The 800,979-nt window shown below is 63.5% G+C and carries 710 protein-coding genes, 1 tRNA gene, 4 pseudogenes and 4 riboswitches; of the genes and pseudogenes, 344 read left to right on the top strand and 371 right to left on the bottom strand.

The window, feature by feature from the left end:
• Positions 1-575: 575 nt before the first annotated feature.
• The 4 genes from mmsB to IB263_RS16445 form a co-directional block, all read right to left on the bottom strand.
• The gene (gene mmsB, locus IB263_RS16460) at positions 576-1,472 is read right to left on the bottom strand and encodes a 3-hydroxyisobutyrate dehydrogenase (protein WP_029742747.1); all 897 of its coding nucleotides are present in this window, start codon (positions 1,470-1,472) and stop codon (positions 576-578) included.
• A 58-nt stretch (positions 1,473-1,530) separates the two neighbouring features.
• The gene (locus IB263_RS16455) at positions 1,531-2,589 is read right to left on the bottom strand and encodes an enoyl-CoA hydratase/isomerase family protein (protein ID WP_029742746.1); all 1,059 of its coding nucleotides are present in this window, start codon (positions 2,587-2,589) and stop codon (positions 1,531-1,533) included.
• A 23-nt stretch (positions 2,590-2,612) separates the two neighbouring features.
• Complete coding sequence (locus IB263_RS16450; protein ID WP_029742745.1) at positions 2,613-3,755, bottom strand: isobutyryl-CoA dehydrogenase; 1,143 nt, start codon at positions 3,753-3,755, stop codon at positions 2,613-2,615.
• A 117-nt stretch (positions 3,756-3,872) separates the two neighbouring features.
• Entirely contained in the window at positions 3,873-5,291 is a 1,419-nt protein-coding gene (locus IB263_RS16445; RefSeq protein WP_029742744.1) for a short-chain fatty acyl-CoA regulator family protein, read from the bottom strand.
• 157 nt (positions 5,292-5,448) lie between these two features.
• Between IB263_RS16445 and IB263_RS16440 the strand changes: the two genes are divergently transcribed.
• The 5 genes from IB263_RS16440 to IB263_RS16420 all read left to right on the top strand — a co-directional run bounded on the left by IB263_RS16440 (position 5,449) and on the right by IB263_RS16420 (position 12,840).
• Positions 5,449-6,981 carry an acyl-CoA carboxylase subunit beta gene (locus tag IB263_RS16440; protein ID WP_029742743.1) on the top strand — a complete coding sequence of 511 codons (1,533 nt, stop codon included), beginning with the start codon at positions 5,449-5,451 and terminating at the stop codon, positions 6,979-6,981.
• 35 nt (positions 6,982-7,016) lie between these two features.
• Positions 7,017-7,283, top strand: coding sequence for a hypothetical protein (locus tag IB263_RS16435; RefSeq protein WP_034800118.1), 267 nt, complete (start codon positions 7,017-7,019; stop codon positions 7,281-7,283).
• Positions 7,284-7,313: 30 nt separating this feature from the next.
• Positions 7,314-9,317 carry an acetyl/propionyl/methylcrotonyl-CoA carboxylase subunit alpha gene (locus tag IB263_RS16430; RefSeq protein ID WP_029742741.1) on the top strand — a complete coding sequence of 668 codons (2,004 nt, stop codon included), beginning with the start codon at positions 7,314-7,316 and terminating at the stop codon, positions 9,315-9,317.
• Between the two features lie 40 nt (positions 9,318-9,357).
• Entirely contained in the window at positions 9,358-11,496 is a 2,139-nt protein-coding gene (scpA, locus tag IB263_RS16425) for a methylmalonyl-CoA mutase (RefSeq protein ID WP_060520529.1), read from the top strand.
• 81 nt (positions 11,497-11,577) lie between these two features.
• Positions 11,578-12,840, top strand: a complete 1,263-nt coding sequence (locus IB263_RS16420) for a hypothetical protein (protein WP_060520528.1) — start codon at positions 11,578-11,580, stop codon at positions 12,838-12,840.
• Here IB263_RS16420 and IB263_RS16415 read toward each other — a convergent pair.
• The 3 genes from IB263_RS16415 to IB263_RS16405 are packed head-to-tail and all read right to left on the bottom strand — an operon-like array spanning position 12,761 to position 14,561.
• Complete coding sequence (locus IB263_RS16415; protein WP_192371966.1) at positions 12,761-13,360, bottom strand: hypothetical protein; 600 nt, start codon at positions 13,358-13,360, stop codon at positions 12,761-12,763. The genes IB263_RS16420 and IB263_RS16415 overlap by 80 nt on opposite strands.
• An 11-nt stretch (positions 13,361-13,371) precedes the next feature.
• Entirely contained in the window at positions 13,372-13,965 is a 594-nt protein-coding gene (locus IB263_RS16410; RefSeq protein WP_192371967.1) for a hypothetical protein, read from the bottom strand.
• Complete coding sequence (locus IB263_RS16405; RefSeq protein WP_192371968.1) at positions 13,962-14,561, bottom strand: hypothetical protein; 600 nt, start codon at positions 14,559-14,561, stop codon at positions 13,962-13,964. Before IB263_RS16405 ends, IB263_RS16410 begins: the two co-directional genes overlap by 4 nt.
• 287 nt (positions 14,562-14,848) lie before the next feature.
• On the opposite strand from IB263_RS16405, the gene IB263_RS16400 reads away from it, so the two are divergent.
• Complete coding sequence (locus IB263_RS16400; RefSeq protein ID WP_192438699.1) at positions 14,849-15,439, top strand: VOC family protein; 591 nt, start codon at positions 14,849-14,851, stop codon at positions 15,437-15,439.
• 91 nt (positions 15,440-15,530) lie between these two features.
• Positions 15,531-16,223 (top strand): glutathione S-transferase family protein, encoded by a 693-nt coding sequence (locus IB263_RS16395; RefSeq protein ID WP_192438698.1) that lies wholly within the window; start codon positions 15,531-15,533, stop codon positions 16,221-16,223.
• Between the two features lie 20 nt (positions 16,224-16,243).
• On the opposite strand, the gene IB263_RS16390 is transcribed toward IB263_RS16395, so the two are convergent.
• The 3 genes from IB263_RS16390 to phnF form a co-directional block, all read right to left on the bottom strand.
• Positions 16,244-16,870: a hypothetical protein gene (locus IB263_RS16390; protein WP_029742731.1), complete on the bottom strand. Its 627-nt coding sequence runs from the start codon at positions 16,868-16,870 to the stop codon at positions 16,244-16,246.
• Positions 16,871-16,903: 33 nt separating this feature from the next.
• A complete protein-coding gene (locus tag IB263_RS16385) occupies positions 16,904-18,298 on the bottom strand; it encodes a selenium-binding family protein (RefSeq protein ID WP_192438697.1) in 1,395 nt (464 codons plus the stop codon).
• Between the two features lie 169 nt (positions 18,299-18,467).
• Positions 18,468-19,217, bottom strand: a complete 750-nt coding sequence (gene phnF, locus IB263_RS16380; protein WP_029742729.1) for a phosphonate metabolism transcriptional regulator PhnF — start codon at positions 19,215-19,217, stop codon at positions 18,468-18,470.
• A 90-nt stretch (positions 19,218-19,307) separates the two neighbouring features.
• On the opposite strand from phnF, the gene phnG reads away from it, so the two are divergent.
• From phnG to IB263_RS16365, 3 genes are read left to right on the top strand one after another with little or no spacing between them, the layout of a single operon-like run.
• On the top strand, positions 19,308-19,775 hold the full coding sequence (phnG, locus tag IB263_RS16375) for a phosphonate C-P lyase system protein PhnG (protein WP_090301696.1): 468 nt from the start codon (positions 19,308-19,310) through the stop codon (positions 19,773-19,775).
• Positions 19,775-20,383, top strand: a complete 609-nt coding sequence (phnH, locus tag IB263_RS16370) for a phosphonate C-P lyase system protein PhnH (RefSeq protein ID WP_060529561.1) — start codon at positions 19,775-19,777, stop codon at positions 20,381-20,383. Before phnG ends, phnH begins: the two co-directional genes overlap by 1 nt.
• Before the next feature lie 3 nt (positions 20,384-20,386).
• Entirely contained in the window at positions 20,387-21,496 is a 1,110-nt protein-coding gene (locus tag IB263_RS16365; protein WP_192438696.1) for a carbon-phosphorus lyase complex subunit PhnI, read from the top strand.
• A 26-nt stretch (positions 21,497-21,522) separates the two neighbouring features.
• Here the strand turns inward: IB263_RS16365 and IB263_RS16360 are convergent, their stop codons facing one another.
• Positions 21,523-21,717 (bottom strand): hypothetical protein, encoded by a 195-nt coding sequence (locus IB263_RS16360; RefSeq protein WP_112985978.1) that lies wholly within the window; start codon positions 21,715-21,717, stop codon positions 21,523-21,525.
• A gap of 44 nt (positions 21,718-21,761) precedes the next feature.
• Between IB263_RS16360 and IB263_RS16355 the strand changes: the two genes are divergently transcribed.
• From IB263_RS16355 to IB263_RS16340, 4 genes are read left to right on the top strand one after another with little or no spacing between them, the layout of a single operon-like run.
• Positions 21,762-22,640 carry an alpha-D-ribose 1-methylphosphonate 5-phosphate C-P-lyase PhnJ gene (locus tag IB263_RS16355; RefSeq protein ID WP_034800089.1) on the top strand — a complete coding sequence of 293 codons (879 nt, stop codon included), beginning with the start codon at positions 21,762-21,764 and terminating at the stop codon, positions 22,638-22,640.
• Entirely contained in the window at positions 22,637-23,413 is a 777-nt protein-coding gene (phnK, locus tag IB263_RS16350) for a phosphonate C-P lyase system protein PhnK (protein ID WP_043623284.1), read from the top strand. Before IB263_RS16355 ends, phnK begins: the two co-directional genes overlap by 4 nt.
• A 3-nt stretch (positions 23,414-23,416) precedes the next feature.
• On the top strand, positions 23,417-24,124 hold the full coding sequence (gene phnL / locus IB263_RS16345) for a phosphonate C-P lyase system protein PhnL (protein WP_192438695.1): 708 nt from the start codon (positions 23,417-23,419) through the stop codon (positions 24,122-24,124).
• Positions 24,121-24,735, top strand: coding sequence for a DapH/DapD/GlmU-related protein (locus IB263_RS16340; protein WP_034800086.1), 615 nt, complete (start codon positions 24,121-24,123; stop codon positions 24,733-24,735). Before phnL ends, IB263_RS16340 begins: the two co-directional genes overlap by 4 nt.
• 54 nt (positions 24,736-24,789) lie before the next feature.
• On the opposite strand, the gene IB263_RS16335 is transcribed toward IB263_RS16340, so the two are convergent.
• From IB263_RS16335 to IB263_RS16300, 8 genes are all read right to left on the bottom strand, one after another.
• Entirely contained in the window at positions 24,790-25,434 is a 645-nt protein-coding gene (locus IB263_RS16335) for a DUF922 domain-containing Zn-dependent protease (RefSeq protein WP_090428670.1), read from the bottom strand.
• A gap of 140 nt (positions 25,435-25,574) precedes the next feature.
• Complete coding sequence (locus IB263_RS16330; protein WP_034800084.1) at positions 25,575-26,099, bottom strand: DUF992 domain-containing protein; 525 nt, start codon at positions 26,097-26,099, stop codon at positions 25,575-25,577.
• 341 nt (positions 26,100-26,440) lie between these two features.
• On the bottom strand, positions 26,441-28,159 hold the full coding sequence (locus IB263_RS16325; protein WP_113294597.1) for a dihydroxyacetone kinase family protein: 1,719 nt from the start codon (positions 28,157-28,159) through the stop codon (positions 26,441-26,443).
• A 13-nt stretch (positions 28,160-28,172) separates the two neighbouring features.
• Positions 28,173-29,111: a sugar phosphate isomerase/epimerase gene (locus tag IB263_RS16320; RefSeq protein WP_034800082.1), complete on the bottom strand. Its 939-nt coding sequence runs from the start codon at positions 29,109-29,111 to the stop codon at positions 28,173-28,175.
• Positions 29,112-29,199: 88 nt separating this feature from the next.
• The gene (locus IB263_RS16315; protein ID WP_034800081.1) at positions 29,200-30,738 is read right to left on the bottom strand and encodes a tripartite tricarboxylate transporter permease; all 1,539 of its coding nucleotides are present in this window, start codon (positions 30,736-30,738) and stop codon (positions 29,200-29,202) included.
• A gap of 139 nt (positions 30,739-30,877) precedes the next feature.
• Entirely contained in the window at positions 30,878-31,378 is a 501-nt protein-coding gene (locus IB263_RS16310; RefSeq protein WP_113294598.1) for a tripartite tricarboxylate transporter TctB family protein, read from the bottom strand.
• Between the two features lie 61 nt (positions 31,379-31,439).
• Positions 31,440-32,426, bottom strand: coding sequence for a tripartite tricarboxylate transporter substrate binding protein (locus tag IB263_RS16305; RefSeq protein ID WP_034800079.1), 987 nt, complete (start codon positions 32,424-32,426; stop codon positions 31,440-31,442).
• Between the two features lie 75 nt (positions 32,427-32,501).
• Entirely contained in the window at positions 32,502-33,545 is a 1,044-nt protein-coding gene (locus IB263_RS16300; RefSeq protein ID WP_192438694.1) for a 4-hydroxythreonine-4-phosphate dehydrogenase PdxA, read from the bottom strand.
• 204 nt (positions 33,546-33,749) lie between these two features.
• Here IB263_RS16300 and IB263_RS16295 point away from each other — a divergent pair, with 204 nt between their 5' ends.
• The 3 genes from IB263_RS16295 to IB263_RS16285 all read left to right on the top strand — a co-directional run bounded on the left by IB263_RS16295 (position 33,750) and on the right by IB263_RS16285 (position 40,569).
• Complete coding sequence (locus tag IB263_RS16295) at positions 33,750-34,436, top strand: GntR family transcriptional regulator (RefSeq protein ID WP_034800075.1); 687 nt, start codon at positions 33,750-33,752, stop codon at positions 34,434-34,436.
• A 470-nt stretch (positions 34,437-34,906) separates the two neighbouring features.
• Positions 34,907-38,563 (top strand): FecR domain-containing protein, encoded by a 3,657-nt coding sequence (locus IB263_RS16290; RefSeq protein WP_192438693.1) that lies wholly within the window; start codon positions 34,907-34,909, stop codon positions 38,561-38,563.
• Entirely contained in the window at positions 38,563-40,569 is a 2,007-nt protein-coding gene (locus IB263_RS16285; RefSeq protein WP_192438692.1) for a CHASE2 domain-containing protein, read from the top strand. Before IB263_RS16290 ends, IB263_RS16285 begins: the two co-directional genes overlap by 1 nt.
• 22 nt (positions 40,570-40,591) lie before the next feature.
• Here IB263_RS16285 and IB263_RS16280 read toward each other — a convergent pair whose 3' ends face one another.
• The 6 genes from IB263_RS16280 to IB263_RS16255 form a co-directional block, all read right to left on the bottom strand.
• Positions 40,592-41,308 (bottom strand): ABC transporter ATP-binding protein, encoded by a 717-nt coding sequence (locus tag IB263_RS16280; protein ID WP_060583617.1) that lies wholly within the window; start codon positions 41,306-41,308, stop codon positions 40,592-40,594.
• Positions 41,289-42,053 carry an ABC transporter ATP-binding protein gene (locus IB263_RS16275; protein WP_060583619.1) on the bottom strand — a complete coding sequence of 255 codons (765 nt, stop codon included), beginning with the start codon at positions 42,051-42,053 and terminating at the stop codon, positions 41,289-41,291. Before IB263_RS16275 ends, IB263_RS16280 begins: the two co-directional genes overlap by 20 nt.
• Entirely contained in the window at positions 42,053-43,057 is a 1,005-nt protein-coding gene (locus IB263_RS16270) for a branched-chain amino acid ABC transporter permease (protein ID WP_089046005.1), read from the bottom strand. Before IB263_RS16270 ends, IB263_RS16275 begins: the two co-directional genes overlap by 1 nt.
• Positions 43,054-43,920 carry a branched-chain amino acid ABC transporter permease gene (locus tag IB263_RS16265; protein ID WP_034800070.1) on the bottom strand — a complete coding sequence of 289 codons (867 nt, stop codon included), beginning with the start codon at positions 43,918-43,920 and terminating at the stop codon, positions 43,054-43,056. Before IB263_RS16265 ends, IB263_RS16270 begins: the two co-directional genes overlap by 4 nt.
• A gap of 175 nt (positions 43,921-44,095) precedes the next feature.
• On the bottom strand, positions 44,096-45,268 hold the full coding sequence (locus IB263_RS16260) for an ABC transporter substrate-binding protein (RefSeq protein WP_034800069.1): 1,173 nt from the start codon (positions 45,266-45,268) through the stop codon (positions 44,096-44,098).
• A 305-nt stretch (positions 45,269-45,573) separates the two neighbouring features.
• Positions 45,574-47,418, bottom strand: coding sequence for a phospholipase D-like domain-containing protein (locus IB263_RS16255; RefSeq protein WP_112985971.1), 1,845 nt, complete (start codon positions 47,416-47,418; stop codon positions 45,574-45,576).
• Between the two features lie 245 nt (positions 47,419-47,663).
• Here IB263_RS16255 and IB263_RS16250 point away from each other — a divergent pair, with 245 nt between their 5' ends.
• From IB263_RS16250 to IB263_RS16230, 5 genes are all read left to right on the top strand, one after another.
• Positions 47,664-48,467 carry a DUF899 domain-containing protein gene (locus IB263_RS16250; protein ID WP_034800067.1) on the top strand — a complete coding sequence of 268 codons (804 nt, stop codon included), beginning with the start codon at positions 47,664-47,666 and terminating at the stop codon, positions 48,465-48,467.
• The gene (locus IB263_RS16245; protein WP_034800066.1) at positions 48,464-48,727 is read left to right on the top strand and encodes a hypothetical protein; all 264 of its coding nucleotides are present in this window, start codon (positions 48,464-48,466) and stop codon (positions 48,725-48,727) included. Before IB263_RS16250 ends, IB263_RS16245 begins: the two co-directional genes overlap by 4 nt.
• Positions 48,728-49,033: 306 nt before the next feature.
• A complete protein-coding gene (locus IB263_RS16240) occupies positions 49,034-49,390 on the top strand; it encodes a hypothetical protein (RefSeq protein ID WP_127890830.1) in 357 nt (118 codons plus the stop codon).
• Between the two features lie 155 nt (positions 49,391-49,545).
• The gene (locus tag IB263_RS16235; protein WP_051659531.1) at positions 49,546-49,866 is read left to right on the top strand and encodes a FliM/FliN family flagellar motor switch protein; all 321 of its coding nucleotides are present in this window, start codon (positions 49,546-49,548) and stop codon (positions 49,864-49,866) included.
• A gap of 104 nt (positions 49,867-49,970) precedes the next feature.
• Complete coding sequence (locus tag IB263_RS16230) at positions 49,971-50,738, top strand: 3-hydroxyacyl-CoA dehydrogenase (RefSeq protein WP_034800064.1); 768 nt, start codon at positions 49,971-49,973, stop codon at positions 50,736-50,738.
• Between the two features lie 61 nt (positions 50,739-50,799).
• Here the strand turns inward: IB263_RS16230 and IB263_RS16225 are convergent, their stop codons facing one another.
• Complete coding sequence (locus tag IB263_RS16225) at positions 50,800-51,411, bottom strand: metalloregulator ArsR/SmtB family transcription factor (RefSeq protein ID WP_210338267.1); 612 nt, start codon at positions 51,409-51,411, stop codon at positions 50,800-50,802.
• Between the two features lie 164 nt (positions 51,412-51,575).
• Between IB263_RS16225 and IB263_RS16220 the strand changes: the two genes are divergently transcribed.
• The 3 genes from IB263_RS16220 to IB263_RS16210 all read left to right on the top strand — a co-directional run bounded on the left by IB263_RS16220 (position 51,576) and on the right by IB263_RS16210 (position 53,286).
• Complete coding sequence (locus IB263_RS16220) at positions 51,576-52,184, top strand: superoxide dismutase (RefSeq protein WP_089046008.1); 609 nt, start codon at positions 51,576-51,578, stop codon at positions 52,182-52,184.
• A 150-nt stretch (positions 52,185-52,334) separates the two neighbouring features.
• On the top strand, positions 52,335-52,928 hold the full coding sequence (locus IB263_RS16215; RefSeq protein WP_113135993.1) for a flavin reductase family protein: 594 nt from the start codon (positions 52,335-52,337) through the stop codon (positions 52,926-52,928).
• A gap of 25 nt (positions 52,929-52,953) precedes the next feature.
• Positions 52,954-53,286 (top strand): tetratricopeptide repeat protein, encoded by a 333-nt coding sequence (locus IB263_RS16210; protein ID WP_034800062.1) that lies wholly within the window; start codon positions 52,954-52,956, stop codon positions 53,284-53,286.
• A 63-nt stretch (positions 53,287-53,349) separates the two neighbouring features.
• Here the strand turns inward: IB263_RS16210 and IB263_RS16205 are convergent, their stop codons facing one another.
• The 6 genes from IB263_RS16205 to kdgD form a co-directional block, all read right to left on the bottom strand.
• A complete protein-coding gene (locus IB263_RS16205; RefSeq protein ID WP_034800061.1) occupies positions 53,350-54,630 on the bottom strand; it encodes a TRAP transporter large permease in 1,281 nt (426 codons plus the stop codon).
• Entirely contained in the window at positions 54,631-55,152 is a 522-nt protein-coding gene (locus tag IB263_RS16200; protein ID WP_060520510.1) for a TRAP transporter small permease, read from the bottom strand. It lies immediately after the preceding gene.
• 79 nt (positions 55,153-55,231) lie between these two features.
• Positions 55,232-56,209, bottom strand: coding sequence for a TRAP transporter substrate-binding protein (locus tag IB263_RS16195; RefSeq protein ID WP_060520509.1), 978 nt, complete (start codon positions 56,207-56,209; stop codon positions 55,232-55,234).
• A 121-nt stretch (positions 56,210-56,330) separates the two neighbouring features.
• Positions 56,331-57,203 carry an amidohydrolase family protein gene (locus tag IB263_RS16190; RefSeq protein WP_246811024.1) on the bottom strand — a complete coding sequence of 291 codons (873 nt, stop codon included), beginning with the start codon at positions 57,201-57,203 and terminating at the stop codon, positions 56,331-56,333.
• Complete coding sequence (locus IB263_RS16185) at positions 57,200-58,342, bottom strand: mandelate racemase/muconate lactonizing enzyme family protein (protein WP_192438690.1); 1,143 nt, start codon at positions 58,340-58,342, stop codon at positions 57,200-57,202. Before IB263_RS16185 ends, IB263_RS16190 begins: the two co-directional genes overlap by 4 nt.
• A gap of 20 nt (positions 58,343-58,362) precedes the next feature.
• The gene (gene kdgD, locus IB263_RS16180) at positions 58,363-59,274 is read right to left on the bottom strand and encodes a 5-dehydro-4-deoxyglucarate dehydratase (RefSeq protein WP_113554898.1); all 912 of its coding nucleotides are present in this window, start codon (positions 59,272-59,274) and stop codon (positions 58,363-58,365) included.
• Between the two features lie 299 nt (positions 59,275-59,573).
• Between kdgD and IB263_RS16175 the strand changes: the two genes are divergently transcribed.
• Together IB263_RS16175 and IB263_RS16170 are read left to right on the top strand one after the other, a co-directional pair.
• Complete coding sequence (locus tag IB263_RS16175) at positions 59,574-60,362, top strand: NAD(P)-dependent oxidoreductase (protein WP_113136430.1); 789 nt, start codon at positions 59,574-59,576, stop codon at positions 60,360-60,362.
• Between the two features lie 108 nt (positions 60,363-60,470).
• Positions 60,471-61,208 carry a FadR/GntR family transcriptional regulator gene (locus IB263_RS16170; protein WP_060529792.1) on the top strand — a complete coding sequence of 246 codons (738 nt, stop codon included), beginning with the start codon at positions 60,471-60,473 and terminating at the stop codon, positions 61,206-61,208.
• 21 nt (positions 61,209-61,229) lie between these two features.
• Here the strand turns inward: IB263_RS16170 and IB263_RS16165 are convergent, their stop codons facing one another.
• The 5 genes from IB263_RS16165 to pcaD (IB263_RS16145) all read right to left on the bottom strand — a co-directional run bounded on the left by IB263_RS16165 (position 61,230) and on the right by pcaD (IB263_RS16145) (position 64,976).
• A complete protein-coding gene (locus IB263_RS16165; RefSeq protein WP_060520905.1) occupies positions 61,230-62,285 on the bottom strand; it encodes a 3-carboxy-cis,cis-muconate cycloisomerase in 1,056 nt (351 codons plus the stop codon).
• Between the two features lie 105 nt (positions 62,286-62,390).
• Positions 62,391-63,005, bottom strand: coding sequence for a protocatechuate 3,4-dioxygenase subunit alpha (pcaG, locus tag IB263_RS16160; protein WP_060609939.1), 615 nt, complete (start codon positions 63,003-63,005; stop codon positions 62,391-62,393).
• Complete coding sequence (pcaH, locus tag IB263_RS16155) at positions 63,005-63,754, bottom strand: protocatechuate 3,4-dioxygenase subunit beta (RefSeq protein ID WP_060609941.1); 750 nt, start codon at positions 63,752-63,754, stop codon at positions 63,005-63,007. Before pcaH ends, pcaG begins: the two co-directional genes overlap by 1 nt.
• A gap of 12 nt (positions 63,755-63,766) precedes the next feature.
• Positions 63,767-64,171, bottom strand: coding sequence for a 4-carboxymuconolactone decarboxylase (pcaC, locus tag IB263_RS16150; protein WP_060609944.1), 405 nt, complete (start codon positions 64,169-64,171; stop codon positions 63,767-63,769).
• On the bottom strand, positions 64,164-64,976 hold the full coding sequence (gene pcaD / locus IB263_RS16145) for a 3-oxoadipate enol-lactonase (RefSeq protein WP_060529790.1): 813 nt from the start codon (positions 64,974-64,976) through the stop codon (positions 64,164-64,166). The genes pcaC and pcaD (IB263_RS16145) overlap by 8 nt, the downstream gene beginning before the upstream one ends.
• A gap of 93 nt (positions 64,977-65,069) precedes the next feature.
• Between pcaD (IB263_RS16145) and pcaQ the strand changes: the two genes are divergently transcribed.
• Complete coding sequence (gene pcaQ, locus IB263_RS16140; RefSeq protein ID WP_034801846.1) at positions 65,070-65,996, top strand: pca operon transcription factor PcaQ; 927 nt, start codon at positions 65,070-65,072, stop codon at positions 65,994-65,996.
• A 32-nt stretch (positions 65,997-66,028) separates the two neighbouring features.
• Here pcaQ and IB263_RS16135 read toward each other — a convergent pair whose 3' ends face one another.
• The 6 genes from IB263_RS16135 to IB263_RS16110 all read right to left on the bottom strand — a co-directional run bounded on the left by IB263_RS16135 (position 66,029) and on the right by IB263_RS16110 (position 73,332).
• Positions 66,029-67,714, bottom strand: a complete 1,686-nt coding sequence (locus IB263_RS16135) for a Na/Pi cotransporter family protein (RefSeq protein WP_060529789.1) — start codon at positions 67,712-67,714, stop codon at positions 66,029-66,031.
• 22 nt (positions 67,715-67,736) lie between these two features.
• Positions 67,737-68,342 carry a histidine phosphatase family protein gene (locus IB263_RS16130; protein WP_034801808.1) on the bottom strand — a complete coding sequence of 202 codons (606 nt, stop codon included), beginning with the start codon at positions 68,340-68,342 and terminating at the stop codon, positions 67,737-67,739.
• Positions 68,339-69,439 (bottom strand): ABC transporter ATP-binding protein, encoded by a 1,101-nt coding sequence (locus IB263_RS16125; RefSeq protein ID WP_034801810.1) that lies wholly within the window; start codon positions 69,437-69,439, stop codon positions 68,339-68,341. The genes IB263_RS16130 and IB263_RS16125 overlap by 4 nt, the downstream gene beginning before the upstream one ends.
• Positions 69,436-71,181 (bottom strand): iron ABC transporter permease, encoded by a 1,746-nt coding sequence (locus tag IB263_RS16120; RefSeq protein WP_060529787.1) that lies wholly within the window; start codon positions 71,179-71,181, stop codon positions 69,436-69,438. Before IB263_RS16120 ends, IB263_RS16125 begins: the two co-directional genes overlap by 4 nt.
• Positions 71,182-71,243: 62 nt before the next feature.
• The gene (locus IB263_RS16115; RefSeq protein WP_060529786.1) at positions 71,244-72,365 is read right to left on the bottom strand and encodes an ABC transporter substrate-binding protein; all 1,122 of its coding nucleotides are present in this window, start codon (positions 72,363-72,365) and stop codon (positions 71,244-71,246) included.
• Between the two features lie 130 nt (positions 72,366-72,495).
• Entirely contained in the window at positions 72,496-73,332 is an 837-nt protein-coding gene (locus IB263_RS16110; RefSeq protein WP_063891251.1) for a MurR/RpiR family transcriptional regulator, read from the bottom strand.
• A gap of 506 nt (positions 73,333-73,838) precedes the next feature.
• Between IB263_RS16110 and IB263_RS16105 the strand changes: the two genes are divergently transcribed.
• The 3 genes from IB263_RS16105 (at position 73,839) to IB263_RS16095 (ending at position 75,593) form a co-directional block, all read left to right on the top strand.
• On the top strand, positions 73,839-74,885 hold the full coding sequence (locus IB263_RS16105; RefSeq protein WP_063894980.1) for an ATP-binding protein: 1,047 nt from the start codon (positions 73,839-73,841) through the stop codon (positions 74,883-74,885).
• A 97-nt stretch (positions 74,886-74,982) separates the two neighbouring features.
• A complete protein-coding gene (locus tag IB263_RS16100; RefSeq protein ID WP_060609958.1) occupies positions 74,983-75,399 on the top strand; it encodes a hypothetical protein in 417 nt (138 codons plus the stop codon).
• On the top strand, positions 75,339-75,593 hold the full coding sequence (locus IB263_RS16095; protein WP_370689631.1) for an outer membrane protein: 255 nt from the start codon (positions 75,339-75,341) through the stop codon (positions 75,591-75,593). The genes IB263_RS16100 and IB263_RS16095 overlap by 61 nt, the downstream gene beginning before the upstream one ends.
• Before the next feature lie 361 nt (positions 75,594-75,954).
• Here the strand turns inward: IB263_RS16095 and IB263_RS16090 are convergent, their stop codons facing one another.
• From IB263_RS16090 to IB263_RS16050, 9 genes are all read right to left on the bottom strand, one after another.
• Positions 75,955-77,574 (bottom strand): ABC transporter substrate-binding protein, encoded by a 1,620-nt coding sequence (locus IB263_RS16090; protein WP_082566483.1) that lies wholly within the window; start codon positions 77,572-77,574, stop codon positions 75,955-75,957.
• A 57-nt stretch (positions 77,575-77,631) separates the two neighbouring features.
• Positions 77,632-78,456 (bottom strand): creatininase family protein, encoded by an 825-nt coding sequence (locus IB263_RS16085; RefSeq protein ID WP_060584563.1) that lies wholly within the window; start codon positions 78,454-78,456, stop codon positions 77,632-77,634.
• Positions 78,457-78,845: 389 nt separating this feature from the next.
• Positions 78,846-79,838 (bottom strand): oligopeptide/dipeptide ABC transporter ATP-binding protein, encoded by a 993-nt coding sequence (locus IB263_RS16080; protein ID WP_060644737.1) that lies wholly within the window; start codon positions 79,836-79,838, stop codon positions 78,846-78,848.
• Positions 79,835-80,860 (bottom strand): ABC transporter ATP-binding protein, encoded by a 1,026-nt coding sequence (locus IB263_RS16075; protein WP_082584699.1) that lies wholly within the window; start codon positions 80,858-80,860, stop codon positions 79,835-79,837. Before IB263_RS16075 ends, IB263_RS16080 begins: the two co-directional genes overlap by 4 nt.
• A complete protein-coding gene (ddpC, locus tag IB263_RS16070; protein WP_060520890.1) occupies positions 80,857-81,765 on the bottom strand; it encodes a D,D-dipeptide ABC transporter permease in 909 nt (302 codons plus the stop codon). Before ddpC ends, IB263_RS16075 begins: the two co-directional genes overlap by 4 nt.
• Positions 81,766-81,767: 2 nt before the next feature.
• Positions 81,768-82,781, bottom strand: a complete 1,014-nt coding sequence (locus tag IB263_RS16065; protein WP_060609964.1) for an ABC transporter permease — start codon at positions 82,779-82,781, stop codon at positions 81,768-81,770.
• A 131-nt stretch (positions 82,782-82,912) separates the two neighbouring features.
• A complete protein-coding gene (locus IB263_RS16060) occupies positions 82,913-84,454 on the bottom strand; it encodes an ABC transporter substrate-binding protein (protein WP_034801826.1) in 1,542 nt (513 codons plus the stop codon).
• Positions 84,455-84,577: 123 nt separating this feature from the next.
• A complete protein-coding gene (locus tag IB263_RS16055) occupies positions 84,578-85,210 on the bottom strand; it encodes a helix-turn-helix domain-containing protein (protein WP_034801861.1) in 633 nt (210 codons plus the stop codon).
• Between the two features lie 176 nt (positions 85,211-85,386).
• Positions 85,387-86,844, bottom strand: coding sequence for a M81 family metallopeptidase (locus IB263_RS16050; protein WP_192438689.1), 1,458 nt, complete (start codon positions 86,842-86,844; stop codon positions 85,387-85,389).
• Positions 86,845-86,955: 111 nt separating this feature from the next.
• On the opposite strand from IB263_RS16050, the gene IB263_RS16045 reads away from it, so the two are divergent.
• Both IB263_RS16045 and IB263_RS16040 read left to right on the top strand, forming a co-directional pair.
• The gene (locus tag IB263_RS16045) at positions 86,956-87,780 is read left to right on the top strand and encodes a M55 family metallopeptidase (protein ID WP_060609969.1); all 825 of its coding nucleotides are present in this window, start codon (positions 86,956-86,958) and stop codon (positions 87,778-87,780) included.
• Between the two features lie 24 nt (positions 87,781-87,804).
• Positions 87,805-89,043: an FAD-binding oxidoreductase gene (locus IB263_RS16040; protein ID WP_060529780.1), complete on the top strand. Its 1,239-nt coding sequence runs from the start codon at positions 87,805-87,807 to the stop codon at positions 89,041-89,043.
• 18 nt (positions 89,044-89,061) lie between these two features.
• On the opposite strand, the gene IB263_RS16035 is transcribed toward IB263_RS16040, so the two are convergent.
• From IB263_RS16035 to IB263_RS15960, 16 genes are all read right to left on the bottom strand, one after another.
• Positions 89,062-90,408, bottom strand: a complete 1,347-nt coding sequence (locus IB263_RS16035; RefSeq protein ID WP_371814121.1) for an MATE family efflux transporter — start codon at positions 90,406-90,408, stop codon at positions 89,062-89,064.
• Complete coding sequence (locus tag IB263_RS16030; RefSeq protein ID WP_060609974.1) at positions 90,409-90,987, bottom strand: peroxidase-related enzyme; 579 nt, start codon at positions 90,985-90,987, stop codon at positions 90,409-90,411.
• A 1-nt stretch (position 90,988) separates the two neighbouring features.
• Positions 90,989-91,489, bottom strand: a complete 501-nt coding sequence (locus IB263_RS16025; protein ID WP_060520885.1) for a CMD domain-containing protein — start codon at positions 91,487-91,489, stop codon at positions 90,989-90,991.
• Between the two features lie 31 nt (positions 91,490-91,520).
• A complete protein-coding gene (locus tag IB263_RS16020; RefSeq protein WP_113554967.1) occupies positions 91,521-92,990 on the bottom strand; it encodes an NAD(P)-binding domain-containing protein in 1,470 nt (489 codons plus the stop codon).
• A 13-nt stretch (positions 92,991-93,003) separates the two neighbouring features.
• Entirely contained in the window at positions 93,004-94,074 is a 1,071-nt protein-coding gene (locus tag IB263_RS16015) for an ABC transporter ATP-binding protein (RefSeq protein WP_034801840.1), read from the bottom strand.
• Between the two features lie 5 nt (positions 94,075-94,079).
• On the bottom strand, positions 94,080-94,871 hold the full coding sequence (locus IB263_RS16010) for an ABC transporter permease (RefSeq protein WP_060584577.1): 792 nt from the start codon (positions 94,869-94,871) through the stop codon (positions 94,080-94,082).
• Positions 94,872-94,880: 9 nt separating this feature from the next.
• A complete protein-coding gene (locus tag IB263_RS16005) occupies positions 94,881-95,861 on the bottom strand; it encodes an ABC transporter permease (protein ID WP_060529775.1) in 981 nt (326 codons plus the stop codon).
• Between the two features lie 78 nt (positions 95,862-95,939).
• Positions 95,940-97,040 (bottom strand): extracellular solute-binding protein, encoded by a 1,101-nt coding sequence (locus tag IB263_RS16000; protein ID WP_060609983.1) that lies wholly within the window; start codon positions 97,038-97,040, stop codon positions 95,940-95,942.
• A gap of 62 nt (positions 97,041-97,102) precedes the next feature.
• Entirely contained in the window at positions 97,103-98,098 is a 996-nt protein-coding gene (locus tag IB263_RS15995) for a LysR family transcriptional regulator (protein WP_060609986.1), read from the bottom strand.
• Between the two features lie 128 nt (positions 98,099-98,226).
• The gene (gene tdh, locus IB263_RS15990; RefSeq protein WP_060611193.1) at positions 98,227-99,261 is read right to left on the bottom strand and encodes an L-threonine 3-dehydrogenase; all 1,035 of its coding nucleotides are present in this window, start codon (positions 99,259-99,261) and stop codon (positions 98,227-98,229) included.
• An 11-nt stretch (positions 99,262-99,272) separates the two neighbouring features.
• Positions 99,273-100,460, bottom strand: coding sequence for a glycine C-acetyltransferase (locus IB263_RS15985; RefSeq protein WP_192438688.1), 1,188 nt, complete (start codon positions 100,458-100,460; stop codon positions 99,273-99,275).
• The gene (locus IB263_RS15980; protein WP_192438687.1) at positions 100,461-101,570 is read right to left on the bottom strand and encodes an NAD/NADP-dependent octopine/nopaline dehydrogenase family protein; all 1,110 of its coding nucleotides are present in this window, start codon (positions 101,568-101,570) and stop codon (positions 100,461-100,463) included.
• Between the two features lie 69 nt (positions 101,571-101,639).
• On the bottom strand, positions 101,640-102,722 hold the full coding sequence (locus tag IB263_RS15975; protein WP_060580985.1) for an ABC transporter ATP-binding protein: 1,083 nt from the start codon (positions 102,720-102,722) through the stop codon (positions 101,640-101,642).
• The gene (locus IB263_RS15970) at positions 102,722-103,516 is read right to left on the bottom strand and encodes an ABC transporter permease (protein ID WP_034805885.1); all 795 of its coding nucleotides are present in this window, start codon (positions 103,514-103,516) and stop codon (positions 102,722-102,724) included. Before IB263_RS15970 ends, IB263_RS15975 begins: the two co-directional genes overlap by 1 nt.
• Entirely contained in the window at positions 103,516-104,502 is a 987-nt protein-coding gene (locus IB263_RS15965; RefSeq protein ID WP_113554957.1) for an ABC transporter permease, read from the bottom strand. The genes IB263_RS15970 and IB263_RS15965 overlap by 1 nt, the downstream gene beginning before the upstream one ends.
• A 113-nt stretch (positions 104,503-104,615) precedes the next feature.
• Positions 104,616-105,722, bottom strand: a complete 1,107-nt coding sequence (locus IB263_RS15960; protein ID WP_034805879.1) for an extracellular solute-binding protein — start codon at positions 105,720-105,722, stop codon at positions 104,616-104,618.
• 300 nt (positions 105,723-106,022) lie between these two features.
• Between IB263_RS15960 and IB263_RS15955 the strand changes: the two genes are divergently transcribed.
• Positions 106,023-106,937 (top strand): LysR substrate-binding domain-containing protein, encoded by a 915-nt coding sequence (locus IB263_RS15955; protein WP_034805874.1) that lies wholly within the window; start codon positions 106,023-106,025, stop codon positions 106,935-106,937.
• 85 nt (positions 106,938-107,022) lie between these two features.
• Complete coding sequence (locus IB263_RS15950; RefSeq protein WP_113554956.1) at positions 107,023-107,565, top strand: GNAT family N-acetyltransferase; 543 nt, start codon at positions 107,023-107,025, stop codon at positions 107,563-107,565.
• Here the strand turns inward: IB263_RS15950 and pobA are convergent.
• Complete coding sequence (pobA, locus tag IB263_RS15945) at positions 107,559-108,731, bottom strand: 4-hydroxybenzoate 3-monooxygenase (RefSeq protein WP_060522056.1); 1,173 nt, start codon at positions 108,729-108,731, stop codon at positions 107,559-107,561. The genes IB263_RS15950 and pobA overlap by 7 nt on opposite strands.
• 128 nt (positions 108,732-108,859) lie before the next feature.
• On the opposite strand from pobA, the gene IB263_RS15940 reads away from it, so the two are divergent.
• Together IB263_RS15940 and IB263_RS15935 are read left to right on the top strand one after the other, a co-directional pair.
• A complete protein-coding gene (locus IB263_RS15940) occupies positions 108,860-109,747 on the top strand; it encodes a helix-turn-helix domain-containing protein (protein ID WP_113554955.1) in 888 nt (295 codons plus the stop codon).
• A 145-nt stretch (positions 109,748-109,892) separates the two neighbouring features.
• A complete protein-coding gene (locus IB263_RS15935) occupies positions 109,893-111,341 on the top strand; it encodes an NCS1 family nucleobase:cation symporter-1 (RefSeq protein ID WP_060522054.1) in 1,449 nt (482 codons plus the stop codon).
• A gap of 47 nt (positions 111,342-111,388) precedes the next feature.
• Here the strand turns inward: IB263_RS15935 and IB263_RS15930 are convergent, their stop codons facing one another.
• From IB263_RS15930 to IB263_RS15910, 5 genes are read right to left on the bottom strand one after another with little or no spacing between them, the layout of a single operon-like run.
• Positions 111,389-112,171: an ABC transporter ATP-binding protein gene (locus IB263_RS15930; RefSeq protein ID WP_113554959.1), complete on the bottom strand. Its 783-nt coding sequence runs from the start codon at positions 112,169-112,171 to the stop codon at positions 111,389-111,391.
• Between the two features lie 7 nt (positions 112,172-112,178).
• Positions 112,179-113,207 (bottom strand): iron ABC transporter permease, encoded by a 1,029-nt coding sequence (locus IB263_RS15925; protein ID WP_113554954.1) that lies wholly within the window; start codon positions 113,205-113,207, stop codon positions 112,179-112,181.
• Positions 113,204-114,214, bottom strand: coding sequence for an iron ABC transporter permease (locus tag IB263_RS15920; RefSeq protein WP_113554953.1), 1,011 nt, complete (start codon positions 114,212-114,214; stop codon positions 113,204-113,206). The genes IB263_RS15925 and IB263_RS15920 overlap by 4 nt, the downstream gene beginning before the upstream one ends.
• Positions 114,211-115,575, bottom strand: a complete 1,365-nt coding sequence (locus IB263_RS15915) for an MATE family efflux transporter (RefSeq protein ID WP_063891326.1) — start codon at positions 115,573-115,575, stop codon at positions 114,211-114,213. The genes IB263_RS15920 and IB263_RS15915 overlap by 4 nt, the downstream gene beginning before the upstream one ends.
• Positions 115,576-115,617: 42 nt before the next feature.
• Positions 115,618-116,613 (bottom strand): ABC transporter substrate-binding protein, encoded by a 996-nt coding sequence (locus tag IB263_RS15910; RefSeq protein WP_083523547.1) that lies wholly within the window; start codon positions 116,611-116,613, stop codon positions 115,618-115,620.
• 272 nt (positions 116,614-116,885) lie between these two features.
• Between IB263_RS15910 and IB263_RS15905 the strand changes: the two genes are divergently transcribed.
• Complete coding sequence (locus tag IB263_RS15905; protein WP_110818777.1) at positions 116,886-117,773, top strand: LysR substrate-binding domain-containing protein; 888 nt, start codon at positions 116,886-116,888, stop codon at positions 117,771-117,773.
• Between the two features lie 29 nt (positions 117,774-117,802).
• On the opposite strand, the gene IB263_RS15900 is transcribed toward IB263_RS15905, so the two are convergent.
• Complete coding sequence (locus tag IB263_RS15900) at positions 117,803-118,744, bottom strand: sterol desaturase family protein (RefSeq protein WP_060601635.1); 942 nt, start codon at positions 118,742-118,744, stop codon at positions 117,803-117,805.
• Positions 118,744-119,187: a hypothetical protein gene (locus IB263_RS15895; protein ID WP_143556290.1), complete on the bottom strand. Its 444-nt coding sequence runs from the start codon at positions 119,185-119,187 to the stop codon at positions 118,744-118,746. The genes IB263_RS15900 and IB263_RS15895 overlap by 1 nt, the downstream gene beginning before the upstream one ends.
• A 31-nt stretch (positions 119,188-119,218) precedes the next feature.
• On the opposite strand from IB263_RS15895, the gene IB263_RS15890 reads away from it, so the two are divergent.
• Positions 119,219-120,688 carry an amidase gene (locus IB263_RS15890; protein ID WP_110818779.1) on the top strand — a complete coding sequence of 490 codons (1,470 nt, stop codon included), beginning with the start codon at positions 119,219-119,221 and terminating at the stop codon, positions 120,686-120,688.
• A complete protein-coding gene (locus IB263_RS15885; RefSeq protein WP_060580992.1) occupies positions 120,673-121,338 on the top strand; it encodes a TetR/AcrR family transcriptional regulator in 666 nt (221 codons plus the stop codon). Before IB263_RS15890 ends, IB263_RS15885 begins: the two co-directional genes overlap by 16 nt.
• Here IB263_RS15885 and IB263_RS15880 read toward each other — a convergent pair.
• From IB263_RS15880 to IB263_RS15865, 4 genes are all read right to left on the bottom strand, one after another.
• Positions 121,323-121,985 carry a sulfite oxidase-like oxidoreductase gene (locus IB263_RS15880; RefSeq protein WP_060580993.1) on the bottom strand — a complete coding sequence of 221 codons (663 nt, stop codon included), beginning with the start codon at positions 121,983-121,985 and terminating at the stop codon, positions 121,323-121,325. The two genes, IB263_RS15885 and IB263_RS15880, sit on opposite strands and share 16 nt — an antisense overlap.
• A 314-nt stretch (positions 121,986-122,299) precedes the next feature.
• Positions 122,300-127,285, bottom strand: coding sequence for an autotransporter domain-containing protein (locus tag IB263_RS15875; protein ID WP_192438686.1), 4,986 nt, complete (start codon positions 127,283-127,285; stop codon positions 122,300-122,302).
• Between the two features lie 253 nt (positions 127,286-127,538).
• Entirely contained in the window at positions 127,539-128,522 is a 984-nt protein-coding gene (locus IB263_RS15870) for a GAF domain-containing DNA-binding protein (protein ID WP_060580995.1), read from the bottom strand.
• A gap of 548 nt (positions 128,523-129,070) precedes the next feature.
• Positions 129,071-129,826 (bottom strand): IclR family transcriptional regulator, encoded by a 756-nt coding sequence (locus tag IB263_RS15865; RefSeq protein WP_060580996.1) that lies wholly within the window; start codon positions 129,824-129,826, stop codon positions 129,071-129,073.
• Between the two features lie 180 nt (positions 129,827-130,006).
• On the opposite strand from IB263_RS15865, the gene IB263_RS15860 reads away from it, so the two are divergent.
• Genes IB263_RS15860 through pcaF form a run of 3 tightly spaced genes read left to right on the top strand, consistent with a single transcriptional unit; the run spans position 130,007 to position 132,866 of the window.
• Entirely contained in the window at positions 130,007-130,867 is an 861-nt protein-coding gene (locus IB263_RS15860) for a CoA transferase subunit A (RefSeq protein ID WP_060580997.1), read from the top strand.
• Between the two features lie 11 nt (positions 130,868-130,878).
• A complete protein-coding gene (locus IB263_RS15855) occupies positions 130,879-131,661 on the top strand; it encodes a CoA-transferase subunit beta (protein WP_060522042.1) in 783 nt (260 codons plus the stop codon).
• The gene (gene pcaF, locus IB263_RS15850; RefSeq protein ID WP_113554501.1) at positions 131,661-132,866 is read left to right on the top strand and encodes a 3-oxoadipyl-CoA thiolase; all 1,206 of its coding nucleotides are present in this window, start codon (positions 131,661-131,663) and stop codon (positions 132,864-132,866) included. Before IB263_RS15855 ends, pcaF begins: the two co-directional genes overlap by 1 nt.
• A 105-nt stretch (positions 132,867-132,971) precedes the next feature.
• Here pcaF and IB263_RS15845 read toward each other — a convergent pair whose 3' ends face one another.
• The 13 genes from IB263_RS15845 to IB263_RS15785 form a co-directional block, all read right to left on the bottom strand.
• Entirely contained in the window at positions 132,972-134,984 is a 2,013-nt protein-coding gene (locus IB263_RS15845; RefSeq protein ID WP_060601640.1) for a beta-galactosidase, read from the bottom strand.
• Between the two features lie 127 nt (positions 134,985-135,111).
• The gene (locus IB263_RS15840) at positions 135,112-136,146 is read right to left on the bottom strand and encodes a LacI family DNA-binding transcriptional regulator (RefSeq protein WP_034805837.1); all 1,035 of its coding nucleotides are present in this window, start codon (positions 136,144-136,146) and stop codon (positions 135,112-135,114) included.
• A gap of 14 nt (positions 136,147-136,160) precedes the next feature.
• Positions 136,161-137,864, bottom strand: a complete 1,704-nt coding sequence (locus tag IB263_RS15835; protein WP_113187100.1) for an amylo-alpha-1,6-glucosidase — start codon at positions 137,862-137,864, stop codon at positions 136,161-136,163.
• A gap of 4 nt (positions 137,865-137,868) precedes the next feature.
• Positions 137,869-138,681 (bottom strand): carbohydrate ABC transporter permease, encoded by an 813-nt coding sequence (locus IB263_RS15830; RefSeq protein ID WP_034805833.1) that lies wholly within the window; start codon positions 138,679-138,681, stop codon positions 137,869-137,871.
• A complete protein-coding gene (locus IB263_RS15825; RefSeq protein ID WP_234798784.1) occupies positions 138,674-139,627 on the bottom strand; it encodes a carbohydrate ABC transporter permease in 954 nt (317 codons plus the stop codon). Before IB263_RS15825 ends, IB263_RS15830 begins: the two co-directional genes overlap by 8 nt.
• Before the next feature lie 25 nt (positions 139,628-139,652).
• The gene (locus IB263_RS15820; RefSeq protein ID WP_089042821.1) at positions 139,653-140,882 is read right to left on the bottom strand and encodes a sugar ABC transporter substrate-binding protein; all 1,230 of its coding nucleotides are present in this window, start codon (positions 140,880-140,882) and stop codon (positions 139,653-139,655) included.
• A 20-nt stretch (positions 140,883-140,902) separates the two neighbouring features.
• Positions 140,903-142,051 carry an ABC transporter ATP-binding protein gene (locus tag IB263_RS15815; protein ID WP_060522036.1) on the bottom strand — a complete coding sequence of 383 codons (1,149 nt, stop codon included), beginning with the start codon at positions 142,049-142,051 and terminating at the stop codon, positions 140,903-140,905.
• 194 nt (positions 142,052-142,245) lie between these two features.
• Positions 142,246-145,278 (bottom strand): aminotransferase class III-fold pyridoxal phosphate-dependent enzyme, encoded by a 3,033-nt coding sequence (locus IB263_RS15810; protein ID WP_060601646.1) that lies wholly within the window; start codon positions 145,276-145,278, stop codon positions 142,246-142,248.
• Between the two features lie 12 nt (positions 145,279-145,290).
• Positions 145,291-145,953: an SDR family oxidoreductase gene (locus IB263_RS15805; RefSeq protein WP_060522034.1), complete on the bottom strand. Its 663-nt coding sequence runs from the start codon at positions 145,951-145,953 to the stop codon at positions 145,291-145,293.
• 10 nt (positions 145,954-145,963) lie between these two features.
• A complete protein-coding gene (locus IB263_RS15800; protein ID WP_060530453.1) occupies positions 145,964-147,619 on the bottom strand; it encodes an amino acid ABC transporter permease in 1,656 nt (551 codons plus the stop codon).
• Between the two features lie 74 nt (positions 147,620-147,693).
• The gene (locus tag IB263_RS15795; protein ID WP_060522032.1) at positions 147,694-148,440 is read right to left on the bottom strand and encodes a transporter substrate-binding domain-containing protein; all 747 of its coding nucleotides are present in this window, start codon (positions 148,438-148,440) and stop codon (positions 147,694-147,696) included.
• Positions 148,441-148,459: 19 nt separating this feature from the next.
• Complete coding sequence (locus IB263_RS15790; RefSeq protein WP_060530452.1) at positions 148,460-149,533, bottom strand: LacI family DNA-binding transcriptional regulator; 1,074 nt, start codon at positions 149,531-149,533, stop codon at positions 148,460-148,462.
• 180 nt (positions 149,534-149,713) lie between these two features.
• Positions 149,714-150,469 (bottom strand): SDR family NAD(P)-dependent oxidoreductase, encoded by a 756-nt coding sequence (locus tag IB263_RS15785; protein WP_090296915.1) that lies wholly within the window; start codon positions 150,467-150,469, stop codon positions 149,714-149,716.
• Between the two features lie 336 nt (positions 150,470-150,805).
• Here IB263_RS15785 and IB263_RS15780 point away from each other — a divergent pair, with 336 nt between their 5' ends.
• The 6 genes from IB263_RS15780 to IB263_RS15755 all read left to right on the top strand — a co-directional run bounded on the left by IB263_RS15780 (position 150,806) and on the right by IB263_RS15755 (position 154,876).
• Positions 150,806-151,393, top strand: a complete 588-nt coding sequence (locus IB263_RS15780; RefSeq protein ID WP_060522029.1) for a L,D-transpeptidase — start codon at positions 150,806-150,808, stop codon at positions 151,391-151,393.
• Between the two features lie 189 nt (positions 151,394-151,582).
• Entirely contained in the window at positions 151,583-151,714 is a 132-nt protein-coding gene (locus tag IB263_RS15775; protein ID WP_077963089.1) for an ABC transporter, read from the top strand.
• 144 nt (positions 151,715-151,858) lie between these two features.
• Positions 151,859-152,431, top strand: coding sequence for a hypothetical protein (locus tag IB263_RS15770; protein WP_060601659.1), 573 nt, complete (start codon positions 151,859-151,861; stop codon positions 152,429-152,431).
• Positions 152,432-152,620: 189 nt separating this feature from the next.
• On the top strand, positions 152,621-153,208 hold the full coding sequence (locus IB263_RS15765; RefSeq protein ID WP_060601697.1) for a protein-S-isoprenylcysteine O-methyltransferase: 588 nt from the start codon (positions 152,621-152,623) through the stop codon (positions 153,206-153,208).
• 10 nt (positions 153,209-153,218) lie between these two features.
• Positions 153,219-154,001 (top strand): hypothetical protein, encoded by a 783-nt coding sequence (locus IB263_RS15760; protein ID WP_060601663.1) that lies wholly within the window; start codon positions 153,219-153,221, stop codon positions 153,999-154,001.
• Positions 153,998-154,876: an SDR family NAD(P)-dependent oxidoreductase gene (locus IB263_RS15755; RefSeq protein WP_060601665.1), complete on the top strand. Its 879-nt coding sequence runs from the start codon at positions 153,998-154,000 to the stop codon at positions 154,874-154,876. Before IB263_RS15760 ends, IB263_RS15755 begins: the two co-directional genes overlap by 4 nt.
• Before the next feature lie 76 nt (positions 154,877-154,952).
• Here the strand turns inward: IB263_RS15755 and IB263_RS34725 are convergent, their stop codons facing one another.
• The 14 genes from IB263_RS34725 to IB263_RS15685 all read right to left on the bottom strand — a co-directional run bounded on the left by IB263_RS34725 (position 154,953) and on the right by IB263_RS15685 (position 172,384).
• Entirely contained in the window at positions 154,953-155,636 is a 684-nt protein-coding gene (locus tag IB263_RS34725; RefSeq protein ID WP_226020774.1) for a DUF930 domain-containing protein, read from the bottom strand.
• 152 nt (positions 155,637-155,788) lie between these two features.
• Entirely contained in the window at positions 155,789-158,656 is a 2,868-nt protein-coding gene (locus IB263_RS15745) for a DNA translocase FtsK (RefSeq protein WP_060601668.1), read from the bottom strand.
• Positions 158,657-158,997: 341 nt separating this feature from the next.
• Positions 158,998-160,074, bottom strand: a complete 1,077-nt coding sequence (gene repB, locus IB263_RS15740) for a plasmid partitioning protein RepB (protein ID WP_034805797.1) — start codon at positions 160,072-160,074, stop codon at positions 158,998-159,000.
• A 5-nt stretch (positions 160,075-160,079) separates the two neighbouring features.
• On the bottom strand, positions 160,080-161,339 hold the full coding sequence (repA, locus tag IB263_RS15735; RefSeq protein ID WP_034805794.1) for a plasmid partitioning protein RepA: 1,260 nt from the start codon (positions 161,337-161,339) through the stop codon (positions 160,080-160,082).
• Positions 161,340-161,589: 250 nt separating this feature from the next.
• Positions 161,590-163,029 (bottom strand): M20 family metallopeptidase, encoded by a 1,440-nt coding sequence (locus IB263_RS15730; RefSeq protein ID WP_060601676.1) that lies wholly within the window; start codon positions 163,027-163,029, stop codon positions 161,590-161,592.
• A gap of 113 nt (positions 163,030-163,142) precedes the next feature.
• Positions 163,143-164,687: an ABC transporter substrate-binding protein gene (locus IB263_RS15725; RefSeq protein ID WP_192438685.1), complete on the bottom strand. Its 1,545-nt coding sequence runs from the start codon at positions 164,685-164,687 to the stop codon at positions 163,143-163,145.
• Between the two features lie 37 nt (positions 164,688-164,724).
• Positions 164,725-165,582 (bottom strand): serine hydrolase, encoded by an 858-nt coding sequence (locus IB263_RS15720; RefSeq protein ID WP_034805783.1) that lies wholly within the window; start codon positions 165,580-165,582, stop codon positions 164,725-164,727.
• Position 165,583: 1 nt separating this feature from the next.
• Positions 165,584-167,212 carry an ABC transporter ATP-binding protein gene (locus tag IB263_RS15715; RefSeq protein ID WP_192438684.1) on the bottom strand — a complete coding sequence of 543 codons (1,629 nt, stop codon included), beginning with the start codon at positions 167,210-167,212 and terminating at the stop codon, positions 165,584-165,586.
• Complete coding sequence (locus tag IB263_RS15710; RefSeq protein WP_034805777.1) at positions 167,209-168,027, bottom strand: ABC transporter permease; 819 nt, start codon at positions 168,025-168,027, stop codon at positions 167,209-167,211. The genes IB263_RS15715 and IB263_RS15710 overlap by 4 nt, the downstream gene beginning before the upstream one ends.
• The gene (locus tag IB263_RS15705; RefSeq protein WP_034805773.1) at positions 168,024-168,968 is read right to left on the bottom strand and encodes an ABC transporter permease; all 945 of its coding nucleotides are present in this window, start codon (positions 168,966-168,968) and stop codon (positions 168,024-168,026) included. Before IB263_RS15705 ends, IB263_RS15710 begins: the two co-directional genes overlap by 4 nt.
• 215 nt (positions 168,969-169,183) lie before the next feature.
• The gene (locus IB263_RS15700; protein ID WP_051659710.1) at positions 169,184-170,302 is read right to left on the bottom strand and encodes an NAD(P)-binding domain-containing protein; all 1,119 of its coding nucleotides are present in this window, start codon (positions 170,300-170,302) and stop codon (positions 169,184-169,186) included.
• Positions 170,303-170,359: 57 nt separating this feature from the next.
• Positions 170,360-170,848 carry a GAF domain-containing protein gene (locus tag IB263_RS15695; RefSeq protein ID WP_034805770.1) on the bottom strand — a complete coding sequence of 163 codons (489 nt, stop codon included), beginning with the start codon at positions 170,846-170,848 and terminating at the stop codon, positions 170,360-170,362.
• 89 nt (positions 170,849-170,937) lie between these two features.
• Complete coding sequence (locus IB263_RS15690) at positions 170,938-171,840, bottom strand: LysR family transcriptional regulator (RefSeq protein WP_034805970.1); 903 nt, start codon at positions 171,838-171,840, stop codon at positions 170,938-170,940.
• Positions 171,841-171,997: 157 nt separating this feature from the next.
• A complete protein-coding gene (locus IB263_RS15685) occupies positions 171,998-172,384 on the bottom strand; it encodes a hypothetical protein (RefSeq protein WP_034805768.1) in 387 nt (128 codons plus the stop codon).
• 396 nt (positions 172,385-172,780) lie between these two features.
• On the opposite strand from IB263_RS15685, the gene IB263_RS15680 reads away from it, so the two are divergent.
• On the top strand, positions 172,781-173,998 hold the full coding sequence (locus IB263_RS15680) for an SfnB family sulfur acquisition oxidoreductase (RefSeq protein ID WP_034805765.1): 1,218 nt from the start codon (positions 172,781-172,783) through the stop codon (positions 173,996-173,998).
• Between the two features lie 79 nt (positions 173,999-174,077).
• Positions 174,078-175,475, top strand: a complete 1,398-nt coding sequence (locus IB263_RS15675; protein ID WP_034805763.1) for an LLM class flavin-dependent oxidoreductase — start codon at positions 174,078-174,080, stop codon at positions 175,473-175,475.
• 79 nt (positions 175,476-175,554) lie between these two features.
• Here the strand turns inward: IB263_RS15675 and IB263_RS15670 are convergent, their stop codons facing one another.
• From IB263_RS15670 to IB263_RS15660, 3 genes are all read right to left on the bottom strand, one after another.
• Entirely contained in the window at positions 175,555-176,781 is a 1,227-nt protein-coding gene (locus IB263_RS15670; RefSeq protein ID WP_051659709.1) for an acyl-CoA dehydrogenase family protein, read from the bottom strand.
• A 145-nt stretch (positions 176,782-176,926) separates the two neighbouring features.
• Complete coding sequence (locus tag IB263_RS15665; protein WP_034805750.1) at positions 176,927-177,502, bottom strand: class I SAM-dependent methyltransferase; 576 nt, start codon at positions 177,500-177,502, stop codon at positions 176,927-176,929.
• A 57-nt stretch (positions 177,503-177,559) separates the two neighbouring features.
• On the bottom strand, positions 177,560-178,186 hold the full coding sequence (locus IB263_RS15660) for a Crp/Fnr family transcriptional regulator (protein ID WP_051659708.1): 627 nt from the start codon (positions 178,184-178,186) through the stop codon (positions 177,560-177,562).
• 51 nt (positions 178,187-178,237) lie between these two features.
• Between IB263_RS15660 and IB263_RS15655 the strand changes: the two genes are divergently transcribed.
• Entirely contained in the window at positions 178,238-178,951 is a 714-nt protein-coding gene (locus IB263_RS15655) for an SDR family NAD(P)-dependent oxidoreductase (RefSeq protein ID WP_192438683.1), read from the top strand.
• A 62-nt stretch (positions 178,952-179,013) separates the two neighbouring features.
• Here the strand turns inward: IB263_RS15655 and IB263_RS15650 are convergent, their stop codons facing one another.
• The 6 genes from IB263_RS15650 to urtA all read right to left on the bottom strand — a co-directional run bounded on the left by IB263_RS15650 (position 179,014) and on the right by urtA (position 185,516).
• Positions 179,014-179,472, bottom strand: a complete 459-nt coding sequence (locus IB263_RS15650) for an Rrf2 family transcriptional regulator (protein WP_029742909.1) — start codon at positions 179,470-179,472, stop codon at positions 179,014-179,016.
• Between the two features lie 306 nt (positions 179,473-179,778).
• The gene (gene urtE, locus IB263_RS15645) at positions 179,779-180,474 is read right to left on the bottom strand and encodes an urea ABC transporter ATP-binding subunit UrtE (protein WP_029742910.1); all 696 of its coding nucleotides are present in this window, start codon (positions 180,472-180,474) and stop codon (positions 179,779-179,781) included.
• Positions 180,475-180,509: 35 nt separating this feature from the next.
• Positions 180,510-181,274 carry an urea ABC transporter ATP-binding protein UrtD gene (gene urtD / locus IB263_RS15640; protein WP_029742911.1) on the bottom strand — a complete coding sequence of 255 codons (765 nt, stop codon included), beginning with the start codon at positions 181,272-181,274 and terminating at the stop codon, positions 180,510-180,512.
• Between the two features lie 4 nt (positions 181,275-181,278).
• The gene (gene urtC, locus IB263_RS15635) at positions 181,279-182,439 is read right to left on the bottom strand and encodes an urea ABC transporter permease subunit UrtC (protein WP_034805744.1); all 1,161 of its coding nucleotides are present in this window, start codon (positions 182,437-182,439) and stop codon (positions 181,279-181,281) included.
• On the bottom strand, positions 182,436-184,052 hold the full coding sequence (urtB, locus tag IB263_RS15630; RefSeq protein ID WP_112985496.1) for an urea ABC transporter permease subunit UrtB: 1,617 nt from the start codon (positions 184,050-184,052) through the stop codon (positions 182,436-182,438). The genes urtC and urtB overlap by 4 nt, the downstream gene beginning before the upstream one ends.
• 171 nt (positions 184,053-184,223) lie before the next feature.
• Positions 184,224-185,516 carry an urea ABC transporter substrate-binding protein gene (urtA, locus tag IB263_RS15625; RefSeq protein ID WP_029742795.1) on the bottom strand — a complete coding sequence of 431 codons (1,293 nt, stop codon included), beginning with the start codon at positions 185,514-185,516 and terminating at the stop codon, positions 184,224-184,226.
• 326 nt (positions 185,517-185,842) lie between these two features.
• On the opposite strand from urtA, the gene IB263_RS15620 reads away from it, so the two are divergent.
• Complete coding sequence (locus tag IB263_RS15620; RefSeq protein ID WP_049810994.1) at positions 185,843-187,153, top strand: adenylate/guanylate cyclase domain-containing protein; 1,311 nt, start codon at positions 185,843-185,845, stop codon at positions 187,151-187,153.
• On the opposite strand, the gene IB263_RS15615 is transcribed toward IB263_RS15620, so the two are convergent.
• Together IB263_RS15615 and IB263_RS15610 are read right to left on the bottom strand one after the other, a co-directional pair.
• Positions 187,140-189,074 (bottom strand): DUF5054 domain-containing protein, encoded by a 1,935-nt coding sequence (locus IB263_RS15615; protein WP_029742797.1) that lies wholly within the window; start codon positions 189,072-189,074, stop codon positions 187,140-187,142. The genes IB263_RS15620 and IB263_RS15615 overlap by 14 nt on opposite strands.
• Positions 189,075-189,085: 11 nt before the next feature.
• Complete coding sequence (locus IB263_RS15610) at positions 189,086-190,126, bottom strand: LacI family DNA-binding transcriptional regulator (protein WP_029742798.1); 1,041 nt, start codon at positions 190,124-190,126, stop codon at positions 189,086-189,088.
• A gap of 232 nt (positions 190,127-190,358) precedes the next feature.
• Between IB263_RS15610 and IB263_RS15605 the strand changes: the two genes are divergently transcribed.
• From IB263_RS15605 to IB263_RS15575, 7 genes are all read left to right on the top strand, one after another.
• Positions 190,359-191,720, top strand: a complete 1,362-nt coding sequence (locus IB263_RS15605; protein ID WP_029742799.1) for an extracellular solute-binding protein — start codon at positions 190,359-190,361, stop codon at positions 191,718-191,720.
• 116 nt (positions 191,721-191,836) lie between these two features.
• Positions 191,837-192,745 carry a carbohydrate ABC transporter permease gene (locus IB263_RS15600; RefSeq protein WP_029742800.1) on the top strand — a complete coding sequence of 303 codons (909 nt, stop codon included), beginning with the start codon at positions 191,837-191,839 and terminating at the stop codon, positions 192,743-192,745.
• Positions 192,745-193,575, top strand: coding sequence for a carbohydrate ABC transporter permease (locus IB263_RS15595; RefSeq protein WP_029742802.1), 831 nt, complete (start codon positions 192,745-192,747; stop codon positions 193,573-193,575). The genes IB263_RS15600 and IB263_RS15595 overlap by 1 nt, the downstream gene beginning before the upstream one ends.
• Before the next feature lie 13 nt (positions 193,576-193,588).
• Positions 193,589-194,692: an ABC transporter ATP-binding protein gene (locus IB263_RS15590; protein WP_029742803.1), complete on the top strand. Its 1,104-nt coding sequence runs from the start codon at positions 193,589-193,591 to the stop codon at positions 194,690-194,692.
• Positions 194,693-194,699: 7 nt separating this feature from the next.
• Positions 194,700-196,103, top strand: coding sequence for a CehA/McbA family metallohydrolase (locus IB263_RS15585; protein ID WP_029742804.1), 1,404 nt, complete (start codon positions 194,700-194,702; stop codon positions 196,101-196,103).
• 172 nt (positions 196,104-196,275) lie between these two features.
• Positions 196,276-199,662: an ATP-binding protein gene (locus IB263_RS15580; protein WP_034805730.1), complete on the top strand. Its 3,387-nt coding sequence runs from the start codon at positions 196,276-196,278 to the stop codon at positions 199,660-199,662.
• On the top strand, positions 199,655-200,578 hold the full coding sequence (locus tag IB263_RS15575; protein WP_034805728.1) for a response regulator transcription factor: 924 nt from the start codon (positions 199,655-199,657) through the stop codon (positions 200,576-200,578). Before IB263_RS15580 ends, IB263_RS15575 begins: the two co-directional genes overlap by 8 nt.
• A gap of 141 nt (positions 200,579-200,719) precedes the next feature.
• Here the strand turns inward: IB263_RS15575 and IB263_RS15570 are convergent, their stop codons facing one another.
• On the bottom strand, positions 200,720-201,580 hold the full coding sequence (locus IB263_RS15570; RefSeq protein ID WP_112985498.1) for a hypothetical protein: 861 nt from the start codon (positions 201,578-201,580) through the stop codon (positions 200,720-200,722).
• A gap of 545 nt (positions 201,581-202,125) precedes the next feature.
• Between IB263_RS15570 and IB263_RS15565 the strand changes: the two genes are divergently transcribed.
• Positions 202,126-202,626 (top strand): hypothetical protein, encoded by a 501-nt coding sequence (locus IB263_RS15565; protein WP_034805724.1) that lies wholly within the window; start codon positions 202,126-202,128, stop codon positions 202,624-202,626.
• A 63-nt stretch (positions 202,627-202,689) separates the two neighbouring features.
• Here IB263_RS15565 and IB263_RS15560 read toward each other — a convergent pair whose 3' ends face one another.
• Positions 202,690-203,301 carry a glutathione S-transferase family protein gene (locus tag IB263_RS15560; protein WP_060644662.1) on the bottom strand — a complete coding sequence of 204 codons (612 nt, stop codon included), beginning with the start codon at positions 203,299-203,301 and terminating at the stop codon, positions 202,690-202,692.
• Between the two features lie 92 nt (positions 203,302-203,393).
• Between IB263_RS15560 and IB263_RS15555 the strand changes: the two genes are divergently transcribed.
• Positions 203,394-204,113 (top strand): YafY family protein, encoded by a 720-nt coding sequence (locus IB263_RS15555; RefSeq protein WP_060644660.1) that lies wholly within the window; start codon positions 203,394-203,396, stop codon positions 204,111-204,113.
• A gap of 79 nt (positions 204,114-204,192) precedes the next feature.
• Here the strand turns inward: IB263_RS15555 and IB263_RS15550 are convergent, their stop codons facing one another.
• Positions 204,193-205,518 (bottom strand): dicarboxylate/amino acid:cation symporter, encoded by a 1,326-nt coding sequence (locus IB263_RS15550; protein WP_034805703.1) that lies wholly within the window; start codon positions 205,516-205,518, stop codon positions 204,193-204,195.
• Positions 205,519-205,746: 228 nt separating this feature from the next.
• Here IB263_RS15550 and IB263_RS15545 point away from each other — a divergent pair, with 228 nt between their 5' ends.
• The 4 genes from IB263_RS15545 to IB263_RS34475 all read left to right on the top strand — a co-directional run bounded on the left by IB263_RS15545 (position 205,747) and on the right by IB263_RS34475 (position 212,112).
• The gene (locus tag IB263_RS15545) at positions 205,747-207,615 is read left to right on the top strand and encodes an ATP-binding protein (RefSeq protein ID WP_034805700.1); all 1,869 of its coding nucleotides are present in this window, start codon (positions 205,747-205,749) and stop codon (positions 207,613-207,615) included.
• 3 nt (positions 207,616-207,618) lie between these two features.
• Complete coding sequence (locus tag IB263_RS15540; protein WP_034805697.1) at positions 207,619-208,983, top strand: sigma-54 dependent transcriptional regulator; 1,365 nt, start codon at positions 207,619-207,621, stop codon at positions 208,981-208,983.
• 97 nt (positions 208,984-209,080) lie between these two features.
• Positions 209,081-209,209: riboswitch (TPP riboswitch) on the top strand.
• A 90-nt stretch (positions 209,210-209,299) separates the two neighbouring features.
• Positions 209,300-211,123, top strand: a complete 1,824-nt coding sequence (gene thiC, locus IB263_RS15535; protein ID WP_034805694.1) for a phosphomethylpyrimidine synthase ThiC — start codon at positions 209,300-209,302, stop codon at positions 211,121-211,123.
• A 470-nt stretch (positions 211,124-211,593) separates the two neighbouring features.
• Positions 211,594-212,112, top strand: coding sequence for a hypothetical protein (locus IB263_RS34475; RefSeq protein ID WP_156553071.1), 519 nt, complete (start codon positions 211,594-211,596; stop codon positions 212,110-212,112).
• Between the two features lie 172 nt (positions 212,113-212,284).
• Here the strand turns inward: IB263_RS34475 and IB263_RS15525 are convergent, their stop codons facing one another.
• Genes IB263_RS15525 through IB263_RS15515 form a run of 3 tightly spaced genes read right to left on the bottom strand, consistent with a single transcriptional unit; the run spans position 212,285 to position 215,936 of the window.
• The gene (locus tag IB263_RS15525) at positions 212,285-213,523 is read right to left on the bottom strand and encodes a Zn-dependent hydrolase (RefSeq protein WP_034805688.1); all 1,239 of its coding nucleotides are present in this window, start codon (positions 213,521-213,523) and stop codon (positions 212,285-212,287) included.
• 29 nt (positions 213,524-213,552) lie between these two features.
• The gene (locus IB263_RS15520; protein ID WP_090425852.1) at positions 213,553-214,728 is read right to left on the bottom strand and encodes a M20 aminoacylase family protein; all 1,176 of its coding nucleotides are present in this window, start codon (positions 214,726-214,728) and stop codon (positions 213,553-213,555) included.
• 2 nt (positions 214,729-214,730) lie between these two features.
• A complete protein-coding gene (locus IB263_RS15515; RefSeq protein WP_060581035.1) occupies positions 214,731-215,936 on the bottom strand; it encodes a diaminopropionate ammonia-lyase in 1,206 nt (401 codons plus the stop codon).
• A gap of 155 nt (positions 215,937-216,091) precedes the next feature.
• Here IB263_RS15515 and IB263_RS15510 point away from each other — a divergent pair, with 155 nt between their 5' ends.
• Positions 216,092-216,574 carry an Lrp/AsnC family transcriptional regulator gene (locus IB263_RS15510; RefSeq protein WP_034805679.1) on the top strand — a complete coding sequence of 161 codons (483 nt, stop codon included), beginning with the start codon at positions 216,092-216,094 and terminating at the stop codon, positions 216,572-216,574.
• A gap of 49 nt (positions 216,575-216,623) precedes the next feature.
• Here the strand turns inward: IB263_RS15510 and IB263_RS15505 are convergent, their stop codons facing one another.
• The gene (locus IB263_RS15505; RefSeq protein WP_034805676.1) at positions 216,624-217,436 is read right to left on the bottom strand and encodes an anti-sigma factor; all 813 of its coding nucleotides are present in this window, start codon (positions 217,434-217,436) and stop codon (positions 216,624-216,626) included.
• Positions 217,433-217,975, bottom strand: a complete 543-nt coding sequence (locus IB263_RS15500; protein WP_034805673.1) for an RNA polymerase sigma factor — start codon at positions 217,973-217,975, stop codon at positions 217,433-217,435. Before IB263_RS15500 ends, IB263_RS15505 begins: the two co-directional genes overlap by 4 nt.
• 133 nt (positions 217,976-218,108) lie before the next feature.
• On the opposite strand from IB263_RS15500, the gene IB263_RS15495 reads away from it, so the two are divergent.
• Positions 218,109-219,515 carry a S8 family serine peptidase gene (locus tag IB263_RS15495; RefSeq protein ID WP_192438682.1) on the top strand — a complete coding sequence of 469 codons (1,407 nt, stop codon included), beginning with the start codon at positions 218,109-218,111 and terminating at the stop codon, positions 219,513-219,515.
• A 24-nt stretch (positions 219,516-219,539) separates the two neighbouring features.
• On the opposite strand, the gene IB263_RS15490 is transcribed toward IB263_RS15495, so the two are convergent.
• The 3 genes from IB263_RS15490 to IB263_RS15480 all read right to left on the bottom strand — a co-directional run bounded on the left by IB263_RS15490 (position 219,540) and on the right by IB263_RS15480 (position 223,208).
• Positions 219,540-220,247: a class I SAM-dependent methyltransferase gene (locus IB263_RS15490; RefSeq protein WP_034805671.1), complete on the bottom strand. Its 708-nt coding sequence runs from the start codon at positions 220,245-220,247 to the stop codon at positions 219,540-219,542.
• A 137-nt stretch (positions 220,248-220,384) separates the two neighbouring features.
• Positions 220,385-221,557: a glycerate kinase gene (locus tag IB263_RS15485; RefSeq protein ID WP_034805670.1), complete on the bottom strand. Its 1,173-nt coding sequence runs from the start codon at positions 221,555-221,557 to the stop codon at positions 220,385-220,387.
• 172 nt (positions 221,558-221,729) lie between these two features.
• Positions 221,730-223,208, bottom strand: a complete 1,479-nt coding sequence (locus IB263_RS15480) for an SLC13 family permease (protein WP_234798788.1) — start codon at positions 223,206-223,208, stop codon at positions 221,730-221,732.
• Positions 223,209-223,436: 228 nt separating this feature from the next.
• Between IB263_RS15480 and IB263_RS15475 the strand changes: the two genes are divergently transcribed.
• Complete coding sequence (locus tag IB263_RS15475; RefSeq protein ID WP_034805669.1) at positions 223,437-223,886, top strand: pyridoxamine 5'-phosphate oxidase family protein; 450 nt, start codon at positions 223,437-223,439, stop codon at positions 223,884-223,886.
• Between the two features lie 46 nt (positions 223,887-223,932).
• Here the strand turns inward: IB263_RS15475 and IB263_RS15470 are convergent, their stop codons facing one another.
• From IB263_RS15470 to IB263_RS15440, 7 genes are all read right to left on the bottom strand, one after another.
• Positions 223,933-224,769: a universal stress protein gene (locus tag IB263_RS15470; protein WP_034805667.1), complete on the bottom strand. Its 837-nt coding sequence runs from the start codon at positions 224,767-224,769 to the stop codon at positions 223,933-223,935.
• 249 nt (positions 224,770-225,018) lie between these two features.
• Positions 225,019-226,263: a Gfo/Idh/MocA family protein gene (locus IB263_RS15465; RefSeq protein WP_034805665.1), complete on the bottom strand. Its 1,245-nt coding sequence runs from the start codon at positions 226,261-226,263 to the stop codon at positions 225,019-225,021.
• Positions 226,264-226,344: 81 nt separating this feature from the next.
• Entirely contained in the window at positions 226,345-227,364 is a 1,020-nt protein-coding gene (locus tag IB263_RS15460; RefSeq protein WP_034805663.1) for a LacI family DNA-binding transcriptional regulator, read from the bottom strand.
• Positions 227,361-228,317 (bottom strand): ABC transporter permease, encoded by a 957-nt coding sequence (locus tag IB263_RS15455; RefSeq protein ID WP_034805661.1) that lies wholly within the window; start codon positions 228,315-228,317, stop codon positions 227,361-227,363. The genes IB263_RS15460 and IB263_RS15455 overlap by 4 nt, the downstream gene beginning before the upstream one ends.
• On the bottom strand, positions 228,314-229,306 hold the full coding sequence (locus tag IB263_RS15450) for an ABC transporter permease (protein WP_034805955.1): 993 nt from the start codon (positions 229,304-229,306) through the stop codon (positions 228,314-228,316). The genes IB263_RS15455 and IB263_RS15450 overlap by 4 nt, the downstream gene beginning before the upstream one ends.
• Positions 229,306-230,811 (bottom strand): sugar ABC transporter ATP-binding protein, encoded by a 1,506-nt coding sequence (locus IB263_RS15445; RefSeq protein ID WP_034805659.1) that lies wholly within the window; start codon positions 230,809-230,811, stop codon positions 229,306-229,308. Before IB263_RS15445 ends, IB263_RS15450 begins: the two co-directional genes overlap by 1 nt.
• Positions 230,812-230,975: 164 nt before the next feature.
• Positions 230,976-232,001: an ABC transporter substrate-binding protein gene (locus tag IB263_RS15440; RefSeq protein ID WP_034805952.1), complete on the bottom strand. Its 1,026-nt coding sequence runs from the start codon at positions 231,999-232,001 to the stop codon at positions 230,976-230,978.
• A gap of 450 nt (positions 232,002-232,451) precedes the next feature.
• On the opposite strand from IB263_RS15440, the gene IB263_RS15435 reads away from it, so the two are divergent.
• The 6 genes from IB263_RS15435 to IB263_RS15410 all read left to right on the top strand — a co-directional run bounded on the left by IB263_RS15435 (position 232,452) and on the right by IB263_RS15410 (position 238,626).
• Positions 232,452-233,270 carry a DUF3100 domain-containing protein gene (locus IB263_RS15435; protein ID WP_034805657.1) on the top strand — a complete coding sequence of 273 codons (819 nt, stop codon included), beginning with the start codon at positions 232,452-232,454 and terminating at the stop codon, positions 233,268-233,270.
• A gap of 15 nt (positions 233,271-233,285) precedes the next feature.
• Positions 233,286-233,798 (top strand): hypothetical protein, encoded by a 513-nt coding sequence (locus IB263_RS15430; RefSeq protein ID WP_034805654.1) that lies wholly within the window; start codon positions 233,286-233,288, stop codon positions 233,796-233,798.
• A gap of 105 nt (positions 233,799-233,903) precedes the next feature.
• Positions 233,904-235,061, top strand: coding sequence for a M20 aminoacylase family protein (locus IB263_RS15425; RefSeq protein WP_034805651.1), 1,158 nt, complete (start codon positions 233,904-233,906; stop codon positions 235,059-235,061).
• A 24-nt stretch (positions 235,062-235,085) separates the two neighbouring features.
• On the top strand, positions 235,086-236,003 hold the full coding sequence (locus tag IB263_RS15420) for a LysR family transcriptional regulator (protein ID WP_234798789.1): 918 nt from the start codon (positions 235,086-235,088) through the stop codon (positions 236,001-236,003).
• Positions 236,004-236,181: 178 nt separating this feature from the next.
• Positions 236,182-237,066 carry an NAD(P)-dependent oxidoreductase gene (locus IB263_RS15415; protein ID WP_034805645.1) on the top strand — a complete coding sequence of 295 codons (885 nt, stop codon included), beginning with the start codon at positions 236,182-236,184 and terminating at the stop codon, positions 237,064-237,066.
• 18 nt (positions 237,067-237,084) lie between these two features.
• Positions 237,085-238,626, top strand: coding sequence for an aldehyde dehydrogenase family protein (locus IB263_RS15410; RefSeq protein WP_034805642.1), 1,542 nt, complete (start codon positions 237,085-237,087; stop codon positions 238,624-238,626).
• A gap of 75 nt (positions 238,627-238,701) precedes the next feature.
• Here IB263_RS15410 and IB263_RS15405 read toward each other — a convergent pair whose 3' ends face one another.
• The 4 genes from IB263_RS15405 to IB263_RS15390 all read right to left on the bottom strand — a co-directional run bounded on the left by IB263_RS15405 (position 238,702) and on the right by IB263_RS15390 (position 248,682).
• Entirely contained in the window at positions 238,702-240,984 is a 2,283-nt protein-coding gene (locus tag IB263_RS15405; RefSeq protein WP_371814115.1) for a TonB-dependent receptor, read from the bottom strand.
• Between the two features lie 671 nt (positions 240,985-241,655).
• Positions 241,656-242,615 carry a 3'-5' exonuclease gene (locus IB263_RS15400; RefSeq protein ID WP_034805639.1) on the bottom strand — a complete coding sequence of 320 codons (960 nt, stop codon included), beginning with the start codon at positions 242,613-242,615 and terminating at the stop codon, positions 241,656-241,658.
• Between the two features lie 252 nt (positions 242,616-242,867).
• Positions 242,868-244,769 (bottom strand): methyl-accepting chemotaxis protein, encoded by a 1,902-nt coding sequence (locus IB263_RS15395; RefSeq protein ID WP_371814114.1) that lies wholly within the window; start codon positions 244,767-244,769, stop codon positions 242,868-242,870.
• A 292-nt stretch (positions 244,770-245,061) separates the two neighbouring features.
• Positions 245,062-248,682, bottom strand: coding sequence for a hydantoinase B/oxoprolinase family protein (locus tag IB263_RS15390; protein WP_192371998.1), 3,621 nt, complete (start codon positions 248,680-248,682; stop codon positions 245,062-245,064).
• A 121-nt stretch (positions 248,683-248,803) separates the two neighbouring features.
• Between IB263_RS15390 and IB263_RS15385 the strand changes: the two genes are divergently transcribed.
• From IB263_RS15385 to IB263_RS15345, 9 genes are all read left to right on the top strand, one after another.
• Complete coding sequence (locus tag IB263_RS15385) at positions 248,804-249,388, top strand: winged helix DNA-binding protein (RefSeq protein WP_043622645.1); 585 nt, start codon at positions 248,804-248,806, stop codon at positions 249,386-249,388.
• A gap of 13 nt (positions 249,389-249,401) precedes the next feature.
• Positions 249,402-251,234, top strand: a complete 1,833-nt coding sequence (locus tag IB263_RS15380; protein WP_244546762.1) for a dipeptide ABC transporter ATP-binding protein — start codon at positions 249,402-249,404, stop codon at positions 251,232-251,234.
• A 90-nt stretch (positions 251,235-251,324) separates the two neighbouring features.
• Positions 251,325-252,812: an ABC transporter substrate-binding protein gene (locus IB263_RS15375; protein WP_370689612.1), complete on the top strand. Its 1,488-nt coding sequence runs from the start codon at positions 251,325-251,327 to the stop codon at positions 252,810-252,812.
• Between the two features lie 63 nt (positions 252,813-252,875).
• Positions 252,876-253,799, top strand: coding sequence for an ABC transporter permease (locus IB263_RS15370; RefSeq protein WP_034805623.1), 924 nt, complete (start codon positions 252,876-252,878; stop codon positions 253,797-253,799).
• 4 nt (positions 253,800-253,803) lie between these two features.
• Entirely contained in the window at positions 253,804-254,658 is an 855-nt protein-coding gene (locus IB263_RS15365; RefSeq protein ID WP_192438681.1) for an ABC transporter permease, read from the top strand.
• Positions 254,655-256,394, top strand: coding sequence for a M14 family metallopeptidase (locus IB263_RS15360; RefSeq protein WP_060530410.1), 1,740 nt, complete (start codon positions 254,655-254,657; stop codon positions 256,392-256,394). The genes IB263_RS15365 and IB263_RS15360 overlap by 4 nt, the downstream gene beginning before the upstream one ends.
• 326 nt (positions 256,395-256,720) lie before the next feature.
• Positions 256,721-257,395, top strand: a complete 675-nt coding sequence (locus IB263_RS15355; RefSeq protein ID WP_034805614.1) for a response regulator transcription factor — start codon at positions 256,721-256,723, stop codon at positions 257,393-257,395.
• Positions 257,392-258,729, top strand: a complete 1,338-nt coding sequence (locus tag IB263_RS15350) for a HAMP domain-containing sensor histidine kinase (RefSeq protein ID WP_060521967.1) — start codon at positions 257,392-257,394, stop codon at positions 258,727-258,729. The genes IB263_RS15355 and IB263_RS15350 overlap by 4 nt, the downstream gene beginning before the upstream one ends.
• 202 nt (positions 258,730-258,931) lie before the next feature.
• Complete coding sequence (locus IB263_RS15345) at positions 258,932-259,558, top strand: outer membrane protein (protein ID WP_051659706.1); 627 nt, start codon at positions 258,932-258,934, stop codon at positions 259,556-259,558.
• A 75-nt stretch (positions 259,559-259,633) separates the two neighbouring features.
• On the opposite strand, the gene IB263_RS15340 is transcribed toward IB263_RS15345, so the two are convergent.
• From IB263_RS15340 to IB263_RS15305, 8 genes are all read right to left on the bottom strand, one after another.
• Positions 259,634-261,163 (bottom strand): FGGY-family carbohydrate kinase, encoded by a 1,530-nt coding sequence (locus IB263_RS15340; RefSeq protein ID WP_192438680.1) that lies wholly within the window; start codon positions 261,161-261,163, stop codon positions 259,634-259,636.
• A 119-nt stretch (positions 261,164-261,282) separates the two neighbouring features.
• Positions 261,283-262,101, bottom strand: a complete 819-nt coding sequence (locus IB263_RS15335; RefSeq protein ID WP_180316482.1) for a class I fructose-bisphosphate aldolase — start codon at positions 262,099-262,101, stop codon at positions 261,283-261,285.
• On the bottom strand, positions 262,098-263,846 hold the full coding sequence (locus IB263_RS15330; RefSeq protein ID WP_192438679.1) for a glycerol-3-phosphate dehydrogenase/oxidase: 1,749 nt from the start codon (positions 263,844-263,846) through the stop codon (positions 262,098-262,100). The genes IB263_RS15335 and IB263_RS15330 overlap by 4 nt, the downstream gene beginning before the upstream one ends.
• Positions 263,847-263,858: 12 nt before the next feature.
• On the bottom strand, positions 263,859-264,854 hold the full coding sequence (locus tag IB263_RS15325; protein WP_060601744.1) for an aldo/keto reductase: 996 nt from the start codon (positions 264,852-264,854) through the stop codon (positions 263,859-263,861).
• Entirely contained in the window at positions 264,851-265,861 is a 1,011-nt protein-coding gene (locus IB263_RS15320) for a sugar-binding transcriptional regulator (protein ID WP_034805596.1), read from the bottom strand. The genes IB263_RS15325 and IB263_RS15320 overlap by 4 nt, the downstream gene beginning before the upstream one ends.
• Positions 265,862-265,863: 2 nt before the next feature.
• On the bottom strand, positions 265,864-266,853 hold the full coding sequence (locus IB263_RS15315) for an ABC transporter permease (RefSeq protein ID WP_192438678.1): 990 nt from the start codon (positions 266,851-266,853) through the stop codon (positions 265,864-265,866).
• 28 nt (positions 266,854-266,881) lie between these two features.
• Positions 266,882-268,423, bottom strand: coding sequence for a sugar ABC transporter ATP-binding protein (locus tag IB263_RS15310; protein ID WP_060601747.1), 1,542 nt, complete (start codon positions 268,421-268,423; stop codon positions 266,882-266,884).
• A gap of 59 nt (positions 268,424-268,482) precedes the next feature.
• Positions 268,483-269,511 (bottom strand): substrate-binding domain-containing protein, encoded by a 1,029-nt coding sequence (locus tag IB263_RS15305; protein ID WP_192438677.1) that lies wholly within the window; start codon positions 269,509-269,511, stop codon positions 268,483-268,485.
• A 235-nt stretch (positions 269,512-269,746) separates the two neighbouring features.
• Between IB263_RS15305 and IB263_RS15300 the strand changes: the two genes are divergently transcribed.
• A complete protein-coding gene (locus IB263_RS15300) occupies positions 269,747-270,733 on the top strand; it encodes a LacI family DNA-binding transcriptional regulator (protein ID WP_060581048.1) in 987 nt (328 codons plus the stop codon).
• 64 nt (positions 270,734-270,797) lie between these two features.
• Here the strand turns inward: IB263_RS15300 and IB263_RS15295 are convergent, their stop codons facing one another.
• The 6 genes from IB263_RS15295 to IB263_RS15270 all read right to left on the bottom strand — a co-directional run bounded on the left by IB263_RS15295 (position 270,798) and on the right by IB263_RS15270 (position 277,111).
• Positions 270,798-272,063, bottom strand: coding sequence for an ABC transporter substrate-binding protein (locus IB263_RS15295; protein WP_060581049.1), 1,266 nt, complete (start codon positions 272,061-272,063; stop codon positions 270,798-270,800).
• A 24-nt stretch (positions 272,064-272,087) separates the two neighbouring features.
• Positions 272,088-272,921: a carbohydrate ABC transporter permease gene (locus IB263_RS15290; RefSeq protein ID WP_060521957.1), complete on the bottom strand. Its 834-nt coding sequence runs from the start codon at positions 272,919-272,921 to the stop codon at positions 272,088-272,090.
• Positions 272,918-273,880, bottom strand: coding sequence for a carbohydrate ABC transporter permease (locus IB263_RS15285; RefSeq protein ID WP_082566582.1), 963 nt, complete (start codon positions 273,878-273,880; stop codon positions 272,918-272,920). The genes IB263_RS15290 and IB263_RS15285 overlap by 4 nt, the downstream gene beginning before the upstream one ends.
• 106 nt (positions 273,881-273,986) lie before the next feature.
• Positions 273,987-275,153: an ABC transporter ATP-binding protein gene (locus IB263_RS15280; protein ID WP_110818802.1), complete on the bottom strand. Its 1,167-nt coding sequence runs from the start codon at positions 275,151-275,153 to the stop codon at positions 273,987-273,989.
• Positions 275,150-275,992 carry a metallophosphoesterase gene (locus IB263_RS15275; protein WP_110818803.1) on the bottom strand — a complete coding sequence of 281 codons (843 nt, stop codon included), beginning with the start codon at positions 275,990-275,992 and terminating at the stop codon, positions 275,150-275,152. Before IB263_RS15275 ends, IB263_RS15280 begins: the two co-directional genes overlap by 4 nt.
• 192 nt (positions 275,993-276,184) lie before the next feature.
• Positions 276,185-277,111, bottom strand: a complete 927-nt coding sequence (locus tag IB263_RS15270; protein ID WP_162728840.1) for a LysR substrate-binding domain-containing protein — start codon at positions 277,109-277,111, stop codon at positions 276,185-276,187.
• 131 nt (positions 277,112-277,242) lie between these two features.
• On the opposite strand from IB263_RS15270, the gene IB263_RS33955 reads away from it, so the two are divergent.
• The 7 genes from IB263_RS33955 to nrdF all read left to right on the top strand — a co-directional run bounded on the left by IB263_RS33955 (position 277,243) and on the right by nrdF (position 285,685).
• Positions 277,243-277,554 (top strand): hypothetical protein, encoded by a 312-nt coding sequence (locus IB263_RS33955; protein WP_110818805.1) that lies wholly within the window; start codon positions 277,243-277,245, stop codon positions 277,552-277,554.
• 18 nt (positions 277,555-277,572) lie between these two features.
• Positions 277,573-277,792: riboswitch (cobalamin riboswitch) on the top strand.
• A 99-nt stretch (positions 277,793-277,891) separates the two neighbouring features.
• A complete protein-coding gene (metE, locus tag IB263_RS15265) occupies positions 277,892-280,246 on the top strand; it encodes a 5-methyltetrahydropteroyltriglutamate--homocysteine S-methyltransferase (protein WP_110818806.1) in 2,355 nt (784 codons plus the stop codon).
• Positions 280,243-281,043, top strand: coding sequence for an acyl-CoA thioesterase (locus IB263_RS15260; protein ID WP_110818807.1), 801 nt, complete (start codon positions 280,243-280,245; stop codon positions 281,041-281,043). Before metE ends, IB263_RS15260 begins: the two co-directional genes overlap by 4 nt.
• A gap of 150 nt (positions 281,044-281,193) precedes the next feature.
• A riboswitch (cobalamin riboswitch) is annotated at positions 281,194-281,420 on the top strand.
• 387 nt (positions 281,421-281,807) lie between these two features.
• The gene (nrdH, locus tag IB263_RS15255; RefSeq protein WP_034805557.1) at positions 281,808-282,029 is read left to right on the top strand and encodes a glutaredoxin-like protein NrdH; all 222 of its coding nucleotides are present in this window, start codon (positions 281,808-281,810) and stop codon (positions 282,027-282,029) included.
• Positions 282,030-282,041: 12 nt separating this feature from the next.
• Positions 282,042-282,458 (top strand): class Ib ribonucleoside-diphosphate reductase assembly flavoprotein NrdI, encoded by a 417-nt coding sequence (gene nrdI, locus IB263_RS15250; protein WP_110818808.1) that lies wholly within the window; start codon positions 282,042-282,044, stop codon positions 282,456-282,458.
• On the top strand, positions 282,428-284,581 hold the full coding sequence (nrdE, locus tag IB263_RS15245; RefSeq protein WP_192438676.1) for a class 1b ribonucleoside-diphosphate reductase subunit alpha: 2,154 nt from the start codon (positions 282,428-282,430) through the stop codon (positions 284,579-284,581). Before nrdI ends, nrdE begins: the two co-directional genes overlap by 31 nt.
• A 129-nt stretch (positions 284,582-284,710) precedes the next feature.
• Positions 284,711-285,685, top strand: coding sequence for a class 1b ribonucleoside-diphosphate reductase subunit beta (gene nrdF / locus IB263_RS15240; protein WP_110818810.1), 975 nt, complete (start codon positions 284,711-284,713; stop codon positions 285,683-285,685).
• Between the two features lie 79 nt (positions 285,686-285,764).
• Here the strand turns inward: nrdF and IB263_RS15235 are convergent, their stop codons facing one another.
• Positions 285,765-286,961: a multidrug effflux MFS transporter gene (locus IB263_RS15235; protein WP_060521947.1), complete on the bottom strand. Its 1,197-nt coding sequence runs from the start codon at positions 286,959-286,961 to the stop codon at positions 285,765-285,767.
• Positions 286,962-287,150: 189 nt separating this feature from the next.
• Between IB263_RS15235 and IB263_RS15230 the strand changes: the two genes are divergently transcribed.
• Positions 287,151-287,819 carry a TetR/AcrR family transcriptional regulator gene (locus IB263_RS15230; protein WP_192438675.1) on the top strand — a complete coding sequence of 223 codons (669 nt, stop codon included), beginning with the start codon at positions 287,151-287,153 and terminating at the stop codon, positions 287,817-287,819.
• A gap of 30 nt (positions 287,820-287,849) precedes the next feature.
• Here IB263_RS15230 and IB263_RS15225 read toward each other — a convergent pair whose 3' ends face one another.
• Positions 287,850-288,134 carry an acylphosphatase gene (locus tag IB263_RS15225; RefSeq protein WP_060530400.1) on the bottom strand — a complete coding sequence of 95 codons (285 nt, stop codon included), beginning with the start codon at positions 288,132-288,134 and terminating at the stop codon, positions 287,850-287,852.
• Between the two features lie 259 nt (positions 288,135-288,393).
• Between IB263_RS15225 and IB263_RS15220 the strand changes: the two genes are divergently transcribed.
• The 6 genes from IB263_RS15220 (at position 288,394) to IB263_RS15195 (ending at position 295,254) form a co-directional block, all read left to right on the top strand.
• Positions 288,394-289,284: a substrate-binding domain-containing protein gene (locus tag IB263_RS15220; protein ID WP_192438674.1), complete on the top strand. Its 891-nt coding sequence runs from the start codon at positions 288,394-288,396 to the stop codon at positions 289,282-289,284.
• Positions 289,285-289,395: 111 nt separating this feature from the next.
• Entirely contained in the window at positions 289,396-290,907 is a 1,512-nt protein-coding gene (locus IB263_RS15215; protein ID WP_192438673.1) for a sugar ABC transporter ATP-binding protein, read from the top strand.
• A complete protein-coding gene (locus IB263_RS15210) occupies positions 290,904-291,866 on the top strand; it encodes an ABC transporter permease (RefSeq protein WP_060601762.1) in 963 nt (320 codons plus the stop codon). Before IB263_RS15215 ends, IB263_RS15210 begins: the two co-directional genes overlap by 4 nt.
• A gap of 22 nt (positions 291,867-291,888) precedes the next feature.
• On the top strand, positions 291,889-292,830 hold the full coding sequence (locus IB263_RS15205; RefSeq protein WP_060601765.1) for a sugar kinase: 942 nt from the start codon (positions 291,889-291,891) through the stop codon (positions 292,828-292,830).
• A gap of 5 nt (positions 292,831-292,835) precedes the next feature.
• Positions 292,836-294,116 (top strand): D-tagatose-bisphosphate aldolase, class II, non-catalytic subunit, encoded by a 1,281-nt coding sequence (locus IB263_RS15200; RefSeq protein ID WP_192438672.1) that lies wholly within the window; start codon positions 292,836-292,838, stop codon positions 294,114-294,116.
• Between the two features lie 121 nt (positions 294,117-294,237).
• Positions 294,238-295,254 carry a LacI family DNA-binding transcriptional regulator gene (locus tag IB263_RS15195; protein ID WP_034805926.1) on the top strand — a complete coding sequence of 339 codons (1,017 nt, stop codon included), beginning with the start codon at positions 294,238-294,240 and terminating at the stop codon, positions 295,252-295,254.
• Between the two features lie 79 nt (positions 295,255-295,333).
• Here IB263_RS15195 and IB263_RS15190 read toward each other — a convergent pair whose 3' ends face one another.
• Entirely contained in the window at positions 295,334-295,951 is a 618-nt protein-coding gene (locus IB263_RS15190) for an isochorismatase family protein (protein ID WP_192438671.1), read from the bottom strand.
• A 125-nt stretch (positions 295,952-296,076) separates the two neighbouring features.
• On the opposite strand from IB263_RS15190, the gene IB263_RS15185 reads away from it, so the two are divergent.
• Complete coding sequence (locus IB263_RS15185; RefSeq protein ID WP_192438670.1) at positions 296,077-297,048, top strand: GlxA family transcriptional regulator; 972 nt, start codon at positions 296,077-296,079, stop codon at positions 297,046-297,048.
• 21 nt (positions 297,049-297,069) lie between these two features.
• On the opposite strand, the gene IB263_RS15180 is transcribed toward IB263_RS15185, so the two are convergent.
• The 5 genes from IB263_RS15180 to IB263_RS15160 all read right to left on the bottom strand — a co-directional run bounded on the left by IB263_RS15180 (position 297,070) and on the right by IB263_RS15160 (position 303,586).
• Positions 297,070-298,332, bottom strand: a complete 1,263-nt coding sequence (locus IB263_RS15180) for an MFS transporter (protein WP_060581062.1) — start codon at positions 298,330-298,332, stop codon at positions 297,070-297,072.
• A complete protein-coding gene (locus IB263_RS15175) occupies positions 298,332-300,689 on the bottom strand; it encodes a TonB-dependent siderophore receptor (RefSeq protein WP_246811021.1) in 2,358 nt (785 codons plus the stop codon). Before IB263_RS15175 ends, IB263_RS15180 begins: the two co-directional genes overlap by 1 nt.
• Before the next feature lie 211 nt (positions 300,690-300,900).
• The gene (locus IB263_RS15170) at positions 300,901-301,851 is read right to left on the bottom strand and encodes a FecR family protein (protein ID WP_110818815.1); all 951 of its coding nucleotides are present in this window, start codon (positions 301,849-301,851) and stop codon (positions 300,901-300,903) included.
• A gap of 97 nt (positions 301,852-301,948) precedes the next feature.
• Positions 301,949-302,455 carry a sigma-70 family RNA polymerase sigma factor gene (locus IB263_RS15165; protein WP_089042863.1) on the bottom strand — a complete coding sequence of 169 codons (507 nt, stop codon included), beginning with the start codon at positions 302,453-302,455 and terminating at the stop codon, positions 301,949-301,951.
• A gap of 213 nt (positions 302,456-302,668) precedes the next feature.
• Complete coding sequence (locus IB263_RS15160; protein WP_192438668.1) at positions 302,669-303,586, bottom strand: LysR family transcriptional regulator; 918 nt, start codon at positions 303,584-303,586, stop codon at positions 302,669-302,671.
• 91 nt (positions 303,587-303,677) lie between these two features.
• On the opposite strand from IB263_RS15160, the gene IB263_RS15155 reads away from it, so the two are divergent.
• The 5 genes from IB263_RS15155 (at position 303,678) to IB263_RS15135 (ending at position 308,115) form a co-directional block, all read left to right on the top strand.
• Positions 303,678-304,085 (top strand): glyoxalase, encoded by a 408-nt coding sequence (locus IB263_RS15155; protein ID WP_060581066.1) that lies wholly within the window; start codon positions 303,678-303,680, stop codon positions 304,083-304,085.
• On the top strand, positions 304,072-304,743 hold the full coding sequence (locus IB263_RS15150; RefSeq protein ID WP_192438667.1) for an SDR family oxidoreductase: 672 nt from the start codon (positions 304,072-304,074) through the stop codon (positions 304,741-304,743). Before IB263_RS15155 ends, IB263_RS15150 begins: the two co-directional genes overlap by 14 nt.
• A 59-nt stretch (positions 304,744-304,802) precedes the next feature.
• On the top strand, positions 304,803-305,903 hold the full coding sequence (locus IB263_RS15145; RefSeq protein WP_192438666.1) for an alkene reductase: 1,101 nt from the start codon (positions 304,803-304,805) through the stop codon (positions 305,901-305,903).
• A 41-nt stretch (positions 305,904-305,944) separates the two neighbouring features.
• Complete coding sequence (locus tag IB263_RS15140) at positions 305,945-306,961, top strand: zinc-binding alcohol dehydrogenase family protein (protein WP_192438665.1); 1,017 nt, start codon at positions 305,945-305,947, stop codon at positions 306,959-306,961.
• Between the two features lie 347 nt (positions 306,962-307,308).
• Positions 307,309-308,115 carry an arginase family protein gene (locus IB263_RS15135; protein ID WP_371814113.1) on the top strand — a complete coding sequence of 269 codons (807 nt, stop codon included), beginning with the start codon at positions 307,309-307,311 and terminating at the stop codon, positions 308,113-308,115.
• A gap of 28 nt (positions 308,116-308,143) precedes the next feature.
• Here IB263_RS15135 and IB263_RS15130 read toward each other — a convergent pair whose 3' ends face one another.
• Positions 308,144-309,193, bottom strand: a complete 1,050-nt coding sequence (locus IB263_RS15130) for a serine hydrolase (RefSeq protein ID WP_192438663.1) — start codon at positions 309,191-309,193, stop codon at positions 308,144-308,146.
• Positions 309,194-309,290: 97 nt separating this feature from the next.
• The gene (locus tag IB263_RS15125; protein WP_110818821.1) at positions 309,291-309,863 is read right to left on the bottom strand and encodes a TetR/AcrR family transcriptional regulator; all 573 of its coding nucleotides are present in this window, start codon (positions 309,861-309,863) and stop codon (positions 309,291-309,293) included.
• 89 nt (positions 309,864-309,952) lie between these two features.
• Between IB263_RS15125 and IB263_RS15120 the strand changes: the two genes are divergently transcribed.
• The 4 genes from IB263_RS15120 (at position 309,953) to IB263_RS15105 (ending at position 313,491) form a co-directional block, all read left to right on the top strand.
• Positions 309,953-310,861, top strand: a complete 909-nt coding sequence (locus IB263_RS15120) for an SDR family oxidoreductase (protein WP_192438662.1) — start codon at positions 309,953-309,955, stop codon at positions 310,859-310,861.
• A 129-nt stretch (positions 310,862-310,990) separates the two neighbouring features.
• A complete protein-coding gene (locus tag IB263_RS15115) occupies positions 310,991-311,245 on the top strand; it encodes a hypothetical protein (protein WP_034805462.1) in 255 nt (84 codons plus the stop codon).
• Between the two features lie 333 nt (positions 311,246-311,578).
• Entirely contained in the window at positions 311,579-312,568 is a 990-nt protein-coding gene (locus IB263_RS15110) for a murein L,D-transpeptidase family protein (RefSeq protein ID WP_110818853.1), read from the top strand.
• A gap of 83 nt (positions 312,569-312,651) precedes the next feature.
• Complete coding sequence (locus IB263_RS15105; protein ID WP_082566580.1) at positions 312,652-313,491, top strand: L,D-transpeptidase; 840 nt, start codon at positions 312,652-312,654, stop codon at positions 313,489-313,491.
• 48 nt (positions 313,492-313,539) lie between these two features.
• Here IB263_RS15105 and IB263_RS15100 read toward each other — a convergent pair whose 3' ends face one another.
• Positions 313,540-314,256 carry a L,D-transpeptidase gene (locus tag IB263_RS15100; RefSeq protein WP_060581073.1) on the bottom strand — a complete coding sequence of 239 codons (717 nt, stop codon included), beginning with the start codon at positions 314,254-314,256 and terminating at the stop codon, positions 313,540-313,542.
• A 184-nt stretch (positions 314,257-314,440) separates the two neighbouring features.
• Positions 314,441-315,199: a L,D-transpeptidase gene (locus IB263_RS15095; RefSeq protein WP_113079263.1), complete on the bottom strand. Its 759-nt coding sequence runs from the start codon at positions 315,197-315,199 to the stop codon at positions 314,441-314,443.
• A 115-nt stretch (positions 315,200-315,314) separates the two neighbouring features.
• Between IB263_RS15095 and IB263_RS15090 the strand changes: the two genes are divergently transcribed.
• Both IB263_RS15090 and IB263_RS15085 read left to right on the top strand, forming a co-directional pair.
• Positions 315,315-315,977 (top strand): response regulator transcription factor, encoded by a 663-nt coding sequence (locus IB263_RS15090; RefSeq protein WP_034805456.1) that lies wholly within the window; start codon positions 315,315-315,317, stop codon positions 315,975-315,977.
• Positions 315,977-317,350 (top strand): ATP-binding protein, encoded by a 1,374-nt coding sequence (locus IB263_RS15085; protein ID WP_110818823.1) that lies wholly within the window; start codon positions 315,977-315,979, stop codon positions 317,348-317,350. Before IB263_RS15090 ends, IB263_RS15085 begins: the two co-directional genes overlap by 1 nt.
• Positions 317,351-317,416: 66 nt before the next feature.
• Here the strand turns inward: IB263_RS15085 and IB263_RS15080 are convergent, their stop codons facing one another.
• The 10 genes from IB263_RS15080 to IB263_RS15035 all read right to left on the bottom strand — a co-directional run bounded on the left by IB263_RS15080 (position 317,417) and on the right by IB263_RS15035 (position 329,575).
• Positions 317,417-319,087: an ABC transporter ATP-binding protein gene (locus tag IB263_RS15080; RefSeq protein WP_110818824.1), complete on the bottom strand. Its 1,671-nt coding sequence runs from the start codon at positions 319,085-319,087 to the stop codon at positions 317,417-317,419.
• A complete protein-coding gene (locus IB263_RS15075; protein ID WP_034805446.1) occupies positions 319,084-320,028 on the bottom strand; it encodes an acetamidase/formamidase family protein in 945 nt (314 codons plus the stop codon). The genes IB263_RS15080 and IB263_RS15075 overlap by 4 nt, the downstream gene beginning before the upstream one ends.
• Positions 320,029-320,088: 60 nt before the next feature.
• Positions 320,089-321,708: an ABC transporter substrate-binding protein gene (locus IB263_RS15070; RefSeq protein ID WP_060601785.1), complete on the bottom strand. Its 1,620-nt coding sequence runs from the start codon at positions 321,706-321,708 to the stop codon at positions 320,089-320,091.
• 29 nt (positions 321,709-321,737) lie between these two features.
• Positions 321,738-322,658: an ABC transporter permease gene (locus IB263_RS15065; RefSeq protein WP_110818825.1), complete on the bottom strand. Its 921-nt coding sequence runs from the start codon at positions 322,656-322,658 to the stop codon at positions 321,738-321,740.
• A gap of 1 nt (position 322,659) precedes the next feature.
• A complete protein-coding gene (locus IB263_RS15060; RefSeq protein ID WP_060530383.1) occupies positions 322,660-323,508 on the bottom strand; it encodes an ABC transporter permease in 849 nt (282 codons plus the stop codon).
• Positions 323,508-324,089, bottom strand: a complete 582-nt coding sequence (locus IB263_RS15055; RefSeq protein WP_060521917.1) for an ANTAR domain-containing response regulator — start codon at positions 324,087-324,089, stop codon at positions 323,508-323,510. Before IB263_RS15055 ends, IB263_RS15060 begins: the two co-directional genes overlap by 1 nt.
• Entirely contained in the window at positions 324,086-325,222 is a 1,137-nt protein-coding gene (locus tag IB263_RS15050) for a transporter substrate-binding protein (RefSeq protein ID WP_060521916.1), read from the bottom strand. Before IB263_RS15050 ends, IB263_RS15055 begins: the two co-directional genes overlap by 4 nt.
• A 304-nt stretch (positions 325,223-325,526) precedes the next feature.
• Entirely contained in the window at positions 325,527-328,019 is a 2,493-nt protein-coding gene (locus tag IB263_RS15045; protein WP_192438661.1) for a TonB-dependent receptor, read from the bottom strand.
• A 93-nt stretch (positions 328,020-328,112) separates the two neighbouring features.
• Complete coding sequence (locus tag IB263_RS15040; protein ID WP_127889785.1) at positions 328,113-329,054, bottom strand: FecR family protein; 942 nt, start codon at positions 329,052-329,054, stop codon at positions 328,113-328,115.
• Positions 329,051-329,575: an RNA polymerase sigma factor gene (locus tag IB263_RS15035; RefSeq protein WP_034805426.1), complete on the bottom strand. Its 525-nt coding sequence runs from the start codon at positions 329,573-329,575 to the stop codon at positions 329,051-329,053. Before IB263_RS15035 ends, IB263_RS15040 begins: the two co-directional genes overlap by 4 nt.
• 280 nt (positions 329,576-329,855) lie before the next feature.
• Between IB263_RS15035 and IB263_RS15030 the strand changes: the two genes are divergently transcribed.
• Positions 329,856-330,290, top strand: a complete 435-nt coding sequence (locus tag IB263_RS15030) for a GFA family protein (protein WP_034798487.1) — start codon at positions 329,856-329,858, stop codon at positions 330,288-330,290.
• Between the two features lie 59 nt (positions 330,291-330,349).
• Here the strand turns inward: IB263_RS15030 and IB263_RS15025 are convergent, their stop codons facing one another.
• On the bottom strand, positions 330,350-332,020 hold the full coding sequence (locus IB263_RS15025) for a SulP family inorganic anion transporter (RefSeq protein ID WP_034798485.1): 1,671 nt from the start codon (positions 332,018-332,020) through the stop codon (positions 330,350-330,352).
• Positions 332,021-332,327: 307 nt separating this feature from the next.
• On the opposite strand from IB263_RS15025, the gene IB263_RS15020 reads away from it, so the two are divergent.
• The gene (locus IB263_RS15020; RefSeq protein ID WP_034798484.1) at positions 332,328-332,645 is read left to right on the top strand and encodes a potassium channel family protein; all 318 of its coding nucleotides are present in this window, start codon (positions 332,328-332,330) and stop codon (positions 332,643-332,645) included.
• A 43-nt stretch (positions 332,646-332,688) separates the two neighbouring features.
• On the opposite strand, the gene IB263_RS15015 is transcribed toward IB263_RS15020, so the two are convergent.
• The 3 genes from IB263_RS15015 to IB263_RS15005 all read right to left on the bottom strand — a co-directional run bounded on the left by IB263_RS15015 (position 332,689) and on the right by IB263_RS15005 (position 333,977).
• Positions 332,689-333,291: a nitroreductase family protein gene (locus IB263_RS15015; protein WP_060583919.1), complete on the bottom strand. Its 603-nt coding sequence runs from the start codon at positions 333,289-333,291 to the stop codon at positions 332,689-332,691.
• A gap of 62 nt (positions 333,292-333,353) precedes the next feature.
• Positions 333,354-333,569 carry a hypothetical protein gene (locus IB263_RS15010; protein WP_371814112.1) on the bottom strand — a complete coding sequence of 72 codons (216 nt, stop codon included), beginning with the start codon at positions 333,567-333,569 and terminating at the stop codon, positions 333,354-333,356.
• Positions 333,570-333,782: 213 nt separating this feature from the next.
• Positions 333,783-333,977, bottom strand: a complete 195-nt coding sequence (locus IB263_RS15005) for a hypothetical protein (RefSeq protein ID WP_060583963.1) — start codon at positions 333,975-333,977, stop codon at positions 333,783-333,785.
• 106 nt (positions 333,978-334,083) lie between these two features.
• On the opposite strand from IB263_RS15005, the gene IB263_RS15000 reads away from it, so the two are divergent.
• The 4 genes from IB263_RS15000 (at position 334,084) to IB263_RS14985 (ending at position 338,872) form a co-directional block, all read left to right on the top strand.
• Positions 334,084-334,983, top strand: a complete 900-nt coding sequence (locus IB263_RS15000) for a LysR substrate-binding domain-containing protein (protein WP_060521913.1) — start codon at positions 334,084-334,086, stop codon at positions 334,981-334,983.
• Positions 334,984-335,112: 129 nt separating this feature from the next.
• Positions 335,113-335,937 (top strand): N-formylglutamate amidohydrolase, encoded by an 825-nt coding sequence (locus IB263_RS14995; protein ID WP_113135650.1) that lies wholly within the window; start codon positions 335,113-335,115, stop codon positions 335,935-335,937.
• Complete coding sequence (locus IB263_RS14990) at positions 335,934-337,817, top strand: flavohemoglobin expression-modulating QEGLA motif protein (RefSeq protein WP_192438660.1); 1,884 nt, start codon at positions 335,934-335,936, stop codon at positions 337,815-337,817. The genes IB263_RS14995 and IB263_RS14990 overlap by 4 nt, the downstream gene beginning before the upstream one ends.
• A gap of 8 nt (positions 337,818-337,825) precedes the next feature.
• Positions 337,826-338,872, top strand: coding sequence for a glutathione synthetase (locus IB263_RS14985; RefSeq protein WP_060529375.1), 1,047 nt, complete (start codon positions 337,826-337,828; stop codon positions 338,870-338,872).
• Between the two features lie 18 nt (positions 338,873-338,890).
• Here IB263_RS14985 and IB263_RS14980 read toward each other — a convergent pair whose 3' ends face one another.
• The 4 genes from IB263_RS14980 to IB263_RS14965 form a co-directional block, all read right to left on the bottom strand.
• On the bottom strand, positions 338,891-339,367 hold the full coding sequence (locus IB263_RS14980; protein ID WP_060529374.1) for an RbsD/FucU family protein: 477 nt from the start codon (positions 339,365-339,367) through the stop codon (positions 338,891-338,893).
• 145 nt (positions 339,368-339,512) lie between these two features.
• Entirely contained in the window at positions 339,513-340,526 is a 1,014-nt protein-coding gene (locus IB263_RS14975; protein ID WP_060521908.1) for an ABC transporter permease, read from the bottom strand.
• A gap of 1 nt (position 340,527) precedes the next feature.
• A complete protein-coding gene (locus IB263_RS14970; protein WP_192438704.1) occupies positions 340,528-342,090 on the bottom strand; it encodes a sugar ABC transporter ATP-binding protein in 1,563 nt (520 codons plus the stop codon).
• A gap of 117 nt (positions 342,091-342,207) precedes the next feature.
• Complete coding sequence (locus IB263_RS14965; protein WP_034798471.1) at positions 342,208-343,140, bottom strand: sugar ABC transporter substrate-binding protein; 933 nt, start codon at positions 343,138-343,140, stop codon at positions 342,208-342,210.
• A 297-nt stretch (positions 343,141-343,437) separates the two neighbouring features.
• Between IB263_RS14965 and IB263_RS14960 the strand changes: the two genes are divergently transcribed.
• Complete coding sequence (locus IB263_RS14960; RefSeq protein ID WP_060521906.1) at positions 343,438-344,439, top strand: LacI family DNA-binding transcriptional regulator; 1,002 nt, start codon at positions 343,438-343,440, stop codon at positions 344,437-344,439.
• A 51-nt stretch (positions 344,440-344,490) separates the two neighbouring features.
• Here the strand turns inward: IB263_RS14960 and IB263_RS14955 are convergent, their stop codons facing one another.
• Genes IB263_RS14955 through bioB form a run of 5 tightly spaced genes read right to left on the bottom strand, consistent with a single transcriptional unit; the run spans position 344,491 to position 349,535 of the window.
• Entirely contained in the window at positions 344,491-345,480 is a 990-nt protein-coding gene (locus IB263_RS14955) for a beta-ketoacyl-ACP synthase III (RefSeq protein ID WP_192438659.1), read from the bottom strand.
• Positions 345,477-346,745 (bottom strand): adenosylmethionine--8-amino-7-oxononanoate transaminase, encoded by a 1,269-nt coding sequence (locus IB263_RS14950; RefSeq protein WP_192438658.1) that lies wholly within the window; start codon positions 346,743-346,745, stop codon positions 345,477-345,479. The genes IB263_RS14955 and IB263_RS14950 overlap by 4 nt, the downstream gene beginning before the upstream one ends.
• Positions 346,742-347,380: a dethiobiotin synthase gene (gene bioD / locus IB263_RS14945; RefSeq protein WP_192438657.1), complete on the bottom strand. Its 639-nt coding sequence runs from the start codon at positions 347,378-347,380 to the stop codon at positions 346,742-346,744. Before bioD ends, IB263_RS14950 begins: the two co-directional genes overlap by 4 nt.
• Positions 347,377-348,522: an 8-amino-7-oxononanoate synthase gene (locus IB263_RS14940; protein WP_192438656.1), complete on the bottom strand. Its 1,146-nt coding sequence runs from the start codon at positions 348,520-348,522 to the stop codon at positions 347,377-347,379. Before IB263_RS14940 ends, bioD begins: the two co-directional genes overlap by 4 nt.
• A complete protein-coding gene (gene bioB / locus IB263_RS14935; RefSeq protein ID WP_060521901.1) occupies positions 348,519-349,535 on the bottom strand; it encodes a biotin synthase BioB in 1,017 nt (338 codons plus the stop codon). Before bioB ends, IB263_RS14940 begins: the two co-directional genes overlap by 4 nt.
• A 425-nt stretch (positions 349,536-349,960) precedes the next feature.
• A riboswitch (TPP riboswitch) is annotated at positions 349,961-350,081 on the top strand.
• A gap of 161 nt (positions 350,082-350,242) precedes the next feature.
• Here bioB and thiO point away from each other — a divergent pair.
• The 4 genes from thiO to IB263_RS14915 are packed head-to-tail and all read left to right on the top strand — an operon-like array spanning position 350,243 to position 352,787.
• Positions 350,243-351,214: a glycine oxidase ThiO gene (thiO, locus tag IB263_RS14930; protein WP_192438655.1), complete on the top strand. Its 972-nt coding sequence runs from the start codon at positions 350,243-350,245 to the stop codon at positions 351,212-351,214.
• On the top strand, positions 351,211-351,408 hold the full coding sequence (gene thiS / locus IB263_RS14925) for a sulfur carrier protein ThiS (protein WP_060583946.1): 198 nt from the start codon (positions 351,211-351,213) through the stop codon (positions 351,406-351,408). The genes thiO and thiS overlap by 4 nt, the downstream gene beginning before the upstream one ends.
• A gap of 3 nt (positions 351,409-351,411) precedes the next feature.
• Positions 351,412-352,185, top strand: coding sequence for a thiazole synthase (locus IB263_RS14920; protein ID WP_034798452.1), 774 nt, complete (start codon positions 351,412-351,414; stop codon positions 352,183-352,185).
• Positions 352,182-352,787, top strand: coding sequence for a thiamine phosphate synthase (locus IB263_RS14915; protein WP_060529364.1), 606 nt, complete (start codon positions 352,182-352,184; stop codon positions 352,785-352,787). Before IB263_RS14920 ends, IB263_RS14915 begins: the two co-directional genes overlap by 4 nt.
• Positions 352,788-352,820: 33 nt before the next feature.
• On the opposite strand, the gene IB263_RS14910 is transcribed toward IB263_RS14915, so the two are convergent.
• Positions 352,821-354,551, bottom strand: a complete 1,731-nt coding sequence (locus tag IB263_RS14910) for an amidohydrolase family protein (RefSeq protein WP_090296652.1) — start codon at positions 354,549-354,551, stop codon at positions 352,821-352,823.
• Positions 354,552-354,677: 126 nt separating this feature from the next.
• Here IB263_RS14910 and IB263_RS14905 point away from each other — a divergent pair, with 126 nt between their 5' ends.
• The 3 genes from IB263_RS14905 to IB263_RS14895 all read left to right on the top strand — a co-directional run bounded on the left by IB263_RS14905 (position 354,678) and on the right by IB263_RS14895 (position 361,580).
• Positions 354,678-358,793, top strand: a complete 4,116-nt coding sequence (locus IB263_RS14905) for an adenylate/guanylate cyclase domain-containing protein (RefSeq protein WP_192438654.1) — start codon at positions 354,678-354,680, stop codon at positions 358,791-358,793.
• Positions 358,790-360,349: a radical SAM protein gene (locus IB263_RS14900; RefSeq protein ID WP_192438653.1), complete on the top strand. Its 1,560-nt coding sequence runs from the start codon at positions 358,790-358,792 to the stop codon at positions 360,347-360,349. Before IB263_RS14905 ends, IB263_RS14900 begins: the two co-directional genes overlap by 4 nt.
• Positions 360,350-360,518: 169 nt before the next feature.
• Positions 360,519-361,580 carry a GH25 family lysozyme gene (locus tag IB263_RS14895; protein ID WP_034798446.1) on the top strand — a complete coding sequence of 354 codons (1,062 nt, stop codon included), beginning with the start codon at positions 360,519-360,521 and terminating at the stop codon, positions 361,578-361,580.
• 43 nt (positions 361,581-361,623) lie between these two features.
• Here IB263_RS14895 and IB263_RS14890 read toward each other — a convergent pair whose 3' ends face one another.
• On the bottom strand, positions 361,624-363,102 hold the full coding sequence (locus tag IB263_RS14890; protein ID WP_192438652.1) for a patatin-like phospholipase family protein: 1,479 nt from the start codon (positions 363,100-363,102) through the stop codon (positions 361,624-361,626).
• 225 nt (positions 363,103-363,327) lie between these two features.
• Between IB263_RS14890 and IB263_RS14885 the strand changes: the two genes are divergently transcribed.
• Positions 363,328-364,002, top strand: coding sequence for a response regulator transcription factor (locus tag IB263_RS14885; RefSeq protein ID WP_192438651.1), 675 nt, complete (start codon positions 363,328-363,330; stop codon positions 364,000-364,002).
• Positions 363,999-365,369: a HAMP domain-containing sensor histidine kinase gene (locus tag IB263_RS14880; RefSeq protein WP_192438650.1), complete on the top strand. Its 1,371-nt coding sequence runs from the start codon at positions 363,999-364,001 to the stop codon at positions 365,367-365,369. Before IB263_RS14885 ends, IB263_RS14880 begins: the two co-directional genes overlap by 4 nt.
• 114 nt (positions 365,370-365,483) lie before the next feature.
• Here the strand turns inward: IB263_RS14880 and IB263_RS14875 are convergent, their stop codons facing one another.
• From IB263_RS14875 to IB263_RS14850, 6 genes are all read right to left on the bottom strand, one after another.
• Complete coding sequence (locus IB263_RS14875; protein ID WP_192438649.1) at positions 365,484-366,857, bottom strand: alpha-glucosidase/alpha-galactosidase; 1,374 nt, start codon at positions 366,855-366,857, stop codon at positions 365,484-365,486.
• A gap of 23 nt (positions 366,858-366,880) precedes the next feature.
• Positions 366,881-368,554, bottom strand: a complete 1,674-nt coding sequence (locus tag IB263_RS14870) for an ABC transporter ATP-binding protein (protein ID WP_192438648.1) — start codon at positions 368,552-368,554, stop codon at positions 366,881-366,883.
• 12 nt (positions 368,555-368,566) lie between these two features.
• Entirely contained in the window at positions 368,567-369,694 is a 1,128-nt protein-coding gene (locus tag IB263_RS14865; RefSeq protein ID WP_192438647.1) for an ABC transporter permease, read from the bottom strand.
• On the bottom strand, positions 369,691-370,701 hold the full coding sequence (locus tag IB263_RS14860) for an ABC transporter permease (protein ID WP_060521888.1): 1,011 nt from the start codon (positions 370,699-370,701) through the stop codon (positions 369,691-369,693). Before IB263_RS14860 ends, IB263_RS14865 begins: the two co-directional genes overlap by 4 nt.
• Before the next feature lie 69 nt (positions 370,702-370,770).
• Entirely contained in the window at positions 370,771-372,855 is a 2,085-nt protein-coding gene (locus IB263_RS14855) for an ABC transporter substrate-binding protein (RefSeq protein WP_192438646.1), read from the bottom strand.
• An 82-nt stretch (positions 372,856-372,937) separates the two neighbouring features.
• The gene (locus IB263_RS14850; RefSeq protein ID WP_090425966.1) at positions 372,938-374,401 is read right to left on the bottom strand and encodes an alpha-glucosidase/alpha-galactosidase; all 1,464 of its coding nucleotides are present in this window, start codon (positions 374,399-374,401) and stop codon (positions 372,938-372,940) included.
• A 188-nt stretch (positions 374,402-374,589) separates the two neighbouring features.
• On the opposite strand from IB263_RS14850, the gene IB263_RS14845 reads away from it, so the two are divergent.
• A complete protein-coding gene (locus tag IB263_RS14845) occupies positions 374,590-375,531 on the top strand; it encodes an AraC family transcriptional regulator (protein ID WP_034798432.1) in 942 nt (313 codons plus the stop codon).
• Between the two features lie 12 nt (positions 375,532-375,543).
• Here the strand turns inward: IB263_RS14845 and IB263_RS14840 are convergent, their stop codons facing one another.
• The 3 genes from IB263_RS14840 to IB263_RS14830 form a co-directional block, all read right to left on the bottom strand.
• A complete protein-coding gene (locus IB263_RS14840; RefSeq protein WP_159415747.1) occupies positions 375,544-376,041 on the bottom strand; it encodes an EVE domain-containing protein in 498 nt (165 codons plus the stop codon).
• Positions 376,042-376,167: 126 nt separating this feature from the next.
• Positions 376,168-376,887, bottom strand: a complete 720-nt coding sequence (locus IB263_RS14835) for a GNAT family N-acetyltransferase (protein WP_192438645.1) — start codon at positions 376,885-376,887, stop codon at positions 376,168-376,170.
• Between the two features lie 188 nt (positions 376,888-377,075).
• The gene (locus IB263_RS14830) at positions 377,076-377,222 is read right to left on the bottom strand and encodes a DUF1127 domain-containing protein (protein ID WP_064817045.1); all 147 of its coding nucleotides are present in this window, start codon (positions 377,220-377,222) and stop codon (positions 377,076-377,078) included.
• 260 nt (positions 377,223-377,482) lie between these two features.
• Here IB263_RS14830 and IB263_RS14825 point away from each other — a divergent pair, with 260 nt between their 5' ends.
• Both IB263_RS14825 and IB263_RS14820 read left to right on the top strand, forming a co-directional pair.
• Positions 377,483-378,193 carry a GntR family transcriptional regulator gene (locus IB263_RS14825; protein ID WP_090426227.1) on the top strand — a complete coding sequence of 237 codons (711 nt, stop codon included), beginning with the start codon at positions 377,483-377,485 and terminating at the stop codon, positions 378,191-378,193.
• A 113-nt stretch (positions 378,194-378,306) separates the two neighbouring features.
• A complete protein-coding gene (locus tag IB263_RS14820) occupies positions 378,307-379,269 on the top strand; it encodes a dihydrodipicolinate synthase family protein (protein WP_034798428.1) in 963 nt (320 codons plus the stop codon).
• A 102-nt stretch (positions 379,270-379,371) separates the two neighbouring features.
• Here IB263_RS14820 and IB263_RS14815 read toward each other — a convergent pair whose 3' ends face one another.
• Positions 379,372-380,409 (bottom strand): Ldh family oxidoreductase, encoded by a 1,038-nt coding sequence (locus tag IB263_RS14815; protein WP_060529351.1) that lies wholly within the window; start codon positions 380,407-380,409, stop codon positions 379,372-379,374.
• A gap of 156 nt (positions 380,410-380,565) precedes the next feature.
• On the opposite strand from IB263_RS14815, the gene IB263_RS14810 reads away from it, so the two are divergent.
• The 11 genes from IB263_RS14810 to IB263_RS14760 all read left to right on the top strand — a co-directional run bounded on the left by IB263_RS14810 (position 380,566) and on the right by IB263_RS14760 (position 394,597).
• The gene (locus IB263_RS14810; protein WP_192438644.1) at positions 380,566-382,083 is read left to right on the top strand and encodes an aldehyde dehydrogenase (NADP(+)); all 1,518 of its coding nucleotides are present in this window, start codon (positions 380,566-380,568) and stop codon (positions 382,081-382,083) included.
• Between the two features lie 223 nt (positions 382,084-382,306).
• Entirely contained in the window at positions 382,307-383,113 is an 807-nt protein-coding gene (locus IB263_RS14805) for a transporter substrate-binding domain-containing protein (protein WP_034798420.1), read from the top strand.
• A 71-nt stretch (positions 383,114-383,184) separates the two neighbouring features.
• Positions 383,185-383,850, top strand: a complete 666-nt coding sequence (locus IB263_RS14800; protein WP_034798417.1) for an amino acid ABC transporter permease — start codon at positions 383,185-383,187, stop codon at positions 383,848-383,850.
• A gap of 13 nt (positions 383,851-383,863) precedes the next feature.
• Positions 383,864-384,514 carry an amino acid ABC transporter permease gene (locus IB263_RS14795; protein ID WP_034798414.1) on the top strand — a complete coding sequence of 217 codons (651 nt, stop codon included), beginning with the start codon at positions 383,864-383,866 and terminating at the stop codon, positions 384,512-384,514.
• Complete coding sequence (locus IB263_RS14790; RefSeq protein ID WP_034798411.1) at positions 384,507-385,229, top strand: amino acid ABC transporter ATP-binding protein; 723 nt, start codon at positions 384,507-384,509, stop codon at positions 385,227-385,229. Before IB263_RS14795 ends, IB263_RS14790 begins: the two co-directional genes overlap by 8 nt.
• Before the next feature lie 7 nt (positions 385,230-385,236).
• A complete protein-coding gene (locus IB263_RS14785) occupies positions 385,237-386,484 on the top strand; it encodes an FAD-binding oxidoreductase (protein WP_192438643.1) in 1,248 nt (415 codons plus the stop codon).
• Positions 386,485-386,497: 13 nt separating this feature from the next.
• Positions 386,498-387,499 carry a 4-hydroxyproline epimerase gene (locus IB263_RS14780; RefSeq protein WP_060521880.1) on the top strand — a complete coding sequence of 334 codons (1,002 nt, stop codon included), beginning with the start codon at positions 386,498-386,500 and terminating at the stop codon, positions 387,497-387,499.
• On the top strand, positions 387,496-389,187 hold the full coding sequence (locus IB263_RS14775; RefSeq protein ID WP_192438642.1) for an aconitase X: 1,692 nt from the start codon (positions 387,496-387,498) through the stop codon (positions 389,185-389,187). The genes IB263_RS14780 and IB263_RS14775 overlap by 4 nt, the downstream gene beginning before the upstream one ends.
• 555 nt (positions 389,188-389,742) lie before the next feature.
• Entirely contained in the window at positions 389,743-391,692 is a 1,950-nt protein-coding gene (locus IB263_RS14770; RefSeq protein WP_034798403.1) for a PrkA family serine protein kinase, read from the top strand.
• Positions 391,693-391,717: 25 nt separating this feature from the next.
• On the top strand, positions 391,718-393,037 hold the full coding sequence (locus IB263_RS14765; RefSeq protein ID WP_060521878.1) for a YeaH/YhbH family protein: 1,320 nt from the start codon (positions 391,718-391,720) through the stop codon (positions 393,035-393,037).
• A gap of 12 nt (positions 393,038-393,049) precedes the next feature.
• Positions 393,050-394,597, top strand: a complete 1,548-nt coding sequence (locus IB263_RS14760) for a SpoVR family protein (RefSeq protein WP_034798401.1) — start codon at positions 393,050-393,052, stop codon at positions 394,595-394,597.
• A gap of 132 nt (positions 394,598-394,729) precedes the next feature.
• On the opposite strand, the gene IB263_RS14755 is transcribed toward IB263_RS14760, so the two are convergent.
• Positions 394,730-395,647: a LysR family transcriptional regulator gene (locus tag IB263_RS14755; protein ID WP_051659435.1), complete on the bottom strand. Its 918-nt coding sequence runs from the start codon at positions 395,645-395,647 to the stop codon at positions 394,730-394,732.
• A gap of 322 nt (positions 395,648-395,969) precedes the next feature.
• On the opposite strand from IB263_RS14755, the gene IB263_RS14750 reads away from it, so the two are divergent.
• Both IB263_RS14750 and IB263_RS14745 read left to right on the top strand, forming a co-directional pair.
• On the top strand, positions 395,970-398,426 hold the full coding sequence (locus tag IB263_RS14750; RefSeq protein ID WP_192438641.1) for a penicillin-binding protein 1A: 2,457 nt from the start codon (positions 395,970-395,972) through the stop codon (positions 398,424-398,426).
• Position 398,427: 1 nt separating this feature from the next.
• A complete protein-coding gene (locus IB263_RS14745) occupies positions 398,428-400,164 on the top strand; it encodes a penicillin-binding protein 2 (RefSeq protein ID WP_192438640.1) in 1,737 nt (578 codons plus the stop codon).
• 52 nt (positions 400,165-400,216) lie between these two features.
• On the opposite strand, the gene IB263_RS14740 is transcribed toward IB263_RS14745, so the two are convergent.
• Entirely contained in the window at positions 400,217-400,903 is a 687-nt protein-coding gene (locus IB263_RS14740) for a TetR/AcrR family transcriptional regulator (protein ID WP_034798399.1), read from the bottom strand.
• Between the two features lie 144 nt (positions 400,904-401,047).
• Between IB263_RS14740 and IB263_RS14735 the strand changes: the two genes are divergently transcribed.
• The 3 genes from IB263_RS14735 to IB263_RS14725 are packed head-to-tail and all read left to right on the top strand — an operon-like array spanning position 401,048 to position 404,026.
• Positions 401,048-402,058 (top strand): efflux RND transporter periplasmic adaptor subunit, encoded by a 1,011-nt coding sequence (locus tag IB263_RS14735; RefSeq protein ID WP_034798492.1) that lies wholly within the window; start codon positions 401,048-401,050, stop codon positions 402,056-402,058.
• A 7-nt stretch (positions 402,059-402,065) separates the two neighbouring features.
• Positions 402,066-403,307 carry an ABC transporter permease gene (locus tag IB263_RS14730; RefSeq protein ID WP_192438639.1) on the top strand — a complete coding sequence of 414 codons (1,242 nt, stop codon included), beginning with the start codon at positions 402,066-402,068 and terminating at the stop codon, positions 403,305-403,307.
• Positions 403,304-404,026 carry an ABC transporter ATP-binding protein gene (locus IB263_RS14725; RefSeq protein WP_060521876.1) on the top strand — a complete coding sequence of 241 codons (723 nt, stop codon included), beginning with the start codon at positions 403,304-403,306 and terminating at the stop codon, positions 404,024-404,026. The genes IB263_RS14730 and IB263_RS14725 overlap by 4 nt, the downstream gene beginning before the upstream one ends.
• Before the next feature lie 11 nt (positions 404,027-404,037).
• On the opposite strand, the gene IB263_RS14720 is transcribed toward IB263_RS14725, so the two are convergent.
• From IB263_RS14720 to IB263_RS14700, 5 genes are all read right to left on the bottom strand, one after another.
• The gene (locus IB263_RS14720) at positions 404,038-406,086 is read right to left on the bottom strand and encodes a calcium-binding protein (protein WP_192438638.1); all 2,049 of its coding nucleotides are present in this window, start codon (positions 406,084-406,086) and stop codon (positions 404,038-404,040) included.
• A gap of 311 nt (positions 406,087-406,397) precedes the next feature.
• Positions 406,398-406,793: a cupin domain-containing protein gene (locus tag IB263_RS14715; protein ID WP_060584805.1), complete on the bottom strand. Its 396-nt coding sequence runs from the start codon at positions 406,791-406,793 to the stop codon at positions 406,398-406,400.
• A gap of 187 nt (positions 406,794-406,980) precedes the next feature.
• Positions 406,981-407,385 (bottom strand): DUF1236 domain-containing protein, encoded by a 405-nt coding sequence (locus IB263_RS14710; protein WP_060521874.1) that lies wholly within the window; start codon positions 407,383-407,385, stop codon positions 406,981-406,983.
• 607 nt (positions 407,386-407,992) lie between these two features.
• On the bottom strand, positions 407,993-408,178 hold the full coding sequence (locus tag IB263_RS14705; RefSeq protein WP_034798488.1) for a hypothetical protein: 186 nt from the start codon (positions 408,176-408,178) through the stop codon (positions 407,993-407,995).
• A gap of 77 nt (positions 408,179-408,255) precedes the next feature.
• Positions 408,256-408,426 (bottom strand): hypothetical protein, encoded by a 171-nt coding sequence (locus IB263_RS14700; protein WP_192438637.1) that lies wholly within the window; start codon positions 408,424-408,426, stop codon positions 408,256-408,258.
• Between the two features lie 80 nt (positions 408,427-408,506).
• On the opposite strand from IB263_RS14700, the gene minC reads away from it, so the two are divergent.
• The 3 genes from minC (at position 408,507) to minE (ending at position 410,447) form a co-directional block, all read left to right on the top strand.
• Positions 408,507-409,259 carry a septum site-determining protein MinC gene (minC, locus tag IB263_RS14695; protein ID WP_060521873.1) on the top strand — a complete coding sequence of 251 codons (753 nt, stop codon included), beginning with the start codon at positions 408,507-408,509 and terminating at the stop codon, positions 409,257-409,259.
• Between the two features lie 115 nt (positions 409,260-409,374).
• The gene (gene minD / locus IB263_RS14690; protein WP_034798389.1) at positions 409,375-410,190 is read left to right on the top strand and encodes a septum site-determining protein MinD; all 816 of its coding nucleotides are present in this window, start codon (positions 409,375-409,377) and stop codon (positions 410,188-410,190) included.
• Positions 410,187-410,447 carry a cell division topological specificity factor MinE gene (gene minE, locus IB263_RS14685; RefSeq protein WP_034798387.1) on the top strand — a complete coding sequence of 87 codons (261 nt, stop codon included), beginning with the start codon at positions 410,187-410,189 and terminating at the stop codon, positions 410,445-410,447. The genes minD and minE overlap by 4 nt, the downstream gene beginning before the upstream one ends.
• Positions 410,448-410,547: 100 nt before the next feature.
• Here the strand turns inward: minE and IB263_RS14680 are convergent, their stop codons facing one another.
• The 10 genes from IB263_RS14680 to IB263_RS14635 all read right to left on the bottom strand — a co-directional run bounded on the left by IB263_RS14680 (position 410,548) and on the right by IB263_RS14635 (position 419,934).
• The gene (locus IB263_RS14680; protein ID WP_060521872.1) at positions 410,548-411,399 is read right to left on the bottom strand and encodes a cupin domain-containing protein; all 852 of its coding nucleotides are present in this window, start codon (positions 411,397-411,399) and stop codon (positions 410,548-410,550) included.
• Between the two features lie 68 nt (positions 411,400-411,467).
• Positions 411,468-412,034, bottom strand: a complete 567-nt coding sequence (locus tag IB263_RS14675; RefSeq protein ID WP_043618747.1) for a TetR/AcrR family transcriptional regulator — start codon at positions 412,032-412,034, stop codon at positions 411,468-411,470.
• A 34-nt stretch (positions 412,035-412,068) separates the two neighbouring features.
• The gene (locus IB263_RS14670) at positions 412,069-413,154 is read right to left on the bottom strand and encodes a Gfo/Idh/MocA family protein (protein WP_060521871.1); all 1,086 of its coding nucleotides are present in this window, start codon (positions 413,152-413,154) and stop codon (positions 412,069-412,071) included.
• A 34-nt stretch (positions 413,155-413,188) separates the two neighbouring features.
• Positions 413,189-414,028: a carbohydrate ABC transporter permease gene (locus IB263_RS14665; protein WP_060521870.1), complete on the bottom strand. Its 840-nt coding sequence runs from the start codon at positions 414,026-414,028 to the stop codon at positions 413,189-413,191.
• A 1-nt stretch (position 414,029) separates the two neighbouring features.
• Positions 414,030-414,935 (bottom strand): carbohydrate ABC transporter permease, encoded by a 906-nt coding sequence (locus IB263_RS14660; RefSeq protein ID WP_089043033.1) that lies wholly within the window; start codon positions 414,933-414,935, stop codon positions 414,030-414,032.
• A gap of 7 nt (positions 414,936-414,942) precedes the next feature.
• Positions 414,943-416,016 carry an ABC transporter ATP-binding protein gene (locus IB263_RS14655; RefSeq protein WP_060521868.1) on the bottom strand — a complete coding sequence of 358 codons (1,074 nt, stop codon included), beginning with the start codon at positions 416,014-416,016 and terminating at the stop codon, positions 414,943-414,945.
• A complete protein-coding gene (locus tag IB263_RS14650; RefSeq protein WP_060521867.1) occupies positions 416,013-416,939 on the bottom strand; it encodes an ROK family protein in 927 nt (308 codons plus the stop codon). The genes IB263_RS14655 and IB263_RS14650 overlap by 4 nt, the downstream gene beginning before the upstream one ends.
• Positions 416,939-417,736, bottom strand: a complete 798-nt coding sequence (locus tag IB263_RS14645) for a 6-phosphogluconolactonase (RefSeq protein WP_060521866.1) — start codon at positions 417,734-417,736, stop codon at positions 416,939-416,941. The genes IB263_RS14650 and IB263_RS14645 overlap by 1 nt, the downstream gene beginning before the upstream one ends.
• Complete coding sequence (locus IB263_RS14640) at positions 417,733-418,608, bottom strand: sugar phosphate isomerase/epimerase (RefSeq protein WP_162741116.1); 876 nt, start codon at positions 418,606-418,608, stop codon at positions 417,733-417,735. The genes IB263_RS14645 and IB263_RS14640 overlap by 4 nt, the downstream gene beginning before the upstream one ends.
• 66 nt (positions 418,609-418,674) lie before the next feature.
• Entirely contained in the window at positions 418,675-419,934 is a 1,260-nt protein-coding gene (locus IB263_RS14635; RefSeq protein WP_060522064.1) for an ABC transporter substrate-binding protein, read from the bottom strand.
• Between the two features lie 194 nt (positions 419,935-420,128).
• Between IB263_RS14635 and IB263_RS14630 the strand changes: the two genes are divergently transcribed.
• Positions 420,129-420,464 (top strand): MurR/RpiR family transcriptional regulator, encoded by a 336-nt coding sequence (locus IB263_RS14630; RefSeq protein ID WP_226020779.1) that lies wholly within the window; start codon positions 420,129-420,131, stop codon positions 420,462-420,464.
• A 5-nt stretch (positions 420,465-420,469) separates the two neighbouring features.
• Here the strand turns inward: IB263_RS14630 and IB263_RS14625 are convergent, their stop codons facing one another.
• Complete coding sequence (locus IB263_RS14625) at positions 420,470-421,561, bottom strand: citrate synthase/methylcitrate synthase (RefSeq protein WP_060522061.1); 1,092 nt, start codon at positions 421,559-421,561, stop codon at positions 420,470-420,472.
• Positions 421,562-421,636: 75 nt separating this feature from the next.
• Here IB263_RS14625 and IB263_RS14620 point away from each other — a divergent pair, with 75 nt between their 5' ends.
• The 3 genes and pseudogenes from IB263_RS14620 to IB263_RS14610 form a co-directional block, all read left to right on the top strand.
• Entirely contained in the window at positions 421,637-422,767 is a 1,131-nt protein-coding gene (locus IB263_RS14620) for a citrate synthase (RefSeq protein ID WP_060522062.1), read from the top strand.
• 327 nt (positions 422,768-423,094) lie between these two features.
• On the top strand, positions 423,095-423,541 hold the full coding sequence (locus tag IB263_RS14615; protein WP_060521864.1) for a hypothetical protein: 447 nt from the start codon (positions 423,095-423,097) through the stop codon (positions 423,539-423,541).
• A 195-nt stretch (positions 423,542-423,736) separates the two neighbouring features.
• Positions 423,737-424,915, top strand: a pseudogene (locus IB263_RS14610) (Do family serine endopeptidase); the annotation flags it as partial.
• 81 nt (positions 424,916-424,996) lie between these two features.
• Here the strand turns inward: IB263_RS14610 and IB263_RS14605 are convergent.
• Positions 424,997-426,028 carry an AraC family transcriptional regulator gene (locus tag IB263_RS14605; RefSeq protein WP_192438636.1) on the bottom strand — a complete coding sequence of 344 codons (1,032 nt, stop codon included), beginning with the start codon at positions 426,026-426,028 and terminating at the stop codon, positions 424,997-424,999.
• Between the two features lie 182 nt (positions 426,029-426,210).
• Here IB263_RS14605 and IB263_RS14600 point away from each other — a divergent pair, with 182 nt between their 5' ends.
• Positions 426,211-427,272 (top strand): alpha/beta fold hydrolase, encoded by a 1,062-nt coding sequence (locus tag IB263_RS14600; protein WP_089042894.1) that lies wholly within the window; start codon positions 426,211-426,213, stop codon positions 427,270-427,272.
• Positions 427,273-427,398: 126 nt separating this feature from the next.
• Here IB263_RS14600 and IB263_RS14595 read toward each other — a convergent pair whose 3' ends face one another.
• The gene (locus IB263_RS14595) at positions 427,399-428,040 is read right to left on the bottom strand and encodes a dihydrofolate reductase family protein (RefSeq protein WP_089042895.1); all 642 of its coding nucleotides are present in this window, start codon (positions 428,038-428,040) and stop codon (positions 427,399-427,401) included.
• A gap of 107 nt (positions 428,041-428,147) precedes the next feature.
• Here IB263_RS14595 and IB263_RS14590 point away from each other — a divergent pair, with 107 nt between their 5' ends.
• Together IB263_RS14590 and IB263_RS14585 are read left to right on the top strand one after the other, a co-directional pair.
• Positions 428,148-428,471 carry a helix-turn-helix transcriptional regulator gene (locus IB263_RS14590; protein ID WP_060521861.1) on the top strand — a complete coding sequence of 108 codons (324 nt, stop codon included), beginning with the start codon at positions 428,148-428,150 and terminating at the stop codon, positions 428,469-428,471.
• Positions 428,472-428,480: 9 nt separating this feature from the next.
• Complete coding sequence (locus tag IB263_RS14585; RefSeq protein WP_089042896.1) at positions 428,481-428,960, top strand: SRPBCC family protein; 480 nt, start codon at positions 428,481-428,483, stop codon at positions 428,958-428,960.
• A 141-nt stretch (positions 428,961-429,101) separates the two neighbouring features.
• On the opposite strand, the gene pcaD (IB263_RS14580) is transcribed toward IB263_RS14585, so the two are convergent.
• The 9 genes from pcaD (IB263_RS14580) to IB263_RS14540 all read right to left on the bottom strand — a co-directional run bounded on the left by pcaD (IB263_RS14580) (position 429,102) and on the right by IB263_RS14540 (position 437,712).
• Positions 429,102-429,887: a 3-oxoadipate enol-lactonase gene (gene pcaD / locus IB263_RS14580; RefSeq protein WP_060584584.1), complete on the bottom strand. Its 786-nt coding sequence runs from the start codon at positions 429,885-429,887 to the stop codon at positions 429,102-429,104.
• Positions 429,888-430,052: 165 nt separating this feature from the next.
• Positions 430,053-431,387, bottom strand: a complete 1,335-nt coding sequence (locus tag IB263_RS14575; RefSeq protein WP_082566574.1) for an MFS transporter — start codon at positions 431,385-431,387, stop codon at positions 430,053-430,055.
• A gap of 36 nt (positions 431,388-431,423) precedes the next feature.
• Positions 431,424-432,212 carry a benzoate diol dehydrogenase BenD gene (benD, locus tag IB263_RS14570; protein WP_192438635.1) on the bottom strand — a complete coding sequence of 263 codons (789 nt, stop codon included), beginning with the start codon at positions 432,210-432,212 and terminating at the stop codon, positions 431,424-431,426.
• Positions 432,209-433,237, bottom strand: coding sequence for a benzoate 1,2-dioxygenase electron transfer component BenC (gene benC / locus IB263_RS14565; protein WP_034801720.1), 1,029 nt, complete (start codon positions 433,235-433,237; stop codon positions 432,209-432,211). Before benC ends, benD begins: the two co-directional genes overlap by 4 nt.
• A 34-nt stretch (positions 433,238-433,271) precedes the next feature.
• Positions 433,272-433,760, bottom strand: a complete 489-nt coding sequence (gene benB / locus IB263_RS14560) for a benzoate 1,2-dioxygenase small subunit (RefSeq protein WP_034801721.1) — start codon at positions 433,758-433,760, stop codon at positions 433,272-433,274.
• The gene (locus IB263_RS14555) at positions 433,757-435,115 is read right to left on the bottom strand and encodes a Rieske 2Fe-2S domain-containing protein (protein WP_060529334.1); all 1,359 of its coding nucleotides are present in this window, start codon (positions 435,113-435,115) and stop codon (positions 433,757-433,759) included. The genes benB and IB263_RS14555 overlap by 4 nt, the downstream gene beginning before the upstream one ends.
• 100 nt (positions 435,116-435,215) lie before the next feature.
• The gene (gene catA, locus IB263_RS14550; RefSeq protein WP_034801723.1) at positions 435,216-436,154 is read right to left on the bottom strand and encodes a catechol 1,2-dioxygenase; all 939 of its coding nucleotides are present in this window, start codon (positions 436,152-436,154) and stop codon (positions 435,216-435,218) included.
• A gap of 75 nt (positions 436,155-436,229) precedes the next feature.
• Complete coding sequence (gene catC, locus IB263_RS14545; RefSeq protein WP_034801725.1) at positions 436,230-436,520, bottom strand: muconolactone Delta-isomerase; 291 nt, start codon at positions 436,518-436,520, stop codon at positions 436,230-436,232.
• A 10-nt stretch (positions 436,521-436,530) separates the two neighbouring features.
• Positions 436,531-437,712 carry a muconate/chloromuconate family cycloisomerase gene (locus IB263_RS14540; RefSeq protein WP_060584588.1) on the bottom strand — a complete coding sequence of 394 codons (1,182 nt, stop codon included), beginning with the start codon at positions 437,710-437,712 and terminating at the stop codon, positions 436,531-436,533.
• 152 nt (positions 437,713-437,864) lie between these two features.
• Here IB263_RS14540 and IB263_RS14535 point away from each other — a divergent pair, with 152 nt between their 5' ends.
• Positions 437,865-438,806 (top strand): LysR family transcriptional regulator, encoded by a 942-nt coding sequence (locus IB263_RS14535; protein ID WP_034801727.1) that lies wholly within the window; start codon positions 437,865-437,867, stop codon positions 438,804-438,806.
• On the opposite strand, the gene IB263_RS14530 is transcribed toward IB263_RS14535, so the two are convergent.
• From IB263_RS14530 to IB263_RS14505, 6 genes are all read right to left on the bottom strand, one after another.
• Positions 438,799-439,680 carry a xylose isomerase gene (locus IB263_RS14530; RefSeq protein WP_089042900.1) on the bottom strand — a complete coding sequence of 294 codons (882 nt, stop codon included), beginning with the start codon at positions 439,678-439,680 and terminating at the stop codon, positions 438,799-438,801. The two genes, IB263_RS14535 and IB263_RS14530, sit on opposite strands and share 8 nt — an antisense overlap.
• Positions 439,680-440,885, bottom strand: a complete 1,206-nt coding sequence (locus IB263_RS14525; RefSeq protein ID WP_034801729.1) for an NAD(P)/FAD-dependent oxidoreductase — start codon at positions 440,883-440,885, stop codon at positions 439,680-439,682. Before IB263_RS14525 ends, IB263_RS14530 begins: the two co-directional genes overlap by 1 nt.
• 222 nt (positions 440,886-441,107) lie before the next feature.
• Positions 441,108-442,052, bottom strand: coding sequence for a substrate-binding domain-containing protein (locus IB263_RS14520; RefSeq protein ID WP_060529331.1), 945 nt, complete (start codon positions 442,050-442,052; stop codon positions 441,108-441,110).
• A gap of 79 nt (positions 442,053-442,131) precedes the next feature.
• The gene (locus IB263_RS14515; protein WP_034801776.1) at positions 442,132-442,443 is read right to left on the bottom strand and encodes a MocE family 2Fe-2S type ferredoxin; all 312 of its coding nucleotides are present in this window, start codon (positions 442,441-442,443) and stop codon (positions 442,132-442,134) included.
• Between the two features lie 8 nt (positions 442,444-442,451).
• Complete coding sequence (locus IB263_RS14510) at positions 442,452-443,486, bottom strand: sterol desaturase family protein (protein ID WP_060584590.1); 1,035 nt, start codon at positions 443,484-443,486, stop codon at positions 442,452-442,454.
• A gap of 146 nt (positions 443,487-443,632) precedes the next feature.
• Entirely contained in the window at positions 443,633-444,634 is a 1,002-nt protein-coding gene (locus IB263_RS14505; RefSeq protein WP_192438634.1) for a LacI family DNA-binding transcriptional regulator, read from the bottom strand.
• Between the two features lie 150 nt (positions 444,635-444,784).
• Between IB263_RS14505 and IB263_RS14500 the strand changes: the two genes are divergently transcribed.
• On the top strand, positions 444,785-445,510 hold the full coding sequence (locus IB263_RS14500; RefSeq protein ID WP_192438633.1) for a glutathione S-transferase: 726 nt from the start codon (positions 444,785-444,787) through the stop codon (positions 445,508-445,510).
• A gap of 12 nt (positions 445,511-445,522) precedes the next feature.
• Here IB263_RS14500 and IB263_RS14495 read toward each other — a convergent pair whose 3' ends face one another.
• Both IB263_RS14495 and IB263_RS14490 read right to left on the bottom strand, forming a co-directional pair.
• Positions 445,523-445,765 carry a hypothetical protein gene (locus tag IB263_RS14495; protein ID WP_060521852.1) on the bottom strand — a complete coding sequence of 81 codons (243 nt, stop codon included), beginning with the start codon at positions 445,763-445,765 and terminating at the stop codon, positions 445,523-445,525.
• 150 nt (positions 445,766-445,915) lie between these two features.
• On the bottom strand, positions 445,916-446,875 hold the full coding sequence (locus IB263_RS14490; RefSeq protein WP_060521851.1) for an MBL fold metallo-hydrolase: 960 nt from the start codon (positions 446,873-446,875) through the stop codon (positions 445,916-445,918).
• Positions 446,876-446,966: 91 nt separating this feature from the next.
• Here IB263_RS14490 and IB263_RS14485 point away from each other — a divergent pair, with 91 nt between their 5' ends.
• The gene (locus IB263_RS14485) at positions 446,967-447,878 is read left to right on the top strand and encodes a LysR family transcriptional regulator (RefSeq protein WP_060529329.1); all 912 of its coding nucleotides are present in this window, start codon (positions 446,967-446,969) and stop codon (positions 447,876-447,878) included.
• Between the two features lie 61 nt (positions 447,879-447,939).
• Here IB263_RS14485 and IB263_RS14480 read toward each other — a convergent pair whose 3' ends face one another.
• Positions 447,940-448,320, bottom strand: a complete 381-nt coding sequence (locus tag IB263_RS14480; protein WP_060521849.1) for a DUF427 domain-containing protein — start codon at positions 448,318-448,320, stop codon at positions 447,940-447,942.
• 78 nt (positions 448,321-448,398) lie between these two features.
• The gene (locus IB263_RS14475; RefSeq protein WP_082566573.1) at positions 448,399-449,151 is read right to left on the bottom strand and encodes a DUF599 domain-containing protein; all 753 of its coding nucleotides are present in this window, start codon (positions 449,149-449,151) and stop codon (positions 448,399-448,401) included.
• Positions 449,152-449,351: 200 nt separating this feature from the next.
• Between IB263_RS14475 and IB263_RS14470 the strand changes: the two genes are divergently transcribed.
• From IB263_RS14470 to leuB, 11 genes are all read left to right on the top strand, one after another.
• On the top strand, positions 449,352-450,035 hold the full coding sequence (locus IB263_RS14470) for a GntR family transcriptional regulator (protein ID WP_034801749.1): 684 nt from the start codon (positions 449,352-449,354) through the stop codon (positions 450,033-450,035).
• On the top strand, positions 450,032-451,477 hold the full coding sequence (locus IB263_RS14465; protein ID WP_060529327.1) for an aldehyde dehydrogenase family protein: 1,446 nt from the start codon (positions 450,032-450,034) through the stop codon (positions 451,475-451,477). The genes IB263_RS14470 and IB263_RS14465 overlap by 4 nt, the downstream gene beginning before the upstream one ends.
• An 80-nt stretch (positions 451,478-451,557) precedes the next feature.
• Complete coding sequence (locus IB263_RS14460) at positions 451,558-452,304, top strand: glucose 1-dehydrogenase (protein WP_060584596.1); 747 nt, start codon at positions 451,558-451,560, stop codon at positions 452,302-452,304.
• 56 nt (positions 452,305-452,360) lie between these two features.
• The gene (locus IB263_RS14455; protein WP_113080353.1) at positions 452,361-453,836 is read left to right on the top strand and encodes an ABC transporter substrate-binding protein; all 1,476 of its coding nucleotides are present in this window, start codon (positions 452,361-452,363) and stop codon (positions 453,834-453,836) included.
• A gap of 137 nt (positions 453,837-453,973) precedes the next feature.
• Entirely contained in the window at positions 453,974-454,924 is a 951-nt protein-coding gene (locus tag IB263_RS14450; RefSeq protein WP_034801757.1) for an ABC transporter permease, read from the top strand.
• Positions 454,924-455,784, top strand: coding sequence for an ABC transporter permease (locus tag IB263_RS14445; RefSeq protein ID WP_060584597.1), 861 nt, complete (start codon positions 454,924-454,926; stop codon positions 455,782-455,784). The genes IB263_RS14450 and IB263_RS14445 overlap by 1 nt, the downstream gene beginning before the upstream one ends.
• Entirely contained in the window at positions 455,781-456,797 is a 1,017-nt protein-coding gene (locus tag IB263_RS14440) for an ABC transporter ATP-binding protein (protein WP_113080354.1), read from the top strand. Before IB263_RS14445 ends, IB263_RS14440 begins: the two co-directional genes overlap by 4 nt.
• Positions 456,794-457,768 (top strand): ABC transporter ATP-binding protein, encoded by a 975-nt coding sequence (locus tag IB263_RS14435; RefSeq protein ID WP_082566572.1) that lies wholly within the window; start codon positions 456,794-456,796, stop codon positions 457,766-457,768. Before IB263_RS14440 ends, IB263_RS14435 begins: the two co-directional genes overlap by 4 nt.
• A gap of 10 nt (positions 457,769-457,778) precedes the next feature.
• A complete protein-coding gene (locus IB263_RS14430) occupies positions 457,779-459,167 on the top strand; it encodes an amidase (RefSeq protein ID WP_060521842.1) in 1,389 nt (462 codons plus the stop codon).
• Positions 459,168-459,178: 11 nt separating this feature from the next.
• The gene (locus IB263_RS14425; protein WP_134886311.1) at positions 459,179-459,394 is read left to right on the top strand and encodes a hypothetical protein; all 216 of its coding nucleotides are present in this window, start codon (positions 459,179-459,181) and stop codon (positions 459,392-459,394) included.
• A gap of 64 nt (positions 459,395-459,458) precedes the next feature.
• Entirely contained in the window at positions 459,459-460,568 is a 1,110-nt protein-coding gene (leuB, locus tag IB263_RS14420; RefSeq protein WP_192438632.1) for a 3-isopropylmalate dehydrogenase, read from the top strand.
• A gap of 116 nt (positions 460,569-460,684) precedes the next feature.
• On the opposite strand, the gene IB263_RS14415 is transcribed toward leuB, so the two are convergent.
• The 10 genes from IB263_RS14415 to IB263_RS14370 all read right to left on the bottom strand — a co-directional run bounded on the left by IB263_RS14415 (position 460,685) and on the right by IB263_RS14370 (position 470,710).
• The gene (locus IB263_RS14415) at positions 460,685-461,434 is read right to left on the bottom strand and encodes an SDR family oxidoreductase (protein ID WP_060517845.1); all 750 of its coding nucleotides are present in this window, start codon (positions 461,432-461,434) and stop codon (positions 460,685-460,687) included.
• Between the two features lie 20 nt (positions 461,435-461,454).
• Complete coding sequence (locus IB263_RS14410; protein WP_060517844.1) at positions 461,455-462,297, bottom strand: fumarylacetoacetate hydrolase family protein; 843 nt, start codon at positions 462,295-462,297, stop codon at positions 461,455-461,457.
• Positions 462,298-462,339: 42 nt separating this feature from the next.
• A complete protein-coding gene (locus IB263_RS14405) occupies positions 462,340-463,362 on the bottom strand; it encodes a hypothetical protein (RefSeq protein ID WP_034787909.1) in 1,023 nt (340 codons plus the stop codon).
• Positions 463,359-464,252 carry an SMP-30/gluconolactonase/LRE family protein gene (locus IB263_RS14400; RefSeq protein ID WP_060517842.1) on the bottom strand — a complete coding sequence of 298 codons (894 nt, stop codon included), beginning with the start codon at positions 464,250-464,252 and terminating at the stop codon, positions 463,359-463,361. Before IB263_RS14400 ends, IB263_RS14405 begins: the two co-directional genes overlap by 4 nt.
• Before the next feature lie 9 nt (positions 464,253-464,261).
• Positions 464,262-465,374 carry a mannonate dehydratase gene (locus tag IB263_RS14395; protein WP_034787903.1) on the bottom strand — a complete coding sequence of 371 codons (1,113 nt, stop codon included), beginning with the start codon at positions 465,372-465,374 and terminating at the stop codon, positions 464,262-464,264.
• Positions 465,375-465,393: 19 nt separating this feature from the next.
• Entirely contained in the window at positions 465,394-466,179 is a 786-nt protein-coding gene (locus tag IB263_RS14390; protein ID WP_034787900.1) for an SDR family NAD(P)-dependent oxidoreductase, read from the bottom strand.
• A 108-nt stretch (positions 466,180-466,287) separates the two neighbouring features.
• Entirely contained in the window at positions 466,288-467,280 is a 993-nt protein-coding gene (locus IB263_RS14385; RefSeq protein ID WP_034787896.1) for an ABC transporter permease, read from the bottom strand.
• Positions 467,277-468,821, bottom strand: coding sequence for a sugar ABC transporter ATP-binding protein (locus IB263_RS14380; RefSeq protein WP_082566297.1), 1,545 nt, complete (start codon positions 468,819-468,821; stop codon positions 467,277-467,279). The genes IB263_RS14385 and IB263_RS14380 overlap by 4 nt, the downstream gene beginning before the upstream one ends.
• Positions 468,822-468,895: 74 nt before the next feature.
• Complete coding sequence (locus tag IB263_RS14375; protein ID WP_051659114.1) at positions 468,896-469,855, bottom strand: substrate-binding domain-containing protein; 960 nt, start codon at positions 469,853-469,855, stop codon at positions 468,896-468,898.
• A gap of 111 nt (positions 469,856-469,966) precedes the next feature.
• Positions 469,967-470,710 carry a FadR/GntR family transcriptional regulator gene (locus IB263_RS14370; RefSeq protein ID WP_051659113.1) on the bottom strand — a complete coding sequence of 248 codons (744 nt, stop codon included), beginning with the start codon at positions 470,708-470,710 and terminating at the stop codon, positions 469,967-469,969.
• Positions 470,711-470,911: 201 nt separating this feature from the next.
• Here IB263_RS14370 and uxuA point away from each other — a divergent pair, with 201 nt between their 5' ends.
• Positions 470,912-472,102, top strand: a complete 1,191-nt coding sequence (gene uxuA / locus IB263_RS14365) for a mannonate dehydratase (RefSeq protein ID WP_034787871.1) — start codon at positions 470,912-470,914, stop codon at positions 472,100-472,102.
• 8 nt (positions 472,103-472,110) lie between these two features.
• Positions 472,111-472,803 carry an RraA family protein gene (locus IB263_RS14360; RefSeq protein ID WP_034787868.1) on the top strand — a complete coding sequence of 231 codons (693 nt, stop codon included), beginning with the start codon at positions 472,111-472,113 and terminating at the stop codon, positions 472,801-472,803.
• A gap of 33 nt (positions 472,804-472,836) precedes the next feature.
• Here IB263_RS14360 and IB263_RS14355 read toward each other — a convergent pair whose 3' ends face one another.
• On the bottom strand, positions 472,837-473,319 hold the full coding sequence (locus IB263_RS14355; RefSeq protein WP_034787865.1) for an Lrp/AsnC family transcriptional regulator: 483 nt from the start codon (positions 473,317-473,319) through the stop codon (positions 472,837-472,839).
• Between the two features lie 100 nt (positions 473,320-473,419).
• Here IB263_RS14355 and IB263_RS14350 point away from each other — a divergent pair, with 100 nt between their 5' ends.
• The 6 genes from IB263_RS14350 to IB263_RS14325 all read left to right on the top strand — a co-directional run bounded on the left by IB263_RS14350 (position 473,420) and on the right by IB263_RS14325 (position 480,030).
• Positions 473,420-474,916, top strand: a complete 1,497-nt coding sequence (locus IB263_RS14350) for an aminotransferase class V-fold PLP-dependent enzyme (RefSeq protein WP_082566296.1) — start codon at positions 473,420-473,422, stop codon at positions 474,914-474,916.
• The gene (locus IB263_RS14345; RefSeq protein ID WP_060517836.1) at positions 474,909-475,784 is read left to right on the top strand and encodes an MBL fold metallo-hydrolase; all 876 of its coding nucleotides are present in this window, start codon (positions 474,909-474,911) and stop codon (positions 475,782-475,784) included. The genes IB263_RS14350 and IB263_RS14345 overlap by 8 nt, the downstream gene beginning before the upstream one ends.
• A gap of 28 nt (positions 475,785-475,812) precedes the next feature.
• A complete protein-coding gene (locus IB263_RS14340) occupies positions 475,813-476,574 on the top strand; it encodes a sulfite exporter TauE/SafE family protein (protein ID WP_034787855.1) in 762 nt (253 codons plus the stop codon).
• Positions 476,575-476,731: 157 nt separating this feature from the next.
• Positions 476,732-477,727, top strand: a complete 996-nt coding sequence (locus tag IB263_RS14335; RefSeq protein ID WP_034787853.1) for an SLAC1 anion channel family protein — start codon at positions 476,732-476,734, stop codon at positions 477,725-477,727.
• Entirely contained in the window at positions 477,727-478,686 is a 960-nt protein-coding gene (locus IB263_RS14330) for a GlxA family transcriptional regulator (protein ID WP_034787850.1), read from the top strand. Before IB263_RS14335 ends, IB263_RS14330 begins: the two co-directional genes overlap by 1 nt.
• A gap of 45 nt (positions 478,687-478,731) precedes the next feature.
• Entirely contained in the window at positions 478,732-480,030 is a 1,299-nt protein-coding gene (locus tag IB263_RS14325) for an amidohydrolase family protein (RefSeq protein WP_192438631.1), read from the top strand.
• A gap of 17 nt (positions 480,031-480,047) precedes the next feature.
• Here IB263_RS14325 and IB263_RS14320 read toward each other — a convergent pair whose 3' ends face one another.
• A complete protein-coding gene (locus IB263_RS14320) occupies positions 480,048-480,905 on the bottom strand; it encodes a MurR/RpiR family transcriptional regulator (RefSeq protein ID WP_034787843.1) in 858 nt (285 codons plus the stop codon).
• A gap of 76 nt (positions 480,906-480,981) precedes the next feature.
• The gene (locus IB263_RS14315) at positions 480,982-482,061 is read right to left on the bottom strand and encodes a spermidine/putrescine ABC transporter substrate-binding protein (RefSeq protein ID WP_246811019.1); all 1,080 of its coding nucleotides are present in this window, start codon (positions 482,059-482,061) and stop codon (positions 480,982-480,984) included.
• A 162-nt stretch (positions 482,062-482,223) separates the two neighbouring features.
• Here IB263_RS14315 and IB263_RS14310 point away from each other — a divergent pair, with 162 nt between their 5' ends.
• From IB263_RS14310 to IB263_RS14295, 4 genes are read left to right on the top strand one after another with little or no spacing between them, the layout of a single operon-like run.
• Entirely contained in the window at positions 482,224-483,315 is a 1,092-nt protein-coding gene (locus IB263_RS14310; protein ID WP_060582282.1) for an ABC transporter ATP-binding protein, read from the top strand.
• A gap of 1 nt (position 483,316) precedes the next feature.
• Positions 483,317-484,216 carry an ABC transporter permease gene (locus IB263_RS14305; protein ID WP_060604371.1) on the top strand — a complete coding sequence of 300 codons (900 nt, stop codon included), beginning with the start codon at positions 483,317-483,319 and terminating at the stop codon, positions 484,214-484,216.
• Positions 484,167-485,054, top strand: coding sequence for an ABC transporter permease (locus IB263_RS14300; RefSeq protein ID WP_234824461.1), 888 nt, complete (start codon positions 484,167-484,169; stop codon positions 485,052-485,054). Before IB263_RS14305 ends, IB263_RS14300 begins: the two co-directional genes overlap by 50 nt.
• A 2-nt stretch (positions 485,055-485,056) precedes the next feature.
• Positions 485,057-486,181: a P1 family peptidase gene (locus IB263_RS14295; protein ID WP_113189144.1), complete on the top strand. Its 1,125-nt coding sequence runs from the start codon at positions 485,057-485,059 to the stop codon at positions 486,179-486,181.
• Positions 486,182-486,217: 36 nt separating this feature from the next.
• Here the strand turns inward: IB263_RS14295 and IB263_RS14290 are convergent, their stop codons facing one another.
• On the bottom strand, positions 486,218-487,096 hold the full coding sequence (locus IB263_RS14290) for a helix-turn-helix domain-containing protein (protein ID WP_060517825.1): 879 nt from the start codon (positions 487,094-487,096) through the stop codon (positions 486,218-486,220).
• Positions 487,097-487,190: 94 nt separating this feature from the next.
• Between IB263_RS14290 and IB263_RS14285 the strand changes: the two genes are divergently transcribed.
• From IB263_RS14285 to IB263_RS14275, 3 genes are all read left to right on the top strand, one after another.
• On the top strand, positions 487,191-488,753 hold the full coding sequence (locus IB263_RS14285) for a 4-hydroxyphenylacetate 3-hydroxylase N-terminal domain-containing protein (RefSeq protein WP_192438630.1): 1,563 nt from the start codon (positions 487,191-487,193) through the stop codon (positions 488,751-488,753).
• An 8-nt stretch (positions 488,754-488,761) separates the two neighbouring features.
• Positions 488,762-489,274 carry a flavin reductase gene (locus IB263_RS14280; protein WP_034787824.1) on the top strand — a complete coding sequence of 171 codons (513 nt, stop codon included), beginning with the start codon at positions 488,762-488,764 and terminating at the stop codon, positions 489,272-489,274.
• 148 nt (positions 489,275-489,422) lie between these two features.
• On the top strand, positions 489,423-490,676 hold the full coding sequence (locus tag IB263_RS14275; RefSeq protein WP_192438629.1) for a sensor domain-containing diguanylate cyclase: 1,254 nt from the start codon (positions 489,423-489,425) through the stop codon (positions 490,674-490,676).
• Between the two features lie 84 nt (positions 490,677-490,760).
• Here the strand turns inward: IB263_RS14275 and IB263_RS14270 are convergent, their stop codons facing one another.
• Positions 490,761-491,468, bottom strand: a complete 708-nt coding sequence (locus tag IB263_RS14270; RefSeq protein WP_034787819.1) for a YitT family protein — start codon at positions 491,466-491,468, stop codon at positions 490,761-490,763.
• 165 nt (positions 491,469-491,633) lie between these two features.
• Positions 491,634-493,361, bottom strand: coding sequence for an amidohydrolase family protein (locus IB263_RS34720; RefSeq protein WP_210187446.1), 1,728 nt, complete (start codon positions 493,359-493,361; stop codon positions 491,634-491,636).
• 177 nt (positions 493,362-493,538) lie between these two features.
• Between IB263_RS34720 and IB263_RS14260 the strand changes: the two genes are divergently transcribed.
• Positions 493,539-494,441 carry a LysR family transcriptional regulator gene (locus tag IB263_RS14260; RefSeq protein WP_060582286.1) on the top strand — a complete coding sequence of 301 codons (903 nt, stop codon included), beginning with the start codon at positions 493,539-493,541 and terminating at the stop codon, positions 494,439-494,441.
• 45 nt (positions 494,442-494,486) lie between these two features.
• Here the strand turns inward: IB263_RS14260 and IB263_RS14255 are convergent, their stop codons facing one another.
• Complete coding sequence (locus IB263_RS14255) at positions 494,487-495,965, bottom strand: aldehyde dehydrogenase (protein ID WP_192438628.1); 1,479 nt, start codon at positions 495,963-495,965, stop codon at positions 494,487-494,489.
• 71 nt (positions 495,966-496,036) lie between these two features.
• Positions 496,037-497,488, bottom strand: coding sequence for an APC family permease (locus IB263_RS14250; RefSeq protein ID WP_090296560.1), 1,452 nt, complete (start codon positions 497,486-497,488; stop codon positions 496,037-496,039).
• A 297-nt stretch (positions 497,489-497,785) separates the two neighbouring features.
• On the opposite strand from IB263_RS14250, the gene IB263_RS14245 reads away from it, so the two are divergent.
• From IB263_RS14245 to IB263_RS14220, 6 genes are read left to right on the top strand one after another with little or no spacing between them, the layout of a single operon-like run.
• Entirely contained in the window at positions 497,786-498,568 is a 783-nt protein-coding gene (locus IB263_RS14245) for an IclR family transcriptional regulator (RefSeq protein ID WP_060517815.1), read from the top strand.
• Entirely contained in the window at positions 498,568-499,821 is a 1,254-nt protein-coding gene (locus tag IB263_RS14240) for a Tm-1-like ATP-binding domain-containing protein (protein ID WP_060517813.1), read from the top strand. Before IB263_RS14245 ends, IB263_RS14240 begins: the two co-directional genes overlap by 1 nt.
• The gene (locus tag IB263_RS14235) at positions 499,818-500,492 is read left to right on the top strand and encodes an HAD family hydrolase (RefSeq protein WP_371814105.1); all 675 of its coding nucleotides are present in this window, start codon (positions 499,818-499,820) and stop codon (positions 500,490-500,492) included. The genes IB263_RS14240 and IB263_RS14235 overlap by 4 nt, the downstream gene beginning before the upstream one ends.
• 2 nt (positions 500,493-500,494) lie before the next feature.
• Positions 500,495-501,850 (top strand): aspartate aminotransferase family protein, encoded by a 1,356-nt coding sequence (locus IB263_RS14230; RefSeq protein ID WP_192438627.1) that lies wholly within the window; start codon positions 500,495-500,497, stop codon positions 501,848-501,850.
• Positions 501,851-501,853: 3 nt separating this feature from the next.
• Positions 501,854-503,137 carry an aspartate aminotransferase family protein gene (locus IB263_RS14225; protein ID WP_113189122.1) on the top strand — a complete coding sequence of 428 codons (1,284 nt, stop codon included), beginning with the start codon at positions 501,854-501,856 and terminating at the stop codon, positions 503,135-503,137.
• Between the two features lie 7 nt (positions 503,138-503,144).
• Positions 503,145-504,155, top strand: coding sequence for a phosphotransferase enzyme family protein (locus tag IB263_RS14220; RefSeq protein WP_371814104.1), 1,011 nt, complete (start codon positions 503,145-503,147; stop codon positions 504,153-504,155).
• A 20-nt stretch (positions 504,156-504,175) separates the two neighbouring features.
• Here IB263_RS14220 and hpaR read toward each other — a convergent pair whose 3' ends face one another.
• Positions 504,176-504,664: a homoprotocatechuate degradation operon regulator HpaR gene (gene hpaR / locus IB263_RS14215; RefSeq protein WP_034787802.1), complete on the bottom strand. Its 489-nt coding sequence runs from the start codon at positions 504,662-504,664 to the stop codon at positions 504,176-504,178.
• Between the two features lie 108 nt (positions 504,665-504,772).
• On the opposite strand from hpaR, the gene IB263_RS14210 reads away from it, so the two are divergent.
• The 14 genes from IB263_RS14210 to IB263_RS14145 all read left to right on the top strand — a co-directional run bounded on the left by IB263_RS14210 (position 504,773) and on the right by IB263_RS14145 (position 519,574).
• On the top strand, positions 504,773-505,165 hold the full coding sequence (locus IB263_RS14210) for a 5-carboxymethyl-2-hydroxymuconate Delta-isomerase (RefSeq protein ID WP_034787798.1): 393 nt from the start codon (positions 504,773-504,775) through the stop codon (positions 505,163-505,165).
• Positions 505,166-505,229: 64 nt separating this feature from the next.
• Positions 505,230-506,747, top strand: coding sequence for a 5-carboxymethyl-2-hydroxymuconate semialdehyde dehydrogenase (gene hpaE, locus IB263_RS14205; RefSeq protein ID WP_192438625.1), 1,518 nt, complete (start codon positions 505,230-505,232; stop codon positions 506,745-506,747).
• 33 nt (positions 506,748-506,780) lie between these two features.
• On the top strand, positions 506,781-507,761 hold the full coding sequence (gene hpaD, locus IB263_RS14200; RefSeq protein ID WP_192438624.1) for a 3,4-dihydroxyphenylacetate 2,3-dioxygenase: 981 nt from the start codon (positions 506,781-506,783) through the stop codon (positions 507,759-507,761).
• A gap of 50 nt (positions 507,762-507,811) precedes the next feature.
• A complete protein-coding gene (locus tag IB263_RS14195) occupies positions 507,812-509,248 on the top strand; it encodes a pyridoxal-dependent decarboxylase (RefSeq protein WP_192438623.1) in 1,437 nt (478 codons plus the stop codon).
• The gene (locus tag IB263_RS14190) at positions 509,245-510,114 is read left to right on the top strand and encodes a fumarylacetoacetate hydrolase family protein (RefSeq protein WP_192438622.1); all 870 of its coding nucleotides are present in this window, start codon (positions 509,245-509,247) and stop codon (positions 510,112-510,114) included. Before IB263_RS14195 ends, IB263_RS14190 begins: the two co-directional genes overlap by 4 nt.
• A 3-nt stretch (positions 510,115-510,117) precedes the next feature.
• Positions 510,118-510,921, top strand: a complete 804-nt coding sequence (hpaH, locus tag IB263_RS14185; RefSeq protein ID WP_060517797.1) for a 2-oxo-hept-4-ene-1,7-dioate hydratase — start codon at positions 510,118-510,120, stop codon at positions 510,919-510,921.
• A gap of 8 nt (positions 510,922-510,929) precedes the next feature.
• Positions 510,930-511,736, top strand: coding sequence for a 4-hydroxy-2-oxoheptanedioate aldolase (gene hpaI, locus IB263_RS14180; RefSeq protein ID WP_113293368.1), 807 nt, complete (start codon positions 510,930-510,932; stop codon positions 511,734-511,736).
• Between the two features lie 134 nt (positions 511,737-511,870).
• Positions 511,871-513,103: a peptidase T gene (pepT, locus tag IB263_RS14175; protein ID WP_113079967.1), complete on the top strand. Its 1,233-nt coding sequence runs from the start codon at positions 511,871-511,873 to the stop codon at positions 513,101-513,103.
• A gap of 96 nt (positions 513,104-513,199) precedes the next feature.
• Positions 513,200-514,132 carry an AraC family transcriptional regulator gene (locus IB263_RS14170; RefSeq protein WP_192438621.1) on the top strand — a complete coding sequence of 311 codons (933 nt, stop codon included), beginning with the start codon at positions 513,200-513,202 and terminating at the stop codon, positions 514,130-514,132.
• Positions 514,133-514,359: 227 nt separating this feature from the next.
• Positions 514,360-515,637 (top strand): sugar ABC transporter substrate-binding protein, encoded by a 1,278-nt coding sequence (locus tag IB263_RS14165; RefSeq protein ID WP_192438620.1) that lies wholly within the window; start codon positions 514,360-514,362, stop codon positions 515,635-515,637.
• A 90-nt stretch (positions 515,638-515,727) separates the two neighbouring features.
• On the top strand, positions 515,728-516,588 hold the full coding sequence (locus tag IB263_RS14160) for a carbohydrate ABC transporter permease (RefSeq protein ID WP_192438619.1): 861 nt from the start codon (positions 515,728-515,730) through the stop codon (positions 516,586-516,588).
• A complete protein-coding gene (locus tag IB263_RS14155) occupies positions 516,588-517,409 on the top strand; it encodes a carbohydrate ABC transporter permease (protein WP_060517787.1) in 822 nt (273 codons plus the stop codon). Before IB263_RS14160 ends, IB263_RS14155 begins: the two co-directional genes overlap by 1 nt.
• 32 nt (positions 517,410-517,441) lie before the next feature.
• Positions 517,442-518,488 carry an NAD(P)-dependent alcohol dehydrogenase gene (locus IB263_RS14150; RefSeq protein ID WP_060529311.1) on the top strand — a complete coding sequence of 349 codons (1,047 nt, stop codon included), beginning with the start codon at positions 517,442-517,444 and terminating at the stop codon, positions 518,486-518,488.
• Positions 518,489-518,491: 3 nt separating this feature from the next.
• Positions 518,492-519,574 carry an ABC transporter ATP-binding protein gene (locus IB263_RS14145; RefSeq protein WP_034787772.1) on the top strand — a complete coding sequence of 361 codons (1,083 nt, stop codon included), beginning with the start codon at positions 518,492-518,494 and terminating at the stop codon, positions 519,572-519,574.
• 40 nt (positions 519,575-519,614) lie between these two features.
• Here the strand turns inward: IB263_RS14145 and IB263_RS14140 are convergent, their stop codons facing one another.
• Positions 519,615-520,922, bottom strand: a complete 1,308-nt coding sequence (locus tag IB263_RS14140) for a hypothetical protein (RefSeq protein WP_226020780.1) — start codon at positions 520,920-520,922, stop codon at positions 519,615-519,617.
• A 276-nt stretch (positions 520,923-521,198) separates the two neighbouring features.
• Here IB263_RS14140 and IB263_RS14135 point away from each other — a divergent pair, with 276 nt between their 5' ends.
• Positions 521,199-521,657: a hypothetical protein gene (locus tag IB263_RS14135; protein WP_034787769.1), complete on the top strand. Its 459-nt coding sequence runs from the start codon at positions 521,199-521,201 to the stop codon at positions 521,655-521,657.
• 53 nt (positions 521,658-521,710) lie between these two features.
• Here IB263_RS14135 and IB263_RS14130 read toward each other — a convergent pair whose 3' ends face one another.
• Entirely contained in the window at positions 521,711-522,352 is a 642-nt protein-coding gene (locus tag IB263_RS14130) for a response regulator transcription factor (protein WP_034787767.1), read from the bottom strand.
• A 5-nt stretch (positions 522,353-522,357) separates the two neighbouring features.
• Positions 522,358-523,743, bottom strand: coding sequence for a sensor histidine kinase (locus tag IB263_RS14125; RefSeq protein ID WP_034787765.1), 1,386 nt, complete (start codon positions 523,741-523,743; stop codon positions 522,358-522,360).
• Positions 523,744-524,021: 278 nt separating this feature from the next.
• Between IB263_RS14125 and IB263_RS14120 the strand changes: the two genes are divergently transcribed.
• The 7 genes from IB263_RS14120 to IB263_RS14090 all read left to right on the top strand — a co-directional run bounded on the left by IB263_RS14120 (position 524,022) and on the right by IB263_RS14090 (position 530,510).
• The gene (locus tag IB263_RS14120; RefSeq protein ID WP_192438618.1) at positions 524,022-524,774 is read left to right on the top strand and encodes a hypothetical protein; all 753 of its coding nucleotides are present in this window, start codon (positions 524,022-524,024) and stop codon (positions 524,772-524,774) included.
• Between the two features lie 90 nt (positions 524,775-524,864).
• Positions 524,865-525,617, top strand: a complete 753-nt coding sequence (locus IB263_RS14115) for an EAL domain-containing protein (RefSeq protein WP_234852728.1) — start codon at positions 524,865-524,867, stop codon at positions 525,615-525,617.
• A 355-nt stretch (positions 525,618-525,972) separates the two neighbouring features.
• On the top strand, positions 525,973-526,281 hold the full coding sequence (locus IB263_RS14110) for a hypothetical protein (protein WP_051659110.1): 309 nt from the start codon (positions 525,973-525,975) through the stop codon (positions 526,279-526,281).
• Positions 526,282-526,525: 244 nt separating this feature from the next.
• The gene (locus tag IB263_RS14105; RefSeq protein WP_060517777.1) at positions 526,526-526,906 is read left to right on the top strand and encodes a hypothetical protein; all 381 of its coding nucleotides are present in this window, start codon (positions 526,526-526,528) and stop codon (positions 526,904-526,906) included.
• A 66-nt stretch (positions 526,907-526,972) separates the two neighbouring features.
• Positions 526,973-527,647, top strand: coding sequence for a response regulator transcription factor (locus IB263_RS14100; RefSeq protein WP_034787757.1), 675 nt, complete (start codon positions 526,973-526,975; stop codon positions 527,645-527,647).
• A complete protein-coding gene (locus tag IB263_RS14095; protein WP_090296593.1) occupies positions 527,644-529,113 on the top strand; it encodes a HAMP domain-containing sensor histidine kinase in 1,470 nt (489 codons plus the stop codon). The genes IB263_RS14100 and IB263_RS14095 overlap by 4 nt, the downstream gene beginning before the upstream one ends.
• A 143-nt stretch (positions 529,114-529,256) precedes the next feature.
• Complete coding sequence (locus IB263_RS14090) at positions 529,257-530,510, top strand: adenylate/guanylate cyclase domain-containing protein (protein WP_089042934.1); 1,254 nt, start codon at positions 529,257-529,259, stop codon at positions 530,508-530,510.
• 64 nt (positions 530,511-530,574) lie between these two features.
• On the opposite strand, the gene hutC is transcribed toward IB263_RS14090, so the two are convergent.
• Positions 530,575-531,354: a histidine utilization repressor gene (gene hutC, locus IB263_RS14085; RefSeq protein WP_089043037.1), complete on the bottom strand. Its 780-nt coding sequence runs from the start codon at positions 531,352-531,354 to the stop codon at positions 530,575-530,577.
• Positions 531,355-531,494: 140 nt separating this feature from the next.
• On the bottom strand, positions 531,495-531,686 hold the full coding sequence (locus tag IB263_RS14080) for a hypothetical protein (protein ID WP_087510694.1): 192 nt from the start codon (positions 531,684-531,686) through the stop codon (positions 531,495-531,497).
• Between the two features lie 287 nt (positions 531,687-531,973).
• Here IB263_RS14080 and repA (IB263_RS14075) point away from each other — a divergent pair, with 287 nt between their 5' ends.
• The 3 genes from repA (IB263_RS14075) to repC all read left to right on the top strand — a co-directional run bounded on the left by repA (IB263_RS14075) (position 531,974) and on the right by repC (position 535,599).
• Positions 531,974-533,170 (top strand): plasmid partitioning protein RepA, encoded by a 1,197-nt coding sequence (gene repA / locus IB263_RS14075; protein ID WP_034787965.1) that lies wholly within the window; start codon positions 531,974-531,976, stop codon positions 533,168-533,170.
• A 3-nt stretch (positions 533,171-533,173) separates the two neighbouring features.
• Positions 533,174-534,175 carry a plasmid partitioning protein RepB gene (repB, locus tag IB263_RS14070; protein ID WP_034787738.1) on the top strand — a complete coding sequence of 334 codons (1,002 nt, stop codon included), beginning with the start codon at positions 533,174-533,176 and terminating at the stop codon, positions 534,173-534,175.
• 155 nt (positions 534,176-534,330) lie between these two features.
• Positions 534,331-535,599, top strand: a complete 1,269-nt coding sequence (repC, locus tag IB263_RS14065; RefSeq protein WP_112975276.1) for a plasmid replication protein RepC — start codon at positions 534,331-534,333, stop codon at positions 535,597-535,599.
• A 496-nt stretch (positions 535,600-536,095) separates the two neighbouring features.
• Here the strand turns inward: repC and IB263_RS14060 are convergent, their stop codons facing one another.
• A complete protein-coding gene (locus tag IB263_RS14060) occupies positions 536,096-536,296 on the bottom strand; it encodes a hypothetical protein (RefSeq protein WP_143556295.1) in 201 nt (66 codons plus the stop codon).
• A gap of 38 nt (positions 536,297-536,334) precedes the next feature.
• On the opposite strand from IB263_RS14060, the gene IB263_RS14055 reads away from it, so the two are divergent.
• The gene (locus IB263_RS14055) at positions 536,335-537,501 is read left to right on the top strand and encodes an RHE_PE00001 family protein (protein WP_060582304.1); all 1,167 of its coding nucleotides are present in this window, start codon (positions 536,335-536,337) and stop codon (positions 537,499-537,501) included.
• 43 nt (positions 537,502-537,544) lie between these two features.
• On the opposite strand, the gene IB263_RS14050 is transcribed toward IB263_RS14055, so the two are convergent.
• The 9 genes from IB263_RS14050 to IB263_RS14010 all read right to left on the bottom strand — a co-directional run bounded on the left by IB263_RS14050 (position 537,545) and on the right by IB263_RS14010 (position 546,824).
• Positions 537,545-537,760 (bottom strand): hypothetical protein, encoded by a 216-nt coding sequence (locus tag IB263_RS14050; protein ID WP_034787730.1) that lies wholly within the window; start codon positions 537,758-537,760, stop codon positions 537,545-537,547.
• Between the two features lie 55 nt (positions 537,761-537,815).
• The gene (locus tag IB263_RS14045) at positions 537,816-538,514 is read right to left on the bottom strand and encodes a helix-turn-helix domain-containing protein (RefSeq protein ID WP_162727332.1); all 699 of its coding nucleotides are present in this window, start codon (positions 538,512-538,514) and stop codon (positions 537,816-537,818) included.
• A gap of 89 nt (positions 538,515-538,603) precedes the next feature.
• Entirely contained in the window at positions 538,604-538,999 is a 396-nt protein-coding gene (locus IB263_RS14040; RefSeq protein WP_112975274.1) for a hypothetical protein, read from the bottom strand.
• Between the two features lie 180 nt (positions 539,000-539,179).
• Positions 539,180-540,685 carry a tripartite tricarboxylate transporter permease gene (locus tag IB263_RS14035; RefSeq protein ID WP_089042940.1) on the bottom strand — a complete coding sequence of 502 codons (1,506 nt, stop codon included), beginning with the start codon at positions 540,683-540,685 and terminating at the stop codon, positions 539,180-539,182.
• A gap of 10 nt (positions 540,686-540,695) precedes the next feature.
• On the bottom strand, positions 540,696-541,157 hold the full coding sequence (locus IB263_RS14030; protein WP_034787711.1) for a tripartite tricarboxylate transporter TctB family protein: 462 nt from the start codon (positions 541,155-541,157) through the stop codon (positions 540,696-540,698).
• Positions 541,158-541,376: 219 nt separating this feature from the next.
• Complete coding sequence (locus tag IB263_RS14025) at positions 541,377-542,354, bottom strand: tripartite tricarboxylate transporter substrate-binding protein (RefSeq protein ID WP_034787709.1); 978 nt, start codon at positions 542,352-542,354, stop codon at positions 541,377-541,379.
• A gap of 228 nt (positions 542,355-542,582) precedes the next feature.
• Entirely contained in the window at positions 542,583-543,368 is a 786-nt protein-coding gene (locus tag IB263_RS14020; protein WP_192438617.1) for a pseudouridine synthase, read from the bottom strand.
• Positions 543,369-543,445: 77 nt separating this feature from the next.
• The gene (locus IB263_RS14015; protein WP_192438616.1) at positions 543,446-545,008 is read right to left on the bottom strand and encodes a D-aminopeptidase; all 1,563 of its coding nucleotides are present in this window, start codon (positions 545,006-545,008) and stop codon (positions 543,446-543,448) included.
• Between the two features lie 97 nt (positions 545,009-545,105).
• A complete protein-coding gene (locus IB263_RS14010; RefSeq protein ID WP_060517758.1) occupies positions 545,106-546,824 on the bottom strand; it encodes an ABC transporter ATP-binding protein in 1,719 nt (572 codons plus the stop codon).
• A gap of 335 nt (positions 546,825-547,159) precedes the next feature.
• Between IB263_RS14010 and IB263_RS14005 the strand changes: the two genes are divergently transcribed.
• Complete coding sequence (locus IB263_RS14005; RefSeq protein WP_034787698.1) at positions 547,160-547,453, top strand: DUF6074 family protein; 294 nt, start codon at positions 547,160-547,162, stop codon at positions 547,451-547,453.
• A 10-nt stretch (positions 547,454-547,463) separates the two neighbouring features.
• Here IB263_RS14005 and IB263_RS14000 read toward each other — a convergent pair whose 3' ends face one another.
• The 3 genes from IB263_RS14000 to IB263_RS13990 all read right to left on the bottom strand — a co-directional run bounded on the left by IB263_RS14000 (position 547,464) and on the right by IB263_RS13990 (position 551,490).
• Positions 547,464-548,684, bottom strand: a complete 1,221-nt coding sequence (locus IB263_RS14000) for an adenylate/guanylate cyclase domain-containing protein (RefSeq protein WP_112984996.1) — start codon at positions 548,682-548,684, stop codon at positions 547,464-547,466.
• Between the two features lie 68 nt (positions 548,685-548,752).
• The gene (locus IB263_RS13995) at positions 548,753-550,819 is read right to left on the bottom strand and encodes a pyridoxamine 5'-phosphate oxidase family protein (protein ID WP_110818752.1); all 2,067 of its coding nucleotides are present in this window, start codon (positions 550,817-550,819) and stop codon (positions 548,753-548,755) included.
• A gap of 59 nt (positions 550,820-550,878) precedes the next feature.
• Positions 550,879-551,490, bottom strand: a complete 612-nt coding sequence (locus IB263_RS13990; protein ID WP_034787691.1) for a glutathione S-transferase family protein — start codon at positions 551,488-551,490, stop codon at positions 550,879-550,881.
• A 147-nt stretch (positions 551,491-551,637) separates the two neighbouring features.
• Here IB263_RS13990 and IB263_RS13985 point away from each other — a divergent pair, with 147 nt between their 5' ends.
• Complete coding sequence (locus IB263_RS13985) at positions 551,638-552,531, top strand: LysR family transcriptional regulator (protein WP_034787688.1); 894 nt, start codon at positions 551,638-551,640, stop codon at positions 552,529-552,531.
• A gap of 10 nt (positions 552,532-552,541) precedes the next feature.
• On the opposite strand, the gene IB263_RS13980 is transcribed toward IB263_RS13985, so the two are convergent.
• The 3 genes from IB263_RS13980 to IB263_RS13970 all read right to left on the bottom strand — a co-directional run bounded on the left by IB263_RS13980 (position 552,542) and on the right by IB263_RS13970 (position 555,644).
• Positions 552,542-553,345 carry a LytTR family DNA-binding domain-containing protein gene (locus IB263_RS13980; RefSeq protein WP_060604437.1) on the bottom strand — a complete coding sequence of 268 codons (804 nt, stop codon included), beginning with the start codon at positions 553,343-553,345 and terminating at the stop codon, positions 552,542-552,544.
• Positions 553,342-554,436: a sensor histidine kinase gene (locus tag IB263_RS13975; RefSeq protein ID WP_210187447.1), complete on the bottom strand. Its 1,095-nt coding sequence runs from the start codon at positions 554,434-554,436 to the stop codon at positions 553,342-553,344. The genes IB263_RS13980 and IB263_RS13975 overlap by 4 nt, the downstream gene beginning before the upstream one ends.
• Positions 554,437-554,549: 113 nt before the next feature.
• Positions 554,550-555,644, bottom strand: coding sequence for a sensor histidine kinase (locus IB263_RS13970; RefSeq protein ID WP_210338263.1), 1,095 nt, complete (start codon positions 555,642-555,644; stop codon positions 554,550-554,552).
• A 256-nt stretch (positions 555,645-555,900) separates the two neighbouring features.
• On the opposite strand from IB263_RS13970, the gene IB263_RS13965 reads away from it, so the two are divergent.
• On the top strand, positions 555,901-558,927 hold the full coding sequence (locus IB263_RS13965; protein ID WP_162733031.1) for an autotransporter domain-containing protein: 3,027 nt from the start codon (positions 555,901-555,903) through the stop codon (positions 558,925-558,927).
• Positions 558,927-559,463 (top strand): invasion associated locus B family protein, encoded by a 537-nt coding sequence (locus IB263_RS13960; RefSeq protein ID WP_034787678.1) that lies wholly within the window; start codon positions 558,927-558,929, stop codon positions 559,461-559,463. Before IB263_RS13965 ends, IB263_RS13960 begins: the two co-directional genes overlap by 1 nt.
• A 168-nt stretch (positions 559,464-559,631) precedes the next feature.
• On the opposite strand, the gene IB263_RS13955 is transcribed toward IB263_RS13960, so the two are convergent.
• On the bottom strand, positions 559,632-560,210 hold the full coding sequence (locus IB263_RS13955) for a flavin reductase family protein (RefSeq protein ID WP_034787676.1): 579 nt from the start codon (positions 560,208-560,210) through the stop codon (positions 559,632-559,634).
• A gap of 217 nt (positions 560,211-560,427) precedes the next feature.
• Between IB263_RS13955 and IB263_RS13950 the strand changes: the two genes are divergently transcribed.
• Genes IB263_RS13950 through IB263_RS13940 form a run of 3 tightly spaced genes read left to right on the top strand, consistent with a single transcriptional unit; the run spans position 560,428 to position 561,416 of the window.
• On the top strand, positions 560,428-560,751 hold the full coding sequence (locus IB263_RS13950) for a helix-turn-helix transcriptional regulator (RefSeq protein ID WP_034787670.1): 324 nt from the start codon (positions 560,428-560,430) through the stop codon (positions 560,749-560,751).
• On the top strand, positions 560,748-561,158 hold the full coding sequence (locus tag IB263_RS13945; RefSeq protein WP_192438615.1) for an SRPBCC domain-containing protein: 411 nt from the start codon (positions 560,748-560,750) through the stop codon (positions 561,156-561,158). The genes IB263_RS13950 and IB263_RS13945 overlap by 4 nt, the downstream gene beginning before the upstream one ends.
• A gap of 42 nt (positions 561,159-561,200) precedes the next feature.
• On the top strand, positions 561,201-561,416 hold the full coding sequence (locus IB263_RS13940; protein ID WP_034787664.1) for a hypothetical protein: 216 nt from the start codon (positions 561,201-561,203) through the stop codon (positions 561,414-561,416).
• A 19-nt stretch (positions 561,417-561,435) separates the two neighbouring features.
• On the opposite strand, the gene IB263_RS34715 is transcribed toward IB263_RS13940, so the two are convergent.
• Both IB263_RS34715 and IB263_RS13930 read right to left on the bottom strand, forming a co-directional pair.
• Positions 561,436-561,717 carry a helix-turn-helix domain-containing protein gene (locus IB263_RS34715; protein ID WP_060604453.1) on the bottom strand — a complete coding sequence of 94 codons (282 nt, stop codon included), beginning with the start codon at positions 561,715-561,717 and terminating at the stop codon, positions 561,436-561,438.
• 65 nt (positions 561,718-561,782) lie between these two features.
• Positions 561,783-562,676 (bottom strand): LysR family transcriptional regulator, encoded by an 894-nt coding sequence (locus IB263_RS13930; protein WP_060604456.1) that lies wholly within the window; start codon positions 562,674-562,676, stop codon positions 561,783-561,785.
• Positions 562,677-562,798: 122 nt separating this feature from the next.
• On the opposite strand from IB263_RS13930, the gene IB263_RS13925 reads away from it, so the two are divergent.
• Positions 562,799-563,494 carry a type 1 glutamine amidotransferase domain-containing protein gene (locus tag IB263_RS13925; protein ID WP_192438614.1) on the top strand — a complete coding sequence of 232 codons (696 nt, stop codon included), beginning with the start codon at positions 562,799-562,801 and terminating at the stop codon, positions 563,492-563,494.
• Between the two features lie 241 nt (positions 563,495-563,735).
• Here IB263_RS13925 and IB263_RS13920 read toward each other — a convergent pair whose 3' ends face one another.
• Entirely contained in the window at positions 563,736-564,209 is a 474-nt protein-coding gene (locus IB263_RS13920; protein WP_060517743.1) for a VOC family protein, read from the bottom strand.
• Between the two features lie 254 nt (positions 564,210-564,463).
• Here IB263_RS13920 and IB263_RS13915 point away from each other — a divergent pair, with 254 nt between their 5' ends.
• The gene (locus IB263_RS13915; RefSeq protein ID WP_034787952.1) at positions 564,464-565,228 is read left to right on the top strand and encodes an SDR family oxidoreductase; all 765 of its coding nucleotides are present in this window, start codon (positions 564,464-564,466) and stop codon (positions 565,226-565,228) included.
• 196 nt (positions 565,229-565,424) lie between these two features.
• Entirely contained in the window at positions 565,425-566,162 is a 738-nt protein-coding gene (locus IB263_RS13910; RefSeq protein ID WP_060582312.1) for a glutathione S-transferase family protein, read from the top strand.
• 75 nt (positions 566,163-566,237) lie between these two features.
• Here the strand turns inward: IB263_RS13910 and IB263_RS13905 are convergent, their stop codons facing one another.
• From IB263_RS13905 to IB263_RS13895, 3 genes are all read right to left on the bottom strand, one after another.
• Positions 566,238-566,615, bottom strand: a complete 378-nt coding sequence (locus IB263_RS13905) for a hypothetical protein (protein ID WP_034787648.1) — start codon at positions 566,613-566,615, stop codon at positions 566,238-566,240.
• Positions 566,616-566,625: 10 nt separating this feature from the next.
• Complete coding sequence (yghU, locus tag IB263_RS13900; protein WP_034787644.1) at positions 566,626-567,540, bottom strand: glutathione-dependent disulfide-bond oxidoreductase; 915 nt, start codon at positions 567,538-567,540, stop codon at positions 566,626-566,628.
• 128 nt (positions 567,541-567,668) lie between these two features.
• Positions 567,669-568,088 carry a GNAT family N-acetyltransferase gene (locus tag IB263_RS13895; protein WP_034787642.1) on the bottom strand — a complete coding sequence of 140 codons (420 nt, stop codon included), beginning with the start codon at positions 568,086-568,088 and terminating at the stop codon, positions 567,669-567,671.
• 239 nt (positions 568,089-568,327) lie between these two features.
• Here IB263_RS13895 and IB263_RS13890 point away from each other — a divergent pair, with 239 nt between their 5' ends.
• Positions 568,328-569,296 carry a TerC family protein gene (locus tag IB263_RS13890; RefSeq protein ID WP_210333184.1) on the top strand — a complete coding sequence of 323 codons (969 nt, stop codon included), beginning with the start codon at positions 568,328-568,330 and terminating at the stop codon, positions 569,294-569,296.
• Between the two features lie 136 nt (positions 569,297-569,432).
• Here IB263_RS13890 and IB263_RS13885 read toward each other — a convergent pair whose 3' ends face one another.
• Positions 569,433-570,848, bottom strand: a complete 1,416-nt coding sequence (locus tag IB263_RS13885) for an aldehyde dehydrogenase family protein (RefSeq protein ID WP_060517859.1) — start codon at positions 570,846-570,848, stop codon at positions 569,433-569,435.
• 96 nt (positions 570,849-570,944) lie between these two features.
• Between IB263_RS13885 and IB263_RS13880 the strand changes: the two genes are divergently transcribed.
• The 10 genes from IB263_RS13880 to IB263_RS13835 all read left to right on the top strand — a co-directional run bounded on the left by IB263_RS13880 (position 570,945) and on the right by IB263_RS13835 (position 583,568).
• A complete protein-coding gene (locus IB263_RS13880) occupies positions 570,945-571,886 on the top strand; it encodes a LysR family transcriptional regulator (RefSeq protein ID WP_051659106.1) in 942 nt (313 codons plus the stop codon).
• A gap of 117 nt (positions 571,887-572,003) precedes the next feature.
• Positions 572,004-572,546: an RNA polymerase sigma factor gene (locus IB263_RS13875; protein WP_034787638.1), complete on the top strand. Its 543-nt coding sequence runs from the start codon at positions 572,004-572,006 to the stop codon at positions 572,544-572,546.
• 165 nt (positions 572,547-572,711) lie between these two features.
• Entirely contained in the window at positions 572,712-573,710 is a 999-nt protein-coding gene (locus IB263_RS13870) for a FecR family protein (protein ID WP_051659105.1), read from the top strand.
• A gap of 117 nt (positions 573,711-573,827) precedes the next feature.
• The gene (locus tag IB263_RS13865) at positions 573,828-576,134 is read left to right on the top strand and encodes a TonB-dependent receptor (protein ID WP_192438613.1); all 2,307 of its coding nucleotides are present in this window, start codon (positions 573,828-573,830) and stop codon (positions 576,132-576,134) included.
• A gap of 110 nt (positions 576,135-576,244) precedes the next feature.
• The gene (locus tag IB263_RS13860) at positions 576,245-576,535 is read left to right on the top strand and encodes a DUF2218 domain-containing protein (protein ID WP_034787636.1); all 291 of its coding nucleotides are present in this window, start codon (positions 576,245-576,247) and stop codon (positions 576,533-576,535) included.
• Positions 576,536-576,637: 102 nt separating this feature from the next.
• Entirely contained in the window at positions 576,638-578,422 is a 1,785-nt protein-coding gene (locus tag IB263_RS13855; RefSeq protein ID WP_060582313.1) for an IucA/IucC family siderophore biosynthesis protein, read from the top strand.
• Entirely contained in the window at positions 578,406-580,142 is a 1,737-nt protein-coding gene (locus tag IB263_RS13850) for an IucA/IucC family siderophore biosynthesis protein (RefSeq protein ID WP_192438612.1), read from the top strand. The genes IB263_RS13855 and IB263_RS13850 overlap by 17 nt, the downstream gene beginning before the upstream one ends.
• Complete coding sequence (locus tag IB263_RS13845) at positions 580,139-581,419, top strand: AMP-binding protein (protein WP_192438611.1); 1,281 nt, start codon at positions 580,139-580,141, stop codon at positions 581,417-581,419. Before IB263_RS13850 ends, IB263_RS13845 begins: the two co-directional genes overlap by 4 nt.
• The gene (locus IB263_RS13840) at positions 581,416-582,726 is read left to right on the top strand and encodes a DUF6005 family protein (protein WP_060585547.1); all 1,311 of its coding nucleotides are present in this window, start codon (positions 581,416-581,418) and stop codon (positions 582,724-582,726) included. The genes IB263_RS13845 and IB263_RS13840 overlap by 4 nt, the downstream gene beginning before the upstream one ends.
• Positions 582,723-583,568 carry a sugar phosphate isomerase/epimerase gene (locus IB263_RS13835; protein WP_060529013.1) on the top strand — a complete coding sequence of 282 codons (846 nt, stop codon included), beginning with the start codon at positions 582,723-582,725 and terminating at the stop codon, positions 583,566-583,568. The genes IB263_RS13840 and IB263_RS13835 overlap by 4 nt, the downstream gene beginning before the upstream one ends.
• A gap of 57 nt (positions 583,569-583,625) precedes the next feature.
• Here the strand turns inward: IB263_RS13835 and IB263_RS34710 are convergent, their stop codons facing one another.
• The 5 genes from IB263_RS34710 to IB263_RS13810 form a co-directional block, all read right to left on the bottom strand.
• A complete protein-coding gene (locus IB263_RS34710; protein ID WP_159415697.1) occupies positions 583,626-585,449 on the bottom strand; it encodes an adenylate/guanylate cyclase domain-containing protein in 1,824 nt (607 codons plus the stop codon).
• 117 nt (positions 585,450-585,566) lie between these two features.
• The gene (locus IB263_RS13825; protein WP_034787610.1) at positions 585,567-586,751 is read right to left on the bottom strand and encodes a glycoside hydrolase family 5 protein; all 1,185 of its coding nucleotides are present in this window, start codon (positions 586,749-586,751) and stop codon (positions 585,567-585,569) included.
• Positions 586,752-586,983: 232 nt separating this feature from the next.
• Positions 586,984-587,739, bottom strand: coding sequence for an alpha/beta fold hydrolase (locus tag IB263_RS13820; protein ID WP_060517720.1), 756 nt, complete (start codon positions 587,737-587,739; stop codon positions 586,984-586,986).
• Positions 587,740-587,900: 161 nt separating this feature from the next.
• A complete protein-coding gene (locus tag IB263_RS13815) occupies positions 587,901-590,288 on the bottom strand; it encodes a 1-deoxy-D-xylulose-5-phosphate synthase N-terminal domain-containing protein (RefSeq protein ID WP_060585551.1) in 2,388 nt (795 codons plus the stop codon).
• A 50-nt stretch (positions 590,289-590,338) separates the two neighbouring features.
• On the bottom strand, positions 590,339-591,358 hold the full coding sequence (locus tag IB263_RS13810; protein ID WP_034787590.1) for a 1-aminocyclopropane-1-carboxylate deaminase: 1,020 nt from the start codon (positions 591,356-591,358) through the stop codon (positions 590,339-590,341).
• Between the two features lie 142 nt (positions 591,359-591,500).
• On the opposite strand from IB263_RS13810, the gene IB263_RS13805 reads away from it, so the two are divergent.
• Complete coding sequence (locus IB263_RS13805) at positions 591,501-591,977, top strand: Lrp/AsnC family transcriptional regulator (protein ID WP_034787587.1); 477 nt, start codon at positions 591,501-591,503, stop codon at positions 591,975-591,977.
• A gap of 93 nt (positions 591,978-592,070) precedes the next feature.
• Here IB263_RS13805 and IB263_RS13800 read toward each other — a convergent pair whose 3' ends face one another.
• Entirely contained in the window at positions 592,071-593,906 is a 1,836-nt protein-coding gene (locus IB263_RS13800; protein ID WP_060517716.1) for an ABC transporter ATP-binding protein, read from the bottom strand.
• 47 nt (positions 593,907-593,953) lie between these two features.
• Complete coding sequence (locus IB263_RS13795; RefSeq protein WP_034787581.1) at positions 593,954-595,153, bottom strand: aminotransferase class V-fold PLP-dependent enzyme; 1,200 nt, start codon at positions 595,151-595,153, stop codon at positions 593,954-593,956.
• A gap of 202 nt (positions 595,154-595,355) precedes the next feature.
• Here IB263_RS13795 and IB263_RS13790 point away from each other — a divergent pair, with 202 nt between their 5' ends.
• Complete coding sequence (locus tag IB263_RS13790) at positions 595,356-596,162, top strand: IclR family transcriptional regulator (protein WP_034787939.1); 807 nt, start codon at positions 595,356-595,358, stop codon at positions 596,160-596,162.
• A gap of 15 nt (positions 596,163-596,177) precedes the next feature.
• On the opposite strand, the gene IB263_RS13785 is transcribed toward IB263_RS13790, so the two are convergent.
• The 5 genes from IB263_RS13785 to IB263_RS13765 all read right to left on the bottom strand — a co-directional run bounded on the left by IB263_RS13785 (position 596,178) and on the right by IB263_RS13765 (position 601,386).
• Positions 596,178-596,693 carry a RidA family protein gene (locus IB263_RS13785; protein ID WP_051659103.1) on the bottom strand — a complete coding sequence of 172 codons (516 nt, stop codon included), beginning with the start codon at positions 596,691-596,693 and terminating at the stop codon, positions 596,178-596,180.
• A gap of 22 nt (positions 596,694-596,715) precedes the next feature.
• Positions 596,716-597,927, bottom strand: coding sequence for an amidohydrolase/deacetylase family metallohydrolase (locus IB263_RS13780; RefSeq protein ID WP_034787575.1), 1,212 nt, complete (start codon positions 597,925-597,927; stop codon positions 596,716-596,718).
• Positions 597,928-597,930: 3 nt separating this feature from the next.
• The gene (locus IB263_RS13775; RefSeq protein WP_034787571.1) at positions 597,931-598,800 is read right to left on the bottom strand and encodes an ABC transporter permease; all 870 of its coding nucleotides are present in this window, start codon (positions 598,798-598,800) and stop codon (positions 597,931-597,933) included.
• On the bottom strand, positions 598,800-599,741 hold the full coding sequence (locus IB263_RS13770; RefSeq protein ID WP_034787569.1) for an ABC transporter permease: 942 nt from the start codon (positions 599,739-599,741) through the stop codon (positions 598,800-598,802). The genes IB263_RS13775 and IB263_RS13770 overlap by 1 nt, the downstream gene beginning before the upstream one ends.
• Before the next feature lie 115 nt (positions 599,742-599,856).
• On the bottom strand, positions 599,857-601,386 hold the full coding sequence (locus tag IB263_RS13765) for an ABC transporter substrate-binding protein (protein ID WP_060585555.1): 1,530 nt from the start codon (positions 601,384-601,386) through the stop codon (positions 599,857-599,859).
• 222 nt (positions 601,387-601,608) lie between these two features.
• On the opposite strand from IB263_RS13765, the gene IB263_RS13760 reads away from it, so the two are divergent.
• Positions 601,609-602,307, top strand: a complete 699-nt coding sequence (locus IB263_RS13760; RefSeq protein WP_060517713.1) for an aspartate/glutamate racemase family protein — start codon at positions 601,609-601,611, stop codon at positions 602,305-602,307.
• 36 nt (positions 602,308-602,343) lie between these two features.
• Here IB263_RS13760 and IB263_RS13755 read toward each other — a convergent pair whose 3' ends face one another.
• Complete coding sequence (locus IB263_RS13755) at positions 602,344-602,637, bottom strand: hypothetical protein (protein WP_034787562.1); 294 nt, start codon at positions 602,635-602,637, stop codon at positions 602,344-602,346.
• A gap of 233 nt (positions 602,638-602,870) precedes the next feature.
• Complete coding sequence (locus tag IB263_RS13750; protein ID WP_034787561.1) at positions 602,871-603,818, bottom strand: LysR substrate-binding domain-containing protein; 948 nt, start codon at positions 603,816-603,818, stop codon at positions 602,871-602,873.
• A gap of 140 nt (positions 603,819-603,958) precedes the next feature.
• Between IB263_RS13750 and ycaC the strand changes: the two genes are divergently transcribed.
• Complete coding sequence (gene ycaC / locus IB263_RS13745; protein ID WP_034787558.1) at positions 603,959-604,585, top strand: isochorismate family cysteine hydrolase YcaC; 627 nt, start codon at positions 603,959-603,961, stop codon at positions 604,583-604,585.
• Between the two features lie 77 nt (positions 604,586-604,662).
• Here the strand turns inward: ycaC and IB263_RS13740 are convergent, their stop codons facing one another.
• Both IB263_RS13740 and IB263_RS13735 read right to left on the bottom strand, forming a co-directional pair.
• On the bottom strand, positions 604,663-605,844 hold the full coding sequence (locus IB263_RS13740; protein ID WP_060585557.1) for an MFS transporter: 1,182 nt from the start codon (positions 605,842-605,844) through the stop codon (positions 604,663-604,665).
• A gap of 310 nt (positions 605,845-606,154) precedes the next feature.
• Entirely contained in the window at positions 606,155-606,571 is a 417-nt protein-coding gene (locus tag IB263_RS13735) for a DUF2000 domain-containing protein (protein WP_252160749.1), read from the bottom strand.
• A 142-nt stretch (positions 606,572-606,713) separates the two neighbouring features.
• Between IB263_RS13735 and IB263_RS13730 the strand changes: the two genes are divergently transcribed.
• Entirely contained in the window at positions 606,714-607,199 is a 486-nt protein-coding gene (locus IB263_RS13730; RefSeq protein WP_034787553.1) for an Lrp/AsnC family transcriptional regulator, read from the top strand.
• Between the two features lie 12 nt (positions 607,200-607,211).
• On the opposite strand, the pseudogene IB263_RS13725 reads toward IB263_RS13730, so the two are convergent.
• Together IB263_RS13725 and IB263_RS34705 are read right to left on the bottom strand one after the other, a co-directional pair.
• Positions 607,212-607,727: pseudogene (locus IB263_RS13725) on the bottom strand (substrate binding domain-containing protein); the annotation flags it as partial.
• Between the two features lie 13 nt (positions 607,728-607,740).
• Positions 607,741-607,821: pseudogene (locus IB263_RS34705) on the bottom strand (LysR family transcriptional regulator); the annotation flags it as partial.
• 130 nt (positions 607,822-607,951) lie between these two features.
• Between IB263_RS34705 and IB263_RS13720 the strand changes: the two are divergent.
• The 4 genes and pseudogenes from IB263_RS13720 (at position 607,952) to IB263_RS13705 (ending at position 610,000) form a co-directional block, all read left to right on the top strand.
• Positions 607,952-608,431, top strand: a complete 480-nt coding sequence (locus tag IB263_RS13720) for a carboxymuconolactone decarboxylase family protein (RefSeq protein ID WP_060585561.1) — start codon at positions 607,952-607,954, stop codon at positions 608,429-608,431.
• A 10-nt stretch (positions 608,432-608,441) separates the two neighbouring features.
• Positions 608,442-608,735 (top strand): annotated as a pseudogene (locus tag IB263_RS13715) (LysR family transcriptional regulator); the annotation flags it as partial.
• Between the two features lie 50 nt (positions 608,736-608,785).
• Positions 608,786-609,538, top strand: a complete 753-nt coding sequence (locus IB263_RS13710) for an SDR family oxidoreductase (RefSeq protein WP_060517706.1) — start codon at positions 608,786-608,788, stop codon at positions 609,536-609,538.
• 54 nt (positions 609,539-609,592) lie between these two features.
• Positions 609,593-610,000 carry a cupin domain-containing protein gene (locus IB263_RS13705; RefSeq protein WP_060517704.1) on the top strand — a complete coding sequence of 136 codons (408 nt, stop codon included), beginning with the start codon at positions 609,593-609,595 and terminating at the stop codon, positions 609,998-610,000.
• A 135-nt stretch (positions 610,001-610,135) separates the two neighbouring features.
• Here the strand turns inward: IB263_RS13705 and IB263_RS13700 are convergent, their stop codons facing one another.
• Complete coding sequence (locus IB263_RS13700) at positions 610,136-610,624, bottom strand: Rrf2 family transcriptional regulator (protein WP_034787539.1); 489 nt, start codon at positions 610,622-610,624, stop codon at positions 610,136-610,138.
• 115 nt (positions 610,625-610,739) lie between these two features.
• On the opposite strand from IB263_RS13700, the gene IB263_RS13695 reads away from it, so the two are divergent.
• Together IB263_RS13695 and IB263_RS13690 are read left to right on the top strand one after the other, a co-directional pair.
• Complete coding sequence (locus IB263_RS13695; RefSeq protein WP_089042959.1) at positions 610,740-611,642, top strand: M23 family metallopeptidase; 903 nt, start codon at positions 610,740-610,742, stop codon at positions 611,640-611,642.
• 85 nt (positions 611,643-611,727) lie between these two features.
• Positions 611,728-612,372 (top strand): LysE family translocator, encoded by a 645-nt coding sequence (locus IB263_RS13690; RefSeq protein WP_060517700.1) that lies wholly within the window; start codon positions 611,728-611,730, stop codon positions 612,370-612,372.
• Positions 612,373-612,431: 59 nt separating this feature from the next.
• Here the strand turns inward: IB263_RS13690 and IB263_RS13685 are convergent, their stop codons facing one another.
• The gene (locus IB263_RS13685) at positions 612,432-613,706 is read right to left on the bottom strand and encodes a GGDEF domain-containing protein (protein WP_210338261.1); all 1,275 of its coding nucleotides are present in this window, start codon (positions 613,704-613,706) and stop codon (positions 612,432-612,434) included.
• Positions 613,707-613,905: 199 nt separating this feature from the next.
• Here IB263_RS13685 and IB263_RS13680 point away from each other — a divergent pair, with 199 nt between their 5' ends.
• Positions 613,906-614,463 carry a methylated-DNA--[protein]-cysteine S-methyltransferase gene (locus tag IB263_RS13680; protein WP_371813661.1) on the top strand — a complete coding sequence of 186 codons (558 nt, stop codon included), beginning with the start codon at positions 613,906-613,908 and terminating at the stop codon, positions 614,461-614,463.
• Between the two features lie 130 nt (positions 614,464-614,593).
• On the opposite strand, the gene IB263_RS13675 is transcribed toward IB263_RS13680, so the two are convergent.
• The 4 genes from IB263_RS13675 to IB263_RS13660 all read right to left on the bottom strand — a co-directional run bounded on the left by IB263_RS13675 (position 614,594) and on the right by IB263_RS13660 (position 620,726).
• On the bottom strand, positions 614,594-615,859 hold the full coding sequence (locus IB263_RS13675; protein WP_192438607.1) for an alkyl sulfatase dimerization domain-containing protein: 1,266 nt from the start codon (positions 615,857-615,859) through the stop codon (positions 614,594-614,596).
• A 122-nt stretch (positions 615,860-615,981) separates the two neighbouring features.
• Positions 615,982-619,038, bottom strand: a complete 3,057-nt coding sequence (locus IB263_RS13670) for an AsmA family protein (RefSeq protein ID WP_192438606.1) — start codon at positions 619,036-619,038, stop codon at positions 615,982-615,984.
• A gap of 99 nt (positions 619,039-619,137) precedes the next feature.
• Positions 619,138-620,082, bottom strand: coding sequence for a DUF817 domain-containing protein (locus IB263_RS13665; RefSeq protein ID WP_090297114.1), 945 nt, complete (start codon positions 620,080-620,082; stop codon positions 619,138-619,140).
• Between the two features lie 161 nt (positions 620,083-620,243).
• Positions 620,244-620,726 (bottom strand): hypothetical protein, encoded by a 483-nt coding sequence (locus IB263_RS13660; RefSeq protein ID WP_051659098.1) that lies wholly within the window; start codon positions 620,724-620,726, stop codon positions 620,244-620,246.
• Between the two features lie 541 nt (positions 620,727-621,267).
• Between IB263_RS13660 and IB263_RS13655 the strand changes: the two genes are divergently transcribed.
• From IB263_RS13655 to IB263_RS13620, 8 genes are all read left to right on the top strand, one after another.
• Complete coding sequence (locus IB263_RS13655; protein WP_192438605.1) at positions 621,268-623,010, top strand: hypothetical protein; 1,743 nt, start codon at positions 621,268-621,270, stop codon at positions 623,008-623,010.
• 129 nt (positions 623,011-623,139) lie between these two features.
• Positions 623,140-625,176, top strand: coding sequence for a type I secretion protein (locus tag IB263_RS13650; protein ID WP_244496837.1), 2,037 nt, complete (start codon positions 623,140-623,142; stop codon positions 625,174-625,176).
• A gap of 21 nt (positions 625,177-625,197) precedes the next feature.
• Positions 625,198-627,663: a type I secretion system permease/ATPase gene (locus IB263_RS13645; RefSeq protein WP_060517687.1), complete on the top strand. Its 2,466-nt coding sequence runs from the start codon at positions 625,198-625,200 to the stop codon at positions 627,661-627,663.
• A 6-nt stretch (positions 627,664-627,669) separates the two neighbouring features.
• On the top strand, positions 627,670-629,010 hold the full coding sequence (locus tag IB263_RS13640) for an HlyD family type I secretion periplasmic adaptor subunit (protein WP_192438604.1): 1,341 nt from the start codon (positions 627,670-627,672) through the stop codon (positions 629,008-629,010).
• A 522-nt stretch (positions 629,011-629,532) separates the two neighbouring features.
• Positions 629,533-629,943: a hypothetical protein gene (locus tag IB263_RS13635; protein WP_090297111.1), complete on the top strand. Its 411-nt coding sequence runs from the start codon at positions 629,533-629,535 to the stop codon at positions 629,941-629,943.
• Positions 629,944-630,061: 118 nt separating this feature from the next.
• Positions 630,062-631,033: an aldo/keto reductase gene (locus IB263_RS13630; protein ID WP_060604505.1), complete on the top strand. Its 972-nt coding sequence runs from the start codon at positions 630,062-630,064 to the stop codon at positions 631,031-631,033.
• Positions 631,034-631,212: 179 nt separating this feature from the next.
• Positions 631,213-632,886, top strand: coding sequence for an adenylate/guanylate cyclase domain-containing protein (locus IB263_RS13625; RefSeq protein WP_246811017.1), 1,674 nt, complete (start codon positions 631,213-631,215; stop codon positions 632,884-632,886).
• 58 nt (positions 632,887-632,944) lie between these two features.
• A complete protein-coding gene (locus tag IB263_RS13620) occupies positions 632,945-633,325 on the top strand; it encodes a VOC family protein (protein ID WP_089042968.1) in 381 nt (126 codons plus the stop codon).
• A gap of 66 nt (positions 633,326-633,391) precedes the next feature.
• On the opposite strand, the gene IB263_RS13615 is transcribed toward IB263_RS13620, so the two are convergent.
• Positions 633,392-633,817, bottom strand: coding sequence for an OsmC family protein (locus IB263_RS13615; protein WP_060604512.1), 426 nt, complete (start codon positions 633,815-633,817; stop codon positions 633,392-633,394).
• Positions 633,818-633,990: 173 nt separating this feature from the next.
• Between IB263_RS13615 and IB263_RS13610 the strand changes: the two genes are divergently transcribed.
• Positions 633,991-634,473, top strand: a complete 483-nt coding sequence (locus tag IB263_RS13610) for an isoprenylcysteine carboxylmethyltransferase family protein (protein ID WP_089042969.1) — start codon at positions 633,991-633,993, stop codon at positions 634,471-634,473.
• Between the two features lie 211 nt (positions 634,474-634,684).
• On the opposite strand, the gene IB263_RS13605 is transcribed toward IB263_RS13610, so the two are convergent.
• On the bottom strand, positions 634,685-634,831 hold the full coding sequence (locus IB263_RS13605) for a hypothetical protein (RefSeq protein WP_156400696.1): 147 nt from the start codon (positions 634,829-634,831) through the stop codon (positions 634,685-634,687).
• A gap of 282 nt (positions 634,832-635,113) precedes the next feature.
• Here IB263_RS13605 and IB263_RS13600 point away from each other — a divergent pair, with 282 nt between their 5' ends.
• Both IB263_RS13600 and IB263_RS13595 read left to right on the top strand, forming a co-directional pair.
• Complete coding sequence (locus IB263_RS13600) at positions 635,114-636,490, top strand: GntP family permease (RefSeq protein ID WP_034787501.1); 1,377 nt, start codon at positions 635,114-635,116, stop codon at positions 636,488-636,490.
• A complete protein-coding gene (locus IB263_RS13595) occupies positions 636,487-636,996 on the top strand; it encodes a gluconokinase (protein WP_034787499.1) in 510 nt (169 codons plus the stop codon). The genes IB263_RS13600 and IB263_RS13595 overlap by 4 nt, the downstream gene beginning before the upstream one ends.
• 136 nt (positions 636,997-637,132) lie before the next feature.
• Here the strand turns inward: IB263_RS13595 and IB263_RS13590 are convergent.
• The 7 genes from IB263_RS13590 to fdnG form a co-directional block, all read right to left on the bottom strand.
• Positions 637,133-637,228: transfer RNA gene (locus tag IB263_RS13590), tRNA-Sec, on the bottom strand.
• Positions 637,229-639,133: a selenocysteine-specific translation elongation factor gene (selB, locus tag IB263_RS13585; protein ID WP_192438602.1), complete on the bottom strand. Its 1,905-nt coding sequence runs from the start codon at positions 639,131-639,133 to the stop codon at positions 637,229-637,231.
• A complete protein-coding gene (gene selA / locus IB263_RS13580) occupies positions 639,130-640,506 on the bottom strand; it encodes an L-seryl-tRNA(Sec) selenium transferase (protein WP_089042971.1) in 1,377 nt (458 codons plus the stop codon). The genes selB and selA overlap by 4 nt, the downstream gene beginning before the upstream one ends.
• Positions 640,506-641,417: a formate dehydrogenase accessory protein FdhE gene (gene fdhE, locus IB263_RS13575; protein WP_192438601.1), complete on the bottom strand. Its 912-nt coding sequence runs from the start codon at positions 641,415-641,417 to the stop codon at positions 640,506-640,508. Before fdhE ends, selA begins: the two co-directional genes overlap by 1 nt.
• 102 nt (positions 641,418-641,519) lie before the next feature.
• Positions 641,520-642,209 carry a formate dehydrogenase subunit gamma gene (locus IB263_RS13570; RefSeq protein ID WP_134886684.1) on the bottom strand — a complete coding sequence of 230 codons (690 nt, stop codon included), beginning with the start codon at positions 642,207-642,209 and terminating at the stop codon, positions 641,520-641,522.
• On the bottom strand, positions 642,209-643,195 hold the full coding sequence (fdxH, locus tag IB263_RS13565) for a formate dehydrogenase subunit beta (RefSeq protein ID WP_134886683.1): 987 nt from the start codon (positions 643,193-643,195) through the stop codon (positions 642,209-642,211). The genes IB263_RS13570 and fdxH overlap by 1 nt, the downstream gene beginning before the upstream one ends.
• Positions 643,192-646,278 carry a formate dehydrogenase-N subunit alpha gene (gene fdnG, locus IB263_RS13560; RefSeq protein WP_083523635.1) on the bottom strand — a complete coding sequence of 1,029 codons (3,087 nt, stop codon included), beginning with the start codon at positions 646,276-646,278 and terminating at the stop codon, positions 643,192-643,194. The genes fdxH and fdnG overlap by 4 nt, the downstream gene beginning before the upstream one ends.
• Positions 646,279-646,472: 194 nt before the next feature.
• Here fdnG and selD point away from each other — a divergent pair, with 194 nt between their 5' ends.
• Positions 646,473-647,519, top strand: coding sequence for a selenide, water dikinase SelD (gene selD / locus IB263_RS13555; protein WP_244496840.1), 1,047 nt, complete (start codon positions 646,473-646,475; stop codon positions 647,517-647,519).
• A gap of 212 nt (positions 647,520-647,731) precedes the next feature.
• Here selD and IB263_RS13550 read toward each other — a convergent pair whose 3' ends face one another.
• Positions 647,732-649,426, bottom strand: a complete 1,695-nt coding sequence (locus IB263_RS13550) for an amidohydrolase (protein WP_210338260.1) — start codon at positions 649,424-649,426, stop codon at positions 647,732-647,734.
• 420 nt (positions 649,427-649,846) lie between these two features.
• Here IB263_RS13550 and IB263_RS13545 point away from each other — a divergent pair, with 420 nt between their 5' ends.
• The 7 genes from IB263_RS13545 (at position 649,847) to IB263_RS13515 (ending at position 659,166) form a co-directional block, all read left to right on the top strand.
• Positions 649,847-651,091 (top strand): acyl-CoA dehydrogenase family protein, encoded by a 1,245-nt coding sequence (locus IB263_RS13545; protein ID WP_060604527.1) that lies wholly within the window; start codon positions 649,847-649,849, stop codon positions 651,089-651,091.
• A gap of 39 nt (positions 651,092-651,130) precedes the next feature.
• Positions 651,131-651,883, top strand: coding sequence for an electron transfer flavoprotein subunit beta/FixA family protein (locus IB263_RS13540; protein ID WP_060604530.1), 753 nt, complete (start codon positions 651,131-651,133; stop codon positions 651,881-651,883).
• Positions 651,880-652,821, top strand: a complete 942-nt coding sequence (locus IB263_RS13535; protein ID WP_192438600.1) for an electron transfer flavoprotein subunit alpha/FixB family protein — start codon at positions 651,880-651,882, stop codon at positions 652,819-652,821. Before IB263_RS13540 ends, IB263_RS13535 begins: the two co-directional genes overlap by 4 nt.
• A gap of 39 nt (positions 652,822-652,860) precedes the next feature.
• The gene (locus IB263_RS13530; protein WP_060604535.1) at positions 652,861-653,856 is read left to right on the top strand and encodes a helix-turn-helix domain-containing protein; all 996 of its coding nucleotides are present in this window, start codon (positions 652,861-652,863) and stop codon (positions 653,854-653,856) included.
• A 129-nt stretch (positions 653,857-653,985) separates the two neighbouring features.
• Complete coding sequence (locus IB263_RS13525; RefSeq protein WP_082572813.1) at positions 653,986-655,488, top strand: aldehyde dehydrogenase; 1,503 nt, start codon at positions 653,986-653,988, stop codon at positions 655,486-655,488.
• A 156-nt stretch (positions 655,489-655,644) separates the two neighbouring features.
• Entirely contained in the window at positions 655,645-657,297 is a 1,653-nt protein-coding gene (locus IB263_RS13520; RefSeq protein ID WP_192438599.1) for an electron transfer flavoprotein-ubiquinone oxidoreductase, read from the top strand.
• Positions 657,298-657,354: 57 nt separating this feature from the next.
• The gene (locus IB263_RS13515; protein WP_089042976.1) at positions 657,355-659,166 is read left to right on the top strand and encodes a phosphoenolpyruvate carboxykinase (GTP); all 1,812 of its coding nucleotides are present in this window, start codon (positions 657,355-657,357) and stop codon (positions 659,164-659,166) included.
• 76 nt (positions 659,167-659,242) lie between these two features.
• Here the strand turns inward: IB263_RS13515 and IB263_RS13510 are convergent, their stop codons facing one another.
• From IB263_RS13510 to IB263_RS13500, 3 genes are all read right to left on the bottom strand, one after another.
• Complete coding sequence (locus IB263_RS13510) at positions 659,243-659,521, bottom strand: GNAT family N-acetyltransferase (RefSeq protein ID WP_060606140.1); 279 nt, start codon at positions 659,519-659,521, stop codon at positions 659,243-659,245.
• Between the two features lie 113 nt (positions 659,522-659,634).
• The gene (locus tag IB263_RS13505) at positions 659,635-660,399 is read right to left on the bottom strand and encodes an SDR family NAD(P)-dependent oxidoreductase (protein WP_060606136.1); all 765 of its coding nucleotides are present in this window, start codon (positions 660,397-660,399) and stop codon (positions 659,635-659,637) included.
• Positions 660,400-660,623: 224 nt separating this feature from the next.
• Positions 660,624-661,664 (bottom strand): LacI family DNA-binding transcriptional regulator, encoded by a 1,041-nt coding sequence (locus IB263_RS13500; RefSeq protein WP_060606132.1) that lies wholly within the window; start codon positions 661,662-661,664, stop codon positions 660,624-660,626.
• A gap of 251 nt (positions 661,665-661,915) precedes the next feature.
• On the opposite strand from IB263_RS13500, the gene IB263_RS13495 reads away from it, so the two are divergent.
• The 12 genes from IB263_RS13495 (at position 661,916) to IB263_RS13440 (ending at position 672,430) form a co-directional block, all read left to right on the top strand.
• Entirely contained in the window at positions 661,916-663,199 is a 1,284-nt protein-coding gene (locus IB263_RS13495; RefSeq protein ID WP_060606129.1) for an amino acid ABC transporter substrate-binding protein, read from the top strand.
• A 96-nt stretch (positions 663,200-663,295) separates the two neighbouring features.
• A complete protein-coding gene (locus IB263_RS13490) occupies positions 663,296-664,042 on the top strand; it encodes an ABC transporter ATP-binding protein (RefSeq protein ID WP_034789824.1) in 747 nt (248 codons plus the stop codon).
• Positions 664,042-664,770, top strand: a complete 729-nt coding sequence (locus IB263_RS13485) for an ABC transporter ATP-binding protein (RefSeq protein WP_034789822.1) — start codon at positions 664,042-664,044, stop codon at positions 664,768-664,770. Before IB263_RS13490 ends, IB263_RS13485 begins: the two co-directional genes overlap by 1 nt.
• Positions 664,771-664,781: 11 nt before the next feature.
• Positions 664,782-665,660, top strand: a complete 879-nt coding sequence (locus tag IB263_RS13480; protein WP_034789820.1) for a branched-chain amino acid ABC transporter permease — start codon at positions 664,782-664,784, stop codon at positions 665,658-665,660.
• The gene (locus IB263_RS13475; protein WP_192438598.1) at positions 665,660-666,703 is read left to right on the top strand and encodes a branched-chain amino acid ABC transporter permease; all 1,044 of its coding nucleotides are present in this window, start codon (positions 665,660-665,662) and stop codon (positions 666,701-666,703) included. Before IB263_RS13480 ends, IB263_RS13475 begins: the two co-directional genes overlap by 1 nt.
• Before the next feature lie 9 nt (positions 666,704-666,712).
• Positions 666,713-667,498 carry a glutathione S-transferase family protein gene (locus tag IB263_RS13470; RefSeq protein WP_060606124.1) on the top strand — a complete coding sequence of 262 codons (786 nt, stop codon included), beginning with the start codon at positions 666,713-666,715 and terminating at the stop codon, positions 667,496-667,498.
• A 19-nt stretch (positions 667,499-667,517) separates the two neighbouring features.
• Positions 667,518-668,459 (top strand): dioxygenase, encoded by a 942-nt coding sequence (locus IB263_RS13465; RefSeq protein WP_083523680.1) that lies wholly within the window; start codon positions 667,518-667,520, stop codon positions 668,457-668,459.
• A 39-nt stretch (positions 668,460-668,498) separates the two neighbouring features.
• A complete protein-coding gene (locus IB263_RS13460; protein ID WP_060528989.1) occupies positions 668,499-669,377 on the top strand; it encodes a 3-keto-5-aminohexanoate cleavage protein in 879 nt (292 codons plus the stop codon).
• Positions 669,378-669,404: 27 nt separating this feature from the next.
• Positions 669,405-670,409: a zinc-binding alcohol dehydrogenase family protein gene (locus IB263_RS13455; RefSeq protein WP_051659175.1), complete on the top strand. Its 1,005-nt coding sequence runs from the start codon at positions 669,405-669,407 to the stop codon at positions 670,407-670,409.
• A 13-nt stretch (positions 670,410-670,422) separates the two neighbouring features.
• On the top strand, positions 670,423-670,755 hold the full coding sequence (locus IB263_RS13450) for a cupin domain-containing protein (protein ID WP_060519216.1): 333 nt from the start codon (positions 670,423-670,425) through the stop codon (positions 670,753-670,755).
• Between the two features lie 27 nt (positions 670,756-670,782).
• A complete protein-coding gene (locus IB263_RS13445; protein ID WP_063894936.1) occupies positions 670,783-671,391 on the top strand; it encodes a gamma carbonic anhydrase family protein in 609 nt (202 codons plus the stop codon).
• A complete protein-coding gene (locus tag IB263_RS13440) occupies positions 671,378-672,430 on the top strand; it encodes a S9 family peptidase (protein WP_060606117.1) in 1,053 nt (350 codons plus the stop codon). The genes IB263_RS13445 and IB263_RS13440 overlap by 14 nt, the downstream gene beginning before the upstream one ends.
• Before the next feature lie 52 nt (positions 672,431-672,482).
• Here the strand turns inward: IB263_RS13440 and IB263_RS13435 are convergent, their stop codons facing one another.
• Entirely contained in the window at positions 672,483-673,541 is a 1,059-nt protein-coding gene (locus IB263_RS13435) for an adenylate/guanylate cyclase domain-containing protein (RefSeq protein WP_060606113.1), read from the bottom strand.
• Positions 673,542-673,710: 169 nt separating this feature from the next.
• Between IB263_RS13435 and IB263_RS13430 the strand changes: the two genes are divergently transcribed.
• Both IB263_RS13430 and IB263_RS13425 read left to right on the top strand, forming a co-directional pair.
• Entirely contained in the window at positions 673,711-674,151 is a 441-nt protein-coding gene (locus IB263_RS13430; RefSeq protein WP_192438597.1) for an SRPBCC domain-containing protein, read from the top strand.
• A 196-nt stretch (positions 674,152-674,347) separates the two neighbouring features.
• Positions 674,348-674,515 carry a hypothetical protein gene (locus tag IB263_RS13425; RefSeq protein ID WP_089042981.1) on the top strand — a complete coding sequence of 56 codons (168 nt, stop codon included), beginning with the start codon at positions 674,348-674,350 and terminating at the stop codon, positions 674,513-674,515.
• A gap of 98 nt (positions 674,516-674,613) precedes the next feature.
• On the opposite strand, the gene IB263_RS13420 is transcribed toward IB263_RS13425, so the two are convergent.
• A complete protein-coding gene (locus tag IB263_RS13420; protein WP_060606110.1) occupies positions 674,614-676,683 on the bottom strand; it encodes an ATP-dependent helicase in 2,070 nt (689 codons plus the stop codon).
• Between the two features lie 375 nt (positions 676,684-677,058).
• Between IB263_RS13420 and IB263_RS13415 the strand changes: the two genes are divergently transcribed.
• The gene (locus IB263_RS13415) at positions 677,059-677,238 is read left to right on the top strand and encodes a hypothetical protein (RefSeq protein WP_034789801.1); all 180 of its coding nucleotides are present in this window, start codon (positions 677,059-677,061) and stop codon (positions 677,236-677,238) included.
• Between the two features lie 206 nt (positions 677,239-677,444).
• Here IB263_RS13415 and IB263_RS13410 read toward each other — a convergent pair whose 3' ends face one another.
• From IB263_RS13410 to hmpA, 9 genes are all read right to left on the bottom strand, one after another.
• Positions 677,445-677,759: a hypothetical protein gene (locus IB263_RS13410; RefSeq protein WP_034789799.1), complete on the bottom strand. Its 315-nt coding sequence runs from the start codon at positions 677,757-677,759 to the stop codon at positions 677,445-677,447.
• The gene (cysG, locus tag IB263_RS13405; protein WP_060606107.1) at positions 677,753-679,225 is read right to left on the bottom strand and encodes a siroheme synthase CysG; all 1,473 of its coding nucleotides are present in this window, start codon (positions 679,223-679,225) and stop codon (positions 677,753-677,755) included. The genes IB263_RS13410 and cysG overlap by 7 nt, the downstream gene beginning before the upstream one ends.
• Positions 679,197-681,854, bottom strand: coding sequence for a nitrate reductase (locus tag IB263_RS13400; protein WP_060606104.1), 2,658 nt, complete (start codon positions 681,852-681,854; stop codon positions 679,197-679,199). The genes cysG and IB263_RS13400 overlap by 29 nt, the downstream gene beginning before the upstream one ends.
• A 2-nt stretch (positions 681,855-681,856) precedes the next feature.
• Positions 681,857-682,192, bottom strand: coding sequence for a nitrite reductase (NAD(P)H) small subunit (gene nirD / locus IB263_RS13395; RefSeq protein ID WP_370689609.1), 336 nt, complete (start codon positions 682,190-682,192; stop codon positions 681,857-681,859).
• Between the two features lie 4 nt (positions 682,193-682,196).
• Entirely contained in the window at positions 682,197-684,647 is a 2,451-nt protein-coding gene (gene nirB, locus IB263_RS13390; protein WP_060585597.1) for a nitrite reductase large subunit NirB, read from the bottom strand.
• 17 nt (positions 684,648-684,664) lie between these two features.
• The gene (locus IB263_RS13385) at positions 684,665-685,921 is read right to left on the bottom strand and encodes a nitrate/nitrite transporter (protein WP_034789792.1); all 1,257 of its coding nucleotides are present in this window, start codon (positions 685,919-685,921) and stop codon (positions 684,665-684,667) included.
• Positions 685,922-686,246: 325 nt separating this feature from the next.
• Positions 686,247-687,461, bottom strand: a complete 1,215-nt coding sequence (locus IB263_RS13380) for a CmpA/NrtA family ABC transporter substrate-binding protein (protein WP_060606096.1) — start codon at positions 687,459-687,461, stop codon at positions 686,247-686,249.
• The gene (locus IB263_RS13375) at positions 687,458-688,060 is read right to left on the bottom strand and encodes an ANTAR domain-containing response regulator (protein WP_034789780.1); all 603 of its coding nucleotides are present in this window, start codon (positions 688,058-688,060) and stop codon (positions 687,458-687,460) included. The genes IB263_RS13380 and IB263_RS13375 overlap by 4 nt, the downstream gene beginning before the upstream one ends.
• Before the next feature lie 224 nt (positions 688,061-688,284).
• The gene (gene hmpA / locus IB263_RS13370; RefSeq protein WP_034789777.1) at positions 688,285-689,499 is read right to left on the bottom strand and encodes an NO-inducible flavohemoprotein; all 1,215 of its coding nucleotides are present in this window, start codon (positions 689,497-689,499) and stop codon (positions 688,285-688,287) included.
• Positions 689,500-689,818: 319 nt separating this feature from the next.
• On the opposite strand from hmpA, the gene IB263_RS13365 reads away from it, so the two are divergent.
• Positions 689,819-690,268: an Rrf2 family transcriptional regulator gene (locus IB263_RS13365; protein WP_060606090.1), complete on the top strand. Its 450-nt coding sequence runs from the start codon at positions 689,819-689,821 to the stop codon at positions 690,266-690,268.
• Positions 690,269-690,429: 161 nt separating this feature from the next.
• On the opposite strand, the gene IB263_RS13360 is transcribed toward IB263_RS13365, so the two are convergent.
• Positions 690,430-690,903, bottom strand: coding sequence for an Lrp/AsnC family transcriptional regulator (locus IB263_RS13360; RefSeq protein ID WP_034789774.1), 474 nt, complete (start codon positions 690,901-690,903; stop codon positions 690,430-690,432).
• Between the two features lie 133 nt (positions 690,904-691,036).
• Between IB263_RS13360 and IB263_RS13355 the strand changes: the two genes are divergently transcribed.
• Complete coding sequence (locus IB263_RS13355; RefSeq protein WP_226020735.1) at positions 691,037-691,933, top strand: DMT family transporter; 897 nt, start codon at positions 691,037-691,039, stop codon at positions 691,931-691,933.
• A gap of 18 nt (positions 691,934-691,951) precedes the next feature.
• On the opposite strand, the gene IB263_RS13350 is transcribed toward IB263_RS13355, so the two are convergent.
• On the bottom strand, positions 691,952-693,103 hold the full coding sequence (locus IB263_RS13350; RefSeq protein ID WP_060606087.1) for an efflux RND transporter periplasmic adaptor subunit: 1,152 nt from the start codon (positions 693,101-693,103) through the stop codon (positions 691,952-691,954).
• A 15-nt stretch (positions 693,104-693,118) separates the two neighbouring features.
• Positions 693,119-696,262 carry an efflux RND transporter permease subunit gene (locus IB263_RS13345; protein ID WP_060519252.1) on the bottom strand — a complete coding sequence of 1,048 codons (3,144 nt, stop codon included), beginning with the start codon at positions 696,260-696,262 and terminating at the stop codon, positions 693,119-693,121.
• A gap of 457 nt (positions 696,263-696,719) precedes the next feature.
• Here IB263_RS13345 and IB263_RS13340 point away from each other — a divergent pair, with 457 nt between their 5' ends.
• A complete protein-coding gene (locus IB263_RS13340) occupies positions 696,720-697,322 on the top strand; it encodes a TetR/AcrR family transcriptional regulator (RefSeq protein ID WP_034789764.1) in 603 nt (200 codons plus the stop codon).
• A 10-nt stretch (positions 697,323-697,332) separates the two neighbouring features.
• Here IB263_RS13340 and IB263_RS13335 read toward each other — a convergent pair whose 3' ends face one another.
• From IB263_RS13335 to IB263_RS13320, 4 genes are all read right to left on the bottom strand, one after another.
• Positions 697,333-698,655 carry an MFS transporter gene (locus IB263_RS13335; RefSeq protein ID WP_034789762.1) on the bottom strand — a complete coding sequence of 441 codons (1,323 nt, stop codon included), beginning with the start codon at positions 698,653-698,655 and terminating at the stop codon, positions 697,333-697,335.
• 48 nt (positions 698,656-698,703) lie between these two features.
• The gene (locus IB263_RS13330) at positions 698,704-698,979 is read right to left on the bottom strand and encodes a metal-sensing transcriptional repressor (protein ID WP_089042985.1); all 276 of its coding nucleotides are present in this window, start codon (positions 698,977-698,979) and stop codon (positions 698,704-698,706) included.
• Between the two features lie 225 nt (positions 698,980-699,204).
• The gene (locus IB263_RS13325) at positions 699,205-699,654 is read right to left on the bottom strand and encodes an SRPBCC family protein (protein ID WP_060606085.1); all 450 of its coding nucleotides are present in this window, start codon (positions 699,652-699,654) and stop codon (positions 699,205-699,207) included.
• 81 nt (positions 699,655-699,735) lie between these two features.
• Positions 699,736-701,097, bottom strand: coding sequence for a dicarboxylate/amino acid:cation symporter (locus tag IB263_RS13320; protein ID WP_034789738.1), 1,362 nt, complete (start codon positions 701,095-701,097; stop codon positions 699,736-699,738).
• Positions 701,098-701,494: 397 nt separating this feature from the next.
• Here IB263_RS13320 and IB263_RS13315 point away from each other — a divergent pair, with 397 nt between their 5' ends.
• The 5 genes from IB263_RS13315 (at position 701,495) to IB263_RS13295 (ending at position 706,040) form a co-directional block, all read left to right on the top strand.
• Positions 701,495-702,847, top strand: coding sequence for an LLM class flavin-dependent oxidoreductase (locus tag IB263_RS13315; RefSeq protein ID WP_034789736.1), 1,353 nt, complete (start codon positions 701,495-701,497; stop codon positions 702,845-702,847).
• Positions 702,848-702,856: 9 nt separating this feature from the next.
• Complete coding sequence (locus IB263_RS13310) at positions 702,857-703,741, top strand: ABC transporter permease (RefSeq protein ID WP_034789734.1); 885 nt, start codon at positions 702,857-702,859, stop codon at positions 703,739-703,741.
• Positions 703,742-703,776: 35 nt separating this feature from the next.
• Positions 703,777-704,760, top strand: coding sequence for an ABC transporter substrate-binding protein (locus tag IB263_RS13305; RefSeq protein WP_034789726.1), 984 nt, complete (start codon positions 703,777-703,779; stop codon positions 704,758-704,760).
• A 9-nt stretch (positions 704,761-704,769) separates the two neighbouring features.
• Entirely contained in the window at positions 704,770-705,540 is a 771-nt protein-coding gene (locus IB263_RS13300) for an ABC transporter ATP-binding protein (RefSeq protein ID WP_034789724.1), read from the top strand.
• 113 nt (positions 705,541-705,653) lie between these two features.
• Entirely contained in the window at positions 705,654-706,040 is a 387-nt protein-coding gene (locus tag IB263_RS13295) for a hypothetical protein (RefSeq protein WP_034789721.1), read from the top strand.
• A gap of 112 nt (positions 706,041-706,152) precedes the next feature.
• Here IB263_RS13295 and IB263_RS13290 read toward each other — a convergent pair whose 3' ends face one another.
• From IB263_RS13290 to IB263_RS13275, 4 genes are all read right to left on the bottom strand, one after another.
• On the bottom strand, positions 706,153-707,175 hold the full coding sequence (locus tag IB263_RS13290; RefSeq protein ID WP_034789718.1) for an LLM class flavin-dependent oxidoreductase: 1,023 nt from the start codon (positions 707,173-707,175) through the stop codon (positions 706,153-706,155).
• A 133-nt stretch (positions 707,176-707,308) separates the two neighbouring features.
• Positions 707,309-707,620 (bottom strand): cupredoxin family copper-binding protein, encoded by a 312-nt coding sequence (locus IB263_RS13285; RefSeq protein WP_034789875.1) that lies wholly within the window; start codon positions 707,618-707,620, stop codon positions 707,309-707,311.
• Positions 707,621-707,631: 11 nt separating this feature from the next.
• Positions 707,632-708,153, bottom strand: coding sequence for a DUF4142 domain-containing protein (locus IB263_RS13280; RefSeq protein WP_060519274.1), 522 nt, complete (start codon positions 708,151-708,153; stop codon positions 707,632-707,634).
• Positions 708,154-708,242: 89 nt separating this feature from the next.
• Complete coding sequence (locus IB263_RS13275; protein ID WP_082584561.1) at positions 708,243-708,944, bottom strand: RNA polymerase sigma factor; 702 nt, start codon at positions 708,942-708,944, stop codon at positions 708,243-708,245.
• A 312-nt stretch (positions 708,945-709,256) separates the two neighbouring features.
• Here IB263_RS13275 and IB263_RS13270 point away from each other — a divergent pair, with 312 nt between their 5' ends.
• The 3 genes from IB263_RS13270 (at position 709,257) to IB263_RS13260 (ending at position 712,841) form a co-directional block, all read left to right on the top strand.
• A complete protein-coding gene (locus IB263_RS13270) occupies positions 709,257-709,667 on the top strand; it encodes a hypothetical protein (RefSeq protein WP_034789708.1) in 411 nt (136 codons plus the stop codon).
• Positions 709,668-709,992: 325 nt separating this feature from the next.
• Positions 709,993-711,696: an amidohydrolase gene (locus tag IB263_RS13265; protein ID WP_192438596.1), complete on the top strand. Its 1,704-nt coding sequence runs from the start codon at positions 709,993-709,995 to the stop codon at positions 711,694-711,696.
• Positions 711,697-711,902: 206 nt separating this feature from the next.
• A complete protein-coding gene (locus IB263_RS13260) occupies positions 711,903-712,841 on the top strand; it encodes a LysR family transcriptional regulator (RefSeq protein WP_060643603.1) in 939 nt (312 codons plus the stop codon).
• A 57-nt stretch (positions 712,842-712,898) separates the two neighbouring features.
• On the opposite strand, the gene IB263_RS13255 is transcribed toward IB263_RS13260, so the two are convergent.
• The 3 genes from IB263_RS13255 to IB263_RS13245 are packed head-to-tail and all read right to left on the bottom strand — an operon-like array spanning position 712,899 to position 715,370.
• Positions 712,899-714,731, bottom strand: coding sequence for a carbamoyltransferase (locus tag IB263_RS13255; protein WP_034789695.1), 1,833 nt, complete (start codon positions 714,729-714,731; stop codon positions 712,899-712,901).
• Positions 714,732-714,742: 11 nt separating this feature from the next.
• Positions 714,743-714,892, bottom strand: coding sequence for a DUF5989 family protein (locus IB263_RS13250; RefSeq protein ID WP_089043047.1), 150 nt, complete (start codon positions 714,890-714,892; stop codon positions 714,743-714,745).
• A 46-nt stretch (positions 714,893-714,938) separates the two neighbouring features.
• The gene (locus tag IB263_RS13245) at positions 714,939-715,370 is read right to left on the bottom strand and encodes an SxtJ family membrane protein (RefSeq protein WP_034789693.1); all 432 of its coding nucleotides are present in this window, start codon (positions 715,368-715,370) and stop codon (positions 714,939-714,941) included.
• 317 nt (positions 715,371-715,687) lie between these two features.
• Here IB263_RS13245 and IB263_RS13240 point away from each other — a divergent pair, with 317 nt between their 5' ends.
• From IB263_RS13240 to IB263_RS13215, 6 genes are all read left to right on the top strand, one after another.
• Positions 715,688-715,855, top strand: a complete 168-nt coding sequence (locus IB263_RS13240) for a hypothetical protein (protein ID WP_156400694.1) — start codon at positions 715,688-715,690, stop codon at positions 715,853-715,855.
• Positions 715,852-717,660, top strand: a complete 1,809-nt coding sequence (locus IB263_RS13235) for a sensor histidine kinase (protein ID WP_082566252.1) — start codon at positions 715,852-715,854, stop codon at positions 717,658-717,660. The genes IB263_RS13240 and IB263_RS13235 overlap by 4 nt, the downstream gene beginning before the upstream one ends.
• The gene (locus IB263_RS13230) at positions 717,621-718,304 is read left to right on the top strand and encodes a response regulator transcription factor (protein ID WP_034789687.1); all 684 of its coding nucleotides are present in this window, start codon (positions 717,621-717,623) and stop codon (positions 718,302-718,304) included. The genes IB263_RS13235 and IB263_RS13230 overlap by 40 nt, the downstream gene beginning before the upstream one ends.
• A 382-nt stretch (positions 718,305-718,686) precedes the next feature.
• The gene (locus IB263_RS13225) at positions 718,687-719,100 is read left to right on the top strand and encodes a hypothetical protein (RefSeq protein WP_060519282.1); all 414 of its coding nucleotides are present in this window, start codon (positions 718,687-718,689) and stop codon (positions 719,098-719,100) included.
• Positions 719,101-719,166: 66 nt separating this feature from the next.
• The gene (locus tag IB263_RS13220) at positions 719,167-720,414 is read left to right on the top strand and encodes an SGNH/GDSL hydrolase family protein (protein WP_034789684.1); all 1,248 of its coding nucleotides are present in this window, start codon (positions 719,167-719,169) and stop codon (positions 720,412-720,414) included.
• A 25-nt stretch (positions 720,415-720,439) separates the two neighbouring features.
• On the top strand, positions 720,440-721,522 hold the full coding sequence (locus IB263_RS13215) for an SGNH/GDSL hydrolase family protein (RefSeq protein WP_060519284.1): 1,083 nt from the start codon (positions 720,440-720,442) through the stop codon (positions 721,520-721,522).
• A 46-nt stretch (positions 721,523-721,568) separates the two neighbouring features.
• Here IB263_RS13215 and IB263_RS13210 read toward each other — a convergent pair whose 3' ends face one another.
• From IB263_RS13210 to IB263_RS13200, 3 genes are all read right to left on the bottom strand, one after another.
• A complete protein-coding gene (locus IB263_RS13210; RefSeq protein WP_060606080.1) occupies positions 721,569-724,553 on the bottom strand; it encodes an autotransporter domain-containing protein in 2,985 nt (994 codons plus the stop codon).
• Positions 724,554-724,739: 186 nt separating this feature from the next.
• Positions 724,740-726,134: an FAD-binding oxidoreductase gene (locus IB263_RS13205; protein ID WP_060606077.1), complete on the bottom strand. Its 1,395-nt coding sequence runs from the start codon at positions 726,132-726,134 to the stop codon at positions 724,740-724,742.
• 14 nt (positions 726,135-726,148) lie between these two features.
• Positions 726,149-726,526 (bottom strand): cupin domain-containing protein, encoded by a 378-nt coding sequence (locus tag IB263_RS13200; RefSeq protein ID WP_051659170.1) that lies wholly within the window; start codon positions 726,524-726,526, stop codon positions 726,149-726,151.
• 385 nt (positions 726,527-726,911) lie between these two features.
• On the opposite strand from IB263_RS13200, the gene IB263_RS13195 reads away from it, so the two are divergent.
• Positions 726,912-727,796, top strand: coding sequence for a LuxR C-terminal-related transcriptional regulator (locus IB263_RS13195; RefSeq protein ID WP_051659169.1), 885 nt, complete (start codon positions 726,912-726,914; stop codon positions 727,794-727,796).
• Between the two features lie 52 nt (positions 727,797-727,848).
• On the opposite strand, the gene IB263_RS13190 is transcribed toward IB263_RS13195, so the two are convergent.
• Genes IB263_RS13190 through IB263_RS13175 form a run of 4 tightly spaced genes read right to left on the bottom strand, consistent with a single transcriptional unit; the run spans position 727,849 to position 731,789 of the window.
• The gene (locus tag IB263_RS13190; RefSeq protein ID WP_060519288.1) at positions 727,849-728,646 is read right to left on the bottom strand and encodes an ABC transporter permease; all 798 of its coding nucleotides are present in this window, start codon (positions 728,644-728,646) and stop codon (positions 727,849-727,851) included.
• Between the two features lie 10 nt (positions 728,647-728,656).
• Positions 728,657-729,574, bottom strand: coding sequence for an ABC transporter permease subunit (locus tag IB263_RS13185; RefSeq protein ID WP_082566251.1), 918 nt, complete (start codon positions 729,572-729,574; stop codon positions 728,657-728,659).
• An 11-nt stretch (positions 729,575-729,585) separates the two neighbouring features.
• Positions 729,586-730,653, bottom strand: coding sequence for an ABC transporter ATP-binding protein (locus tag IB263_RS13180; RefSeq protein ID WP_234798796.1), 1,068 nt, complete (start codon positions 730,651-730,653; stop codon positions 729,586-729,588).
• 29 nt (positions 730,654-730,682) lie between these two features.
• Positions 730,683-731,789: an extracellular solute-binding protein gene (locus tag IB263_RS13175; RefSeq protein WP_034789666.1), complete on the bottom strand. Its 1,107-nt coding sequence runs from the start codon at positions 731,787-731,789 to the stop codon at positions 730,683-730,685.
• A 239-nt stretch (positions 731,790-732,028) separates the two neighbouring features.
• Here IB263_RS13175 and speB point away from each other — a divergent pair, with 239 nt between their 5' ends.
• Complete coding sequence (gene speB, locus IB263_RS13170; protein ID WP_034789665.1) at positions 732,029-732,982, top strand: agmatinase; 954 nt, start codon at positions 732,029-732,031, stop codon at positions 732,980-732,982.
• Between the two features lie 75 nt (positions 732,983-733,057).
• On the opposite strand, the gene IB263_RS13165 is transcribed toward speB, so the two are convergent.
• Positions 733,058-734,026 carry a DUF808 domain-containing protein gene (locus IB263_RS13165; protein WP_060519290.1) on the bottom strand — a complete coding sequence of 323 codons (969 nt, stop codon included), beginning with the start codon at positions 734,024-734,026 and terminating at the stop codon, positions 733,058-733,060.
• A 265-nt stretch (positions 734,027-734,291) separates the two neighbouring features.
• Between IB263_RS13165 and IB263_RS13160 the strand changes: the two genes are divergently transcribed.
• The 3 genes from IB263_RS13160 to IB263_RS13150 are packed head-to-tail and all read left to right on the top strand — an operon-like array spanning position 734,292 to position 739,290.
• The gene (locus IB263_RS13160) at positions 734,292-734,900 is read left to right on the top strand and encodes a TetR family transcriptional regulator (RefSeq protein ID WP_034789660.1); all 609 of its coding nucleotides are present in this window, start codon (positions 734,292-734,294) and stop codon (positions 734,898-734,900) included.
• Between the two features lie 56 nt (positions 734,901-734,956).
• Entirely contained in the window at positions 734,957-736,108 is a 1,152-nt protein-coding gene (locus IB263_RS13155) for an efflux RND transporter periplasmic adaptor subunit (RefSeq protein WP_082572805.1), read from the top strand.
• 26 nt (positions 736,109-736,134) lie between these two features.
• The gene (locus IB263_RS13150) at positions 736,135-739,290 is read left to right on the top strand and encodes an efflux RND transporter permease subunit (RefSeq protein ID WP_060606074.1); all 3,156 of its coding nucleotides are present in this window, start codon (positions 736,135-736,137) and stop codon (positions 739,288-739,290) included.
• Positions 739,291-739,344: 54 nt separating this feature from the next.
• On the opposite strand, the gene IB263_RS13145 is transcribed toward IB263_RS13150, so the two are convergent.
• The gene (locus IB263_RS13145; protein ID WP_060606071.1) at positions 739,345-740,142 is read right to left on the bottom strand and encodes a C1 family peptidase; all 798 of its coding nucleotides are present in this window, start codon (positions 740,140-740,142) and stop codon (positions 739,345-739,347) included.
• 340 nt (positions 740,143-740,482) lie between these two features.
• On the opposite strand from IB263_RS13145, the gene IB263_RS13140 reads away from it, so the two are divergent.
• The 20 genes from IB263_RS13140 (at position 740,483) to IB263_RS13045 (ending at position 763,923) form a co-directional block, all read left to right on the top strand.
• Positions 740,483-741,412, top strand: a complete 930-nt coding sequence (locus tag IB263_RS13140; RefSeq protein WP_060606068.1) for a sugar ABC transporter substrate-binding protein — start codon at positions 740,483-740,485, stop codon at positions 741,410-741,412.
• Between the two features lie 111 nt (positions 741,413-741,523).
• Positions 741,524-742,417, top strand: coding sequence for a DMT family transporter (locus tag IB263_RS13135; RefSeq protein ID WP_060606065.1), 894 nt, complete (start codon positions 741,524-741,526; stop codon positions 742,415-742,417).
• A 282-nt stretch (positions 742,418-742,699) separates the two neighbouring features.
• Complete coding sequence (locus IB263_RS13130; protein WP_246802242.1) at positions 742,700-744,313, top strand: ABC transporter substrate-binding protein; 1,614 nt, start codon at positions 742,700-742,702, stop codon at positions 744,311-744,313.
• Positions 744,314-744,332: 19 nt separating this feature from the next.
• Positions 744,333-745,316 carry an ABC transporter permease gene (locus IB263_RS13125; RefSeq protein ID WP_034789647.1) on the top strand — a complete coding sequence of 328 codons (984 nt, stop codon included), beginning with the start codon at positions 744,333-744,335 and terminating at the stop codon, positions 745,314-745,316.
• Complete coding sequence (locus IB263_RS13120; protein WP_060606064.1) at positions 745,313-746,215, top strand: ABC transporter permease; 903 nt, start codon at positions 745,313-745,315, stop codon at positions 746,213-746,215. Before IB263_RS13125 ends, IB263_RS13120 begins: the two co-directional genes overlap by 4 nt.
• The gene (locus IB263_RS13115; protein ID WP_060519302.1) at positions 746,212-747,027 is read left to right on the top strand and encodes an ABC transporter ATP-binding protein; all 816 of its coding nucleotides are present in this window, start codon (positions 746,212-746,214) and stop codon (positions 747,025-747,027) included. The genes IB263_RS13120 and IB263_RS13115 overlap by 4 nt, the downstream gene beginning before the upstream one ends.
• Entirely contained in the window at positions 747,024-747,965 is a 942-nt protein-coding gene (locus IB263_RS13110; RefSeq protein ID WP_060606060.1) for an ABC transporter ATP-binding protein, read from the top strand. Before IB263_RS13115 ends, IB263_RS13110 begins: the two co-directional genes overlap by 4 nt.
• 87 nt (positions 747,966-748,052) lie before the next feature.
• Positions 748,053-750,077, top strand: coding sequence for a beta-N-acetylhexosaminidase (locus IB263_RS13105; protein ID WP_060606057.1), 2,025 nt, complete (start codon positions 748,053-748,055; stop codon positions 750,075-750,077).
• A gap of 256 nt (positions 750,078-750,333) precedes the next feature.
• Positions 750,334-751,212: a LysR substrate-binding domain-containing protein gene (locus IB263_RS13100; RefSeq protein WP_089043002.1), complete on the top strand. Its 879-nt coding sequence runs from the start codon at positions 750,334-750,336 to the stop codon at positions 751,210-751,212.
• A gap of 195 nt (positions 751,213-751,407) precedes the next feature.
• Positions 751,408-752,832: an aldehyde dehydrogenase gene (gene aldA / locus IB263_RS13095; RefSeq protein WP_060606052.1), complete on the top strand. Its 1,425-nt coding sequence runs from the start codon at positions 751,408-751,410 to the stop codon at positions 752,830-752,832.
• Between the two features lie 107 nt (positions 752,833-752,939).
• Positions 752,940-754,217: a nitrate/nitrite transporter gene (locus IB263_RS13090; RefSeq protein ID WP_210207570.1), complete on the top strand. Its 1,278-nt coding sequence runs from the start codon at positions 752,940-752,942 to the stop codon at positions 754,215-754,217.
• Positions 754,218-754,222: 5 nt separating this feature from the next.
• The gene (locus IB263_RS13085) at positions 754,223-755,440 is read left to right on the top strand and encodes a mandelate racemase/muconate lactonizing enzyme family protein (RefSeq protein WP_060606046.1); all 1,218 of its coding nucleotides are present in this window, start codon (positions 754,223-754,225) and stop codon (positions 755,438-755,440) included.
• Positions 755,441-755,461: 21 nt separating this feature from the next.
• Positions 755,462-757,075: a GMC family oxidoreductase gene (locus tag IB263_RS13080; protein ID WP_034789849.1), complete on the top strand. Its 1,614-nt coding sequence runs from the start codon at positions 755,462-755,464 to the stop codon at positions 757,073-757,075.
• Between the two features lie 242 nt (positions 757,076-757,317).
• Complete coding sequence (gene ggt / locus IB263_RS13075) at positions 757,318-759,057, top strand: gamma-glutamyltransferase (protein ID WP_034789631.1); 1,740 nt, start codon at positions 757,318-757,320, stop codon at positions 759,055-759,057.
• A gap of 207 nt (positions 759,058-759,264) precedes the next feature.
• Positions 759,265-759,621 carry an SPW repeat protein gene (locus IB263_RS13070; protein ID WP_060585674.1) on the top strand — a complete coding sequence of 119 codons (357 nt, stop codon included), beginning with the start codon at positions 759,265-759,267 and terminating at the stop codon, positions 759,619-759,621.
• 679 nt (positions 759,622-760,300) lie between these two features.
• Positions 760,301-761,434, top strand: coding sequence for a YdcF family protein (locus IB263_RS13065; RefSeq protein ID WP_083523679.1), 1,134 nt, complete (start codon positions 760,301-760,303; stop codon positions 761,432-761,434).
• 235 nt (positions 761,435-761,669) lie between these two features.
• Positions 761,670-762,380, top strand: coding sequence for a 7-cyano-7-deazaguanine synthase QueC (queC, locus tag IB263_RS13060; protein WP_034789627.1), 711 nt, complete (start codon positions 761,670-761,672; stop codon positions 762,378-762,380).
• On the top strand, positions 762,380-762,736 hold the full coding sequence (gene queD, locus IB263_RS13055) for a 6-carboxytetrahydropterin synthase QueD (RefSeq protein ID WP_060519321.1): 357 nt from the start codon (positions 762,380-762,382) through the stop codon (positions 762,734-762,736). The genes queC and queD overlap by 1 nt, the downstream gene beginning before the upstream one ends.
• Positions 762,733-763,470, top strand: coding sequence for a 7-carboxy-7-deazaguanine synthase QueE (gene queE, locus IB263_RS13050; RefSeq protein WP_060585676.1), 738 nt, complete (start codon positions 762,733-762,735; stop codon positions 763,468-763,470). The genes queD and queE overlap by 4 nt, the downstream gene beginning before the upstream one ends.
• Before the next feature lie 102 nt (positions 763,471-763,572).
• The gene (locus IB263_RS13045) at positions 763,573-763,923 is read left to right on the top strand and encodes a DUF488 domain-containing protein (protein WP_060585677.1); all 351 of its coding nucleotides are present in this window, start codon (positions 763,573-763,575) and stop codon (positions 763,921-763,923) included.
• Positions 763,924-763,942: 19 nt separating this feature from the next.
• Here the strand turns inward: IB263_RS13045 and IB263_RS13040 are convergent, their stop codons facing one another.
• Both IB263_RS13040 and IB263_RS13035 read right to left on the bottom strand, forming a co-directional pair.
• Positions 763,943-764,788: an arylamine N-acetyltransferase gene (locus tag IB263_RS13040; RefSeq protein WP_090297029.1), complete on the bottom strand. Its 846-nt coding sequence runs from the start codon at positions 764,786-764,788 to the stop codon at positions 763,943-763,945.
• A gap of 2 nt (positions 764,789-764,790) precedes the next feature.
• Positions 764,791-765,957 (bottom strand): serine hydrolase, encoded by a 1,167-nt coding sequence (locus tag IB263_RS13035; RefSeq protein ID WP_090297026.1) that lies wholly within the window; start codon positions 765,955-765,957, stop codon positions 764,791-764,793.
• Between the two features lie 198 nt (positions 765,958-766,155).
• Between IB263_RS13035 and IB263_RS13030 the strand changes: the two genes are divergently transcribed.
• From IB263_RS13030 to IB263_RS13020, 3 genes are all read left to right on the top strand, one after another.
• A complete protein-coding gene (locus IB263_RS13030; protein WP_090297024.1) occupies positions 766,156-766,971 on the top strand; it encodes an SDR family NAD(P)-dependent oxidoreductase in 816 nt (271 codons plus the stop codon).
• 1 nt (position 766,972) lies between these two features.
• Complete coding sequence (locus IB263_RS13025; protein ID WP_082584559.1) at positions 766,973-767,872, top strand: LysR family transcriptional regulator; 900 nt, start codon at positions 766,973-766,975, stop codon at positions 767,870-767,872.
• Between the two features lie 149 nt (positions 767,873-768,021).
• Complete coding sequence (locus IB263_RS13020) at positions 768,022-768,873, top strand: alpha/beta fold hydrolase (protein WP_034789610.1); 852 nt, start codon at positions 768,022-768,024, stop codon at positions 768,871-768,873.
• Between the two features lie 57 nt (positions 768,874-768,930).
• Here IB263_RS13020 and IB263_RS13015 read toward each other — a convergent pair whose 3' ends face one another.
• The 7 genes from IB263_RS13015 to IB263_RS12985 all read right to left on the bottom strand — a co-directional run bounded on the left by IB263_RS13015 (position 768,931) and on the right by IB263_RS12985 (position 777,522).
• Entirely contained in the window at positions 768,931-770,007 is a 1,077-nt protein-coding gene (locus tag IB263_RS13015; protein ID WP_034789608.1) for an ABC transporter ATP-binding protein, read from the bottom strand.
• Positions 770,004-772,268: a glycoside hydrolase family 2 TIM barrel-domain containing protein gene (locus IB263_RS13010; RefSeq protein WP_090297148.1), complete on the bottom strand. Its 2,265-nt coding sequence runs from the start codon at positions 772,266-772,268 to the stop codon at positions 770,004-770,006. The genes IB263_RS13015 and IB263_RS13010 overlap by 4 nt, the downstream gene beginning before the upstream one ends.
• Positions 772,269-772,276: 8 nt before the next feature.
• Positions 772,277-773,098 carry a carbohydrate ABC transporter permease gene (locus IB263_RS13005; RefSeq protein WP_051659165.1) on the bottom strand — a complete coding sequence of 274 codons (822 nt, stop codon included), beginning with the start codon at positions 773,096-773,098 and terminating at the stop codon, positions 772,277-772,279.
• On the bottom strand, positions 773,095-773,994 hold the full coding sequence (locus IB263_RS13000; protein WP_060519380.1) for a carbohydrate ABC transporter permease: 900 nt from the start codon (positions 773,992-773,994) through the stop codon (positions 773,095-773,097). The genes IB263_RS13005 and IB263_RS13000 overlap by 4 nt, the downstream gene beginning before the upstream one ends.
• Positions 773,995-774,076: 82 nt before the next feature.
• Entirely contained in the window at positions 774,077-775,345 is a 1,269-nt protein-coding gene (locus IB263_RS12995; protein WP_060585687.1) for an ABC transporter substrate-binding protein, read from the bottom strand.
• Between the two features lie 126 nt (positions 775,346-775,471).
• A complete protein-coding gene (locus IB263_RS12990) occupies positions 775,472-776,500 on the bottom strand; it encodes a LacI family DNA-binding transcriptional regulator (protein ID WP_034789603.1) in 1,029 nt (342 codons plus the stop codon).
• Positions 776,501-776,634: 134 nt separating this feature from the next.
• Positions 776,635-777,522: a LysR family transcriptional regulator gene (locus IB263_RS12985; protein ID WP_060585689.1), complete on the bottom strand. Its 888-nt coding sequence runs from the start codon at positions 777,520-777,522 to the stop codon at positions 776,635-776,637.
• 91 nt (positions 777,523-777,613) lie between these two features.
• Between IB263_RS12985 and IB263_RS12980 the strand changes: the two genes are divergently transcribed.
• The 7 genes from IB263_RS12980 to IB263_RS12950 all read left to right on the top strand — a co-directional run bounded on the left by IB263_RS12980 (position 777,614) and on the right by IB263_RS12950 (position 785,732).
• The gene (locus IB263_RS12980; protein ID WP_060585691.1) at positions 777,614-778,513 is read left to right on the top strand and encodes a DMT family transporter; all 900 of its coding nucleotides are present in this window, start codon (positions 777,614-777,616) and stop codon (positions 778,511-778,513) included.
• Between the two features lie 202 nt (positions 778,514-778,715).
• Positions 778,716-779,678: a galactofuranose ABC transporter, galactofuranose-binding protein YtfQ gene (gene ytfQ, locus IB263_RS12975; protein ID WP_034789595.1), complete on the top strand. Its 963-nt coding sequence runs from the start codon at positions 778,716-778,718 to the stop codon at positions 779,676-779,678.
• 133 nt (positions 779,679-779,811) lie between these two features.
• Positions 779,812-781,326, top strand: coding sequence for a galactofuranose ABC transporter, ATP-binding protein YtfR (ytfR, locus tag IB263_RS12970; protein ID WP_034789593.1), 1,515 nt, complete (start codon positions 779,812-779,814; stop codon positions 781,324-781,326).
• Positions 781,323-782,348, top strand: a complete 1,026-nt coding sequence (locus tag IB263_RS12965; RefSeq protein WP_060519347.1) for an ABC transporter permease — start codon at positions 781,323-781,325, stop codon at positions 782,346-782,348. Before ytfR ends, IB263_RS12965 begins: the two co-directional genes overlap by 4 nt.
• Positions 782,345-783,313, top strand: a complete 969-nt coding sequence (yjfF, locus tag IB263_RS12960; protein WP_034789588.1) for a galactofuranose ABC transporter, permease protein YjfF — start codon at positions 782,345-782,347, stop codon at positions 783,311-783,313. Before IB263_RS12965 ends, yjfF begins: the two co-directional genes overlap by 4 nt.
• A gap of 15 nt (positions 783,314-783,328) precedes the next feature.
• Complete coding sequence (locus IB263_RS12955) at positions 783,329-784,057, top strand: FadR/GntR family transcriptional regulator (protein WP_060528942.1); 729 nt, start codon at positions 783,329-783,331, stop codon at positions 784,055-784,057.
• A gap of 151 nt (positions 784,058-784,208) precedes the next feature.
• On the top strand, positions 784,209-785,732 hold the full coding sequence (locus IB263_RS12950; protein WP_110818737.1) for an FAD-dependent monooxygenase: 1,524 nt from the start codon (positions 784,209-784,211) through the stop codon (positions 785,730-785,732).
• Between the two features lie 105 nt (positions 785,733-785,837).
• Here the strand turns inward: IB263_RS12950 and IB263_RS12945 are convergent, their stop codons facing one another.
• The 3 genes from IB263_RS12945 to katG form a co-directional block, all read right to left on the bottom strand.
• A complete protein-coding gene (locus tag IB263_RS12945; RefSeq protein ID WP_110818736.1) occupies positions 785,838-789,026 on the bottom strand; it encodes an efflux RND transporter permease subunit in 3,189 nt (1,062 codons plus the stop codon).
• A gap of 3 nt (positions 789,027-789,029) precedes the next feature.
• Positions 789,030-790,142, bottom strand: a complete 1,113-nt coding sequence (locus IB263_RS12940) for an efflux RND transporter periplasmic adaptor subunit (protein ID WP_110818735.1) — start codon at positions 790,140-790,142, stop codon at positions 789,030-789,032.
• Positions 790,143-790,547: 405 nt separating this feature from the next.
• Positions 790,548-792,755, bottom strand: a complete 2,208-nt coding sequence (katG, locus tag IB263_RS12935; RefSeq protein WP_113505524.1) for a catalase/peroxidase HPI — start codon at positions 792,753-792,755, stop codon at positions 790,548-790,550.
• 439 nt (positions 792,756-793,194) lie between these two features.
• On the opposite strand from katG, the gene IB263_RS12930 reads away from it, so the two are divergent.
• The 7 genes from IB263_RS12930 to IB263_RS12900 all read left to right on the top strand — a co-directional run.
• The gene (locus tag IB263_RS12930; RefSeq protein ID WP_060606003.1) at positions 793,195-795,483 is read left to right on the top strand and encodes a hypothetical protein; all 2,289 of its coding nucleotides are present in this window, start codon (positions 793,195-793,197) and stop codon (positions 795,481-795,483) included.
• Positions 795,484-796,222: 739 nt separating this feature from the next.
• Complete coding sequence (locus tag IB263_RS12925) at positions 796,223-797,116, top strand: AraC family transcriptional regulator (protein ID WP_110818733.1); 894 nt, start codon at positions 796,223-796,225, stop codon at positions 797,114-797,116.
• 133 nt (positions 797,117-797,249) lie between these two features.
• Complete coding sequence (locus IB263_RS12920; RefSeq protein ID WP_060605999.1) at positions 797,250-798,158, top strand: AraC family transcriptional regulator; 909 nt, start codon at positions 797,250-797,252, stop codon at positions 798,156-798,158.
• Between the two features lie 227 nt (positions 798,159-798,385).
• Positions 798,386-799,294 carry an AraC family transcriptional regulator gene (locus tag IB263_RS12915; protein WP_060605996.1) on the top strand — a complete coding sequence of 303 codons (909 nt, stop codon included), beginning with the start codon at positions 798,386-798,388 and terminating at the stop codon, positions 799,292-799,294.
• 146 nt (positions 799,295-799,440) lie between these two features.
• Entirely contained in the window at positions 799,441-800,091 is a 651-nt protein-coding gene (locus tag IB263_RS12910; RefSeq protein ID WP_110818732.1) for a hydrolase, read from the top strand.
• A gap of 84 nt (positions 800,092-800,175) precedes the next feature.
• Positions 800,176-800,463 carry a XapX domain-containing protein gene (locus tag IB263_RS12905; protein WP_034789552.1) on the top strand — a complete coding sequence of 96 codons (288 nt, stop codon included), beginning with the start codon at positions 800,176-800,178 and terminating at the stop codon, positions 800,461-800,463.
• A 2-nt stretch (positions 800,464-800,465) separates the two neighbouring features.
• Positions 800,466-800,979, top strand: a 514-nt coding sequence (locus tag IB263_RS12900; protein WP_192438595.1) for an amidohydrolase family protein, incomplete at its 3' end; no start/stop codon positions are given.

Raw genomic sequence — 800,979 nt, 5'->3', positions numbered from 1 at the left:
GCATGTGTTAAGCCTGCCGCCAGCGTTCGTTCTGAGCCAGGATCAAACTCTCAAGTTGAGAATTCAATCATTGGCATTACGTCACGTTCTGAATCGACGAGAACTCACACCTTGTCTTCAATCAACAACAATCCAAAGATTGCCACCGAGAAAACAGGTGTAGTCTCTTGTTAAAACGTGACCGCCAAAGTCTCTTTCCGAAAGAACCCCTAAAGGTTCCTAACGAGCTCCGCCGCCCACGTTTCTCTTTCTCTATATTCAATTGTCAAAAAACCGACGAACTCACCGTCCGTCAAACCGTTCCCACAAAGCCCAGAACTCTCGTCCCGAACCCCTCAATCAGCACCAAGCCAACCAGGAAACTCTAGAGCGAAGGTCGTCGTCGCCAGCAGCGCCGCCGCCCTCGTCAGTGATCGGGCTTATAGACCCCCATCCTCACAGACGTCAACAGGGATTTTCATGGGCCCGACATAAATCTCACAACACATTGAAATTAAACGGTATTTCTATCCACAGACAGCAGCAGCCAATTTCCGCCCGGTTAAACGGGCGGAAATCGATCGGCACGGGATGAATTAACCGGCCTTGGCCTCGTCGTTCCCGCGCAACAGACGGATCAGCGCCGAAAAATCCTCGCCGCCGTGGCCGAGTTGCTCGAACATCGAATAGAGCTGTGCGGCCTGCGCGCCCATCGGCGTCGTCGCACCAGCGGCACTCGCTGCCTGCTGCGATAGCTTCAGGTCCTTCAGCATCAGGCTTGCGGCAAAGCCCGGCTTATACTCGTTGTTGGCGGGCGAGGTCGGAACCGGGCCCGGCACCGGGCAATAGGTCGTCAGCGACCAGCACTGGCCGGACGACGTAGAAGCCACGTCAAACAGTGCCTGGTGCGACAGGCCGAGACGCTCGGCCAGCACGAAAGCTTCGCAGACACCGGCCATGGAAATGCCGAGGATCATGTTGTTGCAGATCTTCGCCGCCTGACCGGCGCCCCCACCTCCGCAATGGACGATTTTCTTGCCCATGGCGTCGAGCAGCGGCTTGCCGCGCGAAAAAGCCTCGTCGCTGCCGCCGACCATGAAGGTCAAGGTGCCAGCCGCAGCACCACCGGTGCCACCGGAAACCGGTGCGTCGAGCGAGGGGCAGCCGATCTTTTCGGCGAGCATATGAGCTTTCCGGGCGCTATCGACGTCTATCGTCGAACTGTCGATCAGGAGCGTGCCCGGATCGACGAAGCCGAGAAGTTCATCCCAGACGTAGAGGACATGGGCGCCGGCCGGCAGCATGGTGATGACGCATTCAGCACCGCGCACCGCATGTGCTATCGAGCCGGCGACGGAAACGCCGGTCTTGGCCGCGGCGTTGCGCGAAGCCTCAGACAGGTCGAAGCCTGTGACCGCGTGTCCCGCCTTCACCAGATTGGCGGCCATCGGACCGCCCATATTGCCGAGCCCGATAAAAGCGATCTTCGTCATGTCATTCCTCCTCGCATTGAAACTCGGCCAAAGCCGAACTGCGCCCCATCCTCAGGCGCTAGAACAGTGGCGGGTGATCTTTGCGCGCAAATCGCGCGAGCCTATCGGGCGTCACGTCGGCAAGTCCAACCGACCATTTCGGATTGCGGTCCTTGTCGATCACAGCGGCACGCACGCCCTCGTAGAAATCGGGATTGGCGAGCATGCCGAGCGTCGCGGAGTATTCGCGCTCAAGGCATTCGTTCAGCGAAGCACTGCGGCGGCCGGCGCGCAGCAGAGCGAGCGTCAGCTTCATGCTGAGCGCGGAACGGGAGTTCAAGAGCGCGAGTGTCTCCCTGGCAAAATCGGAACCATCGGCTTCGAGCGCCGCGAGGATCTCTTCGATCGTATCGAAGGCAAAGCAACGGTCAATCAGGGCAAGATGGCCTTGAAGCGGCGTTGCCGGAGCTTCCGAGGTATGCTTGGCAATCACGACGCCGACATCCGCGCTGCCCGCGCTCGGCGCAAGTGCGGCGAGATCAGCGATCAAGGCTTCCAGCTTGTCCGCAGCGACAAAACTGTCCGCGAGCCGCGCAAGGATCGCGTCTGCAGCAACGATGTCCCGGCCGGTGAGACCGAGATAGGTGCCGAATTCACCGGGCGCCTTCGGCAAAAGCCAGGTGGCCCCGACATCCGGGAAGTAACCGATGCCGGTTTCGGGCATTGCAAGCCTGGTGCGCTCGGTAACGATCCTATGGCTGCCGTGGGCGGAGATTCCGACGCCACCGCCCATGACGATGCCGTCCATGATGGCGATATAGGGCTTGCGGTAGCCGGAGATGCGGCTGTTGACGACGAACTCCTCGCGCCAGAACTGGGCGCCCTCCTCCGGGCGCTCGCGGCCGCTCTCATAGATCATTCGGATATCACCGCCGGCGCAAAGCCCGCGCTCGCCCTCGCCGGTGACAAGCACGGCAGCGACCGCCGGATCGTTCTCGAATTCGGTCAGGGCCGCCGCGATTAACCGGATCATCGGCACGTTGAGGCTGTTCAGCGCGCGCGTGCGGTTCAAACGGATCCGGCCGACCGCGCCCTGGCGCTCGACGATCACTTCCGGTGCTGGCGTCTGCATTTCCATGAGCGGTCTTTCCCGTTTCTGGCCTATTTCCGGCCGATAAGCGAACGCGCCACGATGAGGCGCATGATCTCGTTGGTGCCTTCCAGGATCTGGTGCACCCGAAGGTCCCTGACAATCTTCTCGACGCCATAATCGGCGAGATAGCCATAGCCGCCATGAAGCTGCAGCGCGTCGTTGGCGACGGCGAAGCAGCGGTCGGTGACGAAGCGCTTGGCCATGGCGCAGAGCTTCGTCGCTTCCGGGTCGCCCGCATCGAGCGCCGAAGCGGCACGCCAAAGGAAAGTGCGGGCGATTTCGAGATCGGTCGCCATGTCGGCGAGACGGAACTGTAGCGCCTGGAATTCGCCGATCGCCTTGCCAAAGGCGCGCCGCTCCTGAACGTAGGCCAGCGCCCTTTCGAAGGCCGATTGAGCACCGCCGAGCGACGCGGCGGCGATGTTCAAGCGACCGCCATCGAGCCCGCCCATGGCGATCTTGAAGCCGTCGCCTTCGCCGCCGAGGCGATTTTCAGCGGGTACGCGCACGCCGTCGAGCATGACGGCGCGGGTCGGCTGCACGTGCCAGCCCATCTTCTTCTCGTTGGCGCCGAAGGTCAGGCCCGGCGCATCCTTCTCGACGATGAAGGTCGAGATCCCCTTGGGGCCGTCTTCGCCGGTGCGCGCCATGATCACATAGAGGCCGGATTCACCGGCGCCGGAGATGAACTGTTTCTGGCCGGTCAGCACATAGCTGTCGCCTTCCTTGACCGCCTTTGTCTTCAGCGCCGCCGCATCCGAACCGGAACCGGGCTCGGTCAGGCAGTAGCTCGCGAGCACGTCCATAGTCAAAAGCTTGGGCAGCAGCCGCTGGCGCTGCTCGTCGGTGCCATAACGGTCGATCATGCCGGCGCACATATTGTGGATCGACATGAAGGAGGCGACGGCGGGGCAGCCGGTCGCCAACGCCTCGATGATGATCGCAGCGTCTAGCCGGGTCAGGCCCGTGCCGCCGACATCGTCACGGACGTAGATGCCGGCCATGCCGAGTGCGGCGGCGCCGCGCAACGTGTCGACCGGAAAATGCTTCTGCTGATCCCAGTCGATCGCGTGAGGGGCAATCTCGTCGCGGGCGAAATCGAGCGCCATCTGACGAATGGCCTCCTGTTCCTCCGACAGGCGAAAATCCATATGCATGTCCTCCCTGACCGCATAGTCGAGCAATTAGGGCCTAGTTACACCAAACCTCCGGCAGGCCCATATGCAACTTCTCACAGGGTCTGTTCAAAAATGAACAGACAAGCCCAATCAGTTCTCACTTAGACGATACGGCAGAGCGCCGCGTAAGTCATGATCCACAATCAGGCGACGCTTCAATGGCGGTACGGCGCGGCTGGCGCATTTCGTGCGCTCGCAGATGCGACAGGAAATGCCGATCGGATCGAAGGCGGCGCGGTTGCCGAGATCCATGTCGTCGGCATAGACGAAAGCATCGGCGTAGGAGATCTCGCAGCCGAGTGCCAGCGCATAACGCGGCTGCGCGGCGCGGAAACCGCCTCCACCCTTGGTGATCTGGGTGGCGAGACACAGGTAGCGCACGCCGTCAGGCGTTTCGGCGAGTTGCCGGATGATCCTGCCCGGAGTCTCGAAGGCCTGGTGCACGTTCCAGAGGGGACAGGCGGCACCGAAGCGGGCGAATTGCAGCTTCGCGGCGCTGTGGCGCTTGGTGATGTTGCCGGCACGGTCGATGCGGGCAAAGAAGATCGGAATGCCCTTCTGTCCCGGCCGTTGCAAGGTCGAAAGACGATGACAGACCTGCTCCAGCGAGGCGCCGAAACGGGCGGCGAGCAGCTCGATATCGTGCCGCAAGTCGCGGGCGGCCTTTGAGAACGCCTGATAGGGCAAGATGAGCGCACCGGCGAAATAGTTCTGCAGGCCGATGCGGCAGATCTCATAGGCCTCTTCGGTGCGGAAACCGGCGCTGCCGGCCACCCGGTCGATCTCCTCGCGGGCATGAAGCTGGGCGATCTGCAGGGCGATCTGAAAGTCGCGCGTCGCCGGCGGCGCGTAAGGATTGAGCGTCAGGATACGGGCACGCGGATCGAAGCGACGGATCGCCTCGTCGCCGGCAGCACCGCGCACAACACGGACGCCATGTCGTTGCTCCAGATAGCTTGCAAGCGCTGCATGATTGTCGCCTTCGCCGAGCCCGAGTTCGCTCGCCAGCCGCTCCGCGAGTATATCAATCTCGTGGATGTAGTTGTCGACGAAATGGAAGAAGTCGCGCACTTCCTCATAGGGCGTCGTTTCGACGAAGGGGCCGCCGCGGCCGATGGTGTCGTCGATGCTCGCAAGCTGTTCGCTGTTGCGGCGGTAGGCCTGGTGGCAGGTGATCAGTGCATGCGCCAGGCCTGGCGCGTTCTGGGCAACGAGCTTCAGCTCCTGCAGGCTCGCCGAATAGGTCTCGAACAGGGGGTCGCTGAGCGCTTCGGAGAGCGCCGAAAGCAGGCGATCGCCCTCCCCGGTCGAAAGCTCGGAGATGTCGATCTGGAATTTTTCGGCGAGCGCCAAAAGCACCGCCGCCGAAACCGGCCGCTGGTTGTTTTCGATCTGGTTGAGATAGCTGGTGGAAATACCGATGCGTTCAGCGAACTGACCTTGCGTCGCCTTGTTCGCTTCCCGCAATTCCCTGACCTTGCGGCCGATGTAGAGCTTGCCGATCGCCATGTTTGCAACTTTGCAATTTACGTTTCACAAAATACTCTATTTCACATTTGCACATGAAGAGACGTTTTTCCATGCCGTCTTCGACGCTATTGCGAAGCTCGAAGCGCCTCTGCACAATCGTTGAAAAAGCCGGGCATCAAAAAATCGGGAGGGCACCATGCGCGCCATACTAGAACAGGTCGAAGCCCGCAGGGCGGAAGCAAGAGCCGGCGGCGGCCAGCGGCGGATCGATGCCCAGCACGGCAAAGGCAAGCTGACGGCGCGCGAACGCATCGAGGTGCTGCTCGATGAAGGCTCCTTCGAAGAATACGACATGTACGTCACGCACCGCTGCGTCGACTTCGGGATGGAAGGCCAGAAGGTCGCGGGCGACGGCGTCGTCACCGGCTGGGGCACAATCAATGGCCGACAGGTCTATGTCTTCTCCCAGGACTTTACGGTGCTCGGCGGTTCGCTGTCGGAAACGCATGCGCAGAAGATCTGCAAGATCATGGATATGGCTGTTCGCAACGGCGCGCCGGTCATCGGCCTCAACGACTCGGGCGGCGCCCGCATCCAGGAAGGCGTGGCTTCCCTTGCCGGCTATGCCGAGGTCTTCCGCCGCAATGCCGAAGCCTCGGGCGTCATCCCGCAGATTTCGGTCATCATGGGGCCCTGCGCCGGCGGCGCCGTCTATTCGCCGGCCATGACCGACTTCATCTTCATGGTGCGTGACTCGTCCTACATGTTCGTGACCGGGCCCGACGTCGTAAAGACCGTGACCAACGAGATCGTCACGGCCGAAGAACTCGGCGGTGCGGGCACGCACACGAAAAAGTCCTCCGTCGCCGACGCAGCCTACGAGAACGACATCGAAACGCTTGAGCACGTGCGCCTGCTCTTCGATTTCCTGCCGCTCAACAACCGAGAGAAACCGCCGGTCCGTCCCTTCCACGACGACCCGGCGCGGCTCGAAATGCGTTTGGACAGCCTGATCCCCGATAGCGCCACCAAGCCCTACGACATGAAGGAACTGATCCTTGCGCTCGCCGACGAAGGTGATTTCTTCGAGCTGCAGCAGAGCTTTGCCCGCAACATCATCACCGGCTTCATCCGCATGGAGGGCCAGACAGTCGGCGTCGTCGCCAACCAGCCGATGGTGCTTGCCGGCTGCCTCGATATCGACAGCTCGCGCAAGGCCGCGCGTTTCGTACGCTTCTGCGACGCCTTCTCAATCCCGCTCCTGACGTTGGTCGACGTGCCCGGCTTCCTGCCTGGCACCGCGCAGGAGTATGGCGGCGTCATCAAGCACGGCGCCAAGCTGCTCTTCGCCTATAGCCAAGCGACCGTGCCAATGGTGACGCTGATCACCCGTAAGGCCTATGGGGGCGCCTACGACGTCATGGCCTCCAAGCACATCGGCGCCGACGTCAACTATGCCTGGCCGACCGCCGAGATCGCCGTGATGGGCGCCAAGGGCGCAACCGAGATCCTCTACCGCTCGGAACTCGGCGATGCCGAGAAGATTGCCGCGCGCACCAAAGAATACGAGGAGCGCTTCGCCAATCCGTTCGTCGCCGCCGAGCGTGGCTTCATCGACGAAGTGATCATGCCGCATTCGTCGCGTCGCCGCATCGCTCGTGCCTTCGCATCCTTGCGCAACAAGCAGGTCGATGTCCGCTGGCGCAAGCACGACACGATCCCGCTCTGATGGAGGCGACGATGGAACGGGAGCCGGAACGCGTAATGACACCGGAAGAGGCCCGACGCGACCACTGGCAGATGCTGCGCTACATGACCGTCAACGCGCTGATCGGCGTTGCGATCGGGGCCATAACGGCCGGCGTGCTGATCTGGCTCAATATCGGCGCGGTCGGCACGCACATCATCCGCTCGACGAGCCCGGTGCTCGCAACCCTCATGGTCGTCGTGCCTTTCGCGTTGCTCTTTGGAGGTGCTGCTGCAGCATCCTCGATCGCGCTTCTGCCCTATCGCCGCAAGTTCAAACGCTGACGCGCAGTCTGGATTTGAAAGAGAAACAAGATGTTCAAGAAAATCCTCATCGCCAACCGTGGTGAAATCGCCTGCCGCGTCATCAAGACTGCGAAGAAGCTCGGCATCGCGACGGTCGCGGTCTATTCCGACGCCGATCGCGACGCGATGCATGTGCGCATGGCGGATGAGGCGGTGCATATCGGCCCCTCGCCCTCGGCGCAGTCCTATATCGTCATCGACAAAATTATCGATGCGATCCGCAAGACCGGCGCCGATGCCGTTCATCCGGGCTATGGCTTCCTTTCGGAAAATGCCGCCTTTGCGCAAGCCCTGGAAAAGGAAGGCGTTGCCTTCATCGGCCCTCCGGTTGGAGCCATCCAGGCGATGGGCGACAAGATCACCTCGAAGAAGCTCGCGGCCGAAGCGGGTGTCTCCACGGTTCCGGGCCATATGGGTCTGATCGAGGATGCCGACGAGGCGGTTCGGATCGCCGGTTCGATCGGCTATCCCGTCATGATCAAGGCTTCGGCCGGTGGCGGCGGCAAGGGCATGCGCATCGCCTGGAACGACCAGGAGGCACGCGAAGGCTTCCAGTCGTCGAAGAACGAAGCGAAGAACGCCTTTGGCGATGACCGCATCTTCATTGAGAAATTCGTGACCGAGCCACGCCATATCGAAATCCAGGTGCTCGGTGACAAGCACGGCAATACGCTTTACCTGGGCGAACGCGAATGCTCGATCCAGCGACGCAACCAGAAGGTCATCGAAGAAGCCCCCTCGCCCTTCCTTGATGCCGAGACCCGCAAGGCCATGGGCGAACAGGCGGTCGCGCTCTCCAAGGCCGTCGGCTATCATTCGGCCGGTACCGTCGAGTTCATCGTCGACGGCAAGCGCAATTTCTACTTCCTCGAAATGAACACCCGCCTGCAGGTGGAGCATCCGGTGACCGAGCTCATCACCGGGCTCGATCTCGTCGAGCAGATGATCCGTGTTGCGAGCGGCGAAAAACTCGCCTTCGGCCAGGACGACGTAAAGCTCAATGGCTGGGCGATCGAAAGCCGGCTCTATGCGGAAGACCCCTACCGCAATTTCCTGCCGTCGATCGGTCGGCTGACGCGCTATCGTCCCCCGGTCGAGGGCAGACGCGAAGATGGCACGGTGACACGCAACGATACCGGCGTCTTCGAGGGCGGCGAGATCTCGATGTATTACGACCCGATGATCGCCAAGCTCTGCACCTGGGGGCCGGATCGCAAGACGGCAGTCGATGCCATGGCCGATGCGCTCGATCAGTTCGAGGTGGAAGGCATCGGTCACAACCTGCCGTTCCTTGCAGCCGTCATGCAGCAGCAGCGGTTCCGAGAGGGCCGGCTGACCACGGCCTATATCGCCGAGGAATTCGCCGACGGCTTCCACGGCGTTGCGGCCGACGAGCAGTCGCTTCGCAAGATCGCAGCCGTCGCCGTATCGATCAATCAGGTGCTGCAGGAGCGCGCCAGCCAGATCTCCGGCACGATCGGCAATCACCGTCGCATCGTCGGTCACGACTGGGTGGTCAGCCTCGGCGATCACAACTTCGCAGTCACCGCCGGCGCGTCTGCCGATGGTGCCTATGTCCGATTTGCCGACGGCGCCTCGGTTACGATCGCCGGTGACTGGGCTCCCGGCCGCACCCTTGCCACCTTCAACATCGACAATGAGCCCTTGAGCGTCAAAGTCGATCGGGTTGGAACCGCCATCCGGCTCCGCTGGCGCGGCATCGACACCATTGCCCACGTCAGAAGCCCGCGGGTTGCGGAGCTGGCGCGGCTGATGCCGAAAAAGCTGCCACCGGACACGTCGCGCATGCTGCTCTGCCCGATGCCGGGTGTCATCACCTCGGTCACGGTCAAGGCCGGCGACACCGTCGAGGCCGGGCAGGCTCTTGCCGTGGTCGAAGCGATGAAGATGGAAAACATTCTGCGCGCCGAAAAGAAGGCCGTGGTCAAGCGCGTGGCGGTCGCCGCCGGCGCCAGCCTCGCGGTCGACGAACTGATCATGGAATTCGAATGATGGCGACGGCTGTCGACGCCATCATCCAGGAGAACATCCGATGACCGAAAAGACCACCAAGGACTGGGAAACGCTCGCCGAGCGTGAACTGAAGGCAGCGCCGGAAAGCCTCACCTGGCAGACGCCCGAGGGCATTGCGGTGAAGCCGCTTTATACGGCCGGCGACCTCGACGGCATCGATCATTTGGATTCGCTGCCGGGCTTCGAGCCTTTCGTGCGTGGTCCGCGCGCGACCATGTATGCCGGGCGTCCCTGGACGATCCGCCAATATGCCGGATTCTCCACGGCCGAAGCTTCGAACGCCTTCTATCGGAAGAATCTCGCGGCCGGACAAAAGGGTCTTTCCGTCGCCTTCGACCTTGCGACCCATCGCGGCTACGACAGCGATCATCCGCGCGTCGAAGGCGATGTCGGCAAGGCAGGGGTTGCGATCGACTCGGTCGAGGACATGAAGATCCTGTTCGACGGCATTCCGCTCGACGAGATGTCGGTCTCGATGACCATGAACGGCGCGGTCATTCCGATCCTCGCCTCCTTCATCGTCGCCGGCGAGGAACAGGGCGTTTCGCGCGACAAGCTCTCGGGGACCATCCAGAACGATATCCTCAAGGAGTTCATGGTCCGCAACACCTACATCTACCCGCCGGAACCCTCGATGCGCATCGTCGCGGATATCATCGAGTATACGGCGAAGGAGATGCCGAAGTTCAATTCGATCTCGATCTCCGGCTACCACATGCAGGAAGCCGGCGCGACGCTGGTGCAGGAGCTTGCCTTCACGCTCGCCGACGGGCGCGAATATGTGCGGGCTGCCCTTGCCAAAGGGCTGAACGTCGACGAGTTCGCCGGGAGGCTTTCGTTCTTCTTCGCCATTGGCATGAATTTCTTTATGGAAGCGGCGAAGCTTCGGGCGGCGCGGCTGCTCTGGACCCGGATCATGAAGGAGTTCGAGCCGAAGAAGCCGTCTTCGCTGATGCTGCGTACCCATTGCCAGACCTCGGGCGTCTCGCTGCAGGAGCAGGATCCCTATAACAACATCATCCGCACCGCTTTCGAGGCGATGTCGGCCGCCCTTGGCGGCACGCAATCGCTGCACACCAACTCCTTCGACGAGGCGATCGCGCTGCCGACGGAGTTTTCAGCGCGCATCGCTCGCAACACGCAACTGATCCTGCAGCACGAGACCGGTGTCACCAAGGTCGTCGATCCGCTTGCCGGTTCCTACTATGTCGAGAGCCTGACCAATGAACTTGCAGAAAAGGCCTGGGCGCTGATCGAAGAGGTCGAGGCGATGGGCGGCATGACCCGTGCGGTCAACGCCGGCCTGCCGAAGCGACTGATCGAAGAGGCCGCGACGCGCCGCCAGGCCTCGGTCGACAAGGGCGAGGAAATCATCGTCGGCGTCAACAAGTACCGGCTCGACAACGAGGAGCCGATCGACATCCTGGAAATCGACAACAGCGCCGTGCGCGCCGCGCAGATCCGTCGCATCGAGGAGACGAAGCGGCGGCGCGACAGCGCAAAGGTGAAAGAGACCCTGGCCGCGGTTTCAAAGGTCGCCTCGACCGGCGAAGGCAACCTCTTGGCGGCCGCCGTCGAAGCGGCGCGGGCGCGTGCGACCGTCGGCGAAATCTCCGATGCGATGCGCGGCGCCTTTGGTGACCATGCCGCAACGCCCAAGGTCGTCAGCAAGATCTATGGCAAGGCCTATGAGGGCGAGCCTGAACTCGAGGTGCTCTCCGGCCGCCTCGACGAGGTTTCGGCAAAACTCGGCCGCAAGCCGAAAATCATGGTCGCCAAGCTCGGCCAGGACGGCCACGACCGCGGCGCCAAGGTGATCGCGTCGGCCTTTGGCGACATCGGCTTCGACGTGCTTGCCGGCCCGTTGTTCCAGACACCGGAGGAGGCGGCCGACATGGCGCTTGCGAGCAAGGTCAATGTCATTGGCGTCTCTTCGCTCGCAGCCGGCCACAAGACGCTGATGCCGCAATTGGCCGAAGCGCTGAAAAAGCGTGGCGGCGAGGATGTCATCGTCATCTGTGGGGGTGTCATCCCTCGCCAGGACTATGACTACCTGATGGAGAACGGCGTGTCGGCGGTCTTCGGCCCTGGCACCAACGTGCTCGATGCGGCACGCGCGGTGCTCGACCTGATCGAGGGCAAGCGCCGCAACATCTGACGCCGGGCGACGCGGAGGACATCCTCTCTCCGTTCGCCCCGAGCGGTTGTCGTAACCGGCCGACGCAACTATGGTGTCGGCATGACGTCGATCGCCGAAGTGTTCGGACCCTTTGCCCTGATGGCGCGCCTTCTCGCCCGCTTCTGGCCGCAGCTCCTGCTGCTCGGTGCCTGCGGCGCCATCGTGCACGATCTCCTGATGCGGGCAGCCGTCTGGATCGGGATGCAGCATCCGCTCGGCGGCATGGTCACGCTCTCCCTCGTCGTGCTGGCGAAGCTCGTCGTCATCGTGCTGATGTTCATGGTCCTTCGCCCGGGCTTGCCGGCGCTCGAAGCGCTCCGGCAGCAGCCGGCAGCGGCGCCTGTCGAGACCAAGGTGCCGAAGGCCGACCGCAGGCTGCTCGCCGTCACCGCCGCCGCCCTCCTGCCGTTCTTTGCCTACTACGCCGCCTGGGGGCTTCTCGGCGATACCGTGCGCGAATATTCGCGGTCAGCACTTGCTGCCGTCGCTTTCGGCGAAAAAGCCAACTTCTTCGATATTCTGGGGTCGCGCGGCGTTCTCGTGTCGATCGCGCTCTGCTGGCTTGTACGCTGGGGCGCAAAACGCATGAGCAAGCTGAGCGAAGCGCCCGTCTGGCGACTGCTGATCGTCGCTGCAGATGCAAGCTGGATCTTCATCGGTCTCTACGGCCTGTCGGTCTGGAAGGACCAGGTGATCACCTGGCTTGGCGCCGGCAAGCTTCTGAGCATGAACGGCTTCGCCTTCGCCGGCATTGCGCATGCCGCCGAGACCTTCGTGCCGGTGGAATTGAGAAAACCTGACTGGGATAGCCAGGCCACAGGCCTGTTCTTCTATGCGCTCCTTCCGGTCGTCTGGCTGGTCATGGCGGCCATCATCAACGGCTACGAGCTTTCGAGCGCAACACCGCGCACCCGGCCGGCATCGCCAAAGCCGCGCCGCGCCCGCACGCTGCGCAAATGGGTCGCCGATTTTCTCGACCACTTCATCGGCGATTATCGCTCCCGCTATGCGCCGATCTGGACCTGCCTGAAGCTGACGCTCGGTTCGGGGCTGGCGGCACTTTTCGCCTTTATCATCGCCTACAATGCCATTGCCTGGCTCGGCGCCTGGACGTGGTACGCGGCAACACGGACGCTGGACGTGGGAGATCTTGCGAGCTGGCGGCTCGTTTTCGATGCCGTGAGCCTTTTCATCGGCAGCCCCAGCGATCTCAACGGCGGCATCGTGCTCGATGCACTGCGCATCACCCTGCTGGCGGCGATGCTCGAACACGCCGTTTCCCGTCAGGCCGATAAGGCCGAGATAAACTACGCGTCCACTTGAACACCAGCGTCTCGTCACTGGCGCCGGGAAATTCGATCCGCAGCGAAAGGTCCCGCGCCTCCGCCGGAACGATGAAGCTCTCGGCCATGCGGACGGGGCTGCCGGCCTTGGCATCCGTAAAGGCCAGGACACTGCAGCGCTGACGCTCGGCCACCTCCGGATACATCTCTCGCACGATCGGCTCGGTCAGGGTGACCGGTTCGAAGCGGCGCCCTTTGTCGTCGATCAGTCGAACGCGGCAGGCGCCCTTCGACAAAGCGGCGAGATCGGTCGGCGATGCCTCGAATTCGGTAAGAATGACGCGTGCGTCGTCGGTGCGCGGCAGGCGTCGCATATCCATAAGCTTCCATTGCCCGCCGGCGAAGGCCTGCGCCGCTCCATCCGCAACGACGATTTCCGGGCTACCGCCGGCGAGCCATTGGCTCTCACCAAGGCTTTCCCATGCGCGGGCAACGAAGGCGAGCGGCAGCGCGACGATCAACGCGAGCAGGCAGGTCCAGAAGGTGCGTTTCTCGCTCATGACTACCTCCCTCAGTGCGCGGCCAGTGTCCAGGGCGCGCCGCTGCCGCTGCGCGCAATGGTGACGGACGGCTTGATCTCAGCCGGCTTCTTGTCGCCGAGCGCAATCGACAGTTCCTCGGCGAGCGGCGACACACGACTGCGTGCGACGAGCAGCGTGCCCTGGTCAACGGCCGCCTCGGGAAGCTCGAAGGCAAGAAGCACCGGCCGTGGCAGGCCGGGTTCGAGCCGCTCCGTCGGCAGATAGCCCGGCACGGTCGAGAACCGCTGGCTCAACGCGTAGCGCAAACCATTGCTCGCCAGCCATTCCGCAGACATCAACGTCATCGTTTCCGTCTTGGAAACGGCCGCGCCCTCGATGACTAGCCAGATGCCGGATGTGGAGAAGTCCTTGACCCGGCCAAAACTTTCGACCTTGAGCTGTCGTGCCAGATGCACATTGGCTGCGCCGAAAGCGAAGTCGCGTGTCTCCACCCGCTCGCCGACAGCACCGCGAATGGCGATCGGCGCGGTGATGTCGCCGTAGCCGGGGGTACTGTTTCGCATCCCATAGAGCGCCACGATTGCAAGGCCGCAAAGCAGCAGCGTACGGAAAGCCGACATCATTGCTCCGTCGTCTCCACAGCTTGCGTCACCGGCAACTCGACGACCGCGGCCTCGCCGTCATCGAACCAATTCGGCGCGCCGTAGAGATCGTCACGTGGCTTGTAGATCTGTTTGCCGATCGCCAGCGAAAGCGTTTGCGGTTCCGGGCGGTTCGCCGGCCACTCCCAGGCCGCGACCAGTTTTTCCGGCATGTTCGGATTGATCGCACTGGCGATCCACTTGTCTCTCGCCAGGTAATAGGTGGGCTTGGGCTGCAGCGGAGCGACGTCATCCTTGATCGTGATCAGGTTCATGAAGACGTTGCTGCTGGCCACGGACCGGTTGTCGAGTTCGAGATCCACAAGGAGGAACCTCTTCGGCTCGAACGGTTTGGTGCCGGTTGGCGGCAGAGACGACATATAAGCGCCATTGATGGTCACCCGCCAACGGCCCGTGTCGACGACCTGGTCTTTACCTATGACCGGAACAGGAACCGGATTGGCTGCATCGTAAACCGCCGAAGTAAAGGAAATCGCAGCCGCCGCCATGCCGCCGATACCGGTGACAAGCATGATCAGCAGGCGCTGCCTGATCTTCGACCGCCGCATGACCGGCATCTGTCCTCCATCCACCCTGCGGATACTGCAACCGGAAGATAGGAAAGTTTGCCGGGGAAATCAAAACACGCGTGTCGGAAACGGTTTCTTCGGCAGACACAACCTCAGAACGAAGGTCGGGTGGGCTAAAAGCTGTGCATTGCCCAGCCACAACGCGTTTGCCGCCCACCGATCCACCCGTGATTGGCGCTTGCCTTCTGCCCGCGACGGGCGACAATTGCATGCGGTGGAAAGCGGTGCCAGGAGCCATTCGGCCCACATTCTCCGCCGAACCCGGGAGGCCGGCTATGCGCAAACTGCAATCGCAAGGCGTTCACCACATCACGCTTGTCGGGGCGGACCGTCAGACGTCGATCGATTTCTGGGAGGGGCTGCTCGGCATGCCCTTCATTTTCGAGCAACCGAACCTCGACCGGGCGAGCGAAAGCCACCTCTATTTCGATCCGGGCGACGGCCGCCTGATCACCGTCTTCACCGACGAGAACCGCACGCCGGATCCCGAGCGCACCCCGACCGACATGGGCTGTGTGCATCACATCGCCTTTGCTGTTTCGCGCGCGACATTCAACCAGGCGGTGGAGCGGCTCGACGAGCGAAAGATCCGCCACAGTGGCGTCAAGGATCGCGGCTTCATGGATTCGATCTACTTCGAAGATCCGCTTGGGCTGCTGGTTGAACTTGCCTCCTATCGCTTCGAGCCGCCGGCCAGTCACAGCCATGCCGAAGTCCTGATGGAAGCGCATAGGATCAGGACTGAACGCGGCGACTATAACATCGCCGAGGTCCATCTCGCCGATGCGATCGAAGCCCTGACCGAACGCTCTCGGCCGACGCTGTCGCTCGATCGCCAACCGAAGAACCCATACGGACCGCGATAGGGTCGCGCTTGGTGAGATCTGTAGCCAAATGGCGGTGTCCGCCGCGAGCGAGCCGCCGCCAGTTCAACGACGATCAACCGGGAGGAATGCCATGTCCGCAGTCCAGCTCAACGTGATCAAGCCCAGCGTCAACAACATGACCGCGCGCGTGTTCCTGCGCGCAGCCAAGCTCGATTTTAGTGAAAACGATGTCTACGGCCAGACGCGCTCGCCCGAATATCTGGCACGAGCGCCGTCGCATCTGACACCGATGATCGAGACAGCGGACCTGCCCAGGGGCGCGCTTTGGGAAAGCTGCGCGATCATGCAGTACCTTTGCAACAAACATGGGCTTGATGACTTCTACCCGAGGGAACCCGAGGCACGCGCGATGATCGACAGCGCCATGTTCTACCTGATCGGCACCTTCTATCCCTACCTTGCCCGCGCAACCTATCCGGCGCTGAACTTTCCGCTCTACGCGGGCGAAGTCGGCTGCAGCGATGCCGATGCGGCGACGAAGGAGATCGCCCGGAAGGCAGCGGTTGCAGCCCTTGCCGAACCGCTCGACGTATTCCGCGCTTTCTACATTGGCGACAAGCCGTTCATCGGTGGCGCCAAGCCCTCGATCGCCGATATCCGGCTCGCAGCAACGCTCGAGTTCCTGGCCGCGATCGACTATGACCTGCCGGACTGGGCAAAGACCTACATGGCAAGCATCGAAAGAACGCTCGGGGCCGCCTATGCGGAGCCCGCCGCCGATGTCCGCGGCTATATCGCTTATGTAAAATCGCAGCGGCAATAGCCTGGCGGCTGCGATGCGGATCATTGAATGAGGAGTGCGACGCCGGTTGCCCCGAGTGCGAGCGTCCAGAGGCGGTCGAAATTGATCCAGGCGGAACGCAGGACCGCAAGGTCGAACCAGGTGAAGACGGCGAGCGCCAGCACCGCGGTCACCGTCAGCATTGCGATGCTATGCACTGCAACGGCGGCGAGCGAGACCGGCAGCGAACTTGCCATCGCCAGTTCGCCGGCGTGACCTGCAAGACAGAGACTGAGCACCGCCGGCACCAGCATCAGGCCGGCCCCATGGCTCGTCGCCATCAGGAATGACCAGACCGCAAGTCCCGCCATGCCGGTCCGCATTCCGATCCGGACGCGGTGGCGATGGCCATGAATGGCGGTGTAGCCGGCGGCCCCCAGAATGAGCACGGCGGCCGCGATCCTGAATGTGTTCGGATCCAGCACCGAGCCGAATGCTGCGACCACCGCCAGCACGGTCGCGACCGAGATCGCGTGACCAACCGCAATGGGTGCGAGGGACAGCCAGACGACCCGGCTGCTCTGGCGATGAAGTCCGAGCGCAACCGCAAACAACCAGCCCATTGCCGGGTTGAGGCCGTGAAAGGCACCGAGGCCGGCGAGCGAGAGCCATGGCCAGACCGTCGTCATTCGCCGTGACCCGGCTGCACCGCGGCTCCCTCCTCACGGATAACAATAGGAATCGGACGAGCAGTCGCCGCCTTCGAGGCGAACCTGATGCGGTCGATGACCCTTTGGCCAGTCGACGAAGAAGTTTTCGTCGAAGGCGATCCCGCCACCATCGGCGACATCGAGCTTGACCATCCAACCGTCGATGCCTTCGGGATAGAACTGCGGGTCGATGGCGCCATAGAGCGAGTTGGTGAAATAGACCCGCTTGCCGTCGCGGCTGATTTCCACCATCTGCGGCCCACCGTTGAGCGCACCGTTCTTCGCCTTCGGATGGCTCGCACGCGAAACGATGCCGCCGATCCTGACCCGCCCCGTTTCCTTCGGTGCGAAGGGGTCGGACACGTCGTACTGGATCATGTCGCCGGTGCCCCAGCAGGAAACGTAAAGGAAGCGATCGTCCATCGACAGGTCGATGTCGGTGACGAGCGGCGCGACCGCACTGAAGCCTTTCAGCACCGGTGGCAACAGATCCGGATCGGCCGGTTCTGCCGGGATCTCGATCACCTTCTTCACGGCCCATCGGTCGCCGTCGCGATACCAGGTCCAGATCGACGCCGAGAGGTCCTTGAGGCTGATGACGCAGCCGACGAAACCGTAGGCCTTGGTCGGATCGTGGGCCGGGCGCAGTTCGAAAACGAGCTGGTGTTCCTCGCCGAAGTCGATCTCCTGCAAGTGCTTGCGTTTGTGCAGGTCCCAGAAATGCAGGCGGCGGCCGTATTTCGAGCCAAGCAGCACCTCCGGCACCAGCCCGTTCTCGAAAGTATCGGGCGTGCCCCATTCGCTGGTGATCATCGTGTCGTGGCCGAGGTGCCACCAGAAATCATAGGCGAGCTTCTGCGGCCCACGGTCCATTTCCCACTGTCCGAGCACATCGAAGCTCTGATGGTCGAGCAGGAAAATGCCGCCAGGCGCCTTGCCGTCTCGATCCGCAAGCGCGTTGACGTAAATGCCTTCAGGTCCGCAATGGGTTGTGTGCAACCGCGAATAATTCGCCTTCTCGGCGATTTCCGCGGGCTCGATCACCCGCACGATCTTCGGATTGCGGGGGTCCGGCTTGGTGTCGATGATATGGAGACGGGAGGAGCGCAGGCCCGGCACCACCAGGTAGCGACGCTCGACATGTGGATGCGGTGCGTTGGGACACAGGCACGAGGAGCACGCGTTCCAGCCGAAATGGTGCAACTCGTCCCCGACATTCGGCATCTCGACCTGCCCGACGATCTGCGAATAGCTTTGCGACGCCGGATCCACATCGACGACGGCGATCGCGTCCGGCCTTCTTCGGTCCGGATCGAAAGCCGCCACGTAGGCGAGCGTCTCCTTTGGAGCCTTGGCCGCCATGCGCGGTGATGGATAGAAGGAAGGATCGGGTCGCCACGTCGCCATTGCCATTCTCCCCCTTAGAGAATTCCCGAATGCGCGGTCCTGATGCAGGCTCCGGTCATGCGGCAAAAACGCGTCGGAAATACGGCCCTTGCCTTATTTCCTGACAGGGATCGGAACGCTTCTGGTTGAGCGAGACGTCATCGCGACCGGCAGAGGCGGCCTCATGGCCTCAAGTCTCGATCCGCAGCTTCATCCGGTCAGCGGCAAAGCGGCTACGGGAATATTCGATCGGCTTGCCGTCGAGATCGGCGTTGATCGACTGGGCTTCGAGCACGATTGCGCCCGGCGAGAGCTTCAGCATCGCAAGCTCGTCGGCGTCAGCGTGCCGGGCGACGATCTCCGTTGAGGCGCGTACATAATCATCCAGACCGTGGGCTGCGAAGGCCTTGGTGACGGAGTGCAGCTGTTCGAATTCTTCGGCCATGCGCGGGAAGCGATGCGCCGGATAGTAGCTCGAGGATACCGAGAGCGGTCGACCATCGCCGCTGCTGACGGTTCTGAGTTCGATCACCGGATCACCGGGCCTGATGGCAAGCGCGCTCGCCACTTCGCCCCTTGCCGGCAATTCCGTGTGGCCGAGCAGCCGCGAGCCAATTTCCTTCACCTGGTGGCCAAGACCTTGCGAGAAGCGCGTGCGCTTTGAAATCGGATAACTCACCCGCTCCTTGCGCTCGATCATCGTGCCGCGCCCCTGGACGGGACGCACCAGCCCTTCTTCGGCCAGCGCCGCCAGCGCGCTTCTGACCGTGTGCCGGTTGACGCCGAACTCGCCCGCAAGCACCGTTTCCGGCGGCACCATGCCGGTCGCGTCATAGTCGCCATTGCTGATCGCCAGGCGGATCCGGTCGGCAATCTGCCGCCAGAGAGCGACGCCGGTCTGGCGCTCCACCACTTTTCGCGCTGCCGTGTCTTTTCGCATTGGCATGTCACAAGCCTGTCATTTGCCGACGTTATGAAAAAGTATAAGATGTATAGTTATCTAGATCAATAGACATTTGAGGTGAAAATGATGGACGCGAAAGTGAAGCAGGAAAGCCCGCCGGACCCGGCGCGCAAGGAGGCCATGCGGTTGCTCGCCCAGGCAACACTCGCCGAACTCAAGGACGCCTGGAAAGCGCTCGCAGACCAGCCCGAGGTTCACCCGGTCCGGGGCCCCGAGACCGGCCTCGTCATGGTGCGCGGCCGCATCGGCGGCGGCGGCGATCCCTTCAATCTCGGCGAGGCTACGGTGTCGCGCGCCACCGTCCGCCTTTCGACCGGCGAAATCGGCCACGGGCAGTTGCTCGGAACCGACAAGGAACGCGCCCGGCTTGCCGCCATCTTCGACGCCCTTGCCCAGCGTGACGGCGACAGGGCTAAGGTCGAGGCCCTGCTTGGCCGCGTGGCCGACCGGCTTGCCCAGGAAGAACGCCGCAAGGCGGAAGAAACCGCGGCCACCCGCGTGGACTTTTTCACCATGGTTCGGGGAGACGACTGATGGCCAGCCAATCGCAGATTTACGCCGGCGCCTTTGCCGATCCAGTCTTTGCCGCTCAGTCCGTCTTCCGCGATCTGATGGACGGCTTTGCCCGCCCGGGTACGATCAAGCGCCTCGAAGCGACGAGCACGCCTCCGGCTCCGCTCGCTACGGCCGCAGGCGCCGTAGCGCTGACTTTGTGCGACCATGACACGCCCGTCTGGCTGACGCCGGCACTTTCCAAATCGGCCGTTCCGCAGTGGATCGCCTTCCACACCGGTGCTCCGCTCACCACCAGCAAGACTGACGCGCGCTTCGCCTTCATCGAAAAGGGCGCCGCCTTCCCCGGCTTCGACCAGTTCTCGCTTGGCACGCAGGAATATCCGGATCGCTCGACGACACTCGTCATCGAAGTCGAAGCGCTGAGCGGCGGCCCTGCGCTGACCGCCAAAGGCCCCGGCATCAAGGACGTGACGGAGATTGCGGTGAAGGGGCTGCCGGACGTCTTCCTCGAATTCTGGACCGCCAATCGCGCGATCTTTCCGCGCGGCGTCGATCTCGTGCTGACGGCCGGCGACAAGCTCGTCTGCCTGCCGCGCACCACCCGTCTTTCGCTCAAGGAGGCGTGAGCCATGTATGTAGCCGTCAAGGGCGGGGAAGCCGCCATTGCCAATGCCCACCGCCTTCTCGCCGATCGCCGCCGTGGCGACCGTAGCCTTCCCTCCATCACTATCGACCAGGTAGTCGAGCAGCTCGGCCTTGCGGTCGATAGAGTGATGGCGGAAGCCTCGCTTTATGACCGTGCGCTCGCAGCCCTTGCCGTCCGCCAGGGGCGCGGCGACATGATCGAGGCGATCTTCATCCTGCGCGCCTATCGCACGACGTTGCCGCGCTTCGGCTACTCCGAGCCGGTCGATACCGCCAACATGAAGGTCGAGCGCCGCGTGTCGGCGACCTACAAGGATCTGCCCGGTGGACAGCTTCTGGGCCCGACCTTCGATTACACCCACCGCCTGCTCGACCCATCACTGATCGCCGACGAAGCGGTCGAAGAACCGGCAGTCAAGGAGCCCGGTGAGCATGTGATGCGCGTCTCCGACATTCTCGACGGCGAAGGCCTGATCGAGGGTGATGGCCAGATGCCCGAGGGCCATGTCATGGGCGACCTTACCCGCGAGCCGATGGAGTTTCCGATGGCCCGGGACCTGCGACTGCAGGCGCTTGCCCGCGGCGACGAAGGCTTCCTCTTGGCGCTCGCCTACTCCACCCAGCGCGGCTACGGCCGCACCCACCCATTCGTCGGCGAAGTCCGCATCGGAGAAGTGGAAGTCGAACTCGATCTGCCGGAACTCGGCTTTGCCGTCTCACTCGGCGCGATCCGCGTCACTGAATGCCAGATGGTCAACCAGTTCATGGGCTCGGCCAAGCAGCCGCCGCAATTCACCCGCGGCTACGGCCTCGTCTTTGGCCAGAGTGAACGCAAAGCGATGTCGATGTCGCTGGTCGACCGGGCACTGCGCACTGACGAGTTCAGCGAGGACATCGTCGCACCCGCCCAGGATCAGGAATTTGTCATCTCGCATGCAGATAACGTTCAGGCTACCGGCTTCGTCGAGCACCTGAAGCTGCCGCACTATGTCGACTTCCAGGCCGAACTCGATCTCGTGCGCCGCATGCGCCGCGATTACGAGGCCGCGAATTCAGGTGAAGCACCGAAGGTACAACGGGAGGCGGCCGAATGATCGGGCATACCGCCAGCCCTAGCGGTTCAATCGCCGCCGCCATCCCCGCCACCACAATCGCCGCCGTCACCGGCATAGACACCACCGGCGTCGCCACCTCCGTCGTTCTTGCGCGCCCTGCTCTCCGGCTCGCGCTGCGGCCGGCGGGCAATGCCGAACAGGCCGGCAACCGCCGAACACAGCACGAAGATCCCAATCACCCAGACGAAAATCTCGCTCAAATCCTGGCCTCATCAGCGGTCGACACACTCAAGGGTAATCAGCGATGAACGACCTTGCTACCTATAATTTCGCCTATCTGGACGAACAAACCAAGCGCATGATCCGCCGCGCGATCCTGAAGGCGATCGCCATTCCCGGCTACCAGGTTCCATTTGCGTCGCGCGAAATGCCGATGCCCTACGGCTGGGGCACCGGCGGCGTGCAGGTCACCGCCTCGATCCTCGGTCCGCAGGACGTCTTGAAGGTCATCGACCAGGGCGCCGACGACACAACCAACGCGGTTTCCATCCGCGCCTTTTTCCAGAAGGTCGCCGACGTTGCCGTCACCACCCGGACGAAAGACGCGACGATCATCCAGACGCGCCACCGCATTCCGGAGGAAAAACTCTCGGAGGGACAGACGCTCGTCTACCAGGTGCCGATCCCGGAACCCTTGCGCTTCCTCGAGCCGCGCGAGACCGAGACGCGGAAGATGCATGCGCTCGAGGAATACGGGCTGATGCATGTGAAGCTCTACGAGGACATCGCGCGCAACGGCCATATCGCCACGACCTACGCCTATCCGGTCAAGGTCGAGGGACGTTACGTGATGGACCCGTCGCCGACGCCTAAGTTCGACAATCCGAAGATGCATATGTCGGAAGCGCTGCAGCTCTTCGGCGCCGGTCGCGAAAAGCGGATCTACGCTGTCCCGCCCTATACCGAAGTCGTCAGCCTCGATTTCGACGACCATCCCTTCGAGATCCAGAGCTTCGACAAGCCCTGCGCGCTCTGCGGCGCCGAGGACGTCTATCTCGACGAGGTGATCCTCGACGACAAGGGCGGACGCATGTTCGTCTGCTCCGATACCGATCATTGCGAAGACCGCCGCGCCTGCGGCCATGCAGGTCACATGCTTGCCCGAAAGGAAGCCGCAGAATGAGTACGCTCCCGCTTCTGAAAGTGAACGACGTCTCGAAGTTCTACGGAAGCCGCATCGGCTGCCGCAACGTTTCCTTCGAGCTCTATGCGGGCGAAGTGCTCGCCATCGTCGGCGAATCCGGCTCGGGCAAGACGACACTTCTGTCGTGCCTCTCGACCCGTCTGATGCCGACCTCCGGTATCGTCGAGTACCACATGCGCGACGGTCAGTACCGTGACCTCGCCCGCATGGGCGAAGCCGAGCGCCGCTTCCTGATGCGTACCGACTGGGGCTTCGTGCACCAGAACCCGGCCGACGGCCTGCGCATGACCGTGTCTGCCGGCGCCAATGTCGGCGAGCGGTTGATGGCCGTCGGCGATCGCCACTACGGCAACATCCGCGCCACCGCCAGCGACTGGCTGGAGCGGGTGGAAATCGGCATCGACCGCATCGACGACCAGCCGCGCGCCTTTTCGGGCGGCATGCGTCAGCGCCTCCAGATCGCCCGCAACCTCGTCACCTCCCCGCGCCTCGTCTTCATGGACGAGCCGACCGGCGGCCTCGACGTCTCGGTTCAGGCGCGCCTGCTCGATCTCGTACGCGGCCTCGTGCATGACCTCGGGCTTGCCGCCATCATCGTCACCCACGATCTCGCCGTCGCCCGCCTTCTTTCACACCGCATGATGGTGATGAAGGATGGAGCGGTCATCGAACAGGGGCTGACCGACCGCGTGCTCGACGATCCGCGCGAGCCCTATACCCAGCTCCTCGTCTCCTCGATCCTGCAGGTGTAAACCATGGCCACGCCCCTTGTTGTTTCCGAAGTCGCAAAAAGCTTCACCATGCATCTGCGTGACGGTATCCGCCGGCCGGTCGTCGCCAACGTCTCCTTCTCGGTGAAGGCCGGCGAATGCGTCGTTCTCGGCGGCCCCTCCGGCGTCGGCAAGAGCTCGATCCTGAAAATGCTCTACGGCAATTACGGCGTCGACGAAGGCCAGATCCTGATGGATCACGACGGCAAGCTGGTCAATCTGGCAACGGCCGAGCCGCGCACGGTGCTCGAAGTCCGGCGCACGACGCTCGGCTATGTCAGCCAGTTCCTGCGGGTGGTGCCGCGCATCTCCTCCCTCGACATCGTCGCCGAGCCGCTGCAGGCCCGCGGCATGCCGCTCGAAGAGGCCCGCACCCATGCGGCCGAACTGTTGAACAAGCTGAACCTGCCGCGCGAACTCTGGAGCCTGCCACCGGCGACCTTCTCCGGCGGCGAACAGCAGCGCGTCAACATCGCCCGCGGTTTCATCACCGACCACAAGATCCTTCTGCTCGACGAGCCGACCGCGTCGCTCGACGCGAAGAACCGGGCGGTCGTTGTCGAACTGATTGCCGAGAAGAAGGCCAAGGGCACCGCGCTGATCGGCATTTTCCACGACGAGGAAGTGCGCGACGCCGTTGCCGATCGCATTCTCGACGTCTCGGCCTTCTCGCCGCGAAAGGCTGCCGCATGAGCCAGAAGCTCGGGCTCGAGCCCTTTATCCACCCAACGGCGAGCGTCAACAATTCGACGCTCGGCCGCTACACCGAAGTGCAGGAGCGCTCAAGGCTCGACGAGGTCGAGTTCGGCGACTACTCCTACATCATGCAGGACGGCTCGATCTGGTGCGCAACGATCGGCAAGTTCGTCAACATCGCAGCCGCCGTGCGCATCAACGCCACCAACCACCCGACCTGGCGGGCGACGCTGCATCACTTCACCTATCGCGCGCCGAACTATTGGGACGATACCCAACTCGACCACGACCTTTTCGCCTGGCGGCGCTCGAACCGGGTAACGATCGGCCATGATGTGTGGATCGGCCACGGCGCCACCATCCTGCCGGGCGTCACTGTCGGCAACGGTGCTGTTATCGGCGCCGGCGCAGTCGTCTCGAAGGACGTCGAGCCCTACACCATCGTCGGCGGCGTGCCCGCCAAGCTCATCCGCGCCCGTTTCAACGAGGGCGTCGGCGAGCGGATGGACGCGCTCTCGTGGTGGGACTGGGACCACCAGCGCCTGCGCCGCGCGCTCGACGATTTCCGCGAGCTGACGGCCGAAGAGTTTTTGGTGCGTTATGCGTGAGTGATACGGCGCCGGGCAGAGGTTCGGCGCCTTTCCGAGCTGAGAACGAGCCGGTTACGGCCCGTTGACCAACTTCAGAATCAACTGGTGAATATTGCCGCCATCGGTCAACTCGACCTGGTCGAAGTCGCGGCTGCGCTGGCGCTGCGTCTGCGAGAGCGCGCCGAGGCGCTCGGTCATGACGGTCCTGATCTTGCGGCACTTCGGATCGTCGGGAACAGTGAGGCCCAGCGTCGCCTGCTCGATCGCGCGGACCATCTCCTTGATGAAATCGCCGTGCACGAGTTCGTGCTTGCGCACGCCGTCGATGAAGATGTCCCAGTTTTCGCGCGTGCCTGAAGGCAGCGGCCTTGCCGGTTTCGGCAGGGTGTAGGTGATGATCAGTTTCGGCTTTGCCACCGCCAGCACGCAGGCACCGCCTTGCTCTTCATATTTTCGCGTCCAGGTCAGCTTGAAGTTGGTGTGTGCGATCGCCCTGCCGATTCCGGCTTTCGGACCCCGTTCGCCGATCGAGGCGTAGAGCTCGGCACCCGTCTGCCCGGTGATTGTGTAGAGCGCTTCCTTTTCGACCGGCTGCCATTCGGCAGAGGCGAACCGCGGCCCAGACGCAAGGCAAAGGGCAACGACGCCCAGGCAAAGGCTTTTGTTCAATCCAACCCCTCGAAGTTCGCGCTGTCGGCGCACGATTCCTGGCCGCATTCCTTAAACGCGAATCGGCCAATGGCAACAGGCCAAAAAACAAAGGCACCGCGCGCCGTCTCCAGCGTGCGGTGCCTTTGCGTCTTACCCGGTCTTTTGACGCCCCGTTGTGGGAGGTGCAACGGGCCGCCCAAACGACGTTAGTTGACGGCCGTCAGCGTCATCGACGTGCCGGTGGCCGCGAGGTTCAGGCCGATCTGGCCGGTCACGCTGATCGTCTGCAGGTGGATCGAACCGGAGGTGCCGCCGACGAGGATGTTGGCACCGATACCGGCGCCGACGGTCGCTTCCGCCGTTGCACCCTGGTAGAGACCGCCGAGCGAACCGCGGTGGTAGCCGGCGGTCGGTGCGAACACGGCCCAAATCAGGCGGCTCTGCGTCGTGAAGCCGACATCGACGCCCATCTTGCGGATGGCGCCGGAATAGTGGTCGGAGGCTTCAGCACCCATGGTCGAGCGGAAGACGCAATCGACTTCCTTGGCCGAGCCGAGCACATAGCCGACACCGCCAGCGATGTTGCAATCGAGGTAACCAATCTTGACGCCGTTGCTTGTGTCGGGCTCGGGCTGCGGTTGAACTGTCGCGAGATCGGCTGCGTTTGCGGCGATCGCGCCCGCGAGAACCAGAGACGCTGCGGACACCTTTACGGCAAAACTCTTTTTCATTCTTGTCTCCTTCTCGGAACGTCAGAAATGATTGTCATTTGACCGGCGGCACACGAACTCAAGCACATAGCGCACGCTGCAGGAAACCAAAGCCATAGCCCGCGATCGGGCAATTCCGTGGCAAGCTTTTAGCAGACGATAAAATTGGTCGGGTTTCCCCAACAATGACTGCAGATTGTGTTGAAAAAGCCACGGAAAGGCCGGGGCCGGGCATTCCGCGGAGCTGATTTGCGCGGCAGCGTGTGACGGCGGCGCCGATTGGCGCGGGGCAATGCAGCGGTTACACGGGGGGAGGTTCCGATCGGGCGACGGCGCCGCCCGATCGGAGGAGATATCGTTTCTTAGGCCTTTGCGGCCTGCGCCAGGACACCGGCGGCAACGCGTGCCGTCAGCGCCAGAGAAACGGCGCCGGCGTCCGGATGACCGATGCTCTTTTCCGCAAGCGGCCGTGCCCGGCCGAGCTTCGGCGTCAGGCTCGAAGTGGCTTCGGCCGCTTCGGTCGCAGCCTTTGCCGCCGCCTGCCATGCCTCGATCAACGGCTTTCCGGCGGCAAACTCGCGCTCCACGGTCTCGACGAAAGGCACCAATGCATCGACAAGGGTCTTGTCGCCGACACGGGCGCGGCCGAGGCGGGTCACGCCATCGAGTGCACGGCGGGCACCGTCGACAATCGCGGCATCGGTCGGGGCTGCATCATCGTTGAAGGCATTGCTCCAGGCGCGCAACAGCAGGCCCCAGATCGCGCCCGACGTGCCGCCGGCCCGGTCCGCCCAGGCATCGCCCGCCACCGCCAGAACGCTGGCGGCGCCTGCACCCGCTGCAACCGCCGCCTTCGCGGCATCGTTGGCCGCGGCCGAACCGCGGCGCATGCCCTGTCCGTGGTCGCCGTCGCCGGCAAAGGCGTCGATGCGACCGAGTTCGTCTTCCGCCTGCTTCAGCGCCTCGGCCATTTCGCCGATCAGCCGCGCAATGCACGCGCCGCTCTGACGGGAGGTCTCGGAAGCCGCTGCGAAGGAAATGGCGTCCTCGTCATCCTTGAGCGTGTCCGTCGCGGGCTCGGTGGCGATGATCGCTCCCTTGCGCAGGGCCGGCGCATCGCAAGTCGCGCGCCAGTAGGTCTCGAGCTCGTCGTTCAGCCACATCAGCGTCAGCGAGCAGCCCTGCATGTCGAGGCTGGTGACGAATTCGCCGCATTCCGGATCGACGATCTCCAGGCCAGCCGCCTTCAGTTCCTTTTCGATCGCAACCCAAAGCACGAAGAGTTCTTCATACTTGGTCGAGCCGAGGCCGTTCAGAAGCGGTGCGACCTTGCGCACATCCGCCGGCCGCTCGGCGAGCAGTTTGCCGACGAGCAGCTTCGCGAACTCAGTTGCCGAAACCATCTTTTCTTCGCGGATACCCGGCTCGCCGTGGATGCCGAGACCAAGGGCCATCTCGCCCTTTGGAACGGTGAAGAGCGGACCCTTGGCGCCCGGAAGCGTGCAGCCGCCGAAAGCCACACCGAAGGAGACGGTGCGGTCGTTGGCAAGACGGGTGACGCGCTCAACTTCGTCGAGATTGAGGCCCGCTTCCGCAGCGGCTCCAGCAACCTTGAAGACCACGAGGTCGCCGGCGATGCCGCGGCGCTTGGCCGGGGTTTCGGCAGAGGCGCTCGCCACGTCGTCCGTCACCGGCACGATCCGCACGTCGATGCCTTCGGCGCGCAGCCGCTCGGCGGCAACGCCGAAGTTCAAGACGTCGCCGGCATAGTTGCCGAAGCCAAGCAGCACGCCGCCTCCCTGGTCAGCCACCCGGCAGACGCGGGCAACTGCCGCAGTCGAAGGTGAGGCGAAGACGTCACCGGCCACGGCCGCATCCGCCATGCCCGGGCCAACATAGCCGGCAAAGGCCGGGTAGTGGCCGGAGCCGCCGCCGACGACGACGGCGACCTTGCCCTTCGGCACTTTGGTCGAGCGCACGACGCCGCCCTTCACGAGACGGACGTTGCGCGCGTAGATCGAGCTGAATCCGGCAAGCGCGGTCGTCGCAAATTCTTCCGGTGCGTCAAAGATTGTGGTCATCGCGTCTCTTCCCTTAGTCGCGAGGCAGAATGCGCCTCAGATAGTCCCGGTTGGCGGCGCTGACGGAGAGCCCGTCGCCACCGTAATGCTCGCAGAGAAACGGGCTGTCGAAGCCATGCGCCAAGGCCATACGGATCGCCGCCCGATAGTTGATAACGCCGAATTCCAGCGGCGCCGGATGGGTGACCACCAGCCCCGAGGTCTCATCCTCGGTGCGGTAGTAATTCTTGACGTGCCAGTATTTGGCGAAGGGTGCAACCTTGGCCATCATCGGCTGCCAGTGCTCGACCGGGCGGTGAAGGCGCACGAGATTGCCGAGATCGGCATTGATGCCGACGTTCGGCAGGCCGACATCGGTAACGAAGCGCACGGCGCTGTCGGCCGAGCCGATATAGGTGTCCTCGTACATCTCGAGCGCCAGCTCGATGCCGAGTTCCTCGGCATGGCGACCAAGTTCGCGGATGCGCTGAACCGCTTGTCTCCAGACCGCGGGGTCTTCCGGGTTCTTGACGCCGTCGACGGTCCAGAACCAGAGCGCTTTCTTCTGCGCGTCGGTCAAAGGCCCGAAGAAGCCGAAGGAAACGGAGCCGGCGCCGATGGCCGCAGCCGTGTCGATGACCCGATGTCCGTAGGCGAGATATTCGTCGCCATGCTCCGGATCAATGACGCTACGCCGCGAAGTCGAGATCGCCGGCATGGAAAGGCCAAGGTCACGCGTCAGCTTGACGAAGTCATCGCGCCGCGCGGCCGGGAGGTCGGCCAGCCGGATCCAGCTGTCGGTCGGGTCGAGCTCGGTGAAGCCGGCGTCGACGACATCGGCGAGTGTCTCGGCCCATTGCTCGACCGACTGATCCTGCACGGAGCTGCCGTCTGCTAGCACGTTCGGATACTGGATCATCGCGGCCGCGATCGGCCAGGTTTCACGGGTCCATTTGCGCGATGGGTTCGCCATGGTTTTCCTCACTTATTTTGCGACGCAGTCTATAAGCAGACCGCGTCGCGCTTTTCCGATGCGCTTGTTTTGAGGTGCGGCGACTCCGTCAAGCCGCCGCGCTGCCGTCGCCATGCGGCGTGGCCGCATCTTGCTTGCGCTTGCGGACCAGGCCGACCAGCCCGAAGACAAGCGGCGACAGCAGAAGGGCAAGAGCAAGCGCCATCAGAGAGGAAACCAGCGGGTTTGACCAGAAGATGTTCAGGGTACCGCCGGAAAGAAGCATCGACTGGCGGAAGGCGTCCTCAGCCTTGTCGCCGAGCACCATGGCCAGAACCAGCGGCGCAAGCGGGTAGTCGAGCTTCTTGAAGACGTAGCCGAGTACGCCAAAGCCGATGACCATGAAGATGTCGGAGACCGAGTTTGCCACCTGATAGGCGCCGGAGAAGATGACGGCGACGATGATCGGGCCGATGATCGCAAAAGGCACGCGCAGGATCGAGGCGTAGAGCGGCACGGTGGCGATCACCAGGAAGACGGCGACGACGTTGCCGAGATACATGGACGCGATCAGGCCCCAGACGAAGTCCGGCCGCTCGGTAAAAAGCATCGGGCCGGGGGTCAGGCCCCAGATCATCAGGCCGCCCATCATGACGGCCGCCGTTGCCGAGCCGGGAACGCCGAGCGCCAGCATCGGCAGCAGCGCCGAGGTGCCGGCCGAGTGGTCGGCGGTCTCGGGTGCGACGACACCGCGCGGGTCACCCTTGCCGAACTTCGACTTGTCGCGGGCAGAGCGACGGGCAACGCCGTAGCTCATGAAGGAGGCCGCGGTCGGGCCAGCGGGCGTGATGCCCATCCAGATGCCGATGATCGTCGAGCGCAGGATCGTGAACCAGTAGCGCGGGATCTCGACCAGCGTGCGACCGATCTCGACGAGCTTGACGCGCGCCTTAATGCCTTCGAAGCGCAGGCCCTCTTCCGTCGTCAGCAGCAGTTCACCGATGCCGAAGAGCCCCATGACCGCGATCAGGAAGCTGACGCCCTTGATCAGCGTCGGGATATCGAAGGTCAGGCGCAGGTCGCCGGAGATCGTGTCCATGCCGACGGAAGCAAGCGCGAAGCCGAGCATCATCGAGACGAGCGTCTTGAAGGGCGATTGCGCGCCCATCGAGATGAAACTTGCAAACGCAAGGAAGTAGACCGCGAAGTATTCCGGCGACGAGAAACGCAGTGCGAAGTTCGCGACCCAGCCGGAAAGCAGTGTGATCATCACGACGCCGGCCAGCGCGCCGATGCCGGCGGATACGAAGGCGAGCGTCAGCGCTCGGCTCGCCTGCCCGGCTTTCGCCATCGGATAGCCGTCGAACGTGGTCGCCACCGACGAGGGTTCGCCGGGAATGTTGAACAGGATCGATGTGGTCGATCCGCCGAAGAGCGCCCCCCAGTACATGCAGGAGAGCAGGATGATGGCGGAGATCGGGTCCATCGAGAAAGTCAGCGGCAAGAGCAGCGAAACGCCGTTCGGCGCGCCAAGGCCGGGCAGCACCCCGACCAGAATGCCGAGCGTGACGCCGATCATCATCAGCAGGATATGGTTCCAGCTGAGGATGTGGCCGAAGCCATCGATCAGAAGACCGATATTTTCCATGTCATTCCTCCCGGGGCTTAAAGCACGTCACGATCCTTGAGGCTCGCTCCCCGCGCTTTAAGTCTTTGACTTTTTTTTGCTTGTCGTTAGCGCAAGACCGCTGTGCGCGCTTACGCGACATGCCCTTGAGCGGTCGGAATCAATAGATCCCGAACCAGGCCTCGATCGGTCCCTTGAGCAGGGGAACCTTGAAACCGAACTCGAATACGATGAAGAAAAACAGCGAAACGGCGATGCCCGACGGCAGCGCGATCCACCATTTGTAGCGCCCCTGGAAGAGCATGGTTCCGGCGATATAGAGCGCCGTCCCGACATAAAGGCCGAGCCAGGCGGATACGCCGGCAAAGACAACCAGCGGCAGCAGGAACGATGCCACCACCTTGGCGCGGTGACCGTCGATGGAGATCTCACCGGACCCGCGATGTTTCACGAAGGCGTGGATCGCATTGGCGACGCTTCCGAGAAGGATCAGAAGCCCGACATAGAAGGGAAAATAGCCGGCTTCGGGACCGAATTCCGTCCAGCCCGCGCCGATATCGAGAGATCCGTAGCAGACCGCAGCACCGAAGGCGCCGGTCAGTGCGGCAACACCAAGCTCAACCGCGAAGCGGGAGACCCCATTCGCACCGTTCTCGCTCATGATCGTGACCTTTCAAAGCGAATGACGGGCGCCGGATGGCACCCGTCCCGATCGTCGCCTGTTAGTTGGCGAGCCAACCTTCGCGCTTCAGCACTTCGCCGACAGCAGCGCCATCCATTTCGATGGCGGCCTTGAAGTCGTCGCCGGCGATGTAGGCGGGCGACTGCGACGTGTCGGCCAGGTACTTCGCCCATTCCGGCGTTTCCGAAACCTTGCGCATCAGGTCCGCATAGAACTTGACCACATCCTGGTCAACGCCAGCCGGCAGCCAGACGGTGCGCGGCATGGAGTAGTTGTCGATGGCGATGCCCGAATCCTTGCAAGTGGGGATGTCGCTCCAGGCCTTGTCGCCGGCAACCTTGGTTTCGTTCGAAAGCTTGACGCTCTTGAAGACGCAAAGCGGCTTGACCATGCCGGCCTGCCACTGGCCGAGGTTTTCGCTCGGGTTGTTGACGTTGGCATCGAGGTGCTCGCCGGCGAGCTGAACGGCCGCTTCGCCGCCGCTCTTGAACGGGATGTAGTTGATCGTCGAGCCGGTCGTCTCGTTGATCATCGAGGTCAGGATCTGGTCGACGTCCTTCGACTGGCTGCCGCCGATCTTCAGGCCGCCTTCCTTCGCCTTGGCGGCAAAGTCGGCAGCGGTGTTGTAGGAGGCCTTGCCGTTGACCCAGAGAACGAACTCGTCGGAAGCAAGCGCCGCAACCGGCGTCAGGTCTTCAGCCTTGTAGGGAACCTTGGCGCGGACCGGCAGCAGGTAGGCGTTGTTGGTGCCGAATGCCAGCTTGTAGGCGTCGCCCTTGTTGGTCGCCGTGTAGACGAAGCCTTCGGCGCCGCCGGCGCTGCCCTTGTTGGTGACGACGACCGGAGCCTTCATCAGCTCGTACTTGCCGATGATCGCCTGGATCGTGCGGGCGAAGATGTCGGTGCCGCCGCCGGGGCCGGCGGTGACGACGAATTCAACCGGACGATCGGGCTCGAAAGCGGCGGCCGGAGCAGCAACGCCGAAAACGGCTGCCATGATGCATGCGATGGAGACGGTATTCTTCATGCGGGTCCTCCCGTTTTTGTGGTTCTGCGGCGCAAGACCTCCTCCTGCGCCGTTATTGCTTGAAAGCGTGCGAAATCAGGCAGCAGCCTTGAGAGCCGCCTTTTTCTTCGCCATGCGCACTGCCAGAAGCAGCGCCTCGCGGCTGGCGCCGACGTCGGCAATCCCCTTGCCGGCGATGTCGTAGGCCGTGCCGTGGGCCGGCGTGCAGAGCGGGAACGGCAGGCCGCCCATCATCGTCACGCCCTTGTCGAAGCCGATCAGCTTCATCGCGATCTGGCCCTGGTCGTGGTACATGGTCATGACGGCGTTGTAGCCTTCCTTCAGGGCGCGGCCGAAGACTGTGTCCGCCGGGAACGGGCCGTCGACGTTGAAGCCGCGCGCCTTGGCCTTTTCGACGGCCGGCTCGATGATGTCGATCTCTTCCATGCCGAAGCTGCCGCCGTCTCCGGCGTGCGGGTTGAGCCCGGCAACAGCAATCTTCGCCTCGCTGTAACCGGCTTCCTTGAGGCAGCTCTGGGTCAGCTCGAGCTCGGCAAGGATCGCCTCGACCGACAGGTTGTCGGCCACTTCCTTGATCGGAATGTGCGAGGTGACGCGGGCGTTCCAGACCTTCTCGAGAACGTTGAATTCCCGGACCTTGCCCGTGAAGTTGAGAACGTCGGAGACGAAACGGATCTCGTCGTCGTAGCCCGGATAGGCAAAGCGCATCGCCTTCTTGTTGAAGGGCGTGAAGCAGACTGCTTCCGCCTTGCCGGCATGCGCCAGCTCGAGCGCTACGCGAAAGTTGCGGGTCGCAAAGGTGCCGCCCGCAAGCGTCGCCTCGCCGCGAACGACGTCGGCCGGATCGAGATGGCCAAGGTCGACGAACACGTGGCGCTCGGTCCTGACAGCGTCGAGGTCCTCCAGGGTCGAGGATGCAAGGTCGAGCGTGACGCCGGCAATGCGGGCGCCTTCATCGAGGATGCGACGATCGCCGATCGTGATGATGTGGGCAGCCTCACGAATATCGGAAAGCGCCAGCAGCTTTGCCGTGAGCTCCGGGCTGATGCCGGCCGGATCGCCCATAGCGAGCGCGATGACAGGACGCGCGCCGTTAGCGGCTACACCGTTGGTCGTCATGAGAGATGTCCTCCACTTCATTCTTTCGAGAGCCGTCATACGTTATTCAAAATTCTGCATCAAGTCTTTTGTATTCTGTATGCAGCATTTTCTGTTGACGATATCGGGGGCCGTCTCCATGCTTTAATGAGACAGCGCTGATTCAATTGGCGCGAACGGGAACAGACGGCCGACACTTCAGTCGCCAGATGCAGAAGCGAAACGATGAACGAAATTACCTCTCTGGAGAAACGCCCCGAGGGCGGCCCCGGCCCGATCCGACGCACTGCGCTGCACGACACGCTGGTCACGCATCTGCGCGACATGATCATCGAGGGTGATCTCTCGCCCGGCACGCGTCTGCATGAAGGTCAACTCGGCGAGCAGCTCGGCGTCTCGCGCACGCCGCTGCGCGAAGCCATCAAGTATCTGGCGAGCGAAGGACTGGTGGAGCTCGTTCCGAGCCGCGGCGCCGTCGTCAAGCGTTTCAGCGCCAAGGACGTGCGTGACATGCTGACGGTCTTGCAGACGCTGGAAGAGCTTGCCGGCAAGCTCGCCTGTGAAGCCGCCAGCGACGCCGGCATCGCCGAAGTGCGCGCGCTCCACGACGAAATGGTCTCGCGCTACAAGGCCGGTGACCGGCTGCAGTATTACAAGCTCAACCAGCAGATCCATTCGGCCATCGCGCAACTGGCGGCAAACGCCGCCTTGGCGGATATGCATGCGATCTTGCAGACGCGGCTGAAGCGCATTCGCTTCATCGGCCACGAGGGGCCTGAAAAATGGGCAGCGGCCGTTGCCGAGCATGAGGAAATGATCGTCGCGCTCGAAGCCCGCGACAAGGCAAGGCTTTCCGAAGTTCTCGGTCGGCACCTCATGAATGCCTGGGAACGGGTGCGCGCCGCGGTGTAGGCGGCGCTCCAGCTTCGGCGCAAGTGAGCCCCGGCGGGCGCGCACCTTCTGTCAGAACTTCGAACAGGCGTTCGCAACGGCCTCGGCATCTCCCGCGGCCACCTGCTTTTTCCCCGCGCGAATTGCGTCGCGCGGCACCGGGGTTTGCGGTCAGCGCCTTTCCCGAGACAGCCAGGCTCGAGAGCTTGGAGAGCAAGCCCTGCGTCCCCAGCAGACGCGCCAGCCACCGAGGGAAGCCGACGGCAGTTCGACGGCAGGTTCAGGGACGACACACTCGCGTGCAACAGTGAAGAATCCGTCCGCCACCAAGCAACGGCAGGCGATGGCAGCGTCGCTGTCCGCCTGGTGTTACAGATTTGCCTCCCGAACAATCTGCATTGCTTGGAAAGCAATTAAGGATATTCGAATTCAATTGACTTTAACCTGATCGAAATTCACTGAATCTACGTGGGGCGGAGACAGGAACGAAGATGGGGCGGCAACGGCTTCGGGGACTGCTTGCGACAGTGGCAATCCTCTGTCCAGGCGCAAGCATGGCAGAGCCGGTTCAAAGAACACCGCCCGTCGCCGGATCGGTGATTGCCCGCAAATCCGGTGAGGAAGTGCGCTTCGTCGACGTTTCGAGCTGGCGTTTCGTCGATCTCGCACAGGACCTTTTGTCCGGCGATATCCTGCGCACTAATGCGACCGGGGCGCTGGCGGTGCTTTTCTCCGACCACACCCAGATCCGGCTCGGCCGCAACACGGCGTTGCGCGTCAAACGCATGGGCACAGGCAGCGATACCAATCTCGAACTGCAGTCAGGCACGATCTGGGCACGGGCGGAGCGTGGCGGCCAGGGCCTGACGATCGACACGCCGGCGGCAACGGCTGCCATTCGTGGCACCGACTGGACACTGACGGTCGCCGGCGACACGACCTCGCTGACCGTGCTTGAAGGCGTGGTCGAACTCAGCAACGAACTTGGCAGCGTCACCGTGAAACAGGGCGAAGGCGCCGTTGCCGCCATCGGGAAAGCGCCGACCAAGATCGTGATCGTGACGCCGAAGGACCGCGAACAGATGCTCTTCCATCTGTCTTTACGCGACGCCTTCGCGCTCATGCCGTCAACCCCGCTTAAGGTGCGCGACATGCGCAATGAGCGCGAACGGATCGAAGCCCAGCCGGAAGCGTCGCGCTCGGCCGAAGACTGGCTGACACTCGCCGAAATCCAACTGCGGTTCGACGGGCGAGCCCAGGCCACAGCCGCCCTTCAACAGGCCCGACGCCTCGGCCTCAATCGATCTCAAGCCGCGCGCGCCTATCTCGTCGAAGCGCTGATTGCCGGTTCTGAAAACCGCTACGGCGATGCGGCACAGCTGTTCGAAAAGGCAGTCCCCGGGCTCGACGCCGACCGCCGCTCCGTCGCGGCCTTCGGCGGCTATTTCGCACGCGCTCTCGCCGACCCGGACCGGATCGAGCAGCCGCCATCTCAGGCGACAGGTGCCTATGGTGCCTTCGCTGCGGCCTGGACCGCGGGCTTTCGCACCGATATCCGCGCAGCGATCGAAACGATCAAGAAGGCGGAAAGGCGATATCCGGACGATCCGTTCCTTCCAGCCGCCCGCGCGCAATTTGCAATGCTGCTCGACGATCGAGTCGAAACGCGCGCCGGTATCGAAAAGGCGCTTGCGAACGATCCCGACGACCCGACCGCGCTGGAATCGCGCGCCAAGTACCGCTTGCTTATTGAAAACGATCGAATAGGCGCGCTGGCGGATCTCGAGCGCGCCTTGGAAATCACGCCGGGCGACCCGTCGCTGTGGAACTGGGTGGGCCTGGCAAAAAGCGAGCGGGGCGACAATCGCGGCGCCGAGAGAGCATTCCAGAAGGCCGTGGAACTCGATCCGGCCGATCCGCTTTACCACGCCAACCTGGCCTATCAGTACCTCGATGAAATGCGGCTTGCGGAAGCAAAGCGCGAGATCGATACGGCACTCGCGATCGATCCTTCCTTCGACCTCGTGCTCGTCGCCCGCGGTCGGTACCATTTGCAGAACGGCAACCTGGACAAGGCGATCGACGACCTCTTGGCCGGTTCGACGGCCAACCCCGCCTATTCCAACGCGCAATTGCTGCTCTCGGCGGCGCATTATGAAAAGGGAGACCGCCTTCCGGCGGCACAGGCCCTCGACAATGCCGACCGGCTCGACCCGAACGACCCCGTCGTCGCGACCGTGCGGACCGCGATTGCGATAGACGAATACGATTCCGATGCGGCGATCCGCTACGCGCAGGAACTGATGCGGCGGACGCGGGCGCGCGGCGGCGAAAGTGCTCCGCTCGGCGCCAACCAGGATGCCGGATCGACGCTCAACGACGCCTTCCGCCTGCAAGGCCTGAACGCCTGGGGGCAATATTACGGCGATGTGGTCTTCGATCCGTTCACGGGATCGAGCTATGTCGACCAGGCGATCCGCGGCAGCGTCAATCCGCTGTTCAACACCTATGATTTCGATGGCAGCCCCGTCGTCAACACCGCCAATCCGCAGAGCTTCTCCGCCTTCTTCCAGGGGCTGCTGATCGAGCCGCACATGCTGGCAAGCCGCGAGCGCACGGCCAATCTCGTCCAACGGCCGTTCTTCGAGGCCGCGGTCGCAGGCGGCATCATCGCCGACAGCGACCATGAGGGCGGGATCGGCGAGGCGGAACTGCGCGGGCTGACGTTCTCGCCCTTCCCGATCAGCGTCTACGGCAATCTGCATTGGGAGAAGCCGCGCGATACGATCGATATCGGCAATGGCCTGGCGATCGAGCGTGAAGCACGCCTGCTTGGCGGCAATGGCTATGTGACAGCCTCCCCGACGCCGGATGACAGGGTCGTGGCCTATGCCAACTACGGCGATCTTGATGATAAACGCAGTATTTTCGATATCCCGGATCCCCGCGCGGCCCCTCTGAAGCTCGACGGGCTGAGCGACGACGATTCCTCGCGGCTACTCTCGGGCGTGGCGTGGAGCCATACCTTCGGATACCGCAACATCGCCAATGCCGCGTTCTTCTTCTCCGATCAGAATACCACGGAAAACGAGCGGATCCGGCTCACGGACCCGCGCTTTCCGGACCTTGCCACCAGCCGGAGCGAGGACAAGCAAAGAACCTATATCGCCGCCATCAATCACCTTTACGGTGACGGCGATTTCACCTGGCGCTACGGCGTCGAAGGCGGCGTGGTAAAGTCATCGAGCGCGTTCGACATTTTTGACCCGCTGGGCGTCAGCACCGGCAGCAGCAATGCGCCCGTCATCGCGTCCGGTTCGACGTCCGCCACACAGACGGTCGCCAAGGCTTACATCGACACGATCTACGAAATCACGCCGGACCTGAAGACGGAAGGCGCCCTCTTTGCCCGCTATATCGAAGGCGTCAACGACGGCGATGTCAGGCTCGAACCGAAAATCGGCATCGCCTGGGCGCCGGCCGAAGGGCATTGGCTGCGGGCGGCAGCCATGCGCGATGGCCTCAACTTCGACGTCGCCACCCTTGCGCCGATCGGCATCGTCGGGCTGCAGCCGAACCAGCTGCGCTTCGGCGCCGAAGGCTATGCCGATACGCTGGCACTGCGTTGGGACGCGGAGTGGAACAGCTGGTTCTTCACCGCGCTCGACTACCAGCACCAGGAGGTGCGGCAACTCGCGCTCGACATTCCGCTTTCGACCACCAGCCTTGCGTATGCCAAGGTCGGGCTCGACCGGGTTGCGGCAACGGCGAACTTTGCCATCGGCCACGGCTTCGGCCTCTCCCTGACAGCGGCCCACACGGAAGCCGACGTTAAGGAACACACCGGCAGCCAGCCCGGCGAACTGCTGTTCGTGCCGGAAAACACCGGCCAAGCGGCGCTGACTTGGGTCAGCACGGCGAACGTCAAGACGACCGTTGCGGCCAACTATGTCGGTTCACGACCCGGCGGGTTAAAGACGCTCGACGACTTCTGGACGCTCGACGCCGCCTTGCAATGGGAACCGTTCGACAAGCAGATCGAGGTGGATCTGGCAGCCTTCAATCTGCTCGATGAAGATTTCGAGCTGGGCAATGGCCTGCCGGGTTGGGGACGAACGTTCAAAGGCACGATCAAAGTGCGGTTCTGATGGAGGAGCGCGTCGCCGTGCAGGCATCGAGCGGTCGGTCCGGACGATGGGACAACCCCCGCTTCCTGCAACGGCGGTTGAAACTTCTCGCGCTTGCGGTTTTCGTCGCCATCGCGCTGTCGCTGGCGACCTTGACCAATGCCTGGCGGCTGAACGAGTTGCGCAGCTTCGACTACCTGTCGACCGTCGACGGCCCGCCGCTTCCTGAGGACAGCCCGATCATCGTCGCGATCGACGAACCGTCGATGGCCGAAATCGGGCGCCAATGGCCCTGGCCGCGCGCCCTGCATGCGCGCCTCATCGAGGCGCTGCGCAGGGCCGGCGCACGCGCCATCGGCATCGACGTGATTTTCGCTGAACCTTCGGCCGATGCCGCCAACGACGAGGCGCTGGAAAAGGCGCTCGGCGCGGACGTGGTTCTTGCCGGAGACCAGACGCTGGTGGAGGCGCCCCAGGCCGACCAGTTCGTGCGCACCGAGCCGTTGGCCCGCTTCATCGCAAAGGGCGCCTGGACCGGGATCGCCTCTGTCAGCCTCAGCGGCGACGGAACGTTGCGCGCCGTTCCCGACTATCCGGACGGATTTGCCGCCGTGCTCGCGGCAATCGCCGGCGCAAAATCGCACGCACCGCCAAAGGACGCGCTGATCCAGGTCTTCGGACCGGCGCGGACCTATCCCACCGTCTCCTATTACCAGGCGCTCGATCCCGACAATTTCCTGCCAGAAGGCATGTTCGAGGACCGCGTCGTGCTCGTCGGCCTCAGCCTGCAAAATGCGCCATCGATCGCCGATGGCGGGGCCGATGCCTTCACGACATCGGATACCGTACATTCGAACAAGCTCGTTTCCGGCGTTGAGATGCAGGCTACCATCTACGACAATCTGGCCCATGAGCTTTTCGTAAAGCGCGCTGCAAGACCGTATGTGGTTGCCGCCATTGCGCTGGCCGCGATGCTTGCGGCCTTTTCGGTGCTGCGGACGACCGGCTGGCGCACGCTTGCCTATGGCGCCGTCGCCATCGGCCTGATCATCGCCGCCAGCTATGCCGCGATGCGGCTTGGCCACGTCTTTCTGTCGCCGCTTGGGCCTGGGCTTGCGTTCCTTGCCGTGACTGCCGGCCAGGCCGGGCTCGACTATGCGGAGGAACGCAAGAAGCGCCGCGAAATCACCCGCGCCTTCCAGCAGTACCTCTCCCCTGCCCTTGTCGAGCGCCTGGCGAAAGACCCGTCACACCTGAGGCTCGGCGGTGAGCGGCGCACGCTGTCGATCCTCTTTTGCGACATCCGGGGCTTTACCACCATCGCGGAGGAAATGAAGGAGGACCCGGAGCGTTTGACGGCACTGGTCAACCGGCTGCTGACGCCGCTTTCGGAAGCCGTTCTCGAACAGGGCGGTACCATCGACAAATATATCGGCGACTGCCTGATGGCCTTCTGGAACGCGCCGCTCGACGACCCCGAGCATGCCGTGCATGCAGTCGGGGCGGCGCTCGACATGCTTGCGCGGCTTGAACGGGTGAACCGGGAACTCGAAAGCGAGGCGAAACGGGAACGCCGACCGGCCCAAACCTTGAGGATCGGCATCGGCATCAACACCGGCGAATGCGTCGTCGGCAACATGGGCTCGCACCAGCGGTTCGACTATTCGGCCCTTGGCGACGCCGTCAATCTGGCCTCGCGCCTCGAAGGCGCATCGAAGGACTACGGCATCTCCCTGCTCCTCGGCGAGGAGACCGCGCGTCTCGTCGAAAAGACCTTCCCGATCGCCGAACTCGATCGCATCACCGTCAAGGGCCGCACCGCCGTGTCGCCGGTCTTCACCGTCGCCGTCGGCGCCGGGAAGGACGCGATCGAACGCCACCAGGCCTTCGTACAGGCCAAATATGACGGCACGCTTCGAGCTCATGACGCGGTGTTCGACCAGTTGAAGAGCGCCCTGCCGCCACTCGCGCGCTACTACGAAAGGGAGCGTTCCCGTCTCGATACGTCGCGACGGGAACCGAAGTGAGCAGCCACAACCGACCGCGTGGTCAGTGGAGCCCGCCGACGCCGAGCAGCCGCTCGACGGCATCGTGATCTCCCGCCAGCGCTTCCGGCGTTCCGGTCCAGGCGATCCGGCCGCGTTCGAGCACGATCACCCGGTCGGCAAAGTCGAGCGCGCTCTGAATGCGCTGTTCGACCAAGACGATCGTCATGTCGCCGGTCTTTGCCAGTTCGGCAAACGCCTTCATCAGCTCTTCGCAGATAACGGGCGCCAGGCCCTCCAGCGGTTCGTCGAGCAACAGGATCGACGGACGGCCGAGGATGGAGCGTGCCGTCGACAGCATCTGCTGTTCGCCGCCTGAGAGCTGGCTGCCGAGATTGCGCCGACGCTCGAAGAGACGCGGGAACATGTCGTAGGCTTCCTGGATCGCGCTTTTCGGGCGGTTCTTGAGGCCGACGAACAGGTTTTCCTCCACGGTCAGCGTCGGGAAGACGCAGCGCGCCTGCGGCACGAAGCCGAGCCCCTGCATGGCGCGGGCAGCGCTCGGCAACACGGTCACGTCCGTCCCGCCCATGCGGATGCGACCGTCGTAACGTCGCGTCTGGCCGGCAAGCGTTGCAAGCAGCGTCGTCTTGCCCATGCCGTTGCGACCGAGCACTGCAAGCCGGGCACCTGCCGGAACGGCAAAGGACACGCCTTCGAGCACCCGCGTCGGCCCATAGCCGGCGGACAGGTTTTCCACCTCAAGCGGCGTGGCTGGCATTGGCATAGCTCCCCAGATAGGCTTCCCGCACGCGCGGATCCTTCGTCACGTCAGACGGCGAACCGTCGAAGATGATCGCGCCGGCGGCCAGCACGACGACGCGCTTGGCAAAGCGGAAGACGAGATCCATGTCGTGCTCAATCATCAAGACGGCGAGATCGGCTGGCAGGTCGGCCAGTGCCTGCTCGATCCGGCGGGTGTCGCTCTGCGGCACGCCGGCGGCGGGCTCGTCGAGCAGCAGCACCCGCGGCTTCAGCGCCAGCGCAACGGCGATTTCCAGCAAGCGTTGCTGACCGTAGGCGATCTCGCTCACCTTACGGTGCATCAGTTCCCGAAGCCCGAGCTTGCCGAGAAGGTCTGCCACCTCGGCCATGACGTCCGGCATGCCCAGAAAATTGCCGAACAGACGACCGGCGCGGCCAGTGCGTTGCAAGACAGCGAGCGCAACATGTTCGGAAGGTGTCATATCGGCAAAGAGCCGCGTCACCTGAAACGAGCGAACGAGCCCCCTTCGCACCCGACCGATGGCGTCGATACCGGTCACCACCTCGCCACCGATACGCACCTCGCCGGAATCCGGCTTGAGATTGCCGGTCACGAGATTGACGAACGTCGTCTTGCCGGCGCCGTTCGGCCCAATCAGCGCGACCCGGTCGCCCGGCGCCATGCTGAGGCTGACGTCATTGGTGACCGCGAGCCCGCCGAAGGCGCGCTTCAAGTTGCGGACTTCGAAGATCGGCTGCATCACTGTGCCTCCTTGCGGCGGGCAAAGAACGCAGCCGCGGTGCCATAGATGCCCTTCGGCGCGAAGAGCACGACGGCGATCAACAGCGCGCCCACCATCGTCAGCCAATGGAAGGGATTGGCCGCCGAGACCACGTCCTCGAAAAACATGAAGACGACAGTGCCAGTCAGCGCGCCGAAGAGAGAGCCGGTACCCCCGAGCACCAGCATGACAAGGCTTTCCGCCGACATCGTAAAGGAGAGGCTGTCGAGCCCGACGACCTGGGTGGAGATCGCATTCAGCGCGCCGCCGACGCCGGCAACGGCACCGGAGATGACATACATTTTCGTGAGCGCGAACTTCGGCGACGCCCCCATCGAGCGGATGCGGACAGGGTCTTCCTTGATGCCGCGGCACAACATGCCGAAGGGCGAGCGCACGATCAGTCGCAGCACGACGAAGACGATGGCAAGCAGCGCCACGCCGAAGACATAGGCCGTGCGGCCCCAGAGATCGAACTCGTAGAGTCCGAGAAGTGCCGTCGGCGCAATGCCGGAGAGCCCGTCGCTGCCACCGGTCCAGGAGGAGGCCTTGTTGGCGAACTCGTGGAAGAGATGGATGAGCGCGATCGACAGCACCAGTTGCGGCAGCCCGTGCGCACGCAGGATGACGACCCCGCAGATAAGTCCCGCCACCGCCCCGGCAACAATGCCGAAGGCCAGCATCGCCAGCGGATCGTTGATGCCGTAATGCGCCGAGGCGATGCCCGCGGCATAGGCGCCGGCGCCGAAGAGGGCCGCGTGCCCGAGCGTCGCGACACCGCAATAGCCGGTGACGAGATCGAGCGACAGCACCAACAGAGCGGCTGCGATGATCCGGGTCAGAAGAGCCAGATTGTTGGGAAAGAGGAAGTAGCCGACCACCGCGACCAGCAGGATAACGGCCAGACCTATGAGGTCCCCACCGCCAAACCGTCGGCGCACCGGAGCGGTCGCGATCAAGTCGTTCGTCGTCGTCATGGTCATCCCTTGGCCCTCCCGGCGAGCCCGCGCGGGAACACGCAGATGATCGCAATCACGGCCAGATAGAAGAAGAATTCACCGAATTCCGGCATGAGATAACGGCCGGTCGTATCGATCGCGCCGAGCAGCAGGCAGGCAACGAGCGCGCCCGGGATAGACCCGGCGCCGCCGACGGAGACGACGACCAGGAACGTCACCATGTAACGCAACGCGTAATAGGGTTCGACCGGAAGAAGTTCCGCCCCCACCACGCCGCCGAAGGCGGCAAGTCCGACGGCAACCGCAAAGCTCACCGCATAGACGATTTCCGTGCGCACACCGAGGGCGGCCGCCATTGCCGCGTTGTCAACCGAGGCCCGCAGCTTGACGCCGAAGGCGGTCTTTTCGATCGCGTACCAGAGACCGGCTGCAACCACGAGGCCGCAGACGATCGCAAAGATGCGATGGGTGGCGATTGCCCGGAAGCCGAGGTCGACGGATCCCTGCAATTCGCCAGGCAGCGGCACCGTCTTCAGCGTCGGGCCGAAGACATAGTTGGCGATGCCGATGATGCAGAATGTGATACCAATGGTCATCAGCACCTGGGTCAGTTCCGGTGCGCCGTAGATCCGCCTATAGAGCAGCCGCTCGATCGGCACGGCGATGATGATGGTGCCGAAGACCGCGAGCAGCACGGCAAAGCCGTAGGCAAGACCCAAATCGCGCGCTGCATAGGAGGCGATGTAACCGCCGATCATGGCAAAGGCGCCATGCGCCAGGTTGACCACGCGCATCAGGCCCATGGTGACCGAAAGGCCGATGGAGATGACGAAGAGCACCATGCCATAGGCAAGGGCGTCGATCGCAATGCTGAGGACGGTTTGCATGGGGCTATCCGTTGCCCTTTCTTCCAAATTTGGCTGCGCCGGATTCGGTGCGCACTATGCGCGGAGCGGCAGTCAGGCGCCAGCATTCGCGGCGCCGCAGGCGCGCCGGTCGCTCAAAAGCAACCGGTCAACGCATCATCAGTGTCGGTGGGCGCTCAGCACCCGCCCAAGTCGACTACTTCAGCGCAGCGAGACCGGGGTCGCCCTGCTTCTCGAAGGTCTGGATTTCCTTGTTGTAATAGGTGCCGTCATCGGCCTTGGCGACCTCGCGCAGATAGATGTTCTGGGTGATGTGACGCGATTCCGGATCGATCGTCACCGGACCACGCGGGCTGACCCAAGAGAGGCCTTTCACGGCTTCCACGGCCTTGGCCGCATCCTGCTCGCCGCCGGTCGCCTCGATCATCTTGTAAATCACATGCATGCCGTCATAGGCTCCGACCGAGGGGAACGAGAGTTCGGCCGGGTTGCCGATCGCCTTGCTCGCCGCTTCGACAAAGGCCTTGTTCTCCGGCGAGTCGTGCGAGACGGCGTAGTGGAAGGTCGTCTGAATGCCGAGCGCCGCCTCACCGAGAGCAGGCAAATCGGATTCCTGCGTGAGGTCGCCGGGCGCAAAGAACTTGATGCCGCCGTCCTTCAGGCCGTTTTCCTTGAAGGCCTTGACGAAGCCGAGCGTCGTCGGGCCGGACGGCAGGAAGGCGAAGACGCCTTCCGCGCCCGAATCCTTGATGCGCTGCATGATTGGGGAAAAGTCGTTGGTCGCAAGCGGCATGCGGATCGCTTCGACCACCTGGCCGCCGGCCGCTTCGAAGCCCGTCTTGAAGGCGTTCTCGGCGTCCACGCCCGGGCCGTAGTCGCTGACGACGGAGATCACCTTGGAAACACCCGCGTCCTTGGCAACCTTGGCGATCGGCGTCGAGGTCTGCCAGGTGGTGAACGAGGTGCGCACGACGAGCGGGCTTTTGGTGACGATCGCCGAGGTCGCCGCGTTCATGATGACGAGCGGCACATTCGCCTGGGTGAGCAGCGGCGTGACCGCCATGGCATCCGGGGTGAAGTAGAAGCCGGCGAGGTACTGCACGCCTTCCTTGACCACCAGTTCCTGGGCCAGCGCCTTTGACTGGGCGGGATCGGCCTGCGGCACGTCGCGGTAGATGATCTCGATATCGTCGTCGCCGACCTTGCTGCCGTTCAGCGCCATATAGGCGTCGATGCCAGCCTTGAAGTTCTTGCCCTGCAGCGCGAAGGGGCCGGAGAACGGTCCGACGACACCGATCTTGATCGTGTCGGCATAGGCAGCACTGCTCATTGCCAAAGCCGCAACCGCAGCCAGAATCATCCGCTTCATATTTCCTCCCTGAGATGCCGGCCACTCCCGAGCCCGCATCCTCGTCGCAAACGACTGTCGATTTGATGGTTGTCAGCTTGCCATGCCAAACGGTGATGTAAAAATGAAATATGGGGTGCCAATCATAATTTAGGGGTTATGTTTTGACACAGGCAGCGCGCCTCGGCCAGCCGAGTGCACCGAAATCCCCAGCCCATGACACGCACCTTCCGGTGCCCGCGCCAGCCCACTGCGATCAACAGGGGAGCAGCAAACGACACGGTGGCGGCGCAATCGCAGGTTCGGGGCGTATCGCCGCCGCAGACCTAGATCGGCGGCAGATTTTCCGGCTGCGCCATGTCGATGAAGACCTGAACGCGTTTGGCTCGCAGCTTGCCGGGCTTGTACTTCTTCAGCCACTCGCCAGTTTCATCGAGGAACAGACTGGCCGCGGCTCCCTCGGATGTCCCCACGCGCGCCGCCTTGTCCCGGTCGGACTTCTTCTTTGCTGTCGCCTCCCGGACAGAGCGGAAATAATAGTGGTTGAACAGCCGATTGAACTCCGTGAAGTAGATGTCGGCCGCGCGCCGATCGCCACGGATGAGCAGCATGTTCTCGTCGTTGTCGTTGGTCGACGCGTCCGAGAAGTTCGCCGAACCGGTGACGACCATTGGATCCGCGCCAAGGGGATCGGCGAGCAGAAACTTGGAATGCACATAGGCGACGTGATTGTTGAGCCCGAGCGCCCGCGCATTGGTTTCCCGCGCCCACTGATAGACCGGATCGCGCAGATAGGATCCCCAGGCCTGATAGACGTTCTGTCGCGCCGTCAGCGGAATGAACGGCTTCTTCGCCTTGGCCTTAGGCTGGTCGCGCTTTTCCAGGAGGAGGAAGAGCACCGGATGCACGCCGGACTGGGCACTATTGTCGAGAAACGCCTGCTTGAAGCGATCGTTGATCCCGAAGGCGAGTGTCACGCCGCCATAGGACCGCGCCTCGTCCAGCGCCCTCACATACATATCCAGAACGGCGCTTCCGGCACGCGGACTGAAGATCGAGGTCACGCCGCTTGAAACATCCGCGGGCGCATGCGGCACCTCGGCAAGGTCAGAGACCGCCTTGCGAAAGGCTTTTCGCTTTGACCTGCTCGCGGCAGGATTGTCGGTTTTTGCCGCACCAGGGTCGCCGGCAAGCAGTGTCCAGTATGTTTCAAATGCCTTGGCGAGATCGGCGTCGCGGACCCAATGCCCGACATTGGTCTGGCCATGCACGCCGCCCATCGACAGGTTCGTCGAGCCTGTCCAAACCTGCGCCTTTCGGCCCGGATCCTTGGGGAGCAGCACCATGAACTTGTTGTGCTGTATGTCGGCGGGATTGTTCTCCCGCCACCGCGCGATCGCCGCCTTCGGAAGCCCTACGGTGCGGACGATTTCCTTGTTCTCCTCGCGCGGAAAGCTCTCGTGGAACTTGCCCTTCTTGTCGGTATAGGCATTTTCCTTCGCGTCGAGCACGAGCCTCACGACGACGCCGCGCTCGAAGGCGGCCTTCAGCCTTTCCACGACGGGGCGATATCTGAATTCATAGAAGCAGCCGAGCAGCGTGTCCCCCGCTTCCGCCTGGTCGATGAAACGCAGCAGTGCTTCGTCAAGGTCCCGGCTCAGCCACTGCAGCGCCTCGAGCGTCTTTTCCGGCGTTTCCAGCTTGTCCGGCGGCTTGTTTCCGAAACGGCGTCGGTAGGCCTGGCTGCTCGCGACACCGCGGTTGAAGAAAACGTCGTGCGTCTCCTCACTGAAGAGCGGTTCGGTTTTGATACCGATTCTGATGGCAGGTGCTGACCGGTCGATGTTCTTCGCCATACCCGTCAGCGGATGGAAGTAATAGTCGTAACGCCGACCGGGCTTGGCCGTGAAGTCATCCCAGACGAAACTCTGAACGGGATGGTCGTAGGTCAGAACGACGGTATCCTCATTGGGATGGGAGATCACCGTTTCGAAGACCTTGAAGCCGTACATGTAGTACCGCTCGCCTTCCGTTGGATCATGCCGCTCGACCGCAAAACCGAGAAGCCCCGCGGTGTCGGCGTTGCGATAGTCTATCGCGAACGAAACCGTATTGACCCCCGACACGGCGAAGACCTTGTACCCGCCAACCGCATCCGAAACGAAATGCATGCCGTCCTCCCGCGCGTGGTTGCGACAAGCATACTCGCTCAACTTCGAGGAATTACAACAGCGACAACTACAAAGGAGCTTGATCGGCAAACTCCCGCGCCGCTGCGCAGTGGCAGCGGCTCCGGCTCGAAAACACCGCCACACTTGTTACTCCCGCCGATCCTCTTGCGGTGTCAAGCTGCTCAGGACTGCAAGGCATCGGCCTTGCGTTGAGAAGTTTTGCTGAAACGAGGAGACACAGCACCATGACCCAGACGATCGAGAAACGCGAGAACGGACGCGCGGACGCCCAGTCGACGATGCAGAAGCCGCCGGTGGTTTCGGCACAGGCATGGGAAGCGGCCCGGCAGGAAATGCTGGTAAAGGAAAAGGCGCACACCCGCGCCCGCGATGCGTTGGCCGCCGAGCGTCGGCGGATGCCCTGGACGGCCGTGACCAAGAACTACGTGTTCGAGGGCTCCGACGGCAAGGCGAGCCTGCTTGACCTCTTTGCCGGCCGGCGCCAGTTGATCGTCTACCGCGCCTTCTACGAACCGGGCGTGCATGGCTGGCCCGATCACGGCTGCCGGGGCTGCTCGATGGTCGCCGATCAGGTTGCGCATCTGTCGCACCTTAACGCCCGTGACACGACCCTGGTCTTTGCCTCGCGCGCCCCGCAGGCGGATATTGCCAGGCTGAAGGCACGGATGGGCTGGACCATGCCCTGGTACACCATCACCGACAGCTTCGATGCTGATTTCGACGTGGGCGAGTGGCACGGCCACAATGTCTTCTTCCGCGACGGCGAAGAGCTGTTTCGCACCTACCTCGTCAACAGCCGCGGCGACGAACAGATGGGTAGCACCTGGAACTATCTCGACATCACCCCGCTCGGCCGACAGGAAGTGTGGGAGGATTCGCCGGCCGGATATCCGCAGACCCCGACCTACAAGTGGTGGAACTGGAACGACAGCTACGTTGAAGGCGCTGCCCCCGACAAAAGATGGGTCGAAGTATCGGATGCCGGCGAGGCCGCGATGCGCGCCTCCGACACGAGCGCGAAGCCATGAGCATCGGCGCCCGCTCCGGTGAGCGCGACGGGCGGGCGCCCTCCCTCGCCCGTTTGGTAGCTGCGGGGTTGGCGCTTGCCGCCGCCCCCACCTTCGCCCTGATGGCGGTTCTTTCCAACATGGGAACCGCCGGGGCCGATCCGATGCTGTGTAGCGGCGCCGGACAAACTGTGATCGGCGGGATGACCGCCATGTATCTGCTGATGGGCGCCTTTCACCTTCAGCCCTGGCTGAAACTGATCGACATCAGAAAGGGCTGAGGGATCGGCCTCGCCCCCGGCGCCTGTCAGTTGCGGGCGTCGGGAGCTGAAAAATCATCCGTCGACATGCTATTGTCGCACGGCACGCAAAAGATGTGGAAACGCCGATGGGCATATGTCCCTGAAATCGGCGAGTGGGCATGCTGTCGAGTCGGAGAAGCAAGTGACTTCTCAGCTTGAAGTACGGAACGGTTCCACTAGGTAGATTTGGCAAGATCTCCGGCCCTTGTATCGGCAGGAGAAATCAGTCGCTTTCCACCTGTGGCCGGATCCGTTCGGAAAATACAGCGAATCAGGAAGTTGACCTTGAGTGTTGCCGCCTCTCAACCGAACCCGACACGTTTCAAGAGCCGCCCGTTGCCTTTGGCGGGCGCCCTGCTGCTTTTCGTTATAGCCGCTGCGGCATCGCTCTACTATTTGAGTGGAGCGAAAGAGCCTTCGTCGGAGATCGCAGCGATTGCCCCGGCTGTGACCGGCGCTGAAGTCGACGCCGCGATGATGCAGTCGCCGAATTTCCAGATCCTGTTCAGTGACGGCGATCGCGGGCTGATGGTCTACGAGGGTTACGTCTATGTCGTGCGACTCGGCGACAAATTGCCGAATGGCCGCCGCATGATCGGATTCCAAAAACGGGACGGAAACTGGGCTGCGGTGACGCTTTGACAGCTTTCACCGCCTCCGAATTGTGGATGTTAACGCTTTGTTAACGCTCGCTTGCAAGGCACGGGGAACCCCCATTTAGCCACGGTTGCTACCCAGGGCGAACTGGCGCAACTCTTTGTTAAAGAGTCGTGAATCAGTGCTTTGGATGGTGCAGAATGATTAACAAGAAGCTACAGGATGAGCTGGTCGAGCTCGACGAAAGCCCTGCGTTCGAAGGCCGTTCTGTCATGAGCGAGCGCGCAGTCCAGGGAATTCCTCTCGCGATCGAAGCGGTGATCGGGCGCGCCAAGCTGACGGTGTCGCAGATCTCGAAACTCCATCAGGACGACACGATCCATCTCGATCGCAACTTCGGCGAACCGGTGGAACTCAAGGTCAACGGCATGGTGATCGGCCGCGGCGAAATCGTGTTCGACGAAGCCACCAACGCCATCGGCATCAAGATCATCGAAATCTCCCCGATCGGCGCCCAATAGGCTCCGACGCGTAAGGCCGCCGTCGTCAGCGGAACTTGGCTTCCACAGCCAGCAAGGCTATGTCGATAGTTCAACGACACGATCCGGTACGGGAGGAGCCTCATATGCTGATCGATGGAAAAGTCTTTATCGTTACCGGTGGCGGTTCGGGTCTGGGTGCGGCCGTCGCGCGGCAGCTGCATGGCGAGGGTGCCCGCGTGGTTCTCGCCGACGTCAACGCCGCAGCCGGCCAGCAGATGGCCGAGGAGCTTGGCGGCAACGCGCTCTTCCAGAAGACGGATGTCACCAGTGAGGCCGATGGCGCCGCCGCAGTGGCAGCGGCTCTCGATCGCTTCGGACATCTGCACGGCCTGGTGAACTGCGCCGGCATCGCGCCGGGGGAAAAGGTGCTCGGGCGCGACGGTCCGCACCGGCTTGAAAGCTTTTCGCGCGCGGTCGCGATCAACCTCATCGGCACCTTCAACATGCTGCGGCTCGCCTCAGAGGCGATCCAGCGGGAAGAGCCCGGCGAGGATGGTGAGCGCGGGGTGATCGTCAATACCGCATCGGTCGCCGCCTTCGATGGCCAGATCGGCCAGGCGGCCTATGCCGCTTCCAAGGGCGGCGTCGTCTCGATGACCCTACCGATTGCGCGCGAACTCGCGCGCCACGGCATTCGCGTCGTCGCCATTGCGCCGGGCATCTTCGAAACACCGATGATGGCCGGCATGCCGCAGGAAGTGCAGGATTCGCTCGGCAAGAGCGTGCCCTTCCCGCAGCGCCTTGGCAAACCGGACGAATTCGCGGCACTCGTGCAGCACATCTGCGAAAACCGCATGCTGAACGGCGAAGTCATCCGCCTCGACGGCGCCCTGCGCATGGGCGCGCGCTGACACGATCGGAGCTGGTGGCGCCCGACGACCGGGCGCGTGCCAGAGCGTTCCTTTGGCACGATCAGGCGGCCCGGTCGGCCGACTTGACCACATAGGCACAACGTCGCGCGCCGGCCAGAATGTGCTCGGCGCGCTCGACCTCGACACCGGGGCCGAGCACCGCCCGAAACACGCTCAATTCTGCCCTGCAGAAGCCCTGGCAGTTGGTCGCGGCGGCACAGATCGGACAATGGTTCTCGACGAACAGCAGCGTGCCGTCGCCCGGATCCTCGCAGGCGGCCATATAGCCTTCCTGTGACCGCAATCGAACGAGCACGTCCACCCGTTCGCGCAGGCTCTCTTTCTCCACCATCGCCGCACGATAGTTCTGGCGCGTCTCGTCCTCACGCGCGGCGATCAGCCGGTCGATCGCGTCCACGCCAAGCGTCTGCCGGATGGTGCGCAACAACTGGACGGTCAGCTCTGCATGCGTATCGGGAAACTCCGCGTGGCCGGCAGCCGTCAGCCCCCAGAACTGCGACGGACGACCGACGCCTTTTGCCTCGGACCACGACGTGGCCAGCCCCTCCTCGGCGAGACGCACCAACTGCTGGCGCACGGCCTCGCCGGTGATCGCCAGACGTTTGCCGAGCGCTGTCGCAGTCTGCGGTCCGTGTAGCTTGAGTGCAAGCATGATGCGCTCGCCCGGGGTGCGGCCGGCGCTTTGCTCTGGATTTAACAAGGGATCGCTTGACATATTCCCGCGCACAGATTTACAAAGAATTGTCTTGCTAAATACACTCTCCTCCGTTCGCAGACAAGTGATCCGAGAGTGCCCCGCCCGCAAAGGATTTGACCATGGCCTTCGAACTTCCCGCCCTTCCCTACGCCGCCGCAGCACTTGCCGAAAACGGCATGAGCGCCGAGACGATCGAGTTTCACCACGGCAAGCATCACCAGGCCTATGTCACGGCGCTCAACGGCTTCGTCGAGAAGGACGCCTCGCTTGCAGGCCTGTCGCTGGAAGAGATCATTCGCCTCAGCCACGGCAAGGCGGAACTCGCCCCGGTCTTCAACAATGCCGGCCAGCACTGGAACCACATCCTTTTCTGGAACAACCTTTCGCCGAAGGGCGGTCAGATCCCCGGCGCGCTCGATAAGAAGATCACCGAAGATTTCGGCAGCGTCGCTGCCTTCAAGGATGCCTTCAAGGCGGCCGCCACCGGCCAGTTCGGTTCGGGCTGGGCCTGGCTGGTGCTCGGCCAGGACGGCAAGCTGAAGGTGACGAAGACCGCCAATGGCTCCAACCCGGTTGCCACCAATGAAGGCAAGGCGCTGCTCGGCCTCGATGTCTGGGAGCACGCCTATTACATCGACTACCGCAATCGTCGCCCGGACTACGCGTCGAACTTCCTCGACAAGCTCGCCAACTACGAGTTTGCCGAAGCGGAACTCAAGTCCGCCTGACCGACTGAAGGCGGTGCGGGCTGGAAAGAGTTCGCGAGCCGATCGGTCGAAGAGTTGCAGCAGCCGCTCGCCCCCGCCTGAGCTCAGGCTTCTGCAAATCCCGTGGCGTCTCCCCGCCGCCACGGGCTATTTCATCTCGGAACGAGCCCCATGCGCCAGACACCTCCGCCCTCCCTTGCCATCGACGCCCATGCCGACCTGGCCGTGTCGAAACCGGAGTTCGCCGACACCCTGTCGCATCTCGCCGCCACCGTCTGCGTGGCGAGCGCCGGCAATGGCCCCGACAGTCTCGGCCGGACGGTGACGGCGACCTTCTCGCTCTCTGCCAACCCGCCGTCGATCGTCATTTCGATCAAGGCGGACAGTCCGCTTGCCGCGCTGATCGCCGCCGAGCGAGGGTTTTCGCTCGCCATGCTGGCTGAGGGCCAGGAGCTGATCGCAGATGCCTTTGCCGGCAAGATCGAAGCGTCGAAGCGTTATCTCGTCGGCATATGGGCTGAGTGGCCGAGCGGACGGCCAAGGCTGCTCGGCGCGGCTGCCACGCTCGACTGCCTGCTCAGCGCTTCGATCGAGGTGGGCGACCATATGCTGTTCGTGGGAACAATTGTCGCAACCGAGACGTCTGCTCATGCTGACCCCTTGATCTGGGGCCGCCGCCAGTATCAGTCTCTCGACAGGACGAGATCGCTGACGCTGGCGAGCAATGGGCATACGCCCCTTACCCCAAGCAAGCCTGCGGCCTGAACCGGCGATCGCGGAGGAGGAAGCCATGCGGCAAGTGCTCGAAAAGCTCTTACAGGACGGCAAGGACGACGCCCTCTTGCGGTTCACGCTCGGCAGCATCTGCCTGCAGGAGGCGGACTTCGATACCGCCTTGGCCCATGTGGAGCGGGCGATCGCCTTTGACCCGGACTATTCGGCAGCATGGAAACTGCGTGGCGCGATCCTCCTCAAGCTGGGCCGCCACCAGGAGGCAATTCAGGTCTGGCGCGAAGGCCGTACGGTCGCCGAGCGGAAGGGCGATCTGCAGGCAGCAAAGGAAATCGGCGTCTTCCTGAAACGCCTGGAGCGGCAGTGTCTCGCCGCCAACGGGAACGAGTAGCCATCCTGAAAAAGGCCGGGCCCGGTGGATATGCCGAGCCCGGAGGTATCGCGAACGGTCAGTTCACTTGAAGACCGAAGGCAGCCACAGCGACAGCGCCGGTATGTAGGTGACCGCCATCAGCACTGCGATGCTGGCGCCGAAGAACGGCCAGATCGTGCGCATCGCCTCGCGGATGGATATCCCGCCGACGGCGCAGCCGACGAAGAGTACTGTTCCGACCGGCGGCGTGTTGAGGCCGATGCCGGCATTGAGGATCATCACCACACCGAAATGCACCGGATCGATGCCGAAGGCCTTGACCACGGGCAACAGCACTGGCGTGCAGATGATCACCATCGGCGCCATGTCCATGAAGGTGCCGAGGATCAAAAGGATGATGTTGATGACGAGCAGCACGATGATCGGGTTTTCCGAGATCGCGCCGATCGCACTGATCATCAATGCCTGCACCTGCAGGAACGCCATCAGCCAGCCGAAGGACGCCGCCATGCCGATGACGAGCAGCACCATGGCCGTCGTGCGCACCGCCCCCATCACCGCCTCGACGAAGCCCGTCCAATCCAGCTCGCGATAAACAAGCATGGCGACGAGGAAGGCATAGAGCACGGCAATGCACGAGCTTTCCGTGGCGGTGAAGACGCCGGAGCGCACGCCGCCGAAGATGATGCCGATCAGCACGATGCCGGGGAACGAGGCGAGCAGGTAGTAGAAGACCTTGGCAAAGCCCGGAAACGGTTCGGACGGATAGCCCCGGCGCCTGGCAACGACATAGGCCGTCACCATCAGCGCAAGCGCGAGCAAGAGCCCCGGGATGATGCCGGCGGTAAAGAGATCGGCAACCGAAACATTACCGCCGGCGGCGATCGAATAGAGGATCATGTTGTGCGACGGCGGAACCATCAGCGCGATAATCGCCGCATTGACGGTGACGTTGACGGCATAATCGCGGTCGTAGCCGCGCTTGGCCATCTGCGGGATCATCAGACCGCCGACCGCCGAGGCGTCAGCCACCGCCGAGCCGGAGATGCCTCCGAAGAGCGTCGAGGCGACGATATTGACCTGCCCGAGGCCGCCGCGCAGGTGGCCGACGAGGCCGGCCGCAAACTGGATCAGCCGGTTGGCGATGCCGCCGCGCACCATCAGGTCACCGGCAAAGATGAAGAACGGGATCGCCATCATGGCAAAGACGTTCATGCCCGAGTTCAGCTGCTGAAACACCACCACCGGCGGCAGGCCGAGATAGAGCACGGTCGCGAACGAAGCGATGCCGAGGCAGAAGGCGATCGGCGTGCCGATGAGCATCAGGAGGGTGAAGACCCCAAAGAGGATAGTGTAAGCCATTCAGGCCATCTCCTGCACGACGACATCGGCTGCGAGTTCGACGCCGAGAAACTGGTCGATAAAGCGCTCCGCGGCAAAAAGGGCGATCATGGCGCCACCGACGATCAGCGGGAAAAAGTCGACGCCGCCGGGCCATCCGAGAACCGGAATGGTCGCCGTCCAGGTGCCGGCCGAAAGGAGCAGGCCGTAATAGGCCATCGCTAACCCGAACACGACGATCAGCCCGAGGCTCGCCAGATCCATGGCAAGCTGCACCGACGGCTTCATCACGTGTCGGACGACATCGAGGCCGAGATGCACGCTTTCGCGTACGCCGACGGCGGCGCCGAGCATGATGAACCAGGCCATGAGATGAAGAGCCAAGGGCTCCGACCAGCTCGGAGAGTCGTTGAGCACATAGCGGGCAAAGACCTGCCAGCCGACGATCAGGGTCATGGCGACCATGCCGATGCCGGCGATGTAGAGCGAAGCGCGGCTCAGCGCGCCTAGAAGCGGACGTATCGTCCGCATGAAACGACGCATGTTTCTTCCTCCTCCGCAAAGGCGATCCGGTAAACAGTTGAAAAGGCCGGCCCCGATCCCGGAGCCGGCCTCACCGCTGTCACTTGACCGCCTTTACCCTTTCGAGAAGGTCCTTCAGCTTCGGGTCGCTGACGAACTGGTCGTAGACCGGCCCCATCGCGGCTGCGAACTCCTCCTTGTTGACCTTGATCACGTTGGCACCGGCAGCGCGGACCTTCTCCTCGGAAGCCTTTTCGCGCGCGCTCCAAAGCTCGCGCATCTTGCCGACGCTGTCCTTGGCCGCTTGGCGAAGCAGCGTCTGATCCTCAGGCGAGAGCTTGTCCCAGCTCGTCTTGGAAATGACGAGGATTTCCGGATTGAGCGAATGTTCGGTCAAAGAATAGTTCTTGGCCACCTCGAAATGGCGGGCAGATTCGTAGGACGGCCAGTTGTTCTCGGCACCATCGACGACGCCCGTCTCGAGCGAGGAGTAGACCTCGCCCATCGGCATCGGCGTCGGGTTGGCGCCGAAGGCCTGCATCATCGCGATCCAGAGATCGGATTGCTGCACGCGGATCTTCAGGCCTTTCAGGTCAGCCAGTTTCTCGATCGGCTTCTTGGTCGTGTAGAAGGAGCGCGCGCCGCTATCGTAGAAGGCAAGACCGATCAAGCCATGCGGTTCGAAGGCTGCGAGGATTTCGTCGCCGATCGGGCCGTCGACCGTGTTGTGCATATGTTCCGTCGAGCGGAACAGGAAAGGCATGCCGAGGACCATCGTCTCCTTGACGAGGTTGTTGAAGGGTGCTGCGTTGACGCGGTTCATGTCGATGACGCCGAAGCGGGTCTGTTCGATCGTGTCCTTCTCGCCGCCGAGAACGCCGTTGTTCATGACCTCGATCTTGATGCGACCGTTGGTGCGCTCGGAGAGCAATTGCCCCATGTATTTGACCGCATCGACGGTCGGGTAGCCATCCGGATGGATGTCGGCCGAACGCAGGGTGATTTCCTGCGCCTGCGCCGCTGTGCCGGCAAACGCCAGCCCCATGGCGACGCAAAGCATGCTTGCAATTTTCTTCATGTTTTCCTCCTCCTATAGTCGTGCTTCGGCCTCTCCCAAGACCGGGTTGCTGCCCATCCGGGCCGGCATGCGAAATCTCCATGTTGTGGGTTCCACGGGCGCCTCCCAGCACCCGCGGCAACTACACCGCGGCGAAGGCAGGCAGCTTGAACAGGCGTTCCGGGTTCACGACGAGAGCCAGATGTCTGGCCCGTTCGTCCGAAAGCCAGCCGAGCACGAGGTCTGCCAGCCGTGCATCGTCGGGATAGTCTTCTGTCTTGCGGATCATGTTGTGCGGCCAGTTCGAGCCCCATACGATGCGCTCTGGCGCATGCGCGGCGATCTTCCTGGAGACGGCTGCGACATCCCCATAGGGCCACCCGTCGCGCGAACTCTCGTAGACGCCGGCGAACTTGAACCAGACATTGTCGCGATCGATCATCTTCAAGAGAGCCGCGATCTCCGGTCCATCCGGATCGACGCCGGCAAAGAACTTGCCGTGGTGATCGAGCACCCAGCGTGACCGGATGCGCGCCAGCCGCGGCAGATGGTCGAGCAGCCGGTTGCCGTCGAACTGCACGGCTATCATCCAATCTGCCGCATGTGCCCGCGCATCGACCGCTTCCAACGCATCGAGCCCCACCGCCCCTCCAGGCAGATCCATGATACGGGCACCGACAACGCCCGCGTCGCTGAGCGCGCCGATGTCCGCATCGGACGTGGTTTCGTCGATGACGGCGACGCCGCGCGCGACATCGCCCATCTCGGCCAGGCAGGCGAGCAGATTGGCGTTATCCTTCTGATGGGCGTTGCCCTGGGTGATGATCACCCGGTCGATGCCGAGCCAGTCCATGACCTGGCGGTAGGCGGCAGCATCCGGCAACGGCTCAACCGGCAAAGGCGGGCCGCCGGGAAGCGATGGATAACCCGGCAGATACATGTGCATCTGCGCGTCGACCGTGCCCGTCGGCAAGCGCGGTTCAGGCGGGCGGCCGGTGAGGGTTCGCTCGATCATTGCGCGCTCTCGGGCATCTTGAACCTGGCGAGCGCGTCACGATCGATCTCGATGCCAAGGCCGGGCGCATCGGGGATGGCAACGACACCGTTGACCGCCTCGATCGGCGCCTTCAGCACCGCCTGCCGGAACGGATTTTCCGTCCGGTCGAACTCCAGGATCGGTTCGATCGGGTTGACCCGCACCGGATCCGGCGTCATCGCCGCCATGAACTGCAGCGCGGCAGCGATATGCACGCCCGTGCCCCAGACATGCGGCACGATGCGAACGCCGTGCAGCGTCGCAAGGCTCGTGATCTTCGCCATCTCGGAAAAACCGCCGCAGCCGCAGAGATCCGGCTGCAGGATGTCGACGGCACGGCTTTCGATCGCCGGCCACATGCCATAGCGGCCATGCCAGGTCTCGCCGCCGGCAACCGGGATCGGCTGGCCGGCCCTGACCGCCCGATAGGCGGAAAGCTGTTCCGGCACGACCGGCTCCTCGAACCAGTCGATGTCGTAGTCGGCCGCCGCCTTGCCAAGCCGGATCGCCTCGGTGACGGTGTAGCCGTGGTTGGCGTCGATCATCAGCCGCATCTCGTCGCCGATCGCCTCGCGCACGGCACGAATGACACGCAGGTCTTCGTCGATGCCGAAGCCGATCTTGATCTTGCAGGCATGGAAGCCTTGCGCCCGGCGCTCGGCCATCTCCAGCGCATTGTCGAAGACCCGGTCGACGCCATCGCGCTTGAAGCTGCCGGTGGCATAGGCGCGCACGCTCTCGCGCCAGCGCCCGCCAAGCAGCATGGAAACTGAGGCACGATAGTGTTTGCCCTTGATATCCCAGAGCGCGATATCGATGCCGGAAAGGGCGGTGACCGCAAGCCCGCGCTGCCCCTGATCGCGCAGCGCGTTGTAGAGGATAGCCCAGAGCTTTTCCGTCTGGCGCGGATCCTGGCCGATCAGCCAGGGCGTGTACGCCGCAACCACCGCCGCGTTCGGCCGCGCCGGGCCGAGGCACTCGCCCCAGCCGATCGTGCCGTCGTCGCATTCGATCTCGACCAGCACATGGGCGCGACGGTCAAAACGCATGGAGGCGCTTTCGAACGGCACGGCCAGCCGATGTTCGAGAAGGTGGGTGCGGACGGCGACGATCTTCATGGGCTATCCTCGCAAAACGCTCATTTCTGACGCTTGTTCGCACCGATGAGCGCGTCGAGCATGGCGACTTCCTCCTCGGTCAAGTCTTTCAGCGGCGCACGCACCGGACCGGCATCAAAACCCTGCAGCCGCACGCCGGCCTTGATCGCCGACACCGCATAGCCCTTGGCGCGGTTGCGGATGGCCATGAACGGATAGAAGAAGTCGTTGAGGATGCGCTCGCAGGTGGCGCGCTCGCCGGCGCGAAGGGCGGCATAGAACTCATTGGCAAGGCCCGGCACGAAGTTGAAGACAGCCGAGGAATAGGTGGTGAAGCCGGCACCGAGATAGGCCTCGGCAAACAGTTCCGCCGTCGGCATGCCACCGAGATACATCAGCCGGTCGCCCATCTTGGCGGTGACCTGGCGCACCAGCCCGATGTCGCCGGTGCCATCCTTGAAGCCGATCAGGTTCGGGCATTCGTCGCACAGCCTTGCGAGCGTATCGGCCTGCAGCACCGCGTTGTCGCGGTTATAGACCATGACGCCGATGCCGACCGACTGGCAGATCTTCTTCACATGGGCATAAAGCCCTTCCTGCGGCGCATCGATCAGATAGTGCGGCAGAAGCAGGATGCCGTCGGCACCGACGCGCTCGACCGAACGGGCGATGTCGACCGCCATCTCCGTGCCATAGCCGCAGCCCGATACGATCGCCGTGTCGCCGGAAACGTCCTTGGCCGCCCTGACGATGCCGGGGATCTCGTCCGGCTTCAGCGAAAAGAACTCGCCGGTGCCACCGGCCGCAAACAGAACCGGGGCCTTGTAGCCGGCCAGCCACTCGACATGCGCCCGATAGCTGTCCGGCGCAAACCGACCCTCCGCATCGAAATGCGTCACCGGAAACGAAAGCAGGCCCGATCCAAGCGCGGCCTTGATCTGCTCAGGGTTCATTTCGTGCGGGTCCTCCCTAAAACTCGACGCGCCTACTAAGCAAGTCATCACACACATGTCAATATGTCGTAATACAAGTCATCATATAAGATCTGTGGGTCGCCTTTTTTACTTCGAAAGCGACGTGACGCCATAAGGCCGAAATTCGACGCCAAACGCCGCCAAGAGATCGCTCCTTAACAAAATCGCCTCATCGCGAAAGCATTGCAATAGAGATGTATTATATGTTAGCGGATATCATATGATATGTGGGCGCATCGATCGCGGTGAGCGCCTGCACCGGCTTGGGGGGACAGGCGATGGAACGACTTCTGATCACCGGCGCGGCGGGGCAATTGGGCCGCGTCATGCGCGAAAGGCTGGCGCCATTGGCAAGGACGATCCGTCTAGCAGATCGCGCGCCGCTCGATCCGCCGTGTGAAAACGAGGAATGCGTTCAGTGCGACCTGGCCGACCGGGGCGCCGTCAACGAGCTTGTCGTCGGATGCGATGCGATCGTGCATCTGGGCGGCATTTCGGTCGAACGTCCGTTCTCGGAAATCCTCGACGGCAATATTCTCGGCCTCTACAATCTCTATGAGGCGGCGCGCGCCAACAACAAGCCACGCATCCTCTTTGCCAGCACCAACCACACGATCGGCTACTATCCGCAAGGCGAACGGCTCGGCCCGAACGCGCCCTACCGGCCCGACGGGCTCTACGGCGTGTCGAAGTGCTTCGGCGAAGCGCTGGCGCGCATGTATTTCGAGAAGTTCGGCCAGGAGACCGCCCTGGTCCGCATCGGCTCCTGCCTGCCCGAGCCCGTCAACTATCGCATGCTCTCCACCTGGTTTTCCCATGACGACTTCGTATCCTTGACGGAGGCCGTCTTCCGTGTGCCGGTTCTCGGTTGCCCGGTCATCTGGGGCGCCTCGGCCAACGACGCCGGCTGGTGGGACAATTCGCATGTTTCCTGGCTCGGCTGGCGCCCGAAGGACAATGCCGAAGTTTTCCGTCAGAAAGTCGCCGAAAACACCCCCACGCCGCAGCCGGGCGACTCTCTCGTGCGCTATCAGGGCGGCGCCTTCGTCGATGATCCGATTTATTGAGACATCACCCTTGGTTCCCGCGCATTGCAGCCAGCCATGGATTGCGCCCTTGATCGGCAATGGCGTATCCAGACACAAAGCACCCAAGTCGCAGAAACGGCCATTCCCATGAGCAACGTCACCGCCTCCGACCCCCCCGCCTCTCAAGGCAAGACGCTGGTGGCCAAGGTAACGGACGCCCTCAGCGGCCAGATCGGCGCCGGGCATTACAAGCCTGGCGACCGCCTGCCTTCGGAAGCGCAGCTGACGCAGGAATTCGGCGTGAGCCGCACGGTCGTGCGCGAAGCGATCGCGGCGCTGCGCTCCGGCGGGCTTGTCGAGGCGCGGCACGGTATCGGTGTCTTCGTGCTGGAGCCTGCGCCTTCGACCCCGCTGCCGTTCCACGGCATCGATCTTGCGCGCGTCTCTTCGCTGATCGAAATGCTGGAACTGAGGACCGCCGTCGAAGGCGATGCCGCAGCGCTTGCCGCCCTTCGCCGTTCGCCGGCCCAGGAAGAAAAGATCGCCGAAGCGTTCGACAGTTTCTGCGAGAGCGCCGCGCAGGGGCGGCCGACGGCGGAGGCCGACTTCAACTTCCATCTGGCGATCGCCCAGGCGACCAACAACCCGCGCTTCAGCGAGTTCCTGCAGATGCTCGGCACGGCGCTCATTCCCCGCCGAGCGGTTTCGGAGAGCGGCGAGGAAACCGTGCTGGCGTCTGCGGAGCTGTCGCGATTGATCGCCGAGCACGAGGCGATCCTCATCGCCATCCAGGATGGAGACGAGGAGCAGGCGCGCAGCGCCATGCGCCAGCACCTCAAGAACAGCCAGGTGCGCTACCGCTCGATGTTGCGCGCGGCCCGCTGAGGGATCGCGTCACCAGCCCGCTCAGGCGCGGCCAAGCCGGCGTATGTTGCCCACGAGTTCGCCAGCCAGACGAAGCGCTGCCGCCGTCGCACCAGCCATCTGCGGCATGATCAGCCATTCCAGCGTCCAGGCGGCGCCGGAACGCTCCTGTTCGTGGATCAGCGCATGGTGCATGCCGGAAAGCTGGGTCGCGTTGAACCGCGCGAGCGCCACCAGAACTTCGGCTGCCACCGGGTTCTGCTTGTGCGGCATTGCCGAGGATCCGCCGCCACCCGCAAGCTCGATCTCGTCGCCCTGCTGCGCCATCAAGGCGATGTCCTGGCCGAACTTGCCGAGGCTGCCCGTGACCAGCGACAGGGCATTGGCAAAGTCCGCCACCTCCGAGCGCTGGCTGTGCCATTGCGGAAAGTCGGCGAGATCGAGTTCTTCGGCAAGCGTCGCGCGCACGTCGTCCGCCCGGTCACCGAGCTTCTCCAGCGTCCCGGCGGCGCCGCCGAACTGGACGGCGAAGAGATCGCGATCCATGGCTTCCAGCCGGTCCTTGTGATCGAGCAGCGGCTCGATCCAGCTGCGCAGCCGGTCCGACACGGTGATCGGGATCGCCGCCTGCATACGGGTGCGCCCCATCAGTCCGCGCTCGCCCCATTCGTTGTCGCACTCCTCGAGCACCGTGACGATGTTGCCGAGCCGGACGGCGAAAAGCTCGGCCACCGCCTTCATCCTGAGCATCAGGCTGGTGTCGATGACATCCTGGCTGGTGGCGCCGTAATGCACATAGTCTGCCGCCTCGCCGCCGACGATCAATCGCAACTGTCGCACGAGTTCCGGAACAACCACCCCGTCGGCCGCCACGGCCCGCCTCAGCGCGCTGACGTCGGGCGAAAAGGCGCGGCACGCCTCGGTGATCCGGTCGGCAGCCTTGGCCGGAATGATGCCGTGCACGGCCTCGGCCCGCGCAAGCGCCGCCTCGAAGGCGAGCATCGCATGGATATCGGCGGAAGCCGAGAACTCGGCGGCAACCGCCTCATCCCCCAGCAACCCGGAAAGATAAGGGTGGTCGAAGGCGGAATAGGTCATGATTTCCCCGTTTCTGGTCGCGGATGCGGCTCGCCGAACGAAATGCCACCTGCTGCCCTGAATGCCGCCCATGCGGCACTCCATGTCCAGGCGTGACATTCCTGTTCAGATGTCGAGGAAGACCGTTTCCTTCTCACCCTGCAGGTGAATGTCGAAGACATAATTAGGCGCCGTTCCGGTCGCGACAAGCGTCGCGACGCGATGGCGATGTTCGATGCGCGCAAGCAGCGGATCGGCAGCGTTGGCTGCCGCCTCGTCCGGGAAATACATGCGGGTGTGAAGCCCTATGTTGATGCCCCGCGCGACGATCCAGAAGGTGATGTGCGGCGCCATTCTCCGGTCGTGGCTGTAGGGAACCTGCCCCGGCTTGATGGTCTCGAAGGAAAAGACCCCGTCTTCGGCGCCCGTTGCACAGCGCCCCCAGCCGGTGAAGTTTGCGTCCGCAGCACCGCGTATCTCGGTCGGCGAATTGTAGAACCCGGCGGCATCCGCCTGCCAGATCTCGACGAGTGCGTCTTTCAACGGCGCGCCGGCGCCGTCGATCACCCGTCCGGTGATAGTAATGCGCTCGCCACGCGTCTCAGCGTTCACCATCCGCGATCCGAGGTCAGCCTCGTAGACGCCGGTGATGCCGCAGAAGTTCGGGGTGAGGCCGATATGCACGTAGGGCCCGGCCGTTTGCGAGGGCGTCTCCTTGAGGTAGCCGAGTTGCTGAACCATCAGTTGCCCTCCAGCCGGTTCTCGAACAGTGTCGAGCGGCGTCCCCGCAGCACGATATCGAACTTGTAGGCCCGTGCGTCGAAGGGAATGGTGTTTGCCCAGTCGAGCGGGGCGATCAATTGTTCTACCGCCTGGCGGTCCGGGATGGTGTTGACGATCGGACACTTCCAGATCATCGGGTCGCCCTCGAAATACATCTGGGTGATCAGCCGCTGCGCGAAACCATGGCCGAAGACCGAGAAATGGATATGCGCCGGGCGCCAGTCATTGACGCCGTTCGGCCAGGGATAGGGGCCGGGCTTGATCGTCCGGAAAGCGTAGCCCCCTTCCGCGTCGGTTATCGTGCGGCCGCAGCCGCCGAAGTTCGGATCGAGCGGCGCGAGATAGCTTTCCTTCTTGTGGCGGTAGCGGCCGCCGGCATTGGCCTGCCAGAATTCGAGCAGCGCCCCAGGCACGGCGCGACCGCGCTCGTCGAGCACGCGGCCATGCACGATGATGCGTTCGCCAATGGCGCTCTCACCGGGCTTGGCGAAATTGTGGATGAGGTCGTTGTCGAGTTCGCCGACGACCGAATGCCCGAAGACCGGGCCGGTAATTTCCGAAATCGTGCCGTCGAACGAAAGCAGCGCCTTTTGAGGCGAGCGCAGCACCGAGGTCTTGTAGCCCGGCGTCAGCGCCGGCGCATGCCATCCACGGTCGCGTGGGAAAAAGGCGCCCGTCTCCGGCTTTCCATTGGTTCTGTCGGACATCGCTTCCTCCCGTCAGGCCGCCGTGCCGGCATCGATCTCGGCAAAGACCTGCTTGGCGATCTTGATCGCGTGGTTGGCCGCTGGCACGCCGGCATAGATCGCCACGTGCAGCAGCGCCTCGCAGATATCCTCGCGGGTCGCACCGGTGTTGGCGGTCGCCCGCACATGCATAGCAACCTCGTCGTCCTGGCCGAGGGCTGCGAGCAACGCGATCGTCACGATCGAGCGCTCACGCGTCGTCCAGGTCGGCCGCGACCAGACATGGCCCCACGCCGCTTCGGTGATCAGCTCCTGGAAGGGGCGGTCGAATTCGGTAGAAACCGACTGCGTCCGATCCACGTGATTGTCGCCGAGCACCGCACGGCGCGTGGCCATGCCCTGGCGATAGCGATCGGAGGGCGCAGAAGCGTCACTCATGGGTCCTGTCTCCATGCATTGCAATTTCGAAGAAGGCGCGAAGCACCGCGGTCAAGGCTTCCGGGTTTTCGACGCAGGGAATGTGACCGGCATCGCGGATGACTTCGTAGCGCGCACCGGGAATGAGGCGGGCGGTGGCAAGCACGACATCCGGCGGCGTCGAGCCGTCCTGATCGCCGACGACGCAAAGCGTCGGCACGGCGATGCGGGCTGCCGCCTCGGTATAGTCGGCGTCGCGGATGGCGGCGCAGGTGGCGACGTATCCGGTTACAGGCTGACGGACGAGCATGTTGCGATAGCCGGCATAGGCGATGTTTTCCGGGCGGCGAAACGCCGGCGTGAACCAGCGCTCGAGCACGCTATCGGCAATCGCCTCGATGCCGTGTTCCTCTACCGCCGCGATGCGTGCGGCCCAGGTCTCGGCCGTGCCGATCTTGTGCGCCGTGTCGCAAAGGACGAGCGCCCGAACCAGATCGGGCCGTCGCTGGTAGAGCGACTGCGCAATCAGGCCGCCGACCGAGAGGCCGCAGATGATCGCCTGCTTGACCGAGAGCATGTCGAGCAGGCCGGCAAGGTCGTTCGCATGGTCCTCGATCGCATAGGGTGTGGGCCCGATATCCGAGAGGCCATGGCCGCGTTTGTCGTAGAGGACGATGGCAAAATCGCCGGCAAGACGGACGATGACATCGCGCCAGATGCGAAAATCCGTGCCGAGCGAATTGGCGAAAACCAGCACCGGCCGGTCGCCGGTGGCGCCGATCACCTGATAGTGGATCGTAATGTCGTTGATACGGGCAAACTGCACGGGCTCTCTCCTCCGCCACCAAATTGGATATTTAATCTGGTTAGGTAAAATGATATTTCATGGCATTTCATTAACTTGAGGGTTATGAATTCCATGATCGACGCCCGGGTCAAGTTTCGCCATCTACAGACATTTGTCGAGGTCTCCCGGCAGAAGAGCGTGATGAAGGCGGCCGAGCTGCTGCATGTCAGCCAGCCGGCCGTGACCAAGACGATCCGCGAACTCGAAGAGGTGCTTGGCGTCGCGGTCTTCGAGCGCGACGGGCGCGGCATCAAGATAACACGCTATGGCGAGGTGTTCCTGCGCCACGCCGGTGCGGCGCTGACGGCGCTTCGGCAAGGGCTCGATTCGGTCTCGCAGGAACGGTCCGGCGACGGCGTTCCGGTCCGCATCGGAGCGCTGCCGACCGTCTCGACACGCATCATGCCGCACGCCATGACGCTGTTTCTCAAGGAGGAGACCGGCGCCCGCATCAAGATCGTCACCGGCGAGAATGCAGTCCTCCTCGAACAGCTGCGCGTCGGCGATCTCGATCTGGTCGTCGGGCGGCTTGCGGCACCGGAAAAGATGACCGGCTTTTCCTTCGAGCATCTCTACTCGGAACAGGTGGTCTTTGCCGTCAGGGCTGGACATCCGCTGCTTGCCGGCGCCCATTCCACCTTTGCGCGGCTCGCCGACTTCCCGGTCCTGATGCCGACACGCGCCTCGATCATCCGCCCCTTCGTCGAGCGCTTCCTGATCACAAATGGTATTGCCAGTCTGCCGAACCAGATCGAGACAGTGTCCGACGCCTTCGGCCGGGCCTTCGTGCGGGCGAGCGATGCGATCTGGATCATCTCCGCCGGTGTCGTCGCCGCCGATGTCGACGATGGCACGATCGCAATCCTGCCGATCGACACAAGCGAAACGAAAGGTCCTGTTGGCCTGACCATGCGCGCCGACGCGGTGCCGCCGCTCGCCCTTTCTCTGCTGATGCAGACTATCCGAGAGGCGGCGACAGCGGTCTCAGCCAAGCTCTAGCAGCGCCTGGCCGATCGACATCGCCTCTGCGATCATCTCGCACCGGCAACCGCTCCGACGTTGAGAATTCGGCTGCTGCTCAACAGGCCTGCGGCCTGCACCAGCGGATAACCGGCGGCTGCGATATCGGAATTGATCCGGTGGAGGTCGCGCACGAGGTCGATGAAGAGGGCATTGTCTCTCGCACCGGCCGCCGTCTCCACATGCTCGCCGCCGAGATGCCGGCGCACGATTTCATCTTCGAGTTCACGGAAGCGGTCCTTTTGGGCCGCGAGCCGCGATGCGGCCGCGACGTCGCGGGAGGAGAGGGCCGCAGGCAACAATCGCAACGAGGCCACGATCACCTCCGAGAGCGCCTCGATCGCCGCACGCTGGCTGACGGTGAACTGAATGTTCTGCTTGATTTTCGCCCTGATGCGATCGGCAAGGCTTAGCTTGATGACGTCGCCCGCATGTTCGAGATTGCTCGCAAACAACATGATCTCATGGGCTCTGCTCGTCTCTCCGGCCGGCAACCCGTCCTGTGTCAATTGTCCGAGATAGGCGTGCACCGACGCCATGTAATTGCCGAGCCGTGCATCCACGGGCAGCAGTTCCTTCAGATTTTCGAGCCTGCCGGCCTGTAACGACGTCAGCGCCATCCGGAACATGCGCTCCAGCAATTCGCTCATGCGGATCGTTTCGGTCGTTGCATTGCTGAGCGCGATTGCCGGCGTCTCCAGCGACATGCTGTCGAGATAGCGCGGAGACGTCAAGGGATCGCCAACGACCGGCGCTGGCGGGACAAGCCGTTCCACAAGGTTCACGACGAACGACGACAGCGGCAGGAACACGGCCGCAACGACCAGGTTGAAGGTGACGTGAAGACCGACCGCGACATGCAACGGATCGGTGGGTAGACGGCCGGCAATATCGACGATCTGCCGCGCGAAGGGCAGCAGCGACACGGCCAGAAGCCCGCGGCAGAAGAGATTGGCGACCGGCAGCTTGCGGGCAGATGGCGGCTGGTCGAGCGTGGCGCTGACCGCCGGAAGTCCGCCGCCGAAATTGATTCCGAGGATAAGCGGGACGGCGCCGGCGACTTCGAGGCTGCCGTTCATCAGGAGCGAGGCGACGAGCAGGATGACGGCAAGCGTCGAGTGGAACAGCCATGCAAGCATTGCACCGACGAGGAAGCCAAGCACGGGCTCCGTCGCGACCGCCTGCAGGACATCGTGGAAAAGCGTGGCTTCGCGCAGTGGCGCGGTCGCCGACACGATCACCTTCAAGGCCATCAGCATCAGCCCGAGGCCCATCAGGATGCGGCCGGCGTTACGCGGTCGGAATTCGCCGGATACGCTGAATGCGATGTATCCGGTCAGGAGAAACAGCGGAGCGAGCACGCCGGCAAGCGACGAGCCGGAGGCAAAGAGGCCGGAGACGAGCGCGGAGCCGATATCCGCCCCGAGCAGGACGGCGAGCCCGGTCTGGGCCGAAATCGCACCGGCGCCTGCAAGCCCGGCAACGATCAGCGCCATGGCCGTGGCGCTGCCGAGCACGGCGGTCGCAAGGACCCCGCCACCGAAGGCGGTAAGCCGGTTCGACAGGCGTTCTTCGACAAAGCGCTGCAGCCGGTCGCCCCAGCCGCGCATGACGCCAGTGCGCACCATGCGAACGCCCCACAGAAGCAGCGCCACGCCACCCAGAAGTTCCAGGATAACGAATGTTCCGGAGTTCATCTCATGCCCCTCGCCGCAAGTATCAGTCGGCGACGAAGTCGTCGGGTGCGACAGATCCGATGTTGTAGCCCTCCAGCTGCGCGGTCATGCTGCCGCGCCGCGGGAAATGCAGGATGGTCGCCGTCCCCGGCGTGACGGGGACGACGCGCGACGGGGGAAGATCGAGGAATTCGTGGCAGGCGGCGCGCACCACGCCGCCATGGGCAACCACGAGCAGGTCCCCTTCGGTGCGCGACATCCAGTCATGCACACCTTCGGCCACGCGGCCGCGAAAGGCGCCCCAGGTTTCGCCGTTGGCCGGCGTGAACGTACCGGCGCGCCATGCGGCATATTCTTCCGGCCGCTCGGCGATGAGATCCGGCTTGCGCCGTCCCGTCCATTCGCCCATGTCCAATTCACGGAAGCGCTCGTCGGTCGGCGCGTCCGGGTGACCGATGAGGGCGACCGTCTGCCGGGTGCGGCCGAGATCGGAGGCGATAATGCGAACCGGCTTCAATGCCTTGGCGTAGGGGCGGAACCGCCTCACCTGCGCGACCCCGCGCTCGGACAGGAGCGAGTTGTCCTGTCCCTGGAGGCGTTGTTCGGCGTTCCACTGGGTTTCGCCGTGGCGCATGAGGATGAGCCTCATTGTTGGATCCTTTCTCCGGTGGCGGCGAAAACCGCATCGGGGGTGCGAATGAAGGAAAGGGGGATCGGCTCCCCCGGTGTGGCGGTGAAGTAGCTGTCGGCCATGGCCGTAACGCGCAGGTCGCCGACCATGGCGGTCACCATGGTTCGGCCCGCGATCGGTGCTGCTTCGGCAAAGCGGGCCATAAGCGACGGTGCTCCGGCGACCGCGCCGACGCTGACGTCTTCGGCACGGAAGAGCAGTTGCGCATCGTCGCGGCCGGCCGCCACGGAAGCCGGCGCTAGCACCATATCGCCGAAGACGAGGCCGTCGCCGGCGCGGTGCACCGGTATCAGGTTTGCCGGCGGCGTGCCGAGGAAGGTCGCGACGAAGGTGGTCTGCGGATTGCGCAGGAGATCGATCGGCTTGCCAAACTGTTCGACGCGGCCGTTGTTGAGCACGGCGACATGGGTCGCCATGGTCATCGCCTCGACCTGGTCGTGCGTGACGTAGACCGATGTCGCCCCCGTCGCCCGGTGGATGCGCATCAGCTCGCTGCGCATCTCGATGCGCAGCTTGGCATCGAGGTTCGACAGCGGCTCGTCGAACAAAAGAATGCTCGGCTGTGGCGCGATCGTGCGGGCGATCGCCACGCGCTGCTGCTGGCCGCCGGAGATCTCGGCCGGATACCGTTCGGCAAGCGTGTCGATGCCGAGAAGCGAAAGCACTTCCCGCACACGCTGCTCGCGCTTGTCGCGCGGCCATCTGGCGACCTTCAGCGGCCAGGCGATGTTGCCGGCGACCGTCATGTGCGGCCAGAGCGCATAGCTCTGGAACACGAGCCCGGCGTTGCGCTTGCCGGCGTCGGCAATGACGCCGCCCGCGCCGCTCGATACGGTCTGCCCGACGAAGGCGATTTCGCCTTCGCTCGGGCTTTCAAGCCCGGCCAGCATGCGCAGAAGGGTCGACTTGCCGCAGCCCGAGGGGCCGACGAGCACGAGAAAGGATCCCGCCGGTACCGAGATGTTGACGTCCTTGACGGCGGTAAAGGCGCCAAAGCGTTTGACGAGGCTGCGGATCTTGATGGCGTCCGCAGTGCCGGTTGCTAAAGCATTCATGGTGCTTTCCATTTCTGGACACGGTTCTGCAGGCTGTGGGCCACGAAGGAGGCAGCCAGGCAGACGACGAGGATGACGAGGGTGATGGCATTGGCGAACTGCAGGAAGCCTTCCGCAGCATAGCGATAGGCGACCATGCTCAAGACCGGCGAGGTGGCGGTGAACAGCAGCACGACCAGCGAGAGATCCCGCACCATCTTGACGAAGACGAGGATCGCGCCGGCAAAGAGGCCCCGGATCGCGAGGGGAAAGATGATCGCGAACAGGCGACGGATCAGTCCCGCACCCGTCAGCCGGGCGCTTTCCTCGATGTCGGCGGAGATCTGGCCCAGCACCGACCGCCCCGACTGCACGGCAAAGGGCAGATTGTGCGCCGATGCCGCGATGACCAGCAGGGCGAAGGTGCCGTAGAGCGAAGGCAGCGGCCCGATCGGCGCGCCGAAGAGCGCGATATAGGCCGCGGCAAAGGCGATGCTCGGCACCAGAAGCGGCAGGAAAGCAAGCTGGCTCAGCAGCGTCGCGAGCAGGCTGCCGCGGCGCTGGACGATGGTATAGGCCAGCCCAAGACCGAGCAGCATCGTGGTGAAGGCGACGACCAGCCCGAGACGGATCGTGTTCCAGATCGCGTCGATCAGCACCGGATTGCGGAAGATACCCGCCTGCCCCTGCGCCATCTCGCCGCCACCTTCGCCGATCCAGAAGTGCAGCGTCCAGTTGGAAAACAGCGCGCCGCTCTGCGGTGCCAGGCTCGACGCGGCCAGCACGAGGACCGGCAGCACCGTGGTCAGAAACCCGATGATGACGGCGATGGCAAAGAGTGGCCAGCGCCAGGCGCCAAGCGGGAAGCGTTTGGTCCGCCCGCCTTTGCCGGTCACCGTGATGAAGGCCTTGCGACCGGAGACGATACGATCGGAGAGCCACAGGAACAGTGCCGACACTGCAATGAGCAGCAGCGCAAGCACGAAGCCGCGTTCGTTCTGCCCGGTCTCGATCATGCCGAAGAGACGGGTAGAAAGCGTCTGCATCCGCACCGGCAGGCCGAGCAAAGCGGGTGCCGCGAAATTGGCGACGGCACCGGCGAAGGTCAGCGATGCCGCGGCAATCAGCGCCGGCGTGACCACCGGCAGGATGATGCCGAAGAAGATGCGCGGGCGCTTGGCGCCGGCCATCTGGCCTGCCTCGACGAGATCGGCGCCGACCGAACTCAAGGCCGCGGCGATGATCGTATAGGCGAGCGAATAATAGTGCGCGATCAGCACGATCGCCGTCGGGATGAGCCCCCAGGCGAGCCAGTCGGGAATGGCAAGGCCGCTGGTCTCGAAGAAGCCGGCCGAACCGCCGAGACGCGAGTTGCGAAACAGCGTGCCCCAGGCAAGGGCTGCGGCAAAGCTCGGGATCATGTAGGGCAGCGACGCCATCAGGCCGAGGAAGCGGCGGCCCGGCACGTCCGTCAGCACCACAAGCCAGGCAAGGAAGCCGCCGATGAGCAGGCAGCCGGCGCCGACGCTGAAGCCGAGGATCATGGTATTGAGGAGCGGCCGCCACCAGAGGTTGGCCGAGAGCGGGCTGGCGAGCACGGCCTTCCAGGCCGCGATGCCCTCAGGCGTCAGCGTCGTGAAGAGGATGCGCAAGAGCGGAGCGACGACCAGGATCGCGACGATGGCGACGAGAATTGCCGGCAAGAGGAAGCCCGATCGGAGCAGCCGGCTGCCCGATGGTGCGGATATTGATAGGGATGTCATGTCAGAGCCTCGGCGTCTGTCGGCACGCGTTTTTGGAAAAGCGTGCCGACAGACGGTTTCCGTTACTGGAGCGTGATGATCAGGTCGGCAATGCGCCCGCGCGCGGCGGCCGTCTTTGCCGGGTCGATCGTCCAGGCCTTTAAGTCATCGAGCTTCACCGAGTCCGGATGGTGGGCGATGGTCTTGCGGGTCGCGTAGTCGCCGGGAACGTTGAAGGGCTCGAAGCCCGCCCCGCCGGTCGGCGTATCGTCGCCGAACATGAAGTCGATCAGCAACCGAGCGGCCGCCGGATGCGGCGCCTTGTCGGCGACCGTCAGTACCGCCGGAAACAGGATGCCGTTGGCCGGCTCGACATTGTTGGCGATCTGCAGCGCCCAGCCCTCCTTCTCGTTGTCACGACGGTCGGAATAGGTGCCGAAACCGACCGGCGGGCTCTTGGCGTTGACGTCACCCACTGACTTGTTGAGCACGTCGCTGTTGGGAACCAGGATCAGGTCGTTGGCGAAGAGGTCCTTGATGAACTGCTCACCGGCGCCCTGAAGATCACCTTCAACTTCGATATCCTTGCCGAAATGCGCCTTGTAGGCGGCGGCCATTTCGTCCGGATGCAGCGCGATCTCGGTCAGGAGATCGAGCAGTTCGCCACGCTGGCTCGGGTCGACCATCAGCACCCGCCCCTGCCATTCCGGTTGGGTGAGCTGCCAGAGATTGCTGACGGGCGAACCATCAGGAAAAGCCTTCTCGTTGTACATCAGCACCTTGGTGGAGAGGCGCTGGGTCAGGAGCGGCGCCTTGTAGCGATCCTCCAGTTCGTTCGCGACCCGCGGCGGCACATAGTTCACGATCCGCTTCCCCTCCAGAAGCTTGGTGAACACGACAGGTGTGTCTGCAATATAGAGCACGTCGACAGCATGCACGCCGGCCTGTTGCTCCGCTTCGACACGCGCGATCTGCTTGGTCGAACTCATGTCGAGGCCGATGAGGTCGATGCCCGGATAGGTCTCTTCGAAGGCCTTCTCGATCTTGGCTATGCGGCTCGACAACGAGAAGACTGTAACGCTTCCCTCCTTCTGTGCGAGCGGCAGCAGTTGCTGCGGCGTCAGCCCGTCGAGATCGGACGCCATCGTCAAGGATGGCAGTGCGAAGCATGCGGCAAGTGCGGCACTGGTCAGTTTTTTCAGCATTTCGTTCTCCTCCCTTTATAGTTCCCCGCTAGAGCATCCTGCCTTCAAGTGGGATCACTTGCGGGCGGAAAGATGCTCTAGAATCAAAGTATTAGAACGTCCTTTGTGCGTTCCTGTGAACGCAGGCGCTCTAGTCGAAGTCGTTGAACAACTCCGACAGCTTCTCCAGCCTGCCGATCACCTGCCCCTGGTGGCGGCCGGCGATCGTCAGCACGATGGCGTTGACGATCGCAAACGGGATCGTCGGTGTCTGAAATTCGCTGCCCGAGCGTCCCCTCGGCGCTGCAAGCATCAGATCGGCAGCGGGCTCCATCAGCGGCCCGACCAGATCGGAAACGAGGATCGAGGGCGCACCGACCCGTGTCGCATGCCGCATCAGCGGGGCGTAGCTTTGCGGCTGTTTGCGAAAGGCAAGCGCCACGATGAGGTCGCCTGCCTCCATGCTGACCAAGCGCTCGGCGATGTCCCGGCCGCGCCCCGTCAGCTGGATCGTGGTCATGCCGAAGCGATCGAGGCGACGCTGCAGGAAGCCGGCCACGGATTGCGCATGCCCCTGCCCGAAGATGAAGACGCGACGTGCGGAAAAAATCATGTCCGCGGCCCTGTCGATATCCGTCTGCTCGACGGACCGGGCGAGCGTTTCGAGCGCGCTGATCTCGGCCGCAATCAGATCGGTCAGGTAGTCGCCATGCTCGACCTTCGAGACCGAGCGGCGCATGCGGTTGGCCGCGTCCTGATCGTCCAGCACCTCGCGCTGCAGCTGCGCGCGAAGGTCCGGAAAGCCCTTGTAGCCGAGCTTCTGCGCCAGCCGGGTGGCGGTGGCCTCATGAACGGAAGCGCGCTGGGAAAGCTGCGGGCCCGACAGGAACGCGGCCTCCGCCCGGTTTTCCAGCATGGTGGTGATCAGCTTCTGATCCGCATCGGTAAGCCGCCTGGAATGCGTCTTAATGCGATCGAGTATCGTCATGACGTCCCCGCAAGTTCATTTGCAGGATCCATCGTTCCTGCAATTTTCCGTGCCGTCAATAATGGCAATGCAAGAATCTTTGCAAGGGTCTGCAATGGGTGATGCCTCCTGTCTGTAGATGGGGTCCCGGCCCTGCAGGTTACCGGCTAGACGCCCCAACAAACCTACCTGCGCGTGCTCCATGCAGGACAACCTGCAACCTGTGCATTTGCCCAACAGATTCTTTGCAAAGCACCGCAAACCGATGCCGCCGGCCGTGATTGCGCCGGACAAGCTAAGTCCCTCGAACGATTGCTCCTCCGATTTCGGCGCTCTCTCCACGCAACCCACACACGGCCTCAACGAATCCTGTGCCTGCCGGTTGCACCGCTGATTGCAGAGAAACTCCGAGAACCACCATGAGCGATCCCCAAACGACAGACCTTACCTTCGGCCCAACCCCGGGCAGCCGTCCCAGGAAACGGGAATGGGCGATCGGAGGCTTCAGCTGGCTTCTGACGAAACACATGTTTCTGGCGGTGACGGCCACCATTGGGGTGCTGACGTCGGGATCGTTCATTTACATGTACGTCCTCTATCTGACGCACCCCGACGCGGTCCTCGAGCCGGTCACCCTGGTCGAGCTCCTGGTTATGGCCGCAGTGCTCACCGTCAGCCTCATCATCGCTGCGATCATCGGCGGTCGCCTCAGCCACCGGATCGTGAACGCACTGGTGCTCATCCGCGATGCCGCAAAGGCGATCGCGATGGGAAATTTCTCCACCCGCGTGCCCGTTCGATCAAGACGACTGGGGGAGGTCGACGATGTGATCGACCATTTCAACCGGATGGCTGAACTGCTGGAGAACGCAGAGAAGGAGTTGCAGTACCAGAACAACGCCATTGCCCATGAGCTGCGAACGCCGCTGACGGTGCTGCGGGGCCGCCTGCAGGGAATGCGCGACGGCGTCTTCAAGCCAACCACCGAGCTTTACGATGGCTTGATCGGTCAGATCGATCACCTGACCGGCATCGTCGAGGATCTCCGCATCCTGGCGCTCTCGAATGTAGGGCGGCTGGAGCTCCGGTTGGAGCCAGGCGACATGGGCGAAGAGGTCGAGACCGCCGTAGCCGCGATGCTCGGCGAGTTCGACAAGGCCGGGATGCCGGTATCGCTCAACCTCAGTCGGGCGCCGATGATGCTTGATCGCGGCAAAGTGCGACAGGCCTTGCTTGCGATCATGCACAATGCCACCCGCTATGCGTCCGGAAGCCGGCTCTCCATCGTGGCGAAGATGAGAGGTTCGGAGGCAATCTTCCAATGCCAGGATTCCGGCCCTGGTATGTCCGACGTCGACATCGAGCACGCGTTTGATCGGTTCTGGCGCGCGGATGACTCCCGATCCCGGGCGAGCGGCGGCAGCGGTCTCGGCCTGTCGGTGGTTCGCGCGATCGCCGAGGCCCATGGAGGTTCGGCCAGCGCGAAGCGAAACGAGTTCGGCGGCATGACCTTCGAAATCGCCTTGCCGACAGACTGCGGGAGCAGAGGCTCGCAAAGCGTACTCTCTCCATGAAAACCGGATGAACTCTGCGCGAAACCTGCAAGCAGATGAGGCAAACCGATAGCATTGAACGGGCCGGGCCGGCCCGCGACAATAAAGGAAACGATCGATGACACTCAACTTCAAGACGGCCGCGCTTGCTCTGACCGTTGCCGCAACCGCTTCGACCGCACAGGCCGCTGATTTCAACAATTCGGGCGTCGACTTTGCCAATGTGGATCGTTGGACGGGGGCCTATGCGGGCGGCCACATCGGCACCGGCTCCTCGAACCAGAAGGGCAGCAAGAACAAGATCAACGGCGGCGTCCAGGTCGGCTACAATCAACAGTTCGGCGATTTCGTGGTCGGTGGTGAGATCGAGGCGGCGCGCGCCGGCGGCTTACAGTACCAGGTTGGCAAAGGCGGCGCCTTGCAGCAGACCTGGAGCGGTACGCCAGGGCCAAGGCGGGCTACGCACTCGACAACGTGTTGCTTTACGGCACGGTGGGCGTCACCACCGCCCGCTTCGAGGGCAAGGGCACCGTAACCTCACGCGATCGCTGGCACACGGGCTGGACCTATGGTGCGGGCGCAGAAATGGGATTTACCGAAAACATCTCCGGCAAGGTCGAATATACCCAGACCCGCTTCAACGGCGTGGACTCCACGATCGGTGGCGTGAAGGGCTCGAACAATCTGGTCAATCACGCGATCAAGACGGGCCTGAACTTCCGCTTCTGATCTCGACACGCCCGGTTCTACTGTCCCCCTAGCACCGGTCGGGCGAGCAGCAACACTTCACCAACCGGCGGCGCCTCGGCAGGCGCAGACTTCCTCGCTTCGGGTATTCCGCGGTTCCGTACAGGGCGCACGGCTCTTTATCCGCTGCGCTCCACACTGGGGAGTTGCAAGATGTAGTCACTGGAACAGGCCGATCAACGCCCTGCCGTTGGCCGCCGCCAGCCGGGCATTGTCGCGGTCGTTCACCCGCCCCCGGGGACCACTGGAGAGTGAAATCTCCAGCGCCTCGGGCGGGACGGGACGAACGCCCGCCTAAGTCACGCGAGAAAATCGAGCTCGCGCCCAGCCCGGATCGGGTGAGTTACTCCTCGATGTCGACCTTGTCGAAGCGATGCGAGCCCAGAGGCTCCATCACGTAGTTCTTCACCTTTTTCGACATCGGCAGCACGACGGTGGAATGTGCGATCGGAACCCAGGGCGCCTGATCGCTGATGATCGCCTGGGCCTCTTCGTAGAGCTTCGTCCGCTCGCCCTGGTCCGAGCTGGCGCGGGCCTTCTGGAAGATCTCATCCAGCGGCTTGTAGCACCAGTTGGCATTGTTGCTGCCACCGACGCCTGAGCAGCTGAAGAAGTAGCTGAGCAGGTTGTCGGGGTCGCCATTGTCGCTCGTGCCGCCGAGGATGATGGCGCCGTCGCGCGCCTTGTCCCGCGACTTCTTGAGGTATTCGCCCCATTCGTAGGAGACGATCTCGACACCGATGCCGACCTTGGCAAGATCCGCCTGCATCAGTTCCGCGGCGCGGCGGGCATTCGGCATATAGGGGCGGCTGACGGGCATTGCCCAGATCTTCATCTTCAGATCCTTGACGCCGGCCTCGTCGAGAACCTTCTTGGCCGCTTCGGGATCGTAGCCATAGCCCTCGATCCCGCCGTTATAGCCCCACATCGTCGGCGGCAGGACGCTCTTGGCCATCTGGCCCATGCCCTGATAGACGGACTCGACGATCGCCTTGCGGTCGATCGCCATGTTGATGGCGCGGCGCACCTCCAGCTTGTCGAATGGCGCCACCAGGGTGTTCATCGCCAGATAGGAAACGTTGAGGCCCGGTTGCTCCATGACGTTGAGGTCCGGATTTGCCTTTAGCTTGGCGATATCGGCCGGTGCCGGATACGGAGCGATATGGCACTCGCCCGCCTGAAGCTTCTGCATGCGAGTGGTCGGGTCGGTGGTGATCGCGAAGATGAGATTGTCGATCTTCGGCGCGCCATCCCAATAGTCGGCGTTGGCGGCAAAGCGGATCGCCGCGTCCTGCTGGTAGTCGACAAAGCGGAACGGTCCGGTGCCGACCGGCTTGCGGTCGAGGTCCTCGCGCCGCCCGTCTGCCGCCAGCTTGTCGGCATATTCCTTCGACACGATCGAGCCGAAGTTCAGCGCGAGCTTCGACGGCAGCGACGCATCCGGCTGGTTCAGTACGAACTTGACGGTCCTGTCATCGACCTTGACGATCTCCTTGATTGCCGCCGGCATCTCCATCGCGTTGAACATTTCCCAGTTCGCGCCGGCGAAATAGCTATGCCACGGATCGTCCTTGTCCATCTGCCGGTTGAAGGTGAAGAGCACGTCGTCTGCATTGAAATCACGCGTCGGCGTGAAATCGTCCGTCGTCTGGAACTTCACGCCCGCGCGCAGTTTCAACGTGTATTCGAGATTGTCGGCGGAAATGGTCCAGCTTTCGGCAAGGCCCGGGACGACATTGGTGGTGCCGGGCTCGAATTCTGTGAGGCGGTCATAGACCGTCTCGGCCGACGCGTCCCAGGTGCTGTTAGCCGAGTACAGTGCCGCGTCGAAGCCTTCCGGCGCGCCTTCCGAGCAATAGACGAGCGTCTTTGCCATGGCCGGCGTCAGCGCGGCGCCTGAAAGCATGGTGGCAGCGAAGAGCGTTACAAGGGTGTTGCGCGTCCGCGCGAATTTCACGTTCATTGGTCTGTCCTCCCTAAAGGAATGGAATGCGAGTGCCGGCCGATGGCGCCGGAAGGATCATTCGGCCCTGCCGGCCGTGGTGCCGAGCCCGCGGCCGGGGGTCCAGACCGAATCCGGCGTGGTCCAGAGCACGTCGTTGCGGATCAGCTTCACCAGTTCGCTCGCCTGAAGATCGAGGAAACGCTCGCCCTTTGCAGCCGTTGCGCTGCGCGGATCGCCCCAGGTACCGGTAACCGGCGCGCGCTCGGAGAAGGAATAGAAGCGCGACACGTCCGCCGGGACGTCGACAGGGTGCTGCTGGTTACCGAAAGCCTGACCGAACATCTCGGTCTTTACCGCGTCCGGCACGATCGCCAGCATGACAGAGGCCTCACCTTCGCAGGCATGGTGGGCGCCGGTGTCGACTTCGAAGATTTTTGATGCCTCCTCCGTCGCCAGCATCCACGGCGTCGTCGCGACGATCGGCATGGCGAACTCGACCGCCAGTTCGCGCACGGCGACCGCCAGCGGATCCATGTTGCCGCCGTGACCATTGACAATGAACAGGCGCTGGAAGCCGAGCGTCTTCAGCGAGCGGACGATGCAGCGGAGGACGCGGCTCAGCGTATCGTAATCGAGCGTGATCGTGCCGCCGAAGGGCAGGTGATGTTCGCTCATGCCAGTCCACAAGCCCGGAAGGACGGCGACCGGAATGTCGTCGGCCACCAGCCGGGCAGCGCGGATCGCGGCTGCCGATGCGCTCGCGGTGTCGGTGATGACGGGCAGGTGCGGGCCGTGCTGCTCCAGCGAGCCGATCGGCAGGATTGCAAGCGCCCCCGGCTTGCCGGCAATTTCGCGCAGGCTCGGCGCGGTCATGCGCGCCCATTCAACTTCCTTGGTCATGTCAGGCCTCTTTCATGTCATCAAAGCAAATTCTGTTCGCCGCCTCGCCGGCGACACGCGCCGTCTGGCGTCCGCGGGCATCGACCCGCAGGGTCACCGCGCGCCCATCCGATTGCCGCAGGCTGACGAAAGGCGTCGAGCAGCGTTGGGTCAGTCAATCTCATCTCCGGCAAGCGGCGGGGTCGCGAAAAGGCGGTCCCGATTGGCAAGCGCCGCCCGATGGCGGCGGCTACAAATTTGCACAGTCGGAAATATCAATCAAATTATTTTTCCTATAAGAAAATTATATTTCTCAAACTATCGAAATTGCGCATCAAATGGCACAGGCCGCACCGCGCCGTTCCGGCGGCTGGGCCGGCGGGCGCGGATCTGGCGCGTCGTCTGCGCTTTCACGTCTGCGCCAGGTGACACCTGACATGGCGGGCGCTCTCGCTCAGGCGCCGCAGCACCTGGCCCGCCTCGCAGCCGCCGCCAATCCGGTCGCACCTCTGCTTGTAGAAGCAGCCGTCCGGCAGATGGCGGTTGTTGGGAAGCTCGCCCGCACGCACCTGGGCAATATCCGGCAGCGGGCTCTCGAAGCTCGGCGCAGCCGCCAGAAGCGTCTGCGTGTAGGGATGGCGGGGATTGCGCAACACTTCGTCGGCCGGGCCGGATTCGACGATCTGGCCGAGATACATCACCGCGACGTCGTCGCAGAAATGGCGCACCAGCGCGACGTCGTGCGAAATCAGGAGATAGGTGAGCCCGCGCTCTCGCTGCAGCTTCAAGAGCAGATTGATGATCTGCGCCTGTACCGAGACGTCGAGCGCCGATGTCGGCTCGTCCAGCACCAGCAGCTCCGGGTCCGTGCTGATCGCGCGGGCAATGGCGATGCGCTGGCGCTGGCCGCCTGAAAACTCGTGCGGCAGGCGATCGAGGTGTTCCGGCCTCAGCCCGACGGCGACGGCCAGTTCCTCGGCCTTCTCATGCAGTTCGGCCCTGCTGTGCCCACCGCGAATGTGCAGCGGCTCGCTGATCAGCCGCCAGACCGGCAGGCGCCGGTCGAGCGAGGATTGCGGATCCTGAAAGACGATCTGCATCTTCTGCCGCAAGGCGCGCTTTTGTTTGCCCTGAGCCTTCTGAAAATCCTCGCCGTCGATCGCCACCCTGCCCTGTTCAAAAGGCGCAAGCCCGATGATCGCCTGGGCAAGCGTGCTCTTGCCGCAGCCTGACTCGCCGACGATGCCGAGGCTCTTGCCGGCGCCGACCTCAAGGGTCACGCCATTGACCGCATGCACATAAGACGTGGGCCGCCCCAACCAGTTGCGGGAGGCCGGGAAGCGGACATGAAGGTCGGAAACCTCGAGCACCGGCCGCGCTATCGTACCAACGCCTTCGGTCATTGCCGGCCTCCCTGCTCTACGAGTTCGGTCGCCGCACCGCGACGCCAGCAGGCGACCTGCTGGCCGCTGGCCCCCACCAGTTGCGGAGACTGGGTTCGACATTGTTCGACTGCTTCCTTGCATCGCGGCTGGAAGTAGCAACCCGCCGGTGGGTGGAGAAGGTTCGGCACAGCACCAGGGATCGCTTCGAGTTCCTGCTTCGGCGCGACCCGCTCCGGCAGGCAGCGCAACAGCGCCTGGGTATAGGGATGCTGCGGCGTTTCAAGGACCGTCCGCGTCGCGCCGTGCTCGACGATCCGCCCGGCATACATCACGTAGAGCCGATCGCAGAGCTGCGAGACGACGGCGACATTGTGCGAGATGAAGATGACTGACGTGCCTGTCCGGCGCGCCCGGTTCTGGATCAACCGCAGGATCACCGCCTGCACGGTAACATCGAGTGCAGTCGTCGGTTCGTCGGCGATGATCAGGCCGGGGTTGCAGGAAAACGCCATGGCGATCAGCACCCGCTGCCGCATGCCGCCGGAGAGTTCGAACGGATAGAGGTTCATGACCCGCTCTGGTTCGCCGATCAGCATGTCGGCAAGAATGTCCCGCGCCACGCGCCTTGCCTCGGCGAGACCTATTTCCTCGTGGCGCATGATGACGTCGGTCAGCTGCTTGCCGATACGGATCGTCGGGTTCAGCGCGTTCATCGGTTCCTGGAAGATGGTCGAGACCACCTTGCCGCGCAGGTCCTGCAACTGATTGTCGTCCATGGAAAGCGTGCTGTGGCCAAAGAGCCTGACGGTGCCACCGGTGATGCGGTAGCGTCCCTTGGGCAGGAGCCCCGTTGCCGCCATCGTCGTCACCGACTTGCCGCAGCCGGATTCGCCGACAATACCGACAATCTCGGCCTTGCCGACGCTGATCGTGACATCGTCGAGCGCTTTGACGGCGCCGCTGAAGGTTGGAAACTCCAGCGAGAGATTGTTGATGGCCAGCGCCTGGCCGCGTGGTTCTGCCGTTCCCATCGTCATCATCTGCCCCTCAAGCGCGGGTCGAGCATATCGCGTATGCCGTCGCCGACGAGATTGCACCCCATGGCCGTGATCAGGATCGCCAGGCCCGGGAAGGTCGCGTACCACCATTGGTCGAGCATGTAGCTGCGGCCGCTGCTGACGAGCGCGCCCCATTCGGCGGTCGGCGGCTGCGCGCCGAGGCCGATGAAGCTGAGGGCGGCTGCAATCAGCACGACGCCGCCGAGATCGAGGGTCGCCTGGACGATGATCGGCGACATGGCGTTTGGCAGGATATGCCAGCGCAGGATGTAGAACGGCGAGGCGCCAAAGGTGCGCGACGCCTTGACGAAGACCTGCTCGCGCAGCGACAGCGTCTGGCCGCGGGCGAGGCGCACATAGGCGGGGATGCGTACGATCGCGACCGCCAGCATCGAATTGAACAGGCTTGGGCCAAGAGCCGCGGCCAGCGCCATGGCGAGCACCAGCGCCGGCAGGGCGAGCACGACATCCATCAGCCGCATGATGGCGGTATCGACCCGACCGCCGACGACGCCCGAGAAGCAGCCGATCAGCACCCCGACCGACATCGAGATCAGGACGATCATGAAGGCGGCGCCGCAGGAAGCCCTTGCCCCAAAGATCACGCGCGAGAACAGGTCGCGGCCGACCTCGTCGGTGCCGAACCAGTGCGCCGCACTCGGTGGCAACAGGCGCGCCGTCAGCGACACCTTGTCCGGATTGTAGGGCGCGATCACGGGTGCGGCGACGATCATCACGAGGACAAGCAGGATGATCGCGACGCCGACCAGCGTCAGCGGGCTGCGGCGGCTGAGGTACCAGAAATAGCGCAGCCGCTCGGAAAAGGACTTGGTCCTGCGCATTGCTGCATTCGACGCGGCAGGCTCTGTCGGCATGACGGCGGACATGATCAGACCTCCCTGATCTGCGGGTCGGCGAGCATGTAGGCGAGATCGACCAGGAGGTTGATCAGCACGTAGCCGATGGATGCGACGATGGTGAAACCCATGATGGCGGGGAAATCGAGGGTCTGGATCGAGGTCACAACATAGGTGCCCATGCCCGGCCAGGCGAAGATCGTCTCCGTCAGCACCGCGCCATAGAGCAGATCGCCGAGCGCCAGCCCGAGCAGCGTGATCGACGGGATGAGCGCGTTTCTGAGCGCATAGTTGAAGATGATCATGCCCTTGCGCAGGCCACTGGCGCGTGCTGTCCGGATGTAATCTTCCTGCAGCACGTCGAGCATCGAGGCGCGGATCTGGCGCGTGATCACGCCCATATTGGCAAAGGCGAGCACGAAGCCCGGCAGGATGATGTGGTAAAGGGCGCTGCGGAATGCGTCGAAACGGCCCTGCAGCAGCGAGTCGATCAGCAGGAAGCCTGTGATGCGCTCGGGTGTCGCAATACCCATGGCCAGGCGCCCGCTGCCGGGCAGGATCTGGAATTTCGCATAGAAGACGTAGATCAGGATCAGGCCGAACCAGAAGACTGGCATCGAGATGCCGCAGACCGAGACCGTTCGTGCCACCTGATCAATTGGACCGTCCTTGTAGACGGCCGAGAGCACACCGAGCGGCACGCCGAGACAGATCGCGATGAAAAGCGCGACCAGGCCGAGCTCCAGCGTCGCCGGCAGGAAGGTGCGGATATCGGCCGCGACGGGGCGATTGGTCCTGAGCGACGTGCCGAGATCGCCCTGAAGCAGATTGCCGATATAGATGGTGAATTGTTCGACGACCGGCCGGTCGAGACCGAGATTGCGCCTGACATTTTCAAGCGTCTCGGCGCTTGCCCTGTCGCCCGCGATCATGCGCGCCGGATCACCGGGAATGAGATGCGAGATCGTGAAGGTGATGACCGCGACCCCCAGCACGACGAAAAGCAAGAGGATCAGACGCGGAAGAATGATGCGGGTGATTGCCATGGACGTCAGCCCTTCCGGCAGGGGAACCCCGGCCTAGCTTGGGAAACGAAGAACCCTGCCGCCACGGCCAGGGGCCGGCGGCAGGCGTTCCGTGGAATGCGGTCGGCCAAGCGAAGCTTGACCGTTCCTCCTCACTCCGTCTTCGACATCGTTCCGAAGTTGTAGACCTGGATCAGCATCGGATTGTAGACATAGCCCTTCACCGCGGCGCGGCGGGCGAAGATGTCGTTCTTCTCCATGATGTAGAGATACGGCGCGTCGTCAGTCGAAAGCTTCTGCGCCTCGATGTAGAGAGCCTTGCGCTTTGCTTCGTCGACGATCGAAGCTGCCTCTTGGACGAGACCCGTCACCTTGCTGTTGTTGTAGAAGGAACGGTTGCCCGGGCCGCCCATCTTACCGGCGTCGAACCAGTAGTTCATGAACATGTAGGGGTCGGCGAAATCAGGCGTCCAGGCGCCGGGCGCCATGTCGAACTTGCCGTTGGCGACCAACTCGCGCTTCGTCGTGTCGGCGACCGCCTGCAGATCGAGCTTGACGCCGATTTCTGCGAGAGAGGCTTGCAGCGCCAGACCAACCGGTTCCCAGGCAGGATCGGCCTGCGAGAAGGTATAGGTCAAATGGATGTCGCCCTTGCCGGATTCGGCAAGCAACGCCTTGGCCTTCTCGATGTCGTAGCTGTACTGGAAACCCTGGGGATCATGCCCCCACATGCCGCTCGGCACCGCGCCGCGCATCTGCTTGGCCTGACCGAGCATGATGCCGTCGATGATGCCCTGGTAGTCGACCGCATAGGAGATCGCCTGACGCACCTTGGCGTCGTCGAGCGGCGGCTGGCGATTGTTCATGTAGATGTAGTTCACATACATGCTCGGATTGCTCTCGACGACGACGGAGGCATCCTTCTGCAGCGCTTCGGCCTGATCGAGCGGGATCTGTTCGATGATGTCGGCATCGCCGTTGGTCAGTTGAAGGCGACGCGCCGACACGTCGCCGACAATGCGGAGCACGACCTGTTTCAGCGCCGGCTTGGCGCCTGCATAATGTTCGTTGCTGTCGAGCACGATGCTCTGGTTGCGCTCCCAGGAAGCGATGCGATAGGGACCGCTGCCGGCCGTATGCTCGGCGAGCCAGGCCTTCGCCATGTCGCCGTCCTTCTCATGCTCCATCACCTTTGGATTGATGATCGCAGCGCCGGAGACGGCAAGCGTTGAAATGAACGGCGCAAACGGCGCGGTCAGGTGAAACTTTACGGTTTGCGGGTCGACGACCTCGACCTCCTTCAAGACCGGGAACGCGTCGGAGGGGCCAGCCTTCAGCTTCATCAGCCGGTCGAAGCTGAACTTGACGGCCGCGGCATCGACCGGCGAGCCGTCATCAAACTTGTGGCCGGCCGCAATCTTGAAGGTCCAGACGAGGCCGGCATCGTCGGCAGTCCAGCTTTCGGCCAGTTCCGGCCCGACTTCCGTCGAGGCGCCCTTGTAGGCGACGAGCCTTTCATAGGCGGCATAAGTGAGCGTGTAGCCGCTGTTGCTGATCTCAATGCCTGGATCGGCTGTCGGCGGATCTTCCGCGCGCGCCAGCACCAGCACGTCCTGCGCAGCAATCGCGCCGGAAAGCGGCGTCGATGCCAGAAGCAATGCAATGCCGATCGATTTCCACTTGGAACCGTTCATCTCGTCGTCCTCCCCAGAACTGCGGCGTGCGATGCCCTCCCGGCACCCACCGCGGTCCTAGACTAGGAAACGATTTTCCTAAGTGCAATATTTTTTCTTATCGTATTTGTTTTTTAGTTTCGATCAGCTTTTGAGCTTGATCGTCTGCGCATTTGCCAGCGTGGAGACCAATTCGGTTTCCGGGGTCGAGCAAACGCATAAGATCTGCGCCGGCTCCTCGCTGACGCTCAAATAGGCGTGTCCCATCATGGCGTCGAAGTAGCAGGAATCACCCTTCTTCAGCCGAAGGGGCGCGTAGATCTCGGTGTGAAGTTCCAATTCGCCGTCGAGGACGTAGAAAAACTCCTCGCCCTTGTGGCGGATGAGCGGCCCGAATTCCTCGAGCGTGCGCGCCCGTGCCATCGCCAGGATCGGGACCATCGATTTCTTGGAAATCTCCGTGCAAACATAGAGATAGTCGTAGTTCTGCGTGACGATCTCCCGCCCGTCGCCGGATTTGGTATAGGTGCGCCGCCCCATCATGTTGGGGACGTCTTCCGCGCCCGTCATGGTCCCGAAAAGCTCGACGATGTCGACCTTCAGGCCCTGGGCAAGCTGGATCAAGCGGTCGTAGGTGAGCTGCATCTGGTTGTTCTCGACCTTGGAAAGGGTCGAGACCGCAAGCCCGGTCATGGAGCTGACTTCGGCCAAGGTCCAGCGGTTGCGGTTGCGAATATCCTTGAGGATCTCGCCGAGGCTGGATTTCGCGTCGGTCATCGTTGGCGTCTCCATTTGCCTGCCGCCATCGAAGTGCTCGCCGGTTCTCGCCCGCCCGCAACACAGAATCCGATTGGCATGATAGGAAAACCATTTCCTATAATACGTGGCCGAAAGCAACATCGTGTTGACGGCAATCCCTGCCCCACAACCACTTGCAGCGTTTCGAAGCCCGCCTACTCCGCAAACGGGTTGGCGACCCTTGGCCAATAGGGGCGCTTCAGCTTGGTGAAAGCCAGATCCTCGAATGTCGGCTGCAAGGCGCCTGGCGCACTGACGTAATGAATGTCACGCGCGATCGGTTCGAAGCCGGCACGGAAGTGGTTGCTGGATTTCACCACGACGATCTTCTTTTGCGCGGGGTCGAGGCCAAGCGCTGTCATGCATTCCGGATGGAAGGTCTGCGTGCGCACTGTGTTGATCACGATGTCGATGCTGCCGGAGGACACCCACACGGCATCGCCGATGGCAAGCGGCGTCGGCCCGAAGCGCTGGGTGATGCCGGACGCGACGCGCCTGACCGTCACCGTCAGGTCAAGCGGGTCGCCGGATGCAGGCCCGACCTTGCCGCCGATCCTCAGTGCCAAAGTGGCCCCTTCCCCCGCCTCGCGGCACATCCGAACCGCAATCGGATCCCAATAGAGGCAGGAGGCCACGTCTTCGATGCCGCGCTCGATGATACGACGCAGGATGAAGGTCGAGTCTCCAGGCGCGCCTCCGCCGGCATTGTCCGAAACATCGGCAAGCACGATCGGACCGCTTGTCGCGGCAACGGCCCGGTCCAGGGCCGCGTCGATCCCGAGATAGTCTCCCCGCATCTGTTCGCGCGCCTCGAATATCTCGCGAGCGAAGGAGCGGGCGATACGCGCGGCTTTTTCCGGATCGTTGTCGGTCACAACAAGCATCTTGGCACCGACATCCTCGACATCGCCCCACGGGAAGCCGTGACCGAAGGAGACCGAGAGCACACCGTCCTGCCCTTCCATCGCCTTCATGCGGTCAACGATGCCACGCAAGGGCGCGCGATGCGGGTGGAAGGTGTTGATCATGCGGCAGTCATGCATGCCCATGGCTGGCTTCACTTCGCCCGCAAGTGTGCGCTCCATCAGCCGGAACAGTTGCTCCGCAACCTCCTCGATGTCGGTGTGCGGATATTCCTTGTAGGTGGAGATCATGGTCGCATTGGCCAGCATGCGTTCGGTGATATGGCAGTGCAGGTCGAGTTCGGCTGCGACCGGCACATCCGGTCCGATCACCTGCCGGACATGCGCGAGCAGATCGCCTTCGACATCGTCGTAGCCGTCGGCCACACAGGCGCCGTGCAGCGCGAGCATGACGGCGTCAACCGGCATCGCGGCCTTGAGATCGTCGAGAATGGTGGCGCGGAAACTCTCATAGACCGCTCGCGTGGTCCTGCCGCCGGGCTCGGCCACGGCGCACAGGCTCTCCACCACATCCCAGCCTTTTTCTTGAGCGGCATTGCGCCAGACGAACATTTGCGAAGAGCAGCAGTTGAGCGGCTTGCCGGTGGCATCGCCATAGGCGATCAGGTTCTCGCGGAAGGCCTCGATGCCGGTCTGCATGGGCGAAAAGGTGTTGGTCTCCGTATCCAGCCCCGCGATGAAAAGTTTCATTTTCGCCTCTCGCCTATCAAGAAAGATATTTTCTAATCATAAAACTATGTTTATCGTCGGAAAGTCAAATGCATTATCCGCGCCCTTGCGCGGCTGACCGGGGAGGCAGGAATGCGCATCTATATTTCCGCTGACATCGAAGGGATCGTCGGGGTCGTGAGCCGCGACCAGTTGATGCCCGAAGGTTTCGAGTACGAGAACGCCCGGCGCTGGATGACGGACACCGTGGTTCACGCCTGCGAAGCTGCGCACGAGGAAGGCGTCGAGGAGGTCATCCTCAGCGATTCCCATGGAAATGGCGAGAGCATCCTGATCGACCGCCTGCCCGACTACGTACAGGTCGTGCGCAGCTGGCCGCGGCCGCTGATGATGATGCAGGGCGTCGAACTCGGTTCCTTCGTCGGCGCGATGCTTCTCGGCTACCATGCCGGCGCAAGCCACAAGGGCGGCGTGCTGTCGCACACGATCGGCGGCACCGCCTTTGCCGAAGTGCGCATCAACGGCACCGTCATGCCGGAGGCCGGGATCAACGCCGCCATTGCCGGACATTTTGGCGTACCGGTGCTGCTTGCTTCCGGCGACAACGTCGCCCTGGAGGAGATCAGGGAGCGTATCGGCGATATCGTGACGGTGCCGGTCAAGCAAGTCTACAGCACGCAATCGGCGATCACATTGACGCCCGCCGTCGCCCATCGCCGCATCCGCGAGGGCGTCAAGAAGGCATTGTCGAGGGCCGGTTCGGCAAAGCCGTTCAAGTTGGAGACCCCCGTCCTTGAGATCGTCTTCCGCAACCGCCTTCCGGCCGAATATCTTTCCTATCTCAAGGGCGTCGAACGCACCGACGGGTACACGATCCGCTACCAGGGCGACGACATGGTCGACGTCTCGCGTTTCATCCAATTCGTGGTCGGCTACAATTCCCGCCTCACCTTCTGACGAGCATTTCCGCGGAACCAATCCATGACCACCTCTATCGTCCTCGGCGCCGGCATGGTCGGCGTCTCCACAGCGCTCGCTTTGCAGGAAACCGGGCACCAGGTGGTGCTTATCGACCGCAAGGCACCGGGCCGGGAAACCAGCTACGGCAATGCCGGCATCATCCAGACCGAGGCCGTCGAACCCTATGCTTTTCCTCGCTCGCTTGCCGAGATCGTCAGGGTCGGATTGAAGCGCGGCAACGATACGGACTGGCGGCTCGGCGACATGCCGCGGCTGGCCGGACCGCTCTGGCGCTATTTCACGCAATCGGCGCCGGCGACTTATGCGAGAACCGTCGCGGCCTACTCGAAGCTGGCGCTGCGGGCGAGCGACGATCATGCGCGCTTCATCGAACCCGCCAATGCCGGCGACCTGATCGTTCGCGAGGGCTGGCGCGCGGTCTACCGTTCGCCAGGAAAGCTCGATGCGGCTGTCGCGACCGCCGAGCGTCTGAAACGGGAATACGGCGTGCCGTCGGACGTGCTTACCTCCGACGAGCTTGCGGCAAGCGAGCCGGCGCTCAAAAGCCGGCTGGCGGGCGCAGTCCATTGGACCTCACCCTGGACCTGCCGTGATCCGGGCGACCTGGTCTCGCGCTACGCCGCGCTCTTCGTCGCCCGCGGCGGCAAGGTCGCCCAGGGCGATGCCATGTCCCTGCAGCAGACCGGCGCGGGCTGGCGGGTCCTGTCGGAGGGTGGCAATCTCACGGCTGAAAACGCGGTCGTCGCCCTGGGGCCGTGGTCGCCGATGCTTTTGGCGCGGTTTGGCTATCGTGTCCCCATGGTGTTCAAGCGCGGCTACCACTGGCACTTTGGCGGCAAGGAAGGCCCACGCATTTCGATGCTGGACATCGACAGCTCCGCCTTGATCGCCCCGATGAACGCGGGGTGGCGGGTTTTGACCGGCGCGCACCTGGCGCCGCTGGGCACCGCCCCGGCATCCCGACAGATACGACACGCTGTCAGCGCCGCACGAACGCTCTTTGCACTCCGCGACCCCATCGAAGCAGCGCCATGGTCGGGTACCCGTCCCTGCATGCCCGATATGCTTCCCGTCGTCGGGCCCAGTCGTCACAAGGGCCTGTGGTTCCATTTCGGCCATGGGCACCAGGGCTTCACCCTGGGGCCGACGACAGCACTTCTCCTGGCCGAGCAGGTTGCCGGGAATCGCAACAATCCGCTGGCCCTGCCCCTGTTGCCGTCGACCCGAGACTGGGCATAGCCGAACGTCAGGGCCCGGTCATTGGCGCACGGTCGAAAATGTGCGGTCGGCCAGCCGCGGCAGCATGAGCCGGAAGGCGACGCTGCGGGCGCTTTGGAACAGGATCAGCGCGATCCACAGTCCGTCATTGCCGAAGACCGGCTGCAGGATCGCCCAGGCGGCAAAGTAGATCACCAGCGAGGCGACCATCAGATTTCGCATCTGCCGCGACCAGGTGGCGCCGATATAGACGCCATCCATCTGGAAGGCGACGATACCGAAGATCGGAAGGGCGGCGACATAGGGCAGGTACGCGTGTGCGAGTGCTGACACGCTTTCCGACGGGGCGGTGATGCCGATCACCCAGTCGCCGGCCACAAAGAGACAGAGCGCGACGAGCCCGGCAAAGACGAAGCCCCATACCGTGGTCAAACCAACAGCACGGTCGAACGCCGGCCGGTAGCGCGCGCCGACGGCTCGTCCGGCCAGTTGCTCCGCCGCCGTTGCCACCCCGTCGAGAAAGGCGACGCCGAAGAAATAGAAGCGCAGCAGGATCGTATTGGCCGCAAGGACTTCGATGCCGAGCATGCCGCTTTGGCGGGTGAAGAAGGAAAGCCCGATCAGAAGCGCGAAGGAGCGGATCATCATGTCGCCATTGACCGAAAAGGCGCGACGGAACGCCGTCAGATCCGGCAGGTTCCACGCGCTCCGGTCGGTCTTTGCCCAGATGAGGTAGAGCCCCGCCAGTGCCGTGACGGCCTCGGCAACGAGAGAGGCGGCAGCAACGCCCGCCACACCCCAGCCGAGACCGAGGACCCAGTGCACGCTCAAGCCGGCGTTCAGCGCACTGAGCAAGGTTTGCAGGATCATGCCCCAGAGCGCATCGCCACGCCCGATGATCCAGCCGAAAACCACGAAATTGAAGAGGACGAAGGGCGCCGACCAGACCCGCCAGGCGAAATAGGTGGCGGCCGCTTCGGCGACCTTGCCTTCCGCGCCCATGGCGGCAAGGCCAAGCGCGCCGATCGGCTTTTGAAGCAAAAGCAGTGCCAGCCCCGCCACGATCGCGATGATGAGGCCGCTTGCGAGCATGCGCTGCTCTTCACGCCGGTCACCGGCGCCGAGCGCCTGGGCCGTAAAGCCCGTGGTCGCCCCGCGCAGGAAGTTGAAGGTGACGAAGATGACGTCGAAGATGACGGTCGAAAGCGCCACGCCGCCGATCAGGGTCTCGTCGCGCAACTGGCCGATGACGCCGGTTGCGACGAGCCCGACAAGCGGGCTCGACAGATAGGCGATCATCATCGGCAACGCGATGCGAAGCACGTCGCGATGCGCGATGTCGAAGGGACGGACCGTGACCGCAGCGTGATCGGAAGCGTGTTTCACTCAATCCAGCCGGTGTGGTTCGCCGAGCGTATGCATCAGCCGATTGGCCCAGCCGAAGATTGCAACCGCGTGGATAAGGTCGAGGATCTGCAGGTCGTCGAGGCCGATCTCGCGCAGGTGGTAGAACTGGTAGGCGCCGACATTGTCGGGATGCGCCGTCAGGTCGACGCCGAAATTGAACAGCGCCTGCTCGAATTCCGGCAGGTTCGCGTCAAGGCCGCTGCCATAGATCTCGTCGACCACCTCCGGCCGCTTTTCGAGCTGGATGTAGCGCGCCGCATGAACCGAGGCGCAATAGATGCAGCGGTTGACGAAGGATGCGGCAAGCGCGCCGATCTCCCGGCCACCGCGCGACAGCCCGCCCTCGCTATACATGATGTCGTTGAAGAGCGGCGTGCGCTCCTTCAGGGTTTCCGGCTCGTTGGCGAGAACCAGCACATAGTCCGAAATCTTCCTGTTGGACGGCGTGATCTTCAGCGCGTCGAGCTGTTCGGGTGTGGCGGTCTCGACATCGACCGGCTTGACATAGGGCTTCCAGTCGAGCGCTTCGACGGTGAATTCGTGCACGGCTTGCGACATCTCAGTTGTCCCTCAGCATCTTGAGGCCGGCCGTAACCAGCACCTGATAGTTCACGAAGGCGATCAGGCCGGCGAGCGTGACGATGTCCCGGTCGTCGAGACCTGCGGCGGCGAGCTTTTCGATGTTGGTGCGCGTCGCCTCCTTCGGCGAAAGCGTGACGAGATCGACATGGGCGAGGATCGCCTGAAGGCGGGGGTCTTCGATGCCGTTGCCAGGATCGGCAATCGACGCCAACGCGGAGCCCTCGTCCTCGCGTTCGAGCAGCGCCCGGAAATGCGCGGAGAGCTCCTGCGACTTCCAGAGTGCCGCCATGCGCGCAGCAAGGGCTGCTCGGAGCGCATAGGAGAAGTTGCGCGGATCGGCAGGGCGAAGGGCAGCCTGATAGCTCGTCTGGCTCAACTGCTTCAGCTTCGCCCGCTGTTCGCGCAGCGCCTGCAGGTCGGGAAAGCGATCGAGCCCGAGCACCGTGTCAATTACGTCAGTTGTCGATGGAGAGGTCATTGGTTTTCCTGTCATCTGAAACGCGGGAGGGTCAGGCCGTCTTCTGCGCCGGCGTCGGCGCGTCGGCATCCAACCATTCGGTCCCGTCGAGCTCCGGCTTTTCGTAGGCGATTAGCGCTTCCCAATGGTAGTCGACGTCCCGAATGAAGAGCGAGGCCGCGACCCCGCGCGCCAACCAGAGCGCACCCTCGCTGATGGCCGGAATGTCGCCGCTGACCTTGCCGACGCTGACGGAGGCGCCGTAGTTGAAGCAGTGGATGTCCTTCAGCCAGGGGGCTGTTCCCGGCTCCTTCTCGGTGAAGGAGAAGTCTCCGTTCAGCCAGGGGAAGCGCCCGAGCCCGGGGTTCTCTTCGCCCGGTGGCGGCGCGTAGCGGTCATCCCAGCAGGCGATCTGGTCCTGATAGGGGGCAAGCTCGCTGCGGCTCAGCGGATCGATCGAGAACCCAGTGCCGAGGATGACGAAGTCGGTGCGGAAGATGCGGCCGTTCGTCGTGGTGATAACGACCTCGCTGCCCTCTTCCCTCATCGACCGGATGCCGCAGTCGAAATGGAAGTAGGCGTTCGGGTGCCGGCTGACGCGCAGCGTCGAATTGTGTGGTGCCGGCGTCTGCTGCTTGGCCGCATAGTCCATCAGCCGCCAACGCCATTCCGGCGAGATCTCGGCAAAGCCTGCGGTCACACCATAAGAGCCGATGCCCATCAGCTTGTTGACCGTCGGCATTTCCTTGCGGCGGGCGAGAAGCCGCACCTCCCCTGCCCCTTGCTCCAACGCCTCGGCGGCATTGTCGACCGCCGAAGCACCGACACCGATGACGACGACGCGCTTGCCCTTCAGGCGATCGAAGTCGATCTCGTCGGCCGAGTGCGCCCAGGACTTGTGCCGCTCCATGCCCTTGACGAAATCCGGAATGGTCGGCTCGCCGAGCCCATCGCGGCCCGTCGCCATCACCAGCTTGCGGGTGATGATCGCAGGTTTTGCGCCGCCGGCGATTTCAAGTTCCAGCAGTCCGTCGGGGCGCGGCACGACGCGGGTGACGTGGGTGTCGTTTTCGACCGGAATGTCCATGACATCGCGATACCAGCGCAGGTAATCCATCCACATCGGCCGCGGGATGCGAAACAGCTCCTCCCATTCCGCTTCACCATGAAGCGCCGTGAACCAGGCGCGGAAGCTGAGTGACGCAACGCCCAGTGCCGGGCCGAGAAGGATCTTCGGCGAGCGCAGCGTCTCCATGCGCGCATAGGTGACCCAAGGGCCCTCGAAACCCTTCGGCGCGCGGTCGACGATGCGCAGATTGGCAATACCGGCACGCGTCAAGGCATGCCAGGCAACGAGCCCGCACATGCCGCCGCCGATCACGACCACATCGCTGACGTCATCGCCCGCCGCAGTCGTCACCGGCTTCGACCAGTTGGCCGGCGGATAGTTGAGGTAGCTCAGGTCCTGCCTTACCCGCGCATTGAGCGCGGCCAGCCGTTGCTGCTTTTGATTGTCGGTCATCCCCGATCTCCCTTCACTTCGCCAAAAGGACGGCATCGCGGTCGCGCCACCCCACCCAGACGTCGTCCCCTTCGATATGCGAAAGCGCCACCGGATCGATCTGCGCCTCGAGCGTGCTACCGTTGTCGAGCTTGACGGTCAGCGACGTGTGAGCCCCCTTGAAGACGCGCTGATCGATGCGCCCTTTGAGCGACGGCCGGTCTTCCGGCTTGCGCGACAGGCAGAAAACCGCCTCCGGTCGCAGCGCCACGGTGGCATGGTCTCCCGGTATCGGCGAGGTGCCGTTCACATCCGCATGCACGATGTTGCCGCGCCACTCGACGGCAGCGATCTCGCCGGAGACCGAAGCAACCGTGCCTTCGAGGAAATTGCTCTGGCCGATGAAGTTCGCAACGAAGCGGCTGCGTGGCCGGGCGTAGAGCTCGTCCGGTCCTCCCATCTGCTCGATCCTGCCCTTGTTCATCACGACGATGACGTCGGACATGGTGAGCGCTTCCTCCTGGTCGTGGGTGACGAAGATGAAGGTCTTGCCGGTCTTCTTTTGGATCGACTTCAGCTCGATCTGCATCTGCTGGCGCAGCTTCGCGTCGAGCGCCGACAGCGGCTCGTCGAGCAGAAGCACGTTCGGATCCGGAGCCAGCGCCCGCATCAGCGCCACGCGCTGGCGCTGTCCGCCGGAAAGCTGTGCCGGCATGCGTTCGGCGTGATCCTGAAGGGAGACGAGGGCGAGGAGATCGCTGACCCGTCTGTGGATCGCGGCGCTCTCCATGCCCTTCAATTCCAGGCCGAAGGCGATGTTGCGGCCGACCGTCAAATGCGGAAAGAGCGCGTAGTCCTGGAAGACGATGTTGACGTTGCGCTTGTTCGGCGGCAGGTGCGAGATCGGCTTGCCCTCGAGGTAGATTTCCCCCGACGTCGGGCTGTCGAAGCCACCGAGCATGCGCAGCGTCGTCGACTTGCCGCAGCCGGATGGGCCAAGCAGCGTGACGAACTGGCCGGGCGCGATCGCAAGATCGAGATCATCGACGGCGGTCAGCGCCCCATAGGACTTGTTGACGTTCTTGAAATGGACGACAGGCTGCATTTGCGTCAGCTCCTCGATCGGCGGGTGAAATGCTCGGCATAAAGGCCGATGGCGGTGGTGACGACGAGCACGATGGTCGCCATGGCGTTGATTTCCGGCGACATACCACCTTGCACCTTGGCGAAGATCAGCATGGGCAGGGTCGGCTGGTAGCCGCCGAGGAAGAAGGTGCGGACGAAGTCGTCGATGCTGGTCAACACGCAGAAGATCATGCCGCCGAAGAGCGCCGGCATCAGATAGGGGATGGTGACGCGCAGGAAGGCGATGAAGGGATCGGCGCCGAGATCGCGCGCCGCATCCACCAGATTGGCCGGCATCGACCGCAGCCGGGTCAGAACCATGATGACGACGAAGGGCACGGCATGAACCGTATGCGCAAGGATGATCGCGAAGGTTCCGGTCGGAATGTCGACGGCGCGGATGAAGATGCGCATCGAGATCGCGTTGATCAGCCCCGGCACCACGGCCGGAAGACAGGCGAGCGCGAAGATCACTGCCTTGCCCCAGATGTTTTCCGCCGAAACGAGAAGTGCGATCCAGACGCCGATGATCGTCGCCGAAACGGTGGTGGCGAGCGCAATGCCGATCGAATAGAGCGAGGCTTCGAGGAACTGCTTGTCCTGGATCACCTTGCCGTACCAGGACAGCGTCCAGTTGCCGATCGGGAAGGCGATGAAGTTCGCATCCTTGAAGCTCATCGCCGTCATCAGCGCCAGCGGCAGGACCAGATAGACGGCAAAGATCCAGTAGGAAGCACCGAGCGCGGTTTTCGGGAGGTCGTTGAAATAGGTTCGCATCATTCGCCCTCACATCAGCCGGACGGAGCGACCGCCGACGACCCGCATGAAGAGCCCGACGGTCGTCAAGGACACGACAAGCATGATCATCGAGAAGGCAGCACCTTCCGGCCATTTGTCGTTTGAGCCGTGAAACAGCGTCGCGATAACTTCAGGGAAAATCACTGAATTCGGGCCGCCAAGCAGCAGCGGCGCAGCGAAGACGCCGACAGCCGTCAGGTAGACGAGGCTGCAGCCCGAGACGATGCCGTCCTTCGATAGCGGCAGGATGACCCGGCGAAACCGCTGCCACGGCCCAGCCCCAAGATCGGCTGCCGCCTGGATCAGCGGCGTCGGGATCTTCTCGATCGCCGAATAGAGCGGCAGGAGCATGTAGAGCGCGAGCAGGTAGATGACGCCGAAGCTTAGCGAGAAGAAGGTGTAGAGCATCGGGATCGGCCGGTCGATGAAACCGAACTCGCGCAAGAGCACGTTCAACGCCCCGCGGTTAGCGAGCAGCATGATGACCGAGAAGGTGCGGATCAGCTCACCGGCCCAGAAGGGTATGAGCAGCAGCAACAGGGCCCGCATCCGGTTCTTCGGCTGCACAATCTTTGCGACGTAGTAGGCCACGGGATAGACGATCACCAGCGTCGAGATCGTGACCACGGCGGCAAAGATCAGGCTGCGGACAAAGGGCAGGAAATAGAGCCGATCGGAGAAGAACAGCGCGTAGTTGGCCAGCGTGTATTCGCTGCTCTTGTCCGGCTGCGGCGGATAGTTGGCAAGAAGGCTGATATTGGCCATCTGCAGGATCGGCCCGATATGCAACATAGCGATCCAGAAAAGCGGCACGCCTGCCAGCACGGCGAGACGCACGCGCCGGCTTTCGACGAGCAGGCCGATCGTATGGCGATAAAGCCCCGAACGTGCCGCCTTGCCGATCCATCCGGCATAGCGCGGCACCGTCGACAAACCGACGGATGGCGGTTGTGTTGTCGTATCCAGCATTGTCTTTGTTCCCGGCTCTGGAAGAGTCCATTTTATGACGGGCGACCGGCCTCAGCCGATCGCCCGGATTTTGATAGGTCAGGCCGACTTGATCTCGGCCGTTGCCTTGTCGATCATCTCGTTCTTCATGTCGCGGTTGACGGAGCTGAAGAACTGGATGCGTTCGACCTGCTCGGGCGGCAGCGACAGCGCGGCACGCTCCTTCTCGTCCAGCACCTTGTCGACGCCGTCGAAGGCCGACGAGAAGCCGGACTGGCGGGTCATCGCAGCACCAATCTCCGGCGACGACAGGATGGCGTCGAGGAAGGTGTAGGCCGCGTCCGCATTCGGCGCGTTGTTGACGATGTTGAACGAATAGAGGAAGCCGAAGGTCCCTTCCTTCGGCACCGAGATCTCGATCGGATGGCCGTCCATGATGAGCTTGGCGGCCGGACCGGACCAGGCCTGCGCCAGGTAGATGTCCTCGTTGACCAACATCTGCTGCAGCTCGGAGCCGGCATCGTAGTACTTGCGCACCTTGTCCTTGTGCTGGATGAGGAAATCGCGGGCCTGGTTCGTTGCGGCCTGTGCGACATCGGGCTTGTCGCCGTAGGTCACATAGTCGCCGTCGTTGCCCTGGTAGCGCATGACGATCGAGAGGAAGTCGCTGACGATGTAGGACGTCAGGTTCTTGTTCTCGTCATCGAACATGATCGCCCAGCTGTCGGAAGCCTTGGCGTATTCGGTGTTGCGCACCAGGCCCTCGAAGCCGGCAAGCAGCGGCACGCCGAAGGTCTTGCCGTCGACGGTCAGTTGCGGCGCGCCCTTGTAGGCGGCGGCGAGCTTGCCCCAGTTCTTCAGGCGCGCGGTGTCGAGCGACGAGAGCAGATTCGATTTCATGAACTGCGACAGGCGGTGGCCGGTCACGGTGACAATGTCGGTGGAAGGTGCAGCCCCTTCGGCGGTCAAAAGGTTGTACTGCTTTCCCTGGTCGTCGGTCAGCCGGATTCGCACCTCGATGCCAGTATCCTTCTGGAACTGATCGATAAAGGACTGCGGTACGAACTTGTCATAGGTCGTGATGTTGACGACCTTGCTCTGGGCGAAGGCCGGGCGGATGATCGAAGGCGCTGCGAGCACGCCGGCCCCGGCTGCCAACAGCTTCATTGCCGATCGGCGGGTGACGTCAAAATTGTTCATCTCGTTCTCCTCATTTTGGCAGGCTCAATTCTCGTGTGGGCGTTTAGAGCTTTTGCTCCCCTTTATTTCGCCGCCGGGTTGTCCGGCGGCGCACCATTGCCGGCGTTCCTGCCGGCAAAGCTCCTTTCGGCGATACGCGCCATCTGCTTGGGATCGTGCACTGTCAGATCCGGCATCCGCTCCGAAGCGATCCGCGCTATCCGTTGAATGAGGTCCCGGACGCCGGCCGAGAGCGGGCGCGAGCCAGCCGATAGGATCGCCCACAGAAAGGGGATCTGGACATCGAGCGGCCGAACGACGATGGGTGCCGATTGCAGACCGTAGGCGGTCGCCGGCTCGATGATCGCCACGCCAAGGCCGAGCGATGCGACCTGCACGGCGTTGTTGGCCGCGTTGGTCGCGATGATGCGATTGGGCCGCACGCCGGCCGCGTTGAGCACTTCATCAACGCTATGGCGCAGCCGAAACGGATTGGACATGGTGACCAGCGTGCGCCCGGCCAGATCGGCGATCGCGATCACGTCTTTCGCCGCCAGCGGATCGTGCGGCGCAACCGCGGCGACGCAGCGCCCTTCGAAAAAACCCTGAACGTCCAGGCCGGGCTGATCGGCCGGCAGTGACGTCACGCAGAAATCCGCCGTGCGCGCAAACACCGACTGCACGGCGGCCTCGGCTGGCATGCTGCGCAAATTGATCGTGTGGGGCAGCAGATGCTCCGGCAGCGCGGCAAGTGCGATCGGGATGATGCCGCTGGCAAAGGCCGGCGTTGCGGCGATCTCGATCGGCTCGGGTTCCTTGCCGGCGATTGCCTTGGCGCGATTGCGCAGGTGCCCGATGCCGCTGACGAAACGCTCTGCATCCTCATGGAAGGCAATGCCCTTGTCGGTCGGCGCGATCCGCGGACCATTCCGCTCGAACAGCGCAAAGCCGAGCGACGTCTCCAGGTCCTGGATCAGGCGCGTCACCTGCGACTGCGAGCGGTCGAGCAGGCGGGCGGCACCGGTGATGCTGCCCGTCGACATAACGGCGAGAAAGGCCTCGAGATCGCGTACTTCCATCGGCTATCATGCGCTCCCTGCATGGTGGACGATCAATAGTGCATAAAACGCATTCTTAGTTCTAGTGACAAAAGACAATTTTTCTCGGATGGGGTCGACCGGGCCGGATCGGGCCGGCCCTTGCGGCCTTACCAGTCCATGACGACCTTTCCGGAATTGCCGGAGCGCATGGCCTGAAAGCCGTCGCGGAACTCGTCGATCTTGATGCGGTGGGTGATGACGGGGGCAAGGTCGAGGCCGCCCTGCACGAAGGCGATCATCTTGTACCAGGTCTCGAACATCTCGCGGCCATAGATGCCCTTGAGGTTGAGCATCTTGAAGATCACCTTGTTCCAGTCGATCTCGAAGCCGGCCGGCGCGATGCCGAGGATGGCGATCTTGCCGCCATTGTTCATCTTGTCGATCATGTCGCGGAAGGCAGGGGCCGCTCCCGACATTTCCAGCCCGACGTCAAAACCTTCGGTCATGCCGATCGCCTTCATCACGTCGGCAAGGTTTTCCTTCGAGGCATCGACGACATGGTCGATGCCGACGCTTTTCGCGAGCGCCAGCCGCGTCGGGTTGATGTCGGTGATCACCACCTTGCGCGCGCCCGAACGCTTGGCGACCAGCGCCCCCATGATGCCGATCGGCCCGGCGCCGGTCACCAGCACGTCCTCGCCGACGAGATCGAAGGAGAGTGCTGTGTGCACCGCATTGCCGAACGGATCGAAGATCGCCGCGATCTCGTCGGGCACATCCTCCGGGATCGGCACGACGTTATACTCCGGCAGGCAGACGAACTCGCCGAACGAACCTGGCCGGTTGACGCCGACGCCGAGCGTGTTGCGGCACAGATGCCCGCGGCCGGCCCGGCAGTTGCGGCACTTGCCGCAGACGATGTGGCCCTCGCCCGAGACCCGCTCGCCGACATGGTACTTGGTGACGGCCGAGCCGACCTCGGCGATCTCGCCCATGAACTCGTGACCAACGACCATCGGCACCGGAATGGTCTTTTGCGCCCACTGGTCCCAGTTCCAGATGTGCACGTCGGTGCCGCAGATCGCCGATTTCTTCACCTTGATCAGCACGTCGTTCGGGCCGATCTCCGGCACCGGCACGCGCTCCATCCAGAGGCCCTCTTCCGGCTTCGACTTCACCAGCGCCTTCATCATGTTCGTCATCAGTCTCTCCCTCAGATCACGCCGAGGTCGCGGCCGACCTCTTCGAAGGCGGCGATTGCCCGGCGGACATCCGCTTCACTATGCGCTGCCGACATCTGCGTGCGGATGCGCGCCTGGCCCTTCGGCACCACCGGGAAGGAGAAGCCGATGACATAGACGCCCTTCTTCAGCATGCGCGCCGCCATCTCCTGGGCGAGTGCGGCATCACCGAGCATCACCGGGATGATCGGGTGGCCCTCGCCGGCCAGCGTGAAGCCGAGCTTCGACATCTCGGTGCGAAACAGGCTCGCATTGGCATAGAGCCGTTCGCGCAAGGCATCGCCGTTGTCGATCAGGTCGAACACCTTCAGCGAGGCGGCGGCAATCACCGGCGCCAGGGTGTTGGAAAACAGGTAAGGGCGCGAGCGCTGCCTGAGCCAGTCGACCACTTCGGCCTTGGCCGCGGTGTAGCCGCCCGAGGCACCGCCGAGCGCCTTGCCGAGCGTGCCGGTGATGATGTCGATCCGGCCCTCGACGCCACAATGTTCGGCCGAGCCACGGCCATTCTTCCCGACGAAACCGACCGCATGGCTGTCGTCGACCATGACCATGGCGCCATATTTGTCGGCGAGATCGCAGACGCCCTTAAGATTGGCGATGATGCCGTCCATCGAGAAGACGCCGTCCGTGGCGATCAGCTTGAAGCGGCTGCCCTCGGCCTTCTTCAGCTCCTCCTCCAGCGCCGCCATGTCGTTGTTGGCGTAGCGGAAGCGCCTGGCCTTCGACAGCCGCACGCCGTCGATGATCGAGGCGTGGTTGAGCGCATCGGAGATGATCGCATCCTCTTCGCCGAGCAGCGTTTCGAACAGGCCGCCATTGGCATCGAAACAGGAGGAATAGAGGATCGTGTCTTCCAGGCCGAGGAAGGACGAAATGCGTGCCTCCAGCTGTTTATGCTCCTCCTGCGTGCCGCAGATGAAGCGCACCGAGGCCATGCCGTAGCCGTAGCGGTCGAGCGCCTGTTTGCCGGCCTCGGCCAGCTCCGTGTTATCGGCAAGGCCGAGATAGTTGTTGGCGCAGAAGTTGAGCACCCGCTCGCCCGAGGCGACCTTGATCTCACCCGCCTGCTTCGAGGTGATCACACGCTCCGACTTGTACAACCCGGCCGTCTTCAGGCCCTCGAGTTCTGAACGGAGATGGGTGAGGAAGCGATCACTCATTCAGACACGTCCCTCGGCTCGATCGACAGCGACGACAGGCGGGAAGCCGGTGCGGCACAGGGCATCGAGACCTTCGAGATCCAGCCGCTCGAGGCCCAGTTCCGGAAGGAGGTCGTTCTCGCCTTCGAAGTCTCGGCCGTACATGGCCGAGAAGATGCGGATACCGGCCTCGTGCAGGTCAGCCGGGCATCCGGCAAGGCGCGCGAGCTGCGCAGTGACGACCAGACCGAAGGGAACATCCTCCGTCACGTAGCGGCTGTCGGCCGTCGCAGGACCCGTGCCGTTATGTCCGGCCTCATGCATTTCCTGGTTCATCTGCGAGATCGTGCTGACCGGCACATGGAACGACAGGTGGAAATGCTGAAAAATGTCGCGCACTTTCAGCTGCAGCTTCTCGGCGACAGCCAGGCGTTCGAGGTCGAGTGTCTCCAGGAGACGACCGATATTGGGGGTGACGTTCTGGGCCTGAACCCAGGTCTCGCCGCGCTCCATGCGCGACATGTTGCCGAGCGCGATCCCGAGGTGGTTTTGCGGATTGAGGTTTGAAAGCGCGATCGCCAGCAGGCTGCCGCGATCGACAAAATGTTCGCCGAAAAGCGCCGTGCAAACCGCATGGCCGCGCGCACTTTCCGATGCCGGAACGGTCGCGAGATCGACCTGCTTGCGGATGGTGTTCACCTGCACCAGCGCAGGGCCGAGCTTCCGGCCGCTGACGATCGTCGTGCCCCAGGCAACGATCGGCAAGGTGATGCCGCGTGCTGCCAGAAGCGACGAGAGATAAAGCGCTCCGAACGAGGTATGCGAGCTGAAGATCACCACTTGACCGGCAGTCAGATGCGGCGCGATTGCGTCCAGCACGAAGCGGTGACCATAGGCCGGCAGCGCGATGAGGATCGCATCGGTATCGTGGACGAGATCTTCCGCACGCTTGGCAACGGCCGGAAGGAAGGTGCCTTCGATGGCGCCCTCGGCCGTGAGGCGCCCTCCCTCTGCGAGTGCCACAGTGCCGGTGCCGGACGGCGACCAGAGCGTTGCCTTGTGTCCCAGTTTTTCAAGAAGTGCAGCGGTGCCAAAGGCAATAGAGCCAGCACCTGCGATACCTACGCGCATGTCGTTTTCCACTTTCATTGATATCGGGTGACGGGCGCAGCCGGGGCGCCCGCTGTCGAGGTGTTGCGGCTAAGCCGCGTTTCGGGCGGGGATGAGCGTGGTCGCTTCGGACGACCAGCCGACCCAGATGTCGTCGCGGCTTAGGCCTTCCACCTCGCTCGGATGAACGAGCGCGTTGAGCAGATGCCCCTCGCCGATCTCGACCTTGAGCGATGTGTGGTTGCCCTTGAAAACCCGCTGGCGGATCCGTCCACGGATCCGGTTGGCGACACCCGGTTCCTGCGCCGAGCATTGGATCGCTTCCGGCCGCAGGACGACGTAGATCGCGTCGCCGGCCTTGGGCGAGAGCGCGCCGGCGGACGCCTTGATCGTCATGCCGTTCCACCGCACCGCCGCTTCGCCGGCGTCAGTACCGACGACGTCGGAATGCAACAGATTGGTTTCGCCGAGGAAGGTCGCCACGAAGGCGGAGCCGGGGCGCTTGTAGAGGGTCGCCGGATCGCCCATCTGCTCGATACGGCCATTGTTCATGACCACGATCGTATCCGACATGGTGAGCGCCTCTTCCTGGTCGTGGGTCACGAACATGAAGGTCTTGCCGGTCTGTTCCTGGATCGCCTTGAGCTCGATCTGCATCGTCTGGCGAAGCTTGGCGTCGAGGGCGGAAAGCGGCTCGTCCAGAAGCAGAACGTCCGGATCGGGCGCCAAGGCGCGCATCAGCGCGACACGCTGACGCTGGCCGCCCGACAGCTCGGACGGAAGGCGGCCGGCAAAATCCTGCAGCTGCACGAGTTCCAGAAGCTCCGATACGCGCCGCTGGATCTGGCGGTTGTCGACACCCTTCAGCTCCAGGCCGAAGGCGATGTTCTTCGCGACCGACATGTGCGGGAACAGCGCGTAGTCCTGGAACACGATGTTGACGTTGCGCCGGTTCGGCGGAACCATTGTCACGTCGCGGCCGGAGAGCAAGATGCGGCCCTCGGTCGGCGTTTCAAACCCGCCCAGCATGCGCAGCGTTGTCGACTTGCCGCAGCCGGAGGGGCCGAGCAGGGTGACGAACTTGCCGCGCTCGATGTTGAGATTGAGATTATCGACGGCGACAAAGCTGCCGAAACTCTTGCGGATATTTTCGAACTGAACAACCGGTTGCATCAGCGGATCCTCGAACGACGTGTGAGATATTCTGCGTAGAGCCCGACCACGGCGGTCACGACCAGGACGAGCGTCGCCATGACGTTGATCTCCGGAGACATGCCGGACTGCACCCGGGCGAAGATCAGCATCGGCAGCGTCGGGCGATAGCCGCCGAGGAAGAAGGTGCGGACGAAGTCGTCGCTCGACAGCAGCAGGCAGAAGATCATGCCGCCGAAGATGGCCGGTCCCAGATAGGGAAGCGTGACGCGGAAGAAGGTTACGATACTGTCGGCACCGAGATCGCGCGCGGCATCGACCAGATTGCCCGGCATCGAGCGCAGCCGCGTCAGCACCATGACCACCACGAAAGGCACGGCGTGGACGACGTGGCCGAGGATGATGGCGACCGTGCCCGTCGGCAGATCGATGGTGGTGATGAAGATGCGCAGCGAAATCGCCGAGATCATGCCCGGCACCACGGCCGGCAGGCAGGCCACCGCAAAGGCCACGTATTGAGCGGCCCCGCGCAGCGACCCGATCAGCATCGCGATCCAGACACCGATCACCGTTGCAATGGCCGTCGTCGCCGCGGCGATCATGATGGTGTAGAGGCAGGCGTCCAGGAACTGCTTGTCCTTTATGACCTTGGCGTACCAGTCGATCGTCAGGTTTCCGAGCGGAAACGAAATGAAGCTCGCGTCCTTGAAGCTGACCGCCACCATCAGCGACAACGGCAGAAACAGGTACAGGACAAACAGCCAGTAGAAGGACTTGAGGGCCAGCCCGGGCCAATCGTGAAACAGGGCGCGCATCAGAATGTCCTTTGCTTCGAGCCGCCGACGACCCGCATGAACAGACCGACGGTGACGAGGGATGCGGCAAGCATGATCATCGCGAAGGCGGCACCGGCCGGCCAACGGCTGCTGGCGCCGTGGAAGAAACTGCTGATCGTCTCGGAGAACATGCTGGTGGTCGGCCCGCCGAGCAGAATGGGAGCGGCAAACACGCCCATGCAGGTGAGGAAGACCAGCGAGCATCCGGACACGATGCCGTCGCGCGAAAGCGGCAGGATGATGCGGCGGAAGCGCGTGAACGGCCCTGCCCCGAGATCGGCTGAGGCATCGAGCAGCGACTTCGGGATCTTCTCGATCGCCGAATAGAGCGGCAGCAGCATGTAAAGGCAGACCATGTAGACGAGGCCGAAGCTGATCGAAAACGAGGTGTAGAGCATCTGGATCGGACGCTCGGTCAGCCCGATTTCCCTGAGCAGCACGTTAACGGCACCGCGATTGGCGAGAAGCATGATGACCGAGAAGATACGGATGATTTCACCGGCCCAGAACGGGGCCAAGAGCAGGAGCAGCGCCCGTGACCTGTTGCCGGTCGCAACCACCTTCGCCACGTAATAGGCAACCGGATAGACCACGACCAGGGTGACGGCGGTTGCGATGGAGGCATAGATGAAGCTGCGCAGCAGCGGCATCCAGTAGAGCTTTTCACTGAAGAAGAGCGCGTAGTTGTCGAACGTGAATTCGGCCTCGACGCCCGGCTGCGGCGGATAGCTGGACAGGAGGCTGATGCGCAGCATCTCGTAGATGGGGCCGATATGCATCATCAGCATCCAGACGACCGGCACGCCGGCCAAAAGCAGGATGCGTCCGTATCGCCACTCGGCAACGGCGCCCAAGGTGTAGCGATAGAGCGGTGAGTTGATCACCCTTGCGACCCCGGTCGAGTATTTCATGTGCGCAGCACGGACGGGGAGACCGCCACCTGCCGTATGTGTTCCCACGGCCATTGAATTATCCCAAAGCTTGTCCGCGACCCGACGGGCGTTGGCAGAACATGCGTCACCGTTCTGACCCCGCCGCTACGGCGAGGTCAGTCAGTCAGTCATCGCAATGCGATTGCTTAGGCCGCTTTCAGTTCGGCGACGGCGCGATCGATGATCTCGTTCTTCATCGAGCGGTTGAGCGAGCTGAAGAAGGTGACGCGCTCGAGCTCGTCCTGCGGCAGGGTCGATGCCAGCCGCTCCCTCTCGTCGAGCAGCTTGTCGACACCCGATATCGTCGAGCTGAAGCCGGAGGTGCGCGTCATCGCCGCCCCGACCTCGGGGTTCGCCAGGATCGCGTCGAACAGCTTGTAGGCGTTCTCGGCGTTCGGCGCGTTGTTGACGATGTTCAGCGTGTAGCAGAAGCCGTAGGTGCCTTCCTTCGGCACGGAGAGCTTGACCGGCACGCCGTCCATGATCAGCTTGGCAGCCGGGCCCGACCAGGCCTGCGCCAGATGGATGTCCTCGTTGATGAACATCTGCTGCACTTCGCTGGCCGCATCGTAGTATTTGCGAACCATGTGCTTGTGCTTGATCAGGTGGTCGCGCGCTTGGCTGGCGGCCTTCTGGGCCTCCTCGACCTTGTCGGTGTAGGTGACGAAGTCGCCGTCATGGCCCAGATACTTCATGGTGATCGACATGAAGTCGCCCGCCATATAGGCGGTCAGGCCTTCGTACTTCTCGTCGAACATGATGCCCCAGCTGTCGGCCTCCGACACGTAGTCGGTGTTGCGCACGAGGCCTTCGTAGCCGGCAAGGATCGGCAATCCCCAAAGGTTGCCCTCGAAGCGCGCCCAGGCGGCGTCCTGATAGGCGGGGTTGAGGTTCGCCCAATTACGCAGCTTTGCCGTATCCAGCGCCTGCACCAGCTTGGAGCCGATGAACTGGCCGTAGCGGTGGCCGGCGACCGTCACGATGTCCGTGGTCGGGTTTGCGCCTTCCGCCGTCAAGAGATTGTACTGCTTGCCCTGGTCGTCGGTCAGGCGGATGCGAACCTCGATGCCTGTGTCCTTCTGGAACTGCTCGATGAAATCCTGCGGCAGGAACTTGTCATAGGTGGTGATGTTGAGAACCGAGCTCTCAGCACGCGCCGACCGGATGAGGTAAGGCGCGGTGAGCACCGTTGCACCGCCTGCCCCCAACAGCTTGAGCGCGTTCCTGCGATTGATCTTCTGCCCGATAATCATTTGTTTCTCCTCTCGCCTCCCAGCGTGACTTGATGGCGCCAGAGCGCGCATACGCGCTTCTGATCCCGTCGCCGATCGCGCAGCCGGATCGATCCAGTTGCAGCCTGCATAAAGATTGGCGCAGCAAATTTGGTCCGTCTAATTGTTTTTGAGCCTGCATCCATTCCAAAAGGTTATAGCCCAGAATTTAAGCCGGCACGGCAAACGGCGATATTTTGCGGGGGTCTTGGTCGGCCGGATTGTCAACCTCCGCGCGCAAAGCTAGGGTATGGGCAAGTTTGCCCCGAATGAAGTTATGAAATGAAGCGCGCACCGAACCTGCGACAAATCGAGGCTCTTAAAGCCGTGATCGAATGCGGCACGGTCAGCCGTGCCGCGGAAGTGCTGCATATCTCGCAACCCGCCGTGAGCAAGCTCCTGGCGCATCTGGAAGAAGATACGGAGCTTGAACTCTTCGACCGCATCAAGGGGCGGCTCATTCCTTCGGAGCATGGCATGCGGCTCTACAAGGAGATCGATCGTGTCTTCGCCGGCATCAAGCAGATCGAGCGCGCCGTCGACCTGATCCGGCGCGAGGAACTGGGGCAGATCTCGGTCGGTGTGATGCCGGCGCTTTCCGGCCTCTTCATCAGCGACACCAACAAGCGCTTTCTTGCGGGGCATGGCGACGCCTACATCTCGGTGGTGATCCGCAGTTCGCAGTTCATCGTCGAATGGCTGCTATCCAAGCAGGTCGATATCGGCCTCATCAACCGCAATACGGACAACCCCTATATCGAGTGCGTTCCCTTGCGCGGCGGAGACCTCGTCTGCATTGCGCCGCGCGACCATCGCTTCGCTGCGAAACAGGAGATCGTGCCCGCCGATATCCACGGCGAGCCCTATATCGGCTTTGCAGCGGACAACCGCATCCGGCAAAAGATCGAAAGCACGCTCGATGTCTATGGCACGCGGTTGAACTACATCATGGATGCGACCCTTGCGCCGGCGGTATGCGAAATGGTCGCCAACGGACTGGGGATCGCCATCGTCGATCCGGTGTTCGCCTTTGGCCAGCGCGACCGGCTGACAATCAAGCCGTTTCTCCCCAGCATTGCGTCGGATCTCAGCCTCTGCTGGCTCCGCGAAACGAGAAACCGCCACCTGGTCGACGCCTATGTCGAGGCGACCCGCGCCACGGTGCAGGATATGCGGCTGGCGATGGAAGCGAACTGAGGCCCTTTCGGCGGTGTGTCGGAATTCGCGGCTTTACAAGCCCCGCTCCACAGCCAAGATTGCGGGCCCGACAAAATGGTGAACCATGCCGACCGCTCCCCTCCTTGTTGACGCATTTTCCGAAGCGCATATCCCCGAGATGCTCGACTGGTTTTCAAGCCTGGAGGCGCTGGTGCTATGGGGCGGCCCCGGCCTCTCCTTTCCGCTGCAAGCGGCACAGCTCGAAGCGATGCTCGCCGGAACCAAGGGTGCCGAACCTGAGCGCTTGATGTTTGCAGGCGTCGCCGACGGCAAGCTCGCCGGCCATGCGCAGGTAGCGCTCGACTGGGCAAACGGCGTCGGCCGCCTCGCCCGGGTTGCCATCAATCCACGCATGCGCGGCCAGGGCCTCGCCCAGCCTTTCCTCAGCGAAGTCACCCGCCGCTTTTTCGCCGACCCCGCCTTCGAGCGGCTGGAGCTCAACGTCTACACGTTCAACGAGGCGGCGATCCGCACCTACCGAAGCCTCGGCTTTTACGAGGAAGGCGTCAGACGCTCCTCCGCCAAGGTCGGAGATGCCAGGTGGGACACAGCGATCTATGGCATGCTTAGAGGCGAATGGGCCGACCGCACCGCCGCCGCTCAGTAAGGCAAGCCGACATAGTTCTCCGCCAGCGCCGTTTCTGCCGCCACCGAATGGGTGAGGTAGTCGAGTTCGGCTTCCTGGATGCGCTGGTCGAAATCGCCGGTATCCGGAAAACGGTGCAGCATCGTCGTCATCCACCAGGAGAAGCGCACGGCCTTCCACACGCGCGCCAGCGCCCGCGCCGAATAGGCGTCGATGCCGGCATTCGAGCGATCCTGGTAGTGTTCGAGCAGCCCCTCGAAGAGATAATGCACGTCGCTGGCGGCAAGGTTCAGACCCTTCGCGCCGGTTGGCGGCACGATATGGGCGGCATCGCCGACCAGGAACAGCCGGCCGAAACGCATCGGCTCGGCAACGAAAGAGCGCAGCGGCGCGATTGATTTTTCAAAGGACGGTCCCGTTACCATTGCTTCGGCATGATGAGACGGCAGCCGCCGGCGAAGTTCGTCCCAGAAGCGCGTGTCGGACCAATCCTCGATCTTTTCGCTCACCGCGCACTGGATGTAGTAGCGGCTGCGCGTCGTCGAACGCATCGAGCAAAGCGCGAAACCGCGCGGATGGTTGGCATAGATCAGTTCGTGGTCGACCGGCGGCACGTCGGCGAGAATGCCCAGCCAGCCGAAGGGATAGACCTTCTCGAAGGTCTTGAGCGCCTTTTCCGGTACCGACTTGCGGCTGATCCCGTGAAAGCCGTCGCAGCCGGCGATGAAGTCGCAGTCGATGCGCTGCGCCGTGCCATCCTTCTCGAAGGTCACATAGGGCAGATGACCGTCGAAATCATGCGGTTGGACATTGGCCGCCTCGTAGATCGTGACAGCCCCTGAGCGCTCGCGATGCTCCATCAAGTCGCGCGTCAGCTCCGTCTGGCCATAAACCATGACGCGCTTGCCCCCGGTCAGTTGCCTGAGATCGATGCGGTGATCGCGGCCATCGAAGGCGAGCGAGAAGCCGTCATGCGGCAGGCCCTCCTGATGCATGCGCGCCCCGGCTTGAGCGCGATCCATCAGGCCGACCGTGCCTTCCTCCAGCACGCCGGCGCGCACGCGCCCGAGGATGTAGTCCTTGCTGACACGGTCGACAATGACATTGTCGATGCCCGCTTCCGTCAGCAATTGCCCGAGCAAAAGCCCTGACGGGCCCGACCCGATGATGACCACCTTGGTGCGCATGCTCTCCTCCGGAATTGCCTTTTGTCAGAATTGTCTTTTGGCAAAATCTGCGCCGGGCCGGCTTCGCTCTCAATGGACAAATCCGCCATGAAATTGCACAAATCGAACATGGCTTCAGGATGTGCTGCATGAGGAAGACGGTTCCGACCTACGAACTCTACGGCGAAAAGACCGGAGAACGGCCGGATTTCTGGCTGCATTGCGAGACTATTCCGTCAAGAAGCAGCCTCTACCACTGGGAGATCGGGCTGCACCGGCACGAGAGCTTCTTTCAGATCTTGTACATTGCTGGCGGCTCCGGCGATGCGGTCTTTGGCAACGCAGTCAACATGATCGAACCGCCGATGGTCATTACCGTTCCGCCGGCGCTCAGCCACGGTTTCCGCTTCTCGCGCGACATCGACGGCTTCGTCTTCACCATCCTCGCTTCGCACTTGAAGACAGCGCCCGGCGAGCGCAGCCGCCTTGGCGCCTGGCTCGCCATCCCGCACCTGATCCGGCTCGACGGCGGCGAAGATGCTGCCTACATCGCAGCAACCCTCACACGTCTTGCCAGGGAATGGGAAACCAGCCGTGGCAACCGCGCCGATCTTCTGGACGCCTACCTGACCGCCGCGCTGACGCTGACGGTCCGTCTCGACGAGACGAGCGACGACCGGGATGACAGCAGCCAGAGTGAAAACGAGCGGCGGGTCCAGCGCTTCCAAGCGCTTTTGCAGCAGCACCTCCGCTCGCATTGGCCGGCCGCCGCCTATGCCCGCGAACTTGGCCTGTCGCAAACCCATCTCAACCGGATCACGCGCGCCGTCGCCGGCCTCAGCGCCCACGAAATGATCTCGCGAAAGCTCGTCGGTGAAGCAAAGCGCGAACTCGTTTTCACCCGCGCCAGCGTCCAGGAAATCAGCTTCCGCCTCGGCTTCGCCGACCCCGCCTATTTCTCCCGCTTTTTCCTGCGCCAGACAGGCGTGACGCCCCGCGCCTGGCGGCTGGCAGAGCGCGAACGGCTTGGTGCATAAAGCGCCAGCGCAGCTTTCGGCGGCTGGCCATGCACGCCAGGGTGAGATTGTATACAATCCGAAAAAAGCTTTTTGCAACGACTCAAAACGGGAGCAGAATCAAGCTCGGGTCCGAGGGGGGCCCGGAGGAAATACGGAGGAAGACATGGCAGTACGCGATCCGTCGCCCTCGTTGTACAACGAGGATCTGGCACCGGCCGAGGAGCGCCGGTGGGGCGCTTTCAGCATCTTCAATGTGTGGACATCCGACGTGCATAGCCTGTGGGGATACTACCTCGCAGCAAGCCTGTTCCTGCTCTGCGGCAGCTTCATAAACTTCGTCATCGCGATCGGCATCGGCTCGCTGGTGATCTTCTTCCTGATGAGCCTCGTCGGCAATGCGGGCGTACGCACCGGCGTGCCCTTCCCCGTTCTCGCCCGCGCCTCCTTCGGCACCTTCGGCGCCAACGTTCCGGCGCTGGTGCGCGCCGTCGTCGCCTGTTTCTGGTACGGCGCGCAGACGGCAGCAGCGTCCGGCGCGATCGTGGCGCTTCTCATTCGCAACGAAAGCATGCTGGCCTTCCATCAAAACAGCCACATGCTCGGCCACTCGACGCTTGAGGTCATCTGCTACGTCGTCGTCTGGTCGCTGCAACTGCTTATCATCCAGCGCGGCATGGAGACCGTTCGCAAGTTCCAGGATTGGGCAGGCCCGGCCGTCTGGATCATGATGCTGATCCTCGCAGTCTATCTGATCGTCAAATCAGGGACGTTCTCCTTCGGTTCGGAAATCCCGCGCGACGTGCTCATCGAAAAGACCAAGGACGCAGGCGTTCCTTGGGAGCCCGGCAGCTTCCCGGCGCTGGCCGCGGTCGCCGCCACCTGGATCACCTACTTCGCAGCGCTCTATCTGAACTTCTGCGACTTCTCGCGCTATGCGACCGACGTGAAGACGCTACGCAAGGGCAATCTCTGGGGCCTGCCGATCAACCTGCTCGCCTTCTGCCTGGTCGCCGGCGTGACGACGACCGCCGCCTTTGCCGTCTATGGCGAAGTGCTGCTGCATCCGGACCAGATTTCGGCGAAATTCGACAGCTGGTTCCTGGCGCTGCTCGCCGCACTTACCTTCGCCGTCGCGACGCTCGGCATCAACGTGGTGGCGAACTTCGTGTCGCCGGCCTTCGACTTTGCCAACGTCTTTCCGCGGCAGATCAACTTCAAGCGCGGCGGCTACATTGCGGCGCTGATTGCGCTCATCCTCTATCCGTTCGCCCCTTGGGAAACGGGGGCTGCGCATTTCGTCAACTTTATCGGCTCGACGATGGGGCCGATCTTCGGGGTGATGATGGTAGATTATTATTTGATCCGCCGCGGCCAGCTGAATGTCGAAGCGCTCTATCACGAGGACGGCGAGTTCCGCTTCCAGGGCGGCTGGCACGGCAGCGCGTTTATCGCCTTTGCCATCGGCGCACTGTTCTCCTCGATCCTGCCGACCTTCACCACCATCCTGCCCGCCTGGTGGGGAATCTATGGCTGGTTCTTCGGCGTCGCCATCGGCGGGGCGATCTACTACGTCTTGAGGATCGGCGCACGCAAGCCGGCCTTTGCGGCCTGACAACTTCACAATTCGCCCGGGCCTAAGTGCACCGGGCGCATTGCCGCTCACGTGGCGATGTGGGCGTTGAAATAGACAGCGCCCGCCTGATCGCGCGGGCGCTCGAACGCGCCGCTGACCGAAAACGTCGTCTCGACGAGCCCGCTGTCGGCGAGCGTATCGGCCGTGCCGCAAAACAGGGTCCGACCTTTCGCCAGCAGCACGATGCGGTCGGCAATCGCCATGGCCTGGTTGAGGTCATGGATGGCGACCACGACCGTTACCTGCCGCTCGCGGCGCAGGCGGCAAAGCAGTTCCAGCACTTCCACTTGATGACCGATGTCGAGAAACGAGGTCGGCTCGTCGAGCAACAGGATCTCGGTTTCCTGCGCAAGCGCCGCCGCAATCCAGGCCCGCTGCCGCTCACCACCCGACAAGGCTCTCAGATCCCGATGCGCGATATCGTGCAGATCGGCGCTGTCGAGCGCCCAATCGACCGCCTGGCGGTCTGCGGCGGAAAAGCCGCCGAAGGCGCCGATATGGGCAAAGCGTCCATGCCGGACCAGCTGCTCGACCGTCATGCCCTCGGGCGAGAGCGGCGCCTGCGGCAGGAAGGAAAGCCGGCGCGCGAGCTGGCGACGCTTCCATGAGCGCACCGACCGGCCATCGAGCGTCACGTCGCCGGCCTCCGGCACCGTCAATCCTGCAAGCGCATGGAGTGCGGTGCTCTTGCCCGACCCGTTGGGGCCGATCAGCGCAACGATTTCGCCGCGGCCGAGCGCAAGGGCGAAGGTCGCGAGTGCGCAATGCCCGGCATAGCGAATGGTGACGTCGGCGGCTTTGAGATGCATCACGGCCTCATCGGTAGCGGCGAAGTAGAACGAGCAGGAACGGCGCGCCTGCAAAGGCGGTGACGACACCGATCGGAATTTCCTCGGCGCCGCCGGCAAGCCGTCCGGCGAGATCGGCCGCCACGACCAGTGTCGCGCCGATGAGGGCCGTCAGCGGCAGGACCGCCGCGAAATGGCGACCGGCCAGGAACCTTGCAAGATGCGGCACCACGAGCCCGATGAAAATCAACGGACCGACGACGCCGACGGCACTGGCGGCAAGGACGCAGGCAACGGCGAGAACCAGGGTGAAATGCAGGCGATAATTCAGCCCGAAGGAGCGTGAGACGTCCTCTTCGAAGCGCAAGATCGCCAGCGAACGGTGGAGGAACGGAAGCACAGCGAGCGCGGCGAGCGTGAACGGCAGGAGAAAGACCACATGCTCCCAGCCACGCGCATAAAGGCTGCCAGCAAGCCATTGCATGACGATCTCGAACCGGGCGCTGCCCCAACCGACGATGATGCCCATGGCAAGTGCATGCAGAAAGGCGCCGATCGCGATGCCGCACAGCGTTACGCGCAGAGCGCTCAATCCCCTGCGGACGGCAAGGCCATAAATCAGCGCCCCGGCCGCAAGCCCGCCGATGGCGCCGACCAGCGGCAGCCAGGCAACCGGCAGGGCGTAAAGCGTGTTGGCATCGGAGGCGACGCCATAGACCGCGACGAAGAGGAACAGGGTCACCGCCAGCGTCGCCCCTTGAGAAATGCCCATGATGGTCGGGTCGGCCAGCGGGTTGCGCGTAACCGTCTGCAGCAGGGCACCGGCGACCGCAAAATGCATACCGGCGAGCATGCCGGTCAGGATGCGCGGGATCCGGATGGTCTCGATGATCAGCTGCGCATTGTCCGATCCGCGTCCGATGAGGACGGCGGCGACGTCAGACAGAGGCAGGTCGGCGACCCCGAGCAGGATCGCCACCAGCAGGAGGCCGGGAAATAGGGCGACCAGCAGCACGGTATGTCGCAGCGCCGGTGTTTCGGTCGTGGTCCTCGTCATCGACGCCCGCCTCCAGCACCGGGCCGCGGGCCGCGTTGGGTCAGATAGACGAACACCGGGCCGCCGATCAGCGCGGTGAAGATACTGACCGGAATTTCCCGTGGCGCGGCGACCGAGCGGGCGAGTGCGTCCGCCGTCATCAACAGGCATCCGCCAAGCGCGATATTGAGGAGAAGCGCCCAGAGCGCCGAGCCCGGCCGCAGCAGCCGGACAAGATGCGGGGCGGCCAACCCGACAAAGGCAACAGGCCCGGCAACCGGCGTTACGCCGGCAACGAGGCAAATGGCTGCGGCAAGCAGCACGAGCTTCAACAGAACGGGATTGGCGCCCATGCCGGCGGCGGCCCCGTCGCCGAGCGACAGGAGCGCGATGATGCGGTGGCAGCAAAGAGCGATGCCGAGCCCAACGACGATCCACGGCAGCATGAAGCCGACCTGCGCCCAGGATCTCCCTTGAAAGCCGCCGGAAAGCCAGAACAGCACCGAGGGCGATTGTGGCCCGCCTCGGACGAGCAGGTAAGTGGTGACCGCATTTAAGAACAGGGCGACCGTGATCCCGCCCAGCGCCAGGTGCAGCGGCGACGCCCGCCCGCCCCTTGCCGTCCACAGCGTCAGCGCGGCCGCCGCCAATCCGCCGACCATCCCGATTGCCGGAAAGAGCGTGGAAGATACGGCAGGGAAAAGGACGAAGCTCGCGACGATGAACGCCACGGCGCCGGCGGTGACGCCGGTGAGGTCGGGTGCGGCCAGCGGATTGCGCGTGATCGATTGCAGCAGGTAGCCCGAGACGGCGAGAGCTGCGCCTGCGAAGTAGGCGGCGATGCTTCTCGGCATGCGCAGTGTCCAGACGATGATCGAATCAGTACCGCCAGCCGGCGATGATAGTGCCGCCAGCGCCTGGGAAAGCGTCATCGGCTTTGCGCCGAAGATCAGCGCCGACACGCTGACAATCAGCGCTACCGCCAGCAACATCGCAAACCACAGCGGTGCGCGCGTCTGGTCGCTCATGGCCGTTGCTCCGAGACGTTCCCTACAGCGGTCATATCGGTCGTCGCGCGATGGAAGGCCCAGAAAAGACCGGTCGCGGCGGCAGCGAACCCAAGCCCCATGCCGAGCCAGACACCGACGGCGCCGGGAGCGAGGTGGAAACCGATGAGCCAGGCGGCCGGCGCACCGATCAGCCAATAGCTTGCAAGCGTGATCCAGAAGCCGCTCGCGGCACGGCCGACGCCGCGAAGCGCGCCGATACCGATGTTCTGCGCGAAATCGGGCAGCTGGGCGAGCGCCGCGACAGACACCAGCGCGGACGCGGCCAGATAGGTTGCGCCCTCGGATCCGGCCGGCGACAGGGAAAACAGAGCCAGGATCGGCGCCGGCAGCAACAGGATAATCAGAGCGAAGACGGAGGCGACTGAAATGCCGAGCAGCAGCCCCGTTCCGCCGACCCGCCGCGCGCGTTCGCTGTCGCCGGCCGCAAAGGCTTCGCTGACCCCGACCGAGGTCGCGTGCGAAAGCCCGACCGACAGCATGAAGACGACATAGACGACCTGATTGACCGCCGCCTGCGCGGCGAGCGCGGCGGCACCCCAGGCCCCGACCATAAGCGTGACCAGCGCGGTGAAGCCGGCCTCGGATGCGTAGGATCCGGCTGTCGGAATGCCGATCGCAAGCAGCCGCCGGATGGCTGCGACGACCTCCCCCATCGACACGAGGCGCGAGAACGACAGCCGCCGGTGCGTTATCCAGGCAATGGCAGCGAATTGTGCCAGGAAGGCGAGCGTGCTTGCGGCTGCGACGCCCGAAGCGCCGAGCTTCGGCAGGCCGAACGTGCCGAACAGCAGGCCATAGTCGAGCAGGGCATTGACCAGAATGGTCGCGAGCGTGATCGTAAGCAGGAAATTCGCCTGACGCCGGCCGACGACGACGCCACGATAGGCGTAAAAGCAGAAGAGCGGGATGATGCCGGGCGCCAGAAACATCAGATACTCGCGCGCAAGCTCGACGACGCCGGCATCCTGTCCGAGCCAGCGCAGGCCGCTGCCGCCGATCATCATCAACGCTGCCGAAATCAGCCCGGCAACGGCAGCGATGCTCAGCGAACCCAGCAAATGAGACGGCGCCACCTTTTCGCCGGATGCCTCGGCAACGAGATTCGACGTGCCGACGATCAGACCGAAGCCAATCGTGCGCAGCAGATTGAACACGGCGAGCCCGAGTGCGGCAGCCGAAAGCGCCTCGCCACCGACCCAGCCGAGCATCAGCAGGTCGGTGGTCGAGATTGCGACCTGCGCCAGCTGTACCAGCGCCAGCGGCGTTGCCAGCCCGACGATGCGGCGCGCTTCAGAAACTGTAGGACGGTTACGGGGCATGAGAATTTGCCGGCCCCGCAAGTGCAAGGGCCGGTTCACCTGTTACTGGATTGAGGCGGGGATGAACTTGCGGGCTTCCGCCTTCACGTCGATGGCTGGAAAGGCATCGGGATAGAGCAGATGCGCTGCCTCGCGCAGTACCATCTGGCGGGCGATCGGCCCGTGCGCCTCAACCCAATGGTCGCCGACATAGTGCACGCGTGCGTTCTTCACCGCCGAGAGCTGCTGCCAGATCGGATTGTTTTCCTGAGGGCGGTCCGGGCCGTAGTCATAGACGAAGATGACTTCCGGATCCTGCTCCAGCAGGGTTTCGAGGCTCATTTCCATGCCCCAGTTCCCGGGAACGGACGGCGTCGGGTTCTGACCGGCGATGTTGTCGCCACCAAGCGCCACCAGGATGGCGGCAGTCATGTTTTCCGATCGAAAGACCCAGGGAATGTCCCCGCCCCACATCACCACGAAACGCGGGTGCTTGTCCTTCGGCGCCTTCGCTGCAAAGGCCTCGAGGTCGCTCTTGAAGGCGGCGTTGATCTCCTGCCCGCGTTTCGGCTGGCCAAGGATCGTCGCCAGTTGCGCAATGGTGCGGTCGCTGTCGGCGTAGAGTTCAAGGTCGTAGGCGAGATAGGGCGCGACCTTCTCGTATTGGGCAGCATTGCCTTCGGTGTAGCGGCGGATCGCGACCGTGAGGTCCGGTTTTGCCTCCGCGAGCAGCTCGATGTTCGGGGTGGCGCGCTGGCCGATCTGCTTGACGCCATCGAGGTAGCCGCCGAGGAAATCGGGATGACGGCCTTCCACCATGTAGGTCGTCGCAACCGGCGTCAGGCCCAGGGCGAGCGCGACATCCGCGGCGAAATAGGAAACGGAGGCGACCTTCTGTGCCTTCGCCGGAATGGTGACCGCCACACCGCGATCGTCGATCACGTTGAAGGTAACGGCGTCTTCGGCACCGGCACCGGTCGCCTGGCCGAGCACGCAGCCTGCAAGAACGACGGCGCCGATCAGCTGCGAGCGTGCGGCTGTGAAAAGGGGGCTGGGCATGCGGGCTCCTTGTACCATTGCGGTGTCAACCTTGCTGAAGGCCGAAAGCCGGTAGCCACGGCCGTCACCGCACGGCTCGCCGCTTGCGGTAGACACATGCCGAAAATCGCCGGCAGCGTCTGCGCGCCGCTGCGGCCCGCCGAACCTCAGACGAAGAAAACGCGCGATCGCCATCAACAAACCTCCCGACATCAGGCTTCCTGCCTTCCAATATGGAGGATTGTTGATATTTATGGTCAAGTTATTTGCAAGCGAAAGGTTCTCACGCCGGCATGAAAAAATCGCAAGCCAAACGCTTCAAGCTTCCGCCGCTCAGTGTGCTGCCGGCCTTCTCGGCGACGGCGCGCACGGGCAGCCTGACGCTCGCAGCCGCGGAGATGCACCTGACGCCGGGCGCGGTCAGCCGCCAGATCAAGGCACTTGAAGACGCACTGGGCACGCCGCTTTTTCACCGCAGCCACAATGCGATCGCGCTGACGGCCGCCGGGCGACAGTTCCTCACCCACGTGAACGGGGCGCTCGCCACACTTGAGACGGGCGCGCGCGCGGTCAGCCCCGAACGCTCGCGCCTGGTGATCCAGGCGCCGATCACCATTGCCCGCCGTTGGCTGATCCCCCGGATCGGTTCCTACCGGCAGGCGCATCCGAGCGAAGATCTCGTCATCCAGTCCCTGGCGCTGGGTGCTGCCGAACCGGCGGATATCACGATCACCTATCGCCGCTGCGGCGACAGCGACGATCACGCGCTGGCCTTTCTGGTGGACCGCACGCTTGCGGTGTGCTCACCGCAGTTCTTTGCGCGATCGGAACGCGAACTCGACGCCCGCGACGTGCTCGGCCTGCCGATCCTTCTCGATACGGCCGACGCCTGGTCCTGGCGGCGCTGGTGCGATGCGGCTGCGATCCCTTTCGAGCCGAAGGGCGGCAGCATCGGCTTCGACACGGACGAGGCCGCAATCGACGCCTGCATTTCCGGCCTAGGAATTGCTCAGGTCAGCCCGGCCTTCATCGAGAAGGAGCTGCGAAGCGGCCAGCTGATCGCGCTTTGCCCATCGATCTCGCCGATCGTCGGCGCCTATGAGATCGCGAGGCGCGCGCCGTCAGGCACGCCGGACAGCTTTTCCACATGGCTTTCCCAATGGGGCCACGCGGAAATCTAGCCGGGAACGCTACTCCGCACGCGACGCCGTCATGAGCTTTTCTTCGGGAGGCCGAGGATTTCGCGTACGCCGTTCTTGGTGAAGGGCTGCGCCAGTTGTGCCAGGAAGCCTCGGGCGATCTGGCCCTTGATGCCGATGTTAGTGGAGGACGGACGGTCAGGGTTGTAGTATGTGCCGAACAAAAGGTCCCAGACCACGACGTTCTCGCCGTAGTTCATGTTGCCCTCGCGAAGGTCCTTCGAGTGATGCCAGCGGTGCAGCCGCGGCGTGCTGAAGAGATAGTCGAAGGGGCCGGTGCGCATATCGACGTTGCAATGGGTAAGAATGCCCATGAAGGCCGTGACCGCGCCGAGCCACCAGAAAACGTGCAACGGAGCGCCCAGGCAATAGAGCGGGATCTGGCTCATGGCGATCTTGAACAGCGAATCGGCCACGTGGAAGCGGCCGGTATTGATGACCCAGAGCCGAACGACGCTGTGATGCAGCGCGTGAAACCGCCAGAAGAACAGCTTTTCGTGGGCGATCCGATGCGACCAATAGAGGCCGAATTCGGCAACGACCACGGCGATAGCCACCTGAAACACCATCGGCCAATCCGATGGCCAGAGACCAAACTTGAGCGCTGCGAGCGGCTGCAGGATGTTGGCGGCATACATGGGAAAGACGGCGGCGATCAGGCCAGCCGCCTGCAGCAGGCCCTTCGTCGCCAGCGTGTGGCCGATATCGTTCACCGTTTCGCCATCCGATTGCAGCCAGCCCCGCTCGTAGGGAATGTAGCGTTCGAGAAGAAACAGGATGAAGACGGCAGCCGCATAGACCGCCACGAATCCGACCATCGGTCTCGCGCTCGCGAACGCGTAGTAGGCGCCGAGCAGTCCACCGAAAAACACCAGCGGCCAGGACAGATACCCAAGCACTAATCTGAAAACCTGTCCGAGCCTCGACACGGTGGCTCTGCGCTCTGCCTTCATCAACGATGCTCCATCCATTCAAGCAGTTCCCGGCATGTGCGCGGCCGGCCGTCGCTGACGCGTCCGTTGCTGCATGCATCCAGGCGATGGTCCTGCTCGGACCAGCCGCCTCGTCCATGCCGGTACATGCGTCTGATCTCGGCGCAGGTTCGCGGCGTTCCATCACTTAGCCGACCATCACGACAGGGATCGTACAAAGGCTGCACGGTCCGATACGGATTGTCCGCAATCCACATTCCCTTTTCTTCGGCATGGCTCGGGCTCGCGCTGAAGAGGATCATCCACATCGGTAAAATGGCCAGGCGCATCGACAACGTCCTTTGTTGAAACGTTGCACGAGCTTTGCGGGGGGTGGGTTGCACCAGCATTGCAGGAGACGGGAAGATGCAATCAGTTGCTGGAGGATGCAACCGCCCATTGACGATGAAAAAAGAATCTATCATTCTCTTTTCATCGTCAATGGAATCTGGACAGATGCGCGCGCCCAATCTCGAATTTTCGCAACAGGAAACGGACGACTTTTCCGCGCTGGACGCAACGGAACAGGCGCGTCTCGTCTCGACGGGCCAAGCCTCGCCGCTCGAACTCGTCGATGCCGCCATCCGGCGCATCAAGCGGATCGAGCCGCACGTCAACGCCCTTGCATCCACGGATTTCGACCAAGCGCGCAAGTGCGCCGGAGCTCTTCGGCCGCACGCGGACATGCCGTTCCCGGGCGTACCGACCCTGCTCAAGGATCTGCTTGCCTACCCCGGCCATCCGGCCGGCTTCGGCTCTCGCCTCTTCAAGGGACAGCCCGCCCAAGGCGGATCGGATTACACGGACGCAATCGACAAGGCCGGTCTGATCGTTCTTGGAAAGACGACCACATCGGAGTTCGGCCTGCTCGGCACCACCGAAACCCTCGCCCATGGAGCGACGCGCAACCCCTGGAATTTTGCCCTTTCGACCGGCGGCTCGTCCGGCGGCGCGGTGGCGGCCGTTGCCTCCAACATGGTGCCTATCGCCCACGCGTCCGACGGCGGCGGCTCGATCCGTGGCCCCTCCTCCTTCTGCGGGCTATTCGGTTTCAAGCCGAGCCGGGACCGCACGGTGAATGCCGGCCTGCCGCCGGCGATGCCGACGGCGCGGCTGATCAGCGACCATTGCGTCAGCCGTTCCGTGCGCGACAGCGCCGCGTGGCTGGCGGCGACCGAGCGGCAGGACCTGGCGCGGCCAATGCCTGCGATCGACGATATGCGCCGCGGCCCGCAGAAGCGGCTGCGCATTGGCGTCTATCGCCATGATGTTTTCGGGCACGGCGTGTCTGAAGCGGTCGAGGACGCGCTCAACGCGGCGATCACGTTGTGCACGGTTTTGGGGCACGAGGTCGTCGAATGCGCGGGGCCTGACGTCAACGCGCAGGAAACCAGCCGCGCCTTTTTCAATCTGACCGGGATCGTTCTGTCCGGCCTGTTCGACCAGGTCGCGGCCACAATGGGCGGCGCCTTCGACGAGACCTTGTTCGAGCCCTACACGGTCGAGCTCGTCCGCCGCGCGAGGCGGCTGCCGGAGGCGGCAATCATGGAGGCGATCGGCGCGACGAAGAGGGCCGAGGCGAGCGCAAATCAGACGATCTCCGGCTATGACGTGCTGCTTTCGCCCACCGTCCCCTTCACGGCCTTTCCGCTGGGGACGCAAGGACCGACCGAGGATGCAGACCAACTCATCGCGTTTACGGAACGCCTCGCCGGCTTCACCAATGTGGCGTCCTTTGCCGGATGGCCCGCCATGTCGGTGCCGCTTTGCTGGTCGCGCGAGGGGCTGCCGGTCGGCTGCCATTTCGCTGCAGCAACGGGCGAGGACGCGCTGCTCTTCTCACTCGCCTTCCAGCTGGAAGAAGCTGCCCCCTGGCAACCAAGGCTCACCGAGCTTGCAGAAAGGCTCGCATGCCCCAGCGCCTGAAGCAGGAAGTGCGCGAGCGTCTGCTTGCGGCAGCGGCAGCGGTGTTTGCCGAGCAAGGGTTCGAAAAGGCCCGGCTGGCCGATGTGGCGGAACGGGCGGGTACGAGTTCGAGCAACATCTACAAGTACGTCGCCGACAAGGAAGCGCTGTTTTATGAGATCGTGACACCGGCGCTCGCCGGGCGATTGTTGCGCCTGCTGCGCGCCCGTGTACGAGAACTGCGATCGATCGGCGATTGGCTGCAGGCCGATGCTTCCGGATCCGAACGTGCCCGGGCGCTGCTGTCCTTCTGGATCGACCAGCGGCTCGTGGTGCTGATCCTGCTTCGCGGGGCCGATGGGACGCGCTACGCCCATGTCCGCAAGCTGATGATCCGGGAGATGGTGCGGCTGGCTTCCGGCTACCTGACCGACAATGGCGGCGAGCAAGCCCTGACGCCTTTGATGGGTTTCATGCTCGAGCGAACCTTCACTCGAACGCTGGACACCATTGCCGATACGCTCAGCGAATACAGCGACGCCCCGTCTATCCAGTCGGCCATTTCGCTCTTCTGGCGCTACCAGCTTGCGGGGCTGCAATCGCTTCTGGACCCGGACGCGTTGGGCGGTGATCGTCAAGCCTTCACAGGCCCCGATCAGTCGTCCGAATAGCGCTCCTCGCGCCACGGGTCGCCGCGCATGTGGTAGCCGTTCCGCTCCCAGAAGCCGGGCATGTCGCCTTCGCGAAAATCGATACGCGTCAGCCACTTGGCACTCTTCCACAGATAAAGATGTGGAACGACGAGCCGCATCGGTCCGCCATGGGTGCGGCCGATCGGTTGGCCCTCCCAGTCGGTCGCAAGGATCGCGTCTTCGGAGGCGAAATCCGCAAGCGGCATGTTCGTGGTGTAGCCGTCATAACTCGTCAGCATGACATGGCTCGCCTCGGCCTTCGGCATCACCTGGTCGAGCAGATCACGTGTGGTCACGCCTTGCCAGCGGTTGTCGTAGCGCGACCACGTCGTCACGCAATGCATGTCGGAAAGACGGTCGCTCTGCGGCAAAGCCTTGAAGGCGGCCCAGTCGAGCGACAGGGGATGCTCGACGTGACCGGTGATATCGAGCCGCCAGCTTTCCGTCCGGATGATCGGCTGCTGGCCGAGGTCGAGCACCGGCCAGTCCTTGACCAGATGTTGCCCGGGCGGAAGGCGCTCGTCCTCGGGGCGCACGATCCGCCCCGTCAGGAACTTGCCATCGGCGGCCCAGCGCCGCTTCGTCGTCGTGAGCTTGGTTTCCGGCGGCTGCGTATCGTCAGTCATAGTGGTCCACTCCCAGCCCGAATTCACACCCCAGGCGAGATAGAAAGCGTGTCGGGGCGTGGCGTCAAGCGCAAGGATGCGGCCGGCGCTATCTCAGTACGCCGCGCAAGGCTGCTTGTATCTCCTTGAGCAGCGGCAGATAACGCCAGACCATCCCCGTCGCGGCGACGTGCGGAGCGGGTGAAGCGTGGACGCATGGCCGCTGGCGTGCCGCATCCATACGCACATCAAGCCAGCCTTGAAAAGCCAAACGGGCCCCCTGCCAAGGTCACCCATGACCCGGACAGGCGGCCGCTTGGGTCGACTGCGTCCAATCAGAACTTGACGCTCAGATTTGCCTTGACGCTCTGGTCGCTGACGCCGCCGCCGAATTGGCCTGTGTAGGTCAAGCCGAGGGTCGCCTCCGGTGCGACGGCGAAATCGAGGCCGGCTTCAAGCACCGCTGTGTTTTCGGCGATCGGGACGCCGGCGATGACAAACGTGCTCGCCGGCGAGAACCCGTTCGACGACAGCGGCAAGGTGTCGCCGAAGGCATGTCTCCAGCCGATGGTGCCACGAGCCGTCGCCAGCACGCCGCCAAGGTCGAAGCTGGACGCCGCGCGAAGACCAAGGGTCGTAAACGTCGTGTCCTGCGACGCGTCCTTGCCGAAGAGCGCCGCGGCTCCACCCCGCTCGGCAAAGCCGTCGCGATTGAGATGCACATAGGCCAGGTTGGCAAACGGCTCCAGATCGACCGAGCCGGCCGTGAACGCATAGGCGAACTCGCCGAAGACCTGGCCCGTCCCGGCGCTGTAGTCGGCATCGAGGCTGTCCGTGAAGCCCGGGAACGAAACGGTGCGGTTCGCTTCGATATCGTGCCAGCTATAGGCGGCGCCGGTTCTAAGCGACGCATCGCCCCAACGTCCGCCGGCATAGATGCCCAGATGATAGTTGTCGGAGGTTGCCGAGGAGAACCGCGCGTCGATGTCCATCGAGGAACGCGAGTAGCCGGCAAGCGCGCCTACGGTCCATTCGTCCACCTGCGTATCCGCACCGACGAAGAAGCCGCCGATGGAGCGATCCGCCTTGGCGGCATTGCCGTCACCGTCGATCCGTCCCCAGGAACCGAAGCCCTGGCTCCACAGAGCAAGTTCGCCGCTGTCGATAGCGCCGGTGATCTCGCTCGATTGCTTCGCCGCCACGGTGCCGAGCACGGTGCGCAGACGATCGTTCGCGGCATCACGCAGGAACCGGCTGTCCTCGATCAGGATCGACTGGAACGAGCTGTGCACTTCGCCGGAAAGCAGATCGAAGGCCGTGCGCGCCGCCTCGGGCGTTGCGGCAAAGGCAACCGCGTTGAAGATGGGATTGCCCATGCCCAGACGATCGATCGCTCCACTGGTGGCGATCTGGTTGCGGCTCTGACCGACGCTGGCAAAGCTGATATCGTTGCGGGTCAGCTTGAGCGAAAGGTCGTTGCCGTCGCCGCCGCTGTAGTCGACGGTCGGATCGAGGAACACCAGGTTGTCGACGATCGACGCAAAGGTGCCGGTGATCGTGCCGGAACTCGTCTTGTCGATGAGGATGAACGGGCCATTGACCGGGTTCCAGCTCGACGCCGTGTTGGGCGAAAGCAGGAGATCAAGGGTCGCACCGGAGATGTCGACGCTGCCCGAAACGACCAGCTTATCGGTGGCGGTGGGCGAGCCTTCGATCTGCAGAACCCCGTTGTTGGTGTAATTGCCGGCGATCGTCTGCGTGCCGATCGAGTTGCCCGGAGCGTGGACGCCGCCAGCCTGGATGGTCGTGTTGCCAAGCGTGCCGGTGCCGCCAAGACGCGCTCCGCGCCGGATCGTGGTCAGGCTGGAGTTCGCGAGCGAACCGTTGACGATCAGCTCGCCCGAGGTGATGTCGGTCGCGCCGGTAAAGGTGTTTGCGCCTGTCAGGGTCAGCTTGCCCGTACCCGCCTGGGTCAGCGTGCCGTTGCCCGAGACCGCGCCGGCATAGGTCACGTCGTTCGAGCGGTTGTAGATCAGCGCGCCGTCGTTGGTGATCGAGCCGACGAATTTGCCGGTTCCGCCGATCCAGCCGGTCGTGCCGCCGTTGCCGAGTTGCAGCGTGCTGCCGGTGCCGATCGTCACCGCACCCGATGTGCTGTTGTTGGCCGTGAGCGTCAGCGTACCCGCGCCGATCTGCGAGAACGAGCCGGGGCCGGTGATCGAGCCGGCATAGGTCGAATTGGCCGAGCTGTTGAAGACGAGGGCACCGTAGTTGGTGACATTGGATGCGAGGGAACCACCCGCGCCACCATCGCCGATCTGCAGCGTCGCCCCCTGGGAAATGCCGGCGCCGCCGGTAAAGCCGTTGGTGCCACTCAAGACCTGCGTGCCGGCACCGATCGAGATGCCACCGGTACCGTTGATCGTGCCCGAGAACGTGCCGGTCGCGTTATTGATGATCAGCGTTTTGCTACCGAGCACAACCTGCCCACTGCCGGCAAGCGACTTGACCTGTGCGGAAGCCGCCGCCGAGACGTCAAAGGTGCCATCGGCCGTCAGACCGCTCGAGGCGTTGATCCGACCCTGACCCGAAAGCGCGAGCGTGCCGCCAGCTGCGATGCTCGTCGCACCGGTATAGGTGTTCATGCCCGTCAGCGTCAGCGTGCCGTTGCCGACCTTGTTGAGGCCGCTGCCGGTCGCGCCATCCTGCAGCACCGAGCCGATCGTGGTTGCGACGCCATTGCCGACATTGATCGTCGCCGCCGTGCCGCTTGCCGGGTTGAAGGTGAGCACCCCGCCATTGATGGCGTAGCCGCTGCCGTCGTTCGTCGCGGAGAACTGCAGCGTATCGAAGCTCTGCGTACCGACGACATTGACGGTGCCGCCGGTGGCGCCGGCAAAGACGCCGACAGAGCCGCCGAAGCTGCCGTTGATGTTGGCGCGCCCCGGAGCGCCGGTCCAGTTGGTGCCACCAGACGTCCAGGTGCCGGTACCGCCGTTGACGGTGCCGTTGCCCGTCGTGTCGCCGCCATCCCAGAAGTGCATCGTCTGGCCGGCGCCGAGCACCGACAAATTGACCTGCTTGGCAATGCCGGTCTGGACCTGTTGGCTGGCGACCGTGAAGCTAGGAGCCGTCGACGTCGCGGTCGTCGTCGCAAAACTGCCCGACAGCGCGCCGTCATATTCGAACAGCCGGTAGTAACCGGCCGATGCCACCTGCGCGTTCAGTGCACCGCCGAGCGTCAGGTTGCCGCCGACCTTCACCAGATCATTGCTGCCGACGCTGCCGACGAGCCCGGGCGTATTGAGCTCGAAAACCGAGTTAGAGCCGGCATTGAGCGTCAGATCGCCACCGATCGTGATTGTGCCCGGGCTGTTGCCGGCCGAGAGCGTGCCATCGACGACGACGCTGCCGCCGATCCTGCCCGATCCCCCGAGCGTACCGCCGGTGCCGACATTGACGTTGCCGCCAAGCTGGCCGTTGACATAGGTCGTGCCCGACGTGACCGACGTTGCTCCAGCGAACAGCGAACTATCTCCCGTCAGCGTCAGCTTGCCCGTTCCCGCCTGCGAAATCGTGCCGGTGCCCGAGACCTTGCCGGCATAGCTGACATTGTTCGAGCGGTTGTAGACCAGCGCGCCATTGTTGGTGATCGAGCCGACAAAGTTCCCCGTGCCGCCGATCCAGCCTGTGGTGCCACCATTGCCGAGCTGCAGCGTGCTGCCTGTGCCGATCGTCACCGCTCCGCGCGTGCTGCTGGTCGCCGTCAGTGTCAGCGTGCCGCTGCCGATCTGCGAGAATGTGCCGTTGCCGGTGATCTCGCCGCCATAGGTCACGTCATCGGAGCGGTTAAAGATCACCGAGCCGCCGTTGGTAATGTTCGACACGAGCGAGCCACCCGTGCCGCCATTGCCGATCTGCAACGTCGCGCCAGTATTCGTACCTGCGCCACCGGCAAAGGTATTGGTACCCGTCAGGACCTGCGTGCCGGCCATGACATTGATGCCACCGGTGCCGTTGATCGCGCCCGAGAACGTACCCGTGGCGTTGTGGATGATCAGATATTGACTTCCAAGCGTGACCTGTCCGCTGCCGGCCAGCGACCTGACCTGTGCAGAAGCGGCGGCGGAAACGTCGAAGGTGCCGTTCACCGTCAATCCGCTGGAGGCATTGATGCGTCCCTGGCCCGATAGCGCCAGCGTACCGCCCGCCCCGATGCTCGTCGCCCCGGTATAGGTGTTCATGCCCGTCAGCGTCAGCGTGCCGCTGCCGGATTTGATGAGCGAGCCGTCGCCCGTAATCGTATTGTTGATCCTGCCGTTGCTGTTCTGGTCGATCGTCAGGCTGGCGGTATTGTTGATCGCGATGTTGCCGGAAAGACCCGGGTTCGCCGCAGAGAACCGGAACGTGTTGGCGCCGCCATCGAAGGTCATGGCGTTGGCGGTCCCGCCATTGCCGCCGATGATCGAACCGGATGCGCCGAGAGTCACGTCCAGGTTTCGACCGAAGATCCCAGCTCCGTGCACGCCGCCGGTCCCGCCGGTTCCAACCACACCGCCCGTCACGCTGCCGCTGTTGATGATCACCGTGCCGCCGTTCAGCGCGCTGATGCCGTGACCGCCGTCGCCATTGAACTTTTCGAGAATGTGACCGCCGGCGCCGGCATTGCCGCCGTTGCCGGCCGTGACGTTCGTGTTCACCGTCAATGTGCCGCCACCGACGAGCGCCGCGCCGTCGCCACCGTCGCCGCCGCTGCCACCGATACCGATAGCCCCCGACGCTGCCCCGCCAGCACCGCCGTGTCCGCCCCGCCCACCGGAAACTGCCGGTCCGGTTATGCTCTCCGTTCCCCCGGCGGCAACAATCCGGCCGTATCCGCCGGCCCCGCCGCCACCGCCGTCCCCGTTCGGAGACGTGCCTCCATCGCCACCGCGGCCAGCGACATTGCCGGCGCTGCCGTGCGCACCGCCGCCGCCACCCGCACCGCCGCCAAAGTCGCTGCCGTTGCCGATGCCGCTTCCGCCGGTTCCTCCGTTCGGGCTGCCGCTGGTGCCGCCGGCACCACCAGTGCCGCCAACCCCGGCGCCGCTCTGGCTTCCCGCGCCACCGGCCGCACCCGGCCCGCCGCCGCCGCCGCCGTTTCCGCTATCGATGGCATCGCCGCCGGGCGTTCCCTGCAGGTTGCCGTCGACGCTGCCGCCGGCGCCGCCCCAACTCCCGCCGGTGCCGCCCTTGCCTGCCGCATGCGCGACCGGAACGGACGCGACCATGCCGAGAGCAAGGCCGGTGGCTGCGAACAACCACAGAGCGGTGCTGTTCATCAGCAAGCGCCGGCTACTGATTACCGAACGACGCGTCGTCCGCCGCCGATCGTTGCGCGCTTCGCTCTCACGTCCGCTTCCCAAGCCCTGATTCTGACAATTGATCTTTTTCAAAGGCTTGCCCCCGCCATCGTTCAAAAATGTCCCAGGAAGCTCGCTTGCATAGCAACCCTACAGCGGCAACGCCTTATCGACGAAACAACCTACGGGTTCGACGAAGCGACAAACCCCGATATCAGCCTCTGTGGAAAATTCAGATGCCGAGACGACTGCGCAATTCCTGCCTGTAGGGGCGGGACACGGTCCAGGATTCGTCTGTTCTGCGCAGACGCACGACCCAGGCCTGTTTCGTCGGACCGGAATGACGGTCCAGCTCGGTCACGTGCGACAGGTTGACCACCGCGGTCCGATGGATGCGCAGGAAGTTCGCCTTGGGCAAAAGGCCGATCCAGAATGAAAGCGGACGAAGATCCAGCACCGCGGCTTCGTCCTTCAGCCAGACCTGGGTGTAGTCCTTGGCAGAGCGAAGCCCGACGATCGCAGACAGCGGCACGCCGCGGGTGCGTCCCGGCATATGCAGATGGACGAGCGCGCCTATCTCTGCCGACGTCGTTGCGCCAGCATCGTCCCGGTCGCCATATGTCCGCGTGCGCCCGTAGCGCGCGATCCCGATCAGCTTTGCACAGCGGACGAGCTGGTGGATTTCTTCGACCGGCCACCGACGCACCGCCCGCGTCGCATCGAAACCGATGCAGCCACGCAACGTGCCCTCGTGAAAAACCGGGACGCAGAGAACGCTCTTGTCATTCTGGCGAAGCATTTCCGCCTGAAGCGCCCGCGCCGGACGCGGTAGCCTTGCGACATCGTTGATCATGACCGCCTTGCCCGCCACCAGCCACTGATGGAGCCAGCCGATCATCGTCACCGGCGTCTGCTGCAGGTCCCCGACATGTGACGACACCTCGCCTCGCACCCATTCGTCAGTGTTGCGGAAGCGCAGAAGATCGTCGGTGTATTCGAACATCCACGCCCGGTCGGCGCCGGCAAGCTTGCCGGTTTCCTCCAGGATCGCGGCGATCGCCGCGTTGGCCGGAGAACCGATGAGGTGGGTGGCGGCCAGATAGGCCCAGTCTCGTGTGGGCTGCGCCACGGCGGGGCAAGGCGGCTCGTTCGTCGCGATCAGTTCGTAGGGCGGCAGGCCTATGGAATGATCGGACCGGTGCAATTGCTCATTCATGACGCTCGATATGGAAAGGCGAAAAGGGATCGCTCAGCAAAAATTCGGGTTTCCCGGCGGTCCGGGTCGCAACAATGACAGCAACGCCCAGACATCGCCGAGAGCGGCGCTGGACAAAATTCGACAAATACCTGGCTCTTGCGGCGCGATGGCCCCCTCCATCGTCCTGTGCCGGCGTTTCTCACCGCCAGCACCACCCGCGTGGACCACTAAAATTTGTAGGTTAAATAAATGCAAGCGTAAACTGCATCGCCCGGTGGCTCATTTTTGGGTATTCCGGCCGTTCGGTCGCTACCCAAATCTGTGCTTGCCGATGGAATGAGCTGCAGACCAAGCGGTCCGGAGCAGATGAACGGCATTGGCGCCAATGGAACGGCCTGACACGAGACGACGTGCACAGACCCAAGGGTGCCCATACTCAAATCCCCCATGCTCGTTGCCAGCCGTTCCGATCACCATCAATCGGCGCCAGCAAGGACCAGGTCCTGCGGTGCTGGCGTGCTTCCAACGCGCGACAGCAAAACATCAAGCGCCGACGCAGGGAGCTGTTATCTCAGCACCAGCCGGAGCGCCCCTTGCGTTTCCTTGAGCAGCGGCAGGTAACGCTCAACCATCTCCGCTGCGGCCACGTGGGCTGCCGGCGCGCCGATGTTTAGCGCCGCAACGATCCGGCCGCGGTCGTTTTCGAGCGGCACTGCGATCGAACAGAGACCGAGTTCGAGTTCCTGATCAATCAACGCATAGCCCTGGTCGCGCACACGGCGAAACTCGGCGATCAGGTCCTCCGGATCGGTCTTCGTATAGGGCGTGTTTGCCTTGAGGTTCGATCGGGCAAGGATCTCTCGTGCCTCATGCTCCGGCAGTGCCGCGAGCCATACCCGCCCCATGGAGGCGCAATAGGCCGGCAGGCGCGACCCCGTCGTCAGGTTGATCGACATCACCCGCTTTTGCGAGGCGCGGGCGATGTAGACGATCTCGGTTCCATCCAAGACCGAGGCCGAGGCGCTCTGCCCGGCGCGGTCGGACAATTGGTCGAGATAAGGTTGGATGATCGTCGGCAGCGGCGTTGCCGAGAGATAGGCATGGCCAAGGCGCAGGATCTTCGGCGTCAGCGCGAAGAACTTGCCGTCATAGTCTGCATAGCCGAGCTCGGAGAGGGTCAGCAGCGACCGGCGCACCGTCGCCCGGTCAAGCCCGGTAATCCTTGACGCCTCGGCAATCGACAGTTTCGGCCGGGTTTCATCGAAGGCTTCGATCACTGCCAACCCGCGCGCAAAGCCGCTGACGAAGTCCGTTTCCCGCATCCTTGCCTCCCAAATCATCGCCAACGATTTTGTGCGATATACGAACAAAAGTCAAATATCGCACAAAATAATTGACCGAGCGTTTCGATCGGCGCTTATTGGCATCCGGAAGAGGAAGGCGCCGGCTGCCCGTGGGGCGACGAAGGCCACGAACAGATCACTGAGACCAAGAGAGGAAACATGGCGAAGATCGTTTCGCTCGCCGAGGCTGTCGGCGACAATGTCAGGGATGGCGACACCGTCGCCATGGAAGGCTTCACCCATCTGATCCCCTATGCCGCGGGGCATGAGGTGATCCGCCAGGGTCGCAAGGACCTCTATCTGGTGCGTATGACGCCGGACATTCTCTATGACCAGCTGATCGGCGTGGGTGCGGCGCGTGGCATGAAGTTTTCCTGGGGCGGCAATCCCGGCGTCGGCTCGCTGCATCGCTTCCGCGACGCCGTCGAAAACCAATGGCCGCGGCCGCTGGAGATCGAGGAGCATTCCCACGCGGCGATGGCCAACGCCTATGAGGCGGGTGCCGCCAACCTGCCGTTTGCGACGCTGCGTGGTTACATCGGCGCCGACCTGCCGAAGGTAAACCCCAACATCAAGTCGGTCACCTGCCCGTTTACCGGCGAAGTGCTTGCGGCCGTACCGGCGATCCGCCCTGACGTCACGATCATTCATGCGCAACGCGCAGACAGGAAGGGCAACGTGCTGATCGAAGGCATCGTCGGCGTGCAGAAGGAGGCGGTTCTTGCCGCCAAGCGCTCGATCGTCACGGTGGAGGAGATCGTCGACGAGCTCAACCCACCGTCGCCCAACTCCCTCGTGCTGCCCCGCTGGGCCGTCACATCGGTTGCTCACGTTCCGGGCGGCGCCTTCCCGTCCTATGCGCACGGTTACTACCCGCGCTCCAACGCCTTCTACATCGGCTGGGACGAGATCGCCCGCGACCGCGATAGCTTCACCGCCTGGATCAAGGAAAACGTGCTCGACGCCAGGCCGGAAGATTTCGCCAAGCATGCCGGCAACAAACCGGCAAAAGCGGCCTGAGGGAGGATAGAATGAGCGACTTCACCCCTACCGAAATGATGACCATCGCCGCTTCCCGGGCGCTTTCCAACGACGACGTCTGCTTCGTTGGCATCGGCGCGCCCTCGGCCGCCTGCAACGTCGCGCGGCTGACGCATGCACCCGATATCACGCTGATCTACGAGAGCGGCACGGTCGGCACCAAGCCGGATGTGCTGCCGCTTTCGATCGGCGACGGCGAACTCTGCGACACGGCCCTTTTCACCGTGTCGGTGCCGGAGATGTTCCGCTACTGGCTGCAGGGCGGGCGTATCACGACAGGCTTCCTCGGTGGCGCCCAGATCGACAAGTTCGCGAACCTCAACACCACGGTCGTCGGCCCCTATGACCACCCGAAGGTGCGTCTGCCCGGTGGTGGCGGCGCTCCGGAGATTGCCTCCAATTGCGGCCGCATCTTCATCACCATGGCGCTCTCCAGGCGCGGCTTCGTCGAGAAGCTGCCCTTCATTACCTCCATGGGCCACGGCGACGGCGGCGACCACCGCGAACGGTTGGGCATGAAGACCAAGGGACCGACGCGCGTCATCACCGACCTCTGCATCCTGGAGCCGCATCCGCAAACCAAGGAACTGACCGTCGTTTCGATCCATCCCGGCGTCACGCGCGAGCAGATCGTCGAGAATTGCGGCTGGGCGATCAGGTTCGCCGAGGAAGTGATCGAGACGCCGGCCCCGTCCGAACTCGAACTCAAGACCCTTCGTGACATCAACGCTCGCACCAAGAAGGCGCATCAGGGCGACAAGGAGGCTGCGTGATGGCCGAGGCTTTCATCTGCGACTACATCCGCACCCCGATCGGCCGGTTCGGCGGCTCACTCTCATCGGTGCGGGCCGACGATCTCGGCGCAATTCCGCTGAAGGCACTGATGGAGCGTAATGCCGATGTCGACTGGGACGCCGTCGACGACGTGATCTTCGGCTGCGCCAACCAGGCGGGCGAGGACAACCGCAACGTCGCGCGCATGTCGCTGCTCCTGGCCGGCCTGCCGGTCGGCGTCACCGGGACGACGATCAACCGGCTTTGCGGCTCCGGCATGGATGCGGTCATCACGGCAGCCCGCGCCATCAAATCGGGCGAAACCGAGCTGATGATCGCCGGTGGCGTCGAGAGCATGTCACGCGCGCCCTTCGTGATGCCGAAGGCCGATGCCGCCTTCTCCCGCAACGCCGAAATCTACGACACGACCATCGGCTGGCGCTTCATCAATCCCCTGATGAAGAAGCAATATGGCGTCGATTCGATGCCAGAGACGGGCGAGAACGTCGCGGCTGACTTTCACGTCAGCCGCGAAGACCAGGATGCGTTTGCTGTGCGCAGCCAGGCAAAGGCAGCGGCCGCGCAGGCCAATGGCCGGCTGGCGAAAGAGATCGTTTCGGTGACGATCCCGCAGCGCAAGGGCGAGCCCGTTATCGTCGATCGCGACGAGCACCCGCGCGCGACGACGATGGAGGCGCTTGCCAAGCTCGGCACGCCCTTCAGACAAGAAGGCGGCACGGTGACCGCCGGCAACGCCTCCGGCGTCAACGATGGCGCAACGGCCCTGATCATCGCCTCGGAAGCGGCAGCGAAGAAATACGGCCTCAGACCGATCGCCCGCATCCTCGGTGGGGCTACCGCCGGCGTACCGCCGCGCATCATGGGCTTCGGCCCGGCTCCGGCATCGAAGAAGCTGATGGCCCGCCTCGGTCTCACGCAGGCGCAATTCGACGTGATCGAACTCAACGAGGCCTTCGCCTCGCAGGGGCTCGCCACGCTTCGCGACCTCGGCATTGCCGACGACGATCCGCGCGTTAACCGCAACGGCGGCGCGATCGCGCTCGGCCACCCCCTCGGCATGTCCGGCGCCCGCATCACCGGCACGGCGGCACTCGAACTGCACGAGACCGGCGGGCGCTATTCGCTGTCGACCATGTGCATTGGCGTCGGCCAGGGCATCGCCGTGGCGCTGGAACGCGCCTGACCACGGAAAAAGTACGAAACGCAAAGAGCCCGGCCTGTTTCCAAAGCCGGGCTCTTTGCTTTTAGGTGCTACCGGTCGGTCGGCGGGCGATAACCCGCCTTCCGATCACTCCGTCCAGATCGCGACGTCGACCGGGCCGAGCTTGCGGCCGCCGACATGGAAGGTTGCGCCCGCAGACGCCGGCACGTCCACGGCCGTCTTGCCGTAGTTGAAGGCGAAAGTGAGCTTGCCGCGGCGGGTGATGCGCAGATCGCCAAGATCGGCGAGCGCCTCGACCGAAGCCCAGCCGAGCGCATCGCCAATCACCTTGTCCAGGAGCTCGCCGCGTGCACCCGTTGCCATGTAGCGTGCCTTGTCGTTGCCGACGAGCGCCGGAGCGCCATTGCGATAGTCGCCCTCGAAGGTCGCAAGCACGGTTTCGTTGGTGCGAACCGTCTCGCGCCAGACGCCGGCCGGATAGGTCTCGTTGCCGTAAAGCACACTCTCGCCGTGGAATTCCGGCAGCGACTCGACACGCGCGACGCTGACGTCGATCAGCGCGGCGAGCGGACCCGGCGGCAGGCCCTCCGGAATATGCATGTCCTCGGTCTTGCTGCCACTGCGCGGTCCGAAAAGCACCTTGGCACCCGACGCCGCAAGCTTTTCGACAAAGGCCTGTTCGGGGATCACGAGGTCGGGTGCCAGCACCAGCTGGTAGCCTTCGAGGTCCGAGTGCTGGCCGATGATGTCGACATCGACGCCGAGGCGGGCGACGGTCGAATACCAGTCGAGCGCGATCTGCGAAGCCAGATAGGTGCGGCCCTGCGGCAGCGCCCGGGTCGCCCAGCGCGAATTGTAGTCGAGCAGGATCGCGACTTTCGCCTTCTCGCGGCGCTCACCCTTCGGCAGACGCTTCATTTCCTCGGCAACCTGCGCGACTTCGAGATAGCCCTGGTCAGCCTCGCTGTTCGGAAGCAGCAGACCCGCATGGAACTGTTCCTGCGCAAACGGCACCTGGCGCCAGCGGAAATAGGAGACCATGTCGACGCCGTGGGCATAGGCGAGCCAGGTCCAGAGCCGCACCATGCCGTCGGCCGGCGACTGATTGTGCGAGGCCCAGTTTACCGGGCCCGGCTGCTGCTCCATCACCCAGACGCGGCCGTTGCCGACGGCGCGGTAGAGATCGTGGTTGAAGGCCGGTTGGTCGGGATCGCCGACGCGCAGATACCGGCCCTTGTCTTCCGACGAGAGACGACCATTGAGCAGGCCACCCATCGGATAGACGTCCCACGACGCGATATCGATGTCCTCGCCGACCTTGTAATGGTCGAAGTCGGTGTTCTGCGACATGAAGTTGTGCGTCACCGGACGGCCCGGCGAGTGCTTGCGGATGATGTCGACCTGCGCCTTGTTGAAGCTCTTCACCTGGTCGGAGGAGAAGCGGATGTAGTCGACGATATGGGTCGGGCTCGGCTCTTCGACGAGGTTGTTCGGAAGCTCGACCTCGTCGAAGCTCAGATAGTTCATCGCCCAGAAGGCCGTACCCCAGGCGCGGTTCAGTTCCTCAACCGTGCCATAGCGGGCCTCAAGCCATTCGCGGAAGGCGCGCAGCGCCTCTTCGGAATAGCTGTAGATCGTGTCGTGGTCGCCATACTCGTTATCCGTCTGCCAGGCATGCACGAAAGTGTTCTTGCCATAGCGCTCGGCCATGGCTTCGGAAATCCGCGCCGCCTCGATGCGGTAGCGGCGGCTGGAGAAGCAGTAGTGGCGGCGGGCGCCGAACTTGCGCACCACACCCTTGACGTCGACGGGCAGGATGTCCGGGTAGCGGTCGATCAGCCACTTCGGCGGTGCGGCGGTCGGTGTTCCCAGGATCACCTTAAGACCGGCCTTGCCGAGCACCTCGATCGCGTCGTCCAGCCACTCCCAGTGGAATTCGCCCGAGCGGGGCTCGATCTTCGCCCAGGCGAATTCGCCGATGCGCACCCAGGCAAGGCCGAGCTCGACCATGCGGCGGGCATCCTCTTCCCATTTTTCGCGCGGCCACTGCTCCGGATAGTAGCAGACGCCGAGTTCCAGCATGTCCGTCTGCTGTTCTTTGGCGTTGAAGCGGTTCGATCTCGTCAGGGGCATGTGCACGGGTTCCGGTCCTTCGTCATGTCTTACGGCCGGTTGGGTCCGACCTCGGGTTTTGTCTGTGCGCCCTCGAATATAAACGTTTATATTCAAGGGCATGAATGAGCGCCCTGAGCGGGCGTGAAATTCGTCAACGGTTCGGGTTCAAGCGGTCGTCGCAACGCTCGATCAGGTTCGGCATGAGCAGCGTCTGCAGCGCTTCCGGCGGCTCACCCTCCATGCGCCTGAGGATATAGGCGCCGAGCAGGCTGCTCGGCTCGCTGATCGGCAGGTAATAGGTGGTGATCGGCGGCGCGAAATACTGGCTGACGTTGAGATCGTCGGTGGCGTTGATCACCGCATCGCGGCCATGCACCAGCCCGCGCTCGTGGAAGCCCGAGAAGGCGCCGAGCGCGGAGGCTTCATTGGCGCAGATATAGGCGGTCGGCGGGTTGCCTAGCTCCGACATGGTCAGCACGTTCTCGCGGCCGAAAGCCGGCGTCAGACGGCCATGGGCGACGAGCGCCGGATCATAGGGAAGCCCCGCGACATCAAGCGCATGCCTGTAGGCTTCGTGCCGGGTGATGCCGTAGCTTAAGTCCGAGAGCGGGTTGAGCAGCGCGATGCGGCGATGACCGCGCTCGGTGAGCCGCGCCATCGACACCCGGATCATCTGCTCGTTGTCGGCATCGACATAGGCATGCGGCGCATTGTGAATGCTGGTGCCATAGGTGACGAAGGGGAAATCGGCCGCCTGCATCGTGCGGATGCGGGGATCGTCGGCGCGGGTGCCCGAGATGATGATGCCGTCGGCCTTCTTCAGCGAAACGATCTGCTTGATGACCGCCTGGCTCTCCTCGAAATTGCGGACCGCATAGAGCGAGACGCGATAGGGACTGTCTTCCAGCGCCCAGGAAATGCCGCTCAGGAGCTGGGCGTATTCGACGCCTTCCCATTCGTTCTGCTTCGGACCCGGCGCGGTCATGATGGCTGCGACCTGATAGGTCTTGCCGGTGCGTAACTGCACGCCATGCATGTTCAGTTCGTAGCCGACGCGTTCCGCCGCTTCGATCACGATCGCGCGCGTCTCCGGACGAACCTGAGGCGAATGCTTCAGGGCCTTGGAAACGGTGGCGATGGAAAGCCCCGTCTCCTGCGCAATGGTCTTGATCGTCGGTCTCTGCATGGCGGTTCTGCTCGTCACGGGTTGTCAGCGCTGAGCGATGCTGCCAGCACAAGATAGACTGCGGATGTCCAGGCGAATGCGCGATCGCGAAGGCCCCTCCCCGAGCGCGCGTCGAAGTTTTCGGCCATACCGCTTTTGCTCGCAAGTGAACAGAACTTTTCCGCGACTTCGCGCGCGAGCTCAATCTTCCCTTGCCGGCGCAGTCCATCCCAGAGAAGCAGTGTGGTCGGCGCCCAAATCGGCCCGCGCCAGTAACCGTCGTCTTCGTAGAAGGAACTCTTCGGGCTTTCCGTCGCCGGGCCCCATTCGGTGATGAAACCGCCGGCGACGAGCCGCGCGACAAGCTTCTCGCGCATGTCGGGCGTCAGCCGCGAACCAAGCAGCAGGGGCATGAACTGGATGAGGTTTTCGCCCGGCAAGATCCGCTCCGGATCCGCAGCGAGCCGGGCGCCAAAGGTCTCGCCGGTCCAGAGGCGGTCGAACAGCAGCGCCTGCAGCTCGTCTGCCTTCTGCCGCCACATCGCCCGGCGTTCTCGATCGTCTTCAAGAAGCTCGGCCAATGCCTCGCAGGCAAGGATCAGGAAAACCGGCAGATCCGGCGAGATCACCGGGCCGCCTTCGGCAAAGAAGGTGGCGTTGTCCCAGCCGCTGTCGTTGCCGTGGAAATAGGACGGCAGGCTCGTGGCATCTTTGCGTCCATGGGTCAGCCAGTAATCGACCTGTCGGCCGATGGCGTCGCGCAGGTAGGACTTGCGCTCCGCTGTCAGGAAGCCCGGATTGGCAGCTGCGATCAGCGACACCGCCCAACCGTGCACCGGCGGCTTGGTGAAGGCAAAGAGCACGTCGCGGTCGTTGATGTAATCCGGCAGAAGGCCGGAGGCGTCCTGGTGGTCGAAGATTGCTGCGAACTGATCGAAGGCGAGATCCTGATCGAAGGCCGCAACGCCCAGCGCCGAAAAGGCGTTGTCCCAGCTCCAGATGTTGATCATGTGGTTCTTGGACATGTAGATCGCCGGCCGCGTCAACGCGCCACCGGCCGGCACGCCGTTCGCCCAGAGCAGATAGCTTGCCAGCCGATGCGCCTCGCCCTGGCCGTCAACACCTCCGGGAACGCGCGCGTGCCACACAGAGAATTCTGCCTTCGCATCCGAAAGCGCCTCGGCGAACCGACCGGGCCGATCAGCCGGCGGCACGGTGCGGAAGAAGTCGACATTGCCCTCGAAGGCACCGGTCCCCGAAAAGGCGAAGGACACGTCTTCGGAATGATCGCGCTGCCAGGCGCCGGTGACCTTCAGGTCGCCGGTGATCGCCCGCGGGATGAACTTGACGTTTTCGACCGCAGCGACGAGGCAATCCTCTCCGTTCGGCGTGCGGTAGACATAATCGTAACGCGAGCCTTCGAGATGAAAGCGTACGCCGGCTTGTCTGCCGGATATGTGCAGCCGCTCCCCTTCGCCGATGACGAAGGTGACTTCGCCGTCACCGACGCGTGCGTCGAGTCGTTCGGGTGAAAGCACGAGCACCGGGGCCACGGCCCTGCCATCCGCATCGAGAAATTCCACGCGGCAGAGGCGACCGAGCGATGGCCGCTCGTCGCCGCCTGCCACGTGGCGGAGATAAAGTGCCCGCTCGCCGTCGCGGCCCGGCACGCGCATCATCGAGAGCGTCAGGAACCGGCCCCTGCGGCTGAAGGGCACGGTATCGATGTCGAACAGCATGCCGTTATCCCTTCACCGACGAGCCGACTGCGCCATCCATGATGTAGCGCTGGGCGACGAAGAAGAGGGCGAGCGGCGGCAGGCAGAGGATGACCGTGATCGCGGCGATCGAGGTCACGTCCACCTCGTGCAGGCCCTTGAACATGGAGAGGCCGAGCGTGAGGGTGTATTTCGACTGGTCGTTGAGGAAGATCAACGGGCCGAGATAGTCGTTCCAGGCATTCATGAAGTGGAAGGTGCCGACCAGCACCAGGGCCGGCATCATCAGCGGCAGATGGATGCGCCAGTAGATGTCGAAAGCGTTGGCGCCATCCATGCGGGCCGCCTCGTCGATCTCCATGGGCACAGTCATGATGTACTGGCGCAAAAGGAAGACGAAGAAAGCATCGGCGAAATAGGCGGGCACGATCAAGGGCTTCAGCGTGTTGATCCAGCCGAGCAGGTTGAACTCCATGTAGAGCGGGATCATCTTCACGTCCCACGGGATCATCATGGTGGCGAGCAGCAGGATGAACAGCGGGTCGCGGCCGGGGAAGCGGAAGCGGGCAAAGCCATAGGCAACCAGCGACGACGAGATCAGCTGGCCGATCGTCGACAGCACCACGACGATCACCGAATTGGTGAGGTAGGTGCCGAAGGGCTGCTTGTTCCAGGCGGCGGCAAAGTTCTCCCAGTGCCATTCCGACGGCCAGAAGACTGGCGGGAACTGGTAGAGCTCGGCGGAGCTTTTGATCGCCGTCATGAAGGTCCAGTAGAACGGCGCGATGAACAGCGCCGAGAGCAGGATGAGCGCGGAATAGAGCAGCGTCTTACGCATTGTGCTCTCCATCGTTCTGGCGGACTTCGCCTTCGTAATAGACCCAGGCAGCCGACCAGCGCATGACGCCGAGGCTGAGCAGGAGCACGATGATGAACATCACCCAGGAGCCGGCGGCGGCATAGCCCATGTCGAAATACTTGAAGGCGTTGTCGTAGATGTACATGGCGAAGAAATAGGTGGAGCCGAGCGGTCCGCCCTTGGTCAGAAGCAGCGCGATCGTCAGCTGCTGGAAGGCCGAGATGATCGAGGTGATGAAGGTGAAGAGCAGCATCGGCCCGAGCATCGGCAGGGTGATGAAGACCATCTGCGCCCAGCCGGGAACGCCCGAAACGGTTGCGGCCTCGTAGAGCTCCTTCGGGATGGCTTTCAGGCCCGTCAAGAGGATCAGCATCGTGCCGCCGAGCCCCCAGAGGCTGGCGATGATGATGGCGACGATCGCGAGGTTGGGATCGCCGAGCCAGTTCGGCCCGTCGATGCCGACGAAGGAGAGCATGAAGTTCAAAAGCCCGTATTCCCGGCTGTAGATCCAGCTCCAGATCGTCACCAGCGCGACGCCGGAAATGACGCTCGGCAGGTAGAAGGCGGTGCGGAAGAAGCCGCTGGCGAAGGTAATGTTATGCAACATCAGCGCCAGCAGGAACGACATGACGATGTTGAACGGCACATAGATTGCCGCAAACTTGACCGTAATCCAGAGGCTTTCCCAGAACTGCGGATCCTCGAACAGCATGGAACGATAGTTTTCGAGCCCGACGAACGTGCGTTCACCGACGACGGGCCAGTCGTAGAAGCTCATTGTCAACGAGAAGACGAGCGGGCCAAGCGTGAAGAACAGAAACCCGAGGATCCACGGGGAAATGAACAGATAGGCCGCGATGTGGCGGGCGAAGGCCGAGCGCTTGCGCTTGGCCGCGGCCGGCACTGCGGCTGTTGCATAGGTCATGTCCATCTCCCCGGGCTCCCTTGTCTTACTTGATCAGCCGCTTCGAGCGGGCAACCGCCTCGTCGAGATGCTGCTTGGCATTGCCCTGGTCGATCATCGTCGCCTCGATGGCGCGAGCGAGATTGTCCTGGACCTTGCCCCAGTTGGCGTTCTTCAGGAACGCATGGGTTTCGGTGTTGGAGGTCGCGAGAATGTCGAAGAACGGCTTGTAGATCGGGTCCTTGGTCATGCCCTTTTCTTCCGCAACGCTGGTGCGCACCGGCAGGTCGTTGATGCGCATGGCAACCGCTTCCGGCGAGGAGAAGAACTTGACGAATTCCCAGGCGAGGTCCGGATGGGCCGCATCCTTGGCGATCGAGATCGCCGAAACGCCGAGCGCCGAGTGGGCGGTCTTGTCGCCGAACTTCGGCAGTGGTGCTACGCCATACTTGATGCCGGATGCATCGATGCCGGACTTCGACCACATGGCGCTCTGGAACATCGCGATCTTGCCGCCCTTGAACAGCGTGCTGCCCGACGTGTCGTCGCCGAGGTTCAGCGTGATCGCTTCCTGCTTCTTGGCCATGTCGCCGAACATGTCGAGGACTTGGGCGGCGGCGTCGCTGTTCATGTAGCCGTCGATCTTTTTGCCATCGTCGGAAATGTACTTGGTGCCGTTCGACCAGAGGAACTGCTCGAAATCATAAGGGTCGGGCTTGGCGTCGACGGCAAAGCCATAGACCTTGTTTGGCTCGTCGCGGAACTTGGCAGCCTTGGCGCGCAGGTCGTCCCAGGTCCAGCCGTCCTTCGGTTCCTCGACGCCGGCCCTGGCGAACATGTCCTTGTTGTAGAACACCACCTGGGTGGTGAAGCCCGACGGCATGCCGTAGGTCTTGCCTTCGACACGAACCGTGTTCATCAGGCCCTTCGGGAAATCGTCCGGCTTGATCTCGGCCGCGTCCTTGGCGATCAGATCGTCGAGCGCCTTCAGCGACGTGTAATATTGCGGGAAGTTCCACATATACATGACGTCAGGCGGGTTGCCGGCACCGAAGGCGGCGATCAGCTTCTGATCGTAGCCATCGGCGTAGGGTTCGACCTGAACCTTCACGCCCGGGTGCTTTTCCTCGAACTTCTTGGCGATTTCCTGCTGGATCGCCAGGCTTTCGTCCGTATCCCAGGTCGCAAAACGCAAGGTCTCTTCTGCGCGAGCCGTGGCGGTTCCGGCGATCGCCAGAACCATCAGCGAGCCGATGATCGACTTCCTGTTGAGCATGTTTCTCCTCCTCCTTCGGGTTACGCGACCCGCTTTGCCTTTTCCTGATTGATGAGCGCCTGCGTCTCGCCATCGAGACGTCGGGCAACCGCCTGGCCATCGCCGTCGAACAGATGGCAATGCTCGGCCGGCAGACGCAGATGCACGCGCTCGCGGGCGGAAACCGGATGCGTGCCGCGCACGACCGCGGTCATGTCGCCACCATTCTGAAGGCTGATATGGACGTGGCTTTCCGTGCCGAGCCGCTCGACGAGGCGCACGTCGCCGACGAGGTGACCCTCCTCAGCCGAAACAAGCTCGATCTTGTCCGGGCGAATGCCGAGCGTCACCGACTTGGGCTTGGCGACCGGTGCGGCCGAGAGCATTTCGAGCGTGAGCGGATGGGCGAGACCACCGCCGTTGAGCGTCACCGCCGTATCGACCTGCGACGTCACTTCGGTGGTCACGAAGTTCATGCGCGGCGAGCCGATGAAGCCGGCGACGAACAGGTTGGCCGGCTGATAGAAGAGTTCGAGCGGCGTACCGAACTGGCTGACCTTGCCCTTGTCGAGCACAACGACACGATCGGACAGCGTCATCGCTTCCACCTGGTCGTGGGTCACATAGATCATCGTCACGCCGAGACGTTCATGCAGCGCCGCAAGTTCGACGCGCATGGTGACGCGCAGGCCCGCGTCGAGGTTCGACAGCGGCTCGTCGAGCAGGAAGAGCTTTGGCTCACGCACGATCGCGCGGCCGATCGCCACCCGCTGGCGCTGGCCGCCGGAAAGCTGGCGCGGCTTGCGGGCCAGCAGTTCCTTGATGCGCAGGATGTCGGCAGCGCTCTCGACGCGGCGGTCGATCTCGTCGCGTTTCATGCCGTTCAGCGCCAGACCGAAGGACAGGTTCTTGCGCACGTTCATGTGCGGATAAAGCGCGTAGTTCTGGAAGACCATGGCGATGTCGCGCTTGGCCGAAGCGACGTCGGTGATATCGCGATCGCCGAGATGGATCGAGCCGCCGTCGAGATCCTCGAGGCCGGCGATCGAGCGCAGCAGCGTGCTCTTGCCGCAGCCGGACGGACCGAGGAAGCAGACGAACTCGCCGTCGGCGATATCGAGGTTGATACCCTTCAAGACTTCGAGCGAACCAAAGCCTTTGCGCAAATTGTCGATGCGGATCGCTGCCAACGGGCCCTCCCTGCCGGCGGAGCACTGCTGCGGCCAACGGCCGAGTTGCAGCGCCAAGTTAAACGTTTATATGCACGATAAAAACGTTTAACTTTCTTGTAAAGCGGAAAATCGCATCGATCCGATTTTGCTGTTGAGAGCAGAGAGCAATGACAAAACGGCCGCCCGGAGGCGGCCGTTTTTGGTCTTTTGTCTCAGACGCTTAGACGCTGAAGCGTATCGTCCAGCGCATCGAGGAAGCGGTCGCAATCCTCGGCGCTGAAGGGCGCCGGCGGCTTCACCTTCAGCACATTGTGGTGCGGTCCCTCGCTGCTCAAGAGAATGCGGTGCTTGCGCTTCATCTCGGCAATGACGAAATCAAGCTCGCGCGCTGCCGGCTCCAGCGTCTCGCGGTTGCGCACCAGTTCGATGCCGTTGAAGAGGCCGTGGCCTCTGACATCACCGATGATCGCGTGTTTGCCGGCGAGCGTCCGCGCCCCGTCCATCAGCCTGTCACCGACGACGCGGCAATGGTTCATTAGCCGCTCGTCGCGGATGACATCGAGCACGGCAAGGCCGATCTCGGCCGAGACCGGATTGCCGCCGAAGGTGTTGAAATACTCCATGCCGTTGGCAAAGGAGGCCGCGATCGCTTCGGTCGTGACGACGGCCGCCATCGGGTGGCCGTTGCCTATCGGCTTGCCCATGGTGACGATGTCAGGCACGACGCCCTGGAGTTCATGCGCCCACATGTGGCTGCCCACGCGGCCGAAGCCCACCTGCACCTCGTCGGCGAGGCAGAGGCCGCCGGCGGCGCGCACATGCGCATAGGCTTCGCGCAGATACCTTTCCGGAAGCGACAATTGCCCACCGGTCCCAAGAATGCCTTCGCTGAAAAAAAGCGCCGGGCGGCGACCATCGGCAGCAAGAGCCGCAACCTGGTTGCGCACATCCTCGGCATATTTCCGGCCCGCATCCGCGTCACCATAGCGATAGCGCCCGCGATAGAGGTCCGGCATCTCGGCGACCCTCACATGCAACGCCTGCCCCTCCCCGCCCTTGCCGGCGAACTTGTAGGGGCTGACGTCGATCAGGCTCGACAGGTGGCCGTGATAGGCGTGGTCGACGGTGATGATGTCGCGATTGCCGGTATAGGCACGCGCCAGCCGGATCGCGAGGTCGTTCGCCTCGCTGCCGGAATTGACGAAGAAGCAGACGTTGAGCGGATCGGGAAACTGCGCGGCGAGCCTGCGGGAATATTCGACCAGCGAATCGTGCAGGTAGCGCGAATTGGTGTTCAGCCGCTGCATCTGCGCCTGTGCGGCCTTGACGACGCGCGGGTGGCAATGGCCGACGTGGCAGACATTGTTGACCATGTCGAGCCAGCGCGTGCCGTCCTCGTCGATCAGATGCGCGCCCTCGCCACCGACGATCTTCAAGGGTGTCGCGCTATAGGCGATGCTCAGCGACCGACCAATGCGACGATGGCGTTCACGCACAAGAAAGGCCTTGTCGCGCGGGACGATCACAGAGACCGGCACCGAAAGGCCAAGCACGACGCTCGGGTCCGGGCTCACTTCGCGCCAGACCTGCCATTGATCGCGCACGCCGACGCCATGCATCTGTCCGGCGAGACCGAGATGATCGGTGACGATCTGGAAATGCAGATGCGGCGCCCAGTTGCCGTTTTCGTCAGCGGAACCGAAGGCGGCAAAAACCTCGCCCTTGGCGATCGCCTGCCCCTTGGCGAGCTTGGCAACGCTGTTGCGCGAAAGATGACCGTAGAGCGTCCAGAAGCGCAGACCGCCTTCGACCTCGTGCTCGAGAAGTACGGTCGGACCGAAACCAAAGGCAACCGCGTCGTCGTGTATGTAGGCGACCTTGCCGGCGAAGGGTGCCGAGACCGGCTCGCCCGCCGGCGCGAAGATGTCGACGCCGAGATGCACCGAGCGCCGCGCGCCTTCGATCGCGGTCTCATAGGCGTCGCCCTGGTAGATCCCGCGATCCTCGCCGTAGAGGCCGATGCCGAAGGCGGCGCCTTCGCTGCCGATCTGGGCCATGATGCGGGCTTCAGCTTCCGCCGCATCGAGGCTTGACCATCGCGCGGCCTCCGGGCCGGCGGCGGAGAAATCGAACACCGTCACCTTCGGTTTTTTGACCGAGGGCCGAACGATCGGCGCGAAGTCATGCGCGTTCTTTTCGAGCCAGCGAACCACGGCAGCGGCATGCGGGATCGGCGCAAAGCCGCAGGCATCGCGGATGCGCGCGATGGCGATTGCGCGGTTTTCGCCCTGCAGACGATTGAGCTCGCGCCAGACATCCTCCTGGCTGACGAGCAGATAGGTATTCTCAGGATTGTCCCGGATCTGCTTTGCCGCCATGCACATGCTGACGGCATAGCGGGTCTTGACCAGATCGAAGACCAGGTCGACTTCCGCCTCGCTTAACGGATTGACCTGATGGTAGGCGCCGGCAAGGGCTGCAACCGTGCCGACCGGATTGGGAGACCCGATCAGCGCATAGGCAGAGGCGACGGCGATCTCGATCACGCGCCAGGTCTCGACCATATCACCGAAGTCGAGCAAGCCGCTGACAACGCCATCTTTGTCGAGCAGCACGTTGTAGTCGTTGGCGTCGTTGTGAATGACCTGCTTCGGGCAGGAGGCAAGACGCGGAAGGACCGTCGAAGAAAAGTGCTCGAGGATCGCCTGAACCGCTTCCCGCTTGTCGGCGCCGTCGATCAGTTCCACATGGCAAGCGTGCATGTCGGCGCGGCCGATGTCCCAGGCATAGAGCCGCTTGGCGCCCGCATGGGAGAAATCTTCGAGGCCGCGGTCAAGACCGGCGAGCAGGCGCCCGAGGCTTTCGGCGCTCGCCATGTGGCGAAGCGGCGCCTTCGCCCAGATATCGCCGGGCAGCCAGGCGAGCAGCCGTGCGGTGCGCGAGCCTCGAAGTTCGATCTTGCTGGTGACGCCACCCGAGCGATCGCGAAACGTCCGTGAGATCGGCAGCCCCGAATCCTTGGCGGCGATGTGTTCGAGCACCGCAATCTGCATCTCGAGTTCGTCCGCATCGCCGGCAGCGTGCAGCTTCAACAGATACTCCTGGCCATCGGCAGCCGAGACACGATAGTTGAGATCGTGCTCGCCCTGCAGCGGCGAGAGGCTTGCCTCGATGCCGTAGGTCTCAATGAGCCAGATCCGGATCGTTGCCAATTCCTGCTCGGTTCTCAAATCTCTGTCTGCCATTTCACTGTCCTGTCACCACGAAACCCGGCGCCCGTCATAGGCGCGGAAACTGCCGCTATCGGCCAAACCTGTGCCGTCGATGATCGCCTTCAGCCCGGCAGCACTTGTCGCCACCGAAACGACGGCTTCGCTGCCGCCCATATCCGTCTGCACCCAACCAGGATGCAGCGAGACGACGGAAATCCCGTCGCCCTTCAGATCCTGCGCCAGCTTGACCGTCGCCATGTTCAGGGCCGCCTTGGAGCAGCGATAGGCATAGTCGCCGTCATCATCGTCGAGCGTGCCTTCGGCAAGGGAGCCGGCGCGGCTGCTGATATTGGCGACGACGCGATGTTCGCCGGCGCGCAGGTTCGCAAGGAGCGCCCGCGTCACCAGCAGCGGCGCCAGCGCATTGACGCGCATAACATCGAGAAACTCGCCCGGTTCAAGCGTCGCGAGGCCGCCGGTATCGCCGCGCACGGCCGCATTGTTGATCAGCAGATCGATCGCGACGCCTTGCAGCGACTGACCGAGAGCCTCGATCGATGCGGGATCGGCAACGTCCAGCACCAACCGATCCGCCGAACCTTCGCTCGCGACCGGTCCCCGCTGGCAGGCGATCACCCGCCAGCCGTCTTCGGCGTAAAGCCGCGCGAGTTCCGAGCCGAGGCCGCGGGAGGTACCTGATATCAGCACCGTGCGAGATTTAGCGGTGCTTGATGTCATATTTCCGCTCGATCATGTTGACGAGGCTGGCCGCCGCCAACGTCAGGAAGATGTAGAAGATCGCCGCCGAGTTATAGGGCGCGAACGGCAGGAAGCTTGCCGACTGGAACTCCCGCATGCGCTGGGTGATGTCGCGGATCGACAGGATCGACAGCAGCGACGTGTCCTTGAGGATCGCGATCAGTTCGTTGCCAAGCGGCGGGATGATGATGCGGAAAGCCTGCGGCAGCACGACGAGACGCGCCGTCTGCCAACGGTTGAGGCCGATGCTGCGCGCCGCTTCGACCTGGCCGACCGGGATCGCATTGATGCCCGAGCGGAAGATTTCGGCGAGATAGGCCGAATAGGCGAGTGCCATCGCGACGATGCCGCGCATCAGGTTTGGCGGGTCGAGCACCCCTTGCGTCGCGTCCTTCAACGCCCCGCTCAAGGGCAGGCCGACATAAAGCACGATCACCAGCATCGGAATGCCGCGGATCGTATCGACGATGAACTCCGAGCCGATCGCCAGAGGATGGCGCTGGTGCAGATAGCCGCCGAAAGTGAGAAGGCCAAGGATGATCGCAAGCACGGCGACGGTGACACCGGCGGCACGGTCGCGGTCGTTGAGCGCCTCGGTCTTCCACAGGACCGGCATGTCTGCCGGAGCGGAGGCAGCCGGCAGCAAGGCCCCGGAAACGCCCTCGCCCTTGGCGATCGACGCCAGCGCCTCGGTCGGGCCGACGAAGGTGCGGACCGGCGTTTCCGTCTGCGGCGCGCCGTCATACTGACCGAAACGCACGGCGCTGATGAGCCCCGCCGGCGTATTGGTGATGATGCCGACCTTGCCGTCCAGCGTGCCGGCGAGCACGTAGGTGTCGCGCGGCTGCATGAGGAACCAGCCGGCCGCAACCGCCAGCACCAGGGTGGCGATCGCAAAATAGAGGCTGGTCCTCACCGTCGAGTGCAGTTGCAACAGCCCAACCCAGACAAGGCCCATGAGCGCCGCCAGGATATAAGCTGCGATCGCCGCGCGGATGGTGGTCGCCACACCGGCCGCAAAGGCGATATGGGCGAAGAAGAAGATGAAGACGAGACCCGCACCGTTGACGAGGCCGATGATCCAGCGCGCGATGCGGCGCGACCTTCCGTCAGGAGGAGCATCGGGACGTCTGCTCCAGAAATGAAGACCAAGACCAATCAGCGTGACCCCCAGATAGGCGGGAAACAGCCAGGCCTCGACGCCCTGCACCATGAGATCCGCAGCCTCGGTCAATTGCCGCGGCGTCACGCCCTTTGCGATCAATGTCGACTTGAACGGATCGACGCCATTGGCGACGACGGACGCGATGAAGGGATGGATACTGTGGCCGATAACGAGAACGGCGGCGGCAGCGAGATTGAGCAGCGCCGCCACATTGGCGAGGCGCGGACGCGGCGCCTTGGCGCGCGAGAATACGAGCACCGCGATGCCCGAAGTAAATGCGATCGCCAGCGCCAGAAAGCCAGGCACGAAGGCCGACGAACCGTTTTCGACACCGAGGATCGCCCGCAGCGAGCGCTGATAGTCGCCGGAGGAAATAAACAGATAGATGATGAAGGGCAGCGCGGTCAGGATGATCAGATTGCTCGGACGCACGCTTCTCAGGAACGACATTCATTCCTCCGGGGGCATAGATTAGACAGACGGAGGACCCGGAGCATGCTCCGGGCCCGATCGGCACTCTGGGCTTACTTAAGGCCCCAGTATTTGCTGATCAGCTGGTCGAGCGTGCCGTCGTCCTTGATCATCTTCAGGCCTTCGTTGAAAGCCGCAACATTCTCGTCGCCCTTGCGGAAGACGAGGCCGAGCGGATCGGATTCGAGGTCCTTGATTGCAACGACGAGCTCGCCGGCGAACTCGCGCTCGTAGGCAGCCGCATTGGCGCCGTTGATGACGACGCCGTCGACATCCTTGTTTTTCAACGCGATGATGGCGGCACTGAACGTGTCGTAAGCGGCGACGTTCTCTTTGCCGACGACGCTTTCGGCGACCTGGGCGTCCGTCGTGTTTGCCTGGGCGGAGAGCTTTCTGCCGGCGTCCTTGAAGGCGTCGAGTGTGATGCCCTGGTCGTCAGCGCGCATCAGCACAGCCTGGCTGTTGACGATGTACGGATCGGAGAAGTCCATCGCCTTCTTGCGTTCCTCGGTGATCGAGACGCCGGAGGCGACGAGGTCGAAGCTGCCCTGGTCGAGGGCTGCGAAGATGCCGTCCCAGCCGGTCGTGATGAATTCGGCCTGGCAGTTGATCTTGGCGCAGACGGCATTGACCACGTCGACATCGAAACCGACCACCTGTCCGGTTGCCGGATCGATGCTCTCCATCGGCGGCGAGGTCGTGTCGGATCCGACCTTCAGCAGTTTGCCGCCGAGATCGGCGGCGTGGGACACGCTCGAAGCAAGGGCTGCTACAGCCAGGGCAATCATCAGTTTCTTCATGGTTCTCCTCCTTGGATGATTAACTTTGGATCAGGCGGCCACCGAGATTATCGGGCTGGCGCGCGATCAGTGTCGGCCTGAAGACCTGCCGCAACACCCCAGGGTCCTCCCCCTCCATACGGCGCAGCAGGAATTGCCCGAGCGTGCGACCGAGCACCTCGATCGGTTGATAGAAAGTCGTGATCGGCGGCGTGAAGTAGGCGCTGACGTTGATGTCGTCATAGGCGATGACGTCAACATCGACGCCGACCTGGCGTCCGAGGCTGCCGAGCCCCGAGAGCACGCCGAGCGTGGTGGATTCGTTGATGCAGACGAAGGCGGTCGGAGCGTCGTCGAGCTGCAGGAAATCGATCACCGTCTGCCGGCCGAAATGGGTCGAGAGGTCGCCTTCGGCAATCAGATCCATCGGGGCTTCCAGGCCGGCCTCGCGAAACGCCCGGACGAAACCGTCGATCCTGTCGAGCGCGTAGGAAAGCCGCCGCTCCGGATTGACGAGCGCGATCCGCCGGTGGCCGCCGGCGATCAGCCGCGCGGTCGCCGCATGCGCTGCCCATTCGTTGTCGATGTCGACATGGGCATAGTCGAGATCCCCGCGGCAACGCCCCATCGAGACGAAGGGGAAATCCTCAGCGACGAGCAGGTCGATGCGCGGGTCATCGGCGAGAATACCGGAGAAGATCAGGCCATCGGCTAGCCCCTGATCGACGATGCGGCGCGCCGCGTCCGCGCCATCGGCCGCGTCGCGGATCACGTGCACCGACATGCGGTAGTCGGTGCCATCGAGTGCCTGGCTGATGCCACTCAGGGTCTGGGTGTATTCGACGCCGTCCCATTCATAGTCGCGTGCCGCGGTCACCGGCATCAGTACGGCGGCCTGAAAGCTCTTGCCGGTGCGAAGCGCCATGCCGCGGGCGTTGGCCTGATAGCCGACCTCACGGGCTGCCTTGTAGATGATGTCTCTGGTCGCCGGCGCGACCACGGGAGATTCGCGCAAGGCCTTCGAGATCGTTGCGATGGAATAGCCCGTCATCTCGGCCAGGGTCTTGATCGTCGGCGTCGGCGCGCGCCGCGCCCTGTGCATCTCAGTCGCCATGCACCCTCCCAGGCGTCGACCTCTCCTGAACATAGAGGTAGCAGCCAATAAAAACGTTTTCAAGAAAAATAAAAACGTTTTTATTTCTTCTTTTGCGGCAAGCCTTGCGCGAAGCCGGCCGCGCGCATCTACGTGCCCAGAACCATGGGGAGATGATTGGAAGGGTGAATACGGCGGCTGCTAGTGAGCAGTGTAGGCGCCATCAACGAGGTGAACGCTTCCCGTGATGAAGCTTGCCTGTTCCGACAACAGGAAACAGATCAGAGCCGCGACTTCCTGCGGGGTGCCGCGACGTCCCATCGGCTGCAGCGACATCATGCGCCTGCTGCTCGCCACGTCGGCATTTTCGGTCGATAGCGGCGTGTCGATCCAGCCGGGCGCAACGGCATTGATGCGAATACCGCTGCGGGCGTACTCGATCGCAGCGGCCTTCGTCAGCCCGACCACTGCGTGCTTGGCCGCCGTGTAAGCGGCGGCTGTCGGCAGAGCGACGGAACCGAGAATGGACGTCGTGTTTACGATCGCCCCTCCACCCTGCGCCGCCATGGCCGCGATCTCATACTTCATACAATAGAAAACGCCGTGAAGGTTGACGTCCATCAGCGCGTGCCAGTTGTCGATTGGATAGTCGGCAGTCGCCTTGCGCACGCCGTCGATCCCGGCATTGTTGACTGCGAGATGGAGGCCGCCACAAGTCTGAACGGCGAACGCCACCAGCCTTTCAACGGCGCCTGAATCCGCAACGTCCAACGCGGCGTGATGAGCCTTGCCTCCATTCGTGCAAATGTCTTCGACGACAAGACGCACTGCGTCAGCATCAACATCGGTAGCAATGACTTCCGCGCCCTCGGCTGCGAGTTGTCGACATACGGCCGCGCCGATTCCTGAACCGGCGCCTGTCACCAGAGCGACTTTGCCAGTGAAGCCTAAATTCATACCGTCATTTCCAATTGTCACGCTCGACCAATCGAGCGTGCACGACATCGCAAATCATTTCATGCATTTGACGCGCGGCACAGATTTATCGATCAACCGTCCACAGAAAGTCGCGAAAATCGCCAGCAATTTTAACGAAGTTCCGATGCACCATTCAGATTCGTCCTCACAAATACATAATTCTTCCGCGGACTTTCCCGCGGAGCGTGCATAAATATCTCCTGTTCCGGTCGCGTACGATGACGCATGGTTTAGTTTGACTGATCGGAACTTTGTCGGCAAATATTGTAATGCTAAAAGCGAGTCGGGGTGTACCATTTTTCTCAGCAGGTAAAGATGGACAATCAGCGCATTACTCGGAGGGCCCTGGTTATCAGCAGCCTTGGCTTGCTGGCCGGGTGCAGTTCAAGCTGGCAGGGCATTTCATTCCCATCGCTGTACGGTGGTACACCGGGCGTGGATCCACGCTACCGAAAGAGACACGTCCGGTATGACGGCAAGGAACCGGCCGGAACGATTCTCGTCGATACATCGCAACGCTATCTCTATTCGATCGAAAATGGCGGGTGGGCGATGCGTTATGGGATCGGCGTCGGAGAGGAAGGGCTTACACTCAAAGGGCGAGCCGTCGTCGGCAGAAAGGCCGAGTGGCCGTCATGGACGCCGACCGCAAGCATGATCCGGCGCAAACCGGAATTGGCGCAATACGCCGGTGGCGTTACAGGCGGCCCTCACAACCCGCTAGGGGCGTCGGCTCTATACCTTTATCGCAACGGACAGGACACCAAGTTCCGGCTCCACGGCACAAATGCACCCTGGACTATAGGCCAGGCAGTTTCCAACGGCTGCATCCGACTCACCAACGATGACGTCGTCGATCTTTACGCCCGCACGCCAATTGGAACTCCGGTATTGATCATTTGAAGCCCTACTCTATCTGAGTTTCACATTGGAGTAGGGTCAGCACGCTTTGATGGATTATTTAACCTTCGGTAACGATAAACCGACCGACGAGCGTGTTATTTCTGCACTAGGACGAATCTCGAATTGCCGGTAATACTGTGAATGTTGCCTTCGAATAACCATTCCGACAACAGAGGAAAGGAAATATTGATGAGCAGAATTCTAATCGTGACAGTTGCGTTGCTTTCCGTTGCCAGCCTCGCCGCTTGTGGAACAATCGGTAAAGGCAAAGGCAAGGCGCCACCACCGGTGGCTGAAGAGCCAGCGCCCGTTTACAAATAACTACCGACCTTAGTTCGGGGAGGACCTCACGGTCCTTCCCGCCCTGTCTGACCGTGGCCGGCTGGCCACATTTCGCGACGCGGATCGAAAGCCACCAGTGGCGCATTCGCAGCCTGATCAGAATTTGGGAGAGATGGCGCAGAAATGACTCGTTCACGAGGTCGTATTTCGTTCGCCGTCCTAGCCGCAATCGCGGTTACGGCGTGTCAATCGCAGGACAAGGGCCCTCAGCCGCGATTCGTCTCAAGCTATGCGGGCACCACGTCACAACAGCGCGATCAGGGCTATTTCATTGAATTCCGCTCTCGTTATGCGCTCAGTTACGGTCACTCCTACGTAATTTTTGGCCGGCTCAGCAAGTCTGGAGCGATGATCAGTCCAGAAGTTGCAGGGCTTGCACCCGCGACAAGCGACACTGCTCCCTATGTTATTGGCCACCTTTTGCCGGTTCCGGCCGAAACTGGCGCCAGCGACGGTGATCTGGAGGAACAATACAGGTCCGCGAGCTGGCGCGTCATGTTGACGGAGACGCAATATCGCGACGTCGTTGCCAAGATCCGAAAGCTCAAGTCCGAAGCCCGCTTCTGGCAGGCGTCAATCTACAACTGCAACGCTTTCGTCGCCGACATCGCGCGTTCCATGGGGTACAAGACACCTGGCATCTGGCTGAGGCCGCAGCAGTTCATCACGAGGCTACGTGAGATGAACGGCGGCTAGGCGGACGAGCGCACCACGCCACACCTGATCAGGCGCCAGAGAAACACTTCCATCGGCCGCCAACCGCCTTCTCGACCGCTGCAGTTTTATTGCCTTGTCAGGTCCGAGCGACGCATGGCAGTCTCGTGCGTGATTGCCGTTTTGCGGACCAGCAGCCGCACAGAAAAGCTTGGGTGAGCCAACGTGAACATATCTGCCGCTTCCATCGGCGAAATCGTCTGGGTCGTGGGCATAATTGCCTGGTATGTGGTGCGTTACCCGTTCGAACGCCGTGCAAAGCGTGTGCGGGTGATGAGCAACCGACGATCGACGACCGATACGATTGGCCTTGCTGCTGCTTCGCTGGGCCTTGCGATTGTGCCCGCGCTTTATGTTGCGACAGGAATCCCGCGATTTGCCGACTATGGCGCCCATCTATGGCTGGTCGGACTTGGGGCGCTTGTCTTCGCCGCAGCGCTCTGGACCTTCCGTCGAACGCACAAGGAACTCGGCCGCAACTGGTCCATCTCGCTGGAAATCCGCGAAAAACACAAGCTGATTAGTACAGGCCCTTACGCCGCCGTCCGGCACCCGATGTATACGAGCTTCCTGCTTATGGGGATCGGTCAGATGCTGTTGCTGTCGAACTGGGTGGTTGGACTTGCAGGGCTTCTTGGATTCGCTGTTCTTTTCTTCCTGCGTGTGGGCAAGGAGGAGCGCCTGATGCTGGAATTCTTCGGGCCCGAATATCGCGCTTACATGGACAGGACGAAGCGAATTATCCCCTTTATCTATTAGAGGTGGCACTATGCGGGGCCGACCGATCAAGCTTTCCGCCGCACGACGCCTCGTCGGCGATCTGATGCGATTTTCCATCGGCGTGCCGCGGGTCACGGTGCAGCGGCAGATGGATATCCGCGCGTTGCACAAAGCCCGTGCAAGCCGATCCGACCGGCCATCGTGGATGGTGTTGTTTCTCAAGGGTTACGGGTTACTCTCGATGGAGACACCCGAGTTTCGCCGGGCTTATGTCAAGCTTCCGAGACCGCAACTCTATGAGTATCCCGGAAGCATCGCGTCCGTGGCGCACGAGCGCGAGCACGAAGGCGAACGGGTCGTCCTTCTCAGCACGATCAAGCAACCCGAGAGGCGGTCCCTTGCCGAATTGAGCGCCCTGCTCCAGGAGGCCCGGTCCCGCCCCGTGCTCGAGATCAGGGAATTCCGGCGGGCGTTGAAGATTGCACGCCTGCCCGCGCCGTTGCGGCGGCTGCTGATGTGGCTCAGCCTGAACATGGGGCGCCAGCGCGGCCACCGCTTCGGCACCTTCCAATTGTCGGTCTATTCCGGCCTGGGTGCGGAGTCGCTCAATCCGCTGACGCCTTTGACGACCATCTTCAACTATGGGCCGATCGGTGACGACGGATCGGTCACGGTCAGGATCCACTATGACCACCGTGTCATGGACGGCGCCAATGTCGCGCGAGCCCTGGCTCGTTTCGAGGAAATATTGAACGGCGAAATCGCCGACGAGGTGGCAGAGCTTTCCGAACTCGACCAGCCGCCAATCGCTACGCCGGAGCCATCGGCATGACATCGCAGCAGTCACCACGACCCGCCATTGTCGTTGTCGGAGCGTCCCGGGGCATAGGCAGGGCAATTGCAGAGCTTGCCGCACGAGACGGCGCGCCGGTCGTTCTGGTCGCGCGATCCATCGAAAGCTTGCACGTCGTGCAAGCCGCGATCGAACAGGCGGGCGGCGAGGCATTCTCCCAGCCGGTCGATCTTGCCGCGCCCGATGCCACGCGCATTCTCGACGAATTTCTTTCGCGCGAAGGCCTCGTCTGCGACGTTCTTGTCAACAGTGCCGGCTATGGCCTGCGGGGCGCGGCGACCGCTTTGCCGATTGCCGACCAGATTGGTATGATCGACGTCAATGTGCGTGCGCTTGCGGCCCTGACTTTGCACCTGTTGCCGGGCATGGTCGCGCGCGGCCGCGGCGGCGTCATCAATCTAGCCTCGGTCGCGAGTTTTACGCCCGGCCCGTACATGGCAATGTATTATGCGAGCAAAGCCTTCGTTCGTTCGTTCTCCGAGGCGCTATACCAGGAGACGCGAAGGACGGGCGTAACCGTGACCTGCGTTGCGCCGGGACCGGTATCGACCGAGTTCCTCGAAAAATCCGGCGCCAACAGGGCTGCCTTGTTCAAAGCGCTCCCGAAAGCCACTCCGGAATACGTGGCAAGAAGTGCCTGGCACGGCTTCAAGGCCCGGCGGCGGCTGGTCATTCCCGGCATTTCCGCCAGGCTGGCAATCCTGATGGCGGGCCTCCTTCCCTCCGCAACGCTCTTGCCGCTTGTTGGTCGTCTGCAACTGCGCGGCAACGACCCCTGCCCCTGCGGATCTGGCAAGCAACTGAAGCACTGCTGCCGCGCAGGCCACGCCAAAGGCGGAACGGCCCCGGCGTGATCCGGCTCCGCAGCCTGCTTCTCGTCACGTCCTTCGCCAAAGGGCGCAGGGAACGGACTTCGATCGATGGCCACGATCAGTGGGCTGCGGCGCCAGCGGAGAGGAAATTTGCCTCCCACTCACTTTCCGGAATTTCGTCACCAACCTGAAACTCAAATGCGGCGACGCTTTTGATATCCGGCGCCACGGCGCAGCCAAACTTGATATTGAACCAGCGACCCTTGCTGCGAAAGGCGGCGCCATCCGCACGGAGGTTCCGCCCAGCCAAAACGATATCCGACGTGGCGTAGGCGACGAGCAGGTCGGGGGTAAAGTCAACGCGCCAGCGATGAACCTGCTCCATCGCCTCGAGATTGCAGAGCTGGACAATCTGTTCATCGGCGGCGAGCTGTGACAGCCCTTCCAGCGCCTGTCTGCTGCGTGGATCAGCCAGTATCGCCGCCGAGAAGAACCGCTTCGCTTGCACCATCGGCTGGGCAGCTGGCGGCAGCGTGGCTGTTTCCGCGGCAGGCGCCGTCTCCGGGACGGAATGCGCGACGGGCGGCGCATCTTGCGGTCCGAGCACGGGCTGCACCACCTCAGGGCGTGGGAGCGGCAATTCCAGTATCTGAACGGCGATCCCCTCGTCCGGGCTCGGAACAGGTGGCCGCGGTGACGGGAGGAGGAAAAGCGCCAACACGACGAGCGCATGAAGGATGAGAGCAAGCGTCAGGCTTGGCCAGATCGGTGTCTCATTGCGACGATGCTTTACTGCTTGCACCGATCAGATCATCCCATGCGCGACATTAGGGCCGGAAGGGTCACGACCGCTCCTGGTGCAGGCGACACTACCAGCAACTTGAAGATAGAAAAGCCGCCGCCAACAACCTGTCAGCGACGGCTCGAAATCCTGGCCTGGGGCTACGCCCGGTATCAATCCATGTCGTCGTTGTCGGGCGAGCTCATATGGTCGCGGTTGCCGTAGATGATCTCGCGCTTGCCGACGTGGTTCGCCGACCCGACGAGGCCTTCCTTTTCCATGCGCTCGACCAGCGAGGCCGCACGGTTGTAGCCGACGCCAAGGCGGCGCTGGATGTAGGAGGTCGAGCACTTCTTGTCGCGCAGGACCACCTTGACGGCCTGGTCGTAGAGTTCGTTGCCGTCTTCCGACGCAAGCGCGCTCTTGTCGAAGACCGGGGTCTCTTCCTGCGGCTCTTCTTCCTCTTCTTCCGCCGTGACGGTGTCGAGATATTCCGGGCGTCCCTGCGTCTTCAGATGTGCGACGACGTGTTCAACCTCAAGATCCGAAACGAACGGGCCATGGACACGGGCGATACGTCCGCCGCCCTGCATGTGCAGCATGTCGCCCTGGCCGAGCAGCTGCTCGGCCCCCTGCTCGCCAAGGATCGTGCGGCTGTCGATCTTCGACGTCACCTGGAACGAGATGCGGGTCGGGAAGTTCGCCTTGATCGTGCCGGTGATGACATCGACCGAAGGACGCTGCGTCGCCATGATCAGGTGGATACCGGCAGCACGCGCCATCTGCGCCAGCCGCTGGATCGCGCCTTCGATTTCCTTGCCGGCGACCATCATCAGGTCGGCCATCTCGTCGACGATGACGACGATGTAAGGCATCGGCGCCAGGTCCATTTCCTGCTGTTCGAACAGCGGCTCGCCGGTGCCCTTTTCGAAACCGGTCTGCACCGTGCACATCACCGGTTCGCCCTTTTCACGGGCAGCGGCGGCGCGCTGGTTGTAGCCGTCGATATTGCGCACACCGAGCCGCGACATCTTGCGGTAGCGGTCTTCCATCTCGCGAACGGCCCACTTCAGCGCCATGACCGCCTTCTTGGGGTCGGTAACGACGGGGGTGAGCAGATGCGGGATGCCGTCATAGACGGAGAGTTCGAGCATCTTCGGATCGACCATGATCAGGCGGCACTGATCCGGGCTCAACCGATAGAGCAGCGACAGGATCATGGTGTTGATCGCGACCGACTTGCCCGAGCCGGTGGTGCCGGCGACGAGCAGATGCGGCATCTTCGCAAGCTCTGCGATGACAGGCTCGCCGCCGATCGTCTTGCCCAGGCAAAGCGCCAGCTTGTAGCCGGTCTTGCGGAAATCGACAGATTCGATCAGCTCGCGGAAATAGACGGTCTCGCGGGTGGCATTCGGCAGTTCGATACCGATGACGTTGCGGCCGGGCACGACCGCGACGCGGGCCGAAAGCGCCGACATGGAGCGGGCGATATCGTCGGCAAGGTTGATGACGCGCGACGATTTCACACCGGGCGCCGGCTCGAATTCATAGAGCGTGACGACCGGGCCGGGGCGAACATGGATGATTTCACCCTTGACGCCGAAATCTTCGAGCACGCTTTCAAGCAGGCCGGCATTCTGTTCCAGCTGCTCCTGCGTCATGAAGAAGCCCTGACCGACGGGCGCTTCCTGCAGCAGTTCCTCGGATGGGAACTCGTAGCCGTCGGCGCTCGGCGCGCGGTCGGTCGAGCCGATCGCCGGCATGTTGCTGGGCGCGCGGGTGACCTGCGCCGGCATGGTGATGGCCGCCTTCGTGGCAACCGGCGCCGGCTGTTCGATTTCGACCGGTTCGGCGTCAATGATTTCAGCGGCGGCTACAGTCACCGGTTCTTCAGCCGCGGCAACGGGTGCCGGCGCAGCGTCGGCAACGGCCTCAGCGGCGGCGGGCGGTTGCTGGGCTGGCACATCCTCCGGCTTTGCGCCGCGGACATCGACAACACGGAACAGCGAAGTGATCGCCGTCGGCGGCATACGGCGGATTTCAACCGGGCGCACGGGCGCTGGCGGCGTGACCGCAATAGGCGCAACGGCGACGGGAGCGATGGCGGGCGTCATCGCAACCGGGGCTGGCGTCTCGACAAAGGGCTTCGGATGGGTGGCTTCCGTGCCGGCAACCTCAGCATCGTCGGCCGGGCCGAATTCGAAGAAGGCGAAATCCGACAGGAAGACAGAATGCGCAGCGCCCTGATCGACGGAAGCGTCGCCTGCCTGAGCGGGCGCGGGTTGGACTTCGGCGACCGGCGCGGAAACGGCGATCTGCGTCGTCAGAACGGGCGCAAGGGCTACGCCCTCGTCGGCCGGAGCTTCGACACGCGCGAGCATGGCCGGCTCGATCGTGTTTTGCGCGGCGGTCCAAGTGGGCAACTGGTTGGTCAGCATGCGCAACAGTTCGGACGGGCTGTAGGACGGCAGCGCGACCTCGGCCAACGGCGCCTCGTCAGCAGCAACGGCCGAAGCTTCCGTCTGTACCGGCTCGACCGTGGCCGTCGCGACGGGCTCAACGGTTTCCACCAAGACCGGAGCAGGCTCCGCCGCCACCGCGACGATCGCCTCTTCGACTTCGGTTGCCGTTTCGCCTTCTTCGACCTGCGGCGCGCGTCGCTTCATGAATTCGCGCTCGGGCGTGCGGGTGAAGCGCACGTTCGGCGCCAGGAAGAAATGGCTCTCCCAGGTGGAATCGCCGTAGTGGCCGGCAATCTCCGAAAGGGTCGGCAAGGGTTCGCTCATCGTCGACGTCACCTGTGCAGGAGCGTAGGCGGAACCCTGCCCATAGAGGCGGGTCGCACGGCTCGTGGTTTCAGCCTGCTGGTTCGCCGGCCGGCGAGGCGCCGCCGGCGCCTCGTACAACTGATAGGGGTCGGCGGGTTCCGCCTCATGGGTGGGCATACCGCTCAACGCATCATCCTGCGGACCATCGAAATAATCCGCCTGGTTTGCATCATGCAAAGCAGCCTGTGAGAAGTTTGTCCTGGGAATACGCATGGGTCCTGGAAGAGCTAGAGACATCGCCGCGGGGCCTTCTAAGCGATAGGAAATGAAGGTTAACAAGTCCCTTCCAACGCCCCGTTTCGAACCGGGATCCGTGGTCGATTGCTGCCTTTCTGTGGGCTCCATGCAACGGCAATGCCCGACGCCCCAAGGCCGCCGCGACATCCCGTCGCCGGCCTCACACGGCCGAAAATATTTCTTGGATGGGGGCGACAGCGGCGATCGCACGGGGATGCTCGCGGCGGCCTACCATCGGCTCCGCCGGGAAAACGAATCGGGCCTGCGTGAGAGCGTCACGCAGGCCCGATTGGAACTTTCAGAAGGGCAGACTTCGTTCAGCCTTCGCGGCCCGCCGCGAACACCGCATGCTGCTTGGCAAGCAGTTCGACGACCTCGTCGATGAAGGCTGGATCGACATCGACTGAGAACTCGATGCGGGCATTCTTGCCGTCGCGCTTCAGCTTGGCAAAGGCGCGTCCGCCGGCGTCGACCAGCGTCTCCGGCTTGGCCGCTGCGTCCGGCTTCGGTTTGCGCGACAGGCGCGCGAAGACGATCTGGAACCGCTGGTCGCTTTCGGCTTCGAGGAAGCGGCGCGAGCGGCACTCCTCCTGCGCCAGTTCGACGGTCACCATGTCCTCAAGCAGCGCGCCGAAGGCCATCCAGCGTTCGCGGCCGACCTTCGGTGCCGGGCCGATCGCGCGGGCAATCGCCGGCGGCACGCCTTCGGCCACCTGCAGGAGGCGCGACAGCTCGCTCTTCTGCACGGCGAGCGCCTCGCCGATCACCTTCCGGTCGAAGCCGCGGTCGGCGAGCGCCGACGCAAACATGGCACGCTCGATGAAGGACAGGTTGCGCCGCTCGGCGTTTTCCTTGCCCTGCGCCAGCACCAGCTCGTCGTCAGTCAGCGGCCGGACGATGGCCTTGACCTTGGTGCCGAGGCTGCGCACGGCATTGAGACGACGATGGCCGTAGGCGGTCTGGTAGCGGCCTTGCTTCTGCGGGTGCGGGCGCACGAGGATCGGCGACTGCTGGCCGCTGTCGCGGATACTGTCGGCGAGCGCCAGGAATTCCGGATCGTCGGTCTCGCCGTCGGTCAGGCGGTCGCCGACGAAAGACGCATCGATCAGCTCCGGATCAAGCTCGACGACGCGCTCGCCCTGATGCAGGGCCTCGCGCAGCGCGCGGGCCTCTTCCGCCTCGCGGGTGATACTCCCAAGCGAAAGCCCCATGGCCTTGATCGCGCCGGAGGCGGCCCGCGGCACGTCGGCCTGGGCGGCGGGGACCACGACTGGCTTTGCCGGCTGCACGCTTGGTGCGGCGGGCGCCTTGTCATCGGCTTCCGCGGCAGGCGCCGCCGGGGCGACATTGCCGGAAAAGAGTGCGCGCAGTTCGTTCTTGCGGTTGCCAGCCATGTCGGTCAGCGCCCCCAGGCCGCGTGAATGAGCGTTTCGATCTCGCCGTTGACGGCGTTCAGCGATTCGATCGCGCGGTCATAGGTGGCGCGGGTAAAATTCTCGCGTCCGACCTCGTAGAGCGTCTGCTTCGTCAGGCCGGCATCGGAAACCGCGGTGGACTTCACCATGGCCGAGGTCAACACCCGGTCGCCGAAGAGCGAACGCATGAAGCCGACAATCTGGGCCTGCGGCCCGTCGTTCGGCTCGAAGCGGGTGACGAGGTAGCGCAGGAAGTCGAAGTTGAGTTCGCCACCGGCCTCGCGCACGACGCTCAGGAGGTCCGACGTCATGTAGAGAAACTGGTTCATCGAGGCGACGTCGAGCATCTGCGGATGCACGGTGACGACGACGGACGTCGAGGCGCAGAGCGCTGACAGCGTCAGATAGCCGAGCTGCGGCGGGCAGTCGATGATGACGACGTCATAGTCGTCGGCGACGCTCGCAAGGGCGGCCTGCACGCGGGCGAAGAACAGCGGGCCAGCGTCCGTGCCATTGTGACGGGCGCTCAGTGCCTGCGGCGTCGTGTGCTCGAACTCCTGCAGTTCGAGATTTCCCGGCACGAGATCGAGGCCGTCGAAATAGGTCTTGCGGATGATGTCCTTCAACGGCCGCGCCTCGGCGTCGTAGCGGATCGCGCCATAGAGCGTGTCGTTGCCGGTAAGGTCGAGTTCCGGCTGGTAACCGAAGAGTGCGGACAGCGAGGCCTGCGGGTCGAGGTCGACGGCGAGCACGCGGTGGCCGGTCAACGCCAGATATTGCGCGATATGCACCGACGATGTGGTCTTGCCGGAGCCGCCCTTGAAGTTGGTGACCGAGATCACCTGCAGGTGTTCGCCTGCTTCCGCATCGCGCCACTTGAGATAGCTGCGCGCCTTGGCGGCGTTGCCCTTGGCAAGCGCCTGTTCGGCCAAGTGCCGGCGAAGCGCATTGATGTCGGAGAGTGAATAGGAGCGGCGGCCGCCAAGCCCGGTATCGGGCTGCGGGCCTTCACCGGCAAGCGAGAGCTGGCGCAGATAGCCGTCAGAAACGCCGATCAGCTTCGCCGCCTCGCCCGAGGTGAAGCTGCGCAATGTCTTCATCGCCGTCGGCGCGAACAGGCGCTCGCGCATCGCCTTCAACTGTTCGGAAAGCGCGCGGGCATCGGCCGCGATCGCTTCGTCGGCCGGACGGCGTGCCTGGGAGTGACCCGCGTCCTGTCTTGCCTGGGTTGCCGTCATATTCATTCTGCCATACTCCTTGCGCGTGTCAGCGGCCCAACGGCGCCACATCACGCTAACAGAGATTCAATTCAAATACGGCCAATCGGCACTTATTCGGAAAACTCCGTAACAGAGATGCCGGAGCCTGCGATTCGCGTCAAGAGTCTGGCGCCATTCAAAGGCGCGTGCACTCGCCGGGCAGACGTTCCGGACGCCGACAAAACGAAACGCCCGCGGGGTGGCGCGGGCGTTTGCAGGCATCGAAAAAATGATTTCAGAGTTTCGGACCGATATGATCCGGGATCGGGCATTGGTAGGGCTTGCCCTCGGTCTTTTCACGCCACTCGGCCTTTGCCCGTGCCAAAAGATCGGCATCGAGGATCAGGTCGAGGCCGGTCGTGGCCAGTGATTTTGCCGCGTGGGCGAAAGCCTTGTGGGCGGCCGGGCTCTTGCCCTGCGCCACCACCTGCCAGGTGTGCGGCGCCGTGCCGATCGCCCAGGCGGGCGCCCAGCATTGCGCGGTCGGCGTGATCCAGCTGACGTCGCCGACATCGGTCGAGCCGGCGCGGAAATGCGACTGGCCCTCGAAATCGCGAAGGCCGAGATGCAGACCGGTCGAACCGTCCATGCGGCTGTTCGCAAAAACATCGCCCTTGATTTGGTAAAGCCGGATGCTGCTCGAGATTGCTTCCTGCGTCAGCGTCTTCTGGATGTCCTTGGCAAAGGCGATATCGGCCTCGTCGAAGGGAACCGGCCCGAGCGCCACCATGTTGTCGTGGATCGCCGTTTCCAGCGCGATGTTGGGCAGCAGGTTGGTCGCCGCCCGGTCAAAGACGATCTCGACCTCGGTTTCGGTCATCATCGCCGCCCCCTTGGCGATCTTGTCGATGCGGGCAGCGAGCGCTAAGGCCTCCGGCATCTGCGGCGCCCGCACGAGATAGAGCGCCTCGGCGCGGGCCTGGACGACGTTTGCCGCCTTGCCGCCGGCATCGGTGATCGCATAGTGCACGCGGCAATCCTGCGGCATATGCTCCCTCAGGAAGTTGACGCCGACATTCATCAGTTCCAGCGCGTCGAGCGCGCTGCGGCCGAGATGGGCACCGTTCGATGCGTGCGCGGCGACGCCCTTGAAGCGGTAATAGATTTCAAGAACGGCGAGATTGTTGGTCGAGCGTACGCCGTTGAAGGGTGCCGGGTGCCAGGTCAGCGCCGTATCGACATCCGCGAAGATGCCGGCGCGTGCCATGAAGGTCTTGCCGGAACCGCCCTCCTCGCCGGGGCAGCCGTAATAGCGCACCGTACCCGGCAAGTCGTTTTCCTTGAGGTAGCGGGCAAGCGCGACGGCAGCGAGCAGCGAACCCGTGCCGAGCAGATTGTGACCGCAACCATGGCCCGTACCGCCCTCAGTGAGCGCTTTCGCCTCGGCGACGCCGGCCACCTGGCTCAGACCCGCAAGCGCGTCGAACTCACCAAGAAAGGCGATCACCGGCAGGCCCTGCCCGCTCTCGCCGACGAAGGCGGTATCGATGTCCGCCAGTCCGCGCGACACGCGAAACCCATGCTTCTCCAGCATGGCGATCTGCGTCGCTACCGACTTTTCCTCATGAAAACTCAGTTCCGCATGGTCCCAGATCGCGTCGCTCATTTCGGCGAATTCGGGCTTCAGCGCTTCGATCGTGTCGACAAGGGCGGTCCGGGCGGCTGGATTTGGCATCAATCATCCTTTTGCGACGGCGCGGGGCGCGGTCGCATCAGCAGTTTTGTTTAAGGAGGTGCGGAGGGCGACAAACGGCCGCCATCCGCTGGAGAGAAAGGACTACGCCCGCATCAGTCGTCGAGCGTCACTTCCCAGAGGCGGGTGTTGGACTGCCAGACCGGCTGGCCGTGCAGCTTCTTGGTGGCGCCCCAGATGTCGACCATGTCGTACATGAAGATGCCGGGGACCTCGTCGAGCATCAGCCGGTGGAACTCGTCGAAGATCGCCTGGCGCTTGGCCTGGTCGGCCTCGACATAGGCTGCCTTCATCAGTTCAACCGCCTTCGGGTTGTCCCACATCAGCGAGGCGTTCTTGTCCTTGTTGCCGACATAGAAGCTGTACATCAGCGCCGGATCGAGACGCGGCGACACCGACTGCGAGATCACCTGATAGTTGCCGGAGCGGCGGCGATCGACCTGGGTCGCATAGTCGAGCACTTCGATCTGCACGTTGAGGCCCACCTGCTGCATCATCGCCTGGGCGACGACGGCAGCGGGGAAGCTCGGCACGTTGCCGCGCTTGTTGGCGATGATGGTGATCGGCTCGCCGTTGTAGCCGGCATCAGCCAGGTTCTTCTTCGCTTTTTCGAGATCCATCGGGATCTTCTTCTTCTGGACGTCGGAGTAGAAGATCGAGTCGGCCGAGACCATCGATGCGTTGGCTTCGCCGGTGCCGTTGGAAACAGCGGCGACGAGCTGGTCGAGGTCGAGCGCTTCGGCCATCGCGCGACGAACCGCAACGTTGCTCAGGATCTTGTCGCGGGTCTGGAAGTAAAGCAGGTTCTTGCCGTTGTTGCGCTTGACGATGAGTTGCATCGTGTCGCTGTCCTTGAACTCGGCAATGAGATCGGCCGAGACTTCGGCGGTGTCGAGCGCGCCCGAAAGCAGGCCGGTCTTCACGGTCGAGGCGTCCGGGATCACCATGAACTTGATGCCGTCGACGAGCGGCCGCTTCGAGCCGACCATGCCATCGGGCTTGCCGTCATTGGCGGGTGAGACGTAGTCGGCGTTCTTTTCGAGCCGGACATATTCGCCCTTCTTCCATTCCGCCCACTTGAACGGGCCGGTGCCGATGGGCGCAGTGTAAGCGCCGTCTGCGCCGACGGAATCTTGGGAGACGATGCCGGTGTAGCCGCATTCCGGCCGGGCCATCAGGCCGAGAAAGACGGCCGAAGGCTTCTCGATACTCATGGTGACGGTGGAGGCGTCGGCTGCGGCGACGCTCGTCACCTTGATCGACTTGCTGCCGTCGAAGTCGCCGGCGCAGGTCCACTTGGTCTCCGGCTTCATGTAGCGGTTCCAGTTCCAGACCACGTCTTCCGCGGTCAGCGCCTTACCGTTGTGGAACTTCACGTCGTCTCGCAGCTTGAACGTATAGGTCAGGCCATCGGGCGAAACCTCGAAGCTTTTCGCGAGCAGCGGCTTCACTTCGCCGTTCTCGGCGTAGCCGACCAGACCTTCGACGATGTGGAAGATCACCGAGTCGGTGTTGCCGTCGCGGTTGACGCCGGGCTCGTTGCTGCGGATGTCCGAGCTCTGGGCGACCGTCAGGTCACGCGCATGGCCGAGCGCGATCGCGCTCATCAGCATGGTTCCGGCAAGAAGTATGGTTTTCATGGTTCCTCTCTCTTTTCTGATTGTTGGTGTTGTCGGTTCAAAAGGCGCGCCAGCAGACCTGTGACAGCTTGCCGATGGTTTCGAGCGCGATGGTGTAGCCGGGCGTGCCGTCGGGCATCAGCGCGGGTACGCCGTCGGTGAAGGCGGCGATCGCATAGAGCGGCTTGCCGTCGCGATAGACGACGCCGGCATCCATGCGGCCGCGTTTGCCGCGACCCCCCTTGCAGGCGACGACCGTATCGAAGGGCAGCCGCGAGCGGATGCCATAGCGCAAAACCTGGTTCTTCAGCGTCTGCACAGCGAAGGCGGCGAGCTCGACCGTGATGCCAAGCCTGGCGGCGGCAGCGGCATCGTGCTCGGCGGCGAGGATCAGTTCCAGCAGCATCACCTGGTCGGCAGCCGTCGTCGTCGTGACGTCGGCCAGCGAATGATCGGGTTTGAGCGCCAGCGGCGGAATGAGGAAGCGATGGTGCGTGCCCACCATGCCGAGCGCCTTGCAATAGCCGTCGACCTCTTCAAGCGTCAGCCGCTCGAACACCATCTTGGTGCAGACATTGTCGCTCAGAACCATCATGCCGACGATCGCGTCGCGCAGCGAAATGACGATTCCAGGCGTCAGGTAGCGGAACATGCCGCTCGCCACTTCCTGGGCGAGCCGTGCTTCGTAGGTGATGCGCTCGTCAAGATGAAGCCGGCCTTCTGCCACCGCCTTCAGCGCCGCCATCATGATCGAGGTTTTGCGGGTGCTGGCAGATGGTGTTTCCTCACCCTCGCCACGGCCGATGGTTTCACCGGTCTGGAGATTGCGCACGAGGAAGCGGGTGACGAAGGGCTCCGCGTCGGCGATCGCGTGGAGTTCGGCCGCGATCGCACCGGTCTTGATTTCCGTGCTCATCTCAGGCCTCCAGCCGCCATTTGAGGGTGACGCCACCGGTCTGGTTGAGATCGAGCGCCGGGATCGCCGAAAGCAGCTTGCGGGTATAGGCATCCTTCGGCGCATCGAAGATCCGGTCGCGGTCGCCTTCTTCGATGATGCGCCCGTCCTGCATGACGATGACGCGGTCGGCGACCTGCTCGACGACGCCGAGGTCGTGGCTGATGAACAGGCACGAGAAGCCGTAGCGCTTCTGCAGGTTCGAGAAGAGTTCCAGCACCTGAGAGCGAACGGTTACGTCGAGCGCCGACACCGGCTCGTCGGCGATCAGGAATTTTGGCCGCCGTGCGATGGCGCGGGCGATAGCCACACGCTGGCGCTGGCCGCCCGAGAGCTCATGCGGATAGCGATTGGCGAAATCGGCGCTGAGCCCGACTTCCTCAAGCGTTTCGAGCGCACGGCGACGCTTGGCCGGCGTATCGAGGTCCGGCACCAGCCGCAGCGCTTCCTCGACGAGCGCCTGAATGGTCATGCGCGGATCGAGCGACGAATAGGGATCCTGGAAGACCATCTGGCAGTTCAGCCTATAATCGCGCCAGTCGGCGCTGCGCTCGCGGCCCTGGAACAGGATGTCGCCTTCGGCCTGCTGGACGAGGCCTGCGATGGTGCGGCCGAGCGTCGTCTTGCCAGAGCCGGAACCGCCGACCAGTGCCACGACCTCGCCGACATGGATATCGACGCTGACGCCGTGCAGCGCGCGCTTCGGCTCGTGCCTGCGGAAGAGACCCTTGCGGCCGGGATACTCGACGACAATATTGCGCGCCGAAACCATCGGCGTGCGGGACATGTCGAGCTCACGCGCAGCACCACGGAACGGCAGCGACGAAAGCAGCTTGCGGGTATAGGGATGCTGCGGCGCCTGTAGTATCTCTTCGGTCAGCCCTTGCTCGACGACGACGCCCTTTTCCATCACCACGAAACGGTTGGTGTAGCGGGCGACCATCGGCAGGTCGTGGCTGATGAGCAGCACTGCAGTGCCCTCGGCCTGGGTCAACTCGACCATCAGCTCCATGACGTCGCGCTGGACGACGGCATCGAGCGCGGTCGTAGGCTCGTCTGCGATCAGCAAGGCTGGCTTCAACAGCATCACCGAGGCGAGCATGATGCGCTGGCGCATGCCGCCGGAGAACTCGTGCGGATAGGCGGTCAACGCCCGCTCCGGCTCGCGTATGCCGACACGCTGCAGCATTGAAAGGATCGCCGTGCGGCGCTCCTCGACCGACATCTTTGTGTGCAGGATCAGCCCTTCCTCGAGCTGCCGGCCGATGGTCATCGACGGGTTGAGCGAGGTCATCGGCTCCTGGAAGACGACGCCGACCTCCCCGCCGCGAAGCTGGCGGAGATCCCGGTCCTTCATGCCGAGCACATCCTTACCCCGGTAGAGGATCGTGCCGCCGATACGGCGGACGGCCGGCGGAATGAGCCCGATGATCGCGCGTGTCGCCAGTGTCTTGCCGGAGCCGCTTTCGCCGACGATGCCGACGATTTCGCCGGGCGCGACGTCAAAGCTGACGTTCTTCACTACCTGGTTGCCGGAGTGAGTGACGGCAAGCGAAAGGCGCTGGACACTGAGAAGAGGATTGCCGGTCATTTCAGGCCTCGCATGCGGGGGTCGAGACGGTCGCGTAGCGCGTCGCCCAGAAGGTTGATGCCGAGCAAAGTGAGAGCGATGCAGAGACCAGGGAAGAAACCGAGCCAGACGGCCTGTTCTATGAAGGGGCGGCCGGCGGCGAGCATGTTTCCCCAGGTGGGTGCCGGTGGCGGCACGCCGAGACCGAGGAAGGAAAGCGCGCTTTCCGAGAGGATCGCCCAGCCGAACATCGAGGTGGCAAGCACCGTGATCGGCGCGACGCAGTTCGGCAGGATATGGCGCAGCATCGTATATATCTCGCCATTGCCCATCACCCGCGACGCCTCGATGAACTCGCGTTCGCGCAGCGACAGCACCGCTCCGCGCACCACGCGGGCCATTGACGGCGTATAGGCGATGCCGAGCGCGAAGATGATGCCGTACTGGTTGGCGCCGAAGACGGCGAGCAGGCCGAGCGCCAGCAGGATGCCGGGGAAGGCCAGGAGCGCGTTGTTGATCGCCATGATCACGCCATCGACCCAGCCGCGCGCATAGCCGCTGACGATGCCGATGAAGGTGCCGAAGACGACGGCGAAGGTGACGGTCAGGAAGCCGATCCAGACGCTGGCACGGGCGCCGACCATCAGGCGGCTGGCGACATCGCGGCCGAACTCGTCGGTGCCGAGCCAGTGCGCTGCACCGGGTGCGGCAAGCCGCGCGGTGAAGCCGAGCGCCATCGGATCATAAGGCGTCCAGAAAAGGCCGATGAGGGCGGTGATGACCAGCAGGCCGATCAGGCCGCCGCCGATGGCGCCGTTGAAAGTGAGCTTTCTCATTCTGCCACCACCCGCGGATCGAAGAGAGGATAGAGGAGGTCGACCACCAGATTGACGACGACATAGGAGAAGGCGACGAGCAGCAGGCAGCCCTGGATCACCGGATAGTCGCGCTGGAAGATCGCATCGACCATTAGACGGCCAAGACCCGGAATGGTGAACACCGTCTCGATGACGGCGATGCCGCCGAGCAGGTTGCCGAGGATCAGGCCAATCATCGTCCAGGTCGGGCCGAAGGCGTTCTTGAAGGCGTGGCGCCAGAGAACGGCACTTTCCGAAAGCCCCTTGGCACGGGCATGGGTGATGTAATCGAGCCGCAGCACTTCGAGCGTAGAGGCGCGGGCCATGCGGATGATCACGCCCATCTCGTGGATGACAAGCGTCATGACCGGCAGCACCAGATAGAGAAGGCCGGCCTTCCAGTTCTCCGAGATCGGCACGTAGCCAAGCACCGGCAGCCAGCCGAGCTTCAGGCCGAAGGCGAGCAGCAAGAGAAGACCGAGCCAGAAGGTTGGGATCGACAGAAGCACGGTCGCCGAACCGACAAGCGCCAGGTCGGTCAGGCTGTTCTGCCGCCAGGCGGCGATGACGCCGGCCGGAACCGCGATCAGGCTCGCGAGAAGCACGGCGATGACGACGATTTCGGCGCTGACGAAGAAGCGGCTGACGACCAGATGCAGCACCGGCTCGCCGGTGACGATCGAGGTGCCGAAATCGCCGGAGAGGATGTTGCCGGCCCAGATGACGAATTGCTCCGGGATGCTGCGGTCGAGACCGAGCTCCGCGCGCAACGCGGCAATCTGCTGCGGTTCGGCCATATCGCCGAGCATCAGCGCTGCCGGATCACCGGGAATGAGGCGGATAAGCGTGAAGACGGCAACCGAGACGATCACGATCGTCGGTATCGCCATCACGAGACGATTGAGAATGAATTTGATCATGGGTTCCCCGTACTGAGGCAGGCCGCACGCGTTACCGCGATTCTCCTGCCCGTCGGCTCTCTTGTTGCAGGGACTATGATCGATTGGAAAAAATCGCGCAATATTATGAGTAAATGTCATACATCTATGAAAAGGGCATGCAACTTCATCGCGACCGGGTGGGCGCTGCCCGGCTGCTCGCTGGCGAGGAAGCCGGCGCGATCGCGCCGGCTTCCTCAGGTCAGATGAAGAAAATCGGCCAGTTCGCGGGCGGCAGCGCCTCCTGCCCGGTTCGCACCGATGGTGGAAGCCGACGGTCCGTAGCCGACGAGATGGATGCGCGGGTCTTTTGCCACCTGAGTCGCCAGCCGACCGGTCATCAGGATACCGCCGTCAGCATTGCGCAGTTGCAGCGGCGCCAGGTGATCGAGCGCGCTTCTGAAGCCGGTGCTCCAGAGGATGACGTCGACGGCCAGTTCGCGCCCGTCGGACCAGCGCACGCCGTTTTCGGTCATTTCGGCAAACATCGGCTGGCGCTCGAGCGCGCCGCGTGCACGTGCGGCCATGATCGCAGGTGTCACCGGAATGCCCGTCACCGAGACGACCGAGCCCGGCGGCAGGCCGCGGCGAACCCGGTCCTCGACCATGGCTACGGCGGCGCGTCCAACCTCTGGCGTAAACGGTTCGTCGCGGAAGGCCGGCTCCTCCCGCGTTACCCACGTGGTCGATGTCACCTGCGATATTTCATCGAGCAGCTGGATGGCGGAGATGCCGCCGCCGACGACCAGCACATGCTGCCCCGCGAATTGCGCTGCCGACTGATAATCCTTCGTGTGCAGCTGGTGCCCCTTGAAGCGCTCCGCTCCCGGATAGGGCGGGATATAGGGGGCCTCCCAGGTGCCGGTCGCGTTGATGATGCCGCGGGCAGCATAAGCCCCGTCGTCCGTCTCGACCCTGAAGCGCTCGCCCCGGTCACACACGACCTTGACGGCCACCGCCCGGCGGACCGGCAGACCGAATGCCTTCTCATAGGCGCCGTAATACTGCGGCACGGCGACGGCCGCGTGAACCTCGCCCTTGCTGGTATCGACCGCTTCGGAAAATCTCATGCCGGGAAGATCGTGAATTCCGTTGACCGTATTCAAGGTCAGCGACGGCCAGCGAAACTGCCAGGCCCCGCCCGGCTGCGGCGACCGGTCGATGACGACATATTGCCTGTGAGGCGCCAGCCCGAGCCGGCCCAGGTGATAGGCCGAAGACAATCCCGCCTGCCCGGCGCCGATGACGACGATGTCGATCTTGCGGGCCACGCGCGCATGCGTTTCGACATCGACAGGCTGAGCCGCATCCGTCATGGTGCGGCCCGAAGCAAAAGCCTGTCAGTCCTTGCCAGATCATCCACGGCGGCGGCCCTATGCAATTGCCGCTGCGAAGATCGCCGCAAGTTTTTCGATGCCGATCTGGTCGTCGCGGTCGAAGCGTGCAGGCTCCGGGCTGTCGAGATCGATGACGCCGATCACCCGGCCGTCACGCCGCACCGGAACCACGAGTTCCGAGCGCGAGGCCGCATCGCAGGCGATGTGCCCCGGAAAGGCATGGACGTCTTCCACAAGGATCGAGCGGTCTTCCTTGACGGCCGTTCCGCAGACCCCGCGGCCGACGGCGATGCGCACACAGGCAGGCTTGCCCTGGAACGGTCCCAGCACGAGTTCGTCGTCGGTTTCGAGGAAATAAAACCCCGCCCAATTGAGGCTCGGCATGGTCTGGAACATCAGCGCCGACGTATTGGCCGCGTTGGCGATCAGGTTCGGCTCGCCATGAAGCAGCGATTCGAGCTGCTGGGCCAACTCCGCATAGAAAGCGCGCTTGTCGCCTGTGTCGATGGTGGCTGCCTGAAACATGATCTTATCCGCTCTAATGTTCGTATCGGCCGGCAATGTAGTGTCGCGCCCGTCCCATTGCCAATGGCCGCAACCTTGAGGCCATTGTCTCACGGCTGCTGCGAAGCGGCGACCTGCCTTTTGAGGCAGTCAATCATGGCTTGGGCTGCAAGCGACAGCGGTACGCCAGCCGCCGTCGCGACGCCGAAATCCTGGGTGAGGTGCGGCGAAAACGGACGGATCTCGATCGGTAGGTGCCGGTGCAGATTGGCAAAGAAGCTGCTGATGATCGCGACCCCAAGGCCGTAGGCCGCGTAGGCGCAGGCCGAGCTGTTGCTGTGGGTCTCGATCTTGACCTTTTGCGGCACGCCGGCCTTGCGGAAGATCTCGTCGAGCATGACCCGCGTCGGCCGGCGGCGGCCGATCAGGATCAAGGGCACGCCGCGCAGTTCCTTCGGCGTCACGGTTTCGTGCTGCGAAAGCGTGTGCCCCTTTTCCATGACGCAGACGCTGAGGCCGGTTGCGACCGGCTGCATTTCGAGACCGGCGCTCAGCTGCCCCTCATAACGCAGGAAGCCGAAATCGATGATGCGCTGCTCGACGAGGCGGGCGATCGCAACGGTCGTGTCGAAGAAGGTTTCGACGCGCACGCCGGGAAAATCCTTGGCATAGTCGGCGAGCATCGCCGGGGCGAAGGTCTCGGACATGCTGTTCGGCAGGCCGATGCGCACGACCTCTGGGCCGACTGCGCCGCTGCGCAGGTCCTGCGCCAGATTGGTGAACCGGTCGATGCCGAGCAAGATATGCTCCGCATCCTCGGCGAGCTTCATCGCCTCGGGCGTCGCAATCAGCCGGCCCTTGTCACGGGCAAAAAGCGTCAGCGACAGCTCTTCCTCGAGCTGCTGCAACAGCCGGCTGACGCCGGACTGGCTGAGCCCCATCGTCTTGGCGGCCGCAATCGTCGATCCGGTCGCCAACAGCGTGCGCAGCACTTCCAATTGTCGAAAATTCACGCCGCCCCCGGTCCGCTCGAACATCCGCTTGCTCTCCCCTCGTGTTTACGGGAAGGCGATGCTTCAAGGAAGGGGTCGGCAAGGTGCGGGGAAATCCGTGACGGATACCCGCCGGGAACGAGGAGCGCGCACGCGCGCTCCTCTGAGGTCACCGGTCTCACGCGCTGGCGTGGACCGGATGGTTGAAGCGGTCGGCGAAGATCTCGATCGAGCCGCGACCGAAGCTGCGCAGCTGCCGCCGCGTCAGCACCGACATGACACGCGCGGCCGTCGAGACGGTCATGGCGTCGAGCGGCCCTTCACCGCTCCACGGCTTGTTCAGTCGGTCGGTTACGATGCCGATGAGGTTTGCCGGCATGATGTCGCTGCAAGGTTTCATCCAGTCGAAGACCTCGCTGATGGGAATGCGCTTGCCTTCGAACGCAACGATGGGCTCGGGCATGTTGGCGCCCCAGTCATCATAGGCCTCCAGAGCATCACGAAACAGGTTCTGCAGCGTGATGGAGGCGTGCCCTTCATGGAGAGCAGGCAGGAAATTCGTCATTTGTGTCTCCTTCAGTGGTTAAGGCCGGGAAACGCGAATGGCCAATTCTGTCAGCATATGTTTGTGTTCGTGCCGGGTGGCCGATACTCTGGGGCCACACGACGGGTCAAACTGCAGGCGATGAGGCAAATGCACAAATCGGGCGATGGTTCCCTGAGCCGCAGTCAATTTTGGCGGGAAATCGGTGAGCATACACGCCGCCGAGCATCACCAGGGTCCTCTTCCCTGGCCTTCCCCCGAATCGATCTTACCCATCCCGACCCGAAGGTAAACACCAAGTCGCCATCAAGGCCGAAACGAAATACTCAAATCGATAATTTCTATAGAATATACTATCTTACCCGATCAGGCCAGATAATTCACTGATATGCACCTCAATCGACAGGGAGCAGTCACATGGGAACGATCTCGCGGCTTTCCGAGAAAACTAGAGCCCCGGCGCACCGGATCGAAAGCGAAGAGGAAGCGCTGTCGATCGCGCGTGAGCTGGCGGCGGAATTTGCAGGGAGTGCCAACGAGCGGGACACGGATCGCATTCTGCCCTTCGACGAGCTCGATGCGCTCGCCCAATCCGGCCTGCTGGCGATCACCGTGCCGCCGGAGTATGACGGCATAGACGTCTCCAATGCCGTTCTTGCCGAAGTCACCGCCATCCTTTCGGAAGCGGATTCCTCGATCGGCCAGATCCCGCAGAACCATTTCTACATTCTCGAGGCGCTGCGCACCGATGGCACCGAGGAGCAAAAGGCCTTTTTCTTCGGCCGGGCGCTTGCCGGCGACCGTTTCGGCAACGCCCTTTCGGAGCGTGGCACGAAAACCGTCGGCGACTATGAGACCCGGCTTTCCTCCGACGGCCCCGGCTTCCGTCTGAACGGGCGCAAATATTATTCGACCGGCGTGTTGTTTGCCGAATGGATCGTCATCTTCGCCCTTGATCCGAACGACAAGCTGACCATGGCCTTCGTGCCGCGCGGCGCGGAGGGCTTGCAGATCATCGACGACTGGGACGGCTTCGGCCAGCGCACGACCGGCAGCGGCACGACCGTGCTGCAGAACGTCTATGTGGCCGCCGATGCGGTGGTGCGCCATCACCGCGGCTTCGAAAGGCCGACGACGATCGGTAGCGTCGGCCAGATCATCCATGCCGGCATCGATCTCGGCATTGCCCGGGCAGCCTTTGCCGAAACCCTCGACTTTGTCCGCAATCATGCGCGCCCCTGGATGGACAGTGGCGCCGAACGGGCGGCCGACGATCCGTTGACGATCGCCCGCATCGGCCAGCTTGCCATCCGCCTGGAGGCGGCAACGGCCACGCTGGAGCGTGCCGGCAAAAAGGTCGACGTCGCCCAGATCAACGGTACCGAGGAAAGCGTGATCGAAGCGACGCTTGCCGTTGCCGCGGCAAAGGTCCTGACGACCGAAATCGCCTTGGAAGCGAGCAACACGCTCTTCGAACTCGCCGGCACCGCATCGACGAAGATCGGCCTCAACCTCGACCGCCATTGGCGAAACGCCCGCACCCACACGCTGCACGACCCGGTGCGCTGGAAGCATCACGTTGTCGGCAACTACCACCTGAACGGCATCAAGCCGCCGAAGAACGGCGCACTCTGAGCCCATCGACCGCGCGCGATCGTCCCGAGGCGTGACCGGCGCTTTGGGCAACGCCCAACCTTGCCCGAAGGAGAGCCCCATGAGCCGCGAAATCCGGCTGAATGCCTTTGACATGAACTGCGTCGGCCACCAGTCGCCAGGGCTCTGGACCCATCCGCGCGACCAGTCCTGGCGCTACAAGGATCTCGATTACTGGGTGCATCTGGCAAAAACGCTCGAGCGCGGCAAGTTCGACGGCCTGTTCATCGCCGACGTGCTGGGCGTCTATGACGTGCTGAACGGCAATGCGGATGCAGCCCTTCGGCATTCGGCCCAGGTCCCGGTCAACGACCCGCTGCAACTGGTGCCGACCATGGCCTACGAGACCGAGCATCTCGGCTTCGGGCTGACGGCGTCGCTCTCCTTCGAGCATCCCTATACCTTCGCCCGCCGCATCTCGACGCTCGACCATCTGACCCGGGGGCGTGTCGGCTGGAACATCGTCACCTCCTACCTCAACAGCGGCGCGCTCAACATCGGCCAGGCGCAGCAGGCGCGCCACGACGACCGCTATGATCTCGCCGAGGAATATCTGGAGGTCTGCTACAAGCTCTGGGAAGGAAGCTGGGAGGACGGCGCCGTCGTGCGCGATCGGGCAAGCGGTATCTTCACCCATCCGGAAAAGGTGCATCCGATCAACCATCACGGCCGCCACTTCACGGTTCCCGGCATTCACCTGAGCGAACCGTCGCCGCAGCGCACGCCCGTGCTCTACCAGGCCGGCTCTTCGAGCCGCGGCAAGGACTTTGCCGGGGCGCACGCCGAATGCATCTTCGTCGCCGCGCCATCCAAAACCGTATTGAAGCGCTATGTCGCCAATGTCCGCGAGGCAGCCGCGCGCGCCGGCCGCAACCCACGCGAAATCCTCGCCTTCAATCTGCAGACGGTGATCCTCGGCGAAACCGACGCGGAGGCGAAGAAGAAGTTCGACGAATACCGCAGCCACGTGTCCTACGAGGGTGCCCTGGCGCTGATCTCCGGCTGGACAGGCATCGATTTCGGCCAGTTCGCCCCGGACGAGCCGCTTCGCCACCGTTACACCAACGCGGTGCAATCGGCCGTCGAGACCTTTACGACCATCGACCCGGATCGGGTGTGGACCGTGCGCGAAATGGCCGACTGGGTGGGTATCGGCGGCTTCGGCCCCGTCTTCGTCGGCTCGCCCTCGACGGTCGCCGATCTCCTGCAGGAATGGGTCGAGGACACCGATGTCGACGGCTTCAACCTTGCCTATGCCATCACGCCCGGGACCTTCGAAGACGCCGTCGACCTGCTGGTGCCGGAACTGCAAAGACGCGGCGTCTACAAGACCGGCTACCGCGAAGGCACGCTCCGCGAAAAGCTCTTCGGCGCCGGTCCGAGGCTTGCAGCGCCGCATCCGGGCGCCGGCTATCGCGACCTCGCCGGCCAGCGGCAGACGATCGCGGCCTCCGCTTAAGCGAAGACATCAAAGAAACGCCGCCGGAACCTTTGTTCAGGCGGCGTTTTTCCACGCACAGTCACCCTGTGCGTCAGGTTCAGCTGTAAAGGCTTATCGGCGGGATCCGACCGTTGAGCGCAAAGTCGCCGACCTCGCGCGCCTTGTAGGCGACCGGGTCATGCAGCGTGTGGGTGCGGACATTGCGCCAGTAGCGGTCGAAGCGATAGTGCCCAGCCGTGGCGCGCGCGCCCATCAATTCGAACACCCTTGCCGTCACGTCGAGCGCCACGTGGGTGGAATGCACCTTGGCCGCATAGGCCTCGATCGCCGCCGCGCCCCGCGCCTCGGCCGTTACCGAGCTGCCCTCGGACAAGGCCGCTTCGACCGCTGCCGCAGCCGCATCAGCCAGCGCGACCGACGCCTTCAGGTTCGTCTGGAGCTCGCCGATCGCCTCAAGGATATAGGGGTCGTCGCCGGCACGCTCGACGCCGGACGTCACCCAGGGACGCGTTGTGCTGCGGACGTAGTCGAGCGCTGCTGCCAGCGCCCCCTGCGCCGTGCCGAGATAGAAATTGACGAAGACGAGCTGGATCAGCGGCGTGTTGAAGGTCGCTTGCACCGGTGGCGGATCTAAGGGTTCGGCAAGCGCCTGGATGAAGTCTCGCCCATAAACCGGAAAGTCGCGGAACTCGACGCTGCCGCTGTCCGACAGGCGCTGGCCGATATTGTCCCAGTCGTCGTTCGCGATATAGCCGGGACGGTCGGTGGGCACGACGAAATTGGCGATCTTGCCGTCGAGCGTGGCATTGACGTTGATGCGGTCGGAGACATGCGCGCCGGTCGAAAACGTCTTGCGGCCGTTCAAGACGTAGTGCGCGCCGCGCCGCTCGAGCGTCAGGCCGGGGTCGCGCGGGTTGACGGCTGCACCCCAGTAGAGCTGCCGCTCGACCGTTTCGGCGCCCAGCACCCAGGCTTGCCGGGGATCGGCGGCGGCCCAATAGACGTATTGGCTGTTGACGTAGTGGTAGCCCAGCAATTGCCCGATCGAGCTTTCGCCGCGCGCGACGATGCGCACCAGCCGCAGCCCGTCGATCCAGCTCAAGCCGGCCCCACCGATCTCCGGCGAATGCAACGCCGTCAACAGACCAGCCTGGCGGAGCGCCTCGATCTCCTCGCGCGGCGGCGCGCCCACCCGGTCGAGTTCGGCGCCCCGACGGGCAAGATCGGTTGACAGCGCCTCGGCACGGGCAAAAAGCTCCCGTCGCCTTTCGTCATGTTCGGCGTTCACCGGCGCCGGTTCTCTGAGGAAGTGTACGTTGCTCATCCGCCTCTCCTTGGTTGAGGCGTAATAATGAACTTATTCTATAGACAATGACAGCAAATGGATTTTGACTTGGGCGGAAGCCCGAGAAAGTCTTACCTGTCACCCGGTGCCGCCCACGCGCCGGCGGGAAACGGGGCCATCGCGCTCAGGCACTATTCCGGGAAATGCGATAGACGCTGGCAGGCGGCAGGTTGAGCGGCACCCAGCGCCGAAAGGAGGCCTTGAGCCCAAGCTCGCGCAGAACCTGGAGCGAGATCGGGCATCGCGGTCCATAGGTGAACTGGAACAGGCTTCCATCCTCGGCAAGGTGATGAAAGACCGAGGCGAGGATCGCCCGCACGGTCTGCGCCGGCATGGACAGAAGTGGCAGGCCGCTGATCGCCGCCCCGACGGACTTCACCGCCGGCAGGGCCAGGTGCTGGGCGTCGCCCTCGATCAGCGTCGCGCTCGGGAACCGCTCCCGCAACAGCATGGCGAAAGCCGGATTGCGCTCCACCAGGATGAGATTGTCCTCGTAAACGCCGTTGCGAAGCAGTGCCCGCGTGAAGGCTCCGGTGCCAGGCCCAAGTTCGAGCACATTGCCGGAGAGCGGTCCGATCTCGGTGGTCATGGCGACCGCCAGCCGTCTGCTCGAAGGCGCGATCGCCGCGACCTCCAGCGGTCTCGCCGCCCAGGATCTGAGGAAGAGCAGGAAATCCGATGCCGTTTTCTGTTTGGTCAAGTCGCGCCTCCGTTGTTGCAACGGTGCCTGGTATCGCTCCTTGTCGGATGCCGCGCATTAACCCGGGTTAAGCCTGGTGTCGGCCTCCGCCCGCACTCGCTTGGCGATGCGGCTGAGGCCGACCGGGGTGATGCCGAGATAGCCGGCGAGGTCCTTCTGCGGCACCCGTGCGACCACCTCCGGTTCCTCGACGAGCAGTGCGCGATAGCGCTCCTCGGGATCAAGCGTCAGGAACTGGCGTTCACGGCGCTCCTTGCGCTCGGCAAGCATCATCAGCGCACTTCGGATCATCCGCGACCAGCCAAGGTCGGTGTCGGCCAGCGCCTGCAGCGTCACGAACGGAATTCTCTCGAGGCGGCTCTCCTCGACCGCAATTGCCGAAAAGCTCGCCCGCCCGGCGGGCACCAGCGCCGAGAGGCTCGCAAAGAACCGCCCTTCGATGGCGAAGGACTTGATCCACTCCTCGCCATTGGCACGCAGATAGGTGAGCTTCACCAGGCCGCGCTCGATCACATAGACATAGGGATGCGGCTCATCCTGATGGAAGACCGTTTCGCCAGCCCTCACGCTGCGCACCTGCATCGCCTCGGCCAGGCGCTCCGCCTGCGCCAGCGGATGCCGGGCGATGCGCTCGAACAGCGAAATCGCAGCGCCCTCTGCGCGCTTAACTTCGGTTAATGCCATCCCCGTCCTCCCGTTGCAGATTCGACTGCGCAACAACGGGAAATAGATCACATGGCACGCTACGTCGTCACCGGGGCAAGCTCGGGAATCGGCAGGGAGATCGCACTGCAACTGGCCGCGAGAGGGCACGATGTCTTAGCACTTGGCCGCGACCGGGAGCGACTGGAGGACTTGACGCTGCGAAACCGGAGGATCGAAACGCGGGTGCTCGATCTCTGCGATCGGGCCGCAACCATCGCCTGCGGAGCCAAGATGGCGGGCGATCCGATCGACGGTCTCATCAACAACGCGGCCATCCAGCACAATGTCCGGTTCGACGACCCGCATTACGACGCCGGACAAATCGCGGACGAAGTCGATACCAATCTCGTCGCGCCGATGCTGTTGTCGCGGCTGCTTCTGCCGAAGACGCCCGGGCGCCCCTTCGTCATCGTCAATGTCGGCTCAGCACTCGCCCGTTATCCGAAAACGACGGCGGCGGTCTACAGCGCCACCAAGGCGGGGCTGCGCATGTTTTCGGAAGCACTTTCCGTCCAGCACCAGGCAGGCGCAGTCAAAGTGGTTGATGTGGTGCTGCCGCTCGTCGATACCCCGATGACATCAGGGCGGGGAAAGGACAAGGTCAGCGCGGCCTATGCGGCGAAGGAAATCCTGCGTGCGCTCGAGCCGGGCGCAACCCGCATCCATGTCGGCAAGGCGCGATTGCTGCGCCTGCTCGAAATCATAGCGCCGCCTGCAGCCGCCGCGATCATCAGAAAGCTGTGACGCTGCAGTTCTCAAGCGGCATCTTGCGATCGCAGGCCCCACAGCGGGCCTTTGCGTGAAGGTTAGCCAGCCTCCGCGTCCCTCAAGGCGACGATCTCGGACGCGTTGTCGTTGGCGGCGAACTGCTCCAACGTCATGTTGTCGAGGATCGAGGCGATCGCGTCGCGAACGTTGCTCATCGACTTGCGCACATGACAGTTGACCGGATCGGCACAGTCGTCGCAGGCCTCGAACGCGGTGCGGCTGGCGCAGCGGATCGGTGCCAGGGGACCGTCGAGCGTGCGGATGACCTGGCCGATGCGGATGTCGGAGGCTGGCCGGGAGAGCGAATAGCCGCCGCCCGGGCCCTTCTTCGAGCGCAGGATGCCGGCATTGCGCAGTTCGAGCAGGATCGCGTCCAGGAACTTTTTCGGAATATTGTTCCGCGTGGCGATCTCGGTGATGAAGGCGGTCTCTCCGGGCTCCAGTTGAGCCAGGTCGACAAGGGCCTTGAGCCCGTATTTTCCTTTTTTGGTCAACATGTCACTTCACTTTCCTGAACAAGGAAAGCCGCCACAACGCCCCTTCCCGCGGCATTTACCGGGGGTAACGGGTTGTGACGGCCGCACTCTTTCGCTTAGGATGTCCTACACCCAAACTGCACCATTCTCAATAAAATACGTCAGTTACTGCATAGATTTAGTGATTTTAGAAGGCGCTTTTATGGCAGGGGGAGAACTTCCGCTCCCTTGAGAAGGTGGCTTTGCCTCAAGAGCCAGCAGTCGCTTGCCTCGGACGCCGCGAAACCCGACGCCGGAGCACCGCAGGTGTAACTGTTCAGGATGCGATCACACCGTCAGATGGCGGCGCGCCTCTGATGTGTCCAGCGTTTCGGCTGCGCCCTCGTGGACCACAGCGCCCCGATCGAGGATGTAGACGTGGTCGGCGAGTTCGCGACAGAAATCGAGATACTGCTCGACCAAGAGGATCGCCATGCCGGTCGAATCCCTGAGATAGCGGATAGCCCGGCCGATATCCTTGATGATCGAGGGCTGGATGCCTTCGGTCGGCTCGTCGAGCACAAGGATCTTCGGTCGCGTCACCAGCGCTCGGCCGATCGCCAGTTGCTGCTGCTGACCGCCGGAGAGGTCGCCGCCACGGCGACCAAGCATCGAGCGCAACACCGGAAAGAGGTTGAAGACGTCCTCGGGTATCGAGCGGTCGCCGCGCTTCAGGGGCGCATAGCCGGTCTCCAGGTTCTCCTTGACCGTCAGCAGCGGGAAGATTTCACGCCCCTGGGGGACGTAGCCGATGCCTTCTTTTGCCCGCCGATAGGGCGCCATGCCGGCGAGTGCTGCGCCGTTGAAGTCGATCGCGCCGGCGCTGACCGGATGCTGACCGGTGATCGCCCGAAGCAGGCTCGACTTGCCGACGCCATTGCGCCCGAGCACGCAGGTGATCTTGCCCATCTCGGCCGTGATCGACACGTTTCGCAGCGCCTGCGCGGCGCCGTAGTGAAGATTGACGTTTTCGACGCTGAGCATGGCGCGCCCTCCTTTTGGATTTTCGGTGTGGGTCATCACCGGCCAAGGTAGTTCTCGATCACCTTCGGATCGCTGCTGACAAAGTCGATCGAGCCTTCCGCCAGCACCGCCCCTTCAGCAAGGCAGGTGACCTTGACGCCGAGTTCACGGATGAAGCCCATGTCGTGCTCGACAACCACGACCGATCGGGTCTTGGCGATCTCCTTCAGCAGGATGGCTGTCTCGGCAGTTTCCGCGTCGGTCATGCCGGCGACCGGTTCGTCGACCAGCAGCAGTTCCGGCTCCTGGGCAAGCAGCATGCCGATCTCCAGCCATTGCTTCTGCCCGTGCGAAAGGTTGGCGGCGAGATCGCTGCTGCGCGACGACATGCGGATGGTCGCAAGGATCTCCTCGATCCGAGCCTTGTCCTCTGCCGTCAGTCGGTAAAAGAGTGTCGGAAACACGCCGCGCTTGCGGTTGAGCGCCAGCTCGAGATTGTCCCAGACCGTGTGGCTTTCAAACACCGTCGGCTTCTGGAATTTGCGGCCGATGCCGAGCGAAGCGATCTCCGCCTCGTCCTTCTTCGTGAGATCGATCTCGCCCTTGAAGAACACCTGCCCCTCGTCCGGCCGCGTCTTGCCGGTGATGATGTCCATCATCGTCGTCTTGCCGGCGCCGTTCGGGCCGATGATCGCTCGTAGCTCGCCGGGTTCGATGACGAAGGAGAGCGCATTCAACGCCTTGAAGCCGTCGAAGGAGACGGAGACGCCGTCGAGATAGAGAAGGCTGGTCGGCTTGGTCTGCCCGATTGTCTGGTTCATGTCGTTACTCCGCCGCCATGGGTTCAACGGCCAGATTGTCCGGTGTTTCAGCCGCCCGCGTCTGACGCTCCGCACGCCGGCGGGCGAAGTACGCGCCAGCCGTTCCGACGACGCCCTTCGGCAGGAACAGGGTGACGAGCACGAAGAGGCCGCCAAGCGCAAAGAGCCAGAATTCCGGGAACGCTGCGGTGAAGATGCTCTTGCCGCCATTGACGAGAATGGCGCCGACGATCGGGCCAATCAGCGTGCCGCGCCCGCCGACCGCCGTCCAGATCACCACTTCGATCGAATTGCCGGGCTCGAACTCGCCGGGATTGATGATGCCGACCTGGGGCACATAGAGCGCGCCGGCAATGCCGGCCATCATCGCCGATAGGGTGAAGGCAAAGAGCTTGATGTGCTCGACGCGGTAGCCGAGGAAGCGCGTCCGGCTTTCCGCGTCGCGGACTGCCACGAGCACCTTGCCGTACTTGGAACGTACGATCGCCGACGTCAGGATCAGGCAGAGCGCCAGCATCAGCGCCGAGGCAGCGAACAAGGCGGCGCGCGTGCCGTTAGCCTGGATGTTGAAGCCGAGGATGTCCTTGAAGTCGGTGAGGCCGTTGTTGCCGCCGAAGCCCATGTCGTTGCGGAAGAACGCAAGCAGCAGTGCGTAGGTCATCGCCTGAGTGATGATCGAGAGATAGACGCCGTTGACCCGCGAGCGGAAGGCGAACCAGCCGAAGACGAAGGCGAGCAGCCCCGGGACAAGGACCACCATGAGCGCGGCAAACCAGAACATGTCGAAGCCATGCCAGAACCACGGCAGCTCCTTCCAGTTGAGGAACACCATGAAATCCGGCAGCAGCGGGTTGCCGTAGGAGCCGCGCGCCCCGATCTGGCGCATCAGGTACATGCCCATGGCGTAACCGCCGAGCGCGAAGAAAGCCGCATGCCCGAGAGAAAGGATGCCGCAGAAACCCCAGACGAGATCGAGCGCCAGCGCCAGCAGCGCATAGGTCAGGTACTTGCCGAACAGCGACACAAGATAGGTCGGCACGTGCAGTGGATGATCGGGCGCGGTCAAAAGGTTGAGCGCCGGGACAAGCATCGCGAGGCCGACAAGGATCGCAACGGCGATCAGAATGCTGCGGTCGAACGACCGCATCAGAAATGACGTGATCATGCTTCCACCGCCCTTCCCTTGAGTGCGAAGAGGCCGCGCGGTTTCTTCTGGATGAAGAGGATGATCAGCACCAGCACGAGGATTTTGCCGAGCACCGCGCCGGCATAGGGTTCCAGGAACTTGTTGAGGATGCCGAGCGAGAAGGCGCCGACGAGCGTCCCCCAGAGATTGCCGACGCCGCCGAAGACGACGACCATGAAGCTGTCGATGATGTAGCCCTGGCCGAGATTGGGCGAGACGTTGTCGATCTGCGAGAGCGCCACGCCCGCCATGCCGGCGATGCCGGAGCCGAGCGCGAAGGTGAGCGCGTCCACCCAGGGGGTGCGGATGCCCATCGACGACGCCATGCGCCGGTTCTGGGTTACGGCCCGCATCTTAAGGCCCATCGACGTCCTCTTGAGCAGGAACAGCAGCGCCGCAAATACCGCCAGCGCGAAAACGATGATCCACAGGCGGTTCCAGGTGATGGTCAGCCCGCCAAACTCGAAGGCGCCGGACATCCACGAGGGATTGCCGACCTCTCGATTGGTCGGCCCGAAGATCGAGCGCACCGCCTGCTGCAGGATCAGCGAGATGCCCCAGGTGGCAAGCAGCGTTTCGAGCGGTCGCCCGTAGAGAAAGCGGATGACGCCGCGCTCGATTGCAAGGCCAACCGCGCCGGTCACGAGAAAGGCGAGCGGCAGCGCGATCGCCAGCGACCAGTCGAAGAGGTCAGGATAGGAATTGCGCACCACCTCCTGCACCAGGAAGGTCGTGTAGGCGCCGAGCATGACCATCTCGCCATGGGCCATGTTGATGATGCCCATGACGCCGAAGGTGATGGCAAGGCCGATCGCCGCCAGCAAGAGGACCGAGCCGAGCGACAGGCCGTACCAAATGTTCTGGCCGGCGCTCCAGAAGGCCTGTGTCTGCTCGATCCGGGCGATCGCCGCCTCGATATCGGGTTTAAGGGAAGCATCGGCTGTGGCCAGAGCGGAGGTCAGAACGGCAAGGCCGTTTCGCCCGTTACCTTCGGCAAGCAGCGCGATCGCCTGACGCTTCTGATCGTCCGGGCGATCCGAGACGAGCAGCGTCACCGCGCGGGCCTCATCGAGAACCTTGCGCACGGTCCCGTCTTTCTCGGCCGCGATCGCCGTTTCGATCGCCTCGAGCGCATCGGCATTCGGCGTCTGCAGCATGGATTGCGCCGCCTTTATGCGCGCACTGGTATCGTCGCTGAAGAGCGTGAGACCTCCGAGCGCGCTGCGAACCGCGCGACGCACCGCATTGTTGACCTTGACCTTCTGCATCGCCGCCTTCGGTGCCGCTCCGGCGTCAGCCCCGGTCACGGGATCGACGAGCAGCAGGTCTGCGCCCTGCGCCTTGACCAGAAAGACCCTGCCGTCGGACTTGCGCTGATAAAGTTCCCCCTCGCCCAGCGCCTCAAGCACCGGAACGACCTTCGCGTCGCCGGTCTCGGCCAGCGCCGTTATGTGGTCGTCCATGTCGGAAAGCTTAGCGCTGCCCAGCTGATCGATCAGCGGGCCGAGGTCTTCGGCTGCGCGAGAACCGACCACATGGGCCGATATCACCAGACACAGCGCAACGAACAGGATCTGCAGAATTCGGTACATGGCCCCCTCATGCGGGTCCTGTCATGCGGCGCATGCACAAACCCGTCATAGCCCAAGCAAGCTCCCTTCGCTCGTGCGCGCCGCCGAACGAAGGGCATGCTTGCCTCAAGTTTTCGTCATGCAATCACTGTCCGGGTGGCACGCCGCCCGGTCTATGACTAGGTGATGAAATCAGGAGCCCTTGCCGCCGCACTTGCCGGTGGCGACGTTGAAGTTGCCGCAGGACATCGGCGCGCGCCAATCGGAGATCAGGTCTTTGGAGTCCGGCAGATAATCGGACCATTCGTCGCCGACGACGAGGCCGGGTGTTTCCCAGACGGTCTCGAACTGGCCGTCGCCCTGGATCTCGCCGATCAGCACCGGCTTGGTAATGTGGTGGTTCGGCATCATCGTCGAGTAGCCGCCCGAAAGATTGGGGACGGAGACGCCGATCATCGCGTCGAGAACGGCGTCCGTATCGGTCGTGCCGGCCTTTTCGACCGCCTTCAGCCACATGTTGAAGCCGATGTAATGCGCTTCCATCGGATCGTTTGTCACGCGCTTGTCGTTCTTGGTATAGGCCTTCCAGGTCTTGATGAACTCGGCATTGGCGGGTGTGTCGACCGACTGGAAATAGTTCCAGGCTGCCAGATGCCCCACGAGCGGCGTGGTATCGAGCCCGGCGAGTTCCTCTTCGCCGACCGAGAAGGCGACGACCGGAATATCCTCCGCCTTGACGCCCTGGTTCGCCAGTTCCTTGTAGAACGGCACGTTGGCGTCGCCATTGATGGTCGAGACCACGGCGGTCTTCTTGCCGGCCGAGCCGAACTTCTTGATGTCAGAAACGATGGTCTGCCAATCGGAATGACCGAAGGGCGTGTAGTTGATCATGATGTCCTCGGGCTTCACGCCCTTGGAGATCAGATAAGCTTCGAGGATCTTGTTGGTCGTGCGCGGATAGACATAGTCGGTGCCCGCGAGCACCCAACGCTCGACGCTCTCGTTTTCCATCAGATAGTCGACGGCCGGGATCGCCTGCTGGTTCGGCGCCGCCCCGGTGTAGAAGACGTTGCGCTGGCTTTCCTCGCCCTCATACTGGACGGGATAGAAAAGGATCGAGTTCAACTCCTCGAACACCGGCAGAACCGACTTGCGCGATACCGAGGTCCAGCAGCCGAAGACCGCCGAGACCTTGTCGACCGAGACCAGTTCGCGCGCCTTTTCAGCAAAGAGCGGCCAGTCGGACGCGGGATCGACGACGACGGCCTCGAGCTTCTTGCCGAGCAGGCCGCCCTTCTTGTTCTGCTCGTCGATCAGCATCAGCATGGCGTCCTTCAGCGTCGTCTCGGAGATCGCCATGGTGCCGGAAAGCGAATGCAGGATGCCGACCTTGATCGTGTCGTCAGCGGCGAAAGCGCTGCTGAAAGCCGTCGTCGACAGGATGGCGGCCAGGAATGCGCCGGTCACGCTTGTCTTGATAGTCATCTGATGGAACCCCTCTCGTTCTGGAGCAACTGGCCCTTCGGTGCTTCTAGCCGCTGCTTAAGGGGATCATCGGACAGCCACGCTGCACTGCACATACGTCATTCTACGTAGGCGCCGGGGGCAAAGAGGAACGCGATTGATAACCTGGTCGCGGGCGGCTGCAGCGCAGCGATGGTATCTTTCTTGACCTTCCCATCGTTGGAAGCCCTAGAACCTAATCTGGCCGCAGGTCAGCGGGCTTGCGGCCACGCCACATATTCGACGCGAATCGACTGGTAGCAGAGCGGCTATCGCCGGCCGTCGACGCAGGGGGAATGCCGAAAGACATGACATCCTCACTTCATCCGCATTGGGATACGGCCCGGGAGAAGCGTTCGCTCACCCTGCGCTTCGTTGCTTTCGCAATCCTGCTGGCAAGTCTGCTGCTCGGCGGCAACGCGGGCGCGGAACGCATGCACGCGGTCGTCGTCGTCAGCTATCTCGCCATCAGCGTGGCGTCGGTGGCAACGGCGCGCTATCTGCCCGGCCGCTCCTGGCTGACGACCCTCTTCGTCGTTCTCGATGCGCTCTTGGTCGCGCTGCTGCTCTACGCCCATATTCTGGCCGGCCCGGTGACAGCGAACCACAATCTGACGACGACCAGCCTCGTCGTCGCCTTCATCCTGCTCGTCCATGTCGGACTCAAGCTGGAGCGACGCCTGGTCCTCCTCTTTTCCGCCATCGTGCTCATAGCCTGGGTGACGATGCTGGCGATGACGGCTGCAAGGCACGATGCCTCCGGACCGCTTTCGCTGCTCGGGGCATTCTTCAACCAGGATCTCGGCCTGACCGTGAGCTTCGGCTTCACCGCCTTTGCCATCTATCTTCTTGCGCGCGACCACGACCGGACGCGCAAGGAAGCCTTGAAGGCCGACCAGCGGCGACAAAATCTCTCGCGCTTCTTCTCGCCGCTAGTCGTTTCCGCCCTGCAGGAGAAAGGCGATGTGCTCGGGCTGGAGCGACGCAGCGCCGCGATCATGTTCGTGGACCTGCGTGATTTCACCCGTTTTGCCGAGGCGGCACCGGCGCCTGAGCTCGCCTTCGTGCTCGCCGAATATCGCCAACTCGTCTCGCAGACGATCTTCGAACACGGCGGCACCGTCGACAAATTCATCGGCGATGGGGTGATGGCGGTCTTCGGCCAGCCGAGACCGAAGGAAGACGACGCCGACAGGGCACTTGCCTGCGCGCTCGATCTCGTCGACATCCTCACGGATTGGAAGAACCACAACGCGTGCAACAACCACCCGGCCCTCGATGCCGGCATCGGCCTGCACTATGGCACGGTCGTCGGCGGCGTTCTCGACAGCGGCTGCCACAGCGAGTTCACCGTCATCGGCGACGCCGTCAACGTGGCCCAGCGCCTGGAATCCATGACCAAGACGCTGCAGGTGCCGCTCGTCGTCTCCGCTTCGTTGATGTGCCGGCTCCAAGCACCAGCACCGGAAGCCGCATGGGTATCGCACGAGGCGGTCGTGCTGCCAGGTCGTCGCCTTCCGGTCGACATCTGGTGTCTTCACCGGGAGACCGGCTCAGCCCACCCGAACGAGGATGAGCCTTCCGTCGCTCCGCAGTCGCTGACGATCACCGACCGCTGAAGCTAAGCTTGAAGCGCGTGGTGAAATCACCGCCCCACCACATGGGGAAGTTGGTGCCCCATTTGTTGTTGTGGATGTTGAAGCGGACACCGGCGGAATAGTCAGGCAGGTCCTTGCAGAAGGCCATGAACGGCCAGGACTGCGGCGCCACCAGCGGCGTGTCGAGGTTTTCGACCATCAGCTCGACGCCCGGTTCCGAGCGCCCCCTCACCGCCGTGACCGCCTGCAGCTGTGCACCGCCCGCGCGGGCGAAATTGTCGGTGGCGTGCCAGTGCCCCATCTTGCACACATCCCAGGCGGAACGTCCCTCGGGCGTGAACGACAGAAAGCTCGCTTCCGGCATACGGTTGGCGTTCTTGCCATAGAGGGACAGCCGGACATCGAGCCCGTCCTTGCCGGCGGAAAATTCGATGGCGATTTCGGCAGGCGCGCCCAATTGCTCCACCGCTTCTGCCGGCATGACTGCAAGGACGGATGTTGCGGTCGTGCCGCAACGCTTGGGCGCGTAGGCCTGCGAGCGCGCTTCCGCAACCTTCGCAAGCCCGGGCTTGTCGTGGTCGAGCACCGCCCAGTCCATCCAATGGGTAAGGTACGTATCCATGTGGCGGCGAACGTCGCCGGCGTCATAGCTTTCGTAGCGATAGGCGATCAGCGAACCGTTGGCGCCACGGACCGTCCGGCCGTCGGGCGCAGTCAGCGCGGAAACGTCGCCGGTTACCGGATCAAGCTCGATGATCCAGCCGCCGACATCGAGCCGCGTAGCAGCCTCGGTCGCCTCGGGCCGTGATGGAACGGCAATCTCGGCAAGGGCCGCCTCGGCGCGGACCGCATCCTCGCCGTCCAGCTCTGCAACCGCCTGGTCGAGATAGGCCCGCTGCTCCGCCCAGGACGCTTCGGTATAGTGGAAGCGAGGATCAGTCTTTCGCGCCGCCTCGAAGGCGGGGCGTGCCCAGGCCTTCTCGTCGCGCAGGAAGGATTTGATGTCGACGCCGCAGGTGTGTTCGGCGACCAGCGCCAGCTTGCGGCCGAAGGCCTGGCGGCTTGTGGTCATCCGCTCGCCGGCAAATTGGTCGTAAAGCCGCTGCAGCGCCAGATAGCGGGCGATCTTTTCCGGATCGGTGCCGCTGCCGTGGATCCAGCTGTCGCCGAGTTCCTTTTCCACCACCGGGAAACGCTCGCGCGCCTCCCAAATAAGCTTGCCGTAGTCCTCCAGTGTCGCCGCGCGCACGGCGGCACCTGGCTCGTGTTTCAGGATCTCGCGATAGGCTTCGGCCGTCTGCGACACGCTCTGCGGGCCGATGTTGTCGCTGGTATGGGCGAAGCTCAAGCCGTCGGAGAGACCCTCGGGGAAATAGGTCTCGCCATAGGAGCGCTGGTACATGACGACGATTTCCTCGCCGCCCGCCGCTCGCCAGCGAAAAATATCCGGGATTTCCGGCGGCGGCGAAGCGGAGTTCACGCCGATATGCAGGAAGCGCACGCCGGCTTCGGCCAGCAGCGGCACCATGCCGAGCGTATGGCCGGGCACATCGGTCATCTTGGCGGCGATCGTCTTCAGACCGAAGCGATGGTCCAGCTCCTGCGCATAGGAAAGCCCCGCCTTGAAAAGATCCGGCGACATCAGCTCCGTATGGGTGGTGAAGGGCAGCGCGTGCCAGCGGATCAGGCCGCGCTCGATCGCCTGCTCAAGGCGGGCGACCTCTTCCTTCGAGCGAGAATTCAGGTGATCCCAGATCAGCCAGGCGCCCGTCGTCCAGACGAACAGCGGCTCGTGCGGGTTCTCGTTGTAGAAGTGCGCGCCGGTCTCGATCGCCTGCGGGATGAAGCGCTCGTGATACTGCTTTCGGATCTTCTCGGCGTGATCGGTAAAGCCGATGTCGAGATGGGTCTTGAAGACGACGTGGATGCGTTTTTCGGTCATGTTCGCTACCTTCAGCCGACGGTGCCCCGCACGATCAGGCGGGTGTTGAGTGTCTCGGTAAACGGCTCGGCATCGGGCGCACGAAGCCGCATCAGGATGAGGCGGACGAGCGCACGCACGCGCTCTTCGAGGTCGATGCGCACGGTGGTGAGGTTGTAGCTCTTCCAGTGCGCCTGCGGGATGTCGTCGAAACCGACGACCTTGACGTCCTCAGGCACGGAAAGCCCGAGCTCGTGGCGCAGCGCGTCGATCGCGCCGAAGGCGCCGACGTCATTGGCCGCAAAGATCGCATCGGCACCTTCGCCGATGCGGAACAGATCGAGCGTCGCCTGGTAGGCGGTGTCGTAGGTGTAATCGCCGGCAAGCACGATCGGCGCATCCATGCCGCGCTCCGCGAGCGTCTCCTTCAGTGTGCGCTCGCGCTCGGCATTGGCGAGCGACTGCGCCTTGCCGCCGAGATAGGCGATGCGGCGCGCGCCATAGCCCTGAAGCAGGGCCACCGCCTGCTCGATGCCGTTTTTCTGCCGGACGAGCAGGCGGTCATAGAGCGTACCGGATGCGGCGCCTGCAAACTGCTTCACGTCGTCGTAGATCACGTAGATCGGCACCGCGCGGTCGAGAAAGCCGCAGAGCACATCGGGCAGGATGTTCTCGGTAAACGCGATCACGGAATCCGGATTGAAGCCGCGCATGTAGGTGAGCAGGCGCGGATCCATGCTGAAATCAGCCTTGGCCTTGAAGAGCAGCGTCGCGAAGCCCTCCGCCTGCAGCGCCGTCGTCAACGCGTCGATCTCCTGGCTCTCCCAGGGGCTGCAGACGTCGGGCACGATCATGCCGACGAGATGCGAGCGACCGGTCACCAGCGAGCGTGCCGCCATGTCGGGCGTGTAGTTCAGCTCCCGCGCCACCTGCAGGATGCGGTCGCGCTTTTCCGGCTTCAGCGACGCATTCGGATTGAAGGCCCGCGAGACCGCCACACGGGAAACATTGGCCTCGCGCGCCACCTGGTCTGCGGTGGCTCGGGCAGCTTTCTTGTCGGCGCGCTCGTTCATCTATCCGTCACAAAATGAAAACGTGTTCATTCACAAAAGAGAGCAACGCGACGATTTCGTCAAGCGGAATAGGTATTCCGCCGATTTTTACCAACGGAACACATGATCCATGTTGACAAAGATGAAAGCGTGTTCATTCTTGACCGTCGTCGGGACGCCGGACCTGGAGGAGGGACGGACTGTCGCAGCCAGACACATAGGTCCTTGAGTGGATCGACCGGGAGGAGAAAACATGCGTACCAGGTTTCATTCCCTATTGCTCGGCGCAGCCGCGGCCATCGCCTTTGCAGCACCAGTGAGCGCCACCGAACTCAACATCACCTGCCGCTGCATCATCGGCGGCGTAAACAGCGGCATGGCCGAGTGGATCGAAAAGAAGGTCATTCCGGCCTTTACCGAGAAGATGAAGGCCGAAGGCAAGGACGTCACCGTCAAGCTCACCCAGTTTGGCGGCGAGGACGAGCAGCTGACGCAGCAGCTCGCGCTCGATTTCTCCACCGGCGCCGGCCCTGATGTCTCCGGCTTCGACGGCTTCCTGATCCCGAGCTTCGTCCAGGGCAATCTCCTGAAGTCGCTCGAGGAAGTGGCCGGCCCAGACGTTCCGAAGTGGGAGGGCTGGCAGCATATCTCCGACGGCACCAAGGCGCTGATGAGCTACCAGGGCAAGCCCTATGGCATCGCGCTCGGCACCGACGCCCGCATGATCTTCGTGCGCAAGGACCTCTTCAAATCGGCTGGGCTCGATGCCGACAGCTGGCAGCCGAAGTCCTGGGATGAGTTGCTCGACGCCGCCCGCAAGATCAAGGCGGCCGCCCCCGACAGCTTCCCGTTGCAGCTCAACGCCGGCGTCTCCATGGGCGAGGCGACCACGATGCAGGGCTACTGGATGGCGCTGCTCGGCACCGGCGAACAGGTCACCGACGACAGCGGCAAATATATCGTTTCGAGCCAGGGCATCCTCGACACGCTGAAGCTCTACAAGACCATCTATGTCGACGACAAGCTCGGCGACCAGCGCGCGCAGCTGCTTGCCGACGGCCGCAACCGCACCTTCGCCAATTTCCGCGATGGCAAGACGGCGATGCTCGTCGAGGGCGACTGGTTCTATCGCTCGGTCACAGCGCCCGGCGCCGAATTCGCCGTCGCCGATCGCGACAACACCATGACCTGGAAGAAGATGCCCGCCGCAGCACCCGGAAAGGGCTTACGCGGCCAGGATTTCGTCACGATGTCCGGCGGCACCGGCTTCGTCATCAATCCGCATACGGACGCGCCTGCCGAATCCTGGGCGCTGCTCTCGTTCATGAACAGCAAGGAGCAGCTCGACGCGTTCCAGGAAATCCAGCCCGCCATCCGCATCCGCGACGACGTGGCGATCCCGAACTCGCCGTTCCTGACGGAAACGGCAACGACGCTGCTGCCGATCACCACGGCCCGTCCGAACGACGCCAATTACAACAAGGTCTCGACCGAGATCCAGCGCATGACCGAAAGCGTCGTTTCCGGCGAGCTCTCGCCTGAGGACGCGATGGCCCAGTACAAGGCGGCCGTCATCGCCATCGTCGGCGAAGAAAACACCGTCAGCACGCTCTAAAGCCAATGCGGGATGTGGCCGCAACGGTGCCCTCATCCCGCTTCGATCCAACGACAGAGCGCCCGGCTGCCATCCGTGGCCGGGCTCCCGATCCAGGATATGGGCATGAAACGCGCATGAAGAAATTCTCCCTGCTTTCGACGCGCGCCGGCGCGCTTTTTCTGGCACCGGCCACGGCCCTCGTCGGGGTCTTCGTCATCGTTCCCTTCTTCTGGGTGATTTTCGTTTCCTTCACCAACCGCACACTGCTCGGCCGCACGGCCGTCGACCCCGATTTCGTCGGCCTGCAGAACTATTTCGCGCTCTTCAATCCGGCGACCTTCTTTACCCGCGGCCAGTTCGGGTTTTCGCTGATCCTGACGATCCAGTTCGTGCTGCTCTCGGCGCTGATCGGCCAGGCGCTGCTCGGGCTGCTGCTCGCCTGGCTCAGCCAGACGGTCACGCCGACGCTCAAATCCTTCCTGCAGACCGCGGTCATCGCCGCCTGGATCCTGCCGGAGGTGGTGATCGGCTTTGCCTGGTTCGCCTTCCTCGACTATGACAACGGCACGCTCAACATGATCCTGCGCGGCCTCGGTCTGCCGCCGGGCGACTGGCTGCTGCAACAACCGTTCTGGGTGATCGTGTCTTTCAACACCTGGCGGGGCGCCGCCTTCTCGATGATGCTGTTCAACTCGGCCTTCCAGTCGATCCCGCCGAGTTACTTCCAGGCAGCCGATGTCGCCGGCGCCACCTCGTGGCAGAAGCTGCGCGACATCGCGCTGCCGCTGATCCGCGGCCATGTCGTCACCGACCTCATCCTCATCACCATGTGGACCTTCAACGTCTTCACGCCGTTCCTGCTCACCCATGGCGGGCCGTCCTATCGCACCGAGATCCTGTCGATTTACACCTACCGCATCGCGTTCAAGGATTTCGAGTTCGGCAAGGGCGCTGCCGTCGGCGTGGTCATCATGCTGATCAATCTCGCCTTCGCGCTCGTCTATCTTCGCCTTGCCCACAAGAAGCCGGTGGAGGCGGAATGATGCAGAAGACTCAGAACATCTTCGTGCGGCGCGCGATCTTTGCCGCCGCCGCCACCTTCCTCGGCACGATCTTCGCACTGCCGCTCGTCTGGTTCATCTTTGCGCCCTTCAATGCCCGTGCCGAACTCGGCCTTGCCATCCCCTCACCCTTCACGCTTTCTAATTTTGCCACCGTCTTCCAGAACACCTTCGCGATGCAGGCGCTGCTGAACAGCCTCATCCAGGCGGCGGGCGGCGTGGTGCTGGTCGGCGCGGCGGCGACGCTTGCGGCCTATGCCCTCTCGCGCTCGCCGATCCCGGGCAAAGGCGCCGTCACCTATATCCTGCTGCTCTTCTCGTCGGTCGTTTCAGGCTCGGCGGCGATGGTGCCGATTTTCCTCATCATCTCCGCGGCAGGCCTGATCGACACCCATCTTGCCGTCATTCTCGTCTTTGCCGGCGGGCTGTTGCCGACGGCGATGTTCATTCTTCGTGATTTCATCGACGCCATCCCGCGCTCCTATGAGGAGAGCGCGATGGTCGCCGGCGCCTCTCCGCTCCAGGCGTTCTTCGATGTGGCGCTGCCGGTCATCCGGCCGGGCATCGTCGTGGTTGTCGTCTGGGCCTTCGTCAACATCTGGGGCAGCTTCCTCATCCCCTTCATCCTGTTGCGCAGCGACAAGCTGATGCCGGCATCCGTCGCCATCTACTCCTTCTACTCGGAAGCCGGCACGCCGATCGTCACGCTGCTGGCCGCCTATTCGCTGATCTATTCGCTGCCGGTCATCGCCCTCTATCTCTTCGTGAATTGGAAATTCGGTTTCCGGTTCTTTGGTGGCATCAAGTCGTAATCGGAAACCCGTCATGGCCTCTGTCGAATTCCAGAACATCTCCAAGACCTTCGGCGCCTTCGTCGCCGTGCCCGACATCAGCTTCCAGATCGCCGACGGCGAGTTCATCTGCCTGCTCGGCCCGTCGGGCTGCGGCAAGACGACGAGCCTGCGCATGATCGCAGGTCTCGAAACGCCAACCTCTGGCCGGGTGATGATCGGCGGCCGCGACGTCACCTACCTGCATCCGAAGGACCGCGGCATCTCCATGGTCTTTCAGGACTATGCGCTCTACCCGCACATGAACATCGCCGACAACATCGCCTATCCCTTGAAGGTGCGCGGCGAGCAGGAGACCAAGCGCCACGCCCGCGCCAAGGAAGTGGCCGACGTCCTCAAGATCGGCGACCTGATGAAGCGGCTGCCGAGCCAGATCTCCGGCGGCCAGCAGCAGCGCACGTCGCTGGCACGTGCGCTCGTCTATCCGAGCGAGGTCTATCTTTTCGACGAACCGCTTTCGAACCTCGATGCCAAGCTGCGGCTCGAAGCGCGCGGCTTCCTCAACCACCTGCAGCGCGACATGGGCATGACCGCCGTCTATGTCACGCACGACCAGGCCGAAGCCATGGCGCTCGCAACCCGCATCGCCGTCATGGACAAGGGCCGGATCGTGCAGTTCGCGCCGCCGATCGAGATTTACCGCCGGCCCGCAACGACCTTCGTCGCCAACTTCGTCGGCAATCCGCCGATGAACCTCGTCCCCGTCGAAGCATCCATCGGCGATGGCGCCCTGCACCTGCGCGCCGATGGCCTGAAGCTCGCACCGATCGCGCTCACCGACGCCATCGCCAAGGCGGCGAAATCAGCCAGGATGACACTCGGTGTCCGCCCCGAACATTTGCGTATCGCGGCCGCAGGCGACCTGAACGTGGTTTCCGGCGAACTCTTCGCCAACGAGAACATGGGGCCGGAGAGCCTCGTCACGTTGGAGCGCGGCGACAACGGTCGCGTCACCGCGCGCATCTTCACCGACGACGAGATCAAGGTCGGAACCTCAGTCCATCTCGCCTTCGACGCCAGGCACATCACCCTCTTCGATGACAGCAGCGCCCGCATTCCCGCGGCAGACGAACGCTGAGGCCGCCATGCAGGAATTTGCCGTGCGCATCACCCGTAAGCATCAGGCGGCCGATCCCTATTTCTATCTGCCCTTCGAGGTGCCCGAAGGTGTAACGCGCATCGACGCGACGCTCAGCTATCCGAAGTCAGAGGCATGCATCATCGATCTCGGCGCGCTTGATCCGCGGGCGACCGAGTATCCGACCGCCCAGGGTTTTCGCGGCTGGAGCGGTGGCGCGCGTGACCGTTTCTTCATCGCTACCGACGACGCCACGCCCGGCTACATTCACGGCGAGATGCCGCCCGGCCAGTGGAAGGTGATGCTCGGCCTCTACAAGATCCCCGAAGAAGGCGCCGAGGTCAGCGTGACGGTCGATTTCGACAGAAGCCCGCGCTCCATCGTGCCGCAGCCGGAAAGAACGTTCCCCGTGCGCAAACAGTCCGGATGGTATCGCGGCGATCTGCACTGCCACACCTTCCACTCGGATGCGGCTGGCTCGCCCGAACTGCTGCACGCCGCCGCCAAACAGGCGGGTCTCGATTTTCTTGCGGTCGCCGACCACAACACCATCACCCAGCGGCGCTACTTCCATCCGCATTCCTCCGCCGACCTCATCTTCATCCGCGCCATGGAAATCACCACCGCCGTCGGCCACGCCAATGTCTTCGGCGTCGACGATTGGGTCGATTTTCGCATGACGAAGCCGGAGCATGCCCGCACGCTCGCGAGCATGGTGCATGAGCGCGGCGGCCTGCTCTCGGTCAACCACGACAAGCCGACCATCCCCTGGGACTACGAACTGCCTGAGATCGACTGCATGGAGGTCTGGCAATCCCATTGGCTCGCCTGGAACTGGGTGTCGCTCGAGCGCTACCAGCAGCGCCTCGCCTCGGGCCTGAAGATCTCCGCCATCGGCGGCAGCGACTTCCACCAACCGGCGCGGCTATTGCCGGAGGGACCGCTGGTGCTCGCCCGCCCGACGACGGTGCTCTGGCTCAATGAACTCTCCGAAGACGCCGTGCTCGCCACGATGAGATCGGGCCACGGCTACGTGACGGAAAGCCCCACCGGCCCGCATCTCGAACTGATCGCCAACGGCCAACCGATGGGATCGACCGTGGTTGGCCCAGTGACCGCAGAGGCCTTGGCTCGCGGCGCCCAGGGCGACCGGCTGCTGTGGCTAGACGCTTCCGGCATCGTCGGTGAAGAGACCATCGAAGCTGACGACTGGACCGCCCACTATGCCGGTTCGCCCGATCGGTTCCTGCGGACCGAAATCGCCGCGGCCGCCAACCGGAGCGCGATCGTCGAGACATTCCGGGAGGCCCTCCACGGCAAAAATTTGCCCTGGGCGCTCTCGGAGGACGATCTCTCGAAACAGACGATCCGCCGGGCCATCAGCAATCCGATCTATTGCCGGCCCAACTGACGGCCGCTGCACTCCGCAACTGATCTCATTCTCAAAGTATGGGGCATCCGATTTTGGCACGCTCATATTTTCCGCTTTACCGACACATTTTACGATTGCAGCAATTTTAAGCAGAAAATTTCCGTGCTAAGAAAAAAGGCAGAGACTACCGCGACAGCACGTTAGGACCCCCATGGCGGCACGCCAGCGCATCATTCCCGTCCGGCGGGAATACAATCGTTGGGTCGCCAACCAGACGCTTGAAGACTATGCGCTGCGCTTCACCGCCAAGAGCGCCCGGCGCTTCTCTTCCGAACGCATTTCCCAGACCGCCATCGGCGCGATCTCCTTTCTGGCGCTGGAAGCGATCGGTGGCGCCATCACCATGTCCTATGGCACCACCAATGCGATCGTTGCGATCGTCGTCGCCAGCCTGATGATCCTGACCGTGGGCCTGCCGATCAGCCGCTATGCGATCCGCCACGGTGTCGACATCGATCTGCTCACCCGCGGCGCCAGCTTCGGCTATATCGGCTCGACGGTGACCTCGCTGATTTATGCCAGCTTCACCTTCATCCTCTTTGCGATCGAGGCCTCGATCATGTCGGGCGCACTCGAACTGGCGCTCGGCATACCGCTCTGGATCGGCTACATCCTGAGCGCCGTCGTCGTGATCCCGCTCGTCACCCATGGCGTGCGGCTGATCAGCAAGTTCCAGTTGATCACGCAGCCGTTCTGGATCGTGCTCAACGTCCTGCCCTTCGTCTTCATCGCCTTTGCCGATTGGGAGAAGGTCGGCGCCTGGCTCGCCTATGCGGGCATGCATCACGCCTCGGGTCCTCCGGGTACCTTCGCGCCTTTTGACCTCGTCGAATTCGGTGCGGCCTCTGCCGTCATCTTCGCGCTGATGGCGCAGATCGGCGAACAGGTCGACTTCCTGCGCTTCCTGCCGCCGGACGGACAGCGCAAGCTGCACCACCGCATCGCCGTCTTTCTCGCCGGTTCCGGCTGGGTGATCGTCGGCGCGCCCAAACTGCTCGCCGGCTCGTTCCTGGTGGTGCTGGCGCTTTCTGCCGGTGTGCCTTCGACCAAAGCCGCCGATCCGGCGCAGATGTACTACACCGCCTTCGGCTACATGATCCCCTCCGATACGGCAGCACTTCTCCTGATGGTCGCCTTCGTCGTCGTGTCGCAGTTGAAGATCAACGTCATGAACGCCTATGCCGGGTCGCTCGCCTGGTCGAACTTCTTTTCACGATTGACCCACAGCCACCCGGGCCGCGTCGTCTGGCTGGTCTTCAATGTAGCGATCGCGCTCCTTTTGATGGAGCTCGGCATCTATCGGCTGCTTGAAGAAACGCTTGGCGTCTTCTCCATTATCGCCATGGCCTGGCTTTGCACGATTTCGGCCGATCTTTTCGTCAACAAGCCGCTCGGCCTGTCGCCTCCCGGCATCGAGTTCAAGCGCGCCCATCTCTACGACATCAACCCTGTGGGTCTCGGCGCGATGGCGATCTCGGCGACCGTGGCGCTGACAGCGCATTTCGGTGCCTTCGGCGAGATTGCCGCCTCGCTCGCGCCATACATCGCGCTGGTCGTCGCCTTCATCGCCTCGCCGCTGATTGCCTGGGGCACCGACGGCAAGTTCTATCTCGCGCGCAAGCCGCGCAGGAGCTGGGCCAACCGGATGGACATCACCTGCTCGATCTGCGAGCATCCGTTCGAGCCGGAGGACATGGCCTGGTGCCCCGCCTATGCAGCGCCGATCTGCTCGCTCTGCTGCTCGCTCGACAGCCGCTGCCACGACATGTGCAAGCCGAAGGCCCGCTTCAACGCCCAGGTCGCGACCGTCGCGACCACGTTGCTTCCACGCACCGTCACGGAAAAGCTCGCGACGCGGCTCGGCCGCTACGCGATCTCTGCGGTGCTGTCGATCGCCGGCATCGGCCTCATCCTCGCGATGATCGCCCACCAGACCGCCGGCACATCTCCCGAGATCGCTGCGGTCGTCGAGCGCACGGTCGCCGTCGTCTTCTTCGTCTTTGCCGTGCTCGCTGGTATCGTCTCCTGGTTCTACGTGCTCGCCCATGACAGCCGCGTCGTCGCCGAAGAAGAATCCTCGCGCCAGAACACCCTGCTTCTGAAGGAAATCGCCGCCCACAAGAAGACCGACGCCGCACTCCAGCAGGCAAAGGAAACAGCGGAAGCAGCCAACCGCGCCAAGAGCCGCTATGTCGTCGGCCTCAGCCATGAGCTTCGCACGCCTCTCAACGCCGTGCTCGGCTACGCCCAGGTTCTGGAGCGCGACGAGACGATCCCCCCGGCGCGTCAGGGCGCGATCAAGGTGATCAAGCGCAGCGCCGACCATCTTTCCGGCCTGATTGACGGCCTCTTGGATATCTCGAAGATCGAGGCCGGCAAGCTGCAGGTCTATTCCAATGAGATCAACATTCACGATTTCCTCGACCAGATCGTCGAAATGTTTCGGCCGCAGGCATTGGCCAAGGGCATCAGCTTCGAGCACGAGCGCGCTAGCGGCCTGCCACGCCATGTGAAGACCGACGAAAAGCGCCTGCGGCAGATCCTCGTCAATCTCCTATCCAACGCATTGAAGTTCACCGAGCGTGGCGGCATCCGCCTGGATGTCGCCTATCGCAGCCAGGTGGCGACCTTCACGATTGCCGACAGCGGCCGCGGCATTGCCGACAAGGATTTGCCGCGCATCTTCGATCCGTTCCAGCGCGGCGAGGCCGAACATCTCGGTAGTATGCCGGGCCTCGGCCTCGGCCTGACGATCACGCGGCTCCTGACGCAGACGCTCGGCGGCGAAATCGCAGTCACCAGCACGCCTGGGCAAGGCACCACCTTCCGCGTCCGGCTGATGCTGTCGGCGGTAGATCGTCCGCTACCTCCCGCAGCCCCGCGCCGTATCACCTCCTATCTCGGCCCGCGCCGCACCATCGTCATCGTCGACGACAATGCCGACCATCGCGACCTCATGCGCGAGATCCTCGTGCCGATGGACTTCACGGTGCTGACGGCCGCGTCCGGAGCCGATTGTCTGGCGCTGCTTCAAGACCTCGGCGCCGACCTCTTCCTGATCGATATCTCGATGCCGGGCATGAGCGGCTGGGAGCTTGTCGAGCGGCTGCGCCAGGGCGGGCAGATCGCGCCGATCATCATGCTTTCGGCCAATATCGGCGATGGCTCGGCGACCGGAGCATTCCGCGGCCACAACGACACGCTCGCCAAGCCCTTCCCCGTCGGGCAACTCGCCGACAAGCTCGCCGTGCACCTTGGCCTCACTTGGGTTCACGAGGGAGAGGAGAAGCAAGCACACCCGTCGCCGGCGGCCGAACCGTTGACGCGCCCCGACGCCTATCACGTGGAAGAGCTGATCCGCCTTGGAGAGATCGGCTATGTCAGGGGCATCGAAGCCAAACTGACGGAGATTGCCCTGCAGCCCGAACACCAGCCCTTCGCTGAGGCCGCCCGCGCCTATGTGCAGGCCTTCGACCTCTCGGGCTACGACGCCTTCCTCAAGAACAACGCAGCCAACGGAGACGATGCCCATGGCTGAGACCAACGACCGCCGCGACATCGTGCTTCTCGTCGACGATTCCCCGGAGGCGCTCGGTTTCTTGACGGAAGCGCTGGAGCAATCCGGCTTTTCCGTGCTGATCGCGACCTCCGGCAGCGCCGCCCTTTCGATCGCCGAGCGCATCACGCCCGACGTCATTCTGCTCGATGCCGTCATGCCCGGGATCGATGGCTTCGAGACCTGCCGACGCCTCAAGGGCAACGCCGCCGTCGGCCAGACGCCGGTGCTGTTCATGACCGGGCTGACCGAGACCGAACATGTGGTGCGTGCGCTCGAGGCCGGCGGCGTCGACTATCTGACCAAGCCGATCAACATCGATGAGCTGAGGGCGCGCATTCGCGTCCATCTCTCGAACGCGCGTTCGGCCCAGAGCGCACGGGTCGCACTTGACGCGGCCGGCCGCCATCTGCTCGCGGTGCGCAGCGACGGAAGCGTCTGCTGGTCGACGCCGCAGGCGACGCGTCTCGTCAACGCCGCAACCGGCCGCGACGATGGCATGGCGATCGTCACCCGGCGCATCGCGGGCTGGATGGCAAACCGCCTGCGCACCGGAGCGCCCGACGACGGCACCTTCACGCTCGACCAGCCCGAGCAGTCGTCCCTGCAGATATCCTTCCTCGGCTCGATCGGCCCGAATGAACATCTCTTCCGCCTCACCGCCGAAAACCGCCGCTCCGACGATGCGGTGTTGCGCCAGCACTTCGCATTGACCCCAAGGGAATCGGAGGTGCTGCTGTGGATCGCCAAGGGCAAGGCGAACCGCGACATCGGCGAGATCCTCGGCTTGAGCGCGCGCACGGTCACCAAGCATCTGGAGCAGATCTATGTGAAGCTCGGCGTCGAGAACCGGGCGTCTGCCGCGGTGAAGGCGACGCAGGTTCTGCACAGTCTGTAGGCAGGCTGCGGTCCGATTTCCGTCCCGCTTCTTGCTGCCGCACGTCCAGCGTCATGGGCGGGTCAGCACCTGCTGAAAGCGACAGCCGACCGGCACGCGTCGCAAGCAGCAATCTGCACGCGCTCAGGCCGCGCCCGCCGTTCACCTTGCCTGCAACGCTGCCCAGGCGAAGGCTTCATCGAGTGCGGCAAACTTGACCGCTTGCCAATGGCGGTAATCGTCGACCAGGTCACGCGAAATCCAGAGCGGACCGCGGCTGCCGGAACTCTCCCAGCCGAGAACGCCGAGATCACCGGCACGCGCGAAAACCCTCTGCGCATGGGTGCGCGAGATGATGTAGCGGCTGGAGATCTCACCTGGCTTCAGGGGCCCGATCCAAATCCGCTGATCGGGCAGGACGCCCGTCGGCAGCCGCGCCACCAGGTCGTGCAGGATGTTGCTGCCTGACTCCGTCGAGACGAAAGCGGCGATGCTTTCGGGTGGCTCGCACCAGGCGCGATCCGCGATGAGCCGCCGCATCGCACGCGGGAGCGCATGATGCATCAAGGTCGGCTCGGTTTGCGACTGCGCCAGCCTTGTCCCCTCGTCGAGCCTGTCGAGCGACGAAAGGTGCCCCTCGAACCACTGCCGGATCAGGCCCTCGGCGACATCGGAAAGGATCAGGGGCCTGATCCGCTTGTCACCGCCCTGTTCCGCATCGAGAAGCAGTCGATAGTTGCGCATCTCGGCCAGGTGCGCCGCTGCCGTGTTCTTGCTGGCTACGTTGTTGCCGGCGATAAAGTCGATCAGCCTTGCCGCCGTCAGTTCGGGGCGGGATGGGTCGGTCAGACGCTCGAAATGCAGCGTCAGGATGGCCTGGGTGAGCAGCCATTTTCTCAGGCTGGCGGTGTAGCGCACGATGCGCGGAGCGGCGTCATGGATCGCAACCATATGAAGGGCCGCCTGACGCAACGCCTCCCCAAAGAGCGGATCGCCGACGAGCCGCGCAGGCGTGAACGGCATTTCGCCGTCCGGGGATCGGACACATTCGGATCGCGCCGTCACGGGCAGTCTCCAGACAGCGTAACCGCTGTTCGTTGCTTGCGACCGCGTGAAATGAACCGGTGGCTGGCGGGTGCCTTTAGGCGGACCCGGGCACCCGGATCGGTTGAAAAAGGCAAAAAGCGCGTAGCACCGAACATAAACCAGTCCCCCTCCCGCCCCGGTGGCCAATAACTAAATCGGACAGACAGCGCAGATCGAGGTCTATACTTACAAGGTAACGAAGTCTTTACCCGTTTTTACGGATGGGGACGACGAGACGCTGTTTCAGAGATCAACGTTAATACGGGAAATTGAAAACAGCAGCGCACGTGCAGGCAAATCTGATAAAACAGCGCCAGCGATCACATTTTGATGGCTACCCGGATGCGTGCCCGATTGTTGATCGATCGTAAGATCCGGCCAGATAATGAAGCCAATGAGGAACTTCGCCGCCACATGTTGCGTTGACGCTCATGTGCGGCAACGGGGTGTTGCAGCATCCACGCAAATGGGAGGTGCAAGGCATGTGGCGATGGCTCCTGATGGCCGCACTCATCTTGCCGTCCACGAGTGCCTCACGGGCAGACGAGGGCGCGTTCTTGAAGACCCTCGGCGGCAACTGGGCAGGCACCGGAACGGTGCGCATCCGTGCCCACATGTCTCCGATGAACATTTCCTGCAACTTCAGTTCCAAGGCGAGCGACGCCGCTCTATCGATGGAGGGCGTCTGCCGCGGCATGCTGCTGATCTCGCGATCCATCGACGCGAAGCTGCGCTTTACCGGGTCCACCTATAGCGGCTCCTATCTCGGCCCCCGCGGCGGCCGCGCCGGGCTCAACGGCACACGACGCGGCGATGCGATCAACCTCACCATTCGATGGGCGAAGGAAGTCAATGGCGACCGCAGTGCCGACCTGACCTTACGCAAGGTCGGCACCAACGGGATGCAGTTGAAGACGATCGACGTCGATCCCGCTTCCGGCAAGCGGATCGTCACGAGCGAGATCAATCTCAAGCGAAAATAGCCTTGGGCCACCATGCCCCCTTCGGACCGGAACCGGGGCGGAGTTGGCGCGTTGCCGGCGCCGTCAGGCTACCGCTGCCACCCGGGCATCGAAATCCGCGGTCCATTGTAGCGACGGCCGCGCGCCACAGCGCTCGACCCAGTCCTTGATGACGGCGCTATCCGGCGTTGCCGCGGGATACCAGGCGAAGGGCGAATGCAAGAGCAGGTCGGCCGCCGAGTAGTGCTCGCCCATCAGATACGGACTGTCCTTCAACGCGTCTTCCAGGCGTGCCGCCATCTCTGTCGGGCCGCGGAAGGTGGCGTCGAAATAGGGATGCGAAACCCCCGCGGCTTGCGCGATCAGCACCGGCTCGACCACACCGGCATACCAGGCAAGCCAGCTGAGATAACGGCCACGCTGCGGATCGCCAGCATGCGGCGCCATCCCCTTTTCCGGGAAGAGGTCGGTCAGGTATTGGATGATCGCAATGGTTTCCCAGAGCACCACACCGTCATGAACGAGCAGCGGCACCTTACCCTCCGGGTGCGGGTTCGCCGGATCCTTTCGACCGCTGCCGTCACCGCGAGTGATGTCGACGATCTCGACTTCCACCTTGTCGAGAGCATCGAGTTCGCGAAGCAGGGTGATGATGCGCGACGAGCGCGAGCGCGGGGCGTGAAAGAGTGTCAGCATAGTCTGGATCCTCGGTTGCGTTTGGCGATGCGGATCTTATACAGTCGGCCAACTGCCAGTTTTCGTCAGTAGGGTTCGTCTATCTTTCAGCCATGGCCCGTAGTGATCGTCTGTTCCGCCTGCTCCAGGCGCTGCGCACACTCCCCTCCCCGGTAACGGCGGCCCGCCTTGCCGAGGAAACCGGCGTGTCGTTGCGCTCGCTCTATCGGGACATCGACAGCCTGCGCGCCGCCGGCGCCGTCATCGATGGCGAGCGCGGCTTCGGCTACCGGCTGACGGAGGATATCGCCTTGCCGCCGCAAACCTTTACCCGCCTGGAGATCGAGGCGCTGGTGCTCGGCCTTGCCGAGGTGCAGCACATGGGCGAGCCGGATCTTGCCGCGGCGGCACGCGCCGTCCTTTCCAAGATAACGGCGACACTGCCCGATCGGTTGCAACGCCAGGCGCTTCATGCAGTCTCGCAGGTCTATCGCTTCGACAGGAGAGGGCCGCCAACCGTCGATGTCTCCCTGCTGCGCGAAGCCTCCTGGCAGGAACGCGCCGTCATCATCGGCTATGTGGATGCCTTGGGGCAGCGGACCGACCGGCAGGTTTTGCCGCTTGCCATCGTCTATCTGGAACGGGTTCTGGTGCTTCTCGCCTGGTGCTGCCTTCGAGAAGGTTACCGCAAGTTCCGCGTCGACCGCATCGTCGATATCAGCACGACGGAGGAGAGCTTCCGTCCGCGTCGGGTGCCGATGCTCCGGGAGTTCATCGGCTTCTTGAACGCTGGCGCGCCGGACACATCGAAGATGACGCTGAGCGGCCAATAGCCGCAAACGACGACGCGGCCCGTGTTGCCACGGACCGCGTTCGGACTGCTTTTTTGCAGTCATGCCTTGGGAGGCAAACTCATTCCGCCGGCTGCAAGGCCGGCTGCGGCAGCGCCTCCGGCGCACGGCCGCCAAGGACCGCGGCCATCTGCGCTTCATCCAGTTCGCCTTCCCACTTCGCAACGACGATCGTGGCGACCGCATTGCCGACGAAGTTGGTGAGCGCGCGGCATTCCGACATGAAGCGGTCGATGCCGAGGATCAGCGCCATGCCGGCGACCGGCACCGCCGGGACGACCGAAAGCGTCGCAGCCAGCGTGATGAAACCGGCGCCGGTGATGCCGGCAGCACCCTTGGAGCTCAACATCGCGACGAGAAGCAGCAGCACCTGATCGCCGAGCGACAGCGGGATATCCATCGCCTGGGCGATGAAGAGCGCGGCCAGCGTCATGTAGATGTTGGTGCCGTCGAGGTTGAAGGAATAGCCGGTCGGGATGACCAGACCAACGACCGAGCGCTTGCAGCCGGCCTTTTCCATCTTGCTCATCAGACCCGGAAGAGCGGCTTCCGACGAGGACGTGCCGAGCACCAGGAGCAGTTCTTCCTTGATGTAACGGATCAGCGCAACGATCGAGAAGCCATTGTAGCGGGCGACCGCGCCAAGAACGACGAACACGAAGAGGAAGGACGTGATGTAGAAGGTGCCGATCAGCATCGCCAGGTTGGCGATCGAGCCGACGCCGTATTTGCCGATGGTAAACGCCATCGCGCCAAAGGCGCCGATCGGGGCGGCCTTCATCAGGATGCCGACGAGCTTGAAGACCGGCAGCGTCAGCGCGTGCAGGAAGTCGACGACGGGCTCTGCCTTCTTGCCGACCATGGCAAGCGACAGACCGAAGAGCACGGAGATGAACAACACCTGCAGGATGTCGCCATCGGCAAAGGCGCCGACGAGCGTCGTCGGGATGATGCCCATCAGGAAGCCGGTGATCGTCTGCTCATGCGCCTTTTCGGCATAGGTGGTCACCGCCTTGACGTCGAGCGAGGCCGGATCGATGTGCATGCCGGCGCCCGGCTGGACGACATTGGCGACGATCAGGCCGATGATCAGCGCGAGCGTCGAGAAGGTCAGGAAATAGATCATCGCCTTGCCGGCGACGCGGCCGACCTTGGCAAGATCGGTCATGCCGGCGATGCCGGTCGCGACTGTCAGGAAGATGACCGGCGCGATGATCATCTTGACGAGACGGATGAAGGCGTCGCCGAGCGGCTTCAGCTCGGTGCCGAGCGACGGATAGAAATGGCCGAGCAGGATGCCTGCGGCGATCGCCACCAGAACCTGGACATAGAGATGGCGATAGAAAGGTGTCTTGCCGCGCGGTTCCGCGGATTGTTCGATAATCATGAGATCCTCCACTGGACCCAGTCCGGCGTCATGCCGGGCCTCCCGGGTCAATTTCCGATGCGCGACAGCGCGGGCTGTCATGAGGATGTCATTTGCAACGGTCGTGCCAGTTGGCCGCGGCAGGAACCAAGCCTTTGAATTGATGAGGATGTTTTGTGCAGGCGGCTCGGTGCGCACAAAGAGTTGAGCGGATTTCCGCACAAGCCATCTGGAAGACTGAGCGAAAAAATGCACAATTGGGCCATGTTCAACGCCCTGTCCGCCCCCCTCAATCTGGCAGATCTCGACCAGTCGATGCGCCGCACCTGGCTGGTCTTTGCCGGCCTTGCCGTCGCGCTGCTTGTCGCCGCGCTCCTGCTTGCCGGCGAGTACGGCCGAAGCCAGGCGCTCGAAACTGTCGATGCCCAAAGCCGGATCGATGCCAATCTGAAGGCCTCGCTGCTGCGCGCCGTACTCGAACGCCAACGCTCGACGCCGCTGGTGCTGGCCGACGATGTCGAGGTGATGGCAGCCCTTTCGACCCGCGGCACAGAGGCGCTGCAACGGCTGAACGAGAAGCTGCAGGCGCTGGCGACCAACACGGACGCCGCTGTCATCTACGTGATCGGCCCCGATGGCGTCGCCGTCGCTGCCAGCAACTGGCGCGAGCCGACGAGTTTCGTTGGCAACGACTATGCCTTCCGCGAATATTTCCGCATGGCGATGCGCGACGGCAAGGCCGAGCATTTCGCCATGGGCAACGTCAGCAAGCGGCCGGGCCTCTACATTTCGCGTCGGGTCCAGGGTCCTGACGGCCCGATCGGCGTCGTCGTCGCCAAGCTCGAATTCGACGATGTGGAAGCCGAATGGCTCGCCTCCGGCAAGCCGGTCTACGTCACCGACCGGCGCGGCATCGTGCTGATCACCAGCTTCCCCTCCTGGCGCTTCATGACGACCAGAACAATTCCACGCGACCGCGTCGCCGCCATCCGCGACAGCCTGCAATTTGGCGATGCCTCGCTGCTGCCGCTGCCCTTCCGCGACATCGAGCCGACCAGCGATGGCTCCAGCGAGTTGCGCGCACTGTTGCCGGGCGAAAGCGAACGTCGGTTCCTCCGGGTCGAAACCATGGTTCCGACCACCAGCTGGCGGCTGGAGCAGCTAGCACCGCTCGATGGCGCGATCTCGGCGGCAACCCGCGAGGCCCGGCTGATTGCCCTGGCCCTCCTCGCACCGCTGCTCGCTTTTACCGCGGTCCTCCTGCGCCGCCGCCAGACGCTGGCACTGGTGTCTGCGCGCGATCGCGCCGCGCGCGACGAGCTGGAGACCCGCGTGGCGGAGCGCACACATGACCTCAGCCTTGCCCGCGATCATCTCGAAACGGAGATCGCCGACCACCGGCGTACTGGCGAGAAGCTGCAGGCGGTGCAGCAGGAACTGGTTCAGGCGAACCGGCTGGCGATCCTTGGCCAGGTGGCGGCCGGCGTCGCCCACGAGATCAACCAGCCGGTCGCGACCATCCGCGCCTATGCCGACAACGCCCGCACCTTCCTCGAACGCGGCCAGCAGCAGACCGCGGTCGAGAACCTTGTCAGCATCGCCGAACTGACCGATCGGGTCGGCACCATCACCGACGAACTCAGAAGCTTCGCTCGCAAGGGCCGCTTCGTCGCCGAGCCGACGCCCATGCGCGACGTGATCGAGGGGGCGATGATGTTGCTGCGCAGCCGCTTTGCCGGCCGCATGGATGCGATCGTCATCGACCTGCCGGAAAATGGCCTCAGCGTCCTCGGCAGCCGCATCCGGCTCGAGCAGGTGCTGATCAACCTTTTGCAAAATGCCCTGGAAGCGCTCGGCACGCGCAGCGGCGCCGAGATCCGCGTGCGCTGCGAGGACGGTCCCTCCGGGACGGTTTTGCTCGTCGTTGCCGATAACGGCCCAGGCATTCCCCTGCACATCCACGAGGATCTGTTCACGCCGTTCAACACCTCGAAGGATGAAGGGCTCGGCCTCGGCCTTGCCATCTCCAAGGAGATCGTCGCCGACTATGGCGGCGATATCACCGTCGAAACCAGCGACAGGGGCACCGTCTTCACGGTTCGCCTGAAGAGGGCCTGAGCGATGCAGCCGACCGTCTATCTCGTCGACGACGACAACCATCTGCGCAAGGCGATGACGCAGACGCTGGAACTCGCCGGCCTCGCCGTTACCCCTTTTGCCAGCGCTGCCGAAGCGTTGAAGACGCTGGATGCGAATTTCGACGGCGTCGTCGTCAGCGATATCCGCATGCCGGGCATCGACGGCCTCGCCTTCTTCCGCCGCATCGAAGCTTTCGACGCGGATCTGCCGGTGATCCTGGTGACCGGCCATGGCGATATCCCGATGGCAGTGCAGGCGCTGCAGGATGGCGTCTACGACTTCATCCCCAAACCCTTTGCCGCCGACCGGCTGGTGCAGAGCGTGCATCGCGCGCTGGAAAAACGCCGGCTCGTGATGGAAAACCGCGCGCTGAAACGGGCCGCCGAGACGGCCGGCGACAACCTGCCGCTGATCGGCCAGACGCCGGTCATGGAACGTTTGCGCCAGACGATCCGGCACATTGCCGATACCGATGTCGACGTGCTCGTCGCCGGCGAGACGGGCAGCGGCAAGGAGGTGGTGGCGACGCTGCTCCACAATTGGAGCCGACGCCGCAACGGCAACTTCGTGGCGCTGAATTGCGGGGCGCTGCCCGAAACGGTGATCGAAAGCGAACTCTTCGGCCACGAACAGGGCGCCTTCACCGGCGCCTTGAAGAAGCGCATCGGCCGGATCGAGCATGCGAGCGGCGGCACGCTGTTCCTCGACGAGATCGAGGCGATGCCACCGGCGACTCAGGTGAAGATGCTGCGCGTTCTGGAAGCGCGCGAAATCACGCCGCTTGGCACCAACCAGGTTCGTCCGGTCGATATCCGCGTCATCGCGGCTGCCAAAATCGATCTTGGCGACCCGGCGCAGCGCGGCGATTTCCGGGAAGACCTCTACTTTAGATTGAATGTCGTAACGCTGTCGATCCCGCCGCTGCGCGAACGCCGAGACGATATCCCGCTGCTCTTCTCGCACTTCCTGACCCGGGCGGCCGAGCGCTTCAAGCGCGACGCGCCTGTGGTCACATCGGCCGTGCAGAGACATCTGATGACGCATGCCTGGCCGGGCAATGTGCGCGAGCTCTCGCACTTTGCAGAACGCGTGGCGCTTGGTGTCGAAGGTCCGCTGGGACAGCCGATTGCGCCCGCCGAACAGTCTGGATTTGCGCTCCCGGAACGGCTCGAACGCTACGAGGCGGAGATCCTGAAAGAGGTGTTGCGGGCTCAGCGCGGCGACGTCAAGGCGACGATCGAGGCGCTCGGCATTCCGCGCAAGACCTTCTACGATAAGCTCCAGCGCCACGGCATCAACCGTGCCGATTACGCCGAGCGGGCCGCACCGGAAAAGGCCGGCCGCTAGCGTCAAATCCGAATCCGCAAACACATGCAATAGGTGCATCTTTGTCGGCAGGCGAATTCACGCTTGACGACCCGGGCCGATCGATGGCTATGATCTAGGCATTCACCAGGGGGGTCCCGCAAGGGGCTGAGATTCTGCTGGATGGCCGGATTGCCGGCTGTGGCGCAGTGACCCGTTGAACCTGATCCAGTTCATACTGGCGTAGGGACGGTGCAGATATCGAAGCCAGGATTCCGTGCGTCCAGCATCTGGCGGAGCGTCTTTCATCCTTCCGGCATCAGAACTGGGTCTCCAATTGCAAACTTGGAGCCTTGTCATGAATATTGCCACCAAACCCGCAGCCCTCACGGTCACGCAAGGACCGCTTCCCGCCTCCCGCAAGATCCACAAGCCGGGCGTGCTTCATCCGGATATCCGCGTGCCGATGCGCGAGATTGCGCTCCACCCGACGTCGGGCGAGCAACCGGTTACGGTCTATGATTCCTCCGGCGCCTACACCGCCGACGACGCCGAGATCCGCATCGAGGACGGCCTGCCGCGGCTGCGCCGCAACTGGATCGTCGACCGCGGCGATGTCGAAACCTATGAGGGACGCGTGGTCCGCCCCGAGGACAACGGCTTTGTGAGCGGCGACAGGCTGACACCGACCTTCCCGTTCCAGCATGCGCCGCTGAAGGCCACGGGCGGCCGCGCGGTGACCCAGCTTGCCTATGCCCGCGCCGGCATCATCACGCCGGAAATGGAGTTCGTGGCGATCCGCGAAAATCTCGGCCGCGACGCGGCGCGTGCGAAGGTCCGGGACGGCGAAAGCTTCGGCGCCCACATCCCCGATCACGTGACACCCGAATTCGTGCGCCAGGAAATCGCCAGCGGCCGGGCGATCCTGCCTGCCAACATCAACCACCCGGAATCCGAGCCGATGATCATCGGCCGGAACTTTCTGGTGAAGATCAACGCCAATATCGGCAACTCCGCCGTCACCTCGTCGATGGCGGAAGAGGTCGAAAAGATGGTCTGGGCGACGCGCTGGGGCGCCGACACCGTCATGGACCTTTCGACCGGCCGCAACATCCACAACATCCGCGAATGGATCATCCGCAACTCACCGGTTCCGATCGGCACCGTGCCGCTTTACCAGGCGCTGGAAAAGGTCAACGGCATTGCCGAGGACCTCACCTGGGAAGTCTATCGCGACACGCTGATCGAGCAGGCTGAACAGGGCGTCGACTATTTCACCATCCATGCCGGCGTCCGGCTGCACTACATCCCGCTCACCGTCGATCGCGTCACCGGCATCGTTTCGCGCGGCGGCTCGATCATGGCCAAGTGGTGTCTGCATCACCATCGCGAGAGCTTCCTTTACGAGCATTTCGAGGAAATCTGCGACATCTGCCGCGCCTATGACGTCTCCTTCTCGCTCGGCGACGGCCTGCGCCCCGGCTCGATCGCCGATGCCAACGACGCGGCACAATTCGCCGAACTCGAAACGCTCGGCGAGCTCACCAAGATCGCCTGGGCCAAGGATTGTCAGGTGATGATCGAAGGCCCCGGCCACGTGCCGATGCACAAGATCAAGGAGAACATGGACAAGCAACTCGCCGTCTGCGGCGAGGCGCCGTTCTACACACTCGGACCGCTGACGACGGACATTGCGCCCGGCTACGACCACATCACGTCGGGCATCGGCGCGGCGATGATCGGCTGGTTCGGCACCGCCATGCTCTGCTACGTCACGCCGAAGGAGCATCTCGGTCTTCCCGATCGCAACGACGTCAAGGTCGGCGTCATCACCTACAAGATCGCCGCCCATGCCGCCGATCTCGCCAAGGGCCATCCGGCCGCCCAGGTGCGCGACGACGCGCTATCGCGCGCGCGCTTCGAATTCCGCTGGGAGGACCAGTTCAACCTCTCGCTCGACCCGGAGACGGCCCGTAACTTCCACGACGAGACACTGCCGAAGGAAGCGCACAAGGTCGCGCATTTCTGCTCCATGTGCGGCCCGAAATTCTGCTCGATGCGGATCTCGCACGACATCCGCGCAGAAGCGCAGAAGGAAGGCCTGGAGGCAATGGCCGCGAAATACCGCGAGGGCGGCGACCTCTATATGCCGGTGGAAGGGGCGGCTGGCGCGGCCGAGTAGACGACAGAGACTCGTTGAAGGGGCCAGTCACGGCCCCTTCAGTTCACTCAGGGCTCCGCCTCCCGCCTCGGAAGCGGAAGCGGCGATCGCCAAGGCTCTCCTCCTCCGTCATGCTTGGGCTTGAGCCGAGCATGACGGAGGGTGGGAGGCGCGCCAACGACCCCGTTCAATCAACAAACATGCAACGTCCTCTGTCCCTCTCGCGACGCCTCAGCGATGAGGGCGATCATCTGTATGTCGTGGCCGCCGCCAGAGGCCCGCACCTTGCGCTCCGTGTCGCCCGTCCCCCCAATTGCTTGTCCCCACATCGATTGAACGATATGCAAGGCGCACGCAAAAGTCGCTGTCGGCGAAATTCATTCGCGGCGGGCAGCCGAACTGTACCCGCGCAAAAGTCCTGCAGGACGACGCAAGAACGCCGTTTGCACAAGGAGAATGACTTGAGGACATGCCTGTTGAGACTGACGGCCTTGTCCATAGGAGCCCTTGCAGCATTCGGCGGAGATCTGCCGCGCCTCAACGGTGACCGGGGCTTTGCCGGGGGCCTTTCCTGGATTTCCGCTGCCCATGCGGACGACGCCGATGCCGGCGGCACGAATGGTGAAGGTGCCGCGGGCGGCAGCGACCAAGGTAGCGAAAACGTCGGGAGCGGCGGAAGCAACGGCACAGAGGGTGGCGGCGATTGGGGCTCCGGCGATGGTAGCGGCGTGGGCGGCGAGCCCGGCGGGACCGGGGCTGGCGGTGGAGGCGGCGTCATCGACGGAAGCGGCCTGAGCGGCGGAGACAGCGAGCGCCACTCATCCTCTTCGCGCGACGGGCGGGATTACGGACCAACCGGCAGCGTATGGTACGGCGGCAGCAGTTTCCTCAATCTTTTTCGCCGGACACCGGAAGAGCCTCCCGAGGGGAGCGGGCCAGAGTCTTCCACCCGGCAGAAGAGCGATGCGGGATCCCGCAAAAGCGCGGGTCACACCAGAACAGAGCCCTGAAGAGATGTCTGCTTCGTCGCGCCGAAGGATGCCGTGTGCTGTTTATCGCGGACATAGAAGCGTCTGCGCCTGGATGCTTGGGCCAAGCCCTGGCATAACGGAGCAGCGGGAGGCGCGCTATCGATCCCGTTCGATCAACGAACGCGCAACGTCCCTATAGCCCTATAGCCCTCTAGCGACCACTCACCATCCGCTCGACCACATCGAGCAGCACGTTGGCGCCGGCGACCAGATCATCCGGCTCCGTGTGTTCGCGCGGATTATGGCTGATGCCGTCGCGGCTCGGAACGAAGATCATCGCCGTCGGCGCGATGCGGGCGATCATCTGGGCGTCATGACCGGCGCCCGAAGTCATGCGCCGGCTCTTGAGGCCTCGCGCCTTCGCCGAAGCCTCGACCGCTGCGACGATGCCCTGATCGAAGGCGACCGGCTGGAAGCGTGCCAGCCGCTCGACCGAGATCGTTACCCCCTCTTCCGCGCCGATGCGCACCAGAAAGTCCGCAAGCGCCGCTTCGAGCGCCTGCAGCCGATCCTCGTCCGGATCGCGCAGATCGACGGTGAAGGCGGCACGCGATGGGATGACGTTGATCGCGTCGGGCTCGAAACGCATGGTGCCAATGGTCGCGACACTCGGCGCGTTCGACCGGGCAATATGCTCGCGCAGGAAGAGGCCGACACGCGCGGCCGCGAGACCGGCGTCGGAACGCATTGCCATCGGCGTGGTGCCGGCATGGTTGGCGACGCCATCGATCGTCACGCGCTGCCAGGAAATGCCCTGCAGGTTCTCGACGGCACCGATCGAAAAGCCCTCGCGCTGCAGCACCGGCCCCTGCTCGATATGAAGCTCGACATAGGCGTGGGGCTTGAGGAACCCCGGCTCGATGTTGCCGGCATAGCCAATCCGCTCGAGTTCCTCGCCCAGCGACGAGCCATCCGTGCCGATGGTCGCGAGCGCTGCGTCCAGCGGCAGGCCGCCGGCATAGACGAGCGAGCCGAGCATGTCGGGCGCAAAACGCACGCCCTCCTCATTGGTAAAGGCGGCAACGACGATCGGTCGGGCCGGCGTCACGCCACGGTCCTTCAGCGTCTCGATTACTTCGAGCGCGGCGAGTACGCCGTAACATCCGTCATAGATGCCGGCATTGATGACCGTATCGATGTGCGAGCCGAGCATGATCGGCGCTTCGCCGCTGTTTTCCTCGCTGCGCCAGATGCCGAAGATGTTACCAATCTGATCCACGGCCACATCGAGGCCCGCCGCCTCGATCCAGGCGACGAGGCGGTTGCGGCCGGCCTTGTCGTTGTCGGAGCCGGCCAGCCGGGTCAGTCGCCCTTCTGCATCGCGACCGATTTCGCCAAGCTCGCGGATGCGCCCGATGAGGCGCGCGGCGTCGATGGAAGGAAATGACATGTTATTCCTGCTTTCATGCGGATTTTGGTTCATGGCCGGCTATCAGCCAACGCCAGTCTCTGCCGGATAATCTCGGCGTGATAACGCGCGCCGAAGATCAGGGCGTCGTCGTTGAAGTCGTAACGCGGATTGTGCAGCGGCGCCGATGTCTCGCCATTGCCGATGAAGACGAAGCAGCCCGGAACGTGCTCAAGGAAGCGTGCGAAATCCTCCGAGCCGGTCATCGGCTCGGCGGCCGTTGCGACATTCCCGGTCCCGAACACCGTTTCTGCTGCGGCAAAGGCGTGGCCGGTCAAGGCCGGGTCATTGATCAGTGGCACGAACTCGCGCGTGTAGTTGACCTCGACCTCGCAGCCATAGGCATCCGCCGTACCCTTGGCGATCACCCGCATCTCCGCTTCGATCCTGGTGCTGACCTCCGGGCGGAAGCTGCGGGCATCGCCGAGGATGCGGGCGAGACCGGGCAGCGCGTTGCGCGTGCCGTCGGTCAAAAGCTCGGTGACCGAAACGACACCGATATCCGTCGGCGAGAGGCGGCGCGACACGATCGTCTGCAGATTGACGACGGTGGCGCAGGCGGCGACCAGCGTCTCGTTACCCCAGTGCGGCCGCGCCGCGTGCCCGCCGACGCCTTTGAGCACGATCTCGAAATTGTCCTCCGCCGACATGATGGCGCCGACGCGGGTTTCGAAACGGCCGACCGGCAGCCCCGGCATGTTGTGCAGGCCGTAGATTTCGTCGAAGGGAAAACGTTCCATCAGTCCGTCGTCGAGCATCGCCAGCGCGCCCTTGCCCCACTCCTCGGCCGGCTGGAAGATAAAGCATGCGGTACCATCGAAGCCGCCGTCTTCGGCGAGCATCTTGGCGGCGCCAAGCAGCATGGCCGTGTGACCGTCATGGCCGCAGGCATGCATGGTGCCGGGCTTCGTCGAGCGATAGGGAAGCTCTCCCTGTTCCGGTATCCGCAGCGCATCCATGTCGGCCCGAAGCGCTATGGCGCGGTTGCCGCTGCCGCGTTTCAGCCGACCGACGACGCCGGTACCACCGACACCTTCCACCACCTCGTCGAGCCCGAATTCCCTGAGCTTTGCCGCAACGAAGGATGAGGTGCGTTGTTCCTCGAAACCGAATTCCGGGTGCGCGTGCAGGTCGCGGCGCCAGGCGGTCATGTCCTTCACAAGCCGGTCAAAATCCATTCCCGCCATGGTCATCCTCTTTCGTTCGATGTGTTGGCGACGGTCTCGGGCGACAGGCCGACCAAGGCAGCGTAACGCTCTGGGTCCGTCGCACCCTCGGTATTGATGACGAAGACGCGCGACTGCGCGGTCAGTCCGAGCGTTTCCCGCAGCGCTGGATCGCGGGCAACCGAAAGCAGCCCGGCCAGGCCGACGCCGCCGCTTTCGCCGGACACGATCGCCGGGTCAGAGCCTGTCGGCCGCGCAAGCCGGTTCATCACCGAAACGGCATCCTCCTCGTCGACGGTCATGAAGGCATCGGCGACGCGGGACAGGATACGCCAGGCGACAAGCGACGGCTCGTAGCATTCGAGCATCGCCATGATCGTCGGCTCGCCATGCGCCACCTTGACCGGATGTCCGGCTCTGGCGCTTTCGTAGAGGCAGGCGGCGCGCGCCGGATCGACGACGACGAAACGTGGACGCTCCGCGCCATAACGTAGCGCCATATGCCCCGCGGTCGCCGCCGCAATGCCGCCAACGCCCGCCTGCACGAACACATGCGTCGGAGGCTCTTCCATCTGCCGCAGCGCCTCGCTCAGCAGCGCCGTGTAGCCCTGCATCACCAGGCCGGGAATGTATTCGTAGCCCGGCCAGGTGGTGTCCGAGACGACGGTCCAGCCATTTTCGTCACAGACCCGCGCGGCCTCCCGGACGGAATCGTCGTAGGTCCCGGCAACGCGGACGATCTCCGCGCCATAGGCCGCGATCGCCTCGATGCGCGTTTCGCTGACGCCTCCGTGCACGAAGATCACCGCTTTCGCGCCGACAAGCCGGGCGCCCATGGCAACCGAGCGGCCGTGATTGCCATCGGTGGCGCAGCCGAAGGTCTGGGCGGCGGCAATTGCCCGAACCTCTGGCCGGTCGAGATCGTCGAGATCGATGCTGCGACCGAGACGCCGTTCCGCCTCCTCGACCACCAGCCGGATCACCGCATAGGAACCGCCAAGCGCCTTGAAACTGCCGAGACCCAGGCGATGGCCTTCGTCCTTGACGAAGACGCCCGCAATACCGAGTTCGTCCGCCAATGCGGGCAAGGCATGAAGCGGCGTCGGCCGATGGTCGGGGCGGCGCGCAAGCTGCTGCTCGACACGGGCGGCGGCGGCAAGCGACAGCATGTCGGCATCCGCGGGCAGTAGCGAGTGGCCGAAATCGGCATGGGAATTGGCGAGAAACATGGTGCAATCTCCGTAGACCACGAAAATCTATTTCATCGTTGCCGAGAAATGCGCTCTAAATGGCCGTCGAGAATGCAAGTTTGTAAAGTTAATGGGGTGCCGTGGCGTGGGGTTCCACCTTCAGGGCCCGGAGAGCAGGAACCGAAAGGCACTGGATGGCACCGTCGAAAAAGCCACAGGTCGAACTGGATCGCTTCGATCTTGCGATTCTCGCCATCCTGCAGAAGGACAATACGACGCCGCAGCGCCAGATCGGCGAGGCGGTCAATCTGTCGGCGCCCGCCGTCCAGCGGCGGATCAAGCGCATGGAAGAAACCGGCGTCATCCGCGCCAATGTCGCGCTGATCGATCCGGTCAGCGTCAATCAGGCGCTGACGATCCTGGTGGAGGTGGAGGTCGAAAGCGAGCAGATCGCCCTGCTCGATGCGGCCAAGGCGGCATTCACGGCGGCACCCGAAGTGCAGCAATGCTACTATGTCACCGGTGACGTCGACTTCATGCTCGTCGTCATCGTGCCGACCATGGCCGACTACGAGGCCTTCACCCGGCGCATGTTCTTCGGCAATGCGAACATCAAGCGCTTCCGCACCTTCGTGACGATGGATCCGGTGAAGGTCGGACTTTCGGTCCCGCTCTAGGACAAGTCCGGAAGCGGCGCAGCGATTGCCCGACGTTGGAATTCACGGTCTATTTCGTGCCGGAGAGCGCCTTCTTCTCGGCGTCCGCATCGAGCGGCTGCCCGGCGCCGATCGACGTCAGAAAAGCATCGACGGTCTCAAGCGAAGAGGCGGGCGCATAGCCGTCTCCGCCTTCCGGCCTAGTGACGGCGAGCCGCGTCTGCCAGGTCGACGCCTTGCGGCAGGCGACCGACACCAGACCGGGCTCACCGGGCTGGGCGAGTTCGTATTCGCGGCAGAGCTGCCCCGAGCCGAGCTCGAAGGCCGATACCAGCCGGACCGTCCCCTGCCCTTCTCCAACGGCGACTTCGTCTCCCGAAGCCGCCTTGTCAAGGATGGCGGAGAGCGCCGGGCCGACAGTGCCGGCCACCTGCATCGCGCCCGGCACCCCGCCTGGATCCGCCAGCCCACCGCCGCGAAGCAGGTAGCCGCCAGCGCCGCCGACGACCACCAGCAGCGACGCTGCCAGCGCCATCAGAAACCGCGAGGGGCTACCGTTCGGCGACGCCGGCTGATCCGCAGGGCGCCGGAAGGCCACGACATTATCGCCGGCTGCAGCCGGTGCGTCCGCCGCGCGCGCTGCGTCGCCCGCGGCCGCCGCCATGGCCCGCACCTTAGCGACCAGTTCGTCCGGCACCGGCTCGTCGAGCACCGGCTTCAGCGCCTCGCTTGCGGCGGCGCGCGTTTCCATGAACATCGCCACGCGCGCCATCAATTCGTCGTCCGTTTCCAGCGCCGCCTCGACACGGCGCATTGTCGCCTCGTCGAGTTCGCCGTCGGCGAACGCCATCAAGATCTCATCGCTGAATTCCGTGTCGCTCATCTTGTCCCGCCTCTCATGTCCTGTGAACGCGCGACCGGCGGTTCTATTCCCGTTGCCTCCGCAAGATTTTTACGCGCCCGGGCGAGCCTGCTCATGACGGTTCCGATCGGAATGCCGAGAACTTCGGCTGCCTCCTTGTAGGAAAGCTCCTCGACGCAGGTGAGGATCAGTACCTCGCGCTGTTCGAGCACCAGGCCGTCGATCGCAGCCGCCACGCTCTTCAGCGCCATGCGCGCCTCGCTCCCGGCCTCGCCCGAAGGAACGGCGAGTTCGGCCTGCGCCTCGATCTCCTCCGTCGGGCCGGCGGTCTTCTGCCGGCGCAGCTGGTCGATCCAGAGGTTGCGCAGGATGCGGAACATCCAGGCGTCAAAGCGCGTGCCTTCCTCGAAGCGGTCCGAACCGGCTAGCGCCTTTTCGCAGGCCGCCTGCACCAGATCGTCGGCCACGTCGCGCGACCGGCAAAGCGAAATGGCAAAGCGGCGCAGGTTCGGCAGAAACGCGACCAGGCGCTCGCCGAAGACGATGGTCGGATCCGTCATCGGGCGTTCCTTTTGGCGCTACCCTTCGTCACCGGTGGAATAATTTGTCCATTCATCCGTTGAGCGTTATGGGAACTACACCCGAAAGTCACCACTTATGGTCCGTCCGTTCACGGTAAGCTTTCGTTTTCGGATGCCGCTACACAAGGAGAAAACCTTGAAAAAACGCCTGTTTCGACTGACCGTCCTGTCGTTGTGCGGCCTGGCAACCGGTGCTGGGGATCTCTCCTTTGGCGGTAGTAACGATGGCAATTCAACCGTTCGCTTTGCCTCAATCAGTCAGGCCCAGGCGGACGACGACGATGACGATGGTGGCGGTGGCGGTTCGTCCCGCGGCTCAGGCGATCGCGACTCAAGCAACACCTGGCGGGGAGGCGGCAATCTGCTCGATCTCTTCCGCGGGACGTCGGAGCGCCGCGTCGTGCGCCAGCGTCCGGCAGCGCGCCGGGCAACGCATGTTCCCGGTGAAATCATCGCGCTCGGTCTCAACGATGCCGCTATCCAGCGCCTTGCGGAAAGCGGCTTCACAGTGCGTGCACGAGAGCCGCTCGGGCTTTCGACGACAGAGATCGTCAAGCTCGGCGCCCCCCGCGGCATGACGCTCGAGGATGCCCGCCGGCAGGTCGCGGATGCGACGCCCGGAGCAATCGCCGATCTCAACCACTATTTCGAGCCGAACGAAGGCACCGCCTCACCGGCTCCCTGTGCCGACGGCGGTTGCGCGCTCGTTCGCACCGCCATCGGCTGGCCCGACGCCGGCGCCGCGTGCCCGGCTGCCGGTCCGATCGGGCTGATCGACACGGCGATCAACCCCGCCCATCCCTCACTGAAAGACGTCAGGCTCGACATCGTCAGGCTGGCGGAGGAAGAGGCACCGGAATCCGGCCGCCAGCACGGAACCGCAGTCGCAGCTCTCATTGCCGGGCCGAAGGACAGTCGCGCGCCGGGCCTGCTCGGCAATGCCCACCTGATCGCCGTCGACGCCTTCCAGCGTAAGGGCGGCGAGAGCGATATCGCCGAGACCTACGATCTGGTACGCGCCATCGATCTCCTGGCCTCGCGCAAGGTCGCGGTCATCAACATGAGCCTCTCCGGGCCACACAATCTGCTGCTCGAAAAGACCGTCGCGCTCGTAGCCGAGCGAAACATCATCCAGGTGGCGGCGGCAGGCAATGACGGCCCGCGGGCTAAACCCGTCTATCCCGCCGCCTATCCGGCGATGATCGCGGTCACCGCGGTCGACCGCAACTTCAAGCCCTATCGCCGCGCCGGGCGCGGCGACCATATCGATGTCGCAGCACTCGGCACGAGTGTCTGGACGGCAGCCTCGATCGAGGGGGCAGCGCCCAAGACCGGCACATCCTTTGCCGCCCCCTTCGTCACGGCTGCCTCCGCCATTCTCAGGGCCTCGCATCCGTCGCTGTCGGCCCAGGAAGTTGCAAAACTCGTCACGGAGACGGCGCAGGACCTCGGCGCGCCGGGCAAGGATCCCGTGTTCGGCTGGGGCGTTCTCAATGCCCGCGAGCTCTGCCGCTCGTAGCAGCGTCGAGCGGGCAGCACTGAACTACGGCTTTTGCCAATCCATGACCAGGAACGAGGGGACCCTTCTAAAGAGGTCCCTTTGTTCCGGTTCGCCGCCACGCGGCAATGGTTCGTCGAAATAGCGCAACTGCAGGCCCGCTCCCAGCAACAGCGACATGTAGGTGCTGAGCGGCCGGTGCCAGTTCATGACCCGAAGATCGCCCCAGCCGATCCAATCGGACCGTTCATCCATGTAGTGGTCGATCATGAAACTGCGCTTGCCATCGCCGCCATCGCGCCAGCCGGTCGGGTTGCTGGCGCTGTAAAAGCTGGTCAGGTTCGCGATCAGCAGATGACCGCCCGGGCGGAGAACCCGGTTCATCTCGCCAACCGCCGCATCCAGATCGGCGATGTCGATGAGGCTGAGATAGGCAACGACCAGATCGAAAGTCTTCTCCGCGAAAGGCAGTCCTTCGGCCTGTGCGATGCGATAGTCACCATCGGGATGCAGACGCCTCGCCTGACTAACGAGCGACCCGGCGGGATCGATGCCGACGGTGCTCAGCCCCTCCGCCGTAAGCAGCCGGCAGAACCGCCCCTCGCCGCACCCGACATCGAGGACAGCCCTTGCCCCGCTTTGCCGCGCCCTTTCGAGCATGGGCGCATCGAGGACGAAGCGCCGCGCAAAATCCCCCTCGGCGCCCAGCCCGGAAATCCAGGCAGCCGCCGACTCCTCCCATCCATTTGACATTTTGCGTTTGGTCCTCGTGATCCGTCCTGCGTTTACGAAGACTGCGAGGACAACCTTGGCGATTGCATGACGTAGCCGCCGCGCGGCTCCGGCGGGAGACGGCAGCGCCGCCGTCCCGCCAGAGTGTGGCCGTTTTGTCAGGCAGCCAGTCCGCGTTCGTTGAGCAGCATTCCGACGCGCACCATGCGCACGGCATCTTCAGCCGCACGAACGAGCAGTTTCGGCGCGGCGTTGATGGCATCGTCGAGGGTGCAGGGCGCCTTCAGGATCGAGGCGAAAGCGTCGATGCCGTGCTCGAAATTGAGGGTCACGCCCTTGCCAATCGTACCGGCGAGAGCGATCACGGGGCGGCCCGCCTCCTTCGCCCTGTGCCCGACCTCGGCCGGCACCTTGCCGAACGGCGTCTGCCCGTCGAGGCTGCCTTCGGCGGTGATCACCAGATCGGCCCTGGCGATCATGCTGTCGAGATCGAGATAGCGCATCACGATGTCGTAGCGCGGATGCAGCGCGCCGCCGAGCAGCCCCATGACCGCCGCCCCGAGACCACCGGACGCGCCCGCTCCCGCTACGTCGCCGACCGCGATACCGGTTGCCGTCTCGATGGCTGCGGCATAGGTCTCCATCGCAGCCGCGAGCAGTTCCACCTGCTCCGGCGTTGCGCCCTTCTGCGGCCCGAAGACACGGGCAACGCCGCGTGCGCCGAGCAGCACATTGTGCCAGTTGACGGCCGCGTCGATGCGAACCTCGGCGAGGCGCGGATCGCGGCCCGAAATGTCGATGCGCGCCAGCGACGCCAGTGCCGCACCGCCGGGCGCAAGCGGTTTGCCCTTCCGGTCGAGCAGCTTCACGCCCAAGGCTGCGGCCATGCCGGCGCCGCCATCGTTGATGCCGCTGTCGCCGCAGCCAAGCAGGATACGGCGGGCGCCGGCGTCGAGGGCCGCCCGGATCAGCTCACCGACGCCGTAGCTGGTGGTGAGGCAGGGGTTGCGCCGATCGCGCGGGACCAGTCGCAAACCGGCGGCCGCGGCCATTTCGATGACGGCCGTGCGTTCGGACTGCCCGCCGAGGAAACCGAAATGCGAGGCGACGGGTTCGCCGAGCGGGCCGGTCACGGTCAGTTCGTGCAGGCTGCCGCCGGTGATAGCGACGAGCGCCTTGGTGAAGCCTTCACCGCCGTCGACCATGGGCACCTTGAGGACCTCGGCGCTCGGGCAGGCGCGCAGCACGCCCTTCTCGATGCAGTTGGCAGCTTCTTCCGCCGACAGGCTTTCCTTGAAACCGGATGGTGCAACCAGAATGGTAAGTGACATGTGACAATCTCCTTGCACTTTTGTGACAATGCGGATGCAGGGGAGAAACGGCAGCTCGCCACGTTTATTCCGGCCGAAATGCAGAATTCTTTCTTTTACGAAAAGAAAAAGAAAAGAGCCGAAGCGACAGACGCTTCGGCTCTTAAAATGACATTATATCAGATGCTTATCGTCATGTTTCCAACCCGACTGCAGGCCAGATCACAAGCGCGAACAGGGCAAGCAACGCGATGAACGGGAGCGCCAGCATCAAGGCCAAGCGCAGGAGATCGGAAGGGCTGAAAGCGGGTGGTTCCATACCTCCGAACAGCGCTACGGGCTTCGCCGAAACCATCAGCGTCTGGCAAAAGCCACTACCTATGGCTGTGACCATGATGAGGCTGGCGGGGCTGACCCCGAAGCCCGCCAGTGGCAGCGCAACGGCCGGAATGAGCACTGTCGCGCGAGCCGTTCGCGAGGCAAGGACGATATGGGCAAAGGTCGCGACCGCAATGGCGAGAAGCACGACCAGCCACGCCGGCGGCTTGCCGATCTGGCCGAAGGCACCGATCAGGCGATCGGCAAGTTCCGTCGCCGTGCCGGTCGACAGCAGCGCTTCGCCGATGACGAGCGTGCCGGCAAGAAACAGAAGCAGGTTCCACTCGACACCCTTCAGCGCCTTGCGAAACGGCATGCCGGAGATCTTTTCCGACGCAAGGACAAGAGCGCCGACGAGTGCCACCACCGGCAGCGCGATGCCGTGCAGGTCCGAGGTCGCGAGTGCTGCGACGATCGCAGCGGTCACGGCAAGGATTGCCTTGTCGCGCGCCGAAAACGGAGGTTTCTCCGTAGGCGCGGCCGGCAGGTCGAAGCGCGAGTTCCGGTCGGCATCGTCGAGGAAGAAGCGCAGGATCAGGCCGCAGGCAAGGAGGCTCGTCAGCAGCGCGAAGGGCGCGGCAAGCAAGGCCCAGCCGAGAAAACCCGGCGCCTCACCGCCGCTGCGGCGAATGAAATCGACGGCAACGAGATGGGCGCCAGCGCCGGTCAGCGAGGCGGCCGCCGAAAGCAGGATCACCGACGGGAACAGGAGGGCCAGCGCGCGGGTGACGCCAGGGCGGCCGATGGTCGAGGCAAGCCCCAGGAAGACCGGCATGAAGATCGCCGCCCGCGCCGAGGTCGAGGGGATGACGAAGGCAGTCACGAAGATCGTCAGCGTCACCACCCAGAACAGCCGGCTGACATCGCGGAAACGGGCAAGCAGCCGGAAGGCGAGCCGCTCAACGAGACCAGATGCCTGCAGCACCGCCGCGATCACCGATGCCGCCATCATCAGCCAGACGATGTCGTTGCCAAGCGCGGCATAAACCGCCTCTTCGCCGACGGCGCCGGTCACGGCCAAAGCCGCCGCCCCGGCAAGCGCCACCGGCGTTTCCGGCAGGTCGAAGATCGTCCAGCAGATCAGCGTCGTCGCAAACACCATCAGCGAAAGGCGCATCGGCAGCACCAGGCCGTCGGCCGCGAGAAAGATCAGGACGGCGGCAAAGGCGACGAGCATTGCGCCGACGAGCAGGCGCACCTGACTCACCGGCATATGGCCGTCAATGCGTTCGGCTACCGCCGCGTTCAGGGTGACGAGGTCTTTTTCCGAAGCGATCACCGGGCTGATGGTCATAGCTACGCTCCCTTTTTGCTGGCCCAGGCTCGCGCGGCAACCGCGCCGCACGAAAGCCACCGGGCTGATTTCGTGGGAGGGCAAACGGGGTGTCGGGCGGTTTATTCCGCTCGTGCCCGACAATTTTCGGCGCTGGAGGCCCGAAAGCCCGAATTGAGCGAGATCAATGCCTGTTCTCCTGACAGGCAGAGACTGGTGCCAGATGACCTCTTTCAAAAGGAGAGTTTCATGTTGATCAGGGAAATGTCGCGGCAGGAATGCATCGACCTCGTCGCCGAGAACCACATCGCCCGCCTCGGGTGCGTCCGGGATGGCCAGCCCTATGTCGTGCCCATCCAATATGCTTTTGCCGCCAACAGGCTCTACGGCTTTTCGATGCCCGGGCAGAAGATCGACTGGATGCGGGCCACTCCCCGCGTCTGCATTCAAATGGACACGGCAACGGACCGGAAGGACTGGCGAAGCGTCGTCATCTACGGCCGCTATCAGGAACTGCCGGATACGAAACAATGGCATCGCGAGCGCATGAACGCCTGGTCGCTTCTCGAACAGCGCGTGAACTGGTGGGAACCGGGCGGTCTGAAGCCCGGCGATCAGGCAATTACCGGCGCCTCGCCGCATCTCTTCTTCGAAATCGAGATCGATGAGGTGACCGGGCGGGCAGCCACTGTGGGTTGATGACCGTCGGCGCGCAGTCAGATGGCTGCGCGCTCGGCCGTGCCTGTCAATGGGCCATCAGCACGGGTACCACTGCGTTTTCGAGCATCGAGCGGGTGACGCCGCCGAAGACGCGTTCACGCATTCTGGAGTGGCCATAGGCGCCCATGACGATCAGATCGGCGGCCACGTCGGAAGCGAAGCGATTGATCACGTCATCGACCCGATGCCCGCCGCTCGGCAGCCGCTCGACGGAAACCGAAACGCCATGCCGGGCAAGGTAGCCGGCGATATCGGCACCGGGTTCCTCGCCGTTCTTGCCGTAGGCGGAACGCGGGTCGACCATCGTCACGTGGACGATCTTGGCGCCCTTCAGCAGGTCGAGCGCTTCGCGTACCGCACGGGCCGCTTCCAGCCGGGAGTTCCAGGCAAGCACCACCGTCCTCGGATCAAGCCGCGCGGGCTTGCCCTTGGGGAGGACGAGGACCGGTCGCGCGGAGTTGAACAGCGTCCCGTCGATGGTGCGCGACCGTAGCTCCGGGTCCAGCATCAGGCCGTCGCCCACGAGCGTCAGGTCGGCATAGCGTGCGCGCTCGCCGATCTCGTCATCGGCCCAGGCAGCCTCGGTGTATTTCGTTTCGACGCTGAACGAGATGCCTTCCCGGGTGAGAACGTCGGTTGCGCTTGCCACGCAGGATTCGAGCTTGTCGACCTCGCGCTGACGTTCGTTCAGCCAGTCAATCGAGATGGCGGCGGCAAAATCGCCGATCGGCGGAGAAGCGGCGAGCTTGACGATCAACAGGGAGAGGTGAGCGTTTGCCGAAGCGCAGACCTGTGCCGCGGCACGCAGATCGTCTGCGGAATGATCGACGCCGACCACGGCGAGAATTGTCTTGTATGTCATCGCGTTTCCTCCTCGCGACCGGACTTAAGAACTGAGTCAGCCTAGGCAAATGCGCACCCGGCGACATTGATCCCCGTCAACCGGGATCATGGAGGAAAGCGTATAATTATGGGGGGCTCTACGCGCAGGCGTCTACGCCGACCGCCCTCGTTGCGGGCGGGCCGGCGAAGACGGTCATTGCCTCCGCCGCCCAATTGCTCCGCAAACTCGGCCTCACGGCCTCGACCGCGCGGGCCTGAACTTCAGTCGTCAGGCACCCCGGCGCGCGACGACCGGCACGTAATGTTCGAGCTCCGGCGCCGGGAAGTTGAGCGTCGCGTTGATTTCTGCCGACCGGTAAAGCCCCATCAGCATCTCGACGACAGCAAGGCCGTCCTCGAAGGTTTCGAGCGGCTTTTCGCCCTTGCGGAAGCACTCGACCATGTGGCGGTTTTCGTCGGTATAGCCGTAGACGCCGGCCTCGTCCTCGAGCACCGGCATCAGGCCCTGCTCGGCATTCTGCTTTTCGACGAGATCCTCGCCCTCCGAGCCCTTGACCTCGCGCGACATGAAGATCTTCAGGCCGGTAGAGAGCGAATTGTATTCGAGCGCATATTCCGGTCCGAGCAATTCGAGCTGGATGCGCAAGCCGGCGCCGACATAGGCCCAGGAGGTGGTCGCCTCGATCATCAGCTCGTTGCCGTCCTGGTCTTCGAGCGTCACCGTGGCGCGGGCAAAATCCTCGGACGGCCGGTTGCGATAATCGACCTCGTTGCCGAAGCGATTGCGCAGTTGTTCGGCATAGTGGGGACGCGTCCATTTGAGGTTGGCGACGGTGCCGTTTACCGCCTTGATCTTCAGCGAATTGCGCGGCGCACCGGGCGCCGTCAGCAGGTAGCGCGCGACCTCGACGCTGTGGCACATCATGTCCGAAAGCACGCCGCCGCCCTGCTTGTCGCCCTGCCAGAACCAGGGTTCGTGCGGGCCGGAATGTTCCTCGGCCGCGCGCGCCAGATAGGGGCGCCCGGTGGTCGTCGCCGCGCGCCGCCAGATGATTTCCTTGCCACGCAGCACCGGCGTGCAGAAAACCTGGTTTTCCAGATAACCGTGGTTGAGGCCGGCATCCTCGGCCAGCGACAGCATCTCGCGGGCTTCGGCAACCGTGCGGGCAAGCGGCTTTTCGCAGGCAACGGCGAAGACCTTGCTGCGGCCGTCTTTGACGGCCTTGTGCAGCGAACGCATGACGTCGATGCGGGTGTAGTTGGGCGAAAGGATCCAGACCGCGTCGACGTCATCGGCGGTCAGCAGCGCTTCCAGGCTTTCATGCGTGCGGCAGCTGCCGAGACCAAGCGCCTCGACCTCATTTGCAAATTTCTCGCGGTTCTCGGCCTTGCGGCTGAAGACGCCGGTGACCTCGACATTACGCACGCCGATCATCGATTTCAGATGGAAATGGGCGATGAAGCCCGATCCGACGAAACCCACGCGCAGCGTCTGCTTCGGTAGCTGTGTCATTCTCTTCTCCCATTGATCGATTTTGGTAACGGCGGGGTGCGGGCGGAAAACCGCACGCGGCTTTCCTCGTCCCACCTCCGGCTATTTACGTGGCGGCGCGGTGCTGCCACGGATGTTGAGCGTGGTCGGCAGGACGATGGCCGGCTCTGCGGCGACGTCACCATCCGAGAGGACGTTGAGAAGCTGCGACATCGCCGTGCGACCGATGTCGGCGCGCGGCTGGCTGACGGTCGTCAGCGGCGGATAGAAGGCCTTGCTGAGATAGAGATCGTCGAAGCCGACGACCGAGACGTCGCCGGGCACCTCGCGGCCAAGCCGCCGTAGCGCATGGATTGCGCCGTAGGCCATCTCGTCGTTGGCGGCGAAAATCGCGGTCGGCGGCTCCGGCAGGGCGAAAAGGTCCGAGGCGCAGGCCTCGCCGCTTTCGAGCAGGTAGTCGCCGCGCACCTCGTACCCCTCGGGGACCGCAAGGCCGGCCGCTTTCATGGCGGCCCGGTAGCCGTCGCGGCGGTGGAGCGCCATGACCTCCGGCAGGGGACCAGCGATATGGGCGATGCGGCGATGGCCGAGCGCGATCAGATGGTCGACCGCAGCCTCAGCGGCGGCGACGTTGTCGATTTGCACATGCGGGAAGCCGGACCCCTCGATCATTTCGAGCGCGATAACGACAGGCAGATGCGAGAGATCGGCGCTTTCGCCCGGCTCAGGCGGCGGCAGCTTGCCGGTCATCAGGATCATGCCGTCGGCATGGCCGTCGCGCAGCATGTTGAAATACTCGACCTCGCGGTCCGGGTCGTTCTCGGTGTTGCCCATGAGGACGGCGTAACCGGCCTCGCGCGCCGTCGCCTCCACGCCCTTCAGGATCTCGAGGTAGAAGGGGTTGCCGACGTCGCGCACGACAAGCAGTACCGACATCGACCGGCGCGTTCGCAAGTTGCGGGCGCTGACATTCGGGCGGTAGTTGAGCTCGCGCGCCAGCGCGTTGATGCGCTGGCGTGTCTCGTCCGTCACCAGCGACGAGCCGCTCAGTGCCCGCGAAACGGTCGCAACCGAGACACCGGCGCGTTCTGCGATATCCTTGATCTTCGGCCGCTCGCTCATGCGCGCATCGCCCTCCCGCGGCCGTAGAACAGCATGAGCAGCAGCAGCGTCGCGCCGAACACCATCTGACGGCCGGACTCGTCGATGTTCACCGTCGTCAGGATGCCCTGGAGGATGACAAGCAGCAGCGCGCCGGCCATGGTCCCGGTGTAACCGCCCTTGCCACCGGCAAGCGACGTGCCGCCAAAGACGACCGCGATGATCGACGACAGCATGTATTGCTCGCCGACATTGGCGAAAGACGATCCGGAATAACCGAGCAGGCAGAGCCCGGCGATCGCGGCGAACATGCCCGAGATCATGAAGAGACCGATGCGCATGAGCCGAACCGGCACGCCGGCCATATAGGCCGCGTGCTCGTTGGAGCCGATCGCGTAGATCCGATGACCGAAGACGGTGCGGTTCAGCATGAAGGCCATGAACAGGCCGATCACGATCCAGAGCCAGATGATGCCGGGAATGCCGAGCGCCAGCGGCTGGGTCACGAAGGCGGAGAGGCCGGGCGCGGCGCGACCCGAGGGAATGCCCTGGCGGATGACCACCAGCAGGCCCTGCAGCACGCCCAGCATGCCGAGTGTCATCACCAGCGGCGGGATGCGCAGAAGCGTGACGCCGAGGCCGTTCAAAAGGCCGAAGAAGGCGCCGGCCGCCAGGCAGGCGAGCACCGCCGGCAGGATGCCGCCATCGGCACCGTTCATGACATTGCCGGCGATGATCGCCGAGAGCGACACGACGCCGCCGACGGAGAGGTCGATGCCCTCGCGGCCGCCGAGAATGACGACGTTCTGGCCGGCGGCGACGATGCCGAGCAGCGAGGCGACGATCAAGAGCCGGAGGATCTGATCGGCCGAGGCAAACCCCGGCGACAGGCTTTGGCCAAGATAGAGCAGCGCGACGATGAGGATGAGCGCCACGACCAGCGGCTGTTTGAAGAACGACGTAACCGAGCTCATGCGCGTGCCCTCCGACCGGCGAGCACGCCGGCCATCAAGACGATCAGAATGGCGAGGCCCTGGACGAAGTTCTGCCATTCCGACGGCGTGCCCATGAAGAAGACCAGGGAATTGACGAGGCCGATCGTCAGGGCGCCGAGCAGAGAGCCGACCACCGTCGTCCAGCCGCCGGCAAGCGCACTGCCGCCAAGCACGACGGCGGCGACGCTGTAGAGCGTCATCTTGCCGCCGACCAGCGGATCGCCGCTCGCTGTATCACCCGTGAGGCAGAAAGCGGCAAGCGCCGAGAACAGCCCGCACAGAAGGTAGCCCTTGATGCGGACGGCGACGACCGGAAGCCCGGTCTGATAGGCGGCCTGCTGGTCGTCACCGACGGCCAGCAGTTCGGTGACGATGCGCGTGCGCGACAGGAAGTAAAGCAGGACAGCCAGCGCCGCGAGCACGTAGAAGACGAAGGGCAGGCCCAAGAGGCGGCCGCCATAGGTGCGCCAGAACAGTGCCGGCGCCGGCGTACCGGCAACGGGCATGACATAGAGCGCCAGCCCGGTGAAGAAGATGCTGGTCGCAAAGGTGGCGACGATCGCCTGCAGCCGAAGTGCTGCGACGACCAGTCCGTTGACCAGCCCGCAGGCAAGTCCGATGAGGACGCCGAGCGCAAGTGCGAGCAGCACGGCACCGGCGCCGCCGCCCCAGCGCTCCATCAGGACGACGATCGCGACATTGACCAGCGACAGCGTCGCGCCGGCGGAAAGATCGATATCGCCGGCGGAGACGACATAGGTCTGCGCGATCGCCAGCATGATCAGCGCCATATAGGTGCTGAGCAGACCCGTCAGCGAGCGGTAGCTCAGGCTGTTGGGCGAAAAGAGGCCGTTCAGCGCCAGCAGCACGATGAGGATGACCAGTGCCGGCAGGAAGGGGTAGCGCTCGAGCCAGGAGCGCAGCCCACCGCTCCTTGGAGAGGAAATGTCTGTCGCGGTCGATGTCATCATGCGGCCTCGTATGCAGCCTGGTAGAGATTGTAGCGGGTGCGATCGTCACCGATCAGCTCGCGTGTCACCGAGCCGCCGTTGAAGACGAGGATACGGTTGGCGTTGCCGAGCAGCTCGGCGTCCTCGGACGAATAGAGCAGGATGCCGAGGCCTTCGGCCGCAAGCTGGCGAATGAGCGCAAAGAGATCGGCCTTGGCCTGGAGGTCGATGCCCTTGGTTGGGTCGTCGAGCAGCAGCACGTCGGGCCGATCGATCAGCCATCGGGCGATGATCACTTTCTGCTGGTTGCCGCCGGAAAGCGAATTGATCGGATGGAAGAGGCTCGCAAACTTGGTGTGCATCGCTTCGAGCGCCGGCATCGCCTTGTTTTTGAGGCTCGAGGGCCGCGCGAGCATCAGCCGGTCGCGAAGATAATGGATCGGCGTGACGTTCTCTATGATCGGACGGCCGCTGATGACGCCGTCGCGACCGCGGTCGCCGGAGACATAGGCGCAGCCACGGCGAATGGCGTCGCGCGGGCTTTTGGCATCATAGCGTTCGCCGCCGATCGTCACCTCGCCGGATGAAACGGTGCTTGCGCCGAAGATGGCCCGCAGCAGCGCCGATTGCCCCTGCCCGTGCAGCCCGCCGAGCCCGAGGATCTCGCCCTTTGCCACCTCGAAGCTGACATCGCGAAAGCCCTTGCCCGAGAGGCTACGTACGGAGATCGCCGTCTGCGCGCCAGTTTCCACCACCGCTGGTGCCGATGACCTTGCAGCCGGCATGTCGCTGGCGCCGCCGACCATCAGCCGGATGACCGTTGCCGGGTCGGTCTCGGAGAGTTTCAACGTCTCGATGGTCTCGCCGTCGCGGATGATCGTCACGCGATCGCCGATCGCGGTGATTTCGTCCATGCGGTGCGAGATGAAGATGATGCCGCGACCCTGGCCTTTGAGATCGCGCAGGATCTCGAAGAAGCGATCGACCTGGGCGCGGTCAAGTGCGGAGGTCGGCTCGTCGAAGATCAGGATCGGCGCTTCGCTGGCGAGCGCCTTCATGATCTCCACCAGTTGCCGCTGGTCCGCCCGGAGATTGCCGACCAGGGCCTCCGCGTGGAAACCTTCGCCGGAGACCTCCGAGAACAAGGCGATGTAGCGCGCCGCGCGCGCCTTCATTGCCGCCCGGTCGATGAAGAGGCCGGCCTTCACCGGCAGGGCGGAAAGGCAGATGTTTTCCTCGACCGACCGGTGGCTGGCGAGGCTGAGTTCCTGGTAGAAAATGCCGATGCCGGCGGCGCGTGCGGCTTGCGGCCCGGAGATCGTCACGCGCTTGTCGTTGATCAGGATCTGGCCGCCATCCGGCCGCACGCTGCCGGCGATGATCTTGCACAGTGTGCTCTTGCCGGAGCCGTTGGAGCCCATCAGCACATGCACTTCGCCGGCAGCGATCTCAAGGTCGCCGCGGCGTAGCGCCAGCGTTGCGCCGTAAGCCTTGCTCACGCCGTTCAGTCTCAGTTTCGACATCGGCTGTCGTCCATTTGGTTGCTTGCCGCATCTTCAGGGATGCTCGCGCTCGGCACCGGCTCCACTGCAGCAATCTTTCACGCCCGATCGGCCTTGGTCGGTGGCCATCGGCGGCATCGGTCGCCGGGCGGCTCAAGACAAGAGTCGCCCGGCGAAACCCGAACTTACTTGAACAACGCCGTGGCGTCGTCGATCGAAAGCGCGTTGGTGTAGGAGTAGTAGCCCGGCTTGCCGTCGAGCTGCTTGGCGGCGTCGCCGAGGTTCTTGCTGTCGATGAACGGGATCGGCAGATACATGGCGTTCTTGTACTGGCCAGCCGTTGCCGGCTCCTTCAGTTCCTTGCCCTGCAGCATCAGCACCGCGACGTTGAGCGCGCTTGCCATGACGCCCGGCGGGTTGACGGTCGCGCCGGAATTCAGCTTGTCCTTGACCCAGAGATCGATGAAATCCTTGCGGATTTCGCCGGTTGCGGCGATCTGGCTGGTCTTGCCCGCATCCATGATCGACTTCCAGGCGCCAGCCGCCATGCCGTCCTGCACGACGACGCCGTTGATATCAGGATAGGTCGCAAGAATGTTCTGCATCGCTTGCTGGCCCTGGGCCTGATCCCAGTTGGCGTTGACCTCGTTGACCACCTGCAGATCTGGATAATCCTTGAAGACGCTCTTGTAGCCGGCAACGCGCATTTCGTTGGCCGGATGGCCGGCGACGCCGTTGATGGCGACCACCTTGCCCTTGCCGCCGAGCGTGTCAGCCAGCCACTTGGCGCCGGCGGCGCCCCAGGCCGTCTGGTCGATGCCGACATAGGTCGCATCCGGCGAGGAAACCTCAGCGTCCGTCGCGATCACCAGGATGCCGGCTTCCTTCGCCTGGGCGAAGATCGGATCGAAGGCCGTCGGGCTGTTGGGGTTGATGATGATGGCGTTAACGCCTTCGGCGATGAAGTTGCGCACATGCGCGATCTGCCCGGGTACGTCGACATTGGCACTCTGGACGGAGACTTCGACGTCGACGCCCTTCTCCTTCCACTTCGCCGCGGCCTCCTTGGCCTCGTCGATCATCTGCGTGCGCCATTCGCTGCCGACCCAGCCGTTGGACAGGCCGATCTTGAAGGTCTCGGCATTGGCGAAAGAAGCGGAAATGGCAATGGTTGCGACAGCGCCTAGCGCTGCGGCGATAAATTTCTTCATCAGATCCTCCCAAATCTTGCGAAAACCATGAAGCCAGAAAATGTAATCGATTTCAATGGGCATTTTCGGGAATTTTGTGCGGTTTCGTTTTCCGCCGCCGGGAGGATCAAGGAGATAACGGAAAGCGTCGGGCGCGGGCAGAATAGACTTCGGAAAGTGTCTCACCGAGAGAAGCCAATAGTGCTTGGTTCCCCCTCCCCGCTGTGCGACAGCAAGGGCAGAGGCGGTGACGATTCGTCGTTGCGCCAACTGGAATGAACTGCAGGAATGACGCCATGACATGAAGGCGCTGCGGGATTGATCCCAATGGCCGCCCGAACAGCGGCCCGCCCGTTGCTCAAATCGCAACACTTCGTTGCTTGCCGGCCGGCTAGCCGCAATTTGCCCTCACCGCCTACTCTGAACGCTGGGCAAAGAACAACAACTGGCTCCCAACCAGAGGAGAACATCATGACCGGGAAAACCGGAGCCGCCTCGGGCGCGCTCTATCTGCATATCTTTGTGCTGGCGATCGTCATCGCCTCCGAGCTGATCGGCATTCAGCGTCTGCCGATCGGTATCGGCACCGTCATCTTCCTGCCGATCCTTTACGCCTTCGCGCTTGGCATCGCCTTCAATCCGGCCATTTTCAAGGCGACCGGCAAGTTCCTGTCGCGCGATGCGGTCAAGCTTTCCGGCGCGATGATCACCGTTGCCATCATGCCGTTCATCGCCAAGTTCGGAACGACGGTCGGCCCGCAGATTTCGCAGATCATCGAGGCCGGCCCGGCGCTGGTTCTGCAGGAACTCGGCAATCTCGGAACGATCATCGTCGCCTTCCCGGTCGCAGTGTTCCTTCTCAAGATGGGCCGTGAAGCCGTCGGCGCCACCTATTCGATCGACCGCGAGCCGAACATCGCGCTGATCGCCGACAAATATGGCCTCAACTCGCCGGAAGGTGCCGGCGCCATGGGCGTTTATGCGACCGGCACGCTGATCGGCACCTTCGTCTTCGCCATCATGCCGCCGATCGTTCACGGCCTCGGCATCTTCGACGTGCGTGCGCTCGCCATGTCCTGCGGCGTCGGCTCCGGCTCGATGCTGGCGGCCTGCACCGGCGGTCTCGTCGCGGCGGTGCCGGACCAGAAGGACATCATTCTCGCGCTCGCCGCCGCCAGCAACATCCTGACCTATGCCACCGGCCTCTATGTCGGCATGTTCGTGGCGCTGCCGTTGACGGAGTGGCTCTACAACAAGGCGCGCCCATCCGAGCGTCGCACCGCAGCCTGATCGGGAGAGAGAACCATGACCAACCAGAACACCTCCGCCAACTACGCCGACGATCTCCCGCTGAACCCCGAGGACGAACGCAAGCTCGATGTGATCGGCCATGCCGGCCTGCTGATCATCGCCTGTGCGATCGGCCTTGTCGCCAACTGGGTCGGCACCGGAACGTCGCCGCTCACCGCATTGCCGGGCATGGCGACGCTATATGCCGCCTGTATCGTCGGCCTGGCGCTCGCCCGCTTCGTGCCCTTCTACCTGCCAAGCGTCGCCTGGGTTTCGCTGATCGCGATCCTCATCACCATCCCGGGCGTTCCGGGTGCAGCCTGGGTCAGCGAACAGGTCGAGCACCTCAACTTCCTCGCATTGGCGACCCCGGCGCTTGCCTATGGCGGCCTTGCCTTGACGGCGAACGAGTTCGCGATCGCCCGCCGCTCGGGCTGGAAGATCGTCATCGTCGCGATCTGCGTGATGGTCGGCACCTATATGGGCTCGGTCGTCGTCGCCGATCTCTTCCTGCGTCTCGGCCAGTAACGCGGCACGCAATTCCAGGAAGCGGTTTTCCGTCCGGAATTGTGTAAGAGAAACAGGTCGGCCGCTCTGCGGCCGGCCATCCCCTCAAACGACAGGACGCACGCCATGACACGCCACGACATCAGCCCCGAGCGCATCGAGGAAACGATCCGCTGGCGTCATCACCTGCATGCCCATCCCGAGCTTGCCTTCGAGGAACGCCAGACCGCGGCCTTCATCGCCGGCCGGCTTGCCGAATGGGGCATTGCCGTGAAGGACGGTTATGGCGGCACCGGGCTTGTCGGCACGCTCAGGCGTGGCACATCGAACCGATCGATCGCCATTCGCGCCGACATGGACGCGCTGCCGATCATCGAGACGAGCGGCGCTGCCTACGCCTCGAAGACGACGGGCAAGATGCACGCCTGCGGCCACGACGGCCACGTCGCCATGCTGCTGGCCGCCGCCCGGCAGGCGAGCGAGATGGACTTCGACGGCACCGTGCATTTCATCTTCCAGCCGGCCGAAGAGGCCGAGGGCGGTGCCCGCGTCATGGTCGCCGATGGCCTCTTCCGTGATTTCCCGGCCGATGCCGTCTATGCGCTGCACAACTGGCCGGCGCTCGACGTCGGCTCGGTGGTGGCCCGCGACGACGCGATGATGGCCGCCTTCGGGGTCTTCGAAATCACCATCACCGGTCGCGGCGCCCATGGGGCGATGCCGCATGAGGGTGCTGACCCGCTCGTCGCTAGCGCCCAGATCGTCACGGCCTTGCAGACGATTGCCAGCCGTAACGTCTCGCCACTCGAAGCGGCCGTCGTCTCCGTCACACAGATCCACGGCGGCGACGCCTGGAACGTGATCCCGGAAAAAGCCGTGATCCGCGGCACCACGCGCTGGTTCGACAAGGCGGTCGGTGACACGCTCGAAAACCGGATGCGCACGCTCGTTTCGGCCCTTGCCGAAGGGCTCGGCTGCACGGCCGAGCTCGATTATCAGCGCCGCTATCCGGCGACGATCAACGATCCCGCAGCCGCCGCGCTCGCACGCTCGGTCGCCGCGGCAGACCCGGCCTTGACGGTCATCGACGCGCCACCAAGCATGGCGGCCGAGGACTTCGCCTTCATGCTCGACGAACGTCCCGGCTGCTATCTCTGGCTCGGCGCAAGACGCGAGGGCGTTAACCCCGGCCTGCACTCGCCGCACTACGATTTCAACGACGCGATCATCGGCCAGGGCGTAAACCTCTGGACACGCCTGATCGCGACCTCGCTTGGTCGTTGACCCCAAGGGGATTCCGTCGCATCCATGACCACCATGGACGTACTCGACGCGAAAGCGCTCAGGATCTTTATGGCGGTTGCGCGCATCGGTTCGATCCGGGGCGCTGCGGAGCATATGGGGCTGGCGCCATCGGTCGTCAGCCGCCAGATCGCCGACACTGAACGCGACATCGGCCTGTCCCTCTTCGAGCGCACCGCCCGCGGCACGGTCCTGACCGACGCCGGTGAACTGGTGCTCGAACACGGCAAACGCGTGCTCGAGGACAACGGGCTGCTTGCCGAGCAGCTCGACCAGATCCGCGGCGTGCAGCAGACCCGCATCCGCATTCGCTGCGGCGAAGGTTTCATGGCCGACCTGGTGGAGCACGGGCTCTCGTCGTTCTCAAAGGCACACTCCTATGTGCGCTACATCGTCGAACTCGGCAGCACCGAAGACGTCGTCGACGCCATCGCCAACAGCGACGCCGACATCGGCATCGCCTACAATCCCCTGACCGAACCGCGCATCCGGGCGCTGGCGATTGCGCGCCAGCCGCTCTGCGTCATCGTGCCGGCGGGCCATCCCCTGTCCGAGCGCAGCGACCTGAAACTTGCCGATTGCCTCGCCTTCCCGTGCGCGCTGCTCGGCAAGGGCAATGGCGTGACACAACTGGTGGCGCGGGTGGCGGCCGATGCGGGGCTGGCGCTGGCGCCGTTGCTCGAAACCCATTCGATCGAGGTGCTCCGCCGCTTCGTTGCAGCAAGCCTTGGCGTCACCTTCCTGCCGCGCACGTCCGTAACCGTGGAAATCGCGCGCGGGTCCATGCAGGCGATCGACCTCTCCGATCCGCTGCTGAGCGAGGCGAGCGCGCATTTGATGGTGCGGGCCCACCGCCGCCTGCCGCTGTCGGTCGAAAAACTCGGCCAGCATCTCGCGCGCGAGATGCAATCCTTCCAGACTTAGAAGACCGTCCTAGCTCGATGAAACCCGCGCGGCGCTAACGCTCGCCTTTCCCATCACCGGCGGTCGAGCAGACGTTGCCACGCCAGCAACGCATTGTACCAGGCGCGCCGTCTACCCGCTCGCCAGCCCGCATGCCACCTTCGCCGGATCATTCTGATCATACGAGGGTAAGCGGATCATGACGGCGGAACGAACGACAGTTGGCGTGGTGGGTTTGGGCGCCATGGGTCTCGGCATGGCGACGACGCTCGCCGGCAAAGGTTTTGCCGTCAAGGGCTTCGACCTCTCCGAGGCCCGGCGCACGCTTGCCGCCGAAGGCGGGGTGACCCCGGTCGAGGCTCTGACTGACGTCTTCTTCGACACCAACTTCATCGTCTTCTCGCTGCCGACCGCCAAGGACGTGGCAGCCGTCGTCGAGGCCAATCTCGAAGCGCTGAAGGCGGCCGGCCGCCGCGTCGTCATCATCGACACCTCGACCTCCGAGCCGGATGTCTCGCGTGATCTCGCCGCAGCCCTTGCCGGCCTCGGCCACGGCTTCATCGACGCGCCGGTCTCCGGCGGTCCGGCAGGTGCCGCAAGCGGCAAGCTGACGATGATGATCGGTGGCAGTGATGCGGACGTCGCCCTTGCCGGCCCGGTGATCGACGCGATGTCGGCCAAGGCCCTGCATGTCGGCCCGAGCGGCGCCGGCAACGTTGCCAAGCTCGTCAACAACCTGCTCGCCGCCGCCCATATGGTGACGACGGGCGAAGGGCTGAAGCTGGCGCTTGCCGCCGGGCTCGATGCGGACGAGGCGCTGAAGGTGCTCAACGCCGCGTCCGGCAAATCGATGATCAGCGAAGTGCATTTCCCGACCTGGGTGATGAACGGCCGCTTCGACAGCGGCTTCACCATGGGCCTGATGCGCAAGGACGTGCGGCTTGCCAGCGAGCTTGCGGCCCGCACCGGCGCCGATCTGCCGCTCTCGGGCGCGGTCGCCAAGCTCTGGGCCGAGAGCCCGCTCGAAAACGCCGAGGACTTCACCCGCATGGGCGCCTTCCGCCCGGTGGCCAACGACAACTGAGACTTGAAGGGAACGACGATGAACGACATGACCATGCCCGCCAAGGCCGAGCGCATCCGGGCGCTGTTCCACGGCATCATTCCCGGCACCGAGATCGGCAGCTATGTCGACGGCACGCTGGTGCCCGGTTCCGGCGACGAGCAGGCGCTCACCGATCCGGCGACCGGCGAAGTCTTCGCCACCTTCAAGGACGCCGGCGCTGATATCGTCGACGCCGCCATGCAGGCGGCAGCGCGCGCCCAGCGCGAATGGATCTCGATGACCGCTTCGGCGCGCGGCCGGGTGATGAACGAGATCGCCCGCAAGATCCGCGAGCGCGCCGGCGAGATTGCCGAGCTCGAAAGCCGCTCGGCCGGCCGGCCGATCCGCGACATCCGTGGCGAGGCTGTCCGGGTCGCCGAGATGTTCGAATATTATGCCGGCTGGTGCGACAAGCTGCACGGCGAGGTCATCCCGGTCCCGACCTCGCATCTGAACTATACCCGCAACGAGCCGGTTGGCGTCGTCGCCCAGATCACCCCTTGGAACGCGCCGCTCTTTACCGGCGGATGGCAGATTGCGCCTGCGATCTGCGCCGGCAACGGCGTCGTCATCAAGCCGTCGGAACTGACGCCGCTCAGCACGCTCGTGCTCGGTGCGCTCTGCGAGGCGGGCGGCGCGCCCCGTGGCCTCGTCAACGTCATCGCCGGCCAGGGCGTAACGGCGGGCCAGGCGATGGTCGCCCATCCGAAAACGGCACTCGTCGTCTTCGTCGGCTCGGCGCTTGCCGGTTCGGCCATTGCGGCAGCGGCTGCGAAGAACGTCGTGCCCTGTATCCTCGAACTCGGCGGCAAGTCCGGCAACATCGTCTTTGCCGATGCCGATATCGACCGCGCCATCGTCGGCGCCCAATCGGCGATCTTCTCTGGCGCCGGCCAGAGCTGCGTTGCCGGCTCACGCCTGCTCGTGCATCGCTCGGTGCACCAGCAGTTCGTCGAGCGTTATGCCGAGGCTGCCGCGCGCATCCCCGTCGGCGATCCCTATCTCGACAGCACGCAGATCGGCCCGATCAACAATGCACGACAATGGGCGAAGATCGCGGAAATGGTGCGCCAGGGCGTTGCCGAAGGTGCAACGCTTGCAACCGGCGGCGCCAAGCCGGCTTCTCTTCAAGCCTCCGGCGGCTTCTATTTCGCGCCGACCATTCTCGACAACGTCAAGCCGGACATGACGATCGCCCGCGAAGAGGTCTTCGGCCCGGTCGTCGGCGTCACCGTCTTCGACGACGAGGACGAGGCGGTCACCCTCGCCAACGACAACCCGTACGGCCTGGCAGGCGCCGTTTGGACCCGTGATGTCGGCCGCGCACACCGGGTCGCTTCAAGGGTGCGGGCCGGGACCTTCTGGATCAACGGCTACAAGACGATCAGTGTCATGTCGCCCTTCGGCGGCTTCGGCCGCTCCGGCTATGGCCGCTCCTCCGGCCGTGATGCACTGATGGCCTATACACAGACGAAGAGCGTCTGGGTCGAGACCGCGGAAAACCCGGCCGTCGTCTTCGGTTATTCGCCGGAAGCCTGATCGGCACGCCCCCCGAAACGAGAAACGGCCGGCAGAATGCCGGCCGTTTCTTTTTGTGACTGAAGCTCCTCTGGCTCAGAATTCAAACGCAGTCGACACCATGAAGGTGCGCGGCGCGCCGGCGGCAAGGAAGCCACGGGCGGACGAGGCCCAGTAGTTCTCGTCGAACACGTTCTGGACGGTCGCCCGGATTTCCACCGGCTTAGCGTTTTCACGCTCGAAGGAGTAACGCGCACCGAGATCGACCCGCGTCCAGTCCGAGACCTTCTGCGTGTTCCTCTGGTCGTAGTAGGTGCTGCCGGTATAAACGAGGCGACCGGTGAGCGTCAGGTCCTCGACCCAGGGTGTGTCGTATTCACCATAGAGGCTGATCGCGGTCGTCGGGACGCCGGGCACACGGTTGCCATCGAACCGCTCTCCTGTTCTCGAGTTCTCTGCCTTATCGAGCTTGGCGTCCATGAAGGTGATGCCACCAAGCAAGCGAACGCCGTCAACCGGTTCGCCATAGGCTGAAAGCTCGATGCCACGGTTCACCTGCAGGCCGTCGACGGCGAAGACGCCGCCGGTTGTCAAACCGTTTGGCTGCCTGATCTCGAACAGCGCTGCGCCGAGCATTACTTCGCCGAGGTCGTATTTGAAGCCGATTTCCTTCTGCTTGCTGACAACAGGAGGGAAAATCTGGTCGCTGTTCAGAGCGTTGGACGGCGCTGACGGCCCTTCGGTCAGAGCTTCCACGTAGTTGCCGTAGACAGAGAAGCTGTCGGTGACGTTTACGAGTGCCGCGACGGCAGGGCTGAACCGGCCTTCCTCGTAATAGTAGGTCTGTTGACCGAGCGGCACGGCGCCGGGACGCGTATTGTACCCTCGTACACGCATTTCCTGATAGCGCCCGCCGACCGTCAGCTGGAAACGGTCTTCGGCAAAGGAAAGCGTATCGGAGATCGCGACGCTGGTCGCGAGCAGGTCCGAAAACGCATGCAGGTCGTTCGAGCGCGGAAGCCCGCCCGTATTGACCCAATCGCTCGGCACATAGATCGGATTGTAGATGTTGGTCATGTAGCTTCTGAAGCCGAGCCTGCCCGGATGGAAGTAGCCGCGGTTATTCTCGTTGAGCGCTCGGCTCACAGAAACGCTGAGCTGATGACCGACGGGTCCGGTATCGAACTCCGAGCGGAGACCAACCTCACCCGAGACCCCCTGGATCTCCTGCGGATTGTAGCCGAACTCGGCCAGCGCATCGCCATTGGGATTTTGAATGGTGTAGGACGTGCTCAGGAAGTCCTCGCGGTAGCGGCTGATGCCGCCGGCGGCGTAAACAGTGGTGTTCTCCAGCACGTCGAACTCGACGCGGCCAGCGACCATATTGTGTTCGCTGTCATGGTATTCGAACGGGTTGGACGTGTTGATCCGGCCGTCCGGCGCTTCCGGGATCTTGATGCCCGGCGCTGCCGCGTTGAACAGAGAGGCCGGCGCATTGATGTTCTGCTTGGAATGATTGAGGTCGAGCGAGGCACGCACCCGATCGCCGCGATAGTCGAGCCCGAGCGACAGCACGCCGATCTCGTTTTCGTTGTGGTCAAGCGCCGTGTCGCCGCCACGATAGGAACCGTTGAAACGGACGCCCCATTCGCCCTCGGGCCCGAAACGGCGACCGACATCGAGGTGCGACCACAATTGCGAGTCCGACATATAGGTGGTCGTCAGTCGCGTCAGCGGCTCGTCGGTGGCGCGCTTGGGCACCAGATTGATAGTCCCACCGACGCGGCCGACGCCGCCGTTGACCAGCGCGCTCGGGCCTTTCAGGACCTCGACGCGCTCGATACCCTCAAGGGGGCTGCGGCGCGGGTTGGTGATGTAGAAGAGGCCGTCATAGGCCGTATCCAGATTGGTGACCGAGAAGCCGCGAATGAAGAACGAATCACGCTCGCTGAACGCCGGCGCATCCATGCGTACCGAGGGATCGTTGAGGGTGACATCGGCGACCGTTCGCGCCTGCTGATCGCGGATCAGCTTATCCGTGTAGCTGGTGACGCTGAACGGGGTTTCCTTGACAGGACGGTTGCCGAGCGCGCCAAGCCGCGCACCGGTCGCCATCTGACCGCCCGCATAGGGAGCTGACGGCTGGCCGATGGTGCCGGTCTCAGGCGGCTGACCGCCCGCTTGCCCGACGGCCACGATGGGGGCCAGCTGCGTCGCGCCGCCCGAACTGCGTTCAGCCTGGGCCAGGCTTTCGACCCGGTTGGTCTTGCGTGCCTCCTGGGCCGACGCCGCCACGGCGGACATTGCCAGCAGCGACACGCCCGCCAGCACGACTTTGGCTCGCCGACGCGAAACCGAATTGAACCTGCCCCTTGCCATTCTCTTACCCCTGTAACTTCGATTAAGGTGAATTCCGTATCCGCCACTGTCGCCGGCCGAACCCAGCCGCTCAGAACGCGACGCACGCGCCTTGCCCGTTGAACAACGGTGCAGGGCGAGCCCCGGACATTGCGTTCAGTTGCGGCTATTTCGACCGACAGACGGGTCTCGTGCGCAGCAGCTCGCTTCGGCAAAGCGGGTGCGTAACCGGCCCTTCGGTCACGGCGCGTTCGGTTGCGCCCATGCAGACTGGCTGCCAGACAAAGTGTCGGCGATCGCGGGTCATCCCACGCTTGGGAGCACTCTCAAAACTGGACGAGATTGCGAACATCGACATTGAAACATCAACTATAACAATAGCATAAAACTTGAATTTCTAAGTCAAGTCTGCGCACGTATAGTCGGATTCGGTCGGGCGTCCACGCTTTTTGTGCGTGAATTCAGCGGTTAACGGTAAACCGGGCGTTGTTTGCCAGATGTGGAAAGACAGGCAAATCGGGGCGTAGCGGGCCGTCAGCCCGCGTCCGGCGCAGGACAGCCTCAGCCTGGCGCCTGCGCTACGATCGGTGGGCCGCGTCATGCAAAGATCGGCGGGAAAAGGATGTTTTAATCGAGCGACGCCCGCGTCACCGAAGGGCTTGCCCTGTCGGCCGCAGCGGCTCGTTCGCGTGTCAGGCCCGGAAGCGGTCGAAAGCGGTCAAGCGCTTGATCGGCGGATCGGCTTCCTTCCAGCGATAGATCTCCGAGCGGAGGTAGCCGAGTTCGTCTTCAAGTGCGGTTTCGGCGACTTCGACCCACCAGGATTTCGGACGGCCGTCACTTCCGTCAGACCAGCGGTAGCCGCGAGCTTTCAGATGATCCTTCATGTCGAAGGGGCTGTTTTCCGCAAAAATGCGGACGCGTGATCGCTGGCTCGCCTCGTAGAGTTCGGCAAAGGGCGTGCTGCCGGAGCCGCCATCCTTGGCAAGGACTTCGAGCAAAGCGAAACAGTCGTCGACCGCCCGGTGGCCGTCGTGGAAGTAACCGGCCTGCCCGATCAGGTAACCGAGCTTGGTGCCTTCGAAGCCGCGGGAAGACCAATCGATCTCGGAGACGGAACAGGCCCATGCCTTTCCTGCAAAAACGGGCGAGAAGGCCTCGCAGAAGGGACGGTCGAAGCCGGCATTGTGGGCGATGACAAGGTCGGCCTTTTCCATCAGCGCCCGCACTTCGTCGAGGTCGATCGTCTTTCCCGCGACCATCTCGTTGGTGATGCCGGTAAGACGAGTGATTTCCGCAGGGATCGGATTGGACGGCTGGCGCAAGCCGCCGAAAACGCCAGTCACGTCTCCCAGGTTTCCCTTCTCATCGAAGGTAAAGGCGATCAGGCCGATCTCGATGATCTCATCCTTGCGATGGTTGAGCCCTGTGGTTTCGGTATCGAGAATGACGCCATGCAGGGGGAAGCCGGGACGCGCAACAGGCACCACAGCGCGCGGCACAAGCCGCTGCAACAGGCGATAGCGACCCGTCGCCTGAAGGTGACGGACCATATCGTCCTCGGTCAGCGATGCCCGCTTGACCGCCGGTCCACCGCCCGCCTTTTTGGAAGTTGCCTCGTCCGAAACAAAGAGGTCGAACTGCTGCGTCATTCGGTTGTCCCGCAAATTAACGACTCACACGTCTGCGTTCCAGAATAGCGGCTAACAGGCATGCTTCCCAGCAAATCGGGAAGAAGGCGCAGGAGCGCCTGGATTTTCAGGCGCAAAAGATGGGGAAACGGTCTCGCGCTTCAATATGCTCGGCGGCACTGTTGTCCCCGTCCCCGTCAACACGGGGTGCAGAAACGACAGTGCCGCCGCAGCAAGAACTTCACTTGAAGTCGTGGCGATTACGCCGCTCGATCAGGCGGCGCGGCTCCAGCCTTCGCGGGCTGCAGGACCTTCCAGCTTGAACTTCGCCAGCATCGTGCGCAACTGACGGCTCTCTTCGGCGAGCGTGCCGCTGGCGGCTGTCGTCTCTTCCACCATCGCCGCGTTCTGCTGGGTCATCTGGTCCATGTGGTTGACGGAGGTGTTGATCTCCTGCAGTGCGGTCGCCTGCTCGCGCGCCGCCGTCGCGATCGTGTTGACGTGGCCGCTGACATTGTTGACCAGTGTCTCGATCTCCAGCAGCGCCTCGCCGGTCGAGCGCACCAGCGCCACGCCGTTTTCGACTTCCGACGCCGAGCTGTGGATCAGCGTCTTGATTTCCTTGGCCGCGTTGGCCGAGCGTTGCGCCAGCTCGCGCACTTCCTGGGCGACGACGGCAAAACCGCGGCCGGCTTCGCCCGCGCGTGCCGCTTCGACGCCGGCATTGAGCGCCAGCAGGTTCGTCTGGAAGGCGATTTCGTCGATGACCGAGATGATCTGGTTGATGCGGTTGGACGAACCCTCGATGCGGCCCATGGCATCGACGGCGCTGCGCACGATCGCGCCGGAACGGCCGGCGCTTTCCTTGGTGGCGCGCACCATCTCATGCGCCTCATTCGCCCGCTCCGAGGCGGTGCGCACGGTCGAGGTGATTTCGTCGAGCGCCGCTGCGGTTTCCTCAAGCGCTGCCGCCTGCTGTTCCGTGCGCTTCGACAGATCATTGGCAGCCGAGCTCAGTTCGGCGGAGTTGTCGTTGATGGTGCTGGCCGCGGTGCGCACGTTCTGCATGGTCGACCGCAGCGTCACCATCGTCTGGTTGACGTTCGTCTGCAGCTCGGCGAAGGCACCGTGGAATTCGCCGCGCATGTTCTGCGTCAGGTCGGCGTCGGCAAGCGCCGCAATCACGCGGCGGACTTCGGTGACGGTCTGGTCGACGCTGGAGACGAGCTCGTTGACGCTCCATGCGAAGCGGTTGAGGTCGTCGTTTTCATAGTCCTTGTTGATGCGGCCGGTGAAATCGCCGGCAACGGCAGAGGCGACGACGACGCTGATGTTGGACTGCAGGTCGCTGCTGCGCGCATGGAGGGCCGCTTCCTGCGCCTTCATCGCGCGCATGGCGATGCCGTTCTTGCGGAAGACTTCGACGGCACGGGCCATCTCGCCGATCTCGTCCTGGCGGGAAACGTCCGTCGCATCTCCATCCAGTTTTCCGTCGGCAAGTTCGCTCATGGTCGAGGTCAGGTCACGGACCGGCATGACGATGCCGCGGCGGGCAACGACGAGGCTGACGCCGACGCCGAAGAGCACGCAGGCCGCAGCGGCCGCGGCGAGGATTGTCATGGCGACGGACGAGGAATTCAGCGCCTCTTCACGAGCGGCGGAAAGCGCTTCGCCGGAATAGGTGCTGTAGGTCTTGACTGTTGCCGTCACGGTCTTTTGCGCTTCGAGCGCCTTGTCGAGTGCGGCCTTGACGGCACCGGCATCTCCGCCCTTCTCGGCGGCGACGGCGACCATGGCGCGGATCTCGTCGAAGTAGCTGTTGAGCGTCAGGCGGATGTCATTCAGCAGCTTGTCTTCGGCATCGTCGGCGACCGCCTCGATCTTGGTCAGGCGGCCGAGCATTTCGGTCGCACGCTTTTCGGTTTCCGCGCCGAAGTCGGCGGCGTTCTCCGGGGCGGCGGCGAGCTGATAGGTCATGCGGCTGATGGCGATGATGTCGACGCGCAGGTCCATTGCCTCGCGCGCTGCTTCCTCACGCGCGCCGACATCGACGATCGTCGCACCGAGCGAGGAAAGACCACGCGCACCGGCAAGCGCGATCAGAATGGAGGATATGCCCATGACCACGACCACAAGGCCGACCTTGGTCAAAATCGAAAGGTTCTTGAACGTCACTGCCGTGACTCCTGTGATGTCGCAATCGCGCTGATGGGAGGGGACATGGTCAGCCAAACCGGCGGGAGGAGGACCGGATGTTTGCGGCCCCGCAAGGGGAGGAACTGGGGCGCGCACTGACCAATAAGTACTTAGTAATTTCGAATTTAAATTCGGGTTAAAAAAGCGATCGCGTCTTTTCGCATATGCAGCAATAGTTGTTGTGCATATGCCGGAACGAAAAACGGGCGGACGATCGCTCGCCCGCCCGCAGACCACCGCAGCAGTCTTGGGAGATTTCAGTCTTTCCGGCCTATGACCGGCCGTATCCACCGCCGGTCGGCGTCACGACGGTAAAGGCTTCGCCAGCTTCGAGAACCGTATGGGCGCAGCCCGACAGTTCCTCCGTCCGGCCGTCATTGCGGCGCACGAGGTTGCGGCCGAGTTCACCCGGGCTGCCGCCCTTGATGCCGAAGGGTGCGACGCGGCGATGGCCGGAGAGGATCGCGAAGTCGAGCGTTTCCCGCGCCCGGATCGTGCGCTTCGTGCCGTTTCCGGCGTGCCACTGGCCGCGGCCACCGGAACCGACGCGAATGTGGAAGTCTTCGAGCACCACCGGGAAGCGGGTTTCGAGGATTTCCGGATCGGTGAGCCGCGAGTTGGTCATGTGCGTATGAACCGCATCGGCACCGTTGTAGCCGGGACCCGCCGGCGCGCCGGAGCAGATCGTCTCGTAATACTGATAATTGTCGTTGCCGAAGGTCAGGTTGTTCATCGTCCCTTGCGCGCCGGCCTGGCTCTGGACCGCGCCGAACAGGCAGTTCGTCACGGCCTGGCTGACCTCGACGTTGCCGGCAACGACGGCCGCCGGATAGCGCGGCGTCAGCATCGTACCCTCGGGGATGACGATGTGGATCGGCCGCAGGCACCCGGCATTCATCGGAATGTCGGCCTCGACCAGCACGCGGAAGACATAGAGTACGGCGGCGCGGGTGACAGGCGCCGGCGCATTGAAGTTGTCGCCGCGCTGCTCCGACGTGCCGGTGAAATCGACGGTCGCCTCGCGCTTGTCGCGGTCGACCGTGATCTTGACGACGATGCTGCAGCCCTGGTCCATCTCGTAGGAGAATTCGCCGTCTGGCAACTGGTCAAGCACACGGCGCACGCTCTCAGCAGCATTGTCCTGGACGTGGCCCATATAGGCCTCGACCACGTCTTCGCCGAACTGGGCGATCATCTTCTTGAGTTCGGCGACGCCCTTTTCGTTGGCCGCCACTTGAGCCTTCAGGTCGTTGACGTTCTGAAGGATGTTGCGCACCGGATAGCGCGCGCCATTCAGAAGCGCTTCAAGCTCGGCCTCGCAGAAGCGACCTGCATCGATGAGCTTGAAGTTGTCGATGTAGACGCCCTCCTCCTCGATGTTGGTGGCAAGCGGTGACATCGAGCCCGGCGAAATGCCGCCGATATCCGCATGGTGGCCGCGGCTGGCGACCCAGAAGCGGATCTCTTGTCCGGCATCGTCGAAGACGGGCGTGCAGACGGTGAGGTCAGGCAGGTGCGTGCCGCCGTTATAGGGCGCGTTGATCAGGAACACGTCGCCGGGCTTGATCACCGGGTTCTCGCGGATCGCGGTTGCGACCGAGGCGTCCATGGAACCCAGATGCACCGGCATGTGCGGCGCATTGGCGACGAGGTTGCCGCGGTTGTCGAAGACGGCGCAGGAGAAGTCGAGCCGCTCCTTGATGTTGACCGAATAGGCGGTGTTCTGCAGCGTCACGCCCATCTGCTCGGCGATCGACATGAAGAGATTGTTGAAGATCTCCAGCATGACCGGATCGGCATGGGTACCGATCGCGCTCTGCTGCTGCAGCGCCTTCACGCGGCGCAGCACGATATGGTCTTTCGCCGTCAGTTCCGCCTGCCAGCCGTCCTCGACGACGACGGTCTGGTTCGGTTCGATGATGATCGCCGGACCGTCGAGCCGCTGGCCGGGGCTGAGTTCGGCGCGCAGCAGGACCGGCGCATCGTGGAACTGGCCTTGCGAATAGAACTGAGTGCGGCGTGAAACGTCGGGCGTGCCCGAGGTGACGGATGCGCCTTCGCGCTCCATCTGGGCAGCACCGCCGCCGACCGTCTCGACTTCGACGGCGTCGATCACCAGCGCCTTGTTGTCGGCGACGAAGCCGAAGCGGCGCTTGTGCAGCTCTTCGAACTCGGCGCGCAGGCGGGCGATGTCGTCATGCGCCGGGAAGGTCGCGTCGACCGCAAGCACCGTGTCGGTGCCGGCATAGCGGATATGGGCGCGCAGATGGGTGCGAATCTCGTCGCGGGCAATTCCTTGTGCTTCCAGTTCGCCGAGGCAATCGACTTCCAGCTCGGCGCCCAGCGTGCTGAGGGCTGCCGGCGCCTTGTCGTCGAGCGCGACGCCGAGCGCCTTCTGGCGAGTCGAGCGGATATCGGCAAGTCCCATGCCATAGGCCGAAAGCAGGCCGGACATCGGATGCACGAGAATGCTCTTCATGCCGAGCTGGTCGGCAACGAGGCACGCGTGCTGGCCGCCGGCGCCGCCGAAGCAGCTCAGCGCATAGCGCGTCACGTCATAACCGCGCTGCACGGAAATCTTCTTGATCGCCTCGACCATGTTGGCAACGGCGATGCGGATGAAGCCGTCGGCCACATCCTCGGGGCTGCGGCCATCGCCGATCTCGGTCGCCATGGCAACAAAACGGCCGCGCACGGTCTCGACGTCGAGACGTTCGTCCTGGTTCGGACCGAACAGCGCCGGGAAGAAATCCGGCATCAGCTTGCCGAGCATGACATTCGCATCGGTGACAGCAAGCGGACCGCCATTGCGGTAGCAGGCGGGGCCCGGGTTGGCGCCGGCCGAATCCGGGCCGACGCGGAAACGTTCGCCGTCGAAGTGCAGGATCGATCCGCCGCCGGCGGCAACCGTGTGGATCAGCATCATCGGTGCACGCACGCGCACGCCTGCAACTTCGGTCTCGAACGCCCGCTCATATTCACCATCGAAATGGGCGACGTCGGTCGAGGTACCACCCATGTCAAAGCCGATGACGCGATCGAAGCCCGCGGCTTCGCCGGTCTTGGCGAGGCCGACGACACCGCCGGCCGGGCCGGAGAGGATCGCATCCTTGCCCTGGAACATTTCAGCCGCCGTCAGGCCGCCGGAGGACATCATGAACATGACGCGTGCGCCGGTACGGGCAATATCGAGTTCGCCGGAGACCTGGGCGACGTAGCGGCGCAGAACCGGGGAGAGATAGGCGTCGATGACGGTGGTATCGCCGCGGCCGACATATTTGATCAGCGGCGAGACTTCGTGGCTGACGGAGACCTGCTCGAAGCCGAGTTCGCGGGCGATGCGGGCAACGGCCGCCTCGTGCTCCGGATATTTGTAGGCATGCATGAAGACGATGGCGACGGCCTTGTAGCCCTTGCCCTTCAGGTCTTCGAGGGCCGCGCGCGCCTTCGCCTCGTCGAGCGGCTGCTCGACAATACCGTCAGCCAGCACGCGCTCGTCGAGTTCGACGATATCCTGGTAGAGCGCTTCCGGCTTGATGATTTCGGTCGCGAAGATCTTCTTGCGTTCCTGGTAGCCGATCTTCAGCGCATCGCGAAAGCCCTTGGTCGTCACGAGAGCCAGGGGCTCGCCCTTGCGCTCGAGCAGCGCGTTGGTGGCGACCGTCGTGCCCATGCGCACTTCGCCGATGAGGCCGGTCGGGATCGGTGCACCGGTCGCAAGGCCGAGATGCAGGCGGATGCCTTGCACAGCGGCGTCGCGGTAGGCTTCCGGATTTTCGGACAGCACCTTGCGGGCATGCAGGTTCCCGTGCGGGTCGCGGCCGATGACATCGGTGAAGGTGCCGCCACGGTCGATCCAGAAGTCCCAGCTGCCGGTTTCGCGTGCGCTCATTGTCCATCCCTCTCATTCGCGAGCCGCTTCATTGTGCAAGCCCGGAAATTCATCAAAGCAGTTCGTTGACAAAATGTCGATAAAATGATGACATAAAATCGTCAAGATGAGGAAGAGCTGAATGACGAAGAAGTCAGAGGATAGCTTCGAAGGACGGGAATGGGCCGAAAATGCCCTGCCCGAACATCTAAAGCCGGTCGCGGCCATCGGCCCGATCGTTTCCTCCGCGCACCTTGCTGAAGGCGGCTCTCCCGGCCTCTCCGAGGTCGAATACGGGTTGATCCTCGCGTCGCATGCCTTTCATCGCTGGATGATGCGCTGCATGGCGGCCGCCGGCGTACCCGGTCTTTCCCCGATCGAGATCCTGATCCTGCACACGATCCGCCACCGCGATCGCGGCAAGAAGCTCGCCGACATCTGTCTCGTGCTCGACATCGAGGACACCCATGTCGCGACCTATGCCATCCGCAAGCTCGAAGCCGCAGGCCTCGTGACGACGGGCAAGGAAGGCAAGGAAAAGACCATCCTCATCACCGACAAGGGGTCGGACGCCTGCACGCGCTACGCAAAAATTCGCGAGCGGCTGCTGGTCTCCTCCACCGCCAAAGCGCGTCCTTCCGAGGAGACGCTTTCCGAGATCGCCGCCGTCCTGCGTTTCATGTCGGGCGCCTATGAACAGTCCGCGCGCGCCGCGACCACATTGTAACAAGGAAGACCGCGTGACCGTCGATACGCCTGCGCCCCTGCTCGCCGTTGAGAAGCTTTCCGTCGCCTTCAACGGCAATCCTGTCGTCGAAGACCTGAGCTTCACGGTGACGCCCGGCCGGACGCTCGCAATCGTCGGCGAATCCGGCTCCGGCAAATCGGTGACGTCGCTGTCGATCATGCGGCTCTCGGACATGATGGGCGGCCAGTTTCCGACCGGCCGCATCCTGTTTCGCGGCAAGGACGGCGAAATCGATCTGACGAGCGCCCCGCAGAAGACCATGCGCGCGATCCGCGGCAAGGAGATCGCCATGATCTTCCAGGAGCCGATGACGTCCTTGAACCCGGTCTTTACCATCGGCGACCAGGTCGCCGAAGTGTTGATGCTGCACGAGAAGATGACCAAGGCCGAAGCGCTCGTCGAGACGCGCCGCCTGCTCGACATGGTGCGCCTTCCTGATTCTGCAGAACTGATCGGCCGCTATCCGCACCAGCTTTCCGGCGGCATGCGCCAGCGCGTCATGATCGCCATGGCGCTTGCCTGCCGGCCAAAACTGCTGATCGCTGACGAGCCGACGACGGCCCTCGACGTGACGATCCAGGCGCAGATCCTGACGATCATCCGCGACCTCCAGAAAGAACTCGGCATGGCGGTGATCTTCATCACCCATGACATGGGTGTCGTCGCCGAAATGGCCGACGACGTCGTCGTCATGTGGAAGGGCCGCAAGGTCGAGGAAGGTCCGGTCGGAGAGATCTTCGCAAGCCCCAAGCACCCCTATACCCAGACGCTGCTTTCCGCAGTGCCGAAACTCGGCAGCATGACCGGCGAGGAATTCCCGAAGCGCCTGCCGCTGACCATGATGGTCGACGGCGAACCGAAGCGCGTCGGCGAAACCCATATCCAGCGCACCGCCCGCTACGACGCGGCACCGATCCTTTCGGTGCGTGATCTCGTCACCCGCTTCGACGTGCGCAAGAACCTTTTCGGCAAGGCGACGCACCGCGTGCACGCCATCGAAAACGTCAGCTTCGACATTTTCCCGGGTGAAACGCTGGCGCTGGTCGGCGAGAGCGGCTCGGGCAAGTCGACGATCGGTCGCACGATCCAGCAACTGCAGAACGCAACCTCGGGCGAGATCCTCTTTGGCGGTCGCCCGGTCTCGGCCATGAGCTATGCCGAGCGGCAGCGGCTGAAGCAGGAAATCCAGTACATCTTCCAGGATCCCTTCGCCTCGCTCGACCCGCGCAAGACCGTGGGCTTCTCGATCGCCGAACCTATCCGCACCCACGGCCTGATCCTCGGTGAAAAGGACATCGAAAAGCGCGTGCATGAATTGCTGGAGCGCGTCGGACTGACGCCAGCTCACGCCAAGCGCTATCCGCACGAATTCTCCGGCGGCCAGCGCCAGCGCGTCTGCATTGCGCGCGCGCTTGCCTCCCGTCCCAAGCTGATCATCGCCGACGAGGCGCTGTCGGCTCTCGACGTCTCGATCCAGGCGCAGATCATCAACCTGTTCATGGAGCTGCAGGAACAGGAGGGCCTCGCCTATCTCTTCATCAGCCATGACATGGCGGTGGTCGAACGCATGAGCCACCGCGTCGCCGTGCTCTATCTCGGCCAGGTCATGGAGTTCGGCAGCCGCCAGCAGGTCTTCGAGACGCCGTCCCATCCCTATACTCGCCGGCTGCTTTCCGCGGTGCCCGTCGCCGAGCCCGGCAAGGGTCGCGAGCGCGCCATGCTGGAGGGCGAGATCCCGAGCCCGATCCGCCGCGTCGGCGACGAACCCGCGGTGCTGCCGCGCAAAGAAATCGCCCCTGGCCATTACGTGGCCAAGGGTGCGTGAGCCGCTTTCTCTTCTCAGGAAGGCTGTCGAAACAGGAGTGAGTAAATGATCAACAAAAAGGGGATCCACGCCGCTTTCATCGCCCTTGCGATGGCGGGTAGTTTCATGACCGCAGCCCCGGCCTTTGCCGCCGGCACGCTGACGGTATCTTCGCCGCAGGATCCGGGAAGCTGGGACCCGGTCGACACCTTCCTCGTCAACTGGGCGTCGGTTGCCACCAATATCTATGACGGCCTGACCTATCGCGGTCCGGATCTGAAGCTCGTGCCCGGCCTTGCTACTGCTTGGGAAGAGCTCGACGGCGGCAAACGCCTGCGCTTCACGCTGCGCGAGGGCGTCAAGTTCCACAACGGTGAGCCCTTCAATGCAGAAGCGGTGAAGTTCACCTTCGACCGCCTGCTCGGCGAAGAAGGCTCCAAGGGTCCGCAGAAGTCCAACTATGCCGTGATCGAAAAGGTCGAGATCGTCGACGAAAAGACGGTCGACCTCGTCCTGAAGACGCCGGATCCGGTGCTTCTCACCAAGCTCGCCGGCTATGGCGCGATGATCGTGCCGCCGAAGTACATCCAGGAAAAGGGTGAGGACTACTTCAACGCCCATCCTGTTGGCACCGGCCCGTTCAAGTTCGTCTCCTACGAGCCGAAGGTCGGCATCAAGCTCGAAGCCTTCGCAGATCATTGGGGCGGCGCGCCGAAGCTTTCCAATCTCAACTACCGCTTCATTTCGGAGCCGGCGACCGCCGTTGCCGAGCTGCAGGCCGGCCGCGTCGATCTCGTCATCCCGCCGACCATTCCGATCGGCATGATCCCGACGATCCAGGGCGACAGCAATCTGGAGATCGTCTCCAGCGCCGGCCCGACGGTCTACGCGCTGCGATTCAACACGCGCGACGGCATCACCAAGGATCCGAAGGTCCGCAAGGCGCTGATCCTCGGCGTCGACCGCGACACCATCATCCAGTCGATCCTCGCCGGCCAGGCGGATCCGATCGCCAGTTTCCAGGGCAAGCTCTCCTTCGGCTTCGACCCGGCGATGAAGCCGCTGCCCTACGATCCGGAACAGGCAAAGGCGCTTCTGAAGGAAGCCGGCGTTGCGCCGGGCGCTTCCGTGCAGATCGACGTTCGCGGTAACGACGCGACCTTCAACGAGGTCGTGCAGGCTATCGCAAGCTACCTGCAGCTGATCGGCATCAACGCGACGATCAAGCCCTATGAAACCAACGTTCTCTTGAACGACATCATCCCGGCCGGCAAGACCGGCGCGCTGTTCCAGCAGTCCTGGGGCGGCTGGACGCTCGACTACGACAACACCGCCTACTCGATGTACCACTCGGGCGAAAAGTGGAACCCGTACGACAAGGACGCGGAACTCGACAAGCTGCTCGAGTCGCAGCGTTCGATCACCGACCAGGCAAAGCGCGAGGAGATCCTCAAGCAGATCGCCAACTACGCCGCAGACCGTTCGCTCGAAATGCCGCTCTATAACCTCAACGCCATCTTCGGCGTGAGCAAGCGCGTCAAGAACTTCACGCCGGTGCCGGATAGCCGCCTGCGGCTGACGGACGTGACGGTCGAGTAATACAGGCCGGTCCGCCGCCTCACGCTTGAGGCGGCGGACCATTTTTCCAAAAGGGCGGGTCACTTGGCCGGATTTCTGATCAAACGTTTTCTGCAGGCGGTCTTCGTCGTGTTCGTCGTGACACTGACCGTCTCCTATGCCATCCGGTTCACCGGTGACCCCGCGCTAATGCTGGCGCAGGGCGCTGGCAGCGTCACCGAGGCCGACCTCGTGCGCATCCGCGAGGGGCTCGGCCTTAACCAGCCTTTCCTGGCGCAATATGCCGATTTCATCACGGGCATGTTCAGGCTCGATTTCGGCCGCTCCTTCATGGGCGGTACGCCTGTTTCGCAGCTGATCGCCTCTGCGCTGCCGGCGACCATGCTGCTCGCCTTCGCCTCGCTGATCGTCTCGATCGCGATTTCCATTCCGCTCGGCATCCGCGCCGCCGTCGCCCGCGGCAAGTGGGCCGACCAGACAATCCGCATTCTGTCGCTCGTTGGGCTTTCCTTCCCGAACTTCTGGCTTGCGATCATGCTGGTCCTGTTGTTCTCGATCGTCCTCAAATGGCTGCCGCCAAGCGGCATGGACGGTTTTGCAAGCTTCATCATGCCGGCGCTGACCATGGGCATCATCCTGACGGCGACCAATGTGCGCCTGGTGCGCACCGCGATGCTGGAAACCTTGCAGTCGCAATACATCATGGTCGCGCGCGCCAAGGGCCTCAGCGAAAGCAAGGTGCTCTACAAGCACGCACTTCGTAACTGCGCGATCCCGCTGATCACCTATTTCGGCCTGCAGTTCGGCGGCCTGCTCGGCGGCATCGTCGTCGTCGAGCTGGTGTTCAACTGGCCGGGCATGGGCACGCTCGCCTTCGACGCGGTCGCGTCGCGCGATTACCCCGTGCTTCAGGCGGTCATAACCGTGCTTTCGCTAATGATCGTGTTCGTCAATCTTCTGGTCGACATCGCCTATGGCCTCGTCGATCCGCGCATCCGGACGGAGTGAGCCGATGTCGTCAAAGGCTTCCAGCACCCGCTTCGCCCGCTTCCGCAACCTCGAATTCATCCTCGGAGCGCTGCTCACCGGCGGCATCTGCCTCGCCGTTCTCTTCTCTGGCGTGCTCTTTCCCGGCGGCGTCGACAAGATCGACCTGATGGCGCGGCTGACGCCGCCCTTTGTCAATTGGGCCCATCCGCTCGGCACCGACCCGCTTGGCCGCGACGTGCTGGCTCGCGTGGTTGCCGGCGGCAAGATCTCGCTGCTCGTCGGCCTGACGTCGGTTGCCGGCGCCGTCGTCGTCGGCGTGGTCATGGGGCTTGTCTCCGGCTACTATCGCGGCTTCTGGGACATGCTCGTCATGCGCTTTGCCGATGTGCAGCTGGCGCTCCCCTTCATCCTGCTGGCGATCACCTTCATCGCCATCGTCGGCGGTGGGCTTGGCAACACCATCACCCTGCTGATCGTCTCGCAGTGGGTGCAATATGCCCGGCTCGTGCGCGGCTCGGTCCTGTCGCTGCGCGAGCGCGAGTTCATCCAGTCGGCCCGCGCCATCGGCGTTCGCGACTACAAGATCCTGTTCCAGCACCTGTTGCCGAACCTGATCGGCCCGGTGATCGTGCTGATGACGCTCAACGTCGCCAACAACATCCTGCTCGAAAGCAGCCTCACCTTCCTCGGCCTCGGCGTCGATCCGCTGATCCCGAGCTGGGGCGGCATGCTGGCCGACGGCCGCACCTACCTGCAGAACGCCTGGTGGGTCAGCGTCTTCCCGGGCCTTGCGATCCTGCTCACCGTTCTCGGCCTCAATCTTCTCGGCGACTGGCTGCGTGACAGCCTCGACCCAACCGGTAGAACTTCACGATGACGACGATTTTCGAAGGCGCCTTCGAGCGCACCCTCGACACGCTTCTGACCACCTACGGCAAGGAGGCCGCCCGCGGAACCAAGCTCGAAGCCTGGTTGTTCGACGATGCTGCCAGCCGCAAGGCTGCCGAACAGAAGCTTGCAAGCTTCGGCGTCAAGGCGGCGCTCAGGAGCGCCTACAAGCCGCTGTTGCATTTCTTCCTGGAAGAAGTGGATCGCGCAGCCCTCGCAAGCGTCGTCGTCCGCTATCCCCAGCATGAGGGCGCGCCTCAGAACCGTTTCCTGCTCGAAGCCTATCCGCTCGCAGCCCTCGTCGGCGATGCCGAGATCCGCTTCGAGGCAGGCAGCGCCAAGGCATTCATCTATGACGTCACGCTTACCTTCCGTGACGGGCGCCAGGAAAACCACGCCGTATTCGCACCGAACCGCATCCACACCGATTTCATCGGCGAGACGCTTTTGTCGCCGACCGGCTGGATCCGCCTCGACGAGGGCTGCGACAAGCATCGCGAATGCCACCTCGATACCGACTATGAGCGGCTTTTTGCCGGCACGATGCAGGCGATCTCCGATCATGCCTGGGGTGACAGCGAGCCCTATTTCGAAGAGCTCAACATCCGCGTGACCCTGCCGATCACCGACTTCCGCCTGCCCGTCGGCGAGGAAGTCATCAGCCTTCGCGAAGCGCTGCACGAGGACTTCTATTTCTCGCTGCTCGAAGTCTTCCAGAAGAAGTCCGGTCGCCCGCTCGGCGACCGCGGCCTGAAGCCCGGCCAGATCGTGCCGGAGATCGTCTTCGGCGTCGGCAAGCCCACCGTCGTCGTCAAGGCGCGGCCGCTGCAGGCGACGGATGTCGAAGGCGAAACCCTGCCGCTCGACACCGCCGAGGCACCGCTGGCGGTGGCGCAGATCCATGCCGAACTCGCCGCGATCGACGGCCAGCCCTTCGAGGCCAGGTCGCGTGCCGGCCGGCCGGTGAAGGCCCGCTATCACAAGGGAAGCGATGCGCCGGTCATGATCAGCGGCGGACAGCATCCGAACGAGACGACCGGCATCGTCGGCGTGCTTCGCGCCGCCCAGGCGCTCGCCGCCCGCACCGGTAGCCACTTCACCATCTCGCCGCTCGAAAACCCCGACGGCTATGCCGTGCACCAGCGGCTGCGCATCGACAACCCGCTGCACATGCACCATGCCGCCCGCTACACCGCCCTTGGCGACGATCTCGAATACCGCACCGGTGCAGCACTCAACGAGCGCGAGATCCGTAAGGAGGCGGAGCGGCTGACCGGCGCGCAGCTGCACGTCAACCTGCACGGCTATCCCTCGCATGAGTGGACGCGGCCGCTTTCGGGCTACGTGCCGCGCGGTTTTGCCATGTGGACCCTGCCCAAGGGCTTCTTCCTGATCATGCGCCACCACGCCGAATGGGAAGCGCGCGCCGAACAGCTGATCGCGGAAGTCACCGAGCGGCTTGCGGCCGTTCCGGGCCTGCTCGCCTACAACGACGCCCAGATCGCGCTTTACGAGACGCATGCCGGTGAAACCGGTTTCCGCATCATCAACGGCTTCCCCTGCATGATCTCCGTCGACGACCGCCACACGGCACCGCTGACGCTGATCACCGAGTATCCCGACGAGACCATCTACGGCGATGCCTTCATTGCCGGCCATGAGGCTCAGAAGGAAACGGTGCTTGCGGCCTATGATGCGTTCCAGCGGATCATGGCCGTCGCCTGACCTCCGTCATCGGCCGGCCCATGGCCGGTCCTGTGCCGCTGCGTACCCTTGCGCAGCGACACATCGTTTGACGGTCTGCGCCTTGCGCGGCAGCGCCCGCCCGGCGCTGCCGCGCAAGGCGATTTTTGAGGGCTCTTTTCCGATCGCTCGCCCCGCAAATGCGCGGCTATTCTCTCCGTCCCATCCGAATGCGGTAAGCCCCGGCCGCTCTGCATTGCCGGGCGCCCGTTCTCGCCGCTAGAAAGGCAGCGAAAGGCCGCAACGTTGTTGCAATCCTCGTCCACCAGACGTGAACGAGATACGCCTATCGGATTCGGAGATATTCAATGCGCCTGCTCCTTGTCGAGGATGAGCTGGAAATGGCGGCAGCACTCAGTGCCGCACTCAGCCGCTATGACATGATCCTCGACCATGCACCGTCGATCGACCATGCGATGGCAGCGCTGGCCAGCCAGGTTCACGACGGCATCATCCTCGACCGGCAACTGCCCGACGGCGATGGCCTGTCGCTGATCCCGCGGGTGCGTGCGTTACGATCGGGAATCCCGGTAATCGTGCTGACGGCGCGCAGCGCCATCGACGAACGGGTCAGGGGGCTCGACATGGGCGCCGACGACTATCTCGCCAAGCCGTTCGCCGTGGAGGAATTGCTGGCGCGCATCCGTGCCCTGATGCGACGTTCACCTGATATTGCGCCGATCACCGCCCGCATCGGCCAGCTGATCTTCGATTTCGAGGGCAGGCAGGCTCGTGTCGACGGCCGGGTGCTGGACCTGCCGCGGCGGGAGCTGCTGGTGCTGGAGGCTTTGGCGCGCCGGCAGGGGCGCACGGTGCAGCGTTCGACTCTGGAGGAATCCGTCTATGGCTATGACGACGAGATCCAGTCCAATTCTCTCGACGCGCATGTTTCGCGGTTGCGCCGCAAGCTCTCGGAAACCGGTGCCGGCGTTGAAATTCACAGCATCCGCGGCGTTGGCTACCTTCTGAGACCCTCTCCATGACGAACGCTTCCACCAACTCGCTGAAGAAGCGTCTGATCTGGCAGATCCTGACCTTTCAGGTGCTGCTGTTGATGGCGGTCATCGCCGGCTTCATGGCCTTGCTGACGCGCGCCGATCTCGGCGGCAAGTTCCTCGACGCCGACGCCGCGTCGATCGCGGCCGGGGCAATCCGGCCGGATCCCGCCGGTGGACTGACGCTGGTTGAGACGCCGCAACTGCTTGCCATGCGGGCCGAGTCCGCCGATTTCTGGTTCGTCGCACGCAACGAACGCGGCGACATGATCCGCAGCGGACCGGTGCCGGACGCCTATCGCAGCATTGGCGAGCACCTCGACCGCATCGCCTTTGGCGATATGCGTGACAGCATCGAGCCCTATACTCTCTCGTCGATCGTGCGCTCGGTAACCACGGACAACGGCACCTATACGGTGCTTGCCGGTGGAGGGCGGCTCTGGAGCGCGTCCTTCGCGGTGTTCATCCTGGCAAACCTTCTGCTTTTGCCGATCGTCTTGATCGTGGTGCTGATCCCGGCCTTCGCGATCCCGATCATCGTAAGGCGCGCCTTTGCCGGTCTTGCCGAAGTGGTCGACCAGGCAAAGACGATCGATGTCGAGCGCCGCGGTGCCCGGCTGCCCGATCATCGCATCCCCGGCGAAGTGCGACCGCTCGTTGAGGCGTTCAACGGCGCACTGCAGCGGCTCGATGAGGGGTACGAGCGCCGCCAGCGCTTTATCCTCGACGCGGCACACGAGCTTCGAACCCCGGTTGCGATCCTGCACACGCGCCTGGAAAGCATGGAGGCCGGCCCGCTCAGGAACCGCCTGCTGATCGATTCCAATCGCATTGCCGGGCTTGCCGAACAGTTGCTCGACCTCGAACGCATCGATCGCGACGGCACGGATTTCGGGCAGCTCGACCTGGTTTCGCTCTGCCGCGACGTGACGGCCGACCTCGCCCCGCTTGCGCTTTCGGCCGGCTGCGACCTTTCCTTCGCTCCGGGCACGGAGCGCGTCGTCGTGCGCGGCGATACCGGCGCCATCGAGCGGGCGGTCACCAACCTCGTGCGCAACGCCATCGAACACGCCGGCGGCCTGATCACGATCCGGGTGGAGCGCGGCGGCGTGATCGAGGTTACCGACGAAGGTCCCGGCATTCCGGAACGGGAACGGGCCCGGATCTTCGAGCCCTTCCATCGCCTGCAGCCGCGGGACCATGGCGCCGGCCTCGGCTTGCATCTGGTCAGCGAGATCATCGGCCGCCACAAGGGTCACATCTCGGTGGTCGATGATCCCAAGGGCGGCGCCTGCTTCCGCATCACCTTGCCTGCCGGCTAGGATTTTCCTCAGTCGGCGTATGGTTAACAGTTAACTAACAACAAAATCAGCAACTTAGATAAGTTGCGCAATGTTGATGCAATCCGTGGGGCCGACAAAGGCCGTGTACCGTCCAAACATCGCCATCCCACCCCAAAGGTGAAGCGCGCATGGGAGGACGCAAGCGCCATCAAGGCGCGTTTCCTATGCACGGAGCAAGAAAATGCGGCAGTCCAGCAAGTTTTCCATCTGGTCGGGTCTTACCCTTCTCGCCCTCTGCGGCGCACAGCCGTCCCAGGCGGCTGATTTCTCGGCCCCCACCTATCAGGACCCGCCGGCCTTCAGCTGGAGCGGCGCCTATGTCGGTGCCCATGGCGGCCTTGGCTTTACCGGCAGCCCCAACCCGTTCGCCGACCGCAATGGCGTCGCGCTCGGCGTCCAGGCCGGCTACAACATGCAGGCCGGCCCCGGCATCGTCGGGGCGGAAATCGAAGGCTCCTATCTCGGCGACACCGAGCACAAGGTCAACGGCGGCAAGCTCAAGGAGAAATGGCGCGGCGCCATCAAGGCGAAGGCGGGTCTCACCTTCGACCAGACGCTCGTCTACGGCACGGCCGGTTACGCCATGACCAGCTACAAGAAGGGCGGCGACGTGCGTAACGACGTCGGCTTCAAGGGCGGCTACCTGCTCGGCGCCGGCGTGGAACAGGCCTTTGCCGGCGGCCTCTCCGCCAAGCTCGAATACAACTACATCACGACGCCCGATGTCCGCACCCACACGAGCTCAGGCTCCAGCGAGAAAGACATCAACAGCCACGTCATCAAGGCCGGCATCAACATGCGTTTCTGACGGGTCCGACGGTTTGCGGCGGCGCTGCAACGTTCCTCCCAGCAGCGCCCCGACAGACCGATGCCCCTGCCCTGATCACTCCGCCGCTTCCCGCGCCGATCGCTCGGGCGTTGCAAGCCGGCGCCAGATCGGCGCCATGGCAGCGGCGATCTCGCCGTAAAGCGCAAAGCGCCTGTCATAATGCGCGGCAAGTGCAGGGTTTGGACGGTAGTGGCGCTCGGTCTTGACCATCGCCGCAGCACCGGCGGAGATATCGGCGAAAAGGCCGATGCCGGCGCCAGCCGTAATCGCGGCGCCGAGTGCGCCGGTCTCGCGTGAACGGGCGACCGTCACCGGCACGTCAAGCACGTCGGCGAAGATCTGCGGCCAGATCAGGCTGCGCGATCCGCCACCCGAAAGCACCGCCTCCTCGAAGCGAGCCCCAGCCGCGCGCAACGCCGCGATATGCTGGCGATGGCCGAAGGCGACGCCTTCAAGCACGGCGCGGACCAGATGACCCTTGCCGTGCCAGCCGGCGACGCCGTAGAAGCCAGCGCGCGCGTTGCCGTCCTGCTGAGCGCCATAGAGAAACGGATGGTAGAGCGGGTCATCAGAGGCCGGCGTGACCTCGGCTGCCAGCTGGCAGCAGAGATCGAAGGGCGACCGGCCATCCTTGCCGTCGTGCGGAAAGAGCTCGCGCACCAGCCATTCCAGATTGGCCGCCGACGTGGCACTCGCCTCGATCGCCATGTAGCGCTTGCGATCGAAGGTCGAGGACATGAAGAGCGGACGTGAGAGATCAGGCTGGTCGATGATCACCTGGTTGGTGCTCCAGGTGCCGGCGATGATCGAGGCAGCACCGGTGCGGGTGACGCCCGAGCCGATTGCCGAAGCGACCACGTCGAAGAGCCCACCGACAACGGGTGTGCCGGCAGCCAGACCCGTCTGCGCCGCCGCTTCCTCGGTAACGCGTCCGACGATATCGGCGCTTTCGGCGAGATCGGGCAGCAGGTCCATGTCTTCGCCGAGGCCATAGGCCTTCATTAATGCCGCATCGTAACGCCTACCGGCGACATCGAGCAGGCCCGCGCCGCTCATGTCCGAGACGTCGCTGACGCGCGCGCCGGTCAGGCGATTGATGACGAAGTCCTTGCAGAGAAACACCGTGCCGATTTTTTCAAACTGGTCAGGCCGATGGCGCTTCAGCCAGGCAAGCAGGGTCGGCGTTTGTGATGGCCAGGGCTTCTGCCCGGCGATCGGATAGGTTCGCTCGCCGACGCCTGCGGCCTGCCACTCCTCGACGAGGCCGGCGGCGCGAGTGTCGAGCGACTGTATGCCGACAAGCGGTTCTCCGTCTCGATCGAGCGCGTAGAGACCGTTGCCGTGCCCGGCGCAACCGATCGCCGCGATCTCGCTGGCATCGATGCCGGCGCGCTCGATGCAGGCGCGGATCACCACCTTGGCATGGCCCCACAGTTCGCCAAGCCCACGCTCGACATGGCCGGGCATCGGCACATGGCTGTGCCCTTCTTCCGCGGCCATCGCGATCTCGTTGCCGTCACGATCGAAAAGTACCGTCTTGATCACGGTGTTCCCGGCGTCGATCCCGAGCAGATACTTACCCATTGCCGAACCCCTCCCCAAGGTCCTTAATCCATTTGCCGGAACGCCGCCGGTGTCCTCACAGCGGCAGCGTTCCTCTTGCGCCGGAGCATCGCTGGTGAAGCGGTTCCGGCTGAGCGATTTCAACCGCGCTGGTAGAGCGCGTAGGCTTCTTCGCCGCTTACATCCTCATGGATGATCGCCATCAGGCCGCGCACAACGGCGCTCGGATTGGCGTGCTGGTAGATGTTGCGCCCATAGACCATGCCCATTGCGCCCTGACGCATCAAGGCCGCCGACTTGTCGAAGACGTTGCGCAAGTCCTCCTTGCCGCCGCCACGCACGAGAACCGGGCAGCGCGCAGCCTCGACGACCCGGTGGAAATCCTCGGCATTGGTGGTCGGGTCCGCCTTGACGATGTCAGCGCCCATCTCGCGCGCAAGCCGGGTCAGCGTCACGATCTTCTCGGCATCGCCATCGACCATGTAGCCGCCATGCTCGGTCACCGGCTGCATCACCAAGGGCTCGATCATCAACGGCATGCCGTACTTGTCGCAATCGGCCCGCACGCGCGAGATGTTGGCGACGCATTGGCGGAAGAGATCGGGCTCGTCCGGCAGCATGAAGAGGTTGACGACGACGCAGGCCGCGTCCATCGCCAGCGCGCCGATCAACGGTTCGGCCTCGTTCTGCAACACGGCCCACATGTGCCGGTGGCGGATGCGGTTATAGGGGTTGCCCATGTCGAGACGCATGACCAACGCCGGCTTGTCCTTGCCCGGCACCTCCTGCAACAGATCCGCCTGGCCAAAATTCATCTGGATCGCATCCGGTGCGGCCGCGACCAGCGCCTTGACCACGGCTGACATGTCTTCAAGACCATTGAGGAAGGAGGGTTCGTTGCAGACGCCATGATCGATCGCGACGTCGAGGCAACGTCCACCGCCGAACAGACGGTTCATCCGGACCTTGCTGTTGTTTCGCATAATGCACTCCTTTGTTCGTTCCGTACGGATAGGGTTTCCTCGTCGACGCCATGGCGCTCGACGAGAAGGGCAAGAAATCGCTTACGCTCGACCGCGACACGCGGCGGCAACCATTGCTTTTCGACGGCAAGCAAGGCGAGCACCGCATCCACCATGTCGAGCGAGAGCTCGCCGGTGATTGCAAGCGTCGTGCGGCGCAGCAGCAGGTCCTCGAGATGTTCGACGGCTTCGCTGCGGATCAGGTATTGCAGCTCGCGCGCGGAGTAATCCGGATGCGGCAAGGCATGGTCAACGCCGGCGGCGATGAGATCGGCAACGTCTCGCGCGCCCGTTCCATAGCGGACGAAAAGCACTTGCATGCGCTCCCGCGAAAGCCCGGTGGCTGCCGCAACATCATCGACCCATCGGTCGCGATCGGAGGGATAGTCTTGCCCGCCACCGATGGCACGTTCTCCGGTGCTGACATGGCGCTGTTTTGCGAGCCGTTCCAGGGTGAGGTCGGCCGCCATTTCGCCGAAGGAGCGGAACGTCGTCCATTTGCCGCCGATCATGCAGAGCACCGGCGGACCGCCCTCAACACCCTCCACGAAGGTGCAGAAATGGTCGCGCGGGATGCGACCGGTGAAGCTGTCCTGGCTCGCCGGCAGCGGCCGTACGCCCGAGAACTGGAACACCACCTCTTCCGGCCGGACGCGGATGTCTGGCAGGACGAAGGCGAGCGACTGCAGGATGTAGTCACGCTCGTCGGCTTCGCAGCGCACGGTTTCGGGATCATCGACACGAATGTCCGTCGAGCCCACCAGCACCTTGCCGAGATATGGAAAGAGGATGCAGATGCGGCCATCCTCGTTCTCGTAATAGATCATGTGGCCGTTAAGCGCTTCCATGAGTTGGGCATTGTCGATGATCAGATGCGAGCCCTTGGTGCCGCCCATCAACGAGGCCGGCTTCGACGTTGCGGGAAACAGTGCGCCGTTGGCGATATCGATCCAGCCGCCGGTGGCGTTGATGATGAGGCCGGGCTCGATCGCAGCGACCGCGCCGGTGACATCGTCCTTCAGTTCGTAGCGTCCGGGTGCGGCCAGCGTCAGTTCGGCGTAGTTCAGCGCCTGCACGTGAGAACCGGCGGCAAGCCCGTCCTTCAACAGCTCGATGCCGAGACGTTCCGGCTGGCTGACCCAGGCGTCGTAATAGGTCGCGGAACTCTTGATGTCGGGATTGAGCGCCGGCCAGCGTGCAAGCGTCGTGCGCCGCCCGCGGAAGGCATGCTTCGGCATCAGCGCCCGCTTGCGCGTCAGGAAATCATAGATGCCAAGGCCCATCTTGACGGCGACGGCGCCACGGCGGCTTGGCCGCCGCGTCAATCCCAGGAAGCGAACCGCGCCATTGGCAAGGCCCGAGAAGATGTCGAAGATCGGCACGGTCGTGGGCAGCGGCGCCACATAATGCGGCGCGTTCTTCAGCAGCCGATCGCGTTCGACCAGCGATTCCCTGACCAGGCTGAACTCGCCATTTTCGAGATAGCGAAGACCGCCATGCACCATGCGTGACAGCGCCGCACTCGCGCCCGAACAGTAGTCGTGCTTTTCGACGAGCAGCACGTTCACCCCCTGCAGCGCCAGTTCACGAAAGACGCTGAGGCCGTTGATGCCGCCGCCGAGGACGCACACGTCCACCTTCGGGCTCTTGGCGAGCCCGTTGAAAATCTCTTCCCGGTTCATGATGGCAGTCCGTTAGCTGTCCATGTTGACGAGCGTCGCCGCGATGGCCGCGTCGATCCCCGCGAGATCATCGTGATCGAGCCGGATCGTCCCGGCCCTTGCATTGTCGAGCGCTTGCGCCGGATTGCGTGCGCCGCAGAGCGCGAAAGTCACGCCCTCCTGGCAGAGCGTCCAGGCAATGACGATCTGGGCGATTGTCGCGCCATGCTTTTCTGCGACCGGCTGGATGGCCTTGGCAAAGGCCGCGACCTTTTCGCGGTTGCCGACCGAGAAGCGCGGATTGTCGCGCCGCTGGTCGTCGCCTGAAAACACCCGTTCCGGGCCGATGCCGCCGGAGAGAAGCCCGAGCGCCAACGACGAGTAGCTGAGCGTGGCGACGCCGTTGCGCCGCGTCAGCGGCAAAAGCTCCGCCTCGATCTCGCGATCGATCATGCTGAAGCGTTCCTGGATCGCGTCGAGCCCGCCGATCGCGATGTACTGTTCAAGGTCGCTACGGCCGACATTGCTGGCGCCGATCGCCCGGATCTTGCCCGCCTGGCGCAGCTCTTCGAGCGCGGCCATGGTCTCCTCGATCGGCGTCGTCGGGTCCTGCCAATGGGTGATGTAGAGGTCGATGTAATCGGTGTCGAGCCGCTTCAGGCTCTGCTCGACCTCGTGATGGGTCGCATCTCGGCCGAGGTAGCGGTGCACCGGCTTGCCGTCCTGGTCGAAGAAGTGCTTGCCCTTGTCCGTATGCCAGACGAGCCCGCACTTGGTGGTGATGATTGCCTTGTCGCGGCGGCCGGCCAAAGCCTTGCCGACGATCTCTTCCGAGCGGCCGAGGCCATAGGCCGGCGCCGTATCGATCAGCGTCACACCGGCGTCGAGCGAGGCCTGGATCGCCGCGATCGATTCCCGCTCGTCCGTGCCGCCCCACATCCAGCCGCCGATCGCCCAGGTGCCGAGCCCGACGGCCGAAGCCTTCACGCCCGATCGGCCGATCTCCCGCATCAATTGATCCCCGCTCATGCCAGAAGTCCCTTTTCGCTTGCCATGGCGAGCACGCGCTCGCCGGTCGCCTCGTCCGTCACCAGCGTGTCGAGGTGGTGTCCCCGCATGACGCTGAGGATCGGTCCGGCCTTGTTCGGTCCACTTGCCACGCCGATCTTCGTCGGGATCGAGGCGAACTCCTCGAGCGTCAGTGACACCAGCGAACGGTTGAGGCTGTAGTCACAGACACGTCCCTCATCATCGAGCAGATGGGCGAGAAGTTCGCAGCTTGCGCCAGAGCGCTCGATTGCCGCTCGGTCGGTGCTCGAAGACGGATGCAGGTCGTAGTAGCTCGAATCGTCCGAAAGGATCGAACCGATGCCGACCACCGCCACCTTCGCTTCGCGCGCCCTCCCGAAGACATCCGCCACCGAGCGCATGTTGATCAGCATCGCCCGCTCGGCGGCACTGTCGGCAAAGAGCGGCGCGTGGATCTGGAAAGACCGCCCGCCGAGCCTGTCGGCCATCATCGTCGAGACGTGGTTCACATCCGTATAGTGCTTGCCCTGGACGCAGCCGGTGCCGGGGATAACCTCGACATCGAAGCGGCGCGGCGCCTGCAGCCCCGCGACGACGGCACTGACGCCCTTGCCGCCGGTGATGCAGATCGTGTCGCCATCGCCGATCTCTTCGAGCAGCAGCCGGGCTGCCGCCTCGCCGACCGCCTGGAGTGCGGTCTGCTGATTGTCGGAAACGGTCGGCACGACGATCGCCCGGCGGATGCCGCCGATCGCAAGCAACTGCTCTTCCATGTCGACCAAGGGCTCGATCGGCGACTTGATCTTGATCTCGACCAGGCCAAGCTGACGGCCGCGCTTGATCAGCCGGTTAACGGTCGGCTGCGAGATGCCGAGCCGATCGGCGATCTGCGACTGGGTCAGTCCTTCGAGGAAATGCAGGACGAGCGCCTGATGCATCTGCCGCGCGACGACGAGTTCTTCTCGCGCACTTGAGGCCTGGGACAAAATGGGTTTGGCAATCGGCATGGTCAGGCTGCCTTCCGCTTGTGCAGCAGGTGGTCGATGGAAACGGCAGCCAAGAGAATGCACCCCTTGATCATGTCCTGCCAATAGACGGAGACGTCGAGCAGGATCAACGAGCTGGTGACGACCGAGAGAAGAGCGATACCGAGGATGGCGCCGAGGATGGTGCCCGGGCCGCCGTTGAGCGAGGCGCCGCCGATGACCGCCGCAGCGATGATGTTGAGCTCCATACCGACCCCGAAGGTGGGCGTCGCGGCGCCGAAGCGCGACATGTAGATGACGCCGGCGACACCTGCGAGCGTCGAGCAAAGCACCGTAACCCAGAATTTCACCTGCTTGGTCTTGATGCCCGAATAGAGCGCCGCCTTCTCGTTGCTGCCGGTATAGAAGACCTTGCGGAAGGCGGTCGCCCGGCGCAGCAGGAAGTCGAAGAGCACGACGACGGCGACGAAGATCAGGATGACATAAGGCACGCCGTGGAACGTGCCCTGCCCGACCGCCTTGAACGACGCCGGCAGCGTGAAGAGCGACAGCGGCGTGCCCTTGGTGATGACGAGGCAGAGGCCGCGCACGATCACCATCGCCGCCAGCGACGTGATGAAATGATTGAGCCCGACGACGGTGACGAAGAAGCCCATGATCATGCCGATCATGCTGCTGGCGAGGATGCCGACCAGCGAGGCCGTCCAGGGATCGACACCGGCGAGAAACAGCGAACCGGCCAGCACCATGGCAAAGCAGACGACCGAGCCGACGGCGAGGTCGATGCCGCCGACAATGAGCAGGATCGTCATGCCGACGACGACGATGCCTTCGACCGAAAAGCTCATCAGCATGGCGCGCATGTTGCCGAAGGTGAGAAAATGCGGCGAGGCAAAGCTCATGATGATACCGAGCGCCAGGATGATCGCGATCAGCCCCGCCTCACGCATCGTGCCGATGCGTTTCCAGGCGGGCGCCTGCGCATGCGTTGCAACCATCGTATCAACAGCCATTTCCGCCTCCCCGGCTCTATCAGTTCTTTCAGGCGACATGATCCACCATCCGGCCAGCGTCGGCCGTTTGCGTCACCCCTGAGGCCAGGCGGATCACCGCCTCCTCGCTCATTTCTCTGTCGTCAAGCTCGCCGGCGATCGCGCCTTCGCGCACGACCAGAACCCGGTCGCAAAGCCCGAGCAGCTCCGGCAGTTCCGACGAGATCACGACAATGCCGATGCCGGTTTCTGCAAGCTCGCGCAGCAGCCGGTGGATTTCGGATTTGGCGCCGACATCGATGCCGCGCGTCGGCTCGTCCATCAGGATCACTTGCGGGCGAACGGCGAGCTGCTTGGCAATCGCCACCTTCTGCTGGTTGCCGCCCGAGAGCGACGAGACCGGCATATCGATGCCGCCCATGCGCACGCCGAGCCGGCGGACGAAATCGCGGGCGAGATCGGCCTCGGCCCTGGAATTCAGCAATCCGAGCGACCCGGTCAGCGTCTTCAGATCAAGCACCGAAATATTCTGCGCGATCGACAGGTCGACGAAGACGCCGGAGCCCTTGCGATCCTCCGAGAGATAGACGATGCCGGCATCGACCGCGTCGCGGTAGTTGCCGATGCGCTGCGGCTTTCCGCGCAGCGTAATGTCGCCCTTCGACTTGGCCCTCAGACCGCAGACCGCTTCGGCGATCTCGGTACGACCGGAGCCGATCAGACCGCCGATGCCAAGAATTTCGCCCCGCTTCAGATCGAAGGAAACGGTGTCGATGCGGTCGCCATCGCTCAAGCCACGCACAGAGAGAATGGTCTCGTCCGTCCGCGCCTCCGGCGCCTGCTTTTGCGGATAGAGCTGGCTGATCTCGCGGCCGACCATGCGGCGTACGACATCATCAGCAGTCACGTCGGCGATCTTCTCGGTGACCACATGGCGGCCATCACGAAACACGGTGACGCGGTCGCAGAGCGAAAAAATCTCGGCCATGCGGTGGCTGATATAGATGATCGATATGCCCGCGGCCTTCAGGTCGCGGATGATGGCGAACAGCGCCTGCGCTTCGGCTTCCGTCAGCGCCGCGGTCGGCTCATCGAGGATCAGTACGCGGCAGTCGAGCGTCAGCGCCTTGGCAATCTCGACCAGCTGCTGGCTGGAAATGGCGAGGTCGGCGACCTTGCGGCGGACGTCGATCGGCGCCAGCCGGTTCATCACTACCTGGGCTTCGCGTTCGAGCGCGCCGTAATTCATCAGCGGCGAGCGCCGGCGGTTGGTGGCCGCCATGAACATGTTTTCCGCCACCGTCGCATCCGGGCAGAGCGCGATTTCCTGGTGGACGAGGCCGATGCCGAGCGTCTGGGCGGTCGCCGGCGAGGCGATTTTCACGGACGCTCCATCCACCAGCACCTCGCCGTCATTCGGCTGCAGCACACCGGCAATGATGTTCATCAGCGTGGATTTGCCTGCGCCGTTTTCGCCGCAGAGTGCGTGGATCTCTCCCCGCTCGAGGCGAAAATCGACCTCCGTCAGCGCCTTCACCGCACCGAAATGCTTGGTGACGCGCCGGACCTCCAGAACCGGTTGTGCTGTCATGCTGTCCTCCACCCGCAGTCCTGGCTGCCCGGAAACGACCGGGCAGCCAATTCACAATCTTACTCGTCGATGCCCTTGGTGCCACGACGCTTCAGGTACTTGTCCCAGTAGAAGTCATCGGCATTTTCGGCGGTAACGATCGAAAGGCCGTTGTCGACGAAGGGGATGCTCATCGGGTTGAAGCCGGAACGCTTGGCGTCGTTCATCGGGTCGATCAGTTCCGGGTGCTTGGCCATCCACAGGAGCATGAAGCCCATATAGCCCTGCATGCCCTGGTTCGGGTTGATCGAACCGAAGACTTCGCCGGCCTTGATCATGTCGAGGATGTTGGCGTTGACGTCGGCGCACATGACGAGGACCTTGCCGCCGCTTTCCTTGCTGGCCTGGGCCGCACCGATCGCGGAGTTGGCTTCCGGCATGAACACGGCGCCGAGGTTCGGATTGGCCTGGATGAGGCTCATCAGACCCTGATAGGCCTTGTTCGGATCCTGGTTCGAGGCGGCGCGACCGACGAGTTTCATGTCGGGCCACTTCTCGGCCATGCGATTGACGAAGGCGGTAATGCGCTTGTCGTGGTTGTCCTGGCCGGGGTTTTCAAGAACGGCATATTCGCCCTTGCCGCCCATCTTCTCGGCGATCGCGTCGGCGGCATAGATGCCTTCGCGGGTGTTGTCCGAGGTGATGAAGGAGACGCGCTTCGACAGCGGCGAGTCCGCAGCGAAGGTGACGACTGCCGTGCCCTGTTCGATCGCCCGGTTGATCGGCTCGATGAACGGATCGGAGTTCATCGGGTGCACCAGGATGCCGGCCGGGTTCTGGGCAAGCGCCTGGTCGAAAGTGGCGATCTGCTTGTTGACGTCATATTCCGGCGTGCCGGTATATTCGGTCTCGCAGCCGAACTGCTGGCCGGCCTGTTTGAACATTTCATAGACCGGGAACCAGTATTCGACGCCGGATACCATGACGTTCATGACGTATTTTTCGCCGGGCTGGCAGCGAAACGGGTTCGCCGTTTCGGCGCTTGCCGAACCTGCCCAAAACGAAGCTGCAATGACCGCCAGAGCGGTCGTGCTGAGAAATTTGCGCACGCGTCCTCCTCGAGGCCGAAGCCCCTCCCAAAAACCGATAGGGCCGTTTGTTTGCGGCCGCTGAATGTATGAGTTCGCCGGAACTCCTCCTCGACTTCCGACGATTGCGATTTAAGCCGCGGACTCAGCTTCTGTCAATATAATTCACAGCATGAATAATAATTCACGTGCGGCGTGGAAAACCTCGGGGCCGGTCCTTCAATCAGCTGTCACGCAGACCCGTTAGAGCGCGATCATGGTTACCCTGCAACAGATCGCCTTTCATGCCGGCTGCTCGCTGGCAACCGTATCGCGGGCGCTGAAGGGCGAAGGTCCCGTCAGCGACGAGATGGTGCGTCGCGTGCGCCGGGCGGCGGCCGAACTCGGCTACCGGCCGTCGCCGGCCACGGGACGCGCCACCAACCGCAGCCAGCCCGTCGTCGGCGTGCTGGTGCCAAGCGTCACCAACCCGGTGTTTGCCGCCTCGCTCGGCGGCATCCAGCACCGTTTGCAGGCGGCGAACCATGGCGTGCTGATCGCCCAATCCAATTATGATCCCGCACTCGAGGCGCGCGCCGTGCGCTCGCTGCTCGAACAGCGGCCGACCGGTCTGATCCTGACGCTCTGCGACGCCAAGACCAGCGAGGCGCTTTCGGCGGCGCTGCCGCCGACGGTGCTTCTCAACAACCGGCCGGTCGCACGCTTCGCTGCCGCCGTCACCGTCGACAATTACCGGGCCGGTTTCGATCTCACCCGCCACATCCTCGACCATGGTCACCGCCGCATCCTCGTCGTCTCCGGCCACTTCCGTTCATCCGACCGGGCGCGCCTGCGCTATGACGGCTATTTGGCCGCTATGCAGGAAGCCGGCGCCCGGCCGATGGAGGCGGTCGAGATCCCCTTCGTCGACGGCTATGAAAACCTCGACCTCGCGACGGTTCTTGCGCAGCACCGCCCGACCGCAATCATCGCTTCCAACGATCTGCTGGCGCTCGGCGTGATAGCAGCGCTGCGGCGTGAAGGCCTTTCCGTGCCTGACGATGTCTCCGTCGCCGGCTTCGACGGCATCGCGCTTGGCCGGCTGATGACGCCAACACTCACCACCATCTCGATGCCCGACGGCGACATGGGGCTCGCAGCGGCGGCGCTGTTGCTCGATATGGCCGAGAATGCGTCGGGCTGCCGCCATCTCAATCTCGACTGCCGACTCTACGCAGGCGGGACTGTTCGCCAGCTCGCGTGAGCAAACACGAAAACACCGCCTCGAAGTTTCCTTCGGGGCGGCGTCGATCGATTTGGTTACAGGATCAGCTGCGCGGCAGCAGGCTTTCGACTTCGGCCGCGGCCTCGTCCAGCGCCTCCTTCGGCGAGGCCTGCTGCTCGACGATGCGCGACAGGTTCTCGACGATCGTCTGCGTCACCTTCACCCCGTTGCTACCGGGGAAGGCATACCAGGGGCGCATCAGCGCCATCTGCTCGAGACCCGCGCGGAACAGCGGGTTTTCCTTGTAGAAGTTGGCGAGATACTCAGGCGACTTGGCGGCCAGCTCGTTGTTCGGCACATAGCCGGTGCCGGGAACGACAACCGAGGCGCCATAGGGGCCGGCTGCGAACTTCGCGAACTTCCAGGCGGCTTCCTGCTTTTCGACGTCGCGCGTCAGGATAACGACGGCGTTGCCGCCGGTCGGCAGCTTGCCCTTTGCCGGGTCGATGAGCGGGATATGGGCAGTGCGCAGGTCGAACTTGTCGCCGACATTCTTGATGGTGTTGCGCAGCGCGCCCGTCGTCTGGAAGGCGAAACCGACCTTGCCGGCAACGAAGGCCTGCTCGCCGGCCTGCTTGGTCAAAACCGGCAGACCGCCTTCCTTGACCATGCGGTCCAGCACTTCGACGGCCTTCTCACCTTCGGGACCGTTGAAGGCAACCTTGCTTTCGTCTTCGCTCAGCATCTCGCCGCCGGCGCCGAAGAGCAGCGCGGAGAACATCCAGTCATCGCCCTGCCAGCGGAAATCGATGCCCTCGTTGCCGTCGCCAAGCGCCTTGATCTTGCCCCCAAGCGCAATGACCTCGTCCCAGGTCTTCGGCGGGTTTTCCGGGTCGCCGCCGGCTTTGCGCACGAGATCGGCGTTGTAATACATGATCGGGTTGGAGGTGGCGAAGGCAAGGCCCACCTGCTTGCCGCCCACCTGGGCGAGCTTCAGGATGTTTTCGGAAAAGCCCTGCTCGGCCATGTTGCCGTCCTTGGCGATGAACGGGCCGAGATCAACGGGGACGTCGCGCTCGTTGACCATGCGCAGGCGGTTGAGGCCGATGAAGGTGAGATCGGGCATCTCGGCCGTTCCGGCCTGACGCATGATCGTCTGGATGCCTTCCTCATAAGTCGCCGACGGATTGGCGAAGGTGATCTTGATATCCGGGTTTTCGTCCATGAACTTCTTCGAGATCGTATCCATCACGTCCTTGAAGAAGCCGGGCATCGGATAATGCACCGTCAGCTGGGTCTCGGCGTTGGCGGGGACTGCGAGGATCAGCGATGCGGCAGCCGCGGTGAAAAGCTGTCTCAGATGTGTCATGGGTTGCGCTCCAGGTTGGACCGTTCAGCCTTTGAGACCGGTCATGGTGATGCCCTCGACAAAGCGCTTCTGCGCCAGCAGAAACGCGGTCACGAGGGGAAGGGTGATGATGAGGGTCGCGGCCATCAGCGCGCCGTAGTCGTCGCCGGCTTCCGCGGCGCGGAAGTAGAGAAGGCCGAGTGGCGGGGTCGCATAGTCCTGGTTGGTGACGACGATCAGCGGCCAGAAGAGATCGTTCCAGTGGGCGACGACCGAGAAGATTGCAAAGGCGGTGATCGCCGGCCAGGCGTTTGGCACGATGACGCGCGCGACGATGCCGGCTTCAGACATACCGTCGAGGCGTGCCGCATGGATCAGATCGTCGGGCATGGCGCGGAAAAACTGCAGGAACAGGAAGATCGCGAACACCGAGATCGAGAACGGCGCCACTAGCGCTGCGTAGCTGTTCAGCACCGACAACCTGTCGAAGGCCACGTAAATGGGCAGCGCGGTTGCGTGGATCGGCACCAGGAGGCCGAGCATGACCAGCACCATCATGGTGCGGGCCGCCCGAAACTTCAGCTTCGCCATGGCATAGGCGCAAGGGATGGCGACGACGATCTGGATGACGAAGATCAGCGCGCAGACGACAACGCCGTTGAAGAGCAGGGTCGTCATCGAGACGCGCGACAGCGCCTTGGAAAAGTTCTCGATATAGGACCACTGCTCAGGGATCAGCGACAGCGACGAGGAGAAGATCTCGCTCTGAGCCTTGCCGGCGGTCGAGACCATGAAGATGTAGGGCGCGAGGAAGATGAGCGCGCCAAACGAGAGAACGGCGAGGCGAATGAGGCGGGTGACGGAGATGGTGTTGGTCATGCGTAGTGAACCTTCCGGTCGAGCACGCGGTACTGCAGGAACATCAGGACGACGAGGATGGCGAGGAAGACGACGGTCATGGCCGAGGCATAGCCGACGCGCAGATAGACGAAGCCCTCCTGGTAGATGGTGAAGAGCAGCACCTCCGACGCCTTGTTCGGACCGCCCTCGGTCAGCGTCTTCACCGTCTCGAACACCTTCACTGAGTTGATGATGCTGATGGTGGTGACGAACAGCGTCGTCGGCCCGAGCATCGGCCAGGTCACCAGCCGGAAACGATCGAACCAGGTCTTGGCGCCGTCGACTTCCGCTGCGGCATAGAGCTCGCGCGGGATGGCGGTGAGACCGGCAAGGAACAGCACCATGTTGAAGCCGACCGACTGCCAGATGCCGATGATCGACAGACCATAGAGCACCGTGCCGGAGGCCCCAAGCCAGTTGGGGCCGGCAATGCCGAAAACGGCCAAGAAGGTGTTGATCGGGCCGATGGTCGGGTGAAACAGGAACTGCCAGACCGTCGCCATGGCGACGAGCAGCGAGGCCACCGGCAGGAAATAGACCGTGCGGAAGAACGCCCGGCCCTTGGTTTCCGCCTCGATCAGCATGGCGATTGCCAGCGCCAGCACGATCGAAACCGGTGTGACGATCGCGGTGTAGATGGTGGTGTTCCAGAGCGAGCGGCGGAAGGTGCGGTCGCTGAAGAGTTCGGCATAGTTCTCGAAGCCGACAAAGCGGAAGCTGCCGTAGCCGAGCTCGAAATCGGTGAAACCGAGAACGATCACCGCCGCGGTCGGTAAAAGGATGAAGAGGACGAGCAGCGTGATGGCCGGCAGCGCTAGCAGCCAGGCAATGCGGGCCTCGCGGCGATCGGGATCGGTGGTCGCGGCACCGATCGCCGTCTGGGTCCGCAGCCGCTGCGCCGGCTGGGCGCCGTCTCGCAGAGATGAATGCTGAGGCATTGCCTCCAGCCGATCTCCCCCCTTGTGGGGGAGATGCCCGGCAGGGCAGAGGGCGGTATCCACGAAATCCGCCGCCCCTGCCGCCGTATCCCGATTGGAACCCGCCTTAGCCATGGATCTTCTCCAGCGTCGCGGCGATAGCGACCCGCTCGGCTGGCAGCCGGGTGCCCTCGCCGTCGAACAGCATCGCCCGTTCCGGCATGAACTCGACGTCAACGGGCTGACCGATCGCGAGCGCCGCGGCCTCGGCAGGTGCTGACTTGGCAGTGACCACCTCGCCGATCGCATCGAGGCGGGCGTGAACGATTACCTCAGAGCCGAGGAACTCCATACGCTCGACCCGCGCGCTCAACCGGCCGGCGCTTGCCGCATGGAAGCGCACGAATTCCGGGCGGATTGCGAGCTTCACTGAAGCATCCGGCGCCTGTCCGCGGCTTGCCAGAAGCACCAGATCGCCGAAGCGCACGATGCTCGCCGTATCCGTGCGGGTCTCCAGCACGTTGATCTTCGGCTGGCCGAGGAAGCGTGCGACCTCGATATGGGAGGGGTTGTCGTAGATCTCCTTCGGGGTCGCCAGTTGCAAGAGATTGCCGCCGATCATCACCGCCACTCGATCCGCCATCGACAGCGCTTCCGACTGGTCGTGGGTGACATAGAGCGTCGGCACGCCGGCGCGGCGGTGGAGATCGACGATCTCGCCGCGGGCATGGACGCGCAGGTTGGCATCGAGATTGGAGAGCGGCTCGTCCATCAGGAAGACGGCCGGTCGACGCACCATGGCGCGGGCGAGCGCCACGCGCTGGCGCTGGCCGCCGGACATCTGGCCGGGCTTGCGGTCGAGCAGGTGATCGATCTTCAGCGCCAGCGCCATTTCCTTGACCTGGCGCTGGATATCGCTGCGGATCTGCTTCTGCCCCGGCATCAGATTGCCGATCACAGGCAGGCGCTGCGCCGCCGTCAGCCGCCGCATCGCAAGCGGCACGGCGATGTTCTCGCCCGTCGTCAGGTGCGGATAGAGGGCATAGGACTGGAAGACCATCGCGACATTGCGATCGGCCGCCGCCATGCGCGCGACACTGCGGCCGCCGATGACGATCTCGCCGCCGTCGCCATGATCGAGACCAGCGACGATGCGCAACAGCGTGCTCTTGCCGCAGCCGGAAGGACCAACGAGCGCGATGAACTCACCCGCCTCCGCCTGCAGGCTAACCCCCTTCAGGATCGCGTTGCCGCCATAGGACTTGGTGATACCCTCTAGCGAAAGCACGCTCATTGCGCCGCCTCCACACGGACCGTCTTCTTGGCCGCCAGCGGGTAGACCTCTTCGACGATCGGATCGAGCAGGTGGCTGGTCAGTCCCGGCACCGCGATGATCTCGCTTTTGACGTTGACGTCGCTAAACTCGTGTACGACGGCGCCGACCAGCCGCTCGCCCGGCATCGGCCGTTCCAGCGTATCAATGATGAAGGAGGTCGGCGGCGCCCAGACGAGAGACGTCCCGGCGTGCTTGCCCGACCAGGCCCAGTGCAGGTGGCCGCTTGCATGGAGCGCCACCTCGGCTTCGGCGAAAAGATCAAACAGGCGTTGGCGCTGGCGCGGACGGATGCCCCAGTAGCCGGTGTCGCCTTCCTGCGGATCGTCAACGAAAAGCGGCTTGTGGGCAAAGACGGCCACCCGGCGGCCGTCGCGGCTGAGCAACTGTTCCTCCAGCCAGGCAAACTGCCTGTCTTCTTCTTCGTCCTCGAAGCCGATCAGCAGGCTGTTGAGGCCGAGCAGCCGCCAGTCGCCATGGTCGCGGCCCCAGTAGTCCGGACCGGCGAGCCGGCGCCAGCGGGCAAGCCGAACTGGATCCACCGGCTGGTGCGAACCCGGCAGATGGCCGACATCGTGATTGCCGGGAACGATCAGCACCGGCATCGAGAGCTGGCCGATCAGATCGAGCGAGAAGGTGATGTCGTCCTCGTGGTCGGCACCATCGATGGTGACGTCGCCGGTGTGGATGACGAGATCGGGTTTTACCGCCTCGATCCAGGCGCGAACCGGTTCCCAATTGCCATTGAAGTGGCTTTTGGCGGGGCTGAGATGGGTGTCGCTGATCTGGACGATTTTCAAGGAAACGGGCCTCCGACGATGGCGTGCGGTATCCGCGTCGGAGGGCTGATACTTCCCTTCTCTGCGGTTGGCCGCAGTCTTTAGGGAGCCGCCATGTCAGTTTGGTAACAGCCGTTCTCAGCTGATTTTCAGTTTCTCCATGAAAGCGTCATCTTCAGAAGACCGACGGGCCGAGTGGGCCCCGTTGTGTCTCTACATTGCGCCGTGGTCGGTCCGACGCGACGCCGGACAGGATTGCTCCATCACGGTCGAAAGCATGGCGTTCGACGCATCGGCCTCGGCGACGACCCAGTCGCGAAAGGCCTGGATCTTCTTCTGCCGCCTGGTGCTTTGCGGATAGACGAGCCAATAGGCGCGACCGTCGCGCACCACATGCTCGAACGGCCGGATGAGCCTGCCGCTCTTCAGTTCATCCATCAGGAAGGTCGAGACGGCAATCGCAATGCCGTGATCCGCAAGGATTGTGGCGACATCCATCGCCTGGACATCGAAGATCAATTCGGTGCCATTGCTTGCCGGCGGTTCGACGCCGGTTTCGATCATCCACCGCCGCCACCAGCTGGCGTTGCCGAAACGCCGGACTCTCAGAACGTCCGCGGGCTCCTTGAGCTGGTGCTTTTCCAGGAAGGACGGCGTGCAGACAGGCACGTAATCGAGCGGAAACAAGGGAAAGACATCGTTGCCCGGCCAGTCGCCGGCGCCGCTGCGCACCGCGAGATCGATGGCGTCACGTTTGAAATCGACCAACTCGGTCGACATGTGCACCCTGATGCTGATGTTGGGATGCGCGGTCTGAAACGACGCGAGGCGCTGACCGAGCCAGCTCGACACGACGGTTGGCAGCACCGAGATGTGCAGGTGATGTTCGGTCTTGTCGGCGATCTCCGAGAAGGCCGCCCCTAAGAGATCGATCGCTTCGGTCACCTTCGGCGCTAGCTGCCGCCCGGCGCCGGTCAATCGCACCTCGCGCGGAAGCCGGACGAACAGCGGCGCGCCGATGCGATCTTCCAACAGCCGGATCTGATAACTGACGGCCGCCTGCGTCATGCCGAGCTCTTCGGCGGCGCGGGTGAAACTCAGGTGCCTAGCGGCGGCCTCAAAGGCGCGCACCGCACTCATGGGAGGAATCTTGCTCATGGAACTGAGATAAGCATTCTTTATGCCAGCATGCGAGAAATCGCTTTGCGCGAAACGGCAAAAACCCTCACTTTTTTCGCGAACACACGCCCTTGAGAGAAGTGAGGATAGCAATGCTTAGCGCAGTGCGATCAACGATTTACCATGTCCTGAACTGGGCCGATAAAACCCTCGGCCCTCCGGTTGCCATCGACACGTTCAACGAGTTCCAACTCCGGGATATCGGCCTGACGCGAGATCAAGAGCATATCCGCGCGCGCGTCGGCGACGCGGCGGATCCGTGGCAGTGGCCGGAGGAGGACGCTTGGACCAAACCGCAACCGTCCCGTGAGCGGAAAGCAATGGAAAGACCTCGTCCTGCCACTGTCTCGCCGCGGGCGGCGGCGGGAGAGAATAAAGACATAAGCATTTCTTTATGCGATTGACGAAGAGCTCGGGACAGGGCATTGTCGCCCCATCGTGGTTCTTCGCCCGCCTTTGGAGGGACGGAGCTAAGAGGGAATTCGGTGCGGCGCCAGACAAGCGCCCATGCCGGAGCTGCCCCCGCAACTGTAAGCGGAGAGCGGCCGTTCGAAGATGTCACTGAGGGAGACGCCTCGGGAAGACGGAACGGTCCGTGACGACCCGCAAGCCAGGAGACCTGCCGCGATGAACAACGTCCACGGGCGGGGTGTCCGATGAGGCGCGTTGAGGACGCGGGATCGCTCTCGCGCCGCGGCTGCGTCGCATTCAAGCCTTGCCCATAACCTTCGGGGTAAGGAAATGACCATCAAGACTGCCAATCTCGGTTTCCCGCGCATCGGCCGCCGTCGCGAATTGAAATTCGCGCTCGAACGCTATTGGGCCGGAAAGGCCAGCCGCGGCGAACTTCTCGATACCGGAGCCAAGCTCCGCGCTGAAAACTGGGCCGCGCAGAAAACGCGCGGCATCGACATCATCCCCTCCAACGACTTCTCCTTCTACGACCACGTGCTCGATACCGCCGTGCTTGTCGGCGCAATCCCGCCGGCCTATGGCTGGACGGGCGGCCCGGTCGATCTCGACACCTATTTTGCCATGGCGCGCGGCTCGGCCGGAACGCCCTGCGCCGCCGGCTGCACCCATTCGGGAAGCAGCAGCGGCACTCCCGCGCTCGAAATGACAAAGTGGTTCGACACCAACTATCACTACATGGTGCCCGAGTTCGACAGGGATCAGCGCTTCGAGCTCACCCACAATCGGCCGCTGGAAGCCTTCCAGGAAGCTCAGGCCCTCGGCTATCGCACACGCCCGGTGCTCATCGGCCCGGTGACACTGCTGAAGCTCGGCAAATCGAAGGGCGGCGACTTCGATCCGGTCGATCTGATCGAACGGCTCCTGCCCGTTTACGTGAGGGTCCTGGCGGAGCTTGCTGACGCCGGCGCCGATTGGGTCCAGATCGACGAGCCTTGCCTGGCGCTCGATCTCGCGGACAAGGATCGTCGCGCTCTCGACCTCGCCTATCGCACGTTCGACACCGACGTGCCCGGACTCAAGATCATGCTGGCGACCTATTTCGGCTCGATCGGCGACAACACGGCAACGGCGTTGGCGCTGCCGGTCGATGGACTGCATGTCGATCTCGTGCGCGCGCCGCAGCAGATCGACACGCTCATCCAATCGGCTCCGGCGGACCGGGTCCTATCGCTCGGGGTCATCGACGGCCGCAACATCTGGCGGACCGATCTGGCCGGCCTGTTCCGCCGGCTGCAGCCTCTGACTTCGGCCCACGGCCGCGACCGCATCGAACTCGCACCTTCATGCTCACTCCTGCACGTGCCTATCGATCTCGAGCTGGAGCGTGCGCTTGATCCGGAACTTTCCTCCTGGCTCGCCTTCGGTACGCAGAAACTCGACGAACTCAGCCTGCTTGCCAGCGCCTTCGAGCCGGGGCTTGCCATTTCCGAGCACGTTTTCGCCGCCTCGATCGCGTCCGCCCAGGCGAGGCTCACCTCACTCAGGATCCATGATCCTCTGGTCGCCGGGCGCTTGAAAGCGCTGACGGATGCGGACAGCAAGCGGCAATCCCCGTTCGCGGGCCGCCGGGCACTGCAGGCGAAGAAGCTGTCATTGCCGCTCTTCCCGACAACGACGATCGGATCCTTCCCGCAGACATCGGAGGTTCGGCAGGCCCGTTCACTGCATGCGAAGGGCGAACTCAGCTATGTCGACTACACCGCCTATCTTCGCCGAGAGACCGAAGTGGCGGTGCGCTGGCAGGAAGAGGTCGGCATCGACGTAGTCGTTCACGGCGAGTTCGAGCGCAACGACATGGTGCAGTATTTTGGCGAGCAGCTCTCGGGCTACGCCTTCACCCAGAGCGGCTGGGTGCAGAGCTACGGATCGCGCTGCGTGCGTCCGCCTGTTATCTTCGGCGACGTTTCGCGACCAAACCCGATGACGGTCGAGTGGGCGACCTTCGCGCAGTCGCTGACCGATCGCCCGGTCAAGGGCATGCTGACGGGTCCGGTCACCATGCTGCTATGGTCCTTCGTTCGTGACGACCTGCCACGTTCCGTGGTGTGCCGGCAGATCGCGCTAGCACTGCGCGATGAAGTGTCGGATCTCGAGGCGGCCGGCATCGCCATCATCCAGATCGACGAACCGGCACTGCGCGAAGGCCTGCCGCTGCGAAATGCCGATCGCAAGACCTATCTCGACTGGGCGGTGGAGTGCTTCCGTCTCAGTGCAGCCGGGGTGGGCGATGCGACCCAGATCCACACCCATATGTGCTACTCCGAGTTCAACGACATCATGGCCGCAATCGCGGCGATGGACGCCGACGTCATGTCGATCGAGACGTCGCGATCGAAAATGGAACTGCTCGGCGCCTTCGCCGACAAGGCCTATCCGAACGAGATCGGCCCGGGCGTCTACGACATCCATTCGCCACGCGTGCCCAGCGTCGAGGAAATGGTGCATCTCATCGAAAAAGCGACCGAGGGCCTCACGCCGGACCAGATCTGGGTCAATCCCGATTGCGGACTGAAGACCAGGCGCTGGGAAGAGACGCGGCCGGCGCTCGTCAACATGGTCGCCGCCGCCCGCTCGCTTCGAGCGGCTTTTGCCGCCGATACGCGCGAAGCCGTCAAAGCATGACGGGGCAGCACGAAGTCACGACGGCGCCGGGGGAAACCCCGGCGCCACAAACCCTGATCGACATCGTTTTTCCAGGCGATACCAATCACCATGGCACGCTCTTTGGTGGCGCCGCCCTCGCGTCGATGGACCGGATCGCTTTCATCGTCGCCACCCGTCACGGGCGCGTTCCCTTCGTCACCGCATCCTGCGACCGCATCGATTTTCGTGCGCCTGCGCGCATCGGTCAGATCGTCTGCTTCAGCGGCCGTCCGGTTCGTGTCGGGCGCCGCTCGGTGGTGGTCGAGGTCGAGATGATCGCGGAAGATATCGCCACCGGCAGCCGCGCCCTTTGCAGCAGGGGCACCTTCACCATGGTCGCGATGCCCTGTGCCGATGAAACGGATTGGATGCTGCCGCCGCTCGATGTGGCAACGGACACGCCCGAAGAGGCGGGCACCCTACGCATGGTCGACATCGTCTTTCCCGGCCAGGCCAACAGCTTCGGCGCCATATGCGGTGGCAACGCCCTCGCGCATATGACGAAGGCCGCATTCGTCGTCGCGACGCGCCGGAGCCGCCGGGCGACCGTCCTTGCCTCCTGCACCGGTATGGACTTCAAGCACCGGATCATGATCGGTTCGATCATCGAACCCATCGCCCGCATTGTGCGGACGGGTCGCAGTTCAGCCACCGTCGAGGTCGAACTCTGGTCGGAAGAGCTCCTCACCGGTCTGCGACAGCGGACTGTTACCGGAACGTTCGCTATGGTCGCCGTCGACGATGACAACCGGCCCGTGGCCGCTTTCGCTGCTTGATGGAATGGGGCGTCCGCACCAGGGGCGCCCTATCCACAACCTTGGTGCCAACCGGCTGTTTACTCCCCGTTATCCACACTGCAAAAGAAACCACCCTCCTACCCCCGCCTTCCACATACGGAACCTATTGACGCAGATTTGCGATGAACTACTATATCTAGTGTTCGAGGTTCTTCCGATTCGCAAGGATTGGGAGCTAAGACGGGAATACGGTGCGCCGGCGGGTTTCCGCTGAGGCTATGCCGTAGCTGCCCCCGCAACTGTAGACGGCGAGCGACTGTCCGGATTTGGACCACTGAGGCATGAGGCCTCGGGAAGGTCGGGATGGAAGCTTTGACCCGTAAGCCAGGAGACCTGCCTCGATCACCAAACGTCCACGGGCGGGGTGTCCGGAGGGGTTGAGTGCGTGGCAGGATGAGCCTGCCCGATCGTCTCGACGTCTCCCCGGCAGCCCGTCGAAAGCTTCGGGGTGAAGTCATGCCAGTTTCTTCCAGTTCAGATCCACCTTCTGCGGACGGGTGCGCGTTGTTGCGCGCCTGATTGAAAGGCCGCGCCTTGAAAACCCGCATCCGCGGAATTCCTGAGCGCCCGACCAAAACGAGCCGGCCCGGTTGCGTAACCGACCTTGGGCCAGCTTGACGACGTCAACTCCGGTCGAGGCGACCGGGGAGCGATGTTTCGTGTCCAATCGCCAACACCACGGTTCGCGTTCGCGCGATCCGACGACTTTTTGCGCCCATTTGCCAGACCCCCACGAGGAACCCATGTCGATCACCGTCTACAGCAAACCAGCCTGCGTCCAATGCACCGCCACAACCCGTGCGCTCGACCGCCAAGGCATCGATTATCGCATCGTCGATATCTCCGAGGATTCCGATGCATTCGCGCTGGTGCAGGGTCTTGGCTATCGGCAGGTCCCGGTCGTCGTCGCCGGCGAGCGGCATTGGGCGGGTTTCCGCCCGGACATGATCAGCGCGCTTTCCTGAAGGACGCTGGCGATGGGCCTGATCGTCTATTTTTCCAGCCGCTCGGAAAACACCCATCGCTTCGTCGAAAAGCTCGGCCTTCGCGCCGCCCGCATACCGCTCAGGGAAGGTAAGGACGCACTTACGGTCGCAGAGCCCTACGTGCTGATCGTGCCGACCTATTGCGGCGACGATGGCCGCGGGGCGGTGCCGAAGCAGGTCATCCGCTTCTTGAACGACGCGGGCAACCGCTCTCACATCCGCGGCGTGATCGCAGCGGGCAACAGCAATTTCGGCGCGACCTACGGGATCGCCGGCGACGTGATTTCGGCCAAGTGCCGGGTACCCTATCTCTACCGGTTCGAGCTGCTCGGGACCGACGAGGACGTCGCCAATGTCAAAAACGGGATGGAACGATTTTGGACGTCACGACACTCGAACGCCCCTTGAAGGCGACGGAAGCAGCGCTCGACTATCATGCGCTGAACGCAATGCTGAACCTCTATGACGAAGAGGGACGGATCCAGCTCGACAAGGACCGGCAGGCGGCGAAACAGTACTTCCTCCAGCACGTCAACCAGAACACGGTGTTCTTCCATAACCTCCGGGAAAAACTCGATTATCTGGTGACCGAGGGCTATTACGAGCAGGAAGTGCTGGACCAGTATTCCTTCAACTTCGTGCGCGATCTCTACGATCATGCCTATTCAAAGAAGTTCCGCTTTCCGACCTTCCTCGGGGCGTTCAAATACTACACGTCCTATACGCTGAAGACCTTCGACGGAAAGCGCTACCTGGAACGCTACGAAGACCGTGTCTGCATGGTGGCGATGGCCTTGGCGCGCGGCAACGAGGGGCTTGCCCGCGATCTCGTCGACGAGATCATCTCCGGCCGCTTCCAGCCGGCAACGCCGACTTTCCTCAACGCCGGCAAGAAGAGCCGCGGCGAGCTCGTCTCCTGCTTTCTGCTCCGGATCGAGGACAACATGGAGAGTATCGGCCGCGCCATCAATTCGGCGCTGCAGCTTTCCAAGCGCGGTGGCGGCGTGGCGCTGTCGCTCACCAACATCCGCGAGATGGGCGCGCCGATCAAGCAGATCGAGAACCAGTCATCCGGCGTCATCCCGGTCATGAAGCTGCTCGAAGACAGTTTCTCTTACGCCAACCAACTCGGCGCGCGCCAGGGAGCCGGTGCTGTCTACCTGCACGCCCACCACCCCGACATCATGCGCTTCCTCGATACCAAGCGCGAAAACGCCGACGAGAAGATCCGCATCAAGACGCTGTCGCTCGGCGTCGTCATCCCCGACATCACCTTCGAGCTCGCCCGCAACAACGAGGACATGTATCTGTTCTCACCCTATGACGTGGAGCAGGTCTATGGCGTGCCCCTCACCGAGATTTCGGTGACCGAGAAGTACCGCGAGATGGTCGAGGATGCCCGCATCCGCAAGCGCAAGATCAAGGCGCGCGACTTCTTCCAGATCATCGCCGAGATCCAGTTCGAAAGCGGTTATCCCTACATCATGTTCGAGGACACGGTGAACCGGGCAAACCCGATCGCCGGGCGCATCACCATGAGCAATCTCTGCTCGGAAATCCTGCAGGTGAGCGAAGCGAGCGCGTTCAACGACGACCTCTCCTACAAGCACATGGGCAAGGACATCTCCTGCAATCTCGGTTCGCTGAACATTGCGGCTGCGATGGACAGCCCGGATTTCGGCCAGACGATCGAGACCTCGATCCGCGCCCTCACCGCCGTCTCCGAAATGAGCCACATCTCGTCCGTGCCCTCGATCGAAAAGGGCAACGACGACAGCCACGCGATCGGCCTCGGGCAGATGAACCTGCACGGCTATCTCGCCCGCGAGCGCATCTACTACGGCTCCGAGGAAGGCATCGATTTCACCAACATCTATTTCTACACGGTGACCTATCACGCCATCCGCGCGTCGAACCGGCTGGCGGTCGAAAAGGGCAAGAGCTTCGCCGGCTTCGAAAACTCGAAATACGCGTCGGGTGACTATTTCGACAAATACACCGAGACCGAATGGCTGCCGGCGACCGAAAAGGTGAAGGGCCTGTTCGAGGAAGCCGGCATCTCGATCCCGACTCAGGAGGATTGGCGGGAGCTGAAACGGGCAGTGATAGAAGGTGGCCTTTACAACCAGAACCTCCAGGCCGTGCCGCCGACCGGTTCGATCTCCTACATCAACCACTCCACTTCCTCGATCCACCCGATCGTCTCGAAGATCGAGATCCGCAAGGAAGGCAAGATCGGCCGCGTCTACTATCCGGCCGCCTTCATGACCAACGACAATCTCGAATATTACCAGGACGCCTACGAGATCGGGCCGGAGAAGATCATCGACACCTATGCGGCCGCCACCCAGCACGTCGACCAGGGCCTGTCGCTGACCCTGTTCTTTCGCGACACGGCAACGACCCGCGACATCAACCGTGCTCAGATCCATGCCTGGAAGAGGGGCATCAAGACCATCTACTACATCCGCCTTCGGCAGATGGCGCTCGAGGGTACGCAGGTCCAGGGCTGCGTTTCCTGCGCGCTGTAACCTCGCATTCCAGTAACGGCCCCTCACCCTAGCCCTCTCCCCGCAAGCGGGGAGAAGGTCCCGGCAGGCGGATGAGGGGCACCCCCTCACCGCGCGATGAGGCATACACGATCACAAAGGTTCAACGACATGAACATGCACACCAAACCCGCAAGCCGCATCCGCGCCATCAACTGGAACCGCATCGAAGACGACAAGGACCTGGAGGTCTGGAACCGTCTGACCGGCAATTTCTGGCTGCCGGAGAAGGTGCCGCTTTCCAACGACATTCCCTCCTGGGCAACGCTGAAGCCGGAGGAGCAGACACTCACCATCCGCGTCTTCACCGGCCTCACCTTGCTCGACACGATCCAGAACGGCGTCGGCGCCGTCCGACTGATGGAAGATGCGGCCACCCCACATGAGGAGGCGGTGCTTTCCAACATCTCCTTCATGGAGGCGGTGCATGCCCGCTCCTATTCCTCGATCTTCTCGACGCTCTGCCTGACACCCGATGTCGATGACGCCTATCGCTGGTCGGAAGAGAACGAGTTCCTGCAGAAGAAGTCAGCGCTGATCATGGCGGAGTATGCCTCCGGCGATCCCCTGAAGAAGAAGGTCGCGAGCGTCTTTCTCGAAAGCTTCCTGTTCTATTCCGGCTTCTATCTGCCGATGTACTGGTCGAGCCGCGCCAAGCTCACCAACACCGCCGACATGATCCGGCTGATCATTCGCGACGAGGCGGTGCACGGCTATTACATCGGCTACAAGTTCCAGCGCGCGCTGGAGCGCTTGAGCGAGGAACGCCGCCAGGAGATCAAGGATTTCGCCTTCGACTTGCTGCTCGACCTCTACGACAACGAAGCGAAATACACCGAGGCGCTCTATGACGGCGTCGGCCTGACCGAAGACGTGAAGAAGTTCCTGCACTACAACGCCAACAAGGCACTGATGAACCTCGGCTACGAGGCGCTGTTTCCGGCGGAAGCCTGCAAGGTCAACCCGGCCATTCTCTCGGCGCTTTCGCCGAATGCCGACGAGAACCACGACTTCTTCTCCGGTTCCGGTTCGTCCTACGTTATCGGCAAGGCTGTGGCGACCGAGGACGAGGACTGGAATTTTTAAGGACGGTCCATTCGGTCATACCTGACAACAAAGGCCGGCGAGGACGCCCTCGCCGGCCTTTGTTCAGCAATAGCAGCGCCTACTCTGCCGCGACCACCCGGCTGCGGCCGATCGTTGCTTGCGTCAGCAGGAAGGCGGCAAGGGCGCAAGCGGCGATCGCGCCGGCCATCGGCAGGGCCGTTCCGTCGAAGAAGATAGTCGCAACCACCATGGCGACGGCGGCGGTGACGAAGTGTAGCGTACCCATCAGTGCCGAGGCCGTGCCGGCGATCTCGCCGTGGTCTTCAAGCGCCAGCACCGCCGAGGTCGGGATAACCAGGCCGAGCACGCCATAGCCGACGAAGAGGAACGCGGCCATGACAGGCAACTGGTTGAAGCCGAGGCTCATGACGATAAACATCGTGACCATGGTCAGCGCGAACGCGCCGACGGCAAGATGCATGACCCGCACCAGACCGAAGCGCTCGCCGAGCCAGCCGGTCGCCTGCGACACAGCGAAGAACGACACGGCATTGATCGAAAAGGCGATGCTGTACTCAGTCGGCGTCAGCCCATAATGGTCGATCAGCACGAAGGGCGAATTGGCGAGATAGACCAGGAACCCGGAAATGCCGAGGCCGCCGATGAAGGTGAGCGTCAGGAAATTGCGGTCGGAGAGAAGCAGGCGATAGGCGGCAAGCGCACTTGCGATACTGCTGTCGGCGCGATCCTTCTTCGGCCGGGTTTCCTGCAATTGCGTCGACAGCAGGATCAGGCCGATGAAGGCGGCGATGGTCACCGCATAGAACACGCCGCGCCAACCGTAGAAGCCGATGACGGCGCTGCCGGCAAGCGGCGCCAGGATCGGCGAAATGCTGAAGACCAGCATCAGCATCGACATCAGCCGCGCAGCCTGGACGCCCGTGTGCATGTCGCGCACCACGGCGCGCGGAATGACCATGCCGGCGGCACCGCCGATCCCTTGCAGGAAGCGGAAGGCGATCAGGGTTTCGATGTCGGTCGAAAGCGCGCAGCCGATGCTGGCGACGGTGAAGAGGCCGATGCCGAGATAGAGCGGAGCCTTGCGGCCCCAAATATCGGAGAGGGGGCCATAGACAAGCTGCGAGATGGCAAAGGAGATGAAGAACGCCAGCAGGCTGAACTGCACCACGCCGTTTTCGGCCGTCAGGTCCTTGCCGATCGACGGCAAGGCCGGCAGATACATGTCGATTGCAAAGGGGCCGATCGCCGAGATCAGGCCGAGCACGATCGCCGTGCGGAGGAAGGACGTTGTCATGGCAATGAACTTTCAGAAATCGCGGCGCCGAAATCGCTGCCGCCCGGATTGAAACTCAAAGACATCGTCGTGCCAGGATCGAACGTTGGGGATACGCATCCTGCGCTGACTATTCCGTCCATTAATTTGGACATACGTGTCAAATTAGACAGCATTGTCTAAATCGTCAATGGCGCCTATCTTCGGTCCATGAAGAAATTTGATTTGGCCTCGTCTGACGCTCGCCCCCAGAAAGGGCAATTCGCGAAACGCCTCTCGATCCTGGAGGCCGCGGCCGATGTTTTCTGTCGGGAAGGCTTTTCCGGCGCCAGCATCGACGAGATCGCCGTCGCGGCGGGTGTCTCGCGTCAGACCATCTACAATCACTACCGCGAGAAAGAGACGCTGTTCATGGCGGTGATCCAGGACATCATGGATCGCGTGAACGGCGTGCTTTTCTCCATCCTCGCGACCTTTCCTGAAAACGGCGATAACCTCGAGGAAGACCTGGCCGAATTTGCCGTGCGCCTCAACAAGAACTGCAATTGCAACCAGGACGCCAAGTTCATCCAGAAGCTGATCTCGACCGAGGGCAACCGCTATCCGCATCTCTTCCAGTTCTGGCGGGAGCAGGGACCGGGCAAGACCGATCGGGCGCTGGCGGCGCTGTTTGCGCGCCTTGCCCACATCGCACCGCTCGACATCGACGATTTCGACCTCGCGGCGCGCCAGTTCATCGCACTGATCAAGGCCGACCTGCAGATGGGTGGGCTCTTCGGTGAAACGCCGAGCGAAGCAGAGCTGGAGATCAGCGCCCGCAGGGCGGTGAAGACGTTCCTGCGCGCCTATGGCCGGCCGTCAACGGTTTCGGAAGCCTAACGCCAACCGGCGCTAAAAACCAATCCCGGCCTATTTGGTGATGCGAAAGTCACCGATGTGCCCGGGCGGCTCGACAAATTCGGCAACGACCTTCGAAACCCATGCCGCCGGCGGCCCGTCATGCAGGCGCTCGAGCATGAGGGTGACCGCGTCCTCCGGGCCGCTGATCAAGGCGGCCACCGACCCGTCCGCCTCGTTTCGAACCCATCCCACCAGACCGAGCTTGCGCGCCTCGTCACGCGTCCAGACCCTGAAGCTGACGCCTTGCACCCGCCCAAGAATGCGGACCAACGCCGTCTTGCCGGTCTCAGCCATGGCTCGTCTCCTTTGCCGTTTGTCATGAAATCTGGCGCAAGGCTCCGGAAAGACAAGCCACCCGCAAAAGGACTGAAAGGACGACCGCTGCAACGTAGAAATTTCCACACTGCGCTCCAAATATTTTGTTCGTGTATTTTTAAAAGTTGACGCGCGAAAACTTTTATGATTTTTACGGCCTCACCAAGACGGCGGCGGGAGGGCCTCGCCAGCTTGGCTGAGACACAAGAAGGCCCGCGCCGTTTCCAGGGAGGAAACCATGAACATGTCCCGCATTCTGAAATCTCTCGTCGCCGGCACGGCGCTGTCGCTCCTTGCCTCCTCGGCTTTTGCCGACGGCATCGGCGCGTCGCTTCTGACCCAGCAGCACCCGTTCTACATCGAGCTCGCCGACGCGATGAAAGCCGAGGCTGAAGCCAAGAACGTCAAGCTCGAGGTCTCGATCGCCAACCAGGATCTGAACAAGCAGCTCGCCGATGTCGAAGACTTCATCGTCAAGGGCGTCGACGTCATCGTCATCTCGCCGGTCGACAGCCAGGGCGTGCGCGCTGCGATCGAAAAAGCCGAGAAGGCCGGCATCAAGGTGATCACCGTCGACGTTCCGGCAAATGGCGCGACCGTCACCTCGCATATCGGCACCGACAACTTCACCGGCGGCGTCAAGGCCGGCGAGCTGATGGCCAAGGTTCTCGACAACAAGGGCAAGGTCGCCGTCATCGACTATCCGACGGTCCAGTCGGTGGTAAACCGTGTCAACGGCTTCAAGGAAGCGATCGCCAAGCATCCGGACATGGAAATCGTCGCGATCCAGACCGGCATCACCCGCGCCGAAGCATTGGCCGCCGCCCAGAACATGCTGCAGGCCAATCCTGATATCACCGGCATCTTCGGCTTCGGCGACAATGCCGCCCTTGCCGCTGCCGTTGCGGTCAAGGCTGCGGGTCTCGAATCCCAGGTCAAGGTCATCGGCTTCGACGGCATGAAGGAAGCGCGCGACGCCGTCGACACGAACCCTGTCATGGTCGGCGTCATCCAACAGTTCCCGGACCAGATGGGCAAGCAGGCGGTCGACACCGCCGTCAAGGTTGCCGCCGGCGAGACCGTGCCGGCCGAACAGCCGATCGTCCCCGGCGTCTACACCGCGAAGTAAGTCCTCCCAGGACAGCCGCCGCCTCACCTCAGGGGCGGCGGCAACCCATCAGGGTCCGTTTCCGTCCTCTGGCCGGAGGCGCTGCTCTCGGCTGACCTGAAGGAGGCCGCCATGTTTGGTTCGACCAGCGATACCATTCTCGAAATCGACGACGTCACCAAATCCTTCGGCCAGGTCGCGGCGCTGAAGGGCATGCGCCTCAAGGTTCGGCGCGGCCGGGTGCACACGCTGCTCGGCGAAAACGGCGCCGGCAAATCGACGCTGATGAAGATCCTCGCAGGGGTTCACGAGGCGACCTCGGGGGAAATCGCCCTCGATGGGCGCCCCTACCAGCCGCGCAACCCGCAGGATGCCGCCGCCCTCGGTCTTGCCATCGTCTTCCAGGAACTCAGCCTCTGCAGCAATCTGACGGTGGCCGAAAACATTCTCGCCTCCCGCGAGCCACGCCGCTTCGGCTTCATCAACGACAAGGAACTGGTCGCCAGGGCCCGCGCGATCGTCGCCGATCTCGGCCTGCCGATCGATGTCAGCGAGAAGGTCGGCAATCTCTCGATCGCCCAGCGCCAGCTGGTCGAGATCGCCAAGGGCTTAAGCCACGAGGCCAAAGTCGTCATTCTCGACGAGCCGACGTCGTCGCTCAGCGACAGCGAAGCCGAGATCCTCTTCGACATCATCGCGCGGCTGAAGAGCCGTGGCGTCGCGGTCATCTACATCTCGCACCGCATGGAAGAGATCATGCGGCTCAGCGACGACATCACGGTCATCCGCGACGGTGAATATGTCTCCACCCATGATCGCGACGACGTCACCATCGAGGCGCTGATCGCGCTGATGGTCGGCCGCCGCATGGACGAAATTTATCCGCCAGCGGCACACGAGCAGAAGCCGGATGCCACGCCGGTTCTCTCCGTCGACGACCTCACCCGCGACGGCGAGTTCGAGAACATCTCCTTTGACATCCGGCCCGGTGAAATCCTCGGCTTCTTCGGCCTCGTCGGCTCCGGCCGCTCCGAGGTGATGAACGCGCTCTTTGGCATGAAGGCTGCGACCGGAACTGTGCACTTCGAGGGGAAACCGGTCCGCTTCCGCTCGCCGGCAGAGGCAATCGCCCGCGGCATCGGCTTCGTCACCGAAAACCGCAAGGAAGAGGGCCTGGTCCTCAGCCACAGCGTCGGCTGGAACATCTCGATGGCGGCGCTCTCCGATTTCACCGGCCCGCTCGGCTTCACCCGCAGCCGCGCCGAACGCACGGCGGCAGCCCAGGAAGTCGGCCGGCTGGCGATCAAGACCCATTCGCTCGACACGCCCTCGGGTTCGCTCAGCGGCGGCAACCAGCAGAAGATCGTGCTCGCCAAGTGGCTGCTGACCCGGCCCAAGGTGCTGATCCTCGACGAGCCCACTCGCGGCGTCGATGTCGGCGCCAAGTTCGAAATCTACAAGATCATCCGCCAGCTGGCGGCCGAGGGAACGGCGATCCTGCTGATCTCCTCCGAGCTGCCGGAAGTGCTGGGAATGAGCGACCGCGTCGTCGTCATGCACGAGGGCGTCATCGGCGCAACGCTTTCCGGCGCCGAACTCAACCCGGAAACGATCATGGCGCACGCAACGGGATTTAAATCATGACGCAGCAATCCGAACTCCAGGCCGCCTTCCTGCGCGCCCTGAAACAGTATGGCGGCATCCTTTTGTCGTTGGTGATGCTCTGCGTCATCTTCTCCTTCCTCAACCCGCGCTTCATGTCGGTCGTCAACTTCATGAACATCCTGCAGCAGGTGGCCGTGGTGGCGATCGCCGCCTTCGGCATGACCTGGGTGATCCTGCTCGGCGAGATCGACCTTTCGGTCGGCTCGATCATCGCGGTTGCGGGCATGGTCGGGGCGCAATGTTTCGCCTTCGGTCTCGGCTTCGCGCCGGCGCTCGTCGTCACGCTTCTTGCCGGCGCCCTGATGGGCATGCTGAACGGCGTGCTGACGGCAAAACTGCTGCTTCCCTCCTTCATCGTCACCGTCGCGACCATGGGCATCTACCGCGGCATGGTCAGCCTGCCGACCAACGGCGCGCCGGCGATGATCGAGAACTCGACCTGGACCGCCATCGGTACCGAAAGCTTCCTCGGCCTGCCGATCATCATCTGGGTCGTCGCCGTGCTCTTCCTCGTCAACCACATCCTTTTGAGCAAGACGAGCTTCGGCCGCCGCGCCTATCTGACGGGCGGCAATCGCGAGGCAGCGGTCTATTCCGGCATCAAGGTCGACCGGCTGAAGATCACCATCTTCATGATCTCGGGCGTGATGGCGGCGATCAGCGGCGTGCTTCTCTCCTCCCGCCTGTTCTCCGCCCAGACCAATGCCGGCATGAGCTACGAGCTCGACGCGATCGCGGCGGCAGTCCTCGGCGGCACCTCGCTCGCCGGCGGCGTCGGCACCATGGTCGGCACGCTGATCGGCGCGCTCATCATCGGCGTCATGAACAACGGCATGAACATGCTGTCGGTCCCCTACTTCTACCAGCTCATCGTCAAGGGCCTGGTGATCCTGATCGCCGTCTGGCTCGACGTACGCGCCAAGCAGGCAAAGCGCTGATCTTTCCGAAGAGAACATACCCATGCACAAGATACTGACGATCGGCGAAATTCTCGTGGAGATCATCGCCACGGAAAAGGGCGACGGCTTTCGCCAGGCGACCCCTTTGATCGGCCCCTACCCCTCGGGTGCGCCGGCGATCTTCATTGACCAGGTCGGCAAGCTCGGCCAGGCAGCGGCAATGATCTCGCGCGTCGGCAACGACGATTTCGGCCACGTCAACCTTGATCGGCTCAAGGCCGATGGCGTCGACATCTCGGGTATCGCGGTCGATCCGCTCGGCACCACCGGCAGCGCCTTCGTGCGCTACCGCGCCGACGGCAGCCGCGCCTTCGTCTTCAACATCCGCCACAGTGCCTGCGGCACGATCCGGCTCGACGAGGCGACCCGGGCGCTGGTCGGAACTTGCAGCCACCTGCACGTGATGGGCTCGTCGCTCTACGCTCCAAGCGTGGTCGAGAGCATCATCGCCGCGATCGAGATCATCAAATCAGCCGGCGGCACCGTCTCCTTCGACCCGAACCTGCGGCCGGAAATCCTCGACAGTCCCGGCATGCGCGAGGCGCTGCAGGCGGTGCTCGCCAAGACCGACGTCTTCCTGCCGAGCGGACAGGAACTCTTCCTGTTCACGCAGGCAAAGACCGAAGCGGAAGCCATTGCCGAGCTGCTCGCCACCGGCATCAAGGTGGTCGTCGTCAAGCGCGGCGCCGAAGGCGCCAGCTATTTCGATCGTGAAACGACGCTCTCGCATCCGGGTTTTGCGGTCGAGGAAATCGACCCGACCGGCGCCGGCGACTGCTTCGGCGCGACCTTCGTCACCTTCTGGCTGAACGGAGCCAAGCCCGCTGAAGCACTGGAATTCGCCAATGCCTCGGGCGCGCGCGCCGTCATGATTTCCGGCCCGATGGAAGGCGCATCGACGCGCGCCGATCTCGAAACCTTCATCACCGCGAAAAAGGGCTGACCGCCATGCAACAGAACCTTCTGATCGACATCGCCCGCTGGTCCGAACGCCCCGGCCCCCGCGGCATACCCTCCGTCTGCTCGGCCCACCCGCTGGTGATCGAAGCCGCCATGCTTCGGGCGCTGAAGGAAGATGCCGCGCTTTTGATCGAGGCGACCTGCAACCAGGTCAACCAGGACGGCGGCTATACCGGCATGACGCCCGCCGATTTCACCCGCTTCGTCGCCGGGATCGCCGATCGTGTCGCCTTCCCGAAGGACAAGATCATTCTTGGCGGCGACCATCTCGGCCCCAACCCGTGGAAACACCTTGCGGCCGAAGAGGCCATGGCCAAGGCCGAGACGATGATCGAAGCCTATGCCAAGGCCGGCTTCACCAAGCTGCATCTCGATACCAGCATGGGCTGCGCCGGCGAGCCGGTGGCTCTGCCCGATGCGGTGACGGCGGAGCGCGCCGCGCGGCTGGCGGCTGCCGCCGAAGCCGCTATTCGCGGCGAAAACCACGCCGCTCCCGTCTACATCATCGGCACCGAAGTGCCGGTTCCGGGCGGGGCACTGGAAGAGCTCGACACGCTGGAAGTCACCGCACCCGAGGCGGCGGTCGAGACCGTCTCCATTCATCGCCAGGCGTTTGAAAAGGCCGGCGCTGCCGACGCCTTCGGACGTGTCGTGGGCGCGGTGGTCCAGCCGGGCGTCGAGTTCGGCAACGAGAACGTGATCGCCTATGACCGGGCGAAAGCGGCGAAGCTTAGCGCCACCCTGAAACAGCTCGACGGCGTCGTCTTCGAAGCGCATTCGACCGACTACCAGACACCAGAGGCGCTGCGCGATCTCGTTTCCGACGGCTTTGCCATTCTCAAGGTCGGCCCGGGCCTGACCTTCGCTTTGCGCGAGGCACTCTACGGCCTCGACCAGATCGCCGCCTTCCTTTTCCCCGAGGCGCGCAAGCAGACGCTGGCGGCCGTCACCGAGGAAGTGATGCGCGAGGAGCCGGCCAACTGGGGCAAGTATTACCACGGCTCGGCGGAGGCCCAGCGGCTGCAGCGGCACTTCTCCTATAGCGACCGCATCCGCTATTACTGGCCGCATCCGAAGGTCGCGGCAGCCGTCGAAGAACTTCTGGCACTGCTTGACGGCGTCGTCATCGCGGAAACGCTGATCAGCCAGTATCTCCCCGGCAATTACGAGCGCGTGCGCGACGGTGAAGTCGCGGCTCAAGCAAAACCGCTGGCACTTGCTGCCGTCGATCGGGTTCTCGAGGATTACTTCAGTGCCTGCCGCGCTTAGCGCCCGGCCCTCTGTTCGGTGAATATTTGCGAGCCGGTACTGCCTATCCCCTCGAAATGAACCTATAAACGAAATCAAAACAATATGGGGCACAGCGACCGTGGACAGACAGATCAAGACCATGGAGGATTTTTCGGAGTTCGTCGGCTTGTCGCGCCCGACGGTCTCGAAATACTTCAATGATCCAGGCTCGGTCCGCAAGAAGACCCGCGATGCCATCGAGGCTGCGATCAAGCAGTCGGGTTTTCGCCCGAACATCTTCGCCGTCAACCTGAACCGCCGCCGCACCAATATCCTCGGCGTCATCGTCCCGAACTCGACCGATCCCTTTTACATGGCGCTGACGCGCCGGATCGAACACATCGCCAACCAGGCAGGGTTCCTTGCCTTCGTGCTCTCCTCCGACGGGCGGCCGGAAATGGAAGAGCGGGCGATCGAGACCTTCAAGTCGATGAACGTCGCCGGCGCCATCATCGCGCCGCTCGGCGTGCAGTCGCATCACCGGACGCTGACGGCGCTCGGCGCCAGCATTCCGCTGATCTATGTGGACTCGCCACTCGACGACAGCTCGTCCTTCGTCGGCACCGACAACCGCCAGAGCTTCCGTCTGATGGTCGACTATCTTTGCCGCTCCGGCAGCCCGCCCTGCTACTTCGGCATGCCGCCGGTCAACAACAACGCGATGGCCCGGCGCGACGCCTATCTGGAAGCGATGCAGCAGCTGAAGATGGAGCCGGCACTGGTCGAAACCACGCCGAATGCCGCCTGGGATTTCGAAAAATTCGGCTTCGACGAGACGCTGCGCATCCTCGGCTCCGGCGGCTTTCCAACCAGGACGGTGCTTTGCGCCAACGACCGCGTCGCCTTCGGCGTCATTGCCGCCGCCTTCCAGTCGGGCCTCAAGGTCGGACGCGATGCCGATGCGGATCTGCGCGTCGCCGGCCACGACGACCATCCGCTGTCGCGCTACACCTGCCCGCCGCTGACGACGGTGGCGCAGAACTACAACGAGATTGGCCGGCTGGCGATCGAGCTCCTGCTGTTCAAGCTCGGAGAAACCACCGACGACGGCGGCGCCTTCCCCGAGGACGAGCGCATTCTCTTGAGCGCCGAGATCATGCTGCGCGGTTCCGCCTAGCAAGGTCGGGCGAACCGTTCTGTCCGGATGCGACCTCTCAGAAAAGCTCGCTCCAGACAGGCCCGGTTGCGCCGATCAATCAGGACCGGCGCGCCAGCGCCAGCACCTGATCGGTCGTCAGGATGTCGCCGAAGGTGTCATCGATCGTCGCCAGCGACACACGGTGCAGCAGCGCATGCGGAACAACGTCACCTTCCCCCGTATCGAGATCGCGTGTGGCGCAGGCATCCGAAGCGACGATGACGTTGAAGCCGAGCGGCACGGCATCACGCGCTGCACCGGCAACGCAGGCATGGGTCATCAGCCCTGACATGACGAGCGTATCGACGCCAGCCTGCCTCAACTGGGTGCCGAGATCCGTGCTGGCAAAGACGCTGACGGAGGATTTGCGCACCACCGAATGGTTGGCGGCGGGCTGAATGTCCCGGTGAAACGCCGAAGTCTCGCTGTCCTCGGCAAACACCGGGCTGCCAGCCGGCGTGACATGCTTGACGTGATAGACCTTCATCCCATCGGAATCGGCGCGTTGGATCAACCGCTTGGCATTGGCGAGCGCCTTCTCGCCATCGGGGATCGGCATGCGGCCGGCAAAATATTCGTTCTGGAAGTCGATCGCCAGCAGCGCCGTCTTCCTGGGATCGAGGCTGGTGGGGGCAGCGGCACCGGCGATCGTACGGATGGTCGGGTGTTGTGTCATGGGAGGTTCCTTTCGCGTTTCGACGCCCGCGAAGATCGTCAAAGCGGCCTCATCACGAAAGTGGCCTGAATGACAATATGTGATAGGTTCCGGCCAACATCATTTGCTTGAGTATCGGCCAGCACATGCACACCGTCGCCATCGTCGCCTTCGAGGGCATCAGCCCCTTTCACCTCTCGGTGCCCTGCATCGTGTTCGGCGACGACCTGTTGAAGCTCGGCGCGCCACGTTACCGGCTTGTGATTGCCGGAGAAAAGACCGGTACCGTTCGCACCATGTCCGGTTTCAGCATCGAGGTGGAGCACGATCTCGCAAGCCTGACGGAAGCGGACACGATCATCGTGCCGGCCTGGAACGATGCGGGCAACCGTCCGTCGGAAAGCCTGCTTGAGGCGCTGCGCGACGCCCACGCCCGTGGCGCCCGGCTCGTCGGCCTCTGCCTCGGCACCTTCGTGCTCGCCGAAGCCGGGCTGCTCGACGGCCGGGCGGCCTCGACGCACTGGGCCTGGGCGGACGAATTCGAGCGCGCCTACCCGCAGGTCGCGCTGAACCGGAACGCGCTCTATCTCGACGAGGGCGATATCCTGACGTCCGCCGGAACGGCCGCGGCGATCGACTGCTGCCTGCACATCGTGCGCAGCGACCACGGCGCCGAGATCGCCAACCGCATCGCCCGCCGGCTGGTCGTCGCACCTCATCGTCACGGCGACCAGGCGCAATATATCGAAGCGCCGCTCCCTGCCCCCGGCAGCGGCGACCCGCTCTCAGCGACGATTACCTGGGCGATCGAACATCTCGACGAGCCACTGTCGCTCGAACGGCTGGCCGATCACGCCGGCATGAGTCTCCGCAGCTTCACCCGACATTTCCGCAAGAAGACGGGAACGACGTTCACGCAATGGGTTCTGGCGCAGCGGTTGGCGGTGGCGCAGCGCCTGCTGGAGACCGGCTCCTGTTCGGTCGATCACGTAGCGCAGATGGCGGGTTTTGGCTCCACCGTCTCATTCCGCCAGCATTTCACCCGCGCCCTCTCCATCTCGCCAGCCAGCTATCGCCGACAGTTCCGCAACCGGCCAGCACGTGCATCCGCGCCCTGACCGGTCCCTTGCCCGTGTACATCAGGGAGCGCCGGCGTCAGGGCAAGGCGCGCTGCGCGTCGGCCGCATCGGCGGCCGCACGAGGAACGCCAGCAACGGCACCGCAACCGTTGAAACCCCTGCCGCGCAAATAAAGAAGGCGGAATAGCCGAACCGTTCGGCGATCCAGCCGGCGCCCAAGCCCCCGGCCATGCTGACAAGGCTGTCCATGCATTGGAACAGAGTGAAATCGACGCCCGCCTGGCGCGGATCGGCCCAGCCCATGAACTGTGCATAGAGCGCGACGAAGCCGATCGCCATGACGCCGGAGGAACTGGCGACCGCAAGCGTCATCACCAGCGGTCGCGAGACATCGCCGGAGGCGCCGACATAGGCGAACGCGACCAGCATCGTCACCTGCAGGAGCAGCGCGCCGATCAGCACGGCACCGGCACCGCACAGGCGCACGAGCAGACCGCCGAACAAGGCGCCACCGAAGCCGACGAGCATGCTGCCGACACCATTGAGCATACCGACAGAGGCGAGGTCGAACCCGTAGTCGATCAGGAAAGGGCCGAGCATGGCAAGGCCCCATTTCTGCGCGGACACATAGATCGCTGCGAGCAGAAGGCCTTTGCGCACCTCCGGCCGGGCGAGCGCAGCCTTGAGCGACGGAGTGTGGCTGCGCGCCTCGTTCGTCGGGCGCGAACCGGGCCCGAGCAGGAAAGGCAGACCGAGCCCCAGCACGACGGCGGCCATGATCCACACCGCCGGGGCCCAGCCGAGCCGATCGACGAGCACGAGGAACAGGCCGGCACCGATCGCCGAGCCGACATAGGAGCCGCCGACCTGGGCGGCATTGCCCCAACCGTGATGCTCTTCGGCGAGCGTCTCGACCGCAAAACCGTCGCAGGCGATGTCGACGGTCGAGGTGAAGAGCGCGATGAACACGAGGCAGGCGAGAACGGGGAAGAGCCGCTCCGGGCCGATGAACCCGAGAACCGTAAGCATCAGCGCCGACAGCGTGCCGCCGACGACAATGATGACCGCCGAGCGGTTGCGACCGACCACCGGCAGGCGGAAACGCTCCACCTGCGGCGACCAGAGGAACTTCAGCGCCCAGGGCAGCACCGTCAGATAGACGAGGCCGATCTGGTCGAGCGGGAGGCCCTGCGTCCGCAAGACCGCCGGCAGGCCGAGCATCGTCAGCCCGCCGATCACGCTCTGCGCGACATAGAGCCCACCGACCGCGAAGAAGATCGCGGCGGGCGACGGCCTTGGCTGGACTGCCTTTTCCGACGCCATCAGAAGCGGTAACGCAGGCTGGCGACCGCCTTGCGGCCTTCGTCGAAGTAGCAGAAGCCCGTTGTGCAAAGCTGCTCGACTTCGTCGAAGAGGTTGGTCGCATTGAGCTGAAGCCGCACGCCCTCGAAGTTCGGATTGGCAGCGCCAAGATCGTAGCGCACCGAAGCATCGACAAATGTGCGCGCCTGGTTGTTGAGGACCGGCGTGTGGACGTTGTCGCCGAAGCTCGAGCCGACATAGCGCACGCCTGCGCCGACGCCGAGCCCTTCGAGCGGTCCGGACTGCACCTCGTAGTCCGCCCACAGCGAGAACATGTGGTAGGGCGAGGAGTTCAGCTGGTTACCGAGCGTTTCCGACGTCAGCTTGGTGATTTCGACGTCGTTGTAGGAGTAGGACGCGATGAAGTTCCAGCCGTTGTCGAGCGAGGCCGTGCCCTCGAGCTCGAAGCCGCGTGACTTCAGATCGAGCTGGCGCAGGAGGTTGAGACCCGATGACGTCTCGTAGACGGTGGCGTTTTCCTGGTCGATGTTGAAGATCGCGGCCGTAATCGTCGCGTTCTGGCCGGGGATCTCGTACTTGACGCCCGCCTCCCATTGCTTGCCGAGCGTCGGCATCGCCGGCGTATCGGTGCCGCCGAGATTGAGGATCACGCCCGGGTTGGAAACGAAGGCCGTCCCGTAGCTGACATAGGGCATCATGCCGTTCGGCAGCACGTAGCCAAGGGCAGCGCGCGCGGTCGTCTCGCTGTCGTCGCGGTTGAAGCGCCTTCCGTCGACGGAATATTTGTTGTCCACCCAGTCGTGGCGCAGGCCCGCCGTCAGGCGCCAGGCCTCATACTCGATCTGGTCCTGGATGTAGATGCCGATGCCGCTTTGCGACTGCTTCTGGGTCGAAGTCAGCTTCGGCACATAGGTGAAGTCGTCGGTGAAGAGATCCGGCCCGCTGCCCTGCTGCGATGTATACTTCATGTAGCTGTAGTCGATGCCGGCGATCAGCTGGTGCGCGGCGGCACCCGTGTCGAAGTCGAACTTCAGATAGGTGTCGCTGGCAAGGCCGCTGTTGTCCTCGACGGTCAGGCCCGGATACTTGGCGAACACCCATTCCTGCCGCGTCGAAATGTCGGAGTAGCGCAGCTTGTGGAAGAGCGTGACGCTGTCTGTGAGCTCATGCTCCAGCTCGTAGCCGATGCGCGCCTGCTTCTGGGTGAAATCGTTGAAGCGGGCGTCGCCGCCATAGGTCGGGATCGCGCCGATCGACTTGCCGTCCGGCCCGTAGCGGTTGAGGTAGCCCCAGGTGCCGCCGGTGGTCGAATCCATGTACTCGCCAAGCAGCGTGAACTTGGTGCCCTCGTCCGGCTGCCAGGTGAAAGCGGGCGCGATGAACAGGCGGTCGTCCTTCACCGCCTCGATCTCGGTGCGGCCGTCGCGCGCAAGACCGGTCATGCGGTAGAGCATGGTGCCTTCGTCGTCGAGCGGTCCGGAAACGTCAAAGGCGCCCTGCACGCGACCGAAGGAACCGTATTGCACCTCGACCTCGCGCAGCGGGTCGCTGGTCGGGCGTTTCGAGACGATATCGACGATACCGCCAGACGAGCTGGCGCCGTAGATGGAGGCGGCCGGGCCGCGCAACGTGGCGATTGCCTCGACGCCATAGGGCTCCAGCCGGAACAGGCCGTTGGGGCTTGCGATCTGGCGCATGCCGTCGCGGAAGATGCCGGTCAGCGTCAGGTCGATGCCGCGTACCTTGAAGGCGTCGAAGCGCGGCTCGGCGCCGTACTGGCCGACGCGGGCGCCGGGCGTATAATTCAGCGCCTCCATCAGGTTCTGGGGCTTCAGGTCCTGCAACTGTTTCTGGCTGATCACCGACATCGACTGCGGCGTCTGCATGACCGGCGTATCGGTCTTGGTGGCGATCCTAGCGGATTTCGCCACGTAGCCGTCGGTCTCGACGATGCCTTCGGCGCCGGTCCGCTCGCCGGTCGCGGTGATCTTTTCCAGTTGCGTTGCGCCATCCCTGACGACGGCGCCGGTGGTGATCGTCGCGTCCGCCGGATCGAAGATCTGCACGGTCGTTGCGCTGACGATGCGGAAGCGAAGCCCGGTCCCGTCGAGCAGTTGCACAACCGCCGCCTCGGTCGCGAGCCTGCCTTCAACGCCCTTGGTCACCTTGCCGCTGGTGAGCGCGCTCGGATAGAGCAGGCGCAGGTCGGCCTGCCGGCCGAGCTTGAGAATGCCCGTTTCAAGGGAGCCCGCGGGAACGGAGATCGCTTTGGACGCCGTGATCGCGGACGGTGCCGCCGTCGCCTGCGCCTGCACTGCGCTCGCGCAGGCGATGAAAGAAACACTGGCGAGCGCCAAGCATGCAAAAGACCGGCGTCGCGATCCACGACCCTGCAAAATTCTCATCCGAGATCCCCTACTCCAACTCCGGGCGGGCCACCTCGAACCAGGTGCAGCGCCGCCACTGCTGACTAAGAGTGTGGGGAGCGCGTTCTCCTGACGTCACCGGACGATTTTTGTCAGAAAAGATTCTTGTAAGGCGCGAAACCGCCTTGCCGCCGGCGTCAACCTAACGCGACTGGACGAGGACCATGAGGCCCGAGAGCCGCAAGACACGGAGCGGCAGACTGGCTTCGAGAACGCTCAGTGCGTCGTCGGTATCGTGCAGATCGAAGATGCCCGACACTTCGAGCGCGCCGGCCTTCTCGTCGATGAGCAGGATCCGGCCGCGGCGGTAGCGCTCGAGCGTCGAAAGGACCTCACGGAGCGGCCGACGGGAGAAGACAAGCTTTCCGTCGCGCCAGGCCGTCCCGGCGGCAACATCCGTCTTCGTCAAGGACAGGCGACCCTGCCGGTCGATCGTTGCCGCTTCGCCGGCGCCGAGGATGGCTTTCTGCCCGGCCGCCTCGACTTCGACACGGCCCTCCTCCACTTTAACGTCGGCCGCTCGGTCCGCCCCCGTCGCGCCAACCGAGTAGCGGGTTCCGAGCGCCGTCGCGCTGATCGAGCCGTCTTCGACCACGAAGGGCCTCTGCGGATTTTTTGCGACGGCAAAGAACGCCTCGCCGCGCAGCAGCCGCACCTTTCTTTGCCCCTGATCATATCGGACGACGAGCGCCGTGTCGGTGTTGAGGTCCACCTGCGTCCCGTCCTCCAGCGCGATGCGCCTGACCTCGCCGACACCGGTGTAGTAGTCGGCGCGCCAACGGTCGCCATAGGGCGTCGCCAGCGACAGGATCGCGACGCCTGCGGCAAGACAGAGCCCGACAAAGCCACCGACGCGGCGGCGGCGCTGTGCGCGCAACTGCCCGAGCCGCCCTTCGGGGATCGGTACCTCGCCGAGATCGCTCCACAATGCCCGCAGTTCTTCGTAGGCCGCCCGATGATCCGGATGCTCGTCGAGCCAGCGCTCGAATGCCTGGCGGTCGATAATGGTCGCATCCTCGGACTGCATTCGCGCAACCCAGCCGGCAGCCGCTTGCAGAACGCTGTCATCGATTGTCTGGCGATCGCCACTCATTCCTGTCTTCCGGTCGAACTGAAAATGCCTTCGGGCGGTCCCAAAGAATCGCTCCCATCATCTTAGAGTTGAATGGATGGTTTTGCCTGATGTCGGCTCAGAAAATAATTTCGGCGCGCATTTTCCGGCATTCGAGCAGCGCCCGGATGATGTGCTTTTCGACCATGTTTCTCGATATGCCGAGCTGCTCGGCAATCGCGCCGTTGCTGAGGCCGTGCAGGCGGCTGAGGATGAAGACCTGCTGGCAACGGTTCGGAAGCCCCTCGATGGTGCGCGCCATGATCAAAAGGCACTGGCGGGCATTGACGATGCGATCCTGGATCGGCCTGTCTTCGGCATGCTCCATGCCGTCCTCGTCGGCAACGAACAGCGCCTGCTCGCGCGCGGTGCGCTCGGCAGCGACCCGCGCGACGGAGCGCGCGACCTGGAACAGATAGGCTTGCGGGTTCTCGATCAGCGTCGAGCGCGATGCCTCCAGCATGCGCATGAACGTTTCCTGCGTGGCGTCGACGGCATCCTCGCGACTTCTGAGGCGGCGGCTGAAGAAACGGCGTATCCTGCCCTCTTCCCGTTCGTGGAGCCCCTGCACCATCGCATCGGTCATCAATCTGCCTCTCCATCGCGGGAGCCGCGCGGCCGCCGCCGGAACCAGCGGTGGCGCCGTGCGCCACCGATTATGTTGAATGTGTTACTCATGTTTTATAAGTGAAGCCGCGCGCGACCGCAATGCGCTGGCATGCCGCATTGGAAAACGGGGGGCGGTACTGTTGCACGACGGCCACGTCGGCAGCGGCCACGGGCGGACGTGTCGCCGGCCCTATGCGTCTCCAATGCGCGTCAGGACAGTCTCGATCGAACCGAGTTCCGAAGCGATCCGCTCGATCAACAGCCGCACCCGGCGTGGCTGGACGTTCGCCGGCGGATAGACGATCTGCAACCCGGTTTCGCCGACTGCAAAATCCTTGAGAAGCTCGACCAGCGCGCCGGAGGCCAGGTCCTCGGCGATGTCCCACACCGACTTCAGGGCGATGCCGTGCCCCGCCCTGCACCACGCCCCCACCAGTCCGCCGTCATTGGCGACGCGACGCCCGCGCACCATGACCTTGTGCGGCTTGCCATCCACCTGAAAGGCCCATTCGCGGTCGAGATTGGCGCCGAAGCGCATGACGATGCAGTCGTGGCGGGAGAGATCGTCGGGATGCTCCGGCCGACCCATAGCTTCGAGATAGGACGGCGCCGCACAGACGACGCGCCGGTTCTCCCCGAGCGACCGAGACCTCAGCGTGCTGTCGGCCAGCACGCCGTGCCGGATCGCGAAATCCATGCCCTGGCCGACCAGGTCGAGGTAACCGTCGGTGAGATTGAGATCCACCGTCACATCGGGGTGCTCCGCGAGAAAGCGATCGAGGATCGGTACGATGTAGCGCCGCCCCATATCCTCAGGCGCGCTCAGCCGGATCGGCCCCGAGATCGTGCGCGTGCCCGACCGGATGCCGCTCTCCAGTTCGTCGGCCTCCGCCAGCAGCCGGCGGGCGCCGTCCACCAGCAGGCGGCCCTCCTCCGTCAGGCTGATCGCCCGCGTCGTGCGTTTCAGAAGTGCGGCGCCATAGTGGGCCTCGAGTGCTGCCAGCCGCTCGGAGACGGAGGCTGGCGACAACCCCTTCTCGCGGCCGGCGGCGGAAAGCCCGCCCTTTTCGACGATCAGAAGGAACAGAGCCAGATTGTCCAGCAGCATCTTTCGCTTTCTCCGAAATATAATTTTGGAAATAAGCCAATTATCCGGATGCGCCGCAAGCGCTAAATTTGCTGGCGAAAGGAGACGCGTGATGCACATCGACCACGTCACCATCCGCACCACCGATATCGACGCCACACGCGCGTTCTTCGAGACGGTCTTCGACCTGACCGTCGGCGAGCGTCCGGCAGCTATCCGCCGAATCCCCGGCTGCTGGCTCTATGCCGGAGGCAAGCCGATCGTCCACCTCATCGGCAGCCGTGGCGTGGGCTTCGAGCGTGCGGCCGAAGCGATCGATCATGTCGGCTTCCGGTTCGAAGGCTACGCCGCCTTCCGCGCCAAGCTCGACCGGCTCGCCATTCCCTATTCGACCATGGACCTTGCCGACATCGGCGAGCGGCGGTTGTTCCTGCGCGCGCCTGGCGGACCGCTGCTCGAAGCCGTCTTTTCCGAACCCTTTCCCACTCTTCCTCCGGAGAATGACCATGACTTTCACTGACACCACCGTCTCCGTCGTCATCGGCGGCACCAGCGGTATCGGCGCCGCCGTCGCCAAGGCGCTTGCCGAGCGCCCGGGCCGGGTAGAGATCGCCAGCCGCGCCACCGGTCTCGATCTTGCCGATGCCGCGGCAGTGGCCGCCTATTTCCAACAGCTCGGTCCGTTCGATCACCTGATCGTCACGGCTGGCTCCTCGGCGCCGGGCGGCACCGTCGTCGATATCGACCTCGAAGCAGCCAAGGCCGCCTTCGACGTCAAGTACTGGGGCTCGATCCTGCTTGCCCGCGAGGCGGCCAAGAGCATTCGGCCCGGCGGTACGATCACCTTCACCTCGGGTTTTCTCGCCCGCCGAACGGTGCCGGGCACCTTCGTCAAGACGGCGATGAACGCGGCACTCGAAGCAACCGCCAAGGTGCTGGCCAAGGAATTGGCACCGCTGCGGGTGAATGTCGTCAGCCCCGGCCTGACGCGAACGGAAGCCTATGCCGGCATGGCCGGCGAGGCGCGCGACGCGATGTTCGATCGCGCCGCTGCAACACTGCCTGCCGGCCGCGCCGGGCAACCGGAAGATATCGCCAGCGGCTATCTCTTCGCCATCGACAATCCCTTCGTCACCGGCTCGGTCATCGACATCGAAGGCGGCGCACTGATCAACTGACGTGCTTCCCCGTGCTTGGCCCTGCCGCTATGCGACTGCCCCTCACAAAGGATCTCACCATGCCATCGCTCTTTTCTCCGATCCCGCTCGGGTCCTTGACCCTACCCAACCGTATCGCGCTTGCGCCGATGACGCGGGCGCGAAGCAGCCAGCCGGGCAATGTGCCCAACGCCCTGATGGCCGAGTACTATGCCCAGCGCGCCTCGGCCGGCCTCATCGTCACCGAGGCCACCCAGATCTCGGCGCAGGGCCAGGGCTACTCGTTTACACCCGGCATCCACTCTCCCGCGCAGATCGCCGGCTGGCGGCTCGTCACAGAAGCCGTACACCGGGCCGGAGGCCGCATCATGCTGCAACTCTGGCATGTCGGCCGCATGAGCCATGAGAGTTTCCACGACGGCGGACGCCCGGTCGCACCGTCTGCGATTTCGCCGGACGCAAAGGTCTGGGTGGCCGATCCAGAAACCGGCATCGGCGCGATGGTCGACAGCCCCTTGCCGCGCGCCTTGGAGCTGAGCGAGATCGCCGGCATCGTCGAAGATTTCCGCCAGGCGGCGGCCAACGCCATCGAAGCCGGCTTTGACGGCGTCGAGATCCATGGCGCCAACGGCTACCTGATCGACCAGTTCCTGCGCCGCTCGTCCAACCGGCGCGACGACCGCTATGGCGGCCCGGCCGAAAACCGCATCCGCTTCCTGGTCGAGGTCGCCGAGGCGGTCGCCGGCGAGATCGGCGCCTCCCGGGTCGGCATCCGGCTGTCGCCCTATATCACCCAGCGCAACATGAAGGACGACGAGATCATCCCGACGATCCTGAAGGCCGCGGACGAAATCGACCGCATCGGTCTTGCCTATATCCATCTGGTGGAAGCCGACTGGGACGATGCGCCCGTCATCCCCGACGACTTCCGCCGCGAGCTACGCGCCACCTATTCCGGCCGCATCATCGTCGCCGGCCGCTATGATCGTGAGAAGGCCGAGGCGATCCTTGCCGCCGGTCTTGCCGACATCGTCGCCTTCGGCCGCCCGTTCATCGCCAATCCGGACTTGCCACGCCGACTGAAAGACGGGCTGCCGCTCGCAAGCTTCGACGGGGCCACGCTTTTCGGCGGCAGCGCCGAAGGCTACTCTAGCTATCCGGCACTCGAGCGCGTGGCATGACCGCGGCAATCACACCTCTTCACCCCACAAAGGAGCAACTCATGAAAGCTGTCGCCCTCACCCGCTATCTCCCGGTTTCCGACCCGGAGAGTTTCCTCGACGTCGAGCTCCCGAAGCCGGAGCCCAAAGGGCATGATATCCTGGTCGCGGTCCGCGCCGTCGCGGTCAATCCCGTCGACGTGAAAATGCGCGCGCCGAAGGACAAGGTCGAGGAAACGCCGCGCGTGCTCGGCTGGGACGCAAGCGGCGTGGTCGAGGCCGTCGGTGCTGATGTGACGCTGTTCCAGCCGGGCGACGCCGTCTACTACGCCGGCGACCTGACTCGATCGGGATCCAACCAGCAATATCAACTGGTCAATGAGCGCATCGTCGGGCGCAAGCCGAAGAGCCTGTCCTTTGCGGAAGCGGCCGCCCTGCCGCTGACGACGATCACCGCCTATGAGGCCTTCTTCGACCGGCTCGGCATCGACCGGGACGGCGCCGACCACGGCCAGTCGATCCTCATCGTCGGTGGCGCCGGCGGCGTCGGCTCGATCGGTATCCAGCTGGCAAAGCGCGCCGGCCTCACCGTCATCGCCACCGCCTCGCGGCCGGAAACCATCGCCTGGGTCAAGGAACTTGGCGCCGACCACGTGGTCAGCCACCGTGAACCGCTGGTCGCGCAGGTCCGCGCGCTCGGCTTTCCCCATGTCGACCACATCGCCATCTTCAACGACATGCGCCACTGGGACGACGCTGTCGAGCTGATCCGGCCGCAAGGCGGCATCGTTTCGATCGACAACACCGACGTGCCGATGCCGATGGCCGGCATGAAGACCAAGGCGGCGAGCCTGCATTGGGAGTTCATGTTCGCCCGCCCGATGCACCAGACGCCCGACATGATCGAACAGCATCGTCTGCTGAGCTTCGTCGCCGACGAGATCGATGCCGGACGGCTGAAGACGACGCTTGCCGAGGTGCTGTCGCCGATCAACGCGGCGAACCTGCGCGAAGCGCATCGCCGCATCGAAACCGGCGCTGCCAAGGGCAAGATCGTCATTGAAGGCTTTGCCGGCTAAGTGCACCAGCTGCCGATTTAAACGAAATCGCTTGCCGCGACATAGATTGCGGCAAGCACCTGTCACCTCTGAAATTTCCGCGGCACCCGCGCCGCGCCAAACGGCCGAGCGACATTGGCGGTCGCCGCGACCCGCGTCGCCCTGTGCACGGCAATCGCATCAACGCTCGCCCCGATGAAATTGCGATCGCGGCGCGATATCGATATATCCACGTAGATATATCGAATCTTCGAGGCTTCCCTTCAAACCAATCCCACAGATCCCCTCGAAAACGCTGAAACAGGCGGGCTTTGCAGGTGCGCCCAATACCGGCGTTAACGCCCACCGAAAATGCAAGGAGAATGCCCGTGCCTTATGAACTCGTCGTCTCCCAGGGACGCATCGCCGACAGAACGTCCGGCGCTATCCCCGGGGCGGCCCTGACGGCCGAAGCGCTGAGCAAGCGCACCGGGCTGCAGCCGACCGTTATCGGCAGCCCGTCACCGGCAAAGGAAGACGACTGGTCGGCAAGCCTGCCTGAGGCCGGGGAGACCCTGGCCGCTTTGCAGGCGGCGATTGCCGCAACACTTGCGCGTGGCAACAAACCACTTTTCATCGCCAATACCTGCTCCGCCAGCCTTGCGACACTGCCGGTCGTCGCGCGGGAACGCGCCGACGCGGTCTTGCTCTGGATCGATGCCCATGGCGATTTCAACACGCCGCAGACCACCGAAAGCGGCTATCTCGGCGGCATGGTGCTGGCTGCCGCCTGCGGGCTCTGGGATCGCGGCCACGGCAGCGGGCTGCACCCGGCAAAGGTCGTCATCGTCGGCGCGCGCGACATCGACCCCGCAGAGATGGATTTGCTGCGGCAGGCAGGCGTGTGCATCCTTTCGCCGACAGAAGCGACGCCGGAAGTCATTCTTTCGTTGATCGGCGATGCGCCGGTCTGGATCCATGTCGATTGGGACGTGCTCGAGCCGAAGCATGTGCCGGCCGCCTATGCGATCGGCGGAGGCCTCTATCCGCAGACCTTGCGCGCCATCTTCGCGGCAATCCCGAAAGAGCAGATTGCCGGCATCGAGCTCGCGGAATTCGAGGCGTCTGAGGCGGCGCTGAAGAATGAAGCTGCGATCGAATACCTGCTTGGCGTCGTGGAACCGTTGCTGGCTTGACGCGGAGCGGCGTCGAGCCGGCGCCCTGTCACCCGTCCGTTTCCGGATCGGCCTTTACATTCGTGATGATCTCGCCGAGCACCAGATGCAGCGCGTCGCGGTAGCCGTTGCGGGCCGACTGCCCGCTTTCGGCCGATGTCATCACCACCGTCAGATCCAGGTTCGGCACGATGTAGAGCATCTGGCCGCCATAACCCCAGGCGAAATGCACTTCTTCACCGGCGATCTGGCGCTCGAACCAGCCATAACCGTACTCGTCGCCGGAGAAGCGCGAATTGGTTCGATGCTGCCAGGAGGCCGCGACCCACCCTTCCGACACCAGTTGCTGGCCTGACGCCGTGCGGCCGCCATTGCGATAGAGTTCGCCGAAGGCAAGCAGGGAGCGCGGGCTCATCGCCATCTGGTTGCCGCCAAGGTAGATGCCTTGCGGATCGCGATCCCAGGCCCCGATGCGGAAGCCCTCGAGCGGCCCCAGCCACGCGCGCGCGAGCGCCAGGGTCGACTTGCCGCTGACCTTCGTCAGGATCGCCGAAAGCAGATGGGTCGAGGCGGTGGAATAGAGCATCTCACCACCCGGATCGTCGTCGAAGGGCTGGGCAAGCGCCGTGCGCACCCAGTTCCGGCTGGCGACCCATCGCCCATAGTTCGGCCCCGAGAGACGGCCGAGCCCGGCCTGCATCGAAAGCAAATGACCTATGGTGATGTCGTTGATGCGCGGATCAGGCGAGGCCGGCAGGTCCGCCTTCAGGATCGGCGCGATCTTCTGCTCCGGACCTTCGAGCAGCCGCTTGTCGATGGCGATGCCGACCAGCGCCGAGATGATCGATTTCGACGCCGACTTGATGTTTGTCGAGTCCGTCACGCGGTTGCGGCCGTAACCACGCTCAGCGACGATCTTGCCGTCGCGGGCGACGATCACGGTCTTCAGGGGATCAAGCTCTGACCGTGAGGCCAGTTCGTCCAGCAAGGCCGAAATCGGCGATGGCGTCTGAGCCGCGACCGGCAAGGCGACAAGCGTCGAGACGACGAGTGCCAAAGTGGCGATGCGGGCAACGAGGACTGCGACAAATCTGATCATGGATCAGCATCTAAGACCAGCTTGCGCCGCCGTCATCCACCGCACGGCCATCTCACGGCGATTTGACAGACCGGTGAGCACGCCACTGCCACAGTTGTCAGCCTGCCGGCCGTCTCGCAAAAGCTTCGACGAAGCGCGTCAGGCTCTGCTCGACAAAGGCCGTGACCGGCACCTGCGGGTCGAAGCTCCACCAGAGCAAGGATCCCTGCCATTGCGACGCCATCAGCAGACCGAGCCCCGGGCTCGCAGCGGGAAGGCCGGCGAGGCATTCGTCGAGCACGCCTGCGAGCACGTCGCGCCACTTTGCGCCGCGGGCACGGAGCAACGGATCGCGCAGGTCTTCCCGCAGAATCCTGAGGTCGTCGGCATAACTGTCGATACCGCCATAATCGCCCGAGAGGCCGACGAGCAGCGCGATGGCGCCCTCCGGCGTCCGCGGTACGCTCGCCATCAGCTCCGCCGTCTGCCCGTCCAGCCCGTCCCAGGCCTGGCTGAGCGCCCGCTGGATCAGCTTCGCCTTGTTCTCGAAGCGCTGCACCAGCGTGGCGCCGGAAAGGCCCGTACGTGCAGCCAGCGCCGCGAAGGTCAGGCGATCTGGACCATCGGCCCGCATCAATGCGAAGGCGGCGGCCAGCAGCTCTTCGTCAGGCATGGTTTTTGGGCGAGGCATCTTGACTCTCATTTATAACCGAACAATCATTTATATATCACACGAGCAGGAAAACGCCAGTCGGCAAGCGGCCGCGAAGGAGAAGAATCATGACACTCGAAGGACAAGTCGCCCTCGTTGCTGGCGCGACGCGCGGCGGCGGGCGCGGCATCGCGACCGAACTTGGCGCCGCCGGCGCTACCGTTTACGTAACCGGCCGCACCACGCGGCAACAGCAATCCGATTACGGGCGTCCCGAAACGATCGAGGAAACCGCCGAGATCGTCACCAGCCTCGGCGGCAAGGGCATTCCCGCCCAGGTCGACCATCTGCAGCCGGCGCAGGTACAGGCGCTTGTCGAGCGCATCCGCAGCGAACAGGGACGGCTCGACATCCTCATCAACGACGTCTGGGGCGGCGAGTTGCTGTTCGAGTGGAACAAGCCGGTCTGGGAGCACAATCTCGAAAACGGGTTGAAGCTCCTGCATCTCGGCGTCGATACGCACCTGATCACCGCCCACTATGCCCTGCCGCTGATGATCGAGAAGCCCGGCGGCCTCTTGGTCGAGGTGACCGACGGCACCGCCGAGTACAATGCCGAGAACTACCGGCTGTCGCCGTTCTACGACCTTGCCAAGGTTTCAGCGAACCGTATGGCCTGGGCCCACGCCAAGGACCTTTCGCCGCACGGCGCAACCGCGGTTTCGATCACGCCCGGCTGGATGCGGTCGGAGATGATGCTCGAACATTTCGAGGTCGGTGAAGACAACTGGCAGGACGCCACAAAGAACCAACCGCACTTCGTCATTTCGGAAACGCCACGTTTCGTCGGCCGCGCCATCGCGGCGCTCGCGGCCGATCCGGACAAGGCCCGCTGGAACGGCCAGTCGCTGTCGAGCGGCGGGCTGGCGCAGGTCTACGGGTTTTCCGATCTCGACGGCTCGCGGCCCGATTGCTGGCGCTACATGCGCGAGGTGATGGAGGCGAGCAAGCCGGCCGACGCAACCGGCTATCGTTAGGCGTTGCCGCCAAAACCCGTCACCGGCAAACTTGAAACGACGGGCGGCCTCCTATAGTTCGGTGTTTCGGGCAACCAAGCGCCGCCGCCCGCCATCCGGATGTGGCAGCGCTATCGAGTGTGATTGAACATGGCATCGCGGGATCGGTATTCGAGAAAGCTGGAATGCGCCAAATGCGGAGCCGCCGGCTTCGCCGAAGCGTCGGAAAACGACAAAGGCAAGGGCAGCAATCGCGGCTTCACCATCGACGTGATGCCCAAGGGCTTCTCGACTGAACGCACCTCTCCCGACCCCGCCAAGCACATGGTGCGCTGCCGCTGCGGCAACGTCTTTGCCTTCAAGCAGAAGACCGTCTATGCGCCCGGCAGTGAGCCGCGGGACTGACGCATCGGGACTTTTCCGGCGCCCGCGTTGAGAAAAAATTCACCATCTTGTCTCAACATCGACCCAATCGGCGGTCAGCTATGGCAGCGCGCGTTCAAGAACTTTTGATCGCGAGCGCCAGGGACAAAGGCTTGCAGCCAGGGCTGTCACCGCTTAATCGCTGAACTTGAGGCTGAACCGAACTGCGTCGAACGCAACCGGCCGGCACACACGCCACACGAAGGACGCTTGGTGGCGGAAGCATTTCCAGGAGCCCGCATGCGGCGCGAGACGATCAAGAGCCCTTCTTCCGAGACACCTCAGGCCGGCAGGATATTCGCGCAGGTGCGACGGATGCGGCATGCCTTGGCGATCGGCGCGATGGCCCTGGCGCTGTCCGGCTGCATGGCGCTCGACGCCGACGACGTGCGCGAGCCACCGCCGATCCCGGCCAAGCTGATCGCCGCCATGGCCAAGAACGGCAGCAAGCCGGAAAGCCCGGTGTTGATCCGCATCTTCAAGCAGGAAAGCGAACTCGAGGTCTGGAAGCAAAACAAACAGGGCCAGTACGCCCTGTTGAAGAGCTATCCCATGTGCCGCTGGTCCGGAAAGCTCGGCCCGAAGACGAAGGCCGGCGATCGCCAGGCGCCGGAAGGTTTCTACCACGTCTCCGCCGGCATGCTGAACCCGAAATCGCAATATTTCCTGTCGTTTAACCTCGGATACCCGAACCGGCTGGAATCGGCGCTCGGCTACACCGGTGAAGCGCTGATGGTGCACGGCGCCTGCTCGTCGTCCGGCTGCTACGCCATGACCGACCAGGGTGTCGGCGAAATCTATTCCGTGGTGCAACGCGCGCTCGCCGGCGGCCAGGGCACATTCCAGGTTCAGGCCTATCCCTTCCGCATGACGGCGGAGAACATGGCCAAGCACCGCGGCGACCCGAATTTCGACTTCTGGAAGAACATCAAGCAGGGTTACGACATCTTCGAGGCGACGAAGCGCCAGCCGAAGGTTTCGGCCTGCGGCCGCCGCTACGTCTTCAACACCGATTTCGCCGATGGCGAACCGTCCGACCCGCTTGCCGCCTGCCCGGCGGCGATCTCCACGCCCGATGCCGGACTGGTGGCACGACTGCAATCGGAGGACGCGAAGCTCGCCGGCATGATGACCAACCAGACGTCGGCGCCGCTGAACGCCTATGTCGATGGCGGCATGCATCCGAGCTTCCGGGCGCTTCTTGAGAAAAACGGTGCTGAAAAGCTGGCCGCGAAGATCTCGGGAACTAAGTATCCTATCAGCCGACCCGAAGCGGCGCTGGCGGACCCCTACGCCGGCCTGTGATCGTTCCGTCGGCTGGCGACGCACAATTGACTTAAAAGGTCGGTTGCATCGCCGGTAGCGAATAGAGGACGATCGAGGATTACATGCCCGAAAGAGAGTTCCGCCGCCGCGCCTTCCTGCAGCTTTCCGCCGGGTTGGCGGCCGTTGGTCTCGCCGGCTGCGCCTCGCCGCGGCCTACTGTGACGCGCTCCTATGCGCCGGAACCGGTTCCCGAGACCAACACGTTCCTGGCCGACATGTACGGCGAGAAGCCGAACGAGCCCTACCCGCTGCCGGCCATTCCCTACGAGAAGATCGATCCGCGCTTCTACCGCCAGATGGTCGCCGATCCGACCGGCGAAAAGCCGGGAACGCTGGTCGTCGACGTCGGCAGCCACTTTCTCTATAGGGTCTATGAAGGCGGCCAGGCGATGCGCTACGGCGTCGGCCTCGGGCGTGCCGGTTTCGCCTGGGCCGGGCGCGGCGTCATCCAGTACAAGCGCGAATGGCCCCGCTGGAAGCCGCCGAACGAGATGGTGGCGCGCCAGCCCGAGCTGCAGCAATTCAGCATCGAGGCGGGCGGCATGGATCCCGGCCTCAAGAACCCGCTCGGCGCCCGCGCCATGTACATCTTCCAGAACGGCGAAGACACGCTCTACCGCATTCACGGCTCGCCGGAATGGTGGACGATCGGCAAGTCGGTGTCGTCGGGCTGCGTGCGCATGATCAACCAGGACGTCGTCGATCTCTACAACCGCGTGCCGAACGGCACGCCGATCGTCGTCACCGATCTCTCGGGCGGCGGCATGGTGCAATCGCAGCCGATGCAGGACGCGCAGCCCCTGCCGGATGGGCAACCATTGCCGGACTCCCAGCCGGTGCAGCGGTCGCCCGACTATATGCTGATGGGGCCGGACGGGCTGCCGCTTCCGCAGCCACTTTGAGGCAATCCGTCCGGCAAGGGCGCAGAAATTACGCCAGATTGTCGCCCATCACAGGACGAGCAGCGGCGTCTTGCCTCTGACGCGATCATAGAGATCGATCGCGTCCTGCTGCAGCATCCGCACGCAGCCCGCCGACGCGTTCTTGCCGATCGAGCGCCACTGCGGCGAGCCGTGGATGCGGTAAAGCGTATCCTGGCCGTCCTGGAAGATATACATGGCGCGGGCGCCGAGCGGATTGTCGAGGCCCGGATCCATGCCGCCGGCATCGATGCCGTATTTCTTGAGGTGCGGCTGGCGTGCGACCATGTCGTCGGGCACCGTCCAGCGCGGCCACTTGCGCTTCCACTGCACGACGGCACGCCCCTTCCAGGCGCGGCCGGCTGCACCGAGACCGACGCCGTAACGGATGGCGCGGCCGCCGGGCAGGACGTAGTAGAGGAACATCGTCTGGGTATCGACGACGATCGAATGGGGCGGCTCGTTGGTGGCATAGGCCACTTCCTGGCGCAGGAACTGCGGCTTGATCTCGGTGTGCTGGATGCCCGGGACGTCGTAGCCTTCGTCCTTCACCGGCGCGTAGATTCTGGCATAGTCGAAGGTCTTCGTCGGCACGCCCGCCGCATCCGCCGCCTTTTCCGGCGAGCCGCCATCACCGCCGATCGGCTCGATCAGCTTCGGTTTCGGTTCGGGTTTCGGGATCTGCGTGCAGGCGCTCAAAACAGAGCTGGCGATCACCGCGAGCAGCGACCGGCGGGACAAATTCATCGACACTGTATTCAATTCCAGAGTTGGAGATTTCGGTTGGGAGGTCCGAGGGGAGGCCCAAGGCTGTTGGGCCGAACCGTGACCGAAATGTGGTGAAAATCTTTCTTTGGCGTGGATCGCTTGCGCGAGGCGGTACTCGTTTTCGAAGTGTTGCAGAATTCCCGCGCTCGCTGCCTGCCCTCACCTAACCGATCGCCATGTCGCCCTTGGTCGGATCCGGAATGACGACGATGGTGCTGCCGTCGCGGACCTGATCATGGAGGTAGACGACATCCTGATTGAGCAGGCGAATGCAGCCGGAAGAGACCGCCTTGCCGATCGAAAATGCCTCGGGACTGCCATGGATGCGGTAGAGCGTGTCCTTGCCGTCCTTATGGATATAGAGCGCGCGGGCGCCGAGCGGGTTCTTGATGCCCGGGGGCATGCCGCCATTGGCGATGCTGTAGGGCTGGAGTTTCGGCTGACGCGCGACCATCTCGTCGGGCGGCGTCCAGCGCGGCCATTTGCGCTTGTAGGCGACGATCGCCCGGCCCGACCAGGCAAAGCCCTCGCGCCCGACGCCGATGCCGTAGCGCATCGCCCGCCCGCCCGGCAGCACGTGATAGAGGTATTTCGCGGGCGTATCGACGATCAGCGTGCCGGGCCGCTCACTGGTCGGATAATCCACCTCCTGCCGCCAGAACTTCGGATCGACCTCGGCGATCTTCACCTCGGGGATCGGAAACTGCTCGTCGGGCATCGCATAGTATATCGGCGGCACCGTCCGGCCGGCTGAGGGGCGGACGGGCGTGACGGCTGCCGGCACCACCGCCGGCGTCGGGCGGGCGGTCGCGCAGCCGGTGACGAACAGCGAGGCCGCGCCGACGACAAGGCTGCGGCGGGTCAGCGTGATGCCGGTCTTGTGATCGGCCGTGGAGGAAGAAGGCTCGTGTGCTTCGGTCATATCGGGCATTCAACGATTCGATTGTTGCAATGCCGCCTCAGAGGGAAGTCCTACCTTAAGGCTGCCTTAAGGGAGTGATTAAAGGATCGCGCTCTCAGAAATGTTAGGAGTAGCGATGCGAGTCCTGATCGTCGAAGACGACGATATCCTTAGAGACGGCCTGAAGGTCGGCCTGGCGCTGGCGGGCTTCACCACCGATGCCGTCGGCACCTGCGATGCGGCCGCGACGGCGCTTGCCGCCAACGGCTTCGACGCGGTCGTGCTCGACCTGATGCTGCCCGACGGCTCCGGTCTCGACATTCTGCGGGACCTGCGCGCCAGGCAGAGCGACATTCCGGTGCTGTTATTGACCGCACGCGACACCGTGCGCGATCGCGTCGCCGGCCTCGACACTGGCGCCGACGACTATCTCGGCAAACCCTTCGACCTCGACGAGGTCGCCGCCAGGCTTCGGGCGCTGGCGCGACGCTCCAGCGGCCGGGCGAGCGCCGCGCTGGAATGGTCGACGCTCAGGCTCGATCCGGCCAGGCAATCGGTGGAACAGGCGGGCAAACCGGTGCAACTCTCGCGGCGCGAATATTCCATCCTGCATACGCTGATGTCGCACCCGGGGGTGATCTTCTCCAAGACCAAGCTGGAAGACAAACTCTACGGCTGGCAGGAGGAAATCGAGAGCAACGCCGTGGAGGTGCACATCCACCATCTGCGCAACAAGCTCGGCCCGGGACTGATCGAAACCATCCGGGGCATCGGCTACCGGCTGGGCGGAGCCGGCTGATGCAATCGCTGCGCGCCCGGCTTTTCGCCATCCTCCTGATCACGACGGGGCTCCTGTGGCTATCGGCCACCGTCTGGATCTTCCTCAGCACCCGCGCCGAAGTCGAGCGCGTGCTCGACGCGCGGCTGATGGAGGCGGCGCGCATGGTGAATTCGCTGATCGTCAGCCCAGACATGATGAAGGAAGAAGGCGACACCCATGCCAACCGCCCGGCACAGAGCGCAATCAGGATCCCGCTGCTGGAGCACCCGCATTACGACCGGCAGCTCTCCTGCCAGATCTGGTCGCTGGACGGAACTCTGATCGGTAAGTCGGACAGCGCGCCCGACACAACGCTTGCGCCCCACGCCATGGGCTTTTCCGAAACCGTCATCAACGGCGAGACCTGGCGTGTCTTTGCGGTGGAGAATGCGAGCCTCGGCGTGCGCGTTCTCGTCGGTGACAACCTGCGCATCCGCGACCGGCTGGTCAACGACCTGGTCAAGGGGCTGTTGCTGCCGGCGCTGCTGATCATTCCGCTTCTGGCCGTGCTGATCTGGCTCTGCGTCGGGCGGGGCCTCGCGCCGCTGCGCAAGCTTGCCGGCGACCTTGCCGCGCGTGAAGCCTCCGACCTGCACGCGATCGAGGACACCGGGACGACGCGCGAGATCAGCCCGGTCTTGAAGTCGCTGAACGGCCTTTTTGCCCGTGTCGCCGGCGCCCGCGAGCGCGAGCAGAATTTCATCGCGTTTGCCGCCCACGAGCTGCGTACGCCGCTGGCGGGCCTCAAGACGCAGGCGCAGGTGGCGCTCGCCAGCAACGACGGCGAAATCCGCGAGAAGGCGCTCGGCCAGATCGTCGCCGGTGTCGACCGGACCGGAAAGCTGGTGCGGCAACTGCTCGATATTGCCTCGGTCGAAGCCACCGAGAGCGGCAGGCCGGCGGCCGGTTTTGATGTCGGCGAGATGCTGACAAGTCTTCGCACCGAACTCGCCGGCCAGGCGCGTCGCGTCGATGTTGTCGTCGACGGGGCGATGTCCGGTCTCAGGATCAATATGGATCCGGACCTCTTCCGGCTCGCGGCGCGCAACCTGCTCGAAAACGCCATCAACCATTCGCCACCGGGCGCAATGGTCTCTTGCCACGCCGAGATACGAGGCCAGCATCTGGTCATCGCGATCGACGACGAGGGGCCTGGCATCCCCGAGGAGGAAATGCCGCGCGTGACCGAGCGCTTCTTCCGCGGCCGGTTCAAGGCGGCGGCCGGCAGCGGGCTCGGCCTCAGCATCGTCGAGCGTGCGCTTGACCGAACCGGCGCCGAACTCGAACTGCGCAACCGACCGACCGGCGGCCTCTCGGCTCGCATCGTATTGTCGCAAGCCCTCGCGCCGTGAGCGATCGGGATTGTTTCAAACAGAGGGGGATGCGGGCGGAGACCGCACCCGTGTTGTCGTCTCGCTCTAAGCGCTTTTCCGCATCGGCGGGTCCGGCAGCGGCACCGCGGCCATCAGCGCCCGGGTGTAGGCGTCCTGCGGATCCTCGAACACGGCGCGGCGCGTTCCCATCTCGACGATGCGGCCGCCGCGCATGACGGCGACATGGTGCGACATCCGCTCGATCACAGCCATGTCGTGCGAGACGAAGAGATAGGCAAGACCCATCGTCTCCTGCAGTTCGAGCATCAGATCAAGCACGCGGGCCCGCACTGACACGTCGAGCGCGGCCACGCTTTCATCCGCGACAATCAGCTTCGGATTGACCGCCAGCGCGCGGGCAATGCAGATGCGCTGCCGCTGTCCCCCGGAGAACTCGTGCGGATAGCGGCTGGCGGCATCGGGCCCAAGCCCGACACGGCGCAACAGATCGGCGACGCGATCCGTGCGTTCGCTGCGATTGCCGATGCCATGGATGAGCAGCGGCTCGGCGATCGCCGCCCCGACCGCCATGCGCGGGTCGAGCGAGGCATAGGGATCCTGAAAGATCATCTGCGCGGAGCGGCGCACGGGCCGCATCTGGCGTTGCGACAGCGCGCCGATCTGCTGGCCGTCGATCGCCACATCGCCATCGAATGGAATGAGGCCGAGTACCGCCTTGCCGGTGGTCGACTTGCCCGATCCGCTTTCGCCGACGAGCCCCAGCGTCTCACCGGGGAAGATGTCGAAGGAAACGTCGCTGACGGCGGCGGCCAGCTTCTTTTCACCCAACAGTCCGCTGGGCTTTTTTCCGTAGTGGACAGCGAGGTCACGCACGGACAGGACCGGGCTCGCCGCCCGCGGGACGGATGCCGCAGCCGTTGCGGCGATGCGCGGCGGGCCGTCGGTTCCGGCATGCGCGCCCAGCCTCGGTACGGCCGCCAATAACTCCTGCGTGTAGCGCTCGCGCGGCGAGCGGAAGATCGGCAATACGTCGCCCTGCTCGACGATGCGGCCCTGCTGCATGATGACCACGCGGTCCGCCATCTGCGCGACCACGCCCATGTCATGGGTGATCAGCACGATCGAAGCGCCGAATTCCCGCTTCAGTTCCTTCATCAGCGTCAGGATCTGCGCCTGCACGGTAACGTCGAGTGCCGTCGTCGGCTCGTCGGCGATCAGCACCTTGGGTCGGCACGATAGTGCCATCGCGATCATCACGCGCTGCCGCATGCCGCCGGAAAGCTCGTGCGGATATTGCGTCATGCGCCGCGCCGGCTCGGTGATGTGCACCGCATCCAGCATGCGCAGGGCGACGGCACTCGCCGTTCCCCCCTCGGAACCCTGATGTTCGCGAATGGCCTCGGTCAGTTGCTCGCCGATCGACATCACGGGATTGAGCGATGTCATTGGCTCCTGAAAGACCATCGCGACATCGCCGCCGCGCACGCTGCGCATCGCACTGTTGGAGAGCTTCGAGAGTTCGCGCCCTTCGAGCTTGATGCCGCCGGAGGCGATCCGCAGCGAGGCTTTCGGCAGGAGCCCCATGACAGCAAGCGAAGTCACGGATTTGCCCGAGCCGCTCTCGCCGGCAATGCACAGCGTTTCGCCGCTCATGAGGTTGAAGCTGACGGCATCAAGGACCCTTCGCGGCCCTTGCGGCGTCAGCGCATCGACGCAGAGGCCATCGATGCCGAGCACGGGTGCTGCCGTTGTCACGAAAAGACGATCCTCGGGAAGTAGAAGGAAACGACCCAGTTCGGAGCGTCGACGATCTCGCTGATGCGGAGGTCGCCGCAGACCGAGCAGAGCAGATAGGCATCGACCGGACTCAAGCCGTGTTCGGCGCCAAGCAGGTCGATCATGCGCATCAGGCTTTCGCGCGCGCCGGTCATCAGATCCGGGCCGATGCCGGTCGTCACCTCGTAACCGGCAGCATCCAGATGACGGGTCACCGGACCCGGCGTAGTGAACCGCGGGCTGGCGAGACGGGCATCCTTGACGAGCTCGATCGTGGCTTCGACCTCCATCTGGCTCTCGATCGCGGTGCCACAGACCTCGCCGTCGCCCTGGGCTGCGTGGGTGTCGCCGATGGAAAACAGCGCGCCCTCCACCTCGACCGGCAGATAGAGGGTGACGCCCGATGTGAGATCGCGAATGTCGAGATTGCCGCCGACCCGGCGCGGCGGCACCACCGAATGCAGGCCCGGTTCGGCCGGCGCGACGCCGATCGTGCCGGCGAAGGGCTTCAACGGCACGCGGCCGCCCGGTCCATAGAGCGCCGGCGCCATGGTATTCGCATCATAGGACCACATGTGCAGCGCCGGATCGGTGAACTGATCGGCGAGCAGGCCGAAGCCCGGAATGTTGGCCGTCCAGCCAACGCCCGAGGGCACGAAGCGGCGGATCGTCACCTTCAGCGCGTCGCCGGGCGCAGCACCTTCGACATAAACAGGCCCCGTCACCGGATTGATCTTCTCGAAGTCGAGCGAGGCCAATGTGTCGAGCGTCGAGCCAGCGCCGAGCTGCCCGCCGGAAGAATCCAGGCATTCGAAATGGATGGTCTCACCGGGCTTGGCGATCAGCGTCGGCTCGAAGTCGCGGTTCCAGCCGAAATGATGCTTGGCGCGATGGATGGTGTGTGTGCAGGCAACGCACATGAAATCTCTCCCAAACTCATGAAGAGGCTCCCCGAAGACGACCTCCGGAGAGCCTGACGCTTATTGCTTCACGAAGATCGCGTCGTAGTTGATGACCCGGGTCGGATCGACGTAGATCTCGCCCTCGCCGCCCATGCGCGGCGACTTGGCAACGACGCGGCGCTCGTTGGTGACAGGCACCCACGGCGCATCGGCCATAATGTCGGTGAAGATCTTGCCCCATTCCGCCTGACGCTCGGCCGCCTTTGCCGGATCGGACATGGAATCGGCGGCAACGGCGCGCTTGTCGAGTGCCTCGTTGCAGTACCACGACCAGTTCCAGCCGCCCTGGACCGCACCGGAGCAGCCGAGGATCGGGCCGTAGAAGTTCGACGGGTCCGGGAAGTCGGCGATCCAGGCCATACCACCCGACCAGATCATCGGCGCTTCGCCTTCGGTGCCGCCGGCGGCAATGACGTTGGCCTGGGCCAGCGCCCGCACCTCCGCCTTGATGCCGATGGCGGCCAGATCCTGCTGGATCGCCTGGGCGATGCGCGGCTGCGGGTCGGTGTTGGTCGAATAGAGCACCGTCTCGAAGCCATCGCCATGTCCGGCCTCGGCGAGCAGGGCCTTCGCCTTCTCGACGTCATAGTCATAACCGGTGAACGCCTTGTCGTAACCCGGCATCAGCGGCGGCAGCGGCTGGTTGGCGGGCGTCGCGCGACCATTGAGGATGCGGGTGATACGCTCCTTGTTGATCGCCATATTGACGGCCTGACGAACCTTTACGTCGTCGAAGGGCTTCACCTTGGTGTTGAGCGTGACATAGCCGGTATGGAGCTGCTGTCCATCGACGATAATCTCGGCGCCTTCAGGCGAATTCTTGATTTCGAGGAATTTTGCCGGCGGAATACCGTCCCCGGCAATATCGACCTCCCCCTTCTGCAGTCGCAGCAGCGCCACCAGCGGTTCCTGGCCGACCTCGACGGTGAACTTGTCGATATGCGGCATGTCCTTGACGAAATAGTCGGGGTTGCGCTCGAAGGTCAGGCTCTGACCGACGGTCCAGTCCTTGAGGACGAAGGTGCCGGAGCCGACCGGCTTCTTGCCGAAGTCGCCGGCGGCAGCCTCGACCGCTTCCTTCGGCACGACCGAGGCGAAGTTGACGGCGAGCACGTGCAGGAAGGTTGCGTCCGGGCGCGACAGGTGGAAGACGACAGTCGCATCATCCGGCGCCTCAATGCCTTCAAGCGTCGCCGCCTTGCCGCCCGAGAGATCGTCGAAGCCCTTGATCGCGCCGAAGAAACCGGCGCCCGGCCCCTGCGTCTTCGGGTCGACCGCCCGTTCGATCGAATACTTCACGTCCGAGGCGACGATCTCGCGGCCGTTGGTGAATTTCACGCCCTTGCGCAGCTTGAACGTATAGGTCAGGCCATCCGGCGCGACGTCGAAGGTTTCGGCGAGCGACGGCACCAGCTCGGTGGTACCCGGCTTGTAGTCCATCAGGCGCGAGAACAGGCTCTTGATCATCGACCAGTTGACCCAGTCGTAGCCGATGGCGGGATCGAGCGTGGCGATATCGTCCTTGTAGGTGATGACGATATCTCCGCCCTGTTTCGGTGCATCCTGTGCAAGGGCCGAGAGCGGTGCTGCGAGCAGTGCCGCAGCGACGGTTGAAGTTCGAAGCCAGCTTTTGAACATTGTTGTTCCCCTTTTTGGTTGGTTTCGGATTAGCGGGCGCGGATGCGCGGATCGATGAGCGGCGCGACGAGGTCGGCAAGGAGGTTGCCAAGCACGATCGCGAGCGCCGAGACGAGCGTCACCCCCATGATGATCGGAATGTCGACCTGCTGGATCGCCTGCCAGGCGAGCTGGCCGATGCCTGGCCAGCCATAGACGGCCTCGACGACAACGACCCCACTCATGAACTGGCCGATATCGATGCCGATCATGGCGATGACGGGTAGAAGCGCGTTCGGCAGCGCGTGGCGGAAGATGATGCGGAACGAGGACAGGCCCTTGGCACGTGCGGTGCGCACATAATCCTGGTTCAAGACGTCGATCATCGCCGAGCGCACCATGCGCGCATACCAGCCGGCACCGAGGATGCCGAGCGTCAGCGCCGGCAGGACCACATGGGCGAAGCTGCCGAAGCCGCTCATCGGGAACCAGGCGAGCGTGACCGCGAAGACATAGAGCAGCAAAAGGGCCGCAACGAATTGCGGTGCCGAGACGCCGACGAAGGATGCCATCATCACGAGCCGATCGACGAAACCGCCGCGCCGGATGGCCGCTACGACACCGAGAAACACGCCGAGCAGGACTTCGACGAAAATGCCGGCCGCCATCAGGATCAGCGTTGCCGGCAGGCGCGCCGCGATCAATGTGCCGACATCGGTCTTCTGCGCGTAGGAGCGACCGAGATCGCCCTGCACCAGCCCCTGGAGATAGCTCCAGAACTGAACGAGCAGCGGCTGGTCGAGCCCGAGTTCCCGGCGAATGTTGGCGACCGTCTGCGCCGTTGCGCTGCGCCCGGCGATCATGCGCGCCGGGTCGGCGGGAAGCGCATAGAGCAACAGGAAGGTGATGGCGGCAACGCCGAGCATGATGAGCGCGGTCTGCACGAGACGGCGCAGCAGAAGGAATGCCATCTCAGCCCCTCCCGCGTTGCGTCGGGTCGAGGATATCGCGGAGCGCATCGCCGACCAGATTGAAGGAGAGCGCGGTCAAAAGGATGACGGCGCCGGGGATGAACACCAGCCAGGGCGCGGCCTGGAAATAGCTCTGGCTCTCGAAGATGATGTTCCCCCAGGAGGGTGTCGGCGGCTGGACGCCGATGCCGAGGAAGGAGAGCGTCGCTTCGAGCAGCACCGTGGTTGCGATGCCGAGCGTGCCCCAGACGATCGCCGTCGGCACCAGATGCGGCAGGATGTGGTGAAACAGGATGCGCCCGTGGCCGGCACCGAGCGAGCGCTCGGCGAGGATGAAGTCGCGTTCAACCAAGCCACGGGTCTCGGTATAGACGATGCGGGCGACCTGGACCCAGTTGACGAGCGCGATCACCATGGCGACGATCCAGAGGCTTGGGCGCAGCAGTGCGGCAAGCACGATCGCCAGCAGCAGCGCCGGAAAGGCCATCATCAGGTCGGTGAAGCGCATCAGTGCGCTGCCGATAAGGCCCCGCATGTAGCCCGAGAGAATGCCGATCATGAGCCCGATCGAGACGGCAACGCCATTGGCGACGAGGCCGATGACGAGCGAAGTTCGGGCGCCGTAGAGCAGGCGCGAAAAGAGGTCGCGGCCGAGCGTATCGGTACCGAGCAGGAACTGAGCACTCGGCGGCAACGGCGCGCCTTCGAGCGTCAGCCCGTCGAACATCTGTTCGTCCGGGCTATAGGGGGCAACCAGCGGAGCGGCCACAGCGAGCATGACGACCAGTGCCACGACGACGAGACCGAACAGCGCCGCCGGCTGCCTGAACATGGATTTCAAAACCTGCATCAACCGGCCTCCGGCAGGGGCTCGGCACCGCCGAGGATGGAACCGGCGATCTGCTCCATCGACAGGCGCTTTTTCATCGCGCAATTGCGCAGGATTCCATAGGCTTGTTCTTCGTTGACATGGCAGGCCTGACCGATCTTCTGCACGGCGGCATGAACGAGCGGGCGCATGCGCACCCGTTCTTCGAGATGGGCGATCTTGTCGGCGACGGCGCGGCGCTCCTCGTGGATCCCAACCGCCAACACCAGGGCCGGGTAGACCGCCGAGGACGCGACCGGCTTGGCGATGATGGCCGCAACCCCCTGCCCCATCGCCCAGGCGACCCGGCCCGGTGCTTCCGAGCCGAGCAAGGCGATCAGCGGCCGTGGCGCCTGTTCGTCCTTCCAGGGCAAGAGCCCGCTCCAGCCCTGGTCAGCGTCGACGAGGATGATATCGGGCAGGTCGCGCGCATCGAGCGGCTGCCATTGTACGGTGACGTCGAAGCCGAACAGCGTGAGCTGTCGCACCAGCCGCTCCGTCGTCTGGTCTTCGCGGTGCAGGATTGCCGCACGCCAGCCGGTGAAGTTCGGTGTTTCCCTCATGAGACGATCCGCAATTGGGGCGCCTTGCGCTTGCGCTGGCCGGTCAGATAGGGGTCGGCGGCAATTGACGGCAGCGATGTGACGATGTCGAAGCCTCCGTCGTCGCTGATGCGGCCGAGATGGAACGGCAACGCCGCATGGTGGGTCTGCGGATCGATCCTGAGCGGGCCGAGCACACTCTGATGCGCCGCTGCCGAAACAAGCTGCGTGATCGTCGCGGGATCGTCGACGCCCGCCTCGATGATCGCCTCGGCGCAAAGCTTGACGGAGGCATAGGCGCTGGCAAACAGGCTGGAGATGCGCCGCCCGGGCCCGAAGCGACTAGCAACGCGCAGCTTGAAGGCCGCATTGTCGGGCGAAACCACCGTGTCGAAATAGGAGGCGGCACAGAGCTGGCCGGTCGCGACCCCGAGGCCGATATCCGTCAGCTCGCACTCCTGAAGGTCGCAGCTGACGACGGGGCAGTTTTCCGGTCGGAACCCCGGATCGCGCACGGCGAGCGCCCGGATCGCCGCGTGAAAGGCGTAGCTGGAAGGACCGACGAGATTGTTGAGGATGAAACTCGGCCGGCGCTGCTCGATTTCGGCGACGATCCGCTCGACCGCGGTTTCCTCCAGCGGCAGGTAACGCTCGCCGAGGATTGCGCCGCCGGCTTCCTCCACCAGCTCACGCGCCAGGCGGTTCATTTCCCAGCCCCAGACATAGTTTGCGCCGATCAGATAGGGCCGGTTGCCGAAACGCGGCAGCAGATAGTCGAGCAAGGGCAGCAAATGCTGGTTCGGGCAGCCGCCCGTATAGATCACGTTGTCGTTGGCCTCGAAGCCCTCATAGGGGCACATGTACCAGAGCAGGCCGTCGTGCTTTTCGACAAGCGGAATGACCTCCTTGCGAGCGAGCGAGGTGATGGTGCCGATGATGTGGCGGCATCCGTGGTCGCGCAGCAGCGATCTGGCGCCTTCGAGATAGCGGTCGATATTGGCTTCCGGATCGATGAAAACCGGCTCGATCCGGCCCGGATGGCTTGCCGCAATCTCCTCGATCGCCAATTCCGCGCCGTCGCGACAGTCGCGGCCCATCGTCCCGTAGGGCCCGGTCGTCGAATAGAGGATGCCGATCTTTACCGCGCCGCTCATGTACCCGCCAAAAACCAAAAACCCCACGACGCCGGGCCCATCGAAGATGGGGGCATCATGGGGCGAAACTGCCCGTCGACCATCGAGGTCATGTGAATGGATTGATCATGCTCAATCTGAGAGCATGATTAAGATACGGGCAATCGACGGCTGTCAAGCAAGGATTGGCAAGCTCGCAACCTATTATACGCAACTTTACAGACAGAGGCGGGTGGAGCACCGCAATCAAGCGCCACTGCTGCGCGGAGGCGCGTAGGAGGACATTCGGCCGGCCCGCATGCCGGCCGGCCGGGTCCATGTCCGGTCAGAACTTGCGGCTGATCGCGATCTTGAAGTTGCGGCCGGGCATCGCCGAGATCCCGTCGCTGAGATAGGGCTCGTAGTATTTGTCGAAGATATTGTCGACCGCGAGATGCACTTCGCCACCCTCCATGAAGCCCGATGTCGGCGTCCAGTCGAGGAAGAGGCCGTGCACCGCATAGCCGGCACTCGGCGGGCGCGCGTAGGTCTGTCCGCCCTGATTGTAGGGCGTGCGGTTCTGGTCGTCGACGAAGGTGCCTGTCCAGCCGAAGGCGAGGTCCTGATCCGGTACCTTGATCCCGGCCGTCGCGATCACGGTCAGGGGCGCCAGATCGTTGATATAGGTGTCCGGTCCCCAGACGTTGTTGACGGCGCCGGTCCGCTCGCCGGTCATCCAGGACACGCCGAGATCGGCGAACATACGCTCGGTCTCGTAGTGCGCCTGCCACTCGATGCCGCGGATATCGTAGGACGGCGTGTTCCAGTAAAATGGCACGTTGCCGGTAACGTCGGCGAGGTTGGCCGTGCCGAACCGGCGCGTTACCGGATTGGAGACGTGGTTGTTGTAGACCGAAATACGCGTCGACAGCATGTCGTCGGTCGTCAGCACGTCGTTGAAGCTCAAGTCGACACCAATGTTGAAGGTGCTGTTACGCTCGACCTCCAGATCACGGCTGGTGCCGGAAGCCTTGGTAAGCACGCTCTGGGTCGAATAGATTTCGTCAATGTTGGGCACCCGCATCGCATAGGCCCAGTCGGCAAAGAACCGCACCGACGGCGTGGCTTCCCATGACAGGCTGATCGCCGGCGTCACACCCTGGTGCGACACGGCTGAATAGTCGTGCCCGGCCAGCGGATTGTTGAACCGCGGCGCCTCGTTCGGCACGCCCTTCGAGCGCACATGGTCGTAGCGCAGGCCCGGCGTCACGGCAAACGTGTCCGTCAGTTCGATCCGATCGCGAACGAAAGCGGCAAAGGTCTTCTGCGAGCCCTCGGGCATGAACCAGGGGGCGTAGGAGCCGTAGTTGTACTGCGCCTGGGTGCGGTTGGCGATGTCATACATCCAGATGTCCCGGTCATGATCCAGGTACTGAATGCCATAGTTCAGGCTGTGCGACAGTCCGCCGAGCGTGAAGTTGGAGGTATTCTCCGCTTCGAACTTGATATCGGTGTAGGTGGCATCGTTTTCGTAGCCGCCGACGGATGCGCTGGGGTTGAGCCCCGGAATGTCGGGCCGCTTCGCATGCTGGCCGGTCGACGAGAAGCTCCCCATCATGCGGTAATTCGCCAGGTCGCTGTCGCCCGTATAGCTATAGGTAAGCGTCGAGGTGAAATCCTCGATTTCACGCCAGGTGAGAAGCCGGCGCATCGCTTCCTTGTAGCCGTAGCGGGTGATGTTGTAGTCCGACGGCGCCGACTGGCCGCGGATGGCGGCCACGGGTCCCCAATTGTCGTTTTGGCCGTAGGCGACCGTCCCCCTGATCTCGTGGCCGTCATATGCGGCACCGACATTGGCAAGCAGGGTGGTCAGCTTCGAGTTGGAATAGTTGTAGACCTCGCCGCCGCCGACGCGCATGTCGTCGCTTTTGCGCCATGTGCCGGCCAGAAGGCCATCATAGGTGATGGGGCCGCCGAAATCCGACTTTCCGTAGAGCGCGCCGGTTTCGAGAAACTGCTTGTTGGCACTCTGGAAACCGGACTTGGCCCAGACGCCCCATTCTTCGCCGGGCCTGAGCATGTCAGCCGCGTCCTTGGTCTCCATCAGCACCGTGCCGCCGAAGCCGCCATTGCCGTAGCGCACCGATGTCGCGCCCTTTTCGATCTCGACGCGCTTGAGCAGTTCGGGCTCGATGAAGACTGTGCCCTGGTCGTACTTCTCGAAATTCTTCGGCGCGCCGTCGAGGATGATCCGCACGTCAGACTGCCGGGCAAAGCCGCGGATGGCGAGCGTTTGTCCTTCGATGCGCACGCCACCGCCCATCGACACGCCGGGCGTCTTCTGCAGCAATTCCGGAAGGCTCGATGCCTGGGCCTTTTCGATGTCCTCAGCATCAAGGACCGCGATGTTCGGCGCGCGGTCACCGTCCTTGGCGTCGCCGCGGGCGACAATGGGCGCGAGCTTCGTGCCTTCGCCGTCTGCCGGCGTCGCGGCTTCCACCGCACCCATCAGTTTCACCGTCGAGCTGCCGACGAAACGATAGCGGACGCCCGTTCCGCTCAGCAACCGCGCCAGCGCCTCTTCGGCCGTCATCTCGCCGGAAAGGCCTGGCGTGGTGACGCCAGAGGCGACCGAGCTGTCGAACACCACCTGAAGCTTGAGCTGTGAGGCCAGGCGATTGACGGCCGTCGTCAGCTTGCCCGCAGGTACGTCGACGTGATGCCGCACCGCATCTTGCGCAAGAGCGATGGTGGTGGTGAGGGCAAACACGGTGCCTGCCATCAGCAGGTTGAGAATTCCGGATTGGCGGCGGCGGCCGGTCGTATTCGAATATGACATGATGGTTCCAGACAGAGAGATGGCCGAAACGGCCGGGGTCTGGTTTCTGGACGAACGAGGTGCCGGTTCAGGGACACCTCGTCCTCGATTTTTTTAGCGCAGGATCGTGACGTAGCGTCCGATCCGGGTGACCTTGACGTCGAAGGCTTCGGCAAGACCTTGCAATGCGCCGACGGGATCGGAGAGATCGAAGCTGCCGGACACCCGCCTGGCGCCGACGCCGGCATCGGCGATCAGGATCTTGCCGGGAACGTAGCGCCCGATTTCCTCGACGACGGACGCGATCGTGCGTTCCTCGAAAACCAGGCGCCCCTGCCGCCATGCTGCTGCCACGAATGGATCGACCGGCGTGACATCGCCGAGCCGGCCGTCATGGTCGTAGCTGACCTGCTCGTTGACCGCGACGCGGCGCGGCGGCATTGCCGCGTCCGTCGCGACCGATACGGCGTGTTCGAGAACGGTGACGCTGGTGCCGTCGTCGGTGAGGTTGACGTCGAATGCCGTCCCGAGTGCCGTCGTCGTGCCGCCTCCGGCCTTAACGACAAAGGGCCGTTGGCTGTCGGCCGCGACCTGGACGAAGGCCTCGCCACGCAGCAGCACGATCCGCCGCTCGGCGGAAGTGAACTGATAGGCGACGGCCGACTGGGCGTTGAGCTGCAGTGTCGAGCCATCCTCAAGGGTAAGAATCGGCCTTTCACCCTTGCCGGCGATGACGTCCGCCTGCATCCACAGGGCGCCGTCGAGCGCAACAAAAATGCCGGCGCCGACGCTGACGATGGCCGCCAGCGCTGTTGCGGTTTTTCGCCGCGTCCCTGTCCGCTTCACCGCCCTTTGGGCGAATTCCGGTTCGCGCCGGATCAAGAGCGATGCGTCACCGATCGCCCTTTGAGCGCGCGCAAAAATCTCGGCATGGGCAGGATCCTCCGCGCGCCAGCGTTCGAAGGCGAGCTGCAACGCTTCATCGTCGGGATCACCCGTCAGGCGGACGAGCCAATCCACCGCCTGCTCGCGCATCCTCCTGTCGCGCGCCGTCACAACACCTCCTCCAACCGGTCGAGGCAATGCAGATAGGCCTTGCGCAGATGCCGGTCGACCATGTTGCGACTGATCCCTGTGCGCATGGCGATTTCGTCCGAGGTGAGGTTGCCGATGCGGCTTGCGAGAAAGACGCGCCGCCGCTGCAGCGACATGTCCATGATCGCCCTCTTCAGGATCGCCAGCCGCCGGGGAAGATCGATGTTGGCATCAGGCGCAGTGATATCGCTGGCGACAGCCAGAGCGTCTTCTTCGCTACCGGAGAAAAGCTTGAACTCGAAGCGGTCGCGCCGCAGCCGGTCGATACCGAGATTGGCACAGGCGCGGCGCAGAAACGCCCTGAGCGACGACTTGCCCTCAAGCGGCGTGCGCCGATCGACCAACCGAACATAAAGCTCGTGAACGACCTCGTTCGCGGTTGCCGCCTGGTGACCACGCCGCCGCGTCATCGCGCAAAGCTCGTCGTAGTAGGCGACGATCGCGTCGTCGAGCATCAAATGCGAAGATGATTTCTCTGGCATGATAGGTTTCAGGGCCGATCCGGAGCCGTCGGCAGAGCGAAGATGAGAGACAGGGCGCGGTGCAGACGAGGCAGCGCCGGCGTTCATTAGCGCGCCCGTGCGGTGCGCACAACAAATATGAGTATTGTACTCATCTTTAATTTCCGAGGCCGTCAGCAGTGCAACTAGCTCGAAAGGAGGCGTTGACCTCAGGGCTCAGAGTGAGACCCTCAGGCAGGGTTCACGCCGGTTATCAGCAAGAGCCAGATTTCCGGGCGACAAGAACCGAAAGGAGAAAGTCATGGCAGCGAACGGCAGCCTCAACGGAAAGTGCTTCTGCGGCGCAGTCGAGATCGAAGTGAGCGGCGATCCGGCCGCCATGGGTTATTGCCATTGCAGTTCCTGCCGAAGCTGGTCGGCAGGCCCGGTCAACGCCTTTACGCTCTGGCCACCGGAGAAGGTCAAGATCGTCAAGGGTGCGGACAATCTGGTTGGCTACCAGAAGACGGCAACGAGCGTGCGCAAATGGTGCAAGGCCTGCGGCGGGCATCTCATGACCGAACATCCGCTCTGGGGTGTCACCGACGTCTTTGCAGCGGCAATCCCGTCGCTTGCCTTCAAGCCGATGCTTCATGTCAACTATCAGGAGACGGTGCTGCCGATGAAGGACGGCCTGCCGAAGTATCGGGACTTCCCGCCGGCCTTCGGCGGAACGGGCGAGATGATGGCGGAATAGCTCATTTTCTGAGCACAATTCCGGACGGAAAACCGCTGTGCGCTTTTCCTGGAATTGCTTTACGCCTGCGCGGCGCCGGCCAGATAGTGCTGGAGCGCCGTGCGGGTATTGACGAACAGGCGGTCAGGGCCGAGCTGATCGGCAAAGCCGGATGCGCGCACATAGGCAAGCACGTCCGGGTTCAGCTCGGCCAGCCAGACGGTGACGCCGTGTTCGCTGATGCGGCGCTCGCCCTCCATCATCATCTGCAGCGCCGAATATTCGATGTCGAAAACCCGGCTCATGTCGAGCACGACAACTCTGGGCTTCTGCTTTGCGACCAGCATCTGCGCCTGGTCGGCCACCTGCTGGGCATTGCCAAAAAAGAGCCGACCCTCCGGGCGTAGGATCAAAAGTCCCTCGAAGGTCTCGTCATCGGGGTGCGCGGACGAGAGCGGCCGCAGCCGATCGGTGCCGCGCTTGCGGCCGACGACATAGACCTTCGCCGAGGCCGCCTGGCGCGCGAGCCCGATGAAGGACAGCACGATTGCAACGATGATGCCCTGCAGCGTGCCGAAAAACAGCACGCCGAGAAAGGCGGCCAACGCCCAGTGAAACTCCATCAGCCGGACCTTGCGGACGGAGAGGAAGTCCGCGGGCTTGATGAGCCCGACCGAGTAGACGATGACGATCGCCGCAAGCACGGCCTGCGGCAGCAGGCCGAGCAGCGGCGCCAGGACCAGCATGGTCGCAGCCGCAGCCGCCGCGGTGACCAGAGACGCCATCTGGCTGTGGCCGCCGACCGCTCGCACCACGGCGGTTTGCGACGTGCCGCCGCCGGCACTCATGGCACCGAAAAAGGCGCCCCCGAAATTCGCGGCACCCGTCGCCAGCAACTCGCGGTTCGCCCGGATCGGCGGGTCGGACGGAGCGGCAAAGGCCCGGCCGGCGGCAATGGTCTCGGTGAAGCTCATCAACGCGATGCCGAGCGCGCCCGGCAAGAGTTCCTGAACAAGACCCAAGCTCGGAAGTGTCAGCGAAGGCAGCGATTGCGGGATGAAGCCGACGGTGGAAACGCCGAGCGCGGCGAGACCCGCGAACCAGGAAAGCGCGATGCCCGCGGCCACCGCCAGAAGCGGCGCCGGCGAATGCGGCCAGAGGCGCTCCATCGCAAGCAAAGCCACCAGAGCCGCGGCCGCAATCGCGAGCGTGAGCATCGAGGTCTCGGACAGGTGCCCGGCGATGCTGAGGATATCGCGGAAGAAGCCTTCCTTGGTGATGTGAATGCCGAGCAGCTTCGGCACCTGGTCGAGCACGATGACAAGGCCGATGCCGGCCTTGAAGCCGATCAGCACCGGCGACGATATGAAATTGGCGACAAAGCCGAAACGCAGCAGCGATGCCAGGAACAGTAGCGCGCCGGTGAGCGCCGTCAGCGTCGCGGTCGCCGTCAGCAGCTTGGCCGGATCGCCATCCGGGACGGCAAGGCCGAGCTGCGTGCCGGCGAGGATCGCAAGCGTGGTGGTCGACGAGACGCTGAGAACGCGCGACGTGCCGAGAAGCGCGTAGATGATCATCGGCACGAAGGCGGTGTAGAGGCCGACACTGACGGGCAGGCCGGCGACCGTGGCATAGGCCATCGCCTTGGGCAGGACCACGGCGGCGGCCGTAAGACCTGCGATCACGTCGAGCCGCAGGCCCGCGGAGAGAGAGCGGCCGTCGCCGGCAAGTGAATGCTCATGCGATGCCATCCGGGTGGTCCTTTGGCAGGAGCTTTCATGAGATTATTCTAAAGCGATAGCACTCGGCCAAAGCGGTTGCAAGAAATGCAACTGACGGCATCGCATCCCGTTTGCCGGCCGGAAAACAGGCGCTGGAAGCCGACCCGACTCAGGGCTATCTTCAGAGCGGCGGCGGTGCGTTCGCGAAGGGATTTCGACGGCGGCAAGCGAGCCTTGGGCCGATCGTCTTGGGGGCGCGGCTGGTTCGCCTTCCAGGCCTATCCGCGAGAGGGAGGATTGCGTGGCGGAATCTCAACGCCGGCGGCAGACGAAGAGAATGCGACGCCGGTTCTTCTCCAATCTCTACCAGCAGCTTCAGCTGCTCTGGCCGATCTTCTCAGCGATCCTGATCGTAATGGCAGGAACCGGCGTCGTCATCGGCCGCATCGAAGACTGGCGGCTCGACGAAGCGTTCTATTTCACCTTCGTCACGGGCCTGACCATCGGCTACGGCGACATCACGCCGAAGCATCTGAGCGCTCGGGTGCTGGCGCTGGTGATCGGTTTTTCCGGCATCGTACTGACCGGCCTCGTCGCTGCGGTCACCGTGCAGGCGCTGAATGAGACTAGCCGGGATGAGACCGACGACCACTGAGGGGGCAAGCCGGCAAGCCTTGCCCGCCCCCTCGTTTGACGGGTCAGCCGGCCACGAACCGGCCCTCGGATACGATCTCCGACAGCGCCTTGCGCGGGCTTGGCTGCTCGCGCTGCTGCAGCGCTTGCGGAAGCAGCGCCTTGTCGCCGAGACGCCCGATCGCAACGGCCGCTTCGATCCGGTAGTTCTCGGGCACGCCGAGCTCCGTTCGCGCGCGCTCATAGTCGAGACCGGCCATACCGTGCGCCTGCCAGCCGGAATGCGCTGCCTGCAGCGCAAGCGCACCCCAGGCGGCACCGGCATCGAAGGAATGGGTGTAGGACGCCACCTCTTCGCTACCGCCGGGCGGCAACAGTGAAGTCTTCGACAGCACGAAGATCAGCGCCGATGCCTCCGCCGCCCAACTCCGGTTGAACTCGTTCAGGAGGCCGAGCAGCCTCTCCCAGCCTTCACTGCCGCGGCGCGCATAGACGAAATGCCAAGGCTGGGCATTGTAGGCGGACGGCGCCCAGCGAGCAGCCTCAAGAATCTCGAACAGCTCGGGCTCGGAAATCTCGGCACCCGAATAGGCGCGCGGAGACCAGCGCTCGAGAAAAAGCGGGTTGATCGCATAATCTGCGACACGGGAATTTACATGCAACGTCATGGGGATGTTCCATTCATCGACGGCGTGCCGCCGTCACTTCAGGTAATTGTTGGCGGATTTGGTCACTGACGGCCGAAGCTTTGATAGCGTCCGCAGCGGCTTTTCAAGGTCGAGATCTCATCGGAGAGTTCGGCAATGCGATCCTTAAGCTCATGGACCGTGCCATCCTCGATATCGTCGAAACCAAAACAATCGCGTGCCTCGTGCAGTTCCAGCCGGCCCTGCAGGACCTCGCGGATTGCACTCAAACGCTCGTATTGCCGCAACATGCTCATCATGGACCTCATCTCAGGCGGCCGCCGCAAACTCGCGCCGGCCGACACCACCGAGATTATCCACTTAAACAGTAGATTAAAGGAATTCTGACCCAAAGAGCGGGCGGGACGTGGAAAACTGCTCCGCCCGGGCGACGACGCTGCGTCGCGGGCAAGAAAAGACCCAGGCGGTGGGAGGTCCGCCCGGGTCTTTTGAAATCATACGGTTGGGCGAAATCATGCGGTCGGGCGGTCGTGCCCGTCGGGGCGGTTGCCGTCGAGAAAGCCCATATCCCGCTTCAGGTGATCCGACAGATCCCTGACGTCGACGACATCGGTCGTCCGGCTCTTCCTCGCGAACAGGAGCGCCAGCCAGGAACCGACGGAAAAATCGTTTGTCGACGAAAAACTACGTACTTGAATGGTTGTCATAGCCGTCATCCTCTTCATCAATCCGTCTAATGGACGGACCTTGAAAATGGTTGTGGACGGCATCAACTTCCAATCGAATATCGGTCACCATGCATAAGGCCATTTGATGCATAAGACGCTTCCGCTTCCCCCATTGACGGCGATACGGGTCTTCGAGGCGGTCGCGCGCCATGGAAGTTTCACCAATGCCGCAAGCGAACTCGGCATGACGCAAGCTGCGGTGAGCTATCAGATCAAGGTGCTGGAAGATCGGATCGGCGCACCCCTGTTCCTCCGCCGCCCACGCCAGATCGCGCTCACCGAGGTCGGCCAGCGGCTTGCACCCGTGGTGACGCAGGTCTTCGAGCAGCTCAGCGAAGCCTATGTGAGCGCGCGCGGCGGCGCCCAGGGAACACTGGTCATCAGTACGATCGCGACCTTTGCCTCCAACTGGCTGGCGCGGCGCCTCGGCTCGTTTCAGATCACTCACCCCTCGCTTGCCGTGCGACTTCAAACCGAGCCGCATCTCGTCGACTTCAGTCGCGAGGAGGTCGATATCGGCATTCGCTCAGGCCGCGGCGAGTGGCCGGGACTTGCCGCCCACCGTCTGATCAACGCCGATTTTTCGCCGATGTTGAGCCCAGGCCTTGCGGCCAGCATCGGTGGCGTGAAAGAACCGGCCGACCTCCTGCGCCTGCCGCTTCTCGACCCCGGTGATCCCTGGTGGGCGCAGTGGTTTGCCGCCGCCAACGTGCCGGTGGAAGGGCTTGCGAGCCGGCCCGGCTCCAGCATGGGCGCCCAAGTCTATGAGGGAAATGCGGCCGCGGCCGGACAGGGCGTGGCGATCCTGACGCCGGCCTTCTTTGCCGCGGAACTCGCCGACGGGCGTCTGATCCAGCCCTTCGATCTGCTCTGCGACGAGAGCCAGGCCTTTTGGATGGTCTATCCGGAAAGCCGGCGAAACGCCCCGAAAATCAGCGCCTTCCGCCAGTGGATTCTCGGCGAGATCGGCCAGCAAAAACGTTGAGGGCGGCTGTCGGAGCGGGGTGGCCTTGCGTCTCGACCGCCCCGGAAATTTCTCCCGTTCTGGAACCCTTCGGGCCACCGGGGAGTTGCACCCCCGTAGCGACCAGAGCGAGGGAGTGCGGGAGCGAAGATGCAAAGCGAGCCGACGGAACAGTTCCGCTCAGCCAGCGAAACCACCTGGTGGACCGCACACCGCGGCGATGGGCCGATCGTCGGCACGGCGATCCACAACGGGCACGCGATGCGCAGCGACGCCCGCGCGCTCACCGCCCTGACGGACGAGGAACGGCTGCGCGAGGAGGATCCGTTCACCGAGTTCGTCATCCGCGATCTTGCCAACCGCATCGTCGTCCATAGGTCCCGCTTCGAGGTCGACCTCAACCGTGCCCGCACGGGCGCGGTCTATCTTCAGCCGGCGCAAGCCTGGGGCCTTTCCGTCTGGCGGGAACATCCGCCCGTCGAGATGATCGAGGCGTCCCTCGCCGTCCATGACGAGTACTATGCCATGCTGCATTCGATGCTGACGGCGATCGAGCGCCGCCACGGTCGCTTCATCGTGCTCGACATGCACAGCTACAACCACCGGCGACAGGGACCGGACGCCGCGCCTGCGGCTCCCGACGAAGCCCCGGAAATCAACATCGGGACCTCCTCGATGGATCGGCCCAGATGGGCCGGCGTCATCGATACGCTGATGTCGGCGCTCGGCACCGCCTCTATCGACGGCCGGCCGGTGGATGTACGCGAGAACGTCGCCTTCCAAGGACGCGGAGAGCAGACGCGCTTCATTCACGAGCATTTTCCCGAGACCGGCTGCGCGATCGCGATCGAGTTCAAGAAGACCTTCATGGACGAATGGACCGGCAAGCCGGATATCCGGGCGCTTCGTTCTCTGCGGGCACTGGTCTCTTCCCTCGTCCCGATCCTGACAGAAACGTTGGCGAGGCAGCGATGACGGAGGAGAAAGCGACGCCCGTAAGTCCGGCCCCGGCCTGGCTCGACGAAGCCATCGGCCGGCTGACGGATGGCCGCGCCGTGCGGCGCGATTTCGGCGAGGGCGGACGGCTGCACATCGACCGCCTCGTTCCCTTCCTCTGTGTGCACATCGCCGCCGAGCACCAACAGCCGGTGGCGCGCGACATCGCCCAGGCGAACGCCGCCTATCTACTGGCGCCCGACATCGATACCGCCGCCGCAATCATCGAACGTGTCGGGCGCGTAATCGAACAGCGACTCGGCCTTTTCATCGTGCTCGAATTCGGCGAGCTCGAAAGCGATGAACCGCCGGCCAAGGACGCGCCCTTCCTGCCGCCCTTTTTGATCGAGGTGGTCGCCGGCGCGCGTGCCGCCGAGCAGGTCGCCGCCAAGGCCTTGATCGAGACGGCGGCAACGATCGAAGGAAAATTCCGCACGCCGCATGTGACGCTCGTCGAGCGCCCAGCGGCGACGGCGACAGGCCGAAAGGCGCTTGCGCTCGACTACCCACACCTGACGGTGCGCTTCGCGCCGATCTACTGCGAGCCGGGAACGCGCCGCATCTATCCGCAACTGCGCGAGCGGCTGGTCGCGAGCATCTTCGACGCGGGGCTGAGAGCCGTTGCTGCTTTCGCCCGCGCAAAATCGGTCAGTTTTCGGCTGCCGACGCACCGCGCCTTCGGCCGAAAGGCCTTCGTCGATGCCGTCGTGCGCGCCGACCGCGGCATCGACGAGATTGCCTCCAGCTTCGACTTCCTTCTGGCGGTGACGCCAATCAACGCCGAAGCCGCTTGGGCGGAATTCGCTTCGGGCGGCTTCTCCAAGAGTCCGCGCCTCTACTACCGGCCGCTGACGCTGCAGATCGAGACGGCCAAGCGGAAGCTCTTCTCCCTCAACTTCGAACATCTCGAAGATCCGCTGCTCTACGCCCTCTACCGGGAAAAGCAGCAGGAGGTCGATCTGCAGCTGTCGATGATCTCGGCGCGGGAGACGCGCACCTTCGTCGAGTTCGGTCGCGCCCTCTATGGCCCGGTGGAAGCCACGCTTCATGACGCCGCCGCCGAAATCCTGGCGCGCACTGCACCCGACCGCAATGCACGGTCTTCGGCCGCAGACAGGCGCGATTGCGAGTACATAAGGGAGCGCGCCCAGGCGATGATATCGGCCTATCGGCGCCAGTCGGCCGATTTTTCCGCCTCCGTCGACATTCGCGACGACCTGCCGGCTGGCTTGCTCGTTTCGCGCGGCCAGCTTTTGATCGCCAGGAGTTCCGCGCTCGACGCCGATCGCGTCGAGGCGCTGCTCAACCACGAGATTGGCGTGCATCTGCTGACCTATTTCAACGGTTCGGCCCAGGGGCTGCGGATCCTTCGCTCCGGACTGGCCGGTTACGAAGGCATGCAGGAGGGGCTCGCGGTCTTTGCCGAATATCTGAGCGCCGGCATGACGATAGACCGGCTGCGCGTGCTGGCGGCACGGGTCGTCGGCTGCGCCGCCATGCTCGACGGCGCACCCTTTCCGCAGACCTACCGGCTGCTCGTCGACGGTCACGGCTTTGCGGCCACCGAGGCCTTCAACATCACGCTGCGCATCTATCGCGGCGGCGGGCTGGTCAAGGACGCGATCTACCTGCGCGGCCTCTTGCAGCTTCTCGATCACCTCGCCGGCGGCGGCACTCTCGAACCGTTCTGGATGGGCAAGATCGCCGCCTCGCATTTCGGCGCGATCCAAGAACTCAGCCTGCGCGGCCTCCTTGGTACCGCGGCGCTCCGCCCTATCTTTCTCGATGAGGTCAAAGCGCGCGACCGACTTCAGCGAGCCCAAAGGGGACTGTCCCCGCTCGACTTGATCTCAGAGTAGGAAACCGAATGCGCATTGCCTTTCTCGTCAACTCCATCGAGGGCGAAGAGACGTTCTATGCGACGACGTCGCTGGCACTCGCCGCCCTCGCCCGCGGCCATGAGATCGTCTACCTCACGCCAGGCGATTTCGTTCTAACACCCGACGGCCGCCTGATCGTCCATGCGCTTTCTCTCGGAACCGCAAAGCCGCGCAAGGCTGAAACCTTCATTGCGGCACTGCGGGGTGATGCGACGCGGCGCGAGGTCCTGGACATTACGGATATCCAGATCCTCTTTCTGCGCAACGACCCCTCGGAGGATGCCGCAACGCGTCCCTGGGCGACCCAGGCCGGCATCATCTTCGGGCGGCTCGCCGCCGAGCGCGGTGCGATCGTCGTCAACGACCCGGACGGATTGGCGGCAGCACAGAACAAGCTCTATCTGCAGGGTTTTCCCGAGGTCGTCCGTCCAACCACGCTGATCACGAAACACATGGAGGAGGTCCGGTCCTTCCTCGACGCCCATCCCGAAGGCGTCATCCTGAAGCCGCTGCAGGGCTCCGGCGGCAAGAACGTCTTCAAGGTCGGCTCCAGCCATGAGACGAACCTCAACCAGATCTTCGAGGCCGTCAGCGAGATGGGCTATGTGATCGCGCAGGAGTACCTGCCGGCGGCGACGGAGGGCGATGTCCGCCTGTTCCTGATGAACGGCCGACCGCTCAAGCGTGGCGACACCTATGCCGCCGTGCGGCGCGTTCCGGCGGAAGGCGAGTTGCGCTCCAACATGCATGTCAACGGCCGGCCCGCCGCGGCCGTCGTCACCCCGGCGATGCTTGCCGTCGCCGAAGAGATGCGCCCCAAACTGGTGCGCGACGGCATGTTCCTGGTCGGCCTCGACGTCGTCGGCGACAAGCTGGTGGAGGTCAATGTCTTCACGCCCGGCGCCCTGCCCGAGATCGCCGAGCTGACCTCGATCGATTTCAGCGAAGACATCGTCGCCGAGCTCGAACGGAAGGTCGAGATAAGGCGGGCCAATGATGGCGTGCTTTCCAATCGGGAGCTTGCGACCCTTTGATGGCGGCCAAGGTGGCTCTCACCCGGCGACGGCCTCGTGCCAGTGGCTGGCCGGCGGCACCACGCCCTTGGTGAAGAGGAAGCTGCCGAAGCGGCGCGCCTCGCCCGTCACGATGATACAATAGGCGCGCTTCGCTTCCTCGTGGAAGGCGAAACGCTCGATCGCATACATCTTCGAAAGAATACCATCCGCACGCACGAGCTCGGCCTGCACCTCGCGCTGGACCTCCGGCAGTTCGCCCGCCTCCCCGTCCGGCGTCAGCCGCGCCGCCGAAGGCTGCAGCGGCGTGTCGAGCGGCATGACGGAAAGAATGGCGCGCACGGCACGCGCGGCCGAGACATTCGCGATGTGCAGCGGTAGGCCGAGCCGGGTGTGGCGGGCGATCGTGTCGGCGGGAAAATTCGCGTCAACGATCGCGATCCGGTCTCCATGTCCCATTGAGCGCAGTGCATGCAGCACGTCGGCGTTCAGCGCCGGATCGATGTTCTTGAGCATCGGCCTAACCTTCTCCATTTGCTTCTGCGTGAAAACCAGGCCGCAGAGATCCCCCGGGGCGGGTCTATCGACCCGACCACCTTGTCCTTCACCGCGTTTCGTCGGTTGCGGCGGGCTGCGATCCGTCCGCACGTGGCTCCCGGTCTTAGATACCGGTCAGCCGCTCGCGATACTTGTCGATGATCACCGCGAGGATGATGACGACACCGGTGATCATCTGCCGCATGAAATCGCTGAGCCCGAACAGGATGAGGCCGTTGGCAAGCACCCCAGTGATGCAGGCACCGAGCAGGGTGCCGATCACCGTGCCGCGGCCGCCGTTGAGGCTGGTGCCACCGATGATGACGGCGGCGATCGCGTTCAGCTCGAAGCCGATGCCGATGATCGGGCTCGCGATGTTAAGGCGGGCCATGTAGACCATGGCGGCGATGCCGACGAGCGCACCGGCAATCGTGAAGGCCGCCACTTTGTAGAACATCAGCGAATGGCCGGCGAGACGCACGGCCTCCTCGTTGTTGCCGATGCCATAGAGCAGCCGGCCGAACACCGTCTTTGACAGTACGAACCAGGCGATCGCGACGAGCAGCAGCGCGATCAGGAAGACGACGGGGATGCCGAAGATCATCTGCGAGCCGAAGGCGTTGAAGCTCGGCGGAAACGAATAGATCGTGCGTGCGTCCGTCACCTGCAGCGCGGCACCGCGGGCGATGTTCAGCATGCCAAGCGTGACGATGAAGGAGGGCAGCCCCCAGAAGGCGCTGATCCAGCCATTCAGGAAGCCACAGACGACGCCGGTGCCGACAGCGGCGAGCGTTGCCAGCGCCACGGCCTGGAACACCGAGAGATCGGGAATCGTCAACACCGTGCCGCCGACGACGGCGCAGAAGGCCAGCATCGAGCCGACGGAAAGATCAATGCCGCCGATCAGGATGACGAAGGTCATGCCGACGGCGAGGATCAGGTTGATGGTGATCTGCGTCAGGATGTTGGAGATGTTGTTGGCCGTCAGGAAGTGCTCGGTCGAGACCGAGAAGAAGAGGATCAAAAGCAGGAGCGCCAAGCCGATGCCGGCATCGCGCAGGAGCACCTTTGGCGACCAGCCCGGCAGCTGGCGGGCATGGACGGTTTCGCCGGCTTGTGTCTTTTCGAGTGCTTGCATCTTACTGCCTCGCCTGTTGCTGCTCGCCCTGGTAGGCAAATTGCAGAATACGTTCTTCGGAGAATTCCGGCCGCGACAGCTCGCCGACGACACGGTGCTGCGACATCACGAGGATACGGTCCGACAGGGTCATCAGTTCCGGCAGCTCCGACGAGACGATCAACAGCGCCAAGCCACGTTCGGCGAACTGGCGGATCAGGGCATAAATCTCGGCCTTGGCGCCGACGTCGACGCCGCGTGTCGGCTCGTCGAGCAGCAGTACCTTCGGATTGCGCGCCAGCCATTTGGCGAGCACCACCTTCTGCTGGTTGCCGCCCGAGAGCGTCGCGGCATTCTTGCCGGGTCCGCCATATTTCAGCTTGAGCTCGGCACCGAGCCGTTCCGTCACTTCGATTTCCGCCTTCCTCTCAAGGATGCCGGCACGCGAGACGTCCGAGAGGGACGCGAGCGTGACATTGGCCGAAATCGGCATGTTGAGGATCAGGCCTTCCTCCTTCCGGTCCTCGGTCACGAAGCCGATACCGGCATTGATCGCCTCGCGCGGCGAGCGGAAGGAGGCGCGCTTCCCCTCAAGGAAGAGCTCGCCGGAGAGCGGCCGTTGAGCGGCCGCGATCGCCCGCAGAAGCTCGGTGCGGCCGGAGCCGACAAGCCCGGCGATCCCCAGGATTTCGCCCTTGTGCAGGTGCAGTGAAATGCCCTCGGCATGCGGCGATTGCGGCGGGCGAAACCGGGCAAGCGACAACGCCTGTGCCGGCCGAGCAAACGAGACCACTTCGCTCGCCATCTGCTGCTGCAGCTTGCGGCCCACCATGGCGCGCACAAGTTCGTCCTGATTGGTCTCGACGATCGGCCGCGAGAACACCGTCTCGCCGTTGCGCAGCACCGTCACCCGATCGCAGATGCGGAAGACCTCGTCGAGATGATGCGACACGAAAACGATCGAGACGCCGCGACGGCGAAGGTCGCTGACTATCTTGAACAGCCGCTCGGTTTCGCGCGACGTCAGCGTCGCCGTCGGCTCGTCGAGGATGAGAATACGGCTTTCCGTCATCAGCGCGCGCGCCACCTCGACCAACTGTCGGTGGGCGATGCCGAGGCGCGCGACCGGCCAGCGCACGTCGATGTCGCTGAGGCCGATGGCATCGAGTGCGGCCCGTGCGCCGGCATGCATCTCCTGCCGTCTGACGACGCCGAACGCATTGCGCGGCAGGTGCTCGATGAAGATGTTCTCCGCCACCGACAGATGGGGCAGAAGGTTGAATTCCTGGTGCACCACCTGGAGACCGTTGGCCTTGGCCTCCCGGGGCGTGGCCGGCGCATAGGCCCGGCCTGCAAGATTGATTGCGCCCTCGTCCGGACGGACGATACCGCAGAGAACCTTGATCAAAGTCGATTTGCCGGCACCGTTTTCGCCGATGAGGCCGTGCACTTCGCCCGGCTGAATGGAGAGGCTGACGCCGTTCAGTGCCTTGGTACCCCCGAAGGCCTTCTTAACATCGTGCAGTTCCAGAACCGGCGGCATCGAAACGCCAGCCGCTTCCGCCTGCACGGTTTGCGTGTTCATCATGACCTGGCCCTTTTGAAACGCAGCAATTGCGCACGCAAACCATTGGCCTGCGGCGGATGCTGTCCTTGCCGAAGCGCACCGGGCAGCGCCCGGTACGCACGCGTGGTCTCAGAGCTATTTCACGTTGTCCTTGGTCACAAGCTCGATGTCGGTCTTCACCCAACCTTCGAGCTTGGGCCCGCCGGCCACGACTTCGAGCGCCTTGTCGATTGCGTTCGCCGCCATCTGCGAACCGAACTGGTCGACTGTCGCCAAAAGCTTGCCGTCCTTCAGCATGGGGGCTACCGCCGGCACATTGTCGAAGCCGACGACCTTGATGTCGTTTCGGCCAGCCGCGTCGAGCGCCTTGACGACACCGATCGCCATGGAATCGTTGGCGGCGAGCACACCCTGGATATCGGGATGCGCCGTCAGCATGGTCGAGAAGACGGAATTGGCCTCTTCCGTTTCCCAATGCGCCGTCCGAGAATCGAGAAGATCGAGCTTGCCTGCCGCGATCGCATCCTCGAAGCCGAGCTTGCGCTGCGCTGCATTGTCGGCGCCCGGATTGCCCTCGAGGATCACGACCTTACCGCCGGCGCCGAGATCCTTGGCGAGCGCATCACCGACCATCTTGGCGCCGCCTCGATTGTCAGGGCCGACGAAGGCCAGATCGACGCCGGCATCCTTCTTTGCCTGCTCGTCGAGCGAAACGTCGAAATTGATGACGACAATACCCGCATCCATCGCCTTCTTCAGCGGCGCGACCATGGCGCGGGAGTCGGCCGGCGCAATCACGATCGCATCGACGCCCTGGGTAATGAAGTTCTCGACGCCATTCAGCTGGCTCTCGAAATCGGTCTCGTTCTGCATGCCGATGGCTTTAAGCTCGTAGTCGCCACGCTTCTGCGCATGTGCTTCGGCGCCTTCCAGCATGTTCTTGAAGAAGTCGTTTGCAAGCGACTTCATGACGAGGCCGACGACGGGTTTATCGGCAGCCATGGCAAGTGTCGGCAATGCGGTGGCAACGGTAAGTGCGACGATAGACGCATACAGGGAAAATTTCATGGGTTCTCCTCCGGTGAAAAGATGGTCCTCCAACCATCAATGAAACGTTTCATCACATGAGCATGCGTGGCCCGCTTCGACCTTTAGAAGATAGAAAGGCGGTATCGCTGTCAATATGAAACGTTTCATCACCAAGAAATTTGTGCTGGAAGCCGCTACCGGTCCGCGGCATTCTCTGATCTAAGAGGAAGGCCAGCTGCCGTCGGGCGGACCCGCGGTCGTTGGCGTAAGACTCTGATCCGTTGCATGATTTTTCCCTCCTGATCGATGCAGCGAACGTGATAGGGAGCCGACCGTTTGAACCCGACGATCAAGGATGTTGCCCAGCGCGCCGGGGTGTCCGTCGGCACGGTTTCGCGTGTGCTTGCCAAGAACAAGACGGTGAGCGAGGACATCAGGGCGAAGGTCGAAGCAACGATCGACGCGATCGGCTACCGACCGAACATTCTCGGTCGCAGCCTCCGGCTCGCCAAGACCGACATTATCGGCCTCGTCGTGCCTGACATCACCAACCCCTTCTTTGCCGAGCTTGCCAAACAGGTGGAGATGTTGGCTTCCGCCGAAGGCTACTCGGTGCTGCTTGCCAACACCCATGACGACCCGGACGCCGAGAAGCAGCAAATTGAAACCCTGCTCGGACGGTTGCCGGCCGGGCTGATCCTCGTTCCCGTCAGCAACAGCCTCGCCGATGGATTGGCGTCGCGCACGCGCACGGTGACCGTCGACCGGCCCTTGAGCGGCCATGCGCTCGTCTCCGTCGACAATCGTCAGGGCGGTTATCTCGCCGCGGACCACCTGCTTTCGCTCGGCCATCGTCGGCTTGGCTATATCAGCGGTCCGGGCACGACCGAAGTCTCCGGCGAGCGCCGCGGCGGTTTCGTTCAACGGCTCGAGGAATTCCGGAAAAGCCACCCAGGCGACTACGTTCCGCCGCAGATCGTCGAGGGGCACTTCGACTACCGCTCAGGTGAAGAACTTGGTAAGCAGCTGCTGACGCAACCCGTAGCAAGTCGCCCGACGGCGATCGCCACCGCCAGCGACCAGCAGGCAATCGGCTTGCTGCGCGCCGCCGACGACATGGGGCTTCGGGTCCCGAACGACCTTTCGATCGTCGGCTTCGACGACATTCCTCTGGCTTCGCTGGTGCTGCCGCGGCTCACCACCATTCGCCAGCCGATCGACGAGATCGCCCGGCTGGCACTCGAAGGCGTGCTCGGCAGCCATGCGCTGCAGGAGGAATACAAGCTGCAGCCAATGCTGATGAAACGCGGCTCTTGCGCCGCGCCCTCAACACCCTGACATCACGGCGCGCGCCCCAGGTTACGCGGCGTGGCTGCCGTCGACGCGTCATCAGATCGCGAGCACTGCCGCCCCTCCCGCAAGCCCCGCGCCGGCCGCCGTCAGCAACAGCTTTTCGCCGGAGACGAAGGGTTTTTCTCGGTGCGCCAGCGATAGCGACAGCGGGATGGTCGCGGCCGACGAATTGCCGTAGTCCGAGATCGTGCGCACCGTTTTCGACGGCGCGATGCCGAGACGATCGCAGACGGCGTCGAAAATGCGGGCATTGGCCTGATGCGGCACGAAGCGGCTGATGTCCGGGGCCACGCAGCCGGCGGCGCCCATGGCGTTCACGGCACAGGCCGTCATCATCTCCACCGCCTGCGCGAACATCTCGCGCCCGCCACGCATTGTCATCAGCAGATCCTCGGGCCTGGTGTCGGCGGAAAACGGCCTGTTGCTGCCGCCGGCGGCAATCGAGATCAGATCGTAGCGACTGCCGTCGGCGGCGAGGTCGGTGCCGACGAGGCCGGTTTGCGGATCATCGGACGGCGCGACGACGACGGCGCCGGCCGCATCGGCAAAGAGCACGGCGCTCGCCCGCTCGGCCAGATTGATCCTGCGGCTCAAGATGTTGGCCGCCACCACCAGCACCGGCTTTCCCTGAGCCCGCGCGAAACCATCGGCAAGCGTCAGCGCGTAGAGGAAACCCGAGCAGGCGCCGGCAAGGTCGATCGCACCAGCGTTGGAAAGGCCGAGACGATGGGCGAGCAGGGGTGCTGAAGGCGGCAGCAAGTGATCGGGCGTCGAGGTCGCAAGCAGGACCAGGGCGATATTGCCGGCCGGGGTGCGGGCATCCTCGAGCGCCATTGCACCCGCCTTTGCCGCAAGCCCCGACAGCGTGTCTTCAGGCGCGGCCCAGCGTCGCTCGCGAATGCCGGTGCGGCGCTCGATCCAGCCGGGCTCAAGCCCGAGCGTCGTCTCGATTTCGCCGTTGGCGACACGCCGCTCCGGCACCGCATGGCCGAAACCGACGATCCGGGATGAGCGAACAAGCCTCATAGCCGCCCTGCCCCGAAGAGCGACGCCGCCTCGTCGATCGCGTCATAGGCCCGCCCGAGATCGGCATCGGTGACGCAATAGGGCGGCATCAGGTAGATGACGTTGCCGAGCGGACGGATCAGCAAACCACGCTTGCGGAAAAACGCCCTGAGCTGCGGGCCGACCTCGGCGAGATAGCCGCCGGACGGCACCGGGAGGTCGAGGGCTGTAATGGTGCCGATTTGGCGAACGTCGCCGAAGCGAGGATCATCGGCGAAACGCGCCAGATGTCGACGCTGGCGCGCGACCAAGGTTTCGATACGCGCGCCCACCGGCTCCTGTCTCCAGACGGCGAGATTGGCAAGTGCCGCGGCACAGGCGATCGGGTTGGCCGTGTAGGAACTCGAATGGAAGAAGGTCTTGCGTCGGTCGGCCGAAAGATGCGCCTCGAAGATCTCCGAGGTGCAAAGCGTCGCGGCCAGAGGAAGCGCGCCGCCGGTCAGCCCCTTCGAGGTGCAGAGAATATCGGGCGCGATCCCGGCCTGCTCGCAGGCAAACAGGCTGCCCGTCCGCCCCCAACCGGTCATCACCTCGTCGGCGATCAGCAGGCTGCCATGCCGTTCGGCAATGCGTTTCAGCTCGGACAGCACGGAAGCCGGATAGGTCTTCATGCCACCGGCGCCAAGCAGCAGGGGCTCGATCAACAGGGCGGCAACCTCGCCGGAAGCGCAAGCCTGTTCGAAGGCGTCGAGCGTTGCCTGCTCCCGGCCCGGCTCCGGAAAGGGCAGGCGATCGACGGCGAAGAGCAGCGGCGCGTAGGCGGCATTGAAGACGCCTCTTTCGCCGGCCGACATCGTGCCGATCGTGTCGCCGTGATAGCCATGCTCCAGCACACAGATCCGGCTCCGCGGCTGGCCGCTGTTGTGGAAGAACCCGAGCGCCATCTTCAACGCGACCTCGACCGCAGTCGAACCGCTATCGGAATAAAACACATGGGCGAGCCCGGGCGGTGCGATCTCGATCAGCCCGCGCGCCAGGTCTTCCGCCGGTGCGTGAGTATATTCGGCGAAGATGATCTGGTCGTAGGTCTCCGTAGCCCTGCGGATCGCCTCCATGATCGTGGGGTGACGGTGGCCGTGGGTGATAACCCACCAGGACGAAATCGCATCGAGGATCGACGCGCCATCTTCGTCGACGAGATACGCTCCTTCGGTGCCGACGATGCGGCGCATCGCCGGTTCGAGGGCATGCTGGGTGAAGGGATACCAGACGGCGGAGCTCTTCATGCCGGCATCCCTCGAAAATCGGCGATGTTGAAATTCTCGGCGAAGGCGTGGCGCAGGCGGTCGGGCGTCAGCGGGTCGAGCCGCGGCAGCCGCCCGAGCCGGCGCACCCCGCCAAGGCGCGTGATGATCGCTTCGCTGTCCTCCTGCGCGTCGCCAATGAAGGCGACGCCGAGAACGGGAATTGCGCGGCGGCGCAGCGCTTCGAGCGACAAGAGGGTGTGGTTGATCGTGCCGAGCCCGGTGCAAGCGCAGACAACCACCGGGATCAGCCAGCGCGCAAAGACATCCGCAAAGACCGTGTGCTCCGTCAGCGGCACCAAAAGCCCGCCTGCGCCTTCGATCACCAGCGGTCGTTCCACCGCCTGCGGGGAAAGATGCTCCGGGTCGATGGTGACGCCGTCGATCCGTGCTGACAGGTGCGGCGACGCCGGTGTTGCGAGCCTGTAGGCTTCGGGCAGGACGCGGTCAGACGACAACCGACCGAGCCGGGCGACGGTCTCGCTGTCGGTTTCTTCGTCGAGCCCTGACTGCACAGGCTTCCAGTAGCAACCGTCGAGCGCATCGGTAAGCGCCGCGGAAAAGATGGTCTTGCCGATGCCGGTATCGGTACCGGTGACTACGATACGGGTTTTCATGGCCGCTCCTTCGCGATCGTGATCTTCAACTGCTGCAGCATCTGCACGATTGCGGCCCGGTCGACATTGAGGGTGATGGCGATCCGAAGACGCGCGGTGCCTTCCGGCACCGTCGGCGGGCGAATTGCCCTGACATCGTAACCCTCGGCCCGCATGCGGGCGGCGATGCGGACCGCTCGGCCGTTATCACCGATCGGGATGGGCAGGATCTGCGAGCCGCTGCCTTCGATGCCGAGCACCTCGGCGAGCGCCCGGTTGGCGAAAGACCTGAGGCCGTCGAATGCGGCGCGGCGTTCCGGCTCGTCGACGAGGGCGGCGAGCGCTTCACGCACCGCGGCCGCGATGAGTGGCGAGGGCGCGGTCGAATAGATGAAATTGCGGGCGCGGTTGACGAGATAATCGCAAAGCACGGCGCTTGCTCCGACCAGTGCGCCGGAAACACCGAGCGCCTTGCCGCAAGTATGCAGCATGACGACGTTCTCCCGGTCCTCCAGCTCAGCCGCGAGACCGCGACCTTCCGGCCCGAAGACGCCGGTCGCGTGCGCCTCGTCGATGACGAGAAAGCCGTCATGCTGCGCGGCAAGCGCTAAGAGGTCGGCGAACGGCGCCCGATCGCCATCCATCGAATAGAGGCTTTCGACGGCAATCCACGGGCGCCCTGTGCCGCCGGCGCGGCGCCATTGGCCGATCGCATCGGCAAAGGCGTCGATATCGTTGTGCGCTGCCGCAACCGAATCGGCCTTGCTCGCAGCGATGCCTTCATGGGCGCTCGCATGGATCAGGGCATCGTGGACGATGAGGTCGTCGCGCTGCGGCAGCGTCGAAAACAGGGCAGCATTGGCGGCATAGCCGCTGCCGAAGAAGAGCATTCGTTCCGCGCCGAAGAAGGTGGCCGCTTCCGCCTCAAGCGCCTCGTGTTCTTCGTGATTGCCGCGCAACAGCCGTGAGCCGCCGGAGCCGACCGGCACGCCGCGCGCGATGGCACTCGTTATCGCCGCCTTCAGCCGCGTCGAAGCGGCGAGCGCCAGGTAGTCGTTCGAGGTGAAGTCCAGGCCGCCAGCGGGGGCAAGTGCGCGCCGGCGGCCCTTGCGATCAAGGCCCTCCAGCGTCTTCTCATAGCGCGCAAACAGACCCAGGGTCATTCGGCCGCATCCTGCCTTGCCGCCGGAGCCATCGGCTTCAACCCCAGGCGTCGGAAGAGCGCCGCATCATGGTCCTCGCCGGGATTGTCGGCGGTCAGCAGGGTTTCGCCGACAAAGATCGAATTGGCGCCGGCGAAGAAACAGAGCGCCTGCGTCTCGTCGCTCATGTCGGTCCGGCCGGCCGAAAGCCGGACATGCGATAGCGGCATCAGGATGCGGGCAAGCGCGATGGTGCGGACGAAATCGATCGGATCGACGGGCGCTGCATCGGCCAGCTTCGAGCCCGGGATCGGGATCAGCATGTTGATCGGCACGCTTTCGGGCGGCACCGGCAGATTGGCGAGCGTCACCAGCATGGAGATCCGGTCGTCGGCGGTTTCGCCCATGCCGAGAATGCCACCGGCGCAGACCTTGATGCCGGCGTCGCGGACATTCGCGAGCGTCTCCAGCCGGTCGGCAAAGCTGCGGGTGGTGATGATCTCGCCGTAGAAGCGTTCGGAGGTATCGACATTGTGGTTGTAGTAGTCGAGCCCGGCCTCGGCGAGCCGTGCGGACTGGTCCGGCGTCAGCATCCCGAGCGTCATGCAGGTTTCCATGCCAAGAGCCCGCACACCGCCGATCATGGCGACGATCGCGTCCATGTCGCGGTCCTTCGGGCTGCGCCAGGCGGCCCCCATGCAATAGCGCGTCGCACCGCCGTCGCGCGCCTGTCGCGCCTCGGCAAGCACACGCTCGACCTCCATCAGCTTCGATGCCTTGAGCCCGGTCGGATAGTGGGCGGACTGGCTGCAATAGCCGCAATCCTCGGCGCAGCCTCCGGTCTTGATCGAGAGCAGCCGGCTCATCTGGATGGCGTTGGGATCGAACTGCGCACGATGGACCGTGTGTGCGCGGTAGAGCAAATCGTTGAACGGCAAATTATAGATTTTTTCGGCTTCCGCTTGGGTCCAGCGGGATTCGCCCGCGTCACCCGGGGTAAAATTAGCGCCAGTTGATAGGGTTCCGTCCAGCATTTCGGCTCGTCCTCCAGGTCATTGCAAACGCGAAATAGATAGAATCTGATATTATCTATAATTTTATCGACCAACAAAGTTCGCAAGCACCCAGATGGAGAGTTTCTGTTAGAACATACCCTTATGGTTGTATTTTTGACCGTGAGTGAATCTGGAAACCGCCGAGACGGGGCAACAATCACCAATCAATCGGTCGCAGCTCCCATTTCCGAAATCGGGCGTACCGCACCCGAGAAACAAGGACGCGGCTGGGCTTCTCCGGTGTTTTTCGACCCGCTCCACCCGGTTGCCCTACCTCCTTTCATCACGCCGCCAACGCTTCCGCTTTCTTGTCGAAAAATTATAGATAATTTTTTCGGCAGATGAGATCACATAGCACACGAATGCTGGCTCTTGACAAAAACCGCCCCGAACGGTCAGCTTGGAGCATTCACCAGGGGTGTCCCGCCAAGGGGCTGAGATTCTGCTATGCGGTTTGCGCGGCGCAGTGACCCGTTGAACCTGATCCAGTTCATACTGGCGTAGGGACGGTGCAGACATCGCTGCCGCAAACGTCGCGTTCACGCGACCATTCAACGGCAAGGCGTCCTTCCCCTTCCTTCGCTCGTGAACTGGGTCTCCACAATCGGAGCCTCGGCATGCACACCGCCAACACCATCCCGCTTCCCTCACGACGGCCCGCCCACGCCTCGCGGGAACACTGAGCCATGCGGATCCTCGTCAAAGGTGCCGGCGTCGCAGGGCTCTGTCTGGCGCATGAACTTAGCGCCCGCGGTGTCGCGGTGACGGTTGTCGAGCAAAAGCCAGGCTTTGCCGGCGCGGCCTCCTGGTTTGCCGGCGGCATGCTGGCACCCTGGTGCGAACGCGAAAGCGCCGAAGAGGTGGTGCTGACGAAGGGCATCGGCGCCATCGACTGGTGGGACGACGCCCTGCCAGGCGAGGTTTCCCGAAACGGCACGCTTGTCGTCGCCCCGCCACGGGATGCGGGCGAACTCAAGCGCTTTGCCTCACGCACCTCCGGCTTCGAATGGCTCGACGCCGCCGCGATCGAACGGCTGGAACCGGCGCTTGCCGGACGTTTCCGCGAGGCGCTGTTTTTTCCCGGTGAGGCGCATCTCGACCCGCGCCGGGCGCTGAGCCGGTTGCGGCAGAAGCTTGTCGATCACGGCGTCACATTCCTCGATGAGACGAGCGACGATGGCCACCACGATCTCGTCGCCGACTGCGCCGGCGCGGCACGCGTCGGCGAAACGCCGGGCCTGCGGGGCGTGCGCGGTGAAATGCTCTACCTGCAGACAAGCGACGTGGAGCTGTCGCGGCCGGTCAGGCTCATTCATCCCCGCATCCCGCTCTACATCGTGCCGCGCGGCGGCGGCCTCTTCATGTGCGGGGCGACGATGATCGAGACGGATGACGGCGGACCGATCACCGCCCGCTCCCTCATGGAACTGCTGAACGCCGCCTATGCGCTGCATCCGGCCTTCGGCGAAGCGCGCCTCTTCGAAACCGGCGCCGGCGTCCGCCCCGCCTTCGCCAACAACCTGCCGCGCGCCCTGCGCACCGGGCAGACCATCACGATCAACGGACTTTACCGCCATGGCTTCCTGCTTTCACCGGCCCTGGCGGCGGAAGCAGCCGACCTCGCGCTTGCGCAGGACCTGAAGGGAGATGCCGCATGAGACTGACCGTCAATGGCGAGGATCACGACCTCGCCGTCACCACCCTCGCCGAGCTTCTGGCCGCCCTTGATTTCGAAGGCGACTGGCTCGCCACCGCCGTCAACGGCGAACTGGTGCACCGGGCCGACCGTTCGGGTCATGCGCTCAGCGACAGGGACCGAATCGAAATTCTCTCGCCGATGAAAGGAGGCTGAGACATGCTGACGCTTTATGGACAGGACCTGCGCTCACGGTTGCTGCTCGGCACCGCCCGCTACCCCTCCCCCGCCGTTCTGGAAGATGCGGTGCGATCGTCAGGCACTGAGGTCGTCACGGTCTCGCTCCGGCGCGAAACCGCCGGAGGCCGCCAGGGCGGCGCCTTCTTCGAACTGATCCGGGCGCTCGGCGTGCACGTGCTGCCGAACACCGCCGGCTGCCACTCGGTGTCAGAGGCGGTGCTGACGGCCAAGATGGCGCGCGAGGTCTTCGGCACCAACTGGCTGAAACTCGAAGTGATCGGCCACCACGATACGCTGCAGCCCGATGTCTTCGGGCTGGTCGAGGCGGCGCGCATCCTCTCGGCCGAAGGGTTCGAAGTCTTTCCCTACACCACGGATGATCTCGTGGTTGCCGAACGGCTCGTGGAAGCCGGCTGCAAGGTGCTGATGCCCTGGTGCGCGCCGATCGGCAGCGCCATGGGGCCGCAAAACATCCAGGCGCTCAGGGCAATGCGGGCCAACTTTCCCGATGTGCCGCTGATCGTCGATGCCGGCATCGGCCGGCCCTCGCACGCAACGAGGGTGATGGAGTTCGGCTTCGATGCCGTCCTGCTCAACACCGCTGTAGCCGGCGCCGCCAAGCCCGCGCTGATGGCCGCTGCGTTCGCGGGCGCGATCGATGCCGGCCGGCAGGCCTTCGAGGCGGGCATGCTCGAACCGCGCGATTTTGCCGTCCCTTCCACCCCCGTCATCGGAAAGGCGGTGTTTGCGTGAAACTTGACCCCTTCTATCTCATCGTCGACAGCGCGGATTGGATCGAGCGGCTGGTGCCGCTCGGCGTCAAGCTGGTGCAGCTACGCGTCAAGGATCGTACGGAAGCGGAGATCCGCCGCGAGATCCGCGCGGCCAAGGCCGTTTGCGACGAGCAGGGCTGCCAGCTCATCGTCAACGACTACTGGCAACTGGCGATCGCGGAAGGCTGCGACTTCGTCCATCTCGGCCAGGAGGACCTGGCGGAGGCCGACCTTACTGCAATCCGCGCCGCCGGCCTGAAGCTCGGACTCAGCACCCATGACGAGACGGAACTGGAGACAGCACTTGCTGCCAAGCCCGACTATGTCGCGCTCGGACCGGTTTACCCGACCATTCTCAAGGCTATGAAGTGGGCGCCGCAGGGACTGCCGCGCCTTGCCGCCTGGCGGAACCGTGTCGGGTTGCTGCCGCTGGTCGCCATCGGCGGCCTCAACGTCGAGCGGATCGCCGGCGTCTTCGAGCACGGCGCCGACATCGCCGCCGTCGTTACCGACATCACCCGCAACGCCGACCCGGAAGGCCGGACGCGCGAATGGATCGCCAGAACCGCGCCGTGGCGATAGGCACGTGCCGGACCGCGGGTAGCAGTTTCGCGGTCAGGCGATCTCCAGCTGCGAGAGCCAGGAGGCGTCCAGGCCACGCTTGCGACAATAGGTGGCGAGCCGCTGGCGGGTCGGCCCCGGCCGGTCGAGGCCGAGGTAACGGGAGGCGTTCTTCCAGAAGATGTTCTGCTGGTCCTCCTCGCTGACATTGGCCTCCTTCAGTTGCTGGGCGATCCGCGGGACGTAGGCGTTGTAGTCCTTCTCCAGCGCCATCATCGACCAGTCGGTGCCGAACATCAGATGGCGCGCATCGGGATCGTAGTCCCGCAGCCATTTGTCGAGCAGCGCGCGGATTTTTTCATGCAGCCCGGGCGTGTTGTCGGTGACGAGCTCGCTCAGGTAGCTCAGGTCGGCAAACAGGTTCGGCCGGCGCCCGTGGCCGATCGTCTTGCCAATGATGTCCTCCCAGGTCGGCGGACCGGAGAATTTGTCCTGGGCGCAGGACACCATGACCCCCGTCGGTGCGCCTGGGCGAATGACTTCATCGAAAGCGCCGAAATGCGCCAAATTGATCCGCAAGTCATTGTAACGGTTGGTGTCGAGCAGCTTCTTCCAGTAGGCGGGGCTCGCCATATTGCCATAGCCGCAGCCGGCGCCGATGCTGTTTTCCGCATGCGCCATGATCGGCACGCTGTTGTCGCGGCACCAGTCGTAGAGCCGCTTCAGCGCCGCATCGATCGCCGGATCCGCATTGCCCCATGCCTTGAAGCCCATCGGCGGGTAGATCTTCACGCCGATGAAGCCCTTTTCCATGATCGCGTAGCGGACGTTTTCCAGCGACGAGCCACGCTTCTGCGCCTCCCGGTGCGGATCGAAGCCGACGAAGCTGTGCATGTGGATGCCGTGCCGCTTGATCACCAGCTGCTGGATCTCGTCCATCACGTCGATCTGGTCGTGCTGCGGCGATGCCCTGCCGCCGATCGACTTCTCGAAATCGAGGATGCTCGGCGTGATCATGGAAAACCGGCATTTCGACGCGAAGATCCGGGCATAGGTTTCCGCCAGGTTTTCGCGGTAGTCCTGCATGAGGCGCACGAAGGAAAGGTAGTTGCCGATCTGTTCGTGGGCCTTGGCGGCCGACGCCAGGGCATCGACATCCGTCTCCTCCACGCTGCCGGAGCGCCGCTGCAAGCCCTGCGGCAGGCCGGGGGTGCCGCCGATCTGTTCCAGCAGGCCTTGATAATCCGGCGTTTCGGCGCCGCTTCGTGCGGTCAACGATGCGCGCTGCTCGCCGGCTAGCGCGACCAGTTGCTTGACGGCGATGCGCAACTGCTCGTCCTTCTGCCGCTCGAACTCGGCGTCGGAGGGGCGCGGCACCCGCTTCTTGAGAATAGCGTCCTCAGCCTTGGCCTTGGGCGCGACGTCGCCAAGCGCCGTCACGAGGAAGACCACCAGGGCGTTTTCCAGACGCTTCGACTGCAGCGGATCGGCGGAGAGTTTTGCTTCCGGCAGTTTCTCCCGCAGCGCCACATAGCGCACCAGCCCTTCCACGGGCACATCGGCCGCGTTGAAGAAATGGCAGTGAACGTCGACGATCGGGTAGGGAAGCTCGCAGGCCGCGGCCGGTGGCCAGTCGTGTCGACACCCGGAAAGCACATTTGCCATCACGCCTGCCGAGAACAACCGCAAGACATTGCGGCGTGTCACGGCGGCGACCGGACCAGCCCAGTCGACCCCCATCATCCCCTCCTGTTGCGAGACCCCCTCGAACAATCGGGCAAACATTACTCCGTTCGCAAGCGGCGTGGAACAGATATTTACTTGCCGTTACTGGAAACCCATAGGTCAACACGGGCGGCCTTTAAGTGCGAAAGGAGGCATGTTACTCTAAAATCTTGGGGAGAATTTTGCGTGGTAGGTGGCGCCGGCAAGAATGAATTCCAACGTTACCTGTCGGGAGCCCTGGTTCGATGGTCTGCCCCGGCGGCGACGGATTCGGCTGGCCCGACGCGCGAGGACTTTCCCGGCGCCTTGCTGTTCGCCGACATCTCCGGTTTTACCCGCCTGACCGCCAAATGGTCCGAAAGCGACCGCGCCGCCGGCGCCGAACGGGTGAGCCGGCTGCTCAACGGTTACATGGGGCCGCTCGTCCGGCATATCGAGGAACATGGTGGCACCGTGTTGAGCTTTGCCGGCGACAGCCTGCTTGCCGGCTGGCAGGCTGCCTCCGACAGCGAGCTGGAGCAGGCCGCCTGGCGCAGCTGCTATTGTGCCGGCCGCATCCGTGAAGAGATCGGCGGCCCGGGCGGGCCGGAGGACGCGCTGCAGCTGCGCATCGCCGTCGGCGTCGGCACCATCACCCTGCTGCACCTCGTTCCCCGCATCGACCAGCGCTGGCTGATCGTCGGCGGCGACTGCCTGGCGCAGGCGGACCATTGCGGCCTTTTGAGCGATGCCGGCGAAATTCTCGTCTCCGACGCCGTGTGGCAGCTGATCGGCAAGCGGGCAACCGGCCGGCCCGGCCGGGAGGGCACCGCCCGCCTCGAACGCATCGATCCCTATTCGACCGCAACCGGGCAGCCCCACCCCCTTTCGGGCTTCGCCAGCAAGCGGCTTGAAGCCTACCTGCCGCTTTCGCTGCGCGGTCGGCTTCTCTCGCCGCTTTCGGAGTGGCTGGCGGACCTGAGAACCATTACGGCCCTGTTCGTGCATATCGTTGGCCCGGACCTCGAGAAAGATCTCGATCGGCTGAACCAGCTCGTTGCGCGGTCGATCGCCGTTGTCGGCCGCACCGGCGGGGAAATCCTCCATACGGCCCTTCACGCAAACAGTCTCGAGATCTTCGCGGTCTTCGGTCTGCCCGGCCCCAAACATGCCGACAATGCGCGCCGCGCGATCGTTGCGGCGCTGCGTCTTTCAGGCGAGCTCGACGATCCCGATATCGGCCTTTCGGCCGGCATCTCCACCGGCGAAAGCTTCTGTGGCGCGCTCGGCGCCAGCCACCGCGCGGACTACACGGTGGTCGGCGCCGCCGTGAACATGGCCGCGCGCCTGGCAAGCGTTGCCGCCGGGCGCATCCTTGTCGACCAGGCGACGGCAAAGGAGACGGCCAGCCAGATCGCCTTCTCCGGACCGTGGTCGCTGGCCATACCGGGCGTGCGCGGCGGCGTGTCTGCCTTCGCGCCGATTGCCGAGACGGTCGCAACGATCGACACCAAGTCACCGGCACTCCTCAACCGTGCGGCCGAAATGACGGCCCTTTCCGCCTATCTCGAAAGCGCGCCCAGGGGGCAGTCCGGCATCATGATCGTCAAGGGCGATTCCGGCGTCGGGAAGTCGGCCCTTCTGCGCGCCTTCGTCGAGCGCTGTCGCGACCGCGGCAACCGCGTGCTCGTCGGCAATGCCGACGACATCGAAAGCGACGTCCCCTATTTCGCCTGGCGTGGGGTTATCCGCGACCTGCTCGGTATCGGCGATCTGCGCGGCGCCGAGGCCACGGACCAGGTGGCGCTCTTCTTTGCGGAAAGACCGGAGCTTGCTTCCCTCGCGCCGCTGCTCAACGATGCCATCAACCTCACTTTGCCGGACACGCCGGAGACCCGGGCCATGTCCGGCGACGGGCGCTCCCATCGGCTGCGCGAGTTACTGAGCGAGCTCATGGCCGACAGTCTCGCCGGGGGACAGGGCTTCGTCGTGCTCGAAGATGTGCACTGGCTCGACGAGGCGTCCGGCCAGCTGCTCGGGCGGCTGGTTTCAGGGGCGGCACCAGTGCCGGTGGTCGTATCGACCCGGACGACCCGCACACAGGAAGACCTGACCCGGTGGACCGGCCTGCACCACAACGGCGCCCAGACGCTCGATCTTTTGCCGCTCGACTTCGAGGGTACGATCGCGCTCGTTCGCGCATCAATCGGCAGCAACTCGCCCGCCGACGGCTTCGGCGAGGCGGTCTATGCGCAGTCGGCCGGAAACCCGCTGCTGATTTGCGAAATCTGCCGGATGATCGGCGAGCGCCGGCTGCCCAAGGCGGCCGAGCCTGCCGCAGCCGTCTCGCTGCTCTCCGAGCCCCGCTCGAACGATGCGACCCTGCTCAACACCGCCAAGGTTACCGTGATTGCCCGGACCGACCAGCTTCCGGCAGAGCTGCAGGTTCTCCTGAAGATCGCAAGCGCCATGGGCGCGACCTTCTCGCTTGCCGAGCTTGGCGCGCTGCCGCCGATCAGGAAGACGTCACTGGACATCGAGGCGAGCATCGAGCGGCTGCAGGCGGCGCATCTGATCAAGCCCGCCGACGACCGCCCGGGCCGGTTCATGTTCAGCCATGCCGTCATCCGCCAGGCGATCTACGAAAGCCTGTTGTCGGAACAGCGCCATGAAGCGCATCGCGCGATCGCCAAGGCGATGGAGGAAGGCGGGCAGCCGGACAATGCGGAAAACCTGCCGCGCGTGCTCAGCCACTGGGAGCGCGCAGGCGACGCCGCGCAGGCCTTCAACTATCTGGACCGCGTTGCCGAATTGCGGCTACGCCAGTTCGACAACGCCGCGGTTGTCGATCTGATCGAGCGCTTCTTCAAGACAGCGCGCGACCTTTCGATCACCATTCTACCGGCAAGACGGGCGGCCGCCTGTTTCCTGCTCGGCGAAGCCAGCCTCAATCTTGGCCGCGCCGAAGCGGCCCGCCATGCCTATGAGGAAGGCCTGCGGCTTTCCGGCCTGCCGCTGCCGCGCACCTCTGCCGGCCTCGCGCTGCATCTCGTACTCGATCTCGCCGAACAGGTGTGGCGGCGCACCATCCACCGCGACGCGGACTGGATCCTGAAGCGCGAAATCTCGCGATCGCCGTCCGATCCCTTCCTGCTTGCGGCGAAGGCGCATGAGGACCTGACGCGGATCTATTACTTCACCAGCGAGAAGCTGCGGCTGATCCATGCGACGCTGAGGGCGACGAACCTTGCCGAAAGAAACAAATACGTCTCCCCGACGACCGCCGCCAATTATGCCAGCCTCGGCGCCATATGCGGCGTGATCCCGCTGCACAGCCAGGCCGAACACTACAGTCGGCTGGCGGCAGCACTTTCCGAACGCGTCGACCAGTTGGGAACGCGCGTGCGGGTCGACTTACTGTCGGGCATGTACCAGATCGGCATCGGTCATTGGCACGCGGGCAAGCGGGCGTTCGAGGCCGGCCTGAACAATGCGGCGACGGTCGGCGACCTGAGGCGCTGGTGCGAAGTGGCGGTCGGGCTGGAGACAATTTCCGGCCCTTGGCTTTTGACCTCCGCCTTCGAGGGCATCGCGCCCTGGGAGATCCTCGTGCAGCGGATCTGCGAGGAAGGGCGCCGGCGCGGGGACATGCAGGTGCTCGGCTGCGGCCTGCTCGGCCGTCTCAGGGGCCACGCAGCACTTGGCCGCTGGAACGCGATCGACACCGACCTTGACGAACTCGAACAAATCCTTCGCGAAAAGGGTGACGGGCTGGAACTCGTCCATTCGATCGAAGGCGCATCGCTTCTGAGCGAGGCCGCCCGGCGACGGGGCAACAGCACGGAGGCCGCAAGCTGGCTCGAGCGCGCGCTTTCCTGGTGCGAGACGCTCAACCCGGCGATGAAGACGCGAACGCTACCGGCGCTCGCCCGTCTCTTCGATGTCGCCAGCGACCCTGACGGAGGCGACCTGCTGGCCGCACAGCTCGTTCTTAGAAAACTCGAGCGCTTTGCGCGGGTTTACCCGATCGGCCGACCGGTGGCAGCGCTCGGCGAAGCGACCCTGCATCTGCGCCGCGGCCAACAACGCCGCGCCGAGCGCGTCACCCAGTATGCCCTCGCGGAGGCGATCCGGCTGGAGATGCCGGCCGTCGCGCTTGCCGCCCTGCAGCATGCCGCCGGACCGAGAGACGCCGAAGCGCGCCAGGCGTTCGAGACGATGTTTTCGCTGCGCCGGGCCACGTGGTGCGAGGTTCTTCCGCTTGGCCAAACCGACCAGACGCCGCATGTCCAGTTTGCCAGATCTCAGGGGAGCCGCGCATGAACCGTCCCAGTCCTCCCCGCATCCTGATCGTGCTAGCCCATTTCGACGAAACCCGGAACCCCAGGGGCCGCCCCGACTTCATCCCCCAGGGAACCGGCCACCTGTTCCTGGCGGGCGCCTTTGCCCGCGACCGCGTGGACCTTCGCGCCTACAGCGAATTCCATGACGGACCGCTCGTCGACGAGGCAGCCTTTGCCGACCTCGACATGCTGGTGTTGACGGGCGTGACCGCAGCCTTCGACCGGATGCAGCACCTGACGGCCTATGCCCGCACCAAGTCGCCCAGTTGCGTCGTCGTCGCCGGCGGGCCGGTCGTGCGCAATCTGCCGGTTTCGAGCGCCGAAACCTTCGACTACGCCTGCGACGGTGACGTCGAGGAGATGCAGGCGGTCATCAGGGAGGTGTTTGGCGAATGGGCCGTCTCCGAGACGATCCTGCCGCGCTTCGACCTTGCCAATTGGCGCGGTCCGGTCAGCTACATCGAGACGAGCCGCTACTGCAATTTCAAGTGCAGCTTCTGTGCGCTGACCGCCGAAGGCAGACGCTACCACAGCTACGACCCCGCCTATATCGAGGCGCAGCTGCGCAACGCCCCGCCAAAGAAATACGTGCTGTTCATCGACAACAACTTCTACGGCAACAGCAAGGACGTCTTCTGTGACAAGCTCGACGTGATCCGATCGCTGTGGCGGGAGGGGCTGTTTCAGGGCTGGATTGCGCTCGTCACCGGCGACTTCTTCCGCGATCCCGCCAATCTGGAAGCCGTGCGGGCGGCCGGCTGTCTCGGCCTTTTCAGCGGCGTCGAAACGCTGAACGAAGCGCAACTGAAACGCTACCAGAAAAAGCAGAACCTGGTGGTGCCGCAACTGGAGGCGATCCAGACCTGCCTCAACGCCGGCGTCGCCTTCCAGTATGGCTTGATGTTCGATCCGTCGTCGCAGACGATCGAGGCGATGCAGGAGGAGCTCGCCTTCATCACCGGCGAAACCACGATGCCTCTGCCGGCGTTCCTGAGCCTGACGATCCCGCTGCTCGGCACGCCGCTCTTCGACGAGTGCGTCGCCGACGAACGCTTCCTGCCCTCGGCCAAGCTGCGCGACATGGATGGCTTCACCCTGATGACCCGTCCGCTCGATGGTCTTGAGGACGTGGCCCTCTTTGCCCGCAAGCTGTCGCGCCTCGACGGCAACCGCGCCCGTATCCTGCGCCATTGCCTGGGGTTCTACCGCAACTACCGCCACTCGCTTTCAGGGCGGCAGATGATCCACCTGCTGGCCAACAGCCTGCGCCTCGCGCTTCCTTCGGTCCTGCATCGCCACGGCCTGCCAACGCGCTCGGGAAGCGACGAAAATCTCACCTATGTGACGACGACACAGCCGCTCGGCCCGCTCTACACACCAGCCTTCCGGGTCGGCGAGGGTTTCCGTTCGCATTTTGCGCCGACGATGATCACCGACGCGTCCGGCGCGCTCGACGACACCATCGCCCGCAACCTCGAATTCCGCACCAGCCGCCGGCAACGGACAGGCACCGGCATCGAACATTCGTCCAGCTGACAGCGCCACCACGCCTGCGTCAAAGTGCCCGGCCCGATGCAACCTCCAGTGCGTGAAATTGGGTTCGCTTGGTAAGATTGGATTCAAACTTTTTGGGTAAGCTTCCGTTAGCTATTTCACACCTGTCGGCCGGCGATCGCCGTCGACCTTGTTTTGCGTACGGGTGCCCATGCGTCTTTCAGCTGCGACCGCAATCCTTTTTGCCGGCCTCATTTCGGGCTGCTCCTCCAGTTCGAGCCTGGACACCATCGCGCCGCCCTCGCGCGAAACCACGAGTTCGGTCGCGATGTCGGCCGCACCGGTGCCCGCCGCCAATGTCGGCGCGCGGGTCGCGCAGATGACGCCGCCGCAGAACGTTCAATCAGCACCGCCCCAAGAAATGCTCGCCTGGGCCGGACCGGTCCCGGAGCCGGAAGCCTTTGCACCCGCGGCAAACACCACGACGACGCTCGCCGCGCCTGTTCCGGACGCGCGGCCGGTCGCTTTCGTCGCGCCGGAAAATCCGGTGACCCAGGCGATGCCACAGGGCCGCTCGCGGATCTACGGTCATCGTTTCCGTGACGCCAAGCCGATCAACTTCGGCCGCGCCAAAAATCCGCGCAAGATGGCCGTGCATGGCGTCGACGTCTCGCGCTGGCAGGCTGACATCGACTGGGCTCGGCTGCGTACACAAGGGGCGAACTTCGCCTTCATCAAGGCGACCGATGGCGGCGACCACCTCGACCCGATGTTCAAGAAGAACTGGCGCGCTGCCAAGGCGGCCGGCATCCGCCGCGGCGCCTATCACTTCTTCTACTGGTGCCGCACGGCCGGCGAACAGGCCGACTGGTTCATCCGCAACGTTCCGCGTGAACCGGGCGCGCTGCCGCCTGTCATCGACGTCGAATATAACGGCGAATCGAGCTGCAAGCGTCGCCTGTCGCCCGAGCGCGTGCGCGAAAAGATGCAGGTGTTCATGGACAAGCTCGAGGCCCATTACGGCCAGCGTCCTATCATCTACACGGCGCCGGACTTCTACGCCGACAACCTGCAGGGCGCTTTCAAGAACTATCCGTTCTGGCTGCGTGCCGTCGCCCAGCACCCGTCGATCGTCTACCCGAACCGCAAGTGGCTGTTCTGGCAGTATTCCGGTTCTGGCCTTTCTCAAGGCGTCGATGGCAAGATCGACCTCAACGTCTTCCACGGCAGCGAGGACCAGTGGCACGACTGGCTGGAGGCACGGGCGAACTGAGCCGGCAGGCTCTCGCTAACCTGCCTTCTCAGTCTGCAATCTCTCAACCCGCGCGGGCCAGGTTCGGCCCGCCATGGTTGACGCGGTCGAGGAACCGCCGATAGCCGGCATGGTCGCGCAACAGGCGCTGGCCGAGATCCGCAAGAAAATCGACGTCCTTTTCGTTGAGGCTCAGCCGATTGTGCAGCCCGAGGATCCGCCGCGCCAGCACCGGGTCGGATACATCCGACAGCGCCAGCCGGATGATATCGACATCGAGATCGCCGCAGCCACGCTTGGCACCGCTGCTGCCGCACCGCCAAGTCACGAAGCTTTCCCGCCAGGCCGGCAGATGATCGCGCAGCGCATCGAAGCTCTGAAGATTGGGAATATTGATCATCGCGTCGATGGCGGCGACGATCGCATCGGGAGCCTTGGGGCCGTCGACTGTCTTCGAGATGTCCCCGCCGATCCGCGTGGAGGCATCGACGACGATGACAACCAAATGCCTGAGACGGAAGGCGCGCTCCGCTGGGATGGGTTCCGGAGCACCCCGGCCCATCACGTGCAGCAGGCTTTGCGTTCCGATGCCATCGACCAGGCCGCCATCGTAGAGCTTCAGATAGTTGAGATCCCTTGCCGTTTCATAGCGCCTGAGGGAGCCAGCGTATTCGCGCGCAACGAGCGAGCCCGGCGCGCGAACCCCTGTCTTCTGTGTTTTCGCTTCCGGCAACGCCTCGCAACCGCTTCGGAAGTTCTGCAAGGTCAGCGGCGCGAAAACGACCGGGACGGCGGCCGAGGCCGCAACCGCATAGGCGAGCGGATAGTCGTCGTAGCTGCTGCAGATGGCGGTGAACGAGGCACGGTCGAAGATGAACGGTGCGCGGTTATAGAGATCGGTCGCGTGGATCACCAGGCGCGGATGGCCGGAGCGCGAGATGTTGCCGAGCGTTGCGCCGTTAAACAGGTTGGCGTCGAGCCAGGCCGGAAAACCGGAGAGATCGTTCACCCCGCCGCGATAGCCGCGCAGGATATTGGGCGGTGAAAACGACGTCCTGAGCGAGGCCTCGACATCGCGTCCGAGAAACCGCTTGCGGAAATCCTCAAGGCCCGCGCGGCCGTTCAAGGCAAAATAGGAGGCGAGCACAGCACCTCCGGAGACGCCGGCAACAACCGCGACATCGTCGGCAAGCCGGCGCCCTCGCCCGCCCGGGGACGGCGCCTCGGACAACGCCGACAGGACGCCGTAGCCGAAGGCAGCAGAGCGGGCGCCGCCACCGGAAAAGGCAAGGATAATGCCGGTGTCGCTCACATCAAACGTCGACTGCGCAAGCGGCACGGCACCCGTCGTCAGTTCAAGTCGCCTGTTTGTGGGCGTCACGTCCGGGCCGGCGCAGCCGGCGGTGGCAAGAGCGAGCGCCAAGGTACCGTGACGCAGGAACCGACCTGCGCGCGCAAGTGCAACCGGATGCGCTGCACGCCAGCCAGCCGGCCTTTCCCTGCGTTGTCTGAGTGTAGGCGACGTCCGTTTACTGAATGTCATGCGCCGTGATCCGGGTTGGCTTTGCCCGCGAACCCCGTTCTTGAGGTTTCACTGCTGCACAGCCTAAGGATCAAGATTGAGACAGCATGTCATGCAGGGCGCCCGCAACGAATGATTGTGCGGCGACAAAGATCGGGATTACCTTGCGGCGGGATGACAGGTTCCCTCAATGAAGCGGCACTAGGATCGCGCGCGTAGGCACGTTGCACGGGGTAAAGCGCATTCATGCGGGTCTTGCTGGTCGAAGATGAGAAGGAGCTCGCGGGGGCGCTGAAGGCCGCGTTGAGCCATCACCGGATGATCGCCGATCATGCGCGCGATATCGCTGAGGCCGCGCTGATCCTCAACGACGCCGTCTATGACGTGGTCGTGCTCGATCGCAAGCTGCCCGATGGCGACGGGCTCTCGCTCATCCCAGTGATACGGGCGCGCGGCAACACCGTGCCGGTGCTGATGCTGACGGCGCTCGACGACCTCGCCGACCGGGTGGCGGGGCTCGATGGCGGCGCCGACGACTATATCGGCAAGCCCTTCGCCTTCGAGGAACTGCTGGCGCGGCTGCGCGCGCTTGCCCGTCGCCCGGTTCCGGTGCAATCCGATGTCGTCACCGTCGGTCGGCTCTCCTTCGATCTCGCCCATTGCGAGGCGAGTGTGGCCGGCACGCCGCTGAAGATGCCGCGGCGCGAGCTTCTGGTGCTTGAAACGCTGACCCGTCGCATGGGACGCATGGTGCTGCGCGCCGCCCTGATGGAAGCCGTGTTCGGGCTCGACGACGAGATCCAGTCCAATGCGCTCGACACCCATATCTCGCGCGTGCGCCGCAAGCTGGCAGACGCAGACGCGGGCGTGACCATCAACGGCATCCGCGGCGTCGGCTATCTTCTCAGAGAAGACCAATGAGCGGCCGCGCTTCCCATTCCTTCAAATGGCGGCTCGTCGGCTGGCTCGTGCTGTTCGAAACGGTAGCGACCCTTGTCGTCATCGCCATTGCGGTCGGCCTTCTCTGGGTGACCGGCTATCTCATCGACGGCTACGAGAACGGCAATGTTGACGTCTTAAAGGACGCGATCACCCGCAAAGCCGATGGCGGGCTCGAACTTCAGGAAACGCCGGAGCTGCAGCGGCTGCGCCAACAGGCGGGAAAGATCTGGTTCATCGTTCGCGACAGACAAGGGCACAGCCTCTCGGAGGGCACGGTGCCGGAAGAATTCGCCTTTGCGGTCGCCGGACTCGAGCGCATGAACGACGCCCGCTTCCGGCTTTCGCCCGACAAGAACGCCCGTCCGGAAGCGGTCGTCAAATGGCTCGAGTCGTCGGCCGGCATGGTCCAGATCTTCAGCGGCACGGAGGGACAATTGACGCTCGGCCGCCTGCTGCTCAGCACCACCGGCGCCTTCCTCAGCATCTTCGTGCCGATGCTGCTACTGCTCGCCTTTGCGACCGTGGTCGTCACCCCGATCGTCGTTCGAAGGATGCTCTCGGGCCTGTCGCACGCGGCCTCGCATGCCGCCCACATCGAATATGACCAGCGAGGCATCCAGATGCCGGTGACGGGTGTTCCCAATGAGTTTCTGCCGCTGGTGACGGCCGTCAACGATGCGCTGACAAGGCTCGATGACGGCTATACGAGACACAAGCGCTTCCTGGCCCAGGCGGCGCATGAGTTGCGCACGCCGGTTGCCATTCTCGGCGCTCGCATCGCCTCACTGCCGCCGGGACCGGACAAGACCCGCCTCAACGAGGACGTGACGCGCCTTTCCATTCTGGCGGGCCAGCTTCTCGATCTCGAACGTCTCGACGCCCAGAGGGATGATTTCAGGCCCATCGATCTCGCAGCGCTTGCCGAGCGGGTGATCGTCGCGCTCGCGCCACTTGGCTTCGGGGCAGGTTACGAGATGACATTCGAGGCCGATCAACACCCTGTCATGGTGGCGGGAGACGAGGCGTCGCTGGAGCGAGCGCTCACCAATCTCGTGCAGAACGCCATCGACCACGGCGGAAGGCGCGGCACAATCACGGTCAAGGTCGATCCTCAGGGCGTGATCGATGTCTGCGACGACGGCGACGGCATTCCGCGCAGCGAAACCGACCGGATCTTCGAGCCGTTTCAGCGGCTGCGCAAGGACGGCAAGGGCGCGGGCCTCGGCCTCAACCTCGTGCAGAAGATCGTGCACCTGCATGGCGGCTACGTCGACGTCTCCCGCTCGGCGTCCGGCGGCGCCTGCATGCGGATCGTGCTGCCGCTGGCGGCAGCCGTAACAGCTTGAGAAGAACAAGCCCCGGAACCGGCGCTGTCGGTCTTGCCCCGTAAATCGGCTAGGACATGGGGGAAAGACGACATGCGGTTCCGGGGCTCGACGCGGCCTGACCGGGAGAAAAAGTCAGGCTGCCTGGACCTTTTTCGACACGCGCGCCCATTCCGGGATCCAGTCGCGATGCGCGACGAGCAGGTCGTCGACGAGCGACCAGATCTGGTCGAGATCGAGTTCGGCCGCCGTGTGCGGATCCATCATTGCGGCGTGGTAGAGATGCTCGCGGTTCTCGGTCATAAGCGCCTGAACCGTCAGCTCCTGCACGTTGATGTTGGTGCGGATCAGCGCCGTCAGCTGCGGCGGCAGATCGCCGATGAAGGTCGGCTGGATACCCGAGGTATCGACCAGGCAGGGAACTTCAGCGGCGCAGTTTTCCGGCAGCGAGGTGATGCAGCCGTTGTTCCTGAGGTTGCCGTAGATGACGGAGGGTTCGCCGGTCCAGACCGAGTTCATGATCGAAGACGCGTATTCGTGGCTCTCGGCCACTTCGATCGTCTCGGCTTCCTTGAAGGCCGCCGCCTGCCCCTTCCAGCGTTCGATCTGCTCGACGCAGCGCTTCGGGTACTCGTCGAGCGGGATGCCGAACTTCTCGATCAGGTCGGGACGGCCGTCCTTGATGAAATAGGGCGTGTACTCGGCAAAGTGCTCGGAGCTTTCGGTGACGAAATAGCCGAGCCGCGTCAGCATCTCGTAGCGCACCTTGTTGGGGCAGCGCGGGTTCCAGTGGCTGGGCTTGGGGAAGCGGCCTTCGCGGTAGCCGCGCACCAGATCCGGATAGAGATCGCGGAAGCTGCCGTCGGCCTGTTTGTGTTCGAACTTGAGGAAGAAGGCCATGTGGTTGATGCCGGCGGCGCGGTAGCGGATCTCCGAAACCGGGATGTCGAGATCGCGTGAAAGCTCGTAGGCCGTGCCCTGGACAGAATGGCAAAGGCCGACCTGACGGATCGTCGGAAACTTCTCGGAGATCGCCCAGGTGTTGATCGCCATCGGGTTGACGTATTGCAGCAGGATCGCGTTCGGGCAGACCTGCAGCATGTCCTCGCAGATCTTCCAGAGATGCGGTACGGTGCGAAGGCCGCGCATGATGCCACCGACGCCGAGCGTATCGGCAATGGTCTGGCGCAGGCCGTACTTCTTCGGCACCTCGAAATCGGTGACCGTGCAGGGTTCAAAGCCGCCGATCTGGAAGGCGACGACGACGAAGTCCGCACCCTCCAGCGCCTTTTTCTGGTTGGAATGGGTCTCGATATTAGCCTTGACGCCGAGCGTGCGCACCAGCTTGCCGGCGACGATCTCGCTTTCGCCGAGGCGCTCGGGGTTCACGTCCATCAGCGCGATCGTCGCGGCCGACAGCGCCGGGCGCTGCAGCACGTCGCCGATGATGTTCTTCATGAAGACGGTGGAGCCGGCGCCGATGAAGGTGATCTTGGGTTGTCTGGTCATGGATTGCCTCTGCTTTCTAGCGGTCATGCTGCCACATCGAAGGCGGCTCTCACGAGCCTTTCGGTGTAGGCGGTCTTGGGATTGGACAGAATTTCGCTCACCGGCCCCTCCTCGACTATTCTGCCGTGCTGCATCACCACCACCCGATGGCAGAGCGCGCGCACGACCTTGAGGTCATGGGAGATGAAGAGGTAGCTCAGGCCCCGCTCGTCCTGCAGCTTGCGCAGCAGTTCGATGATCTGGGCCTGGACCGAGAGATCGAGCGCCGAAGTCGGCTCGTCGAGCAGGATGAATTCAGGCTCAAGCGCGATGGCCCGGGCGATCGCAATGCGCTGGCGCTGGCCGCCGGAGAACTCATGCGGAAAGCGCGACAGGATGTTGCCCGGCATGCCGGCGGCGTTAAGCGCATCCACCACCCGGTCGAGCCGGTCCTTGCGGTTCTCACCGATGCCGTTGACGACCAGCCCCTCCTCGATGATCTGGCCGATCGACATGCGCGGGTTGAGCGAGGCGAAGGGGTCCTGAAAGACGATCTGGATGCGCGAGCGCAGAGGCCGCATCTGGGTCCGGTCCTTGTCGTGGATCGGAATGCCGTCGAAGTAGATCTCGCCGCCATCGGGGTTGAGCAGGCGGATTAGCGCCTGGCCGAAGGTCGTCTTGCCCGATCCGGATTCACCGACCAGCCCCAGCGTTTCGTGCTTGCGCAGATTAAGGCTGAGCTTGTCGACCGCGACCAACTCAGAAAACTGCGAGCGGAAAAGACCGCCCTTCTTCAGCATGAAGGAGACCTTCACATCCCGCCCGTCGAGCATGATCGGGGCGTTGTCCGGTAGCGGTTTAGCCGCACCCGACGGCTCCGACGAGAGCAGCCGTTTGGTATAGGCATGCAACGGGTTGGCGAAGAGCGCGGCCGTGGTGTTGTGCTCCTTCACCTCGCCGTACTGCATGACGTAGACGTAGTCCGAGAACTGCCGAACCACCGTCAGGTCGTGGGTGATCAGGATCACCGCCATGCCGAGCTCGCGCTGCAGGTCTCGGATGAGGTTGAGGATCTGCGCCTGGACGGTGACGTCGAGCGCCGTCGTCGGCTCGTCGGCGATCAGCACATCCGGATCGTTGGCGAGTGCCATCGCGATCATCACCCGCTGGCGCTGGCCGCCGGAGAGCTGGTGTGGATACTGATTGATCCGGAGCTCCGGGTCCGGGATCCGTACGTGGCGCAGGAGCTCCAGCGCCCGCTCGGTCGCGGCGCGTCGGCTCATCCTGCGATGCGCCCGGATCGCCTCGATGATCTGCGTGCCGACCGTGTAGACCGGATTGAGCGAACTCATCGGCTCCTGGAAGATCATCGCAAGGCGATTGCCACGCAAACCGCGCCGCTCACGCGGCGAGAATTTCAGCACGTCCTTGCCGTCATAGTCGATGCGCGATTGCGGGGCGATCGTGGCACGCTTGGAGAGCAGCCCCATGACGCAGCGCGCGGTAACCGATTTGCCCGAGCCGGACTCGCCGACGATGGCGATGGTCTCGCCGCGGTAGAGCTGGAAGGAAACATCCTTCACCGCCTCCACCGTGCCATGTTCGACCTTGAATCGAACCGCGACATTGCGGGCGTCGATGACCGGCCGGCCATCGCGTTCGGCAAGGTCCCTGCGCTCAAAGGGCGCGGCAGCGAGGACGTCGATTGTCTCTGTCATGATGCGTCCTCCTCAATAGGGATCGATGGCGTCGCGCAGGCCGTCGCCAAGCGCATTGAAGGCGAAGACTGTGACAAGCACGAAGGCCACGGGCGACAGGATCCAGGGATAGGACCCGATGACGGAATAGGTGGAGGTATCCTGCAGCATCAGCCCCCAGGAAATGAGCGGCGGCTTGACCGCAAAGCCGAGGAACCCGAGGAAGGATTCAAGCAGCACCACCTGCGGGATCGACAGCGTGACGGCGACGATCACATGGCTCATCACGTTCGGCAGGATGTGCTGGAAGATGATGCGCCGGTCGCTGGCGCCGACGGCGATCGCCGCCCGCACATAGTCGATGCGGGCAAGCGCCAGCGTCTTACCGCGCACCTCGCGCGACATCTGCGCCCAGCCGAGCGCCGACATGACGATAATGACGAAGGCGAGGAAGACATTGGTCGGCGCCGTCACCGGGATTAGCGACGTCAGCGCCAGGTAGAGCGGCAATTGCGGGAAGGCGAGTACCAGTTCGACGAAGCGCTGAGTCCAGACGTCGAAGCGGCCGCCGAAATAGCCCGACGCCATGCCGACGGTCGTGCCGACGATGGTGACGATCGAGACGACGATGAGGGCGATCATCAACGAGATGCGCGAGCCGACGAGAATGCGTGACAGCACGTCGCGGCCAAACTTGTCGGTACCGAGCAGATGCACCGGCGAGCCATCGACCGCGCCAAAGAAATGGCGCTCGGCCGGGACCAGGCCGAAGAGACTGTAGGGGGCGCCCTTGACGAAGAAGCCAAGGATCTGCGGATTGTCGTAGTCGGGGCCGATGATCGGCTGAAAGGTGATCGGGTCGAGTTCCGTACCTTCGCTGAGCGGATAGCTGCGCGGCGAGAAAACGAGGTTGCCGTCCTTATCGGTAAAGCTGATCGCCTGCGGCGGCGCAAAGGCGACGCCCGTGGCCTTCGGGTCGACCGGCGACAGGAAGTCCGCAAAAATAGCCATGAAGAGCAACAGGCCAACGAGCACGAGGCCGAGCATGCCGGTCCAGGAGCGCTTCAGCCGGCGCCAGACGAGCGCAGGATAGCTTTCGTTGTGCTGCTCGTTCTTGGGTTCGACGACGAGCGGAAGGGTTGTTTGCATCTCGACGGTCATGCCGGGGCTCCTCCGAGACGCACGCGCGGATCGAGTGCGGCCAACAGCATGTCGGCGATGATGTTGCCGAGGATAAGGGTCGCCGACAGAACCAGCATGAAGGTGGCGGTGACATAGACGTCGCCCACCCACATGGAGCCGACGATAGCCGGACCGACGGTCGGCAGCGCGAAGATGATCGCCGTCTCGATCTCGCCGGTCAGCATGTAGGGCAGCACAACGCCCTGATACATGATCAGCGGATGCAGGGCATTCGGCACCGCATGGCGCATGACCACCGCGCCTTCGCTCAGGCCCTTCGCCCGGGCGGTTTCGACATATTGCGCGTTCAGCGTGTCGAGCAGATTGCCGCGCATCACCCGCATATTGTAGGCGAGGCCGCCGAAAGTGGCGATCGCCACGACCGGCCAGACATGTTTGACGAGGTCGACGAATTTGTCCCAGGACCAGGGCGCACCGCCATAACGGGCCGAGTGGAAGCTGTTGATTTCGCTCACATTGAAATGGAAGACGAGGATGTAGACGATGATCAGCGCCATCAGGAAGCGCGGCACCGTCATGCCGAGGAAGGCCACCGTCGAAAGCAGGCTGTCGATCCACGAATACTGCCGTGTCGCGGCGATGATACCGAAGGATATGCCGATGATGGACGCCAGGATGTGGCAGACGAGCGCCAATGCCAGCGTGCGCGGCAGGCGTTCGCCGACGACATCGGCAACAGGCTTGTTGTAGTAGAGGCTGTGGCCGAAATCGCCGCGCGTCAGGATGCCGGTCATCCAGTTGACGTATTGAACCGGCAGCGGCTTATCGAGGCCATGCTCCTTGCGATAGGCCTGCGCCTGGGCTTCGGCTTCCTCATAGGATGCGCCACCCTGGTTGATCAGCTGCGAGCGGATGTAATCGCTGTAGTCTCCGGGCGGCGCCTGGATGATGGCGAAGGTCGCCACGCTCAAGACAAGCAGCACCGGAATGGCAGAGGCGATGCGGACAAGCAGAAACCTGAACATGCCGTTTCCTTCTGTCGGTTAAGATGAGGCGCCGCCCCTCCGGCTTGAGGCCGGAGGGGCGGCCTTCGATCAGTTGCTCAGGCTCTTCTCGCCGGGCTTGCCCGGGAGCTGCTCGGCGAAGAGCTCGAAGTCACCCTGCTTGTCGGCGGGGACAAAGAGACGCTCGCGCATGATCGTGTCCTCGGCCCAGTTGAACATGAAGATCGGCGCTCCTGTCGGCACGTTGGCGAAGCGCTTGTTGATGATCAACGCGCCCGGATATTCGGTAAGGCCGACTGTATCGAGGTTCGTCGTCGCGACCTTCTGGTACTGCTTCATCAAGTTCGCGCGCTCGGCATTGTCGTTGGTGGCGATGAACTTGTTGATGATGTCGACGAGTTCCTGTTCGAAGGGCATCAGGTCAAGCTGACCGCCTTCCGGTGCACGGTGGTGCCAGCTGGTGCGCGGACCGGCGGCCGCCAGCTGCGGCGTGTTCTGCACGACGGAGGCATATTCGGCGGCGTTGCGGTGAACCATCCAGTCGAACTTGCCGGCGTAATTGGTCGCGTCCCGCTGCTTGCCGTCCAGCGAGTTCAGAACCACCCGGATGCCGAGCTTTTCCATCTGGCCGATAAGGCCTTCGGCCAGGTTGCGGTCGGTCGCATAGCTGTTGTCGATCAGAAGCACGATCTCCACGTCCTTGCCGCCGGCCTTGCCGTCCGCGAAGTTGACGAAGCCGTTGCCGTCGGTGTCCTTCAGGCCCGCCTTCTCAAGCAGAGCCTTGGCGCCATCGAGGTCGAAGGGATAGTAGACGGTCGATTCCCGGTCGTAGAAGCTGGTGCCGGAGGAAAGCCCGCCGGGATAGATCGCGGTGAAGGGGCCCTTTACGAGCGCCTCGCCGAGCTTCTTGCGGTCGACCGCCATGGTCACCGCCTTGCGGAAATCCTCGTTGCGGTTGAGTTCACGCACGGCCTGGGCGCGTTCGTCCGGCTCACCCCAGCCATTGGCCGAGAAGTTCATGTGCAGATTGTAGCCGATGAGGCGCGGGCCGAAGGCAAGCCGGGCGGGGGCCGTATCCTGGGCGGCGCGCTTCAGCGACTCCACGAAGTTTTCCGGCTGCTCGAGATTCGAGAGATCGGCGGAACCGGCAATCGCCTGTACGTCGCGGTCGGCCCAGGTCGAGAGCTTGTAGTGCAGCTCGTTGATGTAGGGCAGCTGGTTGCCGGCCTCATCGACCTTCCAATAGTACGGGTTTCGGCGCAGCACGATGATATCGTCGGGGCGATAGGCGACAGGGACCCAGGCACCCATGACCGGGATGTTCATGTACTCGGGCGGGAAGGCGTTCTTGTACTGGTCGTAGGTGGTGCCAGCGTATTTCGGATGCTTGGCCTTGAGAATATGCGACGGGCCGGGGCAGAAGGTGCCATAGGCCATGGCATAGAGGTGCTGGCGCGGGAAGGCCTCCTTGAAGGTCCACTCGACCGTATACTGGTCGATCTTCTTCAGCGTCGTGCCGGCGCCGAAGGTCTCCGGCGTCGCGCCGTTCAGCGGCGTCACACTCGGGTCGAGCACGTTGTCTTCCCAGTAGAACATTACGTCGTCGGCATCGAAGAGGTCGCCATCCGACCACTTGGCGCCCTCGACCAGATGCATCGTCAGCTTGTGGCCGTCAGAAGACCAGTCCCAGCTCTTGGCAAGGTTCGGCAGAGGCTCGACGTCCTTCGCTTCCACCTGGAAGAGCGGCGCCGTACGCGTCAGGCATTCGGACATGCCGATATCGATGCCCCCCCAACCCTGGCTCTGGCCGGCTGAGTAGTTCCAACCCTCGGGACGACCGCCGATGACGTGGCGTAGCGTGTCGCCGTAGACACCGACGCCATCAGGCATGTTGCCGGTCTTGAAGACCATCGGCTCCTTCGGCAGCCGTTCGGCGACCGGCGGCAGCTTGCCGGTCTTGACGTATTTCTCGGTAACCCAGGTCGGTTCCTTGTATTCCGGCAGCGCCTTGAACTCGGCGATCGAGTCGCGCGGCACATAGGTGATCTTGCCCTCGGCGGGAAAGGCCGGCTGCTGGGGCACGACGGTCGGCTCGGAAGCGGTCGCCTCCAAGGCAAAGGTCGAGATGCCGACAAGCAGCAGGCTCGCCATTTTCATCAGTCTGTGGCTGGTCATTGGCTTAGATTCTCCCTCTTTGCCGCGCCGGGACGCGGCCTCCTCCTTGAAAAGTCTGCACTTCAGGCAGCGCTGCAATCGATCAGCCGGCGGCGCGGACCTGACGCTCGGCGCGCAACTCGTCGAGCGAACGCACCTCACGCCGCGCAGCGCCCTTCCATTCGCGCGTCTTGACGGTTGCGCGGCCAAGCCGCTCCTTGGCGCCGTCGATGGCATGGGCGTATTGCGGCAGCCACTGGCTTTGAGCGACCACCATCTCGTCGACCATCTGCCAAACCTCCTCCGGTGTGCAGATGGCGCCGACCAGCGGATCATGCAGCATCGCCAGCTTTAGAAGATCGAGATCGCCGGTCACGGCCGCATGGACCGACATTCGCTGGACGTTGATCGAGGAAAGGCAGGTGGCGGCACAGGCCTCGGGAAGGGTGATGCCCGAGACCATGTTGATGCCGAAGCGATCGACGAAGCCGGGGGATTCGATGATGGCGTCGGCAGGCAGGTTGGTGATCACGCCATTGTTCTTGACGTTGAAATGGCCGCGATAGACCCGGCCCGTTTCCAGGGCCTCGAGAATATGGCTCGCATGTTCGTTCGAGCGCTTCTGATGGTCGAGCGGCCGGCCGGCTGCTTCGAGGAACTGCGGAAACTCGGTTTCGAACCAGTTGCGCGTCTCGGTCGAATGCCTGAGATAGCCGCCGGTCTCGCCGTGGATCCAGTCGGACATATCGATCCAGCGGGTAATTTCCTCCGGGCGCTTGCGATACCAGGGAAGATATTCGGAGAGATGGCCGTTGCTCTCGGTCGAATAGACGCCGAACCGCTTCAGCACGTCGATGCGGAGCTTCTCCTGCTTGGAGAACACCGGGTGCGCCTCGAAGGCCGCAACCAACTCGTCCTTGCCGATCCTGCGGCCCTTCAGCCTCACGTCGACGAACCAGGTCTGATGGTTGATACCCGAGCAGATGTAGTCGAGTTCGCCCTCGCCGGCTCCCAAGATTTCGGCGATCTGCTCGCCGCCGTGCTGAACACCGTGGCAGAGCCCGACCGTATCGACCTTGCCGTATTCGATCGCCGCCCAGGTGTTCATCGCCATCGGGTTGGCATAGTTCAGGAACTTGGCACCCGGTTCGGCGACCGCGCGGATATCCCGGCAGAAGTCGAGGATGACGGGGATGTTGCGCTGGCCGTAGAGGATGCCACCGGCGCAGATCGTATCGCCGACGCATTGGTCGACGCCATATTTAAGGGGGATGCGGATGTCGTCGGCATAGGCTTCGAGCCCGCCGACACGGACGCAGCTGATGATGTAGCGGGCGCCTTCGAGCGCTTTCAGCCGGTCGGTGGTTGCCGTGACCTTCGTCGGCAGGCGGTTGACTTCGACAATCCGGTCGAGGATCGCCTTGATCATCTCCAGATTGCGGGCGCTGAGATCTGTCAGCGCAACCTCGATGTCGCGCAATTCCGGCACGGCGAGAATGTCGGTGAAGAGCTTCTTGGTGAAGCCTATGCTGCCGGCGCCGATGATGGCGATCTTGAATGTTGCCATGCCCTCACTCCTCATGAACTGCATGCATCTCTGACAAAGGGTAAAATCAATTCACGGTTTTTCACCGTCTCTGCGCGCAACTTCGATGCATCCCCTCATTTCTTACGGGCCAAAAGCACCGCCTGTTGCGCTGTTGGTGGTCATTATGTGTATAATCGCCGACCCCGCCAGAGCGGTATTGTGCTTTCATGGGTAATTTTATGCTGCAAGAATTGATCGACAACGGCCCGGTTATGCGCACCGTTTCGCTGCCGCGGGGACGCCAGAGCCTGCACGCGATGCCGACCAGCACCGGCTATGAAATCCGCAACAATGCGACCTATGACTGGGACGGCAGAAAGCGCGGAAACACGCCCTTTACCGTGCTCCAGCATACGATCGCGGGTGCCGGAAACCTGCGATACGAAAACCGCAGCTATCGGGTGCGCGAGGGCGAGACGCTGCTCCTGCTCGTGCCGCACAATCATCGCTACTGGCTGGAAGACGGCGGGCGCTGGGAGTTCTTCTGGATCTCGATGAACGGCGACGAGGCGCTGCGCATCCACCGCGCCCTGCTCGCCGTCACCGGTCCGGTATTGAAGCTGCAACCGGAAACGATCGAGCATCTGGCCGACTGCAGTCTGCGGCTGATCCGCGGCGGCGAGACGCCAGGCAGAGCCTCGGCGATTGCCTACGAGGCGGCGATGGCACTCTACGACGACGTCTTCGGCTCGCACCCGGTGTTCAGCCATGAACACAGGACGATGCACCGCGTCGTCGACCACATCATGAACAACCTGCAGAACCCGCTTCCGGTGGAGGAACTGGCGCGCGTGTCGGGATTGAGCCGGGCGCATTTCTCGCGCGTCTTCGCCGCCAGCGAAGGCATGGCGCCGGCCGAATATGTGCTGCAGAAGCGCCTGCAGCGCGCGGTAAAACTGCTGACGAAAACCGCAAGCCTTCCGGTCAAGGAAGTGGCCATTCTCTCGGGCTTCGAAGACCCCAACTATTTCGCCAAGGTGTTCCGCCGCTCCTTCGGTCTGAGCCCGACGGAATTCAGAACCACCGGCATGTATGCCAGCATCGCCGCCGGCTCGGTGGAGCAAGCGGTCGACACGGCGGAGGACGCAACGGTGCTGCTGCCCGGTTGAGGACGCGAACGATCAGCCGGCGAGCTGCTGGCGAAAGGCCGGCACCCTCGGGAAAACCATGCCGAGGTCTGCATGCATGGCCCGCGCGATCACGCGGAAGTCACGCTCGCTGATGGCAAGATGACCAAGACGAAGCTTCTGGTCCCAGTTACGGTTGCCTTCGGCAAATTCCAGGCTGTCGAGCCACGGCCGAACCGGCGCCTCCATGCTGTCGGCCCAGTCGATGTCGCCACGATGCGGGGCGACACCGCCCATGGCAAAGAAGTAGGGCGGGCGCTCCTTGACGACACCGATGGCGGCAAAACAGGCAAGCCCCGCCCTGCCATTGAAGGCGGCGTTGGGCGCATAACCGATGAAGCCGTCACCCGCCTTCATGCGCGTCATCGCCTGGACATTGCCGTAGCCGTAGCCAAAGCGAGAGAAGCCGTCTTCCGCAGCATGCTGCAGGTCATCGCCGGAAACCGCGCCGATCCAGAAATTGCGCTCGCCCGACCTGTTTGCTGCACCCATCTGAAACATATCCTGCGCCGACATCTGCAATCCCTCGATCTCTTATCCTGGGACCACTTTACGCGCGACCCCTGCCAGATTCTGTCAGCATCGTTTTGACGACCGGGCATACCGTCAAGCCGCGTCTCAGCCGTCTTCGGAGGGCGCTTCCCATTGACCAAAAAGCGTCACGCCTACGGCTCCCGCAAGCGCCACCGACGCGTGGTTGTCGAGTTGGCAGCGATATTGCGGTTGGTAGCCCTTTTCGAGGGCGGCCCTGCTGATTGCGCGCACGACCTTGCGGGCGTGGCCCTTACCCCTATCGGACACAAGCGTCAGCACGCCGAGATCGGCGATCTGCCGCTCCTGCCAGGGATACATGCTCGCGGCACAGACCAGTCTGTCACCATCGAAGGCTCCGTAGACCAACCAGTGATCCAGTTCGACATAGGCTGCATCGAGATCCTCTTCCGAGGCGGAGCCCTGGAACAGGGCGAACGCGGCCGCATCCTTCGCCGTGAGCGCGCGCACATGGTCGCTCGAATTCTCCCGCAACAGCACAGCCTTATCCGCTTCGGTGAAGTAGAAGAGCTTGTCAGCACCGTTCAGGACGATGCCGGCATCGCACAGCCCTTGGCGAAGGGTCGCTTCGGTGAGCACCTGCCCCGCCGCTGACGAAAGCGCGGCGCCGAGCGCCGGGGACAGGGCCACGATCACGCCGTTTTCAGCCGTGTGCAGCACCATGGCCGGGCTGTCCTCGTCGAGGTCTGGATTGACCGTGACGGTAAACCGATCCGCGCTTGCGAGAACATCGCCCCCAAAGGACGCGTTCCAGAAATCGGTAATCTCAGGGGAAAACGGCGGCATGGCACTCAGTCTCTTGAACGAACACCGCGCCTGTCGGCGGCAAGCGGCGCGATTAATGGAGTAGTCGATTAATCAAATCGCAGTGCCAGCGATGTGTGGGACGACAATGGCGCAATGAAGGCGCCAAAAAGCAAAAGCGCCCGCAGGAGATGCAGGCGCTTGGCAATTATTCAGTCTTTAAGATCGCCTTAGCGGGCGAAGGCCGTACGTGCGACGCGGTCGATGTCGGCGCGTTCGATGCCGAGGTCGCGAAGTTCGCGGTTCGACATGCGGCCCAGCTCGGTGACCGTCTGACGGTACTTGCGCCAGTTGTTGATGGAGCGTGCGATGTTCATTTGATCCCCCTTTCAATGGGCTTTCGAAGCCTGGCTGCCAGTCCGTGGCGCCTCGTTTCGCTTCGATGAACACCTTATAGCTCAGGCTTTCCGTAAGTTGCAGCGCTCAAAACTCAGCGCTCCCATGTGGGAAACGCATGGGTCGCCACAACAACCTGTGCACGCAGATGCGGATAACAGCTTCGCGCAATGACGGCAGCGGAAACTGTTGATCCCGGCGACAGAGACAAGTATTTCTTTTGTCGACAAAGGAATCTGACATGACCGATATCGACACCGACAACAGCCCCATCCCGGAGCGCAAGCGCGGCTCCGGCGTAAAGATGGTCTATGACCTCTTGCGCGACGAGATCCTCGACCTGGTGCTGCCGCCGGGCAGCCCGATCGACGAAGTGCAGCTTGCCGAGCGGCTGAAGATGTCGCGCACGCCGATCCGCGAGGCGCTGGTGCGTCTTGCCGGCGAAGGGCTGATCGACACGCTGCCGAACCGCTCGACGATGGTGGCGAACATCGACTTCCTCAACCTCAATCCGTTCTTCGACGCGCTGGTGCTGATGTACCGCGTCACCACGCGGCTTGCGGCGCAGAACCACCGCCCAGAAGACCTGGCGATCATTCGTGGCTTCCACGAAGACTATGCGGCAGCCGTACAGACGCGCGACGCGCTGACGATGATCGCCACCAACGCCGCCTTCCATGCGGCAATCGCGGAAAGCGGACGCAACCCCTACTTCACCAGCCTGTTCCGCCGGCTGCTGGACGAAGGGCGGCGCATTCTCCGTCTCTATTATCAGTCCTATGACGAGCAGTTCCCCCAGCGCTTCGTCGACGAGCATGCGGCCATGATCGCCGCGATCGCCGCGCGCGACGTCGAGGCTGCGGATCGGCTGGGCAAGGCGCATGCGGAGCAGATCGTCGAGCAGGTGCAGAAGCTTTTTGCCCGCAACAACAAGCTCGATATCGCTTTGTAGCGAACTTTGTATTTTTCTTGTCGACAAATAAAATACAAACAGCTATTGTCTGGATCAAAGGCAAGGGCGCAGGTGCGCCGCTGCCCTAAAGACAAAGCCGAGAGGAGTTTCAGATGAAGGCTCAGATTTTCACCGGCGTCATCCCGGCGCTGATGACCCCCTGCAAGGAAGACCGCACCCCCGATTTCGACGCGCTGGTGCGCAAGGGCAAGGAGCTGATCGCTCAAGGCATGTCCGCCGTCGTCTACTGCGGCTCGATGGGTGACTGGCCGCTCCTGACCGACGAACAGCGCATGGAAGGCGTCGAGCGCCTCGTCAAGGCCGGCATTCCGGTTATCGTCGGCACCGGCGCCGTCAACACTGCTTCGGCCGTCGCTCACGCGGCACATGCCGAGAAGGTCGGCGCCCAGGGCCTGATGGTCATCCCGCGCGTGCTTTCGCGCGGCTCGGTTGTCGCTGCCCAGAAGAACCACTTCAAGGCCATTCTCTCGGCCGCCCCGAGCCTGCCGGCTGTCATCTACAACAGCCCGTACTACGGCTTCGCCACCCGCGCCGACCTGTTCTTCGCGCTGCGCGCCGAACATCCGAACCTCGTCGGCTTCAAGGAATTCGGCGGCGCTGCCGACATGCGCTATGCGGCCGAGAACATCACCAGCCGTGACGATGGCGTCTCGCTGATGATCGGTGTCGACACGGCCGTTTTCCACGGCTTCGTCAACTGCGGCGCAACCGGTGCCATCACCGGCATCGGCTGCGTTCTGCCGAAGGAAGTCATCCACATGTGCAACCTGTCGCGTGCCGCCGCCGAAGGCGACGTCGACGCACGTCTGCGCGCACTGGAACTGGAACAGGCGCTCGCCGTTCTCTCGTCCTTCGACGAAGGTCCGGACCTCGTTCTCTACTTCAAGCATATGATGGTGCTGAAGGGCGACAAGGAATACACGCTGCACTTCAACGAGAGCGACGTTCTCTCCGACAGCCAGCGCGGCTACGTCGAAGCCCAGTTCAAGCTGTTCAACAGCTGGTACGCCGAGTGGAGCAAGCTCCCGGGCGCGGTGCAGAAGTACAAGGCCTGATCGCTCGATCGGCACTCAAATAGAAAAGGCCCTCCGGTTGGAGGGCCTTTTTCGTTTGGCAGTCTCGACGGGTCGATGATCGACGAAAAGGTTAGCCGTCGCTTACGCGACGGCGTCCAATCCAAGAGCAAGCAGCCGCTCGAGCTGCTCGATTTCAGCCGTATTGAGAACGACACCTTCGGCTTCCGACTTGGCGCGTGCCACGAAGCGACGCTGCGACGGCAGGCGGGCGCCCTGGCCGACGATCGCCTCGAACAGCACTTCCGCACGGGCGAAGGGATTGCCCGGGCGTCCGGCCGCAAATTTCTCCGGCGAGAAGGCGACGATCAGTTCGCCATGGAACGGTGCAAGCGTCGTGGTGCCGAGATAGTCGAGCACTTCCGGGCTCGTCAGGTCGCCGATCATGATGCCGGCAAGAAGCTCGACCATGGTGCCGATCGCCGAACCCTTGTGGCCGCCGAAGGGCAGCATGGCGCCGGCAAGCGCTGCTTCCGGATCGGTCGTCGGATTGCCTTCGGCATCGATCGCCCAGCCCTCCGGCAAGGGCTTGCCGGCACGGCGGTGCAGTTCGATCTCACCGCGGGCGGCAACCGAGGTGGCGAAGTCGAAGACGTAAGGCGGCTTGTTTTCGCGCGGCCAGCCGAAGGCGAAGGGGTTGGTGCCGAGCAGCGGCTTGTTGCCGCCGGTCGGCGCAACGGTCGCATAGCTCGGGCACATCACGAGGCCGGCAAGTCCCTCGCCGGTCAGGCCTTCGACCTCAGGCCAGAGCGCCGAAAAATGGGTGCAATCATTGATGACGAGCGCGGCGATGCCCAGCGAGCGAGCGCGTTCGGCGAGAACCGGCAGGCCGAGCTCGAAGGCGGGATTGGCAAAACCGCCCTTGGCGTTGACCTTGACGATAGCGGAACCTTCGCCCGCTTCGAGCTCCGGTGTTGCATCCGGCTTCACCTTGCCCGCCTTGACGGTGCGAAGCGCTCCTTCGATGCGGTAGATGCCATGCGACTTGCAGGCATCCCGCTCGCCGGCGACGATCACGCGGGCCAGTGCACCGGCCTGAATGGCGTTGAGCCCCGCCTTCAGGAAGATCGCCTCGACGCGCTCGAAAAGTGCTGCGATCGTCAGGGTGTTGGTTTCGCTCATCTCTCTCCCTCTCAAATGCTGCGCCTGATCCGGAAGGGCCAGTCAGGCGATTGATGTTCTGCATACATATAGTATACAAAGATCCGACAAGTGCAATTCAGCCATGATCCCCTCTGCCAGAAAAGGCAATCCGGGATCGAACGAAAGGATCGGCAGATGGCCTTCACCCCCAAAGGAAAACACCTTGTCGCCGGCGAATGGCTCGACGGCGCGGGCACCTTCGCATCGGCACCCGCCCACGGTCCGGTCCATCAGTTCGCCACCGGCACCGTGGAACTGGTCAACCGCGCGGCTGAAGCCGCCGAAGAAGCCTTCCTGAGCTATGGCTATTCGACCCGGACCGAGCGCGCCGCGTTCCTGCGCGCCATCGCCGATGAGATCGAGGCACGCGCGGAGGCCATCACCGAGATAGGCACCCAGGAAACCGGCCTGCCGGAAGCGCGCCTGCAGGGCGAACGCGGCCGCACCACCGGCCAGCTCCGTCTCTTTGCCGACCACATCGAAAAGGGTGAATATCTCGACCGCCGTTTCGATGCGGCCCTGCCCGAGCGTCAGCCGGCGCCGCGCCCGGAAATCCGCCTTATCCAGCGCCCGATCGGCCCGGTCGCCGTCTTCGGCGCCTCGAACTTCCCGCTGGCCTTCTCGACCGCCGGCGGCGACACGGCTGCAGCCCTTGCTGCCGGCTGCCCCGTGGTCGTCAAGGGCCACTCGGCCCATCCGGGCACCGGTGAGATCGTTGCGCAGGCCGTCGAGGCCGCGATCCGCAAGACCGGCGTTCACCCGGGCGTCTTCTCGCTGATCCAGGGCGGCAACCGCCAGGTCGGCGAAGCACTTGTCCAGCATCCGCTGATCAAGGCCGTCGGCTTCACCGGCTCGCTCGCCGGTGGCCGCGCGCTCTTCAATCTCTGCGCCGCACGTCCGGAGCCGATCCCGTTCTTCGGCGAGCTCGGCTCGGTCAACCCGATGTTCCTGCTGCCGGAAGCACTGAAGGCACGCGCCGAGACACTCGGCCAGGGTTGGGCCGGTTCGCTGACCATGGGTGCCGGCCAGTTCTGCACCAACCCCGGCATCGCCGTTGTTGTCGAAGGTGCTGACGCCGATCGCTTCACCACGGCCGCCGTCGAAGCGCTCGGCAAGGTCGCGCCGCAGACGATGCTGACCGACGGCATCGCCAAGGCCTATCACGACGGCCAGGCGCGCTTTGAAAGCCGCAACACCGTGAAGCCGCTGCTGACGACCGAATCGTCCGGCCGCTCGGTCTCGCCGAACCTGTTCGAAACGACCGGCGACCAGTTCCTGGCCGACCATGCGCTCGGCGAAGAGGTGTTCGGTCCGCTCGGCCTCGTCGTTCGCGTCGGTTCGACCTCTGAAATGGAACAGCTTGCCCGCGGCTTCGAGGGACAGCTGACCACCACCATCCACATGGATGCGACCGATCTCGAGACCGCCCGTCGTCTGCGCCCGATCCTTGAGCGCAAGGCAGGCCGGGTGCTCGTCAACGGCTTTCCGACCGGCGTCGAGGTGGTGGATTCGATGGTGCATGGCGGACCCTATCCGGCCTCGACCAACTTCGGCGCAACCAGCGTCGGTACCCTGTCGATCCGCCGTTTTCTGCGCCCGGTCGCCTACCAGAACATGCCGGAAGGCCTGCTGCCCGAGGACTTCCAGGGCTAAGGCACTCGCCGACAGCTGCGGGCGCCTGCCGCCCGCAGCCGCAAGACACGACAGATCGCTGCGCAGGCATCCCATTTGACGAAACAAATGGGATGCCTGCGCGCGTTCTGCGTTACGAACTTATACTTTTTGTATACTAATTGTATTTTTCTATTGATTTGTGCTGTCTAAAACGGAATAGTGCCTCAGCCGTCAAACGGCACTAATTTCAGGGAGAGAGAAAATGAAGACTTCGGTGCTCGCGCTCGGCCTCGTTGCGGCCGCTGCTCTGACCAGCCAGGCCCATGCTGACAAGCTGGATGACGTCATCGGCTCGGGTACGCTGCGTTGCGCAGTCGTGCTCGACTTCCCGCCGATGGGTTCTCGCGACGAGAACAACAACCCGATCGGTTTTGACGTCGACTACTGCAACGACCTCGCAAAGGCACTCGGCGTCACCGCCGAAATCGTCGAGACCCCGTTCCCGGAGCGCATTCCCGCTCTGATGTCGGGCCGCGTCGACGTCGGCGTTGCCTCGACCTCCGACACGCTTGAGCGCGCCAAGACCGTCGGCATGACGATCCCCTACTTCGCCTTCGAAATGGCCGTCACTGCCAACGAGAAGTCGGGCGTCAAGTCCTTCGAAGACATGAAGGGCAAGGTTGTCGGCGCGACCGCCGGCACGTTCGAAGCGATCGCTCTCGAAAAGCAGGTCAAGGAATGGGGCGCCGGTGAGTTCCGTCCGTACCAGACCCAGGCGGACGTCTTCCTCGCGCTCAGCCAGGGCCAGATCGACGCTACGGTTTCGACCTCGACCGTCGCCCAGGCCAACGTGAAGGGCGGCAAGTTCGCCGGCATCTCCGTCGTCGGCAAGGCTCCGTTCGACACCGACTACGTCGCGCTCTTCACCAACCGCGAAGAATACGGCTTCATCAACTTCCTCAACCTCTTCATCAACCAGCAGGTCCGCACCGGCCGCTACGCTGAACTTTACGAAAAGTGGGTCGGCGGCGAACTTCCGGACCTTACGGCTAAGGGCGTTTACCGCTAATATGCCGTTTATCTGGCGGCGCGAAGTTTAGCTTCGCGCCGCTATTCGTTTCCGAAGAGGTGAGACGAAACATGTTCAGCTATACCTTTCATTGGAACCAGGCGCTGAAAGCCCTGCCACAGATGCTCGACGGAGCGCTGGTCACCCTGCAGGTGGCTCTGCTCTCGATGGTCATCGGCCTGGCACTGGCGCTCGCGCTGACGGCTTGCCGCCTGTCGGGCAATCGCATCCTCGGTGGTTTTGCCACCGCCTGGGTCGAGATCGCCCGCAACACGCCGGCGCTGTTCCAGATCTACATGGCCCATTTCGGCCTCGGCAATTTCGGTATCCACCTGAGCCCCTATACGGCGCTGCTCGCGGGGATCGCCTTCAACAATGCCGGTTATCTCGCGGAAAACTTCCGCGGCGCCCTCAAGGCCATTCCCGATACCCAGGCGCGGGCCGGCCGCTCGCTCGGCATGACCCCGGTGCAGGCCTTCCGCTACATCGTGCTGCCGCAGATGCTGCGCATCGCCTTCCTGCCCGTCACCAACCAGATGGTCTGGGCGATCCTGATGACCTCGCTTGGCGTTACCGTCGGCATGAACACCGACCTTGCCGGCATCACCCAGGAACTGAACGCCCGTTCGTTCCGCACCTTCGAATTCTTCGCGATCGCGGCGATCATCTATTACCTGATCGCCAAGGCCGTGACGCTGGGCGCGCGCCTGCTCGCCGCGCGCATGTTCCGCTACTAAGGAGAGGTGAGAGATGTTCAATACCGCCCTCACCCTCGCTGATCTCGGCTTCCTGCTGCAGGGCGCCTTGATGACGCTCGCGGTCACCGCCGTCTCGGTTACCGCCGGCACCGTGCTCGGCATCATCTTCGGCGTCGTGCGCAACCAGGTCGGCCCCTATTGGGCCGCTCCGCTCACCTTCGTGCTCGACATCTTCCGTTCGGTGCCGCTGCTGATCCAGCTGGTTCTTGCCAATGCCTTCCAGGCGATCGCCAAGCTCGGCTGGGCACCGTTCACGACCTCCTGCGTGGTGCTGTCGCTCTATACGGCCGCCTATTGCACCGAGATCGTTCGTGGCGGCATCTCTTCCGTGCCACCGACGACGCGCCGCGCCGCCCGCTCGCTCGGCATGACCTGGTGGCAGGACATGCGCTACATCGTGGCGCCGCTTGCGACCCGCGTTTCGCTGCCGTCCTGGATCGGCCTGACGCTCGGCGTCATGAAGGACTCCGCACTCGTCCTCTGGCTCGGCCTGATCGAACTCTTGCGCGCCTCGCAGGTGCTCGTCACCCGCCTGCAGGAACCGCTGCTGATCCTTCTGATCTGCGGCGCCATCTACTTCCTCATCAGCTTCCCGATCGCCCGGCTCGGCGGTTACCTTGAAAAACGGTGGTCCAATGATTGAGATCCAGAACGTTCGCAAATCCTTCGGCTCGCTGGAGGTTCTCAAAGGCATCGACCTCACCGTCAACAAGGGCGAGGTGCTGACCATCATTGGCGGCTCCGGTTCCGGCAAGTCGACCCTGCTGACCTGCATCAACGGTCTCGAGCCGATCGATGCCGGCCGCATCCTCGTCGACGGCACCGAGGTCCACGCGAAATCAACAAACCTCAACAAGCTGCGCAGCAAGCTCGGCATCGTCTTCCAGCAGTTCAATGCTTTCCCGCACCTGACCGTGCTTGAAAACGTCATGCTGGCGCCGCGCAAGGTGCTCGGCCTCTCCAAGGAAAAGGCCGAGGAGAACGCCGTCAAGCAGCTCACGCACGTCGGCCTCGGCGAGAAGCTCGGCGTCTATCCAACCCGCATGTCGGGCGGCCAGCAGCAGCGCATGGCGATCGCCCGCGCACTCGCAATGTCGCCGGAATACATGCTGTTTGACGAAGTGACCTCGGCGCTCGATCCGCAGCTCGTCGGCGAAGTGCTCGACACGCTGCGCATGCTGGCCTCCGAGGGCATGACGATGATCTGCGTCACCCATGAAATGAAGTTTGCCCGCGAAGTTTCCGACCGCGTCGCCTTCTTCCACAAGGGCGTGATGGCGGAAATCGCCGCACCGGAAGCGCTCTTCGGCGCGCCGAAGGATCCGGAACTCCAAAAGTTCCTCGCAGCGACGCACTGAGCCGATCATGAAGGATGCAGTTCAGCCTGACGTCATCGTCATCGGCGCCGGCGTTGTCGGCCTTTCTGCGGCGATCGCCGCCCAGGCACGGGGACTTTCCGTCACCGTGCTCGACCGGGAAGGCCCGGCAGCAGGTGCCTCGGCGGGCAACGCCGGGGCCTTCGCCTTCACCGACATCCTGCCGCTCGCGTCACCCGGCATCTTGAAGAAGGCGCCGAAGTGGCTGCTCGACCCGCTTGGGCCCTTGAGCGTGCCACCGGCCTATGCGGCACAGATCGCGCCGTGGATGTTCCGCTTCTGGCGCGCCTGCTCGGCAAGCCGCGTGGCCCATTCGACGACCGCCCAGACGGCGATGATGGACCTCTCCAAGGCCGAGCTCGAACCTTTCCTCGCCGAGACCGGCACCCTGCCGATGCTGCGCAAGGAAGGCAATCTGCAGGTCTATGAAAGCGAAGCCGAGCTGAAGGCCTCTCTTCCCGGCTGGACCGCGCGAGCCGAACACGGCATCGAGTTCCGGCACATGGGCGCGGCCGAGATGGCCGAGATCCAGCCTGGTCTCGCATCGCGCTTCACCCATGGCACCTTTACCCCCGGCTGGTATTCCATCGCCGATCCCAAGCTCTACACGCTGGCGCTGGCAGACCATTTCCGCGCCAAGGGAGGTGTGATCGAGCGTGCCGAAGTTACGGCACTGAAGCCGATCGAAGGTGGCGTCGAACTGACGGCCGACGGCAAGACGCGGCGGGCAGAACAGGTCGTGCTTTCAGCCGGCGCGTTCTCGCACCAGGTCGCCCGTACGCTCGGCGAGCGTATCCCGCTCGAAACCGAGCGCGGCTACAACACCACGCTGCCGCAGGATGCCTTCGATCTGCGCACCCAGGTAACCTTCGGCGGACACGGCTTCGTCGTCACCAGGCTTTCGACCGGTATCCGCGTCGGCGGCGCCGTCGAACTCGGCGGGCTGAAGCTGCCGCCGAACTTCCGCCGCTCGGAAGCCATGCTGAAGAAGGCGCAAGCCTTCCTGCCGGGCTTCAAGAGCGAGGGCGGCGTGCAATGGATGGGCTTCCGCCCGTCGCTGCCCGACAGCCTTCCGGCGATCGGCCGCGCCCGCGCCACCGGCCGCGTCGTCTACGCCTTCGGCCACGGCCATCTCGGTCTCACGCAATCGGCCGGCACCGCACGGCTCGTTGCCGACCTGCTCACCGGCCGGCGGCCGGCGATCGATATCAGTTGCTTCTCGCCCCAACGTTTCTGACAGAGTTTAGACCATGGCCAACCACACCTTCTCCTGCATCGACGGCCACACCTGCGGCAATCCGGTCCGCCTCGTTTCCGGCGGCGGGCCACGACTCGAAGGCGCCAACATGCTGGAGAAGCGGGCCCATTTCCTGCGCGAGTTCGACTGGATCCGCACTGGCCTGATGTTCGAGCCGCGCGGCCACGACATGATGTCGGGCTCTATCCTCTATCCGCCGACCCGGGCCGACTGCGATGTCGCCGTGCTCTTCATCGAAACGTCGGGCTGCCTGCCGATGTGCGGCCACGGCACGATCGGCACCATCACCATGGCGATCGAAAACGGCCTGATCACGCCGCGCGAACCGGGCAAGCTTTCAATCGACGCGCCGGCCGGCAAGGTCGACATCACCTATCGCCAGGAAGGCCGCTTCGTCGAAGAAGTGCGCCTCACCAACGTTCCGGGCTTCCTCTACGCCGAGGGGCTGACGGCTGAAGTCGAGGGTCTTGGCGAGATCGTCGTCGACGTCGCCTATGGCGGCAACTTCTACGCCATCGTCGAACCGCAGAAGAATTTTCGCGACATGGCCGACCATACGGCCGGAGAACTTGTCGGCTGGAGCCCGAAGCTCCGCGCGGCGCTCAACGCCAAATACGAGTTCGTGCATCCGGAGCACCCGGAAATCAAGGGCCTCAGCCACATCCAGTGGACCGGCAAGCCAACACAGGCAGAAGCGCATGCGCGCAACGCCGTCTTTTACGGCGAAAAGGCGATCGACCGCTCGCCCTGCGGCACCGGCACGTCGGCGCGCATGGCCCAGCTTGCCGCCAAGGGCAAGCTCAAGGTCGGTGACGAGTTCGTGCACGAATCGATCATCGGTTCGCTGTTCAAGGGCCGTGTCGAGGCAGCGACCAAGGTCGCCGACCGCGACGCCATCATCCCGTCGATTGCCGGCTGGGCCCGCATGACCGGCATCAACACGATCTTCATCGATGACCGCGACCCCTTTGCTCATGGATTTGTCGTAAAATGACCCAATCGATCTCCGCCCGCAGCATTCTTTCCGGCTCCGCCGATGGCCCCATCATCGCCACGGAGGAGGCGCTGAGCTTCTGGGGCGGGGTCGATCCGGCAACGGGTCGGGTGATCGACGTGCACCATCCGCTGCACGGCCTCTGTCTGACCGACGGCATCCTGATGATGCCGTCGAGCCGCGGCTCCTGCACCGGTTCGGGCGTGCTGCTCGACATGGCGCTGACCGGCCGTGCGCCGGCGGCCCTGGTCTTCTCGGAAGCGGAAGACGTGCTGACGCTCGGCGCGCTGATCGCGGCCGAAATGTTCGGAAAATCCCTGCCGGTGCTTCGGCTTTCGCGCGACGCCTTCAAGGCGCTGGCGCAGGCAAAGACCGCGCGCATCAGCGATACGGCAATCGAAGCCGATGGCCTGACAATTCCGGTCGCTCCGCCGGCAATGACGGCGCTTGATCTCACCGACGACGATCGCGCCATGCTCGACGGTCGTGACGGCATCGCCGTGCAACAGGCGATGCGCATCATCGCGGCGATGGCGGCGCAGCAGGGTGCGGAAAAGCTCATCGACGTGGTCCAGGGCCATATCGACGGCTGCATCTATGCGAGCCCGGCAAACCTCACCTTCGCCGAGAAGATGGCGGACATGGGGGCCAAGGTTCGCGTGCCGACGACCATGAATGCGATCTCGGTCGACTTTGCCAACTGGCAGGCGCAGGGCGTGCCGGAGAGCTTCGGCGATCCGGCAGCACGGCTTGCCGACGCCTATGTGCGCATGGGCTGCCGCCCGACCTTCACCTGCTCGCCCTATCTGCTCGACAGTGCGCCGAAATCCGGCGAAGCCATCGCCTGGGCGGAATCGAACGCCGTCATATTCGCCAACACGGTGCTCGGCGCGCGCACGGCCAAACACCCGGACTTTCTCGATCTCTGCATCGCGCTCACCGGTCGTGCACCGCTCTCGGGCGTCTATCTCGACGCGCCGCGCAAGGCGACGCGCGTCATCGACGTGGAACTGCCTGAGGATATCGACGATGCCTTCTGGCCGCTGATCGGTTATCTCGCCGGCAAGGCAGCACCCGACCGCATCCCGCTTTTGCGCGGTCTTGCATCGGCAAAGCCCTCGCGCGACGACCTCAAGGCGCTTTGCGCCGCCTTCGGCACCACGTCCGCATCCCCGATGCTGCATGTGGAGGGCGTGACCCCGGAAGCGGAAGGTGCCGCCGCCAAGGATGCCGACCACACGACGATCACGCGCGCCGACATGGCCGCGGCCTGGTCGCTCCTGAACGACGGTCCGGCGGAGGTCGAGCTTGTCGCCATCGGCAGCCCGCATGCGTCGCTCGAGGAATGCCGCGCGCTGGCCACAGCCTTCGACGGCCGCAAGCGCGATAGCAACGTCGCCGTGATCGTCACCGCCGGGCGAGACGCGATAGCCGCAGCGCGGGACGAAGGTCTGCTTGCCCGCCTTGAGGAGAGCGGCATCCAGGTCCTGCCGGATCTTTGCTGGTGCTCGATCTCCGAACCGGTCTTTCCGACCAAGACCCGGGCGCTGATGACCAATTCCGGGAAATACGCCCATTACGGTCCCGGTCTTTCCGGCCGCGCCGTGCGCTTCAGCAACCTCGCCGACTGCGTCGAGGCAGCGCTCACCGGCCGCGTTCCGGCGCGCCTGCCAGCCTGGCTGGCCTAAAGGCTCGTTCCCTGGCTCAGGCGCCGCTGTGCGGCGGCGCTATCGAGGCGCCGAGCTCGTCGCCTCCCGACCCCAACTGATCGGCGTGGGGCTCGATGAATCCCTGACGCCGCCTCAAGCGGTGGAACGCACCTAAGGCGAGACGCAGGGCCTATCGGCCGGCCGCCGTCGAAGACAACTTATCTTTGGTTGCAGCGCCGGGCATCGGCCATGTCGAGACAGCGACCATGCGCGACGCGGTTCTGGCCCTTCTTTTCCACCACCTCGGCGGACCCGGCGGCGGCTGACGCAACCGAACGTGGCGCTCGCACAGAAAACGCCTGGGCGCATGCGGCGCCAATCGCGCACGCCGGCGCTCAACGCCTTATGACCACCGCTTCGATCAGGTTTTCGTGATGCCACAGTCACGATTTTTCATTCATTGAAACAACCCCTTCGAGAATCACGAGAAAGCGAGTACTCTGAAGGAACATTGCGCATGGGACGCCGTTTATTCGAATGAGCGAGCCGATAAGCAGCGATCCCCGTCTCAGCCAGCGGCCGCGGGAGAGCATGATGCAAAAGAGCGAATGCGACGTCTTTGATCTCTTCTCGGAGATCTATACAAGTGCAGCGCAAGAAGAAATCAGTCTTCAGGAATACCTTCTGGCATGTCGCGACGACAAAAGTATGTATGCCACCGCACAGGAGCGGATGGTTACAGCCATAGGTAATCCAACCCTCATCGATACCAGCGCGGACGAACGTCTCGGCCGCATCTTCTCAAACCGGACCGTCAAGATCTATCCATCCTTCGCCGACTTCTACGGCATGGAAGATACGATCGAGCGCATCGTCGGCTACTTCCGCTATGCCGCGCAGGGGCTGGAGGAGCGCAAGCAGATCCTCTACCTGCTCGGCCCGGTCGGCGGCGGAAAGTCGTCGCTCGCCGAGCGCCTGAAAAAACTGATGGAACTTCAGCCGATCTACACGCTGGCGGTCGGCGGCAAGGTCAGTCCCGTCTTTGAATCACCGCTTGGCCTCTTCCATCCCGACCGCATGGCCGACCTGCTCGAAGACAAATACGGCATCGGCCGACGCCGTCTGACCGGCCTGATCTCGCCCTGGGCTACGAAGCGCCTCGACGAAGTCGATGGCGACATCTCCAAATTCAGCGTCGTCAAGCTGATGCCGTCGCGGCTGCGCCAGGTGGCTATCGCCAAGACCGAGCCCGGAGACGAGAACAATCAGGACGTTTCCTCGCTGGTCGGCAAGGTCGACATCCGCCAGCTCGAAAACTACAGCCAGGCCGATCCCGATGCCTATTCCTATAGCGGCGGCCTCAACCGCACGACGCAAGGCTTGCTCGAATTCGTCGAGATGTTCAAGGCGCCGATCAAGGTGCTGCATCCGCTTTTGACCGCAACCCAGGAAGGCAACTACAACGGCACCGAAAGCTTCGGAGGCTTCCCCTATCAGGGCATCGTTGTTGCGCACTCGAACGAGTCCGAATGGCTGCAGTTCAAGAACAACAAGAACAACGAGGCCTTCCTCGACCGCATCCTCGTGGTAAAGGTGCCTTACTGCCTGCGCGTCACCGAAGAGCGGCAGATCTACGAGAAGCTGCTGCGCGAAAGCGAACTGACCAAGAGTCCCTGCGCGCCGGAAGTGCTGGAAAGCCTCAGCCGCTTCACCGTCTCCACCCGCCTTGCCCGTCACGAGAATTCGCCGCTCTACACCAAGATGCGGGTCTATGACGGCGAGAACCTGAAGGACACCGATCCCAAGGCGAAGTCCGTTCAGGAATATCGCGACGCCGCCGGCGTCGACGAGGGTATGACCGGCATCAGCACCCGCTTTGCCTTCAAGGTTCTGTCGGAAACCTTCAACTACGACACCAAGGAGGTCGCGGCCGATCCCGTGCACCTCATGTACATTCTGGAACAGGCGATCCGCCGCGAACAGTTCCCGAAGGAGACGGAAGCGAGCTACCTCGACTTCATCAAGTCCGAGCTGGCATCGCGCTATGCCGAATTCATCGGCCACGAAATCCAGAAGGCCTATCTCGAATCCTACAGCGAATACGGCCAGAACCTGTTCGACCGTTACATCGCCTATGCCGACGCCTGGCTCGAAGATCAGGACTTCAAGGACCCGGATACCGGACAAATCCTCAACCGGGAGATCCTCGACAGCGAACTGTCGCAGATCGAAAAGCCGGCCGGCATCGCCAATCCCAAGGACTTCCGCAACGAGGTCGTCAAGTTCACCCTGCGCGCCCGCGCCAAGAACCATGGGCGCAACCCCTCCTGGACGAGCTACGAAAAGCTTCGCGACGTGATCGAGAAGCGCATGTTCGGCCAGGTCGAAGACCTGCTTCCGGTCATCAGCTTCGGCTCGAAGAAGGACAGCGCATCCGAGAAGCAACACGCCGAGTTCGTCCAACGCATGACGGAACGCGGCTATACGGAGCGTCAGGTCCGGCGGCTGGTCGATTGGTATATGCGGGTCAACAAGGCGGGCTGACGATGCCGAAGCAGGGGATTGGTATATGCCGAATTTCATCGACCGGCGGCTCAATCCGAAGGATAAGAGCCTCGGCAATCGACAACGCTTTCTGAAGCGGGCCCGCGAAGAGCTCAAGCGGGTCATCAAGGATCAGGTCAAGTCGGACAGGATCATCGACGTCGACGCCGCGCATGGCGTGCCGATGCCGACTGATGGTGCCAGCGAGCCCACGTTCCAGCCGTCCCGCGGCTCCGGCGAACGCAACTACGTGCTTCCCGGCAACAAGGAGTTTTCGGCAGGCGACCGCCTGCCGAAACCGGAAGCGGGCGGCGGTGGCGGCGGCAAGGGCAAGCCCGGAACCGGCGAAAGCGACGATGATTTCCAGTTCATCCTGTCGCGCGAGGAAGTACTGGACCTCTTTTTCGAGGATTTGGAGCTCCCCGACATGGTCAAGCTCAGCCTCAAGGAAACGGTCACATTCAAGCCCCGCCGCGCCGGCTTCGCCACGGCGGGAACGCCGACGAACATCAATGTCGGGCGCACGATGCGCAACAGTTTTGGCCGGCGCCTGGCGCTGCACCGGCCGAAGGAGAAGGAACTGACCGCGGTCACCGACGAGATCGCGCAACTGGAAGTGGAGCCGGAGCCGACGGCGAAGAGCCGACAGAGGCTCAAGGAACTGCGGGTCGAGCTGGAAAGGATCGAGAAGAAGCGGCGGCGCATCCCTTACGTCGATCCGGTCGACATCCGCTTCAACCGCTTCGAGCAGCAGCCGCTGCCGAACGCCAACGCCGTCATGTTCTGCCTGATGGACGTCTCGGCCTCCATGGGCGAGCGCGAGAAGGACCTCGCCAAACGCTTCTTCGTGCTTCTGCACCTGTTTTTGAAACGGCGCTACGAACGCATCGACATCGTCTTCATCCGCCATACGGACGAGGCGCGCGAAGTCGACGAGGAGACCTTCTTCTACAGCACCCAGAGCGGCGGCACGATCGTATCGACCGCGCTCGAAGAGATGATCAGGATCGTCGAGGACCGCTACCCCTCGCAGATCTGGAACATCTATGCGGCCCAAGCCTCCGACGGCGACAACATCATTGGCGACAGCGAACATTGTGCGGCACTGCTGCGGGAAAAACTCACGAAGCTCTGCCAGTACTATGCCTATGTCGAGATCATCGACGAGCGCGAGACGGAAATCTTCGGCTCGACGGACAACGGCACCGCGCTCTGGCGCGCCTATCGCACGGTGGACGGCGAGAAGTCGAATTTCCAGATGACCCGGATCGCCAAGCCCGCCGACATCTACCCGGTCTTCCGCAGGCTTTTTGCCCGGCAGCCGGCCGCACGCACCCGGAAGTGAGGGGGAGACCGGATGGCACGACGCACGACCTCAGGTCTCCTGTTCCAGGGGTCCGACTGGAATTTTGCGACGCTGTCGCGTGCTTACGACGCGATCGAGCAGGTCGCGCTCGAAGAAATGGGCCTCAGCGTCTACCCGAACCAGCTGGAGATCATCACCTCCGAACAGATGCTCGACGCCTATTCCTCGGTCGGCATGCCGCTCATGTACCAGCACTGGTCCTTCGGCAAGCGCTTTGCCTATGAGGAGCATCACTACCGTAAGGGCCACCGCGGTCTTGCCTATGAGCTGGTGATCAATTCCAATCCCTGCATCACCTATCTCATGGAAGAAAACACCATGGCGATGCAGGCGCTGGTGACCGCGCATGCCGCTTTCGGCCATAACCACTTCTTCAAGAACAACTATCTCTTTCGCCAGTGGACCGATGCCGGCGCGATCCTGAGCTATATGGATTTCGCCAAGAAATACGTGACCAAATGCGAGGAGCGGCACGGCACTGCCGCCGTTGAAGCCATTCTCGATTCCGCCCATGCGCTGATGGACCAGGGCGTCTTCCGCTACCGCCGCCCGCCACGCCTCTCCTCTGAAAAGGTGCGCGAAAGGGCGCGCGAGCGGCTGGAATATGAGGAGCAGACCTATAGCGACCTCTGGCGGACCCTGCCGCAGGTCGCCGAGAGCCGTGATCCGGCCGAGGCCGAGCGCGACGCTTCGGAGCGCAAGAAGGTGCTCAACCTGCCGGAGGAAAACCTGCTCTATTTCCTCGAAAAACACAGCCTGATCCTGGAGCCCTGGCAGCGCGAGCTGCTCAGGATCGTGCGTGTCATCGCGCAATATTTTTCACCGCAGCGCCAGACGAAGGTCATGAATGAGGGCTGCGCCACCTTCGTGCATTACACCATCATCAACCGCCTCTACGACCAGGGCAGGATTGGCGAAGGTCACATGCTGGAACTGTTGCAGAGCCATTCCAACGTCGTGTTCCAGCCGGATTTCAACGACCGGCGCTACCCGGGCATCAACCCCTACGCGCTCGGCTTTGCGATGATGCAGGATATCCAGCGGATTGCCACCGAACCGACGGAGGAAGACCGCGACTGGTTCCCGTCTTTCGCCGGCAACGGCGACTGGATGGAAACGCTGCGTGACGCCTGGGCGAACCATCGCGACGAGTCCTTCATCCTGCAGTATCTGAGCCCGGCGGTGATGCGCAAGTTCCGGCTGTTCCAGCTCTCCGATCGCTCGTCGGATCGTTTCGTCGAGGTTGCCTCGATCCACAACGAGCGCGGCTATTCCGCGGTCCGTTCGGCGCTCGCCAACAGCTACGACGTTGCTGCCAACCAGCCGGACATCCAGGTGATGGACGTCGATCTGCTCGGTGACCGGCAATTGCGGCTGCAGCACAATGTCAAGCACGGTATCCTGCTCGACGAGGGCAGCCGCGACGCGACGATGCGCCATATCCGCCATCTCTGGGGCTATGAGGTGAGCCTCGCCGGCGTCGATGCCCAAAGCGGGCGCACGGTGTACGAGTGCTCGACGGCAAAATCGTCCGAGTGAACGGATAAAAGCCGTGCGTCGTGGCCATCATTAGAATTGGTGGCAGACATTAGAATTATTGGGCCATAAAGACGCACCGCCGCGGGACCCGGTTGAGGCGCAGCTTGCGTTGAACTGCACTGTGGCGGACGTTCAGCCTGCGATAACGTCGGGCGTGGCCGGCAAGGCCGCTGCCTCCTGCTCGGCCGCCGCAGCGAGCCAATCGTGGAAGGCGGTCATCGCCGGCGTGACGGGACGCGATTTCAGCCGCGTCAGCCAGTAGCTTCCCATCGAGGTATGAACGTCGAAGGGCTGGCGCATCGTGCCGTTCGACAGCAGCCGCGAGAACATCAGCGGCGGCGCCAGCGCCACGCCAATCCCCTGGGCCGCTGCCTCCATCATCGCCAGCGAACTATCGAAGACGATGCCCTTGAGCAGGGGCGCCGGATAGGCGATGCCGGCTGCATCGAACCAGGTCACCCACTCGTCGGCCCGATAGGACCGGAGCAGCGTTTCGTCGAGCAGATCGGCCGGCGTCTTCAGCCGCTCGGCGATCTCGGGGATGCAAAGCACGGATAGCGGCGCCTCGAAGAGCCGCGTCGCCTCGATATTGTGCCACGAGCCGCCGCCGAAGCGTATAGCGAAATCCAGCCCCTCGGCCGCCATATCGACGCGGTTGTTGTTGGTGGAGAGGCGAACGTCGACAAAGGGATACTTCGCCTGGAAATCCGCGAGCCGCGGCAGCAGCCAACCGACCGCAAACGTGCCGACGGCGCCGATCATCAGCACTTCGCGAATATGCCCCGCCTCGAAGCGGTCGAGCATGTCCGCCATCCGGTCGAAGCTATCGCGCAGAACCGGCAGCAACGCCTCGCCCTCCGCCGTGATCATCAGTCCGCGCGGCAGCCGCTTGAACAGGGTCACGTTCAGGCGGTTTTCGAGAAGCTTGACCTGATGGCTGACCGCAGCTTGCGTAACGCAGAGCTCGATTGCCGCGCGCGTAAAGCTCAGATGCCGCGCCGAGGCTTCGAAAGCGCGTAGCGCATTGAGCGGAAGATATGGCCTGACCATGAATGCCCTAACTCACCTAATGGGTCTCGCAAATAAACGTGGTTTGTTGCGTAAGCACAATCCCTTTACGGTGAACTTTATCGGCGGTGCGTGCCGTTGCCCGGAAGCCGCCAACTCAGGAAAGGCGCGGTCAGCCGCACCGCTTTCGGAGACCTGATCCATGCGCCGTTTCATCTGGCCCTAGCGGCCGCAGGCACCGTCACCGAGCCAACGTCCGCGGACGTAGGCGCACCCCGATACTCCGCTCCGCATGCGCTGCCCGCCCCACGAACACCCGTGTCGGCGACGCTGCCTGCTGCCATGAAGGTCCGCTCTGCCCGTTATGAAGCTCCTCGTAAATCTGCTCGGCACATGCCTCAATCTTACTGTCGTCGTCGCGCTGGCCGCCGCCGCGCTCGTCGCAGCCCTGACGCGACACCTGCCCGATCACCGCACGCTCGCCAACTGGGAGCCGGCGGTGACCAGCCGCCTCTATGCCGCCGACGGCACGATGGTCGCGGAACTCGCGCGGGAACGCCGGCTGTTCCTGCCCATCGCCACCATCCCCGCACGCGTGCGCCAGGCGTTCCTCTCCGCCGAGGACAAGAACTTCTACACCCATCCCGGCATCGATGTTGCGAGCATCGGCACGGCGCTCTTTGCCAATCTCGCCAACTACGGCTCCGGTCGCCGCATGATCGGCGGCTCGACGATCACGCAGCAGATCGCCAAGAATTTCCTGCTGACGTCGGACCGGACTGTGGAGCGCAAGCTGCGCGAGGCGATCCTTTCGCTGCGGATCGACCAGACCTATTCCAAGGACCGCATCCTCGAACTCTATCTCAACGACATCTATCTCGGGCGCGGTGCCTATGGCGTGGCGCAGGCAGCGCTCACCTATTTCGACAAGCCGGTCAGCGAGCTCTCGGTCGCGGAGGCAGCCTTCCTCGCAGCCCTGCCGAAGGCGCCCAACAATTACGACCCGGACCGCCAGGCGGAGCGGGCAACCGGCCGCCGCAACTGGGTGATCGACCAGATGCGGCAGAACGGCGTCATCGACACCGCCGCCGCCGCCAAGGCATCCGCTTCCTCGCTCGGCGTCAGGCAACGCCAACAATCGCCCGCGGTCGCCAGTTCCGACTATTTCACCGAGGACGTCCGCCGCCAGCTCAACGCCCGATACGGCGAGACCGCCCTTTATACGGCCGGCTTTTCCGTGCGCACGACGCTCGATCCGCGATTGCAGGCCGCCGCCATGACGGCGTTGCGCAAAGGCCTCGTCGCCTATGACCAGGCAAAGGGCTACCGCGGCCCCGTCACCAGGCTCCGTTCGACCGGAAACTGGGCGCCGGCGCTTGCCAGGCTCCAGCCGCTCGCCGACGTGCCGGAATGGCGGCTCGGCGTGGTGCTGGCGACTGACAAGGATGGAGCAGAGATCGGGCTAAGGCCGACGGTCGCGGCACGAAGCGGTGCTCTTGGCACCAACGAGACGATCCGCCTTGGCCGGCCGGGCATGGCCTGGGCGCTCTGCCGCTCGGCCAAGGCAAAGCGGGGCTGCGCCGCGGGACCCGACGGGGCTCTGGCGCCCGGCGACGTCGTCTATGTGGAAAAGACGGGCGACGGCTACTTGCTCCGGCAGCCGCCGCTCGTGCAGGGCGCGCTCGTTTCCATGGACCCGAACACCGGCCGGGTGCTGGCGGTCGCCGGCGGTTTTTCCTATGCCCAGTCGGAATTCAACCGCGCAACCCAGGCCTATCGCCAGCCGGGCTCGTCGTTCAAGCCCTTCGTCTATGCCGCGGCCCTCGACAACGGCTATGCGCCGACGACGCTGGTGATGGATGCGCCGATCGCCCTTGCCGACGGCGCCGGGCGAATGTGGAAACCGAAGAACTACGACGGTCGCTTCAGCGGTCCATCGACCCTGCGCGTCGGGCTCGAAAACAGCCGCAACCTGATGACCGTGCGCCTTGCCCGCCATCTCGGCATGGATCTGGTCGCCGACTACGGCAAGCGCTTCGGCATCTATGACGAGCTGAGGCCTTACCTGCCGATGTCGCTCGGCGCCGGCGAAACGACGCTGCTCAGGCTGGTCTCGGCCTATGCGGTCATCGCCAATGGCGGCAGGGCCGTCACGCCTTCGATGGTCGATCGCGTCCAGGATCGTTACGGCCGCACGATCTTTCGCCACGACCAGCGCAAGTGCGACGCTTGCAACGCCTCCGACTGGACTGGCCAGGAAGAGCCCATGCCCGTGGACGACCGCGACTACGTGCTCGATCCGATGACCGCCTATCAGGTCACTTCGATGCTGCGCGGCGTTGTCGAACGTGGCACTGCTCGAAATGTCGGCTCGCTCGGCGTACCGATCGCCGGAAAGACCGGCACCACCAATGACGAGAAAGACGTCTGGTTCGTCGGCTACACGCCCGATATCGTCACCGGTGTCTTCCTCGGCTACGACACGCCGAAGCCCATGGGCTACGGCGAAACCGGCGGCGGCCTCGCCGCACCCATTTTCATCGATTTCATGAAGGTGGCTCTTGCGGGGCGGGCGGCGGCCGATTTCCACGCGCCAACAGGCATGATGGTCGAGGCGATCGACCGGAAGAGCGGCCAGCCGCTGCCGGCGGGCACGCCGGGTGCCATTCTCGAATCCTTCAAGCCGGGCACTGCCCCCTGCGCCGGCGGCTGCCCGGTCATCGACGGCTTCGAGACGGCGAGCACATCGGCCACGGCCGATGCGGATCTTACGCCCGAACAGCGGGCGAAGCTTCTCACCAACAGCAACGGACTTTATTGAGATGGCACGCAAGGTTCAGCTCCGGCCGGATCCCCGCGGCCGCCTCCTCCTCGTCATCGGCGCCTTCGCGCTCGTCTTCGGCCTCATGCTCGCGCGTCTCGTCCAGCTCGGCGCCGCCGACTACGAGCGCACCGGCTACATACCGCCGCCGCCGTCGCTCGGCCGTCCCTCGATCCTTGACCGCAACGGCAATCTGCTGGCGATCGACGTGCCGAGTTCCGGGCTCTACGCCGAGCCTCGACTGATCGTCGATGTGGACGAGGCAGTCGAGAAGCTGACCGAGATCTTCCCTGATCTCGACGGGCGCGACCTCTATCGTCGGCTGAAGAGCGGTGCGGCGTTTGCCTGGATCAAGCGGCAGGTGACGCCGGCCGAAGAGCAGGCCGTCTGGAACGCCGGCCTTCCAGCGATCGGCTTCCAGCGCGAGAAACAGCGCTTCTATCCCAACGGCACGCTTGCCGCCCACGTGCTCGGCGCGGTCGATATCGACAATATTGGCATCGCCGGCATCGAGCGCTGGATCGAGGGCCAGGGGCTGGAGGTGCTGCGCCAGAGCGGCATGGATCTCTCCCATCGCAACCTCGAGCCGGTGAGCACGACGCTCGATATCCGCATCCAGCATGCGCTCGAGGTCGAGTTGCGCAAGGCGATCGCCAAGTTCAGCGCCAAGGCCGGAGCCGGCCTGGTGCTCGACGTCACCAATGGCGAGATCCTGGCGCTCGTTTCTTACCCGGATTTCGACCCGAACCTGCCGGTGGACGCGCTGAAGCCCGACCGTATCAACCGCATCGCCGCCGCCACCTTCGAGATGGGCTCGACCTTCAAGGCACTGACGACGGCCATGGCGCTCGATTCCGGCCAGTTCACGCTCCGCTCCGTCATCGACGCCAGCAAGCCGCTCGCCTTCGGCCGCTTCCGCATCAACGACTACCGCGGCCAGCATCGACCACTGACGGTGCCGGAGGCCTTCATCTATTCGTCAAACATCTCGATGGCGAAAATGGCGATATCCGTCGGCCCGGAGAACCTGCGGGCATTCCTGACGCGCTTCGGGCAGATGTCGCGGCTGATGACGGAACTGCCCGAAAGCGCCCACCCACAATTGCCGCGACGCTGGGGCGAGATCGACACGGCGACCGCCTCCTACGGCCACGGCATCGCCGTGACGCCGCTGCAGGCGAGCATCGCGGTGGCGGCTCTCGTCAACGGTGGGCGCCTTATAAGGCCAACTCTGATCAAGGGTGCGGCGCTCGACGAACGCATCATCGCGCGCAATCTGATCAAGCCGGAGACCGGCGAGGCGCTGCGCTATCTGCTGCGGCTCAACGCCAAGACCGGCTCGGCAAAGAAGGCGGAGGTCAAAGGGTATTTCATCGGCGGCAAGACCGGCACCGCCGAAAAGGTGGTCAGCGGGCGCTACTCGAAGGAGCTGAACATCACATCCTTCATGGGCGTCGTTCCCGTCGACAATCCGCGGTATCTGCTTCTCACTTTGCTCGACGAGCCCAAGGGTCTGAAGGAGACCTATGGCTTCCGCACCTCCGGCTGGAATGCAGCACCGCTGGGCGGCGCGGTTTTCGAACGGATCTTGCCGATGCTTGCGCTCATGCCCGATTTCGAAATCGCAGACGTCAGCTTCCCCGAGATCAGCAGCCAGGGCGCCTTTGGCTCCCAGCTCTTTCCGTCGCCGACGAACAGAGGGGAGCGCAACAGCGGCGCGATCGACGGAGCGCTTTGATCCCTGCCGCCGCGGCAGGCAATGACGCGCGAGCCGGCAACCGAACCGTCGGCTATGCCTCAAGGAAAGCGCGGGAGAAACCCGGTTCGGTCACTTCGATCGTTCCATCCGGGAGCTTCAGAAAGCGCTCGATGGCGGTGCCGTAGGTTCGCATCCAGCCGTCGAGCATCGCAGCCGCGCCGTCGAGGTCGCCGGCCTCCTGCCGCTGCAAGGCCTTGTGCATCACTTTGGCGACACTCAGCCGCAGTTGCAGCAACATCAGGGCGGAAGCTTCCGGATCGGGCGCATCGAGCGTTCCGTCCGCGTGCCCACGCCGCAGCATTTCGGCGACCAGCGGTAGGCTGACGGCCATCAGCGCTTCGTCGATACGGTGATAGAGCGCGACATTTTCGGGCTTGAAGAGGGCGTTAAAGCTGTTCTTCAGCTGCGGCGCCATGTCGAGCTTCAGCCGCCGCGAGCCGGCGAAAAGCGCATTCAGCTGGCCGACTGCATCGAGCGACGGATCTTCGAAAAGCGGCTGCAATTCCTTCAGGTTCCGCTCAGCCAGGCGGGTCGCGACCGCCTCCAGCAAGGCCTCCTTCGAGACGAAATAGTGGTAGAAGGCACCCTTGGATAGATTGGCCTCGCGAATGACGTCGTTGACCGTCGTATTCTCGTAGCCGTGCAGAAAGAACAAGCGCTCGGCGCAATCGATCAACTCGTTCGATCGGACTTCCGGCGATTTCTTCGTTCTGACCATGAGCGCTCCCAGAACGGCGGCTTAGCACGGGTTTGCGGCGTGGTCCACGACGCTCCTGAAGGTCGAGGAAATCGGCAACCTTGAAACAAACCGACCGTCGGTCTATTTATACAGAACGGATTGGAAGCGTTCAAGGAGCGTCTCGTGCGGCTCACTCGTTATGCAATCGGAGCGGCCGTTGTCGTTGCCGTCGGTGCGGCAAGCGCCTGGTATTTTCTTCGCCCGGTTCCCGTCTCCGTCATTTCGCCGAAACGCGGCGATGCGGCGGAGATCATCTATGCGGATGGCGTGGTGGAGCCGCGCACCTGGGCGAAAGTCACCCCGACGGTCGCCGAGCGCATCGTCGAGCAGTGCAATTGCGAGGGACAGCGTGTCGCCAAGGGTGACGTGCTCGCCCGCCTCGACGACACCGAGGCACGGGCGGCGCTTGGCGAACTACAGGCGCGGCTGACGCTGGCGCAGGAGGAATATCGGCGCAAGCTGGCGCTCGCCGAACGCAGCACGATCAGCGAACAGGAAGTCGACCGGGCGCGCAGCGAACTCGGCCAGCTCGAAGCGCTCGTCGCCGGCCGCCAGGCGCGGCTCGCGACCTATGTGCTGCGCGCACCGAGCGCCGGCCAGGTACTCAGGCAGGACGGCGAGATCGGCGAGGTCGCGGATCTCGGCACGGTGCTCTTCTGGGTCGGAGAGCCGAAACCGCTGATCGTCACCGCCGACGTCAACGAAGAGGATATCCCGCGCGTCGAAGTCGGCCAGAAGGCGCTGCTCCGATCGGATGCCTTCCCCGACCGCAAGCTGGAAGCGACGGTCGACAGCATCACGCCCAAGGGTGATCCGGTAACGAAGACCTATCGCGTGCGCTTTCGGCTGCCCGACGACACGCCGCTTCGGATCGGCATGTCGACCGACGTCAACATCATCGTGCGGGTCGCCAATGGCGCCTTGATCATCCCGACCGTGGCGCTGGAAGGAGCGAAGGCCGCCGTGATCGACGGCAATCGCGCACGGATCCGAGAACTGAAAACGGGCATCCGCGGCGCCGACGGCGTCGAAGTCCTCTCCGGCCTCAAAGACGACGCGCGCGTCGTCTCGCCCTTCCCGACCGGTCTTGCCGATGGCACGCGGGTGAAGGCCACCCCTTCGCCGGAGAAATGAGCCCGCCATGCGCCTCATCCTCGACATCGCACTGACGCACATCACCGGCCGAGGCCGACAGACGATCGTCGCGATGCTGGGCGTGGCGGTCGGCGTCGGCTTCTCCATCGCCATGGCAGCGCTGATGCAGGGCGGCCAGGACGACTTCGTTCGCCAGCTCGTCGACACGATGCCCCATGTGCAGGTGACCGACGAGCAACGCACGGCGCGCCGCCAGCCGGCGGAAGACCTGTTTAGTGCCGCGGCCATTTCCGGCCTCAGGCCACGCGACGACCGCCGCGGCATCATCAACCCAACGGCAGCGCTCTCCTGGCTCGACGGCTGGATCCCCGGCCGCTTTGCAGCCACCCTCAGGGCGCAGGGCGTCCTTCGCTATTCCGGTCAGGAGGTCGGCGCCGCCGTCATCGGCATCGATCCGCAGGCGGAGCCGCGGGTCTCGCCGATCATCGGAGATTTCAGGGCGGGCAGCTTCGCCGCCCTTGCCGCCGGCGGCAACAATGTGGTGATCGGCGATACCATTGCCTCCCGGCTCGGTGCCAAGATCGGCGACACGATCACCGCCGTCTCTTCGGAAGGGCTCAGCCGCCGCTTCAAGATCGTCGGCCTCTTCCACACCGGCACGACGGCGCGCGACGAGGGCGAGGCCTATGTGCTGCAGAAAAACGCCCAAATCCTCTCAGCCCGGCCCAACGCGATCAACGTGATCAACATCAAGCTCGACGATCCGAACGCCGCCCCGACCGTCGCCCGGCGTATCGAGGCGGAACTCGGCTACAAGGCGATCGCCTGGCAGGAGGCCAACGAGTCGATCCTCGAGGCGCTCGTCGTGCGCAACGTCATCATGTACACGGTCGTCGCTGCGATCATGCTGGTCGCCGGCTTCGGTATCTTCAACATCATCTCGACGATCACGCACGAGAAGGCGCGCGACATCGCCATCATGAAATCGCTCGGCTTCACCGAGACCGACATGCGCATCCTCTTCGTGCTCGAAGGCGTGGCGATCGCGACAGTCGGCACGCTTGTCGGCTGGGCGTTCGGCTTGGCAATGATCTATGGCCTTTCGCTCGTCCGCTTCGAGCTCGCCGCCACCGGCCAGGAGATGACCCGGCTACCGATCGCCTGGAGCATGTTGCACTATCTGATCGCCGCCGCTTTCGCGCTCGGATCGGCAGCGGTTGCCGGCTACCTGCCGGCGCGGCGCGCGGCCCGGGCAAATCCCGTCGATATCATCCGGGGCGCGACATGAGCACGCTGATCGAAACCAAGGATTTGACGCGGATCCTCAGGGAGACCGTACCTGTCACGCTGGTGAAGGACATATCGCTCACCATCGGCGAGCGGGAATTCGTCGCTGTCACCGGCCCCTCCGGTTCCGGCAAGTCGTCGCTTCTCTATCTGCTCGGCCTGCTCGACCGGCCGACGGGTGGCACGCTTATGATCCGCGGTCGCGACACGGAGCGAATGGACGAGAACGAACGAGCAGCCACGCGGCTCGCCAATATCGGATTCGTCTTCCAGTTCCACTTCCTGTTGCCCGAATTTACCGCCCGCGAGAACGTCGAAATTCCCATGCGCAAGCTCGGCCGCCTCGGCCGGAGCGAGATGCGTGGGAAGGCAAGCGAGCTGCTTGCGGCACTCGGGCTTGCCGATCACCTCGACAAGCGGCCCGATCAGCTCTCGGGCGGCCAGCGCCAGCGCGTGGCGGTCGCCCGTGCACTCGCCAACGACCCGCCGCTGATCCTCGCCGACGAACCGACCGGCAGTCTCGACAGCACGAGCTCCGAGCAGGTCTTCAGGATCCTGGAAACGCTGGTGCGCGAAGAGGGCAAGACCGTGGTCGCGGTCACTCATGACCTGGATATGGCCGCGCGCATGGACCGGCGCCTTCATCTCATCGATGGGCACCTGACCACGGAGACGATCAATGCCGCGCGCCAAGACGAAGGCGCAGCTCCGGAGGCCTGACGAACGAGGCCTCAGCCGAAGACGAGATCGCTTTCGGAGAGAACCGAGAGCGAGCTATCCTCGATCAGAATGCCTTCGGTTTCCGAGCCATTGAAGGAGACGAACACGCCATCGGCCGTGTCGCGCGCTGCGGCAAGGAAATCCGCATAGCTGTGAATACCCGTTGTGTCCTGGGCCTCGTGGGAAAAGGCGATGCGGTCACCCTGCCGGCCATCGAAATCGAGAATGCGATCGAGGCCCACCTCGCCGGAGGTTTCCGACGACCAGTAAAAGGTGTCCGCGCCGCGGCCACCCGTCAGCACATCACTGCCTTTACCGCCGCTCAATAGGTCGTTCTCGGACCCTCCATCGAGGAAATCCGCCCCGTCGCCGCCGAAGAGCTGGTCGTTTTCCGACGCGCCCGTCAGCTTGTCATCCCCGCCGCGCCCCTCGAGGATATCGTTGCCGCTCGAGGCGTAAAAAGTGTCGTTGTCGTCGCCGCCGCGCAGTACGTCGTCGTAGCCCCCGCTCGAAACGTTGAAATATTCGATACCGGTGAACGTCAGGCCGGTATGGGTGACACCCCGTGCCGCGTCGAAGTCCATCGCCTCCGGCAGGCCGCCATAGTTGAGGTTCAGGAGGTCCCGGCCTTCACCGCCATCGACCTCGCCGACGTATCGGGCATTGATCGTGTCGTTGCCCGCGCCGCCGCGCAGGATCGACGCAACACCGAGGCTGCCACCGCCGGGGAAGGTGTCCTGCAGCCAGTCGTCTCCGGCGCCGCCATCCAGCACGTCGCTGCCGCCGGTATTGGCTAGCGTGTCCATTCCATCGCCGCCATAGGCCACATCGTCACCGGCGCCCGTGACGATCGAGTCGTTTCCGGCACCCCCGTGAATGTAATCATTGCCGTCTTCGCCATAGAGCGCGTCCCCTCCGGCGCCGCCCTCGAGGTGATCGTTTCCAGCGCCGGCCTCGACCACGAGATAGGTCAGATCGCCGGCGATCACCCGATCGTTGCCGCTGCCGAGCATGAGGCTCGCCTCCTCGATGCCGCTAATGACGGTGCCGGTCGAGGCCCGTCCGGCGGAGAAGTCGACCGTCAGGTCGCTCGTGCGCTGCGTTTCCTTGATCCATAACCAGTCCTGGCCCGCCCCACCGTCGATTTCTGCCGAATACAGCGTCGAGGTGATCTGATCGCGGCCGTCACCGCCAAACAGGCGATTGGCGCCGAGCCCGTCGATGATCGTATCGTCGCCGGCACCCGCGTCGATGAAGTCGTTGCCGCCGCCGGTCTGGATGACATCGGAAAGCGTACTCCCCAGGATCCGGTCGTTGCCGCTTCCCGTCGTCACTTCGATCTTTTCGATGCCGTCATAGGTGACGAAGATATGGCGCTCGCCCGATGTCTGATGACCGATGATGCCGTGGCCGTTTTGCAGGTTGAAGACGACGGGGGCTTTGGCGGCGACGAGATCGATAGCCAGCGTATCGGTGCCGCTGCCGCCGGAGACGGTGCTGCCGGTACCGATGAGAACGAAGCGGTCGTTGCCGGCGCCGCCATTGAGACGATCGTGACCGCCGCTGTTGGTGATGAGATCGTTTCCGCCACCGGCGTAGACGACATCGTTGCCGGCGCCCGTCGAGATGTTGTCGCCTGAGGCGGTGCCGGCGATCCGGTCGTCGCCGCTGCCGGCAAGCACCCGCAACCACTCGATATCGTGGAAGAAGACGTGGCGCCCGGCGAGCGCAGGATCTCCGACATAACCGTGGCCGGACCCGCCGTTGAACACCATGCGCTCGGAGGTTTGTGAGAAATCGACCACGAGACCATCATAGCCGGCCCCTCCGGTGACCGCACCGCCGGTCCCGTTCAGCACGATCTGGTCGTCGTCGGCACCGCCGTCGAGCCGATCGTAGCCGCTCGAGCTTATCAGGGTATCGCGCCCGCCGCCGCCGCTGACGAAATCATCGCCAGCGCCGCCGTCGATCGTGTCGGCGCCGAAAAGCCCCCAGATGCGGTCGCTTTCCGCGGTACCCTTCAAAACGTCGTTCCCATAGGAACCTACGATCCTCGCCATGCGATCACTCCCCTTCAAACAATTTTCAAGAATACTTTGCCACGGAAATATCGACACTTCTATGCGGACTGTATTTATATAAACGCGCAAAGCAATACCGAATAAATACTCGAAATACTGGCAATATAATTCGAGATTTATATTAGTTGTTTCGCGCGTATATTTTCATCCTCGGCGCCGTGCGTCCCTCGGCGTGAGAAACACGCGTGCGAGCTTTTCGGGAAAGAAGGCCACGAGCCTCGATAGCCGGTCGCTGCCGGACACGACGGCTTTGCCCGAAGTTCGGGTGGTGGCTTATGGGAGGTGCCGACCTATCCCTGCACCGGCGCGGCTGCCCAGCGCCTGGTCGCTTCCGCTGCATCGTCAAAGCTTGCCTCGAAGGCTGCGGATGCGAGCACAGCGCGAATGTGGAGCGTTTCGCCGCCGACATTTGCAAACCCGTGCCGACGCAATTTCGGCACGATCAGCGATTGATTGCTGGTGAGGATGAAACGTTCGTCGTCGATCCACATTTCCGCCTGCCCTGCCACCACCGTCAGCACCTCTTCGACGGGATGGCTATGGGTGGGCGCGCCGGCGCCGGGCGCGATCCATTGTTCGAACAGGCACAATCCGGAAGCGCCATTGAGCGCGGAGATGAGCATGCGGGTCTCAACCCCCAGGCGCCACATCTCGATCGGCCAGTCTTCATGCGCGACAGCTCCCATGACGTGCTCCCCGCCGATGAAATCCGGCCAGCAGTTTATCAGGTTGAACCAATCGACACGACCGATCCCGCTGTATGAAGCGCTCAAGGGCACTTGATGCCTCGCCTTACGATAGCTGGGCAAAAGCAAGGGGCGGCGCGGAACGCCACCCCTCCCTGAGAGACTACGGTATGAAGACCGCCTACGGTCAGTTGATGACCTGGACCACCGTTCTCGACTGCGGCTCGACGATCACGCGGTGCTCGTTTACGACCGCATAGGCGTAGCGCGGATTATCGGGTACGGGCGTCAGGACGACGGCTTGCGGGATGGGTTTACCGATCACCACCTGCTCCTGCACGACGACCGAAGGCGGTGCGGGTTGCTGTTCGACATAGGTGATGACTTCCGGCGGCGGCGGCGTCAGCGCTCCACCGAGCGCGCCACCGACCACGGCACCCACACCGGCACCGATCGGCCCGCCGACGACGGCACCCGCCGTCGCGCCGCCAACGATACCTGCGGCCGTGCCGGCTTTCTGGTTGGCATCCTCAGCAAATGCGGATCCTGCCATCAAAGAAACAACAGCCGCGGCGATTATAAGCTTCTTCATGATCTAGTCCTTTCGTTTGATCACCACATCAACGAAAGGAATAATAATTTGTTCCGAATCCACGCTAATTTCAGCGCATCACGCTTGATAAATTTTATTAACAATCAATATATGATCGACATCAACGCCATGCAAATCCACGACGTATCGACCAATACCGATTCTATACTACAAAGAACGGAGATTCACCCTCTATGTGACTAAGAGCGCACTTCGTGCACTCACGGCAAACCCATCTGCCCCCGCCACGCTTTCTGCCCGCACCACCATTAGTCCCGGGGCAACCGGCCAAGAAGCAGTTTGTTCCCTTCCCTGTTGCCGCAACGTACGCATTTCAGCGCCGGCCCGATGGAATTGAGAGAGACGCCCCATCCGCGCCTGTTTGCAACAAGCCGGCGATCGATCCGCCCCTGGTGGCGGCATTTCCCGCATTTCGCCACGAGCACGTACCATTCCGGCAAGAGTTCCAGGGTCGCCCCGTCATCGGCGGCGTCTTGGCGCGGCATCAGGTCGATGCTTCGACGATGCCTCATGTTCATTCCTCTCGAAGCGTCGACTCGCTTCGCCCGTCATCCAGCTGCCGGGCCTTGAGCGGCCCGCTCCTTCGTCAGCGTGCGGAACCGTCGAGCCGAAGCGAAAGCTGGACGCCGCCACGCTTCAGCCGCGGCAACGGCGGCGCCATGTCGATGCGGCCGAAGGTGCGCTTGCGCCATTCGGCCTCGCGTTCCCGCTTCTTTCGGGCGGCCGCAACGGCGGCCATGGCGCGTTCGATCACTTCTTCCGTGTGGGTCATGGTCTCCATCCGACTCATGGGAACCTCCGCTTTGTTCTTGTTATGTTCTTATTTTAGCGTTCCAATGTCAACTCCCCTCATGAGCCCGGACGAATCGCTCTTGCCGTATCGAGGCTTTCTGCGTCTCTCGGCGCCGGGCGCAGGGTCTGATCGGCCGAAGCCAAGGCGACGATGGGCAAAAGAGCGGCTTTTTCGGCCACCCGATTTTCCTTGTTTTCCAGCGGCTGGCGACCGGTCCTCAGCGCCACCTCATTAACCTTCGCATTGCCGAATTAACCATTTGTTAACCATTTGATCGATACACCGAAGCAACGGAAAATTTACCAAGATGAATGATGTGTTAACCGAATCCCGGCCGATCCGCCTCAAGGGGCGATCCTTCCTTGCGCTAGCGCTGACCCCCGAGCTTCCGCTCGAGGATTGGCTCACCCGCCTCGACCATCTCGCCTCCCGCTCCGCCGGTTTCTTCCTGCGGCGCCCGGTCGTGCTTGATGTCGACGGCCTTGATATCGACCGGTCGCAACTGCGCGAACTCGTCGACCAGCTCGGCAAGCGCAATGTGCGCATCATGGGCATCGAAGGCGCGCGCCAGTCTCTGCTCGGCGCTGACCTTCCTCCCGCGATGACCGACGGTCGCCCGGCGGCGGACTACGAAGCCAAGATGGCGGAACAGGCCGAAAAGAGCGAGACGCCGGAAGCGGAAGCAGCCGCGGAAACCGTGATCACGGCAGAACCGCTTGCCACCAAGGCGACGCCGTCGATCGTCGTCACCCAGCCGGTGCGCTCCGGCCAGTCGCTGTTCTTCCCCGAAGGGGACGTGACGATCATCGGCTCGGTCGCCTCGGGCGCCGAAGTCGTCGCCGGCGGCTCGATCCACATTTACGGCGCGCTGCGCGGCCGGGCGATGGCCGGCACCACGGGCAATGCTTCGGCGCGGATCTTCTGCCGCAAGCTCGAAGCGGAACTGATTGCGATCGACGGCTTCTACAAGACGGCCGACGACATGGAGCAGAACCTGCGTGGCAAGGCCGTGCAGATCTGGCTCGACGGCGAAGAGCTGAAGGCGGGAACGCTCGGTTAGGCCGAGGCAAGGAAAGGTGTGGATGCTTGCCATCCGCATCTGGTGATTCAGGTCGATCCGGCCGGGGTCACGAGGACGTAGGCGAAGGCGAATTCTTAGATACTTGGAGAGACGAATGGGCAAGGTAGTCGTAGTTACATCGGGCAAGGGCGGCGTCGGCAAGACGACGTCCAGCGCCGCACTGGGCGCCGCACTCGCTCAGAACGGCGAGAAAGTCGTCGTCGTGGACTTTGACGTCGGTCTGCGCAATCTCGACCTCGTCATGGGCGCGGAACGCCGCGTCGTCTATGACCTGGTCAACGTGATCCAGGGCGAGGCCAAGCTGTCGCAGGCGCTGATCCGCGACAAGCGCTTGGAAACGCTCTATCTGCTGCCGGCCTCCCAGACCCGCGACAAGGACAACCTGACGCCGGAAGGTGTCGAGAAGGTCATCGCCGCCCTTCAGAGCGCCTTCGACTGGGTCATCTGCGATAGCCCCGCCGGCATCGAGCGCGGCGCGACGCTGGCCATGCGCCATGCCGACATCGCGATTGTCGTGACCAATCCGGAAGTCTCGTCGGTGCGCGATTCCGATCGCATCATCGGCCTGCTCGATTCCAAGACGCTCAAGGCGGAAAACGGCGAGCGCATGGAAAAGCACCTGCTGCTCACCCGCTACGACCCGGTACGCGCCGAGCGCGGCGACATGCTGAAGGTCGACGACGTGCTCGAAATCCTGTCGATCCCGCTGATGGGCATCATCCCGGAAAGCGCCGACGTGCTGCGCGCGTCCAACGTCGGCTCGCCGGTCACGCTGGCCGACACCCGCTCGGCCCCGGCGCTCGCCTATTTCGAGGCGGCTCGCCGACTGAAGGGCGAGGCCCTGCCGATCAACATCCCCGGCGAGAAGCGCAGCTTCCTCGGCAAGATCTTCGGAAGGAAAGCGGCATGAACCTTTTCCGTTTCTTCTCCCGCACACAGTCAGCGCCGGCGGCCCGCGAACGGCTGCAGGTACTGCTCGCCCATGAGCGCGCATCCGCCGGCGATAGCGATCTCGTCACCAAACTGCGCGACGAAATCCTCCAGGCGATCTCCAAGCACATGCAGATCGACGACGACAAGGTCCGCGTAACGATGGAGCGCGGACCCCAGGTCTCGACGCTCGCCGTCGATATCGAGATCCCCTTCGACGCAAAGAAGGCGGCCTAAGGGCCGCCAACTTGTTTGGGAAGCAACGTTCCTCTCGGCCGACTTCCTGTTTTCAGATACGGCAGCATCCAGCGGGTACTGCCGTATTTTTTGTCTGAGATCAGTACTCCGGGGCGACACCGAAGACGAACTCCACCTTGTCGCCCGTCATGTTGAAATACTGGTGATCGAACCCCGCCGGAATATAGAAGCCATCGCGCGGGTTGAGCTCGAACCAGACCTGGCCTTCGGCATCGGGCACATGGATGTTCAAGATACCCGACACCACGTAGAGGCATTCGTCACCCTTGTGGCGCTCCATGCCGGTGCGTTTTCCCGAAAGCAGCGTCGTCTTGCCGACGGTGAGCTGATCGGTCGCGCAATAGAGGCCAGTATAGGCGCCCTGCGTTTGCCGATCGAGGCTTAAGAGCAGATCGGCATCGCGCATCGGATGGATTGTCCTGGCCTTCCGCTGGGCGTCGGCGTCCATCGGCCAGCGACCGATGAACTCGCTCTGGCCATAGCGCGATTGCTCGATCTCGATATAGGGCTTGGTGCGCGCATAGGGGCCTGACGTGCCCTTGGCCGGCGGCGGCGCGAAGAATTCCAGCACGCGGACCTGCTCGTTGCCAAGGTTGAAACCGTGGTGCCAGGTGTCCTTGCGGAAGAACAGCGCCTCGCCTTCCTTCGCGACGCAGAATTCACCCGTCTCGGGGTTGGCAAGGCCGAGTGTACCACTCAGCACGTAGAGAACCTCGTCCGCCCCGAAGATCGTGCGGAAGGCCTCCGTATGCTTGAAGCAGCCGCCGGGCTGCATGCCGAAGACAATCTGGTGAATGCTTTCCGTCGAGGCGTAGATCCAGTCGTCGACGAGACCGGCATTTTCCTCGCCCCAGAGATGCCGCGTGACGCCGGCATAGGGGATGTGGCTAGGACGATCGAAGACAGGACGGGGAGACGGCTTGTATCCCATCGGAAAACTCCTTGGTTCTGGGCGCGAAGCGGCGCGCCGATGTGGGGGATGTCAGCGCGCGAAACGCGCTATTTCGGCGGCGCTTGCGCGTGCGTCCGCTCCAAAAGCCGGGCGGTGACGGCGCGCTTCATCTCGGGGTCGAGGTGCATGACGTTGAAGACTTCCGCAAGCCACATGCCCTCGACCGCCAGTCGCGTGATCGTCGCCTCGACAGGGTCGAGGCCGTCATTTTCGACGGATGCCTGGCAGCGGATGTTCTGCTGGCGCACGATCTCCAGAAGGTCGGGGAAGTTCGACAGCGCCGCGGTGATGCTGGCACCGAGGCGGTCGTACTGATCGCCGGTGCTTGTGGCCTCGCCGAGCGTGGCGCGCACATAGGCGCGTGTATAGCGGCCATGCGGGTCCTCGTCCTCGGTTTCGAGGCCGGAGAGACCGGTCTCAAAACGGTAGACGAAACGTTCGACCATCGCCCGCACCAGCGCGTCTTTGCTGGCGAAATGGTAGAGGATGCCGCCCTTGCTGAGGCCGGTCTGCTCCGCCACTTCGTCGAAGGTGAGGGACGACACGCCCTTGCCGACGACGATCGCTTCGGCGGCGGTGAGGATACGGTCACGTGCGGTTTCGCGTTTTGCCATGTCGATACAACTCAAGTGTGTGAAACGTGTCCTGCTATAGCCCCGAACTCTCGCGCAGGCGACCGACGATCTCGGCCATCAGCGCCAGATCCTGACGCGAATCCGAGAGTGTCGTCTTCGGCTTGGTGCCGTTGACGAGATGATCGTGGAAGGCGCGCAGCTCCAGGGCGAAGGGGTCGGTGTAATCAGGGCCGAAGGTGCGCGTTTCGGTCTCGGTGTCGGTGCTGTCGATCACTTCGAGCGCAGTCGGCAGGTTGCGGATATAGGGCGTGTCGTAGCTGACGCGCAGCTGCCGGCGATCGGAAAGCACCTCTATTCGGGCATCGAAACGGGCGACGTTGTCGATCATGGCTTCGTAGATCGCGGTGAAGTGGCCGTAGTCGAACAGAGCGACAATGGATTCGCCGTTGCATTTGTGATGCGCAGCAATGACCCGCTTCGGCAGGCCGATCAGTTCGCGCATCGCCGAAAGGCTGTGCGACGAAAGCCCTGTCAGCACCTGATAGGCACGCATCAGATCGGCGGGCGCATCCTCGCCAACCACCTGCTTCAAAAGCGCCGTCGTCTGGGCGCGCGATTCCGCCAGGAACGCCTGGTCGAGATCCGTGGGGTAGAAGATATTGCGGGTCTGGCGGATGAAGAAGGGACCTTCGCAGATGATGTCGCGGACGCGGACGTAACGCACATCGCTCTCAGCCGGCATCATCGCCTTGGCGCGCAGGAAGCTTGGCGAATAGCGGCGCATATAGGCGACGAAGAGGAGCCGGTCCGTGGCGTCGGCCAGCGGCGCGACCGCGTCGATTTCGCCGAGCGTCAGGCAGGCGGGCTTTTCCAGGAAGACGTGTTTCTTCGCCTTCAGCGCCATAGCCAGATAGAAGCTGTGCGTCTGGTCCGGCGTCAGGATGAAGACGGCATCGATATCAGGCGCGGAGACGAGCGCTTCCGCGGTTTCATACGTCTTCGCCCCCGGATAACGGGCCGAACAATAGGCCGTCAGGCTCGGCGACACGTCATAGACGCCGGCGATTTCGAACAGATGGCGATGATCGGCCAGGATCGGCAGATGCATGAGCTGGCTGACTTCGCCAAGCCCGATCAAACCAACACGAACGACACGCATGTGAGTACCCTTTCCGCCTCGAATGGAGGCCATTTCAACCCTTGACCGCACCGGCCGTCAGGCCGGAGACGATATGTTTCTGGAATATCAGCGCGAGAATGATCAGCGGCACCGTGACGATGGTCGAGGCGGCCATGATCGCCCCATAGGGGAATTCGTAGCGGCTCGACCCGGAGATCAGCGCGATCGCCACCGGCACGGTGCGGTTCTCGTCGGTGAGGATGAAGGTCAGCGCGAACATGAACTCGTTCCACGAAGCGATGAAGGCAAGCAGCCCGGTCGAGATCAGCGCCGGCCCCATCATCGGCAGGAAGATGCAGCGCACGATCCGCAGCGGCGAGCAACCGTCCATGATCGCCGCCTCCTCGATCTGTTTCGGCAGGTCGCGCATGAAGGTCGTCAGCACCCAGATGTTGAAGGGCAGCGTGAAGATCATATAGGCGAAAATCAGAGAGCCGATCGTGTTGTAGAGCCCGAGCCAGCGGATCATCTCGAAGAGGCCGGAGAGCAACGCGATCTGCGGAAACATCGAAACGGCCAGCACGAGCAGCATGATCGGCGAGCGGCCACGGAAATCGATGCGGCCGAGCGCGTAGGCCGCACCGACCGCCAGCATCAGCGACAGCGCCACGACCGAGAAGGCGACGATCAGCGAATTGAGCAGCGAGCGCAGGAAGACGCCGTCCGAAAGGATCGCCGCGTAATTGTTGAACTTCAGGTCGGGCAAGAAGGTCACGTCGAAGATCGCTTGGCCCGACTTCATCGACGAGGCGATCATCCAGTAGAACGGGAACAGCGTATAGAGCGCGACGATCCCGAAGAGGGAGTAGATCGCTATTCTGTGCAGGCGTTTGCCGGTGTTGCTCCTGACCATGTCAAACTCCCATGAGGCGGCGATTGAGACGGAAGACAGTGACGTAGATGGCGGTCACCAGCGCGATCATCAGGAAGACGGCGGTGCTGGCGGCCGAGCCGACGCCCATGTCCTGGAAGTTGACGAGCACTTCGCGGGCGTAGATCGAGACCGTCTTGGTGTCGTCGCTGTTGGAGGAGAGCACATAGCTCAGGTCGAACATGCGCAGCGCGTCGAGCAGGCGGAAGAGCACAGCGACCGCGATGCTGGGGGCAAGCAGCGGCAGGGTCAGTGAGGTGAACTGCTTCCATGCCGGCACGCCATCGATCGACGCTGCCTCGTAGATGCCGCGCGGCAGCATCGACAGCCCCGCGAGAACGAGGAGCACCATGAAGGGCGTGGTGATCCAGACGTCGACGGCGATGATCACGGGCATCACCAGCGCCGAATTGGCAGTCCACGCAACCCCACTTTCAATCACGCCGGCAAGCTTCAAAACGTGGTTCACGATGCCGAACTGGTCGTGCAGCATCCATTGCCACATGCGCGCGCTGACGACGACCGGGATCGACCAGGGGATCAGGATAATCGCTCGCATCATGCCGCGCCCGGCAATATGGGAATTGAGGAGCAGCGCGATCGTCAGGCCAAGTACCGTCTCGATCGAAACGGAAATGACGGTGAAATAGAGCGTGTTGCGCACCGACTGCCACCAGAGCGGATCCTCGAACAGCGCATAGTAGTTGTCGAAGCCGACATAGCTATAGAAGTCCGGCTCGGTGAGCAGGGCGTCGGTGAAGGAAAAGAGGAAGGTGCGGCCGAGCGGCCAGAGCGCCACACCGGTCAGGACGAGCAGGCTTGGCGCGAGAAAGAGCCAGGCGGTGCGAACCCGCGCCTGCCGCAGTCCTGTTGATCGTGAACCCGCCATCATGGCCTCACGCTCCCTTGGCCGAGAGCGCCATGTCGTCGGCACCGAAAATATGCGCCTTCGACGTCAGCCAACCGACGGTGACGTCGGCATTCGGCTTCAGATCGGGTTTGCCCTGCGCCTTGACGACCAGCGACTGGCCGTTGCCGAGACGCGCGTGAACCAGCGCCTCGCCGCCCAGCGGCTCGACAAGCTGCACGGTCGCCGGCAGGCGGACATCGCCGCCGCCGAGGATCAAGTCTTCGGGCCGGATGCCGACGCTGACTTCGCCTTCATAGCCAAGGTGCCCAAGCCCATGGCGGGCGTCGAGCACGTCGAGGCGGCTTCCCCCGGCGTCATTGGCAAGCGTCCCGGCAAGAAAATTCATGCGCGGCGCGCCAATGAAGCTGGCAACGAACTTGTTGGCCGGCCGCTCGTAAAGTTCCATTGGCGTGCCGACCTGCGAGATGCGACCGTCCTTCAGGACGACGATGCGGTCCGCCAGCGTCATCGCTTCGAGCTGGTCGTGGGTGACGTAGACGGTGGTGGCTTTGAGCTCGCGATGGATGCGAGCGATCTCCACCCGCATCTCCATGCGCAGATCGGCATCGAGATTGGACAGCGGCTCATCGAACAGGAACAGCTTTTGCGAGCGGACGAGCGCGCGGCCGATGGCGACGCGCTGCTGCTGGCCGCCCGAAAGTTGCGCCGGACGACGCGCGAGCAGATGTTCGATCTTGAGGAACCGGGCAACCTTCGCTACCCGCTCCTTGATTTCGCCGCCGGCAAGCCGCGCCGTTTCCAACGCGAAGCCGAGATTGCGCTCGACGCTCATATGCGGATAGAGCGCGTAGGACTGGAACACCATGGCGATGCCGCGACGTGCCGGCGCCGTCTCGTTCATGCGCGCGCCGCCGATCTGCAACTCGCCGTCGGTAATTTCCTCGAGCCCAGCGATCATGCGCAAAAGCGTCGACTTCCCGCATCCGGAGGGACCGACGAAGACGACGAACTCGCCTTCTGCGACCGAAAGGTTGACCTTGTCGATCACGGTCAGCGCACCAAAACGCTTGACGACATTGGTAAGGGCAATTCCACTCATTGGCGCACCGTCTGGTTGGCAGTCCTGTTTGCAAGCGCAGCCACGCCGATGGCGCAGGCCGCATCACCGAGGAGGCTTGGAACGATCGGCATGTCGCGCGCGCCATCGGCCCAGATGAATGGCCGCGTCAGCGTGGCGAGCCGCGCATTGACCGACGGGTCGCCGCCGATGCCGCCGCCGAGAATGAGCACGGCCGGATCGAGCGTGTTGACGAGCTGGCCAAGATAGGAGGCGAGCGACAGGAGGCCGTCGGCCACCATCTGTGCGGCCCGCGGGTCCTGAGCTTCGGCTTCGAAGAGCTGCAGCGCGCTTGCGTCCGGTCGGCCAATCATACGGCCATAACGCTCGCCCAAGGCCTTGCCGCTCGCAAAAAGCTCGAGGTTGTGGCGAACCGCCTGGTCCTGCCCTTCGCCCGAGAAGGCGACGAGATCGCTGCCCGAGAAATGGATGGCGAAGCCACGGGCTCCTGCATAGGGCGCGCCGCCGATCACCAGCGAATGGGAAAGCCCGGTGGAGATGGTCACGTAGACGAACGGATCGATACCGCGGCCTGCGCCAATCCAGCCTTCGGCGAAGGCGGCGGCGCGCACGTCGCTGTCGATATGCAGCCGCCCGAAACCGCTGAGACGACCGTGATAGTCGAGGCCGCGCCAGTCGAAGTTCCAGGCGGAGGCCGGCTCGCCGGCGCCGGTCACCAGTTCCGGCAAGCAGACGCCGAGACCGGTCGTCTCGACGCCAAGCGCTTCGCCTTCGTGGCGAATGGTCTCGGCGAGCGCGGCCACCAGTTCCAGCACGGCAGCACCGCCCTCCTGGCAGCGGGTCGGCTCGGTGCGCTCGGCGATCACGGCGCCGTCGGCGAGACGAACAAGGCAGGCCTTGGTCTTCGTTCCCCCGACATCGATGCCGATGGCATGCTGGCCCATCACCGCGCTCCCCACTCACCGGCAGCGTCGGCATCGGCGTAGAGTTCGGCGCTCCGGCATTCGACGGCGATGGTGGCCGGCCAGCTTGGATCGTAGGCACGCGCACTGGTCAGGCGATAGAAGGCGTGGCGCTTTCCCTGACCCCAGACGATCATCGCGACGGCATTCGACTGTTCGGCGATCGAGCCGATGCCGATCGTCACGCCATGGGAGGGCACGTCGTCGATGCCTGAAAAATCCGGGAAGGTCGCGAGATTGTCGCGCCGCGTCTGTTCGGCAAGGGCAACGATGCGGGTGCCGCTGTCGCGGGCAGAGCCCGGCGGGTTGAAGGCGATATGACCATCACCGGCGCCGGAGGCGAGCAGGAAAAGATCGATACCGCCGGCGGCAGCGATGCGCTGATCGTAGCCGCCAGGTGCCGCGATATCCGGCATCCAGAAGTTTTCGGATGGAATGCGGAAGTGGTCCGGCAAGGACGCATTGATGCGGCCGACGATCTCGCGTTCGCCGAAGCCACGGCAGGAGTAATGCGCCTCCGACGGCGGCGGAGCGAAACTGCCACCCTCTGCGGGGCGGAGATATTCGTCCATCATGACGATGATCAGCCGCGAGCAATCGACGGGCTCGCCGGCAAGACGGCGTCCGAGCGCCTCATAGATCGGCAGCGGACTGCGCCCACCCGGGCAGCCGAGAACGTAGCTTCGTCCCGCAACACTCGCTTGCCGGATACCGGCAATGATCCGCTCCGCAAGGCGATCGCCGATGGCAGCGGGCGTATCGTGGATTTCGACCTTCATGCGCCGGCCCCGTTCACAAGGAGCTTCGAGACGAAGTCATGGTTGCGCCGGGCGATCGTTTCCGGCGTATCGGGATGGTTCAGTGCCAGATCCTGCTCGACCACCAGCGGGCCGTCGTATCCGGTCTCGCGCAACACCGACAGGAAGGCGGCGATATCGACGACGCCGCGATCGAGATCGGTCATGATGCCCTCTTCGAAGGCGCGGTCCGAGTGGATGCCTTCGGAAAGCACGCGCTCGCGGAAGGCACCGTCGACATTCTTCAGATGCACCGAATTGATGCGGTCGCGGTGGCGTCGATAGAAGGCGATCGGGTCGGCCTTCCAATAGGCGTGATGGCCGGTATCGAGGCAGAGCCCGACGAGATCGGGATCAGTATCGGCAAGCAGCCGCTCGATCTGCTCCTCTAGCTCGACACAGGTGCCGACATGCGGGTGGAAGCTGAACTGCAGCCCGTGGCTGCGGGCGATCTCGGCCGCCCGGTTCGTCTGGTCGATCATCGCGCGCCAGCCGGCCCCGTCGACGACCCCCATGCGGGCCTTCGGATAGAACTCCGATTCGTCCATCAGGATGAAATGCGTGCCGCCGTTTTCGGCGAGCAACTTGCAGATCGCCTGCGCCTTTTCCTCAAGCACCGGCCAGGTGGATGCATCGGCAAGCGTATGCACATGCGCGGCCGCGACGACCTTGAGGTCGCGGCGCGCCAGCTCAGACGAAAGCACCTTGGCATCCGTGGAGAAGTAGCCGTAAGGGCCGAGTTCGGTGTGCCGGTAGCCGGCCGCATGGATGCGGTCGAGATAATCGGTCCAGCCGAGATCATTCCCCTGGGGCCAGTAGATGCCCCAGCAGCACGGTGCGATCGCAATATTCACGTTAGTTTCCTCAGATCCTGTGGTGGCGGGGTCCGTCACGCCGGACCCCGTATCGTCGAGGCGGGCTTACCAGCCCCGCGCCTTCAGCCGCTCCAGATCGCTGCTGACCTTGACGAGTGCATCCGCAGCACTTTCCTTGCCGCTCAGCACATTGTGCACGCCATTGAAGATCCGCTGCGAAACGCGGTTGTAGGAAGCGCCGGTCACCTGTGACGGCCGGGAGGCGCTTTCGGCATAGGCCTTTTCGGCAAACGCGAGCGACGGATTGGCGGCGAGGATGTCCTTGTCCTCGTAAAGCGCCTTCAAGGTCGGGCTATAGGCCTGAAGCGCGCGGCGCTTCTGTTCTTTCGCGCCAGTCAGGTAACGCACCAGGCTGACAGCCGCATCGACATCGTCGGCATATTTGGAAACGCCAAGCAGGCCGGCACCGTAGCAGCCACTCGACTTCTGGCCTTCCGCCCCGACCGGCAGCGCCATGACGCCGATCTTGCCGCGCAGCGAGGAGTCCTCAGCCTGGGTCGTGCCCCAGACATAGCTCCAGTTACGGTGGAAGACGGAATTGCCAGCCTCAAAGACGCCGCGCGAGCCTTCCTCGTCATAGTTCAGCACGCCCTCAGGGCTGATGTTGCCGATCCAGGAACGGGCGAGATCAAGCGCCTTGACGGCCTCGGGATTGTTCGCGGTGATGGTGCCGTCCGGCGAGATGAAGTTGCCGCCGCCGAAGGAAGCGACCCATTCGAGCGCGTCGCAGGTCAACCCCTCATAGGCGCGGCCCTGCCAGACATAGCCCCACATATCGGGGCTACCGCCGGCGCGTTCCTTGTCCTGGATGAACTTCGCCGTCTCGGTCAATTCCTGCCAGGTCTTCGGTTCGCCCTTGCCGTACTTTTCAAGCAGATCCTTGCGGTAGAACATCAGGCCGGCATCGACGAACCAGGGCATTGCCAGAAGCTTGCCGCCAATGGTGGCGTCGGCGAGCGAGGATTCGAAATGGGCGGAGACTTCGTCGGCCGGAACCTTTTCGCGCAGGTCGACCAGATGCGGCGCCAGCGTTCCGACCCAGATGTTGTCGAGCGTGAGAACGTCGACGTCGCCGGACTTGCCGGCGAGCAGCTGCTGGTAGAGCGGCAGCGCCTCGCCCCAGTTGGCTGGCATCTTGTTGATCTTGACGGTGTTGCCGGTTTCCTTGGCCCAGGCCTCGGAGGCCGACTGGCAAAGCTCGAGCTCGGCGCCGGCCGAGCTGCAGAAAATCGAGACTTCGGCCGCAGCCGCCGGCATGGCGGCAAAAGCGACACCGGCCATGGCGGCCGCCTTGAAGCACTTCATCCAACGCATTCTCGTCTCCTCCCCAGAAAACGTGTTGTTGCGATCAGCGATGATTGATTTACTATACCGTCCGGACGGTACAGTAAAGCGAAAAAACATGGAGGCGAGCAGGAGGGTGGGGAAACAGCCCGCATCCGGCCGTTTTCGAGAGGATGCACCCACCCTGCCTGCGAGGCGAGTTGAGGAGGAATGTGATGGAGAGCACCACCGTGTCGACAAGCCATGGAAATGCGGTTGCCGAAACGAACGCGGCGCAAAGGCGCCCCGGCGACATGGGGGAGCTAAAGAGGATGTTTGCGTCCAGGGCGCTCAGACTTCCGCGGCAGCTCGAACAGATCGCCCTGGTCGCGCTGGCAAAGCCGGACCTCGTCGCCTTTGGCAGCGCCCGCTCGATCGCGCTTGCCTGCGCCGTCTCGCCGACGACGGTCGCCCGTTTTGCGACCGTCCTTGGTTTCGATGACTTCCGCGACCTGAAGGCGTTCTTTCAACAACACCTGCGAAATGCGCGGATGGTCTCCGCCTCAGCATAGAACACTCACGCGGCCTGTTGCGGCAGCGGCCCGACATAGAGCGAACGCGGCCGGATAAGGCGGCCTTCCAGCGCCTGCTCGCGGGCATGGGCGATCCAGCCGACGGTGCGACCGATCGCGAACACGCCGGTGAAGGCGTCGCGCGGGAAGCTCAGCGCATCGAGCAGCAGCGCCGTGTAGAACTCGACGTTGACGTCGAGCGGGCGGTCGGGCTTGCGCACCTTCAGGACGGCGAGCGCCGATTGTTCGACCTCTTCTGCCAGTTGAATGCGATCGCGGTTGGCCGGATGCGCAGCGATCAGTCGTTTCAGCGCGCCCTTCAGCGCATCGGCGCGGGGGTCGCGGACACGATAGACACGGTGGCCAAAGCCCATCAGCCGTTCGCCGTGGTCGAGCGCGTCGGAAAGCCAGGCCGCCGCATTCTCAGGCGTTCCGATCGCGTCCAGCATGTCGAGCACCGGACCAGGCGCACCGCCATGGAGCGGCCCCTTGAGCGCCCCGATGGCGGCAAGCACCGAAGAGGTGAGACCGGCCTTGGTGGAGGCGACCACGCGCGAGGCGAAGGTCGAGGCGTTGAGGCCGTGGTCCGAGATCGTCACCAGATAGGCGTCGAGCGTCGCCACTTCTTGTCTGCTCGGCACCTTGGCACAGAGCATCGCCAGGATATCGCCGGCGTGCGACAGCGCCGGCGTCGGCGCGACCGGAGCTTCACCGCTCTTCATGCGCAGCGCCGCCGGCAGGAAGACGGCCGGCGCGGCGAGCAGACGTAGGGCCGTATCGAGGTCCTCCCCATCCGGGAGCCGGGCGATGAGCGCGCGCATGATGTCGACCGGCGGCAGTTCCAGCAACGCATCGTCGATGGCGCCAATATGGGCGAACACTTCCGCTCGCTTCTCACCCAGACGCTTCGCGAGTTCAACCCGGTCCGGCATCGGCCCCAGCAGCCCCTCGAACAACAGCGCCACGACATCCTCATAGCTTGCGTGGCCGGCCAGGTGATCGAGCGAGACGCCGCGGATGATCAACTGACCCGCCTCGCCGTCAACATGGGAGAGCTGCGTTTCGGCGGCGACGACGTCTTCAAGTCCGTTCTTCATCATCAAGTTTCTCCTTTACGCCGAGGATGATCCGACCTAGACCTATTGACGTCAATCTTGATGCAATTGATCAACATGAATACACTCTGGATCACCGCCGAAGAGGCGCTCGCCAAGCTCGGCAGCAAACGGCAGACGCTCTATGCCAATGTCAGCCGCGGCCGCATTCGCGCCAAGCCCGACCCTGCCGACCCGCGCCGCAGCCTCTACCAGGCCGACGACGTGCACCGGCTGGCCGAGCGCCACGCCGGCAGGCGGCAGGCGGCGGTCGTGGCGGCCGAGACGATCCGCTGGGGCGAGCCGGTACTGCCAACGACGATCTCCAGCATCGCCGGAGGGCAGCTCTCCTACCGCGGCAGCAACGCGATCGAACTTGCCACCACAGCAACCCTGGAGGAGGTCGCCGCCCTGCTCTGGCTGACACCGGCGGCGGTTGTTGTTCCAGCGCACGATCCCGGCAGCAGCCAATCGCGGCTAGCAACGACCTTTACGCTTCTCGCCGGGCGCATCGAAGCCGACCTGCCGGCGCTCGGACGCAGGCCCGCCATCCTGAAGGCCGAGGCCGCCGAGGTGCTGGCGACCGTTGCCGCCGGGCTTGCGCCGTCGCGGGAAACCGTGCCGCTGCACGAGCGCCTGGCGCAAGGCTGGGAGCGGCCGGAGGTGGCGGAGCCGATCCGTCGATGCCTGGTGCTGACGGCGGAACACGAGCTCAACGTTTCCGCCTTTGCAGCACGGGTCACCGCGTCGTCCGGCGCCGCACTTTCCGCCGCCACACTTTCGGGTCTTGCCACCCTCACCGGCCCCAGGCACGGCGGCGCCTGGCTGAGCGTCACGCGGCTTGCCGAACAGGCGGCCGTGGGCGGGGTGCGCGAGGCGATCCGTACCATGCTGTCTTCGGACGGCGTGGTCCGGGCTTTCGGCCACAGGCTCTATCCGGACGGCGACCCGCGCGCGAAGGCCATCATGTCGAGCTTCGACGTGCCGCCGCTCTATGCCGCGCTGGCCGAGGCCGGCGAGGAACTGCTCGGAGAACCGGCCAATCTCGACTTCTCTCTGGCGGCGCTCGCTGCCGCCTATGATCTACCCGATGACGCGCCGATGGTGATATTCGCCCTTGCACGCACCGTCGGCTGGCTCGCGCACGCGATGGAACAGGTCGTCAGCGGCGATCTGATCCGGCCGCGCGCCCACTATGCTGGATCGTAGCTCCCTCCTCCGCGCCCTCAGCCCTAGGCTCGATTGACTAGAAAAGGCGCGGGCGGGCGGCCGCAAAAGGGCCACAATACGCGCTTGGGGAAAGAATATCCGTCAATCGGGAGCGAATTGGCCTTTATTAAATAATGTTAATGAAGCGGATTTCCGCAGATGTTTGCCGAAATATTACGCGTTATTAACATGACGGCGGCGCATGGAAGTAATACCTTCATTTTCGAGGCTGAATATTGCCGGCGACCGCTTCGGCCGTGACGCGACAATAGGAGACAGCCTCGAGCGGAAGCGCGCGGCGCTTCCTTCAATTCAGGAGATGCAGTCATGCGCTCGCCTTTCAAGACCACCACCATCGCAACCGTCGCCCTCGTTCTCTTAAGCGGTGCCGCCTTTGCTGCCGATCACCACGATTTCGGCCGCGACAACGACAAGGGTGCCTATACCGGCGATTACTACCAGGGCATTTTCGCCCAGGACGACATGGCAACCCCGGCCATGCCGGTCTACCGGACACCGACCCACATGGCATCGACGCGGCTCGATCACGTCCTGCATGAACTCCGGGTCGACAACCACCGCATCAACGCCGACCGCGAACAGGGCAAGCTGACGGCAGCAAACTACAGGAAGCTTGAACGCGAAGACGGTGCTGTGCGCGCCGACGCCGTCAAGACCGCCGCCGCCCATCACGGCATGCTGCCGGCCCAGTCCTACGCCCGGCTCCAGGGTGACGTTCGCCATCTCGACCGCGACATCGCCCGAATGGCTTGACCGACACGTTGAGGCTCACCCGGTTTCGGGTGAGCCGTAACCGATGGGGCCGGGCCCGCTCAAGGGCCTGGTCCTTCGGCAACCAGACCGCCCACTTAATCCAATGCCGGCCGACGGTGCGCCGCAGACCCGACCTGGCTCGGGCTGCGTCCGGCCAAGTTCGTCCGGCAAACAGGCAGCGAAAGGAACAGGATCATGTCAAACATTCTCACGAGGTATCGAGCTGCCGCCCTCCTTGGCGCAGCCGTCATCATTGCGCCCTTGTCCGTAGCAGCCTTCACAGGCCATGACGTGGTCGCTGCGGCGGCCAGTCCGGCCGTTGCAGTCCCGGCCACATCCGGCGGATCCTTCGCGCCGGTCGTGTCGGCAGACAAGCCGGCGGTCGTCACCGTGACGACCGTGATCAAGGCCGACAACGTCGGCACGAGCGAACCGACGCAACCGGGCGGAAACTCGCCCTTCGACGAACAATTCCGCCAATTCTTCCACGATCAGGGCATCCCCTTGCCGGACCAGGCGCCTGAGCAGCGTCAGCCTCAACGGGCCGAAGCGCTCGGCTCAGGTTTCATCGTGACCGCGGACGGCTACGTCGTCACCAACAACCACGTCATCGACAAGGCATCGAGCATCATGGTGACGCTCGACGACGGCACGCAAGTGCCGGCCAAGCTTGTCGGCGCCGACCCGAAGAACGACCTCGCGGTCCTGAAGATCACGGCGCCGAAGCCGCTCGCAACAGTTGCCTGGGGTGATTCCGACACCTTGCGGGTTGGCGACCAGGTGCTGGCGATCGGCAACCCGTTCGGCATCGGCACGACGGTCACCTCGGGGATCGTCTCGGCGCGCGGCCGCGACCTGCACAGCGGTCCCTATGACGATTTCATCCAGATTGACGCCCCGATCAACCACGGCAATTCCGGCGGACCGCTGGTCGATGCAAAGGGCCAGGTGGTCGGCATCAACACGGCGATCTATTCGCCGAACGGCGGTAGCGTCGGCGTCGGCTTCGCCATCCCCTCGGACCAGGCGCAGAAGGTCGTCACTGAATTGATGAAGGATGGTTCGATCCAGCACGGCTTCATCGGCGTGCAGATACAGCCGGTCACGGCTGATATCGCCGACGCCATCGGCCTTGCCCAGCCGGAGGGCGCGCTCGTTGCCGGCGTCAATGGCGGAACGCCCGCCGCCAAGGCCGGCATCAAGGCCGGCGACATCATCATCGCGCTTGGCGGCAACCCGGTGAAGTCGCCGCGTGACCTGTCGCGCATGGTCGCCGACCTCTCGCCCGGCACCTCGAAGAACCTGAGCCTATGGCGGACCGGCAAGACGAAGGATGTTGCGATCACGATCGGCGACAATGCCGCAGACCAGCAGTAACCGTCGCAAGTACGTCACCGCACACCTTGCCTCCAACCAGCCCGGCCGCACCGCGGCCGGGCATCGCCATGGCATCAGTCAGGCGGCAAGCGCTCCGGTCCGGTTCTGCTCGCGCCAGGCGACGGGGCTCAAGTCGGTGACGCGGCGAAACTCGCGATTAAAATTCGATTTCGTCTGAAAGCCGGATTCCAGCATGGCCGCGGTCACCGACATGTCGGTTTCGCGCAACAGCCGGCAGGCCTCAGCAATCCGGATATCGTTGATGTATTGCGAGACGTTCTTGCCCGCCAGCCGATTGACGGCGGTCGATATCTGCCGGGCGGGCAGGCCCGCGCGCCGCGCCAGACGTGACAAGGTGAGGTTTTCGTCGCGGGCCAGTTTCTGACTGACGAGCAGTTGATCGATCCTGTCGAGGATTTCGCGGTCCTGCGGCTTTGCAACAGGATCCTCGTCGGTGACCGCGCCGGCGGCCGGAAGCGCACGCGCACGGTCCGCGACCATGGCTGTCAGCCCGATGAAGAGCAGGCCCAGCAAGTTCGCGTTACTGACGATGAGGCCGATATTCGCGCCCCTCGTCCATTCGAAATCCAGAAGGATCGCAAGATCGAAGAGCGCCGAAAGGCAGAGCGAGAACGCGGCAATGAGCAAGGCGCGGTGCGCCGCGGCCGCACCTTCGAAGCGCGCTTCCTCCAGCGCATCCGTACCGACGCGCGCCAGGTTCAGGAGCGCCAGCGCGTATCCGACATATTCGACGATCAAGGCGAAATCGATGTAGCGCGGCGCGAACAGCACGAGCGCGAACATACCGATCGTCGGCGCCGCATGGACCCACCCCGCCGCAGCAGCACTGCGCTCGTCTCTGCGGATCAGGCTGTGGAAACTCGCAAGCACCAGCGGCGGCACACCGCTCGCAAGCACCGGCAGCGCAAACTTCAACGCAGTGACGTCATAGCCCCAACGCAGCCCGACGATCACCGACTGGAGCGCACAGAGCGCCACCAGAGCGAGGAACGGCCGGTTGCGCCGCCCTGGCTCGTCGTCATGCAGCATGAACGCAAGCAGGATAAGAAGCAGCAAGGCGACGACGAACGGGAGCGGCAGAAAGATCAAGGCATGTCCTTCAGACAAAGGCGAGCAGACAAACGGCAGGCAGGCGAGCGGCAAGCAGGCATTTCGATGGGCGGATCATTGCCCAGATCGCGATTCGGGACGACCTCAATCGCGATCGAGGACGCGGACAAGCGGGGCGTCGGTGACGATCGGCCGTCTTTTCCAACACAGCGAGATGCCCAATGCCCCTCCTCCAGTTCATTCCCGCCGCTGCCTTCCTTCTGAGCCTGGCCGCCTCGGCGCAAGCCGATGACGTAGGCGTCCGCGAGATCGACGTTGCCGCACCGAAGCGGGAACGCCAACTCGCCGTCACCGTCTGGTATCCCGCCAAAGCCGGCGGTGAGCCGGTGCTTGTCGGCGACAATCGCATCTTCGAGGGATCGCCCGCAGCGAAGAACGCCCCCTTGCGCGAGGGCCGGTATCCGCTGGTGGTTCTGTCCCATGGTTCGGGCGGCCGCGTCGAGGCGATGAGCTGGCTTGCGGCCGAGCTCGCGGCGGCCGGCTTCATCGTCGCCGGCCCCAACCATCCCGGCACCACCAGCGGCGACTCGACGCCTGCCAACACGCCGAAGCTTTGGGAAAGGACGGCCGACCTCTCGGCATTGATCGACACGTTCACCCGGGATCCGCAATGGAGCGCTGCAATCGACCCCGGGCGGATCGCCGTCCTCGGATTCTCTCTCGGCGGCTCGACCGCCATGGAGATTTCAGGGGCAAGAGCGAGCCTCGAGGCCTATGCCGGCTACTGCGACAGCTACGGCAAGTGGGATTGCGCCTGGTTCGTCGGCGGCAGGGGCTATGTCGACGACACGCCGGTGGACGTCGACAAGCTCGATCTTCGCACCGTCGACAAGGCGCGTTTCGAGCAGTCGAACCGGGATCCTCGGATCAAAGGCGCCGTACTCGTCGACCCCGGCCTCGCCCAGGCCTATGTGGAAGACAGCCTCAAGGCGATCGCGATCCCGATGCATTTCATCAATCTCGGCAGCAAGGAGACGATCCCGCTTGCGGTCGCTTCCGAGCCGCTGGCGGCGCTGACGCCGAAGGGCTCCTATGCCACGGTCGCCGGAGCGGACCACTTCAGCTTCCTGCCGATATGCAAGGACGGCGCTGCCGAACTGCTTAAATCCTTCGGCGAGGTCGATCCGATCTGCGAACCGACGGAACGGCCTCGCGTGGAGATCCATGCGGATATCGCCAAGCTTGCCCGTGAGGCCCTGCAGAAAACACTGGCGGATCGATAGCATCGTCATACTGACCACAGGGCGATGACACGCGTCGCCCTGCGCTCGGTCTGTTCGATTTCGGTCTTGCCCGGAGAGATGGCATCGTCCGAGGAGACGAGAAGCTGCCATCGCTCTGGTCCGCTGCTAGCGCTGAAACGTGAGGTGGACGGTCCCACTCTCGGCCGTTTCTGCCTTGACGGTGTAGCCGGCCTCCAACCCGCGCAGATCGTCCCAAAGACGGATACCCCGCCCGAGCAGGATGGGTGTGATTGCCACATGCAAGCTATCGACAAGGCCTGCCTTGAGATAGGCGCGCACGACCGTGGGTCCGCCGCCAATACGGACATCCTTACCGTCCGCGGCGCTCGTCGCCTGCTGGAGTGCATCGGCAAGGGACGTGTTCAGAAAATGAAATGTGGTGCCTCCGGCCATCTCGATCGGAGGCCGCGGCTTGTGCGTGAGCACGAAGACCGGGACGCGAAACGGAGGTTCTTCCCCCCACCAGCCGCGCCAGTCGGGATCGTTTGGGTGAGCGTGAAATCCAAACATGGCGGCGCCCATAATCTCAGCACCGATGTTTGAGAAGTATGACTGCGCATATTGCTCATCGACGCCCGTGGTGCCCGCTCCGGACGTGTCCTTGAACACGCGCTCCCGCATCGTTCGGGTCGCAGCATAGGCCGCAACCAGACGCGGCCAATCAGCGCCAAACGGATTTTCCGGGGTCTGATCTGTGGTTGTCGCGAAACCGTCCAGGGAAATGTTGAGATCGACACGAACTGCCATTGGCCTCTCCTAATGGTAAGGTAGATACCTTATTAATTTCACCCGAATACAAAGGCAAGTACCTTATTATCATTGACGCGTGTGCGCGGTCCGCTTTAGTGTGGCGCATGCCCTATCATTCGACCCCGCTTGACCTTGCCTTCCATGCACTCAGCGACCCGACGCGCCGCGCCGTTGTTTCACGGCTTGCGGACGGGGAGATGCCCGTGAGTGTCCTTGCCGAGCCCTTCGACATGGCACTGCCCTCCTTCGCCCAGCACCTCAAGGTGCTTGAAGATTGCGGACTTATCGCAAGCGAGAAACGTGGCCGCAGCCGCTGGTGTCGACTGGAGCGGGGGCGCTTCGAAGAGGCGGCAACCTGGATGGAAGCGGAGCGACGACGTTGGGCCGAACGGCTCGACCGATTGGAAGCCTATCTGGACAAGACGTAGGGAACGGCAATGGAACCGATTTTTGAGACCTGGTCGCCCGAGCGCGAAATCGTTTTGGTCAAGGTGCTGAAGCACCCGCGACAAAAGGTTTTCGCCGCCTGGATGGACCCGCAAGCGCTGGCACAATGGTATGGCCCGGCTGGCTTCAGCATCGAGAACCATGAGGCTGACATCCGTGAGGGCGGGGTATGGCGCTTCGACATGGTGGGCGAGTTTGATGGTCGGCAGCAGCGCTTCCCCAGTCTGATGCGCTTCCTGAAGATCGTGCCCAACGAATTGATCGTAGTGGACTATGGCACTGCTGAGCCCGATGACCCCGATCGCTTCTATATGACGATTACTTTCGATGAACAGGCCGACGGCAAGACCGTGCTGACCCTGCGCCAGCTTCACCCAAGTCGCGAGCGCCGCCAAGCGGTCATCGACTTCGGCGCGGTGGAGTACGGCCTGCAGACGCTTGACAGTCTGGCCGCCTGGCTCGATGGCTGACGCGGCCCGCCTAGACGTTGGTCGCCGGCACCATGATTGACCGCTTTCAGGATTGTTCGGAGCCACGTCTGAGCTTGCGACTGGCACCGTCGGCGAAGGCGTCGCCGCTCGTTCCGATCAAGTGACGGATCTGCGCGGCACCTATGGCCGAAGGAAGTCGAGAAGCTCCGAATTGAAGGCCTTTGCCGACTCGATATTGACGATATGCCGACCAGGCAGCGACAGGTGCCGGCCTCGCTGCACCCGGGCGGCGATATATTCGAGGTCCGCCGGCGGGCATACCGGATCGCCGTTGCCGGAGATGGCGAGCACGGGGTTGGCAATCGCTACGATCTCCTCCCTCAGGTCCGCGCCGGCGAGCGCGGTGCAGCCGCCGATGTAGCCGTCCGTCGAGGTGGCGGTGAAGGCGCCCAGAATGCGATCGACGGCTTCTGCATGGCTGGCTGCAAACTGCGGGCTGAACCAGCGTTCGGCCGTGGCCGCGGCGAGCCCTGCGAGACCGTCCGCCCGGACGCTATCGATGCGGGTGCCCCAGCTCTCGGGCGTCCCGATCCGCGCCGCCGTGGCACAGAGCACGATCTTGTCGAGACGTTTGCCGGCATGGATACCTAGCCATTGTCCGGTCAGGCCCCCGATCGACAGGCCGCAGAAATGTGTCCGCTCGATCCCCAGGCCATCCATGAGCGCGAGCACATCCTGGCCGAGGTCGGACAGCGCATAGGGCGGCGGCGGCGCCGAGGACTGGCCATGACCGCGGCGATCGTAGCGCAGCACGCGGAAATGGGGCGACAGATCGGCGATCTGCGCGTCCCACATGGAGAGGTCGGTGCCGAGCGAATTGCAGAAGAGCAGCCAGGGCGCGTTGCCGTTCTGGTCGCCTTCGATGCGGTAGTGAAGGCGATGGCTGGACAAGTCGAGATAGGCCATGAAACAGGAACTCCAATCGGGAAAGCCGCCAGCAATGGCGGCTTTGTCGTTCTTGGCGCAACATCGCGCCTCGGGTGGTACGCGCGCTGCAATAGGTAGATATCGACAGCGCGCGCTCAAGGGGCGGCAACCGATCCCTTCGCGGCCCGGCCGCCTCGCCTCGATCTATGCCGCCGCCAGTCGCGCGATCTCCACGCGGCGGGCGTTGCTGACCGCGAAGACCAGCATGGCGACAGCCGAGATCGCCGCCGGTACGGCGAAGATCGCGAAGTTCTGCTGCAGCGGAAGCTCCTGCGCCAGGAGCACGCCGCCGAGCGTCGGGCCGACGATCGCGCCGATGCGACCGACACCGGAGGCCCAGCCCAAACCGGTGGAGCGAACCGACAGGTTGTAGAGCTGCGCCACGCTGGCATAGAGCAGGATCTGCGTGCCGATCGTGGTGGCGCCGGCAACAAAGACCATCAGAAACAGGACACCCGTCGGCGGATTGAAGCCGATCAGCGCGATCGAGAAGGCGGCGGCAACGAAGAAACCGACCACCACCTTGGGCAGGCCGAAGCGGTCACCGAGCCAACCGCCGGCAATGGCGCCGACCATGCCGCCGAAATTCAGCGAGAACAGGCTGAGCAGGCTCGCCTTCTCGGCATAGCCAGCTTCCTGCAGCACCTTCGGCAGCCAGGACGACAAGAGATAGACGAGCAGTAGGCAGCAGAAGAATGCGACCCAGAGCATCACGGTGCGCAGGGTCCGCTGATGGCGGAAGAGTTCCAGCACCGATGCCGAGGCCCCCTTCCTCTCGGAGAAGACCAGCCTGTCGGTGGTACCGAGACGCGCGTTCGGATCGATCTTGGCATAGATGCGTTTGGCCTCTTCCTGCTTGCCCTGGCGGATAAGGAAGCCGAGCGATTCCGGCAGCTTCCAGAGGATCACTGGCAAGAGGAGCAGCGGCACGGCGGCGATGAAGAACATCGGCTTCCAGCCATAGGACGGGATGAGGCCGATACCGAGGCCGGCAGCGACCATGCCGCCGACGGAATAGCCGGAGAACATCAGCGCCACCAGCGTGCCGCGCAGACGCTTCGGCGCATATTCGTTCATCAGCGCCACCGCATTCGGCATCAAGCCGCCGCAGCCGAGACCGGCGAAGAACCGGAAGATCTTGAATTGCTCCGGCGAATTGGCAAAGCCGGTCAAAAGGGTTGAGAGCGTAAACAGCAGGAAGCTGATGGCGATTCCCTTCTTGCGGCCGATCCGGTCGGCGAGCGGGCCGAAGATCAGCGCCCCGAACATCATGCCGAACAGCGCCCAGGCCTGCAGCGCGCCGGCCTGCGGCTTGCTCAGGCCCCATTCGGCAATCAGCGTCGGCAGCACCGTGCCGGCGACGAAGACGTCGTAACCGTCGACGATCAACAGCAGCGCCGAGAGCACTACCACCATCCACTGGAAGCTCCCAAGCGGGCTCCCGTCAATTGCTTCATTCACATCGATCGTGCGCATCATCTCCTCCCCAGGTGTTAGCGCGTTGAAAAAGGTCCGTCAGCCGAGATCGCCGCCGGCGACCGGCAGAACACTGCCGGTGATGTAGGAGGCCTCGTCGGAGGCCAGGAACAGGATCGGCGCCGCTTGCTCTTCGATGCTGCCGTAGCGTTTCATGAAGCTCGACTGCTTCACCTGGGCGACGACGTCGCCCATCCAGGCCTTCTCGGCCTCATTGTCGCCTTCGGCATTGCGCGGGATGCGGCGCGGCGGCGCCTCGGTTCCGCCCGGTGCTGTGGCAACGACGCGGATGTTGCGGTCGGCAAGCTCCATCGCCAGCGACTGGGTGATGGCATTGACGCCGCCCTTGGCCGCCGAATAGGGCACGCGGTGAATGCCGCGTGTGGCATTGGACGACACGTTGACGATGGTGCCGCCACCGCGGGCAAAGAGATGCGGCAGCACCGCATGGCAACAGTAGAGGGTCGGCATCAGCGAGCGGCGGATCTCTGCATCGATCTGCACCGGTTCGAATTCGGCAAAGGGACGCATGCGGATGGCGCCGCCGACATTGTTGATCAGGATGTCGATGCCGCCGAATTTTTCCGCGGCAAAGTGCATTGCTGCGGCTGCCCCCTCGTGCGTTTCAAGATCGGCTACGAAGGCAGCCGCCCATTCACTGCCGGCCTCCGCCGCCACCTCGGACACGAAATCGGCACGGTCGACAAAGAGAACCTTGCCGCCTTCAGCCACGGCACGCAGCGCCACGGCGCGGCCGATCCCTTGCGCGGCACCGGTGACGACGATTGTCTTGCCGGCAAACCGTCCTTCGAAACGAGCGGAGGTCATGCTGCCTCCTTCGCCACCGCATTGGGCGTGAACTTCTCATAGTGGAAACTGTTGGGCCTTACGCCGGTGTCGTCGAGATGCTTGCGCACTGCGTCCACCATAGGCGGCGGGCCGCAGAGATAAACGTCGACATCGCCGCCGTTCAGCACGTCCTCGGGCATGTGCTGGGTCACCCAGCCCTTGCGCGGATGGCTGGAGGCGACATCCGCCACCACCGTGTCAAAGGTGAAGTTGGCAAGCCGCTTGGTATAGGCTTCGATCTCGTCGACAAGCACCAGATCGAGGTCGCGGGTGACGCCGTAGATCAGATGCACTTTCTGCTCCGGGTTGGTGCGGGCCAGAACCTCAAGCATCGACAGGAACGGCGCAAGACCGGTGCCACCGGCGAGGAAGAGCAGGGGGCGCTGAACCTCGCGCAGATAGAAACTGCCGAGCGGCCCGGTCAATTCCAGTTTCGTGCCGACTTCGGCGTGTTCCAGCCACGTGCTCATCAGCCCGCCCGGGATCTTCTTGATCAGGAAGCCGACGCGCGTCTCGCCCGATGCCGAGGAGAAGGAATAGGAACGGCTCTGGCCGCTGCCGGGCACGTCGATGTTGACGTACTGCCCCGGCAGAAAGGCCGGCGCTGCAGCGCCCTCGATATCCAGTTCGAGCACGATCGCCGCATCGTTGTGCGGGACGACGCTTGCCACACTCGCCGTAAACTTCTGCTGTCCGGTCTTACAGGCCGCTGCTGTCGTCGGCACCGCGATGACGCAGTCGCTCGACGGCTTCATCTGGCAGGTCAGCACCAGTCCGCTTGCCGCCTCGTCCGCTGTCAGCGCATCGTCGATGAAGTCGTCGCCGAGGTCGTAGGCGCCGCTTTCGGCGCGGCACTTGCAGGTGCCGCAAACCCCGTCCGAACAGTCCATCGGCAGGTTGATCTTGTTGCGGAAGGCGGCGTCGAGCACCTTCTCATCGTCCCTGCATTCGACGAAGCGGGTGACGCCGTCCTCGAAATTCAAAGCGATCCTGTAGCTGGCCATGGTTGTTCCTCCCATTCCTGTCAGGCGACGGCCGTCAGATGTGGTAGACGTCGATGACCTGGCGGATGTAGTCGTTCTTCAACACGATCTTCTTCCGTGAGATCAGCAGTTCACTGCCGCTCTTGCGGAGCGTGACGAACATGGTCCCGAAGAAGTGGTCGGTGACCTTGTAGCGGTGGTTGAGCGTGTGGAAGTTGTAGCGGAAGTCCGCCTCCTCGCCGCGATCGGCCACAAGCTCGACATTGGTGACGTTGTGGCTTGTGCGCGGCTCCGGCGTGGACGCTCCAGAGCGTTCGGTCTTGATGCGAAAGACGCGATCTTCCAGGCCATCGCGGCTCGGGTAATAGATCAGCGAGATCTGCGACTGCGGATCTTCGGTCAACTGATCGTCGTCGTCCCAGGCCGGCATCCAGTAGCTGACGTCCGGCGCATAGCAGGTCAGCCATTCGTCCCATTGCCGGTCGTCGAGCAGGCGCGCTTCGCGATAGAGGAAGGCGCAGGCGGTGTCATAGGAGATCGTCATGCGACCGCTCCCTGCTTTTCGGAGGCAAGTGCTGTGCGCATCACCTTCGCCCAATATTCGTGCTGGCGGACAAAGAGGCCTTCGTCTTCGCTGCGCTCGCCCGAGAGCAGCGGTGCGATGCCCATGCGCCTGGCGTTCTCATCCGGACCGTCGATCCAGAGCGGCGCACCGCGAGAGAGATCGTTCCAGAGCGCGGTGATGCCGGCGTAACCCTGCTGGCAGGCGCGGAACTCCTCGAGATCGTCGGCCGTGCCCATGCCGGAGACATTGAAGAAATCTTCGTATTGGCGGATGCGCAGCGTGCGATCGGCCGCATTTTCACCCTTCGGCGCGAAGCAGAAGATGCTGATCTCGGTCTTGTCGACGCTGATCGGACGGGTGACGCGGATCTGCGTGCTGAACTGGTCCATCAGGAAGACGTTCGGATAGAGGCAGAGATTGCGGGTCTGGTTGACGATGAAATCCGCCTGCACCTCGCCGACGCGCGCCTTGATCTCCTCGCGGTGGCTGTAGATCGGCCGGACCTCCGGGTTCATGGTGTTGGTCCAGAGCAGGATGTGGCCGTTGTCGAAACCGTAGACGCCGGCTATCGAGCGGCTCCAGCTCGAGGCATCGACCGCCTTTGTGCCCTCCTCGTTGCGCCGGCCCATAGTGGCGGCATAGTTCCAGTGAACGGAGCTGACGTGATAGCCGTCGCAGCCGTTCTCCATCTGCAGCTTCCAGTTTCCGTCGTAGATATAGGAGGAATTGCCGCGCAGTACCTCGAGACCGTCAGGCGCCTGGTCGACGATCTGGTCGATGATGACTTTCGTTTCGCCGAGATAGTCCTCGAGCGAGGTGACATCAGGATTGAGGCTGCCGAACAGGAAGCCGCGATAGCTCTCGAAACGGGCAACGCGCTTCAGGTCGTGCGAACCGTCTTTGGCAAACTGCGGCGGATACTGCGTCGTCTTCTCGTCCTTCACCTTCAGGAGCTTGCCGGTGTTGGAGAAGGTCCAGCCGTGGAAGGGACAGGTGAAGCTGCCCTTGTTGCCGTGCTTGCGCCGGCAGAGCATGGCGCCGCGATGGGCACAGGCATTGATGACGGCGTGCAGTTCGCCCGTCTTGTCACGGGTGACGACAACCGGCTGCCGGCCGATATAGGTGGTGTAATAGTCGTTGTTCTCGGGGATCTGGCTCTCGTGGGCGAGATAGACCCAGTTGCTCTCGAAGATGTGCTTCATCTCCAGCTCGAAGAGGTCTTCGTTGGTGAAGATGTCGCGGCGGCAGCGGAACGTGCCGGCCTCATGATCGTCCTCGACCGCGGTGGCGAGCAGGTCGTCGAGGGCTTGGGCTTTGTCGATAACGGCGGACATGGTTCTTCTCCCGCAAACGGCTGATCCGTGCTCGGCTCTAGCGATTGCAACAATGTCTGATGTCAGGGGGCGGCGGCTCAGTCGGCCGCCGCAGAGGTGATCAGGCGGCGGCGCGCTTACGCTGCTCGTTGATCTGGTTGTCGACGCCGTTCACCAGTGAGGTGAGATGGATGTCGAATTCGATCTCGGCGAAGGGGCCGGAGAGGTTGTTCGCCTTGATGCTCGCCTCGTCGGTCCGCTCGGTGACGTCAGGCACCAAGCCATCCCTCGTCGCATAGGCGAAGTCGTCGTTGACCAGCGGGTCGCCGGCGATGTTGATCTGGGTCGTCAGCTTGCGGTGCCCATCGGCGCTGATGAAGAAATGGATGTGGGCCGGGCGCTGGCCGTGACGGCCAAGGGCGGAAAGCAGCTGCTCTGTCGGGCTTCCCGGAGGCACGCCGTAGCCGTGCGGCACGATGCTTTGAAACTTGTAACAGCCCTTGGCGTCGGTGACGATCGTGCGGCGCATGTTGAACGGCGCCTGCAGGCCGGTCGGGTCGAAGTGCGAATAGAAACCGCGGGTGTCACAGTGCCAGACTTCGACCGTCGCGCCCTTCAGCGGCTGGCCGTCGGCATCATAGACGGTGCCGTGCATGATCAGCGTCTGGCCATTGGTGTCGCGGCCATCGTCGAGACGGGCGAAGCCTTCCGAGGCCGGTGCGCCGGCGACATAGAGCGGACCTTCGATGGTGCGCGGCGTCTGATTCTCGATGCCGAGCGCTTCGTCGATCGCGTCGAGACGTTCATCGAGGAAGTGATCGAGGCCGAGGCCGGGCGAGATCAGGCCGGCCTGGCCGGCAGCGCCGATCTCGTTCAGCCAGGCAATACCGGTCCAGTATTCGTCCGGGGTGATGTCGAGATCGTCGATCGCCTTGAACAGGTCAGACATCAGCCGGTGCACGATCTCTTTGACACGCGGGTTGCCGCCGTCCTTGTCGAGGCCGCTCAGAACCTTCAGGAAAGCTTGAGTCTCCGGCTTGTCGAAAATCTTCACGTTCATATCAATTCCTCCACTTGGATTGTCTTGAAGCTCAAGCCGCTTGCCAAACCTCCCGGCCGCGGCACGCACAAATTCTCAGCTATCGTCCTCGCGGATCGAGGATGGGTGCCGAAGCAGCGGCGTGACCTCGATCTGCATGAACTTGAACAGCGGCAGCCCCGAGAGGATCTCGTGCAGCTCGGCATTGTCCTTCACGTCGAAGACGCTGTAGTTCGCGTACTGCCCGGCGATCCGCCAGATATGCCGCCACTTGCCGCTCTGCTGCAGCTGTTGCGAATAGGCCTTTTCCCGGGCGAGGATCTCCGCCGCCTGCTCGGCAGGCAGATCGTGGGGAATGCGAACATCCATTCTGACGTGAAACAGCATGGCTCAGTCCTTACTTCGCAACGCTGATCGTCTTGCGCAGCCCGTCGCGCGCGAAGAATTTCAGCCGATCTTCATCGAGTTCGATCCCGAGCCCTGGAGCATCCGGCACCGTCAGCTCGAAGTCGCTGTAGTCGAGCGGCGTCGCCAGAATTTCCTCGGTCAAAAGCAGCGGACCGAAGAGCTCCGTGCCCCATTGCAGCTTGGCGAAGGTGGAAAACACGTGGGCTGACGCCACTGTGCCGACACCACCTTCCAGCATCGTGCCGCCATAGAGTTCAATGCCCGCGGCATCGGCGATGACCGCCACGCGCTGCGCATTGAACAGACCTCCGCTCTGTTCGATCTTGACCGCGAAGACGTCGGCCCCCTTGGTCTTGGCGATCTCGAAGGCGCTCTCGGGTCCGGTGAGGGACTCGTCGGCCATCAGCGCCAGCGGGAAACGGCGGACGAGGCGACCGAGCGCTGCGGTCGAAGCCACCGGCTGCTCGACCAGCTCACATCCGGCATCGGCGAGCGCTGCCATGCCGTAGGCGGCCTCAAATTCGCTCCAGGCCATGTTGACGTCGACGCGCACCGCGCCGCGCTCGCCGAGCGCCTTCTTGATCGCCGCCACATGGGCGATATCGTCCTTCAGCGGCCTGGCACCGATCTTCAGCTTGAAGATCCGATGACGGCGTAGCTCGAGCATCTTCTCGGCCTCGGCGATATCCTTGGCCGTGTCACCCGACGCCAGCGTCCAGGCGACCGCCAGGCGCTTGCGCAGTGCCCCGCCGAGCAGTTCGCTGATCGGCAGACCCAGGCGCTTTCCATGGGCGTCGAGCAGCGCCGTTTCCACCGCGCTCTTGGCGAAACGGTTTTCCTTGATCGCCTTGCCGATGCGCGCCATCAGCGCCTTCACGTGGGTCGCGTCCTCACCGACCATGACAGGCGCAAAATAGGTATCGATCGCAAGCTTCATGCTTTCCGGGCTCTCGCCGCCATAGGCAAGCCCGCCGATCGTCGTACCCTCGCCAATGCCGACCGTTCCGTCGCTGCAATGGACCTTCACCAGCATCAGCGTCTGGCCGGTCATGGTCGCGACCGACAGCTTGTGCGGCCGGATGGTCGGCAGGTCGACCAGCATGGTCTCGACCCGTTCTATCACGGGGAAGAGGGCTGCTGTCGGGGCGATGGGTGCAAGGGTCGTGTTCATGACCTGAATGTGCGCCCACGCAGCGGGTGACGTCCAACACCAAATAGGTTACCTATGATACCTTGACGGTATAGTATGGCAAAGATTACGCGCATTCATGCGCTTGCCGCACTGCAACATACCGCAACGGTAGGAAAATGGGGGCTGTAACATTGGATCTGCGCCAGCTTCGCTACTTCGTCGCCGTCGCCCGCGAGCGCAACTTCACCCGCGCTGCCGAGCAGCTGCACATCGCCCAGCCGCCCTTGAGCCGGCAGATCCAGCTTCTTGAGGAAGAACTGGGCGTGCCGCTGATCATCCGCAAGAGCCGGCCGGTGCGGCTGACGGAAGCGGGGCGATTGTTTTACGAACAATCGCTGCAAGTGCTCGGCCGGGTGGAACAGATGGTAGAGGCGACCCGCCGCGTCGGTCTCAACCAGAACCGCGTGCTGTCGATCGGCTTCGTCGCGTCCACGCTCTATGGCGGGCTGCCGACGCTGGTGCGCAAGCTCAGGCAGAACGCGCCGGAACTCGATATCCGGCTGTTGGAGATGGTGTCGGTGCAGCAGATCGCGGCGCTGAAGGAAGGCCGGATCGATGTCGGCTTCGGGCGGCTGCATCACAACGATCCCAATGTCGCCGGCATCCTCATGCGGGAAGAGCGCCTCGCCTTGGCGATACCGCAGGGCACGCCGTTTGCCGATGACACATCTCCGCTTCCGTTGAGTGCGGTTGCCGGGCAAAAACTGATCGTCTACCCGAAGGAACCGCGCCCGAGCTATGCCGATCACGTGTTGAGCCTGCTCCACGCGCAGGATGTGCGCCCGGCCGAGGTGCATGAGGTGCGTGAGATCCAGAGTGCGCTTGGCCTCGTCGCCTCGGATGCCGGACTTTGTATCGTCCCGTCCTCTGCGCGTCAGGTCCGCTCCGATCTGCACTATCGCATGATCGAGGGCGAGCGGGCGACCTCACCCGTCATCCTCAACCATCGGGTCGGCGACAATTCCCGTTACATCGAGCTGATCAAGGCGCTGATCGTGGAAATGTATGCGGAAAACCCGCCCTGGCTCGGCCTCGAGCACAATCTGCCGTTCCGGCCGTCCTTCGTTAAATGACGAGTTCAGGCGTCCTCAGATCCCGTGCTTCACCCGTCGGGGAATTGGCACTTTCCGCCCAGATCTCGCAGGCCATCTCGCGAAGCAAAAGCGCCTCGGCCCAGCGATCAGTCGTATCGTTACCGTCCCTGTCGGTGATGGCATAGGGCCTTGGGCCGAGTTCGCACGTCATGACCAGCTCGGCATCGTTGGCAGCGTGGGAGCGCCAGTGCCGGAAGCCGTAGTCCCACCACTCGCGGAAGAGAGCGACCCAGGGCAGATGGTGGGGAAAGGAAAGCTCGATCTGGATCTGCTGGCAGGAGCCGATACGGCCGTGGAAGGCGCCGGCGTTGCGCAGAATGCGTTGGATCTGGGCGTGGCTTTCGTCTTCCACCGGAAAGGCGAATTCCCGGCCAACGAGATAGTGCGAGAGGTCGGCCAAGAGCGGCAGATCGGGCCGCCGGTCGAGCAGGTCGAGCGTGAAGAGGAGGTCGTTGGTGATCCGGTGACGGTGGGTTTCGATATAGACGGGAACATCCATTTCCTCAGCAAGCCTGGCCCAGCCGTCAAGCAGCGGCAGGCAATCCTCGACCCGGCGCGGGCGAACATCGGCCTGCAGATCGATGTGGCTCACCGGAAACTCCGAGGCCAGTTCCAGCGTCAGGCGCAAATCCTCGACGCTTCGAGGAAAACAGACGCCCTCGATCTTCAAGCCCGTTCCGCGGATCACGGCATTGAGGTGCTCGACATCGCGCCGATTGGTATAATGCGCGCTGATGCCGTCGAACCCGGCCTCGACGATCATTGCGATGTTCTCTTCGAGACTGCGCTCAAAGCCGTCCGCATGCCGGCGCTCCATCGCCCAGAGCGATTGAAAGACAAGCAGCTTCTGCATCAGGCGGCCCTGGCACTTTTGAGCAGCGCCTTGAGGTTCACGCTGGCGTCGGCGAGCGCTCCCGGATCGGGACTGACGCCGGCAGCAATCAGCATTTCCGAGAGCTTGATATCCTTGGCGAGACCATTGCCGAAACCGAGGCCAGCGGCGGCGACGAGACGCCCGCCATCGAGGTAGAATTCGAGTTCGCCACCATCGAGCTGGCGTGTCACGCTTTGATGGTCCGGATGGGGCAGGCCCGCCACCTGCAGGCCGAGATCGTATTGATCGGTCCAGAACCAGGGGATGGCAGAAAAAGCCTCCTTGCCGCCGGCCATGTTGAGGGCCGCGACCTCGGCCTGGGTGCGTGCATTGCGCCAGCTTTCGAAGCGCACATACCCGCCACCCGGCTGGGCCACGGCGGCGCAATCGCCTGATGCATAGATGTTCGGATCGCTGGTGCGCAGATAGCCATCCGTCAGGATACCGTTGCCGACGGCAAGCCCCGCCGCCTCCGCGAGTGCTGTATCCGGCTGGACGCCGATGGCGGCGACGGCGATATCGGCCGGCACCGGAGTGCCGTCGGAAAGAACAACCGCATCACCGGTGATTTCGGCGATCCCCTGCCCCAGATGGAAGGTGACGCCTTCATCCTGATGCCGGGCATGAAGCTTCGCGGCAAAACGCGGCGGCACCGCGCGACCGAGCGGCTTCGGCGCCATTTCGATAACGCTAACCATGATGCCCTTGCCGCGCAGCACCGCCGCAAGCTCCATGCCGATCAGTCCACCGCCGATGATCGCAACGTGTCTGCCGGCTTCGGCACGGGCGAAGATCGCCGCCGCATTGGCGTAGGTGCGGAAATCCAGTGCGCGCTCGGCCCCTATGCAAGCGAGGCGCCTCGGACGGGCGCCGGTGGCGAGCAACAGCTTGTCATAGGTGAGCGTCCGGCCATCGCTCAAGGTGACGGAGCGGTCACCGGCATCCAGTCGGGATGCAGAAACACCTTGCCGGTAGTCGATACCGGCGGCCTCCAGCGCCTCAGCGCCGCAGATCGGCTTCATCTGTACGGCGCCATTGAGCGGCTTCGACAACGGTGGCCGCTCATAGGGCAGATGCGGTTCCGTGCCGATGAGCGTGACGCTGCCGGCAAAGCCAGTTTCACGCAGGGCAAAGGCCGCGCGCGTGCCGGATTCCCCGGCGCCGATTATGACGATGCGATCCATGGCTTGCTCCGTAGATCATGCGTTGACGTGCGGGGCGGTCGCAAAACCGCACGCAAGATTTGTCAGCCCGTTCAAAAAGGTGGCCGGCGCAGGCAGGAGAAGTGCGCCGGCCCACAGCGCCGCGCATCCGTTCAGACGCGCAAAGGTCGCTGTAAAACTCTGAATTCCTGCATGTTTCTGTGCTTCAATCGGCGACGATTAAGGAAACATGCAGGAGGAGGATCAGTTGCGCGCCGCGTAATCGGCCATGTTTTTCGGCGTAACGAGCTCGAAGGGAACCCAGACGTTCTTTTTGACGCTTTCACCGCGCACCAGCGAGACGGCCGTGTCGACGGCGCTAGCCGATTGCCCCTTGGCGTTCTGGAATACGGTTGCGTCGAGGTCGCCGGCGGCCATGGCGGCAAGCCCGTCCTGGGTCGCGTCGATGCCAACGACGATCACGTCGTCCATCGATACACCGGCGGCCTTCAGCGCCTGGATGGCGCCGATCGCCATTTCGTCATTGTTGGCAAAGACCACGTCGATCGGCTGTCCGGCGGTGATCCAGTTGGTGGTGAGATCCATCGCATTGGTGCGCGTCCAGGCGGCCGACTGCTCGTCGGCAATCGTCGCACCCTTGCAGTCGCCGGCAGCGAGCGTTTCCTTGAACGCCGAGGTGCGGTCGCGCGAGGCCTGGTGAGCAAGGTCTCCCATCAGGATATAGACCTGCGCATCACTGGCCTTGCCCTTTTCCTTCAGCAGCGAACAGGCAGCTTCCGCACCCAATCTGCCGGAGTCCGTTTCTTTCGAGCCGACATAGGCCTGCTTTTCCGGCAGCTTGCCGAGGTTATCCGGCTCTAGATTGAGATAGACGAGCGGAATACCGGCCTTCTCAGCGGCTTCGCTGATGCCGGGGGCGGCCGAGGTATCCGTCAGCGTCATGATGATCGCGTCGACGCCGCCCGCGATGAAATTGTTCACCTGGTTGAGCTGCTTGGAGATGTCGGTCTGTGCGTCTTCGATCTGAACGGTGGCGCCGTTGACTTCGGCAGCGCGGGCATTGATGCCCTCACGCAGCAGCGTCTGGAAGTTGTTGTCGAAGCTCTGCATCGAGACGCCGATCGTCTCCGCCGAGGCAGCACTTCCCATCAAGGCGGCAAGCGCAGCCGCCAGGTACATGGATTTCATGATTTCCTCCCGAGGGTGCCGGATCACCCGATCGCATTCCGGAGGCCCGATGGGCCTGATCAATGCTTGCGTGGTGGCCTTAGCCGAGCGCCACACGAACCTCGCCGTCGACGATTTCGGCGGGATAGGTCTTGAGATTCTCGCAGGCCGGAAGCCTGATGGCTTCACCGGTGCGATAATCGAAGGCGCCGGAATGCTTGGGACATTCCACCTCGTAGTCCATGACGAGGCCATCAGCGAGGTGAACGGCCTCGTGGGTGCAGAGCCCGGCGGTGCAATAGACGCTATCGTCGGGACCGCGGTAGACGGCGTAGGTTCGGCCGCCATGGTCGAAGCGGATCGCCCCTTCCTGTTCGATATCGTCCAGCTTGCAGGCTGGTACCCAGGTGATCACGTTGCTCATTCTGCTGCCTCCCCGATGGTGTTGCGTGCCTTGCGGGCTGCGAGTTTTTCCTTGCGTTTGCGGTAGCGCTCCTGCATCCGCGCCTCGCCCTCCTTGGAGCCGTCGTGCCAGGTGCCGAACCAGCGATCGAGCGGGATCAGGGCGTCGCCGTAATTCACCTCGAAATACTTGTGGTGCAGGTAATGCGCATAGGCGTGGCTATCGACGAGCGTCTCTTCACCGACCTCGACCTTGTCGAAGCCGACATGGCCGGGAATGGCACCGAAGCCCGCGTAGTGCAGCTGGTAAAGCATCAGGATCGGGTTGGACGGCAGGATCAGGTGATAGAAGGCGGTGGCGAAGTAGAGCAGGTGCTCGACCGGATGCATCGACAGCGACGACCAGGGCGACGGGTTCACCGAATTGTGGTGGACCGAATGCACCCACTTGTAGAGCAGCGGCGTGTGGATGAGCCGGTGGATGCAGAAGAAATGGAACTCGTGGATAACAGGCACCACCAATGCGACGAGCGCGAGCGTCCAGGGATTGTCCGCGAAGCTCAGCCACGGCGCATAGCCATTGGCGTAGGCCCAGAGCATGGCGACTTCGACGGCGGTCCAGATCGTCACGCCTGAGAGGAACGTGCGCAGGATGTTGTCGAGATTCTGGCTTTCGAACCAGAAGGCTTTGCTCTTCTGCTCGGCCGGAAACTTGCCGTTGTACTTGAACCGGTTTTCCTGCCGTTTCAGCACATAGAGATGCAGCTCGAAAGCGCCGTAGAAGAAGAAGACGCAAACCGCGTTGACCGCATAGAGCCAGGCGATCCAGCCGACGCTCAAGCTCTGCATCGCCTCGACCGGCGGGATCACCCAGGCCCAATAGACGACGGCCGACGCCGCGAAGATCGCATTCCAAGGAAAGAAGTAATGCGGCAGCCACTTGACGAGCGCCAGCAGTTTTGGCGGGAAGGCAAACAGCGGCGCCGTTTCGATCGGCTCGTTCGGCGCCCAGTCGCCGCGCTTGTTGCGGGTTCCATATTTCAGATCGTCCATGGCGCTCTCCTCCCGGCGGACCGCATGCGCTCCGCCCTAAATCCTTCGAAGGAGGTTGCTTTCCGGGTCTGTCGGAGCGCCTCCTTCTTGATAAAAATCTAGCAGGAGGCGGTCGGAACGGCGAAAGCTTGTTTGATCAAATCAGATCAAAGGCTTTCGGCTGTGATGGTAATGAAGCGAATGGGGGCGGTGTCCGGCTCCATCTCGGAAAGCCCGATCCGCCGCAGCATCAGGTCAAGCGAGCGACGGGCCTGTGCCTCCGGCGCCTGGTCGAGCACGACGTCCATGATGCCGTCGCTAAGCGCCTTGCGGGTGTAGTCGGTCAGCTCATGGCCGACGAAGAAGATTTCGGTGCCACGCTTATGTCGGCGAAGCACGTCGATCAGGGCCGCATTCGCGCCGCCGGCATTATAGAGCCCGGCCATATCCGGATACATGTCGAGCGCCCATCGCAACGCTTCGGCGCCATAGTGCTCCTCGTCGCGGGTAAAACCCAGCCACTCGAACCGGCGGTCGCCCGGATGCCCCTCAAAATAGTCCGAGAAGCCACTGAGGCGGTCGCGATGGACCTGATAGATCGGGTGGCAGAGCGCGACGACGGGCCCCGCCTTGCGCGCCATGCGCGCGATGAAGAGTGCCGCCGTTCGTCCGGCCGCGTGATTGTCGATGCCGACGAATTCGCCCAAGTCGTGCGAGGCCCTTGTCACGACATGGACCACCGGCACGCCGCGCACGATCACGGCTTCGACAGCGGCGCTGATCAGCGGATGATTGGGCACGGCCAGGATCAATCCGGCGCGGCTAACCTCGGCTGAAAGGATGCGCCTGGCGATCTCCTCCGGCTTCTTTTCCTCGGTAAAGCTGCGATGCACGACGACGAGCGGATCCAGCGTCTCGGCGATCCGCTGAAAGGCCTGCGACAGGCGGCGATAGAAGGTCGTCTCCGGCCGCACCATCAGCACATCGATGCGCAAAAGCCCGCGATGGGTCTCGGGAAGGGTTCGCGGATAATTCAGCGCGCGCGCCGCAACGACGACTTTTTCGACGAGGTCCGGGCGAACACCACCGCGGCCGTTCAAGACCCGCTCGACCGTCGCGGTACCGACGCCTGCCAGTTCAGCAATGTCGCGATAGTTCGGCTTGCTCACCTGGACTACTCCCCACCACACGTGTTCATAGCGCCTTAGCATGTGATCGCCCCTGTTCGACAGAGCAGGCGTCCGAAGTCAGGGCCTCCCCTCGCCGCCGCTGCCGCGGCGCCTATATCAACCGGGTATCGAGAATGGGATCGAGGCATCATGACCTATGAATTGTACTACTGGGACGGCATCCAGGGGCGCGGTGAATTTGTCCGACTGGCACTCGAGGACGCCGGCGCCGCTTATGTCGATGTGACGCGCGCGCCGGGCCGCGGCACCGGGGAGATGCTGAAGCTGATGGAGAGCGCCACCGAGGCGCACGTGCCATTTGCGCCGCCCTTTCTGAAAGATGGCAACCAGATCGTCTCGCATGTCGCCAACATCCTCTTCTACCTCGGCCCCAAGCTCAGCCTTGCGCCTGACGGTGAGGCGCTGCAGTGGTTCGCCAATGGCCTGCAGCTCACCGTCACCGACTTAATCGCCGAAGTGCATGACACGCACCATCCGATCGCGACTTCGAAATATTATGAGGAGCAGAAGGCGGAGGCGAAGGACCGCGCATTCGAATTCGTCACCAACCGCATCCCGAAGTTTCTCGGTTATTTCGAGCGGATTCTCGCGCAAAACCCTGATGGCAGCGGCCATGCAGTCGGGAACGCCGTCACCTATGTCGACCTTTCGCTGTTCCAGGTGATCGAGGGGCTACACTATGCCTTTGCCAAAGCGATGCGGCACTATGAGGAGGACTACCCCAATCTCATGAAACTGCACGCCTCGGTGAAAGCCCGGCCGAACATCGCCGCCTATCTCGCCTCATCGCGACGGCTGGCCTTCAATGAAGACGGCATCTTCCGCAATTACCCGGAACTGGATATCGCGCCCTGACGGAAACTCCCCTCAGGCGGCCGCCGCCTGGTGCTCCCGCAGGAACGCGGAGACGCGCCTCAAGCCTCCGCGTAGAATGCCTTCGTTGTTGGCGTAGCCGATCCTGAGATAGCCTCCCATGTCCATGGCGCTGCCCGGCGTGAACATCACGCCGGTTCGCTGTAGCAGTTGCAGGCAGAATGCCTCTGAAGTCATCGGCAGGTCGTATTTCAGAAGCGCCGTCGTGCCCGACTGCGGCTTGATCCAGGCGATCAACGGCTAAGCACCCACTCAGTCCGAGAGAATGGCGAGGTTGGTGCACCGTCTACAGCTCGGCGCAGGCCTATGCCTACATCAATGACGGCGACGGCGTCGTGACCTTCGTCCGCAACGTCATCTCGTAGACAAGGCCTAAGCTGCCACCCGCTACTCGACGTAGTTCCAGGGGACGAAGCGATAGAGCGTCTCGTCGCGCGCCACATGGCCAACACCGGGGAACGGCAGATGCGCACCGGCGACGAGGTATCGCCCATCGGCCGCATCCGCCAGCGCCACGGCACGCGTCGCTGCCGCCGCGGTGCCGTCGACGTCGAAGCTGACGAAGACGTCAGGCGTGTCGAACTGGATGTAGTCGCCGTGAATGACGTCCCCCCAGAATACGAGGCGCTGGCCGTCATCCGCTTTCAGCACGATCGCGGAATGCCCGGGCGTGTGCCCGGCGCGCAGGGTCGATCCGAGGTTCGGCAAGACGTCCGCGTCGTCGGCGAAACGCTTCACTTTTCCGGCGGCGATATAGGGGGCCAGGGCATCGTGCGCTCGCTGAAAGTCGGTCTTCTGCGCCTCGGTCAGCGCCGTCACGCCCTCCCGCTCGATCCAGTAGCGGTATTCGCGCTCGGCGAGATGGATCTCGGCATTCGGGAATTGTGCTTTGCCGTCGATGGTGAGGCCGCCCGAGTGGTCGGCGTGCACATGGGTCAGGATCACCGCGTCGACCTGGTCGGCGCGATAGCCGGAGGCCGTGAGATGCCTCAAGAGCTTGCCGGCGGCAATGCCGAGCAGGCTCCCCGACCCGGCATCGATCAGCACCAGCCGTTCGCCGTCGTTGACGAGATAGGCGTTGATCGACAGATGCGGCTCCTTGCCGAGGAAGTTTTCGTCCAGCCTGCGCTGCAGCTCGCCTTCCGGTTCGTTCTGATAGATCTTTGTCATCGGCAACGCCAAGGTGCCGTCCGACAAGGCGGTGACTTCGAACTTTCCGAAGCGGAAGCGATAGTAACCGGCATTGGCGACGGTCGATAATGGCGCGGCGGAAAAGGCGATCCGCGGTGCGAGCGGCAACAGGGCCGCGGCGGCAAGAAGGCCCAAAGCTTGTCTGCGAGTGGTCATGATCGGCTCCTTCGATTGGATGCCGAGACGCTATCAATTCAACCGTCGGTCGATTATCCTGCGATCGTGGAAGTAATTGTTCCGGAAACGCATGAAATCCCCCCAATCTGCCGATCTCAACAGCCTCAGGATTTTCCTCGAGGTCGCCCGCTCAGAGAGCTTTTCCTCAGCTGCGCTTCGCCTGCACCTGCCACCGAGCACGGTCAGCCGGCGCCTGGGCGAGCTTGAGGCAGCGCTTGGCGTCGCCCTGCTGCTGCGCTCCACCCGCCGGGTCTCCTTGACCGAGGCCGGAAAGCATCTGCTGGAATCGGTCGGGGGCGCCGTCGAGCTCATCGACCGCGGCATCGCCGGCTTCCAACCGGCCGACGGTACGGCGCGCGGGCGCCTAAGGGTCGCGACGTCAGTCGCCTTTGCCCGTACCTTCCTGCCACCGATCCTGAAGCGCTATGCGGAACTCTGCCCAGAAGTCCAGGTCGACATGCAGACCACCCACCAAAATGTCGATCTGATCGGCGAAGGCGTCGACGTGGCCTTAAGGATGGGCGAACCCGTCGACAGCGAGATGATCTACCGCAAGATCGGAACGATCGAGCAGCGCCTCTATGCCTCTCCCGCCTATTGCGCAGGATTGGCGCTGTCTTCGCCCGAGGACCTCATGCACGTCGCCCTGGTGGCACACCGGACGCGCATGCGACGGGAGCTTGCCCATTGGGTGCTGTCAGACGGCAACAGGCACTTTACGCTCGAGCGCCCGCCATCGGTCGTCGTCGACGATCCGGCGATCAGCGAGCGGCTGATCGCCGAGGGCCTCGGCATCGGCATGCTGAGCGATGCGCTCGCCGCCGATGGCGTCTCCGCCGGACGGCTCGTTCCGGTTCTTCCCGAGTGGTCGGGGCCATCCACCCATCTTTACTATCTCTTCCACCAGCAACTCGGCGATCTGCCGAAAGTGGCAGAATTCTTGAAGGCCGTGCGCGAAACGTTTCGGATTCGCGACGCGTGACCTCGCGGCCAGGGCACCGTGCGTTCGAACGAGCGCAGTAGCCCTCACTTGAGCGCGGATGCTAGGGCTGGATCTCTTCGATCTTATCCACCCGATCCGGATAGAAGGCCAACCGGTCCTTGATGGCGGCCACCGCCGCGTGCGGGTTTTCATAGGTCCAGACGGCGTTGCGCGACCGCTCGCCGCCCAAGGGGATGCTGAAATAGGAGGCGTCACCCTTATAGGGACAATGGGACGAATGATCGGTGCGCTCAAGCAAGGACATGTCGACATCCTCACGCGGGATGTACTGCACAGCGGGATAGGTTGCCTCGCGCAGAGCCAGCGCATCGCGGGTGTCGGCAATGACGCGCCCGCCGAGGGTGACGACGACACGGGCCTGGTTTCTCTCGGTGGTGATCGGATGATCGGGACCGGGGATCTTGATCGGATTGTCTGACATGGGCGACCGCCTCCAGAACGTTACGGATACTAGGTGGTTACCTCGCCGGCCAATTCCAACCGGTCACGCCAAAAACCCTCAGCTGTTTGCCGCCGGAGAACGGACGGCTGTTGAGGGTTCTACCGCGGCCGCCGTCGGATGGCTCTCGTCGAGCAGCTTGCGCACCTCCATCACGCCCTTGGCCGTATCCGACCAGCTGTGTCTCCAGACGAGAAGCGCGACCGAGCCGACGATGGCGATAAGAAAGGCGATCGGCCCCAGGAACCAGAGCGCGGCGGCAACGGTGAAGTAATAGGAGCGGACACCCTGGCTGAAGGATCGAAGGGCCGGATTGATCATCAGCGACAGGGCGTGGGCCCATGCGGCGATGTCGCGGGCTTCTTCGCGCGAAGGGCTCGCTCCGATCGCTGCGAGGCAATAGTTGATCTGCCGCACCGCCCAGATGAATTCGGACAGCCCGCGCAGCAAGGTCGCCATGACGAGCAGCACCTTGCATTGAAACAGCCACAACGGCTCGATCGGCGCGAACATCGCGATGATGCCCGACTGAAGGCCAATCGTCGGCTGGATGAAAAGCGCACTGCTCATGGCGACGATGACGATGAGATTGGCCGAGCCGAAGAACGAGGCCGAATTGATCGTGTGACCGAGAATGGCGGCGTCACCGATGAAGTTGGTATCCCGCGTCAGCACCTCGCGCATCCAGGCCTGCCGGACACGCACCATGTCCAGCATCAGGCTGTCTGTCCGGCGCGGCCAACCAAGCGCCATCATCGGCTCCAGTCCCACCCAGGTCACGAGGAACAGGATAATCGCAATCCAATCAAGCATCTGCACGGCCAGCCTCCCACCATAGCAGTTCCTAATAGAAGCCGCGGCGAGCGGCGCGTCAACGCGGCGGCGCAAGTCGGGACTGCCGAAGCCGACGGCGTCGCCAGCACTTGCTGACAATCCCTGGGACTTATGTGTCATCACCGGATTGACTCGGCCTGTATCCTGGATACAATTTGCCTCGATCTTGGGAGGGATCGATGAACCAATCCTTTGAATGGCGAAGCCAGTCACGCTTGCTCGACGAAGTGGCCCAGGCCCTTCGCGAACGTATTTATGCCGGCGTCTATGCGCCGGGCGCGACGCTGCGCCAGGAAAAGATCGCCGCCGAGTTCGGCATCAGCCGCACGCCGCTGCGCGAGGCGCTGCGCGTGCTCGAGCGCGACGGGCTGGTCGTCAACAAGCCGGGCAGCGGTGTCCGGGTCGCAACCGCCGACCTGCCGAAACTGCTGGATGCCTACGCGGTGCGTGAGGCGATGGATGGCGTGGCGGCCCGCAACGCCGCCGAGCGGGCGACAAATGCCGAGATCAAGGATCTGGCAAAGCAGGTGGAGCGCCAGCGCAAGACCGTCGAAAACTGGGATCCAGGCGCCTACACACAGTCCAACGTCGTCTTTCACGAGGCGATCGTTGCGGCCTCGCGCAATGCGTCGCTGGCGCCGCTCGGGCCGCTTCTGCGCATGACCTCGCAGGTTTTTGCCCCAGCCTTTTCGCTTTCGAGCGAGCGGGCGAGCACTGCGGTCGCCGAACACGGGCTGATCGTCGAGGCGATCGCCGCACGGAACCTTGATGAATCCGAGAAACTGGCCCGCGCCCACATCAACGCGACGGCCATGAGATTGAAGGCGCTGCTTGAAGAGCGCGGGACTGACAAAGAGGCATGACTGTGAAGACCTACGGCAATTTCATCGCGAACAAGTGGCAGGACGCAACGGGCGGCGAGTTCATCGCCGTCAGGGATCCTTCCAACGGCCTGGAATTTGCGCGCATCGCCCGGGGCACTCGGGACGATATCGATCTCGCCGTGCGTTCGGCACGCGCGGCACTCTCAGGTGAGTGGGGACGCCTGACGCCGACCGAGCGCGGCCGGGTGCTGACCCGGATTTCGGCCGGTGTGCTGCGCAACATCGACCTTCTGACGGAGCTCGAAGCACGCGATGTCGGCAAGCCGCTGACCCAGGCGCGCGCCGATGTCGTGGCGCTTGCGCGCTATCTCGAATTCTATGGCGGCGCCGCCGACAAGGTTCATGGCGACACCATCCCCTATCAGAACGGCTTCACCGTACTGACCGTCTACGAGCCACATGGCGTCACGGGCCATATCATCCCCTGGAACTACCCGATGCAGATCCTCGGCCGCAGCCTCGGCGCGGCCCTTGCCATGGGCAACGCCGCCGTCGTCAAGCCGGCCGAAGAGGCCTGCCTCACCATCTTGGAGTTCGCCCGCATCGCCGAAGAAGAGGGCTTGCCCTCGGGCGCGCTCAACATCGTCACCGGCTTCGGCTCGGAGGCGGGCGCAGCGCTTTCGGAACACCCCGATGTCAACCACATCTCCTTTACCGGCTCGGTCCGCACCGGCGAGATGGTGCAGGCGGCGGCGGCGAAGAACGCCGTGCCGGTGACGCTGGAACTCGGCGGCAAGTCGGCGCAGATCGTCTTTGCCGATGCGGATCTCGACCGCGCGGTCCCCTTCCTCGTCAATGCCGGCATCCAGAATGCCGGTCAGACCTGCTCGGCCTCGTCTCGCATTCTGGTCGAGCGTGCCGTCTATGAAGAAGTGGTCGCGCGGATGAGCGAACGGTACCGCGCCCTGAAGGTCGGTCCTGCTGGCAGCGATCTCTCGGTCGGCCCGGTCGTCTCGCAGCGGCAGAAGGCGATCGTCGAGGGCTTCCTTGCCGACGCCGCCAAGGATGGCCTGAAGGTCGCGGCGCAGGGCGAGATCGTCGCCGACGCGCCGGCCGAGGGCGCCTATGTCGCGCCGACGTTGCTGCGCGACGTGCCGCACCAACACCGCACGGTGCAGGAAGAGATCTTCGGCCCGGTTCAGGTGATCATGCCCTTCGACGGCGAGGAGGAAGCCATTCGACTTGCCAACGGCACCGCCTATGGCCTCGTCTGCGGCGTCTGGACCAATGACGGCGGCCGGCAGTTGCGCATGGCGCGCGCCGTGCACGCCGGCCAGGTCTTCATCAACAATTACGGCGCCGGCGGCGGCGTCGAGCTGCCCTTCGGCGGCGTCAAGAAATCGGGCCATGGCCGCGAGAAGGGTTTTGAGGCCCTCTACGGCTTTTCCAGCATGAAAACCATCTCTGTCTACCACGGCTAGAGCGCGCAAAACCGCAGGCGGCGTTCCACCCGCATCGCGCTCCAACCCATGATCTAAGTCTCCTTTGGAGGAACAACAAAGTGTCACTGGAAGGTAAAGTCGCTCTCATCACCGGCGCAGGCTCCGGTTTCGGCGAAGGCATTGCCAAGCGCTTCGTCGAAGGCGGCGCCAAGGTCATCGTCGTCGATCGCGATGCCGCAGGCGCAGAGCGCGTCGCCAAGCAACTCGGCAACAATGCCATCGCCGTGGTTGCCGATATCGCCAAGGAGGCCGACGTTAACGCGGCCGTTGCGGCGGGTCTCAAGCAGTTCGGCCGCATCGACATCCTGGTCAACAATGCCGGCATCGGCCACAAGCCGCAGAATGCCGAGCTGGTCGAGCCCGACGAATTCGACCGTATCCTCGGCGTCAATGTGCGCGGCGTCTACCTGATGACGCGGGCGCTGCTGGCGCACATGAAGGAAAACAAGGCGGGCGTTATCGTCAACATCGCTTCGACCGGCGCCAACCGGCCGCGTCCGAACCTTGCCTGGTACAATGCGACCAAGGGCTGGGTCGTTTCTGCCACCAAGGCGCTCGCGATCGAGCTCGCGCCCTTCAACATCCGCGTCGTCGCGCTCAACCCGGTTGCCGGCGAAACGCCGCTGCTGACCACCTTCATGGGCGAGGACTCCGAGGAAATCCGCAAGAAGTTCCGCGATTCCATTCCGCTCGGACGCCTTCTGAAGCCGGAAGACCTTGCGGAGGCCGCCTTCTTCGTCGCCTCGCCGCAGGCGTCGATGATCACCGGCGTGGCGCTCGACGTCGACGGCGGACGCTCGATCTGATTATTTCGACCTGATTTCTGGGACCATAAACAACGAAACCGCAAAGCGGGGGAACCATGATGAATTTGACGAAACTGGCGCTTGCCTCGTGCTTCATTGCCGCGTCGCTGACGCCGGCGATGGCCAAGGATACGATCACCGTCGGCCAGGTGCTCGAGCCGCCGGGCCTCGACCCGACCGCGGGCGCCGCCGCACCCATCCGCTACATCACCTACGGCAACCTTTTCGAAGGTCTCGTCCGGGTGGTGGAAGACGGCACGGTGAAGCCGCTGCTCGCCGAGAGCTGGACGATCTCCGACGACCAGAAGACCTACAGCTTCAAGCTCCGCCAGGGCGTCAAGTTCCATGACGGCGCGGCTTTCGACTGTTCGGTGGTGAAATTCTCCTATGAGCGCGCCGTCTCGGCCGATTCCACCAATGCGCAGAAGGGCCTGTTCGAGCCGATCGAAAAGACCGAATGCCCGGATCCGGCAACCGCGGTCGTGACGTTGAAGCGCCCGGCCTCCAACTTCCTCTTCAACATGGCCTGGGGCGACGCGGTCATGATCGCGCCGTCGTCGGCCGCCGACAACAAGACCAAGCCGGTCGGTACCGGCCCGTTCAAGTTCAAGGAATGGGCGAAGGGCGACAAGGTGGTGCTGGAAAAGAACGCCGACTATTGGGGCGAACCGGCCAAGCTCAGCGAAGTGACCTTCAAGTTCATCAGTGACCCCTCGGCTGCAGCGGCCGCCGTTCTTGCCGGCAACGTCGATGCCTTCCCGATGTTCCAGGCCGCAGAACTGGTCAGCCAGTTCCAGAGCGACCCGAACCTGCAGGTTGAGGTCGGCAGCACCTCGGGCAAGGTGGTGCTTGCGCTCAACAATGCGAAGAAGCCCTTCGACGACGTGCGAGTGCGGCAGGCGCTTGCCCATGCGATCGACCGCAAGGCGCTGGTCGAAGGCACTTACTCGGGCTTCGGCACGACCATCGGCTCGCATTATTCGCCGGTCGAACCCGGTTATGTCGATCTGAACGAGACCTACCCCTATGACCCCGGCAAGGCGCAGCAACTGCTGCAGGAAGCGGGCGTTCAGAACCTCGAAATCACCATCATGCTGCCGCCGCCGGCCTATGCCCGCCGCGGCGGCGAGATCATCGCGGCCATGCTCAGCGAAGTCGGCATCAAGGTGAACCTCGTTCCGATCGAGTTCGCACAATGGCTGGATCAGGTCTTCAAGAACTCGAACTTCGACGCAACGATCATCGCCCATGCGGAAGCCCGCGACCTCGATATCTATGCGCGCGACAAGTACTACTTCAACTACCAGAACCCGGAATACAAGGCGCTCTACAAGTCCTACACGCTGGCTGCGACCGAGGCCGAACAGATGGACCTGATCGGCCAGCTCCAGCGCAAGCTCGCAGCGGACGAACCGAACGTCTTCCTCTACGCGCTGCCGAAGATCGGCGTCTGGAACAAGAAGGTGAAGGGTCTCTGGAAGAACATGCCGGTGCCGGCCGACGACCAGACCCAGACCTATTGGGAAAACTGATCGACTTTCATTGAGCGGGATGCGGACGGAAATCCGCACCCCGCTCCAGCATCTGCCCCTCGTTGGGGCGGACGCAGATCTGCCGTTGATTGACGCACCCGGCGCCGGTCAACGCTCGCTCTTTCCGGGAGGTTGATGTGATTTCCTTCATTGGCGGTCGCCTCGTGTCGCTCTTGCTGACGACGCTGGTCGCCTCAGTCATCGTCTTTCTGCTGATGCAGGTGCTGCCCGGCGACCCCGCCGTGCTGATGCTCGGCATGAATGCCGACGCAGATGCGATCGCGGCGCTGCACCGGCAGCTCGGCCTCGATCAGCCGATCTGGATCCGCTACCTCCACTGGATCGGCGGCTTCGTCGTCGGCGATTTCGGCATGAGCCTCACCTATTCGGTGCCGATCCGGGAGCTGCTTGGCCCGCGCATCCTGGTGACGCTGCCGCTGGCGCTGCTCTCCATGGCAATCTCGGTCGCCGTCGCCATCGCCATCGGCGTCTATGCCGCCGCCAACCGCGGCAAGGCCGGCGACACCGTCGTCATGGGCATCGCCCAGGTGGGCGTCGCCATCCCGAACTTCTGGCTGGCGCTTCTCTTCATCCTGCTCTTCGCGCTGAAGCTCGCCTGGTTCCCGGCCTCCGGCTTTGCCGGCTGGGAAGGTGGCATCTGGAACGGCCTGCATTCGCTCATCCTGCCGGCGCTCGCACTCGGGCTGCCACTTGCGGCCATTCTCGGACGCGTCACGCGCTCGGCCGTCATCGAGACGCTCGGCGAGGATTTCATCCGCACCGCGCGCGCCAAGGGGCTTAGCCGTTCGGGCGCTCTCTGGAAGCATGCGGTGCCCAATGCGCTCATTCCGGTCGTCACCATTATCGGCCTGCAATTTTCCTTCCTGCTTGCCGGCACGATCATCATCGAAAATGTCTTCAACCTGCCGGGTATCGGCCGCCTCGTCTTCCAGGCGATCGCGCAGCGCGATCTCGTGACGGTGCAGACGCTGGTGACCCTGCTTGCCGCCTCCGTCATCACCATCAATTTCCTCGTCGATCTGGTCTACGGTTACCTCGATCCGCGCCTGTCGAGGGGAGGCCACTGATGACCGCTCCTGCAACCGCCGCGCAACCCAGCCTCATCTCCAAGCTTATCGGCAGCCGAAATCTGACGATCGGGGCCACCGTCACCGTCATCCTCGTGGCGATGGCGCTCGTCTCCTATGTCTGGACGCCCTATTCGCCGACGGCGATGAACTTCCGCGACAAGCTGCAGGGGCCGAGCCTTGCCCATTGGTTCGGCACCGACAACTTCGGCCGCGACATCCTGTCGATGATCATGGTCGGCGCCCGCAACTCGATCAGCGTCTCGATTGTCGCGGTGCTCGTCGGTGCCGGCATCGGCGTGCCGCTTGGCGCTTGGGCGGCTGCTCGCGGCGGTTTTGTCGATGGTCTCGTCATGCGCATGAGCGACCTCGCCTTCGCCTTCCCGGCGCTTCTGACCGCTGTCATCATCACCGCGATCTTCGGTCCGGGCGCTACCAACGCGATGATCGCGATCGGCATCTTCAACATACCCGTCTTTGCCCGCGTCACCCGCGGTGCCTCGATGGGCCTCTGGAAACGCGAATATGTGCAGGCCGCGCGCTGCGCTGGCCGCGGCGACGTCGCGATCACGTTTCTGCACATCCTGCCCAACATCAACCACGTGCTGCTCGTTCAGGTGACGATCCAGTTCGCCTTGGCGATCGTTGCCGAAGCCGGCCTTTCCTATGTCGGCCTCGGCACGCAGCCGCCGATGCCGAGCTGGGGCAAGATGCTGAACGACGCCCAGACCTTCATCTATCAGGCGCCCTGGCTCGCGATCTTCCCGGGACTGGCGATCACCTTCGCCGTGCTCGGCCTCAACCTGCTCGGCGATGGCCTGCGCGACATTCTCGACCCGCGCGTGAGGCGGCAACGATGACCAAACCCTTGCTTCACATGGCCGGCATGTCGGTCGAACTCACCGCGGGCAAAAGCACGGTCGATATCGTCTGCGACATCGATCTCGAACTCAACCGCGGCGAACGGCTTGGGATCGTCGGTGAGTCCGGCAGCGGCAAGTCGATGACAGCCCTTGCCGTCATGGGCCTGCTTCCGCGGCGCATGCGGGTGCGCGGCGAACTTTCCTTCGACGGCCGCAATCTCGCGGGCTTGGACGAAGCCGACTATTGCGGCTATCGCGGCCGGCGCATGGCGATGATCTTCCAGGAGCCGATGACGGCGCTCAATCCGGTCAAATCGATCGGCGCGCAGATCGCCGAGGGACGGCGGCTGCATCTCGGCGAAACGAAAGCCGATGCGGAGAAGAAAGCGCGTGCGCTGCTCGACCGCGTCGGCCTGCCGGCGCCGCGCTTCGACCTCGATCTCTACCCGCACCAGCTCTCCGGCGGCCAGCGCCAGCGCGTGATGATCGCCATGGCGATCGCCTGCGAACCGGATCTGCTGATTGCAGACGAGCCCACGACGGCGCTCGACGTTACGGTGCAGGCGCAGATCCTTGATCTGCTCGACGAGCTGATCGAAGACACCGGCACAGCGCTGATGCTGATCACCCACGATCTCGGCGTCGTCTCCGAGATGACCGACCGCATCGCGGTCATGTATGCCGGCCGCATCATCGAAACCGGGCGCACGGACGATGTCTTTGCGCGCATGGCGCATCCCTATGCCCGCGGCCTTTTCGCCGCGTCGCCGCATGGCGCAGCCCTTGACTCCCGCCATCAAGGCGGTGGGCGCCCGCGGCTGAATGCCATCCCCGGTATCGTTCCGGATCCCTTTGGCCGTCCATCCCACTGCTCCTTTGCGGACCGCTGTTCCTTCGCTGAGGCCGACTGCCGTCAGGCGATCCCGGCACTCGACCTGATCAATACCGATGGAAATGTGCAGCATCGCGCCGCCTGCTTTCATCCGCGCGAAAGGATGGTGGCACCATGAGCGAGGTGATCCTCAAGACCACCGATCTGGTGCGCGAATACGACCTGCCGCGCCCGTCGATCTTCTCGAAACAGAGCCGCCTGCGCGTGCTCCATGGTGTCAGCGTCGCACTCGCCGCCGGCCAGAGCCTCGGCATCGTCGGCGAAAGCGGCTCCGGCAAGTCGACCCTGGCCCGCGCCGTGATGGGGCTGGAGCGGCCGCAATCGGGCCAGGTGTCGATCGCCGGCAAGGATATCTACGCGCTCGATCGCGCCGGACTGCGAGAGGCGCGCAAGGGGTTTCAGGCGATCTTCCAGGATCCCTACGGCTCGCTCGATCCGCGCCACACGGTTCGGACGATCATCTCCGAGCCGATCGTTTCGCTGGAGCGTGGAACGGGCACCACGGAGCGCAACCGGCGCATCGCCGAGGTGCTGGAGGCCGTCGGCCTACCCTTGGCGTCGGCCGACAAGTATCCGCACGAATTCTCCGGCGGCCAGCGCCAGCGCATCGCCATCGCCCGCGCGCTGATCACCCGGCCGGCCCTGATCGTCGCTGACGAGCCAGTGTCTGCACTCGACGTCTCGATCCAGGCGCAGGTTTTGAACCTGATGATGGACCTGCAGGAAAGGCTCGGCCTTTCCTATCTGTTCATCAGCCACGATCTCGGCGTCGTGCGCGCCATCACCGACCGGGTTGCCGTCATGCATCTCGGCCGCATCGTCGAGGAAGGACCGACGGCCGAGGTCTTCGACAACCCGCGCCATCCCTATACTCAGGCGCTGGTCGCTGCCGTGCCGAAACCGTTTTCCGGACGGCGCAAGCGGGTGCGTTCCGCTGGGCCGCCGCAAACGCCCGTCCATACCGCAACGACCGCAGCCGGCTGCGCCTATGCTGCCGTCTGTCCCCGCAGGCAGGAGATCTGTCTGACCCGAACGCCTGAGGCCAAGCCGGTGACGCCGGCCTGGTCCGCCCGCTGCCATTTTGCCTAGGAAGTGCCCCATGTCCGAACTCGCCGATCTCTCCGCCGTCGATCTCGTCGACGCCTACCGCTCGAAGAAGCTTTCCCCCGTCGAGGTCACCGAAGCGGTGATTGCCCGCATCGACGCTTCCGAGCCAAAGCTGAACGCGCTTTGGGCCTATGACCCGGCCGAGGCGCGCAAGGCCGCCAAGGCATCGGAAGAGCGCTGGGCAAAGGGTGAACCTCTGGGCGCAATCGACGGCGTGCCGGTGACGATCAAGGAAAACATCGCAACCAAGGGCACCGCAGTGCCGCTCGGCTGTGCTGCCGTGTCGCTGACGCCTGCAGCCGCCGACGCGCCGCCGGCAGCCCGCACCCGCGAGGCGGGCGGCATCCTTCTCGCCAAGACCACCATGCCGGACTACGGCATGCTGTCTTCCGGCCTTTCCAGCTTCCACAAGCTGGCCCGCAACCCCTGGGACCTCTCAGCCAATCCGGGCGGCTCGAGCGCCGGTGCGGGTGCTGCTTCGGCCGCCGGTTATGGTCCGCTTCACATCGGCACGGATATCGGCGGCTCGGTCCGGCTGCCGGCCGGCTGGTGCGGCATTGTCGGGCTCAAGCCTTCGGCCGGCCGCGTGCCGATCAACCCGCCCTTTATCGGCCGCGTTGCCGGCCCGATGACCCGGACGGTCGTCGACACGGCACTCTACATGTCGGTGCTGTCGCAGCCAGACGCCCGGGACACGATGTCCTTGCCCTATGCCGATCTCCCCTGGCTCGATCTTGATCGTGATCTGAAGGGTCTGAAGATCGGCCTCTGGCTCGACGCCGGCTTCGGCCAGTCGGTCACGCAAGAAACGGAACAGGCGGTCAAGAAGGCGGCACAGCTCTTTGCCGATGCCGGCGCGATCATCGAGCCGATCGGCCCCTTCCTGACGCGCGAAATGATCGACGGTCTCGACCGCTTCTGGCGGGCGCGCGGCTGGGAAGACGTGTCGCGCCTCTCGCCGGAAAAACAGGCGCAGATCCTGCCCTATATCTTCGACTGGATCAAAACGGCCGAGAATTTCTCCGGCCGCGAGGTCTATACCGGCTTCGCCCAGATCGACGCCATGCGCAACGCGCTGCATGCGGCACTTTCCGGCTATGATTTCATCCTGTCGCCGACGGCCCCGACGGCCTCCTATCCGGCCGAATGGGCCTCGCCGGTCAACGACCCGCAGAAACCGTTCGAACACATCGCCTTCACAGTCGCCGTCAACATGGGCGGCCAGCCGGCAATCTCGCTCAACTGCGGCTACACCTCGGGCGGCCTGCCGATCGGCCTGCAGATCATCGGCCAGCAGTTCGACGACATCGGCGTGCTGCGCCTCGCGCGTGCCTTCGAGACAATGCGCCCTCAGCAGCGCCCATGGCCAAAGGTCGCATGATGAGCAACACCATGCGTTACACCATCGAAAGCGGCGATCTCGAAAACATCGTTTCCCGCCTGCTCGACATCGTTCGCCGGCTCGGCGTCAGCGTCTCGAAACTCGCGATCGAGGTAGACGGCGGCAACGCCAATCTTGAAATCGCCCTCGCTCCGGCTTCGCAGGCTGTCGCCAACACGCTGCGAGAGCGCATCGGACAGATCGAAGGCGCGAAGGCAGCGGTCTAGCCCGCATCATTATCAACGCGGCCGTGCCGCTTTACACCGACTGAAAACCACAGGAGTGCCGACAATGGCCCGCAAACTTTTCATCCTCCCCGGCGACGGCATCGGCCCGGAAGCCATGGCGGAAGTCCGCAAAATCATCGCCTACATGAATGCCGAGCTTGGTGCCGGCTTCGTGACGGACGAGGGCTTGGTCGGCGGTTCGGCCTATGACGCCCACGGTCAGGCGATCTCGGAAGAGGACATGAAGAAGGCGCTTGCCGCCGATGCGGTGCTGTTCGGCGCCGTCGGCGGTCCGAAGTGGGATGCGGTGCCCTACGAGGTGCGCCCGGAAGCCGGTCTGCTGCGCCTGCGCAAGGATCTCGAGCTCTTCGCCAACCTGCGCCCGGCGATCTGCTACCCGGCGCTTTCCGCCGCCTCGTCGCTGAAGCCCGAACTGGTCGAAGGCCTCGACATCCTGATCGTGCGCGAGCTGACCGGTGGCGTCTATTTCGGCGAACCGAAGGAGATCGTCGATCTCGGCAACGGCCAGAAGCGTGGCATCGACACCCAGGTTTACGACACCTACGAGATCGAGCGCATCGCCGGCGTCGCCTTCGAGCTGGCCCGTACCCGCAACAACCGCGTCTGCTCGATGGAAAAGCGCAACGTCATGAAGTCGGGCGTGTTGTGGAACCAGGTGGTGACCGAGACGCACAAGGCGAAGTATTCCGACGTCCAGCTCGAGCACATGCTGGCGGACGCCGGCGGCATGCAGCTGGTGCGCCAGCCCAAGCAGTTCGACGTCATCGTCACCGACAACCTGTTCGGCGACATGCTGTCGGACGTGGCGGCGATGCTCACCGGCTCGCTCGGCATGCTGCCGTCGGCCTCGCTCGGCGCACCGGATGGTGTCAGCGGCAAGCGCAAGGCGCTCTATGAGCCGGTGCATGGCTCGGCACCCGACATTGCCGGCCAGGGCATCGCCAACCCGATCGCGATGATCGCCTCCTTCGCCATGTGCCTGCGCTATTCCTTCAACCTGGTGACGGAAGCCGACAATCTGGAGAAGGCGATCGCCAACGTGCTCGACCAGGGCATCCGCACCGGCGACATCATGGCCGAAGGCGCACGGAAGGTCGGAACCGTCGAAATGGGCGAAGCCATCCTTGCCGAGTTCAAGGCGCTGTCGGCGTAAGCGACAACCCATCCTGAACGGCGTCACGCCGACGCCCACAAGCCTACGAAAACCAACACCTCCGGAGCGCATCCGGAGGTGTTTTGCGTTTCACGGCCTTGCGAGAATGCGGCGTCTCAGATCGTGATGCCGCCGTCTATGTTGATTGCCTGGCCGGTAATGAAGGCCGCCTCGTCGGAGGCGAGGAAGGCGCAGATGGCGGCGACTTCTTCGACCGTGCCGAACCGGCCGGCCGGCTGGCGGCTGATGAAGGACCGGTAGGCCTCATCCCGGCTTCCAAGCTTTTCGCCAAGTTCGCCGATGCGCTCTTCCAAGGAGGGTGACGCGACAGTGCCGGGGCAGACCGAATTGCAGCGAATGCCCTGAGAAACGTAGTCAGCTGCCACCGCCTTGGTCAGGCCTATGACGCCACCCTTGGCGGCGCCATAAGCGGCACGCCGCGGGAAACCCTTGATCGAGGAGGCAACCGATCCGATGGTGATGATGCTGCCGCCATTGGCCTTCATCTTCGGGATTGCGCCGGCAATGACGTTGTAAGCGCTGTCGAGCGTAATGTTCACCGAGCGCCGCCAATCGGCGGGCGAGCATTCCTCGATCGTGCCCTGATGCACGTAGCCGACCGCGTGCACGAGGATATCGACCCGGGCGAAGGCGTCGAAATAGGCACCGACCGCCACATGATCCGTCGCATCAAGCCGCGTCGTTGTAACCCCTTCGAGTGTGGCGAGCAGCTCGGCATTGATGTCGCTGGCGTGGACCTCGGCGCCTTCAGCCATCAGTCGTTCGGCGACCGCGCGGCCGATGCCTTGGCCGGCAGCCGTGACCACGGCAATGCGCCCGGTCAAACGTCCCGTCTTTTCCTTCATGGTGAGACCCTTCTGCATGTCTAGAGGGATTGAACGACCTGACGCTGGCGGCCGAGTCCATCGATACCGAGTTCGACCACGTCACCGGGCCCAAGATAGCGCGGCGGCTTCTTGCCCATGCCGACGCCGGGGGGCGTGCCGGTGCAGATGAGATCGCCGGGCTCCAGCACGCAGAACTCGCTCATGTAGGAGACGATGGTCGCGACGTCGAAGATCATGCGCGCGGTCGTACCCGCCTGCATGCGCTCGCCGTTGACGTCGAGCCACATCGACAGGGCCTGCGGGTCCGGAACCTCGTCTTTCGTCACAAGCCAGGGGCCCGTCGGGCAGAAATTCGGGAAGCTCTTGCCCTTCACCCACTGCCCGCCACGCTCCATCTGCCAGGCACGTTCGGAGACATCGTCGACGATCGTGTAGCCGAGGACATGGTCCATAGCCTCGGCGCGCGATACGTTGAGCGCCCGCTTGCCGATGACGATGCCGAGCTCGACCTCCCAGTCCAGCTTCGACATTTTCTCGGTGTGGAGAAGCGGTGCGTTCGGGCCGCAATAGGTGCCGGCCGCCTTGTTGAAGAGGATCGGTTCGGACGGCACTGGCAGTCCCGCCTCTTCCGCATGGTCGGAGTAGTTGAGGCCGACGCACCAGATTGTACCGGGCCTTGCGACCGGCGGCAGGATGTCCGCATCGACCACCGGCATCACAGGGAGCGCCGCGAAATCGGCGCCGGAGAGCACTGCCAAGACACCAGGCAAAGTCTCCGCCGTGAAGTCCTGGACGAGCGAAGACACGTCCCGCGCCTTGCCCTCGCCATCGAGGATGCAGGGCACGGCAGAGCCGTCGACGGTGAGACGCAACAATTTCATTCTCTTGGCCTTTCAGTTGGATATGTCTCAGCGAGCGACCATTCAGCCGATCGGAGCGGCTTCGACGGAAAGCCGATAGCGGGTGGTGAAGGTCTGATCGGGTTCGAAGGCAATCGCCGTTGCAACGCCGGATCCCGCGATGGGGCTGTCGCCCGTGGAGACAGCCGGTCCGAGATCGAAGGCGGATGCGATCGGCTCGACGCCGAGCGCCACGTGCCGCCCATTCCAGGGGTAGGCCTTGCGACCGCGGTTGCTGTACCAGAGCAGCAAGCTTGGGAAATGCTCGTTCTGCCAAGTGAGCCGCGCGCGAAAACCCTCGTCGCGATAGTGGAGCGCGAGGCTGCCGTCGATGCCCGAGAGCTGCAGCAGGTCCTCGGTCTCCTCGACAAGCGGCACCTGCGACGCATCGAGCATGACACCTTTGCGCGTCTCGACCTTGCCGAGCGATAACCATTGCCGATCGGGCGAGAACAGAGCCGCGCCCGGTTCGACATCGCCGGGAAAACTCCAGACGCGATCATGGGCGCCGGGTTCGATCGTGACCGAACCGGGACGGCTCGGCAGTCGGAACGTCGGATGCAGGCCGATCGGCAGGCGGCACGGACGCCGGGCCTCGATTTCCAGGGTGATGTCGATGGAGGGCGCATTTGGATCCGGCACGATCTGCCGCCGCAACAGTCGGATCGGATGGTTCTCCGGATAATGGCATTCCATCGCTATCTGGCGGTCGTCGCAGGCACCCCACGCCCAATGGACATTGGAGCTATGGCCATGCGGCACGCCGGCGCCGTCGAAACTCTCACCGTCTACGGACCAGCCTGCAGGAAGCGTGCGGCTGGCGTCGCTGCCGAAAGGCACACACGGCCACTCGCCACGCAATTCCTTCAGGATTTCCGGCAGCGTCTCGCGCTCGGGATCGTTGCCCCAAGGCGCAACTTGCAAGGGGCTGACTTGCCGCCCGTCCGGAAGCAGGAACAGCACCGGGCCGAGCATGCCGCCGAGCGACTGCACCGAGAGGCAGCCATGCGCCCAGGCGAGCGCGCGCCGTGTGGTCTCCGCGCTCACTTTGTAGCCGCCCCGAACCGGTTTTCCGGCATGCCGGCGACCGTGACGCGCATGGCATAGAGGCTGCCGGCGAGACGCTCGGCTGGCCCCGCACCGGCCGTGGTGATGTAAAGCGTCTTCAGGTCGGCGCCACCGAAAGTGCAGGTGGTGATGTTGGTGATCGGCATATCGATCGTCTCGGCAAGGCTGCCATCCGGCGCAACACGGGCGATGCAGCCACCGCCATAACGGCAGTTCCAGAGGAACCCCTCGCTGTCGATCGCCGAGCCGTCGGGCGCGCCGCGATCGAAACCGGTGAAGAAGGGTCGTTCGCCGGAAATCGAGCCGTCCACGGCATGATAGTCGAAGGCGTAAATCTCGTTTGCCAGCGTATCGCCGAAGTAGAAGGTGCTTCGATCCGGGCTCCAGCAGAGCGTGTTGGAAATGCCGAGGCCATGCCGCCATTCGGTGACGGTGCCATCGGGTGCGATCCGGTAGAGGATGCCCTCGCCCGGGGCAACGTCGCCAAGCTGGCCATCCGGAAGCACGTTGTTCTTCATCGAGCCGACCCAGAAGTTTCCGAGGGGATCGGCGCGACCGTCATTCAGCCGAACACGCGGTGAACCGGGCAGGACGAAGCCGTGATCCTGCCGCCGGTCGGTTTCGGGCCACCACCATATGAGCTTCGAGCCGAGAGCGATGAGCAGACGCCCATCTTCACGGGTCAGCGAGATCGCCACCACCGGCTCGTCGAAGAGCCACGTCCTGACCGCGCACGTCGCCTCGTCATAGCGGTGGATCAGAAAGCGGTTGATGTCGGTCCAGTAGAGCGCCGCCTCTTCCGCCGACCAGACGGCGCCCTCGCCGCAGCGGTCGCCGACGGGCGCGACACAGACGAGCTCACGGGCCATCTCCGCCTCCTATTCCGCTGCGATGCTTGTCGGGATCGAACGCGCGGGGCCGAGCGCCTCGGCATTCTGCACAAGCGCCTTCATGTAGCCGAGCGCAAAGGCCTTGCCCGCATGCCAGGAGGCGCCGCAGGTCATGGCCGGCGTATGGTCGGGGATCATCACACCCTGGTAGTTTTCGTCGCGCAGGATGCGGATGATTTCGGCCATGTCGATATCGCCCTCGTCGACGAAGGTCTCGACATAACGCGGCATCTTTCCGCGTACGTTGCGGAAGTGGATGTAGCCGATGCGGCCGGAGCGGGCGAAACGACGAACGTGCTCGTAGATATCCCCTCCCGGCATTTCCTGCAGCGAGCCGAGGCAGAGTTCGAGCCCGTTCGAGGGCGAGTCGACGATCGCCATCAGCCGGTCGTACTTCTCCGGACGGTTGACGAGCCGCGCGGTGCCACGCAGTTCCTCGGCTGGCGGATCGTCCGGGTGAGCGCCGAGCACCACGCCCGCCTCCTCGGCGACCGGCACGACCTCCTTCAGGAAGTGGCTGAGGCGGTCCCAGAGCTCCGCCGAGCTGACGGAAACGGAGGCAGCGCCGGCGACGCCACGACGATAGCGCATGTTCCAGACCATGCCGTCTGGAATCGGCGCATCCGGGCTTGGCGCGATGCTGTTTTCGACGCCGAAGCCGACGGATTCCGCACCGCCGCGGGCATAGGGGCCGCGGGTCCAGCCATAGACGCCGGCAAGCGAGAAATTGTAGCCGATGCAGGGAATGCCGGCGCGACCGGCGTCGCGAATGAGCTGCTTCAGCCCCTCGATCTGCTGCGCCCGCTCTGGCCCGTCGAGCAACACGTCATGCCAGAAGCGCGGCGAGAAGTTCTCGATCGCCGCCACTTCCAGCCCACCGGCCCGCACGTCCTTCACCAGCGCCGACAGCTCTTCGTAAGTCCAGAGCCGGTCACCGGAGCAATCACCCCAGCCGCCCTGGTCGCCACTGTCGATCTTCGGATCCTTGCCGGCGAAATAGTTGGTGAGATGCGCGACGACGTGGGTCGCGCCCGCCTGCAAGGCAAACTGAAAGTTATCCGGGGTGAGTTGCTCCCGGTAGAGCCCAAGGCCGATTTTCATCTTGTCGTTTCCTATCCGATTATTTGACGCCGATGCCGGCGGTGAGGCCGCCGTCGATGCGGAAGTCCGAGCCGGTGACGAAGGCGGCGCGATCCGAGGCGAGATAAGCGACCAGCTCGGCCACCTCCTCCGGCTCGCCGATGCGGCCGATCGGGTGTGCCGCGCCGAAGCGGGCAAAGGCTTCCGCCTCGCTGACGCCCTCGCCCCCATAGGTGCGGGCTGCAAGCGATAGCAGCGGCGTGCGCACCGAGCCTGGGCTGACCGAATTGACCCGGACCTTCGCCGCCGCATGATCGAGCGCCATGGCGCGGGTCAGCGCATGGATCGCGCCCTTGGAAGCGACATAGGCGGCGACGTTCTGCTGGCAGGCATGACCCTGCACCGAGGAGATGTTGACGATCGCGCCGCCGCCGCGCTTCATCATTTCCGGAATGCCGAAGCGGCCGGTGAGATAAATCGAGCCGACATTGACCGACAGGCAGCGCGCAAAGGTCTCGGCGCTGGTGTCGAGCACGGTGCCATAGGGGTGAACGGCGGCGGCATTGACGATGATGTCGAGGCCGCCGTGGCGCAGCACCGCCTCGCGCACGGCCGCCTCGACCTCTGCTTCCACGGCAACGTCCGTCAGTCGGGTCGACATCGGCAAGTCGCGCTCTTTGGCTATGCGGTCGAAGATTTCGTTGGTGGCGACGTCGTTGCCACAAGCAAGCACGGTCGCGCCTGACGAGGCGAGCCGGATCGCCGAGGCAAGCCCGATCCCGGACGTGCCGGTGACCAGCGCGATCTTTCCCTTGAATTCAGTCATGATTGTCTCCGCGATGGATCGCGATGATCCGGGCCGGCGTCGACCCGAGATCATAAGCGTGATCGTTGGTCATAAGGGGGAGCGGGATGCGGACACCCCGCGCCGGTCTCAGCGCACCCGTTCCAGAACCTGGTTCAGGAGCACGGCGCCGAGGATGATCCCGCCGCGCACGACGTATTGCCAATATTCGCTGACATTCATCAGCGTCATGCCGTTGGAGATGCATCCAAGGAAGAGCACCCCGATCAGCGTGCCCCAGATCCGGCCCTTGCCGCCGAAGAGCGAGGTACCGCCGATGATGACGGCCGCGATCACGTCGAGTTCCATGCCGGTCGCCGTCGTCCCGGTGCCGGCCCCGATCTGCGAGGCGATCAGCGTGCCGGAGACGGCGGTTAGCGCGCCGGTCAGGCCCAATGTCAGCGCCTTCACCTTCCAGATGTCGATGCCGGAGAGACGTGCCGCCTCCATGTTGCCGCCGACCGCGTAAACCTCACGGCCGAAGCTTGTGTACTTCATCAGGAAGTGCATCGCCGCGAAGGTCAGCGCAAAGATATAGACCGGGAACGGAATGCCGAAGAGATAACCGCCGCCGAGGAAATCGAAACCGAGCGGGAAGGACGACATCGGGAAGCCGCCGGTGATCAAATTGGCGACACCGCGGAGTGCCGCGAAAAGCGCCAGGGTGGTGATGAAGGTCGGCACGTTGAACCACTGCCGGAAACGGCCGGTGAGATAGCCGAGCGAGAAGCCGAGCAGAAGTGCCACCGCAAAACCGACGGTGACCGCGCCCCAGTCACCGAACGTGTCGGTGAAACGGTCGGCGAACCAGGCAACGATGCAGCCGGCGAGCGCGGCACCGGCGCCGACCGAGAGATCGATCTCCCCGCTGATGATAACCGCCGTCATGCCGAAGGCGATGATGCCGAGCATCGAGACGGTGCGCAGCACGTTCAAGACGTTGCTGGTGGAGGCGAAGCCCGGTGCGACGAAGATCAGGAAAATCACCAATGCGGCGAGAATGATCTCCATCGGGTAGGTTTTCAGAAACTTGAGCGGCGTGTTCTGTCCGCCTGTTTCCGTGGTCTGGCTCACGAGTGTCATTGCTTGGCCCCTTCCATGCACAGGCCGTAGAGTTCGGTCAGGTCGGTTTTCGTCGGATCCACTTCGGCGACGACGGCGCCGTGATGCATGACGAGGATGCGGTCGGCGACTTCCAGCACCTCCTCGAGCTCGGTCGAGACAAAGAGGCTGGCAAGGCCATCGGCGGCCTGTTGCCAGATGATGTCGAAGATCTGGCGCTTGGCCTGGACGTCGACGCCGCGGCTCGGCTCATCGAAGAACATCACCGACGGCTGCCGGTTCAACCATTTGCCGATCACCACCTTCTGCTGGTTGCCGCCCGACAGCGACGACACGGGCAGTTCCGGATCGCCGCACTTGATGTGCAGATCGGCGATCTGGCGGCGCACGTGCGGCTGTTCGCGGCGGCGCGAAATGAAGCCTCTGTTGGAGATCGGGCCGAGGCTCGCCATGCAGAGATTGTCGGCGGTCGAAAGCGACTGCACGAGGCCGACCTCCTTGCGATTTTCCGGCGTGTAGCCGAGTCCCGCCTTGCGCATGTCGCGTGGGCTGGCACCGGTCATATCGCGACTGTTGAACGTCACTGAACCGCTGTCGATCCGGTCGGCGCCGAAGATCGCCCTCATCAGTTCGGTGCGCCCGGCGCCGAGCAGGCCGGCGATTCCGAGGATTTCGCCCGGATAGAGATCGAAAGAAACATTCTGAAAATGCCCGGAGCGGCTGAGATCCCGCACCTCGAGCACCGGCCGGGTGCGATCGAGCGTGCGCCGCGGCGGCCGCGTTGCGCGGGCGGCATCGCCGAACATCATGCCGACGATCGCCGAAGGCGTCGTCGCCTTCATCTCGACCGCGCCGATGTAATGGCCGTCGCGGATCACCGTGCAGGTATCGGCAATCTCGAAAAGCTCGCTCATCCGATGGGTGATGTAGATCATCGTCACGCCGCGGGCGCGCAGCCGTTCGATCAGTGCGAAGAGCTGCTTGACCTCGCGCGACGCCAGCGCCGAGGTCGGTTCGTCCAAGAGCAGGATCGACGGGTTGAAGGACATCGCCTTGACGATTTCCACCACCTGCTGCTGGCCGACGCTCAGCGCCGAAACCGGCTGGCGGGAATCGATCGCAAGCCCCATGTCGGCAAGCAATTCGCCGGCGCGCTTGTGCAGGCCCGCCCAGTCGACGACGCTGAAACCGGCGCGACGCCGATGCGGCAGCCGGCCGAGAAAGATGTTCTCGCCGACAGAAAGCTCCGGCACCAGCGAGAGCTCCTGGTGCACGGTGACGATGCCGGCGGCAAAGGCATCATGCGGCGAGGTGAAATGGCGATCCTCGCCATTGACACTGATCGTGCCCGATGTCGGCTCGGTGACGCCGGCAAGCAGCTTGACGAGCGTTGATTTGCCCGAGCCGTTCTTGCCCATCAGGGCATGCACCTGGCCGGGGGCGAAGCTGTGGGTGAATTCGGAGAGGGCGACAGTCGGACCGTAACGCTTGGTCACGGCCCGAAAGTCCAGCCGTCCCTGCACCCCTTGCAACGCGGCTGAACTCGGTTGCGGATAGCTCATGCGGATTTCCTGCTGTGCAAGACGAGGGAGTGGCGGGCGCGATGTCCCGCCGCTCGGCTGACGTCAAAACCCAATCACTTCAGCGCCTTCAGGCCTTCCTTGTAGGCCGCGACCGCCTGCGTATCGGCGCGCGTCAGAGGCAGCACCGGCACGTTGACCTTGGTCTCGATCTTCTTGCCGTCGAGCAGGTTCTGTGCCGCTTCGATCGCCTGCTTGCCGACCTCGAGCGGCTGCTGCGCCGTCGTTGCCTGCAGTACGTTGTCGGAATTCAGCAACATGTTGGCGAGCTGCTCGGAACCGTCGGTGCCGAAGACGAAGACCTTGCCTTCGAGGCCTGCCTTTTTCACGGCCTGGACCGCACCGATCGTGCCGCCCTCGTTGGCAGCGTAGATCACCTGGATATCGGGATTGGCCGTCAGCATGTCGCTTGCGACCGCGAGCGCCTTTTCGGCAAGCCAGGCATCCTGCTGGGCGACGATATCGACCTGGTCCTTGACGACGCTTAAGAACCCGTCGACGCGGGCGTTCGACTGTTCAGGCAGCAGTGCCTTGAAGGCGAGCGTGCCGATCTTGACCTTGCCACCATTGCCGAGGGTCTTCAGGAAGTCGGTTGCGGCGTTGCCTGTGCCGATGCCGATATCGCGGTCCGAGCTCGTCACCGTCGCCTGGGCGACGTCGCCATTGGCCGAAGTGCCGTAGGTGACGACCGTGATGCCAGCATCACGCGCCTTCTTCAGCGCCGGCACCGAGGCATCGGCCGAAAGCGGCGCCACGACGATCGAGTTCACGCCGCGAGCGATGTAGGTGTCGATGAGCTGCGCTTCCTTCTCCAGCTTGCTGTCGCTGTTGCCGGCGAGAAGCTCGTCGCCGGCGGCTTCCGCAGCCTTCTCCATGCCGATCTGGATGCCGCGGAAATACTGGTCCTGCTGGAAGACGATGCCAGCGATCGCCTTGCCGCCAGCAAAGGCTGCGCCCGGCGCAAAGCTGACGGTGGCAAGAAGTGCGGCAAGCGCCAGACGTTTCATGTTGCTCATATTGGTTCTCCTCCCAAGTGCCCTGTTCGTGCCGCCGGACCAACGGGCGAAAATCCGGCAAATGGCTGCCCGCACCGCGTGAAGCGCGGTTCGGACCCAATCTCCAAATGTTTATCGTGGCTGCGAGCTGCCCGGCACGGCATCGACGAAGCGGATGCCGAACTCCAGATGACGGCTCATCAGGTAGACATAGGCGATGCGGTCGCGCGCCCTCAGCGCCCGGATGATCTCGGCATGCGCCTCGAAGGTCGCCGCGTGCACCGGACGTTCGGCCTTGCCGAGCCGCATGACCTCCTCGATCACCGAACGCAGCATGTGATAGGCGGCAAGCGTCGTGCGGTTGCCCGAGAGTTCGACGATCGCCGAATGGAACTCATAGTCGCACTGTGCGGCTGCCTCGACGCTCTCGGCCTCAAGGATCCTGGAATTGATCGCATCGAGCCGGTCGAAATCGGCGTCGCTGGCCGTCAGGATGATGTGTTCGCCGACACCGGTCTCGATGATGCGGCGGAAGCCCTGCAGGTCATGAAACGAGTCCGGTGAGATACCGTTGTGAAAGGCAAAGAGCCGGCGGATCGCCTCGCCGTGGCCACCGCTGATCACGGCGCCCACCTTCGGCCGGGTCTCGACCATGCCATAGGCGCGCAGCACCTGCAGCGCCTCGCGCACGGTGTTGCGGCCGGCCTGGAACTGTTCGCCGAGATCACGCTCGGTCGGCAACGCGTCACCGACACCAAGGCCACGCTCAGAAATCATGTCGCGGATCTGCTCGACCAGCCGATCGACGGCCGAGGTCTTGCCCGGCTCCACGGCCTCGACGCCCGACAACACCTCTTCCCTTACCGAACTGCTCACCGGCTCTCCTCCCTGCGATGCCTTATTTGTTGGTCCAGATTGCAGTTTCCGTCAAGCGAAAATTTGAAGGCCTCAGCTTAATCGGTGATTTTCACGCGAAATCTCCGCTTTCAGACTTGAATTGTTGGACCAATGGGACATTATTGCCGGGCGTGGTCCAACAATAGCCACGGAAGCGGGTAGGAGTTCTGCATGAGACTGATGGAAGAGTGCTTTCGCTGGTACGGGCCCAACGATCCGGTGCCGCTCAGCCACATCCGGCAGGCGGGCGCCACAGGGATCGTCTCGGCGCTGCATCACATTTACGACGGCTCGCCGTGGTCCGATGAGGCTATCCTTAAGCAGAAGGCGCTGATCGAGGCGGCCGGCCTGCGCTGGAGCGTCGTCGAGAGCATTCCGGTGCACAATTCTATCAAGCTCGCGACGCCAGATAGCGATCGCTATATCGGCTGGTACAAGGATACGCTTCGCGCCCTGGCACGTTCGGGCATCAGCATCGTCTGCTACAACTTCATGCCGGTGGTCGACTGGACGCGCACGGAACTGATGCAGCCTTTGGCCAATGGCGGCTTTGCGCTGCGCTTCGATGCTGTCGATTTTGCCGCTTACGACCTCTTCGTCCTGCAGCGTCCGCATGTGGAGGACAGCTACTCAACGCAGCAGATCGCCGCCGCCCGCCAGCGTTTCGACGAGATGGACCAGGCGAAAATCGACCGGATCGAACGCAATCTGATCGCCGGTCTTCCGGCCACCGAGCGCCAGTTCAACCGGGCGAGCTTCCTCGCAGCCCTCTCGGAATATAATGGCGTCACCGCCGACATCTTGCATGAGAACCTCGCGCGCTTCCTCAGGGAGATCGTGCCGGTCGCAGAAGAAGTCGGTATCCGGCTCTGCATCCATCCGGATGACCCAGCCTTCTCTCTCTATGGCCTGCCGCGGATCGTTTCGACGCCGGCCGACGTCCGGCGCATTCTCGCTGCCGTCGACAGTCCGGCCAACGGCATCACCTTCTGCACCGGCTCTTACGGCACACGCGCCGACAACGATTTGCCGGCCATGGTGCGCGAATTCGGCCCGCGCATCCATTTCGCCCATCTGCGCAACGTCCAGCGCGAAGAAGACGGATCCTTCTACGAGGCCGACCATCTTGGCGGATCGAGCGACATGCCCGCGGTGATATTGGCGTTGATGCAGGAGCAGGAGCGCCGCGTCCGCGAGGGTCGCACCGACTGGCAGATCCCGCTTCGGCCCGATCACGGCCATCTGCTCGCAGACGACATCGGCAAGGAGCGGATCAACCCCGGCTATTCGCTGATCGGGCGCTTGAAGGGTCTCGCAGAAATCAGAGGCGTCATGCAGGGCATTGCAACGGCCATGGCGCACAAGGATTGAGGGAAGACATGAAACATTTTGAAGACGATACCGAACTCTTTACCGCCATGCGCAGCCGGCTGTTCACGGCCGTGGTCGGCGACATTCTCGACACGATGGGCCTGCAGCACCAGTTCCTGCCGCCGCAGATCAAGGCGCTGCGCGACGACATGGTCGCTGTGGGCCGCGCGATGCCCGTCCTGGAGGCGGATTTTTTCGCGACCGCTGAGGCCGGCGGCCATTCGGAATTCAGCGCCAAGCCTTTCGGCCTGATGTTCCATGCACTCGATAGCCTGAAGGAAAACGAGATCTACGTCTGTTCCGGCTCGTCGCCGCGCTATGCGGTCTGGGGCGAACTGATGTCGACGCGAGCAATGAAACTCAAGGCGGCCGGTGCGATCTGCGACGGCTATTGCCGCGACAGCGCCGGCATTCTCGCGCTCGATTTCCCGACCTTCTGCTACGGCTCCTACGCCCAGGACCAGGGCCCACGCGGCAAGGTCGTCGACTACGGCATCCCGATCGAGATCGGCGGCATCCGCATCCGGCCGGGCGACATCCTCTTCGGCGACCGCGACGGCGTGCTCGTCATCCCGAAGGAGGCGGAGCGCGAGGCGATCGCGCTGGCGCTGGAAAAGGCCGAGACTGAAAACAAGGTGCGGCTGGCGATCGAGGCCGGCATGAGCACCGTCGAGGCCTTCGAACGCTTCGGCGTCATGTAACGACAGAATGATGAGGTGCCGGGAGACGGCGCCTCACCTCAACCGGCTCAGATCCACGGGGCGACCGTTGATGATCGCCTCCATCGAGAAGAAGCCGGTGACCGTGGCGAGGTCGAAATTGGTGATGAGCTTCTGGTAGAAGGTGTCATAGCCGCGCATGCCGCGGGTCACCACCTTGATCAGATAATCCCAATCCCCGCCGATGCGATAGAAATCGATCACCTCCGGCAACCGCTCGACATGCTGCCGAAAACCGTCGCTCCATTCCTTGGAGTGATGGCGGGTGCGGATCATCACGAACACGGTGAGATCCAGCCCCAAAGCGTCGAGATCGATGTCTGCATGCGAGCCCCGGATCACACCGATTGCCTGCAGGCGCTGGAGGCGCCGCCAGCAGGCGTTTTGCGACAGGCCGACCTTTTCGGCCAGATCCCGCTGCGACAGCGACGAATCTTTTTGCAATGCGGTAAGAATGTTCAGATCGAAAGCATCGATTTTGAGCGACGATTCGATCATTTGACACAATTCCTCGATGAAACCGCAGAAGATAGGTGAGGTTTTCGACCCTGGACGGGATTACAATTGCTGTCAATGTCCGCTCCGAGGAGTAAGCGCGATGATCGTGCCCGCCGTCCACCAACCCTGCGAGGCGCTCTCGCCGCTCGCCCGGTTCCGCCAGTCCCTGAACCGGCCGGGTCTCGTCGCCGAGCTACGCGACGACCTGGTCGGAGCGAAGGCGCGGATCGCCGGTCCCTACGGCACGAAGGCACTGGTCTATGCCGACTACGTCGCCTCCGGCCGCGCGCTGCGCGTGATCGAAGATTTCGTGCTCGAAGAGGTCCTGCCTTACTACGCCAACAGCCACACCGAAGCCTCCTATTGCGGGGGCTTCATGACCCGGATGCGGCGGGAAGCGCGGGCGCTGATCGGGGAATTCTGCGGCGCCACGGCCGACCATGCCGTGATCTTCACCGGCTCCGGTGCGACCTCCGGCATCAACCGTCTGGTCAAGCTCGTCGGCGTTAGCGACGCGGTTGCTGCCGGCCAAACCGTCCGCGTCATCATCGGCCCCTACGAGCACCACTCCAACATCCTGCCCTGGCGCGAAAGCGGCGCTGAGATCGTTGAGATCGCCGAATGCCCGGCGGGTGGACCGGACCTCACGGAACTTCGCAAAGCGCTGAGCGTTGGCTCGTCCGACCTGACAGTCTGTACCCTCTCGGCCGGCTCGAACATCACCGGCATCACCAGCGACGTGGCCGCGATCACCCGCATGGTCAAGGCTGCCGGTGCGAAGATGATCTGGGACTATGCCGGCGCCGGCCCCTATGTTCCAATCGCCATGTCTCCCGTTTCCGGTGCCGAGATCGACGCCATCGTCGTCTCGCCGCACAAGTTCATCGGTGGCCCGGGTGCTTCCGGCATCCTGATCGTTCGCCGCGACAGTGTCACGACCGACAAGCCGACCTGGCCGGGCGGCGGCACGGTGAAGTTCGTTTCGCCGGATACACACGACTACAGCGCCAACATCGAGGCCCGCGAAGAGGCCGGAACGCCGAACGTCGTCGGTGACATCCGTGCAGCCCTTGCCTTCATCGTCAAACACGCGATCGGGCTTGAGAGCATGGAGCGGCGCAACCGCGAACTGGCGGAGCAGGCGTTTGCCGCCTGGAGGGCCATTCCGCAACTGGAACTGCTCGGCTTGCAAGAACCGGACCGGCTGCCGATCTTTTCGTTCCGCATCAGGAACGGCAAGGGCGGCTATGTCCACCAGCAGCTCGTCACCCGCATGCTGAGCGACCGCTTCGGCATCCAGGCGCGCGGCGGCTGCGCCTGCGCCGGACCTTACGTTCATCGGCTGCTGTCGATCGATGCCGAGCACTCCGAACAGATCCGCCAGGCGATCCTTGCCGGCGAGGAAATCGAGAAGCCGGGTTTCACCCGGCTGAACTTCAGCGTGCTGCTTTCGGAAGACAAGGTGAAGTACATTCTCGATTGCGTCACGCAGCTCGCCGCCGACGCGCCGAGCTTCGAAGCCGATTACGATTTTGACCCCGCCCGCGCGATCTTCTTCCCGTGCGCCGCGGCTGAAGAGGCCCTCGCCTATGCATAAGCCCGATGTGACCGGCTTCTACGATCCCCGCACCGGCAGCATCCAATATGTCGTCGCCGACCCGGCGACGGGCAAATGCGCGATCATCGATCCGGTGCTGGACTTCGATGAAAAGTCCGGCTCGACCGCGACGCGGAATGCCGATGCGATCCTCGACCATATCGCCGCCAAGGGTTTGACGGTCGAGTGGATCCTCGACACCCACCCGCACGCCGACCATTTCTCGGCGGCGCGCTACCTCAAAGCGAAGACCGGCGCGCCGACGGCGATCGGCGAACATGTGAAGGGCGTGCAGCGGATCTGGAAGGAGATCTACAACTGGCCGGACTTCGCCTGCGACGGTTCGCAATGGGACCGGCTGTTTGCCGACGGCGAGACGTTTCAGATCGGTGAGCTCAAGGCCCACGTCATGCATTCGCCGGGACATACGCTCGCCTCGATCTCTTACGTGATCGGCGACGCCGCCTTCATTCACGACACGCTGTTCATGCCCGACAGCGGCTCGGCCCGCGCCGACTTTCCGGGCGGAAGCGCTGCCGACCTCTGGCGCTCGATCCAGGCCATTCTGGCACTGCCGGACGAAACACGGCTCTTCACCGGCCACGACTATTGCCCCGGCGGCCGCGAGGCGCGCTGGGAAAGCACGGTCGCCGAACAGAAGGCCACGAACCCGCACGTTGCCGGCAAGTCCGAGGCCGATTTCGTCGGCCTGCGCGAGGCGCGCGACCGCACCCTGCCGATGCCGAAGCTCATCCTGTACGCGCTGCAGGTGAACGTGCGTGGCGGCGAGCTCCCTGTCGCCGAGGACAACGGCCGACGCTACCTGAAGATACCGCTCGACGCGCTGCCCGGTTCGGTCTGGGGGTAGCGGCATCGTGGCGGACCCCTTCCAGCAGATGCTGCTTGCGATCGGCTCCGGTTCGCTCACCGGCTTCACGCTCGGCCTGATCGGCGGTGGCGGCTCGATCCTGGCGACGCCGCTCCTGATCTATGTCGTCGGCATCCGCGACGTGCACACCGCGCTCGGCACCGGAGCGCTTGCGGTTTCCGCCAATGCCTATCTCAACCTGATAAGCCACGCGCTCCGCGGTCATCTCTGGTGGCGCTGCGCGCTGATCTTCACGGTCGCGGGTTCGCTTGGCGCCTTTTTCGGCTCCAGCCTCGGCAAGCTGATCGATGGCCAGCGATTGCTGTTCCTCTTCGGCCTCGTGATGATGTTCGTCAGCTTCGCCATGCGGAAGGTCAGGTGCGACACGGCGGCGACACCGCAGTCGCTTTCGCTCGGCACACACGGCAAGACCGGCTTGACAGCGCTTCTGACCGGCACCTGTTCCGGCTTCTTCGGCATCGGCGGCGGTTTCCTCATCGTTCCCGGACTGCTGCTTGCGACCGGCATGCCGCTCATCAACGCTGTGGGCACGTCGCTGCTTGCTGTCGGCACCTTCGGCCTGACGACCGCGATCAACTATGCCGCCTCTGGATTGGTGGATTGGCGCATCGCCGGCTACTTCATCCTGGGTGGCGTCGCGGGTGGCGTGATCGGCACGATCGTTTCGACGCAGCTTTCGACCCAGCGCGATACGCTGACCAAGATTTTCCGTGCGATCATCTTTTCCGTCAGCCTTTACGTTCTCTGGCGCAGCTACGGAGCCGTGTGACCGGCTTCGCCGTCCGCAATCCATATGACGGCGCGACTGATCGGTCCTTGGCCGGAAACATACGCAGCGAGTCCGGAATCGTACTATCTGGATCATTCAAGACAACGGCGTGGCGTGTTTTAATCCTGTCAGCACTCTTTCGGACAGGAATAATCCAATGACCGTTCAATCCATGGACCTCTCGAACAGCACGCCGTTGACCCGCAGGTCGATCTCGCAGCTTCCGATCAACCTGTTCGCCTCGGTAATGGGCATAACCGGCCTGAGCCTCGCCTGGCGCGAAGCCACCAGGACGATCGGTCTGCCGGCCCTTCCCGGCGAATATGTCGGCTGGCTCGGGACTTCGATCTTTCTAAGCCTTGCGCTCGGCTACGCTTTCAAGTGGCACCGCCATCCGGCCACGGTCGCCGCCGAATTCGCCCATCCGGTTCAAAGCAACTTCTTCGCAACGGTCGCAATCGGCTTGCTTCTGCAGTCAGCTTTTCTGAACCGCTATAGCCCGCTGCTGTCAGAAGTCGTCTGGACGGCTGCGTCGGCGCTGACCTTCGCCCTCGCTTATGTCGTCGCCAGGGGCTTCCTCGGCCGGCAACAGTCGCGCGATACGACGCTGCCGCCGCTGCTCATCCCCGGTGTCGCCACTCTGGATATCGCCGTTACCGGCCACGCCATGCCGTTCGCCTGGGCACATGAGGTCAACATGCTTGCCTTCTCGGTCGGCAGCGTCATCGCCGCAGTCTTCATTGCGCTGATCTTCTCGCGGTTGCGCCATGAAGATCCACTTCCGGCGCTGGCTCGGCCGTCTCTCATGGTTCTGGTCGCCCCCTTTGCCGTCGGCTTCCTCGCCTATACCAATGTCACGGGTTCGGTCGATCTCTTCGCCACGGTCCTGTTCTACTTCGCGCTGTTTCTGATGCTCGTCCTGTCGCCGATGGTATTCCGCTCCCATGTCCCCTTCAGCGTCGGCTGGTGGGCGATCAGCTTTCCGCTTGCTGCGCTCTCGATCGCCTTCTTCCGGTATGCTGCGTCTGCCGAGAGCACCGTCCTCACCGGGCTGGCTGGACTGTTCTTTCTGTTTCTGGCTGGCGCGATTGCGGTTGTCTTCTATCGGACGATCAGCATCATCCTCACCGGCAGATTGTTCGAGGTTCGCTAATGGCCGTTCACAAAGTCGCGATCGTCGCAATGCAGGGCGTCCAGCTCCTCGACGTTATCGGCCCTTCGGACGTGTTCGCGGAGGCCAACCGTCAGAGTGGCACCGACCATTATTCGGTGGAGGTCGTCAGCGCCTCCACCGCCCCGGTGCGTGGGTCTTCCGGGCTGACCCTCCTTCCCGACCGTGCGATGGATGACGGCATTGCCGACATCGATACCCTGCTGGTTGCCGGGGACCCGCTCATTCACGAACGACCGCTTCCGATATCGCTTCTGACTTGGGTGAAGGACGCATCCGCCCGTGCCAGTCGCTTCGGATCGGTATGCTCCGGCGCCTTCGTGCTCGGCGAAGCGGGCCTGTTGAACGGCAGGCGGGCGACGACGCATTGGTCGCAAGCGGCGGAATTCGGCAAGCGCTTTCCGGAGGTGAAGCTCGAGCCCAACCGCATCTTTACCAAGGACGGCAATGTCTGGACCTCGGCGGGCGTGACAGCCGGCATCGACCTCGCACTTGCCATCGTCGAAAAGGATCTCGGCCTGCACATCGCCTTGAAAGTCGCGCGTGAACTTGTTGTCTTCCTCAAGCGACCCGGCGGCCAGACCCAGTTCAGCACGCTCCTTGCCGGCCAGCTTGCGCAGAAGACCCCTATTCGCGCGGCGCAGGACTACATTGCCGACAACCTCTCTGCCGATCTCGGTGTCGGGGCGATCGCCAGGCGCACCGGCATGAGCGAGCGAAACTTCTCCAGGCAATTCAAGCAGGAGGTGGGCATGACGCCGGCTGACTATGTTGAGAGCATGCGGCTTGAGGCGGGGCGCAGATTGGCCGAAGACACAAGCATCCCGCTCAAAAAGATTGCGACCGATATCGGCTTCCATGACGATATCGCCTTCCGTCGTTCCTTCGTTCGTCGATTCGGCACGTCGCCGGCGGCTTATCGAAAGAGCTTCGGCTCCTAAGCCTCGCTCAAGGCCCGCGCCGTTACCGCCACCGGAGAAACCAGCATGTTCGACCTGATCACCCGCAATGCCAATCTTCCGGACGGACGGCTTGGCGTCGATGTCGGCGTCAAGGGCGGCAAGATCGCAGCGATCGAGATGGCTCTTGCCGCGACAGCGGGCGAAGAAATCGACGCCACCGGCCGCCTGCTCAGCCCGCCTTTCTGCGACCCGCATTTCCACATGGACGCGACGCTGTCGCTCGGACTGCCGCGCATGAACGTCTCCGGCACGCTGCTGGAAGGCATCGCGCTCTGGGGCGAGCTGCGCCCGATGTTGACCAAGGAGGCGCTGGTCGCGCGGGCGCTGCGCTATTGCGACCTCGCCGTCAGCCAGGGCCTTCTTGCCATCCGCAGCCACGTCGACACCTCCGATCCACGGCTGGTGACGGCCGAGGCACTGCTGGAGGTAAAGGAGAAGGTCGCGCCCTATATCGACCTGCAGCTCGTCGCCTTCCCGCAGGACGGCTATTTTCGCGCGGCCGACGGCGAGGCTTCACTGAACCGCGCACTCGATATGGGCATCGGCATCGTCGGCGGCATCCCGCATTTCGAGCGCACGATGGAAGATGGCACCCGCTCGGTGGAAGTGCTCTGCCGGATCGCCGCAGACCGCGGCCTGCCGGTCGACATGCATTGCGACGAGACCGACGATCCGATGTCGCGCCACATCGAGACGCTGGCGGCTCAAACGGTCCGTTTCGGACTTCAGGGCCGCGTCGCCGGATCGCACCTGACTTCGATGCACTCGATGGACAACTACTATGTCTCCAAGCTGATCCCGCTGATGGCGGAGGCGGAGATCAACGTGATCCCCAATCCGCTGATCAACATCATGCTGCAGGGACGCCACGACACCTATCCCAAGCGCCGCGGCATGACGCGGGTTCGCGAGTTGATGGCGGCCGGCCTCAACGTTTCCTTCGGGCACGACTGCGTCATGGATCCCTGGTACTCGATGGGTTCGGGCGACATGCTGGAAGTGGCTCACATGGCCATCCACGTGACGCAGATGGGCGGGATCGAGGACAAGCGCAAGATCTTCGACGCCATCACCGTGAATGCAGCGAAAACCATGGGCCTTGAAGGCTATGGCCTCGACGTCGGCTGTAAGGCCGACCTCGTCCTGATGCAGGCGGCCGATGTCAGCGAAGCGCTGCGGCTGAAACCGAACCGGCTCTGCGTGGTCAAGGACGGCAAGGTCATCGCCAGGACGGCGCCGCGCATCAGCGAACTGCTTCTCGACGGCCGGCCGGCCTCCATCGACATCGGGCTGGATTACATCCCGCAGACGTCGGCGCCCTGAGCTTTCGGACTTCGATTTCAATCCTCGAAGTCGCCGAAGACGTTCTGTAGCCGAGTAAGCTGGGCGACGCGCTCGCCGACCTCGTCGCCGAGGACGACGATGATGTTGCTCAGAAGCAGGTCCATGACCGCGACGGTCGTTGCTGCTCCATCCCAGAGCGGACCATGGGACCCGGGCACGACGAGGCAGATGTCGGAGACCTCCGGCGCCCAGGGGCAGAACTCGTCGGTGAAGAGGATGACCTTGACGCCGGCCCGACGCGCCTCCTCCGCCAAGGGCCGCGCCTTGGCGGCGAAGCGGCGTACGTCGTGCAGGAACAGCACGCGTCCCTCGACGGAACCGTCGAGCAGCTCGGCATAGGTGCCGTTGAGGCCATCGACGAACTGCACCCGCGACCGGGTATAGGATAGCTGGCTCGCGAAATACTGCGCGATGCCGCGTACGTTCTGGTAGGCAGCGACATAGACCTCGCTGGCAGCAATCAGAGCGTCGATCGCCTGCTGCCATTCCGGCGCGGTCGTCAACTCATAGATCATGCCGAGATTGTCGATCTGCTGCTGGATCAGGCCGGCAAGCAGCTTGCCTTCGCGGTTGTCGTCGCGCAGACGGCCAACCGATCCCTTCACCTGCCAGGCAGGATTGTTGGAGCCGTCGCGCCGAAGCTCTAGTTTCAGCTCGTCGAGACCGTCGAAGCCCATGCGCCGAAGATAACGCCCGACCGTCATCGGCGAAACTTCAAGCCGGGTCGCGATCGAACGCGCCGTCTCGAAGGGAATGTCGGCCAGATTACGCTCGATGTAGTTGGCGATGAGCTTATCAGATTTCGAGCGTCTGAGCTCGTCGCTGCGCACCAGCTTCAGGATTCGCTGCGCCACGTCCCCTCCCCTTGCATGATCGGAGCGGGACGCCGGCAAGCTAGCGCCGCATATCCCGCTCCGTCGCATCGCCTGTTTATTGCGCCGTCTTCACCTTCGTCCAGACCCGATCGAGCTGGCGCACGCCGGGGCCGAGATCTTCGAAGATCTGCAGCTTCTGCATGGTTTCCGGCGGCGGGTTGATTTCCTTGCTATTCTTGATCTGCTCGGGGGTCAATTGCCGCGCAGGCACGTTGGCCGTGCCGTTCGTCTGCTGCTCGATGTTGAGCGCCGCCACTTCGGGACGCGTGTAGAACTGCATGAACTTTACGGCGTTCTCCTTGTTCGGCGCGGTCTTCAGAACGCAGATATCCTCCTGATACATCGTCGCGCCTTCCTCCGGGATCACGTAGCCGAGATCCTTCGGATTGCCGAAGACGTCGACCATCGAGCCGACGAAGAAATGACCGGCCGCCACATCGCCGGCCGCGACCATCGGGCGGGTGTCATAGGTGAAGGCGGCGACATCCGGCTTCATGGCGATGATCGTATCGGCCGCCTGCTGCAATTCGGCAGGGTCGGTGGAATTGACCTTGTGGCCATTGAGGATGAGGCCGACCGACAGCACCTCGCGCATGTCGTCAAGCAGCGTGAATTTCAGGCCTTTGGCCTTCACCGTCTCGATCAGGTCGCGCCAGCCGGTCACGTCCTTGCCGAGCAGGGTGCGGTTATAAAGGATGCCGACCGTACCGAAGGCATAGGGCAGGCAATATTCGCCCTTCGGGTCGCTTTTGGCGCGAAGGAACGTCGGGTCGAGGTTCTTGAAGCCCTCATAGGTGTTGATGTCGGTCTTTTCGAGCAGGTCGAGCTTGGCCATGATGTCCTGCATGTGCACCGACGGGAAGACGATGTCGTAGCCCGTGGCGCCACCCTGGATCTTCGCCAGCATCTCCTCGTTGGAGGAATAGGTCGAGAGGTTGACCTTGATCTGGGTCTCCTCCTCGAACTTCTTGAGGACAGCCGGATTGATGTATTCGCCCCAGTTGTAGATGTTGAGCTCGGCCGCTTGCGCCGTGCCGAAAAGGGCTGTCAGCGTCGCAAGGGACAGTGCCACTGTGCGTGCACGGGTCGCGAAGGCTCTCCTGCCCCCGCGGGTCGTCCCGTTTGTCATCGTCATCGAAATTCTCCTCTGATGGTTCTGGCCGGACGGCCTGACACGACCTTGACCGGCCGCTTCCGGATCACGGCTTCTCGTGGCCGTTGACTCCGATAGGCAAATGGTATCCATATATCGAAAACGCACAAGCGTTATTTGCATAACATTTTGGGGAACAGAAGTATGCAGAATTCCATCGTCCGGCTGGTGGAGGCGAGCAAGGCCTTTACCACTCCGGAAGGCGGCACCGTGACCGCTCTCGACCGTATAGATCTCGATGTCCGCCGCAACGAATTCCTGACCTTGCTCGGCCCCTCCGGTTGCGGCAAGACCACACTGCTGCAGGCGATCAGCGGCTTCGTCGAACTCGACGGCGGCTCGATCCTGATCGACGGCGAGGACATGACCGACCGGCCGCCCTATCGTCGCCCGGTCAACACCGTCTTCCAGAACTACGCGCTGTTTCCACATATGACCGTCGGCGAAAACGTCGCCTACTCGCTGGAGGTGGCGGGCGTTGCCAAGCCGCAGCGCCGGGAAAAGGTCGCGTCCGCCCTGAAGATGGTCGGGCTCGAAGGCATGGAAGCACGCAAGCCGCGCCAGCTCTCCGGCGGCCAGCAGCAGCGGGTGGCGCTCGCCCGCGCCATCATCGCCCGGCCGAAGCTGCTTTTGCTCGACGAACCGCTGTCGGCGCTCGACAAGAACCTGCGCCAGGCCATGCAGATCGAACTCAAGACGCTGCAGAACGAGCTTGGCATCTCCTTCATCTTCGTCACCCATGACCAGCAGGAAGCGCTGACGATGTCGGATCGCGTTGCCGTGCTATCAGGCGGGCGCATCCAGCAGCTCGATACGCCTCGCGCCATCTACGACCATCCGGTCAACACGTTCGTTGCAACGTTCATCGGCGCCAGCAATCTGTTCGAAGGCAGGCTCGACGGCGACCGGTTGATGACGGCTGACGGCATGGCGATCCGCCACCGGCCCTGCGAGCGGAAGATTTCGGCAGAGGCAACGGCGCTGATCCGTCCGGAACAGTTCTTCCTCGCCGAGGACAACGCTCCCTTCCCGACGATCGACGTCGATCTCGACCAGATCGTCTTCGTCGGCTCCACCTTCGAGCTGTTCGGTCGCACCGCCGAGGGCCGCAAGGTCGTCGCCGAGATTCCGGCCAACCGCCGCAGCCTCGTTGGCACGGTCGAGCAGACCCGTAAGGCGCGACTTGCCTATGATCCAGCCGCCGTGCACCTGATTGGCGAAAGCGCAGGTGCCTAAGATGACGATCGCCAGTCGCCGCCGCTTCCAGCTTGCACTCCTGCTCGGGCCCGTCTCGGCCTTTCTCGCCGTCTTCTTCCTCGGGCCGCTCGCGATCATGATCGTGACCAGCTTTCTCGCACCCGGCCTTTATGGCGGGGTGGAATGGACCTTCTACCCGCATAATTTCGGCCGCATTCTCGGCTTCGCCGATCCGATGTTCGAGGAGTTCGATCCGATCTACATCGCGATCTTCCTGCGCTCGATCGAGATCGCGGCCCTTACGGTGCTCGCGACCCTCCTCGTCTGCTACCCCGCTGCCTTCTGCATTGCCCGGCTTTCCGACCGCTGGAAGAACTTCTGCCTGTTCCTGATCACACTGCCCTTCTTCACCAGTCTGATCGTGCGGCTGTTCGTCTGGGTGCTGATCCTGCGCCAGACCGGCCTCGTCAACGAAGTGCTTCTATCCACGGGGCTGATCGAACGGCCGCTCGACCTGATCTACACCAAGGGCGCGATCATCCTCGGCATGACCTATGTGTTCATTCCCTTCATGTTCATGCCCGTCTATGCCAGCGTCGAGAAACTCGACTGGACGCTGGTGCGCGCCTCGCTCGATCTCGGCGCCGGCCCCGTGCGCACCTTCTTGCGCATCATCCTGCCCTTAACCGCACCCGGCATTGCCGGCGGCGCCGTCATCGTCTTCATCCCGGCGCTCGGCAACTTCGTCGTGCCGGCGGTGCTTGGTGGCGCCAAGGTGATGATGTTCGGCAACCTCATCGAGCAGCAGTTCCTCGCCGCCCGCAACTGGCCCTTCGGTGCTGCACTGGCGATGATGGTGATGAGCGTCATGCTGATCATGATGATCGCCCATGTCATCCTTTCCGGACGGCGCGGCGCTGCCGCCGCACTGGCACGGTGAGGCGCCCATGAAGATCGCTCGATCCCTTTTCACCGGTGGCCTGCTTGCCTACACCGGCCTGTTCTTCGCCTTCATCTACATCCCGCTCGTGGTCATCGCCGTCTATTCGTTCAACGCCAATCCGGTGAACATGATGACCTGGACCGGGTTTACCACCGAATGGTACGCTCAGGTTCTCGGCTTCAAGACCAAGGTCTCCGAGAGCGCGCTCTACATCGAATCGACGGGGCAGCTGCTGCAGGCGGTATGGAACAGCCTGGTCATCGCCGCCTCGACAACGGCCATTGCGACCGTCTTCGGCACGGCGATCGCGATAGCGCTCTACCGCTTCGAATTTGTCGGCCAGCGCTTCTACCGGGTGGTGATGTTCATGCCGATGCTGATGCCGGATATCGTGCTCGGCATCGCGCTCCTGATCTTCTTCGTCAATTCCGGCATCCGGCTGGGCCTGACGACGATCATCATCGGCCAGTGCACCTTCCTGATCTCCTACGTCTTCATCGTCGTCTCGGCCCGTCTTGCCGGCATGGACCGGACGCTCGAACACGCGTCGGCCGACCTCGGCGCCAACGAATGGATGACCTTTCGTCGGGTGGTGCTGCCGCAGCTTTTCCCGGCGATCGTCGGCGGCGCGCTGCTCGCCTTCATCATCTCGATGGACGATCTCGTCATCACCTATTTCATCGCCGGCGTCGATGTCACGACGCTGCCGATGTTCATCTTCTCCATGCTTCGGCGCGGCATCAAACCGGAGATCAACGCCATCGCCGTGATGATGCTGACCTTCTCCTTCGTCGTCGCCTCGCTTGGCCTTTACCTTCGCTCCCGGCAGAAATGATCATGAACGACAAGACCTCCACGCCCTCCTCCGCCCGCGCCCGCGATATCGGCCTGCCCTTTGCCGGCCGCACCGGCCGCTTCAACGCCATCACGGATGTCGAAGGCATTGCCGTCGGCTTCCGCACTATCGAGGAACAAACGCCGCGACCCGGCCGAAAGCGCCCGGTGCGCACGGGCGTCACCGCCATCCTGCCGCATGCCGGATCGGAAACACCGGTCCCGGTTTATGCCGGGGTGCACCGCTTCAATGGCAACGGCGAAATGACCGGCACGCACTGGATCGAGGATGGCGGCTTCTTCCTCGGACCCGTGATGATCACCAACACCCATGCGGTCGGTATGACCCACCACGCCACCATCCAATGGATGCTGGAGCGCTACAGGACGACCTACGACACCGACGATTTCCTCTGGCTGATGCCGGTGGTCGCCGAAACCTATGACGGCGTTTTGAATGACATCAACGGCCAGCCGATCACGGAATCCGATGTGCACGCCGCACTCGACGCTGCCGCGTCCGGCCCGGTCCAGGAAGGCAATTGTGGTGGCGGCACCGGCATGATCGCCTATGGCTTCAAGGGCGGCACCGGCACCGCCTCGCGCGTCGTTGAATTCGGCGGCCGCGACTACACGATCGGCACGCTGGTCCAAGCCAATCACGGGCAACGCGACTGGCTGACGATCCGCGGCGTTCCGGTCGGCGAACACATGCGCGACGGCACGCCGCAAAGCCAGATGCAGGAGCGCGGCTCGATCATCGTCGTGATCGCGACCGACCTGCCGATGGCACCGCATCAACTCAAGCGCCTGGCGCGACGGGCGGCGATCGGCATCGGCCGCAACGGCACGCCCGGCGGCAACAATTCCGGCGACATCTTCCTCGCCTTCTCCACCGCCAACACCCAGCCGATGGCCCACAGGGCGCCGCCGCGACTGTCGCTGGAAATCGTCAACGACGAGCTGCTTGACCCCGTCTATCTCGCGACCGTCGACAGCGTCGAAGAAGCAGTGGTGAACGCGATGATCGCGGCCGAAGATTCCGGCGGTACAGCCCATGATCGCTTCAAGATCCAGGCGATCCGGCATGAGCCTCTGATGGAGGTTATGCGGGCCTATGGCCGATAACCGACGGACTTGGCGATACCTCTCGGAGCCGGTGACTTAGCCGGCTCCAGGCGAGTTCAACCGCGCACGGCGCCAGTCGCTCGGGGCTTCGCCGACCCTCAGGCGGAAGAAGCGCGAGAAATAGGCGGCGTCGGCAAAGCCGATCTCATAGGCAATGTCTTCGAGTGGCCGGACCGTAAAGAGCAGTAGGCGCTTGGCCTCGAGCAATCGCCGCTCGTTGATCAGTTCCTTCACCTGCATGCCGAAGGCATCCCTGCTCGCCTTGGCAAGCAGGTGCGGCGTCGTGGCGAGCGCATCGGTGTAGTGCCCGACGCTCCAGTTCTCGCGGAAACGCAGATCGATGAGCCGGCGCAGTTCCGTGGCCAGCATCGCCTGTGTCGGCTGGGCGGTGGGCGGTGCTGCGGCTGCCAGGCGAGCGATCTGGGTCAGCACGGCGGCGACCAGAGATGCCAGCATCCGCTGCGTGCCCGTGGCACCGCCGGCGTACTCATCAGCGACGATATCGAGCAGTTCCGCAAGACGGCGCCAATGCCGGTCTTCACCGTCGCCACGGATCATCATGGGCGTATCGAGCGCCAGCGTCGTTTGCTCGCGGATAGAGAGCAGCGCACCATCGGCAATCGAAACGACAATCGCGTCGCTCGTCTCTGGATCGACTGAAAACCCGTGCACGATGCCGCTCGGCACGAAGCTGATGGCGGGTGCGGAAAAGTCCAAAGGCTTGTCGTCGATGAAGTAAGTTCCCCCGCCGCTCAGCCAGTAGGTGATCTGTCCCATCTGGTCGTGCTTGTGCGCCTTGACCTGGCCCTGATGCAGGTTCCGCCGCGCCATCACCGTCTCGACATGGAAGAACCCGGGCTCGACCTTCTGCTCCGGTTCGCCATAGACGAAGAAACTTGGAATGCTGCTGCTCATGTTCCACCCGAAAAAGTCCAAGTCATTTTGCCATTCTGTCCATGGCCGCTGCCGATTTCAACGCCTAGCCTTGACGAAACTCAAGGAGGAGAAAATGAGAGCAGAGGATTTCCGCGCCGACAGGGCGCGGCCCTTCACCGGCGCCGAATATCTGGAAAGCCTTCGCGACGGCCGCGAAGTCTATATCAATGGCGAGCGCGTCCACGACGTCACCAGCCATCCGGCGATGCGCAATTCCGCCCGGTCGCTCGCAAGGCTCTATGACGCGCTGCACGACCCGGCGAAGAAGGATATCCTGACGTCACCGACCGACACGGGCTCGGGCGGCTACACCCACAAATACTTCCGCGTCGCCCGCTCCTCCTCCGATCTTGCGGCACAGCAAGGCGCGATCGCCGAGTGGGCACGCATGTCCTATGGCTGGATGGGCCGCACCGCCGACTACAAGGCGGCGCTGATGAACACGCTGGGCGCCAATGCCAACTGGTACGGGCCGTTCAAGGACAATGCGCTCGCGTGGCACCGACGCGCCCAGGAAGCCGCCCTCTTCATGAACCATGCGATCGTCAATCCGCCGATCGATCGCCACAAGCCGGCGGATGCGGTGAAGGACGTGTTCGTCCACATCACCAAGGAAACGGATGCCGGAATCTACGTCTCCGGCGCCAAGGTGGTCGCAACCTCCTCTGCGCTGACGCACTACAATTTCCTCGCACAGAGCTCGGCGACGGTGACCGAGGATCCCTCGCTCTCCGTCATGTTCATCGTTCCGATGAACGCGCCGGGCATCAAGATGTTCTGCCGGGTCTCCTACGAGCAGACGTCCAACACGGTCGGCCATCCCTTCGACTATCCGCTGTCGTCGCGCTTCGACGAGAATGACGCGATCCTGGTGCTCGACAATGTCTTCGTGCCCTGGGAGGATGTTCTGGTGCTGCGCGACGCCGCCAAGATCCTCTCCTTCCACCCCGCCTCCGGCTTCATGCACGGCTACTGCTTCCAGGGCTGCACCCGCTTCGCGGTGAAACTCGACTTCCTCGCCGGCCTGCTTGCCAAGGCTTTGAGGGCGACCGGCGGCGACGCCTTCCGCGGCAACCAGGCGGCGCTCGGCGAGGTCATTGCCCTTCGACACATGTTCTGGAGCTTCTCCAACGCCATGGCGCACAACCCCATTCCCTGGGCCGACGGCGCGGTGCTGCCCAATCTCGAAGCTGCGCTTTCCTATCGCACCTTCATGTCGGAGGCCTATCCGCGCGTCGTCGAGACGATCCGCAGGGTCGTCGCCTCCGGCCTGATCTACCTGCCCTCCTCGGCGCGCGATTTCGGCAATCCCGAGATCGATCGTTACCTGGCGCAATATGTGCGCGGCTCCAACGACATGGGCCATATCGAGCGCATCAAGATCATGAAGCTGCTCTGGGACGCGACCGGCACCGAGTTTGGCGGGCGGCACGCGCTTTACGAACTCAACTATGCCGGTGCACCCGAAGAGGTGCGGCTGCAGGTGTTGAAGGGCGCCGAGCGCGGCGGGCGTCTGAAGGAGATGGAGGCGCTCGTCGATCAGTGCATGGCCGACTACGACGAGAACGGCTGGACCGGCAATACCTGGCTGCCGCCGCTCGACGACAACGCCACCCTTCGCAGCGCAGCCGAGTGAGGCCTGCCATGGAACCGCTCGTTTCAAAGACCGAGTTTCGCAATGCGATGGCGCGGGTCTGCGCGCCGGTCAACGTCATCACCACCAACGGACCCGCCGGACGCGGCGGGTTCACGGCCACCGCCATGTGCTCGGTAACCGACGAGCCGCCGACGCTGCTTGTCTGCATGAACCGGAACTCCACCCAATGCGGGCTGTTCATCGACAACAGGCGCTTTTGCGTCAACGTGCTCAGCCACGACCATCGGGATCTCGCCGGTCATTTCGCCGGCGCGACGCAGGACATGGCCGCGCGCTATGCCGCCACTGACTGGGTCGAGATGCAATCGGGCAGCTTCGCCGTCAAGGATGCGATCGTTTCGCTCGACTGCGAACTGGCCGAGGCGCGGCTCTTGGGAACGCACCATATCCTCATCGGCCGGGTCGTCGGCATCCGCTCGCGCAGCGATGGCAATGCGCTGCTCTACTTCGACCGCAACTATGTACACGTGCCGACGCAGCTCGGAAGTTTCGGCGGCTAAGCACGGATGCAGCATCGCTGGTTCGGTACAAACACGGCATCTTTCGCCACAGAGCCGGCGCAATCCACATCCAGTTGCTGTTCAGCGCCTTTTGTTTTTTCCCTAAAACGCGTCTATTGCCGGGCGTGGAATGAGAAAGGAAAACGGAATGGTGGTTGCTGGGCCAGCCGGACGTCCGACGACGGACGCGAAAGGCAGGGAATTCGATCGCTTGGCCGCCCTTGGACATCTCGATATCCTCGACACGCCAAGGGATGAAGGCCTTGAACGGGTCGTGCGGCTGATCAAACAGGTCTTCTCCATAGAGATCGGCATCGTCTCCTTGGTCGATGCACATCGCCAATGGTACAAGGCCTGCTCCGGCCTTTCGGCCGACGAGGTCCCGCGCAAAGAGACCTTCTGCCGATATGTCGTCGCCTCCGAGGAGCCTCTCGTCGTCCACGACGCCACGAAGGATGCACGCTTTTCGCAGCACCCGGCCGTGGCCGGTCCCGAACATGTCCGGTTCTACGCAGGCGTCCCGCTGAAGACGCTGGACGGGCATACAGTCGGGACCGTGTGCGCGATCGACCGCTCGCCACGACAGTTCACTGAGACGGATCTTGCGATCCTGATGGAGTTGGCGGGCGTGGCGATGGACCGGATCGATCTGCTCCGCTCGGCCGCGACGGATGGACTGACCGGGACGCTGACGCGGCGCGCCTTCCGCGAGGAAGCGGACAAGCTGATCTCGCTCGCGGTGCGGCACCAGCATGACCTGTCTTGCATCGTCCTCGATGTGGACCATTTCAAGCGGGTCAACGACACACACGGGCATGCGGCAGGAGACGAGGTCTTGAAGGCCGTTGCCTCCATCTGCCAGTCCAATCTGCGAGCAAGCGACCTCTTTGGGCGGCTCGGCGGCGAGGAATTTGCCGTCATGCTGCCGCATGTCGACGCGACAGGCGCGCTGACGGCGGCGGAAAAACTGCGGGCAGCGATCGCCGCTCAGACGATCCACGGTGAATTCGGCCAGCTCGCGGTGACTGCGAGCTTCGGCACCGCCGCCCTTTCGGCCAATAGCAGGGATAACGCCACCTTGCTCGCCCAGGCGGATGCGGCGATGTATCTCGCCAAGGCCGGAGGACGAAACCGCTGCGTCGAATGGAGCAGTCTCGAAGCCGGCTATCCGCTCGGTCCGCGCCAGCGCGTGCTGAAGGCCGGAACCATTCTCTTCGACGACAGGCATTCACGGATCGACTGCACCATCCGGTCGCTGGGCGCCGATGGCGCGGCGGTTACGGTTTCGAATTCCGCCGGCATACCACCGGAACTCGTTCTGGTGGTCGCCGGCGACGGTTTCGAAACCAAGTGCCAAGTGGTGGCACGGGACCGGCAGAACCTCGAACTCGCTTTCGGATAAGCCTGTTCGCCCGTAAGCAGAGATCACGACACATGATGAAGGGGCGCCGGTTGGGCGCCCCTTCTCGCATCTTTGCGCGGGATGCTATTCCGCGGCCGCTTCCAGGCCTTTCGGCGAAGGTGTCGCCTTGCCCTGGAACTTCCTGAACAGGAAGAAGTAGAGCTTGATGTACTGCCCGACGAGAATGGCGTTCAGGATCGTGCCTTCGCGGATGAACTTGACCTCTGCGAGGAAGAGCAGACCGATACAGGCCGACAGAACCAGCAGCGTGCAGTCGAAGCCGGTCTTGATGTTGCCCCACTTCCAGCCGGTGCGCTTGAAGATGGTGTTGACGAACATGTCGATCGGCATCAGCACCAGATTGGCGCGGATCATCAGGAACAGGCCGAAGGCGAGCGCCGCATCGGCAAAGACCAGCAGCGCCACCCGCAGCGGATAGGCCTCGAGCTTGATGAACTCGGTGATCCCCAGGTTGAAGTCCAGGAAAACCGCCAGCACGAAAGCCGGGATCAGCGAGGCGAAGTTCTTGAGCTTGAAGTCCTTGGGCAGGACCAGATAGGTCAGGAACAGCATGATCAGTTCGAGCATGAAGTTGTAGGTGCCCTGGCTGAAGGGCGGATAGACCAGCGTCATGGTCCGCGTCAGGCTGCTCTGGGGTGAAATGCCGATGCCGGCCCGGATCGCCAGGCTGACACCGAAGGTCAGCACATAGATGCCGACGACATACATGATCCAGCGCCGCGTCAGGCTGCCGGTATCGACGATTTCGGCTTCCGCCGCATTGTGTGCCATTGTTTCCTCCCTCGAAACGATGCGGAGCTCCTTACCCCGCCGGCCCATCGCCCCCTCAGCGATGCGCTTTTATATCTTTCGGCATGTCCCGCCCATTGTCGCGGAAGCACGCCACTTTCCAGGCAGACGGACGCCGAAACGCCCGTCTCCTTTTTCTGAATGGCTCTAGGCCATGAAGCGGAACCGGTGCAACGAGATGAACAGGCTGAGCAGCTTGTTGACCACCGGTTCGCCTTCGTTGCGGTTGCCAAGAGCTTCGAGCGCCGCATCGATCGCAGCGGCACTGGCCGTCAGTTGCTCGACGCTCATGTTCGCCATGACCCCGTAGATCTCCAGCGGCATGACGGCCTTTTCCACCCTGTCGTCGGTGACGATGCAGGCGCCGGCATGGGTATCGACCCGCTTGAGGCAATGGCACATCTCGGCGCTGTCCTGACCGACGACGACGAAATAGGGCTTCGGCGCCGGCCAAAAGGTCGCCACTGCGCCACGATCGACATGAACGCCCTTGAAAAGCCCGTTCACCACATGGCGTTTGCCGTCGGCATAGCGCTGGACGACCGACAGCCGGCTCATCTTCTTGCCCTCATGCTCGACAACGACCTTGCCATCCTTCAGCGGAACCCAGATTTCCTGGTAGAATTTGGCGTGGCCGCGGCCGTAGACATCGAACAAATAGACCTTGGCCTGCGTGCCGTCTTCCGACACTTCCAGGGGCACGATGTCCAGTTGCTCCGGCGAGAGATCGGCGAGGCCGGAAACGCCGTCCTTGCACATGCCGGAATAGTCGATGTCGGCATTCTTCAGCAGCTTACGGTCTCGCGCGACCAGTTCGCCATCCTTGAACACGTAGAGCGGATTGATCTTCGACAGGCTGTCGGTCAAGACGATATCGGCGAACCGGCCGGGCGTCAGCGAACCGATCTTGTCTTCCATGTGGAAAGAACGCGCGGTGTTGTAGGTCGCCATCTTGATCGCGTGGATCGGGTTGATGCCCATTTCGGCTGAGAGCGAAATGATCCAGTCCATGTGGCCCATGGTGAGCAGTCGCTCGATCGAGATGTTGTCGGTGCAGAGCATGAAATTGTCGGTCGGCCATTTGCGGTCGACGATCGCGCGCAACAGCACCTTGATCACCTCGCTGCTGCCGACCCCGAACTTGATGTGCGTCGGGAAGCCGTAGCGAATGCTCTTCTCGATATCCTTCTCGTTCCAGACGTCGTGATTGTTGGAGACGCCGATCGCCGGCAGGTAGTTGAGGATCATGTCGGAGAGCGCGGTGACGCCCCAGTGGCCGTTCATAAAGCCGCCCTTGGCGCGGACCCAGGCCGCCTTGCGGAAATCGTCGTCGTTGCCGGAACTGTAGGTGAAGTGCTCGAACTCCCCGAGGCCGATCACCGGTTCCATCTTGAGCACGGCTTCCGTCACCGATGCCGCCGTCTTCTTGCCCGGTGCGAAGGCATAGAGCCGGTAGGGCAGCTGCTCGTAATCCCGGAAAAGGCTCTCGGCCGCTTCGATGCCTTCCTTGCCCGCGGCGCTGAGCAGATCCAGGCACTCGGCATAGATCGTCGTCGTGCCGCAGGGAACCATCGCCTCGGCGAGCGCCGTCGGGTGCGCGAGCTGGGATTCGAAATGGATATGCGCGTCGATCAGGCCGGGGATCGCATAGAGGCCCTTGCCGTCGAAGACTTGCTTGACCTTCAAGACCGTCTCGTCGGGGTTGAGCGCAACGATGCGCTTGTCGTAGACGAGAATGGACCCCTGGTAGACGGTCTCTCCGTGAACATCGAGGATGTTCAGGTTCTTCAAAAGAAGATCCGCCTCCCGCTCGCCGTTCAGGATATCGAAGATGGCGCGCACCTTTTCGTAATGCGCGGCTTCAGTCTGGTTCACGAATAGTCCTCCACTTTCAGAGTCGTCGGCGCCTGCCCATAACCCGCCATATTCAGCGGGTGCAGTGCCGGCAGCGCGCCCCTCGCCAACCATAAGAAGTCATTGCACCGCTTCCGAAAAGCAGTATTTTCTGCTCGTACCGTTCGCTTTTCGAGAACGATTAAATTGGGGAAGACCATGCTGCATTCACGCGTGCTGCGCTATATCGACGAGGTGGCGCGCTCAGGCTCGATCCGCGGGGCGAGCGAACGGCTGAACGTCGCTGCCTCGGCCATCAACAAGCATGTGTTGCAGCTTGAGGAGGATATCGGCGAGCCGCTGTTCGAGCGGCTGCCGCGCGGCCTCAGGCTGACGCCGGCCGGCGAAATCCTCGTCGCGCATGTGCGCCGGACCATGAAGGAATACAGCCAGGTCGAAGCCGAAATTCGCGATATCAAGGCGCTGCAGAGCGGCGAGGTGATCATCGCCACAATGAACGGCCTTGCCGGCGGCATCGTGCCGAAGGTGGCTGCGATCTTCGGCGCACGCCATCCACGCCTCAAGATCACGATCCGGGTAATGTTCGCCCGCGAGATCGTTCAGGCGGTGGCCGGTGGCGAGGCCGACCTCGGCTTTGCCTTCAGTCTCCCGCCGACGCCGCAGATCGAGACACTCTGGAAGATGGACACCCGCCTCGGCGCGGTCGTTGCTCCTGAACACCCGCTCGCCGGCATGGAATCATTGCCGCTGGCCTATTGCCAGCCCTACCCGCTGATCTTTGCAGACAAGTCGATGCAGATCCATGGCATCGTCGCCGACGCCTTCGCTGAGGCCGGGCTGACAGTCGAGCCGAGCTATCTCACCAATTCCATCGAGGCGATGAAGTTCCTGGCCGCGGCCGGCGACGGCATCGCTTTCCTCAGCAAGTTCGACATTACCGAGGAACAACGAAACGGCGTGCTGACATATCTTCAAATCCGCGACCGGACTTTTGCAAAGAACGTGCTTTCGCTGGTGCAGCGGGAAAGACGCGGCCACGGCCTGGCCGCCGCCATGTTTGCCGAAGAGATCATCCGGGCCTTGCGGGCGACGATGGAATAGCCGGCTTACCCGGCCCAACGCCGATACGGTTTGTCGTCCCGGGGGTCAGAGCTGAATCCAGGCGGTCTTCAGATCGATGTATTTATCGAGCGCGTGCAGCGACTTGTCGTGACCATTGCCGGACTGCCTGACGCCACCGAGCGGCACTGTGTTGTCGGCGCCGCCATAGGTATTGACGTGCACCACGCCGGCGCGGATGCCGCGCACCATGCGGTGCGCGCGTGACAGGTTCGCAGTCCAGACGGCCGACGCCAGACCGTAGTCGGTCGCGTTGGCGATCCGGAGTGCGTCGACCTCGTCATCAAACGGTATGACCGCAAGCACGGGGCCGAAGACCTCCTCCTTCGCCAGCTTCATATCCGGCTGAACGTCGAAGACAGTCGGCTGCATGTAATAACCGCCAGTCTCTTCGAGGATGCGCTTGCCGCCGGAGCGCAACCTTGCACCTTCAGCCTCGGCCTCTCTGACGAAATCGAGGTTCTTCTTGAGTTGAACCTCGCTCGAAATCGCGCCGGCCTCGGTCGCAAGAAGCAGCGGGTCGCCGACCTTCACGGATCCTGCGATCGCTGCCACCTTCTCGGCGAAGGCTTCGTGAATGGAGCGCTCGACAAGCAGCCGCGAACCGGCAACGCAGACCTGGCCGGAGTTGCGGAAGATGCCATAGGCGGAAATGCGCGCGGCCTGGTCGAGGTCGGGTGCGTCGGCAAAGACGACGTTCGGCGACTTGCCGCCAAGTTCGAGATAGACGCGCTTCAGGTTCGAGCGCGCGGAATATTCGAGCAGCCGACGACCGACGCCGCCGGATCCGGTAAAGGCGAGAACGTCGATATCGCCATGAAGGCCGATCGCCTCGCCCGTGGTCGCGCCGCGACCAGTGACGACATTCAAGACACCCTCTGGCAGACCGGCCTCGGCGCAGATCTCAGCGAGCCTGAGCAGGCTGAGCGAGGCGCCCTCGGCCGGTTTCAGCACGACCGAGTTGCCGGCGGCGAGCGCCGGCGCGATCTTCCAGGCGCCGATCATCAGCGGGAAATTCCAGGGCACGATCGCGGCGACCACGCCAATCGGTTCGCGATGCACGAGACCGAGAATATTGTCGGCCGACGGAGCGATCTCGCCATAGACCTTGTCGAGCGCCTCGGCATAGTAGCGGAAGGTGCCGGCGGCGCTGCCGGGCTCGGCCTTCAGCGCCATAGAGATTTCCGTGCCATTGTCGCGTACGCCGAGAACGGCCAGCTCGAGTGCCTGCGCCTCGATGATCTCGGCAATGCGCGTGAGAACCTTTTTGCGCTGGGCCGGGGCAACCCTCGACCAGCTTCCCTTCTCGAAAGCGGCGCGGGCGGCCCGGACCGCGGCGTCGACATCACCGGCTGCCGCGTCGGCGATCGTCGTCAGGTGCCTGCCGTCGATCGGCGAGGCGACATCGAGGCTTTGACCGGAGAGGCTCTCCTGCCAACGCCCCCCGATGAACAATTTTTGGGCCGCAACGGGCAGGTTGCGCAATTGATCGATCTTGTCCTGCATCGTGTCCTGTCCCGTTTGGTTTGCAGGGATGGCGGCGGGCCGCCATCCCCAAAAGCGATATTCCCGAGAGATCAGATCTCCTGGCCGGCACCCAGGCGGGCGAACTCAATCGGATTGCCCGATTTCAGCGAGGCCGCCAGGAACAGCCCGATGACCCCAAAGATCACGACGAGCCCCGGCAAGAACACCGCGAGCATGCCGGTAGCGCCGGCGAGATCGCCGAAATTGGCCGCGATCGCGATGATGACGGCAACGAGGATCAGACCGGTGACGACGGGAATGACCTTGGTGACCAGCGGGTTCGTTTCAAGCCCAGGATTGCGGTTGAAGAAGGCGACGATCGCAAAGGCGGTAAAGGCCATCAGCGTCATGACCGCAAGCGTGCCGACGTTGGTCAGCCAGGAGAACAGCGCCAGCACCGGGTCCTGACCCGTTGCCGCAAAGAGCGCGACGATTAGCACGGCAATAACCGTCTGGATCAGCGAGCCGACATGCGGGCTGTGGTAGACAGGATGTGTGACGCCGATCGAGGAGGGCAGCAGGCGCTCGCGGCCGGCGACGTAGAGATAGCGGGCGACACCGTTGTGGAACGCCAGCACGCCGGCAAAGAGGCTCGTGACGAAGAGCACGTTCATCAACGGCGGCAGCCAGCCGCCGGCATAGCGTTCGGCGAGGCCGAAGAGAAAAGTGGTCGGATCGGCAAGGCCCTGCAGTTCGGGCACCAGCTTGTCCGCGCCGGCGGCGTTCACCATCAGCCACGAGGTGAACATGTAGAAGATGCCGATGATCAGCACCGAGATATAGGTCGCAAGCGGCACGGTCTTCTCCGGATCGCGGGCTTCCTCGCTGTAGATCGTCGTCGCTTCGAAACCGATGAAGGCGGCGAAGCAGAAGAGAATGCCGATCGACGGCGAACCGGAGAGGATCGCCGAGGGCGTGAACGAAACCGTCGTCAATCCGCCGTCGCCGCCCTTGGCGAGGATCGCGACGTCGATGACGAGCACGACCAGATATTCAAGGATGACGAGGACAGTCAGCACCTTGGCGGAGAGATCGACGCGGCGATAACCGAGAATGCCGACCGCAGCGATGCCGATAAAGGTCCAGACCCACCAGGGCAGATCGATCCCCAAGCCGGCGAAAAGCCCCGCCGTTGCCGCGCCGAAGAGGCCGAAGACGCCGATCTGCATCGCGTTATAGGCAAGGATCGCGATCATCGCTGCGGCACCGCCCATCAGCCCGCCGAGGCCCTGTGCCGTATAGGCATAGAAGGCGCCGGCATTGCGGATATGCCTCGCCATGGCGACATAGCCGACCGAGAACAGAAGCAGGATCGCGGTGACGATCAGGAAGGTGCCGGGAATGCCCGCACCGTTTCCGAGCATCATCGACAATGGAACGCCGCCGGCAACCGCGGTTAGCGGTGCAGCGGCGGAAACGACGAGAAAGGTGACGGCGCCGACGCCGAGGGCGTTCTTGCGCAATTGGTTCGCCCCGGTCACGGGCGCAGGCGAATTGGTCATAGTCTTGGCTCCCCTTGCTGGCGCGAACGCCTTTTCGCCTCCGGTCCTTCTCTCCGTCGGCGGCTCCCTGAAGCGGACTTGAGGCGCGGGGCTTGCTTTTTGTCTTTGCCGCGCAAGTCTTTCGGTTCATTATTTGAACCTTAGCTTCAAATATAGACTTGCAAATTGCATCTGGCCCTGTCAAGTTATTTCGCATGTTAAGTATCTCGACCCAGAACGACCGGGAGAGCGGGTCTACCGCTCCTTAGGAGGGAACAGGCGAGAGGACTGACGGGGCGCTCGACAACGGAGGAATGGATGAGCACCATCGGTAAGGCCCTGACTTTGCTCGACGCGATCTCGCGCCTTGAGAAAGAGGCGGGGTTGAGCGACATCGCCCGCCACTGCGGGCTCGACAAGGCGACGGCCAGGCGCTTCCTCGTCGAACTGGAAAAACACGGCTTCGTCGAGCAGGACGTGGAAACGCGCCGTTATCGCCTTGGCGGTGCACCGGTGCGGCTCGCCCGTATCCGCGAGGCGCGCTTTCCCTATCTGAGCGTGGCGACCCCTTTTGCGCGGGAACTCGCAAGCCTTGCGGGCGAGACCGTCCACCTCTCCGAATACGCCGCCGGCCGCCTCTCGACCATTCATGTGGAGGACTCGCAACGGGCGCATCGTGTCATCGTCGACGTCGGCAGCATCCTGCCCTTCCACGCGACCGCATCCGGCCTCGGCTTTCTCGCCTTCTGCCCGCAGAAGGAGATCGACGCGGCCCTGTCGGCGCCGCTCCAGGCCTTCACCGACCACACGCTGACGGATCCGGCCGCACTCCGCCAGACGCTCGGCGAGACGCTCCGGCGTGGCTACTCGATCTGCCATCACGGGCTTGAGACCGGCGTCGTCAGCGTCGCCGCCCCGATCCGTGCGCCCGGCACAACGCCGGTCGGCGCCATCGCTATCGCCGCACCTGCAACGCGTGCCGACAAGGAGACGGTGGAACAGATGGGGCGCGCCGCTATGGCTGCGGCAAGACGCATTTCCGAAAGACTTTTCGGGTTGGAGCAGGTTGCTGCCGATCCGCTGGCAAGGAGGGCCGGCTGATGAATGCAATGAACCGTCTCCCCAATATCCTGGTCGTGGGTACGGGAGACACCAAATGCGACGAACTCCAGTTCATGGCGTCCGTCATCCGCGAAGCCGGCGGACTGCCTGTGATGATGGATGTCAGCATTCTCGGCGACCCGCCCTATCAGCCTGATTACTCGCGCCACGACATTGCCGAAGCAGCCGGCGTCTCGATCGCGGCCATCGCATCCAGCGGCGACGAACACAGCGCCATGGCGCTGATGGCAACAGGTGCCGCCGCCCTTACCCGTTCGCTCTACGAGGCCGGCCAGGCCGATGGCGTCATCATTCTCGGCGGCTCCATGGGCACCGATCTGGCGCTCGACGTCGCCGCGGCGCTACCACTCGGCGTGCCGAAATTCATCGTCTCGACGATTGCCTATTCGCACCTCTTGCCGCCCGAGCGCATCGCGCCTGATCTGATGATGATCCTCTGGGCTGGCGGGCTCTATGGTCTCAACGGCATCTGCCGCTCGGTGCTCTCCCAGGCCTGCGGCGCGGTCGTCGGTGCTGCGCGGTTCGGTACAAAGCCGGATGGATCGCGGCCGCTGATCGGCATGACCTCGCTGGGATCGAGCTGCCTCAAATACATGAAATACCTGAAACCCGAACTCGAGCGCCGCGGCTACGACGTCGCCGTCTTCCATTCGACCGGCATGGGCGGGCGCGCTTTCGAGGCGATCGCGGCCGAGAAGGGTTTCACGGCCGTCTTCGACTTCTGCATCCAGGAGGTCAGCAACCACCATCACGGAACGGTCGTCACCTCAGGGCCGGACCGGCTTGAAAATGCCGGGCGAGCCGGCATCCCCCAGATCGTCGCGCCCGGCGCCGTCGACATGGTCGACCTGCCGGCTTGGCAGCCCGTTCCGCAAGCCTTCGCCGACCGCCCCTATCACGCCCACAACCGGCTGCTCGGCTCGGTCACCACGTCAGCCCATGGGCGGCGCGAGATCGCTCGCGTCATCGGCGGCAAACTGGCCGGCACCGGCGCCGAAGTCGCCTTCATCCTGCCGCTCAAGGGGATTCAGGAGTGGGATCAGCCCGACGAGCCGCTCTTCGAACCGGAGGCGCTCGACGCCTTCATCGACGAGATGCGCCGGTCGATCCCGTCAGGCGTCGCGCTGCTTGAGGTCGACAGCCACATCAACGCCCCGGAATTCTCGAAAGCAGCACTTGCGATCTTCGATGACTGGGTGTCGCGCGGCATCGTGCCCGAGGGTCGGCCATGACGAAGAACATGACCGACAAGGCATTGATCCTCGACTTCGGCGGCGTCGTCACCCGAACGCTATTCGAGACCCACGATGTCACCGAGCGCGCACTTGGCCTTGCGCCGGGCACGCTCACGTGGCGCGGCCCCTTCGATCCGGCGACCGACCCGCTCTGGGCCGCCATGCAGCGGCGCGAGATCACCGAACGGGACTACTGGACGACACGCACGCGCGAGGTCGGACAGTTGCTCGACGAAGACTGGAGCGACATGAAGACCTTCGTGCAGCGGGCGCGCGGGGCCGAACCGGAGCTGGTGCTCAGGCCCGAGGCACGCAACGCGATCCTTGCCGCTCACAGGGCCGGTGTCCGCCTCGCGATCCTCTCCAACGAACTCGACCTCTTCTATGGCGTCGCGTTCCGCGAGCGTTTCCCGCTGATCGAGCTCTTCGAGATTATCGTCGACGCCACCTACACCAACATCCTGAAGCCCGATCCGCGCGCTTACGAACTGGTGCTGAGCCAGCTCAGTTTGCCGCACGAAGCCTGCGTCTTCGTGGATGACCAGTTGAAGAACATCGAGGGTGCGCGGACCGTCGGCCTGCCTCACGTCCATTTCGACGTCACCCGCCCCGCAGAAAGCTATGCCAGAGCGCTTCAGATGCTCGGCCTCGAACGGACAGGAGCATGAGCATGCGCGAAACCAACTTCCTCATCGAGAACAACGCCCGCCACCTCTGGCATCCGATGGCGCATCCGGCCGAGATGCAGGCGACGCCGCCGCGCATCATCAATGCCGGCGAAGGCGTCGAGATCGTCGACATTCACGGCAAGAAGGTGCTCGACGCGGTCGGCGGTCTCTGGAACGTCAATCTCGGCTATTCCTGTGAACCGGTGAAGGAGGCGATCCGCCGCCAGCTCGACGACCTGCCCTATTATTCGACCTTTCGCGGCACCACCAATTCGCCGCTGATCGAGCTGTCCTACGAGCTCGCTGAATGGTTCCGCGAGGACGGGCTGACGCGCTCGTTCTTCACCTCGGGGGGCTCGGATTCGGTCGAGACCTGCCTGCGTCTCGCCCGCCAATACCACAAGCTCAACGGTCAGCCGGAGCGCACCAAGTTCGTCGCCTTGAAGAAGGGCTATCACGGCACCCATTTCGGCGGCGCCTCGGTCAACGGCAATGCCAATTTCCGTCGCAACTACGAGCCACTGCTGCCCGGCGTGTATCATCTGCCGGCGCCCTATACCTATCGCAACCCGTTCGACACGACCGACGGCGCTGTCATCGCCAAGTCGATCGCGCGACTCTTCGAGGACGAGATCGCCTTTCAGGGCGCCGACACCATCGCGGCGCTGATCATGGAGCCGGTGCTTGGCGCCGGCGGCGTGATCGTGCCGCACGAGACCTTCATGCCGCTGATGCGCGAGATCTGCGACCGCCACGGCATTCTGCTGATTGCCGACGAGGTGATCACCGCCTTCGGCCGCACCGGCGCCTGGACCGGCTCACGTCTCTGGGGCGTGAAGCCAGACTTCATGTCGACCGCGAAGGCGATCACCAATGGCTACTATCCCTTCGGCGCAGTGATGATCGCCGACAAGGTGGCCGAGACTTTCGAAAGCAACAAGACGGCTGCCGGATCGATCGGCCATGGTTACACCTACTCCGGCCATCCGGTCGGTGCTGCGGCAGCACTCGCAACGCTGAAGGAGACGCGCAAGCAGAACGTGGCGGCGAATGCGGGTGCCCGCGGCGAGGAACTCATCGCCGGTCTCGAAGCGCTGAAGGAGCGGCACGAACTGATCGGCGACGTGCGTGGCAAGGGTCTGATGTGCGCGCTCGAACTGGTCTCGGACCGCGCGAAGAAGACCGCTGCGGCGAAGGATGTGGTGCAGAAGGTCCAGGACGTGACCTATGACGCCGGCGTCATGGTGCGAACCTCGGGCGCCAATGTCATCCTCTCGCCGCCACTCGTCATCACCGCCGGCGATGTCGCCCGTATTCTGACGGCGCTGGACGCCGGCCTCACCGCCGCACGGGGATAAACCATGACAGGCAACGCGGATCTGATCGCGCGCCGCGAGCGGCTGCTCGGGCGCAACATGTCGCTGTTCTACGAGGAGCCGGTGCATCTGGTGCGCGGCGAAGGCGTCTGGCTCTTCGACGCCGATGGCCGCCGCTATCTCGACTGCTACAACAACGTGCCGCATGTCGGCCATTGCCATCCGCGGGTGACCGAGGCGATCGCCCGGCAGGCCTCAACCCTCAACACCCACACCCGCTATCTGCACGAAGGCATTCTCGACTATGTCGAGCGGCTGACCGCGACCTTCGACAAGAGCCTCGACGCGGCGATCCTCACCTGCACCGGCAGCGAGGCGAATGACGTGGCGCTGCGCATGGCTCAAGCCGTGACCGGCAAAACCGGGGTGATTGCCACCGACCACACCTATCACGGCAACACCGCGGCCGTGTCGCAGCTTTCGACCCGAATGCCGCCGGTCGGCGGCTTCGGCGGCCACGTGCGCCACGTGCCAGCACCCGACAGCTACCGACCGCTCGGCGGCGAGCCGGGTGACGCATTCGCTGCGGCCTTCACCGCCAAGGTCGAAGAAGCGATCGCCTCGCTTGAGCAGAGCCCGCACGGCTTCTCGGCGCTGATCATCGACCCCTTCTTCGCCAATGAGGGCTTTCCGGAGTTGCCATGGGAATTTCTCGACGGGGCTGTCGCCGCGGTCAGAAAAGCCGGCGGCCTCGTCATTGCCGACGAGGTCCAGCCGGGCTTCGGCCGTACCGGCGGCCATATGTGGGGACACCAGAAGGCCGGCATCGTGCCCGATATCGTCACGCTCGGAAAACCGATGGGCAATGGCCATCCGATCGGCGGCGTGATTGCCGGCGCCGACACGCTCAACGCCTTCCGCAAGGCGTTTCGCTACTTCAACACCTTCGGCGGCAACCCCGTATCCTGCGCTGTCGCCATGGCGGTGCTCGATGTGATCGAAAGTGAGAAGCTCATCGAGAACGCCGCTGCCGTGGGCGCTTACGCCAAGGCGGGTCTCGCGGGGCTTGCGGACAAACATGACGTGATCGGCGACATCAGGGGCAGCGGCCTGTTCTTCGGTGCGGAACTCGTCACCGATCGCAGCGAGAAAACACCGGCGAGCGGTCTCGCGACAAAGGTGATCAACGGCATGCGAGAGCGAGGCGTTCTGATGGGCAAGCTTGGTATCCACCAATGCACGACGAAGATCAGGCCGCCGATGCCGTTTACCCGCGAGAATGCCGACCTCATGCTGTCGATGCTCGACGACGTGCTTTCGGGTCTGTGAGCCGACGATGATGGCCGATCTGCCTCCGCAATTTCGCGCCGCGCTCGACGCGCGCGCCCGTCAGGCGCTCTCGCACTGGGGCGTCGCCGACCAACGGCCGGAACTCCTGAAATACCGGGAAAACGCGGTGTTTCGCGTATGCCTCGCCGATGGTCGGTCGGCGGCGCTGCGGCTGCACCGCGCCGGCTATCACGGCGAAGCGGCCCTTCGCTCGGAGTTGCAATGGATGGCAGCACTCGGCGATGCCGGTCTCGCGGTGCCGCGGCCGATCGCAACGGCGGACGGATGCCTGCTTGTTGCCCTGCCGGAAGATGAAGCGTTTGCCGCGCAGCACGCCGATATCATCGGCTGGATGGACGGACAGACGCTCGGCGAAAGCGGAAAGCCGCTGTCCCACACACCCGAAAAGCTCGGCGCGATCTTCTCGGCACTCGGCGCCACCATGGCCGAGATGCACAATCTCGCCGACCGCTGGACGTCGCCGGAGGGATTCTGGCGCCCCGCCTGGGATGCGGAAGGACTGCTCGGCGAGCGGCCGCTCTGGGGACGGTTCTGGGACTGCGACGGCTTGTCTTCGGCACAGACAAGAGCACTTTCGGCGTTGCGCCATGATCTCCGGCGGCGCCTGGCAACGATGCCGACTCCGGCGCAGGATTTTGGGCTGATCCATGCCGATCTCGTTCGGGAGAACGTGCTCGTTGCCGAGAACGGCGTGACCTTCATCGATTTCGACGATGCCGGCTACGGCTTTCGCCTCTTCGACATCGCGACCGCACTCCTGAAAAACCGGCGCGAGCCGGCATATGAGACGATCGAGGTTGTGCTGATCTCAGGCTATCGAAGCCGCCGCGCCCTGCCGGACGAAGCGTTTTCCTGCCTGCCGCTGTTCCTCGTGCTTCGCAGCCTCACCTATATCGGCTGGTTTGCCTCGCGGCCGGAGTTGCCCGCGGCGCGCGACCGCGTCCTGCGATATGCCGACGAGACGCTGGCGCTTGCGGAAGAACTGGGGGTTCGATGATCAGGGCGCCGTCGAAGCACTCAGTCGTTGAGACTGGCGAGTTCGTCCAGCATATCGAGCAGGACCTCGACGCGCTCGTGGCCGTAGCGAGCTTCGAGCTCCTCGTAGATCGCGCGGCTTTCCGGGCTGACGTCGGCGATCACCCGCATGCCCTCGGGCGCGATCTCGAGCAGAACGCGCCGGCCGTCGTCGGCGTCCTTATGCTTGGTGATCAGGCCGCGCTCCTCGAGCGAGCGGATGATGCGCGTCAGGCTTGGCGCCAGGATGAAGGCCTTGTCGGCCATCTCGGACGCATCGACCCGGCCGGCTTCGGCGAGAATGCGGATCACCCGCCATTGTTGCTCGGTAATATCGTGACGCGCCAGCATCGGTCGAAAATGCGCCATGACGGCTTCGCGTGCGCGCAGAAGCGCGATCGGCAGCGAACGGCGCGTGTTGTGCGGCAAAAGGGCGTCGTGGCCCAGGTCGGTGGGAGGCTTTTCGCGGCTCATAGGCGTTCTATCGGACATTTTCTTTCGTTCTGCAATCGGCAGGCGCAGCTGCGGGAAACGGGCTGCTTGACACTGTCGGCAATTTCATTAACGTGTTAAATATATGAGAGCGCATCGGGAGGAAAGATGCCGCATCTGACAATCGAATATTCCGGTAACCTCGACACTCGCGTCGACTTTGCCAAGCTGTGCCGCACGGTGCACGCGACCATCCTCGGCACCGGCCTCTTCGAGCTTGGCGCCATCAGGGTGCGCACGATCCAGAGCCGCGACTATGCGATCGCCGACCTCCTGCCGGAAAACGGCTTCATCGACCTGTCCTTCCGCATCGGCCGCGGCCGCACGGAAGCGGAGAAGAAGGCGACCGGCGACGCGATTTTCAAGGCCGTCAGCGAAGAACTCTCGACGCTCTTCTCGACGCCGCATTTCGCCCTCAGCCTGGAGATCCGCGAGATCGATCCGGAGCTGAGCTGGAAGAAGAACGCCATTCACCCCAGGCTGCGCGCCTCCAACGGCTGAGCGCGGCCCTCCCACAAAAACACAGCAGTGCGCGGCGAAGTCTGCGCCAGCATCGGAGACCATCATGTCCAAGCTCGCCGAAAACCTCGCCAAGGCGGAACGCTATCTTGCCCGCTTCAGACGCGAAGGCGTGCTCAACCACATCAACGGTGAAGCCCTTCCCTCGCTTGATGGCGAGACTTTCGAGACCATCTCGCCCATCGACCTGAAACCGCTGGCGAAGATCGCGCGCGGCAAGGCAGCCGACATCGACCGCGCCGCCAAGGCCGCGAAAGCAGCCTTCGCCGAATGGGCGTCCATGCCCGGCGATGCGCGCAAGAAGCTGCTGCATAAAATTGCCGATGCGATCGTCGCGCGCGCCGAGGAGATCGCCTTCGTCGAGTGCGTGGATACCGGACAATCGCTGAAGTTCATGGCCAAGGCGGCGCTGCGCGGTGCGGAAAACTTCCGCTTCTTTGCCGACCGGGCGCCGGAGGCACGCGACGGCAAGATGCTGCGCGGCGGCAACCAGATCAACATGACGACGCGCGTGCCGATCGGCCCAGTCGGCATCATCACGCCCTGGAACACGCCCTTCATGCTGTCGACCTGGAAGATCGCCCCGGCGCTCGCCGCCGGCTGCACGGTCGTCCACAAGCCGGCGGAGTTCTCGCCGCTGACCGCACGGCTGCTGGTGGAGATCGCCGAGGAGGCCGGGCTGCCGAAAGGTGTCTGGAACCTGGTCAACGGTTTCGGCGAAGACGCCGGCCGGGCGCTGACCGAACACCCCGATATCAAGGCGATCGGCTTCGTCGGTGAAAGCCGCACCGGCTCGATGATCATGAAGCAGGGTGCCGAGACACTGAAGCGCGTCCATTTCGAACTCGGCGGCAAGAACCCGGTGATCGTCTTTGCCGATGCCGATCTCGAACGCGCGGCCGACGCCGCCGTCTTCATGATCTATTCGCTGAACGGCGAACGCTGCACCTCGTCCTCGCGCCTTTTGGTCGAAGACAGCATCTATGACCGGTTCACCGCGCTCGTCGCCGAGAAGGCCAAGCGCATCAAGGTCGGTCATCCGCTTGACCCCGAGACTGTCGTCGGCCCGCTCATTCACCCCGTGCATGAGAAGAAGGTGCTCGACTATATCCGAATCGGCCGCGAGGAGGGTGCAACCATTGCTGCCGGCGGCGAGAAATTCGACGGTCCGGGCGGTGGCTGCTATGTGACCCCGACGCTCTTTACCGGCGCCAATAACGGCATGCGCATTGCCCAGGAAGAAATCTTCGGGCCGGTGCTGACGGCGATCCCGTTCAAGGACGAGGCGGAGGCGCTGGCGCTTGCCAACGACACGCAATACGGCCTGACCGGCTATCTCTGGACCTCCGACGTCACCCGCGCGTTCCGCTTCACCGATCATCTGGAGGCCGGGATGATCTGGGTGAACTCGGAGAATGTGCGCCACCTGCCGACGCCGTTCGGCGGCGTCAAGAGCTCGGGCATTGGCCGCGACGGCGGCGACTGGTCGTTCGATTTTTACATGGAAACCAAGAACATCGCCTTTGCCAGCTCGGCGCACGCGATCGCCAAGCTCGGCGGCTGAGCGCGCTGGCAAAAAAAACTGGAGGAGACATCAATGCCCTTGCCGAAACCGAACCTCTACCCGCCCTTCAACATCGTGCGGCTGAGCCATGTGGAGCTCGTCGTCACCGATCTCGCCAAATCACGCGCCTTCTATGTCGACGTACTCGGCCTGCAGGTCACCGACGAGACGGCGGACACGATCTATCTGAGGGCCATGGAGGAACGCGGCCACCACTGCATCATTCTGAAGAAGGCGTCGAGCGCAGAGGCTCGCGACCTCGGCTTCAAGGTCTTTGGCGAAGAGGATCTCGAAAAGGCCGCGCATTTCTTCAAAGCGAAAGAATTGCCTGTCGAGTGGATCGAACGCCCCTACCAGTCACGCACCTTTCGCACCCGTGACCCGCAGGGCATCCCGCTCGAATTCTATTCGAAGATGGACCGTCTGCCGCCAATCCACCAGAAATACGCGCTCTACCGCGGCGTCAAACCGCTGCGCATCGACCACTTCAACTGCTTCTCGCCCAATGTCGACGAAGCGGTCGCCTTCTACAACGAGATCGGCTTCCGGGTAACGGAATACACGGCCGATGAGGAGACGGGACGTCTCTGGGCCGCCTGGACCCATCGCAAGGGCGGCGTGCACGACATCGCCTTTACCAACGGCCGCGGCCCGCGCCTGCACCACACCGCCTTCTGGGTACCGACGCCGCTCAACATCATCGACCTGCTCGACCTGATGTCGACCTCCGGTTGGCTCGCCAATATCGAACGTGGCCCCGGCCGCCACGGCATTTCCAACGCCTTCTTCCTCTATGTCCGCGACCCTGATGGACACCGCATCGAGATCTACTGCTCCGACTACCAGACCGTCGATCCGGATCTGGAACCGATCAAGTGGGACCTGAAGGACCCGCAGCGCCAGACGCTCTGGGGCGCGCCGGCACCGAAATCCTGGTTTGAGGAAGGCAGCGCCTTTGCCGGTGCCGAGGCGAGGGACTCGATCCTGAAAGCCCAACCGATCGTCGCGCCGTGACGTTTGGCGAGTGGATCGGGTAAGGGCCTCGCATCGAACGGGAGTAGAAAATGGACGAAAAGAGTTTCACCGAATGGTCGCTGAAGGCGGCGAAATGGGGTGCGGACTATCGCGCCTCGCTGCGTGACCGCCCCGTGCGGGCGCAGACGGCACCGGGGGCAATTGCCGCCCAGATCCCGGCGCAGCCGCCGCGGACCGGCGAGGACATGCAGGCGATCTTCGAGGACTTCGAAAAGATTATCCTGCCGGGCATGACACATTGGCAGCATCCGCGTTTCTTCGCCTATTTCCCCGCCAACGCCGCCCCCGTCTCCGTCGTCGCCGAGTATCTCGTTACCGCCATGGCGGCGCAGTGCATGCTCTGGCAGACCTCGCCGGCGGCGACAGAGCTCGAAACCAAGGTGATCGACTGGCTGCGCCAGGCGATCGGACTGCCCGAAGGATTCTCTGGTGTGATCCAGGATTCGGCGTCCTCGGCGACACTCTCGGCCGTGCTTGTCATGCGCGAGAAGGCGCTCGGGTGGAACGGCAACAAGAAGGGCCTCGCCAGCCAGCAGCAGCTTCGCATCTATTCCTCCGATCAGGTTCACACCTCGATCGACCGGGCGATCTGGGTCTCGGGGATCGGCGAGGAGAACCTCGTGCGCATCCCGGCGAACGGGCCGCGGCGGGCGATGGACTGCCAGGCGCTCGAAGCGGCGATCCTCCGCGACAAGGCAGCAGGCCTCGTGCCGGCGGGCGTGATCGCCTGCACCGGAGGGACAAGCACGGGTGCCTGCGACGACATCGCCGAGGTTGTGCGGGTCGCCCATGCGCACGGTCTCTATGTCCATGTCGATGCCGCCTGGGCCGGTGCCGCGATGATCTGCGAGGAGTTTCGCGAACTCTGGGCCGGCGTCGAAAACGCTGACTCCGTCGTCTTCAATCCGCACAAGTGGCTGGGTGCGCAGTTCGACTGCTCGGCGCATTTCATCCGCAGTCCCGATGATCTGGTGAAGACGTTGGCGATCCAGCCGGAATATCTGAAGACGCACGGGCGCGACGGTATCATCAACTATTCCGAATGGACGATCCCGCTCGGCCGGCGTTTCCGGGCTCTGAAACTTTGGTTCCTGCTGCGCTTCCATGGTCTCGAAGGCCTGCGGACGATGATCCGCAACCACGTGCGCTGGTCCCGGCAACTGGCGGAGCGGCTGGCCGGGCACCGGGAATTCGAGATCGTGACCGCACCGATGCTGTCGCTGTTTTCGTTCCGCCATCTGAGCGAAGGGGATCCGGACGCCCACACCATTGCTTTGGTCAACGCGATCAACGATGACGGCCGTATCTACCTGACCCAGACCCGCGTCGATGGCCGCGTCGCAATCCGGTTCCAGGCGGGCCAATTCGATATGAGGGAGGACGATGCCGACACCGCCTACGGGGTGATCACCGAAGTTGCCGCCGCACTGAACAAGCCTCCGAAAAACACGGAAACCGCACGATGAGCCGTCCCCGTTTCGTTACCTTTTCGGCCGTCGGACAAACCGGATACGGTCTCGTTTCCGGCGACGGGATCATCGACCTTTCGAAGCGGCACGGATCGACATGGCAAACGCTGCGCGAGGTGATCGAAGCCGGTGCCCTTACCCGGCTTGCCGACGAAGCGGCCGGACTGCCGGCGGACATTTCGCTCGACGATATCCGCTACGAGATCCCTATACCGGCACCGGAAAAGATCATTTGCGTCGGCGTCAATTTTCCGGACCGCAATGAGGAATACAAGGACGGGCAGGCGGCGCCCTCCAACCCGTCGCTGTTCATCCGTTTCCCGCGCTCGTTTACCGGCCACAGTCAGCCGCTGATCCGCCCGCCGGAAAGCGCACAGCTCGATTATGAAGGCGAGATCGTCATCGTCATCGGCAAGGGCGGTCGTCGTATCCCCGAGGCGGCGGCGCTCGACCACGTCGCCGCGCTTTCGCTCTCAAACGAAGGCACGATCCGCGACTGGGTGCGCCATGCCAAGTTCAACGTCACCCAGGGCAAGAACTTCGACCGCACCGGCTCGATCGGTCCTTGGCTGGTGCCATTCACCGACGAGGCCCAGCTTGCCGACATCAAGCTGGCAACCCGCGTGAACGGCGAGGTTCGCCAGCAGGACCGCACCAGCCGGATGATCTTCTCCTTCCGCAAGATCATCAATTACGTCTCCACCTTCACGACGCTGGTGCCCGGCGACGTCATCGTCACCGGCACGCCGACTGGCGCCGGTGCCCGTTTCCATCCGCCAATCTGGCTGAAGCCTGGCGACATCGTCGAGGTCGAGGCCCAAGGCATCGGCACGCTCATCAACCCAGTTGCCGACGAGGCCTGACCCATGCTCGACAAGAACCAGATCGAGTCAGCCGCGACGGCACTCGACATCGCCGAACGCGAGCGCGTCCAGACCGGACTGCTGTCGCTCCAGCATCCCGACATGACCATGGACGACGCCTATGCGGTGCAGGCCGCCTGGGTGAAGAAGAAGATCGCCGCTGGACTCCGGGTGATCGGCTGGAAGATCGGCTTGACCTCGAAGGCGATGCAATATGCGCTCAACATCGACATCCCCGATTCCGGCGTGCTCTTCGATGACATGCTGTTTGAGGACGGCGCGCGCATTCCGGGCAATCGTTTCATTCAGCCGCGCATCGAGGCCGAGATCGCCTTCGTGATGAAGGCGCCGCTTTCCGGCCCCAATGTCACCGTCTTCGACGTGTTGAACGCCACCGATTACGTGACGCCGGCGCTCGAAATCCTCGATACGCGGATCCTGCGCGTCGATCCGGAAACGAAGAAGGCGCGCACGATCGTCGATACCATCTCCGACAACGCCGCCAATGCCGGCATCGTGCTTGGCGGAAGACAGATGCGGCCCGATGCGATCGACATGCGCTGGATGGGCGCGATCGTCTCGCGCAATGCCGAGGTCGAAGAGACAGGACTGGGCGCCGGCGTGCTCAACCACCCGGCCCGCGGCATCGCCTGGCTCGCCAATCGCCTGGCGCTCTACGGCGACCGTATCGAGGCCGGCCAGATCGTGCTTGCCGGCTCCTTCATCCGCCCGGTCGAGGCCCGCCATGGCGACACCATCGTCGCCGACTTCGGCCCGTCCGGCACCGTCAGCTGCTTCTTCGAATAGGAACGCCCATGCCCGCTCCGCGCAATCCGTTCAAACAGGCCCTCACTGACAAGCGCCCGCAGATCGGTCTCTGGCTGGCGCTCGCCAATCCCTATACGGCCGAGATCTGCGGCGGCGCCGGGTTCGACTGGCTGCTGCTTGACGCCGAGCATGCGCCGAACGACATACCGCTTCTGGCAGCACAGCTCCAGGCACTCGCCGCATCGCCAAGCCACGCCATCGTCCGGCCGCCGATCGGCGAGACCTGGATGATCAAGCAGATCCTCGACATCGGCGCGCAGACGCTGCTGGTGCCGATGGTCGAAAGCGACGAACAGGCCCGCGCCCTGGTGCGCGCCGTGCGTTATCCGCCCCATGGCGTGCGTGGAGTCGGTGCCGCCCTTGCCCGGGCATCGGCCTTCAACAGTATTCCCGACTATCTGCAGACCGCCAATGACGAGGTCTGCCTGCTCGTGCAGATCGAAAGCCGCGCCGGCCTTGCCGCCCTCGACGAGATCACGACCACCGACGGCGTCGACGGTGTCTTCATCGGCCCGGCCGATCTTGCCGCAGACATGGGCTTTCTCGGCAAGCCCGGTGCGCCGGAGGTACAGCAAGCAGTCGAGGCGGCGCTCCTTCGCATCCAGTCGCACGGCAAGGCGGCCGGTATCCTGACCTCCGATCAGGCCCTTGCCCGCCGCTACCTAGAACTCGGCGCGACCTTTGTGGCGGTCGGCAACGATGTCGGCCTGCTGGTCGGCGCCACGTCGAAGCTGGCAGCGGAGTTCAAGGGTACCAGAGGCGAGACCGAGACGACGGCTGGAAAAATCTACTGATCGGCATCGTCTGCGCCGCGACCGGAGGAGCCAGTCGGGCCACGACCAACCGCATGCGTTGGGCGGTCACGACTTTCCCTCGTCTCGGTCTGGGGGTATAGCGGTCTGACGCCCACCAGCATTGGATTCCCGCCATGACCGATACCGTTCTCGACCGCTTCCTTCGTTATGTCGTCATCGACACCCAGTCCGACGCGAGGTCGAAGACGCAGCCGTCGACGGAAAAGCAGAAGAACCTCGGTCGCGTGCTCGTCGAGGAACTGCTGACGATCGGCCTTGCCGACGCGCATCTCGATGAAAACGGCTACGTCTATGCCACCATTCCTTCGAACGTGGACAAGCCGGTGCCGGTCATCTGCTGGTGCTCGCACATGGACACGGCGCCGGATTTCACCGGCACGAACGTCAAGCCGCAGATCGTCAGCAACTACCAGGGCGGCGATATCCGGCTCACGGGAGATCCGCAGCAGGTAATCCGCGTCGCCGACCACCCGGTTCTCAACGACCAGATCGGCAATGACATCGTCACGACCGACGGCACGACGCTGCTCGGCGCCGACGACAAGGCCGGGCTTGCCGAGATCGTCGCGGCCGCTCAAGTTCTCGTCGACAATCCCGAAATCAAGCACGGCACGATCAAGCTGCTCTTCACCACCGACGAAGAGATCGGCCGCGGCGTCGACAAGGTCGACTTGAAGAAGCTTGGGGCCCAATTCTGCTATACGGTCGATGGCGAAACCGCCGGCCATATCGAGGACGAGACCTTTTCCGCCGATGGCGTCGAGATCGTCATTCATGGCGTCGCCATCCACCCGGGCTTTGCCAAGGACAAGATGGAGAACGCCATCAAGATCGCCGGCAACATCATTAGCCGGCTGCCGCGGGAGGTTTCGCCCGAGGGCACCGAGGGCCGCGACGGCTTCGTGCATCCGACCGGCGTGACCGGCTCGATGGACAGGGCGCAGCTCGGCCTCATCGTGCGCGACTTCGACGAGGCGGGCCTTGCCTCGAAGGAAGCCATGCTCGAAGGCATCGTCAAGGACGTGATGAAGGCCTATCCGGGCTCCACCTACAGTTTCGAGGTCAAGCAGCAGTACCGCAACATGAAGGCCATCCTCGACCGCCATCCGGAGATCGTCGAAAACGCCATCGAGGCGATCCGCCGGGCCGGCATGCAGCCGGTGCGCGGCAGCATCCGCGGCGGCACCGACGGTTCGCGGCTCTCCTTCATGGGTCTGCCTTCGGCCAACCTCTTCGCCGGCGGCCACGCCTTCCATTCGCCGCTCGAATGGGTCAGCCGCCAGGACATGGAGCGCAGCGTAAAGACGCTGGTCGAGCTCGCCAAGATCTGGGCCGAACGCGCCTGACATAGTCCGGAAAACGGGGCGGCTTGGGTGCAATAGGCAGCCGCTCCTTCTCCAAAGGAGACGACCGATCGACACGGCGCGAAGGAGGGTCAGGCGATGAGTACGGCGCGAGGCTCAAAACGCGCGCCGGCAAAGCCCGCTTCGCTCGCAACCAACCCGCCGACCTTCGAGCACATCGTCACCGGCGTCAACGAGACGTTCCTATGGCGTCTCGACAACTATCCCTGGGAACGGAACGTCTGGAACTTCCATCCGGAGATCGAAATCCATCTCATCCGCAAGGCCTCGGGCCTTGCCTTCGTCGGTGATCATATCGGCCAGTTCGGTCCGGGTTATCTCACCGTCATCGGCAGCAACCTGCCGCATGACTGGGTAACGGTTACCGAACCCGATGAGATTATCGAAGGCCGTGACATCGTCATGCAGTTCCACCCGGATCGCATGCGCGAGATCACCGACGCCTTGCCGGAATTTGCCGAGCTCGAGGCCTTCTTCGCCCGCGCCGAGCGCGGCCTGGTGTTTCATGGCGAAGCCCGCGCCAAGGGCGCCGATCTGATCGAACGCATGGGCAGCCTGAAAGGGCTCTCGCGCTTCTCGCTGTTCATCCAGCTGCTCGATCTGCTGGTCAACACCGAGGAATACGAGTTGCTCTCCTCGCCGGAATTCGCGCCAGAACTCGACCAACAATCGCTTGACGTGCTGCGCGGCGCGCTGGCCTTCATCTACGAGAACATCGCCACCGACATTCATCTTGCCGATCTTGCCCGGCAGGCCGACATGAGCGAAACGGCCTTTTCCCGTTTCTTCAAGAAGAATACCGGCAACACCTTTACCGACCACGTCAACAAGCTGCGCATCTGGCAGGCGTGCAAGCTGCTTGCCGAAACCGACATGCCGATCACCGACATCTGCTTCGAGGTCGGCTACCTCAACATCTCCAATTTCAACCGCACCTTCCTGCGCCAGCACAAGATGACGCCTTCGGCCTACAGGCGGCTGACAGGCCAGCGTCGTACTTCCCGTTCTTAGGCGCGTTTCACCCACCCAGGCGATGAATCCTTGCGTTTGCTGCGCTGCAAACGGCTGGCATCTGGCAATTTTTTGCAAGAAAGTACAGAATCGCCGCATCGCGCACGCTAGTTCGGCAAAGCGTAAGGCCTATCATCGAACCCAGCGAAACGGTTCGCTATGAGGAAAACGCACTGGATCTGAGGAGTATCCGGCGCGCATCGCAGACCTGGGGAGGTCTTTTCACAATGAAAAAAGCCAAAACGCTCGTTTCGAGCATCGCCTTCGCATGCCTTCTTTCCACCGGCCTGACGACTGTTGCGGTCGCTGCCGAATGCTCCGGCACGATCAAGGTGCTCGCCCAGCCGCGCGACGGCCTGACGCTGCTCGAAGGCTACAAGTCCGAATTCGAGAAGCTCTCGGGCGGCGCATCCTTTGAGATCGACTATCTCAACGAAAACGACCGCCGCGCCAAGACCAAGGCGGACGCCTCGACCATCGGCAAGTACAACGTCTATTACATCGATGAGGCAAATGTGGCGCTATTTGCGTCGGCCGGCTGGGTCGCGCCGCTGATGGACTATTATCCTGATGACTACGACTACGCCGATTTCGATCCGGGCCGCCAGAAGGTCGCGACCTATGACGGCAAGGTCTGGTTTGCGCCGGTCACTGGCGGCGGGGACCTCATGGTCTACCGCAAGGACTTGCTCGAGGCGGCCGGCATTACGCCGCCGAAGACGCTCGACGAATATGTTGCCGCAGTGAAGAAGCTCAATCAGCCCGACCAGGGTATCTACGGCACAGCCCTTCGCGGCCAGCGCGGCTCGGGCGCCAATGTCTGGCGCTGGATGCCCTTCTTCAAGGGCTTCGGCGGCAACTGGTTCGACGGCAAGACGCCGGTCTTTGACGGCGAACAGGCGGTCAAGGCGACCGAGACCTATCTCGAACTCTTCAAGTACTCGGCACCGGGCAGCCAGACCGGCGGCTGGGACGAGGCGGTTGGTGCTTTTACCTCCGGCCAGGTGGCGATGCTGATCGAATCCACCCCGCTCGTCGGCATGGCGATCGATCCGAAGTCCTCGAAGGTGGCCGGCAAGGTCGGCTACCTGCCGCCTCCGGCACCGTTGACGGGCGGCGGCTACGGCCATGGTCTGGCAATCGGCATGAAGGCCAACAAGGATGAGGCCTCCAAGGCCTGCGCCGGTCTGTTCGTAGCTTGGGCGACCTCGAAGGAAAACGAGGCCCGGCGGCTCGAAGCCGGACAGTTCAGCGAACTCAATCGCACCAGCATCATGACCAGCCCGAAATTCGCCGAGCTCTACGGCCCCGATCTCGGCCAGGCGCTTGCTGATACCGGCAAGGTCACCGCCGTCAACTTCTGGCAGAACCCGCAATGGCCTGATCTTGGCGACCGCTGGGGCATCATCCTCGAGGAGCTGATCACCGGAACGCGCACCGACATCAAGGAAGGCCTCGACGAACTCGACGGCTTCGCCAAAGACCTGGTTGCCCGCAGCCAGTAAGCCGGTTCCTCCCAAGGGCCATCGGCCGGCAAAGCCGCCGGTGGCCCGCACCATCGGGGGCGTTCAAAGCCCAGCCGTAGGACTGATCACATGAAGCAGAAAAACAGCCTGCCGGCGGTGTTCCTCACCCCGACCATGGGCATCCTTGCCGTTCTCGCCCTCGTGCCGACGGCCTATGCGATCTACATATCGTTCCAAAACCGGGAACTCAGCCGTCCGGACGGCAGCTTCGTCGGTTTCGCCAACTATATCGACCTTTTCTCGGACCGCCGCTTCATCAATGCGATCGGCGTCTCCCTGACCTGGGAAGCCGTGACCGTCGGTATAACGCTCGCCATCGCCGTCGGCCTTGGCATCCTGCTGTTCGAATGCGTCTCGCCGCGCACGCGCAACCTGCTGGCGCTCCTGTTTCTGGTACCGGTGATCCTGCCACGCGTTTCGGCCGCCTTCGTCTGGAAGTTCGCCTTCCATCCGCTCTATGGCATCGCCACCTATCCCTACAAGGCAATCACCGGTCAGCCACTCGATCTCCTGTCCAATCCGGCGACTGCACTTGCGACAGTCGCATTGGTCGATGTCTGGCAATGGGGCCTGTTCTTCGCCGTCATCGTGCTGAAGCTCCTGGAAACGCTGCCGCCCCAGCCATTCGAAGCGGCACGGCTGGACCACGCCCGCACCTGGGAGATTTACGCCTTCATCGCGCTGCCGATGCTGAAGGCGCCGCTGATCTCGCTTGCCTTCGTCAAGATGATCGAGTCGCTGCGCGCCTTCGACCTGATCTACGTAATGACCCGCGGCGGCCCCGGCATCGCGACCGAAACGCTCGACATGTACGCCTTCTCGCAAGGCTTCATCGAGTCCGGCCGGATTTCCTACGCCTCCAGCATGGCGGTTCTGATGATGATCGCCACCTCGATCGCCTTCACCTTCATCTGGAAGAGGGTTCAGTGATGACCGCCCACGCCCTTGGCCGCTTCATTGGCCGGCTCATCCTTGCCGCCGCCGCCTTCTCTGCCGTGTTTCCAATGTTCTGGACCGCGCTCAATGCCTTCAAGAACCGGGTCGACATCGTGACACCGACCCCGCTCTTCTTCTTCGAGCCGACGCTCGACAACTTCGCCTATGTGCTCGGCCGCGAAAGCGTCTTTGCCGGCCTCGTCAATTCGCTGCTGATATCGGGCGCTGCGGTGCTGATCGGTGCCGCTCTCGGCCTGCCCGCCGCCTATGCGATCGCGCGCTATCCCAACCGCTGGTCCCGCGACATTCAGTTCTTCGTTCTGTCGCTGCGCTTCCTGCCGCCGGTCGCGATCGCCATTCCGCTGATGGTGATCTGGCTCGATTTCGGCCTCTATGACACCCGCCTGTCGATGATCGTCACCTATTCGCTGCTGACGCTCGCGACCATCATCTGGCTGAGCGTCCCGGCCTTTGCGCGGGTGCCGAAGGAAGTCGAGGAGGCTGCCCGCGTCGATGGCTACGGTCCTTATGCGATCTTCTTCCTTATCGCGCTGCCGATTGCCCTTCGGTCGCTGATCGGAGCTGTCGCCTTTGCCTTCGTGCTCGTCTGGAACGAATTCCTGATTGCGCTGATGCTGACGACGTCCGACGCCAAGACGTTGCCGATCGTCGCCTCGGAGCTGACGCAACTCGGTCGCGACGTGCCCTGGGGCATCCTCAACGCCTCCGTCGTGCTGCTCTCCATCCCGCCGCTGCTCTTCATCGGGGTTCTAAGTGGCATGCTCAACAGCGCCTTCAAGCGCAAGACCCAATGAATCCCAAGACTGGAAAAACAAGGAAATCCTTCATGCAAGCGTTGGTCCTCGAGCAAAAAGGCAAGCTCGCAATCCGGGAGATCGATCTCCCGCTGGAACTTGGTCCCGATGATGTCAAGATCGCCATCGACACGGTCGGCGTCTGCGGCAGCGACGTGCACTACTACACCCACGGCGCCATCGGCCCCTATGTGGTGCGCGAACCGATGGTGCTCGGTCATGAGGCGGCCGGCACCGTCGTCGCGGTCGGAAGCAATGTCGAAACGCTCGACGTCGGCGACCGGGTCTGCATGGAGCCGGGTGTTCCAGAACTGACCTCCCGGGCTTCCAAGCTCGGCATCTACAATGTCGATCCCAAGGTGCGGTTCTGGGCAACGCCGCCGGTTCATGGCGTGCTCGCTCCCTTCGCAGTCCATCCCGCCGCCTTCACCTACAAGCTTCCCGACAACATCTCCTTTGCCGAAGGCGCGATGGTCGAACCGTTCGCCATCGGCATGCAGGCAGCCGCCCGCGCGCGGATTGCACCGGGCGATGTCGCCGCGGTGATCGGCTGCGGGCCGATCGGCATCATGGTGGCGCTCGCAGCCCTTGCCGGTGGCTGCAGCCGTGTCTTCATCTCCGATTTCAGCGCGGAGAAGCTGGCGATCGCCGCTCAGTATCCGGGCATCATCCCGGTCAACATCGCCGAGCGGCCTTTTGCCGATGTCATCGCCGCGGAAACCGGCGGCTGGGGCGCCGATCTCGTCTTCGAGGCGAGCGGCAGCGCCAAGGCCTTTTCCGGGATATTCGATCTGGTCCGCCCGGGCGGTGCCGTGGTTCTGGTGGGCCTGCCGGTCGAACCGGTACAATTCGACGTTCCGGGCGCAATCTCCAAGGAAGTCCGGATCGAAACGGTGTTTCGTTACGCCAACATCTTCGACCGCGCCCTGCAATTGATCGCGTCCGGCAAGGTCGATCTGAAGCCGCTGATCACTGAAACCTTCCGCTTCGAAGACAGCATCAGGGCATTCGAGCGGGCCGCATCCGCCCGACCGACTGATATCAAACTTCAGATCCACATGGACAGTGGGAAGGATTGAGCCATGGCGAACATCGTCTGCTCCAATGTCGACAAGCAATACGGCGCCGTTGATGTCATCAAGGATTTCAACCTCGATGTCGCCGATCATGAATTCATCGTGTTTCTCGGTCCATCCGGCTGCGGCAAGTCCACGCTGCTGCGCATGATTGCCGGTCTCGAAGACATATCCGGCGGCATCGTCTCGATCGGCGGGCGGGCGGTCAACGACCTGCCGCCTCGCGACCGCGGCGTCGCCATGGTCTTCCAGAACTATGCGCTCTACCCACACATGACGATCTACGACAACATCGCTTTCGGACTGAAGCGCATGAAGGTGCCGAAGGCGGAGATCGATACGCGGATTCGCGCTGTTTCGGCAACGCTCGGCCTCGAGCCCTATCTCGCCCGAAAGCCGACCGAGCTGTCCGGCGGGCAGCAACAGCGCGTCGCTATCGCCCGCGCGATGATCAAGACGCCGCGGGTCTTCCTCTTCGACGAGCCGCTCTCCAATCTCGACGCGAAGCTGCGCAATCACATGCGGGTCGAGATCGCCCGGCTGCACCAGAAGCTAAAGACCACGACGATCTATGTGACCCACGACCAGTTGGAGGCGATGACACTTGCCGACCGGATCGTCCTGATGAAGGGTGGCGCGATCGAGCAGGTCGGAACGCCCGCCGAGATATACGAACGCCCGCGCACGCTCTTCGTCGCCGGCTTTATCGGCACACCCAACATGAATTTCATCGACGTGACGGCCGAAAAGACCGAAGGCAGCTGGCTGTTGCGCAGTGCGGGCGGCAGCTTCGCGATCTCGGACGACAGGTTCACGCTTCGCCATGGCCAGACGCTGGTGCTGGGCATACGTCCCGCCGACCTGGCGCCGGCGGAAAGCGGGCTCAATCGTGTCGAGGGCATCGCCGACCTGGTCGAGTTTCATGGTAACGACGCGCTCGTGACCTTTCTGTTTGCCGGCAAGGAAATTGGCGCACTGGTCAAGGCCAGCGGCTGCCCCAGGCCGGGGGAAGCGGTATCCTTCACAATCGAGCCAAACGGCTTGCACCTGTTCGACCGGGAGAGCGGTCTCTCGGTGCTGAGTACGTGAGCGGCAAGCAACAGCCCTGCCCCGACAGGACTGTTTGCCTTCAGGCCGCGTTGGCGAATGAGGCGGCCGGGAGCGGCCCGGCCGTCATCATCGTAAAATCGAAGGGCGCGCGAACGTCGGCATCGAGCACGTATTGGCGGTGCACACGCAGGAAGTCGCGCTTGATCCGGCCATAGCGCTCCGGTGACAGCATATGCTTGAGCCGGATGAAAACGATGGGCGGCTGAGGCGCATCGCCGTGTCCGGCAAGCGCCACCACCTGGCATCTGTAGAAATTGATCGCGTCGGTCAGGCACTGGACGTCGAACCAGAAGATATCCTTCACCCGGGCGATGGCGCCGACGCGCGCGCGCAACACTTCGGCTGAGCGCAGCAGCGCACACTGCAGGATCGCGCCGCCGAGCGTGACGAAGACGATGCGTTTTCCGGCAAAGAGGCCTGGCTCCCGCTCCACCAGGGCGCCGATCACCTGGGTGGCGATGCTGGAGCCCATGCTGTGAGAGCTGATGACGTACTCGTCGGCCGGTTCGTTGAGCGCGGCCCGCACGGATGCCAGGCTGTCTTCAACCCATTGCTTTAAATATGGTTTTTCCAGACGCGCAACGGCAACCGCCAGCTCCCAGTCAGAAAAGAGATGCAGGGTATGCCACCGCTCCGACCAGGGGAGAAACAGCTTGAAAAAGACCAGGTAGGCGACGATCGCGCTCAGGACGAGAAGCGATGATTCAAGCGCAAGCCAGTAGGGGGCGGTGCCGATCAACACGCTCCCCGCGACGCCAATTGCCACCAGCAGGAACGGAAAGAGAAAGAACAGGCCGAACCGCCAGGCATGCCGGAAGTAGCCGAATGCGCCGCCTTCCCAGACGACTCGCAGGGCGCTCAGGTAGCCCGCGACCATTCGATGCAGCGTGCCCCGGCCATTCAGGCGTCGGACGATCTCGTCGTGATCGAAGATGTAGACGCGGCTGGCCGTCTGCCAGTCGGCGCCCTGGCTATCCACGTCGAAATAGCGGCCGGGTCCCTCGCTCTCCACCTGCCCGACCTGAACATCGAAATCCTGAAGTCTCGCCGTCTTGACCGCCGATCGCTTGTAGCGCGCCTGATGCTTGACGGCATCCAGCGGCTCGAAGCCCGGAAAATGCAGCACGATGCGTTTCTTGACGTGCCCGGTCGATTTGTCGTGTGACAAGTGTTGATCTTTCAAAAGGCGCAAAACGCCCGCCCCCGGGCCTCCGAAGAGGCGCAGGAGCGGGCGCTCGATGAGCGCCGGGTGGTCCCAGCCTGCCGGAGACGTCAACGATCTCGGTGTCGAGAATATGGCCAAATGAAACGATGCAACGGCGTGCATGACAATTTCAATCGCGCCATCGCCTGACTACCCGTCACGCCACGGTCGCTGCTCGGCAAGAGCGCAGGCCACAGCCGCCAAACGACGACGCATTGAACCCGACTTTGGTCCTAAGGGAATCCGACGATTGTCCGGCCGTCGCCGGGGAAAGGTCTGGGAAAGCGTAACCAGCGCAGACGCGCGTTGACTGGCCATGCCGGCCATGAGCAAAGTCGAGCTTGCCGGTATCCGCCGGAGCGTGCCCACCCTGTGCCGCGACATCGCCAGAGGACTGAAATGCCCAATCGCCGGATTTTTCTTGCTGCATTCTTCTGGCCCGCAGTCCTGTTGGTGACGACCCTTCCCTACAAGCTCGATCTGACCCGCGCAGGTCTGTCGATGACCGAGACGGTCGCCCTCGCCAAGAACGGCAATAGTGGCGGCGGCAACGGCGGTGGAAATAGTGGTGGTAATGGCGGAGGGAACGGGAACGGCGGCGGCAATAACGGCAATGGCGGTGGCAACGGCAATGGAAACGGGAATTCCAACGAAAACCGTTCCGGCGGAAACTCCAAGGCCTCCCGTGCAAATGAAGACGCCACCGACGATGGCGAAACCGGTATCCGTCACAAGGGCGGCATAACCGAGCAAGTCAGGAAGGGGCGCTACATCATGAAGGATGCCCGCGGACGGACGATCATCAACCGGCGCGCGACATCAGCCGACAAGCAGCGCATGGAGACCCTGGCGCATTAGCACGCGCCGCCGATCAGCGTCGGCGGTGCGACGGTATCCGTCGGTATGAGAGACTAAAGCTCGCGCGCGTCGCGCAGAACCATTGCCGCTTCGGTGCGGTTGGCGACCCCCAGCTTCGTCATGATCTGCGTCATGTGATGCTTCACGGTCTTTTCCTGCAGGTCCAGCTCGATGGCAACATGCTTGTTGCTCATGCCGGCCGCTACCAGGTGCAGAACCTCTTTCTCGCGGGGCGTCAGGGTTGCGACCAGACCGGATTTTCCAGGCTGAGCCGGGCCCTTCGTCGACAAAAGCTTGGCCGACAGGGTCGGCGCCACGTAACGCTCGCCCGAAGCGACAGTGCGAATGACCTCGGCGAGCGCCGAGGCGCCGACGCCCTTCAGCACATAGCCGGTGGCACCCCGGTCGAGCGCCGTGGTCACGTCATCTCCGTCTTCGGAAACCGTGAGCATGATGATCTTCTGCGACGGAGCGACCTCCAGGATCGCCGGTATCGCCTCCAGCCCGCCGCCCGGCATGGAGATATCCATGAGCATCACATCCGGTCCGAGGCTTTGCGCGATCCCGGTCGCGTCGTCCTTCGAACTGCCCTCGGCGACGATCTCAAACCCCTCGATCTCCGACAGGCTCCGGGTCACGCCTTCGCGAAACAGAGGGTGGTCGTCGACCACGGCAACGCGTATCCTTGACGTCATGATTGTCAGATCTCCTTGACGCTTGTCGTCATGCGAACGGTGGTGCCGGTCGGCTCGATGATGAGCTCAAACGTTCCGCCGAGACTTTCGATCCGTTCGCGCAGGCCGGCAAGACCAAGACTTGTGGGCGGAACTTTGTCCGGATCAAATCCGGGTCCGCCGTCGGCGACCTCGATGGTGACACGGTCGCCGACTGTTCGTTGCGATACCTGCTGCCTCACGCCGCCGGCATGCCGGTAGCCGTTGTTGAGGGTTTCCTGCACGAAGCGGTAGATGCAGATCTTTGCCGCCTGCGACAGACGGTCCGGCGGATCGGCCAGGGCGAGCTCGACCGCCGCCCCTGTGCGCTGCTGATGGGCCTTCACGCAACGCTGCAGGATCTCTGCCAGTCCGGCCGTCTCGATCTGCGGCAGGACCAGGCCGCCGCAGATTGTGCGGATCTCCTGCATCGCCTCGTCGAGGCTCGCCTTGATCGCGCCGATCTCGCGCGCACGGGTGGCCGCCGGCGTCGCGTCGCGCTTCAAGGTCTCGCTGCCCAGTCTTAGCGAAGCATAGGCGACGAGTTGGGCGGGGCCATCATGCAGGTCCGCGCCGATGCGCCTCAGATAGCTTTCGTTCAATGCGGTGGCGCGCTGCGACGCGCGCTGCAGCCGGCCGCGCAACGTTTCGTTCTGCGCCAGCGATGCCGAAAGCTCGTCGACGCGCTGGGCGAGCGCATGCCGCTGGCTCTCGATCGTCTTGCTGCCCCGAAGCACGATCGCCGACAGCACGACGAAGAAGGCAAGCGTGAAGGCTGCGACCGCCAACCAGGTGTGTGCACGCGCCTGATTGAGGCTTTGTTCGAAATCATTGGCCACCTCGTGAAATTCCGACACGGCCACCACCTGGCCGGACCAGGGTTGGAGCACCGGATTGTAGATGGCAAGCGCCGGCTCGGCCGTGGCCCTGTCCGCCGTCCCATCCCCGGCCTGGTCGAAGCGGGCGACCATTTTGCCTGAAAATGCCGTCTGAAGTTCCTCGCTTGGCTCCACCTTGGTGCCGACGGCCGCCTGGTCACTCGAATAGAGAAGCGTGCCATCGGCACGCCAAAGGCGGAACGAGAGGAGGCGTTCGCCGAGCGCGCCCTGGCCAAGGGTCTCGTCCAGCGCACGGGCAACCGTTTCGTCGAGCACTTCATTCGTCTGCATATCGGGCAGCAACGGCGCGATCACGCTGTCGACGTAAAGCGCCGTCGTTGCGGCGGAATTCCGGGTGACTGCGTCTTCGATCCTGTTCGATACGAAGGCGCCGACCAGAACCATCGCACAAGCGGCGACCGCTCCTCCGATCAGCAGGAACTGGGTGGCTAGAGATTGAGAATTCCAGCGGGTGATAAGCTGTTGGACGCGCACCAGGTCTCTCGGATCGGGCCGCCGGCTCGTGCGGCGCGACGATTGTAGCAAGGCCGCGCCAACCTAACCACTCTCATGACAGGGTCAATGGCGCAGCCATCGCGACCGAACTGTTCGGACCTTTGATGCTGCGGAATAGGACCTAGGTCCTAGGCGAAAAGGCAATGGTCGGGGGCCGATGGCGCCGTCTCAGAGGCGCAGATATCGTCTTCACATCGAATGTCGTGTCTCGATCCGTAAGCAAATGAGAACGACCAGTTGGAAATGAGGAGATTTCTATGCCTGTGACGAAGCTGATCGCCCGGAGCATCATGGCGCTGACGCTGGCAGTCGCGCCAATGGCTGCCGGTTCCCTGAGCCTGATCGATTCCGCCTACGCCAAAGGCGGCAATGGCGGCGGTGGTGGCAATGGTGGCGGCGGCGGTAACGGCGGGGGCAACGGTGGTGGCAATGGCGGGAGCCACGGTGGCGGTTCCGGCCACAGCAAATCCGACACTTCCCGCGGAAGCAAGGAAACGAGCACTGGCAAGTCCAGTGGAAAATCGCAGCACAAATCCGGGACCTCCGGCAGCAAGACCAAGGCGACCAAGGCAGCCAAATCGGCAAAAGCCGAGAAACCCGCCAAATCGGTCGTGGTTGCATCGGACCCGGTGGTCGATCCGGTAGTCGATCCCGTTGTGGCGCCCGGGTCTAAGCGAGGGTTCAACTCGCTCAACCGCAACTACCACGCCTATCTCAATTCAAACGATCCGAAGATGGCGGCCGTTTCCGCTTACGCAATCGCCTATGCGCAGTTCGAGGCGGAAAATGGCGTCGACGCCGTCCCAGCCGATCCTGCGCTGAGCGACGAAGCGCTGCGCCAGGCGCTAGCGGGCTTCACCAAGGATGGCGTGGTAACCGACGACATGGTCGACGAAGCCAAGGGGATTCTCGGGGTCGGCCCCGCCGTTGGCAAGATCGACGAAATCCGCGGCACGCTGCCGCCGCAGACGGTGGTTGTTGTCGAACCGGAGCCGGAGACCGCCCAATAACGAGGAACTGGCCACCGGCTCACTTGGTGAGCCGGTGGCTGCATCCGGACCCGCGTCCAAGCCAATGGAGTTTAAATGTTTGACCGTGTTGTGGAAATCTTCGACCACGCAGCAAAAGAAGGGCGCGTCGGGTTTTCACTTCAACACGTCAATGCCGTCGCCGATGTCGGCACCGTGCTCTATTCGGAGTGTCTGGGAAGGATCATCCGACCCGACGGCGAGGTCATGACCGCCAGCGAGTTCATACGCTATCTGGAGGCGGCCGGCCGCATTGCTGCGCTGGACAGGCACATGCTCACGCTCGCCTTCGACTGGTTGGCGCATCATCCAACCGGCGACCTCGGCTGCAACATCTCGGTCGAAAGCATCTGCGATGAACGTAACCGGACGCTGCTCCTGGATCTGCTGTCGACCCATCGGGGGCTGGCATCGCGCCTCGTGCTCGAACTCGCCGAAAGCCTGCCGATCTCAGCGCTCCCGACGGCCGGGTGTTTCGTTCGAAGCGTACGAGAGCTTGGATATCGGGTCGCCGTCGATGACTTCGGAACGGGATTTTCGACGCCGGAGGCACTTTTGTCCCTGCCCGTCGACATCGTGAAGATCGACGGCTTCTTCCTGCGGCTCGGACGTCCCGACGCGGAGCGGTTCCTTCTGCACATGGTGGGTCTGGCGTCCTGCGTCGCTCCCGTCGTTGTGGTCGAAGGTGTTGAAACTTATGCACAATTTGAGGCCGCGCAAGGCGCCGGGGCAACGCACGTGCAAGGGTTCCTGCTCTCCGAACCGACCCTCAGCCCGCTGTTTGGCGGCGAGTTGCGTCCAGCTCAAACCGCGATGCTCTGCTAGCGTCGCGCGCAATCATCCAAGCGCACTGCACTCCCTCCCCTTATGCTTTTCTGATCTTCCCATCCCATCTTCCCAGGCGAAATCCTATGCCGATCCGCGCGATAGAAGCAGCGGGCGGCAATGTGCCTGTAGGTCGTTTTGCCTCAGGCATGCTGCCATGCTGGTGCCGCTTTTGGATGGCTTGAGACGTGCCGCGCCGCAACACCCGGTGCCGCAGCATTCACCTTTCCTGTGATCGGCCGGATTTGCGTTGGCGGCAACCCACCCGGCTTCGGACGCGAAAGCAACAGAACAGCGCAGACGCTTGCCAGTACCGGCATGTCCGGTTCCGAAGGCGTCACAGACGAGCAAGACTATGAAATTCACAAACGGGTTCAAACTCTCCTCCAGAGCCAGCCGCCGTCTGCCGACGGAATATTTCATGCTGGTGGATGTCGCGTTCGAGGGCGACGTTATCGGCTCTCTGGGCAGTTGTCCGATACGGGAATCCGTGCGCGACGGAGAGGGCCTTGTCTATCGTTTCGTCGGCGTGGCACCGCGCCTGGTGAGCGGCGGCTTTGATGTACTGGCACTTCGCACGGGCGAGTGGATCGTCAAGCCGGGCCTGGTTTACGCGGCTGATCCCAAGGTAGCGCAAACACGTGACACAGACCGCGCTGCCTAGGAAGTATGCAGCGCTTCTTCGGCAGTAACGACATCCGTTGCCCCCGCCACCGGCTTCGTCGGCGCAGCTTTCGCCAGCTTTGCGCCGGCCCTGCAATGCCCCTGTAATCTTGGCCCTTTAGCTCCCGGTCAGCCGTCGCATCGCTCCGGATCGCAGTCGTTCCGGACGGGCGGCACGTCAACGACAACTGCTGGCTTCGCGCGTCCCGTGGACGACTGGCGCTGCAGGAAAACCGGGATCCGTCATGCTCTCCATTAAGGGGTTTTGCACCCTCGCCTGCTTCGCCGCCACCGCCGCCCTGCTGGCCGGCTGTGCATCCGATACGATGAAGACCTATATCGGCCAGCCGGTCGAATCCGTCATCATCGACTATGGTCCGCCCACCAATGTTCTCGATCTCGGCTGGAACGAGCGCGCCTATCAATGGCGCAAGATCTCAACGAATGTCGTCTCCGGCACATCCAGCGGCGAAATCAGGGACACCCGGCGCGGAATGCGCTACGAGGAGTATTCGACGCCGGGCTATGTCGAGGAACAGGAGTGCTTCTATAGCTTCTACGCCCGGATGCAGCACGGCCGCTGGTACATCACCAACTTCCGCCAGCCGAAGCTGGAATGCGAGTGACGCCTCGGGCAGTCGACGTGACGGATCAGCGACCCGCATAGATGCGGGCACAGAAGGGAAAGTGGCATGCGCATCTTGCTGCTGGAAGACGAGCCGGAGATGGCCTCGGCCCTCAAGGCTGCCCTGGCGCGGCGCCAGGTGATCGTCGATCATGTCTCGACGCTCGCCGACGCCGAGGCCGTTGCCGAACTCTGGCCCTATGACGTGGTCGTGCTTGACCGCCGGGTGCCGGATGGCGAGGGGCTGGATCTTATCCCGAAGCTCAGAAGCCTTGGCGTCGAGGCGCCGATCCTGATGCTGACGGCATTGGGATCGATCAACGACCGGGTCAGCGGGCTCGATGCCGGTGCCGACGATTATCTTTCCAAGCCTTTTGCCGTCGAGGAACTGATGGCGCGGCTGCGCGCGCTTGCGCGCCGTCCGGTCACGCTCAAATCGGAGCAGACCAAGGTCGGGCGGCTCATCTACGACTTCCGCCACCGGGAGGCCGCCGTCGACGACAAGCCTCTCGACCTCCTGCGCCGGGAACGGCTTGCGCTCGAAGCGCTGATGCGGCGGCCCGGCCGAACCGTGCTCAGGGCGACGCTGGAAGAATCGGTCTACGCCATGGAAGACGAGATCGAATCCAACGCGCTCGACTCCCATCTTTCGCGCCTGCGCCGCAAGCTAGACGACGTCGGCGCCGGCGTCGAAATCCGGGCGATCCGCAATCTCGGCTATCTCCTGCGCGCGACGACATGATCAAGGTTCGTCCGCGCTCGCTGCAATGGGTCCTCGTCCGTCGGCTGATCCTCCTGCAGGCGGCCACGTTGTTCGTCTTCATCGGCCTGCTTTTCCTGGGCGTGTTCATCGCCCAGCCACGGTTGCTCGTCGACAACGAAGCCGCCTTGGATGTGCTCGACCGCGCCGTCGGTCGCGACGCGAACGGCGTGCTGGCCGTGCACGAGACCGAGGACCTGCGCGAGCTTCGCCAGTCCTATCCCAATCTCTGGTACATCGTCCGCGACGCCGCCGGCCAGGTCGTGCGCTACGGAAACGTCCCTGCCCCCTATGAAGAAGCCGGCGGCGACCTGCTGCAACGGGTGGAGGGGGCGAAATTGCTTTTCGAAGAAGGCGGCACGCTTCCGGACGCTGTCCTCCACAATGTCGAGACCGAAGCCGGCCGGGTCCAGATCCTCGCCGCGACCGTTTCCTCCCGCCGCGACAATGAGCCGTTGGACGTGCAGATCAGCATCAATGTCGATATGGCGCGCGACCTCGACGGCAGGACGGCGTGGATGGAGGTCATGCCGACGCTCGTGCTTGTTGTGCTCTGCTTCCTTTTGCCGATCGTCTTGGTCATGGGCGTCTCCACTCTGCTGACGACGCCGGCCGTCGTGCGCCGTTCGCTCGCGAGCCTCGTCTCGACCGCCGACCAGGCAGGGCGCATCGACATCGACAACCGCGCCGTGCAGCTCGAAACCGAGGAAGTGCCGACCGAAATCGCCCCTTTGGTGCGGGCCTTCAACCGGGCCCTGGCGCGACTGGGAGAGGGATACGACCAGCGCAACCGCTTCCTGACCGATGCGGCCCATGAATTGCGCACCCCGATCGCGATCCTGCGGACCCGCGCCGAGCTTCTGCAGGAAGACCCCGAAACCACCCGCCTGAGGCTCGATATCGAGCGCCTGTCGCATCTCGCCCAGCAGCTTCTCGACCGGCAAGTCCTCGAACATGCCGGCGGCCCGCTCGAGGTGGTCGACCTCGTTTCTCTCGGGAGGGTCATGGCAGCGGACTTCGCACCGCTTGCGTTCGAAGCCGGCTACGAGCTGGCATTCGAAGCCGAAGCGCCGGGCGCCCTGGTCAGCGCGCGGCCGCGGCAGATCGAGCAGGCTGTCGCCAACCTTCTGCGCAACGCCATCGAACATGGCGGCGGTGCCGGCACGATCACCGTTCTGGTCGATGCCGCCGGCGGGCTCGAAATCCACGACGAAGGCCCCGGCATTCCGGTAGAGGAGCGCGATCGCGTCTTCGAACCTTTCTATCGCTTGCGTCCGCGCTCCACCGGCGCCGGGCTGGGGCTCAATCTCGCGCGTGAGATCGCCCGGCTCCACGGCGGCCGTATCGACATTCTCACCGGTCCATGGCGTGGCACGCGGGTGCGCCTGCACTTGCCGCTGATCGACGGAAGCCGGCCTGCGGCCGCGCCGGCACGCCCGATCGTCTGACAGAAGCGGCGGCATGCCGCCCCAGATTTCTCAAAAGCTTTTCAGGTTGCCCCTTATCAAGGCGGTGCCGATGCTCCACATTTGCTGCGATACATCGTTCGGCTTACGCGGCTTCACCCGCTTGAGCGCCATGGAGAACAGCAATGCAGACCCCATCTGAGGCCCCCTCGCCTTCACCCGAGGATGGCAGCTTTCCGGCTCGACGCCAAGGCGTGCTCGACTGGCTGATCATCGAAACGCGCAACGAGCGCTTCATCGACAATATCCTTGTCGAGTTGGGCGAACGGCTGCAGGGCGCCGGTATTCCGGTTGCGCGCGCCACGTTGCACTTCCGCATCAACCATCCGCAATGGCTCGGCGCTCGCATCCTGTGGCGCAAGGGGCTGGCCGAGGGCGAAATCGATCTCTACGACTATGGCACCCAGAACACCGCTCTCTACCTCAACAGCCCGCTCTACGTGATCAATAACGGTGGCACCGAGGTTCGAACCAACCTCGAGGACTTGACGGAAGAGCAGGAACAGAGCTCGCTCTATGTTGACCTCAGGGCCGAGGGCCTGACCGAATACATCGCCTGGCCGCTTGAGCACACGCTCGGCAAACGCCACATCGTCACCTTTGCCAGCGACCGGAAGGGCGGCTTCGAAGACGAACATCTGGCCTTTCTCGCGAAGATCGTGCCGGCGCTGGCGCTGGTTAGTGAAATCAGGCTGAAGAACCGTTTCGTCCGAACGCTGCTCGAAACCTATGTCGGCCCGCACGCGAGCGAACAGATCCTTGCCGGCGCCACCACACGGGGCAGCGGCGTCACCGTCGGTGCCGCCATCCTGATCTGCGACCTGCGCAATTTCACAAAGCTTTCCGATCTCTGGCCGCGCGACGACGTGATCGAACTGCTGAACGCCTATTTCGACGCCATGTCGGAACCGATCGAGCGCCATGGCGGCGAGATCCTCAAATTCATGGGTGACGGGCTGCTGGCAATCTTTCCGCTAAGCAACCCCGACGCCGCGGAGAATCTGCTCCAGGCGATCCGGGAGGCGGAGGCAGCCATCGCCGTCCTGAACCAGGACAACCTCTCGAAAGGTCGCGAGCCGCTCGGCTACGGCATCGGCGTGCATGTCGGCGACGTGATGTATGGCAATATCGGCTCGCGCCGCCGGCTCGACTTCACCGTCATCGGCCCCGCCGTCAACATCGCCTCAAGGCTTGAGAGCCTGACCAAGGAAACCAAACGCCCGGTGCTGTTGTCGCGCGCCTTCGTCGAGCTGGCCGGCTGCGCCTCGAGCATGGAGCATCTCGGCGCCTACCCGGTCAGGGGCATCGGTGAACCCATCGAGGTCTTCGCTTTTTCCGGCAACGAACCGGCACCGAAGCTGCGCCTCGCCGCAGGATAATCGGCGCGGAACCGCCGATCGAGGGCCTGCTTCATCGGTTGCCCGCGGACAACCGATCCTTCGACTAGCCGATGGGGCTGGGCGCGAACTGCGCAACGAGTTCGTGGCGGTCGCCGGGATAGGTGAGCCGCACATGCGTGACCGGCGCCCGTCCGCTCCAGGTCCGCCGCTCGATGACGAGGCAGGCTGTGCCGGTGGCGATATCGAGCGCCTGCGCTGCCGATTTGCTGGCCGCCACGGCACGAATGCGGTGTTCGGCCGTGCTCCACGGTACCTTGCCGAGCAGCCACGAACCGGGCGCCGCGGTCTCGAATGTTTCCTCTTCGGCCTCCGGAACCGCAGAAAGGCTGATCAACCGCTCCTCGAAGCAAAAGGGACGCGAGCCGGCAAAATGCCGGCACGTTACATCCAGCAGCTTGCCCGAGCTCGGGAGATCCAGGCGTTCACGATCCCGGCCTTCGACCTTGCGCACTTTTCGCTCATCCACGCGGAAGCTGTAATCGAGCCCCAGCGACTGGACTTCGAGTTTAACGTCGTGGATCTCCATGACGGCGGACTGGACCTGCGGAAAGGTAACGTAGCTTCCCGACTTGCGCCGCCGCTCGATCAGCCCGCGTTTGACGAGTTCGGTCAGGGCCTTGTTCACCGTCATGCGCGAGCAGTCGTATTGCTCGGTCAGTTCGTGCTCGAACGGGATGCGGTGTCCGGGTGGCCACTCCCCGGAAAGAATGCGCCCTTCGACGTCACCGAGGATGCGCTGGTGCAGCGATAGCACCTGCCCCTGATTGTCGGCCGCATCGCCAGGCGGGTCACTTGAAACGGATCGATCTTGCTTGGTGTCCATGACAGCGAACTTAATCAATTCGCCGCCGCGAAACAGCCCTTCCCTCGCCGATTTGCGCTTTTCCACGGCGGCTGAAACGGCTCTCGCCGTTGACAGCTGTCAACGCTTGGGCGGCGCAGTTCGGCGCCACGCCTCACTCCTCAGTAAAGGAGGTGCCACGGCGTCAGGAACGCGCGCGCCCATTCCTGATTACGATCGGACTCTTCGCACGCCGCCTTGTCGAGCGTCGTCGAGGCGACATCCACTTCCGCCTGCCGCTTTGCCTTCATCGCCTTCGGCAAAGGCGGGGGCGGCTCAAGATAGCCAAGGGTCATTCCACCGAGATAGAACATCAGGAAGCTCCATGCATCCAATCGCCAACTTAACACAATCCTGACACAATCAGACCTGCTGTCAATAGTCTATTAAATCTATGATCTAATTGGAGATGCGCGAACGTGCCCGAAGGGAAGTTGTCCGCGGACAACTCGACCGCTTCACAAGCTCGCTTTCCACCGCAAGGGCAGCACCTCCGCCAAAACGCTATGCATTTGTAAAACCGCGCCGAATCGGAGCATAGTGCATCTGCGCATATTGTCCGGATATGACGATTTTTGCGCAGTTTTCGGGGATATCAATGTTGCAGCAAAAAATTCAAAGCCAGGACGCACAGGAGCATCTGCCGACGCTTCTGGCTGCCGACGCTTTGGAACTTGCCCATCAGCTGCAGCAGCACCAAAAGAAAATCTTTCCCCCGCAAGCGCAAAAGCAGATGCGTCTCTTCAGCCCTGCCGAAGCGGCAGCCTTCATCGGAATCGGCGAAGGCTATCTGAGGCAGGTGGCCTCAGAGGGCCACGGCCCAGCGCCCTTGTCAAACGGTCGGCGCATGTATGCCGTTTCCGACATCGAACGCATTCGCCGCGTTCTCGACGATGGCGGCAAGTCGGGCAAATATGTCCCGCACCGGCGCGGCGATGAAAAGCTGCAGGTCCTGTCTGTGATGAACTTCAAGGGCGGGTCGGCTAAGACGACGACCTCAGCCCACCTCGCCCAATATCTGGCACTTCGCGGCTACCGCACGCTCGCGATCGATCTCGATCCGCAGGCTTCGCTTTCCGCCCTCTTCGGCCATCAACCGGAGTTGGATGTCGGAGAAGGCGAGACGCTTTACGGCGCGATCCGCTATGACGCCCCGCGGTCGATCGCCGATATCGTGCGGTCGACCTACACCGCCAATCTGCATCTCATTCCCGGCAATCTCGAACTCATGGAATTCGAGCACGAAACGCCGAAGGCGATGATGACGGGCGGGGCTGCAGAAACCCTTTTCTTCGCCCGCATCGGCGATGTGCTCGCCGATATCGAGAGCTTCTACGACATCGTCGTCATCGATTGCCCCCCGCAGCTCGGCTTCCTCACCATGTCGGCGCTCTGTGCCGCAACGTCCGTCCTGATCACCGTGCATCCGCAGATGCTCGACGTCATGTCGATGTCGCAGTTCCTGTCGATGACGAGTGAGTTGATGAGCGTCGTCGAAAAAGCCGGTGGCCGCACCAGCTATGACTGGATGCGCTATCTCGGAACACGGTTTGAGCCGAACGACGGCCCTCAAAGCCAGATGACCGGTTTCATGCGCGCCATTTTCGGCAATCGCATGCTGCAGAACGCCATGGTGAAGTCGACAGCTATCTCCGACGCCGGCGTAACGAAGCAAACGCTTTATGAAGTCGAGCGCTCGCAGTTTGTCCGCGGCACCTACGACCGCGCAATGGACTCTCTCAACCTCGTCAATGGCGAGATCGAGGACCTGGTCCGCAAGGTCTGGGGGAGGAAGTAATCCATGGCCCGTAAGAACCTGATCGGGATATCGGAGGAACGCGTCGACGATGCCAACGGCGCACCGGGCAACGACCGCCCGATCGCCGGGCTGATGGCCGGTGCCCGCCCCCCGACTGCTGTCGGTGGCATCACCCGGTCGCTGTCGAACATCACGCAGAAGGTCGAACGCGCCCAGGAGCTCGAGCGGCAACTTGCCGAAGGGCAAGCGGTCGTCGAACTCGATCCGGCGCTCATCGACGCATCCTTCATCGTCGATCGCCTCGGGATTGCGGCCGACGCGCAACTGAGCCTCGCTGAACAGATGCGAGAGCACGGACAACAGGTGCCCATCCTGGTCCGGCCGCATCCAACCATCGAGGGGCGATACCAGGTCGCCTACGGCCATCGCCGCCTGGCTGCTGCCCGCGACATCGGTAGCAGTGTTCGTGCGGTCGTTCGCAATCTCAATGACGAGCAATTGGTCGTCTCGCAGGGACAGGAAAACAACACCCGTTCCGACCTCTCCTTCATCGAGCGCTCGCTCTTTGGCAGCCGCCTTGAGGATCGCGGGTTTTCGCGTGAGATCATCATGTCGGCGCTGGGTGTCGACAAAGCCGCCCTGTCGAAGATGATTTCTGTTGTTCGCCGGCTACCGATTGCGCTGGTCGAGGCCATCGGACCGGCACCATCGATCGGACGGCGCCGTTGGTTTGAACTCGCTGAGCTTCTCGCACAAGATGGCAAGCCGGAGGCCGCAGCCGCCTTCACGCAAAGCCGAGAATTCCAGAAGGCCGGCAGCGATCAGCGTTTCGACGCCTTGTGCACTTTCTTAAGCGCCTCCAGGGCGCGTGCCCGGCCTATCCCATGGCTGGCGCCAGACAACACAACCCCGGTGCGTATCCGTGAAACGGACGTCGAGACGACGCTTGCCTTCAACAGCAAGACGGCACCAGGCTTTGCAGATTTCGTGAGGCAGAGGCTCAAATCTCTGTACCTCGAATATCAAGAGGAAACAGGAGACTAACTGAGCAAAAGAAAAAGGCTTCCGAACGACTAGCGCTGCGGAAACCCTTCTCTCGTGTAGCAACTAGAGAATCCCATTTCCGCGAATCGGTGTCAAGAGTTTTCAACGTCGTTTCGGCGAACGGATTTCTTTTGCCTTGGAAAAGGTGAAGAAGAATGGATCGTGGGATTGTCACGACGCCCTTCGGGCGGCGGTCGATGACGCTTGGGATGTTGGCATACCAACTTTCCAGCGCTCCGGCCGTCGACGACGGGAGCGTCGACAAGTGGAAATTGTTTCGAACGGTGTGTGCCGCCAAGACAAGCCTTGGGGTTTCCGACCGTTCGCTTGCGGTGCTGAACGCACTGCTGTCCTTTTACCCAAAGAGCGAACTCGACCCGGCCGCCGGCCTCGTCGTGTTTCCGTCGAATGCGCAGCTTTCGCTCCGTACGCACGGCATGGCCGAGACGACGCTGAGGCGGCATCTGACGGCGCTTGTCGAGGCTGGGCTCATCCTCAGGCGCGACAGTCCCAATGGCAAGCGTTACGCCCGACGTGACCGCAAGGGCGCGATCGGCCAGGCCTTTGGCTTCGATCTCGCACCGATGCTTGCACGGGCGTCCGAGTTCGCAGCGGAAGCGGCACGGCTGGAAGCGGATCGTCGCTACCTGCAGGTGATGCGCGAACGTCTGAGCCTTTGCCGGCGCGACGTCGTCAAGCTCGTCGAGCTCCTGCGCCAGTCCGATGTCCTCCAAGCGGAAGAAGCGGAAACGCAGTGCCAGGCGGTCTACACGGCACTGTCGCGCAAGCCGCTGATCACCGAAGTGGAGCGCGCCCTCGCCGTTTTGTCGGCACTCCGCGACAATCTGACTAATTACCTGGAAAACTTGCTGAAAACGCAGAATACGGCTGCCAATGAACGCCAGTATGAGCGGCACATACAGAGTTCAGAATCCGATTATCAATCTGAATCTGAAAACGCTTGTGAAAGACCTGAAGCGGCATTTTCGGATCTGGCTGGCACCAAGACGTCATGCACTGCGGATGATGATACCGTTGCAGGCAGTGCAAAGTCGCCCGGCCTTTCTCGCCTTCACGATCATATCGGCGCGCTGCCGGTGGTGCTGAAAGCCTGCCCGCAGATCCGTGACTATGGACCAGCGGGGCGAATTGGTAACTGGCGGGACATGTTCCTAGCCGCAACCGTTGTCAGGACGATGCTCGGCGTCAGCCCGGAGGCCTACGACGAGGCGTGCACGGTGCTTGGTCCCGAAACGACGGCAACGGTACTCGCCTGCCTTCTTGAACGGTCCGAGCACATTCATTCGGCCGGGGGCTATCTGCGGGACCTGACGCGCCGCGCGAGAAACCAGACATTCACCGTGTCGGCGATGCTGTCGGCGCGCTTGCGAGCCCAAGCCGGAGTGGTCGCCGTGAGCGGATGAACAGCGACAGGGGGCATGAGCGTCTCCTCTCGCGGAAACGCTTTGGCTTGTCTGTGACGTTGAAATGCGGGACACTGTAAGTGCAGGGATTCGTTGACATCTCTACGTTATTCTTACGTCTGAGATTGTTTTCAGACTCTGGCCACCCATCAGAAAACATTGCTGTTTCTCCTTCTTTTGGAAAGGAAGGAGCGGTTCAGTTCCGTTGCGCGGACTCAGCGTACAAGACTTCGAATTTCTCGATCTCGAGCCGAATGATTGAGCGTCCTCCCTTGTTAGAGCCCGTTCTAGCGGCAGAATCCGTTCAGGTGGCGAACTCGCGGGCTGTTGCCAGCTGGCAACAGGTTGCTGGTTTAAAGCCGAGCGCCCTCCCCCCAAAAAGCTGGGTCGCGAAAGGGTAAACTAAAGCGACAAAGCACCAAGCATAGTTGGATCTCACTGCCGCGTGATTGCGAACACGGTATGGCTGGGGGAAACAGCGAGTATGGTACTCAACTCACTGACCGGGTTTGGCGTTGATAGACGAGACATCAACACGGTTGACAGCTGTCAACACATTGGCGTGCGCCGAGACACATGCAAGTCCTGTTTGAATAGAAATATTCGCCGTCGTCGTTTGCGAAATCAGGCGGCGCAGCTTGCTGGTCTTCAAGCGGTGGAGAAAGCGTCTCCTGCCTGTGGGGGAAGTGATTCTCATGTTACGTTCCACATCCGCAGGAACCGTTTATTTTCAAAATGCGATACCAGTCTCCCGATCCCTACCATCCAACGCTGATCCCGCTGATGATTTCGGCGGAAGACGCCTTGGCGCGGCTCGATGAGCGCACGAACCGTCATGTCGTCGAAGACGGGTACCGCGAGCGCGGGCATTTCTTCGATGCGACTGCAGCACTTTGGGTGGCCGGCGAACTCGTTCATGTCGAGGATCTCGTGCTGCACGATGCACACATGGACGCGCGAGCGCCGACCCACGAGTTGACCATCGCCCATTCGGTCCTGAAAGTCCGCCGCCGCATCTGGCTCGGCGAGCCTGGTTGGGCCCTTTCTGCCCAGGGGCTTGCAGCACTCAGCGGCGAACAGAGCCCGGTCCCGGAGCTCGATATCCCTTCACTTGCGCCGGCCGAAACACGTCAGGCGGCGGGTGTCGATCGTGAGCCGGAGCGGGGCGAGCCGGAGGACGACGGCGACAGCAATCCGATGGCGGCCGAATTCGCGGCCATCGACGCCGCCATCGCTCGCTCGCAGCGCCTGCTCGATGCGCATGACCAGGACACGCTGGAAGTCGCGGAACGGACGGCGTTAGCGACAGCCCGCGAGCCGATGGGACAGCTCGGCCTGCTCTTCGACGAAGAGTGGGATGAGGAAGTGCGTCTTGACGAATGGCGCCAGATGGTGGCAGCGGCTGATCAGCTGCCGCCCTGTCTTGGAGCCGCCTTGCTCTTCGATGCCTGGGAGCGGAGGGAGCCTCTGCGCCGTCAGCATTGGCTGGGGTCATTGTTGGTCGGCGCTTACCTGCGCTCCAGAGGCAAGGTCACCTCGCACCTGCTGTCGTTCAACACCGGGCTAAAGACCATCCGCTATGAGCGACGGAGGTCCCAGGACGCACTGACCCGTTGGAGCGCCTTTCTGGAGGCGATGACGGTGACGGCGGATCTCGGTCTCAAGGAACTCGACCGTCTGTCGCTTGCGAAGACCCAGATGGACATGCGCATTCGCGATCGTCGTTCCAACAGCAGTCTGCCGGCCTTGATCGACCTGGTTCTGTCGCGGCCGATCGTATCGGCGGCTTTGGTCGCCAAGCATGTCGGGGTGACGCCGCGCGGCGCGCTGAACCTCGTTCGAGAGCTTGGCATCCGCGAGATGACCGGCCGCGGGCGTTACCGCGGCTGGGGCGTGCTTTGAACCGGCGGCAGCGCGGAAAGCTTGCCGCCGGACCGTATAGGCGTCAGCCCATCGTGATCACGATCAACAGAACGAAGATCACCGGCACCAGCGTCAATGCCGGAATGATGATCGCCGGGTAGCCGAAGGCGACGATGGCGAGCAGCCAGAGCAGCGCGCAGTTGATCAGAAACAGCACCTTGGCCGTCTGTGAACCTTGCACGGCCTCCTTGAGCATCCAGCCGAACACCGGCACGTGGTAGACAAGTCTCGCAATCATGGTTTTTCCTTTGCGTGGGTGGCCGCATTGGGGGGACAGGCGGCGCGGGTTTTATTCAAGGGCGTGTCGTCTCGCCGGTCTGTTGTCGGGTGAAGCCGGCGGTCGCTTCGAGGCGTTCGGGATCGAGGACACGCATTGTCTTCGGGTGGCTGAAGTCGATCAGGCCCTCGCGCTTGAAACGGTTGAGACAGCGGCTGACCGTTTCGACGGTAAGGCCAAGCCAATCCGCAAGGTCGGCGCGGGTGAGATGGAGATGAAAGCTCAACCGGGCAGGGGCGCCGTTACGGCCGGTCCGATTGAACAGGCGCGATAGTTCCACCAGCGCACTGGCGACTTTCTCGCTGGCGGTCTTGCGACCAAGCAGCGTGGCATGGATCTGCATGCGGTGAAGCGTCGTCTTCAACTCGCTGGCGACGGCCGGATTGGTGGCGTTGAGATCCGCGTCACCCAGAGGCTCGATGCGCGCGATACTCAGCGTTTCGGCGGTGGCGATGTTGCGGCCGTCGATAGTGAAGCCGAAGAGCCGGCCCGGTCCGAGCACGTCGGTGATCTGGCGGCGACCGTCGTTGAGAAGTTGCGAAAGCACGACGCAGCCGTCAACGACACGGTAGAGCGCGCGGTTGCGTCCGCCCTCATAGAGCAGGGTCAGGTTTTCGCCGACGACACGACTACGCGAGGCCGGGCGAGGCGGCCTTATCGAGGACGCGCGAGGGGGAGCCGCTGGCGCGGCAGTGGTGATCAGGGTTTCTGGCATGAAAAACGTCCGCATGACCGACGCAAGGAGGCGTGATGCCCCGATGCCGACGGGCGTCGAAGGAGGATGTTGACAGCTGTCAACGGAGGTCAAAGCCGGATGACGACCTGTGGCGGGCCTCGCGGACGGGCATTGGGTGCGTGAACTTGTGGCACCGGTCGAACTGCCGCAACCCGGATCGCAGGTGTGCGGTTTGTCTCCAGGCGCTCGCTGAGAGAACCGTCCGGCGGCGTCAGCAGCGCCCAGAAGAACCGACAGGCGCTGCAAACATGTTTATGGCCGGGCTGGTCTTTGCCGTCTTCACCCAAACCGGTCTGGCAAAAATCGGGCAGGGACCCGTCGGGCAGGGCATAGAGCGCCAGTTCGGCCGCCGGCAGGCGAGTGGCCAGGGCAGGGCCGAGATGGGCAAAACCAAGCAGGAACAGCGCCGCGGCGCAAAGCATGCGCACGGCATTGTTCCATCTGATCTTCTCGCGACGTGTCATCGCCCCGGCTCGTTCCTGTTTCGATGGGGCAGAGATTGGCGACCGGCTTGATAAAGCTCAATGTGGCAAACCGCGCAGGGGCAGAATGCCGCAGCCAGAAGAACGCCGCGCCTCCGATTGGGGCGCGGCGATTAACCTATTGAATTATATTGTTATTGTTGCGAAATTGGCGGGCAGGGATCAATCCTCCTCGACAAAAACCTCGTGGCGCTTGGCCTTCACACTCGGCAGGAACACGACGACGAGCACCAGGGCTGCGATCAGAAGCAGGATGGCGCTGATCGGTCGAGTGACGAATGTCGTCGGGTCTCCGCGCGACAGGATCATGGCGCGGCGGAGGTTTTCTTCGAGCAGCGGTCCGAGCACGAAGCCGAGCAGCAGCGGAGCGGGTTCGCAGCGCAGCTTCAACAGCAGGTAGCCGACGAGGCCGAAGAAGGCGACGGCATAGAGGTCGTAGACATTGGAGTTGACGCTGTAGACCCCGATCGAGCAGAACGCCATGATGATCGGGAAGAGCACGTAATAGGGGATCTTCAGCAGCTTCACCCAGAGCCCGATCAACGGCAGATTCAGGACCACGAGCATCAGATTGCCGATCCACATCGAGGCGATGATGCCCCAGAAGAGGGCGGGCTGTTCGCTTGCGACGTTCGGACCGGGCACGATGCCCTGGATGATCATCGCGCCGATCATCAGCGCCATCACCGGATTGGCGGGAATGCCGAGGGTGAGCAGCGGAATGAACGAGGTCTGCGCGCCCGCATTGTTGGCGCTTTCCGGACCGGCGACGCCGGCAATCGCACCGTGGCCGAACTCTTCGGGGTGGTCCGAGACGCGCTTCTCCACGGTGTAGGAAGCGAAGGCCGCAAGGATTGCGCCGCCACCGGGCAGAATGCCGAGCGCCGAACCGATGATGGTGCCGCGCACGACCGGCGCGAACATGCGCTTGAAGTCATCCCTGGTCGGCATCAGGTCGGTGACTTTGGCCATCAGCACCTCGCGGGTGCGTTCGTTTTCAAGGTTGCGCAGGATCTCGGCGATGCCGAAGACACCGACGGCGAGCGCTACGAAGTTCAGGCCGTCGGCATATTCCCGGATGCCGAGGGTAAAGCGCGGTGTTCCGGAATAGATATCGGTGCCGACGAGGCCGAGCAGGAGGCCGAGGGCGACCATGGCCAGCGCCTTGACGATCGACCCGTGCGCGAGTGCGATCGAGGAGACGAGGCCGACGATCATCAACGAGAAGTACTCGGCAGCGCCGAACTTCAGGGCGATTTCGGTCAGGGGCGGCGCGAAGACCGCGACGAGGAAGGTCGAGACGGTGCCGGCAAAGAATGAGCCGAGGGCAGCGATTGCCAGGGCGGCGCCGGCCCGACCTTTACGGGCCATCTGGTATCCGTCGATCGCGGTGACGGCTGACGACGATTCGCCCGGCATGTTGATCAGGATCGCCGTGGTCGAGCCGCCATACTGCGCGCCGTAATAGATGCCGGCGAGCATGATCAGCGAGGAGACCGGCTCAAGTTGGAAGGTGATCGGCAGGAGCATGGCGATGGTCGCCGTTGCGCCGATGCCCGGAAGGACCCCGATCAGGGTGCCGAGAAGCACGCCGATGAGGCAGAAGAGCAGGTTGGCGGGGGAACCGGCGGTTACAAAGCCGAGCGCGAGATTGTTGAAAAGTTCCATTGCGCGTCTCCTAGAATTGGACCCAGGGGCCGAAGCGCTGGAAGGGCAGGCCGAGACCATAGCTGAACACGGCGACGGAGAAGGCCGTCAGCGCTGCGGAGAGCGCCAAAGCCATAAGCGGCGTCATGCGGCCGGAGGCAAAGCAGGCGATGAGTGCCGTGAAAAACAGTGCCGGGACGAAGCCGAGACCGCGGACCGTGAGGCCGAAGAAAACCGGCGCCGGCAAAATGAAGAGCATGCCACGCAGCGCAATCGCGCCGATCGGCTCCCCCTGGACGCGGGTGGACTGTACGAGGATCACGATGCCGAGGAGCGTCAGGATGATCGCGAGCACGAGGGGGAAATAGCCGGGCCCCATGCGGAAGGCTGTGCCGAGCTCGAGGTTGAAGGCCTGCCAGGCGAAGAACAGGCCGACCGCGGTCAGGATCCCGCCGCAGAGCGCATTGGTGCTATCGAAGGAGAGTGATTTCATCGTGTCCCCATTTGTTTTCGCGGGGTAGCCGGGCCGAGGCGTCGACGGCCCCCCGCATTGGCATTGCCGGCTCGCGCCGGGTTCGCACATTGGGCAACGTCGCGTTGACAGCTGTCAACCGCTGTTGACGGCGCCTGTCCGGACACCGTCGGGAACATGCCCATGTCAGAACCGCCGCGCCCCGAGATGGCTCGAGAGCGCGGCGCGATGAGCGGTGGATTAGTCGGCGTACTGGCCGGCCGCTTCGATCACCGGCTTCCAGCGGGCGATCTCGCCTTCGAGCTTGGTCTTCAGCGCGGCCGGGGTGGCGTCGGCGTCCGAAGACGGCTCGGTGCCGAGTTCGCCGAAGCGGGCAACCACGTTCGGATCCTTGAGCGCCACCTGCAGCGACTTCGACAGGCGTTCGGTCACTTCAGCCGGCGTACCCTTCGGCGCGTAGACGCCGTGCCAGATGCCAACCTGCAGGTTCGGCAGACCGCCTTCGGTGGTCGTCGGCAAGTCCGGGAAGACCTTCAGGCGTTCGGGCGAGGTGACGGCGTAAGCCTTGATCGTGCCGCCCTGAATCTGCTTGGTGGTGTTGGTCGTCTGGTCGCACATGATGTCGACCTGACCGCCGAGGAGATCGGTCATCGCCGGACCGGTGCCCTTGTAGGGAACGGTGGTCAGCGGCGTTTCGATGGCGCTCATGAACATCATGCCGCAGAGGTGCGAGGCGGCGCCGATGCCGGCGTTGGCGACGGTGACCGTGTCCTTGTTCGCCTTCACATATTCGACGAGACCCTTGAGGTCGGTCGGTTCGAGGTCCTTGCGCGCGACGATGGTCATCGGCACTTCGGTGACGAGGCCGACATATTCGAAGGCGTTCAGCGTGTCATAGGCGAGTTTGCGGTAGAGCGTCGCGCTGGTTGCCATGCCGATGTGATGGAGCAGCACGGTGTAGCCGTCCGGATCGGCCTGGGCGACGCGACCAGCGCCAAGCGTACCGCCGGCGCCGCCGACGTTCTCGACGATGATCTGCTGGCCGAGGTCCTTCGACATGGATTCAGCAACCAGGCGCGCAACCGTGTCCGTCGGGCCACCGGCGGAGAAGGGCACGACCATGGTGATCGAACGTTCGGGGTAGGTCTGTGCGTTGGCGGAAACGGCAAAAATGGAAAGGGCGGCAACGGCGCCGAGCAATGCGTTGAGGGTTTTCATCTTCTTCCTCCCGGATGAAATATGGCCAGCCGGCAAGGTTTCCTCCCACGCCGGTGCTGGATGCCCCCATTTGCGGACGCAATCTTAGCACAGACAACGGGCTGTCCGCACGATCCGACGCATTTGTCAGGAGCCTGGATCGGCTTTGGGTGGATTCGGAAACATGGCGGTGCTCGCGTGGGTGGATTTCCACCCATCGCGCGATTGGCTGCGCGCCGCGGGAAGGGCCTAGAGGCCGGTGCGCCGCTTCAGATCGGCGATTTCGTCGGCGGTGAGGTTACGCGCAGCACCCTTCGGCAAATCACCGAGAGCGATCGTCCCGATCGAAACCCGCAGCAGCCGCAGCACTTCGAAGCCGAGCGCATCGAGCATGCGGCGAATCTCGCGGTTTCGACCCTCTTCGAGTTCCACCTCGATCCACATGTTGCGGCCGCCCACCCTTAGGCGTTCGGCCCTGGCGGCCCGCAACATCTCGCCGCCTTCGTCGATGCCGGCGACCATTTGCGCAAGCTGCGCGTCGTCGATCTGCCCGGTCAGTTGCACGTGATAGACCTTGCCGACATGGGTTTCCGGATCGAGCAGCCGCTGCGCAAGCACCGTGTCGTTGGTGAACAGCAGAAGGCCCTCGCTCGCCTTGTCGAGGCGTCCGACCGGCGACAGATGGGTGGAGTCGATGTTCTTCAGGCAGTCGAAGACCGTCGGCCGGCCCTCCGGGTCATGCCTGGTCGTCACCAGCCCGCGCGGCTTGTTCAGCATCAGGTAGGCCTTCTTTTCGGCAAGCACGGCCTTACCGTCGACGGCGAGACGGTCCTTGTCGACATCGACCCATGCGGTGAGGTCAGTTGCCTTGCGCCCGTTGATGCTGACGCGGCCTTCAAGCACCAGTTTCTCGGCCTGCGTGCGCGAGCAGTAACCAAGCTTGGAAAGGGCGCGGGCGACCGTCACGCGTTTTCCCGTATCGGCCGCGGGGCGGCGGCCGGTATCTCGGGCGGCTGTCGGTCGCTTCTGTTTCACGTTCTGGTCTTCCGGTTATGGTCATCTTGTGCCGCATGGTCCCGCCTGCGAGCATCGCCGGCGACGCGATCTCGACATCAGCCGATCTTGCTATAGTCGATCCGCCGGGCGAGCCAGCAGCCGATCGTCAGCCCCGTCACCTTGCCTTCTGCGTCACGCGAAACGACTACGGTCCAGTCTCCCGGTGCCGGCGCGTCCATCGAGCGTTTGCAGCGCAGCAGCCAGACATCTTCGGCGAGCGGCCGCAGGGCGTGCATGGCGCCTCTGCCAAGCGATCCGTCGAAACCACCATAGAAGACGCCGTTGGTGGAGACGATGTCGAGATCGGCATCGAGTTCTGCCGCATGGTAGCGGCCGGCGATATCAGGCTTTGCGGCGCCGGAGATGCGCGCGGCGTGAACCGTCAGGTTCTCACGCGGGCGCTCCATGTGTAGCGAGGCGCCTTCCACGCGAAGGGTAACGGCCGCTGACTGCGCGCTGCCATCCGGACCGACCGCAAGCGTTTCGGCACCCGTGGCGAAGTTCAGCGCGACGCGGGATTTGCCGGCGGGCCTGGTAACGAGTGCGAGGCCCGTTTCCGGATCCAGATAGCTGCCGGTGCCGTCGGCATCCCAGGTGCCTGTCGCGGGCTCGGCATCGCTGTGGCCAAGGGCGACCTTCATCAATGCGGTCGCCGCCGCATGGGCGTCGGCTTCATGGTTGAACATCACCACGACCGAAAGGCGCTCAGCGGGCGCGTAGAGCCTGCGGCTGCGGAAGCCGCGCAGCGCGCCGCCATGGCCGGTGATGGCGACGTCGCCGATCTTTTCATGCGCAAGGCCGAACCCATAATGGGCCGGGCGGCCATCGGCATAGGTCTGCGGTACGGACAGGCGGCGATAGAGACTGTTTTCGTCATTCCGCGTCCGGTCGATGAAGCATTCCCAGGCGAGCATATCGTCGAGCGAAGCGGAAACACCGGCATCGCCCGCCCAGTAGATGTTGTTGACCGCCTCGAAATAGCCAGCCGTCTCATTGCCCTCGTAGCCGACGATACCGTCGGGGGGCAGGCTCGTATCGGCGGTGAGGGCAGCGGTCTGCATGTCGGCCGGGCCGAACACGGAACGCTGATAGAGCTCGGCCATCGAGCGCCCGGTATGCGCTTCGATGAGGTCGGCGAGAATGCGGAAATTACCGTTCGAATAGGAGTAACGCGTGCCCGGCTCGAAATGGGTCGACCGCGCGGAGGAGAGCAGGGACCGTGCGTCCTCGCGGCGGAAGACGCCGTCGTGCCTGGCGCCTTGCAGCACGGTCAGCGCCCAGTAGTCGCGCAGCCCCGACTGGTTGTGACAGAGATGGGCCACGGTCGGGCGCTTGCCTTCGAGCAGAGGCAGGTAGGAGTCGAGCGCGCGGTCGAGCTTTGCCGGTTCGCCGACGGCGTCCAGAAGCACGGCGCAGGTCATCTGCTTGGTGATCGAGCAGATCGGTACGCGGGTTGTCGCCGTCATCGGCCTGCGGGCGGTCAGGTCGGCATAGCCCCAGCTGTGGCTGAGGATCACCTGACCATCCCGGACCACACCGGCGACGCCGCCGGGACCGGGATAGTGTTGGGGCAGGGCTTTTAGGGCGCGTTCGAGAGCGGAAAGTTCGGAAGTGGTCATGGCGCTGAAGAATCGGTCCGACGAAGGGCAGGGCGGTGTCTGCCTTCGTTCGTACCGTCCCCTCCCGGCACTTGCAATGCCGCGCCGACAGCTCTCCTCAGCCGGCGCCTGCCTGGGCGTGATAGAGGCGGCTGTAGGCGCCCTTGGCGGCCAGCAGCGTTGCATGCGGTCCCTGTTCGCGAATGCCGCTACCGTCGACCACGACGATGCGGTCGGCATCGCGGATCGTTGCCAGCCGGTGCGCGATGATCAGCGTCGTGCGCCCCTTGGAAAGCTCGGTAAGAGACTGCTGGATTGCTCTCTCGGTTTCCGTGTCGAGCGCCGAGGTGGCCTCGTCGAGAATGAGGATCGCCGGGTTTTTCAGGAACATGCGGGCGATCGCCAGTCGCTGTTTCTGTCCGCCGGAAAGCTTGACGCCGCGTTCGCCGATCACCGTGTCCATGCCGTCGGGCAGGGCCGCGATCATGCCGTCGAGCCGGGCGCGCCGCGCCGCTTCCAGGATGTCGGCTTCGTTTGCTCCGAGCCGGCCATAGGCGATGTTGTCGCGAATGGTGCCGGCAAAGAGGAAGACATCCTGCTGCACGATGCCGATCTGGCCGCGCAGCGACGACAAGGTGATGTCGCGGATATCTGTGCCGTCGACAGTGATTGCGCCTTCCATCACTTCGTAGAAGCGCGGCAGAAGCGAGCAGATCGTCGTCTTGCCGGCGCCCGACGGGCCGACGAAGGCGATCGTCTCGCCGGCGCGGATCGTGAGGTCGATATTCTGGATGATCGGCTTTTCGGCGCTGTAGCCGAAGGAGACGTTGCTGTAGGTGATGTCGCCCTTGAGATCAGCGACGTCGGTCGCACCGGGACGATCCTCGATATCGGGCTCGGTCTCCATCAGTTCGAGGAAGCGCTTGAAGCCGGCGATGCCCTTCGGATAGGTCTCGATCACCGAATTAATCTTCTCGACCGGCCGGAAGAAGACGCCGACCAGAAGCAGGAAGCTGACGAAGCCGCCATTGGTCAGCTCGCCCGTCAACACGAAGTAGCAGCCGGTAATCATCACGATCAGCTGCGTCAGCCGCATGCTCATGTAGCTCAGCGACGTGCTGGCCGCCATGATACGGTAGGCCTCAAGCTTGGTGCGGCGATAGTTCTGGTTGTCGGTCTCGAACAGGCTGCGCTCATGGGCCTCGTTGGCGAAGGCCTGGACCACGCGCATGCCACCGACATTCTCCTCGATACGGGCGTTGAAGTCTCCGATCCGGCCGTAGAGATTGCGAAAATTCCGGGTCATGCGCCCGCCGTAGCGGCTGGTTACCCAGGCGGTCAGTGGCACGACGGCGGCGGTAATCAGCGCCAGCTGCCAATGCACCATCAGCATCAGGATCAGCGCACCGATGAAGGTCATGACGGCAATGAACAGATCCTCCGGACCGTGATGCGCGACCTCGCCGATTTCTTCCAGATCCTTGGTGAGGCGGCCGACGAGATGGCCGGTCTTCTGGTTGTCGAAGAACGAGAAAGAGAGCTTCTGCAGATGATCGAAGGCCATGCGCCGCATGTCCGTCTCGATATTGATGCCGAGCATGTGGCCCCAATAGGTGACGGTTGCCATCAGGCCGGTGTTGAGCAGGTAGACGATCAGCAGCCCCACGGAGGACAGCAGGATCAGTGTCCATTCCTGGCTCGGCAAGAGCTGGTCGACGAACAGCTTCACCGCAATCGGGAAGCCGAGTTCAAGCAGGCCTGATAGTACGGCGCAGGAAAAGTCGAGAATGAACAGGCCGCGATAGGGGCGGTAGAACGCGAAGAAACGCTTCAGCATGCACGTGCACTCACTGGGGGCGGGGGCGCCATGGGCGCTGATAGAAAGATGATTTTTAATGTCATGTTTTTGGATCGAAACCAACCCAGAAAAGCGTGAAAGCGTGTCGGCCACGTGACGCGACCGATGTCTCGTGCACCTGCGAGACGCAATCGGTTCACTTCGGCACCGGTGGGAAGGAAACGTTAACCATAGGCTTCGTAGAAATGGAATCAGCAGAGCAAATCGCCTTCGGTTGGGGACACCGGAAGCGGAGCCATTGCTCGATATCACTACGCGTAGGGCGTCTTTGTGCGTTCGCGTCAACGCACGAAGTCCAGGGGGCAAACGAGACGATGGCAAGCAATCAATCAGTGGAAGCCACGGAAACCAACACCATTGTTCCGTTTCCGGTGGTCAGGAGATTGCATGCCATTCGCAGTGCTGCCGCCGAGCTTGAAGATCTGCACGGTGCCGAAGCGCTGCAATTCTGGCGCCGCCGCTGCCGCGCTCTAGCGGATGAGCTCTTTGCCTGCGGATGTTCGGAAGACGAAGTGCGCCATCAGGTTCTGGTTTTTCAGGACGAGGTGCAGATCGAGCTGCAGCATCGCCACCTCTCGCGTCTTTCTGCAGGCGCGATGAGCCAGTAGCCGCTGCGTCTCAGGCCATCGGCAATTCCGGATCCCAGGTAAACAGCTCCTTGGCCCTCGCGATGCCGCGCAGCGCAAAGCGGCCGAGCGAGACTGCGTGGACCCGTTCATCCGGCGGGCAGGCTTCGACGAAATCAGACGACATGATCATGTGCCTCTCGACGGAACGGCACATCGAGGAAATGCGGCTCACCTCATTGACCGCCGGGCCGACCACGGTGAAATCGAGGCGGGTCTGGCTGCCGATATTGCCATAGAAAACTTCGCCGATATGGAGCCCGAGATAGACCTCGGTGGTCGGCTTGCCTTCGGCCTGCCGGCGGGTGTCGAGTTCCGCAAGCATGCGGCGCAGCTGCCGTTCGGCGCCGATTGCATTGGCGCAGGCGGTCCCCGGATCGTCGGCATTGAAGATCGCCAGAACACCGTCGCCGATCAGCTTCAGCACGCTGCCGCCATGGTCGTGAATGGCGGTGATCACGGTTCCTGAATAATCGTTGAGAAGCGGGATGATCTCGTCGGGTGCTGCGGTGTCGGAGATGCGCGTATAGCCGCGCAGGTCGGAAAACCACATGACCGTTTCGATGCGTTCGGCCGAACCGCGGGCAATGCTGCCCTTGACGACGCGCTGGCCGGCATCGGCGCCGAGATAGACGTCCGCAAGCGTGCTGATGATCCGCACGCATGAGCCTGCCTTCACCGCTAGCGCAAGCGTTGGCAGCAGGATACGGAGTGCTGCGATGTCATCCTCGCTGAAGCCACCGTCGTTCCGCGTCGTCCAATAGGAATAGAAACAGTCCATCTCGCCGACGCGGCCCTGGTCGGTGAAGTGGTGGATCATGCTGACGCAGTCGGTGTGGCCTTCGGCTTTCAGCTTGTCCAATATGTTGTAGGTGGTGCCCTCGTCGGAGGAAAGCCGGATGCGGCGCTCCGCGGTTCGGTCGCAAAGCATGTGGTAGAAGATCGAATTCTGCCAGTTCAGCAGCGCCTCGCCCGTGGTCGTCGAGCCGTATTGGATGACCTCCGGCGTGATCTCGCTTTCGTCGTTCCACTGGAACGCGCGCCCCTCGAATTCGGGATGCAACGTGTCGATCAATCCGAGCGCGCGGGCAAGGTCGAGACCGGCTGCCCGACATTGCTCGCAGAAGCCGGCAAACAGCTCCGGCTCGTCCAGTCCCTTCAGGCCCTGTTCTGAAAGCCAGAGCACGATATCGCGTAGCTGTTGGTCGTTCATGGCGCATCCCGCTCGGCCGAGGTCGACTGCCTGATGATGTGGTGCATCATCCATAGCCGAACCAGGGCTCAGAGCGAAAGATGCAGTTTGCCCGTTTCGCTCTCCGCCGGCACGGCGCAACAGATCAGCGCTTCGCCTTCGCCGACCGGGAAGGAGGGCTGCGAGGGGTAGGTCACCCTGCCCTCCAACACCGGCGTTCGACAGGTGCCGCAACTGCCGTTGCGGCAGCCGTATTCCGGGTTCAGGCCACGCGCCTCCGCCAGATCAAGCAGCGTGCCTTCGCCCGGCTGCCAGCGCGCCTCCTTGCTCGACTTGGCAAAGACGACGTGAACCGGGGCGTTCGCCGCCGGTACCATCACCGGGGCAGAACCGCCGTCCGGCCTCCGGGTCAGCGACGACAGCCCGAAGGCCTCCGCATGGATGCGGGCATCGGCGATGTTGAGCGCCCGCAAGCCGTCATAGAGCGACTGGGTGAAGGCGGCCGGGCCGCAGAGATAGAAATCGTAGTCGTCGAAGGGCAGGGTGGCCTTGAGATGGGTGAGGTCGATGCGACCGGCAATGTCATAGTCCTGGTTTTCGATGGCCGTTGCCGGCTGGCTCAGCGCCCGCACCAGACGAATATTGCCCTCGCCTTCCGCGACCAGGTCGGCGATCTCCCGATCGAAGGCGCGCTCCTCCGGCGAGCGGGCCGCCTGAAAGACCCAGGTCGGGCGCGTGCGCCGCTTGCGGCGGCTTTCGGCGACAATGTGCTTGAGCATGGCAAGGATCGGCGTGATGCCGACGCCGGCGCCGATCAGCACGGCGGGCCGCCGCTCGGTTCCATCGATCGTGAAGCTGCCGGCAGGCGCCCGCGCCTCGATCCGGTCTCCAGGCTTCAGTCCGTGCAAGTGCCGGGAAGCCACGCCGTCCTTCTTGACGCTGATGCGGTAGAGACCATCCGTCGGTGCCGAGGACAGCGTATAGCTCCTGACGAGCGGTCTTTCGCCGTCTCCGACGTTGATGCGGATCGGCAGGTGCTGGCCGGCCTGGTGGGCCATGAGCCCGACGCCATCGTCCGGCGCGAGGTAGAGCGAGCGGATCGTCGTGCTCTCGTCCTCAACGCGGGCAATCCGGAACGGGCGCCACGCATCGGCAAGGGCCGCGGCGTCAAGCCGGACCTTCGCCTGATCCCAGTCGCCGGTGGAATTGAGGCTGGGAGACCAGCCGCCCTCCTCGAAGGCCCAACGAAGCGGCAGGCCGTCCTCGCGATAAATGACCTTCTCCGGCCGGAAGCGCCACAGGCGTTCGGCGCCCTGAAATGCCGCGACCTCTGGAGAAGACAGGATCACCTCGGCGCTGCCGGTCATCTGCAGCATGTCGCCGGTCGTAAAATCGACGAATAGCAGTCCTGCGCGCGGGTTGACCATGAAATTGCCGAGCGTGTTGAAGAACAGGTTTCCGGAGAAGTCCGGAATCGTCAGCACGCCGTCCTCGCCGATCTGTACGAAACCCGCCTTGCCGCCGCGATGCGAGACGTCGACCTGGCGCTCGCCGCTGTCGCGATCGACGTAGGACGCGACGAAGAAGGTGTCGGCCTTGGCGATGATGGCCCGGGCGCGGGCGTCGAGCACGCGACCATGCACCGGGCGCACCGAGGCCGGCTGGTGCGGGTCGCGAACGAAGGCGAACTGGCGAAGCTGGATATATTGCGGGCAGTTGCCGAAGCTCTGCCGGACGCGGAGCGTGAAGCCGTCGTCGGCATCGCGCCGGATCGCGCCGTTCAACCGGTTCCTGCGCCGGGTTTCGAGCTGGATGCCGAGCATGCCGATGGAGTGCGCGTCCTCCATGCCGGCATCGGCCGGATCATCCCTGTCACGCGGCAACCGTATATCGAGATTCCAGGCGTCCGGCGCCTGCATGAAGCCGGGGGCTGCCGCGCGCATCGTGGCCCAGACATCGCCGCTCGCGTCGACGGCCCCGAACATGGCGAAGGGCAGCATCGGGAAGAATTGCTGGTGCTGCTCCGGCATGAAGCTGCGCACGAAATTGCGCCCGGTCGCATCCATGCGCTCGGCGACGCCGAGGCTGCGCTGGATGGCGAGTTCGCCTTCGTGCCACGGCGAATCCGGCTTTTTCTGCTGTGCGTTGTCCGGCATGGTCGGGTGTCCCGGTTGGAAGGGGGCCGGGGCAGCGCTGCCGCCCCGGGGAGCTTGGATCAGGCGGCGAGGCCGACGGCGGTCTTCTCAAAGCCGACGAAGCCGGGCAGGCGCTCGATGCGCGAAAGCCAGGCACGAACATGGGCGTAGTCGGAAAGGTCGACATTGCCTTCCGGTGCTGCCGACACGTAGCTGTAGAGGGCGACGTCGGCGATGGTCGGCCTTGCGCCCACGAGGAAGTCGTGGCCGGCAAGCTCCGCATCGATCTGTGCAAGCACCCGGTGGGCCCTGGAGATAGCCCCTTCTGCATCCAGATTGGCGCCGAAGACCGTGACGAGACGCGCGGCTGCCGGACCAAAGGCGATGTCGCCAGCGGCAACCGAGAGCCATTTCTGCACCTTCGCCGCCGAGGCCGGATCTTCCGGCAGCCAGTCGATGCGGCCGAGCTTCTTGGCGAGGTAGACGAGGATGGCGTTGCTGTCGGCGATGACCGTGCCTTCGTCGTCGAGCACCGGAACCTGACCGAAGGGATTGAGCGCGAGGAATTCCGGCGCCTTGTGTGCCCGCGCCTTGAGGTCGACGTCGATCAGCTCGTGCGGCACGCCGAGCAGCGACAGGAAAAGCTGCGCCCTGTGCGAGTGGCCGGAGAGCGGATGGCGGTAGAGTTTCATGGGAGATGTCCTCGAAGAGCTTGAGAACCGTCACGGCCCTCCGGCGGTTCGGAATGAACCACCTTCGAGATCAATCTATGACTTTCCAATTTTCGGCAGTAGAATGCGATTTCGATAGTCTGATTTCCGAATTATGGAAGGATAAAAGTGGACCGTCTCGACGCCATGGGGGTTCTGATCGCCGTCATCGAAAACGGCAGCCTGTCGGCAGCCTCCCGGCACCTCAAGGTGCCGTTGGCCACGATCAGCCGGAAGGTTTCCGAGCTTGAAACGCATCTGGGCGCGCAACTCATCACCAGGACCAACCGCAGGATCCAGTTGACCGAGGCGGGCCGCGTCTATGTCGAGGCTGCCAAGGAGATCCTTGCCCGCGTCGAAGAGGCGGAACGGGTGGCAGCCGGCGAATACAGCACGATCAAGGGCGATCTGACGGTCTCTGCGCCCATCGTCTTCGGACGCCTGCATGTGCTTCCCGTCGTGGTCGATTTCCTCAAGGCCCATCCCGAGGTCGATATGCGGCTCGCCTTGGGCGACCGGTTCGCCAATCTCGTCGACGATCACATCGACGTGGCGCTGAGGATCGGCAACCTGCCCGACAGCAATCTCGTGGCGACGAAGATCGGCACGGTGCGCCGGGTGGTCTATGCAAGCCCCGATTATGTCGCGCGGCATGGCGTGCTCCGGCACCCGAGCGAACTTGCCGATCACGATTGCATCACCTTCGAAAACGTCACGGCCGCCCATGTCTGGCGTTTCCTCGACGGCGGGCGCGAGCTGGCCGCGCCGATCCGGTCGCGGCTTATCGTCAATACGGCGGAATCCGCCGTCGACGCGGCGATATCCGGTCTTGGATTGACGCGGGTGCTTTCCTATCAGGTGGCGCGCCAAGTGGCGGACGGCCTGCTCGTGCCGCTGCTGGAAGACTTTGAGCACCCGGCGCTGCCGGTCCAGCTCGTCTATCTTCCGCAGGGGCTGGTGCCGATGAAGCTCCGGGCCTTCGTCGACTTCGCCGCCCCGCGGCTGCGCGCGGTCCTGCGATAGTGGGCGGCGGCTAGTCCGGCTGGCTGCGTTCGCCGGTCGTCGGGCGGATGTGTCGGGCGTAGGTTCGGCCGACGCGGATCTCGCTGCCGTCGGAGAGAAGGGCGATGAGCGCGGCGAAGGGGGCCTGCTTCAGCCCCACGATACAGTCCCGGCGCACGATCGAGCTGCGATGCAGCCTGAGGAATTCTGCGGGATCGAGGCGACGCTCGAGCGAGGCGAGGCTTTCGTGGTGCAGATAGGACCGGCCCTCGACGTGAATGCGGACATAGTCGCGTTCCGCCTGAAAGCGCACGACCCGGTCGAGCGCGATCCGCACGAATTCTCCCCGGGCCTTGATCCAAAGGTCGCCGGTCTGGGTTTCGTGCTTGCGCAGCGCCTGGCGCAGCGCCGTCACGGTTTCGTTGAGTTCGAGCACCCGCTCGGCGCTCGTGCGCGCCGCGATTGCGATGCGGGCGCGCTCGATCGCCGTGCGCAGCCGGCTGGATTCGATCGGCTTGGTGACATAGTCGACCGCAGCAGCTTCGAAGGCGCGCAGCGCATAGTGGTCGAAGGCGGTCACGAAAACGACTGCGGGTGCGTGGTCGCCCAGCCGTTCCAGGACATCGAAGCCGGTGCCGCCCGGCATCTGGATGTCGAGCAGGATCGCATCCGGCGAAAGTTCGGCAACCATGGAGCAGGCTTGCTGCACGTTGCCGGCCGTTCCCACCACCTCAACGGCGGACATGGCGCCGAGCAGGCGCAGCAGGCGCCGCCGCGCCAGTGGCTCGTCTTCGATGACGAGGATTGAAAGCGGAACAGTCTGGATTTCATTCATGCAAGCCTCAGCGGCATTGTGATTGCAGCTCTGAAACGACCGGGCGTGACGAGACCCGAAACGCAGGCGCCGACGCCGGGAAAACGGGCCTGGACGCGATCGGCTACATTCTTGAGGCCGATCCCCGTGCCCGGCCTCCGCTCGGTTTCGGGAGTTGCCGCAATGTCGTTTTCGACGGAGATTTCCAGCGCATGGCCCACTTTGGCGGCGCTGATGACGATTTCCACCTGATCCGGCGAGCGGCTGACCCCGTGCTTGACGGCATTTTCGATCAGCGGCTGCAGGATGAGGCTTGGCACCAAGGCCTCCTCGAGACCGGTGTCGATGTCCATTCGGAGCCTCATGCGGTCGCAATAGCGCTCGCCCTCGATATGCAGGTAACGGGCCTGGAGCGCGAGTTCGTCGGCAAGCCGCACGTCGTGCAGCGGGTCAAGCTCCAGCGTCGTGCGCAGAAAGTTGGACAGCGACATCACCATGCGCGTCGCGGCAAGGGACTGCCCCTCCTCGATCAGGCCGGTGATGGAGTTCAGTGTGTTGAACAGGAAATGCGGGTTGACCTGGTAGCGCAGCGCTCGCATCTGTGCGGCGAGTGCCTCCTCGCGCGTGATCGCCAGGCGTCGCTCGCGCTCGCGCAGTTCGAAGCTGTAGAGCAATGCCACGAAGAAGAAGGACCAGCCGACGAAGGTCGCCATGCTGTAGACCAGCGTGTAGCCGATGCTGGTCCAATCGGGCGTGATCGGGTCGGGACGCACGATGAAAAGATAGAGAAGAAAGTCGACGCCGGTATTGGCGATCGCAGCCATCAGAGCGGTCGTAAAGCCGACGACGATCTTCAGCGCGATGTGTTGATGGCGGACGCCGAACATCGCAGCGGCGATGCCATAGGAAAAGACCATGCCGCAGGACATCAACAGGAGCTTGCCTGGCGCGGACATGATCGGGTCGATCCCGAGGATCGCCCAAAGAATGCTGCTGATCAGGAATTCCACGAACCAGTAGAGTAAACCGAGCCAGAGCGTCGCGCGCCGCACGCTGGCGATGTAAGCGCTCTCGTCCACCGATCTTGCGTCGTCCTCAGGTTTCATGGCCATTTTTATCCTTCAACCGGCCGCCGATGTCGATTGCCGTTCGTCGGCCAAATCGAGCGGTTTGCAGAAAGGCCCGGACTTTCGACTACCGGCCGTCGTTGGCCGGAGAGCGGCGATCAGACCAGCCGCAGCGGCATGGTGATCGCTGCCCGAAAACGGTGCGGTGCCACGAGGCCGGATATGAAGGCTCCGACCTCGGGGAACCGGGCCTTGATGCGGTCGGCGACATTCCTCAGTCCGGTGCCGGTCCCGGCAGGTTTATTCGCCGGGCGCGGCGGCTCGTTCGCCATGTCGTTTTCTACGGAAAGCTCCAGCGTCTCGCCTTGCCTTGCCGCCCGGATCACGATCTCGACCACGCCGATCGAACCGCCGACGCCGTGCTTGACCGCATTTTCGATCAATGGCTGAAGGATGAGGCTCGGGACCAGCGCCTGCTCCAGGCCCGGTGCAATCTCGAGCTTGACCCGCATGCGGTCGGAGAAGCGTTCGCCCTCGATGTTGAGATAGCCGAGCTGCAAGGCCAGCTCGTCGGCAAGGCAAACGTCCTGCATCGGATCCAGCTCGAGTGTCGTGCGCAGGAAGGAGGAGAGCGAGAGCACCATGCGGCGGGCGGTCGTCGATGCGCCCTCTTCGATCAGCCCGGCAATCGAGTTCAAGGTGTTGAACAGGAAGTGCGGATTGACCTGGTAGCGCAGCGCCCGCATCTGCGCCGTCAGCGCTTCCTCCCGTGTCACGGCAAGCCGGCGTTCCCGCTCGCGCAGTTCGTAATTGGCGAGAAGGGCGATGTAGAGAAACGCCCATCCGTGAAACAGCGCCATGCAATAGATGAGGGTGTAGCCGACATTGGTCCAGTTGATTGGGCCCGGATCGCCATGCTCGATCAGGCCGTGACTGAGGAGATCGATGCTGGCATTGATCGCTGCGGCGACGAGCGCCAGGGCGGAGCCGAGCAGAAGCTTGAAGAGGATGGACCTGCCCCGGAAGCGAAAGAGTGCCACTGCCATCGCATAGGACATGAGTGTCCCGTTCAGCATCAGGATCAGGGTGATCGGCGCGATCGCAATCGGGTTATATCCAAGGAAAGCCCAGAGCGTACTGCTGATGACGAACTGCATGAACTGGTAGAGGAGCCCGAGGAAGAGCGTCGCCCGCCGAACGCTTGCGGCATATCCAGCCTCGTCAGGCAAAACCGTCTCATGTCCTCGCGCCATGCGAGGTTTTATCCTTCAAGTCCATATGGTTGTCGACCGCCGTTCGTCGCCGAAAACAAGCCGTTTGCAGAAACCCACAGCCCTTCGACGCCGCAATCTGCCGTTTGCAGAAAGCCGAATTCTCGCTTTTTGCGGGCTTGCTATAGCCGCCCCATGACCCGTGCTTTCCCGGCGAATCCGTTCGCCTGGGATTTGTGCGCCCACGAATGAAAAGGAAAAGGGGCAGACATTGAATACCTGTGCGAAGGCGGACGTTTTGAGGATCAACCTTCTGAGTTCGACGGCGCTCGGTCGCGCCGGCCTGCTCTCACTGGCTCTGGCCGCCGTGCCACTCGTGCCGTCGCCGGCAAAGGCGGCCGGATTGCTGGTTCCAAACGACACAACGTGGTCCAGCGACCATACGATCAACGGCAATCTCGTTATCCGCGGCGGGCCGGGCGGCGCGACACTGACGATCAACAATGGTGCCAAGGTTGAGAGTACCGATGGTTACATCGCAGACAGTCGCGGCAGCGTCGGCACGGTCGTCGTCTCCGGGCCGGGCTCGACCTGGGACATCGTCGATGCCAATCCCAACGGCGACCGCATGCTCTTTGTTGGCGGCTTCGAAGGCGGTATCTATGGCGGCAAGGGCACGCTGATCGTCGAGAACGGCGGCAAGGTTTCGGCTAAGGAGACCTATGTCGGCGCCCTGCAGGAGGGCGACGGAACGCTCGTGGTGCGCGGCGCGGGTTCCATGCTAAACACCGAGTTCCTGGGGGTCGCTTACGGTGCACTGACGCTGAACACCGCTACAGTTCGGATCGAGGACGGCGGCCTCGTCAACACCAACAAGACCTACTTCGAAAATGGCACGGTGCTCGTCACCGGCGACAATACGCGCTGGGTCAACACCGGTGAATTCACGATCGGCGACAGCTTTACCGTCGAAAAGGGCGCTGTCGTTTCCACCAACACCGCGATCCTGCGTGAGGACGAGAGCACCGACACCATCCAGGCCGTTATCGACGGCGCCGGCAGCGAACTCAAGGTGGCCGACAAGCTGACGATCGGCGAGGCTGGTCGCGCCAATCTTTCGGTCGCCAACGGCGCTAAGCTTTCGGTTGGTGGCGACATCGTGCTTTCGGGCGTCGGCGGTATCAACAATGAGGGCATGGGCAATCTGACGATCGGCGGTGCCGTCGATCTGAACAATATCGCCGAACCCGTTGCACGGCAGGCGCAGGGCGCCGGCACGGTCAACTCGTCCTCGAAGATCGATTTCGGGCCGCGCCGGGGCTACGTCAACTTCAACCATACGAACACCGGCTACGAGTTCGGCAATGTCATGGTCGGCAAGGGCATGATCTCGAATTTCTCCGGCGAGACCATCCTTACCGGTGACCTGTCGAAGTTCTATGGCAAGGTGAACGTTTCCGGCGGCAAGCTGGTGGTGAAGGGCAACGTCGACACGATCGACAATGACTCGGATAACGGCCCCTTGGACTATAGTGAGACCAACTTCGAGGTCACCAACGGCTCGCTGATCGTCGACGGTGCGACGGGACGCATCGAGGGCGACCGTTTCTATACCGGTGAAGTGAACGTCTGGGGTGAATCGAGGAGCAGTTCGGCCTTCGGCCGGCTTGGCGGCTCGGGCACGGTGGGCAACACCTATATCGACAAGAAGGCGATCATTTCGCCCGGCAACAATTCCACTGGCACGCTGACGATCATGGGTCGGCTGGATATGGCGACCGGCTCGATCTACGAGGCCGACATCGCCGGCGACGGCCGCTCCGACCGCATCGTCGTCAAGAGCATCGGCACCAACGACAACACCGGCATCGCGAAGATCGGCAGCGGCACGAACGTGCAGGTCACGGCACTCGATGCCAATACCAGCTATAAGACCGGCCAGACCTATACGATCCTGACCGCCGATCGGGCAATCGAAGGAAAATTCGCCGAGGCGATCTCCAAGTCTGCCTTCCTCGAAGTGTCGCTCGACCAGCAGGAAAAGCAGGTCGATCTCAAGATCAAGGTCAAGAACGGCGGTACGAAGCCGGGAGAAGAACCCAAGCCGGGCGAGGAGCCGAAGCCAGGCGAACCGAAGCCAGGTGAGCCCGAACCCGGTGTCTTTGAAGGTGAGGCGAACACCGGTAACCAGCGGCAGACGGCGCTTGCCCTCAACACGCTCGCCCAGAGCGGCTCGTCGCTCGGGCTCTACAACGCCTTGATCCTTCAGGATGGAGATGCAGCACGCCGCGCCTTCGACCTGTTGTCCGGCGAGGTTCACGCTTCGGCGCAGACGGCGCTGATCAACGACAGCAGTCTCTTGCGCAACGCCGCCAACAACCGCATTCGCGATGCATTTGGCGACGTGGGTGCGGCAAACGTTCCGGTTCTCGCTTACGGTCCAGAGGACAAGATCACGACGGGTGCTGTTGCCGCCGTCAACGCTGTACCCGTCGCGCCGCCGGCAATGGTCGGCTGGGGCCAGGTGTTCGGTTCCTGGACCAACACCGACGGCAACGGCAACGCCGGTGCGCTCGATCAGTCGACCGGCGGTTTCGTTACCGGTTTCGACGCGGCTATCTCGGACAATGCGCTCGTCGGTATCATGGCCGGCTACAGCCGGACCAACTTCGACGTCGACAGCCGCTCGGCGAGCGGCAACAGCGACAATTACCACCTTGGTGTCTATAGCGGCAGCCGGTGGGGCGACGTCGCACTGCGCTCGGGGCTTGCCTACACCTGGCATTCGATCAACACGTCGCGCAATGTCGCCTTTCCGGGCTTCAGCGATCAGTTGAAGGCCGATTATGACGCCGGCACCTTCCAGGCCTTCGGTGAAGTCGGCTACCGCATCGACCTGCCGAGTGTCGCGCTCGAGCCGTTCGCCAACCTCGCCTATGTCAGCCTGCACACCGACGGATTCACCGAGCGCGGTGGTGCGGCGGCTCTGTCGACCCGGAGCAACACGACGGATACGACCTTCACGACGCTCGGTCTTCGCGCTTCGGCTCCGCTCAGCCTTGGCACAACCGAAGCGAAGCTGCGCGGCATGCTCGGCTGGCAGCATGCCTTCGGCGATACGACCCCGTTCTCGTCGATGGCGTTCGGCACGGGCAGCGCCTTCTCGGTCGCCGGTACGCCGATCGCCGAGGATGCGGCGATCATCGAAGCCGGCATCGACTTCGCGCTGACCGGCACTGCGAGCCTCGGCATCACCTATACCGGCCAGTTCGGTTCGGGCACGACGCAGAACGCGGTCGACGCCAAGCTCGACGTGCGCTTCTGATGCGAAGGTTCGTCTGGCTCTCGACAATGCTGATGGCGACGTTCGTCGCCATCACGCCGCTTCATGGGGAAGACGCCGCCGGCAAGCCCGCGGCGCCCTCCCAGCTTTCGGAGACCTACGAGGACTGGAGCGTCGCCTGCGCCGAGATCGAGGGAAAGAAACATTGCCTCCTCTCGCAGCGCCAGTTCCACAAGAGCGGTCAGCATGTGCTGACGATCGAGCTTCGCACTGCGGCCGAAGCCGGGCTTGAGGGGAGCCTCGCGCTCCCCTTCGGTCTTTATCTGGACAAGGGCGTGACGCTTGGCGTCGACGACGCGACCGGCGGCAAGCCGACCCGCTTCCGCACCTGCTTGCCGCTCGGCTGCATCGTGCCTTTGACCTTCACCGAAGCGACGGTTGCGCTGCTTCGTAGCGGCACGGCATTGAAGATCGGCGCGTTCGCCAGCGACAGCCAAAAGGACGTGGCGTTCGCTGTCTCGCTCAAGGGCTTCGCTGCAGCACTCGACCGGGTGATCGCCCTGTCCGGAAAGAGCTGAGGCAACGTCACGGCCTTCGCTTGACCGCCAGGCTTTTGGCCGGTTTTTTTAAGGTGCGTAGCCTCCCGGGGCGGGCCCGGTCGTGCGAAAGAGCGCGGCCGGGTCTTCTCCATAGGGAGAACCGAGCGTCGCCATCCGGACGCGCCACCGTTGGTGGGCGCTTTCGGCCTATCGGGAGGACACGTCGATCGCATCGCCGATGGCGTAGAAATGCCCGCCCGCCACATAGTGCAGGCTGCGCAAGGCCGGATCGGCCGTCTCGAACATCCAATGCCCGTCGCGAAACACGCGATCGTCGGCCCAGGCCGCGAAGACTTCGCCGATGAACAGGTCGTAGCGGCTCTCGATCGACGGCTCGCTGATCAGCCGGCAGGCGAGCCAGGCGGAGCAGCCGGTAACAAGCGGAAGATCATAGTCCGGCATGTCGAACAGTTTGACGCCGGCGTTGCGAAGTTTGTCGGGATCGTCGTGAAGGCTCGTGGTGCCCACCGCATGGGTCAGCAGCGCCTGGGCGGCGGTCGGCACCTGGATGACGAACACGCCCGCTTCCTCCGCGAGGCTGCGGGTACGGGTGGCGCTGTCGAGCACGACCGTCAGCTTGGGCGGATCGTAATCGAGCGCGCAGGCCCAGGCTGCCGCCATCACATCCTGAACGCCGCCATGGCGGGCGGAAACCAGGACTGTCGGGCCATGGTTCAGCAGCCGGTATGCCTTTTCGAGAGGAACGGCACGAATATGCGAAACCATCAGACTACCTCACCGCCATTGGCGGACATTGACCGATCATGCCTCTTCTATAGGGGCGCTGCGTTTCGCCAACAAGCGCAAGCTTTCGCGGTGCCGGAGGGGCGGTACGGCAGCGGCTAAGGCACTTGAAAGGGATGCGGGCCGACGAATCATAAGCATTTGACAAACGCATACCCGATTGGCTATACGTCATCTCATAGCCAAACGGGTATGAGATATGACTGAGTTACAGGACGCGGTTTTTCGGGCGCTCGCCGATCCCACACGCCGTGGGCTCTTCGAACACCTTTGCCGCCAGGGGGATACCACGGTCGTCGGCTTGTTGGCCGATGCCGGGGTTTCGCAGCCGGTCGTGTCCAAGCATCTCAAGATCCTGAAGGCTGCAGGGCTCGTGCACGACCGGCATGAGGGCCGCTACACCTATTACAGCGCCCGGCGCGAAGCGCTCGCGACGCTGGTTGACTGGACGACGGAGATGGCCGGCTTCTGGCAGGACCGCTTCGACGATCTCGATGATCTCCTGAAGAGAATGGACCAATGATCGAAACAACGGAAACCACCCGCTCTGTCGTCGTCGAACGCGACTTTCCCTATCCGCCGGAGAAGATCTGGCGCGCGCTGACGCAGCCGCATCTGATTGCCGAATGGCTGATGCGCAACGATTTCATTCCCGAAGTCGGCCGTCGCTTTACCCTTTCCGCCGATTGGGGTCAGGTCGATTGCGAGGTTGAGACGATCGAGGCGAACCGCTCGCTCGCCTATCGCTGGGACACCAAGGACTTGACCAGTGTCGTCACCTGGACGCTCGCGCCCGCCAGGGGCGGCACGAGCCTGCGCATGGAACAGCGCGGCTTCAGAGCCGACCAAAAGGCCTATTTCCAGGGCGCGACGGTCGGATGGCCACGCTTCTTCACCCAGCTGGAAGACGTCGTCGCGAAACTCGACTGATCGCAGCCATTGACGACCGTTGCTCAAACCCAAGGTGCCAGAATGACCGCCCTGATCCGGAAAATCCATCGCTGGACGTCGCTGCTCTTCTCCCTGGCCGTTGCCGCCATCTTTGCCGGCATGCCAGTAATGACGCTCCCCGAATGGGTCTACTACCTGCCCCTGCCGCCGTTGGCGGTGCTGCTACCGACCGGCATTTACCTTTTCGTGCTGCCCTATCTGGGCAAGCCCGAGGGCAGGATGCAGGCGGCGGAGTAGGGAATAGCGCCAGCCCGGCTCAATCCGCGGACAGAGCCGGGCTGGCAAAGCGCTTGCGATATTCGGCCGGCGTGACGCCGACATGTCGCATGAAGGCGCGCCGGAGCGTATCGGCATCGGCAAAGCCGCAGCGGGCGGCGACCTCCCATTTCTCTTCCGGTTCGCTCGCGATCTTCAACATGGCCGCTTCTCCTCTTCGAAGGACCGGCAGAAGCCGGCTCAACCGCGCGACGATCGGCGCACCATCGGGCACAAGCGACCAGCGAAGCAGATAGGGCGCAAAATCGCTGCTCATTGTCATACTGCGGATCCGCTGATTGCGCGCGGTGGCACCACGGCCACGGCGCGAACTGACGAGCGCTTCCCTCAGTCCTGCTCCACGAGGCAGTCGATCAATGCTCGGGTCGCAGCCGGTAGGTTTCTGTGCGGCGGATAAATGAGGGAGAAGGGGCGCGACCGGCCACCGAATTCCGGCAGAAGCTCGACCAGGCTGCCGCGCGCCAGGCGGTCGCGCGCGATGAAATCATAGGTTTGGCAGATCCCGAGGCCTGCCTCCGTCAACGAGACGGTGCCGAGCACGTCGTCCTCCACCTGGATCGGGCCATGGGGTATCCAGTCGAGGTCGGCTCCGGCGACGCGCAACAGCCATGGGGCCGGACGCCCGCTGCTCGGCATGATGAAGGGCAGGCAGGTATGTGCTGCGAGCTCGTCGACAGAACGCGGCATGCCACGCCGCGCGACGTAACCGGGCGAGGCGACCAGCCTCAACGGCGCGTCTTCGAGCCTTCTGCCGATCATGCCGCTGTCGGGGAGCTGGCCGAGGCGTATGGCAAGGTCGTAGCCCTCGGCGACCAGATCGACATTGCGGTTGGCAATCGACAGCTCGACGGTGACGGATGGATGCCTCGTCGCGAAGCGGGTCAGCTTTTCCGGCAGCTGGAAATGGCCATAGGTCGTGGGCGCACTGAGCCGAACGCGTCCGGCAACAACGCCGTCGCCTTGAATGGCGCGTTCGGCCTGATCGATTGTCTCGAAGGCCGCCCGCACCTGATCGAGGTAGACCCGCCCGGCGTCGGTGAGGCTGATGCGCCGCGTCGTCCGCCGCACCAGCTGCGTGCCGAGCTTCGTCTCGAGCCTGGTGATGGCGCGGCTCAGCACGGAAGGCGTCGTGGCCAGCGCGACGGCTCCTGCGGTCATCGACCCCTTGTCCATGACGGTGATGAAAGCCTCGACATCGGCGAGGTGATCGAAGCGACGCATTTTTGCCTCTGAAGACCAGATCATTTCCTGGGCGGCGCATTTATCGCCGCAGATGGAAGCAATAAATAAGCAGCATCAATTGAGAGCCGCAATGTCAGGCTCGCTTCAACCAGGAGAAAATGATGCCAGAGACGACATCCGTTCCGAAAAAGCCTGTGCTCTTTGTGCTCACCAGCCATGGCATCAAGGGGGAGGGCGGCCAACCCACCGGCTTCTATCTTGGAGAGGTCACCCACCCGCTTGCCGTGCTCGAGGCGGCCGGCATTGCCGTCGAGTTTGCTTCGATCAAGGGCGGCGAGCCGCCGGTCGACGGGCTCGACCTCAATGACGGGACCAATGCCCGCTACTGGAACGACGAAGGGTTCCGTGCCGCAATCCGCACGACGGTTCGGCTCGATGATATCGATCCCGACCGCTACGCGGCCATTTTCTTCGCCGGCGGTCATGGCGCCATGTGGGACCTGCCACAAAGCCGCGCCGTCGACCGGGTGACGCGTTCGGTGTTCGAGGCCGGCGGTGCTGTCGCGGCGGTCTGCCACGGACCGGCAGCCCTCGTAAACGTCAAGCTTTCCGACGGCCGCTATCTGGTTGCTGGCCGCAACGTCAGCGCCTTCACCGATTCCGAAGAGCGCGCCGTCGGCCTCGACAAGACGGTCCCGTTCCTGCTCGCAAGCACGCTTCTCGAGCGCGGTGCGACGCACCATCCGGCCGCGGACTGGACATCGAAGGTGGTTGTCGATGGCAGGCTGATCACCGGCCAGAACCCGCAGTCGGCGACTGGGGTCGGCGAGGCGCTTCGCGATATCCTGAGTGCCTGATCCCGCGTAGCCGGGCACTTGGAAAGGTTCGGCAAGTCTGTCCCGATCGTGCTGCCGGCGATGCGTCGCCGACAGCGTGAGGCGAACCGGACAGGTGGGGCGCTCGACTGCCATTGCGTTGGCCATGGCGGGAAACCGGAAAAACCGCCATGTTCACCATCCCTGTCGCGTCCGGTTGACACTGCCCGCACACCATTGGGTAAGCCGTCTCGGGCCGGAAAGTTCCGTCGGAGCGAAGGCTTCAGCCGCGCCGCGCCGCCTCGATCGCAGCGACGTCGATCTTGCCCATGGTCATCATCGCCTCGAAGGCGCGCTTTGCTTCGGCGCCGCCGGCCGCCAGGGCATCGGTCAGGACCCTTGGCGTGATCTGCCAGGAAATGCCCCACTTGTCCTTGCACCAGCCGCAGGCGCTCTCCTGTCCGCCATTGCCGACAATGGCGTTCCAGTAGCGGTCGGTCTCCTCCTGGTCGTCGGTGGCGATCTGGAACGAAAAGGCCTCGTTGTGCTTGAACATCGGCCCGCCGTTGAGGCCGAGGCAGGGAATTCCGGCGACCGTAAACTCCACCGTCAGCACGTCTCCCGCCTTGCCGGACGGAAAGTCGCCGGGCGCGCGATGCACGGCGCTGACCCGGCTATCGGGAAAGATCTCGGCGTAGAAGCGAGCGGCCGTCTCGGCCTCCTTGTCGTACCAGAGGCAGATCGTGTTCTTGGCCATGACGCGTCCTTTCGTTTTGAAGCCGGAGGGGCCGTTTCCTTCGCCACCTGCTCTGCGAGATAGGTCGGCGCCCCCGTTTCTCCACCCTGAAATCTTCCCGCACTTGCCTTTGCCCGACGGAACGCGCGTCGAAGGCATGTGCGCCGGGTCGTCGCATCCGGCGCTTTCCCGTTGGAAATTCAACCGCTGATACCTAATTGTGCAGCCTCGATACGCGCGCGAGGCTTCTCTTCGCGCGCTCCTAGGGGATGCGGATGATACAACTGAATGGAACTGTCGCGGTGGTAACAGGTGCTGGTCGCGGCCTCGGAGCGGCCCTGGCCTATGCATTGGCCGAAGCGGGCTGCGCTCTCGTGTTGTGCGGGCGCAGCCAGAGCGCGCTCACGGACGTGGCCGAACCGATTGTCCGTGCTTTCGGGCGACGGGTACAAACCGTTGCGCTCGATCTTGCGGATGCGAAAAGCGTGGCTGCGGCAGTCGAGGGCATCAAGGCCGAGAACGGACGCATCGATATCCTCGTGAACAACGGCGCCATGTGGCTCGAGGACAGTGACGAGGATCATCCTGATGACGCGGTGCTCGGCGTCGTCAACGCGGCGGTTACCGGGACCTTCCTGTTCACCCAGGGGCTGCTGCCTTTGTTCGCTCACTCGCCCCGGCCGGATATCGTCACGATCGGCTCGATCAGCGGCCTGCCTAATGCCGCACTCCAGACCGTGTCCGTGCCCTTTTATGCTGCCAAGCGGGCGCAGGCCGCCCTGGCCGATGGCCTGCGCCAGAAGCTTGCAGGTACCCCCGTCCGTTCGATCGTCGTCCACCCGCCATACATTGAGGACATCTCGCCGCTTGATGGCGCATGGGAGGCGGCCGGCAGTCGACGGAAGGGCGAGGCGGCGACGAACCGGGACATCGCCGAGGCAGTGCTGTTCGCGCTGACGCGGCCGCGGCATGTAACCTTGTCGATCACCGTCGATGCCGACGAAGGCGGCCTCTATCCGTCTCCGGCTCGCTCCGCCTAGCGGCGGGGCCCTGTCAGAGACCGATCCGATACATTGCCGAACGCCCCAATGGCGTTCGGCGAAAATCAGGCATCGTTCGCCGAGATCCTTCAATCTCGATCGTCCACATATGCAGACGATAAGTCCAATTTAGGCGGACTACAGAGGCGCCGTCCACGTCGATATATCCATGACATCAACAATGGAAAACGACATCATGCACAGTGTCTCTGAACCGATCTTCACCTCAGGCTTTCCACTCGGAAGTTCCGCCGGCCTGGTCACCGCCTTGGAATGGCTCGGCCAGCCCTATCGCCTCACCCGCGTCGACATGCTCGGGGAAATGCGCACCGACGCCTATGAGCGCTTCAACGGTCGGGTCGAAACGCCCGCTCTCGTGACCGACAAGGGCGACGTGCTGACCGAGACCATGGCGATCGCCTTATGGCTGGAGGGGCGCGATCAGGAGCGTCGCATCAGCTTCGCCCCGGGCACTTTCGAGGCGGACCGCATGCACCAGTTCATCGCCTTCCTCAACACCGGCTTTACCGGCGCGTTCTTCTCGATGTGGGTGGCGCTGGAATCCGAAGACGCCACGGAGGAATACCGCGAAACCTTGCGCGCCTTCGGCCGCGAATTCGTCGCCAAGCGTCACAAGCAGCTCGAAGCGATGATGGGCGACAGCGATTACCTCATCGGCGACCGCCCGACGCTTGCCGATGCGGTCTTTGCCGGCGTGGCCCGCTGGGTCGATTTCCATGAGGCGATCGATCCGAAGGACTATGCGCGCAACTATCCGCGCATCCACGCGCTGCGCCAGCGCATCGAGGCCGATCCGGCCTTCCGCTTCGCAGTGGCGATCGAGGATGGCGAGCCTGTTACCGGCAGCGGTGCGATGAAGGGCCTCGTCCCGCTCGAGGATGTGTTGCGGATGACGGGCGCACTCCGCGCGTGATTTAAGAAAGTGAGGTGGCGCACCGGCAGGCGGTGCGCCACCTCAAACAGTTGGAGCGGCCAGCCGCCGCCGACATCACACCTCGAATACGTCGACGAACGATTCCGGGAAGCTTTGCCGGGCAACCTTCTCGTTGATGACGAGCAATGCTTCGTAGGACACGGGATCGAAATCCTTGTCGACCGGCAGCACCTCGCGTCCGAACAGGAGGTTCAGCCGGGCGGCATCGAGATTGCCGCGCTCGAATGGTTCCGCGCCGAAATGATGCCAGAGGGCGTGGAGGAAGGCCGCATCGATGCGGTGCGCCCCGGAGCCGGGCCGGGCATGGCGGGGCAACGCCTTGATCGGCGTTGCTCCCTTGGGGTTGGCCCGACGGATGACGAACTGGATGCCCGTGCCCGGCATGGCGTAGGGAAAACCCCGGTGTTTCGTCATATCAGCCAGCTTGGCCATTCTATTCTCCTTAGGCGGTCTGCTTCTCGACGATCTTGTCCTCAGTCTTCGTATCGAAGTCGGAAGCGTCGTGACGCTCATGCAATTGTTCGGACGGGTTGCCGCTCAAGCGGTTGACCATGCGGCCACGCTTGACGGCCGGCCGGGCGGCGATCTCGGCCGTCCAGCGCTGGACGTGCTCGTAGCTCTGAACCTCGAGGAAAGTACCGGCATCGCCATATACCTGCCCGAGCGCCAGATTGCCATACCAGGGCCAGGTGGCCATGTCGGCAATGGTGTATTCCGAGCCGGCGAGGAAGCGGTTCTCCGCGAGATGGCGATCGAGCACGTCGAGCTGGCGCTTCACCTCCATCGCGTAGCGGTCGATGGCGTATTTGATCTTCATCGGCGCATAGGCATAGAAATGGCCGAAGCCGCCGCCGAGGAACGGTGCCGAGCCCATCTGCCAGAACAGCCAGTTCAAGGTCTCTGTGCGGGCGCGAAGCTCGCTCGGCAGGAAGGCGCCGAATTTCTCGGCGAGATAGGTGAGGATCGAGGCCGATTCGAACACGCGCACCGGCGCGCCGCCGCCCTTGGGCGCATGGTCCATCAGCGCCGGGATCTTGGAGTTCGGGTTGACGTCGACGAAGCCAGAACCGAACTGGTCGCCGTCTCCGATCCGGATCGGCCAGGCATCGTATTCGGCGTCCTTATGGCCGGCCGCCAGCAGCTCTTCGAGCATGATCGTGACTTTCACGCCGTTCGGCGTCGCCAGCGAGTAAAGCTGCAACGGATGCTTGCCGACGGGCAGATCCTGATCGCGCGTCGCGCCGGCGGTCGGACGGTTAATGCTGGCAAACGCGCCGCCATTGCCCTTGTCCCAGGTCCAGACCTTGGGAACGTCATAGCCGGCGGGGAAATTGTCAGCGGGGGATTTTTCGGTCATCAAATCTGTCCTTGTCTTGGCGGAAACCTCGAACGTCGTGTTCGCTTATATAGGAAGTTTATCAAGCCACCACATCGACTTGGCTGCGAGGACGACCATGCTCAAAGGCCAGACGCTGGAGAATTTTTTTATCGAAGTTGGATGAGACCGGCATCCGTCGGCACGAAACCGCACCGGTCGACGTAGAATTCGCGCAGATGCGGGTCGAAGTCTACATGCAGCCATTCGCAGCCCGAGGCCTTGGCGTGCGTTACGGCCTCTTCGACGAGCAGCGTGGCGTAACCCTTACGCCTCAACGGTAGCGTCACCATCGTATCGAGCAGGAAAGCATGCACGCCACCGTCCCAGGCGACATTAACGAAGCCTGTCAGTGCGCCCGAGATCCGCATGGTGACCCAGCCGAGGCTGAAGCGGTTGACCTGGCTCCACCAGTCGTCATCGGTCAAGGCGTGCTCGAAGCATTCGGCGTGCAGGGTATTCAGTTCCTTGTTTTCAAATGCGCCGCGCCAGGCGAACGCGGGTACTTCAGTCGGATTCTCTACCGTCACGGTTCAACCTCAGAGTTTGCCGGGATCGATTTTGACCACCAGGGCTCGGCTGCCAGCAAGCGCGGCCGAGTTCTTGAAAAAAATCATAGGCCTCCCTTGATACCGGAAAACCGAGCTCCTATCTGCCGCCTAACCCGCTGGTCCGGGCCCCTCTGGCGAGAGCTTCGGCACTCTTGCGATGTCGGACCTTATTCCGACAACATGTGCCGATTGGGGACCCGTCTGTGGACTTTTCCTTCATGTCTGTAGTGTGGCTGGGAACGCCACTGTGGCTGTGGGCGAGCTTTTTCGCCCTCGTGATCGCTATCCTGTCGTTCGACCTTGGTATTCTCCATAAGGAGAACAAGGAGATCAACGTTGCCGAAAGCGTCAAGCTTTCCGCCTTCTATATCGCCCTCGGCCTGAGCTTCGGCGGCTTCGTCTGGTGGTATCTCGGTGCCGAGTCCGGCCTTGCCTATATGACCGGCTTCGTCGTCGAAAAGACCCTGGCGCTCGACAACGTCTTCGTCATCGCCCTCATCTTCTCCTTCTTCGCCGTCCCGCGCATCTACCAGCACCGCGTTCTCTTCTGGGGTATCCTTGGCGTTATCGTGCTGCGCGCGATCATGATCGGCGTCGGCGCGACGCTCGTCGCCGAATTCTCCTGGGTTCTCTATATTTTCGCTGCGTTCCTGGTCTTTACCGGCATCAAGATGCTGGTGATGAAGGAGGCCGAGCCCAACGTTTCGGACAACGCGCTCGTGCGCTTCATGCGCAGCCGTTTCAACGTCACCGAGGAACATCACGGCGAGCGCTTCTTCGTGAAGCTCGTCAACCCGAAGACCGGCAAGATGACCTGGTTCATCACGCCTCTTTTCATGGCGCTCGTCATGGTCGAGGTGGCCGACGTGATCTTCGCCGTCGACTCGGTTCCCGCGATCTTCGCGATCACCACGGACCCGTTCATCGTCTACACCTCGAACATCTTCGCTATCCTCGGCCTGCGCGCCCTCTACTTCGCGCTCGCTGCCATGATCCATCGCTTCCGCTACCTGAAGCCGGCGCTGGCCGTCGTCCTGATCTTCATCGGTTCGAAGATCTTCGTCGCCGATCTCCTGGGGCTAGAGAAGTTCCCCGCGGCCCTGTCGCTCGGTGTCACCTTCGCGATCATCGCTTCGGGTGTTGTCTGGAGCCTGGTCAAGACCAAGGAAGAGCAACTGCCGGCATAACGCCCGGGCTCATCCGACCGTGACGAGAAACGCGGCGGCCTTCGAAAGGGGGCCGCCGCGATCTTTTTGGCCTTGCCGAGCGTGGGGTTGACCCTCGCCCGGACGACCCGTCGGGTCGAGCCGTCCGGGCGAGCCATCACCCGATGATCGCCTTCGGTTCGAGGAAGGCGTCGAGGCCGAAGGGACCGAATTCGCGGCCGATGCCGGATTGCTTGAACCCGCCGAAGGGCGCTTGAGCGTCGGCCGGGGTTTCGTTGATCACCACGCGCCCCGCCTCCAATTGTCGGGCGATGCTGCGCATACGTTCGGCGTCGGTGCCAAGAACGTAGGACTGCAATCCGTATTCCGTGTCGTTGGCAATCGCGATCGCTTCCGCTTCCGTTTCGTAGGAAAGAACGCTGAGCACGGGGCCGAAGACTTCCTCGCGCGCAATCCGCATGTCGTTGGTCACACCGGAAAAGACGGTCGGGCGGACGAACCATCCCCGTTGCAGCCCTTCCGGCCGGCCTTCGCCGCCGACAAGAAGCGTCGCACCCTCTTCCTGCCCCAGGCGGATATAGGCCTGGACACGCTCCCACTGCCGGGCGCTCACCATCGGGCCGATGTCGGAGGCCGGATCGCTCGAAGGTCCGGGTCGCAGCGCGGAAACGGCGTGCGCAAGGCGCGATATCACCTCCGTATGTCTTCGCTTCGGAACAAGAAGCCGGGTTCCGGCGATGCAGGCCTGCCCGCTGTTGCGGAAGGCCGATGCCAGAACATGCGGGATCGCCCGGTCGAGGTCCGCGTCATCGAGCAGGATCTGCGGCCCTTTTCCGCCCAGTTCGAGCGTCACGCGCTTGAAGCTTTCCGCTGCATTGCGCAGGATCTCCCGACCGGTCGTGGTGGAGCCAGTGAAGGTGATCTTGGCGATGTCGGGATGCCGGCTGAGTTCCGCGCCGACCACGTGGCCGTAGCCGTTGACGACATTGAGGACGCCATCGGGCAGTCGCGCTTCGTGCAAGACTTCGAGCAGCACCTGGGTCTGGATAGCGCTCATCTCCGACGGCTTGATCACGATGGTCGTGCCGGCCGCGATCGCCGTGGCGAGTTTGGTGCAGATGAAGCCGATGTTGCTGTTCCAGGGTGTGATTGCCGCGGCCACGCCCACGGGTTCCATCACCACCTCCGCATTGCCGATACGACGGGTAAAGGCGTAGTCGGCCACGGTCCTTGCCGCGACGTCGAACACGTTCGCGGCGTGCGGCACGGAGAATGCGAGGAACGACTGCGGCGCGCCGTATTCGATGGTCATGGCCGCACGAAGCGCATCGGCGTTGGCGGCGACAGCCTTCGCCAGCGTTTGCAGCATGGCGATGCGTTCGGCCGGTGTCGTTTGCCGCATGGCCGGGAAGGCCCGTTTCGCGGCAGCAATGGCCGCGTGCGCATCCCGATTGTCGCCCAGCCGGACCTCGCCGATCTTTTCCTCCGTGGCGGGATTGAAAAGCGCGAAGCGCTCGTCGCCGTGAGGCGCAACGAAAGCGCCATCGACATATATCTGCTCAATGATCTTCATCGTCCGATTTCCTGTTGCGATGAAAAGGATATGCATCGGAACGATCGTCAGGATAAGATCATCAATCACAGACACTCTGATGAGGAAAATAGCGCAATGAAGGCGAGCCTGTCCGAACTGGAGGCGGTGGCGGCAATCGCGCGGCTCGGCGGCTTTCGGGCCGCTGCCCGGGAACTCGGGGTTTCGTCCTCGTCGTTGAGCCATGCGGTCCTGGCGCTGGAGGCGCGCCTCAATGTGCGCCTGTTCAACCGCACGACGCGATCGGTGGCGCTGACGACGGCAGGCGAGGCTTTCGTTGCCGAGATCCTGCCGGCTCTTGCCGCCATCGACGGCGCCGTCGAGCGGGCGACGGAGTCTCAGGCACGACCGAGCGGCATGCTGCGGCTCAACACCTCCCCGGGAGCGGCGAAGATGGTTTTGCGGCCGCTACTGATCGAGTATCTGAGGCGATATCCAGAGATGGCGCTGGAGGTTGCGACCGACAATGCGCTGGTGGATATCGTAGCGCTCGGTTTCGACGCCGGGTTTCGTCTCGCCGAGGCGGTTCCTCCGGATATGGTCGCCGTTCCGGTCGTGCCTCAGTCGCGCATGATCGTCGTGGGTTCGCCGGACTATTTTCGCGAAAGAGCGGTGCCGCTGCTGCCGGGCGATCTGAGGCAGCACGCCTGCATCCGGGCGCGCATGGCAAGCGGCAGGATCTATCACTGGGAGTTTTCCCGGCGCGGGGAAAGCGTCGAAATCGATGCGCCGGGACCGCTCATCCTCGACGACAGCGAACTCATGCTTCAGGCGGCTCTCGGCGGGGTGGGACTGGCCTATCTCTCCGATCATCACGTCCGCGACGACGTCGAGGCCGGGCGTCTGGTTCCGGTGCTGGAAGAGTGGACGCCGCCCTACGATGGGCTATGTCTCTATTTTCCTGGCCGCCGGCACGTACCGGCGAAATTGCGTGCCCTGATCGATCTGGTCCGGGAACTGCGTTCCGGCGGCCCCCGCGCGCCCGCTCACACCCCGCATTCGCCAGCCTTGAAATTTTAACATGAGTATTACAGACAAGTTTATTTCTGCGTGCTAAGAGACACGGCGCTCGATTGGTCCCTTGGCCATAGATCGCCTCTCGGCAGGGGTGCGCACGCCGCGCCAAATCGAAATTATATGATCGGATCAGACACAGTGGTCGACATCGATACGCGCCATCAGGTCTATTTCGCCAACCGTACTGCCCTGGTCGCCTATGCCACGCGGATCGTCGGATCGCGGGAAACGGCCGAAGATATCGTGCAGGAGGCCTTCATTCGATTTGCGCCGGCAAACACCGGCAATCCGCCTTCTGCCGGACCGTCCGGGCTTTCGCTCGCGTATCTCTACAAGATCGTCCGCAACCTGTCCCTCGACCTCTTGAAGCGCCGCAAGATCGAAGCGCGGGAAGAGCAGAGCGAGCCGCCGTTCTGGTCGATGCCGATCGAGGTGCCGACGCCCGAGGACATCATTCTCGTCAGCGACGAAATCAGACGCATCTCCGGCATTCTCGAAGACCTTCCCGAGGAAGTGCGGGTCGCGCTCGAGATGCACCGTTTCGGCGGCTACACCCTCGAAGAGATCGCCGCCCATCTCGACATCTCCGTCGCGACGGCGCACCGCCACGTGCGCGCCGCCATGATGCGGGTTGCGACAACGCTTGCGGGTGGGGCCTCCTAGAATTTCAGGGGTCCCCGTGTGAAAAAAAATCGGGTGCTGGTCGTCTTTATGACAGAGCGAAAGTACCACGGAAGCGTCCCGCTTCCCGGTGACGCCGCTTGACGGGGTTGGGGGCTACAGAAACAAAGTGCTAGGGCGTCGAACATCCAAGCGGCAGGCAGGGCTTTGACCAAGGACAACCACATATCGGAGGCGCTGCTCGAAGAGGCCATGGATTGGTTCCTCGAGCTGAAGGCGCGCCCGAACTGTCGCGACACGCAAGCCCGGTTCCGCGCCTGGCTGGGCCAGTCGGAATTGCATGGCCAAGCCTGGCAGACGGCGTTGCGGACCTGGCAGCTGCTCGGTGAGGTGCCGCCGGTGCACGAGCATCTATGGCGTGGGGCAAGGCCGTCCGTTTTCGTCGAGCCACCGGTCCGCCAACGTCGCCGGATGGGAACGGGCGGCTTGGTCGCCGGCGTGGCGCTGGCGCTTGCTGCCTGCCTCGTCCTCTTCGTCTCCCTGCCGTCGCTTCTCGTGTGGTGGCAGGCCGATCACGTGACCGAGACGGCGCAAAACAGGACGATTACGCTTGCGGACGGGACGATCATCGAAATGGGCGGCGGCAGCGCCATCGCCACCGACATCAGCGCCGGCACCCGCCATGTCAGGCTGCTGAAGGGCGAAGCCTATTTCAACGTCGCCCGCGATCCCTCGCGTCCCTTTGTCGTTGAGGCGGGTGGCGTCGAGGTGTCCGTGCTGGGGACTGCGTTTGATGTGCAGCTGGCGAGCACGGAGACGACCGTCGAGCTGGCGCACGGCACGGTGGCCGTCTCCTATAGTGCAAACGCGCACAAGCAGAATTTCGAACTGGCCCCGGGAGAAATGGCGACGGTGAGCCATGCGACCGGCGCAGTCTTGCGAAGCGCGATCGCGGCGGATGATATCGGCGCCTGGCGAAGCGGCAGGATGTTCGTCAATGATGTCACGGTCGCCGCTGCCGCCGAGCGGCTGCAGCGCTACCATTCCGCCTGGATTTCCATTCCGCAGCCGGATCTGGCAGGGCGGCGTGTAACCGGCGTCTACGATCTGAAGGATCCGGATCGGGCGCTCCAGGCGCTGGTGCAGCCTTTCGGCGGCAAGGTACGCGAGGTGACCCCCTATGGCCGCATCCTGACGCGGTTTTAATTGGAGTAAAAAAATCAGGAAAAAATCGCGCGCCGGTGAAAAAAAATCCGGGGCCGGTCGTCTTTGGTTGGAAACGCGCGCCCGCAAGGCCGCGTGGAATGCCGAGACGGGGGTAAAATGCGTTCGCCGAAATGCCGCAAGGGACATCTGAAATTCGATACGGGACGTCGCCGTGAAAGACGGCGCCTGCTGACGACGACGGCGATCGCCGCGTTTTCCTCCCTCGCGCTGATGCCCGTTTCCACGGCCTCCGCCCAGCAGACCACGTCGCGCGTCAGCAACGCCCGCAGCTTCGACATCCCGTCGCAGCCGCTTTCCACCGCGCTCAACGCCTTCGGGCGGCAGTCCGGCCTGCAGGTGACCCTGGCGGCTTCCACCTCGCAGGGGCTTCGCTCGGCGACGGTCAGCGGAACGATGACGGCGGACCAGGCGCTTGCCCGGCTTTTGTCGGGCACCGGCATTTCCTACAGGATATCGGGCGGCACCGCGCTGGTCGGCTCGGCCGTGTCGGCGGGTGGCAGCGCTGCTGTCGCTGCGGACGGAGCAACGGTGCTCGATCCGATTTCGGCCTTCGGTGCCGGGCCGCTCGGCGCCGGCGAGATCGTCATCTCGTCGGAAGACCTGAAGCGCAAGAACCCCGCCAACATTGCCGACGTGTTTTCCGGCGAGCCCGGCATTTCGGTCGGCAGCTCGTTGCCGATGTCGCAGAAGGTCTACGTCCACGGCATCGAGGAAACCAGCCTCGCCGTGACGATGGACGGCGGCCGACAGAACAACAAGGTCTTCCACCACAACGGCACCAATCTCATTGACCCCGGCCTGCTGAAGGCCGTCAACGTCGATGCCGGCGTTGCGCCGGCCGATGCCGGTCCCGGGGCGCTTGCCGGCGCGATTGCTTACGAGACGATCGACGCGCGCGATCTGCTCGATGGCGACGGCTTCGGCGGCTTTGTCACGTCGAGCTACAATTTCAACAGCGACACGGTGACGACCGGGATCTCCGCATACGGCATGCGCGACGGGCTCGAGTTTCTCGGCTACTTCAATTTCGGCAACGGCAACGATTTCACCGCCGGCAACGGGCAGGACGTGGAAGGCACCTCGACAGACGTGTTGAGCGGGCTTGGCAAGCTTGCCTACGAGTTCGACAGCGGCGACCGTTTCGAGATCAGCCACGACCGCATTCGCGACGACGCGCCGCGTCCGTTTCGCGCTAATATCGGCTTTATCGACGGACGCCCACCATGGGAGCCGCGCGTGCGCGACTACATGCTCGACCGGCAGAACACGGTGTTTACCTATACCGACAGCACGCCGGAGGGCTGGTGGGATCCAACGCTGATGCTCGCCTACTCCAGGACGGAGGTCGAAATTCCGATCATCCTGCCGCCGCGCCTCAACATTCCGCCCTATCCCGCCACCGGCACCACGAGCAGCTTCAACGGCAAGTTCGAGAACAAGTTCTCGTTCGACATGGGTAGCGTCATTGCCGGCGTTGACTTTTATGACGACAAGGCTGACCTCGACGACATGTTCGATGCCAGCACCGAGAAGGCGCGCAATGTCGGCATCTATGCCCAGGCCCGGCTCGAGCCCTGGGAGAGAACGCGGCTCTCCTTCGGTGCGCGCGGCGACACGCAGCAGTTTACCGGGACGACGGGAGAAGAGTGGAACAATTCGGGCCTCAGCGGCAACGTCTCGGGCGAGTACGACCTCATCGAGGACCTGCTGACCGCCAAGGCGGGCTATTCACACGTCTGGGCAGGCATTCCGCTCGCCGAAAACTTCATCATGAATCCCAACTGGAACTATGGCAGCGGTCCGAAGCCGGTGACGGCGGACAACTATATCCTGGGCCTGGAGGCGAACTACAACGACTTCACCGTCGAGGGCAGCGTCTTCCAGACCGATATCGATGACGCGCGCACGCCGCGTTATGCGGTCACGCGCGGGATCGAAGCGCATGACGTCCGCTCGCGCGGCTTCGAGATCGGCGCCGGCTACAGCTGGGGCGATGGCTTTTTCAAGGTGAAATACGCCAATATCGACGTCGAGATCGACGGCAAGCCTGCCGATTCTGATCTCGGCACCTATCTGGCCGCGCCGGCCGGCCAGATCATCACGCTGCAAGCGGTCCACACGCTGACGGACTGGGGCGTCACTTTCGGGGCCGACGCGGAAATTGCGCTCGACTACGACGACGTTGCCGACGGCAGCAAGCCCTTCGAGGGCTACCAGGTCTTCAACGCCTTTGTCGAATACGTGCCGCCGGAGCGACCGAACCTGTTGCTGCGCGCCGAACTGAAGAACATTTTCGACGAAACCTATTCGGACCGGGCGACCTACGGTCAGGAGTTCGGAACGGTGACGCCGCTCTACGAGCCGGGCCGTTCCTTCATCCTGACCGCCAAGGCGACTTTCTAGGGCGTCCGCGACCGCAACGGCCGCCGCCTCCAGGTGGCCGTTGCCTCAACAAGCGGAGGCGGCCACCCAAGCGCCGCCCACGCAAGCGAAAGCCGAAACAGGAGTTCCAGATGCAAGAAGCCACCACCCATTTTGCGACGGAAGACGGCCAGAAATACCTGACGCAGCTCTGCAAGCATTTCGCCCACAAGGTCGACGTCGAACAGGAGGGCCCGCGCGCCGAGCTCAGGTTTTCCTGCGGCACCGGCTACCTCCATGCCACATCAGAAGGCTTGAGCATCCGCGCCCGCTCACCCGATGACGCCAACCTTGCGGACACGAAATCGGTGATCGAAAGCCATCTTCTGCGCTTCGCGTTCCGGGAAGAGCCCGATCCGCTTGCCTGGCAGCCCGCCGGCTAAGCGAACCGCTCGCAAGCTAGTTCCGACAAGAAAATTCAATGTGTTGGTCGAAAGCGCCCAACGCAATTGCGCGGCTATGCGTGTCGCGTGCCGAGGATCAGGATGCAATCGTCTAGGCAAATCGCAGAAATCGCCACCTTTCAAAGCTTCGCAAACTGCTACCTGCGCGAAGTCAATCCGGGCATCCGGGCCATGCATCGCGCCGCAGGCGGCGCCGTCGATTGCGTGGAATGGTCTCTTCCCAGGCAGCAGATGATCCTGCGCGCCGAGGTGACGTCGCCGTCGCTCTGCGGCCCACACCATTTCGGCAGGGTCTGGGGCAGGGGCGTGTCCGACGCCACCTGGCGCCAGATTGAACTGATATCGGCCCTCCATATCCTGGTGCACGAATGCTACCGCCAGGTCGACGAGGCCAAGGCCGACGTTTTGCGCGGCTTCGAGCTCGAACTCTTGATGCGCGTGCTCGAAAGCTACCAGCAGACGGCGCTCTACATCGACAGGGCCGCGCCGGAGCCGGCGGACGGCGACCATTTCATCGAAGCGGAGCAGTCACTCGTCTTTGGCCATTGGCAGCACCCGACGCCGAAGAGCCGCCAGGGCATGACCTATTGGCAGCAGGAAAGCTACGCGCCGGAACTGGGCGGCCAGTTCAAACTGCACTACTTCGCGGCAAAACGCGGCGATATCAGGCACGATTGCGCGCGCGCGGTTGCAGCGCCCGAGATCGTGCGGTCCCTCGTCGGGCCGGATGCCAACGGGATCGCGCTCGGCGACGACGATTATCTGTTGCCAATGCATCCGCTTCAGGCTGAAGCCCTGCTGCTTGATCCCGATATCCGCGGCATGCTGGGGGAGGGGCGGCTGCGGCATCTCGGCCCCGCCGGCCCGGCCTTTACCGCGACCTCGTCGGTGCGCACGGTTTACGGCGCCGATGCCGGCTGGATGCTTAAATTTTCCCTGCCCGTGCGCATCACCAACTCCGTGCGTCTCAATCGTCGTCAGGAGCTCGAAGCGGGTGTCGCAATGGCGAAGCTGATTGACCGGATCGGTTTTGCCGAACGCTCGCGAAACTTCCGCATCATTCAAGACCCCGCCTATATCACGCTCGAGCTGCCGGGACGCAGCGAGAGCGGCTTTGAAGTCATCCTGCGGGAGAACCCATTTGCGGACGGCGGCGGGCGGGGCGTCGTCACCGTCGCGGCCCTGACGGCCGATCCGCTACCGGGGCTGGTTTCGCGCCTCGAACGGCTGGTTCGGACGGTCGCCGCCCGCACGGGCGAGAGCCTGCTCGATGCGACGCACCTCTGGTTTCGCCGGTATCTCGATTGCGCCGTCGAGCCGCTGATCCGCCTCTATGACGACTACGGTATAGCGCTCGAAGCCCACCAGCAAAACAGCCTGCTGGACGTCGGCACCGGCTATCCGTCCGTCAGCTACTATCGGGACAATCAGGGCTTCTATCTCTCGGAGCGGTACCGCAGCCTGATTGCCGGCCATGTGCCCGAGACGCAAACGATCGCGTCCCTCTATTTTGCCGAGAGCGAAATTCGGGATCGCTTCGCCTATTACCTGATCGTCAATCAGGTCTTCTCGGTGATCAGCCGCATGGGCCATGACGGGCTCTGCGACGAGAGCCTGCTCCTGCGCGAACTGCGCGCGCATCTCGAGCGCTATGCCACCCGAATGAGTGGCGCCGGGCGTGACTTTGCCCGTCACGTGCTCGACATGCCGACGATCGTCTCCAAGGCCAACCTGACGACGCGTCTCTACGACGTCGACGAACTGCAATCCAGCAACGCGCCGTCCCTTTATCGCCCCGTGCCGAACCCGCTGAGGGCGCCGGCTGTTCTGACTGCGCCGAGGACCGACCATGCCATTGCCTCTTGATCTCAATGGCCGCCCGGACGAGCGGGTGCTTCGCCAGCTCGTTGCCGCGCTGCTGTTCGAAGGTATCGTTGAGGCCAGCGAGCACACGGACGGGGATGTCACCACCTTCCACTGGTCGATCGGCGGCCGGCAGTTCCGCTGCCACGGCGCCATCGGCCCCTTTGGCCGGCTCCGGCTGGCTGCCGGATCGGTAGAGATGCGCGATGATGCGGACGGCTGGGTCGTGCCGCCGCTGGCGCAGCTGGTATCCGTCCTGCCGGGCAGCGGACCGACGCGCGGAAAGCTGCTCAACGAACTCACGCAGACGATCGCCTTCAGCGCCTGGAACGAGCGTCAGGTACCGGCGCGGCTGCGCCGCGCTTTGTCATTTGCGGAGTTGGAGGGAGCGCTTGAGGAGGGCCATCCCTATCATCCCTGCTACAAGGCGCGTACCGGCTTTTCCGTCGCCGACCATGCAGCCTATGGGCCCGAAATGGGAGGAGCGTTCCAGCTCGTCTGGCTTCTCGTGGCGCGCAAGCATCTTCGCTGCGCGATCCCCGGTGACGAGGATGCCTTCTGGGAAGCGGAACTGGGGGAGGAAACCTGGTCCGAACTCCGGGCGAAGCGGCAAGAGCGCGGTGTTTCGCCTGATGCGTTCGGTCTCGTACCGCTGCATCCCTGGCAATGGCGCGAACTCCGTGAGAGACAGCTTTCTGGCTGGATCGCCGCGGGCGAAGCCCTTTGCCTCGGCCCGGCGGGGGACCGATACACGGCGACGCAGTCGGTCCGATCCCTGTTGAACCGGGACCGACCGTTGGCCGCGAGCGTCAAGCTGCCGCTCAACATCGTCAACACCTCGTCGCGCCGTACCCTTGAGCCGCATTCGGTCTGCACGGCGCCGGTGATCTCGCGCTGGATCGCCGAGATGGTTGCCGGAGATCCGGCCTTTCGCGACCGCTATCCGCTCACCGTCCTGCAGGAATATGCCGGCATCATAGCCGACAGCGACGGCCCTTTGGCCGGACAGGTCGCAGCCATCTGGCGCGAGAACGCGGAAGCGACGCTTGGCTCCGGCGAGGCCGTCATTCCCTTCAACGCGCTGATGATGGTCGAAGCGGACGGGCGTGCCTTCGCCGACGACTGGATCCAGCGCTTCGGCTTGATGCCCTGGATCAACCGCCTGATTGAAGTCGCGGTCCTGCCTGTCTGGCACCTGCTGGTGCACCATGGGCTTGCGGTAGAAGCGCACGGGCAGAACATGCTGCTCGTCCATCGCGATGGCTGGCCGGCCCGGCTGATCCTGCGCGATTTTCACGAGAGCATCGAGTTTTCGCCGGGCTTTCTGCGCGCGCCGGAAAAGGCGCCGGATTTCCTGTCGCTCGAGCCGATCTACCGGGAGGCGGAGCCCGACCAGTTCTATTGGACGGACAACCTGGATTCGCTGCGCGAATTGGTGATGGACACGCTGTTCGTCTACAATTTGAGTGAGATCTCCCACCTTCTCGACCACTGCTACAACCTGCCGGAAACGCTCTTCTGGCAGCGCGTTCAAACCGTGCTTGCCGCCTACGAGGCGGAGCACGGCGCGACGGAGCGGCTGGCGCAGCTCGGCTGCGACCAGCCCCGCATCCTGACCGAATCCCTGATGACGAGGAAGCTGCTCGCGCTCAAGCCGGAATACCACCACGAGGTGGCAAACGCCTTGGCCGCAAGGATGCTTCAACGAAGGAGAAAGCCATGATCCGTATCGATGACAGGCTCTATGACGAGGCCTATTTCAGCGCCAGATCGGCCGAACTCGCAGCCGAGATCGGCCTTGGCGCACAGGACACCGGCCGCTACGCCGTCTGCTTCTCGGAGACGGTCGATTGGCTGGCTCTGTTCTTTGCCATCCGCAAGGCGGGCGCGAGCGTGCTGCCGATCCATCCGGGCACACCCTATCCGGCCGCGCGCAAGCTCGCGATCGGCGCCGGCTGCGACCGGCTGTTCTACAACAGCCTGACGGCCGAAGTTCTCGAACCATCCGACCTGCTTTCGGCTGAGGGCACGCTGTTGCAGATGAGCTCCGGAACGACGGGCGCGCCGAAATGCGTGGCGCGCAACTGGACGGAAATCGATGCCGAGATCGAAAGCTATGTCGCCACCTTCCGCGAACCGGAGGACATGACGCCGGTCGTCGCCTGCCCGACCACCCATTCCTACGGGCTGATCTGCGGCATCCTGGTGGCGCTGAAGCGTGGGCAGACGCCGGTCATCGTCAACACCGCGAACCCGAAATATCTCCTGAAGGTGCTGCGCGAGATCGAACGGCCGCTGCTCTATTCCTCGCCGGCGATCCTGCACACGCTGGCGCGGCTGACGCCCGCGGGCGAACAGATCCACGCGACGATGACGTCGGGCACGCTGCTTCCCGATCCGTGGTTTGCCGACATTCGCGCCAAGAGCCGGTTCATGTTCCAGCAATATGGCTGCTCGGAATCCGGCTGCATCGCCATCAATCTGGATGTGACTTCCGCCGGTGACATGGGCTTCGTCCTGCCGCATCTGATCGCCGCCACCGGCAACACCGCCGAGGACGCGGGTGAGATCGTCGTTAGCAACGGCGACGGCGCGCCGATCCACACGCGTGACCTCGGCTACCGGCGCGCCGACGGCATGCTGGTCTTCGTTTCCCGCCTGGACGACATGATCAACGTCTCCGGCCTCAACGTCTATCCGAAAGACGTGGAGGATGCCGTCATGGCGATGCCGGCGGTCACCGACGCCGTGGCCTTCCGCAAGGCCGATCGTTTTGCCGGCGAGCGCGTGGCGCTGCTCTTTAGCGCCGAGGCGCCGGTGGCGCCGCAGGCCGTGCGCGAATGGTGCAGCCGACACCTCGCATCTCACCAGTTGCCGATGGAAATCCTGCAGATCGATGCAGTTCCGCGCCAGGCGAACGGCAAAATCAGCCGCCGCGATGTCGCGGCCCGTCATCTGGCAGGCGAATTCAACAAACCGATTGCGGGAGCCGCATCATGACCGAAAGCGAAGTTCTGGCGGCGATCGAGGCCGTCCTGACCGACAAAATGGCGCATGGACATATGGACGGCTTCGGCCTCGATGCCCGTCTCAACGAAGATCTCTATCTCGACTCCGTGCTGATCCTCGAAATCTTCCTCAATCTCGAGCTCGAATACGGGTTGTCGGTGCCGGAAGAGGCGATCGCAAAACGGGAGATCGAAACGGTCGCCGATCTCGTCGCGCTCTATGTGCCGAAGCCGACCGCCGCCATCGTGCCCGCCTTTCCGCTCACCGGCGGGCCGACCGACGAGGGGGTGCACGGCGAGGCCTATTACGACATCAAGGTCCATTGCTTCGTCAGTTGCGTCTCGGACGGCCTGAAGCGAAACGGGCTCGATCAGCGGCCGTTCTATTTCGGTGTCTGGGACGCGAAGTTCGCGGTCAGCGAGCGTTTCGAGCTTCTCTATCATGCGCCCGATATCACCCAGGAATTCTTCCGTGGCTGGTTCGAGCGGCTTTACGGCGTTTCCGTCGTCGAGTGGTACGATCCGCAGCGCACCAAGCTCGACAACCTCGCAGTGCTGCTCGGGCTGATGAAACAGCGCGGCGAAACCGGCTCGGTCATGGTCATGCTCGACATGTTCCACCTGCCGGAGCGGGAGAACAAGTTCAACCAGAACCCCTTCCCGCACTATCTGATGCTGCAGGAAACGGCCGATCCCGACACATGGTTCGTGCACGATCCCGACTATCGCTGGGAGGGCGAGATTGCCCGCGAGAAGGTCGTTCACGCCATCATGCAGCCGACTGTCGGCGGCGGTTATGTCTTCGACAATGCCGAGGCGCGCGCGCCGTTTGCCGAAGATCTGAGGGCCTATTTCGAGGCCTGCTTCGTCCGGGACCGCAATCCGCTGGTCGATGCCGTCAGAGCGATAGTCGCCGCGCATCTCGACGGGACGAACGGTGTCGCACTCACTGATCTCGGCGCCGCGGTGCGGGAACTGCCTGTTATCACCATCCGAAAATACGCCTATGAGCACGGCTTTGCCTTCTACTGGCGGGCGCTGAAGTTGCCGGCCGCCGAGTTCGAGGGCTGGTGCGGGGAGATCGAGGCGCTGGTTCAGTCGCTGAAGACGCTGCACTACGCCTGCATGAAGCTCGCCCAGACAGGCGATCGCTCGCTGTTGGGCGCCGTCATCGAGCGTCTCGACGAAGCCGACCGGCTGGAGACGAAGCTGAAGGTCAAGCTCGCAGAGGTCTTCGATCTCTGGTGCGATCTTGCCATCCCCCAGGAAATCCGTCCCTTGAAGAGAATTGCGCGATGAGAGTTTCGCTCTGCACCATCACTTTCCGCCACCATCTGATCTCGCTCGACGAGATCGCCGCCTGGGCCGAGGCCAACGACTTCCAGGGTATCGAACTCTGGGGCGCGCATGCGCGCAACCTCTCGCCGCGCGCGGATCGCAACGCCGAATGGCTCGACGGCTACGGCCTCTCGGTGCCGATGATCAGCGATTACCTGCCGCTCGACGGCGACGTGGAAGCGCTGCGGCACAAGGCGGTCGAGCTTTGCCGACTGGCGCGCCGGTGGCGCACCCGCAAGATCCGCACCTTCGCGGGAAGCCGTGGCAGCCTTGACGTCAGCGCTGACGAGCGGCGGGAGATTGTCGAGCGCCTGAAGGAGATCTGCACCATTACCGCAAGCTACGGCATCCAGCTGCTTGTCGAAACGCATCCGAAGACGCTCGCCGACACGGCGGCCTCGACGATGCGGCTCATCGAAGAGGTGGACCATCCCTCCTTCGCCATCAATTTCGACACGCTGCATGTTTGGGAAGGCGGCGACGACCCGGTCGCCGTGCACCGTGCGATGAAACCGCACATTCGCCACTACCACCTGAAGAACATCGTCGGCCGGGCAGAACTTTCCGTCTTCGAGCCGGCCAATGTCTATGCCGCGGCCGGCAGCCGGCGCGGGATGACGCCGCTCTTCGAAGGGGTTGTGGACTACGAACGGTTCCTGACGGAGATCGCCGATGAGCCGTCGGTCGACGCGTCGCTTGAATGGTTCGGCAACGATTGTTTCGAGACCCTGCGTCGCGATCGCAGGCAGGTCCGCGAGGCGGTTGACGGGACCGAGCCGAACCGCCGGGCCGCCGGCCAATAGGCGTTACGCATCATGATGGCCCGGAGGTCTGCGCGCCGGCTCGTGTCGGCGCGGGGCCTATTGTGTCTGAAGCCTGTAGATCTCGGTCTCTTCGCTTCGGCCGGCCAGACAATGTTTGCCGAGCTGGGCGAGATCGGAGCGATCGTCATCAGCCACCAGACCGAAGGTTTCGCCGCTCAGGAGGATCATTACCTCTTCACTTGGCGCGATCGATTTGCCGAGCTGCTCCAGCCGGTTGCAGGCGTTCACCGTGTCGCCGACGATCGTATAGGCCGACCGACCGGTCATGCCGATATTGCCGGCAACGACCGACCCGGAATGGATACCGATGCGCACCCTGAGGGGCGGCAGGCCCTTTAGGCGTCGCTCGGCGTTGTCGCTGGCGATCGATTTGGCGATCGCCCGCGCTGCCCGGATTGCCCGATCTGCATGGTCCATTTGCGCGTCGGGTGCGCCCCAGAAGGCCATGACGCAATCACCGATGAACTTGTCGATGGTGCCGCCTTCGCTTTCGATGCAGTGGCCGAGCAGATCGAAGTGGCTGTTGAGCAGTGCCGCCACGTCGCCGGCGCTGGTCTTTTCTGCCGTCGCGGTGAAATCGACCACATCGGTGAACATGATGGTGACGGTGCGCTGGGTGGATGCCAGGTCCTCACGACCGATCAGGTGGCGCACGAGCTTCTTCGGCACATAGGTCTCAAGCCAGCGCAGCCCAGTCAGCATCGTGTTGTAGGCCTTAGCCTGCTCGTCGAGTTCGGTGAAGAGGCTGCCGGGAAGCGGCCGCAGAGCGGCAAAATCGAGCATGCCGACGGCACGGACCTCACGCGCCATGCTGGTGACCGGGCGAACGATCAGGCGACCGACAACCCACGCGATGACGATCGCGACGAACAGCACCGCGAGGCCGGCAATGCCGGCCCGCAGCAGGTCCCACACCGGCTTCTCGACCGCTTCGATCGGAACCTCGACACCGATAATGAGCGGAGAGGGAGCGTAGCCGCGGATCTCGCGCGTCAGGACGACCCGTCCGTCGTCCCCGAGCTTGACCGCGCGTATCTCCATGTCCGAATCGTCGAAGGTCTCGGCCGGTTCTTTCCACAGTGCGGCGAGAAAAGGGTCGCCCAGTTCGTCGAGCTTCGGCAACCGATGCTCCGCCGAAAGGAGCGGATGTCCCGCGGCCATCAGCGGATGGGCGAGAACCTGGTCGCGGCCGTAGAGGACGAAGGGCGTCGCCCCCGGGTTCGAGACGGCAATCTGGCGCAGGAAGTCGGACATGGTGTCGACCGTTATCGTGGCACGGAAAACGCCGGCAAATTCACCGTTGTGGTTTGCCGGTTGCTGCAAATTCGTGACTGACGTGCGTATCGCCGGATCGGGTACGAAATAGACGGGCCCCCAGTGAGGCGTGCCGCTGCGCCGCGCTTCCTCGATCTCCGCGCGCTCGTTGTCGCTCGTGACCTGGTCGGTATAGGAAAAGACACCCTTTGGACCCTGCGTAACGCCGATGATATCGCCGTTGGGCTTCACGAAAGAGAGTACTCGAACTTGCGGCGTTGCCGCGAGAGCGCCCGTCATCACGCGTTCGAACTTCGGCGAATCCTTCGGGTCGAGGCGGCCGGCACCGACCTCTCGCGCCAGAAAGGCGAGCTGATCCTCCACAGGCGAGAAGCGGCTGCCGATTTGCGTCTGCACCGCCTCCAGGCCGAGATGCGCCGATTGCACGAGCAGGTCGCGGGTCGTGCCCGCTGACATGAACCAGACGACCGAGAGGATAACGGCTGCGGTCAGGGCGACCAGGGCTGCCATCACGATCGCCAGGGTGCGCGACAGGGAGATGGTTCGGTTGGGTGTTTCGGCGTTAGTCGCCTTGGTCGTCTGCACCAGCATGCCTCATGTTGCAGCAGGTGCTCGCCATTCGCGCGGCCCCGCAAGGAATGCACCCTCTTCTAGCTGTTTTGGGCTTTTTTCCAAGCGTGCGCCGGCCTTTCCCGTTCTGCGTCAATCTGTCCCTTGCAGCCGCCGGCTGATCGGCTCGAACTCCGGGGTCGCCTTGCGCGGCGTCGTGTCGCGCTCGTTGGCCTCCATCTGCTGCCAGTATTTCCAGCCGACCTTTTTCGCGCCGAGCTCGTAGTCCATGCCGTCCCAGGCATCCTCGCGGAAACTGTAGAAGGCCCAGTGCAGATCGTCCCTGTCGAGCGCGGTCAACACGTCCTCGAGATAGGTCTTGCAGCCGGACCAGAGGCGCATGCAGCCGAACTCGCCGGCAACCAGCCGATTGAGCGGCACGCCCTTGTCTTTTGCCCATCGCACCGGCTCTGCAAGATAGGCTTCGACCCGGGCCCTGTCCCACGTCTCCTCGCCGTCGCCGAAGGGCACCTTGCCGGGGTAGGCGTAGGGCTTGTCGCGCTTCATGTTCGGTGCGCTGGTCGCGGCATAGGGCTCATACATGTGGAAGCTGTAGAGCACCTTCTGGTCGGTGAGCGCTGCCGGCCAATAGGAAAAGGCGTCGGCAGCCGCATACCAGCCGGCATCCGCCATGATGGGCGTTGCCGGGTCGACCGCCCGGATGGCGGCGATTACCGTCTTGTAGAAGGCCCTGAGGTCCGAGGCGCTGCCCGCCTGGTCGCCGTACCAGGCTTGCATCGTCTTTCGGTCGGCATGTTCGGCAAGGCCGTTCCTCTTTTCAGGCGCCGGCTCGTTGACGATGTTGTAGGCGGCGACCGCGGGATGATCCTTCAGCGCGCGGGCCAGATCCTGCCAGAAGGCTGCTGCCTGGCCCCACCAGATCTTGTCCTGCCAGAGACGGCCGTCGAACCGGTTGCCGTTGTTCTGCGCCCAGCGCATGCCGGGCAGCGACAGCGGCGCGATGACGACCTTGAGGCCCGCCTTGTCGGCCCGGTCGAGGGTCTCCTTCAGCGTCTTGAGGTCTGCCGCCGGTATGCCTTCGTATTTGTCGGCGTCGCCGATCAGATAGTCGCGCTTGGCCGGCTCCCACTTGTCGTAGGACAGGCGCACCCAGGTGGCGCCGTAGCCGGCCAAGGCCCTGAAATAGGCGTCGTCCGGGGGCAGCCGGTTGAAGCTGTTGCCGCCATGCTGCGGCTTATCCCAGAAGGTGATGAGATCGGCGGCACTGGCGGAGCCCGCAAGGCTGCAAGCGAGGAGGGCGGAGGCAATCAGGCGCATTCGGTCGGTCCTTCTGGAGTTCTTGGCCTTCGCGGCTCTTGGTTTGGCGCGGCCAACCTACCGGCGGATCGTTTCGCTGAAGTTCCCTGGGGAACAGCGTCAGGGTTCAAAGCGAGTTTGCGAAACCCATTGGCGGTGACTGATGCCTAGCGGTTTCGTTCTTCGCGAGAAAAAGGCCTCGCAGCGGATCAGTGATCCGCTGCGAGGCCCGCTTGCCTGGATATCTTCGCGATCAGTCGGAAAGCGCTGTCGCCGCCTTCTCAATCAGTTCGGCGACGGCGGCCGGCTGGGACAGAAAGACCGCATGACTTGCCTTGACCTCGACCGTATCGCTGCCGGCACGCTTGGCCATCGTCCGCATCAAGTCCGGATGAATGGCCCGGTCTTCGGTCGCAATCAGCGCCCAGCTCTTCTTGCCCTTCCAGGCCGGTGCCGTGATCTTCGTCTCGAAGGCAGATTTTGCCGGGAAGACCTGGGAATGAGCCATGAAACGGGCTTCTACCTCGGGAACGTCGGCGGCGAAGTCCGCGGCGAAGACTTCCGGATCGAGATAGAGATATCCGTCGTCCGTTGCCGCGATGCCCTTGGTTGCAGCCGGCTTCCTGGCTGCCAGGTCAAGCAGAGTTTCGCCAGCATCCGGCTGAAAGGCTGCGACATAGACGAGGCCGGCGACGTTTTCGGAAGTCCCGGCTTCGGTGACGATCATGCCGCCATAGCTGTGGCCAACGAGGACCGATGGGCCGTCCTGCAGGTCGAGGATGCGTTTGGTTGCCGCGACATCGTCGCCAAGCGAGGTCATCGGCGGTTGGACGACCGTGACGGTGAAGCCTTTGGTGGTCAAAAGGTCGAAGACCTTGCGCCAGCTCGAGCCGTCGGCGAGTGCGCCGTGCACGATGACGACATTCTTGACGGGTTCGGCCAGGGCATGCCCAAGCGGGGCCGCCGCCAAAGCCAGGAGTGTGGCAGCCAGGATTCTCATCTTTCGCATTCTTAGGTTTCCTTTCCTTGAGAGCGGAGTGATTGTTCCCCGACAAGCGGCGCCTTCTTCGGGTGACGCTTCTGGATTTTGAGAGGCGCACGCATGCTCTGGCCGCGGGGTCCGCGGCGCATGATGGTGCGTCTTCGATAGTTCGGACGGCTATTGCTGAACTATGGGAAGAGGAGAGCCGCTTGTCCGGCAGCGGTTCGCCGGCCTGCCGTCAGCGCCATTGCGGATGCCGCGAGCGCGTTGCGGTCGAGCCGGAAGTGGCGGTAGAGATCGCCGATCGTGCCGGTCTGGCCGAAATGTTCCACGCCGTGCGCGATGGTGCGGTGGCCGGCGACGGCACCGAGCCACGAGAGCGCTGCCGGATGACCATCGAGCACGGTGACGATCGCGCAGTGGCCGGGCAGCGGATCGAGCAGCCGCTCGATATGGCTTTTCGCACGGGGGTTGCCACGGGCGCGTTCGCGCTGGGCGGCCGTCCAACCGGCATTGAGACGGTCAGCCGAGGTGACGGCGAGCACGCCAATGTCGCGGCGGACCTCGCCTATAAGTCCGGCAGCGGCAATCGCCTCGTCGGCCACCGCACCCTGGTAGGCAATGACGACATCGCAGTTTGGCCCTGGCTTGCGCAGCCAATAGGCGCCGTCGATTGAACCCTGGCCAAAATCATCGTCGACGCGCTTCAGCGGCTGTTCGAGCGGCTTGGTGGTGAGCCTCAGATAGACGGAGCCGCCGGTCTCGTCGCGCAGCCAGGTGCGCTCGTCCGGATCGTTGTCGCCATCGCGCTGCATGTAGTCGAAGGCCCATTCCATGATGACGGCGAGTTCGTCTGCAAAGGCTGGTTCGAACGCTGCCAGTCCGTCCTGGCTGATCCCGATCAGCGGCGTGCCGATCGACTGGTGCGCGCCGCCTTCGGGCGCCAGCGTCACGCCCGAGGGCGTGCCGACGATCATGAAGCGGGCGTCCTGGTAGCAGGCATAGTTGAGCGCATCGAGGCCGCGGCAGACGAAGGGGTCATAGACAGTGCCGATCGGGATCAGCCTTTTCCCGAAGAGCGAATGGCTGAGGCCGGCGGCGCCGAGCAATAGGAACAGATTCATCTCGGCGATGCCGAGTTCCACATGCTGGCCCTCCGGCGTGAACTCCCACTTTGCCGTCGATGGAATGCGGTGCTCGATGAAGGCGTCGGCGAGCGGCTGGCGGGCAAAGAGCTTGCGCCGGTTGACCCAGGCGCCAAGACTGGTGGTGCCGGTGACATCGGGCGACGTCGTGAGGATGCGTTCGGCCAGGTCCGACTTGCCCTTGGCGAGATCGTCGAGGATCTTGCCGAAGGCCATCTGCGTCGACACCTCGCGCTGGGTCTCAAACGCGATCGGCGGCACCTCGAGTCGGTGCTCGGCGTGGCGGCGTATGCCTTCGGCAAAGAAAGGGACCGCGGCGAGGAACGCCTGGAGCGCTTGACGATCCGCCACTCCGGCGAAAGGCTCCCATTCCTCGCCGCGCCCGACACCCATATGCGCCTGCCATTCGGCGAACTGGGTCGTCGTCATCAGGCCACCGTGATTGTCCTTGTGGCCGGCAATCGGCGTGCTCCAGCCCTTGATGGTATAGGCAAGGAAGCAGGTCGGCCGATCATGGTCGATCGCTGCGAAGGTTTCGGCCATCGTCTCGACGCAGTTGCCACCGAGGTTCTCCATCAGCGCTGAAAGCTCGGCATCGCTGCGCCGGTCGATGAGCGCCGAGACGTCACCCTGGTCGCCAAGATCGTCGGCAAGCCGTTTGCGCCAGACGGCACCGCCCATGAAAGTCAGCGCCGCATAGTCCTGATTGGAGCAACCGTCGATCCAGTCGCGCAGCTTCTCGCCGCCCGGTTCGGCAAAGGCCGCGCGCTGTAGCACGCCATATTTCACCCGCACCACGTCCCAGCCGAAGGCGTCGAAGATTTTCTCGACGCGCTCGAACAGGCCCTCGCGCACGATCCCGTCGAGCGACTGCCTGTTATAGTCGATGATCCACCAGCAGTTCCTGAGGGCGTTCTTCCAGCCCTCCTGCAGCGTCTCGTAGACGTTGCCTTCGTCAAGCTCGGCATCGCCGACGAGCGCGACCATGCGGCCGATCTTGCCCTCGCCCCATTGTTTGGCACGGACGAAATCCTGGACGATCGAGGCGAGCGCGGTGATGCCGACGCCGAGACCGACGGAGCCGGTCGAAAAATCGACATCGTCGACATCCTTGGTCCGGCTCGGATAGCTCTGCGCCCCGCCAAAGCCGCGGAAGTTCTCAAGTTTCTCGCGCGTCTGTCGGCCCATCAGATAGTGCATCGCGTGGAAGACCGGCGCCGCATGCGGCTTGACGGCAACACGATCCTCCGGCCTGAGCGCCGAGAAATAGAGCGCGGTCATGATCGAGACGACCGAGGCGCAACTGGCCTGATGCCCCCCAGTCTTGATGCCGTCGACCTTCGGCCGGATGTGGTTGGCGTGATGGATCATCCAGTGGGAGAGCCAGAGCAGGCGCTTTTCAATGGTCTTCAGATGGGTCGTGTCGGTCATCGCCAGGTTCCGATGGAGAAGGACGTAAGGTGACAGTCTAGGCCAAGGACTCAGCCGTCCTTGTAGTAGTAGCTGTAGCCGTTGAGCGCCGGTGCGCCGCCGAGGTGGGCGTAGAGAACGCGAGACCCCTCCGGGAAGAATCCCTTGCGGGTAAGGTCGATCATCCCCTGCATGGATTTGCCCTCATAGACAGGGTCGGTAATCATCGCTTCGGTGCGAGCCGCGAGCCGGATCGCCTCGTTGGTTTCCTCTGATGGTACGCCATAGGCGGGATAGGCGTAATCGGGATTGATCACGATCTCGTCTTCGCGGATCGCCCTGCCGAGGCGAACCAGTTCGGCCGTCGAGTCGACGATCTTTCGAACCTGGGAGCGGGTCTGCTCGAGCGTGCCCGATGCGTCGATGCCGATCACCCGATTGGCGCGGTCCTGTGCGGCAAAGCCGACGATCATGCCGCCCTGGGTGGAGCCGGTGACGACGCAGACGACGATGTAGTCGAAGGTGAAGCCGAGCTCCTTTTCCTGTGCCGCCACCTCTTCGGCAAAGCCGACGTAGCCGAGTGCGCCATACTTGTGCACCGAGGCGCCGGCCGGGATCGGGTAGGGCTTGCCGCCGGCATCCTTAACCGACTGGATCGCATCTTCCCAGCTCTTCCGAATACCGATGTCGAAACCGTCGTCGACGAGTCGACTGTCCGCCCCCATCAGCCGTGTCATCAGGATGTTGCCGACGCGGTCATAGACCGCATCATAGTGCGGCACCCATTTTTCCTGGATGACGACGCATTTCATGCCGATCTTGGCAGCAGTGGCGGCGACCATGCGGGTGTGGTTCGACTGCACGCCGCCGATCGAGACCAGCGTATCGGCGCCCGAAGCGATTGCGTCGGGCACGATATACTCAAGCTTCCGGAGCTTGTTGCCGCCCGTGGCGAGGCCGGAATTGCAGTCGTCGCGTTTGGCGTAAATCGCGACCTTTCCGCCGAGCGCCGCCGTCAGTCGCGGCAGATGCTCGATCGGCGTCGGGCCGAAGGTGAGGGGGTAGCGTTCGAACTTCTCAAGCAGTGACATGATCCAGGCCTCCGTGTGAAAATTGTAGGAGAAGGATAGGCGAAGTCTCGTGAAAGGTGCTCTCTAAATTGCTGTCAAAATTTCGCTGGATAGAATACAGTTCCGATCAAGTTTTGATTTTCTTCAATAAACGGGATAGATAATGAAAGATTCTTCCGATGATGATTTTGACCGGATCGATCTCAAGATCCTGCGTGCCCTGCAATCCGAAGGACGGCTGACCAACGCCGACCTTGCCGAGCGGGTAAACGTCAGTCCGGCGACCTGTCATCGGCGAACACAGAGGTTGTTCGAAGAGGGTCATATCACCGGTGTGAGGGCGGAGGTCGCGCCGGCAGCGGTCGGTCTCGGAGCGTTGGTGATGGTCGGCGTTGTGCTCGATCGTTCGACGCCCGAGAGCTTTGCGGCCTTCGAGGGCGCGGTGCTGGAGATGAAGGAAGTGCTCGACTGCAATCTCGTTGCTGGCGACTTCGACTATCTTTTGAAAATCCGGGTCCGAGACATGGCGGACTTCAACAAACTGCACGGTCAGAAGCTGATTGCGCTACCGGGGGTACGCCAGACGCGCACCTTCTTTGTGATGAAGGAAGTCAAGGAGAACGCCCGGCTGCCGTTCTGACGGTCGTCGAACGATTGGCCTTTCGCATCGAAGGGCACGCGAGACCCGGTACGTCTTCAGCGTGCCGGATGCGGCCCGATAGGTGCAACCCGGTCAGACCTGGACGAAGTGATCGTCTGCGACCTGCTGAAAGCGCCGCGTTTCCGGAACGTAGTTGGGCGCGCGCAAGGGGCTCTTCAGCTCGTCGCTCGCGACATTGCGGCGCGCATGGCGACGGGTCGGATCGGCGATTGGGACGGCGGCCATCAGCTTCTTCGTATAGGGATGCTGCGGATTCTCGAAAACCTGCGCACGCGAGCCGATTTCGACGATCTCGCCGAGATGCATCACGGCGACCCGGTGGCTGACGCGCTCGACGACGGCCATGTCGTGCGAGATGAAAAGATAGGCAAGGCCGAGGCTCGCCTGCAGGTCGAGCAAGAGGTTGATGACCTGTGCCTTGATCGAGACGTCGAGTGCCGAGACAGACTCGTCGGCGACGATCAGCTTCGGGTCGAGCGCCAAGGCGCGTGCAATGCAGACGCGCTGGCGCTGGCCGCCGGAGAACTCGTGCGGGTAGCGGGCGGCCATGTCGGCCTGCAGGCCGACGCGTTCGAGCAGGTCGGCGACCTTCTCACGCGCCTGCCGTGCCGTGCCGAGCTTGTGTTCGAGATAGGGTTCGGCGATCGCAGCGCCCACCGTCATGCGCGGATTGAGGCTCGCGAAAGGATCCTGAAAGATCATCTGCATGGTGCGGCGCATTTCGCGCAGCTGCCTGCGATCCATTTTGAGGACGTTCTGGCCGTCGAGCGTCACGGAGCCGCTTTCCGGCTCGATCAGCCGCATGATGGCCCGGCCGGTCGTCGACTTGCCGCAGCCGGATTCGCCGACGAGCGACAGCGTCTCGCCCGGCTGCAGACTGAAGGAGACGTTCTCGATGGCGTGGACGCGGCCTTTGAGCTTGCCGAGCAAGCCGGCGTGGATGTCGAAGCGCTTGACGAGGTTCTTGACCTCGAGGATCGGCTTGCGGCCGGCCTGGACCGTATCGGTGGCTTCCGCCGTCGCCGAAGGCAGCCCGGTCGCGGCGTCGATGACGGGAAAACGCATCGGCTGGCTTTCGCCCTTCATCGAGCCGAGCATCGGCACGGCCGAGAGCAGTGCGCGGGTATAGGGGTGTTTCGCCCGAAGGAAGATGTCCTCGGTGTTGCCGGTCTCGACCGCGTCACCGCGGAACATCACCACCGTGCGGTCGGCGATTTCGGCGACCACGCCCATGTCGTGGGTAATGAAGAGCACCGAGGTGCCTTCCTCCTCCTGCAACACCTTGATCAGGTCGAGGATCTGGCCCTGGATGGTGACGTCGAGCGCCGTCGTCGGCTCGTCGGCGATCAGGAGCTTCGGCCGGCTCGCGAGCGCCATGGCGATCATCACGCGCTGGCGCATGCCGCCGGAGAAGCGGTGCGGGTATTCGTCGAAGCGCGAGGCGGCGGAGGGAATGCGGACCTTTTCGAGCAATCGGATGGTTTCCGCCCGGGCGTCGGCCTTCGACATTGGCCTGTGGCAGAGAAGGGCCTCGGAGATCTGGTCACCGATGGTGAACAGCGGATTGAGGCTGGTCATCGGCTCCTGGAAGATCATCGCGACATCGTTGCCGCGCACGCGGCGCATCTCAGATTCCGGCAAGTCGAGGATGTTGCGCCCGCCCATCATCACCCGCCCTTCGACGCGGCTCGTCTCCTTCTGCAGGAGCCGCATGATCGAGAGCGAAGTGACGCTCTTGCCCGAGCCGGATTCGCCGACGATCGCCACGGTTTCGCCGGGCGCGACGGTAAACGATATGTCCCGGACGACAGGCTTCCAGGCGCCGTCGACCAGGAAAGAGGTCGTCAGGTTCTCGACGGAGAGAACGGGCGCCGTCGAACGGTCCGGCTGGGCTTTGGTCTCGGTCATCTCGTTTCCTCCGTCAGATGCTGCGCGTATCTTAGTTGGTCGTCGGGTCAGTCGGGCCAGCGCAGCAGGCCGGCGAAGCGGCGTGCGTTGCGTTCGGCGAGCGACGTGGCGATGATCTCGTTCGAGGCTCTCGCCTTGTCGAGCTCCTCGGCGAGGCGGCTGGCGACGATCTTCTCCTGGCCCGGATGCAGGTTACAGGGGTCGAGGTAGAAGTAATTGTGCTCGGCCTCGTGGTCTCGCACGATGATCGGCGGCGCGCCGCGGGCCAGCGCATCGGCGAGATCCCAGGCGGTGATATGGGCTTCCTGCGGGTCGATGTTGACGCGCAGCCGGTCGAGCGGGTTGTTGGTCGGGTCGGCCTCGATCACCGGCTTGATGCCGGGACGGCCGTCGAGCGTCTCGCGCCAGAGGTTCAGGTAACCGGTTTCGCGCTCGCGGATGCCGGCATGGTCGCGGGTTTCCCAGGCTTGAAGTGCCGCCATCACGCCGAGCATGCTTTCCTTGCCCACCTTCATGCCGCGGCCGATGCCGAGGTTCTGCAGGAAGGTGTTGCGCACCATTTCCTTTTTGCCGGCGACGATGCCGGAGGTCGGGCCGCCCAGGAACTTGTGGCCGGAATAGAGCACGATGTCGGCGCCCTCATCGAGGAAGATGCGCAGGTCGTATTCGGAAGCGGCGTCGACGATGACCGGCACACCCTTCGAATGGCAGACCTCGGCAAATTCCCTGAGGCCGACGAGACCGTATTGCACCACGTGATGCGAGACGACGTAGACGGCGCAAGCGGTGCGCTCGTTGATCGCGCCTTCGATATGGTAGCGATAGGCCGACGTCGCCTGGCCGACGATCACCGGCTTGGCGCCGGCAAGCCGGATCGCCTGGTCGACGGGCGCGCCGTAGCTGACCACATGGCCCATCTGCAGAATGACTTCATTCTTGAGGCCGGTCGTATCCGGCAGGCGCTCGATGGCGGCAAGGTCGCTTCCGGTCATGGTGCCGGCAATGGCGAGGCTGATGCCGGCGGAGCAGGACGCCGTGATGAAGCCGGCCTCGGCACCCGTCAGCCGAGCAATCACCGGGCTCACCTTGCGCTGCAGGTCGTTGATCTCGACGAACTGCGGCAGTATGCCTGTCATGGCCGCGATCGCTTCCGGGACCACGATCGATGCGCCGAGGCTGGTCATCGTGCCGGAGACGTTGATAACGGGACGAAGTCCGAGAGCTTCGCGAATGTCACGGTCAGGCATAGTGGTCTCCATATGATTTTCTGGCGGTCGAAGCGGGTAGACTATTCCGTCTTCGCGGAATATCTACCATAGTAATGAAGTATGAGTGAGGCTTTGCGCTATCTGACGCGGCCGCCATCGGCGGCGCGGCGGCAGCGGAAGCCGAGATTTTACCGGCAGCACGCCCTTCGAGCGGTGCAGGAGTGAAGCAGTGGACAAGACGATGACCGGCGTCGAGCCGACCGACGATATGGAAACGACCGGCAAGCCGCGCCGCTCGCGCGTGAGCGGCATGGATCGCGCCTTGCAGGTGCTCGATTTCCTTTATGAGACGGGTTCCCCGAGTGGCGTCTACGCGATTGCCAAGGCTGTCGGCGCGCCGCTGTCGACCGCTTATGTCATCGTCGACGACATGGTCGAAAAGAACCTGCTTAGCCGCGATGCCGATGGGCTCGTCTGGCTCGGCGACCGGCTCTATCACTATGGCCTTGCCTATGCCCGCTCGCTCGATTTCCTCGGCGTCGCCACCCGCGAGATGCACGACCTCGGCCGTGAAGTTGCCGAGACGATCCAGCTTTGCGGCCGCGACGGCGACTATATGCAGGTGCTCGCCATGGCCGATGGTCCCGGCCATTTCCAGGTGACCTCGCGCGTCGGTACCCGCGTGCCGCTCAACTGGACGGCGTCGGGCCGTCTTCTGGTGGGGCATCTGCCCGCCGACGAACGGCTGGAGCTGTTCCGCCGCTGCGCACGAACCTCGCCGACCGGCCGCGCCGATATCGATCCGGCCGCGCTCTCCGCCCAGGCTGAAAGCGCGCTTTCCGCAAGGCTGTCGATCCAGGCGGGCGAATCCGACTATGCCGTCGCCTGCGTCGCAGCCCCGATCCTCGACGATAAGGGCAATTGCGCCGCCACGATCTCGATCGTCCTGCCCGAGCAGAAAATCCTCGACGACCGGGCGTTCTACGCCGATCACGTCAGGGTTTCCGCCGAGCGGATCGAAAAAATGATGGGCTGGCGCAGCCACTGATCCGACCTCCCGTCGTCACTCGTGCAGAGCGACGATCGCCTCGATCTCGACGGTGATGTTGCCGGGTAACGACCCGAAACCCACCGCCGAGCGCGCATGGCTGCCGGCCGCTCCAAAAACGTCCATCATCAGGTCCGAGCAGCCGTTGATGACGCGCGGATGTTCGGCAAAATCCGGAACGGCATTGACCATGCCCAGGATCTTGACGATGCGCTTGACCTTTCCGAGGTCTCCGAGCGCATCATGCATGACCGCAAGCAGGTTGATGCCGGTTAACCGTGCGTGGTCATAGGCGCTGTCGATGTCGACATCGCCGCCGACCTTGCCGGCGTAGAGATGACCGTCGGGCTCGCGTGGGCCCTGGCCGGAGAGATACAGGATGTTGCCTTCGCGCACATGCGTCACGAAATTGGCGATCGGCGGTGGCGCAGGCGGCAGGTTGATGCCGAGGGCCTGAAGGCGTTCGTAGGGTGAGACAGCGACGGGGCTGTCGTTTTTCGGGTCCATACTGTTCACGCGTTGTCCTGTCATTTCTGTATTCTGTCGCCCTGGCTTAGCGGTAGCTGAAGCCGTGGCTGTGGTCCGGGCACTCGATATGCTGCGGCTGGTAACGATTGGCGGCAACCACGTGGGTGCCCATGACCGCGTAGCGCGGCTCGAAGAGGCGGTTGAGGTGCGCTTCGGCGCCGAGTGAATCGAAGACCCGAAGCTCGCTATCGACGAGGTCGAAGAGGGTGAATTCGGCGCGGGCGCCGACGGTAAGCAGATTGTCCATCGGCAGGCGGATGACCGAGGCGGGCGCTTGGGTCACGGCCTCGACCACCTTTTCGAAAGGCATGCCGACGCTCAAGAGCTTCGACATGGTGGTGCCCAGGTCCCAGACGGACTGGTTCATGCTGCGCAGGTGCACGTCGGTGGAGATCGAGAAGGGGAGCAGACCGCGGGCGATCGCCACTTCCGCCACGCGGAAGGAGAACGAGGCGCCGCCGTGGCCGATGTCGAGGCGGATGCCTTCGCCGGCGCAGCGTTCGGCAAGCTCAAACAGGTCCTCGTCCTCGATGATGCTGGAACCGGCCTTGCCGTTGAAGCAATGGGTGACGATGTCGCCGGGCCCGAGGATTTCCAGAACCTCGTCATAGAGCGCCGGCGGCTCGCCGACATGCACCATGACAGGGATCTTCAGGATTTTGGCGATCTTCTTGCCGAGCTTCACCGGCGTCACGCCCCAGGAACCGGTGATGACGTGGCTGGCGCGCACCTTCAGGCCGACGATGTGCTCGCGGTTTTCCTGGTAGCAGGCGATGATACGGTCGATGTCGATCGAGCGGATGTCGGAGAGTTCGCTGACGCGGTTGCAGGCGACAAGCCCGATCGAGCCGAGATTGAGGAACGCCTTGATGCGCTCGCGCGACGGCTCGATGATGTATTCGCGAAAGCCGTGGAAATTGGCTTCACCGGCCGAACCCGCGTCGACGATCGTGGTGACGCCGCGCTCCATGCCGCAAAGCTGCGGGCGCACAGAAATGTCGGTGCCGCCGTGCCAGACGTGGGCGTGCAGGTCGATCCAGCCGGGCGAGATCCAGGCGCCCTTGCCCTCTATGCGACGCACGTCGCCTGATGCCTCCAGGTTCGGGCCGAGGGCTGCGATGCGGCCTTCGTCGTCGACGAGGATGTCGGTGGTTTCAGCCGGCGCGGCCATGCCGAAGGCGACGGGCTTCACCTGCCGGATCAGCACCGGACCGGCGTTCGATGTTGCGGTCGTCATGACTTACAGGTCCTTTCTGAGGCGGGGATCGAGCATATCGCGCAGGCCGTCACCGACCATCTGCAGCGACAAGACCGAAAGCACGATGGCGATGCCGGGGAAGAGCGTTACCCAGTCGGCCTGGCCGATATATTGACGCCCCGAGGCGATCATCGTGCCCCAGGTCGGGATTTCCGGGCTGACGCCGACGCCGAGGAAGGAAAGCCCGGCTTCGGCAAGCATCGCATGGGCGAAGAGGAAGGTGCCCTGCACGAGGACGGGCGAAAGCAGATTGCGCAGCACGTGACGCGTCATGATGTGTGGCGTCGAGATCCCGAGCGCGCGGGCCGCCTCGACATAAGGAAGCTCGCGGATGACCAGTGTCGAGGCGCGCACCACGCGGGCGAGCCGCGGCGCATAGACGATGCTGAGCGCGATGATGACGGTCGTCAGCGAGGGGCCCAAGGCCGCGACCAGCGCGATCGCAAGCAGGATGTCCGGGAAGGCCATCATCGCGTCGATGACGCGGGCGATCGGCGTGTCGAGCTTCGGAAAGAAGCCGGCGAGCAGACCGAGCACGACGCCGATCACGGTTGCAAGCGTGACGACCGCCGCACCGACAAGCAGCGACAATCGGCCGGCATAGATGGTGCGGGAGAAGACATCGCGGCCGAACTCGTCGGTGCCGAAGAACCATTGCAGGCTCGGCGGCTGCAGCCGGTTGACGATCGACAGCTTGCCGGGCGCATAGGGTGCGATCAGCGGCGCGAAGACGGCAAGCAGCACGAAGACGGTGAGCACGATCAGGCCGAAGGCAACGGTTTTGCGCTTCAACAGCCGGCGGACGAACTTGCGGCCTTCGCTCTCGGTGGGGGCAGATACGGTGATAGACATCAGTAGCGCACCCTTGGATCAACGAGGAGATAGAGCATGTCGATCACGAAATTGATCAGCACGTAGAGCGCGGCAATGACGAGCAGCGCGCCCTGGATGACGGGATAGTCGCGGCGAAGCACGGCGGAGACGACGAGATTGCCGACGCCGGGCAGGCCAAAGACGGTTTCCGTGACAACCGCACCCGAGATCAGCACGGCGGCGGTGAGGCCAATGATCGTCAGGATCGGGATCAGCGCGTTTTTCAGTGCGTGCTTCATCACCACCTTGCGTTCGCCGAGGCCTTTGGCGCGGGCGGTGCGGATGAAATCGTCGCCGAGCACGTCGAGCATCGATGCACGGGTAAAGCGCAGGATCAGCGCCGAGGAGACGACGCCGAGCGCGATCGCCGGCAAGGTCAGGTGATACATGCGCTCGGTGAAGGAGGATCCGGGGCCGCCATAGCCGGAGACCGGGAACCAGCCGAAACGCACGGCAAAGACCTGGATCAGGATCAGGCCAAGCCAGAAACTCGGTATGCTGGCGGCGAGCATGGCAAGCGTTGTTGCCGCCTGGTCGACGAAGGAGCCGCGCCTGTAGGCGGCATAGATGCCGATCGGCAGCGCGATGGCGCAGGCGATGACGATTGAGAACAGGGTCAGGAAGAAGGTCGGCTCGGCACGCTCCGCCAGTGCTGACGTGACCGGCTGGTTGAGGAAGATCGACTGGCCGAGATCGCCCTGCAGCAGTTGTCCGATATAGTAAACATATTGCAGGCCGAGCGACTGGTCGAGGCCAAGCCGGCTGCGCAGCGCCGTAATGTCTTCCTGGGTTGCTTCCGGACCGAGCATGACGGCGGCGGGATCGCCGGGCGTCACGCGGACGATGACGAAGACGATCGTGACGACAATCGCCATGACGACGATCATGCCCATCAGCCGTTGGAAGATGTAGCGTAACATGGTGGCCTCGAACCTTTCCTGTGCGCTCCGCCGCAAGGGTGGAGTGACGCGCCCCTTCGAGCGGGCGCCAGGCGCATGGCCCGGCTGCCCGCCGAAGTCCCTTGGGAGGGGGAGCTTACTTCTTGATCGAAGCGTTCCAGAAGTACGGCCACGGGGCCGGCGAGACGCCGTCGAGCGACTTCGACTTCGCCGAAAGCGCGTTGAAGTCGCCGATCTTGATGAATGGCACTTCCTCGAAGATCACCTTCTGCACGTCTGCCCACAGCGCCACGCGCTTGGCCGAGTCGGATTCGGCGTTGAAGGCATCGACCGCCTTGGCGCGCGCCGGCGTATCCCAGTTGCCGGGCGCCTTGGTCGACATCATGCCGATGAGGGCCGGTTCCGGCAGGAAGGGGCTGTGGGTGATGTAGATGTCCCAGAGCGTCGGGTCGGCACGGCGCTGGGTCAGCGTCGCCCAGTCGACCACCTGCAGATCGACGGTAAAGCCGGCGAGCTTCAGATACTCGGCCGCGACCTGCGCCATCTTGTAATGGAACTCATACTGGCGGCTCGTCAGGATGCGCAGCGGCTCACCCTTGTAGCCGGCGGCCTTCAGGAGTTCGCCAGCCTTTTCCGCATCGGCGATGTTGTAGGCGCCTTCGGTGCCGGCATCGGTCCGCCAGGTAAACTGCGACGGGTAGAGAGCGGCGTCGAGCGCATAGAAGTCTGTGGTGCCGAAGGCTGCCGCCATCATGTCTTCCATGCTGAGCGAAGCGCGGATCGCCTTGCGCAGGTCGAGGTTCTTGGTCATGCCGTTGCCGGAGTTCAAGACGAAGACAGGCCAGCCGAAGGGCTGCAGCATGACGGGTTCGGAAGCGCTCGAACCCTTGACGCGTTCGAAGGATTCGACCGGCAGAGAATCGACATAGTCATACTGGCCGGAAACGGCCGCTTCGACGCGGGTGTTCGGGTCCGGAACCGGCACGAAGCGGATTTCGTCGGCATATTGGTGGCGGGCGCCGCCATAGCCGTTGGCTTCGCCTTCCGGCGACTTGTAGGCATCGTACCGGGTGAGCTGGATGTACTGGTCCGCCTTGCGTTCCTTCAGCTGGTAGGGGCCGGTGCCGACGAAATCAGTCATCGGCTCGGCCTGCTTTTCGGAAGGAAGCACGATCGCCGCGGAGTTGTTGAAGGCGAGCAGCGAAACGAGCGGCGCGTAAGGGGTGGTGAGCGAGATCTTCACCGTCAGCGGGTCGATCGCTTCGATGCCGGAAATCGTCGTTGCCGTCTGCTTGCCGCGCGAGGCGACCTTGGTCCAGCGCTCGAGCGAGGCGACGACGTCCTTCGAGTCGAGATCGGTGCCGTCGTGGAACTTGACGCCCGAGCGCAGCTTGATCGTGTAGGTCTTGCCGTCGGCGCTGATCTCCGGAAGTGCTGCCGCCAGAAGCGGGGTCGGCTTCCAGTCCTTGTCGAAGGTGTAGAGCGTCTCGAAGATGTGTTGCGAGACTATGCCGACGAGGTCGGCCGTCGATGCCATCGGGTCGAGGGTCGGCGGCTCACCGACGGTCGCGACGTTGATCACGCCGCCCTTTTCCTGCGCAAAGGCGAGAGTTGCCGATGCCACCAATGCGGTTCCAATAAGCAATGCGAGTTTAGTCGATTTCATATTTGCTCCTCCTCATATTCCATAGTTATGCTATGTCGTTCTTTATTTTGGAATATAAAAAGGCACGAAGCCGGAAATGTCAACCGGCTGTCGTCGTCTTGTCACAACCGCCGGCAGCGGCGGGCCGGAACCCTTGTCCTGGAGGGTGCATAAGTGGGCGGGAGCTATCGCGAAGGCGCGGGATTTGTTAGCCCGGAGTCCGGATTGAAAAGGGAGAAGAGAATGAAGGTCATCGGCCTGATCGGCGGCATGAGCTGGGAGAGCTCGGCGGAGTATTACCGCATCATCAACGAGACGGTTCGCGCGCGCCTCGGCGGCGTGCACTCGGCGAAATCGCTGATGTGGTCGATGGACTTCGGCGAGATCGAGCGCCTGCAGCATCACGGCGACTGGCCGGCCCTGACGGGAGAGATGATCGCCGCAGCGCGACGTCTCGAGGCAGGCGGCGCCGATTTCCTGATGATCTGCACCAACACCATGCACAAGATGGCGGCGGACGTTTCGGCAGCCGTCTCCATTCCGCTGCTGCATATCGCCGACCCGACGGCGGAGAAGATCAAGGCGGCGGGCCTTCGCAAAGTCGGCCTGCTCGGAACGGCCTTCACCATGGAACAGGACTTCTACAAAGGTCGCTTGGCGGAAAAATTCGGTCTCGATGTGCTGGTGCCGGAGGTGGAAGACCGGGCGAAGGTGCACGAGATCATCTACCGCGAACTCGTTGCCGGTATCGTCAAAGACAGCTCGCGCGACGCCTATCGCGCCATCATCGCGCGGCTTGTCGATGCGGGCGCGGAAGCGATCATCATGGGCTGCACCGAGATCATGCTTTTGATTTCACAGGCTGATAGCCCGGTCCCGGTGTTCGATACGACCGAGATCCACGCGCTTGCTGCGGTCGACCTCGCGCTCGGGGACGCCTGACCACGGCCGACTGGCCGTCGGCCGTGGTTGCAAGGGCTAGTGCAAGGTGAATTCCCGGGGTTCGCCCGGAAACAGGCTGAGAAGTGCTATGCCCTGCTGCAAAAGCAGTTCGGCGGCTGGCAAGTCGCCGACCACCAGGTCGTCCGCACAGCCGATGATGATGTTGGCGAGGCTGATCGAGTTCTCGGCGAACCGGTCGTCGCCGATCTCGTAGGCCTTCTCGGCCGTTGCCTCGAGCGCTTCCGCTACCAGCGCCATCATGTTCGAGCGTTCATCCAGCGTCATGGCATCCAGTGTCTTGGCGTCGGGAGTTTTGGCAGTTGTCTGCATGATTACCTTCCCTATTGTTCAAGCCGAAATGGCCGCGCCGGCCGAAGCCGGGGGAAAAGTCTACGACTGGGGTGAGTCCAGGAGGGGAGCCGGCGTCGAACGCGGCTTCTCCAATAAGATCGTGCGTTGCGGCGCGATATGCAAGGAATGGCTACTATGCGGCCAGCGCATGGGTCCGCGGAGGGCGGCCGCCGGGGTAGCACGTCAAGGGAGCCCGTTGACCGCCGGATGCGTTAGGCCGTGATATGGGGTGGCCTTGCCGGCCATGCCAGGCTTTCGTCGATCGCCAGGCGATCGGCGGCGCATTCCTGGGCAAGAAAGTCGATGAAGGTGCGAACGGAGGGCAGTAGCCCGCGCCGCGAAGGAAAGACGGCGTGCACGACGCCGGACGCCGGGCGCCATTGCGGCAGCACGGGCACCAGCGTGCCGGCTGCCAGGTCCTTCCAGATCATCATCGTCGGCAGTTGCACGATGCCGGCGCCGTCGAGCGCCGCTTCGCGTAGCGCCGCCATATCGTCGGTCAGGAAACGTGGCTCGTGGCGGATGACGGCCCGTTCTCCATCGGCGCTTTCCAGCCGCCATTCATAGGTGTGCGTGGCCGAAGTCCAGGCAAGACTCGGCAATCCCGTCAGTTGCGCGGGCTCAGCGATCGGCGCCTTCAGAAATCCGGGCCTGGCGACGAGATATTGCGAACTGTCGTCGAGCTTGCGCATCACCAGCTCGCTTTTTTCGAGCGGCGGGAACCGGACACGGATCGAAACGTCGAAACCTTCGGCGATCACATCCACGCGCCGGTTGGTGCTTTCCAGCTGCAGGCCGATCCGCGGATGGGCGGTCATGAACCGGGCAAAGAGCCGGCCGAACTGGAACGAGATCAATGCGGTCGGGCAGCTCACCCGGATGATGCCCTGCGGCTCTCCCTGATGCTGCGCGATGAAGGCATCGGCCGCTTCCGCCTCGATTAACACCGCGACGCAGCGCTGGTAATATTCGCGGCCGACATCGGTAACGAAGAACCGGCGCGGCGAACGCTGGATCAGCCGAACCCCGATCCGGTCTTCCAGCATCGCAATGCGCCGGCTCAGCCGGGATTTCTGCGTACCGGTTGCCCGTGCCGCAGCCGCAAAGCCGCCATGATCCACGACTTGGACAAAATAATAGAGGTCGTTCAGGTCCTGCATCGTTCTATTCATAGGACGCTGCGTCGAAATTCACAATCTTTTGGCGGCAACGGTCCTGCAGTAGCTTACGTTCAATCACAGCAGATCGGCAACGAAGGCCGCTGGCGGTGATGAAAACAAAACGAAGGAAAGGACTTCCGATGACCAAGCCCTACGTACGCCTCAACAAGGATGATGTTGCCGTCCTGCTCGTCGACCATCAGACCGGCCTGTTGTCGCTGGTGCGCGACTTCGACCCGGACAAGTTCAAGAACAATGTCCTGGCGCTCGGTGATCTCGCCAAGTACTTCAAGCTGCCGACGGTTCTCACAACCAGCTTCGAGGATGGCCCGAACGGCCCGCTGGTTCCGGAGCTGAAGGAACAGTTTCCCGATGCGCCCTTCATTCCCCGTCCGGGCCAGATCAACGCCTGGGACAATGAGGACTTCGTCAAGGCGGTGAAGGCCACCGGCAAGAAGCAGCTGCTGATCGCCGGCGTCGTGACCGAGGTCTGCGTGGCGTTTCCGGCGCTTTCGGCGATCGAGGAAGGCTTCGAGGTCTTCGTGGTGACGGATGCTTCCGGCACCTTCAACGAGGTGACCCGCGATTCCGCCTGGTCGCGCATGACCGCCGCCGGCGTTCAGCTGATGACCTGGTTCGGCGTTGCCTGTGAGCTGCATCGCGACTGGCGCAACGACATCGAGGGTCTCGGCACGCTATTTTCGAACCACATCCCGGACTACCGCAACCTCATCACCAGCTACAACACCATGGCGGCGCGCAAGTAAGACACGCCAGACGATGAACGACGAAAGCCCCGGCCTGGGATGGCCGGGGCTTTTCGTGTTGTCTGTTGCCGTGGCCTTTATGCGCGGCTGGCGGCCTGCTGGGCGTCGTCTTGCACGTCCAGACGGGCCGCGGGCTTGAGCCGGCCGGTCAAGAGCAGGCTGACGGCGAGGAAGGGCACGAGCACGCCAAGACCGAAGCGCATGTCGCTGTATTCGGCGATCAGGCCGATCAGCGGCGGCCCGAGCAGGAAGCCGAGCAGCGCGATGAAGGACAGAATGGCGACACTCGCGGCCGCCGGCCGGTCCTTCTGGTCGGCAGCGGCGGTGACGGCGAAGGGAAAGCCGACGGATACGCCGAAGCCCATGGCAGAAAAGCCGAGAAGCGCTGCCCAGGCGGCGGGGCTTACCACCACGAGAATGAGCCCGCTAATGCTGGCGATACCGCAGGCACGTGCCACCGCAACCGGGCCGTAGCTCGCCTTCAGCCGGTCGCCGGCAAAGCGCCCGGCAGCCACCATGAAGGCGAAGATCGAGTAGCCGAAACCGGCGCTGGCGCTGGAAAGCCCGAAGATGTCGCGCAGGAAGACCGCCGACCAGTCGGCGACGGCGCCTTCGGTCATGGTGATGCCAAAGACGAAGAAGCAGACGCCAAGCAATGCCCAGCCCGGCAGCTTGCGTCTGGAGGGCGCCGCTTCGGCAGCCGCGGCCTCGCCGGTCTTCAGGAGCGGCAGCTTCCGGGCGAAGTAGACGCTGATCGGCAACATGCCTGCCGCCGTCAGCGGCACCGCCCATTCCGGTGCCACGTGCAGCGCCGCGAAGCCGACGCCAACCAGGCTGCCGGTCATGATGCCGAGGCTCCAGAAGCCGTGGCAGGTGCTCATGATCAGCTGCCCGGAGTGCTTCTCGATCGCGTCGGCCTCGACATTGAGGCCGAGTTCGAGCGTCGTCAACGCTGCGCCGACGATGGCGAGCGCCACGAAGAGCACCTCGATGTTCGGGGCCCATGTCGGTAGCCAGACGAGCGCCAGAAAGACGACGAAGCCGTAGAGGATGGTCGCACGGCCGCCGATCCAGGCGACAAAACGGCCGGCAAACGGCAGGGTCAGCAGAATGCCGACGGGCATGCCGAGCAGCGCGATCGCCAGTTCCGCCGGGCCGAGGCCGAGCCTTTGCTGCACGTCGGGAATACGCGGCAGCCAGGCGCCGAAGGCGATCGGTTGCAGGAAGAAGATCAGCATGATGAGCCGTTGGTTGGTCATGCGCATTGTTCCCCGGATAGCGTGTCGCGCGATGCACCCTCGGCAGCGGGCGGGAGCCGTCGAGCCGATGCGGTATGTGAAGGAATTCTGATATTCTGAAAATTGTTTTCAGAGCTTGTCGCGCGGGGCGGGTCCCGTCAAGGCGAGAAGAGGCCGTCAAGTCGGAAAGCGCGGCCTTTCCGAGCGAATGGCTGTTGGTGTTGCGAATGTGTCGCCACCAATCCTGGCATTGGTCTGGTTCCGGTGAAAAAAATGTACATACCGGAAGCGGCGGGCTCCGACCCGCCGTGCCGTTGCGCGTGCTTTTGTCCTATCGCAGCAATTTCAGCGATCCCGTCAGCGATCTGACCCACTTCACGTCGCCGGCAAGACCGATGCCGTCGATCGTCTCCTGCGCGAGATCCCGTTCCGGAAATTGCGTCTCGTAGTCGGCATAGCTGTGCAGCGAACGCGCGAAGGCTGGAAACGGCACGACGACACGATCGTCTTCTTTCGGCAGTGCCTTCAGGAGCAGTGCACGGATCGTCGCGCCATCGGCCTGGAGGATCGGCACGGGCCGGTTGGAGCTGATGTCGATGGTGTTCTGCATGCTGTCCGTCAGCCGCTGGTTACCGAGACCGGGCATCGCCGAGCCGATGCCGATGCAGATCGCGGCGATCGTGTTGGCGAGATGACCGGGTGTCAGTTCGGGATTGACGATGATGGCGAGGCGGGTGTCCTGAAGCACGTGGTCTGTTTCCTCTCTGTTTCTCAAAGGCTGGGTCGGCCGGGAGAATAGACCGTGTGGCGAGGCAGTATCTTTCTGATGTTGCGAGAAATTGCCAAGATGGGGTAGATTCATCCCGATGGAGCAGAAAATGAGATAGAAGATGCCCGCCACCCTGACACCCGCCGATGTAAAGATCCTGACCGCGCTGCAAAGTGACGGGCGCCTGAGCAACCAGGCGCTTTCGGAGGAGGTTGGCATGTCGACCTCGCCCTGCTGGCGGCGGGTACGGCAACTGGAGGACGACGGTGTCATCCAGGGCTACATGGCGGTACTCAATCGCCGGGAAATCGGCCTTGGGGTGCTCGCCTTCATCCGGGTAAAGATCGACAGCCATACGGAGGCGGAGGCGGACGCCTTCGCCGAGGAGGTGATGAAACTCGACAGCGTCGTTGCCTGCTACAGCATTGCCGGCGATGCGGATTTTCTCCTCCAGGTCGTCTCTGCCGATCTCGATTCCTATTCGGATTTTGCCATGAAGGTCGTGCGGCGCCTGCCGTGCATCAAGGAGATGCAGACGACCTTCGTGCTGAAGGAGATCAAGGCCTATGGCGGGCTGCCCCTGCGCGCCTCGGCCGGCCAGCGCTGACCCAAACGACGGTCAGGAGGCGGAGGCCATCAGCGGGTCTTCCCGGACCACCTGGACAAGGAAATCGAGAACGGTGCGCACGCGTAGCGGCACGTTTCTGCGCGAGGGATAGACGACGCTGATCGGCAGGCGCGCCGGCGGGAATGCCGGCATCACGTTGACCAAGCGGCCAGCCTCGATGTCCGGGCAGGCCAGGATATGGGAGAGGATCGCAAGGCCGTTGCCGGCGAGCACCGCGCGATGCACGGCCACGGCACTGTTGGCGACGAGCCGGGGCGCGATGCGCACGAAAACGTCGCCGGACCCGTCGGAAAACGTCCACTGGCGGCCGTCGCCGGCGCGGCTGTAGCAGATGCATTCATGCTTCCCGACGTCGTCGGGAATCTTTGGCGCGGGGCGCCGGTTCAGATAGTCGGGTGCCGCCACCAGAAACGCGGTCGTCCAGCCGATCCGCCGGCAGATCAGGCCGGCCTCCGACACCGGACCCAAGCGAACCTCCAGATCGATGCCCTCTCCAATCAGTTCCGATGGTGTGGGTCAGGCCGAGATCGTTGGCAGCCGCGGAAAACGAGCCGGTCTCCGCCACCCGCAGGAAGGCTCTGAGCGCAGAAACGATGTCCATCCGGCTTCCCCCAAACGTTTCGACATAAGCCTTATGCGCCGAGTTTACCCCCGGCGCGCTTTACTGTCCATCGATTAAGGATATCTTGTATCCATAAGGATAACAGATGTCCTTAATTAGGAGCAAAGCCATGACCCAGCGCCTCAACTACGCCCAGCAGTCACCCGAGTTCTTCAAGAAAATCTCCGACTTCAGCCACAGCCTGAAGGACAGCGTCATCGAGCAGACAATCCGCGATCTCGTCAATCTGCGGGCTTCGCAGATCAACGGCTGCGCGTTCTGCGTCGACATGCATGTGAAGGAGGCGAAGATCCACGGCGAGAGCGAATTGCGCCTCTACCACGTGGCAATCTGGCGGGAATCGAACCTGTTTGCGCCGCGCGAACGCGCAGCACTTGCCTGGACCGAGGTGCTGACGAAATTGCCCGAGGGCGGCGTTCCGGACGAGCTCTATGAGCGCGTGCGCGGCCAGCTTTCGGAAAAGGAGATCTCCGATCTGACCTTCTCCATCATGGCCATCAACGCCTGGAACCGCGTCAGCGTCGCGTTCAAGTCCGTGCCCGGCTCGGCCGACAAGCTCTATGGGCTCGACAAGGCCGGGCTCAACTGAGCCCGCAGGGCCGGCGGTATCACGCCAGGTCTCGGCACTCGAGGAGCACCTGAGCATGCGTCTTCTGCACCGGACGACGAATGCGCTGGCGCTGACCGCCGAGGGGGAACACATGATCCCGATGGCGCTCAAAGTTGTCGAGGCGGTCGATGCTCTGAACGAGGCTTCCTGCGGCGAGGCCGGCCTCGTGGCGGGCCGCGTGCGGCTCACCGTGCCCGCGCCGCTCGGCCTCTATCTGAGCGATCGCCTGGCCGCCCTGCTCGCCCGTCATCCGGGGCTTTCCGTAGAGATGTTGTTTCGCGAGGGGAACCGTCATGCACGGCGGCGCGATGGGCGCCGCCGATGGAGGATCCCATGAAAATCGTCATCATCGGCGGAACCGGCCTCATCGGTTCGAAGACGGTCGAACGCCTGCGCAAGCGCGGACACGAGGTGATTGCCGCCTCCCCGAACACCGGCGTCAATACGATCACGGAAGAGGGGCTCACCGAAGCGCTCAGCGGCTGCGAGGTCGTCGTCGACCTCGCCAACTCCCCCTCGTTCGAGGACAGGGCGGTGCTCGAATTCTTCGAGACGTCGGGCCGCAATCTGCTTGCCGCCGAAAAGGCTGCCGGCGTCAAACACCATATCGCGCTTTCCGTGGTCGGAACCGAGCGGCTGCAGGAAAGCGGCTACTTCCGCGGCAAGCTTGCGCAGGAAAAGCTGATCGAGGCCGGTGGCATCCCCTACACGATCGTGCACTCGACCCAGTTCATGGAGTTCCTGAGCGGGATCGCGCAATCGGGAACCGTCGGCGACCTCGTGCGTCTGTCGCCGGCCTATGTGCAGCCGATCGCGTCAGACGATGTTGCCGATGCCATGACCGACGTGGCGCTTGCCGATCCCGTCAACGGCACGATCGAAATTGCGGGTCCGGAGCGCTCGCGCCTCAGCGATCTCGTCGCCCGCTATCTCAGGGCGATGGGCGACAATCGCAAGGTCGAGCCGGACCGGGAGGCGCGCTATTTCGGCGCTCTGCTCGAGGACGGCTCGCTTGTTTCCGACAACAATCCCCGCCTCGGCCGCATCACCTTCGAAGAGTGGTTCGCAACGGCACCCCGCAAGTAACCGAACCGGAGGCGCGCGCGTCGCGCATCTCCCTCATCTGAAAGGATTTTCGACATGATCAAGTCTCTCCTCACCACCCTCGCCGTTACCGCAACCCTGTTCGGGACCGCCGTCGCCGGTGACGCTGCCAAGGTGACGCTCGTCTATGAGCATGAATTGCCGAACGTTCCGGGCAAGAGCATTAAGGGCGTTCTGGTGGAATATGGGCCTGGCGGCTCGTCCGATGCGCACACCCATGCGAGCACGGCCTTCATCTATGCGACGGTGCTCGAAGGCTCGATCCTCAGCCAGGTCAATGATGGTCCAGTCAAGGAATACAAGGCCGGCGAGAGCTTCTCCGAGATGCCGGGCGACCGTCACGGCGTCAGCGCCAACGGCAGCAAGACCGCGCCCGCCAAGCTGCTGGCGGTCTTCGTCGTCGACACCGCCGAAAAGGAACTGACCTTTCCGATGACGAAGTGACGCCATGCCAAGGGCCGACTGCCGATCGCGCAGCCGGCCCTTCTTCGGCCCAACCGTTGGGGCCAGCCAAGTTTGCCGAGCATCTGCCGGCGCAGGCCTATCTCTACGCTTCGCCTGCTGGCGGCCGGGCGCCGCTCATCCGGCGCGTTCTAGCACCCAGGCAAAGCTTCGCTTCGAGAGATCGGCGGGAATTTCCTTCGAGAGGATTTCCATCAGGTCGGACAGGCGCACGCTTCGCAGCTTGTCGCGCCAGGCTTCGTCCGCCTCCCACATGATGCGCGCCACCGCACAGGGGGTCTCGTCGCAGTAACCAGGCGCCCGACAGGGATTGTTGGCCCGGATATTGGTACAGACGAAGGTGCGCGACCTGCCTTCGACCGCCTCGACGATATCGAGGAAAGTCAGTTCCGCCGGCGCTTTCGCCAGCCGGTAGCCTCCCGAAGGACCGAGGGTCGTGTGGACGAGGCCCGCCTGTGACAGGCTCTGCAGCGCCTTCGACAGATACTCCTTCGGAAGTCCGTGGAATTCGGCCAGCGCCTTGGTCGATAGGTAGCGGCCCTCGGGCAGGCCGGCGAGAATGGCGCAACAGTGCAACGCCCATTCGACTTGGCTCTTAAGGATCACACGCTCTAACGATCTTTTTTTCGTCCGGCAGATGCCGCCCGCATCTATTAAGGACAAAAAATATCCCTATTTTTTCCCTGTGTAAACAGCGCCGTCATGTGCAACAGGAGGGATCATGGTCGTTGTCGTCGGTTTTCTGCTTGTTCTCAGCATCCTGCTGCCGCTTGCCTTCATCTGGCGACTGTGGCGGCTGAATGAACCGACGCGGCTTGGCTGGCTGCTGGCGCTTGCAGAGACCGTCGTGCTGCTCACCCTGATCGGACTTCTCAACCGCTGGGACATCGCCGGCTTCTGGACCAGGGCGGCGCTGGCCGCGCTCGCGGTCGCGGCATCTTTGGTGTCGTTGCCCCGACATTGGCGCCGGCCCTGGCTGTCGCTGGATCGCGGAGCATTGGCGCGCAGCCTGGTGCCGACCGTAGCCTCTCTTTTCGTCTTCGGTGCAGCACTCGCCTATGTCGCTTGGGGCATCGGCGCGCGGCACGATCCGCGCGGGCTATCGTTTCCGCTGGCCGGTGGTCGCTTCGTCGTCGCTCAGGGCGGCGGCATCGGCGTGCTCAATCATCACAGCGATCACCCGGTGCAACGGCATGCCCTCGACATCACGGCGATCGGCGACGCCGGCTTCCGGGCGTTCGGCCTGCTACCTAGGGATCCCGCTGACTATGCCATCTTCGGCAAGACCGTCGTCAGCCCGTGCGAGGGAGAGATCGTCGCGGCAGTGGATGGGCTGCCCGACCTGCCCCCGCCCGAGGCGGATCGGGGCAACCCGGCTGGAAACCACGTGATCGTTGCCTGCGACGGCATGCGGGTGGAACTGGCGCATCTGCGCAAGGGGAGCGTGACCGCCTTGATCGGGGCGCGGGTTCTCGCCGGCGATCCGATCGGCGCTGTCGGCAACTCTGGCAACAGCACGGAGCCGCATCTGCACATTCATGCCGTCGATGCCGGATCCGGAAAGGCTGTTCAACTGTCCTTCGACGGGCGTGTTCCTTCACGCAACGTGCAATTCGTCAGATGAAAGCCGATGCGAGGTTGAGCGGGCGGTGCTTTACACGTTCGATCTGAACGGCCAAAGATAGGCCGCTCACGGGAGGAGCTCGTTCATGGACATCAGCACCATGGCTGCCTTTGCGGCCGTCACCTTCATCGCGGTGGTCACGCCCGGCCCGGACGTGATCCTGGCGATGGCCAATGGCTCTCGTTTCGGCATGAAAAAGGCGGTTGCCGGGATGATCGGCGTGCTCCTTTCCGACTTCTTCCTGATCGCCGCCGTGGCAGCCGGCCTCGGCGCCATCCTTGCCGCGTCGGAGTTCTGGTTCTCGGTCGTCAAATATGCGGGTGCCGGCTATCTCGCCTGGCTCGGCTACAAGATGCTTCGGCCCGGTAGAGCCGAGAAAGCGGAAACGCAAGGCGCCGAAAACGGCGATCTCGTTCGCACGGAATCCGCGCTTGCGATCTGCCGCCACAGCATGATCGTGGCCATCACCAACCCCAAGGCCTACCTGTTCTTCTCCGCACTGCTGCCGCAGTTCATCAACCCGGCCGCGCCGCAACTGCCGCAGTTCCTGGCGCTTACCGCCGTGTTCACCGTCGTCGAGTTTGCCGTCATGTTCGGTTACGCCCTTGTCGGCTTCAAGACGACGCAATTTGCCGCCTCGTCGATGCGGCGCTGGATGGAACGAGGCTGCGGCGGCGCCTTGCTTGTCTCGGCTGCCTCGCTCGCGCTGGTAAAGCGCGTCAACGGATAGGCGGCGGGTCGCGATAACGGGGTGCCCGGCCGATCGTTCGTTTTCGGGATGCGGAAGGTTCAGGAGCCGGTGGGCCGCCGTGTCGCAGCACTGCTTCTGGCAGGGCTTAATGATAGAAGCGTCGCCGCCGTTCCGGCGGGTGCGATCGAGCCCGCTGCAAACTGCGGCACGCCCGACGGATCATCCGACCAAACGCTGTTTCTGCCGGCGGCCTTCGCGGCATAAAGCGCGGCGTCGGCGGCGGAAATGATCGCGTGCACATCCTTTTGCCGGTCGGCAAAGGCAATGCCGATGCTGACCGTTGCCGACAGCGCGCCCTTGGTCGTGCTCAGCCGGCGCGCTTCGAGCGCGGTGCGAATGCTGTCGGCAATGGCGATCGCGTCGGCGCGATCCGCCTGCGGGAGGCAGGCGGCGAATTCTTCCCCGCCCATGCGCGCGATCAGGGCGTCACGCGGCACGGCCTTCGAGAGGATCCCGGCAAATTCCACGAGCACCTGGTCGCCCACCGCATGGCCGTAGCGATCGTTGATCACCTTGAAGTGGTCTATGTCGAGATAGAGCAGTGCTCCCTTGGCCGGTTGCGTGGCGAGATGGGTCTCCAGCTGCGCAAGGAACGAACGGCGGTTCGGCACAACCGTCAGCGCGTCGGTCTCCGAGGCGAGCTTGTAGCGTTGCTGGGTTCGCTCCTTGACCATGGCGAAGAAGGCGAAACCACCGGCGAGGCTGTGAAAAAACAGCTCGAAGGTCAGCAACTGGTACCAGAGCGGCTGCGAAGTTCCCGCGGCCGTGTTGCCGGCGAGCGGCCAGATCAGGATCAGCGGGATGCGGGCGAGGTAGAGCAGGCCATGGGTGGCGAACACGAAGGCGACGATGTAGGAGCTCGGGAGCTTGCGGAAATTCTCCGAGCGGAAGATCTCGTGCGCGATCAGCGCCGAATAGGCGAAGATCAGGATCGAGTAGAGCACGATCCGGCTTGTGACGCTCTCGCGAACATAGTCTGAAGAATAGGTGACGACGATCCACAGGAGCGGCCCGATGAGCGCGGAGGCGATCTTGAGCGGCTGATTGTCAAAGGCGCGCAAGCCCAGCCAGATCATCGCGAGCCCCAGCACCGCGAGCGCGTTGCCGAGCGAGATGGTGATGAAGTTGTAGCCGTCGCCGCGCAGCGTCAACAGGACGAAGCCGACTGCGCCGATGGCGAAGGCCAAGGACCACAGAAGCAGTTCGAGGCTTTTGCGCTCCTGCCGCCAGGCAAAACCGAAGAAAGCGGCGAAGATCACCAGCGTTACGAACGAACTGAGCATGATCGTCGGGGTATGCAGGATGTCCACCATCGTCTCCTGATGTTCGCGCGAAACCATGCCCGACAAGCGTAAAGCTTTCGCAAATGACGGCATTTGGTGGCGTGCGCGGCTCCGGGCAATCTGTGCCAAAACGGCGGTCGCGTAGGCAGGAAACGGGTTGAATTCGGCGGCGTCCTGCACGATTTTTGAGGGAGGCGTACAAGTGGAGGCGAGGCCGATGGGTCAGGCGATGCATCGTTATTTCATCTTTGAGACCGCGGCCGGTTTCTGCGGCATCGCCTGGAACGATGTCGGCATCACGCGCTTTCAACTGCCGACCGGCACGCTGGAGGCGACCGAGCGGCTGTTGCTGCGGCGGCTGCCTTCCGGCGAGGCGTCGGAGCCGACGCCCGTAATCCGTGCGGCGGTGGAAGCCGTGCGGCACTACTTCGAGGGCAGGGAGGTTGATTTCTCCGGCTTCGCGGTGGATCTGCAAGGCCAGGATGAATTTTTCCTGCGCATCTATGCGGCCGCGCGGGCGCTGCGCTGGGGCCAGACCACGACCTATGGCGCGCTCGCCAAGGAACTGGGCGTCGGGCCGGAAGCAGCACGCGATGTTGGCCAGGCCATGGCGAAGAACCCGGTATCGCTGATCATCCCCTGCCACCGGGTGCTGGCTGCCGGCGGCAAGATCGGCGGGTTTTCAGCGCCGGGCGGTTCGACCACCAAGACGCGCATGCTCGAACTGGAAGGCGTCCATTTGGAGGAGCAACAGGCCAAGCCCGCACAGCAGTCTTTCGGCTTCTGAGGTGAGGCTGCTCCAGCGCGTGGCGCCTAAAGCCTGTCGCGTCACAAAGGATTCACACGCCAGACTGTAAGCTCTTGTTTTTATGCGTCTCGTTGCCGCAAAACCGCTGCACAGTTTTGCGCGACATGCATTAGCCTTTGGAACGTTGCTCGGCCTCTCGTTCGTAGACCGCGAGGAAGGCCTTCCCCATCAGCGAATTCTCGTTCTCGATGCTCTTTCGCAGGACCGCGGCGCGGGTTGCCTGAATGGTCCGGTCGTCGGGTGCGGCTGCGCTGGCGAATTCCACGAGTTGCACCGCGAGGCGGAAATTCCCAGCCTCCGATAGCTGCGTGGCCCGCTCCGCAAGTTTTTCGGCGCCGCCGGCAAGAGCGGCCAGTTCCGATGCGAGATCGGCAGTCCTCGGCGGCTTGAGATGGGCCGCGTCGCCATCGAACCAGCCGGCATAGAAGTGATAGATGCCGCGGACGAGGAATTCCGGGTCGTCGTACTTCGCTGCCAGATAGGGCTTGCCCGAATATGCGTCCGGCACCTTTACCGCATGCAGAACCGTGTCGAGGCTGGCGCCCCTGTTGAGGAGCGCGAGCGTTTCACGCACGAGATGCTCGAGCGCCTCTGCCCCGTGGCGCAGCATCTCGGCCGCGCGCTCTTCGCCAAAGACGACCGGACCGTGACCGGGAATGAGGACCGCCGGAGCGAGCGCCTCCATCCGCCGAAGTGCCGTCGCCCAATCGGCTGCATAACGCTGCACCTTGCGCGGATTGCCGGCGTTCGGAAACACCCAGATGACGAAATCGCCGCTCGCAAGGACGCGTCGTTCCGGCAGCCAGACGAACGTGGCATCGTCGGTTTCGCCTCTGCCGTGAAAAAGTTCGAACCGCTCGCCACCGACGGACAGTGACAGGGTATCGTCATAGACCGCGTCCGGCCGCCGCTGACCGATTGGGTAGATGTAGCCCGGTTTGTTGAACTGCTGGCTCTGCGCGATGCTGTTGTAGCCATGCGAAGCCTCGTAGCGCTCCATCCGCCGCTTCACGTTGCGGTGGGCGACGATCCGCGGGCGCGCTAGCCCACGCGCATCCGCTTCCTGGTCGATGACCGTGATCCCGCTGGTATGGTCGATATGGCCATGCGTGAAGATGACGGTGTGTATGGGGCTGTCGTCCCAGGAGCGTATGACGTCGAGGGTCTGCTTTGCCGTTTCCGGCTTCGCGGTGTCGATTAGGACCAGACCTTCGCTGGTACGGATGGCCGTCACGCTGCCGCAGAAGTAGGTCGTGTGGACGGTGATGATGTTGTCGGCGACATGGGTGATGGCGCCGTGCGAGACCGCGGCGGTCCATTCTTCCATCTGAGCCGTGCCGTCCCACAGACGCTCGAACAACGGGTCGTGTCTCATGGTCTTTCTGTCCTCGAAGCAATCGCCGACAGCTTTAGCATTGCCGGCCGTGGTTGGAAGCCGGCACGTGTGGTCTTGTGGACATGCCTCAGGTTTTGGGCTGCATCATCTGAGACGCTCGCTCATTGAAGAAGCTTGAACAGCTTTCCCAAAGTGCCGCTGTCCTGTGCCGGTTGCTCGGCTTCTGCAGCGGGTTGCTGCTCCGGCTGCGGCGTTTCCGGCGCCGGCTGTTCGGCAGCCGTGTCGGGCGGAGCTTGCCCATCGACGGGCGGTGCCGCCTCGGGCTCGGTGCCGCCACCGCCGATGATCTGCTCGATGGAGAGCTCGCTGCCTTCGTCCTTCGGCTGCTTGCCGATCGCACCGCTGAGGATGTCGCGAAGCTTTCCTCCCTTGCCGTCCCCGGACAGAAGCTCATCGAGCCCCAGCTTGCCGGTCGGCAATCCGAGCTTCTTCAAGGTCGAAAGCGCGGCATCGGGGTTTTTCAGAAGGCCCGAAAGGTCGGGATAGATGCGCGGAGCGGCAAACGACCCTTCGATGACGACGGGCACGCCGATGCCTTCGGTGGCGATGTCGGCACCCTGGCCCTGCAAGGATGCGACCACGCGGGGATCGAGGCGGAAGTTCAACTGGTCCTCCGGCAGGTTTGCCTCGCCTTTGCCGCTCATCCGCACGAGGGGGCCGACGAGCTTGATGTCGTCGGTGCGCGCAACGCCGTTCTCGATGGCAAAGGATGCCCCGAGTTCGGTAAAGCCGGTCGCTTTGTTGTCGTTCTGCTTGAAGCCGGAGGACATCAGGCCGACGAGATTGTTGTAGACGTCGGCAACGTCGATCCCGCGAATGGCGCCGTCGGAGAAACGGACCTCAGCCGTGCCCTTGAGCGATCGCTTGAGCGTGCTGGTCGTGCCGCCGGCGCCTGCAATGTCGAACGTCGTCTGCAGCGCGCCTTCGAGATGCTTGAAGTTTGCAAGGTCGGTGAGCAGTGGTGCGGCCGAGGCGCCCGATATCGAGGCCTTCACGGCGATAGACGGCTCCGTGCCGGATCCGTCGGCGGTCAGGCTCGCGGCCACCTGGCCGCCATAGAAGGGGCTATCCGGAATGTCGAGGTTCGCGATGCCCTCGGAGATCTTCAGGGAAGTTGCGACCGGCCCGACGACGACGCGGCCGTAGGCGAGTTTTTCGGCATCGACCTTGATGGAGGCATCGATGGAGCGAAGTGCGGACAGATCCAGCGGACCATCCGGGGCAGGGCCACCACTCGCTTTGCTTTTGGCCTTCGCCTGCGGCGCGGCCGAAGGCGCGCCGGCCAACCGCGCGAGGTCTAGTTCCTTGAAATGGAGCGCGCTCGAAATTTTGAGCGGTGTCCCGAGTTCGACCGCGCCATTGCCGCTTCCTTCGACCCCGTTGACCGAGAGCGTGGCCTTCTGGAATGCGACGCCCGCAGCGCTTGCCTTCACGTCGCCATTGAAGGCGAATTGCGTGATGCCGCCCGCGTCGGCCTGACCGATCCCCTCAAGAAGCGCTCGCAGGTCTGCGGCCGCGAAGTTCAGCTTGCCGACGTAGCTGCCCGCAAGCGCCGCCTTGCCATCCAGCGCAAGCGTCGCTTCCTTCGAGCGCAGGTCGAGCTTCAGCGGGATGTCGCCCGCACGGGCATTGGCGTCCATGAGCAGGTCGCGGATCGGTAGGGTAAGATCGATCTCGGCCGGTTTGCCGCGCCACTCAAGGCTGCCCGCAAGACGCATTGGCTTGGCCAGGCCCTCGATCTTGAGGGCGAGTTTCTTTGCCTTCACCTCGGCCATGGCCGGATCGGCGATGCCGGGAATGACGATGGTCGCGTCACGCAGGCTTGCGCCGCCGGTCACGTTGATCGTCTTGCGCACAGAGTTCGCGCTCAGTCCGCGAAACGCGAAGGCCGTGTCCATCGTCACGGTTCCCGACAGCGGTACCGATTGGCCGGCCAGAGCCGCGAGTTTGGAAACGTCGAGCCCGTTGCTGACGACGCGGCCCTGGAAAATCGGCTCGGCGGCGCCGACGTCGGCGGCGAGATCGGCGGCAACACTGCCGGCGTCGATGCCGAGATGCTCGAGCCGCCCGGTCAACTGCCCGTCCTTGAGGGTCGCCGTCAGCGCGACGTCGGATGCGGAAATGTCACCAACGGCAAGGGCGCCGACATTGACGCTGATATCGGCGTCAAAACCGGCCAGCGCCTGCAGGCCTGCAGCTGCCTTGGCCTTGTCCGTCCGGCCTGCCGGTTCCTCGGGCTGCGAGGAGGATGCGGCCGTCTCGCCGTCATCGAGAAATGCGCTCAGATCCAGCCGCTCGGCGTTGAGGTCGGCGAGGAACCGCGGGCGGCTGCCCGGCACGAACAGCGCGTCGAGTCCGAGCGCTTCGTCGCCGATCGTAAGCTTGCCGCCGCGGATCTGGTAACCGCCATTGGCATTCAGCGCTACCTGGCCGCTGGCAGTCAGTTCGGTGAGCCCGGCCGCAAGCTGGGGCTCGGCCTCCAGGGAAAGGCTGAGTTCGGCAGGCTTGTGCTCGAGCAGCGGACGCAAAGGCGAAACGGCAAGCGTGACATCGTAGCGCCGGCCATCGACGCCGGCGCCGGCCGAGAGCGACAATTCGCCATCGATATCCGGAACGGCGAGCGTAAGATCGAGATCGCTGACGACGTCGACCGAACCGCCGGCGCCCTCCTGCCGCAGCGTTCCCTCGCTGATCGAGATCTTGTCGATGGCGCTTTTCTCGAGGAAGGCGACGAGGGCGGCGAGCGGATCGCGCGTTTCGCCCGTGCTCGCCTGTCCCGCCTCAGCCCCCCCGTCTTGCGCAACCGCTGCGGCCTCTGCCTTCGGCCGCAGCGCCACGACAGGGCGTACAAGCCTTACTTCCCTCACGTGCAGGCGGTCGGACCATAGCGAGGAGAGCGTCACGGAGCCCGCGACTTCGCCGATCTCGGCGGTCATGCCGTCGGCATCGAGCGAGACGTTTTCGGCCACCACCGCCAGATGCGGGACGACGGAAAGTCTGACCGGGCCGTTGAGCGCGATCGCGCTGCCGGTCGCGTTCGAGAGTTGCCGTCCCAGTTCGGCGCGCATCCAGTCGCTCGAAACGAAGCTGGGCAGGATCATGACTGAAACGACAGCGAGGACGCCGAGCGCCAGCAGGCAAAGAAAGAAACGCCGCATGTTTCCCCTCGTTGCGAAAGCGATTGATTCGGTATCGTTTTCCAGCGCGCGCCGTTTTGCAACTCCTGGGGCGATCTGCCTTCTCGTCGTACGGTTGCGCTATCGCGCGCCGACACCCTTTCCGGCGATGGCTGCATCGCCCATCTCGACGGCTGTACTCTCGGCCACGGCTGCCGGAGCGGCAACCGCGCGCGGACGATGCACGAGCGTGACCAGCACGAACGACAGGATCATCAGCAGATACCAGGCGCCGAGCTTTTGCACGGAGACCAGCGTCCAGCCGGCATGCTGCGAGGGATAGATCCAGGCCCGCGACCAAGTGCCGATGTTTTCGGCGAACCAGATGAAGAGGGCGACCAGCAGGAAGCCCACGAGCAGCGGCATGCGGTGGCGAAAGCGGAAGACGCGATAATGCACCGTGGTGCGAAGGAAGAGGATCGCGGTCAATCCGAACAGCGCGTAGCGAAGGTCGATGATGTAGTGGTGGCTGAAGAAGTTGACATAGATGGCAAGGGCCAAAAGCAGGGTCGCGATGAGCGGCGGATAGTTGCTGTAGCGCATGTCGAGAATGCGGGTCACGCGCGCCAGATAGGAGCCGACGGCGGCATACATGAAGCCCGAAAACAAAGGCACGCCGCCGATGCGGAAGAAGCTTGGCTCCGGATAGATCCAGGAGCCGACGGAGGTCTTGAAGATTTCCATCAGCGTGCCGACGACGTGGAAGATCAGGATGACCTTGGCCTCGGCGATGGTCTCGAGCTTGAAGACGAGCAGTGAGATCTGGATGGCGATGGCGCTCAGGAACAGGAAGTCGTAGCGGGCGAGACCACTACCTTCGGGCCAGTAGAATTTCGTTGCCAGCATCAGGGCCAGCATCGCGCCGCCGAAGAGGCAGGCGAAGGCCTGCTTGATGCCGAACACCAGAAATTCGGTCAGGCCGCCAAGGAAGCCGCTTGCCGGAAGCCGGTCGAGCACGCCATGCGCCGCAGCGTCGATGCGCGCCTCAAGGCTCGTAAACCGCCTCTCCTCGGGTTGTCCAACCATCCGCATCGCCTCCTTTTGCCGTCGCTGCTGCGATGGCCTGACAATGCGGTTGAATTGTGGATGGCTGGAAACCGGGCCGTGTGGAGGTGGCTGCCGCGCATCCGCCACCAGCGGCGGCAGCAGGATTGCGGCATGCCGTCGTCTGCGCTCGTGGCGGGTGATCAGCGCGGGAAGGCGTAGCGGTCGACGATCGCCCAGATTTCCCGGTTGACCTCCTGCAGCTGCTCGATCACCTCGTTGATCCGCGCGATCTCCGCCTCGTTGATCTGCTCGATCTTGCCGTACTTGATCGTGTCCTTGCTGTCGAAGATCGCCATCAGTTGCGTGCTCGCCTGGTCGCCGGTTTCGTCGAAGGAATAGATGCAGTGGCTGTACTTGTTGCGGAGTTTTGCCTGCCGGCCAAGCTGTTGGGTAATCGAAAGAATTTCCTGCCGCTGCGCGGCAGGCGTCTTTCCCATCTTGGTCAGCCGCTCGACGAGTTCGATGCGGGCCCGCGTCGTGTTCAGCGTCAGGAAGATGACGATCGCGGTTTCCTTGTCGACCCGGGCGAGGCCGGCGATGAGGTAGATGAGCAAACTCTCCGTATTCGTCCACGTGTAGTTGAGTTGTCCGATTAAGAGGAGGATTTCGTGAAATCTTGCCATGGGCCTTCCAGTGCTCGCCGGTTGCCAAATGCCACACCACTGCTCGTCAGAATACTGCATTCCTGCGTCCAGTAAATTCGTTCTGACGATGGTCGCGCAGGCCCGGAAATGCGGCGCTCGGGCCCTCTCCGGCGCGTGGCCAGCCGTCGGTTGACGGCCATATTTTGCCTAGCCCACGGGTGAAGGTTTCTGCGTCTGGTCGCTAGCCCGCGAAGGTTAGCCCGAACTGACAACTTACAATGCGTGTCGGTTTTAGACAGAGTCTCCTCTGCAACCGGCGAGCAGGACGCACTCAGGCCCCCTTTGGGCAAGCTCTGCATCGAATGGAATACCCAGTTGGGAACCTGTTCCGGTCCTCTCGACCAAGTAAGGGGAGAGGCAACAAAAGCGATCAAAGTATCGACAGATGGGCGACTAGGCGCCCGGAGGAAAACACCGTTACTGAGTTCAACAAGTCCAACACGTAGCCCGCGCATGGCCCAAATCCGCGTAAGAGAAGAATGCGGCTCGGCTGTCGCGGCCTCAACTCGAGGTAATCGTCATGAGTAAGGACAAGAATATCCTGTGGCCATGGGATGACAGCCAGTCTCAAGATCAAGACCAGGGACAAGGACAGGGCCAGGGTCAGGGACAATTGCAGGCGGAGCTGCAAGGCCAGCTTCAGGGACAGGGACAAGGCCAGGGCCAGGGGCAAGACCAGGGACAGGGCCAGGACCAAGGTCAGGGCCAGGATCAGGGACAATCGCAGTACAGCGAGTCCTACAACGGCAATCTCAACGGCAACGGCAACCTCAATGGTAACGGCAACGCCAATGCCAACGGGAACGGCAACCTGAACGGCAACGGCAATGCCAACCTGAACGGCAACGGCAACGCCAACCTGAACGGCAATGGCAACGCCAACCTCAATGCCAACCTCAACGAAAACAGCACCCATGTCGACGTCGACAGCAAGACGACCGTCGACGTGGACGTCGATCTCGATCTGAGCGGCTACAAGCCGTCCGACGACGACTTTGCCGATATCGACAACTCCTCGATCCACGGCATGGCGAATACGAGCTTCAAGGACATCCTGAACGGCTCGATGAACGGCAACAGCAACGTTGCCAACGTGTTCAGCCAGAACGCCATCATCTCGGATGACGATAGCGCCTCTGACATCAACAACAGCGGCACGCTTAACCAGAACGGCAACGCCAATGCCGGCGACGCCCGATCGGGCGACGGCATTCAGGCCGGCGCAGACGGTGGTGAAGGCGGAAGCAAGGCCTATGCCAACGGTGGCGACGGCGGCGATGGCGGCCATAGCGTTGGTGGCTTCGCGGGCGCTGGCGACGGCGATGGCGGCGACGCAGACAACAATGCCGATGCGACCGGCGGTGCCGGCCTTGGCGGCATTGCAGCCAGTGTTGGCGTTGGCGGCGGCAGCTCCAGCGGTGACGCAAATGGCGGTACGGCGACAGCCGGTGCCGGTGGTGCCGGTGGTGCCGGCCTCGGCGTCGGCCTCGGTCTCGGTGTCGGCCTTGGTGTCGGCGCGGCAGCCGGCGGCGACGGCGGCAGCAATGGTGCCGGCAACGGTGGCACAAGTGGCGACGTCACGAGCGGCCCGGCAGGATCTTCGGATGCAGGTGACGGCGGCGATGCCGGCGGCTTCATCCTTCCAATCCTGAACCTCGGTGGCGACGGTGGCGACAGCAACGGTGGCAACAGCGTAGCGGTTGGCGATACCGGCAGTGCTGACGGTGGTGATGCCGGCGATGCCGGCGACGGCGGCGGCGCTTTGGGTGCTGGTCTTGGCGCGGGTGCTGGCTTCGGCGCCGGTGCAGGCGTCGGCGGTGCCGGCGGCGGTGGTGGCGATGCCTATGCCGGTGGCGGCTCTACGGGTGACTCGACCGGTGGTGACGGTACCGGTGGTGCAGCGACCGGTGGTCACGGCCTCGGCGGCCTCGCGCTCACGGGTTCGTGGGCAGCCGGCGGCGACGGTGGCGATGCCTACGGTGGCCATGCACTCGGTGGTGCCGGCGGTGCCGGCGGCGCGGGTGGCTTCGCGACGAACGGTGATGGCGGTGCGGGTGGCAGCGCCGGCATGTGGGGCTCGTACAATGGTGACGACAGCTTCGTCGAAGGGCTCTCCTCGGCTTCGGCAGACGCAGTTATCGACACCAACGCCTTCAACCAGCAGATCGTGCTCGGCGCGAACCTGCAGGGCAACACGATCGACATGACGGTCGTCGGTGGTGATTACACGACCACTGCCGTCGGCGACGACGACAACACCTGATCGGTGAGGGGGCGTCGATCCGCGTCTCGCGGGATCGACCCGAGAATGACTGCGCGGGAAGCTCTCGCGCAGTCAGGCACGACCCGCCAAGCCGGCGGGGACTGCCGACGACAAGAGGAGGGCCTGACCTTGTATTCCGCAAAGATCACCGAGGCCATTGCCCATTTCATCGGTCTCTTCGAACTCTCTACCGAAGAGGCGCGTCTGCGTGAAATCCATGAGAAGTTCGACCCGGATCGCGACGTCCACAAGGATCCGAAGGAGCTCGTTTCTGCGCCGGTCAAGGTGCACGCACCTTACGATCTCGACGACTTCAACCCCGACGTCCCGTACAAGCCGGTCGGACCGGACATCTTCATGCCGATACCGGACGGCTATGCTGGGGTGTCCTTCCCCGAATACCCGATTTTTGGCGGCTCCCTTGGCCGCGCCAGCTCGGAAGCCTTCCTGCAGGGCGCATCGCCGAGATCGGCCTCGCAGGTGGTCGAGCCGCACATCAACCCGCCGGGCTCGGTGGTGGTCTACAGCAACCAGACCGCCGAGCTTTCGGACAATGATTTCGTCAGTGTCGGCGGGCATGGCCTGAAGTCCGGCCTGCAGATCGACAACAGCGCGACGATGGCCGAGCTCATCGACGCGACGCAGAGTATTTCGCTGCTCGGCGAGACGGATGTCGCCGGCTCCAGTGACGCGATCGCCAGCCTCGTTGTCGGCACGGCCGAGAGGCTTGAGGCATTCTCCACCGGCGGCGAAGCGGAGGCCGGGGGGCTGAGCGTCACCCATTTTTCAGCCAGGGCCAGCACGCTCGAAGGCATCTATGTGAACGGCGTGATCGTTGAGGAAGCGCCGGTTCTCAAGGATCACCTGCCGGACCCGGACGAGGCTTCCGATGCGCCGGACGAGCCCGAACTGTCGAACGACGGGGTCGAAGTCGAGGGCGGCATCGCCTATGGCGAGGGTGCCGTCGCGGTCGACACTTCGGTCGAGCTGGAAGCGGGCAGCAACACGCTGGTCAACTCCGTCGTCATCACCAGCGACTGGCTGCAGGCCGAAGTGCTGGCGGTGGCCGGCGACCACGTCGAACTCAACGCGATCGTTCAGGTCAACACCCACTATGACAGCGACCTCGTCAGTTCCGCGCTGAGCGGCAACAATATTGAGCAGCATGCTACCCAGGCGTTCAACATCGCCATGTTCAAACATGTCGAGCCGGCGCAGACGACGCATGCCGACACCGCCGACTTCCCCAAGGTCTGGGCCATCACCGAGGTCAAGGGCGACCTGATGATGGTCAACTGGCTCCAGCAGTTCACTTTCATGTCGGACCAGGACACGGCGATCCTCGCGGCTTCGGGCTCGAAGCTTTCGATCGTCGGTGGCGACAACACGGCGGCCAACCAGATATCGCTGCTGGAGCTCGGATACCGCTTTGACCTGATCTTCGTCGGCGGCAGCGTCTTCGACGCCAACATCATCCAGCAGACGAACATCCTGCTCGACAACGATCTGATCGGTGCCGTCGGCGGCTTTCACACCAGCGGCGCCGGTTCGGTCTCGACCGGCGGAAACCTGCTTTGGAACTATGCCGGAATCGTCGAAGCTGGCAGTGCAGGCCCGGTCAATCCGATGTCGGACGGTTACCTGTCCGCGCTGCAGGATCTGTCGGAAGGCAAGAAGCCGTCGGGCGACGACTTTCTGCATGATCCCGCCTTTGCCGGGCTGAATGGCCTGAGGGTGCTCTACATTTCCGGCGACCTCATCAGCCTCAACTACATCCAGCAGACCAACATTCTCGGCGACAGCGATCAGGTGACGCTGGCGATGAACGCGCTCGAGGCGCGCCCGGACGCGGACTGGACCATTTCCACGGGCTCGAATGCTCTGCTGAACTATGCCGGGATCGTCGATGTCGATACGGGCAAGACGATCTATGCCGGCGGCGGCGCCTATTCGGACGAGGTGCTCATCCAGGCGGAGCTGGTCAAGAACGATCCCTATCTCGGTAGTCAGAACCCGGATGCGCTGGTCAGCGAAGCGGTCGTCTTTCTCGGCGACGACATGCTCACTCCGGATTTCGGCCACCAGCCGCAGGATCAGATCTCGCCGAGCCATGGGCACGGCATCGATACGGCCAGTGCCGACCCCATGCACAGCATGGTCGCCTGATGGGAGTGCGGGAGGATAGTCATGACCGACCGCACCAATCCGTCTCGGCCAGTGTCTGCCGAAACCGGCGCCGATGCCGCTTCGCGTGCGGAGGAAAACGGAACACGGCCGGAAGCATCCGGCGCCGACGCCGCGCGACGGCAGTTTCTGCGCAAGCTCAATCATCAGGAACACGTTCTGGACCGTGCTGTTAGGGAGATCGACGGGGTGGCGGACCAAATAAGAAGAGTGGCGGCAAACGGCGCCGGCGAGGATGGCAACTGGACCCCTTCACCCGTTTCGCCTCTTCCCGGATCGGGCGTTGCCGCAAGGCCGGTACAGATCACCGGTCCGACACCCGGCCTCGCACCGGCGCGCGCTGCTGCACCGGCCGCACCGATCGGGGTCGCGCAGGCGTCACGCGCACAGATGGGAACGCCACGGGCGGATGCCGCTGAGACGGTCAACGTCACGTCGCGGCCGTGGCCTCCAAAGACCGAGCCCGTGGCCAGACCCGAGCCGGCTCTGCGCGGCGAGGCGACGGTCGAGCGCCGCCCGTTGCAGGAGGAACCAAAACCGGAACCCTGCATCGAAAAGCCGGTCGGAAAACCGGTTGCCTGGCCGACCGCGGAGATGAAGGAGAGATATTCGCCTTCGGGCATGGTGGTGATCGAAGCCGACCGTGGGCCGATCAAGGCCGAGCCGCGGTCGCCCGACAAAGGTGGCGGATCGTCCGACAAGGGCGGCGGCGGAGGCGGTGGAGGGGGCGTGTTCCACAAGCGCCTTGGCCCGGTCGATTTTTCGGCGAGCCTCAGCGCTGGTCTCAAGGCGATCCGGCAGAACCTGATGATCGTCATGCTGTTTACGATCGTCACCAACATCCTCGTGCTTTCGATCCCTGTCTATCTGTTCCAGATTTCGGACCGGGTGCTGACCAGCCGCTCGGTCGACACGCTGGTGATGCTGACGGCGATCATCGTCGGCGCGGTGCTGCTGCAGTCGGTTTTCGACGCCATTCGCCGCATGATCCTGATGCGCACCGCCGTGGAGGTGGCCGCGCAACTCGGCGCGCCGATCCTGAGCGCGGCAGCGAGAGCCGCCCTGCATAGCAACGGGCGCGAGTACCAGACGCTTGGCGACCTGCAGCAGCTTCGCTCCTTCCTCGTCTCCGGCACGCTGCTTTCGTTTCTCGATGCGCCGATCGCGCCGCTCTTTCTGGTGGCGGTCTTCCTCATCCATCCGCATCTCGGGATAATCGTCGTCACCTCAGCCGTTCTCCTCCTCATCGTTACGCTGTTGAACCAGAAAGCGACGGCTGCGGCGTTCGGCGAAGCGACCAATTTCCAGACCAAGGCCAACCTTCACCTCGATTCGATGTCGCGCAACTCCCAGATCATCAACGCACTGGCGATGATCCCGGAGGCCGTGCACATCTGGGGCAAGGACATGGCCGGTTCGCTCAAGGCCCAGGTGATGGCGCAGGACCGCAACATCGCCTTTGCGTCGCTGTCCAAGGCGGTGCGCCTCCTGACGCAGGTGACGATGCTCGGTTGGGGCGCCCATCTCGCCCTCAATGGCTCGCTCACCGGTGGCATGGTGATTGCGGCCTCCATCATCGCGGGCCGCGCGCTTGGACCTATCGAGGGCGCGATCGAGGGATGGAGCCAGGTCATCCAGTCGCGTGCTGCCTATGGGCGCATTTCCGCGCTGCTGAAGACGTCACCGCTCAATTTCGAACGGTTGAAGCTGCCGCGGCCCGAAGGGCGCCTTGATGTCGAGCGCCTGCTTTTCGTTCCGCAGGGCACCAAGCGCGTGGTGCTCAACGGAATTACCTTTGCGCTGGAGCCCGGCGATTCGCTTGCCGTGATCGGCAGTTCCGGTGCCGGCAAGACGACGCTCGGCAAGATGCTGGTTGGATCCATCCTGCCGACGTCGGGCAACGTCCGGCTGGATCTCATGGACCTGAGGAACTGGGACCAGCGGCAGTTCGGCGAAAGCATCGGCTACCTGCCGCAGGACGTGCAGCTGTTTCCCGGCACGATCAAGGCCAACATCGCCCGCATGCGCGAGGATGCCACCGACGCCGACATCTACGCCGCTGCCAAGCTTGCCGATGTTCACGACATGATCGCCATGCTGCCGCACGGATACGAGACCGTGGTGGCCGCCGACGGCTCGCCTCTATCGGGCGGCCAGAAGCAGCGCGTCGCCCTTGCCCGCGCCTTCTTCGGCAACCCGCGCATGGTTGTGCTCGACGAGCCCAACTCCAATCTCGATACCGCCGGCGAGGCGGCGCTGACGCGGGCGCTGACGCACGCCAAGCGCGAGAAGATCACCGTTGTCACCATCACTCAGCGACCGGCGCTTTTGAACAGCGTCGACAAGGTTCTGCTGCTCGTCAACGGCACGGTGGCGCTCTTCGGCATGCGCCAGGACGTTCTCAAGGCACTCGCTTCGCGTGGGGTGAATACCGAAGGCAACCCGCTCGAACAAAACCAGCTTCCGTAGGCGATCATGAGCGACATGGCCAAAGTGCAGGATCTGACCTGGTACGCAGAGGTTCCGCGTTCAATCTGGCAGCATACGATGATCGGCCTGGTGCTGATCGTCGTGACCTTCGGCGGCTTTGGCCTTTGGGCCTTCACCGCGCCTCTGGCGGCAGCCATCATCGCCCAGGGCAGCTTTGTCGCAACCGGGCAGAACAAGGTGGTCCAGCACTTCGAAGGCGGTATCATCAAGGATATTCTGGTGAGCGAGGGCGACCGCGTAACCGTGGATCAGCCGTTGGTGCGGCTGGACGAAACGGCCGCACAAGCGAATGAGAGGCAGTATTTTCTGCGCTGGGCGCGGCTGGAGGCGATCGTCGCCCGGCTGACCGCGCAGGCGCACGGTTTGAAGCAGATCGTGCTGCCCGCGGTTCTCACGGAGCACGTCAAGAAAGATCCTGAGATTGTCCCGATCGTGCAGAGCCAGGAGCTCAATTTCCAGACCTGGAGGAGCAAGCTCGACAGCGATATCGGACTGTTGAAGCGGAATATCGAGAGCCTGGAGTTCCGCTCGCAAGGTTTTCAGGAGCAGCTGAAATCGGTGCGCGAGCAAAGAGTCCTGCTCGAGGAGGAATACATCGGCAAGAAGACGCTTTTGGCCAAGGACCTGATCCGCAAGACGGAGATCAAGACCATCCAGCGCGCGATCGCCGATGCAGAGGGTCAGATTGGCCGTCTGATGTCCGAAGTCTCGGAGACCGGCTCCCAGATCCTCAAGCAGCAGCAGCAGGTCAACCAGACTGAACAGAGTTACCAAGAGGCTGCGCTCGACGAATTGCAGAAGGCCGAGGGTGAACTGGACACAGTGCGTGAACAATTGCGCGGCGCCACCAATGTGCTCCGCCGCGCGACGATCAACGCGCCGGTGACCGGCACGGTCATCAGGATGCATTTTCATACGTCCGGCGGCGTCATCGAGAGCGGCAAGCCGATCATGGAAATCCTGCCGGCCGATGTACCGCTCATCATCGAGGCGCAGGTGCTGCGCACCGACGTCGACAATATCCGGGTCGGCGAGAAGGCGACGGTGCGGCTGACCGCGCTGAACCAGCGCACGACGCCGGTCCTCAATGGACAGGTCTTCTACGTGTCGGCGGACGCCCTGCCGGTGCAGACGCATGAGGGCACGCGCGAGGTCTACCTGGCGCGCGTCAGCCTTCCGGCAAGCGAGCTTGCAAGAGTTCACAATTTCATCGTGACCCCCGGCATGCCGGCGGAAATTCTGATCCAGACGGCGGAGCGGACCTTCTTCGACTATCTCACCAAGCCGATCCGCGACAGCATGGCGCGCGCCTTCATGGAAAACTGACGGTTTCGCGCGGCAGCAGCGCCTACGACGTCGGAATACGGGCGGCGTGAAACCCGTTTCCGCCTGCCCGCGTGTCGCCTGAAAGCACTCGCGTTTCGCCGGCATCACCGGCCGTTCGATCGCATTTACGGCGGCTCTGGACCGATGCGCCGGTATTGCGCTGCGCGCATAGCGCATAGCTGGCTTGCGCAAAATCCGCCTACGATTTGGGCAGAAACCCTGTATATTCACCTCATCGAAGCAATGCATCTCCTCCCGCAGAGCTTCGATGCGGTGAACGATCTCCTCCTCCCATGGATCGTTCACGAGATCAGCGCCACTCCTCCTCCCAGGTTGCTGATCGATTTTTAGAGAGCCTGCCGCTCCTCCCGCGGCGGGCTCTTTTGTTTTTCGGCAGACGCTGCCGGCAATTGCGTCCTTCAAGTGTCGAATTCGTCGACGCCACGCCCCCGTGATCAACAATGCATGCCCGCGCACGGAACCAAAGTGCCCGGTTAGCGGTTACGCCTGTGGAGGTGCGTGATGTCTATCCGGCACGTGAAATCCGATCCGCAGTCGAAACCACAGCGCTGGGCGTTTCACCATGGCGCAGGGCGCCTGCGGGCAGGAGACGCGACCCGCGACGGGTCGACGACGCAGGAACGGTTGTCTCCCGTGGTCGACGCCGGCGACGGCGGCCTGGTGGCGCCGGATCTTTCGGGATCTCTCGCCCCTCATCGCAACCGGCAGCCGCCGCCGCACGACTACAGCCGTCCGGCGGTCGGTCGCGATGCGCTGGCTTCCATCCGCGACATGCGCGACGAAGACTGCAGCGGCGGGCCGATCTGGGTCGCCTTGCTCGGCGACAATACGAGCGAGGGCATGCGGCAGTTCATGGGGCTCGTGCTCGCCTTCATCTTCCTGTCGGCCGTTTTCTTCTGGTTTCTTGCCTAGGACGTATGAGGCAACAAAGCCGCCGTGGCCGTGACATTTTCCCGGTTGACGGTCGATCGCTGAAGCCTAGATAACCGGCGGTATCCCGTCCTCCTTCCCCAATGCCAGCGAGAGCGCCATGCACTACAGAACCTTCGGCCGTACGGGCCTGCGCATTTCCGAAATCGGTTACGGTGCCTGGGGCATCGGCAAGAGCCATTGGCAGGGCGCGCGCGACGACGAGTCCGCCCGCGCCCTCAACCGCGCAGTCGACCTCGGCCTCAATTTCATCGACACCGCACTCGGCTACGGCCAGGGCCACAGCGAGAAGCTGATCGGCGCCTTGCTGCGCGAGCGGTCGGAGACGATCCATGTCGCCACCAAGATCCCACCTAAGAACATGCAATGGCCGGCGCACGCCGGCACCCCGGCCGAGCAGACCTTCCCGGCCGACCACGTGATCGCCTGCACCGAGACGAGCCTGCGCAATCTCGGTGTCGAGACGATCGACGTGCAGCAGTTCCATGTGTGGTCGGACGAGTGGGTAGGCCGCGGCGACTGGCTGGAGGCTGTCGAGCGGCTGAAGCGCGACGGCAAGATCCGCTTCTTCGGCGTTTCGATCAACGACTACGAGCCGGACAATGCGCTCCGGCTGATCGAGACCGGCGTCGTCGACAGCGTGCAGGTGATCTACAACATCTTCGAGCAGGCGCCGGAAGAAAAACTGCTGCCCGCGTGCCTGAAGCACAATGTCGGCGTCATCGTCCGCGTGGCGCTCGACGAAGGTGGTCTGACCGGCCAGATCCGCGCCGATACCGTCTTTCCCGAGGGTGACTTCCGGGAAACCTACTTCCGGGGCGAGCGCAAGCGCGAGGTCGAGGAACGAACGCAGAAGATCGTCGAGGATCTGGAAATCAAGCCCGACGCACTGGCCGAGACGGCGCTGCGCTTCGTTCTCAGCCACCCGGCCGTATCGACGGTCATTCCCGGCATGCGTTCGGTGCGCAACGTCGAGCGCAACTGCGCCATCGGCGACGGTGCCGGCCTGCCGGATGCGCAGCGGGCGAAACTGACCGCCCACCGCTGGCGGCGCAACTTCTATCGGGATTGAAGCCGCCGTTTCGCCGCCTGTCATCGACGCTCCCAGGGATCTGTCGGCTGCGTGGCCGCGTCTTCAGTGCCTCGCCCGTCCGGATATGCTATCCATAGGGGTGCTGGAGCCTGGGGGCGCCGATGGAACAAAAGCTCTCCGTCATCATGGCCGCGGACGTGGTCGGCTATAGTCGGCTGATGGAGCTCGACGAGAAGGGCACGCTTGCGACCCTCATGGCTCATCGGCAGGAGCTGTGGGACGTCGCGGTCGCCGCGCATCACGGGCGCATCGTCAAGCTCATCGGTGACGGCATGCTGATGGAGTTCCGTGCCGTGGAAGACGCAGTTCTCTGCGCGGTCGAGATCCAGCGGGGAATGCAGACGAGGAACGCGGGTACGCAGCGGGATCGCCGGATCGAATTTCGCATTGGGATCAATCTCGGCGATATCCTGTTTGAAGACGGTGACGTTTACGGTGACGGCGTCAACGTGGCGGCGCGCATCGAGAGCCTCGCCAAGCCGGGTGGCATATCCGTCTCCGCCTCGGTTCACGACACGCTGGGCGGTCGCCTGGACATCCGCTTCGAAGACACGGGCGCGCAGGCGTTGAAGAACATCGGCCGCCCCGTCCACATCTACAATATCGTCATCGACGACGGCGGATCGGAGGGGGCGGCGCTGATGGCGCCACCGACACAGGAGATACGGGAAAATCCCCCCGTCAAGTCGAGCCGGACGCTTCTCTATGTGTCGCGCTTTGCGAATTTAAGCGGCAATCCCGATGAGGATTATTTCGCGGCCGGCATCACGCAGGACGTCGTCGCGGCATTGTCGCGGTTCTCCGGTTTGAACGTGATCGTTCGGTTGCCGCGTCCCGAGCCGCAACCCCAGGCACGCACAACCTACTACACGCTCGAAGGCAGCGTCAGACGCGCTGCCGACCGGGTCAGGGTCAATGCCAGTTTGACGAATGCCACTGGCGAACACATCTGGGCGGACAAATACGATTTCGACCTTGTCGACATGTTCGATGTCCAGGACGAGTTGTCCCGTTCCATTCCGGCTGCCTTGAATGTCAAAATCGAAGAGGCCGAACGATACCGGATTCTCGCCGAGCCGCTCAAAGGATCAAGCGCCTACGATTTCTATCTGCGTGGCCGGCACATTGAAAAAAGCCTGAAACCGGATGAGGTCAGGCGGGCAAAGGAGATGTTCCTGGCCGCGGTCGACGCTGATCCAGCCTACGCCCGCGGATATCTCGGGCTGGCCTGGCTGGATATACGCAAACTGAAATGGAACGAGCGTGCCGACATGGAAGCGACGCTTGCCAGTGCCTTCGCATCGGCAAGCAAGGCTTTGGAGCTCAGTCCCTGTGACGCCGATGTTCACTGGGCGCTCGGCGTCGTCCATTTGTGGAGGGGAGAGGCAGAACGCGCCATCGGTTGTTACGAGCGTGGGCGCGAACTGGCGCCGAACAATTGCGATCTTCTTGCGGAATATTGCGATGCCCTGGGGTATCTCGGTCTGTTGGAGGACGCGATCAGGATCGGGGAACTGGCCTTGCGGCTGAACCCCAGTCGTCCGGACTGGTATTTCTGGAACATCGCGGCTGCCAGGTATCTCTCCGGCCAGTACACCGAAGCGTTGGCTCTGCTGGAGAAGATGGCCGATCTTGGTTCGGCCTACCGTTTGCTGGCGGCGACCTACGCGCAACTCGGGCGCCTTGAGGATGCACGTCGCGCCGCGGCGGAGCTCCTGAAACTCAATCCGGAATTCTCGATCGAGCGATACGGTTCCCGTGCACCCTACCGGGATAAGGCCTTGCTTGCGCGTTACGTTGAAGGATTGCGGCTGGCCGGACTGCCGGAGTGAGTTCGGAACGGCGTGAGGGAGCCGCATCGGCCGGCCGGGTTTACTTGGAGGAAAAGCAATGTCGGAAACAGTCAATGTCCGCTACATGGTCGACGACGTCGAGGCGGCGATCGCCTGGTACACGACCCACCTCGGCTTTTCGCTTCTGTCGAGCTATGCACCGGCTTTCGCGGATGTGCAGCGCGGTGCGCTGCGGCTGCTGCTGAGCGGACCGACGAGTTCGGCCGGCCGGCCGATGCCGGACGGCGAGAAGCCGGGGCCGGGCGGCTGGAACCGCATCCATCTCCTCGTCGATGACCTCAACGCCGAAGTGGAGCGGCTGCGCCGTGCCGGCGTCATGTTCCGCAATGACATCGTCACCGGTCCCGGAGGGGCGCAGATCCTTTTGATCGATCCCTCCCGAAATGTTGTCGAACTGTTTCAGCCCGCGCGACGATAGCGACCCGCGCGCCCGCGGGTCGTCGATGCGCTCGCACCGCTGGGGATGCGAGCGCCAGGTCGGCTCTCAGCCGGCGCTGGTGTCGACCACTTCGAAATCGTGGGTGATCGTCGCGGTCTTGGCGAGCATGGCCGAGGCCGAGCAGTATTTCTCGATCGAGAGCGAAACGGCGCGCTCGACCTTGTTGACCGCAAGTCCGCGTCCCTTGACGATGAAGTGCATGTGGATGCGGGTAAAGACGCGCGGTTCCGTCTCGGCGCGGTCGGCGTCGAGTTCGACGACGCAGTCTTCCACCGGCTCGCGGCCCTTCTCCAGAATGTGCACGACGTCATAGGCCGAGCAGCCACCGGTGCCGATCAGCACCAGTTCCATCGGGCTCGGTCCCGGGGTGCGCCCCTCTTCGCCGAAGGCGGTTCCCAATACGACTTTGTGGCCGCTACCAGACTCTCCGACGAAGGTCCGGTCTTCCACCCATTTGACGCGTGCTTTCATGTGTCTCGTCCTGTTGTAGCCATGGCATGATCACGGACCCAGACAGAGCCGATGATCCTCCGTTCACATAGCGTCTTGGAGGGTTTTCGCAAATGGCCCGCATCCTCTAAAATGGCAGCCAGCGCCATCGGTGCGGGAACGGACGGCGCGGAAACCAGGCCAAAGGTGTTTTGATGAACGACACGACGGGAAATGCGCCTGACCGTTCCGGCGCCGTGATCCATCCGCCGATCGCCTGGGTGATGTCGGTGGGCGGTGGCCTCGTGCTCGACCGGCTCTACCCGTTGCCGTTCGTGCCCGCGACCGTGCCGGACGTCCTCGTCGGCGGCATCATTTTTCTCGCCGGTCTCGCGCTTTTGATCTGGGCGGCGGTGAGCTTCAGGCGTGCGGGAACCGAAATCCAGATCCATCGCCCGACATCGGCGATTGTCGAAGCCGGTCCCTACCGCTTCACCCGCAACCCGATCTATACTGGCATGTTTCTCGGCCTGATCGGCTTTTCCATCGTCTTCGACAGCCTGTGGCTGCTGATCTTGCTGGTGCCTTTCTACCTTATCATCCGCTATGGCGTCGTGGCACGCGAGGAGGCCTATCTCGAGCGCAAGTTCGGCGACGTCTATCGGGCCTACAAGGCGCGCGTCAGGCGCTGGCTCTGATTGCACAAATCGGCATGCTCCGCGGCGATGAAACGGGTCCGGACGCCTCGTCGAAGCACTCGCGATTTCGGGTGGATGAGTCGGCAGTCCCTCGATTGATCATAGCCGAGGCGGCTGCGGGTGTGCCTAGGGGGTATTGCCGGGATGGACTTGAACGAGCGTCCATCCCGCTGGAACACGAAAGGTGGTCCTTCGTGCAGAAGGTCGGGCCTTATCTCGGCGCTACGATCCCGTGATAATAGTCGCCGTCACCAGCTTCATAATCGGCGGCGTAGCCGCCACCGCCACCGCCGCCGCCGCCGGTCTGGGAGCATCCGGCGAGGGCGAGAACCATTGCCAACAGGATTGTAGCGCGCATTTATTCTACCTTTCAGTTGAATGATCACGACAGAGGCTGCCGAGTTGCTGCCATACCTAACACGCCCGGTGGAGTATGATCGAGCGCGTGTGGCGATGTGTGCCTATGGCAATGCGCCGCGCCTCAAGCGCGCGATCGCCTGTCGAAGGCGATCGTTAGCGCCAGGCCACAAGCCCTTCTTCATACGGCCGTATCTCCTGTGCCCACCTCTTTCAGGTAGGTTGCTGTGAAGGGCCATAGACTATATGGCCCTTGACCTCACTTCCGGAACAAGGAGGACACATGACTTCGATCGAACCCGCCTACGGAACCGCGACGCTCCTGCTGATCGCGGCGGCAGCCGTTGGCCTGCTTCTTTTTCTTATCCTCCGGTTGCGCCTGCATGCCTTCGTCGCTCTGGTTTTGGTCAGCCTCTTGACGGCGCTGGTGACCGGCATCTCCTTCGCGGACGTGGTCCCGACCCTCCTGCAGGGCTTTGGCTCGACGCTTGCCTCGGTGGCGCTGCTCGTCGGTTTTGGCGCGATGATCGGGCGGATGCTGGAGGTCTCCGGTGGCGCGCAGGTGCTCGCGGATCGGCTGATCGGCCAGTTCGGACCTGAGCGCGCGCCTCTCGCGCTCGGCGTCGCCTCGCTGCTGTTCGGCTTTCCGATCTTCTTCGACGCCGGCCTCGTGGTCATGCTGCCGATCATTTTCAGCGTCGCAAGCCGCTTCGGCGGCTCGGTTCTGCTTTATGCGCTGCCTTCGGCAGGCGCCTTTGCGGTCATGCACGCATTCCTCCCGCCCCATCCAGGCCCGGTGGCCGCCAGCGAATTGCTGGGGGCGGATATCGGCCTGCTCGTGCTCGTCGGCCTCGTCGTGGCGCTGCCCACATGGTATCTCGGCGGCTATCTCTTCGGCCTATGGGCAGGCAAACGCTTCGAACTGCCGGTGCCAACCCTTCTCGGGTCGCCGAACGAGGCGGCGCACGACGAAGTGCCCCCGTCTTTCGGCACGGTGATGCTGGTGCTGCTGCTGCCGCTCGTGCTGATCTTCCTCAATACCGGCCTATCGACGCTGGCCGCCGCCAAGATGATCGACGGCGGCGCATTGTGGGTCAGCATCCTGCGCATGGCCGGGCAGACGCCCGTCGCCCTGCTGATCACTGTGCTCGTCGGCATGTGGGTCCTCAGCGGCGAGCGTACGCTCAAGGACATGGAAAAGCTGATGGACGGGGCGCTAGGCCCGATCTGCGGCATCATTCTCGTTACCGGAGCCGGCGGCATGTTCGGCGGCGTGCTGCGAGCAAGCGGCATCGGCCAGGCGCTCGCCGGCAGCCTCGAGGCGATCGGCATGCCGCTGATCGTCGCCGCCTTCCTCATCTCCACGGCCCTGCGTGTGGCGCAGGGGTCGGCGACCGTGGCACTGACGACGACGGCGGGCCTTCTCGCTCCAACGGTCGCGGCAACGACGGGGCTTAGCCCCTTCGACCTGTGCTTCCTCGTGATCGCCATCGCTTGCGGCGCGACGGTGCTGAGCCATGTGAACGATTCCGGCTTCTGGCTCGTCGGCCGCTTCCTTCAGATGGATGAGCGGACGACGCTCAAGACCTGGACGGTGATGGAAACCCTGCTCGGGGTGATTGGTTTCGCCTTCGCGCTTGTGGGATGGTGGCTGCTATGAGTGAGGACCTTCAGCATATCGTGGTGATGGGCGTATCCGGCAGCGGGAAGACCACTGTCGGCGAGGCGCTGGCCGCAAGGCTCGGCTGGCGTTTTGTCGAGGGCGACAGCTTTCACCCGCCGGAGAACGTCGCCAAGATGTCCGCGGGCATTCCGCTCGACGACAATGACCGTGAACCCTGGCTGCGGGCGCTGGCCGCAGAAATTGCCAAGGACGAGGCGGCTGGCAGCCCTTCGGTGGTCGGGTGCTCGGCCCTGAAACGGTCCTATCGCGACATCCTGCGCACGGGCGCGCCGCGCGTCTGCTTCGTGCATGTGCACGGCGACCGCACCGTGCTGGCCGACCGGCTCTCGCATCGGGCGGGACACTTCTTCCCTGCTTCCCTGCTCGACACTCAGCTTGCGACCCTCGAGCCGCTCGGTCCGGACGAGGATGGCGTCGTCGTCGACGTGGCTCTTCCAACAGCTGAGCAGGTCGATCTTGCCATCCAGGGGCTGGGCAACTAGCCCAGCCGCGCTTGCGCTTCTCACATCGGGGGACAGTCGCTGTACGGCGGGGACGGGGCGTGCAATCGCGCATTGAAGGCGAAGCGATCCCTGAACGTCCGCGCATCCCGCAGCCTGAGCTCCAATGCGTGAGCGCTGGCGGAGGGGAGTGGGGGTCGAACCCACCCGGGACAGGCTCGCTGCCCCAACCGGATTTGAAGTCCGGCCGTCCCACCGGAGACGATTCCCTTCCTCAGCGCGCAAACAGGTCGCTGCGATGGGGATTTATGCGACGCAGATCTCCCCTGCGCAAGGTCAGGCCGAGCCGGTCGTAGAAATCGAGGACCTCGATGGCGACCTTGCGGCCGTTGTGGACCCGATCGCGAAAGGTGGGCGCGGTGAACCAGCCGTCTTCCGCCTGTGCCGCCACATCGAGCACGATGGCCGCCATCTCCTCAACGACCGCGCGGGCGAAGAAATGGTCGTGCGCGATCTCGTGGGTCTGCCCGAGCCTCTGGGCGAGCTTCAGCACGCGCCGTATGTCGCGCTCGTCGGCATTGAGAAGGGCCGCGAAATCGCGCACGCGCGGTGGCCGGAAGCGGCTATCGTCGACGAGGTGCGGATGGATCCGCTGCCACAGGTCCTCGTCCGCCGGCGACAGCCGAAGCTCGTGGCCCGGCAGGCGCAGGAAGGCGCCGTCAAGCACGATTCGACCTGCCGCGGCTTCGTCTCGGAGGAACGCGAGGAAGCTTGTCGTCGGCAGGCGCGGTTTGAGCAGGAGCCGCAACCGTTCGCGACCGATGCCGGCAAGCTCCGGGTTTTCTGCGTGGAAGGCTGTGAGTGTGTCAGTCAGGTTCGCCCGCAATCCGTCCGCTGCTGCGGACGAGAGCGCGTGGTCGCCGATGGCCCTCGCCCCGGCGGCAATCAGCAGCCGGGAAAGCGTGTCCTCGCCCAGGCCACGGTCGCGCAGGAAGGCCGCAAGCTCGATCGGTGCCAGGTCGGACAGGTCGGAAAGGGCCGCCGCCGGGTCCTCGTGGCGGGAAGCGGTAAGGAAGGCCAGGCGCTCCGGCGTGCCACGCTTTCGCGCCGGCGGGCGCAGATCGAGAAAACGGCCACCGCCGATGGTCCGGATGGCCGAGGTGTCGCGCAGGATGAAGCGGTCGCCGATGGTCGCGGCGATGGGGCGGTCGAGGACCAGTTGCACGAGGCCTTGTGTCCCGGGATCGAGCGGGCCGGCAAGAGGCACGATCCGCGCACCGACCTCTGTCGCATGGGTGTACAAGCGTGCGGGAAACCAGATGCCGATCGGCTTGGCCTCCGAGGCAAGCACGCGGACCTCCGCGTCGATCCGGTCCGTCGGTGCATGCAGTGCCGGGGCGAGGACCACGTCGCCGCGCCGGATCGCGTCCTTCGTCACCCGTTCGCCGGCGATATTCAGCGCGCAGCGTTGGCCGGCAAGCCCCTCCGCTGCTTTCCGGTTCTGCGCATGGATCCCGCGTATACGGGCGGTCAGGCCGGACGGACTGACCGTGACGCTATCGTCGAGCTTCGCACGGCCGCCGAGCACCATGCCGGTCACGACCGTGCCGGCGCCCGCAAGCGTGAAACTGCGATCGACGGCAAAGCGCAGCAGGCCGGCATCGTTGCGTGCGGCGGTTTCCGCTTCGGCGGCGGCGAGCCCCGCGCGCAGGACCTCGATGCCTTCGCCGGTAAGGGCGGAGACGGCAAGGATGGGCGCCTTTTCCAGACCGGTGCCGGCGAGGGCGGTCTGGATCTCCGCGGTTACCTCCGCGCGCCGCTCAGGCCCGGCCAGATCGGCCTTGGTGAGCGCAACGAAACCTCTGGTGATGCCGAGCAGGTCGAGGATCGCGAGATGCTCGCGCGTCTGCGGCATGACGCCGTCGTCGGCTGCGACCACCAGCAGCGCGAAATCGATACCGCCAGCGCCGGCAAGCATCGTATGGATCAGCCGCTCATGACCCGGCACGTCAACGAAGCCGGTGACCGTCCCGCCGCCGAGGTCGGCATAGGCAAAACCGAGGTCGATGGTGATGCCGCGGGCTTTTTCCTCGGCAAGGCGGTCGGCGTCCGTGCCGGTCAGGGCCTTCACCAACGCCGTCTTGCCGTGGTCGATATGCCCTGCCGTCCCGACGATCATAGTGCTGCCAGGGCCGCGATGAGCATCTCGTCGCTTTCCAGGCAACGCAGATCGAGGACCAGCGCGCCATCACGGATATGGCCGACGACCGGGATCGGCAGGGCGCGAAGCCGTGCGGAAAGCCGTTCCGGCGCGTCGCCGCCGCTGCCTATCAGCCGCAGGCCGGCGCTCGGGATCGTATCGACCGGCAAGGCGCCGGAGCCGACCTGGCTCTGGCACGTGCAAGCTGCTGCCGAATAGCCGTGCGGCTTGAGCAGCGCATCGATTGCCGGAGCGAGACGGGCCGCCTGTGCGCCGATGTCGGCCTCCGGTCGGGAAAGAAAGCGCAGCGTCGGCAGCCGCTCCTTAAGCCGATCGGGATCGCGATAGAGCTTCAGTGTCGCTTCGAGCGCGGCAATGCGGATCTTGTCGAGACGAACGGCGCGTTTGAGCGGATTGCGGTTGATGGCGGCGATGAGATCGCGCCGACCGACCACGAAGCCCGCCTGGGGCCCGCCGAGCAGCTTGTCGCCCGAAAACGTGACGAGATCCGCGCCTTCGGCGACGGCTTCCGCCACCGTGGGCTCGCGTCGCAATCCGAAGATGGAGAGATCGATGAGTGAGCCCGAGCCGAGGTCGTTCAAGAGCGGCACACCGGCCTTGCGGGCAATCTCGGCCAGTCTTGGCGCCGGCACCTCGGCGGTAAACCCTTCGATCCGGTAGTTGGAGGTATGGACCTTGAGGATGACGCCGGTCTCAGGCCCGATCGCGCCCTCATAGTCACGCGGATGGGTGCGGTTGGTGGTGCCGACCTCCACCAGCCTGGCGCCGGCGCGGGCCATGATGTCGGGCATGCGGAAGGCGCCGCCGATTTCGATCAGTTCGCCGCGCGAGACGATCGCCTCGCGTCCGTCGGCCAGGGTATTGAGCGCAATCAGCACGGCGGCGGCATTGTTGTTGACGATTGTGGCGTCCTCGGCGCCGGTCAGTTCGCAGAGCAGGCCACGCAGATGATCGTCGCGCTGACCACGCCCGCCGCCGTCAAGGTCGAACTCCAGCGCCAGCGGGTTGGCCATCGCGGCGGTTGCGGCGCTGACGGCTTCTTCGGCCAGGATGGCGCGGCCGAGATTGGTGTGCAGCACGGTGCCCGTGAGGTTGATGAGCGGGCGAAGGGCGGAGCGGGCGGCGGCCGCCAGCTCCTCGGCGACGCGGCGCGGTAGGTCGGCCGCAAGCGTTGCCCCATCGTCGCCCGCACGGATTTTTTCCCGCGCGATCTCAAGCCCGGCGCGGACGGCGGTGACGACGGCGAGACGGCCATGTTCTTCCGTCAGCGCCAGTCCCTCTGGCGAGGTCAGCATCTGGTCGACCGAGGGAAGCACGCGAAAATCCTGCATCAATACCCCGCGAGATAGGGGTTGAAGCCACCGCGGCGAAACTCGGTCTCCTTCATCAGGATATCGAGGCCAAGGCTGCCGACGTCGTCGGCGATCGGCTCCAGGCTCGGATTTTTCACCTGGTAGAAGATCTTGACCCAGGCATGGCATTCCCGACAGGTCTCAGCCTTTACCGTCGCCTCCGAGGTCTCGACCGAACGATAGCTGATGCCCTTGGTCGAACCGCAACAGAGGCACTTCACCCGCACCTCGTTCCATTGCGTGCCGCAGCAGGCGCAGGCGGCATAGCGGACGTTCTCGACGCCCTGCGTGCCCACGACCGACGACGTCGCCGGCCGGCCGCCGCAGGCGGGACAGACGCCGAGGCTGACAGGGACGAGCGCTTCCGCATCGAGCGTCGCGGCGAGCCGCGCCATGTGCACCTGCACCGCGGCCGCGACGAAGAGATGGGGAGCGGCGCTGTCTTCCGGAACCCGATCCGATAGGATGTTGGCGAGCAACCAGTGCCGGTCGCCGTCCTCTGCTGCGCGTACCGCATCGAGCGCCAGGCGGGCCGGGTCGGGCATGGCGAGATCGGCAGCGCCTTCGAGAAGCGCGTCGAGGGTTGCGGAAAGGCCGGGGTCATCGACAAGCGCCATTCGGTCGAACGGCGGCATGGCGGCGCGTGCGGCCTCGGCGAGGCGCGCCGATGTGGGCGCCGCGACGGGCGGAAGGGTCACGACCAAGCGAGCCTGAAGTTTGGAGAGCGCCGCGAGGAAGGCGAGATACGGCGCAAGCGCGTTGCTTTCGGCGAGAAACGCGAAGCGGCGCGCGCGTGTCTGGAACAGTTTGACCGGCTCGGGCAGGAAAGCCAGCGGCGGTGTCGGCACGCCGCCGATGAGGGAGGGATCGGGTTGTATGTCTTCTGCCATCGCATCTCCGGCGATCCGACAGAGACGCCGGATCAAGCAGCATTCACGGTGCTACAGCGACCTTTGCGCGCCTGACAGGACGCGCGGCGCTGTAGGAGACCTTCATTTTGACGGGTCGGAGCCCTGGCGTCCAGCCAGTTCGCGCAGCCATTTGCGATGATGCCGAAAGGCCCAGCCGCCGGTGACGGTGCCGCGGGTCATGGCCCTTATCGTGCCGCGCGTCCAGATTGCCGCATAGACATGGACGATGAAGATCAGGATCGTGAAAAGCGCCGCCAGCGCATGCACCGCGACCGCGATGCGGCGAACGGGGATGGAAACGAGGTCCGGGAAGTACTGCTCCCAGATCATGATGCCGGTCGTCACGAGCACGACGATCAGACCGGACATGCCCCAGAAGACCATCTTCTGGCCGGCATTGTATTTTCCGAGTTCGGGCAGGCTCTCTTCGTTGCCCTGGAGTAGATCGCCGAACTTGCGGCTCCATTCCACATCCTCGTGCCGCGGCAGATTGAGCTTCCACATCTGCGCAAACAGGAGGAGAAAGCTTGCGACGAGGATAAGTCCGACGATCGGATGCAGCCATCGCGTGGTCTGGCCGCCGCCGAAGAGGCCGGTCAGGAAAAACAGCGACGGGTGGAAGAAGGAAAGTCCGGAGATCAGAAGCACGATCATGCAGGCGGCGGTGACCCAATGGTTGAGACGGGTATAACCACGATAACGATTGACGGTGACCGGATGCTTCGTCTCGATCCTGTCGCCGGGGGCCGAATAGATACGTTTGTCAGCCATCACGCCTCCCTGCCGCCCTGCGGGCGGTTGCGATCCTCGACGAGTTCCTCCGCCTCGCCTTCCTCATGGGCGGTCACCTCGTTCGGCCGGGCGAAGATGCCGTGCAGCACGGCGCCGGCGGCGGCAAGTCCGGCAACGGCGAGGCCGACGGTCTTAGCCGGACCCTTCCAGCCGCGCACCACCGGCGAAATCTGCGGATCCTCCGGCAGCCCGGAATAAAGCGACGGCTGGTCGGCATGGTGCAGCACATACATCACATGCGTTCCGCCGACGCCTTGCGGGTCGTAGAGGCCGGCATGATCGTAGCCGCGCGACTTCAGGTCCTCGACACGCTCGTTGGCAAGCGTGACCATGTCTTCCTTCGTGCCGAAGGTGATCGCCTTGGTCGGGCAGGCCTTGGCGCAGGCCGGTCCTTGTCCAACCGCCACGCGGTCCGAGCAAAGCGTGCATTTCTTCGACACATGCGCGGTCTTCGAGATACGCGGAATGTTGAAGGGACAGCCGGCGATGCAATAGCCGCAGCCGATGCAGTTGTCGGAGATGAAATCGACGATGCCGTTGGAATATTGCACGATGGCGCCCGGTGCCGGGCAGGCCTTGAGACAGCCGGGATCGGCGCAGTGCATGCAGCCGTCCTTGCGGATCAACCACTCGAACTCGTTGGTAACCGGGTTCTCGTATTCAGTGAACCGCATCAGCGTGAACATATCAGCCGTCAGGTCATGCGGGTTCTCGTAGACGCCGACATTTTCCTCCAGGTCCGGATGGGTGTCGTTCCATTCGATGCAGGCGGACTGGCAGGCCTTGCAGCCGATGCATTTCGACACGTCGATCAGCTTGGCGACCGGGGTCAGCTGTCGTTCGGGTGTCCGCACGTTGCTTGTTGCCGAAGCCTTGACGACGTCGCTCGGCAACAGGTTCGACGCCAGCGGTTGCAGCGGCGGGTTGGCGGCGGCCGTTACCGGTTCCGGTGCGCGTTCGCTCATGCCGAAGCTCCTTCTTCCGCCGCCGGTTCGATGTTGACCAGGAAGGCCTTGAACTCCGGCGTGTCGATATTGGCGTCGCCGACGAAGGGGGTGAGGCTGTTCGGGCCGAAGCCCTTGCGGGCCGCACCCATGAAGCCCCAGTGCAAGGGAATGCCGACCACATGGACAGGCTTGCCGTTGCAGATCAGCGGACGAATTCGCTTCGTCACCACTGCCTTCGCCCAGACCTCGCCACGTGCGCTCCACACGCGCACCCGCCCGCCCTTGGTGATGCCGCGTTCAGCCGCCAGCTCCTCGCTGATCTCCACGAAGAATTCCGGCTGCAGCACGGCGTTGACCCGGCTGTGCTTGGTCCAGAAGTGGAAATGCTCGGTGAGGCGGTAGGATGTGGCAACGAAGGGGAAGTCGGTGCTCGTGCCCAGCTGCTGCAGGTCGCCGGGGAAGATGCGCGCTACGGGATTGCCGCGAAGTTTGGCGTTGAACGGATTTTCGACCGGGCTTTCGAACGGCTCCATATGTGTTGGGAACGGCCCGTCCCGCATCAGCTTGCGGGCAAAGAGGCGGGCGGTGCCCTCCGGCGTCATGATGAACGGCATCACCGCCTCGGGCTTTGCCGTCACCGCTATGTCGGGAACGTCGAAGCCGGCCCAACGCTCGCCGTTCCATTCGATCAGTTTACGCGCCGGATCCCAGGGTTTGCCCTGGAGATCGCAGGACGCGCGATTGTAGAGGATGCGGCGATTGGCCGGCCAGGCGAAGGTCCATTTGAGGAAGGTGCCGACATCGCCCGGATCGCTGTTGTCGCGCCGGGCCATCATGTTGCCTTCTTCCGTCCAGGAGCCGGCATAGATCCAGCAGCCCGACATGGTGGAACCGTCGTCACGCATCACGCCGAAGTTCGGCAGGAGCTTGCCCGCCTCGACCAGCACCTTCGTCGGATCGGTCGGGTCATAGAGCGTCTGCAGCGCCCGTCCGTTCATCTCCTGGGCAAGCTCAGCCGGTTCCGGCTCGTAAGGGTCCTTGTAATCCCAGGCAAGGTTCAGGATCGGCTCGGGACAGACCCCGCCTTCCTTGCGGTAGAGTTCACGCACCCGCAGGAAGATGTTGGCCATGATCCAGGTGTCGTGCTTGGCGTCACCAGGCGGTGTCGCCCCCGGCCAGTGCCATTGCAGCCAGCGGCCCGAATTGACAGTGGCGCCCTCGTCCTCGGCAAAGCAGGTCGCCGGGAGTTGCAAGACCTCCGTCATGATCTTGGCGGAGTCCACCTGGTTGTAGATACCGTGGTTTTCCCAGAAATGCGCCGTCTCGGTCTGCAGCGGGTCGATTGTCACGAGCAGTTTCAGCTTCGACAGACCCTCGGTCAGCTTCGCCCGATTGGGGAAGGACAGAAGCGGGTTGAAGCCCTGGCAGAAGTAGAGGTTCACTTCGCCGCGGCTCATCATGTCGAACATCCTGAGGATGTCGTAGTAGGGGACATCGAGCTTCGGCAACCAGTCGAAGCCCCAGTCGTTTTCCTTCGTGGCAGCGCTGCCCCACATGGCCTTCAGGAAACTGACCATGAATTTGGGGGTGTTCTGCCAATAGCTTGTCTGGCCGGGAACGAGCGGCTTGTTGCCGCGCGTCGACATGTAGGTGGTGTAGTCCGTCTCCTTTTCCGTCGCGAGGTTCATGTAACCCGGCAGGGAGTTGGAAAGCAGGCCGATGTCGGTCAATCCCTGGATGTTGGAGTGACCGCGCAGCGCGTTGACGCCACCGCCCGGCAGGCCGACATTGCCGAGGATGAGCTGCAGCATCGCCATGCCGCGGATGTTCTGGGCGCCTTTCGAATGCTGCGTCCAGCCGAGCGCGTAGAGCGAGGTCATCACCTTGTCGCGCGCCGACGTCGCGCCGATCATCTCGCAGATCTTCAGATAGCGATCCTTGGGCGTGCCGCAGATATTTTCCACGAATTCCGGTGTGTAGACCGCGACATGCTCTTTCAGGAGGTTCCAGACACAGCGCGGGTCGGTGAGAGTCGGATCGGTTTTGACCGTTCCGTCCTCGTTGAGCTGGTAGTCCCAGGCGGTACGATCGTAGTCGCGCTTCTCCTCGTCATAGCCGGTGAAGAGACCATCGGCCCAGCCGAACTCCGGGTTCACCAGGTAGGTGGCGTTGGTATAGTTCTTGACGTAGTCCCACTGCACCTTGTCGTTCTCGATGCAGTAGCGGATCGCGCCCATCAGGAAGGCGATGTCGGAGCCGGGGCGGATCGGCGCATAGACGTCGGCGACCGAGGCCGTGCGGTTGAAGCGCGGATCGACCACGATCAGCCGGGCGCCGCGATGATGCTTGGCTTCCGTCACCCATTTGAAGCCGCAGGGATGAGCTTCGGCCGCGTTGCCACCCATGACGATGACGAGGTCGGTGTTCTTGATGTCGGTCCAGGCGTTCGTCATTGCGCCGCGGCCAAATGTTGGAGCCAAACTGGCTACCGTGGGGCCGTGTCAGACGCGTGCCTGGTTGTCGAAGCCGACGACTCCCATAGACCGCACGGTCTTGTAGGTCAGCCATCCCGTCTCGTTGGTGCCGCCCGACGCCGCAAGGAAGCCCATCGTCGTCCAGCGGTTGACGGTCACGCCGGCCGCGTTCTTCTCGATGAAGTTCTTGTCGCGGTCGTCCTTGATCGCTCGGGCGATCTTGTCGAAGGCCTCTTCCCAGGAGATGTCCTGCCAGGTGTCGGCGCCCGGAGCGCGGTGACGCGGCTTCGTGGCGCGGGTCTCGGACTTCACGAAGTCCTTGAGCGCCGCGCCCTTGGGACAGAGCGTCCCGCGGTTGGTCGGATGATCGGCATCGCCCTCGATATGGATGAGCTCCGCCTTCTCGCCGGCGGAAAGATCGCCCTTCGAATACATCAGGATGCCGCAGGCGACCGAACAGTAGGTGCAGACGTTGCGGGTCTCGGTGGTGCTTGCGAGTTTGAAGGCACGCACATGGGCGGCTGTTGCGGCCTCGGCCGCTCCGAAGCCCATGGCGCCGATCGTGGTGGCCGCGGCTCCTGCGCCAGCGAGCTTCAGGAAACTGCGGCGGGAAAGATCGATGTTCATTGGAGGTCATCCTCTTCCATGCGTATCGGTCTTACCGGGATGGTCGAACCTCAAGGCCCTGGTGTCAAGAAGGAATTGAATGGCATTTGCCCCGAAAAGTCATGGTCTTGCCCGGGATCATCGGTCATGATCGCGAGCTGCGACAGGGCCGCCTTTGACGCAACCGTATGAAGGGAGTTCCAACCGTGAGCAGTATTTCCGCTTCTGCCGAACCGCGCCTGACCTCGCTTGCCCATGGCGGCGGCTGCGGCTGCAAGATCGCCCCGGGCGTGCTTCAGGACATTTTGCGCGGACGGGTACAACTGCCGGTCCCGCCGGAACTTCTGGTCGGCATTGAGACCTCGGACGATGCAGCGGTCTATCGCCTAAACGATCACCAGGCGGTGGTCGCCACCACGGACTTCTTCATGCCTGTTGTCGACGACCCCCACGATTTCGGCCGGATCGCCGCGACGAATGCCATCAGCGACATCTACGCCATGGGCGGAACGCCGATCTTCGCACTGGCGCTGGTCGGCATGCCGGTCAACGTGCTCTCGACGGAAACCATTGGCGCCATCCTCGACGGCGGGGCGGCGGCCTGTCGGGCGGCCGGCATTCCGATCGCCGGCGGCCACACGATCGATTCCGTCGAGCCGATCTACGGTCTCGTCGCGATCGGGCTCGTCGATCCGGCCCATCTCAAGCGCAACAGCGGAGCCGAGCCGGGTGACGTGCTGATCCTCGGCAAGCCGCTCGGCGTCGGCATCTTTTCCGCGGCGTTGAAAAAGGGCGCGCTCGATGAAGCCGGCTATATCAGGATGATCGAAAGCACCACGCGCCTCAACACGGCCGGACCCGATCTCGCGCGGCTTTCCGGCGTGCATGCCATGACGGACGTGACGGGTTTTGGCCTTGCCGGCCACGCGCTCGAAATGGCGCGCGGGTCGAACTGCCAGGTCCGGGTCGACTGGTCCGCCGTTCCCGTTCTGGAAGGTGCTTTCGATCTGGCTGCCGCCGGTTTTGTCACCGGCGCCTCCGGGCGGAACTGGGCAAGCTATGGGCAGGACGTGGCCTTTGCCCGCGAGATGGGCGCGATCGACAAGGCGCTGCTTTGCGATCCACAAACGAGCGGCGGCTTGCTCGTCGCCTGTGACCGGTCGTCCGCGCAGGCGGTGCTCGACCTGTTCGACAAGCACGGTTTCGGCGCGGCGGTGATCGGGGAAACTGTGGCCGGGCCGGCGGGATTGGTGATCGCGTAGCCTTTGGCGCTTACCCGGCCCTGCCGAGCTTGGCTGCGTCTCTCTAAGCCAAATCTCGCGTCGACCAGAGTGGTCGCAACGTCTTTCGTCGGGACGGGTTGGTCCCGGCGATGATCGGTGTATTGCGGCCGGGCTGTGTCGGCCGGAACAAGATGGATGCGGAGGCACGATCTCGCCACGCCGTGACGGTTGGGGTGCGCTTCTGACCCCGGCTATTGCTCGGCAGACCGGAGCGCGCCGGCATCGTACACAACCTTGCCGCCAAGCAGGGTCAATACCGATCGGATGGTATCGATCTCGTCGACCGGCATCGTCATGTAGGGCTTGTCGAGCACTGCGAGATCGGCGAGCTTGCCTGCGGAAAGCGTGCCGCGATCCTCCTCGGCAAAGGCGATCCATGCTGCGTTTCGCGTGTAAAGCCGCAGCGCTTCTTCGCGCGTGAGCAACTGGTCGCTCGCCTTCTGCACCGTGCCTCCAAGCGAACGGCCCGTCAGGTGGTACTCTATCGCCTGCCAGACGCCGGCGACGCCGATGCGTGTGGAGTCGGTGCCGCCGGCGACAAGCAACCCCTTGTCGATGGCAAGGCGCGTCGGTGGCGAAACGGCTGCGACAGCCGTGCCATTGGCGTCTGCGATGGCCGCCCCCTCGAAATAGGGACCCATCTGGACGGTGTAGGCGAGACCCATCTTCTGCATCCGGTCGAGGGTGGGTTCCGATCCGGTGTTGAGGTGGGCGATCGACCACCGGAGGTCGTTGAGCGGGTGCGTCTTGTGCACCTCTTCGAAGACGTCGAGGATGGCGCTCGCGGCGTCATCGGTATAGGCGTGGATCTCGATGGGGATACGCCGTTCCGCAGCGAACTGCGCGACTTTCAAGAGTTCGTCGCGCGCTTCCTTTGGCGGAGCGAAACCCGGCCCCATCTGCACGCCGTCGTTCATCGCAAAGACCAGGGATTCGCCAAGACCCAGGAAGCTCAGCGTGCCGTCGTCGTGGACGGCGGGACGGAACGACATGATTTCGCGGAACCATTCGGCTTCTTTGCCGGGATGGGCCGCCGGAATGCGGTAGCCGGCCCTCAGTGTCAGGCCGCCTTCGTCCCGGAGGGCGAAGAACGGTTCGTAGCCGGTGGCCGGCCCAGCGGAAGGGTCGATGAAGCCGGTGACGCCGACCGCGTTGAGATGCGAGAAGAAGACCTGCAGGTTCGCCTTGCGCTCGTTCATTCCAATCGCACTGAGTTGTCCGAAGAGCACGTTGAACGAGCCGATGTTGCCGAAGAGCCTGCCCGTTGCGCGGCTTTCTTCGTTGCGCTCGATCGTGATGCCGGGCGGCAGCTTCGGCGCAGCGCTGTCGAGAGCAAGCAGTTCGATCCCCTTGGTGTTCACGAGCGCGTAGTCGTAGAGATATTGCACATAGGCCGGCGTCTGCGGGAGGGTCTTGTCGAGGTCGGCGACGTCAGGCGCTCGGCGCTCGGCGAACTGGTCCGGATGCCAGGAGCCGACGACCGCGACCCACTGGTCCCTGGCACGATCCCGCGCCGCAGTCTTCAAGGCTTCAAGCGCGCTCGCAAGGCTCGTTTCGTCATGCCAGTAGGTCTCGAACGGATAAGTCTGGCCGCCGCGGATCGCGTGGATATGCGTATCGACAAGGCCGGGAATGACCGTGCGGCCGCCAAGGTCCAGGACCTCGGTATCAGGTCGCACCAGGTTCTCGATGTCCTCGTTGCTGCCGACCGCCACGATGCGGCCATCGGAAACGGCGAGCGCTTCCGCCGCCGGTCGAGCCTCGTCCATGGTGACGATCGTCCCGTTTCTGAGCACGAGGTCGGCACTATCGTTTGCCAAGGACGATTGCGTGAAAATGGCAAGCTGTGCCGCGGCGAGGCAGAAGGTCGAAAACCGGCGGATCAAGGCACTCTCCTCAACAGGATCGGTGAAACCAAACTGGCGGAGGGCGCGGGTGGTTCGCGTTGCTTTCTCCGGCAGGTGCGGCGTCGGATGGTGGCCGAGCCTCTTCGCCACGCCTGAGATAGCGGGCCTAAAAAAGATACGGACGCTACAAACCGGCGGTAGGCGCCGAAATCGAGCCACAGCGTCTTAAAAATAGGACAAGGATTTCGGCGATTGCCGATCCAGACTGCGATCGCAGGTGGAGCCGGCGAGGCGAAGGCCGGCGATCACTTGCTTCCGATGGCGCGCAGAAAGTCCACGCCGAATTGGACGATAGTCCACCAAAAGAGCACAGTTGGACCTCATCTCCACCGGAACGGCGAGCTACCAATCTGTCGGCAGGATGAGGAACCCGCCAGATCAGAACCAAGGGAGCGAGAAATGATCCACGCCGATGACGGCTCACTGTCCCAGGAACAGCGAATGATGCGCGACAGCTGCCGCGCCTTCGTCGACGACGCGGTGACGCCTTTCATTCGATCGAACTGGCAGCGCGAATGGGACATGAGCCCGGGTGAGCGGCTGCCGCGCTCGATCCTGGAGGGCGCCGAAACGATCGGCGTCCGCACGCTCGGCGTGCCGGAAGCCTATGGCGGCGTCGACCTGGAGCGCGAGACGGAGGTTAGAACCTTCGCGCTGATCTCCGAAGAAATCGCTCGTGGCGACTCCGGCCTTGCCGACAAGCTGGTGCAGAACTGGAAGGTTTCGATCCTCCTGCGCGAATTCGCGCCAAGGCACCTGCAGGACAAGTGGTTTCCGCGCCTTCTGGCGGACCCGCAGTTCCTGCTGGCCCATTGCCTTACCGAGCCGCGCGGCGCTTCGGACCGCTGGCTACCCTACAATGTGCCCGAGGCGGCGATGCACACGAAGGCCGTGCTCAAGGACGGGCACTGGGTGATCAACGGCCGCAAACAGTTCATCTCGAACGGCTTCGATGCGAGCCTCTACGTCGTCTATGCCAATACGGACTCCTCCGTCGGCATGCTGCAGGGAACCTCGAGTTTCCTCGTGCCGCGCGACACGCCGGGCCTGACGGTGACGAAATGCAACGAGACCATGGGCTGCCGTTTCATGAACAACGGCGAGCTGGTGTTCGAAGACTGCCGGGTGCCGGCGGATCACCTTCTCGTCCAGAACACAGCCCTTGGCAGCGCCGGGCAGTATTTCCGCGCCGGCAAGATCATCCAGGCGGCCAAGAACCTCGGCGTCGGCGTCGCCTGCTTCGAGCGCACGGCCGACTATGTCCAGAACTATGTGCAGGGCGGGCGTATTCTCATCAAGCACCAGGCGGTGGCGCTCAGGCTCGCCGACATGGCGACCCGGATCGAGGCGGTGCGCGCGCTGATCGAGCGGGCGTCGAGGGCCGTCGACGAGGGGCATCCGGACATGGATGTTCTTTGCAACATGGCCAAGGTCTACGCCTCGGAGGAGATCATGAAGGTCGCGACCCACGCGCTGGAACTGCATGGCGGCAACGGCGCGATGCTGGAGTTCGGCATCGAGAAGCTGTTCCGCGACGCCGCGATCTTCCTGCACATGGACGCGACCGTCGATGTCAGCCGAATGAAGATCATCAAGACCATGTTCCCGGCAACCGCCGGCAAATACGCAGGCCCCGAAAACTAGGGCCTGTCGGAGGAGTTGGCGGGCAAGGGAGGACGAAGGATGAAGATATTGGTCGCCGTGAAGCGCGTTGTCGATCCGAACGTGAAGGTGCGGCTACGGGCGGATGGCAGCGGTCTCGACCTTGCCGCCGCCAAGATGACGATGAACCCGTTCGACGAGATCGCTGTCGAAGAGGCGGTCCGTCTCAGGGAGGCGGGCATCGCCTCCGAGGTGGTCGTCGTTTCTGTCGGTCCTGAAAAGGCGACGGAGACATTACGCACCGCACTGGCGATGGGGGCCGATCGCGGCCTCCTCGTCCGGACCGAGGCGACGACCGAACCGCTGGCGGTCGCCAAAGCGCTGAGCGCCGTCGCCGGCGAAGAACAGCCGGCCCTGATCCTTCTTGGGAAGCAGGCCGTCGACGATGATTGCAATCAGACCGGACAGATGCTGGCCGCAAAACTCGGTTGGCCGCAGGCGACCTTTGCCTCGCAGCTCACCGTCGATCGCGACCGCGCCACCGTCATTCGCGAGATCGACGGCGGATCGCAGACGATCGCGCTCGCCCTGCCGGCAATCGTCACGGCGGATCTGCGCCTGAACGAGCCGCGCTACGCGTCGCTGCCGAACATCATGAAGGCCAAGAAGAAGCCGCTGGAGGAAAGGCAACCTTCGGACTACGGCCTGGTCATCGAGGAGCGCCTGGAAGTCGTCCGCCTCGAAGAGCCGCCGACAAGGGCCGCCGGCATCAAGGTGAAATCGGTGGCGGAGCTTGTCGAACGGTTGAAAACGGAAGCGGGAGTGCTGGCATGAGCGTGCTTGTCTTGGCCGAACACGGCAATGCGCAACTGGACGAGGCAACGGCAAGGGCGGTCAGCGCCGCGCTTTGCCTCGGCAATGACGTCCACGTGCTCGTCGCGGGCAAGGGGTGTCACGACGCAGCCCTGGCTGCCGCCCGTCTCGACGGCATCTACAGGGTCCTGGTCGCGGAAGGGGAAAGCCTTGCCAACCAACTTGCCGAGCCGCTCGCCGACTTGATCGTCGCCTTGTCGGGAAACTACGATGCCATCGTAGCGGCATCCACCTCGACCGGCAAGAACGTGATGCCGCGCGTCGCGGCACTGCTCGACGTCATGCAGATCTCGGACGCGATTGCGATCGATGGTCCTGACCTGTTTCGCCGTCCGATCTACGCCGGCAACATCGTTCAGACGGTGCGCTCGAAAGACCCGAAGCGCGTTCTGACGATCCGGGCGTCGGCATTCCGACCCGTGGGTCAGGGAAAGGCGAAGCCAATCGAGGTAGTCGACGTTGCGCCGGGCTCCTGCCGTTCGACATTCGTCGCCAATGCTTTCGCGGTTTCGGAGCGGCCCGAACTGACCTCGGCGCGCATCGTCGTGTCCGGCGGGCGCGGTATGGGCTCGGCAGACAATTTCGAGACGGTGCTTGCGCCGCTCGCCGACACGCTGGGGGCGGCATTGGGTGCGAGCCGCGCGGCCGTTGACGCCGGCTATGTCTCGAACGACCTTCAGGTCGGCCAGACCGGCAAGATCGTCGCTCCCGACCTCTACATCGCCTGCGGCATTTCCGGCGCGATTCAGCATCTGGCGGGCATGAAGGATTCGAAGGTGATCGTCGCGATCAACAAAGACGCGGAGGCACCGATCTTCCAGGTTGCCGATTATGGTCTCGTCGCCGATCTCTTCGAGGCGGTTCCCGAGTTGAAAGGGACGCTCGCAAGCGCGACTTGAGCAGGTGGCATCGGCACTGAGGCAAACGGGGAGGACGAGATGGCAAGGACAGATGGGCAGCCGGGCGGCGATCCGGATCAGGACGTGGACGACACCCTGTCGGCGCCCTTTCGTTCCTACGCGCTCGAACGGGCCGATGCGCCTCGCTTCCACATTCGTCTGGTCGAAAAGACACAAAGGCTCTATCCGGCGCACAAGCACGACTACTTCCAGATCGTCTATTTCATGACCGAAGCGCCGACGGCGCGCGTCGGCCTCAGATCCTACAAACCGCAGCCGGGCTCGGTTTATTTCATCGCGCCGATGACCCCGCATCAGATGCGCTTCAGCAGCGCGTCGCGGTCCGTCGTGATCTACTTCGACCTCGATTTCCTGCGGCCGGGCATCACGCGCTCTTATCCGATACAGGAACTGGTGCGCATTGCCCCCGAACTCACGCCCTTTGCCTGGCAGGGGCACATCGACTTTAACCTGGACGAAGCCCAGGCGGCGCGCGTCGAGGAGGCCTGCCGGGTGATGATCCTTGAGCATGCCGAAGATCGGATCTGCACGGGGGAGATCATTCGCGCCGAGCTGACGCTGATGCTCGGCAGGATCTGCCGGGCCTACGAGGATCGTTTCGACGAGTTGTCACCGGTTCTGCCGGCGATCGGCCGGGACAGCGGACATATGCGCCGGATCTCAGATTTCATCGCGGAGAATTACCTGCGCTCGCCGACCCTCGATCAGGCGGCCGCCTACGCCAGGCTTTCCCGCAGCCGCCTCTGCGCGCTGTTGCGGCAGCATACGGGCACCAGCTTCAACGCGCTCATCCGCGAGATGCGCATCGATGACGCGCGCGAACGCCTGGTGCTGACCGACGAGCCGATCGGCCAGATCGCCTATGCCGTCGGTTACAACGACGAGAAGTATTTCCTGCGAGCGTTTCGAAAGTCGGTCGGAATGACGCCGACGGCCTATCGGGTGAAACGGTTGAGCGACCTGGCCGTACCCGCGACGACGCGGCGCGGTCTCGGCGCGCAGGCCCGGGCCTGATGCCAACGAGCAGGAGCTAGCGGATCACACGAAACCAGCCGGACAACGGGATTGTCCGACGGACAGAGAAAAGCCTGACCGGGATGCGGTCCGGCATGTGCGGTTGATTGCAACATGGGAGGAGTAGCAATGCTTAAGAATGTCGAGGATCAGGCGCGGGCGCCGCTCCGGATGTCCGGCCTGTTCGTGGGTGGGGAATTTCTGGACGACGGCAGCGCCACCACGTTCAGCGTCGAGGAGCCGGCAACCGGGGCGACGATCGCGCATGTGACCAATGCATCGGAGGCCGACGTCGACCAGGCAGTCAGAAGCGCCCGCGGCGCCTTCCAGGCCTGGCGCGACCGGTCCCCGCGCGAGCGCGGCCAGATCCTGCGCGAAGTCGCCGCCCATATTCGCAAGCATGTGGACGAACTTGCCGAGATCGAGGCGCGCGAAGTGGGCAAGCCACGTCGCGATGCGCTCCGCTTCGACGTATCGTTCTGCCATGCCTGCTTCGACTACTTCGGCGGTCTCGCCGACACGATCCACGGCGAGATCCTCGATCAGGGACCGATCGAGGCGCGCATCAACTACGAGCCCTATGGCGTGGTGGCCGCGATTCTGCCTTTCAACTGGCCGCCGATCCACTTTTCCAAGAAGTGCGCGCCGGCGCTCGCCGCCGGCAACACCGTCGTCATCAAGCCCGGCGAGCAGGCGCCGTTGACGGTGTTGCGCCTCGTCGAACTCGCCAATGAGATCCTGCCGCCGGGCGTTCTCAACGCGGTCGCCGGCATGGTCTCCGGCCCGGCACTTGCCGCCCATCCGCTGGTCGAGCGCATCACCTTCACGGGATCGACGATGACGGGCCGGCGCGTGCTGCAGTCGGCCGCGCAGAACCTCACCTACGCCACGATGGAGCTTGGCGGAAAGAACGCGCTGATCGTGCTTCCCGATGCCGATCTCGACGTCGCGATCAACGTTGCGCTCGAAGGCATGTTCTACAATCAGGGAGAGGCCTGCACATCGACATCGCGCATCCTCGTGCACGATAGCCTCCATGACCGGTTCCTGGAGCGGTTCGCGCGGGCGACCGAGAAGCTGGTCGTCGGCGACGGACTTGATCCGGCGACCGACATCGGCGCCATGGTCGATGCCAAGCACCGCGACAAGGTTCTGTCCTATCTCGATATCGCGCTGAAGGAGGGAGCCCGCCTCGTCACCCAGGGCAGGTTGCCGACCGACGAGAGATTGAAGGACGGCTACTGGGTCGCGCCGACGGTTCTTGCAGATGTCACGCCTGACATGACCCCGGCGCGCGAAGAGATGTTCGGTCCGATCGCCAGCATCATGCGGTTTTCGACCGAGGAAGAGGCGATCCGCATCGCCAATGACAGTGAATACGGCCTGACGGCGGCGATCTGCACGACCGACGAGGCCCATGCCGGCAAGATCGCAGCCAAGCTCGAAGCGGGCATGATCTTCGTCAACAACTACATGCGCCGCGCCTTCCTCGGCTCACCCTTCGGCGGCCAGAAGGGAAGCGGCTTCGGTCGGGAAAATGCGGCGGAAACGCTGCGCGAGTTCACGCGCTCAAAGAACGTCCGGTTTCCGTCGGGCCGGGGGAGCATCCCGACCTGGCCACCGAAGGACTGAGTTCTTCCTGAACCAGATCTATTGAACCGAACCTCCAGCACGGTGACGACGCCCCGTCTTCGGCTCGTCGCCGTGCGAACTTCTAGCGGTCCTCGGCGAGGGCGGCCGTCGCGTTCCGCGCGGCTCGCCTCATTAGGGCCGCCAATTGATAGGCGCATGCAGATGGTTGAACGCGAGAGCATGGAGTTCGACGTTGTGATCGTGGGTGCGGGGCCGGCGGGTCTTGCCGCGGCGATCCGGCTGAAGCAGGTCAATCCGGAGCTTTCGGTCGTCGTCTTGGAAAAGGGCGCCGAAGTCGGTGCGCATATCCTGTCGGGCGCCGTCGTCGATCCCATCGGCATCGACCGGCTGCTGCCGGACTGGCGCGACGACGCCGACCATCCGTTCAAGACCGAGGTGACGGACGATCACTTCCTGTTGTTGGGACCCGCCGGCTCGATCCGCCTGCCGAACTTCCTGATGCCGCCGCTGATGAACAATCACGGCAACTACATCGTATCGCTTGGGCTCGTCTGTCGCTGGCTGGCGACAAAGGCGGAGGAACTCGGCGTCGAGATCTATCCGGGCTTTGCCGCCACCGAAGTGCTCTACAACGACGAGGGTGCCGTCATCGGCGTTGCCACCGGCGACATGGGCATCGAGAGGAACGGCGAACCGGGCCCGAACTTTGCCCGCGGCATGGCTCTGCTCGGCAAATACACGCTGATCGGCGAGGGCGTGCGCGGTTCGCTCGCCAAGCAGCTGATCGCCAAGTTCGATCTCTCCAGGGACAGCGACGTCCAGAAGTTCGGCATCGGCCTGAAAGAGCTCTGGCAGGTCAAGCCCGAGAACCATCGTCCGGGCCTGGTGCAGCACTCCTTCGGCTGGCCGCTCGGCATGAAGACTGGTGGCGGCTCCTTCCTCTATCATCTCGAAGACAACATGGTCGCCGTCGGCTTCGTCGTGCACCTCAATTACAAGAACCCCTATCTCTTCCCGTTCGAGGAGTTCCAGCGCTTCAAGACGCATCCGGCGATCCGCGGCACCTTCGAGGGCGGCAAGCGGCTTTCCTATGGCGCGCGTGCCATCACCGAGGGCGGTTACCAGTCGGTGCCGAAACTGTCCTTCCCCGGTGGCGCGCTGATCGGCTGTTCGGCCGGTCTCGTCAACGTGCCGCGCATCAAGGGCAGCCACAATGCGGTGCTGTCAGGCATTCTCGCGGCCGAGAAGCTGGCGGCAGCGATTGCCAGTGGCCGCGCCAATGACGAGCCGATCGAGATCGAACGCGGCTGGCGCGACAGCGCCATCGGCCAGGACCTGAAGCGGGTGAGAAACGTCAAGCCGCTGTGGTCGAAGTTCGGCACGGCAATCGGCGTTGGGCTCGGGGGTCTCGACATGTGGACCAACCAGCTGTTCGGCTTCTCCTTCTTCGGCACGCTGAAGCACGGAAAGACCGACGCGCAGTCGCTCGAACCCGCAGCGCAGCACAAGAAGATTGACTATCCGAAGCCGGACGGGGTTCTGACTTTCGACCGGCTGTCGTCGGTGTTCCTGTCGAACACCAACCACGAGGAAGACCAGCCGGTCCATCTCCAGGTGAAGGACATGGATCTGCAGAAGCGCTCCGAGCATGACATCTATGCCGGCCCGTCGGCGCGCTACTGTCCGGCCGGGGTCTACGAATGGGTGGAGAAGGACGGCAAGCAAGTCTTCGTCATCAACGCGCAGAACTGCGTGCACTGCAAGACCTGCGACATCAAGGACCCGAACCAGAACATCAACTGGGTGCCGCCCCAAGGCGGTGAAGGCCCGGTCTATCCGAACATGTGAGTTCGGGAGGCGGGCCGCGCGGACCGAATTCATTATTGCCAAGCGAGAGACGCATCCATGCAAGACCCGACTGTCATAACCAACCCCGTTCTCAGCCAATGGATCGACGAGGTTCGGGCCCTGTGCGAACCGGATCAGGTCCATGTCTGCGACGGCAGCGATGCGGAATACAGGCGTCTGTGCAGCACCCTTGTCGCCGCGGGCACCTTTATCCGGTTGAACGAAGCGAAGCGCCCAAACTCGTTCCTCTGCCGCTCCGATCCCGGCGATGTCGCCCGCCTCGAACATCGCACTTTCGTCTGCACCTCCAGTCGGGAGGACGCAGGGCCCACCAACAATTGGGCAGATCCGGCCAGCATGCGCGTCGAGCTTTCGCGATTGTTCAAGGGATCGATGCGCGGGCGCACCATGTATGTGATCCCGTTCTCCATGGGGGAACCCGGCTCGGACCTTGCGATGATCGGGGTTCAGATCACCGATTCCGCCTATGTCGCGGTCAGCATGAAGTTGATGGCGCATATCGGCCTGCCGGTCCTGCGCGCACTTGGCACGCGCGAATTCGTGCGCTGCCTGCACTCGGTCGGAGCCCCGCTCGCGCCCGGCGACCGCGATGTGCCGTGGCCCTGCAACGCGGAGCACAAATATATTGTGAGCTTCCAGGACGACGGCTCGATCGCATCCTTCGGTTCCGGCTACGGCGGCAATGCGCTTCTCGGGAAAAAGTGCCTGGCACTGCGCACGGCCTCGCTGAAGGGCCGACAGGAGGGGTGGCTTGCCGAGCACATGCTGATCATGGGCGTGGAGGATCCCACTGGGAAAACGACCTATGTCGCGGCCGCCTTTCCGTCCGCCTGCGGCAAGACCAATTTCGCCATGCTTCTGCCGCCCGAGGGTTTTGCGGGATGGAAGGTCAAGACGGTCGGCGACGACATCGCCTGGATCCGGCCGGATGCGGACGGCAGGCTGCGGGCCATCAATCCGGAAACGGGCTTCTTCGGGGTTGCCCCGGGCACCAACGAGAAGACCAATCCCAACATGATGGCGGCGATCGCGCGCGAGACCATCTTCACCAATTGCGCGCTGACGCCCGACGGCGACGTCTGGTGGGAGGGCTTGACGGAGGAGGCGCCGCCGGCGTTGGTGGACTGGCGCGGTCTCGACTGGACGCCTCAGGCCGGTCGCCCGGCCGCGCATCCGAACGCCCGTTTCACCGTTTCGCGCGACCGCTGCCCGAGCATGGACCCATCGGCCGCGCACCCCGCCGGCGTGCCGATCTCGGCCTTCATCTTCGGCGGGCGGCTTTCCCACACTTTTCCGCTCGTCTTTGAGGCAAGGGACTGGCGCGAGGGCATCTACTGGGCGGCAACGCTGGGGTCGGAAGCGACGGCGGCCGCGGAAAATCAGGCCGCGACCCGGCGCGATCCCTTCGCGATGCTGCCTTTCTGCGGCTACAACATGGCCGACTATTTTGCCCACTGGCTTTCGATGGGCGACCGGCTTGTGAATGCGCCGGCAATCTTCCGCGTCAACTGGTTCCGGCGTGACGAGGACGGTGCATTTCTCTGGCCGGGCTTCCGGCAAAATATGCGCGTGCTCAAATGGATCGTGCAGAGGACAGAGAGGACTGGCGGCGGAAAAGCCACGTCGATCGGCCTTGTGCCGGGCTATGACGACATCGACTGGCATGGCCTCGACTATGACCGCCAGACCTTCGACGCGCTGATGAAGCTCGATCCGGCCGAACTCGCCAAGGAGCTGCAAAGCCACGACGCCTTGCTGCAGTCCTTCGGCCAACGATTGCCTCCGGAGCTTTTCGCGATCTGCCGCGCCCTGCACGATGGGGTTGACCAGACGCCGCCTCAAGACTGAGGTGCCCGGGCACGCCGCCCCGTCATCCAGCCAGGCGGTGGTCACGGCCACCGTCTGGCTCAGCATTGCCGGGCGTTCAGCCGTCGAGAAGCGCCATATATTCGGGGTGTTTGGCCGCAAAAGCGGCCATAAACGGGCACTTGGCGATCACCCGTGCGTTTCGCGCGCGAAGAATGTCGAAGACGCCGGTCGCAAGCCGCGTGCCGATCCCCTGTCCCGACAGGGTCTGCGGCACTTCCGTGTGCGTGAGAACGACCCGGCCGTCCTCCAGCCGATAGTAGGCAACGGCGATCTCGTCGCCGATCGGCAGCTCGAATCGAGACGCCTGAGTGTTATCGATGACCTTTTCGACCATTTCGTCCCTACCTTCCTGCAACCGTTATCCGCGCCGTCGCTGTGCCCTGGACTATAGGAGGGACGAGACATCCGCGCGACCACTCTGTCGCGCGGATGCGGAGTTCTGTGGTCTCAGAGCGCCCGGCCGCCATCCACCTGGATGATGTGGCCGGTCGAAAAGCCGAGCAACGTCGCGCTCGCCAGGATGGCGGCGGCGATGTCGTCGACTTCGCCGATGCGGCCGAGCGGGGTCGAGGACGCGACCTTGTCGTTGAAGTCCGAGCCTCGCCCGGGGACGAATTGCGTGTCGACGACACCAGGAGAAACTGCAAGGACCCGGATTTCCGGGGCAAGGACGCGGGCGAGCGCCTTGGTCATCACGTCGATGCCGGCCTTGGCGGCGCAATAGGCGATATTTGAGCCAATACCGGTGAAGGCGGCGATCGACGAGATGGAGACGACGAGCCCGTCGCCGGATTTTTTCAAAAGTGGCGCGAAGGCGCGGATCGCCGCGAATTGGCTTCGCCAGTTCACCTTGAAGATGTCGTCGATCAGTTCATCCGTCAGCGCGTCGAGATCCCGGTGGGCGATAGGCTTGGTGAAGCCCGCGGCGTTGACCAGCACATCGAGCTTGCCGAATTTCTGTTCGATGGTGCGGGCAAGGTCGCCAAGAGCGCAGGAATCCGTGATGTCGACGGCATATCGGGCATGACGTTCAGCGTTCGCAAGGGAGGAAATCACCGCGTCCGCGCTTGCGGCCCCCTGTTCACGCGGCGTGTGGGTGATCAGCACGGTCGCTCCCGCGTCTGCAAACAGGCGCCCTGTCGCGGCGCCGATTGCGCCGTTTCCGCCGATGACGAGAACTGTCTTTCCAACCAAGGACCGCGGATACGCCATAAGTTCCTCCCTCTTGACGTGATGTCTTTCAAGCCGACGGAAACGTCCGCCCGGCAATTTGACGGTTGATCGATGCGACCTTAGGGCAATCGATTGCACGAAACAATAGGCAATCGATTGCATAAAGGTTCGCGGCGGACGCCCGCGCAGAGGCGTTCGCAGGGGAAAAGCGGTGAGAAGGGGCCGAAGCCGCCGATCCGTCGCGAACTGCCGGCTGGCGATTGTCAGCGCTTCTGCGCTGCCACCGGTCCCGTGCTTTCGCGTTCCAGGAGCTCCACCGGCAGCACGGTCTCGAGCGGAATGTCGTCGTCCGCGCCGGCATTCATCAGGCGCAGCAGGATCGATGCGGCGGTGATGCCCGCATCATACTGCTGGATGCGGACGGTGGTGAGCCTTGGACGCGCGAGTTGCAGGAACGGCATGTCGTTGAAGCCGCTGACGGAAATGTCCGATGGACAGTCGAGGCCGTTTTCCCGCAAGACGTCGATGCAGCCGAGCGCCAGGCGGTCGTTTGCGCAGAGCACGGCGGTAAAGTCGTATCCGGAGGCGAGCAGCTCGCGCGAGCAGCGGGCGCCTTCGTCCTCGTCGAAGCGCATGGCGGTGACGATGAGCTGCGGGTCGATGTCGATCGACATTCTCTCGGCGGCGTTGCGGAAGGCGGCCAGGCGTAGCTGCCCGGTCGAGAGATCCTGCGGCCCGGCCAGATGCGCGATCCGCCGGTGGCCGAGTTTCGTCAGGTGGCGCAGCATTTCGCAGATGCCCATGTCCTCGTCATTGATGACATAGGGGATGTTCGAATTCTCCACGCGCCGGTTCAGCGTCACTACCGACAGGCCGTCCTGGGCAGCCTTGGCGATCGAGGGGTCGCTTCTGAGCACCGCTGCATGGATAAGTCCGTCGACACCCCGATCGCGCAACACTTCGAGAAGGCGAACCTCGCGCTCGCGCTCGCTGTCGGTGTTGACGATGATCGACGCATAGCCGAGCGGTTCCAGAACGCTTTCGATCCCGCGCAGGATCGGTGGGAAAATCGGGTTGGTGATATCCGGAATGACGACGCCGACCGTCATCGTCCGGTTGGTGCGAAGCCCGAAGGCGATGCGGTTGGGGCGATAATCCAGACGTTCCGCCGCGGCCTGGATCTTCGCCACGACCTCTGGCGTGATGCTCTTGCGCTCGGTCGGGTCAAGGGCGCGCGATACGGTCGACACATGAACGCCGGTCGCGCGCGCAATGTCCTTCAGCGTGGTTCGTTTCTTCTGCATGTGTCACCTCTCGCCTCCATTTAAAATCCTGCCGGAGGTTTTGCAATCGTTCGCATGGATGCTTGACAAAGCGCAAACGGTGCGCATAATCGCCCATGTGCAATCGTTTGCATATTCAGTTTGCGGCAGAGCAGTTGAGGAGCTGGCCTGCCGTCGATCGAACAGTGCGCAAGTGTCGTCCGGCGTGGCCGGGCGATTTGTTTTTCGCTTCAATGCAAACGATTGCGCACAAATGTCTGGGAGGAGACAAAATGGGACTCAATCGGCTGATCGCGGCAGCAACCGTCAGTGTGCTTTCGGCAAGCACCGTTGCGAGCGCTGCGGAAACAATACGGATCGGCGCATCGCTGCCGATCACCGGTGGCCTTTCGGTCAGCGGCGAGAAGCATAAGCGGGGCTACGAACTCTGCAACAAGCTCATCAATGAAGCGGGCGGCATTCTCGGCAAGCAGGTGGAGCTGATCGTCAGCGACAATCGCTCCGACCCTGCGACGGCCATCAATCAGTACGAACGCTTCATCAACGTCGACAAGGTCGATGCCGTCTACGGTACGTTCTCGAGCCGCTTGACCTTTCCGGTCGGCAACGTTCTGTCCAAGTACAACATGGTTCACCCGGTTCCCTCGGGCGGTGCGCTCCGGATCTATGCCCAGGGCTACAAAAACCTCTTCTATTTCCAGGTCAATGCTGCCGAATACACCGGCAAGGACGTGATCGGCCTCCTGAAGGAGATCAAGGATCCGGCGGATGCGCCGAAGACGGTCGCCGTCGTCCATGCCGACGACTTCTTCGCCAATGCGATCGCCACCGGCCTTCTCGGCCAGAAGGTGATCGATCCCGCCAACGACAAGGAAATCGCCGACCTCGCGCCCGGTTACTTCAAGGAAGCCGGCATCGAGGTGGTCATGGAGGAGAAGTGGCCCGAGGAAGGCTTCAACGACTGGCTGAACCTTGCCAATTCGATCAAGCGCTCCGGCGCTGAAATGATCGTCGGCCTGACGGCTTCCGCGGAAGAGGCGGTCCAGCTCATGCGGGCGCTCAAGACCGTCGGCGCATCGGCAAAGCTCGTCTATCTCAGCCAGGGTGCCCAGACGGAGTTCATCGAGGGTGTGGGGAACGACGCGGCCGATGGCGTCGTCATCCACACCACCTGGCACAAGGATGTTCCGTTCAAGAGCACGCTTGCCGGAAAGCCCTTCGACAACGCCGATTTTGTGAAGGCGTTCGAAGCCGAATATGGTGTCGAGCCGGATGAAGACAGCGCCATCCCCTTCGCCGTCTGCCAGGGTATCGAGCAGGCCATGGTTGGCGCCGGCAGCACGGATAACGCCAAGATGGGCGAATGGCTGCACGCCCGCACCAAGGAACAGCCTGTCCATACAGTGCTCGGCGATTTCAGCTGGGACGATCTCGGCCTGCCCGTCGAAAAGTCGCACATCATGACCCAGTGGCAGGATGGCAAGCTGACCTTCGTCTACCCGACCGGCCAGTTCGAGGGCATCGTGCCCTTCCGCTATCCCAAGTCCGGTTTCTGACCCTTTGCGAGGCAGAGGAGGGTGTTTCGCTCGCGAGGCGCCCTCCCGATAGGCAGGCATTTAGTACCCAATTTCTAGTACAAGGAGATCGCGCGGATGCTCGAGGTTAAGAACCTGTGCAAGCACTACGGCGGAATTCGCGCCGTGGACGGCGCAAGCTTCAAGGTCGAGAAAGGCTCGATCACGGCACTCATCGGGCCGAACGGCGCCGGCAAGACCACGGCCTTCAATTGCATCAGCCGCACCGTCGTCCCGACCTCGGGCGAGGTCTGGCTGGATGGCGAGCGGATCGACAATCTGCGTCCGCACAAGATCACGGCAAAGGGCCTGAGCCGGACCTTCCAGATCTCGCGCAACCTCGCTGACATGACGGTGCTGGAAAACGTGATCGTGCAGGCGCGCTGCCGCGGCTTTGCCGACCTGTTCCGGCCGGCGGTCTCGGCGGAAGAGCGCGACAAGGCAATGTCGATCCTCGATTTCCTCGGGATCACCCGCATTGCCTACGAGGATGGGCACAACCTGTCCTACGGCCAGAAGAAGCTGATGGATCTGGCAGCGCTGCTGATGGCCGATCCGAAAATCATCCTGCTCGACGAGCCCGCCGGCGGCGTCAACCCGACGTTGCTCGAAGAGATCGTCGGCCACATCCGGGCGCTCAACGCCAAGGGCCTGACGGTGCTGATCGTCGAACACAACATGGACCTGATCATGCGGCTCTCGCATCGCGTCGTGGTCATGGCGCACGGGCGGGTGATCTGCGACGGCACGCCCGATGTGGTGCGTCGCGATCCGCATGTGCTCGAAGCCTATCTGGGCGGCGTACTGGAAGAGGAAGCGGCCTGATGAGCGATCTCCTGCAAGTCACCAATATCACCGCCGGCTATGGCGACGGCCCGGCCATTCTCGATGGCGCGCGGCTGACGGTCGAGCCAGGCAAGGTCCACTGCATCATCGGCCCGAACGGCGCCGGCAAATCGACGCTGCTGAAAGCGATCTGCGGCATGCTGACGATCCGCAAGGGCGACGTCATCTTCAAGGGCGAGCGGCTGAACGGCCTGCGCCCCGACCAGATCCTGCGCAAGGGCATCTGTTTCGTACCGCAGGAACGGGCGCTGTTTCCGAAGATGACGGTGCGCGAAAACCTGCGCATGGGCGGATATGTGCTCAACGACGCAAAGCTTCGTGACCGCCGCATCGACGAAATCCTCGAGCGCTTTCCGGTGCTGCGCGAGCGCGCCGACCAGCATGCCGGCACCATGTCGGGCGGCCAGCAGCAGACGCTTGCGATGGCGCGCACGCTGATCGTCAAGCCCGACATCGTCATGCTCGACGAGCCCTCCCTCGGGCTGGCGCCGAAGATCGTCCAGGAGATGTTCGACATCATGAAGATGATGTCTCAGGAGGGCGTCACCGTCCTGCTCGTCGAGCAGAACGCGATGATGGGCCTCAAGAATTCCGACTGGGGCGTTGTGCTCGATCTCGGCCGCACCCTCTTCGAGGGGCCGGCCGAGGCGGTTCTGGCGGACCCGCGCATCCAGGAACTTTACCTCGGCGGCCGCAAGGTCGCGTAGCGGAGGACGTGATGACAGACATTCTTCAGATACTGATACTCGGCCTCGCGCTCGGCGGCGTAATCGCGCTGATGGGGTCCGGACTTTCGCTGGTCTTCGGCGTCATGCGCATCGTCAACCTGGCCCATCCGTCGCTGATCATCTGCGGCGCCTATGTCAGCTATTGGGCCTTCAAGCTCTGGGGCCTCGACCCGATCGCCACGCTGCCGATCGCGGCACTGATCATGGCGGCGATCGGCGTGCTGCTCTATCGCCTGATGTTCGAGAGCCAGGCCAAAAGTGCCCGCTACTCGGAAATGACGGTACTTCTTACCTTCGCGCTGGCGATGATCGTTGAAGGCTTCCTCGGCGCCGCCTTCACCAACACCCAGCGCGTGACCTCGCCGGAATATGCGACGGACGCCTTCTTCATCGGCAGCCTGTTCATCCCGAAAGGGCAACTCTATGCCGGCTGTGTGTCACTCGCGATCATCGGCGCGCTGACGCTGTTCCTCAACTACTCGCGGCTCGGCTACGCCATCCGCGCCACCACGCAGAACCGCGAGGCCGCCGAACTGCTCGGCGTCAACGTCAACCTCATCAGCATGATCGCCTTTGCAATAGGCATCGGGCTTGCTGGTGCTGCCGGTTCGCTTGTGAGCTTCGTCTTCAGCTTCTTCCCCGCCAAGCAGTGGGAATGGATTGCAATGCTAATGTCGGTCGTCGTCCTTGGCGGCATGGGCAGCGTGCTCGGCACCGTCGTCGCCGCTCTTCTCCTGTCGGTCATCGCCGCATTCGTCGGCACCTGGGTGGGCGCCACCTGGTCGACCATGACCTTCTTCCTCGCACTCTTCGTCATCCTGCTGATCCGTCCCCAGGGCCTGTTCGGCGAAAAACCGGAGTTGGCATAATGGCCGTAAACCTACAACAAGCCGACGCGAGCTCGGTGCTCGAGGCCCGTCGCATTCACAACCAGAAGCTTGCACGCCAGCATGACCAGACCCGCGCCACGTGGTTCCCTCTCACCGTTCTCGGTGTGCTGCTCGCCCTGCCGCTCCTGCAACTAACCGGCAACTACAACTACCTGCTGCACCTTGTCCTGTTCACGGCTTCTTATGCGGTCATGGCCAGCGGCTGGAACATCATCGGCGGGTTCGCCGGCTATATCTCGCTCGGCCACGCGGTGTTCTTCGCGATCGGCAGCTATTTTTCAGGCGTGCTCCTGGCGCGATACGGCATCTCGTCGCTCTTGACGGCACCTCTCGCCGGGTTGGCGGCCGCGGCCTGCGGCTATATTGTTGGCCTCATCACGCTGAAGGTTCGTGGCCCGAGCTTCATCATCTCGTCGATAGCGCTCCTGATGATCGCCCGTATTCTGTTCGACCACTGGGAGTTCATCGGCGGCGCCAACGGCCTGTCGCTGCCAGTGACCGATCTGCCCGTTCAGACGGCGAAGCTGCCCTACTACTACGCCTTCGTGCTGATGGCTGCCTTCACCGTTTGGGCGACCTATCGCATCAAGCATTCCAAGTTCGGGCTTGGCCTGCGCGCGCTCTCCAAGGACGAGGTCAAAGCGGAAAGCGCCGGGATCAACACCCGCTTCTACAAGGTGCTGGCCTTCGCATTGTCCGCCTTCTTTGTCGGCATGGCCGGTGCAGTCTGGGGTGAGTATCTCACCTATCTCCGGCCGAACATCTTCCTGATCATCCTTGTTTCGGCAAACCTGGTGCTGATGTGCATTCTCGGCGGCAAGGGCACGATTGCGGGGCCTGTCGTGGGCGCAATCCTGATCGTCGCCTTCAACGAAATCTTCGTGGCGACCCTCGGCGCCTCCGAGATCAACATTCTCGCGACCGGTTTCGTCATGGTTCTCGGGCTGATGTTCTTTCCGAACGGCGTGATCGGAACGCTCGCCCGCAAGGGCAAGCTGCCCCGCGTCCTCAACTGGGATTGAGAGGCGACGATGCAGGACTTCATCCTCTACAACGCCCCTCAATCGACGTGCAGCCAACGGGTGCGATACGTTCTCAACGCCAAGGGCCTCGCCTTTAAGGAGCACAAGCTCGATCTCTTCACCGGCGACCAGCTCAAGCCCGAATATCTGGCGATCAACCCGAACGGCGTCGTGCCCTCGCTCGTCCACCACGGCCGCGCGGTCACCGATTCCGCCGTCATCATGGAGTATCTGGAAGACATTCTCCCTGGTGGGCTTCGGCCAAGGGACGCCTTCGGCGCGGCGACGATGCGGGCGATGATGCGCTTCATCGACGAAGTGCCGACACCTGCGATCCGCGTGCCTTCCTACAACCTCGCCTTCCTGCCGCACTATCAGGCGATGACGGCGGAGGAGTTCCAGGCGGTCTGCGATGCAAAGCCGCTTCGCCGCGAGTTCCTGATGAAGATGGGGCGAACCGGCTTTCCCGAGCCGGAAATGGAAGAAGCGCTCGGCCGCCTTGAGCGCGGCGTTCAGCGCATGGCGACGTGGCTTTCCGACAATGGCGGGCCGTGGGTCATGGGCGATCAGCTGACGCTGGCGGATATCGCGATCATGCCGGTGATCGTCCGGATGGACGATATCGGACTGTCCTCGATGTGGGCGGAGATGCCGGCGATCCAGAGATGGCTCGATGCCATCCGCGCAACCGGCGCCTTCGCTGAAACCTATTACTACGGGTCGCTGCTGACCGAAAAATATCCGCACCTGAAGACGGCCAAGCCCGAACTTCGGCTCGCCGGGTCCGGCCTGTGACGCGGAAAGGAGAACAGGGATGAACAGCCATATCAGCCCCGAGGCAGAACTGATTTCCAAGGAGGCCGACGTCACGCCGACGGTGCTTGCCGCCATGTCGCGCGGCGACGATCCGCGGCTCAAGCAGATCATGGACACGATGGTCAGGCATTTGCACGCCTTCCTGCTGGAAGCGCGCCCGACCGAGGCGGAATTCGAGTACGCCCTGCGCTGGATCACGGCGGTCGGCCAGGCGACCAACGAGGCGCACAACGAGACCGTGCTTGCCGCCGACGTGCTCGGCGCTTCGACGCTGATCGACCTGATCAACAATGACGGCATGCAGGGCGAGACGCTGTCAGCGCTCTTGGGGCCGTTCTATCGCGGGGGTGCGCCGAAATGCTTAAACGGCGACTGCATCGCCCGTTCGGATACGCCGGGATCGCAGCTCTGCTTCACCGGGCGAGTGACCGATCCAGCCGGCCGACCCGTCGAAGGGGCGACCCTCGATGTCTGGCAGGCGTCCCCGGTCGGGCTTTACGAGAACCAGGACGAGACCCAGGACGACTTCAACCTGCGCGGCCGTTTCACCACGGATGGCGACGGTCATTTTCACTTCGTGTCGGTGAAGCCGGCAGGCTATCCGGTTCCGACCGACGGGCCGGTTGGCGACCTGCTGCGAGCGCAGAAGCGGACACCGATGCGTCCGGCCCACATCCACTTCATCGTCTCGGCGCCGGGCTACAAGACGCTCGTCACCCAGATCTTCTCCGACAGTCACGAGGCCCTGGTCAACGACGTGGTCTTCGGCGCGAAGCAGCAGATCGTCGGGAAATTCTTCCGCCACGATAGCCCGGACCCGGAGTTTCCGGGCGCCGAGGCGCCCTTCTACAGCTGCAACTATCACTTCAAGCTGGTGGAGGGTCAATCGGTCCTGCCGCTGCCTCCGATCTCCGGAAAGAAGGTGGCGCACCATGGCTGAGAGATCAAACAGGTCGCGCCCTGGCGCGGGAGGCTTGTGATGCAGCAGAACGTCATCATCACCTGCGCGGTCACGGGCAATCTTACGACGCGGGAAAACCATCCCGGACTTCCCGTCACGCCCGAAGAGATCGCCAATGCCTGCCTGGAGGCGGCCGATGCCGGCGCGGCGATCGCCCACATCCACGTGCGCGATCCGGTTACGGCAAAGCCCTCCATGGAGCTAAAGTACTACCGCGAGGTCGTCGAGCTCATCCGGGCCAAGAACACGGCGCTGATCCTCAACGTCACGACCGGGCCCGGTGGCCGCTACCACCCGAGCGACGAGAACCCGGCGGTCGCCGGACCACGCACGACGCTGATGCGGCCGGAAAAGCGGGTCGAGCACATCGTCGCGCTGAAGCCTGATATCGCCACGCTCGACCTCAACACCATGACCTTCGGCTCCGAGGTCGTCATCAACACGCCGGCCAACGTCAAGATCATGGCCGACATTATCAACGAGGCGGGCTCCAAGCCGGAGCTCGAGGTCTTCGACACCGGCCACATCCAGCTGGCGCAGGATCTGTTGAAGGCGGGCGTGTTGAAGTCGCCGGCGATGTTCACGATCGTCACCGGCGTCAAATACGGCTTTCCCTCGACCACCGACGTGATGGCGACCGCGGCGCGGATGCTGCCCGCTGACGCCGTCTGGACCGGCTTCGGCGTCGGGCGGATGTCGTTCCCGATGGCCGTTCAGGCCTATCTGCTCGGCGGTCACGTTCGGGTTGGCCTGGAGGACAACTCCTACATCGCCAAGGGCGTGCTCGCCAAAGGCAATGGCGAACTGGTCGAGCGGGCAAGAGACCTGATCGAGAAGCTCGGCGGCCGGATCGCCGAGCCCTCCCAGGCCCGCGAAATTCTCGGACTGCGTGCATAGGCATCGATTTCTGCAAGGAGGCATAGAATGAACATTCAGGTGGACGCGAAGATCGCCCGAGCGCTGAGGGTGACGGAAAAATCCCCCGATCTCGACAATCTCAAGATCGACGTCGTCGATGTCGCGGTGCCGCGGCCGGGTCCCGGGCAGGTGCTGGTCGAGATCGTGGCGGCAGGGGTCAATCCCAGCGACGTGAAGGCATCCCTCGGGCACATGCCGCACGCCATCTGGCCGCGCACGCCGGGCCGCGACTTCGGCGGCATCGTGCGCGAAGGACCGTCGTCGATGATCGGCATGGAAATCTGGGGCGGGGGCGGCGAACTCGGCATCACCCAGGACGGCAGCCACGCCAAATGGATGGTGCTCGACCAGAAAGCGGTGCGCGCCAAGCCTGCGAATTTCACCATGCAGGAAGCAGGCTCGATCGGCGTGCCGTTCATCACCGCCTTTGAGGGCCTGCGCGAAGCCGGCGGCGTGCAGCCGACGGATGTCGTGCTCGTCTGCGGCGGCAACGGCAAGGTCGGGCAGGCGGTCATCCAGCTCGCGACCATGGCCGGCGCCAAGGTCTTTGCGGTCGAGTACAATGAGCAGCCGCTTCTGGCGCACACCAACGCGCCGGTCGAAATGCTCAACAGCGCCAAGGATGACGTTGCGGCGATCGTGCGCGAAAAGACCGGCGGCCACGGGGCCGACATCGTCTTCAACACGGTCGGCAGTCCCTATTTCGAGATCGCCAACAACGCGATGGCGAAGCAGGCGCGCCAGGTCTTCATTTCCACCTTCGACCGCGCCGTGCCGTTCGATATCTTCAACTTCTTCCGCGGGCGTCACAAATATATCGGCATCGACACGCTGGCGCTGTCGTCGGTCGAGGGTGCCCGAATCTTCGACAAGCTCAAGCCGAAGTTCGAGGAAGGCAAGTTGAAGCCGTTCCCGATCAATCCGGCGACCGTCTATGGCTTTGCCGACGCCGCCAAGGCCTACGCCTCGGTGCTGCGCGGCACGCCCGAGCGCGTGCTGCTGGTGCCCTGAGGAGGAGCGGACGATGCAGGTGACGCGCTACGGCGATGCCAGATCCTATGAGGCGCCGGAGCACTACGGCATGCACTGCCTGCGGCTCCAGGGAAAGGAGGCGACGGCAACCGATACGATCTGGATCGGCCTGTCGCACCTCCTGCCCGGTGGTCATACGTCGCTGAAGGACGCCACGGTCGAGAAGATCTACATCGTCGTTGCCGGAGAGGTGACGGTCGAAACCGGCAGCGAGAGCGTCACGCTCGGCTTTCTCGACAGTTGCCGGCTTGCGCCCGGCGAGGCGCGTGCGCTCGCCAACCGCACCAATGCGCCGGCGTCCATCCTGCTCGCCATGCCGACCTGAGCGCCGCCGCAGAACGGAGAATATTTGATGGTTTCATCGGGTCTTTACCGGCTGGGGGGGCGCGCGCCGCGCGTTCCCGCCAATGGACGATTTTACGTCGCGCCCGGCGCCGTGGTGATCGGCGACGTGCGGCTCGAAGAGGATGTCAGTATCTGGTTCAACGCCGTCTTGCGCGGCGACAACGAGCCGATCATCCTTCGGCGCGGCTGCAACGTCCAGGACGGATGCGTCGTTCACACCGATCCCGGATACCCCGTGGAGATAAGCGAGGATGTTACCGTCGGACACAACGCCACAATTCACGGATGCCGGATCGGCAAGGGAAGCCTCGTCGGCATGGGGGCGGCGATCCTCAACGGCGCGCAGATCGGTGAGCGATGCCTGATCGGCGCCGGCGCATTGGTGCGGGAAAACATGGTCATCCCGGACGGCGCTCTGGTCCTCGGGGTGCCCGCACAGGTCGTGCGCGTTCTTGACGGAAAGACGGCCGAAGCTTTGTCGATCGGGGCGCAACGCTATCGCGCGAAAGCCCGGAGCTATCCCGGGGATCTCCAGCCGGTCTCCGTCGAACACGTATCGTCGGGGGCGGACCCAAGCAATTACATCATGCGGGAGAACATGCATGACGCAGAATGAGAACCGATTGGTCAGTGTCGTCGAGCATTGGCTCCCGCGCATGGAGGTCGCCGGGATCCCGTCGGCAACCGCACGTGCCGTCATCGAGCGAGCCGGCGTCTGGCAGAAGTGGCTTGCTGCCTGGAGCGAGGAGGGCGAGCGTCACGCAGAGCTCGGCGCTGCGGCTCTGGTCGCCGGCCGCAACGTGACTGCCGGCGAAGCCTATGCCCGCGCCAGCCTTTTTTATCATTTCGGACAATTCATGGCCTTCGAGGATCTGGAGGCAAAGGCGAGGGCCGCCACGCGAAAGGTGGAACTCTACCGTCTCGCGGCACCCTTGCTTGATCCGTCTGGCGAGATGGTCGCTGTGCCCTTTGAGGACGGCGAACTTCGGGCCGTTCTTCGCGTGCCGAACGGAGACGGCACACACCCGCTGGCGCTGATCATCCCGGGCTCGGATTCGACCAAGGAGGAATTCCCGGCCTTCGAGCGGCATTTTCATGCCCGCGGCGTTGCGACCCTTTCGCTCGACGGTCCCGGCCAGGGTGAGGGCCGTTCGATGGGTACGCTGCGCCCGGACATCGGTCCGGCGGTTGAGGCGGCCATCCGGTCGGTAGAGGCGCACCCGCGCCTTTCGGGCAAGGTCGCGCTCGTTGGCATGGCCTTCGGCGGCTTTCTTGCCCTGCGCGCCGCCGCGTCCGTGCCAACGCTCGCCGGCGTCGTCTCCATCAACGGCTTCTTCGATCTCGGTGGGTTCTGGGACGCGCTGCCGCAGGTCTATCGCGACAACATGCGCTTCTCGCTCGGGGGCGCGGACGTTCGCGAACGTGCCGACCGTTTCACGCTGGCGCGCTGCCCGCCGCCGACCGCCCCGGCGCTCATCCTCCACGGCGGACGCGACAAGATCTTTCCACCCTCTGAAGCGGTAAAATGCGCAGATATCTGTGCGCGTGGAGCCGAACTGCACATCTTCGAGGATGGCAACCACGTCTGCAACAACATCCCCTGGCTCTACCGCCCGCTTGTCGCCGACTGGGTGGCGGAGCGCACGCGCGTGTAACCGTCGAAGACGGACGCTTCGCCGTTCACGGCATGGCCGTGGAAGGGCTGCGTCACGCGTCCGGCAAGGTGAAGACGGCGCAGGGTGCTGCGATGCCGCGCAAGGGATGCTCGCCGAGCGGCAGCAGCGGCGTCGACGCGGCCTCAGCCACGGAACCGGAGATCAGCACGGAGCAGCCGAGCGGCCGGCACAGGCCCTCCAGGCGGCTGACGAGATTGACCGCCGGGCCGATGGCTGTGAAGTCGAGCCTATCGGCGGCACCTATATTGCCCCAGAGAATGTCGCCGAGGTGCAGGGCGACGCCGAAGGAGAGCGGCGGTAGCCCCTCGGCCTGCCGGGCCTGGTCGAGATGCGCCATGCCGGCGCGCGCGGCGGTGACCGCGCGCAAGGCTGCGTCGCAGGCTTCGCTCGGCGAGCCGCTCACCGGAAAGATCGCCAGAACGCCGTCGCCGATGAATTTCAGCACCTCGCCGCCAAAGGCATGGATCGCGCCGGCGAGGCGATCGAACCAGGCGTCGAGGGCCGCGATCACCACGGCGGGTTCCGATGTTTCGGACAGCGCCGTGAAGTTGCGCAAATCGGCATAGAGTAGGGCCGCGCGAATGGTTTCGCCGGTGCCGCGGGTGAGCGCTCCGGCGCGGACACGGGCGGCGCTGCGGCGGCCGAGATAGGCGTCGAGCAGAGCGGTGAGCGCGGCCCGCTCGGCAAGAACCGCCAGGGGCGCGACGGCAAAGCGCGCGACATCACCAAGCCGCGCCGTCTCTTCCGGGCCGAACGGGCGCGTCCCGGCCCAGCCGAGCGACGCGCGTTCATTCCCCGAACCGGTCGATTGTTGCAGCAGTGGCCCGAGCCCGGCCAGCCACTCCTCTCCCGCCCGGTCGGAGACGGCGTCGGCAAACCCCAGGCTCTCGATCACCACGCCGGTCTCGGCTCGCCAAAGCCAGGTGCGGCGGGCGATGATCGGATGCGGCACGGCGAGCGTAAGCGCGCCGCCCGAGAGCGGCAGACCGTCGGCGACGAGCTGGCGGCCAAGGTCGGACAGGAATCGGTCCGGCTCCTGCGAGGCGCTTGCCTCGTCCACGAGCCAGGCAAGGGGGGCGGACAAATCCATGCCGAAGAGGATAGGGTCGAGCGCCCTATGGACAAGCCCTTTCCCGCCGCCGCGCTGCGCGCAAGTCAGGGGCGGACGGTGGCGCCGTCCGCCCCGGCGGTCTATGATTGCGGCAGCCCGCAGAAGGACTCTCAAGCCGCAGGCAGGCCAATCAGCAAAGGGAAGACCGATGCCAGAAGCCCTCGTCGTCCGCCGCGAAGCGCATATTCCGGCGCCACCCGCCGCAGTGTTCGCTCTTTTGACCGACCCGGAAAAGATCCTGCGCTGGATGGGAACGGAGGCCGACACCAAGGCGGAGCCCGGCGGTCTCTATCTCGTCAACGTGACCGGGGCCCGTTTTGCCCGCGGGTCTTTCCGCGAGGTCGTGCCGGTGCATCGGCTCGCCTATAGCTTCGGCTGGGAAGGCAGCGACATTGTCCCGCCCGGCTCGAGCCTGATCGAGCAGCCGCCCGGAACATTGCTGCGCCTTACGCAAACGGGTCTGCCCAGCGCCGAACAATGCGCCGGCCATGCGGAAGGCTGGGCACATTATCTGGAGCGGCTGGGCCAGGTTGCGTCGGGCCGCGATCCAGGCCCCGATCCCTGGCTCGGCCGCGACGGCGCGGCTTGATGCAGACGTCCCTTGCCTGCCACGACTGGGCCTGAAGGCTTGACGACGGCGTTGGAATGCCATGTTGCTTGGGATTGGCGCGAACCTGCTTTCACATCTTATTGATGCCAAATCAGGACGTTAGGCGGCACATGTCATTGCGGTGCGCTGGCTGAACGCGCCGGGACATGTATGAGTTTACTCGGGATGGGAGCGAATGGACGACAACAACATCATCAAATTTGAACGACCAAAGCCGAAAAAGGAGGCGAAGCCGGCCAGCCCTGTGCCGCGGAAGGCGTTGATTTGGCTGGCACTGATAGCCGCCTTGGTTGCGGTGTGGTCGTACTATCAGTTTATCGCGCCGCCGAGCTTGCCAGGCTAACAACGCTACAGACCGGCGGTTGGCGAGCGGCACGCGCTCCTCGCTTGGTCTGTCTGCAGACACGAGCGCACAATTCGCGAGCTCGCCACCGCCTTCGCTCACTTCCACATGGAGCGCATGCGGGCGCCGACGTCGATGCGGATCTGCTTGGCGCTACGCTCGCTGGCGCTTGCCGAGATCTTCGGCCAGCTCGTCGTCTCGAAAAACTGAAGCAATGTCGCCGGGATGAAGCGGGTTCGCGAGGCGTAGACATGCCGGTCGCCCTGGGCGTTCTGGCCGTGGGTGAAGAAGCGCTGCGGCGTCACCAGGGAGAGATGATCGCGTGCCCGTGTCATGCCGACATAGAGCAGCCGCCGCTCCTCTTCGAGTTCGGCAGTTGTGCCCACGCCGAGATCGGACGGAATGCAGCCGTCGACGACGTTGAGCACGAAGACCGAGCGCCATTCCTGGCCCTTCGCCGAATGGATGGTCGACAGGATCAGATAGTCCTCGTCGAGCAGCGGCACGCCCGCCTGGTCGCTCGTGGCATCGGGCGGGTCAAGGGTCAGCTCGGTCAGGAAACGTTCGCGGTTCTGGTAGCCGCCGGCAATCTGCTCGAGCTGCAGCAGGTCGGCCTTACGCGTGTCGGCGTCTTCATGGATCCGGTCAAGATGGGGCTCATACCAGGCGCGCGCAGCGCCAATCTCCTGCGGCCATCCAGGCTCGGCCCGTCGCAGACCGGACACCAGGTCGACGAAGCCGGTCCAGTTCTCGCCGGTCTTGGCGGGAGGCGGGATCTCAGCAAGAGCCGCGAGCGGTTCCGGATCGGCGGCGATCGCATCGAGGATCTTTCCAGCGGTCTGTGGGCCAATACCGGGCAGCATCTGCAGCAACCGGAAACCTGCGACGCGGTCACGCGGGTTCTGCGCGAAACGCAGGACTGCGAGCAGGTCCTTCACATGGGCGCTGTCGAGAAACTTCAGGCCACCGAATTTCACGAACGGAATGTTGCGGCGGGTGAGTTCGACTTCGAGCGTTCCGCTGTGATTGGACGAGCGAAAAAGCACCGCCTGCTGCTTCAAGGCGATACCGATCTCGCGGCCAGCGAGAACCTGCTCCACGATGTAGGCGGCCTGATCCGCTTCGTCCTTGACGGCGACGAGCAACGGGCGCTGCTCCGATTGCCTGTCCGTCCAGAGGTTCTTGGTAAATCGCTCCCGCGCCAGGCCGATCACGCCGTTCGCAGCGGCGAGGATCGGCTGCGTCGAGCGGTAGTTCCGGTCGAGGGTGATGACGTCGGCAGGCTCGGGCGAAAAGGCGTTCGGGAAATCGAGAATATTGCGAACCGTCGCAGCCCTGAAGGAATAGATCGACTGGGCGTCGTCGCCAACGACCGTCAATCCGTGGCCGCCGGGTCTGAGCGACATCAGGATCGACGCCTGCAGCCTGTTGGTGTCCTGATACTCGTCGACAAGAACATGATCGAAGCGTCCGCCGATATCTTCGGCAAGCTCCGGATCGGAAACCATCTGCGCCCAGTAGAGCAGGAGATCGTCATAATCGAGCACGTTCTGCGCCTGTTTGGCATCGACGTAGGCCGCAAACAGCGCCTTGAGCTGTTCGTCCCAGCCGGTGACCCAGGGATAGGCCGACTTCAATACGTCGCCAATCGAGCTTTCGGAGTTCACGACGCGCGAATAGATCGAAAGGCACGTTCCCTTTGTCGGGAAGCGGCTTTCCGTCTTCGAGAAGCCGAGCTCGTGGCGCACGAGGTTCATCAAATCGGCGCTGTCCTCCCGGTCGTGGATCGTAAAATCCGGGCCGAGACCGATTTGTTCGGCGTAGATGCGCAGGATCCGGGCGCCGATGCCATGGAAGGTGCCGGCCCAGGAGAGCGCGTCCGTCATGACTGCAGCGTTGTCGCCAAGGACCTGGCGGCAGATGCGCGCGACCCGGCGGGTCATCTCGGCTGCTGCGCGTCGAGAAAAGGTCATCAGCAGAATGCGGCGCGGATCGGCACCGTTGACGATGAGATGCGCGACGCGGTGGGCGAGGGTATTCGTCTTGCCGGAGCCGGCACCGGCGATGATGAGAAGCGGGCCGCCGACCTGTCCTTCCGGCAAGCCGATACCGTGCTCGACCGCCTCACGCTGGCGGTCATTGAGTTTTTCGAGATAGGCGGCGCTCATGCGTTCCCGTTCGTTTTCGTCGCACTCAGTCACTGCCCGCATCGATTTGCATCCAAGAGACGGGCAGGAACAAAGAAAGAACTAGCAATTTAGCATCCAGATGAAAACCCTGACGTCGCCGAGTTTTCCCTCCTGCAACGTCGGAATGTCACTCTTCCAAGGTTTTGATGACCTGCGAGATCGCCGATGGGCTTGATTGCTGCAGGTAAGGCCAATCGGCCGTGGATCGAGATCTGTCGCGGGTGATCGCCGGCTTATCGATCGGCCTATACCTATGGCTGTGCGCCGCACGAAGAACGCGCGACGGCTTGTGGCCTTATATAGTAGATTAGAAATATGCTCCGCTCCTGCGTCCACTCGAAAGAGGAAGAGCACATGGACGAACGGAGCGTTGAAAATACCTGCGAGGCCACCGGCTCGACCGCCGAATTGCAGGAGATTGCGCGCAAGCTGGCGTCGCTCGCCCAAGAGATCAGGTCAATTGCAGCGACCCCGCTCGGCGAGACGGTCGTACTCGACGAAAGCGGCGATGGATCGGAAACGGCAGTCGACTGATGTCGGCCGCGGGGCAGCGGCTTTACTTGTTCGGTACAGGCATTCATTCCTCAATTGGGAGATGGCCGTGATCTGCCTGCGCGCTTAGAACCAGCCTACGGTGGCGACCTTGGGATATTCGGGACGTCGATACGAGGCGACGCCTTCGAATATCCCTTGGCGCGTCAGCAGACGCTGGTGTCTGTTCAGGGGCAGCATTGAGCTCGTCACGCCACGACCGTCATCGTCATTTCGATGTAGGCGGCAAGGCACAGGGCTGAAGCCAAGATGCCCGGCGTTGAAGGCACGGCTTGCATTATTTTCGCGAAGAACATACCGCCGGCGATGAGCAATCCGCCGAAAAGCAGACCGTGTTCTGCAACAGCGAGGCCGATGGCGCAGAGGTTCACGGCACTCGCAACCATGGTGAGGGGCGCTGCGGCCAGCGCAGCGTTCGATTGAGCCAGGAAGATGAGCCTGAAACGCGGCCAGCTGAGGCCGATGGCGAGAACGATGAACACCAGGGAGATGCCCATCAGCATGCTCCTGCGAGAGTGCACTCGATCGATCCGGCCTGCTTGTCTCGGGCCGAAAACACGTCGCCGACAGCGATGAGGACCGGGTTGTCGTAGCCGATCTCCGCTATGCCCAAGGGGATTGTCGCGAGCGCGCCGCGCCAGCTGCGTTCCGTCGGACGGCTGACATCGCTCATGATCACGGCCGGTGTTTCAGGTGAACGGCCTTCGCCGATAAGCTTTTCGGCAATCAGCCCCGCCGTTCGGCCACCCATGTAAAAGACCGCCGTGCTGCGCGGATCGGCAATGCCTCCCCAGTCGACATCATCGGGCAGGCCGCCGTGGCGGGAATGACCGGTCACCAGCCGAAGCGACTGGGCATAGTCGCGATGGGTCAGCGACAGACCGAGACGGGAGGCCATGGCGCTTGCGGCAGTGATGCCGGGGATAACGTCGACGGAAATGTTCTCGCGGTCGAGATGGGCGATTTCCTCGCCGGCCCGGCCGAAAACCATGGGGTCGCCGGATTTCAGCCGCACCACGCGTTTCCCAGCCTTGGCGAGCTTGACCATCATGGCGTTGATGTCTTCCTGCCGGCAGCTTTCGCGGCCGCCGCGCTTTCCGACGAGCATGCGCTTTGCCTCCCGCCGGGCGAGTTCGAGCACGTCTGAAGAAACGAGGTCGTCGAAAAGGATGACATCGGCCGCTTGCAGCGCGCGCACGGCCTTCAGCGTCAGGAGTTCGGCATCGCCCGGTCCCGCGCCGACCAAAGTCACGTGACCGATGGCGGGGGCTCCCGCGAGCCTTTCGGCATCAGCAAAAAGCACCCCGCCTACGCCCTCCTCCGGCGTATCCATGGTCGAAAAGACGCGATCGGCAAAACGTTCCCAGAAGAGGCGGCGCCGGGGACCGGGTTCGATCCGGCGGTTCACCGCTCCACGAAGAGACTGGGCCAGCGCTGCCCAGGCCTTCAGGCTTTTCGGCAGCAGCGTCTCGATCTTGCGGCGGATCGTCTGGGCGAGGATCGGGGCGGCGCCATCGGTCGAGATTGCAACGATGACGGGCGAGCGGTTGACGATCGAGCCGAACTGGAACTCGCAGAAGTCCGGCTGGTCGATGACGTTGACCGGAACGCCCGCCGCGCGGGCGGCGGCGAAGAATGCCCGCGCCTCCGCCTGGTCCTCGCAATCGCCGACGGCGAGCGCGGCACCGTCAAGATCGGCGGGCGCCCAGTGCCGGCGGTTTAGCGTGACGCTGGCGGTGGGGTGTTGCGGGGTACGGCCGGCAAATGCCGCGAGCGCCTCGTCGTTCCCTTCAGCGTAAAGGTCGACGCGGGCGCCGCAGGCGGCCAGAAGCTCGACCTTCCACATCGCTCCGTCCGTTGCACCGGCCACCACGACGCGCCGGCCCTCCAGCGCCCAGAAGACGGGCAGCTTGGCGAGCGCCTCCATGCGGGCGGGTCCGTCACTCTGCGGCTGCTGCAAGACATCCATCGATGATCCCCCTGATTTCGGCGCGGCACGAGCCGCAATTGGTTCCGGCATTGAGCGCCACGCCGACGGCCTCGACGCTGTGGCAACCGCCGCGTACGGCCGCGACGATCTGGTTGACGCCAACACCGAAGCAGGAGCAGACGGTGGCGCCGGGATCCGGCTTGTCCGCCCCCGGACGGCCCGCGACGAGCGCGAAGCGCTTGCGCAGATTGGCGTGGTCAGCGCCGAGTTGTGCGATCGCCCAGTTGCGCGCGACGGCGACCGGTTCACGCGCGAGGAAGAAGGCCGCGAGAAGCTGCGGACCATCGAAGAAGGCGAGCCTGATGTCGCCTGTCTGTGCATCCGCATAGCCGAGCGGCTCTACCCCTTGCGGGATCGCAAGAACGCGGCGGCACCAGCAGGCCCAGTCGTCCACCGGCTCGGCAAAAGCCAGTTCCAATCGCCAGCCGCCAGCCGCCTTCGCCAGCGCCCAATAGGCAGCATCCGGATCGACCGGCTTTGCCAGCGAGACAGCGAAGGCGTAGTGCGTCGCCTTGAACTTTCGCGCGGCGACCGCAATGTTCTTCGATGCCGGCTGGCCGGAAAGACGATCGGTGATCGGCGGCACGAGGACATCGATGCGTGCCTTCGCCGCAAACTGGTCGTTCCAGTGCATCGGCGCGAAGATGCTGCCGCGCGCCTGGCGCTCGGTGATGAGCGCACGCACGAACGCCTTGCCCTCAGGGCTTTCAATCTCGATAAGGTCGGCGTTGCCGACGCCGATCTCCATCGCATCACGCGGGTGCAGTTCCGCAAACGGTTCGGCGATATGGGCCGAGAGGCGCGCGCTTTTGCCTGTGCGGGTCATCGTGTGCCACTGGTCGCGAATGCGGCCGGTGTTGAGCGTGAACGGGTAATCGGCATTGGTGCGGTCGGTCTCTGCCGGGCGAACGGCCACGAACCGGCCTCTGCCGTCAGCGTGATAGAAGTTGCCCGCCGCAAAGAAACGGCTTTCGGCGCGCTTCTGGCCTTCCCGTTGGGGCCACTGGAAGGGCGTCAGCCCGTCGTATTCCTCAAGCGCAAGATCGGCATAGGCGCCAATGTCGAAATCGCGGCTGCCGGCATTTTCGAAGGCCGAGAGCGCGGCATGTTCGCGGAAGATCGCAGCGGGCGCTTCGTAGGCGAAAGCATCGGTATGGCCCAGGCGGCGACCGACCTCGGCCAGTTGCCACCAGTCCGCCCGGGCTTCTCCCGGTGCGGCGAGGAACGCCCGCTGGCGCGAGATGCGGCGTTCGGAATTGGTGACCGTGCCGCTCTTTTCCCCCCAACCGAGCGACGGCAGCAGCACATGCGCGTGGCGGGCGGTATCAGTTTCTTTCAGGATGTCGGAAACCACGACGAAGGGACAGGCCCTGATCGCGGCCTCGACGGCGTCGGCATCCGGCATCGAGACGACGGGGTTCGTTGCCATGATCCAGAGCGCCTTGACGCGACCGTCTGCCACCGCCCGGAAGAGATCGACGGCCTTGAGCCCCGGCTTTTCGGCAATCTTTGGCGAACGCCAGAAGCGCTGGACGCGATCGCGATCACCGGCATCTTCGATCGCCATGTGTGCGGCGAGCATGTTCGCAAGCCCGCCGACCTCGCGGCCGCCCATCGCATTCGGCTGCCCCGTCAGCGAGAACGGCCCCATGCCCGGCCGGCCGATGCGGCCGGTCGCAAGGTGACAGTTGAGGATCGCGTTGACCTTGTCGGTGCCCGAAGACGACTGGTTGACGCCTTGGCTGTAGCAGGTCACGACCTTCTCGGTTGTCGAAAACAGCCGGTAGAATTCGCGCAACTGCATCGCCGGAAGGCCGGTCCGCTCGAGCACGTCGTCGAACGAAACACCGCCTGCTGCGAGCAAGGTATCACCGAAGCCGGCCGTATGCGCCGCGACATAGTTCTGGTCGACGGCATTGCTGGAAACCAGATGTGAGAACAGCCCGACGAAGAGCGCCACATCGGCGTCGGGCCGGATCGCGAGATGCAGGTCTGCAATATCGGCCGTCATGGTGCGGCGCGGATCGATGAGAACGATTTTGAGGCCCGGCCGTTTCGCCTTGGCGGCGGCAAGGCGCTGGTAGAGGACGGGGTGGCACCAGGCAAGGTTCGATCCGGTGAGTACGACCAGATCGGCCAGCTCCAGATCCTCATAGGTCCCGGGTACCGTATCCGAACCGAAGGCACGGCGATGACCGGCAACTGACGAGGACATGCAGAGACGTGAATTGGTATCGATGTTGGCGGAACCGACAAAACCCTTCATCAGCTTGTTGGCGACGTAGTAGTCTTCGGTGAGCAGCTGGCCGGAGACGTAGAAGGCGACCGAATCCGGGCCGTGTTCGGCAATCGTTTCCGCAAAGCGTGCGGCGACGAGGTCGAGCGCTTCGTCCCAGCCAGCCTGGCATCCGTCGATCTCCGGATGCAGCAGCCGACCGTCGAGGTCGAGGGTCTCGGCGAGTGCGGACCCCTTGGAGCACAGCCTGCCGAAATTGGCGGGATGGTCGGCATCGCCGCGCACGGCGACGGCGCCGTTGTCATCGACCGTCGCGATGACCCCGCAGCCGACGCCGCAATAGGGACAGGTGGTCTTGACCTCCTTTTCCATGGTCATTCCGCCGCAATCAGCAGGCTTTCGAGCGCAATGAACAGCGCGCCGCCGTCAATACGCACCGGAATGGTGCGCACCGCGCCTTCGTCGGCCCCGAGCGCCTTGCCGGTTTCGAGCGAGATCGCCCAATTGTGCAAGGGGCAGGTGACCGCCTTCGCGTGGACGATGCCTTGTGACAGCGGCCCGCCCTTGTGCGGGCAATGGTCCTCGATGGCGAAGACTTCGTTTTCGGCTGTGCGGAAGACGGCGATCTTGCCCTGAGGCGTCTTCACGCAGCGCGCGCCTCGCAGCGGAATGTCCGAGATGTCGCCGATCGGGTGCCAGGTCATGTTCATCATCTCACTCCGCAGCTTGGGGGAAGCCGACCGTCGCCATCGGCCGGAACTCGTGTTTGTCCTTGCCGGAGACGCGCTCTGACCAGGGGTCGACCTGGGCGAATTTCTGGCTGAAGACGAAGCGGTCGTAGTAGGCCTTGCGCTTGTCCGTATCGTCCATGATCTGGCGGCGGATCTCGTCCAGCCCGACGCGTTTCGCCCACTTGTAGATGCGCTCGAGATAGCGGGCCTGCTCGCGGTACATCTGCGTCAGCGCCACGATGTGTTCCAGCGCCTCGTCCTCGCTTTTCACCAGGCCAAGTACCTCGGTGCCCTTGATGTCGAGCCCGGCAGCACCGGCGAAATGGATCTCGAAGCCCGAGTCGACGCAGATGACGCCGATGTCCTTGCAGGTGGCCTCCGCGCAATTGCGCGGACAGCCGGAAACCGCCATCTTCAGCTTGGCGGGCGTCCAGGAACCCCACATGAACTTTTCGATCCGGATGCCAAGCCCGGTGGAATCCTGCGTGCCGAAGCGGCACCAGTCCGAGCCGACGCAGGTCTTCACCGTGCGCAGACCCTTGGCATAGGCCTGGCCCGAGATGAAACCGGCCTTGCCGAGATCGGCCCAGACGGCAGGTAGGTCTTCCTTTTCGATGCCGAGCAGGTCGATGCGCTGGCCGCCGGTCACCTTCACCAGCGGAATTTCGAACTTGTCGACCACGTCGGCGATGGCCCGCAGCTCGCCGGAATTGGTGACCCCACCCCACATGCGCGGCACGACGGAATAGGTGCCGTCCTTCTGGATGTTGGCGTGAACGCGCTCGTTGATGAAGCGCGACTGGTAGTCGTCGGCATATTCGTCCGGGAAATCGCAGACGAGGTAGTAGTTGAGCGCCGGGCGGCACTTGGCGCAGCCGCAGGAGGTCTTCCATTCCAGCTCTTGCATGACCGCGGGAATGGTCTTCAGGCCCTTGGCCTTGATCAGGCGACGCACGTCGTCGTGGCCGAGATCGGTGCAGCCGCACATTGGCTGGACGGCGGCAGGACTATAGCTCTCGCCGAGCGTCAGCGTCATCAACTGTTCGACAAGGCCGGTACAGGAGCCGCAGGAGGCCGATGCCTTGGTATGGGCGCGCACCTCGTCGAGCGACGTCAGGCCCTTGTCGGCAATCGTGGAAACGATCTTACCCTTGCAAACGCCGTTGCAGCCGCAGATTTCCGCATCATCCGGCAAGGCTGCAACGGCCGCCATAGGGTCCAGCGGAGCGCCTCCCTGGAAGGCCTGGCCGAAGATCAGGGTCTGGCGCATCTCGGAGACGTCGGTCTCCTTCTTCTTCAGATCGTTGAACCAGGCGCCGTCGGATGTTTCGCCATAGAGCACGGTGCCGATGATGCGGTTGCCCTTCAGCACCAGCCGCTTGTAGACGCCGGCCGTGGCGTCGCGCAGAACGATCTCCTCGCGGTCGTCGCCATCGGCAAAGTCGCCGAGCGAGAAAAGTTCGATGCCGGTGACCTTGAGCTTGGTCGGCGTGTCGGAATGGACAAAGGCGGCGGAGCGGTCGCCAGCCAGATGCGAGGCGGCGACACGGGCCATCTCGTAAAGCGGCGCGACGAGGCCATAGACCATGCCGCCCACTTCCGCACATTCGCCGAGCGCCCAGATGCGGCCATCCGAGGTCTGCATGCCCTGGTCGACGACGATGCCGCGGTTGATCGCAAGGCCGGCCTCCTTCGCAAGGCCGACACTCGGCCGAATGCCGACGGCCATGACGACGAGCGTCGCCGGAATGATGCGGCCGTCGTCGAGCTCGATGCCTTCGACCCTGCCGTTGCCGACGATCGCCTTGGTGTTGGCCTTGCAGATGATCTTGATGCCGCGGCCTTCCAGCTCCTTCTCAAGGAGATAGCCGGCGGCCGGGTCGAGCTGGCGGTCCATCAGCGTCGGCATCACGTGAAGAACGGTGACGTCCATGCCGCGACCGGCAAGGCCGGCGGCCGCTTCAAGGCCGAGCAGGCCGCCGCCGATGACGACGGCTTTTTCGCGCGACTGGGCGGCGAGCAGCATGGCCTGCACGTCATCGAGATCGCGATAGGTGATGACACCGGGCAGGTCCTTGCCGGGCACCGGCAGGATGAAGGGCACCGAACCGGTCGCGATCACCAGCTTGTCATAGCTTTCGGTCACGCCATGGTCGGAGGTCACGGTTTGGGCATCGCGGTCGATCGCGACGATGCGATGACCCTTGTAAAGCGTGATGCCGTGTTTGATGTACCAGCCGTCGCCGTGGATGATGATCTCTTCGTAATCCTTTTCGCCCGACAGCACCGGCGACAGCATGATGCGGTCGTAGTTGACGCGTGGTTCGGCGTTGAAAATGGTCACGTCGTAGTGCCCGGGCGCCTTTTCCAGCAGGTGCTCCAGCATGCGCCCCGGCGCCATGCCATTGCCGATGATGACGAGTTTCTCGGTCATGGTCTGTCCTTGTCTGTTTACGCGGCAGCAGCCGTCGGCAGGGTGAGCGCGCGGCGTTCCATCTGGCGGATCGAAAGATGCATCCACAGGAGCGATGCGACGACGACGGCAAAGAGAAGCAGGAAGCAGCTCGACCACAGGCCGGTCGCGTCCTTGAGCAGGCCGAAGGCGATCGGCAGCACGAAGCCCCCGAGCCCGCCGACCATGCCGACGATGCCGCCGACCGCCCCGACGTTTTCCGGGTAATAGGCCGGGATGTGCTTGTAGACGGCGGCCTTGCCAAGGCTCATGACGAAGCCGAGCACGAAGACCGTGACGATGAAGACGGCAGGCGTAATGCCGAAGCCGTGGCCCTCGCCGGCGGCCGGCAGCGACAGGATCAGTGTTGCCACCGCCGAGATGCCGAGCATCCAGTACATGACGCTACGCGCGCCCTTGCGGTCGGAAAGCACGCCGCCGAAGGCACGGAAGACGCTGCCGGGGATGGAGTAGGCGGCTGCGACCATGCCCGCCACGGCGATATCGAAGCCGTAGACGCCGACGAGATAACGCGGCAGCCAGAGCGAGAGGGCGACGAAACCGCCGAAGGCGAAGAAATAGTAGAGCGAGAAACGCCAGACCTGGGCGTTCTTCAGCGGTGCGAACTCCTGGAGCAGGCTGCGCTTTGGCAGCTGGCGCTCGCGGCGGCTGCGGAAGGCCGGATCGTCGCTTGTCGTGAACCAGAAGACGAGTGCCGTGACGACGAGTGCGGCCGCCCAGATCTCGGCAACCGTCTGCCAGCCCCAGGCAATGAGGACGAAGGGCGCCAGGAATTTCGTCACCGCCGCGCCGACATTGCCGGCGCCGAAGATGCCAAGCGCCGTGCCCTGCTTTTCCGGCGGAAAGAAGGGCGAGACATAGGCGACGCCGACCGCGAAAGAGCCGCCGGCAAGACCGATGCCGAGGCCGGCGAGCAGCATCTGCGGATAGGTGGTGGCGTAGGTGAGCAGAAAAGTCGCAAGGGCTGCGGCCAGCATCGTCAGCGTATAGACGAGGCGCCCGCCGTAGCGCCCGGTCCAGACGCCGAGCAGGATGCGCACCAGTGAACCGGTGAGGATGGGCGTGCCAACCAGCAGGCCGAACTGCGCTTCGGTGAGCGCGAGGTCCTGCTTGATGCGGATGCCGATGATGGCGAAGATCGTCCAGACGGCGAAACAGATCGTGAAGGCAAAAGTGGACATCCACAAAGCCGTGGCGGGTTCGCTGGCGGATAATGGCTGCTTGTTCTCAGACATGGCTTCTCCGAGGCCCGACAAGGTCGTGCCGCTCCATCTTGGGGGTGAAAAACAAAAAGCCGCTGGCCAGGTATGCCCGACACGGTTCGCTCCGTGTGCGCAGTCCTGATCAGCGGCTTTGCTGGTAGGGCGCCCGTCGTTGGACACCGATCTCTTGGCCCGAGGGCCTGAGAATATAAAAGCAATCAGCGTGCCAGTTTTGGCAAGCTATTGATCTAAAAGAAAAAGTGAAATCGTCGGCCTGGCGTCATCCCGGTGGGTGACATTCCTTGGTGCAGTGCGAAGCCATTTTTTGTGCAATGCGCATAAATTAGGCGTCGCGCATTCAGCCTGCAGACTGGGCAGCGATGTAGGCATCGAGGTCGTCGGGATCGAAGCGTCCGCCATCGAAGAAGCCATCCGGCCCGAGCGTCAGCGCGCCCGATGAGCCGACTGGGGTTTCGACGGTCAAGGCGCCTTCCACCTTGGCGCTTGCCGACGGCATGGCGATACCAAGGTGCTTCAATGCGGCGCGGTAGATGTCCGGCCGGTAGGTTTCCGCGGCGATACGCTGGCGCTCTGCCGTATGCTCGATTTGCCGCCAGCGCACCATCTGGGTGTAGAACCAGAGGGCATGGCTCTTCCAGGGGAAGGTCGCCGCCTTGGCATTCGGAACGAAGAAATCTCTGACCACCCGGACCTCACCGCCGCCGACCGGCAGCGTGCCTTTGAGGGCGGGAAGAAGCAGTTCGGCGTCGCGCCCCACATAGGCAGGCTTTGCCAGAAGGGTCGCGAGTGCCTCGTGGTTATCCGGGCGGGCGCACCAAATTGACGCCTGATGAAGCGCCACGAGCAGGGCGGCCATCGCCTCCGGGTTGGCCTCCCCCCACTTTGCGTTGACGCCAAGCACTTTCTCGGGGCTCGACCGCCAGATCGCCGCCTTGACGGTCGCGAGATGTGCGCCGCGGCGAAGCACGCCGAAGGTGTTCCAGGGCTCGCCGGCGCAATAGCCGTCGATCACGCCTTCGGCGAGCGCATCGCCCATGTCGGGCGGCGGCAGCACGACGATCTCGATATCACGGTCCGGATCGATGTCGCTCGCTGCCAGCCAGTAGCGCAGTTCGTAATTGTGCCCGGAATAGGGATGCACGACGGCAAAACGCAGCGGCGCGCCCGCCTGCGCATCGATCGCCTTGCGCAGGGCTGCACCGTTCGCGCGCGCATCGAGATCCGTGGTCGCGCCGTTTTCCGCCATCCTTTGCCAGAGCGCCGGAGACACCGTCACCGCATTGCCGCCGAGACCCAGCGACATCGGCACGATCATTTCAGGGGCAGGCACATTGAGGCCGAGATTGCCGGCGATCGGCATGGGACCGAGAATATGCGCCACATCGACATGGCGAACCGCAAGCCGGTCGCGGATGCTTGCCCAGGAGCGTTCGCGCAGCAGGGTAAGGTCGATCCCCTGTTCTTCGGCAAAGCCCATCTCGCGGGCGACAACGAGCAAGGCGCTGTCGAGGAGCGGCACGAAACCGGCGGTGATGGCGTGGCGCGTCGTCATTCCTTTCCTCCCGGATCGAGCAGGCTTGCCGCCGTGACGAGGCTTTGGGCGATGTCGACGATCTTGCGGTTCTGGTTCATCGCCGTGCGGCGCAGCAGCGCATAGGCCTCTTCCTCGGAGAGCCCGCGCGAGCGCATCAAGAGGCCCTTGGCGCGGTCGATCACCTTGCGGTTTTCCAACTCGCCGCGGGTTTCTTCCAGCTCGCGGTTGAGGCGGGAGAATGCGTTGAAGCGGCTGATCGCCATCTTCAGGATGGGGCGCACCCGTTCCTGCTTCAGACCGTCGACGATATAGGCCGAGACCCCGGCCTCGACAGCCGCCTCGATGGAGGCCTCGTCGGACTTGTCGACGAACATCGCGATCGGGCGCTTCACCGCGCGCGAAAGCTGGAAGATGCTTTCCAGCATGTCGCGGTTTGGGTTTTCGAGATCAATCACGATGACGTCGGGATTGAGGTCCGCGATACGCCGCGCCAGGCCGTGCATATTGTCGATGACGGTGACATGGTCATAGCCCGCGTCGCGCAGCCCGTCCTCGATGATGGCGGCGCGGATGCGATTCTCGTCGATGACCAGGACGTTTAGTCTGCTGTGCTGCATGCCACGACCGCATTCTGACCAAGCTTGACCTGCCGTGTCGGCTCTTTTTGCAATGCAGCATGGCGGGTCCGAAAGCAAGGGCGATCTTTCGGATGGCGTTTACGCACAGGCGGGACTGCCGCAATCCTCGGCGCAGGTCGGCTTGCCGCGGCGCGAAGGCAGCGCCGCGGCAAGGAGGAGATCAAGCTCTTCCACGGTCCGTGAAAGTGCCGACCGAAGGCATTTTAGGCTGCAATGAGTTCGTCGGCTGGGCCGAAGAACTCGTAGTGGACCCGCTCGCTGGAAACGCCTTCCCTGGCAAGAGCCGGGACGAGCGCACGAAGGAACGGTTTGGGGCCACAGAGATAGAATTCGGCATTGGCGATCGGCGTGTGCTTGCGAAGCCATTCCGCGGTGATGAAGCCATCGAAGTCGTGCGACAGCCCCACGGCATCCCCGTTCGCAGGCGCGCTATAGAAGCTGCTGATCGTGATCTTGCCATGTGCATCGGCGAGTTCGCGAACATGCCGATCCATGGCATGCGTGCCGCTGTTCAGCGCGCCGTGGACGAAGTGCGCCTCGAGGTTCGGATGTTCCTCGGCGATCGTCTCGAGAATACTGACCATGGGGGTCAGGCCGACGCCACCCGACAGCAGTACGACAGGTGCTTCCGGCGCTTCGGGGAGGAAGAAGTCGCCGGCCGGCGGGGTCGCGCTCAAGACCGTGCCGACGGTCGCCTGATCGTGGAGATATCGGGATCCGCCTTGCCCCTGCGCCTCGCGCTTTACCGAGATGCGGTAGAAGCTGTCGTTCGGCCCGCTGGAGATCGAGTAGTTGCGCTTCATCTCCAGGCCATTGTCCAGTTGGAAGCGGAACGTCAGATATTGGCCGGGTCTGTGGCGCGCAACGCGACCGCCGTCCTTGGGTTTCAGGATAAACGAGGTGACGACGTCGCTCTCGCGAACTTTTGAGACGATGACGAAATCTCTCCAGCCGTTCCAACCGCCCGAGCGCTCCATCAGTTCGCCGCGTATGGCGGTTTCGCGCTCCTTGAGAATATCGGCCAGGAACCAATAGGCCTCGCCCCATGCGTTGAGGAGCTCAGGGGTCGCAGCACTTCCGAGCACATCCTCGACGGCGGCGAGAAGAGCCTTGGCTACAAAGGGATAGTGCTCCGGAAGGATATGGTAGCCGATGTGCTTGTGGGCGATCCGTTCGACCACCGGGCCAAGCACGCCGAGATTATCGATGTTCTGCGCATAGGCGAGAATGGCGGCGGCAAGCGCGTTGACCTGTGAACCGCCTTCGCCCTGATTGGCGTGGTTGAACAGCGCGCGGATATGATCGTCACGGAAGAGGCGGGCATACATGCTCTTCGTGATTTCCGTTCCGTGGGCCGCGAGCGCCGGAGCGCTGGCTTTCACGATCTGGACAGTCTCGGGGGAGAGTGGTTTCGGCATGATTTTTTCCTTTCGGTGGGACGTATCAGTGGGGGCAGGTTGGTGATCCTGGAAATGCAGCCGGCAATTCACCGGGCCCGGTGATCGGGAACTGTGTCCCAATCTCTCGCGGCCGCGAATCCCGCGCTCAAAATCCTGTTAATGCGGACTTCGCCCTGGAAGCATTCGACGATCATCCTGATCTCAGCTCCGGCTACTGTTCGCGCGTTCATCGCAAATGACCCTTAAAGATGTATCTGAAATGCATCTATTCGCTTGCGATCAAAGATGCTAATCAAATGCATGTTTTTTGAACGGACTTTTTGACGCAGATCCCGCGATGAGGCTCACGAAATACACCGACTATGCGATGCGCCTGATGATCTATCTGGGCTCCCAGCCCACTGGGCTCAGCTCCATCCGGGAGATATCCGATACCTTCTCGGTCTCGCAGAACCATATGATGAAAGTGGTTCAAGACCTCGCGAATGCGGGGTTTCTGGAGGCTGTACGCGGCCGGAACGGCGGTATCAGGCTCGCAAGGGCTGCGAACGAAATCAATCTCGGCGCTCTCCTCCGGCACACGGAGGAGTTGTCCGATCTGATCGATTGCCGAGGTTGCCGCATCGCGCCGGCCTGCAGCCTGCCGTCCGTCCTTTCGGAAGCGACGGTCGCCTTCGTCGCGGTCTTCGACAAGTACACGCTTGCGGATCTCGTCGAAAAACGCTCGACGCTCGGCGTGCTCCTGGGTTTCAGGGCAGCGTTGCCGGGCGAAGATTGCACCCTGTGACGAAGGGATTGGCGGCCCGCGCGCGTTAGGTCGCCAGTCGCTCGAGGAATAATAACGCCCGGCACCCCAATGACTCGCCGCGGCCTGCTACTTCACGTCCGATTTGAGGTTGCGCCGCTTTGCTGGGGCGAACCTGGCAGTGGCCGGAGCCCGCCTGAGCATCAGATCGGTAGCAGCGCGTCCGGCTTGACGTCGCCGACCGAGGCGTAGGTGTGCGTCTCCCTGACGCCGGGCAGGGGCAAAATCACCCGTTCGAGAAAATCCTGGAACAGCGACATGTCGGCAATGCGCGCCTTCACCAGATAGTCGAACCCGCCGATCACCATGTGGCATTCCAGAACTTCCGGCGCCTTTGCAACCGCGTCAGAGAAGCGCTCGAAGATATGCGGGGCGGTATGGTCGAGGCGCACCTGGATGAAGACGACGGTGCCCCGGCCGATCTTCTTCGGATCGAGGATCGCTCGCACGGCCTTCACGTAACCCTCGCGGAAGAGGCGCTTCACGCGCTGGCTCGTGCCCGTTGGCGACAGGCCGACACGCTCTGCCAGCTCCAGTGTGGTCCGCCGGCCATCTTCCTGCAGCAATCTCAACAAGGTGCGATCGATGGTGTCGAGGCCTGCAATTTCGTTCTTCACGCTATTTGGTCCATGAAAGAGTGATAATCGCTTAGATTCATTGAAATCAGTGTATTTTGACGCGGCCGTTCGCGCAATACGGTGCTTCTGTCGAAGCCGCCGGGTAAGGCTTCCGCAATGTGGAGAGACGGGCGTGCAAAGTGTTACGATGGGGGAGGGCGACCGCAGCCGGCGGCTGGCGATATGGGCAGGGGTGGCGGTCGTCGCAATCACCACCTTACAGTTCGTGGCCGCCCGGTTCAGTCTGCGCGAGCATCTGACCGCCGCCGACATCGTCACCTTGCGGTTCTCTGGCGCCGCCCTGGCCTTCCTGCCGGTGTTCCTCAGCGTCGGCTTGCCGAAGTTGATGCAGCTTGGCTGGCGCAAGGCAACCGTGCTGGCGCTGCTGACGGGGCTGCCCTATCCGCTGATCATCAACCAGGGACTTTCGCTGGCACCGGTCGCCCATGCGGCAGCACTCTCTCCCGCCGTAATCGTCTTCTTCTCGTTCCTGTTTTCCCGTCTCGTCTTCAAGGACAAGGCCTCCGGCACGCGCCTTGCTGGCGTTGCCACGGTCATTGCCGGCCTTTTGCTGTTCGTGCTCCAATCGGGCGTCGCCGACGCCGGGACATTGCGCGGTGATCTGTTGTTCGCCGTTTCGGGGTTGATGTTTGCCACCTTTGCGGTGCTGGTGCGGCTATGGTCCGTCGACGCCGTGACGGCGACGATCGCAGTGGTGTTCTTCTCCTGTCTGCCGTTGCCCTTGCTGCACATTCTGGCGCCCAGCGGGCTCGCTGCCGCCTCTTTCACCGAAATTGCCACGCAATTCGTCATCCAAGGCTTTCTCGCCGGAGCGCTCGCGAGCGTTCTCTACACCTATGTCATCCGTCAATTGGGTCCGCAGCCTGCGTCGCTGTTCATGCCGTGCGTCCCGGTGACGACGACCGCGGCGGGGGTCGTCGTTCTCGGTGAAGTTCCGACGCTGCTTCAGGTCGTTGCCATTGCCGTCATCACGTTCGGCATGGTCTTCCCGATCCTGAAAAGGGCGTAGGCCGGGCCGGCGACCGGCCTATTTCTGCGCCTGCTCGGCCGGCATCGGTTTGACCGGTGCGCCCGGGAAAATTTTCTGCAGGTTTCCCGCGATTACCTGGTCGCCCTCCGAAACCCCTGAGGTCAGGCCGATGAGATCACCGCTCGTCGGGCCAAGAGTGACCAGCCTTTGTTCGACCGTTTCACCCTTGCCGACGACATAGATGTATTTGCCGAGCTGGCTCGAGCCGAGCGCCGTTTCCGGCACCATCAGCACGTTCGGCTCGTCGCGGATCTTCAGCCGGACGCGGACATATTGGCCGGGCAGCAGGGAAAGATCAGTATTGTCGATCGTCACGCGCGCCACCACCGTTCCGGTATTTCCCTCGACCGTGTTGTTGATGAAGGTGAGGTCGCCGCGATAGCGCGGTTCCTTGTCGCCAGGCAAAAGCACTTCCGCCTGCACTTTCCCCTTCGCCCGGGCCTTCTGGATGTCGGCGAGTTCTGTTTCGCTCGGGTTGAAGGAAACATAGATCGGCGAAAGCTGCACGAGGTTGTTGAGCGGTGTCCCGGCGGTGTTGCTGACAAGCGTTCCCTCCGGCGCCTGGTCGCGGCCGAGCCGGCCGGCAAAGGGCGCGTGGATTTCGGTGTAGTCGAAATTGATCTCGGCGGTGCGCACCGCCGCCCGCGACATCTCCAGTGCCGCTTCGGCCTGGTGCACAGCACTCTGGCGCTGATCGAAGCTGTCCTTGTCGAGGTAACCCGTCGTGGCCAGTTCATTGCCGCGGTTGAGATTGGAGCGGAGATAGGCGAGCGACGCCTGGTCGCGCTCGACCTGGGCCTTTGCCTGATCGAGCGCTGCCCGATAATCGCGCGGGTCGATCCGATAGAGCAGATCACCTTCCTTCACATCCGAACCGTCGGGCACCGCCTGCGACTCGATATAGCCCGTGATCTTGGCGCGGAGCGTCACGTTGCGGATCGCTTCGGTGCGGGCCGAATAGTCGAGATAGATCGGAATGGTTTTCTTGACGACCGAGGCGACCGGCACGGGCATGGCCTGTTGCGGCGGCCCCACCGCCGCGCCGGCGTCGCCGCCCTTCAGCTCGAATCCGCCGTTCTTGTAATGATAGGCCGCAGCAAGGGCGGCGACCACGACCGCTGCGGCAAGGACCAGTCTCGAACCACGCATGTCAGGCTCCAATTCCTATTCCGCCGCCTCCGGCTCGTGACGCTGGCCGATCGGCTGCGAGGACGTGCCCTCGCGCCATTTTTCGATGACCGCGTAGAAGACCGGGACGAAAATGAGTGTGAGGATCGTCGCCGCCAGCATGCCGCCGAAGACGGTGGTGCCGATTGACTGGCGGCTGGCAGCACCTGCGCCCCTGGCATACATCAGCGGCAGCACGCCGAGGATGAAGGCGAAGGCCGTCATCAGGATCGGCCGCAGCCGGAGACGCGCCGCTTCCGCGGCGGCTGCGACGACGTCGAGCCCTTCCTCGCGTCGGCGTCTTGCGAACTCGACGATCAGGATGGCGTTCTTGGCGGCAAGTCCGACCAGCATCACGAAACCGATCTGCGAATAGACGTCGATCTGCATACCGCGCAGCCAGAGCGCCGAAAGCGCGCCCAAAAGCGCGAGCGGCACTGACAGCAGCACCATGAAAGGCATCGACCAGCTTTCATACTGGGCGGCCAGGATCAGGAAGCAGAAGACGAGGGCGAGCGCAAAGACGAGCGCGGCGATCGAGCCTGCCCGGATCTCCTGATAAGTAATGCCGGTCCACTCGAATGTGTAGTCCCTGGGCAGCGTCGTTTTTGCCACCCGCTCCATCGCCGCCACCGCCTGGCTCGAGCTGAAGCCGGGTGCTGCCGCACCGTTGATCAGCGCCGAGGGGTAATTGTTGTAGTGGGTGATGGTCTCCGGGCCGACCGTCGGCTTGAAGGTTCCTAGCGTATTGAGCGGCACCATTTCCCCCTCAGTGTTGCGCACGTAGAGACGAGAGAGATCGGTGGCCGAGGCGCGTGCGCCTTGATCGGCCTGCAGCGTCACGCGGAAGGTGCGGCCGAAGATGTTGAAGTCGTTGACATAGAGCGAGCCGAAATAGATCTGCAGTGTGCTGAAGATATCCGGCAGGCTCAGGCCCAGCAGCTTCGCCTTGTCGCGGTCGAGGTCATAGTCGAACTGTGGGCTCGAGGTGCTGAAGGTGGTGAACAGCTGGTAGGGATTGATTTCCGGCTGCTTGCGCGCCTCAGCGATCAGCGCCTGCGTCGCGTCGTTCAGCGCCTCGGCGCTGCGGCCGGCAAGGTCCTCCACCTGGAACTCGAAGCCACCGGTAGCACCCAGCCCCTGGATCGACGGCGGGTCGAAGGCGAGCACCAGCGCGTCCGGGATCTGCAGCAGTTGCGGCATCACCTCTTCACGCAGCGCCGAGGCGCCTTGTTCGGGCGGCCGCTCGTCCCATGGCTTCAATACGGCGAATTGCACGGCCGAGTTTGACTGGGCGGCGAAGGACAGGAAGTTGAAGCCGACGACCGAACCGACGAAATCGACGCCGGCGGTGCCGCGCAGGATCTCTTCGGATCGCCGCGCGACCGCCTCGGTGCGTTCGAGCGAGGCACCATCGGGCAACTGGATGACGACGAAGAAATAGCCCTGGTCCTCGACCGGCAGGAAGGTCGAGGGGATGCGCTGCCATAGCGCATAGGTCGAGGCGATCGCGGCGAGGAAGACGGCAAACAGCGCCCAGCGCCAGCGCACGAGCCCGGCGACGCTGCGCGCATAACCGTGCGACAGGGCGTGAAAACCGCTGTTGAACCAGCGGAAGAGGGCAAAACGCGGCTCGCCGCGATAGCGCAGGAACGCGGCGCTCAGCGCCGGACTGAGGGTCAGCGAGTTGAAGGCGGAAAAAGCGACGGAGATTGCGACCGTCAGCGCAAACTGGTTGTAGAGGCTGCCGGCGACGCCCGGAATGAAGGCGACGGGGATGAAGACGGCCAGCAGCACCGCGGTCGTCGCGATGATCGGGCCGGTCACCTCCTGCATCGCCTTTTTGGTGGCCTCGAGCGGCGGCAGCCCGGCCTCCAGCTGGCGTTCGACGTTCTCGACGACGACGATCGCGTCGTCGACCACAAGCCCGATGGCAAGCACCATGCCGAGCAGGCTCAGCATGTTGAGCGAGAAGCCGAAGAGATACATGACGACCAGCGTCGCGATCAACGAAACCGGAATGGCGATCGTAGGGATGATCGTCGTGCGCAGGTTTTGCAGGAAGATGAAGACGACGAAGACGACGAGGGCGAGCGCCTCGAGCAGCGTGAACACGACATCCTTCATCGCCGCCGAGACGAAACGCGTGGTGTCGTAGAACATGTGGTAGGCGATGCCCGCGGGGAAGCGCTGCGACAGCTCGTCCATCTTCGCCTGCACGCGGGCCTGCAGGTCGAGCGCGTTGGAGCCCGGTGCCTGGAAGACGGCAAGCACGACGCTTTCCTTGCCGTTGAAGGTGACCGACGAGGAATAGAGCAGCGCGCCGAGCTCGATGCGCGCCACATCGCGCAGCCGCGTCGTTGCCCCCGTCGTCTGGTCGGCGCGCAGCACGATGTCGCCGAACTGGGACGGGTCGCTCAAGCGTCCGAGCGCGTTGATCTGCATCTCGAAGGGCGTGCCGGCCGGTGCCGGCGATTGCCCGATCTTGCCGCCGGCGACCTGGATGTTCTGCTCGGCAATGACGTTCTGGACGTCGACGGCGGTAATGCCGAGATTGGCCATGCGATCCGGATCGAGCCAGACGCGCATCGAATAGCGGCGCTCGCCGAAAAGCTGGACGTCGCCAACGCCCGGCAGGCGTTTGAGTGGATCGAGGATCTGCAGGTAGGCGTAGTTGCTGACCGCGGCGAAATCGACCGAATTGTCAGGCGAATCCAGGCTGACGAGCACGGTGAAGTTCGGGATCTGCTTGGCGATGGTCACGCCGGTCTGGTTGACGAGGGCCGGAAGCGAGGAGGCGGCCTGCGAGACGCGGTTCTGCACGTCGAGCGCGGCGACGTCGATCGGATAGCCGACCTCGAAGGAAATGATGATGCGCGACGAGCCGTCGTTCGAGCTGGTCGAGGTCATGTAGAGCATGCCGGGCACGCCGTTGATCTGCTGTTCGAGCGGCGTCGTCACCGTGTCGGCGACCACCTGGGCGCTGGCGCCCGGATAGTTGGCGGCAACGACGATCTGCGGCGGCGTGACGTCGGGAAACTGCGAAATCGGCAGCAGGAAATAGCAGATGCCGCCGGCGAGCGTCATGATGATGGCGATCGCCGATGCGAAGATCGGCCGGTGGATGAAGAAGTCAATCATGGGGCCGATCCTTTGGGAGCGCCACCATCGCAGCAGGCGGCGTGGCGGAAACTCGGCACCGGCACGCCCGCCGCGCGGACCTTGCGGTCAGCGACGGTCTCCCCAGCCTTCAGCCCATCCAGCATGCGCATCATAAGGCTCCAGCACGAGATCATGAAGGGCCGATCCGGTCCTAATCACGACGACCAAATCACGAGCGTTATCGAATCTAAAAAGTCTCTGCGGTGTGCGCTCTGGCTAAAAGACGCCTGGCGACCGCGCTCACCGACACTGCGCATGAAATTTTTCTGCAGTTACCGCCGCCGTTTCCGGAAGAGCTCTTTGCCGCAAGCGGATGCTCCTTGATTTGCCACGGTGGCGAAAATGTTACTGGTCGGTAACATCGTCGCATGTTATCGACCAATGACAGGGCGTCAAGGGGCAAGATTTTCCGCGCCGTTCACGCCGGACCACTGCGATGACAACGGATTTCTGCAAACCATCCCGTCGTTCGCCGCGCGATCGCATCGTCGAGGCTGCGCGTGATCTCTTTCGCCGCCGCGGCATTCGCGGAACCGGCGTCGATGCGATTGCCGATGCTGCCGAGAGCAACAAGATGACGCTCTACCGCCACTTCAGTTCGAAGGACGAGCTGATCGTCGAATGCCTGCGCCATGCGGGAATGGAGATGGATGGCTTCTGGCGCGAACTGGAAGACCAGCACCCGGGCGACGGTATCGGTCAGCTCAGGGCCTGGGTCCGGCGTATCGCCGAGCACCTCGGCGAGGACAAGTGCCAATGCGAAATGATGAGCGCCGCCGTGCAGCTGACCGATGAGGATCACCCCGGCCGCGAGGTGATCCGCCTCTTCAAGGATGCGCAGCGCGACCGGGTCGTCGAGCTGTGCCGCCGGGCCGGCATCGCCGACGCAGAGCTGCTCGGCGACACGCTGCTGCTGCTGATCGATGGCGCGCGCGCCGCGCAGCAGAGCAGCGGCGCCGAAGGGCCAAGTGCTCGTTTCGCCGAGATCGCCGATGCGGCGATCCTGTCTTTTGCCGGCAACAGCACCGCCTCCAAGTAGCGGCCGTTGCCTACCGCTGGGCTGGCCAGTCCGGGTGATGGCTGTCGATCACGAACACATGGGTGTGGCGGTGGCCGCTGCCGACGCGCGTCGCACCGGCAAGATGGGGGTGATCGCCCGCCAGCGCATGATGGGTGTGTTCGATTTCGTCCGGGTCGGGCGCGGGCCAGAGCCGGGCGGCCGCGGCGACAGCGCCGATGGCGATGAGGCCAAGCGCGATGAAGGTCGTGCCGAGCCCGGCGGTAGCGCCGAGCCAGCCGGCCAGCGGATAGGTGATCAGCCAGCAGGCATGCGAAAGGGCGAACTGCGCTGCAAAGAGCGCCGGCCGGTCTTCGGGCTGGGCGGAGCGGCGCAGCAACCGGCCGGACGGCGTCTGGGTCAGCGAGTAGCCGATACCGATGGCGAGCCACAGCGGCAGCAGCGAAGCGAAATTTGGAACGAGGGGCCCGATGAACAGGCCGGCGACGAGGATCGTCGCCCCGGAAAACATCGCGAAACGGTCAGGCGTCCTGTCGAGCAGGCGCGGCAGCATCAGCGCGGCAATCATCGAGCCGCAGCCAAAGGCGGCAAGCGCGATCGCCGTGTCGGTCTGGGTAAGGTCGAAGCCGGCCTGAACCAGCACCACCGTGTTGACGATGACCATCGAACCCGCCGCCGAGACCGCGAGATTGAGCGCGAGCAGGCCGCGCAGCCGTGGCGTCGAGAGATAAATGCGCAGACCCCGTGTCGTGCGGTCGTAGATACCGCGCCGTTCCGCAGCCTTCGGGCTTGGCAGCGCGACGGACACGACGAAGGCGGCCGAGGCGAGGAAGCCGATCACCGTGCCGGCAAACAGGTCATGGAAACTGACGACGGTAAGCAGTGCCGCAGCGAGCATCGGGCTTGCGACGCTTTCGAGATCATAGGCAAGCCGCGAGAGCGACAGGGCGCGGGTGTATTCCTTTTCATCCGGCAGCACGTCGGGAATGGTCGCCTGGAAGGTGGGGGTAAAGGCGGCCGAGGCCGACTGCAGCACGAAGATCAGCACATAGACCTGCCAGATCTCGGTCACGAACGGCAGGAACAGCGCGACGGCGGCGCGCACCAGATCGAGGCTGACGAGCATGGCACGGCGTGGAAGCCGTTCGGCGAAGGCGGCGGCGATCGGCGCCACGCCGACATAGGCGATCATCTTGATCGCGAGCGCCGTCCCGAGCACCGCGCCCGCTTCGGCGCCGGCCAGATCATAGGCGAGAAGGCCAAGCGCGACGGTTGCGAGGCCGGTTCCGATCAGCGCGATCACCTGCGCCAGGAACAGGTGGCGATAGGTGCGGTTTGCGAGGATCTGCAGCATGATGATTGGGCCTCGCTCGGTGGCGGTTTGTGGCAGCGGATTTGCTGCTCAGAGGTATTTCGTGATCGCCTTGAACTCGTCGATGGAGTGGCGCTGCTCGTGCGGAAGCGCCCCGATCGTGTCTTCAAGGCAATGGTCCAGGTGATCCTGGATCAGGGTTCGCTTCGCCTGGCTGATCGCCTTCTCCACTGCGTGGAGCTGCTGGGCGATGTCGAGGCAGGAGCGGCCGCCTTCGATCATGGTGATGACGCTCTTTAGGTGCCCCTCCGCGCGTTTCAGCCGCTTGACGATCTCGGGATGGGTGTCGTGTCTGTGCTCGCTCATGTCAATATCCTATCCCCCTGGATAGGATATTTCAAGGGAGTGATTTTCGATGGTTGCTGCGGTGTCCGAAGGCGGGCGTTGTGGCGCCATGTATCTGGTCTATCCGGATCCAGATGCGGCGGGACCGGGTGCCCAGCGCCTGGGCGAAATCATCAGGCACGAGGCACGCGCCTGGCGCAATAGTCGTCCGTCTGCGCGTCTTTCCGGAATGTGCCCGCCGTTGCTTTAGGCCAGCCTCTTCGAGAGGCCGCGCTCCATCACCACCCCGTGGTTCCAGCGAAAGACGGGTCTGAGGATAAAGGAAAGACGGACCATCCAGGGCTTCGTGACTGTCACGATCCAGTCATAGCGAACGCGGCAAGCGCTGCCTTCGCCTTGCAGGGTCCAGCGGCCGATGCCGTCGAGTTCGCCCAAGGCCCGGCCTTCGATGAAGAGAGGCGGCTCGACTTTGGTGGTCTCCATGTCGAAGACCAGTGCGTAGGGGAGTGCCGTCGACCAGCGCATGCGCCTGACGGCGCCGACACCATGTTCGTCCCCCTCGTTTAGCAGCGTAACCTGCTTCACCGATGGCCACCACTCGGGCCAGCGTTCCGGCGTGCTGAGTTCACGCCACACGTCTTCAAGCTGGGAGGCGATCGTCCATTCGGTGACGAGATGAAAGTTGGTCGACGACATCGCCGATCCCTCAACAGGCGGAACGCCTGAAGTATAACACGGCATGCGGACCTTGCGGCCCGCATGCGTCGTTTCACGCCGTCAGGCAGCGCGTGCAGCGGCGCCAAGCGGTTCCAGGTCGTCGAGCACCTTGTCGCCGTTGTAGACGGTCTCGTCGAGAATGCCTTCGCGCTTGGCGACGATCGTCGGCACGAGCGCCTGACCGGCGACGTTAACCGCCGTGCGGCCCATGTCGAGGATCGGGTCGATGGCGAGCAGCAGGCCGACCCCTTCGAGCGGCAGGCCGAGCGTCGAAAGCGTCAGCGTCAGCATGACAGTCGCGCCGGTGAGGCCGGCGGTTGCGGCAGAGCCGAGCACCGAGACGAAGACGATCAGCACATATTCCTGGATGCCGAGCGGCAGGCCGAAGAACTGCGCGATGAAGATCGCCGAGATGGCCGGGTAGATCGCGGCGCAGCCGTCCATCTTGGTGGTGGCGCCGAGCGGCACGGCGAAGGCGGCATATTCGCGCGGCACGCCGAGGCTCTTTTCGGTCACTGTTTCGGTAACGGGCAGGGTGCCGACGGAGGAGCGTGAAACGAAGGCGAGCTGGATCGCCGGCCAGGCGCCGGCAAAGAAGCGCGAGGGCCTCAGGCCGTGGCCGACGAGCAGCGCCGGGTAGACGACAAAGAGCACGATCGCAAGGCCGATATAGACGGCAGCGGTGTACCAGCCGAGCTGCGCCAGCGTTTCCCAGCCGTACTGGGCAACGGCGCGACCGAGCAGGCCGATCGTGCCGATCGGCGTCAGCCGGATAACCCACCAGAGGACCTTGCGCACAATCGCGAGAAGCGACTGGTTGAAGGCGAGGAACGGCTTGGCAGCATCGCCCACCTTCAGCGCCGCGGCGCCGACGGCGATCGAAACGACGAGGATCTGCAGCACGTTGAAATTGAGCGAGGTGGTGGCACCCGTGTCGGTGACCTTGGTGCTGGCTTCAAGGCCGAGCATGTTGGCGGGCACGAGGCCCTTCAGGAAATCGAGCCACGAGCCGGAATAGGAGGGGGCCTTGGCAGCTTCCTGCGAAACGGCCGAACCGATGCCCGGCTGAATGATCAGGCCGAGTGCGATGGCGATGACGACGGCGATGAGAGAGGTGATCGCGAACCAGAGCAGCGTCTGCCACACGAGCTTGGCGGCATTCTGCAGCGTCGCCAGGTTGGCGATCGAGGCGACGATGGCGGTAAAGACGAGCGGCGGTACGAGCGCACGCAGAAGCTGGACGAAGATCGAGCCGATCGTCTGCAGGGTGACCGTCAGCCAGTTGGCATTGCCGCTGGCATCGACGCCCATATTGCGGGCGATGAGGCCGAGCAGCAGGCCGATGACCATGGCCGCCAGGACTTGGAACCCGAAGGAAGCATAGATCGGCTTTGGTGAGGATTGGGTGGTTGCTTGGGACACGTCTTTCACTCTCATTGTGTGGCGGCGGCCACATTTTTAGGCAATGGCCGCCGCAAGTGCCCGAAAAATAGTCGAGTATTCTGGTCGAGATAAGAAAACCTTTGGCTCGAAAACTATTCCAAGTGGAATATTTTCCCGGATCAACCGCGCACTCTCGCTCCGGCCGGATTGCGCCTGAGGGCGGCGAAGCGGTCATCGATCTCTAAACCGGGCGAACTGACGAAAAACATTTCAATCCCGGCACGTCTCGTTGAAATCCTCTTTCTCTATAAAATTAGTATATAATGTAACCTGTCTGTCGTGGCCGGAGTTCGCCGCGTGTTGCGGAGCGCCTTGTGCGCTTCGCCCTCGGCAGGGTGATCTCCTCGAGTTTAAAGCGAGACAGGAGAGGATTGAGATGACACGCAAGATCCGGCTTGGAGCCTTTCTTCCCGGCGGCGGGCAGCATATTGCCGCCTGGCGCCACCCCGACCAGCCAGCCGACGGGGCGACCAGTTTCGAGTTTCACAAGCAGCTGGCGCTGACCGCCGAACGTGGTCTGTTCGATGCCTACTTTCTTGCCGACGGGCTGGCGATCGGCTTCGGTGGCGCGCGAGAGGGCGGCAATGCCCGTGTTGCCGGCTTCGAACCGGTGACCCTGTTTTCGGCGCTGGCGCCACTCACCACCCATCTCGGTTTCATAGCCACCTCGTCGACGACCTATGAGGAACCCTATACGACAGCGCGCAAGTTCGCGTCGCTCGACCTCATTTCCGGCGGTCGCGCCGGATGGAACGTGGTGACGACCACGGGTGATCCGACCGCCCAGAATTTCAACCGCGACACGCAGCTTCCGCATGCCGAGCGTTACCGGCGCGCCGCCGAGCATGTCGATGTGGTCAAGAAGCTCTGGGACAGTTTCGAGGACGATACCTTCATCCGCGACAAGCAAACGGGCGTCTTTTTCGATCCGGCGAAGCTGCACGACACGGATCACCGCGGCGAGCATTTCAAGGTCCGCGGCCCGCTCAACATTTCGCGCTCGCCGCAGGGACATCCCGTCATCGTGCAGGCCGGCCAGTCCGATGATGGCAGGGGCCTTGCCGCCGCCACTGCGGAGGTGATCTTCACGGCGCACCAGCACATCGAAACGGCGCAGGAATTCTATCGCGATATCAAGGCCCGCGCCCGGGGCCTGGGCCGCAACCCGGACCACATCCTGGTCATGCCCGGTGTCTCGCCCTTCGTCGGCCGTACGGAAGCCGAGGCGCGGGAGAAATACGAACGGCTGACCTCGCTCATCGTCGAGGAGGACGGCATCGGCCTGCTCAACGGCCTGACCGGCGGAACGCTCGATCTCCGTGGTTACGACCTCGACGGGCCGCTGCCGCCGGCGCCGCCGACCGAGGGCATGAAGAGCCGCCAGGCGCTGATCCGCCAGATCGCCGACGAGAACAACTTCACCATTCGCCAGCTCTACCAATGGATCGCGTCGGCGCGCGGCCACTACACGATTGTCGGTACGGCGGGGCAGATCGCCGATACCCTGCAGGAATGGTTCGAGAACGAAGCCGCCGATGGCTTCAACATCCTGCCGCCATGGTTCCCGACGGCGCTCGACGACTTCGTCGAGCTGGTGATCCCGGAATTGCAGCGTCGCGGCCTGTTCCGCACTGCCTACGAGGGCAAGACGCTGCGCGAAAACCTCGGCCTGCCCGTTCCCGTCAACCGCTGGACTGCTGCCCGGTCGGCCGTTCAGGCAGCAGAGTGAGGTGTTGCCATGTCCTATGAAACCATCAACCCCTCGCTTGCGGCAGGCTTTGCAACGGCGCGCCGTGAGGCTCTTGCCAAGAGTTCCACTTCGCCCGCCGCGCATTCCCGGCCGAACTCCGTGCCGCGCTGGCGCCGCCTGCTCGGCGCAATCGTCGCCCGCTACGGCCTCGTGCTTACGTTTCTGGCCTTCTGGCAGGTTGCAAGCACCGTGGGCTGGGTCAACGCGGCGGTGTTTCCGCCGCTCGACGTGATCCTGTCGGCCCTTTGGGACGGCATCGCCGGCGGCGCGCTGCTCGACGACATCGCCATCAGCCTGCAGCGGTCGGGCATTGCCTTTGCAGCCGCCGTCGCGGTGGGAATCCCGCTCGGGCTGTTCATGGGCCAGGTCCGGCTTGTCGAACAGGCACTCGACCCCGTCCTTCAGCTTTTCCGCCAGACCTCGGCCCTGGCGCTCTACCCGGTCTTCATTCTGCTGCTCGGTCTCGGCGAAACGTCGAAGGTCTTCGTGATCTTCTGGGCGACGCTCTTTCCGATCCTCCTGTCGACGATCGGTGGGGTCAAGGAGGTCGACAGGAAGCTGATCGAGATGGCTCGCACCTACGGCGCCGGCTCGCTCGCCGTCTTCCGCCGCGTGGTTCTGCCGGCCTCCGTGCCCGCGATCTTCGTCGGCCTCAGGCTCTCGGCCACGACCGCGTTGCTGCTTCTGATCGCTGCCGAAATGATCGGAGCGAACAAGGGCATCGGCTTCCAGGTGATGAACGCCCAATACAACTTCCAGATCCCGCTGATGTTTGCATCGATCCTGCTGCTTGCCCTGCTCGGTCTCGCCGCCAATGCGCTGCTCGTTCTCATCCAACGCAATCTCTGCCGCTGGTCTGCGCCGAACGCCTGACCGCCTTACCAGTTCCCCTTCGAAAGGATATCGAGATGACCTTCCACCCCCGCAATCTTCTTCTCTCGGCAGCCGTCACACTTGGCCTTGTTTCACCGGCGGCCGCTGCCGACGCGGTCACGCTTCGCTATCTCGCCAGCCAAGGCGGTCTGTCGGCACATGAACTCGCGCAGGAACTCGGCTATTTTGATGGAACCGGCATCACGATCGAGAGTGTCGGCTACGCCACCGGCGGCCCGGCATCACTGATCGCGCTGGCCTCCGGCGACGTCGAGATCGGCAGTGCGGCGACATCGGCCGTGCTGAACTCGATTATCAGCGGCAACGATTTCGTGGCCGCCTATCCCTCCAACGGCATCAATGACGAAGTGCAGTCGATCTTCTACGTGCTGGAAGACAGCCCGATCAAAAGCATCAAGGACATCGCCGGCAAGAGCATAGCGGTGAACACGCTCGGTGCGCACCTCGACTATACGATCCGCGAGGCCTTGCACTCTGTCGGCCTGCCGACAGATGCCGCCAACCAGGTCGTCGTGCCCGGTCCGCAACTGGAACAGGTCCTGCGCTCCGGCCAGGTGGATATCTCGGCCTTCGGCTATTGGCAGACGACCTTCGAGGGCGCGGCTCGTAAGAATGGTGGTCTGCGCGCGATCTTCGACGACACCGACGTGCTCGGCGAGATCGCCGGCGGCTTCGTCGTGCTCAGACGCGACTTCGTGAAGGAGCATCCGGAAGCGGCAAAGACCTTCGTGCTGCAGTCGGCCCGCGCGCTCGACTATGCCCGCGAACATCCGCAGGAAACGAAGGACATCCTTGCCAAGGCCCTGAAAGCCCGCGGGGAAAATCCTGAGATCGCCCAGTACTTCCGCGGCTATGGGGTGCGGGCCGGTGGCCTGCCGGTCGAGCGTGACCTCCAATTCTGGATCGACGTGCTGGTGCGCGAAGGCAAGCTCAAGCAGGGCCAACTGGCGCCAAGGGACGTGCTCTTGGCCGTCGACGGCGCAACGGCCAGCAACTGAGGACGTTCCATGAGCGTTACCCAGAACCCTCGCCGGGGAGAGGTGACGATCCGTCACCTCTCCAAGTCCTACCGCCTGAACGGCACGCCCTTGCCTGTGCTTCGGGATATCAACCTTAATATCCGCTCCGGCGAGACGCTCGCTATCGTCGGCGCCAGCGGTTCGGGCAAGACGACCCTGCTTCGGGTGCTGGCGGGTCTTGAGGATCCGGATGCCGGAGAGGTGCTGATCGACGGAAAGCTGACGAGAGGTGTCGGCACCGACCGTGCCGTGATCTTCCAGGAGCCGCGGCTCCTGCCCTGGCTGACGGTGCTCGACAATGTCGGCTTCGGGCTGGAGACGCGTGGTCTTTCCCGTGGGCAGGCACGAGACCGGGCGCGGCGCTACGTGCAACTGGTCGGCCTGCAACAGTTCGAAGACGCCTATCCGCGGCAATTGTCGGGCGGCATGGCGCAACGCGTCGGCATTGCCCGGGCGCTTGCGGTCCAGCCGGAAATCCTGCTGCTCGACGAGCCGCTGGGCGCGCTGGACGCCATGACCAAGATCAGCATGCAGCAGGAGTTGGCGCGGATCTGGCGCGACGAGGACGTGACAACCGTGCTCGTCACCCATGATCTCGAGGAGGCGATCTATCTCGCCGACCGTATCCTCATCCTGCCGCGCGAAAAGGGCGGCGAACCTCGGCTGATCGAGATCGACCTGCCGCGGCCGCGCGACCGCAGCGCCAGCGCCTTCGTGCGCCAGCGCGAGGAACTGCTCGGCATCTTCGGACTGCACTAAGGTCGCGTGCGGAACGGTTGCAGCGATTACGCGTTATTCTCTCTCGACGTTCGCATCCACCGGGGGCGATGCTGCCAGATGGTCGGATGCTCAGCCGAGACAGGAGCAACGCCATGAAGCTTTCGAACGGAATGTCATTCGCCGCAATCGTTTTTGCCCTTGGCACGGCAACACCGGCGCTCGCCAACGGCTTCTACACCGGCATCGATCCGCACAATCCGCCGGGCACCCAGAACCGGGTGCTCTACGGGCAACCCTACTATGTCGAACCCGCGCCCGGCCCGGTCTATGTCGAGCCTGTAGAGCCGCAAGTCTATGTCGATCCGATGCCAACTGGCAGCATCTATGTCGATCCGTATGTCGATCCGGCGCCGGGTTATGTCTACCGCCCGCCGGCCCGCACGCTGGGTGATGCCCGCCAGCGCTACACGGGCGAGTATCAGAGCGGCGGACAGGGCGACTACTATCTGGGCGTCGCGCATCCGCCGCAGGTTCCCTGAAGAACCGGCTAAGCGAAGGGGCGCGGCAGTACCGCCGCGCTCCCTGATTCGGCCGGGTGCCTGAATTCAGATGCCTATTTCAGATGCCTGGAGTTTGAGGCGTCGCCTGTCGCTAGCGCCAACCAAGTGCCGGCGCGACATGCTTGAGGATCGCCTCGATCACATGGGCGTTGTACTCGACGCCAAGCTGGTTCGGGACCGTCAGGAGCAGCGTGTCGGCCTCGGCAATCGCCTCGTCCTTTGCCAGTTGCTCGACCAGCACGTCGGGTGCTGCGGCGTAGCTGCGCCCGAAAATCGCCCGCGTCTTGTCGTCGATGAAACCGATCTGGTCTTCCTGCTTGTTTCCGCCGCCGAAATACATGCGGTCGCGATCGTCCACCAACGCAAAGATGCTGCGGCTGACCGAGACGCGCGGCTCGCGCATGTGCCCCGCCGCCTTCCAGGCTTCCCGGTAGGCGCGGATCTGGTCGGCCTGCTGGACATGGAACGGCAGCCCGGTCTCGTCATCCTTCAGCGTCGAGCTCTGCAAGTTCATGCCGAGCTTGGCGGCCCAGACGGCCGTGGCGTTCGAGCTTGCGCCCCACCAGATGCGTTCTCTGAGGCCCGCGGAATGCGGCTCGAGGCGCAGCAGGCCGGGAGGATTGGGGAACATCGGCCGCGGATTGGGTTCGGCGAAGCCTTCGCCGCGCAGGACGTCGAGCAGCACTTCCGCGTGCCTTCTTGCCATGTCGCTCTCAGTCTCGCCCTCGGACGGCTGGTAGCCGAAGTGGCGCCAGCCATCGATCACCTGTTCCGGCGAGCCGCGGCTGATGCCGAGCTGCAGCCGTCCGCCGGCGATGAGATCGGCCGCACCCGCATCCTCGGCCATGTAGAGCGGGTTCTCGTAGCGCATGTCGATGACGGCGGTGCCGATCTCGATCCGGCTCGTCTTTGCACCGACCGCCGCCAAAAGCGGAAACGGCGAGGCGAGCTGGCGGGCGAAGTGATGAACGCGGAAATAGGCGCCGTCTACGCCGAGTTCTTCGGCCGCAACGGCGAGATCGATCGATTGCAGCAGGGCGTCGCCCGCCGATCGCGTCTGCGACTGCGGCGAGGGCGTCCAGTGTCCGAAGGAAAGAAAACCGATCTTCTTCATGGCCGTGCCGCCTCCTCGATGGAACCAGCCGCTTCCATGGCATAATTCGGTTCCCGGATACAGCCGGTGTCTGGTGACTTCGCCGTGAACGGCGGCGCGTGGGGATGCGCTCGCACCGCCGCCCTCAAGTCTTTCATCGCACCTGCAGGCGCGCTTTCATATTTGGGTGAAAGCGGCAGGTATAGTCGAAGGTTCCGGCCTTGGTGACGGTGAGTGTCGCCATCTTTTTCGGTGGTATCACCACGTCGAAATCACCCTTGGCCGTTGCCGTGTGCGCCATGACGTCCTTGTTGTCCCACTCGATCACGTCGCCGACGGCGGCGCTGATTTCGGCGGGCGAAAACACGAGCTTTTCGATCGTCACCCGGATGGTCTCCGCCCACGCCGATGGCGCAGCCAGCATCAGAGCCAGGCCGGAAATGGCGCCAAGGCTTCGCTTCCGCATCATGTCGCGGCCTACTTCATCATCCCGGCGACATGCTCGGCATGTTGCTGGTGCCCCTGGAACAGCTTGAGCCCGGTCTCCAGCAGGTCCTTGAGCTCGGCATTCTTCGCGGAGGGAATAAGCAGGGTTTCAAGCGCGCCATTGACCTGCTTGTGGTAGGCCACCTCGTTGGCGACATAGGCCTTGTCGAAGTCGGCGCCGCTCAGCTTCGCCAGCTTTTCACGCTCTTGCGTAGCCGCTTTCGTCAGCGCGCGGCTGGTGTCGTTGTCTTCGGGCGTCACCTTGAGCTTCTTGACGAGATCGAGGGCCTGCTTGTTCACGGCCTCGTGGTCGCGCAGCATGTCGTTGGCAAAGCCGATGACCTCCTTGTCCTTCGAGATTTTCAGGGCCTGCTTGGCGGCCTCGATATCGATGACGCCGGCGGTATAGGCGATATGGGCGATTTGCGGATCTGTGACCTTCGTGTCGGCTGCATGGGTAGCGCCACCGATGAGACAGGCGACGGCGAGGGCTGAAGTGAAACGGGCATACATCGGGAACTCCTTTTCCGGCCGCAAGTGGCACCGGTCTTGATGGATGACACCCGTTGGATGCGCGCCGCAGTCAAAGGTTCCCGAAAATGTCAGCCTGATAGCCCGAGCCGGTGCATGACCGCCTCCGTCAATCGCGCGCAGCGACGTCCAGCGAAGGGAAAGGCATTCAGGAGCACCGGCCCGACCTGGCGATCGATCTGCTGACGGACGAGCTGACGAGCCCGGTAGAGGCGGCTCCTGACCGTCTTTGGGTTGATGCTGAGGAGGGCGGCGGTTTCTTCGACGCTCATCGCTTCGATGACGCGGGCGGTAAAGACCAGACGGAAGGCTTCCGGCAAAGCGTCGGCGGCCTCTTCCACCAGCCGCAGGATCTGACGCTGCGCGAGGCTGCGTTCCGGATCGTCGGCGTTCGCAGCATTGGGAAAGGGTACGATCTCGGCGCCGGCGTTGTCCGTCGGAAGCGGAACCTCCCGTCGCGTCGCCGACCGGCGCAGGCGTCCGAGCGCCTCGTTCAACACGACCCGATGCAGCCAGGTGGCGAGGCTGGCATCGCCACGAAACGTTTCGAGGTGTTCGAACGCGCGCAGATAGGCTTCCTGCACCACATCCTCGGCGATGCTGTCGTTGCGCACGACGGCGCGCGCGATGCGAAAAAGCCGCTGGTTATGCCTTGTCATGATGATCCGGAAGGCTTCCGGATCCCTCGCAAGCGCACGCTCGACGAGAGTCTCGTCCGTCAAATGGTCCGCTTCCGCCGTGGCGGGTTTTGTCTGCACGGCATCCTTCATCATCCACCTCCAAACCACCGTTTGATGCGGATCGGGCAAAAACGTTCCCGAGAAAACATACGCCGCGTTAGCGGCAACCGAAATAGGGGCAGGGGCGTGCTTCCAGTCGCGAGGGTGTCTCTACGAAGCGGCATTTCGCGTGTTTTCGCCAGCGGAAGTTGGGTCTTGGGGCGCTGTTCGCGCAGCGGTATTGGCAAGCCCTCTTTTTTTCTCTGGCCAGGGAACTGGGGTTCCCTCTGGCGAGTTTGAGGATCGGCGACCCCGGTGTGCAGGGGCGCGTATCGCGGTCGCATCTTCGCACTAGGAGAGACGACGATGAAGCATCAAACAATAGAACAGTTGCAGGCGCTCGCCGAAATTCGTCCCGATCCCGTCATGACGAGAACGGAACGGCTTCAGCGTTGGGCCGAACTCTTGGAAAGCAATCCCGATCGCCGGCTTGGCACGCTTTCCGGTACTGAACGTGCGACTGCTGCCGTGCGTCAGGCCATGCAGGTCAACGGTTCGCCCATGACCGTCGCCTTCGAGGATACGCAATTGCGCCTCGCGGGGCTCGCAGACGACAGCTACGGCGAAGCAAAACGCTTTTTCGAAATATCGGATCATCAGCTGCACGACATCGTCTGCGACTGCAATTTCGGTAGTTCGGTGCGGGCTGCCTATGCCGCCCGTCGGGTTCGCGCGGCCATTGGTCTCTGGCCGCGTCTGAAGGCGCTCTTTAGCTGAGGGCTGAGCCCATCGGCCAGCCTCGGGGGAAGCCAGGGCGCCAGCCGGAAGCTTCCCTAACCTCCTGTTTCTCGTAAGCGGCGCGGCCTCGCTTTCGCGCCCGGTAAGGATATTGCGCCCGACTGGGTGGCAAACCTGGTTTTGGTCAGCCCGAGCCGATGCGCACCGCGTTGCAACGGACACAGTGTGGTCGTCGCGCGGCATGGCGCAAACCTAGCCCGAGGGAGTATATCGCGATCCTCCCCTCTTGCAGCATCATCCCCTCAACGCCGGTGCCGCGCGGCTCGCCGGGGGTGGAGGGATGTAGCCGCGGGAGGAGGATTTCATGACATTGGCAGCAGTAACCCGGGCTCTGGGTGCAACGTCCGCGCTGGCGATCCTGGTCGGCACGGCGCAGCCGGTTTGGGCCGCACCCGATCTGATCGTGCTCAACGGCGACGTGCGCACGGTGGACCAGGGCAAGCCGAAGGCACAGGCCTTCGCAATCGAGAACGGCAAGTTCACCGCAGTCGGCAGCAACGACGAGATCAAGGCACTGGCCGATGCCGAGACCAAGGTGATCGACGCCGGCGGCAAGACCGTGACCCCTGGCTTCATCGACGGGCATACGCACCTCACATCTGGCATGGACATGGTGACCGGCGTCGACCTCTCCTACATCCCGGACAAGAAGACCTGGCTCGAAAAGATCAAGGAAGCCGATCAGCGCCTGCCGAAGGGCGTCTGGCTGATGGGCGGCGGCTGGGACTACACGCTCGGCGAGGGCAAGCTGCCGACAAAGGAAGACCTCGACGCCGTGGTGCCGGATCGCGTGGTGGTCCTGCGAGATATCGATTTCCATTCCGTCTGGGTCAATTCCAAGGCGCTCGAAGTGGGCGGCGTTACCGCGAAGTCGGAAGTCGAAGAGGGCGGGCAGGTGCTCTTGAACGACAAGGGCGAGCCGAGCGGCATCCTGCTCGAAAAGGCCGGCGACCTCGTCGAGAAGCATCGTCCGGTGGCGACCGACAGCGAGCGGCGGGCAGCGCTGCTTGAGACAATGAAGTTTGCCAACAGCCTGGGGATCACCGGCGTCAACGACATGTCGGATCTCGCCGCCGTGCACGACTATGCCGCGATCCTCTCGGAAAAGAAGATGCCGCTTCGCGTCTGGTACGGCTTCTTCGAAGGAGATCCGAAGAAGATTGCCGCAGCGGTCAAGGATCGCGACGAGGTCGACAAAGCGGCCGCCGATTCCGGCGAGCAGGAGGTAAAGGGGCCGATGCTCAAGCTCGGCTACACCAAGTCGGTGATCGACGGGGTGCTCTCGACCCGCACCGCCTATATGCATGAGGACTATTCCGACCAGCACGGCTGGAAGGGCAAGCCCTTCGAGACCAAGGAGCAGCTGGAAGCGGCAATCAAGGCCTCCAACGAAAACGGCTTCCCGACGGCGGTGCATGCGATCGGCGATGGCGGCGTCAGCCTCGTTCTCGACGCTTTCGCCGAAGCGTCCGTGCCCCGGCCGCAGCCGAACCGTATCGAGCATATCGAGGTGGTCGAGACCAAGGACATCCAGCGCTTCAAGGATCTCGGTGTCGTCGCCTCGATGCAGCCGAACCATGCGACCGGCACGATCGGTAAGTACATCACCGAACGCATCGGTACCGATCGCGAGCCGCGGGCCTATGTCTGGCATTCGATGCTCGACGCCGGCGTACCGCTGGTGTTCGGTTCGGACTGGCCGACATCGCCGCTGAGCCCGCTGACTCAGATCAACGATGCCGTCTTCCGCGAGAGCCCCTTTGGCTTGGGTGACGGTCCCTGGCACCCCGAGCAAGCGGTCACCTTCGACCAGGCCCTGCATGGTCTCACCCAGGCGGGTGCCGACATGACGCCTTGGGGCGGTGAGATCGGCTCGATCAGCGTCGACAAGTGGGCGGATTTCGTCGTGATCGACGGCACTCTGTCCGATCCACTCGACCGTTCGATCCGCGAGCGCAAGGTGGAGGCGACCTATCTCGCCGGAAACGAGGTCTATCGCCGGCCCTGATCGGGGGCGGCAGCGTCCTTCTCTTGCCGGTCGCCGTGCGAGGACACGTCGATCGGCAGCCTTCCCACCGATCCAGATCACGCTCGGCCGGCGCTACCAGCGCCGGCCGATCTGCCGTTCAGGGCCATGGTGCACTAGCTTAGTGCCTGAAAATTCATAATAATTTCGCTTCACTTTGGAGCTTATCAAGCTAAGGACGCGATGGAATGGCGTTGGACTCGTTGGACGTGCGGCTGCTGCGGATCTTCGTGACAATCGTGGAGGCGGGTGGTTTTGCGGCGGCGCAGGGCGAGCTCAACCTGTCGCTCTCGACGATCTCCAACCATATCTCGGCGCTGGAAAGTCGCCTGGGTCTGATCCTCTGCCAGCGGGGCCGGTCCGGTTTCCGTCTTACCGAGGAGGGGCGTGCAGTCTACGAGGAGGCCAAGCGCCTGTTCGGCACGATCGACCAGTTCGATATCCGCATGAAGGGGCTACAGCACCGGCTGAACGGCACGCTTTCCGTTGGTCTGATCGACAACACCCTGTCCGACCCGGCCTCCCGTCTGACCCGCGTCTTTGCGCGGATGACGGATGAAGCGCCCGAGGTGGCGCTTTCGATCGTCACCCGACCGCCGCATGAACTGTTGCGCGACGTGATAACGGGCGAGCTCCACATCGCGATCGCGAGCTTCCCGCGCACGACGCTGGGGCTCGAATATGTCGATCTTTACGAGGAGACGCAGCGCTTCTATTGCGGGGCCGAGCATCCGCTGTTTTCCCGCGATGACAGCACGATCGAAATCGACGACATCCGGTCCTACAATCTGATCGGTCGCTCCTATTGGAATGCGCGCGACCTCAAGATATTCTCGATCGCCAATCCGCGCGCGACGGTCAGCGACATGGAGGCGGAGGCGCGGCTGATCCTTTCCGGGCGCTATCTCGGCTATCTGCCCGATCACTTCGCCAGCCGCTATGTCAGCGCAGGGCTGCTGCGGCCGATCCGCCCGGATCTCTTCAGCTACAGGGCGCCTTTCCAGGCAGCCTTCGACAAGTCGCGGGCGAAATCGGGGCTGGTGCCGTTTTTCGTCAAGCTGCTGACGAGCGAGTTCGGCGTCGCGCCCTCCGGCCGAAGCGCCTCGCGGCTGCGTGCCGGACGTTAGAACGCCGGGTCGCTGCTGCGGCCCGGCGTTCTGAAGGAACAGATTACGTGGCCGGTTCTAGTCGAGCTCGAAGTTCTCTTTGTAGTCCTGCTTCAGGTGCTCCGGCTGGTTTTCCTTCTTCAGGATGCAATTGCCGACGACGAGGCGCTCGATCTCCGTTCCCATGAAGCAGCGATAGGCGTCTTCGGGATTGCAGACGATCGGCTCGCCACGCACGTTGAAGCTGGTGTTGACGAGCACCGGGCAGCCGGTGCGCGCCTTGAACCGGGTCAACAGCTCCCAGTAACGCGGGTTGGTCTCGCGGTGCACCGTCTGGATACGGGCGGAGTAATCGACATGGGTCACCGCCGGTATTTCCGAGCGCGGCACGTTGAGCAGATCGATGCCGAACAGATTTTCCTGCGGGTGATTGGCGTGCAGGCGGCGGCTTTCCAGGACGTCGCCGACAAGCAGCATGTAAGGGCTGTCGGTGTCGATATCGAACCAGTCCGACAGGTCTTCACGCCGGATCGACGGAGCGAAGGGACGGAAGCTCTCGCGATACTTGACCTTGAGATTGAGCATCTTCTGCATCGTCGGCGAACGGGCGTCGCCGAGGATCGACCGTCCGCCGAGAGCCCGCGGTCCGAATTCCATCCGCCCCTGCATCCAGCCGACCGCTTTTTCCTCGGTCAGCGCCGAGACGGTGGAGGAGGTGATCTCTTCGTCCGAGAGGACCTCGAAGTTCGCCCCGGCGTTGGCAAGCCGCTGCTCGACTTCACCTTGCGCGAAGGCCGGTCCCAGATAGCCGCCCGACATGGAATCGCTGTCCTTCACGACACGCGCGCTTCCAAGATATTCGTGCCAGACCGAGAGGGCCGCCCCGAGGGCGCCGCCCGCATCGCCTGCGGCGGGCTGGATCCAGATATCGTCGAAGATCCCGGCCTTCAGCAACTTGCCGTTCGCCACGCAGTTGAGCGCGACGCCACCGGCAAGGCAGAGGTTCTTTTCGCCTGTCTGGCGCCGGGCATAGCGGGCGAGCCGCATGACCGCCTCTTCGGTCACGACCTGCACGGAGGCCGCAAGGTCCATCTCGCGTTGGGTCAGCGGCGATTCCGGCTTGCGGGGTTCGCCTCCGAAGAGGTCGTGAAAGGCCGGCGAGGTCATCTTCAGGCCCGTGCAATAACCGAAATAGTGCTGGTCCAGACGGAAGGAGCCGTCGTCCTTGAGATCGATCAGGTTGTCGAGGATCGTCTGCGCAAAACGCGGCCGCCCGTAGGGCGCAAGCCCCATCACCTTGTACTCGCCCGAATTGACCTTGAAGCCCGTGTAATAGGTAAAGGCCGAATAAAGCAGGCCAAGGGAGTGCGGGAAATGCAGCTCCTTCAGGAAGTCGAGGCGATTGTCATGGCCATGGGCAAGCGATGTGGTGCACCACTCGCCGACGCCGTCCATGGTGAGGACTGCGGCTGAGGCGAAGGGCGAGGGAAAGAAGGCGCTCGCTGCATGGGACTGGTGGTGCTCGGTGAAAAGCAGCGAGCCATCCCATTCCTTCTTGCCGACAAGCTTGCCGAGATCCTTGCGCAGCATCTTCTTCTGGAAGAGCTTTTCCTTGATCCAGACCGGCATCGCCACGCGAAACGAACTGAAGCCGTGCGGCACTGTCGCAAGATAGGTCTCGACAAGCCGCTCGAACTTCAGGAACGGCTTTTCGTAGAAGACGACATGGTCGATGTCGTTCATGGTGCAGCCTGCTTCCGACAAGCAGTACTCTATTGCCCGCGCCGGAAAATCGGGGTCGTGTTTCCGGCGCGTAAAGCGCTCTTCCTGTGCAGCGGCTACGATGCGCCCGTCTTCGACGAGCGCGGCCGCGCTATCGTGGTAAAAGGCCGAGATACCGAGGATACGCACGATGGTGCCGCCTAGAACAGCGTATAGATGAAGGGGGCGACGGCCGTTCCCTGCGTCAGTACCACCAGGGTTCCGAAGATGGTCGTCATGACCAGGATCGGCAGCAACCAGTATTTCTTCCGGTTGCCCATGTAAGACAGGAGTTCCCTAGCAAGGTCCATTTTCGTGTCCTCTGTCCGATACAATAAGGGATAGGTTCTTCAAATTTCAGAACTGGTTTTTCATCGTTGCCTGGGCTGCTTCGCCCTGTGGCTTGTCGATCCAGTAGGTCTTGGCGTTCTTGTCGAACTGTTCGGTCAGCGCGTCATTGCCGCGAAGCCTGAGATAAATGCCGATCGGCACGAAGGTCGTGACGTAGATCAGGAACATCACGACCGGATTGACGATCTTGAACAGCACAAGGCCGAGCCGCATCCAGAGATGGTTGGCGCGTGTCAGGGTCGAAGGCGCGATCAGGGCCAGCACGACCAGAACCACGCCGATCAGGGCGAGCACAGCCGTTACGGTCGTAATCTCGGAAGCCCGCCACCATTTCACGAGCGCGATCAGGGTAAGGATGCCACCGACGGTGTAGCCGAAACTTCTGTTCGACGGTCCTTCCGGGGGCTTCTCGTTCAGTGGTCCGTGAGAAATGCTCATTGCTATCCACCTCAAAGCGGTTAGCTAAAAAACGCACAATTTTCATTGTGCCGACGAATGAAAAACTCTTTAGTCATTTATATTGGGAGAATATGAGCGGCAAATACTGGGGTAGGTCAATATGCCAATGGATATAGAGGGTCATATCCGGCTTACGATTCTTGGCGCGATCTTCTGATACTCGGGTTGATGTCCGCCGGTCGGCCCTGTTCCAGGGCTTGCCTGCAGCAGTGCAAGGTTCGTGTGGTCCGGGCGCGCGCGCGTAACCTTGGCTATACTGGTGGCGAATGCATTTGAGCGCTGGAAGAGACGAGCGTATGCTGACGACACTTGAATATGCTGATTGCAGCGGCTGCCAGGGCCGTGCCGTCCTCGTCGTCGAAGATGCGGTCGGCGACGGTCGGTGGCCGCGATTTGATTTATTCTCGCTCGTCACGCGCAGGGTTGTTTTCAAAGGGGCGGCGCAGAGCGGAGACTTGGCATGAAGCTAGAGCCGTCAAACCGTTTCAGCGCCCGCCGCGTGAGCCCGACGGCGGCCGCTCCACCACACGGTGCCGGCGCGCCGATGGATCTGGACCAGGCGTCCGGCCGCAAGGTCTGGACGAACACCTTCCGAGCTCGTTCCGACAAGGTGATCGCCGTCGGGCGCATTCTGCTGGCGCTCGGCAGCGTCTGGATCGCCTGGCTCGATTCCGTTCACGTGCCGCTGCCGCCAGAGCCCATCTACTTCCTGCTGATCGGCTATCTCTTCTATGCCATCGCGGCCGCCTTCCTCGTCTGGCGCACGGAGATTTCGCGCGTGCGCGGCACGCTGGTGCGTCACATCATCGATGTCGCGGCGTTTGCGATCTTCATGTCGATGACCGACGGCCCGGCAAGCCCGTTCTTCATGCTGATGCCGTTCACTTTGCTGTCCGCGACGCTGCACTGGCGCTGGCGCGGGGCGCTCTACACCGGTCTCGTCTGCCTGGCGGCCCTGCTCTACCTCGGTTACTTCGATGCCGGCGATATGCTCGATCCGGATGCCGATACGACGACGAACGCCTCGCGGATCCTCTTCATCTTCGTTGCGGCTGCGCTGCTCGTCTGGCTGGGCGCACACCAGGAGGCGGTCCGGGCCGAGCTTCTTCGGCTGGTGCAGCGAACACCGAGCCAGCCGCGGGGACGCGAGTGGCCGGCGCGCGCGGCCCTCGATTATGCCGCCCATGTCATGCTGGTTCCGCGGGCCCTCTTGTTGTGGACCGATGCGGAGGAGCCCTGGACCTATGCGGCCCTGTGGAACGAAGGCGAACTCGAGGTCATGCAGATGCCGCCCGATGCCTTCGGTACCTGGACGGACGAAAAATTGCTGCGCAGCAGCCTGCTTGTCACCGAGGCCGCGCGTGGTCGCGTTCTCGTGCATATCGGCGAGGGGCGGTTTCATCAATGGTCGGATCCCGATCCCCCGATCTCGCCAGCGCTTGTGGAAGCTTTCAACATCAACGCCGCGGTCTCGACCTTCTTCCAGGTCGACGATCTGCAGGCGCGCCTCTTCGTTCTGGAGCCGCCTGCGCTCACGCTCGATGACGTGGCGATCGCGGAGATCATCGCCGACAGGATCAAGGCGCTGTTCGAACAGGCGATCCTGGTTAGACGCCTGAGTGACGAGGCGGCCGTCGACGAGCGCATCCGCATCGGCCGCGACCTGCACGACGGGGTGCTTCAGGCGCTTGCGGGCACAGCACTGCAGCTTCAGTCGCTGCGCAAGCTCAAGGATGCGGGGCCGGATGTGCTTGCTGAACGCCTCGAGGCCATCCAGGCGATGCTGCTCGAAGAACAGCGGGAGCTTCGCGGCTTCATCCGCGCGCTCGAGCCGGGTGGCAATCTCCAGGCTACCGGCGAAATGCAGCTCGAGCGTCAACTGGAAGCGGTGGCCGCACGGCTGCGGCAGCAATGGCAGATCGACGTCTCGATCGCCTTCGACCCGCCGTCCGGCATCGACCTGCCGCTGGCGCTGACCTACGAGCTTGCGCGCATGACGTCCGAAGCGACCGCCAACGCGGTCAGGCACGGCGGCGCGCAGAAGGTCAGGATCACGCTCAGCATCGACAACGGATCGATCGTGCTGACGATCGACGACGACGGGGTCGGCTTCGGTTATGGTGAGCGTCTTGACCATGCCGAGCTTGAACGAGAAAAAATCGGACCGCGGAGCCTGCGTGAACGGGCGGCAGCGCGTGGCGGAAAACTTGCGATCGAAAGGATAGCGGAATGGACTCGAGTGGTCGTCATGCTGCCAATGCCGCAATAGCGTTGCGCGCGGTCGTCGTCGACGATCATCTGATCGTGCTCGACGGGCTTCGCCGGCTGATCGAGACCGTGCCCGGCTGGGAGGTGGTGGCGACCTGCGAGCGTGCGACCGATGCGCTGCAGGTTCTGTCCGAGCGGGGCGCCGATATCGTCGTCGCAGATCTTCGCATGCCGCATATGGACGGGCTCGAATTCATACGCCGGGTGCGCAGCGCCCACCGACAGCAGATCGCGATCGTCATCCTGACGGCTGATATCGGTGACGATCAGGTTGCCGAAGCGATCCGGCTCGGAGTGAACGGCATCGTCCTCAAGGAACAGGCCCCGGACACCCTGCTCGACTGCATGAATGTCGTGGCCAGCGGCAAGACCTATTTCCAGGATCAGGCGCTGAAGTCCGCGATCGAGCGGATACGCGCGCAGGAGGCCGTTGAGACCCGGGGCGTCGACCTCCTGACACAGCGCGAGATCGAGGTCTCGCGGCTGGCGGCCTCGGGGATCCGCAGCAAGGAGATCGGTGCCCGGCTCGGCATATCGCCGGGCACGGTCAAGCTGCATCTCCACAGCATCTACAGCAAGCTCGGAATCTCGACGCGCGTCGAGCTGGCCAATCTGGCGAACCGGCTCCCGAAGAGCCCACTATGACGGCGTCGCCCGCGCTTGCAGGCCCCCTGCTTCTGGCCTGAGCCTCCCCTTTCGAAAACATCCAGCCCGCGACGAGACGCCGCGACCGGCGCTTTCTGCCGCAAGCGAACTGTAAGAAACAGGGCCGGAGTATATCCATCTGGATATATTCAGAACGAAAATCCTAGGATAGAGTTCGGAATTGTAAGGCGTCTCCGGCAGAGAAGTGAAACCTCCGAAGCTCATGTCGCTATATAACGAATAAGTTCATGTTTTCGTATTCTGAAGATATTGACGGTGTTCTTCTCTGTTCCGGAGAGCCACTATGCATGTTCAAAGTGTTATTGAAATAGCTGAAACAGACGGTCGGCTTCCGGTCGAGATAATCATAAAGGGTTATCGTTTGAGCCAGAAGCGGCTTACCGTCTTCGTTTTAAACGAGGTGACGCCGGCCGCGGTCAACCGGATCCTGGATCCCGTGGTGCCGACGTTGCCTCTTTTCATTCCTGGCGTGCTTTACGTCAAGATTTCGGATGATGCCCGCGTGCGGGAAGCGGTCGAGACGGCGGATGTCGTCTATGCCGCGACCAGCCTGTTTCGCGATCAGTTGACCGGCTACGGGACTTTGCCCGGGCTGCTTCGACCGATCGAGCTCCTGCGGCCGGATTCCTCCAAGCGCATCCGGCTCGCAGATACTGGCGAACACGCAGGCTCCGACGAACCGAAGCGTCCCTCCGTCGCAAAGACATCGAGGCGCACGACCACCTATCTCGCCAGCCTGGCACGGTCCTATTGGCGCGAGGCCGGAAGCGCCTGAACCGGGCGATGCGGCAATCATCCGAAATGCTTCAACACAGATCGCACAATCAAGGTGTCAGCTGACATGCCCCGAAAAGCCGAACGTCAGGATGCGCTCAACAACAACAATCCGACGGCGACGCCTGCGGATTTCATCGATCAGAACAAGCCTCAATCGAGCGGAATCCTGCAACGCATGCGCCGTTCGCGCAATTTCGGCGGTGTCATGGATGGGCTGATCATTCTCGTTTCGGGACTTGTCGCCATTCTGCTGTGCGAACTGCTGCTGCGTCTGGTGCCGAGCCTGCAGCTTCCGGTCGGCGAGGGCGAATATGTCTATTGCGGCGTGCCGCGGGGGCGGCATCAGTCGCACGCGCTCTACGGCTATACGGAAATACCGGGCAACAGCTACTTCGAGCGTTTCAGCCCGCTCGATCCTTGGAACCGCGTCCAGATCAACCGCGACGGTTTCCGCGACAATGCGACGGGCACGGGTTCGCCGGTGTTCGTCCTCGGCGATTCCATGGTGCGCGGCTCGCTCGTCAAGGAAAGCGAAACCTTCAGCTCGCTCCTGAACGCATGGCACCCGCAACTGCTGCTCAAGAACTACGGCACCGGCGGCTACGGCCAGCCGAACGAGATCCGGGTCTATGAGGACAAGGGCCACAGCATCCCTCATAACCTCGTCGTCGTCGGGCTCTCGCTCAGCACCGACCTTGAGGACAATGCCGAGCGTGCGGTTCTGACGCCCTCGTCCATCGATATCACGGTCGAGCCGGCCGGTAGCGGAACCAAGAAGCCCAGCCTCGCTTTGCAGGCACATCTGTACCTGTGGCAGAACAGCAAGCTCTACAACTGGTTCTACTCGACCCTGCTCAGACCCTATGTTGGCGACCGGGCGTCCCGGCGTGACATCGGCCATGCGATCGAGCTGACGCGGCGCCTGTTCGTCCGGCTTGCCGACGATGCCCGCGCCAACGGCGCCGAGCTGCTCGTCGTCATCCTCCCGGGCTGGGCGGAACTGGTTGGTCGCGACGACGGCCTGCAGCCGGAAAAGCAGCGCGAAATGATCAAGGCGCTCGCCGCTGCGACGCCCGGAGTGTACGTGGTCGATCCGACCGAAAAGCTCTCCGCCAACGATCCGATGAAAACCTATGGCATCGGCGACAAGCACCTTTCTCCGCTCGGACATTTTCTTGTGGCCGAGGCGATCGACCAGTGGCTGGTCAATGATTGGAGCGGCGGCAAGGGCCTGACGGTCGGCGAGCACCAGTTCGTAAAAACCGCTCCGGTGGAGCCAGATTGCCTGAAGTTTTCTCAGGTCGGACAGTAATCGGCGGACCTGAAAGGAAGATCCGATGAATTCCAATGTAACACGCGTCGTTCAAATGGAACAAAACAGCGTCCGGAAATCCTCCATTCTCAAGCGAGCCCTGCTTGCGGTTCTCGCGACGGCTTTCAGCCTCGCCCTTTGCGGCCTCATGATCGAAGGCATGGCGCGCACCGTCTTCGACAACGGCATGGATTTCGACCTCGAGATGTGGAAATACGCCCGCGACCTGAAACGGGTCAGCGCCGAGCCGGCGATCGGCCACGAGCATATTCCCAATTCGAGCGGCGTCTTCATGGGTGTGCCGGTCAGCATCAACTCGATCGGCCTGCGCAACCGCGAAATCGGCCCGGTTGCCGCCGGGACGACGCGGGTGATGATGCTCGGGGATTCGCTGACCTTCGGCTGGGGCGTCAAAGAGGAAGATACGCCCTCCAGGCTGCTGGAAACGGTCCTCAACGGCGGCAGCCAGGGGGCGCCGAAATACGAGGTGATCAACACCGGTGTCGGCAACTACAACACCCAGATGGAAGTCGCCTATTTCATGACCAAGGGCGTCGAGCTCAAGCCGGACGTGGTCGTCCTCAACTATTTCATCAACGATGCCGAGCCGACGCCGCGCCGTCACGAGGTCGGCTGGGGCGAGTATTCGCAGGCCTATGTCGTACTCGCCTCGGCGGTCGACAAAATCTCGCGCATCTTCCTCGGTCGGGCGGACTGGAAGGCCTATTACCGGGGCCTCTATGAAGACGACCAGCCCGGCTGGACGGAAGGGCAGGATGCCATGCGGCGGCTGATCAGCTTCTGCCGCGAACGTGGCATCAAGCTCGTGCTCGTCAACTATCCCGAACTGCATGAAGTCAAGCAGTATCCGTTCCCGGAAGTCACCGGCGCGGTCGAGAAGATCGCCGAAAGCGAGGGGGTTCCCTTCCTCGATCTTCGCCCCTCGGTCGAGGATCTCGTTCCCGAAACGCTGTGGGTATCGCCATCGGATGCGCACCCGAACCGGATCGCCAACGAGCGCTTCGCCGCCGCGATCGCCGGAACGCTGGAACGCTCCTATCCGGACCTCTTCGCCGGAGCCGGATCGGTCGCCAAGGTCCAGCCGTGAGGCTAGCGCGACCGGCTGCTGAACGTCCTGGTCGGAGACATGCGCGTCAAAAATCGACGATCAGGTTTGCGCGGCCGGCACTCGACCGCGCGCCGTCGCCGAATTCGCCGAGATAGGTGATTGCCAGCCGCGCGGATTTGGAGAGCCGGGCGGAAATGCCCGCTTCCACCACCAGCGCATCGCGCGCGATGGGCACGCCTGCGATGGTGAAGGGGCTGGCACCGGCAAAGGCAAGGCGCGCGGACGGCGAAAGGTCGCCTTCCGCATGGCGCCAGCCGAGCATGCCGGAGGCTGAGATCGGCATTTGGTCTATCGGCAGATTCGCCCACCAGCGCACGCCGATGGTCGTAAGCATGGCGTCGTCAGTGGCACCTTCTGCCGAGAGCGCCGCCGAACCACCGTTTTCCTTGAACGCATCGGTATCGAGATAGACATAGGCCAGGTTTGCGAACGGCTGAAGCCTGATGTCGTCTGCGCTGAGCGTGAAGGAAAGGTCGGCGAACACCTGGGCAACAGTGCTGTCGTAGTCGGCGGTCAGGCGGTCTGTGAACGAGCCGAAGGCGAGGTCACGCTCCGACGAAACCTCGTTGTGGCTATAGATCGCGCCGCCTGCAAGGTTCAGCGCCCCGATGTTCCCATATCCGTAGAGGCCCGCATGGTAAGCATCGACACGCGCCTGCGGCTGAACGGTGAGATGGCTGTAGCCGAGGATCCCACCGAGGCGCCAATCGTCGGAAACCGCCGTATCAGCGCCGACGAGGACACCCGCCGTGCGGTTACCGATAGCGGCTGCGTTGCCGTCACCGGACAAATGGCCCGCGCCTGCAAAACCCGACGTCCAGAAGACGGCGTCCTCGGTTTCCTGAAGGGTCGAGACGGCCGAGCCCGCGCGCTCCAGAATGGCGTCCCGCGGAAAACGGCTGTCCCACATCAGCGCGCTCTTGACTGAGGCGTGTACCTCGCCGCTCAGCTGGGAAAAGGCGCTTGCGGCCGTTGCATCATCCAGCGAGAGCACGGCCAGCGTGAGCGGGCTCGTGACGCCCAGCGCTTCGACAGCGCTTGCTGCTGCGCGCCCATTGGCGGTTTCTGCGAGGTCCGCGAACGCAACGTCGTTCCGGTCGAGCCTCAGATCGATGCCGGTGGCGCCATAGGTCAGCGTCGGCGACAGGAACGCAAGATTGCTTGTCACCGCATCGAACCGGCCGCTGACAGTGCCGGCGGAAGCGATCGTGTAGCTCGTCGACGGGTCATAGACGCCGCTGCCGGCGAGGACCGCTAGCCTGCCGCCCTCAAGCGAAAGCGCGCCCGAAACGGCCAGGCGGTCGGATTGCCCCGCCGCATCCACATCCACCTGATAGATCGAGCCCGAACGGAACGTCAGGTCGCCGTTGACGGTGGCAACCGCGATGCCCGGGCCGGGAGAGACCACGCCGCCGGCATTGACCGTCAGGCTGCCGACGATGCCGCTGCCGGACAAGAGACCGCCGTCGAAGATTTCGACCGTCCCGGCGACCGTACCCTGGTTGACGAGAGCGCCGCCCGTGATGTTCGCCGCGCCGCTGATCGTGCCGGTGTTTTGGAAGAGGCCGCCGCTGTTTGCGAGCGAAGCGATGGTTCCGTCGTTCGACCCGGTGCCGGCGTTGGAAACTGCCCCGGCAGTCGCGCCGCTGTTATTGGTGAAAGTGCCGTTGGCACCGATCTCGACGTCGGCGAGCGCCGCATTGTTGACGACGCTGCCGCCGGCGACGGTTGTCTTTCCGGTCACCGTGCCGTTGCCGTTGTTGGTGAAGGATCCGCCATCGTTGCGCACGGAAGCGATGGTTCCGGCATTGGACAGGGTGCCGGCGTTGGTGACGTTGGCGGCCACGGCGCCGCTGTTGTTGACGAAGGCTGCCGCGGCCGCGACGTCGGCGTCGCTAACGACGAAATTGTTCGTCACGGTGCCGCCTGTAACCGTCGTCTTGCCGGTGACTGTGCCACCGGCATTGTTGGCGAAGTTTCCGGCTGTGTTGGTAAGTCCGGCGATCGTGCCGGCATTCGACGCGGCGCCGCTGTTGGTGACCGCGCCGGCGCTTGCCCCCGACGTGTTCGTGAAGGTGCCGCCCGCGCCGACGGTGACCGTACCGAGGGTCGCGTTGTTGGTGACGGCGCCGCCAGAGACCGTGGTTTCGCCGGTCACTTCGCCGCCGAAATTGTTCGTGAAGCTTCCGGCGTCGTTGCGCACCGATGCGATGGTGCCAGCGTTCGAGACCGTGCCGGCGTTGGTAATCGCGCCCGCAGTTGCGCCATTGTTGTTGACGAAGGCGGCCGCTGCCGCGACATCCGCGTCGGTGACGACGAAGTTGTTGGTGACGGTTCCGCCCGCCACCGTCGTTTTCCCGGTGATCGTGCCGCCGGTATTGTTGGTGAAGTTCCCCTGGGTGTTCGTCAGCGAGCCCATGGTTCCGGCGTTGGAGGCGGTGCCGGCATTCACCGTCGCGCCGGCGACGGCGCCGGTGTTGTTCACGAAAGTGCCCCCAGCCGAGACTTTGACGTCACCAACCTCGCCGTTGTTGGAAAGCGACGTGGCGCTGCCGACGCTGGCGCTGTCCAGCGTTCCGTTCACCGACACGTTGCCGTTGTTCAGCGTCAGCCTTCCGTTGAGGTCCCCATCGATCGACAGGCTGCCGCCGTTCAGCTCGACATTGGAGGTGAGTGCGCCGCCCGCGTTGATGCTGACGCTCCCGGAATTGATCGTGCTACCGTTGGTGACGGTCAGCGCGCCGGTGTTGGAGATGGTGACATTGCCGCCGTCGACGCCAAGCTGGCGGATCGTACGGCCGTCGTTGACCTGCGGAGAGCCGGTGTTGACCTCCGCTGCGTCGCTCGCGCCGGGCAGGGCGGGCGCCCAGTTCGCGCCGTTGCCGAATTCGTTGTCGGCTCCCCCGGTCCAAACGGACTGGGCAAGCGCCGGTGTCGAGACGGCAAGAGAGGCTAGTGCCGTGAAAAGGCCGAGGCGTTTGGAAAGGACCGCGAGCGGTGTTTGTCGCATGGGTGCCGCCGGTGCTACGAACGCTCGCGAATCAGCCAGCGGAATGGGTAGCTTTGGCTATCTAATCATGGTTAACGATTTACTACCACCGTTGCTCCCGGGCCGGATGGGCCACCGCCATCGCCCGGTGGCAGAGCCGAAAGTCTCGGCTCCGCTTGCCCTTTGAAGCCGCCGGGAAACGCATGATCAACTGAGCGGGAAGCCCATGGCCGAGACCATCTTGAGCCACGGCCTGCGCCAGCCACCGGACTTGTCGGCGGTGTCGAGCGCATACATGGTGATCTGGGCGCCGAGCCAGCGGAACGGCTCGGGTGGGATCGTATTCGGAAGGCTGGTGGCGAAATCCAGCCGGCTCTCCGGGGTCTTCGAGCCGTCGAGGATATCGAGCGCTATGCGCGCGCCGAAACGTGAGGCCGAGACGCCGAAGCCAGAATAGCCGCCGGCATAAACGACCTTTTCGTCATGGTAACGCTGGAAGTGTACGGCCATGCGGGTGCTGAGGTCGATCGGCCCGCTCCAGGCATGGCTGAAGCGCAGGCCTTCGAGCTGTGGAAAGGTGTCGAAGAAAGCGGCGGCAAGGGGCTCATAGGTATCGAGTTCCCGGTCGATCGACGGAAACGGATCGCCGGCGAAGGCATAGGCGAGGCGGCCGCCGAAGATGATCCGGTTGTCCTTGGTGAGCCGCATGTAGTTCATCTGGGTGCGAGTGTCGTAAACGCCCTGACGATGGCTCCAGCCGATCGCTGCCATCTGCTCCGCTGACAGGGGCTCTGTCGCCAGCACCCGATCGCGCACGGCGACGACCCTGTTTTTGATCTTCCTGTGGCCGGCGGCAAAGGCGTTGGTGGCGAGCAGCACCTTCGGCGCGGTCACGCTGCCGGAAGCCGCGTGTGCCTTCATCCGGTCGCCGAGGTCTTCAAGGCCTGTCAGTTCGGTGTTTTCGAAGATCCGTACGCCGAGCGTGAGCGCGACCCGTTTCAGTCCGAACGCCAGCAGCGCCGGATGCACCGTGCCGCAGATATGCTTCGACCAGACGCCGGCCTTGTAGCGCGGCGAATTGATTTCGGCGCGGACGGCGCTCTGATCGAGGAAGACCGCCTGGTGGCCGTACTTCAGGTGAAGCTCGTGCTCCTCGTGCAGCGCTTCGATATGGGCGTCGTCGACCGCGACCGTTAGCTCCCCGCCCCACTCGGCATGACAGTCGATCGCATGCTCCTCAAGCGTCTTGAGAAAGCCGTGCATGTTCTCCTGGCCGAGCTTCTCGAGCGCTGCGATGTCGTTCGGGAAAATGCGCACGGCGTTCGACAGCCCGTGCATGACCGAGGTTGAGACGACACCGCCCGGCCGACCCGAGGCGCCGTTGGCGACCGAGCCTTTCTCGATCAGAATGACGTCGATCTCGGGCTGGCGCTGCTTTGCCTGGATGGCGCCCCACAACCCGGTAAAGCCGCCACCCACAACGAGAAGGTCGGCCTTCAGATGACGCGTCAGTCGCTCTCGCGGCTCGGGCGCATCCGGCCGGTCGAGCCAGAAGGGCGTCATCGTCACGTCTGCAAGGGCTTTGTTTCTTACCTGGGTCATGAGGACGGCTCACATCACTTCGCGGCAGGGGCGGTGTAGAGGACGTAGACCTTGCGCATCGTCTCCAGCACTTCGAAACGCACTTCGACGCCGGCTGGAAGCACGTAGCTTTCGCCCGCCGAAAAGGTCTCGACCGAGCCATCCGGGTTGGTGATCGCGACCTTGCCAGAGAGGATGACGCTGTATTCATTGCCATCGGGATAGGAGAGCATTTCCGCATAGGGCGTCGACTGCCACGTGCCGATGACGACGGCCTTATCGGGGCTTTCGAAATGAACGTCGCCGAGCTCGTCCGCAAAGCCCGAAAGGATCGCCTCCGGCGGCACGACGCTGCATTTTTCAAGCGCGTTGAGGCCGACACCATCGCGCCCGAGTTTGATGACCTTCGACATGTTCACTCCAGTTCAGAAAGACGAGCGCCAAGTCGATCGGCCGCGCGCCAGGGTTTCGTTGTTTCATTCTTCTACGGAACGATGGGATGTCCGAGATCAATATGCCGTCTCGACAGTCACGTGCCGCCTTGCCTGCCGCGGATCTACTGTGCGGCTTGCATCATTTTTCTAGGCGTCGGTATCGCTGCTCGGAATACGCCAAAGGGCTAGGTTCGCTCCGAGGCGGGCCATCCGTGCCGCGCCGCAAAGCCTTGCCCCGCCGGATGTCGGCCACCTATGCCGTTGTTTTGGTTCGCCAAAAGATAGTTTTGGAAATCCCGTAGTGAAATTCCGTTACTTGCGACCAACCCAACCTTCGCCTAGTCTGCGCTTGGAGGAGAACAATATGAACGACGATACGATCATCAAAGTCTGCGCGCCGGCGCAGCAGGTGTCCGGTGTAGGCGATCTGGCGCTGTCGCTGATGGAGGGGGTGGGCCGTTCGGATTTCCAGGACCGGCTGACACATTCGCTCAAGCGGCACATTGCGATCGATGCCGGTCTGATGCTCCTCTATCGACGCGACGCCGCGCCGAAGATCCTGTTTAACGACTGGCGCACGGACAGGGGGCTGTCGGATATTCGCGCCTATCTGCAGGGGCCGTACCGGATGGATCCGTTCTACCGGCTGGCGCTCGACAATGGCGACGACGGGCTTTATCGCCTGCGGCAAATCGATCCGTCCTTCGACCGGTCGCAGTACTACCGCGACTACTACCGGCATTCGGGCCTGCACGACGAATTCAACGTCTTCATCGGCATCGATGCCGACACGAAGATCGCAATCTCTCTGGCGCGCCGCCATGCGCACGCGGCCTTCAGCGGCGAAGATCAGGATTTCCTGCAGAATGCGGCGCCGCTCATCAGCATGGCCGTGCTTCGGCATTATCGCGACCTCAGACCCGAAGGCCTGGGCGACGACGGCTCGCCGCTTCAAAGCGCCCTGGCGCAGGCGGTGCGCAATTTTGGCCGCAGCCTGCTGACCGATCGCGAGTGCCAGGTGGCGCAGATGATCCTGCGCGGTTACTCGGTCAAGGGTGCTGCCGAAAAGCTCGGCATCTCGCCGGCGACCGTCAAGCTGCATCGCCGCAACCTCTACGCCAAGCTCGACATCACTTCGCAGACGGCATTGTTCTCGCTGTTTATCGATGCCGTGTCTTCGGCAAGCAATGCCTTCGAGGATCCGCTGGCCACGTATCTTTCGCCGGCTGGCGCGCTGAGGCCGCACTGACCCGGCGCATTTGTCGGGAATTCCGGGGAAGTCTATCTTCCTCAGAGTTACCTCAAGCCGCGGCGCTCACCCGTTGTTCGGAGCGCCGCGAGACCAGTTGAGCGGCCACCAATCCAAACACGACGATGCCGAGGATAATCGTCGAGATCGCGTTGATCTCCGGCGTCACGCCGAACTTGATCTGTGAATAGATCTTCATCGGCAGGGTCGATGCACCCGGCCCGGTCGTGAAGCTCGAGATGACCAGGTCGTCCAGCGACAGGGTGAAGGACAGCAGCCAGGCGGAGACGAGCGCCGGGATCATGTTCGGTAAGGCGACGCTGACGAACGCCTTTGCCGGAGGGCAGCCGAGATCGCGCGCCGCCTCCTCCAATGACGGGTCGAGTTCGACCAGCCGCGATTGCAGCACGACAGTCGCAAAACAGAGCGTGAAGGTGGTGTGCGCCAGCGTGATGGTGAGCGGCCCGCGGTCGATCCCGAGCGTCACGAACATCAGAAGCATCGACACGGCCATCACCACCTCGGGCATCACCATCGGGGCGAGCAGCATGCCGTTCAGCAGTGCCCGGCCACGGAAGCGACGCAGCCGCACCATGACGACGGCGGCAAGCGTGCCGAGAAGGGTGGCGGCGGTGGCCGAGACCGCCGCGACCAGGAAGCTGACTTTCGCGCCCTCGATGATCGAGGGATTGTTGAGAACAGTCGCATACCATTGGGTGGAGAAGCCGCCCCAGACCGTCACGAGCTTCGAGCCGTTGAAGCTGTAGACGACGAGCACGACGATAGGCAGATAGAGGAAGGCAAGACCGAACAGGATCGACAGCCGATTGAACCAGCTTGGTTTTGTCATGGCTTGCTCCTCAGCCTTGTTCACGCGATTGGCGCGACTGGAAATAGACGATCGGTACGACCAGCAGAGCGAGCAAGACGATGGTCACGGCAGCGGCCATCGGCCAGTCGCGGTTGTTGAAGAATTCGAGCCAGATGGCGCGGCCGATCATCTGCGTGTCGGCGCCACCCAAGAGATCCGGGATCACGAATTCACCGACGACCGGGATGAAGACCAGCGCGCAGCCCGCGAGCACGCCGGGCAGGCTCAACGGGAAGGTGACCCGCCAGAAGGCGGAGATGCGCGAGCAGCCGAGATCGCGCGCCGCCTCGATCAAAGTCCGATCGGCGCTGCTCAAGGTCGAATAGATCGGCAGCACCATGAAGGGCAGGTAGGTGTAGACGATGCCGATATAGATCGCCGTCTCGGTGTTGAGGATTCGCAGCGGCTCGCTGATCAGCCCGATCTTTAAAAGCAGCGCGTTCAAAAGACCGTCGTTCCTGAGAATGCTCATCCAGGAATAGACGCGGATCAGCATCGAGCTCCAGAACGGCACGATCACCAGAAAGACCAGCAGGGACCTGGAGGAGGGCGAGCAGGACGCGATGCCATAGGCGAGGGGATAGGCGATGAAGAGCATGGCAGCCGTGGAGATCGCCGCGATCTTGAGGCTCGTCAGATACGCCAGAAGATAGGTGTCGTCGGTCAGCACATAGAGGAAATTCTCGAAATTGAGCCTAAGGTTCAGGATCGAGCCGTCCCAGGCGGTCAGCGGCTCGAATGGCGGCATGCCGAGGCGGACGGTCGAAAGGCTGATACCGGCAACCAGCGCGAAGGGCGCGAGGAACAACACGAGCAGCCAGGCATAGGGGATGGCGATCAGCAGGCGCTTGCCCCAGTTCGCCTTTGCGGAGGGGGCGGCTGCGGAAGAATGGGCGATGGAAGACAAGGGTCGACCTCCTATTCGGCCAGCAGCCGGCTTGCCTGCGGCGGCCAGTTTGCGAACACGCGGTCGCCGACGCGAAGATCGCTCTCGGCGCCGAGATTGACCCGGCGCGCGTCGAGCGTCGCGCCCGACTTCAGCCGCACGCGGTAGTGTCTCTCGACACCGGTATAGGTGAGCTGTTCCACGGTGCCTTCGAGGCCGCTGCCCGAAGTTGTAAGCTCTACCCGTTCAGGGCGGACCGAAACCCAGAACGGCCGGTCGAGCGCCACCCGGTCGGTGAAGGCGGCGCGGACACCGCCGCCGGCCTCATCGCTTTCGATCCGCAGTTCTTCGCCATCGCGTTCCGATCGTCCGCCGGCAAAGACATTGGTTTCGCCAAGGAATTTCGCGACGTAGCGCGACCGCGGCGCCTCGTAGACGTCTGACGGCGAGCCGACCTGCAGCACCTGTCCCTGCTTCATGATGGCGATGCGGGTGGAAACGGTCATCGCCTCGTGCTGATCATGGGTGACGATGATGAAGGTGAGGCCGAGTTCGCGTTGCAGGCGGACGAGTTCGAGTTGGGTTTCGGTGCGCAGGTTCTTGTCGAGCGCGCCCAAGGGCTCGTCAAGCAGCAACACCTTCGGCCGCTTGACCAGTGCGCGGGCGAGCGCCACGCGCTGGCGCTGGCCGCCGGAAAGCTGCGCCGGCTTGCGATCGAGCAGTGCGGTCAGCTGCAGCTTTTCCGAGACCTCGTCGATCCGCTTCCTGATCTCGCTCTTGTCGAGACCGTCCTGGTGCAATCCGAAGGCGATGTTCTTGCCGACCGTCAGATGCGGAAAGAGCGCGTAGGATTGGAACATCATGTTGGTCGGACGCCGATGCGCCGGAACGTCGGTGACGTCGGCGCCTTCCAGCCTGATCGCGCCCGAGGTCGGCGTCTCGAAGCCGGCGATCATCCGCAGCAGCGTCGACTTTCCGCAGCCGGAGGGCCCAAGGAGCGAGAAGAATTCGCCCCTCTCGATGCCGAGGTTGATGTTGTTGACGGCCGTGACGACGCCATAGGACTTCGCCAGGTTTTCGATCGAAATATAGGATGGCACGGGATCTGGTCCTGCTGTTGACGGTTGGCCTATTGGCCGGCCCGGAATGCTGACCAGACGCGGGTGCGCTCGCGCGTCTGGCGCGGTGGCAGCGACTTGTCGACGAAGAGCTTGGAACGGACCTCGGCAGGCGGATAGATGTTCGGGTTGTCTCGGATGCCGGCGTCGACCTCTGCCGTCGCCGCGGCATTGGCGTTGGCGTAAAAGACGCGATTGCTGATCGCGGCGACTGTCTTCGGCTCGAGGATATAGTCGATGAAAGCCAGCGCCTGTTCCGGATCCGGTGCGTCGGCCGGGATCGCCATCGTGTCGAAGGAAATGATCGTGCCTTCCTTCGGGATCGAGTAGGCGACCGCAACACCGGTCTCCGCCTCTTCGGCGCGGGCCGCTGCAATGCCGGCGTCGCCGCTCCACATCAGCGCCAGGCAGAGCTGGCCGGAGGCCATGTCGGCCACGAGCTGGCCGCTTTGCATGTGCCGGATAAAGGGGCGCAGCTTCAGCAGCAGTTCCTTGGCTTTGTCGAGATCCTCCGCCTGTGTGGAATAGGGATCGAGGCCGAGATAGTTGAGCGCGATCGGGATCACCTCGTTCGGCGCATCGACGATGCCGATGCCGCAGTCCTGGAATTTCTGGGCGATCTCGGGCTTGAAGAACATGTCGAGGCTATTGACCGGTGCCTCGGGCAGGCGCTCGTTGACCAGCTTGGCGTTGTAGGCAACGCCCGTCGTCAGCCACATGTAGGGAACGAGATACTTGTTCTCCGGGTCGTGCTCGGCGACAAGCTTCAACAGGTCCTTGTCGAGATTGCCGTAGTTCTTGAGCGCTGTGACATCGATCGGCTTCAGTGCGCCGGACTGGATCAGGCGCTCGCCGACCGTGGCGCTCGGGAAGGCGACGTCGAAACCGCTGCCGCCGGCAAGCAGCCGGGTTTCAAGCACTTCAAGGGAATCGTAGAAGTCCACCCGAGTTTCAACGCTGGTCTTCGCCTGGAAATTCGAAACGGTGTCTTCGGCGAAGTAGTCGGAGAAATTGTAGATGAACAGCTTGTCCTGCGCCTGGGCGGTCGTTGAGGCCGCAATGGCGGCGAGCGACGCGGCGAACATGGAGCGCAGGGCGGTGCGGGTTAACTTTTGCATGGTTCCTCCCAAGAACAGCGTATTTTTGTTTTCGCCAAAGTGATTGGCGGGTCCTTTGAGGGCAACACTCCCTTTGGCTAGGTGTGGGAGACGCGGCGGCGTCGTAAACGGCAATCGACGCCGGCCTTTGCCGCATCGGGCATGTTTGTTTGACCGCGATCGAAGTAACGTTCGATCGAAGGGCATTTCTCGGGTGGCAATGGCTGCTAGGGTTCCGGCGACAGAAAGGGAGAACTTCCATGGACGAAAAATTCAACCAGCCGCTGGGCGGCAACGATATGCCCCGCTTCGGCGGCCCCGGCACGATGATGCGTCTTCCCACTGCGACCTCGGCTGAAGGCCTCGACGCCTGCTTCGTTGGCATCCCCATGGATATCGGCGCGTCCAACCGGTCTGGTACGCGCTACGGACCGCGCCAGATCCGCGCGGAATCCGTGATGATCCGTCCCTACAACATGGCGACCGGCGCCGCCCCGTTCGAAAGCCTGCAGGTCGCCGATATCGGCGACATCGCCATCAACACCTTCAACCTGCCGGCCAATATGGAGATCATCACCCGCGGCATCCGCGAGATCCTTAAGCATGACTGTATCCCGCTGACCCTCGGCGGCGATCACACGATCAGCTACCCGATCCTGAAGGCGATTGCCGAAAAACACGGGCCGGTCGCCCTCATCCATGTCGATGCGCATGCGGATATCAACGACACGATGTTCGGCGAGAAGATCGCGCACGGCACGCCGTTCCGTCGCGCCTATGAGGACGGCTGCCTCAATCCCAATCTCGTCTTCCAGATCGGCCTGCGCGGCACCGGCTATGCTTCCGACGATTTCGACTGGTCGCGCGACAGGGGCTTCACCGTCGTCCCGGCCGAGGAATGCTGGCACAAGTCGCTGGTGCCGCTGATCGAAGGCATCCGCGCGAAGATCGGCAACCACAAGACCTACCTGACCTTCGACATCGATAGCCTTGATCCGGCCTATGCGCCGGGCACCGGCACGCCCGAGATCGGGGGCCTTACCGTCATCCAGGCACTCGAGATCATCCGCGGCTGCCGCGGTCTCAACCTGGTCGGCGCCGATCTCGTCGAGGTGAGCCCGCCCTTCGACACGACTGGAACGACCGCGATCACCGCGGCGAACCTGCTTTATGAAATGCTCTGCGTGCTGCCGGGGGTGAAGTACAAGCGGTAACGGCTCCGGCAAGCTTGATTGCGGATTGGCAGGAGGCCGGAGGCGGCCTCCTTTCCGAAAACCTTTCGAACGCCTTTAGCGCTTTGCCGGGCGCAGACGCCCCCAGATCGGCGCGACGACATTACCCAAGACGACGATCGTGATGGCGCCGACGACGAGGGCGAGCAGTGCCTGCTGTGCCGAGGTCGCAAACCAGCCGACGAGCCCGGGCGCGAACTGAAGCGCCTGCGCGACATGCTCGGAGATGTCGTGGATGAAATGTTCAGGCCCGGCCTCGCCAAGTTGCGCCATGCCGTGCACGAGAATGCTGCCCCCGACCCACAGCATGGCGGCGGTGCCGATGGCGGCGAGAGCCTTGAGGAACACGGGCATGCCGAGCACCAGTCCGCGGCCGAGCGGCCGCAGGAGCGCGACGGGGTTTTTGGCAAGCGCGACGCCGGCGTCGTCGGCCTTCACGATCAAGCCGACCGCTCCGTAGACGGCAAGCGTGATGAGGATGCCGACCCCGGCCAGAACTGCTGCCTGTGTGTAGATGCTGGCGTCGGCAACGGTCGAGAGCGTCAGTGCCATGATCTCGGCGGAAAGAATGAAGTCGGTTCGGATGGCGCCCGCAACCTTCTCGTTTTCGAGCGCTGCCGGATCGCTCGTCGCGCCGAGCACGGCTTCCTCATGTGCGTGGGCGGCATGGGGGAAGAGGGCACCATAGAGCTTCTCGGCGCCCTCGTAGCAGAGATAGATGCCGCCGAGCATGAGCAGCGGCGTGATCGCCCAGGGTGCGAAGTAGCCGAGCAGAAGGGCTCCCGGCAGAAGGAAGAGCAGCTTGTTCTTGAGCGAGCCGAAGGCGATCCGCGCGATGATCGGCAGTTCCCGTTCCGGCGTCAGGCCAACGACATAGCGTGGCGTCACGGCCGCATCGTCGATCACGACGCCAGCGGCCTTGGTGCTGGCCTTCACCGTCTGGGCGGCAACGTCGTCAAGCGAGGCCGCAGCCATCTTGGCGATCGCAGTGATGTCGTCGAGGAGGGCGATGAGACCTGTGGCCATCGATGGCTGAACCCTTTGAGAGAAATCCGAAAAACACGGCAGTTAAGTCGCCAGTAACCACCATAGCGTGTCGAGTCAACGGCGCCGCGGTTGCACCCCGTCACCCAGTCTGCGTCGCGGAGGCCCTCGTGTGCCAGAGGAGGGCGTCTCGCTCGTTCTTCAAAACGTGATCAACCACGCCCGACTGTGCCATTGACGCACACCTCGTTTCGATTTACGACTGACGAAATACGAAATTCGTCAGTCGTAAATCGAAAGGCCAGCGATGCCGGTGAGCAACGATATCGTCGTCGACCAGACACGGCAGGACAACATCACGCGCATCCTCGATGCAGCGGAGGGGCTGTTCCGGCACTTCGGCTACAGCAAGACCAATGTTGCCGACATCGCCCGCGAGCTCGGCATGTCGCCGGCAAACATCTACCGTTTCTTTGCCTCGAAGACCGAGATCCACCAGGCGCTTTGCGCGCGCATGCTCGCGGCCAGCTACCAGATGGCGCAGGAGATCTGCCAGTTGCCGCTGAGCGCGAGCGAGCGCCTGCACCGCTACGTCCACGCACAGCACAAAATGACGGTCGAACTGATGCTCGACGACACGAAGGTGCACGAGATGGTGATCGTTGCCATCGAACGCGAGTGGCACGTCATCGACAAGCACATCGACAGGATCGACGCGCTCCTCGCCGACGTCATCCGCGAGGGGATTGCCGCGGGCGAGTTTCGCGACCAGGACGCCGATGCCGCGTCCCGTTGCTTTGGGGCGGCGACCGTCACGCTTTGCCACCCGCAAATGGTCGCCCAGTGTCTGAGCAAGACGAACCGCGCAAGCCCGGAAGAGCTGGTCGAGTTCGCGATCAACGCATTGAAAATTTAGCAGAAATATTTCCGGCGCGGCTTCGGCCTGCGCCAGCCTGTTTTGGGAGTGCGAACATGTTTAAGCTCATAGAATTTCGCCGCCGTACTTCATTTTTTGCCACTGCTGCACTCCTCTCGATGCTCGCGGCGACACTGGCCGGCTGCTCGCAGGAAAAGACCGAAGCCACTGCGGTGGTGCGCCCGGTCAAGGTCGTCGAGATTGCTGAGGCCGACACGGCCCGCCAGCTCAGCTATTCCGGCTCCGTGCGGGCACGGACCGAAATGAACCTCGGCTTCCGCGTCAGCGGCAAGATCGTCGAGCGGGTCGTCAATGTCGGCGACCGCGTAAAGGTCGGCGATCTGCTCGCCCGCGTCGACGCCACCGATTATGAGCTCGCCGTGCGCAGCGCTTCGGCCAATCTGGAAGCGGCCGAGCGTCAGGTCGAGACAGTCAAGCTGGTGCGCGATCGCGCCGAACAACTGCTCGCCCGAAAATTTGCCTCGCAGGCCCAATTCGATCAGTCGGTGCTGAGCTACAATCAGGCCGTGGCGACGCGCGACGCTGCGAAGTCGGCGCTGTCGCAGGTGGAGAACCAGGTGACCTATACGAACCTCGTCTCCGACCGGCCGGGCATCGTCACCACGATCAATGCCGATGTCGGCCAGGTCGTCGGTTCGGGCACGCCTGTCGCGACTGTCGCCGTCGAAGGCGAAAAGGAAGTGCAGGTCGCCGTGCCCGAGACGGAGATCGCCAATTTCAAGACCGGCCTGCCGGTCAAGGTCGGGCTCTGGTCCGACACCGGGTTGTCGCTTGACGGCACGGTACGCGAGGTGGCGGGCAGCGCCGACCCGCAGTCGCGGACCTTTTCCGTGCGGGTAAGCCTGCCGAACGATCCGCGGGTTCTGCTCGGCATGACCGCGACCGTCGAGGCGTCGGCCGGCAACGGCAAGCCTTACGTCTCGGTCCCTTTGAGCGCGCTTGCACAGAAGGACGGCTACACTATCGTCTGGGTTGTCGATCGCGGCACCGAAACCGTCAGCAGCCGTCCCGTCACGCTTTCCGACTTCACCGCTGACGGCGTGCGCGTCACCGATGGGCTTGAGGTCGGCGACCTTGTCGTTGCTGCCGGGACGCAGTTCATGGCCGACGATCTCAAGGTGACGATCTCGAACGCGACGACGCAGCACTCCGCTTCGGCCCAGGCCGAAGTCCCGCTCCTGCGCTGACACTCGAAAACCGCGGAACCGAGCCGATGACCACCTCCTCTTCCGACGAAAAGCGGCCCTTCAACCTTTCGCGCTGGGCGATCGCGCACCCGAGCATGGCGCGCTTCCTGTTCGGCCTCATCATCCTTGCCGGCGTCTTCGGCCTGATGCGCATGGGGCAGAAGGAAGACCCGGACTTCACCTTCCGCGTGATGGTCGTGCAGGCCTTCTGGCCGGGGGCCTCGATCGAGGAGATGCAGGACCAGGTCGTCAACAAGATCGAACGCAAGCTGCAGGAAACGCCGCATCTCGATTTCGTGCGCTCCTATACGCGTGCCGGCAGCGCGATCATCACGTTGCAGGTCGAAGGCGACACCAATGCCGAACAGGTGGCGGATGCCTTCTACCAGGTCCGCAAGAAGGTCGGTGACATCTCCAACGAACTGCCCGAAGGTTTGCTCGGTCCCTATTTCAACGACGAGTTCGGCGACACCTTCATCACGCTGCATTCGCTGAGCGGCGAAGGCTACAGCTATCCGGAGCTGAAGAAGTTCGCGATCCAGGCGCGTGACATGCTTTTGACGACGCCCGGCGTCGAGAAGGCCGTCATCATCGGCGACCAGCCGGAGAAGATCTATATCGACGTCTCATCCAATGCGCTGGCCGAGCGCGGGCTGACGCTCAACGACCTGCGCAGCACGATTGCCGGCCAGAACAACATCGACCCGGCCGGCGCGGTCGATACCGGCACGCGCTCGGTGCGCATCTCGGTCGAAGGCAGCCTTGACAAGGTGGAGGACCTGAAGAACCTGAGGCTTCGCGCCGGCGGCCAGATCACCCGACTTGGCGATATCGCCACGGTCAGCTCCGGTCTCGAAGATCCCTATTCGCGCAAATTCCGTTTCAACGGTGAAGACAGCGTCCAGATCGGCGTCGTCATGGCCAAGGGCTTCAAGGTGACCGATGTCGGCAACGCGGTGGAGGCGACCTATCAGCACTTCGAGGCGTCGCTGCCCTATGGCGTCAAGGTCGACCAGGTCTCCAACCAGCCTGAAGTGGTCAAGGAAGCCGTCGGCGAATTCATGAAGGCGCTCGGCGAGGCGCTGGCGATCGTGCTCGTCGTGTCGTTCCTGTCGATCGGCTGGCGCTCGGGCCTGGTGATCGCGATCACCATTCCGCTGGTGCTGGCTGCAACCTTCGCCATCATGTACGAGCTCGGCATCGACCTGCAGCGCATCTCGCTCGGTGCACTGATCATTGCGCTCGGCCTTCTGGTCGACGACGCCATGATCGTGGTCGAGATGATGGAACGAAAGCTGGAAGAGGGCTTGGTGAAGGTCGAGGCTGCGAGCTTCGCCTATACCTCCACTGCCTTCCCGATGCTGACCGGAACGCTGATCACCACGGCCGGCTTCATTCCCGTTGGTTTTGCCGCTTCGACCGCCGGGGAGTATGTGCGCTCGCTATTCTACGTGGTCGGCATCGCGCTCGTCGTCTCGTGGTTCGTTGCCGTCTATTTCACCCCCTGGCTCGGCAACATGCTCCTGAAGCAGCGCAGCCACGCCGGCAATCATCACGACGTCTTCGACACGCGCTTCTACCGTCGCCTGCGCACGACGGTCACCTGGGCCGTGCGCCACCGCATCATCGTGCTGTCGACGACGCTCGCCCTCTTCTTCGTCAGCCTCTGGGCCTTCCAGTTCATTCCGAAGAACTTCTTCCCGCAGTCGTCGCGGCCGGAGATCCTCGTCGATCTCTGGCTGCCCGAGGGCACCAGCATCAAGGAAGTCGAGAAGCAGGCCAAGGCACTCGAAGCCCGCATGATGGACGACGAGGACAAGCGCTTCATCGCCACCTATATCGGCGAGGGCGCGCCGCGCTTCTTCCTGCCGCTCGACCAGCAGCTTCGCAATCCGAACTTTGCCCAGCTTCTCGTGATGGCCAAGGACGAGCCGGCGCGCGAACGGTTGATCGCCAAGATGCGCGGAATTCTAGCTGCCGACTTCCCCTCGATCCGCGCCAAGGTCGATCGCCTGTTCCTGGGCCCGCCAACCGGCTGGCCGGTGCAGATGCGCATCATGGGGCCGGATCGCGACGAAGTCAGGCGTATTGCCGATCGCGTCAAGGCGAAGTTCCACGAGAACCCGCTGCTCGGCGCCGTGCACGACGACTGGCTGGAGCCGGTGCCGGGCATGAAGCTGGTGATCGACCAGGACCGCGCCCGCGCGCTCGGGGTCACCTCGCAGCGCATTCGCCAGATACTGCAGGCAAGCGTCACGGGTGCGCCGCTCGACAATTTCCGCGATGGCGAGGAGACGGTGGCGATCGTTGCCCGCGAGCCCGCGGAAAGCCGCAAGCTGTTGAGCTCGGTCGACTCCATATACATCCCGACCGACTTCGGTGGCTTCGTACCGCTTTCGCAGGTCGCCAAGGTCGTGCCGGTGCTCGAGCAGGGCATCGAATGGCGCCGCGACCGCCTGCCGACAATCACCGTGCGCGGCACCCTGCCGGATGGTGTGCAGCCGAACGACGTGGCGATGAAGATGTTTGGCGAAATGCAGCCGCTGCGCGACAGCCTGCCCGCCGGCTACTCGATCGCCATCCAGGGGGGCGCGGAGGACTCTGCCGAAAGCCAGGCCTCGATCGCCGCCAAGGCGCCGATCATGCTCGGCGTCATCGTTATCCTGCTGATGATCCAGCTGCAGCATTTCGGCAAGGCGATGCTGGTTCTCGCGACCGGTCCGCTCGGCATCATCGGTGCGGCTGCTGCCCTTTTGATCAGCGGTGCGCCTTTCGGCTTCGTTGCGATCCTGGGCGTCATTGCGCTGCTCGGCATCATCATGCGCAACTCGATCATCCTCGTCGACCAGATCGACCAGGATATCGCCGCGGGCATGGACCGCGCCGAGGCGATCATCGGCTCCGCCGTCAGGCGTTTCCGGCCGATCACGCTTACCGCCTTGACGGCCGTGCTGGCGCTGATCCCGATCTCGCGCGGTGTCTTCTGGGGGCCGCTCGCCTACGCCATGATGGGCGGCATTCTGGTCGCGACCGTGCTGACCATCCTGGTTCTGCCGGCGGGCTATGCGCTCTTCTTCGGTCGCGAACCGAAGAAGAGCTCCGTCGAGCCTGAGACGCCGGAAAGCCTCGAGGCCGAGGACACGAAGACCGTAGCCTATCCCGCAGCCGTGGCGGCGGAGTAGGGCCACGGCTCCGTTCAGGGATGGTAGATCGGGCGGCGGGCAAGCCGCCCGACGTCAGCCGGTGATGTACATCGCCTGGCCCTGGGCGAGGCATTGGAACAGCTCGTAACCCATCCAGATGTAGCCGCGACGCCCGTTCCATTCGCAGCCCCAATTCTCACCGAAGCTGTTCTGGATGAGAATGGCCTGCTGCTCGTCGTCATAGCCGATGATCAACATGCAATGGCCGGTGTTCGGCAACTTTTCCAGAGGCCCTCTCAATGGGCCCGGCCCTTCATATTGCATGAAGCCCTTGTTCAGTGACGTGCCGTAGCAGAGCGCTCCGCCCGCGACGATGACGGCCTTGATCGCGTCGAGATCGCTGGTCTCGACCGTCGCCCAGCCGGGTATCTGGAAGCTGTCGTCGGGAAGGGCGCCGGGATCGTAGCGCGACCACAGCTCGGGACAATTCGGAAAATAGGGAGCCGTCTTCCAGTTCGGGGTGCCGCGCTGCTTGAGCAGGTTGAGATAGGAGGCCAGTTGTGATCCCGCGCAGCCCGTCTTCCCGTAGCTCTTCATCACTTCGATGTAGATATGGGCCGGACTTGCCTGCCGCAGGGGCTGCAACGGCGCTTCGCCGGTCGAAACGGCCGCCCAATAGGTGGCAAGCCCGTAGGTCGTGGCCCAGGCGGCGCAACTGCCGGGGCTGCCGACATGGCTCGGTGTGCCCTGCGCCTTGGGCGGCGGCAGGTAGAGCGCGTTCACGGTTGCCGCGCTCGGCAGTGATGCGGGTATCGGCGGCCGGAGCGTCGGGCCATCTTCCTTGATCGTGGGATCATAGCCGAAGTTGAGGATTGCTTCCTGTACGGTCATCGGGATCTCCTGCCGACAGCGAGGGTTGCGTGGGTTAAAGGCGTGATGTCACAGGCGTCGCGCGCCGCCGGCGTTTCCGGTGAGACACAGCCGAAAGCGGCTCCCTCGTTTCCCGAAGGCGCAGTCGAAATCTCCCCGGGAAACGCGGCGCTCGTATCAAGATGATGCACTCATAGGTAGATCTTATCAGGATTTTGCATGCCGAAAATCCCGAGTTTCGCGGGGTTTCGATCATTCCATTGAAAGTCAATAATGAAACGCATGTTTCATTATTGACTTTCAATGGACCATGTATTCCGTTTATGACTCACAGGTCATCTGTTCCTTTGGGAGGTTTCGAATGAGGAAGTTGCTGTTTGCCGCCATGTCGGTTCTGCTGGCTGGTACCGCTCACGCCGAAAACATCGGCATCACCATTGCCCGTTCCGATAGCGCGTTCCTGACGATCCTGCGTCAGGGCATGGAAGACCGCGCCGCCAAGCTCGATGGCGTTTCGGTTCAGGTCGAGGACGCCCAGAACGATCCGAGCAAGCAGCTGGACCAGGTACAGAACTTCATATCCTCCGGCGTCGACGCGATCGTCGTGGTTGCCGTCGATGGCGACGGCACGCCGGCGCTCACGAAAATGGCGAGTGCCGCCGGTATTCCGATCGTCTACGCCAACCACCCGCCGGCCGATGCAGATGCGCTCCCGGCGACTGCCGCCTTCGTCGGTTCGAACGAGATCGATTCCGGCACGCTGGAAACGAAGGAAGTGTGCCGGCTGCTTGGCGGCAAGGGTTCCGTTTATGTGCTGATGGGGCCGCTCAACAATCATTCGTCGCTGACCCGGACGAAGGATGTTCACGACGTCATCGCTACCGATGACTGCAAGGGCATGAGCGTGATCGAGGAACAGAGCGCCAACTGGGATCGCCTCGAGGCGAGCAACATCATGACCAACTGGCTCTCGACAGGACGGGAATTCGATGCCGTCATCGCCAACAATGATGAGATGGCGATCGGCGCGATCCAGGCGATGAAAGCGGCGGGCACCGACATGTCGAAGGTGGTGGTCGGTGGCATCGACGCGACGCCGGACGGGCTTGCCGCCATGGCCGCAGGCGATCTCGACGTTACCGTCTTCCAGAACGCAATCGCGCAGGGCGCGACCGCGATGGATGCCGCCATCGCCCTGGCGCGGGAGGAAAAGACCGAACGGCAGATCTGGGTTCCGTTCGAACTGGTGACACCTGAGAACATGAAGGACTACGCCAAGGCGAACCAGTAGACGGCCGTTCTTGTCACAATCCGAACAATCACTGGTAGATCTCGGTTTTAACCGACAGAGAAGCCGGCAGGCCGCTCGCTACGGCCTTTCGGCTTCTCTGGTATCCAACAGATGACCCCTGATCGTTCCGCCCAGCCCCCTTCCCAGCCGATTGCCGATCTGCAGATCGCGATCGCGGCCTTTGTGGCGGGCGCCGGATGGCTGTTTTCGATCCACGCTCTTGCCGAGTTTCCGCCGCTGCTCTTCCTCGGCAGCCGTTTTGTCATCGTCGGTCTGCTGATCGGTCTCTTGGCGAGGTTCGCATCCTTTGCCGAACTCGGCAGGGCGGTGCGCCTGCTGCTTCCCGCCGCGCTCGCCCTTGCGGTCGCCATGATGGCCTGGATTTTCGGCCTGAAACAGACGACGAACCCGGGCGTTGCGGCCTTCATCACCTCGACCGGCATCCTGCTGGTGCCGGTTTTCGGCCTGCTGTTCTTCGGCTGGCCGGTCGGGCGAGCGCTCTGGATCTCGATCGCCGTCGCGCTTGCCGGGATGGGCTTGCTGTTTCTTGGCCCCGGCGCTCGGGTCGAGGTGGCTCACCTCTATTTTGTGGTCTCGGCCCTGCTTTGGGCGGCGAGCATTGCGTTGGTCAAACGCAATTCCACCGAAGTAGGCGCGGTGGCCACAGCCGCGATCCAGCTGGTGGTCGCAGGAGTGGTCATCCTCGCGGTCTCGCTGCCTGTCGAACAGATGCCTGCGGCAGTCCCTTCGATCGCGATCTGGGGCTGGTTTCTGGCAAGCATCCTGATCTCGACCTGCCTGCGCTTCGTCCTGCAGTTTCGCGGCCAGCAGATGATCTCTGCGGCGCGGGCATCGGCAATCATGTGCTGCGAACCGGTATGGGTTCTCGTCTTCGCGCTGGCGTTTCTGGGGTCACCCTTGAGCCTTTCCCAGATCCTGGGCTGCGCGGTGATTCTGCTCGCGATGCTTGGCCAAGTCGTTTTCCGACCAAATTTCGCCGCCTGAAAGAGCCGCCAAATCGCGAGATTTCGGAAGTGGTATTCTCGTTCGAAATACCACTTGGCGGTTCGGACCATAACTTTAGTCTCGGCGAAAATACCCCGATTGACAGCGCGACTTTGACGGACTTATCGTTAAGTCAAATTACTTGACTTAATAGTTCGATCAACGAAACCTGAGGGGGAATTCGTCATGACGGCAGTCGAGGAAATGCGGCCTTTGCGCAACGCGCCGGGGGTCGGAAGGAGCGGAACGACACGGCGTTTTGTTGGCGTCGCGACCGTGCTGATGATGATCGGCGCCGCTGAGGCCCGCGCTGAATCCGTGCTCACCATGCACATCGAGGAGCAGACGAGCTGGGTGCAGAATTTCAACCCGTTCGACCTCGGCGGTCGGCGGCAGAGCACCATGGATTTCGTCTACGAGCCGCTGGTGATCTTCAATGATTACGACGGCGGCAAGCCGGTCTTTCGGCTTGCGACTGCCTACAAATTTGCCGACGACCTGAAGTCGATCACCTATACATTGCGCGACGGCGTGAAATGGTCGGACGGCAAGCCGCTGACCTCGGCAGATATGAAATTCACGCTCGAGCTGATGCTGAAGAACCCGGCGGTCGATACCGTCGGCGTTGGCGAAACCGTCGCTTCGGTGGAGGCGCCGTCGCCGGCCGAGGTGAAGATCAACCTCAAGGATGTCGACACGCATTTTCCGGAGTCGCTTGCCGATTTCCCGGTGGTGCCCGAGCACATCTGGAAGGACGTGAAGGATCCGCTGGCCTTCAAGAACGAGACGCCCGTCGGCTCCGGTCCGATGACCGAAATCCGCCGCTTCACGCCCCAGGTCTACGAGCAGTGCCGCAACCCCAACTATTGGGACGCGGCGACGCTGAAGGTCGATTGCCTGAAGCTGCCGCAGATTTCCGGCAACGACCAGATGCTGGCGCTCCTGCCGGAGGGCTCGATCGACTGGTTCGGCTCGTTCCTGCCGCAGATCGACAAGACCTATGTCGGCCTCGACCCTGACCATAATGGCTACTGGCAGCCTCCGGCCGAAACCGTTTCGTTCCAGATGAACTTCAAGTCGTCGAATCCGGGCAACGCCGAGGCCTTCAACGATATGACGTTCCGGCGCGCTTTCAGCCTTTCCATGGATCGCACCGCGATGGTCGATATCGCCGGTTTCGGCTATCCCGTCGTCAACACCCATGCGAGCGGTCTGCCGCCGCGCTTCGACAGCTGGCGCAACAAGGCCGCCGAGGGTGCTCAGGACGAGTGGCTCGCCTATGACATCGACAAGGCCAACAAGCTGCTTGACGATGCCGGCTACAAGAAGGACGGCGAGGGCTTCCGCACCACGCCGAGCGGCAAACCGATCGCCTTTCCGATCATCGTGCCGAACGGCTGGACCGACTGGATCGACGCGGTGCAGATCGCGGCCGAAGGCTTGCGCAAGATTGGCATCAACGCCTCTGTCGCAACGCCCGAATACGAGCAGTGGCAGAAACAGATCCTCGACGGCAGCTTCGAGGCGGTGATGAATTCGCGTGCCGACGGCCCGACGCCTTTCCGCGGCTACTTCCAGTCGCTGTCGACCGGCTTCGGTGGGCGTATCACCAGCGCGCCGTCACGCTATTCCAACCCCGAACTCGACAAGGTCTTCGATAATTACCGCCGGGCGGCGACGGACGACGACCGCAAGAAGCTGTTCGATCAGGTGCAAGTGATCGTCGCCGACAACCTGCCCGTCGTTCCCGTCTTCAACGGTCCGACCTGGTATCAGTTCTCGACCAAGCGCTTTACCGGCTGGGTGACGAAGGACGAGCCTGTCATGAACCCCGAGGATCACGACAACAACCGGATGCGGCTGGTGCATCTGCTCCGCCTGAAGCCCGTACAATAAGCGGCAGCGGGTTCCAGCGATGCGACTTTCCCGTCGACGGCTTACCGTCTACTGCGTGGCGTTCCTCTTCGCGATCGTCATGAACTTCGCGGTTCCCCGGCTGATGCCGGGGTCCCCCGTCGACAGCATGATCGCCCAACTCGGACCGCGGGCAACGCCCGCGGCCATCGAGGCGATCAAGGCGCGTTTCGGTGCGATCGAGCAACCGATCTGGCAGCAGTTCGTCGACTATGTCGTCGGGCTCGCCCATTTCGATCTCGGCGTCTCGGTCAAGTATTATCCGCAGACGGTGCTTGAAGTTCTCGGCCGCTCGGCCGGGTGGACGGCGTTTCTCGTGGTCACCGCCATAACCTTCTCTCTTTGCATCGGTGTGCTGCTCGGCGCCGTCGCCGCCTGGCGCCGTGGCGGGCGTTTCGACAGTTTCGTCTCGCCGTTCTCGGTGGTGCTGATTGCCGTTCCGCCCGTCATCATCGCGCTTGCGACGCTTTTCACTTTCGGCGTGACGCTCCGGCTGCTGCCGGTCGGCTACGCCTATGATCCGAGCCTCGACCCGGGGCTGAACTTCACCTTCTTCGGCAGCGTCTTCCTGCATGCGATCATGCCGGTGCTGACGCTCTCGCCCTATCTGATTGGCGAGTTTCAGACGACGATGCGCTCCAGCATGATCTCGGTGCTCGGTGAGGACTACGTCACCATGGGGCGAGCCAAGGGCCTCTCGGAAGCAGCCGTCATGTTCGGCTACGCGGCGCGCAACGCCATGCTGCCGGTGCTCACCAACCTGGCGCTGATGCTGGGGGCGGTCTTTGGCGGCTCGATCGTGACCGAGATCGTCTTCAACTATCCGGGTCTCGGACTGACGCTCTATACGGCAAGCGTTGCCCGCGACTATCCCGTGATCCAGGGGCAACTGCTGCTGATGACGATCGCCACGCTCGGCGCCAATCTTCTGGTCGACATCATCTATGGCGTGGTCGATCCGCGCATAAGGGAGGGCAGGGCATGAATGCGGGCGTCTCCTTGTTCTGGCGGCAGAAAAAAGCCGTCGCCGGCCTTGTCATCATTCTCACGCTCTGCCTGATGGCGCTGCTCGCGCCGGTTCTCGCACCGGGTGATCCGAGCGAGCGCGTCGGTCGTTCGCATCAGCCACCAACCGTCGAGCATGTCTTCGGCACCACGAAGATGGGCCGCGACGTCTTCTCGCAATTCGTCTGGGGTGCCAGGCCGTCGCTTGCCGTCGGCTTTGCCACCGGCCTTGCGATTACCGCGCTCGGCACCATCGTCGGCCTCGTCGCCGGTTACTTCGGCGGCCGCACGGATGCGACGCTTGATCTCGCCACCAATGCCGTCCTTGTCATACCGAATATTCCGCTGCTGATCCTGCTTGCGTCTTTTGCCGGCACGGTCGGGCCGATGGCGATCATGGCGATCATCGCGCTCACCTCCTGGCCCTGGGGCGCGCGCATGACGCGGTCGCAGACCATGGCGCTCCGGCAGCGTGAATTCGTGGTGGCGGCGCGCATGGTCGGCGAGCCGCATTGGCGGGTCATCTTCGTCGAGATCCTGCCCAATCTGGTGCCGCTGATCGGCATCAACGTGGTCGGCAGCATCATCTATGCGATCGTCGCGCAGACGACGCTCGAATATCTCGGCTTCGGCGATCCGCTCCGGGTGACCTGGGGCACCATGCTCTACAATGCGCAAAACTCCTCGGCGATCATCGTCGGCGCCTGGTGGGACATCGCCGTTCCGGCCGCGGGCATCGCGCTCGTCGGTCTTGGTCTCGCGCTCATCAACTTCACCTTCGACGAGATCGCCAATCCGCAGCTTCGCTCCGGTCCGGCGCTCAGCCGCTGGCTGCGTCTCACGCGGCTGCGCCGTCGCGAACTGGAGGCGGCCCGATGAGCGATGCACTCCTGGAAATCCGCAACCTGAACGTCGATTACCTGCTTGACGACGGCGCTTTCCGCGCGGTTAACGATGTCTCCTTCGAGGTGCGCCGCGGCGAACTCTTCGGCCTTGCCGGCGAATCCGGCTGCGGCAAGAGCACGATCGCCTATGCGATCACGCGGCTGTCAAAACCGCCGGCCTGGGTCGCCGGCGGCGAGATCCTGCTCGATGGTCAAAACCTCCTGAAGATGCCGGAAGCGTCGCTTCAAAACGTGCGCTGGCGGCGGATCGGCATGGTGTTCCAGAGCGCAATGAACTCGCTCAACCCGCTGATGCGGGTCGAGGCGCAGTTTTTCGACGTCTTGCGCAAGCACACCGGCGCGACCAGGCCGCAGGCCCGTGCACGGGCCGAAGAAATGTTCCGGCTCGTTGGAATCCCGATCAACCGCCTCGACGACTATCCGCACCAGTTCAGCGGCGGCATGCGCCAGCGCATCGTTATCGCAATCTGCCTGGCGCTGAAGCCGGAACTGATCATCATGGACGAGCCGACGACGGCGCTCGACGTCGTCGTGCAGCGGGAAATCCTGGAGCAACTCGTCGACCTGCAGCGCAACCTCGGTTTTTCGGTGCTGTTCATCACCCACGACCTGCACCTGATGGCGCAGCTCTGCCATCGCATCGGTGTTATGCTCAAAGGGCAACTGGTTGAGGTCGGCGACACGCAGCAGATCAGCCGTGCGCCGGAACACGACTACACGCGGAAACTCTGGGGCGCGATCCCGCAACTGCCCTCATCCGTCCGCAGCCTGGGGGTCGTCGAATGAACGTGATGCCGCTAACGACGACCATGGCTGATGAAGACGACGCGATCGTGCGCCTCAAGGACATCAGGCGCAGCTTCGGTACCGTCGAGGCTTTGCGCGGCATTTCGCTCGCCTTGAAGCCCGGCCGGGCGCTGGCGCTCGTCGGCGAATCCGGTTGCGGCAAGACCACCTGCGCCCGCATCGTCGCGCGGCTCGATGCGCCGACATCGGGGACGATGGCGTTTCGCGGCGCCGACGTTACCCAGGCCGGAGGAAGGGCCGACGAAAAGACGCGTCGGCGGGCGATCCAGATGGTGTTTCAGGATCCCTTCGCCTCACTCAACCCGGTGTTCTCCGTCTACCATCACCTCGCGCGGCCACTGCTTTTGCATGGTCACGCCAAGAACGGGGGCGAGGCGAAAGCTGCCGTCGCGCGTCTGCTCGCCGATGTCGGTCTGGACGCCGATGTGACGGCACGAAAGTTTCCGCACGAACTGTCCGGTGGCCAACGCCAGCGCGTCAACATTGCTCGGGCGCTTGCCGTCGGGCCGGATGTGCTCGTTGCCGACGAGCCGACATCGATGCTCGACGTGTCGATCCGCCTCGACATCCTGGAACTGCTCGCGCGCATCAAGCGCGAGCGGAACCTCGCCATGCTCTACATCACCCACGATATAGCCACGGCCGCCCACATCGCCGAGGAGGTCGTGGTGATGTTTGCCGGGCAGATGGTCGAGTGGGGCGAGACCAGCGCCGTCATCTGCAATCCCCGCCATCCCTATACGCAACTGCTTCTTTCCGCGGTCCCCGACCCCGATCGCCCCTTTGTGCCAGGGCAAAGCGCCCGCTTCCTTGCCCATGCCGACGACGTGCGGCGAAAGAGCCGTCCGGCCTCCGACAACGTGGAAGAAGTTACCGTCAATCACTTCGTCCGTGCCCTTGGCCAAACGCCGGCGTGAGCTATGTGAACCGAGGACCTGCATTCCCCAAGAAACGCGCTGGCCGCCCGGGCGGCCGTAGAGACCAATCACTCATGGAGCCATTTGATGACGTTTGCCGCCAAATCTGACTATCTTCTGGAAACGCTCTGGGTGCCCGTCGGCACCGCCGACAGGTCGGTCTATGCGCTGACGCTCACCAACAATTCGGACCGGCCGATCAAGGGCTTTCGCCTCGGCGTCTCGGGCCCGGCGCGCATCGATCCTGCCGCTGAGGTCGAGGGCGGGCAGCTTCTGGTCCGGCTCTCCAACTATGCGGAATTCGCGCCGCCGGAAGGTTTTGAGCTGAAGCCCGGCGCGACCTGGACGCTCAAGGCTCACGGCATGAGCTTCGAGCCGCGCCACTGGACCGATGGCGCCAACGCCGCCTTCCTCGTCCTGTCCGATGGCACGAATGCGCCGGTTGCCGTGCTTGCCTCGCGGGCGCACGGTGACAACGCCGAGCTGAAGCGTGGCGCCGCCGTCTATCCGGTGCCGAAGGTGGCCCCGGTGCCAGTCTCGATCGTGCCGTGGCCGCAAGCGGTTGCGGTCTCCGGTCAGCTATTGGCGCCTCCGGGCCTCGATCTGAAGGCCGAAGGCAGTGAAGTGTCCGCCGCGGCGAAGGCGTTTGCCGATCTCACGGCCAGCCTGTTTCCGGTCGAGGGCATTGTCCGGCCGGCGGCGGAGGGCGGTTTCCCGGTCGAATTGTCAAAGGCGTCGCACCTTGGTCCGGAGGCCTACACGATCCGTTTCTCGCCCGCCGGCGTCGCCATTTCGGGCGGTAGCCAGACGGGTATTCTCTACGGCCTGATCACGCTCGGCCAGGTCCTGCGCGGGGCGCGGTCGCATCCGGGCACCTTCGTGTTTCCGACGGGCGGGGAGATCAAGGACGAGCCGGCGCTCGCCTGGCGCGGCACCCATCTCGACGTCGCCCGGCAGTTTTATAGCACCGCGGAGGTCGAGCGCTTCCTGCAGTTGATGGCCTGGAACAAACTCAATCGCTTTCACTGGCACCTGACCGACGACGAGGCCTGGCGCGTGGAGATTGACGCCTATCCGGCGCTCACCGAAATCGGCGCCTGGCGCGGCCATGGCCGCAAGATCCCGCCGCTGCTCGGCTCCGGTCCTGAACCGACCGGCGGCTACTACACCAAGGCGGCGGTTCGTCAGATCGTAGCGCTTGCCGCCAGCCTCGGCATCGAGGTGATGCCGGAAATCGACATCCCCGGCCATTCCTATGCGATGCTGCAGGCAATCCCGGAACTGCGCGATCCCGAGGAAAAGGGAAGCTATCATTCGGTCCAGGGCTTCCCGGACAACTGCCTCAACCCGGTGCGCGAGGAGACCTATCGCGTGCTGGAAGTCATCTTCGACGAGTTGATCGAACTCTTCCCGATGCGGGCGATTCATGTCGGCGCCGACGAGGTGCCGCTTGGTGCCTGGTCCGGCTCGCCGGAAGCGCTCACGCGGCTTCGTGCACTTGCCGGCGATGAGGTCGCTGAAACCCACGCCAAGCGCCTGAACGTCGTCACCAACACCCATGGCGCCGACGAGATCGACGGTTCGGGTGCGGCGGTGCTGCAGGGCGAGTTCCTGGCGCGCGTCCAGGCGTTCCTGGCGAGCCGAAACTGCGTTACCGGCGGCTGGCAGGAGGCAGCCCACGGCAACGTCATCGACAAGGCGAAGGCGTTGCTCTTCGGTTGGCGCACGGTCGAGGCGTCGGCCGCGCTTGCCGAGGAAGGTTACGACATCGTCGTCTGCCCGGGCCAAGTCTACTATCTCGACATGGCCAACAGCCCTGCCTGGTCGGAGCCCGGCGGCAGCTGGGCCGGCTGGTCAGACCCGGAAAAGCTCTACACCTTTGACCCGGTCGAAGGCTGGACCGACGCACAGAAAAAGCACCTGCTCGGCGTGCAATGCTGCATCTGGTCCGAACCGATGACCGACCGCGCCGTCTTCGACCGGCTCGTCTTCCCGCGGCTTTCGGCGCTCGCCGAAACCGGATGGACGCGACCCGAACGTAAGTCCTTCAAGCGCTTCGAGGCGCTGGTCGGGCTGATGCCCGTGCTCTACGGCTTTTATGCTGCGGAGTAGGCGCGGTTAAGTTTCCAGTTTTCGTCTGGGCTTGGCCAGGCGATGGATTGGATAGGCAAACGGCGGCGAGAGCCGCCGTTCGTCGTTCGGAGCTAGCCAGGCGTGCGCTTCCGCTTTGCTGGACACGATTTGGATTTTCGTGCTTGTGCGCCGGAGCGTGACACGCAAAGGTGCGCATCGATCCCGCGACGACCCGCGGGATGCAGCGTTTCCTGAGGCCAAGTTATCGATGCGAAGACTTCCTGGATTGTCGGCGATGAAGGTCTTCGAAGTGGTCGGGCAGACCCGCAGCTTCACGCGGGCGGCCGAGCGGCTCAACCTCACGCAAAGTGCGGTCAGCCGCCAGGTTCGCAACCTCGAGGATGAGCTTGGCGAAGACCTGCTCATCCGTCGCCACCACCATCTCGAGCTGACGCCGGCCGGTGCCGAACTGCTGGCGACGATCCAGGAAGCGTTCCATAGCATCGAGGTTTCGCTGCGCAGCATCACCGAGAAGAGCAACCAGAACCGCTTGCGGATCAACGTTCCGCCGACCTTTGCCAAGCGCTGGCTGCTGCCGCGTCTGCCGCGGCTGCGCGAGGCCCTGCCCGACGTCGATATCAGCCTCAGCACCGAAGCCACGGACACGCTTGCCGAGCGCGGTCTTCTCGACTGCGCCATCCGCTTCGGCGATGGCGAGTGGCCGATGCTGGATGCCAGCATCCTGATGACGGAGCGGCATGTCGTCGTCTGTGCGCCATCACTGCTCGAAGGGGTGAAAGTCGAGGGCCCGACGGATCTTCAGCGCTTTACCTTCCTGCACGTGCTTGCCTCGCCCGACCGGCGCTATCTGACCTGGCGGCATTGGCTCGACGCAGCGGGGTTCCAGGATGTCGATACCCGCGGCGGGCTAGAGTTCGACCTGCTCGATCTGGCGATCGAAGCGGCCTGTGCGGGCCTCGGCGTCACGGTCGCCGACCGTTCGATGGTGCGCGGTCAGTTGGAAACTGGCCAGCTCGTGCAGCTTTTCGACGTCGAAGTCGAAGGGCATGAATCCTACTGGTTCGTCACGCGGCCCCAGGCCGGAAACGACCGCAAGGTCGACGCGTTTCGTGCCTGGCTGCTTACGGAAGTTTCGGTCGACCGGGCTGCCTGAGCCAAGCATTCCATTTTGGAATGCTCTCGCTGAAAATTACTCGCTTGTGCCTCCGGCCCTATCGTCGCAACAGTTTCGTGACGGTCTCGGTCGGGGAGAGAGACGGGCCGTCGCTCGTTGTGCTCTCTCCCGCGCAGTCCGCTTGTCCTGCGCGCCTTTGGCGCCGGGAGCTGCGGCCAACACATCCGAGATGCCATGAGCCCCTATCGCAATTTTTCCGGCGGTCGTTTCATCGAAAGCACGTCTGCGGTGACGATCGACGTCCGTAATCCGGCGACAGGCCAGGTCTTCACATCGGTGCCGGCAGCAACGGATGAGGAGGCAACAGCAGCGGTCGAGGCAGCCATGAAGGCGCAGCGCGCCTGGGCGGCACTGCCGGCCATCCAGCGTGGCGATGCGCTGCGTCGACTGGCGACCGTGCTGGAAAGCCGGGCTGAGACCATCGGCGCTGCCCTGGCGAAAGAGTCGGGCAAGAGCCTCGCCGACGCGACCGCGGAAGTCATCTACGGCGCCGAACTGATGCGCTACCACGCCGAATGGGCGCGCCGCATCGAGGGCGAAGTGATCGAGAGCGACAATCCCGGTGAAACCCTGCTCTTGAAGCGTGTTCCGATCGGCGTCGTTGCCGGGCTGATCCCGTTCAACTATCCGATCTACACACTGGTGCGCAAAATCGCCCCGGCGCTGATTGCAGGAAACGCCGTTGTCGTACGGCCGAGCAACAATACGCCGACATCCGCCTTCGTTTTTGCCGAAGCGATCGTCGAGGCCGGCCTGCCGGAAGGTCTCGTCAACATCCTCACGATGTCGCATGACGTCGCGAAAACGCTCTGCACCCATCCCGGCGTCGGCATGATCACGCTGACCGGCAGCGTTTCGGCCGGCCGCATCGTGCTCGACTACTGCAAGGAAAACATCGCCAAGCCCTCTCTCGAACTCGGCGGCAAGACCCCCGTCATCGTCGAGCCGGATGCGGATCTCGATGCTGTGGCACAGGCGATCGTCGCCGCCAAGACGGCCCATTGCGGCCAGGTCTGCACCAGTGCCGAGCGGCTCTATGTACACGAAAGCGTGCATGACACGCTGCTCGCCAAGCTGCGCGAAGGTTTCGCTGCCCGCGCCTTCGGCGACCGCGCCGAGGATGCGACCCGCATGGGCCCGCTCGCCAACGCCGCCGCGCAGAAACGCGTGCATGAAATGGTCGAGCAGGCGCGGGCGGAAGGCGGAACGGTCGAGACCGGCGGTTACCTGCCGGAAGGACCGGGCTACTTCTATCCGCCGACGCTGATTTCCGGCTGCCGCCAGGAGATGGAGATCGTGCGCGAGGAGGTCTTCGGGCCTGTTCTCGCGGTGATCCGCTACTCGACCTTCGAGGAAGCGCTGGCGCTGGCGAGCGACCATCAGTTCGGCCTGAGCTCGGTACTCTTCACCGAGAACTATCGCACCGTAATGCGCACCAGCGACGCCATCGAGGCCGGCGAACTCTACGTCAACCGTTTCCCGGCGGACCCCTATCAGGGCTTCCACGCCGGTTGGAAACGCTCGGGCCTCGGCGGCGACGACGGCAAGCACGGCATGCTGGAATTCACCCAGACGCGCCTCGTCGTCCTGAAACACTGATCATTTGAAATGACGCAATTCCGGACGGGAACCGGAATTGTTCGGACATCAACATCAAGACCGGGCCGATGGCATGCTCCCGCCATCGGTCGGGGAGGAGACTACCCTTGAGCTCAATTTCCGATACAGAAATCGCTGCGCCGTCCGTTTCGGCCCGCAGCCGTTACCTGCAACTGGCGCTGATCGTGATCGCCGCCGGCGCGATCTATCCGATCCTCTACCTGCGCCAGTCCTACCAGACGACGATGCTGGAGGTGCTTAAGCTCACCAACACCGAGCTTGGCGTTCTCTATTCCATTCTCGGCACCAGCTTCCTGGTCGGCTACCTGCCGAGCGGCTGGCTCGCCGACCGCGTCCAGCCGCGCATCCTGATCCTCGTTTCCATGGTCGGCACGGGACTGCTCGGCCTCTGGTACGCGACGCTGCCTGGCTACTCATCGCTTCTCGTCATCTATTGCGGCTTCGGCGTCACGACGGGCCTGACATTCTGGGCGGCGACGCTGAAGCAGGTCAATCTGATCGCCGGCGCCAATGAGCAGGGACGCTTCTTCGGCATTCTCGACGGCGGCCGTGGCCTGGTCGAGGCGCTGCTTGCCAGCGTCGCCATCGCGCTCTTCGTCTTCACGACGGAAACGCGCGGTGCCGGGCTTGCCATGGGTTTCCGTGATGTCGTGCTGCTCTATGCCGTTTTCTGCATCGTCGTCGGCATCGCCTATTTCGCCGTGTCGCAGCCCGTCGCTGTCGAGAAAGGCGCGCGCAAGCGCGAAGGCAACCTGCTTGCCGACATCAAGACGCTGCTCCGTATCCCCGAGGTCTGGCTCGTCGCCGCCATCATCTTCTGCGGCTATCACGTGTTCCTCGCGACCTACAGCTTCTCGGCCTATCTGCAGGAAGGCGGCTTCGGCATTTCCGCCGCCATGGCCGGCGTGATCGTCACGATCAAGCTGTGGCTGCGCCCGGTCGGCGGTATCGGCGGCGGCCTGCTCGGCGACCGCTTTGGCAAGACCGCGATCCTGCTCCTGAGTTTCATCGTGGCAGCGGCCAGCCTCGTGGCGATGATCGCCCTGCCGGGCATCGGCTCCACGGTCCTCTTCGTCGGACTGGTGCTGCTCGTCGGCCTCATCACCTATACGATCCGTGGCCTCTACTGGGCGATCCTCGACGATTGCCACGTGCCGGCCAACATCACCGGCCTTGCGATCGGCATCATCTCGCTCGTCGGCTACGCGCCCGACACCTACCTGCCGCTCGTCAACGGATACCTCTCAGACCGTTATCCGGGCATCGCCGGCTACCAGTTCTATTTCGGCTACATCGCCGCCATCTGCGTCCTCGGCGCCATCGCCACCCTGGTGCTGATGGCCCGCCTCAAGAAAAAGGGATGACACAAATGAAGATCGCGTCTCTCAAGACCTATGCCGTCGCCGTCCCGCCGCCGCATGTGGGCGGAATGTACTGGATCTTCGTGCGCCTCACGACCGCCTGCGGCATCGAGGGCATCGGCGAGATCTACGCGACCTCGTTCCATCCAAACGCGCTGACGCCGCTGATCGAAGACGTCTTCGAGCGGCATCTGCTCGGCCATGATCCGCACCAGATCGAGTGCTTCTGGCGCTCGGCCTATTCGAGCGGCTTCACCCAGCGCCCCGACCCGACGATGATGGGTATCGTCTCGGGTCTCGAAATCGCCTGCTGGGATATCATCGGCAAGGCCGCCGGCCGGCCCGTCGCGGACCTGCTCGGCGGCACCGTGCACGAGAAGCTCCGCGCCTACACCTATCTCTACCCGAAGAACGCGGCTGGAGAGTTCGACTTCAACGATCCGGATCTCGCCGCCGGATGCGCCGTCGAAATGGTCGAGATGGGCTTCACCGCCGTCAAGTTCGACCCGGCCGGTCCCTACACCAACTATTCCGGCCACCAGCTTTCGCTCGGCGTGATGGACCGCTCGGAGGAATTCTGCCGCAAGATCCGTGACGCCGTTGGAAGCAGCGCCGATCTGCTCTTCGGCACGCACGGCCAGATGGTGCCGTCCTCGGCGATCCGGCTGGCGCGGCGTCTCGAAAAATACGACCCGCTCTGGTTCGAAGAACCGGTTCCTCCCGGACAGGAAGCGGCGATGGCAGAGGTGGCGCGCGCGACCTCGATCCCGATTTCGACCGGCGAGCGCCTGACGACCAAGTACGAGTTCCAGCGCGTCCTCGAACTGAAGGCTGCCTCGATCCTGCAGATGAACGTCGCACGCGTCGGCGGGCTTCTCGAAGCGAAGAAGATCGCCGGCATGGCAGAAGCCTATTACGCCCAGATCGCCCCGCATCTCTATAACGGCCCGGTCGGGGCTGCGGCCAGTATCCAGCTGTCAGCTGCGTCGCCGAACTTCCTCATCCATGAGGCGATCCTCGATTTCAGCGGATTTCATGCGGATGTGCTGAAGACCAAGCTCGCCGTCGAGGATGGCTACATCATCCCGTCGCGCGAGCCTGGCCTTGGCATCGAGCTCAACATGGACGTCGTCGAAAAGCACACGCCGTACACCGGCGAGCGCCTGCACCTGCAGATGGACAGCCGGCCGGCGGACGTGAAGGCCTTCGCGCCGGCACGCGGATAACTCCGACGATAGGACATGCAGATGATCTACGACTACATCATCGTCGGCGCCGGGTCGGCCGGCTGCATTCTTGCGAGCCGGCTCAGCGAAAATGGTCGCCACAGGGTGCTTTTGATCGAGGCTGGCGGCAACGACAATTCCTTCTGGTTCAAGATCCCGGTCGGCTACGCCCGCAGCTACTACAATCCCCAGGTCAACTGGATGTATTCGAGCGAGCCGGAGGCCGAGCTTCAGGATCGCAGCATTTACGTGCCGCGTGGCAAGGTCCAGGGCGGATCCGGCTCGATCAATGCGATGATCTATGTGCGCGGCGCGCGCGACGACTTCGACGACTGGAAAAACGCCGGCAATACGGGCTGGGGCTATGACGATGTCCTGCCCTATTTCCGCCGGCTCGAAACCCATGCGCGCGGATCGTCCGAGTGGCACGGCGGCGAAGGCCCGATCCACATCACCCCGATGCGCGGCATGACGCACCCGATCACCGACGCTTTCCTCGAAAGCTGCGGATCGTTGCAGCTGCCGCTGAACGAGGATTTCAACGGCGCCTCGATCGAGGGCGCCGGCGTCTACGACGTCAACACCAACAACGGCCGCCGCTCGCATTCGAGCGCGGAGTATCTGAGGCCCGCCCTCAAGCGTCCCAATCTCACGATCGAACGCTACGCGCAGGCAGAAAAGCTGGTCTTCGGCGAAGACGGACGCGTGACCGGTGTCGATGTCATACAGAATGGGACGCGGCGCCGCTTCACGGCGGGGCGCGAGGTCATCCTGGCCGCCGGTGCGGTCGGTAGCCCGCAGCTGCTGCAGGTCTCGGGCATTGGCGACGGCAAGGCGCTGTCGTCGCTCGGGGTCGAAACGCGCCGGCATCTGCCGTCGGTCGGCCTGAACCTGCAGGATCATCTCTGCGCCAGCTTCTATTATCGTGCGACGATCCCGACGCTCAACGACGAGTTCGGCAGTCTCTTCGGCCAGATGCGTCTCGGTCTGCAGTATCTCTTGACCGGCAAAGGACCGTTCTCGATGAGCGTCAACCAAGCGGGTGGTTTCTTCCGCGGCCGGCCCGACGAAGAACGGCCGAACATCCAGCTCTATTTCAACCCGCTCTCCTACCGCATCCCGACGGATCCGAAGGCCGGGTTGAAGCCGGAGCCCTATCCCGGCTACCTGATCTGCTTCAATTCCTGCCGGCCGACGAGCCGCGGCAGTATCTCGATTGCGTCCGGCGACCCCTCGGTGAAACCGCTGATCCGGCCGAACTACCTGACGACCGATCGCGACATCGACGAAGTGCTGCAGGGAAGCCGGCTTGTCCGCCGGATCGCGTCGGCCTCGGCACTCTCATCGTTGACGGCGGAAGAGATTTCGCCGGCGCCGCGCGTGGAAAGCGACGAAGCGCTGATGGACTATTTCCGCGAAAACTCCGGCTCGATCTACCATCTTTGCGGCACCTGCGCGATGGGGCCGGACCAGGAGAGTTCGGTGGTCGACAGCCGCCTGAAGGTTCACGGCGTGCCCGGTCTTCGCGTCGTCGACGCCTCGATCTTCCCCAACATCACCGCGGGCAACATCAACGCGCCGACGATGATGGTTGCGGAGAAAGGTGCCGATCTGATCCTTGCCGATGCCGCCTGAGCGGCACGGCTTTCCTGTCGACTGGGGGACCCGACGCAGTGGTCGGTCAGGCGTAGGGGTGTCGTTGAACGTCAGGCGTGATTTGCCATCGTCGATTGAGCGTGACTATACTTCCCGCACTTCATAGCCGTCCATATCAGGTGCTTGCCCCTACCGAACGATCGTTGCCACCGCGCTGGACGCGGCGAGACCACGGTCATTGAAATCTGGCAATGCGCCGCGAGCCTGCGAGGGAGAGACGCATGCCGAGTTTCCGCTTGAAGACCCTGTCGATTACGTTGCTCTTTGCATCGAGCCTGACGCCCTGGGCGGTGCAGGCGGCTTCACCCGAGCCCGTGAAGGCGGAGCACGGCATGGTGGTCACGGCCCAACACCTGGCATCCGATATCGGTGTTGCCGTGCTGAAAAGCGGTGGCAATGCCGTGGATGCAGCCGTTGCCGTCGGCTATGCGCTTGCCGTCACCTATCCGACCGCCGGCAATATCGGCGGCGGCGGTTTCATGACCATCCGCTTCAAGGACGGCAAGACGACGTTCCTCGATTTCCGCGAGCGGGCGCCTCAAGCTGCGACCAAGACCATGTACCTCGACGCCAAGGGCAATGTCGTCGACGGCCTGAGTACCGAGGGCTATCTCGCCGTCGGCGTTCCCGGCCCGGTCATGGGCTTCGAAATGGCGCGCAGCCGCTATGGCACCAAGCCGCTTGCCGAATTGATCGCGCCGGCGATCGCGCTTGCCAAAGACGGCTTCGTGCTGGAGCAGGGCGATATCGATTCCTTCGAGGGCGAGACGGACAGGCTCGCCAAGGACCCGGCCGCGGCCGCGATCTTCCTGAAGGACGGCAAGCCGTTCGTCGCCGGCGAGAAGCTGATCCAGGCCGATCTTGCCGCATCGCTTTCGAGCATCGCCGAGAAGGGCACCGACGCCTTCTACAAGGGCGCGATCGCCGACCAGATTGTCAAGGCGAGCGCGGAGAAAGGTGGCGTGCTCGCCAAGGCAGATTTCGAGCGCTACGCCGTGCGCGAACTGGAGCCGGTCAAGTGCAACTACCGCGGCTATGACATCGTCTCCTCGCCGCCGCCATCCTCCGGTGGCGTGATCATCTGCGAAATCCTCAACGTTCTCGAAGGCTACCCCATTTCCTACATGGGCTATGGCGCCGCCGACACCGTGCATGTGATGATCGAGGCCATGCGCCACGCCTATGTCGACCGCAACACGTCGCTCGGCGATCCTGATTTCGTCGAGAACCCCGTCGCCAAGCTTACCGACAAGGCCTATGCCAAGGACATCCGCGACAAGATCGATCCGTTCCGCGCCGGCGTTTCCGCCACGCTGATCCCCAAGGGTTTCGGCGAAAGCAAGGAGACGACGCACTATTCGATCATCGACGACGAGGGCAATGCGGTTGCCGTCACCTATACGCTGAACGGCTCCTTCGGCGCCGGCGTCGTGGCGCCCGGAACCGGCATCCTGCTCAACAACGAGATGGATGATTTCACCGCCAAGCCAGGCGTGCCCAATCTCTACGGTCTGGTGCAGGGCGAGGCCAATGCGATCGCGCCCGGAAAGACGCCGCTGTCATCGATGAGCCCGACGATCATCTCCAAGGACGGCAAGCCCTTCATGGTGATCGGCAGCCCCGGCGGTGCACGCATCATCACCATCACGCTCGAAGCGATACTCAACGTCATCGACCACGGCATGAACATCCAGGAAGCGGTCGACGCGCCGCGCGTCCATCACCAGTGGCTGCCGGACAAGGTGTTCATGGAGCCCTATGCGCTCTCGCCAGATACCCGCAAGCTGCTGTCGGCCATGGGCCACAATGTCCAGATCGATGAAAGCTGGACGATCTGGGGACAGGCGACCGGCATCCTCGTCGGCGGCGAGAGCCTTTCGGACATCGAGGCCGGCGGCGGCGCCCGCTACAATGGCGCAGTCGACAGCCGCATCGGCGCGGGTGCTGCGCGCGGTTACTAGACGCACGCGAAGCGGCGCAAAGCTGCGCCCTCGACACCCATTCAGAGCGGCGGATCGTCGGTTCGCCGCCTGATTTCGCACATGCGACCACCGCGTGCTCACGCGAAAAAGATTTGAAAGCGGTTCCGGTTGAATTTATTATGTTTTCAGAGCGTGCGACCGCACGCGATCGTACGCTTTGGCCAAGCTTCATTCGTGGAGGTTGTCATGGCACTGATGGAAGGAAAGAAAGCACAGGACTGGATCAATCTGGTTCTTGCCATCTGCCTGTTCGTCTCTCCCTGGATCATGGGTTTCGTTGTCGAAAGCGTTCCGGCTTGGAACGCTTGGGGCGCCGGCGTCGTGCTCGGCGTTCTGGCTATCGCGACGCTTGCCATGTTTGCGGAATGGGAAGAATGGGCAAGCCTCATCGTCGGGCTCTGGCTGATCGCTTCACCCTGGCTGCTCGGTTTCTCGACCAGTCCCAACCCCATGTGGACGCATGTCGTCCTTGGGGTGTTGGTGACCGCGCTCGCGATCTGGGCCGTCTGGGACGAACGGCAGCATCCGCATGCACATGCATGACGATGAGTAGAGAAGATTGCGGCCCGGCGCCGCAGCGCCGGGCCGCAATCAGTTTGCATCATTCGTTGCAATTTTGCGTTTGCGGCTGGCCGGATCGAGAGCGAAATCTGAAAAACCGTGCGGAACCGTCCTCTTCGGATTTGCGTGAGTTCAAAGGTCAGATCCCTTCGAACAATCCAAACGGGCCAGCGCATCGATTCACCTTACGGTGTCTTCGACAGCGCGGCGCGCAACGACCGCCACGAACTCCCGAGCTCCGGAGTAGGTTTTCGGCTACCCATCGGCAGCGAGATCGTTGAAGCAGGCTTTGCTCTTGCCGAACCATGGAAATCACTGCCGGCAAGCCAATGTTCATGACATCCTGGTCATTCAGCGATTGCGCACGCACGCTGCGCGGGCGATGGCGTGCAATTGGATAATACCAATATAACGCCAATCAGCGACTGTTTCGGAACGTGAACGCAACTTGTATGCGCTATCTGTAAGAAATGTAACACGAATTATTCCGGCTTCAGTCGCCATTACGGATAGTTGCGCCGCCGCGATCTGGACAGGTGGTCATGTTTTGGTATTTCTAATACTGGCCGCAAGGAGATGGGCCAAATCGGAAGTGAATACGGAACGCTATCGGCCCGAGGGCGAGCAAGCCGGCGGGCAACCGGAAAACTGGGAGATTTAAATGAAGCCGAGTTCCATTTTTGCCCCGTTGGGGTCGACCGTGACAGCATCGGGCACCCCGCGTTCGGTAAAGGCGGGTAGCGCACGGCGCCGCCTCCTTGGACTGTTGACAGCGACAGCGTGTCTCATTTCAGCGGTTCCAGCCGGCGCCTTCGACCAGGCAAACGCTGCCCGTATAAAACAGCTGGTCGACACCGGCATGCAGTATTACTGGTCGGGCGGCGACGTCAAAAAGGCGGAAGCCGAAGTCTTCAAGGGCATTACGCTGCATGGCAAATATGATGTCGTGGAGGAAGCCTTCAAGGAAGCGTCGACGCTCGCGCCTGAGCGGTTGGATTTCCAATATGCCGTTGCTGCGACCCAGATCATCCAGAAGAAGCTCGACGACGCGCAGGCGACCTTCCAGAGCATCCTTGGCAAGGACCCGACCGCTTTTGATGCGCAAAGCTGGCTTGAGGCAATTGCCCGCATCCGTGGCGATGAGACCGGCGCGGCGCTTGCCCACCAGGCGCTGGCCGGTCTCGATCGCGAGAGAGCCGAAGAGTATCGCAAGCGGTTTGTTCGCGCAGAACAGATCATGGCTGAAAAGCCGAACTTCGACGTCCCGACTGTGCCAGGCAAAGTCGTCATCGTCGCGCTGGGCTACGCGCTCGCCGATGACGGCAAGGCGCAGCAAACCTTGCTCGATCGTCTCGAGGTGACGTTGAAGGTCGCCGAGGCCAACCCGACAGCGCTCGTCATGGTGAGTGGCGGCGTGCCGAAAAATGGCGTTACGGAAGGTGACGTCATGTCCAAGTGGCTGGTCGACAAGGGTATCAGTCGCGATCGCATCATGATTGAGGACAAGTCGAAAGATACGATCGGCAATGTGATCAATGCCGCCAATCTCCTGGTGCGGCATCAGGCCGACACGGTAATCCTGGTGACCAGTTCGAGCCACATGCGCCGCGCGCGCACGGTCATGGAGGATGCCTTGAAGCAGCGCGACCTGCCATCGGCAGTGGTGCCGCTGAATGCACTGGACGCGCCAACCCAGGATGAAGCGGCAAAGATCGGGGCGGACGAGCGGTTGGTCATTTACCGTGATCTGATGCGTGTTTCGGGCGTATGGGCCTATCCGGGGCTGCAGCAGTAGTCATCGGAACATCCCCGAAAGCGCCTGATGCTTGCGCGTCCCACCCTTGCACTTAAGGGTGGGACGCGTGCGTTTCTGGCTCAGTTTGAGAATGCGCCGGTCGCGTGTATGGCACGCAGGAAGAGGCTGCGTACTCCCGCACTTCAACATAATGCTTCCCATCCGTCCTGCTTTGCCCTAGAAGGCGCGCCGTAATCCGGTCGCAGCCTACCCGGTCAAAACAAGGACACCTATCATGAAGACAATCGTCATCTGCTCCGGCGGATTGGACTCGGTATCGCTTGCCCACAAGGTCGCAGCCGAACACGAACTCATTGGCCTGCTCTCCTTCGATTACGGCCAGCGACACCGCAAGGAGCTGGACTTTGCCGCCGCCTGTGCCAAGCGGCTGGGCGTTCCGCATCAGGTCATCGACATCAGCGCGATCGGCGCCCATCTCACCGGATCGGCATTGACGGACGATGTCGACGTGCCCGACGGCCACTACGCCGAGGAAACGATGAAAGCGACGGTGGTTCCGAACCGCAACGCCATCATGCTCGCCATCGCCTTCGGGTTGGCAGCAGCGCAGAAGGCGGATGCGGTGGCCGTCGCCGTGCATGGCGGCGACCATTTCATCTATCCCGACTGCCGTCCCGGCTTCATCGACGCGTTTCAGGCGATGCAGAACCACGCGCTCGACGGCTACGCCGACGTCACGCTCTACGCGCCCTATGTGACGATTTCGAAGGCGGATATCGTCACCGACGGCGCGAGCCACCAGACGCCCTTCGAAGCGACCTGGTCCTGCTACAAGGGCGGCGCGCGCCATTGCGGGCGCTGCGGCACCTGCGTCGAGCGGCGCGAGGCCTTCCATCTGGCCGGCGTTGCGGATCCGACCGACTACGAAGATCCGGATTTCTGGGTGGCGGCGACGTCGGCCTTTGCGGCCGAGGAGGTGAAGTGATGTTCCGGATCACCAAGGAATTCCATTTCTCCGCCTCGCATCAGTTGAAGAGCCTGCCGGCAGACCATCAATGTGCGCGGCTGCACGGCCACAACTACATCGTCGAAGTCGAGCTTGCCGGCGCGGAGCTCAACGAGCACGGCTTCGTGCGCGACTATCACGAGCTTTCGCCACTGAAGCGCTACATAGACGAGAGTTTCGATCACCGCCATCTGAACGACGTTCTCGGCCACGACCGGGTGACGGCCGAATGTCTGGCGAAGCACTTTTACGACTGGTGCAAGGCGAGGCTGCCGGAAACCTCCGCCGTGCGTGTCAGCGAGACGCCGAAGACCTGGGCGGAATACCGGCCATGAGCGGGCCCGGCGAAACGCGCATCCGTGTCAGCGAAATCTTCGGGCCGACGATCCAGGGCGAGGGCATCCTGATCGGGCTTCCGACCGTGTTCGTGCGAACCGGCGGCTGCGACTATCGCTGCAGTTGGTGCGACACGCTGCACGCGGTCGACAGCGAATATCGCGACCAATGGCTGCCGATGGGCGTCGAAGAGATCTGGAGCGAGGTCGTCACGCTCTCCGGTGGCAAGCCGCTGACGGTCTCGCTTTCCGGCGGCAATCCGGCGATCCAGCCGCTGGCGCTCCTGATCGCCCGCGGGAAAGCCGATGGCTATCGCTTCGCGCTGGAAACGCAGGGCAGCATCGCCAAGGACTGGTTTGCGGATCTCGACGTGCTGACGCTGAGCCCGAAGCCGCCGTCGAGCGGCATGGAAACGGAGTGGCATACCTTCGACGACTGTCTTCGAATGGCAGCGGATGGGCCGCAGGTGGCGCTGAAGATCGTCGTTTTCGACGAGCGCGACTATGCCTATGCCCGGGATACGGCGGCCCGGTACCCCCATCTGCCGCTCTACCTGCAGCCTGGCAACCATACGCCTCCACCCCCTGACGACGACGACGCCAAAGTCGACATCGACGGCATCATCGATCGCATGCTCTGGCTTGTCGGCAAGGTGACGGAAGATCGTTGGTTCGAGGCCCGCGTCCTGCCGCAGCTGCACGTCCTGCTCTGGGGCAACAGGCGCGGGGTGTAGGCGGCAGGCGCCCCTTTACCGCTTGCCGGCAAGCGCCTTCGCGCTTGGATCGCCAATCGGCGGCAGCTATGGTCCTCAAATCAAGACCAATGAGGGGCGTTCATGCAGCTGAAGACGAAACGTGTCTATGAGCCGAAGGCCGATGGCGACGGGATGCGCGTCCTCGTCGATCGCCTCTGGCCGCGCGGTTTGACCAAGGCGGAAGCCGCGGTCGATCTCTGGCTGAAGGACATAGCGCCGACCACGGAGCTGCGCCGCTGGTTCCATGCGGATGAAGGTACGTGGGAAGAGTTTCGCGAGCGCTACCTTGCCGAGCTCGACGGCAATCCGGAGGCAGTTGACCTGTTGCGACAGCGCATTGCTGAGGGCCCGGTGACTTTGCTTTACAGCGTGAAGGATGAGGCCCGCAATCATGCGGAGATCCTCAAAGGCTACATCCTCACCCATCGATAGACGAGGCGCCGGGTTCACGTCATGTCGTTGGAATGGATGCCTCGAATGCGCCGCCGGCGCGCGCAGCGACCCGGCGCCAGTCGCCGTCGAGGGGTAATCCGAAGACGTTGATAAGGGCAGATTCGATTGCCGGTGCATCGAATTCTTGGCGCGTCACGGTGCCGTTCCTGTCACGGATCGTCAGCCGGTTTCCAAGCAGGATGTTACGTGTCTCCTCGGTGGTCAACGTCACCAGTAGGGTCTGTCGGAAAAGCGAATGCGGATCCGTGTATGTCGCGATGTTTGCGATCCGATACGCGTCCTCTCCACAAATGCTCGGCGATACCTCGTAGACCGGTACCCAGTCACGACCAAGTAATGCCTCCAGCACGTAGCCATCGAGCGTTCGGCTGAGACGGAACGGCTCATGCGGCGTCGGTTGCGGCGTGGTCCGGTCGAAACGCAGCGGCGCGGTCGGCACGCAACTGCCGAAGCCGACATCGACCAGATAGCCGACATCGTTCACGAAGACGCGGAGCGCCATGTGCGACCAGGCCGGCGGCGGCGCACCCGGGGCGCGCATCCACAGGACGCGGGCAATCAAGGGATCCACCCGGTAGCCGAGCGACGTGAGCACGCGCTGCAACAGGCTGTTCTGCTCGAAGCAATAGCCGCCACGCCGGCGGTCGATGAGCTTGGCGTCGACCGCCGCCGGCGAAAGGTCGATCCGACGGCCGAGAAGCACGTCGATGGCCTCGAAGGGGATCGACGCGGCATGGCGGGCGACGATCCTGCCAAGCGTTGTGAGATCGGGCGAGAGCGGCCCGACATGACCGATGCGGGCGAAGTAGCGGCCGAGGTCGACGGGAAATGGGGCGTTCCGCATGGCTAGAGGCTCCGATAGATGGCGTCGCGAAGATCGTCCGGGAAGCGTCCGTTCATGCCCTCAAAAGCGGTGTTGGTGAGCGCAACGACTGTCAGGCCGCGGGCCGGGTCGATGAACCACTTGTGCCCGTAGGCGCCGTCCCATTGCAGCGTGCCGCGCGACTGCGGTGTTCCCGCCATCTCGGGTTCGACAAGCACGGCGCCGCCGAAACCGAACTCCCACCCGGCGCCGGCGGCCAATCCGCCCGTCCTTGCCTGAATGTCGAACATCGAGCGGGTGCTGGCGGCGTCGAGCACCGGCGAGTGTCCGGTCCTGAGGCTTTCGAGAAGGCGGATCACGTCGCCGGCCGTGCCTGCCATGCCGGCTCCTCCGGAGGGAAAGGCTCGAGGATTGAAGATCCGGCCGGGCGAGAGGCGTACGGGATTGCCAAAGAAGGGGACCGCGTCGTCGCCAACGAGCCGCCGTGGCCGCGGCGAGGCATCGCCATAGTGGACCACGAGCTTGCGTTTATCGGTCACGGAAAAGGCGGTGTCGTTCATCCCCATCGGGCGTGTGACGAGCGTAGCAATCGCCTCCGGCAGCTTTGATCCCGTCGCCTCTTCGATAACGGCGCCAAGCACGTCGAGGCTCATCGAATAGCCCCAGCCGTGTCCGGGCGGATAGGATAACGGAATGGCGGTGAGCTTGCCGATGAGGGCGGTGAGATCATCGTCGGTGTCGTCGAGGCCGCTGCTGATGGCGTGCCGGCGATAAGGGCCGTCGCCTCGCTCCATGAACACGTAGCTCAAACCGGCACTGTGCGTCAGGAGTTGGCGGAGGGTTATCCGAGGCTCGCTGCCGTCCGGCAGCTGCGGCCTGAACGCGGGAAGCCATTCCGACACGATATCGTCGAGACCGATGGTGCCGCTTTGCGCCAGGTTGAGAGCAGCGACCGTGACGATTGGCTTTGCGACCGAGGAGAGCAGGAAGATGCTGTCCTCGGTCATCGGCCGGTCGGCCTCGCGTTCCGCAAGCCCGGCGGCATGTCGGTAGCCGGGCTCGCCATCGATAAGGATCTCGACGACTGTGCCGACGATGCGCTGTTCATCCAGGGCTTCCGCGATCACCCGGTCGAGTTCGGCCTTCAGCCGCGTTCTGCGCTTCGATCTTCCCTGTCTTGTCGCATCCATGATCGTCTCCTGTGCTTCTCGATACTGCGGCCCGGTCGACGCTTCAGGGCGAAATTCGGGCTCCCGGACAAAGGCAAAGCCCGTTCGCAACGAAAGTCGATCGTCTGTTCCCGTATGGGAGGCATACGCGCCTGCACGAGGCAGCCGTCGTCGTCCGGCGCTAAAAACGGTGCGACAACGTCAGATGGAGTCGGGTTGATGAACACAAACAATCTGGGATTTGCAGGCAAAGTCGCCTTAGTCGCAGGCGCCAGCAAGGGTATCGGCGCGGCCACCGCCCGCGCCTTTGCGCAGGCCGGCGCATCCGTTGTCCTTCTTTCCCGCTCGCAGCCGGCGGTCGAGGCGTTGGCGGTTTCCATCCGCCAGGCGGGCGGCGACGCACTGGCGATCGCTGCCGATGTCGGCGACGAGAGTGCCATGAAGCAGGCGCTTGCAAGTGTGATGCAGCACTATGGCCGGCTCGACGCCGCCTTCAACAATGCGACGGATGGAACCATGCCGGCCCCGCTTGCCGATCTCGACATCGAAGGGTTCGATCGCGGCATCCGCACCAACATTCGCGGCACCTTTCTCGGCATGCGTTACCAGATCGAGGCGATGGCGAGGGGCGGTGGCGGTGCGATCGTCAACATGGCGTCGGTTGCCGGCATCAACGGCACCTCCGGGCTTTCCGCCTATGTCAGTGCGAAGGCCGGGATCATCGGGCTGAGCAAGGCTGCGGCGCTGGACTATGCCGACCAGGGCATCCGGATCAATGTCGTTGCGCCCGGGCCGATCCTCACCCACCATCTCGAGGCCGCCGGCGCGGACATCCAGCGGCACGCAGCACTTTCGACGCCGATGCGCCGGCTTGGCCGGATGGAGGAGGTGGCCGCAAGTGTCCTCTGGCTCTGTTCCGATGCGGCGAGTTACATCACCGGCGTGGTGCTGCCTATCGACGGGGGCATGACGGCGGGCACGAAAGTGCTTATGGATTACCGTCGAGGCGAGCCGCCTCGGCCGGCTGAACCCTGAGGTGCCTGTGGACTGGGAAGAACTCCATCTTGTTCAGCACTTGGTCCGCCACGGCTCGCTGAGTGCAGCGGCCCGTGCGATGGGCACCACGCAACCGACGCTCAGCCGTCGCCTCGAGGCTTTTGAGCAGAAGACGCGCAAAACGCTGTTCGAGCGGCAACCGGGCGGCCTCGTGCCGACCGCCGTGTGCCTCTCCATCCTTTCTGCGCTCGAGCACATGGAGGCGAACGCGCTTGCGGTGGAGCGGCGCCTTGCGGTGCAGGACGACGCACTTGAAGGCACCATCACCGTGACCAGCCTCGACTGGATCGGAGACTACCTCCTGGCGCCGATCCTGACCAAGTTTGCAGCAATGCATCCCGGCGTCAGCATTCACCTTTTGAACGATGGCCGGCGCTTCAACCTGTCCCGACGGGACGCGGACATCGCCTTGCGTTTCGGCAGTTTCGACCAAAACGATATCGTCGAGCGCAAGGTTGCCGATGTCGCCTACGGCCTGTTTGCAACAGAGGCCTACCTTGATCGTTTCGGCCATCCGGATGTTGCGGGCGAAGGCAGGAACCAGACGATTGTCGAGCTGGTGGAGGTGCCTGTGCGGGTATCGCTCTCGACCTGGCTGAAAGATCTTTTGCCGGAGGCGAGAGTGCTGCTGCGCACGAATTCGATCCGCTCGCAATTGAGTGCGGTTGAGACCGGACAGGCACTTGCCACGCTGCCGCACTTTATCGCCGCCGGCCGGAATGGCCTTGTGGCCCTTGACCTCGGCGTTGCCGCGCCGGTTCTGCCGCTGAAGCTCGGTGTTCACCCGGAATTACGTGAATTGCCGCGGGTGCGAAAGCTCATGGATTTTGCCGTATCGCAGTTCGCGCCCCTGCGGGTGAGCCTCAACCCGTCAGGCTGAAGTGCCGGCGGACCAAGGCGCGACGCGTTTGCTGGGCACTGCAACGAATGCGCGAAATTTTCTTGGCTGTCGATGTCGGGAGATGACGACGTCATGCGTCTTAATCTCGAAGGCGGTGCTCAACCGCGCTGACAACAAGGAGATTGAGAATGTTTCGTACCGCTTTGATCGCTGGCGCCCTGCTCATGTCCGGCACTGCCTTTGCCGAGGCTGAGACCGTCGAAGTCAACGGCATGAAGATGTATTACGAGGTCTCGGGCGAGGGCGAGCCGCTGGTCGTGCTGCACGGCGCCTACATGAACATTCCCTCGATGGGCGCGATCATCCCGAAGCTGGCCGAGACCCACAAGGTCTATGCAATCGAGTTCCAGGGCCATGGCCGCACCACCGATATCGATCGCCCGATCACCTATCCGAACCTCGCCGACGACGTCGCCGCCTTCATGGATGCGGTGAAGCTGGAGAAGGCCGATGTCTTCGGCTACTCAATGGGTGCGGCTGCCGGCCTGCAGCTGGCAATCCGCCATCCGGACAAGGTGAACAAGCTAGCCGCCGCGTCCGTCGGCTACGATGCCGAGGGCTGGCAGCCGGAATTCAAAGCATTCATCCCGCAGATGACTGTCGAGATGTTCGTCGGCATGCCCTTTGCCGAAGACTACCGCAAGCTCGCCGCCAATCCGGATGGGTTTCCCGATCTGGTCAAGAAGCTGATCCAGCTCGAAAAAGAACCGATGGCCTGGGAGGCGGATGTCAAGGCACTGAAGACCCCGGTTCTCGTCATCGCCGGCGATGCCGATGTGGCGACGTTGGAGCACACGGTGGCACTGTTCCGCCTGCTTGGTGGCGGCGCCATGGGCGACATGGGAAAGCCGCTATCGCCTTCGCGGCTCGCGATCCTGCCGGCGACGTCGCACACCGCCGTCATCAACCAGACGGAACTGTTGGAGGCTTTCATCGAGCCCTTTCTGAAGGGTGAGACACCGAAGGGCATGTTCCCGTGACAACGACGAACGGCGCCATCTTCGCAGATGGCGCCGCCCTCCTATGGTGGATAGCTTCTAGCGCAGGCGCCTGCCGTCTGCGTCGAACACCAGAGCGGCTGTGGGTTCGAAACGGGCGGCGATGCTATCGCCGGACTTCAGGCCGCGGCCGTTTTTTGTTTCGATGATGATCAGTTCGCCGTCGCCGTGCCGGGCATAGGCAAAGGTCTCGCCGCCCAGATGCTCCAGCATGTCGATCGTCAAATCGAGGCTCGCCGAGCCGCTGTCGCCGAAATGCTCGGGGCGAATGCCGATGGTCACGGTGCTGCCGGGCGTTACGTCCTTGACCGCAATCGGCAGCGTCGCATTGCCGAAATCCGCCAGGCGGACATGTTTCTCCCCGCCCGCGTTTGTTTCGACGATCCCCTTCAAAAAGTTCATCTTCGGCGAACCGATGAAACCGGCGACGAAGAGATTGGCCGGATCGTCGTAGAGGTCGAGCGGCGAGCCTACCTGCTCGACCACACCGCCGCGCATGACGACGATCTTGTCGGCAAGCGTCATCGCCTCGACCTGATCGTGGGTGACGTAGATGATTGTCGTTGCAAGCTTCTTGTGCAGCCTGGCGATCTCGATGCGCATGTGCACGCGCAGTTCCGCATCGAGGTTCGAGAGCGGCTCGTCGAAGAGAAAGATCTTCGGGTGCCGCACGATCGCCCGGCCGATCGCCACGCGCTGGCGCTGGCCGCCCGAAAGCTGTTTTGGCTTGCGGTCGAGCAGCGGCCCGAGTTCCAGGATGTTCGCGGCTTCGCCGACGCGTTGTGCGATCTCGGCCTTCGGCACGCCGGCAAATCGCAGCGCGAAACCCATGTTCTCCCGAACCGTCATATGCGGGTAGAGCGCATAGGACTGGAACACCATGGCGATGCCGCGTTTCGACGGATCGACATCGTTCATGCGCTCGCCGCCGATCGTGAGATCACCTGACGTGATCTCCTCCAGTCCGGCGATCATCCGAAGCAGGGTCGACTTGCCGCAGCCGGATGGCCCGACGAAGACGACGAACTCACCGGTCTTGATGTCGAGGTCTACACCCTTGATGACCTCGAAGTTGCCATAGGACTTTCTGACGTGCTTAAGTTGGAGTTCGCTCATGCAGCCGCCGCCTCGTCCGACACCGCCGAAAGCTCCAGCCTTACGGTTCCAAGCCGCGTCGAGGTCACCGCGACGGCGATGCCGCCGGCAGCACCCGTCGTTTCCAGCCAGAAGCCGGTCGAACCGCCCTGGAAGATCAGGCGATCGGGGCCGAGCAGGCGGGCAGGGCCGGTGACTGTCACGTCGACCGCGTCATTGAGGAAGGGCAGGATGTTGCCGGCCTGATCGAGCGCCCGCACGATCACCCGCACGCTGTCGCGCCCTTCGGCCCGAAGCGCCGTGCTGTCGGGGACGACTTCCAGCGCCGTCGGCACCGGATCGGCGACCATGCGCAGGTTGGCGACGGGCTCGCCGTCGATAAAGCCGGTGAAGGCTGCGTCTTCCCACTTCATGCCCCAGACGCCGAGTTCGTCCTTGGTGAAGTGGCGATGGTCGATGACGACGGGCGGGTGCGGCAGATGCGGGAAGTTCTCGCGGTCGGGGCCGACGCGCTTGACGAGCGATCCGTATTTCAGCTCGACCTCGTCGCAGTTGGTGAGCACGATCAAGGGCAGCACGCCGCCGATGTTGCGCTCGCCGCGTGCCCAGAAGGTGACCGGCTTCATCACCACGCCCTCCGACGGTTCGCATTGGCTGGCATAGACATAAGCCGCGAATTTCGGCTGGCGGAACATGTCCATGACACCGTGATAGCAGATCCGGTCGCCGGAGCCGAAGTCCTTGTGGGTGTTGTAGTCGAACATGCACCAGCCGACGGCGCCTGAAATGCTTGGGTCGCCATAGGCCGCGTTCAGCACTTCGAGGTGCCGGCGCACATGCTCTGCCTGCCGTTGTTCCTGGTCGTAGATCTTCGTCGGAAACATGTGGCCGCCGAATTCGGTGATGAGATAGGGCACCTTGCGGGTGAGCCCGGTGCATTCCTGCTGCGGACGTAGCGCCGTGCGCGGGCGGTTTGCGCCCGGCAGTTCCTCGTTGCCGAGGATAAAGTCGTTCATGGTGTAGACGTCTTCGAGGTATTCGCTGTCGGTAATGTAGCGCACGCCGCCGGTCTGGCGCGTGGGGTCGAGTTCGCGTGCGAGCCGGTTGGTCTCGACGTAGAAATCATGCGAGTCCTGGGATTCGTTGATGCGCACGCCCCAGATGATGATCGACGGGTGGTTCCAGTCGCGCTCGATCATGCGGCGGACGTTTTGGATCGCCTCCTGTTTCCAGCCCTCGCCGCCGATATGCTGCCAGCCGGGGATTTCCTCGAAGACGAGCAGGCCGATGCGGTCGCAATGGTCGAGGAACCACTTGGATTGCGGATAATGCGAGGTGCGCACGAGGTTGCAATGCAGCGTGTTCTTCAGGATCTCGGCATCGCGCTCCTGCGCCGTGCGGCCCATGGCGTAGCCGACATAGGGGAAAGCCTGATGGCGGTTGAGGCCGCGGATTTTCAGCGGCCGTCCGTTGAGCTTGAAACCATCCGTGGTGAACTCGGCGGTGCGGAAGCCGAAGCGTGACGACAGCCGGTCGCTGCCGCGATCGCTGCGCAGCTGCGCTTCCACTTCATAGAGAACGGGGCTGTCGATATCCCAGAGCGAGAGGCCCTTCAGGCCCGTGATCTCAAGGGTGACGCTCTCGCCGCGGCTTTCACCGGCTGCTTCCGCCAGCACCTTGCCGTTCGCGTCCTTGAGGAGTGCCGTGACCGTGCCGGCAAAGTTGACGCCTTGCGGATTGCCGAGATCGCAGCGGATCGAGACGGACTTGGCATCGCTGAGCGCATCGCGGGTTTCGATCTTGAGATTGGCGATCGAAACGGCATCGGTGACCTTCAACCAGACGTCGCGATAGATGCCGGCATAGGTGAGATAGTCGATGCGGCCGCCGAAGGGCGGGATCTCAGGGTTTTCGCTGCCGTCGATCTTGACCGTGATCAGGTTGTCGCCTTCCCGCAGCTTATCCGTCAGTCTTGCTTCAAAGGGCGTGTAACCGTCCTTGTGGGCGATGATCTCCTCGCCGTTGAGATAGACGACGGCGTCGGCCATGGCGGCGTCGAACACGACCGAGACCTCGCGGCCGTGGAACTCCCGACGCCAGGTAAGCACCTTCTGATAGGTGAAGGCGCGCTGATAGGATGCCTCGTCGAAATAGTTGAACGGCAATTCCACCGCATTGTGCGGCAGGCTGACCGATTTGCCTGCCTGCAGCCGGCCAGCGCTTGCCGCATCGAAGCCTTCGGAGAAAGTCCAGGTATCGTTGAAAGAGGTAACAGAACGCATGATCATTCCTATTTGACTGAGCCCAGCATTCCCTGGACGAATTGGCGTTGCATGAAGAAGAAGACGGCGAGGGTGGGAAGTGTCGCGAGAATGGTGCCGACCATGACGACGCCGTAGTCGGGGTAGTAGGCGGAAGCGAGCGAGGAGATGACCAGCGTGATCGTCTTCTGCTCGTTCGACTGCAGCACGATCAGCGGCCAGAGATAGTTGTTCCACGCCGTCATGAAGACGATGATGAAGGCCGCCGCATAGGTCGAGCGCATGACCGGCACATAGATGAATAGGAAGATCTGCCATTCCTTGAGCCCGTCGACCTTGGCGGCGTCCCGCAGTTCCGACGGGAAGGCCTTGGTGGTCTGGCGGAAATAGAAGACGACGAAGGCAGAGCCGATGGTCGGCAGCACGACAGCGAGGTGCGTGTTGATCAGCCCCGCCTTGCCCATCATGATGAACAGCGGAATCATCAGCGCGGCAAACGGGATCATCATCGTCAACAGAAGGGCGCTGTAGATCCTATCGCGGTGGCGCGAGCGGAACATCTCGAAGCCGTAGCCAGCCAACGACGACACGGCGAGCGTCAGCACCGTCGCGAGAATGGCTATCTTGGCCGAATTCCAGAAGACTAGCGGTGCGTTCACCTGGGTGAAGAAGGTGGCGATGTTGGTGGCAAGCGCGCTGCCCGGCATCATCCTGCCCTTGATGATGTCGATCGAAGAATTGGTCGCGCCGAGCAGCATCCAGACGAAGGGAAAGATCGAGAGAAAGGCCATCAGCCCGACGAAGCCGTAGGTGACGATGGTGCCGACGATACGTGTGGTTCCGTTGTTCATCGGTCGCGCTCCCGTGCCGCGAAGAATTGCAGGCAGGCGAGCAGGGCGACGAGCACCACGATCACATAGGAGACCGTCGCCGCGTAGCCGAAATTCGGCATGAAGCGGAAGGTCAGGTTGTAGATATAGAGCGACAGGGTCAGCGTGGCGTTGGACGGTCCGCCCTTGCCTTCGGTGAGGTTATAGACCTCGTCGAAGAGCTGGATCGTGCCGATCGTCGAAATGATCGTCGTGAACAGAATGACAGGCTTCAACAGCGGGATAGTGATGTGGGTGAAACGCGCCCAGGCAGGCACGCCGTCTATCCGCGCGACCTCGTAGATCGACTTGTCGATGTTCTGCATCGCCGCGAGATAGAAGATCATGTTGTAGCCGGTCCAGCGCCAGGTGATGGCGAGGATGACGAGCACCTTCGCCCAGAAGGGATGGGTCAGCCACGGGATCGGCGAGGCGATGAGGCCGATCGCCTCGAGCGTCGAGTTGACGATCCCGTCGAGCGCGAACATGCCTTTGAACAGCACCGAATAAGCAACCAGCGAGGTGACGCAGGGCAGGAAGATGGCGGTGCGGAAGAAGCCGCGGCCGACGAGTTTCGGATTGTTGAGCAGCGACGCAAGGATCAGCGCCAGCAGGATCATGATCGGCACCTGCACGACGAAATAGGTCAGCGTGTTCGTCAGTGCCTTGATGAAGACCGGATCGTTCCAGAGGCGGACGATGTTCGAAAAGCCGGCGAATTTCAGCATCATGCCGCGGCCGGACTGGAACGACATCCACAGCGACCAGACGATCGGATAGATCATGAAAAGGGCGATCAGCCCGAGTGCCGGCGCGACGAAGAGCCAGCCATTGACGTTGTAATATCGGCCGATGCCGCCGCGACGCGCGAGAGCCATCATCATCCCCATGGATAGCAGGAGCCGTTGGCCGCGGCGTGTTTACCGCGGCCAGGAGCAATGCAGATAATCGCCGCGGCGATTACTGGACCTGTGCGCTGACCTCGGCGTCGATCGCCTTCAGGATGTCGTCGACGGGCGTTCCCTGCTGCAGTGCCGGAAGCTGTGCGGTAACGGCCGTGTCCGCCTCGTTGGTGAAGACGCCGTAGTTGACCGAGGGGACCTTCGCGAGCCAGTCGGAGAAGTTCTGCCAGACCTTTTCGCCACCGAAGAAGGCATCGGCCTCGCCATAGGCGGCCCCGCCGCGGGCAGCGAGCAGTGAGCCGACGGCGCCGCGGTCCGTAAGGATCGTCTGGTAGAAGTCGACGTCCTTGGCGTAGACCTCGTTCAGGAAGTCGATCGCTTCGGCCTTCTCGGCTGAGCTTTCAAGCACGTACCAGCTCGAGCCGCCGAGGTTCGAGGCGTGCGTCGCGCCGTCGATCGAAAGCGCCGGGATCGGCGCCACGCCCCATTTGCCCGACTGGTCCGGCTGCGCCTTGACGGTGCCGGTGATCCAGACGCCGGTGATGACGGTGGCGACATCGCCGGACGTGAAGGTGCCGACCCAGTCGGCCCAGCCGGCGGCGGGCTTGTAGATGTTGGCGGCCATGATCTTGCCGACCGTCTCAAGCGACGCCTTCAGCGCTGCGTTGCCGGTGATGTTCGTCTTGCCTTCCTTGTCGAAATACCATTGCCCGGCCGATTGCATGATGATGCGCACGAGCCCGGCGTCGGTCGGGTCGAGACCCATCATCTTCTTGCCGGTCTTGGCTTCGACCTGCTTTCCGATCTCGATGAAGCGATCCCAAGTGATGCCTTGCATGTCCTCCGGCTTGAAACCGGCCTGCTCCAGATAGTCCTTGCGGTAGTAGAGGCCGGTGACGCCGGAATCGAACGGCATGCCGTAGACCTGGCCATCCAGCGTCATCAGCTCGACCTTGTAGGGAGCGAAGCCTGAGTAATCGACGGTGCCGGAGAGCGGCGCGAAGGCGCCGGGGAAGGACTGCAGATATTTCTGCGCGCCGTAGTCCTCGATGAGAACGATATCCGGCAGGGCGTCTGCGGTGCCGGACGAGAGGCCGGTCTGCAGTTTCTGCTCGACGTCGGCCTTGGCGAAATCGACGATATTGAAGGTCACGTCCGGGTGCGTCTTGGTGTAGCGCGCGCCGGCCTCCTTCATGATCGCGACGTTGAAGTTCGGATCCCAGCACCAGATGGTGATTTCCTTGGCCTCGGCGGCCGTGACGGCCAAGAAGCTGGCGCCTGCAAGCGCGATGGCGGCAAAGCGCGGCAGATAGGTACGCGTGTCCATAGTTTCTCCTCCCTCGAAATTCGTTCCCCGAGACGTTCCTCCTAGTCTCGGCGCGGAGTATTTCGCAAAATTCTGGAGAAGGCAATATTTCAGTAAATTTTTACCACGCGTTTTTTACCGACCGTTTTACGCACCGGGAGCGGCGGCTCTCGCCATCGTGCTGCCGCGCCAGACCATCTCGGTTCCGAGGATCACCTTCTTCGCCACGTCTCGCCCGGTCAGCCGCTCGACCAGGAGGTCAACGGCGGTCTCGCCGATCACTTCGGCGGGGATCTTCACCGTCGAAAGCGGCGGCCCGAGAAACTGGGCGACGGGAATGTCGTTGAAACTCGCCACGGCAACATCATCCGGGATCCGCAGGCCCATTTCGTGAATCGCGCGGTAAGCGCCGATCGCCATATTGTCGTTGCAGGTGACGAGGATCTTGGGCGGATTGGGCTTCGACAGCATCGCCTTGGCGAGCGTATAGCCGCTATCGGGCGTCAGCTTTTCGACCATGCAGAGTTCGGGATCGTAGAGGCCGGCCTTCGTCATCCATTGTATGAAGGCGCGGCAGCGACGCTCCGAATGGATGTCGTCCTTGTCTCTGAAAGCGTCGATCCAGCCGAGAAAGCCGATGCGGCGGTAGCCCATGCCGTAAACGCCGTCGAGCAGGCGGTTCATCGCGATCGAGACGTCGCTCATCACGCTGTCGTCGACGTCATCGTCGGGGGCAAAGTCCGCAAAGACCAGATGGCGGCTGTGCCGGCGCAGCCAATGGACCTCTTCGCCATAATGGTGGCCGACGGCGACGACGCCGCTGGCGCCCTGCAGGATCGCGGCCTCCGGCAGGTTGCCGTTGTGGAAGACCTTGACCACCTCGATCTTCAGCGCCTGACAGCGGTTTTCGATGCCGAGCCGGACGCCGACATAATAGGGGTCGATCAGTTCCTGGGCGGGCTGAAGGAAATGCACCAGCGCGAATTTCAGGCCCTGCATTGCCCCGGCGCCGCGGCCGCGGTTGCGCGGGGTGGCGTAATTCAGCGCCTCGGCCGTTTCGATGATCGCCTGTCGCTTCTTGGTGGAGATCGAGAGGGTCGGATCGTAATTCAGCACCCGAGAAACAGTCGCCGAGGAGACGCCGACAGCCGAAGCGATTTCCTTGATTGTTACCATGTCCAACGTCCTGCCCACCGCCGCGGCCCTCCTTTCGGGCGCGGCGCAATTTTTATTTAGTAAAATTTTGCCTGGGCTTTTTCAATCGCTGGGCGTCTTATTTCGTTCATGGAACGGGGCGCAACCGCGCGTGGTCACGCGGCGCGGCCAATCGCCAAGGCCTGCGCTTGCAGTTCGTCGGAAAGAAACGCCCAAAGAGCCGAGACCGGGCGGGACGCCAGACCCTGATCGTCGGCGGCGAAAAGCCCCAGCTCGATCACCGGGGCAGGGGGCAGACCCTCTTCACCGCCGAGAACCCGCATCGTGTTTGGACGGATGTTGAGATCGAGGAGAACGGCTATGCCGAGGCCCGCCTCGATCATCGACTGGATGGAAGACAGGCTGGCGCTCGTCAGCACCGTGCGCCAGGGGCGATCCCCGCCCTTCAGCGCCTCGATCATCTTCTGCCGCCAAGTGCAGACGCCGTCGAAGGTGATGAGTGGCAGAGGCCCTTCCGCCGGCACCTCGAAACCGCGCGCCGCGACCCATCGGAGCGGCAGTCGCCAGGTAAGGATCGCCTCGCCGCGGATCAGCGCCGGGTCGCCGATCGCGACATCGAGCCGGCCCTGCGACAGCTTCTCCGACAACACGGTGCTTTCGGTCACCGTCAGTTCGAGCGCGACATTCGGATGGCATTCGGCAAACCGTTGCAACGCTTTTGGTAGCGAGCCGACCGCGATATCCTCGATCATGCCGAAGCGGATCGGTCCCTGGACGGCCTGCCCGGCAAGCGCCCGCCGGGCGCCGGCGCTCAGGCCCAGCATCTTCTGGGCATAGGGCAGCAGCACATGCCCGGCTTCGGTCAGGTCCATGCCCCTTGCATTGCGGTTCAGGAGCTTGGCGCCGAGATCGTCCTCCAGCCGGCGCAACTGCATGCTGACGGCCGCTTGCGTCCTGGCCAGCCGCTGCGCAGCGCCGCTGACGCTGCCGCATTCGGCGGTCACGACGAAGGCGCGCAAAAGGGCGATATCCAGATCATTCATATAACGATCCCTTATGAAGGTATCACAATTATTAGCGTTCCTTATTGTGCCGGGATTGTTATGTCTGTTCAAGCCCAAGGGGAGAACGGACATGGCGGAAACAGAGACGACAGCGAATAGCGCGTGGAGCGAACCGGGTGCGACGGATGACACCAACGGGCGCGTCACGCTTGCCATCGTCTTCTGCCTTCTCTCGATGTCGAGCGTGCAGTTTGGCGCAGCCCTTTCGAAGCCCGCCATGGAAAGCGTCGGAGCCTTTGGCGCAACCTGGCTGCGGCTATCCTGGGCGGCCGCCTTCCTGCTCATCCTCGTCCGCCCGCCTTTTCTCCGCTACACCCGAGCGCAATGGATTTCCGCGCTTTCGCTCGGCGCGACGATGGCGGTGATGACGCTCTGCTTCTTCGCGGCGATCGCCCGCATTCCCCTCGGCCTTGCCGTGGCGATCGAGTTTCTCGGTCCTCTGACGGTCGCTGCCGTTTTCGGCGGCCGTGGCTGGCGCCTGCTTTGTCCCGTTATCGCTGCGGCCGGTGTGCTCTGCCTCTCCTGGGACGGTTCCTCCTGGGTCGCAGATACGCGCGGGCTTCTGTTCGCCTTCGGTGCGGCGATCGGCTGGGGCGGCTACATCATCCTGATGAAGCAGGCTGGCCAACGTTTCAAGGGACTGGAAGGGCTCGCCGTTTCGCTGCTGTTTGCCGCGCTCTTTGCGACGCCGTTCGGCCTGTCTCAGGTGCAGTCCGGCTTCTCCTTCGACATGCTCTTGATGACGGCCGGGCTTGCCATCCTGGTGCCGCTGCTGCCTTATGCGCTCGAATTCATGGCGCTGCGGCGCATGCAGCCATCGGCCTTCGGCATCCTGATGAGCCTCGAGCCGGCGATCGGCGCGGGTGCCGGCTTCATCGTGCTGGGTCAGGCGCTTTCCCTCAACCAGATCTTCGGCGTGGCCCTCGTCATGCTCGCGAGCGCCGCCGGAACCTTGCTGGCGAAAGCCTAGAGCGCAGCAGCCAGGCTGTTTTGCCTGCCATCGGCTTTCTGAAACTCCCAGTTGGGGGCTGGCGCTTCAGCCCGCCGCGCCAACCTCTCCAAAAAAATAGGCGCGTTGCGCACGACAGGCGAGATGTGCCCGTTTACAAAAGTAATATTATATGATTTTTTCTCGATGGCTGCGTGGAGGCAGCTTTCTTTGGGAGGAAATTATGAAAATCGCCAAGGCACTTGCGAGTGCAACGATCCTTGCTGCCTGCACGTTTGGCAGCGCATCCGCGGCCGATCTGGTCGTCGGCTTTTCGCAGATCGGCTCGGAGTCCGGCTGGCGCGCCGCCGAGACGACACTGACCAAGCAGCAGGCCGAACAGCGCGGCATCGACCTCAAATTTGCTGACGCACAGCAGAAGCAGGAAAACCAGATCAAGGCGATCCGCTCCTTCATCGCGCAAGGGGTGAATGCCATCCTCGTGGCGCCAGTGGTTGCAACCGGCTGGGACGAAGTGCTGCAGGAAGCCAAGGACGCGGAAATTCCGGTCATCCTGCTCGACCGCACGGTCGATTCGTCGAATGAGCTTTACCTGACGGCCGTCACGTCCGACCTCGTGCATGAGGGCAATGTTGCCGGCAAATGGCTGGTCGACACGACCGCGGGCAAGCCCTGCAACGTCGTCGAGCTTCAGGGCACGACCGGCTCCTCGCCGGCGATCGACCGCAAGAAGGGATTTGAACAGGCGCTATCCGGCCACGACAACCTGAAGATCATCCGCAGCCAGACCGGCGACTTTACCCGCACCAAGGGCAAGGAAGTCATGGAAAGCTTCCTCAAGGCTGAGGACGGCGGCAAGAACATCTGCGCGCTCTATGCCCACAACGACGACATGGCCGTCGGCGCCATCCAGGCGATCAAGGAAGCCGGCCTGAAGCCGGGCAAGGACATCCTTGTCGTGTCGATCGATGCCGTTCCGGACATCTTCCAGGCGATGGCAGCCGGCGAAGCCAATGCCACGGTCGAGCTGACGCCGAACATGGCCGGTCCCGCATTCGATGCGCTTGCCGCCTTCCAGAAGGACGGCACCGCGCCGCCGAAGTGGATCCAGACGGAATCGAAGCTCTATACGCAAGCCGACGAGCCGCTGAAGGTCTACGAGGAAAAGAAGGGCCTCGGCTACTGACGTCGGCCGTGGCCCGCGCTGCTTCTCGCGCGGGCCACGCTCTTTCCCGAGTTTCCGTCTGAAGAGCACAGCTTGCCGCAGCTAGGCGCTGTGCTTCTCGTCAGTAGATACCAGCATCGCGGAGACGGTATCGATGCAGACCAATGACCACATTCTCCAGGCGATCCGGATCGAAAAGACTTTTCCGGGGACCAGAGCCCTCGACAAGGTCGATTTTCACCTCAGGCGCGGAGAGGTTCATGCGCTGCTTGGCGAAAACGGTGCCGGCAAGTCGACCCTGATCAAATGCCTGACCGGCGCCTATCGTCGCGACGGCGGCGCCATCCTGCTCGACGATGCCGAGGTTGATCCGCGCGACACCTTCGAAGCCCAGGCGCTCGGCATCGGCACGGTCTATCAGGAGGTCAACCTGCTGCCGAACCTGACGGTTGCCGAGAACCTCTTCCTCGGGCGCCAGCCGCGCCGCTTCGGCATGGTCGACGCCCGTGCCATGAATCGGCGGGCTCGGGATCTGCTTGCCGATTATGAACTCGACATCGACGTCACCCGCGATCTCGCCAGCTATTCGGTGGCGATCCAGCAGGTGGTCGCCATTGCCCGCGCCGTCGATCTCTCCGGCAAGGTGCTGATCCTCGACGAGCCGACGGCGAGCCTCGATGCGCATGAGGTGGCGATGCTGTTCCGCATTATCCGGCGCCTCAAGGCACGCGGGCTCGGCATCGTATTCGTCACCCACTTCCTCGAACAGGTCTATGAGATTTCCGACCGGATTACCGTGCTTAGGAACGGGCAGCTCGTCGGAACGCGTGAAACCGCCAATCTCGATCGCCGCGAGCTGATTGCGATGATGATCGGCCGCGAGCTGGCGGCGGAAATCCACGCGCCGCGCGCTGAGGTCCGGCAAGGGCCGTTGCGCTACCGCTTCCGAAACTACGGCCGCAAGGGGCGCGTCCGACCCTTCGACCTCGATGTCCGGGCCGGCGAAGTGGTCGGCATGGCCGGCCTGCTCGGCTCCGGACGGACGGAGACCGCCGAGCTTCTCTTCGGCGCCCATCGCGCCGACAGCGGCGGGGCCGAGATCGATGGTCGTGCGGTCGACCTTGCGTCGCCGCGCGCTGCCATTCGCCATCGCTTCGGCTTCTGCCCGGAGGATCGCAAGACTTCGGGCATTATCGGCGATCTCTCGGTGCGCGAAAACATCGTGCTGGCGCTGCAGGCCCGCCGAGGCTGGACGCGGCCGATCTCGCGGGCGGAGCAGAACCGGCTGGCGGACCACTATATCCGCGCGCTCGATATCCGCACGGCCGATCGGGAGAAGCCGATCAAGCTTCTGTCCGGCGGCAACCAGCAGAAAGCGATCCTCGCGCGCTGGCTCGCGACCGAGCCCGAATTCCTGATCCTCGACGAGCCGACGCGCGGCATCGATGTCGGCGCCCATGCGGAAATCGTCAAGCTGATCGAGGCGCTGCGCGAGAAGGGCCTGTCCCTGATCGTCGTCTCCTCGGAGATCGAGGAACTGGTCGCTTACAGCACCCGGGTCATCGTGCTTCGCGATCGCGCCCATGTCGCCGAACTCGACGGCAGCCGCATCACAGCCAGTGAGATCGTCGAAGCGATCGCCGCAACCAATGAAAGGAGGACGTCGTGACGTCGTTCCTCAGGCTCTATTTCAACCGGTTGCTGCCGCAGCTGATTGCGCTCGGCATAATCGTCGCGGCGGTATCACTGGTGTTTCCCGGCTTCCTCAACCTGCAGATCCAGAATGGCCGCCTCTATGGCAGCCTCATCGATATCCTCAATCGCGGCGCGCCGGTGGTGCTTTTGGCAATCGGCATGACGGTCGTCATCGCCACCAAGGGCATCGACCTCTCGGTTGGCGCGGTCATGGCGATCTGCGGCGCAACGGCCGCCGCGGCGATCACGTCGGGACACTCGCTCGCCGCGACGCTGCTGATCACGCTTGGCGTCGGTATCCTTTGCGGTCTCTGGAATGGGGTGCTGGTCGCGGTGCTCGACATCCAGCCGATCATCGCGACGCTGGTGTTGATGGTCGCCGGCCGCGGCGTCGCCCAGCTCATCACCGAGGGGGCGATCCTGACCTTCAACGACCCCGGCCTCGTCTTCATCGGCAGCGGTTCCTTTGCCGGCCTGCCGATGCCGGTGGTGATCTGGTTGATATTCGGCATATTGACTGCGCTGCTCGTAAGGCGGACGGCGCTCGGCATGCTGATCGAGGCGATCGGTGTCAATCGCCAGGCGAGCACGCTGTCCGGGGTGCTGACGCCTGTGCTGTTGATCGCCGCCTATGTGCTTTCCGGTCTCTGCGCTGCCATCGCCGGCATTATCGCCGCCGCTGACATCCGCGGTGCGGATGCCAACAATGCCGGTCTGTGGCTGGAGCTCGATGCCATCCTTGCGGTCGTTGTCGGCGGCACGTCGCTGCTCGGCGGCCGCTTCAGCATCGCCGCATCGGTGCTCGGCGCGATCATCATCCAGGCGATCAACACCGGCATTCTTCTCTCCGGCTTCCCGCCAGAGTTCAACCTGATCATCAAGGCCGCGATCATCGTCTTCATCCTGGTGCTTCAGTCGCCGCGCTTCCGCACGGCCTTTGCCTTCCTCGTGCCGGCGCGCGGTGCGAGAAACCCGAGCGAGCGAGCCGCAAAATGAAGCCGAAATATCTTCCGCTCACGGCAACGCTCGTGATCTTCCTGCTCGGCTACGCGCTTTGCGTGGCGCAATATCCGAACATGCTGTCGACGCGTGTCATCGGCAACCTTCTGACGGACAACGCCTTCCTCGGCATTGCCGCTGTCGGCATGACCTTCGTCATCATCTCCGGCGGCATCGATCTTTCGATCGGCTCGGTGATCGCCTTTACCGGCGTGTTTCTCGCCGTAGTGCTGGAACACACGAGCATCCACCCGCTCATTGCCTTCGCGATGGTTCTGGCGATCGCGACGCTCTTCGGCGCCGCGATGGGGGCGATCATCCACTATCTGGAAATGCCGCCGTTCATCGTCACGCTGGCGGGCATGTTCTTGGCGCGGGGCATGGCCTTCGTGTTGTCGATCGACAGCATTCCGATCAAGCATCCCTTCTACGCGACCTTGAAGGCGCTCTACTTCAAGCTGCCGGGCGGCGGGCGCATCACCCTGATTGGCGGCCTGATGTTGCTCGTCTTCGCGATCGGTATCCTGATCGCGCACCGCACACGCTTCGGCACCAATGTCTATGCGCTCGGCGGCGGCACGGCGACGGCGCGACTGATGGGCGTGCCGGTTGCGGCGACGACGATCCGCATCTATGCGCTCTCGGGCCTGCTTGCGGGATTGTCCGGCATCGTCTTTTCGCTCTACACCTCGGCCGGCTATTCCCTTGCCGCCGTCGGCGTCGAGCTCGACGCCATCACCGCGGTCGTCATCGGGGGCACGCTTTTGACCGGTGGTTCGGGCTTTGTTGCCGGCACGCTGGTGGGCATCCTCATTCAAGGGTTGATCCAGACCTACATCACCTTTGACGGATCGCTGTCGAGCTGGTGGACGAAGATCCTGATCGGCCTTCTGCTCTTTGCTTTTATCCTGCTGCAGAAGGGTATCATCTTCGTTTCGCGCCAGCGCCAGCAGCGGGCGTGAGGCAAGGGTCGCGCGATGTGGCCGTCCCCCCATCAGCCGCGCAAACGCACGAGCCACCGGCTCGTGGTCGAGGAACTCGGCCAGGCGGTGGTCGGAGGGGAATTCGCTGTCGGGGATATCCTGCCGGGCGATGTGGAGCTGGCGGCACGCTTCAACGTTTCGCGCACGGTCCTGCGCGAGGCGATGAAGACACTTGCCGCCAAGGGGCTGATTGTCGCCCGCGCTCGCATCGGCACGCGCGTGATGCCGCAGGCAAACTGGAACCTGTTCGATGGCGACGTGCTTTCCTGGCATTTCCGGGCCGGCGTCGATGAGGCGTTTCTCCGCCATGTCAGCGAGGTCCGCCTGGCGCTCGAGCCCTATGCGGCCGGACTGGCGGCACGCCGCGCCACGGACGCGGATATTTCCCAGATGATGCGGCTGGCCGTTGCCATGGGCGATGCCGGCCATAGCGCGCAGACGCTGGCGCGTGCCGATCTAGAATTCCATCTCCGTCTGCTCGAAGCGTCGCTCAATCCGTTCATGCAGACCGTCGGCAGCCTGATCGAGGCGGCGCTGATGGGTGTCTTTCAATTGAGCAACACGGCCGCCGATGGCGCCGAGATCGACCGCGTCGCTGTCGCGCATATCCGCATCGTCGAGCAGATCCGCCTGCGCAACGAGGAAGGTGCACGGGTTGCGATGGAGCAGGTGATCCGCGTCGGCCAGCAGCAGTTGATCGCCAATTTGAGGGCACGCGGCTGATCCGCAGCCGCGTCCGCCGGGCAAGGCACAAGGCGGAATCCGCTGCGCTGCTTGGCATTTGCCGTCGCCTGCGCGTAGGCTGCCGTTGTGGGCGGAGAAACCCAAATCCCGATGCGACCGGGCCGCCGACAGAGCGAGCGGGGAGAGCAGGGTGAAACAGGATGTGCTGATCGCCGGCGCGGGACCGACCGGCCTGGTGCTGGCTCTCTGGCTGACCGCCCAGGGTGTCAAGGTCCGCATCATCGACAAGAACGCTGGTCCCGGCCCGACATCGCGGGCGATGGTGGTGCACGCGCGAACGCTTGAGCTTTACCGGCAGCTCGATCTGGCCGATGCCGTGCTCGAGGCGGGTCACCGCAACCCTTCGGTCAGCCTCTGGGCGAAGGGCAAGGTCAAGGCGCGGATATCCTTCAGTCCGACCGGCGGGAAAATGACGCCCTATCCCTTCGTTCTTGTCTATCCGCAGGATCATCACGAGCGGCTGCTCGAGGCCCGACTGGCGGCCTTGGGCGTCAAGGTCGAGCGGCAGACCGAGCTTGTCGAGTTCGAGCATGACGCCGCCGGGGTTAGCGCTCGCTTGCAGTTGCCCGATGGCGGCTCGGACGTTTGCACGGCGCATTATCTTGCCGGGTGCGACGGCGCGCGCTCGCCGGTCCGGCACGGACTGGAGGTCGATTTTGCCGGCGGAACCTACGACCAGACCTTTTACGTCGCTGACGTCGAAGTGAGTGGGGCGACTGCGAATGGAGAAGCCCATATATCGCTCGAAACCGGTGATTTCGTCGCCTTGCTCGCCTATGCCGAGGGGCGGGGCCGCCTCATCGGTCTGGTGCGGGAGAAGCGGGAGGATGCAGACGCACTCACCTTCGCCGATGTGAGCCATCGCGCCATCGAAAGCCTTCGCCTCACCGTCGACAAGGTCAACTGGTTCTCCACCTACCGTGTGCATCATCGTGTCGCCGATCGCTTCGGGCGCGGGCGCGTGTTTCTGCTCGGCGACGCTGCGCATGTGCATAGTCCGGTCGGCGGCCAGGGCATGAACACCGGCATCGGCGACGCCATCAATCTGGCCTGGAAGCTTGCAGCGGTGCTGAAGGGACAGGCGCCGGACCGCTTGCTCGCCAGCTATGAAGGCGAACGGATCGCATTTGCCCGCCAGCTTGTCGAAACGACCGACCGGCTGTTCACCTTCGTGACGGCCGAGGGCAGCGTCGCGGATTTCCTGCGCGTCCACGTCGCCCCAGCCTTGACTGGTGTCGCCTACCGCGTCGGCGGTGTCAGAGAATTCCTGTTTCGCATCCTGTCGCAGACGCAGCTCAACTATCGCGGCGGCCCCTTGAGCCGGAGTGCGCGCGGCCGGGTGCAGGGTGGCGATCGGCTGCCCTGGCTAGGCATCAATGGCCTCGACAATTACGCTTCGCTGGCGGCCATCGCCTGGCAGGTGCATGTCTATGGCGAGGCGCATAACGACATAAGAGCTTGGTGCGCGGCCAAGCACATGCCGCTTCACGTCTTCCCATGGGGCGAGCAACAGGCCGCCGCCGGCCTGGCGCGGGATGCCGCCTATCTGCTGCGTCCGGACAGCTATGTGGCGGTGGTTGCGGACCGAGCGATGCCGGAAGCCCTCGAAGCCTACTTCGCCGAACAGGGGATCCGCCTGTCGGCGCCGGCTTGAGATTTCCCGAGACGGCGGCGCGGTGCGCCGCCGATACTTGGTCGCAAGGGGCGTCAAGCTGAGACGAGAGATACGATCCTTTGTCGGCTTGAACTCGACCGGCCGTCAGTGCCCGGCCGGCGTCTCGGCCTTGCGTTCCGCTGCTTCGCCTTCAACGGCCGGATGCCGGGAAATGCCCACGAGCTTGTGGCCGCGCTCACGCAGCCACTGGAAAGCGACGTAGAGCGCCGGAATGACGAAGATGCCGACGAGCGCTGCGGCAAGCATGCCGCCAGCGACACCGGTGCCGACCGCGCGCCGACTGAGTTCGCCGGCGCCCTTGGCGACCACCAGCGGCACCAGGCCAACGATGAAGGCGAAGCTCGTCATCATCACGGCGCGGAAGCGGGCGCGGGCGCCCTCGATCGCCGCATCGACGATGCTTGCTCCAGCCTCGCGGTGCGCCTTGGCAAACTCGACGATCAGGATCGCGTTCTTCGAGGCGAGCGCGATCAGTACGACGAGGCCGATCTGGGCGTAGATGTCGAAGGACAGACCCGCGACGAGCACGGACAAGAGCGCGCCTGAGACGCCGAAGGCAACCGACAGGAGCACCGGCACGGGGATCGTCCAGCTTTCGTAGAGCGCGACGAGGAAGAGGTAGGCGAACAGCACGGCCATTGCCAGGATGGCGGTGGTCTTGCCCGCCGCCTCCAGCTCCTGCAACGCCGTTCCGGTCCATTCGTAGCTGTAGCCGGGCGGCAGGGTCGAGGCCGACAACGCTTCCATGGCGGCAAGCGCCTCGCCCGAGGAGTGGCCGGCGGACGGCTGGCCGTTCAGCGTGATCGAGCGATAATTGTTGTAGCGCACGATCGACTGGGGACCGACGATATAGTCGACCTTGGCGACCGAGGCGACCGGCACCATGTCGCCGCTCGTATTGCGCACGTGTAGGCGCTGGATGTCGTCGACGGCGTTGCGGTCGGCTTGCGCCGCCTGCATCGTCACCTTCCAGGTGCGGCCGAAGAGGTTGAAGTCGTTGACGTAGTAGCTGCCGAGCGTGCCCTGCAGCGTGGTGAAGAGGTCGCTCACCGAAACGCCGAGGGCCTGCAGGCGGTCGCGGTCGATATCGAGATAGAGCTGCGGCGAGCTTGCCGAATAGGTGGTGAAGGTCGGCCCGAGCGCCGGGTTCTGGTTGGCGGCGATAATCAAGCCGCCCGCCGTTGCCGAAAGATCGGCGACGGAACGGCCCTGCAGATCGAGCAACTGGTACTCGAAGCCCGAGCCGGTGCCGAGGCCCATGATCGGCGGCAGGTTGAAGGCGAAGATCTGCGCGCCGCGGATCGCCTGGCCCTTGACCATGGTCGTGCGGATCGCCGCCTCGACGCCGGCCGCATCGCTCAGGCGTTCCGCAAAGGGTTTCATCGTGACGATCGCGAAGGCCGAGTTGGACTTCGACAAACCGTCGAGGAAGGAGTAGCCGGTGACGGTGATGACGTTGGCAACGCCCTCGATGCCGCCGAGCATCGTCTCGACCTGTTTCACGACTTCGTCGGTGCGGTTGTAGGAGGCGCCTTCCGGCAGACGGATTTCCGTGAAGAACGCGCCCTGGTCTTCCGCCGGCAGGAAGCCGGTCGGCACGACCTTGAAGAGGAAGCCCGTGGCGACGAAGGCGACGGCCAGCAGTGCGAGGCCGATGATGGCGCGCCGGGCGATGTGTCCGGCGACGAAGGCATAGCCGTCACGCCCCTTGTCGATGGTCCGCGAGATGTAACCAAGGATGCCGCGCTTCGGCCCGTGATGGGGTTTCAAGAGCACCGCGCAGAGCGCCGGGCTGAGCGTCAGCGCGTTGATCGCCGAGATTACCATCGACACCGAAACGGCGACGGCGAACTGCTGGAACAGCTGGCCGCTGAGGCCAGGAATGAAGGCGACGGGCACGAAGACGGAGAGCAGCACGAGGGTGATGGCGACAATGGCGCCGGTGATTTCGCCCATCGCACGCCTTGCCGCTTCCGCAGCCGACAGGCCTGGATTTTCCTCCATCACCCGCTCGACGTTTTCGACCACCACGATCGCGTCGTCAACGACAATGCCGATCGCCAGCACCATGGCAAGCAGCGACACGGTATTGAGCGAGAAACCCATGGCGAGCAGCACGGCGAAGGTGCCGATGAGTGCGACGGGAACGGCAACGAGTGGGATTAGGGTCGCCCGCCAGTTTCCGAGGAACAGGAAGACGATGATGATGACGAGGATGAAGGCCTCAAACAGCGTCTCCTCGACGTTGTCGACGCTGGCTTCGACAAACTGGGCTGTGTCGTAGGAGACCGAATAGGTGAGGCCCGGCGGGAAGGATTTCGACAATCGTTCCATCGCGTCCTGCACGCCCCTGGCGGCAGCAAGCGCGTTGGCGCCCGGCGCCTGGTAGGTGCCGATCATGGCGACCGGCTTGCCATTGATCCGGGCGTTGGAATCGGAGCTGGCGGCGCCGAGTTCGACGCGCGCGACGTCGCGGATGCGCACATAGGAGCCGTCGGGCCGTGCCCTCAGAACCACGTCCTCAAACTGTTTGGGATCGGTGAGGCGCCCTTGCGTCTGGAGATTGAGCTGGAACAGCGGGTCGTCGGTCATCGGCTGGGCGCCGATGCGGCCGATCGCGGCCTGGACGTTCTGGGCCTTCAGCGCATTGATCACATCGGTCGGCGTCAGGTCGAGGCTGGTCATGCGGTCGATGTCGAGTACGACGCGCATCGAGTAGTCCTGGGCGCCGAAGAGCTGGGCATCGCCGACGCCGGGCACGCGCTTGACCGTATCAAGCACGTTGATCGTGGCGTAGTTGGACAGGAACAGGCTGTCGAAGTTCTGCTTCTCGTCCGCTGCAAAGATCGTGACGACCTGCATCAGCGCGGAGGACTTCTTGCGCACGCTGACGCCGCTCTGCTTGACCTCGGAGGGCAGGCCGGCCTCGGCGAGCGACACGCGGTTCTGCACGTTGACGGTGGCGATATCAGGATCGGTGCCGACGGCGAAGGTGACGGTCAGCGTATAAGAGCCGTCGGCGCCGCTCGTCGACTTCATGTAGAGCATGTCGTCGACGCCGACGACCTTGCTTTCGATCGGCTGGGCGACGGTGGTTTCGACCACGTCGGCGCCGGCGCCGGGATAACTGGCGGTGACGCTCACCTGCGGCGGCACGATATCGGGGAACTGGGCGATCGGCAGACGGGTGAGCGCAAGCAGACCCGCCAGCGTCAGCACGATGGAAATGACCGTGGCGAAGCGCGGGCGATCGATAAAGATCTCTGAAATCATCGCTTAGCCACCTGCTGCCGTGGCCGCATCGACGGTGATGCCCGGACGAACCTTGCCGGCGCCCTCTGTGATGACGTTCTCGCCTTCCTTGAGGCCCTTGCTGATGACCGCCTGGCCACGGGCGTTGCGTGACACGTCGATGCGGCGAAGCTCGACCTTGGAACTGGCGTCGACCACCAGAACGAAGGCGCCCTGCTGGTCACGCTGGACCGCCTGCTGCGGCACGGCAAGCACGTCCTGCTTGTCGGATTGTTCGAGCATCACCCGCACCAACGCACCGTCGAGCAGGATGCTGTCCGGATTGGGGAACTCGGCGCGCACGGTCACCGTGTCCGTCCCTTGCGAGACGTTGCTGGCGATAAAGTTGATTGTGCCTTTTTGCTTGTACTCGGTGCCGTTCGGAAGGCCGAGCCCGACATTGGCACCGCCGCTGATCTCGCCCTTCACCACCCGTTCGCGATAGGTGAGGTAAAGTGCGGTCGCCACTGGAAACTGGACATAGATCGGGTCGAGCCGGGTCAGCGTCACAAGCGCGCCGCTGTCCGGGCCGACGAGGGCGCCGACATCGGCCGCCGTCAGGCCGACGATGCCGTCGAAAGGCGCCGTGATCTTCGTATAGGAGAGGTTGAGGTCGGCGTTGTCCTTGCTGCCCTTGAGCCGGATCAGGTCACCTTCGGCTTTCCTGACTTGCGCGTGCGCTTCGTCGACCTTGGCTTGGCTGATCGTCTTGCTGGTGAGGAGCTGCTCGGCGCGGTCGCGCTCGAGGATCGCGAATTCCTTGGCGGCTTCGGCTGCCTCGATCTGCCCTTCGATCTCCTGCACGGCGGCGCGGTAGGCGCCGTCTTCCACCCGGTAGAGCTCCGTGCCCGCCGTCACCTTCTGCCCTTCGGTGAAGTTGACCGCCTCGAGGAAACCCGAAACGCGGGCGCGAATATCGACCTTCTGGATCGCCGTAACCTTGCCCGTCAGATCCACGCTCTCGCGCAGGTCCATGATGGTGGCCGGCGCCACGACCACGGCTGGCGCCTGCTGCGCCAATGCCGTTTGCGCGGAAAACCCGATCGCGACAAGCAGTGCTGATGATAGTGAAAGGGCAGGAATTCTCGAACGACGCATGCAACGTTCCCCCTGAACGAAACAGCTGGAGATAAGATCAGTCCTTGGCAGTGCATTGAAATCAGAACATGTTCTCCGCGCCAAGTCACGCAATCATGGGTTGATTTAAGCGGAGGCTTGCAAAGATGATGCAAATGCCCGCGAAAGGCGGGTTCAGAGAGAACTTGTCACAAAAGCAATGATTTGCCAGACCATCGTCCGTTCACGGCAGAGGGAGGCGACAGGCTGATTTTGTCGGATTTCGGTTGAGGGAGTTGCGTGGAGGCGAACGTTTTACGTGTGCCACATCGTCACAATTGACGAGACCGGTCTGCAACCTCCGGTGACAGTTTCGCGAAGCCGCTGGGCAGATAGGTCCCGGCGTGGTGCCGGGACCAAGCTTAGTACTGTTGCCGGATCGAGCCGTCAGACGAGGTCGAAACGGTCGGCGTTCATCACCTTGGTCCAGGCCGCGACGAAGTCGCGTACGAACTTCGCCTTTGCATCCGCCTGGCCGTAGACTTCGGCGATGGCCCGCAGCTGCGAGTTCGAACCGAAGACGAGATCGATGCGTGTGGCCGTCCGCTTGACGTCGCCGGTTCTGCGGTCACGCCCTTCGAAGACATCCTTCGCGTCGGACGTCGCCGTCCAGGCCGTGCCCATGTCGAGCAGGTTGACGAAGAAGTCGTTGCTGAGCGTTTCCGGGCGATCGGTGAAGACGCCGTGGGCGGTCTGGCCGTGGTTCGCGCCGAGAACGCGCAAGCCCCCGACGAGCACGGTCATCTCCGGCGCGGTCAGCGTCAGCAACTGCGCCCTGTCGATCAGCAGCTCTTCCGGCGAAACCGCGTACTGGGCCCGCTGGTAGTTGCGGAAGCCGTCGGCGATCGGTTCGAGAACCGCGAAGGACTCGACATCGGTCTGTTCTTGCGTCGCATCCATGCGGCCAGGCGCAAAGGCGACCTCGATGTCGTGGCCGGCGGCTTTGGCTGCCTTCTCGACCGCTGCGGCGCCGCCGAGCACGATCAAGTCGGCGAGCGACACCTTCTTGCCGCCGGACTGGGCGTCGTTGAAGCTACGCTGGATGCCTTCGAGGACCTCGAGAACCTTCGCCAGCTGCGCCGGCTGGTTGACCTGCCAGTCCTTCTGCGGGGAAAGGCGGATGCGCGCGCCATTGGCGCCGCCGCGCTTGTCCGAGCCGCGGAAGGTCGAGGCCGACGCCCAGGCGGTCGAAACCAGTTCGGATACCGAAAGGCCCGAAGCGAGGACCCTGGCCTTGAGATCGGCGATATCCTTGGCGTCGACGAGCGGATGATCGACGGCCGGGATCGGATCCTGCCAGATCAACTCTTCGGCCGGCACTTCCGGGCCGAGATAGCGGGCGCGCGGACCCATGTCGCGGTGCGTCAGCTTGTACCAGGCGCGGGCGAAGGCGTCGGCGAAGGCATCCGGGTTCTCGTAGAAATGCCGTGCGACCTTCTCGTAGGCCGGGTCGACGCGCAGGGCGAGGTCGGTCGTCAGCATCGACGGCGCATGGCGCTTGGATTTGTCGTGCGCGTCCGGCACGGTGTTGGCACCCATGCCATGCTTCGGCGTCCACTGGTGCGCGCCGGCCGGGCTCTTCGTCAGTTCCCATTCGTAGCCGAAGAGGTTCCAGAAGAAGTTGTTGCTCCATTTGGTCGGCGTCGTCGTCCAGGTGACTTCGAGGCCGCTCGTGATGGTGTCGCCACCACGGCCGCTGGCGTAGGTGCTTGCCCAGCCGAGGCCCTGTTCCTCGATACCGGCAGCTTCCGGCTCGCGGCCGACATTGGCCGCATCGCCGGCGCCATGGGTCTTGCCGAAGGTGTGGCCGCCGGCGATCAGCGCCACGGTTTCCTCGTCGTTCATCGCCATGCGCGCGAAGGTTTCGCGGATGTCACGCGCGGCGGCGAGCGGGTCCGGAGTGCCGTTCGGGCCTTCCGGGTTGACGTAGATCAGGCCCATCTGAACGGCGGCGAGCGGGTTCTCGAGGTCGCGGTCGCCCGAGTAGCGCTTGTCGTCGAGCCAGGTCTTTTCCGTGCCCCAGTAGATGTCTTCCTCCGGTTCCCATACGTCGGGGCGGCCACCGGCAAAGCCGAAGGTCTTGAAGCCCATAGACTCGAGCGCACAGTTGCCGGCGAGGATCATCAGGTCGGCCCAGGAGATGCTGTTGCCGTATTTCTGCTTGATCGGCCAGAGGAGGCGGCGTGCCTTGTCGAGGTTGGCGTTGTCCGGCCAGCTGTTGAGTGGCGCAAAGCGCTGCTGTCCGGCGCCCGCGCCGCCGCGGCCGTCACCGGTACGGTAGGTGCCGGCGCTGTGCCAGGCCATGCGGATGAAGAGCGGGCCATAGTGACCGAAGTCGGCCGGCCACCAATCCTGCGAATCGGTCATCAGCGCGAAGAGGTCCCTCTTCACCGCCGGCAGGTCGAGTTTCTTGAATTCCTCGGCGTAGTCGAAGGCTTCGCCCATCGGATCGGACAGCGAAGAGTTCTGGTGCAGGATCTTCAGGTTGAGCTGGTTCGGCCACCAGTCGCGGTTCGAGGTGCCGGGCGACTGTGCGCTCGTCTGGGCTCCATGCATGACGGGACATTTGCCCGTTTTGTCGGCTTTCGCGTCCATTTTTATCTCCCTTCAAGATGACGTGAATTTTGGATGGGTCAGAGGAAAAGCGCCAGGCGCGGACAGGCGCCCAGCCGAGCCCGCGGCCCGGCGTGTCTGGTGCCGTCGGTGGTTGTCGTTCCGCGAAGCGGTGTCGCCACTGGCTGCGTCTCCCTCATTGTGCCGTAGACTCTATCAAAGTGGTTCCATTAATTTAAGTTGGATTTCCTGATTGTGGCGATAAGCAGATCCTATCGCTAATGGACATGGGTCCCATGGGCACATGCTTGCAGCCCTCCATGCATTTTTGATGACGTTTGAGCGTTTGCCGATTGCAGCCGATACAAGAAAATTGTTGCACTGCACTCCCGCCAAACTTGCGGAAGGTAGCGCCAATGGTTAGTCACACCGCAACGACTCAAGAGCTTTCCATTTTTCGTGTGACGAAAGGACAGAAATCGTGGCTGAGACAGAAATTGGTGCCGGCAAGGGCCGTCGCAAAGCACTTTGGGCTGCTGTCGCGGTCATCGCGATCGCAGCCGCGGGTGTCGTCGGCGGCAAGTTCATGCTCGAAAAGGCGGTCGGGACCTTCATCGCCGAGCGCGGCGGGAAGGCCGGTTCGGTTGAGGCGGACTTCTTCGGCCGCGTTCATCTGCGCGACGTCACGCTGCCTTTCGCCGATGGCGTCAGCGCGCGCATCGCGGCAATCGACGGACGTCCGAAGATCTTTTCGCTGAGCGGCAAGCTCGACGTGAAGGGCCTGGAGCTCGACCTGAAGGCCGCCAAGCTTTCCGTGCCTGCGGCAACGCTGGAAGATCCCGACTTTTTCGCAGCCGGCCTGACGGCAAGCGGGGAAAAGGCTGACCTTTTGAAGCGCATCGAGCGTTTCGCGGCAAAGCAGGCCTCCGCGCCGGAAGTGACCATCGTCCAGAACGTTGCAAGCTCCGAGCAGAAGACGGTCTACAAGGATGTCCGGCTCGAGGATATCGCCAGCGGCCGCGTTGCGCGCTATTCGGCGAGCGGCGCCACGTTCGCCTTTGCCATGGATATTCCTGACGGCGAAGGGGCAACGAAGCGGGAAAAGATGGACGGCACCATGGGCGCCGTCACTGGAGAGAGCTTCGATGTGGCCTACATGGCCCGCATCTACACGCAAAAAGCCGGTCCTGAGGACAAGGAACCGAAGCTGCTCTACGGCCCGATCTCCGTAAAGAACCTTGCCTTCTCCGATAGCAAGTCGCGTTTCGGTTACGACGAAGTGCGCAGCAGCGGCCTCAGCGTCCGCATGCCGACCGAGCCGCTTCTCGAAACGCTCGAGCAACTCCAGGCGGTCAGCGATCCGGAAGCCCTGCCACCGGCGGAGCGCCAGGCATTCTTCAAACGCATTCTTTCGCTGGTCGACATGCTGGCAAAGGGCGACATGGAACTGCTCGGCCTGAAGATGGAAGTGCCAGAGCAGGAAAGCGCCGAGGGCAAACTCGTGAAGCTCGCCGTCGACAAGATGGCGTTCCAGCTCAACGGCCGCAGTTTCGATGGCACGATGAACGGTGTCACGGCGGGCGAGGGGACCGACTACTTCAAGTTTGCCGAAGCCAGCATCAACGGTTTCTCCTGGGCTCCGACCATGGAGGCACTGACGAAGCTTGCGGGCCTGAAGGAGGAGGAATTCGAGACCTTCCCCTACACCACGCTGATGCCGGAATTCGGCACGATCCGGATCGCCGGGCTCGACGTGGACATGCCCGGCAGCGACCCGGCAGCCGTGACGGACAGTGAAACCGTCGAGGACGAGAGCGCGACCGAAACCGCGGTCGATCCGTCGATCAGTGCCGAACAGGCGCCGGAAGCCGAGCAGGTGCCGGACGAAACGACAAACGGCGAAGCCGCCAGCGACGCGGCGGTCCCCGGCGATGCAGCAGAAGAGCCGATGGCCGAGGCGCCTGCAGAGCAGTCGGCGGATGAAGCGACCGACGGCGAAGCCACCAGCGGCGCGGAGATCGCCGGTGAAGTGCCGGAAGACCCGATGGCCGAGGCGCCCGTAGAGCAGTCGGCCGTGCCGTCCGTTCCGGAACGCGTTCGTTTCACGCTCGATACCTATGAAATCGCGCTGACGAAGCCGCGCAACGGCATTCCGACGGATGTCCGCGTCAGCTACCGCGACCTCAGCGTTCCGATCCCTGCGGACACGCAGGAAGAGGGCTTCAAGACGCTGCGCAAGATCGGCCTCGACAAGCTGGTCTTCTCGTCCAACGTCGAACTGTCGTGGGATGAGCCCAACGAGAACTTCGTCATCAAGCAGATTTCGCTGGATGGCAAGGACATGGGCAGCCTTTCCTTCTCCGGCGTCATGGGCGGCGCTTCGGAGGACTTCTTCTCCGGCGATCTCAATGCCGCGCAGATCGCGATGTTCGGTCTTACGGCGAGGGAAGTCACGCTCAAGCTCGAGGACAAGGGCATCATGGCCAAGGGCATCAAGCTCTATGCCGAGGATAACCACATGACCGAGGACAGCGTTCGCGGCCTGCTCGTGTTGATGACGAGCGCCGGCGTGCAGCATTTTGCCGCCACGCAGCCGAAACTGCAGGACGCGGCGACGGCGTTTACCCAGTTCATCAGCAAGCCCGGCACCTTCACGCTGAAGGTCAAGGCCAAGGATGAAGCCGGTGTCGGCGCGCTCGAACTGATGGGAGCTGCCGAAAACCCGGCGCTTCTGCTCGAGCAAGTCGATATCGAAGCCAAGGCGCAGTAAAATCTATCGCGGGCCGCGTCATCAGATGCGGCCCGCATTGCTTCAGTCGATGGCCGCCTGAAAGAAATCCCGAAGCGCTATCAATTCATCCTGCCCGATCTCGTGTGCGCCCCGATTGTAGAGGGCTCGGACATCAGCTTTCTGCCCCGCAAGATAATCGACCAGTTGTTCGGTGAGCGCCAATGGACCGGTAGGATCGTCTTGGCCGCCGGTGGCCAGAATCGGTTTGCCCTAAAGTCCGGCGTTGCCGGGTGGCACCCACGACACAAGGGGATGCAGCAGGACCGCTCGCTCGAACAGACCAGGATATTTGACCAGGAGTGCGGCGAGCAGCGTCGCGCCTGTGGCGTAGCCGATGCCATAGACGGCTTGGCCCGGGTACACACGCCGCCTGTCGCCGATGGAGTTCGCCAGGTTTTCCACGGAGGCCGCGAATGCCCGGATGTCGCACAGCCCGTCAACGGCTGCCGCTCAGGGTTGCCAAGTTCTCCGATTTCTTCGAGAGCTACGTCACCGAGACGCGGCCGCTTTGAAGCGGCGGGATCATGCGGCATGAAGTCAAAACAGAGCCGTTTGCGGCTAAATGTGAGCAAAGGGTACAAGAAATTACTGGCAGCACCCTCCATTTTTTCTCGGATATGAGCGGCAATCGCGAGATGCCCCCTTGCGTCGGGCCTTTCGCGCATCGAAGCGGATTGCACGCGAGGAGTGAACTCCATCGCCAGGCGGGGCTGGACGGATGATGACAGAGCCAAGCGGTATTGGAGCGTATTTTGGCGAGCCGAAGGCGCCGTTTCTCATGGTGCGGCCCGTGCGGGACGCCCGGTTTTCGGTGACGCGCCTGCGGTGCCGGCTGAACGGAGAACTGAGCCGCATCGTATCGCTGCCGGCCGACGACGCCTATTTCCTGATGTTCTACTTCAAGGATGTCATGCACTGCGACCTGGTGCCGGGCGAAAGCGAAAGTGAAATTCGCCGCTACCGGCAGGGGTCGATCTGTCTCGTCGATCTCGCTGAGGGCGCCAGTATCCGGCTTGTCAGCGATCTCGATTCACTCGCTTTCCATCTGCCACGGGCCTTGTTTCATGAAGTCTGCGAGTTTTCGCATGCTCCCGCCGCCACTAGTCTTAGATGCCGTCGCGGCGAGGTCGACGACGTCATGCACAATCTCGCCTTGGCGCTGTCGCCGCTTCTTGACGAGAGCGAGGGTGAACCGGGTGCGGTACTGCAGCACATCGCCGTCGCCATCTGCGCGCATCTTCTGCATTCCTACCCGGATCGCGCCATCGCATCCGGCGGCCCCGATCTGTCTGTGTGGCAGGAGAAGGCGGCCAAGGACTTCATGATCGACCATTGGGCCAAGGACTTTTCGTTTGCGGCAGCAGCAGCGGCCGCAAATCTTTCGGAGGAGGGTTTTGCCGCGGCTTTTGCATCCGTGACCGGCCAGACGCCGCAAGAGTGGTTGATGCGGTACCGGATCGGTCGCGCCAAGCTCTATCTGATCGAGGAGGGATGGTCGCTGAGCAAAACCGCCGCCAGTTGCGGCTATGCCGACGAAGCCCGGTTCGTCGAGGCCTTTCGTGAGGTGACGGGCGTGACACCCGCCGTCTGGCGCGCGCGCTGGCTGCAGTGAGGGTACCATGCTGACCTTTGACGCTCGGCGATGCATCGCTGGATTTGCCTCTGTATTGCGACAGCCAACCGTTGTAGCATCCGCCCGGCCGCTGAAGCGGGCGGCTGAGCTGGAAATCGGGAGACCCTGACCGATGGCCTTGCAAGAAGGACTGAGCGCAGACGAACGCACACCGCGCCCTATCGTCAAGCGGATCAGCGTCGGTGACATCACCGTCACGAGAACCTTCTCGGATCGCTTCGATCTGGAAGTCGGGCCGCTGATTCCGGTCGCCGATGCCTTCAACGTCATCGTGCAGATGCGTGACTTCGAGGCGCATCGCCTGTGGCGGCGTGGCGAACTCGTCTATGAGGGAGGGCATCCCAAGGCCTCGCTCGCGATCACCGATCTTCGCGACCAATGGCAGTGCCACCATCTGTCGCCCTTCGACAATGTCCGCTTCCAAATTCCCTTTGCCTCAATGCGGAGCTTTACCGAAAGGGCCGGGCGCGGCGAGTATGTGTCGCTGTCTCCCGTGCAGGGACGCGTGGATCCGGTCATGTTCGGCCTTGCCCAGGCGCTGCTGCCCTCGCTCGATGAGCCGGACCGGGCCAATCTGCTGTTCGTCGAACAGATCAATCTTGCCGCATTGGCCCATCTCAGCCAGGCCTATGGCGGTCTGCATTTCCCCGTCGACAAGAAGGGGACGCTGGCGCCATGGCAGGAGAGGCTGGCGACGGAGTTTCTGGTCGCCCATTTCAACACGCCGTTCTCGATCGGCGATCTTGCGGCCCAGTGCGAGCTCTCGCGCAGCTATTTCAACAAGGCTTTCAAGGAAAGCTTCGGGCGCACACCGTCCAGGTGGCTGTCCGAATATCGGATCGCGCGGGTCAAGGAGTGTCTGCTTCAGGACACACCTCTTGCTGAAATTGCTATCCACAGCGGCTTTGCCGACCAGAGCCACATGACCCGGGTATTCACCAGCCTGACGGGGGAAACGCCGGCACGCTTCCGGAAAAAGAACCGGTTGGTCGGCGTCGCTGTGGATCGACCTCCGCAATAGGGTGGAAAGAGGGCGCGCCCTCGTGCAAAATTTTCAAAACAGGTGAAAAACGTGCAAGAATGATGCGGCGACCGGGGCAATCATAGGGCCGCTCCTGCAAATGATTTGGTGAAACCGAGAATGAGTTGCGCGCACGTTTATCCTGCGCGAGGCGACTTACGTCTTTCGTTTTCGTCGTCACGGCAGGTGGGTTTGGCGGGCAGTCTCGACACATAGGAGCGAAGACGATGACGAATGTTTCCGCTGCCTCGGCCGGAGCGCGACTGCGCGACAGTCTCGGATGCTCGCTCGACCAGCTGGATGACGACAGGACGATCGAAGGCCGCGACATGGTCTTCCACCGCAAGCGGTCGACAGCGGGACCGCCGGGCCAGGTCACGACACCTGGCAACGGACGAGGCTATCTGATCGGCCTATCGCTTGTGGGCGGTCATCGCCGCCGGGTTTTCGGAGCGCACCACTCTGCGACCCAGGAGTTCGACCAAAACTCGATCTACGTCAGGAACTTTGCCGACGATTATAAAGCCGATCTCAAAGGATCCTTCGATTTCACCTTGCTTGAAATCGGCCACGGTGCGCTCGAACGCATCGCAGACGCGGCAAATGCTTCTGGCGTCAGCGAACTGCGGCCCGTTTCCGGTTCGCCCGACCCTGTTCTCGGCGGCATGCTCGGCGCTTTGTTTGCGTCGGTGGACGGATACACGGATCGAAGCGCGCTGTTTGTCGACCAGCTCTCGGTGGCAATCGGCGTGCATATGGTCCGGCAGTACGGTAACGGCCGTGGCGAGAGCCTTGCCGGAGGACGCAGGCTTTCGCAGCGCTGCCAGGCGAAGATCCGCGATCTGGTGCAAGCCCGTCTGGATGGCGAGCTCACCGTCGAGGACATGGCTGCGACCTGCAATCTGTCGCAAGCGGCTTTTTTGCGTGCCTTTCGCGAGACCATGGGCAGCACGCCCTACCGCTGGCTGCTGCAGCAGAGGATCGAAAAGGCCAAGGATCTGTTGCAGTTCTCGCCCACGTCCCTAAGTGAAATTGCCGTCGTCTGCGGCTTTTCGGATCAGAGCCATTTTACCCGGGCCTTTGCGCAGGCCGCAGGTGCCACGCCGCGCCAGTGGCGGCGCAGCCGACAGTCGTAACCCTCTGAAAGTACACGCGCCCTGCCGGCTGAAGGCGAGCGAAACTTTCAAAAATCCACCTTTGGCGACAAGAACGGGTCGCCGGTCGGCGGCATAGTTGGGCCTCTCCAATCGGAGTTCAGTTTCAACAGTAAGAGGTCACGACCATGTCTGCGACAGCGACCCCCGGTAAACTCCTCGTCTCGCCCAAAGACCACACCCTGATCATGATCGACTTCCAGTCGCAGATGTCCTTTGCGACCAAGTCGATCGACGCGGTGCTCCTGCGCAACAACGCAGCACTTGTCGCCAATGCGGCGGCAGGTTTCGGCGTTTCGACCATCCTCACGACCGTTGCCGAAAAGACCTTCTCCGGCCCGATGTTCTCCGAGATCACCGATGCCTTCCCCGGCCAGAAACTGCTGGACCGCACCTCGATGAACACCTGGGAAGACGCCGCCGTGATCGAAGAGGTCAACCGCATCGGCAAGAAGCGCCTTGTCATGTGCGGGCTGTGGACCTCGGTCTGCATCGTCGGCCCGACCCTCTCGGCGCTCGATCAGGGATTCGAGGTCTATGTCATCGCCGACTCCTGCGGCGACGTTTCGGATGAGGCGCATGAGCGGGCGATGGACCGCATGGTGCAGGCCGGCGTCCGGCCGATGACCTCGCTGCAATACATGCTCGAGCTGCAGCGCGACTGGGCGCGCACCGGGACCTACGACATGACCACCGGTATCGCCAAGAAGTTCGGCGGTTCGTATGGTCTCGGCATCATCTACGCCAAGTCGATGTTCGGCGCGTCCGAAGGCCACTGACAGAACGCTTCCGCGCTCTAGATTAACGCTCTGGCCGCCTCGCTGCGGCCGGAGCGCCACCTTTATCCCGTAAAGGAGTTGGCGATGAAGATGTACCTTCTCTCGCTTGGAGCCGGGCTGGTCGTCGGCGTCATCTATGCGCTGCTCAACGTCCGCTCGCCGGCGCCGCCGGTCATCGCGCTGATCGGTCTGCTTGGCATTCTCATCGGGGAGCAATCCGTCCCCCTGGTCAAGCGCGCCCTGTCGGGTGAGCCGGTCAACCTCTCCTGGTTCAATCGGCAGTGCATGCCGCACGTGTTCGGCCATCTGCCCGGCGGGCAGATCGCAACCGGCACGGCGAAGGATGCTGCCGGCACCGACGAAAGGGCCTGACGATGCCGACAAGACGCTCGTTCCTCGGTGCCGCCTCGTCGCTGGCGCTGCCCGCTCTCTTCCCGTCGGCCCGCACCGCCGGCGCCCAACAGACCGGAGATACTTCGATGACGCCCGACCTGATCCTTCACAGCGGCCTCGTGACGACGCTCGACCGCGCCAATCCGACTGCCACTGCCGTTGCCGTCAAGGATGGCCTGATCCTCGCTGTCGGTGACGACAGGACGATCATGGCGCTGGCAGGCTCAGGCACAAAGACCATCGACCTCAAGGGCAAGCGCGTCCTGCCGGGACTGAACGACAATCATACCCACGTCGTGCGTGGCGGCCTCAACTTCAACATGGAGCTGCGCTGGGACGGCGTGCGCTCGCTTGCCGATGCGATGGAAATGCTGAAGCGGCAGGTGGCGATCACGCCGGCGCCGCAATGGGTGCGGGTCGTCGGCGGCTTCACCGAGCACCAGTTCGCCGAAAAGCGGTTGCCGACGATCGATGAGATCAACGCGGTCGCGCCCG

The sequence above is a fragment of the Ensifer sp. ENS03 genome (assembly GCF_014852035.1).
GTDB classification, from domain to species: Bacteria; Pseudomonadota; Alphaproteobacteria; order Rhizobiales; family Rhizobiaceae; genus Ensifer; species Ensifer adhaerens.
This window is presented reverse-complemented; position numbering and strand designations above follow the sequence as displayed.

Bases quoted from the DNA above. Each gene is read 5' to 3' on its own strand.
- mmsB (WP_029742747.1), bottom strand. From the start codon at position 1,472: ATGACGAAGATCGCTTTTATCGGGCTCGGCAATATGGGCGGTCCGATG.
- IB263_RS16455 (WP_029742746.1), bottom strand. From the start codon at position 2,589: ATGGAAATGCAGACGCCAGCACCGGAAGTGATCGTCGAGCGCCAGGGC.
- IB263_RS16450 (WP_029742745.1), bottom strand. From the start codon at position 3,755: ATGGATTTTCGCCTGTCGGAGGAACAGGAGGCCATTCGTCAGATGGCG.
- IB263_RS16445 (WP_029742744.1), bottom strand. From the start codon at position 5,291: ATGGCGATCGGCAAGCTCTACATCGGCCGCAAGGTCAGGGAATTGCGG.
- IB263_RS16440 (WP_029742743.1), top strand. From the start codon at position 5,449: ATGCGCGCCATACTAGAACAGGTCGAAGCCCGCAGGGCGGAAGCAAGA.
- IB263_RS16435 (WP_034800118.1), top strand. From the start codon at position 7,017: ATGACACCGGAAGAGGCCCGACGCGACCACTGGCAGATGCTGCGCTAC.
- IB263_RS16430 (WP_029742741.1), top strand. From the start codon at position 7,314: ATGTTCAAGAAAATCCTCATCGCCAACCGTGGTGAAATCGCCTGCCGC.
- scpA (WP_060520529.1), top strand. From the start codon at position 9,358: ATGACCGAAAAGACCACCAAGGACTGGGAAACGCTCGCCGAGCGTGAA.
- IB263_RS16420 (WP_060520528.1), top strand. From the start codon at position 11,578: ATGACGTCGATCGCCGAAGTGTTCGGACCCTTTGCCCTGATGGCGCGC.
- IB263_RS16415 (WP_192371966.1), bottom strand. From the start codon at position 13,360: ATGAGCGAGAAACGCACCTTCTGGACCTGCCTGCTCGCGTTGATCGTC.
- IB263_RS16410 (WP_192371967.1), bottom strand. From the start codon at position 13,965: ATGATGTCGGCTTTCCGTACGCTGCTGCTTTGCGGCCTTGCAATCGTG.
- IB263_RS16405 (WP_192371968.1), bottom strand. From the start codon at position 14,561: ATGCCGGTCATGCGGCGGTCGAAGATCAGGCAGCGCCTGCTGATCATG.
- IB263_RS16400 (WP_192438699.1), top strand. From the start codon at position 14,849: ATGCGCAAACTGCAATCGCAAGGCGTTCACCACATCACGCTTGTCGGG.
- IB263_RS16395 (WP_192438698.1), top strand. From the start codon at position 15,531: ATGTCCGCAGTCCAGCTCAACGTGATCAAGCCCAGCGTCAACAACATG.
- IB263_RS16390 (WP_029742731.1), bottom strand. From the start codon at position 16,870: ATGACGACGGTCTGGCCATGGCTCTCGCTCGCCGGCCTCGGTGCCTTT.
- IB263_RS16385 (WP_192438697.1), bottom strand. From the start codon at position 18,298: ATGGCGACGTGGCGACCCGATCCTTCCTTCTATCCATCACCGCGCATG.
- phnF (WP_029742729.1), bottom strand. From the start codon at position 19,217: ATGCGAAAAGACACGGCAGCGCGAAAAGTGGTGGAGCGCCAGACCGGC.
- phnG (WP_090301696.1), top strand. From the start codon at position 19,308: ATGGACGCGAAAGTGAAGCAGGAAAGCCCGCCGGACCCGGCGCGCAAG.
- phnH (WP_060529561.1), top strand. From the start codon at position 19,775: ATGGCCAGCCAATCGCAGATTTACGCCGGCGCCTTTGCCGATCCAGTC.
- IB263_RS16365 (WP_192438696.1), top strand. From the start codon at position 20,387: ATGTATGTAGCCGTCAAGGGCGGGGAAGCCGCCATTGCCAATGCCCAC.
- IB263_RS16355 (WP_034800089.1), top strand. From the start codon at position 21,762: ATGAACGACCTTGCTACCTATAATTTCGCCTATCTGGACGAACAAACC.
- phnK (WP_043623284.1), top strand. From the start codon at position 22,637: ATGAGTACGCTCCCGCTTCTGAAAGTGAACGACGTCTCGAAGTTCTAC.
- phnL (WP_192438695.1), top strand. From the start codon at position 23,417: ATGGCCACGCCCCTTGTTGTTTCCGAAGTCGCAAAAAGCTTCACCATG.
- IB263_RS16340 (WP_034800086.1), top strand. From the start codon at position 24,121: ATGAGCCAGAAGCTCGGGCTCGAGCCCTTTATCCACCCAACGGCGAGC.
- IB263_RS16335 (WP_090428670.1), bottom strand. From the start codon at position 25,434: ATGCGGCCAGGAATCGTGCGCCGACAGCGCGAACTTCGAGGGGTTGGA.
- IB263_RS16330 (WP_034800084.1), bottom strand. From the start codon at position 26,099: ATGAAAAAGAGTTTTGCCGTAAAGGTGTCCGCAGCGTCTCTGGTTCTC.
- IB263_RS16325 (WP_113294597.1), bottom strand. From the start codon at position 28,159: ATGACCACAATCTTTGACGCACCGGAAGAATTTGCGACGACCGCGCTT.
- IB263_RS16320 (WP_034800082.1), bottom strand. From the start codon at position 29,111: ATGGCGAACCCATCGCGCAAATGGACCCGTGAAACCTGGCCGATCGCG.
- IB263_RS16315 (WP_034800081.1), bottom strand. From the start codon at position 30,738: ATGGAAAATATCGGTCTTCTGATCGATGGCTTCGGCCACATCCTCAGC.
- IB263_RS16310 (WP_113294598.1), bottom strand. From the start codon at position 31,378: ATGAGCGAGAACGGTGCGAATGGGGTCTCCCGCTTCGCGGTTGAGCTT.
- IB263_RS16305 (WP_034800079.1), bottom strand. From the start codon at position 32,426: ATGAAGAATACCGTCTCCATCGCATGCATCATGGCAGCCGTTTTCGGC.
- IB263_RS16300 (WP_192438694.1), bottom strand. From the start codon at position 33,545: ATGACGACCAACGGTGTAGCCGCTAACGGCGCGCGTCCTGTCATCGCG.
- IB263_RS16295 (WP_034800075.1), top strand. From the start codon at position 33,750: ATGAACGAAATTACCTCTCTGGAGAAACGCCCCGAGGGCGGCCCCGGC.
- IB263_RS16290 (WP_192438693.1), top strand. From the start codon at position 34,907: ATGGGGCGGCAACGGCTTCGGGGACTGCTTGCGACAGTGGCAATCCTC.
- IB263_RS16285 (WP_192438692.1), top strand. From the start codon at position 38,563: ATGGAGGAGCGCGTCGCCGTGCAGGCATCGAGCGGTCGGTCCGGACGA.
- IB263_RS16280 (WP_060583617.1), bottom strand. From the start codon at position 41,308: ATGCCAGCCACGCCGCTTGAGGTGGAAAACCTGTCCGCCGGCTATGGG.
- IB263_RS16275 (WP_060583619.1), bottom strand. From the start codon at position 42,053: ATGCAGCCGATCTTCGAAGTCCGCAACTTGAAGCGCGCCTTCGGCGGG.
- IB263_RS16270 (WP_089046005.1), bottom strand. From the start codon at position 43,057: ATGACCATGACGACGACGAACGACTTGATCGCGACCGCTCCGGTGCGC.
- IB263_RS16265 (WP_034800070.1), bottom strand. From the start codon at position 43,920: ATGCAAACCGTCCTCAGCATTGCGATCGACGCCCTTGCCTATGGCATG.
- IB263_RS16260 (WP_034800069.1), bottom strand. From the start codon at position 45,268: ATGAAGCGGATGATTCTGGCTGCGGTTGCGGCTTTGGCAATGAGCAGT.
- IB263_RS16255 (WP_112985971.1), bottom strand. From the start codon at position 47,418: ATGCATTTCGTTTCGGATGCGGTTGGCGGGTACAAGGTCTTCGCCGTG.
- IB263_RS16250 (WP_034800067.1), top strand. From the start codon at position 47,664: ATGACCCAGACGATCGAGAAACGCGAGAACGGACGCGCGGACGCCCAG.
- IB263_RS16245 (WP_034800066.1), top strand. From the start codon at position 48,464: ATGAGCATCGGCGCCCGCTCCGGTGAGCGCGACGGGCGGGCGCCCTCC.
- IB263_RS16235 (WP_051659531.1), top strand. From the start codon at position 49,546: ATGATTAACAAGAAGCTACAGGATGAGCTGGTCGAGCTCGACGAAAGC.
- IB263_RS16230 (WP_034800064.1), top strand. From the start codon at position 49,971: ATGCTGATCGATGGAAAAGTCTTTATCGTTACCGGTGGCGGTTCGGGT.
- IB263_RS16225 (WP_210338267.1), bottom strand. From the start codon at position 51,411: ATGCTTGCACTCAAGCTACACGGACCGCAGACTGCGACAGCGCTCGGC.
- IB263_RS16220 (WP_089046008.1), top strand. From the start codon at position 51,576: ATGGCCTTCGAACTTCCCGCCCTTCCCTACGCCGCCGCAGCACTTGCC.
- IB263_RS16215 (WP_113135993.1), top strand. From the start codon at position 52,335: ATGCGCCAGACACCTCCGCCCTCCCTTGCCATCGACGCCCATGCCGAC.
- IB263_RS16210 (WP_034800062.1), top strand. From the start codon at position 52,954: ATGCGGCAAGTGCTCGAAAAGCTCTTACAGGACGGCAAGGACGACGCC.
- IB263_RS16205 (WP_034800061.1), bottom strand. From the start codon at position 54,630: ATGGCTTACACTATCCTCTTTGGGGTCTTCACCCTCCTGATGCTCATC.
- IB263_RS16200 (WP_060520510.1), bottom strand. From the start codon at position 55,152: ATGCGTCGTTTCATGCGGACGATACGTCCGCTTCTAGGCGCGCTGAGC.
- IB263_RS16195 (WP_060520509.1), bottom strand. From the start codon at position 56,209: ATGAAGAAAATTGCAAGCATGCTTTGCGTCGCCATGGGGCTGGCGTTT.
- IB263_RS16190 (WP_246811024.1), bottom strand. From the start codon at position 57,203: ATGATCGAGCGAACCCTCACCGGCCGCCCGCCTGAACCGCGCTTGCCG.
- IB263_RS16185 (WP_192438690.1), bottom strand. From the start codon at position 58,342: ATGAAGATCGTCGCCGTCCGCACCCACCTTCTCGAACATCGGCTGGCC.
- kdgD (WP_113554898.1), bottom strand. From the start codon at position 59,274: ATGAACCCTGAGCAGATCAAGGCCGCGCTTGGATCGGGCCTGCTTTCG.
- IB263_RS16175 (WP_113136430.1), top strand. From the start codon at position 59,574: ATGGAACGACTTCTGATCACCGGCGCGGCGGGGCAATTGGGCCGCGTC.
- IB263_RS16170 (WP_060529792.1), top strand. From the start codon at position 60,471: ATGAGCAACGTCACCGCCTCCGACCCCCCCGCCTCTCAAGGCAAGACG.
- IB263_RS16165 (WP_060520905.1), bottom strand. From the start codon at position 62,285: ATGACCTATTCCGCCTTCGACCACCCTTATCTTTCCGGGTTGCTGGGG.
- pcaG (WP_060609939.1), bottom strand. From the start codon at position 63,005: ATGGTTCAGCAACTCGGCTACCTCAAGGAGACGCCCTCGCAAACGGCC.
- pcaH (WP_060609941.1), bottom strand. From the start codon at position 63,754: ATGTCCGACAGAACCAATGGAAAGCCGGAGACGGGCGCCTTTTTCCCA.
- pcaC (WP_060609944.1), bottom strand. From the start codon at position 64,171: ATGAGTGACGCTTCTGCGCCCTCCGATCGCTATCGCCAGGGCATGGCC.
- pcaQ (WP_034801846.1), top strand. From the start codon at position 65,070: ATGATCGACGCCCGGGTCAAGTTTCGCCATCTACAGACATTTGTCGAG.
- IB263_RS16135 (WP_060529789.1), bottom strand. From the start codon at position 67,714: ATGAACTCCGGAACATTCGTTATCCTGGAACTTCTGGGTGGCGTGGCG.
- IB263_RS16130 (WP_034801808.1), bottom strand. From the start codon at position 68,342: ATGAGGCTCATCCTCATGCGCCACGGCGAAACCCAGTGGAACGCCGAA.
- IB263_RS16125 (WP_034801810.1), bottom strand. From the start codon at position 69,439: ATGAATGCTTTAGCAACCGGCACTGCGGACGCCATCAAGATCCGCAGC.
- IB263_RS16120 (WP_060529787.1), bottom strand. From the start codon at position 71,181: ATGACATCCCTATCAATATCCGCACCATCGGGCAGCCGGCTGCTCCGA.
- IB263_RS16115 (WP_060529786.1), bottom strand. From the start codon at position 72,365: ATGCTGAAAAAACTGACCAGTGCCGCACTTGCCGCATGCTTCGCACTG.
- IB263_RS16110 (WP_063891251.1), bottom strand. From the start codon at position 73,332: ATGACGATACTCGATCGCATTAAGACGCATTCCAGGCGGCTTACCGAT.
- IB263_RS16105 (WP_063894980.1), top strand. From the start codon at position 73,839: ATGTTTCTGGCGGTGACGGCCACCATTGGGGTGCTGACGTCGGGATCG.
- IB263_RS16100 (WP_060609958.1), top strand. From the start codon at position 74,983: ATGACACTCAACTTCAAGACGGCCGCGCTTGCTCTGACCGTTGCCGCA.
- IB263_RS16090 (WP_082566483.1), bottom strand. From the start codon at position 77,574: ATGAACGTGAAATTCGCGCGGACGCGCAACACCCTTGTAACGCTCTTC.
- IB263_RS16085 (WP_060584563.1), bottom strand. From the start codon at position 78,456: ATGACCAAGGAAGTTGAATGGGCGCGCATGACCGCGCCGAGCCTGCGC.
- IB263_RS16080 (WP_060644737.1), bottom strand. From the start codon at position 79,838: ATGACCGAAGGCGTTGGTACGATAGCGCGGCCGGTGCTCGAGGTTTCC.
- IB263_RS16075 (WP_082584699.1), bottom strand. From the start codon at position 80,860: ATGATGACGATGGGAACGGCAGAACCACGCGGCCAGGCGCTGGCCATC.
- ddpC (WP_060520890.1), bottom strand. From the start codon at position 81,765: ATGTCCGCCGTCATGCCGACAGAGCCTGCCGCGTCGAATGCAGCAATG.
- IB263_RS16065 (WP_060609964.1), bottom strand. From the start codon at position 82,781: ATGGCAATCACCCGCATCATTCTTCCGCGTCTGATCCTCTTGCTTTTC.
- IB263_RS16060 (WP_034801826.1), bottom strand. From the start codon at position 84,454: ATGAACGGTTCCAAGTGGAAATCGATCGGCATTGCATTGCTTCTGGCA.
- IB263_RS16055 (WP_034801861.1), bottom strand. From the start codon at position 85,210: ATGACCGACGCGAAATCCAGCCTCGGCGAGATCCTCAAGGATATTCGC.
- IB263_RS16050 (WP_192438689.1), bottom strand. From the start codon at position 86,844: ATGAAACTTTTCATCGCGGGGCTGGATACGGAGACCAACACCTTTTCG.
- IB263_RS16045 (WP_060609969.1), top strand. From the start codon at position 86,956: ATGCGCATCTATATTTCCGCTGACATCGAAGGGATCGTCGGGGTCGTG.
- IB263_RS16040 (WP_060529780.1), top strand. From the start codon at position 87,805: ATGACCACCTCTATCGTCCTCGGCGCCGGCATGGTCGGCGTCTCCACA.
- IB263_RS16030 (WP_060609974.1), bottom strand. From the start codon at position 90,987: ATGTCGCAAGCCGTGCACGAATTCACCGTCGAAGCGCTCGACTGGAAG.
- IB263_RS16025 (WP_060520885.1), bottom strand. From the start codon at position 91,489: ATGACCTCTCCATCGACAACTGACGTAATTGACACGGTGCTCGGGCTC.
- IB263_RS16020 (WP_113554967.1), bottom strand. From the start codon at position 92,990: ATGACCGACAATCAAAAGCAGCAACGGCTGGCCGCGCTCAATGCGCGG.
- IB263_RS16015 (WP_034801840.1), bottom strand. From the start codon at position 94,074: ATGCAGCCTGTCGTCCATTTCAAGAACGTCAACAAGTCCTATGGGGCG.
- IB263_RS16010 (WP_060584577.1), bottom strand. From the start codon at position 94,871: ATGCGAACCTATTTCAACGACCTCCCGAAAACCGCGCTCGGTGCTTCC.
- IB263_RS16005 (WP_060529775.1), bottom strand. From the start codon at position 95,861: ATGCTGGATACGACAACACAACCGCCATCCGTCGGTTTGTCGACGGTG.
- IB263_RS16000 (WP_060609983.1), bottom strand. From the start codon at position 97,040: ATGAACAATTTTGACGTCACCCGCCGATCGGCAATGAAGCTGTTGGCA.
- IB263_RS15995 (WP_060609986.1), bottom strand. From the start codon at position 98,098: ATGGAAGTACGCGATCTCGAGGCCTTTCTCGCCGTTATGTCGACGGGC.
- tdh (WP_060611193.1), bottom strand. From the start codon at position 99,261: ATGACGAACATGATGAAGGCGCTGGTGAAGTCGAAGCCGGAAGAGGGC.
- IB263_RS15985 (WP_192438688.1), bottom strand. From the start codon at position 100,460: ATGAGTGATCGCTTCCTCACCCATCTCCGTTCAGAACTCGAGGGCCTG.
- IB263_RS15980 (WP_192438687.1), bottom strand. From the start codon at position 101,570: ATGCGCGTAGGTATCGCAGGTGCTGGCTCTATTGCCTTTGGCACCGCT.
- IB263_RS15975 (WP_060580985.1), bottom strand. From the start codon at position 102,722: ATGCAACCGGTTGTTCAGTTCGAAAATATCCGCAAGAGTTTCGGCAGC.
- IB263_RS15970 (WP_034805885.1), bottom strand. From the start codon at position 103,516: ATGCGCGCCCTGTTTCACGATTGGCCCGGGCTGGCCCTCAAGTCCTTC.
- IB263_RS15965 (WP_113554957.1), bottom strand. From the start codon at position 104,502: ATGGCCGTGGGAACACATACGGCAGGTGGCGGTCTCCCCGTCCGTGCT.
- IB263_RS15960 (WP_034805879.1), bottom strand. From the start codon at position 105,722: ATGATTATCGGGCAGAAGATCAATCGCAGGAACGCGCTCAAGCTGTTG.
- IB263_RS15955 (WP_034805874.1), top strand. From the start codon at position 106,023: ATGAAGCGCGCACCGAACCTGCGACAAATCGAGGCTCTTAAAGCCGTG.
- IB263_RS15950 (WP_113554956.1), top strand. From the start codon at position 107,023: ATGCCGACCGCTCCCCTCCTTGTTGACGCATTTTCCGAAGCGCATATC.
- pobA (WP_060522056.1), bottom strand. From the start codon at position 108,731: ATGCGCACCAAGGTGGTCATCATCGGGTCGGGCCCGTCAGGGCTTTTG.
- IB263_RS15940 (WP_113554955.1), top strand. From the start codon at position 108,860: ATGAGGAAGACGGTTCCGACCTACGAACTCTACGGCGAAAAGACCGGA.
- IB263_RS15935 (WP_060522054.1), top strand. From the start codon at position 109,893: ATGGCAGTACGCGATCCGTCGCCCTCGTTGTACAACGAGGATCTGGCA.
- IB263_RS15930 (WP_113554959.1), bottom strand. From the start codon at position 112,171: ATGCATCTCAAAGCCGCCGACGTCACCATTCGCTATGCCGGGCATTGC.
- IB263_RS15925 (WP_113554954.1), bottom strand. From the start codon at position 113,207: ATGACGAGGACCACGACCGAAACACCGGCGCTGCGACATACCGTGCTG.
- IB263_RS15920 (WP_113554953.1), bottom strand. From the start codon at position 114,214: ATGAGCGACCAGACGCGCGCACCGCTGTGGTTTGCGATGTTGCTGGCG.
- IB263_RS15915 (WP_063891326.1), bottom strand. From the start codon at position 115,575: ATGCCCCGTAACCGTCCTACAGTTTCTGAAGCGCGCCGCATCGTCGGG.
- IB263_RS15910 (WP_083523547.1), bottom strand. From the start codon at position 116,613: ATGCCCAGCCCCCTTTTCACAGCCGCACGCTCGCAGCTGATCGGCGCC.
- IB263_RS15905 (WP_110818777.1), top strand. From the start codon at position 116,886: ATGAAAAAATCGCAAGCCAAACGCTTCAAGCTTCCGCCGCTCAGTGTG.
- IB263_RS15900 (WP_060601635.1), bottom strand. From the start codon at position 118,744: ATGAAGGCAGAGCGCAGAGCCACCGTGTCGAGGCTCGGACAGGTTTTC.
- IB263_RS15895 (WP_143556290.1), bottom strand. From the start codon at position 119,187: ATGATAGATTCTTTTTTCATCGTCAATGGGCGGTTGCATCCTCCAGCA.
- IB263_RS15890 (WP_110818779.1), top strand. From the start codon at position 119,219: ATGCGCGCGCCCAATCTCGAATTTTCGCAACAGGAAACGGACGACTTT.
- IB263_RS15885 (WP_060580992.1), top strand. From the start codon at position 120,673: ATGCCCCAGCGCCTGAAGCAGGAAGTGCGCGAGCGTCTGCTTGCGGCA.
- IB263_RS15880 (WP_060580993.1), bottom strand. From the start codon at position 121,985: ATGACTGACGATACGCAGCCGCCGGAAACCAAGCTCACGACGACGAAG.
- IB263_RS15875 (WP_192438686.1), bottom strand. From the start codon at position 127,285: ATGAACAGCACCGCTCTGTGGTTGTTCGCAGCCACCGGCCTTGCTCTC.
- IB263_RS15870 (WP_060580995.1), bottom strand. From the start codon at position 128,522: ATGAATGAGCAATTGCACCGGTCCGATCATTCCATAGGCCTGCCGCCC.
- IB263_RS15865 (WP_060580996.1), bottom strand. From the start codon at position 129,826: ATGCGGGAAACGGACTTCGTCAGCGGCTTTGCGCGCGGGTTGGCAGTG.
- IB263_RS15860 (WP_060580997.1), top strand. From the start codon at position 130,007: ATGGCGAAGATCGTTTCGCTCGCCGAGGCTGTCGGCGACAATGTCAGG.
- IB263_RS15855 (WP_060522042.1), top strand. From the start codon at position 130,879: ATGAGCGACTTCACCCCTACCGAAATGATGACCATCGCCGCTTCCCGG.
- pcaF (WP_113554501.1), top strand. From the start codon at position 131,661: ATGGCCGAGGCTTTCATCTGCGACTACATCCGCACCCCGATCGGCCGG.
- IB263_RS15840 (WP_034805837.1), bottom strand. From the start codon at position 136,146: ATGCAGAGACCGACGATCAAGACCATTGCGCAGGAGACGGGGCTTTCC.
- IB263_RS15835 (WP_113187100.1), bottom strand. From the start codon at position 137,864: ATGCTGTTCGACATCGATACCGTGCCCTTCAGCCGCAGGGGCCGGTTC.
- IB263_RS15830 (WP_034805833.1), bottom strand. From the start codon at position 138,681: ATGCGTAAGACGCTGCTCTATTCCGCGCTCATCCTGCTCTCGGCGCTG.
- IB263_RS15825 (WP_234798784.1), bottom strand. From the start codon at position 139,627: ATGACCTATGCAACAGCCGCAGTGCCGGCCGCGGCCAAGCGCAAGCGC.
- IB263_RS15820 (WP_089042821.1), bottom strand. From the start codon at position 140,882: ATGCTCAACAGGAAGTCGATCATCGGCTCGCTGATGGTTCTGGCGATC.
- IB263_RS15810 (WP_060601646.1), bottom strand. From the start codon at position 145,278: ATGGCAGACAGAGATTTGAGAACCGAGCAGGAATTGGCAACGATCCGG.
- IB263_RS15800 (WP_060530453.1), bottom strand. From the start codon at position 147,619: ATGTCGTTCCTGAGAAGCGTGCGTCCGAGCAATCTGATCATCCTGACC.
- IB263_RS15795 (WP_060522032.1), bottom strand. From the start codon at position 148,440: ATGAAGAAACTGATGATTGCCCTGGCTGTAGCAGCCCTTGCTTCGAGC.
- IB263_RS15790 (WP_060530452.1), bottom strand. From the start codon at position 149,533: ATGGCGACTGAGATGCACAGGGCGCGGCGCGCGCCGACGCCGACGATC.
- IB263_RS15785 (WP_090296915.1), bottom strand. From the start codon at position 150,469: ATGAATTTAGGCTTCACTGGCAAAGTCGCTCTGGTGACAGGCGCCGGT.
- IB263_RS15780 (WP_060522029.1), top strand. From the start codon at position 150,806: ATGGACAATCAGCGCATTACTCGGAGGGCCCTGGTTATCAGCAGCCTT.
- IB263_RS15775 (WP_077963089.1), top strand. From the start codon at position 151,583: ATGAGCAGAATTCTAATCGTGACAGTTGCGTTGCTTTCCGTTGCCAGC.
- IB263_RS15770 (WP_060601659.1), top strand. From the start codon at position 151,859: ATGACTCGTTCACGAGGTCGTATTTCGTTCGCCGTCCTAGCCGCAATC.
- IB263_RS15760 (WP_060601663.1), top strand. From the start codon at position 153,219: ATGCGGGGCCGACCGATCAAGCTTTCCGCCGCACGACGCCTCGTCGGC.
- IB263_RS15755 (WP_060601665.1), top strand. From the start codon at position 153,998: ATGACATCGCAGCAGTCACCACGACCCGCCATTGTCGTTGTCGGAGCG.
- IB263_RS15745 (WP_060601668.1), bottom strand. From the start codon at position 158,656: ATGCGTATTCCCAGGACAAACTTCTCACAGGCTGCTTTGCATGATGCA.
- repB (WP_034805797.1), bottom strand. From the start codon at position 160,074: ATGGCTGGCAACCGCAAGAACGAACTGCGCGCACTCTTTTCCGGCAAT.
- repA (WP_034805794.1), bottom strand. From the start codon at position 161,339: ATGAATATGACGGCAACCCAGGCAAGACAGGACGCGGGTCACTCCCAG.
- IB263_RS15730 (WP_060601676.1), bottom strand. From the start codon at position 163,029: ATGCCAAATCCAGCCGCCCGGACCGCCCTTGTCGACACGATCGAAGCG.
- IB263_RS15725 (WP_192438685.1), bottom strand. From the start codon at position 164,687: ATGAAAACCATACTTCTTGCCGGAACCATGCTGATGAGCGCGATCGCG.
- IB263_RS15720 (WP_034805783.1), bottom strand. From the start codon at position 165,582: ATGAGCACGGAAATCAAGACCGGTGCGATCGCGGCCGAACTCCACGCG.
- IB263_RS15715 (WP_192438684.1), bottom strand. From the start codon at position 167,212: ATGACCGGCAATCCTCTTCTCAGTGTCCAGCGCCTTTCGCTTGCCGTC.
- IB263_RS15710 (WP_034805777.1), bottom strand. From the start codon at position 168,027: ATGAGAAAGCTCACTTTCAACGGCGCCATCGGCGGCGGCCTGATCGGC.
- IB263_RS15705 (WP_034805773.1), bottom strand. From the start codon at position 168,968: ATGATCAAATTCATTCTCAATCGTCTCGTGATGGCGATACCGACGATC.
- IB263_RS15700 (WP_051659710.1), bottom strand. From the start codon at position 170,302: ATGACGGATGCGGCTCAGCCTGTCGATGTCGAAACGCATGCGCGCGTG.
- IB263_RS15695 (WP_034805770.1), bottom strand. From the start codon at position 170,848: ATGTTTCAGGCAGCCACCATCGACACAGGCGACAAGCGCGCTTTCTAT.
- IB263_RS15685 (WP_034805768.1), bottom strand. From the start codon at position 172,384: ATGACGAATTTCCTGCCTGCTCTCCATGAAGGGCACGCCTCCATCACG.
- IB263_RS15680 (WP_034805765.1), top strand. From the start codon at position 172,781: ATGGGAACGATCTCGCGGCTTTCCGAGAAAACTAGAGCCCCGGCGCAC.
- IB263_RS15675 (WP_034805763.1), top strand. From the start codon at position 174,078: ATGAGCCGCGAAATCCGGCTGAATGCCTTTGACATGAACTGCGTCGGC.
- IB263_RS15670 (WP_051659709.1), bottom strand. From the start codon at position 176,781: ATGAGCAACGTACACTTCCTCAGAGAACCGGCGCCGGTGAACGCCGAA.
- IB263_RS15660 (WP_051659708.1), bottom strand. From the start codon at position 178,186: ATGGCATTAACCGAAGTTAAGCGCGCAGAGGGCGCTGCGATTTCGCTG.
- IB263_RS15655 (WP_192438683.1), top strand. From the start codon at position 178,238: ATGGCACGCTACGTCGTCACCGGGGCAAGCTCGGGAATCGGCAGGGAG.
- IB263_RS15650 (WP_029742909.1), bottom strand. From the start codon at position 179,472: ATGTTGACCAAAAAAGGAAAATACGGGCTCAAGGCCCTTGTCGACCTG.
- urtE (WP_029742910.1), bottom strand. From the start codon at position 180,474: ATGCTCAGCGTCGAAAACGTCAATCTTCACTACGGCGCCGCGCAGGCG.
- urtD (WP_029742911.1), bottom strand. From the start codon at position 181,274: ATGAACCAGACAATCGGGCAGACCAAGCCGACCAGCCTTCTCTATCTC.
- urtC (WP_034805744.1), bottom strand. From the start codon at position 182,439: ATGATCACGTCATTTCTGATGCGGTCGTTCGACCGCAGCATTCTGATC.
- urtB (WP_112985496.1), bottom strand. From the start codon at position 184,052: ATGTACCGAATTCTGCAGATCCTGTTCGTTGCGCTGTGTCTGGTGATA.
- urtA (WP_029742795.1), bottom strand. From the start codon at position 185,516: ATGACTATCAAGACAAGCGTGACCGGCGCATTCCTGGCCGCCATCCTG.
- IB263_RS15620 (WP_049810994.1), top strand. From the start codon at position 185,843: ATGACATCCTCACTTCATCCGCATTGGGATACGGCCCGGGAGAAGCGT.
- IB263_RS15615 (WP_029742797.1), bottom strand. From the start codon at position 189,074: ATGACCGAAAAACGCATCCACGTCGTCTTCAAGACCCATCTCGACATC.
- IB263_RS15610 (WP_029742798.1), bottom strand. From the start codon at position 190,126: ATGAACGAGCGCGCCGACAAGAAAGCTGCCCGAGCCACCGCAGACCAG.
- IB263_RS15605 (WP_029742799.1), top strand. From the start codon at position 190,359: ATGCGTACCAGGTTTCATTCCCTATTGCTCGGCGCAGCCGCGGCCATC.
- IB263_RS15600 (WP_029742800.1), top strand. From the start codon at position 191,837: ATGAAGAAATTCTCCCTGCTTTCGACGCGCGCCGGCGCGCTTTTTCTG.
- IB263_RS15595 (WP_029742802.1), top strand. From the start codon at position 192,745: ATGCAGAAGACTCAGAACATCTTCGTGCGGCGCGCGATCTTTGCCGCC.
- IB263_RS15590 (WP_029742803.1), top strand. From the start codon at position 193,589: ATGGCCTCTGTCGAATTCCAGAACATCTCCAAGACCTTCGGCGCCTTC.
- IB263_RS15585 (WP_029742804.1), top strand. From the start codon at position 194,700: ATGCAGGAATTTGCCGTGCGCATCACCCGTAAGCATCAGGCGGCCGAT.
- IB263_RS15580 (WP_034805730.1), top strand. From the start codon at position 196,276: ATGGCGGCACGCCAGCGCATCATTCCCGTCCGGCGGGAATACAATCGT.
- IB263_RS15575 (WP_034805728.1), top strand. From the start codon at position 199,655: ATGGCTGAGACCAACGACCGCCGCGACATCGTGCTTCTCGTCGACGAT.
- IB263_RS15570 (WP_112985498.1), bottom strand. From the start codon at position 201,580: ATGCCGTTCACGCCTGCGCGGCTCGTCGGCGATCCGCTCTTTGGGGAG.
- IB263_RS15565 (WP_034805724.1), top strand. From the start codon at position 202,126: ATGTGGCGATGGCTCCTGATGGCCGCACTCATCTTGCCGTCCACGAGT.
- IB263_RS15560 (WP_060644662.1), bottom strand. From the start codon at position 203,301: ATGCTGACACTCTTTCACGCCCCGCGCTCGCGCTCGTCGCGCATCATC.
- IB263_RS15555 (WP_060644660.1), top strand. From the start codon at position 203,394: ATGGCCCGTAGTGATCGTCTGTTCCGCCTGCTCCAGGCGCTGCGCACA.
- IB263_RS15550 (WP_034805703.1), bottom strand. From the start codon at position 205,518: ATGATTATCGAACAATCCGCGGAACCGCGCGGCAAGACACCTTTCTAT.
- IB263_RS15545 (WP_034805700.1), top strand. From the start codon at position 205,747: ATGCACAATTGGGCCATGTTCAACGCCCTGTCCGCCCCCCTCAATCTG.
- IB263_RS15540 (WP_034805697.1), top strand. From the start codon at position 207,619: ATGCAGCCGACCGTCTATCTCGTCGACGACGACAACCATCTGCGCAAG.
- thiC (WP_034805694.1), top strand. From the start codon at position 209,300: ATGAATATTGCCACCAAACCCGCAGCCCTCACGGTCACGCAAGGACCG.
- IB263_RS15525 (WP_034805688.1), bottom strand. From the start codon at position 213,523: ATGTCATTTCCTTCCATCGACGCCGCGCGCCTCATCGGGCGCATCCGC.
- IB263_RS15520 (WP_090425852.1), bottom strand. From the start codon at position 214,728: ATGGCGGGAATGGATTTTGACCGGCTTGTGAAGGACATGACCGCCTGG.
- IB263_RS15515 (WP_060581035.1), bottom strand. From the start codon at position 215,936: ATGTTTCTCGCCAATTCCCATGCCGATTTCGGCCACTCGCTACTGCCC.
- IB263_RS15510 (WP_034805679.1), top strand. From the start codon at position 216,092: ATGGCACCGTCGAAAAAGCCACAGGTCGAACTGGATCGCTTCGATCTT.
- IB263_RS15505 (WP_034805676.1), bottom strand. From the start codon at position 217,436: ATGAGCGACACGGAATTCAGCGATGAGATCTTGATGGCGTTCGCCGAC.
- IB263_RS15500 (WP_034805673.1), bottom strand. From the start codon at position 217,975: ATGACGGATCCGACCATCGTCTTCGGCGAGCGCCTGGTCGCGTTTCTG.
- IB263_RS15495 (WP_192438682.1), top strand. From the start codon at position 218,109: ATGCCGCTACACAAGGAGAAAACCTTGAAAAAACGCCTGTTTCGACTG.
- IB263_RS15490 (WP_034805671.1), bottom strand. From the start codon at position 220,247: ATGTCAAATGGATGGGAGGAGTCGGCGGCTGCCTGGATTTCCGGGCTG.
- IB263_RS15485 (WP_034805670.1), bottom strand. From the start codon at position 221,557: ATGTCACTTACCATTCTGGTTGCACCATCCGGTTTCAAGGAAAGCCTG.
- IB263_RS15480 (WP_234798788.1), bottom strand. From the start codon at position 223,208: ATGACCATCAGCCCGGTGATCGCTTCGGAAAAAGACCTCGTCACCCTG.
- IB263_RS15475 (WP_034805669.1), top strand. From the start codon at position 223,437: ATGTTGATCAGGGAAATGTCGCGGCAGGAATGCATCGACCTCGTCGCC.
- IB263_RS15470 (WP_034805667.1), bottom strand. From the start codon at position 224,769: ATGACATACAAGACAATTCTCGCCGTGGTCGGCGTCGATCATTCCGCA.
- IB263_RS15465 (WP_034805665.1), bottom strand. From the start codon at position 226,263: ATGACACAGCTACCGAAGCAGACGCTGCGCGTGGGTTTCGTCGGATCG.
- IB263_RS15460 (WP_034805663.1), bottom strand. From the start codon at position 227,364: ATGAGCGAGCGGCCGAAGATCAAGGATATCGCAGAACGCGCCGGTGTC.
- IB263_RS15455 (WP_034805661.1), bottom strand. From the start codon at position 228,317: ATGAGCTCGGTTACGTCGTTCTTCAAACAGCCGCTGGTCGTGGCGCTC.
- IB263_RS15450 (WP_034805955.1), bottom strand. From the start codon at position 229,306: ATGACATCGACCGCGACAGACATTTCCTCTCCAAGGAGCGGTGGGCTG.
- IB263_RS15445 (WP_034805659.1), bottom strand. From the start codon at position 230,811: ATGTCGAAACTGAGACTGAACGGCGTGAGCAAGGCTTACGGCGCAACG.
- IB263_RS15440 (WP_034805952.1), bottom strand. From the start codon at position 232,001: ATGAAGAAATTTATCGCCGCAGCGCTAGGCGCTGTCGCAACCATTGCC.
- IB263_RS15435 (WP_034805657.1), top strand. From the start codon at position 232,452: ATGACCGGGAAAACCGGAGCCGCCTCGGGCGCGCTCTATCTGCATATC.
- IB263_RS15430 (WP_034805654.1), top strand. From the start codon at position 233,286: ATGACCAACCAGAACACCTCCGCCAACTACGCCGACGATCTCCCGCTG.
- IB263_RS15425 (WP_034805651.1), top strand. From the start codon at position 233,904: ATGACACGCCACGACATCAGCCCCGAGCGCATCGAGGAAACGATCCGC.
- IB263_RS15420 (WP_234798789.1), top strand. From the start codon at position 235,086: ATGACCACCATGGACGTACTCGACGCGAAAGCGCTCAGGATCTTTATG.
- IB263_RS15415 (WP_034805645.1), top strand. From the start codon at position 236,182: ATGACGGCGGAACGAACGACAGTTGGCGTGGTGGGTTTGGGCGCCATG.
- IB263_RS15410 (WP_034805642.1), top strand. From the start codon at position 237,085: ATGAACGACATGACCATGCCCGCCAAGGCCGAGCGCATCCGGGCGCTG.
- IB263_RS15405 (WP_371814115.1), bottom strand. From the start codon at position 240,984: ATGGCAAGGGGCAGGTTCAATTCGGTTTCGCGTCGGCGAGCCAAAGTC.
- IB263_RS15400 (WP_034805639.1), bottom strand. From the start codon at position 242,615: ATGACGCAGCAGTTCGACCTCTTTGTTTCGGACGAGGCAACTTCCAAA.
- IB263_RS15390 (WP_192371998.1), bottom strand. From the start codon at position 248,682: ATGAGCGCACGCGAAACCGGCAGCTGGGACTTCTGGATCGACCGTGGC.
- IB263_RS15385 (WP_043622645.1), top strand. From the start codon at position 248,804: ATGACGAAGAAGTCAGAGGATAGCTTCGAAGGACGGGAATGGGCCGAA.
- IB263_RS15375 (WP_370689612.1), top strand. From the start codon at position 251,325: ATGGCGGGTAGTTTCATGACCGCAGCCCCGGCCTTTGCCGCCGGCACG.
- IB263_RS15365 (WP_192438681.1), top strand. From the start codon at position 253,804: ATGTCGTCAAAGGCTTCCAGCACCCGCTTCGCCCGCTTCCGCAACCTC.
- IB263_RS15360 (WP_060530410.1), top strand. From the start codon at position 254,655: ATGACGACGATTTTCGAAGGCGCCTTCGAGCGCACCCTCGACACGCTT.
- IB263_RS15355 (WP_034805614.1), top strand. From the start codon at position 256,721: ATGCGCCTGCTCCTTGTCGAGGATGAGCTGGAAATGGCGGCAGCACTC.
- IB263_RS15350 (WP_060521967.1), top strand. From the start codon at position 257,392: ATGACGAACGCTTCCACCAACTCGCTGAAGAAGCGTCTGATCTGGCAG.
- IB263_RS15345 (WP_051659706.1), top strand. From the start codon at position 258,932: ATGCGGCAGTCCAGCAAGTTTTCCATCTGGTCGGGTCTTACCCTTCTC.
- IB263_RS15340 (WP_192438680.1), bottom strand. From the start codon at position 261,163: ATGGGTAAGTATCTGCTCGGGATCGACGCCGGGAACACCGTGATCAAG.
- IB263_RS15335 (WP_180316482.1), bottom strand. From the start codon at position 262,101: ATGAACCGTCTGTTCGGCGGTGGACGTTGCCTCGACGTCGCGATCGAT.
- IB263_RS15330 (WP_192438679.1), bottom strand. From the start codon at position 263,846: ATGAACCGGGAAGAGATTTTCAACGGGCTCGCCAAGAGCCCGAAGGTG.
- IB263_RS15325 (WP_060601744.1), bottom strand. From the start codon at position 264,854: ATGAGCGGGGATCAATTGATGCGGGAGATCGGCCGATCGGGCGTGAAG.
- IB263_RS15320 (WP_034805596.1), bottom strand. From the start codon at position 265,861: ATGCCGATTGCCAAACCCATTTTGTCCCAGGCCTCAAGTGCGCGAGAA.
- IB263_RS15315 (WP_192438678.1), bottom strand. From the start codon at position 266,853: ATGGCTGTTGATACGATGGTTGCAACGCATGCGCAGGCGCCCGCCTGG.
- IB263_RS15310 (WP_060601747.1), bottom strand. From the start codon at position 268,423: ATGACAGCACAACCGGTTCTGGAGGTCCGGCGCGTCACCAAGCATTTC.
- IB263_RS15300 (WP_060581048.1), top strand. From the start codon at position 269,747: ATGGTTACCCTGCAACAGATCGCCTTTCATGCCGGCTGCTCGCTGGCA.
- IB263_RS15295 (WP_060581049.1), bottom strand. From the start codon at position 272,063: ATGACACATCTGAGACAGCTTTTCACCGCGGCTGCCGCATCGCTGATC.
- IB263_RS15290 (WP_060521957.1), bottom strand. From the start codon at position 272,921: ATGACCAACACCATCTCCGTCACCCGCCTCATTCGCCTCGCCGTTCTC.
- IB263_RS15285 (WP_082566582.1), bottom strand. From the start codon at position 273,880: ATGCCTCAGCATTCATCTCTGCGAGACGGCGCCCAGCCGGCGCAGCGG.
- IB263_RS15280 (WP_110818802.1), bottom strand. From the start codon at position 275,153: ATGAGCGTGCTTTCGCTAGAGGGTATCACCAAGTCCTATGGCGGCAAC.
- IB263_RS15270 (WP_162728840.1), bottom strand. From the start codon at position 277,111: ATGAGTGCGGTGCGCGCCTTTGAGGCCGCCGCTAGGCACCTGAGTTTC.
- IB263_RS33955 (WP_110818805.1), top strand. From the start codon at position 277,243: ATGCTTAGCGCAGTGCGATCAACGATTTACCATGTCCTGAACTGGGCC.
- metE (WP_110818806.1), top strand. From the start codon at position 277,892: ATGACCATCAAGACTGCCAATCTCGGTTTCCCGCGCATCGGCCGCCGT.
- IB263_RS15260 (WP_110818807.1), top strand. From the start codon at position 280,243: ATGACGGGGCAGCACGAAGTCACGACGGCGCCGGGGGAAACCCCGGCG.
- nrdH (WP_034805557.1), top strand. From the start codon at position 281,808: ATGTCGATCACCGTCTACAGCAAACCAGCCTGCGTCCAATGCACCGCC.
- nrdI (WP_110818808.1), top strand. From the start codon at position 282,042: ATGGGCCTGATCGTCTATTTTTCCAGCCGCTCGGAAAACACCCATCGC.
- nrdF (WP_110818810.1), top strand. From the start codon at position 284,711: ATGAACATGCACACCAAACCCGCAAGCCGCATCCGCGCCATCAACTGG.
- IB263_RS15235 (WP_060521947.1), bottom strand. From the start codon at position 286,961: ATGACAACGTCCTTCCTCCGCACGGCGATCGTGCTCGGCCTGATCTCG.
- IB263_RS15230 (WP_192438675.1), top strand. From the start codon at position 287,151: ATGAAGAAATTTGATTTGGCCTCGTCTGACGCTCGCCCCCAGAAAGGG.
- IB263_RS15225 (WP_060530400.1), bottom strand. From the start codon at position 288,134: ATGGCTGAGACCGGCAAGACGGCGTTGGTCCGCATTCTTGGGCGGGTG.
- IB263_RS15220 (WP_192438674.1), top strand. From the start codon at position 288,394: ATGAACATGTCCCGCATTCTGAAATCTCTCGTCGCCGGCACGGCGCTG.
- IB263_RS15215 (WP_192438673.1), top strand. From the start codon at position 289,396: ATGTTTGGTTCGACCAGCGATACCATTCTCGAAATCGACGACGTCACC.
- IB263_RS15210 (WP_060601762.1), top strand. From the start codon at position 290,904: ATGACGCAGCAATCCGAACTCCAGGCCGCCTTCCTGCGCGCCCTGAAA.
- IB263_RS15205 (WP_060601765.1), top strand. From the start codon at position 291,889: ATGCACAAGATACTGACGATCGGCGAAATTCTCGTGGAGATCATCGCC.
- IB263_RS15200 (WP_192438672.1), top strand. From the start codon at position 292,836: ATGCAACAGAACCTTCTGATCGACATCGCCCGCTGGTCCGAACGCCCC.
- IB263_RS15195 (WP_034805926.1), top strand. From the start codon at position 294,238: ATGGAGGATTTTTCGGAGTTCGTCGGCTTGTCGCGCCCGACGGTCTCG.
- IB263_RS15190 (WP_192438671.1), bottom strand. From the start codon at position 295,951: ATGACACAACACCCGACCATCCGTACGATCGCCGGTGCCGCTGCCCCC.
- IB263_RS15185 (WP_192438670.1), top strand. From the start codon at position 296,077: ATGCACACCGTCGCCATCGTCGCCTTCGAGGGCATCAGCCCCTTTCAC.
- IB263_RS15180 (WP_060581062.1), bottom strand. From the start codon at position 298,332: ATGGCGTCGGAAAAGGCAGTCCAGCCAAGGCCGTCGCCCGCCGCGATC.
- IB263_RS15170 (WP_110818815.1), bottom strand. From the start codon at position 301,851: ATGAGTGGCGATCGCCAGACAATCGATGACAGCGTTCTGCAAGCGGCT.
- IB263_RS15165 (WP_089042863.1), bottom strand. From the start codon at position 302,455: ATGACCGATGCGATGGTGCAGGGGCTCCACGAACGGGAAGAGGGCAGG.
- IB263_RS15160 (WP_192438668.1), bottom strand. From the start codon at position 303,586: ATGCTGCTGGACAATCTGGCTCTGTTCCTTCTGATCGTCGAAAAGGGC.
- IB263_RS15155 (WP_060581066.1), top strand. From the start codon at position 303,678: ATGCACATCGACCACGTCACCATCCGCACCACCGATATCGACGCCACA.
- IB263_RS15150 (WP_192438667.1), top strand. From the start codon at position 304,072: ATGACTTTCACTGACACCACCGTCTCCGTCGTCATCGGCGGCACCAGC.
- IB263_RS15145 (WP_192438666.1), top strand. From the start codon at position 304,803: ATGCCATCGCTCTTTTCTCCGATCCCGCTCGGGTCCTTGACCCTACCC.
- IB263_RS15140 (WP_192438665.1), top strand. From the start codon at position 305,945: ATGAAAGCTGTCGCCCTCACCCGCTATCTCCCGGTTTCCGACCCGGAG.
- IB263_RS15130 (WP_192438663.1), bottom strand. From the start codon at position 309,193: ATGATCAGATTTGTCGCAGTCCTCGTTGCCCGCATCGCCACTTTGGCA.
- IB263_RS15125 (WP_110818821.1), bottom strand. From the start codon at position 309,863: ATGCCTCGCCCAAAAACCATGCCTGACGAAGAGCTGCTGGCCGCCGCC.
- IB263_RS15120 (WP_192438662.1), top strand. From the start codon at position 309,953: ATGACACTCGAAGGACAAGTCGCCCTCGTTGCTGGCGCGACGCGCGGC.
- IB263_RS15115 (WP_034805462.1), top strand. From the start codon at position 310,991: ATGGCATCGCGGGATCGGTATTCGAGAAAGCTGGAATGCGCCAAATGC.
- IB263_RS15110 (WP_110818853.1), top strand. From the start codon at position 311,579: ATGCGGCATGCCTTGGCGATCGGCGCGATGGCCCTGGCGCTGTCCGGC.
- IB263_RS15105 (WP_082566580.1), top strand. From the start codon at position 312,652: ATGCCCGAAAGAGAGTTCCGCCGCCGCGCCTTCCTGCAGCTTTCCGCC.
- IB263_RS15100 (WP_060581073.1), bottom strand. From the start codon at position 314,256: ATGAATTTGTCCCGCCGGTCGCTGCTCGCGGTGATCGCCAGCTCTGTT.
- IB263_RS15095 (WP_113079263.1), bottom strand. From the start codon at position 315,199: ATGACCGAAGCACACGAGCCTTCTTCCTCCACGGCCGATCACAAGACC.
- IB263_RS15090 (WP_034805456.1), top strand. From the start codon at position 315,315: ATGCGAGTCCTGATCGTCGAAGACGACGATATCCTTAGAGACGGCCTG.
- IB263_RS15085 (WP_110818823.1), top strand. From the start codon at position 315,977: ATGCAATCGCTGCGCGCCCGGCTTTTCGCCATCCTCCTGATCACGACG.
- IB263_RS15075 (WP_034805446.1), bottom strand. From the start codon at position 320,028: ATGTGCGTTGCCTGCACACACACCATCCATCGCGCCAAGCATCATTTC.
- IB263_RS15070 (WP_060601785.1), bottom strand. From the start codon at position 321,708: ATGTTCAAAAGCTGGCTTCGAACTTCAACCGTCGCTGCGGCACTGCTC.
- IB263_RS15065 (WP_110818825.1), bottom strand. From the start codon at position 322,658: ATGGCATTCCTTCTGCTGCGCCGTCTCGTGCAGACCGCGCTCATCATG.
- IB263_RS15060 (WP_060530383.1), bottom strand. From the start codon at position 323,508: ATGCAGGTTTTGAAATCCATGTTCAGGCAGCCGGCGGCGCTGTTCGGT.
- IB263_RS15055 (WP_060521917.1), bottom strand. From the start codon at position 324,089: ATGAGGGAAACACCGAACTTCACCGGCTGGCGTGCGGCAATCCTGCAC.
- IB263_RS15050 (WP_060521916.1), bottom strand. From the start codon at position 325,222: ATGAGCGGCGCGGTAAAGATCGGCATCCTCTATTCGACGACCGGGCCC.
- IB263_RS15045 (WP_192438661.1), bottom strand. From the start codon at position 328,019: ATGTCATATTCGAATACGACCGGCCGCCGCCGCCAATCCGGAATTCTC.
- IB263_RS15035 (WP_034805426.1), bottom strand. From the start codon at position 329,575: ATGCCAGAGAAATCATCTTCGCATTTGATGCTCGACGACGCGATCGTC.
- IB263_RS15030 (WP_034798487.1), top strand. From the start codon at position 329,856: ATGGCAGCGAACGGCAGCCTCAACGGAAAGTGCTTCTGCGGCGCAGTC.
- IB263_RS15025 (WP_034798485.1), bottom strand. From the start codon at position 332,020: ATGGCATCGCATGAGCATTCACTTGCCGGCGACGGCCGCTCTCTCTCC.
- IB263_RS15020 (WP_034798484.1), top strand. From the start codon at position 332,328: ATGCGACGCCGGTTCTTCTCCAATCTCTACCAGCAGCTTCAGCTGCTC.
- IB263_RS15015 (WP_060583919.1), bottom strand. From the start codon at position 333,291: ATGACGTTGCATGTAAATTCCCGTGTCGCAGATTATGCGATCAACCCG.
- IB263_RS15010 (WP_371814112.1), bottom strand. From the start codon at position 333,569: ATGATGAGCATGTTGCGGCAATACGAGCGTTTGAGTGCAATCCGCGAG.
- IB263_RS15005 (WP_060583963.1), bottom strand. From the start codon at position 333,977: ATGACAACCATTCAAGTACGTAGTTTTTCGTCGACAAACGATTTTTCC.
- IB263_RS15000 (WP_060521913.1), top strand. From the start codon at position 334,084: ATGCATAAGACGCTTCCGCTTCCCCCATTGACGGCGATACGGGTCTTC.
- IB263_RS14995 (WP_113135650.1), top strand. From the start codon at position 335,113: ATGCAAAGCGAGCCGACGGAACAGTTCCGCTCAGCCAGCGAAACCACC.
- IB263_RS14990 (WP_192438660.1), top strand. From the start codon at position 335,934: ATGACGGAGGAGAAAGCGACGCCCGTAAGTCCGGCCCCGGCCTGGCTC.
- IB263_RS14985 (WP_060529375.1), top strand. From the start codon at position 337,826: ATGCGCATTGCCTTTCTCGTCAACTCCATCGAGGGCGAAGAGACGTTC.
- IB263_RS14980 (WP_060529374.1), bottom strand. From the start codon at position 339,367: ATGCTCAAGAACATCGATCCGGCGCTGAACGCCGACGTGCTGCATGCA.
- IB263_RS14975 (WP_060521908.1), bottom strand. From the start codon at position 340,526: ATGCAAGCACTCGAAAAGACACAAGCCGGCGAAACCGTCCATGCCCGC.
- IB263_RS14970 (WP_192438704.1), bottom strand. From the start codon at position 342,090: ATGAACACGCAAACCGTGCAGGCGGAAGCGGCTGGCGTTTCGATGCCG.
- IB263_RS14965 (WP_034798471.1), bottom strand. From the start codon at position 343,140: ATGAAATTTTCCCTGTATGCGTCTATCGTCGCACTTACCGTTGCCACC.
- IB263_RS14955 (WP_192438659.1), bottom strand. From the start codon at position 345,480: ATGAGGCTTGTTCGCTCATCCCGGATCGTCGGTTTCGGCCATGCGGTG.
- IB263_RS14950 (WP_192438658.1), bottom strand. From the start codon at position 346,745: ATGAAGAGCTCCGCCGTCTGGTATCCCTTCACCCAGCATGCCCTCGAA.
- bioD (WP_192438657.1), bottom strand. From the start codon at position 347,380: ATGAAAACCCGTATCGTAGTCACCGGTACCGATACCGGCATCGGCAAG.
- IB263_RS14940 (WP_192438656.1), bottom strand. From the start codon at position 348,522: ATGACCCTGGGTCTGTTTGCGCGCTATGAGAAGACGCTGGAGGGCCTT.
- bioB (WP_060521901.1), bottom strand. From the start codon at position 349,535: ATGCTGGACGGAACCCTATCAACTGGCGCTAATTTTACCCCGGGTGAC.
- thiO (WP_192438655.1), top strand. From the start codon at position 350,243: ATGCGGATCCTCGTCAAAGGTGCCGGCGTCGCAGGGCTCTGTCTGGCG.
- thiS (WP_060583946.1), top strand. From the start codon at position 351,211: ATGAGACTGACCGTCAATGGCGAGGATCACGACCTCGCCGTCACCACC.
- IB263_RS14920 (WP_034798452.1), top strand. From the start codon at position 351,412: ATGCTGACGCTTTATGGACAGGACCTGCGCTCACGGTTGCTGCTCGGC.
- IB263_RS14910 (WP_090296652.1), bottom strand. From the start codon at position 354,551: ATGTTTGCCCGATTGTTCGAGGGGGTCTCGCAACAGGAGGGGATGATG.
- IB263_RS14900 (WP_192438653.1), top strand. From the start codon at position 358,790: ATGAACCGTCCCAGTCCTCCCCGCATCCTGATCGTGCTAGCCCATTTC.
- IB263_RS14895 (WP_034798446.1), top strand. From the start codon at position 360,519: ATGCGTCTTTCAGCTGCGACCGCAATCCTTTTTGCCGGCCTCATTTCG.
- IB263_RS14890 (WP_192438652.1), bottom strand. From the start codon at position 363,102: ATGACATTCAGTAAACGGACGTCGCCTACACTCAGACAACGCAGGGAA.
- IB263_RS14885 (WP_192438651.1), top strand. From the start codon at position 363,328: ATGCGGGTCTTGCTGGTCGAAGATGAGAAGGAGCTCGCGGGGGCGCTG.
- IB263_RS14880 (WP_192438650.1), top strand. From the start codon at position 363,999: ATGAGCGGCCGCGCTTCCCATTCCTTCAAATGGCGGCTCGTCGGCTGG.
- IB263_RS14875 (WP_192438649.1), bottom strand. From the start codon at position 366,857: ATGACCAGACAACCCAAGATCACCTTCATCGGCGCCGGCTCCACCGTC.
- IB263_RS14870 (WP_192438648.1), bottom strand. From the start codon at position 368,554: ATGACAGAGACAATCGACGTCCTCGCTGCCGCGCCCTTTGAGCGCAGG.
- IB263_RS14865 (WP_192438647.1), bottom strand. From the start codon at position 369,694: ATGACCGTCGAGATGCAAACAACCCTTCCGCTCGTCGTCGAACCCAAG.
- IB263_RS14860 (WP_060521888.1), bottom strand. From the start codon at position 370,701: ATGTTCAGGTTTCTGCTTGTCCGCATCGCCTCTGCCATTCCGGTGCTG.
- IB263_RS14855 (WP_192438646.1), bottom strand. From the start codon at position 372,855: ATGACCAGCCACAGACTGATGAAAATGGCGAGCCTGCTGCTTGTCGGC.
- IB263_RS14850 (WP_090425966.1), bottom strand. From the start codon at position 374,401: ATGGCAACATTCAAGATCGCCATCATCGGCGCCGGCAGCATAGGCTTC.
- IB263_RS14845 (WP_034798432.1), top strand. From the start codon at position 374,590: ATGGGTAATTTTATGCTGCAAGAATTGATCGACAACGGCCCGGTTATG.
- IB263_RS14840 (WP_159415747.1), bottom strand. From the start codon at position 376,041: ATGGGTGCAGCAAACAGGTCGGGCGAGCGCAATTTCTGGATCGGCGCG.
- IB263_RS14835 (WP_192438645.1), bottom strand. From the start codon at position 376,887: ATGCCGCCGTTTTCCCCTGAGATTACCGATTTCTGGAACGCGTCCTTT.
- IB263_RS14830 (WP_064817045.1), bottom strand. From the start codon at position 377,222: ATGAACATCGCACGCTCCATCAACAACTGGCGCAAGTACCGTCAGACG.
- IB263_RS14825 (WP_090426227.1), top strand. From the start codon at position 377,483: ATGACCGATATCGACACCGACAACAGCCCCATCCCGGAGCGCAAGCGC.
- IB263_RS14820 (WP_034798428.1), top strand. From the start codon at position 378,307: ATGAAGGCTCAGATTTTCACCGGCGTCATCCCGGCGCTGATGACCCCC.
- IB263_RS14815 (WP_060529351.1), bottom strand. From the start codon at position 380,409: ATGAGCGAAACCAACACCCTGACGATCGCAGCACTTTTCGAGCGCGTC.
- IB263_RS14810 (WP_192438644.1), top strand. From the start codon at position 380,566: ATGGCCTTCACCCCCAAAGGAAAACACCTTGTCGCCGGCGAATGGCTC.
- IB263_RS14805 (WP_034798420.1), top strand. From the start codon at position 382,307: ATGAAGACTTCGGTGCTCGCGCTCGGCCTCGTTGCGGCCGCTGCTCTG.
- IB263_RS14800 (WP_034798417.1), top strand. From the start codon at position 383,185: ATGTTCAGCTATACCTTTCATTGGAACCAGGCGCTGAAAGCCCTGCCA.
- IB263_RS14795 (WP_034798414.1), top strand. From the start codon at position 383,864: ATGTTCAATACCGCCCTCACCCTCGCTGATCTCGGCTTCCTGCTGCAG.
- IB263_RS14790 (WP_034798411.1), top strand. From the start codon at position 384,507: ATGATTGAGATCCAGAACGTTCGCAAATCCTTCGGCTCGCTGGAGGTT.
- IB263_RS14785 (WP_192438643.1), top strand. From the start codon at position 385,237: ATGAAGGATGCAGTTCAGCCTGACGTCATCGTCATCGGCGCCGGCGTT.
- IB263_RS14780 (WP_060521880.1), top strand. From the start codon at position 386,498: ATGGCCAACCACACCTTCTCCTGCATCGACGGCCACACCTGCGGCAAT.
- IB263_RS14775 (WP_192438642.1), top strand. From the start codon at position 387,496: ATGACCCAATCGATCTCCGCCCGCAGCATTCTTTCCGGCTCCGCCGAT.
- IB263_RS14770 (WP_034798403.1), top strand. From the start codon at position 389,743: ATGCAAAAGAGCGAATGCGACGTCTTTGATCTCTTCTCGGAGATCTAT.
- IB263_RS14765 (WP_060521878.1), top strand. From the start codon at position 391,718: ATGCCGAATTTCATCGACCGGCGGCTCAATCCGAAGGATAAGAGCCTC.
- IB263_RS14760 (WP_034798401.1), top strand. From the start codon at position 393,050: ATGGCACGACGCACGACCTCAGGTCTCCTGTTCCAGGGGTCCGACTGG.
- IB263_RS14755 (WP_051659435.1), bottom strand. From the start codon at position 395,647: ATGGTCAGGCCATATCTTCCGCTCAATGCGCTACGCGCTTTCGAAGCC.
- IB263_RS14750 (WP_192438641.1), top strand. From the start codon at position 395,970: ATGAAGCTCCTCGTAAATCTGCTCGGCACATGCCTCAATCTTACTGTC.
- IB263_RS14745 (WP_192438640.1), top strand. From the start codon at position 398,428: ATGGCACGCAAGGTTCAGCTCCGGCCGGATCCCCGCGGCCGCCTCCTC.
- IB263_RS14740 (WP_034798399.1), bottom strand. From the start codon at position 400,903: ATGGTCAGAACGAAGAAATCGCCGGAAGTCCGATCGAACGAGTTGATC.
- IB263_RS14730 (WP_192438639.1), top strand. From the start codon at position 402,066: ATGCGCCTCATCCTCGACATCGCACTGACGCACATCACCGGCCGAGGC.
- IB263_RS14725 (WP_060521876.1), top strand. From the start codon at position 403,304: ATGAGCACGCTGATCGAAACCAAGGATTTGACGCGGATCCTCAGGGAG.
- IB263_RS14720 (WP_192438638.1), bottom strand. From the start codon at position 406,086: ATGGCGAGGATCGTAGGTTCCTATGGGAACGACGTTTTGAAGGGTACC.
- IB263_RS14715 (WP_060584805.1), bottom strand. From the start codon at position 406,793: ATGGGAGCTGTCGCGCATGAAGACTGGCCGATCGAGATGTGGCGCCTG.
- IB263_RS14710 (WP_060521874.1), bottom strand. From the start codon at position 407,385: ATGAAGAAGCTTATAATCGCCGCGGCTGTTGTTTCTTTGATGGCAGGA.
- IB263_RS14705 (WP_034798488.1), bottom strand. From the start codon at position 408,178: ATGACCCACACGGAAGAAGTGATCGAACGCGCCATGGCCGCCGTTGCG.
- minC (WP_060521873.1), top strand. From the start codon at position 408,507: ATGAATGATGTGTTAACCGAATCCCGGCCGATCCGCCTCAAGGGGCGA.
- minD (WP_034798389.1), top strand. From the start codon at position 409,375: ATGGGCAAGGTAGTCGTAGTTACATCGGGCAAGGGCGGCGTCGGCAAG.
- minE (WP_034798387.1), top strand. From the start codon at position 410,187: ATGAACCTTTTCCGTTTCTTCTCCCGCACACAGTCAGCGCCGGCGGCC.
- IB263_RS14680 (WP_060521872.1), bottom strand. From the start codon at position 411,399: ATGGGATACAAGCCGTCTCCCCGTCCTGTCTTCGATCGTCCTAGCCAC.
- IB263_RS14675 (WP_043618747.1), bottom strand. From the start codon at position 412,034: ATGGCAAAACGCGAAACCGCACGTGACCGTATCCTCACCGCCGCCGAA.
- IB263_RS14670 (WP_060521871.1), bottom strand. From the start codon at position 413,154: ATGCGTGTCGTTCGTGTTGGTTTGATCGGGCTTGGCGAAGTCAGCCAG.
- IB263_RS14665 (WP_060521870.1), bottom strand. From the start codon at position 414,028: ATGGTCAGGAGCAACACCGGCAAACGCCTGCACAGAATAGCGATCTAC.
- IB263_RS14660 (WP_089043033.1), bottom strand. From the start codon at position 414,935: ATGGCGGGTTCACGATCAACAGGACTGCGGCAGGCGCGGGTTCGCACC.
- IB263_RS14655 (WP_060521868.1), bottom strand. From the start codon at position 416,016: ATGAGTGGAATTGCCCTTACCAATGTCGTCAAGCGTTTTGGTGCGCTG.
- IB263_RS14650 (WP_060521867.1), bottom strand. From the start codon at position 416,939: ATGGGCCAGCATGCCATCGGCATCGATGTCGGGGGAACGAAGACCAAG.
- IB263_RS14645 (WP_060521866.1), bottom strand. From the start codon at position 417,736: ATGAAGGTCGAAATCCACGATACGCCCGCTGCCATCGGCGATCGCCTT.
- IB263_RS14635 (WP_060522064.1), bottom strand. From the start codon at position 419,934: ATGAAGTGCTTCAAGGCGGCCGCCATGGCCGGTGTCGCTTTTGCCGCC.
- IB263_RS14630 (WP_226020779.1), top strand. From the start codon at position 420,129: ATGGAGAGCACCACCGTGTCGACAAGCCATGGAAATGCGGTTGCCGAA.
- IB263_RS14625 (WP_060522061.1), bottom strand. From the start codon at position 421,561: ATGAAGAACGGACTTGAAGACGTCGTCGCCGCCGAAACGCAGCTCTCC.
- IB263_RS14620 (WP_060522062.1), top strand. From the start codon at position 421,637: ATGAATACACTCTGGATCACCGCCGAAGAGGCGCTCGCCAAGCTCGGC.
- IB263_RS14615 (WP_060521864.1), top strand. From the start codon at position 423,095: ATGCGCTCGCCTTTCAAGACCACCACCATCGCAACCGTCGCCCTCGTT.
- IB263_RS14600 (WP_089042894.1), top strand. From the start codon at position 426,211: ATGCCCCTCCTCCAGTTCATTCCCGCCGCTGCCTTCCTTCTGAGCCTG.
- IB263_RS14595 (WP_089042895.1), bottom strand. From the start codon at position 428,040: ATGGCAGTTCGTGTCGATCTCAACATTTCCCTGGACGGTTTCGCGACA.
- IB263_RS14590 (WP_060521861.1), top strand. From the start codon at position 428,148: ATGCCCTATCATTCGACCCCGCTTGACCTTGCCTTCCATGCACTCAGC.
- IB263_RS14585 (WP_089042896.1), top strand. From the start codon at position 428,481: ATGGAACCGATTTTTGAGACCTGGTCGCCCGAGCGCGAAATCGTTTTG.
- pcaD (WP_060584584.1), bottom strand. From the start codon at position 429,887: ATGGCCTATCTCGACTTGTCCAGCCATCGCCTTCACTACCGCATCGAA.
- IB263_RS14575 (WP_082566574.1), bottom strand. From the start codon at position 431,387: ATGATGCGCACGATCGATGTGAATGAAGCAATTGACGGGAGCCCGCTT.
- benD (WP_192438635.1), bottom strand. From the start codon at position 432,212: ATGACCTCCGCTCGTTTCGAAGGACGGTTTGCCGGCAAGACAATCGTC.
- benC (WP_034801720.1), bottom strand. From the start codon at position 433,237: ATGGCCAGCTACAGGATCGCTTTGAATTTCGAGGACGGCGTCACCCGC.
- benB (WP_034801721.1), bottom strand. From the start codon at position 433,760: ATGACGATCTCCTATGACACCGCCTGCGCCTTCCTCTATCGCGAAGCG.
- IB263_RS14555 (WP_060529334.1), bottom strand. From the start codon at position 435,115: ATGTCCGCCGTTATCGACAAAGCCCAAGCCCTCGACGACCTGCTCGCC.
- catA (WP_034801723.1), bottom strand. From the start codon at position 436,154: ATGAACGTGAAGATTTTCGACAAGCCGGAGACTCAAGCTTTCCTGAAG.
- catC (WP_034801725.1), bottom strand. From the start codon at position 436,520: ATGCTGTTTCACGTCAGAATGGATGTTCGCATTCCCCACGATCTGCCT.
- IB263_RS14540 (WP_060584588.1), bottom strand. From the start codon at position 437,712: ATGAACACGACCCTTGCACCCATCGCCCCGACAGCAGCCCTCTTCCCC.
- IB263_RS14530 (WP_089042900.1), bottom strand. From the start codon at position 439,680: ATGCAGAAGCTGCTTGTCTTTCAATCGCTCTGGGCGATGGAGCGCCGG.
- IB263_RS14525 (WP_034801729.1), bottom strand. From the start codon at position 440,885: ATGGATCGCATCGTCATAATCGGCGCCGGGGAATCCGGCACGCGCGCG.
- IB263_RS14520 (WP_060529331.1), bottom strand. From the start codon at position 442,052: ATGAAATCCATGTACCTGGCGGCTGCGCTTGCCGCCTTGATGGGAAGT.
- IB263_RS14510 (WP_060584590.1), bottom strand. From the start codon at position 443,486: ATGGACGATCTGAAATATGGAACCCGCAACAAGCGCGGCGACTGGGCG.
- IB263_RS14500 (WP_192438633.1), top strand. From the start codon at position 444,785: ATGACCTATGAATTGTACTACTGGGACGGCATCCAGGGGCGCGGTGAA.
- IB263_RS14490 (WP_060521851.1), bottom strand. From the start codon at position 446,875: ATGACCACTCGCAGACAAGCTTTGGGCCTTCTTGCCGCCGCGGCCCTG.
- IB263_RS14485 (WP_060529329.1), top strand. From the start codon at position 446,967: ATGAAATCCCCCCAATCTGCCGATCTCAACAGCCTCAGGATTTTCCTC.
- IB263_RS14480 (WP_060521849.1), bottom strand. From the start codon at position 448,320: ATGTCAGACAATCCGATCAAGATCCCCGGTCCCGATCATCCGATCACC.
- IB263_RS14475 (WP_082566573.1), bottom strand. From the start codon at position 449,151: ATGCTTGATTGGATTGCGATTATCCTGTTCCTCGTGACCTGGGTGGGA.
- IB263_RS14470 (WP_034801749.1), top strand. From the start codon at position 449,352: ATGAACCAATCCTTTGAATGGCGAAGCCAGTCACGCTTGCTCGACGAA.
- IB263_RS14465 (WP_060529327.1), top strand. From the start codon at position 450,032: ATGACTGTGAAGACCTACGGCAATTTCATCGCGAACAAGTGGCAGGAC.
- IB263_RS14455 (WP_113080353.1), top strand. From the start codon at position 452,361: ATGATGAATTTGACGAAACTGGCGCTTGCCTCGTGCTTCATTGCCGCG.
- IB263_RS14445 (WP_060584597.1), top strand. From the start codon at position 454,924: ATGACCGCTCCTGCAACCGCCGCGCAACCCAGCCTCATCTCCAAGCTT.
- IB263_RS14440 (WP_113080354.1), top strand. From the start codon at position 455,781: ATGACCAAACCCTTGCTTCACATGGCCGGCATGTCGGTCGAACTCACC.
- IB263_RS14435 (WP_082566572.1), top strand. From the start codon at position 456,794: ATGAGCGAGGTGATCCTCAAGACCACCGATCTGGTGCGCGAATACGAC.
- IB263_RS14430 (WP_060521842.1), top strand. From the start codon at position 457,779: ATGTCCGAACTCGCCGATCTCTCCGCCGTCGATCTCGTCGACGCCTAC.
- IB263_RS14425 (WP_134886311.1), top strand. From the start codon at position 459,179: ATGCGTTACACCATCGAAAGCGGCGATCTCGAAAACATCGTTTCCCGC.
- leuB (WP_192438632.1), top strand. From the start codon at position 459,459: ATGGCCCGCAAACTTTTCATCCTCCCCGGCGACGGCATCGGCCCGGAA.
- IB263_RS14415 (WP_060517845.1), bottom strand. From the start codon at position 461,434: ATGAAGGAAAAGACGGGACGTTTGACCGGGCGCATTGCCGTGGTCACG.
- IB263_RS14410 (WP_060517844.1), bottom strand. From the start codon at position 462,297: ATGAAATTGTTGCGTCTCACCGTCGACGGCTCTGCCGTGCCCTGCATC.
- IB263_RS14400 (WP_060517842.1), bottom strand. From the start codon at position 464,252: ATGGCCCGTGAGCTCGTCTGTGTCGCGCCCGTCGGCGACCGCTGCGGC.
- IB263_RS14395 (WP_034787903.1), bottom strand. From the start codon at position 465,374: ATGAAAATCGGCCTTGGGCTCTACCGGGAGCAACTCACCCCGGATAAC.
- IB263_RS14390 (WP_034787900.1), bottom strand. From the start codon at position 466,179: ATGACTGAATTCAAGGGAAAGATCGCGCTGGTCACCGGCACGTCCGGG.
- IB263_RS14385 (WP_034787896.1), bottom strand. From the start codon at position 467,280: ATGACACTCGTGAGCCAGACCACGGAAACAGGCGGACAGAACACGCCG.
- IB263_RS14380 (WP_082566297.1), bottom strand. From the start codon at position 468,821: ATGAGCTATCCGCAACCGAGTTCAGCCGCGTTGCAAGGGGTGCAGGGA.
- IB263_RS14375 (WP_051659114.1), bottom strand. From the start codon at position 469,855: ATGAGCAACATGAAACGTCTGGCGCTTGCCGCACTTCTTGCCACCGTC.
- uxuA (WP_034787871.1), top strand. From the start codon at position 470,912: ATGGAAGAGTGCTTTCGCTGGTACGGGCCCAACGATCCGGTGCCGCTC.
- IB263_RS14360 (WP_034787868.1), top strand. From the start codon at position 472,111: ATGAAACATTTTGAAGACGATACCGAACTCTTTACCGCCATGCGCAGC.
- IB263_RS14355 (WP_034787865.1), bottom strand. From the start codon at position 473,319: ATGATCGAATCGTCGCTCAAAATCGATGCTTTCGATCTGAACATTCTT.
- IB263_RS14350 (WP_082566296.1), top strand. From the start codon at position 473,420: ATGATCGTGCCCGCCGTCCACCAACCCTGCGAGGCGCTCTCGCCGCTC.
- IB263_RS14345 (WP_060517836.1), top strand. From the start codon at position 474,909: ATGCATAAGCCCGATGTGACCGGCTTCTACGATCCCCGCACCGGCAGC.
- IB263_RS14340 (WP_034787855.1), top strand. From the start codon at position 475,813: ATGCTGCTTGCGATCGGCTCCGGTTCGCTCACCGGCTTCACGCTCGGC.
- IB263_RS14335 (WP_034787853.1), top strand. From the start codon at position 476,732: ATGACCGTTCAATCCATGGACCTCTCGAACAGCACGCCGTTGACCCGC.
- IB263_RS14330 (WP_034787850.1), top strand. From the start codon at position 477,727: ATGGCCGTTCACAAAGTCGCGATCGTCGCAATGCAGGGCGTCCAGCTC.
- IB263_RS14325 (WP_192438631.1), top strand. From the start codon at position 478,732: ATGTTCGACCTGATCACCCGCAATGCCAATCTTCCGGACGGACGGCTT.
- IB263_RS14315 (WP_246811019.1), bottom strand. From the start codon at position 482,061: ATGACGATGACAAACGGGACGACCCGCGGGGGCAGGAGAGCCTTCGCG.
- IB263_RS14310 (WP_060582282.1), top strand. From the start codon at position 482,224: ATGCAGAATTCCATCGTCCGGCTGGTGGAGGCGAGCAAGGCCTTTACC.
- IB263_RS14305 (WP_060604371.1), top strand. From the start codon at position 483,317: ATGACGATCGCCAGTCGCCGCCGCTTCCAGCTTGCACTCCTGCTCGGG.
- IB263_RS14300 (WP_234824461.1), top strand. From the start codon at position 484,167: ATGTCATCCTTTCCGGACGGCGCGGCGCTGCCGCCGCACTGGCACGGT.
- IB263_RS14295 (WP_113189144.1), top strand. From the start codon at position 485,057: ATGAACGACAAGACCTCCACGCCCTCCTCCGCCCGCGCCCGCGATATC.
- IB263_RS14290 (WP_060517825.1), bottom strand. From the start codon at position 487,096: ATGAGCAGCAGCATTCCAAGTTTCTTCGTCTATGGCGAACCGGAGCAG.
- IB263_RS14285 (WP_192438630.1), top strand. From the start codon at position 487,191: ATGAGAGCAGAGGATTTCCGCGCCGACAGGGCGCGGCCCTTCACCGGC.
- IB263_RS14280 (WP_034787824.1), top strand. From the start codon at position 488,762: ATGGAACCGCTCGTTTCAAAGACCGAGTTTCGCAATGCGATGGCGCGG.
- IB263_RS14275 (WP_192438629.1), top strand. From the start codon at position 489,423: ATGGTGGTTGCTGGGCCAGCCGGACGTCCGACGACGGACGCGAAAGGC.
- IB263_RS14270 (WP_034787819.1), bottom strand. From the start codon at position 491,468: ATGGCACACAATGCGGCGGAAGCCGAAATCGTCGATACCGGCAGCCTG.
- IB263_RS14260 (WP_060582286.1), top strand. From the start codon at position 493,539: ATGCTGCATTCACGCGTGCTGCGCTATATCGACGAGGTGGCGCGCTCA.
- IB263_RS14255 (WP_192438628.1), bottom strand. From the start codon at position 495,965: ATGCAGGACAAGATCGATCAATTGCGCAACCTGCCCGTTGCGGCCCAA.
- IB263_RS14250 (WP_090296560.1), bottom strand. From the start codon at position 497,488: ATGACCAATTCGCCTGCGCCCGTGACCGGGGCGAACCAATTGCGCAAG.
- IB263_RS14245 (WP_060517815.1), top strand. From the start codon at position 497,786: ATGAGCACCATCGGTAAGGCCCTGACTTTGCTCGACGCGATCTCGCGC.
- IB263_RS14240 (WP_060517813.1), top strand. From the start codon at position 498,568: ATGAATGCAATGAACCGTCTCCCCAATATCCTGGTCGTGGGTACGGGA.
- IB263_RS14235 (WP_371814105.1), top strand. From the start codon at position 499,818: ATGACGAAGAACATGACCGACAAGGCATTGATCCTCGACTTCGGCGGC.
- IB263_RS14230 (WP_192438627.1), top strand. From the start codon at position 500,495: ATGCGCGAAACCAACTTCCTCATCGAGAACAACGCCCGCCACCTCTGG.
- IB263_RS14225 (WP_113189122.1), top strand. From the start codon at position 501,854: ATGACAGGCAACGCGGATCTGATCGCGCGCCGCGAGCGGCTGCTCGGG.
- IB263_RS14220 (WP_371814104.1), top strand. From the start codon at position 503,145: ATGATGGCCGATCTGCCTCCGCAATTTCGCGCCGCGCTCGACGCGCGC.
- hpaR (WP_034787802.1), bottom strand. From the start codon at position 504,664: ATGTCCGATAGAACGCCTATGAGCCGCGAAAAGCCTCCCACCGACCTG.
- IB263_RS14210 (WP_034787798.1), top strand. From the start codon at position 504,773: ATGCCGCATCTGACAATCGAATATTCCGGTAACCTCGACACTCGCGTC.
- hpaE (WP_192438625.1), top strand. From the start codon at position 505,230: ATGTCCAAGCTCGCCGAAAACCTCGCCAAGGCGGAACGCTATCTTGCC.
- hpaD (WP_192438624.1), top strand. From the start codon at position 506,781: ATGCCCTTGCCGAAACCGAACCTCTACCCGCCCTTCAACATCGTGCGG.
- IB263_RS14195 (WP_192438623.1), top strand. From the start codon at position 507,812: ATGGACGAAAAGAGTTTCACCGAATGGTCGCTGAAGGCGGCGAAATGG.
- IB263_RS14190 (WP_192438622.1), top strand. From the start codon at position 509,245: ATGAGCCGTCCCCGTTTCGTTACCTTTTCGGCCGTCGGACAAACCGGA.
- hpaH (WP_060517797.1), top strand. From the start codon at position 510,118: ATGCTCGACAAGAACCAGATCGAGTCAGCCGCGACGGCACTCGACATC.
- hpaI (WP_113293368.1), top strand. From the start codon at position 510,930: ATGCCCGCTCCGCGCAATCCGTTCAAACAGGCCCTCACTGACAAGCGC.
- pepT (WP_113079967.1), top strand. From the start codon at position 511,871: ATGACCGATACCGTTCTCGACCGCTTCCTTCGTTATGTCGTCATCGAC.
- IB263_RS14170 (WP_192438621.1), top strand. From the start codon at position 513,200: ATGAGTACGGCGCGAGGCTCAAAACGCGCGCCGGCAAAGCCCGCTTCG.
- IB263_RS14165 (WP_192438620.1), top strand. From the start codon at position 514,360: ATGAAAAAAGCCAAAACGCTCGTTTCGAGCATCGCCTTCGCATGCCTT.
- IB263_RS14160 (WP_192438619.1), top strand. From the start codon at position 515,728: ATGAAGCAGAAAAACAGCCTGCCGGCGGTGTTCCTCACCCCGACCATG.
- IB263_RS14155 (WP_060517787.1), top strand. From the start codon at position 516,588: ATGACCGCCCACGCCCTTGGCCGCTTCATTGGCCGGCTCATCCTTGCC.
- IB263_RS14150 (WP_060529311.1), top strand. From the start codon at position 517,442: ATGCAAGCGTTGGTCCTCGAGCAAAAAGGCAAGCTCGCAATCCGGGAG.
- IB263_RS14145 (WP_034787772.1), top strand. From the start codon at position 518,492: ATGGCGAACATCGTCTGCTCCAATGTCGACAAGCAATACGGCGCCGTT.
- IB263_RS14140 (WP_226020780.1), bottom strand. From the start codon at position 520,922: ATGCACGCCGTTGCATCGTTTCATTTGGCCATATTCTCGACACCGAGA.
- IB263_RS14135 (WP_034787769.1), top strand. From the start codon at position 521,199: ATGCCCAATCGCCGGATTTTTCTTGCTGCATTCTTCTGGCCCGCAGTC.
- IB263_RS14130 (WP_034787767.1), bottom strand. From the start codon at position 522,352: ATGACGTCAAGGATACGCGTTGCCGTGGTCGACGACCACCCTCTGTTT.
- IB263_RS14120 (WP_192438618.1), top strand. From the start codon at position 524,022: ATGCCTGTGACGAAGCTGATCGCCCGGAGCATCATGGCGCTGACGCTG.
- IB263_RS14110 (WP_051659110.1), top strand. From the start codon at position 525,973: ATGAAATTCACAAACGGGTTCAAACTCTCCTCCAGAGCCAGCCGCCGT.
- IB263_RS14105 (WP_060517777.1), top strand. From the start codon at position 526,526: ATGCTCTCCATTAAGGGGTTTTGCACCCTCGCCTGCTTCGCCGCCACC.
- IB263_RS14100 (WP_034787757.1), top strand. From the start codon at position 526,973: ATGCGCATCTTGCTGCTGGAAGACGAGCCGGAGATGGCCTCGGCCCTC.
- IB263_RS14095 (WP_090296593.1), top strand. From the start codon at position 527,644: ATGATCAAGGTTCGTCCGCGCTCGCTGCAATGGGTCCTCGTCCGTCGG.
- IB263_RS14090 (WP_089042934.1), top strand. From the start codon at position 529,257: ATGCAGACCCCATCTGAGGCCCCCTCGCCTTCACCCGAGGATGGCAGC.
- hutC (WP_089043037.1), bottom strand. From the start codon at position 531,354: ATGGACACCAAGCAAGATCGATCCGTTTCAAGTGACCCGCCTGGCGAT.
- IB263_RS14080 (WP_087510694.1), bottom strand. From the start codon at position 531,686: ATGTTCTATCTCGGTGGAATGACCCTTGGCTATCTTGAGCCGCCCCCG.
- repB (WP_034787738.1), top strand. From the start codon at position 533,174: ATGGCCCGTAAGAACCTGATCGGGATATCGGAGGAACGCGTCGACGAT.
- repC (WP_112975276.1), top strand. From the start codon at position 534,331: ATGGATCGTGGGATTGTCACGACGCCCTTCGGGCGGCGGTCGATGACG.
- IB263_RS14060 (WP_143556295.1), bottom strand. From the start codon at position 536,296: ATGAGAATCACTTCCCCCACAGGCAGGAGACGCTTTCTCCACCGCTTG.
- IB263_RS14055 (WP_060582304.1), top strand. From the start codon at position 536,335: ATGCGATACCAGTCTCCCGATCCCTACCATCCAACGCTGATCCCGCTG.
- IB263_RS14050 (WP_034787730.1), bottom strand. From the start codon at position 537,760: ATGATTGCGAGACTTGTCTACCACGTGCCGGTGTTCGGCTGGATGCTC.
- IB263_RS14045 (WP_162727332.1), bottom strand. From the start codon at position 538,514: ATGCCAGAAACCCTGATCACCACTGCCGCGCCAGCGGCTCCCCCTCGC.
- IB263_RS14040 (WP_112975274.1), bottom strand. From the start codon at position 538,999: ATGACACGTCGCGAGAAGATCAGATGGAACAATGCCGTGCGCATGCTT.
- IB263_RS14035 (WP_089042940.1), bottom strand. From the start codon at position 540,685: ATGGAACTTTTCAACAATCTCGCGCTCGGCTTTGTAACCGCCGGTTCC.
- IB263_RS14030 (WP_034787711.1), bottom strand. From the start codon at position 541,157: ATGAAATCACTCTCCTTCGATAGCACCAATGCGCTCTGCGGCGGGATC.
- IB263_RS14025 (WP_034787709.1), bottom strand. From the start codon at position 542,354: ATGAAAACCCTCAACGCATTGCTCGGCGCCGTTGCCGCCCTTTCCATT.
- IB263_RS14015 (WP_192438616.1), bottom strand. From the start codon at position 545,008: ATGACCACTTCCGAACTTTCCGCTCTCGAACGCGCCCTAAAAGCCCTG.
- IB263_RS14010 (WP_060517758.1), bottom strand. From the start codon at position 546,824: ATGCTGAAGCGTTTCTTCGCGTTCTACCGCCCCTATCGCGGCCTGTTC.
- IB263_RS14005 (WP_034787698.1), top strand. From the start codon at position 547,160: ATGGCAAGCAATCAATCAGTGGAAGCCACGGAAACCAACACCATTGTT.
- IB263_RS14000 (WP_112984996.1), bottom strand. From the start codon at position 548,684: ATGAACGACCAACAGCTACGCGATATCGTGCTCTGGCTTTCAGAACAG.
- IB263_RS13995 (WP_110818752.1), bottom strand. From the start codon at position 550,819: ATGCCGGACAACGCACAGCAGAAAAAGCCGGATTCGCCGTGGCACGAA.
- IB263_RS13990 (WP_034787691.1), bottom strand. From the start codon at position 551,490: ATGAAACTCTACCGCCATCCGCTCTCCGGCCACTCGCACAGGGCGCAG.
- IB263_RS13980 (WP_060604437.1), bottom strand. From the start codon at position 553,345: ATGAATGAAATCCAGACTGTTCCGCTTTCAATCCTCGTCATCGAAGAC.
- IB263_RS13975 (WP_210187447.1), bottom strand. From the start codon at position 554,436: ATGGCCATGAAACCTGAGGACGACGCAAGATCGGTGGACGAGAGCGCT.
- IB263_RS13970 (WP_210338263.1), bottom strand. From the start codon at position 555,644: ATGGCGCGAGGACATGAGACGGTTTTGCCTGACGAGGCTGGATATGCC.
- IB263_RS13960 (WP_034787678.1), top strand. From the start codon at position 558,927: ATGCGAAGGTTCGTCTGGCTCTCGACAATGCTGATGGCGACGTTCGTC.
- IB263_RS13955 (WP_034787676.1), bottom strand. From the start codon at position 560,210: ATGGTTTCGCATATTCGTGCCGTTCCTCTCGAAAAGGCATACCGGCTG.
- IB263_RS13950 (WP_034787670.1), top strand. From the start codon at position 560,428: ATGACTGAGTTACAGGACGCGGTTTTTCGGGCGCTCGCCGATCCCACA.
- IB263_RS13945 (WP_192438615.1), top strand. From the start codon at position 560,748: ATGATCGAAACAACGGAAACCACCCGCTCTGTCGTCGTCGAACGCGAC.
- IB263_RS13940 (WP_034787664.1), top strand. From the start codon at position 561,201: ATGACCGCCCTGATCCGGAAAATCCATCGCTGGACGTCGCTGCTCTTC.
- IB263_RS34715 (WP_060604453.1), bottom strand. From the start codon at position 561,717: ATGACAATGAGCAGCGATTTTGCGCCCTATCTGCTTCGCTGGTCGCTT.
- IB263_RS13930 (WP_060604456.1), bottom strand. From the start codon at position 562,676: ATGCGTCGCTTCGATCACCTCGCCGATGTCGAGGCTTTCATCACCGTC.
- IB263_RS13925 (WP_192438614.1), top strand. From the start codon at position 562,799: ATGCCAGAGACGACATCCGTTCCGAAAAAGCCTGTGCTCTTTGTGCTC.
- IB263_RS13920 (WP_060517743.1), bottom strand. From the start codon at position 564,209: ATGGCCAAGAACACGATCTGCCTCTGGTACGACAAGGAGGCCGAGACG.
- IB263_RS13915 (WP_034787952.1), top strand. From the start codon at position 564,464: ATGATACAACTGAATGGAACTGTCGCGGTGGTAACAGGTGCTGGTCGC.
- IB263_RS13910 (WP_060582312.1), top strand. From the start codon at position 565,425: ATGCACAGTGTCTCTGAACCGATCTTCACCTCAGGCTTTCCACTCGGA.
- IB263_RS13905 (WP_034787648.1), bottom strand. From the start codon at position 566,615: ATGGCCAAGCTGGCTGATATGACGAAACACCGGGGTTTTCCCTACGCC.
- yghU (WP_034787644.1), bottom strand. From the start codon at position 567,540: ATGACCGAAAAATCCCCCGCTGACAATTTCCCCGCCGGCTATGACGTT.
- IB263_RS13890 (WP_210333184.1), top strand. From the start codon at position 568,328: ATGTCTGTAGTGTGGCTGGGAACGCCACTGTGGCTGTGGGCGAGCTTT.
- IB263_RS13885 (WP_060517859.1), bottom strand. From the start codon at position 570,848: ATGAAGATCATTGAGCAGATATATGTCGATGGCGCTTTCGTTGCGCCT.
- IB263_RS13880 (WP_051659106.1), top strand. From the start codon at position 570,945: ATGAAGGCGAGCCTGTCCGAACTGGAGGCGGTGGCGGCAATCGCGCGG.
- IB263_RS13875 (WP_034787638.1), top strand. From the start codon at position 572,004: ATGATCGGATCAGACACAGTGGTCGACATCGATACGCGCCATCAGGTC.
- IB263_RS13865 (WP_192438613.1), top strand. From the start codon at position 573,828: ATGCGTTCGCCGAAATGCCGCAAGGGACATCTGAAATTCGATACGGGA.
- IB263_RS13860 (WP_034787636.1), top strand. From the start codon at position 576,245: ATGCAAGAAGCCACCACCCATTTTGCGACGGAAGACGGCCAGAAATAC.
- IB263_RS13855 (WP_060582313.1), top strand. From the start codon at position 576,638: ATGCAATCGTCTAGGCAAATCGCAGAAATCGCCACCTTTCAAAGCTTC.
- IB263_RS13850 (WP_192438612.1), top strand. From the start codon at position 578,406: ATGCCATTGCCTCTTGATCTCAATGGCCGCCCGGACGAGCGGGTGCTT.
- IB263_RS13845 (WP_192438611.1), top strand. From the start codon at position 580,139: ATGATCCGTATCGATGACAGGCTCTATGACGAGGCCTATTTCAGCGCC.
- IB263_RS13840 (WP_060585547.1), top strand. From the start codon at position 581,416: ATGACCGAAAGCGAAGTTCTGGCGGCGATCGAGGCCGTCCTGACCGAC.
- IB263_RS13835 (WP_060529013.1), top strand. From the start codon at position 582,723: ATGAGAGTTTCGCTCTGCACCATCACTTTCCGCCACCATCTGATCTCG.
- IB263_RS13825 (WP_034787610.1), bottom strand. From the start codon at position 586,751: ATGCGCCTGATTGCCTCCGCCCTCCTCGCTTGCAGCCTTGCGGGCTCC.
- IB263_RS13820 (WP_060517720.1), bottom strand. From the start codon at position 587,739: ATGCGAAAGATGAGAATCCTGGCTGCCACACTCCTGGCTTTGGCGGCG.
- IB263_RS13815 (WP_060585551.1), bottom strand. From the start codon at position 590,288: ATGACCGACACGACCCATCTGAAGACCATTGAAAAGCGCCTGCTCTGG.
- IB263_RS13810 (WP_034787590.1), bottom strand. From the start codon at position 591,358: ATGTCACTGCTTGAGAAGTTCGAACGCTACCCCCTCACCTTCGGCCCG.
- IB263_RS13805 (WP_034787587.1), top strand. From the start codon at position 591,501: ATGAAAGATTCTTCCGATGATGATTTTGACCGGATCGATCTCAAGATC.
- IB263_RS13800 (WP_060517716.1), bottom strand. From the start codon at position 593,906: ATGACCGAGACCAAAGCCCAGCCGGACCGTTCGACGGCGCCCGTTCTC.
- IB263_RS13795 (WP_034787581.1), bottom strand. From the start codon at position 595,153: ATGCCTGACCGTGACATTCGCGAAGCTCTCGGACTTCGTCCCGTTATC.
- IB263_RS13790 (WP_034787939.1), top strand. From the start codon at position 595,356: ATGACCGGCGTCGAGCCGACCGACGATATGGAAACGACCGGCAAGCCG.
- IB263_RS13785 (WP_051659103.1), bottom strand. From the start codon at position 596,693: ATGACAGGACAACGCGTGAACAGTATGGACCCGAAAAACGACAGCCCC.
- IB263_RS13780 (WP_034787575.1), bottom strand. From the start codon at position 597,927: ATGACGACCGCAACATCGAACGCCGGTCCGGTGCTGATCCGGCAGGTG.
- IB263_RS13775 (WP_034787571.1), bottom strand. From the start codon at position 598,800: ATGTCTATCACCGTATCTGCCCCCACCGAGAGCGAAGGCCGCAAGTTC.
- IB263_RS13770 (WP_034787569.1), bottom strand. From the start codon at position 599,741: ATGTTACGCTACATCTTCCAACGGCTGATGGGCATGATCGTCGTCATG.
- IB263_RS13765 (WP_060585555.1), bottom strand. From the start codon at position 601,386: ATGAAATCGACTAAACTCGCATTGCTTATTGGAACCGCATTGGTGGCA.
- IB263_RS13760 (WP_060517713.1), top strand. From the start codon at position 601,609: ATGAAGGTCATCGGCCTGATCGGCGGCATGAGCTGGGAGAGCTCGGCG.
- IB263_RS13755 (WP_034787562.1), bottom strand. From the start codon at position 602,637: ATGCAGACAACTGCCAAAACTCCCGACGCCAAGACACTGGATGCCATG.
- IB263_RS13750 (WP_034787561.1), bottom strand. From the start codon at position 603,818: ATGCAGGACCTGAACGACCTCTATTATTTTGTCCAAGTCGTGGATCAT.
- ycaC (WP_034787558.1), top strand. From the start codon at position 603,959: ATGACCAAGCCCTACGTACGCCTCAACAAGGATGATGTTGCCGTCCTG.
- IB263_RS13740 (WP_060585557.1), bottom strand. From the start codon at position 605,844: ATGACCAACCAACGGCTCATCATGCTGATCTTCTTCCTGCAACCGATC.
- IB263_RS13730 (WP_034787553.1), top strand. From the start codon at position 606,714: ATGCCCGCCACCCTGACACCCGCCGATGTAAAGATCCTGACCGCGCTG.
- IB263_RS13720 (WP_060585561.1), top strand. From the start codon at position 607,952: ATGACCCAGCGCCTCAACTACGCCCAGCAGTCACCCGAGTTCTTCAAG.
- IB263_RS13710 (WP_060517706.1), top strand. From the start codon at position 608,786: ATGAAAATCGTCATCATCGGCGGAACCGGCCTCATCGGTTCGAAGACG.
- IB263_RS13705 (WP_060517704.1), top strand. From the start codon at position 609,593: ATGATCAAGTCTCTCCTCACCACCCTCGCCGTTACCGCAACCCTGTTC.
- IB263_RS13695 (WP_089042959.1), top strand. From the start codon at position 610,740: ATGGTCGTTGTCGTCGGTTTTCTGCTTGTTCTCAGCATCCTGCTGCCG.
- IB263_RS13690 (WP_060517700.1), top strand. From the start codon at position 611,728: ATGGACATCAGCACCATGGCTGCCTTTGCGGCCGTCACCTTCATCGCG.
- IB263_RS13685 (WP_210338261.1), bottom strand. From the start codon at position 613,706: ATGGTGGACATCCTGCATACCCCGACGATCATGCTCAGTTCGTTCGTA.
- IB263_RS13680 (WP_371813661.1), top strand. From the start codon at position 613,906: ATGCATCGTTATTTCATCTTTGAGACCGCGGCCGGTTTCTGCGGCATC.
- IB263_RS13675 (WP_192438607.1), bottom strand. From the start codon at position 615,859: ATGAGACACGACCCGTTGTTCGAGCGTCTGTGGGACGGCACGGCTCAG.
- IB263_RS13670 (WP_192438606.1), bottom strand. From the start codon at position 619,038: ATGCGGCGTTTCTTTCTTTGCCTGCTGGCGCTCGGCGTCCTCGCTGTC.
- IB263_RS13665 (WP_090297114.1), bottom strand. From the start codon at position 620,082: ATGGTTGGACAACCCGAGGAGAGGCGGTTTACGAGCCTTGAGGCGCGC.
- IB263_RS13660 (WP_051659098.1), bottom strand. From the start codon at position 620,726: ATGGCAAGATTTCACGAAATCCTCCTCTTAATCGGACAACTCAACTAC.
- IB263_RS13655 (WP_192438605.1), top strand. From the start codon at position 621,268: ATGAGTAAGGACAAGAATATCCTGTGGCCATGGGATGACAGCCAGTCT.
- IB263_RS13645 (WP_060517687.1), top strand. From the start codon at position 625,198: ATGACCGACCGCACCAATCCGTCTCGGCCAGTGTCTGCCGAAACCGGC.
- IB263_RS13640 (WP_192438604.1), top strand. From the start codon at position 627,670: ATGAGCGACATGGCCAAAGTGCAGGATCTGACCTGGTACGCAGAGGTT.
- IB263_RS13635 (WP_090297111.1), top strand. From the start codon at position 629,533: ATGTCTATCCGGCACGTGAAATCCGATCCGCAGTCGAAACCACAGCGC.
- IB263_RS13630 (WP_060604505.1), top strand. From the start codon at position 630,062: ATGCACTACAGAACCTTCGGCCGTACGGGCCTGCGCATTTCCGAAATC.
- IB263_RS13625 (WP_246811017.1), top strand. From the start codon at position 631,213: ATGGAGCTCGACGAGAAGGGCACGCTTGCGACCCTCATGGCTCATCGG.
- IB263_RS13620 (WP_089042968.1), top strand. From the start codon at position 632,945: ATGTCGGAAACAGTCAATGTCCGCTACATGGTCGACGACGTCGAGGCG.
- IB263_RS13615 (WP_060604512.1), bottom strand. From the start codon at position 633,817: ATGAAAGCACGCGTCAAATGGGTGGAAGACCGGACCTTCGTCGGAGAG.
- IB263_RS13610 (WP_089042969.1), top strand. From the start codon at position 633,991: ATGAACGACACGACGGGAAATGCGCCTGACCGTTCCGGCGCCGTGATC.
- IB263_RS13605 (WP_156400696.1), bottom strand. From the start codon at position 634,831: ATGCGCGCTACAATCCTGTTGGCAATGGTTCTCGCCCTCGCCGGATGC.
- IB263_RS13600 (WP_034787501.1), top strand. From the start codon at position 635,114: ATGACTTCGATCGAACCCGCCTACGGAACCGCGACGCTCCTGCTGATC.
- IB263_RS13595 (WP_034787499.1), top strand. From the start codon at position 636,487: ATGAGTGAGGACCTTCAGCATATCGTGGTGATGGGCGTATCCGGCAGC.
- selB (WP_192438602.1), bottom strand. From the start codon at position 639,133: ATGATCGTCGGGACGGCAGGGCATATCGACCACGGCAAGACGGCGTTG.
- selA (WP_089042971.1), bottom strand. From the start codon at position 640,506: ATGCAGGATTTTCGCGTGCTTCCCTCGGTCGACCAGATGCTGACCTCG.
- fdhE (WP_192438601.1), bottom strand. From the start codon at position 641,417: ATGGCAGAAGACATACAACCCGATCCCTCCCTCATCGGCGGCGTGCCG.
- IB263_RS13570 (WP_134886684.1), bottom strand. From the start codon at position 642,209: ATGGCTGACAAACGTATCTATTCGGCCCCCGGCGACAGGATCGAGACG.
- fdxH (WP_134886683.1), bottom strand. From the start codon at position 643,195: ATGAGCGAACGCGCACCGGAACCGGTAACGGCCGCCGCCAACCCGCCG.
- IB263_RS13545 (WP_060604527.1), top strand. From the start codon at position 649,847: ATGATCCACGCCGATGACGGCTCACTGTCCCAGGAACAGCGAATGATG.
- IB263_RS13540 (WP_060604530.1), top strand. From the start codon at position 651,131: ATGAAGATATTGGTCGCCGTGAAGCGCGTTGTCGATCCGAACGTGAAG.
- IB263_RS13535 (WP_192438600.1), top strand. From the start codon at position 651,880: ATGAGCGTGCTTGTCTTGGCCGAACACGGCAATGCGCAACTGGACGAG.
- IB263_RS13530 (WP_060604535.1), top strand. From the start codon at position 652,861: ATGGCAAGGACAGATGGGCAGCCGGGCGGCGATCCGGATCAGGACGTG.
- IB263_RS13525 (WP_082572813.1), top strand. From the start codon at position 653,986: ATGCTTAAGAATGTCGAGGATCAGGCGCGGGCGCCGCTCCGGATGTCC.
- IB263_RS13520 (WP_192438599.1), top strand. From the start codon at position 655,645: ATGCAGATGGTTGAACGCGAGAGCATGGAGTTCGACGTTGTGATCGTG.
- IB263_RS13515 (WP_089042976.1), top strand. From the start codon at position 657,355: ATGCAAGACCCGACTGTCATAACCAACCCCGTTCTCAGCCAATGGATC.
- IB263_RS13510 (WP_060606140.1), bottom strand. From the start codon at position 659,521: ATGGTCGAAAAGGTCATCGATAACACTCAGGCGTCTCGATTCGAGCTG.
- IB263_RS13505 (WP_060606136.1), bottom strand. From the start codon at position 660,399: ATGGCGTATCCGCGGTCCTTGGTTGGAAAGACAGTTCTCGTCATCGGC.
- IB263_RS13500 (WP_060606132.1), bottom strand. From the start codon at position 661,664: ATGCAGAAGAAACGAACCACGCTGAAGGACATTGCGCGCGCGACCGGC.
- IB263_RS13495 (WP_060606129.1), top strand. From the start codon at position 661,916: ATGGGACTCAATCGGCTGATCGCGGCAGCAACCGTCAGTGTGCTTTCG.
- IB263_RS13490 (WP_034789824.1), top strand. From the start codon at position 663,296: ATGCTCGAGGTTAAGAACCTGTGCAAGCACTACGGCGGAATTCGCGCC.
- IB263_RS13485 (WP_034789822.1), top strand. From the start codon at position 664,042: ATGAGCGATCTCCTGCAAGTCACCAATATCACCGCCGGCTATGGCGAC.
- IB263_RS13480 (WP_034789820.1), top strand. From the start codon at position 664,782: ATGACAGACATTCTTCAGATACTGATACTCGGCCTCGCGCTCGGCGGC.
- IB263_RS13475 (WP_192438598.1), top strand. From the start codon at position 665,660: ATGGCCGTAAACCTACAACAAGCCGACGCGAGCTCGGTGCTCGAGGCC.
- IB263_RS13470 (WP_060606124.1), top strand. From the start codon at position 666,713: ATGCAGGACTTCATCCTCTACAACGCCCCTCAATCGACGTGCAGCCAA.
- IB263_RS13465 (WP_083523680.1), top strand. From the start codon at position 667,518: ATGAACAGCCATATCAGCCCCGAGGCAGAACTGATTTCCAAGGAGGCC.
- IB263_RS13460 (WP_060528989.1), top strand. From the start codon at position 668,499: ATGCAGCAGAACGTCATCATCACCTGCGCGGTCACGGGCAATCTTACG.
- IB263_RS13455 (WP_051659175.1), top strand. From the start codon at position 669,405: ATGAACATTCAGGTGGACGCGAAGATCGCCCGAGCGCTGAGGGTGACG.
- IB263_RS13450 (WP_060519216.1), top strand. From the start codon at position 670,423: ATGCAGGTGACGCGCTACGGCGATGCCAGATCCTATGAGGCGCCGGAG.
- IB263_RS13445 (WP_063894936.1), top strand. From the start codon at position 670,783: ATGGTTTCATCGGGTCTTTACCGGCTGGGGGGGCGCGCGCCGCGCGTT.
- IB263_RS13440 (WP_060606117.1), top strand. From the start codon at position 671,378: ATGACGCAGAATGAGAACCGATTGGTCAGTGTCGTCGAGCATTGGCTC.
- IB263_RS13435 (WP_060606113.1), bottom strand. From the start codon at position 673,541: ATGGATTTGTCCGCCCCCCTTGCCTGGCTCGTGGACGAGGCAAGCGCC.
- IB263_RS13430 (WP_192438597.1), top strand. From the start codon at position 673,711: ATGCCAGAAGCCCTCGTCGTCCGCCGCGAAGCGCATATTCCGGCGCCA.
- IB263_RS13425 (WP_089042981.1), top strand. From the start codon at position 674,348: ATGGACGACAACAACATCATCAAATTTGAACGACCAAAGCCGAAAAAG.
- IB263_RS13420 (WP_060606110.1), bottom strand. From the start codon at position 676,683: ATGAGCGCCGCCTATCTCGAAAAACTCAATGACCGCCAGCGTGAGGCG.
- IB263_RS13415 (WP_034789801.1), top strand. From the start codon at position 677,059: ATGGACGAACGGAGCGTTGAAAATACCTGCGAGGCCACCGGCTCGACC.
- IB263_RS13410 (WP_034789799.1), bottom strand. From the start codon at position 677,759: ATGCTGATGGGCATCTCCCTGGTGTTCATCGTTCTCGCCATCGGCCTC.
- cysG (WP_060606107.1), bottom strand. From the start codon at position 679,225: ATGGATGTCTTGCAGCAGCCGCAGAGTGACGGACCCGCCCGCATGGAG.
- IB263_RS13400 (WP_060606104.1), bottom strand. From the start codon at position 681,854: ATGGAAAAGGAGGTCAAGACCACCTGTCCCTATTGCGGCGTCGGCTGC.
- nirD (WP_370689609.1), bottom strand. From the start codon at position 682,192: ATGAACATGACCTGGCACCCGATCGGCGACATCTCGGACATTCCGCTG.
- nirB (WP_060585597.1), bottom strand. From the start codon at position 684,647: ATGACCGAGAAACTCGTCATCATCGGCAATGGCATGGCGCCGGGGCGC.
- IB263_RS13385 (WP_034789792.1), bottom strand. From the start codon at position 685,921: ATGTCTGAGAACAAGCAGCCATTATCCGCCAGCGAACCCGCCACGGCT.
- IB263_RS13380 (WP_060606096.1), bottom strand. From the start codon at position 687,461: ATGACGACGCGCCACGCCATCACCGCCGGTTTCGTGCCGCTCCTCGAC.
- IB263_RS13375 (WP_034789780.1), bottom strand. From the start codon at position 688,060: ATGCAGCACAGCAGACTAAACGTCCTGGTCATCGACGAGAATCGCATC.
- hmpA (WP_034789777.1), bottom strand. From the start codon at position 689,499: ATGCCGAAACCACTCTCCCCCGAGACTGTCCAGATCGTGAAAGCCAGC.
- IB263_RS13365 (WP_060606090.1), top strand. From the start codon at position 689,819: ATGAGGCTCACGAAATACACCGACTATGCGATGCGCCTGATGATCTAT.
- IB263_RS13350 (WP_060606087.1), bottom strand. From the start codon at position 693,103: ATGCGTGGTTCGAGACTGGTCCTTGCCGCAGCGGTCGTGGTCGCCGCC.
- IB263_RS13345 (WP_060519252.1), bottom strand. From the start codon at position 696,262: ATGATTGACTTCTTCATCCACCGGCCGATCTTCGCATCGGCGATCGCC.
- IB263_RS13340 (WP_034789764.1), top strand. From the start codon at position 696,720: ATGACAACGGATTTCTGCAAACCATCCCGTCGTTCGCCGCGCGATCGC.
- IB263_RS13335 (WP_034789762.1), bottom strand. From the start codon at position 698,655: ATGCTGCAGATCCTCGCAAACCGCACCTATCGCCACCTGTTCCTGGCG.
- IB263_RS13330 (WP_089042985.1), bottom strand. From the start codon at position 698,979: ATGAGCGAGCACAGACACGACACCCATCCCGAGATCGTCAAGCGGCTG.
- IB263_RS13325 (WP_060606085.1), bottom strand. From the start codon at position 699,654: ATGTCGTCGACCAACTTTCATCTCGTCACCGAATGGACGATCGCCTCC.
- IB263_RS13315 (WP_034789736.1), top strand. From the start codon at position 701,495: ATGACACGCAAGATCCGGCTTGGAGCCTTTCTTCCCGGCGGCGGGCAG.
- IB263_RS13310 (WP_034789734.1), top strand. From the start codon at position 702,857: ATGTCCTATGAAACCATCAACCCCTCGCTTGCGGCAGGCTTTGCAACG.
- IB263_RS13305 (WP_034789726.1), top strand. From the start codon at position 703,777: ATGACCTTCCACCCCCGCAATCTTCTTCTCTCGGCAGCCGTCACACTT.
- IB263_RS13300 (WP_034789724.1), top strand. From the start codon at position 704,770: ATGAGCGTTACCCAGAACCCTCGCCGGGGAGAGGTGACGATCCGTCAC.
- IB263_RS13295 (WP_034789721.1), top strand. From the start codon at position 705,654: ATGAAGCTTTCGAACGGAATGTCATTCGCCGCAATCGTTTTTGCCCTT.
- IB263_RS13290 (WP_034789718.1), bottom strand. From the start codon at position 707,175: ATGAAGAAGATCGGTTTTCTTTCCTTCGGACACTGGACGCCCTCGCCG.
- IB263_RS13285 (WP_034789875.1), bottom strand. From the start codon at position 707,620: ATGCGGAAGCGAAGCCTTGGCGCCATTTCCGGCCTGGCTCTGATGCTG.
- IB263_RS13280 (WP_060519274.1), bottom strand. From the start codon at position 708,153: ATGTATGCCCGTTTCACTTCAGCCCTCGCCGTCGCCTGTCTCATCGGT.
- IB263_RS13275 (WP_082584561.1), bottom strand. From the start codon at position 708,944: ATGATGAAGGATGCCGTGCAGACAAAACCCGCCACGGCGGAAGCGGAC.
- IB263_RS13270 (WP_034789708.1), top strand. From the start codon at position 709,257: ATGAAGCATCAAACAATAGAACAGTTGCAGGCGCTCGCCGAAATTCGT.
- IB263_RS13265 (WP_192438596.1), top strand. From the start codon at position 709,993: ATGACATTGGCAGCAGTAACCCGGGCTCTGGGTGCAACGTCCGCGCTG.
- IB263_RS13260 (WP_060643603.1), top strand. From the start codon at position 711,903: ATGGCGTTGGACTCGTTGGACGTGCGGCTGCTGCGGATCTTCGTGACA.
- IB263_RS13250 (WP_089043047.1), bottom strand. From the start codon at position 714,892: ATGGACCTTGCTAGGGAACTCCTGTCTTACATGGGCAACCGGAAGAAA.
- IB263_RS13245 (WP_034789693.1), bottom strand. From the start codon at position 715,370: ATGAGCATTTCTCACGGACCACTGAACGAGAAGCCCCCGGAAGGACCG.
- IB263_RS13240 (WP_156400694.1), top strand. From the start codon at position 715,688: ATGCTGACGACACTTGAATATGCTGATTGCAGCGGCTGCCAGGGCCGT.
- IB263_RS13235 (WP_082566252.1), top strand. From the start codon at position 715,852: ATGAAGCTAGAGCCGTCAAACCGTTTCAGCGCCCGCCGCGTGAGCCCG.
- IB263_RS13230 (WP_034789687.1), top strand. From the start codon at position 717,621: ATGGACTCGAGTGGTCGTCATGCTGCCAATGCCGCAATAGCGTTGCGC.
- IB263_RS13220 (WP_034789684.1), top strand. From the start codon at position 719,167: ATGCCCCGAAAAGCCGAACGTCAGGATGCGCTCAACAACAACAATCCG.
- IB263_RS13215 (WP_060519284.1), top strand. From the start codon at position 720,440: ATGAATTCCAATGTAACACGCGTCGTTCAAATGGAACAAAACAGCGTC.
- IB263_RS13210 (WP_060606080.1), bottom strand. From the start codon at position 724,553: ATGCGACAAACACCGCTCGCGGTCCTTTCCAAACGCCTCGGCCTTTTC.
- IB263_RS13205 (WP_060606077.1), bottom strand. From the start codon at position 726,134: ATGACCCAGGTAAGAAACAAAGCCCTTGCAGACGTGACGATGACGCCC.
- IB263_RS13200 (WP_051659170.1), bottom strand. From the start codon at position 726,526: ATGTCGAAGGTCATCAAACTCGGGCGCGATGGTGTCGGCCTCAACGCG.
- IB263_RS13195 (WP_051659169.1), top strand. From the start codon at position 726,912: ATGAACGACGATACGATCATCAAAGTCTGCGCGCCGGCGCAGCAGGTG.
- IB263_RS13190 (WP_060519288.1), bottom strand. From the start codon at position 728,646: ATGACAAAACCAAGCTGGTTCAATCGGCTGTCGATCCTGTTCGGTCTT.
- IB263_RS13175 (WP_034789666.1), bottom strand. From the start codon at position 731,789: ATGCAAAAGTTAACCCGCACCGCCCTGCGCTCCATGTTCGCCGCGTCG.
- speB (WP_034789665.1), top strand. From the start codon at position 732,029: ATGGACGAAAAATTCAACCAGCCGCTGGGCGGCAACGATATGCCCCGC.
- IB263_RS13165 (WP_060519290.1), bottom strand. From the start codon at position 734,026: ATGGCCACAGGTCTCATCGCCCTCCTCGACGACATCACTGCGATCGCC.
- IB263_RS13160 (WP_034789660.1), top strand. From the start codon at position 734,292: ATGCCGGTGAGCAACGATATCGTCGTCGACCAGACACGGCAGGACAAC.
- IB263_RS13155 (WP_082572805.1), top strand. From the start codon at position 734,957: ATGTTTAAGCTCATAGAATTTCGCCGCCGTACTTCATTTTTTGCCACT.
- IB263_RS13150 (WP_060606074.1), top strand. From the start codon at position 736,135: ATGACCACCTCCTCTTCCGACGAAAAGCGGCCCTTCAACCTTTCGCGC.
- IB263_RS13145 (WP_060606071.1), bottom strand. From the start codon at position 740,142: ATGACCGTACAGGAAGCAATCCTCAACTTCGGCTATGATCCCACGATC.
- IB263_RS13140 (WP_060606068.1), top strand. From the start codon at position 740,483: ATGAGGAAGTTGCTGTTTGCCGCCATGTCGGTTCTGCTGGCTGGTACC.
- IB263_RS13135 (WP_060606065.1), top strand. From the start codon at position 741,524: ATGACCCCTGATCGTTCCGCCCAGCCCCCTTCCCAGCCGATTGCCGAT.
- IB263_RS13130 (WP_246802242.1), top strand. From the start codon at position 742,700: ATGATGATCGGCGCCGCTGAGGCCCGCGCTGAATCCGTGCTCACCATG.
- IB263_RS13125 (WP_034789647.1), top strand. From the start codon at position 744,333: ATGCGACTTTCCCGTCGACGGCTTACCGTCTACTGCGTGGCGTTCCTC.
- IB263_RS13120 (WP_060606064.1), top strand. From the start codon at position 745,313: ATGAATGCGGGCGTCTCCTTGTTCTGGCGGCAGAAAAAAGCCGTCGCC.
- IB263_RS13115 (WP_060519302.1), top strand. From the start codon at position 746,212: ATGAGCGATGCACTCCTGGAAATCCGCAACCTGAACGTCGATTACCTG.
- IB263_RS13110 (WP_060606060.1), top strand. From the start codon at position 747,024: ATGAACGTGATGCCGCTAACGACGACCATGGCTGATGAAGACGACGCG.
- IB263_RS13105 (WP_060606057.1), top strand. From the start codon at position 748,053: ATGACGTTTGCCGCCAAATCTGACTATCTTCTGGAAACGCTCTGGGTG.
- IB263_RS13100 (WP_089043002.1), top strand. From the start codon at position 750,334: ATGAAGGTCTTCGAAGTGGTCGGGCAGACCCGCAGCTTCACGCGGGCG.
- aldA (WP_060606052.1), top strand. From the start codon at position 751,408: ATGAGCCCCTATCGCAATTTTTCCGGCGGTCGTTTCATCGAAAGCACG.
- IB263_RS13085 (WP_060606046.1), top strand. From the start codon at position 754,223: ATGAAGATCGCGTCTCTCAAGACCTATGCCGTCGCCGTCCCGCCGCCG.
- IB263_RS13080 (WP_034789849.1), top strand. From the start codon at position 755,462: ATGATCTACGACTACATCATCGTCGGCGCCGGGTCGGCCGGCTGCATT.
- ggt (WP_034789631.1), top strand. From the start codon at position 757,318: ATGCCGAGTTTCCGCTTGAAGACCCTGTCGATTACGTTGCTCTTTGCA.
- IB263_RS13070 (WP_060585674.1), top strand. From the start codon at position 759,265: ATGGCACTGATGGAAGGAAAGAAAGCACAGGACTGGATCAATCTGGTT.
- IB263_RS13065 (WP_083523679.1), top strand. From the start codon at position 760,301: ATGAAGCCGAGTTCCATTTTTGCCCCGTTGGGGTCGACCGTGACAGCA.
- queC (WP_034789627.1), top strand. From the start codon at position 761,670: ATGAAGACAATCGTCATCTGCTCCGGCGGATTGGACTCGGTATCGCTT.
- queD (WP_060519321.1), top strand. From the start codon at position 762,380: ATGTTCCGGATCACCAAGGAATTCCATTTCTCCGCCTCGCATCAGTTG.
- queE (WP_060585676.1), top strand. From the start codon at position 762,733: ATGAGCGGGCCCGGCGAAACGCGCATCCGTGTCAGCGAAATCTTCGGG.
- IB263_RS13045 (WP_060585677.1), top strand. From the start codon at position 763,573: ATGCAGCTGAAGACGAAACGTGTCTATGAGCCGAAGGCCGATGGCGAC.
- IB263_RS13040 (WP_090297029.1), bottom strand. From the start codon at position 764,788: ATGCGGAACGCCCCATTTCCCGTCGACCTCGGCCGCTACTTCGCCCGC.
- IB263_RS13035 (WP_090297026.1), bottom strand. From the start codon at position 765,957: ATGGATGCGACAAGACAGGGAAGATCGAAGCGCAGAACGCGGCTGAAG.
- IB263_RS13030 (WP_090297024.1), top strand. From the start codon at position 766,156: ATGAACACAAACAATCTGGGATTTGCAGGCAAAGTCGCCTTAGTCGCA.
- IB263_RS13020 (WP_034789610.1), top strand. From the start codon at position 768,022: ATGTTTCGTACCGCTTTGATCGCTGGCGCCCTGCTCATGTCCGGCACT.
- IB263_RS13015 (WP_034789608.1), bottom strand. From the start codon at position 770,007: ATGAGCGAACTCCAACTTAAGCACGTCAGAAAGTCCTATGGCAACTTC.
- IB263_RS13010 (WP_090297148.1), bottom strand. From the start codon at position 772,268: ATGCGTTCTGTTACCTCTTTCAACGATACCTGGACTTTCTCCGAAGGC.
- IB263_RS13005 (WP_051659165.1), bottom strand. From the start codon at position 773,098: ATGAACAACGGAACCACACGTATCGTCGGCACCATCGTCACCTACGGC.
- IB263_RS13000 (WP_060519380.1), bottom strand. From the start codon at position 773,994: ATGGCTCTCGCGCGTCGCGGCGGCATCGGCCGATATTACAACGTCAAT.
- IB263_RS12995 (WP_060585687.1), bottom strand. From the start codon at position 775,345: ATGGACACGCGTACCTATCTGCCGCGCTTTGCCGCCATCGCGCTTGCA.
- IB263_RS12990 (WP_034789603.1), bottom strand. From the start codon at position 776,500: ATGGTAACAATCAAGGAAATCGCTTCGGCTGTCGGCGTCTCCTCGGCG.
- IB263_RS12985 (WP_060585689.1), bottom strand. From the start codon at position 777,522: ATGAATGATCTGGATATCGCCCTTTTGCGCGCCTTCGTCGTGACCGCC.
- IB263_RS12980 (WP_060585691.1), top strand. From the start codon at position 777,614: ATGGCGGAAACAGAGACGACAGCGAATAGCGCGTGGAGCGAACCGGGT.
- ytfQ (WP_034789595.1), top strand. From the start codon at position 778,716: ATGAAAATCGCCAAGGCACTTGCGAGTGCAACGATCCTTGCTGCCTGC.
- ytfR (WP_034789593.1), top strand. From the start codon at position 779,812: ATGCAGACCAATGACCACATTCTCCAGGCGATCCGGATCGAAAAGACT.
- yjfF (WP_034789588.1), top strand. From the start codon at position 782,345: ATGAAGCCGAAATATCTTCCGCTCACGGCAACGCTCGTGATCTTCCTG.
- IB263_RS12955 (WP_060528942.1), top strand. From the start codon at position 783,329: ATGTGGCCGTCCCCCCATCAGCCGCGCAAACGCACGAGCCACCGGCTC.
- IB263_RS12945 (WP_110818736.1), bottom strand. From the start codon at position 789,026: ATGATTTCAGAGATCTTTATCGATCGCCCGCGCTTCGCCACGGTCATT.
- IB263_RS12940 (WP_110818735.1), bottom strand. From the start codon at position 790,142: ATGCGTCGTTCGAGAATTCCTGCCCTTTCACTATCATCAGCACTGCTT.
- katG (WP_113505524.1), bottom strand. From the start codon at position 792,755: ATGGACGCGAAAGCCGACAAAACGGGCAAATGTCCCGTCATGCATGGA.
- IB263_RS12925 (WP_110818733.1), top strand. From the start codon at position 796,223: ATGATGACAGAGCCAAGCGGTATTGGAGCGTATTTTGGCGAGCCGAAG.
- IB263_RS12920 (WP_060605999.1), top strand. From the start codon at position 797,250: ATGGCCTTGCAAGAAGGACTGAGCGCAGACGAACGCACACCGCGCCCT.
- IB263_RS12915 (WP_060605996.1), top strand. From the start codon at position 798,386: ATGACGAATGTTTCCGCTGCCTCGGCCGGAGCGCGACTGCGCGACAGT.
- IB263_RS12910 (WP_110818732.1), top strand. From the start codon at position 799,441: ATGTCTGCGACAGCGACCCCCGGTAAACTCCTCGTCTCGCCCAAAGAC.
- IB263_RS12905 (WP_034789552.1), top strand. From the start codon at position 800,176: ATGAAGATGTACCTTCTCTCGCTTGGAGCCGGGCTGGTCGTCGGCGTC.